Source organism: Halomarina ordinaria (assembly GCF_030553305.1).
GTDB lineage: Archaea > Halobacteriota > Halobacteria > Halobacteriales > Haloarculaceae > Halomarina > Halomarina ordinaria.
In genome coordinates this window covers 604,021-1,474,881 of the sequence record NZ_JARRAH010000001.1, presented here as the reverse complement: position 1 = coordinate 1,474,881, position 870,861 = coordinate 604,021, and the positions used below count along the sequence as shown (strand labels likewise).

950 protein-coding genes, 13 tRNA genes, 1 other RNA gene and 7 pseudogenes (2 of these 971 cut by a window edge) are annotated in these 870,861 nt (G+C 69.5%); 463 read left to right on the top strand and 508 right to left on the bottom strand.

The window, feature by feature from the left end; translation table 11 throughout:
- Positions 1-997, top strand: partial view of an acyl-CoA mutase large subunit family protein gene (locus P1Y20_RS08055; protein ID WP_304448145.1) — the 3' portion only. Its footprint begins 680 nt before the window's first position; the window shows 997 of its 1,677 coding nt (coding positions 681-1,677); the start codon falls outside the window, past its left edge; its stop codon occupies positions 995-997.
- Between the two features lie 53 nt (positions 998-1,050).
- Here the strand turns inward: P1Y20_RS08055 and P1Y20_RS08050 are convergent, their stop codons facing one another.
- Positions 1,051-2,526 (bottom strand): sodium:solute symporter family protein, encoded by a 1,476-nt coding sequence (locus P1Y20_RS08050; RefSeq protein WP_304448144.1) that lies wholly within the window; start codon positions 2,524-2,526, stop codon positions 1,051-1,053.
- A 174-nt stretch (positions 2,527-2,700) separates the two neighbouring features.
- On the opposite strand from P1Y20_RS08050, the gene mce reads away from it, so the two are divergent.
- On the top strand, positions 2,701-3,084 hold the full coding sequence (mce, locus tag P1Y20_RS08045; RefSeq protein ID WP_304448143.1) for a methylmalonyl-CoA epimerase: 384 nt from the start codon (positions 2,701-2,703) through the stop codon (positions 3,082-3,084).
- Positions 3,085-3,335: 251 nt separating this feature from the next.
- Here mce and P1Y20_RS08040 read toward each other — a convergent pair whose 3' ends face one another.
- Entirely contained in the window at positions 3,336-3,986 is a 651-nt protein-coding gene (locus tag P1Y20_RS08040; RefSeq protein WP_304448142.1) for an FAD-dependent oxidoreductase, read from the bottom strand.
- Between the two features lie 107 nt (positions 3,987-4,093).
- Here P1Y20_RS08040 and P1Y20_RS08035 point away from each other — a divergent pair, with 107 nt between their 5' ends.
- Positions 4,094-5,857 (top strand): 2-oxoacid:acceptor oxidoreductase subunit alpha, encoded by a 1,764-nt coding sequence (locus tag P1Y20_RS08035; protein WP_304448141.1) that lies wholly within the window; start codon positions 4,094-4,096, stop codon positions 5,855-5,857.
- The gene (locus P1Y20_RS08030; protein WP_304448140.1) at positions 5,854-6,720 is read left to right on the top strand and encodes a 2-oxoacid:ferredoxin oxidoreductase subunit beta; all 867 of its coding nucleotides are present in this window, start codon (positions 5,854-5,856) and stop codon (positions 6,718-6,720) included. Before P1Y20_RS08035 ends, P1Y20_RS08030 begins: the two co-directional genes overlap by 4 nt.
- A gap of 289 nt (positions 6,721-7,009) precedes the next feature.
- Here P1Y20_RS08030 and P1Y20_RS08025 read toward each other — a convergent pair whose 3' ends face one another.
- On the bottom strand, positions 7,010-7,837 hold the full coding sequence (locus P1Y20_RS08025; RefSeq protein ID WP_304448139.1) for an alpha/beta fold hydrolase: 828 nt from the start codon (positions 7,835-7,837) through the stop codon (positions 7,010-7,012).
- Positions 7,838-8,378: 541 nt separating this feature from the next.
- Between P1Y20_RS08025 and P1Y20_RS08020 the strand changes: the two genes are divergently transcribed.
- The 5 genes from P1Y20_RS08020 (at position 8,379) to P1Y20_RS08000 (ending at position 12,517) form a co-directional block, all read left to right on the top strand.
- On the top strand, positions 8,379-8,825 hold the full coding sequence (locus tag P1Y20_RS08020; protein ID WP_304448138.1) for a VOC family protein: 447 nt from the start codon (positions 8,379-8,381) through the stop codon (positions 8,823-8,825).
- Positions 8,826-9,070: 245 nt separating this feature from the next.
- On the top strand, positions 9,071-10,345 hold the full coding sequence (locus P1Y20_RS08015) for a digeranylgeranylglycerophospholipid reductase (RefSeq protein ID WP_304448137.1): 1,275 nt from the start codon (positions 9,071-9,073) through the stop codon (positions 10,343-10,345).
- A gap of 255 nt (positions 10,346-10,600) precedes the next feature.
- A complete protein-coding gene (locus P1Y20_RS08010) occupies positions 10,601-11,440 on the top strand; it encodes an aldo/keto reductase (protein ID WP_368662141.1) in 840 nt (279 codons plus the stop codon).
- A gap of 85 nt (positions 11,441-11,525) precedes the next feature.
- Complete coding sequence (locus P1Y20_RS08005) at positions 11,526-12,263, top strand: hypothetical protein (protein ID WP_304448136.1); 738 nt, start codon at positions 11,526-11,528, stop codon at positions 12,261-12,263.
- Positions 12,264-12,325: 62 nt separating this feature from the next.
- Positions 12,326-12,517, top strand: a complete 192-nt coding sequence (locus P1Y20_RS08000) for a DUF7333 family protein (RefSeq protein ID WP_304448135.1) — start codon at positions 12,326-12,328, stop codon at positions 12,515-12,517.
- Positions 12,518-12,525: 8 nt separating this feature from the next.
- On the opposite strand, the gene P1Y20_RS07995 is transcribed toward P1Y20_RS08000, so the two are convergent.
- Positions 12,526-12,975, bottom strand: coding sequence for a hypothetical protein (locus tag P1Y20_RS07995; protein ID WP_304448134.1), 450 nt, complete (start codon positions 12,973-12,975; stop codon positions 12,526-12,528).
- 192 nt (positions 12,976-13,167) lie between these two features.
- The gene (locus P1Y20_RS07990) at positions 13,168-14,118 is read right to left on the bottom strand and encodes a phosphoadenosine phosphosulfate reductase family protein (RefSeq protein WP_304448133.1); all 951 of its coding nucleotides are present in this window, start codon (positions 14,116-14,118) and stop codon (positions 13,168-13,170) included.
- Between the two features lie 121 nt (positions 14,119-14,239).
- Between P1Y20_RS07990 and lipP1 (P1Y20_RS07985) the strand changes: the two genes are divergently transcribed.
- The gene (gene lipP1 / locus P1Y20_RS07985) at positions 14,240-15,187 is read left to right on the top strand and encodes a LipP1 family hormone-sensitive lipase (protein ID WP_304448132.1); all 948 of its coding nucleotides are present in this window, start codon (positions 14,240-14,242) and stop codon (positions 15,185-15,187) included.
- Positions 15,188-15,400: 213 nt separating this feature from the next.
- Here the strand turns inward: lipP1 (P1Y20_RS07985) and P1Y20_RS07980 are convergent, their stop codons facing one another.
- The 3 genes from P1Y20_RS07980 to P1Y20_RS07970 form a co-directional block, all read right to left on the bottom strand.
- Positions 15,401-16,366: a phosphoadenosine phosphosulfate reductase family protein gene (locus P1Y20_RS07980; protein ID WP_304448131.1), complete on the bottom strand. Its 966-nt coding sequence runs from the start codon at positions 16,364-16,366 to the stop codon at positions 15,401-15,403.
- 123 nt (positions 16,367-16,489) lie between these two features.
- Complete coding sequence (locus P1Y20_RS07975; protein ID WP_304448130.1) at positions 16,490-17,095, bottom strand: DUF7110 family protein; 606 nt, start codon at positions 17,093-17,095, stop codon at positions 16,490-16,492.
- Between the two features lie 117 nt (positions 17,096-17,212).
- Positions 17,213-17,557, bottom strand: coding sequence for a glutaredoxin family protein (locus P1Y20_RS07970; protein WP_304448129.1), 345 nt, complete (start codon positions 17,555-17,557; stop codon positions 17,213-17,215).
- A gap of 128 nt (positions 17,558-17,685) precedes the next feature.
- Here P1Y20_RS07970 and P1Y20_RS07965 point away from each other — a divergent pair, with 128 nt between their 5' ends.
- Entirely contained in the window at positions 17,686-18,723 is a 1,038-nt protein-coding gene (locus P1Y20_RS07965; RefSeq protein ID WP_304448128.1) for an NAD(P)/FAD-dependent oxidoreductase, read from the top strand.
- A gap of 39 nt (positions 18,724-18,762) precedes the next feature.
- On the opposite strand, the gene P1Y20_RS07960 is transcribed toward P1Y20_RS07965, so the two are convergent.
- Entirely contained in the window at positions 18,763-19,089 is a 327-nt protein-coding gene (locus P1Y20_RS07960; protein ID WP_304448127.1) for a 2Fe-2S iron-sulfur cluster-binding protein, read from the bottom strand.
- Between the two features lie 109 nt (positions 19,090-19,198).
- On the opposite strand from P1Y20_RS07960, the gene P1Y20_RS07955 reads away from it, so the two are divergent.
- Entirely contained in the window at positions 19,199-20,614 is a 1,416-nt protein-coding gene (locus P1Y20_RS07955; protein WP_304448126.1) for a geranylgeranyl reductase family protein, read from the top strand.
- Positions 20,615-20,921: 307 nt separating this feature from the next.
- Entirely contained in the window at positions 20,922-21,401 is a 480-nt protein-coding gene (locus P1Y20_RS07950) for a DUF5797 family protein (protein ID WP_304448125.1), read from the top strand.
- Here P1Y20_RS07950 and P1Y20_RS07945 read toward each other — a convergent pair whose 3' ends face one another.
- A complete protein-coding gene (locus tag P1Y20_RS07945; protein ID WP_368662164.1) occupies positions 21,402-22,442 on the bottom strand; it encodes a DUF5787 family protein in 1,041 nt (346 codons plus the stop codon). It abuts the gene before it with no gap.
- Positions 22,439-22,867: a bis(5'-nucleosyl)-tetraphosphatase gene (locus tag P1Y20_RS07940; protein WP_304448123.1), complete on the bottom strand. Its 429-nt coding sequence runs from the start codon at positions 22,865-22,867 to the stop codon at positions 22,439-22,441. The genes P1Y20_RS07945 and P1Y20_RS07940 overlap by 4 nt, the downstream gene beginning before the upstream one ends.
- Before the next feature lie 84 nt (positions 22,868-22,951).
- Here P1Y20_RS07940 and P1Y20_RS07935 point away from each other — a divergent pair, with 84 nt between their 5' ends.
- Positions 22,952-23,275, top strand: coding sequence for an uS10/mL48 family ribosomal protein (locus P1Y20_RS07935; protein ID WP_304448122.1), 324 nt, complete (start codon positions 22,952-22,954; stop codon positions 23,273-23,275).
- A 29-nt stretch (positions 23,276-23,304) separates the two neighbouring features.
- Here the strand turns inward: P1Y20_RS07935 and P1Y20_RS07930 are convergent, their stop codons facing one another.
- Together P1Y20_RS07930 and P1Y20_RS07925 are read right to left on the bottom strand one after the other, a co-directional pair.
- Positions 23,305-23,565 carry a DUF7513 family protein gene (locus tag P1Y20_RS07930; protein ID WP_304448121.1) on the bottom strand — a complete coding sequence of 87 codons (261 nt, stop codon included), beginning with the start codon at positions 23,563-23,565 and terminating at the stop codon, positions 23,305-23,307.
- Positions 23,562-25,133, bottom strand: a complete 1,572-nt coding sequence (locus P1Y20_RS07925; RefSeq protein ID WP_304448120.1) for a Na+/H+ antiporter NhaC family protein — start codon at positions 25,131-25,133, stop codon at positions 23,562-23,564. The genes P1Y20_RS07930 and P1Y20_RS07925 overlap by 4 nt, the downstream gene beginning before the upstream one ends.
- 105 nt (positions 25,134-25,238) lie before the next feature.
- On the opposite strand from P1Y20_RS07925, the gene P1Y20_RS07920 reads away from it, so the two are divergent.
- Positions 25,239-26,513 (top strand): amidohydrolase, encoded by a 1,275-nt coding sequence (locus P1Y20_RS07920; RefSeq protein WP_304448119.1) that lies wholly within the window; start codon positions 25,239-25,241, stop codon positions 26,511-26,513.
- 170 nt (positions 26,514-26,683) lie between these two features.
- On the opposite strand, the gene P1Y20_RS07915 is transcribed toward P1Y20_RS07920, so the two are convergent.
- Positions 26,684-27,574, bottom strand: a complete 891-nt coding sequence (locus P1Y20_RS07915) for a coiled-coil protein (RefSeq protein WP_304448118.1) — start codon at positions 27,572-27,574, stop codon at positions 26,684-26,686.
- Between the two features lie 332 nt (positions 27,575-27,906).
- On the opposite strand from P1Y20_RS07915, the gene P1Y20_RS07910 reads away from it, so the two are divergent.
- Both P1Y20_RS07910 and P1Y20_RS07905 read left to right on the top strand, forming a co-directional pair.
- A complete protein-coding gene (locus P1Y20_RS07910) occupies positions 27,907-28,338 on the top strand; it encodes a DUF371 domain-containing protein (RefSeq protein ID WP_304448117.1) in 432 nt (143 codons plus the stop codon).
- 57 nt (positions 28,339-28,395) lie between these two features.
- Positions 28,396-29,199, top strand: a complete 804-nt coding sequence (locus P1Y20_RS07905; protein ID WP_304448116.1) for an endonuclease III domain-containing protein — start codon at positions 28,396-28,398, stop codon at positions 29,197-29,199.
- Here P1Y20_RS07905 and P1Y20_RS07900 read toward each other — a convergent pair.
- The 3 genes from P1Y20_RS07900 to P1Y20_RS07890 form a co-directional block, all read right to left on the bottom strand.
- The gene (locus tag P1Y20_RS07900) at positions 29,154-29,591 is read right to left on the bottom strand and encodes a disulfide bond formation protein B (protein WP_304448115.1); all 438 of its coding nucleotides are present in this window, start codon (positions 29,589-29,591) and stop codon (positions 29,154-29,156) included. The two genes, P1Y20_RS07905 and P1Y20_RS07900, sit on opposite strands and share 46 nt — an antisense overlap.
- Positions 29,592-29,595: 4 nt before the next feature.
- The gene (locus P1Y20_RS07895; protein WP_304448114.1) at positions 29,596-30,276 is read right to left on the bottom strand and encodes a DsbA family protein; all 681 of its coding nucleotides are present in this window, start codon (positions 30,274-30,276) and stop codon (positions 29,596-29,598) included.
- Between the two features lie 145 nt (positions 30,277-30,421).
- On the bottom strand, positions 30,422-31,588 hold the full coding sequence (locus tag P1Y20_RS07890; protein WP_304448113.1) for a 3-dehydroquinate synthase II: 1,167 nt from the start codon (positions 31,586-31,588) through the stop codon (positions 30,422-30,424).
- A 131-nt stretch (positions 31,589-31,719) separates the two neighbouring features.
- On the opposite strand from P1Y20_RS07890, the gene P1Y20_RS07885 reads away from it, so the two are divergent.
- The gene (locus tag P1Y20_RS07885; protein WP_304448112.1) at positions 31,720-32,385 is read left to right on the top strand and encodes an HAD family hydrolase; all 666 of its coding nucleotides are present in this window, start codon (positions 31,720-31,722) and stop codon (positions 32,383-32,385) included.
- Between the two features lie 57 nt (positions 32,386-32,442).
- On the opposite strand, the gene P1Y20_RS07880 is transcribed toward P1Y20_RS07885, so the two are convergent.
- From P1Y20_RS07880 to trpC, 4 genes are read right to left on the bottom strand one after another with little or no spacing between them, the layout of a single operon-like run.
- Positions 32,443-33,237, bottom strand: coding sequence for a 2-amino-3,7-dideoxy-D-threo-hept-6-ulosonate synthase (locus P1Y20_RS07880; RefSeq protein ID WP_304448111.1), 795 nt, complete (start codon positions 33,235-33,237; stop codon positions 32,443-32,445).
- A gap of 27 nt (positions 33,238-33,264) precedes the next feature.
- On the bottom strand, positions 33,265-34,107 hold the full coding sequence (gene trpA / locus P1Y20_RS07875) for a tryptophan synthase subunit alpha (RefSeq protein ID WP_304448110.1): 843 nt from the start codon (positions 34,105-34,107) through the stop codon (positions 33,265-33,267).
- The gene (trpB, locus tag P1Y20_RS07870; protein ID WP_304448109.1) at positions 34,104-35,342 is read right to left on the bottom strand and encodes a tryptophan synthase subunit beta; all 1,239 of its coding nucleotides are present in this window, start codon (positions 35,340-35,342) and stop codon (positions 34,104-34,106) included. Before trpB ends, trpA begins: the two co-directional genes overlap by 4 nt.
- Positions 35,339-36,127 (bottom strand): indole-3-glycerol phosphate synthase, encoded by a 789-nt coding sequence (gene trpC / locus P1Y20_RS07865; RefSeq protein ID WP_304448108.1) that lies wholly within the window; start codon positions 36,125-36,127, stop codon positions 35,339-35,341. Before trpC ends, trpB begins: the two co-directional genes overlap by 4 nt.
- A gap of 85 nt (positions 36,128-36,212) precedes the next feature.
- Here trpC and P1Y20_RS07860 point away from each other — a divergent pair, with 85 nt between their 5' ends.
- The 7 genes from P1Y20_RS07860 to P1Y20_RS07830 all read left to right on the top strand — a co-directional run bounded on the left by P1Y20_RS07860 (position 36,213) and on the right by P1Y20_RS07830 (position 42,273).
- A complete protein-coding gene (locus P1Y20_RS07860) occupies positions 36,213-36,854 on the top strand; it encodes an esterase/lipase family protein (RefSeq protein WP_304448107.1) in 642 nt (213 codons plus the stop codon).
- 48 nt (positions 36,855-36,902) lie between these two features.
- Positions 36,903-37,364, top strand: coding sequence for an MGMT family protein (locus P1Y20_RS07855; RefSeq protein WP_304448106.1), 462 nt, complete (start codon positions 36,903-36,905; stop codon positions 37,362-37,364).
- Positions 37,365-37,436: 72 nt separating this feature from the next.
- Positions 37,437-38,378 (top strand): diacylglycerol/lipid kinase family protein, encoded by a 942-nt coding sequence (locus P1Y20_RS07850; RefSeq protein WP_304448105.1) that lies wholly within the window; start codon positions 37,437-37,439, stop codon positions 38,376-38,378.
- A 61-nt stretch (positions 38,379-38,439) separates the two neighbouring features.
- The gene (locus P1Y20_RS07845; protein ID WP_304448104.1) at positions 38,440-39,342 is read left to right on the top strand and encodes a rhomboid family intramembrane serine protease; all 903 of its coding nucleotides are present in this window, start codon (positions 38,440-38,442) and stop codon (positions 39,340-39,342) included.
- A 3-nt stretch (positions 39,343-39,345) separates the two neighbouring features.
- Entirely contained in the window at positions 39,346-40,092 is a 747-nt protein-coding gene (locus tag P1Y20_RS07840) for an endonuclease V (protein WP_304448103.1), read from the top strand.
- Positions 40,093-40,182: 90 nt separating this feature from the next.
- Complete coding sequence (locus tag P1Y20_RS07835) at positions 40,183-41,004, top strand: SDR family oxidoreductase (protein ID WP_304448102.1); 822 nt, start codon at positions 40,183-40,185, stop codon at positions 41,002-41,004.
- A 3-nt stretch (positions 41,005-41,007) separates the two neighbouring features.
- Complete coding sequence (locus P1Y20_RS07830; RefSeq protein ID WP_304448101.1) at positions 41,008-42,273, top strand: glycerate kinase type-2 family protein; 1,266 nt, start codon at positions 41,008-41,010, stop codon at positions 42,271-42,273.
- 30 nt (positions 42,274-42,303) lie between these two features.
- On the opposite strand, the gene P1Y20_RS07825 is transcribed toward P1Y20_RS07830, so the two are convergent.
- On the bottom strand, positions 42,304-43,377 hold the full coding sequence (locus P1Y20_RS07825; protein WP_304448100.1) for an ArsA family ATPase: 1,074 nt from the start codon (positions 43,375-43,377) through the stop codon (positions 42,304-42,306).
- A 207-nt stretch (positions 43,378-43,584) separates the two neighbouring features.
- Between P1Y20_RS07825 and P1Y20_RS07820 the strand changes: the two genes are divergently transcribed.
- Together P1Y20_RS07820 and P1Y20_RS07815 are read left to right on the top strand one after the other, a co-directional pair.
- Positions 43,585-44,097 (top strand): CinA family protein, encoded by a 513-nt coding sequence (locus P1Y20_RS07820; protein ID WP_304448099.1) that lies wholly within the window; start codon positions 43,585-43,587, stop codon positions 44,095-44,097.
- 34 nt (positions 44,098-44,131) lie between these two features.
- Positions 44,132-44,626, top strand: coding sequence for a metal-dependent hydrolase (locus P1Y20_RS07815; protein ID WP_304448098.1), 495 nt, complete (start codon positions 44,132-44,134; stop codon positions 44,624-44,626).
- 17 nt (positions 44,627-44,643) lie between these two features.
- Here the strand turns inward: P1Y20_RS07815 and P1Y20_RS07810 are convergent, their stop codons facing one another.
- The 6 genes from P1Y20_RS07810 to P1Y20_RS07785 form a co-directional block, all read right to left on the bottom strand.
- Positions 44,644-45,372, bottom strand: a complete 729-nt coding sequence (locus P1Y20_RS07810) for a PHP-associated domain-containing protein (protein ID WP_304449474.1) — start codon at positions 45,370-45,372, stop codon at positions 44,644-44,646.
- A 168-nt stretch (positions 45,373-45,540) separates the two neighbouring features.
- Positions 45,541-45,978 carry a transcription elongation factor Spt5 gene (locus P1Y20_RS07805; RefSeq protein WP_304448097.1) on the bottom strand — a complete coding sequence of 146 codons (438 nt, stop codon included), beginning with the start codon at positions 45,976-45,978 and terminating at the stop codon, positions 45,541-45,543.
- The gene (locus tag P1Y20_RS07800; RefSeq protein ID WP_304448096.1) at positions 45,978-46,151 is read right to left on the bottom strand and encodes a protein translocase SEC61 complex subunit gamma; all 174 of its coding nucleotides are present in this window, start codon (positions 46,149-46,151) and stop codon (positions 45,978-45,980) included. Before P1Y20_RS07800 ends, P1Y20_RS07805 begins: the two co-directional genes overlap by 1 nt.
- A 115-nt stretch (positions 46,152-46,266) precedes the next feature.
- Positions 46,267-47,457 (bottom strand): cell division protein FtsZ, encoded by a 1,191-nt coding sequence (ftsZ, locus tag P1Y20_RS07795; protein ID WP_304448095.1) that lies wholly within the window; start codon positions 47,455-47,457, stop codon positions 46,267-46,269.
- A 31-nt stretch (positions 47,458-47,488) separates the two neighbouring features.
- On the bottom strand, positions 47,489-48,847 hold the full coding sequence (locus P1Y20_RS07790; RefSeq protein ID WP_304448094.1) for a D-aminoacyl-tRNA deacylase: 1,359 nt from the start codon (positions 48,845-48,847) through the stop codon (positions 47,489-47,491).
- 86 nt (positions 48,848-48,933) lie between these two features.
- Positions 48,934-50,322, bottom strand: a complete 1,389-nt coding sequence (locus tag P1Y20_RS07785) for a sodium/calcium exchanger protein (RefSeq protein WP_304448093.1) — start codon at positions 50,320-50,322, stop codon at positions 48,934-48,936.
- Positions 50,323-50,481: 159 nt separating this feature from the next.
- Between P1Y20_RS07785 and P1Y20_RS07780 the strand changes: the two genes are divergently transcribed.
- The 3 genes from P1Y20_RS07780 to P1Y20_RS07770 all read left to right on the top strand — a co-directional run bounded on the left by P1Y20_RS07780 (position 50,482) and on the right by P1Y20_RS07770 (position 52,985).
- Entirely contained in the window at positions 50,482-51,273 is a 792-nt protein-coding gene (locus tag P1Y20_RS07780) for a shikimate dehydrogenase (protein ID WP_304448092.1), read from the top strand.
- Positions 51,274-51,299: 26 nt separating this feature from the next.
- Positions 51,300-52,019, top strand: a complete 720-nt coding sequence (locus tag P1Y20_RS07775; RefSeq protein ID WP_304448091.1) for a DUF4332 domain-containing protein — start codon at positions 51,300-51,302, stop codon at positions 52,017-52,019.
- 84 nt (positions 52,020-52,103) lie between these two features.
- Entirely contained in the window at positions 52,104-52,985 is an 882-nt protein-coding gene (locus P1Y20_RS07770) for an aminotransferase class IV (protein WP_304448090.1), read from the top strand.
- Here P1Y20_RS07770 and P1Y20_RS07765 read toward each other — a convergent pair.
- On the bottom strand, positions 52,979-54,049 hold the full coding sequence (locus tag P1Y20_RS07765; RefSeq protein ID WP_304448089.1) for a saccharopine dehydrogenase family protein: 1,071 nt from the start codon (positions 54,047-54,049) through the stop codon (positions 52,979-52,981). The genes P1Y20_RS07770 and P1Y20_RS07765 overlap by 7 nt on opposite strands.
- 84 nt (positions 54,050-54,133) lie before the next feature.
- On the opposite strand from P1Y20_RS07765, the gene P1Y20_RS07760 reads away from it, so the two are divergent.
- Positions 54,134-54,616, top strand: a complete 483-nt coding sequence (locus P1Y20_RS07760) for a Rieske (2Fe-2S) protein (protein WP_304448088.1) — start codon at positions 54,134-54,136, stop codon at positions 54,614-54,616.
- A 2-nt stretch (positions 54,617-54,618) separates the two neighbouring features.
- Here the strand turns inward: P1Y20_RS07760 and P1Y20_RS07755 are convergent, their stop codons facing one another.
- Positions 54,619-54,909: a transcriptional regulator gene (locus tag P1Y20_RS07755; protein ID WP_304448087.1), complete on the bottom strand. Its 291-nt coding sequence runs from the start codon at positions 54,907-54,909 to the stop codon at positions 54,619-54,621.
- Between the two features lie 95 nt (positions 54,910-55,004).
- Here P1Y20_RS07755 and P1Y20_RS07750 point away from each other — a divergent pair, with 95 nt between their 5' ends.
- Positions 55,005-55,961 (top strand): nucleotidyltransferase family protein, encoded by a 957-nt coding sequence (locus tag P1Y20_RS07750; protein ID WP_304448086.1) that lies wholly within the window; start codon positions 55,005-55,007, stop codon positions 55,959-55,961.
- A 376-nt stretch (positions 55,962-56,337) separates the two neighbouring features.
- Here P1Y20_RS07750 and P1Y20_RS07745 read toward each other — a convergent pair whose 3' ends face one another.
- From P1Y20_RS07745 to P1Y20_RS07730, 4 genes are all read right to left on the bottom strand, one after another.
- On the bottom strand, positions 56,338-57,048 hold the full coding sequence (locus P1Y20_RS07745) for a diphthine--ammonia ligase (RefSeq protein WP_304448085.1): 711 nt from the start codon (positions 57,046-57,048) through the stop codon (positions 56,338-56,340).
- Between the two features lie 80 nt (positions 57,049-57,128).
- A complete protein-coding gene (locus P1Y20_RS07740) occupies positions 57,129-58,250 on the bottom strand; it encodes a DUF373 family protein (RefSeq protein ID WP_304448084.1) in 1,122 nt (373 codons plus the stop codon).
- Between the two features lie 38 nt (positions 58,251-58,288).
- Positions 58,289-59,290 carry a signal peptide peptidase SppA gene (sppA, locus tag P1Y20_RS07735; RefSeq protein ID WP_304448083.1) on the bottom strand — a complete coding sequence of 334 codons (1,002 nt, stop codon included), beginning with the start codon at positions 59,288-59,290 and terminating at the stop codon, positions 58,289-58,291.
- A 41-nt stretch (positions 59,291-59,331) separates the two neighbouring features.
- The gene (locus tag P1Y20_RS07730; RefSeq protein ID WP_304448082.1) at positions 59,332-60,675 is read right to left on the bottom strand and encodes an MFS transporter; all 1,344 of its coding nucleotides are present in this window, start codon (positions 60,673-60,675) and stop codon (positions 59,332-59,334) included.
- An 81-nt stretch (positions 60,676-60,756) separates the two neighbouring features.
- Here P1Y20_RS07730 and P1Y20_RS07725 point away from each other — a divergent pair, with 81 nt between their 5' ends.
- Entirely contained in the window at positions 60,757-61,014 is a 258-nt protein-coding gene (locus P1Y20_RS07725; protein ID WP_304448081.1) for a DUF5789 family protein, read from the top strand.
- A gap of 49 nt (positions 61,015-61,063) precedes the next feature.
- Positions 61,064-61,384, top strand: a complete 321-nt coding sequence (locus P1Y20_RS07720; protein ID WP_304448080.1) for a transcription factor S — start codon at positions 61,064-61,066, stop codon at positions 61,382-61,384.
- Positions 61,385-61,717: 333 nt separating this feature from the next.
- Here the strand turns inward: P1Y20_RS07720 and P1Y20_RS07715 are convergent, their stop codons facing one another.
- A complete protein-coding gene (locus tag P1Y20_RS07715) occupies positions 61,718-62,047 on the bottom strand; it encodes an EthD family reductase (RefSeq protein WP_304448079.1) in 330 nt (109 codons plus the stop codon).
- A 180-nt stretch (positions 62,048-62,227) separates the two neighbouring features.
- Here P1Y20_RS07715 and P1Y20_RS07710 point away from each other — a divergent pair, with 180 nt between their 5' ends.
- Positions 62,228-62,842 carry a DUF6517 family protein gene (locus tag P1Y20_RS07710; protein WP_379737193.1) on the top strand — a complete coding sequence of 205 codons (615 nt, stop codon included), beginning with the start codon at positions 62,228-62,230 and terminating at the stop codon, positions 62,840-62,842.
- Here the strand turns inward: P1Y20_RS07710 and P1Y20_RS07705 are convergent.
- The 5 genes from P1Y20_RS07705 to P1Y20_RS07685 all read right to left on the bottom strand — a co-directional run bounded on the left by P1Y20_RS07705 (position 62,835) and on the right by P1Y20_RS07685 (position 65,168).
- Entirely contained in the window at positions 62,835-63,179 is a 345-nt protein-coding gene (locus tag P1Y20_RS07705; RefSeq protein WP_304448078.1) for a hypothetical protein, read from the bottom strand. The genes P1Y20_RS07710 and P1Y20_RS07705 overlap by 8 nt on opposite strands.
- Positions 63,180-63,184: 5 nt before the next feature.
- Positions 63,185-63,406, bottom strand: a complete 222-nt coding sequence (locus P1Y20_RS07700) for a hypothetical protein (RefSeq protein WP_304448077.1) — start codon at positions 63,404-63,406, stop codon at positions 63,185-63,187.
- Between the two features lie 110 nt (positions 63,407-63,516).
- Positions 63,517-64,245, bottom strand: a complete 729-nt coding sequence (locus tag P1Y20_RS07695) for a methyltransferase domain-containing protein (protein WP_304448076.1) — start codon at positions 64,243-64,245, stop codon at positions 63,517-63,519.
- Between the two features lie 6 nt (positions 64,246-64,251).
- Entirely contained in the window at positions 64,252-64,650 is a 399-nt protein-coding gene (locus P1Y20_RS07690; RefSeq protein ID WP_304448075.1) for a nascent polypeptide-associated complex protein, read from the bottom strand.
- A gap of 50 nt (positions 64,651-64,700) precedes the next feature.
- A complete protein-coding gene (locus P1Y20_RS07685) occupies positions 64,701-65,168 on the bottom strand; it encodes a PUA domain-containing protein (RefSeq protein ID WP_304448074.1) in 468 nt (155 codons plus the stop codon).
- Between the two features lie 179 nt (positions 65,169-65,347).
- Between P1Y20_RS07685 and P1Y20_RS07680 the strand changes: the two genes are divergently transcribed.
- Complete coding sequence (locus P1Y20_RS07680) at positions 65,348-65,530, top strand: hypothetical protein (protein ID WP_304448073.1); 183 nt, start codon at positions 65,348-65,350, stop codon at positions 65,528-65,530.
- Here P1Y20_RS07680 and P1Y20_RS07675 read toward each other — a convergent pair whose 3' ends face one another.
- Positions 65,531-66,028, bottom strand: coding sequence for a LabA-like NYN domain-containing protein (locus P1Y20_RS07675; RefSeq protein WP_304448072.1), 498 nt, complete (start codon positions 66,026-66,028; stop codon positions 65,531-65,533).
- A gap of 381 nt (positions 66,029-66,409) precedes the next feature.
- Between P1Y20_RS07675 and dapA the strand changes: the two genes are divergently transcribed.
- From dapA to P1Y20_RS07645, 6 genes are read left to right on the top strand one after another with little or no spacing between them, the layout of a single operon-like run.
- A complete protein-coding gene (gene dapA, locus P1Y20_RS07670) occupies positions 66,410-67,333 on the top strand; it encodes a 4-hydroxy-tetrahydrodipicolinate synthase (protein WP_304448071.1) in 924 nt (307 codons plus the stop codon).
- On the top strand, positions 67,330-68,082 hold the full coding sequence (dapB, locus tag P1Y20_RS07665) for a 4-hydroxy-tetrahydrodipicolinate reductase (protein ID WP_304448070.1): 753 nt from the start codon (positions 67,330-67,332) through the stop codon (positions 68,080-68,082). The genes dapA and dapB overlap by 4 nt, the downstream gene beginning before the upstream one ends.
- The gene (locus P1Y20_RS07660) at positions 68,069-68,905 is read left to right on the top strand and encodes a 2,3,4,5-tetrahydropyridine-2,6-dicarboxylate N-succinyltransferase (protein WP_304448069.1); all 837 of its coding nucleotides are present in this window, start codon (positions 68,069-68,071) and stop codon (positions 68,903-68,905) included. Before dapB ends, P1Y20_RS07660 begins: the two co-directional genes overlap by 14 nt.
- Entirely contained in the window at positions 68,902-70,140 is a 1,239-nt protein-coding gene (lysA, locus tag P1Y20_RS07655; RefSeq protein ID WP_304448068.1) for a diaminopimelate decarboxylase, read from the top strand. Before P1Y20_RS07660 ends, lysA begins: the two co-directional genes overlap by 4 nt.
- A gap of 2 nt (positions 70,141-70,142) precedes the next feature.
- Positions 70,143-70,988, top strand: a complete 846-nt coding sequence (gene dapF, locus P1Y20_RS07650; RefSeq protein ID WP_304448067.1) for a diaminopimelate epimerase — start codon at positions 70,143-70,145, stop codon at positions 70,986-70,988.
- A 3-nt stretch (positions 70,989-70,991) separates the two neighbouring features.
- Entirely contained in the window at positions 70,992-72,059 is a 1,068-nt protein-coding gene (locus P1Y20_RS07645; RefSeq protein ID WP_304448066.1) for a M20/M25/M40 family metallo-hydrolase, read from the top strand.
- A gap of 36 nt (positions 72,060-72,095) precedes the next feature.
- Here P1Y20_RS07645 and P1Y20_RS07640 read toward each other — a convergent pair whose 3' ends face one another.
- The 4 genes from P1Y20_RS07640 to purB all read right to left on the bottom strand — a co-directional run bounded on the left by P1Y20_RS07640 (position 72,096) and on the right by purB (position 74,981).
- Entirely contained in the window at positions 72,096-72,473 is a 378-nt protein-coding gene (locus P1Y20_RS07640; RefSeq protein ID WP_304448065.1) for a DUF5518 domain-containing protein, read from the bottom strand.
- Between the two features lie 141 nt (positions 72,474-72,614).
- Positions 72,615-72,833 carry a zinc ribbon domain-containing protein gene (locus tag P1Y20_RS07635; RefSeq protein ID WP_304448064.1) on the bottom strand — a complete coding sequence of 73 codons (219 nt, stop codon included), beginning with the start codon at positions 72,831-72,833 and terminating at the stop codon, positions 72,615-72,617.
- Between the two features lie 35 nt (positions 72,834-72,868).
- Complete coding sequence (locus P1Y20_RS07630) at positions 72,869-73,501, bottom strand: phosphoribosyltransferase (RefSeq protein WP_304448063.1); 633 nt, start codon at positions 73,499-73,501, stop codon at positions 72,869-72,871.
- Positions 73,502-73,613: 112 nt separating this feature from the next.
- Positions 73,614-74,981 (bottom strand): adenylosuccinate lyase, encoded by a 1,368-nt coding sequence (gene purB / locus P1Y20_RS07625; RefSeq protein WP_304448062.1) that lies wholly within the window; start codon positions 74,979-74,981, stop codon positions 73,614-73,616.
- A gap of 100 nt (positions 74,982-75,081) precedes the next feature.
- Between purB and P1Y20_RS07620 the strand changes: the two genes are divergently transcribed.
- On the top strand, positions 75,082-75,237 hold the full coding sequence (locus P1Y20_RS07620) for a hypothetical protein (RefSeq protein WP_304448061.1): 156 nt from the start codon (positions 75,082-75,084) through the stop codon (positions 75,235-75,237).
- Between the two features lie 109 nt (positions 75,238-75,346).
- Entirely contained in the window at positions 75,347-76,927 is a 1,581-nt protein-coding gene (purH, locus tag P1Y20_RS07615; RefSeq protein WP_304448060.1) for a bifunctional phosphoribosylaminoimidazolecarboxamide formyltransferase/IMP cyclohydrolase, read from the top strand.
- A gap of 129 nt (positions 76,928-77,056) precedes the next feature.
- Here purH and P1Y20_RS07610 read toward each other — a convergent pair whose 3' ends face one another.
- A complete protein-coding gene (locus tag P1Y20_RS07610) occupies positions 77,057-77,386 on the bottom strand; it encodes a hypothetical protein (protein WP_304448059.1) in 330 nt (109 codons plus the stop codon).
- A gap of 219 nt (positions 77,387-77,605) precedes the next feature.
- Between P1Y20_RS07610 and P1Y20_RS07605 the strand changes: the two genes are divergently transcribed.
- The 6 genes from P1Y20_RS07605 (at position 77,606) to P1Y20_RS07580 (ending at position 83,220) form a co-directional block, all read left to right on the top strand.
- Positions 77,606-78,175 (top strand): hypothetical protein, encoded by a 570-nt coding sequence (locus P1Y20_RS07605; protein WP_304448058.1) that lies wholly within the window; start codon positions 77,606-77,608, stop codon positions 78,173-78,175.
- A gap of 57 nt (positions 78,176-78,232) precedes the next feature.
- Positions 78,233-80,659 (top strand): dihydropteroate synthase, encoded by a 2,427-nt coding sequence (folP, locus tag P1Y20_RS07600; protein ID WP_304448057.1) that lies wholly within the window; start codon positions 78,233-78,235, stop codon positions 80,657-80,659.
- A 49-nt stretch (positions 80,660-80,708) separates the two neighbouring features.
- Positions 80,709-80,861 carry a hypothetical protein gene (locus P1Y20_RS07595; RefSeq protein ID WP_304448056.1) on the top strand — a complete coding sequence of 51 codons (153 nt, stop codon included), beginning with the start codon at positions 80,709-80,711 and terminating at the stop codon, positions 80,859-80,861.
- 116 nt (positions 80,862-80,977) lie between these two features.
- The gene (locus P1Y20_RS07590; RefSeq protein ID WP_304448055.1) at positions 80,978-81,694 is read left to right on the top strand and encodes an ABC transporter ATP-binding protein; all 717 of its coding nucleotides are present in this window, start codon (positions 80,978-80,980) and stop codon (positions 81,692-81,694) included.
- The gene (locus tag P1Y20_RS07585; protein ID WP_304448054.1) at positions 81,695-82,933 is read left to right on the top strand and encodes an ABC transporter permease; all 1,239 of its coding nucleotides are present in this window, start codon (positions 81,695-81,697) and stop codon (positions 82,931-82,933) included. It begins immediately after the preceding gene.
- Positions 82,933-83,220 (top strand): DUF8152 family protein, encoded by a 288-nt coding sequence (locus P1Y20_RS07580; protein ID WP_304448053.1) that lies wholly within the window; start codon positions 82,933-82,935, stop codon positions 83,218-83,220. The genes P1Y20_RS07585 and P1Y20_RS07580 overlap by 1 nt, the downstream gene beginning before the upstream one ends.
- Here P1Y20_RS07580 and P1Y20_RS07575 read toward each other — a convergent pair.
- Entirely contained in the window at positions 83,217-84,170 is a 954-nt protein-coding gene (locus tag P1Y20_RS07575; RefSeq protein WP_304448052.1) for an oxidoreductase, read from the bottom strand. The genes P1Y20_RS07580 and P1Y20_RS07575 overlap by 4 nt on opposite strands.
- A gap of 90 nt (positions 84,171-84,260) precedes the next feature.
- On the opposite strand from P1Y20_RS07575, the gene P1Y20_RS07570 reads away from it, so the two are divergent.
- Together P1Y20_RS07570 and P1Y20_RS07565 are read left to right on the top strand one after the other, a co-directional pair.
- Complete coding sequence (locus tag P1Y20_RS07570; protein WP_304448051.1) at positions 84,261-86,090, top strand: S9 family peptidase; 1,830 nt, start codon at positions 84,261-84,263, stop codon at positions 86,088-86,090.
- A gap of 196 nt (positions 86,091-86,286) precedes the next feature.
- A complete protein-coding gene (locus P1Y20_RS07565; protein WP_304448050.1) occupies positions 86,287-86,772 on the top strand; it encodes an NUDIX domain-containing protein in 486 nt (161 codons plus the stop codon).
- Here P1Y20_RS07565 and P1Y20_RS07560 read toward each other — a convergent pair.
- The 5 genes from P1Y20_RS07560 to proS form a co-directional block, all read right to left on the bottom strand.
- Positions 86,769-87,815, bottom strand: a complete 1,047-nt coding sequence (locus P1Y20_RS07560) for an NAD(P)-dependent glycerol-1-phosphate dehydrogenase (protein WP_304448049.1) — start codon at positions 87,813-87,815, stop codon at positions 86,769-86,771. The two genes, P1Y20_RS07565 and P1Y20_RS07560, sit on opposite strands and share 4 nt — an antisense overlap.
- Positions 87,816-87,867: 52 nt before the next feature.
- Entirely contained in the window at positions 87,868-88,845 is a 978-nt protein-coding gene (locus tag P1Y20_RS07555) for an NAD-dependent epimerase/dehydratase family protein (protein WP_304448048.1), read from the bottom strand.
- A 48-nt stretch (positions 88,846-88,893) separates the two neighbouring features.
- Positions 88,894-89,649 (bottom strand): MBL fold metallo-hydrolase, encoded by a 756-nt coding sequence (locus tag P1Y20_RS07550; protein WP_304448047.1) that lies wholly within the window; start codon positions 89,647-89,649, stop codon positions 88,894-88,896.
- Positions 89,650-89,694: 45 nt separating this feature from the next.
- Entirely contained in the window at positions 89,695-94,212 is a 4,518-nt protein-coding gene (gltB, locus tag P1Y20_RS07545) for a glutamate synthase large subunit (protein ID WP_304448046.1), read from the bottom strand.
- A gap of 224 nt (positions 94,213-94,436) precedes the next feature.
- A complete protein-coding gene (gene proS, locus P1Y20_RS07540) occupies positions 94,437-95,891 on the bottom strand; it encodes a proline--tRNA ligase (protein WP_304448045.1) in 1,455 nt (484 codons plus the stop codon).
- 270 nt (positions 95,892-96,161) lie between these two features.
- On the opposite strand from proS, the gene P1Y20_RS07535 reads away from it, so the two are divergent.
- A complete protein-coding gene (locus tag P1Y20_RS07535) occupies positions 96,162-96,794 on the top strand; it encodes a hypothetical protein (RefSeq protein ID WP_304448044.1) in 633 nt (210 codons plus the stop codon).
- A gap of 122 nt (positions 96,795-96,916) precedes the next feature.
- On the opposite strand, the gene P1Y20_RS07530 is transcribed toward P1Y20_RS07535, so the two are convergent.
- Genes P1Y20_RS07530 through P1Y20_RS07520 form a run of 3 tightly spaced genes read right to left on the bottom strand, consistent with a single transcriptional unit; the run spans position 96,917 to position 98,464 of the window.
- Positions 96,917-97,240 (bottom strand): AzlD domain-containing protein, encoded by a 324-nt coding sequence (locus P1Y20_RS07530; protein WP_304448043.1) that lies wholly within the window; start codon positions 97,238-97,240, stop codon positions 96,917-96,919.
- On the bottom strand, positions 97,237-97,932 hold the full coding sequence (locus P1Y20_RS07525; RefSeq protein WP_304448042.1) for an AzlC family ABC transporter permease: 696 nt from the start codon (positions 97,930-97,932) through the stop codon (positions 97,237-97,239). Before P1Y20_RS07525 ends, P1Y20_RS07530 begins: the two co-directional genes overlap by 4 nt.
- 52 nt (positions 97,933-97,984) lie before the next feature.
- A complete protein-coding gene (locus P1Y20_RS07520) occupies positions 97,985-98,464 on the bottom strand; it encodes a DUF7984 family protein (RefSeq protein WP_304448041.1) in 480 nt (159 codons plus the stop codon).
- Positions 98,465-98,679: 215 nt separating this feature from the next.
- On the opposite strand from P1Y20_RS07520, the gene P1Y20_RS07515 reads away from it, so the two are divergent.
- The 8 genes from P1Y20_RS07515 to P1Y20_RS07480 all read left to right on the top strand — a co-directional run bounded on the left by P1Y20_RS07515 (position 98,680) and on the right by P1Y20_RS07480 (position 105,502).
- The gene (locus tag P1Y20_RS07515) at positions 98,680-100,596 is read left to right on the top strand and encodes a beta-CASP ribonuclease aCPSF1 (protein ID WP_304448040.1); all 1,917 of its coding nucleotides are present in this window, start codon (positions 98,680-98,682) and stop codon (positions 100,594-100,596) included.
- A 192-nt stretch (positions 100,597-100,788) separates the two neighbouring features.
- Entirely contained in the window at positions 100,789-101,892 is a 1,104-nt protein-coding gene (locus tag P1Y20_RS07510; RefSeq protein WP_304448039.1) for a DolP-mannose mannosyltransferase, read from the top strand.
- 30 nt (positions 101,893-101,922) lie between these two features.
- Positions 101,923-102,075 (top strand): hypothetical protein, encoded by a 153-nt coding sequence (locus P1Y20_RS07505; protein ID WP_304448038.1) that lies wholly within the window; start codon positions 101,923-101,925, stop codon positions 102,073-102,075.
- A gap of 38 nt (positions 102,076-102,113) precedes the next feature.
- Entirely contained in the window at positions 102,114-103,235 is a 1,122-nt protein-coding gene (locus P1Y20_RS07500; RefSeq protein ID WP_304448037.1) for a pyridoxal phosphate-dependent aminotransferase, read from the top strand.
- 48 nt (positions 103,236-103,283) lie between these two features.
- Positions 103,284-103,667 carry a hypothetical protein gene (locus P1Y20_RS07495; RefSeq protein WP_304448036.1) on the top strand — a complete coding sequence of 128 codons (384 nt, stop codon included), beginning with the start codon at positions 103,284-103,286 and terminating at the stop codon, positions 103,665-103,667.
- A gap of 208 nt (positions 103,668-103,875) precedes the next feature.
- The gene (locus P1Y20_RS07490; RefSeq protein ID WP_304448035.1) at positions 103,876-104,154 is read left to right on the top strand and encodes a hypothetical protein; all 279 of its coding nucleotides are present in this window, start codon (positions 103,876-103,878) and stop codon (positions 104,152-104,154) included.
- Between the two features lie 58 nt (positions 104,155-104,212).
- Positions 104,213-105,067, top strand: coding sequence for a UbiA family prenyltransferase (locus P1Y20_RS07485; protein WP_304448034.1), 855 nt, complete (start codon positions 104,213-104,215; stop codon positions 105,065-105,067).
- A 48-nt stretch (positions 105,068-105,115) separates the two neighbouring features.
- Positions 105,116-105,502 carry a DUF8048 family protein gene (locus P1Y20_RS07480; protein ID WP_304448033.1) on the top strand — a complete coding sequence of 129 codons (387 nt, stop codon included), beginning with the start codon at positions 105,116-105,118 and terminating at the stop codon, positions 105,500-105,502.
- Positions 105,503-105,626: 124 nt separating this feature from the next.
- On the opposite strand, the gene P1Y20_RS07475 is transcribed toward P1Y20_RS07480, so the two are convergent.
- Both P1Y20_RS07475 and P1Y20_RS07470 read right to left on the bottom strand, forming a co-directional pair.
- Complete coding sequence (locus P1Y20_RS07475) at positions 105,627-106,808, bottom strand: redox-regulated ATPase YchF (protein WP_304448032.1); 1,182 nt, start codon at positions 106,806-106,808, stop codon at positions 105,627-105,629.
- A gap of 151 nt (positions 106,809-106,959) precedes the next feature.
- Positions 106,960-107,838 (bottom strand): polymer-forming cytoskeletal protein, encoded by an 879-nt coding sequence (locus tag P1Y20_RS07470; protein ID WP_368662140.1) that lies wholly within the window; start codon positions 107,836-107,838, stop codon positions 106,960-106,962.
- A gap of 106 nt (positions 107,839-107,944) precedes the next feature.
- Here P1Y20_RS07470 and P1Y20_RS07465 point away from each other — a divergent pair, with 106 nt between their 5' ends.
- From P1Y20_RS07465 to P1Y20_RS07455, 3 genes are all read left to right on the top strand, one after another.
- Positions 107,945-108,142, top strand: a complete 198-nt coding sequence (locus tag P1Y20_RS07465; protein WP_304448031.1) for a DUF5800 family protein — start codon at positions 107,945-107,947, stop codon at positions 108,140-108,142.
- 133 nt (positions 108,143-108,275) lie between these two features.
- Complete coding sequence (locus P1Y20_RS07460) at positions 108,276-108,410, top strand: hypothetical protein (protein WP_304448030.1); 135 nt, start codon at positions 108,276-108,278, stop codon at positions 108,408-108,410.
- Positions 108,411-108,489: 79 nt separating this feature from the next.
- Positions 108,490-109,065 carry a hypothetical protein gene (locus P1Y20_RS07455; protein WP_304448029.1) on the top strand — a complete coding sequence of 192 codons (576 nt, stop codon included), beginning with the start codon at positions 108,490-108,492 and terminating at the stop codon, positions 109,063-109,065.
- A 72-nt stretch (positions 109,066-109,137) separates the two neighbouring features.
- Here the strand turns inward: P1Y20_RS07455 and P1Y20_RS07450 are convergent, their stop codons facing one another.
- Positions 109,138-109,431: a DUF7410 domain-containing protein gene (locus tag P1Y20_RS07450; RefSeq protein ID WP_304448028.1), complete on the bottom strand. Its 294-nt coding sequence runs from the start codon at positions 109,429-109,431 to the stop codon at positions 109,138-109,140.
- 120 nt (positions 109,432-109,551) lie between these two features.
- Between P1Y20_RS07450 and P1Y20_RS07445 the strand changes: the two genes are divergently transcribed.
- Positions 109,552-110,418: a cytochrome c oxidase subunit 3 gene (locus P1Y20_RS07445; RefSeq protein ID WP_304448027.1), complete on the top strand. Its 867-nt coding sequence runs from the start codon at positions 109,552-109,554 to the stop codon at positions 110,416-110,418.
- Between the two features lie 482 nt (positions 110,419-110,900).
- On the opposite strand, the gene P1Y20_RS07440 is transcribed toward P1Y20_RS07445, so the two are convergent.
- Both P1Y20_RS07440 and coxB read right to left on the bottom strand, forming a co-directional pair.
- Positions 110,901-111,068 (bottom strand): hypothetical protein, encoded by a 168-nt coding sequence (locus P1Y20_RS07440; protein ID WP_304448026.1) that lies wholly within the window; start codon positions 111,066-111,068, stop codon positions 110,901-110,903.
- A 297-nt stretch (positions 111,069-111,365) separates the two neighbouring features.
- Positions 111,366-112,304: a cytochrome c oxidase subunit II gene (gene coxB / locus P1Y20_RS07435; protein ID WP_304448025.1), complete on the bottom strand. Its 939-nt coding sequence runs from the start codon at positions 112,302-112,304 to the stop codon at positions 111,366-111,368.
- 107 nt (positions 112,305-112,411) lie between these two features.
- On the opposite strand from coxB, the gene P1Y20_RS07430 reads away from it, so the two are divergent.
- Genes P1Y20_RS07430 through P1Y20_RS07420 form a run of 3 tightly spaced genes read left to right on the top strand, consistent with a single transcriptional unit; the run spans position 112,412 to position 114,740 of the window.
- Positions 112,412-113,815 (top strand): heme o synthase, encoded by a 1,404-nt coding sequence (locus P1Y20_RS07430; RefSeq protein ID WP_304448024.1) that lies wholly within the window; start codon positions 112,412-112,414, stop codon positions 113,813-113,815.
- Positions 113,812-114,513: a DUF7546 family protein gene (locus P1Y20_RS07425; protein ID WP_304448023.1), complete on the top strand. Its 702-nt coding sequence runs from the start codon at positions 113,812-113,814 to the stop codon at positions 114,511-114,513. The genes P1Y20_RS07430 and P1Y20_RS07425 overlap by 4 nt, the downstream gene beginning before the upstream one ends.
- On the top strand, positions 114,510-114,740 hold the full coding sequence (locus P1Y20_RS07420; RefSeq protein WP_304448022.1) for an Rdx family protein: 231 nt from the start codon (positions 114,510-114,512) through the stop codon (positions 114,738-114,740). The genes P1Y20_RS07425 and P1Y20_RS07420 overlap by 4 nt, the downstream gene beginning before the upstream one ends.
- Here the strand turns inward: P1Y20_RS07420 and P1Y20_RS07415 are convergent.
- Entirely contained in the window at positions 114,737-115,396 is a 660-nt protein-coding gene (locus tag P1Y20_RS07415; protein ID WP_304448021.1) for a class I SAM-dependent methyltransferase, read from the bottom strand. The genes P1Y20_RS07420 and P1Y20_RS07415 overlap by 4 nt on opposite strands.
- A gap of 93 nt (positions 115,397-115,489) precedes the next feature.
- Between P1Y20_RS07415 and P1Y20_RS07410 the strand changes: the two genes are divergently transcribed.
- Genes P1Y20_RS07410 through P1Y20_RS07400 form a run of 3 tightly spaced genes read left to right on the top strand, consistent with a single transcriptional unit; the run spans position 115,490 to position 118,482 of the window.
- Positions 115,490-116,422 carry an ABC transporter ATP-binding protein gene (locus P1Y20_RS07410; protein WP_304448020.1) on the top strand — a complete coding sequence of 311 codons (933 nt, stop codon included), beginning with the start codon at positions 115,490-115,492 and terminating at the stop codon, positions 116,420-116,422.
- Entirely contained in the window at positions 116,419-117,177 is a 759-nt protein-coding gene (locus P1Y20_RS07405; protein WP_304448019.1) for an ABC transporter permease, read from the top strand. Before P1Y20_RS07410 ends, P1Y20_RS07405 begins: the two co-directional genes overlap by 4 nt.
- A gap of 54 nt (positions 117,178-117,231) precedes the next feature.
- Positions 117,232-118,482, top strand: a complete 1,251-nt coding sequence (locus tag P1Y20_RS07400; protein WP_304448018.1) for a Glu/Leu/Phe/Val family dehydrogenase — start codon at positions 117,232-117,234, stop codon at positions 118,480-118,482.
- Position 118,483: 1 nt separating this feature from the next.
- Here P1Y20_RS07400 and P1Y20_RS07395 read toward each other — a convergent pair whose 3' ends face one another.
- Both P1Y20_RS07395 and P1Y20_RS07390 read right to left on the bottom strand, forming a co-directional pair.
- Positions 118,484-119,521, bottom strand: a complete 1,038-nt coding sequence (locus tag P1Y20_RS07395) for a S1C family serine protease (protein WP_304448017.1) — start codon at positions 119,519-119,521, stop codon at positions 118,484-118,486.
- A 116-nt stretch (positions 119,522-119,637) separates the two neighbouring features.
- A complete protein-coding gene (locus P1Y20_RS07390; protein ID WP_304448016.1) occupies positions 119,638-120,306 on the bottom strand; it encodes a DUF420 domain-containing protein in 669 nt (222 codons plus the stop codon).
- A 113-nt stretch (positions 120,307-120,419) separates the two neighbouring features.
- Here P1Y20_RS07390 and P1Y20_RS07385 point away from each other — a divergent pair, with 113 nt between their 5' ends.
- The 3 genes from P1Y20_RS07385 to P1Y20_RS07375 are packed head-to-tail and all read left to right on the top strand — an operon-like array spanning position 120,420 to position 122,849.
- Positions 120,420-120,839, top strand: a complete 420-nt coding sequence (locus tag P1Y20_RS07385) for a cobalamin B12-binding domain-containing protein (RefSeq protein WP_304448015.1) — start codon at positions 120,420-120,422, stop codon at positions 120,837-120,839.
- Positions 120,836-121,873 carry a methylmalonyl Co-A mutase-associated GTPase MeaB gene (gene meaB, locus P1Y20_RS07380; protein ID WP_304448014.1) on the top strand — a complete coding sequence of 346 codons (1,038 nt, stop codon included), beginning with the start codon at positions 120,836-120,838 and terminating at the stop codon, positions 121,871-121,873. The genes P1Y20_RS07385 and meaB overlap by 4 nt, the downstream gene beginning before the upstream one ends.
- Positions 121,874-121,898: 25 nt before the next feature.
- Positions 121,899-122,849, top strand: coding sequence for an alpha/beta fold hydrolase (locus tag P1Y20_RS07375; RefSeq protein ID WP_304448013.1), 951 nt, complete (start codon positions 121,899-121,901; stop codon positions 122,847-122,849).
- A 2-nt stretch (positions 122,850-122,851) separates the two neighbouring features.
- Here P1Y20_RS07375 and P1Y20_RS07370 read toward each other — a convergent pair whose 3' ends face one another.
- The 3 genes from P1Y20_RS07370 to P1Y20_RS07360 form a co-directional block, all read right to left on the bottom strand.
- A complete protein-coding gene (locus P1Y20_RS07370) occupies positions 122,852-123,268 on the bottom strand; it encodes a Zn-ribbon domain-containing OB-fold protein (RefSeq protein WP_304448012.1) in 417 nt (138 codons plus the stop codon).
- Positions 123,265-124,431 carry a thiolase C-terminal domain-containing protein gene (locus P1Y20_RS07365; protein WP_304448011.1) on the bottom strand — a complete coding sequence of 389 codons (1,167 nt, stop codon included), beginning with the start codon at positions 124,429-124,431 and terminating at the stop codon, positions 123,265-123,267. The genes P1Y20_RS07370 and P1Y20_RS07365 overlap by 4 nt, the downstream gene beginning before the upstream one ends.
- 66 nt (positions 124,432-124,497) lie before the next feature.
- Entirely contained in the window at positions 124,498-124,797 is a 300-nt protein-coding gene (locus tag P1Y20_RS07360; RefSeq protein WP_304448010.1) for a DUF7111 family protein, read from the bottom strand.
- 64 nt (positions 124,798-124,861) lie between these two features.
- Between P1Y20_RS07360 and P1Y20_RS07355 the strand changes: the two genes are divergently transcribed.
- Complete coding sequence (locus tag P1Y20_RS07355) at positions 124,862-125,164, top strand: PadR family transcriptional regulator (RefSeq protein ID WP_304448009.1); 303 nt, start codon at positions 124,862-124,864, stop codon at positions 125,162-125,164.
- A gap of 3 nt (positions 125,165-125,167) precedes the next feature.
- Here P1Y20_RS07355 and P1Y20_RS07350 read toward each other — a convergent pair whose 3' ends face one another.
- The 5 genes from P1Y20_RS07350 to P1Y20_RS07330 all read right to left on the bottom strand — a co-directional run bounded on the left by P1Y20_RS07350 (position 125,168) and on the right by P1Y20_RS07330 (position 128,725).
- Positions 125,168-125,572: a VOC family protein gene (locus P1Y20_RS07350; protein ID WP_304448008.1), complete on the bottom strand. Its 405-nt coding sequence runs from the start codon at positions 125,570-125,572 to the stop codon at positions 125,168-125,170.
- Positions 125,573-125,645: 73 nt separating this feature from the next.
- Positions 125,646-126,788, bottom strand: coding sequence for an acyl-CoA dehydrogenase (locus P1Y20_RS07345; RefSeq protein WP_304448007.1), 1,143 nt, complete (start codon positions 126,786-126,788; stop codon positions 125,646-125,648).
- A 116-nt stretch (positions 126,789-126,904) separates the two neighbouring features.
- Positions 126,905-127,108 (bottom strand): hypothetical protein, encoded by a 204-nt coding sequence (locus P1Y20_RS07340; RefSeq protein ID WP_304448006.1) that lies wholly within the window; start codon positions 127,106-127,108, stop codon positions 126,905-126,907.
- A 57-nt stretch (positions 127,109-127,165) separates the two neighbouring features.
- A complete protein-coding gene (locus tag P1Y20_RS07335) occupies positions 127,166-128,026 on the bottom strand; it encodes a 3-hydroxyacyl-CoA dehydrogenase family protein (protein WP_304448005.1) in 861 nt (286 codons plus the stop codon).
- A 48-nt stretch (positions 128,027-128,074) separates the two neighbouring features.
- The gene (locus tag P1Y20_RS07330; RefSeq protein ID WP_304448004.1) at positions 128,075-128,725 is read right to left on the bottom strand and encodes an HAD family hydrolase; all 651 of its coding nucleotides are present in this window, start codon (positions 128,723-128,725) and stop codon (positions 128,075-128,077) included.
- Positions 128,726-128,947: 222 nt separating this feature from the next.
- Here P1Y20_RS07330 and P1Y20_RS07325 point away from each other — a divergent pair, with 222 nt between their 5' ends.
- From P1Y20_RS07325 to P1Y20_RS07305, 5 genes are all read left to right on the top strand, one after another.
- Positions 128,948-129,736, top strand: coding sequence for a class I fructose-bisphosphate aldolase (locus P1Y20_RS07325; RefSeq protein WP_304448003.1), 789 nt, complete (start codon positions 128,948-128,950; stop codon positions 129,734-129,736).
- Positions 129,733-130,587: a class 1 fructose-bisphosphatase gene (locus P1Y20_RS07320; RefSeq protein ID WP_304448002.1), complete on the top strand. Its 855-nt coding sequence runs from the start codon at positions 129,733-129,735 to the stop codon at positions 130,585-130,587. Before P1Y20_RS07325 ends, P1Y20_RS07320 begins: the two co-directional genes overlap by 4 nt.
- Before the next feature lie 130 nt (positions 130,588-130,717).
- Positions 130,718-131,374 carry a Yip1 family protein gene (locus P1Y20_RS07315; RefSeq protein WP_304448001.1) on the top strand — a complete coding sequence of 219 codons (657 nt, stop codon included), beginning with the start codon at positions 130,718-130,720 and terminating at the stop codon, positions 131,372-131,374.
- A 113-nt stretch (positions 131,375-131,487) separates the two neighbouring features.
- A complete protein-coding gene (locus P1Y20_RS07310; RefSeq protein WP_304448000.1) occupies positions 131,488-133,194 on the top strand; it encodes an acyl-CoA carboxylase subunit beta in 1,707 nt (568 codons plus the stop codon).
- A gap of 196 nt (positions 133,195-133,390) precedes the next feature.
- Positions 133,391-133,750, top strand: a complete 360-nt coding sequence (locus P1Y20_RS07305; RefSeq protein WP_304447999.1) for a DUF5658 family protein — start codon at positions 133,391-133,393, stop codon at positions 133,748-133,750.
- On the opposite strand, the gene P1Y20_RS07300 is transcribed toward P1Y20_RS07305, so the two are convergent.
- Entirely contained in the window at positions 133,751-134,197 is a 447-nt protein-coding gene (locus P1Y20_RS07300; RefSeq protein ID WP_304447998.1) for a MaoC family dehydratase, read from the bottom strand.
- Between the two features lie 86 nt (positions 134,198-134,283).
- On the opposite strand from P1Y20_RS07300, the gene P1Y20_RS07295 reads away from it, so the two are divergent.
- Both P1Y20_RS07295 and P1Y20_RS07290 read left to right on the top strand, forming a co-directional pair.
- The gene (locus P1Y20_RS07295) at positions 134,284-135,117 is read left to right on the top strand and encodes an HpcH/HpaI aldolase/citrate lyase family protein (protein ID WP_304447997.1); all 834 of its coding nucleotides are present in this window, start codon (positions 134,284-134,286) and stop codon (positions 135,115-135,117) included.
- A gap of 111 nt (positions 135,118-135,228) precedes the next feature.
- On the top strand, positions 135,229-136,488 hold the full coding sequence (locus P1Y20_RS07290) for a Glu/Leu/Phe/Val family dehydrogenase (RefSeq protein ID WP_304447996.1): 1,260 nt from the start codon (positions 135,229-135,231) through the stop codon (positions 136,486-136,488).
- Positions 136,489-136,491: 3 nt separating this feature from the next.
- Here the strand turns inward: P1Y20_RS07290 and P1Y20_RS07285 are convergent, their stop codons facing one another.
- Together P1Y20_RS07285 and P1Y20_RS07280 are read right to left on the bottom strand one after the other, a co-directional pair.
- Entirely contained in the window at positions 136,492-136,794 is a 303-nt protein-coding gene (locus tag P1Y20_RS07285; protein ID WP_379737799.1) for a DUF3784 domain-containing protein, read from the bottom strand.
- Positions 136,795-136,855: 61 nt separating this feature from the next.
- Positions 136,856-137,269 (bottom strand): hypothetical protein, encoded by a 414-nt coding sequence (locus P1Y20_RS07280; protein WP_304447994.1) that lies wholly within the window; start codon positions 137,267-137,269, stop codon positions 136,856-136,858.
- An 80-nt stretch (positions 137,270-137,349) separates the two neighbouring features.
- Between P1Y20_RS07280 and mvaD the strand changes: the two genes are divergently transcribed.
- Positions 137,350-138,318, top strand: a complete 969-nt coding sequence (gene mvaD, locus P1Y20_RS07275) for a phosphomevalonate decarboxylase MvaD (RefSeq protein ID WP_304447993.1) — start codon at positions 137,350-137,352, stop codon at positions 138,316-138,318.
- A gap of 154 nt (positions 138,319-138,472) precedes the next feature.
- On the opposite strand, the gene P1Y20_RS07270 is transcribed toward mvaD, so the two are convergent.
- Positions 138,473-138,961: a cupin domain-containing protein gene (locus P1Y20_RS07270; protein WP_304447992.1), complete on the bottom strand. Its 489-nt coding sequence runs from the start codon at positions 138,959-138,961 to the stop codon at positions 138,473-138,475.
- 59 nt (positions 138,962-139,020) lie between these two features.
- Complete coding sequence (locus P1Y20_RS07265; protein ID WP_304447991.1) at positions 139,021-139,809, bottom strand: BtpA/SgcQ family protein; 789 nt, start codon at positions 139,807-139,809, stop codon at positions 139,021-139,023.
- A gap of 79 nt (positions 139,810-139,888) precedes the next feature.
- On the opposite strand from P1Y20_RS07265, the gene P1Y20_RS07260 reads away from it, so the two are divergent.
- On the top strand, positions 139,889-140,392 hold the full coding sequence (locus P1Y20_RS07260) for a gamma carbonic anhydrase family protein (protein WP_304447990.1): 504 nt from the start codon (positions 139,889-139,891) through the stop codon (positions 140,390-140,392).
- A 78-nt stretch (positions 140,393-140,470) separates the two neighbouring features.
- On the opposite strand, the gene P1Y20_RS07255 is transcribed toward P1Y20_RS07260, so the two are convergent.
- Complete coding sequence (locus tag P1Y20_RS07255) at positions 140,471-140,737, bottom strand: hypothetical protein (RefSeq protein WP_304447989.1); 267 nt, start codon at positions 140,735-140,737, stop codon at positions 140,471-140,473.
- Between the two features lie 126 nt (positions 140,738-140,863).
- Positions 140,864-141,112 carry a hypothetical protein gene (locus tag P1Y20_RS07250; protein ID WP_304447988.1) on the bottom strand — a complete coding sequence of 83 codons (249 nt, stop codon included), beginning with the start codon at positions 141,110-141,112 and terminating at the stop codon, positions 140,864-140,866.
- A gap of 140 nt (positions 141,113-141,252) precedes the next feature.
- Between P1Y20_RS07250 and P1Y20_RS07245 the strand changes: the two genes are divergently transcribed.
- A complete protein-coding gene (locus P1Y20_RS07245) occupies positions 141,253-141,402 on the top strand; it encodes a hypothetical protein (RefSeq protein ID WP_304447987.1) in 150 nt (49 codons plus the stop codon).
- Between the two features lie 103 nt (positions 141,403-141,505).
- Entirely contained in the window at positions 141,506-141,994 is a 489-nt protein-coding gene (locus P1Y20_RS07240; RefSeq protein WP_304447986.1) for an ester cyclase, read from the top strand.
- 100 nt (positions 141,995-142,094) lie between these two features.
- Here the strand turns inward: P1Y20_RS07240 and P1Y20_RS07235 are convergent.
- Positions 142,095-142,169, bottom strand: a tRNA-Arg gene (locus tag P1Y20_RS07235).
- Between the two features lie 83 nt (positions 142,170-142,252).
- Between P1Y20_RS07235 and P1Y20_RS07230 the strand changes: the two genes are divergently transcribed.
- Together P1Y20_RS07230 and P1Y20_RS07225 are read left to right on the top strand one after the other, a co-directional pair.
- Entirely contained in the window at positions 142,253-143,086 is an 834-nt protein-coding gene (locus P1Y20_RS07230; protein WP_304447985.1) for a geranylgeranylglycerol-phosphate geranylgeranyltransferase, read from the top strand.
- Positions 143,087-143,127: 41 nt separating this feature from the next.
- Positions 143,128-143,538, top strand: coding sequence for a CoA-binding protein (locus tag P1Y20_RS07225; protein WP_304447984.1), 411 nt, complete (start codon positions 143,128-143,130; stop codon positions 143,536-143,538).
- Positions 143,539-143,597: 59 nt separating this feature from the next.
- Here P1Y20_RS07225 and P1Y20_RS07220 read toward each other — a convergent pair whose 3' ends face one another.
- Positions 143,598-143,960, bottom strand: coding sequence for a DUF5798 family protein (locus P1Y20_RS07220; protein ID WP_304447983.1), 363 nt, complete (start codon positions 143,958-143,960; stop codon positions 143,598-143,600).
- 103 nt (positions 143,961-144,063) lie between these two features.
- On the opposite strand from P1Y20_RS07220, the gene P1Y20_RS07215 reads away from it, so the two are divergent.
- From P1Y20_RS07215 to P1Y20_RS07205, 3 genes are all read left to right on the top strand, one after another.
- On the top strand, positions 144,064-144,477 hold the full coding sequence (locus P1Y20_RS07215; protein WP_304447982.1) for a DUF7548 family protein: 414 nt from the start codon (positions 144,064-144,066) through the stop codon (positions 144,475-144,477).
- A gap of 56 nt (positions 144,478-144,533) precedes the next feature.
- Positions 144,534-144,843, top strand: an RNA gene (gene ffs, locus P1Y20_RS07210) — signal recognition particle sRNA.
- Between the two features lie 261 nt (positions 144,844-145,104).
- Positions 145,105-145,938 (top strand): hypothetical protein, encoded by an 834-nt coding sequence (locus P1Y20_RS07205; RefSeq protein ID WP_304447981.1) that lies wholly within the window; start codon positions 145,105-145,107, stop codon positions 145,936-145,938.
- A 28-nt stretch (positions 145,939-145,966) separates the two neighbouring features.
- Here the strand turns inward: P1Y20_RS07205 and P1Y20_RS07200 are convergent, their stop codons facing one another.
- The 3 genes from P1Y20_RS07200 to P1Y20_RS07190 are packed head-to-tail and all read right to left on the bottom strand — an operon-like array spanning position 145,967 to position 147,531.
- Positions 145,967-146,923: a mechanosensitive ion channel family protein gene (locus P1Y20_RS07200; RefSeq protein WP_379737169.1), complete on the bottom strand. Its 957-nt coding sequence runs from the start codon at positions 146,921-146,923 to the stop codon at positions 145,967-145,969.
- Positions 146,923-147,168 (bottom strand): YhbY family RNA-binding protein, encoded by a 246-nt coding sequence (locus P1Y20_RS07195; protein ID WP_304449471.1) that lies wholly within the window; start codon positions 147,166-147,168, stop codon positions 146,923-146,925. Before P1Y20_RS07195 ends, P1Y20_RS07200 begins: the two co-directional genes overlap by 1 nt.
- A gap of 54 nt (positions 147,169-147,222) precedes the next feature.
- Positions 147,223-147,531, bottom strand: a complete 309-nt coding sequence (locus tag P1Y20_RS07190; RefSeq protein WP_304447980.1) for a ribonuclease P protein component 4 — start codon at positions 147,529-147,531, stop codon at positions 147,223-147,225.
- Positions 147,532-147,665: 134 nt separating this feature from the next.
- On the opposite strand from P1Y20_RS07190, the gene P1Y20_RS07185 reads away from it, so the two are divergent.
- Genes P1Y20_RS07185 through P1Y20_RS07170 form a run of 4 tightly spaced genes read left to right on the top strand, consistent with a single transcriptional unit; the run spans position 147,666 to position 152,547 of the window.
- Positions 147,666-149,084 (top strand): sulfatase, encoded by a 1,419-nt coding sequence (locus tag P1Y20_RS07185; protein ID WP_304447979.1) that lies wholly within the window; start codon positions 147,666-147,668, stop codon positions 149,082-149,084.
- Positions 149,085-149,136: 52 nt separating this feature from the next.
- Complete coding sequence (locus P1Y20_RS07180) at positions 149,137-150,204, top strand: glycosyltransferase family 4 protein (protein ID WP_304447978.1); 1,068 nt, start codon at positions 149,137-149,139, stop codon at positions 150,202-150,204.
- Positions 150,205-150,258: 54 nt separating this feature from the next.
- The gene (locus tag P1Y20_RS07175) at positions 150,259-151,362 is read left to right on the top strand and encodes a glycosyltransferase (RefSeq protein WP_304447977.1); all 1,104 of its coding nucleotides are present in this window, start codon (positions 150,259-150,261) and stop codon (positions 151,360-151,362) included.
- A 33-nt stretch (positions 151,363-151,395) separates the two neighbouring features.
- Entirely contained in the window at positions 151,396-152,547 is a 1,152-nt protein-coding gene (locus P1Y20_RS07170; RefSeq protein WP_304447976.1) for an LEA/WHy family protein, read from the top strand.
- A 5-nt stretch (positions 152,548-152,552) separates the two neighbouring features.
- Here the strand turns inward: P1Y20_RS07170 and P1Y20_RS07165 are convergent, their stop codons facing one another.
- From P1Y20_RS07165 to tfe, 6 genes are all read right to left on the bottom strand, one after another.
- Complete coding sequence (locus P1Y20_RS07165) at positions 152,553-153,587, bottom strand: phosphate signaling complex PhoU family protein (RefSeq protein WP_304447975.1); 1,035 nt, start codon at positions 153,585-153,587, stop codon at positions 152,553-152,555.
- Between the two features lie 118 nt (positions 153,588-153,705).
- Entirely contained in the window at positions 153,706-154,773 is a 1,068-nt protein-coding gene (locus P1Y20_RS07160) for an ATP-NAD kinase family protein (RefSeq protein WP_304447974.1), read from the bottom strand.
- A 195-nt stretch (positions 154,774-154,968) separates the two neighbouring features.
- A complete protein-coding gene (locus tag P1Y20_RS07155; protein ID WP_304447973.1) occupies positions 154,969-155,676 on the bottom strand; it encodes a competence/damage-inducible protein A in 708 nt (235 codons plus the stop codon).
- 47 nt (positions 155,677-155,723) lie between these two features.
- Positions 155,724-156,461: a DUF5803 family protein gene (locus P1Y20_RS07150; protein ID WP_304447972.1), complete on the bottom strand. Its 738-nt coding sequence runs from the start codon at positions 156,459-156,461 to the stop codon at positions 155,724-155,726.
- On the bottom strand, positions 156,458-157,123 hold the full coding sequence (locus P1Y20_RS07145; RefSeq protein WP_304447971.1) for a DUF2110 family protein: 666 nt from the start codon (positions 157,121-157,123) through the stop codon (positions 156,458-156,460). Before P1Y20_RS07145 ends, P1Y20_RS07150 begins: the two co-directional genes overlap by 4 nt.
- On the bottom strand, positions 157,124-157,642 hold the full coding sequence (gene tfe / locus P1Y20_RS07140; protein WP_304447970.1) for a transcription factor E: 519 nt from the start codon (positions 157,640-157,642) through the stop codon (positions 157,124-157,126). It abuts the gene before it with no gap.
- Positions 157,643-157,698: 56 nt separating this feature from the next.
- On the opposite strand from tfe, the gene P1Y20_RS07135 reads away from it, so the two are divergent.
- Positions 157,699-158,073 carry a hypothetical protein gene (locus P1Y20_RS07135; protein WP_304447969.1) on the top strand — a complete coding sequence of 125 codons (375 nt, stop codon included), beginning with the start codon at positions 157,699-157,701 and terminating at the stop codon, positions 158,071-158,073.
- Between the two features lie 125 nt (positions 158,074-158,198).
- Positions 158,199-158,804, top strand: coding sequence for an HdeD family acid-resistance protein (locus tag P1Y20_RS07130; protein WP_304447968.1), 606 nt, complete (start codon positions 158,199-158,201; stop codon positions 158,802-158,804).
- A 116-nt stretch (positions 158,805-158,920) separates the two neighbouring features.
- Here the strand turns inward: P1Y20_RS07130 and P1Y20_RS07125 are convergent, their stop codons facing one another.
- Complete coding sequence (locus P1Y20_RS07125) at positions 158,921-159,463, bottom strand: tRNA (cytidine(56)-2'-O)-methyltransferase (RefSeq protein WP_304447967.1); 543 nt, start codon at positions 159,461-159,463, stop codon at positions 158,921-158,923.
- 91 nt (positions 159,464-159,554) lie between these two features.
- On the opposite strand from P1Y20_RS07125, the gene P1Y20_RS07120 reads away from it, so the two are divergent.
- Complete coding sequence (locus tag P1Y20_RS07120; protein ID WP_304447966.1) at positions 159,555-160,484, top strand: NAD-dependent epimerase/dehydratase family protein; 930 nt, start codon at positions 159,555-159,557, stop codon at positions 160,482-160,484.
- Here P1Y20_RS07120 and P1Y20_RS07115 read toward each other — a convergent pair whose 3' ends face one another.
- From P1Y20_RS07115 to P1Y20_RS07105, 3 genes are all read right to left on the bottom strand, one after another.
- Positions 160,485-160,814, bottom strand: coding sequence for a BsuPI-related putative proteinase inhibitor (locus P1Y20_RS07115; protein WP_304447965.1), 330 nt, complete (start codon positions 160,812-160,814; stop codon positions 160,485-160,487).
- Positions 160,815-160,894: 80 nt separating this feature from the next.
- Positions 160,895-161,629: a hypothetical protein gene (locus P1Y20_RS07110; protein ID WP_304447964.1), complete on the bottom strand. Its 735-nt coding sequence runs from the start codon at positions 161,627-161,629 to the stop codon at positions 160,895-160,897.
- A gap of 100 nt (positions 161,630-161,729) precedes the next feature.
- Positions 161,730-162,467, bottom strand: coding sequence for a restriction endonuclease (locus tag P1Y20_RS07105; protein WP_304447963.1), 738 nt, complete (start codon positions 162,465-162,467; stop codon positions 161,730-161,732).
- A 135-nt stretch (positions 162,468-162,602) separates the two neighbouring features.
- Between P1Y20_RS07105 and P1Y20_RS07100 the strand changes: the two genes are divergently transcribed.
- The gene (locus P1Y20_RS07100; protein ID WP_368662139.1) at positions 162,603-163,355 is read left to right on the top strand and encodes a DUF2797 domain-containing protein; all 753 of its coding nucleotides are present in this window, start codon (positions 162,603-162,605) and stop codon (positions 163,353-163,355) included.
- 18 nt (positions 163,356-163,373) lie between these two features.
- Here P1Y20_RS07100 and P1Y20_RS07095 read toward each other — a convergent pair whose 3' ends face one another.
- The gene (locus tag P1Y20_RS07095; protein WP_304447962.1) at positions 163,374-163,811 is read right to left on the bottom strand and encodes a hypothetical protein; all 438 of its coding nucleotides are present in this window, start codon (positions 163,809-163,811) and stop codon (positions 163,374-163,376) included.
- Between the two features lie 383 nt (positions 163,812-164,194).
- On the opposite strand from P1Y20_RS07095, the gene P1Y20_RS07090 reads away from it, so the two are divergent.
- The 4 genes from P1Y20_RS07090 to P1Y20_RS07075 are packed head-to-tail and all read left to right on the top strand — an operon-like array spanning position 164,195 to position 165,908.
- A complete protein-coding gene (locus tag P1Y20_RS07090) occupies positions 164,195-164,386 on the top strand; it encodes a DUF7525 family protein (protein WP_304447961.1) in 192 nt (63 codons plus the stop codon).
- A gap of 39 nt (positions 164,387-164,425) precedes the next feature.
- On the top strand, positions 164,426-164,650 hold the full coding sequence (locus tag P1Y20_RS07085) for a DUF7123 family protein (protein WP_304447960.1): 225 nt from the start codon (positions 164,426-164,428) through the stop codon (positions 164,648-164,650).
- Positions 164,651-164,683: 33 nt separating this feature from the next.
- Complete coding sequence (locus tag P1Y20_RS07080) at positions 164,684-165,109, top strand: SRPBCC family protein (RefSeq protein ID WP_304447959.1); 426 nt, start codon at positions 164,684-164,686, stop codon at positions 165,107-165,109.
- A 1-nt stretch (position 165,110) separates the two neighbouring features.
- Positions 165,111-165,908 carry a carbon-nitrogen family hydrolase gene (locus P1Y20_RS07075; protein ID WP_304447958.1) on the top strand — a complete coding sequence of 266 codons (798 nt, stop codon included), beginning with the start codon at positions 165,111-165,113 and terminating at the stop codon, positions 165,906-165,908.
- A 274-nt stretch (positions 165,909-166,182) separates the two neighbouring features.
- On the opposite strand, the gene P1Y20_RS07070 is transcribed toward P1Y20_RS07075, so the two are convergent.
- On the bottom strand, positions 166,183-167,721 hold the full coding sequence (locus tag P1Y20_RS07070) for an aldehyde dehydrogenase family protein (RefSeq protein WP_304447957.1): 1,539 nt from the start codon (positions 167,719-167,721) through the stop codon (positions 166,183-166,185).
- 128 nt (positions 167,722-167,849) lie between these two features.
- Here P1Y20_RS07070 and P1Y20_RS07065 point away from each other — a divergent pair, with 128 nt between their 5' ends.
- Both P1Y20_RS07065 and P1Y20_RS07060 read left to right on the top strand, forming a co-directional pair.
- Complete coding sequence (locus tag P1Y20_RS07065; RefSeq protein WP_304447956.1) at positions 167,850-168,272, top strand: DUF4112 domain-containing protein; 423 nt, start codon at positions 167,850-167,852, stop codon at positions 168,270-168,272.
- 71 nt (positions 168,273-168,343) lie between these two features.
- Positions 168,344-168,673, top strand: a complete 330-nt coding sequence (locus tag P1Y20_RS07060) for a hypothetical protein (RefSeq protein WP_304447955.1) — start codon at positions 168,344-168,346, stop codon at positions 168,671-168,673.
- Here the strand turns inward: P1Y20_RS07060 and P1Y20_RS07055 are convergent.
- The gene (locus tag P1Y20_RS07055; protein ID WP_304447954.1) at positions 168,670-169,482 is read right to left on the bottom strand and encodes an RIO1 family regulatory kinase/ATPase domain-containing protein; all 813 of its coding nucleotides are present in this window, start codon (positions 169,480-169,482) and stop codon (positions 168,670-168,672) included. The two genes, P1Y20_RS07060 and P1Y20_RS07055, sit on opposite strands and share 4 nt — an antisense overlap.
- A 156-nt stretch (positions 169,483-169,638) precedes the next feature.
- On the opposite strand from P1Y20_RS07055, the gene P1Y20_RS07050 reads away from it, so the two are divergent.
- Complete coding sequence (locus P1Y20_RS07050) at positions 169,639-170,919, top strand: alginate lyase family protein (RefSeq protein WP_304447953.1); 1,281 nt, start codon at positions 169,639-169,641, stop codon at positions 170,917-170,919.
- A 56-nt stretch (positions 170,920-170,975) separates the two neighbouring features.
- A complete protein-coding gene (locus P1Y20_RS07045) occupies positions 170,976-172,118 on the top strand; it encodes an acyl-CoA dehydrogenase family protein (protein ID WP_304447952.1) in 1,143 nt (380 codons plus the stop codon).
- 7 nt (positions 172,119-172,125) lie between these two features.
- On the opposite strand, the gene P1Y20_RS07040 is transcribed toward P1Y20_RS07045, so the two are convergent.
- Positions 172,126-172,695, bottom strand: a complete 570-nt coding sequence (locus tag P1Y20_RS07040) for a GNAT family N-acetyltransferase (RefSeq protein ID WP_368662138.1) — start codon at positions 172,693-172,695, stop codon at positions 172,126-172,128.
- Between the two features lie 87 nt (positions 172,696-172,782).
- On the opposite strand from P1Y20_RS07040, the gene nth reads away from it, so the two are divergent.
- A complete protein-coding gene (gene nth / locus P1Y20_RS07035) occupies positions 172,783-173,469 on the top strand; it encodes an endonuclease III (protein ID WP_304447951.1) in 687 nt (228 codons plus the stop codon).
- Here nth and P1Y20_RS07030 read toward each other — a convergent pair.
- On the bottom strand, positions 173,466-173,957 hold the full coding sequence (locus tag P1Y20_RS07030; RefSeq protein ID WP_304447950.1) for a DUF7321 family protein: 492 nt from the start codon (positions 173,955-173,957) through the stop codon (positions 173,466-173,468). The two genes, nth and P1Y20_RS07030, sit on opposite strands and share 4 nt — an antisense overlap.
- Before the next feature lie 110 nt (positions 173,958-174,067).
- On the opposite strand from P1Y20_RS07030, the gene P1Y20_RS07025 reads away from it, so the two are divergent.
- From P1Y20_RS07025 to P1Y20_RS06990, 8 genes are all read left to right on the top strand, one after another.
- Complete coding sequence (locus P1Y20_RS07025; RefSeq protein ID WP_304447949.1) at positions 174,068-174,907, top strand: DUF7319 domain-containing protein; 840 nt, start codon at positions 174,068-174,070, stop codon at positions 174,905-174,907.
- Positions 174,908-174,975: 68 nt separating this feature from the next.
- Positions 174,976-175,734 (top strand): halocyanin domain-containing protein, encoded by a 759-nt coding sequence (locus P1Y20_RS07020; RefSeq protein ID WP_304447948.1) that lies wholly within the window; start codon positions 174,976-174,978, stop codon positions 175,732-175,734.
- Positions 175,734-176,123: a DUF7318 family protein gene (locus tag P1Y20_RS07015; protein WP_304447947.1), complete on the top strand. Its 390-nt coding sequence runs from the start codon at positions 175,734-175,736 to the stop codon at positions 176,121-176,123. The genes P1Y20_RS07020 and P1Y20_RS07015 overlap by 1 nt, the downstream gene beginning before the upstream one ends.
- A 1-nt stretch (position 176,124) precedes the next feature.
- Entirely contained in the window at positions 176,125-176,994 is an 870-nt protein-coding gene (locus P1Y20_RS07010; protein WP_304447946.1) for a Rieske (2Fe-2S) protein, read from the top strand.
- Between the two features lie 37 nt (positions 176,995-177,031).
- Entirely contained in the window at positions 177,032-177,826 is a 795-nt protein-coding gene (locus P1Y20_RS07005; protein ID WP_304447945.1) for a cytochrome b, read from the top strand.
- Between the two features lie 172 nt (positions 177,827-177,998).
- Positions 177,999-178,763, top strand: a complete 765-nt coding sequence (locus P1Y20_RS07000) for a cytochrome b family protein (protein ID WP_304447944.1) — start codon at positions 177,999-178,001, stop codon at positions 178,761-178,763.
- 26 nt (positions 178,764-178,789) lie between these two features.
- Positions 178,790-179,314: a DUF7315 family membrane protein gene (locus P1Y20_RS06995; RefSeq protein ID WP_304447943.1), complete on the top strand. Its 525-nt coding sequence runs from the start codon at positions 178,790-178,792 to the stop codon at positions 179,312-179,314.
- A gap of 9 nt (positions 179,315-179,323) precedes the next feature.
- A complete protein-coding gene (locus tag P1Y20_RS06990) occupies positions 179,324-179,581 on the top strand; it encodes a DUF7314 family protein (protein WP_304447942.1) in 258 nt (85 codons plus the stop codon).
- Positions 179,582-179,927: 346 nt separating this feature from the next.
- On the opposite strand, the gene P1Y20_RS06985 is transcribed toward P1Y20_RS06990, so the two are convergent.
- From P1Y20_RS06985 to P1Y20_RS06975, 3 genes are all read right to left on the bottom strand, one after another.
- Positions 179,928-180,368 carry a DUF7313 family protein gene (locus P1Y20_RS06985; RefSeq protein WP_304447941.1) on the bottom strand — a complete coding sequence of 147 codons (441 nt, stop codon included), beginning with the start codon at positions 180,366-180,368 and terminating at the stop codon, positions 179,928-179,930.
- 24 nt (positions 180,369-180,392) lie between these two features.
- Positions 180,393-181,172: an NAD(+)/NADH kinase gene (locus P1Y20_RS06980; RefSeq protein WP_304447940.1), complete on the bottom strand. Its 780-nt coding sequence runs from the start codon at positions 181,170-181,172 to the stop codon at positions 180,393-180,395.
- Positions 181,173-181,277: 105 nt separating this feature from the next.
- Complete coding sequence (locus P1Y20_RS06975) at positions 181,278-182,597, bottom strand: M28 family peptidase (RefSeq protein WP_304447939.1); 1,320 nt, start codon at positions 182,595-182,597, stop codon at positions 181,278-181,280.
- A gap of 101 nt (positions 182,598-182,698) precedes the next feature.
- Here P1Y20_RS06975 and P1Y20_RS06970 point away from each other — a divergent pair, with 101 nt between their 5' ends.
- From P1Y20_RS06970 to P1Y20_RS06960, 3 genes are all read left to right on the top strand, one after another.
- Positions 182,699-183,763, top strand: a complete 1,065-nt coding sequence (locus tag P1Y20_RS06970) for a polyprenyl synthetase family protein (protein WP_304447938.1) — start codon at positions 182,699-182,701, stop codon at positions 183,761-183,763.
- A 38-nt stretch (positions 183,764-183,801) separates the two neighbouring features.
- A complete protein-coding gene (locus P1Y20_RS06965) occupies positions 183,802-184,857 on the top strand; it encodes a M42 family metallopeptidase (protein ID WP_304447937.1) in 1,056 nt (351 codons plus the stop codon).
- A gap of 143 nt (positions 184,858-185,000) precedes the next feature.
- Positions 185,001-185,075: transfer RNA gene (locus tag P1Y20_RS06960), tRNA-Met, on the top strand.
- Between the two features lie 368 nt (positions 185,076-185,443).
- Here the strand turns inward: P1Y20_RS06960 and P1Y20_RS06955 are convergent.
- The 13 genes from P1Y20_RS06955 to P1Y20_RS06895 all read right to left on the bottom strand — a co-directional run bounded on the left by P1Y20_RS06955 (position 185,444) and on the right by P1Y20_RS06895 (position 197,502).
- Positions 185,444-186,142 carry a type 1 glutamine amidotransferase domain-containing protein gene (locus P1Y20_RS06955; protein ID WP_304447936.1) on the bottom strand — a complete coding sequence of 233 codons (699 nt, stop codon included), beginning with the start codon at positions 186,140-186,142 and terminating at the stop codon, positions 185,444-185,446.
- Between the two features lie 87 nt (positions 186,143-186,229).
- Positions 186,230-186,793: a hypoxanthine/guanine phosphoribosyltransferase gene (hpt, locus tag P1Y20_RS06950; RefSeq protein WP_304447935.1), complete on the bottom strand. Its 564-nt coding sequence runs from the start codon at positions 186,791-186,793 to the stop codon at positions 186,230-186,232.
- A gap of 78 nt (positions 186,794-186,871) precedes the next feature.
- Entirely contained in the window at positions 186,872-188,824 is a 1,953-nt protein-coding gene (locus P1Y20_RS06945; protein WP_304447934.1) for a hypothetical protein, read from the bottom strand.
- Positions 188,821-189,306: a hypothetical protein gene (locus P1Y20_RS06940; protein ID WP_304447933.1), complete on the bottom strand. Its 486-nt coding sequence runs from the start codon at positions 189,304-189,306 to the stop codon at positions 188,821-188,823. The genes P1Y20_RS06945 and P1Y20_RS06940 overlap by 4 nt, the downstream gene beginning before the upstream one ends.
- Before the next feature lie 66 nt (positions 189,307-189,372).
- The gene (locus P1Y20_RS06935) at positions 189,373-191,115 is read right to left on the bottom strand and encodes a Na(+)/H(+) antiporter subunit D (protein ID WP_379737796.1); all 1,743 of its coding nucleotides are present in this window, start codon (positions 191,113-191,115) and stop codon (positions 189,373-189,375) included.
- A 5-nt stretch (positions 191,116-191,120) separates the two neighbouring features.
- Complete coding sequence (locus P1Y20_RS06930) at positions 191,121-192,935, bottom strand: cation:proton antiporter (protein WP_304447931.1); 1,815 nt, start codon at positions 192,933-192,935, stop codon at positions 191,121-191,123.
- Positions 192,932-194,437, bottom strand: coding sequence for a proton-conducting transporter transmembrane domain-containing protein (locus P1Y20_RS06925; protein WP_379737157.1), 1,506 nt, complete (start codon positions 194,435-194,437; stop codon positions 192,932-192,934). Before P1Y20_RS06925 ends, P1Y20_RS06930 begins: the two co-directional genes overlap by 4 nt.
- Positions 194,430-194,795, bottom strand: coding sequence for a cation:proton antiporter subunit C (locus P1Y20_RS06920; RefSeq protein WP_304447930.1), 366 nt, complete (start codon positions 194,793-194,795; stop codon positions 194,430-194,432). The genes P1Y20_RS06925 and P1Y20_RS06920 overlap by 8 nt, the downstream gene beginning before the upstream one ends.
- Complete coding sequence (locus P1Y20_RS06915; protein WP_304447929.1) at positions 194,792-195,304, bottom strand: MnhB domain-containing protein; 513 nt, start codon at positions 195,302-195,304, stop codon at positions 194,792-194,794. Before P1Y20_RS06915 ends, P1Y20_RS06920 begins: the two co-directional genes overlap by 4 nt.
- Positions 195,301-195,852 (bottom strand): DUF4040 domain-containing protein, encoded by a 552-nt coding sequence (locus P1Y20_RS06910; RefSeq protein WP_304447928.1) that lies wholly within the window; start codon positions 195,850-195,852, stop codon positions 195,301-195,303. Before P1Y20_RS06910 ends, P1Y20_RS06915 begins: the two co-directional genes overlap by 4 nt.
- Positions 195,849-196,172: a monovalent cation/H(+) antiporter subunit G gene (gene mnhG / locus P1Y20_RS06905; protein WP_304447927.1), complete on the bottom strand. Its 324-nt coding sequence runs from the start codon at positions 196,170-196,172 to the stop codon at positions 195,849-195,851. The genes P1Y20_RS06910 and mnhG overlap by 4 nt, the downstream gene beginning before the upstream one ends.
- A complete protein-coding gene (locus tag P1Y20_RS06900; RefSeq protein ID WP_379737793.1) occupies positions 196,169-196,435 on the bottom strand; it encodes a cation:proton antiporter in 267 nt (88 codons plus the stop codon). Before P1Y20_RS06900 ends, mnhG begins: the two co-directional genes overlap by 4 nt.
- Before the next feature lie 17 nt (positions 196,436-196,452).
- Positions 196,453-197,502 carry a monovalent cation/H+ antiporter subunit E gene (locus P1Y20_RS06895; RefSeq protein WP_304447925.1) on the bottom strand — a complete coding sequence of 350 codons (1,050 nt, stop codon included), beginning with the start codon at positions 197,500-197,502 and terminating at the stop codon, positions 196,453-196,455.
- Positions 197,503-197,739: 237 nt separating this feature from the next.
- Between P1Y20_RS06895 and P1Y20_RS06890 the strand changes: the two genes are divergently transcribed.
- Positions 197,740-198,963, top strand: a complete 1,224-nt coding sequence (locus P1Y20_RS06890; protein WP_304447924.1) for a right-handed parallel beta-helix repeat-containing protein — start codon at positions 197,740-197,742, stop codon at positions 198,961-198,963.
- Here P1Y20_RS06890 and coaBC read toward each other — a convergent pair.
- Together coaBC and P1Y20_RS06880 are read right to left on the bottom strand one after the other, a co-directional pair.
- Complete coding sequence (gene coaBC, locus P1Y20_RS06885) at positions 198,960-200,111, bottom strand: bifunctional phosphopantothenoylcysteine decarboxylase/phosphopantothenate--cysteine ligase CoaBC (RefSeq protein ID WP_304447923.1); 1,152 nt, start codon at positions 200,109-200,111, stop codon at positions 198,960-198,962. The genes P1Y20_RS06890 and coaBC overlap by 4 nt on opposite strands.
- Before the next feature lie 60 nt (positions 200,112-200,171).
- Positions 200,172-200,909: an NAD(P)/FAD-dependent oxidoreductase gene (locus P1Y20_RS06880; protein ID WP_304447922.1), complete on the bottom strand. Its 738-nt coding sequence runs from the start codon at positions 200,907-200,909 to the stop codon at positions 200,172-200,174.
- A gap of 126 nt (positions 200,910-201,035) precedes the next feature.
- Between P1Y20_RS06880 and P1Y20_RS06875 the strand changes: the two genes are divergently transcribed.
- A complete protein-coding gene (locus P1Y20_RS06875; protein WP_304447921.1) occupies positions 201,036-201,566 on the top strand; it encodes a type II toxin-antitoxin system RatA family toxin in 531 nt (176 codons plus the stop codon).
- Positions 201,567-201,700: 134 nt separating this feature from the next.
- Here P1Y20_RS06875 and P1Y20_RS06870 read toward each other — a convergent pair whose 3' ends face one another.
- The 3 genes from P1Y20_RS06870 to P1Y20_RS06860 form a co-directional block, all read right to left on the bottom strand.
- Complete coding sequence (locus tag P1Y20_RS06870; protein WP_304447920.1) at positions 201,701-202,351, bottom strand: halocyanin domain-containing protein; 651 nt, start codon at positions 202,349-202,351, stop codon at positions 201,701-201,703.
- 396 nt (positions 202,352-202,747) lie between these two features.
- A complete protein-coding gene (locus tag P1Y20_RS06865; protein ID WP_304447919.1) occupies positions 202,748-203,014 on the bottom strand; it encodes an HAH_0734 family protein in 267 nt (88 codons plus the stop codon).
- 5 nt (positions 203,015-203,019) lie between these two features.
- Positions 203,020-204,213: a hypothetical protein gene (locus P1Y20_RS06860; RefSeq protein WP_304447918.1), complete on the bottom strand. Its 1,194-nt coding sequence runs from the start codon at positions 204,211-204,213 to the stop codon at positions 203,020-203,022.
- 107 nt (positions 204,214-204,320) lie between these two features.
- Between P1Y20_RS06860 and P1Y20_RS06855 the strand changes: the two genes are divergently transcribed.
- The 7 genes from P1Y20_RS06855 (at position 204,321) to P1Y20_RS06825 (ending at position 208,070) form a co-directional block, all read left to right on the top strand.
- A complete protein-coding gene (locus P1Y20_RS06855) occupies positions 204,321-204,605 on the top strand; it encodes a 50S ribosomal protein L44e (protein WP_304447917.1) in 285 nt (94 codons plus the stop codon).
- A gap of 4 nt (positions 204,606-204,609) precedes the next feature.
- Complete coding sequence (locus tag P1Y20_RS06850) at positions 204,610-204,786, top strand: 30S ribosomal protein S27e (protein ID WP_304447916.1); 177 nt, start codon at positions 204,610-204,612, stop codon at positions 204,784-204,786.
- A 122-nt stretch (positions 204,787-204,908) separates the two neighbouring features.
- Positions 204,909-205,709 (top strand): translation initiation factor IF-2 subunit alpha, encoded by an 801-nt coding sequence (locus P1Y20_RS06845; RefSeq protein ID WP_304447915.1) that lies wholly within the window; start codon positions 204,909-204,911, stop codon positions 205,707-205,709.
- The gene (locus P1Y20_RS06840; RefSeq protein ID WP_304447914.1) at positions 205,709-205,891 is read left to right on the top strand and encodes an RNA-protein complex protein Nop10; all 183 of its coding nucleotides are present in this window, start codon (positions 205,709-205,711) and stop codon (positions 205,889-205,891) included. The genes P1Y20_RS06845 and P1Y20_RS06840 overlap by 1 nt, the downstream gene beginning before the upstream one ends.
- A 6-nt stretch (positions 205,892-205,897) precedes the next feature.
- On the top strand, positions 205,898-206,647 hold the full coding sequence (locus P1Y20_RS06835) for a proteasome assembly chaperone family protein (RefSeq protein WP_304447913.1): 750 nt from the start codon (positions 205,898-205,900) through the stop codon (positions 206,645-206,647).
- 117 nt (positions 206,648-206,764) lie between these two features.
- The gene (locus tag P1Y20_RS06830) at positions 206,765-207,376 is read left to right on the top strand and encodes a J domain-containing protein (RefSeq protein WP_304447912.1); all 612 of its coding nucleotides are present in this window, start codon (positions 206,765-206,767) and stop codon (positions 207,374-207,376) included.
- Position 207,377: 1 nt separating this feature from the next.
- Entirely contained in the window at positions 207,378-208,070 is a 693-nt protein-coding gene (locus P1Y20_RS06825; RefSeq protein WP_304447911.1) for a metallophosphoesterase, read from the top strand.
- On the opposite strand, the gene P1Y20_RS06820 is transcribed toward P1Y20_RS06825, so the two are convergent.
- Entirely contained in the window at positions 208,062-209,339 is a 1,278-nt protein-coding gene (locus P1Y20_RS06820) for an NAD(P)/FAD-dependent oxidoreductase (protein ID WP_304447910.1), read from the bottom strand. The two genes, P1Y20_RS06825 and P1Y20_RS06820, sit on opposite strands and share 9 nt — an antisense overlap.
- An 87-nt stretch (positions 209,340-209,426) precedes the next feature.
- Between P1Y20_RS06820 and P1Y20_RS06815 the strand changes: the two genes are divergently transcribed.
- Both P1Y20_RS06815 and P1Y20_RS06810 read left to right on the top strand, forming a co-directional pair.
- Complete coding sequence (locus P1Y20_RS06815) at positions 209,427-210,596, top strand: threonine synthase (protein WP_304447909.1); 1,170 nt, start codon at positions 209,427-209,429, stop codon at positions 210,594-210,596.
- A gap of 202 nt (positions 210,597-210,798) precedes the next feature.
- Positions 210,799-211,488 carry a LysE family translocator gene (locus tag P1Y20_RS06810; RefSeq protein WP_304447908.1) on the top strand — a complete coding sequence of 230 codons (690 nt, stop codon included), beginning with the start codon at positions 210,799-210,801 and terminating at the stop codon, positions 211,486-211,488.
- A 20-nt stretch (positions 211,489-211,508) separates the two neighbouring features.
- Here the strand turns inward: P1Y20_RS06810 and P1Y20_RS06805 are convergent, their stop codons facing one another.
- Positions 211,509-212,267 (bottom strand): HD domain-containing protein, encoded by a 759-nt coding sequence (locus tag P1Y20_RS06805; protein WP_304447907.1) that lies wholly within the window; start codon positions 212,265-212,267, stop codon positions 211,509-211,511.
- A gap of 106 nt (positions 212,268-212,373) precedes the next feature.
- On the opposite strand from P1Y20_RS06805, the gene P1Y20_RS06800 reads away from it, so the two are divergent.
- Both P1Y20_RS06800 and P1Y20_RS06795 read left to right on the top strand, forming a co-directional pair.
- Positions 212,374-213,081 (top strand): alanyl-tRNA editing protein, encoded by a 708-nt coding sequence (locus P1Y20_RS06800; protein WP_304447906.1) that lies wholly within the window; start codon positions 212,374-212,376, stop codon positions 213,079-213,081.
- An 86-nt stretch (positions 213,082-213,167) separates the two neighbouring features.
- Positions 213,168-213,899 carry a GNAT family N-acetyltransferase gene (locus P1Y20_RS06795; RefSeq protein ID WP_304447905.1) on the top strand — a complete coding sequence of 244 codons (732 nt, stop codon included), beginning with the start codon at positions 213,168-213,170 and terminating at the stop codon, positions 213,897-213,899.
- Between the two features lie 186 nt (positions 213,900-214,085).
- Here P1Y20_RS06795 and P1Y20_RS06790 read toward each other — a convergent pair.
- The 9 genes from P1Y20_RS06790 to P1Y20_RS06750 all read right to left on the bottom strand — a co-directional run bounded on the left by P1Y20_RS06790 (position 214,086) and on the right by P1Y20_RS06750 (position 223,930).
- Positions 214,086-214,187, bottom strand: a tRNA-Gln gene (locus P1Y20_RS06790).
- Positions 214,188-214,247: 60 nt separating this feature from the next.
- Entirely contained in the window at positions 214,248-214,682 is a 435-nt protein-coding gene (locus P1Y20_RS06785; protein ID WP_304447904.1) for a metal-dependent transcriptional regulator, read from the bottom strand.
- 58 nt (positions 214,683-214,740) lie between these two features.
- Entirely contained in the window at positions 214,741-215,232 is a 492-nt protein-coding gene (locus P1Y20_RS06780; RefSeq protein ID WP_304447903.1) for a ferritin-like domain-containing protein, read from the bottom strand.
- A gap of 72 nt (positions 215,233-215,304) precedes the next feature.
- Positions 215,305-216,306, bottom strand: a complete 1,002-nt coding sequence (locus tag P1Y20_RS06775; protein WP_304447902.1) for an asparaginase — start codon at positions 216,304-216,306, stop codon at positions 215,305-215,307.
- A 3-nt stretch (positions 216,307-216,309) separates the two neighbouring features.
- The gene (locus P1Y20_RS06770; protein ID WP_304447901.1) at positions 216,310-217,209 is read right to left on the bottom strand and encodes a polysaccharide deacetylase family protein; all 900 of its coding nucleotides are present in this window, start codon (positions 217,207-217,209) and stop codon (positions 216,310-216,312) included.
- Between the two features lie 136 nt (positions 217,210-217,345).
- Entirely contained in the window at positions 217,346-218,566 is a 1,221-nt protein-coding gene (gene sufD, locus P1Y20_RS06765; RefSeq protein ID WP_304447900.1) for a Fe-S cluster assembly protein SufD, read from the bottom strand.
- Positions 218,567-218,584: 18 nt separating this feature from the next.
- Positions 218,585-220,015, bottom strand: a complete 1,431-nt coding sequence (sufB, locus tag P1Y20_RS06760; RefSeq protein WP_304447899.1) for a Fe-S cluster assembly protein SufB — start codon at positions 220,013-220,015, stop codon at positions 218,585-218,587.
- 30 nt (positions 220,016-220,045) lie between these two features.
- The gene (locus P1Y20_RS06755; RefSeq protein ID WP_304447898.1) at positions 220,046-220,957 is read right to left on the bottom strand and encodes an ABC transporter ATP-binding protein; all 912 of its coding nucleotides are present in this window, start codon (positions 220,955-220,957) and stop codon (positions 220,046-220,048) included.
- Positions 220,958-221,194: 237 nt separating this feature from the next.
- Positions 221,195-223,930, bottom strand: a complete 2,736-nt coding sequence (locus P1Y20_RS06750; protein ID WP_304447897.1) for a DNA-directed DNA polymerase — start codon at positions 223,928-223,930, stop codon at positions 221,195-221,197.
- 117 nt (positions 223,931-224,047) lie between these two features.
- Between P1Y20_RS06750 and P1Y20_RS06745 the strand changes: the two genes are divergently transcribed.
- Genes P1Y20_RS06745 through P1Y20_RS06735 form a run of 3 tightly spaced genes read left to right on the top strand, consistent with a single transcriptional unit; the run spans position 224,048 to position 225,112 of the window.
- Positions 224,048-224,236 carry a DUF7331 family protein gene (locus tag P1Y20_RS06745; protein WP_304447896.1) on the top strand — a complete coding sequence of 63 codons (189 nt, stop codon included), beginning with the start codon at positions 224,048-224,050 and terminating at the stop codon, positions 224,234-224,236.
- A gap of 37 nt (positions 224,237-224,273) precedes the next feature.
- Positions 224,274-224,645 carry a DUF7322 domain-containing protein gene (locus tag P1Y20_RS06740; RefSeq protein ID WP_304447895.1) on the top strand — a complete coding sequence of 124 codons (372 nt, stop codon included), beginning with the start codon at positions 224,274-224,276 and terminating at the stop codon, positions 224,643-224,645.
- Between the two features lie 26 nt (positions 224,646-224,671).
- Positions 224,672-225,112, top strand: a complete 441-nt coding sequence (locus P1Y20_RS06735) for a DUF7346 family protein (RefSeq protein WP_304447894.1) — start codon at positions 224,672-224,674, stop codon at positions 225,110-225,112.
- A 9-nt stretch (positions 225,113-225,121) separates the two neighbouring features.
- Here P1Y20_RS06735 and rad50 read toward each other — a convergent pair whose 3' ends face one another.
- The 6 genes from rad50 to P1Y20_RS06705 form a co-directional block, all read right to left on the bottom strand.
- Positions 225,122-227,818, bottom strand: a complete 2,697-nt coding sequence (rad50, locus tag P1Y20_RS06730; RefSeq protein ID WP_304447893.1) for a DNA double-strand break repair ATPase Rad50 — start codon at positions 227,816-227,818, stop codon at positions 225,122-225,124.
- Positions 227,818-229,173, bottom strand: coding sequence for a DNA double-strand break repair protein Mre11 (mre11, locus tag P1Y20_RS06725; RefSeq protein WP_304447892.1), 1,356 nt, complete (start codon positions 229,171-229,173; stop codon positions 227,818-227,820). The genes rad50 and mre11 overlap by 1 nt, the downstream gene beginning before the upstream one ends.
- Complete coding sequence (locus tag P1Y20_RS06720) at positions 229,170-229,547, bottom strand: DUF7966 family protein (RefSeq protein WP_304447891.1); 378 nt, start codon at positions 229,545-229,547, stop codon at positions 229,170-229,172. The genes mre11 and P1Y20_RS06720 overlap by 4 nt, the downstream gene beginning before the upstream one ends.
- Before the next feature lie 50 nt (positions 229,548-229,597).
- Positions 229,598-230,689: a GNAT family N-acetyltransferase gene (locus P1Y20_RS06715; protein WP_304447890.1), complete on the bottom strand. Its 1,092-nt coding sequence runs from the start codon at positions 230,687-230,689 to the stop codon at positions 229,598-229,600.
- Positions 230,686-231,612: a polysaccharide deacetylase family protein gene (locus P1Y20_RS06710; RefSeq protein ID WP_304447889.1), complete on the bottom strand. Its 927-nt coding sequence runs from the start codon at positions 231,610-231,612 to the stop codon at positions 230,686-230,688. Before P1Y20_RS06710 ends, P1Y20_RS06715 begins: the two co-directional genes overlap by 4 nt.
- Before the next feature lie 155 nt (positions 231,613-231,767).
- Positions 231,768-232,031 carry a MarR family transcriptional regulator gene (locus P1Y20_RS06705; protein ID WP_304447888.1) on the bottom strand — a complete coding sequence of 88 codons (264 nt, stop codon included), beginning with the start codon at positions 232,029-232,031 and terminating at the stop codon, positions 231,768-231,770.
- A 174-nt stretch (positions 232,032-232,205) separates the two neighbouring features.
- Here P1Y20_RS06705 and P1Y20_RS06700 point away from each other — a divergent pair.
- The 5 genes and pseudogenes from P1Y20_RS06700 (at position 232,206) to P1Y20_RS06680 (ending at position 236,849) form a co-directional block, all read left to right on the top strand.
- Positions 232,206-233,341, top strand: a pseudogene (locus tag P1Y20_RS06700) (proteasome-activating nucleotidase).
- Positions 233,342-233,437: 96 nt separating this feature from the next.
- Positions 233,438-233,860 carry a DUF7541 family protein gene (locus P1Y20_RS06695; RefSeq protein ID WP_304447887.1) on the top strand — a complete coding sequence of 141 codons (423 nt, stop codon included), beginning with the start codon at positions 233,438-233,440 and terminating at the stop codon, positions 233,858-233,860.
- A gap of 51 nt (positions 233,861-233,911) precedes the next feature.
- Positions 233,912-234,259: a DUF6684 family protein gene (locus tag P1Y20_RS06690; protein ID WP_304447886.1), complete on the top strand. Its 348-nt coding sequence runs from the start codon at positions 233,912-233,914 to the stop codon at positions 234,257-234,259.
- A gap of 144 nt (positions 234,260-234,403) precedes the next feature.
- Entirely contained in the window at positions 234,404-236,230 is a 1,827-nt protein-coding gene (locus tag P1Y20_RS06685) for a cbb3-type cytochrome c oxidase subunit I (protein ID WP_368662137.1), read from the top strand.
- A gap of 355 nt (positions 236,231-236,585) precedes the next feature.
- Positions 236,586-236,849 carry a DUF7520 family protein gene (locus P1Y20_RS06680; protein WP_304447885.1) on the top strand — a complete coding sequence of 88 codons (264 nt, stop codon included), beginning with the start codon at positions 236,586-236,588 and terminating at the stop codon, positions 236,847-236,849.
- Positions 236,850-236,890: 41 nt separating this feature from the next.
- Here the strand turns inward: P1Y20_RS06680 and acs (P1Y20_RS06675) are convergent, their stop codons facing one another.
- From acs (P1Y20_RS06675) to P1Y20_RS06560, 24 genes are all read right to left on the bottom strand, one after another.
- On the bottom strand, positions 236,891-238,876 hold the full coding sequence (gene acs, locus P1Y20_RS06675; RefSeq protein WP_304447884.1) for an acetate--CoA ligase: 1,986 nt from the start codon (positions 238,874-238,876) through the stop codon (positions 236,891-236,893).
- Between the two features lie 164 nt (positions 238,877-239,040).
- Positions 239,041-240,741 carry an acyl-CoA mutase large subunit family protein gene (locus tag P1Y20_RS06670; protein WP_304447883.1) on the bottom strand — a complete coding sequence of 567 codons (1,701 nt, stop codon included), beginning with the start codon at positions 240,739-240,741 and terminating at the stop codon, positions 239,041-239,043.
- Between the two features lie 188 nt (positions 240,742-240,929).
- Positions 240,930-241,097, bottom strand: a complete 168-nt coding sequence (locus tag P1Y20_RS06665) for a hypothetical protein (RefSeq protein ID WP_304447882.1) — start codon at positions 241,095-241,097, stop codon at positions 240,930-240,932.
- A 29-nt stretch (positions 241,098-241,126) separates the two neighbouring features.
- The gene (locus P1Y20_RS06660) at positions 241,127-242,791 is read right to left on the bottom strand and encodes a sodium:solute symporter family protein (protein ID WP_304447881.1); all 1,665 of its coding nucleotides are present in this window, start codon (positions 242,789-242,791) and stop codon (positions 241,127-241,129) included.
- On the bottom strand, positions 242,784-243,083 hold the full coding sequence (locus tag P1Y20_RS06655) for a hypothetical protein (RefSeq protein ID WP_304447880.1): 300 nt from the start codon (positions 243,081-243,083) through the stop codon (positions 242,784-242,786). The genes P1Y20_RS06660 and P1Y20_RS06655 overlap by 8 nt, the downstream gene beginning before the upstream one ends.
- Before the next feature lie 172 nt (positions 243,084-243,255).
- On the bottom strand, positions 243,256-243,939 hold the full coding sequence (locus P1Y20_RS06650) for a haloacid dehalogenase type II (protein WP_304447879.1): 684 nt from the start codon (positions 243,937-243,939) through the stop codon (positions 243,256-243,258).
- Between the two features lie 101 nt (positions 243,940-244,040).
- Positions 244,041-244,520, bottom strand: coding sequence for a MaoC/PaaZ C-terminal domain-containing protein (locus P1Y20_RS06645; RefSeq protein ID WP_304447878.1), 480 nt, complete (start codon positions 244,518-244,520; stop codon positions 244,041-244,043).
- Positions 244,521-244,626: 106 nt separating this feature from the next.
- Positions 244,627-245,412: an ABC transporter permease gene (locus tag P1Y20_RS06640; protein ID WP_304447877.1), complete on the bottom strand. Its 786-nt coding sequence runs from the start codon at positions 245,410-245,412 to the stop codon at positions 244,627-244,629.
- The gene (locus tag P1Y20_RS06635) at positions 245,409-246,389 is read right to left on the bottom strand and encodes an ABC transporter ATP-binding protein (RefSeq protein WP_304447876.1); all 981 of its coding nucleotides are present in this window, start codon (positions 246,387-246,389) and stop codon (positions 245,409-245,411) included. The genes P1Y20_RS06640 and P1Y20_RS06635 overlap by 4 nt, the downstream gene beginning before the upstream one ends.
- 111 nt (positions 246,390-246,500) lie before the next feature.
- Complete coding sequence (locus tag P1Y20_RS06630; RefSeq protein ID WP_304447875.1) at positions 246,501-247,307, bottom strand: CBS domain-containing ParB/RepB/Spo0J family partition protein; 807 nt, start codon at positions 247,305-247,307, stop codon at positions 246,501-246,503.
- 51 nt (positions 247,308-247,358) lie between these two features.
- Entirely contained in the window at positions 247,359-248,861 is a 1,503-nt protein-coding gene (locus P1Y20_RS06625) for a DHH family phosphoesterase (protein ID WP_304447874.1), read from the bottom strand.
- Between the two features lie 121 nt (positions 248,862-248,982).
- Positions 248,983-250,485 (bottom strand): NADH-quinone oxidoreductase subunit N, encoded by a 1,503-nt coding sequence (locus tag P1Y20_RS06620; RefSeq protein WP_304447873.1) that lies wholly within the window; start codon positions 250,483-250,485, stop codon positions 248,983-248,985.
- On the bottom strand, positions 250,482-252,059 hold the full coding sequence (locus P1Y20_RS06615; RefSeq protein ID WP_304447872.1) for a complex I subunit 4 family protein: 1,578 nt from the start codon (positions 252,057-252,059) through the stop codon (positions 250,482-250,484). Before P1Y20_RS06615 ends, P1Y20_RS06620 begins: the two co-directional genes overlap by 4 nt.
- The gene (gene nuoL, locus P1Y20_RS06610) at positions 252,060-254,090 is read right to left on the bottom strand and encodes an NADH-quinone oxidoreductase subunit L (protein ID WP_304447871.1); all 2,031 of its coding nucleotides are present in this window, start codon (positions 254,088-254,090) and stop codon (positions 252,060-252,062) included.
- A gap of 4 nt (positions 254,091-254,094) precedes the next feature.
- Positions 254,095-254,397: an NADH-quinone oxidoreductase subunit NuoK gene (nuoK, locus tag P1Y20_RS06605; protein ID WP_304447870.1), complete on the bottom strand. Its 303-nt coding sequence runs from the start codon at positions 254,395-254,397 to the stop codon at positions 254,095-254,097.
- Positions 254,397-254,756, bottom strand: coding sequence for a hypothetical protein (locus tag P1Y20_RS06600; protein ID WP_304447869.1), 360 nt, complete (start codon positions 254,754-254,756; stop codon positions 254,397-254,399). The genes nuoK and P1Y20_RS06600 overlap by 1 nt, the downstream gene beginning before the upstream one ends.
- Positions 254,753-255,022: an NADH-quinone oxidoreductase subunit J gene (locus tag P1Y20_RS06595; RefSeq protein WP_304447868.1), complete on the bottom strand. Its 270-nt coding sequence runs from the start codon at positions 255,020-255,022 to the stop codon at positions 254,753-254,755. The genes P1Y20_RS06600 and P1Y20_RS06595 overlap by 4 nt, the downstream gene beginning before the upstream one ends.
- A gap of 511 nt (positions 255,023-255,533) precedes the next feature.
- Positions 255,534-255,995, bottom strand: a complete 462-nt coding sequence (locus tag P1Y20_RS06590) for a NuoI/complex I 23 kDa subunit family protein (RefSeq protein ID WP_304447867.1) — start codon at positions 255,993-255,995, stop codon at positions 255,534-255,536.
- Positions 255,996-256,050: 55 nt separating this feature from the next.
- On the bottom strand, positions 256,051-257,094 hold the full coding sequence (locus P1Y20_RS06585; protein ID WP_379737790.1) for a complex I subunit 1/NuoH family protein: 1,044 nt from the start codon (positions 257,092-257,094) through the stop codon (positions 256,051-256,053).
- A 131-nt stretch (positions 257,095-257,225) separates the two neighbouring features.
- Complete coding sequence (locus tag P1Y20_RS06580; protein ID WP_304447866.1) at positions 257,226-258,905, bottom strand: NADH-quinone oxidoreductase subunit D; 1,680 nt, start codon at positions 258,903-258,905, stop codon at positions 257,226-257,228.
- Positions 258,902-259,537 carry an NADH-quinone oxidoreductase subunit B gene (locus P1Y20_RS06575; RefSeq protein WP_379737787.1) on the bottom strand — a complete coding sequence of 212 codons (636 nt, stop codon included), beginning with the start codon at positions 259,535-259,537 and terminating at the stop codon, positions 258,902-258,904. The genes P1Y20_RS06580 and P1Y20_RS06575 overlap by 4 nt, the downstream gene beginning before the upstream one ends.
- A gap of 47 nt (positions 259,538-259,584) precedes the next feature.
- Complete coding sequence (locus P1Y20_RS06570; protein ID WP_304447864.1) at positions 259,585-259,995, bottom strand: NADH-quinone oxidoreductase subunit A; 411 nt, start codon at positions 259,993-259,995, stop codon at positions 259,585-259,587.
- 115 nt (positions 259,996-260,110) lie between these two features.
- Positions 260,111-260,731 carry a 5-(carboxyamino)imidazole ribonucleotide mutase gene (purE, locus tag P1Y20_RS06565; protein WP_304447863.1) on the bottom strand — a complete coding sequence of 207 codons (621 nt, stop codon included), beginning with the start codon at positions 260,729-260,731 and terminating at the stop codon, positions 260,111-260,113.
- Complete coding sequence (locus P1Y20_RS06560) at positions 260,728-261,933, bottom strand: 5-(carboxyamino)imidazole ribonucleotide synthase (RefSeq protein ID WP_304447862.1); 1,206 nt, start codon at positions 261,931-261,933, stop codon at positions 260,728-260,730. The genes purE and P1Y20_RS06560 overlap by 4 nt, the downstream gene beginning before the upstream one ends.
- A gap of 299 nt (positions 261,934-262,232) precedes the next feature.
- On the opposite strand from P1Y20_RS06560, the gene ribH reads away from it, so the two are divergent.
- Positions 262,233-262,646, top strand: a complete 414-nt coding sequence (ribH, locus tag P1Y20_RS06555) for a 6,7-dimethyl-8-ribityllumazine synthase (RefSeq protein ID WP_304447861.1) — start codon at positions 262,233-262,235, stop codon at positions 262,644-262,646.
- Positions 262,646-263,791: a pyridoxal phosphate-dependent aminotransferase gene (locus tag P1Y20_RS06550; protein ID WP_304447860.1), complete on the top strand. Its 1,146-nt coding sequence runs from the start codon at positions 262,646-262,648 to the stop codon at positions 263,789-263,791. Before ribH ends, P1Y20_RS06550 begins: the two co-directional genes overlap by 1 nt.
- A gap of 88 nt (positions 263,792-263,879) precedes the next feature.
- Here the strand turns inward: P1Y20_RS06550 and P1Y20_RS06545 are convergent, their stop codons facing one another.
- Both P1Y20_RS06545 and P1Y20_RS06540 read right to left on the bottom strand, forming a co-directional pair.
- Positions 263,880-264,311 carry an FAD synthase family protein gene (locus tag P1Y20_RS06545; RefSeq protein ID WP_304447859.1) on the bottom strand — a complete coding sequence of 144 codons (432 nt, stop codon included), beginning with the start codon at positions 264,309-264,311 and terminating at the stop codon, positions 263,880-263,882.
- A complete protein-coding gene (locus tag P1Y20_RS06540) occupies positions 264,308-264,829 on the bottom strand; it encodes a Mov34/MPN/PAD-1 family protein (RefSeq protein WP_304447858.1) in 522 nt (173 codons plus the stop codon). Before P1Y20_RS06540 ends, P1Y20_RS06545 begins: the two co-directional genes overlap by 4 nt.
- A gap of 130 nt (positions 264,830-264,959) precedes the next feature.
- On the opposite strand from P1Y20_RS06540, the gene han reads away from it, so the two are divergent.
- Positions 264,960-266,849: a Hef-associated nuclease gene (gene han / locus P1Y20_RS06535; protein ID WP_304447857.1), complete on the top strand. Its 1,890-nt coding sequence runs from the start codon at positions 264,960-264,962 to the stop codon at positions 266,847-266,849.
- Positions 266,850-266,872: 23 nt separating this feature from the next.
- Here han and P1Y20_RS06530 read toward each other — a convergent pair whose 3' ends face one another.
- The 3 genes from P1Y20_RS06530 to P1Y20_RS06520 form a co-directional block, all read right to left on the bottom strand.
- Positions 266,873-268,561: a phospholipase D-like domain-containing protein gene (locus P1Y20_RS06530; RefSeq protein WP_304447856.1), complete on the bottom strand. Its 1,689-nt coding sequence runs from the start codon at positions 268,559-268,561 to the stop codon at positions 266,873-266,875.
- 66 nt (positions 268,562-268,627) lie between these two features.
- The gene (locus P1Y20_RS06525; protein ID WP_304447855.1) at positions 268,628-270,241 is read right to left on the bottom strand and encodes a HEAT repeat domain-containing protein; all 1,614 of its coding nucleotides are present in this window, start codon (positions 270,239-270,241) and stop codon (positions 268,628-268,630) included.
- 49 nt (positions 270,242-270,290) lie between these two features.
- The gene (locus tag P1Y20_RS06520) at positions 270,291-270,980 is read right to left on the bottom strand and encodes a protein sorting system archaetidylserine synthase (protein WP_304447854.1); all 690 of its coding nucleotides are present in this window, start codon (positions 270,978-270,980) and stop codon (positions 270,291-270,293) included.
- Between the two features lie 100 nt (positions 270,981-271,080).
- Between P1Y20_RS06520 and P1Y20_RS06515 the strand changes: the two genes are divergently transcribed.
- Positions 271,081-271,491 carry a plastocyanin/azurin family copper-binding protein gene (locus tag P1Y20_RS06515; RefSeq protein WP_304447853.1) on the top strand — a complete coding sequence of 137 codons (411 nt, stop codon included), beginning with the start codon at positions 271,081-271,083 and terminating at the stop codon, positions 271,489-271,491.
- A 25-nt stretch (positions 271,492-271,516) separates the two neighbouring features.
- On the opposite strand, the gene P1Y20_RS06510 is transcribed toward P1Y20_RS06515, so the two are convergent.
- The 4 genes from P1Y20_RS06510 to P1Y20_RS06495 are packed head-to-tail and all read right to left on the bottom strand — an operon-like array spanning position 271,517 to position 273,937.
- Positions 271,517-272,158 carry a 30S ribosomal protein S3ae gene (locus P1Y20_RS06510; RefSeq protein WP_304447852.1) on the bottom strand — a complete coding sequence of 214 codons (642 nt, stop codon included), beginning with the start codon at positions 272,156-272,158 and terminating at the stop codon, positions 271,517-271,519.
- Positions 272,151-272,375, bottom strand: a complete 225-nt coding sequence (locus P1Y20_RS06505) for a KEOPS complex subunit Pcc1 (protein WP_304447851.1) — start codon at positions 272,373-272,375, stop codon at positions 272,151-272,153. The genes P1Y20_RS06510 and P1Y20_RS06505 overlap by 8 nt, the downstream gene beginning before the upstream one ends.
- A complete protein-coding gene (locus P1Y20_RS06500) occupies positions 272,372-273,460 on the bottom strand; it encodes a hypothetical protein (protein WP_304447850.1) in 1,089 nt (362 codons plus the stop codon). Before P1Y20_RS06500 ends, P1Y20_RS06505 begins: the two co-directional genes overlap by 4 nt.
- 12 nt (positions 273,461-273,472) lie before the next feature.
- Positions 273,473-273,937 carry a 30S ribosomal protein S15 gene (locus tag P1Y20_RS06495; RefSeq protein ID WP_304447849.1) on the bottom strand — a complete coding sequence of 155 codons (465 nt, stop codon included), beginning with the start codon at positions 273,935-273,937 and terminating at the stop codon, positions 273,473-273,475.
- Between the two features lie 287 nt (positions 273,938-274,224).
- Between P1Y20_RS06495 and P1Y20_RS06490 the strand changes: the two genes are divergently transcribed.
- The 5 genes from P1Y20_RS06490 (at position 274,225) to P1Y20_RS06470 (ending at position 277,458) form a co-directional block, all read left to right on the top strand.
- Positions 274,225-274,296 (top strand) — tRNA-Ala (locus P1Y20_RS06490).
- Positions 274,297-274,588: 292 nt separating this feature from the next.
- Complete coding sequence (locus tag P1Y20_RS06485; protein ID WP_304447848.1) at positions 274,589-274,720, top strand: hypothetical protein; 132 nt, start codon at positions 274,589-274,591, stop codon at positions 274,718-274,720.
- 1 nt (position 274,721) lies between these two features.
- Positions 274,722-275,732, top strand: a complete 1,011-nt coding sequence (locus P1Y20_RS06480; protein ID WP_304447847.1) for a YeiH family protein — start codon at positions 274,722-274,724, stop codon at positions 275,730-275,732.
- A gap of 53 nt (positions 275,733-275,785) precedes the next feature.
- Positions 275,786-276,523, top strand: coding sequence for a helix-turn-helix domain-containing protein (locus P1Y20_RS06475; RefSeq protein ID WP_304447846.1), 738 nt, complete (start codon positions 275,786-275,788; stop codon positions 276,521-276,523).
- A gap of 56 nt (positions 276,524-276,579) precedes the next feature.
- Positions 276,580-277,458: a sulfurtransferase gene (locus P1Y20_RS06470; RefSeq protein WP_304447845.1), complete on the top strand. Its 879-nt coding sequence runs from the start codon at positions 276,580-276,582 to the stop codon at positions 277,456-277,458.
- 42 nt (positions 277,459-277,500) lie between these two features.
- Here the strand turns inward: P1Y20_RS06470 and P1Y20_RS06465 are convergent, their stop codons facing one another.
- The gene (locus P1Y20_RS06465) at positions 277,501-278,715 is read right to left on the bottom strand and encodes an MFS transporter (protein ID WP_304447844.1); all 1,215 of its coding nucleotides are present in this window, start codon (positions 278,713-278,715) and stop codon (positions 277,501-277,503) included.
- Positions 278,716-278,962: 247 nt separating this feature from the next.
- Here P1Y20_RS06465 and P1Y20_RS06460 point away from each other — a divergent pair, with 247 nt between their 5' ends.
- Positions 278,963-280,231 (top strand): ABC transporter substrate-binding protein, encoded by a 1,269-nt coding sequence (locus tag P1Y20_RS06460; RefSeq protein ID WP_304447843.1) that lies wholly within the window; start codon positions 278,963-278,965, stop codon positions 280,229-280,231.
- Between the two features lie 62 nt (positions 280,232-280,293).
- Here P1Y20_RS06460 and P1Y20_RS06455 read toward each other — a convergent pair whose 3' ends face one another.
- Both P1Y20_RS06455 and P1Y20_RS06450 read right to left on the bottom strand, forming a co-directional pair.
- Entirely contained in the window at positions 280,294-280,587 is a 294-nt protein-coding gene (locus P1Y20_RS06455) for an amphi-Trp domain-containing protein (RefSeq protein ID WP_304447842.1), read from the bottom strand.
- Between the two features lie 128 nt (positions 280,588-280,715).
- A complete protein-coding gene (locus tag P1Y20_RS06450; protein WP_304447841.1) occupies positions 280,716-281,018 on the bottom strand; it encodes an ArsR/SmtB family transcription factor in 303 nt (100 codons plus the stop codon).
- A gap of 438 nt (positions 281,019-281,456) precedes the next feature.
- On the opposite strand from P1Y20_RS06450, the gene P1Y20_RS06445 reads away from it, so the two are divergent.
- The 3 genes from P1Y20_RS06445 to P1Y20_RS06435 all read left to right on the top strand — a co-directional run bounded on the left by P1Y20_RS06445 (position 281,457) and on the right by P1Y20_RS06435 (position 286,052).
- Positions 281,457-282,488 (top strand): glycosyltransferase family 2 protein, encoded by a 1,032-nt coding sequence (locus tag P1Y20_RS06445; RefSeq protein WP_304447840.1) that lies wholly within the window; start codon positions 281,457-281,459, stop codon positions 282,486-282,488.
- Between the two features lie 34 nt (positions 282,489-282,522).
- Positions 282,523-284,454 (top strand): hypothetical protein, encoded by a 1,932-nt coding sequence (locus P1Y20_RS06440; protein ID WP_304447839.1) that lies wholly within the window; start codon positions 282,523-282,525, stop codon positions 284,452-284,454.
- Positions 284,455-284,561: 107 nt separating this feature from the next.
- A complete protein-coding gene (locus P1Y20_RS06435) occupies positions 284,562-286,052 on the top strand; it encodes an MATE family efflux transporter (RefSeq protein ID WP_304447838.1) in 1,491 nt (496 codons plus the stop codon).
- 35 nt (positions 286,053-286,087) lie between these two features.
- On the opposite strand, the gene P1Y20_RS06430 is transcribed toward P1Y20_RS06435, so the two are convergent.
- The 13 genes from P1Y20_RS06430 to P1Y20_RS06370 all read right to left on the bottom strand — a co-directional run bounded on the left by P1Y20_RS06430 (position 286,088) and on the right by P1Y20_RS06370 (position 300,198).
- Complete coding sequence (locus tag P1Y20_RS06430) at positions 286,088-286,870, bottom strand: hypothetical protein (protein ID WP_304447837.1); 783 nt, start codon at positions 286,868-286,870, stop codon at positions 286,088-286,090.
- Positions 286,871-286,948: 78 nt separating this feature from the next.
- Positions 286,949-287,650 carry a polysaccharide deacetylase family protein gene (locus P1Y20_RS06425; RefSeq protein ID WP_304447836.1) on the bottom strand — a complete coding sequence of 234 codons (702 nt, stop codon included), beginning with the start codon at positions 287,648-287,650 and terminating at the stop codon, positions 286,949-286,951.
- Positions 287,643-288,662: a methionyl-tRNA formyltransferase gene (locus P1Y20_RS06420; protein WP_304447835.1), complete on the bottom strand. Its 1,020-nt coding sequence runs from the start codon at positions 288,660-288,662 to the stop codon at positions 287,643-287,645. The genes P1Y20_RS06425 and P1Y20_RS06420 overlap by 8 nt, the downstream gene beginning before the upstream one ends.
- Positions 288,663-288,789: 127 nt before the next feature.
- A complete protein-coding gene (locus P1Y20_RS06415; protein ID WP_304447834.1) occupies positions 288,790-289,503 on the bottom strand; it encodes a class I SAM-dependent methyltransferase in 714 nt (237 codons plus the stop codon).
- Between the two features lie 175 nt (positions 289,504-289,678).
- Positions 289,679-290,671, bottom strand: coding sequence for a DUF1616 domain-containing protein (locus P1Y20_RS06410; protein ID WP_304447833.1), 993 nt, complete (start codon positions 290,669-290,671; stop codon positions 289,679-289,681).
- Between the two features lie 91 nt (positions 290,672-290,762).
- Complete coding sequence (locus tag P1Y20_RS06405; protein ID WP_304447832.1) at positions 290,763-291,851, bottom strand: DegT/DnrJ/EryC1/StrS family aminotransferase; 1,089 nt, start codon at positions 291,849-291,851, stop codon at positions 290,763-290,765.
- 2 nt (positions 291,852-291,853) lie between these two features.
- The gene (locus tag P1Y20_RS06400) at positions 291,854-292,423 is read right to left on the bottom strand and encodes an acyltransferase (RefSeq protein ID WP_304447831.1); all 570 of its coding nucleotides are present in this window, start codon (positions 292,421-292,423) and stop codon (positions 291,854-291,856) included.
- Positions 292,420-293,838, bottom strand: coding sequence for a nucleotide sugar dehydrogenase (locus tag P1Y20_RS06395; RefSeq protein ID WP_304447830.1), 1,419 nt, complete (start codon positions 293,836-293,838; stop codon positions 292,420-292,422). Before P1Y20_RS06395 ends, P1Y20_RS06400 begins: the two co-directional genes overlap by 4 nt.
- Complete coding sequence (locus P1Y20_RS06390; protein WP_304447829.1) at positions 293,835-294,821, bottom strand: Gfo/Idh/MocA family protein; 987 nt, start codon at positions 294,819-294,821, stop codon at positions 293,835-293,837. The genes P1Y20_RS06395 and P1Y20_RS06390 overlap by 4 nt, the downstream gene beginning before the upstream one ends.
- 412 nt (positions 294,822-295,233) lie before the next feature.
- Entirely contained in the window at positions 295,234-297,072 is a 1,839-nt protein-coding gene (asnB, locus tag P1Y20_RS06385) for an asparagine synthase (glutamine-hydrolyzing) (protein WP_304447828.1), read from the bottom strand.
- A gap of 108 nt (positions 297,073-297,180) precedes the next feature.
- On the bottom strand, positions 297,181-298,173 hold the full coding sequence (locus P1Y20_RS06380; RefSeq protein WP_304447827.1) for a GNAT family N-acetyltransferase: 993 nt from the start codon (positions 298,171-298,173) through the stop codon (positions 297,181-297,183).
- Entirely contained in the window at positions 298,170-299,099 is a 930-nt protein-coding gene (locus tag P1Y20_RS06375; protein ID WP_304447826.1) for a polysaccharide deacetylase family protein, read from the bottom strand. The genes P1Y20_RS06380 and P1Y20_RS06375 overlap by 4 nt, the downstream gene beginning before the upstream one ends.
- Positions 299,092-300,198, bottom strand: coding sequence for a DUF354 domain-containing protein (locus tag P1Y20_RS06370; RefSeq protein WP_304447825.1), 1,107 nt, complete (start codon positions 300,196-300,198; stop codon positions 299,092-299,094). Before P1Y20_RS06370 ends, P1Y20_RS06375 begins: the two co-directional genes overlap by 8 nt.
- A 449-nt stretch (positions 300,199-300,647) precedes the next feature.
- Here P1Y20_RS06370 and P1Y20_RS06365 point away from each other — a divergent pair, with 449 nt between their 5' ends.
- Complete coding sequence (locus tag P1Y20_RS06365) at positions 300,648-301,070, top strand: DUF7344 domain-containing protein (protein WP_304447824.1); 423 nt, start codon at positions 300,648-300,650, stop codon at positions 301,068-301,070.
- A 7-nt stretch (positions 301,071-301,077) separates the two neighbouring features.
- Here the strand turns inward: P1Y20_RS06365 and P1Y20_RS06360 are convergent, their stop codons facing one another.
- Both P1Y20_RS06360 and P1Y20_RS18885 read right to left on the bottom strand, forming a co-directional pair.
- The gene (locus P1Y20_RS06360) at positions 301,078-301,227 is read right to left on the bottom strand and encodes a DUF7557 family protein (protein ID WP_304447823.1); all 150 of its coding nucleotides are present in this window, start codon (positions 301,225-301,227) and stop codon (positions 301,078-301,080) included.
- Positions 301,228-301,282: 55 nt separating this feature from the next.
- The gene (locus P1Y20_RS18885; RefSeq protein ID WP_465261615.1) at positions 301,283-301,387 is read right to left on the bottom strand and encodes a DUF7989 family protein; all 105 of its coding nucleotides are present in this window, start codon (positions 301,385-301,387) and stop codon (positions 301,283-301,285) included.
- A gap of 172 nt (positions 301,388-301,559) precedes the next feature.
- On the opposite strand from P1Y20_RS18885, the gene P1Y20_RS06355 reads away from it, so the two are divergent.
- Positions 301,560-303,068, top strand: a complete 1,509-nt coding sequence (locus P1Y20_RS06355; RefSeq protein ID WP_304447822.1) for a DUF7289 family protein — start codon at positions 301,560-301,562, stop codon at positions 303,066-303,068.
- Here P1Y20_RS06355 and P1Y20_RS06350 read toward each other — a convergent pair.
- The 9 genes from P1Y20_RS06350 to P1Y20_RS06310 form a co-directional block, all read right to left on the bottom strand.
- Entirely contained in the window at positions 303,061-303,840 is a 780-nt protein-coding gene (locus P1Y20_RS06350; RefSeq protein ID WP_304447821.1) for a DUF7289 family protein, read from the bottom strand. The genes P1Y20_RS06355 and P1Y20_RS06350 overlap by 8 nt on opposite strands.
- Positions 303,833-304,291: a DUF7266 family protein gene (locus P1Y20_RS06345; RefSeq protein WP_304447820.1), complete on the bottom strand. Its 459-nt coding sequence runs from the start codon at positions 304,289-304,291 to the stop codon at positions 303,833-303,835. Before P1Y20_RS06345 ends, P1Y20_RS06350 begins: the two co-directional genes overlap by 8 nt.
- The gene (locus P1Y20_RS06340; protein ID WP_304447819.1) at positions 304,288-305,163 is read right to left on the bottom strand and encodes a DUF7261 family protein; all 876 of its coding nucleotides are present in this window, start codon (positions 305,161-305,163) and stop codon (positions 304,288-304,290) included. The genes P1Y20_RS06345 and P1Y20_RS06340 overlap by 4 nt, the downstream gene beginning before the upstream one ends.
- Positions 305,151-305,747 (bottom strand): DUF7288 family protein, encoded by a 597-nt coding sequence (locus P1Y20_RS06335; RefSeq protein ID WP_304447818.1) that lies wholly within the window; start codon positions 305,745-305,747, stop codon positions 305,151-305,153. The genes P1Y20_RS06340 and P1Y20_RS06335 overlap by 13 nt, the downstream gene beginning before the upstream one ends.
- Positions 305,741-306,292 (bottom strand): DUF7287 family protein, encoded by a 552-nt coding sequence (locus P1Y20_RS06330; RefSeq protein ID WP_304447817.1) that lies wholly within the window; start codon positions 306,290-306,292, stop codon positions 305,741-305,743. Before P1Y20_RS06330 ends, P1Y20_RS06335 begins: the two co-directional genes overlap by 7 nt.
- Positions 306,289-308,334 carry a type II secretion system F family protein gene (locus P1Y20_RS06325; RefSeq protein WP_304447816.1) on the bottom strand — a complete coding sequence of 682 codons (2,046 nt, stop codon included), beginning with the start codon at positions 308,332-308,334 and terminating at the stop codon, positions 306,289-306,291. Before P1Y20_RS06325 ends, P1Y20_RS06330 begins: the two co-directional genes overlap by 4 nt.
- Positions 308,331-310,733, bottom strand: coding sequence for a type II/IV secretion system ATPase subunit (locus tag P1Y20_RS06320; protein ID WP_304447815.1), 2,403 nt, complete (start codon positions 310,731-310,733; stop codon positions 308,331-308,333). The genes P1Y20_RS06325 and P1Y20_RS06320 overlap by 4 nt, the downstream gene beginning before the upstream one ends.
- Positions 310,734-310,803: 70 nt before the next feature.
- Positions 310,804-311,961 carry a pyridoxal phosphate-dependent aminotransferase gene (locus P1Y20_RS06315; protein WP_304447814.1) on the bottom strand — a complete coding sequence of 386 codons (1,158 nt, stop codon included), beginning with the start codon at positions 311,959-311,961 and terminating at the stop codon, positions 310,804-310,806.
- Positions 311,958-312,446, bottom strand: coding sequence for an Lrp/AsnC family transcriptional regulator (locus tag P1Y20_RS06310; protein ID WP_304447813.1), 489 nt, complete (start codon positions 312,444-312,446; stop codon positions 311,958-311,960). The genes P1Y20_RS06315 and P1Y20_RS06310 overlap by 4 nt, the downstream gene beginning before the upstream one ends.
- Positions 312,447-312,653: 207 nt before the next feature.
- Here P1Y20_RS06310 and P1Y20_RS06305 point away from each other — a divergent pair, with 207 nt between their 5' ends.
- The 4 genes from P1Y20_RS06305 to P1Y20_RS06290 all read left to right on the top strand — a co-directional run bounded on the left by P1Y20_RS06305 (position 312,654) and on the right by P1Y20_RS06290 (position 314,261).
- Positions 312,654-312,830 (top strand): DUF7317 family protein, encoded by a 177-nt coding sequence (locus tag P1Y20_RS06305; protein ID WP_304447812.1) that lies wholly within the window; start codon positions 312,654-312,656, stop codon positions 312,828-312,830.
- A gap of 50 nt (positions 312,831-312,880) precedes the next feature.
- A complete protein-coding gene (locus P1Y20_RS06300; RefSeq protein WP_304447811.1) occupies positions 312,881-313,069 on the top strand; it encodes a DUF7317 family protein in 189 nt (62 codons plus the stop codon).
- 166 nt (positions 313,070-313,235) lie between these two features.
- Positions 313,236-313,658 (top strand): EamA family transporter, encoded by a 423-nt coding sequence (locus P1Y20_RS06295; RefSeq protein WP_304447810.1) that lies wholly within the window; start codon positions 313,236-313,238, stop codon positions 313,656-313,658.
- 42 nt (positions 313,659-313,700) lie between these two features.
- Positions 313,701-314,261: a thioredoxin family protein gene (locus P1Y20_RS06290; RefSeq protein ID WP_304447809.1), complete on the top strand. Its 561-nt coding sequence runs from the start codon at positions 313,701-313,703 to the stop codon at positions 314,259-314,261.
- On the opposite strand, the gene P1Y20_RS06285 is transcribed toward P1Y20_RS06290, so the two are convergent.
- The 3 genes from P1Y20_RS06285 to P1Y20_RS06275 all read right to left on the bottom strand — a co-directional run bounded on the left by P1Y20_RS06285 (position 314,262) and on the right by P1Y20_RS06275 (position 317,978).
- The gene (locus tag P1Y20_RS06285; RefSeq protein ID WP_304447808.1) at positions 314,262-316,100 is read right to left on the bottom strand and encodes a formate/nitrite transporter family protein; all 1,839 of its coding nucleotides are present in this window, start codon (positions 316,098-316,100) and stop codon (positions 314,262-314,264) included. It abuts the gene before it with no gap.
- A gap of 64 nt (positions 316,101-316,164) precedes the next feature.
- Complete coding sequence (locus P1Y20_RS06280; RefSeq protein ID WP_304447807.1) at positions 316,165-316,917, bottom strand: metal-sulfur cluster assembly factor; 753 nt, start codon at positions 316,915-316,917, stop codon at positions 316,165-316,167.
- Positions 316,917-317,978 carry an amidohydrolase family protein gene (locus P1Y20_RS06275; protein ID WP_304447806.1) on the bottom strand — a complete coding sequence of 354 codons (1,062 nt, stop codon included), beginning with the start codon at positions 317,976-317,978 and terminating at the stop codon, positions 316,917-316,919. Before P1Y20_RS06275 ends, P1Y20_RS06280 begins: the two co-directional genes overlap by 1 nt.
- 116 nt (positions 317,979-318,094) lie before the next feature.
- Between P1Y20_RS06275 and P1Y20_RS06270 the strand changes: the two genes are divergently transcribed.
- Entirely contained in the window at positions 318,095-319,141 is a 1,047-nt protein-coding gene (locus P1Y20_RS06270) for an NAD(P)-dependent alcohol dehydrogenase (protein ID WP_304447805.1), read from the top strand.
- A gap of 1 nt (position 319,142) precedes the next feature.
- Here the strand turns inward: P1Y20_RS06270 and P1Y20_RS06265 are convergent, their stop codons facing one another.
- Complete coding sequence (locus P1Y20_RS06265; RefSeq protein ID WP_304447804.1) at positions 319,143-320,693, bottom strand: uracil-xanthine permease family protein; 1,551 nt, start codon at positions 320,691-320,693, stop codon at positions 319,143-319,145.
- Between the two features lie 295 nt (positions 320,694-320,988).
- Here P1Y20_RS06265 and P1Y20_RS06260 point away from each other — a divergent pair, with 295 nt between their 5' ends.
- The 3 genes from P1Y20_RS06260 (at position 320,989) to P1Y20_RS06250 (ending at position 324,635) form a co-directional block, all read left to right on the top strand.
- Positions 320,989-321,666: an O-methyltransferase gene (locus P1Y20_RS06260; RefSeq protein ID WP_304447803.1), complete on the top strand. Its 678-nt coding sequence runs from the start codon at positions 320,989-320,991 to the stop codon at positions 321,664-321,666.
- Between the two features lie 61 nt (positions 321,667-321,727).
- Complete coding sequence (locus P1Y20_RS06255; RefSeq protein WP_304447802.1) at positions 321,728-323,383, top strand: long-chain fatty acid--CoA ligase; 1,656 nt, start codon at positions 321,728-321,730, stop codon at positions 323,381-323,383.
- A 100-nt stretch (positions 323,384-323,483) separates the two neighbouring features.
- Positions 323,484-324,635 (top strand): acyl-CoA dehydrogenase family protein, encoded by a 1,152-nt coding sequence (locus P1Y20_RS06250; RefSeq protein WP_304447801.1) that lies wholly within the window; start codon positions 323,484-323,486, stop codon positions 324,633-324,635.
- A 50-nt stretch (positions 324,636-324,685) separates the two neighbouring features.
- On the opposite strand, the gene P1Y20_RS06245 is transcribed toward P1Y20_RS06250, so the two are convergent.
- Entirely contained in the window at positions 324,686-325,915 is a 1,230-nt protein-coding gene (locus tag P1Y20_RS06245; protein WP_304447800.1) for a GNAT family N-acetyltransferase, read from the bottom strand.
- A 54-nt stretch (positions 325,916-325,969) separates the two neighbouring features.
- Positions 325,970-326,401 carry a luciferase domain-containing protein gene (locus P1Y20_RS06240; protein WP_304447799.1) on the bottom strand — a complete coding sequence of 144 codons (432 nt, stop codon included), beginning with the start codon at positions 326,399-326,401 and terminating at the stop codon, positions 325,970-325,972.
- Between the two features lie 173 nt (positions 326,402-326,574).
- Between P1Y20_RS06240 and P1Y20_RS06235 the strand changes: the two genes are divergently transcribed.
- Positions 326,575-327,375 (top strand): N-acyl homoserine lactonase family protein, encoded by an 801-nt coding sequence (locus P1Y20_RS06235; protein WP_304447798.1) that lies wholly within the window; start codon positions 326,575-326,577, stop codon positions 327,373-327,375.
- Positions 327,376-327,424: 49 nt separating this feature from the next.
- Here the strand turns inward: P1Y20_RS06235 and P1Y20_RS06230 are convergent, their stop codons facing one another.
- Positions 327,425-328,171, bottom strand: a complete 747-nt coding sequence (locus tag P1Y20_RS06230) for a DICT sensory domain-containing protein (RefSeq protein ID WP_304447797.1) — start codon at positions 328,169-328,171, stop codon at positions 327,425-327,427.
- A 237-nt stretch (positions 328,172-328,408) separates the two neighbouring features.
- Here P1Y20_RS06230 and P1Y20_RS06225 point away from each other — a divergent pair, with 237 nt between their 5' ends.
- The 5 genes from P1Y20_RS06225 to P1Y20_RS06205 all read left to right on the top strand — a co-directional run bounded on the left by P1Y20_RS06225 (position 328,409) and on the right by P1Y20_RS06205 (position 333,282).
- On the top strand, positions 328,409-330,301 hold the full coding sequence (locus P1Y20_RS06225) for a 2-oxoacid:acceptor oxidoreductase subunit alpha (protein WP_304447796.1): 1,893 nt from the start codon (positions 328,409-328,411) through the stop codon (positions 330,299-330,301).
- 2 nt (positions 330,302-330,303) lie between these two features.
- Complete coding sequence (locus tag P1Y20_RS06220) at positions 330,304-331,236, top strand: thiamine pyrophosphate-dependent enzyme (protein ID WP_304447795.1); 933 nt, start codon at positions 330,304-330,306, stop codon at positions 331,234-331,236.
- An 88-nt stretch (positions 331,237-331,324) separates the two neighbouring features.
- Complete coding sequence (lrpA1, locus tag P1Y20_RS06215) at positions 331,325-331,753, top strand: HTH-type transcriptional regulator LrpA1 (protein WP_304447794.1); 429 nt, start codon at positions 331,325-331,327, stop codon at positions 331,751-331,753.
- A gap of 108 nt (positions 331,754-331,861) precedes the next feature.
- Positions 331,862-332,344, top strand: coding sequence for an SRPBCC family protein (locus tag P1Y20_RS06210; protein WP_304447793.1), 483 nt, complete (start codon positions 331,862-331,864; stop codon positions 332,342-332,344).
- Positions 332,345-332,388: 44 nt separating this feature from the next.
- A complete protein-coding gene (locus tag P1Y20_RS06205; protein ID WP_304447792.1) occupies positions 332,389-333,282 on the top strand; it encodes a DMT family transporter in 894 nt (297 codons plus the stop codon).
- On the opposite strand, the gene P1Y20_RS06200 is transcribed toward P1Y20_RS06205, so the two are convergent.
- The 3 genes from P1Y20_RS06200 to P1Y20_RS06190 form a co-directional block, all read right to left on the bottom strand.
- The gene (locus P1Y20_RS06200) at positions 333,283-333,657 is read right to left on the bottom strand and encodes a hypothetical protein (protein WP_304447791.1); all 375 of its coding nucleotides are present in this window, start codon (positions 333,655-333,657) and stop codon (positions 333,283-333,285) included.
- Between the two features lie 336 nt (positions 333,658-333,993).
- Positions 333,994-334,923, bottom strand: coding sequence for a hypothetical protein (locus P1Y20_RS06195; protein WP_304447790.1), 930 nt, complete (start codon positions 334,921-334,923; stop codon positions 333,994-333,996).
- A 251-nt stretch (positions 334,924-335,174) separates the two neighbouring features.
- Positions 335,175-336,377 carry an orc1/cdc6 family replication initiation protein gene (locus tag P1Y20_RS06190; RefSeq protein ID WP_304447789.1) on the bottom strand — a complete coding sequence of 401 codons (1,203 nt, stop codon included), beginning with the start codon at positions 336,375-336,377 and terminating at the stop codon, positions 335,175-335,177.
- A gap of 908 nt (positions 336,378-337,285) precedes the next feature.
- On the opposite strand from P1Y20_RS06190, the gene P1Y20_RS06185 reads away from it, so the two are divergent.
- On the top strand, positions 337,286-338,647 hold the full coding sequence (locus P1Y20_RS06185) for a hypothetical protein (protein ID WP_304447788.1): 1,362 nt from the start codon (positions 337,286-337,288) through the stop codon (positions 338,645-338,647).
- A gap of 30 nt (positions 338,648-338,677) precedes the next feature.
- Here P1Y20_RS06185 and P1Y20_RS06180 read toward each other — a convergent pair whose 3' ends face one another.
- The 8 genes from P1Y20_RS06180 to thyA all read right to left on the bottom strand — a co-directional run bounded on the left by P1Y20_RS06180 (position 338,678) and on the right by thyA (position 346,468).
- Positions 338,678-338,986: a hypothetical protein gene (locus P1Y20_RS06180; RefSeq protein WP_304447787.1), complete on the bottom strand. Its 309-nt coding sequence runs from the start codon at positions 338,984-338,986 to the stop codon at positions 338,678-338,680.
- Between the two features lie 47 nt (positions 338,987-339,033).
- Positions 339,034-340,278 carry a hypothetical protein gene (locus P1Y20_RS06175; RefSeq protein ID WP_304447786.1) on the bottom strand — a complete coding sequence of 415 codons (1,245 nt, stop codon included), beginning with the start codon at positions 340,276-340,278 and terminating at the stop codon, positions 339,034-339,036.
- A 145-nt stretch (positions 340,279-340,423) separates the two neighbouring features.
- Positions 340,424-341,440, bottom strand: a complete 1,017-nt coding sequence (locus P1Y20_RS06170; RefSeq protein ID WP_304447785.1) for an AI-2E family transporter — start codon at positions 341,438-341,440, stop codon at positions 340,424-340,426.
- Between the two features lie 102 nt (positions 341,441-341,542).
- A tRNA-Glu gene (locus P1Y20_RS06165) sits at positions 341,543-341,617 on the bottom strand.
- A gap of 77 nt (positions 341,618-341,694) precedes the next feature.
- Positions 341,695-342,924, bottom strand: a complete 1,230-nt coding sequence (locus P1Y20_RS06160; protein WP_304447784.1) for a helix-turn-helix transcriptional regulator — start codon at positions 342,922-342,924, stop codon at positions 341,695-341,697.
- A 120-nt stretch (positions 342,925-343,044) separates the two neighbouring features.
- Complete coding sequence (locus P1Y20_RS06155; protein WP_304447783.1) at positions 343,045-344,817, bottom strand: acyl-CoA dehydrogenase family protein; 1,773 nt, start codon at positions 344,815-344,817, stop codon at positions 343,045-343,047.
- Positions 344,818-344,906: 89 nt separating this feature from the next.
- Positions 344,907-345,464, bottom strand: a complete 558-nt coding sequence (locus P1Y20_RS06150) for a dihydrofolate reductase (RefSeq protein WP_304447782.1) — start codon at positions 345,462-345,464, stop codon at positions 344,907-344,909.
- A complete protein-coding gene (gene thyA / locus P1Y20_RS06145) occupies positions 345,461-346,468 on the bottom strand; it encodes a thymidylate synthase (protein ID WP_304447781.1) in 1,008 nt (335 codons plus the stop codon). Before thyA ends, P1Y20_RS06150 begins: the two co-directional genes overlap by 4 nt.
- Before the next feature lie 115 nt (positions 346,469-346,583).
- Between thyA and P1Y20_RS06140 the strand changes: the two genes are divergently transcribed.
- From P1Y20_RS06140 to P1Y20_RS06125, 4 genes are all read left to right on the top strand, one after another.
- On the top strand, positions 346,584-346,919 hold the full coding sequence (locus tag P1Y20_RS06140) for a cupin domain-containing protein (protein ID WP_304447780.1): 336 nt from the start codon (positions 346,584-346,586) through the stop codon (positions 346,917-346,919).
- 321 nt (positions 346,920-347,240) lie between these two features.
- Positions 347,241-347,474 carry a DUF8151 family protein gene (locus P1Y20_RS06135; RefSeq protein ID WP_304447779.1) on the top strand — a complete coding sequence of 78 codons (234 nt, stop codon included), beginning with the start codon at positions 347,241-347,243 and terminating at the stop codon, positions 347,472-347,474.
- A 51-nt stretch (positions 347,475-347,525) separates the two neighbouring features.
- Complete coding sequence (locus P1Y20_RS06130) at positions 347,526-348,296, top strand: creatininase family protein (RefSeq protein ID WP_304447778.1); 771 nt, start codon at positions 347,526-347,528, stop codon at positions 348,294-348,296.
- 47 nt (positions 348,297-348,343) lie between these two features.
- Positions 348,344-348,919 (top strand): MBL fold metallo-hydrolase, encoded by a 576-nt coding sequence (locus P1Y20_RS06125; protein ID WP_304447777.1) that lies wholly within the window; start codon positions 348,344-348,346, stop codon positions 348,917-348,919.
- A 128-nt stretch (positions 348,920-349,047) separates the two neighbouring features.
- Here the strand turns inward: P1Y20_RS06125 and P1Y20_RS06120 are convergent, their stop codons facing one another.
- The 3 genes from P1Y20_RS06120 to P1Y20_RS06110 all read right to left on the bottom strand — a co-directional run bounded on the left by P1Y20_RS06120 (position 349,048) and on the right by P1Y20_RS06110 (position 351,640).
- Complete coding sequence (locus tag P1Y20_RS06120) at positions 349,048-349,317, bottom strand: DUF5827 family protein (protein WP_304447776.1); 270 nt, start codon at positions 349,315-349,317, stop codon at positions 349,048-349,050.
- 163 nt (positions 349,318-349,480) lie between these two features.
- Positions 349,481-350,092 carry a superoxide dismutase [Mn] gene (gene sod / locus P1Y20_RS06115; RefSeq protein WP_304447775.1) on the bottom strand — a complete coding sequence of 204 codons (612 nt, stop codon included), beginning with the start codon at positions 350,090-350,092 and terminating at the stop codon, positions 349,481-349,483.
- A 144-nt stretch (positions 350,093-350,236) separates the two neighbouring features.
- Positions 350,237-351,640 (bottom strand): cryptochrome/photolyase family protein, encoded by a 1,404-nt coding sequence (locus P1Y20_RS06110; RefSeq protein ID WP_304447774.1) that lies wholly within the window; start codon positions 351,638-351,640, stop codon positions 350,237-350,239.
- A gap of 103 nt (positions 351,641-351,743) precedes the next feature.
- On the opposite strand from P1Y20_RS06110, the gene P1Y20_RS06105 reads away from it, so the two are divergent.
- The 12 genes from P1Y20_RS06105 to P1Y20_RS06050 all read left to right on the top strand — a co-directional run bounded on the left by P1Y20_RS06105 (position 351,744) and on the right by P1Y20_RS06050 (position 363,905).
- On the top strand, positions 351,744-352,508 hold the full coding sequence (locus P1Y20_RS06105) for an SDR family NAD(P)-dependent oxidoreductase (RefSeq protein WP_304447773.1): 765 nt from the start codon (positions 351,744-351,746) through the stop codon (positions 352,506-352,508).
- A gap of 222 nt (positions 352,509-352,730) precedes the next feature.
- Positions 352,731-353,972, top strand: coding sequence for an ABC transporter substrate-binding protein (locus P1Y20_RS06100; RefSeq protein WP_304447772.1), 1,242 nt, complete (start codon positions 352,731-352,733; stop codon positions 353,970-353,972).
- The gene (locus P1Y20_RS06095; RefSeq protein ID WP_304447771.1) at positions 353,973-354,836 is read left to right on the top strand and encodes a branched-chain amino acid ABC transporter permease; all 864 of its coding nucleotides are present in this window, start codon (positions 353,973-353,975) and stop codon (positions 354,834-354,836) included. It abuts the gene before it with no gap.
- A 33-nt stretch (positions 354,837-354,869) separates the two neighbouring features.
- Complete coding sequence (locus P1Y20_RS06090; RefSeq protein WP_304447770.1) at positions 354,870-356,126, top strand: branched-chain amino acid ABC transporter permease; 1,257 nt, start codon at positions 354,870-354,872, stop codon at positions 356,124-356,126.
- The gene (locus P1Y20_RS06085; RefSeq protein WP_304447769.1) at positions 356,116-356,922 is read left to right on the top strand and encodes an ABC transporter ATP-binding protein; all 807 of its coding nucleotides are present in this window, start codon (positions 356,116-356,118) and stop codon (positions 356,920-356,922) included. The genes P1Y20_RS06090 and P1Y20_RS06085 overlap by 11 nt, the downstream gene beginning before the upstream one ends.
- Positions 356,922-357,734 carry an ABC transporter ATP-binding protein gene (locus P1Y20_RS06080; RefSeq protein WP_304447768.1) on the top strand — a complete coding sequence of 271 codons (813 nt, stop codon included), beginning with the start codon at positions 356,922-356,924 and terminating at the stop codon, positions 357,732-357,734. Before P1Y20_RS06085 ends, P1Y20_RS06080 begins: the two co-directional genes overlap by 1 nt.
- A 105-nt stretch (positions 357,735-357,839) precedes the next feature.
- Positions 357,840-359,396, top strand: a complete 1,557-nt coding sequence (locus P1Y20_RS06075; protein ID WP_304449465.1) for a long-chain-fatty-acid--CoA ligase — start codon at positions 357,840-357,842, stop codon at positions 359,394-359,396.
- Between the two features lie 200 nt (positions 359,397-359,596).
- Entirely contained in the window at positions 359,597-360,388 is a 792-nt protein-coding gene (locus P1Y20_RS06070; RefSeq protein ID WP_304447767.1) for an enoyl-CoA hydratase-related protein, read from the top strand.
- A gap of 66 nt (positions 360,389-360,454) precedes the next feature.
- Complete coding sequence (locus P1Y20_RS06065; RefSeq protein WP_304447766.1) at positions 360,455-361,594, top strand: acyl-CoA dehydrogenase family protein; 1,140 nt, start codon at positions 360,455-360,457, stop codon at positions 361,592-361,594.
- A gap of 1 nt (position 361,595) precedes the next feature.
- Positions 361,596-362,450, top strand: a complete 855-nt coding sequence (locus P1Y20_RS06060) for an alpha/beta fold hydrolase (RefSeq protein ID WP_304447765.1) — start codon at positions 361,596-361,598, stop codon at positions 362,448-362,450.
- A gap of 58 nt (positions 362,451-362,508) precedes the next feature.
- Complete coding sequence (locus P1Y20_RS06055) at positions 362,509-363,045, top strand: Lrp/AsnC family transcriptional regulator (RefSeq protein WP_304447764.1); 537 nt, start codon at positions 362,509-362,511, stop codon at positions 363,043-363,045.
- Positions 363,046-363,095: 50 nt separating this feature from the next.
- Entirely contained in the window at positions 363,096-363,905 is an 810-nt protein-coding gene (locus tag P1Y20_RS06050; RefSeq protein WP_304447763.1) for a CPBP family intramembrane glutamic endopeptidase, read from the top strand.
- Here P1Y20_RS06050 and P1Y20_RS06045 read toward each other — a convergent pair.
- The 4 genes from P1Y20_RS06045 to P1Y20_RS06030 form a co-directional block, all read right to left on the bottom strand.
- Complete coding sequence (locus P1Y20_RS06045) at positions 363,902-364,354, bottom strand: MaoC/PaaZ C-terminal domain-containing protein (protein WP_304447762.1); 453 nt, start codon at positions 364,352-364,354, stop codon at positions 363,902-363,904. The two genes, P1Y20_RS06050 and P1Y20_RS06045, sit on opposite strands and share 4 nt — an antisense overlap.
- Positions 364,351-364,821: a PaaI family thioesterase gene (locus P1Y20_RS06040; protein ID WP_304447761.1), complete on the bottom strand. Its 471-nt coding sequence runs from the start codon at positions 364,819-364,821 to the stop codon at positions 364,351-364,353. The genes P1Y20_RS06045 and P1Y20_RS06040 overlap by 4 nt, the downstream gene beginning before the upstream one ends.
- A 1-nt stretch (position 364,822) precedes the next feature.
- Complete coding sequence (locus P1Y20_RS06035) at positions 364,823-366,778, bottom strand: 3-hydroxyacyl-CoA dehydrogenase/enoyl-CoA hydratase family protein (RefSeq protein WP_304447760.1); 1,956 nt, start codon at positions 366,776-366,778, stop codon at positions 364,823-364,825.
- A 147-nt stretch (positions 366,779-366,925) separates the two neighbouring features.
- Entirely contained in the window at positions 366,926-368,533 is a 1,608-nt protein-coding gene (locus tag P1Y20_RS06030) for a long-chain-fatty-acid--CoA ligase (RefSeq protein WP_304447759.1), read from the bottom strand.
- A gap of 81 nt (positions 368,534-368,614) precedes the next feature.
- Between P1Y20_RS06030 and P1Y20_RS06025 the strand changes: the two genes are divergently transcribed.
- From P1Y20_RS06025 to P1Y20_RS06015, 3 genes are all read left to right on the top strand, one after another.
- Positions 368,615-368,899, top strand: a complete 285-nt coding sequence (locus tag P1Y20_RS06025; protein ID WP_304447758.1) for a DNA-directed RNA polymerase subunit L — start codon at positions 368,615-368,617, stop codon at positions 368,897-368,899.
- A gap of 62 nt (positions 368,900-368,961) precedes the next feature.
- A complete protein-coding gene (locus P1Y20_RS06020; RefSeq protein WP_304447757.1) occupies positions 368,962-369,135 on the top strand; it encodes a hypothetical protein in 174 nt (57 codons plus the stop codon).
- Between the two features lie 72 nt (positions 369,136-369,207).
- Positions 369,208-369,945, top strand: a complete 738-nt coding sequence (locus P1Y20_RS06015) for a hypothetical protein (protein WP_304447756.1) — start codon at positions 369,208-369,210, stop codon at positions 369,943-369,945.
- Here the strand turns inward: P1Y20_RS06015 and P1Y20_RS06010 are convergent.
- The 4 genes from P1Y20_RS06010 to P1Y20_RS05995 all read right to left on the bottom strand — a co-directional run bounded on the left by P1Y20_RS06010 (position 369,942) and on the right by P1Y20_RS05995 (position 371,698).
- The gene (locus P1Y20_RS06010; protein ID WP_304447755.1) at positions 369,942-370,133 is read right to left on the bottom strand and encodes a hypothetical protein; all 192 of its coding nucleotides are present in this window, start codon (positions 370,131-370,133) and stop codon (positions 369,942-369,944) included. The two genes, P1Y20_RS06015 and P1Y20_RS06010, sit on opposite strands and share 4 nt — an antisense overlap.
- Entirely contained in the window at positions 370,126-370,338 is a 213-nt protein-coding gene (locus tag P1Y20_RS06005) for a DUF8118 domain-containing protein (RefSeq protein ID WP_304447754.1), read from the bottom strand. Before P1Y20_RS06005 ends, P1Y20_RS06010 begins: the two co-directional genes overlap by 8 nt.
- A 283-nt stretch (positions 370,339-370,621) precedes the next feature.
- Positions 370,622-371,434 (bottom strand): imidazole glycerol phosphate synthase subunit HisF, encoded by an 813-nt coding sequence (hisF, locus tag P1Y20_RS06000; protein ID WP_304447753.1) that lies wholly within the window; start codon positions 371,432-371,434, stop codon positions 370,622-370,624.
- Between the two features lie 66 nt (positions 371,435-371,500).
- Positions 371,501-371,698 carry a DUF8027 family protein gene (locus P1Y20_RS05995; protein WP_304447752.1) on the bottom strand — a complete coding sequence of 66 codons (198 nt, stop codon included), beginning with the start codon at positions 371,696-371,698 and terminating at the stop codon, positions 371,501-371,503.
- Positions 371,699-371,790: 92 nt separating this feature from the next.
- On the opposite strand from P1Y20_RS05995, the gene P1Y20_RS05990 reads away from it, so the two are divergent.
- The 4 genes from P1Y20_RS05990 to P1Y20_RS05975 all read left to right on the top strand — a co-directional run bounded on the left by P1Y20_RS05990 (position 371,791) and on the right by P1Y20_RS05975 (position 376,044).
- Positions 371,791-371,970 carry a DUF7550 family protein gene (locus tag P1Y20_RS05990; RefSeq protein ID WP_304447751.1) on the top strand — a complete coding sequence of 60 codons (180 nt, stop codon included), beginning with the start codon at positions 371,791-371,793 and terminating at the stop codon, positions 371,968-371,970.
- 50 nt (positions 371,971-372,020) lie between these two features.
- Entirely contained in the window at positions 372,021-373,286 is a 1,266-nt protein-coding gene (locus P1Y20_RS05985; RefSeq protein WP_304447750.1) for a hypothetical protein, read from the top strand.
- Between the two features lie 96 nt (positions 373,287-373,382).
- The gene (locus tag P1Y20_RS05980; RefSeq protein WP_304447749.1) at positions 373,383-375,158 is read left to right on the top strand and encodes an ABC transporter substrate-binding protein; all 1,776 of its coding nucleotides are present in this window, start codon (positions 373,383-373,385) and stop codon (positions 375,156-375,158) included.
- A gap of 7 nt (positions 375,159-375,165) precedes the next feature.
- A complete protein-coding gene (locus P1Y20_RS05975) occupies positions 375,166-376,044 on the top strand; it encodes a phosphatase PAP2 family protein (protein WP_304447748.1) in 879 nt (292 codons plus the stop codon).
- Here P1Y20_RS05975 and purL read toward each other — a convergent pair.
- Positions 376,022-378,211 (bottom strand): phosphoribosylformylglycinamidine synthase subunit PurL, encoded by a 2,190-nt coding sequence (purL, locus tag P1Y20_RS05970; RefSeq protein WP_304447747.1) that lies wholly within the window; start codon positions 378,209-378,211, stop codon positions 376,022-376,024. The genes P1Y20_RS05975 and purL overlap by 23 nt on opposite strands.
- A gap of 230 nt (positions 378,212-378,441) precedes the next feature.
- Between purL and P1Y20_RS05965 the strand changes: the two genes are divergently transcribed.
- Positions 378,442-379,125: a PHP domain-containing protein gene (locus P1Y20_RS05965; protein ID WP_304447746.1), complete on the top strand. Its 684-nt coding sequence runs from the start codon at positions 378,442-378,444 to the stop codon at positions 379,123-379,125.
- Here P1Y20_RS05965 and P1Y20_RS05960 read toward each other — a convergent pair.
- Together P1Y20_RS05960 and P1Y20_RS05955 are read right to left on the bottom strand one after the other, a co-directional pair.
- On the bottom strand, positions 379,122-379,601 hold the full coding sequence (locus P1Y20_RS05960; RefSeq protein WP_304447745.1) for an NUDIX hydrolase: 480 nt from the start codon (positions 379,599-379,601) through the stop codon (positions 379,122-379,124). The genes P1Y20_RS05965 and P1Y20_RS05960 overlap by 4 nt on opposite strands.
- 93 nt (positions 379,602-379,694) lie before the next feature.
- On the bottom strand, positions 379,695-380,687 hold the full coding sequence (locus P1Y20_RS05955) for a transcription initiation factor IIB (protein ID WP_304447744.1): 993 nt from the start codon (positions 380,685-380,687) through the stop codon (positions 379,695-379,697).
- Between the two features lie 168 nt (positions 380,688-380,855).
- Here P1Y20_RS05955 and gatC point away from each other — a divergent pair, with 168 nt between their 5' ends.
- The 4 genes from gatC to P1Y20_RS05935 all read left to right on the top strand — a co-directional run bounded on the left by gatC (position 380,856) and on the right by P1Y20_RS05935 (position 385,677).
- A complete protein-coding gene (gene gatC / locus P1Y20_RS05950) occupies positions 380,856-381,134 on the top strand; it encodes an Asp-tRNA(Asn)/Glu-tRNA(Gln) amidotransferase subunit GatC (protein WP_304447743.1) in 279 nt (92 codons plus the stop codon).
- A complete protein-coding gene (gene gatA / locus P1Y20_RS05945) occupies positions 381,135-382,403 on the top strand; it encodes an Asp-tRNA(Asn)/Glu-tRNA(Gln) amidotransferase subunit GatA (RefSeq protein WP_304447742.1) in 1,269 nt (422 codons plus the stop codon).
- Between the two features lie 137 nt (positions 382,404-382,540).
- Positions 382,541-384,133 carry a long-chain-fatty-acid--CoA ligase gene (locus tag P1Y20_RS05940; RefSeq protein ID WP_304447741.1) on the top strand — a complete coding sequence of 531 codons (1,593 nt, stop codon included), beginning with the start codon at positions 382,541-382,543 and terminating at the stop codon, positions 384,131-384,133.
- A 128-nt stretch (positions 384,134-384,261) separates the two neighbouring features.
- Positions 384,262-385,677 carry a TIGR00341 family protein gene (locus P1Y20_RS05935; protein ID WP_304447740.1) on the top strand — a complete coding sequence of 472 codons (1,416 nt, stop codon included), beginning with the start codon at positions 384,262-384,264 and terminating at the stop codon, positions 385,675-385,677.
- Between the two features lie 206 nt (positions 385,678-385,883).
- Here P1Y20_RS05935 and P1Y20_RS05930 read toward each other — a convergent pair whose 3' ends face one another.
- The 7 genes from P1Y20_RS05930 to P1Y20_RS05900 all read right to left on the bottom strand — a co-directional run bounded on the left by P1Y20_RS05930 (position 385,884) and on the right by P1Y20_RS05900 (position 392,086).
- On the bottom strand, positions 385,884-386,231 hold the full coding sequence (locus P1Y20_RS05930; RefSeq protein ID WP_304447739.1) for a helix-turn-helix transcriptional regulator: 348 nt from the start codon (positions 386,229-386,231) through the stop codon (positions 385,884-385,886).
- A gap of 25 nt (positions 386,232-386,256) precedes the next feature.
- Positions 386,257-387,033: an NRDE family protein gene (locus P1Y20_RS05925; protein WP_304447738.1), complete on the bottom strand. Its 777-nt coding sequence runs from the start codon at positions 387,031-387,033 to the stop codon at positions 386,257-386,259.
- Between the two features lie 47 nt (positions 387,034-387,080).
- The gene (locus tag P1Y20_RS05920) at positions 387,081-388,589 is read right to left on the bottom strand and encodes a class I adenylate-forming enzyme family protein (RefSeq protein ID WP_304447737.1); all 1,509 of its coding nucleotides are present in this window, start codon (positions 388,587-388,589) and stop codon (positions 387,081-387,083) included.
- Complete coding sequence (locus P1Y20_RS05915; RefSeq protein ID WP_304447736.1) at positions 388,555-389,592, bottom strand: mandelate racemase/muconate lactonizing enzyme family protein; 1,038 nt, start codon at positions 389,590-389,592, stop codon at positions 388,555-388,557. Before P1Y20_RS05915 ends, P1Y20_RS05920 begins: the two co-directional genes overlap by 35 nt.
- Positions 389,589-390,530 carry a 1,4-dihydroxy-2-naphthoate polyprenyltransferase gene (locus P1Y20_RS05910; protein WP_304447735.1) on the bottom strand — a complete coding sequence of 314 codons (942 nt, stop codon included), beginning with the start codon at positions 390,528-390,530 and terminating at the stop codon, positions 389,589-389,591. Before P1Y20_RS05910 ends, P1Y20_RS05915 begins: the two co-directional genes overlap by 4 nt.
- Positions 390,531-390,914: 384 nt before the next feature.
- Positions 390,915-391,802, bottom strand: a complete 888-nt coding sequence (locus P1Y20_RS05905; protein ID WP_304447734.1) for a 1,4-dihydroxy-2-naphthoyl-CoA synthase — start codon at positions 391,800-391,802, stop codon at positions 390,915-390,917.
- Between the two features lie 38 nt (positions 391,803-391,840).
- Positions 391,841-392,086 (bottom strand): hypothetical protein, encoded by a 246-nt coding sequence (locus P1Y20_RS05900; protein WP_304447733.1) that lies wholly within the window; start codon positions 392,084-392,086, stop codon positions 391,841-391,843.
- Positions 392,087-392,227: 141 nt separating this feature from the next.
- Between P1Y20_RS05900 and P1Y20_RS05895 the strand changes: the two genes are divergently transcribed.
- A complete protein-coding gene (locus P1Y20_RS05895; protein WP_304447732.1) occupies positions 392,228-392,701 on the top strand; it encodes a redoxin domain-containing protein in 474 nt (157 codons plus the stop codon).
- A gap of 23 nt (positions 392,702-392,724) precedes the next feature.
- Here the strand turns inward: P1Y20_RS05895 and menD are convergent, their stop codons facing one another.
- From menD to P1Y20_RS05880, 3 genes are read right to left on the bottom strand one after another with little or no spacing between them, the layout of a single operon-like run.
- Complete coding sequence (gene menD / locus P1Y20_RS05890) at positions 392,725-394,479, bottom strand: 2-succinyl-5-enolpyruvyl-6-hydroxy-3-cyclohexene-1-carboxylic-acid synthase (protein ID WP_304447731.1); 1,755 nt, start codon at positions 394,477-394,479, stop codon at positions 392,725-392,727.
- The gene (locus P1Y20_RS05885) at positions 394,476-395,828 is read right to left on the bottom strand and encodes an isochorismate synthase (RefSeq protein ID WP_304447730.1); all 1,353 of its coding nucleotides are present in this window, start codon (positions 395,826-395,828) and stop codon (positions 394,476-394,478) included. The genes menD and P1Y20_RS05885 overlap by 4 nt, the downstream gene beginning before the upstream one ends.
- Before the next feature lie 40 nt (positions 395,829-395,868).
- Positions 395,869-396,465 carry a sulfite oxidase-like oxidoreductase gene (locus P1Y20_RS05880; protein ID WP_304447729.1) on the bottom strand — a complete coding sequence of 199 codons (597 nt, stop codon included), beginning with the start codon at positions 396,463-396,465 and terminating at the stop codon, positions 395,869-395,871.
- Positions 396,466-396,667: 202 nt separating this feature from the next.
- On the opposite strand from P1Y20_RS05880, the gene P1Y20_RS05875 reads away from it, so the two are divergent.
- The 3 genes from P1Y20_RS05875 to P1Y20_RS05865 all read left to right on the top strand — a co-directional run bounded on the left by P1Y20_RS05875 (position 396,668) and on the right by P1Y20_RS05865 (position 399,272).
- On the top strand, positions 396,668-396,883 hold the full coding sequence (locus tag P1Y20_RS05875) for a ribbon-helix-helix domain-containing protein (RefSeq protein WP_304447728.1): 216 nt from the start codon (positions 396,668-396,670) through the stop codon (positions 396,881-396,883).
- Between the two features lie 142 nt (positions 396,884-397,025).
- The gene (locus P1Y20_RS05870) at positions 397,026-397,304 is read left to right on the top strand and encodes a UPF0058 family protein (protein ID WP_304447727.1); all 279 of its coding nucleotides are present in this window, start codon (positions 397,026-397,028) and stop codon (positions 397,302-397,304) included.
- A gap of 63 nt (positions 397,305-397,367) precedes the next feature.
- On the top strand, positions 397,368-399,272 hold the full coding sequence (locus P1Y20_RS05865; protein ID WP_304447726.1) for a DUF7527 domain-containing protein: 1,905 nt from the start codon (positions 397,368-397,370) through the stop codon (positions 399,270-399,272).
- A gap of 5 nt (positions 399,273-399,277) precedes the next feature.
- Here P1Y20_RS05865 and P1Y20_RS05860 read toward each other — a convergent pair whose 3' ends face one another.
- Positions 399,278-399,583 (bottom strand): hypothetical protein, encoded by a 306-nt coding sequence (locus P1Y20_RS05860; protein ID WP_304447725.1) that lies wholly within the window; start codon positions 399,581-399,583, stop codon positions 399,278-399,280.
- A gap of 208 nt (positions 399,584-399,791) precedes the next feature.
- Here P1Y20_RS05860 and P1Y20_RS05855 point away from each other — a divergent pair, with 208 nt between their 5' ends.
- From P1Y20_RS05855 to P1Y20_RS05845, 3 genes are read left to right on the top strand one after another with little or no spacing between them, the layout of a single operon-like run.
- Complete coding sequence (locus tag P1Y20_RS05855; RefSeq protein ID WP_304447724.1) at positions 399,792-401,141, top strand: adenylosuccinate synthase; 1,350 nt, start codon at positions 399,792-399,794, stop codon at positions 401,139-401,141.
- Positions 401,142-401,187: 46 nt separating this feature from the next.
- Positions 401,188-401,382, top strand: coding sequence for a methytransferase partner Trm112 (locus P1Y20_RS05850; RefSeq protein WP_304447723.1), 195 nt, complete (start codon positions 401,188-401,190; stop codon positions 401,380-401,382).
- 33 nt (positions 401,383-401,415) lie between these two features.
- The gene (locus tag P1Y20_RS05845) at positions 401,416-402,000 is read left to right on the top strand and encodes a DUF7524 family protein (RefSeq protein ID WP_304447722.1); all 585 of its coding nucleotides are present in this window, start codon (positions 401,416-401,418) and stop codon (positions 401,998-402,000) included.
- 12 nt (positions 402,001-402,012) lie between these two features.
- On the opposite strand, the gene P1Y20_RS05840 is transcribed toward P1Y20_RS05845, so the two are convergent.
- On the bottom strand, positions 402,013-402,957 hold the full coding sequence (locus P1Y20_RS05840; RefSeq protein ID WP_304447721.1) for a DR2241 family protein: 945 nt from the start codon (positions 402,955-402,957) through the stop codon (positions 402,013-402,015).
- A gap of 63 nt (positions 402,958-403,020) precedes the next feature.
- Entirely contained in the window at positions 403,021-403,893 is an 873-nt protein-coding gene (locus P1Y20_RS05835) for a CbiX/SirB N-terminal domain-containing protein (RefSeq protein WP_304447720.1), read from the bottom strand.
- A gap of 120 nt (positions 403,894-404,013) precedes the next feature.
- On the opposite strand from P1Y20_RS05835, the gene P1Y20_RS05830 reads away from it, so the two are divergent.
- The 4 genes from P1Y20_RS05830 (at position 404,014) to corA (ending at position 407,562) form a co-directional block, all read left to right on the top strand.
- Positions 404,014-404,490, top strand: coding sequence for a DUF7523 family protein (locus P1Y20_RS05830; protein ID WP_304447719.1), 477 nt, complete (start codon positions 404,014-404,016; stop codon positions 404,488-404,490).
- 306 nt (positions 404,491-404,796) lie between these two features.
- Complete coding sequence (gene cysS, locus P1Y20_RS05825) at positions 404,797-406,287, top strand: cysteine--tRNA ligase (RefSeq protein WP_304447718.1); 1,491 nt, start codon at positions 404,797-404,799, stop codon at positions 406,285-406,287.
- A gap of 46 nt (positions 406,288-406,333) precedes the next feature.
- Positions 406,334-406,573, top strand: coding sequence for a hypothetical protein (locus tag P1Y20_RS05820; protein ID WP_304447717.1), 240 nt, complete (start codon positions 406,334-406,336; stop codon positions 406,571-406,573).
- Entirely contained in the window at positions 406,570-407,562 is a 993-nt protein-coding gene (gene corA, locus P1Y20_RS05815; protein WP_304447716.1) for a magnesium/cobalt transporter CorA, read from the top strand. Before P1Y20_RS05820 ends, corA begins: the two co-directional genes overlap by 4 nt.
- Positions 407,563-407,631: 69 nt before the next feature.
- Here the strand turns inward: corA and P1Y20_RS05810 are convergent, their stop codons facing one another.
- The 6 genes from P1Y20_RS05810 to P1Y20_RS05785 all read right to left on the bottom strand — a co-directional run bounded on the left by P1Y20_RS05810 (position 407,632) and on the right by P1Y20_RS05785 (position 412,210).
- A complete protein-coding gene (locus P1Y20_RS05810) occupies positions 407,632-408,870 on the bottom strand; it encodes a tripartite tricarboxylate transporter permease (RefSeq protein ID WP_304447715.1) in 1,239 nt (412 codons plus the stop codon).
- Between the two features lie 137 nt (positions 408,871-409,007).
- On the bottom strand, positions 409,008-409,349 hold the full coding sequence (gene rpl12p / locus P1Y20_RS05805; protein WP_304447714.1) for a 50S ribosomal protein P1: 342 nt from the start codon (positions 409,347-409,349) through the stop codon (positions 409,008-409,010).
- 15 nt (positions 409,350-409,364) lie between these two features.
- Positions 409,365-410,411 carry a 50S ribosomal protein L10 gene (locus P1Y20_RS05800; RefSeq protein WP_304447713.1) on the bottom strand — a complete coding sequence of 349 codons (1,047 nt, stop codon included), beginning with the start codon at positions 410,409-410,411 and terminating at the stop codon, positions 409,365-409,367.
- Positions 410,412-411,050 carry a 50S ribosomal protein L1 gene (locus P1Y20_RS05795; protein ID WP_304447712.1) on the bottom strand — a complete coding sequence of 213 codons (639 nt, stop codon included), beginning with the start codon at positions 411,048-411,050 and terminating at the stop codon, positions 410,412-410,414.
- Positions 411,051-411,227: 177 nt separating this feature from the next.
- Entirely contained in the window at positions 411,228-411,716 is a 489-nt protein-coding gene (locus P1Y20_RS05790) for a 50S ribosomal protein L11 (RefSeq protein ID WP_304447711.1), read from the bottom strand.
- 293 nt (positions 411,717-412,009) lie between these two features.
- Positions 412,010-412,210, bottom strand: coding sequence for a VNG_1110C family protein (locus tag P1Y20_RS05785; protein ID WP_304447710.1), 201 nt, complete (start codon positions 412,208-412,210; stop codon positions 412,010-412,012).
- 83 nt (positions 412,211-412,293) lie between these two features.
- On the opposite strand from P1Y20_RS05785, the gene P1Y20_RS05780 reads away from it, so the two are divergent.
- From P1Y20_RS05780 to artA, 7 genes and pseudogenes are all read left to right on the top strand, one after another.
- Positions 412,294-413,406: an OBG GTPase family GTP-binding protein gene (locus P1Y20_RS05780; protein WP_304447709.1), complete on the top strand. Its 1,113-nt coding sequence runs from the start codon at positions 412,294-412,296 to the stop codon at positions 413,404-413,406.
- Positions 413,403-413,873 carry a TIGR04206 family protein gene (locus P1Y20_RS05775; RefSeq protein ID WP_304447708.1) on the top strand — a complete coding sequence of 157 codons (471 nt, stop codon included), beginning with the start codon at positions 413,403-413,405 and terminating at the stop codon, positions 413,871-413,873. Before P1Y20_RS05780 ends, P1Y20_RS05775 begins: the two co-directional genes overlap by 4 nt.
- Before the next feature lie 12 nt (positions 413,874-413,885).
- The gene (locus P1Y20_RS05770) at positions 413,886-414,659 is read left to right on the top strand and encodes a VOC family protein (protein WP_304447707.1); all 774 of its coding nucleotides are present in this window, start codon (positions 413,886-413,888) and stop codon (positions 414,657-414,659) included.
- Between the two features lie 307 nt (positions 414,660-414,966).
- A complete protein-coding gene (locus P1Y20_RS05765; RefSeq protein WP_304447706.1) occupies positions 414,967-416,634 on the top strand; it encodes a DUF7282 domain-containing protein in 1,668 nt (555 codons plus the stop codon).
- Between the two features lie 536 nt (positions 416,635-417,170).
- Positions 417,171-417,266, top strand: a pseudogene (locus P1Y20_RS18760) (surface glycoprotein); the annotation flags it as partial.
- Between the two features lie 18 nt (positions 417,267-417,284).
- Positions 417,285-419,453: a DUF7282 domain-containing protein gene (locus P1Y20_RS05760; RefSeq protein ID WP_304447705.1), complete on the top strand. Its 2,169-nt coding sequence runs from the start codon at positions 417,285-417,287 to the stop codon at positions 419,451-419,453.
- A 141-nt stretch (positions 419,454-419,594) separates the two neighbouring features.
- Positions 419,595-420,728 (top strand): archaeosortase A, encoded by a 1,134-nt coding sequence (gene artA, locus P1Y20_RS05755; protein WP_304447704.1) that lies wholly within the window; start codon positions 419,595-419,597, stop codon positions 420,726-420,728.
- 3 nt (positions 420,729-420,731) lie between these two features.
- Here artA and dph5 read toward each other — a convergent pair whose 3' ends face one another.
- The gene (gene dph5 / locus P1Y20_RS05750) at positions 420,732-421,511 is read right to left on the bottom strand and encodes a diphthine synthase (RefSeq protein ID WP_304447703.1); all 780 of its coding nucleotides are present in this window, start codon (positions 421,509-421,511) and stop codon (positions 420,732-420,734) included.
- 90 nt (positions 421,512-421,601) lie between these two features.
- On the opposite strand from dph5, the gene P1Y20_RS05745 reads away from it, so the two are divergent.
- Positions 421,602-422,618, top strand: coding sequence for an aldo/keto reductase (locus P1Y20_RS05745; RefSeq protein ID WP_304447702.1), 1,017 nt, complete (start codon positions 421,602-421,604; stop codon positions 422,616-422,618).
- Positions 422,619-422,662: 44 nt separating this feature from the next.
- Positions 422,663-423,631, top strand: a complete 969-nt coding sequence (locus P1Y20_RS05740) for a class I SAM-dependent methyltransferase (RefSeq protein WP_304447701.1) — start codon at positions 422,663-422,665, stop codon at positions 423,629-423,631.
- A 1-nt stretch (position 423,632) separates the two neighbouring features.
- Here P1Y20_RS05740 and P1Y20_RS05735 read toward each other — a convergent pair whose 3' ends face one another.
- The 3 genes from P1Y20_RS05735 to P1Y20_RS05725 form a co-directional block, all read right to left on the bottom strand.
- Entirely contained in the window at positions 423,633-424,019 is a 387-nt protein-coding gene (locus P1Y20_RS05735) for a hypothetical protein (protein WP_304447700.1), read from the bottom strand.
- A 1-nt stretch (position 424,020) separates the two neighbouring features.
- Positions 424,021-424,260: an amphi-Trp domain-containing protein gene (locus tag P1Y20_RS05730; protein WP_304447699.1), complete on the bottom strand. Its 240-nt coding sequence runs from the start codon at positions 424,258-424,260 to the stop codon at positions 424,021-424,023.
- A gap of 430 nt (positions 424,261-424,690) precedes the next feature.
- Positions 424,691-425,059: a hypothetical protein gene (locus P1Y20_RS05725; RefSeq protein ID WP_304447698.1), complete on the bottom strand. Its 369-nt coding sequence runs from the start codon at positions 425,057-425,059 to the stop codon at positions 424,691-424,693.
- Between the two features lie 276 nt (positions 425,060-425,335).
- Between P1Y20_RS05725 and P1Y20_RS05720 the strand changes: the two genes are divergently transcribed.
- The 3 genes from P1Y20_RS05720 to P1Y20_RS05710 all read left to right on the top strand — a co-directional run bounded on the left by P1Y20_RS05720 (position 425,336) and on the right by P1Y20_RS05710 (position 426,778).
- Positions 425,336-425,752 carry a hypothetical protein gene (locus tag P1Y20_RS05720; protein WP_304447697.1) on the top strand — a complete coding sequence of 139 codons (417 nt, stop codon included), beginning with the start codon at positions 425,336-425,338 and terminating at the stop codon, positions 425,750-425,752.
- A 58-nt stretch (positions 425,753-425,810) separates the two neighbouring features.
- Positions 425,811-426,452 (top strand): SOUL family heme-binding protein, encoded by a 642-nt coding sequence (locus tag P1Y20_RS05715; protein ID WP_304447696.1) that lies wholly within the window; start codon positions 425,811-425,813, stop codon positions 426,450-426,452.
- Between the two features lie 113 nt (positions 426,453-426,565).
- Complete coding sequence (locus P1Y20_RS05710; protein WP_304447695.1) at positions 426,566-426,778, top strand: hypothetical protein; 213 nt, start codon at positions 426,566-426,568, stop codon at positions 426,776-426,778.
- A gap of 3 nt (positions 426,779-426,781) precedes the next feature.
- Here P1Y20_RS05710 and P1Y20_RS05705 read toward each other — a convergent pair whose 3' ends face one another.
- Together P1Y20_RS05705 and P1Y20_RS05700 are read right to left on the bottom strand one after the other, a co-directional pair.
- Positions 426,782-427,570, bottom strand: a complete 789-nt coding sequence (locus tag P1Y20_RS05705) for a DUF2705 family protein (protein ID WP_304447694.1) — start codon at positions 427,568-427,570, stop codon at positions 426,782-426,784.
- On the bottom strand, positions 427,563-428,507 hold the full coding sequence (locus P1Y20_RS05700) for an ABC transporter ATP-binding protein (RefSeq protein WP_304447693.1): 945 nt from the start codon (positions 428,505-428,507) through the stop codon (positions 427,563-427,565). The genes P1Y20_RS05705 and P1Y20_RS05700 overlap by 8 nt, the downstream gene beginning before the upstream one ends.
- Positions 428,508-428,604: 97 nt before the next feature.
- Here P1Y20_RS05700 and P1Y20_RS05695 point away from each other — a divergent pair, with 97 nt between their 5' ends.
- Complete coding sequence (locus P1Y20_RS05695) at positions 428,605-429,216, top strand: TetR/AcrR family transcriptional regulator (RefSeq protein ID WP_304447692.1); 612 nt, start codon at positions 428,605-428,607, stop codon at positions 429,214-429,216.
- Between the two features lie 70 nt (positions 429,217-429,286).
- On the opposite strand, the gene P1Y20_RS05690 is transcribed toward P1Y20_RS05695, so the two are convergent.
- Positions 429,287-429,790, bottom strand: coding sequence for a DUF3592 domain-containing protein (locus tag P1Y20_RS05690; RefSeq protein WP_304447691.1), 504 nt, complete (start codon positions 429,788-429,790; stop codon positions 429,287-429,289).
- Between the two features lie 121 nt (positions 429,791-429,911).
- Positions 429,912-430,232: a DUF7344 domain-containing protein gene (locus tag P1Y20_RS05685; RefSeq protein WP_304447690.1), complete on the bottom strand. Its 321-nt coding sequence runs from the start codon at positions 430,230-430,232 to the stop codon at positions 429,912-429,914.
- A gap of 86 nt (positions 430,233-430,318) precedes the next feature.
- Between P1Y20_RS05685 and P1Y20_RS05680 the strand changes: the two genes are divergently transcribed.
- Positions 430,319-430,642 (top strand): HalOD1 output domain-containing protein, encoded by a 324-nt coding sequence (locus tag P1Y20_RS05680; protein WP_304447689.1) that lies wholly within the window; start codon positions 430,319-430,321, stop codon positions 430,640-430,642.
- A 28-nt stretch (positions 430,643-430,670) separates the two neighbouring features.
- Here P1Y20_RS05680 and P1Y20_RS05675 read toward each other — a convergent pair whose 3' ends face one another.
- Both P1Y20_RS05675 and P1Y20_RS05670 read right to left on the bottom strand, forming a co-directional pair.
- Positions 430,671-430,850 carry a hypothetical protein gene (locus tag P1Y20_RS05675; protein WP_304447688.1) on the bottom strand — a complete coding sequence of 60 codons (180 nt, stop codon included), beginning with the start codon at positions 430,848-430,850 and terminating at the stop codon, positions 430,671-430,673.
- A 433-nt stretch (positions 430,851-431,283) separates the two neighbouring features.
- Complete coding sequence (locus P1Y20_RS05670) at positions 431,284-431,991, bottom strand: helix-turn-helix domain-containing protein (RefSeq protein WP_304447687.1); 708 nt, start codon at positions 431,989-431,991, stop codon at positions 431,284-431,286.
- Between the two features lie 347 nt (positions 431,992-432,338).
- Between P1Y20_RS05670 and P1Y20_RS05665 the strand changes: the two genes are divergently transcribed.
- Both P1Y20_RS05665 and P1Y20_RS05660 read left to right on the top strand, forming a co-directional pair.
- Positions 432,339-432,665 carry a DUF7130 family rubredoxin-like protein gene (locus P1Y20_RS05665; RefSeq protein ID WP_304447686.1) on the top strand — a complete coding sequence of 109 codons (327 nt, stop codon included), beginning with the start codon at positions 432,339-432,341 and terminating at the stop codon, positions 432,663-432,665.
- Positions 432,666-432,801: 136 nt separating this feature from the next.
- A complete protein-coding gene (locus P1Y20_RS05660) occupies positions 432,802-433,062 on the top strand; it encodes a hypothetical protein (RefSeq protein WP_304447685.1) in 261 nt (86 codons plus the stop codon).
- A 367-nt stretch (positions 433,063-433,429) separates the two neighbouring features.
- Here P1Y20_RS05660 and P1Y20_RS05655 read toward each other — a convergent pair whose 3' ends face one another.
- Positions 433,430-434,353, bottom strand: coding sequence for an acetamidase/formamidase family protein (locus tag P1Y20_RS05655; protein WP_304447684.1), 924 nt, complete (start codon positions 434,351-434,353; stop codon positions 433,430-433,432).
- A gap of 107 nt (positions 434,354-434,460) precedes the next feature.
- Positions 434,461-434,533, bottom strand: a tRNA-Thr gene (locus P1Y20_RS05650).
- 108 nt (positions 434,534-434,641) lie between these two features.
- Between P1Y20_RS05650 and P1Y20_RS05645 the strand changes: the two genes are divergently transcribed.
- Entirely contained in the window at positions 434,642-435,790 is a 1,149-nt protein-coding gene (locus tag P1Y20_RS05645; protein ID WP_304447683.1) for a thiolase family protein, read from the top strand.
- Positions 435,791-436,336: 546 nt separating this feature from the next.
- Here P1Y20_RS05645 and P1Y20_RS05640 read toward each other — a convergent pair.
- The 4 genes and pseudogenes from P1Y20_RS05640 to btuC form a co-directional block, all read right to left on the bottom strand.
- Positions 436,337-436,594 (bottom strand): UPF0058 family protein, encoded by a 258-nt coding sequence (locus P1Y20_RS05640; protein WP_304447682.1) that lies wholly within the window; start codon positions 436,592-436,594, stop codon positions 436,337-436,339.
- 71 nt (positions 436,595-436,665) lie between these two features.
- Positions 436,666-437,340, bottom strand: coding sequence for a CAP domain-containing protein (locus P1Y20_RS05635; RefSeq protein WP_304447681.1), 675 nt, complete (start codon positions 437,338-437,340; stop codon positions 436,666-436,668).
- Positions 437,341-437,469: 129 nt separating this feature from the next.
- A pseudogene (locus P1Y20_RS05630) lies at positions 437,470-438,231 on the bottom strand (heme ABC transporter ATP-binding protein); the annotation flags it as partial.
- A complete protein-coding gene (gene btuC, locus P1Y20_RS05625) occupies positions 438,228-439,352 on the bottom strand; it encodes a vitamin B12 ABC transporter permease BtuC (RefSeq protein WP_304447680.1) in 1,125 nt (374 codons plus the stop codon). The gene btuC and the pseudogene P1Y20_RS05630, both read right to left, overlap by 4 nt.
- Positions 439,353-439,412: 60 nt before the next feature.
- Here btuC and P1Y20_RS05620 point away from each other — a divergent pair, with 60 nt between their 5' ends.
- The 4 genes from P1Y20_RS05620 to P1Y20_RS05605 all read left to right on the top strand — a co-directional run bounded on the left by P1Y20_RS05620 (position 439,413) and on the right by P1Y20_RS05605 (position 442,240).
- Complete coding sequence (locus tag P1Y20_RS05620; RefSeq protein ID WP_304447679.1) at positions 439,413-440,513, top strand: PGF-CTERM-anchored ABC transporter substrate-binding protein; 1,101 nt, start codon at positions 439,413-439,415, stop codon at positions 440,511-440,513.
- Between the two features lie 155 nt (positions 440,514-440,668).
- On the top strand, positions 440,669-440,947 hold the full coding sequence (srp19, locus tag P1Y20_RS05615; RefSeq protein ID WP_304447678.1) for a signal recognition particle subunit SRP19: 279 nt from the start codon (positions 440,669-440,671) through the stop codon (positions 440,945-440,947).
- Positions 440,944-441,171, top strand: coding sequence for an H/ACA ribonucleoprotein complex subunit GAR1 (locus P1Y20_RS05610; protein WP_304447677.1), 228 nt, complete (start codon positions 440,944-440,946; stop codon positions 441,169-441,171). Before srp19 ends, P1Y20_RS05610 begins: the two co-directional genes overlap by 4 nt.
- A gap of 70 nt (positions 441,172-441,241) precedes the next feature.
- Positions 441,242-442,240 (top strand): presenilin family intramembrane aspartyl protease PSH, encoded by a 999-nt coding sequence (locus tag P1Y20_RS05605; protein WP_304447676.1) that lies wholly within the window; start codon positions 441,242-441,244, stop codon positions 442,238-442,240.
- Here the strand turns inward: P1Y20_RS05605 and P1Y20_RS05600 are convergent, their stop codons facing one another.
- Both P1Y20_RS05600 and P1Y20_RS05595 read right to left on the bottom strand, forming a co-directional pair.
- A complete protein-coding gene (locus P1Y20_RS05600) occupies positions 442,241-443,230 on the bottom strand; it encodes an ornithine cyclodeaminase family protein (RefSeq protein ID WP_304447675.1) in 990 nt (329 codons plus the stop codon).
- An 89-nt stretch (positions 443,231-443,319) separates the two neighbouring features.
- Positions 443,320-443,529 (bottom strand): DUF8015 family protein, encoded by a 210-nt coding sequence (locus P1Y20_RS05595; RefSeq protein ID WP_304447674.1) that lies wholly within the window; start codon positions 443,527-443,529, stop codon positions 443,320-443,322.
- 332 nt (positions 443,530-443,861) lie between these two features.
- Between P1Y20_RS05595 and P1Y20_RS05590 the strand changes: the two genes are divergently transcribed.
- Complete coding sequence (locus P1Y20_RS05590; RefSeq protein WP_379737784.1) at positions 443,862-445,001, top strand: MFS transporter; 1,140 nt, start codon at positions 443,862-443,864, stop codon at positions 444,999-445,001.
- On the opposite strand, the gene P1Y20_RS05585 is transcribed toward P1Y20_RS05590, so the two are convergent.
- Positions 444,985-445,407 carry a DUF3054 domain-containing protein gene (locus P1Y20_RS05585; protein WP_304447672.1) on the bottom strand — a complete coding sequence of 141 codons (423 nt, stop codon included), beginning with the start codon at positions 445,405-445,407 and terminating at the stop codon, positions 444,985-444,987. The genes P1Y20_RS05590 and P1Y20_RS05585 overlap by 17 nt on opposite strands.
- A 113-nt stretch (positions 445,408-445,520) precedes the next feature.
- Between P1Y20_RS05585 and P1Y20_RS05580 the strand changes: the two genes are divergently transcribed.
- Together P1Y20_RS05580 and P1Y20_RS05575 are read left to right on the top strand one after the other, a co-directional pair.
- Positions 445,521-446,081 (top strand): GNAT family N-acetyltransferase, encoded by a 561-nt coding sequence (locus P1Y20_RS05580; RefSeq protein ID WP_304447671.1) that lies wholly within the window; start codon positions 445,521-445,523, stop codon positions 446,079-446,081.
- Positions 446,082-446,148: 67 nt separating this feature from the next.
- A complete protein-coding gene (locus P1Y20_RS05575) occupies positions 446,149-446,466 on the top strand; it encodes a DMT family transporter (protein WP_304447670.1) in 318 nt (105 codons plus the stop codon).
- Between the two features lie 13 nt (positions 446,467-446,479).
- Here the strand turns inward: P1Y20_RS05575 and P1Y20_RS05570 are convergent, their stop codons facing one another.
- The gene (locus tag P1Y20_RS05570) at positions 446,480-446,923 is read right to left on the bottom strand and encodes a hypothetical protein (protein ID WP_304447669.1); all 444 of its coding nucleotides are present in this window, start codon (positions 446,921-446,923) and stop codon (positions 446,480-446,482) included.
- Positions 446,924-447,041: 118 nt separating this feature from the next.
- Between P1Y20_RS05570 and fen the strand changes: the two genes are divergently transcribed.
- The 3 genes from fen (at position 447,042) to P1Y20_RS05555 (ending at position 448,710) form a co-directional block, all read left to right on the top strand.
- Positions 447,042-448,022: a flap endonuclease-1 gene (fen, locus tag P1Y20_RS05565; RefSeq protein WP_304447668.1), complete on the top strand. Its 981-nt coding sequence runs from the start codon at positions 447,042-447,044 to the stop codon at positions 448,020-448,022.
- A gap of 129 nt (positions 448,023-448,151) precedes the next feature.
- Positions 448,152-448,421 carry a dodecin family protein gene (locus P1Y20_RS05560; protein ID WP_304447667.1) on the top strand — a complete coding sequence of 90 codons (270 nt, stop codon included), beginning with the start codon at positions 448,152-448,154 and terminating at the stop codon, positions 448,419-448,421.
- A 40-nt stretch (positions 448,422-448,461) separates the two neighbouring features.
- Positions 448,462-448,710, top strand: a complete 249-nt coding sequence (locus tag P1Y20_RS05555; RefSeq protein WP_304447666.1) for a BolA family protein — start codon at positions 448,462-448,464, stop codon at positions 448,708-448,710.
- Positions 448,711-448,714: 4 nt separating this feature from the next.
- Here the strand turns inward: P1Y20_RS05555 and P1Y20_RS05550 are convergent, their stop codons facing one another.
- The 6 genes from P1Y20_RS05550 to P1Y20_RS05525 form a co-directional block, all read right to left on the bottom strand.
- Positions 448,715-449,842, bottom strand: a complete 1,128-nt coding sequence (locus P1Y20_RS05550; RefSeq protein WP_304447665.1) for an ABC transporter ATP-binding protein — start codon at positions 449,840-449,842, stop codon at positions 448,715-448,717.
- Positions 449,843-449,868: 26 nt separating this feature from the next.
- The gene (locus P1Y20_RS05545) at positions 449,869-450,726 is read right to left on the bottom strand and encodes a carbohydrate ABC transporter permease (protein WP_304449464.1); all 858 of its coding nucleotides are present in this window, start codon (positions 450,724-450,726) and stop codon (positions 449,869-449,871) included.
- Positions 450,727-450,776: 50 nt separating this feature from the next.
- Positions 450,777-451,769 carry a carbohydrate ABC transporter permease gene (locus tag P1Y20_RS05540; protein WP_304447664.1) on the bottom strand — a complete coding sequence of 331 codons (993 nt, stop codon included), beginning with the start codon at positions 451,767-451,769 and terminating at the stop codon, positions 450,777-450,779.
- A 28-nt stretch (positions 451,770-451,797) separates the two neighbouring features.
- Positions 451,798-453,117 (bottom strand): ABC transporter substrate-binding protein, encoded by a 1,320-nt coding sequence (locus tag P1Y20_RS05535; protein WP_379737090.1) that lies wholly within the window; start codon positions 453,115-453,117, stop codon positions 451,798-451,800.
- Between the two features lie 125 nt (positions 453,118-453,242).
- Positions 453,243-453,851 carry a transcriptional regulator GfcR gene (gene gfcR, locus P1Y20_RS05530; RefSeq protein ID WP_304447662.1) on the bottom strand — a complete coding sequence of 203 codons (609 nt, stop codon included), beginning with the start codon at positions 453,849-453,851 and terminating at the stop codon, positions 453,243-453,245.
- On the bottom strand, positions 453,848-454,909 hold the full coding sequence (locus P1Y20_RS05525) for a glucose 1-dehydrogenase (RefSeq protein ID WP_304447661.1): 1,062 nt from the start codon (positions 454,907-454,909) through the stop codon (positions 453,848-453,850). Before P1Y20_RS05525 ends, gfcR begins: the two co-directional genes overlap by 4 nt.
- Before the next feature lie 111 nt (positions 454,910-455,020).
- Here P1Y20_RS05525 and P1Y20_RS05520 point away from each other — a divergent pair, with 111 nt between their 5' ends.
- Positions 455,021-455,932 (top strand): dihydrodipicolinate synthase family protein, encoded by a 912-nt coding sequence (locus P1Y20_RS05520; protein ID WP_304447660.1) that lies wholly within the window; start codon positions 455,021-455,023, stop codon positions 455,930-455,932.
- A 36-nt stretch (positions 455,933-455,968) separates the two neighbouring features.
- Here P1Y20_RS05520 and P1Y20_RS05515 read toward each other — a convergent pair whose 3' ends face one another.
- From P1Y20_RS05515 to P1Y20_RS05505, 3 genes are all read right to left on the bottom strand, one after another.
- Entirely contained in the window at positions 455,969-457,033 is a 1,065-nt protein-coding gene (locus P1Y20_RS05515) for a DUF5305 domain-containing protein (RefSeq protein ID WP_304447659.1), read from the bottom strand.
- A gap of 45 nt (positions 457,034-457,078) precedes the next feature.
- Positions 457,079-458,245, bottom strand: coding sequence for a signal peptidase I (locus tag P1Y20_RS05510; protein WP_304447658.1), 1,167 nt, complete (start codon positions 458,243-458,245; stop codon positions 457,079-457,081).
- 170 nt (positions 458,246-458,415) lie between these two features.
- The gene (locus P1Y20_RS05505) at positions 458,416-459,039 is read right to left on the bottom strand and encodes a hypothetical protein (protein WP_304447657.1); all 624 of its coding nucleotides are present in this window, start codon (positions 459,037-459,039) and stop codon (positions 458,416-458,418) included.
- A 298-nt stretch (positions 459,040-459,337) separates the two neighbouring features.
- On the opposite strand from P1Y20_RS05505, the gene P1Y20_RS05500 reads away from it, so the two are divergent.
- From P1Y20_RS05500 to P1Y20_RS05485, 4 genes and pseudogenes are all read left to right on the top strand, one after another.
- Positions 459,338-459,922 (top strand): DUF7344 domain-containing protein, encoded by a 585-nt coding sequence (locus tag P1Y20_RS05500; protein WP_304447656.1) that lies wholly within the window; start codon positions 459,338-459,340, stop codon positions 459,920-459,922.
- A complete protein-coding gene (locus tag P1Y20_RS05495) occupies positions 459,922-460,488 on the top strand; it encodes a hypothetical protein (RefSeq protein ID WP_304447655.1) in 567 nt (188 codons plus the stop codon). Before P1Y20_RS05500 ends, P1Y20_RS05495 begins: the two co-directional genes overlap by 1 nt.
- A 46-nt stretch (positions 460,489-460,534) precedes the next feature.
- A complete protein-coding gene (locus P1Y20_RS05490; protein ID WP_304447654.1) occupies positions 460,535-461,764 on the top strand; it encodes a mandelate racemase/muconate lactonizing enzyme family protein in 1,230 nt (409 codons plus the stop codon).
- Positions 461,765-462,279: 515 nt separating this feature from the next.
- A pseudogene (locus P1Y20_RS05485) lies at positions 462,280-462,510 on the top strand (hypothetical protein); the annotation flags it as partial.
- Between the two features lie 134 nt (positions 462,511-462,644).
- Here the strand turns inward: P1Y20_RS05485 and P1Y20_RS05480 are convergent.
- The gene (locus P1Y20_RS05480) at positions 462,645-463,610 is read right to left on the bottom strand and encodes a sugar kinase (RefSeq protein ID WP_304447652.1); all 966 of its coding nucleotides are present in this window, start codon (positions 463,608-463,610) and stop codon (positions 462,645-462,647) included.
- Positions 463,611-463,682: 72 nt separating this feature from the next.
- Between P1Y20_RS05480 and trmB the strand changes: the two genes are divergently transcribed.
- Together trmB and P1Y20_RS05470 are read left to right on the top strand one after the other, a co-directional pair.
- The gene (gene trmB, locus P1Y20_RS05475; protein ID WP_304447651.1) at positions 463,683-464,729 is read left to right on the top strand and encodes an HTH-type sugar sensing transcriptional regulator TrmB; all 1,047 of its coding nucleotides are present in this window, start codon (positions 463,683-463,685) and stop codon (positions 464,727-464,729) included.
- A complete protein-coding gene (locus P1Y20_RS05470; protein WP_304447650.1) occupies positions 464,726-465,949 on the top strand; it encodes an HAD hydrolase family protein in 1,224 nt (407 codons plus the stop codon). Before trmB ends, P1Y20_RS05470 begins: the two co-directional genes overlap by 4 nt.
- A gap of 92 nt (positions 465,950-466,041) precedes the next feature.
- Here the strand turns inward: P1Y20_RS05470 and P1Y20_RS05465 are convergent, their stop codons facing one another.
- The gene (locus tag P1Y20_RS05465) at positions 466,042-466,365 is read right to left on the bottom strand and encodes a hypothetical protein (RefSeq protein WP_304447649.1); all 324 of its coding nucleotides are present in this window, start codon (positions 466,363-466,365) and stop codon (positions 466,042-466,044) included.
- A 127-nt stretch (positions 466,366-466,492) separates the two neighbouring features.
- Between P1Y20_RS05465 and P1Y20_RS05460 the strand changes: the two genes are divergently transcribed.
- Together P1Y20_RS05460 and gatE are read left to right on the top strand one after the other, a co-directional pair.
- On the top strand, positions 466,493-467,902 hold the full coding sequence (locus P1Y20_RS05460) for a class II fumarate hydratase (RefSeq protein ID WP_304447648.1): 1,410 nt from the start codon (positions 466,493-466,495) through the stop codon (positions 467,900-467,902).
- 53 nt (positions 467,903-467,955) lie between these two features.
- Positions 467,956-469,854 (top strand): Glu-tRNA(Gln) amidotransferase subunit GatE, encoded by a 1,899-nt coding sequence (gene gatE / locus P1Y20_RS05455; RefSeq protein ID WP_304447647.1) that lies wholly within the window; start codon positions 467,956-467,958, stop codon positions 469,852-469,854.
- Between the two features lie 35 nt (positions 469,855-469,889).
- Here gatE and P1Y20_RS05450 read toward each other — a convergent pair whose 3' ends face one another.
- Together P1Y20_RS05450 and P1Y20_RS05445 are read right to left on the bottom strand one after the other, a co-directional pair.
- Positions 469,890-470,603: an RNA methyltransferase gene (locus P1Y20_RS05450; RefSeq protein ID WP_304447646.1), complete on the bottom strand. Its 714-nt coding sequence runs from the start codon at positions 470,601-470,603 to the stop codon at positions 469,890-469,892.
- Positions 470,600-471,124 (bottom strand): DUF8114 family protein, encoded by a 525-nt coding sequence (locus tag P1Y20_RS05445; protein WP_304447645.1) that lies wholly within the window; start codon positions 471,122-471,124, stop codon positions 470,600-470,602. Before P1Y20_RS05445 ends, P1Y20_RS05450 begins: the two co-directional genes overlap by 4 nt.
- 123 nt (positions 471,125-471,247) lie before the next feature.
- Between P1Y20_RS05445 and P1Y20_RS05440 the strand changes: the two genes are divergently transcribed.
- Positions 471,248-472,906 carry a bacterio-opsin activator domain-containing protein gene (locus P1Y20_RS05440; RefSeq protein ID WP_304447644.1) on the top strand — a complete coding sequence of 553 codons (1,659 nt, stop codon included), beginning with the start codon at positions 471,248-471,250 and terminating at the stop codon, positions 472,904-472,906.
- Between the two features lie 177 nt (positions 472,907-473,083).
- On the opposite strand, the gene P1Y20_RS05435 is transcribed toward P1Y20_RS05440, so the two are convergent.
- The gene (locus P1Y20_RS05435; RefSeq protein ID WP_304447643.1) at positions 473,084-474,085 is read right to left on the bottom strand and encodes a M48 family metallopeptidase; all 1,002 of its coding nucleotides are present in this window, start codon (positions 474,083-474,085) and stop codon (positions 473,084-473,086) included.
- A 120-nt stretch (positions 474,086-474,205) separates the two neighbouring features.
- On the opposite strand from P1Y20_RS05435, the gene folP (P1Y20_RS05430) reads away from it, so the two are divergent.
- A complete protein-coding gene (folP, locus tag P1Y20_RS05430; RefSeq protein WP_304447642.1) occupies positions 474,206-475,396 on the top strand; it encodes a dihydropteroate synthase in 1,191 nt (396 codons plus the stop codon).
- A gap of 168 nt (positions 475,397-475,564) precedes the next feature.
- Positions 475,565-476,260, top strand: a complete 696-nt coding sequence (locus tag P1Y20_RS05425; protein ID WP_304447641.1) for a 6-hydroxymethylpterin diphosphokinase MptE-like protein — start codon at positions 475,565-475,567, stop codon at positions 476,258-476,260.
- A gap of 21 nt (positions 476,261-476,281) precedes the next feature.
- Here the strand turns inward: P1Y20_RS05425 and P1Y20_RS05420 are convergent, their stop codons facing one another.
- The gene (locus tag P1Y20_RS05420; RefSeq protein WP_304447640.1) at positions 476,282-477,253 is read right to left on the bottom strand and encodes a quinone oxidoreductase family protein; all 972 of its coding nucleotides are present in this window, start codon (positions 477,251-477,253) and stop codon (positions 476,282-476,284) included.
- 127 nt (positions 477,254-477,380) lie between these two features.
- On the opposite strand from P1Y20_RS05420, the gene P1Y20_RS05415 reads away from it, so the two are divergent.
- Positions 477,381-478,802 (top strand): FAD-binding oxidoreductase, encoded by a 1,422-nt coding sequence (locus P1Y20_RS05415; protein ID WP_304447639.1) that lies wholly within the window; start codon positions 477,381-477,383, stop codon positions 478,800-478,802.
- 36 nt (positions 478,803-478,838) lie between these two features.
- On the opposite strand, the gene P1Y20_RS05410 is transcribed toward P1Y20_RS05415, so the two are convergent.
- The 5 genes from P1Y20_RS05410 to P1Y20_RS05390 all read right to left on the bottom strand — a co-directional run bounded on the left by P1Y20_RS05410 (position 478,839) and on the right by P1Y20_RS05390 (position 485,604).
- Entirely contained in the window at positions 478,839-480,539 is a 1,701-nt protein-coding gene (locus P1Y20_RS05410; RefSeq protein ID WP_304447638.1) for a thiamine pyrophosphate-binding protein, read from the bottom strand.
- Between the two features lie 49 nt (positions 480,540-480,588).
- Positions 480,589-482,640 carry a TRAP transporter permease gene (locus P1Y20_RS05405; protein WP_304447637.1) on the bottom strand — a complete coding sequence of 684 codons (2,052 nt, stop codon included), beginning with the start codon at positions 482,638-482,640 and terminating at the stop codon, positions 480,589-480,591.
- Positions 482,633-483,700: a substrate-binding domain-containing protein gene (locus P1Y20_RS05400; protein ID WP_304447636.1), complete on the bottom strand. Its 1,068-nt coding sequence runs from the start codon at positions 483,698-483,700 to the stop codon at positions 482,633-482,635. Before P1Y20_RS05400 ends, P1Y20_RS05405 begins: the two co-directional genes overlap by 8 nt.
- A 126-nt stretch (positions 483,701-483,826) precedes the next feature.
- The gene (locus P1Y20_RS05395) at positions 483,827-484,828 is read right to left on the bottom strand and encodes a TIGR04024 family LLM class F420-dependent oxidoreductase (RefSeq protein ID WP_304447635.1); all 1,002 of its coding nucleotides are present in this window, start codon (positions 484,826-484,828) and stop codon (positions 483,827-483,829) included.
- Complete coding sequence (locus P1Y20_RS05390; protein WP_304447634.1) at positions 484,825-485,604, bottom strand: SDR family NAD(P)-dependent oxidoreductase; 780 nt, start codon at positions 485,602-485,604, stop codon at positions 484,825-484,827. The genes P1Y20_RS05395 and P1Y20_RS05390 overlap by 4 nt, the downstream gene beginning before the upstream one ends.
- A 163-nt stretch (positions 485,605-485,767) precedes the next feature.
- Between P1Y20_RS05390 and P1Y20_RS05385 the strand changes: the two genes are divergently transcribed.
- From P1Y20_RS05385 to P1Y20_RS05375, 3 genes are read left to right on the top strand one after another with little or no spacing between them, the layout of a single operon-like run.
- Complete coding sequence (locus P1Y20_RS05385) at positions 485,768-486,742, top strand: MBL fold metallo-hydrolase (protein ID WP_304447633.1); 975 nt, start codon at positions 485,768-485,770, stop codon at positions 486,740-486,742.
- 30 nt (positions 486,743-486,772) lie between these two features.
- On the top strand, positions 486,773-487,486 hold the full coding sequence (locus tag P1Y20_RS05380; RefSeq protein ID WP_304447632.1) for an HAD family hydrolase: 714 nt from the start codon (positions 486,773-486,775) through the stop codon (positions 487,484-487,486).
- 45 nt (positions 487,487-487,531) lie between these two features.
- The gene (locus P1Y20_RS05375) at positions 487,532-488,308 is read left to right on the top strand and encodes an SDR family NAD(P)-dependent oxidoreductase (RefSeq protein WP_304447631.1); all 777 of its coding nucleotides are present in this window, start codon (positions 487,532-487,534) and stop codon (positions 488,306-488,308) included.
- A gap of 1 nt (position 488,309) precedes the next feature.
- Here the strand turns inward: P1Y20_RS05375 and P1Y20_RS05370 are convergent, their stop codons facing one another.
- Entirely contained in the window at positions 488,310-490,283 is a 1,974-nt protein-coding gene (locus P1Y20_RS05370; protein ID WP_304447630.1) for an AMP-dependent synthetase/ligase, read from the bottom strand.
- A gap of 164 nt (positions 490,284-490,447) precedes the next feature.
- On the bottom strand, positions 490,448-492,295 hold the full coding sequence (locus P1Y20_RS05365; protein WP_304447629.1) for an asparagine synthase-related protein: 1,848 nt from the start codon (positions 492,293-492,295) through the stop codon (positions 490,448-490,450).
- A 430-nt stretch (positions 492,296-492,725) separates the two neighbouring features.
- Between P1Y20_RS05365 and P1Y20_RS05360 the strand changes: the two genes are divergently transcribed.
- Positions 492,726-493,916: an alpha-hydroxy-acid oxidizing protein gene (locus tag P1Y20_RS05360; RefSeq protein ID WP_304447628.1), complete on the top strand. Its 1,191-nt coding sequence runs from the start codon at positions 492,726-492,728 to the stop codon at positions 493,914-493,916.
- Here P1Y20_RS05360 and P1Y20_RS05355 read toward each other — a convergent pair.
- Both P1Y20_RS05355 and P1Y20_RS05350 read right to left on the bottom strand, forming a co-directional pair.
- Positions 493,911-494,891: an LLM class flavin-dependent oxidoreductase gene (locus P1Y20_RS05355; protein WP_304447627.1), complete on the bottom strand. Its 981-nt coding sequence runs from the start codon at positions 494,889-494,891 to the stop codon at positions 493,911-493,913. The two genes, P1Y20_RS05360 and P1Y20_RS05355, sit on opposite strands and share 6 nt — an antisense overlap.
- Before the next feature lie 36 nt (positions 494,892-494,927).
- Positions 494,928-496,085 (bottom strand): CaiB/BaiF CoA transferase family protein, encoded by a 1,158-nt coding sequence (locus P1Y20_RS05350; protein ID WP_304447626.1) that lies wholly within the window; start codon positions 496,083-496,085, stop codon positions 494,928-494,930.
- Between the two features lie 127 nt (positions 496,086-496,212).
- Between P1Y20_RS05350 and P1Y20_RS05345 the strand changes: the two genes are divergently transcribed.
- Positions 496,213-497,835 (top strand): long-chain fatty acid--CoA ligase, encoded by a 1,623-nt coding sequence (locus P1Y20_RS05345; protein ID WP_368662161.1) that lies wholly within the window; start codon positions 496,213-496,215, stop codon positions 497,833-497,835.
- Between the two features lie 39 nt (positions 497,836-497,874).
- Positions 497,875-499,098 carry an acyl-CoA dehydrogenase family protein gene (locus P1Y20_RS05340; RefSeq protein WP_304447624.1) on the top strand — a complete coding sequence of 408 codons (1,224 nt, stop codon included), beginning with the start codon at positions 497,875-497,877 and terminating at the stop codon, positions 499,096-499,098.
- On the opposite strand, the gene P1Y20_RS05335 is transcribed toward P1Y20_RS05340, so the two are convergent.
- Positions 499,099-499,569 carry a redoxin domain-containing protein gene (locus P1Y20_RS05335; protein ID WP_304447623.1) on the bottom strand — a complete coding sequence of 157 codons (471 nt, stop codon included), beginning with the start codon at positions 499,567-499,569 and terminating at the stop codon, positions 499,099-499,101.
- A gap of 75 nt (positions 499,570-499,644) precedes the next feature.
- Between P1Y20_RS05335 and P1Y20_RS05330 the strand changes: the two genes are divergently transcribed.
- Together P1Y20_RS05330 and P1Y20_RS18840 are read left to right on the top strand one after the other, a co-directional pair.
- A complete protein-coding gene (locus P1Y20_RS05330) occupies positions 499,645-499,890 on the top strand; it encodes a glutaredoxin family protein (RefSeq protein ID WP_304447622.1) in 246 nt (81 codons plus the stop codon).
- Positions 499,891-499,970: 80 nt separating this feature from the next.
- Positions 499,971-500,129, top strand: coding sequence for a DUF7563 family protein (locus P1Y20_RS18840; protein ID WP_438359927.1), 159 nt, complete (start codon positions 499,971-499,973; stop codon positions 500,127-500,129).
- Positions 500,130-500,138: 9 nt separating this feature from the next.
- On the opposite strand, the gene P1Y20_RS05325 is transcribed toward P1Y20_RS18840, so the two are convergent.
- The 3 genes from P1Y20_RS05325 to P1Y20_RS05315 form a co-directional block, all read right to left on the bottom strand.
- Positions 500,139-500,540 (bottom strand): cupin domain-containing protein, encoded by a 402-nt coding sequence (locus P1Y20_RS05325; protein WP_304447621.1) that lies wholly within the window; start codon positions 500,538-500,540, stop codon positions 500,139-500,141.
- A 34-nt stretch (positions 500,541-500,574) separates the two neighbouring features.
- Entirely contained in the window at positions 500,575-501,339 is a 765-nt protein-coding gene (locus P1Y20_RS05320; RefSeq protein WP_304447620.1) for an SIR2 family NAD-dependent protein deacylase, read from the bottom strand.
- Between the two features lie 115 nt (positions 501,340-501,454).
- The gene (locus tag P1Y20_RS05315) at positions 501,455-502,663 is read right to left on the bottom strand and encodes an acyl-CoA dehydrogenase family protein (protein WP_304447619.1); all 1,209 of its coding nucleotides are present in this window, start codon (positions 502,661-502,663) and stop codon (positions 501,455-501,457) included.
- A gap of 132 nt (positions 502,664-502,795) precedes the next feature.
- Here P1Y20_RS05315 and P1Y20_RS05310 point away from each other — a divergent pair, with 132 nt between their 5' ends.
- Together P1Y20_RS05310 and P1Y20_RS05305 are read left to right on the top strand one after the other, a co-directional pair.
- Positions 502,796-503,878: a phosphotransferase family protein gene (locus P1Y20_RS05310; RefSeq protein ID WP_304447618.1), complete on the top strand. Its 1,083-nt coding sequence runs from the start codon at positions 502,796-502,798 to the stop codon at positions 503,876-503,878.
- A 47-nt stretch (positions 503,879-503,925) separates the two neighbouring features.
- On the top strand, positions 503,926-505,554 hold the full coding sequence (locus P1Y20_RS05305; protein ID WP_304447617.1) for a rhomboid family intramembrane serine protease: 1,629 nt from the start codon (positions 503,926-503,928) through the stop codon (positions 505,552-505,554).
- Position 505,555: 1 nt separating this feature from the next.
- On the opposite strand, the gene P1Y20_RS05300 is transcribed toward P1Y20_RS05305, so the two are convergent.
- On the bottom strand, positions 505,556-506,167 hold the full coding sequence (locus P1Y20_RS05300) for an METTL5 family protein (protein WP_304447616.1): 612 nt from the start codon (positions 506,165-506,167) through the stop codon (positions 505,556-505,558).
- Positions 506,168-506,248: 81 nt separating this feature from the next.
- On the opposite strand from P1Y20_RS05300, the gene P1Y20_RS05295 reads away from it, so the two are divergent.
- Positions 506,249-506,419, top strand: coding sequence for a zf-TFIIB domain-containing protein (locus P1Y20_RS05295; RefSeq protein WP_304447615.1), 171 nt, complete (start codon positions 506,249-506,251; stop codon positions 506,417-506,419).
- A 4-nt stretch (positions 506,420-506,423) separates the two neighbouring features.
- Here the strand turns inward: P1Y20_RS05295 and P1Y20_RS05290 are convergent, their stop codons facing one another.
- Together P1Y20_RS05290 and P1Y20_RS05285 are read right to left on the bottom strand one after the other, a co-directional pair.
- Positions 506,424-507,503, bottom strand: a complete 1,080-nt coding sequence (locus P1Y20_RS05290) for a cell division protein FtsA (RefSeq protein WP_304447614.1) — start codon at positions 507,501-507,503, stop codon at positions 506,424-506,426.
- A gap of 75 nt (positions 507,504-507,578) precedes the next feature.
- A complete protein-coding gene (locus tag P1Y20_RS05285; RefSeq protein ID WP_304447613.1) occupies positions 507,579-508,454 on the bottom strand; it encodes a cell division protein CdpA domain-containing protein in 876 nt (291 codons plus the stop codon).
- An 88-nt stretch (positions 508,455-508,542) separates the two neighbouring features.
- Between P1Y20_RS05285 and lipP1 (P1Y20_RS05280) the strand changes: the two genes are divergently transcribed.
- Positions 508,543-509,484, top strand: coding sequence for a LipP1 family hormone-sensitive lipase (gene lipP1 / locus P1Y20_RS05280; RefSeq protein WP_304447612.1), 942 nt, complete (start codon positions 508,543-508,545; stop codon positions 509,482-509,484).
- 29 nt (positions 509,485-509,513) lie between these two features.
- Here the strand turns inward: lipP1 (P1Y20_RS05280) and dph2 are convergent, their stop codons facing one another.
- Entirely contained in the window at positions 509,514-510,563 is a 1,050-nt protein-coding gene (gene dph2 / locus P1Y20_RS05275) for a diphthamide biosynthesis enzyme Dph2 (protein WP_304447611.1), read from the bottom strand.
- A gap of 69 nt (positions 510,564-510,632) precedes the next feature.
- Complete coding sequence (locus P1Y20_RS05270) at positions 510,633-510,929, bottom strand: DUF7130 family rubredoxin-like protein (RefSeq protein ID WP_304447610.1); 297 nt, start codon at positions 510,927-510,929, stop codon at positions 510,633-510,635.
- Positions 510,930-510,970: 41 nt separating this feature from the next.
- Here P1Y20_RS05270 and P1Y20_RS05265 point away from each other — a divergent pair, with 41 nt between their 5' ends.
- The 9 genes from P1Y20_RS05265 to P1Y20_RS05225 all read left to right on the top strand — a co-directional run bounded on the left by P1Y20_RS05265 (position 510,971) and on the right by P1Y20_RS05225 (position 517,933).
- A complete protein-coding gene (locus P1Y20_RS05265; RefSeq protein WP_304447609.1) occupies positions 510,971-511,570 on the top strand; it encodes a flavodoxin domain-containing protein in 600 nt (199 codons plus the stop codon).
- 24 nt (positions 511,571-511,594) lie between these two features.
- Positions 511,595-512,002 (top strand): YlbF/YmcA family competence regulator, encoded by a 408-nt coding sequence (locus P1Y20_RS05260; protein WP_304447608.1) that lies wholly within the window; start codon positions 511,595-511,597, stop codon positions 512,000-512,002.
- Positions 512,003-512,665: 663 nt separating this feature from the next.
- The gene (locus P1Y20_RS05255; RefSeq protein ID WP_304447607.1) at positions 512,666-512,866 is read left to right on the top strand and encodes a hypothetical protein; all 201 of its coding nucleotides are present in this window, start codon (positions 512,666-512,668) and stop codon (positions 512,864-512,866) included.
- A 382-nt stretch (positions 512,867-513,248) separates the two neighbouring features.
- Positions 513,249-514,085, top strand: coding sequence for an MBL fold metallo-hydrolase (locus P1Y20_RS05250; protein WP_304447606.1), 837 nt, complete (start codon positions 513,249-513,251; stop codon positions 514,083-514,085).
- A gap of 88 nt (positions 514,086-514,173) precedes the next feature.
- Positions 514,174-515,061, top strand: a complete 888-nt coding sequence (locus tag P1Y20_RS05245; protein WP_304447605.1) for a phosphoribosyltransferase HisG-related protein — start codon at positions 514,174-514,176, stop codon at positions 515,059-515,061.
- Between the two features lie 66 nt (positions 515,062-515,127).
- Positions 515,128-516,141 (top strand): HEAT repeat domain-containing protein, encoded by a 1,014-nt coding sequence (locus P1Y20_RS05240; RefSeq protein ID WP_304447604.1) that lies wholly within the window; start codon positions 515,128-515,130, stop codon positions 516,139-516,141.
- A gap of 344 nt (positions 516,142-516,485) precedes the next feature.
- Positions 516,486-517,010, top strand: coding sequence for an MOSC domain-containing protein (locus P1Y20_RS05235; RefSeq protein WP_304449463.1), 525 nt, complete (start codon positions 516,486-516,488; stop codon positions 517,008-517,010).
- Positions 517,011-517,328: 318 nt separating this feature from the next.
- Positions 517,329-517,520, top strand: coding sequence for a hypothetical protein (locus P1Y20_RS05230; protein ID WP_304447603.1), 192 nt, complete (start codon positions 517,329-517,331; stop codon positions 517,518-517,520).
- A 188-nt stretch (positions 517,521-517,708) separates the two neighbouring features.
- On the top strand, positions 517,709-517,933 hold the full coding sequence (locus P1Y20_RS05225; RefSeq protein WP_304447602.1) for a hypothetical protein: 225 nt from the start codon (positions 517,709-517,711) through the stop codon (positions 517,931-517,933).
- Positions 517,934-518,201: 268 nt separating this feature from the next.
- Here the strand turns inward: P1Y20_RS05225 and P1Y20_RS05220 are convergent, their stop codons facing one another.
- Complete coding sequence (locus P1Y20_RS05220) at positions 518,202-519,233, bottom strand: tyrosine-type recombinase/integrase (protein WP_304447601.1); 1,032 nt, start codon at positions 519,231-519,233, stop codon at positions 518,202-518,204.
- Between the two features lie 217 nt (positions 519,234-519,450).
- Positions 519,451-519,819, bottom strand: a pseudogene (locus P1Y20_RS05215) (DUF5805 domain-containing protein); the annotation flags it as partial.
- A 359-nt stretch (positions 519,820-520,178) separates the two neighbouring features.
- Between P1Y20_RS05215 and P1Y20_RS05210 the strand changes: the two are divergent.
- Positions 520,179-520,889 carry a DUF2270 domain-containing protein gene (locus P1Y20_RS05210; RefSeq protein WP_304447600.1) on the top strand — a complete coding sequence of 237 codons (711 nt, stop codon included), beginning with the start codon at positions 520,179-520,181 and terminating at the stop codon, positions 520,887-520,889.
- 139 nt (positions 520,890-521,028) lie between these two features.
- On the opposite strand, the gene P1Y20_RS05205 is transcribed toward P1Y20_RS05210, so the two are convergent.
- Complete coding sequence (locus P1Y20_RS05205; protein ID WP_304447599.1) at positions 521,029-522,510, bottom strand: oligosaccharide flippase family protein; 1,482 nt, start codon at positions 522,508-522,510, stop codon at positions 521,029-521,031.
- A gap of 240 nt (positions 522,511-522,750) precedes the next feature.
- On the opposite strand from P1Y20_RS05205, the gene P1Y20_RS05200 reads away from it, so the two are divergent.
- The gene (locus P1Y20_RS05200; RefSeq protein WP_304447598.1) at positions 522,751-523,938 is read left to right on the top strand and encodes a glycosyltransferase family 2 protein; all 1,188 of its coding nucleotides are present in this window, start codon (positions 522,751-522,753) and stop codon (positions 523,936-523,938) included.
- Here the strand turns inward: P1Y20_RS05200 and P1Y20_RS05195 are convergent.
- From P1Y20_RS05195 to P1Y20_RS05180, 4 genes are all read right to left on the bottom strand, one after another.
- On the bottom strand, positions 523,916-525,166 hold the full coding sequence (locus tag P1Y20_RS05195) for a glycosyltransferase family 4 protein (RefSeq protein ID WP_304447597.1): 1,251 nt from the start codon (positions 525,164-525,166) through the stop codon (positions 523,916-523,918). The two genes, P1Y20_RS05200 and P1Y20_RS05195, sit on opposite strands and share 23 nt — an antisense overlap.
- The gene (locus P1Y20_RS05190) at positions 525,163-526,326 is read right to left on the bottom strand and encodes a glycosyltransferase family 4 protein (RefSeq protein WP_304447596.1); all 1,164 of its coding nucleotides are present in this window, start codon (positions 526,324-526,326) and stop codon (positions 525,163-525,165) included. The genes P1Y20_RS05195 and P1Y20_RS05190 overlap by 4 nt, the downstream gene beginning before the upstream one ends.
- Before the next feature lie 89 nt (positions 526,327-526,415).
- Positions 526,416-526,697, bottom strand: a complete 282-nt coding sequence (locus tag P1Y20_RS05185; protein ID WP_304447595.1) for a DUF8044 family membrane protein — start codon at positions 526,695-526,697, stop codon at positions 526,416-526,418.
- Entirely contained in the window at positions 526,694-527,629 is a 936-nt protein-coding gene (locus P1Y20_RS05180) for a DUF8471 domain-containing protein (RefSeq protein ID WP_304447594.1), read from the bottom strand. Before P1Y20_RS05180 ends, P1Y20_RS05185 begins: the two co-directional genes overlap by 4 nt.
- A gap of 241 nt (positions 527,630-527,870) precedes the next feature.
- Between P1Y20_RS05180 and P1Y20_RS05175 the strand changes: the two genes are divergently transcribed.
- From P1Y20_RS05175 to P1Y20_RS05155, 5 genes are all read left to right on the top strand, one after another.
- Positions 527,871-528,848 (top strand): polysaccharide lyase, encoded by a 978-nt coding sequence (locus P1Y20_RS05175; RefSeq protein ID WP_304447593.1) that lies wholly within the window; start codon positions 527,871-527,873, stop codon positions 528,846-528,848.
- A gap of 171 nt (positions 528,849-529,019) precedes the next feature.
- Positions 529,020-529,988 carry a right-handed parallel beta-helix repeat-containing protein gene (locus P1Y20_RS05170; RefSeq protein ID WP_304447592.1) on the top strand — a complete coding sequence of 323 codons (969 nt, stop codon included), beginning with the start codon at positions 529,020-529,022 and terminating at the stop codon, positions 529,986-529,988.
- 105 nt (positions 529,989-530,093) lie between these two features.
- A complete protein-coding gene (locus P1Y20_RS05165; RefSeq protein WP_304447591.1) occupies positions 530,094-530,321 on the top strand; it encodes a hypothetical protein in 228 nt (75 codons plus the stop codon).
- The gene (locus P1Y20_RS05160) at positions 530,318-531,352 is read left to right on the top strand and encodes a GNAT family N-acetyltransferase (RefSeq protein WP_304447590.1); all 1,035 of its coding nucleotides are present in this window, start codon (positions 530,318-530,320) and stop codon (positions 531,350-531,352) included. Before P1Y20_RS05165 ends, P1Y20_RS05160 begins: the two co-directional genes overlap by 4 nt.
- A complete protein-coding gene (locus P1Y20_RS05155; protein WP_304447589.1) occupies positions 531,346-532,368 on the top strand; it encodes a GNAT family N-acetyltransferase in 1,023 nt (340 codons plus the stop codon). Before P1Y20_RS05160 ends, P1Y20_RS05155 begins: the two co-directional genes overlap by 7 nt.
- Positions 532,369-532,377: 9 nt before the next feature.
- Here the strand turns inward: P1Y20_RS05155 and P1Y20_RS05150 are convergent, their stop codons facing one another.
- Positions 532,378-533,460, bottom strand: coding sequence for a glucosamine inositolphosphorylceramide transferase family protein (locus P1Y20_RS05150; protein WP_304447588.1), 1,083 nt, complete (start codon positions 533,458-533,460; stop codon positions 532,378-532,380).
- Between the two features lie 101 nt (positions 533,461-533,561).
- Between P1Y20_RS05150 and P1Y20_RS05145 the strand changes: the two genes are divergently transcribed.
- On the top strand, positions 533,562-534,614 hold the full coding sequence (locus tag P1Y20_RS05145) for a lipid II:glycine glycyltransferase FemX (RefSeq protein ID WP_304447587.1): 1,053 nt from the start codon (positions 533,562-533,564) through the stop codon (positions 534,612-534,614).
- Here the strand turns inward: P1Y20_RS05145 and P1Y20_RS05140 are convergent.
- From P1Y20_RS05140 to kynU, 3 genes are all read right to left on the bottom strand, one after another.
- Positions 534,581-536,554, bottom strand: coding sequence for a hypothetical protein (locus P1Y20_RS05140; protein WP_304447586.1), 1,974 nt, complete (start codon positions 536,552-536,554; stop codon positions 534,581-534,583). The genes P1Y20_RS05145 and P1Y20_RS05140 overlap by 34 nt on opposite strands.
- Complete coding sequence (locus P1Y20_RS05135; RefSeq protein ID WP_304447585.1) at positions 536,551-538,353, bottom strand: glycosyltransferase family 2 protein; 1,803 nt, start codon at positions 538,351-538,353, stop codon at positions 536,551-536,553. The genes P1Y20_RS05140 and P1Y20_RS05135 overlap by 4 nt, the downstream gene beginning before the upstream one ends.
- Before the next feature lie 398 nt (positions 538,354-538,751).
- Positions 538,752-540,038: a kynureninase gene (kynU, locus tag P1Y20_RS05130; RefSeq protein ID WP_304447584.1), complete on the bottom strand. Its 1,287-nt coding sequence runs from the start codon at positions 540,036-540,038 to the stop codon at positions 538,752-538,754.
- A gap of 81 nt (positions 540,039-540,119) precedes the next feature.
- Here kynU and lipP1 (P1Y20_RS05125) point away from each other — a divergent pair, with 81 nt between their 5' ends.
- The gene (gene lipP1 / locus P1Y20_RS05125) at positions 540,120-541,058 is read left to right on the top strand and encodes a LipP1 family hormone-sensitive lipase (protein ID WP_304447583.1); all 939 of its coding nucleotides are present in this window, start codon (positions 540,120-540,122) and stop codon (positions 541,056-541,058) included.
- 380 nt (positions 541,059-541,438) lie between these two features.
- Here lipP1 (P1Y20_RS05125) and P1Y20_RS05120 read toward each other — a convergent pair whose 3' ends face one another.
- Complete coding sequence (locus tag P1Y20_RS05120) at positions 541,439-542,095, bottom strand: thymidine kinase (protein ID WP_304447582.1); 657 nt, start codon at positions 542,093-542,095, stop codon at positions 541,439-541,441.
- Positions 542,096-542,182: 87 nt separating this feature from the next.
- A complete protein-coding gene (locus P1Y20_RS05115; RefSeq protein ID WP_304447581.1) occupies positions 542,183-542,413 on the bottom strand; it encodes a hypothetical protein in 231 nt (76 codons plus the stop codon).
- Positions 542,414-542,607: 194 nt separating this feature from the next.
- Here P1Y20_RS05115 and P1Y20_RS05110 point away from each other — a divergent pair, with 194 nt between their 5' ends.
- Positions 542,608-543,321, top strand: coding sequence for a dolichyl-phosphate hexose transferase (locus P1Y20_RS05110; RefSeq protein WP_304447580.1), 714 nt, complete (start codon positions 542,608-542,610; stop codon positions 543,319-543,321).
- Between the two features lie 3 nt (positions 543,322-543,324).
- Here P1Y20_RS05110 and P1Y20_RS05105 read toward each other — a convergent pair whose 3' ends face one another.
- Complete coding sequence (locus P1Y20_RS05105) at positions 543,325-543,819, bottom strand: hypothetical protein (protein WP_304447579.1); 495 nt, start codon at positions 543,817-543,819, stop codon at positions 543,325-543,327.
- 132 nt (positions 543,820-543,951) lie between these two features.
- Here P1Y20_RS05105 and arcD point away from each other — a divergent pair, with 132 nt between their 5' ends.
- A complete protein-coding gene (arcD, locus tag P1Y20_RS05100; protein ID WP_304447578.1) occupies positions 543,952-545,397 on the top strand; it encodes an arginine/ornithine antiporter ArcD in 1,446 nt (481 codons plus the stop codon).
- A gap of 4 nt (positions 545,398-545,401) precedes the next feature.
- On the opposite strand, the gene P1Y20_RS05095 is transcribed toward arcD, so the two are convergent.
- Positions 545,402-546,823: a sodium-dependent transporter gene (locus tag P1Y20_RS05095; RefSeq protein WP_304447577.1), complete on the bottom strand. Its 1,422-nt coding sequence runs from the start codon at positions 546,821-546,823 to the stop codon at positions 545,402-545,404.
- Between the two features lie 268 nt (positions 546,824-547,091).
- Positions 547,092-547,703, bottom strand: coding sequence for a TMEM175 family protein (locus tag P1Y20_RS05090; RefSeq protein WP_304447576.1), 612 nt, complete (start codon positions 547,701-547,703; stop codon positions 547,092-547,094).
- 131 nt (positions 547,704-547,834) lie between these two features.
- Between P1Y20_RS05090 and P1Y20_RS05085 the strand changes: the two genes are divergently transcribed.
- Positions 547,835-548,740 carry a winged helix-turn-helix domain-containing protein gene (locus P1Y20_RS05085; protein WP_304447575.1) on the top strand — a complete coding sequence of 302 codons (906 nt, stop codon included), beginning with the start codon at positions 547,835-547,837 and terminating at the stop codon, positions 548,738-548,740.
- A gap of 78 nt (positions 548,741-548,818) precedes the next feature.
- Complete coding sequence (locus P1Y20_RS05080; protein WP_304447574.1) at positions 548,819-549,100, top strand: hypothetical protein; 282 nt, start codon at positions 548,819-548,821, stop codon at positions 549,098-549,100.
- Here P1Y20_RS05080 and P1Y20_RS05075 read toward each other — a convergent pair.
- The 5 genes from P1Y20_RS05075 to P1Y20_RS05055 form a co-directional block, all read right to left on the bottom strand.
- Positions 549,097-551,175 (bottom strand): DUF7846 domain-containing protein, encoded by a 2,079-nt coding sequence (locus tag P1Y20_RS05075; RefSeq protein WP_304447573.1) that lies wholly within the window; start codon positions 551,173-551,175, stop codon positions 549,097-549,099. The two genes, P1Y20_RS05080 and P1Y20_RS05075, sit on opposite strands and share 4 nt — an antisense overlap.
- 167 nt (positions 551,176-551,342) lie before the next feature.
- Positions 551,343-552,494 (bottom strand): ABC transporter ATP-binding protein, encoded by a 1,152-nt coding sequence (locus tag P1Y20_RS05070; protein WP_304447572.1) that lies wholly within the window; start codon positions 552,492-552,494, stop codon positions 551,343-551,345.
- Positions 552,484-554,067, bottom strand: coding sequence for an ABC transporter permease (locus P1Y20_RS05065; protein ID WP_304447571.1), 1,584 nt, complete (start codon positions 554,065-554,067; stop codon positions 552,484-552,486). The genes P1Y20_RS05070 and P1Y20_RS05065 overlap by 11 nt, the downstream gene beginning before the upstream one ends.
- Positions 554,067-555,236, bottom strand: coding sequence for an extracellular solute-binding protein (locus tag P1Y20_RS05060; protein WP_304447570.1), 1,170 nt, complete (start codon positions 555,234-555,236; stop codon positions 554,067-554,069). The genes P1Y20_RS05065 and P1Y20_RS05060 overlap by 1 nt, the downstream gene beginning before the upstream one ends.
- Positions 555,237-555,291: 55 nt before the next feature.
- Positions 555,292-556,452: an alpha-1 4-glucan-protein synthase gene (locus P1Y20_RS05055; RefSeq protein WP_304447569.1), complete on the bottom strand. Its 1,161-nt coding sequence runs from the start codon at positions 556,450-556,452 to the stop codon at positions 555,292-555,294.
- A gap of 336 nt (positions 556,453-556,788) precedes the next feature.
- On the opposite strand from P1Y20_RS05055, the gene P1Y20_RS05050 reads away from it, so the two are divergent.
- From P1Y20_RS05050 to P1Y20_RS05030, 5 genes are all read left to right on the top strand, one after another.
- On the top strand, positions 556,789-557,532 hold the full coding sequence (locus P1Y20_RS05050) for a beta-ketoacyl-ACP reductase (RefSeq protein WP_304447568.1): 744 nt from the start codon (positions 556,789-556,791) through the stop codon (positions 557,530-557,532).
- 1 nt (position 557,533) lies between these two features.
- Positions 557,534-559,105, top strand: coding sequence for an acyl-CoA carboxylase subunit beta (locus P1Y20_RS05045; RefSeq protein ID WP_304447567.1), 1,572 nt, complete (start codon positions 557,534-557,536; stop codon positions 559,103-559,105).
- A 2-nt stretch (positions 559,106-559,107) separates the two neighbouring features.
- Positions 559,108-559,455 (top strand): DUF8022 family protein, encoded by a 348-nt coding sequence (locus tag P1Y20_RS05040; RefSeq protein WP_304447566.1) that lies wholly within the window; start codon positions 559,108-559,110, stop codon positions 559,453-559,455.
- A gap of 141 nt (positions 559,456-559,596) precedes the next feature.
- A complete protein-coding gene (locus P1Y20_RS05035) occupies positions 559,597-560,751 on the top strand; it encodes a thiolase family protein (RefSeq protein ID WP_304447565.1) in 1,155 nt (384 codons plus the stop codon).
- Positions 560,748-561,110, top strand: coding sequence for a Zn-ribbon domain-containing OB-fold protein (locus P1Y20_RS05030; protein ID WP_368662135.1), 363 nt, complete (start codon positions 560,748-560,750; stop codon positions 561,108-561,110). Before P1Y20_RS05035 ends, P1Y20_RS05030 begins: the two co-directional genes overlap by 4 nt.
- Before the next feature lie 2 nt (positions 561,111-561,112).
- On the opposite strand, the gene P1Y20_RS05025 is transcribed toward P1Y20_RS05030, so the two are convergent.
- On the bottom strand, positions 561,113-561,859 hold the full coding sequence (locus P1Y20_RS05025; RefSeq protein WP_304447564.1) for a DUF7547 family protein: 747 nt from the start codon (positions 561,857-561,859) through the stop codon (positions 561,113-561,115).
- A gap of 132 nt (positions 561,860-561,991) precedes the next feature.
- Here P1Y20_RS05025 and P1Y20_RS05020 point away from each other — a divergent pair, with 132 nt between their 5' ends.
- Both P1Y20_RS05020 and P1Y20_RS05015 read left to right on the top strand, forming a co-directional pair.
- Entirely contained in the window at positions 561,992-562,681 is a 690-nt protein-coding gene (locus P1Y20_RS05020) for a DUF7504 family protein (protein WP_304447563.1), read from the top strand.
- Positions 562,682-562,725: 44 nt separating this feature from the next.
- Complete coding sequence (locus P1Y20_RS05015) at positions 562,726-562,869, top strand: hypothetical protein (protein WP_304447562.1); 144 nt, start codon at positions 562,726-562,728, stop codon at positions 562,867-562,869.
- 123 nt (positions 562,870-562,992) lie between these two features.
- Here P1Y20_RS05015 and dpsA read toward each other — a convergent pair whose 3' ends face one another.
- From dpsA to P1Y20_RS05000, 3 genes are all read right to left on the bottom strand, one after another.
- Positions 562,993-563,541 carry a DNA starvation/stationary phase protection protein DpsA gene (gene dpsA, locus P1Y20_RS05010; RefSeq protein ID WP_304447561.1) on the bottom strand — a complete coding sequence of 183 codons (549 nt, stop codon included), beginning with the start codon at positions 563,539-563,541 and terminating at the stop codon, positions 562,993-562,995.
- Between the two features lie 149 nt (positions 563,542-563,690).
- Positions 563,691-564,092, bottom strand: a complete 402-nt coding sequence (locus P1Y20_RS05005) for a DUF8048 family protein (RefSeq protein ID WP_304447560.1) — start codon at positions 564,090-564,092, stop codon at positions 563,691-563,693.
- 42 nt (positions 564,093-564,134) lie between these two features.
- Complete coding sequence (locus P1Y20_RS05000; RefSeq protein WP_304447559.1) at positions 564,135-564,776, bottom strand: hypothetical protein; 642 nt, start codon at positions 564,774-564,776, stop codon at positions 564,135-564,137.
- Positions 564,777-564,865: 89 nt separating this feature from the next.
- Between P1Y20_RS05000 and P1Y20_RS04995 the strand changes: the two genes are divergently transcribed.
- Positions 564,866-565,345, top strand: coding sequence for a YbaK/EbsC family protein (locus P1Y20_RS04995; protein WP_304447558.1), 480 nt, complete (start codon positions 564,866-564,868; stop codon positions 565,343-565,345).
- Here P1Y20_RS04995 and P1Y20_RS04990 read toward each other — a convergent pair.
- The 3 genes from P1Y20_RS04990 to P1Y20_RS04980 are packed head-to-tail and all read right to left on the bottom strand — an operon-like array spanning position 565,307 to position 568,178.
- Positions 565,307-566,305, bottom strand: a complete 999-nt coding sequence (locus P1Y20_RS04990; protein ID WP_304447557.1) for a metal ABC transporter permease — start codon at positions 566,303-566,305, stop codon at positions 565,307-565,309. The genes P1Y20_RS04995 and P1Y20_RS04990 overlap by 39 nt on opposite strands.
- The gene (locus tag P1Y20_RS04985) at positions 566,302-567,042 is read right to left on the bottom strand and encodes a metal ABC transporter ATP-binding protein (protein ID WP_304447556.1); all 741 of its coding nucleotides are present in this window, start codon (positions 567,040-567,042) and stop codon (positions 566,302-566,304) included. The genes P1Y20_RS04990 and P1Y20_RS04985 overlap by 4 nt, the downstream gene beginning before the upstream one ends.
- Positions 567,039-568,178, bottom strand: a complete 1,140-nt coding sequence (locus tag P1Y20_RS04980) for a metal ABC transporter substrate-binding protein (RefSeq protein ID WP_304447555.1) — start codon at positions 568,176-568,178, stop codon at positions 567,039-567,041. Before P1Y20_RS04980 ends, P1Y20_RS04985 begins: the two co-directional genes overlap by 4 nt.
- Positions 568,179-568,294: 116 nt before the next feature.
- Between P1Y20_RS04980 and acs (P1Y20_RS04975) the strand changes: the two genes are divergently transcribed.
- Entirely contained in the window at positions 568,295-570,391 is a 2,097-nt protein-coding gene (acs, locus tag P1Y20_RS04975) for an acetate--CoA ligase alpha subunit (protein WP_304447554.1), read from the top strand.
- On the top strand, positions 570,388-571,452 hold the full coding sequence (locus P1Y20_RS04970) for a phosphotransacetylase family protein (RefSeq protein ID WP_304447553.1): 1,065 nt from the start codon (positions 570,388-570,390) through the stop codon (positions 571,450-571,452). The genes acs (P1Y20_RS04975) and P1Y20_RS04970 overlap by 4 nt, the downstream gene beginning before the upstream one ends.
- Positions 571,453-571,539: 87 nt before the next feature.
- Here P1Y20_RS04970 and trxA read toward each other — a convergent pair whose 3' ends face one another.
- Positions 571,540-571,941 (bottom strand): thioredoxin, encoded by a 402-nt coding sequence (gene trxA / locus P1Y20_RS04965; RefSeq protein ID WP_304447552.1) that lies wholly within the window; start codon positions 571,939-571,941, stop codon positions 571,540-571,542.
- Positions 571,942-572,303: 362 nt separating this feature from the next.
- Here trxA and P1Y20_RS04960 point away from each other — a divergent pair, with 362 nt between their 5' ends.
- The gene (locus P1Y20_RS04960) at positions 572,304-573,077 is read left to right on the top strand and encodes a helix-turn-helix transcriptional regulator (protein WP_304447551.1); all 774 of its coding nucleotides are present in this window, start codon (positions 572,304-572,306) and stop codon (positions 573,075-573,077) included.
- Positions 573,078-573,124: 47 nt separating this feature from the next.
- A complete protein-coding gene (locus P1Y20_RS04955; RefSeq protein ID WP_304447550.1) occupies positions 573,125-573,421 on the top strand; it encodes a PRC-barrel domain-containing protein in 297 nt (98 codons plus the stop codon).
- A gap of 22 nt (positions 573,422-573,443) precedes the next feature.
- Here P1Y20_RS04955 and P1Y20_RS04950 read toward each other — a convergent pair whose 3' ends face one another.
- Together P1Y20_RS04950 and P1Y20_RS04945 are read right to left on the bottom strand one after the other, a co-directional pair.
- Complete coding sequence (locus P1Y20_RS04950) at positions 573,444-574,580, bottom strand: citrate synthase/methylcitrate synthase (protein WP_304447549.1); 1,137 nt, start codon at positions 574,578-574,580, stop codon at positions 573,444-573,446.
- 100 nt (positions 574,581-574,680) lie between these two features.
- A complete protein-coding gene (locus P1Y20_RS04945) occupies positions 574,681-576,129 on the bottom strand; it encodes a DHH family phosphoesterase (RefSeq protein WP_304447548.1) in 1,449 nt (482 codons plus the stop codon).
- 635 nt (positions 576,130-576,764) lie between these two features.
- On the opposite strand from P1Y20_RS04945, the gene P1Y20_RS04940 reads away from it, so the two are divergent.
- A tRNA-Lys gene (locus P1Y20_RS04940) sits at positions 576,765-576,838 on the top strand.
- A gap of 307 nt (positions 576,839-577,145) precedes the next feature.
- On the opposite strand, the gene P1Y20_RS04935 is transcribed toward P1Y20_RS04940, so the two are convergent.
- From P1Y20_RS04935 to P1Y20_RS04920, 4 genes are all read right to left on the bottom strand, one after another.
- The gene (locus P1Y20_RS04935) at positions 577,146-577,277 is read right to left on the bottom strand and encodes a hypothetical protein (protein WP_304447547.1); all 132 of its coding nucleotides are present in this window, start codon (positions 577,275-577,277) and stop codon (positions 577,146-577,148) included.
- A 184-nt stretch (positions 577,278-577,461) separates the two neighbouring features.
- Positions 577,462-578,298, bottom strand: a complete 837-nt coding sequence (locus tag P1Y20_RS04930; RefSeq protein ID WP_304447546.1) for a YihY/virulence factor BrkB family protein — start codon at positions 578,296-578,298, stop codon at positions 577,462-577,464.
- Between the two features lie 88 nt (positions 578,299-578,386).
- Positions 578,387-578,968, bottom strand: a complete 582-nt coding sequence (locus tag P1Y20_RS04925; protein WP_304447545.1) for a carboxymuconolactone decarboxylase family protein — start codon at positions 578,966-578,968, stop codon at positions 578,387-578,389.
- A 42-nt stretch (positions 578,969-579,010) separates the two neighbouring features.
- Positions 579,011-579,607, bottom strand: coding sequence for a hypothetical protein (locus P1Y20_RS04920; RefSeq protein WP_304447544.1), 597 nt, complete (start codon positions 579,605-579,607; stop codon positions 579,011-579,013).
- 169 nt (positions 579,608-579,776) lie between these two features.
- Here P1Y20_RS04920 and fmdA point away from each other — a divergent pair, with 169 nt between their 5' ends.
- Positions 579,777-581,033 carry a formamidase gene (fmdA, locus tag P1Y20_RS04915; protein ID WP_304447543.1) on the top strand — a complete coding sequence of 419 codons (1,257 nt, stop codon included), beginning with the start codon at positions 579,777-579,779 and terminating at the stop codon, positions 581,031-581,033.
- Positions 581,034-581,056: 23 nt separating this feature from the next.
- On the opposite strand, the gene thsA is transcribed toward fmdA, so the two are convergent.
- Positions 581,057-582,742 (bottom strand): thermosome subunit alpha, encoded by a 1,686-nt coding sequence (gene thsA / locus P1Y20_RS04910; RefSeq protein WP_304447542.1) that lies wholly within the window; start codon positions 582,740-582,742, stop codon positions 581,057-581,059.
- Between the two features lie 204 nt (positions 582,743-582,946).
- On the opposite strand from thsA, the gene P1Y20_RS04905 reads away from it, so the two are divergent.
- Positions 582,947-583,474, top strand: coding sequence for an AmiS/UreI family transporter (locus tag P1Y20_RS04905; protein ID WP_304447541.1), 528 nt, complete (start codon positions 582,947-582,949; stop codon positions 583,472-583,474).
- Between the two features lie 7 nt (positions 583,475-583,481).
- On the opposite strand, the gene guaB is transcribed toward P1Y20_RS04905, so the two are convergent.
- The gene (guaB, locus tag P1Y20_RS04900) at positions 583,482-584,975 is read right to left on the bottom strand and encodes an IMP dehydrogenase (protein ID WP_304447540.1); all 1,494 of its coding nucleotides are present in this window, start codon (positions 584,973-584,975) and stop codon (positions 583,482-583,484) included.
- 467 nt (positions 584,976-585,442) lie between these two features.
- On the opposite strand from guaB, the gene P1Y20_RS04895 reads away from it, so the two are divergent.
- From P1Y20_RS04895 to P1Y20_RS04870, 6 genes are all read left to right on the top strand, one after another.
- Positions 585,443-586,402: a DUF5794 domain-containing protein gene (locus tag P1Y20_RS04895; protein WP_304447539.1), complete on the top strand. Its 960-nt coding sequence runs from the start codon at positions 585,443-585,445 to the stop codon at positions 586,400-586,402.
- A 66-nt stretch (positions 586,403-586,468) separates the two neighbouring features.
- Positions 586,469-586,696, top strand: a complete 228-nt coding sequence (locus P1Y20_RS04890; RefSeq protein ID WP_304447538.1) for a DUF5795 family protein — start codon at positions 586,469-586,471, stop codon at positions 586,694-586,696.
- Between the two features lie 71 nt (positions 586,697-586,767).
- Positions 586,768-586,945: transfer RNA gene (locus P1Y20_RS04885), tRNA-Trp, on the top strand.
- A 284-nt stretch (positions 586,946-587,229) separates the two neighbouring features.
- On the top strand, positions 587,230-588,477 hold the full coding sequence (dinB, locus tag P1Y20_RS04880; protein WP_304447537.1) for a DNA polymerase IV: 1,248 nt from the start codon (positions 587,230-587,232) through the stop codon (positions 588,475-588,477).
- An 80-nt stretch (positions 588,478-588,557) separates the two neighbouring features.
- Entirely contained in the window at positions 588,558-588,950 is a 393-nt protein-coding gene (locus P1Y20_RS04875; protein WP_304447536.1) for a hypothetical protein, read from the top strand.
- A gap of 31 nt (positions 588,951-588,981) precedes the next feature.
- A complete protein-coding gene (locus tag P1Y20_RS04870; protein WP_304447535.1) occupies positions 588,982-589,275 on the top strand; it encodes a hypothetical protein in 294 nt (97 codons plus the stop codon).
- Between the two features lie 7 nt (positions 589,276-589,282).
- Here the strand turns inward: P1Y20_RS04870 and P1Y20_RS04865 are convergent, their stop codons facing one another.
- A complete protein-coding gene (locus P1Y20_RS04865) occupies positions 589,283-590,941 on the bottom strand; it encodes an acetate--CoA ligase (RefSeq protein WP_304447534.1) in 1,659 nt (552 codons plus the stop codon).
- Positions 590,942-591,094: 153 nt separating this feature from the next.
- Between P1Y20_RS04865 and P1Y20_RS04860 the strand changes: the two genes are divergently transcribed.
- The 4 genes from P1Y20_RS04860 to P1Y20_RS04845 all read left to right on the top strand — a co-directional run bounded on the left by P1Y20_RS04860 (position 591,095) and on the right by P1Y20_RS04845 (position 593,756).
- Positions 591,095-591,283: a hypothetical protein gene (locus P1Y20_RS04860; RefSeq protein ID WP_304447533.1), complete on the top strand. Its 189-nt coding sequence runs from the start codon at positions 591,095-591,097 to the stop codon at positions 591,281-591,283.
- A gap of 231 nt (positions 591,284-591,514) precedes the next feature.
- Positions 591,515-591,700, top strand: a complete 186-nt coding sequence (locus P1Y20_RS04855) for a hypothetical protein (RefSeq protein WP_304447532.1) — start codon at positions 591,515-591,517, stop codon at positions 591,698-591,700.
- 76 nt (positions 591,701-591,776) lie between these two features.
- Complete coding sequence (locus tag P1Y20_RS04850) at positions 591,777-593,435, top strand: ATP-binding protein (protein WP_304447531.1); 1,659 nt, start codon at positions 591,777-591,779, stop codon at positions 593,433-593,435.
- A 36-nt stretch (positions 593,436-593,471) separates the two neighbouring features.
- Positions 593,472-593,756 carry a ubiquitin-like small modifier protein 1 gene (locus P1Y20_RS04845; RefSeq protein ID WP_304447530.1) on the top strand — a complete coding sequence of 95 codons (285 nt, stop codon included), beginning with the start codon at positions 593,472-593,474 and terminating at the stop codon, positions 593,754-593,756.
- Here the strand turns inward: P1Y20_RS04845 and P1Y20_RS04840 are convergent.
- The 6 genes from P1Y20_RS04840 to hisC are packed head-to-tail and all read right to left on the bottom strand — an operon-like array spanning position 593,734 to position 598,564.
- The gene (locus P1Y20_RS04840; RefSeq protein ID WP_304447529.1) at positions 593,734-595,038 is read right to left on the bottom strand and encodes an acetamidase/formamidase family protein; all 1,305 of its coding nucleotides are present in this window, start codon (positions 595,036-595,038) and stop codon (positions 593,734-593,736) included. The genes P1Y20_RS04845 and P1Y20_RS04840 overlap by 23 nt on opposite strands.
- 49 nt (positions 595,039-595,087) lie before the next feature.
- Positions 595,088-595,732, bottom strand: a complete 645-nt coding sequence (gene tpiA, locus P1Y20_RS04835) for a triose-phosphate isomerase (protein ID WP_304447528.1) — start codon at positions 595,730-595,732, stop codon at positions 595,088-595,090.
- 45 nt (positions 595,733-595,777) lie between these two features.
- On the bottom strand, positions 595,778-596,305 hold the full coding sequence (locus P1Y20_RS04830; RefSeq protein ID WP_304447527.1) for a multiprotein bridging factor aMBF1: 528 nt from the start codon (positions 596,303-596,305) through the stop codon (positions 595,778-595,780).
- Between the two features lie 56 nt (positions 596,306-596,361).
- On the bottom strand, positions 596,362-596,970 hold the full coding sequence (locus P1Y20_RS04825; RefSeq protein WP_304447526.1) for a CDP-alcohol phosphatidyltransferase family protein: 609 nt from the start codon (positions 596,968-596,970) through the stop codon (positions 596,362-596,364).
- Positions 596,967-597,500 (bottom strand): adenylate kinase family protein, encoded by a 534-nt coding sequence (locus tag P1Y20_RS04820; protein WP_304447525.1) that lies wholly within the window; start codon positions 597,498-597,500, stop codon positions 596,967-596,969. The genes P1Y20_RS04825 and P1Y20_RS04820 overlap by 4 nt, the downstream gene beginning before the upstream one ends.
- Positions 597,497-598,564: a histidinol-phosphate transaminase gene (gene hisC, locus P1Y20_RS04815; protein ID WP_304447524.1), complete on the bottom strand. Its 1,068-nt coding sequence runs from the start codon at positions 598,562-598,564 to the stop codon at positions 597,497-597,499. The genes P1Y20_RS04820 and hisC overlap by 4 nt, the downstream gene beginning before the upstream one ends.
- A gap of 105 nt (positions 598,565-598,669) precedes the next feature.
- On the opposite strand from hisC, the gene P1Y20_RS04810 reads away from it, so the two are divergent.
- Positions 598,670-599,128: a CopD family protein gene (locus tag P1Y20_RS04810; RefSeq protein WP_304447523.1), complete on the top strand. Its 459-nt coding sequence runs from the start codon at positions 598,670-598,672 to the stop codon at positions 599,126-599,128.
- Position 599,129: 1 nt separating this feature from the next.
- Here the strand turns inward: P1Y20_RS04810 and P1Y20_RS04805 are convergent, their stop codons facing one another.
- The 3 genes from P1Y20_RS04805 to P1Y20_RS04795 all read right to left on the bottom strand — a co-directional run bounded on the left by P1Y20_RS04805 (position 599,130) and on the right by P1Y20_RS04795 (position 602,181).
- A complete protein-coding gene (locus P1Y20_RS04805) occupies positions 599,130-600,728 on the bottom strand; it encodes a GMC family oxidoreductase (protein ID WP_304447522.1) in 1,599 nt (532 codons plus the stop codon).
- Positions 600,725-601,243 carry a gluconate 2-dehydrogenase subunit 3 family protein gene (locus tag P1Y20_RS04800; protein ID WP_304447521.1) on the bottom strand — a complete coding sequence of 173 codons (519 nt, stop codon included), beginning with the start codon at positions 601,241-601,243 and terminating at the stop codon, positions 600,725-600,727. Before P1Y20_RS04800 ends, P1Y20_RS04805 begins: the two co-directional genes overlap by 4 nt.
- A gap of 167 nt (positions 601,244-601,410) precedes the next feature.
- A complete protein-coding gene (locus P1Y20_RS04795; protein ID WP_304447520.1) occupies positions 601,411-602,181 on the bottom strand; it encodes a fumarylacetoacetate hydrolase family protein in 771 nt (256 codons plus the stop codon).
- Between the two features lie 116 nt (positions 602,182-602,297).
- Here P1Y20_RS04795 and P1Y20_RS04790 point away from each other — a divergent pair, with 116 nt between their 5' ends.
- A complete protein-coding gene (locus tag P1Y20_RS04790) occupies positions 602,298-603,014 on the top strand; it encodes a metal-dependent hydrolase (RefSeq protein ID WP_304447519.1) in 717 nt (238 codons plus the stop codon).
- 93 nt (positions 603,015-603,107) lie between these two features.
- The gene (locus P1Y20_RS04785; RefSeq protein ID WP_304447518.1) at positions 603,108-603,506 is read left to right on the top strand and encodes an OsmC family protein; all 399 of its coding nucleotides are present in this window, start codon (positions 603,108-603,110) and stop codon (positions 603,504-603,506) included.
- 103 nt (positions 603,507-603,609) lie between these two features.
- Here the strand turns inward: P1Y20_RS04785 and P1Y20_RS04780 are convergent, their stop codons facing one another.
- Positions 603,610-604,170 carry a class I SAM-dependent methyltransferase gene (locus tag P1Y20_RS04780; protein WP_304447517.1) on the bottom strand — a complete coding sequence of 187 codons (561 nt, stop codon included), beginning with the start codon at positions 604,168-604,170 and terminating at the stop codon, positions 603,610-603,612.
- Positions 604,171-604,261: 91 nt separating this feature from the next.
- Between P1Y20_RS04780 and P1Y20_RS04775 the strand changes: the two genes are divergently transcribed.
- From P1Y20_RS04775 to P1Y20_RS04765, 3 genes are all read left to right on the top strand, one after another.
- On the top strand, positions 604,262-604,426 hold the full coding sequence (locus tag P1Y20_RS04775) for an HEWD family protein (RefSeq protein ID WP_304447516.1): 165 nt from the start codon (positions 604,262-604,264) through the stop codon (positions 604,424-604,426).
- Between the two features lies 1 nt (position 604,427).
- Positions 604,428-604,730, top strand: coding sequence for a divalent-cation tolerance protein CutA (gene cutA / locus P1Y20_RS04770; protein WP_304447515.1), 303 nt, complete (start codon positions 604,428-604,430; stop codon positions 604,728-604,730).
- Positions 604,731-604,822: 92 nt separating this feature from the next.
- Positions 604,823-605,197 carry a hypothetical protein gene (locus P1Y20_RS04765; RefSeq protein WP_304447514.1) on the top strand — a complete coding sequence of 125 codons (375 nt, stop codon included), beginning with the start codon at positions 604,823-604,825 and terminating at the stop codon, positions 605,195-605,197.
- Here P1Y20_RS04765 and P1Y20_RS04760 read toward each other — a convergent pair.
- Genes P1Y20_RS04760 through P1Y20_RS04745 form a run of 4 tightly spaced genes read right to left on the bottom strand, consistent with a single transcriptional unit; the run spans position 605,194 to position 610,648 of the window.
- Positions 605,194-605,961, bottom strand: coding sequence for a ribonuclease H-like domain-containing protein (locus P1Y20_RS04760; RefSeq protein WP_304447513.1), 768 nt, complete (start codon positions 605,959-605,961; stop codon positions 605,194-605,196). The genes P1Y20_RS04765 and P1Y20_RS04760 overlap by 4 nt on opposite strands.
- Before the next feature lie 49 nt (positions 605,962-606,010).
- Positions 606,011-606,730, bottom strand: coding sequence for a metal-dependent transcriptional regulator (locus tag P1Y20_RS04755; RefSeq protein ID WP_304447512.1), 720 nt, complete (start codon positions 606,728-606,730; stop codon positions 606,011-606,013).
- 44 nt (positions 606,731-606,774) lie between these two features.
- Positions 606,775-607,767, bottom strand: coding sequence for a DUF368 domain-containing protein (locus P1Y20_RS04750; RefSeq protein ID WP_304447511.1), 993 nt, complete (start codon positions 607,765-607,767; stop codon positions 606,775-606,777).
- A 4-nt stretch (positions 607,768-607,771) separates the two neighbouring features.
- Positions 607,772-610,648 (bottom strand): oligosaccharyl transferase, archaeosortase A system-associated, encoded by a 2,877-nt coding sequence (locus tag P1Y20_RS04745; protein ID WP_304447510.1) that lies wholly within the window; start codon positions 610,646-610,648, stop codon positions 607,772-607,774.
- 198 nt (positions 610,649-610,846) lie between these two features.
- Between P1Y20_RS04745 and P1Y20_RS04740 the strand changes: the two genes are divergently transcribed.
- The 3 genes from P1Y20_RS04740 to aglG all read left to right on the top strand — a co-directional run bounded on the left by P1Y20_RS04740 (position 610,847) and on the right by aglG (position 613,314).
- A complete protein-coding gene (locus P1Y20_RS04740) occupies positions 610,847-611,458 on the top strand; it encodes a DUF1326 domain-containing protein (RefSeq protein WP_304447509.1) in 612 nt (203 codons plus the stop codon).
- Between the two features lie 22 nt (positions 611,459-611,480).
- Positions 611,481-612,278: a DUF2182 domain-containing protein gene (locus P1Y20_RS04735; RefSeq protein WP_304447508.1), complete on the top strand. Its 798-nt coding sequence runs from the start codon at positions 611,481-611,483 to the stop codon at positions 612,276-612,278.
- 112 nt (positions 612,279-612,390) lie between these two features.
- Complete coding sequence (gene aglG, locus P1Y20_RS04730) at positions 612,391-613,314, top strand: glucosyl-dolichyl phosphate glucuronosyltransferase (protein ID WP_304447507.1); 924 nt, start codon at positions 612,391-612,393, stop codon at positions 613,312-613,314.
- Here the strand turns inward: aglG and P1Y20_RS04725 are convergent, their stop codons facing one another.
- Positions 613,315-614,148 carry a TrmB family transcriptional regulator gene (locus P1Y20_RS04725; protein ID WP_304447506.1) on the bottom strand — a complete coding sequence of 278 codons (834 nt, stop codon included), beginning with the start codon at positions 614,146-614,148 and terminating at the stop codon, positions 613,315-613,317.
- Between the two features lie 118 nt (positions 614,149-614,266).
- Here P1Y20_RS04725 and P1Y20_RS04720 point away from each other — a divergent pair, with 118 nt between their 5' ends.
- Together P1Y20_RS04720 and aglJ are read left to right on the top strand one after the other, a co-directional pair.
- The gene (locus P1Y20_RS04720; protein ID WP_304449498.1) at positions 614,267-614,452 is read left to right on the top strand and encodes a DUF8595 family protein; all 186 of its coding nucleotides are present in this window, start codon (positions 614,267-614,269) and stop codon (positions 614,450-614,452) included.
- 76 nt (positions 614,453-614,528) lie between these two features.
- Entirely contained in the window at positions 614,529-615,563 is a 1,035-nt protein-coding gene (gene aglJ, locus P1Y20_RS04715; RefSeq protein ID WP_304447505.1) for an S-layer glycoprotein N-glycosyltransferase AglJ, read from the top strand.
- On the opposite strand, the gene P1Y20_RS04710 is transcribed toward aglJ, so the two are convergent.
- A complete protein-coding gene (locus P1Y20_RS04710; RefSeq protein WP_304447504.1) occupies positions 615,540-615,869 on the bottom strand; it encodes a DUF5789 family protein in 330 nt (109 codons plus the stop codon). The genes aglJ and P1Y20_RS04710 overlap by 24 nt on opposite strands.
- An 86-nt stretch (positions 615,870-615,955) precedes the next feature.
- Between P1Y20_RS04710 and P1Y20_RS04705 the strand changes: the two genes are divergently transcribed.
- Positions 615,956-616,168: a ribbon-helix-helix domain-containing protein gene (locus P1Y20_RS04705; protein ID WP_304447503.1), complete on the top strand. Its 213-nt coding sequence runs from the start codon at positions 615,956-615,958 to the stop codon at positions 616,166-616,168.
- Here P1Y20_RS04705 and P1Y20_RS04700 read toward each other — a convergent pair.
- Complete coding sequence (locus P1Y20_RS04700) at positions 616,157-616,558, bottom strand: JAB/MPN domain protein-containing protein (protein ID WP_304447502.1); 402 nt, start codon at positions 616,556-616,558, stop codon at positions 616,157-616,159. The genes P1Y20_RS04705 and P1Y20_RS04700 overlap by 12 nt on opposite strands.
- A 154-nt stretch (positions 616,559-616,712) precedes the next feature.
- Between P1Y20_RS04700 and P1Y20_RS04695 the strand changes: the two genes are divergently transcribed.
- A complete protein-coding gene (locus tag P1Y20_RS04695; protein ID WP_304447501.1) occupies positions 616,713-616,847 on the top strand; it encodes a DUF7503 family protein in 135 nt (44 codons plus the stop codon).
- A gap of 4 nt (positions 616,848-616,851) precedes the next feature.
- Here the strand turns inward: P1Y20_RS04695 and P1Y20_RS04690 are convergent, their stop codons facing one another.
- The gene (locus P1Y20_RS04690) at positions 616,852-618,948 is read right to left on the bottom strand and encodes a hypothetical protein (RefSeq protein ID WP_304447500.1); all 2,097 of its coding nucleotides are present in this window, start codon (positions 618,946-618,948) and stop codon (positions 616,852-616,854) included.
- A gap of 82 nt (positions 618,949-619,030) precedes the next feature.
- A complete protein-coding gene (locus P1Y20_RS04685) occupies positions 619,031-619,711 on the bottom strand; it encodes a hypothetical protein (RefSeq protein ID WP_304447499.1) in 681 nt (226 codons plus the stop codon).
- Between the two features lie 103 nt (positions 619,712-619,814).
- Here P1Y20_RS04685 and P1Y20_RS04680 point away from each other — a divergent pair, with 103 nt between their 5' ends.
- Entirely contained in the window at positions 619,815-620,501 is a 687-nt protein-coding gene (locus P1Y20_RS04680) for a VOC family protein (RefSeq protein ID WP_304447498.1), read from the top strand.
- Here P1Y20_RS04680 and P1Y20_RS04675 read toward each other — a convergent pair whose 3' ends face one another.
- The 3 genes from P1Y20_RS04675 to ilvD all read right to left on the bottom strand — a co-directional run bounded on the left by P1Y20_RS04675 (position 620,502) and on the right by ilvD (position 623,263).
- Positions 620,502-620,795, bottom strand: a complete 294-nt coding sequence (locus P1Y20_RS04675) for a DUF5779 family protein (RefSeq protein ID WP_304447497.1) — start codon at positions 620,793-620,795, stop codon at positions 620,502-620,504.
- A 241-nt stretch (positions 620,796-621,036) separates the two neighbouring features.
- Positions 621,037-621,279, bottom strand: coding sequence for a hypothetical protein (locus tag P1Y20_RS04670; protein ID WP_304447496.1), 243 nt, complete (start codon positions 621,277-621,279; stop codon positions 621,037-621,039).
- Positions 621,280-621,511: 232 nt separating this feature from the next.
- A complete protein-coding gene (ilvD, locus tag P1Y20_RS04665; RefSeq protein WP_304447495.1) occupies positions 621,512-623,263 on the bottom strand; it encodes a dihydroxy-acid dehydratase in 1,752 nt (583 codons plus the stop codon).
- A gap of 217 nt (positions 623,264-623,480) precedes the next feature.
- On the opposite strand from ilvD, the gene P1Y20_RS04660 reads away from it, so the two are divergent.
- The 8 genes from P1Y20_RS04660 (at position 623,481) to P1Y20_RS04625 (ending at position 631,839) form a co-directional block, all read left to right on the top strand.
- Entirely contained in the window at positions 623,481-624,683 is a 1,203-nt protein-coding gene (locus P1Y20_RS04660; protein ID WP_304447494.1) for a LeuA family protein, read from the top strand.
- 327 nt (positions 624,684-625,010) lie between these two features.
- Positions 625,011-626,810 (top strand): biosynthetic-type acetolactate synthase large subunit, encoded by a 1,800-nt coding sequence (ilvB, locus tag P1Y20_RS04655; RefSeq protein ID WP_304447493.1) that lies wholly within the window; start codon positions 625,011-625,013, stop codon positions 626,808-626,810.
- The gene (gene ilvN / locus P1Y20_RS04650; RefSeq protein ID WP_304447492.1) at positions 626,810-627,448 is read left to right on the top strand and encodes an acetolactate synthase small subunit; all 639 of its coding nucleotides are present in this window, start codon (positions 626,810-626,812) and stop codon (positions 627,446-627,448) included. Before ilvB ends, ilvN begins: the two co-directional genes overlap by 1 nt.
- A gap of 24 nt (positions 627,449-627,472) precedes the next feature.
- Positions 627,473-628,510 (top strand): ketol-acid reductoisomerase, encoded by a 1,038-nt coding sequence (ilvC, locus tag P1Y20_RS04645; protein WP_304447491.1) that lies wholly within the window; start codon positions 627,473-627,475, stop codon positions 628,508-628,510.
- A 4-nt stretch (positions 628,511-628,514) separates the two neighbouring features.
- Complete coding sequence (locus P1Y20_RS04640) at positions 628,515-628,799, top strand: DUF7989 family protein (RefSeq protein ID WP_304447490.1); 285 nt, start codon at positions 628,515-628,517, stop codon at positions 628,797-628,799.
- A 40-nt stretch (positions 628,800-628,839) separates the two neighbouring features.
- Entirely contained in the window at positions 628,840-630,261 is a 1,422-nt protein-coding gene (gene leuC / locus P1Y20_RS04635; protein ID WP_304447489.1) for a 3-isopropylmalate dehydratase large subunit, read from the top strand.
- Positions 630,258-630,863 carry a 3-isopropylmalate dehydratase small subunit gene (gene leuD / locus P1Y20_RS04630; RefSeq protein ID WP_304447488.1) on the top strand — a complete coding sequence of 202 codons (606 nt, stop codon included), beginning with the start codon at positions 630,258-630,260 and terminating at the stop codon, positions 630,861-630,863. The genes leuC and leuD overlap by 4 nt, the downstream gene beginning before the upstream one ends.
- On the top strand, positions 630,856-631,839 hold the full coding sequence (locus tag P1Y20_RS04625) for an isocitrate/isopropylmalate dehydrogenase family protein (RefSeq protein WP_304447487.1): 984 nt from the start codon (positions 630,856-630,858) through the stop codon (positions 631,837-631,839). The genes leuD and P1Y20_RS04625 overlap by 8 nt, the downstream gene beginning before the upstream one ends.
- Before the next feature lie 96 nt (positions 631,840-631,935).
- On the opposite strand, the gene P1Y20_RS04620 is transcribed toward P1Y20_RS04625, so the two are convergent.
- The 8 genes from P1Y20_RS04620 to rtcA all read right to left on the bottom strand — a co-directional run bounded on the left by P1Y20_RS04620 (position 631,936) and on the right by rtcA (position 638,903).
- Positions 631,936-632,385, bottom strand: coding sequence for a DUF5799 family protein (locus P1Y20_RS04620; protein WP_304447486.1), 450 nt, complete (start codon positions 632,383-632,385; stop codon positions 631,936-631,938).
- 85 nt (positions 632,386-632,470) lie between these two features.
- The gene (locus tag P1Y20_RS04615; protein ID WP_304447485.1) at positions 632,471-632,926 is read right to left on the bottom strand and encodes a DUF7992 family protein; all 456 of its coding nucleotides are present in this window, start codon (positions 632,924-632,926) and stop codon (positions 632,471-632,473) included.
- 40 nt (positions 632,927-632,966) lie between these two features.
- Positions 632,967-633,605, bottom strand: a complete 639-nt coding sequence (locus P1Y20_RS04610) for a fibrillarin-like rRNA/tRNA 2'-O-methyltransferase (protein WP_304447484.1) — start codon at positions 633,603-633,605, stop codon at positions 632,967-632,969.
- Positions 633,602-634,450, bottom strand: coding sequence for an NOP5/NOP56 family protein (locus P1Y20_RS04605; protein ID WP_304447483.1), 849 nt, complete (start codon positions 634,448-634,450; stop codon positions 633,602-633,604). Before P1Y20_RS04605 ends, P1Y20_RS04610 begins: the two co-directional genes overlap by 4 nt.
- A gap of 69 nt (positions 634,451-634,519) precedes the next feature.
- Complete coding sequence (locus P1Y20_RS04600; RefSeq protein WP_304447482.1) at positions 634,520-635,440, bottom strand: TIGR03571 family LLM class oxidoreductase; 921 nt, start codon at positions 635,438-635,440, stop codon at positions 634,520-634,522.
- A gap of 41 nt (positions 635,441-635,481) precedes the next feature.
- Positions 635,482-636,294 (bottom strand): alpha/beta fold hydrolase, encoded by an 813-nt coding sequence (locus P1Y20_RS04595; RefSeq protein WP_304447481.1) that lies wholly within the window; start codon positions 636,292-636,294, stop codon positions 635,482-635,484.
- 51 nt (positions 636,295-636,345) lie between these two features.
- Entirely contained in the window at positions 636,346-637,599 is a 1,254-nt protein-coding gene (locus tag P1Y20_RS04590; RefSeq protein ID WP_304447480.1) for a putative manganese transporter, read from the bottom strand.
- A gap of 260 nt (positions 637,600-637,859) precedes the next feature.
- Complete coding sequence (gene rtcA, locus P1Y20_RS04585) at positions 637,860-638,903, bottom strand: RNA 3'-terminal phosphate cyclase (RefSeq protein ID WP_304447479.1); 1,044 nt, start codon at positions 638,901-638,903, stop codon at positions 637,860-637,862.
- A 92-nt stretch (positions 638,904-638,995) separates the two neighbouring features.
- On the opposite strand from rtcA, the gene P1Y20_RS04580 reads away from it, so the two are divergent.
- From P1Y20_RS04580 to P1Y20_RS04530, 11 genes are all read left to right on the top strand, one after another.
- Positions 638,996-639,172, top strand: a complete 177-nt coding sequence (locus tag P1Y20_RS04580; protein WP_304447478.1) for an HVO_2753 family zinc finger protein — start codon at positions 638,996-638,998, stop codon at positions 639,170-639,172.
- Between the two features lie 2 nt (positions 639,173-639,174).
- On the top strand, positions 639,175-639,441 hold the full coding sequence (locus P1Y20_RS04575; RefSeq protein ID WP_304447477.1) for an elongation factor 1-beta: 267 nt from the start codon (positions 639,175-639,177) through the stop codon (positions 639,439-639,441).
- Positions 639,442-639,557: 116 nt separating this feature from the next.
- Positions 639,558-639,854, top strand: a complete 297-nt coding sequence (locus P1Y20_RS04570; RefSeq protein WP_304447476.1) for a 50S ribosomal protein L21e — start codon at positions 639,558-639,560, stop codon at positions 639,852-639,854.
- Positions 639,855-640,211, top strand: a complete 357-nt coding sequence (locus P1Y20_RS04565; RefSeq protein ID WP_304447475.1) for an RNA polymerase Rpb4 family protein — start codon at positions 639,855-639,857, stop codon at positions 640,209-640,211.
- A 25-nt stretch (positions 640,212-640,236) separates the two neighbouring features.
- Positions 640,237-640,785, top strand: a complete 549-nt coding sequence (locus tag P1Y20_RS04560; RefSeq protein ID WP_304447474.1) for a DUF655 domain-containing protein — start codon at positions 640,237-640,239, stop codon at positions 640,783-640,785.
- A 161-nt stretch (positions 640,786-640,946) separates the two neighbouring features.
- On the top strand, positions 640,947-641,195 hold the full coding sequence (locus P1Y20_RS04555) for a hypothetical protein (protein WP_304447473.1): 249 nt from the start codon (positions 640,947-640,949) through the stop codon (positions 641,193-641,195).
- A 52-nt stretch (positions 641,196-641,247) separates the two neighbouring features.
- The gene (locus tag P1Y20_RS04550) at positions 641,248-642,120 is read left to right on the top strand and encodes a 16S ribosomal RNA methyltransferase A (RefSeq protein WP_304447472.1); all 873 of its coding nucleotides are present in this window, start codon (positions 641,248-641,250) and stop codon (positions 642,118-642,120) included.
- Positions 642,117-642,695 carry a HemK2/MTQ2 family protein methyltransferase gene (locus P1Y20_RS04545; protein WP_304447471.1) on the top strand — a complete coding sequence of 193 codons (579 nt, stop codon included), beginning with the start codon at positions 642,117-642,119 and terminating at the stop codon, positions 642,693-642,695. Before P1Y20_RS04550 ends, P1Y20_RS04545 begins: the two co-directional genes overlap by 4 nt.
- A gap of 139 nt (positions 642,696-642,834) precedes the next feature.
- Positions 642,835-643,230 carry a hypothetical protein gene (locus P1Y20_RS04540; protein ID WP_304447470.1) on the top strand — a complete coding sequence of 132 codons (396 nt, stop codon included), beginning with the start codon at positions 642,835-642,837 and terminating at the stop codon, positions 643,228-643,230.
- Positions 643,231-643,301: 71 nt separating this feature from the next.
- Positions 643,302-644,303 carry a 5-methyltetrahydropteroyltriglutamate--homocysteine methyltransferase gene (locus tag P1Y20_RS04535; protein WP_304447469.1) on the top strand — a complete coding sequence of 334 codons (1,002 nt, stop codon included), beginning with the start codon at positions 643,302-643,304 and terminating at the stop codon, positions 644,301-644,303.
- The gene (locus P1Y20_RS04530) at positions 644,300-645,373 is read left to right on the top strand and encodes a methionine synthase (RefSeq protein ID WP_304447468.1); all 1,074 of its coding nucleotides are present in this window, start codon (positions 644,300-644,302) and stop codon (positions 645,371-645,373) included. Before P1Y20_RS04535 ends, P1Y20_RS04530 begins: the two co-directional genes overlap by 4 nt.
- A gap of 107 nt (positions 645,374-645,480) precedes the next feature.
- Here the strand turns inward: P1Y20_RS04530 and P1Y20_RS04525 are convergent, their stop codons facing one another.
- The 11 genes from P1Y20_RS04525 to P1Y20_RS04475 form a co-directional block, all read right to left on the bottom strand.
- Positions 645,481-645,684: a TOBE domain-containing protein gene (locus P1Y20_RS04525; protein ID WP_304447467.1), complete on the bottom strand. Its 204-nt coding sequence runs from the start codon at positions 645,682-645,684 to the stop codon at positions 645,481-645,483.
- A 43-nt stretch (positions 645,685-645,727) separates the two neighbouring features.
- Positions 645,728-646,546 carry a class I SAM-dependent methyltransferase gene (locus tag P1Y20_RS04520; RefSeq protein WP_304447466.1) on the bottom strand — a complete coding sequence of 273 codons (819 nt, stop codon included), beginning with the start codon at positions 646,544-646,546 and terminating at the stop codon, positions 645,728-645,730.
- Positions 646,547-646,643: 97 nt separating this feature from the next.
- Positions 646,644-647,393: a hypothetical protein gene (locus P1Y20_RS04515; protein ID WP_304447465.1), complete on the bottom strand. Its 750-nt coding sequence runs from the start codon at positions 647,391-647,393 to the stop codon at positions 646,644-646,646.
- 3 nt (positions 647,394-647,396) lie between these two features.
- Complete coding sequence (locus tag P1Y20_RS04510; protein ID WP_304447464.1) at positions 647,397-647,714, bottom strand: 2Fe-2S iron-sulfur cluster-binding protein; 318 nt, start codon at positions 647,712-647,714, stop codon at positions 647,397-647,399.
- Entirely contained in the window at positions 647,715-649,118 is a 1,404-nt protein-coding gene (locus P1Y20_RS04505; protein WP_304447463.1) for a selenium-binding protein SBP56-related protein, read from the bottom strand. It lies immediately after the preceding gene.
- A gap of 234 nt (positions 649,119-649,352) precedes the next feature.
- Positions 649,353-649,853 carry a metal-dependent hydrolase gene (locus P1Y20_RS04500; protein ID WP_304447462.1) on the bottom strand — a complete coding sequence of 167 codons (501 nt, stop codon included), beginning with the start codon at positions 649,851-649,853 and terminating at the stop codon, positions 649,353-649,355.
- A gap of 107 nt (positions 649,854-649,960) precedes the next feature.
- The gene (gene ndk / locus P1Y20_RS04495; protein ID WP_304447461.1) at positions 649,961-650,422 is read right to left on the bottom strand and encodes a nucleoside-diphosphate kinase; all 462 of its coding nucleotides are present in this window, start codon (positions 650,420-650,422) and stop codon (positions 649,961-649,963) included.
- Positions 650,419-650,955, bottom strand: a complete 537-nt coding sequence (locus P1Y20_RS04490; protein WP_304447460.1) for a 50S ribosomal protein L24e — start codon at positions 650,953-650,955, stop codon at positions 650,419-650,421. The genes ndk and P1Y20_RS04490 overlap by 4 nt, the downstream gene beginning before the upstream one ends.
- A complete protein-coding gene (locus P1Y20_RS04485; RefSeq protein WP_304447459.1) occupies positions 650,956-651,180 on the bottom strand; it encodes a 30S ribosomal protein S28e in 225 nt (74 codons plus the stop codon).
- A complete protein-coding gene (rpl7ae, locus tag P1Y20_RS04480) occupies positions 651,181-651,543 on the bottom strand; it encodes a 50S ribosomal protein L7Ae (protein WP_304447458.1) in 363 nt (120 codons plus the stop codon).
- 246 nt (positions 651,544-651,789) lie between these two features.
- On the bottom strand, positions 651,790-652,812 hold the full coding sequence (locus tag P1Y20_RS04475; protein WP_304447457.1) for an NADP-dependent oxidoreductase: 1,023 nt from the start codon (positions 652,810-652,812) through the stop codon (positions 651,790-651,792).
- A 78-nt stretch (positions 652,813-652,890) separates the two neighbouring features.
- On the opposite strand from P1Y20_RS04475, the gene tmcA reads away from it, so the two are divergent.
- The gene (tmcA, locus tag P1Y20_RS04470; RefSeq protein WP_304447456.1) at positions 652,891-655,095 is read left to right on the top strand and encodes a tRNA(Met) cytidine acetyltransferase TmcA; all 2,205 of its coding nucleotides are present in this window, start codon (positions 652,891-652,893) and stop codon (positions 655,093-655,095) included.
- Positions 655,088-655,570 (top strand): DUF456 family protein, encoded by a 483-nt coding sequence (locus P1Y20_RS04465; RefSeq protein ID WP_304447455.1) that lies wholly within the window; start codon positions 655,088-655,090, stop codon positions 655,568-655,570. Before tmcA ends, P1Y20_RS04465 begins: the two co-directional genes overlap by 8 nt.
- Here the strand turns inward: P1Y20_RS04465 and P1Y20_RS04460 are convergent.
- The 26 genes from P1Y20_RS04460 to P1Y20_RS04335 all read right to left on the bottom strand — a co-directional run bounded on the left by P1Y20_RS04460 (position 655,502) and on the right by P1Y20_RS04335 (position 674,339).
- Complete coding sequence (locus P1Y20_RS04460; protein WP_304447454.1) at positions 655,502-656,851, bottom strand: metallophosphoesterase; 1,350 nt, start codon at positions 656,849-656,851, stop codon at positions 655,502-655,504. The two genes, P1Y20_RS04465 and P1Y20_RS04460, sit on opposite strands and share 69 nt — an antisense overlap.
- 7 nt (positions 656,852-656,858) lie before the next feature.
- Complete coding sequence (locus P1Y20_RS04455) at positions 656,859-657,308, bottom strand: universal stress protein (RefSeq protein WP_304447453.1); 450 nt, start codon at positions 657,306-657,308, stop codon at positions 656,859-656,861.
- 81 nt (positions 657,309-657,389) lie between these two features.
- Complete coding sequence (locus P1Y20_RS04450; RefSeq protein ID WP_304447452.1) at positions 657,390-659,105, bottom strand: glutamate--tRNA ligase; 1,716 nt, start codon at positions 659,103-659,105, stop codon at positions 657,390-657,392.
- Positions 659,106-659,166: 61 nt separating this feature from the next.
- Positions 659,167-660,216, bottom strand: a complete 1,050-nt coding sequence (locus P1Y20_RS04445; RefSeq protein WP_304447451.1) for a DUF7972 family membrane protein — start codon at positions 660,214-660,216, stop codon at positions 659,167-659,169.
- Complete coding sequence (gene sp36, locus P1Y20_RS04440; RefSeq protein ID WP_304447450.1) at positions 660,209-660,406, bottom strand: Sp36 family protein; 198 nt, start codon at positions 660,404-660,406, stop codon at positions 660,209-660,211. The genes P1Y20_RS04445 and sp36 overlap by 8 nt, the downstream gene beginning before the upstream one ends.
- Positions 660,407-660,461: 55 nt before the next feature.
- Positions 660,462-661,493: a geranylfarnesyl diphosphate synthase gene (idsA3, locus tag P1Y20_RS04435; protein ID WP_304447449.1), complete on the bottom strand. Its 1,032-nt coding sequence runs from the start codon at positions 661,491-661,493 to the stop codon at positions 660,462-660,464.
- Complete coding sequence (locus tag P1Y20_RS04430) at positions 661,490-662,842, bottom strand: ribonuclease J (protein ID WP_304447448.1); 1,353 nt, start codon at positions 662,840-662,842, stop codon at positions 661,490-661,492. Before P1Y20_RS04430 ends, idsA3 begins: the two co-directional genes overlap by 4 nt.
- A gap of 256 nt (positions 662,843-663,098) precedes the next feature.
- Positions 663,099-663,827: an isopentenyl phosphate kinase gene (locus tag P1Y20_RS04425; RefSeq protein ID WP_304447447.1), complete on the bottom strand. Its 729-nt coding sequence runs from the start codon at positions 663,825-663,827 to the stop codon at positions 663,099-663,101.
- Positions 663,824-664,813 carry a mevalonate kinase gene (gene mvk, locus P1Y20_RS04420; RefSeq protein WP_304447446.1) on the bottom strand — a complete coding sequence of 330 codons (990 nt, stop codon included), beginning with the start codon at positions 664,811-664,813 and terminating at the stop codon, positions 663,824-663,826. Before mvk ends, P1Y20_RS04425 begins: the two co-directional genes overlap by 4 nt.
- 68 nt (positions 664,814-664,881) lie before the next feature.
- Positions 664,882-665,475, bottom strand: coding sequence for a DUF4188 domain-containing protein (locus tag P1Y20_RS04415; RefSeq protein WP_304447445.1), 594 nt, complete (start codon positions 665,473-665,475; stop codon positions 664,882-664,884).
- Positions 665,476-665,585: 110 nt separating this feature from the next.
- Positions 665,586-666,368, bottom strand: a complete 783-nt coding sequence (rpsB, locus tag P1Y20_RS04410) for a 30S ribosomal protein S2 (RefSeq protein ID WP_304447444.1) — start codon at positions 666,366-666,368, stop codon at positions 665,586-665,588.
- Positions 666,365-667,561, bottom strand: a complete 1,197-nt coding sequence (eno, locus tag P1Y20_RS04405; protein ID WP_304447443.1) for a phosphopyruvate hydratase — start codon at positions 667,559-667,561, stop codon at positions 666,365-666,367. The genes rpsB and eno overlap by 4 nt, the downstream gene beginning before the upstream one ends.
- Complete coding sequence (locus P1Y20_RS04400; protein ID WP_304447442.1) at positions 667,558-667,737, bottom strand: DNA-directed RNA polymerase subunit K; 180 nt, start codon at positions 667,735-667,737, stop codon at positions 667,558-667,560. The genes eno and P1Y20_RS04400 overlap by 4 nt, the downstream gene beginning before the upstream one ends.
- Positions 667,737-667,928, bottom strand: a complete 192-nt coding sequence (locus P1Y20_RS04395) for a DNA-directed RNA polymerase subunit N (RefSeq protein ID WP_304447441.1) — start codon at positions 667,926-667,928, stop codon at positions 667,737-667,739. Before P1Y20_RS04395 ends, P1Y20_RS04400 begins: the two co-directional genes overlap by 1 nt.
- Before the next feature lie 11 nt (positions 667,929-667,939).
- Positions 667,940-668,338 (bottom strand): 30S ribosomal protein S9, encoded by a 399-nt coding sequence (locus tag P1Y20_RS04390; RefSeq protein WP_304447440.1) that lies wholly within the window; start codon positions 668,336-668,338, stop codon positions 667,940-667,942.
- Positions 668,332-668,769: a 50S ribosomal protein L13 gene (locus P1Y20_RS04385; RefSeq protein WP_304447439.1), complete on the bottom strand. Its 438-nt coding sequence runs from the start codon at positions 668,767-668,769 to the stop codon at positions 668,332-668,334. Before P1Y20_RS04385 ends, P1Y20_RS04390 begins: the two co-directional genes overlap by 7 nt.
- Positions 668,766-669,113 carry a 50S ribosomal protein L18e gene (locus P1Y20_RS04380; protein ID WP_304447438.1) on the bottom strand — a complete coding sequence of 116 codons (348 nt, stop codon included), beginning with the start codon at positions 669,111-669,113 and terminating at the stop codon, positions 668,766-668,768. Before P1Y20_RS04380 ends, P1Y20_RS04385 begins: the two co-directional genes overlap by 4 nt.
- Positions 669,114-669,134: 21 nt before the next feature.
- Positions 669,135-669,219: transfer RNA gene (locus tag P1Y20_RS04375), tRNA-Leu, on the bottom strand.
- Between the two features lie 123 nt (positions 669,220-669,342).
- Positions 669,343-670,086 carry a DNA-directed RNA polymerase subunit D gene (locus tag P1Y20_RS04370; protein WP_304447437.1) on the bottom strand — a complete coding sequence of 248 codons (744 nt, stop codon included), beginning with the start codon at positions 670,084-670,086 and terminating at the stop codon, positions 669,343-669,345.
- 4 nt (positions 670,087-670,090) lie between these two features.
- Positions 670,091-670,480: a 30S ribosomal protein S11 gene (locus tag P1Y20_RS04365; protein WP_304447436.1), complete on the bottom strand. Its 390-nt coding sequence runs from the start codon at positions 670,478-670,480 to the stop codon at positions 670,091-670,093.
- Complete coding sequence (locus P1Y20_RS04360; RefSeq protein ID WP_304447435.1) at positions 670,481-671,008, bottom strand: 30S ribosomal protein S4; 528 nt, start codon at positions 671,006-671,008, stop codon at positions 670,481-670,483.
- A gap of 1 nt (position 671,009) precedes the next feature.
- Positions 671,010-671,504 carry a 30S ribosomal protein S13 gene (locus tag P1Y20_RS04355; RefSeq protein WP_304447434.1) on the bottom strand — a complete coding sequence of 165 codons (495 nt, stop codon included), beginning with the start codon at positions 671,502-671,504 and terminating at the stop codon, positions 671,010-671,012.
- Positions 671,505-671,522: 18 nt separating this feature from the next.
- Positions 671,523-671,607: transfer RNA gene (locus tag P1Y20_RS04350), tRNA-Ser, on the bottom strand.
- A gap of 255 nt (positions 671,608-671,862) precedes the next feature.
- Positions 671,863-672,837, bottom strand: coding sequence for a GTP 3',8-cyclase MoaA (gene moaA / locus P1Y20_RS04345; protein ID WP_304447433.1), 975 nt, complete (start codon positions 672,835-672,837; stop codon positions 671,863-671,865).
- 332 nt (positions 672,838-673,169) lie between these two features.
- Positions 673,170-673,637 (bottom strand): DUF892 family protein, encoded by a 468-nt coding sequence (locus tag P1Y20_RS04340; protein ID WP_304447432.1) that lies wholly within the window; start codon positions 673,635-673,637, stop codon positions 673,170-673,172.
- Between the two features lie 105 nt (positions 673,638-673,742).
- Complete coding sequence (locus P1Y20_RS04335) at positions 673,743-674,339, bottom strand: DUF8102 family protein (protein ID WP_304447431.1); 597 nt, start codon at positions 674,337-674,339, stop codon at positions 673,743-673,745.
- Positions 674,340-674,520: 181 nt separating this feature from the next.
- On the opposite strand from P1Y20_RS04335, the gene chrA reads away from it, so the two are divergent.
- The 6 genes from chrA (at position 674,521) to P1Y20_RS04305 (ending at position 679,729) form a co-directional block, all read left to right on the top strand.
- Positions 674,521-675,876: a chromate efflux transporter gene (gene chrA, locus P1Y20_RS04330; RefSeq protein ID WP_304447430.1), complete on the top strand. Its 1,356-nt coding sequence runs from the start codon at positions 674,521-674,523 to the stop codon at positions 675,874-675,876.
- A gap of 171 nt (positions 675,877-676,047) precedes the next feature.
- The gene (locus P1Y20_RS04325) at positions 676,048-676,659 is read left to right on the top strand and encodes a hypothetical protein (RefSeq protein ID WP_304447429.1); all 612 of its coding nucleotides are present in this window, start codon (positions 676,048-676,050) and stop codon (positions 676,657-676,659) included.
- A gap of 522 nt (positions 676,660-677,181) precedes the next feature.
- Positions 677,182-677,694, top strand: a complete 513-nt coding sequence (locus P1Y20_RS04320; RefSeq protein WP_304447428.1) for a winged helix-turn-helix transcriptional regulator — start codon at positions 677,182-677,184, stop codon at positions 677,692-677,694.
- Positions 677,695-677,969: 275 nt separating this feature from the next.
- The gene (locus P1Y20_RS04315; protein WP_304447427.1) at positions 677,970-678,302 is read left to right on the top strand and encodes a DUF7471 family protein; all 333 of its coding nucleotides are present in this window, start codon (positions 677,970-677,972) and stop codon (positions 678,300-678,302) included.
- Between the two features lie 153 nt (positions 678,303-678,455).
- Positions 678,456-679,517, top strand: coding sequence for an Mrp/NBP35 family ATP-binding protein (locus P1Y20_RS04310; RefSeq protein ID WP_304447426.1), 1,062 nt, complete (start codon positions 678,456-678,458; stop codon positions 679,515-679,517).
- Positions 679,514-679,729, top strand: a complete 216-nt coding sequence (locus P1Y20_RS04305; protein ID WP_304447425.1) for a DUF7976 family protein — start codon at positions 679,514-679,516, stop codon at positions 679,727-679,729. The genes P1Y20_RS04310 and P1Y20_RS04305 overlap by 4 nt, the downstream gene beginning before the upstream one ends.
- A gap of 9 nt (positions 679,730-679,738) precedes the next feature.
- Here P1Y20_RS04305 and P1Y20_RS04300 read toward each other — a convergent pair whose 3' ends face one another.
- From P1Y20_RS04300 to P1Y20_RS04290, 4 genes and pseudogenes are all read right to left on the bottom strand, one after another.
- Positions 679,739-680,632, bottom strand: coding sequence for a hypothetical protein (locus tag P1Y20_RS04300; protein WP_304447424.1), 894 nt, complete (start codon positions 680,630-680,632; stop codon positions 679,739-679,741).
- 98 nt (positions 680,633-680,730) lie between these two features.
- Entirely contained in the window at positions 680,731-682,947 is a 2,217-nt protein-coding gene (locus tag P1Y20_RS04295) for a hypothetical protein (RefSeq protein ID WP_304447423.1), read from the bottom strand.
- 483 nt (positions 682,948-683,430) lie between these two features.
- Positions 683,431-683,763 (bottom strand): annotated as a pseudogene (locus P1Y20_RS18755) (PKD domain-containing protein); the annotation flags it as partial.
- 65 nt (positions 683,764-683,828) lie between these two features.
- Positions 683,829-684,275 (bottom strand): DUF7960 family protein, encoded by a 447-nt coding sequence (locus P1Y20_RS04290; protein ID WP_304447422.1) that lies wholly within the window; start codon positions 684,273-684,275, stop codon positions 683,829-683,831.
- A gap of 186 nt (positions 684,276-684,461) precedes the next feature.
- Here P1Y20_RS04290 and P1Y20_RS04285 point away from each other — a divergent pair, with 186 nt between their 5' ends.
- The 5 genes from P1Y20_RS04285 to P1Y20_RS04265 all read left to right on the top strand — a co-directional run bounded on the left by P1Y20_RS04285 (position 684,462) and on the right by P1Y20_RS04265 (position 688,122).
- The gene (locus tag P1Y20_RS04285; RefSeq protein ID WP_304447421.1) at positions 684,462-685,496 is read left to right on the top strand and encodes a tyrosine--tRNA ligase; all 1,035 of its coding nucleotides are present in this window, start codon (positions 684,462-684,464) and stop codon (positions 685,494-685,496) included.
- A gap of 430 nt (positions 685,497-685,926) precedes the next feature.
- Positions 685,927-686,592 (top strand): bacterio-opsin activator domain-containing protein, encoded by a 666-nt coding sequence (locus P1Y20_RS04280; protein ID WP_304447420.1) that lies wholly within the window; start codon positions 685,927-685,929, stop codon positions 686,590-686,592.
- A 103-nt stretch (positions 686,593-686,695) separates the two neighbouring features.
- On the top strand, positions 686,696-687,139 hold the full coding sequence (locus P1Y20_RS04275) for a DoxX family protein (protein ID WP_304447419.1): 444 nt from the start codon (positions 686,696-686,698) through the stop codon (positions 687,137-687,139).
- 51 nt (positions 687,140-687,190) lie between these two features.
- Positions 687,191-687,775: a flavin reductase family protein gene (locus P1Y20_RS04270; protein ID WP_304447418.1), complete on the top strand. Its 585-nt coding sequence runs from the start codon at positions 687,191-687,193 to the stop codon at positions 687,773-687,775.
- Between the two features lie 113 nt (positions 687,776-687,888).
- Positions 687,889-688,122: a transcriptional regulator gene (locus P1Y20_RS04265; RefSeq protein ID WP_304447417.1), complete on the top strand. Its 234-nt coding sequence runs from the start codon at positions 687,889-687,891 to the stop codon at positions 688,120-688,122.
- Between the two features lie 67 nt (positions 688,123-688,189).
- Here the strand turns inward: P1Y20_RS04265 and P1Y20_RS04260 are convergent, their stop codons facing one another.
- Positions 688,190-688,663, bottom strand: a complete 474-nt coding sequence (locus P1Y20_RS04260; protein WP_304447416.1) for an SRPBCC family protein — start codon at positions 688,661-688,663, stop codon at positions 688,190-688,192.
- A 159-nt stretch (positions 688,664-688,822) separates the two neighbouring features.
- Here P1Y20_RS04260 and P1Y20_RS04255 point away from each other — a divergent pair, with 159 nt between their 5' ends.
- Positions 688,823-689,797, top strand: a complete 975-nt coding sequence (locus tag P1Y20_RS04255; RefSeq protein WP_304447415.1) for an aldo/keto reductase — start codon at positions 688,823-688,825, stop codon at positions 689,795-689,797.
- A gap of 13 nt (positions 689,798-689,810) precedes the next feature.
- Here the strand turns inward: P1Y20_RS04255 and P1Y20_RS04250 are convergent, their stop codons facing one another.
- Positions 689,811-690,032: a DUF8145 family protein gene (locus P1Y20_RS04250; protein ID WP_304447414.1), complete on the bottom strand. Its 222-nt coding sequence runs from the start codon at positions 690,030-690,032 to the stop codon at positions 689,811-689,813.
- 85 nt (positions 690,033-690,117) lie between these two features.
- Here P1Y20_RS04250 and P1Y20_RS04245 point away from each other — a divergent pair, with 85 nt between their 5' ends.
- The 3 genes from P1Y20_RS04245 to P1Y20_RS04235 all read left to right on the top strand — a co-directional run bounded on the left by P1Y20_RS04245 (position 690,118) and on the right by P1Y20_RS04235 (position 692,887).
- A complete protein-coding gene (locus tag P1Y20_RS04245) occupies positions 690,118-690,792 on the top strand; it encodes a YqjF family protein (RefSeq protein ID WP_304447413.1) in 675 nt (224 codons plus the stop codon).
- A gap of 81 nt (positions 690,793-690,873) precedes the next feature.
- Positions 690,874-691,374 (top strand): PH domain-containing protein, encoded by a 501-nt coding sequence (locus tag P1Y20_RS04240; protein ID WP_304447412.1) that lies wholly within the window; start codon positions 690,874-690,876, stop codon positions 691,372-691,374.
- A 1-nt stretch (position 691,375) separates the two neighbouring features.
- A complete protein-coding gene (locus P1Y20_RS04235) occupies positions 691,376-692,887 on the top strand; it encodes a PH domain-containing protein (protein WP_304447411.1) in 1,512 nt (503 codons plus the stop codon).
- Here P1Y20_RS04235 and P1Y20_RS04230 read toward each other — a convergent pair whose 3' ends face one another.
- Positions 692,888-693,232: a VOC family protein gene (locus P1Y20_RS04230; protein ID WP_304447410.1), complete on the bottom strand. Its 345-nt coding sequence runs from the start codon at positions 693,230-693,232 to the stop codon at positions 692,888-692,890.
- A 105-nt stretch (positions 693,233-693,337) separates the two neighbouring features.
- Between P1Y20_RS04230 and P1Y20_RS04225 the strand changes: the two genes are divergently transcribed.
- Positions 693,338-693,928 carry a DUF998 domain-containing protein gene (locus tag P1Y20_RS04225; protein WP_304447409.1) on the top strand — a complete coding sequence of 197 codons (591 nt, stop codon included), beginning with the start codon at positions 693,338-693,340 and terminating at the stop codon, positions 693,926-693,928.
- 18 nt (positions 693,929-693,946) lie between these two features.
- Here P1Y20_RS04225 and P1Y20_RS04220 read toward each other — a convergent pair whose 3' ends face one another.
- Positions 693,947-695,578 (bottom strand): potassium channel family protein, encoded by a 1,632-nt coding sequence (locus P1Y20_RS04220; RefSeq protein WP_304447408.1) that lies wholly within the window; start codon positions 695,576-695,578, stop codon positions 693,947-693,949.
- Between the two features lie 84 nt (positions 695,579-695,662).
- Here P1Y20_RS04220 and P1Y20_RS04215 point away from each other — a divergent pair, with 84 nt between their 5' ends.
- The 5 genes from P1Y20_RS04215 (at position 695,663) to P1Y20_RS04195 (ending at position 700,145) form a co-directional block, all read left to right on the top strand.
- Complete coding sequence (locus tag P1Y20_RS04215) at positions 695,663-695,917, top strand: CDGSH iron-sulfur domain-containing protein (protein WP_304447407.1); 255 nt, start codon at positions 695,663-695,665, stop codon at positions 695,915-695,917.
- A 31-nt stretch (positions 695,918-695,948) separates the two neighbouring features.
- Entirely contained in the window at positions 695,949-697,121 is a 1,173-nt protein-coding gene (locus tag P1Y20_RS04210) for a M24 family metallopeptidase (protein WP_304447406.1), read from the top strand.
- A gap of 31 nt (positions 697,122-697,152) precedes the next feature.
- Positions 697,153-697,953 (top strand): hypothetical protein, encoded by an 801-nt coding sequence (locus P1Y20_RS04205; RefSeq protein WP_304447405.1) that lies wholly within the window; start codon positions 697,153-697,155, stop codon positions 697,951-697,953.
- 63 nt (positions 697,954-698,016) lie between these two features.
- Positions 698,017-698,742, top strand: coding sequence for a prephenate dehydrogenase/arogenate dehydrogenase family protein (locus tag P1Y20_RS04200; RefSeq protein WP_304447404.1), 726 nt, complete (start codon positions 698,017-698,019; stop codon positions 698,740-698,742).
- On the top strand, positions 698,739-700,145 hold the full coding sequence (locus tag P1Y20_RS04195) for a DUF8157 domain-containing protein (protein WP_304447403.1): 1,407 nt from the start codon (positions 698,739-698,741) through the stop codon (positions 700,143-700,145). Before P1Y20_RS04200 ends, P1Y20_RS04195 begins: the two co-directional genes overlap by 4 nt.
- A gap of 28 nt (positions 700,146-700,173) precedes the next feature.
- On the opposite strand, the gene P1Y20_RS04190 is transcribed toward P1Y20_RS04195, so the two are convergent.
- Positions 700,174-700,554 carry a hypothetical protein gene (locus P1Y20_RS04190; protein ID WP_304447402.1) on the bottom strand — a complete coding sequence of 127 codons (381 nt, stop codon included), beginning with the start codon at positions 700,552-700,554 and terminating at the stop codon, positions 700,174-700,176.
- 105 nt (positions 700,555-700,659) lie between these two features.
- Here P1Y20_RS04190 and surE point away from each other — a divergent pair, with 105 nt between their 5' ends.
- Positions 700,660-701,427 carry a 5'/3'-nucleotidase SurE gene (surE, locus tag P1Y20_RS04185; protein ID WP_304447401.1) on the top strand — a complete coding sequence of 256 codons (768 nt, stop codon included), beginning with the start codon at positions 700,660-700,662 and terminating at the stop codon, positions 701,425-701,427.
- 27 nt (positions 701,428-701,454) lie between these two features.
- Here surE and P1Y20_RS04180 read toward each other — a convergent pair whose 3' ends face one another.
- A complete protein-coding gene (locus P1Y20_RS04180; protein WP_304447400.1) occupies positions 701,455-701,865 on the bottom strand; it encodes a hypothetical protein in 411 nt (136 codons plus the stop codon).
- A gap of 111 nt (positions 701,866-701,976) precedes the next feature.
- Between P1Y20_RS04180 and P1Y20_RS04175 the strand changes: the two genes are divergently transcribed.
- Complete coding sequence (locus P1Y20_RS04175; protein WP_304447399.1) at positions 701,977-702,783, top strand: AAC(3) family N-acetyltransferase; 807 nt, start codon at positions 701,977-701,979, stop codon at positions 702,781-702,783.
- Between the two features lie 22 nt (positions 702,784-702,805).
- Here P1Y20_RS04175 and P1Y20_RS04170 read toward each other — a convergent pair whose 3' ends face one another.
- A complete protein-coding gene (locus P1Y20_RS04170; RefSeq protein ID WP_304447398.1) occupies positions 702,806-703,612 on the bottom strand; it encodes a formate/nitrite transporter family protein in 807 nt (268 codons plus the stop codon).
- Positions 703,613-703,772: 160 nt separating this feature from the next.
- Here P1Y20_RS04170 and P1Y20_RS04165 point away from each other — a divergent pair, with 160 nt between their 5' ends.
- Entirely contained in the window at positions 703,773-704,453 is a 681-nt protein-coding gene (locus P1Y20_RS04165) for a carbonic anhydrase (RefSeq protein WP_304447397.1), read from the top strand.
- A 132-nt stretch (positions 704,454-704,585) separates the two neighbouring features.
- Positions 704,586-704,873 (top strand): amphi-Trp domain-containing protein, encoded by a 288-nt coding sequence (locus tag P1Y20_RS04160; RefSeq protein WP_304447396.1) that lies wholly within the window; start codon positions 704,586-704,588, stop codon positions 704,871-704,873.
- A gap of 61 nt (positions 704,874-704,934) precedes the next feature.
- Here the strand turns inward: P1Y20_RS04160 and P1Y20_RS04155 are convergent, their stop codons facing one another.
- The 3 genes from P1Y20_RS04155 to P1Y20_RS04145 form a co-directional block, all read right to left on the bottom strand.
- The gene (locus tag P1Y20_RS04155) at positions 704,935-705,774 is read right to left on the bottom strand and encodes a helix-turn-helix transcriptional regulator (protein WP_304447395.1); all 840 of its coding nucleotides are present in this window, start codon (positions 705,772-705,774) and stop codon (positions 704,935-704,937) included.
- Positions 705,775-705,846: 72 nt separating this feature from the next.
- Complete coding sequence (locus P1Y20_RS04150) at positions 705,847-706,032, bottom strand: hypothetical protein (protein ID WP_304447394.1); 186 nt, start codon at positions 706,030-706,032, stop codon at positions 705,847-705,849.
- Positions 706,033-706,035: 3 nt separating this feature from the next.
- A complete protein-coding gene (locus P1Y20_RS04145) occupies positions 706,036-706,437 on the bottom strand; it encodes a cupin domain-containing protein (RefSeq protein ID WP_304447393.1) in 402 nt (133 codons plus the stop codon).
- Between the two features lie 287 nt (positions 706,438-706,724).
- On the opposite strand from P1Y20_RS04145, the gene P1Y20_RS04140 reads away from it, so the two are divergent.
- The 6 genes from P1Y20_RS04140 (at position 706,725) to P1Y20_RS04115 (ending at position 712,892) form a co-directional block, all read left to right on the top strand.
- Positions 706,725-707,540: a helix-turn-helix transcriptional regulator gene (locus tag P1Y20_RS04140; RefSeq protein WP_304447392.1), complete on the top strand. Its 816-nt coding sequence runs from the start codon at positions 706,725-706,727 to the stop codon at positions 707,538-707,540.
- A 186-nt stretch (positions 707,541-707,726) separates the two neighbouring features.
- Positions 707,727-708,293, top strand: a complete 567-nt coding sequence (locus P1Y20_RS04135) for an OsmC family protein (protein ID WP_304447391.1) — start codon at positions 707,727-707,729, stop codon at positions 708,291-708,293.
- The gene (locus tag P1Y20_RS04130; RefSeq protein WP_304447390.1) at positions 708,290-709,066 is read left to right on the top strand and encodes a methyltransferase domain-containing protein; all 777 of its coding nucleotides are present in this window, start codon (positions 708,290-708,292) and stop codon (positions 709,064-709,066) included. Before P1Y20_RS04135 ends, P1Y20_RS04130 begins: the two co-directional genes overlap by 4 nt.
- 176 nt (positions 709,067-709,242) lie before the next feature.
- Positions 709,243-710,244, top strand: coding sequence for an arsenic resistance protein (locus P1Y20_RS04125; RefSeq protein WP_304447389.1), 1,002 nt, complete (start codon positions 709,243-709,245; stop codon positions 710,242-710,244).
- 164 nt (positions 710,245-710,408) lie between these two features.
- On the top strand, positions 710,409-711,395 hold the full coding sequence (locus P1Y20_RS04120; protein ID WP_304447388.1) for a calcium/sodium antiporter: 987 nt from the start codon (positions 710,409-710,411) through the stop codon (positions 711,393-711,395).
- A gap of 549 nt (positions 711,396-711,944) precedes the next feature.
- A complete protein-coding gene (locus P1Y20_RS04115) occupies positions 711,945-712,892 on the top strand; it encodes an N-acyl homoserine lactonase family protein (RefSeq protein ID WP_304447387.1) in 948 nt (315 codons plus the stop codon).
- 559 nt (positions 712,893-713,451) lie between these two features.
- Here P1Y20_RS04115 and P1Y20_RS04110 read toward each other — a convergent pair.
- Positions 713,452-713,868, bottom strand: a complete 417-nt coding sequence (locus tag P1Y20_RS04110; protein WP_304447386.1) for a PIN domain-containing protein — start codon at positions 713,866-713,868, stop codon at positions 713,452-713,454.
- Positions 713,869-713,877: 9 nt separating this feature from the next.
- Complete coding sequence (locus tag P1Y20_RS04105; protein ID WP_304447385.1) at positions 713,878-714,108, bottom strand: AF_0619 family ribbon-helix-helix protein; 231 nt, start codon at positions 714,106-714,108, stop codon at positions 713,878-713,880.
- Between the two features lie 95 nt (positions 714,109-714,203).
- Between P1Y20_RS04105 and P1Y20_RS04100 the strand changes: the two genes are divergently transcribed.
- Positions 714,204-714,788, top strand: a complete 585-nt coding sequence (locus tag P1Y20_RS04100) for a hypothetical protein (RefSeq protein WP_304447384.1) — start codon at positions 714,204-714,206, stop codon at positions 714,786-714,788.
- Positions 714,789-714,884: 96 nt separating this feature from the next.
- On the opposite strand, the gene P1Y20_RS04095 is transcribed toward P1Y20_RS04100, so the two are convergent.
- Positions 714,885-715,187, bottom strand: coding sequence for a chorismate mutase (locus tag P1Y20_RS04095; protein ID WP_304447383.1), 303 nt, complete (start codon positions 715,185-715,187; stop codon positions 714,885-714,887).
- Entirely contained in the window at positions 715,142-716,053 is a 912-nt protein-coding gene (locus P1Y20_RS04090) for a shikimate kinase (RefSeq protein WP_304447382.1), read from the bottom strand. The genes P1Y20_RS04095 and P1Y20_RS04090 overlap by 46 nt, the downstream gene beginning before the upstream one ends.
- Before the next feature lie 101 nt (positions 716,054-716,154).
- Between P1Y20_RS04090 and P1Y20_RS04085 the strand changes: the two genes are divergently transcribed.
- Positions 716,155-716,619, top strand: coding sequence for a DUF5796 family protein (locus P1Y20_RS04085; RefSeq protein ID WP_304447381.1), 465 nt, complete (start codon positions 716,155-716,157; stop codon positions 716,617-716,619).
- A 150-nt stretch (positions 716,620-716,769) separates the two neighbouring features.
- Here P1Y20_RS04085 and P1Y20_RS04080 read toward each other — a convergent pair whose 3' ends face one another.
- Complete coding sequence (locus P1Y20_RS04080; protein WP_304447380.1) at positions 716,770-716,904, bottom strand: DUF7128 family protein; 135 nt, start codon at positions 716,902-716,904, stop codon at positions 716,770-716,772.
- A gap of 77 nt (positions 716,905-716,981) precedes the next feature.
- Between P1Y20_RS04080 and P1Y20_RS04075 the strand changes: the two genes are divergently transcribed.
- Both P1Y20_RS04075 and P1Y20_RS04070 read left to right on the top strand, forming a co-directional pair.
- The gene (locus P1Y20_RS04075) at positions 716,982-719,162 is read left to right on the top strand and encodes an AAA family ATPase (RefSeq protein WP_304447379.1); all 2,181 of its coding nucleotides are present in this window, start codon (positions 716,982-716,984) and stop codon (positions 719,160-719,162) included.
- Positions 719,163-719,212: 50 nt separating this feature from the next.
- Positions 719,213-719,776, top strand: coding sequence for a hypothetical protein (locus tag P1Y20_RS04070; protein WP_304447378.1), 564 nt, complete (start codon positions 719,213-719,215; stop codon positions 719,774-719,776).
- A gap of 7 nt (positions 719,777-719,783) precedes the next feature.
- On the opposite strand, the gene P1Y20_RS04065 is transcribed toward P1Y20_RS04070, so the two are convergent.
- The 4 genes from P1Y20_RS04065 to P1Y20_RS04050 all read right to left on the bottom strand — a co-directional run bounded on the left by P1Y20_RS04065 (position 719,784) and on the right by P1Y20_RS04050 (position 726,405).
- Complete coding sequence (locus tag P1Y20_RS04065) at positions 719,784-722,630, bottom strand: DEAD/DEAH box helicase (RefSeq protein ID WP_304447377.1); 2,847 nt, start codon at positions 722,628-722,630, stop codon at positions 719,784-719,786.
- Between the two features lie 98 nt (positions 722,631-722,728).
- Complete coding sequence (locus P1Y20_RS04060; RefSeq protein WP_304447376.1) at positions 722,729-723,481, bottom strand: metallophosphoesterase; 753 nt, start codon at positions 723,479-723,481, stop codon at positions 722,729-722,731.
- A gap of 3 nt (positions 723,482-723,484) precedes the next feature.
- Positions 723,485-725,137, bottom strand: coding sequence for a hypothetical protein (locus tag P1Y20_RS04055; protein WP_304447375.1), 1,653 nt, complete (start codon positions 725,135-725,137; stop codon positions 723,485-723,487).
- Complete coding sequence (locus P1Y20_RS04050; protein WP_304447374.1) at positions 725,134-726,405, bottom strand: Single-stranded DNA binding protein; 1,272 nt, start codon at positions 726,403-726,405, stop codon at positions 725,134-725,136. The genes P1Y20_RS04055 and P1Y20_RS04050 overlap by 4 nt, the downstream gene beginning before the upstream one ends.
- A 79-nt stretch (positions 726,406-726,484) precedes the next feature.
- Between P1Y20_RS04050 and P1Y20_RS04045 the strand changes: the two genes are divergently transcribed.
- Positions 726,485-727,159 (top strand): 2,5-diamino-6-(ribosylamino)-4(3H)-pyrimidinone 5'-phosphate reductase, encoded by a 675-nt coding sequence (locus P1Y20_RS04045; RefSeq protein WP_304447373.1) that lies wholly within the window; start codon positions 726,485-726,487, stop codon positions 727,157-727,159.
- Positions 727,160-727,199: 40 nt separating this feature from the next.
- Entirely contained in the window at positions 727,200-728,540 is a 1,341-nt protein-coding gene (locus P1Y20_RS04040; RefSeq protein ID WP_304447372.1) for an NRAMP family divalent metal transporter, read from the top strand.
- A 7-nt stretch (positions 728,541-728,547) separates the two neighbouring features.
- On the opposite strand, the gene P1Y20_RS04035 is transcribed toward P1Y20_RS04040, so the two are convergent.
- Entirely contained in the window at positions 728,548-728,835 is a 288-nt protein-coding gene (locus P1Y20_RS04035; RefSeq protein WP_304447371.1) for a DUF7545 family protein, read from the bottom strand.
- Positions 728,836-728,927: 92 nt separating this feature from the next.
- A complete protein-coding gene (locus P1Y20_RS04030; RefSeq protein ID WP_304447370.1) occupies positions 728,928-729,974 on the bottom strand; it encodes an NAD(P)/FAD-dependent oxidoreductase in 1,047 nt (348 codons plus the stop codon).
- 125 nt (positions 729,975-730,099) lie between these two features.
- On the opposite strand from P1Y20_RS04030, the gene P1Y20_RS04025 reads away from it, so the two are divergent.
- Positions 730,100-731,200: an aminotransferase class V-fold PLP-dependent enzyme gene (locus P1Y20_RS04025; protein WP_304447369.1), complete on the top strand. Its 1,101-nt coding sequence runs from the start codon at positions 730,100-730,102 to the stop codon at positions 731,198-731,200.
- Positions 731,201-731,252: 52 nt separating this feature from the next.
- Positions 731,253-731,537: a DUF357 domain-containing protein gene (locus tag P1Y20_RS04020; RefSeq protein ID WP_304447368.1), complete on the top strand. Its 285-nt coding sequence runs from the start codon at positions 731,253-731,255 to the stop codon at positions 731,535-731,537.
- On the opposite strand, the gene P1Y20_RS04015 is transcribed toward P1Y20_RS04020, so the two are convergent.
- Both P1Y20_RS04015 and P1Y20_RS04010 read right to left on the bottom strand, forming a co-directional pair.
- On the bottom strand, positions 731,527-731,649 hold the full coding sequence (locus tag P1Y20_RS04015; protein ID WP_304447367.1) for a hypothetical protein: 123 nt from the start codon (positions 731,647-731,649) through the stop codon (positions 731,527-731,529). The two genes, P1Y20_RS04020 and P1Y20_RS04015, sit on opposite strands and share 11 nt — an antisense overlap.
- Positions 731,643-733,193 (bottom strand): sodium:solute symporter family transporter, encoded by a 1,551-nt coding sequence (locus P1Y20_RS04010; protein WP_304447366.1) that lies wholly within the window; start codon positions 733,191-733,193, stop codon positions 731,643-731,645. Before P1Y20_RS04010 ends, P1Y20_RS04015 begins: the two co-directional genes overlap by 7 nt.
- Before the next feature lie 284 nt (positions 733,194-733,477).
- Between P1Y20_RS04010 and P1Y20_RS04005 the strand changes: the two genes are divergently transcribed.
- From P1Y20_RS04005 to P1Y20_RS03995, 3 genes are all read left to right on the top strand, one after another.
- Positions 733,478-734,461, top strand: coding sequence for a transcription initiation factor IIB (locus P1Y20_RS04005; RefSeq protein ID WP_304447365.1), 984 nt, complete (start codon positions 733,478-733,480; stop codon positions 734,459-734,461).
- A gap of 42 nt (positions 734,462-734,503) precedes the next feature.
- On the top strand, positions 734,504-734,686 hold the full coding sequence (locus tag P1Y20_RS04000; protein WP_304447364.1) for a DUF7836 family putative zinc-binding protein: 183 nt from the start codon (positions 734,504-734,506) through the stop codon (positions 734,684-734,686).
- Positions 734,687-734,842: 156 nt separating this feature from the next.
- Positions 734,843-735,079, top strand: coding sequence for a UPF0058 family protein (locus P1Y20_RS03995; RefSeq protein WP_304447363.1), 237 nt, complete (start codon positions 734,843-734,845; stop codon positions 735,077-735,079).
- A gap of 24 nt (positions 735,080-735,103) precedes the next feature.
- On the opposite strand, the gene P1Y20_RS03990 is transcribed toward P1Y20_RS03995, so the two are convergent.
- Positions 735,104-735,529, bottom strand: coding sequence for a DUF555 domain-containing protein (locus P1Y20_RS03990; RefSeq protein WP_304447362.1), 426 nt, complete (start codon positions 735,527-735,529; stop codon positions 735,104-735,106).
- A gap of 82 nt (positions 735,530-735,611) precedes the next feature.
- Between P1Y20_RS03990 and P1Y20_RS03985 the strand changes: the two genes are divergently transcribed.
- On the top strand, positions 735,612-736,526 hold the full coding sequence (locus P1Y20_RS03985) for a DNA-3-methyladenine glycosylase family protein (protein WP_304447361.1): 915 nt from the start codon (positions 735,612-735,614) through the stop codon (positions 736,524-736,526).
- On the opposite strand, the gene arsM is transcribed toward P1Y20_RS03985, so the two are convergent.
- Positions 736,523-737,317: an arsenite methyltransferase gene (arsM, locus tag P1Y20_RS03980; RefSeq protein WP_304447360.1), complete on the bottom strand. Its 795-nt coding sequence runs from the start codon at positions 737,315-737,317 to the stop codon at positions 736,523-736,525. The genes P1Y20_RS03985 and arsM overlap by 4 nt on opposite strands.
- 31 nt (positions 737,318-737,348) lie before the next feature.
- Entirely contained in the window at positions 737,349-737,711 is a 363-nt protein-coding gene (locus P1Y20_RS03975) for an ArsR/SmtB family transcription factor (RefSeq protein WP_304447359.1), read from the bottom strand.
- Positions 737,712-737,984: 273 nt separating this feature from the next.
- Between P1Y20_RS03975 and P1Y20_RS03970 the strand changes: the two genes are divergently transcribed.
- The 5 genes from P1Y20_RS03970 to moaC all read left to right on the top strand — a co-directional run bounded on the left by P1Y20_RS03970 (position 737,985) and on the right by moaC (position 741,283).
- Complete coding sequence (locus tag P1Y20_RS03970) at positions 737,985-738,410, top strand: arsenate-mycothiol transferase ArsC (RefSeq protein ID WP_304447358.1); 426 nt, start codon at positions 737,985-737,987, stop codon at positions 738,408-738,410.
- Positions 738,411-738,448: 38 nt separating this feature from the next.
- On the top strand, positions 738,449-738,724 hold the full coding sequence (locus P1Y20_RS03965; protein ID WP_304447357.1) for an acylphosphatase: 276 nt from the start codon (positions 738,449-738,451) through the stop codon (positions 738,722-738,724).
- Positions 738,725-738,780: 56 nt separating this feature from the next.
- Positions 738,781-739,254, top strand: a complete 474-nt coding sequence (locus P1Y20_RS03960) for a zinc ribbon domain-containing protein (protein ID WP_304447356.1) — start codon at positions 738,781-738,783, stop codon at positions 739,252-739,254.
- Between the two features lie 93 nt (positions 739,255-739,347).
- Entirely contained in the window at positions 739,348-740,790 is a 1,443-nt protein-coding gene (locus P1Y20_RS03955; protein WP_304447355.1) for an NAD(P)H-hydrate dehydratase, read from the top strand.
- Complete coding sequence (gene moaC / locus P1Y20_RS03950) at positions 740,783-741,283, top strand: cyclic pyranopterin monophosphate synthase MoaC (RefSeq protein WP_304447354.1); 501 nt, start codon at positions 740,783-740,785, stop codon at positions 741,281-741,283. The genes P1Y20_RS03955 and moaC overlap by 8 nt, the downstream gene beginning before the upstream one ends.
- On the opposite strand, the gene P1Y20_RS03945 is transcribed toward moaC, so the two are convergent.
- Both P1Y20_RS03945 and hflX read right to left on the bottom strand, forming a co-directional pair.
- The gene (locus P1Y20_RS03945; protein WP_304447353.1) at positions 741,275-741,865 is read right to left on the bottom strand and encodes a hypothetical protein; all 591 of its coding nucleotides are present in this window, start codon (positions 741,863-741,865) and stop codon (positions 741,275-741,277) included. The genes moaC and P1Y20_RS03945 overlap by 9 nt on opposite strands.
- Before the next feature lie 40 nt (positions 741,866-741,905).
- Positions 741,906-743,222 carry a GTPase HflX gene (gene hflX / locus P1Y20_RS03940; protein ID WP_304447352.1) on the bottom strand — a complete coding sequence of 439 codons (1,317 nt, stop codon included), beginning with the start codon at positions 743,220-743,222 and terminating at the stop codon, positions 741,906-741,908.
- Between the two features lie 81 nt (positions 743,223-743,303).
- Here hflX and P1Y20_RS03935 point away from each other — a divergent pair, with 81 nt between their 5' ends.
- Positions 743,304-743,624, top strand: a complete 321-nt coding sequence (locus P1Y20_RS03935; RefSeq protein ID WP_304447351.1) for an FUN14 domain-containing protein — start codon at positions 743,304-743,306, stop codon at positions 743,622-743,624.
- A 39-nt stretch (positions 743,625-743,663) separates the two neighbouring features.
- Here the strand turns inward: P1Y20_RS03935 and P1Y20_RS03930 are convergent, their stop codons facing one another.
- The 8 genes from P1Y20_RS03930 to P1Y20_RS03895 all read right to left on the bottom strand — a co-directional run bounded on the left by P1Y20_RS03930 (position 743,664) and on the right by P1Y20_RS03895 (position 748,969).
- A complete protein-coding gene (locus P1Y20_RS03930) occupies positions 743,664-744,389 on the bottom strand; it encodes a ribosome assembly factor SBDS (RefSeq protein WP_304447350.1) in 726 nt (241 codons plus the stop codon).
- Between the two features lie 98 nt (positions 744,390-744,487).
- Positions 744,488-745,231, bottom strand: coding sequence for an archaeal proteasome endopeptidase complex subunit alpha (gene psmA, locus P1Y20_RS03925; RefSeq protein ID WP_304447349.1), 744 nt, complete (start codon positions 745,229-745,231; stop codon positions 744,488-744,490).
- A gap of 2 nt (positions 745,232-745,233) precedes the next feature.
- Positions 745,234-745,713: an Rpp14/Pop5 family protein gene (locus tag P1Y20_RS03920; protein ID WP_304447348.1), complete on the bottom strand. Its 480-nt coding sequence runs from the start codon at positions 745,711-745,713 to the stop codon at positions 745,234-745,236.
- Complete coding sequence (locus P1Y20_RS03915) at positions 745,714-746,355, bottom strand: methyltransferase domain-containing protein (protein ID WP_304447347.1); 642 nt, start codon at positions 746,353-746,355, stop codon at positions 745,714-745,716.
- Complete coding sequence (locus P1Y20_RS03910) at positions 746,339-747,034, bottom strand: RNase P subunit p30 family protein (RefSeq protein ID WP_304447346.1); 696 nt, start codon at positions 747,032-747,034, stop codon at positions 746,339-746,341. The genes P1Y20_RS03915 and P1Y20_RS03910 overlap by 17 nt, the downstream gene beginning before the upstream one ends.
- Positions 747,035-747,235: 201 nt before the next feature.
- On the bottom strand, positions 747,236-747,661 hold the full coding sequence (locus P1Y20_RS03905) for an RNA-binding protein (RefSeq protein ID WP_304447345.1): 426 nt from the start codon (positions 747,659-747,661) through the stop codon (positions 747,236-747,238).
- A 7-nt stretch (positions 747,662-747,668) separates the two neighbouring features.
- The gene (locus P1Y20_RS03900) at positions 747,669-747,857 is read right to left on the bottom strand and encodes a DUF1918 domain-containing protein (RefSeq protein WP_304447344.1); all 189 of its coding nucleotides are present in this window, start codon (positions 747,855-747,857) and stop codon (positions 747,669-747,671) included.
- A gap of 50 nt (positions 747,858-747,907) precedes the next feature.
- Positions 747,908-748,969 carry a glutamate-cysteine ligase family protein gene (locus P1Y20_RS03895; protein ID WP_304447343.1) on the bottom strand — a complete coding sequence of 354 codons (1,062 nt, stop codon included), beginning with the start codon at positions 748,967-748,969 and terminating at the stop codon, positions 747,908-747,910.
- Between the two features lie 422 nt (positions 748,970-749,391).
- Here P1Y20_RS03895 and P1Y20_RS03890 point away from each other — a divergent pair, with 422 nt between their 5' ends.
- Positions 749,392-749,574 carry a hypothetical protein gene (locus P1Y20_RS03890; RefSeq protein WP_304447342.1) on the top strand — a complete coding sequence of 61 codons (183 nt, stop codon included), beginning with the start codon at positions 749,392-749,394 and terminating at the stop codon, positions 749,572-749,574.
- A gap of 27 nt (positions 749,575-749,601) precedes the next feature.
- Here the strand turns inward: P1Y20_RS03890 and P1Y20_RS03885 are convergent, their stop codons facing one another.
- The 3 genes from P1Y20_RS03885 to pyrB all read right to left on the bottom strand — a co-directional run bounded on the left by P1Y20_RS03885 (position 749,602) and on the right by pyrB (position 752,056).
- Positions 749,602-750,429, bottom strand: coding sequence for a hypothetical protein (locus P1Y20_RS03885; RefSeq protein WP_304447341.1), 828 nt, complete (start codon positions 750,427-750,429; stop codon positions 749,602-749,604).
- A gap of 272 nt (positions 750,430-750,701) precedes the next feature.
- On the bottom strand, positions 750,702-751,154 hold the full coding sequence (gene pyrI, locus P1Y20_RS03880) for an aspartate carbamoyltransferase regulatory subunit (RefSeq protein ID WP_304447340.1): 453 nt from the start codon (positions 751,152-751,154) through the stop codon (positions 750,702-750,704).
- A complete protein-coding gene (gene pyrB, locus P1Y20_RS03875) occupies positions 751,151-752,056 on the bottom strand; it encodes an aspartate carbamoyltransferase (protein ID WP_304447339.1) in 906 nt (301 codons plus the stop codon). Before pyrB ends, pyrI begins: the two co-directional genes overlap by 4 nt.
- An 85-nt stretch (positions 752,057-752,141) precedes the next feature.
- Here pyrB and P1Y20_RS03870 point away from each other — a divergent pair, with 85 nt between their 5' ends.
- The 3 genes from P1Y20_RS03870 (at position 752,142) to P1Y20_RS03860 (ending at position 754,033) form a co-directional block, all read left to right on the top strand.
- Positions 752,142-752,792, top strand: coding sequence for a MinD/ParA family ATP-binding protein (locus tag P1Y20_RS03870; RefSeq protein ID WP_304447338.1), 651 nt, complete (start codon positions 752,142-752,144; stop codon positions 752,790-752,792).
- A gap of 46 nt (positions 752,793-752,838) precedes the next feature.
- Positions 752,839-753,465 carry an RAD55 family ATPase gene (locus P1Y20_RS03865; protein WP_304447337.1) on the top strand — a complete coding sequence of 209 codons (627 nt, stop codon included), beginning with the start codon at positions 752,839-752,841 and terminating at the stop codon, positions 753,463-753,465.
- A gap of 247 nt (positions 753,466-753,712) precedes the next feature.
- Positions 753,713-754,033 carry a DUF7344 domain-containing protein gene (locus P1Y20_RS03860; RefSeq protein ID WP_304447336.1) on the top strand — a complete coding sequence of 107 codons (321 nt, stop codon included), beginning with the start codon at positions 753,713-753,715 and terminating at the stop codon, positions 754,031-754,033.
- 45 nt (positions 754,034-754,078) lie between these two features.
- On the opposite strand, the gene P1Y20_RS03855 is transcribed toward P1Y20_RS03860, so the two are convergent.
- Positions 754,079-755,053: an FKBP-type peptidyl-prolyl cis-trans isomerase gene (locus P1Y20_RS03855; protein ID WP_304447335.1), complete on the bottom strand. Its 975-nt coding sequence runs from the start codon at positions 755,051-755,053 to the stop codon at positions 754,079-754,081.
- A gap of 114 nt (positions 755,054-755,167) precedes the next feature.
- Between P1Y20_RS03855 and cyaB the strand changes: the two genes are divergently transcribed.
- The 6 genes from cyaB (at position 755,168) to P1Y20_RS03825 (ending at position 760,142) form a co-directional block, all read left to right on the top strand.
- On the top strand, positions 755,168-755,707 hold the full coding sequence (gene cyaB, locus P1Y20_RS03850; RefSeq protein WP_304447334.1) for a class IV adenylate cyclase: 540 nt from the start codon (positions 755,168-755,170) through the stop codon (positions 755,705-755,707).
- A gap of 65 nt (positions 755,708-755,772) precedes the next feature.
- Positions 755,773-756,978 carry a methionine adenosyltransferase gene (locus tag P1Y20_RS03845; protein ID WP_304447333.1) on the top strand — a complete coding sequence of 402 codons (1,206 nt, stop codon included), beginning with the start codon at positions 755,773-755,775 and terminating at the stop codon, positions 756,976-756,978.
- A gap of 330 nt (positions 756,979-757,308) precedes the next feature.
- Positions 757,309-757,845, top strand: coding sequence for a DUF5804 family protein (locus P1Y20_RS03840; protein ID WP_304447332.1), 537 nt, complete (start codon positions 757,309-757,311; stop codon positions 757,843-757,845).
- 84 nt (positions 757,846-757,929) lie between these two features.
- Complete coding sequence (locus P1Y20_RS03835; RefSeq protein ID WP_304447331.1) at positions 757,930-759,033, top strand: glutamate--cysteine ligase; 1,104 nt, start codon at positions 757,930-757,932, stop codon at positions 759,031-759,033.
- A 48-nt stretch (positions 759,034-759,081) separates the two neighbouring features.
- Positions 759,082-759,576 carry a winged helix-turn-helix domain-containing protein gene (locus P1Y20_RS03830; protein ID WP_304447330.1) on the top strand — a complete coding sequence of 165 codons (495 nt, stop codon included), beginning with the start codon at positions 759,082-759,084 and terminating at the stop codon, positions 759,574-759,576.
- A gap of 62 nt (positions 759,577-759,638) precedes the next feature.
- Entirely contained in the window at positions 759,639-760,142 is a 504-nt protein-coding gene (locus tag P1Y20_RS03825; RefSeq protein ID WP_304447329.1) for a phosphopantetheine adenylyltransferase, read from the top strand.
- 19 nt (positions 760,143-760,161) lie between these two features.
- On the opposite strand, the gene P1Y20_RS03820 is transcribed toward P1Y20_RS03825, so the two are convergent.
- Positions 760,162-760,470: a cyclin family protein gene (locus P1Y20_RS03820; protein WP_304447328.1), complete on the bottom strand. Its 309-nt coding sequence runs from the start codon at positions 760,468-760,470 to the stop codon at positions 760,162-760,164.
- 84 nt (positions 760,471-760,554) lie between these two features.
- On the opposite strand from P1Y20_RS03820, the gene P1Y20_RS03815 reads away from it, so the two are divergent.
- A tRNA-Leu gene (locus P1Y20_RS03815) sits at positions 760,555-760,638 on the top strand.
- A 115-nt stretch (positions 760,639-760,753) separates the two neighbouring features.
- On the opposite strand, the gene P1Y20_RS03810 is transcribed toward P1Y20_RS03815, so the two are convergent.
- The 5 genes from P1Y20_RS03810 to fer all read right to left on the bottom strand — a co-directional run bounded on the left by P1Y20_RS03810 (position 760,754) and on the right by fer (position 765,266).
- Positions 760,754-761,488: a hypothetical protein gene (locus P1Y20_RS03810; RefSeq protein WP_304447327.1), complete on the bottom strand. Its 735-nt coding sequence runs from the start codon at positions 761,486-761,488 to the stop codon at positions 760,754-760,756.
- Positions 761,489-761,840: 352 nt separating this feature from the next.
- Positions 761,841-762,491 (bottom strand): hypothetical protein, encoded by a 651-nt coding sequence (locus tag P1Y20_RS03805; RefSeq protein ID WP_304447326.1) that lies wholly within the window; start codon positions 762,489-762,491, stop codon positions 761,841-761,843.
- Between the two features lie 157 nt (positions 762,492-762,648).
- Positions 762,649-763,791 (bottom strand): mandelate racemase/muconate lactonizing enzyme family protein, encoded by a 1,143-nt coding sequence (locus P1Y20_RS03800; RefSeq protein WP_304447325.1) that lies wholly within the window; start codon positions 763,789-763,791, stop codon positions 762,649-762,651.
- A gap of 107 nt (positions 763,792-763,898) precedes the next feature.
- Entirely contained in the window at positions 763,899-764,447 is a 549-nt protein-coding gene (locus P1Y20_RS03795; RefSeq protein WP_304447324.1) for a hypothetical protein, read from the bottom strand.
- Between the two features lie 111 nt (positions 764,448-764,558).
- Positions 764,559-765,266 (bottom strand): ferredoxin Fer, encoded by a 708-nt coding sequence (fer, locus tag P1Y20_RS03790; RefSeq protein WP_304447323.1) that lies wholly within the window; start codon positions 765,264-765,266, stop codon positions 764,559-764,561.
- Between the two features lie 139 nt (positions 765,267-765,405).
- On the opposite strand from fer, the gene P1Y20_RS03785 reads away from it, so the two are divergent.
- The 3 genes from P1Y20_RS03785 (at position 765,406) to P1Y20_RS03775 (ending at position 767,479) form a co-directional block, all read left to right on the top strand.
- A complete protein-coding gene (locus P1Y20_RS03785) occupies positions 765,406-765,702 on the top strand; it encodes a hypothetical protein (RefSeq protein WP_304447322.1) in 297 nt (98 codons plus the stop codon).
- 168 nt (positions 765,703-765,870) lie between these two features.
- Positions 765,871-766,692, top strand: a complete 822-nt coding sequence (dacZ, locus tag P1Y20_RS03780) for a diadenylate cyclase DacZ (protein ID WP_304447321.1) — start codon at positions 765,871-765,873, stop codon at positions 766,690-766,692.
- A gap of 1 nt (position 766,693) precedes the next feature.
- A complete protein-coding gene (locus P1Y20_RS03775) occupies positions 766,694-767,479 on the top strand; it encodes a mechanosensitive ion channel domain-containing protein (RefSeq protein ID WP_304447320.1) in 786 nt (261 codons plus the stop codon).
- A 23-nt stretch (positions 767,480-767,502) separates the two neighbouring features.
- On the opposite strand, the gene P1Y20_RS03770 is transcribed toward P1Y20_RS03775, so the two are convergent.
- Positions 767,503-768,009 carry an acyltransferase gene (locus P1Y20_RS03770; RefSeq protein WP_304447319.1) on the bottom strand — a complete coding sequence of 169 codons (507 nt, stop codon included), beginning with the start codon at positions 768,007-768,009 and terminating at the stop codon, positions 767,503-767,505.
- A gap of 66 nt (positions 768,010-768,075) precedes the next feature.
- Positions 768,076-769,359 (bottom strand): phosphoribosylamine--glycine ligase, encoded by a 1,284-nt coding sequence (gene purD / locus P1Y20_RS03765; RefSeq protein WP_304447318.1) that lies wholly within the window; start codon positions 769,357-769,359, stop codon positions 768,076-768,078.
- A gap of 123 nt (positions 769,360-769,482) precedes the next feature.
- Here purD and P1Y20_RS03760 point away from each other — a divergent pair, with 123 nt between their 5' ends.
- Positions 769,483-771,585 (top strand): thioredoxin domain-containing protein, encoded by a 2,103-nt coding sequence (locus P1Y20_RS03760; RefSeq protein WP_304447317.1) that lies wholly within the window; start codon positions 769,483-769,485, stop codon positions 771,583-771,585.
- Between the two features lie 31 nt (positions 771,586-771,616).
- On the opposite strand, the pseudogene P1Y20_RS18880 reads toward P1Y20_RS03760, so the two are convergent.
- From P1Y20_RS18880 to P1Y20_RS03750, 3 genes and pseudogenes are all read right to left on the bottom strand, one after another.
- Positions 771,617-771,829: pseudogene (locus P1Y20_RS18880) on the bottom strand (DUF8015 family protein); the annotation flags it as partial.
- A gap of 78 nt (positions 771,830-771,907) precedes the next feature.
- Positions 771,908-772,285, bottom strand: a complete 378-nt coding sequence (locus P1Y20_RS03755; RefSeq protein WP_304447316.1) for a peroxiredoxin family protein — start codon at positions 772,283-772,285, stop codon at positions 771,908-771,910.
- 72 nt (positions 772,286-772,357) lie between these two features.
- Entirely contained in the window at positions 772,358-772,789 is a 432-nt protein-coding gene (locus P1Y20_RS03750; protein ID WP_304447315.1) for a DUF488 family protein, N3 subclade, read from the bottom strand.
- Between the two features lie 99 nt (positions 772,790-772,888).
- Here P1Y20_RS03750 and P1Y20_RS03745 point away from each other — a divergent pair, with 99 nt between their 5' ends.
- The gene (locus P1Y20_RS03745) at positions 772,889-773,878 is read left to right on the top strand and encodes a PLP-dependent cysteine synthase family protein (RefSeq protein ID WP_304447314.1); all 990 of its coding nucleotides are present in this window, start codon (positions 772,889-772,891) and stop codon (positions 773,876-773,878) included.
- A 1-nt stretch (position 773,879) separates the two neighbouring features.
- Here the strand turns inward: P1Y20_RS03745 and P1Y20_RS03740 are convergent, their stop codons facing one another.
- Positions 773,880-774,365, bottom strand: a complete 486-nt coding sequence (locus P1Y20_RS03740) for an acyl-CoA thioesterase (RefSeq protein ID WP_304447313.1) — start codon at positions 774,363-774,365, stop codon at positions 773,880-773,882.
- Positions 774,366-774,622: 257 nt separating this feature from the next.
- On the opposite strand from P1Y20_RS03740, the gene P1Y20_RS03735 reads away from it, so the two are divergent.
- The 4 genes from P1Y20_RS03735 (at position 774,623) to purM (ending at position 778,329) form a co-directional block, all read left to right on the top strand.
- Positions 774,623-774,877: a HalOD1 output domain-containing protein gene (locus tag P1Y20_RS03735; RefSeq protein ID WP_304447312.1), complete on the top strand. Its 255-nt coding sequence runs from the start codon at positions 774,623-774,625 to the stop codon at positions 774,875-774,877.
- Between the two features lie 66 nt (positions 774,878-774,943).
- Entirely contained in the window at positions 774,944-776,653 is a 1,710-nt protein-coding gene (locus P1Y20_RS03730) for a TraB/GumN family protein (protein WP_304447311.1), read from the top strand.
- The gene (locus tag P1Y20_RS03725) at positions 776,654-777,268 is read left to right on the top strand and encodes a zinc metalloprotease (RefSeq protein WP_304447310.1); all 615 of its coding nucleotides are present in this window, start codon (positions 776,654-776,656) and stop codon (positions 777,266-777,268) included.
- A 44-nt stretch (positions 777,269-777,312) separates the two neighbouring features.
- Positions 777,313-778,329: a phosphoribosylformylglycinamidine cyclo-ligase gene (gene purM, locus P1Y20_RS03720; protein ID WP_304447309.1), complete on the top strand. Its 1,017-nt coding sequence runs from the start codon at positions 777,313-777,315 to the stop codon at positions 778,327-778,329.
- 10 nt (positions 778,330-778,339) lie between these two features.
- Here the strand turns inward: purM and P1Y20_RS03715 are convergent, their stop codons facing one another.
- From P1Y20_RS03715 to P1Y20_RS03705, 3 genes are all read right to left on the bottom strand, one after another.
- Positions 778,340-778,774 (bottom strand): universal stress protein, encoded by a 435-nt coding sequence (locus P1Y20_RS03715; protein WP_304447308.1) that lies wholly within the window; start codon positions 778,772-778,774, stop codon positions 778,340-778,342.
- Positions 778,775-778,873: 99 nt separating this feature from the next.
- Entirely contained in the window at positions 778,874-779,590 is a 717-nt protein-coding gene (psmB, locus tag P1Y20_RS03710; RefSeq protein WP_304447307.1) for an archaeal proteasome endopeptidase complex subunit beta, read from the bottom strand.
- Between the two features lie 56 nt (positions 779,591-779,646).
- Positions 779,647-779,832, bottom strand: coding sequence for a hypothetical protein (locus P1Y20_RS03705; RefSeq protein ID WP_379737005.1), 186 nt, complete (start codon positions 779,830-779,832; stop codon positions 779,647-779,649).
- Positions 779,833-780,097: 265 nt separating this feature from the next.
- On the opposite strand from P1Y20_RS03705, the gene P1Y20_RS03700 reads away from it, so the two are divergent.
- Genes P1Y20_RS03700 through P1Y20_RS03680 form a run of 5 tightly spaced genes read left to right on the top strand, consistent with a single transcriptional unit; the run spans position 780,098 to position 783,969 of the window.
- Positions 780,098-780,454 (top strand): DUF555 domain-containing protein, encoded by a 357-nt coding sequence (locus P1Y20_RS03700; RefSeq protein ID WP_304447306.1) that lies wholly within the window; start codon positions 780,098-780,100, stop codon positions 780,452-780,454.
- 49 nt (positions 780,455-780,503) lie between these two features.
- Entirely contained in the window at positions 780,504-780,971 is a 468-nt protein-coding gene (locus P1Y20_RS03695; RefSeq protein WP_304447305.1) for a PH domain-containing protein, read from the top strand.
- Positions 780,968-782,566: a PH domain-containing protein gene (locus P1Y20_RS03690; protein WP_304447304.1), complete on the top strand. Its 1,599-nt coding sequence runs from the start codon at positions 780,968-780,970 to the stop codon at positions 782,564-782,566. The genes P1Y20_RS03695 and P1Y20_RS03690 overlap by 4 nt, the downstream gene beginning before the upstream one ends.
- A gap of 60 nt (positions 782,567-782,626) precedes the next feature.
- A complete protein-coding gene (locus P1Y20_RS03685; RefSeq protein WP_304447303.1) occupies positions 782,627-783,172 on the top strand; it encodes a CBS domain-containing protein in 546 nt (181 codons plus the stop codon).
- Between the two features lie 50 nt (positions 783,173-783,222).
- On the top strand, positions 783,223-783,969 hold the full coding sequence (locus P1Y20_RS03680; RefSeq protein WP_304447302.1) for an MBL fold metallo-hydrolase: 747 nt from the start codon (positions 783,223-783,225) through the stop codon (positions 783,967-783,969).
- Positions 783,970-783,988: 19 nt separating this feature from the next.
- On the opposite strand, the gene P1Y20_RS03675 is transcribed toward P1Y20_RS03680, so the two are convergent.
- From P1Y20_RS03675 to P1Y20_RS03665, 3 genes are all read right to left on the bottom strand, one after another.
- Positions 783,989-784,228: a hypothetical protein gene (locus P1Y20_RS03675; RefSeq protein ID WP_304447301.1), complete on the bottom strand. Its 240-nt coding sequence runs from the start codon at positions 784,226-784,228 to the stop codon at positions 783,989-783,991.
- Positions 784,229-784,296: 68 nt separating this feature from the next.
- A complete protein-coding gene (locus P1Y20_RS03670) occupies positions 784,297-785,403 on the bottom strand; it encodes a DNA topoisomerase IV subunit A (protein WP_304447300.1) in 1,107 nt (368 codons plus the stop codon).
- Positions 785,404-785,406: 3 nt separating this feature from the next.
- The gene (locus P1Y20_RS03665; protein WP_304447299.1) at positions 785,407-787,794 is read right to left on the bottom strand and encodes a DNA topoisomerase VI subunit B; all 2,388 of its coding nucleotides are present in this window, start codon (positions 787,792-787,794) and stop codon (positions 785,407-785,409) included.
- A 168-nt stretch (positions 787,795-787,962) separates the two neighbouring features.
- Between P1Y20_RS03665 and gyrB the strand changes: the two genes are divergently transcribed.
- The 11 genes from gyrB (at position 787,963) to P1Y20_RS03610 (ending at position 801,547) form a co-directional block, all read left to right on the top strand.
- Entirely contained in the window at positions 787,963-789,879 is a 1,917-nt protein-coding gene (gene gyrB / locus P1Y20_RS03660; protein WP_304447298.1) for a DNA topoisomerase (ATP-hydrolyzing) subunit B, read from the top strand.
- Positions 789,880-789,954: 75 nt separating this feature from the next.
- Positions 789,955-792,462 (top strand): DNA gyrase subunit A, encoded by a 2,508-nt coding sequence (gene gyrA / locus P1Y20_RS03655; protein ID WP_304447297.1) that lies wholly within the window; start codon positions 789,955-789,957, stop codon positions 792,460-792,462.
- A 72-nt stretch (positions 792,463-792,534) separates the two neighbouring features.
- A complete protein-coding gene (locus P1Y20_RS03650) occupies positions 792,535-792,993 on the top strand; it encodes a DUF5793 family protein (protein WP_304447296.1) in 459 nt (152 codons plus the stop codon).
- Positions 792,994-793,099: 106 nt separating this feature from the next.
- The gene (locus P1Y20_RS03645) at positions 793,100-794,467 is read left to right on the top strand and encodes a phosphohexomutase domain-containing protein (protein ID WP_304447295.1); all 1,368 of its coding nucleotides are present in this window, start codon (positions 793,100-793,102) and stop codon (positions 794,465-794,467) included.
- A 149-nt stretch (positions 794,468-794,616) separates the two neighbouring features.
- Entirely contained in the window at positions 794,617-795,735 is a 1,119-nt protein-coding gene (locus P1Y20_RS03640; protein WP_304447294.1) for a BMP family lipoprotein, read from the top strand.
- A 36-nt stretch (positions 795,736-795,771) separates the two neighbouring features.
- Positions 795,772-797,418, top strand: coding sequence for an ABC transporter ATP-binding protein (locus P1Y20_RS03635; protein ID WP_304447293.1), 1,647 nt, complete (start codon positions 795,772-795,774; stop codon positions 797,416-797,418).
- Positions 797,415-798,695 carry an ABC transporter permease gene (locus P1Y20_RS03630; protein ID WP_304447292.1) on the top strand — a complete coding sequence of 427 codons (1,281 nt, stop codon included), beginning with the start codon at positions 797,415-797,417 and terminating at the stop codon, positions 798,693-798,695. The genes P1Y20_RS03635 and P1Y20_RS03630 overlap by 4 nt, the downstream gene beginning before the upstream one ends.
- Entirely contained in the window at positions 798,688-799,725 is a 1,038-nt protein-coding gene (locus P1Y20_RS03625; protein ID WP_368662134.1) for an ABC transporter permease, read from the top strand. Before P1Y20_RS03630 ends, P1Y20_RS03625 begins: the two co-directional genes overlap by 8 nt.
- 47 nt (positions 799,726-799,772) lie before the next feature.
- A complete protein-coding gene (cdd, locus tag P1Y20_RS03620; RefSeq protein ID WP_304447291.1) occupies positions 799,773-800,183 on the top strand; it encodes a cytidine deaminase in 411 nt (136 codons plus the stop codon).
- A gap of 77 nt (positions 800,184-800,260) precedes the next feature.
- Entirely contained in the window at positions 800,261-801,067 is an 807-nt protein-coding gene (locus tag P1Y20_RS03615) for a nucleoside phosphorylase (RefSeq protein ID WP_304447290.1), read from the top strand.
- Positions 801,068-801,130: 63 nt separating this feature from the next.
- The gene (locus P1Y20_RS03610) at positions 801,131-801,547 is read left to right on the top strand and encodes a rhodanese-like domain-containing protein (RefSeq protein WP_304447289.1); all 417 of its coding nucleotides are present in this window, start codon (positions 801,131-801,133) and stop codon (positions 801,545-801,547) included.
- Positions 801,548-801,804: 257 nt separating this feature from the next.
- On the opposite strand, the gene P1Y20_RS03605 is transcribed toward P1Y20_RS03610, so the two are convergent.
- Both P1Y20_RS03605 and P1Y20_RS03600 read right to left on the bottom strand, forming a co-directional pair.
- A complete protein-coding gene (locus tag P1Y20_RS03605) occupies positions 801,805-802,983 on the bottom strand; it encodes an NAD(P)/FAD-dependent oxidoreductase (RefSeq protein WP_304447288.1) in 1,179 nt (392 codons plus the stop codon).
- Positions 802,984-803,100: 117 nt separating this feature from the next.
- Positions 803,101-803,640 (bottom strand): HTH domain-containing protein, encoded by a 540-nt coding sequence (locus P1Y20_RS03600; RefSeq protein ID WP_304447287.1) that lies wholly within the window; start codon positions 803,638-803,640, stop codon positions 803,101-803,103.
- Between the two features lie 91 nt (positions 803,641-803,731).
- On the opposite strand from P1Y20_RS03600, the gene P1Y20_RS03595 reads away from it, so the two are divergent.
- Positions 803,732-804,649 (top strand): NAD-dependent epimerase/dehydratase family protein, encoded by a 918-nt coding sequence (locus P1Y20_RS03595; RefSeq protein WP_304447286.1) that lies wholly within the window; start codon positions 803,732-803,734, stop codon positions 804,647-804,649.
- Between the two features lie 4 nt (positions 804,650-804,653).
- On the opposite strand, the gene P1Y20_RS03590 is transcribed toward P1Y20_RS03595, so the two are convergent.
- Positions 804,654-805,937, bottom strand: a complete 1,284-nt coding sequence (locus tag P1Y20_RS03590) for a TIGR00341 family protein (protein ID WP_304447285.1) — start codon at positions 805,935-805,937, stop codon at positions 804,654-804,656.
- A gap of 121 nt (positions 805,938-806,058) precedes the next feature.
- Here P1Y20_RS03590 and rocF point away from each other — a divergent pair, with 121 nt between their 5' ends.
- From rocF to P1Y20_RS03560, 6 genes are all read left to right on the top strand, one after another.
- Positions 806,059-806,964, top strand: a complete 906-nt coding sequence (rocF, locus tag P1Y20_RS03585; protein WP_304447284.1) for an arginase — start codon at positions 806,059-806,061, stop codon at positions 806,962-806,964.
- 52 nt (positions 806,965-807,016) lie between these two features.
- Complete coding sequence (locus P1Y20_RS03580; RefSeq protein WP_304447283.1) at positions 807,017-807,655, top strand: class I SAM-dependent methyltransferase; 639 nt, start codon at positions 807,017-807,019, stop codon at positions 807,653-807,655.
- A gap of 133 nt (positions 807,656-807,788) precedes the next feature.
- Entirely contained in the window at positions 807,789-808,178 is a 390-nt protein-coding gene (locus P1Y20_RS03575) for a hypothetical protein (protein WP_304447282.1), read from the top strand.
- Positions 808,179-808,188: 10 nt separating this feature from the next.
- Positions 808,189-809,742, top strand: coding sequence for an alpha,alpha-trehalose-phosphate synthase (UDP-forming) (locus P1Y20_RS03570; protein ID WP_304447281.1), 1,554 nt, complete (start codon positions 808,189-808,191; stop codon positions 809,740-809,742).
- A 67-nt stretch (positions 809,743-809,809) separates the two neighbouring features.
- Positions 809,810-810,565, top strand: coding sequence for a trehalose-phosphatase (otsB, locus tag P1Y20_RS03565; protein WP_304447280.1), 756 nt, complete (start codon positions 809,810-809,812; stop codon positions 810,563-810,565).
- Positions 810,566-810,614: 49 nt separating this feature from the next.
- Positions 810,615-810,685, top strand: a tRNA-Gly gene (locus P1Y20_RS03560).
- 169 nt (positions 810,686-810,854) lie between these two features.
- Here P1Y20_RS03560 and P1Y20_RS03555 read toward each other — a convergent pair.
- Positions 810,855-811,343 carry a DUF6789 family protein gene (locus P1Y20_RS03555; RefSeq protein WP_304447279.1) on the bottom strand — a complete coding sequence of 163 codons (489 nt, stop codon included), beginning with the start codon at positions 811,341-811,343 and terminating at the stop codon, positions 810,855-810,857.
- A 198-nt stretch (positions 811,344-811,541) separates the two neighbouring features.
- Here P1Y20_RS03555 and P1Y20_RS03550 point away from each other — a divergent pair, with 198 nt between their 5' ends.
- Complete coding sequence (locus tag P1Y20_RS03550; RefSeq protein ID WP_304447278.1) at positions 811,542-812,216, top strand: DUF2238 domain-containing protein; 675 nt, start codon at positions 811,542-811,544, stop codon at positions 812,214-812,216.
- A 9-nt stretch (positions 812,217-812,225) separates the two neighbouring features.
- On the opposite strand, the gene P1Y20_RS03545 is transcribed toward P1Y20_RS03550, so the two are convergent.
- From P1Y20_RS03545 to P1Y20_RS03535, 3 genes are all read right to left on the bottom strand, one after another.
- A complete protein-coding gene (locus tag P1Y20_RS03545) occupies positions 812,226-813,497 on the bottom strand; it encodes an MFS transporter (protein ID WP_304447277.1) in 1,272 nt (423 codons plus the stop codon).
- Positions 813,498-813,640: 143 nt separating this feature from the next.
- Positions 813,641-814,453: an HD domain-containing protein gene (locus P1Y20_RS03540; protein WP_304447276.1), complete on the bottom strand. Its 813-nt coding sequence runs from the start codon at positions 814,451-814,453 to the stop codon at positions 813,641-813,643.
- A gap of 54 nt (positions 814,454-814,507) precedes the next feature.
- The gene (locus P1Y20_RS03535) at positions 814,508-814,984 is read right to left on the bottom strand and encodes a redoxin domain-containing protein (protein ID WP_304447275.1); all 477 of its coding nucleotides are present in this window, start codon (positions 814,982-814,984) and stop codon (positions 814,508-814,510) included.
- Between the two features lie 92 nt (positions 814,985-815,076).
- Here P1Y20_RS03535 and P1Y20_RS03530 point away from each other — a divergent pair, with 92 nt between their 5' ends.
- Positions 815,077-815,406, top strand: coding sequence for a twin-arginine translocase TatA/TatE family subunit (locus P1Y20_RS03530; RefSeq protein WP_304447274.1), 330 nt, complete (start codon positions 815,077-815,079; stop codon positions 815,404-815,406).
- A gap of 30 nt (positions 815,407-815,436) precedes the next feature.
- Positions 815,437-815,509 (top strand) — tRNA-Arg (locus P1Y20_RS03525).
- A gap of 305 nt (positions 815,510-815,814) precedes the next feature.
- Here P1Y20_RS03525 and P1Y20_RS03520 read toward each other — a convergent pair.
- On the bottom strand, positions 815,815-816,654 hold the full coding sequence (locus P1Y20_RS03520; protein WP_304447273.1) for an ABC transporter permease: 840 nt from the start codon (positions 816,652-816,654) through the stop codon (positions 815,815-815,817).
- 232 nt (positions 816,655-816,886) lie between these two features.
- On the opposite strand from P1Y20_RS03520, the gene P1Y20_RS03515 reads away from it, so the two are divergent.
- Both P1Y20_RS03515 and P1Y20_RS03510 read left to right on the top strand, forming a co-directional pair.
- Positions 816,887-817,135, top strand: coding sequence for a HalOD1 output domain-containing protein (locus P1Y20_RS03515; protein WP_304447272.1), 249 nt, complete (start codon positions 816,887-816,889; stop codon positions 817,133-817,135).
- An 84-nt stretch (positions 817,136-817,219) separates the two neighbouring features.
- Positions 817,220-817,585 (top strand): GNAT family N-acetyltransferase, encoded by a 366-nt coding sequence (locus tag P1Y20_RS03510; RefSeq protein WP_304447271.1) that lies wholly within the window; start codon positions 817,220-817,222, stop codon positions 817,583-817,585.
- 13 nt (positions 817,586-817,598) lie between these two features.
- Here the strand turns inward: P1Y20_RS03510 and P1Y20_RS03505 are convergent, their stop codons facing one another.
- From P1Y20_RS03505 to P1Y20_RS03495, 3 genes are all read right to left on the bottom strand, one after another.
- On the bottom strand, positions 817,599-817,910 hold the full coding sequence (locus tag P1Y20_RS03505) for a HalOD1 output domain-containing protein (protein WP_304447270.1): 312 nt from the start codon (positions 817,908-817,910) through the stop codon (positions 817,599-817,601).
- A gap of 239 nt (positions 817,911-818,149) precedes the next feature.
- Positions 818,150-819,175, bottom strand: coding sequence for an MBL fold metallo-hydrolase (locus tag P1Y20_RS03500; protein ID WP_304447269.1), 1,026 nt, complete (start codon positions 819,173-819,175; stop codon positions 818,150-818,152).
- Positions 819,172-819,459 carry a ubiquitin-like small modifier protein 1 gene (locus P1Y20_RS03495; RefSeq protein ID WP_304447268.1) on the bottom strand — a complete coding sequence of 96 codons (288 nt, stop codon included), beginning with the start codon at positions 819,457-819,459 and terminating at the stop codon, positions 819,172-819,174. Before P1Y20_RS03495 ends, P1Y20_RS03500 begins: the two co-directional genes overlap by 4 nt.
- A gap of 91 nt (positions 819,460-819,550) precedes the next feature.
- On the opposite strand from P1Y20_RS03495, the gene P1Y20_RS03490 reads away from it, so the two are divergent.
- Together P1Y20_RS03490 and P1Y20_RS03485 are read left to right on the top strand one after the other, a co-directional pair.
- A complete protein-coding gene (locus tag P1Y20_RS03490; protein WP_304447267.1) occupies positions 819,551-820,438 on the top strand; it encodes a haloalkane dehalogenase in 888 nt (295 codons plus the stop codon).
- A gap of 572 nt (positions 820,439-821,010) precedes the next feature.
- Complete coding sequence (locus P1Y20_RS03485; RefSeq protein ID WP_304447266.1) at positions 821,011-822,495, top strand: aldehyde dehydrogenase family protein; 1,485 nt, start codon at positions 821,011-821,013, stop codon at positions 822,493-822,495.
- 236 nt (positions 822,496-822,731) lie between these two features.
- Here the strand turns inward: P1Y20_RS03485 and P1Y20_RS03480 are convergent, their stop codons facing one another.
- The gene (locus tag P1Y20_RS03480) at positions 822,732-824,633 is read right to left on the bottom strand and encodes a DEAD/DEAH box helicase (RefSeq protein WP_304447265.1); all 1,902 of its coding nucleotides are present in this window, start codon (positions 824,631-824,633) and stop codon (positions 822,732-822,734) included.
- 94 nt (positions 824,634-824,727) lie between these two features.
- Here P1Y20_RS03480 and P1Y20_RS03475 point away from each other — a divergent pair, with 94 nt between their 5' ends.
- The 6 genes from P1Y20_RS03475 (at position 824,728) to P1Y20_RS03450 (ending at position 830,543) form a co-directional block, all read left to right on the top strand.
- Complete coding sequence (locus tag P1Y20_RS03475; protein ID WP_304447264.1) at positions 824,728-825,186, top strand: 6-pyruvoyl trahydropterin synthase family protein; 459 nt, start codon at positions 824,728-824,730, stop codon at positions 825,184-825,186.
- Positions 825,186-825,962 carry a 7-carboxy-7-deazaguanine synthase QueE gene (locus P1Y20_RS03470; RefSeq protein WP_304447263.1) on the top strand — a complete coding sequence of 259 codons (777 nt, stop codon included), beginning with the start codon at positions 825,186-825,188 and terminating at the stop codon, positions 825,960-825,962. Before P1Y20_RS03475 ends, P1Y20_RS03470 begins: the two co-directional genes overlap by 1 nt.
- 86 nt (positions 825,963-826,048) lie before the next feature.
- Positions 826,049-828,733: a phosphoenolpyruvate carboxylase gene (gene ppc / locus P1Y20_RS03465; protein WP_304447262.1), complete on the top strand. Its 2,685-nt coding sequence runs from the start codon at positions 826,049-826,051 to the stop codon at positions 828,731-828,733.
- 50 nt (positions 828,734-828,783) lie between these two features.
- Positions 828,784-829,485: a 7-cyano-7-deazaguanine synthase QueC gene (gene queC / locus P1Y20_RS03460; protein WP_304447261.1), complete on the top strand. Its 702-nt coding sequence runs from the start codon at positions 828,784-828,786 to the stop codon at positions 829,483-829,485.
- A 57-nt stretch (positions 829,486-829,542) separates the two neighbouring features.
- Positions 829,543-830,325, top strand: a complete 783-nt coding sequence (locus P1Y20_RS03455; protein ID WP_304447260.1) for an SDR family NAD(P)-dependent oxidoreductase — start codon at positions 829,543-829,545, stop codon at positions 830,323-830,325.
- Between the two features lie 41 nt (positions 830,326-830,366).
- Positions 830,367-830,543 carry a hypothetical protein gene (locus P1Y20_RS03450; RefSeq protein WP_304447259.1) on the top strand — a complete coding sequence of 59 codons (177 nt, stop codon included), beginning with the start codon at positions 830,367-830,369 and terminating at the stop codon, positions 830,541-830,543.
- 45 nt (positions 830,544-830,588) lie between these two features.
- Here P1Y20_RS03450 and P1Y20_RS03445 read toward each other — a convergent pair whose 3' ends face one another.
- From P1Y20_RS03445 to P1Y20_RS03435, 3 genes are all read right to left on the bottom strand, one after another.
- The gene (locus P1Y20_RS03445) at positions 830,589-831,734 is read right to left on the bottom strand and encodes an MBL fold metallo-hydrolase (protein WP_304447258.1); all 1,146 of its coding nucleotides are present in this window, start codon (positions 831,732-831,734) and stop codon (positions 830,589-830,591) included.
- A gap of 271 nt (positions 831,735-832,005) precedes the next feature.
- Positions 832,006-832,407 carry a hypothetical protein gene (locus P1Y20_RS03440; RefSeq protein WP_304447257.1) on the bottom strand — a complete coding sequence of 134 codons (402 nt, stop codon included), beginning with the start codon at positions 832,405-832,407 and terminating at the stop codon, positions 832,006-832,008.
- Positions 832,408-832,962: 555 nt separating this feature from the next.
- Positions 832,963-833,364, bottom strand: a complete 402-nt coding sequence (locus P1Y20_RS03435) for a hypothetical protein (protein WP_304447256.1) — start codon at positions 833,362-833,364, stop codon at positions 832,963-832,965.
- 555 nt (positions 833,365-833,919) lie between these two features.
- Between P1Y20_RS03435 and P1Y20_RS03430 the strand changes: the two genes are divergently transcribed.
- Complete coding sequence (locus P1Y20_RS03430) at positions 833,920-834,057, top strand: hypothetical protein (RefSeq protein ID WP_304447255.1); 138 nt, start codon at positions 833,920-833,922, stop codon at positions 834,055-834,057.
- Between the two features lie 100 nt (positions 834,058-834,157).
- Here the strand turns inward: P1Y20_RS03430 and P1Y20_RS03425 are convergent, their stop codons facing one another.
- The 3 genes from P1Y20_RS03425 to P1Y20_RS03415 all read right to left on the bottom strand — a co-directional run bounded on the left by P1Y20_RS03425 (position 834,158) and on the right by P1Y20_RS03415 (position 836,933).
- Positions 834,158-835,051: a hypothetical protein gene (locus tag P1Y20_RS03425; RefSeq protein WP_304447254.1), complete on the bottom strand. Its 894-nt coding sequence runs from the start codon at positions 835,049-835,051 to the stop codon at positions 834,158-834,160.
- Between the two features lie 614 nt (positions 835,052-835,665).
- Entirely contained in the window at positions 835,666-836,256 is a 591-nt protein-coding gene (locus P1Y20_RS03420) for an AsnC family transcriptional regulator (RefSeq protein WP_304447253.1), read from the bottom strand.
- Positions 836,257-836,357: 101 nt separating this feature from the next.
- Positions 836,358-836,933 (bottom strand): peroxidase-related enzyme, encoded by a 576-nt coding sequence (locus tag P1Y20_RS03415; protein ID WP_304447252.1) that lies wholly within the window; start codon positions 836,931-836,933, stop codon positions 836,358-836,360.
- A gap of 223 nt (positions 836,934-837,156) precedes the next feature.
- Between P1Y20_RS03415 and P1Y20_RS03410 the strand changes: the two genes are divergently transcribed.
- Positions 837,157-837,636 carry a metal-dependent hydrolase gene (locus P1Y20_RS03410; RefSeq protein WP_304447251.1) on the top strand — a complete coding sequence of 160 codons (480 nt, stop codon included), beginning with the start codon at positions 837,157-837,159 and terminating at the stop codon, positions 837,634-837,636.
- A 22-nt stretch (positions 837,637-837,658) separates the two neighbouring features.
- Here P1Y20_RS03410 and P1Y20_RS03405 read toward each other — a convergent pair whose 3' ends face one another.
- The 5 genes from P1Y20_RS03405 to udk all read right to left on the bottom strand — a co-directional run bounded on the left by P1Y20_RS03405 (position 837,659) and on the right by udk (position 840,454).
- A complete protein-coding gene (locus P1Y20_RS03405; protein WP_304447250.1) occupies positions 837,659-837,919 on the bottom strand; it encodes an MTH865 family protein in 261 nt (86 codons plus the stop codon).
- Between the two features lie 100 nt (positions 837,920-838,019).
- Positions 838,020-838,172, bottom strand: coding sequence for a hypothetical protein (locus P1Y20_RS03400; RefSeq protein WP_304447249.1), 153 nt, complete (start codon positions 838,170-838,172; stop codon positions 838,020-838,022).
- A 36-nt stretch (positions 838,173-838,208) separates the two neighbouring features.
- Positions 838,209-839,000, bottom strand: a complete 792-nt coding sequence (locus P1Y20_RS03395; protein ID WP_304447248.1) for an HAD-IIA family hydrolase — start codon at positions 838,998-839,000, stop codon at positions 838,209-838,211.
- A gap of 484 nt (positions 839,001-839,484) precedes the next feature.
- Positions 839,485-839,739: a hypothetical protein gene (locus P1Y20_RS03390; RefSeq protein ID WP_304447247.1), complete on the bottom strand. Its 255-nt coding sequence runs from the start codon at positions 839,737-839,739 to the stop codon at positions 839,485-839,487.
- 73 nt (positions 839,740-839,812) lie between these two features.
- Positions 839,813-840,454: a uridine kinase gene (gene udk / locus P1Y20_RS03385; protein WP_304447246.1), complete on the bottom strand. Its 642-nt coding sequence runs from the start codon at positions 840,452-840,454 to the stop codon at positions 839,813-839,815.
- An 89-nt stretch (positions 840,455-840,543) separates the two neighbouring features.
- Between udk and P1Y20_RS03380 the strand changes: the two genes are divergently transcribed.
- Genes P1Y20_RS03380 through P1Y20_RS03350 form a run of 7 tightly spaced genes read left to right on the top strand, consistent with a single transcriptional unit; the run spans position 840,544 to position 848,818 of the window.
- Positions 840,544-841,287, top strand: a complete 744-nt coding sequence (locus P1Y20_RS03380; protein ID WP_304447245.1) for a sugar phosphate isomerase/epimerase family protein — start codon at positions 840,544-840,546, stop codon at positions 841,285-841,287.
- Positions 841,288-841,340: 53 nt separating this feature from the next.
- The gene (locus tag P1Y20_RS03375) at positions 841,341-843,467 is read left to right on the top strand and encodes a S9 family peptidase (protein WP_304447244.1); all 2,127 of its coding nucleotides are present in this window, start codon (positions 841,341-841,343) and stop codon (positions 843,465-843,467) included.
- 57 nt (positions 843,468-843,524) lie between these two features.
- Positions 843,525-844,820 carry a 3-phosphoshikimate 1-carboxyvinyltransferase gene (aroA, locus tag P1Y20_RS03370; RefSeq protein ID WP_304447243.1) on the top strand — a complete coding sequence of 432 codons (1,296 nt, stop codon included), beginning with the start codon at positions 843,525-843,527 and terminating at the stop codon, positions 844,818-844,820.
- A gap of 41 nt (positions 844,821-844,861) precedes the next feature.
- Positions 844,862-846,118 carry an alkaline phosphatase family protein gene (locus P1Y20_RS03365; RefSeq protein ID WP_304447242.1) on the top strand — a complete coding sequence of 419 codons (1,257 nt, stop codon included), beginning with the start codon at positions 844,862-844,864 and terminating at the stop codon, positions 846,116-846,118.
- Between the two features lie 38 nt (positions 846,119-846,156).
- Positions 846,157-847,323, top strand: coding sequence for an iron-containing alcohol dehydrogenase family protein (locus P1Y20_RS03360; RefSeq protein WP_304447241.1), 1,167 nt, complete (start codon positions 846,157-846,159; stop codon positions 847,321-847,323).
- Between the two features lie 53 nt (positions 847,324-847,376).
- Entirely contained in the window at positions 847,377-848,309 is a 933-nt protein-coding gene (gene mch, locus P1Y20_RS03355) for a methenyltetrahydromethanopterin cyclohydrolase (RefSeq protein WP_304447240.1), read from the top strand.
- Positions 848,306-848,818 (top strand): double winged helix-containing putative transcriptional regulator, encoded by a 513-nt coding sequence (locus P1Y20_RS03350; RefSeq protein ID WP_304447239.1) that lies wholly within the window; start codon positions 848,306-848,308, stop codon positions 848,816-848,818. Before mch ends, P1Y20_RS03350 begins: the two co-directional genes overlap by 4 nt.
- A gap of 5 nt (positions 848,819-848,823) precedes the next feature.
- Here the strand turns inward: P1Y20_RS03350 and P1Y20_RS03345 are convergent, their stop codons facing one another.
- The 4 genes from P1Y20_RS03345 to P1Y20_RS03330 all read right to left on the bottom strand — a co-directional run bounded on the left by P1Y20_RS03345 (position 848,824) and on the right by P1Y20_RS03330 (position 852,065).
- The gene (locus tag P1Y20_RS03345; RefSeq protein ID WP_304447238.1) at positions 848,824-849,063 is read right to left on the bottom strand and encodes a hypothetical protein; all 240 of its coding nucleotides are present in this window, start codon (positions 849,061-849,063) and stop codon (positions 848,824-848,826) included.
- Positions 849,064-849,123: 60 nt separating this feature from the next.
- Positions 849,124-850,734 (bottom strand): GTPBP1 family GTP-binding protein, encoded by a 1,611-nt coding sequence (locus tag P1Y20_RS03340; protein WP_304447237.1) that lies wholly within the window; start codon positions 850,732-850,734, stop codon positions 849,124-849,126.
- An 80-nt stretch (positions 850,735-850,814) separates the two neighbouring features.
- A complete protein-coding gene (locus P1Y20_RS03335; protein ID WP_304447236.1) occupies positions 850,815-851,495 on the bottom strand; it encodes a phosphoglycolate phosphatase in 681 nt (226 codons plus the stop codon).
- Between the two features lie 48 nt (positions 851,496-851,543).
- Positions 851,544-852,065, bottom strand: coding sequence for a J domain-containing protein (locus P1Y20_RS03330; protein ID WP_304447235.1), 522 nt, complete (start codon positions 852,063-852,065; stop codon positions 851,544-851,546).
- Positions 852,066-852,260: 195 nt separating this feature from the next.
- Here P1Y20_RS03330 and P1Y20_RS03325 point away from each other — a divergent pair, with 195 nt between their 5' ends.
- Together P1Y20_RS03325 and P1Y20_RS03320 are read left to right on the top strand one after the other, a co-directional pair.
- Positions 852,261-852,470, top strand: a complete 210-nt coding sequence (locus P1Y20_RS03325; protein WP_304447234.1) for a hypothetical protein — start codon at positions 852,261-852,263, stop codon at positions 852,468-852,470.
- A 69-nt stretch (positions 852,471-852,539) separates the two neighbouring features.
- Positions 852,540-852,701, top strand: coding sequence for a DUF5789 family protein (locus P1Y20_RS03320; RefSeq protein WP_304447233.1), 162 nt, complete (start codon positions 852,540-852,542; stop codon positions 852,699-852,701).
- Between the two features lie 98 nt (positions 852,702-852,799).
- On the opposite strand, the gene P1Y20_RS03315 is transcribed toward P1Y20_RS03320, so the two are convergent.
- Positions 852,800-853,228, bottom strand: a complete 429-nt coding sequence (locus P1Y20_RS03315; protein WP_304447232.1) for a DUF7539 family protein — start codon at positions 853,226-853,228, stop codon at positions 852,800-852,802.
- Positions 853,229-853,301: 73 nt separating this feature from the next.
- Positions 853,302-855,110, bottom strand: a complete 1,809-nt coding sequence (locus P1Y20_RS03310; RefSeq protein WP_304449459.1) for an SLC13 family permease — start codon at positions 855,108-855,110, stop codon at positions 853,302-853,304.
- A 276-nt stretch (positions 855,111-855,386) separates the two neighbouring features.
- On the opposite strand from P1Y20_RS03310, the gene P1Y20_RS03305 reads away from it, so the two are divergent.
- Positions 855,387-855,566 carry a hypothetical protein gene (locus P1Y20_RS03305; RefSeq protein ID WP_304447231.1) on the top strand — a complete coding sequence of 60 codons (180 nt, stop codon included), beginning with the start codon at positions 855,387-855,389 and terminating at the stop codon, positions 855,564-855,566.
- 69 nt (positions 855,567-855,635) lie between these two features.
- On the opposite strand, the gene P1Y20_RS03300 is transcribed toward P1Y20_RS03305, so the two are convergent.
- The 6 genes from P1Y20_RS03300 to P1Y20_RS03275 form a co-directional block, all read right to left on the bottom strand.
- Positions 855,636-855,875: a hypothetical protein gene (locus P1Y20_RS03300; protein ID WP_304447230.1), complete on the bottom strand. Its 240-nt coding sequence runs from the start codon at positions 855,873-855,875 to the stop codon at positions 855,636-855,638.
- A 118-nt stretch (positions 855,876-855,993) separates the two neighbouring features.
- Positions 855,994-856,830, bottom strand: a complete 837-nt coding sequence (pyrF, locus tag P1Y20_RS03295) for an orotidine-5'-phosphate decarboxylase (RefSeq protein WP_304447229.1) — start codon at positions 856,828-856,830, stop codon at positions 855,994-855,996.
- A 41-nt stretch (positions 856,831-856,871) separates the two neighbouring features.
- Positions 856,872-858,842: an aldo/keto reductase gene (locus P1Y20_RS03290; protein WP_304447228.1), complete on the bottom strand. Its 1,971-nt coding sequence runs from the start codon at positions 858,840-858,842 to the stop codon at positions 856,872-856,874.
- Between the two features lie 47 nt (positions 858,843-858,889).
- A complete protein-coding gene (locus P1Y20_RS03285) occupies positions 858,890-860,200 on the bottom strand; it encodes an oxidoreductase (protein WP_304447227.1) in 1,311 nt (436 codons plus the stop codon).
- A gap of 46 nt (positions 860,201-860,246) precedes the next feature.
- Positions 860,247-860,621, bottom strand: coding sequence for a DUF7993 family protein (locus P1Y20_RS03280; protein WP_304447226.1), 375 nt, complete (start codon positions 860,619-860,621; stop codon positions 860,247-860,249).
- 70 nt (positions 860,622-860,691) lie between these two features.
- On the bottom strand, positions 860,692-861,132 hold the full coding sequence (locus tag P1Y20_RS03275; RefSeq protein WP_304447225.1) for a DUF2240 family protein: 441 nt from the start codon (positions 861,130-861,132) through the stop codon (positions 860,692-860,694).
- Between the two features lie 82 nt (positions 861,133-861,214).
- Between P1Y20_RS03275 and P1Y20_RS03270 the strand changes: the two genes are divergently transcribed.
- Positions 861,215-861,592, top strand: a complete 378-nt coding sequence (locus P1Y20_RS03270) for a 30S ribosomal protein S8e (RefSeq protein WP_304447224.1) — start codon at positions 861,215-861,217, stop codon at positions 861,590-861,592.
- Positions 861,593-861,661: 69 nt separating this feature from the next.
- On the opposite strand, the gene P1Y20_RS03265 is transcribed toward P1Y20_RS03270, so the two are convergent.
- Positions 861,662-862,657, bottom strand: coding sequence for a phosphate uptake regulator PhoU (locus P1Y20_RS03265; protein WP_304447223.1), 996 nt, complete (start codon positions 862,655-862,657; stop codon positions 861,662-861,664).
- A 298-nt stretch (positions 862,658-862,955) separates the two neighbouring features.
- Between P1Y20_RS03265 and phoU the strand changes: the two genes are divergently transcribed.
- The gene (phoU, locus tag P1Y20_RS03260) at positions 862,956-863,633 is read left to right on the top strand and encodes a phosphate signaling complex protein PhoU (protein WP_304447222.1); all 678 of its coding nucleotides are present in this window, start codon (positions 862,956-862,958) and stop codon (positions 863,631-863,633) included.
- Between the two features lie 601 nt (positions 863,634-864,234).
- Here phoU and P1Y20_RS03255 read toward each other — a convergent pair.
- Together P1Y20_RS03255 and P1Y20_RS03250 are read right to left on the bottom strand one after the other, a co-directional pair.
- Positions 864,235-864,372: a hypothetical protein gene (locus P1Y20_RS03255; protein ID WP_304447221.1), complete on the bottom strand. Its 138-nt coding sequence runs from the start codon at positions 864,370-864,372 to the stop codon at positions 864,235-864,237.
- 186 nt (positions 864,373-864,558) lie between these two features.
- Positions 864,559-866,778 carry a CDC48 family AAA ATPase gene (locus P1Y20_RS03250; protein ID WP_304447220.1) on the bottom strand — a complete coding sequence of 740 codons (2,220 nt, stop codon included), beginning with the start codon at positions 866,776-866,778 and terminating at the stop codon, positions 864,559-864,561.
- 123 nt (positions 866,779-866,901) lie between these two features.
- Here P1Y20_RS03250 and larC point away from each other — a divergent pair, with 123 nt between their 5' ends.
- A complete protein-coding gene (gene larC / locus P1Y20_RS03245; RefSeq protein ID WP_304447219.1) occupies positions 866,902-868,248 on the top strand; it encodes a nickel pincer cofactor biosynthesis protein LarC in 1,347 nt (448 codons plus the stop codon).
- A 6-nt stretch (positions 868,249-868,254) separates the two neighbouring features.
- Here larC and P1Y20_RS03240 read toward each other — a convergent pair whose 3' ends face one another.
- The 3 genes from P1Y20_RS03240 to radB form a co-directional block, all read right to left on the bottom strand.
- Positions 868,255-869,208, bottom strand: a complete 954-nt coding sequence (locus P1Y20_RS03240; protein ID WP_304447218.1) for an FkbM family methyltransferase — start codon at positions 869,206-869,208, stop codon at positions 868,255-868,257.
- 230 nt (positions 869,209-869,438) lie between these two features.
- Complete coding sequence (locus tag P1Y20_RS03235) at positions 869,439-870,179, bottom strand: hypothetical protein (protein ID WP_304447217.1); 741 nt, start codon at positions 870,177-870,179, stop codon at positions 869,439-869,441.
- 42 nt (positions 870,180-870,221) lie between these two features.
- Positions 870,222-870,861 carry the 3' portion of a DNA repair and recombination protein RadB gene (gene radB, locus P1Y20_RS03230; protein ID WP_304447216.1) on the bottom strand. It continues 53 nt past the right edge of the window, so 640 of the gene's 693 nt are visible here — the last part of the coding sequence; its start codon lies beyond the right edge, outside the window; the stop codon is at positions 870,222-870,224.

Genomic DNA, 870,861 nt, shown 5'->3' with positions numbered 1-870,861 from the left:
GTTCTGCGCCGAGGAGGTACCCAGTTTCAACACCATCTCCATCTCCGGCTACCACATCCGCGAGGCCGGCTCCTCCGCGGCCCAGGAACTCGCCTTCACGCTCGCCGACGGTATCGAGTACGTCGAGGCGGCCGTCGAGGCGGGCCTCGACGTCGACGACTTCGCCCCCCAGCTCTCGTTCTTCTTCAACGCCCACAACAACATCTTGGAGGAGGTGGCGAAGTTCCGCGCCGCCCGGCGGATGTGGTACACGATAATGGAGGAGCGCTTCGGTGCCGAGGACCCCAAGTCGAAGCAGTTGAAGTTCCACACCCAGACCGCCGGGTCGACGCTCACCGCCCAGCAGGTCGAGAACAACGTCGTCCGGGTCGCCTACCAGGCGCTCGCGGCGGTCCTCGGCGGCACCCAGAGCCTCCACACCAACGGGAAGGACGAGGCGCTCAGCCTCCCCACGGAGAAGTCGGTCCGGACGGCGCTCCGGACCCAGCAGATACTCGCCCACGAGTCCGGCGCGGCCGACACCGCCGACCCGCTGGCGGGGAGTTACTACATCGAGTCGCTCACGGACGACCTCGAAGCGGAGGCGTTCGACCTCATCGAGGAGGTCGACGAGCGCGGCGGGATGCGCCGGTCCATCGAGGAGCAGTGGGTCCAGCGCCAGATTCAGGACGTCGCCTTCGAGCGCCAGCGCGAGATCGACGAGGAGGAGCGTCTCATCGTCGGCGTCAACGCCTTCGAGACCGACGAGGAACCCGAGGAGGACATCGAGGAGGTGAGCGAGGAGAACCAGCGCCGCCAGCGCGAGCGCCTCGCCTCCGTCAAGGACCGGCGCGACGAGGAGGAGGTCGAGGCGGCCCTCGACGCCCTCCGGACCGCCGCGGACGACGGCGAGAACGTCATGCCCTACATCGTCGACGCGGTGAAGGCCTACGCGACGACGGGCGAGGTCTGCGACGCGATGCGCGACGTCTTCGGCGAGTACAACCCCGGCCTCTGACGGTCCCGCCCCCAGCGACTACCCCCGTGCCGGTTCTCCCACCGCCCGCCCGCTCAGTCGTTGCTGTAGCTGACGCGCTGTTCCCGGGCCGCCTCCTTGTCGGCGCGCGCCCGGTCGCGGACGGTCCCGAGGTCGAACGTCTCGCCGTAGCCCAGGGCGCTCAACCCGAGGATGGTCACCAGCGCGGCGGCCGTCGCGGGGACGGCCGATTCGAGCGGCCCCTCCCCGAACAGTGCCGGTTCGCCGAGGACGAACGCCCAGACGACGAACACGACCCCGCCGACGACGAAGCCGGGAAGACCCGCCTCGCGGGTCGTCCCGTCCCAGAGCATGCTGAGGATGCCGGCGAACAGCACCGACATGATGCCCATGCCGAGGGTGTTGATGGTGATTATCTCGATGCCGCTGAACGCGATGACGGCCGCCGTCAGGCCGAACGCGAGGATTGTCGCGCGCGTCACGGCCACGAGGTGGGCGTCGGAGAGGCCCGCCCGCCCGCCGCGAAGCGGGATGTAGAGGTCGTTGACGAACGTGGTCGCGCCGGCGAGCAGGAACGAGTCGGCCCCGCTCATCACCGACCCGACGGCGGCCGCCAGCAGGAGGCCGGCGACGACCGGCGGGAGCGTGTTCGTCAGCGTCCACGCGAACGCCATCGACGACTCTATCTGCGCGCCCTGGGCGTTCGCGATCATCCCCGCGGCCGCAGTGAGGACACCGTACCCCGTGATGACCACCCCCGCCAGGAACGTCCCGAACATCGCCACCCGCTTGCTGCGCGCCGACCAGGTCCGCTGGAGCATCTGCTGCTGGGCGCCGGCGACGGTGAGGTACATCAGGTACCACGAGCCGATCTGCACCAGTCCGACGCCGAACCAGTTGGTGTGGCCGGCGGGCACGTTCGCGGCGATGGCGTCGACGCCGCCGACGTTCAGCACGGCGACGGGGATGGCGACGAACATCCCGACGATGATGAGCACGCCGTGGAGCGTGTCGGCCCACGCGACCGACCCCATCCCCCCGTAGAGCGTGATGGCGATGAAGACGACGACGCTGGCCCAGAACGCGACGCTCAGGGGGATGTCCGTGACGGTGGCGATGATGGAGGCCATCCCGATGGTCTGGCCCGTCGTCAGCGCCACCTGTCCGACGACGGTGAAGATAGCCGCGAAGTACTTCGTGTAGTCGCCGAAGACGCGCCCGAGGAGTTCGGGGACGCTCACCACGTCGAAGGAGTAGAGGAAGCCGATGAGGACGGTGATGGTCATCCACGCCAGCCCCTGGGCCATCGCGTACCACTGGGCGCTGACGCCGTCGGTGAACGCCTGCTGAGCGATCCCCATCGTGAGGCCCCCGCCGGCGAACGTCGCGAAGTACGTCATCATGTACACCGGCAGACCGAGGTTCCGGCCCGCGAGCGTGAACTCGAGGTAGCCCGACCCCGCGCCGCGCCCGCCCCACCACGCGATGAGGAGGGTCGCGACGGCGTACCCCGCCATCGTCAGTATCAGCGGGTCGGTCAGCGAGACCATCCGTCCCCGCCTCGCGCCCCCGTTCGTCGCCCCGATACCCCCGATATGACTGCCGTAGGAGTCATTCCCGAATGCGTGCTCGTGCGTGCGTCAAAGAACGACTGCTTGCCTGTGAATGCACGGTGCGACGACACGAACCGGGACTGTTTCGTCCCCGCCGGTCGACGCCCGCGTATGCACTTCGACCACGCCGGCATCGCGACCGACGACGCCGCCGGCCTCGCCGAGACCTACTGCGAGCTGTTCCGGACGCGCGTCGCCCACGAGGAGCAGTTCGGCGACCTCCACGTCCTCTTCCTCGAGTTCGGCGACAGCTACTTCGAGTTGCTCGAACCGACCGGCGAGGGGACCATCGCGCGCTACCTCGACCGCAACGGCCCGGGCATCCACCACCTCGCGCTGACCACGTCCGACATCGAGGCGGCGCTCGCGCGCGCGAAGACGATGGACGTCGAGTGCATCGACGAGGAGCCTCGTCCGGGTGCCTGGGGCCACGACGTGGCGTTCCTCCACCCGAAGTCGACCGGGGGTATCCTGGTCGAGTTCGTCCAACACTAGACCCTCGGAACCGCGCGTGCCGGCGGCGCGTGCGGCCGGACCGGTGCGCCTGCTCTCGCCGTCCTCTCGCGGTCGCGTTCGCCTCACCCGGGGCACGGACTCGAGCGTCGGGGTCGTCCGTCGGTGTCGGAATCGCTCGTCGGTGCGCAGGCACGTCCGTCGTGGTTCGACCGCCTCCTCGTCGATATCGACCGGCGTGGAATCGGACCGTCGCCGGTCGGCGACTCGACTCGACGCGTTCGAACCGCCGACTACTCCGCGCCGGGTTCGGGGCCGAAGCTCTCCAGTTTCGCCGCCTCGACGTCGTAGCCCGCCCGGTCGAGCGCGTCGCGCGCGTCGTCGATGAACGGGGCGAAGCCGTAGACGAACACCTGTCCGTCGTCGTCGGCCTCCTCCAGCGACGCGTCGAGCGACTCCTCCCCCTCGAGGATAGCGACGGGGACGCCGCGCTCGGCCAGCGCCGCGAGACGCTCGCCGTGGATGGGGTCGTCGTCGCGGTAGACGACGGTTGCGTCGCCGCCGTCGTCGAGGGTCCGTTCGGCGATGGCGACGGCGGGGCCGACGCCCGGTCCGCCCGCGAGGACGAACGTGCGTTCCTCGCCCTCGTAGTGGGCGTCGCCGAAGGGGCCGGCGAGGCTGACCGCGTCGCCCGGCGCGAGCGAGGCGAGGTAGGTCCCGAACTCCCCCTCGGGGTCGACGGTGAGCGTCACCTCGAAGGTCTCGCCCACCTCCGGCGAGGAGACGGTGTAGAACCGCGAGACCTCCTCCTCACCGACGAGGGCGCTGAGGCGCACGAACTGGCCGGGCTGGGCGTCGAAGCCCGTGGGGGTCTCGAAGTCGATTGCGAGGGCGTTCGTGCCCACCTCGCGGACGGCAGCGACGGTCACGTCTGTCTGGTCCATAGGGAGTGTGCGTTCGTCCGGTTCGAAGGCACTTTCGGTCCCGGCGACTGGACGAGCATACGCTATTCAGAAGCCTTTTGCGGTGTGGAAGGGTAGCCCTGCGTAGCATGCCCGACGACCTCAACTGGGCCATCGGCGGCGAAGCCGGCGATGGTATCGACTCAACTGGGAAGATTTTCGCCCAGGCGCTCTCCCGAGCGGGTCGACACGTCTTCACCTCGAAGGACTTCGCCTCCCGAATCCGAGGGGGATACACCGCCTACAAGGTCCGGACGTCCGTCGACCGCGTCGAGAGCGTCGTCGACCGCCTCGACGTGCTCATCGCGCTGACCCAGCGGACCGTCGACGAGAACATGGACGAACTCCACGAGGGGTCCGTCATCATCTACGACGGCGAGCGGACGACGATGCAGGACCTCGAGATTCCCGAGGGGATGATCGGCCTCGACGTCCCCCTGAAGAGCCTCGCCGAGGACGCCGGCGGCGCCATCATGCGCAACGTCGTCGCGCTGGGCGCCGCCTGCGAGGTCGCCGCCTTCCCCATCGACAACCTCGCCGAGTCGCTGGAGAAGCGCTTCGGCGGCAAGGGCGAGGCCATCGTCGAGAACAACAAGCGGGCCGCGGAACTCGGGCAGGAGTACGTCCAGGAGCACTACGACCACGAGTTCGACTACGACCTCGAGACGACCGACAACGACTACGTCCTGCTCAACGGCGACGAGGCCATCGGGATGGGCGCGCTGGCCGCCGGCTGTCGGTTCTACTCGGGCTACCCCATCACCCCCGCGACGAACGTGATGGAGTACCTCACCGGGCGTATCGAGCGCTACGGCGGGACCGTCATCCAGGCCGAGGACGAACTGTCGGCCATCAACATGGCGCTCGGCGCCGCCCGCGCCGGCGCGCGCGCGATGACCGCCACCTCCGGGCCGGGCATCGACCTGATGACCGAGACGTTCGGACTCGTCGCGACGACCGAGACGCCCCTGGTCATCGTCGACGTGATGCGCTCCGGCCCCTCCACCGGGATGCCGACCAAACAGGAGCAGGGCGACCTCAACATGCTCCTGTACGGCGGGCACGGCGAGATACCGCGGTTCGTCCTCGCCCCGACCACCGTCAGCGAGTGCTTCCACAAGGCGGTCGAGGCGTTCAACCTCGCCGAGAAGTACCAGACGCCCGTCTACCTCGCCTCGGACCTCGCGCTCGCGGTCACGGAACAGACGTTCCCGCCCGAGGAGTTCGACATGGACGCGGTCGAGATCGACCGCGGCAACGTCGTCTCCGAGGACGCCATCGACGAGTGGTCGAACGAGAAGGGCCAGTTCCAGCCCCACCTCGCCACCGAGGACGGCGTCAGCCCGCGCGCGTTCCCCGGGATGGCCGGCGGCGCGCACATGACGACGGGCCTCGAACACGACGCGCTCGGCCGCCGTACGGAGGACACCGACGTCCGTATAGAGCAGGTCGAGAAGCGCACCCGGAAGGTCGAGACCGCGCGCGAACGCGAGGACTGGTCGCCCCGCGAGTTCGGCGACGAGGACGCGGACACGCTCGTCGTCTCGTGGGGGTCGAACGAGGGTGCGATGCGCGAGGCGATGGGCTTCCTGGAGGAGGAGGACGTCTCCGTCCGCTTCCTCTCGATACCCTACCTGTTCCCCCGCGCGGACCTGAGCGCGGACATCGAGGCCGCCGAGGAGGTCATCGTCGTCGAGTGTAACGCGACGGGTCAGCTCGCGGACGTCATCGAGCACGACGCACTTACCCGCGTCAAGCGCATCAACAAGTACAACGGCGTCCGGTTCAAGGCGGACGAACTGGCCGACGACGTGAAACGCGCGCTCGGCGAGAGCGCGGAGGTGACGGCATGAGTTCCCAAGTCAGGTTCACAGACTTCAAATCCGACAAGCAACCCACGTGGTGTCCCGGCTGCGGCGACTTCGGGACGATGAACGGCATGATGAAAGCCCTCGCCAACACGGGCAACGACCCCGACAACACGTTCGTCGTCGCGGGTATCGGCTGTTCGGGCAAGATCGGGACGTACATGCACAGCTACGCGCTGCACGGCGTCCACGGTCGCGCCCTCCCCGTCGGCATCGGCGTGAAGGCGGCCAACCCCAACCTCGAAGTGATGGTCGCCGGCGGCGACGGCGACGGCTACTCCATCGGGGCCGGCCACTTCGTCCACGCCGTCCGGCGCAACATGGACATGACGTACGTCGTCATGGACAACCGCATCTACGGGCTGACGAAGGGGCAGTTCTCGCCCACCAGCCGCGAGGACTTCGAGACCTCCACGAGTCCCGACGGCACCCACCAGTCGCCGGTCAACCCGCTCGCGCTGGCGCTCGCCGCCGGCGGGTCGTTCATCGCCCAGTCGTTCTCCTCGGACGCCCAGCGCCACGCACAGATCGTCCAGGAGGCCATCGAACACCCCGGCTTCGGCTTCGTCAACGTCTACTCGCCGTGTGTCACGTTCAACGACGTCGACACCTACGACTACTTCCGCGACTCGCTCGTGGACCTCGGTGAGGACGAGGACTACGACGAGACGGACTACGACCAGGCCACCGAGGTCATCCTCGACTCCGAGAAGGAGTACCAGGGCGTCATCTACCGCGACGACGAGTCGGTGCCCTACAACGAGCGCATGGGCCTGACCGAGGACCTCTCGGACATCCCCTCGGGCGCGCCCGACGACGCGATGGACCTGGTGCGGGAGTTCTACTAGCCACCCACGTTTTTACTGCGGGGGGGGGCGCGAAGCGCGACCCCCGCTTGCAAAAACCTGGACGAAAAAGGGCCGAGTTCGAGCGCGCCGCGCTCGAACTCGGGGAACCGCGCTCGCGTCGCTCGCGCGGACGCCAGTCTGTTTTGCCGAATCGGTCTTTCCAGTCTCTCCTCGTGATTCAGCTGTTAGATGGAGAGCGTGAGTCTATCAGAACAAAGAGTGCATACGGACCGGTGTCACGAATTCGTGTTTGGAGGCAGAGTAAACCGGGCGTTCACCACACGTGGGCTCACTGAACCGTTCCGAGGAAGTCTAGCATCTCCTCGTTGAAATACTGTGGATTGTCGTCGTTTGCATTGTGTCCGGCGTCAGGTATCACTTCGTATCGGCAGTTCGGTTCTTTCTCGGCCCATAAGGGTGCGTCGCGAGCAACCGTCCCGGTCCGGTCGTTGTCTCCATGTGTCAACAAGAACGGTCTCTGGATGGTGTATCCGGGCTCTGAATGGAGGGCCCCAGAGACCGCCTTCCAGACGGTCACGAACTCTTTCTTCGAAAGCTGGCTCGCTGCACGGTAGGCATAGCGTTTTGCACGTTCGGTCTCCGCCGTGTTTTCAGCGATAGTCTTTTTCAAATGCCGGTACGGCCAGACTGTGAACAGGTATGGTGAGAGTTTGAGCGCAAGATTCTCCAAACGCGGTGGGATTCGTGTGACATCTGTCGCTCCGATTATCACAAGCGCGTCGACTCGTTCCGGATACCGGAACAACAGCTCTTGCGCGACGTAGCCACCGAGTGACTGCCCGACGGCTGTTACCGTCCTCACGTCGATTTCGTCGAGAATCGCTACTAGATCGTCGACAACAGTAGAGAGACTGAACCCCACACCGATGGGCTTCGATACTCCGTGTCCTCGCATATCCCAGCCCAGTACCCGGTAACCGGCCTTAAGCAACGGTTCGAGTTGTTCATCAAACAGATGGTGGTCCATCGTGGCCCCATGTGTCAGCACGACTACTGGCGCGTCCTCGGGGCCAACCGTCCAGTAATGGAGCAAAGAGCCCCCTCTATCGAGAATCGACGCGTTTCCCCAGTCTACTTCTCCATCAGTTTCCGACATGAGCCGAAGGATAGCTCTCTATCGTGTTAACACCGATGACCAAACGTTCTCCTGCGACTGTTTCACGAACCAACCGACAGAGGTGGATTGAGCGCAGGTTTCACTGCCGACGGGTGTGTGGGGAGGTTAGGTCGGCACCAGTCTCGTTCGTCTACAGAGTGTATTATCGCCAACTGACCCCGAAAGCCCATCAGACTGGTAGAATTGAGTCGAGATTGGGGCGAAAGAGTCGGCGAGAGCCATCTTTCCGGAGCTATGAACTATCGATAGTGACGTCATCGATACACTCGCGGCACGGGTCTACCAGCTGAGTCACTCCGAATCGGTGTGAAAGGAACCGATCACATCGATTGCCGGATTTGCGAGACAGAGCGCGTGAGTGTATCAACTGTGCCCGGACCTGTGAGTAGCCGTGAGGAACGCCTGGGACCAGCACTGCCCGATCGAACGGGACCGGTCGACAGTCGCGACGAAACGTCCCGCCACGCTTCCCCCGCCAGCGACGTCTATTTGCGCACCTCTCACCTAGCTTGCTCGAACTATGGCGATCAAGCGGATGGACAACGTCCTCATCGTGGTCGAGGACCTCGAAGCTGCGAAGGCGTTCTTCTCGGAGCTCGGTATGCAATTGGAGGGCGAAATGCGCGTCGAGGGAGAGTGGGCAGGCCGCGTCGTGGGCCTCGAAAATGTCCAGAGCGACATCGCCATGATGCGGACCCCCGACGGCCACAGCCGCGTCGAGCTCTCGAAGTTCATCACGCCCACGGCCCCCCGCGACGGATTCGAGGAACCAGCAGCGAACACTCGGGGAATCCGCCGCATCATGTTCACCGTCGACGACATCGACGACCTCCTCGACCGCCTCCGCTCCCACGAAGCCGAACTCGTGGGCGAAGTCGCCCAGTACGAAGACGTCTACCGCCTCTGTTATGTGCGCGGTCCCGAAGGCATCATCGTCGGGTTGGCCAAGGAACTCGACGGAGCCTAGTGGGTCACCCTCACGCACTTTCCGGCCACCGTTTTGAGCCGGAGGATTCTGGGGGACCAGGACCAGTGCGCTACCTTCCAGCGGAGTATCGTGATACACTCGCGCCACGGGTCTCCCATTCCACCCTGACAATGTCCATCCGAGACGGACCGTCTCTCCGAGGCGCTGTACTGGAAGGGACGACTGACATCGGTCGCTGACGCTAACCGAAACGCATGACAGGGGCGGTAACGGACTCTCATAGTATGAACGGAGACGAGAAAGACCACTTCGATGTCGTCATCGCCGGAGCGGGCCCCGCTGGCGGGCAGTGTGCCCGCGACCTCGCTGCGCGCGGCTACGACGTCGTCCTCCTCGAAACCGAGGCCGAGGAGGAGTTCCCGCGTCAGAGCAACAAGTCGACCGCGGGCACGTTCCCGTCGATGATGACGGCCTTCGGCGTCCCCGACCGCCTCGTCGAGAAGTTCACCGACAGCGTCGTCGTCGAATCGCCCAACGGACACTACAAGCAACCGCAGCCCGGCGCGGTCCTCGACTTCGTCGCGTTCAAGCAGTGGCTCGTCGAGGACGCGCGCGACCACGGTGCGGAGGTGCGCTTCGAGTCGCGCGTCTCCGCGCCCATCACGGAGGACGGCGAGGTCGTCGGCGTGAAGTACGCCGGGGGGGAGGAGGTGTACGGCGACGTCGTCGTCGACGCGACCGGCCCGAGTGCCCCGCTGGCGAAGGCACTGGACGTGAGTGACCTCCACCGCGCGAACCAGGCCATCGGCATCGACTACAAACTCGAGGGGCTAGACCTCGACCACGAGGACTACGCCGACCTCCACGGCGCGATGATGCTCCGTCTCGACCACGACATCGCGCCCGGCGGCTACTCGTGGATCTTCCACACGGGCGGCGACACCGCGAAGGTCGGCGTCTGTTACATCCAGAACGAGCGCCACGAGGAACTCGCCCGCGACGGGATGCGCATCGACGACTACCTCGACTACTGGCGGGAGACCGACCCGCGCTTCGCGGACGCCGAACCCGTGGAGGGCGCCCACATCCTCCGCGGGTCGGCGCACATCCAGATGCCCGGCCGTCTGAGCACTGACAACTTCATGGCCGTCGGCGACACCGTCCCGACCATCGACCCGCTCTGGGGGGAGGGCATCCACCAGGGGATGGAGTCCGGACGCGCCGCGGCCATCACCGCCGACCACTGCCTGACGCTCGACACGCCCGACACCTCCGCCGACCGGATGTCGGTGTACGACGACCTCTGGCACGAGCGCGTCGCGCCGGACATGCAGCGACGGCTGCTCATGACGGAGTTGCTCTACCTCGTCCCGAACGAGCGCTACGACGGTTTCATCCGCGACCTCAACCGACTCGCGCCCGAGACGCTGACGAGCGCGAGCGGCGGACGGTTCCGCTCCATCGCCCGCCTGCTCGAACTCGGCGACCTCCGGTATCTCGCGAAGATAGCGCGCAACCGCCTCACGGACCCGTACCACCGCTGGAACCCGCTCTCCTAGTCGCCCGGCGAGCGCCCATCGACCGTCACGGCGGGCGGTACGCGGACGCCGACCCGACTCCGGAGGTTTACATACGAACACGCGGCCAGTCCCGTCGTGTCCTGACAGCCGCCGTGGGGAGGAGTGCGGTCGCGCGACGCGACTCCCCGCGGGCCGCCCGCGTCGCCTGTTCGCCCCGACGTGCGTCCGGCAGCGTGCGAGGTTCTAGCATCCGGGTTCGTAACCACTTTTGAGCTCTCGCCCCTCGTCCCGCGTATGGCTCAACAGCACCAGCTTACGCCGTCCGACGTGCCCGACGCGAGCGGCATGCCGATGCTCGGCCTCGGAACCTGGGAGAACGAGGACCCCGAGCAGTGTACCGAGAGCGTCGCGACGGCGCTCGAGATGGGCTACCGCCACATCGACACCGCACAGGCCTACGGCAACGAGAAGGCCGTCGGCGACGGCATCAAGCGCGCCGACGTCGCCCGCGACGACGTCTTCCTCGCCACCAAGGTGTGGATAGAGAACCTCGCCGCCGAGGACGTCCTCGAGTCCACCCGCGAGAGCATGGACAAACTCGGCGTCGACTACCTCGACCTGCTGTACGTCCACTGGCCGGCCGGCGAGTACGACCCGGCCGACACGCTCGGCGCGCTCACGCACCTCCAGGACGAGGGGGCCATCGAGCGCATCGGCGTGAGCAACTTCGAGCCCGAGCACCTCGAAACCGCTCAGGAGGTCTGTGAGGCGCCCATCTTCGCCAATCAGGTGGAGATGCATCCGAACCTCCAGCAGGACGAACTCCGCGAGTACTGCGACGAGGAGGGCATCGAACTGGTCGCGTACTCGCCGCTCGCGCGCGGCACCGTCTTCGACGACCCCGCGCTCACGGACATCGCGGAGAAGCACGACGCGAGTGCCGCCCAGGTGAGCCTCGCGTGGCTCCGCGAGAAGGACGTCACCGCCATCCCCAAGGCGACGAGCGAGGACCACATCAGCGACAACTGGGCGTCGCTCGCCCTCGAACTCGACGACGAGGACATCCGGCGCATCGACGACATCGAGCGCGAGGACCGGCAGGTCAACCCGCCGTTCAGCCCCGACAGCTGGTAACGACCCGCTCGGCGCGGTTCGTATCGACTTCTGGAACATACTGTTAGGGGAAAAACTCACGGTCGCGTAGTGCAACGCCCGGAGTATGGCTGTGGAGCGCGACCGGCACGGTATCGTCGACGGCGTCCGCTCGGACGCCACCCGCCTGCACGGACTCTGGATGGCGGCAGCCTTCCCGAAACTCCGGCGGACCCACGCGGTGATGGGACACTGGCGACCCCGCTCGACCGGCGGACGGACGCTCTTTCGCGCGTGGAGCCTGCTCGGGTCGGTCGCCCTGCTCGTCGGCTACCCCCTGCTCGTCCTCGGGTTCGGGACGCGGGCCGTGAGTCGACGGCTCGACGGGACCACGACCCGACTCGGCATCGGCGGTGCGGTGGTCCTCGCCGCCGTCGTCTGGGGGCTCCTGACGCTCCTCGCGCGCGTGCAGTTCCCCGCGAGCGGCTTCCTCGCCGTCGCCAGCGCGAGCGTCGTCGCCGTGGTGAGCGTCGCGCTGGCGGGCGTCTTCACTCGCGTCGGCGGACGAGCGACGACCGTCGCGCTCGCGTACCCGGCGGCGACGAACGCGTTGTTCCTCCCGCCGGTCGTCGCCGCGCTCTCCTCGCCGACGCTGGCGAGCGTCGTCCTTCCCGAGAGCACGACGCTCGCGCGCTGGCTCCTCGACACCGTCCTCGTCGTCGGCGACCTGAACGCCGTGCTCCGCGACGCGTTCGACCTGCGGGGTGCCGGCCACGTCGCCATGTGGTTCGCGCTCGCCGTCCCCGTCGGCTGGTTCCTCGGGTGCGTCGTCACGCTCGCCGACGCGGTCCGGCCCGCTCGCTGAGCGACGAGCAACGCTTATCTATCCGAACAAGGCTTAATCCGGCGGCGCTCCTACGAACTCACATGAAGTTCGACGCGAAATCGACTATCGGTATCTTCGTCCTCATCGTCGCTATCGGCGTGCTCGGCCTGCTCGGGATGGGCGTCATGGAGACCGGGACGGTCCTCATGATGGTGCTGCCGGCGCTGGTCGTCTTCGGCCTCCTGTTCATGTTCCTCGGCGTCAAACACGGCGAGTACCGCGCCATCCGCTGACGTCGCGCTCACGCGCCGCGAGCGCGCTCGATGGCTCGCATCAGTTCTTCCGGCCGCCGACTCCCGACCAGCAGCGTCTCCCCGCCGTACTCCAGGCGAACGCCCTCTCGCCCGTCCGTGGTGTACGCCCAGCCCTCCCGTCCCCTGCGGATACCCCACCCGCCGAAGTCGCGGAGCGGCCGGTAGGTGACGCGCGTGACGCTGTCGAGGGCCGCGAACGGGACGACCCGTTCGCGGCGGTGGAACGGGGCGAACCGGAGGTAGACGCCGTCGTCGCGGACCTCGGTGCGGAACCGAATCGACCAGACGAACGCGACGACGGCCGGACCGAGGAGTGCCGCCCACCATCCCTCCTCCCGACGGACGATACCGGCGAGCGAGACCGCCGCGACGACGACCAGTACGGCGAGGAGCCACGGCTGGCGGAACCGTTGTGTCTCCTCGAAGTAGCTGACCATGCACGCCGATACGTCTCGGCAGGTGATGAACGTGCGTTGCGGGCTACTGTCCTGTACCGCGAGTGAGCGAAGCGAACGAGCGGGCTGAGGAGCGAGCGACGGCGCGAAGCGTCGGAGTGAGCGACGAATGCTTTTGGTCGATCTTTTACCCTGTGGGGCGGCGAAGCCGCCCCATTCGTGGATAAAAGGTCGCTACATGTAACCGAGGTCACGCAGGCGCGCCATCAGGTCCTCCTTGTCCTGTGCGCGCCCCTCGCGTTCGGTGGTGCCTTCGAGGTCCTGGAGCCACGCCGGGGCGTCGGCCGACTTCGCGGAGCCCTTCTCGGTCCCGAGCGAGCGGAAGCCCTCGAAGTACTTCGGGGAGACGGGGATGTCCTCGGCGGTGAACCCCTCGGGCATGTCGTCGTAGTCCTGGGGGACGTGTCCCTCGGGCCAGCCCTCGACGGTGTCGGGGACGATGAACCTCCAGAAGGCGTCCCAGACCGCCCGTTCGTCGAACTGGAGGATGGAGTGGACGCGGTCGTGCGGCGGGTACTTCTCCGAGTCGTGGCGCGGGCTGAAGAACGTCTCGTCGGCACGGGCGTCCTGTTCGTCCCACCGGACGCCCGAGAAGATGCCGTCGAAGCCGTGTTCCTCGACGACGTGGTTGAGCGCGACGGTCTTGAGGAGGTGGTTGCCGCCGAGGCTGTCGGCCTCGAAGCGGAACGTCTCGCCGTCGTGGTCCGCGCGGGCGAGTTCCCGGCGGTTCTCCTCCGTGAGGACCTCGACCGGCACGTCCTCGCCGGGCGTGTGCTCGGAGAACGCGGGGTCGTCGTTGCGCGCGACGACGAGGTCCAGGTCCCACTCGTCTGCCCAGCGTTCGACGAACGCGACGACGTCGTCGAAGTGCTGGTAGTGGTCGATGAAGACGACCGGTGGGAGGTCGAACCCGTACTCCTCTGCGGCCTGCAGGACGACGTAGAGGACGAGCGTCGAGTCCTTCCCGCCGGTCCACATCACTGCAGGCCGGCGATACTGCTCCAGGGCCGTGCGGGTGACCTCGACGGCCTTGCCGAGTTTGTCCTCCAGCGTGGGGTAATCGGCCGCGGTCTGCTCGCGGCCGTCGTCGTAGTCGAGCGAGAGGTAGTCGGGGAAGGTGGTCATCGAGGACGATATCACCGTTCGCGGCTATCTACCTTGCGGCGGAGGTGTGAACACGCGGCACAAACCCTCGTCGCTCGCCGACCGTGGGGGGTTTATATCTCGACGAACGGAACAGTCCTGCGTGGAAGCCCCCGAGATTCACCCGCAGGCGAGAGCCGTCCTCGACCGACAGGAACGGCTCCGGTTGTACCCCCTCCGAAAGCACGGCGTCCGACGTCTCCGACTGCTGATGCGCGTGACCGACTGGTTTCAGAACCGGAACCCCCCGGCCGTCGGGGCGACAGAGGACCGGACGGTTCCCGGTCCCGCGGGGTCCCTCCCGGTGCGGATCTACCGCCCCGACGGGACGGGACCGTTTCCGACGGTCGTCTTCTTCCACGGCGGCGGGTTCGTCTTCGGTGGCCTCGAGAGCCACGACCTGCTCTGTCGACACCTCGTTCGCGAGAGCGGCTGCGTCGTCGTGGCGGTCGACTACCGCCTCGCGCCCGAGCACCCCTTCCCGGCGGCCGTCGAGGACGCCTACGCGGCGACCGAGTGGGCCGCCGCGCACCCCGGCGCCCTCGACTCGACCGGCCAGTTGGCGGTCGTCGGCGACAGCGCGGGCGGCGCGCTCGCGGCCGTCGTCTCGCTGATGGCCGCGGAGCGTGACGGCCCCGCCGTCGACTATCAGGTGCTCGTCTACCCCGGCGTCGGCCTCGACGAGGACCACCCGTCGGCGCAGGCGCACACGGGTATCGTCCTCCACGAGGAGGACCTCGAGTGGTTCCGCGAGTGCTACTACGGCAGCGACGTCCACCTGCGCAACCCCTACGCCGACCCCATCAACGCGGGGGACCTCGGCGGGGTGGCTCCCGCGACGGTCGTCACGGCGGGGTTCGACCCGTTACGTGACGGCGGGAAGGCGTACGCCGAGCGACTGGTCGCCGACGGCGTCGCGGTCCGCTACGAGAACTACGAGGACATGATTCACGGCTTCGCGACGAACCTCGGCGCCGACGGTATCGACCGCGCCCACGAGGCGGTCGCGCACATCGCGGACGACCTGCGCGACGCGTTCGACTCGCCGTAGTTGGCGGAGGTCGGCGCTATCGCTGACGGACGTTCCGTGTTTCGAGAAGGCCGTCCCTCCTTTCTGTCCCGTGAGCGAGCGTGCCGCGTGCGCACGCGAGCGAGCGGACCGACCTCACCCGTGAGAGCCGGCGGCTCTCACGGGTGAGGGAGGGTTTTCGTCCAGGTTTTACCAGCGAGCGAGTGCAACGAGCGAGCGCGGTAAAACGTGGGTCTACATGTAACCGAGGTCGCGCAGGCGCGCCATCAGGTCCTCCTTGTCCTGGGCGCGGCCCGCGCGCTCGGTCGTGCCTTCGAGGTCCTGCAGCCAGGCGGGTTCCTCGGCGCTCTTGTCCGTCGAGACCTCGCTGCCCAGCGAACGGAAGCCGGCGAAGTACTTCGGCGAGACCGGGATGTCCTCGTGGCTGAGGTCGTTCGGCAGGTCGTCGTAGCTCTCGGGGACGTACCCGGCGGGGTAGTCCTCGACCGACTCGGGGACGACGAAGTTCCAGAAGGCGTCCCAGACGGCGCGCTCCTCGAACTGGAGGATGGGCTGGATGCGGTCGTGGGGCGGGTAGATCTCGGGGTCGTGACGCGGGCTGAAGAACGTCTCTTCGGCGCGGGCGTCCTGCTCGTCCCAGCGGATGCCCGAGAAGATGCCGTCGACGTCGTACTCCTCGAGCGCGTTGTTCAGCGCGACGGTCTTGAGGAGGTGGTTCCCCACGTAGGTGTCGAGCAGGAACGGGAACGTCTCCTCGTCGTACTCGAGCATGTTCCGCACGTGGTGCTGGTTCTGGTCGTTGAGTTCGTCGACGGGGATGTCGTCGCCCGGGGTGAGGCCGTTCTCGTCGACGTACTCGCCGACGTCCTCGTTGCGCGCGAAGACGACCTCCAGGTCCCACTCGTCGGCCCAGTGCTCGACGAAGTCGATGAGTTCGTCGAAGTGCTGGAAGTGGTCGATGAAGATGGTCGGCGGCAGTTCGATGTCGTACTGCTCCGCGACCTCCTTCACGAAGTAGAGCGTGAGCGTCGAGTCCTTCCCACCGGTCCACATGATGGCGGGGTTCTCGTACTCCTCGAGGCCGACCTTCGTGACCTCGATGGCCTTCTCTATCTTGTCTTCCAGTTCGGGGTAGTCCTCGGGGGACTCGCCCTCGCCGTCCGCGTAGTCCACGTCGAGGTACTCCGGGAAGTCTGCCATGTGTGCTAATTAGATATTATTACCAGCCACTTACCGCTTGTGGCCTCGGAAGGGCTCGCTGGTGTGTACGAGGCGTGTGGCCGCGGCTCACGGTCGAAGCGTTAGGGGAGGACAGCGGACGCGTTAGCTGATGAACTTGTTGTCGCGCCAGTTGATACCGTTCCCGTTGGGGGCCTCGCGCGGGTCCTCGACGACCTTCAGCGTCGCGGCGCGCTCTTCCCCGTCGACGATGCGCGTCGCGCGCAGTTCGCCGTCGCGGGCGGTGATGGCGGTGAGCGTTCCCTTCTCGCACTCGGTGGCGAGGTCACAGAGGACCTCGAACATCGGGTACTGGAGGGCGGTGTTCTGCAGGACGGTCTCTCGGTCCCCCTTGAAGCAGGCGTACTCCACGAGCTCCGAGGGTCGTTCCATCTCCTCTTCCTGCTGCTGGCCGAAGGCGGCCCACTGTGGTGCTCCCGACGGGCCGCCGCCGAACGGACCGCTCTCCTCGTCTTCCTCCTCGTCGAGGTAGACACGGTTCTCGGTGACGCTCGCTTTCAACTGCGCCGTCGGGGTGTACTTGCTGATGTTGTTCTCGGCCGAGACGGCACTCACGATGAGCGTGTTGTTTCGGCGCGTTATCTCTACGTCCGCGATTTCGACGGGGAGGGTGGCATCCTCGAAGTAATCATAGACGTCTTCGAGTGGCAGTTCGAGGGTCGAGTGAAGAGTGTATACGTGGCTGGTCATGGGCTTAGCATGCGCTAACTGGGGCTGCTGCGTCCCCGCGACCGGAACTGGTCACCTCCCTCTAGGGACTTGTAGCTTATATTTTCTGCCCTTTTTGTCACTCGCTCACACGTGTGGCTATTTCCCGGACAGCGTCGCCTCGAGTTCCCCCCGTTCGTCGAGTTCCGCGAGGACGTCGCTCCCGCCGACGAACTCCCCCTCGACGTACGTCTGGGGGATGGTCTCCCAGCCGCTGTGCTCCTTCAGCGCGGCGCGGTAGGCGTCGAGCGCCTCCAGCACGTCCACGGTGGCGACGTCCTCACGGTGCTGGCGGATGAGGCCGACGGCCCGCCGCGAGTAGCCACACTGGGGCATCAGCGGCGTCCCCTTCATGAACAGGACGACGTCGTTCTCGGCGATGGCCGTGTCGACGCGCTCGCTCACTTCCGCCTCGCTCAGTTCGGGGTTGGGGTCGAACGTCATACACTCTCTAGTCGGGTCGCCGGGCAAACGTGTTTCGTCGAGCGGTCGTCTCGGTTCCCTTCCCGACCGGGCGGACGCAGCGCACACGCGACCGGACGATTATGTGCGTACCCTTCCAAGCGACGTCCATGTCAGACATCCCGGAGTACCAGGTGGCAGTCGTCGGCGGGGGCCCCGCCGGCCTCACCGCCGCGCTGTACGCGACCCGACTCGGTCACGACACCGTCGTCGTCAACCGCGGCGGCGGCCGCGCCGCGATGATGCTCGACACGCACAACGTCATCGGCGTCCCCGAGTCCGTCTCCGGCAACGAGTTCCTCCAGACGGCGACCGAGCAGGTCCGGTCCTACGGCGCCGACCTGCACCGCGACCTCGTCACCGACGTCGAGCGCACGGACGACGGCCGCTTCCTCGTCGTCGGCACCGACGTCGAACTCGTCGCCGACCACGTCGTCCTCGCCACGGGCTTCTCGGACGTGCGTCCGGACCCGCCGCTCCCCCGGACGGGCCGCGGCCTGCACTGGTGTCTCCACTGCGACGCCTACATGTTCGTCGACGAACCCGTCTTCGTGATGGGTACCGGCGAGAGCGCCGCCCAGGTCGCCATGATCATGCTCAACTTCACGCCCGAGGTGGACCTCCTCACCCGCGGGGCGGAACCGGAGTGGAGCGACGAGACCGACGAGCGCCTGCGCGCCCACCCCGTCGACGTCGTCGAGGAAGACGTCACGGGCATGGAGAAGGGCGAGGACGGCTGGCTCGAAGCCTTCGAGTTCGAGGACGGCACCCGCCGGGAGTACAAGGGCGGCTTCCCGATGTACGGCTCGGACTACAACAACGGCCTCGCCGAGTCGCTCGGCTGTGACCTGAACGACGACGGTACCGTCGCCGTCGACGACCACGGCCGCACCAGCGTCGACGGCGTCTTCGCCGTCGGCGACCTCACGCCCGGCCACAACCAGATTCCCGTCGCCATGGGCGAGGGGGCGAAAGCCGGCATCGCGCTCCACTACTCGCTGCGACAGTTCCCCCGCTCGCTCGACGAGATTCGCGACGCGGGCCCCGTCTCGGCCGAGGAGGTCCCCGGCGTCTCCGAGCGCCTGCGCGAACACGCCCGCAAGCACCACGAGGGCGCCGTCGACGCACCGACGGCGGCCGACGACTGAGTCGGCGTCGTCGAACGGCGTCGCCTCGACGGGTTCCCCTCAGTCGTCCGCGCTCGCGGCGTCCGCCGTCTCGTCCTCGATGCTCGGCGGGTACTTCCCGCGGTCGAGGCGGAGGTCGGAGGCGGGCCGGGCCATGCACGTCAGCGCGTAGCGTTCCGCCTCCTCCTCGGTGAGGCCGCGGGCCACCGCGACGGGCTGTTCGACCTCCCCCTCGAGTATCTCCGCCGAGCAGGCCAGACACATCCCGACGCGACAGGAGTACTCCTGGGCGATGCCCTCCTCGATACAGCGACTGAGGATGGTCTGCTTGTCCGAGACGGTGATGCTCTCGCCGGTCCCCACGAACTCGACGGTGTACTCGGTCATGGACGGCGATTGGACGATGCGGGACTAAACTCTTCTTGGTGGAACGTGTCCTCACTGCGACAACGGATAATTCGACAAAGGTTTTCACGCGGCGATTGGAGCAACAGGCATGAGCACACACGAGCGCGACGACGACGCGTCGGGTGCGTCCGGCGGTCGGACGCGGACGCACGACGTCGTCGTCGTCGGCGCGGGGACCGGGGGGTGCTACGCCGCGGCGACCGTCGCCAGGGCCGGGTACGACGTCGTCGTCCTCGAACGCAAGACCGCGGAGGAGGCCGGCCACATCGCCTGCGGCGACGCGCTCAAGGGGGCGGCGAACTTCCCCGACGTCATCCCGAAGTCGCAGATAGAGTCGGCGTTCACCAACACGGTGGTCGACCACGGGCGCTTCGAGATACCGGCCGAGAACGCCGTCCTCGACATCCCCGTCCCCGGCGAACTCGCCGTCATCGACCGCTACGAGTACGGGCGACGCATCATCGAGGGTGCCGAGCGTACCGGCGTCGAGTTCCACTACGACACGGTCGTGAAGGACGTCCACCAGCGCGGCGACGGCCGGGTGACCGGCGTCTCCGCCATCCGGAAGGGCGACCCCGTCACCTACGAGGGCGACGTCGTCGTCGACGGGGCGGGCGCGCTCTCGCTCCTCCAGGACAAGGCCGACTTCGGCCACGCGACGTTCGACACGAACGTCCGCTACTCGCAGTTCGCCTCGGCCTACCGCGAAATCGTCGAGGTCGACGAGCCCGTCGAGTGGCACGACGCCCTCGTGTTCAAGCCCACGAAACGCGCCGCCGGCTACCTCTGGTACTTCCCGCGGACGCCCACGGAGATCAACGTCGGCCTCGGCTTCCAGATGAACGAACAGCCGATGAAACTGGTCCAGGACCTCCGCGAGGACCTGCAGAACCGCCCGGAGTTCGAGAACGCGCGCGTCCTCGACAAACTCGGGGCGGCGCTGCCCACCCGTCGCACGTACGACTCGGCGGTCGCGCCGGGGTTCGTCGCCGTCGGTGACGCCGCCGCCCACGTCAACCCCACCACCGGCGGGGGCATCGCGGGGGCCGCCTACGCCGGGAAGTACGCCGGCGAGCAGGTCATCGAGGCGCTCGAGACCGGCGACCCGAGCGAGGAGACGCTCTGGCGGTACAACAGCCGCGTCATGGACCACTACGGCGGGCGCTACGCCGCCCTCGACGTCTACAACATCTTCTCGACGGCGTACGACCTCGACGACCTGATGGGCCTGCTCGCGGCGCTCCCGGGCGAGGAACTCTCCGAGGCGCTCTACTCCGGCACCGCCGGCGTCGGTCCCGGCCTCGCCGTCCGGACGCTCTGGAAGTCCCGCGGCCACTGGGACACCCTCGTCGACCTCTACCGGACGAAGCGCCTCGCCGACCGCCTCCTGCGCCACTACGAGCGCTACCCAGACAGCCCCGAGGGCTTCCCTCTCTGGCGGGTCAAGCGCGACCGCATCATGGACGACATCTACGCGACCATCGACGCCGAGGCGAAGTACTGAACCCCCACGTGTTGCTGCGGGAGCGGCCTCCGGCCGCTCCCTGGCAAAACCTGGACGAAAACCCTCCTCACCCCCTTCGGGGGTTCGTCGGTCCGCTCGCTCCCGCCGGTCGCTCGCGGTCCAGTTCGTAGCACGGAACGACTCCCGAGACGTGCAATCGACCGATGGCTTTCGGCGGGGCGGCCACGCCCGATTCGGTGCGCCGGTCGCATCCGCCTTCGTCGGACGCGTCCGACCTCGTTCCCCCTCCGTGCCGAGTGTCCGAAAGTCGCAACGACGATGTACCCCCTGTCCGTACGGTCGCGCAGTGACACTCTCTGAGCAGGCGAAAGAGAGGCTACGCGACGTCGTCGACCTCCAGCCGACGAAGAACGGCGAGCTACAGGACCGCTGGGAGATGGAGAGCGGCAGCGAGGTCCACCGATACCTCGAATCGGAACTGAAGGAGTACTACTTCCGCGACGAGAACAGCCTCATCCGCGCGACGGCGGAGGCCTCCGAACTGCTCGGCCTCGACCCGAGCGACGAGGCCATCCGCGTTCCCGACCTTCAGGTGCGCATCACCGAGGTCCTCGCCGGTCCCGACGACGACCCCGAGAGCGTCGTCTCCGTCCTCCACAAGGTCCGCGACGCGGGCGTCGAGGCGGCGGACGTCGACGACGTGCGCTCCGGCCTGCGGAGCCTCCAGGACAAGGGCGTCGTCGAGATGGTCCGACAGACCGTCCCGACCTTCCGGCTCGCGGTCCCCCGGTCGGAACTCGCCGTCGAATCCATCGACGACTCGTGACTAGTCGACGCGCCGCTCGCGCGCGCGCTGGCGGTCCAGCAGGCGTCTGAACCCCTTCCCCGGGCCGCCCGTTATCGGCCACCCGCGGGTCCGCCAGGCGGGCGGTTCGGGTTCGAACTCGGGACACCGCCCCGAACACTCCCGGGCGGTCTGACTGCGCCCCTTCGCCGCGCACCACGGGAGGACGTCCCCCCCGTCGCGGCGCAACTCGAAGTACCGACAGTCCGGACGCATGGTATCGACGTACGAGCGCCACCCGCGCTCGTAGGCGCGCTCGGCTATCTCGCGGCGCTTCGCGCGCTTCCACGCCGGGTCGACGTACTCGAAGCGGGCGGCCGAGCGGTCGCCCGGCCCCCCGGACGGCCGGTCGAGGATGCGCGTCCCCGGTTCCGAGACGGCGAGGGTACGGGGGTGCCACGCTACCGAGACGCCCTCCTCACCGACGGTGAGGATACCCGCCTCGACCGGGAGGCGTTCGAGCAGCGCCGGTTCCACCCCTTCGCCGGTCGCGCGCGTCGCCACCCACACCTCGTCGGCCAGGCCGAGCGCCACGTCCCGCTCCAGCTGGTCGGCGAGCGCCCGCGCGGCGCTGGCGTCCAGGTCGGGTTTGTTCTCGATGGCGACGATGCGCTCGCACCAGTCGGGGTAGAACCACCTGCGGCGACACTCGATGCGCCCGCCGCGCCGGCGCGTCTCGACGATACCCCGACTGTCGGCCTCGTGGACCGCCTCGCGGACGTAGCGCCAGGGGTAACCGGGGTCGGGGAGCGCCTCGCGGTAGTACGCCCACTCGCGGGGCGCGTGACGGACGACGTGCAGGAGGTCGCTGCTCAGGCGCTCGGGACCGAAGACGCCTCTGGCGGCGAGGGCGTCGCGGTCGCACTCAAGGACGAGCGTGTCCCAGCGACGCCCCCGGGTGCCGAGTTGCCGGGCGACGAGGCTGGTGGTGCCCGCTCCGGGGTCGTCCCCGGGGGGCCAGTTGCGCTCGGCCCACTGGCAGACCCGGAGTTCGAACGTGAACTCCCGAGCCGACACGGTCAGCCGTCGAGGCCGCCGTTGTCGAGGAACTCGTGGGCCTCCTTCAGGATGTCACGGGGGCCGTCCTGCGTGATGGTGTTGACCGCCTGTTCGTAGTCGCGCCACTGCAGGTCGCGGTGTTCCGTCGAGAGCTCGGCGCTCGCCTCGAAGGACTTCGCGATGAACAGGTGGACCGTCTTGTGGATGGTGTTCCCGTTCGCCTCGAAGATGTAGTCGTAGTCCTCTCTGAAGCCGTCGATGAGTCGGATGTCCTCGATACCGGCCTCCTCTGCTATCTCCCGGATGGCCGTCTGCTGAAGCTCCTCTTTCCCCTCCACGCCGCCCTTGGGGAACTCCCAGTCCCCCGTGCGGCTCTTGAGGAGGAGGTACTCGCGACGGCCACGCGTATCGCGGAACAGGATCGCTCCTGAACTCGTGGCCTCTATCATGGCGCTCACTACTGTGTCGTCGCTTAAGAGAATATCGCCATCCGGATGGGTGCGTTTTTGCCGCTCGCGTGCCACCGAGCGGGTATGACGTTCGTCACCACCCTCACCCTCACCAGCGGGAACCGTCACGTCCTCGAGGACGTCGTCGGCGACATCAAGACCACCGCCGAGCGAAAGGGCGCCGAGTTGAAGGGGCCACACCCCGCACCGCCGGCGGACTATCGCGTCCCGCTGTCGAAACGCCTCGACGACGGCGACTCCTTCGACCCCTGGGAGTACACCGTCTACAAGCGGACCGTCCGCATCGTCGGCCACGACGGCTTCGCCCGCCAGGCCTCCCAGCGCGAGTTCCCCGACGACGTCCACGTCGAAGTCGAGGTCGAACAGGTCACCAACGCCGGGCGCTGAAGAAGACGTGAGCGAGCGCGCTCGTCCGGTCAGAACGCGCTCTCGCCGACCGTCTCGAGATACTCCGCCCGCCCGGTCGAGTCCCCGGCGTCGAACTCGGTGACCCGGACGAGGACGCGTTTGTCGAGCGCCCCGTTCGGCGCGTCCGGCACGCGGATGACGGTGTCGCCGATGCGGGCGACGGCCGTCCCGTCCCGGTAGCCGGTGACGAACACCGACAGCTCCTGTCCCTCCTCGAACGCCGGCGTCGACGTCCGGAAGAGCCCCCGGAGGTACGAACCGACGCTCATACGCGGGCCACCTCCCCGCTCTCGCGGTCGGTGACGTACTCGCGGCCGTAGCCGGTGAGGGCCGCGAAGAGGAACACGCCGACGAGCAGCCAGCCGTGGAAGACGAACGGCCACACCTCGACGGGGTTGACGACCATCGCCTGCGTGAACCAGTCGTACTCGCCGGGCAGTTGCGTGATGGTGACGTAGCCGACGAGGACGCCCCCGGCCCACGGGAAGATGTAGCCGAGCGCCGAGGTGTTGGCGTCGAGGATGTTCGCCCGCCGGTAGCCGTTGATGTTGAACCGCTCGCCGAGGCGCGCGATGTACGGCGCGATGGCGATCTCGGCGGCGGTGTTGATGGTGATCATCGCGTTGACCATCGCCGTCCCGAGGACCATCGTCAGTTCGGTCCGCCGGACGGAGGTGGCCACGCGGTTGAGCAGCCAGTCCTGGATGGCCTCGAAGCCGCCCCCGCGAATCATTATCTGCGCCCCCGAGACGATGAGCAGCGTGAGCACGATGAGCGGGAAGAAGCCGAACGCACCGTCGTAGAGGCTGCCGCCGACGGTGTTGACCGTGTCGGCGTCGGCCGCCATCACCTCGACGAACGGGAGCCACGCCAGTTCCTGGGCGAGCGCGCCGTTCTCGCTGGCGTTGAACACCAGTACCGAGTCGATGGGTGCCAGCCCCAGCAGGAGGTTGACGACGACGGCCGTGACGATACCCCACGAGATGGCCTCGACGATGTGCCGGCCGGCGATGGCCGTCACGAGCACGACGGCGATGGACAGCAGGTGGACGAGGCCGAGCGGGTTGCTGTTCTCCGCCAGCAACTGTGCGCTGTCCCCGCCGACGTCGATACCGGGCATGACGCTCCCGGCGACGAGGTAGGCGGCGAACGCCATGATGGCGGCCGCGATGGCGTACTTGAACCGCGATGCGACGACCCCGCCGATGTCGGAGTCCTGCGTCACCGCGCTGACGATGGTGGTGTCGCTGACGGGTGCGAGGTTGTCGCCGAACACCGCCCCCGAGAGGATGGCACCGAACAGGAGGACGGGGTTCGCGCCGAGGAGGAGGCCCGCCGGGAAGAACAGCCCCGAGAAGGCCACCGTCGTCCCGTACCCCGTCCCGATGCCGGTGGCGAGCAGCGCCGCCAACACGAACGTGACGGCGGGGAACAGCGCCGCACCGATACTCGCTGCGTCGGCGGCCCAGACGAGGCCGTCGACGAACCCGCCGTCCTGGAGTACCTGCGCGAACATGCCCGCCCACAGCCACGCGACGATGGCCGTCGCCGCGACCCGGCGGGTCATCCCCTCGAAGATGGTGTTCGCGTAGTCTCGCCACGACCCCCGGACGAAGAACATCCCGAGGATGAGGCCGATGAGCATCCCGACGACGAGACCGGTCGTGTCACCGATACCCAGCAGGCCGCTCTGGAAGACGGCCCAGACGATGAAGAACGCGATGGGGAGCGCGCTCATCAGGGGGCCGCCGTAGAACTGGATTCGGGGTCCCTCCCGGGCCTCGCTCCCCTCGCGCAGTTCGTCGCCGATGTCTGCCGATTCCGGGTCTGTTGCCATTCTATCTCACGGTCCATATGGTATCGCCGGTGTACATAAAGGCTGTACACCGTGTTCGCGCCCCGCAGGGGCACGCACTTAACCCCTCCCGACCCACGGGCGAGTATGTCTGTCACACGCGACCGACTCGTCTCGCTGCGCCGCGACCTCCATCGTCACCCCGAACCCGCCTGGCGCGAGTTCTGGACTACCTCGCGCATCGTCGACGAACTCGAGGCCATCGGCGTCGACGACCTCCTCGTCGGCCGGGAGGTCCTCGCCGAGGGCGAGCGCATGGGCGTCCCCGACGACACCGATATCGAGGCGTGGTTCGAGCGGGCCCGCGCCGCCGGCGCCCGCGAGGACGTCCTCGCGAAGACCGAGGGGGGCTACACCGGCGCGCTCGCCGTCCTCGAACGGGGCGAGGGCCCGACGATCGGCCTCCGGGTCGACATCGACGCCCTCCCCCGCGAGGAGTCCCGGAGCGAGGACCACTACCCGACGAACGCGGGCTTCCGCGCCGAGACCGGCGCCATGCACGCCTGCGGCCACGACGCCCACATCACCTACGGACTCGGCGTCATCGAGCGCGTGAAGGAGAGCGACTTCTCGGGGACGCTGAAGGTCGTCTTCCAGCCCGCCGAGGAGGTCATCGGCGGCGGGAAGGCCGTTGCCGAGTCCGGCCACCTCGACGACTGCGACTACTTCCTCTCGGTCCACGTCGGCCTCGACCACCCGACCGGCGAGGTGGTCGCGGGTATCGACGGCTTCCTCGCCGTCCAGCACTTCGACGCCGAGTTCACCGGGGAACCCGCCCACGCCGGCGCGAACCCCGGCGACGGGCGCAACGCGGTGCAGGCGCTCGCGACGGCCGTCCAGAACCTCTACGCCATCCCGCGACACCAGGACGGCGTCACCCGCGTCAACGCGGGCATCGTCGAGGGGGGAAGTGCGACGAACATCGTCCCCGAGTCCGCCCGCGTCGCGGGCGAGGTCCGCGGCGAGACGACCGAACTGAAGGACTACATGGTCGAGCGCGCCGTCGCCACGCTCGAGTCGGCCGCCGCCATGCACGACTGCGAGGTGACCGTCGACGTCGAGGGGGAGGCACCGAGCGCCGTCAGCGACGACGAACTCGTCGACGTGGTCGAGGCACTCGCCCACGACGTGTCGGGCGTCGACTCCGTCCTCCGGACCGACGACCTCGGGGGGAGCGAGGACGCCACCTACCTCATGCGGCGCGTCCAGGACCGCGGTGGGAAGGCCGCGTACGTCGGCATCGGCACCGACCACCCCGGCGGCCACCACACCGCGACGTTCGACGTGGACGAGGACTCCCTCACCATCGGGGTCGACGTCCTGACCGGTGCCGTCCTCGAACTGGCCGCCTCGCACCCGTAGGTGTGGGTCGCGGTGTCGTGTGGTCTGGTGTGGTCCGTGTGACGTGGCGTGGTCCGGTACTCCCGGTCCCGTCGCTCTCGGGTCGGTTCGAGGTACCGAAGACGTCGTCGCCACTGGTCGTGCGTACGAACGAACGTAGAGGGGTGTAAGACCCCGCGAGAACGGTTAGGTCAGAGCAGGCCGGACTTCTGGAGTTTCATGAGGTCCTCGGTGTCGAGGGTCTCGCCTTCCTTGAACTTCTGGTAGATCTCCTCGGCCTCGGCCTTGGCCTCCTCGCGCTTGGCGGCGCGCTCGTCCTTGCGCTCGCGCTCCTCCTCCTTGTCGAGTTCGCGTAGGCGCTTCTGGACGCGGACGAAGTCCTCGTGGTGACGGTCGGCGGCCTCCTGGGCCTCGACGAACCGCTCGTGGGCGGCGTCGGCGTCGTCGCGGATGTCGTCGGCCTCGCGGTAGGCCTCGATCATCTGGTTGTGGTGCTCCTGGGCCTGGTCGGCCAGTTCCGTCACCTTCTGGTGGTGCTTCGACGCCTCGGCGCGGACCTCCTGGGCCTCCTGCTTCAGGTCGTCGAGGTCGCCGTTGTCGTCGAGTTTCTCCTTTCGGTCCTGGTACTGGTCGCGCTTGCGCTCGATCTTCTCGATGAGCTCGCGCTCGTCTTCCGTGCTCAGGACCTCCGTCTGCTGGCGGAACTCGAGCTGTTCGATCTCCTCTTTGAGCTCCTCGAGGCTCTTGCCGTCGTCGAGGTCGAGGTCGGACTTGGTGTCGTCGACCTGCGAGAACAGCTCGTTGGCCTTCGCGTTGAGCTCGTTTCGCTTCTGTTTGTGTTCCTGGACCTGCTCGTTGAGTTCGTCGCGCTGCTCGCGGTGCTCCTGTGCCTCGTCGACCTTCTCGCGGGTCTTGGCGTTGAGTTCGTCGCGCTTCGAGGCACGCTCCGAGGCCATCTGGTTGAGCTCGTTGCGTCGGTCTCGCAGTTGACCGGCGCGCTTGATGAGCTGGCCTTTGGAGTTGGATTCGAGGTCCTCGTCGGTGAGTTCTACGTTCTTGGATTCGTCGATAGTCTCTGCCATGGTTAGTTCGCTACTGTCCATTACCGGCTCCGACGGAACAGGCTCTCACGGGGTCAGCAACCGGTCGATAATCAGGGTCTCCTATCATTCTGGTCGCCGTTCGGTACACCCGTAACGCCGGAGGCGTTCTGGTATCTGTTGTTACCAGTAGGCGATACTTAAGCCTTGCCCAATTCACGAACCCCGAAACGTCCGCGAGCGGCCCAGACACCCCTCGTTACGGCTTCACACGCCACCGTAGGGCATATAAATTACTTCACTATCGACGGCGCGATAACCGACGATGGGCGCGGAACGACCCCCTCAAGTGCCCCCCGACTCGACCGACGGGCATGAGCGAGTCCGAGGCGTCCGAGGAGGTCGTCCGCGCACGCGGGCACGAACACGTTTCTGCCGAGCACGCCAGCACATTCGAGGTGACCAGCGACGACTGGCTGACGCCCGCCGGCGACTGCATCGTCGGCGTCGAGGCCGACCGCGTCCCTGCCGACTTCGACGAGGCGTTCGTCGAGGCGTGCCGCGATTCGGCGGCGACCCTCTCGGTCACGCTCGAAGCCGACGGCCACGAGCAGACCGTCCGCGGCAGGGGCCACCCCGACCTCACCTTCGACGGTGACCGGAGCATGGTCGTCCGGACGAGCGACCACGTCGACGACCGGACGGTGGTGGTCGGCGCCGAGGGCGCCGCTGCCGACCTGGACCGGGACCTCGTGAGCGCGCTGGCGGCGGGGGCGGACCTGACGGTGACGCTCCGGGTGGCGTGAGCGTCCGACCTCGTCCCCGACCGTCGGACCTTTCCTCCGACCGGACCTACCGCGGGTATGGACGACGAACCCGCGGAGAACATCAGCGGCGGGACGGCGGGCGGCGGCCGGTTCTCCGAGTTCCAGTCGGGTGACGGGACGGCGCGCGCGGAGGCCGTCGTGGACCGCCTCGGTGCGCGCTACTGGCGGAAGACCTACGGCGGACAGGACGCCTTCGAGTGTCTCGTCCGCACCATCCTGAGCCAGAACACGAGCGACAAGGCGAGTCAGCCGGCACACGACGACCTGATGGCGAAATACGGCGGCGAGGACGCGGACCTCGCCCGTGCGCTCGCGGACGCGGACCGTGACGAACTCGCCGAGACCATCTCCTCTGCGGGGCTCTACAACCAGAAGTCTGAGGTCATCACCCGGGTCGCCGAACGCGTCGTCGAGGCGTACGGCGGACGGGAGGGCTTCGACGAGTACGTCCGGACCGGCGAGTACGACGCCGTCCGCGAGACGCTGCTCGACATGAACGGGGTCGGGCCGAAGACGGCCGACTGCGTCCTCCTGTTCGCCGCCGGGCGCGACGGCGTCTTTCCGGTGGACACGCACGTCCACCGAATCTTCCGGCGGATGGGCATCGCGCCGCCCGACGCCGACCACGAGGAGGTGCGGGCGGTGCTGGAGGAACAGGTCCCCGCCGAGAAGTGCGGCTTCGGCCACACCGCGACCATCCAGTTCGGGCGGGAGTTCTGCACGGCTCGCAACCCGGCCTGTCTGGAGGACCCCGAGGCGTGCCCGATGGCCGACCACTGCGAGCAGGTGGGCGTCTACCCGGAGACGGGTGAGGTGGAGGACCCCGCCGACGCCGCCTGACGGACCATCCCGACGAGCGTTAGCGTCACGAGCGCGAAGCCGACCAGCGAGAGGTTGGGGATGGTGAGGTCCAGAATCGGCGACGTCCACTGGATGGTCGCGCAGGACCCGCCCACCGAGCAGAAGCCGTCGGTCCCGGCGCGCTGGATGTAGGAGTGGTAGGTGGCGAGCGCGAGGCCGGCGACGGCGAGCGGGAGCGCCGTCCGGTAGACCCCGACGCGCTCCTCGTAGGCCGCCACGCCCAGTATCGGCACCAGCGGGTACATGAGGATGCGCTGATACCAGCAGAGGTCACAGGGGTAGAGGCCGAGACCGAGGCTGAAGAAGAGGCTCCCGGCCGTCGCCGTCAGGGCGAACAGCGTCCCCGCGAGCAGCCAGATGCGCGTGCGCATCGCCTCACTCCTCGACGAGCGCCGTGAGCGCCTCCTCGACGTCGGGGTTGGCGTTCCCCTCGCGGTCGCCGATGGCCTGGTAGGACGAGCCGTCGATGACCATCGCGGGCGTCCCGCCCGCGCCGGTCTCCTGGACGTACTGCTGGTTCGCCTGAACCTCCTCCTGGTAGGCCTCCTCCTCGACGGCCTGCCTGACGGCGTCGGGGTCGGAGACGCCCGCGCTCTCGGCGAAGCCGGCGAGGCGGTCGGCCGTCGTCCACGACTCCGACTCGCTCGGCTGGTTCACCATCACGTACTCGTGGTAGGTCCAGTACGTCTCGGGGTCGACCTCCCACACCGCGAGGCCGGCGTGGACGGCGTTGACGTCGTCCTCGCTGATGAGGCCGGGCCAGTCGCGGTACTCGAGGCTCAGGTCGCCCGGTTCGACGTAGTTCGAGACGATGTCGCGGAGGTAGTTCTCGCTGAACGCCGCACAGAACGGACACTTCCAGTTGCCGATGTAGGTCACCAGCGGCTCCTCGCCGGTTCCCATCGTCGCGTAGGTGTAGTCGCCCGGCGAGTCGGGGACCGACACCTGCGTCACGGGACCGTCGGGCATCTCCTCGCTGGAGCCGAGACAGCCCGCCAGTCCCACAGCGCCCGTCGCGCCGGCCGCGGCGAGAAACCGCCGTCGAGAGAGGGTCATCGGCAGTACCTATCAGGTAAGCGTGAATGAACGTTGTGGTTGACTCGGTGCCCGTGGCACCACGCCGTCTGCGACCTGATGGCTCTCAAGGCGCCCGAACGGGCGGTCTTCCGGTCTCTCGCGCCGGCCGACGTCCGTCGGCGTCCTACTGTTCGATGATGGTCTCCTCGACCTCCTCGCCGAAGTGACGGGCGGTCGACTCGTAGTAGACGAGCACCTCGTCGCCCTCCTCGAGGTCGGTGACGGCCTTCCGGCCCTCGCTGGTGGCGACCTTGATGGTCTCCGCGTTCTGCAGGAGCGTCTCGACGACGTCGCCCTCGAGTTCGGCCTGCACGCGGAACATGGGACGGCGCTCTATCTTCGAGCGCCCGACGATGGCCTCGCGGGTGTTGCCCTCGGTGTCGACCACCTGCACCTCGTCGCCGCTCTTCAGTTCGGCGAGGTACTTCGTCTTACCGTCGGGCGTCCGGGCGTAGGCGTGGACGGCCCCCGCGTTGACGCGGAAGGGCCGGGAGGCGACGTACGGCGAGTCGGCGGTCTCGGCGTGGACGAAGAACAGCCCGCGGGACATGCTCCCGACGAGCATCCCCTCGTCGTGGTCGAAGAGGCTGCCCGTGTCGACGCAGACGCGGTCCGCGCTCCCGGTCTGTTCGACGGTGCGGACGGTCGCCCACTGGAGGTCGAGGCGCTCGCGCGTCCCCGCGTCGCGGAGCTCCGCCGTCCGGCGTATCTCGTCGGGGTCGTCGGTGTCGAGGAGGACGGCGTCGGCGCCGTGTTCGAGCGTCTCGAAGGCCGTTCGGGCCTCCTCCGCGCTGGTGACGCCCGCGACGAGCGTCGTCTCGTCGCCGATGCGTGCGATGAGGTTCTCGAGGGGAATGATGGTCCAGTCCTCGCCGACGACGATGGTGTAGTCGGCGTCGGCGGCCGCCGCCTCGGCGAACGCCTCGTACCCCTCGTCCAGGATGCGGACGTACGCCCCGTCGGCCGCGCCGTTGTTCCGCCGGAGGGTGGTGAGGTCCGCCGACCCCGAGAAGTCGTTGGGGAGGTCGACGGTGCCGTCCCCCTCGGTGCCCTTCCCGACGACGACGGCGTCGGGTTCGCCCTCGACGGTCGGCTCGGCGTCGAGGACGTGGACGTCGTCGCCCGCGAAGGCCGCGACGTTCACCTGCCCCAGTTCGCGCACCCGGTCGACGTCCTCGCGGTCGACGAGCACCCAGTCGACCCCCGCCTCGAGGCCCGCCGTGATGCGTCGTCGTCGTGCGTCCCAGTCGCCCACCTCGTCGTCCGCTTTCAGCCAGACGGCGCGTGTCATGAGCGGGCGGTAGATGGGGGCGCTATTGAACGTGGTGGAACGTCGTGGTCACCGACACGCTCCTCCGACCGTGCCCCGAGCCCACACACCGCAGAGAAAGCTTATTCGGCGCCGTTAGTTAGAGAGGGCAAGTGACTGTCAGCACCGTCCTGTTCGACCTGGACGACACCCTCTGTGAGTATCGCCGGTCCCCGCAGGCCCGCCTCACCGCCGCCTTCGACCGCGCCGGCGTCGACCCCTACTGCACGCCGACCGACCTCCGGGCGGCGCTGCCGACCCTCGACCCCGTGGAGACGGACCGGGAGTTCTACGCCAGCCTCTTCGCCGCGGCCGCCGAGGGGACGGCGGCCGACTCCCTGACCGCCACCCGCGTCGCCCGCGCCTACGAGGCCGTCCACGACCACACGGACGTCCGCTTCCGCGCCGGGGCGGCGGCCGCCCTCTCGGGCCTCGCGGGCTACGACGTCGGCCTCGTCACCAACGGCGGGCGCGAGGTCCAGTCCCGGAAGCTCGCGGCGCTCGACATCGCCGACGCCTTCGACGTCAGCGTGTTCGCCACGCCCGAGTACGGCCTCAAACCGAACGCCTACCCCTTCGAGCGCGCGCTGTCGGCGCTCGACACCAGCCCCGGGGACGCCCTCTACGTCGGCAACTCGCTTCGCGCGGACGTCGCCGGCGCGCGCCGCGTCGGGATGCCCGTCGCCTGGTTCCCCGCCACCGCCGACTACACGCGGGACCCGGACCCCACCCCCGACTACACGCTCGACACGCTCGCTGACCTCCACGACGTGCTCTGAGGCGAGCGCGACGGCTCGCGCTCGCCGGCAGTAGTGTGAGAGACGCCGGTTCGCAGTTCAGACTTCGACCGACAGCCCGGCCAGGTCGAGCGCCTCGTCGGCGCTCGCGTCGTCGTGGACGACGGCGGCGACGGCGCGCGTGATGGCCTCGGGGTCGTCGTGCTGGAAGATGGAGCGTCCCATCGATACCCCGGCGCCGCCGGCGTCCATCGCGCCGCGGACGGCGGCGAGCGTCGCGTGGTCGCCCTCGGGGGCACCGCCCGCGATGACGACCGGCAGGCGGGTGGACTCGACGACGTGCTCGAAGCTCTCGGCGTCGCCGCTGTAGGCCGTCTTGATGAGGTCGGCGCCGAGTTCCTCGCCGAGGCGGACGGCGTGGCCGAGCGACTCCGGGTCGTGGCCGTCGATGCCCGGGCCGCGGGCGTAGGTCATCGCCAGCACCGGTATCCCGAGACGGGAGGCGGCGTCGGTGACGCGCGCGAGGTCCTCTATCTGGCGGGGCTCGTGGTTCGACCCGACGTTGAGGTGGACGGAGACGGCGTCGGCGCCCGCGCGGACCGCCTCCTCGACGGTGCTGGTCATGCGTTTGTCGTCGGAGTCGGGGCCGATGACCGTCGAGCCGTTGAGGTGGACGATGTAGCCCTTCCCGTTCTTGTTCGGGTGGACCCGGGGGGCGATACCCTTCTGCGTGAGGACGCTGTCTGCACCGCCGCGCGTCACCGCGTCGATGGTGGATTCGATGTCCTTGAGGCCGCGGACGGCCCCCAGTGTTATGCCGTGGTCCATCGGGACGACGAGGTAGCGCCCGTCGGTCCCGATGCGGTCGAGTCGCGTTCGTGTTCCTGCGTTCATTGGTATGTCACTCTCTGTCAGGTCGGTTCAAGTCCGTTCCGGTCCCGTCACGTTTTCGCCCGCCAGCGCACCCTCCTTCAGTTCGCGGGCCGTCGCCTCCAGGCGCTCCGCGACCGTCGTCGCGTCGGCGTCCTCCTCGACGCCCTCGGCGACGATGTCGACCAGCGCGCTCCCGACGATGACGCCGTCGGCGCCGGCGGCGACCACGTCGCGGGCGTTCTCGCCCGAGGAGATGCCGAACCCGACGGCCTTCGGGACGTCCCACCGCGAGAGCCGCGAGAGGCTCTCCGCGGTCTGGTCGGAGACGTCGGCACGCGCGCCGGTGACGCCCAGACGCGCCTGCACGTAGACGTAGCCCGACACCTGTTCCATGATGCGCTCCAGGCGCTCGCCGCGGGTCGTCGGCGCGACGATGAACACGAGGTCGCAGTCGTGTTCGTCGCACGCCGCCCGGAGGGGGCCCGCCTCCTCGGCGGGGAGGTCCGGCACGACGAACCCGTCGATGCCCACCTCGGCGGCCCGGCGGACGAACGGCTCCGGGCCCGGTTCGCCAGTCTCACGCCGACCGAACTGGTAGATGAGGTTGTAGTACGTCATGCAGACGAGCGGGACGGACACGTCGAGGTCCTCGACGAACTCGAAGAAGCGCGTCGGCGTCATGCCACCTTCGAGCGCGCGGACGACGGCCTCCTGGATGGTCGGCCCCTCAGCGATGGGTTCCGAGAAGGGGAGGCCGAGTTCGACGAGGTCGGCACCGCCGCGTTCGAGCGCCTCGACGTACTCGACGCTCGCCTCGTAGGACGGGTCGCCCGCCGCGAGGTAGGGGACGAACGCGGGGCCGTCGGCGAACGCCTCGGGGATGCGGCTCATAGCCCCCCTCCGAAGACGTCCATCTCGGGCGCGTTCGGCACGTCGCGCTTCGCGGTCTCCTCGATGACCGATTCGAGGTCCTTGTCGCCGCGCCCGGAGACCGTGAGGACGACGCAGTCGCCCAGTTGCTCGGGCGTCGCGTCCTCCAGCCACGCGACGGCGTGGGCCGTCTCCAGCGCCGGGATGACGCCCTCCTCCTGCGAGAGGCGGTGGAAGCCGGCGAGCGCGTCGTCGTCGTCGACGTTCACGGGCGTCACCCGCCCCTCGTCGACGAGGTACGCGAGTTCCGGGCCGACGCCGGAGTAGTCAAGCCCCGAGGAGACGCTGTGGGACTCGACGATTTGCCCGTCGCCGTCCTGGAGGAGCTTCGTCCGCGCGCCGTGGAGGACGCCCTCGCTGCCCGTCGAGAGCGACGCGGAGTTCGGCGCGACGCCCGCCGCCTCGTCGACCTGCAGGGAGGAGCCGCCGGCCTCGACGGCGAACAGCGCCACTTCCTCGTCGTCGACGAACTCGGCGAACGCGCCCATCGTGTTCGACCCGCCGCCGGCGCAGGCGACGACGCTCGCGGGGAGTCGGCCCGCCTGTTCCTGTATCTGTGCGCGGGCCTCCCGCGAGATGACCGACTGGAAGTCCCGGACCATCGCCGGGAACGGGTGGGGACCGACGACGCTCCCGATGACGTAGTGGGTCGTCTCGACCGTCGTCGCCCAGTCGCGCATCGTCTCGCTGATGGCCTCCTTCAGCGTCCCCCGGCCCGTGTCGACGGGGGTGACCGTCGCGCCGTTGAGGCGCATCCGGAAGACGTTCGGCCGCTGGCGGTTGGTGTCGCGCCGCCCCATGTACACCTCGCAGGGCATGTCGAGGTGGGCGGCGGCCATCGCCGTCGCGGTGCCGTGCTGGCCCGCGCCCGTCTCCGCGATGATGCGCTCTTTGCCCATGTACTTCGCCAGCAACACCTGCCCCAGCGCGTTGTTCAGCTTGTGCGCCCCGCCGTGGAGGAGGTCCTCGCGCTTCAGGTAGACGTCGGCCCCGTAGCGCGCGCTCAACTGCTCGGCGTGCTGCAGCGGCGTCGGCCGCCCGCCGAAGTCGCGGATGCGCTCCTCGAAGTCGTCGAGGAAGCCGTCTTCGTTCTCGAGGACGTACCGCTCGTAGGCGTCCTCCAGCTCTTCCAGCGCGGGCATCAGCGCCTCGGGGACGTACTGCCCGCCGTACCGTCCGAACGTTCCAGTGCTCATTCGTTGGTCTCCGTATCCGTCGTCTCCGCCTCGGTCAGCCGTCGCGTGTTCGCCGTCACCTGTTCTACGCCGCCCGCCATGATGGCGGTGCCCACGAGCAGACCGTCCGCCCCCGCCGCCCGCATCCGGCGGACGTCGTCGGGCGTCGAGAGGCCGCTCTCGGCGACGAGCGTCACGTCGTCCGGTGCTTCGGCCGCCACCCTCTCGAAGGTGTCGAGGTCGACCTCCAGGCGGGCGAGGTCGCGGTTGTTCACGCCGACGATGTCGGCGCCCGCGTCGACCGCCTCGCGCAGTTCCGCGCGGGTGTGGACCTCGACGAGCGCCTGGAACCCGCGTTCGCGGGCGGCCTCGAGCATCCCGGGCAGGTCGTCGAGGAAGCGCGCGATGAGCAACACCACGTCGGCCTCGACGCCGTCTAGCTGCTCGGGCGCGAGCAGGAAGTCCTTGCGCAGGACGGGCACCTCGACCGCCTCGCGGACGCGGGTGAGCGTCCCGACCGACCCGCCGAAGTGCTCCGGTTCCGTCAGCACCGACAGCGCGGCGGCCCCGCCCTCGACCATCGCCCGCGCGAGCGCGACGGGGTCGTCGTCGTTCGCGCCGTCGGTCGTCGGACTCGTCGGCTTCACCTCCGCGATGACCGGCGCGCGCCCGTCGGCCGCGGCGGCGGCGAGCGCGTCGGGGAGCGAGCGCGGCGTCACCGACACCCGCCCCTCGGGGACCGGCCGGTCCCGCGCCGCCGCCAGGATGGACTCGACGGCGGGCGCGAGCGGCTGTTCGTTGTCCATTATCGTACACTAATGCACTAGTCTGGGTATAAGGCTTGCGTCACGGGGCGGCGGACTTTTCGCACCCGGTGACCTACGTCGTCCAATGACGTCACGCGACGGGTCGACGCCCAGCCCGGGCGAGGAGCCCGTGCTGCTGGTTCACGGCTACGGCGACACCGGCGGGTCGCCGTGGTGGTCGACCCTCCAGCGCTACTTCCGCGAGGCCGGCTACGACCGCGAGCGAATCTCGACGCTGAGTTTCGGCGCCATCCCGGGGACGACGCTCTGGTCGCCCCGGCAGTACGCCCGCACCATCGGTCGACGAATCGAACGCCTGCGCGACCGGTTCGACAGTCGCGTCGACGTCGTCGCCCACTCGATGGGCGGCCTCGGCGCGCGCTGGTACGTCGAGCACGAGGGCGGCGCGGGCAACGTCGACGACCTCGTCACGCTCGGGACGCCCCACCAGGGGACCTCGCTCGCGTACACGCAACTGTTCACCCCCGGCGGACGCGCGATGGTCCCCGACAGCGACCTGCTCACCGAACTCAACGGACGGAAGCCGCCCCGGGGCGTCTCCTACACCGCCGTCTGGAGCGACGACGACGGCCTCATCCGCCCCGGGGAGCGCGCCTCGCTCCCGTTCGAGACCTCGAACGTCGACAACGTCCGCGTGACGGGCCCGGGCCACATGTCGCTCGTCTCCGACCGGACGGTGTTCGAGCGCTACGTCGGTCGCCTCTGACCGACCCGTCGGGCGAACTTTGATACCGTCGACCGCCGTCGCAGGACCATGGACGACGAGTCGGGCATCTACGCGCGGGAGTTCGAATCGCTCGAGTGTTTCGTACAGCTCGGCGTCGCGAGCGGCCGCGTCATCTCCGTCTCGTTCCCCGGAACGCCCGAGGACGGCGCCACCGCGGACCACCCGCTCCTCGACCGCATCGCGGCGTACCTCGAGGGGACGCACGACGACTTCGCCGACGTCACCGTCGCGCTGACCGTCCCGACGGCCCACAGGGAGGTGCTGGAGGCGGTGCGCGACGTCCCCTACGGCGAGCAGGTGAGCGTCGAGCGCCTCGCGCGCTCGACGCCCGGCCTCGACGCCGACGACGAGGACGACCACGCCGTCGTCCGCGACGCCCTCGCCGGCAACCCGACACCCATCCTGGTGCCGGACCACCGGGTACGCGACGGCCCGAGCGCCGCGCCGCCGGCGGTCGAACAGCGCCTCCGGTCGTTCGAGGGACTGTGAATCCCCTCGGACGAGCGTCGCGCCCCGACGACAGTCGGGACTGATTTGACGGACCGCCCGGTAGTCGGGGACGTGAACCCGACGGACGCAGAGTCACCGACACCAGCACTCGACTGGAGCCGCGTCCGCGTCGTCGTGAACCCGACGAGCGGCGGTGGTGGTCACGTCGAACCAGTCAGGGCGGCCGCAGCGGAACGCGACTACGAGGTGGTCGTGACGGACTCGGCGGCCGACACCCGCCGGGCAGTCCGGGCCGCCGTCGCCGACGGCGTCGGTGTGGTCGTCCCCTGCGGCGGCGACGGCACCGTCAACACCGTCGTCCGCGAACTCGACGCCATCGGCGCGCTGGACGCCGTCACGCTCGGTGTCCTCCCGGCGGGGACGGCCAACTTCTTCGCGGAGAACCTCGGCATCGAGTCGATAGGGTCGGGGTTCGAGGTCGTCGACGCCGGCCGCCGCCGCCGCATCGACGTCGGCGTCGCCGACGGCACCCCGTTCGTGATGTCCTGCATCGCGGGGTTCCCCGCCGAGGTCAGCGGGGCGGCCGACGCCGAACTGAAGGGCCGCTTCGGCACGCTCGCCTTCCTCGTCAGCGCCGCCCGGAGCGCCGACGCCTACGAACCCCAGCCCGTCGCGCTCTCGATGGAGACGCCCGACGGCGACGCGACGTGGACGGGCGACGCGCTCTGCCTGCTCGTCGGCAACAGCCGTCGCTTCACCGGCGCGGGCGGGCAGGGCGACGTCGAGGACGGCCTGCTGGAGGTGGTGGTCGCCGAGTCGCTGGCGCCCTTCGAGGTGGTCCGCGAGGCGGCGGTCCACCGCCTGCTCGACCGCGACACCGAGGGGGTCACGCGCTTCGACGCGTCGGTCGCCGACGTCTCCTTCCTCGACGGGTCGGTCGCGGTGAGCCTCGACGGCGAACTCTCCGAGCGCGAGTCGCTGTCGCTGTCGGTGCGTCACCGGACGCTCTCCGTGCTCGTCGGACCGGACTACGACCCGCAGCCGCCCCTCTGACGGCGTCCTCGGCCGACGCGGACCCCAAACCCCTTTGCCGCCTGATTCGTATTCCCGACTAATGGCCACGTGTGACGTGTGTGGGAAACCGGAGAACCTGCCGTACCGTTGTCGGCACTGCGGCGGCACCTTCTGCGGCGACCATCGGCTCCCCGAAGCCCACGACTGCCCCGGCCTCCAGAACTGGGGCGACCCGAGCGGCGTCTTCGACAGCGGCTTCGACGACAGCGTGAACGAGGAGCAGAGCCGGGTCGCCAAGGCCCGCGAGCGGGTGACGAGCACCGGCGGCCCCCTCTCGTACTTCCGCGGGAACGTCTCGTACCTCTTCCTCGGCGTCATCATCCTGACGTTCGTCGCCGAGCAACTGGTGCTGGCGTTCAGCGGCGTACAACTGTTCACCACGCTGTTCGTCCTCTCCTCCGAGAACGTCGAGTACGTCTGGACGTGGGTGACGGCGGTGTTCTCGCACTCCCCGCGGGGCTTCTTCCACATCTTCGGGAACGCCATCGTGCTGTTCTTCTTCGGCCCGCTCGTCGAGCGCTACGTCGGGTCGCGAGCGTTCACGGCGCTGTTCCTCGTCAGCGGCGTCGCCGCCGGCCTCGCGCAGGTCACGCTCGGCCTCCTGATGGGCGAACCGACGGCCGTCCTCGGCGCGAGCGGCGCCATCATGGCCATCCTCGGCGTCCTCACCGTGCTGAACCCGGACCTGAAGGTGTACCTCTACTTCTTCATCCCCATCCCCATCTGGGTGCTCACCTTCGGCTACGCCGGCCTCTCGCTGTTCGGCGTCTTCTCGACGTTCAACGTGATGGGTAACGTCGCCCACTTCGCCCACCTCATCGGCCTCGTCATCGGTCTGGCCTACGGCGAGTACGCCCGCCGACAGGGCGTCCGCGCGACCGGCCAGTTCCAGCTCGGCGGGGGCAACATGGGCGGCCCCGGCCGCGGGCGCGGCCCCTTCTGAGCGATGGAGGTCGCCCGCCCCGCGTTCCGTCCCGACGCCTCGGTCACCCGCGAGGAGATGGAGGCGCTCCAGCGCGACATCGCCGCGAGCGCCCGCTTCGAGGACGATTTCGACTTCGACGCCCGCCGGGTCGGCCGCCCGGAGGGCCCGCTCGTCGCCGGCGTCGACCAGGCGTTCCTCGACGACCGCGCCGTGAGCGTCGTCGTCGTCCTCCGCGGCGAGGAGGTGGTCGAGCGCGCCCACAGCGTCTCGCCGCTCGACTTCCCCTACATCCCGGGGCTCCTCTCCTTCCGCGAGGGCGGCCCCGTCCTCGACGCCTTCGAGGCGCTCTCGACCGCGCCCGACCTCGCGCTGTTCGACGGGAGCGGCCGCATCCACTTCCGGCAGGCGGGGCTGGCGACGCACATGGGCGTCGCGCTCGACCTCCCCGCGGTGGGCGTCGCGAAGAGCCTGCTCTGCGGGCGACCCGTCGCCCCCACCGACGAACTCGCCGCGGGCGAGCGCGTCGCCGTCGAGGCGAACGGCCGGGTCGACGCGCCCGACGGGACGGTCATCGGTCACGCCGTCCAGACGCGCCAGTTCGAGGCCTCCCACCGCATCAACCCGGTGTACGTCTCGCCCGGCCACCGCATGTGCGCCGAGACGGCCGCCGACGTCGTCCTCGCCTGTCGCGGGGGGTACAAACTCCCCGAACCGACGCGGCTGGCGGACGCCTACGCGGACGAGGTGAAGCGCCGCGTCGACGCCTGAGCCGTTTCCGGTCGTCTCGCCCCCCCGGAACCGCCTCCCCCGCGGAGGCGAAGCGCCGATTCTTAAGGTACGGGGGTGTGTGTCGAAGGCATGGCAAAGACCGTTCTCATCACGGGCAGTTCGTCCGGCATCGGGCGGGAGACCGCACGCGCCTTCCACGACGACGACTGGACCGTCTACGCGACCGCCCGCGACCCGGCGACCGTCGCCGACCTCGCGGAGCGAGGCTGTGAGACCGCCGCCCTCGACGTCACGGACGAGGAGCAGGTACGTGCGACCGTCGACGCCGTCATCGAGGAACAGGGCCGCCTCGACTGCGTCGTCAACAACGCCGGCTACGGGCAGTTCGGCCCCGTCGAGGACGTCCCCACGACGGCGCTCCACCGCCAGTTCGACGTGAACGTCTACGGCCCCCACCGGGTCGTCCGCGCCGCCCTGCCGCACATGCGCGAGCGCGAGGAGGGCCGCATCGTCAACGTCTCCAGCGTCGCCGGGCGCGTCGTCACCCCCGGGATGGGCGCCTACGCCGCCTCGAAGTTCGCCCTCGAGGCACTCACCGACGCCCTCCGCAACGAAATCGCCCCCTACGACGTCGAGGCGGTGCTGGTCGAACCCGGCCCCGTCGAGACGTCGTTCGCCGAGCGGGCCAACGGCGAACTCGCCGGTGTCGAACGCTCGGGCGCCTACGAGTCGGTCTACCGCCTCTACGACGACAGCGAGGTCTTCGGCGGGCAGAGCCCCGTCGCCATCGCGCCCGAACAGGTCGCGCGCACCGTCCTCGAGGCCGCCGTGACGCCCGACCCGCGGGCGCGCTACCCGGTCGGCGGCTTCGCCGAACTGAGCCTGAAGGCGCGCTACCTCCCCGACGGCGCGCGCGACACCGCCTTCGGCCTCCTCAACCGCCTGGTCTGAGCCATGTCCGACCCACACACCGTCGCCCGGGACTGCATCGAAGCCGGCATCGCCGCCGCCGACCCCGAACGGGCCGTCCGCCAGCAGGTCGCCCTGGACGGCGAGACGCTCCGCGTCGGCGAGGCGACGTTCGACCTCTCCGACTACGACCGCGTCGTCGTCGCCGGCGGCGGGAAGGCCGCCGCCGCGGTGGCACGCGGCCTCGAAGCCGTCCTCGGGGACCGCATCGACGAGGGACTGATCGTCACCGACGGCGACACCGGGGCCGAGCGCGTCGAGGTCGCGCTCGGCGACCACCCCGTCCCGAGCGACCGGGGCGTCGAGGCGACCGAGCGCGTCATCGACCTCGTCGAGACCGCGGACGAGCGGACGCTCGTGCTCGCGCCCGTCACCGGCGGCGCGAGCGCCCTGCTGGTCGCGCCGACCGTCCCCCTCGCCGACATGCAGACGACGACGCGCGCGCTGGTCGAGAGCGGCGCGCCTATCGACGCCATCAACGCCGTCCGGAAACGCCTCTCGCGGGTGAAAGGCGGCGGCCTCGCCGAGCGCGCCGCGCCCGCGTCGGTCGTCGCCCTGCTGGTGAGCGACGTCGTCGGCGACGACCCCGCGGTCATCGCCAGCGGACCGTTCTGCCCGGACCTCCCGGACCTCGACGCCGGGACCGTCCTCGAACGCTACGGCATCGAGGTCCCCGAGAACGTCCGCGAGGCGCTCGCCGAGCGGCAAGCAGCGGAACAGGACCGGGCGGTCGACACCTCGCACGTCCACACCCACCTGCTCGCCGGCGCCCGGACCGCCATCGACGCGGCCGCGGCGGTGGCCGCCGACGCGGGCTACGACCCGCTCGTCCTCGCCTCGGGGATGCGCGGTGAGGCCCGCGAGTGCGCGCTCGCACACGTCGCCATCGCCGAGGAGTGCCGCTCGGCTGGCGACCCCGCCGACCCGCCGACAGCGCTCCTCTCCGGCGGGGAGTGCACCGTCACCGTCCGCGGCGACGGCCGGGGCGGCCCGAACCAGGAGTTCGCGCTCGCGGCGGCGCTCGAACTCCCCGAGGGCGTGACGCTCGCCAGCGTGGACACCGACGGGCGCGACGGCGGCACGGACGTCGCGGGTGCCCTCGTGGACGCCGCGACCGTCGAGGAGGCCGAACCCGCCCGCGACGCGCTCGCGGACAACGACGCCTTCCCCTACCTCGAGGCGCGCGACGCGCTGCTCGACCTGGAGAGCACGACGAACGTCAACGACCTGCGGGTGCTGCTGGTCGAGTGAGAGACCGCGAGGGAGAACGAGGGGAGACGGCTACTCCAGACAGGCGCCGACGACCCGCAACATCGCCTCGCCGCTCACCTCGTCCGCGAACATCGGGACGCGCTTGACCTCCCGCGAGCGGAACAGTTCCTGCGCCCGGTGGAGCGCCTTCTGCTGGCTCTGCCAGCGCCGCTTGCAGAACGCACAGTTCTCGGTGTCGGGCCTGACGAACCAGTCGACGTCGGCCTCCTCGCCGATGACGTTCGAGAGGTCCTCCGTGACGCGGTTGACGACCACCGTCTGCGCGGGCACGCCGAACTCGTCGAGGTCCGAGACGAGGCGCTCGGACTCGAGGACGCTCAGGCGCTCGGGGAGCATCACGACCCGGAAATCGGTCCGTGAGGGGTCCTCGAGAGCCTGCCGGAGGCGCTGGATGCGCTCGGAGAGGTCGCGCAACTGGTCGAGGCCCTCGCCGGCGTCGGGGTCTCCGAAGGGGCCGGGCATCTCGCCGAGCATCCCACTCATCTGCTCGCGGAAGGCGAGGATGCGCCCGACCATGGAGTCGAGCGCCTCCGGCAGCGAGAGGAGTCGGAGCGTGTGGCCCGTCGGGGCGGTGTCGACGACGACGCGCTCGAAGCGTTCGTCGTCGAGATACTCGAGGAGCAACTGGAGCGCCGCCGTCTCGTCGGCGCCGGGCATCGCCCCGCCACCCATGGGGTTCGCCTCCGCGCCGCCGACGAGGTCGTCCATGCCGCCGAAGCCCTGCTCGAAGGGGTTCGACTCGGCGGCCTCGGGGTCGATTTCGACGGCGTAGAGGGGGACGTCGTCCCGGACCCGGCCGGGTTCGCTCGGGACGCGTGTCTCCAGGACGTCCGAGAGGGAGTGAGCGGGGTCCGTCGAGACGACGAGCGTGGGCGTCCCGTCGCTCGCGCTCGCGAGCGCCGTCGCCGCCGCCATCGTCGTCTTGCCGACGCCGCCCTTCCCGCCGTAGAGGACGTACTGCGGCGCGTCGACGCCCTCCGGGCCCACGTCGATGGAGTCGACGGCCTCGACGGGGACCTCGAACTCGTCTGCGTCGCTCGCGCTCGCGTCCGGGGTCGCGCTCGGGTTCGCGTTCGCGGTCATCGCCGGAGGTACCCGGCGACCCCTTGAGTAGTCGTTGGTGTCCGGAAGAAGGTTCAAGGCAGATGACGGGACCAGAACCGCCGGACGCCGCCCCGCGCACGGTCGTCGAGGGACCGCCAGTCCGGATAGCCGACCGCGGGGGCGGTCGGCTGTGCACCCGTCGAGAGCGTCGCCGCCTACTTGCCCCACCGCCGCGTGGGTCCGGATATGTTCGACGACACCGACGACACCGACGGCGTCGCCACGCGGGTGGGCGAGGCGCTCCGGAGGGCCGACGCGACGCTCGCCGTCGCGGAGTCCTGCACCGGGGGACTGGTGGGGTCGCTGCTCACCGACGTCTCCGGCGCCAGCGACTACTTCGACCGCTCGGTGGTGACCTACTCCTACGGCGCGAAACGCGACCTGCTCGCCGTCTCGCGGGAGTCGCTCGACGAGCACGGTGCGGTGAGCACCGCCGTCGCCCGTGAGATGGCCCGCGGGGTGCGAGACACCGCCGACACGACGTGGGGGCTCGCGACCACCGGCATCGCCGGGCCGTCGGGCGGGACCGACGAGAAGCCCGTCGGGACGGTCTACGTCGGCGTCGCGAACGCCGCGCCGTGGGGGACTGGGGCCTCCGAGACCACCGTCGAGCGCCACGTCTTCGAGGGGTCGCGCGTCGAGCGCAAGCGCCGCTTCGCCGAGCGGGCGCTCGCCGACCTCCTGGACCGTCTCGAATAGAAACTATTTGGCGGGCGCTCACCAGAGTCGGGGCGTGAACAAAGACGGCCACGTGCTGAACGGCCTCCTGCTCGGCGTCGGGCTCGGGTTCGTCCTCGAACCGAGCGGCGACGCCGAGACGGTCTACACCGTCGTCGCGGTGACGGTGCCGGTGGTCCTCGGCGCGCTCTTCCCGGACGTCGACACCGCCTTCGGTACCCACCGCAAGACGCTCCACAACCTGCCCGTCCTCGGCCTCTTCGTCGCCTTCCCCGCCGTCTTCGGCAACCTCCACTACGTCTGGGTCGGCATCCTCACGCACTACGTCCTCGACGTGGTGGGGAGCAAGCGCGGCATCGCGCTGTTCTACCCACTCCCGAAGGAGTACGACTTCCCGACGGGCGTCGCGACGAGCAGTCGCTACGCCAACGCGGTCACGCTCGCTATCACCGCCGTCGAACTGGCGGTCGCCTACGCGCTCGTCCACCTGCTCCCGCCGGCCGTCGCGTCGGCGCGCGCGGCGCTCCCGCCCGTCCCCGGCCTCGCGTAGCCCGTCGAAGACGAGAATCAGTAGACGCGGACGTCGTCGAACCGCCCCTGGTAGGCGATGTGGCCGGGGTGGGTTGGTTCGGTCGCCGAGAGCAACACCCGGTCGACCTTCCCCCAGGAGTTCTCGTAGCCCAGGTGGGCGAACTCGGCCGCCCGCCGCAGGTTGTGTTCGAACCCCTCGCGGTGGAACACCCGCCGCGGCGCCCGGTCTCTCAACAGGGCCGCGAGGTCGCCGCCCCCTCCGACGTCCTCCTCGAACGCGGTCCACACCTCGCCGATGCTCCCCCGGAGGTGGGCGTACGACGACCCGAACCCCGGCACGCCGGTCGCGCTGGCGATGTCGCGGGCGCGTTCGTTGTTGACCGGCCAGTGTTTCGGGTTGTACACCTCGACTGCGTCGACGTCGAACCGGCGGACGTCGGCCTCGTCGAGGCTCACGTTCAGGAACTCCGGGTGGGGGGCGAGCGCCGCCGCCCCCTGTCGGTCTAGCTCGCGCATCGCGCCCTCCAGCGTGATGAAGTCGGGGACGGGGTCGGTGAGTCCGACCGCGAGGACGTGCTTGCGGTCACGCCACGACCCGGTGAACACCTCGCGAGCGGGAACGACGAGCAGGTCGTCGTCGGAGAACGCCGCCGCCTTCCGCTCGATGTTCGGCAGACGCGTGAAGTGTGGCGCGTAGACGAGAGCGTCGACCCCTCGCGCCTTCGCTCGCTCGACGACACGGTCGTCGAGTACCTTCACGTGCATGTCGACACGGAACTCGTCGCTCACGCTCTCGGGTTCCCGTGGACGGAGGATAGTGATTGCGTTTCCCGGACTGTCCGTCCACGCGACCGCTCGACCGCCGTGAGCGACGGCTCTCGGTGTCGCGTGGACGGCCGCGAAAACCGCGAACGCCGGGGTCGAGTGACCCGTTCAGCGCTCCTCGGAGTCGAGGACGCGGATCTGGTCGCCGCGGACGGTGACGGGAATGGGGACGGTCGCCTCGTACAGTTCGACGGTGACCTGGTCTTTCCCCTCGTCGATGCGCTGGACCTGCGCCTTCTCGCCCTTGAACGGGCCGGCGATGAGTTCGACGATGTCGCCCTCGGCGATGCCCTCGACGTCGGGTTTCGGCGAGAGGAAGTGCTCGACCTCCATGATGGAGGACTTCCCCGGGACCACGCCGCGGGCGTGGGGTATCTCGTCGAGGATGCGGTCGAAGACGTTCGCCTCGTCAGCCTCGACCATCACGTAACTCGTGAGCGAGTCGGGCGCGAGGACGGCGTGGATGGACTCCTCCTCACGGTTGACGAGCATATCGGCGACGGTGCGTTCCTGACTGGCCGTGGTCTTGACGGCGAAGATAGCCATTAGATGCCACCAGGGAGGAACGCCATGATTACGAAGATTATGAAACCGATGAAGCCGACGAGCGCGATGCCGGCCCCGGCGATGAGAGAGACTTGTGTGAACTCCTCGCGCGAGGGGGTGCTCGCGAGTTTCAGGACGCGGATGTACGAGGAGAGGTCTTTCGGTACTTCCATACCCCCCGTTACGGGTGGGGCTTTTTCTATCTTTCTACCGTTCGGCGACTGGACAAACCCGGAGACGTAGCTGTTCGGTCGCGAGAACGGAGTAACGCGTTCTAGTGACTGACGGTCACTCGATGAAGTCGATGCCGCCGTCGTCGTCCTCGCCCTCGTCCTCGACGAGTTCCGAGGTGTCGACCTGTTGCTGGCCGTCGCCCTTGCCGTATATCTGGGGTGACTCGACGCCGGTCACCACGACCATCGTCTCCATCTTGCTCTCGAAGTCCTGGTCGACGCTCGCGCCCCAGATGATGCGCGCGTCGGTGTCGACGCGCTCGTATATCTCCTCGACGACGCCCTCGGCCTCCTCGATGCTCATGTCGGGGCCGCCGACGACGTTGATGAGCGCCGAGTTGGCGTTCTTGAAGTTGACGTCGAGCAGCGGCGAGCGAAGCGCCGACCGGATGGAGTCGCGCGCCTTGTTCTCGGAGTCGGACTCGCCGAGGCCGATCATGGCGACGCCGCCGTTCTCCATGATGGTCTTCACGTCGGCGAAGTCGACGTTCACGAGGCCGGGTTTCGTGATGAGTTCCGTCATCCCCTTGACCGACCGCATCAGCACGCGGTCACAGATCTTGAACGCGTCCTGCAGCGGGAGGTTCGGGGCGTAGTCGAGCAGTCGGTCGTTCGGGATGACGATGACGGTGTCGGCGACGCTCCGGAGGCGTTCGAGCCCCGCGTCGGCGTTCGCGCGCCGTCGCTCGCCCTCCGCGGTGAAGGGGATGGTGACGACGGCGATGGTGAGCGCGCCGGCCTCCTGGGCCGCCTGCGCGACGACCGGCGCCGACCCCGTGCCGGTCCCGCCGCCGAGGCCCGCCGTGATGAACACCATGTCCGAGTCGCCGATGGCCGCCTGGATGTCGTCGATGTTCTCCTGGGCGGCCTCCTCGCCGATCTGCGGGACCGACCCCGCGCCGCGCCCGCCGGTGCGGGTGCGCCCGATGAGTATCTTCGTGTCCGCCTCGACCTGCTGGGCGAGGTGCTGGGCGTCCGTGTTCGCGGCGACCAGCCGCGCGCCGTGGATGCCTTCCTGTGCCATTCGGGTGACCGTGTTGCCGCCGCCGCCGCCACAGCCGAACACCGTTATCTTCGTCTCGAGGTCGCGGACGATCTCCGCGAGCTCGTCGTCCGTCATCGTCCCGGCGGACGATACCGGGTCGGTGTTCTGGGGCCCTCCGGCCCCCGCCCCGTTCCCACGCGGGGAGTCTTCCTCCCTGTCCGCTTCGGCCTCGTCTATGGCCTCTTCTATCAGCGAGTCCATGCCTGCGCGATGAATTACAGACGCGGGATAACTATCTTTCGCCATTTGTCTGACGACCGTCTGACGCGGCCGGAAACGGGAAGCGCCGCTCGCGCTCGCGGCTGACCGCCGCCGGCGCGACGGTCTCTCCGTCCACCTCGACGCTCCGCCCCTCGGCCAACCGCCCGAACGCCGGCCCCTCGGGGACGCCCGCCTCGCGGGCCAGCGCGGGGTCGAACGCTACCTCTCTGGCGACGACGGCCCCTCCGTCCCGGCGCACCTCGTCGTACTTCTCCCGCAGTGTGCCGACGAGCACCTCGACGACGGCCTCCCGTTCGCCCGCCGGCACGACGACGCGCTCCGCGAGGCGCGTCCCGTTCTCCTCGGTGGTGACGGCCGCGGTTCGGTCGCGAACGGCCGCGAGGACGCCCTCGCGGTCGATGCCGTTGGCCTCCGCGAGCAGGGCCTCGGGGAGCGCGACGGTCTCGAGGGCCGCCCCCTCGGCCGTTCGCTCGCCGAACCGGAGCCCCTCCTCGACGGTCGCCACCTCGCGCTCCAGTCGCGCCACGAGGTCGAGGGGGACGCCCGTCGTTTCCCGTGCCCACGTCTCGCTCACGAGGTCGTAGCCGAGGTCCGTCACCACGTCGACGAGGTGGGGGTGGTCGCCCTCGACGAGCGCCCGCGTCGCCCCGCTCCGCTCGAAGACGGCGTCGACGACATCCGCGTGGGCCTTCGCGGGGCCGAGGTCGGCGAGCGACCAGTCCGCCCCGAGGTGACCGACCGCCCAGTCCGTCTCGCGCACGACCCGCTCGAACCGGGGGGCGTAGTGGCCGCCGCCGAAGCCGACGAGCGTCCGTTCGCGGTCGGGCGCGGTCCCCCGGAGGTCGAGGACGGCACGGGCGACGGCCCGCGCACCTGCCGGGTCCGTCCACTGCGCCTCGTCGCTCCCCAGTTCGACGAACAGCGAGGGCGTCTCGACGCCCGTCGGCCCGTGGTGGGTGCACTCCATGCCGACGTCGTAGCCCTCGGGGGCGTACTCGCGGAAGGCGGCGAGGACGCGCTCGTGGGCGTTCGGGGCGGCCCGGGCGAACGACCGGTCGGCGCCGCCGTGTTCGGCGCGCCCGAAGTTGCCGGTGTGGTGGGCGGTGAGCAGCGGGCCGGTCTCGCCGGCGTGACGCGAGGCGAAGACGAGCAGGTCGGGGTCGGTGAACGCCGCCTCGGCGTCGTCGAGGTGGAGGTGCCACTCCTCGAACGTCCGGAGTTCGGCGTCCGGGAGGCGGTGGACCGTCCCGCCGCCGTCGGCGTCGGGGCGGGAGTCGTCCTCGGTCGCGGTCCAGTCGGCTGCTTCGAGTATCCGTTCGCCGATGTGGACCGACGCGCTGTCCGCACGGCTGACGACGATTCCGAGCACGGTTCGAGGTGGTCGGGGAGAGCGCTAAACGCCGTCGGTGTCGGCGTGGGTCGACAGCGCGACGGTGCCGAGGGGACGACCCGCCCTCAGTCGGCCTGTTCGGGGTGCGGACCTCGCGGGCTGATGGCGTCCTGGGCCGTGATTGCGGTGTCGGCGAGCAGGGTGCGGAGGTCCGCGCGGCGCCGGTAGAACAGCCAGAGGCCGACGACGAGGTAGAGCGCCGTGTAGGCGTAGAGGACGTCGATGCTGAGCGTCTCGGCGGTCGCACCCGTGTACGTCCGGATGATGACGAACTCGATGGCGACCTGCGAGACGAAGAGGACGAGCAGGGCGACGGCCTCGCGCACGCTTATCTCGAAGTTCGCGAGGATGGAGAGCGCGAAGAGGCTCTGGGCGGCGGTGATCCATATCTCGGCGACCTGCTTCTGGTCGAAGGGGAGCGCGCCGAGGTGGCCCGCCGCGATGCTGTAGACGACGGCGAGCGTCCCGATGAGGAGCGTCCACTGGTTGAGCTTCGAGGAGATGAGCGCGTTGAACCCCGCCGTCGCGCGCGCCTTGTTGACGAGGTAGGCGACGACGATGAGTTCCGGGCTCTCGCTGGCCAGCGGCGCGACCCACTGTATCATGAAGAACTCGGGGATGCCGTTCTCCACCCCGATGGTCTCGAGCCCCGTGGCGAAGGGGTGGACCGCGGTGTAGATCATGGCCCCCGAGTAGGCGAACAGCGCGAGGACGACGGCGACGCGGCCGGCCCTCGGCAGGCGTTGCAGGTAGCCGGGGACGCCGACCTGTCCCTCGTGTTCCTCGACGTCGCCGCGGATGATGATGCCGATGTAGAGGAGGTAGAGGCCGACGAGGACGGCCGTGTCGAACAGGCCGATGCCGCCGGCGGGACCGCCGCCCGCGACCGACTCCACGCTGAGCGGGACGAAGAAGGCGAACGCCGTCGCGGCGAGGAGGAACGTTATCTCGGTGCTGATGTCGCGGTCGAGCGAGACGGTGTCCCGGAGGAACCCCTCGCGCTTCCTGACGGCGGGGTCGTGGGACTGCTTCGTGCGGTAGACGGTGAAGAGGGCGATGGCCGACCAGCCCAGTCCGATGAGGATGCGGTTCGCGCCGGTCATGTTCGCGACGGCGAGGTTGGCCGCGTCGGTGCCGCGCTGGGTTCCCTCCATCGCCCCCGCCTCCCACGCGTAGAGCGCGTCGACGGCGTACTCGGGGGCGACGGCGAGGACCGCGAGGACCGCGATGGCGAACGCGCGCGGGACGTCCTTCTCGGCGGTCTCCGCGCCCCACGCGAGGAGGAACGACGCACCGAGGACGGCGAGGCCGGCGACCGCCACGGTTCCGAACGCGGAGTAGGGCGCCCCGGGTTCGACGTGGCCGCCGTGCGTCGCCAACGTGTAGACCCACGGGAGGGTGAGCGCGACGGTCAGCGCGACGGCGCTGAGTGGGTGACGAAAACGGTTCGACATTACCAGAACGGGCGAGACGGCCGTACGTATCTCTTTTGTTACGTCCCCTCCCTCCCTCCGTGAAATACCGTCACAGGGGCTGTGTCGTCGGTTCACCGTGCTCGACGGTGCCACGCCGGGACCGGCCCGTTTATCGGCGCCGCTCGCCACGCCGTGGGTATGCAGGTGTTCGGACTGCTCGGCAACCCCGTCGGGCACTCGCTGTCGCCGCCGATGCACGAGGCGGCCTACGACGAACTGGGGATGGACGCGCGGTACGTCACCTTCGAACCCGACCCGGGGGACCTCCCGGCGGCGGTCGAGGGGGCGCGCGCCCTCGGTATCGCGGGGCTGAACGTCACCATCCCGTTCAAGCGCGACGTCCTCGACCTCGTGGACCCCGACCCGCTCGCCGAGCGCATCGGCGCGGTCAACACCGTCGACCTCGACGCGATGCGGGGGTACAACACCGACGCCGCGGGCGCGGTGCGAGCGCTGCGCGACCACGACGTGTCGCTCTCGGGCCGGGCGGTCGTCGTCGGTGCCGGCGGCGCGGGGCGCGCCGTCGCCTTCGGCCTCGCGGACGAGGGGATGACCGTCACCGTGGCGAACCGGACCGTCGAACGCGCCGAGGACCTCGCGGCGGTCGTCCCCGGCGCGTCGGCGTGCGGCCTCGACGCGCTCCCCGACGTGGTAGCGGACGCGGCCGTCCTCGTCAACGCCACCAGCGTCGGGATGGAGGAGGACCGCTCGCCGGTTCCCGCGAGCGCGCTCCACGCCGACCTCGCCGTCCTCGACGCGGTCTACGCGCCGCTCGAGACCCGCCTGCTCCGGGAGGCGGCGGCCGCCGGCGCGACGACCGTCGACGGCGGCTGGATGCTCCTCTACCAGGGCGTCGCGGCCTTCGAGCGCTGGACCGGCCGCGACGCCCCGGTCACCGCGATGAACGACGCGCTTCGAGCAGGCCTTTAATAGTCTCGCCGAATCAACTACCGACTATGAGCCTCTTCGAGAAAATCAAGTCGGCCCTCGGTATCGGGGAATCGTCGAAGAACGGTGCGAAGCGTCGCTCCGCCGGCGTGACGGTCGAACGAGAGCCGTCCGCGAACGGGACGGACGAGGTGGACGAGGCGGCGGCAGCGGAGACGGACGCGGCCGCATCGACGGGTTCCATCACCGAGGAACCCCCCGAGGGCGACGTCGAGTCGGCCGCCGAACCCGCCGAGGCCGCCGGTCCCGCCTCGCAGTCCGAACAGCCGTCCGACGTCGAACCCTCCGTCGACGAGGACGAGGGCGACACGCTCGACGAAGCCGAAGCCGACACCGGCGTCGAGTCCCCCGAGGAGACCGAGAGCGAGGCGGTCGACGAGGAGGAAGCCGCCGGGTCCGGGACAGACGCCGCCGCCTCGACCGAGACGATGGTCGACGAGCAGGAGGGCGTCGAACCCGGCGAGGCGGCCGGTCCCGGCGACGCGGAGACGGGCGACGAGGCGGCCGAACCCGCCGAGGCCGCCGGTCCGGTCGGCGACGCCCCCGAGGAGGTCCGGCCCGTCACCCGGCTGAAAGGTATCGGTCCCGCCTACGCCGAGACGCTCGAGGACGCGGGCGTCGAGTCCATCGACGACCTCGCGAACGCCGACGCGGCCGCGCTCTCCGAGGAGACGGGCATCTCCGAGAAGCGCCTCCAGCGCTGGGTCGACCGCGCCCAGGAGCGCTGACTCGCCCCCGCAGCGTCCGCGGTCCCCGGTCTCCCCCCCGACACGTGAGCCGACCGACCGCGACCGAGTAGGCCTCCGCATCCCATGACCGACACCAGTCGATATCACGTGAACGGTACCCTCGTCCCCGCGGCCGACGCCGCGGTGAGCGTCCGCGACCGGGGGTTCCAGTACGGCGACGCCGCCTTCGAGACGCTCCGCGCCTACGGCGGCGAGGTCTTCGAGTGGGACGCCCACCGCGAGCGCCTCGAACGCACCTGCGCGACCCTCGGGATGCCCGGGGCGGTCCCCGAGGACCTCGCGCTCCGGGTCGCGGAGACGCTCGACGCGAACGACCTCGCCGACGCCTACGTCCGCGTCTCGGTGACGCGCGGCGTCCAGCCGGGGCGACTCACGCCCGCCGAGGCGGTCGACCCCTCGGTCGTCGTCCTGGTCGAACCGCTCCCGCGCGGCGGCCTCGACGGCGAGTCGGTGTGGGACGGCCCCGCCGTCGTCCAGTCGGTGAAGACGCGTCGCACTGCCCCCGCGGCGCTCCCCCCCGACGCGAAGACCCACAACTACCTCAACGGCATCCTCGCGCGCCTCGAACTCCGGCGGGCCTCGACGGAGACGTACCGGCCCGACGAGGCCCTGATGCGCGACGCCGAGGGGTACGTCGCCGAGGGGGCGACGAGCAACCTCTTCTTCGTCGACGACGGCACGCTCAAGACGCCCGCCGAGGGGTCGCTCCTCCCCGGCGTCACGCGACGGGTCGTCCTCGACCTCGCCGGCGAGGAGTCGTTTCCGGTCGAGACCGGCCGCTACACCCCCGACGACGTGCGCGGGGCCGACGAGGCGTTCCTCACGAACACGACGTGGGAGGTCCGTCCGGTCGCGCGCGTCGACGGTATCGCGGTGGGCGGCGGCCCCATCACCCGCCTGCTCGCGCGCCTGTTCGACGCGCTCGTCGAGGAACGCTGTTACTGATCCCTGGAATCCGGTTCGTGGGCGTCCTCGCGGACGACGCCCTCGAAGTCGAGGACGAAGTCCGCGCCGAAGGCCGACGACGGCGTCTGGTACCCCGTGGGCGCGTCGCCGGCGAGCGTCCGCTCGGCCGCCTCGACGGCGGTCATCGCCGTCAGCGAATAGGTCTCCGGCGTCCGGAGGCGCGCCACGCGTGTCTCCTCGCCGTCGGTTATCTCCCCCCAGACGTAGCCCGCCCCCTCCTCGCGGGTCCGCTCGTCGGGGCCCTCGACGGTCCGGTCGACGACGGTCGAGAGCGCCCCCTGCACCCACTCGCGGTCGAGCAGCGGCGCGAGACGGTCGGTCGCCGAGAGCGCCCGGAGCGCCCGCTCGGGGACGGCCATGTACACCTCGACGTTCGGGACGCCCGTCGAGTGGTACGCCGTCGCCACGTCCCCCCAGGGGACCGTCACGGCGTGGGTCGGGCCGCGCCCGAAGTCGATGGTCCGCGTGCGGTGGGTGCTGTCGACCCCCTCGATGCGGCCCTCGCGGCGGACCGCACCGCCCTCCCCGATGCCCTCAACGGCCGTCCGGAGCGTCCCGCGGGAGATGGACCCGGTCGCCTGGAACCCGAGCGCGAGGTGCGTCGCGTCCGGGACCGCGTCCGCGAGGTGAGCGCCGAGACAGTCGGTCGGCACCACGTCGAAACCGACGCCCGGGAGGACGGTCACGTCCGCCGCCTCGGCCTCCGCGTCGCGCGCGGCCAGTCGCTCGAAGACGCCGACCTCGCCCGTGATGTCGAGGTAGTCGGTCCCGGTGGCGAGGCAGGCGTCGACGAGCGGCTTCGCCGTCCGGGAGAACGGCCCCGCGCAGTTGAGCACGGCGTCGACGTCGGCGAGGTGGCGCTCGACGACCGAGGGGTGTGCGAGCGTGAACGCCCGCGCCGGGACCTCGGTCTCGGCGGCCTGCGCTTCGAGGTCATCGGGGGACCGGCCCGCGAGGACGACGTCTTCGGTTTCGCGGTCCGCGAGGCGGTCGACGACGAGGCGGCCGGTGTAGCCGTACGAGCCGTAGACGAGGAGCGTCATACCCGACCCGACTCGCGCCAGCCACATAACGGCGGGTCCGCCGGCAACCAGAACGCTCTCCTCGCGGGGACCGGTAGCGCGTCCATGGACGAGGAGCGCGAGGAGCGCCGCATCGCCGGCGTCGACGAGGTGCCCGCCGACGGGACGCTGCTGTTCACGGTGCGCGAGGGCTTCGACACGGAGGAGGCGATTCTCGTGGCGTTCGACGCGGACGACGACGGTGCGAGCGACGACGCCGACGACGGGGACGGCACTGACGGCGCTGGCGACGGCCGCGACGTCACGGCGTGGCGGAACTTCTGCCCACACTGGACCGACGTCCGTCTCGACAAGGGGAGCGGCGCTGCCGTCAGAAACGGCGAGGTGGTCTGTCAGCGCCACGGCGCCACCTTCGAGAAGGACAGCGGCCACTGCACGTTCGGCCCCTGCGAGGGGGCGTACCTCGACGAGGTCGACGTGGTGGTCGAGAACGGGGCGGTGTACCTCGCGGACGACCGCTACGAGTTCGCGAACCTCGGGCCCTCGGGCGACCACGACCGCTCGACGGGCGGTCGCATCGACTTCTGACCCTATCGAATGGTGAACGTCGGCTCCTCGACGGCCTCGCTCTTGCAGTCGGGACAGCGCGAGGGGCGGTTCACCAGGTCGTCGAAGGCGTCGAAGCCGCACTCGCGGCACGTCGGCGGCGCGACGAGCAACTGCTCGTCGGTCGGCGCGAGCGACTGCGCGATGTGCTCGACGTGCGAGAGGACGGTCCCGGTCCGGACGCCGAACTCGGTGGCGAGGGTGCCCGGGGCGGCGGGTTCGTGACGGAGGTGGTCGGCGATGCGCTGGCGGGTGGTCTCTGACTCCGTGCGCATACCTCACCCCTCGGGCCGCACCGTCTAAACCGTTGCTCGCGCGTTCGAGGTGGGAAGGCGCAATACCTATGAATCCACGAGGAGAGGCGCGAGGTATGTACGCAGTCGTCTTGGCCGGTGGCTACGCGACGCGACTCTGGCCTATCACCCGCCACCGTCCGAAGATGCTCCTCCCCGTCGGCGAGACGACGGTCATCGACCGCATCCTGACCGAACTCGAGGCGGACGACCGCGTCGAGGAGGTCTTCGTCAGCACGAACGAGCGCTTCGCGGGCGACTTCGAGGAGCACATCGACGACGCCGGCTACGAGAAGGCCTCCCTCTCCATCGAGGAGACGGTCGCCGAGCGCGAGAAGTTCGGCGTCATCGGCGCGCTCGCCCAACTGGTCGACCGCGAGGGCGTCGACGACGACCTGCTGGTCGTCGCGGGCGACAACCTCATGGGCTTCGACATGGGCGACTTCCTCGACGACTTCGACGCCCGCGGCGCACCCACCCTCGCGGCCTACGACGTCGGCTCGCGCGAACGCGCGAAAGCCTACGGCCTGCTCGCGCTCGACGGCGACCGGGTCGTCGACTTCCAGGAGAAACCCGACGACCCCAAGAGCACGCTCGTCTCCATCGCCTGCTACGCCTTCCCCGAGTCGTCGGTCCGCTTCGCGGAGTACCTGGAGGGCGACAACAACCCCGACGAACCGGGCTGGTTCATCGAGTGGCTTCAGGCCGAGGAACCGGTCTACGCCTACTGCTTCGAGGAGCCGTGGTTCGACATCGGCACGCCCGAGGCGTACCTGGAGGCGGTCGCGTGGGCGCTCGGCGGCGAGAACCGCGTCGCGAGCGACGTCGACACCGACGGCTGCAGCCTCGGCGAGAACGTCCACGTCATGCCCGGCGCCACGCTGGAGGACGTCTCGCTCTCGAACACCGTCGTCTTCCCCGGGACGGACATCGCCGACGCCGACCTCTCGGACACCATCGTCGACGAACACTGCTCCATCGAGGGGAAGGAACTCCACGGCTCGCTCGTGGGGTCGTACTCGCGGTTACAGTAACCCACGTTTTGCAACACCACGTTTTGCTGCGGTCGCGCGTCAGCGACACGCTTCGCGGTCGCTGACTGCTCCCTGGCAAAACCTGGACCAAAACCGCGCCTCACCCCCTTCGGGGGTTCGGCGCGTCCGCTCGCTCACTCCGTTCGCTCGCGGTACGAGACCGAGAGCGTGCCCCCGCAATTCGCATCGCCTCCGTCTCTTCCAAATATGGACGCGGGCTCACCGAACAGAACGTCGGCGACTACCGAGTCCGCGGTCGGTCGCTACACCGTCTGGACCGTCACTCTCGGCGCGGTGCTCGTGGTCGTCGGTATCGGGCTCCAGTTCTCGGGCTGACCCGGTCTCGCTCGATGCTCTCTCCTTCCGGCGTGGCCACCTAGTCGAGCCAGGCGTCCTCGATGCGCAGGCGCCCCCGCGTCCCGTCCCACTCCGTCTCGTACGCTAGTTCGATGCGCCGGTCCATGTGGGGGGCGTCGGTCACCAGCGTCTCGAACTCGCCGCCCTCCCCCAGGATGTGGACGCCGTAGCGGTCGTTGAGGGTTTCGAGGTCGGCGAGGGCGGCGGCGTCGAGGGTGCGCCCGAGCCACGACTCGTCGAGGCCGGCGGCGGCCACCTGCACGATACGTATCTCGAAGCCGGCGTCGAGCATCGCGTCCGCGAGGTCGCGGGGCTCTTCCTGCCAGAGGGGGGCGAACAGCGCCGCGTCGAGGCGTTCGCACATCGCCCGGATGCGGTCGGTCTGGAAGGAGCTCTCGACGGCGCCGGCGGTCACCCCGCCGATGCCGCCGAGGTCGCGTGCGAGGTCCGCGAGGGCGGCCTCCAGCGGTTCGAGTTCGGCGTCGCCCTGCGCGCCCGCGTCGTCGACGTCCTCGGCGCCGAAGTCGTCCGGCCGGACGGAGACGAGGGGGATGCCGACGGACTCGGCGGCGAGCGCCGCGAGGTCGGTCGCCGGGACGTGGTACATGTAGGAGTCGCCGGCGGGGTGGACGGTGACGAGGCGTTCGACGGGGTGGTCGGCCTCCAGGGCGCGATAGAGCGCCCACGAGGAGTCCTTGCCGCCGGAGAAGAGGCTGACCCAGGGGTGCATGGCGGCCCTATTTCTCGAACGGATAAACGGCCACCGGTCCGGAGCGAGCGGACGACCGGTTCGGCCGCCCACCCCGCCGCTCAGACCCCCTGGTCGAGTTCCTCGACGGTCGTCGCGCTCACGTAGGAGGCGACGCCGACGCCGAGGAGGCTGATGCAGAGGCCGGCGCCGACGAACACCGCGAGGCGCATCCCGGGGGTCAGCGGGAAGCCGTCGACGGTGACGGCACCGACGGCGATGGTGGGGACGCGCACCGAGCCGATGACCGTCGCGCGCTCGAGGAAGAACCCCGCGAACCCGCGGACGACGAAGCCGATGGCGACGACGCCGAACGGGAGGTTCAGGAACGAACTGCGCACCTCGTCGTTCTCCAGCCACTCGTCGAGCAGGCGGCCCGTGGCGGCGGCGAGCGCGCCGAGGGCGAACCACGGCACGCTCTCGTAGGCGAACTCCATCGTCATCAACAGCGGGTCGTCGAGGCGGGTGGCGCCGACGACGCCGACGAAGCCGCCGACGAGCGCCAGTCCGAGGCCGACGACGTAGGTGACGACGGAGACGCGCCCGGCGTAGAACGCGCGCTGGACGGCCGACGGCGTCCGCGCGATGAGGTCCCCGACGCCGAGACCCTTGTAGAGGAAGAACACGCCGATGACGGCGGCGACGAGCGAGACGGTGACGGTGACGCTCTCGGTCGCCGCGAGCAGCGCCGGGACGGCGAGCAGTATCACGCCCAGCGGGACGAGCACCGTCTTCCTGAGTTCCTCGTCGCCGAGCACCTGCTTCAGGAGGTAGTACGTCGACTCGATGTCACGGGCCTGCCGGACGATGACGCGGTCGACGGCGTCGACGCGCACGCGGCTCTCGACGATGGGAACCGTCTGTTCGTCCTCGGCGCTGTCGACGACGACGACGGCCCCCGTGGGGTCGTAGCGCGCGACCAGGTCGTCGACCTGTTCGGCCAGCACGCGGTCGGCGTCGACGCCCTCGCCGGCACAGGAGACGACGGCGACGACCGCCTCGCTCCCCTCGGCGCGGAGGTCGCGGGCGACCTTCAGCGACTCCAGCAGGGAGTTCACGCGGCTGTCCTCGGGGTCCTCGATACCCACGTCCGTCACGAGGTCCGTCACGACGTCGTCACCGACCGCGGGGGTGGCCGAGTCGACGCTCCCCTCGCGGTCGATACACAGCACCAGCGTTACCACGCCTTCGGCCATGACCCACCGGGGTAAAAAACCAGCCGCTAGAGCCGAATCGTCAGTTCCCCCTCCTCGCCGAACCGCCCGGCGATGCCGGCGCCGACGGCGTAGGCGACCGACTCGGCGCCGATGCTGAGGCGCTCGCGCATCGAGCGCTGCGGTTCGAACGTCGCCACGCTCACGTCCGTGCCGAGCAGGTCCTCGACGTGCTCGACGACGTCGTCGCGCGTGCCGAGGCGGTCGACGAGGCCGAGTTCGAACGCCTGCTCGCCGAGGTACACCCGCGCCTCGGTGTCGCGAATCAGGTCCGGTGAGAGCTCCCGTCCCTCGGCGACCCGCTCGACGAAGTGGTCGTAGTAGTCGTCGATGAGTCCCTGGAGGTAGGCGCGCTCGTCGTCGGAGACCTCCTTGAGGGCGGTCCCGGCGTCCTTGTACCGGCCGGCGGCGAAGCGCTCGTACTGCAGGCCGAGGTCGTCGGCGAACTCCTTGGCGTTCACCCGCGAGCCGATGACGCCGATGGAGCCGACGACGCTCGTCTCGCGCGCCCACAGTTCGTCACAGCCGCTCGCTATCCAGTAGCCGCCGCTGGCGCAGGTGTCCGTCGCGTAGGCGACGGTCGGGCCGTCGAACGCCGCCGCCGCCAGCCGGATGTCGTCGCTCGGGAGGACCTCCCCGCCGGGCGTGTTGAGCTTCAACAGCAGGGCGTCCGCGTTGTCGTCGTCGTCGGCCGCCTCTATCTGGTCGACGACGTCGTCGGCGGGCGTCCCCCGCGAGCGGGTCGGTCCCGGCCCGCGACCGGACCGGGAGATGGGCCCTTCGACGGCCACCTCGGCGACGTTGTACCCGGGGAGCACCCGACTCGCCACCTGCTGTCCGACGCGGGCACCGACCAGCCCCACGAGCAGCGCGAGGAGGACGCCGAAGGCGGTCGCCCGGTCGGGGACGACGACGAAGAGCAGGAAGCCGACGACGGCGGCCACGCCCGCCGCCACGAGGGTGATGAGCGTGCGGACGACCGCCCCTCCGCTACCGTTCTGCGTTGCCATGCTCCACCTCGGGGGGGCGGGCGGTTAAAACCACACCGCCGTCAGTCGTCCTGCGGGACGGCGTCGCGCAGGTCGAGGGTGTCGGACAGCGACTCCTCGACCTGCGAGTAGGTGAGGACGAGGCCGACGGCGGCGAGGCCCGCGCCGACGACGAACGGCGTGGGGAACCCGAACCGGACGAGGTAGCCCGACGCCAGCGGGCCGATGGCGACGCCGAGACCGAACGCCATGGTGAGCACCGAGAGGGTGGTGCCGGACTCCCCCTCCCGGGCCAGGTCGCCGGCCAGCGCGAGCGCCGGTGCGAACACCAACGCGACCGCGACACCGTGCAACAGGCGGGCGACGAGCATCAGCCCCGGTCCCGCCACCCCGTCGAGGGTGGGTATCGCCCGCTCGATGCCAGGGGTGAGCGCGGGGACGTACCCCTGGAGCGCGACGGAGGGGACGAGCAGGGCGAATCCGGCGAGGAGGAACGGTTTACGGCCGTAGCGGTCGCTCGCCCGACCGATGGGCACCTGAAAGAGGACGTTGGCGATGACGACGGCGGCGAACTGGACGCTGAACAGCAGTTCCCCCTCGTCCAGTCGCGCGGTGATGGTGTCCTGGAGCGTGGCGAACAGGGCGATGGTGATGGCCATGAACAGCGTCCCGACGCCGAGGACGAACACCGGGTCGAACGTTTGGCGTCCGGTCGGGTCGAAGACGTCGAACGAGAGGTCCTCGGCCGCCGCCGCGTCCGTCCGGTCGGGGTCCTCGATGAGCAGCGTCACCAGCAGGAAGCTCACGGCGGCGCCGAGGACGGCGATGCCGAAGGCGGCGTCGAACCCCGATAGCCGGCCCGCGGGCGTCGCGTACGGCCCCTGCTGGATGACGACACCGGCGACGATGGGGCCGAAGCCGAAGCCGACCAGCCGGAAGGTGTTGAACACGCCGAAGTTCCCGCCGCGCTCGGTGTCGCTCGCGGCGAACTCGTTGACCAGCGCGATGGTCGCGGGGATGGTGAACGCCGCGCCGAGACCCTGGAACGCCCGGGTCAGCAGGACCGCCTCGTAACTGGAGACGAACGGGTAGGTGGCGCTCGCGACGCCGAACAGCGCGAGGCCGAACAGCACGAACCGGCGACGTTCGCCGGTCCGGTCGGAGATACGGCCCGTGATGGGCTGGCCGAAACTGTTCAGGAAGCCGAACAGCGAGAGGACGAGGCCCACCAGCAGCGGGAGGGTGAGTTCGACGCCGAGCACCGACCCCCCGACGAGGCCGGTGACGTCCACCTCCCCGCTCTCGATGTACAGCGGCAGGACGATGATGAGAAACGAGTTGCCGAGCGCGTCGGCCATCCGCGCGAGCGCGAGGGTGAGGATACGCCGGTCCGTACCTAGAACCATTCGCCTGAACGTACGGAACCCCACCCAATCACCGTTACCCCTACCGGCAGGTTGATACTATCACGAATCATCATTATAGACATGACTCGGAGCGTAAAGCTCAGCAGAGTGGGGACACTGCTCGCCGACCACGACTACCCCACCACCCGGCGGGACGCCATGGACGCGTTCGACGACGTGACGCTCCTGTTCGCCGACGGGCAGGCCCCCATGGACGAGACGCTCTCGGAGGTGCCCAGCGACACCTTCGACAGCGCCGAGGACCTCGAGATGGAACTCTACTCCCAGCTCCCCATCGAGGCCGTCGGCGAACCCGGCCAGTCGGAGGGCGAGGGGTAGTCGACCCGTTTCCAGCCGTTTATACGTCCCCCGCCTGTTACGGAGCGGTATGAAGTTCTGTGACGAGTGCGGCTCGATGATGCACACGGAAGACGGCGTGTGGGTGTGTCGCTCCTGCGGCCACGAGGAAGCCCGCGACCTGGAGGCGGAAGCGAGCATGACGACCACGCAGGGTCAGGAGAAGTCGGAGATAATCGACGTCAGCGACGCCGAGGACCGCGGTCTGCCCACCACGACGGTCGTCTGCCCCGAGTGCGGCAACGACACCGCCTACTGGTACATGCAACAGATCCGCTCGGCCGACGAGTCCGAGACGCGCTTCCTCGTCTGCACCGAGTGCGAACACAAGTGGCGCGAAGACGATCACTAGACACGACCTTTTACGACGGGCGGGCGAAGCCCGCCCTGTAAAAGCTCCTCCCGAGAGCGCGGCTCTCGGGAGCCTGTGAGACGCAACGCGTCTCACAATGGACCAAAAGCACTCCTCCTTCACTCCGCTTCGCTCCGTTCAGTCGTCGGCCCGCTCGCTCGTTCCACTCGCTCGCGGTGCGACACGGGGACCGACGTCGTTCGCGAGGGTCCGAAATATGTTCCGTCGAGTCGTCCGCCGAACCCATCGGTGAACTCCACGGGTACTCGGGCGACTGTCACGGGTTCGACGCCGTCGTGACGGAGCGTCCGAGAACGGTGAGGAGTGAGTCGCTCACTGTACCGGGGCCGACTCCTCGATGAGGACCGATTCCTCGCCCGAGACGAACAGTACCTCCTCGAACCGCCCGAAGTTGTCCACGTCCGCGACGAGTTCGGCCATCACGTCGCTCTCCATCGCCCGGTCGTACGCCTCCCGGTCGTCGAACCACATCTCGGCGACGCTGTCGTAGGGGGCGTCGTCCTCCTCGACGAACATCAGCGTGTATCGCCGTACGCCGGGAAGGTCGTCGACGACCGGCGCGTGCTCGTTCTCGTAGTACTCGCGGTACTCCTCGTGGCTCATCCCCTCGTTGCGGGGCAGACAGACGGTCGCCTTGTACATCGCACGGAGTAGACGACGCATACGATGATGAACTAGTATGAAACCCCGGAGACACCTCCCACGCCCTGAACGTCTCCGACTCCGGCCGTTTCGAGCCGTCCCCTACCTCCTCGTCGGCCGGGGACCGACACCTCTCGCCGTCACGCACCTACAAGGCGCCGGGGCGCGTAGTCGCTCGCAATGATGCCGTCGGTTCCCGAAGAGCGGTTGTCCGGAGAGGGGTGGTCGCTCGTCGAGGAGACGACGGAGACGCTGTTTCGCCTCCCGACGGCGCAGGTGAAGGGACACACCCGACTGTACGAGGACGCGGCCCTGCGCGAGCGTGTTCGGGAGGCGGCGGGCCTCGACCGCCAGTGGCGCTTCTTCTTCGCCACGCGCGTCGAGTTCGTCCCGGGGCTGGCGCCCGGCGTCGGCCCGGCGATGCTCCTCCCGACGGTCACCGCCGAGTCCCGCCGGACGTTCGGCGACGACCTCCGGGAACGGGGATTCGAGGACGTGCGTCGCGAACGCACCGAGCGCTTCCGCGTCCGGTCCGGGGCGCGGGCGCGCCTGCAGTGTTACCGGGCGACGCTCCCGCTCTCCGCCGAGACCCACGCCGACGCCGACGCGCTCGAGGACGTGGAGGTGGAGGGGTGGCTCGGCGTCTGGACGGACGGCGGCGAGTTCCGCCTCGCGGGCGGGGCCTACCCCCTGCACGTGGAGGCGGTGTGCGAGGCGCTCGGCGTCTCGGGCGTCGAGTTGAGCGCGAAGGAGTGTCGTCGGGAGCTGTTCGACCTGATTCGCGCGGTCAGTTGACGAAGCGGACGGGCGCAGCCACCGACGCCCGGAGGACCCCGGCCGGGAGGAGTTCGACCGGCGCCAGTCGCTCGACGGCGCCGGGGTGCGCGTCGGCCCCGAGGCGGGCGACGGCCGTCCCGTCGATACAGACCAGCACCGTGAGGTCGAGGTCCGTGAGGACGGCGAGCGTCCGGTCGAGTCGGCTCCACCCCGAGCGGGCGAGCGCGTACGCAGCCCGGACGGAGGGGAGGTCGACGACGACGGTGTCCGTGTACGACTCGACGGTGATGGGCTGACCGTCGATGGTGAGCGACAGGTCGGCCGCGACGTCGACCGGGTGGGCGCTTCGAGCCACCCGGCTCAGTCGCGCTGCTCGCGCGTCGTGATGGTCAGGTTGCCGTCGAGACGCCAGTGGGCGTGCTCGGCGTCCGACCCGGCCTTGCTCGGGACGTAGACGTTCATGTCCTCGAACTCGTACTCTATCTCCGCGTTCCGACCGGTGAGTCGGTCGTACAGCGCGATGCCGAGGTCGGGCCACGTCGTCGTCTCGTCGAGTCGCTCGTCGGTGTCTGCGTCACTCATGATGCCTATTGACGTACGGCTGACAGCCTCATTAAACTACCTCGAACCCCCGTCGGCTGCCGGTTCCTCGGGCGGTTCACACGGTTCGGCGGGCCGTCCGCGTCCCCCGTTCAGGCGCGCGCGAACAGGAGGTACCCGGTGTGGCCGACGCCGGCGGTGGAGGGGCGGCTCCCCCGACTGTCGAAGTCCATCTCGCGCTGGAGCGTCTCGTAGGTCTCGATGTCCTCCAGTCCGGCCTCCCGGGCGGCCTCGACGGCCGCGCGCGTCCCCTCGACGAACGGGACGTAGGCGGTGACGTAGCCGCCGGGGACGACCAGTTCGTGCGCCCGGCGGATGACCCGCGGGGCGTCCTCCGTGTCGAGGGTGAGCAGGTCGAACGTTCCCAGGTCGTCCGGGTCGGCGTCGAGGTCGTCGGTCACGTCGCCGACGCGGACCTCCACGCGGTCACCGATGCCCGCCAGGTCCATGTTCGAGCGGGCCACGTCGGCGAACTCGGGGTTGCGCTCGTAGGTGACCACCTCGGCGCCGGCACGGGCGAGGTACGCGCTCAGCACGCCCGTCCCGGTGCCGGCGTCGAGGACGCGGTCGCCCTCGCAGGCGCCGGTGTGGCCCATGATGAGGCCGATGTCGCGGGGCATCATCGGCGCGCCCGTGCGCTCGAAGTGAGCGAACAGGTCCGGTCCGCGGAGGTCGCGGACCTCGAACGCCTCGCCGAGATGCGTCTCGACGACGTCGCCGGGGGCCACGTCCTCGGGCACCTCGAGGATGCCGAGGTCGCTCTCCAGCGTCTCGCCGGGCGACAGGAGGTACTCGCGGCCGTCGCGGACGAAGAGGTACACGGCCGGTTACTCCAGTCTGCTGACGGCCGCGGCGAGGTCGCCGTCCTCGGCTTCGAGCGCCGCGCGGGCCTCCTCCTCGGTCGCGCCGGTCCGCTGGGCGACGATCTCCACGTCGGCGTCGGGGATGGCCGACTCCCCCTCGGTCTCGGCCTCCTCGACGGCCCCCGCCGTCTCGTCGGCCGCACCGCCCTCGCCGCGCGGGCGCGACTCGGGTTCGCCGACGATCTGGTAGGTCGCCTGGCCCTGGGCGTCCATGCGCTGGACGTCGACGTCCGTGAAGACGAGTTCCTCGTCCGCGGTCCGGACGACGACCTCCTCGGCGTCGATCTCCGTGACCTCGATGCCCATCTGCTTCATCATCTGCTTCATCTTGCGCGGGTCGAGCCCGCCGCCTCCTCCAAACATACCCGTGAACTCTCGGTCTGACGGCAAAAGCGTAGTGGACTCCGGTCGCCTCAGCCCTCGACGCCCGCCCCGTCGCGCACCTTCACGGCCATCCCCGTCTCGAAGTCGCGCATCCCGTCGGCGGGCAGTTCCGCCCGCCCGACGCCGAGGAGCGACCCGTCGTGCGTGACGAGCACCTCGTCGCCGGGGCGGACGGCGTCGTCCGCGCTCACGACGAACTTCGCGAACGCGTTCTTCCCCTCCCTGACGAACGGGACGCTCTCGTCGCCCACCTCGACGCGGGGGCCGCCGAGGGCCTCGTACAGCCGCGTCCCGCCCGCCATCGCGAGCGTGAAGCGCCCGTCGGTCCCGTAGGAGACGAGGCGCTCGTCGTCGGTCGTGCGCACCTGCTGGGGTCGGCCGGTCGAGGAGCGCCAGACGTCGAGCGTCTCGCCGTCGGGGAACAGCGCCCGCCCGGCGCCCGCGCCGAACTGGTAGTCCGCGATGGTCCGCAGTCGCGCCCGCTCGTCGTCGTCCATACCCCCTCCAGCGGGCGGATGGGTAAAAGCGCCGCGAGCGCGGACGCCGTACCGGACGACGAGTCGAGCGGGGCACCGCTCCGGGATGAACGTGAGATTGACACACACGACACACGGGCCCGAACGACGTACCGACACGATTCGGAGAGGTTTAATCGACCGGGGTCTATCGCCCCGACATGGCAACGGACACGCGCAGACTCGGTATCGGTGCCGCCCTCCTCGCCCTCGGTAGCATCGTCGTCATCTTCGGTGGCTTCCCCTCGGCCCCCATCCCGGGGCTCGTCCTCGGCGTCGCCGCCCTCGCGATGGCGGCGGGGTCGCTCCTCATCGGCTTCTCGCAGGAAGGTATGGGCGTCTGACTACAGCAGGAAGCGGTCGGTGTCCTCGCTCAGGTCGACGAACGAGTCGGCGGCCTCGACGAGTTCCGTCGCCGTCGACTGCCCGAAGCCCATCACCTCCACGCGGGTCCCCTCGTGGCGCAGGTGCGAGCAGAGCCGCGAGAAGTCGCCGTCGCCCGTACAGAGGACGATGGTGTCGACGTGTCGCCCGAGCGTGATGGCGTCGAGGCTCAGGCCGACGTCCCAGTCGGCCTTCTTCGACCCGTCGCTGTACGTCTTCAGTTCCTTCAGCTTCGTCTCGAAGCCGATGTCCTCCAGCGCCTCGAAGAAGCTCTCCTCCTCGGGGGCGTGCGCGCGGACGACGTAGGCGATGGCCCGGACGAGCTTGCGGTCGTGGACGGCGCTCTCCAGAACGCTCGCGTAGTCGACGTTGCGCGAGTAGACGCTGTGTGAGGAGTGGTACAGGTTGCGCGCGTCGGCCAGCACGGCCACGCGCTGGTCGGGGTGTATCGGAGGCATAATCGCCACTCGTCCGTCCGTCGGGATAGGTTTTCGTATCGTCGTAGTTCGCCCGACGCGACGGTCGTTTCGTTCGACCGGTTCGACCGTGGTTCGGCCGCCGTCCGTCGACTCCACCCGAGAGGCAGTTTTGGCGAGCGACACAATCGCTAAGTACGTGGGGGCCTCTCCCCGAGACATGCACCACCCACCCCGTCGGAGGGGGAGTGCGGACGGGGCCCGCCGCAAACGCGCGTAGAGCGACGGGTTCACGGCGGGTTGGCACCCCGTCGCGGGCTGTTTTCGACAGGGACGACACGAGAGTCGCGCGGCCACCGCCGTCGGTGACCGCGCGCGCTTCGACCACGACCACACACATCCACACGCAATACACACACGCACATGACACACCGACCGTACACGGGCGTCTATCCGGCGCTCACGACACCGTTCACCGAGGACGACGGCATCGACCACGAGACGCTCGCGGCGAACGCCCGCCGACTGGAGACGGCCGGCGTCGACGGCATCGTCCCCGTCGGCACCACCGGCGAGAGCGCGACGATGACCCACGACGAACACATCGAGGTCATCGAGACGGTCAGCGCGGCCGTCACCGAGATACCCGTCATCGCGGGCGCGGGGAGCAACGCGACCCACGAGGCGCTGGCGCTCGCCGAGCGGGCGGCCGACGCCGGCGCGGACGGCCTCCTGCTCATCTCGCCGTACTACAACAAGCCCGAACCGGCGGGCATGGAACACCACTTCCGGACCGTCGCCGACGCCGTCGACCTCCCGCAGATAATCTACAACGTCCCCGGCCGGACCGGACGCAACATCGCCGTCGAGACGGCCGTCTCGCTTGCGAGCCACGAGAACGTCGTCGGCTACAAGGCGGCGAGCGGCGACCTCAACCGCGTCACGCAGGTCATCGAGGGGACGCGCGAGGAGTCCTTCTCGGTGCTCTCGGGCGACGACGCGCTCACCGTCCCGATGCTCGCCATCGGCGCGAAGGGGTGTATCAGCGTCACCGCCAACGTCGAACCCGAACGGGTCTGCGCGATGGTCGGCGCCGCCCTCGACGGCGACTTCGAGCGGGCGCGGGCGCTCCACCACGAACTCGGGCCGCTCAACCGCGCGCTGTTCGCCGAGACCAATCCCATCCCGGTGAAGGCCGCGATGGGCATCCGCGACTACATGCCCGAGCGGATGCGCCCGCCGCTCTCGCCGCTGACCGACGACAACCGCGAGGAACTCGCCGCAATCCTCGCCGCTCTCGACAGGGATACCCCCCAAGAGCTACAAGTGACGCAAACCGACTCATGAGAGTGTGTGTCACAGGTGCGACCGGGCGGATGGGCGACGCCGTCCGCGCGGGCGCCACCGAGCGCGGCTGGGACGTCCTCCCGGTGTCGCGCACGGCCGAGGACGCCCGCTCGCCCGCCGACCTCGCGAGCGTCCTCGCCGACGAGCGCCCCGACGCGCTCGTGGACTTCACCGTCCCCGAGTCGAGCGTCGAGGCCGTCGCGGCCTGCGCGGAGGCGGGCGTCCCCGCCGTCGTCGGGACCACCGGGTTCGACGACGCGGAGACCGAGGCGCTCCACGAGGCCAGCGAGGCGGTGCCCGTGCTCCACGCACCGAACTTCGCCCGCGGCGTGGCGACGCTCGCCGCCCTGGTCGAGGAGGCCAGCGAAACGCTCGTCGGTTACGACGTGGAACTCACCGAGACGCACCACCGCGGCAAGCGCGACGCGCCGAGCGGGACGGCCAACCGCCTGCTGGACGCCGTCGAGTCCCCGCGTGCGGCGCGCGGCGACGACACCGAGCGGGTCCACGGCCGAGAGGGCGAACACCTCCGCGGCGAGCGCGAGGTGGGCGTCCACGTCCGACGCGCGGGCGATATCCGCGGGGAGCACGAGGTGCTGTTCGCGGGCAACGACGAGGTACTGACGCTCACCCACCGCGCCGAGAGCCGGGGGGTGTTCGCGGCCGGTGCGCTCGACGCCGCCGCGTGGCTGGCCGGGCGCGAGGCGGGCTGGTACGACTTCTCGGAGGTGCTGCATGACGACGCTTGAATCAGACGTAGGCGAACTGTGGGACCGCTATCAGAACGGCCTGACCGCCGGCGACGCCGGCCTCGACGAACTCGGGACGCTCGACGAGTTCCTGGAGACGCTGGAGGCGGGCGAGGTGCGCGCCGCCGAGCGCGAGGCGCCCGCGGAGTGGCGCGCCGTCCCGTGGGTAAAGCGGGGCATCCTGCTCAACTTCGCGCTGCGGGAGACGCGCCCCCGGCGCTACGGCGACGTCACCTACCACGACGTGCTCCCGCTGCGCGAGACGCGCGACCTGGCCGCCCGCGGCACGCGCAACACGCCCGACGGCACCGTCATCCGGCGCGGGGCGTACGTCGGCGGCGACGCCATCATGATGTCGCCGTCGTTCGTCAACGTCGGCGCGTACGTCGACGACGGGACGCTCGTCGACTCCTGCGACACCGTCGGCTCGTGCGCACAGATAGGGAGCGACGTGAAACTCGGCGCGAACACGCTCATCGGGGGCGTGCTCGAACCCGTCGAGAGCGCGCCCGTCGTCGTCGAGGACGACGTCTCGCTCGGCGCCGGCTGTCGCGTCACGAGCGGGTTCGTCGTCGGCGAGGGGAGCGTCGTCGGGGAGAACACGCTGCTCACGCCGCGCATCCCCGTCTACGACCTCGTCGACGAGGCGGTGTACTACGGTCACCTCCCGCCCGGGCGACGGGCGTTCACCCGGTTCGTCGAGTCGAGCGTCGGCGAGCACGACCTCTTCGAGGGCGGGGCGTACAAGCCCGCCGTCGTCGCCACCGACATCGAGGACCGGACGCTCGAGGCCAGCGAACGCGAAGGGGCGCTGCGCGAATGAGCGCGACGGACGCGAATCGGGTCGAGGGCGCGACGGCCGTCAGGCGACTCGCCGACTGGGACGGCGCCCGACTGCGGGCGCTGGCCGGCGAGTTCGAGACGCCGCTCTACGTCCTCGACCTCGACCGCGTCCACGAGAACGCCACCCGACTCCTCCGGGCGTTCCCCGACGCCGACGTGAGCTACGCCGTGAAGGCCAACGCGACACGGGGCGTCCTCGAGACCGTCCGCGACGCGGGCCTCGGCGCGGAGTGCGGCTCCGCCGGCGAGGTACGGCGCGCGCTCGACGCCGGGTTCCCGGGCGAGCGCGTGCGCTACACGGCCGTCAACCCGCCGGCCCGCGACCTCGACGAGGTCGTCTCGCTCTCTCACGACCACGACCTCGTGCTCACGGTGGACTCGGTCGACACCTTCGAACGCGTGGCCGACCGCGACTTCGCGGGCCGACTCTGCGTGCGCGTCAACCCCGGCGTCGGCGCCGGCCACCACGCGAAGGTGACGACGGGCGACGCCCCGCAGTTCGGGGTGCCGTACGACCGCGCGGCCGCGCTCTGCGCCGAGGTGCGCGAGCGAGGCTTCGACCTCGTCGGCCTCCACGCGCACGCCGGCAGCGGCATCTCCGGGGAGGGGCTGGCGGCGCACGCCGAACTCGTCCGCCGGCTGAGCGCGCTCGGGCGCGAGGTGGGCGACCTCGACTTCGTCGCCGTCGGCGGCGGCTTCGGCGTCCCCTGCCGGCCCGAGGACCCGCCGCTCGACCTCGACGCGGTGGCGGCGGCGACCCGCGAGGCGTTCGACTGCGAGGCGCGACTCGCCATCGAACCCGGGCGCTACGTCGTCGCGGACGCGGGCGTCCTGCTCGCGGCGACGACCGCCGTCACCGAGACCCCCGAGACGACCGTCGTCGGCTGTGACGCCGGCATGACGACCCTCCTGCGCCCGGCGCTGTACGACGCCTACCACGAGGTGCGCGTCCTCGCGCCGGACGCCGCCGACCGACCGACCGCGCGCTGTCTCGTCGCCGGTCCCGTCTGCGAGACGGCCGACGTCCTCGCCCGCGACCGACCGCTCCCCGAACCCGCCGTGGACGACGTCCTGGCCGTCGGCAACGCGGGTGCCTACGCCTACGAGATGGCCAGCCAGTACAACTCCCGACCGCGACCCGCGGTCGTCTCGCTCGCGGGCGACCCGCTCGTCCGCCGCGAGACGCTCGCCGACCTCACCCGACTCGAACACTGACTATGATCGACGTATCGAAGTACCACGGAACCGGTAACGACTTCATCGTCGTCGACGCCGACCACCCGGTCGCGTCCCGACGACGATTCGCAATCGACCACTGCGACCGCACGGACGGCATCAGCGGGGCGACGGGCCCCACCGGTGCCGACGGCGTGCTGTTTCTCGCGCTCGAACCCGCCTTCGACCCACCGCGGGTCATCATGACGCTCGTCCAGCCCGACGGCTCGGTCGCCTCCATGTGTGGCAACGGCGCGCGCTGCGCCGCCGCCTGGGCCGCCGACCGCACCGACCGCGACGAGGTGATGATAGACACGCCCGCCGGGACGCGCCGCGCCACCGTCGGCGACGAGTCGGTGACCATCGAGATGGGCACCCCCCGGTTCGACCCCGCGTTCGTCCCGCTCGCACGCGACGACCCGATGGTCGAGGAACCGCTCTGCGGGCTGACCGTCACCGCCGTCGACACCGGCGTCCCCCACGCCGTCGCGTTCGTCGACGACGTGGACGCGGTCGACCTGGCGGCGGTCGCCCCCGACGTCCGCCACCACGAGGTGTTCCCCGAGGGGGCGAACGTGACGCTCGCCTCGGCGCACCCCGACGGCGGCTTCCGCCAGCGCACCTTCGAGCGCGGCGTCGAGGGCGAGACCCGTTCCTGTGGGACGGGCGCCGTCGCCATCGCCGCCGTCGCGCGCCGCGTGGGCCGCGTCGAGGACGACCGCCTCACCGTCCGGCCGCCGGGCGGCGACCTCACCGTCTCCTTCGAGGGCGAGGTGGCGTCGCTCTCCGGACCGGTCGTCCACGAGTTCGACACCGAACTGTCGGCCGCGCACGCGCGACACGCCTGACCGATGGCGCACGTCGACCCGCTCGCCTTCCACGAGCGCGCCGTCCGGACGCCTTCTCACGACTCCGTCGACGAGATGCGCGACCTGCTGGTCGGGACGCTCCGCGAGGCCGGCGAGGACCCGACCGTCGACGCCGGGGGGACCGTCCGCGCCACCACGGGGACGGGCGACCCCCACCTCGTGTTGAACACCCACCTCGACACCGTCCCGCCGCACGTCCCCTACGAGCGCGACGGGGACGTCGTCCGCGGGCGGGGCGCTTGCGACGCGAAGGGGCCGCTCGCGGCGATGGTGTCGGCGTTCGTCGCGGCCGACGCCGACGGCTCCCGACTCACCCTCGCGGTGACGCCCGACGAGGAGACCACCTCCGCCGGGGCGAACGTCCTCCGCACCGACCTCGACGGCGACCTGTACGTCGTCGGCGAGCCGACCGACCTCGACGTCTGCGTCGCCGCGAAGGGACGTTTCGAGGGCTCGATAGCGATAGCGGGCGTGGCGGCGCACGCCGCCGAGGCGGCCGCGGGCGTGAACGCCGTCGCGGCCGCCGAGGACGTCCTCGGGGCGCTCCGGACGTTCGACGCCGAGCGCGGCCCCGACGCCCACCCCGAACTCGGCGGGCCGACGCTCACCCCGACGCGCATCCGGGGCGGAGAGGCCATCAACCAGGTGCCCGACTCGTGTCGCATCGACGTCGACCGGCGGAGCGTCCCCCCCGAGACGGCCGCCGGCTTCGAACGGGCGCTGAACGACCACCTGCGCGAACACGCCCCCGACGCGGACTGTTCGTTCGCGCTCACCGAGCGCGAGACACCCTTTCTGGAGGCGTTCGCAACCGACCCCGACCACCCGCTCTGTGACGCGCTGCGGGCGGCGGGCGCGGGCGAGCCCCGGGCGTTCACCGCCGCGACCGAGGCGTCGTACTTCGCGCCCGCGCCGACCGTCGTCTTCGGTCCCGGCGTCCTCGCCGACGAGGCGGGGCCCGTCGCCCACGCCCGACGCGAGTACGTCCGTCGCGACGACGTCGAGCGGGCGACGGCGATACTGGGGACGGCGCTGGCGACGCTCCGGTGACGGGCGGCGTAACGAGGGCGGCCTCGCTTCGCTCCACTACACGTCGAAACGCGTCTCGTCGTGGACGTAGGCGCCGAGCATCCCGCCGAGGGCGCCGAGGACGGCCGTCAGCACGACGACGAGGAGGAAGACGCCGACGACGACGACGGCGCCGACGAGGCTGACCGCCGGGATGACGCTGTCGAGCGGCGGGAGGAGGGCGAAGACCCCGCCGAGCAGGACCAGCGCGGCCGCCAGCGGGAGCGAGGCGAACAGCCCCGAGAGTGCGCCGACCTCGGCACCTCCCCGGCGGCCGCGTTCCTGGAGGTACCCGGCGACGGCGCCGCCGACCAGCGGCGACACCAGCACGAACGACAACACGACGGTCACGACCGCGCCGACCGCGGCGTTGAACAACGTCTCACCCTCGGACATCGTTTCGCCATTGGCGTCCTGATATATAAACGTCCACGAGGCGAGGTGTCCGGCCTGCCGACGCGTCGGGTGGACCGTCGGCGTCTCGCCGACGGCCCTCGACGACGAGGGCACCCTGTGGTTCGCCCGACGGGCCTCTGCCTACCCGAAGAAGATGTCGACGAGGTCGCTCCCCGCCGACCCGGTGTCGCGGTAGAGCTCCGAGTAGCCGCAGTTGGTGCAGGAGACGACCTTGAAGTTGTTCGTCTGGACGTCGAAGAACTTGCTCAGCCCGCTCCCGGTCGTCGATATCGACCCCACGTCGGCGTCGGAGTGACCGCACTTCACACAGCCGCGGTCGCGCGTGTCGTTGGAGGACATACGCCCGTCCGTTCGGCTACCTGTCGTAAATGTCTTCAGGGGGTGTCGCGGTCGAGGTACGTCAGCGCCTCCTCGTCTGGGACCTGCCCGAACGTCCGGTAGAACCGCCCCACGGCGCCGAAGTAGGCGGGCGTCTCGACGCACACCACCTCGTCGGCCTCGTCGCGGAGCATCTCGACGGCGTCCGGCGGGCCGACCGGTGCCCCGACGACGACGCGCTCCGCGCCCGCGCTGTACGTCGTCCGGACGCAGGCCAGCACCGTCGCGCCCGTCGCGATACCGTCGTCGACGACGAGCGCCGTCTTCCCGTCCAGGTCGAGCGGCGGTCGGTCGCCGCGGTAGCGCGCCGCCTTCTCGCTGGCGGCGGCGGCCTGGCGTTCGACCTCGTCGTCGAGGTAGTCGTCGGTCACGCCGATGCGCGAGAGCAGGTCGTCGTTCAGCCACACTTCACCGTTCGAGCCGACGGCGCCGACAGCGAGTTCGGGGTTGCCGGGCGCGCCGAGTTTCCGGGCGACCACCACGTCCAGCGGCAGGTCGAGCGCGTCCGCGACCGCCCGCCCGACGGGCAGGCCCCCGCGCGGGACGGCGAGGACGACGTCGGCCTCGACGCCGCGCTCGCGGAGGGCCGCCGCCAACTGCTCACCACCGTCGGCTCGGTTCGTGAACACGGTTCGGTCACCAGCGGCGCCCTACGAGACGACGACGCATGACGCTTGTGCTCGCATAGCACGAACGGTTGCGCCCTCGACACCGTCTCCCTCGCCGACGGTGACGTCTCGCCTACTCGTCCAGGTCGTCGACGAGCGCGCTCGCGACGCCGGTGTAGCCGGCCGGCGTCAGCGCGCGGAGTTCCTCGCGAACCGACTCGTCCACGTCGAGCTCCGAGAAGAGCGCCCGGAAGTCCTCGATGGTGACGTCGCGTCCGCGAGTGAGGTCCTTCACCCGCTCGTAGGCGTCCTCGTGGCCCTCCCGCCGGAGGACGGTCTGGACCGCTTCGCCGATGACCTCGGGGGTCGCCTCCAGGTCCTCGCGCATCACTCGCTCGTTGGGGACGACCTTCCCGAGGCCCGTCAGCAGTTTCTCGTAGCCGATGAGGCAGTGGGCGAACGCCGCGCCGACGTTGCGCTTGACCGTCGAGTCGGAGAGGTCGCGCTGGAGGCGCGACGTGGTGACGTAGTCGGCGAGGAACGCGAGGTCCGAGTTCGCCTTCGAGAGGTTCCCCTCGCTGTTCTCGAAGTCGATGGGGTTGACCTTGTGGGGCATCGTCGAACTGCCGGTCTCGCCGGCGGCCGCCTCCTGTCCGAGGTAGCGGTCGCTGACGTAGAGCCACACGTCGCGGTCGAGGTCGAGCAGGACGTCGTTCGCCCGTCGAAGGGCGTCGAACAGTTCCGCGAGGTCGTCGCAGGGGTTGACCTGCGTCGCCAGCGGGACGTGCTCGAAACCGAGCGACGCGACGAACGACCGCGAGAACGCCGGCCAGTCCACGTCGGGGTAGGCGGCGTGGTGGGCCGCGTACGTCCCCGAGGCGCCGGCCAGCTTCCCCCGGAGCGCCACCCCGTCGATGGCGGCGACGGCCCGGCCCACGCGCGCCGCGTAGACGGCCATCTCCTTGCCGAAGGTGGTGGGCGTCGCCGGCTGCCCGTGGGTACGCGCGAGCATCGGGAGGTCGCGGTACTCGCGCGCGAGCGCCGTGAGGTCGTCGCGGACGGCACGCAACGCGGGCGAGAGGACCTCTGCTCTCGCGCCGCGGACGAGCAGGCGCTGGGCGAGGTTGTTCACGTCCTCGCTGGTCAGCCCGAAGTGAATCCACGGGCCGTACTCCGGAAACGCGTCGCGGACGAAGTACTCGACGGCCTTCACGTCGTGGTTGGTCGCCGGGAACTCGCCGTAGCCCTCGGTCTCGATGCGCTTGACGAGGTCGGCGTCGTCCGCGTCGAACGCCTCGTACAGCGCTCGCAGGCCGGACCGGTCGTCGTCGGGGACCGAGAGCGGCGTGACGTCGAGGTCGGCCAGCGCGAGGAGGTACTCGACCTCGACTCGCACGCGTGCACGCATCAGCGCCGCCTCGCCCGCGTAGGGGACGAGCGGGGCCGTCTTCGAGGCGTAGCGGCCGTCCAGCGGCGAGACGGCGTCGAGTTCGGTTCGCATGGCCGGAGGTGCGTCGACGAGGTGAAAAAACGTGTCGAAGGCGGTGCCTCCGATGGACGAAACTATACACGTTCTTGGCTATCACGCACGTCGCCCGGGTGTGAACGCTCCCGACCCGTGGTCGACCGGTCGGCCGTCCCTCCCGACCCGCGCCCTCGTCGAGGCCGTCGTCTCGACCGTGGCCGGGTTCGCGCTCTCGACGGTCGACCAGAGCTGGTCGAACCGGTGGCTGCTCCTCGCGGCACTCGTCGAGTGAGCGTCAGTATACACGTTCTCGGATATTCTCCACGACTCATCGAGTCTCGGATACACGTTCGTGCGGAAGAACCGACACCGATTTGAGGCTCGCCCGGACGCACTCACACATGAAGCTAGCCGGGATGGCGGGCAACCGCGGGCGCAACCTGCTGAACATCGCCGACCGCGCGCCGGGCGGCGCGTCGCTGTCGGTGGTGCTGTCGAACCGGGCGGACGCGCCGGTCCTCGACGCGGCCGCGGCGCGCGACATCCCCACCGAGGTCGTCGAGCGCGGCGCCGACGAGTCGCGCGAGTCCCACGAGGAACGACTCCTCGACGCGCTCGCCGACTACGACGTCGACCTGGTCTGTCTCGACGGCTACATGCGCGTGTTGACCGGGACGTTCCTCGACCAGGCACCGCGGGCGCTCAACGTCCACCCCTCCCTCCTCCCCTCGTTCCCGGGCGCCAGCGCCCACGAGGAGGTCCTCGACGCGGGTGCACGCGTCACCGGCTGTACCGTCCACGTCGTCACCGAGGACGTCGACGCTGGCCCGGTCGTCGCCCAGGAGTCGGTCCCGGTGTACGAGGACGACACGCCGGCGACGCTCAAGCAGCGAGTCCTCCACGAGGCGGAGTTCCGCGCCTACCCGCGCGCCGTCGCCGCGTTCGCCGAGGGCCGCGTCGAGGTGACCGACGGTGAGGTCCGCGTCGCGGGCGACGAGGGCGCCGACGCCGCGCTTCCCCCCCGTCGGCTCGTGAGCGACGAGCGCCTCGCGACCCTGCGCTACGGCGAGAACCCCCACCAGGACGCCGCCGTGTACGTCGACCCGACGTGCGAGGAGGCGAGCGTCGTCGGCGCTCCCCAGTTGAACGAGGGGGCGAAGGGGCTGTCGTACAACAACTACAACGACGCCGACGGCGCGCTCGACCTGGTGAAGGAGTTCGACGAACCGGCCGCGGCGGTCATCAAGCACACCAACCCCGCCGGCTGTGCGACCGCCGACACGCTCGCCGAGGCCTACGACCGCGCGCTCGCGACCGACCCGATGAGCGCCTTCGGCGGCATCGTCGCGCTCAACCGCGAGTGCGACGCCGCCACCGCCGAGGGCATCGTCGACTCGTTCAAGGAGGTCGTCGTCGCGCCGTCGTACACCGAGGAGGCACTCTCGGTCCTCCGCGCGAAGGAGAACCTCCGCGTCCTCGCGGTGGGTGCCCTCGACGACGCCACCGAGCGGTTCGTCGAGAAACACGTCACCGGCGGCCGACTCGTCCAGGAGCGCGACCTCGCGACGGTTTCGGTCGAGGACCTGGAGGTCGTCACCGAGCGCGAACCGACCGCGGAGGAGGTGCGAGCGATGGTCTTCGGCTGGCGGGTCGTCAAGCACGTGAAGTCGAACGGCGTCGTCTTCGCGCGCGACACGGAGACGGTCGGCGTCGGGATGGGGCAGGTCTCGCGCGTCGACGCCGTCCGCCTCGCCGGCATGAAGAGCGAAGAACACGCCGAGGGGAAGGACGCCCAGGGGGCCGTGATGGCGAGCGACGCCTTCTTCCCGTTCCCCGACGGCGTCGAGACGGCCGCCGAGTACGGCGTCGAGGCCGTCGTCCAGCCCGGGGGGTCGGTCAACGACGACGACGTCGTCGCCGCGTGCGACGACCTCGGCATCGCGATGGCGTTCACCGGCCAGCGGTGCTTCAAACACGACTGACCGAACGGACGAAGCGTTCGAAGCGCGTGGCTGATGCCACGGCGGTTTCAACACGACTGACAGGAGCGAGAGCGATTCGACGTTCGGACTTGGACCACGCGCGTGTCCCGCGACGGGGACGCTCGTCACCTACTCCCGGATGTCGTTCGGGAAGCACTCCGAGAGGTCGTGGAGCATTTCGATGGTCTCGGCGCGCGTCTCGCTGTCGAGGTCGTCGAGCGTCTCGACGTCGTCGAGCGCCTTCTCGAGGAGCGGGAGGCTCAGTCGCTGGTCCAGGTGGGCGACCGGGAGGAGGAGGTCCTCGAACGACTCCGGCGGGATGCCGGACGTAGAGAGCAGGAAGTAGTCGTCGATGTCCGCGATGTCGTCCATCGGGAAGTCGTCCTCCTCGTAGGGGACGTTCGGCTCTGCGGTCGTGACCCCGCGAATCGACGGGACGTGCAGCGTGTAGTCGGCCATCCGTTCCGACCACTCTCGTCCGACTGATAGCTCTTCTGACTCGGCGAGACCGGTACGAACCCTTTTGACCGAGGACGCGGCCAGCGCCCGTGTGACGTGACCCCCGTCGCGGGTCGTCTCGCGGTTGCGCGACACACCGGCCCGCGCTCCTCCCGTGTCGCCTGTTCGCCCCTGCGAACCCAGACTTTTCGTCTCCGCGCGCCGCCGTTCCGGGTAGCGATGTGGCTCTCGCTCACGGTCGGCGCGCTCGCGCTCCCCTACGCGACGCTCTGGGTGAGTCGAAGCGCCCGGGTGAGGGCGCTGTCCGAACACCTCGACTGGACGGGCTGGCCGACGCGACTCGTCGCGCTCGCCGTCGTCCTCGGGACCCTCCTCTTCGGCCTCGCCGGCGGTCCGTTCGCGTCGTTCCCCGTCCGCCCCGTATGGGCCGTCACGACGCTTCTCCTGTTCGGGAGCGTGCACGTCGACCTGTTCGTCGCGGCCGGCGAGATGCGGCGCTACCCCGACGAGCGCGCGCTCCACTTCGACCTCGCCGCGCCGGGGACGTGGCCGGCGACGGCCCGGCGCATCTACGCGACGTGGAGCTACCTGATGGCGACGCGTCACCGATGGCTCGCGCCCGCGTTCCTCGGCTGTGCCGCACTCTGGTGGGTCGCGCCGGTCCTCGGCGTCCCGTCGTCGGTCGCCGCGGCGCTCGCGAGCGACTGCCTCGTCCTCGGGACGTCGTGTACCCACGGGTCGTTCGTCGACCACCGCGAACCGCGGGCCCGTCTCGCGCACTTCGACTGAGCGGACGTGACTGGTCGCTTCGACAGGCTAAAGCGGTCCGCTCGGAACGATTCGAGTATGGAGTTCTACGAGGCGGCGTCGTTTCTCTTCGACCTTCGCCGCTACCCCTCTCGGGCAGGACTCGACGCACCTCGCGCGCTGCTCGCCGCGCTCGACGACCCGCAGGCGGACCTCGACTGCATCCAGATAGCGGGGTCGAACGGGAAGGGGAGCACGGCGCGCATGACCGAGCGGGTCCTCCGCGAGGCCGGTCTCGACGTCGGACTGTACACCTCGCCGCACCTCTCGGACGTCCGCGAGCGAGTCCGAATCAACGGCCGGAAGGTGACGAAGGGGGCGGTCGTCGCGTTCGTCGAGGCGGCGCACGACCACGTCCTCGACGCCGCCGGCCGCGGCGACTGTCCCACCTTCTTCGAGACGATGACCGCCCTCGCGCTGTGGGAGTTCGCCCGTCAGGACGTCGACGTGGCGGTGCTGGAGGTGGGTATCGGCGGGCGCTACGACGCGACGAGCGTCGTCTCGCCGATGGCGAGCGCGGTGACGAGTGTCTCGCTCGAACACACCGACCTGCTCGGCGACACCGTCGAGGCAATCGCCCGCGACAAGGCGCAGGTCGCCCCCGACGACGGCCCCCTCGTCACCGGCGCGTCCGGGGCGGCCCTCGCCACCATCGAGGAGGTCGCCGACCGCGTGGTCACCGTCGGCGAGGAGGGGTCGGACGTCGTCGCGCGCTACGAGGGTCGCGAGGCGCTGGAGGGGCGCGTCTCGCTCGCGGGCGACGGCTGGTCGGTGGACGCGCGGCTGCCGCAACTCGGTGCGCATCAGGCGGCCAACGCGGGAATCGCCGCCGCCCTCGCACGGTCGGTCGCCGCCGTGTCCGAGCGCTCGCTCGCCCGCGGCCTGCAGAACGCCCACTGGCCGGGACGCTTCGAGGTCATGTCGCGCGAGCCGTTGACGGTCCTCGACGGCGCGCACAACCCCGGCGGCTGTGCGACGGTCGCCGCCACGCTCGAGGAGTTCGACTACGACGACCTTCACCTCGTCTTCGGCGCGATGGCCGACAAGGACCACGTCGAGATGGTCACCGCCCTTCCCGATGCGGCGCACGTCTACACCTGCCGACCGGACACCGACCGCGCGGAGTCGCCGTCGGTGCTCGCGCGGACGTTCGCCGAGCGCGCCGGCGTCGTCCACGAGTCGGGTAACGTCCCCGGTGCACTCGACGCGGCGCTCGACGCGGCCGGGCCGGACGACTGCGTCCTCGTCGCGGGGTCGCTCTACACCGTCGCGGAGGCGCGCGAGCGCTGGACGCGCGTCGAGTTCCCGAAACACGTCCGCGACCTCGAGGGGGCACGCGCGACGCTCGCCGACGCGGACGTCACCGAACCGGGTGTCTGGCGGATGCGCGGCAAGGGCGTCCACCGGGTGCTCAAGACGCGCGTCCGACCCCGGCAGGCCCGGTACCTCAAGGAGGAGATGTTGAGTCTCGACGGGGAGTGCGCCGTCTCGGGGCTCTCCTCGCAGGACCGCGAACCGGTCGACGTCGTTCTGATGGGGACGCTCGCCCAGCACAAACGCCTCTGTGCGAACCTCGACGGCCAGCCCTACGGGTTGACGCAACTCGCCCGCTCGCTGCGCGAGACGCTGGGCTTCGACGCCGGTGGCGACGACCCCGACTACCCCTGGGAGGAACGCCCCTGCGTGATGGGCATCCTCAACGTGACGCCCGACTCGTTCCACGACGGCGGCGAGTACGACACGGTCGAGGCGGCCGTCGCACGCGCGGAGTCGATGGTCGAGGCGGGCGCCGACATCGTCGACGTGGGCGGGGAGTCGACGCGCCCCGGCGCGACGCCGGTCCCCGTCGAGGAGGAGTGCGACCGGGTCGTCCCGGTGGTCGAACGCCTCGCCCCCCTCGACGTGCTCGTGTCGGTCGACACCCGGAAGGCGGCCGTCGCCCGCGCCGCGCTGGAGGCGGGCGCGGACGTCCTCAACGACGTCTCGGGGCTCGAAGACCCCGAGATGCGCCACGTCGCCGCCGAGTACGACGCCCCCATCGTCGTGATGCACAGCGTCGAGGCGCCGGTCGACCCGGAGACGGACGTGGAGTACGACGACGTCGTCGAGGACGTCGTCGACGCGCTGGCCGAGCGCGTCCTCCTGGCGGAGAAGGCGGGCCTCGACCGCTCGCAGATACTCGTCGACCCTGGCCTCGGGTTCGCGAAGTCGCGCCACGAGAACTTCGAACTGCTCGGCCGCATCGACGAGTTCCACGCCCTCGGCTGTCCCGTCCTCGTCGGCCACTCCCACAAGTCGATGTTCGACCTCCTCGGCTGCACCCCCGACGAGCGCCTCGCGCCGACGGTCGCCGGGACGGCCATCGCCGCCGAACGCGGCGCCGACGTCATCCGCGTCCACGACGTCCCCGAGAACGTCGCCGCCGTCCGCGCCCACCTCGCCGCGACGGACCCCGACCGCTTCTGAGCCGGCGCGAACCTGCAACGTTTATATTTAGGCCTCCCTAAATCCAGTCGTGAGCACCCCACAGTCCGAACCCCTCGACGACGACGGGGTCCGGGCGACCGCCTGTCGGACGTGTCCCGGCCGCACCCTCATCGTCGAGGAGGGGAACGTCGACGGGTGGGTCGTCTCCGACCTCGTCGTCGACCTCGACCAGTACCGATAGCCGCCGCCCCTGTCGCAGTCGCCCGCACTGGCGCCCGCGCCTGCACCGCCCGACGTCCGACCGTCGACCCTCCCGCCGACGGAACGCTTATCGAACGAGCGACCCTCTCTCGGCCAATGGCTACGGCCCAGCAATCGACCGTCGAGCCGGCCGTCTCGCTCGCCGACGTGCGGAAGGTCTACCGTCGCGGCGAACCGGTGTACGCGCTCGACGGCGTCTCGCTCGAGGTCCCTCGTGGCTCGTACCTCGCCGTCATGGGACCGAGCGGGTCGGGCAAGAGCACGCTCATGAACCTCATCGGCTGTCTCGACACGCCCACCGAGGGCACCGTCCGGGTCGGCGGCCGCTCGGTGGCCGACCTCTCCGGCCGCGAGCGGACCGCCCTCCGCGGCCGTGAGATCGGCTTCGTCTTCCAGACGTTCAACCTCATGCCGAAGCTCACGGCGCTCGAAAACGTCTCGCTCCCGATGACCTTCCAGGGGGTCGACCGCGAAGAGCGAACCGCCCGCGCGCGCGACCTCCTCGCGCGCGTCGACCTGGCGGACCGCGCCGACCACCGCCCGAGCGAACTCTCGGGCGGCCAGCGCCAGCGCGTCGCCATCGCCCGCGCGCTGGCGAACGACCCCTCCATCCTGCTGGCGGACGAGCCGACAGGGAACCTCGACAGCGAGACGGGCGCGACCATCCTCGACCGGTTCGACGACCTCAACGACGAGGGGAACACCGTCCTCATGGTCACCCACGAGCGGTCGGTCGCCGAACGCGCCGACCGCATCGTCCACCTCCTCGACGGCGAGATAGAGCGCATCGAGCACCTCGACGGGGTGGCCTGAGTGGACCTCCGGCAGGCCGCGCGCATCAGCTGGCAGTCCATCCGCGGGCACAAACTCCGCTCCTCGCTCACCACGCTCGGCGTCGTCATCGGCGTCGCGGCCGTCATCACGTTCGTCACGCTCGGCGGCGGCCTCGAACAGAGCATCATCGGCGACGTCGGCGGGGGCGGCGCCGCGAGCGTCAACGTCTGGGCGACCGAGGACGAGAACGGCCCGCCCGGCGCCGGCGCTCAGCCGGTGTTCACCGAACGCGACGTGGAGAGCCTGCGGTCGGTCGAGGGCGTCGAGAGCGTCGTCCCCCGGAGCGTCGTCCCGCTCTCGGCCGTCGAGGCGAGTGGCGAGACGGTCGCACAGAGTCAGGCGACGGCCGTCACGCCCGCCTACTTCGACGACGAGGACATCGCGGAGGGGCGGGCCTTCGAGGACGGCCAGCGCGAGGTGGTGGTGAACCCCGCCGCCGCGAGCCTCTTCGAGGAGAACGTCACCGTCGGCGACCGGGTGAACCTCTCGCTCGGCGACGGCCGGACGGTGAACGCGACGGTCGTCGGCGTCCTCGCCTCCTCGCAGGGACTGGGCGCCTTCGACGGCCTCGACGCGTCCCCGCGGGTGTACGTCCCGCCGGACCCGTTCTACTCGGCGACCGTGACGAGTCCGACGACCGGCGAGCACCTCCGGGTCTACCCCACGCTGGTCGTCGAAGCCGAGCGCCCCGAGGAGGCCGAGGCCGTCGGTGACCGGGTCGTCGAGGCGCTGGAGGAGGACTCCGACGCCGCCCAGCTCGCGCCCGACGACTACGAGTTCGCCGCCCAGACCAACGAGCAACTGCTCGACCAGTTGCGGGACATCCTCGACACGCTCACGGACTTCATCGTCGGCGTGGCGGTCATCTCGCTGGTCGTCGGCTCCATCGGCATCGCCAACATCATGCTCGTGAGCGTCACCGAGCGCACCCGCGAGATAGGCATCATGAAGGCCGTGGGGGCACAGAACCGCGATATCCTCCAGCTGTTCCTGCTGGAGGCGGTCGTCCTCGGCGTCGTCGGGGCGGTGCTCGGTACCGTCCTCGGCGTCGTCGCCGGTTACGTCGCGACGGTGTTCGTCGATATCCCGTTCGTCTTCCCGTGGACGTGGACCGCCATCGCCGTCGTCGTGGGCATCCTCGTCGGCGTCCTCGCCGGCCTCTATCCGGCGTGGAACGCCTCGCGCACCGACCCCATCGACGCGCTCCGGTACGAGTGATGACCGACGACCCCGACGACCCCGACGACCGTCCGCTCGCTCGCGTCCACGCTCACCTCGCCGCCACCGCCGACCTCCCGCTCGACCCGACGGCGAACCGCTGGCTCGGCGAGGCGACGGCCGTCGCGAGGGACGTCGCGGACGGCGACGCACCGCGAGCGGCCGTCGAGACGCGCGTCGAGCAGTTGCGCATGCTCCTCTCGCACGTCGAGGGGACGGGACACCCGGAGGGCGACGCGCACGTCGCGGCCGCCCGCGACCTGCTCGACTCGTTCGACCTCGACTAGCGCCGCGCCTCGGCCAGTCGGTCGACGTCGTAGGTGACGCCGGTGAGCGCCGCAGAGCGCGTCCAGAGGCGGTCGGCGGCCGCCCGGTCGTGGGAGTCGTCGCTGGACTCGACGCGGTCGGGGAGGCCGCGCCACTGGAACGGGCCGCCGGGGCCGTAGAACGCCCCGCCCTGGACCGGCGACCCGGCGGCGGCGTACAGCACCGGGAGGGCTCCTCGGTGCGCGGACTGGGCGAACAGCGCGTTCGCGAGGTCCATCGCGCGCGCCTTCAGCCGGTTGTCCTCCATCTCGGGACCGGCGCGCTGGAGGTTCGTGGCCGCCCATCCCGGGTGGGCCGCGAGGCTCACCACGTCGAGGTCGGCCGCCCGCAGGCGGCGGTCGAGTTCGTAGGCGAACAGGAGGTTCGCCAGTTTCGAGCGGGCGTAGGCGTCGTGACGGTCGTACTCGTCCTCGTCAGTGTCGAAGTCCGTGTCGCCCTGCCGGTGGAGGAGGCTGCTGACGCTGACGACGCGGGACGTCCCCGGCGTCGCGGCGAGGCGGCCGAGGAGGTGGCCCGTGAGCGCGAAGTGCCCGAGGTGGTTGACGCCGAACTGGAGTTCGACCCCCTCGGCCGTCTCGCGGTAGGGGGTGTGCATCACGCCCGCGTTGTTGACGAGGACGTGGAGGTCGTCGTACGCCGCGCGGAACCCCTCGGCGAACGCCCGCACCGACTCGAGGTCGGCGAGGTCGAGCGCGCGGAGGTCGAGGTCGGCGTCCGGGACGGCCGCGTACAGCTCCCGGCGGGCACGTTCGCCGCGCTCCTCGCTCCGGCAGGCCATCACTACCGTCGCGCCGTGGGCCGCGAGTTCGCGCGTCACTTCGTAGCCGAGGCCGCTGTTCGCCCCCGTCACGACGGCGACGCGCCCCGTCTGGTCCGTGAGGCGGTCGGCCGTCCAGCCAGTCGTAGCCATGGTCGAGGGGGAGGGTTGCGACACCTATAATCCACCCCCTCTCTCCCCCCGCCCCCAAACGGCTATCCCGGTGCCCTCCGACCCCTCCCCATGCGCGACATCGAGCGCTACCTCAACATCAGACGCGCCTACGGCGGCACGCTCACGCCGGACGGCACGCTCGCCTTCCTCATGACGACGACGGGCGTCCCGCAGGTGTGGTCGCTCGCCGAACCCGAGACGTGGCCCGAACAGCGGACCTTCTACGACGAGTCCGTCTCGTTCGTCACCGCCTCGCCGACCCGCGAGGAGGCCGTCTTCGGCATGGACGAGGGCGGCGACGAGCGGATGCAGCTCTACCGACTCGACCTCGCCCCGGACCCCGACCCCGCGGCCGACCCCGTCGTCCCCCTCACCGACCTCGGCGACCGGCGGGCGAAACACCGCTGGGGGGGCTGGAGCCACGACGGCGAGCGGTTCGCGTTCGCCTCGAACCGCCGCGACGAGGCGGCGTTCGACGTGTACGTCCAGGGGCGCGGCGAGGGGGGAGAGGACGCCACCCTCGTCCACGAGGGCGACGGCTGGCTCACCGTCGCGGGGTTCTCGCCGGACGATTCGGCGCTCGTCGTCTCGGAGGCTTACTCCTCGTTCGACCAGGACCTCTACGCCCTCGACCTCGACTCGGGGGACCTCACCCACCTCACCCCCCACGAGGGGTCGGTCCGGTTCCTGAGCGCGACCTGGGCGCCCGACGGCGAGGGCATCTACACCGCCACCGACCGCGACGCGGACCGCCTCTACCTCGCGCACGTCGCGCTCGACGGGACGCTCACGCCCGTCGTCGAGGACGAGTCGTGGAACGTCGACGGCCTCGCCGTCGACCACGACACCGGCCGGGCGGTCTACTCGCGGAACGTCGACGGCTACACGGACCTGACGGTCGGCGACCTCGACGGGACGACCTTCCGGGAGGGGCAGCAGGTCGACCTCCCGCGGGGCGTCGCGGGCGGTGTCAGTTTCGAGGCGGGCGCGCGGCGGTTCTCGCTCACGGTGACGGGGAGCACCGACAACTCGAACGTCCACCTCGTCGACGTCGACTCCGGGGAGACCGAGCGCTGGACGCGCGCCTCGACCGCCGGCGTCCCCCGCGAGTCGTTCGTCGAACCCGACCTCGTGCGCTACGAGAGCTTCGACGGCCGGGAGATTCCCGCGTTCTTCTCCGTACCGCCCGCGGCCGCCGAGCGCGACGGCGATGGCGAGGGCGTCCCCGTCATTGTCGACATCCACGGCGGCCCCGAGAGCCAGCGTCGCCCCTCGTTCTACGCGCTGAAGCAGTACTTCCTGCGCCACGGCTACGCCGTCTTCGAACCGAACGTCCGCGGGTCGACCGGCTACGGCACGGCCTACACCCACCTCGACGACGTCGAGAAGCGCATGGACAGCGTCGCCGACATCGAGGCGGCCGTCGAGTGGCTCTCGAACCAATCGGCCGTGGACCCCTCGCGCGTCGTCGCCTTCGGCGGCTCCTACGGCGGGTTCATGGTGCTCGCCGCGCTCACGGAGTACCCCGACCTGTGGGCGGCGGGCGTCGACGTCGTCGGCATCGCGAACTTCGTCACCTTCCTCGAGAACACCGGGTCGTGGCGCCGCGAACTCCGCGAGGCGGAGTACGGCTCGCTCGACGACGACCGCGAGTTCCTCGAGTCCATCAGCCCCATCAACACCATCGACGCCGTCCGCGCGCCGCTGTTCGTCCTCCACGGCGCGAACGACCCGCGCGTCCCCGTCGGGGAGGCGAGACAGGTCGCGGCGGCCGCCCGCGAGCAGGGCGTCCCCGTCGAGGAACTCGTCTTCGAGGACGAGGGACACGGCGTCGCCAAACTGGAGAACCGCGTCGAGGCCTACTCGCGAATCGTGTCGTTCCTCGACGAACACGTCTGAATCGGTGATTGTTTCGTCGATGTAGGCTCCCCCTTTCGGGGGACTGCGACCGACTCCTACACACGACGACATCTCATCTCGCTCCTGTGGCCGGAGCACAGTGTCTCGACGGCTGACGTTCAAGCCCCGATTTGATGACGGCCGAGCGGTGAGAGAGTGGGCCGGGTTTATCCCGATAGATTCGAAACGACGGACGATGGCCGCAAGCGAATCACAGGAGAGCGTCTCCGCCCACCTGAGTGCGCTCGACGACGTCTACGACGGCTTCGCGGTCAGCCAGACCACGGTCCCCGTCCGACCCGCGGTGTACGACCGGTTGGCGTCGCTCGGTACGCAGAGCGTCGTCGACGCCGCGGTCCGCGTCCGGAACGCCGAGGACCAGGTCCTCGCGGTCAAGGAGGGCGGCGAGGGATGGACCGACCCCTACGGCGCCGTCGAACGCGACGAGACCATCGAGTCGGGTGCGCGACGCTGCCTGCGCGAGCGAACCGGCATCGACGCCTCGCTCGACGAACTCCTCTCGGTCACCATCCTCTGTCTCACGGACGCGGACGACCCCGACCGCGAACCGCTCTACCGCCTCGCCGCGCTCTTCTCCGGCACGCACGTCACGGGCGACCCGGCCGCGGAGTGCGAGTGCGCGTGGCGCGCGCGCCCGCCGCGGTCCTCGGCCGCCCTCTAGACGACGTCGGTCACCGTCGCCGCCTCGAGCGCGGCGTCGCGGCTCACCCCGTCGCCGAGGATGGTGTATCGGTCGCGTATCTCGTGGGCGGTCGTCATCGCCTCGACGAAGTCCTCGTCCTCGATGTGGAGGTCCGCGGCGGTCGTCGGCGCGCCGAGGTCCGCGAGCGCGTTCCGGACGTTCCGCCAGCGACCCGCGCTCCCCGAGTGGAGGTACTCGGTGACGATGCTCGCCACGCCCACCTGGTGACCGTGGAGCGCCGCCCCCGGCGCGATGCGGTCCAACTGGTGGGAGATGAGGTGTTCGGCGCCGCTGGCGGGCCGCGAGGACCCCGCGATGGACATGGCGACGCCCGAGGAGACGAGCGCTTTCACCACGATCCAGGCCGACTCCTCGAGTCCGGGTTTGATGGACTCCGCGTTGTCGACGAGCATCTCCGCGGTCATCCGCGAGAGCGCGCCCGCGTACTCGGAGTACTCGACGTTCTTCAGGCGGTGGGCGAGTTCCCAGTCCCGGACGGCGGTGTAGTTGGAGATGATGTCCGCACACCCCGCCGTGGTGAGTCGCCACGGCGCGTCGGCGATGAGTTCCGTGTCCGCGACGACGGCCAGCGGCGGTTCCGCCGCCACGCTGTGGCGGGTGTCGCCCTCGGGGACCGACCCGCGCCCGGAGACGATGCCGTCGTGGCTCGCGGCCGTCGGGACGCTGACGAAGCCCATCGCGAGCGTGTCGGAGGCCATCTTCGCGATGTCGATGGCCTTCCCGCCGCCGACGCCCACGAGGAAGTCGACCTCCTCGGCGCGCGCCGTCTCGATGACCTCCTCGACGGCGGCGAAACTCGCCGTCTCGACGGTGACGATGGCGCTCCCGTCGAACTGGGCCGCGACCCGGTCGCCGGCGATCTCCCGCGGCGTCGGACTCGTGACGACGAGCGGCGTCCCGCCGAGGTGGACCTCCGAGACGGCCGCCGCGGCCTCGTCGAGGACGCCGTGGCCGACGACGACGTTGCGTGGCAGGCGAATCCACGCGTGCTTCTCGAACATACACCAACTCCCCGGGGGCGGGTGATAACGGTTTGTTCTCCCGACCCCGGAATCAGAACGTCTCGAGGACGCCGAGGACGCGTTCCTCCGCCTCGCGGTCCGGCCCCTGCTCGCGGCCCGCACCGTCCTCGTGGCCCTCGACGGTCGCCGCCACCGTCTCCGAGAGCGGCGTCGCCGTCCAGCCCAGCGACTCCAGTTCGTGCGTGTCGAGGACGTGCGGGTAGTCGAGGTACAGCGGGAAGTCGGCGGGTTCGAGGTCGCCGGCCGACAGTTCGCGCTCGCCCGCCCGGACGACGTCGACCTCGGTGCCGACCTCCGCCGCGAGCAACTCGACCCACTCCCCGAGGACGGGGAGCGTGTGGTCGCCCACGTTGTACGCCGCGCCCGCCTCGCCGTCCTCGGCGACGACGCGCAGCGCGCTCGCCACGTCGCCGACGTAGACGAGGTGGCGGAGGTCGGTGTAGGGGACGACGAGGCGGTCGTGCGTCAGGACGCGGTCGACCCAGTAGTCGAAGCGCTCGGTGTAGTCGTGGGGCCCGTACACCACGGGCGGTCGGACGCTCATCGCGCGGACGCCCCGCTCGGCGGCGGCGAACACCGCCCGGTCGCCCTCCGCCTTCCGGGGGCCGTAGCTGTCCCAGGAGTCGTCGGTCGCCTGCTCCGCGCTGCAGTCGTGCAGCGGCGTCTCCCCCTCGCGCTTGGGGACGACCGACGCGCCGTAGGCGGCGCCCGAGGAGACGTAGACGTAGGCGTCGCAGTCGGCGAATATCTCCGTCGCGGCGCGGACGTCCTTCGGGTAGTAGGCGACGCAGTCGACGACGACGTCCGGGTCGACGCGCTCTCGCGCCAGTTCCAGCGCCGAGTCGTTCGTCCGGTCGCCCTCGACGTGCTCGACGCCCTCGCGGTCCGCGAACGGGTTCTCGCGGTTCCCGCGGGTGAAGAGCGTCACCTCGTAGCCGTGGTCGAGGAACTCCTCGACCGCGTGGCGACCGATGAAGCGCGTCCCGCCGACGATGAGTACGCTGTCCATGCTCCTCGCTGCGGCCGGCCGCGACAAACGCCTGCCGGTCTCGCCGGTCTACTCGAACGCGACGCGCTCGCCGTCCGCGGGGACGTGGACCTGGTCCCCGACGCCGGCCTCCTCGGCGGCCGCCCGGAGGTCCTCGCGGGTGAGCAGGCAGTGGTTGATGGCCTCCATGTGGACGGCGACGACGGGCGCGTCGGTGTGCTCGCAGACCGCGACGACGTCCTCGGCGGTCATCGTGATGGGGTCGCCCTCGACGAACCGGGCGGCGCCCGCGTTCACGACCACGACGTCCGGGTCGTACTCGGCGAGCGTCTCCGCCACCCCCTCGTACCAGACGGTGTCGCCGGCGACGTAGACGCTCCGCTCCTCGTCCCGGAGGAGGAACCCCGAGACGGGACCCATGCGCTCGGCCAGTTCGCCGTGACCGTGTCGCGCCGGCGTCCGCACCACCTCGGCGTCCCCGACCACGTGGGCGTCGTCGACGGTGCGCACCTCGTCGAACTCGGTCCCGAGTTCCTCGGCATCGGCCGGTTGACAGACCACCGGCAGTGCCCCGGCGAACCGTTCGACTGCGGGGTCGTCGAGGTGGTCCTGGTGGCGGTGCGTCACGAGGAGGGCGTCGGCCCCGTCGAGGGACGTTCCATCGGGCAGGTCGACGAGGGGGTTGCGCCGGTCGTTCGGCGTGTTCTGGACGGGCGGGTTCGCCCCCGCCTCGCTCAGCATCGGGTCGACGAGGAACGTCGTCTCCCCGACGGTGAGGAGGAGCGTCGCGTGACGGACCAACTGCAACGAACCGTGTGGTGCCATGTCACGTCGAACGGGGGGCGACGAGAAACCGGTTGTGCTCCCCGCTCAGTCCGCGCCGACGCGCTCGCCGTCGGCACCGCCGGCGATGGGGGTCGCGCTCGCCGGCAGGTCCCCGCGCACGTCGAACTGCTCCTGTTCCTCGATGACGGCCGCGTAGGCGTCGGGCAGCACCTTCACGACCGTCGAGAGCGCCTCCTCCCACTCCTCGAGCAGGTCGGCGGCGCGCTCGCTGCCGGTGTACTCGCGGTGGTTCTCGACGAGTCGCCGGAGCAGCCGCCGGTCGCGCTCCTCGAGGTCGCGCGAGAGCGTCACCATCCCTTTGTTGACCTTCGACTCGAAGTCGCCGTCCTCGTCGAAGACGTAGGCGATACCGCCGCTCATCCCCGCCGCGAAGTTCCGGCCCGTCTCGCCGAGGACGGCGACGGCCCCGCCGGTCATGTACTCGCAGCCGTGGTCGCCACAGCCCTCGACGACGGCCTTCACGCCGGAGTTGCGGACCGCGAAGCGCTCGCCCGCCACCCCGTTGACGTACGTCTCGCCGTCGGTCGCGCCGTAGAGCGCGACGTTGCCGACGAGGACGTTCTCGTCCGCCTCGTAGGCGGCGTCGATGGGCGTCTCGACGACGAGTTTCCCGCCCGAGAGCCCCTTGCCGACGTAGTCGTTGGCGACGCCGGTGAGGCGGAGGCTCACACCGCGTGCGAGGAACGCGCCGAGGCTCTGGCCCGCGACGCCCTCCAGGTCGAGGGCGATGGTGTCGTCGGCCAGACCGGCCTCGCCGAAGCGCTTCGAGACGTGGTGCGAGAGCATCGCCCCGACGGCGCGGTCGGTGTTGTCGATGTCGCTACTGAGGTGGACCGGCTCCTCGCGGTCGAGCGCGGGGGCGGCCTTGGCGATGAGGCGGTGGTCGAGCGCCTCGTCCACGTCGTGGACCTGCTCGATGGTCTTCGTCCGGTCGTCGCTGTCGGGCGAGACGAGCATCGACGTGAGGTCGAGTTTGCGCGCCTTCGGGTGCGTGACGTCCTCGCGCTGGCGCAGGCAGTCGACCCGACCGACCATCTCCTCGACGGTCCGGAAGCCGAGGTCCGCCATCAGCTCGCGGAGCTCCTGGGCGATGAACGTCATGTAGTTGATGACGTGGTCGGGCTGACCGGGGAAGCGCTCGCGCAGGTTCTCGTCCTGCGTGGCGACGCCGACCGGACAGGTGTTGTTGTGACACTGCCGGGCCATCACGCAGCCGGAGGTGACGAGCGAACTCGTCCCGAAGACGTACTCCTCGCCGCCGAGCAGGGCGGCGACGGCGACGTCGCGGCCGGTCTTCAGCCCGCCGTCGACGGTGACGCGGATGCGCGAGCGAAGCCCCGTGTGCCGGAGCATCTGGTTCGCCTCCGCGAGACCGAGTTCCCACGGCAGGCCCGCGTTCTTGATGGACGTCTTCGGCGAGGCACCGGTGCCCCCGGAGTGCCCCGAGATGTGGACGGCGTCGGCCTTCGCCTTCGCGACGCCCGCCGCGATGGTGCCGATGCCGGCCTCCGAGACGAGCTTCACGTTGACGTCGGCGTCCGGGTTCGCCGTCTTCAGGTCGTGGATGAGCTGTTTCAGGTCCTCGATGGAGTAGATGTCGTGCAGCGGGGGCGGCGAGATGAGGCCGACGCCGGGCGTCGAACACCTGACGTGGGCGATCATCTCGTTGACCTTCATCCCCGGGAGCTGTCCGCCCTCGCCGGGCTTGCTCCCCTGGGCCATCTTGATCTGCAGTTCGTCCGCGTGCGTGAGGTAGTTCGAGGTGACCCCGAAGCGCCCGGAGGCGACCTGCTTGACGTTACACTCCTTCTCGGTGCCGAAGCGCTCCGGCGGTTCGCCCCCCTCGCCGGTGTTGGACTTCGCGCCGAGGCGGTTCATCGCGATGGCGTTGTTCTCGTGGGCCTCCGGCGAGAGGCTCCCGAGGCTCATCGCGGCCGTCGAGAACCGCTTCACGATTTCGTGGACGGGTTCGACCTCCTCGATGGGCACCGACTCGCGGTCGGAGTCGAGTTCGAGCAGCCCCCGCAGCGACTGGAGGCGCTCGCTCTGGTCGTTGCTGAGCTCGGCGAACTCCGTGTAGCGCTCGTAGTCGCCCTGGCGGACGGCCTGCTGGAGGATGCCGACGGTCTGCGGGTTCCACTCGTGGTGGATGCCCGTCTTCCGGTTCTCGAACTCGCCCTGGCGTTCGAGGGCCGGGTCGTCGCCGAAGGCGAGTTCGTGGCGCTCGCGCAGGCCGGCGTCGAGGTCGGTCACGTCGACGCCGCCGGTGCGGGCGGTGGTCCCCTCGAAGTACTCCGCGACGAACGCGGAGTCGAGGCCGACCGCCTCGAAGATCTGGGCGCCGCGGTAGCTCTCGACCGTCGAGATGCCCATCTTCGCCATGATCTTCAACAGCCCGTCAGAGAGCGCCTTGTGGTAGGCGGCGAGTGCCTCGGAGCGGTCGGCCCCGTCCGGGCCGGCGACGACGTCGGCGATGGTCTGGTGGGCGAGGTAGGGGTTGACCGCGCCCGCGCCGTAGCCGACGAGCGTCGCCATCTGGTGGACCGTCCGCGGGTCGCCGGACTCGACGACGAGGCCGACGCGGTTGCGCAGCCCCGTCCGGACGAGGTGGTGGTGGATGGCACCGACGGCGAGCAGGCTCGGAATCGGGAGGCGCTCGGCGCTCGCGGCGCGGTCCGAGAGGACGAGCACGTCGCACTCGTCGGCCGCGCGCGCGGCCTCGTCGCGGACGCGCTCGACGGCCTCGGCGAGCGTCTCGCTCGCCTCGAACGTGATGTCGAGGACCTGCGAGGCGACCCGTCCGTCGAGGTCCTTCAGCGCCGCCGTCTGGGCGTCGGTGAGGAACGGCGAGTCGAGTACCAGCTGTTCGGCGTGTTCGGGCGACTCGGCGAGCAGGTTGCGCTGGTTGCCCAGGCGGCACTCCTGGGAGGTGACGAGCTCCTCGCGGATGTAGTCGAGCGGCGGGTTCGTCACCTGCGCGAACAGCTGCTTGAAGTACGAGTCGAGCGGCCGGTCGTAGTCCGAGAGGACGGTCAGCGGCGTGTCGTCGCCCATCGACCCGACGGGGTCCTTCCCGTCGCGGGCCATCGGTTCGACGAGGTGGTCGAGTTCGTCGTGGGTGTAGCCGTAGAGCGCCTGACGGGCGCGCAGTCCCTCGACGGGGTCGCCCACGTCGGGGGCGTCGTCGTCCGCGAGGCGGACCTGCCTCTCGGCGACCCACTCGCCGTAGCGCTCGTCGGTGAGCGACTCGAAGACTTCCTCGTCGGGGATGACCCGTCCCTCGTTCGGGTCGGCGAGGAACAGCTGGCCGGGCTGGAGGCGACCGCGCTCGCGGATGTCGCCCGGGTCGTGGTCGAGCGCGCCCACCTCGCTCGCCATCACGAGCGTGTTGTCCTCGAGGATGTCGTAGCGACAGGGGCGCAGGCCGTTGCGGTCGAGCACCGCGCCGACGCGCTCGCCGTCGGTGGCGGCGACGAGGGCGGGGCCGTCCCACGGTTCGACCAGCGAGGAGTGGAAGTCGTACCACTCGCGGCGCGACTCGGGGACGCCCGTCTCGGCGTCGCGCCACGCCTCGGGGATGAGCATCCGCAGGACGTGGGGGAGGTCGCGGCCGCCCTGCAACAGCAGTTCGACGGCGTTGTCGACGCTGGCGGTGTCGGACTGCTCAGGGTCGTTGATGATGGGCCGAAGGGTGTCGAGGTCGTCCTCGTCGAAGTCCGGGTGGGCGAGGTCGTTCTCGCGCGCCCGCATCCAGTTGATGTTCCCCTGGATGGTGTTGAACTCGCCGTTGTGGATGATGGTCCGGTAGGGGTGTGCGAGGTGCCACGCGCCGAGGGTGTTCGTCGAGAACCGTGCGTGGACGAGCGCGAACGTCGAGGCGACGCGCTCGTCGTGCAGGTCGGGGTAGTAGTCGCGGAGCTGTTCGGCGGTGAGCAGTCCCTTGTAGACGAGGCGGGTGCGGTCGAGCGAGCAGACGTAGAAACGCTCGCGTCCCGGCAGGTCCCGCGCCTCGACGGCGTTCTCCACGGCGCGCCGGGCGACGTAGAGCCGGCGGTCGACGGCCTCCGCGCTCGCGCCGTCTGACGGCGCGACGAACGCCTGTCGGACGGCCGGTTCGGAGTCGAGGGCCGTCCGGCCGAGGTCCGCGTTGTCCGTCGGGACGTCCCGCCAGCCCAGCACGTCGAGGTCGTGCTCGTCGAGTACCTCCTCGAAGAGCGCTTCCAGTCGCTCCCGCGCGCCGTCCTCGGTCGGCAAGAAGAGGGCGCCGACGGCGTACACCTCGGGGAGGTCGAAGTCGAGGACGTCCGCGAAGAACTCGTGGGGCGTCTGGAGCATGATACCCGCGCCGTCGCCGGTGTTCGCCTCGGCGCCGGTCGTGCCGCGGTGTTCGAGGTTCCGCAGGAGGTCCAGTCCGTCCGATACGACCCGGTGGGAGCACCCACCGTCGAGGTCCATGACGACCCCGACGCCGCAGCTACCGCGGTCGTCGTCGGGCCTCGCGAGTCCGGCGCCGCCCGCGAAGCTCCGTGGTTGTTCAGCCATACCATACCTGCAGTAATCCCATCGTATGAGAGTTCTGCTCAAGGGGGTATCCCTCTGTTTATGCTATATTAAGTCATATTAAATCGGGTGGGTGTCGTAAAGGTCCTCGTGCGAACTGGAAAGACGGTACGTCGAACCGCCTCGGACCGGTGGAAAAATCGTTCGGAACGCGACTTCGTCGTGACGTTCGTCAGTGAAGCGCGTTCGACCTCACGTTCGTCCAGTCAGTAGGTGCGCGCGAAGTAGGCCGTCCGCTCGGCCGTCTCCCCGCAGACCCCACACTCGTCGTGGACGGGCGGCTCCTCGTCGTCGAGGGGAACCATGACTATCTCGGCCGCGATCTGCTCCTTTATCTCCGCCTCGCAGGACTCCTCGCCGCACCAGCCGGTCTCGACGTAGCCCCCGTGCCGGCCGATGGTGCCCAGTATCTCGTCGCGGCTCTCCGCCTCGCGGACGTTCGACTCCAGGGTCTCCTCGGCGGCGGCGTAGAGCTTCGCGTAGACGGTGTCGAGCGCCTCCTCGACCGCCCCCTCCAGGTCGTCGCGGTCGGCGACCTCGGTCTCGCCGTCGGGGCGGTGGACGAGCGTCACCTCCCCGTCGCTGACCTCGTTCGGTCCGACCTCGATGCGGAGGGGGACGCCCTTCAGCTCCCACTCGTTGAACTTGAAGCCGGGGTTGCGCTCGTCGCGGTCGTCGAGGTCGACGCGCACGCCGGCGGCCTCCAGGTCGTCGACGAGTTCCCCACAGTAGTCGAGGACCTCCTCGCGGGTGTCCTCCTGCCAGATGGGGACGCAGACGACCTGCGTGGGGGCGATGGTGGGCGGCAGCACCAGTCCCTGGTCGTCCGAGTGGGTCATGACGAGCGCGCCCAGCGCGCGCCAGGAGACGCCCCACGAGGTGGTGTGCGCCAGCTGTTCCTCCTCGTCCTCGTCGGCGTAGGTGACGTCGTAGGCCTCCGCGAAGGAGGTACCGAGGTGGTGGCTGGTGCCGGCCTGGACGGACTTCCCGTCGGGCATGAGCGCCTCGACGGTGGTGGTGGTGTCGGCGCCGGGGAACTTGTCGTGGGCGGGCTTCTGTCCACGGAGGACGGGCATGGCGAGGACGTCCGTGTAGAGGCGCTCGTACTGGTCGAGGCGGCGCATCGTCTCCGCCCAGGCGTCCTCGTGGTCGCGGTGGGCGGTGTGGCCCTCCTGCCAGAGGAACTCCTTCGTCCGGAAGAAGGGCTTCGTGTCGGTCGCCTCCCAGCGCACGACCGAGCACCACTGGTTCACGCGCAGGGGCAGGTCGCGGTGGCTGCGCACCCACCGGGCGATGAACGGCGTGATGATGGACTCGCTGGTGGGCCGGACCGCGAGGCGCTCCTCGAGTTCCTCGTAGCCGCCCTGGGTGACCCACGCCACCTCGGGGTCGAACCCCTCGACGACGTCCTTCTCGCGTTCGAGGTAGCTCTCGGGAATGAACAGCGGGAAGTAGGCGTTCTGTACGCCCGTCTCCTTGAACCAGCCGTCGAGGGCGGACTGGATGCCCTCCCACAGCGCGTAGCCGCGCGGTCGCGTCACGATGAACCCGCCCATCGGCGCGTAGTCCGCGAGGCCGGCCTTCTGGACGACCTCGGCGTACCAGTCGCCGGGGTTGTGCTCCTTGGACTCGGTGATGCCGAGTTCCTGTTCGCCGCTCATACCGGTAGGTGTCGCAGGGTGGGCTTAAGTCCGACGTGATGCCGACACGCCCTCGCGCACCCGAGCACCGTCGACCGCCGGGCGGGGCCTAACCACGTCGGGTCGGCCCGGACTAACTGATTAGGTCGCTACTACACGCGCTCGGTCGGCCAAGAGTCACACGTCTCTCGTAGAGAGCAGGGCGAATCAACCATGCCACGAAGTGATGCGAGACGTGCGCTCGTCTCCGTAGCGGTCGTTCTCGTCGTGATCGGGCTCGTGGTCGGTTCCATGGGTGCGCTGGCCGGTCAGGGCGCCGACGAACCCACGGGCGACGGAGCGAACGGGAACGACGCGAACGCGGACGACGAGAACGGGAACGACGGGGCGAACGAAAACGGTGACGACGAGGGTATCGACGTCGAGGAGACGGACGAGGGTATCGACGTCGAGGGCGACGGTCGGCAGATACACCACGACGCCGACGGCGACCTCGAGGTGCAGAGCACGGAGAACGACCTCGACTTCGAGACCAGCGACGACGGGAGCGAGGTGTCGCTCGAGAGCGACGACCTCGATATCGAGCAAGACGACGACCACAGCGAGGTCGAGACCGAGGACGTGGACTACGACCGTGACGCCGACGGCGACCTCGACTTCGAGAGCGCGAGCGGCCCGGTCGACATCGAACTCGACGCCGACAGCACCGACGTCGAGAGCGACGGCCTCGACATCGAGGAGGACGACGACGGCCTGGAGGTCGACGGAGACGACGTCGAGTTCGAGAGCGACGGCGAGGGCGGCGTCGAGTTCGACGACGGCGACGTCACCATCGAGCAGGACGGCGACTACCTCGACGTCGAGGGCACGGACGGCTTCCACGTCGAGAGCGACGGCGACGACGTCGACGTCGACGGGAACTGACCCGTCCCCTCGCGGCGTCGGGCGGTCGAACGGACGCGGTGACGGCGTCGGTTTTTCGGCGACGACGGACACGGACGGAGCGTGCCTCGTGCGGCGACCGACGGGTGACGGAGCGGTCGCGCTCAGAGGACCGTCTGGAACACCACCAGCGCGACGAGTCCGGAGACGATGGTGGCGAGGACGCTCTCGGTGCGCCAGGCGACGGCGACGGCGAACAGGCCCGCCAGCAGACGCGCCGGCGAGAACGACTCCGGCGAGAGCGCGACGATGTCGGGTGCGACCAGCGCCGCCAGCACCGCCGGCGGGACGAACGACAGCGCCCACCGGACGCGCGTCGGGACCGTGTCGACGCGCTCGAACAGCAGGAAGAACGAGAGGCGGATGAGGAACGTCCCGAGCCCCGCCGCGAGGATGACCAGCCAGAGGTCGAGACCGGCGAGGCTCACTCGTCACCCACCCCGTCTGCGACCATCCCGCCGGCGATACCGCAGAGCGCGCCCACGACGAGGCCGAGGTTGAACGGGAGGCCCGCCCCGACGACGGCCACCCCGCCGCCGACGGCCGCGGCCGCCGCCGTCGCGCGTCCCTCGATGGCCGGGACGAGCAGCGCGAGGAACGTCAGTGGGACGGCGAAGTCGATGGGTATCGACTCGGGGACGGCCGCGCCCGCGACGATGCCGACGACCGTACACAGTTGCCAGACGACCCACAGCGGGAGGGCCGCGCCGAGGTAGTACCACGTCCGCGAGCGCGGTCCCTCCTCCTCGCCGAAGCGCGTCACGGCGAGCGCGTACGCCTGGTCGGTGAGCAGGTAGGCGAGCGGGACGCGCGCGAGCGTTCGCAGACGGTCGAAGTAGGGCGCGAGCGACGCGCTGTACATGCTCATGCGGAGGTTGATGATGAGCACCGTCGCCACGACGACGACGGCGGGCGCGTCGCCGCCCACGAGGTCGATGGCCGCCAGCTGGGAGGCGCCGGCGAAGATGAACACCGACATGCCGACGGCCTGGAGGGGGTCGATGCCCACCGCGACGGCCGTCGCGCCGGCGAGCAGGCCGAACGGCACGATGCCGACCATGATGGGGGCGACGGCCCGCGCGCCCGCGAGGAACGACGCGCGCCGCGCTAGCGAGGTCATACTGGGGGTAGAGCGATGGGCGAGAAATCCGGTTCGGTTCGGCGCCAGAGGCTCACCGGACGGCGAACGGGCTCTCGCTCTCGGTCCACGACCATCCCGGCAGCCGGGTCTGGAACCCCGCCGCGAGCGCCGCGTCGAGGTCGTCGAGGCCCGCGCCCCCCTCGTCGTTGTGGTGGTGGATGTCCGCGTAGTGGAAGGTGGCCTCCGCGAGCAGCGCGAGGGGCTGGCCGCCCGCGATGGTGCTCGCCAGTTCGCGCCCGAGGAACTCGTCGACGACGAACCCTGGGTAGTCGCCGGCGACGTCGAGGGCGCGAAGCATCGCGACGAGCGCCGCCGCGTTCACCGCGCGGTCGCCGTCCGCGAAGACGGTGTCCACCTCCGTGCGGTACTGTTCGTCGTCGACGGGTGCTACCTCGGTGTCGAACGCCTCGCCGAGCGACCGTCGCACCTCGGTGATGAAGGGGGCGATGGGGCGTTCGCGGACGAACTCGTACTCCGCTCGGACGCGCTCGGGCGTCAGGTCGAGGTCCATACCCCCCGTGCGCGTCGCGGGGACGTGGCCTTTGCGAAGGCTTTTATAATGATGGTGGTATATGCCCAGATAACGCGGGTTTTCCGGGCCGTGACCGCGGCACGAGTCACCTAGCATGACGTACTGTTACAACCCGACGCTGGTTCGTTCCCGGCGCGTCGCCGGGGAGCGTCCGGGTGTGGCGTACGCCGGAACCCCGCCCTCTCGAGTGAGTTATGAGTACGGTAGAGAAGCAACTCGACGCGCTGAAGGCAGAGATTACCGAAGAGGTCCCCAACGACATCTCGATCTCCGACGTCACCTACGAGGGACCGGAACTGGTCATCTACACGCGAGACCCCAAGCGGTTCGCGCAGAACGGTGACCTCGTTCGAACGCTCGCGGGGAAGCTCCGCAAGCGAATCACCGTCCGGCCGGACCCGGACGTCCTGTCGCGACCCGCCGACGCCGAGGAGCAGATCCGCGGCGTCATCCCGGAGGAGGCGGGGGTCACCGACCTCGACTTCCACGCGGACACCGGCGAGGTGGTCATCGAGGCCCAGAAACCCGGTATGGTCATCGGTCGCCACGGCTCGACCCTCCGCGAGATAACGAAGCGTATCGGCTGGACCCCCGAGGTGGTCCGCACCCCGCCCATCGAGTCCTCGACGGTCTCGAACGTGCGCAACTTCCTGAAACAGGAGCGCGACGACCGGCGGGACATCCTCGAACGCGTCGGTCGCCAGATTCACCGCCGCGAGATGTCCGACGACGAGTGGGTGCGCATCTCGACGCTCGGCTGCTGTCGGGAGGTCGGGCGCGCCTCGTTCATCCTCTCGACGCCGGAGACGCGCATCCTCGTCGACTGCGGCGACAAACCCGGCTCCGACGACGTCCCGTACCTCCAGGTGCCCGAGGCGCTCGGGTCGGGCGCGGCCTCCCTCGACGCGGTCGTGCTGACCCACGCCCACCTCGACCACTCCGCGCTCGTCCCCCTCCTGTTCAAGTACGGCTACGACGGCCCCATCTACTGCACCGAACCGACGCGCGACCTGATGGGCCTGCTGACGCTCGACTACCTCGACGTGGCGGCCAAGGAGGGCCGCGCGCCGCCCTACGAGTCCGAGATGGTGCGCGAGGCCATCAAGCACTGCATCCCGCTGGAGTACGGCGACGTCACCGACATCGCGCCGGACGTGAAGCTCACCTTCCACAACGCGGGCCACATCCTCGGGTCGGCGGTGAGCCACTTCCACATCGGCGACGGCCTCTACAACGTCGCGTTCTCCGGCGACATCCACTACACCGACACCCGCCTGTTCAACGGCGCGGTCAACGAGTTCCCCCGCGTCGAGACGCTCGTCCTGGAGTCGACCTACGGCGGGCGCAACGACTACCAGACCGACCAGGAGGACTCCGAGCGCAAACTCGTCGAGGTCATCAACGAGACCTACGACCGTGGCGGGAAGGTCCTCATCCCCGCCTTCGCCGTGGGTCGGTCCCAGGAGATCATGCTCGTCATCGAGGAGGCGATGCGCACCGGCAAGATTCCGGAGATGCCCGTCCACCTCGACGGGATGATCTGGGAGGCGACGGCCATCCACACGACCTACCCCGAGTACCTCCGCGACGACCTCCGCGACCGCATCTTCCACGACGACGAGAACCCCTTCCTCTCGCCGCAGTTCAACCACATCGACCGCGGCGAGGAGGAGCGCCAGGAGGTCGCCGACGGCGAACCCTGTATCATCCTCTCGACCTCCGGCATGGTCACCGGCGGTCCCATCATGTCGTGGCTCGAACACGTCGGGCCGGACCCCGACTCGCGGATGGTGTTCGTCGGCTACCAGGCCCAGGGGACGCTCGGTCGGCGCATCCAGAACGGCTGGGACGAGATACCGATGAACGGCCGCGGCGGGCGCGCGAACACGCTCTCGCTGAAACTCGACGTCGAGACGGTCGACGGCTTCTCCGGCCACGCCGACCGTAACGGCCTGATGAACTTCGTGCGCACGATGAACCCCCGCCCGGAGAAGGTACTCTGCGTCCACGGCGACGAGGGGAGCGTCCAGGACCTCTCCTCGGCGCTCTATCACGAGTTCAACATGCGCACCTTCGCCCCGAAGAACCTCGAGACGTTCCGGTTCAAGTAACGTCGCGTCACCCACGCTCGCGTTCTCCTCGCACCGCACAGCACCCGTCACCGCACGCCGCGTCCCGCGGGGCGCGTTACCCGTCGCTTACCGCGTTCTATCCTCTAGCTAACAAATAACTAGTATCGTGTCTCTCTCGATTATGGAACTGTTCTCGACCGGAACCGGGCGCGGGTCGCCGGAGGTGGTCCCGTGAGCCTCGCCTCCCGGTCGGTCGGCGTGCCGGTCGGGACGTGGGTCGCGGGGCTCCCCGACCGCCTCCGCGAGCGGTGGGTCGTCGCGCTGGCCGCCGTCGCGTTCCTCGCAGAGACGCTGGCGTTCGTGCGGGTGCTGGTCGGCGTCGACCGTCCGCCGGCGACGGTGTCAGACCTCGCCGCGCGGGTCGGCGGTCCCACCGTCGCGTGGGGCGACCCGCTCTCGCTCGGCGGGGAGGCGGCGCTGGCGCCGGTCGCCTACCAGACGGCGGCGCTCCTGTCCGTCGTCGCCGGCGGGGACCCGACGCTCGCCTACCTCCTCGGCGTCGGCCTCTCGGTCGGCGCCTGTGTCGGGTGCGTCGTCCTCGTCGCCCTGCTCGCACACCGGCTCACCGGCGACCGGACCGCGAGCGTCGCCGCCGGCCTCTCGCCGTTCGCGCTCCCGGGGTTCGCCGCCGGGCCCCTCTACGGCTTCGCGGCGACCTACGCGGCGCTGCTCGCGGGCCTGCTCTGTCTCCACCTCGCGTTCGAGCGCTCGCCCGCTGCCGCCGGGTTCGCGGGCGCGGCCGCCGCCGGCCTCTGGCTCCCCGCCGTCGTCTTCCCGGTGACCGGCGCCCTCCTCCTCCGGCGCGACCGCGAGGCGCTGTTCGGCTACTTCGTGGGGACCGTCGGCCTCGCCGGGTTCGCGCTCGCGCACCTGCTCGCGGCGGGCACCGCGGGTGTCGTCGTCGACCGGGTCGCGGGCGACCTCTCGGCGGTCGAGGTCGGTGCTGCCCTCGCACGGTTCGGACCGACGGTCGCCGCCGTCGGCGTCGCGTTCCCGCTCGCGGTCGTCGGCGCGGGCGGCCTCGCGGCGCTCGCGCGCGAGGCGCGACCGACGGGCGCGCACCGCTGGGCGGTCGCACCCGGCGGCTGGTTCCTCGCCGTCGCCCTCTCGGGGGGCGGCGGTACCGCGCTCGTCCCGGCGGCGGCGTTCCTCGCGCTGGGGGTCGGCGTCGCGGCCACCCGTCTCGACGGCCCGCGACGGCGCGCGTTGCTCGTCGCACTGGCGGCCGTGCTCGTCGCGAACGCCGTCGTGCTCTGGGTCGCCCTCCCGGTGTGAATAAGGCCCCGGCGCACCCACGGGTACGACATGACCGACACGGACGAGGCGCTACGGACGTTCTTCCGTCGGACCGACGAGGTGTTCCACGAGTACGACCGCGGCTACATGGACGCCGACGCGGCGATGAGCGCGCTGGAGACGTACGTCGCGGACCTCCGCGACGGGACCGAGGTGGCGTGACACGCCACAGTTATGCTCCACTGGACCGCGGTAGGCGTATGACCGAGTTCTCTGGCCGCGTCGAGGAGATCTCCATCAGCGGAATCCGCGAGGTGTTCGAGGCCGCCGGGGCCGACGCCATCAACCTCGGCCTCGGCCAACCGGACTTCCCGACGCCCGAGCACGCGAAACGGGCCGCCATCGACGCCATCGAGTCGGGTGCGAGCGACGCCTACACGTCGAACAAGGGGACGCTCGCGCTCCGCGAGGCCATCAGCGCGAAACACGACCGCGACAACGGCTTCTCGGTCGACCCGGAGCACCTCATCGCCACCGCGGGCGGGAGCGAGGCGCTCCACGTCGCCCTCGAGGCGCACGTCGACCCCGGCCAGGAGGTCGTCTACCCCGACCCCGGCTTCGTCTCCTACGAGGCGCTCACCCTCCTCGCCGGCGGCACCCCCCGTCCCGTCGGCCTGCGCGACGACCTCACCATGGACCCGGCGGCCGTCGAGGCGGCCATCACCGACGACACCGCCGTCTTCGTCGTCAACTCGCCGTCGAACCCCACGGGTGCCGTCCAATCGGAAGCCGACATGCGCGAGTTCGCGCGCATCGCCGACGACCACGACGTGCTCTGTCTCACCGACGAGGTGTACGAGCGCCTCGTCTTCGACGGCGAGCACCACTCGCCCATGCGCTACGCCGAGACGGACAACGTCGTCGTGGTGAACGCCTGCTCGAAGACCTACTCGATGACCGGGTGGCGACTGGGCTGGGTGGCGGCCAGCGAGCGCCGGGTCGAGCGCATGCTCCGCGTCCACCAGTACGTCCAGGCCTGTGCCAGTGCCCCGGCACAGTTCGCGGCAGAGGCCGCCCTCTCCGGCCCGCAGGACGTCGTCGAGGAGATGCGTTCGGCGTTCGAGGAGCGCCGGGACGTCCTGCTCGACGGCCTCGACGACATGGGCCTCGACACGCCCACGCCGCAGGGGGCGTTCTACGCCATGCCACGCGTACCCGAGGGGTGGACCCAGGCGGTCATCGACGAGGGCGTCGTCGTCGTCCCCGGCGAGGCGTTCGGGGAACACGGCGCCGGTTACGCTCGCATCTCCTACGCCGCCGGCGTCGAGACGCTGAAGGAGGCCATCGAGGGGATGCGGCGGGCGACCGACGCGGTGCGCTGACCCGTTCGCAAGCGACGAATCTAATCGCCTTCACCTTCTACGTCGACCGTGGATTCGCTCGCGCCCGACCACGTCCCGCTCTACGAGACGCCGGCCGAACAGCGCCGCGTGTGGGAGCGCTGCGCCGAGCGTGGGCTCCCGGTGGTGGCGGTGCGCGACGCCGCCCGCGGCTACGTCGTCCGGTACGACCTCCAGCACCTCGAACGCGAACTCCGTCCCGAGGTCGTCCAGCGCCTGCGCGACCGCGTCCACGCCTTCCGCCGCCAGGAGGCGCGGACCGACGCCGACTCGCAGGTCGAACGCGTCGGCGGCGAGGTCGGCCCCGTCTCGGGTGACCTCCACACCGCCACGGAGACCGACGCCCGCGACCTCGCCTCCCACCTCGCCGCGACCGTCTTCGACCGGTCGAACTGGGCGCACGAGCGGCGATAACGCCTCACACACCACCCCCACCGTTTTTGCCGTCGGCTGACATCCCTCCAGACACGATGCTCCCAGTCACCGGATTCTGACCCGGTCCCGCCTCGACGCTCGCGCGCCTCTCGGCACGCGAGCGCCAGTGTCGGGACCCCCGTCTCGGCACGACTCCCTTCCTGCCGAGCCCGCATCGCGTCCGAGCGACAGCACTCACCACACACCGATGTCCCGACAGCACTCCGCTACGGCACAGCCCTACGACCCCCGAACGCGCGCCGACGGCCGCGCGCTCCTCGTCGCGAGCGCCCTCGCCGGCGTCGTCCCCTTGGCGCTGGCCGCGCTGGCCGCGCCCCTCGTCGTCGCCCTGCTGGCGACGGCTCTCGCGGGCGCGCTCCTCGCTCGCGCGGCCGCCCGGCGACTCGTGGCCGGCGGCTCGCACCGCGTCGCGCTTCCCGGCTCCGACCTCACCGTCGAGGTGACGGTCGCCTCGACCGACCGGTGAGGCCGTCGGTTGGCCTCGCCGGCCGAGGTTTCTTGTCGACGCTCCGCCACCCTCTCTCATGGGTATCGCACGGCACGAGTCGGGAGCCGCGGGCGCGGCGCGCGCGCTCGCCTCCCAGGTCCACCCCGTGTTCATGCTCCCGCCGCTGGCCGCGAGCGCCTTCGGCGCGGTGCTCGCCCGCGAGCTCTCGCCGACGCTCGCCGCCGTCCACCTCGGGGCGGTCTTCTGTGCGCTCTACACCGCCCACGTGAAGGACGGCTACGTCGACTTCTACGCCCGCGGCGAGGACGACGACCACCCCCTCACGGAGTGGGGATGTCGACGCGCGCTCCTCGCCTCGTCCGTCGGTTTCTTCGCCCTGCTCGCCGTCGTCGCCCTGCTCGCCGGGCCGGTCGCCGCGCTGCTCACCCTCCCCGGCTGGCTCATCGGTTACTTCCACGCCCCGCAACTCGACGTCAACCCCGTCTCCGCGACGGCCGGCTACCCCGCCGGCATCGGCTTCGCGCTCCTCGGTGGCCACTACGTCCAGTCGGGAGGGCTCTCGGGGACCGTCCTCGCGTTCGCCGTCGTCTTCGTCGTCGTCCTCTCGGGCATCAAGACGATAGACGACGCCAAGGACTACGAGTACGACCGCTCCATCTCGAAACGAACGGTGGCCGTCGTGCTCGGCCCCCGACGCGCCCGCCTGACCGCCTACGGGCTGATGGGCGCGGGGATGCTCGTCGTCGCTCTCCTCGCCCTCCTCACGCCCGTCTTCCCGCCCAGCAGCGTCGCCGCCGCGCTCGCGTTCGCCGCTATCGCCGCCCTCACACGCCCGATGCCCCCGGAACTGGCGACGAAGGTGCTCGTCCGCGGGTCGTACGTCTTCCTCGCGTTCCTCGTCGCCGCCGTCTGGTTCCGGCCGCTCGCGTGACCGCCCCGACCCCAGCGTTGATACCGGCCCCACGAGTACGACGACGGCATGACCGACACCGACGCGACGGCGACGACGGCCATCGACCGCGAGGTCTGCGAGCGGGTCGCCGACGACGAGGGCGTCGAGGCGGAGGACCTGGCAGCGACGCTCGACGTCGTCGCCGCCTCGCTCACCGACGAGCACTCGACCTACGAGCGCGAGTACGACTACACGACCGTCGAGGGCACTCGAATCTACTTCGCCGACGCGGCCGCGTGGGACGGCCTCGCGTCCGACCTCGACCTCGATTCCTCGCTCGCGTCGGCCGTCCGCGACGCGCACCGGGCGCAGGCCGCGAAACTGCTCGACGACGCGGCGGCCGGGCACCGCGCGGAGGTCGAGGACGGAACGCCGGTCGTCGCCGGCGTCGACACCGCCGAGGAGATGAACTGACTCGTTCGACGCGCTCGGCGGCGCGACGACACCGCTCCCCCCGGCACTCCTCGTCGGTCTCGGGACCGACCACGCGCCCGAACTGGTCCGCGACGTGGGCGACTACCGCCACCACCTGCGCTGACTACGTCGCCGTGCTCACTATCTTGACGACGTCGCCCTCCGCCAGTTCGTAGTCGTCGCCGATGCGCCGGCGTGCGCGGGCGTCGACCGCGTGGAGGTACCCGTCGCCGATGTCCGAGTGGACGGCGTACGCGAGGTCGGTCGGGGTCGACCCGCGCGGGAGGAGGAAGGCGTCCGGGAGGACGTTCCCCTGGCCGTCGGTCCACTTCGACTCGTTCTGGACCGGGAAGGCGGTGACGTGGTCGAGCAGGTCGTACACGGCGGCGTTCAGCGCCGTCTGCACGCCGGTCCCGCCCCACTCGTCCATCACCCCGCTGATGCGCTCCAGTCCGGCCTCCTGCTGGGCGGTCACGTCGCCGACCACCTCGAACGCCGGGTCGCCGGGGTCGTAGGCGACGACGCCCGCCTCCGCGGCCTGCCGGAGCGCGAGTTCCCCCTCGGCGGTCGCGGGGACGACGATGTCGGCGGCCTCGCGGAGCGCGTCGAGGTTCTCCTGTGGGGCGACGTCGGCCTTGTTCGCCACGACGACGATGGGCTTCGAGCGCGCGCGAAGGTCGCTCGCGAGGCGCTCTCGGTCCTCGTCGGTCCACGCTTTCGGGTCGGCGGGGTACTCGACCGTCCGGAGGGTCGCCGAGACGTCCGCCTCGCTCGCGCCGATGCCCGTCAGCAACTCGGTGAGAGCGTCCTCCAGGTCGAAGTCGGGCGCGCGCGACTGGCGCTCGACGGACTCCCAGTTGCGCGCGACGATGCCCGCCAGCCAGAGGTCCATCTCCTCCTCGACGAAGTCCACGTCCTGCACGGGGTCGTAGCTCCCCGCCTCGACGGGTTCGCCCTCGGCGTTCGTCCCGCCGGAGGCGTCGACGACGTTGAGGATGACGTCCGCGTTCGACAGCGCGTCGAGGAACTGGTTGCCCAGTCCCCGTCCCTCGTGGGCACCGGGGACCAGGCCGGCCACGTCGAGGAGTTCTATCGGCACGTAGCGCTTGCCGTCCCGACAGCGGTCGTCGCCGCAGCGTTCCTCGCGGTCGAGACAGGGACAGTCCGTCCGGACGTGGCTCACTCCCCGGTTCGGGTCGATGGTCGTGAAGGGGTAGTTGCCGACGTCCACCTCGGCGAGGGTCGCGGCGCGGTAGAACGTCGACTTGCCCGCGTTCGGCTTCCCCGCGAGCGCGACAGAGAGCATACTACCGAGTGAACCGGCGTCGCGGAGTGCCTTTCGGTCGTCGGGGTGGTCGGGTCGACTCCCCGTGCCGTGCGGCCCCTGGCGGACTGAACGAGCGAGCGCGTGAGGGCTCTCGACGGCCCCGTCGCCGTAGAACGTCCCGTCCGATTCCCTACTCGGTCTCCCTGGCGAACTCGCGGTGGATGGACATCTCGCCGCGCGCGCGAATCGAGCCGTCGATGGCGGCGTCGTCGTGCAGGTCGAGGTCCTCGCAGGCGACGTCGCCCAGTATCTCCGCGCCGGGGGCGATGCGGACGGTCCCGCGTTTGGTGGTCACGTCGCCGTGGATGCGCGTCCCCTCCCCGACGGTGATGTCGCCGCGGGCGCGGAGGCTCCCGAAGACGTTGTTGTCCCGGCCCACCTCCAGCGAGGTGGCCCGGAGGTTGCCGTGGATGCGACAGTCGTCGCCGACGACGCCGGGTTTCGAGACGCGCCAGGCGTCGTCGCCGACGGTCGACCCCCGGGGGATGACGAGCGGTTCGGGTTCGTCGTCCTCGTCCTCGGCGTCCGCACCGTCCTCCTCGCCGAGCAACTCCTCTGCGGCCTCCTGGGCCTGTTCCTCCTCGCCGATGCGGAGCAGGTGCGAGAGGTAGACGAAGAAGAACACGATGGTCGGCATGGGGTTGCGGATGACGATCCAGCCGTTGGCCTCGAAGCCGCGTTCGATGTCGACGTTGTCGCCGATGTCGAGGTCGCCGCTCACCATCAGTTGACCGCCGATACGGGTTCGCTCGCCGATGTAGGCGTCCTCGCCGACGAGGACGTTCCCGGCGACGGTACACCACATGTCGAGGCGGCAGTCCCCCTCGGCCTCGATGTCGTTGCCGAAGGTGACGCGCTCGCCGGCGATGACCGTCCGTCCCCGGACGCCGAACTCGACGGTGCTCTGTCCCCCGACGACGACGTCGCCGTCGGTCACGAGGTCGCGCTCTTCGACCGTGGTCCCGTCCGGGATGGTCAGTCGTTCGAGCGGGTCCGAGCGAATCGACACGAGTAGTCCCTTACCGGCGCCCCTAATAAACCCCCTGCGAACGTCAGACGCGGGGCTGACGGTCAGACAAGGGTTATACCCGCCGACGGCGAAGCCGCGACTGCGCATGACCATCCTCTCGTTCGACGACTCCGGCGTCGACGTCGTCTACAAGGGTACGGAGTTCCGCCTCGAGAAGGCGCTCATCGAGGAGGCGACCGAGAAACCCTACCCCGACGTCACCGACCACGAGGTGCTGAAACTCGTCGAGGAGAACCCCTCCCCGACGGGCGAACCGCGACGCATCCGCGACATCGTGAAGTGAGTCCCCGTCGCCCCGTCGAATCGCTGCCCGCCCGAGTGTAGACCATCGACGGTCGACGGCGCACCGCCACCTCCGCCCCCGTGTCACCTCCTCTCACCGATAGCGCTTTACTCCGGCGCGCGCACCCCCGAGTATGTTCGACCTCGCTGCCTACGACCACCCCTCGTTCCGGACGGCGGCAGGGACCGCCGTCGGCTACCTGCTCGTCCTCGCGGTGATGACGCTCCTCCTGTTCGGCATTCCCTACGCGCTGTTCGTCCTGGTCTAGCCCGACCACCGACCGTGCCCCCGGGCACGACACCCTCCGACCACGACAGCTATACCCGTCCACCCACCTACCGGGCGGTATGCTCGGAGTCACGACCTGGGTCCGGCGACACCTCCTCGGGGTCCTCACCCTCTCGCTCGTCGTCGTCACCGTCCTCCTGTTCGGCGTCCTCGGACTGGGGGCGCTCGTGGCCGTCGCGTCCAGCGGCGCGTCCGTCAGCGCCCTCCTCGGGGCGGTCCTCCCGTGGGCCGCCGCGGCCGTGCTGTTGACCGCGCTCGCCGTCGGCCTGTTCGTCGGCCTGCTGTGGACGCTCGTCAGTCGCCTCTCGGTCCCGCGGCTTCCCCGAAGCCAGCGCGCCGCGGACCTCCTCGCGCGCGTCGAGCGACACAGCGGGGTGGCGCGGTCGGTGAACGCCTCCGGGTTCGTCGCGCCGCCGGAACCGACCCCCGACGAGCGCATCGGCGACCTCCGCCGGCGCTACGTCGACGACGACCTCACCGAGGACGAACTCGAACGCCATCTCGACGCCGTGCTCGACGACCCGACCGTGGCGGGGGCGGGCGGGTCGGGTGGGTCGGGGTCACACGGCGGCCACTCCTCCTACCGTTCGGGTCGGCGGTCCCGCGACCGCGGTCGGATGCACCGGCGCCGGTAGGACGGCCGCCCCGGCCTCTCGTCCCGCCGTGGTTCGTCGGTGCGAGTGCGGAGGGCGTCGTGGCGGCGCGCCTCACGCCACGAACGCGTACGTGATGAGGAAGCCGAAGTAGACGAACACCAGCAGGGCGAGCGCCTTCAGCCGGAAGAGGTTCAGCTCCTCCTCCTCGTCCTCGTAGGTCTCCTGGAACCGCTCGTACTCCGCCTCGGAGAGGCGGTCGCCGTGTTCCAGCCCGCGGTGGAGCACCAGCCACTCCTCGTGGGCGAAGCGTCGCTCGCAGAACTCGCAGTCGAACGGGGGGGTCGTCGATACGTCGGCTTCGTTCGTCCGCGTGCGGACCGGCGGCGTGGGTTCGACGTCGCTCATGGGTGTGGGGCCGGAGCGGGGGTCTCCGGGTCGTTGCACGCGGTAGGCGGGGGCCGAAGGTCTATCTTGCGCCTCGCGGTTTTGAGAGCCTTTTTGCTCCCCCGCTCGTAACTGAGCCTCATGAGTGTAGACGAAGCGGACGAGCACGGCGGGCACCACCACCACCTGCCCGCGGTCGAGGACTGGCCCCGCGGGTTCGGGGAGGCCTCCTGGTGGCCCTTCATCACCGCCCTCGGCGGCGCCGGGTTCTACATCGGCGCGGCGCTGTTCGTCCTCGGCAACGGTCAGGAACCCCTCATCAACCCGCTCATCGGACCGGCGGTGTTCATCGGTAGCACCGTCGTCTTCCTCGCCGGTCTCTACGGCTGGCTGTACCACGCGTTCATCGTGAACTTCTGGGACGGCGAACCGGAGGGCAGCAGCGCCCGCGGGCTCAGGTTCGCGATGGTGCTCTTCCTCGGGAGCGAAATCAGCACCTTCGGCGCCGGGTTCATCTACTACTTCTTCATCCGTGCGGGGGCGTGGCCCCCGGCGGGTGCGGAACTCCCCCACCTCCTGAGTTCGCTCGTCCTCGTCAACACCGCCATCCTGGTCGTGAGCAGTTTCACGCTCCACTACGCCCACGTCGCGCTGCTGAACGACAACCACGGGCGCTTCAAGGGACTGCTCGCCGTCACGCTCCTGCTCGGCGTCGTCTTCATCGGCGGGCAGGTCCTCGAGTACTACGAGTTCATCATCAACGAGGGCTTCGGCCTGCAGGAGGGCATCTACGCGAGCGCCTTCTTCGGCCTGACCGGCCTGCACGGCCTCCACGTCTCGCTCGGGGCCGTCCTCATCGCCATCGTCTTCGTCCGCGCGCTCTACGGCCAGTACTCCGCCGAGCGACACACCTCCGTCTCGACGGTCTCGATGTACTGGCACTTCGTCGACGCCGTCTGGATCTTCCTCGTCGTCGTCCTCTACGTCGGCGCCGAACTCGGTATCTGAACCGACCGACGGGCCACATCGCCCGTCCGGTTTCTCTCTCTCCCCGAATCGACGTGCCACCGCTAGCGGCGAGCCTGCTCGTCACCTCTCCTGTGACGACCGCGATGCCGAGCCCCGCACAGCCTCCTCACTCCCCCGTCGTCCGTCGAACCGCCCGCGTGCGCGTCACCCGACGTCGCGGCGGCCACGCGAGCACACGTCGACCGAGGGTGCCGCGTCCCGGGTCGAGCGTCACGTCACGGCTGCCCCGCTCCCTCGCCACGACCGACTCGACACTGCTGTTCCATCGTCGCCACGTGGCTGTGGGCCCTCGCCGTCGCTCGCCGAACTGCACGTCGTCGCACGGAACGCGCTCCGGGACGTCGGGGACGGTCGTGGTAGCTCCGACCGCGAGCGAGACGGGCGTCAGCCCCGCCTCGTGCGAGTGGGACGGACGCTCGACTGTCCACCGGTGGAGGTTCGCTCCTCCGCGAGGACGTCGGTCACCCCAGCGGTCGGCTCTCGTGGTCGTCGGCGCTGTCCTCGCCGAAACGGGACTGGTTCCCCTCACAGCCGACGAGCCACGTCCACGGGGCGAGCGTGTGGACGCTCCCCGGCGACTCGGGAGCGTCGGGGAACCGCCACGGACGGCACGCACCGGGGCGACGCAATGCTGTCTCCCCGCGCGGTGGCGGGTGGGACGCCCGGGTCCACGTCGAGCGGTCCGGTGCTGGGATAGCGCGTCCGCTCCCACGCGTTTCGTCGACCGGCACGCGCGGCCGACCCGAGTGTGGAGCGTGGCGACCTCGTGGTCGTCGGCCGGCGAGCGCGCCGTCGGCCATCCCAGGGGACGCGTGCGGTCTCGTCGACTGACGAGCGCCTCGTGCAGGGCGTGTCCTTCGACACGGTCAGGTCGAGGGCGTCGCCGTCGCTGGTCGGCGTGAGAAAGTGAAGGAGTGTCGGCCCGGTCAGCTCGTGCCGTTGGCCGTCGCGTTGGCGTCGGTGCCGTTGGCAGTCGCGTTGGCCGTCGCGTTGGTGGTTTCGTTACCCGCCGTCCCGTTGGCGGTGGCGTTGGCGGTCTCGTTGCCCGCGGTGGCGTTGGCAGTCTCGTTGCCCGCCGTCTCGTTGCCGCCGGCCTCGCCGCTCGAACGCTGGTCCTCTATCCACTGGTCGTACTCGTCGCCGGGCAGGACCTCGATGGTCCCGAGCATCTGGGAGTGACCGACGCCGCAGTACTCGGCGCAGTAGAGCTGGTAGGTCCCGGGCTCGTACACCTCGGTCTTGATGGTGTTGTACTCGCCGGGGAAGGCGTCCTGCTTCAGGCCGAGGTCGGGCGCGTGGAACGCGTGGAGCCAGTCGGTGGAGGTGACGTGGATGTACACCGGCCTGTCGGCTGGTATCACCACCGTGTCTTGCTCACCCGACACGTTCTCCTGGGGGTAGTTCACCTCCCAGAAGTACTTCGCCGCGACGACCTCGACCTCGACGGCGTCGGCCTCGCTCGGCGCCTGCGCACCGTCGTAGTCCTCCGAGAGGTTCGTGACCTCGGCGTCGCCGGGGTTGGCGGCCGTCGCGCCGCCGATGAAGGCACTGCCGAGGACCTGGTAGGAGGCCAGGCCGACGAACAGCAGGATGATGGCCGTCGCGACCGTCCAGGTGATCTCCAGGCGACGGTTCTCCTGGGTCGGGGAGGGGTCGTCGTTGTTCCGGTACTTGTAGACGGTGTAGAAGAGGATACCCTCCACGAGCACCGTGATCGGTATCGCCACGTACAACAGCTTCCGATTGAGGCCGAAAATGAGCTCCTCGTTGACGGATGTCTGGGCGGCGACGGGTTCCGCGAGGACTGCGAGCGCGAGCAGCGCGAGCCCCCCGGACGCACCCAGCCATCTCCGGGTAACTCTCATGACTCACGGTTAGAAACTACGGCGTAAATACCTACTGACTGCGGCCCGGTCCGGCGGCGAAAGCGGGGGGTCTAAGTGCGAACACGATCGAGTTCCGGGCAGTGACCGTGCCTCGACTCCCCCGCTTTACGACGTTGCTCACGGCGACGACCGTCGGCGTCTACCTGCTGGTCGTGGTCGGGGCGACCACCGCGCTCGCGGACGCCGTCGCGGCCTGCGGGACGTGGCCGCTCTGCTCGGGACCGCTCACCGACCCGCAGGTCGCCGTCGCCACCGGCCACCGCGTCGCCGCGGCGGTCGTCGGCGTGCTCCTGCTCGCCACCGTCGCGGTCGGCTGGTCGATGGCCCCGCGACGCGTCCGGGCCGCCCTCGGCGTCGCGCTCGCGCTCTACCCCGTCCAGGTCGCCGTCGGCGCGTTCGTCGCCGTCGCCGGCGCCCCCTCGCTGCTCGCGGGCGCCCACCTCCTCGCCGCGGTGGCCATCTTCGCCAGCCTCGCGCTCGCGCTCGCGTGGCAACTCGAAGCCGAGACGGGCCACCGTCCCCCCGCGACGACCGAGGCCGCCGGAACCCTCTCGGCCACGGACGACACGCCCGCGCCCGACCCCGCCGGCACCCCCACGCCCCTCTCACAGCGCGGCCCCGTCGCCCGAGCACGGGCGACCCTCTACGCCTACTTCAAGCTCATGAAGCCCCGGCTGATGTGGCTGCTCTGTCTGGTCGCGGGCGCGGCGATGGCGCTCGCCGCCGGCCCCGACCTCCGGGTCGACACCATCGCCTACACGCTCGGCGGCGGCGTCCTCGCCATCGGCGCCAGCGGGACGTTCAACCACGTCCTCGAACGCGACGTCGACCAGAAGATGGCCCGGACCGCCGACCGCCCGCTCGCCACCCACCAGGTGCCGGTGCGCAACGCGCTGGTCTTCGGCGGCCTGCTCACCGTCGCCGCCGTCGCCGTCTTCCTCCAGGTGAACACCCTCGTGGCGGGCCTCGGTTTCGCCGCCATCGTCTTCTACAGCGTCGTCTACACGCTCGTCCTCAAGCCCAACACCGTCCAGAACACCGTCATCGGCGGCGCGGCGGGGGCGCTCCCGGCGCTCATCGGCTGGGCCGCGGCGACGGGCGAGGTCGGCCTCGCCGGCCTCGCGCTCGCGGGCGTCATCTTCCTCTGGACGCCGGCGCACTTCTACAACCTCGCGCTCGCGTACAAGGAGGACTACGCCCGCGGCGGCTTCCCGATGATGCCCGTCGTCCGCGGCGAGACGGAGACGCGAAAGCACATCGTCTTCTACCTCGCGGCGACGCTCGTCGCGGCGAGCGTCCTCACGGCGCTGACCGGCCTCGGCTGGCTGTTCGCGAGCGCCACCGTCACCTTCGGCGCGCTGTTCCTCTGGATGGTCGTGCGCCTCCACCGCGAGCGGACGAAGGGGGCCGCCCTGCGCGCGTTCCACGCCTCGAACGCCTACCTGGGTGCGCTGCTCGTCGCCGTCCTCGTCGACGCCATCGCGCTATGACCGCCTCCGGGACCGCCTCCCGGACCGGTTCCCGGCCCCTCCTGACGCGCGACGCGCTCGTCGCGGGCGGCGTCCTCGTCAACACGGAACTCCTCGCCCTCCTCGCGTACTTCGTCCTCTCCGACGCCGTCCCCTACCGGCCGCTGGTCTACGTCTACCCGTTCGTCTGGCTGAACGTCGCCCTCTGGGGGGTCTGGCGGGTCCGGCAGGCCCGGCGCGTCTCGGCAGCCGGGGCGTCGACGCGCCGTCGCGCCGTCGCGGGCGCACTCGGCGTCGGGTACCTGCTCGCCCTCGGCTCCGTCGGCGGGCTCTACGCCGTCGGCGCCGGCGGTCCAGACGTCGGCCCGCGGCTCGTCGTCGCCGGCCTCCCGCCGGGGTGGAGCCCCGCGCTCCTCTACACCGGCGGCGGCCTCACGCTCGCGCTCGTGTCGTTCAGAGTCGTCGGCTACGCGGCGCTCGCGTACCTCCTCGCCGTCGCGCTCGTCGACACGAGGGGGCCTGCGGCACTCGGTCCCTGTCTCGTCGGCGCGCTCCCGCTCCTCGCGGGGACGCTCGGCGGGTTCGTCGGCGACGGTGCGGCGCTCGTCGGCGACGGGAGCTACGCCCTCTCGACGCTCGTCTTCGTTCTCGCCGTCGCGCTGCTCGTCCGGCGGCCGACGGCGGCCGACCTCGCCCGTCTCGGGGGGTGGGTCCGGTGACGAGCGTCGAGATAGAGTACTGCGTCCCGTGTGGGTTCCTGCGCCGCGCGGAGGACGTCCAGCACGTCCTGCTGACGACGTTCGGCGAGCGCCTCGACCGCGTCGCGCTCGTCACCGGCGACCACGGCGTGTTCACCGTCCGCGTCGACGGCGAGCGCGTCTTCGACGTGAGCGAGGACGACTTCGACGTCGACGCGGTCGTGCGGCGGGTGCGCGCGGAACTCTAGTCGAGGCGCGCCAGCACGAACACCCACGGGTCGACCGACTCGTCGGTCGTCGCCCCCTCGTCTCCGTCGTCCTCGTCCTCCCCCAACCGGTCCTCGACGTACCACTCCGCGACGGGGTCGAACCCCACGTCCCGGAGCGTGGCCTTCGTCGTCTCCAGGTCCGGAAAGCTCCACTCCATCGCGACGCCGGTGTCCAGCCAGTCGCGGTTTCGCCCCGTCCAGGCACCCATCCCCGTCGAGAGGAGGAGGGAGCCGCCCGGGCGGAGGACGCGGGCGAACTCCGCGAGCGCCGTCGGGTGCTCGTCGGTCGGGACGTGGATGAGCGAGTGGTAGGCCGTGACGCCGTCGAAACTGTCGTCCACGAACGGGAGGGCGGTCATGTCACCCGCGAGGAGCGCCGCGTCGCACGCCTCGCGTGCGAGGGTCAACTGGGCGCGCGAGACGTCGAGGCCGACGGGGTCGAACCGTTCGTCGAGACGGGTGAGGACGGGCGCCCCCTGTCCACAGCCGGCGTCGAGGACGCGCGCGTCGGCCGGGAGGTTCGCCGCGAGGTCCGAGAGGAGTGCGACGCCGTCACCGTCTCCGGAGCGTGCGGCCGCGTACGCCTCGGCCAGCGCGTCGTACCCTCGCCGCACCCGGTCGCGCTGGTCGTCCATGTCCCATCGACACGGGAAGGGTGCAAAGGGCTTCGGTCGGTGCGGTCCGTCGGAATCCGAATCCCTTACGCGCGGGCCGCACCGAGACTCGCTATGGTACTGGTCGCCGAGGACGTCCGACGCGCGTACGGCGACACCGTCGCGCTCGACGGCGTCTCGCTGTCCGTCGCCGAGGGGGAGGTGTACGCGCTCATCGGCCCGAACGGCGCGGGCAAGACGACGCTCATCCGCTCGCTCACCGGGACGACCGACTACGAGGGGGAGGTCGACCTGTTCGGCGGCCCGCCCGTCGACGCCGACCCCCAGCGTCTCGGTCTCCTCCCCCAGTCGTTCGACCCGCCCGAGCGCCTCACCGCCCGCGAACTGGTCGACTACTACGGGGGGCTCTACGACCGGGCGCGACCCACGAGCGAGGTGCTCGCGGACGTGGGGATGGCCGGCGACGCCGACACGTGGTACGGGAAGCTCTCGGGCGGCCAGCAGCGCCGGGTCTGCGTCGCGGCGACGCTCGTCAACGACCCGGACCTGCTCGTCCTCGACGAACCGACGACGGGCATCGACCCGGCCGGCCGGCGCGACCTCTGGGACCTCCTCGAGTCGCTCGCCGACGGCGGGACGACGGTGGTGCTCACTACCCACTACATGGAGGAGGCCGAACGGTTGGCCGACCGCGTGGGGCTGCTCGCCGACGGTCGGCTGGTCGCGGAGGGGTCGCCGAGCGCGCTCGTCGCCGAGTACGGCGGGACGAGTCGCCTCGAACTCCGCACCGACGCCGACGAGGCGGCCGCGCGCGCGCTGGCGGCCGACGGCTACGCCGTCGACCACACACCGCGCGCCGTCGTCGTCTCCGACATCCCACCCGAGACCATCGCGGCGGTGGTCCGGACGCTCGACGAGTCGGGCGTCGAGTACGACGCCCTCTCGTGGCGCCAGCCGGACCTCGAGTCGGTCTACCTCGCGCTGACGGGCACCGACGTGACCGAGACGGGCGAGGCCGTCGAGCGGGAGGCGGAGGTGGCGGCGTGACGCTGACGCGCCGGGTGCGCTCGGAGACGACGGCGGCCGCCCGCTCGTTCCTCCGGCGACGGACGGCCGTCTTCTTCACGTTCTTCTTCCCCGTCATCATCATCCTCATCTTCGGCGCGCTGGTGCAGACGCAACCCACCGGCGGCGGCCTGTTCGCCGAACCGCCGGCGTACTACCTCCCCGGCTACCTCGCCGTGGTGGTGCTGTTCACGCCGCTGTCGCGCGTCGGGAGCGAGGTGGCGCGCCACCGCGAGGGCAACCGCTTCGAGAAGCTGGCGACGACGCCCCTCTCCCGGGCGGAGTGGCTGCTCTCGCACACGCTCGTCAACGTCGGCATCATCGGCGTCGCCGCGCTCGTCATCTTCGCGCTCGTCGTCCTCGTCACCGGCGCGAACATCGCGCTCGGACCGGGCCTCGCGCTCGTCGTCCCCTTCGTCGTCCTCGGCGTCGCGCTGTTCTGCGGCGTCGGGGCGCTGCTCGGACGCATCGCCGACTCGCAGGACGGCGTCATCGCCGCGAGCAACGGCATCGCCATCCCCCTCCTGTTCCTCTCGGAGACGTTCGTCCCGCCGTCGATGCTCCCCGAGTGGTTCGTCCCCGCGCTGTCGCTCTCGCCGCTCTCGTACTTCTCGCGGGGCGTCCGGGCGGTCACCACCCCCGGGGGCGGTGACCCGCTCGTGGACCTGGGCGTCCTCGCCGCGCTCACCGCCGTCTTCTTCGTCGCCGGGGCGCTCGCGCTCCCCCGGACGGACTGAGCGCGACGCCTCTGCCGGCACTAGTTTCATCACCTCCGCAAGTATTGCCCTCGCATGGTCGAGACGAACGCGCTTGACAACATGCTGGCGCAGATGGAGCGCGCCCAGGAGTACGCGGCGGTGGACCCGAGCATCTTCGAGCGGCTGAAACACCCCGAGCGGACGCTGAAGGTGACGCTCCCGGTGTCGATGGACGACGGGTCCGTCGAGGTGTTCACGGGCTATCGCTGCCAGTTCGACAGCGCCCGCGGTCCCTACAAGGGCGGCGTCCGCTACCACCCGAGCGTGACGATGGACGAGGTGACGGCGCTCGCGGGGTGGATGACGTGGAAGGCGGCGCTCGTCGACCTCCCCTACGGCGGCGCGAAGGGGGGCGTCGTCTGCGAGGTGAAGGAGCTGAGCACGACCGAACAGCGCCGACTGACCCGGCGCTACACGGAGGGCATCCGACGGATGATCGGCCCGCACATGGACGTCCCCGCGCCCGACATGAACACCGGCCCGGAGGTGATGGCGTGGATGATGGACACCTACTCGATGTACGAGGGCTACAGCATCCCGCAGGTCGTCACGGGCAAACCCCTCTCGCTGGGCGGGACGCCGGGGCGCGTCGAGGCGACGGGCCGGGGCGTCGCCATCGTCACCCAGCAGGTGTTCGACTACCTCGACAAGGACCTCCCCGAGGCCACCGTCGCCATCCAGGGGTTCGGCAACGTCGGGAGCTGGGCGGCCCGCCTGCTCGCCGAGCGCGGGGCGAACGTCGTCGCGGTCAGCGACGTCACCGGCGCGCGCTACGACCCCGACGGGCTGGACGTGCTCTCGCTGTTCGACTTCTCCGAGGCCGGCGGGACCGTCGCCGAGTACGACGGCGGCGACCTCGTCTCCAACGAGGACCTGCTCGAACTCGACGTGGACGTGCTCATCCCCGCCGCCGTCGCGGACGTCATCACGGCGGACAACGTCGACGACGTGCGGGCGTCGGTCGTCGTCGAGGCGGCCAACGGCCCGACGACCACCGCGGCCGATGACGTCCTCGCCGAGCGCGACGTCCCCGTCGTGCCCGACATCCTCGCCAACGCGGGCGGCGTCATCGTCTCCTACCTGGAGTGGGTCCAGAACACCCAGGAGTACGCCTGGACGCTCTCGCAAGTGAACGCCGACCTCGAACGTCGCCTCTCCGGCGCGTTCGACGAGGTGGTCTCCGCCTACCACGCCGACGAACTGCCGGACCTCCGGACGGCCGCCTACACCATCGCCCTCCGGCGGGTCGCCACGGCCCACGAACTCCGGGGCCTGTTTCCCTGACTCACCGGATGGGGACGTCGGTCCCCCGACGGCTCCGGCCGCGACGACGGCCCCGTCCCCGTCGGGGACGGACCGCCGGGCGCTCGGCGAGCGCGAGGTCGACGCGGCGCTCGCGGCCGTCGCGCACCAGGTCGACGGCCACCGTCTCGCCGGGTCTGGTCTCCAGCAAGAGGTAGCGCATCAACTGTTCGTGGGTGTCGACGCGCTCGCCGTCGATGTGCGTCACCACGTCGCCGCCGACGGGGACGTCCCGGCCGCGAACGCGCCGGGTACCGGTCGCGCCACGGAGCGCCGCCCGTCCCGGACCGTCGCCCACGTCCACGACGAGGACCCCTCTCACCTCCGCCAGTCCGTTGGCCTCCGCGACGGTCGGGGAGACGTCGAGCGTACGCACCTTCAGGTAGGAGTGGCGGTACTCGCCGTCCTCGACGAGCGCGGGGACGACCCGCGCCGCCACCTCCGCGCTGACGGCGAAGCCGATGTTGTCGCCGCCGCGCGCCCGGTTGACGCCGACGACCGTTCCGTCGGTCGTGACGAGCGGCCCGCCGCTGTTGCCGGGGTTGATGGGCGCGTCCGTCTGGACCGTGTCGGGGATGGCGAACCCGTCGCGGGTGGGCATCGAGCGACTCGCTCCGCTCACGACGCCCGTCGTGAGCGACCCGTCGAGGCCCATCGGGTTGCCGAGGGCGGCGACGGGCGTGCCGGGGACGGGGTTGCTCGCCGCCAGCGGGAGCGCGGCGGCGTCCTCCGGGTGGTCCGGGACGCGGACGACGGCGAGGTCGGTGTAGGCGTCCGCGCCGACGACCTCGCCGACGCGCCAGTCGCCGTCGCTGAAGCGCACGTCCACCGACGGGTTCGTGCCGACGACGTGGTGGTTGGTGACGACGTAGCCCTCGCGCTCCTCGGAGGTGGAGTCGACGTCGAAGACGAACCCCGACCCCGCCCCGCCCGGCGTCCGGCCGTCGCCGGCGAGGTAGATGGAGACGACCGAGGGGATGGTCGAGCGATACAACTCCTCGTAGCTGTCGTGGTCGGTCATGCGGTGTGCCGGCGGCGACCGCCGGACTTACCGGTGGTTAGGTCGCCGGCGCGGATAACGTGTGCGGGTGTGTGCCACGTAACGCACACCGGGCGCGCGAGGAGCCTCGCGCCGCCTCACTCGCGAAGGCGGTCGAGCCACCCGCGCGCCGGGGCCGCGAGCAGGAGGAGGACCTCGCCGCGCACCTCCCACGAGTAGACGTGGTTGAGCATGACGTACGTGACCACGCCGAGGAAGAGGCTGAGCGACCACGCCGTGACGGCGACCCGGCCGACGCGGGCGTGAGCCGTCTCGCGCAGTTCCGCCGGGGTGTGGGTGAGGCCGAGGACGACGGCGTAGAGCACGACGGGGACCGCCACCACCGACAGGAGGATGTGAATCGCGAGCATGGCGAGGTAGAGCGGTTCGACGATACCTGCGTACGACGCGAGGAACTGCCCCTCCTCGATGACGATGCTCTTCTCGAAGCCCCCGCCGACCTTCCAGAGGTAGAGCACGAGGAACACGAGGATGAGCGAGAAGGCGGTGAGCATCGCGGCGCGGTGGCGGCGCACCTCGCCGGCTCTGATGAAGTACCAGCCGACGAGGAGGGCGGTGAGCGCCATCGTGTTCACGACGGCGATGAGGTCGGAGAACAGGATGACGGTCGCCTCCGACAGCGGGGGGAAGATGGGGACCAGTCCCTCGAACGCGCCGATGACGAGCGCGTAGCCGACGACCGAGAGCACCGCCGTGACGGCCTTCGGGTGGGCCTTCACGGGGTTCTCGGAGGACGCTGTGGCCATGGCGGCCCTTCGGGCGCCGTCGGTATGGCCGCTTCGTTTTCCCGCCAGCGCGCCGCCCGCGGGCGGGGCGCTGACCGTTAGAGTCAAACCGGATTCTCACGATTGTTCCGCGTATGAGTACCGACCAGGGTCAGCGCACCATCCGATGTCTCGTCGCGAAGGTCGGCCTCGACGGACACGACCGCGGCGCACACGTCATCGCCCGGGCGTTCCGCGACGCCGGGTTCGAAGTCATCTACTCGGGACTGCACCGCTCGCCCGACGAGGTCGTCCAGGCGGCCGTCCAGGAGGACGTCGACGTCATCGGCATCTCCATCCTCTCGGGAGCGCACAACACGCTCGTCCCGAAGATACTCGACGGACTCGACGAGTACGGCGCGCTCTCCGATACGCTGGTCATCGTCGGCGGCATCATCCCAGAGGACGACCGCCCGGCCCTGCGCGAGGCGGGCGTCTCGGAGATATTCGGTCCCGGGGCGTCGATGGACGAGACCGTCGAGTTCGTCCGCCGCAACGCCCCCGAGCGCGAATGAACGACGCCAACCGGGACCTCCTCGACGACCTGCTCGCCGGCGAGCACCGCGCGCTCGCCCGGGTCATCTCGAAGATAGAGGACCGCTCGCCGGGCTACCGCGACCTCGTGAGCGCGCTCCACGAGCACACGGGCGACGCCGACGTCGTCGGCATCACCGGCAGTCCGGGCGCGGGCAAGTCGACGCTCGTCGACAAACTCGCCAAACACTACCGCGACGAAGGGCTGACCGTCGGCGTCATCGCCATCGACCCCTCCTCGCCGTTCACCGGCGGGTCCGTCCTCGGCGACCGCATCCGGATGGCGTCGAACGTCGGCGACATGGACGTGTTCTTCCGGTCGATGAGCGCCCGCGGCAGCCTCGGCGGCCTCTCGACGGCCACCGCGGACGCGGTGAAGGCCCTCGACGCCTTCGGGAAGGACGTCGTCCTCGTCGAGACGGTCGGCGCCGGCCAGAACGAGATAGACATCGTGAAGGCCGCCGACACGGTGGCCGTCCTCGTCCCCCCCGGCAGCGGCGACGACATCCAGATGCTGAAGGCCGGCATCCTCGAAATCGGCGACGTCTTCGTCGTCAACAAGGCGGACATGCCCGGCGCCGACCGCACCGTCCAGGAACTCCGCGAGATGATACACACGCGGGGGGACTACACCGAGACGGGCCACCACGGCGACGACGCCCTCCAGGTGGTCGAACCCGACCTCGCGGAGGAGGACGGCTGGGAGCCCCAACTCGTCGAGACGGTCGCCAAGAGCGGCGAGGGCGTCCCGGAACTCGTCGAGGTCCTCGCCGACCACGTCGAGTACCTCGAGGCGTCCGGCACCCGCGAGGAGCGCGCGCGCCAGCGCTACGCCGAGGAGATCCGCACGCTCCTGCGCGAGGACACGAACCGCCTGCTCGCCCGCGAGATCGACCGACGCGGTGGGCTGGAGGCGTTCGTCGACGCGGTCGTCGCGCGCGAGAGCGACCCCTACACCGTCGCGGACGACCTCGTCGACCCGCTGGCGGAGTGTCTCGCCGAGGGCAGTAATTAAGCGGCCCTCGGGCGTACGCCCCGCCATGCGACTTCGAACGCTCCTGACCGGTGCGGTCGCCGCCGTCGGCGGCCTCGCGGCCGGGAACCGACTGCTCGAATCGCGCGCGTCGACGCCCCGCCCGCCGCTCGGGCGCGCGCCCGAGACCTACCGCTGGCGCGGGTTCGACGTCTCCTACACCGAGGCTGGCGACCCCGACGACCCGGACCTGCTGCTCGTCCACGGCGTCAACGCCGCCGGGTCGAGCGCCGAGTTCGCCGCCGTCTTCGACACGCTCGCCGAGAACTACCACGTCGTCGCGCCCGACCTCCCCGGGTTCGGCCTCTCGGACCGCCCGCCGCTGATGTACTCGGCGTCGCTCTACGAGACGTTCCTGGTCGACTTCGCGGGGGACGTCACGGAGGACGCGACGGTCGTCGCCTCCTCGCTCTCGGGTGCGTACGCCGCGCAGGCCGCCGAACACGTCGACTTCGCCGAACTCGTCCTCGTCTGTCCCACCGCGACGACGATGCCCGGCCGACGGGTGTGGGTCCGCTCGCTCCTGCGCACGCCGCTCGTCGGGCAGGCGCTGTTCAACGCCCTCGCGAGCGAGCGCTCGCTGCGCTACTTCCAGCGCGACCACGGCTTCTACGACATGTCCCACGCCGACGACGAGTGGGTCGCCTACCGCTGGCAGCTCACCCACCAGCCGGGCGCGCGCTTCGCGCCCGCCTCGTTCGTCAGCGGCTTCCTCGACTCCGACGTGGACCTCGGGGCGACGCTCGCCGACCTCGACGTCCCCGTCACCGTCGTCTGGGGGCGCGACGCGGACATCCTGCCCGTCGAGCGCGGCGAGGACCTCGCCGACGAGGCCGACGCGCGCTTCGTCGTCTTCGACGAGACACTCCTGCTCCCGCACTACGAGCACCCCGCCGAGTTCGCGGCGCTCGTCAGGGGTGAACTCGCGGAGAAGACCGAGTACGCGAACGTCCAGTAGACTCAGCGCGGGACGAACCGGACGAGTCGGTCGCCGGTCGTCTCGCTCGTGCCGACGGTGACGCCGACCGTCATCCCCGTCTCGACCGCCTCGGGGTCGGCGTCGACGACGCCCGTCAGTCGCACCGTCCCGAAGTCGACGACCGCCGTCACGTAGGGTGCGTCGTCGGCGAACTGGGGCGTCGGCACCGCGACCACGGTGTAGGTGCTGACCGTCCCCGAGTCGGGGAGCGGGCGCTCCGTCAGGTCGCGGTCGCCGCAGTGCGGGCAGACCCGCCGCGGCGGGAGCGAACCGTGGTCGTTCGAGCAGCGGAGGTAGTGCCCCTCGCCCGCCTCGATGGCGTCGAGCAGGTCGTCGAACCCGGCGTCGCGGACGCGCTCGCTGCCGCCCGCTTCCCCGTCGCGCTCGTCTCCGCTCACGCGACCACCTCCAGGACGTGGACGGTCGCGCTGGCGACCGTCCCGCCCGCGTTGTGCGCCACGCCGACGCGCAGGTCGCCGACGTCCGGCGACCGTGCGTGCGTCCCGGTGAGCAGGTTCGTGATGGAGGCGAGCTGTGCGACGCCCGTCGCGCCGACGGGGTGGCCCTTCGCCTTCAGGCCGCCCGAGAGGTTCACCGGGACGTCGCCGTGCCGGGTCGTCTCGCCCCGGCGGGCCGCGCCCAGCCCCTCGCCGGGGTCGTAGAGGCCGAGCGACTCGATGGCGAGCACCTCGGCGATGGTGAAGCAGTCGTGGACCTCGGCGACCTCGACGTCGTCGGCGGTGATGCCGGCGTCGGCGTAGGCCTCCTCCGCGGCGGCGGTACTCGCCGGCGTCCGCGCGAAGTACTCCCGGTCCTGGAGGGCGAGTTTGTCGCCGCCCTGGCCCGACCCCGTGACGGCGACGGAGGCGTCGAGGCCGTTGCGCTCGGCGAACGCCTCGCTGACGAGGACGACGGCGCTCGCGCCGTCCGTGATGGGACAGGAGTCGTAGAGGCCGAGGGGGTCCGCGATGCGCGGCGCGTCGAGTACCTGGTCGACGGTGATGGCCGAGCGGAACTGCGCGTGCTCGTTCGGCAGGGCGTGCTCGTGGTTCTTCACGGCGACGTGCGCGAGGTCGGTCGAGTCGCCGCCGAACTCCTCGAAGTACGCCCGCGCCATCAGCGCGTAGGCGCCGGGGAACGTCATCCCGGCACGGATCTCGTAGAGGTCGTCGGCCGCGATGGAGAGGCCCTCCGTCGCGCCCGCCGTCCCCATGTTCGTCATGCGTTCGGTCCCGCCGACGAGGAGGACGTCCGACTCGCCGGTACGGACGGACCTGACGGCCTCGCGGACGGCGACGCCGCTCGACGCGCAGGCCGCCTCGTAGCGCGTCGCCGGCGCGTTCACGCCGACGGCCTCCGCCATCAGTGGACCCATGTGGCCCTGGTGCTCCGCGAGTTCGCCCATGAAGTTCCCGAAGAACACGTGCTCTACGTCGCCCGGGTCGACGCCTGCGTCGTCGAGGGCGGCCAGGCCGGCCTCGGCGAACAGGTCACGCCCGGTCCGCTCGGGGAACCGACCGAAGTCGGTCATCCCAGTTCCTGCGACACGTACCTCTGACATTGCATACCGTACAGTACTCCCGTGTAAAGTTCTGCCGCACTCGGTGGATATCGCGCCAGACCGCCGCTACATCCCCATGTCGCGCGCCGACTCGGGGACGGGGAGGTCGTTCACGCCGACGCCGAGCAGTTCGGCGGCGTGGTCGAGCGCCATGTCGAAGCCGTAGTAGCGCTCCAGTTCGTCGCCGTCGGGCGTCGGTCGCACCTTCAGCATCGCGTAGCCGTCGACGTTCTGCGCCACGGCGGCCGTCGCACCCTCGCGCTCGAAGGTCAGCACGCGCTCCGCCTCCGTCAGGTAGTACCGGGCGGTGACGCCGTCCGCCTCGACGGTCTCGTCGGCCTCCGTTCCGGTCGTGGGGTCGCCCATGGGCGACGTACGGAGGCGCGCCGCTCGTAGGTTCCGGTCTCGGCCGAGCGAAAGCGCAACCCACGTGGCACTCCGGCTGCTCCTCTCGCCCATGAAGTGGCACGAGAGCGGGACGCGCCGGGACATGTGCGCAGCGCTCTACGCCGCCGGCGAGACACGCGGGCCGACGCTGAAGCGCACGCTCGAACGACGGTACGACGCCCGCCTCGACTCGCGGCGGTTCTACGACCGCCTCGCGGCGCTGGAGCGGGCTGGTCACGTCGAGCGGCGCGTCGACGGCCTCGACGACGTCTACGCCCTCACCGAGCGCGGCGAGCGCGCCGTCCGCGAGCACTGCGCGTGGCTCCGTGAACAGGTCGAGGGGTGAGCCTCACTCCCCGGTCGTCCCTGCCGTCTCCGTCGGCCCCACCGTCTCGGCGGGTTCGAGGAGGCTCAACTGGTTGCCGTCCGGGTCCTTGAACCCCGCCTCGACGCCGTAGGGGTGGACCGTCGGGTCGCGGCTGAACGCGACGTCGGCCGCGCGCAGCCGGTCGTGCTCCGCGCGACAGTCGTCGGTGGCGAGGACGAACGCCACGTCGTCGCGCTTCGGGCGCTCACCGTCGCGGGGCATGAGCACGAGCTGGAGTTCGTCGTCGGGAAGTGCGACGGTCAGCCACCGCCCCTCCTCGCTCTCGACGTCGGTGTGTTTCTCGAAGCCGAGCACCTCGGTGTAGAACGCGAGCGCCTCGTCGGGGTCGTCGACGAGGAGGGTCGCGTGCGTCACTGCCGTTATCATGGCGCACGCGAAGGGAGGGGACGCACGGACGTGTACGCGAGCCTAGGGCGGAGCGAAAGTGAAACTCGACGACTCAGTCGAGGAGTTGCGCGGCGATGGTGTTGCGCAGCACCTCGCTCGTGCCCTCGTATATCTCGTTGAGCTTCGCGTCGCGGTAGAAGCGCTCGGCGGGGAAGTCCTTGGTGTAGCCGTAGCCGCCGTGGATCTGGATGCCCTCGTTGGCCACCTCGCGGCTCACCTCCGAGGCGTAGAGCTTCGCCTGTGCGGCCTCCTTGACGAACGACTCGCCGCGTATCTTCAGGTCGGCGGCCTGGTGCATGAGCAGGCGGGCGGCGCTGGTCTTCGTGTCCATGTCGGCGAGTTTGTGCTGGATGGCCTGGAACCCGGAGATGGGCTGGTCGAACTGCTCGCGCTCCTGGCTGTAGCGCAGCGCCTCGTCGAGGGCGGCCTGCGCGATGCCGACGGAGCGAGCGGCGATGGTGATGCGCCCGCCGTTGAGCGTCTTCAGCGCGTGGACGAACCCGTCGCCCTCCTCGCCGAGCAGGCGGTCCTCGGGGAGGTACATGCCGTCGAAGCGGAGTTCGGCGGTGGGACAGCCCTTGTCGCCGAGTTTGTCCTCCGTCCCCTCGACGATGAAGCCGTCGTCCTCCTCGGGGCGGACGACGAACGAGGAGATGCCCTTGTTACCCGCGTCGGGGTCGGTCTTCGCGAACAGGGTCACGGTGTCGGCGACCGAGCCGTTCGATATCCACAGTTTCCCGCCGTCGACGACGTAGCCGTCGCCGTCCTTCTCCGCCGTCGTCTCCATCGCGGGGACGTCGCTGCCCGCCTGCGGCTCCGAGAGCGCGAACGCGCCGATGTCGTCGCCCTGCGCCAGCGGCGTGAGGTACTCCTCCTTCTGGGCGTCGTCACCGAACGCGTATATCATGTTGCCCGCGAGCGAGATGTGTGCGGCGACGATGGTGCCGAGGCCGCCGGAGCCACGCGATATCTCCTCCAGCCCGATGGCGTAGGAGTGGTAGTCCAGCCCCGCCCCGCCGTACTCCTCGGGGAAGGGCATCCCCATCAGGCCGAGGTCGCCCATCTCGGAGACGAGGTCGGCGGGGAACTCGTCGTCGTGGTCGATGTCCGCCGCGACGGGTTTGACCTCCTCGTCGACGAACTCGGCGACCATGTCGCGGATTTGCTTCTGCTCCGCGGAGAGACTGAAGTCCATGGAGTGGGTTGCGGGTGGTCAATCCTGTACTTTTCCCTTCCTCGCCCGACGCCCCGCCGCGAGGCCGCGTCGCTCCCGGAGTGGGTGGTCGGAAAAGACGACGGCGGTCGACGTGACTACCGCGAACGCTGGTACAGTCGGATGCCCAGTTCGGCCACGAGGCCGACGACGCTCCAGCGGTACGAGAGCACCGCGGCCCCGAGCAGCAGCGCCCCGACGCGCCTGTTCCCCCGGTACAGCGCCCGTGCCGCCTGAACGAGCATCGACAGCGCGCTCAGTCGCCGCGACGACTTCGACGCCAGCAGTTTACTGAGTCCCATACTACTGTTCTGTCCCTGGCGACCGAAAAGCTACCGGCACGCCCGTGCCGGCCCGCCCTACTCGTAGTCGTAGAAGCCGCGTCCGGTCTTCTTGCCGAGGTCGCCGGCGTCGACCTTCCGCGCGAGGAGGTACGCCGGTTTGTAGCGGTCGCCGAGTTCCTCGTGGAGCGTCTGTGTGGCGTCGAGACAGATGTCGAGGCCGATGTGGTCGGCGAGTTCGAGCGGTCCCATCGGGACGTTCGTCCCGAGTCTCATCCCGCGGTCGATGTCCTCCTTCGTGGCGACGCCCTCGTCGAACGCCCGGACGCCCTCGTTTATCCACGGCATGAGGATGCGGTTCGAGACGAAGCCGGGCTTGTCGTCGCTCTCCCAGGTCTCCTTGCCGAGCGCCTCGGCGAACTCGTGGGCGAGCGAGACGGCCTCCGCCGCGGTGCGCTCGCCGACGACCACCTCGACGCCCTTCATGACGGGGACGGGGTTCATGAAGTGGAGGCCGACCACCCCCTCGGGCCGGTCGGTCGCGCTCGCGATGGTCGTGATGGAGAGCGTCGAGGTGTTCGTGGCGAGCACGACGTCCTCGTCGACCACGTCGTCCAGGTCCGCGAAGACGTCCTGCTTGACCGCCATGTCCTCCAGGGCCGCCTCGACGACGAGGTCGCAGTCCACGAGGTCCGCGAGGTCGGTCGTCCCGGTCAGGCGCTCGCGGGCCGCGTCGGCCGCCTCGCGGGTCAGTCTCTCCGAGTTCACCAGTCGGTCGAGCGAGTCCTCGATGTTCGAGAAGCCACGGTCGAGGTACTCCTGCTCGATGTCCCTGACGACCACGTCGTAGCCCTGCTGGGCGCAGACCTGTGCGATGCCGCCGCCCATGGTGCCCGCGCCGACGACGCCGATACGCTCTATCGAGTCGAAACCACGCATAGGGGGAGTGGACGCGGCCGGCGAGTAAAACGTGCCGGCTCCGCCCGGCTAGGCGCGGACGAGTCCGGGGAGCGCGCCGAGGTTCGGTATCTCGTGGGTCGGTTCGACGGCGGGGTCGACGCTCCCCTCGCGTGTCAGGAGCGCCGAGTCGATACCGGCGTTGGCGGCGGCCTCGACGTCGCACGCGCTGTCGCCGACGTAGAGCGCGTCGCGCGTCTCGAGGTCCGCGAGCGCCCGGTCGAGGTAGTAGGGGTCCGGCTTCATCCGGCCGAGGCCGGTGGGCGTGAACGGACAGCCGTAGACGGCGTCGAACCGGTCCTCGAGGCCGAAGAAGCGGAGGACGGCCGCGACCGCCTCGTGCTGGTTGTTGCTCACGAGGCCGAACGGCACGTCGAGCGTCCAGACGGCGTGAACGTCGTCGTAGAGGCGTCGAACGCCGGCTTCGAGTTCGCGCTTCTGCTCGCGGACGGCGTTGGCGGCCGCCTCGTAACAGAACTCCAGCGCGTCGATGCGGTAGGTCCGACAGAGTTCGCGGATGCGCTCGGGGTTGCCGGCGACGAGCGCGCGCACGTCGTCGCGGGTCGGTCGGCGGAGGCCGAAACGCTTGAACGTGCGCTCGGCGGCCCGCCGGAAGGCGTCGCGACTCGGCAGCTCGACGAGCACGCCGTCGTTGTCGAAGACGACCGCCTCGTAGCTCACGCGCTCGCCCCCGCGTCGACGTCGGGACGGCCGTTCGGGCGCGTCGCGGCCTCGCTCGCCCCGCTTCGTCCCCCGCGCACGGTGTACTGTCCTGGCCCTGTCATTCCCTTGCTGTCGTGACTGCTCGCGCCTGGGACGTATCAATCTGTCCGATGCGACTCGTGGGCACGCTCGCGGCGTTGCACCAACAGTATTATACCCCGTTGCCGAACACCCGCCCGTATGATACCCATCGACGACAGTCCTCTCGTCCGCGACGGTAAGGTGCTCATCCTCGCGTACGACCACGGCCTCGAACACGGTCCGGCCGACTTCACCGGCCTGCCCGAGAGCGCCAACCCCGAGCGCACGTTCGAGGCGGCGACGCACCCCGCGGTCACCTCCATCGCGGTGCAGAAGGGTCTCGCCGAGGCGTACTACCCCTCCTACGAGGACAGCGTCGACCTCCTGCTGAAGCTCAACGGGACGTCGAACCTCTGGATGGGCGAACCCGACACCGCGCTCAACTGCTCGGTCGAGTACGCCTACGACGTCGGCGCGGACTCCGTCGGCTTCACCCTCTACGGCGGGTCGAACTACGAAATCGAGATGGCCGAGGAGTTCCGCGCGCTCCAGGAACAGGCCCGCGAGTACGAACTCCCGGTCGTCATGTGGTCGTACCCCCGCGGTCAGGGGTTGAAGAACGACACCGACGAGACGACCATCGCCTACGCCGCCCGCCTCGCGCTCGAACTCGGCGCGGACGTGGCGAAGGTGAAGTACCCCGGCTCGAAGGAGGCGATGGAACACGCCGTCCGGATGGCCGGCAAGACGAAGGTGGTCATGTCCGGGGGGTCGAAGACCACGGACCGCGAGTTCCTCCAGTCCGTGAAGGCCGCGATGGACGCCGGCGGGAGGGGCCTCGCCGTCGGCCGGAACGTCTGGCAGCGCGAGGACCCGACGTACATCCTCGACGCGCTCGAACAGGTCATCTTCGAGGGCGCGTCCGTCGACGCCGCCCTCGACGAATGAGCGGGGCGGACGTCGTCGAGGCCGTCTTCGAGACGGTCGCCGGTGCGGCCCCCGAGATACGCGAGAGCCTCGTCGGCCGTCGACGCTACGAGGCGGGCGAGAACCCCTCGGGCGAACAGCAACTGGCGGCCGACGTCTACGCCGACGAACTGTTCGAGGAGCGCCTGCTCGCCCTCGACGGCGTGGCGACCTACGCGAGCGAGGAGCGCGAGGACGTCGTCGAGGGGGCGGACGGCGACTACCACGTCGCGCTCGACCCCCTCGACGGCTCCTCGAACGTGAAGTCGAACAACGCGATGGGGACCATCGTCGGCGTCTTCGACGCCCCGCTCCCGGCGGGCGGTGAGTCGCTCGTCGCGGCCGCCTACGTCCTCTACGGCCCGCTGACGACGATGGTCACGCTCCGGGAGGGGACCGTCACCGAGTCGGTCGTCCACGAGGGCGAGCGCCACGTCGGGACGGCCGACCGCTCGCTCCCCGACGAACCCACGGTGTACGGGTTCGGCGGGCGCGTCCCCGCCTGGACCGACGCCTTCGCCGACTACGCCAGCGAGGTCGAGCAGGAGCTCAAACTGCGCTACGGCGGCGCGATGATCGGCGACGTGAACCAGGTGCTCACCTACGGCGGCGTCTTCGCCTACCCCGCGCTCACCACCCACCCGAACGGCAAACTCCGTCGCCAGTTCGAGGGTATCCCCATCGGGGCCATCGTCGAGGCGGCCGGCGGGGCGTCGACCGACGGCGAGCGCTCGCTGCTCGCGACCCCGCCCGAGGACCTCCACGAGCGGACGCCCGTCTTCGTCGGCAACCGCTCGCTCATCGAGCGCGCCGAGGCGACGCTGTCGGCGTAGACCGTCGGTCGCGGTCCGTGGCCGGTCACAGGCGACGGACGTGTCAGTCCCTCTCCCCCGGCACGTCCCGTGGTCCGTCGGACACAACGGTCGTGTGGTTTAATGTAGGGGTACCGCTCACGACGACGTGATGGTCCTCGAAATCGTCACGGACCCCGACTCGGCCCTCCGGCGACGGGCCGACGACCCGGGGGTCCTCCTCCCTGCAGGTATCGTCACGCTAGTCGCCGTCGTCGCGGTGGTCGCCGCCTACCCGTCCTCGGAACTCACCAGTCAGCTCGCGACGGGTGCCATCGCGGAGAGCGGCGAAGCCGTCGACGAGGGGACGGCCTCGGCCATCTCGGCGGCCGCCGGCACCGTCGGCCTCGTCGGCGCGTTCCTGGGCGTCTACGTCCAGTGGGCGCTCTACGCCGTCGCCTTCTACGCCCTCGCGCGGGTGGCGTTCGACGGCTCCGGGTCCCTGAGCGACACCTTCGCCGGCGTCGGCTGGGGGTACGTCCCCGCGCTCGTCGGGATAGCGGTGCGCGCGGCGGCGAACTTCTCCGTCTTCGCCGGCGAGACCCTCCCGGAGGGGTCGGCCGCCGCGGGCGAGGCGCTCGCGGCCCTCCAGAGCGACCCGATACTGACCGCGGCGACCGTCTTCGGCCTGCTCATGCTGCTGTGGAGCGGCTACATCTGGACGGTCGCGATGCAGCACTTCCACGGGCTCAGCCGGCGGGACGCCGCCATCGTGGTCGGGGTTCCGGTCGCCCTCGGCGTCGTCAGCCGACTGTCAGGGCTCGTCTGAGGGCGTCCCCGGTCCCTCTTCGACCGGCCGTCGCGGCGTCGTCGGGCGGCGCGTCTCGCATCGCGCCGCCCGGACGATAACGGTTTTGACCCCCCTCCACGCAACACTTGCCCATGAAGGTACGCATCGACGAGGGTGCGAGCGACGACGAGGCCGCCGCAATCGCCGCCGCGCTCGCTCGTCACGCCGTCGAGGAGGTCCGCGTCTACATCGGGAGCGCGGACGAACCGGCCGTCGTTCACGAGGGCAACCGCGTCGGGGACGCGAGCCCCCTCGACGACATCGGCCCGACCGACCGCGAGATAGCCCTGCTCGAGGAGATAGCCGACATCGAGCAGGGCGGGCCGGAGAAGTACAGGGAGCGACTCGACGAGCAGGGGAAGCTGTTCGTCCGCGACCGCCTCGACCTCTGGTTCGGCGACCTGCTGTTCGAGGACGGCAAGTTCGCCGAGTTCGACGCCGAGGACCGCATCCCCGCCGACGGCCTGCTCACGGGGGCCGCGGAGTTCGAGGGACGCGAGGTCCACTTCATGGCCAACGACTTCACCGTGAAGGCGGGGTCGATGGCCGCCAAGGGCGTCGAGAAGTTCCTCCGGATGCAACAGCGCGCGCTCAAGACGGGCAAGCCGGTGCTCTACCTGATGGACTCCTCGGGCGGCCGCATCGACCAGCAGACGGGTTTCTTCGCCAACCGCGAGGGCATCGGGAAGTACTACTACAACCACTCGATGCTCTCGGGCTACGTCCCGCAGATATGCGTCCTCTACGGGCCGTGTATCGCGGGCGCGGCCTACACGCCCGTCTTCGCCGACTTCACGGTGATGGTCGAGGGGATGAGCGCGATGGCCATCGCCTCCCCGCGGATGGTCCAGATGGTCACGGGCGAGGACATCTCGATGGCGGACCTCGGCGGGCCGGACGTCCACGCGCGCCACTCGGGGAGCGCGGACCTCGTCGCCGAGGACGAGGAGCACGCCCGCGACCTCGTCGCACAGCTCGTGAGCTACCTGCCCGACCGGGCGGGCGAGAAACCGCCCCGGACGGAGGGGCGGGACCCGGCCCGCTCGCCGACGGGCATCGACCGCGTCGTCCCGACGGAACCGAACCGCGGCTACGACATGCGCGAGTTCCTCGAGCACGTCGTCGACGAGGGCTCGGTCCTCGAACTCCAGCCGAACTACGGCGGGGAGATACTCACCGCCTTCGCCCGCCTCGACGGCCGACCGGTGGGCATCGTCGCCAACCAGCCGGCCCAGCGCGCCGGCGCCATCTTCCCCGACGCCGCCGAGAAGGCCGCCGAGTTCATCTGGAAGTGCGACGCCTTCGAGGTGCCACTGCTCTATCTCTGTGACACGCCGGGGTTCATGGCGGGGTCGCAGGTCGAGAAGGAGGGCATCCTCGAACAGGGCAAGAAGATGATCTACGCCACCTCCTCGGCGACGGTGCCGAAACAGAGCGTCGTCGTCCGGAAGGCGTACGGTGCGGGCATCTACGCCATGAGCGGGCCGGCCTACGACCCGGAGTCCGTCATCGCGCTCCCGAGCGGGGAGATCGGTATCATGGGGCCGGAGGCAGCCATCAACGCGGTGTACGCGAACAAACTGAACGCCATCGACGACCCCGAGGAACGCGCCCGGCGCGAGGCCGAACTCCGCGAGGAGTACCGACAGGACATCGACGTCCACAGGATGGCGAGCGAGATGGTCATCGACGAGATAATTCCACCGAGCGCGTTGCGTAAAGAGGTCACTAACAGGTTCGACTTCTACGAAACGGTCCGGAAGGACCTCCCTGACAAGAAACACGGCACCGTCCTCTAGGGGGTGCGGCCGGTGGGGCGGCCTCTCAGAACGTGAGGACCACGGTTCCGTCTGACGCGCGGGCGCAATACAGTCCTTTACGCCGACCCGTCGGGGGTAGGTCGCTGGTAACAATGTCGAAACGGACCGTCGGAGCAGGTACCACTGCGGGGACGTGTCGATGGGGACGCCGTCACCCGCACTCACTACACCACACATGTCTTTCATCGAACCGGGCGCGTACGTGCGCCGTCACGACCGCTCCCTGCTCGCCACCGCGGCCCGGTACGAACGAGGGTTCTGGGGACTCGCCGTCGCCGCGATGGTCCTCGACATCACCCTCACGTTGTACGGGTTGCGAATCGGGCTCGTCGAGATGAACCCCATCGCCTCTCGCGTCATCACCCAGTACGGCGCGCTCGGGATGGTCGCGATGAAGGGCTTCGGTTTCGGCGTCGCCGTCTTCGGCCGCCAGGTCGTCCATCGGCGCTACGCGGCGCTCGTCCCGCTCGCACTCGCGCTCCCGTGGGTCGTCGCGGTGTGCGTCAACGTCGTGATGATCGCGACGGTCCTCTGACTACGGCCGCTTCAGCGAGAGCGCCGTCCGCTCGAACGAGCAGACGAGGTCGTCGTCCTGGTTGAACGCCTCGACGCGCATGGTGACGACGCCGCGCTCGCCGTCCGAGGTCTCGCGCTTGTCGACGACCGTGGTCCGTGCGCGAACGGTGTCGCCGTGGAACACCGGCGCGGGGTGTTCGACGTCGTCGTACGAGAGGTTGGCGACGATGGTGCCGTCGGTCGTATCGGGAATCGAGAGGCCGACGGCGAGCGACATCGTGTAGAGGCCGTTGACGAGTCGTCGCTCGAAGTCGGTCTCGGCGGCGAATTCGCCGTCCAGGTGGAGCGGCTGCTGGTTCATCGTCATGTCGCAGAAGCGCTGGTTGTCGCTCTCGCTCACCGTCCGGCGCTTCTCGTGGTCGATGGTCTGGCCCACCTCGAACTCCTCGTAGTAGAGGCCGGTCATGGCGGGGACTGCGCCGGGCGGGGTATTAGACCCCCGGGTCGGCCCCGACCGCCCGGATTCAAGAGCCCTCGCGGACTCCCTCCGGTATGCCACGACGGAGCGTCCTCTTCTCGCCCGGTGACAAGCCCGACCTCATGCGGAAAGCCCCCGGCACGGGCGCCGACGTCGTCGTCTTCGACCTGGAGGACGCCGTCGTCCCCGAGCGGAGGGAGGCCGGCCGCGAGGCGGTCAACGGCGTCCTCACGGACCCTGACTTCGACCCCAATTGCGAGGTGTGCGTGCGCGTCACCGGCGAGACGGCGGGCGCGGACCTCGACGGCGTCGCTGCGGGCACCCCCCGCCTCGACCTCGTGATGCTCCCGAAGGCCGAGTCGGGCGACGACGTGGACGCGCTCGCCGACGAACTCGCCGAGCGAGGGCTCGACGTGCCCGTCTTCGCGCTCTGCGAGACGGCGCGTGGCGTCCTCAACGCCGAGGGAATCGCCGACGCGGACGCGACGACGGCGCTCGCCTTCGGCGCCGAGGACCTCTCGGCCGACATCGGCGCGAACCGGACCGAAGAAGGGACGGAGGTGCTCTACGCCCGCGAGCACGTCGTCCTCGCGGCCAGCGCCGCGCGGGTCGACGCCGTCGACACCGTCTTCACCGACATCGAGGGGACCGAGCGCCTGCGCGAGGAGTGCGCGTTCGCCCGCGACCTGGGGTACGACGGGAAGATGGCCATCCACCCGGCACAGGTGCCGGTGATGAACGAGGCGTTCTCCCCGAGCGACGACCAGGTGGCGTGGGCGCGACGGGTGCTCACCGCCCACGCGGCGAGCGAGGGTGAGGGCGTCCTCCGGGTCGACGGCGAGATGATAGACGCCCCGCTCGTCGCCCGGGCGCGGAACGTCCTCGAACGCGCCGACGAGTCGCCGTAAGGGTCGCCTTACCGGAGTAGGTGCGTGCTACTGACACGCTCGGTCGCGGTGGGTGGACGGCTCCACGAGCGCTGACGACATACTTAACAGCGACCCTTGCGAGGGTCGACTATGTCTGATGCGGCAAATCCTTTCGAGAGTCTCCAGGAGCAACTCGACGACGCCGCCCACCATCTCGACGTCTCTTCGGACCTGCTCGAACGGCTGAAACACCCCGAGCGAATCATAGAGACGAACCTGACCGTCGAACTCGACGACGGGTCACTCGAGGTGTTCAAGGCGTTTCGCTCGCAGTTCAACGGCGACCGGGGGCCGTACAAGGGCGGTATCCGCTATCACCCCGACGTGGGGCGCGACGAGGTGAAGGCGCTCTCCGGGTGGATGGTGTACAAGACGGCCATCGTCGACATCCCCTACGGCGGCGGGAAGGGCGGCATCGCCATCGACCCCCGCCAGTACTCCGACGGCGAACTCGAGCGCGTCACCCGCGCGTTCGCGAAGGAACTCCGGCCGTTCATCGGCCCCGACACGGACGTCCCCGCCCCGGACGTCAACACCGGTCAGCGGGAGATGAACTGGATAAAGGACACCTACGAGACACTCGAGAACACGACGGCGCCGGGCGTCGTCACGGGGAAGGCCCCCGACAGCGGCGGGAGCGCCGGGCGCGTCGAGGCGACGGGTCGCTCCGTGATGCTCACCGCTCGCGAGGCGTTCGACTACCTCGGGAAGGACACCGAGGGCGCGACGGTCGCCGTCCAGGGGTACGGCAACGCCGGGTCGGTCGCCGCGAAACTCATCCAGTCCGAACTCGGTGCCGACGTCGTCGCCGTCTCCGACTCCGGCGGCGCCATCTACCACTCCGAGGGCTTCGACGCGGCCGCGGTCAAGGACGTCAAGGACGAGTCCGGGAGCGTCACCGACTACGAGGACGTCGAGGAGGAACTCTCGAACGAGGAGCTCCTGACGCTCGACGTGGACCTGCTCGTCCCGGCCGCCCTGGAGAACGCCATCGACGAGGACATCGCCCGGGAGATGGAGGCCGACGTCGTCGTCGAGGCGGCGAACGGGCCGGTGACGCCCGACGCCGACGACGTGCTCACCGAGCGGGAGGTGGCGGTGTTCCCCGACATCCTCGCCAACGCGGGTGGCGTCACCGTCAGCTACTTCGAGTGGGTCCAGAACCGCCAGCGCTTCTACTGGACCGAAGAGCGCGTCAACGACGAACTCGAACGCTACATCGTCGACGGGTTCGACGCGCTGGTGACCGCCTACGAGGGGAAGGACGCACCCAGTTTCCGCACCGCGGCGTACATCGTCGCCATCGACCGCGTGGTCTCCGCCTACGAACAGGGCGGGACGTGGCCCTGAGGGTCACGCCTCGTAGCGACGCGACCCGTAGGCGAGGTAACAACAGACGACGAGGACGACGCCGGCGTACCCCACCCACGCGCTGTCAGGGAGGGGCCGGCGACTGCCGAACAGGCCCATCGCGACGAGCAACGCGCCGACGAGGACGACCCAGCGGCCGACGAACGCGGTGAGTGCCGACTCGTCGGTGACACGCTCCGCGTCGTAGCCCGCCACGCGTGCGGGTACGTCGCCGAGCCAGACGGCCGCCCCGAGGAGCGCGACGGCCCCCCCGGCACCGACGTCGAACAGCCACGCCTCCTGCATCACGCACCGGATTGGACGGTGGGAGAGATAGTGTTTCCGACGGTCTACTGTGGATAGAAAATTAGTCCGAGGAGTCGACGTCGGGTTCCGCGACCGGCGTGCGTTCCGGACGTTCCGGGCGTTCCGGGCGTTCCGGACGTTCGATACGCTCGCCGGTGCCGTCTCCGGTCGCGTCCTCGACGTACCGGGCGGCCCTGGCGAGGACGTAACACGTCCCGAGCGTGAGCGCGAAGAGGTACACGGCCCACCCGAACCGCGGGATACCGTAGGTCTCGTGGAGTAAGCCGAGGCCGACCGACGAGAGGCCGAAGCCGACGAGACACGTCCCCAGGAACCGCCTGAGGCCGACGTCGTCGACCGCGTCGGGTGCCGCCCGGACCGAGAGCCACGACGGCCCGGCGAGCAGGACGACGAGGCCGAACAGGACGCTCACCCCCCCGACGACCGACGGGACGAACCAGACGTGAGAGCTCATACTTCTGGTATGTCTCGAAAACGTATAAGTATTCGCGCGGACCCGAACTGCTTAAGCGGGCAACGCGCCGCGATGCTGGTATGAAAGCGACCGCGCGAGCTCACCCGATTCAGGGGCTCGTGAAGTACCACGGGATGCGCGACCCGGACCTCCGGCTCCCGTACCACGACAGCATCAGCGTCTGTACGGCGCCGAGCAACACGACCACGACCGTCGAGTTCGACGCCGCCCTCGCCTCGGACGACCTGACCATCGACGGCGACCCCGTCACGGGGCGGGCCGCCGAGCGCGTCACGCAGGTCGTCGACCACGTCCGGTCGCTCGCGGGCATCGACGACCGGGTGCGCTTCGTCAGCGAGTCGTCGTTCCCGACGAACATCGGCTTCGGCTCCTCCTCCTCGGGGTTCGCCGCCGCCGCGATGGCGCTCTGTACCGCCGCCGACCTGGGGCTGACCCGCCCGGAGATATCGACGGTCGCTCGCCGCGGGTCCTCCTCGGCCGCGCGCGCCGTCACGGGCGCGTTCTCGCACCTCCGCACGGGGCTGAACGACGAGGACTGTCGCTCGGAACGCATCGAGACCGACCTGGAGGCGGACCTGCGCGTCGTCGCGGCTGAGGTGCCCGCCTACAAGGAGACCGAGGAGGCCCACGCCGAGGCCGCCGACAGCCACATGTTCGAGGCGCGGATGGCGCACATCCACGGCCAGATCGCCGAGATGCGCGACGCCCTCCGCCGCGCGGACTTCGGCGACACGTTCGAACTCGCCGAACACGACTCCCTCTCGCTGGCCGCGACGACGATGACCGGCCCGGCCGGGTGGGTCTACTGGCAGCCGACGACCCTCGCCGTCTTCGACACCGTCCGGGAACTCCGCGACGACGGCGTTCCGGTGTACTTCTCGACCGACACCGGTGCGAGCGTCTACGTCAACACCACCGAGGAGTACGTCGACCGCGTCGAGGACGCGGTGAGCGAGCACGCGCCCACGCGCGTCTGGGAGGTCGGCGGACCGGCGCGGGTGCTGGACGAGAGCGAAGCGCTGTTCTGAGGCCGCCGTCGACCGGCGAGCGCGTGCCTCCGGAATCGACCCGAGACGAACGGGGTCCTGCGCTGCGGACGGCGAGGACGTCTCTCGCGGACTCACCGGCCGTCGACGGCGATATCTCTCCCGAACGAACGCGGACGGGACCGCGTGCTGGCGGTCAGTCGTGTTCGTAGCCGCACTCGTTGCACGTCATCTCGAAGCGGCCGTCGACGAGCGCGAGGCTGTGGCCCGTCTCCTCCCCGCAGTCGGGGCAGTAGACGACCGACTCGATGTCGTCCCAGTCGTGCGTCGCGCCGGGTGCCCCGAGGGCGAGGCCGACGACGCGCTCCTCGCCCTTGTTGACGCCCTGCTGGAACTCGCCGGGGGCGAAGCGGACGGCCGCGTCGGGGCCGACGTCGACCTCACTGGTCTCGTCGTCGACGTCGTCGCGCACCTCGAAGGTGGCCGTCCCCTCCTGGATGTAGAACACCTCCTCCTGGTCGTGGTGGGTGTGGAGGCCCCCGGAGAACGACTCGCCCGCGTCGAGTTCGAAGTAGTTCATCGCGAAGTCGGACGTGTCGAGCACCTTCGAGACGGGTTTCCTGACCTCGTGGACCTGGAGGGGGTTCGGTTCGTTGCGTACCTCGTCGAGGGCGACCTTCTTCATGTCGTGTCCGCCCACGGGAGGGCGACACATAGCTGTACGGCCTCGCGCTCCTCCTGCGCTCACTCGCGGGCGGCCCGTACCAGCGCCGCGACCCGCGCCTCGTCCACCGGGGAGGAGACGTCACCCCGCTTCAGCGCCGACCCGACGACGACGCCGTCGGCGACCGAGAGCAGGTCGCCGACCGTCTCCTCGGTCACGCCGCTCCCCACGAACGTCGGGACGCCGAGCGCGTCGGCCGCCGCCGCGACCGTCCGGAGGCGTTCCTCGTCGACGGCCCGACCGGTCCCGCTCCCGGAGACGACGACGGCGTCCGCGAGGCCGCGGTCGACCACGTCGTGGGTCGCCCCCGCGAGGTCCTCGGGTCCGAGCGGCGCGCTGTGTTTCACGCCGACGTCCGCGAGGACGGCCACGTCGGCTTGCAGTCGGTCTCGCAGTCGCATCGTCTCGTGGGCGCGCCCCTCGACGACGCCCTGGTCGGTGACCCGCGCGCCGGCGTGGACGTTCACGCGGACGAACGCGCTCCCCGTGGCGGCGGCGACCGACAGCGCCGCCGTCGCGTCGTTGCGCAGGACGTTGACGCCCACCGGACGGTCGACCGCGTCGCGGACGGCGGCGACGTGCGCGGTCAGCTCCGCGACCGTGTGGTTCGGCACGTCGTCCGGGTAGAACGGTGCGTCGCCGAAGTTCTCGACCAGCACGGCGTCGACGCCACCGTCGACCAGCGCGCGGGCGTCCGCGAGCGCCCGGTCGCGTATCGCCTCGCGGTCGCCGTCGTATCGCGGCGCCCCCGGGAGCGGTGGGAGGTGGACCATGCCGACGACGGGGTCGTCGGTGAACCAGTCGTGCATAGGGGAGGGTGCGCCGTCCGCGGCAAAACCGCTCCGCCTCGCGGCGTAGCTTTATCGCGTCGGCGGGCGCTCGTGAGCCATGGTCGTGCGAAGTCTGGACGGAGTCGAGCCGACGATAGCCGAGAGCGCGTACGTGGACGAGACCGCCGTGGTCATCGGGGACGTGACCGTCGAGGCGGACGCGAGCGTCTGGCCGAACGTCACCCTCAGAGGGGATTCGGGAGCCATCGTCCTCCGGGAGGGGTCGAACGTCCAGGACAACGCGGTCTGTCACGAGGGGACCGAGATCGGCCCGTACGTCACCGTCGGCCACACCGCCATCGTCCACGCCGCGACGGTCGAGGAACGCGCGATGGTCGGGATGGGGTCGGTCGTCCTCGACGACGCCGTCGTCGGCGAGCGAGCGCTCGTCGCCGCCGGCGCCGTGGTCACCGAGGGGACCGAGGTGCCGCCGAACACGCTCGTCGCCGGGACGCCGGCGAGGGTCGTGAAGGAAGTCGAGGACTCGCCGTGGGCACAGGCGGGCGACCACTACGTCGAGCGCGCGCGTCGGCACGCCGAACACAGCCGCCGCATCGACTGACTCAGCCGCGGAGGCGGTGCTCCTCGTCGATGAATCCCTGGAGCGCGTCGACCACGAGTTGGCCGAGGGGAGTTATCGTCAGTCGGTCGTCCCCGAGTGCGCCCGGACCGAGACCAACTCCACCTCGCGCAGCGCCTGCACGTCGGCGTCGAGACCCTCTGCGTCGACGACGAGTTCGCGCGCGAGTCCCTCGGCCGTCGCCGGCGCCTCGGCTGCGCACGACTCGAGGGCCTCCAGCACCCGGATACGCGCCGGCGTACAGGCCGTCCGCAACACGTGGGAGTGATAGCCCAACTCGGCGTCGGTGGCGGTCTGGAGGTCGATGGGCGGCGAAGACGAGTCCATGGTAGGCCACACCGGCTCGTACCGGCGCGATACCGTCCCCTCTCGATGACCACGAACGTACCTTCTGTTCGGGGCGTTTCGACGTGGCCGAACCACGCCTCGGCGCGGGCGACCGACGAGGCTCGACTAGAACCCGGTCGAGTACATGAGGAACCCGGTGGTGAGCAGGGCGCCGACGAGCACCCCGACGGCGACGCCGACCGCGAGGAGTCGGGGCGAGATGTCGAGGCGGTCGGCGTCGTCGCTCGCGCCGCAACGCCTGCACTCCCGGTCGCGGTCGGCATCGTCGGGCGGCGCCTGCACCCACTCGTGGCCGGTGCACCGACAGACGGTCGGGCCGAACACCGGCGCGTCCGGCGTGGAGGTGTCGGTCATGGTCGTGTGCCGGCGTCGACGAACCGTCGACGCACGCTACCGGTGTTGGTCAGCCCGGGTATATACTTGGTGACTCTGCATATAGCCGCCTTGCCCGCTCCACGTGTAGCTTTATCCGCCAGCCACGGGTCTTCTGAAACGTGAGTTATCGCACGACTATCGGCATCTCGCTCATCGTCTCCGGCATCATCACGCTCGCGCTCCTGTACCTCCCCTACGACTCCTTCTACTGGGGTGTCGGCTTCCTGGCCGTAGGGCTGTTCGTCTTCGTCTCGCGACGCATCATCTGACTGCCCTCTCTCGGACGACGCCCACGTCGGTCCTCTTCGAGGACGGGCGCGAACCGCTCGACGGCTAGTGTTAAGACATCAGCAGGTCTATCGAGCGGGGCAGATGACGACCACTGACACCCGTTCACAGTCGAACGCAGAGACGCAACGCCGGTTCGTCAGCGAGGTCTGGAACGGGCGAAACCTCGACGCCGTCCCCGAGTTCCTCGCGCCCGACGCCGTCGTCTACGACCCGACCTACCCCGACCCGATACGCGGTCCCGAGGAGTACGCGGCGTACGTCCGCGACACGCTGGCCGCGTTCCCCGACTTCCGCGTCGACCAGCACGCCGTCCTCGCGGACGGTGACCGCCTCATGACCCACTACACCCTCTCGGGGACGAACGAGGGGCCGCTTGGACCGCTCCCGCCGACGGGCCGGACCGTCGAACTCGACGGGACCGCGGTGCTCCGCTACGCCGACGGCCGCATCGTCGAAGACCGTGCGTTCGTCGACACCGGGGACCTCCGCCGACAGTTGGGCCTCTCGTTCCCGGCGGTACTGGTCACGGGGCCGCGATTGGTGGTACGGGCGATACGGGGACGGTCGTGAGGTGTGTAGGGAAAGGGGTACTGGGGAATCCGAACGACAGTCGCTCCCTGATTCGAATCCACAGGACCCGTTTTCACGGCTCACTTCGTTCGCCGGAAAACGGGCGCTGAGGGATTCGAACCCCCGACAAACTGGTCCGAAGCCAGTCACTCTGTCCAGGCTGAGCTAAGCGCCCTCATCGTAGACGAATGGCGTGCGTGATTTAACTCTGTCCATCGGTTTCGGGGGCTTTAACCTCCGACTGGAACACCGACGGGTATGCCCGAGCTGCGTGGACTGGTCGAACTCACCCGCCCGGTGAACGCCGTCGCGGCGGGCGTCCTCACGCTCATCGGCGCCTACGTCGCCGGGGGTGTCGTGGACGCCCCCCTCGCGGCCGCCGCCGCGGGCATCGCCACCGTCCTCGCCGTGGGCGCCGGCAACGCCATCAACGACTACTTCGACGCCGTCATCGACCGCATCAACGCACCCGGCCGCCCCATTCCACGGGGAGCGGTCACCGAGCGCGGCGCGCTCTGGTTCAGCGTCGTCCTCTTCGCGCTCGCCGTCGCGTTCGCGCTCACGCTCCCCCTCCTCGCGCTCGGCATCGCGGCGTTCAACCTGCTGGCGCTGGTCGCCTACACGGAACTGTTCAAGGGCCTGCCCGGGGTCGGCAACGCCGTCGTCGCCTACCTCGGCGGGAGCACGTTCCTCTTCGGCGGCGCGGCCGTCGACGGGCAGTTGACGACGGTGGTGACGCTCGCCGCCCTCGCCGCGCTCTCGACGTTCACCCGCGAGGTGGTGAAAGACGTCGAGGACCTCGCGGGTGACCGCGAGGAAGGGTTGAACACCCTGCCCATCGCCATCGGGGAGCGGCGGGCGCTCCTCGTCGGCGTGGCGTGCCTCGCCGTCGCCGTCCTCGCCAGCCCGGTCCCCTACGTCACCGGGACGCTCGGCCTCGCGTACCTCGCGCTCGTCGTCCCCGCGGACCTGGTGATGCTCGCGGCCGCAGTCGAGGGCTTCTCGGACCCGACGGCCGGTCAGACGCACCTCAAGTACGGGATGTTCCTCGCGGCGGCGGCGTTCGTCGTCGGGCGGGCGGTCCCGCTCTGACCGACGCCACGCTTTTCCTCGCGGCGAGGGTAGTGAGAGACATGCCCGTCGAATCCGACGAGGAACTCGCATCCATCCTCTCGCAGGAGACCATCGCCGTCGTCGGGTGCTCCGCCACCCCCGGGAAGGACGCCCACGAGATACCGAAGTACATGCGCGAACACGGGTACGAGGTCGTCCCCGTGAACCCCTACGCGGAGGAGGTGTTCGGCCGCGAGGCGTACGACTCGCTCGCCGAGGTCGAAGCGGAGATAGATATCGTCGACGTGTTCCGCCCGAGCGAGGAGGTGAGCGGTATCGTCGACGAGGTGCTCGAGCGCGACGACGTCGACACCGTCTGGCTCCAGCTCGGCATCCGCGACGCCGAGGCCGGTGCGCGCGTCGAGGAGTCGGGCCGCCGGTTCGTCCAGGACCACTGTCTGAAGGTCGAACACGGTCGGCTGGTCGCGTAGGCGCTCGTCCGGTATCGAACCGGTCGACCGGTGACCGGTCGGTCGTCGATTGTCAGTCGTCAGCCGTCCGTCCGGTCGCTCGGCGTGGTCGCGTTCGTCGACCCGGTCGACTCGGTCGGTCCGTCGCTGTCACCGGTGGCGTCGGTGGCCGTCGACTCGGTCTCGGCCGCGGTCGTGTCCGTCGTGTCCGTGCTCTCTGCCTCCTCGATGGACGCCTCCGCGAGCACCGTCTCCACGTCGATGCCCTGCTCGCGCGCGAGCGCTTCGAGGAGCGCGCGGTTGTCCTCCGCCGTGCGGTCGACGCGCTCGACGCGCTGGCGCAGTTCGACGACCTGGTCGCGCAGGTCGTTGAGCTTCTCGTAGACGTCCTCCGCCATCGCTGCGACCTTCTGCAGCTTCGAGGCGGTTCCTCCGAGTCCCATGTGCGTGTGCCCGGCCCGGAGCTACCTGTGCCTTGCGGAGCGCGGCCGTCGGCGACGTGTCGCGCTTCGTGGCGATTAAGCCCCTGCCGGACGGGGTGTCCGTATGGACGACACCCGCCTCGCCCCCGCCGTCGGCATCGTCGCCGCGCTCGCCGTCGTCGCCGTCCTCGCGGTCCCGTACGCCCTCATCGACACGCCCGGGACCGTCGGCGCGTACTACGGCGGGGGCCTCGTCGACCCGCAGTTCGCCGGGCTCTTCGCGCTCGTCGCCGTCATCGTCTTCGCCGCCGGGCGCCAGGAGCGCTCCGACCCCGCGCTCGCGGCCGGCGCGGGCCTCGTCTTCGGACTGTTCACTCTCCTGTTCTGTGCGCTGTGGGCGTTCACCGTCCCCGCGGACTTCGTCCTCTCGTTGACGACGGAGACGGCCATCGAGTACCACCGCTACCTGCTCGTCGTCGTCGCGCTCTTCCTCCCCGCGGGCGGGCTCTGGTACGCCCGGGCGCTCCGCCTGGTGTGACGTCCCACGAAAACCACCGTACCGAAAGGCGTTTAAGCCGCAGTCGGGTACGTTCATACCGGACTAGGTCGGGCAGTTAGGCCCTGCTCGTCACCCGCACTACGGTCTTCAGCGGGGACCGAATCCCGGGCGCGTCCGGTCCGACCGGTGCGGGCCCCGGAAGCCAACGTAGAAGCCTCGTCCTTCGGGGCCAGCGGTCCACGGCGTTACGCCTGCAGGGGCGTCGCGCCGTGGTTGATCGCGGACAGCCCGCCAGGCGCGGAAGCGAGCAGCGGACCCGCGGACACCTGCCGCTCGAAGGGTCGCGGGGTGGAGAAGGTGACCGGGATTCCCCGCATCGGGACGCCGGGCAACCCCGGGCGTCCACCCATTCATACCCCATCTTTTGCTGCGTTCACGAGTCAGCGACACGTTTCGCGGTCGCTGACGGTTCACTGGCAAACGCTCGACCGAAAACACTCCTCCCTCGCGGCGCGCTCGGAGAGCGCGCCCTTCGGTCGTCGGCCCGCTCGCTCACCGCGTTCGCTCGCGGTTCGACGGGTGACTGGAGGCGGGTGTCCACGCGACCGGTGACCGACACCTCAACACGCCGAAGATACTTGTCGCTGTACGAGACACCACACGCACATGAAGCGTCGTGCCCTCCTCCGGCACCTCGCGGTCGGCGGCACGCTGGCGGCGGCCGGTTGTCTGGAGTCGGTCTCGCTCGCGGCCGACCGACCCGAGGCGTCGGACGTGTTCGAGAGTTACCGGTTCGAGGAGTCCGACCTCGTCGTCCGCTTCCGGGACGACGTCGACGTGCGGAGCGCCGCCCTGTACGACTCGTCCACCGACGAGGAGCACGAGACGGTCGACCGACCGCGGGGCCCGGTCCGATTCCCGGTCGTCTTCCCGGACCGACCGGAGACGTACGTCTCGGGGACGCTCCACGTGCGCGCCGAGACGGCCGACGGGCAGGTCGACCGGCGGATTCCCGGAACCGTCCACGGCCACGTCGACGGGGTTGAGGTCCGTCCGGACGGTCGTGCGCGGTTCGCGGTCGAGAACCAGGGCGACGCGCCGCTGCTCGTCCGGTTCGTCGCGATTCACGGCGAGGACGTCCCGAACCCGACGGTCGACCCGCAGGCCGACTCGTTCGACCGCTCGTCGTTCGACCCCGGCCCGGGCGTCGTCGGCGTCGGCCGGAACCGCCCGCTCTCGCCGTCCCGGACCGACCTGGTCGTGCCCTCCGGCGAGACGGCGCCGTTCGAGACGACGTACGCCCCGTTCGCGTTCCCCGGGGGCACCGAGGCGGCCGCCTGCGAGGGGGCCGAGCGGACCGCCGAGGTGGCCGTCGTCCACGCGTCCGGCGGGAGCGCGGCCTACACCCTCCCGTTCCGACTCGCGGGCGACCCGACCCGACTCGACGGACGCACCGCGGCGGTCTGCGACGGTCCGGACGACACCGAGGACGCCCGCTGACGGGGTCGGACGGGGAGAAGCGAGCGGGTCAGTCGTCGGCCGATTCGGACGCCAGCGCGGCGTTGGCCAGTTCGATGCCGCCGTGGAGGTCGACCTGCGGGTACGGGATGTCGATACCGTCCTCGTCGAACCGCCGCTTGACCGCCGTCACGTACTCCCCGCGGATGCGCATGAACTCCGCGCGGCTGGGGTCGCCGATCCAGAAGCGCGACTGGAGGCCGACCGAGGAGTCGCCGAGTTCGGTCAGGCGCACGGAGGGCGCCGGCGACGAGAGGATGTCCGGGTGCTCGGTCGCCTCATCGACGATGATGTCCGTCGCCCGCTGGACGTCGTCGTCGTAGCCGATGCCGAAGACGAACTTCAGGCGGAGTTTGTCCTTCGCGACGGGGTTCTTGATGACGCCGTCGGTGAGCTGCGAGTTGGGGACCGTGAGCAGTTCGTTGTCGAACGTCCGTACGCGGGTGACGCGCAGGCTGATGTCCTCGACGACGCCCGAGTAGTCCTCCCACTCGATCCAGTCGCCGATGCGGAAGGGTCGGTCCATGTAGATGAACACGCCGGCGACGAGGTTCTTCAGGACGTCCTGGAGCGCCAGCCCGACGGCGAGCGTCGCCGCCGCCGCGACCGTCGCGAGCGAGGTGAGGAAGTTCCCGTAGCCGGCGAAGCCGAACGCCACGGCGACGGCGACGAACGCCACCACGACGTGGACGACGCGCATCAGCGGGCGCTTCGCGTGCTCGTCCACGTCGCGGGCGTCGAGCAGTCGCCCGGCGAGCGGAAGCGCGAGCGCCCGCCCCACGCCGTAGAGCGCGAGGAACGAGCCGACGAACACCACCAGCGACCCGAGGGCGTTGGCGTACTCCACGTCGAGGTTGAACGTCTCCTCGATGGTCTTCGAGACGACGCCCGAGGCCTCGACGCCCGTGTCGCCGAGGGTGAGGTTCCCCTCCTCGCCGGTCTGCAACAGCACCGTCGCGAGCCCCATCAGTGGAAGACGGCGGTGTGTCCCCGGCTGTCGACGAGTTCGGCGTTCACCCGGTCCGCGAGGTCCTCCGCCAGCGCCTCGGTCGTCGTGCCGCCCCGGGACGCGCGCAGGAACTTCACCTTCACGAGGTCGTTCTCCCGTAGCTGGTCGCGCAGTTCCTCGACGACGGGTTCGAGACCGCCCTTCCCGACCCAGACGGTGACGTCGAGGTCGTGGATACGTGCCTTCAGCGAGTCGTCTGCCATCGTCCACTCGCTAGCGATGCGGTCCGGTTCAACGTTTCCACTTCGCCCCGTCGCTCACCGCTCGGCGCTCGCCGGCGCGTCGTCGGGCCCCTCGTACGGGTAGCGCTTCTGCGCGCCGCAGTCGCAGGTGACGACCACGTGGCCGTCCTGCAGGCGGACGCGGGCGTTCCGCCCCGGCCGGAGGTAGACGTCGCAGGCGTCGCAGGTGAAGCGCTTGAACCGGCGCGGGAGGCCACAGCGGTTGCGCTCGGCGACCCGCCGCGCGAGGCGCACGTACGCCCGCGAGCGGTCCTCGTGGCCCTCGGCGACCGCCCGTCGCGCCAGCGCGTGGAGGCGCTCGATGCGCTCCTCGGGGATGCCCATACGGTCGGTGACCCGCGGAGGTACATCGTCGTTGCGTTGTCCGCCGTCTACCGGCCGCGACAGTCATCCGTCAGAAAACATTACCACTCACGGAAAGTCTCAAGTCGCTCCCTGCGAAGGTCTGTGCAGACGATATGCCCCCGAACGTCCTTCTGGTGGTCCTCGACAGCGTCCGGGCGAGGAACACCTCGCTCCACGACCCGACGCTGACGACGACGCCCGCCCTCTCGACGCTGGCCGAGGAGGCGACGACCTACCGCAACGCCCGCGCCCCCTCGAGCTGGAGCCTGCCGAGTCACGCCAGCCTCTTCACCGGCCGCCACGCCCACGAACACGGCGTCTACTCCACGCGCGACCGACTCCCGTCGGGCCATACGATATTCGAGTCGCTCGCCGAGGACGGCTACGAGACGGGCGTCTTCTCCGGCAACCCGTTCCTCGTGACGACGAACAACGGGCTGAAGGACGCCTTCGACCACGTCGGGTCGCCGAAGCCGCTTCGCTTCCCCGACGCCCTCGACCCCCGGGCGTTCGTCTTCGACGAGGGGACCGGCCAGTACGCCGACTACCTGCGGGCGTGTCTCGACCACGACCGACCCCTCCACTCGCTGTGCAACGGCCTCGAACTGAAACTCCGCAGCGACCTCCCTGACCTCCCCGGCCTCGGCGGACCGGACGTCGTCCACGCCCCCACCATCGTCGACGACTTCCTGCAGTGGGAGGCGGCGACCGACGAGCCGTGGGCCGCCTGCATGAACCTCATGGACGCCCACGCACCCTACCGCCCCGAGACGCTCGTGGAGGGCGACGAGACGCTCGTCGGACTCGAAGGGCGCATCGAGGACTACATCTGGGACTTCTACGCCGGCGACCACCCCTGGTGGCTCCTGCGAGCGATGGAACCGCTGTACAACGACGCGATTCGCGACGCGGACGCCGCCGTCGGCCACCTGGTCGAGACGCTCCGCGCGCGCGGCGTCCTCGACGACACCCTGCTGGTCGTCACGAGCGACCACGGCGAGGCGTTCGGCGAACCGAGCGAGACGGCGCGCCGACACCGGGTGGCGGGCCACGGCCGCTACGCCATCGAGGAACTCCTGCACGTCCCACTCGTCGTGCGCGACCCCGGTCAGACCACGGCCCGGGTCGTCCCCGACCTCGCGCCGCTCACCGGCTTCCCCGACGCCGTCGAGGCGGTCCGCGCCGGCGAGCGCTCCTCGTTCGCGGCCGACGGCCCCGTCCCGGCGTCCGTCGAGTGGCACGACACGCACCTCCTCGACGCCGACCGCCGCGAGGCGATGGCGCTCGAGGAACTGACGGCGGGCGCCCGCGTCGTCTACGAGCACGACGGCGAGGGCGTGGTGAAGACGGTTCGCCGCGGCGACCGCACCGCGACCCTCCGGGTGCCCTCGGCGCTGGAGAAGTACCACGACGAGCGCGTCACCCCCGCCGCCCTCGACCATTTCGACGCCGGCCGGCCGCTCGCCGCGGCACGCGACGACGACTACGACGACGCGACGATGGAACACCTCCGCGACCTGGGCTACGCCTGAGCGGCGAGTCGGTACGGTTAATCGCCTCCCGCGACCAGCGCGGGGCATACGGATGCGCGTCTGCAACTACCTCGAACTCGAAGCCCACCTCGTCAGGAGCGGCATCGGGACCTCCGTTTCTCACCAGCGGAAAGCGCTCGCCGACCGGACCGACGTCGACCTCCTCGTCTCGCCGTGGCGCGGGGGGACCCCAGCGAGTGCCCTCCAGCACGCGCTCGTCGGCGACGGCGCGTTCGCCGACTTCGACCTCGCGCACTGCAACGTCGTCGGCCCCGGGTCGGTCGCCGTCGCCCGCCACGCCCGCCGCGAGGGCGTCCCGCTCGTCCTCCACGCCCACGTCACCCGCGAGGACTTCGCCGAGAGCTTCCGCGGGTCGACGCGCGTCGGCCCGGCGCTCGAACGCTACCTCCGGTGGTTCTACTCGCAGGCCGACCTGGTGCTCTGCCCCAGCGAGTACACGAGGGGCGTCCTCGACTCCTACCCCGTCGACGCGCCGATCAGAGCGATCTCGAACGGGGTCGACACCGCGTCGCTCGCCGGGTTCGAGTCGTTCCGCGAGGACTACCGCGAGCGGTTCGACCTCGAGGGGACGGTCGTCTTCGCCGTCGGGAACGTCTTCGAGCGCAAGGGCCTCACCGACTTCTGCCGCCTCGCCGAGGAGACCGACTACGACTTCGCCTGGTTCGGCCCCTACGACACCGGCCCGCAGGCGAGTCCGACGGTGAGACGGTGGACGACCGACCCGCCCGAGAACGTCACGTTCACGGGCTGGGTCGACGACAAGCGCGGGGCGTTCGCCGCGGGCGACGTGTTCTGCTTCCCGGCGAAGGTCGAGAACCAGGGACTCGTGGTGCTGGAGGCGATGGCCTGCGGGAAGGCCGTCGTCCTCCGGGACCTCCCCGTCTTCCGCGAGTTCTACACCGACGGCGAGGACTGTCTGCTCTGTGACTCGCGCGAGGAGTTCCGCGAGGCGCTCTCGCGACTCGCAGCCGACCCCGACCTGCGCGACCGACTCGGCGAGAACGCCCGCGAGACGGCCGCCGCCCACAGCCTCGACCGGGTGGGGTCGGAACTCGTCCGGGCGTACGAGGACGTGACCGCCGGTCGCGCCGGTCGCTGACGCGCCGGGTCGAAGTCACAACCCATTAACCCCCCCGCGCTGGACTCTCAGGAAATGCGACCGGAGGTGGCCGTCTTCACCGACACGTATCTCCCCACCGTCAACGGCGTCACCTACACCATCGAGGCGTGGCGCGACTGCTGGGAGCGCCGCGGCGGGCGGATGGGCGTCGTCTACCCGGGGAGCGACCACGTGCCGTCGGCGAGCGAACACCCGGTCACGAGCGTCCCGTTCCCGTTCTACGAGGGGTTCCACGTCGGCCTGCCGCGAGTGCCGGCGGCGGTGCGCGACGCCGACCTCGTCCACTCGCACACTCCCTTCGGCATCGGCCTCGCGGGCTACCGCCTCGCCCGCCGGCGCGACGTCCCGTTCATCGTCTCGTTTCACACGCCCACCTCCGAGTACGCCAGTTACCTGTTCGACAGCCGCCTCGCCGCCTTCGTCGAGCGCGTCGCCAACGGCTACGAGACGCGCTACCTCAACCGCGCCGACCACGTCGTCACGCCGAGCCAGAGCGCCCGCGCGCGCCTGCTCGACCGCGGCGTCGAACCGCCCATCACCGTCGTCTCGAACGGCATCGACGTCGACCGCTTCGCCCCGAGCGACGGCGACGCCTTCCGCGAGGCCTACGACCTCCCCTCGGGGCCGCTCGTCGGCTACACCGGCCGCCACGGCTACGAGAAGCGTCTGGAGGACGTCGTCGACGCCGCGGAGGGGCTCGACGTCTCCGTCGTCTTCGGCGGCGACGGCCCGGCCCGCGCGGCGCTCGAGACCCGCGCGGCCGAGGCGGACATCGACGTCCGGTTCCTCGGCTTCCTCGACCGCGACGAACTCCCGGCGTTCTACTCCGCGCTCGACGCGTTCGTCTTCCCGAGTCCCGTCGAGACGCAGGGGCTGGTCGCGCTGGAGGCCATCGCCTGCGGCACGCCCGTCGTCGCCGTCGACGCCGGCGCGCTGGCCGACACCGTCGAGGAGGGGTCGACGGGCTACCACTACGCCCCCGGCGACGTCTCCGGGTTCCGCGCCGCGATTCGCCGGACGCTCGACGAACGGGCGCGTCTGCGTACCTCCTGTCTCGTCGCCCGCGAGCGCATGAGCGTCGAACGGGCCGTCGACACGCTCGAGAGCGTCTATCGCGTCTCGCTCGAACAGTACTGAAAACTTATACATCTCCGTGGGCGAACTGTCCACATGCTACGTGGTCTGCTCGCATCCCGGAGTCGCACGGTCGGGGTCCTGCTGGTGGTCCTCACCGCCGGCACCGGCGGCGCACTGCTCACCGGGGTCGTCGGTGCCCCCGGAGTGACCGACGTCGAGAACCGGTTCGGCGCGGTGAACGACAGTCGAACCGTCGTCCACACGGACCTCCACCTCCACAACCCCAACCCCGTCGGCGTCCGGTTGGGCGGAACGACGGCGAACTACACCGTGGCGATGAACGACGTCGCCCTCGCGAGGGGGGGAACGTCGGGCGTCGCCCTCCCGGCCGGTAACTCGACGACCTCGCTGTCGACGACGATGGACAACGAGCGCATCCCCGCGTGGTGGGTGTCGCACGTCCGGGCCGACGAGACCACCACGGTCAGCGTCGACGCGCGCGCCCGCCTCTCGTCGGTCGGACGGAGCGTGTCCGCCTCCCGTGAGCGAACCGTCGAGACGGACGTCATCGGTCAGTTCCGCTCCACCGAGGACCGGCCGGTTCGGAGCGACTCGCCGCTCGCGCCCGACCCCGTCCTCGTCGTCCGCGAGACGGATGCGGCGTGGGGCGAGGTGACCGCGGAGCGCACGCCCATCGACACCCGCTTCGTCGTCTACAACCCCAACAGTTCGCCATACGTTCTCACCGAAATCGGTTACGAGATGACGATGAACGACGTCGAGGTGGGAAGCGGGTCGACCGAGCGCGCGCACGTCATCGAACCGGGGGCGGAGGAGACCGTCGACACGACGACGGCGATACGCAACGACCGCCTCGACGAGTGGTGGGTGTCGCACCTCGAACGGAACCAGGTGACGGACGTCCGCATCGACTTCTACGCGACGGCCGAACTCCCGTCGGGCGAGACGGTTCGACTCCCCCTCGACGCCCTCACGTACACGACGACCGTCGAGACGGACGTCTTCGGGACGAAGAACGCGACCGCGGCGGGCGGTGACGGCGGAGGGACCGCCGGCGAGGACGACGGGAACGCCTCGACGGGTGACGACTCCAACGACGGTGACGTGAACGGGACGGACGGGGACGAGACCGACGTGAACGGGACGGACGGCTCCGACGACGACGGAGCCGAGCGCGACGACGGCGGGCTCCTCGGGGCGCTCGCGCGCCCGGTCGGCGCCTGAGGCGGTTACCGAATCGTCGTGTGCTCGCTCTCGGCGTTGAGCGCGAGGTTGGTCGCGATTTCGGCGTTCCGGACCGCGTACTGGGCCGTCTGCTGGAGGCTGACGAGCACCTCGCGCACCTCGAGGAGGTCCTCGTTCGGCATGTCCGGCAGTTCGTTCAGTATCTCGCGTTCGCGGTCCTTGATGTCCGCGAACAGGCGGCGCACCTCGATGGCGGTGTCGTAGTCGCGCTCGACGGCGCAGCGCACGCCCTTCTCCGTTATCTCGTTGACCTTGTCGGTGAAGTCGCGGATCTTCCGCATCGTCGGCTGGTCGACCTTCAGCGAGTGGTTCTCGGCGTTGAGCGCTATCTCGGCGATGTCCTCGGCGTTGTCGGCGGTGAGTTCGAGGTTCTTCGCGATGGAGCGGTAGCCGATGAGCGCGAAACCGTCGTCGAGGCCGAGCGCGTTCGTGAGGTTGGGGTTCTGGTAGGCGGTGAAGATGAGACGCAGCAGGAGGACGAAGATCTTGTTCGCCTGGCGCTCGCGGTTGAGCGCACGCTGGGCGAGGTCCGGGTTGCCGTGGGCGAGCGCGCGAATCGCCTCGTTGCGCATCGTCTGGCCCGTCGACTCGAGGCGTTCGAGCAGGTTGTCGAGCGTGAAGTCCTCGGGGTCGACCGAGCAGCGGATGGCGATGCGCTCGGGTCGCTCCTCGATGACGCCGAGCCCCATCAACTGCGTCTCGGCGTTGTAGACGGCGTTGATGTGCGCGCTGTCGAGCGTCTCGTCCTCGGGGGCCTCCACGTGGATGACCCGCCGCCCGAGGACGTACTGGGCGACGATGGCGCGCTCGACGGCGTCGGCGTCGAGGCTCCCCGCGTGGATGACCGCTTCGCTCTCCTCGCGCTGGACGGACTCGGGCATCACGGTCAACATCCCCTTGCCCCCGATACGAATCGACACCTCGTCCCCCTTCTCGACGTTGTACTGTTTCGCCCACTCCGCCGGTAACGTCATAGCCAGCGTCGACGGCCCCAGGCGCTGGACTTTCCGCGTTTCCATGCAACGGGATAGCGCACCCAACGACCTTAAGGATATCTCAACACGACTAGTCAGTCTGTGCCATATAATACTGATAGTCACTCACACGTTCGGCGGGCGGTCCCTCCGTCGAGACGGCTCACTCCACCTGCATGAGGCGGTGCTCGAAGCGGCCGGTCCGCACCCGCCGCCACCCGCGCAACTCCTCGTCGAGGTCGGGGTCGCCGGTGTCGACGCGGAGGACGCCGATGTCGTCGAGTTTGGCCCGTGAGGCGACGACGAGCACCTCCGAGCGCCGGAGCACCGTCGGCGAGAGCTGCTGGTTCCCCCGGCCGAAGACGAACCCCTGGCCGCCGATGGGCGAGACGACGACGACGTTCGACTCGCCGAGCGCGTCCAGTATCTCGCGCTCGCTCCCGTCGCGCACCAGCACCTCGCCGTCGCGCCAGACGTCGACGCCGAGGGGCGACCCCTCGAAGCCGAGTTCCCGTTTCACCGCCCCGACCGTACTCCCCGGGCCGAGGGCGTAGGTGACGTCGGGGTCGGCCTCCTCGGCGACGCCCGCCGCGAGCGACTCGACGCTCCCCCCGCCGAGTTGCTTGCTCGACTGTACCTCCTCGGCGACCGGAACGCGGACGACCGCCTTCAACTCGGTGTGGACCTCCCCCTCCCTGTACTCGTCCTCGTCGATGTCGTTGACCTCCCGGTCGGCGGTGCGCTCGTAGGTGGCGGCGATGCGCCCGGCGGCCCGGGGCGTCACCGCGAACACCGACGAGTAGACCTTCACGCCGGCGGGGACGCCGAGCATCGGCGTCTCGACGCCACCGGCTTCGAGCACCTCGGCGACGTCGACGGCCGTCCCGTCGCCCCCGACGAACAGCACCAGGTCGACCCCGTGGTCGAGGAACGCCCGGACCGCCGCCCGGGTGTCCTCGGCGCCCGTCTCCTCGCCCGCCGGGTGGCCGACGACCGTCGGGTCGAACCCCGCCGACCGCACCTGGCTCGCCCCCATCGGGTCGCCGTACGCGAGGAGGTCGACCGTGGGGTCGTGGTCGGCGAGCGCGGCGAGCGCCTCGCTCGCGCGGTCGGGCGCTCGCGGTTCGGCACCGAGCGCGCGCGCCTCCTCGACCTTCCCGTCCGTCCCCTTCAGTCCGACCCGTCCCCCCATCCCGGCGACGGGGTTGAGCAGGAACCCGATTCGTCTCACGCTCTCCCTTCCCCGAGCGACCGCAAAAGCCCCCCGGAAGCGACGCCGCGAACGCATCGCTTATACCCTCCCCGCCGGAACGCGGAGCTATGTACGTCATCTTGCAGGAGGGTGTCCAGACGGGCGTCGTAGACGCCGCGGGGTACGTCATCACGCTCGGCGGGCTCGCGCTGACCGCCGCGTGGCTCGCCTACCTCACTCGGTGACCGCCCCGGAGTCGACGAGCGTCGACCGCTCGCGCAACCACGCGGCGGCCGCCTCGACGGCCGTCGCGTCCTCTCCTCGGAGCTTCACCCGGACGAACTCGCCCGGATAGCTCCCCACCGTCACGCCGAAGCGCTCGCGGAGTTCCTCGAACCGGTCGAGCAGCGCGCTCTCCGGTTCGTCCACCGCGACGGTCGCGACGTGGCGTCTCGTCCCCGTGAACTCCTCCCTGATGCCCTCGAACATCGCCTTCATCTCCGCCGGGACGCCCGGGAGGACGTACACCGACTCGACGACGCAGCCCGGGGCGACGCCCTCCTCGTTGTGGAGGACCCGCGCGCCCGCCGGGAGGTCCGCCGTCCCGGCGGTGAGGTCCTCGCGGACGTACCCCCCGTTGGCCTCCAGCCAGTCGAGCGCCGACTCGTCGCGTTCGAGGTCCCGGTCGAACGCGCTCGCCACCGCCTCCATCGTGAGGTCGTCGTGCGTCGGCCCCAGCCCCCCCGTGACGACGACGGCGTCGTACCGGTCGTGGTACTCGCGGACGACGTCCGCGATGTCCTCGACGCGGTCCGGGACGGTCACCACGCGCTCGACGCGCGCGCCCCGGGCCGTCAGCTGCTCGCCCAGCCAGGCGGCGTTCGTGTTCACTGTCTCACCAGCGAGGAGTTCGTCACCGACGGTCACGACCGCGACACGCATGGCCCCGGCTACGCGGGGGTGGGGTAAAAGTGCAGCCGCCGGCCGCGCTACTCCTCGCCTGACTCCATGTCGAGGCCGACCTCCTGTCGCCGGCGGGCGAGTTCGCGTATCTGCATCTGGTAGTAGACGGCCCCGAGGAGTCCCGCGACGGTGAGGAGGCCCGCGAGCGACCCGAAGATGAGCAGGTCGCGGTCGAGGTAGTAGCGCACCGAGATGGCGCTCGTCTCGACGGTGTCCCACCGGATGTGGACCCGGTCGCCGACCTGCTCGGTCGTGTACCCGCCGGGCGACACCTTCCCGAGCAGCGGGACGGCGACGTCGGTGTTCGAGGGGAGGACCACCTCGTAGGAGGTGTCCTCGACGAACGTCGGCGTCGTGAACGACTTGCCGTTGCGCGGGATGGTGAACGCCACCTTCCCGCCCGCCTCCGGGACGCGGATGGTCGCGCGCTCGCGCGACTGCTGGACCCGGAACTCCTCGCTGTCGTCGGGCGCGATGACCGTTCCGTTGGGGTACTGATAGCGCACCGACTGGAGGTTCGGCGGACGTTCCAGGCCGAGGGCGTTGCTCCCGTACACCGAGAGGTTCCGGCGGTCCTCGAGGTCGTACACCGACCGCGAACGGTCCGCGCGGAGGTCGATGGTGGCCGTCGCGTCGGTGTCCCAGTCGTACTCCGCCTCGGCGTTCAACTGCTCCTGGTCGAGGTCACCGGGACCGAAGAGGCTGGTACAGCCCGCGCTCATCGTGAGGAGGACCAACATGGCGAGCGCGAGCAGGCGCCTCATGGAACGACGCAGAGCAGTTCCGAGGGGAGGTACTCCCCGACGTTCGAGAGCAGGCCGGGCGGGTCGGTCCCCTCCCGGCAGACGACGCTCTGTTCGAGCAGGCCGAGGCGCTCGACGGTGACGATGTCCTCGGCGTGACCGGCGCGGTTGACCGTCGCGCGCACCTCGGCGCGGGTGGCGCTGTTGACGTTCAGGCGGCCGGTCCCCCGGGTCCACTCGAACAGTCGGTCGCGCTCGGCGTCGGCGAGGCGCGGGTCGTCGCCGTAGACGAACCGCAGGGGGACGTGCTGGACGAGGCCGAAGCGCCGGCGAATCTGGGTCGGGTCGCCGGGTCCGAGGCCGAGGCCGTCGGCCGGGATGCGGACCTCCTCGCCCGCGTCGAGGACGAACCCGTCGCCGTCCCACGACTCGAGCGTGCCGACGTACTCCTCGCCGTCGCGGAAGTCGGGCGTGACCGCGCCCCACTCCTCGCGGAGGACGTTACGCGCCACGACGGCGTCCTCGCCGGTGATGGTCACGGAGGGGAAGCCGTCCGCGCGGACGCCGACGTCGAAGTCCACGTCCAGGTCGCCGAGGCTGTTGGCGACGAGCGAGCGAAGCGAGTCGAGCGCCCGTTCGCGCGCGCCGCCGCCGACGTACACTTTCGTTGCGAGGACGACCATCTAGACGTCCACGTTCAGTTCGTCGCGGAGCCCCGCGATGCGGTCGTTCATCGCCTCGACGAGGCGGTCGTTGTTCATCGAGTCGAGGTCTGCGCCACAGCTCGGACACTGGAAGTTGAACTCCATCGCCTCGCCGAACTCGAAGCGCAGCGACTCCTCGGGACAGAGGTAGAACTCGTTGTCCGCCTCGTACTCGCGGCGCTCCTCCAGCGCGTCGAGGAGGTCGTACATCTCCTCCTCGAGCTTCTCGGGGATGTGGTCGTACTCGAACGTCCAGAGGTAGGTGAGCCACCCGGAGTCCTCGTCGCGCAGGCGGCGGTAGCTCGCCAGGTCGTTCTCGTACAGGATGAACAGCGCCCGCCGGACGTCGTTGAGTTCGAGGTCGAGTTCCTCGGCGAGTTCCTCGTCGGTCACCTCACCGTCCGGGGGTGCGGCGGCGACCGGCATGCCCGTCGGACCGACCAGCTCGTGGAGGTATTTCTGGATGACGGGGTCGTTCAGTAGCTCCTCGAAGGCCATTACGGAGAATTGCGCGACTGGGGCGGGTAAAACTTCCGTTCGCCGTAGGGCCGTCCGTGCGTACCCTCCGCTCCGTCCCGTCCCTGCACCACGACGTCCGACGCGCCGTCGTCGGCCCTCCCCGCCCCGCCGTCCGGGCGCTCGCGGACTGCTCCGGGCACGACCTGCACCCGGCGGTCGTCCACGTTCAGCGCTCCCTCCGAGAGCGCCACGACGCGCCCGAGGTCGAGGCACTCCGGGGAGAGGGACTCGTCCGCGTGGTCGAACGAGACGGGTTCCCGGTGGTCCACAGGCGCCAGCCCTGCGCGACCGACCGTTCCGACTGCCCCCACGGCCCGTCCGTGTACCACGTCACGACCGAACGACGCCGACGCCCCGACGGCGGCGAGGACCGTCGGTGGACGGTCGCCGTCGGGGAAGTGAACGACTGAAGACAGTCTGATAGCGCCCTATCACGGGACGGACGAGTCTTCTGCGGTCCGTTTCTCGGAGTGTATGACAAACTATCAACACCGCTTAAGCCCGTCAGTTACCTACCCTCTCGTCGAGAGTCACCATGAGTCACGAAACCACGAGAGACGTCGAGACGCGGCGGGCAGACACCGGACTGTACGGGTCGTGGCGCACGCTCCTCGCCGGCGGTGTGCTCATCGCCCTCCTCGGGGTGGCCGCCATCGTCTTCCCGTTCGTCACCGGTCTCTCGATATCGATATTCCTCGGCGCGGCGCTGGTCGTCGGCGCCGTCGTCCACGGCGCACACGCGTTCACCGCCGAGGGCTGGCGCGGGTCGATGTGGCAGATAGTCCTGGGGGTCGTCTACCTCCTCGCGGGGGTCGCGCTGCTGGTGAACCCCGTCGTCGGACTCCTGTCGCTGACGCTGCTGCTCATCGCGTACTTCCTCGTCGACGGTATCGTCGAGATCGCGTTGGGACTGCGCCTGCGCGGCGAGCCTCGCTGGGGCTGGCTGGTGGCGAGCGGCGCCATCTCCGTCGTCCTCGCGGCGCTCCTCTGGGCCGACTTCCCGACGAGCGCCGTCTGGGCCGTCGGCCTCCTGTTCGGTATCAGCCTCCTGACGACCGGCGTCTCGATGGCGATGGTCGCCATGACGGGTCGAGATGAGGCGACCGCCACCGACACCGCAGCCAGCGCGCGCGGGGCCTGACCCGCCGCGTCCCACCACGCGCTCTTTCGGTCGCTCCACACACGACGACCGTTCGGGACTCGCCCCCGGGCGTCCCATCCTCCGAAACCCGACGGGATGCGATGCGACGGGTCACCTTACTCCTCGGCGTCGACGGGCACGACCTCCTTGCCGGTGGACTTCGGGACGACCCGGTGGGTCGCGCCCGCCCACTCGCGGTCGAGTTCCCGCCCCTCGAACAGGCGGTCGAGGAAGACGGCGAGGCCCGCCACCTCCGAGTGTGGCTGGTTGGTGACGCCCACGTTCCAGTCGGCGCGCTCGTAGACGTCGAAGGGGACCTTCTCGGCACCGACGACGACCAGCAGGGGACCCTCGCGGCAGGCCGTCCGTATCTCCCCCTCGACGTCCTGGACGGGGAGGCCGTACATCGTCAGGTGGACGACCCGTCCCGGGAACTCCCGAATCACGCGCTTCGGTTCGTCGGTCTGTTCGACCGCGAACGGACCGCCGAAGCGGGCGGTGATGTCCTCGATGGTGTCGCGCGACCCGCCCGCGTCGCCGGAGAGGAGTACGCGGTCGGCGCCGAGCGCACGCGCCGTGAGGCCGACGTGGGTCGTCATGCGGTTGTCCCGCCCGGGACGGTGGCCGAGGCGGAGGACCGCGACCTCGTGTTCGTTCATCGACCGTGAGTTCGCTCGCGCGCGAGTATGGCTTTCGGAACCGAGCACGACGAGTCGCAAGCCACTTGCGCGGCGCCGGTACACTCCCGACATGGAACTCTCCGGCCAGCGCGTCGTCGTCACCGGCGGCGCGGGTCTCATCGGGTCACACCTCGCGCGCACGCTCGCCCCCGACAACGACGTCGTCGTCGTCGACGACCTCTCGAACGGCGACCCCGCGTCGGTACCCGAGGGGGCGACGTTCGTGGAGGGCGACCTCACCGACGCGTCGGTCGTCGCCGACGTCGTCACCGGGGACGTCGACCTCGTCTGCCACCTCGCGGCGGCCGACAAGTACGTCGACACGGACCACCCGCGCGCGCAGTTCGAGGCGAACACGGCCATCACCTACGGCATCCTCGAACGGATGGCCGAGGTGGGCGTCGACAACCTCGCGTTCACCTCCTCGTGTACCGTCTACGGCGACGCGGGCGAACCCACGCCCGAGGACTACGGCCCGCTCGAACCCATCAGCGGCTACGGCGCGACGAAACTCGCCGAGGAGTCCGTCTGTTCGGTGTACGCTCACAGCCACGACGTCACCGTGTGGACGTTCCGCTTCGCCAACATCGTCGGTCCGCGCTTCGGCGCCGGCGTCGTCCCCGATTTCGTCGAGAAACTCCGAGAGAACCCCGAGACGCTCACCGTCCTCGGCGACGGCCGCCAGGAGAAGTCCTACATGCACGTCACCGAGTGCGTCGACGCGATGTGTCACGTCGTCGAACACGCCGACGCCGACCTCAACGTCTACAACCTCGGTACCCACGAGACGACGAGCGTCACCCGCATCGCCGACATCGTCAGCGAGGAGATGGGTCTCGACCCCGACTACGCCTACACCGGCGGCGACCGCGGCTGGACCGGCGACGTCCCCCGCGTCTTCCTCCCCATCGATAAACTGGCCGCCCTCGGCTGGGAACCGGAACTCACGAGCGACGAGTCCGTCCGCCGGGCGACCCGCGAACTGCTCGCGCTCGACTGACTACGGCACCTCGAACGCTACTCGCGCCGCACAGGACCGCTCCCTCGCGAGCAGGTCCGCCCGCGCCTCGTAGCGCCCCGTCGGTGGGTCCGCCCACTCCGCCTCGTAGGTCACGGACTCCCCCGGCGCGAGGGTCTCCTCGCCGAGCACCTGCGCGAACACCTGTCCGTCGGAGGAGCGCCAGCGCTCCGCGCCACCCTCCGTGACCACGACCTCCATCCGCGCCGCGTCCGAGAACCGGCAGGTGACCGGCGTCTCGCCCGCGTTTCGAACCACGTACGCGAACGTCACGCTCCCGTCGAGGGCGGCCGAGAGGTCGCAGTCGAGCATACGCTTCCGTCGACCGCCCTCGTGATAGGCACCGCGGCGATACACCTCGCAGTGCTATATCGAAGGTGGGTCGTGACGACTCACGCGAACAGCAGGACGGCGCTGTAGACGCCCGTCCCGACCAGGAACGCCAGGTACCGGATACGGCCCGGTTCCGGGAGCTCCTCCCGGATACTGTTGAACACGACGCTCCCCGCGAGGAAGGCGAACAGCACCGACAGCGTCGCCTCGTCGATGGGCGTGACCGCACCGACGGCCGCTCCGGCGAGGACCGCGCCCGCCAGAATCCACCGTCCGAGACGGTCGTAGGCGGTGCCGTGGTGCCGCCTGAACGACGCGTCGACGACGAGGAAGTGCATCCCGAGCGCCACCGCGTAGAACGAGAGTTCGAGGAGGCCCGGCCCCTCCTGGTGGAAGAGGAGGTAGCCGACGAGCGCGTTGTAGCCGGTGAAGGCGACGACGTGTGCGACGAACACCGGCGTCGCGGCGTCGCTCGCCTCCGCGTCCCGGTTCGACGTCGCGACGAGAGCGTGGACGCCGTAGAAGACGACGAACCCGAGGAGGACGACCAGGTAGACGTGGACGTCGCGTCGGAAGAACGACCCGACGGTACTGCCGCTCTCGACGGCCTCGAGGACGGCGCGGTTGACCTCCGGGAGCAACAGCGCGAACACGTATGCGACCGACACCCCGCCGGCGAACGAGACGGTCGCCCGCCGCGAGGCGGGGTCGAGGCGCCCGAGCCGTCCCGCGAGGACGTGGACCGCGGCGAGACCGAGCGCGAACGCGCCAGCGGCAGTCGTCGTCGTGACCATACACGGGATGTCCCGCGACGGCACGTCAACGTGACGCCGGCACGTGACCGCATTCGGAGGGCTGGGAGGCGGGTCGCCCCGGTTCGCTACCGCTTCTCGCTCAGTGACTGAGCGCCCGCCGGATGGCGGCGGAGAGTTCTCGCTCCGCGTCCAGCGAGCGTTCGGGGCTCTCGTGGACCGACAGCCTGACGACCGGCTGGAGGCGGCCGTCGACGCGCACGTACGCGAGGAAACTGTGCCCCGTGACGCGCGCCTTCGCGAACAGTCCCTCGACGTCCTCGCGGTAGTAGTCGACGTCCGTGTAGGTGCTCGTCCGCGTGCGGTGCTGGTCGTCCGGCGCGGCCTCGTCGAGCAGGGCGATGACGGCCTCGATGCGTTCGACGAGCGGTTCGGGCCAGTAGTCGAGGGTCCGTAGCGAGGAGGCGAGTTCGGCACCGTCCCCCTCCGGGAACTCGACGCCCGCCTCGTCGAACGCCCGGGCCAGCGCCTCGCCGTCGAGCGTCTCGACGTCCGCCTCGGTCGCTCTGCTCGCCGCTTCCGGGGTGAACGCCGACGTGGTCGCGAGCGTGACGGCGTCGAACCCCCGCTCGGTGCCGACGGCGACGAGGTCGCGGACCACCCGCACGTCGACGCGGCTGGTCTCGGGGTAGTGACGGACGTGCAGGAGGTGTCGTCGCCCCTCCCGCTCCAGGTGGACGTCGATGGCGCCCGCCGGCGTCGGCGGGGCGACCTCCACCGTCCAGTCCTCCCACCGCGCGTCGGCGAACTCGCGCACGAGGCCGGCGAAGCGCTCGGGGTCGAGTCGCTGGAGCGCCCCGATATCGTGGGTGTCTTTCACACGCATACTTGGTGCGGCGAGGTTATGACTGTTCGCCCCGACCGCGCTGCGGGCGGGAGACACACGTCTCCGGCGGTGAGGGGCCGGTTCGGGCGAGGCGAACAGCGTATTAGGCGCGCGCGCCGACGTTCCTCCGTGCAGGTCGTCGGTTACCAGCCACTCGACCCGGCCCTCCTCGTGACCAGCGACGCCGCCGACGGGGGCGTCGAGCGCGTCCCGCTCGCGCGCGGAGCGGACCTCGCGTTCTCCCTCGGCGAGCGCCACTGCGCGGGCGCGTTGACCGCCGACGGCCACGTCGCCTGCGACGCGCCGGCGGCACCGTACTGCGAGGCCCACCGCTCGACGTGGGTCTGCGCGCGCTGTACCGGGACGTGTCTGAAGGACGAGATGGACTGCTACCAAGAGCACGCGGTCTACCTCGCCGCGTTCGCACCCGCGACGTTCAAGGTGGGCGTCACGCGCCTCGAACGCCTCGAGACCCGCCTGCGGGAACAGGGTGCCGACCGGGGGGCCCACGTCCACACCGTCTCGAACGGCCGCATCGCACGCGAACTGGAGGCCGACATCGCACGGGACGTCACGGACAGGGTGCGCGTCCCGACGAAGGTCGCCGGTCTCCATCGCCGGGTCGACGACGAGGCGTGGGCGGCGCTGCTCGCGGACTTCGACGTCGCCGAACGCTTCGAGTTCGACTACGGCCTCGCGCTCGCGGACCAGCCCGTTCCCGAGACGCTAGCGACGGGCCGCGTCCGCGGGACGAAAGGCCGTCTCCTCGTCCTGGAGCGCGAGACGGGGACCTACGCGGTCGACCTGCGCGACCTCGTCGGCTACGAACTCCGCGACGGGGCGAGCGACCGTGAGCTACAGTCGAGTCTCGCGAGCTTCTGAAACGGGGAGAAGGGTCGTCTAGTCCTCGAGAGCGTCGGCGATGCGCTCCAGTTCGCGCCGCACGTCGTGAATCTCGTCGCGGACCTTCCGGACCTCGCGGACGAGTTCCTCGTTCCCCTCCTCGCCCTGCTCGCGCCCGCGCGCACCGGGGCCGCCGGGGCCACCGGGACCGCCCATCCCCGGGCCGCCGCCCATGCCGCCGGGGCCGCCGCCGCCGCCCATCATACCGCCCATCATCTGGGCGAAGGGGTTACCGCCCATGCCGCCGGGGCCGCCCTCGCCGCCGCCGCCGAAGACCTCCTCCAGGCGCTCCTCGCGCGAGGAGCCCTCTCCCTCCTCTCGCTCCTGTTCTCGTTGCTGTCGGATCTCCTCGACGCGCTCGCGGAAGGACTTCTCCTCGTCGCCGTCGCCGGTACTCTGCTCCTCGTCGGTCGGCTGCTCCTCCTCGTCAGACATGGGACGGAGTTGGCTCGCCCACCACAAAAACGTGGTTATCTCGCCGACCCGCCTCCCCGGCGGAGGGCACGGATTCCGACCGAGAGCGTCCCGGAACCGGGACGCACCCGCCTGCCGAACGCTCCCCGGCGTCGACGCGTTCACCGAGGAGGACCACCGAAACGGGCTGGCGTACCTCGAAGACGTCGACGGCGTGACCATCACGACCACGGACGACCTCGTCGCGGAGTGGGAGGCGGCCGCCGCGGCGGACCCGGGTCCGTCCCGATACGCCCCGGGAGTCGGGCGACGAACCGATTTGCTATCGCGGTATCCGGTATATCGGAGCTCCCGGAGGGTATCGAACCGGGAGTGTTTTTATCGGGCGGGTCCCCTGGCCGCGTATGGAAGGAACGGCGTCGGGAACCGACATGGAACTCGGCCTCGCGTTGGTGTTCGGTGTCCTCGGGTTCGGGGGCGCGGTGCTGATGTACGTGGCCGCGATGGGCGGGAACCAGGTGCTCTCGGGGTGGGGGTTCGCGGCGGCGATGCTCGCGGGCGTCCTCGCGGTCGCGGCGTTGCACCTCTACGAGTAATGCCGTAATCGTTAATCCGGCAAGCCCCCTAGAGGAGCTATGGCCGAGTTCAGCGAAGAGGACCAGCGCATCCTCGATTACCTGCACGAGAGCATTGCGCAGGGAAACAGCTACTTCCGGGCGAAGCGCATCGCCGACAGCATCGGCCTCTCCGCCAAGCAGGTCGGCGCTCGGCTCCCGCGACTCGCCGACTCCGCCGACGACATCGAAATCGAGAAGTGGGGACGCGCGCGCTCGACGACCTGGCGCGTGACGCTCGGGTAGGACACTTTTTACGGTCGCCGGCGAAGTGCCGGTATGACTGTCCGGGTAGAGCGGTCGTTCGAGTTGGACGCGGCACCCGAGGACGTGTGGGACTTCATCTCCGACCCGGAGAAACGGGCCCGACCCATCAGCGTCGTCGACGAGTTCGAGACGACGGGCGAGCGGACCGCCACGTGGCACGTGAAACTCCCCATCCCGCTGGTCGACCGGACCATCGCCGTCGAGACGCGCGAGACGACGGTCGAACCCCCCTCGTACGTCCGCTTCGTCGGGCGCTCGAAGGTGATGCGCGTCGTCGGGGAACACGAACTGGAGTCGGTCGAGGGCGGCACGCGCCTGACGAACCGGTTCACCGTCGACGGTAAACTCCCCGGCGTCGAGCGCTTCTTCAAGCGTAACCTCGACGACGAACTCGACAACCTCGAGGACGCCATCAGGGCGGACCTCGGCCTCGACTGAGATGCGCGTCGCACTCGCCCAGCTGGCCATCGAGGCCGCCGACGTGCGGGGGAACGTCGGCCGCGCGGTCGACGCCGTGGAGACGGCCGCCGACCGGGGCGCGGACCTCGTCGTCCTGCCGGAGGTGTTCACCGTCGGTTACTTCGCGTTCGACGCCTACGCCCGCCGCGCGGAGTCGCTCGACGGGCCGACGCTCTCGCGGCTGGCCGAGGTCGCCCGTGACCGCGAGGTGGCCATCGTGGCGGGGAGCATCGTCGAGGACCTCGCGACGACCGAGGGGGGGCCGGCCGACGAGGGGTACGCGAACACCTCCGTCTTCCTCGACCGGGCGGGAGAGCGGCGCGCCGTCTACCGCAAGCGCCACCTCTTCGGCTACGACTCGGCGGAGGCGGACCTGCTCGTCCCCGGCGAGTCCCTTCCCGTCGTCGACTTCGAGGGGTTCGGCGTCGCCACGACCACCTGCTACGACCTCCGGTTCCCCGAACTGTACCGCGCGTTCACCGACGCGGGCGCGACGCTGTTCTGCGTCCCGAGCGCGTGGCCCTACCCCCGCGTCGAGCACTGGACGCTCCTCCCGCGGGCGCGCGCGGTGGAGAACCTCGCGTACGTCGCCGCGGCCAACGGGTCGGGGGCGTTCGAGGACGCCGCCTTGGTCGGGCGCTCGACGGTCTACGACCCCTGGGGCGTCGCGCTCGCGGGGAGCGGCGAGGACCCCGCGCTGGTCGTCGCCGACTGCGACCCCGACGCCGTCGCCGACGTCCGCGAGGAGTTCCCCGCGCTCCGCGACCGCCGGTCGTAGGGCGTGTGGTTCGCTATCGCGTGACTGTCCCGTCGTCAACGTTTTATACCGAGGCGCTCGCATGTACACGTGCCGGACGGGCGCTTTTCTCGTTCGTTCGGTGAAACAGGCCGCCACACCCGCTGTCGAGGAGGGTCGGCCTCGACGGCATTCGACCGCCTCCCCCTTCGCGTCACATCCGGACACCCACGCACCCGAGCGCTGTCGCCGTCCCTCTCCGTCGTTCGACCGTCGCAGTCGGTAAAAGAGCGAGACTGCGGCCTCGAGTCGTGAGTCAGTCCTCCTGCGTCTTGATGTCGGCCGAGAGTCCCTGAGCCATCTGGATGTCCTTCGAGTTGTTGAGCGTCCAGGCGGTGCGCTCGGTGACGGCCTCGATGACCTCGCGAGCGGAGGGGTAGCCGTTGCCGGACTTCTTGACGCCGCCGAAGGGGAGTTGCACCTCCGCGCCGATGCACGGGAGGTTGCCGTAGGAGAGACCGACCTCGGCGCGGTCGCGGTAGTAGTTTATCTGCCGGTAGTCCTCGCTGATGATGGCGCCGGCGAGACCGTAGGGCGTGTCGTTGTGAATCTCGACGCCGCGCTCGACGTCGCCGCTGTACTTCATGAGCGCGACGTGCGGCCCGAAGACCTCCTCGCGGATGGAACGCTGTTCGCCTTCGTCGTCGTACTCGACCTCGTAGACGAACGGACCGACCCAGTTGCCGTCCTCGTGCCCCTCGGGAATCTCGTCCGCGTCGAGTTCGGTGCGGTCGACGAGCACCTCGGTGGCCTCCTCGCGCGCGAGGTCGTTGTACTTGCGTATCTTCTCGACGTGGTCCGGTTCGATGGCCGGTCCCATGAACGTCCCCTCGGAGAGCGGGTCGCCGACGGACACCCCCTTCGCCACCTCGACGAAGCGCTCCTTGAACTCGTCGTAGACGTCCTCGTGGACGATGAGGCGCTCGGAGGAGACGCAGCGCTGGCCCGTCGTCTTGAAGCTCGACATCACGGCGGAGTGGACGGCGACGTCGAGGTCCGCCTCCTCGGTGACGACGATGCCGTTCTTCCCACCCATCTCGCAGGCCGCGAGCGTGCCCGGCTGCTCGGCGACCTTGCGGGCGACCTCGTGACCGACCTCGGCGCTCCCGGTGAACAGCACCGCGTTGACCGCCTCGTTGTCGACGATTTCGGCGCCGGCGTCGCCGAAGCCCTGGACCATGTTGAAGACGCCCTCGGGGATGCCCGCGTCCTCGAACATCTCGGCGATGATCTGGCCGCACATCGGCGTCTGCTCGGCGGGCTTCCAGACCACCGTGTTCCCCTCGACCAGCGCGACCGCCATGTGCCAGAACGGGATGGCGACCGGGAAGTTCCACGGCGTGATACAGCCGACGACGCCGCGGGGCTTGCGCCGCATGTAGGCGTCCTTCCCCGGAATCTCCGAAGGTACCACGTCGCCCTTCGGGTGGCGGGCGTCGCCCGCCGCCCACTCGACCATGTGGTACGCCTCGATGACGTCGGCCCTCCCCTCGCTTATCTCCTTGCCGCACTCCTTCGTGACGACCGCCCCGAGTTCGTCGGTGCGCTCGCGCAGTTCGTGGTAGATGTCCCAGAGGTACTCCGCGCGGTCGATGTGGCTGAGCGAGCGCCACTCCTCGAAGGCGTCGGCGGCGGCGTCGACGGCGCGCTGGACGTCCTCGGGCGTCCCGCGCTCGAACGTCGCGAGCGTCTCACCCGTGGCGGGATTGCGCGACTCGAACGTCTCCTCACCCGCGCCGGCGGTGAACTCGCCGGCGATGTAGTGTCGGTTGGTCTCCGTGGTCTGCTGGCTCATATCCTGGTAAGAATTGCGAGGGAGGGGGGTAAAAACTCACCGTGTCCACGAGTCGTTCCGTCCGCACGGACAGGTCGGAACACCGAGCGATACGTAGCCTCATGTCGGTGGCACTCCTGGCGAGGGGTATGGACGACGACATCGACATCGCGCTCGACGCGGCGGACGAAGCGGCCCTCGACCGGATGCGCACCGTCGCATACCTGCTCGACGAGGGGTTTCGCGTCCCGGGGACGGACTTCCGCTTCGGTATCGACCCCCTGCTCGGCGTCCTCCCGGGCGCCGGCGACGTCGCCGCCGCCGGCCTCTCGCTGTACATCGTCGTCGAGGCCGCCAACCTCGGCGTGTCGTACTCCACCATCGTCCGCATGCTGCTGAACATCGGGGCCGACGCCGTCGCGGGCGCGGTGCCGGTCGTCGGCCCGGTGTTCGACGCGTTCATCAAGGCCAACGTCCGGAACGTCGAACTCGTCGAGCGCCACCTCGAACGCGAGGCGGCCCGCCGCGAACGCGACGACGCGGAGGCCATCCGCATCGAGATTACCGAGTGAGGCGGGGACCGCGCGAACCGGGACCGCCCGCGCCGCCCAAGATTTTTGTCGGGTAGCGTGAATTTCAGCGCATGGTCGCCGTCTCCGTCCCCCTCCAGTCCCTGCCGACGCTCGGCTACTTCCTCCTGCTCGGGGTCGTGACCGCCGGATTGCTCGCCTTCTGGGCGTTCCAGATACGACGCGACGCGACTCCGGCGGACCCCGCCAACCGCGGCGCGTGGCTCCTCGGTGGTCTCGCGCTCCTCGTCCTCGGCGGCGCGAGCGCCGCGCTCGTCGGCGGGGCGATGTACCTCCGCGTCGAACGCGACGTCCCCTATCACTACGTGCTCGTCGTCGGCGTCCTCGCGTTCGCCCTGCACCTCGTGGTGACATACGCGTTCGTCTCGACGCGGTGGGTCTAACCCTCGCCCCCGCCGCTCGCGTCCTTCTCTATCTCGCCTTTCACGCCCGCCGCGTCGAAGTCGTGGTCCGGACGGATGTTGACGAAGTCGAGGAAGTCGCGCGCGTCCAGCAGGACCGAGACGGGGTAGTGCTCGCGCGCGGCGTCGACGGCCGCGCGGGAGTCGAGGAGGGGGGTGACGGCGGCCAGCGCGCAGGCGACGTCGTACGCCCGCGCTTGCTCGACGGCCCCCGGACGGACGCTCGTCGCGTCGATGAGGAAGAGGCGCTCGTCGGCGACGAGGACGTTCTCCGCGCGCAGGTCGCCGTGAGCGAGGCCGGCGTCGTGGATACGCGAGAGCGCGTCGAAGAGTTCGGGGGCGTAGCGCAGCACCTCGCTCTCGTCGAGTTCACCGAGCGTACGGAAGGCGGGGAGGTACTCGACGACGAGGACGCCGAGGCCGTCGTGCTCGAACGCCTCGACCGGTTCGGGGACGTTCACCCCCAGGTCGCGCATCCGCCGGGTCGCCGCCAGTTCGAGGTCGGCCATCTCCGCCGGGTCGCGGACGTGGTCGAAGAACCCCGGGACGCCGCTGGAGAACGCCCCGAGGTTCCGGCCGGTGGTGAGGACCGCGTGCAGGAGGGCGTGTTGCTCGGAGACGACCTTCACGAACCAGCGGTCGTCGACGACGAACGGCGTCGAGAGCCAGTTGTCGGCGTCGAGGAACTCGACGCGAACGGACGACCGGTCGTACCGGCGGGCCACCTCGACCGCGACGCTCTCGAGCCGGTTCCACTCGATGGTCCCCTTCAGCAACCGCCGGACGGCCATACGACGAGACGAGACGACCCGCGAGTATGAGTGTTACTCGGTCGCGTAGCGGTCGCCGCGCCACACTCGACGGTCACGCCCGTCCCCTCGGAACCCCTGACCGTCGTCGGGAGGGCCGAAATCGATACCACTCTCGCCGGCCGACGTCACGGGACGATGACAGGTGACGGCGGCGGGTGGAGCCGACGGCGGTATCTGCGAGGGGTCGCGACGGTGGCGGGCGTGACCGGCCTCGGGACCGGTCGCGGGGGCGCACAGGACGGGTCGACCGGTCTCCCGACGGGCGAGCGGCGTCCGGCGCTGTTCGTCCACCTCGGGGAACTGGCCGCGGTGCGCCGGCGCGTCCTGGCCGGCGACGACCCGTGGGCGAGCGCCTTCGAGACGTTCGCCGCCGACGTGCGGGAGTCGCTGACGGCCACGCCGCGGAGCGTCACCGACAGCGGGGGGTCGACCTTCCGGAGCGGCGACCCCGGGTCGGGCGAGTCGGCGCGCGCCGACTACACCGCCGCCATCGAGATGGGCGACCGGGTGCGCGACCTCGGCCTCGCCTACCAGTTCACCGGCGAGGACCGCTACGCCGAACGCACCGTCGCGTTCCTCGACCACTGGTTCCTCGACCCCGAGACGCGGATGGAACCGCGCCTGACCAACGGCATCGAACTGTACGTCACGATTCCGAAACTGTGGTACGGTGCCGACCTCGTCCGGAACCACGACGCGTGGGACGACGGGAGCGTCGGGTCGCACGCCGCACTGGAGGAGTGGACCGACACGTTCCTCTCGACGATTCCGACGGCGACGCCCGACTGGGTCCAGAACATCTTCGTCTGGCGCGAGACGTGTCGGGCGGCGGGTGCGGCGTACCTCGGCGACGACGGGCGCCTGCGCGAGGCGTTCGACCGCATCCGCGCCGACGGGTTCCGCCAGCGCCGCGAGGACTGGCTGCTCGCGAACGAACTCCAGCGCTCGGAGGGACTCAGCTACTCGCTGTACGCGTTGAAGGCGTTCGTCACGGCCGCCGAACTCGGCCGCCACTACGGCGAGGACCTCTACGGGTACGAGCGAGACGGCGAACCGGCCCTCCGGCGGCTGTTCGAGGCGCACGTCCCCTTCTTCTTCGACCCCGAGGCGTTCGACGAACGCTTCGGGGAAGTCGGCGGGTTCGCCGCCCGCGAACGCGAGGAGGGGACCTCGGCGTACGAACTCGCGTACTCGCAGTGGGAGGACGAGTCGTTCCTCCGCGTCGTCCGGTCGCGGGGGAGCGAGGTGCGCAACGAACCGACCTACGTCGAACAGCACCAGGACGCCATCGACTCGCGCGGGCGCCCCGTGCGCGACGAGCGGCTCCTCGGCTGGACGACGCTCACCCACGCCAACCGATTCGACCTCGGCGCCGGCGACGCGTCCGACCGTCTCTCCGGCCAGACGGGCCGCTGAGCGCCCCTCGCAACACTTGCCGGAGCGTTTATCAGCGCTCCCTCGTGAGTCGAACCATGGATTTCGACCTGCCCGCCGAGCACCGGATGATTCGCGACACGGTGCGGGAGTTCTGCGAGGAGGAGATAGAACCCATCGCGTGGGACATCGAGGAGGAACACCGCTTCCCCGAGGAGGTGTTCGACGCGCTCGCCGACCTCGACATGATGGGCGTGCCCGTGAGCGAGGAGTATGGCGGCCTCGACGGCGACCAGTTGATGTACGCGCTGGTCACCGAGGAACTCGGTCGCGTCTCGGGCTCCATCGGCCTCTCGTACGCCGCGCACACGAGCCTCGCCACCAAGCCCATCGAGCTGTTCGGCACCGACGCCCAGAAGGAGCGCTGGCTCCCGCCGCTCGCCACCGGCGAGTACCTCGGCGCGTGGGCGCTCACCGAACCCGGCTCCGGGAGCGACGCGAGCGACATGGACACCATGGCGAGGAAGGAGGGCGACGAGTACGTCATCGACGGGACGAAGCAGTTCATCACGAACGCGAGCGTCGCGGGGAGCATCCTCGTGAAGGCCGTCACCGACCCCGGCGCGGGTTACGACGGTATCTCGACGTTCATCGTCGACCCGCGCGAGGACGACGGGTTCGAGGTCGTCACCGAGTGGGAGAAGATGGGCCTCAACGCCTCGCCCACCTGCGAGATCAAGTTCACGAACTGCCGCGTCCCCGAGGACCGCCTGCTCGGCGCGGAGGGCGAGGGCTGGACGCAGACGATGAAGACGCTCAACGGCGGGCGCATCTCCATCGCCGCGCTCTCGACGGGGCTGGCGCAGGGCGCGTTCGACGCCGCGCTCCACTACGCCAAGCAGCGCGAGCAGTTCGGCAAACCCATCGGGAAGTTCGACGCCGTCCGCGACATGCTCGTCGAGATGGACCGCAAGGCCGAGCGCGCGCGCCTGCTCACCCACAAGGCCGCCACGAAGTACGACGCCAGCGAGGACGTCACCCGCATCTCCGCCATGGCGAAGTACGACGCGAGCGAGGCCGCCCGCGAGGTGGCCGAGGACGCCGTCCAGGTCCTCGGCGGCTACGGTTACACGACCGACTTCGCCCCCCAGCGTTTCTACCGTGACGCGAAGCTGATGGAGATCGGCGAGGGGACCAGCGAGATACAGCGCCTCGTGCTCGGGCGCGAACTCGGACTGTGAAGTAGACTCACGCCTCGAACTCCTCGGCGAGCAGTCCCCAGTACAGCAGGTCGACGTACGTCCCGCGCTCGAACGCTTCCCGGCGGAGTCGCCCCTCGCACTCGAAGCCGACCTTCTCCAGCACGCGGCCCGACGCCTCGTTGAACGCGAAGGTGCGTCCGGCAACCTTGTTCAGTCGTCGCTCGCGGAAGCCGTACTCGCAGACGAGTCGGACCGCGTCGGTGGCGTAGCCGTTCCCCCAGTGGTCGGGGTGGAGGTAGTAGCCCGTCTCCGCGCGGCCCCACCCGTCGCGGACGTCGTAGAGGCCGACGACCCCGACGCGCTCGTCCTCGACGCAGACGAGGAACTCGGCGGTGTCGTCGTCGGTACTCTTCCGTTCGAACTCCTCGCGCGTGGCGAGTGCGTCGTGCGGGGCGGAGTTCCCGACGTTCCGGCGCACGTCGGGGTGGTTACTCGTCTCACGGAGGAAGTCGAGGTCCGACTCCTCGACGGTCCGGAGGGCGACGCGGTCGTTCGAGCGGAACACGGGACCGGGCATGGGTCGGAGCGGGGACGGCAGGGGGGTAGTTCGTCCCATTCGACAGCCCCACCTGTCGGACCGCGCTCGGACCACCGTGCCGCGACGAACGACAACACCGAAGTCGGTTCCGCGCGCCGATTCGCCATGGGAGTCCCCCTCGATTCGCGCGAGGAACAGGCCGTGGAGGTCATCGACCGGCTGGAGGAGGCGTACCCCGACTCGACCATCTCGCTCGACTACTCGAACCGCCTCGAACTGCTCGTCGCGGTGGTCCTCTCCGCGCAGTGTACCGACGAACGCGTCAACGGCGTGACCGCGGACCTCTTCGAGACCTACCGGACGCCGGAGGACTACGCGCGGGCGTCGGAGGCGGAACTCGCGGACGCCATCTACGGCATCACGTTCCACAACAACAAGGCGGGCTACCTGAAGGGCATCGGGCGCATCGTCGCCGAGGAACACGACGGCGAGGTGCCCGACACCATGAGCGCGCTCACGGACCTCCCCGGCGTGGGCCGGAAGACGGCGAACGTCGTCCTCCAGCACGGCCACGACATCGTCGAGGGCATCGTCGTCGACACGCACGTCAGGCGACTCTCGCGGCGACTGGGACTGACCGAGGAGGAGCGCCCCGAGCGCATCGAGGCGGACCTGCTCCCCGTCGTCCCCGAGTCGAAGTGGCAGGTGTTCACCCACCTGCTCATCGACCACGGGCGTGCGACCTGCACTGCCCGGAACCCCGACTGTTCGGACTGCGTCCTCGAGGACGTCTGTCCCTCCTCGAAACTCGACCACGATGTCGACCTCGCCAGCGGCGAGTCCTGGGATTAGAGCAGGCCGTACTTGACGACGTAGCGCGCCATGCCGACGACGTACGCGAGCAGCCAGAACAGCACGTAGCCGAAGACGCCGACCCGGAGACGCCGGCGCCAGAAGCGCATGCTCTCGTCGCCGATTTCGTCCAGCAGGACGTCCGCGTCGTAGTCGTGGTAGAGGTTGTGCTCCCACTTCGCGCGGAAGATGCGGACGATGCCCGTCGCGCCGAACGCGAGCATCGCGTACGCCTGGAGGCCGAGGAAGGCGTGGAGCGCGGCGAACCCGTTCAGCTGGTCGAAAAAGCGAGGGGCCATCCACGTCACGAGCGGGACGGTGGTGAGCGCGAGGCCGGTGACGATGAACTTCAGGTGGTGCGTGAGGACGCCCCACGTCACCTCCTCGGCGTCGATCATTATCCACGCGCCGTAGAGGAACAGCGGGAAACTCAGCGACACCGAGAGCGCGACGAGGGTTGCCGTCCCCGTCTCGCTGAGTCCGAACATACACGAACGTCGACGGGCGGGCGCTTGAGGGTGACGGAACCGACGTGCTGCGCACCCGTGCTCGTCACTGCGTCGGAACGTCTATACGGCGAGCGGACCAACCACGGACCATGGCGGATTCTCGGTCGTCGGCCGACGGACCCGACGAGGGGGACGGGGGCGCGGACGACGCGCCCGAGTCGACCAGCGACGGGTCCCCGGACCGTTCGCTCGAGGAACTCCGCGCGCAGGTCGACGAGAAGTACGACTTCGACGACTTCCGCCCGGAGGACATGGCCCGGATGACGCCCGAGGAGTGGGAGGCGGCGTTCGACCCCGACACGTGGATTACGGGCCCGGAACTGCTCGACCGCGTCGAGGCGGACCTGAAGAACCGCGTCGCCAACCGCGACGTGTTCGCGCGCCTCGAACGCTTCGCGGACCCCGACCGGGTGGTCGCCTACTCCGACGAGGGGTACGCCGTCGTGTACGGCGACGGGACCGTCGAGGGGATGGGGACCGTCCTCCGTGACGTGAAGCCGACGGTCGCGCTCTGCTCGATGGACGACTACGAGGTGAGCGACCCGCCGGCGGAGGAGACGCTCCCGGACCCGCTCGACGTCCCCGAGGGGAGCGGCGAACTCGGTAACCGGATGCTCCAGGCCGTCGCCGGCGTCCAGGTGCTCGTGGGGCTGTCGATGTTCGCGGCGATTCCGCTGCTCGGCCTCGACACGCTCCTCGGCATCGTCGTCGGCACCGGTTTCCTCGTCATCGGCCTCCTGCTGTTCCTGTTGGTGGCGAACGCGCGCCTCTCCGACCGGTTCCGTGCGGAGGAGTACCGGAACCGACTGCGGGCGGTCGGTATCGACTCGGACGAACGCCCCGCGTTCCTCGACGACATCGAGCGCGGGCAGTTACCGGACCTCGAAGAGGAGGGTGCCGAGAGTGAATCCAACGAGAACACCGCGTAAGCCCGGTAGAAGCCCTCTCGGCACGTTCGGTGGGTTTATACGAACCGGGTTCCGACGTGAGGTTGTGTATGAATAGACGGCAATTTCTCATGACGGCCGGTGGGACTGCCGGTGCCGTCACGGTTGCCGCTGGCTCCGCCGCCGCTCAGGAGAACGAGAGCGGCGGTAACGGGTCCGCGGGCGGCAACGAGTCCGCTGGGGGGAACGAATCCTCGGGTGGCAACGAGTCCGCCGGTGGCGGTAACGAGAGCGGCGGTAACGAGTCCTCTGGCGGTGGGGGTGGGGGCGGGAGTGGTCCCATCGACTACGGCGGGTTCCTCGACGACGCTGCCGGCTGGGAAGAAGGCGGAACGGTCGACGCGCGCGGGGAGTCCGAAGTGACCGTCGAAGTCGGTGCGGGCGAGGGTGGCCTCGCGTTCGACCCGGTGGCGGTCCACGTCGACGAGGGCGCGACCATCATCTGGGAGTGGACCGGCGAGGGCGGCAGTCACAACGTCGTCGCCCAGGACGGTGCCGACTTCGAGAGCGGCAGCCCCCAGGCGTCGGGGACCTTCGAGTGGACCGCCGAGGGCGGCCCCATCGCGACCTACCAGTGCGACCCCCACGCCGGCCAGGGCATGCTCGGCGCCGTCGCCATCGGCGAGGACGTCCCGCGGACGTCGCCCGCGGCCGCGGCGGCGGAACCCGCCGACCCCAAGGAGATGGGCGTCCCCATCCAGCCGCACTTCGTCGGCATCGCGACCATCATGATGATGATCGTCTCGCTCATCTTCACGTTCTACCTCCTGAAGTACGGCGAGAGCCCCAACACCAAGGGTGGTAACTGATGAGTTCTGGTAACAACAGCTACGGCGACATCCACCGGTACGAACCGGCCCGCGAGAGCACGACGGCCGCCATCGCCATCGTCCTGCTCACGGTCCTCGAGATCGTCCTCGTCGGCATGTTCTCCTACGGCCTCGCCACCGGGTGGGGCCTCGAGGAGTTCGGGAACATGTACCTCGGCGGGTTGCTGTCGCTCGTCTTCATCGACCTCGCGTTCATCCTCCTGCTCTACCGCAAGGAGTTCCTCCCGGACGTGATGATCGTGAAGAAGCGCCGGCGCAAGTGGGAGGACCTCTACATCCGCGAGGAGGACATGTACGGCACCGAACTCGGCGGCGAGGGTGCCTGGGAGAACGTAAAGCGCGCAGTCTACCCCTACTACAAGCGATAACATGGCAGACAACGACAAATATCCGACCGAGAGTGGCCGACGGCGCTTCGTGAAGGGCGTCGTCGGGGCAGGTGTGCTCGCCGGCGTCGGCAGCGGGGCGGCCGCGGCCATCGGGACGGCCACGGACCCCACCGGTGCGGGCGGTGGTATCACCGAGTTCGTCGGCATCGAGAACACGGAAGGTCCCGCCCCGCGTGGGATGCCCGTCATCCCCATACAGATCGCCGACAACGGCGACATCGGGGGCGTCTGGCCGGAAGTCCAGACCGTCGAGGAGCAGGGCCAGGAGATACAGATCGCCGAGACGCAACTCGGCGGGCAGACGTACTCCTCGGAGTGGTTCCAGTACTGCGGCATCCAGACGTACGCGGGCATCCAGCCCGACGCCGACCAGGAGAACACGTTCTTCTCCGCCGCCGACTCCCCGTACGACTGGCAGAACGAGGAACTCTCCGAGGGCGACCCGCTGAACGTCTCGCAGTTCGAGGACTACGAGGGCTTCGAGACGGGCGTCGGCACCCCCGGCGGCAAGCCGGCGATGGCCAACTGGCGCTCCCAGGACGTCGAGGGCTCGCAAACCATCCCCGTGCAGGTCATCCGAAGTCAGGAGGTCATCGAGATGCGCCAGCAGGGCGGTCCGCTCGGCGAGTTCATCCAGGCGGCGACCACCGAAGACGGCTTCATGGCCTGGCTCGACAAGTGTACGCACTTCTGCTGCGTGCCGGCGTTCAAGGCCTACAGCGACAGTACACGCTTCGGCGCCGCGAACGACGTCTACTGCCAGTGTCACCAGTCCGTCTACGACCCCTACAGCTGGATCGCGTCCTCGTTCGTCGCGCTCCCGCGCCCCGAGGGGGACGGAGGAGAATGATTAACCCGCGGAGACCACTACTGAGCTACCACGACACATGAGCCTCGAACGCAAAGACGAGATGGACCACGGCGGCTGGATGAAGAGCAAGGAGCTCTCGCCGGTCGAACGCGGCTATCTCACCGTCCTCATCTGGCTCGACAAGCGTCTGCGCCTCGTTGACTACCTCGAGGTCCTCGAGAACCTCTACTACAAGGTCAACATGCAGATGCCGAAGAGTCACACCGAACAGTACAACCTCGACAACAAGTTCTGGTACTGGTACCCGCTGTACGCACTCGGGTCGTTCAGTACCATCGCCTACGTCGTCGCCGCCATCAGCGGTGCCTTCCTCGGCTTCTACTACGCGCCAGCGACGACGGGCGACCCGACGTCCGCGTACGCCTCCATCACCTACATCATGACCGAGCTGAACTTCGGGTTCTTCCTCCGGTCGCTCCACCGGTGGTCGGCCCAGGTGATGGTCGCGGCGGTGTTCCTGCACATGCTGCGGGTGTACTTCACCGGCGCGTACAAGGAGCCCCGCGAACTCAACTGGATCCTCGGCATCGTCCTCATCTCGCTGACGATGGTCTTCGGGTACACCGGCTACCTCCTGCCGTGGGACCAGCTGGCGTTCTGGGCCGGACAGATCGGCGTCGAGATGTCGCTCTCGATTCCGCTCGCCGGCGAGTGGGTCGCCCAGCTCCTGTTCGGCGGCTTCTCGCTGAGCCAGGCGACGCTCCAGCGGATGTACATCCTCCACGTGTTCCTGTTGCCGTTCATCACGACGGCGCTCATCGCCATCCACATCGGTATCGTCTGGATGCAGGGCATCGCCGAGCCCCACTGACCGGGCCGGCTCGCTGTCGCGTTCGACGGCTCGTTTTCTCTCCTCGCTTCGGCGCCGCAGAGACTCCGTTTCCGACTCGAACCGTCCGTCCCGTCGTTCGATTTTTCGACGGCGGCGGCACGGCTAACACAACGTTGAAGCTTCCCCGCTCGCTAGAGTGTATCACCTAGACATGCCTCCGAGCGACGACAGCGGCGAGGAGGTTCGGGCCGACGGTACCGGTATCGTCGCCCCGGACGACGAGACCCCGACGTGGAGCGAGCGAAAGGCTCGCTCGGAGGGGCTCCCTCGTCTGACGTACGAGTACTTCGAACGCGCCCGGCGTGAGGACCAGGACCTCCGCACGGAGTCGAGCTACATCGAACGAGACGTCCTCGGGTTCCCGACCTGGCCCCACGAGATGATTCGCAACCTCGCGTTGACGAGTTTCTTCGTGGGGATGATCCTGTTCCTCTCGGCCGCGCTGCCGATGCACATCGACGCCCCCGCGAACCCGAGTCAGACGCCCCCGGTCATCCTGCCCGACTGGTACCTCTACTGGTCGTTCGGCCTGCTCAAGTTGGGGCCGCTGAACCCCGAGATCAGCCTGCTGGGCGGCCAGCAGCTGATGGCCGACCGGACCTACGGCGTGCTGGCGAACCTGGTCGTCGTCGGGTTCATCGCCATCGTCCCCTTCCTGAACAAGGGGTCGGCCCGCCGGCCCGTCGAGCAGCCGTTCTGGGCGGCCGTCGGCGTCTTCGGCATCGTCTTCGCGTTCACCATCAGCGTGCTGTCGGTGAAGAACCTGGTCCCCATCGAGCCGAACCTCCTGTTCGACCTGACGTTCCTGCTGCCGTTCGTCGCGGGCTTCATCGCCTACGGCGTGCTCAAGTCGATGCGCGAGGGGTACATGTTCGAACTCAATCGGCGGTACTACCGGCTGCGTCCGCCGAAGTGAAGTAATCGCGGCCCCTCACTTCTCTCATGTCCGACGCCTCCGACCAGCCACGGCGCGGGACGGACGGCGACGTGGTCGTCTCGCTCGACCTCTACAAGACCGTCATCGTCTCCTCGACGCTCGTCGCCGTGGCCCTCATCATCCTCGGGTTCCTGTTCCTCGACGCGGCGACGAACGTCGTCCAGCGGTTCCTGCTGCTCGGCCTGCTCGTCGGCGTCGTGCTCCCGGCCGTCCTCTACCTCGGCTACCGGGCGGTCCGGTCGGGTGGGGGCCTCGGCGAGCGCATCGGAGTGGCCGTCGCCCTGTTCTACGTCTCGCTCGCCGGCCTCCCCGGCTTCCTCGGGACGCTGCTCGGTGCCCCCACGGTGCTCCCGCCGGTCCCGTTCGTCGTCCGCGACGCCATCGCCGCCGCGCCCGTCCCCGACGGCGTCCTCCAGGTGACCTTCGCGCTCATCGGTATCGCGCTCATCGGGGCCGGCGCGGGGACGTACATCCTCGGGACGCGCTTTCGGACCGCGGGAATGGGAAACCCTAAAGACGACGGTGACTAACTCCCGATAATGGCTGACGAATTCATCAAGGGGCTCACGGCGCTCATCGTGGGGCTGTTCGGCTGGCTCACGTTCGCTGGCTGGTACCGGACGCCGTCGTTCTCCGGCGCACAGCTCGTCGGACCGCTCCCCGAGGACCCCAACGTCTACGACCAGATCGGCCTCGTCCTCATGGACGCTATGTTCTATTTCGCCATCCTCGGTGCGCTCACCTTCTGGGTCATCATCCCGGCGATCCGTCAGATTCGCCTGGCACGCTCGGGCTAGAACCGGCTCGCCCCCCGACCGACACCTCTCTCTCTCCGTTCTCACGACGACCGTCCAGCGGCGTCGACGTCCGCACGTCGCCCCGCTCGTCTCGTCTTCACCGTGTCACCCACCTCGCCCCCCTCGTGTCACCCACCTCGCCCCCCTCGTGTCACCCACCTCGCCCCGCTCGTCACCGCGGTCTCGCGTGCAGGGGCGTCGCGGCAGTGGCGACTGCTCCCTTCCGTCGATGACTGGTCGTGGCTACGGTGCGGTGGTCCCGCTGGACGGCGACGACGCGCGTGTAGAAGACGGCTGGTCGGGTGTGGTGGCCGGTGGCGTCACGAGACGAACGGCGGGGGTCAGTTCAGATGACGGCGCCCCAGTAGTCGGCGATGAGGAAGAACAGGCTCGTGTACGCCGCGTAGAGGAGCACGAGCACGGAGGCGGCGATGGACCCCTTCGGGCGCTCGATGCCGATGTCGCGGCGCGCCTCGACCAGGCGCGACTCGAACTCGAAGACGTCGGTGATGACCATCCCGACGACCAGAACCGAGAAGACGAACCCGGCGTGGTACTCGACGGTCAGGAAGTAGAACCCCCCGACGAGCAGGAGGAAGTTCGTCGCCACGCGGACCGGGTTCCGGCCGATGGCGTCGACGCCGCCGTCGCGCGCCTGTTTGACGTGGGAACGATACTCGGCCGCCCGGGCGACCATGTTCACCAACACCAGGACGAGCAGGACGTATTCGATGTACGGCCCGAGGATGGTGTCGACGGGGCCGAACAGCGAGACCGAAGACTGCATACCTAAACCGGTGTCGTGCACCCATTAGTGCCTTTCCAATCCTCGCCCCTCCGTGACGAACACCTGGAGGGTGCCGGTCGGCCGGATGCGGACCGGGTCGTTCGGTGCGACCGGGCCCTCGCGGCGGTCGTCGGCGAGCAGGTCGACGGCCGCCTCGTCGCGTTCGACGCGGAGCGTGAGGGTCCCCAGCGGGAGCACCCACCGGTCGGGGTCGATGGCGAACGGCGAGATGGGGGCGACGGCGGCGACGCCGCTGCCGGGGGCGAGTTCCGGGGCGCCGGCCGCCCGCGCGTAGCCGCGACTCCCGAGGGGCGTCGCGACCACCACGCCGTCGGCGCGGAACCGGGCTATCGTCCGCCCCTCGCTCTCGACGGAGTACTCGGAGATGCGCGCCGGCGAGGCGGTCACCAGCGTCACATCGAGGAGCGCGTGCGTCTCGCCGCCGGCGTGCGCCACGCCGACGACCGGGGCGTCGACGGTGCGGGCCGTCCCCGCGACGACGCGCTCGACGGCCGCGCCCGCCGACCCCGGGGCGACGCCGAGCGGCGCGTCGACGGCGACCGGCAGTATCGGGGCGGGCGGCGTGGGGGCGAGCGAGAGCAGCGCCCGCTCGCCGACGGCGACGACGGCGTCGAGGTCCGCTCCGAACCCCCGCTCGTCGACCGACGCCGCGCGAATCGCCTCCCCGCCGGCCGCCTCCACGCTCGCGACGAGCGCCGCGTCGTCGGACCCGACGACGCCGACGCGCGGCCGTCCCTCCGTCGCTTCCCCGCTCGGTTCGTCGGCCGCGGCCTCCTCGCTCATTGGGCGATACCTCGCGTCGCCCGTGCAAAAGCGTGACTCACGTCGTCGGGGGCGGGCGGCGCGCGCGAACGGTCTCCGACCGGGGCGGGGCGTCCCTCCATCCGCTCAGTCGAGCGAGTCGAGGTCGCCCGTGATGCGCAGCCCCTCGGCGTGGCCCTCGCGTTCGAGTGCCGCGACGATGTCCTCCGGGGGGCGGCGGGCCACCTCGGTGTCCGCGCGCGCCAGGCGGACGACGAGTTCCGTCAGGAGGATGGCCCCCTCGCGCAGGTCCCGGGACTCCAGTTTGTCGAGGGTGTCCGCGCGGGTGTGCCCCCATCCGCGGCCTCTCCCGTCCGTCTCGCTCGTGACGTGGTAGGCGGGGACGCCGCCGGCGAGGACGTACGGCCAGTGGTCGCTGTGGGGGCCCTGCTGGGGGTTCATCCCGAGGGGGTGGTCGAAGTGCTCGGCCACCTCGCGGAGGACGCGTTCGAGGTCGTCGAAGCCGTGCGTATACGCCGAGAGCGTCCGCCCCTGCAGGACGCCGTCGCAGTTGACGATGGCCTTCACGCGGTCGAGGTCGCGCCGCTCGGCGTCGTGCGTCGACCCGCAGAGGCCCACCTCCTCGCTCCCGTAACAGACGAAGCGTACGCTCCGTTCGAGGTCGGACTCGCGCCGGGCGAGCGCGCGCGCCACCTGGACGACCATCGCCGTGCCGGCGCCGTTGTCCATCGCGCCCTCGGCGATGTCGTGGGCGTCGACGTGGCTCGTCACCAGCACCTCCTCGTCGGTGTCGGGACCGACGACGGCGTGGACGTTCCGGCTGGTCGCGGGGCCGTACTCGCAGTCGACCTCGACGGTCACCGGGTGCGCGTCGTCGCCGGAACACCAGCGCGAGAGGCGCGCGCCGACCTCCTTCGAGACGCCGACGGCGGGGATGTCGCCGATGGGGTCGTCGCCGGTCCCGACGCTCCCGGTGGGGGCGAGACAGCCCTCAACGTGGTTCTCGAAGACGAAGGCCGCGGCGCCGGCCTGAACGGCACGGTAGTACTTCTCGCGGCGGTGGATGAACCGCTCGTAGTAGTCGGGGACGGCCGAGGAGACCAGCACCACCTTTCCCTCCAACTCGCGGTCGAAGTCGGTCGGCAGGCCGTAGCCGAGGTCGGCGAACGCGCCGGTCGCGTCGCTGGCGGGGCTCCGCGGGAGAGCGATGCAGGCGAGGTCGCGGCCGTCGACGCGGACCGTACTCGTCCCCCGCGTCCACCCCGTCACGTCGAACTCGTCGAGGTGGGCGTCGCGCGCGCCGGCAGCCGAGAGGGCGTCGCGGGTCAGTTCCGCCGCCTCGCGTTCGCCCGCGCTGCCGGCCATCCGGTCGCCGAGGTCGACGAGCGTCTCGAGGTGGTCCCAGCCGGCGCGGTCCGTGAACGTCGCGCCGATCCAGTCGGTCATGGCTGGAGTCGGGTCGACGGGTGCCTAAGCGTTGTGTCGTAACACGGTTCACGTCCGCCGAATGGCGAGGCTTTTGACCCGTCGCCGTGACCGGGCAGTGTATGCGGGACGTCCTCGAACAGTGGCGACCGGTCATCGACGCGGAAATCGAGCGACTGCTCCCCCGGACGGTCGACGAGGCGTACCTCGCCGACTTCTTCGGGCCCGCGTCCTACGCCTACTCCGCCGAGACCATCCAGCGCGCGCTCTCCGACCCCGTCTGGGCGCTCCTCGACCGCGGCGGCAAGCGCTGGCGCGCCGTCCTCTTTCTCACCTTCTGTGAGGCCTTCGGCGAGGACCCCGAGGCGTACCTCCCCTACGCCTGCATCCCCGAGATACTCCACAACGGGACCATCATCGTCGACGACGTGGAGGACGGCGCGACGATGCGCCGGGGCGCCCCCGCGCTCCACCACGAGTACGGTGTGGACGTGGCGCTCAACGCCGGCAACGCGATGTACTTCCTCCCGCTGAAGATAATCACCCGGAACCCCGGCGACCTCGACGCGGAGACGCGACTGGCCGCCTACGAGATGCTCATGGACGAACTGAACCGGACGCACCTCGGCCAGGGGATGGACATCTGCTGGCACAACGAGCGCGCCATCGACCTCGACGAGGACGAGTACCTGGAGATGTGCGCGTGCAAGACGGGCTGTCTCGGGCGCATCGTCGCCCGTCTCGCCGCCATCGTCACCGGCCAGGACCGCGAGACGGAACTCGGGGCCGCCCGGTACGCGGAACGCATGAGCGTCGCCTTCCAGGTGGCCGACGACGTCCTCGACGTCGAGACGAGCATGGAGGCCGGCGGCGACTTCGGCAAGGGCGTCGGCAACGACGTCCGCGAGGGCAAGAAGACCCTGATGGTCATCCACGCCGCCGAACACGCCCCGGCCGAGGACGTCGCCCGTCTGGAGGAACTGCTCTGGGCCGAGGAGAACACCGACGACGAGGTCCGCGAGGTGGTCGACCTCCTCGACGCCGCCGGGAGCGTCACGTACGCCCGCGAGCGCGCCGAGGCGCTCTCGGAGGGCGCGCTCGACCACCTCGACGCGCTCGCGCTCGAACCCGAACCGGCCGAGCGACTCGCCGCGTTCGCCCGGTTCGTCGTCGACCGCGACGTCTGAGTCGTCACGTCTATTGCACGGCGCCGCAACTCGCGGACATGGCGGAGTTCGACTTCGACTACGACCTCCTGAAGGAACTGACCGAAGAGCGGGGCGTCCCCGGGTACGAGGACCGCGTCCGCGACATCGTCCGGCGGGAGCTCTCGGAGACGACCGACGAGGTCACCTCCGACGCGATGGGCAACGTCGTCGGGACGATACGCGGCGAGAGCGACTACAGCGTCGTCGTCGGTGCGCACATGGACGAGATCGGGTTCATGGTCCGGCACGTGGACGACGACGGCTTCCTCCAGCTCGACGCGCTCGGCGGCTGGGACGCCCGCGTCCTGCGCGCCCAGCGCGTCACCGTCCACACCGAGGACGGCGACCTGACCGGCATCATCGGCTCGCCCCCGCCCCACACCCAGAAGGGCGACGAGGGCGCGACCGAACCCGAGGTCGAGGACGTCTACGTCGACATGGGCATGGACGGCGACGCGCTTGCCGAGCGCGTCTCGCCGGGCGACCTCGTCACGATGGACCAGACCACCACGACCGTCGGCGACCTCGTGACCGGCAAGTCCCTCGACGACCGCGTCTGCCTGTTCGCCGTCCTCGAGGCCGCCCGCCGCATCGAGGACCCTCCGGTGACCGTCCACGTCGCCGCGACGGTCCAGGAGGAGGTCGGCCTCCGCGGGGCCGAGACCCTCGGCGTCGACCTCTCGCCGGACCTCGCCATCGCCCTCGACGTCACCGTCGCGAGCGACACGCCCGGCGTCGACGAGAGCAAGCAGGTCACCCGCCTCGGGGAGGGAGCCGCCATCAAACTCAAGGACTCCTCGGTCATCACGAACCCGAAGGTCAACCGGCGCCTGCGCGACGTCGCGGCGTCCGCCGAGATTCCCCACCAGCTCGAAATCCTCCCCAGCGGCGGGACGGACACGGCGAGTTTCCAGCGGGCCAACGGCGCCACGCCCGTCGGCGCCCTCTCGATACCGACGCGCTACCTCCACACCGTCACCGAGAGCGCTCACCACGAGGACATCGCCGCGACCGTCGACCTGCTGACGGCCTTCCTGGAGAGCGAGACGGGCGAGCACGACTACACCCTGTAGGCGCGAGGTCGCTTGCACGGCACTCGTATCTCCTCACTGACACTGCGTCGGTCCCGACCGTCGCCGTGCCGTCGCCGTGTTCCTGACTCGCAGACGGCGACCGAACCACAACCCTTACCTACCCGAGTCCGGTACGAAGAGGTAGCGGGATGGGATAGCCAGGAGATTCCGCCGGGCTCATAACCCGGAGATCGGTAGTTCAAATCTACCTCCCGCTACTTCTCAGCGAACAACGACGAGGGGCGGAGCGACGAGTCCCGTGCGCGGTGGACTGCGACAGGTAGTTCGAACGAGGGAGCGAGCGCAGCGAGCGACCGGGGTTCGAATCTCCCTCCCGCTATTCTCGTGGATTCACATGCCGAGCGGCGCGTTTCATCGCGCCGCGAGCGTGAATCCGTCGGAATCTCACGGAGGAGATTTGAACGAGACTGCGGGCGAAGCGAGCAGACGTAGTTCGAATCTCCCTCCCGCTATGTTCTGTGGCGCACACCGCGAACGACGCGAGTCGCGAGTACGCTCCGAACGGGTTCGACCGGGTGCCGCGGCTCTCGACGACGTGAAAAACGGGAGAGACGGCCGGAGGCGTCTACGGTTCGATTTCGGCGTCGCGGGCGAGCGCCTGCTGGAGTTCGTTGGCGGCGGCGACCGAGGACTCGGGGCCGCGAGCGGTGATGAGTTCGCCGTCGACGGTGACGCTCACGTCCTCGTCGAGTTCCGCGTCCCAGTTCCCACCGGCGGCCTTCACCTCGTCTTCGACCCAGTAGGGAAGCTTGCGGCCGTCGGGCATCAGGTCGTTCTCGTCGACGATGTCCTCCTCCCACTCGTTGGGGAAGCCGGTGACGTCCTTCCCCTCGACGAGGAACGACCCGTCACTCCCGCGGGCGAACCCGAGGATGCCGACGGCGTGGCAGACGACGAGCGCGACGCTCTCCTCGCGTTCGAGGGCGTCGCGCAGGAGCGTCCGCGCGTGGCGGTCCTGGTTGACGTCCCACTCGGTGCCGTGGCCGCCGGGGAAGACGACGGCGTCGAAGTCGTCCGCGTCGACGGTGGCGAGCGCGACGGGGTTGTTCAGGTGGTCCTCGTTCTCGTGTACCTCGCGCATCCGCTCTGCGGTCTCCTCGCCGACGGCGTCGGGGTCGACCGACCGCTCGTCGACGACGGGCGTGCCGCCGGTCGGCGTCGCGACGGTGATGTCGACGCCCGCCTCGTGCAGCGTCGTCAGCGGCTCGATACACTCCTCGGCCCAGTACCCCTCCTCGCTCACGACGAACAGTGCGGATGGCATGTGTGACTCGCGGCTACGCGCGCTGCGGTGAAAAGTCTGGTCGAACCCCCCGTGGTCGCCGGTTTCGCCAGTCTCGGGGGCCTCGTTCTACCCGTCGCCCTGCTCGTCGACGATGACGACCGACCCGTCGACGACGTCCACGTTGATGAGCGTCTTGGGTTCGTACTCCTCCATCGCGTTGTCGCCGCCGACCTTCTTGATGACGGCGACGATGTCGGAGATGTCGGCGCCGACCTCCTCGAGCGCCTGCGTGATGCCGCGCAGCGTGCCGCCCGTCGAGAGCACGTCGTCGATGACGAGGACGCGGTCGCCCTCCGTGACGTCGTTCATGTACATCTCGTTCTCGGAGTAGCCCGTCACCTGCGCGAGCGACACCTCCCCTTCCAGGCCGTACTGGCGCTTGCGGATGACGACCAGCGGGATGTCCGTCATCAGCGAGACGGCCGTCGAGATGTGGATGCCCATCGCGGCGGGCGTCACGATCTTGTCGACGTTCTCCAGGTCCGCCTTCCGGATGATCTTGATGACGATCTCCCGCAGCAACTGGGGTTCCAGCATCGGGACGCCGTCGCTGATGGGGTGGACGAAGTACTCGTAGTCACCCTTTCGGATGATGGGGGCTTCGCGCAGCGACTGGGCGAGTTTGTCCATGCCGCCCCTATAGGGTGGGTGGTAAAAATGGCGATGATACGCCGGCCGGCTGTCCCGGGCTCACACGGCGCGCTCTCCCTACCCGAGCGCCAGCACCGCCGCCAGCCACCGGGCGAGCGGGACGGCGTGGACGCCGGACCCCGCGAAGTGGACGAACGCGCCGAGGAGGACGAGGACGGCGCCGGCGGCGAGCGACGCACCGAGGCAGACAGCCGTCGCGCGCGAGGCCCGCCGACCGGTGGACGCGACGAGCAGCGACGCGCCGAGGGCGCCCCCGGTCGCGAGGCCGACCCAGGCGTGGAACTGGAGCGCCTCCCCGAGCGACGCGTCCGCGAGCACCAGCCACGCGAAGACCACCTGTCCGCCGACGAGGACGCCGCAGAGCGCCGTCCAGCGGACGAGTCGGGGGTGTACTGCGAGCGCCCGGCGGACGCTCGGCTGGCGGGCCACCCCGTAGGTGCCGAGGGCGAACAGCGGGAGGAGGTAGCGCACCGTCACCTGCGCGTGCAGCGGGAGGCGCTCGATGTAGACGAGCGTGAGGGCGCCCGCGAGCAGGAGCACGAACGCGTCCGCGACGACGACCGGGTCGCGCCGGTCCACGTCGACGCCGTCGCGCAGGCGCGCGACAAGCGCGACCGGCAGCGCACAGAGCGCGCCGAGCAGGGGTGCGGATTCGAGGACCGTCAGGTTCACCGCCTGGCCGAGGTCCTTCGCGGCGACGCCGGGGAGGTAACCCCCCCGGACGAACGTGTAGTAGAGGCGGTCGGGCCGGTCGGCGACCGCCTCGAACCCACTCGCGAAGAGACCCGTCAGCACGCTCACCTTCCCGAGGACGCCGCCGCCCCCGTTCGGGTCGGGGGTGCCGGACGGTCCGGCGGACCCGCCGCCCCCGGAACCGTTCGTGCTTCCGCCGCTACCACCTGTACTTCCGCCGCTACCACCCCCGCTTCCGTCGCTACTGCCCCCACTCCCCCCGCCGCCCTCGACCGGTCCCAGCGGTTGCCCATCGTAGTTCGGCCAGAGCCGTGGGGGTTCGACAGGGTTGCCGACGACGAGCGCGTTCGTAAGCAGGAAGGGGACGAGCGCGAGGCAGAAACACCCGCCGACGAGCGCGAGCGTTCGCGGGTCGTTCGTCCGGGCGGTCGGGAGGTCGACCGCCGCGAGGACGAGCAGCGCGACGAACGCCTCGGGCGCGTGGACCCACGCGAGGAACGCGACCAGCGCGTACGCGAGCGCCCGGAACCGCGTTTCCTCCCGAGGGGACCCCTCGCGGCTCCGGTACAGCGCGTAGAGGACGGCGAGGAGGAGCGCGGTCACGAGGACGTGACGCTTCGGGATGGACGCCCAGAGGCCGACGGGCGTGGCGAGCGTCCCGGCGAGGCCGGCGAACAGGCCGACCCGGCGGTCGTGGACGCGCGTCAGGAGTCGATAGAGGAGCACCGCGACCATGCCGGCGGCGAGGACGGTGCTCACCTGGAGCGCGAGCATGGGGTACCAGCGCGGGTCGAGCGGCGTCGCGACGGCGAGGTTGCCGGCGAACGTCGCCAGCGCGAGGACGCTCCCACCGAGGGCGAACCGGTCTTGACGGCCGACGAGACGGCCGATACGGACCGAGAGCGCGAGCAGGAGGAGACTGAACGCGGCCGCGAGGGCGACCCGCACGTCGGCGACGACGGCGACGGTCTCGACGGCGCCGAGGACGGGGAGCGCGAGGAACACCTGCCCGTAGTTGCGCCCGTAGAGGCGGCCGTCGACGAGGTGCATCCCCGGGGTGTCGGGCGAGTCGCCGTAGACCACCTCCGGGGGGACCCAGAGGTGGCCGCGCGAGACGCCGACGAGCGTGTTGGCGACTGTGTAGCTGTCGGTGATGAAGAAGCCGACGCGGAGACAGGCGAACGCGACGAGGACGGTCGAGAGGAAGACGACGACGCCGAGGGCGTCCCCGAAGACGGCGCGGGCGAGGCGGGGTCGGAGCGCCCGTAGTCCCGCAATCGTCGGACGGTCCCCCCCGAGTCGCTCGACGACGCTCACTCGACCACCCTGACGGTGAGCGGCGCGCGTTCGACGACCCGTGACTCCTCGCCCGAGCGCACCGTCACGAGTACCTCGCCGTCGTACGTCTCGCGGTCGATTCGCTCGGGGGCGAAGGTGTCGCTCGCCAGGGTGAGCCTGACGTCCTCCCCCCCCTCGTCGAGCGACGCGAGCGAGACGCGCGAGTAGCCGAGCGCCGGCACGCGCACCTCGTAGACGAGCATCGGTCGCCCGGTCACGCGCTCGACGTCGGCCGTCGCGGGCGGGACGCGGAGCGTGTACGCCTCGGCACCGTAGCGGCCGGCCGTCAGCGTCGCGTCGTCAGGGAGCGAGACGGCCGCGACGCTGGCCTCCCCCCCGTCGGAGCCGAACCCGTCGGCGGCGGCCGTGGTCGCGTCGACCGGCCCGTACGGGCCCGTGAGAACCAGCGTCGCGACTATCGCGACGACCGCGACGGAGACGGCGGTCCGGCCGGTGTCCATTGTCTTTCTCTGTGAAATACATTGATATAAGTATTTTCTGTGCCCGGACTGGTCGCCGGTCGACGCTCAGCCGAGCATCAGCAGGGCGACGCCGAGCGTGACGACGAGGACGAGGACGAGGACGCTCGTCCCGATGCCGGCGCCCAGTCGGGAGGGACCGACGCCGCCGGCGTCCTGCGCGTCCACGCTCGCGCCCGCCCGTTCGAGGGCCGCTCCCGGGTTCCGGGCGGCCCACATCGTCGCGGTGCTCAGACTCACCGCCTGGCGGTCGACGGCCGCGTAGCCGTCGGTGACGCCGCGGACGAGCGCGCGCGTCCCGTAGAACGCGAGCGGGTTGTAGACGGCGTCGACGTCGGGGACGCGCCCGACCTTCGAGAGCGGCTTCTTCAGCAGGGCGAACCCGACGAGGCCGGCGGCGGCCAACCCGAACCCTTCGATGAGGTGGTCGACGGTGAACGTGGTGTAGTCGTAGCCGCCGACGGGGAGGATGGTGAACAGCGTGTCCGGCACCAGCCCGTAGACGAGACAGAGGACGGCGACGGTCACCATCGCGACCTGCTGGCCGCGGTTGGCGTCGCGCACCTGCCCGTCGTGCTCGCCGTGGAAGAAGACGTAGTAGCCCAGCTTGATGAACGAGAGGAACGTCCCGACGCCCCCGAGCAACAGCAGGTACCAGAGCGCGTCGAGGTGCTCGTAGTGGGCGGCGCCGAGCACCATCCCCTTGCTGACGAACCCGTTGAACCCGGGGAAGCCGGCGATGGAGAGGGCGGCGACGGTGAACGCCCCCGCGGTGACGGGCATCTCGCGGGCGAGGCCGCCGACGTACTTCAGGCTCTCCTCGCCCGTCCGGTAGATGACCACGCCGACGGTCATGAACAGCAGGCTCTTGTAGAGGATGTGGTTGAACACGTGGCCGAACGCGCCGGCGGTCGCCAGCGCCGACCCGATGCCGACGCCGGCTATCATGTACCCCACCTGCGACTGGATGTGATAGGAGAGCAGGCGGCGCATGTCGTTCTGGAGCAGCGCCATGCTCGCGCCGAAGACGGCCATCGCCCCGCCCATGTACGCGAGCCAGAGGTGGCCCTCCGGGAACGCGCGGTACATGGCGTAGACGCCGGTTTTCGTCGTGTAGACGCAGAGGAAGACGCTGGCGGCGACGTGCGGGCGCGGGTAGGTGTCGGGCAGCCAGGCGTGCAGGCCGATGAAGCCGACGTTGACGCCGATGCCGACCGCCGCGAGGACGGCCGGCAGGCCGGCGACGATGCCCTCGTTCGCGGTGAAGAGGAACGACCCGACCTCGACGTACTGCCAGACGATGGCTCCGAGGACGAGGCTGCCGCCGACGCCGTGCAGGAGCGCGTAGCGGTAGCCCGCCCGGACGGCCGCCCCGCCGTAGTGCCAGACGAGCGCGGTGCTCGTCACGGCCATCAGCTCCCAGAAGAAGACCAGCGTGAGCCAGTCGCCGGCGAAGACGGCACCGACGCTCGTCCCGACGTACGACAGCGCGAAGCCGGTCTGGACGGCGTCGGCGCTGCTGGCGTAGGAGTAGAGCACCGCCGCCGCGCCGATGAACCCGAAGATGAGGCCCATCAGCCGGGAGAACGGGTCGACGTTGAACAGCACGGCGTCGAACCCGAGGAACTGCACGGCGACGTGTGCGCCCTCGGGCGTCTGCAGCGAGACGACGACGACGGCGAGCGTCGCGACGATGCCGAGCGCGTGCGCCGCCAGCCGCGGCAGGAGCGGCGCGAGCAGCGCCGCCACCAGTACGTAGACGAACGGCGGGACGGCCGCGAGCGCCTCGATAGCCATCAGACGCTCACCCCCGTCACGGCCGTCACGATGCCCTGGACGAGCCGCAGGAACACCGCCGTGTACGGGACGACTCCGAGGACGACGGAGCCGCCGGCGGCGACCAGGATGGGCCCCAGCATGAACCAGGTGCTCTCCTGGCCGAGCCACCCGCGGCGCTCCCAGCCGCCGGCCGGCGGACCGCCGTGGTGGTCGTGGTCCGCGTGGTCCACGACCTCGGCCGCGTGGTCTGCGTCGTCGGTCGCGTGCCCGTCGCGGTCGACCTCCTCCGACGCCTCGTCGACCGTGTGGTCGCTCGGGTAGCGGTCGACGGCGTACTCGGGTTCGGCCTCGCCGGTCGTCCTCGCCGTCGCGCGCGTCTCGCGTTCGGGGCCGGGGTCCTCATCGTTCTCGCGGCCGCCGTCGGCGGCGACCCGGTCGCTCTCACCCGCACGCCCCCCGTAGGCGTTCTCGAGGAGCGGTTTGCGGTCGTGGGCGTCCGCGGACTCGCCCTCGAAGAACGCCTGGTAGACGATGGGCCAGAAGTACGCGATGTTGAGCACCCCGGAGACGAGCAGCGCGCCCGTGAAGACGAGGTTGCCCGCGTCGACGGTGCCGACGAGGAGGTAGAACTTGCTGACGAAGCCGGCGATAAGCGGGATGCCGGCCATCCCGGCGGCGGCGAGGGCGAACGCCGACATGGTGACGGGCATGCGCCTGCCGATACCCGCCATGTCGCTGATGTCGTCGGTGTGGGTCTCGACGTGGATGATGCCCGCGCAGAAGAACAGCGTGAGCTTCATGAACGCGTGGGCGGGGATGTGCAACAGCCCCCCGACCAGCGCGCTCGGCGTCAGCACGGCGAGGCCGAGGACGATGTACGACAGCTGACTCACCGTCGAGTAGGCCAGCCGGCGCTTCAGGTTGTCCTGTCTGAGCGCGATGACGCTCGCCGCGAGCAGCGTGAAGGCCGCGACGGCGCCGAGTGGCAGCCCCATCCCGAGGTCGGAGACCGTCTCCGGCCCGAAGACGTCGAGGACGAGGCGGGCGATGCCGAACACCCCGCTCTTGACGACGGCGACGGCGTGCAGGAGCCCGGAGACGGGCGTCGGCGCGACCATCGCGTCCGGCAGCCACGAGTGGGCCGGCATGAGCGCCGCCTTGACGCCGAAGCCGGCCGCGAGCAGCGCGAAGGCCGCCCGGGCGAGCACGGGGTCCGCACCCGAGAGCGCCTCGATGCCGCCGGGGGCGAACGCCACCGTCCCCGTCAGCACGTAGACGAGGACGGTGCCGGCGAGGACGGCCACCCCGCCCGCGAACGTGTAGGTGAGGTACTTCCGGCCGGCCGCGCGCGCCTCCGCGGTCTCGTCGTGCGTGACCAGCGGGTAGGTGGCGACCGTCAGCAGTTCGTAGAAGACGAACAGCACGAGCAGGTTCTGGGCGAAGGCGACGCCGAGGGCCGTGCTGATGCTCGCCGCGAACGAGGCGAAGTAGCGCGTCTGGGCGTGCTCGTCGAGGCCGCGCATGTAGCCGACGCTGTAGGCGCTGGTGATGACCCAGAGGAAGCTCGCGAGGAAGCCGAACAGCATGCCGAGGGGGTCGGCGCGTAGCGCGAACTCGATGCCCGGGACGAACGCCCCGAGGTCGCTCACGTACGCGTCGCCGGCGAGCGCCCCCGGCAGCATGCTCGCCACGACGAGGAAGGTACTCACCGCGGTGAGGCCGGTGACGGCCTCGCGGACGTTCGGCCGACTGCCCGTCGCCCCGATGGCGAGGACCGCGACGGCGGGGAGCGCCACCGCGGCGAGCGGTCGGAGTGAGATGATATCGGTCATAGCTGGAGTAGGGTTTCGAGGGTCGGTCGGAGGAGCTGTTCGAACTGCGAGGTCGCGGGGCCGAGCACGAGCGCCAGCGCGGCGGCGAGCACGACGACCGCGACCATCCCCGGCGAGACGCTGTCGGGGCGCGTGTAGCCGCCGTCCGCGACGGCGGCCCCCGGCGCGGTGACCCGCTCGGTCGCGGGCGCCGCCCGGAAGAACATCCGTTCGAGCAGGCGCGCGAAGTACGCGAGCGTCAGGAGCGTGCTCACCAGGATGACGACGGCGATGGGCCACGCCTCGGACTGGACGGCGCCGAGGGCGATGTACCACTTGCCGACGAAGCCGACGGCCGGCGGGACGCCCACCATCGCCAGCGCGAGCACGGCGAACGACCCGCTGAGGACGGGCGCGCGCGCGCCGAGGCCGTCGTACTCGTCGACGGTCCGCGCGCCGGCGATGACGGCGATGGCACCGGCGGCCAGGAACAGGCCGCCCTTCATCACCGCGTGGCCGAGCAGGTGGATGGTCGCGCCGGTGACGGACGCCGGGTCCGCGAGCGTGAAGCCCGCGACGACGAGGCCGAACTGCGACACCGAGGAGTACGCGAGCATCCGCTTTATCTCCGTCTGGAGCACCGCGAGGACGCTCCCGGCGACGATACTGACGCCCGCGAGCGTCAGCAGGCCGGTCCGCGCCAGCGGCACCTGCGCGAGGAAGTCGACGGTGTAGATGCTGAAGACGCACCGCGCGAGCGCGTAGGCGGACACCGTCGAGACGAGCGCCGCGATGAACGCGCTGACGCTGTCGGGGGCGCTCGCGTACGCCTCCGGCTGCCAGGTGTGCAGCGGGTAGAGCGCCGTCTTCACCGCCAGGCCGACGACGACGAGGGCGAACGACGCGCGCACGAGCGTGGCGTCGTACCCCACCTCAGCGAGGCGCACCGACAGGTCGGCCATGTTGAGCGTCCCCGTCGCGAGGAAGGCGTAGCCGACGCCGAGCAGGAACAGCGAGGCGCCGACCGTCCCGATGACGAGGTACTTGAGCGCGCCGACGGCCGCCCGGCCCGAGTCGCCGGTCGCCACGAGGGCGTAGGCGGCCAGTCCCGTTATCTCGAGGAACACGTAGAGGTTGAACATGTCCCCCGTGACGCTCATGCCGGAGAGGCCGGCGACCAGCAGCAGGTACTCGGTGAGGAACGCCGGGGAGCGCGGGCCGGCCCGGCGCGCGTAGACGAGGACGCCCAGCGCGACGACGGCGACGAGGACGACGACAGCCGCCGAGAGGCCGTCGACGACGAGTTCGATGCCGTAGGGCGGTTCGAACCCGCCGAGTTCGTAGCTGATGGCCTCGCCGCTCGCGTACACCGTCGCGGCGACGCTCGCCGCGAGGCCCACCTGGACGACCGCCGCGAGGGCGGCGAGCGGCCAGGCCGCCCGCCGGACGAGGTGGCCGACGCCGAGCGTCAGCACCGCGGCGAGGATGGGGACTGCGACCAGCAGGGGGACGAGGTCACTCACCGGTCTGCACCTCCCGGAGGACGTCCTCGTCGAGCGTCCCGTACTCGCTGTAGATGCGGACGATGAGCGCGAGCGCCACCGCGACGAGGCTCACCCCGACGACGATGGCCGTCAGGATGAGGACGTGCGGCAGCGGGCTGACGTACGGTCCCGGGTTCGTGAGCACGGGCGGGCCGCCGCCCTCGCGGTAGGCGGACGTGATGAAGAACAGGAAGATGCCCGTCTGGAAGACGTTCAGACCGACGACCTTCTTCACCAGGTTCGTGCTCTCGATGATCATGTAGACGCCGATACCGAGCAACAACACGGCGGCGACGTAGTTGTAGCGCGTCAGTAGCAGGTCGAGTAGTTCCGTCATGACTCCTCCTCCGCAGTGTTCTCGAGCGGTTCGGGGCCCTGGAACCCGGACGCGATGACGAAGAACAGCCCGGTGATGACCCCGGCGACGATGGCGCCGATGCCCAGTTCGATGAGTTCGATGCTGTACTTGCTGGCGTGGTAGATGGGGACGACGTCGTACTGGAGGAACGCTCCGCCGAGGGCGAGCGTCAGCAGGCCGACGCCGACGAAGTTGGCGACGCCGACGAGGATGAGTCCGAGCACGACGCTCGGGTCGAGCCAGTCACGGACGGCGTCGATGCCGAAGGCGAACGCGAGCATCAACAGGACCGTCGCCGAGATGGCGCCGCCCTGGAAGCCCCCGCCGGCGGAGTCGGCCCCGTGGAACATCACGAACAGGCCGAGAGTGAGGATGAACGGCGTCACGACCCGGACGGTGGTCATGATGATGGTGCTCTCGACGTACAGGCCCCGCTGGCGTTCGACGCCGTCGCCCTCCGGCTCGCGGTCCCGCGACGCGTCGCTCACGCGAACACCTCCTGGCGCAGGACGAGCAGGACGGCGACGCCGGCGGAGAACACCACCACCGCCTCCCCGAGGGTGTCGAACCCGCGGTAGGCGGCGAGGACGGCCGTGACGACGTTGTTGACCTCCGTCTCCTCGTAGGCGTTGTCGAGGTAGTACTCGGTGACCGCCGAGTCGACGACGGGGCCGCCGCCGATGGCCGGCATCGCCGGCACCGTCAGCGCGAGGACGGCCACGAACGCGACCGTCACGAGCGCCGAGCGGGGACTCGGCAGTTCGAGTCGCCGCTCGTCGGACGGGCGCACCGTCTTGACGATGGTCAGCAGGAACAGCAGCGTGGTGACGCCCGCGCCCACCGCCGCCTCCGTCAGCGCCACGTCGGGCGCCTGCAGGATGACCCAGATGACGGCGACGCCGAGGCTGTAGGCCGCCGAGGCGATGATGACCCCGAGGACGTCCCGGAGGACCGCCGTGATGAGCGCGCATCCGAGGACGAAGATGAGGACGACCGCCTCGAGCGGCGTGATGGCGCTCATCTGGAGCGGTGTCATTCGCGCTCCCCCTCCGTGTCGCCCGCGCTCCACGGTTCGATACCCTGGTCGTAGGCGGCCCGCGAGATGGCGTGGGCCGCCGTCGGGTTCGTCACGAACATGAACAGGAGCAGGAAGACGGTCTTCACGGTGGCGACGTCGCTCGCGAGGACGGCGGCGACCCCGGCGAGCGTCAGCACCGCGCCGAGGGTGTCACTCTTCGAGGCGGCGTGCGTCCGGGTGTAGAGGTCCGGGAGCCGGAGGACGCCGATAGCCGCGACGGCGCCGAAGAACGTCCCGGCGACGACGAGCGCCACCGTGAGGACTTCGAGCGGCGTCATACGACGCCACCCCGCTCGACGGTGAACTTCGAGATGGCGATGCTCATCAGGAAGTTGAGCAGCGCGTAGACGAGCGCCACGTCGAGGAACATCGGCTCCTCGAGGGCGGCCGAGACGAGCGCCAGCACGATGACGATGTTCGACCCGATGACGTTGACCGCGATGACGCGGTCCTGCATCGTCGGCCCGGCGAACACCCGGTAGAGGACGGCGACGGCGAACAGGCCGAAACAGGTGGCGCTCCCGAGCAGGACGTTGCTCACGAGCGGCGAGGCGGGGCTCACGTCTCGCTCACCTCCTCGTTTCGCTCCCGTGGGGACGGGATGCGCGCCGCCTGACGCCCGTAGAAGACGAACCGGACCGCGCGTTCGAGGCCGCCGTCGAAGAGGTCCGAGCGCGAGTCGTCGGTCAGCGCGTGGATGACGAACTCGCGGTCGCTCACGTCGACGGTCAGCGTCCCCGGCGTCAGCGTGATGCTGTTGGCGAGGGTCGTCGCGGGGAGGTCGCCCCAGACGGCCGCCTCGAAGCGTTCGAGCGACGGGTTGATGGGGAGTTTCGGGTGCAACACGACGTAGGCGATGGCGACGTTCGCCTTCGCGATCTCCCAGAGCAGGTAGACGACGTATATCGCGAACCGGCCGAGCTGACCGGGGATGCGCGTGAACTGCGGGGGACCCTTCAGGGCTATCTTCGAGAGGACGGCGGTGACGATGCCGGCGCTGATGGCGCCGGTGACCAGTTCGAACAGCTCGATGCTCCAGCCGCCGAGCGTCAGGTAGAACAGGAAGGAGACGCCGAAGACGGTGACGTACTGCGAGAGGCTCTCGCGCCCGACGAGCCGCGAGCGCCGCGTCGGGCGCTCGACGGGCGCCTCCTCGACGTCGAGGCCGCGCTGTCTGAGTTCGAACTCGAGCGGCCGGAGCATCGGGGCGTTGCCCCCCGGCTGGTACTCCGGGTCGACGACGACGCGGTCGAGCCCGTGGTCGCGGGCGTACGACTCGAGGACCCGCGCGAAGTCGCCGGGGCTGAACAGGTACTCGTCGGCGCCGACGACGGCCGTCTCGACCTCGACGGGCGCCCCGTCCGACTCGGCGTCCTCGTCGGCCCAGACCTCGACGCGTTCGAGGACCTCCTGGGCCTGTTCGAACTTGGCCGCGCGCGTCGGTTCGACGGCCCGCCAGGCGGCGGGGTAGACGAAGTGTACCGTCGCGCTGACGCCGCGTTCCGTGGCGTCGTCCTGCGCGACTCGGACCGCGTAGGCGACGGCGTTCCGGAGCGTGGACGATTCGCCGACCGGAACCAGTATCCTGGTGTGGTCGTCACCCCCCATCGTCGCTCCACTCGCCGGGGGCCGTCACCACCACTGCCGGCCACTCACCTGTTCGAGAACCCTCTGTCATACTCATCACCCGTAAAGCAGTAGCTGTCGCCCCAAAACTATTCTTATGTCCGTCGGCACGCCGCCTCATACCACGGTGGGGTGACTGTCTCCCGTGTGCGTGTTAAGTCGACAATACCTCTCCTTTGGTGACGAGTAACCAAGCCCTGCACCGGCGCACCCCACGCCATGGCACGTCCGAAGTGGCAGCGACGCGTCGTGTTCCTCGTCGTCGTCCTCGTCGCGGCGCAGGCGGCGACGACGGCACCCGTCGCGGCGCAGGCGGCACCGCAGTCCATCGACTCGTGTACGACCATCGACGCCCCCGGGACGTACGTCCTCTCCGGGAACCTCTCCGCGAGCGGCGACTGTCTCGCCGTCGAGGCCGACGGCGTGACCCTCGACGGGGCGGGCTACACGCTGGCCGGCGACGGGAACGGGACGGGCCTGCTCACGAGCGGCGACGACCTCGCGGTGAGCAACCTCACCGTCGACGGCTTCGACGTCGGCGTGGACCTCTCGGGCCGGAACGGGTCGGTCGACGCGAGCACCTTCAGCGACAACCGCGTCGGGGTCGCCACCACCGACGCGCGGAACGCGACGCTCTCGAACGCCACGGTGACGAACAACACCGGCGACGGCGTGGGCGTGACGCTCGGGTCGGTCGCCGTCGTCGACTCACGACTCGCCGACAACGGCGGCTACGGTCTCTCGACCGCCCCCGGCGAGGCGACCACCGTCGTCCGGACCGCCATCGACGGCAACGGCGACGGCGGGGCGCTGTTCACCTCGGGGACGGCCACCCTGCGCGACAGCGCGGTCCGCGACAACGCCGGCGACGGCGTCTTCCTCGACGGCGTGAACACAGCGACGCTCGTGAACGACACCGTCTCCGGGAACAACGGTACCGGCCTCGCCGTCGCCGAGAGCACGGACGTGAGCCTCTCTGCAGCCACGGTGGCGAACAACACCGGCGACGGCATCCTCGTCGCCGGGACGCTCACCGTCTCGAACGCGGTCGTCACCGACAACGGCGGCGACGGTATCCGGGCGCTCCCCGCCACGCTGGTCGACGCGACGGACGTCACCGTCCGCGACAGCGTCCTCTCGGGGAACGCAGGGATGCCCGTCGGCGGTGAGGCGGCCGACGCCGTGACCGTCACCGGAAACGCCGACGGCGAGGCCGGGTCGAACGTCCCCGCCGACTTCGGGGACGGTGACAGCGACGACGGTGACAGCGACGACGGTGACAGCGACGACGGTGCCGGAACGACGGACGGGTCCGACGACGCCGACCCGGACGCGACGACCGACGACACGGAGGAGAACGCGCCAGCGTCGCTCTCGGGTGTCCTCGACGGCCTCGCCTCGCTCGTCGGGTCGCTGGCGGGGGCGCTCGCGGACCTGTTCTAGAACTCGCCGGCGAGTTCCTCGGCGACCCGGCGGCCGAGTTCGGCTTTCGTGCCGACGAACGCGTCGGCGCGTTCGGCCCTGACGAGCAGCGCACGGGTGTCGTCGGCCCCCATCACGTTCGCGTCGTTGGCGACGACGAACGCGAGGTCGGTCCGTTCGAGGGGGCCGCGGGCGGCCGCCACGAGCGCCGCGTCGTCGTCGGCCGTCTCGAGTTTGAACCCGACGATGGCGAGGTCGGGGTGGGTCTCGCGGACCGTGTCGATGAGCTTCGGGGTCGGCTGGAGGTCGAGGTGGAGGTCCTCGCCCGAACGGAGTTTCTCGTCGCTGGGCGCGACGGTGTAGTCCGAGATGGCGGCGGCGGAGACGAGCGCGTCGGCGTCCGCGCAGGCGTCGACGCAGGCGGCGGTCATCTCGGCGGCGCTCTCGACGCGCTCGACGGTCGCGTAGGGGAGGTCGGGGCCGTCGTGGACGACCGTCACCGCGGCCCCGGCGGCGTAGCAGGCGCGGGCGACGGCCCGCCCCATCCGCCCGGACGAGCGGTTGGTGAGGGTGCGGACGGGGTCGATGCGCTCGCTGGTCGCGCCGCTGGTGACGACGACGTGTCGCCCGTCGAGGGGGCGGTCGCCCGCGGCGCGCGCCGTCTCCAGACAGATGGCCTCCTCGGTCGCTATCTTCGCCTTCCCCTCCTCGACGCGGGGGTCGACGAAGGCGACGTCCCACTCGCGGACGCGGTCGATGGCGTCGAGGACGCCCGGGTGGTCGTACATCGGTTCGTGCATCGCGGGGGCGACGACGACCGGCACGCCGGCGCCGAGCGCGGTCGTCGCGCACGTCGTCACCGTCGAGTCGTCGACGGCCGCGGCCACCTTCCCGACGGTGTTGGCCGTCGCGGGCGCCACGAGGAGGACGTCCGCCCACCCCTCCCGACCGCAGAGTTCGACGTGTTCCACTCTCCCGGTTATCTCGGTGACGACGGGGTTCCCCGTGGCGTACTCCAGCGACCAGGGATGGACGATGCCGCGCGCGCTGTCGGTCATCACGGCCCGGACCGCGGCCCCCTCGCGGCGGAGTTCGTGGGCCAGTTCGACGGTCTTGACCGCCGCGATGGACCCCGTGACCCCCAGTGCGACGTTGACGCCTTCGAGCATACCCGGAGTTCGGCACCCCCCGATAAAAACAGCGGTGACGGACCGTCGGCCGTCGACCGACTACTCCTCGTCCGCGAGGCTCGGGTGGGGCGTCGGGTCGTCGGGGTGCGGGTCGGCGAACGCCTCGCGTATCGCGGCCATCGACGCGCGCTCGCGCTCCTCGCGCGCGTCGTCGCTCAGTTCCACACAGCCGGGTGGGACCTCCCGTCCGCGGTCGGTGAAGTAGCCCTCGGGGACGACCCAGTCGTGGTAGAAGGGGACCTCCGCGTCCTCGACGACGGTCATCGCCACGTCGGCGCCGTGGCCGGCGGCGACGACCACCTGGTGGCGCTTCTCGGCCACCCGGCCGGCCGCGTAGAGGCCGTCGACGTCGGTCCGGCCGTACTCGTCGACGTCGAGGTAGGTCTTGCTCCCCCGTTTGATGATACCCACGTCGAGGTCGGCGAGGAAGTCGGTGGCGTTCTTCGTGGCGACGAGGACGAAGTCGGCGCGCAGGACGTCCCCGTCGACCTGCACGTCGAACCCCGAGACGTCGCGGGCCACGTCCGTCACCTCGCCCTCGCGGACGTCGGCGCCGGCGCGTTCGGCCTGACGTTCGGTCTGGTCGAGGAACGTCCGGGGATTGACCCCGAGCGGGAAGCCGGGGACGTTCTCCAGGTGGGCGTTGCGCCGGAGGATGGACTCGCCCGCACTGACGACGACGGTGTCGAGGCCCGCCCGCGCGGTGTAGATGGCCGCGGTCAACCCGGCGATACCGCCGCCGACGATACAGACGTCGCGTGTCTCGGTGTCGTCCATGGGGGCGCTCGGTGGGTCGAGGTTACAAGCGCCACGGTTCGGGACGCGCCGGTTCGTGCCCGTGGCCGCCGCACCCGGGCGCTCGCGGGGGAGAACACTTAGGCCGGCGGGGGCTGAAGCGGGGGCGTGGACTCCGTAGAAGTCAGTACCCTCGTCTACCTGCCCCCCGAAGAGGTCTACGACTTCCTCATCGACTTCCCGCGGTACGCCGACTACTCGAAGTACCTGAAGGAGGTCCGGATGCGAGGGGACGGCACGCCGGGGACCGAGTACGACCTCACCTTCGCCTGGTGGAAACTCACGTACACCGCGAACTCGCGGGTGACGGACGTCGAGCGACCCGAGCGAATCGACTGGAAGCTCACGGAGGACATCGACGCCCGGGGACACTGGGCGGTCGAGCACGTCCCCGAGGAGGCACCCGAGGGCGTCGAGGACGCCTCGCGCGTCCGGTTCTACGTCGAGTTCGCCCCCGGGTCGGCCGACGCCAGCGCCATCTCCCTCCCGGCGTTCGTCTCGCTCGGCTGGGTGATAGAGAAGGTGAGGCCGAAGATAATCGAGGAAGCGGAGCGCGTCGTCGAGCGCATCGTCGCCGACCTGGAGGGAGAACGACGCCCGGTCGAACTCGTCGTCCACGACCGCCCCGACGCGGTCTGACGGCGCACTCGGCCCCGCGGTCGACGAACGGCGAACTGGCGGACGGCGCTCCGATTCCTGCGACACCGATTCCCGCGAGCGTCCCGTGCGCGCAGTACGGGACGCGACGGCTCGAACGTCACGCCGACGCGGCCCTACTGCTGGTAGTCGCCGCCGTAGCGCATGAAGAAGTACGCGAGGCCGAGCGTCGAGACGATCGCGATGGTCGACGCGATACCGAGCGTCTTCGCCCCGTCGCTGACCGCCGGTTCGGCCGGTGCCACGGGTGCGGACCGGGGGACGTCCTCGCCGATGGCGACGGCGCCGAGCATCCCCTGGCCGGCGTGAGGGTCGCACTGGTAGGTCGCGATGGGGCCGCCCTCGGCGGTCCACTCGAAGGTCCCCGACGCCTGGGGGCTGCCGCTCTCGAAGTCGGCACCGTCCTGGGCGACCACGTTGTGACTGCCGCCCTCACCGGTCCACTCCCAGATGATGGTCGCGCCCTCGTCGACGTGCACCGCCACCGGGGCGAACTCGAGGCCCCCCTCGCCCGCACCGACTTCGACCGTGACCTCCGACTCTCCCCGCGCGTCGACCGTCCCGCCTTCTTCCCAGCCGCCGGCGTCGTCGAGGAACCCGCCGTAGTCGATGGGACCACTCCCGCCCCCACCCCCACCGCCAGAGGACTCGTTACCGCCGCTCTCGTTCTCCTGAGCGGCCGCGGTCCCGCTCGCGGCGACGACGCCCGCACCGGCGCCCGCCGCGCGGAGGAAGTCGCGCCGGTTCATTCCCGTGTCTTCGTCCATACGGGAGGTTCGAAACGGGGCTAACTGAATCCTTCGAAAGCACTCTCCCGGGCAGGGCCCTCCTCGCTCGGCGCTTCGTGCCTCGCTCGTCGACTCCCCCGGAATCCCTGCAGAAAGAGCCACTCGCTCGTTCGCTGCGCTCACTCGCGGTCCGACACGCTGGAGAACCGGACAGTGTGCTCGTCGCGAACGACGTCGGTCCGTCGATGCCAACCGCGAGGGGGAGGGCGCCGTCACGTCGAGGGACGGCGCTCGTGCCGACGCAGAATCGCCATCGCAGACGTCCTCCTCTCGGACCGCTCCAGTCGGTCGTGCACTGGCGACCGCCGCCGGAACCGCGAGGCGGTTCCAGGTGACCGTCGAGCGTGAAGCGCTCGCGGCCGGCGAAAGGCGGTGTTAGACCGCGAGGTCGCCCTTACCCGTCACGACGGTGACGGCCTCGGCGTCGACGTGCTCGGTCGGGATGTGCATCGGGATGTACTCGCGGCGCTCGTAGGCCTCGCGCTCGTCCTCGGTGCCGATGGTACACCAGAGCTGGACGCGGTCGGGGCCGTGCCAGTCGCCCTGGCGCTTCACCGAGAAACAGACGACCTCCTCACCGTCGTACTCGATGACGGCGTCCTTCCGGATGCCGGGGTCCCCGTTGATGATGAGGTTCTTCATACCCGTCACTCGAACTGACGCCCGGTTAAGCGCTTCGAGTCTTGCGGCACACAGGCGAGCGCGCCACCGACGAGCGCCAGCGCCGCCCAGACGGCGACGAGCGCGACGGCCGCGACGCCGAGGCCGACCCACGCGTACTGTCCGAGGTCGCCCCCCGCGTCGAACAGGACGCCCAGCGCGACGAGCGCGGCCGCCCAGAGCGCACCCCCGGCGAGCGCGAGGCGGCCGCGCTCGCCCCGAACCGCCGCCGCCCCGTAGACCACCCCCGCGACGAGGGTGACGAGCGCCGCGCTGGCGAGGACGAACGCGACGGCGTGTCCGACGAGGGCCGCCCCGACGCCGACGGCGACCCACCCGAGGACGCCGGCGAGGACGCGCGAGCGGGCGGGTCGTCGACGGCAGGCGGTCGAGGACCGAGGCGTGCCGCGCCGTCGCACGCCCCAGGCGAGGCCGACGAGTGCCGCGCCCAGTGCGGCAGTCAGCGGGCCGCCGTAGGCCAGGGCGTTGTCGGCGAGGGTGTCCCCGACGCCCCGTAGCTGGACGAACAGCGTCGCGAGCGCGCTCGCGGGGCCGCGCTGCCCGAAGACGACCTGCGTCGCGTGTACCTCGCCGGTCACGACGAGCCGGTCACCCTCGACGCGGCCCATCGCGGGGTCGTTCGTGACGACGGTCCCCTCGGGGCCGACGAGGGTCAACCGGTCGACCGACGCGTAGTAGTGACTCTGGTAGGTCCCGTCGGTGTCGAAGTACTCCACCAGCACGAGGTCGCCCGTCACCTGCCTGGCGGCGTTCGTCGTCCGGAGCGAGACGGTGAGCGTCCGGCCGTCGAGGGTACTCCCGAGCAGTTCGTGCTCCGAGGCGGGTCCGGGGTGGTCGAGGGGCTGGTTCCGGCGGGCCGCGAACTCGCCCGCGACGAGGTCGGCGAGCCCGCTCGCGTTCCCCTCGAACCGCCGCGTCGCCTCGTCGTCGAGGACGGCCCGCACGCGCCAGGTCATCGTCCCGTTCTCGTGGACGGTCGCCGTGGCAGTGTGGTTCGTCAGGCCGAGGGCGTCGGGAGCGCCGGACCGGCCGATGCCGTCGCCGTCGAGGGCCCCACAGACCGGGCAGACGGGGCGTGGCGGCGGTGCACCGGCGGCGGGCGGTACGAGTGCCGCACACACCAGGAGGGCGGTCAGGGCGAGCGCGAGGCGGGTGCGCATACCGGCACCACCACGGGGGGTGCTATCGCGGTTCGGTTCGGTGAAATGGCGCTCGCCCCATACCAAACGGGTTTTAAGCCGCGCCGGCAAAGCACACGCCAATAACTATGCAGATGCCACGCCGGTTCAACACGTACTGTCCGAACTGCAACGAGCACCACGAACACGAGGTCGAGAAGGTCCGAAGCGGCCGCGCCTCGGGGATGACGAAGGTCCAGGGTCGCCAGCGCGCGCGACAGAACCGCGGTATCGGTAACAAGGGGAAGTTCTCGAAGGTCCCCGGTGGCGACAAGCCGACGAAGAAGACGAACCTCGTCTACCGCTGCAGCGAGTGCGGCAAGGCCCACCTCCGCGAGGGCTGGCGCGCCGGCCGACTGGAGTTCCAGGAGTAAGACCATGGCCGGGAACTTCTACCAGGTCCGCTGCCCGGACTGCGAGAACGAACAGGTCGTCTTCGGGAAGGCCGCGAGCGAGGTCCCCTGCGCCGTCTGCGGGCACCTCCTCGTCCGCCCGACCGGCGGGAACGCCGCCATCGAGGGCGAGGTCCTCGAGACGGTCCAGCGACGGGCCTGAACCGACGCGCCTCGACCGAACACGTTCTCTCGTCTCTCGGCCCGCGAGCGACCGCGCTCGCCCCGTCGAACCGCGCGCGCCGTGACGGTGGTTTTATTCTCGCCAACTGGCTAGGTCGGGGTATGAAATACACAGGCTGGCCAGACCCCGGTGACCTCGTCGTCGGCAAAGTCGACGAAATCACCGACTTCGGCGTCTTCGTCGACCTCGACGAGTACGAGGACCGACGCGGCCTCGTCCACGTCAGCGAGGTGGCGAGCGGGTGGATAAAGAACATCCGCGACCACGTCACGCCCGGCGAACTCGTCGTCTGCAAGGTGCTCGACGTCAACGAGTCCTCACAGCAGATCGACCTCTCCATCAAGGACGTCAACGACCACCAGCGCTCGGACAAGGTCCAGGAGTGGAAGAACGAGCAGAAGGCCGACAAGTGGATGACCCTCGCCTTCGGCGAGTCGATGGCCGACGAGCAGTACACCGCCGTCGCCAACGAACTGCTCGGCGAGTTCGGGTCGCTCTACGCCGGCTTCGAACAGGCCGCCATCCACGGCGAGGAGGCGCTCGAACCGACCGGCCTCGACGACGAGGAGGTGCGCGCAGTCGTCGACACCGCCCGCGAGAACGTCTCCGTCCCGTACGTCAACATCACGGGCTACGTCCACCTGCGCTCGTCGAACGCCGACGGCGTCGACGACGTGAAGGCGGCGCTCGAAGCCGCCCAGGGCAACGGCGAGGTTCCCGACGAAATCGAGCTGTCGGTCACCTACGTCGGCGCGCCCGAGTACCGCATCAAGGTGCGCGCGCCGAGCTACAAGGTCGCCGAGAGCGAACTCGAGGCCAGCGCGGCGCGCGCGCGGACGGCCATCGAGGGGCGCGGCGGGAGCGCCGAGTTCCACCGCGAGCGCCAGACCGACGACGAGTAATGAAGAGCGACATCCGGGTGTGCGCGTCGTGGCGCGAGCACCACGACCGCCCGGTGTACACGCTCACCGCCACCTGCCCGGCGTGCGGCGGCGACGCCGTCAACAGCGCGCCCGCCCCGTACGACCCGACGGACCGCTACGGGGAGTACCGACGTGCACTTAAGCGGCGCGCCCGCCAGTAGCCGCACATGGACGAAGTCCACACCGAGGTGCTCGCGGAGCCGGCCCTCGAGGACCCCGTACTCATCGAGGGGCTCCCCGGGGTCGGTCACGTCGGCAAACTCGCCGCCGAGCACCTGCTGGAGGAGTTCGACACGACGCTCGTCGCCCGCCTCTACTCCCGTCACTTCCCCCCGCAGGTGACCGTCGAGGACGGCCGGTCGCAACTCGTCGGCGTGGAGTTCCACGCCGTCGAGACCGGCGACGCCGACCTGCTGGTCCTCACGGGCGACCACCAGGCCCAGAGCAACGAGGGGCACTACCTCATCACCGACGCCGTCCTCGACGTCGCCGAGGAGTTCGGCGTCGACCGGGCCTACGCGCTCGGGGGCGTCCCGACCGGCGAACTCGTCGACGAGTACGGCGTCATCGCCGCCGCCTCCGACGACGCGCTCATCGAGACCCTCGACCCACACGTCGAGTTCCGCGAGGACGAACCCGCCGGCGGCATCGTCGGCGTCAGCGGCCTCCTGCTCGGCCTCGGCGAGCGCCGCGACCTCCCCGTCGCCTGCCTGATGGGCGAGACGAGCGGCTACCTCGTCGACCCCAAGAGCGCCCGCGCGGTCCTCGAAGTCCTGCAGGACATCGTCGGCTTCGACGTGGGCTACGACTCGCTCGAGGAGCGCGCCGAGGAGATGGAGGAGGTGGCGAAGAAGATTCGGGAGATGGAGCAGGCCCAGCAGGCGCCGAGCGACGAGGACCTGCGCTACATCGGCTGAGGTCGCCCCCGACGCCGCGGTCACTGCGAGGGCGACGGCTCGCCGTCGCCGGCCGGTCGCCTCGGAAGACGGACGTGCTAACGAGGGATTCTTGTTCACCCTGCCCCAAGACCACCCGTGTACCGGGTGGTGGTGTTCGTCCCGAACTGGTTGGTTCTCGGCGTCCTCGTGGGCCTCGCCTCGAGCGGCGTCGCCGCCGGTATCTTCCTCGTCGGCCGGCACCTCTACCCCGACCCGGCGCCCGCGACCGGGTCGGGGAGCACGGAGTCGCGCCGCACGACGGAGATTCGCCAGTACCTGACCGCCATCGGTGAACCCTTCGCGGAGGACCACTTCGTCGAGGGCCACACCGTCGCCTTCTACCTCCCCAAACGCGACGTCGCCATCACCTTCGACGCGCGAGCGTTCATCGCTATCGACACCTCACCCACCTACGCGGTCCTCGTCGAACACGAGATGCCGGGGTTCTACATCGGGGGACGCCTCCCGTTCGACACACCCGAGATGAACTTCGGCGACGGCGAGGACGAGAGCGAGCGGGGGGCGTTCGACCGCACCCGCGCGGCGTTCGCCGTCCTCGGCCTCCCGGCGAGCGCCTCCGAGCGACAGGTGAAGGCCGCCTACCGCGAGAAGGCGAAGGCCACTCACCCCGACCAGGGTGGCGACCCCGAGGCGTTCAAGCAGCTCCAGGAGGCGTACGCGACCGCCCGCGAACGGGCCGCGAGCTGAGATGGTCGCGTTCCGCGACCGGGCGCTCTCGCTCCCGGTCGCGGACGCGCTCGTCCTCGCCGACCTGCACGTCGGACGGGCCGCCGCCTCCCCCGTCGAGTTCCCGCTGGGCGAGCGCGACGACCTGGAGGAGCGTCTCGACGCGCTCCTCGCGGCGACGTCGCCGGGGACGGTCGTCCTCGCGGGCGACGTCCTCCACGCCTTCGACCGCGTGCCCGACGGAGCCCGCGGAACCGTCGCCGCGCTCGCCCGCCTCGTCGAGACGGCGGGCGCCGACCTCGTCGTCACGCCGGGTAACCACGACACGATGCTCGACGCGGTCTGGGACGGTCCCACCGAGCGTGAGTACGAACTCGCCGACGGGACGGTCGTCCTGCACGGCCACGACCCGCCGGAGCGGGCGGCGGGGCGCTACGTCGTCGGGCACGACCACCCGAAACTCACCGTCGAGGGGCGCGACTGGCCCTGCCTCCTCTACGGCGAGGGGGTCTACGAGGGCGCGGACGTGTTCGTCCTGCCGGCGTTCACCCGCCTCGCGAGCGGCGTCTCGGTGAACGGTCGTCCGGGGCGAGCGTCCCTCGAACGCTCCCCCCTCGTGACCGACGTCGACCGGTTCCGACCCGTCGTCTACGACTCGGCGGCCGACGAACAGCGGACCTTCCCGCCGCTGGGGCGCCTCCGACGGCTACGCTGACCGGTCGATTTCCGTGAGAATGGCGTCCGCGGCCTGCTTCCCGCTGTCGAGCGCGCCGTTGATGGACGACCACTCGGTGTAGTCGCCCGCGAGGTACACCGGGCCGGCCGGCGCGTCGACGGCCGGGAGGTCGCGCCTGAACCCCGGCGGCTGGGCGAACTGCGAGAACGGCACGCGCTCGGTCCGGAGGAGGTCGAGGTCGGCGAAGCGCCGGGCGGGGTACCACGACGCCAGCGCGTCGTGGACCGCCGCGGCCAGTTCGTCGTCGCTCTCGTCGGGGTCGCCGAGGAACGTCGCGCTGAGCAGTTGCTCGCCGTCCGGCGCGTACTCCGGGGCGACGTCCGTGAGGGGTGCAACCTGGTTGGGGCGGTCGTCGGCCGCGTTGAGGACGATTCGCTTGTCAGTCGCGAGGTCGACGTGCTCGGGCAACGAGAAGTACTGCGTGACGCAGCCCCGCGCCTCGGTCGGGGTGTCGACGCCGGTCAACTCCCCGGCCGTCTTCGGGTCGGTCGCGACGACGGCCCCGTCGAACGAGGCCTCCCGTCCGTCCACTGTGAGTGTCACGCCGTCGCCGTCGTCGTCGCTCTCGACGGCCGAGACGGTCGCGTCGAGGGTGAGCGACGCACCGGCGTCGCGCGCGCGGTCGGCCAGTTGCGCCGAGATGGCGCCCATCCCGGCGGCGGGGACGACCGTCTCGCCGGTCGCGAGCATCTTGAACGTGTACTCGAAGACGACGCTCGACGAGGAGAGCGAGCGGTCGAGGGTGATGCCGCCGTAGAAGGGGGCCGCGAAGTGCTCGACGTAGTCCCGCGAGAACCCCCGGTCGGCGAGGTAGCTCGTGATGTCCGTGTCGGGGCCGTCGAGGACGGCGTCCTCGTCCTTGCGTCGGAGTTCGCGCTGGAGGGTGAACGTCCGGAGCTTGTCGCCGAGGCGTATCTCGCGGTTGAAAACCGTCTCGGTGAACGACCCGGGGTCGCGAAGCGGGTCCGAGAGGACGGAGCGCTCGCCGGGGCGGGCGATGGTCGCGCCGGGGGTGAACGCCCGCAGGTCGAGGGCGTCGTAGTCGAGCTCGCGCTGGGCCGCGGGGTACCCGGTGAACAGCACCTGGAACCCGCGGTCGAAGGTGAAGCCGTCCTCGTGGACGCTCCGGACGCGCCCGCCGACCGCGGGTTCCTCCTCGAACAGTTCGACGTCCAGTCCCGCCTCGGCGAGGTGGCGGGCGGCGACGAGGCCGGCGAGACCGCCACCGACGACCGCGATGCGTGTCATACCACCGGCGACTCGCGGCGGCGATAAAAACACCGCGCGTCGACGAGCGAAGGACAGCGATTAGTCGTCGGCGTCGGTAGTGCCGGTATGGACACGACCCCGGCGTTCGACGGCCTCGTCTGCACGGAGACGGGCGAACGCTTCGACGCGACGACGAGCCACCACCCCGACGGCGGCGTCCTCGACGCGCGGTACGACTACGGCGCGCTCGACGCGCACGACGCGCTGGTGGGTGACGTCCCCGGTCTCGGGGCGTACGCGGAACTCCTGCCGTTCCCGGCCGCGTCGCTCGTCACGCTCGGCGAGGGGGCGACGCCGCTGGTCGACTGCCCGGTGCTCGCGGAGGAACTCGGCGTCGGGCGCGTCCTCGTGAAGGACGAGGGGACCAACCCGACCGGGACGTTCGTCGACCGCGGGATGGCGCTCGCGCTCACCGCCGCGCGCGCCCACGGCGCCGAGGACGTGGCGCTCGCGAGCCCCGGCGACTCGGCGCACTCCGCGGCGGCCTACGCCGCCCGCGCGGGACTGACGAGCCACCCGGTGGTCCCGACGCGCTCGACGTTCGTCAACAAGGCGATGGTGAACGTTCACGGCGGCGACATGCGCGTCGTCGAGGGTCGCCTGCCGGACGCCGAGGAGGCGTTCCGCGAGTCGAGCGAGGAGGAGTCGTGGTACTCGCTGGGGGCGTTCGAGACGCCGTACCGCCACGAGGGGGCGAAGACCGTGATGTACGAACTACTCGAACAGCTCGACCTGGAGGTGCCCGACGCCGTCTTCTACCCCTTCGAGGGAGGGGACGGGCTCGTCGGTCTCCACAAGGGAGCGCGGGAGTTCCGTGACCTCGGCCTCGTCGAGTCGGTGCCGCCGCTGTACGCGGCCCAGTCGACGGGCTGTGCGCCGGTCGTCGAGGCGTTCGAGGCGGGTGCCGACACTCACGAGCCGTGGGAGACGCCGGACACGGTCTGTGGCGGTCTGGAGCGTCCCGACCCGGCGGGCGGCGCCCTCGTCCAGACGGCGCTGCGCGAGAGCGACGGCGGGGCGGTGGCGACCGACGACGACGACGTCCTCGAGAGCGCCGTCGCCGTCGCCAGCCGCGAGGGCGTCGGGCTGAGCGTCGCCGCCGGGGCCGCCGCGAGCGCGGCGTGGGCGATGGCCGACGAGTTCGACGACGACGACACGGTGGTGCTCCTCAACACCTCGACGGGGACGAAGGACGCCGACCTCCTGCGCAGCCACCTGATGGGCCAGGGGTTCTGACGGGCTCGGCGGACGGACACGCCGCTGGTGCGTCGTGAGAGGGCGAACAGGCGACACGTCGCGACGGGCGGGCCGGTGTGTCGCACACCCGCGAGTCGGCCCGCGACGCTGTTCAGCGCACGGCGACGATGGTTCCGTCATCGTACTTGAAGCTCACCACCGAACCACAGGTTTAGGTCACGGACCGCGAACACACGGGGAGATGGGTGTCGTCGTCACGTTCCTCGCGGGGGTAGTGTTCGGGTTGGCTCTGGCCGCGCCGCCGGGACCGATGAACGCCATCATCGCCGAAGAGAGCGTCGTCCGCGGGTGGGGCGCGGGCTTCCGTGCGGGCCTCGGGGCGATGGTCGCCGACCTCTGCTTTCTCGTCGCGGCGCTGTTCGGCCTCGTCGCGTTCGTCGAGCGGTACCCCCTCCTCCGGGCGGCGATGGTCGCCGTCGGCGGCGTGTTGATGCTCTACTTCGCCTACGGGGCGGCCCGGGAGGTGCGCGGTCGGTTCCGCGCCGCCGACGGGGCGGGAAAGGGGTTCCAGAAGGCGTTCGTCCTCGCGCTGACGAACCCCTACCAGATACTCTTCTGGCTCACCGCCGGCGTGGCGCTGCTCGACCCGGGGACGCAGGACGTCCTCGAACCGCTCTCGACGGCGCTCGCCGGTCTGCTCGTCGTCAGGACGGGAAGTCCGGCGCTGCTCGTCGGGCTGTTCGGCGGCATCGTCGTCTGGATAACGGGGTTCCCGGCCGCGCTGACGGTCGCCGAGCGCCGCATCGAGTCACTCACGCCGGTCGTCGCCGGCCTCAGCGCGCTCGCGCTCGCGGCGTTCGGCTGTTACTTCCTGCTCGACGCGGGGAGCACGCTCGTCACGGCGGTGTCGACGCCCGTGGGTTGGGGCTGAGTCCCCGTCCCGCTCCGGTCTCAGTCGTCCGTGTCGGCGTTCCTGGTCGTGTCCGCCCCCGTGTCGAGGCCGGCGTCACGCCCTCGCGTCTCGGCCCCGTCGGACGGCGAGGACATCTCGCTCACCTCGCCCTCGAGCCACTCGCGGAACCAGCGCACGCGCTTGAGGCGCTCGTGGGCGATGCTCTCCGCGGTGTCGCTCTCGATGCGTAGGACGGCGTCCTCGCCGCGCTCGAGGACGCGCGCGACCATCCCCGAGGCGTCCATGTGCGTGCGGGCCTCGTAGCCCATCCGCAGGAGCATCAGCGCCGTCCCGTTGGCGCCGACCTTGTCGAGCAGGTCGGCCTCGACCAGACAGCGCGTCTCGAGCGGGAGGTCCGTGAGCGGCCCCTGATAGGAGTGGTCGCGGATGGCCGCGCACACCTCCTCGACGAACGACTCCGGGAAGTCGCCACGGGCCGTCAGGTACTCGCGGGCGACCCGGGCGCCCTCCTCGGCGTGGACGTCCTGGTCCGCCTCCAGTTTCGAGATGTCGTGGAACAGGGCGGCGACGCGCACGACGTCCGGGTTCGCCCCCTCGCGCTCCGCGATGGTCGTCGCGAGGTCGACCACGTTCAGGATGTGGTTGAACCGGTACTCCGCGGAGTGCCACGGATACCAGCGCATCCGTCCGCCGGTCTCCTCGCTCTCGACGCTCGCCGCGAGGTAGTCGTGAACGAACTGCTTCATCGCCTCGAACTCCTCGTCGGCGACCGGTGATTCCCTAATCTCGACCCCCACGATACCACCTCCGCTGGGTCCCGTCGTTCATATTGACCGTAATTACTGCTGTTCCGCTCTTGAGGTTTACGACAGGTAGAATAGGGGAGCGCCCGACCCCTCTCGCGTGACAGACCTGCGCTACCTCGACGACTCCTCGGTCGACACCTTCGAGGCGACGGTCGACCGGACCCTCGACGACCGACTCGTCCTCGACGCGACGCACTTCTACCCCGAGGGCGGCGGTCAGCCGGCGGACCGCGGCACCATCGAGGCGGACGGCCGGACGTGGAACGTCACCGACGTCCGCAAGAAGGATACGGTGTACCACACGCTGGACGGGGGGAACCTCCCGCCGGTCGGGACGACCGTCACCGGCCGCCTCGACTGGCCGCGTCGCGAGGCACACATGCGCTATCACACCGCCCAGCACCTCCTGTCGGCGCTCCTGCTCGAGGAGTTCGACGCCCGGACTATCGGCAATCAGATACGCACCGACCGCGCCCGCCTCGACGCCGCCTACGACCGCTTCTCCGAGGACGACCTCGCGTACATCGAGAACCGCATGAACGACCTGGTCGACGACGCCCGCCCGGTGACGTGGTCCTCGATGGACCGCGAGACGGCCGAGCGGACGCTCGACTCCGAACGGACCCGCATCGACCTCCTCCCCGAGAGTATCGAGACGCTCCGTATCGTCGAGGTCGAGGGGTACGACCGGACGGCCTGCGCCGGCACGCACGTCGAGAACACCGCCGACGTCGGCCGCGTCCGGGTGACCGGGCGGACGACGCAGGGCGCCGAGGCCGAACGTCTCTCGTTCACCCTGGAGTAGCCACAGACAGCCCGAGGCGTAGGAAATCCGGAGCGTCACACCGCCGGCGGGGTAGCTTTATTTTCCCCGACCGTGTGCCATGGGCTATGGAGGTACGCTCTGCGGAAGTCGACGACGTAGCGAGGGTTCGGGAGATCGCCCGGCGGTCGATGGAGGCGTCCTACACGCTCAGCCCGCAGACCATCGAGGGGGCGGTCATGCAGTGGTACGACGACGACTCGTTCCGGGAGCGACTCGACGACGACGACCAGCTCGTCCTCGTCGCCGAACGCGACGGCGAGATCCTGGCGTTCAGCGAGAGCGTCGTCCTCGAGAGCGACGGCGACGCCGACCTCAACTGGCTCCACGTCGACCCCGACTACCGCGGGGACGGCATCGCCCGCGCGCTCTTCGTCGAGACCCGCGAACGACTGACGGAGACGGGCGTGACGCGCCTTCGCGGGCGCGTCCTCCGGGACAACACCGACGGCATCGAGTTCTACGAACACCTCGGGTTCTCGAAGGTCGGCGAGGACCACGTCGACATCGACGGCACCGACTACACCGAGCACGTCTACGTCGAGGACGAACCGAGCGACCTGACGCGGGCGACGACGGCGGAGGGCAAGGAGGTGTTCGTCGACCCCGACGACGCCTTCCGCGCCAGCCTCGCGCCCTTCCTCGCGGTGTACTCCGACCCCGACCGCGAACGGCGGTGGGGCAACTTCTGTACGAACTGTGAGAGCCTCGACACGGCCGTCGACTCGATGGGCCGCGTCGAGTGCAACGACTGTGGCAACCAGAGCAAGGCGACGCGCTGGGACGCGGCGTACATGTAGGACGGGCGGACCAGACGCCCGCTCGGCACCTCGTTTTTAGGCTTCTCTCCCGTTGCGGGTGCGTGACTCGCCGTTCGACTCGCTCCAGAGGTGTAGGGCGGATTCTGACCACGGTCGCTCGGTGTCGCCTCGCTCCCTGCTTCGAATCCTCGTACCGACCATCACTGCCCGCTGACGCTCGCAGAATAGTCCCGGGCGGATTCGAACCGCCGTCAACGGCTATCCTCCGCGCTGGGTGTCCCAGACGCGTCCAAAGGCCGTTATGATTGGCCACTACACCACGGGACTGCGCGAGTCACGGTTGCGCCGCCCGCTACAATAGCGTTACCTTCCCGTCCGCCCCCTCGCTCAGTCGGCCGTCTCGGGACACTCCAGTTCGAGGAGGGCGCAGACGTCCTCCTCGGGGTCGAAGCAGTCCGGGCACTTCGGCTCGCGGTTGATGATGGTGTCGAGGCGGTCGGCGACCGTCTCGTCGATGACGCTCTCCAGGGCCTTCGCCTCGGTCCGGAACTCCTCGACGTCGAGGACCTCCACGAGGAAGCGCTCGATGATGCAGTAGTTCTGGAGCGCGTCCCGGGCGCGGACGATGCCGTCGTCGGTCAGCGAGACGCCCTTGTACTTCTCGTGGTCGGCGAGGCCGCGCCCTTCGAGTTTGCCGATCATCTCGTTGGCGCTGGCCGGGCTGACGTCGAGCAGTTCGGCGACACGACCCGTGGCCGCGGGGCCGTTCTCGATCTCCTGGACCAGGTAGATAGCTTTGAGATATTGGTCTGCGGTGTTCATGCGAGTTCCTCCGGGGCGAGCGTGCGCACGTCGTGGACAGCGAGCAGCGACTCGGGACTCATGCGCGGGTCTCCATCAGCTTCGTTACCTCCTCGACGCCCTCCGCCTCCTCCTCGCGGATGGCCGAGAGGACGGTGACGAGACGGTCGCGCTCGATGCCGAACGACGCGTCCGACGTCTCGATGGCGGCGATGACGTCGTCGTAGAACTTGTAGGCGGTCTCCTCGTTGCACAGCTGGTCGTAGAGCACGCCGTCGAAGTCCTCGGGTTTGGTCTGGCCGTACTGCGCCTCGACGAGCGTCTCGATCTGGTCGAACGGGACGGGGTCGGCGTCGAGTTCGTCGACGAGCGCCTCCAGGCGCGCGCGGTGGTCGGCGGACTCCTCGGCGGCGTGTTCGAGCAGCGCGTACAGCTCGTCGTCGAGTTCGTCCTCGCCGAGGGTCTGGGCGTGCTTCGCCGAACGGGCCTCGACGACCTCCTCCAGCACCATCCCGATCTGCAGGAGCCGGGCGAGCTGGTGGTCGGACGCGACCGGGTGGGCGACGCTCATGGCCGCGGCCGCCCGGTCGCGCGGCGGTCCTCCTGCGATACTGTCATACGTGGTTCTGTCGCGCGTGGACAGTTAAGTCGTTTCCTCCCCGTCGGCGTGCCACGGCGGGAACAGCGCCGCCACCGGCGGTTTCCTGTCGGTTCGACTCAGCGCGAGCAGCAGTCTGACCCGCGCCTTCGCCGCCGAGAGCCGCCCCCCGCAGAGCGCGCCGTACTCCGACAGCGAGCGACTGCCGCCGGGCGACCCGTACACCGGCTGGACCCGCCCCGCGGGCGAGCGCGAGGCGACGACCACCGGTACCCCCGCGCTCACCGCGTCGTCGACCGCCCGCCCGAGCGAGGGGCTGGTGTTACCGATGCCCGTCGCCTCCAGGACGATGCCGTCGGCACCGGCGTCCAGTTCGCGCCGGAAGGTGGCGTCGTCGACGCCGAGACCGGAGCTGACGACGGGGACGTGCGCCGTCACGGTGTCGACCGCCAGCCGCGGGGTGTCGCTCCCGGCGGGTCGGTGGAACTCCACGCCGTGGCGCAGGAGCGAGGCGACGGGACCGACCGTCGGCGACTCGAACCCCCCGAGCGCGCTCGTGTGGAGTTTCTCGACCGTCGAGGCGGCGTGGAGCTCCTCGTCGAAGGCGACGTAGGTCCCGCCCGCCTCCCGGAGGCGGTCGTCCGCGGCGCTCCGTACCGCCGCGAGCAGGTTCGCCGGCCCGTCGGCGCTCACGAGGTCCGGGTGGCGCTGCGCGCCGGTGAAGACCACGGGCACGCTCCCTTCGCGGAGGTGGTCGAGCGCGAACGCGCACTCGGCCATCGTGTCCGTCCCGTGGGTGACGACGATACCGTCGACGCGCTCGCTCACCCCCTCGACCCGCTCGGCGAGCGCGAGCACCGTCTCGAAGTCCATCTCGAAGCTCAGGCGCTTGGCCACCTCCTCGACGCGGAGGTCGGCGTGGTCGGCCAGGTCCGGGACCGCGTCGAGCAGGTCGGCGGCGTCGCGCTTCGCCTCCGCGCCGCGCTCCGTGTCGGAACTGGCGATGGTGCCGCCCGTCCCGAGGACGGCGACGGTGGGGTTCGCCATCGCTCAGACGAACTCCCCTTCGCTCTCGTAGACGGACTCGTCCTCGTCGTACTTCTCGGCGACGTCGGCGAGCGTGCGGAACTCCACGCCGTCGTGGCTCCCCATGTACTGGATGAACTCCTCGAGCAGGGGAATCATCTGCGGGCGACCGTGGACGTCCGGGTGGATGGTGAGCGTGTAGACGCCCGCCCCGCGCCGGCGGTGGAGGTAGTCGAAGTGCGCCTTGTACAGCTCCTCGTACACCATCCGCGGGCTGGTGTAGCCGTAGTTGTAGTTCGGCTGTTTGATGAACATCATCGGCGGGATGTCGTCGCGGTACCAGCTGATGGGTATCTCGACGACGTCCGTCTCCTCGCCGTACTCGTAGGGCTTCATCCACGTCTCCGGGTCGCTGTCGTAGTCGATGCGGTACCACTGGTCGCCCTTGCGCATCCGTAGCGGCTCGAAGTCGCGTTCCATCAGGCTGCTGTCGTAGCGAAAGCCGTGCTTCTCGACGAGTTCCGGCGTGTTCTCGCTGAACTCCCACCAGCTAGCGCGGTGGCCCACCGGTTTCGACCCGGTGACGTCCTCGATGAGTTCGATGGACGTCTGGAGGATGGCGTCCTCCTGCTCCCGCGAGAGGTCCGTCGGGTTCTCGTGGGTGTAGCCGTGGACGCCGAGTTCGTGGCCCGCGTCCGCGACGGCCTGGACGTTCTCGCGGAACGTCTCCAGCGAGTGACCGGGGACGAACCACGTCGTGTCGATGTCCGCGTTCTCGAACACCTGCAGCAGGCGGGGGATGCCCTCCTCGCCCGCGAGCAGGCCCCGCGAGAGGTCGGCCGGCGAGTCCGCCCCGCCGTAGGAGCCGAGCCAGCCCGCGACGCAGTCCACGTCGATGCCGATGGCGACGTCTATGTTTCCCATGCTAATCGCTATCGAGGTTCGGGTGAGACGCCCTTGACCGTTCGCCAACGCCGCGTCGGTTACCGGTTTCGGGCGACGGCGCGAACGCTCTCGCCTCGGGAGCAGCGGTCGAAAAAGCGGTCGTGCGGTGTCGCGCTCAGTAGGTGCGCGACGCCAGGCGGTCGCGGATGCGCGACTCCATGTCCTCGCGCAGTTCCTCGACCGCTATCTCGTCGAGGACGGGCACGAAGAAGCCCTCCACGAGCATGTTCTTCGCCAGCCGCTCGGGGACGGCCCGCGAGGTCATGTAGAACAGGTCCTCCTTGTCGACCTGTCCGACCGTCGCGGAGTGACTCGCCTCCGTGTCGTGGTTGTTGATGATGAGCTTCGGGGAGGCGTCGGCCTCGCTCTCGTCGCTCAGCATCAGCGTGTTCTCGCGCTGGTACGACGACGTGTTCCAGGCGTCGCGACCGACGTTCTGGACGCCCTCGTACACCGACCGGGCGACGTCGTCGATGACGCCGCGGGTGACGAGGTCGGCGGTGGTGTGCTCGGCGTTGTGCCAGACCCGCGAGTCCACGTCGAAGTGCTGCTCATCGTGGCCGTAGAACGCGCCGACAATCTTCGTCTCCGAGGAGTCGCCGTCGAGCGACGTCTCGACGGACGTCTTCGTCAGGCGCGAACCGATGTTACAGTCGATGACGTTGGCCGTCGCGTAGGTGCCGGCCGTCGCGTGCTTGAGCTGGTAGTTGTACGTCTCCTCCGAGAGGTCTTGGAGGCCCCCGTACTGGACGTAGCTGTTCTCGCCCGCGTCGATCTCGACGACGCCGCTGTAGTAGCGCGCGCCGTCGACGTCGTCGCCCGTCTCCTGGCGCTCCAGAATGGTGACCGAGGCCGACTCCTCGGTGACGACGAGCGTGTAGTTGAACAGCGACCGGGCGTTCATCGTCGTCCGGATCTTCACGTCCTCGGCGGCGACCCCCTCGGGGACGTAGACGACGGTACCGGTGCTGAACAGCGCCGTCGAGAGCGCCGTCAGGTAGTTCGTCTGCGGGTCGACGACGCTCCCGAAGTGCTCGCGGACGAGCTCTTCGTGCTCGTCGAGCGCCTCCGCGAACGGGAGGACGACGGCCTCGTCGGGCGCGACGAGTTCCTTCTCCTCGGCCGCGTTCAGCGGGTCGACGAACGACTCGAAGTCGAGGTCCGCGAGGTCCGTCCACTTTCGCCCCGGCGTCTGGATGACGTCCGGGAAGTCGAGGTCCGACAGCGCGGAGAGCGCGTCGAGACGCGTCTCCAGCAGCCAGTCGGGCTCGTCGAGGCGCCCGGATATCTCCCGTACCTGTTCTTCCGTGAGGTTTGCGTGTACCTGCGTACTCATGAGAATCGAATCCGGGGGTTACCCGAGGCTCCCCTCCATCTCCAGTTCGATGAGGCGGTTGAGCTCGACCGCGTACTCGATGGGCAGTTCCTCCGTGATGGGCTCGATGAACCCGGCGACGATCATCTGCTTGGCGTCGTCGTCGTCCAGCCCGCGCGACTGGAGGTAGAAGACGTCCTCGTCGCCGATCTTGCCCACCGTCGCCTCGTGGGCGACGTCGACCTTCGACTCCTCGATCTCCATGTACGGCATCGTGTCCGAGGTGGACTCGTTGTCGAACATGAGCGCGTCACACTCGACGCTCGTCGAGGAGTTCTCGGCACCGTCCGCGATGTGGACGAGGCCGCGGTAGTTGGTGCGCCCGCCGTCCTTGCTGATGGACTTCGACTCGATGGTCGACTTCGTGTTCGGCGCGTTGTGGTAGACCTTCGCGCCGGTGTCGATGTTCTGGCCCTTGCCCGCGAACGCGATGGTGATGTGGTTGTCCGTCGCGCCCGGCCCCTTCAGGATGGAACAGGGGTAGAGCATCGTGGCCTTCGACCCCATCGACCCGGAGACCCACTCCATCGTCCCGTCCTTCTCGACGATGGCGCGCTTGGTGTTCAGGTTGTAGGTGTTCTTCGACCAGTTCTGCACCGTGGAGTACTGGACGTGGGCACCCTCCTTGACGAACACCTCGACGCCCCCGCTGTGGAGGTTGAACGCCGAGTACTTCGGGGCCGAACAGCCCTCGATGTAGTGGACCTCGGAGTTGGCCTCGGCGATGATGAGGGTGTGCTCGAACTGGCCCATCCCCTCGGAGTTCATCCGGAAGTACGCCTGGACCGGCATCTCGACGGTGACGTCCTCGGGGACGTAGACGAAGCTCCCGCCCGACCAGACGGCGCCGTGGAGCGCCGCGAACTTGTTGTCGCTCGGGGGGACGCACTTCGTCATGAAGTACTCCTCGACGATGTCCGGGTGCTCGCGGACGGCCCGGTCCATGTCCATGAAGATGACGCCCTTCTCCTCCCACTGCTCCTGCATGTTCTGGTAGACGATCTCGGACTCGTACTGGGCGCCGACGCCGGAGAGGGCGTTCTTCTCCGCCTCCGGGATGCCCAGCTTGTCGAACGTGTCCTTGATGTCGTCCGGGAGGTCCTCCCAGCTCTCGGCGCCGCCGCGCGTCTCGATGTCGGGACGGATGTAGGGGACGATCTCGTCGATGTCGACCTCCGAGAGGTCGGGCTGGCCCGGCCAGTCGGTCGGCATCGGCATCTCCTGGAACTGCCGGAGCGCGCGCAGGCGGCGCTCGAGCATCCACTCGGGTTCGTCCTTGTCCTCGGAGATGACGCGGATGGTCTCCTCCGTCAGCCCCTTCTCGGACTTGAACGCCGAGCGCTCCTCTTTCTTGAACTCGAAGCGCGCTTCGGTGTCGGTCTCTTTGAGGTGGTCTTGTTCGGAACTCATGATGTGTGTGGTGTTGGTTCTCGACGCGTATTAGGCTGTCTCGTACACTTCTTCTCGCACCCAGTCGTACCCCTTGTCCTCGAGTTGCTCGGCCAGTTCCGCCCCGCCGCTCTTGACGACCTTCCCGTCGAGCATGATGTGGACGTGGTCCGGCTCGACGTAGTCGAGGATGCGCTGGTAGTGGGTGATCTGGAGGACGCCCGTGCCCTGTTCGTCGCGCAGCGCGTTGATGCCGGCAGAGACGTCCTGCAGGCGGTCGATGTCGAGCCCGGAGTCGATCTCGTCGAGCACGGCGACCGAGGGCTCCAGGATGGCGGCCTGCAGCACCTCGTTCTGTTTCTTCTCACCGCCGGAGAAGCCGGCGTTGAGGTAGCGCGTGGCGAACTTCTCGTCCATGTCGAGCAGCTCCATCTTCTCGCGGAGGAGCTGCTGGAACTCGGCGACGCCGACGTCGCCCTCGTCGGCCGGTCCCTCCATCGGGGAGGTGTCGTAGCCGCTCTCCTCCTCCGCTTCGTCCTCGCTCTCGCCCTCCTCGAAGAGCTCCTCGCGCTCCTCGAGTTTGGCGTTGAGCGCCGTCCGGAGGAAGTTCACCATCGTGACCCCCTCTATCTCGGCGGGGTACTGGAAGCCGAGGAACACGCCGAGGGCGGCGCGCTCGTTCGGTTCCAGGTCGAGGAGGTTCCACGTCCGCTTGTCCTCGGGGATGTCGACGTCCTCGCCGAACTCGTCCTCGTTCAGGTGGATGAGGACCTCCCCCTCCGTCACCTTGTAGGCCGGGTGGCCGGCGATGACCTTCGCCGTCGTCGACTTCCCGGAGCCGTTCGGTCCCATGAGCGCGTGGATCTCGCCCGACTCGACCTCGAGATCGACGCCCTTCAGAATCTGCTCACCGTCTTCCTCGTTGACCTCCGCGTAGAGGTTCTTTATTTCTAGTCGTGCCATAACGAGAGCACCTTGCGCTTATCGCTAGAGGATGGGTCCGTGCCGGGTATAATGTTTTCGTCTCACCACTAAGTCGACTTCCGGCTCCGAAAAACGATGTTTTCGTATGGCAAAGCCGGGCACGGGAGGACGGTTCGTCACGTCCAGCGCGAGACGCCCGGAATCGGCCGGGAGGGCCGCCGAACCGCCAGTCGACTGATACGTGGCGCTGGGGGAGCGGCCGATACGAACCGTCGGTCAGGAGAACTGTCCCAGCCCGGTCTGGGTCTGGCCGCTCTCGACCTCGTCCCACGAGACACCGATGGCGTCGAGGATGCGCTCGATGGGCCCCCGGAGCGTCTTCTCCAGCATCACGTCCCAGTCCACCTCGAACTCCTCGGGGACCTGGTCGGCGTACTCGACGCAGATGACGTCCTCTTTCCGTCTGAACTCCCGGTAGAGCGCGTCGCTCCGGGCATCGATACCCAGTTCGCGCTCGACGCGGTCGTAGAAGTCGTTGTGGACGCTCTCGAGGTAGAGGCGCTTGGGCTTCGACCCCCGCGCGAAGTTCGTCCCGAGCAGGAGGTTCGCGTACTTCGCCCCGCGGACGTGGGCGGTGTCGGTGTCGTAGTTGTCGAGGCGCTTGCCGATGCCGCCGGGGATGCCGACGTCCTCGACGCTGAGGTTCCCCTCCTCGCCGCGCTTGAAGTCCTGGATGACGTCGTGGACGTACTCCTTGACCTCCTCGCGGTACCCCTCGCCCTCGCTCGTGACGATGAGTTCGATGACCCGCTTCTGGACCTCCTTCGTTACCGGCGCGATGTCCGAGCGCTTGTACTCGAAGCCCGTGATGTCGATGTCGTCGACGTCCTGGCCCTCCTTCCAGACGATGTGGCCGGCGTAGCGCTTCTTCTTGCCCGCCTGGAAGAACCGTCGATAGAGCTTCTCGAACTCGATCTGGAAGCGGTGTTCCTCGGCGTTGAGTTCGTCGCGGGCGAACTCGTCGTAGGAGGCGTTGATGGTCTCCTCGATGGTGAACGACTCGTCTATCGCCTCGTCCTTCGAAACGTTCCCGAGTTCGAGCATCACGGAGTCGGTGTCCCCGTAGGCCACCTCCTGGCCCATCTCGTTGGCCACCTGCTCGGTGAACTCGATGACCCGCCGGCCCGTCGCGGTGACGGCGGCGCCCATCTCCTTGTCGTAGAGGCGGAAGCGGTCCCAGCCGAGGACGCCGTAGAGCGAGTTCATGATGACCTTCACCGCCCCTTGCTGACGGTCGAACGTCTCGTAGGCGTCCGAACCGGGCGCGTGTTCGTTTCGGCTGGCTTTCTTGCGCTCGCGTTCCTCGAGCAGTTCGTCCACCATCTCCCGGATGATGCCGGCGGGTTCCTGGCGGAAGTGCGTCCCGTTGGGTGCGACGTAGGTGTCGCCGTCGTACGTCTCGGGGTCGACCTTCGTCTCCACCGACGCGTTGATGGTCACCATGCACATCGGGTAGAGGCTCTTCAGGTCGAGCACGGACACGTTCTCGCGGACGCCCGTGATGGGGTCGAAGACGGCGCCGCCCTCGTACTCCTCGCTGTCGACGCTCCCCTTCGAGGGGAGCGCGAAGTCGCCGTGGACCTTGTGGAGGATGTAGAGGTCCACCGCGTCGCCGGGCGTGGTGGCGTCCTCGAGTTTACAGCCGACGAACGACGCCACCTCCTTCCAGAACGGGACGATGTTCTGCTTGCGGTCGAGTTCGACGCAGAGTTCGACGTCGCGCAGGTTGTACTCCAGCAGTCGCCCGGGGTCCTCCTCCCAGAGGTCGCCGATGCTGCCGGGGTAGCGCTCCTTGCCGACGCCGAGTTCCGCCTCGCCGACGGCGTCGAGGCGGTAGGAGTCCAGTTCGGAGATCTTGATGCGCTTGTAGGCGTACAGCAGGTCGAAGACGACCCGGCCCTTCACGTTCGGCCCCTGCCAGTCCGAGCGCCACACCTCGTCCACGCGCGAGAGCCGGTTCGGGTCGAGGTCGCCCTCCCCGCCGAGCACCTCGAGCCGGTCGAGGAGGTACGGCGCGTCGAAGTCGGCGAAGTTCCACCCCGTCAGCACGTCGGGGTCCGTCTCGTCGATGTAGTCGACGAACGACGCGAGCATCGCCTCCTCGCGCTCGAACCGTCGCACGTCGACGTCGGGGCCCTCCCGGAGCACCTCGTAGCCGGGCAGGGCGTCCGGTCCGCTCGCCCCCTCGGGCGCCTCGTAGAGCCAGACGACGTACTCGTCGCGGTAGCTGTCGTGGCTGGTGAGACAGATGATGGGCTCTTCGCCCTCCTCGGGGAACCCCGAGCGGTCGTCCACCTCGATGTCGAAGGTGTTCACCCGCAGTTCGGCGTCCACGTCGGCGGCGGCGACCTCCTGGTGGGGGACGTCGATGGCACCGTCGTCGTTGCGCCGGTCGGGGACGCGGACGCCGCTGGTGACGTCCTTGTCGATGAGCAGGCGGTTGGGGAAGAGGATGTCCGCCTCGTAGTGGTCGAAGCGGTCGCGCAACTGCCCGACGTCGCGGGGCGTCTGGCCGGTTATCTTCGTCAGGCGCTCGCCACGGATGCTCACGAACGGGTTCCCCTCGGGGTCCGTCTCGCGGGAGTCGAGCAGGCGGTCGAACTGCTCTTCGGGCCGTCCCTCGAGCGAGTCGGTCGGCACGTAGAAGTACGGCTCGAACTCCCGGACGCGGACGTGTTCGACCTCGCCGTCGGGCGTCCGCCCGAAGACGTGGACGACGGGGTACTCGTCGCGGCCGGACCCCTCGACGGTGTAGTCGACCTGCGTGACGAACAGTTCGACGCTCCCCTGTGGGTCGGGGTAGCGATACGACGACGTGTCGACGACGTCGGGTGCGAGGCCCGCGTCGCCGGCGACCGCCTCCGCCTCGGCCGTGACGGTCGCGGGCGCCTCGCGCCCCGCCGCCTCGCCGTCGTCCCCGGCGGCGAAGTCGACCAACCCGCTCTGTCTCATGATAGCGGGCGTTTGCTCTGGCCGGTAAAAATCCCCCCGGTGTCGTCGCTCTCCCCCCCGAAACCTCCGCTGCCGCAAAGCATTTACTATGATATGGCATACCACCCGTCTACGACCATGGCCGACCACGATGTCCCGTCGGAAGCAGAGTCGGTTGCCGCGGACCGCCCCGACCCCGGGGTCTCGGAGGCCGTCGAGACGACCGAGACCTACGAGACGGACGAAGGGCTGGTGTTCTACGACGCCCAGAACCCCCTCGCGTGGATACTCGCGCGCGACACGGTGCGACTCGACGACGCGCTGTAACCGGGGAGTCTTTTTGCCGGCCGGCCCTACTCGGCGCGTGGACCCACTGGAGGAGGACGAAGGGGACCGCGACCCCTGGCCGGACGAACCCGACGAGTTCGACCCCGACAGCCTCGGCCCGCGCGTGGAGTACACCACTCCGGACGACCTCTCGGACATCGACCTCGACCGCGAGACGTTCAACGCCTTCTGGGCCGTGGTCGCCCTCGCGAAGGTCGGCCTGTACGCGGGCGCCGTCGGCGCCATGCTCCTCGCGTTCGACGGTGACGTCGACCTCGGGGCGCCCCTGCTCCTCGTCGGCCTCCTCGCGCTCGGGTTCGGCTACCGTCGCTACCGCCGCCACCGGGGACGGGCGACGGACCCACCGACCGACCCTCCCGACGACGCACCCGCCGAGGGACGCGACTAACTCCCCGCACGTCCTACCTCCCTCCCATGCGCACCCTCCGCGACGACGACGGCACCCGCTACCTCTTGCTCAAGCGCTCGGGCGAGAGTTCGCTCGTGCGCGACCCCGAGACCGGCGAGGAGCGCTACGTCAGGAACGACCGCCTCACGGACGTCGACGGCGAGTCGCCGCTCGAAACCGCCGCCCGCGAGGTGCCGCCGGCCCTCCGCCGACTGCTCGCCGCCGTCCGCGACGACCGCGCGCTCGGACTCCTGCTCGAAGTCGACCGTCGCGGCCCGCTCGCCGTTCGCGACCTGATGGCCGCCTACGACCTCTGCGAGAGCGACACCCTCGGACTCCTCACGGAGTTCCGCGCCGCGGGACTGGTCGAACGCGCCGACGTGGTCGGCGAACCGGGCTACGACACGACCGACGACGCGCGCCGGGCGCTGGTCGCGCTCCGCGAACGGACCGACGACTCGGCCTGAGCCGTTCGCTCAGTCGCCCGAGGAGGCGTCGGCGGCCGACCGCACGGCCGACGCCAGCGCCGCCTCGTCGCGGGTGACCGTCGAGCGGTTCGTCGTGGGGTCCTTCTCGACGCGGACGAGGTCGTCGGCCGCACCGACGAGTTCCTCGTCGTGGCTCACGACGGCAATCTGCTCGACGCCGACGCGCCGCATCGACTCGACGAGTTCGACCAGCTTGGAGACGTGTCCCGCGTCGAGGAACACCGTCGGCTCGTCGAGGATGAGCGGCGGCAACGGCGCAGTCCCCTCGATACCCTCGGCGAGGAGCCGGTAGATGGCACAGCGCAACGAGAGGTTGAACAGCGCGCGCTCGCCGCCCGAGAGCTGTTCGGGGTCGAGCGGCTCGCCGTCCTTCTGGTAGACGGTGAGTTCGTACTCGCCGTCGAGTTCGATGCGGGCGTAGGAGTCGTTCTGGTAGACGAGGTCGAACGTCTCGTTGAGCAGCCCCTCGAGCTTCGTCACGTTCCGCTGGCGGAGGTCCGCGCGCAGGTCCGCGTACATCGCCTGGAGCGACTCGGTCTCCTCGTACAGCGAGTCGAGGCGGTCGACGGTCGCCGCGAGGTCGTCGCGCGTCGCGCGCAGGTCCTCGAGGTCCGAGAGTTCGCCTCTGGTGCGCTCGATGCGGCCGACGAGGTGGTCGCGTTCCTCGCGCAACTCGTCCATGGCCGGCTCGACCTGCTCCAGGTACGCCTCCGCGTCGCGCTTTCGCTCGCGTGCCGCCTCGACGCTCGACTCGTCGAACTCGGCCTCGAGTTCCGAGCGACGGTCGCGCTTCTCCGCGAGGCGGTCGCGGCGCTGGTCGTTCAGTTCCGCGAGGTGCTCGCGCTCCGCGCGCAGGTTCTCTATCGCCGCCTCCTCGTCGGCGACGTCCGAGAGGCGGTCGAGCGCCGCGTCGAGCCCCTCGCGCTCGGCCGTCAGGTCGTCGCGCTCCTCGGTCAGCGCCTCGCTCTCCTCGCGCTCGGCGGCGGCCTCCTCGCGCTTCGCCTCGGCCACCTCGCGCTTCTCGCTCGCCTGCTCGTCGAGGGTCGCCGCCTCCTCGCGCTTCGCCTCGGCACGCTCGCGTTTCTCCTCTACCTCCGTTTGGCGCTCCTCGACGCGCTCTTCGAGCAGCGACCGCTTCGTCCCGAGTTCGTCGAGGCGGTCCTCGGCGTCGGCGAGGTCGCCCAGTTCCTCGAGACGCGCCTCGAGCTCCGAGAGCGACTCGCGCTTCGCCGCCAGGCCCGCCTCGATGTCTTCGACCTGCGCCTCGAACTCGGAGAGCGACTCGACGTGCGGCGAGTCCTCGACGGGTTGACCACACTCCGGGCACTTCCCCTCTTCGAGCAGCCGCCTCCCTTCCGCGAGGCGCTCCTCGGTCGCGTCGCGCGTCGCCTCCAGGTCCGCGATGTCCCCCCGGAGGTCCTCGCGCTCCTCGCGCAGCGCGTCGCGTTCGGCGCTCGCCTCCCCCACGTCGACTGGAGCGTCCGCGAACCGCTCGCGGAGTGCCGTCGCCTCCTCCTCGAGTTCGGCCAGCGTCTCCCGGCGCGTCTCGAGTGCGGCCGCCGCGTCGTCGGCCTCGCTCTCGAGCGTGTCGGCGCGCTCGCGGTGCTCGCTCGCCTGCGACTCGTGTTCCGCCGCCCGGTCGGCGAGACGGTCCGCCTGGTTGCCGAACGCCTGGGCCTGCATGCGGCGCTCGCTCACCTCCTCCGCGAGTTCCTCGCGTCGCTCGTCGAGCGCCTCGCGTCGCGCCGCGATGGCATCCTCGTCCACCGCCTCGACGGCCGTCGGCTCGATGGCCTCCTCGGCGGCCGATTCGAGGTCGGCGATTCGTTCGCGTCGCTCGGCGATGGCCTCGCGGCGGGCGTCGCGTTCGCGCTCGGCCTCGGCGATGTCGGACTGCAGGTCGTCGACGTCCTCGCGGAGCGCCGCTAACTGCTGTCGCGTCTCCTCGTGGCGCTCGAGCACCCGCTCCGCCTCCTCGCGCGTCGACGCCGCCTTCTCGCGTTGCTCCTCGTACCGCTCCAGTTTCGCCCGACGTTCCTTCAGCCGCGATTCGAGGTCGTTCAGCCGGGCGTGGAGGTCCTCCTCCTCCCTCTCCGCGACGCGCGTCTCGACGTCCTCGAGGACGGCGCGTTTCTCGTTTCGCACGCGCTTGACGCCGAGGCGCGCCTCGCTGGCGCGCTCGCGGTACTCCTCCAGTCGGCCGAGTTGCAGGAGGTCGTCTATCATGTCCTGGCGCTCGCCCGGCGAGGCGTTGATGAGCTTGTTCACCTCGCCCTGGCGGACGTACGCGCAGTTGACGAACGCCTCGGCGTCCATCCGGAGGAGGTCGGTGACGTGTGCGCGGACGTCGCGGGCGCCCTCGACCGTCCCCTCGGGGGTCTCGAGGACGCAGGTGGCGGTCTGGGCGCGCTCGCCGCTCACGCGGACCCGGCGTTCGAGGTGGAAGCGCTCGCCCCCGTGGACGAACCAGAGTTCGACCGTCGCGTCGTCAGCGCCGATGGTGACCACCTCGTCGAGCGTCGTGTCGAGGGCCGTCGCGCCGTAGAGCGCGAAGAAACACGCCTCCAGGAGCGAGGACTTCCCGCTGCCGTTCAGCCCGTGGATGACCGTCACCCCCCGGTCGAGGCCGAGGTCGGCGTCGTCGTAACACTTGAAGTTCGACAGCCGGACGCGCTCGAAGCGCATCAGAAGTCACCCATCGAGGACTGCTGGTCGGTCGTGTCGTCGGTGCCGCCGTCGCCCGTCGCGACGGTCTCGGTGCCTCCCTCGCTCGTCGCGGGCGCGGCCTCGGCGTCCTCGCTCCCGTCGTCGGTCGCCTCGGCCCCGGCGTCCTCGGTGGGCGGGGTCTCGTCGACCGGTTCGGCGTCGTCGGTCGTCGACGGAGCGCCCGACCCCTCGCGCTCGTCCTCGGAGTCGTCCACCGCCGCGCGCTCGAAGCGGTCCGTCTCGCCGGCTTCGAGCGCCGCCTCGACGGCCGACCGGACCTCGTCCGCGACCTTCGAGTCCGGCGTCTTGCTCGCGCGGACCACCTCGTCGATGTCGCGGGCGGCCGCGCTGAGGCCGAGGTCACGGACCCGTTCCGCGACGGCCTCGTCCGGGTCGGCGAAGCTCACCGACACCTCGGTCACCTCCTCGAACTCCCGGCGGTCGTTCACCCGGGCGACGAGTGCCCCACGCTCGTCGATGTGGGCTTCCACCTCGGCGGGCGTGACCCGCTCGCCGTCGCCCTCGATGGTGACGATGACGACGGCGTCCTCGACGTCGTGCTGGCTCACGCGCTCGCGGACGCGCTCGACGCCCTCGCCGGGCGCGAGGTCGACGTCGACGAAGACGAACTCGCGGGTGTCGAGCCCCCGACGGGTGATGGAGAGTCCCGCGTCGTCGAACTCGACGATGTTGTACCCCCGGTCGTCGCGCTCCGCGGCGCTCGCGCGCTCGGTCGACCCGCAGTAGGTGACCCACGCGCCCTCGACCTGTGCGCGCTCGGCGGCGTGGTTGTCGCCGAGCAACAGCGCGTCGAAGTCGACGGTCGACGCGGCGAGCAGTTCGGCCGAGTCCCACTCGCCGAAGTCGAAGGGGGTGAACAACCCGTGGCTCACGAGGACGGCGTGGTCGGCGTCGTGGTCGGCGAACTCGTAGTCGAGGGCGTCGCGCTGGGAGCGGGGGACGAAGTCGAGGCCGTAGAACGCGGTCCGTCCGACCACCCGGGGGCGGCGGTCGAGGCGGGTCGCGAGGCCGAGCGAGGCGAAGAGGTCGAGCCACTGGGCGTCGCGTTTCCCCTCGTGGTTCCCGACGACGGCGAGGAAGGGGACGTCGGCGTCGTCGAGGCGTCGCAGCGCGGAGAGCGTCCCGAGGAGGTCCGTCAGGTCCGGCCGGCGGTCGTGAAAGAGGTCGCCGGCGTGGACCACGGCGTCGACACCGTCCGCGACGGCGTCGTCGACGACCCGCTCGAACGCGGCGAGGAAGTCCGCCCGGCGTTCGGGACGGTGGTACTGCTGGTAGCCGATGTGCGTGTCCCCGGTGTGTATCACGCGCGTCATCTGTTCACCCGTTTACTGTCCGGTCCTAAATCGGTTGCGCGAGCGGAGCGAAAGTGGTCACGCTCACGCTCACGCTCACGCCCACGCTCGCCGCGGGCGACGGCCCGATAGCGCTCGAACGCGGCGAGCGCCGCCCGTCCCACCTCGGCGTCCCGTCCCCGCTCGTCGTCTCGTCCCCGCGCGATTCCTCGCTCCGCGCCGTCGAGACGGTCGACCGCCCGGCGGAGGCGGGGGAGGCCGACGCGCTCGACGAACGTCGCGGCGCGCTCGAGGTCCCGTCGGGCCGCGTCGGCCCGCTCGACCACCGTCCGGTCCGCCTCGTGGGGCGCGGCCAGTCGGGCGAGCGCGCGCTTGACGGCCGTCGGGTCTGCCATACCGTCGGTGGGTCCGTCGTCGTATAAGAAGGTTCGTCCCGTCGGGGGGCTCAGGCCGTGTCCTTCTCGCAGATGGAGACCTGCCAGTCGCGGGGGTCCGTCAGCGAGCGGCCGTCGAGCGTCCACTCGTCCTCGAGCGGACGGGCGACGAGCGTCGCCGGTTCCGTGAGCTTCGAGAGCGGGAGGGCGGTGTCGGGGTGGAAGCCGAACCCGGAGAGCACTCGCGGGGGGACGACGCCGTCGCGGAGCGCGACCAGCGGAATCGCCGAGACGTCTTGCAGGAGCGAGCGCAGGAGGGCGGCGTAGACGGGTGCGTTGGCCGCCCGGTCGGTCAGGGGATGGACGTCGAGGACGTTCGCGACGCCCTTCGCCGCGCTCTCACCGACCACCGCCGCGCCGACCACCTCGCCGTCCCGGCGCGCGAGGTAGGTGGTGTAGTCGTACTCCGGGTTGTCGTAGCGCCAGCCGTAGAACGTCTCGTCGCGGTTGGCGTGGAACCGCTTGGGGACGTGCGACTCGTACAGCGGGCACAGGTGGTCCGCCGGCACCCCGTCGTAGTGCGAGACGGTCACGTCGCGACCGAGGCGACGCACGCGCCGTCCCCGGAGGCCGAAGTAGGCGTCCATCGCCGTCGCCCCCGCGGCGTCGAGGGCGCGCCCGACGAGGCTCTCCTCGCCGACCGGCGCGAGGGCGCCGGGGTGCTGGACGCGGTAGTGCGTCGTCACCGTCTCGACGACCCGCCAGCCGAGTTTGAGGTTCCCCGGGAGCGACTGCTCGTTGGGGAAGTCGAAGAAGAGGTCGAGGCCGTCGTCGGCGTAGCGCTCGATGGCGCGCTCGGTCATCCGGGTGAACAGGCCGCGTCGACGGTGGTCGGGGTGAACCATCGTGTCGCACGGTTCGAGCGTCGTGTAGGTGCGCTCGCCCGCCCGGAGTTCGAGGCCGAAGAACGAGCGCGCGCCGACGACCTCGCCGTCGCGCTGGGCGACGTATATCGGGACGTGGTCGGCGTACGGGTTGTCCTCGTACTTCCAGGCGAACCACTCGCGGCTCTTGCGCGCGCCGAAGACCGTCTCGTAGAGGTCGAGGTACCCCTCACGGTCGCCGTCGTACGGGCGGACGGTGTAGTCGTCCCCGTGGCTCATGCGAGCGTCCGGTCCGCGACCTCGCCCATCGTCTCGACGGTGATGTCGCCGCGCTCGCGCATGACCTCGATGGTGGCGAGCACCGCCCGGACGCGGCCGATCTCCTCCGGCCCCATCAGGTCGTTCGGGTGGAACCAGACGTGGAAGACGCCGTCCTCCTCGACGGCGCGCTCCAGGCCGAGTTTCGCCTGCTGGACGACCGGCTGGCGGGTGAACGGCCGGACGAGTCGTCGCGCGTGGCGCTCGAAGCCGAACAGGTGGAGCGAGGCGGGGACGTTCACGAGACCGTACTCGTCGACGGTCGGCGAGACGACCGGCGGGGCGGTCAGGCCGCCGGCGTAGGAGGCGAACTTCCCGACCGCGCGCAGGGGCGTACCGTCGTACCACCGCCCCGGTTCGCGCCCCCGGTAGCAGGTGAAACCGTTCTCGGCGAGGGCGTCGCGGTGGGCGATGCGGTTGCGCGGGTAGACGAACGACTCGAGGTCGATACCGTGGTCCTCGGCGACCTCGCGGCAGGCGCGCAGTTCGGCGCGCGCGACCGCGCCGGTCGTCTCGGGGTCGGTGAAGTCGAGGTGGGTGAAGGAGTGACAGCCGATCTCGTGGTCCGCGTCGGCGTCGCGGACCCGTTCGACGAGGTCGCTGCCGTACCAGCGGTCGCTCCCGCCGGGGAGCGACGCGGGGTCGACGGGGACGCCACCGTCAGAGGCGTAGGCGGCAGTGATGCGTTCTTCGGCCTCGTCGAGGAAGAGTCGGCCCACGACCGCCCACGTCGCGGGGAGGTCGAACTCGTCGAGCAACCCCACGAGTTCACCCCACCCGCTCCGTCCGGCGGCCATGCGCCGACGCTCGTGGGCGGGCGGGTCCTCGTGGTCGTGGAACCCCCACGCCAGTTCCGCGTCGATGGAGATGACAGCGCTGGCCATTAGTTCGGTTGGGGGTATCGAAGAGGATAGTTATGAAACTTGTATTTTCCTGTTGGTCTGTTGATGGCTATCGGTAGACAGTCTCTACCACCTCGCTCTCCGCTCGTCGAGACGATTCGCGTCGAGTGACCCCTCGGTGGACGACGAGAAACGGTCTAGGGCTCGTGGATGTCGAGCGTGTAGATGCGCTTTCGGGCGTCGGTGAACGACACGCGCGAGGCCACAGCCTCCACCTCCTCCAGTCGGGTCAGCGCGTAGCGCACCGTGCGCGTCGGCAGCAGCGTCTCCTCGGCGAGTTCCCGCTGGGTGAGCGGACCGTCGTACTCGAGGACCTTCGCCACCAGCTTCGCGCTCGGCGGCAGGTCGCGCACCGGCTCCCATCCGCTCCCCGCGGCCTCCGCGTCGCACGTCGTGCTCATACCTCCGTTTCTGGATGCTGACTAATAATATTTCGCAAAACAAAATTACCATGGCTAATTATCATGTGGGCGCCGGGTAATCTCAATCCGTCGCCGTCGGGGCGTCTTCGGGCGGATTGACGGGGGTTGTACCGACCCGAAGCCTCTTATGAGCGCACGTACTACACGGGTCCAATGACTGACACTGTTGACGACGTCGACCTCCCGTACGACGACGACGCGTCACAGCAAGAGAAAATCGGTGTCCTCCGCGAGCGTCTCGAGGTTCTCGAACGGCAGAACGAGGAGATGCGCGACAAGCTCCTCGACGCCAACGCCGAGAACAACAAGTACCAGCAGAAACTGGAGCGGTTGACCCACGAGAACAAGAAGCTCAAGCAGTCGCCGCTGTTCGTCGCCACCGTCCAGGAACTCACCGATACCGGCGTCATCATCAAGCAGCACGGAAACAACCAGGAGGCCCTTACCGAGGTCACCGACGAGATGCGCGCGCAGATCGAACCCGACAGCCGCGTGGCGGTGAACAACTCGCTGTCCATCGTCAAGACCCTCGAGAACGAGACGGACGTGCGGGCGCGCGTCATGCAGGTCGAGCGCAAGCCAGAGGTCTCCTACGCCGACATCGGCGGTATCGACGAGCAGATAGAGGAGGTCAGGGAGACCGTCGAGATGCCGCTGACCAGCCCGGAGATGTTCTCCGACGTGGGCATCGAACCGCCGGCGGGCGTCCTCCTGTACGGCCCGCCGGGCACGGGCAAGACGATGCTCGCGAAGGCCGTCGCCAACCAGACGGACGCGACGTTCATCAAGATGGCCGGCTCCGCATCTTCATCGACGAGATCGACGCCATCGCCTCGAAACGGACGGACTCGAAGACGTCGGGCGACGCCGAGGTCCAGCGCACCATGATGCAACTGCTCGCCGAGATGGACGGCTTCGACGACCGGGGGCAGATATCCATCATCGCGGCGACGAACCGCTTCGACATGCTCGACCGCGCCATCCTCCGCCCCGGCCGCTTCGACCGCCTCATCGAGGTGCCCAAGCCGGCCGCCGAGGGCCGCGAAATCATCTTCCAGATCCACACCCGGAGCATGAACATCGCCGACGACGTCGACTTCGCCACCCTCGCCGAGGCCACCGAGGGCGCCAGCGGCGCCGACGTGAAGGCGGTCTGTACGGAGGCGGGGATGTTCGCCATCCGCGACGACCGCACCGAGGTGAAGATGGAGGACTTCACCGCCGCCTGGGAGAAGATCCAGCAGGAGGACGGCGACGAGAACGACGAGGTCTCGCGGACGTTCGCCTGAGACCCGAGACGTTCGCTCTTCGCTCTCCCTCTCTCGGCTTTCGTCTTCGACCCGCGTTCCGACGCTCCTTTGTTCGCGTGTCCCGTCCGTTCCACCATGGACGACCAACCGGGACTGAGCGACCAGTACCGGATGTCGAGTCCGTGGCCACTGTTCGTGGCGCTCGGGTTCGTCATCTCCGAACTGGGCGTTCTGCTCAACATCATTCCGCTGTCCGTCGGCGGCCTCCTGCTCTTTTCGGGGAGCGTCGCCGGCATCATCCAGGAGTCGGGCTACGCCGAGCGACCGTGGGGGACGCTCGCGCTCATCGGCGGCCTGCTGGTCGCGCTCGGCCTCCTGCTGGTCGGCACCCAGCTCCTCCCGTTCGAGGGTGTCGGCGCGGCGCTCGACACGCTGACCGCCGAACTGCTCCAGAACGGGGTCATCCAGCGGGGCGTCTCCGTCGCCTTCGCGGGCCTCATCGCGCTGGTCGGGAGCCAGGCGGCGCAGTTCATGGAGCGGGACGTCGACGCGCTCTGACCCGGGCGGGGAATCAGTACACTATTTAGGACGCCCGACCGACGTTCGACCATGGCACCGGACGTCTTCGACCGGGAGACCCTGCTCGACCTCTCGGTGAACGTGATTCCGTTATTCATCATCGTGTTCTTCGTGGTCGTGTTCGCCGCGGTCAGCCCCTTCGGGTACAACGCGGTCGACACGACCATCCAGATGGCGCTGCTGGTCCTCCCGTTCGTCGCGCTGGCCATCCTCACCTACTACGCGGGGAAGGCCATCGCCGAGTCGGAGGCTGAACTGGAGGCTCGCGACTCCGGCGTCGTCGAACGCGTCGCCGACGAGGGCGAGAGTAACCCCGACACCACAGACACGAGCACGGACACCGACACCGCGACGACCGACTCGGAGCACGCCGAGTAACCCTTCGCCTCCGCGCTGGACCCTCCGATCGGGGGGTCCATGGGATACGACTCACCCTCGCCTAGACGCGCGTCGACGCCGCCGCCGTCCCCCGACTCGGAACGCGAACACAACCTTTCTAATCCCCCGGTACTCAGGAAATGTATGGACGTTTCAGCACAGCTTGCGCTGACAGTTCTCATGGGGGTGTTCCTCGCCGCGGTCGCGGTGACGCTCACTCGCGTGGAGGACTGGCGCTCGTACACGCCGCTGGCCGGTGGCGGCGGGTACGGCGAGGAGTCGGGGTACGTCTCGGAGGAGAAACCGGCGGGGCTCATCCGCTGGTTGACGACGGTCGACCACAAGGACATCGGGATGCTCTACGGCGCGTACGCCGTCATCGCGTTCGTCTGGGGGGGTCTCGCCGTCATCCTCATGCGAACCGAACTGCTGACGCCGGCGATGGACGTGCTGACGCCGATCGCGGAGGCCATCGGCGCGGGCCAGGGTGAGAACCTCTACAACGGGCTGCTCACCACCCACGGCATCACGATGCTGTTCCTCTTCGGGACACCCATCATCGCCGCCTTCGCGAACTACCTCATTCCGCTGCTCATCGGGGCCGACGACATGGCGTTCCCGCGCATCAACGCCATCGCGTTCTGGCTCCTGCCGCCGGGTGCCCTCCTCGTCTGGGCTGGGTTCCTCCTCCTGCCGCTCGGCGTCGACCCCTCCCAGACCTCCTGGACGATGTACACACCGCTGTCCATCGAACAGGAGGCCGGGACGGTCGCCGGGACGGGCGCCGACATGATGCTGCTGGGGTTGCACCTCACCGGCGTCTCGGCGACGATGGGCGCCATCAACTTCATCGCGACCATCTTCACCGAGGCCGGTGACGACGTCAACTGGGCGAACCTCGACATCTTCAGCTGGACGATGCTCACCCAGTCGGGACTCATCCTGTTCTCGTTCCCGCTGCTCGGCAGCGTGCTCATCATGCTGCTGCTCGACCGGAACTTCGGGACCACCTTCTTCACCGTCGACGGCGGTGGCTCCATCCTCTATCAACACCTGTTCTGGTTCTTCGGCCACCCCGAGGTGTACATCCTCGTGTTGCCCCCCATGGGCATCGTGAGCTACGTGCTGCCGAAGTTCTCGGGACGGAAGCTCTTCGGGTTCAAGTTCGTCGTCTACTCGACGCTCGCCATCGGTGTGCTCTCCTTCGGCGTGTGGGCCCACCACATGTTCTCGACGGGCATCGACCCGCGTATCCGCGCCTCGTTCATGGCCGTCTCGCTCGCCATCGCGATACCGAGCGCAGTGAAGGTGTTCAACTGGATTACGACGATGTGGAACGGGAAGATTCGCCTCACGGCGCCCATGCTGTTCTGCATCGGTTTCGTCCAGAACTTCATCCTCGGGGGCGTCACGGGCGTGTTCCTGGCGGCGGTCCCCGTCGACCTCGTGCTCCACGACACCTACTACGTCGTGGGTCACTTCCACTACATCGTGATGGGCGCCATCGCGTTCGCCGGCTTCGCCGGGCTCTACTACTGGTACCCGATGTTCACGGGTCGGATGTACCAGCGGACGCTCGCGAAGGTCCACTTCTGGACGTGGATGATCGGAACGAACATCACGTTCCTGGCGATGCTGCTGCTGGGCTACGAGGGGATGCCCCGCCGGTACGCCACCTACGTCTTCGACGGCGAACTCGTCGCCCTCGACATGGTCCAGGCGCTGCACGTCGCCGCCAGCCTCGGGGCGTTCCTGATGCTCTTCGGAGGTATCGTCTGGCTCTACAACTTCGTCCAGTCGTGGTACGAGGGCCCCGTCGCCGGCGAGGACCCCTGGGACCTCAAGGACCTCGGCATGCGCGGCCGCGAGTTCGTCTGGAACGACCGCCGCATCCGGACCGCCGTCACGGACGGCGGCGAGGAGGACGAGGAACTGGCGACCGACGGTGGCCAGGTCGACGAAGACGACTGAGACGCACGGCCGCGGATTCTCTCGATTTTGTCGCGCGGTTTCTCACGGCGTCGAGGCGCAGCCTTCGATCCCGCTCTGGAGCGCTTCGACTGCGCACGGACGGCGCTTCGCCTCGGATAGCAAAGGACGGACGACGAGCGCGAGGGCATCCGGCGGCCGGACGAATCGCGGCGTGTGGCGCGTTCGGCGCTCGATTCGAGGGTCAGAGGCTGTTGATGACGAGGATGATGCCGCTCGCGAACATGAACAGCGCGATGCCGACGAGAATGAGGAGGATGAGTTCCTTCTGTCCCATGTGGACGGTTCGGGCGCGCGGTTCAAAAGGGTAATCCCCTGCCGTTCCGTACGTCGATTCGTGAGCGACGACGTCACGCAGCTCGGCGGCCGCACGACGGTGGTCATCCTCTATCTCATCGTGGTCGCCTTCGCCGGCGGCCTCGGGTACATCCTGCCTATCGTCCGTCCCGGCGACTGGGACCCGCGACTGTTCGGCTTCCTCCAGTTACCCGGGACCTCCCTCGGCGTCGCCCTCTACGGGGCCATCACGCTGGCGGTGGTCCTCGGCGTGGTGCTGTTCGCCATCGTGTACGTCTCCGACCGATACGCCGACGAGTACTGACCCCTGAAAAAATCGAGTCGTCGAGGCGTCGAGCGACGCGGTCAGTCGCCCTGGACGCGCTCGCGGATGGTCTCGGGGACGCTCGGGTCACGCAGGGTGGTCGTGTCCCCGAGTTCGTCGTCGTTCGAGATGTTCTCGAGCAGGCGACGCATGATCTTCCCCGACCGGGTCTTCGGCAGGTCGTCGACGAAGACGATGTTCGCCGGGCGGGCGAACTTGCCGATCTCGTCCTCGACGGCACCGACGATGCGTCCGCGGACCTCCTCGCTCTCCTCGACGCCTTCGCGGAGGATGACGTACACGTCGGGCACCTCGCCCTTCTCGGCGTGTTCCCGGGAGACGACGGCCGCCTCGGCGACGTCCTCAACCTCGGAGACGGCGGATTCGAGTTCCATCGTCCCGAGACGGTGCCCGGCGACGTTCATCACGTCGTCGAGGCGTCCGAGGATGCGGAAGTAGCCGTCGCGCTCGTGGACGGCGCCGTCACCGGCCTTGTAGTTCCAGTCGCGCCAGTCGTCGCTGTCGGTGTCCGAGAAGTCGACCCAGTACTCGTCGATGAAGCGCTCGTCGTCGCCGTACACCGTCTGGAGCATCCCGGGCCACGGGCGCTTGATCACGAGGTTGCCCGCCTGTCCGGTGGCGGGCTCTATCTCCTCGCCCTCGTCGTCGAGGAGCGCGGGGTCGATACCCGGGGCGGGCAGTCCCGCACTGCCCGGCTTCATGTCCTCCAGCGCGGGCAGGTTCGTGATGAGGTGGCCGCCCGTCTCGGTCTGCCACCAGGTGTCGACGATGACGGCCTCCTCGTCCCCGATGTGCTTGTAGTACCAGAGCCACGCCTCGGGCTGGATGGGTTCGCCGACCGTCGTCATGTGCCGGAAGTCGAAGTCGTAGCCCTCGATGTACTCGGGACCCCACTTCATGAACTGCCGGACGGCGGTCGGCGAGGTGTGGAAGACGTCGACGTCGTACTTCTCGGCGATCTCCCAGATGCGACTCTTGTGCGGGAAGTCGGGCGCACCCTCGTACATCACGCTGGTCGTCCCGAGCGCGAGCGGCCCGTAGACGATGTAGCTGTGGCCCGTAATCCAGCCGATGTCGGCGGCACACCAGTAGGTGTCCTCGGGCTTGAGGTCGAGGACGTACTTCGAGGTGCCGGTGACGTACGAGAGGTACCCCCCGGTCCGGTGCTGGCAGCCCTTCGGCTTGCCGGTCGTCCCGGACGTGTACATGAGGAACAGCGGGTCCTCGGCGTCGCGGGGGACGGGTTCGACCGTCTCGCGGTCGTGTTCCTCGAGCAGGTCGGAGACGAGCGTGTAGTCGTCGCTCACCTCGACGTCCTCGTGGACCTCGTCGTGCCGTGACCAGACGAGCACCTCGGGGTCGCCGTCGACCTCCTCCATCGCGGCGTCGGCCTTCTCGACGTGGTCGAGGAACTCGCCGCGGCGGTAGTAGCCGTCGATGGTGACGACGTACTCGGAGTCGGCGTTGTCCACCCGGTCGGCGAGCGCGCTCGCGGAGAAGCCCGCGAACACCTCGCTGTGGGGTGCGCCGATGCGCGCGCAGGCGAGCATCGTGATGGGCAGTGCCGGCACCATCGGCAGGTGCAGCGTCACCACGTCGTCCTCCTCGACGCCCGCCGCCCGGAGCGCCGCGGCCAGTTCGTTCACCTCCCGGTAGAGGTCCTGGTAGGCGATGCGGCGCACCTCGCCGTGTTCACCCTCCCAGAGCAGCGCCGTCTGGTCCTTGCGCTCCTCCAGGTGGCGGTCGATGCAGTTGTACGACGCGTTCAGTTTCCCCCCGGTGAACCAGCCGTAGAACGGCGGGTTCGACGCGTCGAGCACCTGGTCCCAGTGCTCGTCCCAGTCGAGGAGTTCCGCGTACTCCTCGAACCCCCCCGGGAACTCGTCGAACCGGTCGTAGACGGCCGGGTCGCTGACGTTTGCCTGTCCGACGAACTTCGACGACGGCCGGAAGTACTCCTGTTCTCGCAGCCGCGATTCGAGCTTACTTTCCTCCGGTTCGACCATGAACTACTGTCACCACGCTAGTCGTTTACTGCCGTGATAATAGGGTTAACGAACCACGCATAACAGTAGCACGGAGGGCGGTTCGGCGGGTCCGCACCGGACCGACATCGCGTCGGTCCGGGTCGTGTCGACTCGGCCGGAGGAACGGTGGTCCCCCCGGAGGCTCACGCGAGCGAGACGGTCTCGGTGTAGCTGCCGTGCTCGGCCTCGAAGACGTCCATTATCTCGCCCATCGTCGCGTAGGCTTTCACGGCGTCGATGACGTAGGGCATCGTGTTCTCGCCGGACTGGATGGCGTCGTCGAGGGCCGCGAGCGTCTCCTCGACGCGCTCGTCGTCACGCTCGTCCTTCACTTCCTCCAGGCGGGCGAGCTGGCGGTCGGCCACCTCGTCGCTGACGTGGAGGATGTCGGTGTCCGCCTCCCCGTCGGTGGTGTACTTGTTGACGCCGACGACCGTCTCCTCGCCGCTGTCGACGCGTTCCTGGTACTCGTAGGCGGCGTCCTGAATCTCGCGGTGGAAGTACCCCTCCTCGATGCCCCGGAGGATACCGTCGCGGATGGAGCCCTCGCCCATCTCCGCTATCTCGTCGATGTAGGTCATCACCTCCGCCTCCATCTCGTTGGTCAGTGCTTCGACGGCGTAGCTCCCACCCAGTGGGTCGACGATGTCGGCGAGCCCCGACTCCTCGGCGATGATCTGCTGGGTGCGAAGCGCGATGCGCACCGCCTCCTCGGAGGGGAGCGCGAGCGCCTCGTCGTAGCTGTTGGTGTGCAGCGACTGGGTGCCGCCCATGGCGGCGGCCGCCGCCTGCAGCGTGACGCGGATGATGTTGTTGAGCGGTTGCTGTGCGGTGAGCGACTGGCCGGCGGTCTGGGTGTGGAACTTCAGGCGCTTGGCCTCGTCCGTCGTCGCGTCGTAGCGCTCGGCCATCACGCGGGCGTAGATGCGCCGGGCGGCGCGGAACTTCGCCACCTCCTCCAGCACGGAGTTGTGGGAGTTGAAGAAGAACGAGAGGATGGGGCCGACCTCGTCGACGTCGAGGCCACGGTCGAGGGCCGCCTCGACGTAGGCGAAGCCGTCGGCGAGCGTGAAGGCGGCCTCCTGGGCGGCGGTCGAGCCGGCCTCGCGGATGTGGTAGCCCGAGACGGAGACGGGGTAGAACTTCGGGGTGTTCTCGACGGCGTACTCGACGGTGTCGGTGACGAGGTCGAGACTCGGTTCGGGGGGGATGACCCACTCCTTCTGGGCGATGAACTCCTTGAGCATGTCGTTCTGGAGGGTGCCGCGAATCCGCTCGCGGGGGACGCCCTGCTGGTCGGCCAGCGCGATGTACATCGCGTAGACGACGGGCGCGCTCGGATTGATGGTGAAGGAGGTCGAGACCTCGCCGACGTCGATACCGTCGAAGAGGATCTCCATGTCGCGCAGGGTGTCGACGGCGACGCCCTCTTTCCCTATCTCGCCGATGCTCATCGGGTCGTCCGAATCGAGGCCCATCAGACTCGGCATGTCGAAGGCCGTCGACAGTCCCGTCTGGCCCTCCTCGATGAGGTAGTGAAAGCGCTCGTTGGTCTCCTCTGCGGTGCCGAAGCCGGCGAACTGGCGCATCGTCCACGTCCGCCCGCGGTACATCGTCGGGTACGGCCCCCGCGTGTAGGGGGGTTCGCCGGGGAAGCCGACGTCGTCGTCGTAGTCGAGGTCCGCGACGTCCTCGGGCGTGTAGAGGCGGTCGACCTCGTGGTTCGACACCGTGGCGAAGCGCTCCTTGCGCTCGCCGTGAGCGTCGAGTGCCGGGTCGAGCGTCTCGTCCTCCCACCGCTCGCGCTCGGCACGTATCTCGCGCAGGTCGTCCTCGTCGAACATTGGTATGACGTCAGTGGCGAGATTCTAAAGTCTTGTTATCAGTTAACGGGCCGGTCGAGCCCGTGGGTTTCGACCGACCACCATCGTCGACCCGCCGTTCGTGCTACCCCATCGCGTACTCGCGCGACGTCGGACCGGCCGAACGCGCCCACGGTTCCGGCTTGGAGCGACGAGGGCGGACTCCGGCGCTACCCGTCGCCCTTCCGGTATTCGTAGAAACTGAACACGGCGAGCGCGAGCCAGCCGGTCGCGATCACGGCGGTCACCCGGTTCCCGTTGGTGACCGCGAGGGCGGCGGTCCCGACACCGATGAGTGCCCAGAGTGCGGTTCCGAGTGGCGTACCGAAGAACTGCATGGTCGGGTTCGGACTGGCAGCCAGTTAGCTTACCAGGGCTGGACCCCCCACCAGAGGATCGGCAGCATGAGCAGTGCGAGGACGATCAGCGGCGTCGCGCTGGTGAAGCGCTCGGTACCGTCGTCGGGGTAGCCGTGCATCTCGTTGATGAGCGACCGGGTGCCCGCCGGATCGACGCCGAGGGCGTCGATTCGCTCGGCGACGAGCGAGACGACGACGAACGTGATGATCGAGAGCGGGAACGCGATCATGATCGCGTCGATGCCGAGGCTCGCCGTCAGCCCCTCGGCTCCCGCACCGATTCCGTCGAACGCGTGTGGCGAGAGGACGACGACGGTCGCGAACCCGACGACGCTCGAGGCGATCGCCCCGTAGCGGTTCACCCGGGCGGACCAGACGCCGAGGACGATCGTCGGCGTGATCGCGGCGGCACTGATAGCGAACGCCCACAGGATGCTCACGACGAGGAACGCGGGCGGGTCGAGCGCGATCAGGGCGATGACGAGACCGGCCGCGACGACCGAGGCGTAGCCGAACTGCGTCTTGCGGTCGCTGGTCATGTCGAGTTCGAACGCCTCGATGACGTCGTTCGCGACGGCGGCGCTGATCGCGAGCATGTGGCCGCTCACCGTCGAGAGACCGCCCGCGATCGCGCCGGCGACGACGTAGCCGGTGATGGTGTTGCCGTTGAACGCGAAGTTGAGGTAGAAGATCATCTTGTCCAGGTCGGCGTCCGCGATCTCGTACCCCTCGTTTCCCAGCCAGAAGACGCCGGCGAACGCGACGGCGTAGATGGTCGCGAACATCAGGGCGGTGACGACGATGAACCAGAAGACGGTCTTGCGGCCGGCCTCGACGTTGCGGCTGGTGAAGATACGCTGGGCGAGGTGGGGCATCCCGACCGGCCCGAGCGCCATCGCGAGGAACATCGCGAAGTACCAGCGGGTGTCGTACACCATGTCGAAGAAGCCGGGGTTGGCCGCCTGCATCTCCGGCACGAGGTCCCCGTAGCCGAGCGGCGGGAAGAACCAGCCGCTCGACCCCAGCTGGTTGAGGACGAACATCATCGGGACGAAGGCCGCCGTGAACATGATCCAGAACTGCAGGGCCGAGTTGTACGAGACGCCCCACATCCCGGCGATGACGACGTAACCGGTGACCAGCGCGGCGATGACGAACAGCGAGAGCGTGTAGTCCCAGCCGAAGAGGATCTCCGCGATCTGTGCGAGCCCGATGAACTGCCCGAGCGCGTACATGAGCATCACGAACACGATGAGCAGCGCCATCACCACGGACGTCGCGTTTCCGTAGCGGTCCTTACAGAACGTCGCGGGGGTGTACGAACCCAGTCGGCGGAGCGTCTGGCCGTACAGGATGACGATCAGCGGAATCGAGAGCAGGAAGTTCGTCCACACCGCCAGAAACGGGATCTGGACGGTTATCATCAACGCGACGACCCCCATGAACGTCGCCAGGCTCTCCCACGTCGCGGAGATCGCCGACCCGTTGACGAACGAACCGATGGTCCGACCCGCCACCATGTAGTCGTCGGTCCCGTGGATCCGACCCTTCATGTAGTAGCTGATGCCGTAGTAGACGACGAACGTCACACCGATGATCAACAGCGGGAACAGCAGGTCCGTGAACGTCTCCTGAAACGGGTACTCACCGGCCTGCTGGAGCGGCTCAATCATCGCCCCCACCCGTCGCACCGACCTCGCCGCGCGTTCTGGCGTCGTTCGCGGCCGCCTTCAGTTGCTCTTTCTCCGCCATTATCGAGGTGGTGACGTACTGGTAGTACACCCAGTACAGGACGAACATCACCGCCGGCCCGCCGGCCACCATCCAGAAGTAGTGAAACGGGAACCCCAGCACGGTGACGTCGGGGGTCCCGAACATCGTGAACCAGATTCCCGAGTGAATCACAGCGACGAGTGCCAGTGCCGCGCCCACCGATGCGAGCGCTTCTTTGGTATGTGTCTGCATACACTACCCCCCGTGTCAATACAACTATTAAGTTCTTATGTTGATACGGAGCGATATCCGTTCGTACAACCGGTATCCGCCGTGAGTTCTAGCGTTCGTCGATCATCCTCCGCGTTCGTCCGGGTCGTCGGGTCGATTCGAACGACGAGTGAGTGTCGAGCGACGGGTCGCGCTACGACGTGATCTCGTCCGCGAACTCGAAGAACGTCTCGACGACGAGGTCCGGCCGTTCGACCGACGGGTCCCACGGTCCCCTGTCGCGGTCGATCCAGACACCCTGCATCCCCGCGTGCATCGCTCCCTGGACGTCGAACGTCGGGCCGGCGACGTGTGCGATCGCGTCGATGGGCGTGCCGGTCCGCGCGGCCGCGTGCCGGTAGATGTCGACGTCGGGTTTGAACGTCCGTATCTCGTGGGCACTGATCAGGTCAGCGACGACGTCCTCGATGGCCGCCGCCTCGACCATCGATTCCAGCATCTCCGGGTTCCCGTTCGAGAGGACGTACACGTCGTATCCGGCGTCGGTGAGCGCCTCGAGCCCTCCCCGGACGTCGTCGAAGGGGTCGAGGTCGTGATACGTCGACAGGACGTCCTCGACCGTCTCGGCGGGGAGCGTGACCCCGTGGCTCTCGAGAGCGAAGCGGAGCGCGTCCCGGTTCATATCGTAAAACGGCCGGTACGCGTCGGTGAAGTTGCTCACCATCGTGTACATGAGCGACCGGCTTCGCCACAGGTCGGACACCGATTCCACCTGGTCGACGTGTTCGGCCAGCGCCGTCTCGACGGCGGACGGGTCGACGAGCGTCCCGTACGAATCGACGGTCACTGTCTCGATAGCACTCGAATCGAACGACATACGGTATCGAGTATCACCCCGTCACATATAGCTTGTCGTGGACCGTCGACGGACGGGTGCGGTTCGGTCGACCGCTGTCGCACGGTCGGACGCCCCGGTGTTCAACCCCCGAACTCGGTCTGGTCGGTCTTGAGGACGAAGAACTTCAGGTCGCCTCGGAAGACGGTCGTCCCCTCCTGTGTGGTCATCTCGGTCTCGAAAACCACCAGGCCCACGTCGTCGCGGGACTCCAGTTCCCTCGTCTCGGTGACCTCGATGTCGACCGAGACCGTGTCGCCGATGCGGACCGGGTTCGGCAGGACCATCTGGTCCATCCCGAGGAACGCGTACGCGGTCCGCTCGAGGATGCCGATCCGCATGACCATCCCGATGGCCTGCACGAACGTCATCGGACCGTGGGCGATGCGCCCGTCGAAGTCTCGCTCGCGGGCGAACTCGACGTTCGTGTGGAGTTCGTTCCAGTCGCTGGTCGTCGCGGCGTGCATCACGACGTCCGTCTCGGTGATGGTTCGACCGGGGCTCCGGAACGTCTGGCCTTCCTCGAACGCCTCGAAGTGATGCGGTTCGTAACTGTATACCATACCGGGTCGTCTCCGACCGCCCCCATATATGTTCGTCCGAGTCCGGGGAGAGACGTGTCAATCGCCAGTGAATCGGGGGCGGTGTCGTCGCCCGATGACGACGGTACTAGTACTGCCCCAGTCGGCCGCTCCGGCGGGCGCGGCGCGCGCCGAGGCGGAAGACGTAGTAGCCGGCGCCCGCGTAGCCGACCGCCGTCAGTCCGAGGAGTGCGAGGTCGACCGCCGGCAGCGCCCACAGCGCCGTCCCCTCGCTCATGGTCTGGCGCAGGAGGTGGCTCCCGACCGCGAGCGGGAGGAGCTTCGCGAGCGGGACGGACTCGACGGGCAGGGCGATGAGCGCGACGAAGCCGAACTGGACGAGCTGGAAGACGCTCTCGATGCGTTTGAACACGAGCGCGAGGCCGCCGAGGGCGAAGCCGACGCCGACGGCCGAACAGAGCGTCAGCGCACCGAGGACGAGGACGGCTATCGGGGCGACGGTCACCCGCGCGTCCGTCGTCACGAGCATCGCCGCCAACAAGACGACGCCGTAGGCGAAACTCACCAGCAGGTTCACCGCCGTCTTCACCGCTACCACCCGCCCGAAGCCGAGCGGCGACATGTAGAGCTGTTCGAGCGTCCCCCACTGGGCCTCGCGGATGAGTTCCCACGAGAGGTCGGCGTAGGCGACGCTCGCCATCAGCAGGAGGAAGAACCCGACGACGATGCCCGACAGGGAGTCCTCGACGGCCCCGGGGGCGAGCGTCCGCCCCCCGAACACCACCAGCGCGAAGAAGACGTAGACGGTGAGCAGGTTCGTCACCGTGTTGAACGCGTAGCGTCGCCGGAGGACGAGCGACTTTCGGGCGACGGTCCGCGCGAGCACCGCCGTCTCGCCGACCGTCGCGCTCACCGGTCCACCCTGTCGGTCAACTGTAGGAAGGCGTCCTCGAGGTCGGGTTCGACGGCCGTCACGGAGACGAGGTCGACGTCCGTCTCGCGCAGGTCGTCGACGAGGGCGTAGAACGCCGCCGCGTCGTCGAGCGTCACCTCGAAGCGGAGGCCGCTCGCGGTCCGACTCCAGCGCTCGACGCGGTGGGCGCGCTCGAGACGCTCGCGGGCCGCGAGCGGGAGGTCCGCCGAGACGGTGACGCGGTAGGCACGCGCGCGGAACGCGCCCACCAGGTCGTCGACGCTCCCGTTGGCGACGACGCGGCCGTCGTTCAGGACGACCACGCGGTCACAGACCTCCTGGACGACGTCCATGTCGTGGCTGCTGAGGACGATGGTCCGGCCCTCCTCGTCGGCCAGTCGTCGGATGCGCTGGCGCAGGCCGAGCGAGGCCTCCACGTCGAGGCCGAGGGTCGGTTCGTCGAGGAACACCACCGGCGTCTCGCGCGCCAGCGTGCACGCGAGCGCCGTCTTCTGTTTCATCCCCCGGGAGAGGTCGACGACGGGCGTGTCCGCCTGCTCGGCGAGCCCGAGCGACGCGATGAGGTCGGCGTGGGTCTCCCGGCGGGTCCGGGGGTCGATGCCCTGGAGGCCGGCGAAGAACCGGACGTTCTCGCGGACGGTGAGCCGCCAGTAGACGTTGCGCGCGCCCTCCAGCATCGCGCTCACCTCGCGGTAGGCGCGCGCGGTGTCGCTCCTGACGTCCACCTCGCCGACGCGAATCGCCCCGGCCGTCGGGACGAGGAGGCCGAGCGCACACTTGATGAGCGTGGTCTTGCCCGCCCCGTTCGGGCCGAGCAGGCCGACCACCTCGCCGCGCTCGACCGTCAGCGAGACGCCGTCGACCGCCCGAACCTCGCCGTAGGTCTTGGTCAGTCCCTCGATGGCGACCGCTGCGGAGGCCGCCCGCCGGTTTCGTCGCGCTGTCTCGACGCTCATTGGGGGGAGATACCGAGTACCACGTGGTACCACTCGAACGCGCAAAAAACCGCCGGTCGCGGCCGTCTGACGCCCTCTCGAGGGTGAATACCCCGGTGCGAAGAGTGACCGTCAGCCCGAGTTCTGGAACCGCTCCGTCGTCTCGACCAGCGGGTGGTGGGCGTAGTCGACCTCCTGGATGTCGTCGATGCTCCCGAGGTTCCCCTTGCGGGCGGTCTCGGCCATCCCGAGGGGGACCTGCTCGTCGAGGATGATGACGTAGGCGTCCATCTCCTCGACGCCGATGCGACTGGCCGCCTTCACGCGGTGGTGACCGTCGGCGAGCAACAGGCCGTCGTCGCCGTTGTCGATGACGACGAGCGGTTCGGCGAGGCCGTTCTGCAGTTCGTAGCGTCGCCCCTCCAGTTCGTCCGTGTACACCTTCGACTGCGTGGGGACGAGCCGACTCAACGGGACCTTCCGGCGCTCCTGGCGCATACCGACCCCGTGGATGTTCCGGAGGGTCGCCATCAGTTTGTCCACCTTCCCGGGGGTGGCGCGCTCTATCTGACTGCGGACGACGTCCGCGTTCGAAATGATGCCGACGAGGTTCCCCGCGTCGTCGACGACCGGGAGCTTCTGGATGCCCGACCGGAGGATGACGCGCGCGGCGTCGTTGATGCCCATCTCCGGGTGAGCGACGATGAGGTCGTCGTTCATCGCCTTGAACATCGGCTCGTCGTCGTCGGCCAGCAGCAGGTCGCGCGCGCTGATGAACCCGTGGACCCGGCGGCCGTCACAGACGGGAAAGCCGCTGTGGTCTTCGTTCTCGGCGATGCGTCGCTTCACGTCGGCGACCGTCTCGTCGATATCGACAGTCGCCACGTCCCGCGTCATGTAGTCCTTCACGCGGAGTTTGCGCTCCTCGCCGTCGACCATTACCACGGAGGAGGGGAGTGCCGAGCAAAAGCCTCCCGGTCGGTGCGGTCCCTACTCGTCGTCGGCCTGCCCGACGGCGACGCCCTCGACGCCCTCGACGCCGTCGTCGAAGCGCTCGGTGAGCGACCAGTCGGGCCGCGAGCGGAGCGTCTCGAAGAACCGGTCGTTGACCACGTCCTTGATTATCGCCTGGAGTTCGTCGCCGGCCTCCTCCTCGACGCTCCCGAGCAGGCCGAGGGGTATCTGGGCGCCCGCCATGTCCGCGTGGCCGCCCGCCTCGCCGATCTGGCCGAACGCCTCGCGGAGCGTCTCGCCGACGTCGAGGTCGGCCCCGCGCGTCCGGGCGGAGGCGTAGATGGTCCCCTCGCTGGTCCCGTAGACGAGCGTCGTCGAGACACCCTCCATGTCGAGGAGGCGGTCGGCCGCCTGCGCGAGCGCGTCGCGCGACCGGAGGCGACCGACGCAGGACGTGAGAACCGTTCCCTCCACCTCGCGCTCGCGGATGGCACGTCCGATGGTGTCGAGGATGTCGACGCTCACGCTCGGGGACTCGACGCGTTCGAGGGTCGCCTCGTCGGCGTAGGGCAACAGGTAGGCCGCCGCCTCGAAGTCGTCGGCGACCACCTCCCGGCTGAAGTCCTTCGTGTCGACGCGAATACCGTAGAGCAGGCCGGTGGCGACAGCCTCGGACGGTCGCATCCCGAGGCGACGCAGGTAGTCGACGAGGAGCGTGCTCGTCGCGCCGACGTCGCTGCGGAGGTCGACGAAGCGCGCCTCGACCGGTTCGCGCGGCGGGTGGTGGTCGATGACGATGTCGACGGGCGTGTCCTCGGGGAGCTGGTCGTTCACGCCCGGACGGGAGTGGTCGACGAGCGCGAACCCGCCGTACTCGGAGAGGTCGTCGCCCGGGTCGAGGTTCACGAGGTCGAACTCGAGGAGGTTCACCAGCGCGAGGTTCTCCTGGTGGGTGATGTCGCCGTAGTAGATGGGCTCGGCCGGACAGCCGGCGGTCTCGGCGATGTCGGCGAGCGCGACGGCGCTCGCGATGGCGTCCGGGTCCGGGTTGTCGTGCATCACGACGGCGAGCGTCCCGTCGACGTCCCGCAGGACGCGACGCAACTGGCGCACCCGGAGGCCGTCGCGGCGCGTCGGCGCGAGGATGCGCCGGGTGAGGGTGCGCTCGGGGTTCACGACGCGGTCGGCGGCCGCCTCCAGCGCCGCGACCAGGTCCGCCGACGTCTCGGGGGGGACGTAGGCGAGCACGACGGCCTCCGGGTAGGCCTCGCGGGCGGCCGCCACCGTCTCCCGGTTTCGCTCGGCGTCGTCGCCGGCGACGAGGACGCTCTCGACCGGGCGGTCCTCCTCGTCGACGGCCTCGGCGACGACGGTCGGGTCCGTACAGTCGCCCTCGACGGCCGGGATGCCCTCCTCGCGCAGTGCCTCGACGCGTTGCTCGTCGCGGGTCACCACGAGGACCTCGCCCGCGTACCGGTCGAGGTCGTCGAGCAGGACGTGCCCGAAGGAACTGCAGCCGAGCACGAGCCGAGTAGTCATAGGTTGGGTACAGGTGCGAGGGGCTAAAGCACTGCGGCGAGCGGGCGCTCGACGTGTCGGCTGCGAGACGACCGAGGGAACGAGGAGCGACGAGGACGGACCGACGGCGTGTCGAGGGCGTTCAGACGAACGTGCCGGCCGCCTCGAACGCGAGGTCCGAGAAGAAGAACAGACCGGGCAGGAGCGCGAAGGTCACCACGGCGGCGACGACGATGGCCGTGTAGAGGCCAGTCGGGTAGCCGTCGATGGCGACCGGCGTGCTCCGCTCCTCGAGCCACATCGCCCGGACGACCCGGGTGTAGTAGTAGAGCGACAGCGCGCTGTTGATGATGAGCGCGGCCGCGAGCAGGAGCACCCCGCCGTCGATGGCGGCGTACAGCAGGAAGAACTTCGAGAGGAAGCCCCCGCCGATGGGGAGGCCCGCGAGGCTGAACAGGAAGACGGTCATCGCCGCGCAGGCGACCGGTGCCTGCTTCCCGAGGCCGTTGTAGTCCTCGAAAGTGCGACCGACGCTCCAGTACTCGGCGAGCGCGATGAACAGGAACGCGCCCGTGTTCATGAAGCCGTAGACGGCGAGGTGAATCATCCCCGCGCCGAGGATGAGCTGGTTGTCGCCGACGCCGGTGAGCGCGCCCAGCGCGATGAGGACGTACCCCGCGTGGCCGATGGAGGAGTACGCCATCATGCGCTTGACGTTCTCCTGGGTGGCGGCCGCGAAGTTCCCGACGAACATCGTCACGAACGCGAGCACCTGGAACGCGAGCACCCAGTCGACACCGATGTCGGCGCCGACGGGGAACGCGGTGAGGAACACGCGGAAGGCGACGACGAACCCGGCGGCCTTCGAGGCCGACGAGAGGAACGCCGAGATGGGCGAGGGGGCGCCCTCGTACGCCTCCGGCGCCCAGAAGTGGAAGGGCACCGAGGCGGTCTTGAACGCGAACCCGCCGATGACCATCACCACGCCGACGCCGAGGACGCCGACGAGGCCGTCGTCGACGCCGCCGGAGAGCGCGTCCGCCACCTCGGGCAGCAGCAGGCTCCCGGTGACGCCGTAGACGAGGCTGATACCGTAGGCGAAGACGGCCGAGGAGAGCGCGCCGATGAGGAAGTACTTCATGCCCGCCTCGACGCTCCCCCGGTTGCTCTTCAGGTACGCGACGAGCACGTAGGAGGGCAGCGAGGCGAGTTCGAGGCTGACGAACACCGTGGCGAAGGAGTTCGACGCCGCCATCAGCGTCATCCCCGTCGCCGCGAGTAGCATCAGCGAGTAGTACTCCGCCTGGTGGGGGTCGTCGCGCAGGTAGTCGTAGCTGGCGAGGCTGACGAGCGCCGTCACGCTCGCGAAGATGAACGTGAAGAACAGGCTCATCCCGTCGACGACGAGCTGGCCGCCGTAGAGGACGGTCGACTCGCCGCCGGTCAGCAGCAGGACGACGCCGGCCGCCAGCAGCGCGCCGAGCGAGCCGACGGTGGCGATACCCGAGAGCACGCCGCGGCTCGCCTGCCCGGGGTCGATACTGTCGACGAGGAACAGCACGAGCGCGGCCACGCCGAGCACGAGCGACGGTGCGAGCATGGTCAGGCCCGCGAGTTCGGTACCGGTGGTTTGCAACGGAATCATTTGACACCTCCGAGCGCGGAGAGCACGCCACGTGTCTCCACGTCAGCGTACGTCGCGCCCTCCAGTTCGAGCATCGGCCCGACCGCGTCGCGAATCATCGCGAACGCGAGGTCGGGGTACGTCCCCAGCACGATGATGAGGACGACCAGCACGAGCAGCGGCACGACGTCGTGGGGACTCGCGCGGGTGACGGGGTAGTCGGTCGCGGAGAAGAACCCCCCGAAGAGGGTGCGCTGCATCGCGAACAGCAGGTAGCCCGCGACGACGACGATGCCGAACATCGCGAGCGACGTGAAGACGGGCGCGCCGGGGAAGCCGGCGTTGAACGTCCCGACGAAGATGAAGAACTCCGCCGCGAAGCCCGCCATCAGCGGCAGGCCCATGTAGGCGAACGACCCGGCGACCATCGCGCCCACCGTGACGGGCATCCGGTCGGCCAGTCCGCTCATGTCGCCCACCATGCGCGTGTGCGTCGTGTTGTAGATGACGCCGACGCAGAGGAACAGCAGCCCCGAGATGAGGCCGTGGGCGATCATCTGGAACGTCGCGCCGCCGAGGCCGTACACCGTGTAGGCGACGAGGCCGAGGATGACGTAGCCCATCGAGGACACCGACGAGTACGCGACGATACGCTTCAGGTCCTGCTGGGCGAGCGCGAGCATCGCGCCGTAGATGACGCTGATGACCGCGACGGCCGCGAGGTACGGGGCGAGCGTCGTCGCCGCCTCCGGCAGCATCGTGAAGTTGAACCGCAGCAGGGCGTAGGTCCCCATCTTCAGGAGGACGCCCGCCAGCATCACCGACACCGGCGTGGGCGCCTCGACGTGGGCGTCCGGCAGCCACGTGTGCAGCGGGACGACGGGCACCTTCACCGCGAACCCGAGGAACAGCAGCACGAACGCCACTAGCCCGACCGTCTCGGCCGGGAGGCCGTACACCGAGCCGAGGTTCCCCGCGTCGACGGCCTGTGCGACGTCGGGCAGCGCGAGCGTCGAGATGGAGTCACCCAGCGCGAACACGAGGGTGAAGTAGCCGACGAACATCACCAGCGAGGCGACGTTCGTGTAGACGAAGAACTTGATCGCGGCGTACTTCCGGCGCGGGCCGCCCCAGACACCGATGAGCAGGTACATCGGGATGAGGACGGCCTCCCAGAAGACGAACCAGACGAAGAAGTCGAGCGCGGAGAAGACGCCGACGAGACTCGCCTCCATCACGAACATCAGCCCGTAGAACTGGGACTGGCGCTCCTGGATGGGCGTCCACGCGCTCAGGATGGCGAGCGTCGTCAGGATGGTCGAGAGGACGACCAGCGGCATCGAGATGCCGTCGAGGCCGGTGTAGTAGCTCAGCTCGTACTGCCCGAGCTGGAGCCACGCGACCGACGTCTCGAAGGCGAGGTCGCCACCGAGCAGCGCGTTGCCCGAGCCGTCGAACACCGAGTACATGTAGGTGCTGACGGCGACGGGGACGAGGCTGATGGCGAGCGCGACCCGGCCCGCGAAGCGGTCGGGGACGAGGAACGACGCGACGGCACCGACCAGACAGGCGGCGATGAGTACCTCGATCAGCACTCAGAACCACCCCCCGAGCAGGCCGAGGCCGACGATGAGCGCGACCAGCCCCAGCGTGAGCAGCGTCGCGTAGTTGCTGACGATACCGGTCTGGAGACGACGGACGCGGCTCCCGGAGAACAGCGAGACGCTGGAGACGCCGTTGACCACGCCGTCGATGACGCCCTGGTCGAACTTGTCGGCGGCCCGGGCGACGTTCGTCGTCAGCCCCTCTGCGAGCCACACCTGATACTCGTCCTGGTAGTAGTTGTTGAAGAGCACGGTCTTGAGAGAGCCGAGTCTGTCCGTGTGTTCGACCGGCGAGGGGCCGCGGTAGAGCGCCACCGCGAGGCCCGCGCCGGCGAGCGCGAGACCGAGCGAGACGCCCGCCGAGGCGAGCATCGTCCCGACCTCACCGAGCGGGTAGCCGGACTCGTAGCCGGCGAACTGCTCGAGCAGTTCGCCGTAGTAGGTCCCGTTGAGACCCTCGGGACCGTAGTACAGCCAGTCGTGGAGGTACTCCGGTGGGAACCCGCCCGTGAGAGTGTGCACGGGCACGAGGTTGATGACGCCGGCCACCGCGGCCAGCACGCCGAGCACCGCGAGCGGCGCCTTCACGTTCCAGCGCACGCCGTGGGGGTTGCGCGCCGTCTCCGTCCGGGGTTCGCCGTGGAAGGTCAGCAGGACCATCCGGAAGGTGTAGAACCCGGTGAAGAACACCGCGAGCAGGCCCATCGCCCACGCCGCGAGCAGGAGGGGGCTCCCCCCGAGGCCGTGGACGAGCGTCTCGAAGAGCACCTCGTCCTTCGACCAGAAGCCGGAGAACGGGACGATGCCCGCGAGCGCGAGACTGCCCGAGAGGAACGCGTAGTAGGTGACGGGCATCCGGTCTTTCAGCCCGCCCATGTCCCACATGTCCTCGTTGTGGTGCATCGCGATGATGACCGACCCCGCGCCGAGGAACAGCAGCGCCTTGAAGATGGCGTGGGTGGTGAGGTGGAAGACCCCGGCGACGTAGCCGCCCCCGCCCAGCGCGAGCATGATGTAGCCGTACTGCGAGATGGTCGAGTACGCGAGCACCTGCTTGATCTCACGCTTGACGACGCCCATCGTCGCGGCGAACAGCGCCGTGAAGCCGCCGACGAAGGCGATGACCGCGAGCGCGGTCGGACTCAGCGCGTAGAAGCCGTACATCCGGGCGACGAGGTAGACGCCGGCGGCGACCATCGTCGCGGCGTGGATGAGCGCGGAGACGGGCGTCGGGCCCTCCATCGCGTCGGGGAGCCACGTGTGGAACGGGAACTGCGCGGACTTGCCCATCACGCCCCCGAGGACGAGCAGGCCGATGATCGTGAACCACGCCTGGGCCTCGAAGCCGAACGTGTTCACGTCGCTCGCGCCGCCGGCGAGCGCCTGTTCCGCGAGCGCCGGGAACGACTCGCTCCCGGCGAACGCCGCCGTGCCGAAGGTGGCGAAGACGGCGACGACGCCGACGAGGAAGAAGTAGTCCCCGAAGCGGGTGACGAGGAACGCCTTCTTCGCCGCCGACGGCGGCCCGTCGTCGCGGAACCAGAAGCCGATGAGCAGGTACGAGCAGAGACCGACCAGCTCGAAGAACATGAACGCCATCAGCAGGTTCGAGGACATGACGAACCCGAGCATGCTGGCGGTGAACAGACCGAGTTCGGCGTAGTAGCGGGGCAGTCCCGTCTCGCCCTCGTCGTTCATGTAGCCCAGACTGAACACGTGGACGAGGAACGCGATGAGCGAGACGATGACCAGCATCAGCGCCGAGAGCTGGTCGAGCAGGAGGCCGAACTCCAGCGCGAACGGCTCCTCGGCCGCCACGAACGTGTAGATGACCTCGTTGTACGTCTCGCCGCCGGCGACCGTCAGCGCGACCCAGATGGAGAGCGCGAGCGACCCGGCGGTCGCGACGATGCCCGCCAGCGCGCCGCGCTTGGGCATGTACTTCCCGCCGAACAGGGCGACGAGGAACGAGACGAACGGCAACAGTGCGATCGCGGGTGCGAAGTCGAAGACGCCTGCCATAGAGTTACCACCTCATCGTGGTCGCCTTGGTGACGTCCACGTCGCTGAAGTTCCGGTACAGTACGAGGATGATGCCGATACCGACGGCCACCTCGGCCGCGGCCAGCGCCATCGTGAAGAGGCTGAACACCTGTCCGGTGAGGTTGCCGAACTGGTAGGAGAACGCGACGAGGTTGATGTTCGCCGCGTTCAGCATCAACTCGACGCTCATCAGGAAGAACAGGGCGTTGCGCCGGGTCAGGATGCCGAACAGCCCGATGCAGAACACCGCCGCCGACAGCACGAGGTAGTACTGGACGGCGACCATCAGTCGTCGTCCTCCGTGCCGGCGTGGCCGCCGTCGGTCAGGAGCGCGTCGCGGGCGCCACCGAGCGGGCCGTCACTGCCCTCGCGCTTGGCGAGCATGATGGTCCCGTCGAGCGCCGCGTCGAGCACCACCGCGATGATGATGAACGAGACGAGGAACGGCTCGGAGTCGAACTCGCTCAGTTCGACCATGTCGAACATGGCGAAGCCGATGCCCCGCGTGATGGAGCCCTCGCCGAACCCGACGGGCTGGCCGAACTGGGCCGTCAGGAAGACGAACGCGAGGACGGCGAACAGCGCCACCGCCGCGAGCCCCGGGAGGTAGTTCACGTCCGTCTTCAACCGGGGACGGGACGTCACGTCGCCACCTCCTCGTCGACCGGGGTAGTACGAGTGAGCATGACGGCGAAGGTGATGAGAATGAGAACCCCGCCCACGTAGACGAGGATCTGCATCGCCGCCAAGAACTCGGCCTGGAGCATGACGTAGTGCACCGCCACCGACACCAGCGCCACCCCGAGGAGTAGCGCTGCGTGCCAGACGTCACGCACGAGCACGACGCCGAGGCTGCTCGCCACCGTAACTAAAGCGAACAGCGCGAATGCTAGTGTCTCTGCTACTGCCATTGATGTCTGTCGTTGCGCTCGGGGTTTCAACGTTTCGAGAATCGTCCACGGGCGCGCAGGCGCGGGACACTGATTTCGAGGACCGCCGGCCCGTTTCGAACGGGGCCGTGTTTCCGCCCATCTCCGGCGTGCATTCGACCCTCGGTCTGCGTCTGACGGTCTGATATCGGAGTATGCGACGCCTCCGACGATACTGACGCCATCAACAGTTGCGACCGGGACGAAGCCGGCACGGTCGCTGCCGTGCTGAGCGGTTCCCACGACTTCCCCGAGCGGCCACTGGGACCGGGACACCCAGCACCTATCGGAATCAGTCCACTCGCCGCGGTCAGAGCCCATCGCCGACGTGCTCCACGAAACTCCTCGAAAAGATAGATGGCCGTCGCCGACCCCAGCGCCCCCGAGCGAAGCGAGGGGTTCACCGCGAGTCGCGCGGTACGCGACTCGCGGCCCTTTTTAGCGTAGCTTTTTGCAAGTGGGGTCGCGGAGCGACCCCCACACTAAAAAGGTACTACTGGTAGTCCACGTTCCCCTCGCCCTCGCCGATCCACGCGCCGCGGTCGGGTTCGCGCGAGGCGAGCGGGTCGATGTCCTTGTACCAGGGGACGTTCTTCAGCTGTTCTTTGTTGTAGGCGAACTCGTCCTTCGTGTCCGCCGTGAACTCGAAGTTCTGCGTGAGCAGGATGGCGTCGACGGGGCAGACCTCCTCACACAGTCGGCAGTAGATACACTGGCCGATGTGGAGGTTGTACTGCTCGCCGTTACGCTGGTCGTCCGTGACGATCTGTATCGTGTCGTTCGGGCAGACGTTCTCGCACTGGCGACACCAGATACAGCGCTCCTGGCTGAACTTGTGGACGCCGCGGAACCGGGGGCTGACCTCCGGTGCCTGGTCCGGGTACTCGACGGTGAACGTCGTCCCGTCCAGGGCGTGCTTCATCGTGGTCGCCATGCCCTTGAGGATTCCAATCATTGGTTGTGTGGTGTGGTGGTTTCGACTCGGGGACGGCTCCCCGAGCGAGCCGACGTCAGGCGATCACCCCGACGATGATGGCCGTCAGCACGAGGTTGGCGAAGCTCAGCACGAGCATCCCCTTCCAGCCGATCTCGATGAGCTGGTCGATGCGCACGCGCGGGACCGCAGAGCGCGCCCACTGTGTGAGCAGGAACACCGCCCAGATCTTGATGGTGAACCAGATGAACCCGGGGAGGACCGGTCCCGCCGGGCCGCCGAGGAAGATGGTCGCGATGATGGCCCCGCCGAGGAAGATGTGCAGGAACTCGGCGAGGTACATCAGCACGAAGTAGACCGAGGAGTACTCGGTCTGGTAGCCGGCGACGATCTCCGTCGGCGCCTCGGGCACGTCGAACGGGTTGCGCCCGACCTCCGCGAGGTTCGCCGCGAGGAACAGCACGAACGCGAACGGGTTGACGAACGCGTACCACGCAGGGATGGTGAGACCCGCGATGGTGAACAGCGGTTCGGCCTGCGCGTTGACGATCTCGCTCATCTGGAGCGTCCCGGCGAAGATGACCACCGACGCCGCGGTGAGGATGAGCGGTATCTCGTAGGCGAGGTTCTGCGCGACGGCGCGAAGCCCGCCCAGGAACGAGTACTTGTTGTTCGACGCGTAGCCCGCCGTCACCAGCCCGACGCTGGCGATGGAGGCGACGGCGAAGACGAACGCGAGGCCGACCTCGGGGTCGGCCAGCTGGATACCGCTCCCCATCGGGATGACGGCGAAGCCGAGCAGCGCCGAGGAGACCATCACGATGGGCGCGAGGTCGAACGCCGGGCGGTCGGCCCCGTCCGGGATGATGAGCTCCTTCGAGAGCAGGCGGACGGCGTCGGCCACGATGATGAGCAGGCCGAACGGACCGATGCGGTTGACCGCGATGCGGTCGGTGAACGCCGCCGTAATCTTGCGCTTGGCCCACGGGCCGGCGACGGCCGTGGTGATGAGCATGATGTTGCCGATGAGGAACGCCGCGAGCAGCGCCGCGACGAACGACTCGAGCGGCCCCATGTTGCTCCCGAAGCCGAGCAACCCGCCGATGGTCTCGGGGAGCATCGGGCCGCCGGCCGGGCCGGCGGTGGCGTTCGTGGCGTTGCCGGTCGCGTTCGTCGCGTTCGTCGCGTTCCCCGTCGCGTTGGTCGCGTTCGAGGCGTTCTGCTGGAGGAGGAGTGCGAGGTCGCCCGCGCTCATCGGTCGACCTCACCGAGCACGATGTCGAGGCTGCCGAGCGACGCGACGAGGTCGGGGACGTACTCGCCCTCGGACATCTCCGGGAGCGCCTGCAGGTTCGAGAAGCACGGGCTGCGGATCTTGAACCGGGCGGGCGTGTCGGTGCCGTCCGAGCGGATGTAGATGCCGAGTTCGCCCTTCGCCGCCTCGACCGCGCGGTAGATCTCGCGGTCGGTGTCGGGCTTGAGCGTCCGGGGGACGTTGCTCTGGATGGTGCGTTCGTCCTCGGGCCAGTCCTCGAGCAGGTCGACGCACTGTTCGATGATCTTCGCCGACTCCTCGACCTCCTTCAGCCGCACGAGCACCCGGGCGTAGTTGTCACAGCCGTCCTCGGTGACGACGTCCCAGTCGAGTTCGGGGTAGTAGCCGTAGGGGTCGTCCCGGCGCAGGTCGTAGTCGACGCCGGAGCCGCGGACGACCGGGCCGGTGACGCCGTAGCTCTTGGCCACCTCGGGTTCGATGACGCCCGTATCCACGCAGCGAAGCTGGAAGATCTCGTTGCCCGTCAGGAGGTCGTGGTACTCCTCTAGCTTGCCGGGGAGGCCGTCGAGGAAGTCGTGGGTCTTCTCGAAGAACTCCTCGCGGGGTTCGGGCAGGTCCCACGCGACGCCGCCGAGGCGCAGGTAGTTGAACATGAGCCGCTGGCCCGTGAGGTCCTCCAGGATGTTCTGGACGACCTCGCGGTCCCGGACGCCGTACTGGAAGATGGCGGTGAAGTCGCCGTAGACGTCGAGCGCGAACGTCGAGACCGCGAGCATGTGACTCGCGATGCGGCACAGTTCGGCGCTCATCGTCCGGATGATCTGTGCGTACTCGGGGACCTCGATGTCGGCGAGGTCCTCGGCCGCGCGCGCGTACGCCCACTCGTTGAGGATACCCGCCGAGATGTAGTCCCAGCGGTCGGGGTACGGCATGATCTGGTGGCGGTAGGTGCTCTGCTGGCACATCTGCTCCTCGCAGCGGTGGAGGTAGCCGATGTCGGGGTCGACGTCGGCGACCACCTCGCCGTCGAGGACCGCCTTCAGGTGCAGGACGCCGTGCGTCGCCGGGTGGTGCGGGCCGATGTTGAGGAACATCGTGTCCGCCCCGTCGTCGCGCTGGTCGTCCTGGAGGGGGTTCGCGTGCTCGCGGAACGCGACGACCTGGGGCTGCTCCTGGTCGTAGTCCAGCCGCATCGGGTGGCCCTGCCAGGTCTCGGGCAGGAGGATGCGCCGCAGGTCGGGGTGCTCGTCGTACGTGATGCCGACGAGGTCGTACGCCTCCCGTTCGTGCCAGTCGGCGGTGCGGAACGCGGCGTTGCCGGACTGGCTGTGGGGGTTCTCGCGGCCCGTCGGGACGACGATACCGACCTCCTGGGTCGGGTCGGCGTACTTCTTCAGGTGGTAGATGGACTCGAAGCGGTCCTCGTACTCCTGGGCCGTCACGCACGACAGGTGGTCGAACCCGGCGCGGGACTTCAGTCGGTCGAGGGCCGTCGCCACCCGGTCGGGACGGACGACGAACGCCTCGGCGTTGACGTGCGATTCCCGGCCGATGACGAGGTCGCCGAGCAGGGATTCGAGTGCGTCGTAGTCGAGGCCCTGTTCGGTGACGCCGACGTCGGCGGTCGTGCTCGGGGTTGGCTTTTCGAGACTCATGGCGACTCGGCCCAGTTGTACCGCATGACGAGGTCCTCCTCGTCGATCTGGTCGGCGAGGTGCTGTACGAGTTCGTCGCGGTCGAGGTCGCCGAACTGTTCGAGTTCGTACGGCTTGACCGTCACCGGGGAGGTCTCGCCGTTGGCGACGCGCTCCTGCAGTTTGGCGACGCCGTAGATGAGCGCCTCGGGACGGGGGGGACAGCCGGGGACGTGGATGTCCACCGGGATGACCTCCTCTGCGCCCTTGATGACGTTGTACCCCTCCTGGAAGGGGCCGCCCGAGATGGTGCAGGAACCCATCCCGACGACGAACTTCGGCTCGGGCATCTGGTCGTAGACGCGCTTCATCCGCGGGGCGAACTTCGAGACGATCGTCCCGGGGACGATGATGACGTCCGCCTGTCGCGGGGAGGCGCGGGGGACCCCGGCGCCGAAGCGGTCGAGGTCGTGTTTCACCGCGTAGGTGTGCATCATTTCGATGCTGCAGCAGGCGATGCCGAACTGCAGCATGAACATCGAGGAGCCCCGCACCCAGTTCATGAACTTGTCGAACTTGGTGAGGATGAACGGCGAGGAGCCGAACGCTTCGCGGAGCTTCGAGTTGAAGCGGTTGTCGACTCCCTCGCCCATCCGGGCCTCCTGCGTCGTCGGTGCGCCGGTCGTACGGTTGTCGCTACTCATGTGTTGTCCACCTGTTGTGTCTCGGGCCGCTCGGGCCGCACCCAGCGGACCGCACCGTTACGCCACGCCCAGACGAGGCCGACGACGAGGACTCCGATGAAGACGAGCATCGGAACCAGCGCGCGTGCGAGACCCACCTGCGAGACGGCGTCGCGGTAGATGACCGTCCACGGGAAGATGAGGACCGTCTCGATGTCGAAGACGACGAACAACAGCGCGACCATGTAGTACTGGATGTTGAACCGGATTCGCGTGGTGCCCGTCGGGACCTCACCGCTCTCGTAGACGGTGGTTTTCCCTTGCTCCGGCACGGTGGGCCGCAGGAGGGCCGAAACCGCCATCATCCCTAGCGGGATGCCGACCCCCACGAGCCCCAGCGCGCCGATCGCTATCCACGGGTTGCTCATAATGCGTTATCGTATTGCGGATTAGCGGTGACCGCATATAAGAGTTGATTGTTGCTCGTCAGGCCACCGTCTCCGGTGGGTTCCCGCGGTCCCGGGCCCTCGCCACGGCCGGTACTCACTCCTCGCGAGCGCGGAACCCGTCGGTGCCCGACTCGTGGAGCGCCCGCGAGACGCGGCCCACCTCCGACTGGAGGTCCTCGTGGTACGCGACGAGGCGCTCCTCCAGGTCGTCGTGTTCGCGCGCGAGTATCTGGACCGCCGAGAGCGCCGCGTTGAACGACTTGCCGGCGTCGACGGCCGTGAGCGGCGCGCCCGTCGGCATCCCGATGACCGAGTCGACCGACTTCTCCTGGACGGGCACGCCGATGACCGGCAGCGGGTAGGCGAGCGAGGCGGTCATGTTCGGGAGGTCTGCGGACTTCCCGCCCGCGCCGGCGATGACCACGTCGAGCCCCCGCTCGCGCGCCGTCGTCGCGTAGGCGTACATCAGGTCGGGCGTCCGGTGGGCAGAGACGACGTACGTCTCGAAGGTGAAGCGCGCCTCGGGCGGGTCGTCGTAGTCGGTCACCTCCGCGAAGCCGAGTTCCGCGAGCGCCTCGTGGGCGCCGTACATCGTGTCGAGGTCCGAGTCCGACCCCATGACGATACCCACCTCGGGCGTCTCCTCGGTCGGGCGGTCCCGCGCGGCCTCCGCCGCCAGGTCGTCGACGAGCGACTGGATTTCGGGAACGGTCACTCGACGGTCACCTCCGCGCGGCGCTCGCGCGCACGTGAGAGAAGCGCTTCCACCGTCTCCAGCGACTCGCGAACGCCGTCGTCCTCGCCCTCGCGTTCGCGTTCGTCCCCGACGTACGTCACGTGACCCATCTTCCGCAGCGGGCGCGTCTCGCGCTTGCCGTACCAGTGGAGGTGCGCGCGCGGTTCCGAGAGGACCGCTTCGGCGCCCGCGAGCGTCGCCGGCGACGTCGTCTCTTCCGCGTCACCGAGGAGGTTCGCCGTCACCGTCGGCGCGCGTAGCCCGGGGTCGCCGAGCGGCCAGCCCAGCACCGCCCGGAGGTGCTGTTCGAACTGGGAGGTGTGCGCCCCCTCGATGGTCCAGTGCCCGGAGTTGTGCGGTCGCGGGGCCACCTCGTTGACGAGTATCTCGCCCGCCTCGGTCTCGAACAGTTCGATGCCGAAGACGCCCCGGCCGTCGGTCGCGTCGAGCACCTGTCCCGCGACCTCGCGCGCGCGTTCGATGACTGCCTCGTCGGTCCGCGCCGGCGTCACCGACTCGCGGAGTATCTCCTCGCGGTGGACCGTCTCGGTGACGTCGAACGCCGCCTGCCCCGAGGCGCCCTTCGCGCCGACGACGGAGAGTTCGCGCTCGAAGGGGACCAGCGCCTCCGCGAGCGCCCCGCCGTCGCCCGCGCCCACCTCCGCGAGCGCGCGTTCGGCGTCGTCGGGTCCCTCGACGGGGAGGTTCCCCCGGCCGTCGTAGCCGCCGCGACGGGCCTTCAGCATCACCGGCCACCCGAGAGCGTCGCCCGCCGCCCGGAGGTCCTCGGCGCTCTCGACGCCGACGAACTCGGGGAGCGGGACGCCCGCGTCCGCGAGCCACTCGTTCTGGACGAGTTTGTCCTGTATCGTCCGGAGCGTGGCCGGCGAGGGGTGGACGGGCGTCCCCGTCTCCTCGCTCACGCGTTCGAGGAGGTCCGGGTCCGCCAGTTCTATCTCGTAGGTGAGGACGTCCGCGCGCTCGGCGAGTTCTCTGACGCCGGCCTCGTCGTCGAAGTCGCCGACGAACTGGTCGCGGACGAGCGAACTCGCGGGGCAGGCGGGCGTCGGGTCGAGGACGACGAGTTCGACGCCGAGCGGTCCCGCGGCCTCCCCGAGCATCCGACCGAGCTGTCCCCCGCCGACCACGCCGACGGTCGGGCCGGGCGTTGACAGTTCCATGTAGGCGTCTCGCCCGTCCGTCGGGTTAACCGTTGACATCCGCGCCGCGTCCGTCGGCGTCGAGCGCCGCCGGGTCGACCGGGACGACGACCCGCGAGCCGGTCGTCCGGAGCCGTCCCGTCCGAACCTCGTACACCCAGGAGGCGACGCGCGCCTCGTCCTAGTGGGCCACCCGGTCGCCGTCGTGCATCGTCCCGACCCTGTCGGCGGGCGGCAACAACCGTTCCGGTCGCCGTGGCTCCCGGCAGAACCGGGCGGACAGCGGTACTTCTTTTAGCGGTCCTCGCTACGGCCGAGGTATGGTAGCGCTAGGGCTCGTGGTCGCGCGGTTCAACCGCGAGGTCACCGAGCGGATGGAGGCGGCCGCCCGCGAGGCGGCCGCCGAGGCGGGGTGCGACGTCGTCGAGACGCTCCACGTCCCGGGAGCGTACGACGCGCCGCTGGCGGCCGACCGCCTCGCGCGCCGCGACGACGTCGACGCCGTCGCCGTCGTCGGGGCCATCCACGGTGGCGACACCGACCACGACCAGGTCATCGGCCACGCGGCCGCGCAGGGCCTGACGGACGTGAGCCTCGACCGCGACACACCGGTTACCCTCGGGGTCTCGGGCCCCGGCATGAGCATGGACGAGGCGCGCGCCCGGGTCGAGGTCGGGACGCACGCCGTCGAGAGCGCCCTGGCGCTCGTCGACGAACTGGAGGACTACGAGTAATGCAATTCACAGACCGAGTCGAACGTGTCGAACCGAGCGCGACGCTCGCCATCAGCAGCCTCGCATCCGAACTCGAATCGGAGGGGGTCGACGTGGTGGACCTGAGCGTCGGCGAACCCGACTTTCCCACCCCCGAACCCGTCGTCGAGGCGGCCAAGGAGGCGATGGACGCCGGCCACACGGGCTACCCGCCCTCGCAGGGCGTCCCCGAACTCCGCGAGGCCATCGCGACCGACCTCGAGAGCCGAGGGCTGGACTACACCGCCGACGAGGTGATGGTCACGCCGGGGGCGAAGCAGGCGCTCTACGAGACCGTCCAGACGCTCGTCGACGACGGCGACGAGGTCGTCCTCCTCGACCCGGCGTGGGTCTCCTACGAGGCGATGGTGAAACTCGCCGGCGGGTCGCTCTCCCGCGTCGACCTCTCTGAGTCCGACTTCCAGCTCGAACCCGCCCTCGACGACCTCCGCGACGTCGTCTCCGACGACACGCAACTGCTCGTCGTCAACTCGCCGGGCAACCCCTCGGGCGCGGTGTTCACCGACGCCGCGCTGGAGGGCGTCCGCGACCTCGCGGTCGAACACGACGTGACGGTCATCTCCGACGAGATCTACGACCGCATCACCTACGACGCCGAGACGACCAGCCTCGCCACCCTGGAGGGGATGCGCGAGCGCACCGTCACGGTCAACGGCTTCTCGAAGTCCTTCTCGATGACCGGGTGGCGCCTCGGCTACTTCGCCGCGCCGGAGGCCCTCATCTCGCAGGCTGGCAAGGTGCAGTCGCACTCCGTCTCCTCGGCGACGAACTTCGTCCAGCGCGCGGGCGTCACCGCCCTGGAGGAGTGTGACGACGAGGTGGCGTCGATGCGCGAGGCGTTCCGCGAGCGCCGCGACCTGCTCGTCGACCTCTTCGCCGACCACGGCGTCGACGTCCCCGTCGGCGAGGGCGCGTTCTACGTGATGCTCCCCGTCGACGACGACGACGCGGGCTGGTGCGAGGACGCCCTGAGCGAGGCACACGTCGCCACCGTCCCCGGCAGCGCGTTCGGCACGCCCGGCTACGCGCGTCTCTCCTACGCCGCGAGCGAGGAGCGACTCCGCGAGGGCGTCGAGCGTCTCGCCGAGGGCGGCTTCCTCGACTGAGCGACCGACAGCCTCGATTCTCGTCTCGTCTCGTTCCGCCCCGCGAGCCGAGGGCTCGACGAACGATAGCGGGCGGCAGCACGACGGTCTAGCAGCGCTCCTCGCGGATGCGGTCGACGATGTCGCGCGTCGAGAACAGTTCGCCCTCGTAGCGCGGCGCCCGCCCGGTGGCCCGGCGCACCTCGCAGTCGATGCCGCGTTCGTCGAGGGCGGCGGCGATGGCCGCCGGGTCGTGGTGCTGGTCGTGGCCCAGCAGGATGACGTCGGGGTCTATCTCCTCGACGGGGACGAAGATGTCCTCGCGGTGGCCGAGGACGGCGTGGTCGACGAGCGAGAGGGCGGCGACCATGTCCCGGCGCTGGCGGTCGGGCACGACGGGTTTGGGCTTGTGGGTGACGTTCTCTCGGCGGGCGACGATGACGAACACCTCGCCGAGGTCGGCCGCCTGTTCGAGGTAGTGGAGGTGTCCCGGGTGGAGGAGGTCGAAGGTGCCCTGGGCGATGACCCGGCGTCGGGTCACGGCGACCCCTCGCGGTCCGGCCACTCGTCGTCGTAGTCGAGTTCGGCGTCGATGTCCGCCTGCGTGAAGTCGAAGAAGCGCTCCTCGGGGTCGGGCAGGTCGACGTCGAGGACCGCGAGGTCGGTCTCCTCGCCGTCGCGGTCGAACGCCCGCCAGTCGTCGTCGCCGTAGGGGGCGCCGATGATGATGTGGACGTCGCCCTTGCCGAAGGTGGCGAGGTCGGCGTCGCTCGGGTAGAGCACGCCGTTCGGGTGGGAGTGGACGGAACCGGCGGCGCGCAGGTCGTTGGGTATCATGTCGGTCTTGACCGTCGCGCTGACGGGGTTCGACTCGGTGCCGGGGATGACGAGCACGTCGGTGATGACCGTCCCCGACTCGTCGAGGCCGAGACGGCGGGCGTCCTCGCCGCGCAGGAGGCCCATGTACTCGTTGGGGTGCGTCTCGGCGGACGCCTCGAGGGCGAACTCCAGCGTCGCCCGCGCGATGCCGAGAATCCCACCCGAGCGGAACAGCCGCATGTACGAGAGGTGTGGCGGTTTCCATCTAAGCGTTCCGGAACGGGCGGCCCCCGAACCGGAGTTCCGCGTCGAACGCGCCGGTGACGCCAGTTGCCAACAGTTAAAAACGGGCGGCACAGAGCACACGTAAATGTCTCCGTCCCACGCCGGTGAGAACTCCGGCACGGTCTCTACTACCACGGTCTACGACCTCGCGCCGGACTGCACGGCCGAGGTCGTCGAGGTCGGGGCGCACTACCACGCGACGGTCAACGGGGTCGTCGACTACGGCGTCTTCGTCGACCTCGCCGACGACGTCTCCGGGCTCGTTCACGAATCGGAACTCGAGGGTCGGTACGGCGTCGGCGACTCGCTCGTCGTCCGCCTCGTCGAGGTCCGCGACAACGGCGACCTCGGGTTCACCGAGGCGACCCCCGACGACTACCGCACCGAAGTCCTCGAACAGGACCGCAGCGCGACCGTCGTCTCGCTCGACGAAGAGGTCGGCTCGCGCGTCCAGCTCGAGGGCGAGATCCTGCAGATCCGCCAGACCGGCGGTCCGACCATCTTCCAGGTGCGCGACGCCACCGGCGTCGTCCCCTGCGCCGGCTTCGAGGAGGCGGGCGTCCGCGCCTACCCCGAGTTCGACGTCGGCGACCTCGTCCGCGTCGTCGGCGAGGTCGAACGCCGCAACGGGAGCCTGCAGGTCGAAGTCGACTCGATGGACCCCCTCGACGACGAGGCGGCCCGCGAGGAACTCGACGCCGCCCTCGACGCGGCCGCCGAGCCGTACGACCCCGACCCGCTCGTCGACTGGCCGGCGCTCGACCAGATGCGCGAGGACCTCGCTGCGGTGGCGAAGACGCTCCGACGCGCCATCCTCGACGGCCGGCCCATCCGCATGCGTCACCACGCCGACGGCGACGGGATGTGCGCCTCCGTCCCGCTCCAGCGCGCGCTCGAGAACTACATCGGGGAGGTGAACGAGGACCCCGACGCGCCGCGCCACCTCCTGCGTCGCCTGCCGAGCAAGGCGCCGTTCTACGAGATGGAGGACGTCACGCGCGACCTCAACTTCTCGCTGGAGGACCAGGAGCGCCACGGCCAGAAGCTCCCGCTCCTGCTCATGCTCGACAACGGGTCGACGGAGGAGGACACGCCCGCCTACCGGACGCTCGCCGAGTACGACATCCCCATCGTCGTCCTCGACCACCACCACCCGGACCCCGAGGCGGTCGAACCGCTCGTCGAACAGCACGTCAACCCCTACCTCTACGGCGAGGACTACCGCATCACGACGGGGATGATGTGCGTCGAGCTGGCGCGCATGATCGACCCCGACCTGACCCAGTCGGTCCGGCACGTCCCCGCGGTGGCCGGCCTGTGTGACCGGTCGCGCGCCGAGGCGATGGACGACTACGTCGCCCTCGCTGCCGAGGCGGGCTACGACGAGGACGCCCTCGACGACGTCGGCGAGGCGCTCGATTACGCCGCCTTCTGGCTCCGATACAACGACGGGAGCGAACTCGTCGACGACGTGCTCGGCATCGGCGACGACCGCGAGCGCCACGAGGAACTCGTCGAGTTCCTCGCGACGCGCGCCGAGCGCGACCGCGACCGACAGCTGGCGGTCACGCTCCCGCACACCGACCACGAGCGACTCGACAACGGCGCGCATCTCTACCGCATCGACGTGGAGAACTACGCCCACCGCTTCACCTACCCCGCGCCGGGCAAGACCACGGGTGCCATCCACGACCACCAGGTCCGCGAGCACGCCGGCGACCCCGTCATCACCATCGGCTACGGACCCGACTTCGCCGTCCTCCGGAGCGACGGCGTGCGCCTCGACATCCCCGAGATGGTGTCGGAACTCGTCGAGGAGCACCCCGGCGCCGGCGTCTCCGGCGGCGGCCACCTCGTCGTCGGCTCCATCAAGTTCGTCTCCGGCAAGCGCGAGGAGGTCCTCGACGGTCTCATCTCGAAGATGGAGGACGCCGCCATCGACGAGGACCTGCGCAGCACGCTCCTGCGCGAGTAACGCTCGTCTTCATCGGAGGGCACTCACTCGGGGTCGAACTCCACGCGCCGAGCGAGCACCAGCGCCCCGACCACGGCGACGAGGCCGCCGAGGGCGACGCCGACCGGGAACTCTCGACTCGCCCCGTCACCGCTCGTCGTCCAGTCGGCCTCGAAGGCGTCCGCGTAGTAGCCGCCGACCGACTCCCCTTCGAGGACGAGCGCTACCTCGCGGTTCTCGCGGGCGGCGTGAGCGTTCCAGTTGAGGCTCCCGACGACCGCCACCGAGTCGTCGACGACGACCCCCTTCGCGTGGACCTTCTCGAAGCGCCCGCCCGGGTCGGCGAGGCGGACCGACAGCGGGAGGTCCTCCGCCTCGGCGACGGCGTTCAACTGCCGCGCGAGGGCCGCGTTCTCGTCGCGGACGTACCACGCGCCGCTCAACAGTATCCGGACGCGGACGCCGCGCCGGGCGGCGTCGACCGCCGCGCTCGTGAACGGGCCGTCGGGTCCGCCGAGCGACACCTGCACGACGTCGAGTGACTCGCTCGCGTTCCCGACGACGCCGCGGAGGGCCGGCTCGGCGTTGTCGGGCGCGACGAGCGTTCGGACGCGCTCGACGGGGACGCGTTCGGGGGCGACGTGCCGGGGGTAGTCGCCCGCGGCGGGCGTCTCCTCGTGGACGCTCGCGTTCGCCCGCCAGGTGCGCCACGGCCGGGCGTCGAGCCACCCCGCGTCGGCACGGAACGTCTCGGCGAGCGCGTTCGCGGTCGTGGCGTCGTCGACGAGCGTCCCCCACCCGCGACTCGCACGGCCGCCGACCCCCGAGGGCTTCCAGTTCTCCGTGAGGACGAGCGCCCGGTCGTCGACGACGGCGTACTTCGCGTGGTGGTAGGCGTAGCGCGCCCGCGGCCCACCCATCGCCCGGACAGGGACGCCGGCACGGACGAGACGGTCGAGCGCCCGCGCCTGCGGCGTCGTCAGCCCGCCGACGGGGCCGCCCTCGACGAGCACCTCGACCCGGACCCCTCGCCGGTGGGCGGCGAGCAGTTCCTCCGTGATTCGCGGCGAGGTGAACGTGTACCCCGCGAGGAGGACGCGCTCCTCTGCGTCCGAGAGCGCGTCGACGGCGACTTCGGGTGAATCCGGGAGGACGAACGCCGTCGCCGTCGTCGGTCCGCTCGTCGTGACCCGTCGGTCGGTGGCGCCGAGCGGCCGCCACGTCGACCCCTCCTCGCGGACGTACCGCTCGCCCTCCGGTGCGTCTCGGTACGTGAAGCTGTCGACGACCGTCCCGTTGCGCAGGAGTCGGACCCGTTCGCCGCCGTTCGCCAGCGGTGGGGGGTCGGCGGCGACGACGCGCGTCTCGTCGCCGAGGAGACGCCTGCTCCGGTTGGCGTCGTTCGAGAGGACGACGCGTCCGCTCGTCGTGACGTTCGGGAGGGCGACGTTCCGTCCGTCGTCGGCGAGTCTGTGGCTCGAGAGGTTCGTCCCCGGGGGGACCTCGAGGACGACGAACTCGCCGGCGTCGTCGCGGGCGACCGGGTTCGGGTAGGCGCCGACGAGTCGGGGTGAGTCGACGGACCGATTCGGGCGCACGTCTGGACGCGACTGGTCGTCGGTCGCCGTTCCCGCCGCCGTCGCTGTCGCCGGCTGACTCGCGGCGAGCGCTCCGGGCGCGGCGAGGCCGGCGGTGACGGCCAGCCACAGCAGGGCGACGGTTCGTGTTCGCACGGCGACTCTGGCCGCCCTCTCGGATAAAAAGGTTCGTCGGGGCGAGGGGTTCGGCGTCGGTGCCGCTCAGGCGGTCGCTTCGCGCTCGGAGTCGGCGCCGTCGTCGAGCGCGGCGGCGGCCCGCTGGGCCTCGTTCTGGACGAGGTACGAGCGGTCGTCCTCGTGCTCGCGTGCCGCCTCGAGCGCGCGCTCGGTGCCGATCTGGTTGAGCGCCCAGGCGGCGCTGGCGCGGACCGTGTCGCTGTCGTCGTCCGAGAGGAGGTCGGAGAGCGGGTCGATGGCGCGCGTGTCGCCGATCATGCCGAGCGAGCGGGCGGCCCGGCTCCGTATCTCCGGTTCCTCGGCGACGAGGCGGTCCGCGACGGTCTGGGTGGCGCGCTCGTCACCGATCTCACCGACCGTCGTCAGGACGACGCGCTGGAGCGGCGGGTTGGCGTCCCCCTCGATGTACGGCAGGAGCGTGTCGAGCGCGTCGGCGTTGCCGATCTTCCCGAGGACGCGGATGGCGTCCTGGTCGCGTCGGCCCGCGCGCTGCATCATCGCGTCGTAGGCCTCCGGGGCACCGAGGCGGTGCAGGGCGTCGATGCAGTTCTCCTGCATGAACTCCGAGTCGAACGTCTCCAGCGCGAGCAGGATGGGTTCGGGGTCGCGGTCGGCCTCGGCCATCCGGACGACCGTCAGCTCGGGGGGGTAGTCCTTGCGGTTCTTCGGGTCGAGACGGTCGTAGAATCCCTGGTAGTCGAGCTGTTCGACGACCGTGAGGTCGTCCCACTCCTGAGCGTCGTCGAGGTCCGCCTCCAGCGCGTCGACGTCCTCGACGAGCGCCGCGATGGTCTCGGCGTCGTCGTCGGGGTCGAGGCCGGTCGCCTCGATGGTCTCGGCGGCCTCCTCGAGCGCGTCGGCACTCGACTCGGTCGCCTTCGCGTCGCCGAGGTCCTCGGACAGCGTGTCGCTCGCGTCGTCGAGGAACGTCTCGACGGCCGCGACGACCTCCTCCTCGCCCTGGTCGGTCCAGCGCGTGTCCCGGACCCGGTCGGCGGACTCGCTGACCCGTTCCGCGACGTCCTCGACGTAGGGGCCGCGCTGGTCCTCCAGGTCGCTCCGGAGGTCCTCGACGCGCGATTCGAGGTCGCCCTTCGGGTCCTCCTCGTCGTCCTCGCCGGCCTCCGGGAGGGTCTCGACGCGCTTGGCGGTCGCGTCGAGGTCGGCCTCGACGCGGTCCAGGTCGGCCTCCGTCTCGGCGGCTTCGAGGTCCTCCTCGACGGCGTCGAGCCGTTCGTTCAGCGACTCGGGGGTCGCGGCGGGCGCCTCCCCGTCTGCGTCACTCTCCTCGCCCTCGCCCTCACCTTCGCTTTCGTCTCCCTCGTCTTCTTCGTCGCCTCCCTCTGCGTCCGCGTCCTCGCCCTCTTCGCTCTCGTCCTCGTCCGTGTCGCCTCCATCGTCGTCGCTCTCGCTCTCGTCGTCCGGGTCCGCGCTTTCGGGGGCTTCGGCCTCCTCGGCGTCCGCGTCACCGTCGGCCGCCTCGGCTTCGACGTCCTCGGTGTCCGCCTCGGCCTCCTCGGCGTCCGACTCGGTCTCGGTTTCGGTCTCCGATTCGGCCGCGGACTCCTCGCGCTCCTCGGCCGGCTCCTCCGCCGAGTCCTCGGCGGGCGCGTCGGCGTCGTCATCCCCGTTGCTCATACGGAGGAGTCCGGTAGTGTCCGGCAAGAGCGTTTCCTTTCTCCGCCCGTCACTCGAATCGAGGGGTCCGCCAGTAGAACCGCGGCGCGAGCAGGAGGTAGCCGAGGGCGGCCCCGAGCAGGAGTTTCGGGAACGCCCGCGAGAGCGCCTCGGGGGCGACGATGGCGAGCACCTGTACGACGCCCATCGCCAGCGCGTCGCGCGCGTAGAGGTCCGGGTAGGGGATGCGCGTGACCATCAGCCCGGCGAGCGCACCCGTTACGACGAGCAGCGCCCACGGGTCGCGCAGGCCCGCGAGGTAGAGGACGGCGAGGACGGTACCGGCGAGCGTCGTCTGGACGCCCCGGGTCGCGTCGCTGTCCACGTCGTAGGCGGTGTAGAGGCCGAGTCTGACGACGGCCATCCCGACGAACAGCGCGGGGACGGCGACGGCGAGCGCCGTCCGCGGTGTCGGGGCGGCTCCCCACGCGTCGACGGTGACGCCGAAGACGAACAGCGCGGGCGCCACCCCGAAGGAGGCGACGTCGGCCAGCGAGTCGAGGTACTCCCCGACGGGCGTCCCCCCGGTGACGCGCGCGAGGACGCCGTCGAGCCCGTCGGCGACGGCGGCCAGCAGGATGAGGCGAGCGGCGAGCCCCGGGTCGACGAGGACGGCGGCGGCGGCGGCGAACCCCAGCGCCGCGTTCGTCACCGTCACGCAGTCGGCCACCCCGAGGCGGCCGACGAATCGGGGGCGCATACCCGATGCTCGGAGGACGGCGGTTTAGGGCGTTCGGTTCGGGGCAGTGTCTCGGGGGCCAATCGGGGAGGATATACGTCCGTGCCGGCTAGGTTCGTCCATGAGACGGCGAACGTTCCTCGCGGGCGCGACGGGCGTCTCGGTCGGGCTTCTCGCGGGCTGTCTCGGCGGGAGTTCACCGAGCGACTTCGACGTCGGCATGTCGGCGAACGCCTTCGAACCGCGGGAGTTCGAGGTGAGCGTCGGCGGCACCGTCGTCTGGGCGAACAACGGGTCGCGCTCGCACTCGGTCACCGCCTACGAGAGCGGCATCCCCGCCGACGCCGAGTACTTCGCCTCCGGCGATTTCGACTCGGAGTCGGCCGCCCGCGACGGCTACTGGGACGGCGAGGGCGTCATCGACGCCGGCGAGCAGTACGAGCACACGTTCGAGGTCCCCGGCGACTACGAGTACTTCTGCGTCCCCCACGAGGGCGGCGGGATGGTCGGCACTATCGTCGTCAGGGAATAAGCGAAAATCGTGTCGCGCGAAGCGGTTAGGACTCGACCTCGACGTCCTCCGCGTCGACGTCGACGGCGGTCTCCTCCTCCTCGGCGACCTCCTCGGGGCTGGCCTCGAGGGTCAGCTTCTGGATTTCGACGCGGCGAAGCGGGTAGATGGTCTTCGCGTCCGCGTAGATGGCCGAGGAGAGGCGACCCTCCACGACGCTGTCGACGAGGTCCGCGAAGGTGCGCTCGTGCGCGGCCTCGCGGACGATGTCGGTCATCAGTTTGCGGATGGCCTTCTCCTGGCTGTGGTCCGCCTTCTTCGTCGTGAACGCGACGGGCTGGACCTGCACGCGGTAGTCATCGGACGTGAGGACGGTCACGTACGAGGCGATCTTCGACGACCCGCGGCGCACGAGGCTCCGGAGGTAGTCGCGCGTGAGTTCGTGGCGGACGAACTCCGTGTAGGCGGCGTCGGAGCCGACGTCGTTGATCTGGAAGGTCAGTTTGATGTTGTTCTCGCTCGAGTCGCTCTTGATGGCGCCGAGCGTCGTTTCGATGGTGCGGCCGTAGGCCTTCTCGGGCTCGTCGGCCGTGGTCTCACCGAGTTCGGCCCGGTCGAACTGCTCCGGGGCGAGGACGGTGTACCAGCGCTTCTCCTGTTTACGTCGAGAGACGGATCGTTCACTCATGGTTGGTGTCTGTGTCGGTCAACTGCGATGCTACGGTGAGGTTGGTGACGTAGTCGTCCACGGTCGAGCGGAGGCCGCCGGTCGTCTCGCGCTCCACGACGGTCACGACGGCGTCGCCGTCGACGGTCGTGTGCATCTCGGGGGTGTTGTCGGGGTCGAGCGCCGCGGCGACGAGCGCCGCGTCCTCGACCCGGGTCCGGACGGTCGCGCGCTTCATCGCGACACCCCCCGCTTGAGCGTCTCCACGAACGGCTCCGGGTCGTCGTCGAGGTCGACGTGGACCCGCGAGCCGCGACCGGTCGCGCGACCGCCCGTGGCGGCCGCCGTCTCGGAGACGAGCGTCGTGACGTCCTCGACGCCCGCGACGGCGGCCCGTCGCTCGCACAGCGCGAGGACGACGGGTTCCGGCGAGCGGAAGTCCCGGACGAGTCGGGCGACGGTGTCGAGCGCGCCGACGTCGTCGAGGCGCGGGCGGACGACGACGAGGCCGTCGTACCGCTCGCGGTCGGTCGCGCGGACGGCCTCGTGGGCCGCTTGGGCGTGGTCGCGCCACGCCGAGAGCGCCGCGTCGCGGCAGTCGTGGCCGAGCGCCAGCGCGACGCCCACGCCGGGACTGGAGCGGGCGACGGCGTCGAGGACGTCGGCGAACCCGCCGAGCGTCTCGAACGGCCCGTCCGTGACGTACGGACGGAGGGCGCGTTCGACCGCGCCGGCGGCCCGCGGCGCGCCGGTCGCGTCCTCGACGGTCGAGAGCGCGAGCAGCGAGGCGAGGGTGCGACCCTCGCGGTCGACGCCGGCCAGCGCCCGTGCGGTCGCCTCCGGGTCACCGGAGAACGAGGCGTGCGCGAGCGTGGTGTGCGCGAGTCCCTCGGCCACGTCGTCGGTCGGGACGGCGAGGCCGGGACGGCGTTCGAGCCCCGACGCCGAGAGCAGGTCGGCGTGCGCGCCGGGGACGGCCCCGGCGGCGACCACGCCGGCCAGCGCGAGCGTCGCGTCGGGCGGCGCGCCGAGTTCGCGCGCCACCGCGTGGGCGGCGACGGCGAGGGGCGCGTCGACCAGTTCGAGGTCGCCCGTCCGGTGACCGACCGCGACCGTCAGGTCGGCGTCGGTCGCGCCGGGGTCGTGGGTGACGCTCGCCTGGTAGGCGACGTCGCACGCGGCCAGCGCGCGGGCCAGCAACCCCGTCGCGGCCAGTGCGTCGCCGTCCGGCGTGGCGAACAGCCGAACGAAGTCGGCGTCGCGGAGGCGGGCGGCGATGGCACTGGCGTCGGGGGCGGACCCGGCGTGACCTGCGGCGGACATGGTGGTGTGGACTTACTCGAAGAGTCGCTTCGCGGTGTCGTAGGAGTAGGTGAACTCCTCGTCGAGGACGTCGCCGCGGTAGTAGTTCACCAGACGGCGGACCTTCGCCTCGGTGTTCTGCAGCGAGCGCTTGTTCTGCGCGTCGCCGGGGTGCTCGTCCATGTGCTCGCGCAGGCGGATGGCCCGCTCGAGCAGGTGACGGAGGTCCTCGGGGAGGTCCTCGCCCGCGTCGTTCTCGTCGAGGATCTCGGTGACCTTCTTGCCGGTCGCGAGCTTCACGTCCGGGACGGGGACGCCCTGGACGCCCTCGTCGCGCAGTTTGACGCCGATGACGCTCGGGTCGTGGCCCTGCTCGGCGAGCTCGACGACGCGCGCCTCGATCTTCTCCTCGTCTACGTCACTCCACTCCGGTGGTTCGTCTGCCGCCGGGCGGTCCGAACCGGACGACCCGCGGCGGCGGGTGTGCATTCGTGCCATTGTCTGAATTGGAACTGCACGAACCGCGTGTGGCGCTTGCAGCGCCGAACGGGGTCGCCGGCGGACCGACGACTCCCGCGCGTGCACTACCGCACTCCCAAGCCGCGGAAGCCCGCGGCGATGTCGGATATGCGGCCGTGCCGTTCCCATCCCGAACTGGCGCGTGGGCTTCAAAACGGTTTCTACTCGCACCCCCCGAATCGCGCATCTCGGTGCGTCCCCCTCGCACGCCGGACGGCGCTTCGATGGGGTTAAGTGAGGTGCTGGAAAAGGGTGAGATGCAACACGGGCTCGTAGATCAGCGGTAGATCACTCCCTTGGCATGGGAGAGGCCCCGGGTTCAAATCCCGGCGAGTCCCGGCGAGTCCATCCCCGAACGTAGTGATGAAATCGCGAGTCGTGCGTGAGTGAAGCGAGCGCGGTGGATTCGAAGCTCAGGGGGTCACAGCGTCGAGCGGAGCGAGGCGACCGTCTTCCTCCGGTGAGCACCCCCGAAACGGAGTGCATACGGCGAGTCCGCGTCGATTCCCCCGTCTCCACATCTTCACCTCCATCGGGCGTCGACGGCCGGATAACTCGACCCTTGTCGTGCGGCAACTTTGTCGTACGACAAAGAAGCACGTATTCCCGCGCCTGCGTCAGTTCTCGGTAGTGACCGACCTGAACGAGCTCCTCGAAGTCGCATCGAACCGGTGGACCTCCCTCGAGAGCGGGTGGCGCGCCGTCTCGCTCGGGTTCCTCGTCGTGCTCGCCGTCCTCCTCGGCCTCCCGGTCCCCTGGTGAGATGGCCGGCCGACTCGTCCCCGGACTGCTCGTGCTGGTCGCCATCGGCCTCGCGGCGCGACTCGTCGCGGCGGTTGCGGGGGCGAACTACCTCATCGTCGCCATCGTCATCGGCCTCGTCGTCGGGAACGCGTGGGGCGTTCCCGCGTGGGCGCGGCGCGGCGTCGCCACGCACACCCTGTGGCTCGAAGTCGGTATCGTCGTCATGGGCGCGAGCGTCGCGCTCGACCAGGTGTTCGCCGCCGGCCCGCGACTCCTCGTGCTCGTCGTCGCGACGGTGGCGACGACGATGCTCGTCGTCGAACTCCTCGCGCGGTTCGTCTTCTCGATTCACGAGGACATCGGGTCGCTGCTCGCGGCGGGGTCGGGCATCTGCGGCGTCTCCGCCGTCGTCGCCCTCGCCGAGAGCATCTCGGCCGACGAGACGCACATCGCGTACGCGGCGGCGACCGTCCTCCTGTTCGACGCGACGACGCTGTTCGTCTACCCCCTCGTGGGGCACGCGCTCGGCCTCTCAGACGTCGTCTTCGGTGTCTGGGCGGGACTGACGATGTTCAGCACCGGTCCCGTGTCGGCCGCGGGGTTCGCGTTCTCGGAGACCGCCGGCCAGTGGGCGGTGCTGGTGAAACTCGCCCGGAACTCGCTCATCGGCCTCGCGGTGGTCGTCTACGTGGTCTACTACGCCCGTCGCCGGGGGCGGGCCACGGACGGAGCGCCGTCCACCGACGAACCGCGCGCCGGGTGGCGCGCCCTCTGGGAGACGTTCCCGAAGTTCATCGTCGGGTTCGTCGGCGTGATGGTCCTCGCCAACGTCGGCCTGTTCTCCGACCAGCAGACGGCGTGGCTGGCGAACGCCTCCGACTGGGCGTTCCTGTTCGCGTTCGCCGGCCTCGGCCTCGACATCCACGTCGACGACCTCCGTACGGCGGGCTACCGACCCGTCGCGACCGTCCTCACCGGCCTCCTCCTCGTCGCGACGACGATGCTCCTCGTCGTCCAGGCGCTGTTCTGACCCCTCTCGCGACCAGCAAGCCTTTTCGTCGTGCGACGGGGCGGTAGGGGTAGATGCGGGAGTTGACGTTCGCCATCGAGTACGACCCCGGAGCCGACCCCATCATGGACGTCTTCGCGGCGTACCCGTCGCTGACCGCGCACTCGCTCGACGGCGTCATCGCCGCCGACCAGTTCTGGCGCATCGAGCGCTTCTCCGGCCCGGCCGCGGCGCTCAGCCGTATCGAGGAAGTCCGCTTCGACGACGACACGTGCGGGGAGGCCATCACCGAGACCCGGTGCGGTGCGGCCCGATTCCACGACACGCTCGAACGCTCGACCAACGGCCTCGTCCTCTACACCCACCTCGACGCGATTCGGGGCTGCGAGTCGGTCCACACGCTCGCCGGCACCCACCTCCCGTCGGGCGTCATCTTCCAGACCCGACGCCGGGGGTCGGCGCACTGGTGGCGACTGCTGATGCGCTCCGACGACCGCATCGGCGTCTTCTACGACGACCTCAGCGCCCGGCTGCGCGAGGGGCTCTCGTTCCGGATGGGACACCTCCGCGACGCCGACGGCTGGCGACAGGAGTCGCTCGCGGGGACCGCGCTCTCGGAACCGCAGGAGCGGGCGCTTCGGGCGGCCGTCGCGGCGGGATACTACGACCCGCCCCGCGAGACGACCCTCGACGACATCGCCGCCGACCTCGGCATCCCCCGGTCGACGCTCTCCTATCGGCTCCGACGGGCCGAATCGGCGCTCCTCCACGGCTACGTCGACGACACGACCCCGGACCGGTGGCTGGAGTAGCGCCGTGCGTGCCCGACAGCACGGGTTTAAAGCGCTCTCCGCGTGAACCCCCCTCGATGACCGACGACACCGCCGACGCGCTGGTCTCCGTCGGCTGGGTACTCGACCGCCTCGACGAGTTCCAGCGGGACGACCCGTCGCTTCGCCTGCTCGAAGTCGACATCGACCCCGCGACCTACGACCGCGGCCACATCCCGGGGGCGACGCCGGTCGACTGGAAGGCCGACCTGCAGGATTCGACGACGTTCGACGTCCCGACGACGGCCGCCTTCGAGGACCTCCTCGGCGGCCTCGGCGTCACCGCGGACTCGACCGTCGTGGTCTACGGCGACATGCGCAACTGGTTCGCCGCCCACGCCTACTGGCTCCTGACGTACTACGGCCACGCCGACGTTCGACTGCTCGACGGCGGCCGCGACTACTGGCGCGCGCGCGACGCACCGCTCACGACCGACGTCCCGTCGTTCACGCCCCGCTCGTACGACGCCGGACCGCGGAACCCCGCGGTTCGCGTCGACCGCCCCGACGTCGAGGCGGCGATGGACCGGGACGTCTCGCTCGTCGACGTCCGGACCCCCGAGGAGTACCGCGGCGAGATACTCGCTCCACCGGGGTGGAACGAGGGGGTCCAGCGCGGGGGACACATCCCGGGGGCGGTCAACGTCCCGTGGAACCGGGCCGTCGACGCCGACGGGCGGTTCAAGTCCGGGGACGCGCTCCGGGCCGTCTACGCCGAGGCGGGCGTCGACGCGACCGAGGAGGTCATCACGTACTGTCGCATCGGCGAGCGCTCCGCGCTGACGTGGTTCATCCTGCACGAACTGCTCGGCTACGACGACGTGCGCAACTACTACGGGTCGTGGGTGGAGTGGGGCAACACCGTGGGGGCACCCATCGAACGGGGCCAGCGCGCCGACGTCAGGCGCGAGGAGTGACCGGGTCGTCCGGGAACGGCCGCCCGGTGGTCGCGACGCCGCCTACCCGACCCGCTCGAAGAGGAGCCCCCAGACGCTCGTCACCAGCGCGACGCCGCCGAGGAACAGGAACGCGAGGTCGAACCGGCCGACGTCGGCGAGCACCCCGACCGTCGGCGGCCCGACGGCACCGAACGCGATGTAGCACGTCCGGAGGAGGCCGAACCCGCTCCCTTGAATCTCCTCCGGGAGGCTCCCGACGCCGGCGGCGTTCACCGCCGGCATCCCGCCGAGCAGGCTGCTCAACAGGAGGACGGTCGCGACCAGCGCGGGCAGCACGTCCACGACCGTCAGCAGGACGAACGCCGGGACGCTGAGCCCCACGAACACGAAGATGGCGACGGGGTTCCCGCGGCGGTCGGCGACGAGACCGGACAGGAACTGGACGCCGATGGCGGTCGCGAAGAAGACGCTGTACACCGTCGCCGCCACGCCGGGCGCGAGCCCCTTCTCCGCGACGAGGTACGTCGGGAGGAACCCCGTCACGCTCTGGTAGAGGAACATGTTCAGCGAGAGGAGCGCGGTCACGGCGAGGACGCGGGGACGGCGGACCGTCGCGGCGACCTTCCGCATCGTCCGCGAGAACGGTTCGTCGCCCGTCGCGGCGGAGGCTCGCCGAGGGACGAACAGCCAGAGGCCGACCGCACAGACGACGAGCAGCGGGAGGAGGTAGCCGAACCCCCACCGCCAGCCGAGGTAGGCGCTGACGACGCCGGCACCCGCCGAGAGGACGACGTTCCCGACGTTGCCCGACGCCTGGCTCACGCTGATTGCGGTCGTCGCCATCCGGTCGTACACCGCCGAGATGACCGTGAGCCGGGTCGTCCCGTAGAGGCCGGTTCCGAGGCCGAGGAGGACCGTAGCGACGACGAACAGTTCCAGCGTCGTGGCGAGGACGAGGGCGCCGACGGCGCCCGTCGTGAGGACGATACTGCCGGCGAGGACGAGCCGTTCCCCGACGACGTCTGCCAGGGCGCCACCGGGGAACTGTAACAGGGCGTAGGTCGTCCAGAGGACGCCGACGAACAGTCCCGTCGTGGCGTTGTCGACGCCGAACTCCGCGGTGACCTGCGGCAACAGCGCCGGGTAGACGATGCGGACGCCGAGCGAGAGGAACCACCCGAGCGAGACGACGAGCAGTACCCCCGCCGACCCGTCGCGCCTGAGTTCGGCCGTCGCGTCCGCGAGCAGCGACCAGGGGCGATACGGATTCACCATGCGCAGCGGCCACCTGTCGATACCATCTCTGTTCGTCTGTGTCAGGGCGGTGTTGAACGTCTATCTGTTCGGGCGTTTTTTGACGGCGCCTCGGGCCGGCGACGACCCGCTCTCGGCGACCCGCTCTCCGCGGGCCGGGTGCCATCGACACCTCCCACGTGTCCTCCAGCCCGTCCGCACACGGTCGAGCGGTGAGCGCACCCTTCGCCGCCGTGTCATTTATTAGCACACCGGCGAACCCTCGGGTATGCACTGGCGCGCGTATCCGGTCCTGCCGGACGACGCCCGGTACGAGGAGTTCCGCGCCGGGCTCGACGGCGACGCGGCCCGGGTGCTCGCGTACCTCGTGGAACGCCGTGAGAGCGACGAGGTCGACCCGGACGAGGCGACCCGACTCGCGGTTCGCGTCGGGACCGGGCTGGGCCGGGGGACGACCGTCGAGGCGCTCTCGACGCTGGAGTCGGGTGGGCTCGCGACGAGCACGACCGTCGCCAGCGACACGCGCGGTCGGCCGCCGAAGGGGTGGCGGGCGGCGGGCGACCGCGACTCGCTCGCGGCCCGGGTCCGCGACGGCCACGGCCGCCGACTCCTCGAACGCGCCGAGGCGGTGGCGACCCACTTCGGGGCGACGCTCCCGCCCGGGTGGCTCGACGACGCCGAGACGGCCGCGTCGGGGGACGCCGACCCGGCGACCGTCAGAGTGGCGCTGAACTGGGTCCCGAACGGCCTGCACGCACCGCTCATCGCGGCCGCCGACTTCGGCTGCTACGAGGCACACGACGTCGCGGTCACCCTCGACGCGGCCCGCGGGTCGGGCGCCGCGATGGCGGAACTCCGTGCCGGCCGCGCGGACGTGGCCGTCGTCGGGGCGGCGAGCGTCTGTCGGGGTGCCGACGGGTCGCTCGTCCCCCTCGCGCTGCTCCACCAGCGGTCGATGGCGGTCCTCTACACGACGACGGAACGGCTGGGCGAACCGTTCACGAGCGTCGAACAGTTGCGTGGGCGACGGCTCGCGGTCCCCCCGGACTCGGAGGTGGGACGGCTGGCGCGGCTGTTCCTCGCGCAGTCGCGCGTGGCCGACGACGTCGAGACGGTCGAGGTCTCCGGCGAGGAGCAGGCGGCGCTCGGCGCGGGTGACGCGGCCGTCGCCACCGGGATGCCCATCGATGTCCACGAACTGGCGACCGCCGGTCACGACGTCGCCTCGCTGTCGGTGGCGGACCACTTCCCGGTGCCGGGGCCGGCGCTCGTGACGACCACCGAGCGGCTCCGCGACGCCCCCGGGACGATACGCCGGTTCCTGACGGGAACGGTCGAGGGGGCGACGCTCGCGCAACAGCGACCCGAACGGACGGCCCGTCGGGTAGCCGACCGGAGCGGTGACGACGTGGCGAACGAGCGCTGGCGTATCGAACACGCCCGCGAACGGGCGACGGGCGAGCGCGGGTGGGGCTGGCAGACCGTCGACGAGTGGGAACGACTCGCGGTCGCGCTCCGACTGGAGGCCGACGGCTGAGACGCTCCCGGGGACCGACAGCCCGTCGCGTCGGGGGCGTATGGAAACCGACGCGGCCGCGCTCACTCGACGCTGAGTTCGCTCTCCTCCCCGGCCCACTCGAACTCCAGTTCGATCTCCAGCTCGCGCTTTCGCTCGCCGATGAACTCCACCTCGACCTCGATGGGTTCGTCGAACCGGAACGGTATCTCCCAGTCGTCGCCGGAGACGGTGAGTTCGTTTCCGTCTTCGACCTGAGCGGCGAGTTCCCGGAGGAACGTGGCGGTCAGCTCCCGCGAGAGGCGGACCTCCCGCTCGAAGTACCCGTCGGTCACGACGCGCTGCTGGTTCGACCTGTCGTTGGGCAGTTCCGGCATGGCCCGGCGTACGACGTCGACACTAATAACCACTGTCAGTAGATGACACGGATGTCGTTCGCATCCGGGACCGGGTCGACGGGGCGTCCTCGAGGGCGACGCGCGGCGGACGTCGGTGGGCGTGTCCGTCAGTCCGCGGGGGTGTCGTCGCTCGCGGCGTGTTCGATGGCGTCGGTGTGGAGGCAGAACGACCGTTCCGGCGGGGGTGACGCCCGCAGTTCGACCGTCCGCTGGAGCCGGTAGTACTTCCGGCGACTGACGTGGTAGCTCTCGACGATGCCCGACTCCTCCAGTACGTCGAGGTGGTGGACGGCGCTCTTGCCGTCCATCCCGACTCGTTCGGCCAGTTCGGTCACGTACCGCGGCTCCGAGGAGAGTTCTTGGATGATGCGCAACCGCGGCTTGCTCCCGAGCACGTCGAATAGTGACACGGTATCATAGGACATGCTATCGCTATTGAACGTTTCCCTTCCTCACACGGTCTGACGGCCACTCGTACACACGACCACGACAGTCTCTAGTGCGAATACGTCCGCGCACTCGTCAGGCAGTCACTGGACGTCCCGTCGGAAGACGACCGGGTGCTGGCGCCCGCCGAGACGGCCGGTCGAGGCTCCGTCGACATCGGACCGGTCCCGCTCGCCCTCGCGCCGACTCGGCGACTCCTCGACCCGGTCGCGGGTCTCGAACGCACGGACCGCAAACGAGGCTCGCCCCTGTGCCGCGCGTCCCGACCGGGAGTGGCGGTCCCGTTCCCGTCGGCACCGATGACTCGAAACCCTGACCGTTCCCGAGGCGAGTCACTCACCGTTTCACATCAATTGAGATACACTTACCATAGCGGGGAACTCGTTATGCGGTGACACGAGATGTACCGAGAGAACCGTATCGGGGTGGTGATACCGGCGTACAACGAGGAGGGATTCGTGGGCGACGTCATCCGGACGCTCCCGACGTTCGTCGACCGGGTGTACGTCGTCGACGACGGGTCGACCGACGGGACGTGGGAAGAGATACGGGAGTACGCGACGGCCGTCGTCGACGACGGTCGTGGGGAGGCCGTCCAGTCCGACGGGATGGGGTCGCCCAGTTCGTCGACGACCGAGCACGGGACGCACGTCGTCGCCATCCGCCACCACCGTAACCGAGGCGTGGGTGGCGCCATCAAGACCGGCTACCGTTACGCGCTCGCCGACGGTCTCGATATCGCCGCCGTCTTCGGGGCCGACGGGCAGATGGACCCCGACCGACTGCCGTCGCTGCTCGACCCCATCGTCGAGGGACGCGCCGACTACGCCAAGGGGAACCGCTTGGTCTCGCGCGACTACCGGGCCGGGATGTCCCGCTGGCGGTTCTTCGGGAACACCGTTCTGAGCGCCCTCACGAAGTTCGCCAGCGGCTACTGGCACACGACGGACCCGCAGAACGGCTACACGGCCATCTCCCGTCGCGCGCTCGAACGCGCCGACATCGACGGGATGTACGAGTACTACGGCTACTGCAACGACCTGCTGATCCGCCTGAACGTCGCCGAGATGCACGTCGCGGACGTCCCCATCCCGGCCGTCTACGGCGACGAGGTGAGCCACATCCGGTACCCGGCGTACATCTGGAACGTCTCGCGGATGCTCCTCCGGGGCTTCCGCTGGCGACTGGAGACGAAGTACGTCCGGCGCACGTTCGACCCGCTCGTGGCCTACTACGCGGCGGGAGCGCTCGCGCTGGTCGCCGCCGTCGTCTCGTTCGTCGTCGCGCTGGGGGCCTCGCTCGCCGGCCGGTCCGACGGGCGGGCGAGCATCCGGGGGACCGCCCTCCTCGCCGTCGGCGTCCTGGCGACGGCCCTGGGGGCGCGGTCGGACAGGGCCGAGAACGAACACCTCGAACGCCGGATTCGAGAATGACGGGGCGCCACCAGTCCGGGTCGGCCGGTGACCGATGAACGCCGTCGGGGTGCTGGGTCACCGCCGGGCCGGGACGGTACTGAGCCTCCTCTTCGTGGTCCTCGCCGTCGTCGGCGTCACCGTCCCCTACGTGGTGGGCCTGGGCGCGCTCTCACTGCTCGGCGTCTACATCGCGGTCCCGCTCGTCGCCGTCGCCGCCCTCTACTGGTCGCGAGTCGACGCCAGCGCGGTCGAGCGCCTCGACACGACGCGGTTCCGCCTGCTCGTCGGCGCGTACTTCCTCTGTCTGGGCGTCTCGATACTCCTTCTCGGCGTCGCCCCGGTCAGGCCGTTCGCGTACTACGGGGTCGTCGCCGTCGCCTCGACGCTGGTCTTCGCCCAGATACCGTCGGCCGAGAGCGCCGAGCGAACGGTCGCGGTCCTGCTCCAGACGGTACTCCTCACGCTGAGCCTCGTCTGGGGAGTCGCGTTCAAGTACAACTACTACTTCGCCCGGACGGACGTCTTCCCCCACGCCTGGTACACCGAGGTGCTGTTGGCCTCCGGGGAGGTCACGACCACGTTCGACGACTACCGGGCTTTCCCGCTCTGGCACCTCCTCGGCGCCAGCGAGGACCTCCTCTCGGGCGTCGGCTGGGCCCCCCGCTACTACCTCTTTCTGACCTCCGGTCTCGTGTTCGGCGCCGTCGCCGTCGGCGTCTACCTGCTCGCGATGCGCCTGTTCGACTCGCGGCGCATCGCGCTGACCGCCGCGTGGCTGACGCCGCTCAACACGTTCGTCCTCCAGTACGCGACGGAGGCCATCCCACGCAGCGTCACGTCGTTTCTCGGTATCGGGCTGTTCCTCGCGATGCTCTCTCGGGGACGGGCGTTCCGCGCGCTGTTCGGTCTGTTCGCGCTCGGCATCGTCGTCTACCACCCGGTCACCGTGCCGTTCCTGTTCGTCATCGTCGGCGTGTTCTACGGGGCCCAGCGCCTCGTTCCCGGGACGGCCGATGCGTCCCTCGTCAGGCTCTCCGACGTCGGGATACTCCTCGCCGTCCAGGTCGTCTACTGGGTCGGGTGGGCACCCTACATCGTCGAACACGTCGTCGAGAACGTCCGGAGCACGGGCGCCTCCGGCGGGACGACCGGTGTCACGAACTCGGGGATACTCGCCTCCCCCCTCGGCGAGGTGGCGAACTACGTCCAGTTCTCGTTTCTCGTCCTGTTCGTCGGCTACGCCCTCGTCGTCTGCGTCTCGAAACGGGACGTCCCACCCGCCGGCGTCGTCACCGTCGTGGCGGCGGCCCTACTGAGCACCCTCTCCTTCCCCGGGCCGCTCTTGTTCCTCCAGAGCGTCTCGGAGAACTTCAACGTCTTCCGGTTCGGCCAGTACACCTACCCGCTGATATCAGTCGCGGCCGGCGCGGGCCTCGTCTGGCTCACCCGGAGCCGGTTCCGCTGGCCGTCGTCACGTCACGTGATGCGGGGGTTCGTCCTGCTGCTCGTCCTCTCGATGAGTTTCACGGCCGTCTCGAACGACTTCGTCGCCTCCGACAACCCGGTCGTCGAACGCCAGTTCTACACCTTCTATCTCTCGGAGTCGGAACAGGACGGCCTCGAGACGCTCGTCGACGTCACGCCCGGACTGGTGATGGCCGACTACATCTCCTGTCGGTACCTCACCTACTCGCCACACACGGAGACCTGCCACATCCTGGAGGTGGACCCCGAGGCAGGCCGGGTGTTCTTCGGCGGCGAGTCGAACCTCGTCGTCGTCCGCGACGGCGAACTCCGGGACCGCGGGGCCATCCAGTTGTTCCCGACGACCGAATTCGTCGAGACGCCCTCCTACGACGCCTACCTCACGTACGTCGACCGGGAGTCGCCGGTGTGGGAGGACCTCGCCGACCGGAACAAGGTGTACGCGACCGACGACGTGGAGGCGTACGCGGCGAGCGGACGCGCCGAGAACCGGGAGTGAACCCTGTCGTCCCCTTCCCGGCGGACGAAGCGCTCGGTCGAGCGCGCGGGCACGAGACGAGTCGCGAGCGCCGGTACCCGCCGACCGGGTGCGGGGAGACGTGACCGATGGCCACCTCGCTGGCTCGCGGCTTCGTCTCCATCCTCGGCGCCCGGGTCGCGACCATCGGCCTCCACATCGCCATCACGCCCCTGCTCGTCCGGTACCTGGGCGCCGAGTACGGCGACTACGCGTTCCTGCTCTCGCTGTCGGCGGTGACGCTCGTGTTCGTCGACAGCCTGTTCGACGGCGTCCGGAAGTTCGTCTCGGAGGACCGCGAGGCCGTCGAGTGGGAGGCGACGGTCTTCGGCTTCTACGTCCGCGTCACCGTGCTCGCCAGCGTCGCCGTCGTCCTCGCCGTCGTCCTCGCCGTCGAGAGCGGACTGGTCGTCTCGGTGCTCTCCGCGCGGTTCGTCCCCTACCTCTACCTGCTCGGGGGCATCGTCGTCGTCCAGCAGTTCTTCACCGTCGGTCGGAGCACGCTGATGGGCCTCGGCTACGAACACCTCTCTGAACCCCTCACGAGCGTCGAGAAGTTCCTGTTCGGCGTCCTCGCGGTCGTCTTCCTGGAGTGGGGGTGGGGGGTGGTCGGCGTCCTGTTGAGTCAGACCATCACCTACTCCCTCGTGCTGGTCGCCGCCCTGTGGTTCATCTCGCGGGAACTCCCGCTCCGGAGCGCGCTCACCCTCGCGCCGACCTCCTTCCCCCGTCGGGAGGTCCTCTCGTTCAACACGGTGACCGCCGTCTATCTACTGCTCGCCAACACGCTCATCCACGTCGACGTCCTCCTGTTGCGCCCGACCGTCGGCAGCCTGGAGACCGGTTACTACAAGGCGGCGCTGCTCGTCGCCGAATTCCTCTGGATCGTTCCCATCGCGATGGAGAACCTCCTCGTCCACTCCTCCTCGGGGATGTCCTCCCGCGGGGAACACCGCCGCATCGAGCGCCTGACGGCGCGGATGACGCGGTACGTCACGCTCCTCACGAGCCTCATGATACTCGTCGTCGGCGCGTCCGCGCACGTGCTCGTCCCCCTCTACTTCGGCGCCGCGTACGCGCCGGCGGTCGGCCCAGCGCTGTTGCTCCTCCCCGGCGCGCTCGGGTTCGCCATCGCCCGGCCGCTCATCGGCGTCGTCCAGGGAACCGGCCACCTGCGCGTGCTCGTCGGCGCGACGGCGGTGGCGGCGGTGCTGAACCTCGCGCTCAACCTCGCGCTCATCCCCCGCTACGGGATGTACGGCGCAGCCGTGGCGACGAGCGTCAGTTACGGGTCGATGCTCGGTCTGCACGTCTGGAGCAGTCGAAAGTCCGGCGTCGACCCGGCGGCCGACTTCCGGTTCCCGCGCGTCGCGACGACGGTGTTCGCGACGGCGCTCGCCGTCTTCGGCGTGGTGACGGCGGGCCCGCCGACCCTCCCGACAGTCCTCACCGCGGGGCTCGTCGGGACGGTGGTCCACGCCATCGTCGCCGTCAAGACGCGGGCGGTCGACGGCGAGGACATCGCCCTCTTCCTGTCCCTCCTTCCGCCCCCGGTCCGGGAGGTCATCTCCTCGCGCTGACCGTGAGCGCGAGGACGGAGCCGTTCGTCCCGCCCTCACAGCGTGCCGTCCGGCGTGAAGTAGTGGACGGTCCCGCCGCTGTCGCGGTACAGCCAGCGGTCGTCCGTCGCGTCCCACGCCCACTCCTGGGAGCGCAGGTCGCCCGGTGACGGGTCGGTTATCTCGCGCAACCCGAGGACGGGGGTCCCGGAGACATCGATACCCCCGCCGTCGGGGGCGAAGGCGACGGTCACGTCGTCGGCGACGTGGTCCCAGAGGTGTAACACGCCGTCGTCGCCCGTGTCGGCCTCGAGCGACCACTGGCGGGTGTCCGTCGAGTCGAAGAAACTGAGCTGCGTGTAGGCGTCCTCGTTGCCCGCGTGGAGCTGGAGCGAGATGCTCCCGTCGCGGCCGGGGGTGCTCTGGCCGGTCAACTGGAACGACTCGAAGTTCTTCCAGGCGACGAAGGCGTCGGCCGTCCCGAACTGGACGTCGAGCGCCTTCTTCGGCTGGGTGTTGCCGCTGCCCTTCGCGTCGGCCTTCACGTACATCGAGAGCTCCTGGTCCGGTTCGTCCGTGACGAGTTGCACCATCCGTTCACCTAATTTGTTGTACCAGAAGATGCCCGCGTACGTCGACTCCGCCGCGGTCTGGATGGCGATGCCCGGGTCCGGCGAGCGCACGTTCAACGCGCCGTAGTAGTTCGGCGTGATGCCGGAGAGCGGCGCGCCCACCCGGAGTCGGTTGAAGCCCGTCATCGGGACGTCGTCGCTCGCGAGCGTCAACCACGCCAGCGCCGGGACCGAGCCGAGCGTCGACAGGAGCGTCCGCCGTTTCATGGCCCTGAAACGACACGTCACGGCATAGCGGTTGTGTCCTCTCGCTCGCGAGAGTGTCCGTGCGTCGTACTCGCGGACTCACTCGCCGAGCGGCGCCATGAAGCGCGCGACCCCGTCGTGGGTCCGCTCCTCGACGGTCCGCAGGACCTCCGCGAGCGGGCGGTCGTCCTCGTGCCAGAGGCCGGGGTGGACGAGTATCTGGACGCGCTCGGGGACGCCGTCGGGGAACGGCGGACCGGCGCGCCACTTCTGGTTCGAGTCGGAGACGTAGGTCGGCTCCTCGAAGTACCGGGGGGCGTAGGCGTTGACGAACGAGTCGAACGCGCGGTTCAGCACCCACTCGGGAGGGACGTGGAACGACACGGTTTCGACGGACGTCCCGACGACGCGTTCGAGGCTCTCGGTCTCGGCGCGAACCCGCTCGACGAGTTCCGCCTCGGCTGGTCGGTCGTCCCAGTAGTGGTGCGTGTCGAAGTGCAATCCGACGTCGCAGCCGAGGGCGGCTATCTCCTCGACGGCGGCGCGCGTCTCCGGGTGCACGAGGTTGTAGACCGGCGCCGTCACGAGGAAGAAGTACGTCGAGGTGACGCCGAGGTCGGCCTCCAGGCGGGCCATCGCGAGGGCGCGCTCGACCGAGAGGTCCACGTCGTGGCGCATGACGACGGTGCGTTCGGCCGCGTTCGCGTAGTCGGTGAACCGGTAGCCGTCGTCGAGGAGCGACGTGACGAGGTCCGCGTACGCCTCCATCGTGAACGCCAGGCCGTCGGTCGCGTCACTCACGGTCGCCCCCCGTCCCCGTCAGGTTGTGTCTGTGTTCCGGCCGGTCGACCCGCCGGTGGTCGCCGGGCGAGTCGAACGTCGCCCCCTCCTCGGGGACCCACCCGTCGGCCTCCCAGTCGGTGACGAGGAGGCTGCCGTCGACGGTGGACACGACGAAGTCGCCGGTCGCCTCGAACGTCTGGACGATTCGCCCCGGCGGGTCGTCGACGGCGAAGAGCGACGAGAACGGCTGGGCGCGCCAGACGTCGACCCGCCGGCCGTCCTGTTCGGTGAACGCGCCCGGGTAGGGCCGCCCCACCGCACGGACGAGGTTGTGGACGTCGCGAGTGGTGTCTCCCCAGTGGATAGCGCCGTCGTCGGGGGTGCGCTTGGGGTAGTACGTCGCCTCTCCCGTCTGCTCCTCGTACTCGGCCTCGCCGCGGAGGACGGGACCGAGCGCGTCGAGGTACAGTTCCCGGAGGGACATGGCGACCTTGTAGTAGAGCGTCCTGATGGTGTCGTGGTCGATGACGTCGAAGGTCCGGCTGGCGACGACGGCGCCCGAGTCGGGGCCGTCGTCGAGGCGGAACACCGAGAGGACGAACCGGTCGAGCCCCTCGACGAGCGACCAGTTCAGCGGCGAGCGTCCCCGCCCTCTCGGGAGGCCGAAGGCGCTCCCGTGCGCCCCGAGCGCTCCGTGCTCGGCCGACGCCAGGACCTCGGCGGGGAGGAGCCGCTGCCACCCCGGCACGAGCACGAGGTCCGGGGCGAGCTCGCCGAAGTGCGTCCGGTCGGCCGCCGTGTCCATCCCGAACGCTTCGGGGTAGTACACCGGGATGTCGTGGGCGGCCGCGACCGGCGTCGGGTCCTCGTAACTGGAGACGTCGAAGCGCTCGGCGCGTTCGGGGTCGAGCGTCACCACCTCCGCTATCGGTACGTCGCGTTCGAGGAGCGACCGCAGCACCGTCGCGGTCGTCTCCGTGTTTCCGACGTAGACGACGTCGCTGTCGGGAGGAATCGCTCGTGACTGCATCGGCAACCGGGTTGCGCGAGCGTGGGGTTAGTAATGTGTCACTTTATCGCGCGCCGGGGCGGCTACCCTGTCCGCTGGCGGGGCGGCCGCCGGGCGTCGGACGCGACGGCGCCGAGAGGCGGGTCCGTTAGCTGCGCGGCGCGTCGAGACGCATCGTCTCCATGTACCGGGCGTACTCGAAGGACGGTTCGGCGGCGCGCTCCTCCGCGGCGACCACCGCAAAGGGGTCGAACAGCGCCTCGTAGTCCCCCCTCGACCGCACCCAGACGCCCGACGCCGAGTCGCCGGAGGTCCGCTCGCAGAGCAACAGCGTCCCGTCGTCTCGGAGGACACGGCGTATCTCGCGTGCTGCTCGCTCTATCGTCCCCGGCGGGATGTGGCCGAGGACGGCCCAGGCCACTACGAGGTCGAAGTGGTCGTCGGGGTAGGGGATGTCGTCGGCGAGCGCCACCTCGAAGTCGACCTCCGGGTAGGCCCGCCGGGCCGCGGCGAGTGCCTCTGCGTTCGGTTCGATGGCGGCCGCCTCGTCCGCGTGACTGGCGACCCAACCGACGAGGCGGCCGTACCCGCAGCCGATTTCGAGCGCACGGTCGTACTCGCGGCCGTCGAGCAGTCGCTCTATCTGCGTCGCCTCGTGGTAGACGCGAGCGCTGAACTCGGGACGGGAGGGTGACCCACCGGTGAGCGAGTCCTCCCGGAACGTGATGTAGCCGTCCTCGCGCACCCACCCCGGGCCCCACCGTGACCCCGGGAAGAGCCGTCCGAGGAGGTACCCCGGCACCTTCCCCGGCTCTCGATACCCCTTCCTCACTAACGTTTGCAGTCTGTCGGTGTCGTCCATCCGTACCTGCCTCGTTCCCGTCGACGGGTCCCCGCCGGCAGCGACAGGCCGCTATCCGCGACACGAAGAAAGTAATACGTCGCCCTCGGACCGTTAACGACGACAAACCACGTTTCACCGCCACACGACACGAAATACAGGTCGGCGGCACGTGCCGAAATCTCGGCTTTCACGCTCACGGCGCCCGGGTCGCGTCCACCCAGACGTGGAGTCGCTCGTCGGCCTCCGAAGCCGGCGCGTCCGCCGACCGCTCGTTCTCGTAGAAGAGGAACGCCACCCGGAGCCCCTCGCCCGAGGCACACGGGTCGAGTTCCTGTGAGATAACCCGTTGGTCGGCGGCGGGCACCGTCACTCCCGTCACGTCCATCGAACACTCGTCGACGACCCTCGTCGAGTCGCCGTCCGTCCGGACCTCCTGGAGTCGCGTGAGGACGGTGTACGTCCGCGGTTCCTCGCCGTGGTTCTCGACGGCGACGAGGAGGCGCTCGCCGTCCGCGGGCGTTATCTCGCTCGGATAGCCCTCGGCGACGAGTTCCCCGCCCGCCCCTCGCGTCCCGAGGTAGTACTCGCTGTGCCCGCCACCGTCGGGGGCGAACTGGAGCATGGCGGGGACGCTGGCGGCCGCGAGGACGACACAGACGCCCATGAACACGGTGGCCGCCGTCTCGGCGCGGGTTCCGGGCGCGAGCGACGACTCCTCCCGGTTTCGCCACCGGCCGACGAGCGGGAGGCGACGCGGGGCGCGTCGGTCCCGGTTTCGCCACGCCGCGACGCCCGCCGTACAGACGACGAGTACCAGCAGGCCCGCGTTGAGGACGTCCCGGTCGAGGCCGCCGGTCGCGTAGACGAGGACGTTGACGAACAGGGGGGCGACGACGAGACTCGCCGTGAACGAGTAGAACAGCCGGTGACCAAGCGGGAGGTCCGACGACGGGCCGTCGTCGGCCAACCCGTCCCGCCAGGGGAAGAGCGCGGCGACCACCATGTACCCCGGGACGAACAGCAACAGCGGCAGGACCGCCGCGAGGAGGACCGGTGATCCCGCCCCGCCGAACACGCTCACGGCGCCGAAACAGACCAGCGCGTACCCGACGCCACCCGCGATGTCGAGGGGAACGCCGACCGTCGCCCGTCGTACGTACTCGACCAGACTGTTCCCCGCGGACATGAGGGCGGATAACCGACGAACCGTCCTAAGTATTGTCGAGTTATACGATATTATCAGATTAAGTACACCATCTCGGAACCGTGAAAGTCCGTCACCCGGCGTCGACGAACGCGCGGACGGTCGCCGCGATTCTCGTCGCCGTGTCCGTCGAGACGCCCGGGTGGACGGGGAGCGAGAGGACCGTCTCCGCGGCTCGGTCGGCGTGGGGGACCGACGCCGCCACGTGCCGATAGGGCCGCTGGTGGTGGATCGGGATGGGGTAGTAGACCCGCGCGTCGATGTCCCGGTCGTCGAGGAACCGGGCGAGGGCGTCGCGGTCGTCGCAGCGGACGGTGTACTGGTGAAAGACGTGGCCCCGCCCCGCCGGAACCGTGGGGGTGTCGAGGGGTCCGCCCGCCAGCGCCTCCGTGAGGACGGCGGCGTTGCGTCGTCGGGCCTCGGTGTAGCCGGGGAGCCGTTCGAGCTGGACGCGGCCGATGGCGGCGGCGATGCTCGTCATCCGGAAGTTGTGCCCGACCGTCGCGTGCTCGTAGCCGCTCGTTCGGCCGTGGTCGACGAACGCGGCGGCCCGTTCGGCGACGTCGTCGCGGTCGGTCGTTATCATCCCGCCCTCACCGGTGGTCATGTTCTTCGTCGGGTAGAACGAGAAGCACCCCACGTCGCCGAGCGCGCCGACCGGGTCGCCGTCGACCGTCGCGCCGTGGGCCTGTGCGGCGTCCTCGACCAGCGCGAAGTCGTACCGTTCCGCGAGTTCCAGGAGTCGGGGCATCTCCGCCGGCAACCCGTAGAGGTGGACCGCGACGACCGCCGTCACCTCCTCGCCGGCCCGGAGGCACGCCTCCAGCGCCTCCGGGTCGATGGTGTACGTCTCCGGGTCGATGTCGACGAACCCGACGCGGGCCCCGACGAGCCGCGCCGCGTTGGCCGTCGCGACGAAACTGAACGGAGTCGTGAGCACGCGGCTCCCCTCGCCGACGTCGAGCGCCCTGAGCGCCGCGTGGAGCGCCGTCGTCCCGTTGGACGTCGCGACGCCGTGGGCGGCGTCACAGAACGCCGCGAACTCCCGCTCGAACGCCCGCACAGCCGGTCCGTCGGCGAGCATCCCGCTCTCGAGGACGGCGGCGACGCGCTCGCGTTCCTCGCGGCCGATTTGCGGCTCCGCGATGGGTACTCGCCCCATGGTCAGAGCCGGTTTCGTCCCCGCAGTCGCTCGGGGAGCGCGGAACACTCGGCGGGCGCCCCGACCGCGAGCGACTCGGGCGGGACGTCCCCGGTGACCACGGCACCGGCGGCGACGAACGACCCCGTCCCGAGCGTTACGCCGGGGAGGACGGTGGCGTTCGCGCCGACTGAGACGTCGTCCTCGAGTCGCGGGCCGCGCAACTCGACGTCCCGCCTGAGTAGGTAGGGGTCGTTCGTGAGGACGGCCCCCGGACCGACGAACACGCCGTCGCCGATGACGGTCTCCGAGGGGACGTACACCCTCGTCTGGAGGCTCACCCGCGACCCGACCTCGCTCCGGCCGTCGACGACCGTGTTCGTCCCGAAGAGGACGTCGTCGCCGACCGTCGTCCCTTCGCGTACGAGGACGTTGTGGCCGGTCGCGAAGTCGTCGCCGACCCGGACGTCGTCGTAGACGACCGTCCCGCTCCGGAGGCGGGCGCGGTCGCCGATGCGCGGCGGCTCGCCGTCCCCGGTCCCGAGGCGGACCCCCTCGTCGACGTGCGCGTCCGCGCCGAGCGTCGCCCTCATGGCTCGCCTCCCGTGTGCCGGCTGTCGGGAGTCGCTTTCCCGTCTCGCCGCACCCCTCGACCGAGCGTGTAGACGTGGGCGCCGCCCGTCTCTCCCCGGATGGCGTCGCGACCGTCGACGACGACGCACTCGCCGAACGCGCCCCAGTCGAGGTCGTCGAACTCCTCGTGGGCCGTCAGCAGTATGGCGGCGTCGACGTCGGCGTCCGCGACCGCATCGAGCGCCACCGGGCGGGCGTCGAACGCCTCGAAGTCGTCGACCAGCGGGTCGACGACGAGCACCGACGCGCCGCCCTCGCGAAGCAGCGAGACGACCGGGAGTGCGGGCGTCGCGCGCGTCTCGTGTACCCCTGGCCGATACGTCACGCCGAAGACGGCGACCGTCGCGCCCGCCAGCGTCTCGCCCCGGCGACGCAACTGCTCGGCGAGCGTCTCGACGGTGTAGGCGGGCATGGCGTCGTTGACCGCGCGGGCCGTCCGGAGCAACGGCGTCTCCCGCTCGACGCTGTTCATGACGAAGTACGGATACCAGGGGATACAGTGGCCTCCGACGCCCGGGCCGGGGTCGAGGATGTCACAGAGCGGTTGGGTGTTCGCCGCGTCGACGGCCTCCCGGACGTCGATGGCAAGGTCGTCGGTGAGGCGCGCGAGTTCGTTCGCGAGCGCGATGTTGACGTCGCGGTAGAGTCCCTCGAACAGTTTGACCGACTCCGCCGTCGTCGCGTCGCGGACGCGAAGTACCTCGTTGTCAGTGATTCGTCCGTAGAGGGCGACGGCCGCCCGCGTGCTCGCCGCGTCGACCCCGCCGACGACCTTCGGGTACGCCCCCCGGATGTCCCGGAGCGCGCGGCCGCTGGCCGTCCGCTCGGGACAGGACGCGACGCCGAACGCCCCGGGGTCGACGCTGCCGGCGAACGCGACGGTCGGGACGACCACGTCCCGGCACGTCCCTGGCGGGACGGTACACTCGACGCAGAGCAGGTCGCCCGGGTCGATTCCCGGTGCGATGGTCTCGAGGACGTCGAGGAGTATCGAGAGGTCCGGCGTCCGCTCGGCCGTGAGCAGCGTCGGGACGATGAGGACGTGGACCGACGCGTCGGCGCTCGCGCGCTCGCCGTCCGTCGTCGCCACGAACCGTCCTCGCTCGACCTGTTCAGCGAGCAGCGCAGGCACCCCCGGTTCGCGGTCGAGCGGGCACTCGCCGGCGTTGATGACTCGGACCCGCTCGGCGTCGACGTCCACGCCGACGACGTCGCCGACTCGCTCGGCGAAGACGGTCGCGAGCGGCAGGCCCATCTTGCCGAGGCCGTACACCGCGACCGTCACGTCGCCCGCCTCCAGCGCGCGCGCCAGCGACACGTCGAGTGCCGTCTCCTCGCGCGCGACCGACGACGGACCATCTGGTCGTCCAGTCATGGGACCTGCGACTGGAGCTGTTCGTCGCCGCGAGCGATACGGTCGATCTCCATCGCCAGTTCGAACGCCCGGTAGCCGTCCTCGCCGGTGACGACGGGCGGGTCGCCGGAGCGGACGCTGTCGAGGAACGAGACGAGTTCCCGCTCGAGCGGTTCGCCCGTCTCGATGGTCGGGAGTTCGATGACGCTCTGGCTCCGGTAGCTGATGGAGTCCCAGTTCTCGACGTACTCCGGGACGGACTGGCGGTGTATCATCACGCTCTGGTCGGTGTAATCGGTGTTGACGCGGCAGTCGGCCGCCGTCACCGAGAGCTGTCGGACCTTCTGCTGGGTCACGCGACTCGCGGTGAGCGTCGCGATGACTCCGTTCTCGAAGGACAGCGTGGCCGTGACGTGCTGGTTGTCGAGGACGCCCCGTGCGTCGACCGAGACGACCGGTTCGTCGACCAGGGAGAGCACGACGTCGATGTCGTGTATCATCAGGTCGAGGACCGCGGTGTCGTCCATCTCTCGACTGAGCGGCGGTCCGAGTCGGTGCGCCTCGACGGCGATGAGGTCGAGGTCGGCGACGATGTCCCCGAGCGCCTCGACCGCCGGGTTGAACCGCTCGACGTGCCCGACCTGGAGCGTGACGCCGTTCGCGCGAGCACGGGCGATGAGGTCGAGACACTCCTCTCGGGAACTCGCGAGGGGTTTCTCGACCAGGACGTGTACGCCGCGGTCGATGGCGGTCGAGGCGACCTGATGGTGATGGGTAGTCGGGACCGCCACGGAGACGGCGTCGACCGAGGCGAACAGTTCGTCGAGGGAGCACGCGGTGGTCCCGTACTCCTCTGCGACCCCGGCCGCCCGGTCGACGTCGGTGTCGACGACGCCGACCAGTTCTGCACCCGAGAGGTTCGCGTAGTTACGCGCGTGGTGTTGACCGATACTCCCGACGCCGACGACGCCGGCCCGGACCGGCGTGGGAGGACACCGGGTCACGACACCCACCCGTTTCGCGTTCGGCGCACCGCTCCGTCCCACCACTCGCTGCAACAGTACCACCACGGCTCGTGGAGCTGTGCCACGAGCGCACAATCACGGGCGAGGGTTCCTCCCACACCACCAAATCGTGTCGTATCAATGTCATGCATTGCCAGCGCCGGTTGCGGAGGTCTGGCATTAGTTATATAACGATATATCTAACAGACCGTACCGGCGAATTAATCCTCAATCATTTATACACGATATCCGTTCCTGTACCAGGGATTGTCAGCAGGTCGCGTATCTACCTCGTGGGGAAATCACTCGTTCGGTCGATACTCCGTCGTTCGAGCGTGTGAGGCCGTGAGTCACACCGCGGACGGGACGTGACCGGTGACCTGCGCGATGGCAGTCCCGATGTCGCGTCCGGTCACCGGGTGTCCGCGTCGTCCGACCAGAACGCGCGCATCCACGCCTCGAGGAAGAGGCTCTTCCAGAGGGCCGAACTGTGGTCGCGGTCGCCCGCGTAGTGTTCCGACACGAATCGCCTGGTACGCTCGACGTCGACGTACGGGGCGCAGCGCGGTTCGGCGAAACAGAACCAGTCGTACAGTAGCGTCTCGATGGCGACGTCCCGGAGCCACCGGTGTTCGGGCGTCGCGTACCCGATCTTGTCGCGTCGGGCGAGGACACGCGCCGGGACCACCCCCTCGATGGCGTCTCGGAGGACGGTCTTCGTCGTCCCGTCGGAGATGATGTACCCCTCGGGGAGGCTGGCGACGAACCGCATGAACTCCGGGTCGAGGAACGGGACGCGCGCCTCCCGTGAGACGGCCATCGAGTTGCGGTCCTCGTAGAGCAACAGGTGTTCGAGCCGTCGGCCGAGGTAGAACTCGAGGGCGTCGTGGAGCGTGTGCAGGGAGGTGAACTCGTCCATGTAGCCCGTCCGGGCGTCGGGGGCGTCGTACAGCGCCGGCGCGATGTTCGACCGGGTCCGGAAGTACCGGTCGACGACGGCGTCCGGCGCGAGCAGGAGGCCGAACGACAGGAGACCGAGGCGGCTCTCGCCTCCCCGGACCAGTCCCGCGAGTTCGCTCGTGGCCTCGCGAAACGCGCCTCGCCGCAGGAGACCGTAGAGGTAGTTCCCGTAGAACGTGTGGTAGCCGGCGAACAGTTCGTCCCCGCCCTGGCCGTCGAGCAGCACCGTGACCCCCTCGTCGTTCGCCAGCGAGAACACCCGCGACTGCGCGAACGGACTCGGCGTGGGTATCGGTTCGCCGAGGCTCTCGACGAACCCGACGATGGTCGCGGCGAGGTCCGTCCCGTCCGGTTCGACGGCGTGGTTCGCGAGGCCCGTCTCCTCGCACACCGTCCGGATGTACGACGACTCGTCCTTCTCGAACCCGGAGAACACGGCCGAGAACGTCTCGACGTCCCGCGCGCCGAGGCGGTCGAGCAGGCACGCGATGGCCGACGAGTCGATACCGCCGCTGAGGCAGGTCCCCACGGGGACGTCGCTCATGAGGCGACGCTCGACGCTCCGCTCGAGCAACGACCGGACCCGGTCGGTGGCCGCCTCGTAGCTCCCCGCGAAGTCCCCCGAGAACTCGAGGTCCCACCACTCGGTCAGCGAGAGTTCGTTCGTCCGCAGGTCGTAGGTCCCGTGGTGGCCGCTCGGGAACCGGTAGACGTTCTCGAAGAACGTCTCGCGCGTGTGGTCGGTGACGTTGTAGAGGAGGAAGTCCCGTATCGCCGCCGGGTTGGGGGCCGTCTCGACGTCGTGTTCCAGGATGGCCGGGATGGTCGACGCGAAGACGAAGCGGTCCCCGTCGTGGTAGTAGTACAGGGGCTTGATGCCGACGTGGTCGCGGGCGAAGAACAGCCGTTCGCGACGCGTGTCGTAGACGACGAACGCGAACATCCCGTTGAAGCGTTCGACGCAGTCGGCGCCCCACTCGACGTAGGCCGTGAGCACCGTCTCCGTGTCCGTCCCCGAGTGGAAGCGATAGCCCGCCGCCCCGAGTTCCTCGCGGAGCGCCTCGTGGTTGTAGACCTCGCCATTGTACAACAGGACGTACTCCCCGTCGTCGCTCGCCATCGGCTGGTGGCCCGCCGCCGAGAGGTCGAGGATGGCGAGTCGGGTGTGGCCGAGCGAGACGTCGTCGTCGACGTACGAGCCGTCGCTGTCCGGTCCCCGACACTCGATGACCGCCGTCATCTCCTCCAGGAGGGCTGGCTCCGACCAGGTGAATCCCGCTATCCCGCACATGAGTGGGCGTGTAATCGAGCTGTCATCGTATAGTTCGCCGCGTCCATCCCACGACTGGAACGACGCGTTTCGGCGACCGAACGACGTAACGTCGCGTTTACCGGACGGTCACAGTCGTCGGTAGACCCGTTCGAGGAGGCGCATGGGGAGCGACCCTTTCGAGACGGTGTACGAGTGAACGAGGTCGGGGTTGAACTTCGACTTGAAGAACGCGATGTTCGCCACGTCCGCCCCGTAGAGGTCGTAGGCCGTCACGCCCCGCGACGGTGCGTCGCGGAGTATCTCCCAGGTGGTGACCTCGTTGACGGGGAAGTCGGGGTCGGGGATGCCCGACTCGAGCCAGGAGTAGAGGACCCCCTCGTGTCCGACGCAGACTTTCCCCCCGACGAGTTCGCCGTCCACCTCGCAGCGGTATGGAAGGACGGACCCCTCGGGGAGGCGCTCGTAGAGCGCTTTCACGTAGTCGAGGTCGATGGCGAAGCGCTTGCCCTGTGCCTCGTAGCGGTTTCGCATCTCGCGGTGGACGAACGCGACGGTCGATTCGCCGCCCACCGTGACCTCGTAGGGGCGCTCGAACTCCGTGTTCAGCGTCCGTCGAAGGCTCCGCGAGAAGCCCGCCTGGAGTCGCTCCGGGTCGTCGCCGACGTCGACGACGAACGTGAACTTCGGTTCGACGTCGAAGCCGTTCCACTGGAACGGTCGGACGTCCTCGAACCGGGTGGTCGTCTTCAGGTAGACGAACTGCGGCGCGAGTTCAGACTCGACGTACTCGAGACAGCTCTCGACGAACTCCCGACAGGCCGCGTCGCGGCTGCGGCGCGACCCGTCCTCGGAGACGAGCGCCGGACCGAGGTACTCGACGCCGACGTCCGGCGGCGGCGAGAAGACGACGCTCACCGGCCCCTTCCGGAGGTCGAACAGGGGCAAGAGACCGACCGGGTCGTCCCCCCGGTACCCGACGAGCGGGTGCAGGCGCGCGTCGCTGAACTCCGCTATCGTCCGTATCCACTCGTGGCGGTGACAGACGGCGGTCTGCGGGGACCGGTCGACGAGTCGGTTCCACTCCGTTTCGTCCTCGGTTCGTTCTATCGTTACGGTCATGGCCGGTCCTCTTGGAGTTTCTCGTACAGTTCACCGCACGACCCGACCCAGGCGCCGTCGGCCTGTGCGGTCCTGATTAGCTTGCGGTACAGTTGGCGGTAGCCCGGGAACTCGCGGTCGTCGAAGACCCGCTGGTGCCAGTCGAGCGTCAGCACCGCCCCGTTCGCCCGCGCCTCCTCGACGAGCGCCGCGCACGTCACCCACGCCTCGGCGACGCCGTCGCTCTCGGCCATGAGTGGGGCGTCCATCACCGTGATGGGGAACACGACGAAGTCGTCGTCGAAGGGCCGGATGGGGTGGTAGCCGTGCTGGAAGCCGACCACGTGGTTCGACCCGAGCGTCGAGTCGTAGCGCAGGCCCGCCCGTCGCTGGTACTCCCAGGTCGTCGGCCGGTCGAGGTTCAGGTGGTGCTGTCTCGCCCCCCGCACCCGTTTCGAGAGCACCCGTTCGAGCGTGGCCTTCTCGGTCGCGAGCCGTCGCGGGTCGTCGTACGACTCGAACGACCCGTGGAGGCCGACGTCCCATCCCTCGCAGTCCAGCGACTCGACGACCGTCCGGACCGCCGACGAGGTGACGTCGTAGCGCCCGCAGTAGAGCTTCCAGTTCCGAGGAACGACCCACTCGCGTCTCGGCCTGTCCCGGAGCAGGCGCTGCTCCTGCAGGAAGAAGAACGTCGAGCGGACCCCGAGGTCCGCCTCGAGCGACGTTATCGTCTCGAACTGCCAGTACGGGTTCGACCCGTCGAGCAGGCTCCGGACGTGGTACGGGCGCCGCTCGACCAGCGCGTAGTAGAGCCCCTGGAGGGTCTTTCGCGTCCGGTCGACGTCGTGGCTCAGACAGACGTGGTAGGGGTGGTCGTCGTCCATCGGCGCCGCGACCGCCTCCTCCCCCCCGACGGGAACTCCCCGCCCGGCGTCGCTACTCATGGTCCTCCCGACGTCCTCCGACGGTCGCGGGTTCGGTTCGTTCCCCCCGACGCGGGTCCCCCTCCCCCAGTATCGTCTCGACGACGAACGCCGTCACGTCGATCTTCTCGGCCAGTAGCCGACAGCGACGCTCCCGCCAGGCCCATCCGGTCGCGTCGAGGTCGTCGGTCAGCCGGTGGAGTTCCGAGAACAGGCTCGACTCGTCCGCGACGTTCACGAGGAGGCCGTACTCGGTCTCCAGTTCGACGAAGTTGCTCATGTCGTCGGGGCCGACGAACGAACTGCACCGAAGCGCGGGCGTCCCGAGGACGGCCGCCTCCGTCGCCATCGTCCCCGAGTCACCCACGTAGAGGTCGGCGAACGCGAGCAGGTGGTGGACGTCCGACGGCGGGACGGGTGTCGCCGCGGCACCGTCGACTCCCTCCAGCCCCCGGTTCCCCTCGCTCGAAACGAAGACCGTCCCCTTCGTCGCGAGGTACTCGACGAGTCGTCGCTTCGCGGCCGGCGAGATGCCCTCCTGGCCCACGTCGTGGTGGGCGTCCATCGAGACGAACCGGCAGACGAAGAACCGGCCGTTCGGCGCGACGCCGTGGGCACGCAACAGGTCCGGTCGGGGCGTGAACCGGTCGGGGTGGAGGTACGCCAGTTCGTGGAACCCCCGGTAGCGCCGGTGCTTCGAGCCGAGGTCCTGCGTGAACCGCTCGGGTGTGCAGACGACGGCGACGAACGGGTACGTGCCTCGGGCGACGGGGCCCGCGACCTCCTGGTCGTTGAACACGACACCGCGCGCACCGGTGAGGGCGGCGAGGTGCGCTGCCGCGGGGTTGAGGTGGCTGACCACGACGTCGGGGCCGAAGCGCCACCCCCGGGCGAACAGTCGCGCCTCGCGCGCGAGCCACTCCGCCCCGAGCGAGACGACGCCCTCGCCGCGCGTCGAGAGCGGGACGTGGGCGATGTCGTACGCGTCCAGCAACTCGGTCGTGAGGTCCTTGCGCCGCGAGGTAACGCGGACGTCGTGGTCCCCCGCCCGAAGGATCGCGATAGCGTGCCTGAACAGGTGGACGTGCGCGGGATGCGTTACATCGAAGAGGACCCTCACGTCCGAACCCTCCCCCCTCGGCTCTCCGCCCCGGACCGAGACTGGCTCGCACCTCCGACCACCGCTCCTCCCCACCGCCGTGCGACGGTCCATCGACCCGGGTGGATTCCTTGCACCCCCTGTCCTGTCATTTCAGAACTACCCACAGTACATCCTCGATTAAACGTTGCGTATGTTATCCCTGACTGACACTATTGACGTTAGGAGCGTTCCGCGTCATCGGTCACGGCCGGCTGGAGTTCGACCCGGGCCGTCGGAGGTGCCTCGGCCACGCTCGAACCCTTCGTAAATTCTGATTGTCGTTTCGTATCTGAATAAAATACTAATCCGTGATGGTCGCAGTACGTGTGGTGGTAGTCCGACGGGGTGCTTCGAACACAGGTGGGGATACCGGCACCGTCGCGTCCTCCGGTCGTCCCTCTCGTCGTCGGCTGCCACGATGAGTGACCATGTCATATCGAATCGAGCCGACCGATGCGACCGATCGTCCACAGATCGACGTCCCCGAGAATCGACGCCTCCGGCACGACGACGTCACGGAGACCGTGAGTCAGTACTTCCGGTTGCTCTCGCGCACGCGTCGCCGGTTCGTCCTCTATCTCCTGAACGACGCGGGTGCCCTCCCCGTCGAGGACCTCGCCGTCCGCCTCGCCCGTGCCAGAACCGACGTCTCGACGGACGGCGACCCTGCAGAAGGGGCCGTCCGAGACGAACAGCTCACGCTCCGGCACAACCACCTGCCGGCGCTCGCGGAGGCCGGGGTCGTCGAGTACGACGCGAGCGCGGGGACGGTGGCGCTGTCGCTCTCCTCGCGGGAACTATCGGACCTGCTCTCGGTCGCCGTGGAGTTCGACCTCCAAGAACGGGAGTGAATCGGCGTTACACCCCGTCGCCGGAGTGAAACAGCGTCAGTTCCTCCGCCTCGTAGATGTTGATGAGTTCGGCGACCAGTTCGTCGTAGGACTCGTCTTCCTCGCGCAGTCCGTCCAGTCGTCGGAGGGTCTCCTCTCTGAGTTCGACGGTGGGCATAACAGTCGTTCGTAGGACGACACGTCGTATTAATCTACGGCCGGCGAACCGTGCCCTACTCCGCTCGCTCGGTCCCTCGGTCCCAGACGTTGTCGACGGAGTCGCCGTTGGGTGGTGTGTGGTCGACGTCTTTCAGGGTCTGCTTCGGGGTGTCAGCCATCGTGCCACCCAGTAGCATCGTCGACCTACTTAACCTCTCCCTGAGATTGACACGAATACCTACAGGTGATTCCACACGACTTATGCACCTAATACGCGGCGCCCGATAGATAACATCTAAATAGAAATTATCGAAACCAACTCTTTTTGTATTCTCGATACGTTGTTGCCGTATGATTCTCGGGAGCAGCGGGCGAGGAGGCACCGGGCGGGGACAGTCGTCGGTCATCGGTGTCGTGCTCATCGTCGCCATCACCGCTCTCGGGACGACGGGCGTCGTGGTGCTGGGGACGACCCTGCTCGACGACTCGGGCCGGGAGGCGGACCTGGACCGGGCCGAACAGGCGATGACGCAGTTCGACTCGCGCGCCTCGCAGGTCGCGCTCGGTGACTCCGCGACCCAGCGCCTCGACCTGGGACGGTTCGACGGTGGCGTCGAGGTCCGCGAGGACACCGGCCGGATGACGGTCACGCACGTCGACTACGACGGCGAGGGGACCGACCAGGTGCTCCACGACGAACCGATGGGCGCGCTCGTCTACCGCAACGGCGACGCACGAGTCGCCTACGAGGGCGGCGGCGTCTGGCGCAAGGACGACGCCGGCGCCGCCCGCCTCGTCTCCCCGCCGGAGTTCCACTACCGCGGCGGGACGATGACGCTCCCCGCCGTCCGCGTCACGGCGGCGGACTCCGCGTCAGTCACGGGAGCGCGGTCGGTGCGCGTCACGCGTCCGGACGACGGCTTCGAGCGGGTGTTCCCGGACTCGACGCGGCCCTACGACGGGAGCGAGACGCGCCACTTCGAGAACCCCCTCGAGGAGGGCCACGTCACCGTCACGGTCCAGAGCGAGTACTACGAGGGGTGGGCCGAGTACTTCCGCGACCGGACCGACGGCGAGGTCACCACCGACGACGAGGCACGGACGGCGACCGTCGAACTCGTGACGCTGGGCGAACAGGGCGAGTTCGGCGTCCCCGAGGAGGGTTCCGACTTCGAGATTCGGGGGATGCCCGACGACCACAACCTCACCGACTTCGACTTCACCATCCAGAGCCGGGACGACCAGAACTCCCAGTTCAGCAACCTGAAGTGGTCGACGTACGTCGATTCGGGGGACGAGCACTTCGAAGTCGCCGTCAGGAACAAGGGGAACCTGAAGTGCGACAAGAACGGGGACATCGACGACGACCCGGTGACCGTCTCGGTGTACTACAGTACCTACGAGGACGGCGAGCGCGTCGCACACGGGTGGCGGAACGACGAGGACTTCACCGCGACCTGTGCCGAAACCGACGACGGCGGCTACATCGCCGCGCTCCCGCTCGACTTCACCGGGACCGACACCGAGATGACGTACGCGGACGTCTCGGGCGACCTCAACGCGTTCGAGCACGAGGACGCGACGTTCGCCGACTCCCTCACCATCGACGAACACGACGCCGACGTCGACGCCGACGCGGAGTACACGCTCGGGGACACCGAGTCGCTCGAGTTCCTCACCAAACACTACTTCGCCGAACTCGGACCGGACTTCGAACTCCGCGTCACGGACCAGCAGAGCGGGAAGGCGGCCGGCGTCTCGGAGCGCGACTCCGACGGTTTCATCGAGTACGAGGCCGACGACAGCGTCATCACGTACCTCCACGTCACCGACAACGAGGTCCGCGTCGACCTCAACTGAGTTCGAGGTCGATACTCGTCACGCTCACCGTGAGGTCACTCGCCTCCGTCTCGCAGGTGAACCGCGTCCGACCGTCGTCCAGCGGCTCGACGTTCTCCGGCGAACAGCCCAGTTCCCCTTCGAGGTACGACTCCCAGGCCCCGACGCGCTCGGAGGCCGTCGTCACGTTCATCGTGACGGTCAGGTCGCCGCTCTCCGTCGAGTCCTCGTCGGTCACCAGTATCTCGGACCGGGTGCGCTCCCCCCGGACGAGGACCGTCCGCGACCCGCTCACGCCCCGCTCGCGCGCGTTGGTCTGGACGTACTGGACGACGAGCGTCCCGTCGTCGGTGGTGCGTATCGGCGGCGCCCGGGTAACCCGCGCGTAGTCGCCGTCGCGGCGGACGACCGCCCCGCCGTCGTAGACGACGTCGGTGTCGCTTCCGGCGCTATATACGATGGGCGTGGTCTCGGCCCGGAAGTGACGCAACGCGCCCTCGTCGTCCGTCACACCCCCCACCGTGACGTCGAACTCCGTCGTCGTCCCCGAGTACTGCAACTGCGCGTCGGCGAGCTTCACCTCGGTCTTGCGACTCGGCGCGCGGTGGTGGTGGATGTCGGCCATGTTGTCGGCGAGGACGTCGAACGCGCGCTCCGCGTTGTCGACCTGTTCGGCCGACCGGGCCGTCTCCAGCCCCGCGAAGCCGCTCACGTAGACGAGGCCCACCACGCTGACGACGACGGAGAACACCAGCACGAAGCTCAGCACCTCGCTGACGGCGCGGTCAGTCACTGCGGACCTCCAGTTCCCCGGCGGCCGAGTCGTAGTCGATGCGGACGTCGCCGCCGCTCGCCCCCCCCGCCACCGGCGTCTCGGTGACGAGGTCGAACCGGACGGTCACCGCGGGGTCCCGCGTCGAGAGGACCAGTTCCTGACCACCCCCCGACTCCTCCACGCGCACGGTGTAGGAGACGCCCGCGGCCGACTCCGGCACCTGCTGACTGACCGACACCTCGCTCGCGCCGCTCGCGACGAGGCGGTCGGCGCTCCCGAGGTCCGCGACGAGGTGTTCACCCACGACGACGAGTTCAGCGCGGATGGCACCCTCGCGCTGGTCCTCGACGTAGGTCCCCGCGGTGAACACCAGCCCGACGACGAGCACCGTCATGACGCCGAGGTTGAGGACGTAGCCGAGCGCCGTCGACACCCCCCGTCGGTCCCCGCGGAGCGCGGTGGGTCTCACGCGCCCACCTCCCGCGGGGCGACACGGATGTCCCTCGACGCCGAGACGTGCCCGTCGTCGTACGTCGCCTCCACGGTGGCGCTGTAGACTGACTCCTCGACCTGGACGGTGTCCTCACCGTCCTCGTCGGGTTCGTACCCGACCTCGCTGTCGGTCACGAACTCGAACGTTCCGGGGACGCCGGTGTTCTCGAATTCGAGGTCGTAGGTGCCGCCGAAGTCCGTCGTGTAGTCGAGCGCCGAGCAGCCACGCGGGTCGCCGTCGCCGGTGACCGTCCGCGCCGAGAAGTCGACGGTCACCGTTCCGGTCTCCGAGACGGCCACCTCACAGCTCTCCTCGTCCGTCGACACTCGCACCGTCGAGGCGTCGACCCCCTCGACGGTCGTCCCTGCGCCGTCCCCGTCGAACCGGACGGTGAACGACTCGCCCGCGTCGAGGTTCGCGGTCACGCGGAACCCGCGTATCCGCGACCCCTCGAGGAATTCCTCGTCTGCGTCGTCACCCGGGAGCGTCGTCGTCTCGTCCGTGTCGTAGACGCGCGTCCCCGTCACGACGCTCCCCTCGTCGAGCGTCACCGATGTCCTGACGCCGTCGCGAGCGCCTTCGCGTCCCGTCGACCGGTCCCACTCTGTGACGAACGTCTCGAGTTCGTCCTGACTACTCGTCCGGTCGAGGCCCTCCCCGACGTCGTGGTCCGCGCTCTCGAAGTACCGGAGCGCCTCGCTCGCACCGGGGTCGTCCGAGCGCGTCGCGAGGTTCTCCGTGTAGATGGCGGTGTTGAGGACGAGCGCGAGCGCCACCAGTATCACCGCGAGTGTCAGCCCCGTCACGAGAATCATCTGGCCGCGCCCCCTCTCGTTCACATCCGCCACGTCGTCACCTCCACGGTCACGACGGCGTACGCCATCGAGTCGCTCGTGTCGTCGGGGACGTAGAACGTGTCTGTCTCGTCCAACCGCGTCTCGGTGGGTTCGCCGTCGGCACCGTACAGGTGGTCGCCGTCGAACAGCGTCAGCGTCTGTGTGGTGGTGACGGCGTTGTCGCTCGGGTTGCCGCGGTAGACGACGTTCTGCGTCTCCGTCCCGTCGTTCTCTTCGTAGCGAACGACGACGTTCACGGCCGTCCCGCGCTCCTCGAACGTGTCGCCAAGCCGGTCGCCGAACGCGTTGTCCGGTCGGTCGTTGACGAAGAACTCCCGTCCGTCGGCGCCGTGGAACCGTTCTTCGTCCTCGTCCCACGAGCGGAGCGTCTCCTCCAGCGACCCGTCGTCCATGCTCGCGGCGAGGACGCCCTCCGAGACGGCGGCCTGCTGGTTCTCGATGTGCTGGCTCGACGTGCTCGCCGAGAGCGGCGTCACCGCGGTCACTTGCAGCGCGTACACCAGGCCCGTGACGAGGATGACGCCCGCCACGATGGCCTCGAGCGTGTGGACCTGCCCCCGGTCGTCGCTCACCATACGCTCACCCTGAGGTGGGCGTCGCGCCCGTCGACGGTCACGGAGCGCCGCGAGACGACGACGCTCGAGGAACCGCTCGGCGTCCGCCCGTCGGTCGACCGGACGAGTCGCTCGTCGTCGGAGGCCGGGGACCCGTCCTCGGGCCAGGCGACCCGCTCACCGTCCCAGTACAGTGCCTCGGCATCGCTCGAGGCGCCCTCGTACAGGCCGACCTGAACGTTCGGCGGCGTCGCGCGGTCGGGGTAGGGGAGGCCGAGACGTTCGTCGAACCCCTCGCCCTCGAACCGACAGCCGTCGCCGTCCGGGCCCGCGTCGAAGAACGCCGCCGTACAGGTCGCGTCCAGTCGATACGGCTCGCCCGGCGTCGCGAGCGTGTCGCCCGCGAGCTGGTCCGTCACCCGGTCGGCCGTCGCGGGGTTCACGCGGACCGTCTCGGAGAACGGCTGGGTCATCCCGGGGATGAACGCGAAGGTGAACGCCACCGCGAGCAGGAAGACGCTGACGCCGACGGCGAAGTCGAGCGTGGATTGGGCTCTGTCGGTCATATGAAGAGGAACACCAGGAGGGCGACCGTCGGCAGGACGACGACGAACTTCGCGCCGGCGAGGAGGCTCACGTCGCGGATGTAGCCCGCGATGAGCCCGGAGATGACCGCCTGGAACGTCACCGCGTGGAAGAACAGCAACGCGAGGAGGTCGGTGTCGACGCCGCCGGCGAAGCCGCCGCCCGCTGCGCCGCCGCCACCGCCCGCCCCCGCGGCGGCCTCGCCGCCACCGCCGCCCGCCTGTGAGGCGAGTCCGGCCATCACGTCGAGGAACTTCACCTTGAGGATGGCCATCACGCCGAGCAGCGTCAGGAACGTCATGATGATGATGACGACCTGCATCCGGGTGCGTGACTTGCGGTCGCGGTCGATGTCGTCCTGGTTCTCGCTGGCCTGCGCCGCGGTGGTCAGGACGGCGGTGATCTGACTCGACGCCTCCTGGGCCTTCATGATGAGCTTCATCGTCCGGGCCAGCCGCGGGATGTGGTACTTGTTGTTGAACTCGCGGAGCGCCTCCTTCAGGCTCGTCCCGTAGTTGACCTTCGCGTGGATGGTCTCCAGTTCCGCCGCGAGTCGCCCGCGCGACGTCTCGGCGACCACCTCGATGGACTCGAGCAGCGTCATCCCGGTGTCGTTCGCCGAGGAGAGCTTCCGGAGGTCCTCCGAGAGCTTGTCGACGACGCTCCGGCGGGTCTTGACGTTCCACTCGTAGAACACCGTCAGCGGGAGCACGTTCGCGTACAGCGGCACGTAGAACAGGAAGAACGTCCCGCGGACCGGGGCGTCCTTGAGGCCGTCGACCGAGAGCGGGACGAACCCGGCGACGACGAAGAACGCCAGCAGCACGAGCGTCGCGGGGACGGTGACGAACAGCACCGTCAGCGGGTGGTCGCGGAAGAAGTGGTGGGGCTTCGAGAGCATCTCGACGGTCTCGTAGGTCCCCTCGCGGGCCTCGATGCGGTCGAAGAGCGCGGCGCGCCCCGTGTAGCGCTCGACGAGGCCGAGGCTGAACAGCCCCGACCCGGTGTCGTCGAAGCGGTCGTCCTCCGGGCGGAGGTAGCCGTCGCCCACCTCGTCCTGGACGACGGTCGAGACGAGCACGAGGAAGCCGGCGCCCACCAGCGGGATGAGCCCGTAGACCGTCCCGTAGAGCAGCATCGTCTGGGCCTCGCCCATCATGCTCATGATGACGAGGATGATGATGAGCAGGAGGGGGAACAGCGAGAGCGTCATGTACATCTCGCCGAACAGTTCGAGCGTCTCGAGGACCGTCTCCTGTTCCTGCTTCGAGGTCCGCATCTGCTTCTCCTTCTGGTCCTCTAGGAACTGCGTCATGTTCCCGCCGGAGTCGATGATGGAGAGCATGTCCGTGAGGAACTGACCCAGTTCGTCGCTCGGCGTCTGGTGGGCCTGGTTGCGGATGGCCGTCCGGTAGTCGGTGTCGAAGTAGCGCGTCTCGAGGACGATGCTCTGGAACTCCTTGGACACCTCGCCGTAGGTGTCGTCGGCGGTGGCGATGGCCTCCAGTATCTCGAGCTGGTTCAGCCCCCCGACCGAGAGGGCGTACATGAACGACACCGAGTCCGACAGCAGGACGTTTATCTCGCGTTTCCGCTCGCCGGCGACGAGGTACGGGATGGCGACCAGCGTGCCGAACCCCGCCGCGAACCCGACGGCCCCGAAGACGATGCCGCCGAGGGCGATGAGCGCGGGCACCTTCACCGCCTGGACGAGCGCGAGCAGTTCCGGACTGAGCGGCAGGCCGAGGATGCTCGGCGTCCCCTGGACGAACAGCTCGAACACGAGGAAGACGAGGACGGTACCGACCAGCCACAGCACGAGCCCGACGAGCGACCCCACCGCGAGGGCGCGCGAGAGGTACAGTTCGACGGTCTGGGGCATCCGCGACGCCGCGAGCTTCCGCTCGACCGAGTGGACGAAATCGCTGTCGTCTCCGAACGTCCACCGATAGAGCGGGTAGAAGGCGTCGCCGAGCGCGTCCGTACCGCCGAACTGGGAGTCGTTCGCGGTCCCCAGGCTCATTCGGGGGCCTCCTCGAAGCCGTCGCCGTCGCCGTCAGCGTCGACGTCGGCCTCGCCGTCTCCGCGCCCGTCGGCCGGTTCGACGGCCGACTCGGGCACGGAGACGGTCGCCGCGACCGGTTCGATGGCGCTCTGCAACCCCTCGATGGTCCGGCCCCGGTACTCGGCGAGGAGCGAGTCGCCGACCTCGAGCAACGCGCGGGCGGATTCGAGGTCCTCCGGCGTCGGGTCGGGACGGGGCACCATCGCCTCCTTGTCGGGGTCGATGTCGATCTGGACCGACTCCATCTCCCGGAGGTCCTCCAGGCTCCGTTCGAGGTCGTCGTTGGCGATGAGCGTGAGGATGGTCTCGGGGTCGTTGATGAACGCCTGGAGCGTGGCGGCGACCTGCGTGTACGTGTTCAGGTTCCGCTCGACGAGGTACGCGAGGACGAGCTTTCGCTGGAACAGCTCCTCCTCCAACGTCTCCTGGGTCCACCCGCGGTCGAACTTGATGTCCTGGACGGTGTTCGACTGACCCATCTCCAGGAACTCGTCGGTCTCGGCCTGCCACTGGTAGACGTCCTGGACGTTTATCTCGTCGTTCTCCGCGTCGTAGCGGTTTATCTCGGTGAGTGACTTGTTCCGACGGACCTTGTTCCCGCCGACGCGCGTCGACGTCTGGATGGAGACGAGGTCGAGCGCCGTGAACATCGTCTTCGAGACGTTGATGGGTTCGGTCGTGAACCGCTTGATGACCTCCCCCACCGAATCGGCGTGGAAGGTCGTGAGCGTGGTGTGCCCCGTCGACATGACCTGGAAGAGCGTCCGACCCTCCTCGCCGCGAATCTCGCCCATCACGATGTACTCTGGGCGCTGGCGGAGCGCGGCCTCCAGCAGGTCGAAGTGGTCGACGTCGCCGGTCCCGTCGTCGGAGAAGGAGGGGCGGGTCTTCGAGGCGATCCAGTTGCGCTGGGGGAGTTCGACCTCGCGGGTGTCCTCGATGGAGACGATCTTCGCCTGTGAGGGGATGAACAGCGAGACGGCGTTGAGCGACGTCGTCTTGCCGGAGGCGGTGCCGCCCGCGAAGATGAGCGACTTGTGGTTCTCGATGCAGAGCCAGAGGAACGCCATCTCCTCGAGCGAGAACGTGTTCCAGTTGATGAGGTCGATGGGGGTGAACGGGACGTCCTTGAACTGCCGGATGGTGTAGTTCGTCCCGTGGTCGGACACCTCCCGCCCGAGGGTGAGCTGGGCGCGCGAACCGTCGGGGAGCGTACAGTCGACCTGTGGCTGGCGCTTCGAGATGCCCTTGCCCGACCGCTGGGCCAGCTTCACGACGAAGTCGTCCAGTTCGGTCTCCCCGTGGAAGACGTTCGAGATGATCTGTTCGTGGTCGGTGTGGTAGACGAACACCGGCGAGTTGTAGCCGTCGCAGGAGACGTCCTCGACGTTGATGTCGTGTTTGACCGGGTCGATTCGCTCGTAGCCGACGAAGTCCCGCCGGAGGTAGTAGAGCAACTTCTCGACCTGGTACTCGGTGAGGGTGGGCGCGTCCTCCTCGATGAGCGCCGGTTCGGGCCGGGCGGCGATGCCGTCCAGTTGTCCGGAGCCGACGACCGGTTCGTCCTCGGCCCCGAACAGCGCCTTGAGCTGAGCGAGCCAGCCGTCGCCCTCGTCCTCGCCGTCCCCGTCGTTTTCGTCGCTCGCGTCCGCCACGAGCGTGGCGACGTCGCCGTCGAACAGGTCGTAGCGGTCGAGCAGGCGCGTCGTCTCGCGGGTGATGACGTCGGCGCGCGAGTCGTCGCTCCCCTTGACGATGACGTCGTCGTCGGAGTACTTGATGGCGGTGCGGAGCTTTCCGGTCAGGAAGTCCTTCAGGTCGCGCTCGACGGGCGTGAGGTGGGGTTCGACGACGTAGTACTTGCGCTCGTTCTCCTTCTCGGAGTGGAAGATGACGACGAAGGCGTAGGGTTCGTTCACCCAGTACCGGTCGCGCTCCTTGAAGTGGGACTTCTTGACCAGCGGAACGGCCCGCTCGAGGTCGTAGCGGTTGACCACGGTGGTGTGGCCCTCGACGGTCGAGAAGAACGCGTCCTCGTCGAGGTCCGGGTCGACGTCGACGGTGCGGGCGTCGACGATGTCCGCGAGCGTCTCCGCGGCGTCGCCGCCGCGTCCGAGCCGTCCGGGCAGGTCGGCGGGGTCGAACCCCAGCGCTTCGGCGGGGTCGAACTCGACGGCCTCGCCCTCCGCGTCGCGCGGCGGTTCGCCGTCCTCGTCGTAGAAGTACTCGTGTTTGTAGTCCTCCCAGGTGTATTCACCGACGACGACAGGTGTTTCAGATGAGGTGTCGGACGCCTCCTCTTCGTCGCGTTCGTCCGAGCCGACGCCTCGGCCCGAAAGAGCGTCCTCGATAGCCATACTGGTATCAAAACTTACCTGTCAAAAAGCTTTGCGTCTATTTCTCTATAATTCTTCGACTCGAACGAAGTTACTCGACGAACCGCTCGATGCGGTCCATCGCCGTCCGGAGGTCGTCGAACCCGGTGGCGTAGGAGACGCGGAGGTGGTCCTCGCCGCCCGCACCGAAGGCGTCGCCGGGGACCATCGCGACGGACTCGGCGTCCAGTAGCGCCTCGGCGAAGGCGTCCGTGTCGTCCCAGGGGCACTCCGGGAAGACGTAGAACGCGCCGGTCGCCTCGAAGCAGTCGATACCCATCTCCTCGAAGCGCGCGAGGACGAACTGTCGCCGGCGGTCGTACTGCCGACGCATCTCGACGACCTCGTCCCCGCACTCCTCGATGGCGGTGAGCGCGGCGTGTTGCGCCGTCGTCGGGGCCGAGAGCATCGTGTACTGGTGGACCCGGTTCATCGCCCCGATGGCCGACGCCGGTCCGAGCGCGTAGCCGAGGCGGAGGCCCGTCATCGCGTAGGCCTTCGAGAAGCCGTTGAAGACGACCGTGCGCTCGCGCATCCCCGGGAGCGTGGCGATGGAGGTGTGTTCGCCCTCGTAGGTGAGTTCCGAGTATATCTCGTCGGAGAGCACCACCAGGTCGTGTTCGCGCGCGAACGCGGCCACCTCCGCTAACTGCTCGCGGTCCATCGTCGCGCCCGTCGGGTTGTTCGGGTAGCACATCACCAGCAGGTCGGCGCCCTCGGCACCGACCGAGGAGAGCGCCTCCGGGGTGAGGACGAACTCGTCCTCGGCGCGCGTCGGCACCGACAGCACCTCCCCGTCGGCGAAGACGACGCCCGGGACGTACGAGACGTACGAGGGCTGGGCGACGGCGACGGTGTCGCCGGGGTCGACGAGCGCGCGGAACGCGAGGTCGATGGCCTCGCTCGCGCCCGCCGTCACCAGCACCTCGTCGTCCGGGTCGTAGTCGAGGCCGTAGCGGGCCTCGCAGTCGGCGGCGATGGCCTCGCGCAGTTCGCGCTTCCCCCGGTTGGCGGTGTAGGAGGTCTGCCCGCGTTCGAGCGACTCGATGGCCGCCTGCCGGGCGCGCCACGGCGCGGTGAAGTCGGGCTCGCCCACGCCGAGCGAGACGACGTCGTCCATCTCCTCGGCGAGTTCGAAGAACCGCCGGATGCCCGAGGGCGGGACGCTGCGCACGCGCTCGGAGACCGTGATGGGCTCGTCCTCGCTCATGGAGTCACCGACAGGCGGTCGTCGTCGTGCCCGTCACCGAACTCGATGCCGGCCTCCTTGTAGCTCTCCATGATGAAGTGCGTCACCGTCTGGGTGACCTCCGGGACGGGCGCGACCTGTTCGCTCACGAAGCGCGACACCGCCGACATCGACTCGCCCTCGACGGTCAGCGCGAAGTCGTAGTCCCCGCTGACCAGTCGGAGGGTGCGCACCTCGTCGAACTTCACGAGTCGTCCCGCGATGTCGTCGTAGCCCGTCTCGCGGTCGAGCGTGACGTTGCACTCGACGAACGCGCGCACGCGCTCCTCGCCCACCGCCTCCCAGTCGACGACGGCCTGGTAGCCGCGGACGGAGCCGTCCGCCTCCAGCGCGTCGACCGCCGCGGCTACCTCCTCCTCCGCGACGCCGAGCTGGCGTGCGATGTCGGCGGTTTCGACTCGGGCGTTCTCGCACAGCAGGTCGAGGACCTCGCGCTGCGTGTCCATGCCACGAGACGGGGCCAGCGCCCTAAAGAGGCTTACTGCAGAGGCAGACCCTTCCCGCCCGTTCCGGCCCCTATCGACCGGACGAACGTGCGAATAGTTCGCACGATGAGTGGCGAACGTCACGGGAGGTTCAATAGAATATTAATTTCACTAGGCACTAGCGGGGATAGCTTTACATACTTGAACGAAGTATCCGAACTCGTACTCATGCGTCGACACGCCGTCCTCCTCGCGACCGAACTGTACCGTTCCGGCACGCTGACGCTCGAACAGGCCGCCTCCTACGCCGGCCAGTCCCCCGACCGGTTCGCCGCCGGCGTCGGCCCCTCTAGGGAATCACCAGAACCTGTAACCCCTGTAAGGGTCAACGATACGACCTTATAGATATATTATCTCACGATATACTTATAGGGGTAACCCACATCGTTGTTCACATGCGCACTCACGCCGTCGAGACGGCGACCGCACTCTACGAAGCGGGCGAGCTCACGCTCGAACAGGCCGCGAACTACGCGGGGGTCACCGCCGGTCGGATGGCCGAGAGCCTCCGCGCCCGCGGCGTCTCGGTGACCGTCGCCCGCGACGAGGCGACGACCGCCGGCCGCCCGCTCGCCGCCCGCTGACGTCGGTACCTCCGTCCCGACCCGGTCCGCGCGAATCACCCCCTCCGGGCAGTTCGACCCTCGTTTTCCAGCACCCACGCCGCCGAGTCACGACGCGCGCCTCCGAACGCGTCCCCGTCGCGTCGGGTTCGAAACCGCCATCCCCGCGCGCCCCCCGGTTCACACAATGGCAGCCGGTTACCTCCTGTGGGCGGTCGTCGCGCTCGTGGCCTACACGTTCGTCCCCATCTTCACCAAGGCCGCGATGGAGAACATCCCGAGTACGACCGTCGCGCTGGTGTCGAACGGCATCCTCGCCGTCATCGCCCTCGGCGTCGTCCTCGTTACGGACGAACCCGTGACGAGTTCCCTCTCCGACCCGCGCGCGCCGTACATGCTCGCGGGCGGGGTCTGTCTCGCCGTCGGCATCCTCGCGTACTATCGGGCGCTCTCGCTCGGCCCCGTCAACGTCGTCGTCCCCGTCTTCGGCCTCTTTCTCGTCACCAGCCCGCTGGTCAGCGCCCTCGCGCTTGACGAGGCACTCACCGCTCGAACCGTCTTCGGCGTCGCACTGGCGATGGTCGGCGTCTACCTCGCGACGGTGAACTGAGCCGGAGTAACGCACATCCCTCCCCGCTCCGTACCCTCGGCCATGACGCTCGAAGAGTCCACCCAGGAACTCGAACGCGGCGACGAGGCACCGGCGTTCACGCTCCCCGGCACCGACGGCGAGGACCACTCGCTCGAGGACTTCGCCGACCACGAGGCGCTGTTGCTTATGTTCACCTGCAACCACTGTCCGTACGCGCAGGCGAAGTTCGACCTGCTGAACGACCTCGCCGAGGAGTACGACGAGGTGGCCGTCGTCGGTATCAACTCGAACGACGCGGAGGAGTACCCCGAGGACTCCTTCGACCGGATGGTCGACCTCGTCGAGGACGGCACGGTTCGCTACGACGCCTACCTCCGCGACGAGTCCCAGGAGGTCGCCCGCACGTACGGCGCGGTCTGTACGCCCGACCCGTACCTCTTCGCGCGCGAGGGGGACGCGTTCGAACTGGCGTACCACGGCCGCCTCGACGACGCGCTCAATCCCGACGACGAGCCGACCGAGTGCTACGTGCGCGAGGCCATCGAGTCGGTGCTCGCGGGCGAGCGGGTCGACCTGGCGTTCATGCCCTCGCAGGGCTGTTCCATCAAGTGGCGCGACTAGTCAGTCCCCGAAGATGCGCTCGCGGAGGCTCCGGTCGGTCGCGCGCTCGGTGAGCAGTATCGACTGCTCGACCCGGTTGACGATGTCGTAGTGCAGCGAGTCGGTCATGAGCCGCGAGAGGAGGCCGCGGTCCGTCGCGCCGATGAGCAACAGGGTGTGGTCGGCCGCCTCGCGCGCGATGGCCGCCTCGACGTCCCCCGAGGTGTCGACGACGATGTCCGCGTCGCCGAGGTCGTTCTCCCCGGCCCAGTCGAGGATGAACTGTTCGCCCTCCTCGCGCTCGTCCGGCCCGTCGACGACGTAGAGCAGCGTGACGTCGGAGCCGAACGTCGCCCGGAGCGCGCGGGCCACCTCGGCGCTCAGGTCGGAGTTGGGGCCACCGTCGGTCGGGAGCAGGACGCGCGAGGCGTCCTGGCCGCGGTCCCTGAGGACGAGGAAGTCGCAGGGGAGGCTGTTCGTGAGTTCGCTGAGCGAGCGCTCCGCGCGTCCGGCGGCCCACAGGCGGTCGTCGGCCCAGCCCATCACCACGAGGTCCGCGCGTTTGTGGCGCGCGAGGGTGAATATCTCCTCGAACGACCGGTGGGAGACGACCGTCGACGTCTCGCACTCGACGCCGTACCCCTCGGCCTGCTCGCGGACCCGTTCCATGAGCCGGTCGGACTCGTTGACGATGCGGTTGCTCCGGGTGCCGCCGTAGCCCCGACGGGCGAGGCGGTCCGGCACCTGGACGATGTGGACCGCCTCGACGATAGCGTCCTCGCGCTGACTGGCGAGCGTGCAGGCGAGGTCGACGAGGTGCGACTCCGTCCGGGGGTTCGATATCGGGACCAGGAGGCGCGTCGCCTCGCTGGTGCTGCTGCCCCGGTGTTCGGTGGTGTCGATGAGCGGGACGTAGGACCGGCCGACGAAGCCGCCGAACAGCCACTCGCGCATCGTGAGCTGTCGGCGTGCCCCCTCGAACCGGGCGTCCTCGAGGCGCTCCTCGGTCGTCTGGAAGTAGTTGACGACGGTCACCAGCAGCACGCCGCCGACGGTGTTGCCGAGCAGGACCGGGAGGACGAACTGGGTCATCCCGACGAAGACGCTGGTCTCGCCGAGGTGGACCAGGTACACCGTCTCCGTGATGGAGACGACCGAGTGAAAGAGGCCACCGAGCGGAATGGCGAGGAACGCGAGGTAGACGACGACGAGCCGCGAGATGGTGTCGCGGGCGGCGTACTCGACCCAGACGACGCCGGCGACGATGAGGCCCGCGAAGGCGGCCTTCGCGAACAGCGACCACCACCCCGTCTCCAGTCCCTTCCGACTCACCTCGACGGCTATCGTCGCCGCTTCCGACGAGAACACGTCCCCGTAGGCGAGGGCGGTCGCTCCGGCCGCCCCGCCGGCGGCGTTCCCGAGGAGCACGACCGTCCAGTTGCGCAGCAGCGCCGGGACGCTCGCCAACCGTTCGAGTGTCAGTGCCACCGGCGGGAGCGTGTTCTCGGTGTACAGCTGGTAGCCGCCGATGATGATGTAGATGAACCCGAGCGGGTAGAGCAGGGCGCTCAGGATGGGGTCCTCGCCGGTCTCCGCCGACACCGAGACGTAGAGCAGGAACGTGATGGTGATGGCGAAGCCGCCGGCCAGCGCGCTGAAGAACAGTTCGCGGCTGCCGGACGTTATCTCCTCGTCGGCGGCGGCGACGATGCGCTGGAAGACCTCGTCGGAGGAGAACCGGTCGCGGACGACCTTCCCGGCGGCGGGCGCCCCGCTCCTCGACTGTTCGACTGCTTCTCTGACTGATTCCTGCGGGTCCGGAGGGTCCGCGCCCCGTCCGGGACGCTCTCTGTCGGCCATTGCCCCCCGTACTCTCTAGAAAAGCTAATCGTTTGGCATCGGTGCCAGTGTCGCCTGCCGCCGCTCAGTCGTCCGCGCCGTAGCGCGCGCGCCGCAACCCGTCACAGACGGTTCCCTGCCCGCCCATGTTCGTCTTCGCCAGCCGCGCCCGACGCTGGACGAGGTCGAACGACGACGGCGTGAGGGGCTCGCCCTCCGGCGAGGCGAACAGACGGTCCTCACCCGAGGTGACGAGACCGGTCTCCGTCGCCTTCTCGACGACGCGGGCGAGCGGTTCGCGCGGCGCGAAGACGGTCAGCGCGCCGTCACGAACCGCTACCGCGGCCCGGTCGGCGTCCGCGTCGAGCGTCACGTCCTCGCGTCGCAGGTCGGCTATCTGCTCGGGGGCGAGGCCCGCCTCCGAGAGTGCCTCGACCGCGTCGTACTGGCGCGCCAGGCGGGCCTTGGCGTCGAGCGTCGCCCGCACGGCCGCGACACCCTCGGTGGCGTCCTCGAACACCGACTCGAAGGGGTCGCCGGCGTTGACGCCCTCGGTTATCTCCTCCCCGTGCATGTGGTCGACGAGTTCGACCTCGACGCGTCCGACGCCGGGGAGTTCCTCGACCTCCTCACGGACGTCGCTCGCCATCATCCACGCGAAGGCGGGCGAACACCACGCCGTCGGGAGGGCGAACCGGACGAACACCCGGGGGAGGTCGACCTCGATTCGCTCGACGTACTCCAGGTCGACGATGGAGCGGTCGAGCTCCGGGTCCGTAACTCGCTTCAATCGCTCGACGACGGCCGGCCGGCCGGTGGTGGGAGTGTCGACGCTCATCAGTCGTCGGCGGGCGCCGGCCCGCGGTCGTACTGGTCGGCGAGGCCGAACTCCTCGCTGATGTCGTCGGTCCGGAGGTCGCTCTCCTTCTGGGGGATGTCGATGTCGTAGAGGGTGGCGGCGTTCTCGCCCATCACCTTCTTCTTCACGTCGAGGTCGAACTCGACGCCGAACTCCTCGCGCTGCTCGGGCGTGAGTTCCGCCTCCATCACCGCCTCGACGAGCCAGTCGGGTTCCCAGATGGCGTAGTCGCTGCCGAAGAGGACGCGGTCCTCGCCGAGCCAGAACAGCAGTTCGCCGATTATCTCGCCGAACTTCCGCGGTCGGGCGTGCGCGAGCGGTGCCGCCACCGCCAGGCCGCCGTAGACGTTCGGCTCCTGGGCGGCAATCCAGCAGAAGTCGTCGAGGCGCGGGAGGCCGACGTGTTCGACGACGAAGTTGAGTTCCGGGAACGACGTCGCCGCGTCGTCGACGTCCGCCACGTCGAAGGCGTCGCGGTTCAGCGGCCGGATGGTCGGTCCCTTGTGTGGGTGGACGTTCTCGATACCCAGTTCCGCACACTTCTCCAGGTACTCGAAGGCCTCCTCGCTGTCGAGGCGCCACCCCTTCGAGTCGCCCTTCCACTCGGCGGTGTACACCTTCACGCCCGTGATGTCGTACTCCTCCTTCTGGCGTTCGAGTTCCTCGAGGCCCTCCTCGCCGTCGCGAGGGTCGAACCGCCCGTTCACGATGAACCGCTCGGGGTGTTCCTCGACGAGTTCCGCGTTCTTGTCGACGGTGTTGAACCCCTCCTCGTAGAACTCCTCGAGGTGGGTGGGCTGGAAGATGGCCATGTCGACGCTCCCGTCGCGAAAGAGGTCTTTGACCAGTCGGTCGGACCCGTACTTCCGGTACTCGGCGAGGTCCCACTGGTGTTCCTCGGGCGTGAACCCGGTGTGGTAGTCGTAGAAACACTGGATGAACTGCTCGCCGCCCTCGTGGATGATGTTCTCCTCGCTGGCGTCCCAGTTGTGGATGTGAGCGTCCACGACGAAGACGTCCTCCCCTTCGTGCTGATACATGTGTACTAGTATCACGGACATTGATGGCAAAGCGCTTTCGGGCATTTCACGGCCACGAGAGTGTGTAGAGCGATGACAATAGGTTTTATCCGCTCCCGTCCGTGGTCGGTGGTACCATGCAAGCAGCCCGACTGCACGAGTACACCGAGGACATGAGCGAGGCGCTCTCCATCGACGAGGTGGACGCGCCCCAACCCACCCGTTCGGACCACGTCGTCGTCGACGTTCAGGGGGCGGGGTGGTGCCAGACGGACAACCACATCATCGAGGGGATGTGGACCGACTACGTCGAGCAGGACCTCCCGATGACGCTCGGCCACGAGAACGCCGGCACCGTCGTCGGGGTCGGTGAGGAGGTGACGACCGTCTCGGAGGGCGACCGGGTCATCTGTCACCCCGTCCTCCCCTGCGGGAAGTGTCGCCCCTGCCGCCTCGGCGAGGACATGCACTGCGAGAACCTCTCGTTCCCGGGGCTCACGACCGACGGCGGGTTCGCCGAGCGCCTGCTCACCTCCGAGCGCTCCGTCATCCCGCTGCCCGACGGGGTGGACCCGGTGGACATCGCGCCCCACGCCGACGCGGGCATCACGGCCTACCACGCGGTGAAGAAGGCCGTCTCGCAGCTCGTCCCCGGCGACTACGCCGTGGTGGTCGGCGTCGGCGGCCTCGGACACATCGGCCTGCAGTGCCTCGACGCGATGAGCGCCGCCCAGCTCATCGCCCTCGACGTGAAGGAGGAGGCGCGCGAGCTGGCGACGGAGCTCGGCGCGGACTACACGCTCGACCCCGAGAACGACGACGTCCCCGCCGAAATCGACGCCATCACCGACGGCGCGCTGGCGACGCAGGTGGTCGACTTCGTCGGGCGCGACCCGACGCTCGCGCTCGCACCGGACATCGTCCGCGGGACGGGCGAGCACCACGTCGTCGGCTACGGCGGCCACGTTCACGAACCCGCCCAGACGCTCGTCAACGGCGAGTTCTCCTACGTCGGCACGCTCGTCGGACAGTACACCGAGTTACAGGAGCTCATGGCGCTCGTCGCGCAGGGCGACGTCGACCTGCACACCTCGCGCTACGGGCTGGACGACGTCAACGAGGTGGCCGAGCGCCTCGAACACGGCGAGATAGAGGGGCGGGCGGTCATCATGCCCCAGGAGTAGGCTAGTCCGCGCTCTCGGCGGCCCCGCCGTCCTTGCGGACGAAGCGGTCGTACGCCGACTGGAAGTCGTCGTTGCCCTCCGCGATGCGCTCCCAGTCCGCGAGGCCGCGCTCCTCGGGCGTCCCCGGGATAGTGTTGTCGAGGAACAGCGCCACGACGCCGCCGACGGCCATGTTCGTCGTCCCGATGATGTAGAACGTCCCGCCGACGGCGTTCGTCGCGAGGACGTCCCCGACGACTGGCACGGTCGCCAGCCCCTGCTGGAACGTCGTCGCGTCGCCGACCGCGCCCATGTAGGCGGGGACGGCCATCCCGGCGAAGATGGCGAGGCCGATGACGAAGAGGTTCCGCGAGGAGTCGAGGTCGACGTACTTCAGGTTCGAGAGGCCGACGGCGACGATCTGCCCGAACATGGCGATGTAGAGGCCGCCGACGATGGGGTCGGGGATGGTGGCGATGAGTTGGCCGAAGTAGCCGACGAAGCCGACGACGAGCATCACCGCCGCGCCGATCTGGACGACGTAGCGCGAGGCGACGCCGGTCAGCCCGATGGCGCCGATGTTCTCCGAGTAGGAGGTCGAGCCGCCGGTCCCCATGACGCCGGCGAAGACGTTCATCAGCCCCTCCATCCCGATGCCGTGGTTGATGCGCTTCGCGCTCGGCGCGCCGACGCCCGACAGCCGCGCGACGGCGTGGTAGTCCGCGAAGCTCTCGACCATGGAGGCGACGACGCCCGCGAACATCCCGACGATGAACGAGGTCTGGAACTGCGGCATCCCCCACATGAACGGGTAGATGGCGTAGACGGGGTCGGCGCTCGCGACGGCGTTCAGGTCGACGTAGCCGATGCTCCCGGGGGCGTAGACGCCCGTCACCGAGAGGACGGTCGCGACGAGCCACGCCCCCGCGATGCCGAGGATGACCGGGAAGAGGCTGAACGCGCGGCTGCGGTCCCTGAGGTACTGCGAGAACAGGACGATGAGGCCGAGGGTGAGCAGGAGGAGCCACCAGTTCTGCTGGGCACCGGCGGCCTCGGCGTTCACGTCGACGATCTGCGGCGCGGAGAACAGCGAGAGCCCGATGAGCGTCACGACGGGCGCGACGACGACCGGCGAGATGTACGACCGGAGCCGGCCGACGATGCCGAGGTAGCCGACGGCCACCTCGGCCAGCGCGGCGACGATGATGGCGCCCTGGAGGAAGAGGAGCTTCGACTGCCAGTCGGGGAACCCCGAGAGGACGGGTGCGGCCGTGACGATGGCGATGCCCGGCGCGAGCATCGAGAACGGCGCCCCCTGGACGATGGGGTAGCGGTTCCCGAACGTCGTCTGGGCGAGCGTCGCCACCCCCGAGACGACGAAGAACGTCCCGACGAACTTCGCGGTCACGTCCGCCGGCATCCCCATCAGGCTCGCCAGGATGAGCGGCACCGCGATGTTCGCCCCCACCATCGTGAGGTAGTGCTGGACCCCGAGGACGACCGACGTCGACCGTGGCGGTCGGTCCTCGATACCGTACTCGACCAGCGACGATTCCTCCTCCGGCTCAGCCATCGGACCACCACGCTCCACCCATTCGAATCATCGGAGACTCAGCGAGGGGTCGAATAAACCCATCGTCACGCCGGCGAAGCTGTGCGTACGTTTACATACGAAGGGGCGACCAGCGTCGCCGTGGCCTGACCGTCGTCGGACGGCGTCCCGCGGGAGCGCGACGCAAGCGTCGTCCGAACGCCCCGCGCGTCGCCTGTCCGCCACTAATCAGAGCGGTCGCACCGACGCGACCCCCACCGAGACCGCGCGTCGCCCGCGCCACACGACTTTTGTCGCCGCCGAGCGACGCGAGGGCATGGACGACGTGGTACCCGAGCGTATCGAGCGGTTCGCCCGACTCGTCGGCCCCGAGAGCGACGCCGTCGTCGAGGAGATGGACGCGTACGCCGAGGCGACCGGCTTCCCGACGGTCGGTCCCGCCGTCGGCGGGTGGCTGCGCCTGCTCGCGCGGCTGGTCGACGCCGAGCGGGTCTTCGAGTTCGGCTCCGGCTTCGGCTACTCGGCCTACTGGGTCGCCGGGGCGCTCCCCGAATCGGGCGAGGTGGTCCTCACCGACCGTGACGCGGACAACCTGACGCGCGCCCGTGAGTACCTCGACCGCGGGGGCTACCTCGACCGCGCCGTCTTCGAGGAGGGCGACGCCGTCGAGGTGGTCGAGCGCTACGACGGGCCGTTCGACCTGGTGCTCGTCGACCACGAGAAGCATCGCTACGCCGAGGCGTTCGCGGCCGCCCGCGAGAAGGTCGCCCCCGGGGGCGTCGTCGTCGCGGACAACGCGATGACGGCCGACCCCATCGACTTCGAGGCGCTCTCGGCGCTGCTGGCCGGCGAGTCGGTCGAGACGAACGAGGCGACGCGAGGGGTCCACGAGTACCTCCGGACCGTGCGGTCGGACCCGGCGTTCGAGACGGCGCTCGTCCCCGTCGGCGAGGGCATCGCCGTGAGCCGTCGGAGCGGCACCGACGGTCCGTAGGGGGAGTCTGCGAGGAACATTCATGGCAAAAGTTAGTAGCGCCCGGGTCCACGGTTGACCCATGCCAGGCGGCACTGACATGACCCTGCGACCGTTCCTCTGGCGCGCCGAACGTCTCTACCCCGACACGGAGATCGTCTCGCGCACGGCCGAGGGTATCACGCGCTACGACTACCGCGAGTACGGCGACCGGGTCCGTCAGCTCGCGAACGCCCTCTCGGCCCTCGGTGTCGAGGAGGGCGACCGCGTCGCGACGTTCTGCTGGAACCACCACCGCCACTTCGAGGTCTACTTCGCCGCGCCCTCGCTCGGCGGCCAACTCCACACCATCAACCCCCTGCTCCCGGCGGAGCACATCCGCTACATCGTCGGCAACGCGGAGGACAAGGTGCTGTTCGTCGACCCGTCGCTCCTCCAGGCGCTCGAACCCGCCGTCCAGTCGCCCGAGTTCGACGGCGTCGAGCAGTACGTGGTGATGGCCGAGGAGGTCCCCGACACCTCCCTCGACCCGGTCGTCTCCTACGAGTCGTTCATCGAGGGCCACGACACCGAGTACGACTGGCCCGACGTGAGCGAGGACCAGCGCGCCGGGATGTGTTACACCTCCGGCACCACGGGCAACCCGAAGGGCGTCGAGTACACCCAGAAGATGCTCTGGACGCACACGATGGCCACGCAGACGCCCCAGGGCATCCCGATGGCCGACGACGACGTCGTGATGCCGGTCGTCCCGATGTTCCACGTCAACGCGTGGGGGATGCCCTTCACCGCCACGGCGGGCGGCGCGAAACACGTCTACCCCGGTCCCTCGCCGGACCCGTCGGACCTCGCGTCGCTCATCGAGGAGGAGGGGGTGACCATCACGGCGGGCGTCCCGACGGTGTGGCTCGGCCTCCAGGAGTACTGCAAGGAGAACGACGTCGACCTCTCGTCGCTCGACTCGGTCATCGTCGGCGGGTCGGCCGCGCCGAAGTCGCTCATCCGCTGGTTCGACGACCGGGACGTGGAGGTGCTCCACGCCTGGGGGATGTCCGAGATGTCGCCCATCGGCTCCGTCTCGCACCTCAAGGGCGACCTCGCGGACGCCGACGAGGAGACGAAAGTCGACAAGCGCGCCAAACAGGGGCTGATGGCGCCCGGTCTCGAGTTCCGCGTCATCGACGACGACGGCGAGGAGGTGCCGTGGAACGGCGAGGACTTCGGCGAACTGTGGGTCCGCGGGCCGTGGGTGACCAAGGAGTACTTCGCCCGCCCCGAGGCCAACGAGGAGGACTTCGAGGACGGCTGGCTGAAGACCGGCGACGTCGTCACCGTCGACGAGGACGGCTACATCAAGATCGTCGACCGCGCGAAGGACGTCATCAAGTCGGGCGGCGAGTGGATATCGAGCGTCGAGCTGGAGAACTCCATCATGGCCCACGACGACGTCGCCGAGGCGACGGTCATCGGCGTCCCCCACGAGAAGTGGCAGGAGCGCCCCATCGCGTTCATCGTCCCGACGGGCGACGCGGACGAGGCGGCCGTCGAGGCGGAGGTCATGGAACTGTTGAGCGAGGAGTACCCGAAGTGGTGGCTCCCCGACGACGTGGTGTTCATCGAGTCGGTGCCGAAGACCGCCACCGGGAAGTTCTCGAAGAAGGACCTCCGTGACGAGTACACCGACTCCTCGATGTTCGAGGGGCAGGCCCCCGACGAGGCGGCCCCCGAGAGCGAGTAACCCGAAGAACTCCTTTCGACGTCCTCGCGGTTCCACGGCCGGTCACTGTCCTCGGGTTTCACGAGGTACTTTACGCTGGAAGCCCTACCCAGGGATAGCTATGGAACTGTTAGACGAGACCGTCGTCCCCGAGCACGCGCGGGCGGTCAAGGAGGAGGCCCACGAGTTCGCGCAAGAGCACATCGCCCCCGCCGCCCAGGAGTACCACAACTCCGGCGAGTACCCGTGGGACGTCCTCGAGGCGGGGATGGACGCCGGCCTCGTCGCGCAGGACATCGGCGAGGAGTACGGCGGCCGCGGTCTCGACCTCTACGAGATACTGGCGCTCTCGGAGGAGTTCTTCCGCGCGGACGCCGGCATCGGCCTGACGATGATGCTCGCGTCGTTCGGCGCCGAGATCGTTGAGGAGTACGGGAACGACGAGCAGAAGGAGGAGTACCTCCGCCCGGTCGCCGAGAACGACCAGATAACGGGGCTCGCGGCCTCGGAACCCGACACGGGCAGCGACCTCGCGGGGATGACCACGAGCGCCGAGCGCGACGGCGACGAGTGGGTCCTCAACGGCGAGAAGTACTGGGTCGGTAACGCCGTCGAGGCCGACTGGCTCACCCTCTACGCGAAGACGGGCGACTCGGAGGACCGCTACTCGAACTACTCGATGTTCGTCGTCCCGACGGACGCACCGGGTTACGACGCCGAACACATCCCCGAGAAGATCGGCATGCGCGCCTCCAAGCAGGGCCACATCGTCCTCGACGACTGCCGCATCCCCGAGGAGAACCTCCTCGGCGTGGAGGGCGCGGGCTTCTACATGCTCGCGGAGTTCTTCAACCACGGGCGCATCGTCGTCGGTGGACACGGCCTCGGCCTCGCCGCCGCCGCCATCGAGGAGGGCTGGGAGTTCGCCCACGGCCGGCAGGCCTTCGGCCGCGACATCAGCGACTTCCAGGCCGTCCAGCACATCCTCGCGGACATGCGCATGGAGTTCGAGTCCGCCCGCGCGCTCAACTGGCGGGCCGCCGAGAAGGTCGCGGAACAGGAGAACGCCGGCCTCTGGGCCGCGATGGCGAAGACGAAGTCGACGGAGACGGCCAACGACTGCGCCGAACGCGCGATGCAACTGCACGGCGGGCGCTCCATCCTCCAGGACCGCCGCATCTCGCGCGTCTACCGCGACGTCCGCATCCCCGTCATCTACGAGGGCGCGAACGAGATTCAGCGCAACCTCATCTACAGCCAGTCGCAGTACTGAGTCCCCCGACCTCTCTGCTGGGCGTCACCGCCTCCCTGTCCTGCGTCGATTCAGAACCGCTCGGCGAGGAACGTCTCCTCGCGCGGGAGCGCGGTTTCGAGCGCCGCGACCGTCGACTCGTCGGCGTCGAGGCGGCCGTGTCGCGCCAGGTCGCCCGCCGAGCGGTAGCCGACCGCGAGCTGCGAGAGCGCCCCCACCGACAGGGTCGCGTCCGCACCCTCGCCCGCCGCCGCGTCCGCCCCGGCCGTCACCCGCTCGCAGGTCGCCCGGCCGTCGCGCACGTCGAGGTGGAACCGTCCGCGGTTCCACTCGGCCAGCGGGTCCTCGACGGCCAGCCGGACGGTGACCTCGGCGTCGGTCGGATAGGCCAGCGCCGAGAGCGCGCGCTCGACGTCGACGAGGCGAACCATCGCGCCGGGGTTCACTTCCACGGTGACCGCCTCGGGGTCGCGCACGAGGTCCTGCAACGTGGGGTCGACAGGACCGTGGAGGGTGACCCGCCCGACCTGGGAGTCGTGGTAGCGACAGAACCGGAGGAGTTCGAGCCGCGCCTCCGTGTCGACGCCCCACCACTCGGAGACGGTCATGACGCGGCCGTCGTCCCCGTCGTCGATGTCGTAGACGAGGTACCCCCGGAGGTCGCCGTCGCGCTCCCAGCCGGCCACGTAGGGGTCGTCCTCCCAGCCGGCGAAGACGCGCTTTCGCCACCACTCCTCCGTGCGGTACATCGAGAGCGCGTGGTCGGTCGCGGCACGGTAGACGGCCTCGCAGTCGGCCCAGCGGTCGGCGTCGAGGTCGACGAAGCGGCCCGCCGCGTCGAGGGCGTCGAGGAAGTCGAGGGCGTCGGGGGCGAAGCGCGCCTCGCCGGTGCGCGAGGCCGTCGCCCAGCCGAACGTCCGGTAGAACTCGTACTCGAAGGGCCACAGCGACGCGACGTCGTGGTCGCGTTCGCGGTACTCCGCGAGCGACTCGGCGAGCAGGCGGCGGACGAGTCCCCGCCGGCGGTTCTTCGGCGGGGTCGAGACGGCGGAGACGCCGCCGACCGCGTGGCGCTCCCCCCGGATGCGGTGGGTGAACCAGTAGTGCCGGCCGGTGCAGAGCAACTCCTCCCCCTCGTAGATGCCGCGGCGTGCGCCGATGCGCGCCGGTGCGGGGAGGTCGTCCTCGGAGTCGAGGGGGTCCGGGCGCTCGGTCGGGCGGAAGGCGTAGGTGACGAGGCGGCGGAACTCCTCGACGTCCGCCTCGGGGACCGGGCGGTAGTCGTACGCGGCGTCGGCCATGGACTGTGGTGTGTGTCGGGGGGCTTAAGCTCACCCCGGAGGTGTCCCGTGCTATCACCCTTCTACCGGGTCGAGTCCGAACGCCGTCCGGACCGCGTCGCTCGGGTCGAGGCGTGCCAGTTCCGCGGCGACGTCCACACCCTCGAGTTCGCCGGGCGGGTCCGCCCGTCGTCTGAGCGCGGCGACCCGGGCGAGGTACGAGAGGCGCAGCAGACGAACCGCACCCGCGCTCCCGGCCTCGCTGTCGAGGTAGTACGTCACCCACCCCGACTCGGGGTAGAGGTGGTGTTCGGCGGCGGCGCCCTCCGCGACGAGGGCGTCGCGGAGCCGCCGCGTGAACGGGACGTCGACCTGCCACCCGGCGTGGAGGTGGCCGAACTCCCGGCCGTCGAGGGAGAACTCCGTACCGGCGAAGCGGTGAGGGCCCACGGTGACGCCCGGCCAGGACCCGACTTCCGTCGTGATGTCGCTGTCTGTGGTGGTCATCGTCGTCTCCGAGGCGCGGCGCGCGCGGCCTCACCGTCGGTAGTGCGCGAGCCGAGATGAGGTCGTCGCGGTCGGTCGGCGGGGCACACGACGGGGACGAGTGAGGGACGGGCGGTGGGCGGCCCCGACGAGGGCGGAGCGGGGCTTATGGGTCCCGCGAGCCATCTGGTGGTATGAGCGACGTGCAACTGACCGTCCTCGACCGGGGGCGCGTCCGCGCCGACACGAACTTCGTCGTCGACGGCCACGCGGTCGCGACGGCGTCGAACCCCGACCCCACCCACGACTACGCCGAGTTCGCCGTCTGGAACCTCGTCGTCGAGACGCCCGACGCCACCGTCCTGTGGGACACCGGGTCGCACCCCGAGGCGGGCGACGGCTACTGGCCGACCCCGCTGTACGAGGCGTTCGCGCACGTCGACGCGGCCGACCACCCCCTCCCCGCCGACCTGGCGGCGGCCGGCTACGGGCTCGACGACATCGACGCGGTGGTGATGAGCCACCTCCACCTCGACCACGCCGGCGGCCTCGAACACTTCGCCGGGACGGACGTGCCGGTGTACGTCCACGCCGAGGAACTCCCGTTCGCGTACTTCAGCGCGAAGACGACCGAGGGCTCCATCGCCTACTTCGCGCCCGACTTCGACCACGACCTGAACTGGCAGGTGGTGTACGGCGAGCGGGCGACGCCGTTCGCGGGGGTCGAACTCGTCCACCTGCCGGGCCACACCCCCGGTCTGCTGGGCGCGCTGATTCGCCGGGAGGACGCGCGGTCGGTCCTCGTCGTCGGCGACGAGGCGTACGTCGAGGCGAACTACGTCGAGGGGCGACCGATGGCGACCGGGTTGCTCTGGAGCAATCGAGCGTGGCACGACTCGCTCGTGCGCGCGCGGGAACTGGAGCGCCGCCACGACGCGTACGTCGTCCTCGGCCACGACCTGGAGCGCTTCGAGGAGATGCGGTCGGTGCTCTGAGTGGCGGTCGCTCGGGGGGAGAGAACGGAGAACGGGGCGTGGGTGTGCGTCAGTGACGGATGTCGCCGTCCGTCTCGCCGCCGTCGGTCTCGATGAGACCGTAGGCGGTCCGCAGGTGTTCGAGGAGCCAGTCGACGGTGTCGGGGTCGTACGTCCAGAAGCCGTAGAACCGGCGGGGTTCGCGCTCCTCGGCGAGCAGGGCGCACTTGTTCGCGTCGACGCCCGCCCCGTCGTAGATGACGAACCAGGAGCGTTCGACCTCCTTCGAGCGCTCGACGTGGACGGTGAACGACTCGTGGTCCGGGAAGTCGACGTCGGGGTAGGCGTAGGCGTGGACGTCGAGGTTCGGTCGGTCGCCGAGTTGCTCGTAGACGTCGAGTTGTGTCTCGAGCACCGAGAGCTTCTGGAAGCCGGCGTGGAGTTCGCCGGCCCCGATGCGCCACGCCCGGTCCTCGATCTCGCGCGAGGCCGAGACCATCTGTCGCGTGTCGTAGGACGTGAACATGGTCTCGTCGAGGTGGTCGAGGATAGGCCTGCCGCCGTCGTGTTCGAAGTAGGGCCTGGCGTCCCGTCGCGGGTTCAGCACCTGCTCGACGCTCGCGGCGGTGAGGAACTCCTCGTCCTTGCTGAGGACGACGTAGTCGCTCGGCCCCCCCGCCGCGTCCCCCTGTTCTACGACGACGTTTCGGTCGCTGAAGTGCTCGCGGAGCGACTCGACGACGTCCTCGTCGGCGTTGAAGACCGTGAGGGTCTTCTCGTGTGCTTCCACCCCCGCGATTAGTTCGGTGAGAGACATACCCCGTGGTATCGACCACGCCCCGGCCACATATAGACCTTTAGTCACCTCCACAGTCGCACGTTCGATACACTTGAGTTCAATACGAAATATATACAGTGTCCACAGGGAATGTCATGAATGTCCATGCGAGTATTTACCAATCCCTCATAATCAATGTGTGCTAACGCATGGTAAACGCTTTAGTCACAACCTTCCGTTCCTTGCATTACGGACCATTGGGGCCGTTGATCTCACATGACTGACAACGAACTGGTCTGGCGCATCGCCGGCGGTTCTGGTGACGGGATAGACTCCACCAGCCAGAACTTCGCAAAGGCGCTGATGCGTTCAGGGCTTTCGGTCTTTACGCACCGACACTACCCGTCGCGTATCCGCGGCGGTCACACGTACGTCGAAGTTCGCGCGAGCGCCGACAAGGTGAAATCGCGCGGCGACGGCTACAACTGCCTGCTCGCGCTGGGGGACAGCTTCGCGCGCAACCCACAGGACGAAGCCTACTACGGCAACGAGGAGGTAAAACCGCTCTCGGAGAACCTCGACGAACTCCGCGAGGGAGGCGTCATCGTCTACGACGAGGGGCTGCTCGACGGGAGCGAGGTCGACGACCTCGACGAGCGCGCCGAGGAGAACGACTGGCACGTCTACCCCCTCGACCTCCGCGGGATGGCCCGCGAACACGGCCGCGAGGTCATGCGCAACACCGCCGGCGTCGGCGCGACGGCGGCGCTGCTGGGCATGGACACCGGCCCGTTCGAGGAGCTCATGGAAGAGCGCATGGGCGGCGACATCCTCGAACAGAACCTCGACATCATCCAGATGGCGTACGACCAGGTCGCGGAGATGGACCACTCACACGACCTGCGCGTCCCCGAGGGGGAGCACGACGAGACGCAGGTGCTCGTCTCCGGGAGCACGGCCATCGCCTACGGCGCCCTCGACGAGGGCTGTCGGTTCATCGCCGGCTACCCGATGACGCCGTGGACGGACGTCTTCACCATCATGTCCCAGAACCTGCCCGCGATGGGCGGCATCTCCGAGCAGGTCGAAGACGAGATCGCGGCCGCCGCGCTCGCCCTCGGGGCGAGCCACGCGGGCGCGAAGGCCATGTCCGGCTCCTCGGGCGGCGGGTTCGCCCTCATGTCCGAGCCGCTCGGACTGGCCGAGATAACGGAGACCCCGGTCGTGCTCGTCGAGTCGATGCGCGCCGGTCCCTCGACCGGGATGCCGACGAAACCCGAGCAGGCCGACCTGGAGCACGTCCTCTACACGAGTCAGGGCGACTCCAACCGCGTCGTCTTCGCGCCGGGCAACCAGCAGGAGGCCTACGAGCAGACCCGGACGGCCTTCCAGCTCGCCTACGACTACCAGATGCCCGCCATCGTCATCTACGACCAGAAGCTCTCGGGCGAACTGCAGAACGTCCCCGAGTCCTTCTTCGACCGCGAGCCGAACCCCGACCTCGGGGCGACGCTCACGGAAGAGCAGGTCGCGGAGGCGGAACACCACGCCTCGGGCAAGTTCAACCGCTACCAGCACGACCCCGAGAACGGCGTGAGCCCGCGCAGCCTGCCCGGCCAGGCGGACGGGCGGTTCCTGGCGTCGGGTAACGAGCACAACCCGCAGGGTCACATCGACGAGGACCCCGACAACCGCATCGCGCAGATGAACCGGCGCATGCGGAAGCTCTCGTCCATCCGGACGGAACTCGACGAGGCCGAGGAGTCGAACCAGACGCTCCACGACCCGTCGGGCGACGCGGAGTACGGCATCCTCACCTGGGGCAGCAGCCAGGGCACCGTCGAGGAGGCCGTCGACCGCCTCAACGAGCGCGGACACGCGGTGAAGTCCCTCGGCGTCAGCGACATGATGCCGTACCCGGAGGCGGACGTCGCCGGGTTCCTCGAATCCGTCGACGAGTGTCTCGTCGTCGAGATGAACGCGACGGCACAGTTCCGCGGGCTGACGCAGAAGGAACTCGGCCGCTTCGGCGAGAAGATGTCGAGTCTGCTGAAGTACAACGGCAACCCCTTCGAGCCCGCGGAGATCGTCGAGGGCTTCGAGGCGAGCATCAACGGTGGGGACCCGGCGGGCGAGACGACGAAGTACGTCCCCGCGGCAGGTGACTGACAATGAGTGCATTCAGCGCAATCGGTGAGGAACGGGAGATCGACCAGAACGAGTTCACCCCGGGTATCGAACCCCAGGCGACGTGGTGTCCGGGCTGTGGCGACTTCGGCGTCCTCAAGGCGCTGAAGGGCGCGATGGCCGAACTCGGCAAGAACCCCGACGAGGTGCTGCTGGTGACGGGCATCGGCTGCTCGGGCAAGCTCTCGTCGTACTTCAACAGTTACGGCTACCACTCCATCCACGGGCGCTCGCTGCCGGTCGCCCGCGCCGCCAAACTCGCCAACCCCGACCTCGAAGTGGTCGCGGCCGGCGGGGACGGCGACGGCTACGGCATCGGCGGGAACCACTTCATGCACACCGCCCGGGAGAACCACGACATGACCTACATCGTGTTCAACAACGAGATCTTCGGGCTGACGAAGGGGCAGACCTCCCCGACCAGTCCGAAGGGTCACAAGTCGAAGACCCAGCCCCACGGGAGCGCGAAGGACCCCGTGCGGCCGCTCTCGATGTCGCTGTCTGCGGGCGCGTCCTACGTCGCGCGCACCGCGGCGGTGAACCCGAACCAGGCTAAGGAGATCATCAAGGAGGCCGTCGAGCACGACGGCTTCGCCCACATCGACTTCCTGACGCAGTGTCCGACGTGGAACAAGGACGCCCGACAGTACGTCCCCTACACGGACATCCAGCAGGACGACGAGTTCGACTTCGACGTCACCGACCGCCGCGAGGCGGCCGACGCGATGTACGACGCGGAGTCGCGCCTCTACGAGGGCGAGGTGCTCACCGGGCGGTTCTACCGGGACGACCGCCCCTCCTACAGCCAGGAGAAGCAGTCGACGGGCGAGATGCCCGAGACGCCGCTCGCGGAGCGCTACTTCGACGACGACTACGAGTGGGAACGGTCCTACGACTTCATGGACCGACACCGCTGACGACCGCAGGACGAACACGCCTCCGTGATGGCGTCAGGTCGTTTTCGCCTTCGCAAGGTATTTTTTCCCCGACGCAAAAATAACGTCTATGAGTGTGGACACCACCGAGAATCGCATCCTCTCGGTGCTCGAAGAGGACGCGCAGGCATCCTACGCGGAGATAGCCGAGCGTGCGGGGGTGTCGAAGCCGACGGTTCGAAAGTACATCAACAAACTCGAGAACGACGGCGTCATCGTCGGCTACTCCGCCGACGTCGACCCGAAGAAGCTCTCCAGTACGAGCATCGCACTGGTCGGCATCGACGTGAAGTCCGAGCGCTACGTTGAGGCGACCCGTGCGCTGAAGGACCTCCCGGAGGTCGAGGCGCTCTACTCCTCGTCCGGCGACCACATGATAATGGCCGAGGTGCGCGCCACCGACGGCAACGCCGTCGGGGAGGTCATCAGCGAGCGCATCCTCTCCATCGACGGCGTCACCGCCGCCCACCCGTCGTTCCTGCAGGAACGACTGAAGTGAGCGCCGCCTCCCGACGCCCCGCCGTCGCACACTCCCGCCCCGTTCCCCCGAACGCGTCCGCTTCGCCGCCACCGCCGACCCTTTAGGTCCTCTCGTCCTACTGACCCTATGGCCGTGTTCGAACGCGAGACTCGCGTCGACGCACCGTTCGAGGGCGTGTGGGACTTCCACTCGCGTATCCAGGGATTGGAGGCGCTCACCCCACAGTTCATGAACCTCGACGTCGACCGCGTCGTCGGCCCCGACGGCGAGGAGAACCCGGAGACGATGGAGGCTGGCGCCCGCGCGTACTCCTCGGTGCGCCCGTTCGGCGTCGGGCCGCGCCAGCGGTGGGTGTCGGTCATCGTCGAGCGTGAGGAAGACGAGGACAGCGCCTACTTCGTCGACGAGATGGAGGACGGACCGTTCCCCTTCTGGCGGCACACGCACACCTTCGAGCGCGACGGCGAGGGGACCGTCGTCCGCGACCACGTCGAGTACGAACTGCCGGGCGGACCGCTCGGTGAGGCGGCGGCCGCGTTCGGCGACCTCGGGTTCGAACCGATGTTCCGCTACCGCCACCGCAAGACCCGGACGCTGTTCGAGGCCTGAGGACGAACGAAAACGGGTAAGCCGGCGCTGTCCGGAGGGGAGACGTGTCACGCGAGTCGGTCCCCGTCTCCCCCGTGCTGGCGCTCGCCGTCGCCGTCCTCGCCGTGAGTACGAGCGCCATCCTGGTCCGCTTCAGCGACGCGCCGAGTTCGGTGAAGGCGTTCTATCGCGTCCTGTTCACCCTCGCACTGGTCGCCCCCCTCGCCGCTACCCGGTCGCGGGCGGGGGTCGCGCGCCTCTCTCGACGCGACCTGCTCGGGGCGGGCGTCGCGGGCGTCGCGCTGGCGTTGCACTTCGGCGCGTGGTTCGAGAGCCTCGAGTGGACGAGCGTCGCCGCGAGCGTCACGCTCGTCCAGGCCCAGCCCGTGTTCGTGGCGGTCGGCGCGGCCTTCCTGCTCGACGAGCGCGTGACCGGCCGGGCCGTCGCGGGCATCCTCGTCGCGCTGGCCGGCATGGCGCTCATGGCCGGTGCCGACCTCCTCGGGGCCGCGACGACCGGTGCGCGCCCGCTGTACGGGAACGCGCTCGCCGTCGGTGCCGCCGTGATGACCGCCGTCTACGTGCTCGCCGGACGGTCGATTCGCCGGCGCGTCCCGCTCCTGCCGTACGTCACCGTCGTCTACGGCGTCTGTACGTTCGTCCTGCTCGCCGTCGTCGTCGCGAGCGCGGGAGCCGATGCGCTCTGGCCCTACCCGCCCCGCGAGTGGCTGTTGTTCGTGGCGATGGCGGCGGGGCCGGGGCTGTTCGGGCACACCGTCGTCAACTGGGCGCTGGGCCACGTCGAATCGAGCGTCGTGAGCGTCTCGCTGCTCGCGGAACCGGTCGGGAGCACGTTGCTCGCACTTGCGCTCCTCGCGGAGGTGCCGGGCGCGCTCACCGTCCTCGGTGGCGTCGTCGTCCTCTGCGGTATCGGCGTCACCGCGGCCGAGCGACGGTAGTCAGTCGAGGTCGATGTCCTCCAGCGACTCGCCGGCGTCGGCCTCCTCGTCCAGTCGCTCGATGGCGTCGGCCACCTCCGCCTGCGTCGCCGGCGAGAGCCCCGTCGGCGTCCTGGTCGGTCGTCGCTCGCGGACGGTGTCCGGAGCGTCGGTCCCCGGTCGGTCGGTCCCCGGTCGGTCGGTCGCCAGTCCGTCACTCGCCGGTTCGTCGGTCGAATCGGTTCGTGCGGTCGTGGCGAGCGCCCCGGAGCGGCCGTCGCACTCGGCTTCCAGTTGTTCGAGGCGCTCTCGGACGACGGTGTACTCCTCGAGGAGTTCCACGAGTCGGGTGTCGAGGGCGTCGACGCGGGTTTCGAGTGTCTCGACCCGGTTCATCACTCCCACCAGGCGGCTCGACCCTCATAAATATATTTCATTTTTGTTTTGTTTATTGTAATTGAGAATGTACTGTCCCGGTGCTACTGGAGGGACACGGCTTCCGTGTGAGCCATAAAACACATACAGGCGGCACTACACGTCCGACTGTCGACGGGGCATCGTTCGCGCCGCCGACTCGCCGGACGTCGGGACATGCTCGGCCCGTGGGCCGTTGCTGCCATCACCCCCGTCGTCCGTGACGTTCTCACGCGACCAGCGTACCGACGGGGACCCTCGAGTGTCTGTCCGTCCGGGTCGTCGACCCCCGGCGCACGTGCCGAGCGGTCGCGCCGGTCAGTCGTCCGTCTCCCCTCGCAGGTCCCACTCCAGGGTGGGTGCGGGCGCGTCCGTCGGGGCGGGGAGGGCGACGACGTCGAGGCCGGCCCCCGCGAGCCCGGTCCGGAAGAGGTCCGAGAGCGGCGAGTCGACGCGCGCGAGGGTGCGGTCCGCCTGCGCCCGGGCGAGCGCCGCTACCACCCGACCGAAGAACGTCCGGACGTCGGCGCGGGCGGTCCTGGTCAGCGCGCCGAAGAGCGGACTGCCCGGTATCGTCTCGCGCAGTGGGTGCGCGAGGCCGTCCGACCAGAGGTCCTCGCCGTCGACGAAGTAGTCGTACTCGCCGATGCGACAGAGACAGTCGGTGGTCGGTCCCGCAGCCACGTCGAGGTAGAGGACGGTTTTCCCGTACGCCGTCGACCAGGCGACGTGGACGAAGAGGGCGAGCAGGGCGGGGTTGTGCTCCGCAGGGGGATGTGACCGGGCGAACTCGGTGAGGGCGGCGTCCGCGTCGAGGAGCGTCGGCGCGTCGAACGGCGTCCCCGCACAGCACGCCTCGATGAACGGTTCGAGCGTCGAACGGTCGAGCGCGCCGAGCGACCCGAAGAGGTCGACGAGCGCGGCGTCGGCGACGAGGTCGGTCGGGGGGTACGACTCGACCAGGAGGCACGCCAGGGCGGCGCGTCGGTCGACCGTCCGCGGTGTCTCGGTCGACGTCACGACGTCGGTCGGGCAGGAGCCGTCGACAGTGTAGAGGACGTCGAGTGCCGTCAGGGCGGCGACGACCGTCGGGTCGAGGTAGTCGGCATCGACGAAACCCGCGTCGGCCAGCAGACGCTGTCCGTGGGGCGTCACCTGTATCGCTCCGGCAGTAGGGGGGTCCTCGTCGTCCCGGATGACCCACCGCTCGCCGCTCGCGGCCGCGCTGGTCTCGTGCAAGTGAGGCATAGTCGTACATCGAACAAGTACGTGGGTAGATATATCGCTTTCTATGAATTCAATCGAATAGTGAATGAAAATCACCGGTCGATGGGTGGCGTTCGGGGGCCACAGACACCGCTCGAAAGGGTAGTTCGACGTCGACCGCCGTCGACCAGCGTCGAGCACCGTCGGGTGGCATAGATATCTCGCGCCGGCGTGTCGGAGCGAGAACGTGTCTGTGTAACAGACGAAACGAACTGTGGGTGGCACCGAGGCGACTACTCGGCGTACTCGGCCTCGATGGCCTCGCGGGTCTCGACGACGGCGTCGGGGTGGATATCGTTGAGGTCGTACTCGAAGTAGGCTCCGCCGTCCCGGCCGTCGTTTCGCTCGTAGCGCGCGAGGAAGCCGAGCATGTGGAGGTCGCCGAGGTGCGACTGGACGCTCCGGAGGGTCGTCAGCGGCGGCCGGTCCCAGTTCCGGGCGGTCCGCTCGTAGGCGCGCTGTATCTCCTTCGAGCGGGCGGGGGTCCGACCGTGCTCGTTGAGGTGTGTCACCGCCTCGAGGACGAGTTGGCCGTGGATGGTCTGGTCGCGAATCTTGTTCGTGATGCGACCCCGGCGGACGACCTCCTGGGCGTCGCCGACGTGGTCGTCGGTCACCGTGGCGTCGCCGCGCTGTTCGGCCAGGTCGCCGGCGGTGCGGAGCAGGTCGAGCGCCTGGCGCGCCCCGCCAGTGTCGCGGGCGGCGAGCGCCGCGGCCTTCCTGATGGCCGACCCGTCGCAGGCCGACTCGACGTACGCCCGCTCGGCGCGGTGTTCGAGGATGGTGACGAGTTCGCCGGCGTCGTACGGCGAGAACGATATCTCCTTCTCCATCAGCGTGTCGCGTACCTTCGGCGAGAGCGACTCGCGGAAGCGGTAGTTGTTCGAGATGCCGATGACGCCGACGCGTGCGGTCTCGAGGTGGCCGTTCGCGCGAGCGCGCGGGAGGTCGTAGAGCAGAGGGTCCGGGTCGTCGATGTGGTCTATCTCGTCGAGGACGAGCAGGAACGTCCCGCCGCGCTCGTCCATCCGGGCGTAGAACTCCTCCAGCGCGTCGCCGACCGACAGCCCCTTCTTCGGGAACGGGTCCTCCCCCGCCGGGCGGAGGTCGTTGATGAGGCTCCGGAGGGTCCCGTACACCGACGCCCCGTTGCAGTTGTGGATGAGGAGGTGGACGTCGTCGGCCGCCTCGCGACGACGCGCCTCGGTCGCGAGCTCGGCGAGCATGTACTTCGTGACCGCGGTCTTGCCGACCCCTGTCTTCCCGTAGGCGAAGATGTTCGCGGGGTTGCGGCCGAACAGGACGTCCTTCAGGGCGTGCTGGTAGGCTTCGACCTCCGCGTCGCGCTCCAGGATGGTCTCCGGCTGGTACTCCTCTTCGAGCATCCGCTTGTCCGCGAACAGCGTGTCGTTTATCTCGCTGAATGGGCCACCCATGATGAGAAATTTCGTACCCTGAACGTCCCCCAAACGGGACTTAAGGGGTTCGGTTCGCGTGTTTCGCCTGTTCCCCCGGTTTCGCGCGTTTCGTGCGTTTCGGGTGTTACCCGTCGAGGGAGAGAGAGAGAGTACATTTCGTCTGTTTTCACCCCGTGAAACCGTCGTGTAGTTGCGGCCACACAGAGAGAGTGCGTTTCGTCTGTTCTCGGTCGCGAGAGAGAGGTCGGGTTCGGTCTGCCGTCGTGGGTGCGGGTCGTCGACGTGGACGCGGTCGGTCTCCACTCGAGAGAACGCGTCGGGAGGAGGAGTGGAGCCAGGGGGAGTGGAAGGAGAACAGGTGGACGGAGAGCGAGGGGGAGACGACGAGTGCGGAGGGGGTGAGACAGAGAGAGTACGTTTCGTCTGTTCTCGGTCACCAATCGGGGGATGATCGGCGGCTATCGTCCGTGCGTCTCCAGGACCCTTCTCGCTCGCTCTCGCCGTCCGGCGTGGCGAGGTCCATCGACGTGGTGAGGTCCATCGACGTGGTGAGGTCTGTCGACGTGGTGAGGTCTGTCGACGTGGCGAGATCCGTCGACGTGGCGAGACCCACTCCTCGATACGTGCGGTTTCCCCCTGTATCACACCGCTCCTCAGATAGCAATATTTGAATCCATCGAAACCAGCAACCATTGTCCATCGATTCCCCTCTCCTCCACAGAGATAACAGACGAAACGTACTCTCTCTGTCCCCCGTCCATCTGAACGCGTTCTCCCCTCTATTTCACGATTATATGAATATCACTAACACTTATAAATTTAGTAAAAATTATTATACCTAAACCGATGGTAACACCATGTCTTCTGGTGGTGGACCCCGTCGGAGACGGTCGCAGTCTCCGGGGTCCGACTCTATCTTCGATTCGGTGAGTGGAGGAGTGATCGCCGTCGTCGCCGCCGTCGTCGTCGTCGGGGCGCTCGTCGCGTTCGCCGTGTTCGCTCTCCCCGGTATGGTTCCGGGGTTCGGCCCGGGCGGAGACACGGGCGAGGCGGCGACCGATTCCGACTCGTTGAGCGGGAACGACACGTCCGACACGGCGGCGGAAGCAGCGAGCGGCCCCGACGCCGTCGCGCCGGAGGGCGACGGGACCGGTGATGACGGACCCGACGGCGATGGTACGAACGGTGACGGTTCGGACTCGTCGGCTGGGACTGACGACGCGAGCGACGACGATTTCGACGAGTCGGACGACACGAACACTGACGACGGTGATTCGGACGCCGAGACGAACGACAGTGATTCGTCGGACGACGAGTCGAGTGACGGCGACTCGGAAGGTTCCGACGACTCCGGCGACTCTGACAACTCTGACGACTCCGACGACTCTTCAGCGGACGAGTCGGATGACTCGAACGACTCCGACGACTCGGCCGCGAGCGACGGGGAGACGCACACGCTGGTCGTCGACGGCCAGCAGGCGTCGACGAGCACCTACCGGGTGGCCGTCTCGGGCGAGTTGACGCCGCTGCGCGGTGGCACCGACGACGACACCATCGGGCCCGACGGGAGTACGCTCTCCGGGCAGGTCGACGACGGCTACGACGCCTACGAGTTCACCGGCGACCTCCGGCAGGTTCAGGTCTCGGGGAAGGCCGTCGTGAAGGTCGACGGTGAGGTCGTCGCCCGTGCCGGCGGTGCCACCGACCAGCGACCCGACGACCAAAACGACCGCGGCGACCCCCCGTACGCGCTTCGAGCGGTCACCGGCGACACGTGGGGTGCGACGCTCTACACGCCCTCCGGGTCCCAGGAGTACAACGGCGGGACGGACACGTTCATCGTCCCCGAGGGGATGGAGTGGGTCCAGCTACAGGGCTACTCGCAGGGCGAGGCCGTCGACCTCCAGTTCCTGGAAGACGGCGAGACGGAACGCACGGTCAGCACCACGAACGAAGACGCCGCGATTCGGTTCGAACGCGGCGAGTCCGCCGAGCGACTCAGCGGGTCGGCGGCGGTGACCGTCGACGGCGACGCCGACTGGTCCGGCTACCTCCTCGCGACGTACCCCGTCGACGGGGGACAGGTCACGACGCTCGAGTACGTCGCCGGCGGTGACCGTATCACCGTCCCCGGGAACCCGAGTGGAGTCGCCCTCGACTACGCGACGTGGGACGGTGAGGAGGTCTCCGTGACGGTCGACGGACCGGACGGTCAGAGCGCGAGCGGGAGTGGCACCGCGGGCACCGTCGACCTCGGTACGGTCGACACCGTCACGCTGAAGCCCTGACCCACACCTCCTTCGCTCCTCGTCCGGCCGTCACGTCGCGAGCGCCTTGACCAGCGGGTAGGCGGCGAGCACGCCGAAGACGACGACCCCGAGCCACGCCAGCGTCGCGAGCAGTCCCGAGAGGGGAATCGCCCCGACGAACGGGAGGACCGACAGGGCGAGGGCGACCACCAGCGACCCGACGGCGAGCGTCCCGTAGCGCATGACTCGGTCGGTCTGTCTGCTCGTGCTCACACCGGGACGGCGACCGGTCGCCGCGTCGAGCGAGTCGCCGAGGCGCTCTCTGACTCCCTCGTCCTCCGTCCGTTCGACGGTAGTGTCTCTCGTCTTCGATGGCATCTCCCCGGATACTCGGCCGTCGCGACTGGTAAGTGTAGCGCCGAGCCTCACACCGGTTCTCGAAGCGCCCAGACGTCGTCGGTCGGGTCGAGCCTGTTCGGTTCTCGTCCGCGCTCCGTCAGGAGGCCGACGTGGTACAGCATCGCCTTCAGCTGGAAGACCGTCGGCGAGTGGTAGACGGTACCGTCTTCGAGCGCCGACCGTCGGAGGTCGCCGTCGGGGGTGAGCACTCGGCGTCTGACGGACTCGTCACCGCGAACGAACAGTTCGACGGTGAACGACGGGTGCAGCTGGTGGAGGTACTCGACCAGGTCGACGAGCGACGGGTCGGCGAACCCGTCCTCGTGCATGTGCTGGAGCTCCTCGACGATCAGGTGAGTCGCCGGGTAGGCGAACACGACCCGCCGGGCGAGCTGTCCCCACCTCGGGGCGAGTTCGACGAAGCGTCGAGAGCTTCGATACCAGTTCTCGAACTCCGCCAGCGCCGACTCGGCCGACCCGTAGTGGCTCCTGGCGAACCGAACCACCTCACGCCCGAGCGCGGTCAGCGTCACCCCCTCCGGTCGCTCGTCGACCAGGTCGAGGAAGGCGGCCCCCCTGCGGGCGTCGTCGACGGCACCGACGACCCGGTACTCGCGGAGCAGGTCGTCCGTCGGCCCGTCGGCGTAGAGGGCGAGCGGGTAGCCGAGGTAGTTCTTCGGGTGGTTGAGACCGAACGACGCGTTGGCGACGCCCTGGGCGCTCGCCTGGAACCTGATGGCGGTCGTCTCGCCGGTCGACCGGTTCCCGACCACTCGCGGGATTTCGAGCGGTTCGACCCGCCCGTCGGCGTGGACTCCGAGGACGCCGACGTTCAACTCCCGCGCCAGCGTCCGGTCCGTCCGGGTCACGGCGGCGTTCGGAACTGCGACGTACGCGGCGTTCGCCTCGTGGAGCCTGTCGTACGCCTGTACGATGCCCCGTTCCGTGTCGACGGTCCCTCCCTGTGTGTACCCCTTCGCCTCGATGGCGACGAGGGGTGGTTCGTCGCCGAAGCGCTCGACGGCCAACAGGTCCGGTTCGAGCGCCCGGACGCCGACCAGGTCCGGATACCCGCTCCCCATGCGGACGTGGTTGAACGGCGCGAGCGCCTCCCGTACCGCCGGTGTGATACGCTGCCCCGGGAGCCAGTAGTCCGTCGAGAACTGGGTGTCGACGACGGCGTAGGTGTCCCGCTCGTCCCCGGGGAACAGTCGACGCTTGGCGTGAGCGAGAACGGTCGGTTCCGAGAGCTGGTCCGTCGCGCTGGCCATGCGACCTGTTCGGCGATCGGACGTAAGAACCCCCACGACGATACCTCCCACACTCGCTCCGACCGCCGGCTCCTGGCGGGAACCGACCGACGATTCTCTCCCCGAGAGCGCCCGAGAGCCCGTACGACCGACCACGAACGGCCAATCAGCCGACGTCGCCCTCGTCGAGCCGGGACCAGCTGTCCACGCCGACGCGGAGGGAGGCTTTGAGCGCGCCGAGAATGACGGGTCCGAAGAACAGTCCCATAACCCCGAACGCGTACGCACCGCCGAGGATACCGAGGAGGATGGCGGCGGGGTTGAGTTTGGCGTACCTGTCGACGGCGAATGGACGGAGGTAGTCGTCTGTGAGTCCGACGACGACGACGCTGTAGACGAACAATCCGGCGGCGAGCAACGGTTCGCCCGTGAAGTAGAGGTAGACCACCGCTCCACCCCAGACCGGGACCGCACCGACGAGCGGGACCATGGCGAGAACGACCATGACGGCCGTCCAGAACACCGCATTGGGAACGCCGGTGGCGGCGAGTCCGACGCCGGCGACGACCCCCTGGACGATGCCGACGAAGACGTGTCCGAAGAGGACGCCCCACATCACGTCGTCGATCTCGGCGTAGAGGTCGCGCTGGATGTCCGTCGGGAGGGGGACCGTTCGGTGAAGCCAGTCGAGCAGGTCGTCACCGTCTTTGAGGAGGTAGTAGATGATAAAGAGCGCCAGCACGATTCCGATGAGGTGGAACGTGATCGTACCGACTGCTTCGATGGACCGTTCGAACAGAACCGTCCCGATATCCCGTCCCGAGCGAACGAGCTCCCCGGCGATATCGACCTCTCGACCGGTGAGCTCCTCGATTCGCGATTCGATCACTCCGATCTGCATCGCGTCGGCGTCGACGTTCTGGAGGAGTCGCTCCGCACTGTCCGCGACGGTTCCGAGGACGACGACGAACGGGACGACGACACCGGCAACGACCAGGACGACGAGCGAGAGTGCAGCCACCGTCGGCGACGAGTACGCTTCGAAGCGAACCTGTAGCGGGTAGAGCATGTAGGCGAGGAGGACGGCACCGAGGACGTACTGGAGAAACGGCCGAATCAGTACGGCCGACAGCACGAGGAGGGCGGCGATGAGAGCGAGGAGAAACCCTTTGCTGAGGTTCACGGCCGCGAATTCGTCGAACGATGACAAAAAGATTCGCGCGTATCCCGGGAACGGCGTAACGGAAACGCGGCCCGCACGCTTCCCGTTCGTCGGTTGAAGAAGTGCTCCGACGGGGATTTGAACCCCGGTCATTGCCTCGAGAGGGCAATATGATTGGCCGGACTACACTATCAGAGCACGCCTGACGCACCGTGCGTCTACATCTCTCCGTATTCTCGAATCACCCTTAACGGTTCCGTTTCACCGTCTCCGTGTCACTCGTCATCACCGGACGACGGCGGCTCCGACCCGCTCTCGACGTCCCGACTGACGATGTTCTCCCGGCCGACGCGGAGTTTGTTCACCAGGCCGTCGTCCTCCATGTCCGAGAGGAGCATGCTCACCTTCGACTTCGACCAGTCGGTCCCCTCGACGATGTCGACCTGCCGCATCCGCCCGCCGTTCTCCTCGAGGAGGCGCAGGACCCGGTCCTCGTCGGTCAACAGCAACTCGTCGGGGATGTCCGCCGCCTCGCTCGGCCCTCCCGGTTCGACCACCGGGTCGGGACCCTCCTCGGCGTCGGTGTCGTCACCCACGTCCCGACTCGTCTCGACACCCGCGTCCGTCGTCGGAGGGCCGGGACCGTCGCCACCGCTCGAACCGTCACCCGGACTGTCGCCGCCCGCGCCGTCGCCGGTGCCCTCACTCCCGCCGTCCCCATCGTCGCCGAGTCTGTCGACGACGTCGAACCGGACGAGCGCGAGCGCGCAGAGCGCGAGCGCGGCCAGCAGGGCGCCGATGGACATCGGCGAGAGGACTCCCTCGACGGCCGAGTCGGGGGTGTCCTCGTCGTCGGTGTCCGACTCGTTGGTGGCGTTGGGGGATTCGAGCGTCAGCCCCGGCTGCTCGTCGTAGAACTGCGTCCCGCCGTCCTCTGCCTCCCAGATGACGGTCTCCGACGTCTGCTGGTCCGCGTCGGGACTCGCCGAGACGTACGTCAGTCGGTCGTCGTCCCACGACATCTGCAGTCGCTGGTTCGGTGCGAGGTAGAGCCCCCCGTCGAAGACGTCTCCGACGACGACGCGGTCGTCGGAGACGAGCGCGAACCCCTCCCAGCGGAACGACATCTCGACGACCCCCTTGTTACCGAGCGGGGTGACGTACGCCTGCCGCTCGAAGTCGACCGGGAACATCTGGCGTCCGGTCTGTTCGCTCCCGGTGGTCGTCAGGGTCCGTGCTCGTTCCTGGAAGTCCGTGTAGAGTTCCTGTTCGCTCTCGTTGAACTCCGCCGCGAACGTCTCGAACTCCGAACGGTCGGCCGACGTCTCGAGCGGCTGTGAGTACTCGAAGGTCCAGCGCGCGGAGCCGTTCTCCATCACCTCGATGTCGAACGTCGTGCGGTCGAACTCGGGGGTCGGTTCCGACTGGGCCGCCGCTCCTCCGCCCGGAACCGCAGAGACGACGAGGAAGACGGCGAGCAGCCACACCCCCAGCGCGCGCGACATCTATCGTAGCCATACCCGCCGGAGTACAAAACGGCCCCGACTACAGTATGTCACTCGGCCGCTAGTGACACGGCGTGCTGTGTCTCCGCATGGCCCCCCGTCGCGCCGCCGTTCGACCGGTCAGTCGTCGGCCGGTGTCGGGTCGGCGAGCGCGGCCGGTTCGACGCGCGCGTGGCCGACGACGGCGTCGAACGCGTCGAGCGCGAGGCGGTCGCCGTCGTCGATACCGCGTCCGCGCGCCGACCGCCGACCGAAGCGCGACCGCACGAACGAGCGGGCGACCAGCGCGGCGCGGCCGTCGCCCGCCTCGATGTCGGCCTGCGCGACGGCGAGCAACTCGGCGGCGGCGAAGACGTCGTAGAGGTAGTCCACGAGGTCCTTCGCCTTGAGCTGGGCGTACTCGGGGTCCTCAGTCGCGAGCGTCGCCATCGCCCGCTGGAGGTCCGCGAGTTCGCTCGCGACGGTGTCTCCGGCGGCCGCGAGCGAGTCGTGGTCGACGCCGTCGAGCCGTTCCCGGACCGCGGGGACGAACACCTCGTGGGCCGCCTCGCGCTCCAGCACCCGGAGGACGTCGAGCGCGAGGACGTTCGAGGTACCCTCCCAGATGGGCAGCACCTGCGCGTCCCGGAGCATCCGCTCGGTGGCGAACCCCGAGACGTAGCCGTTGCCCCCGAGGACCTCGCAGGCGTAGGAGGCCGTGTCGACGGCCTCGCGGGCCGTCCGGGACTTCGCGATGGGGACGAGCAGGCGCATCAGCCGGTAGGCGTCCTCGTCGTCCTCGCGGTGGTGGCGGTCGAGCAGGGACGCGGCGGCGAAGGTGAACGCCGTCGCCGCCTCGTAGTCGACGCTCATCTCCACGAGGTCGCGGCGCATGAGGGGGTGCTGGTCGATGGGCTTGCCGAACGCCTCCCGGTTGGCCGCCCGGACCTTCGACTCCAGCAGACAGCGCCCCATCACTCCCACGCTCGCCGCCGCGTTCGAGAGGCGCTCGTAGTTGAGCATCGCCGTCATCTGCCGGAAGCCCGACTCGGGTTCGCCGACGAGGTACCCCTCCGCGCCCCGGAACTCCACCTCGCCCGTCGGCACCGAGAGCGTCCCCAGTTTGTCCTTCAGCCGCCGGTAGAGCTGGTCGTTCAGTTCCCCGTCGGCCGTCGTGTGCGGGACGAGGAACAGCGAGAGGCCGGCGGTCCCCTCGGGGGCGCCCTCGCGGCGCGCGAGCGCGAGCGTCCCCTCGGCGTCGACGTTCGAACAGAACCACTTCTCGCCGGTGAGGCGGTACACCCCCTCCTCGTCGGTCTCCCGGGCGACGGTCTCGTTGGCCCCCACGTCGCTGCCGCCCTGCTTCTCGGTGAGGAACATCGCCCCCTCGATGTACGTCTCGGGGTCGCGCGTGGTCAGTCGCTCCAGGTACTCCTCCAACCTGTCGTCGTCCCCGAACCGGTCGAGCACCAGCGCGGCGCCGACGGTCATCGACGCCGGACAGACGAACCCGGGGTCGGCGAACGAGAGCACCGCCTGCAGGGTCAGCGCGTGGGTGAGACCCATCGGCTCCTCGCGGCCGGGCGGCGCGTGGAACACGTCGTGCGAGAGGCCGTAGTCGCAGTAGGTGATTCGCTCGGTGTCGGCGAGCGCCGGGTGGTACTCGACGCGGTTGGCCACCTCGCCCCACCGGTCGTAGGTGTGCAGCGTCGGCGGGTTCGCCTCGACGCGTTCGGAGTTCTCGACGACCCGCGTCCCGACCACCTCGCCGAACGCCTCCAGTCGAGGGGCGGCCCAGTCGAACTCCTCCGGCGGGTAAGCGCGCTCGGCCGCCGCCGCGAGCGTCGGGTCGAAGGTCCAGTAGTTACAGTCGCGCCCGGCGTCGAGCGCGCCGTAGTCGATGGGGTCGCTCATGTCGGTAGACTAACCGACCGGCGGCATAATACCCGCGGGAACTGCTACCAACGTGCTCGGGGTGGTCGACGACCCCGCGGGCGCGGCTATCACGCGCGTTCGCGGCGCTCGTACGCCACGAACGCGAGACCGTCGCGCTCCTCGCGGTCGACCTCCACCCACGCCTCGCGGTCCCACGCCGGGTAGTACGTGTCGCCGTCGTACGCCTCGGGGAGTTCGGTGAGGTACTGTCGGTCCGCCAGCGGGAGGAGCTGTTCGTAGACGGTCGCTCCCCCCACGACGAACACGACGTCTTCGTCCCCGTCCACGGCCTCGCGGGCCGTCGCGAGCGCCGCCTCGACCGAGTCCGCACTGACTGCCCCTTCCGGCAGGTCGAGGTCGCGCGTGCTCAACACGACGTTCGTCCGGTCGGGCAGCGGGCCGCCGAGGTCGGCGACGATGCTCTCGTAGGTCCGTCGCCCCATCACGACGGGGTGGCCCGTCGTGAGCCGCTTGAAGTGCTTCAGGTCCTCGGGGTAGTGCCACGGCATCTCGCCGTCCGCGCCGATGACGCCGTTGGCGGCGACGGCCGCGACGAGCGCCACCTCGGGGGCCTCGCCCCCCTCTCTGCGCGGGTCGACGTCGCGGACCGAACCGTCGCCCGTCATTCCGCGACGGCGAAGCGGATACCCTCCGCCGAGTCGTAGTTACGCAGTTCGATGTCGTCGAACGCGAGTTCGTCGAGCGGCTTGTCGCTGATGGCGATTTCGGGGCGCTCGCGCGGTTCGCGCGAGAGCTGTTCGAGCAGGCCGGGGACGTGGTCGTAGCGTTCCTCGCCGTCGGCCTCCGGCGGCGCGGTCGATTCGAGCCACGCGCGCACGTCGCGGTACCCCTCGCGCCCCTCGACGGCCGCCAGTCGGGACTGCAGGGCGTCGAGGTTGTCGGCGTACCACGCGCCGCGCTCGCCGGCGCCACAGTAGACGTGCGCGTCGACGACGGTGTGGGCGAACTCGCCCGCCTCGAACCCGGTACGCTGGGCGACGGCCTCCGCCAGCAGGGCGTACGCCGCGACGTTGAAGGGGACCCCGAGGGCCACGTCGCCGGAGCGCTGGGTGAGGTGGAGGTTCAGCCGGTCGCCCTGGACGTTGAAGACGAACGTGTAGTGACAGGGCGGGAGCGTGCTGACCGCGGCGTTCGCGGGGTGCCAGGCGTTCACGACCAGCCGTCGGGAGGTCGGGTCCTCGCGGAGTGTGTCGAGGACGTACCCGAGCTGGTCGAAGGTCCGTTCGTCGTCGTTGACCCACCGGTGGGCGTCGTCGGGCCAGGACTCGCCGTCGAGTCGACTCGAACGCTCGGGTATCGGGTAGCGCCGCCAGAACCGGCCGTAGGCGGTGTCGAGGCGCCCCGAGTCGTCGGCCCAGGCGTCCCAGATACCGGTGTGCTCGCGCAGCGTCCTGACGTGCTCCTCGCCCGAGAGGTACCAGAGCAGTTCGTGGACGAGCGAGTCCCAGCGGAAGCCGTCGAGGCGTTTGGTCGTCAGCAGGGGGAACCCCTCCGCGAGGTCGACGCGGTAGTGCTGGCTGAACGACGAGACGGTGTCGACGCCGGTCCGGTTCGGCTTGTGGCTCCCCGACGAGAGGACCCGTTCGACGAGGTCGAGGTACTGTTTCATGGGGACGTGGTGTCTGTCTGTGGAATACCGGTCAGCGTGATAATGCCTTCCGTTCCGTCCCTCGCTTCCCCTCTCCCCCACAACTGATACGCCTCGCGCCCCTCCGTGCCCGTGTATGACCTACCAGACCGCGAGTCCCGAGGACGTCGAGTCGGTCATCGACGAGGAGTACGGTGGCATGTGGTTCCTCCGGGACGCCCTCGACGCCGAGGCAGTGGGCGTTACCGTGCTGGAACTCGAACCCGGGGCGAAAGGGAAGGAACACGACCACGCCGGCGACGACCACGAGGAGGTGTACGTCGTCGTCGACGGCCGGGTCGACGTCGACTGTGGCGACGACACCGTGACGCTCGAACGGAACGAAGCGATTCGCCTCTCGCCGGACCAGCGCAGACAGCTGGTCAACCGGGGCGACGAACGCGCTCGCCTCGTGCTCGCCGGCGCGCCTTGACGACCGACCGAAAAGTAACACGTCCGACAGGAATTTATTCATACTAGCCCTCGGGGTGTTCTGTGTAGCCGGTGGGTTGAACGAGGTAGCGCGAGGCAGACGTACCATGTCCGGCGTTCCGGAACGCCTCGGTCAGCTCGGTCGGTCGTGGGGACACCCACTCCGGGCGGTCGAGGGGCGGTTCCGAAAGCTCGTCTGGGAGTGTCAGTCGTGTGGTGTGATTCGAACCGAGAAGGGGTTCTACAGGACCATCGAGTGCGCGTCTATGGGGTCGGAAGGCGTCTCGTCGCGGACGGGTCGCGAGACGGGTTCGGGTGGCCGATGAGCCGCGAGGCGTCGCTCGTCGCCCGGTTCGGCAGTCCGAAGGTCGGAACCGTCGTCTTCGTCCTCGTCGGACTCGCGTTCCTCCTCCTCGGGACCGTCCAGTATCGGTCCGGGGACTCGACGATGGGGCTGTGGTGGACACTGGTCGGTGTCGTCCACCTGGTCTTCGGCGTCGCCGTCCTCCCCGTCGTCCCCGACGGGTCGCCCGACGACCTCCCGGCCGACGACTGACGCGCCGGAAGGGCAACGTATTGGTCCTCGGGGCGTCTCCCCCCGCGTAGGATGTACCTGGCCGACGAGGCGTGGACGGACCTCGAGGAGTACTTCGAGAACGAATCGCTGGCACTGGTGCCGCTCGGGTCGACCGAACAGCACGGGCCGCACCTGCCGGAGTCGACCGACCACGTCATCGCACAGGGCCTCGCCCGCGAGGCGGCGGACCGGACGGGCTACCTCTGTACGCCCACCATCAACGTCGGCGTCAGCCCCCACCACCGCCAGTTCCCCGGGACGATGTGGGTCGACGCGCCCGCCTTCCGCGACTACGTCGAGTCCTTCTCACGCAACCTCACCTACCACGGTATCGACCGCATCGTCTACGTCAACGCCCACGGCGGGAACGTCCAGCACCTCCGGGAGGTCGGTCGCCGCCTCCACGAGTCGGGCGACGCCTACGCCATCGAGTGGATGTGGGACGAGTCCATCCCGGATCTCGTGAACGACAGCTTCGAGCACAACGGCCCCCACGCCGGGCCGAAGGAGACGGCGATGGTGATGCACCTCCGTCCCGAACTCGTCCACGACGACCGACTGGCCGACGCCCGCGACGGTGGCTGGATGGACTTCGACTTCGCGGGCGCGACGGTCAACGGCGCGCGCACCTTCTACGACTCCGTCGAGAACGCCGCCAACGGGGCGTTCGGCGACCAGACCGACGCCACCCCCGAGAAGGGCGAGCGGCTCTTCGAGGCCGCCACGGAGCAACTGGTCGAGCTCTGCGAGTGGCTCGCCGCGCGCGAGGCGGACGAACTCGTCCCCCGCCCGCACGTCTGACCCGGGAGAACGACACGCACAAGCGAGGGCCGGTCGTAGCCGGGCGCATGATTCGTAACCTCGCGCAGGGTCAGCGCGTGTTCACGAGCAACGCCTTCCTCGTCGAGGGCGAGCGAACCGTCCTCGTCGACCCCGGCAACGACTTCGACGTGGTGAGTGCCGTCCGCGAGCACGTCGACGCCCTCGACGCCGTGGTCCTCACCCACACGCACCCCGACCACGTCGGCAACCTCGACGCGGTGAAGGAGGCGTTCGGCGTCGACGCCTGGGGGTTCGACGTCGACCAGCCGGGCGTCGACCACCCCATCGCGGACGGCGACACCGTCCGGATGGGCGACCACGACTACCTCGCGCTCCACACCCCCGGTCACAAGGACGACCACCTCTGTCTCTACGCCCGCGCCCCGGGGATACTGTTCGCCGGCGACCTCGTCTTCGCCAACGGGAGCTTCGGCCGGACCGACCTCGCCGAGGGCGACCGGGCGACGCTCGTCGAGAGCATCGACACCCTCCACGAGACGGTCGACGACGACCTCGCCGAGATGCACACCGGCCACGGGCCGAGCGTCACGACGACCCCCCGGCAGGACATCGAACTCGCCGGACAGGCGGCGCGGTTCTGAGCGGGCGGCGAGTCTTTATGGGAGAGGACGCGACCAGACCCGCCGTGTCCTGACGTCCGGTCGCCGCCGGCGAAGCGGGAGCGCGACGCACCCGGCGGCGTGTCGTCGGTCGCGTCGCCTGTCCGCCCTCACTCGGTCGCCAGCCCGTAGTACCCGGGTTCGTCGTCGGCCTCGGGGTCGCCGAAGACGAACGCGTCGGCGTTGACCATCATCCACGGGATGGCCCAGTCGAGCAGGACGTTCTCCGTCTCGACGTCGAGTTCCCGGTCCACCTCGACGCCCTGCAGGAGGCGCGCTATCTCGTAGACGGTGTACAGCTGGTCCTCCTCGAGTACCTCGGCGGGGTCGCGGAACTGGAGCGGTCTGAGCCGGTCGAACTCCTCGCGCGGTCGGGGCATGTGCGTCGGTAGCGTCGCCGCCGTCGTAAATCGTCCCATCCCCGTCGCCGTGCGTGACGGTCGAGAGCGGTGCGGCCGCTCTGCGCTCGCCCAGCCGCCGGTACCGGTCGCTCACGCCCGTGGAGCGGTCGCGAAAAACGAAGGAAGGTGTGTCGCTTCCGGATTACTCGTACGTGGAGACGACCGTGTCGTACTTGTCGGCGACGTCGTCCCAGTCGACGACGTCGAAGAACGCGTCGACGAAGTCGCCGCGCGACGGACCGTAGTCGTAGTAGTACGAGTGCTCCCAGACGTCGAGCGCGAGGATGGGGTGACTGCCCCAGAGCGCGCCCTGGTCGTGCTTGTCGACGACGACGTTGCGGAGCTGCTTGGCGACGGGGTCGTAGACGAGGAGCGCCCAGCCACCCGCGGCGGACGCGGCGGCTTCGAACTCGCCCTTCCAGCCCTCGTAGGAGCCGAAGTCCTCCTCGATGCGGTCGGCGAGGTCGCCGGACGGCTCGCCGCCGCCGTCGGGGGACATGTTCTCCCAGAACGTGGTGTGGAGATAGTGTCCACAGCCGTTGTGGGTCACCGAGCGCATCGCGCCCCCGGAGGAGCCGAAGTCACCGCTCTCGCGGTTCTCCGACAGCGTCTGCTCCGCGCTGTCGAGGCCGTTTACGTAGCCCTGGTGGTGCGTGTCGTGGTGCCACGTCAGGACCTGCTCGGAGAGGCTCGGCTCCAGTGCGTCGTAGTCGTACGGAAGCGGCGGCAGTTCGGGGTTTGACTGTTCGGACATAATCTGATACCTCCACTCGACAGTCGGACGGATAGCTGAAAAAGATTGAGGAGGAGGCGGTCCATCCCCTGAACTCGATTTACGTTGGAATGCCTATATGTCGAAGACGTCGATCGATTCGGTGAACGACCACTTTCGTGAGCGTCAGTCGTCGCTCTCGCCGCGGGCCCGCTCGAACATCGCGAGCGCCGCCTCCCGACGCTCGCCGTGGTCGACGACGGGCGCGGGGTACGCCGGCGCGAGTGTCTCGCGCTCGTCGGTCTCGAGTTCGTGCCACGCGTGGACGTCCCCTGGGTCGACGTCCGAGAGCTCCGGGATGTATCGACGGATGTACTCGGCGTCGGGGTCGTAGCGCTCGCCCTGCGTCATCGGGTTGAAGATTCGGAAGTAGGGTTGAGCGTCGGTCCCCGTCGAGGCGGCCCACTGCCAGCCGCCGTTGTCGTTGCCGGTGTGGTGGTCGACCAGTCGCTCGCGGAACCAGTCGTACCCCTCGCGCCAGTCCAGCAGCAGGTCCTTCGTGAGGAACGAGGCGACGATCATCCGCACGCGGTTGTGGAGGTACCCCTCCTCGCGCAACTGGCGCATCCCGGCGTCGACGATGGGATAGCCGGTCTCGCCGTCCTTCCACGCCCGGAGGGCGTCGTCGTCGTCGCGCCACTCGATGTCGTTCTCGTACTCCCTGTAGTTCTCCGTCACGACGCCCGGGTTGAAGAACAGGACGTGCGTGTAGAACTCCCGCCAGGCGAGTTGGCTCTGGAACTCCTCGACGGACTCCCGGGCCTCGTCGTCGGCCGCCCCCGACAGCGCCTCCTCGGTCGCCGCGTACACCTCCCTCACCCCGATAGTCCCCCACCTGAGGTGGGCGGACAGGCGGGACGTACAGCCCTCGGCGGGGTAGTCGCGTCGCTCCGCGTACTCGTAGATGGGGCCGTCGCAGAACGCTGCGAGGCGCTCGCGGGCCGCGTCCGCGCCGGCCGGTTCGACCTCGCAGTCCGGGTCGTCGAAGCCGAGGTCAGCGAGCGTCGGCAGGTCGTCGCCCGCGTGGTCGACGAGTGCCTCGTCTGCCGGCGGGTCGTAGGGGCCTTCCTTCTCGCGGTCGCGCCACTTCTTCCAGAAGTAGGTGTAGACGGAGTAGGGGTCGCCGTCGTTGGTCGTGATGCTCCCCGGTTCGTGGTGGAGGTCGCCGTGGAACGCCCGGTGGTCGAGGTCCGCGCCCTCCAGCGCCGTCCGGACGGCGTCGTCCCGGCGCTGTGCGAGCCCCGAGTAGTCGTGGTTCCAGCGGACGCCGTCGGCGCCGTGTTCGGCCGCGACGTCGACCAGCACGTCGGCCGGGTCCCCGTGGCCGACCGCCAGGTCGCCGCCGCGCTCGCGGTACCACCCTCTGAGGTTCGCGAGCGCGTCGAGCATGAACGCCACGCGCGGCGGCGAGGCGTGCGCCAGCACCGCCTCGTCGAACACGAAGACGGGGAGGACGTCGTCGTCGGCCGCCTCCGCGAGCGCGACGTTGTCGGCCGCCCGGAGGTCGCACCGGTGCCAGTGGAGCAACATTGGCTGGGAGAGGAGCGCCCCGGCCGTATACCTCCGGGTGGCGGCGGTCCGCGTGCGTCCCCGAGTCGGACCCTTTATTTCGGCGTGCGTGGCAGACAGGCGCATGCACGAGCAGTTCGACCTCGCGGGACGCGTCGCGGTCGTCACCGGCGGGAGCCGCGGCATCGGACGGGCGATAGCCGAAGGGATGGCGGCGGCGGGGGCGACGGTCGTCCCGACGGCCCGGAGCGCGGACGACCTCGCGACCGTCGTCGAGGGTATCCAGGCCGACGGGGGGGAGGCGCTCGCCGTCTCGACCGACGTCGCCGACCCCGACAGCGTCGCGGCGCTGTTCGACCGCGTGGAGGAGGAGTACGGCGGCGCCGACGTGGTCGTGAACAACGCCGGCATCAACCCCGACGCCGCGCTGGGGACGCCCGAGCGTGTCGACGCGGAGGGGTTCGACTTCGTGACGGACGTGAACCTGCGCGGGGCGTTCCTCTGCGCCCGCGAGGGAGCGGCGCACCTCCGCGAGCGCGGCGGCTCCGTCGTCAACGTCGCGAGCGTGGGGGGCCTCGTGGGGCTCCCCAGACAGCACCCGTACGTCGCCTCGAAACACGGGCTGGTCGGCCTGACCAAGAGCCTCGCGCTCGACTGGGCACCGGACGTTCGCGTCAACTGTCTCGCGCCCGGCTACGTGGCGACCGACCTCACCGGCGACCTCCGGGAGAACGACGACCTCAGCGCTTCTATCCTCGACCGAACGCCACTCGACCGCTTCGCGGACCCCGAGGAGATAGCGGGGCCGGCCGTCTTCCTCGCGAGCGACGCCGCGAGCTACGTCACCGGCGCGACGCTCGCCGTCGACGGCGGGTGGACCGCTCGCTAGGAGGAAATCGTTATCAACGACCATGTAACAAACCCTCTAGATTTAAGGTCGTGGTATAATAACGCATGACAACGTATGGTTACGGATGGTAAATCAGGTTCAAAAACGTCGAACGATGGTAGCTCGAACGGGGGCTCGAAAAACGTTGGTAGCGACGTCCGCCGACGGACGTTCCTGCGGACGGCGGGGGCCGGCGCGGTGGCGGTCGGCCTCGCGGGGTGTGTGAGTACGACGGACACGGGGGACGAGGGCGGGGGCGGCGACAACGACTCCGGTGACAACAGTTCCGGCGGTGGCGGCGGCGGTGACTTCCCGGGGACGATCAAGATCGGCGTGCTGGCGCCGGAACCGGGCAACGACCCCATCGGCGGCTCCATCGCCAACGGGGCGCGCCTCGCGGCCCAGCAACTGACCGACGACGGGTTCATCGAGGGCACCTCCTTCGAGGTGGTCGTCGAGGATACGAAGGAGGACCCCGGCACCGGGCGCACGAAGTACCGCGAACTCACCCAGGGCGAGGAGGTCCATATGACGACCGGGGTGTTCACCAGCGAGGTGCTGCTCGCCATCATGGACGACATCGCCAGCGAGCAGACGATACACATGACCTCCGGCGCCGCGACGCCGGAGGCTTCCCGGCTGGTCCACGAGGAGTACGACACCTACAAGTACCACTTCCGGACGGGTCCCATCAACGCCTACGAACTCGGCGTGAACATGGTCGACTTCCTCGACGCGAAGCGCGAGGACCTCGGCTGGGAGTCGGTGGCGGTGCTCGTCGAGGACTACGAGTGGACCGGTCCCGTTCAGGACGCCCTCGACGAGAACCTCGGGGACACCGGCGTCGAGGTGGCGATGGAGCAGCGCTACGCCTCCGGGACGGAGAACTTCTCGCCCATCTACGACGACGTGGAGGACTCCGGCGCGGACGCGGCGTTCATCGCCATGGCCCACACGGGGACGCCGGCCATCGTCCAGTGGGCGCGCCAGCAGCGGAACTTCGAGTTCGGCGGCATCCACGTCCCGATGCAGTTGCCCTCCTACTACGAGGCCGTCGACGGGGCGTGCAACTACGCCGTCACGCAGAACTCCGCGACGCCCGAGAGCGAGGTGACCGAGAAGACGGTGCCGTTCTCCGACGCCTACAACGAGGAGTTCGACAGCTACCCCGTCTACACCGGCTACATCACCTACGACGCCGTCATGCAGTACGCGGAGGTCGTCAAGGAACTGGGGACCCTCGACGCCGACGAGGTCGTCACGGGTCTGGAGGAGAGCTCCTACACCGGGACCGCCGGGACCATCTCCTACTACCCCCCGGACGACGAGTTCGCCCACGACGTCGTCTACGCGGAGGACAAGGTCGACCCGGTCTTCCAGCAGTGGCAGGACGGCGACCAGACGGTCATCTACCCGGACAAGTTCACCACGGGCGACTACGTGAAACCCGAGTGGATTCAGTAGATGTCCGTCGCATCCGTCCTCGTCGAGACGGCCATCATCAGCGCGCTGTACGCGCTGGTGGCCATCGGGTTCACCCTCATCTTCGGGGTTGGGGGCGTCCTCAACCTCGCTCACGGCGCCAGCATCACCGTCGGCGCCTACACGACGTACTACGTCACGCGGGTCTTCGGCTACGGCGTCGGCGTCGGTATCCTCGCCGCGGTCGCGGCCTCCGGACTGTTCGGCGCCGTCCTCTACCTCGGACTGGTCAAGCGCATCCAGGACGAGCCGATCCTCGTGATGATAACGACGCTCGTCACCGCCGTCGCCATCGAGCAGGTGGTCGTCGTGCTCGTCGGCACGGAGGAGAAGTCCATCCCGGCGCTGTTGCGCGGTAACGCGGACATCCTCGGGACGAACGTCCAGTTGAACATGCTCGCGGTGTTCGTCCTCTCGTGGGTCGTCATCGCCGGCCTGTTCGCGTTCGTCAACTACACGAAAGCGGGCAAGGCGCTGCTCGCGACCAGCATGAGCCACAAGGGCGCGGCGCTCGTCGGCATCGAGGCCGACCGCATCAACCTCATGACGTGGGTGCTCGCCGGCGCCATCGCCGGTCTGGCGGGCGTGTTCCTCGGCTCGTTCCAGACGGCCAGCTACGCGATGGGACAGGGGCCACTCGTGCTCTCGTTCACCATCGTCGTCCTCGGGGGTATCGGCTCCATCAAGGGGAGCGTCCTCGGGGCGTACCTCATCGGCTTCCTCGAAATCATGACCATCGAGTACATCAGCCCGAGCCTCACGGGACTGACGCCTCTCATCGTGCTCGTCGCCGTGTTGCTCGCGAAACCGGAGGGCCTGTTCGGCCGCGAACTGGTGGAAGCATGACGCCGAACGCGACGTCCGTCGGAGGTGAGTCGCGTGAGTAGCGACACCGTCTCCGGCGGCCTGTTCGAGCGACTCGAGTCCTCGGGGCTGTCGCTGCGGTACGTCCTCGGCCTGCTCGGCCTCGTCTTCATGGCCGTCCTGCCGCTGCTCTCGGAGTTCGAACTCGGCATCGGCATCCCCGGCGTCTTCGTGTTCGCCGTCGACAACCTCCTCCTGCTGAAGCTCACCGGCGCGCTCTACTTCGGGATGTTCGCCATGAGCTGGGACGTCGTCTCCGGCTACACCGGCCAGATCTCCTTCGGTCACGGCGTGTTCTTCGCCGTCGGGGGGTACACCTCGGCGCTGTTGAACATCGAGTTCGGCATCGCGCCGGCGCTCGCGGTTCCGGTCGGCGTCGTCCTCGCCGCGGTGACGGGCCTCGTCATCGGGGTGCCGGCGCTGCGCCTGCGCGGCCCGTACCTCTCGCTCGTGACGCTCGTCGCGCCGCTCATCCTGCTCAACGTCTTCATCTGGCAGAGCGGGACCTTCGGCGGCGAGCGCGGGCTGCTCGGCGAGGACTACTTCCTCGGCCTGGGTAGCGACGCCGCGCTGGAGGTGTACTACATCGCGCTGGTGCTGTTCACGCTCATCTTCGCGCTGCTGTTCGCGGTGACGCGCTCGGACGCCGGGCGCGTGTTCACCGCCATCCGCGAGGACGAGGACGCCGTCGCCGCCGCCGGGCTGAACCCGGCGAAGTTCAAGACGTTCGCGTTCGTGCTGAGCGCCGCCGTCGGCGGCCTCGCCGGCGCGATGTTCGTCCACTCGCCGGTCGGCGGCGCGCGCCCCTCGGAGCTGATGAGCGTCATCGTCAACGTCGAGGTCATCATCGCGGCCATCCTCGGCGGGATGGGCACCATCGTCGGCGCGGCCATCGGCGGGGTGTTCCTCATCCTCCTGCAGGACGGACTGAGCAACCTCGGCGACGCGCTCACGATACCGATTCCGGGGACGGAGACGGGCGTGGTGCTCACGCCGCCGATTCCCTTCAGCCAGATGGACTTCCTGCTGTTCGCGGTCATCACGCTGGTCCTGCTGCTGGTCCTCCCGGGCGGCATCGTCCGGGCGGGTATCCGCGGCGGCCGCCGCGTGCTCCGCCGGGTCCGGAGCGACCGCGAGGACCCCGTCGCCACGGACGGCGGCCGGGTCGAGGACTCGAACGATGGAGAGAACGCCGACGCCGGGCGCGCGCCCGAGCGGGCGGTGTACCGGAACTACCGCGACGCACTCGAAGGTGACGACGATGAGCACTGACACGAACACAGCCACGGAGGAGGTCGACGCGTCCGTCGACACCGAACGCACCTACGGCCCCGACGACGGTATCCTCGTCACGCAGGGGTTGACCAAGCGCTTCGGTGGCCTGACCGCCGTCGACGACTTCTCGTTCGCCGTCGAGCGCCAGGAGATACTGGGGTTCATCGGCCCGAACGGGGCGGGGAAGTCGACGACGTTCAACTGCATCACGGGGACGTTCCCGCCGACGGACGGTACCGTCTGGTACGAGGGCGAGGAGGTGACGGGCGAGCCCGCCTACGAGATGGTCAAGCGCGGACTGGCGCGGACGTTCCAGTCGTTCCGTCCGCTCCACGACCGGACCGTGGTCGACAACGTCGCGCTCGCCCTGGTGCCTGACCGCCTGTTCTCGCTGTCGGGGCTGCGCGGGGGGACCCGCGAGCGCGCCGCCGACCTCTGCGAGCGGGTTGGCCTCGGCGACCGACTCCACCAGACGCCGGACGAACTGCCTCACGCGGGGCTGTTGCGCCTCGAACTCGCCCGCGCGCTCGCGACCGACCCGGACCTCCTGCTGGTCGACGAACCGTTCGCCGGCCTCGCGGGCGGCGAGGTCGAGAGCATCTCCACCCTCCTGCGCGAACTGCGCGAGGAGGGGCTGACGCTGGTGGTCGTCGACCACAACATGCGCGGCCTGCTCTCGCTCATCGACCGGGCGGTCGTCATCCGCTTCGGCTCGAAACTCGCCGAGGGGACGCCGGAGGAGATAACGAACAACCCGGAGGTCCAGCGCGCCTACCTCGGGGGTGAGATGTGATGTTCCCGACACACCTGCCGGGACTGCTCGCCACCGCGGACGACGCACCCGACGAGGGGGCCGCCGGTGAGACCACCACGGAGAGCGACACCGAGACGACCGGGTCGAGTGCCGACCTGCTGTCGGTGTCGGACTGTTCGGTCTCCTACGGGAAGGTCAACGCGCTCCGCGACGTCGACCTGCGCGTCGGTGAGGGCGAGTTCGTCGCGCTCATCGGCCCGAACGGGGCGGGGAAGTCGACGATGGCGAACACGGTGTCGGGCTTCCTCCCCTACGAGGGGTCGGTCACCTACGAGGGGCGGGAGGTCCGCGACCGGACGCCCCGTGCGCTCGTCCAGGACGGCCTCATCCACTGCACGGAGAAGCGCGACCTGTTCGGGTTCATGTCCGTCGAGGACAACCTCCGACTCGGGGCCTACCGCCAGGACGGGAGCGCGGACGACCGTCTCGCGTTCGTCTACGACCTCTTCCCCGCGCTCGAGGAGCGCACCGACCAGGAGGCGAACACGATGAGCGGGGGCGAACAGCAGATGCTCGCCATCGGGCGGGCGCTGATGGGCGACCCGAACCTGCTCGTCCTCGACGAACCGACGCTCGGCCTCGCGCCGGTCATCCTCCAGGACATCAGCGACGGCATCGACCGCATCCGCGAGGAGGGCGTCACGATACTGCTCTGCGAGCAGAACGTGACCTTCGCGCTGAACCACGCCGACCGCATCTACCTGCTGGAGAACGGCGAGGTCGTCCGCGAGGGGGCGCCCGAGGAACTCCGGGGCGACGACTACATCCGCCAGTCGTACCTCGGCGGGTAGTCGTCCCTCGGCGGGTGGGTCACTCGCTCTCCCGATAAGTTCGAACGTTAGCTGTAACCAAGTGATAACATATAACTACCTCCGGCCGGACCATCACGGTGATTCATCGTGAACCTCGTCTCAGACATCGGCTCGACCGCGGCGGAGTCGCCCGACGCCCCCGCGCTCTCCTACGACGGCCAGACGCAGACCTACGAGGAGTTCTGGTCGCGTACCGGGCGGTTCGCGGCCGCGCTCGACGACCGGGGGGTCGGCGCGGGCGACCGCGTCGGCATCTACCTCCCGAACCTCCCGCAGTACGTCACCGCCTTCACCGGGACGCTCCGGGCGGGCGGCATCGTCGTCCCGATGAACCCCCAGTACAAGGAGCGCGAGATCTCCCACCTGCTCTCGGACAGCGGTGCCCGGGTCGTCGTGACGCTCGCCGACCTCGTGCCGGTCGTCCGCGCGGTCCAGGCGGAGACGGGCGTCGAACACGTCGTGAGCGTCGGCGGCGAGGCGGAGGGCGCCACGTCGTTCGAGGCGTTCCTCGCCGACGAGGAACGCCCGGTCGTCGAGCGCGAGGGCGACGACGTGGCCGTCCAGCCGTACACGTCCGGGACGACCGGCCAGCCGAAGGGCGTCCTGCTCACCCACGAGAACCTGGGGTCGAACGCCCGCGCCACGGGCGACCTGATGCCCGGCGGGTTCCAGGACGGCGACCGGATGCTCGGCGTCCTCCCGCTGTTCCACATCTACGGGATGACCGTCACCATGCTGGGCACGCTGTTCGAGGGCGGAGCGTACTACCCTCTGCCGTCGTGGGACGCCCAGGGGGCGGCCGCGCTCATCGCCGAGGAGGACATCACCATCATGCACGGCGTCCCGGTGATGTACAACGACCTCATCAACCAGCCCAACGCGGAGGCGTTCGACCTCTCCTCGCTCCGCTTCGCCAACTCCGGCGGGAGCAGCCTCCCCGTCGAGGTGATGCGTCGCTTCGAGGACCTCTACGACGTCGACCTCTACGAGGGGTACGGCCTCACGGAGACGAGCCCCGTCACGCACGCCAACAGCCCCGAGGCGCGCCGTCCGGGTAGCATCGGCAAGCCCATCGACGGCGTCCGCGCGCGCATCGTCGACGGGGCGTTCGAGGACGTCCCGCCCGTCGAGCGCGGTCCGGTGGACGAGGAGGGAGCGGACCTGAACGACGTGACGGGCGAGCTCGTCGTCGCCGGGCCGAACGTCATGAAGGGGTACTACGGCCTGCCCGAGGCCAACGAGGAGGCCTTCACCGACGAGGACGGCACCCGCTGGTTCCACACCGGCGACATCGGCTACCACGACGAGGACGGCTTCTTCTACGTCGTCGACCGCGCCAAGCACATGATCAACACGGCGGGCTACAACGTCTACCCCCGGGAGGTCGAGGAACTCCTCTTCGAGCACCCCGCCGTCGCCGACGCCGCCGTCGTCGGCGTCCCCGACGAGCGCCGCGGCGAGACCGTGAAGGCGTTCGTGGTTCCCGCGCCCGACGCCGAGGTGACCGAGGACGACCTGCGCGAGTACTGCCTGGAACGGCTCGCGGAGTACAAACACCCCCGCGAGGTGGAGTTCGTCGAGGAACTCCCCCGGACGACGACGGGGAAGGTCCAGAAGTTCGAGTTGCGAGGTGACGAGTGAGCGAAGCGAACGAGAACCTCGGGAAGACGAGCGGGAACCGTGGCGGCCCCCCCGTTCGACGCTCACCGTCGCTCGACGGACGAGTGTAAACCTCACGACCACTACACCTGAACGCTGGTGTCCGGAACCCCCGCACCGGACTGTTCCGTAAACCGTCACGTCCGACAACACCTTTTAGCGTGGCCTCCGGTGGTGGTGCCATGAGCGAGGACGCGGTGCTGCTCGACGTCGAGGAGGAGATAGCCACCATCACCCTCAACCGTCCGGAGATGCGCAACGCCATCACCCACGAGGTGTCGACGACGCTGCTCGACCGCCTCGACGAGGTGGAGGACTCGGACGCCCGCGCGCTCGTCGTCACGGGGTCGGGCGGGAGCTTCTCGGCGGGCGGCGACGTCAACGCCATGTCCGCGCGGCTCTCGGGCGAGGCGTCGCTCGCGGAGTCCGTCCGGCGCATCCACCAGGAGACGAGTCGGGCCATCGAGCGCGTGGCGAAGTTCCACCTGCCGACGGTGGCGAAGATAGACGGCGTCGCCTTCGGCGCGGGCGCGAACCTCGCGCTGGCCTGTGACGTCCAGCTCGCGAGCCGGGAGGCGAGCATCAGCTTCGGGTTCAAGCAGGTCGGTCTGGCCGTCGACACCGGTACCTCCTACTTCCTCCCGCGCATCGTCGGGATGAACAAGGCGAAGGAACTGGTGTTCACGGGCGAGTTGCTCGACGCCGACGACGCCCACGAGTTGGGACTGTTCAACCACGTCTACGGCGACGACTTCGAGGGGGAGGTCGACGCATTCGTCGAGGAACTCGCACAGGGGCCGACCGTCGCGCTGGAGACGTCGAAGCGCGCGCTCGTCCAGGGGCTGGAACAGTCGCTCGACCAGGCGATGACCCGCGAGGCGGCCCACCAGGCGGCCGTCTTCGAGACCGACGACCACCGCGAGGGGGCGACGGCGTTCATGGAGAAACGCGAGCCGGACTTCTCGGGGGAGTAGTCACCTCGATTACCACTGTACGGGACAGACCCGAGGCTATTTTACGTCGGAAGCTAACCTGACGGCATGGGATTCCAGACCACGGCCGAGCAGGAGGCGATCCGCGACGCCGTCCGCGAGTTCGGCGAGAACGAGATACAGCCCGTCGCGCGCGAGCACGACGAGGAGAAGAAGTACCCCGAGGACCTGCGCCGGAAGGCCGCTGAGTTCGACCTCGTCGCCCCGAACATCCCCGAGGAGTACGGGGGCGCCGGCATGGACCTCCTCTCGTCCATCATCGTCACCGAGGAACTGTGGCGCGCGGACCCCGGTATCGGGAGCGCCGTCGGGAGCGCCGGGTTCGGCACGTCGATGATATCGAGGTTCGGCGACGAGTGGATGAAAGAGGAGTGGCTCCCCGGCGTGGCCGCCGGCGACACCGTCTCCTGTTCGTGCATCTCCGAACCCGCCCACGGGTCGAACGTCGCGGGCATCGAGACGACCGCCGAGAAGGACGGCGACGAGTGGGTCATCGACGGCAACAAGATGTGGATAACCAACGGTACCGTCGCCGACGTGGGCGTCGTGATGGCCAAGACCGACCCCGGCGCGGGCCACAAGGGCATCAGCGCCATCCTCGTCCCGACCGACGTCGACGGTTTCGAGCCGACGAAGATCGACAACAAACTCGGCATTCGCGCGAGCGACCTCGCGGAGATCGTCCTCGACGACGTGCGCGTCCCCGAGGAGAACCTCATCGGCGAGGAGAACGAGGGGTTCTACCAGCTGATGAACTTCTTCGCCGGCGGGCGCGCGAGCGTCGCCTCCCAGGCGGTCGGTGCCGCCCAGGGCGCGCTCGACGCCGCCATCGACTACGCCAACGAGCGCGACCAGTTCGGCCAGAAGATCGCCGAGTTCCAGGCCATCCAGCACAAACTCGCCGAGATGGCGACGAAGGTGGAGGCCGCCCGCTCGCTCACCTACCGCGCGGCCGGCTACGCGGCGGAGGGCGACCGCGACCTCGGCATGAAGTACGCGAGCATGGCGAAGCTCTTCGCCAGCGAGAACGCCGTCGAGGTGTGCGACGACGCGCTGCAGGTGTTCGGCGGGTCGGGCTACGTCTCCGACTACCCCGCCGAGCGCTACTACCGCGACGCCCGCATCACGAAGATATACGAGGGGACCAGCGAGATTCAGAAGAACATCATCGCCGACCGCATCCTCTGACATGACCGACCCCGACCACGAGGCGTGGACCGCCGCCCAGGAGGAGACGACCGTCTCCGTCGACGGCCACGACGTGTCGATGGCCTACCGGGACAGCGGGACGCCGTCGGGTACGGGGGAGTCGACGCCCGTCGTCTTCCTCCACGGCATCCCGACGTGGTCGTTCCTCTGGCGACGCGTCGCGCCCGCCTTCGACGACGACCGCCGCACCATCGCCCCGGACCTCGTCGGCTACGGCAACAGCGACCGGCACGAGGGCTTCGACCGCTCCATCCGCGCGCAGGAACTGGCGCTCGCGGACCTGCTCGACCGGTTAGACGTCGAGCGCGTCTCGCTGGTCGCCCACGACATCGGCGGGGGCGTCGCGCTCCGCTTCGCCGCCCACCACCCCGACCGCGTCGAGACGCTCGTGCTCTCGAACGCGGTCTGTTACGACTCCTGGCCCGTCGAGTTCATCTCGACGATGGGGTTGCCGAAGACGGAGGCGATGGACGCCGACGAGTTCGAGGCGCGACTCGACTTCGCCTTCGACGACGGCCTCTACGGTGACGACGCCGACCCCGAGTGGCTCGACGGCATGAAGGCGCCGTGGCTCGCGGCGGGCGGCCAGCGCGCGCTCGCGCGTGCCGCCGTCGCCACCAACACCAACCACACCACGGAAATCGACTACGGCGCCATCGACGCCGACGTCTACTGCCTGTGGGGCGTCGACGACCGGATGCAACCGCTGGCCTACGGCGAGCGACTCGCCGACGACCTCGACGGCGAGGTGGTCGAACTGGAGCGGGCGTACCACTGGGTCGTCGAGGACCGCCCCGACGCCTACCGCGAGGAACTCCGGGAGGTGCTGCTGTGACCCTCTCGTCCCCCCTCGGGACCGAAAGGACGACGTTCCGGGAGCGTGAGACGGGGCTATGAGCACCCCTGGCACGAACACCGACCCCGAAGAGGCCCCCGACTGGGACTTCAAGGAACGCGACGTCCTCATCCTGAAGGAGCTGTCGGCGGACTCACAGCTCTCCTCGCGGGAACTGGCGCGCATCCTCGACGAGAAACACGGCATCGAGGTGTCGCACGTCACCGTCAGCGAGTCCATCCGGGGGATGCGCGAACAGGGCGTCTTCCGGGAGGCCATCGTCCCCAACGAGGAGTACTTCATCTTCGGGATGTTCGAGTTCAAACTCAACCCGGAGCACTTCGCCGAGACGTGGCGCGACGCCCTGCGGTACATCCAGGAGTCGCCGAACACGCTGCTCATGTTCCTCTCCGACGGGGAGTACCAGTGGAAGTCGGTGATGATGTTCCCCAACCGCGCGGCGGAGTCGAAGTGGATACACGAGTTCTACAAGGAACACGGCACGGCCGTCCAGAACCTCCGCAACTCCGTGGTCCACAACGTCCTGAAGTTCCGGACCGACCCGGACATCCTCGGCAGCCTCTATCAGGAGTGACGTCCGTCCCGAGCGAGTAGGCTTTTGCCCGGGCGACCCGTACGACGCTCATGGTCGTCTCCTCGCGTAGTGACCGCTCTCCACGCGCCCGCGTCGTCGCTGTGGTCGCCGCCGTCCTCCTCGCGGCCGTCGGTCTGGGAGCGGGCGTCGCCCTCGTGAACCTCGTCGCCCTCGTCCTCCCGGCGGTCGGCGTCCCCATCACCCGTGGCCTCAGCCTCGTCCTCTCGCTCGTGTTCGTCCAGGGTATCGGGGTGTTGCTCGTCGCGGGCGCGTACCTCTGGTGGACCGGCCGCGGCCGGTCGTTCGTCGGCGTCCGCGTCCCGACCACGCGCGACCTCGTCTGGATCGTCAGCGGCTACGTGCTGGCGATGGTCGCCAACTTCGGCGTGGGCATCGCTCGCCTCCTCCTCGGCGTCGAGTCCGCCCAGAACAGCGTCATCGACATCGTCCTCCCGCAACCCGAACTCCTGCTGTTGCTCATTCCCGCCTCGTTCCTCCTCGTGGGGCCGGGCGAGGAACTCCTCTTCCGGGGCATCGTCCAGGGTCGCCTCCGCGAGTCGTTCGGTCCTATCGTCGGTATCGGTCTGGCGACGCTCATCTTCATCGTCGTCCACTACCCCTCGCTGACCGGCACGCCGGAGGGACGCGCCGTCTACATCGCGGGGCTCGCGCTCCCGGCGCTCGTGTTCGCCGTCGCCTACGAGGCGACCGACAACGTCGTCGTCCCGGCGGTCATCCACGGCGCGTACAACGCCACGCTGTTCGCGCTGGCCTACGTGGCGCTGACGTACGCGCCCGAGGGCGGGACGCAGATGGAGACCGCCGCCGTCGAGGCGGCGCTCCTGTTCCTGCCGTTCTAGGCCAGCAGCGACCGCAGTTCGCAGGAGAGCACGACGGTCCCGTCGCCCTTCACCACCTCCGCGTCGTAGGTGACGACGCCGTTGCCGACGGGGTGGTCGCGCGGTTCCTTCTCCGTGACCTCGAGTTCGACGTGTATCGTGTCGCCGATGAACGTCGGTGCCCGGAAGCGCAGGCGGTCGACGCCGTAGAAGGCGACGACGGCGTCGCGCTCCTCCTTGCTCCGGGACTGCCAGAGCAACCCCGTCATCATCGAGAAGACGAGCGCGCCGTGGGCGATGCGCTCGCCGAACCCCGAGTCGGCCATCGACTCGGCGTCCGTGTGCAGGTGGTTGAAGTCGCCGCTGACGCCGGCGAAGTTGGTCACGTCCGCGCCGGTGACGGTGCGTCCCTGCGTGGTGACGCGCCCGCCGACCGCCGTGCGCTCGAAGACGCTCTCGCGCTCGCTCACGACTCCTCACCCCGGAAGAGTCGGTAACTCGTCGCCCCGGTGGCGACGGTCTTTCGCTCGCCTTCGGGCGTCTCGCTCGTCACCGTCACGTCGGTGACGCCCATCGACCCCCCGGCGCGGACCACCTCGCCGACGGCGCGCACGTCGTCGCGGACGGGCCGGACGTAGCGCACGTCGAGGTCCGTCGTCGTGAGGAACGTCCGCTCCGGGTCGTCGAACGTCGAGCGGAGGGCGAACCCGCTGACCGTGTCGACGAGCGTCGCCGTCACCCCGCCGTGCATCGTCCCGCTGGTGAGGTTGGCGAACTTCTCGTCGAAGGGGACGGTCATGGCGACCCGGCCCGGTTCCAGCACCTCGAAGTCGACGTCCAACCACTGGAAGAGGCCGTGGTCGCCGACCTCATCGCGGAGGCGGCGCTCGACCGTCGCGGCCGCCGGCGCGTCCTCGCACTCGCCCTCGGCGCTCATCTCAGCGCCCCTCGAACTCGGGGTCGCGTTTCTCCGCGAACGCGGTGGTCCCCTCCTTCATGTCCTCCGTGCTGGTGAGCAGGCCGAAGCCCTGGCTCTCGAGTTTGAGGCCGGCGTCGAGGGTCGCGTCCGCCCCCTCGTCCATGACGGACTTCGCGACCTCGAGGGCGATTGGCGGTCCCTCGACGATGTCGGTGACGAACTCGTCGACGCACGCGTCGAACTCCTCGGCCGGGACGGCCCGGTTGATGAGCCCCCACTCCTCGGCGCGGTCGGCGCCGATGCGGTTCCCCCGGAAGACGAGTTCCTTCGCGCGACACTCGCTCAGCATCCGCATCGCGCGCTGGGTGCCGCCGCCGCCGGGGATGAGGCCGAGCGTTATCTCGGGGAAGCCGAACTCCGAGCCCTCGGTGGCGATGCGGAGGTCACACGCCAGCGCGAGTTCGTGCCCGCCGCCCAGACAGAAGCCGTCTATCTTCGCGAGGGTGGGTCGCGGGAAGGCGGCGACCGTCGCGAACACCTCCGTGACGTCCATCGCGTCGGTCGGCGCCAACCCCCCGAAGCCGCCGATGTCGGCGCCCGCGCAGAACGCCCGGTCGCCCGCCCCCTCGAACGTGACGCAGCGCACCTCGTCGAGATCGGCGGTGTCGAGGACGTGGACGATCTCGTCCATCAGGTCGCGCGAGAGCGCGTTCAGGCGCTCGGGGCGGTCGAGTTCGACCGCGAGGACGCCCCGGTCGTCGAGGTCGGCGTTCAGGAACTGGTAGTCGCGCTCGTCCCCCCCACCGTAGTCGTAGAACCCCGCGCCGGCGTCCTCCCCCGTCTTCCCCGACTCGACGAGGTCCACGAGGTAGTCGGCGGGTTCGTAGCGTTCCTCGCCGGTCGCGTCGTGGAGCGAGCGCAGTTTCTCGAGGACGGTGTCGAGGCCGTATTTGTCGGCGCGTCGGCACGGTCCCTCGGGATAGCCCCCGCCGAGGCGCATCCCCGTGTCGATGGCCTCGGCCGTGGCGACGTCGTTCCCGACGAGTTTCGCCGCCTCGTTTATCATCCGCGCCTCGACGCGGAGCGTGTCGAACCCCTCGCCGTCGCCGGGTTCGTACGTCGTCCCCTCGCCGTCCTCGTACTCGTAGTACCCCCGTCCGGTCTTCTGGCCGAGGTCGCCCGCGTCCACCTTCTCCTGGACGATGGGCGGGATGGGCTTGCCCGCCTCCTTGCGGACGTGGTAGCCGATGTCGATGCCCGTCAGGTCAGAGAGTTCGAACGGTCCCATCGGGTAGCCCTTCCGGTGGACCATCGCCGCGTCGGCCTGTTCGACTGTGGCCTCGCCCTCGCTGACCATCCACGCCGCCTCGTCGCCGAACGGGCCGAGCACGGAGTTGACGACGAAGCCGTTGACGTCCTTGCGGACGTAGATGGGCGTCTTGTCGATGGCCTCGACGAACGCGTAGGCGAGTTCCGCCGTCTCGTCGGTCGTCTCCGCGCCGTAGATGACCTCGACGAGGTCCATCTTCACCGGCGGGTTGAAGAAGTGCGTCCCGACGACCTGTCCGGGGCGGTCGGTCGCGCTCGCTATCTCCGTGATGGAGAGCGAGGAGGTGTTCGAGGCGAGTATCGCGTCCTCCGGGGCGTAGTCGTCCACCTCGGCGAACACCTCCTTCTTGATGCTCATCTGCTCGGGGGCGACCTCGATGACGAGGTCGGCGTCCGCGACGGCCTCGCGGAGGTCGACGGTCGTCTCCACCCGCGCGAGCACCGTCTCCGGGTCCTCGTCGACGAGGCCCTTCTCGGCGAGTTTCTCCAGGCTCCAGGCCATCTGGTCGTAGCCCTCCTCGACGATGTCTTCCTCGATGTCACGCATCCGGACGTCGTAGCCCGCGAGCGCGACGACTTCCGCGATGCCGTGCCCCATGTTCCCCGCGCCCAGTACGGCGACGCGGTCGATGTCACCTAACTCCATGGCGAGAGGGGCGGGGGAGAGGGCTTAATTCCTGCGCCACGGGTTAGCAATGTTCGACTGTGCGGCGAGAGAGCTAGCAACGATTCCCCGAACGCGCTCACGCCGAACGATGGTAGTTCGAGTGGCTCCCGGAGGCGAGCGGCGGTCTCAGACCGTCTCGCCGCTCGCGGCCGCCTCGTCGTCGCGGAGCCTGAACTTCTGGACCTTCCCGCTCGGGTTCTTCGGCAGTTCGTCGACGAAGTAGTAGGTGCGCGGGCGCTTGAAGTCCGCCACGCCGTCGCTCGCTCGCACGTGGGCGTCGAGCGCCTCGGCGGGTTCGCCCCCGCTCGCCGTGACGACGTAGGCGACGACGCGCTCGCCCCACTCCTCGTCCGGTTCGCCGACGACGGCCGCCTCGACCACGTCGTCGTGGGAGAACAGCACGTCCTCGACTTCGGTGGGGTAGATGTTCTCGCCGCCCGAGAGTATCATGTCGTCCTTCCGGTCGACGACGAACAGGTAGCCGTCCTCGTCGCGGTAGCCCAGGTCCCCCGTGTAGTACCAGGTCTTCCCCTCCGCCTCGCGCAGCGACTCGGCGGTGGCGTCGGGGCGGTTCCAGTACTCGCGCATGGTGCAGGGCCCCGAGAAGAGTATCTCGCCGACCTCGCCCCGCTCGACCACCTCGTCGGGGGCGCGGTTCGGCCTGACGATGCGCATGTCGTGGCCGAGCGCCGGCAGCCCCGCCGACCCCTGTTTCGAGAGCTGTTCGTCGGGGTGCTGGAACGTCCCGCAGGGGCCGATTTCGGTCATCCCGTAGGCCTGCAGGTAGTCCTCGGTGAAGTGTTCCATGCACCCGTCGAGGACGCGCCGGGGCATCGGCGCCGCCCCGTAGAACCCGATTTCGAGCGAGGAGACGTCCACGTCGAGGTCCGGGACGACCTGCAGGAGGGCGTTCCACGCCGTCGGCGCGCAGAACAGCTGGGTGACCCCGTACTCCTCTATCGCCCGCAGGGTCGCCACCGGGTCGAACTCGTGGTGGATTATCGAGGTGGCGCCGACCTGGACCCGCGGGAAGAGGTTGGCGTGGAGTTCCGCGCAGTGGTACAGCGGCAGGACCGACAGCCCGACGGCGTTCTTGTCGATGCCGCTCTCGGCGAGGCAGATGAGGCTGTGCTCGACCATGTCGCGGTGCTCGTGGACGACGCCCTTCGGCCGGCCCGTCGTCCCCGAGGTGTAGATGAACGCGTAGACGTCGTCCTCCGACACCGTCGCGCTCGGCGGGTCGGTGCTTCCCGTCGCGAGCACGTCGTAGAAGTCGTCGGCGAACTCGGGGAGGTCGGTCGTCTCGCTCCCCTCGCCCGTCGGCGCTGCCGGGCCGTCGACGTAGAGGTACTCCTCGACGGTCTCCAGGTCGGGGCGCGCCCCGGCGACGGCCTCGCGGGTGGCCGCCTCGAAGACGACGACGCTCGACTCGGCGTCGCCGAGGATGAACTCGACCTCGCCCGCGGGGAGGCGGTAGTTCAGCGGGTTGAACACGGCACCGAGTTTCGCGCAGGCGTACACCGTGAGGACGAGTTCGCTCCCGTTGTAGAGGACCGTCGATACCCGGTCGCCCCGCTCGACGCCGAGGTCGGCGAGGGCGTCCGCGAGGCGGTTCACCTCGGCGTCGAACTCGGCGAACGTCCAGCGCTGGCCGCGTCGCGGGTAGACGACGGCCGCGCGGTCCGGGTACTTGTCGGCGGACTGTTCGAGGGTATCACCTATCGTGGTAACCATACCCGTATGTCCCGTGGTCGCGGCTTGTAACTCTACCGTCGGCTTCGAAACGTTGAAACGACGCATCGACGACGTACGTGTATGGAACTCCGGGTCATCGACAACGAGCCGACGGAACTCTCTATCGAGATCGCCGGCGAGGACCACACCTTCATGAACGTGCTGAAGGGGGCGCTCCTGGAGACGGCGGGCGTCACCGCCGCGACCTACGACGTGAACCCCGAGCAGTCGGGCGGCCAGACCGACCCCATCCTGACGGTCAAGACCGACGGGGAGGTCGACCCGCTCGACGCGCTCGAGGCCGCCGCCCGCAACGTCAAGGACAAGACGACCGCCTTCCGCGACGCCTTCCAGTCCGCGGCGTAGTCCGACTGACGCTCCCCTCTCGCGACCCACGTCGCCGTCTCGGCGACCTACCACCCGTACTCGTGGGTACGCTCCGCTCTCTCCTCACACGGAGCGTCGTCGTGCTCGCGTACGTCCTCGGGACGATGGTCTTCGGGTGGGTCGGCGTCTTCCTGGGACCGGTGTTGCTCGCGCCGTTCGTCCAGTTCAGCCGCGGGCGCCGCCCGAAATTCACGAGCGGGACGCTGTCCGGGTGACCGCCACGAAGCCATCAAACCGCCGTTTGACACTGGAGCGGACTTTTGTCCGTGTCTCGCCATCGGACGGTCATGCGACGACGAACGACCATCAGACTCGGTGCAGTGTCGCTCGCGGGCCTGCTGACCGGCTGCGTCGCGGACTCGCCCGGTGCAGGCGGGAACGGCGGCGGTGGGAGCGGCAACGACACGAACGACACGGACGGAAACGAGAGCGACGGCAACGACACGAACGACACGAACGACACGAACGGCACGGACGGGAACGACACCGACGGCGGGTCGCAACCGACCGACCACGTCACCGTCTCCGTCGCCGAGACGGACGACGCGCCGGACCTCGCCGTCCGTCCGGAGGTCGAGGTACTCGAGGCGACGGCGACCGGCGAGCGCCCGCCCCGCCTGCGCGCGACGGTGACCAACGAGTCGGACCGGACGGTGACGGTCGGCGAGGGACGGGCCGTGGTGTTCGAGTACGTCACCTCCCGCGAGGAGGGGGGATTGATGTTGCTCCCGGGACCGGCCGACGAGTACGACCCCGTCTCGCAGGGCTGCTGGCGGCTCGAATCGGGGGTCGCCGTCACCGACGAGTACCGGACGCGGACGCTCGAAGCGGGGGCGTCCGCGAGTTCGGACCTCGGCGTGTGGGCGCTCGGTGAGATGGAGGAAGGAGAGCCGTGTGTTCCGACCGGGGAGTTCCGCTTCGAGAGCACGTTCTCCGTCGGCGACGAGGAGGAGGGACCCGCCAGCGGCGGCGAGCAGGCGACGTGGGGGTTCACGCTGGCCGTCGAGCGACAGGGCGGGGCCTAGGCGGCGCTCGCTGAGCGGGCCTCCCACGTCCCGTGGGTGGGACACCAGAAGGTCCGGCCGTGCAGGCGCGGGCAGTCGTCGCCGCAGGCGGGACAGTCGAGGCTGTCGGCCTCGAAGTCGGTGTCGACGGCCATCGCGCCGTACACCTCGTGCCACCCGCCGCTCGGCGAGGCGCGCTCCTCAGGCATCGTCCCCTCCGCAGCGGGGACAGCGGCGTTCGAGCGCCGCGTCGGTCGCCTCCAGGCCGCAGCGCTCGCAGCGCCAGTAGTAGTGGTCGAGCCGCCCGTAGCGGTCGTACCCCGGGTGGGGGCCCGACACTGCCGGGCGGCGCTCTCGGTCGGTCGGCCGCCGGGAGGCGCCCGGCGGCGCTCGGCGTAGGTGGTCTGTCGTCATTCGAAGTCTCCGTGAATCGGCGGTTCGGTGCGGTGTGGGGATGGGGGGCGGTGTGGGGACCCCCCGGCACACGCGGCCGCCGCCGAGTGCACACGTCGTCGCGTCCCTCCGGGCACCGGAGGCGGTCGATTCCCGGCCCCGAGGGGACGACTAGAGGCTAGCGACCGACCGGCAAAAGGGGGCGGCTAGCTCGGTGAAAGTAAACAGTCGAGACGGTTCTGTCGGTCGATTTCGGGGGTCTGAAGCGCTCCCGGAGCAGTTCCGGTCGTCGACCCTGGACCCGTCAGCGACGGACCGGGACGTCCCGGTCGTCGAGGTAGGCCTTGACCTCGTCGATGGTGTACTCGCCGAAGTGGAAGATGGAGGCGGCGAGGGCGGCGTCGGCGCCCGCCTCGGTGAACACTTCGTAGGCGTCCTCGGGGCCGCCACAGCCGGACGAGGCGATGACGGGCGTCGAGACGGTGTCACAGACGGCGCTCGTCAGCGGGATGTCGTAGCCGTCCTTGGTGCCGTCGGCGTCGATGGAGTTGACGAACAGTTCGCCCGCGCCGTGCTCCTCGGCCTCGCGCGACCACTCGACGACGTCGACGCCCGTCCCCTCCCGACCGCCCTTCTTCGTGCACTCGAACCAGCAGGACTCCCCGTCGACCTCGACGAAGTGCTCGCCCGCCTCGTCGTACCGTCGGCGGGCGTCCACGCTGATGACGATGCACTGGCTGCCGAAGGCGGCGGCCCCCTCGGTGATGAGTTCGGGGCGTTCGAGCGCGCCCGTGGTTATCGACACCTTGTCCGCGCCCGCCCGGAGGGTCTCCTTGATGTCCTCGCGGGTGCGGATGCCGCCGCCGACGGTGAGCGGGATGAAACACTCGTCGGCGACCTGCTCGACGACCGAGAGCATCGTCTCGCGGCCGTCGGCGCTCGCCGTGATGTCGAGGAAGACGAACTCGTCGGCGCCGGCCTCGTTGTACTTCTTCGCCAGTTCGACGGGGTCGCCCGTGTACTGGAGGTTCTCGAAGTTGACCCCCGTGTACACCGCCGCGTTCCCGTCCTCGTCCAGGTCCACGTCGATACAGGGGATGATCCGCTTGGTCAGCATCTGCCCGAGGGTTGGCTGGACGCCGGTTTCACGATTTCGACTGTGTGCCACCGCGTCGCCCGCGCGTCACTCGGACTCCGACGCCTCGCTCGACTGGGAGAGTAGCTCGCGGACCGTCTCCCCGTCGAGGACGTCCACGAGGTCTGCGCCCGCCTCGTAGCGGCGCAGGGCCGCCTCGTCGAGGAGGGTCGCCGGTTCGCGCTCGCCCAGTCGGTCGAGCAGCAGGCGGTCCAGGTCCTCGGGGTCGTAGCCGGGTACGGGCATAGGCACTGTCTGTCACGCGGCATCAAAAAGCGCACGCCCCCCGACCCGGACACTCCGATAAGGCAAAGTGTGCTCCCCGACCAGGGGGCGACATGAGCGACCACGACGACCACGCTGACCACGAGAGCACGACCCCCGAACCCCGTCCGGACGAGCGCCAGACCGCCCCGCAGGGACCGTACAGCCGCGGACAGGTCGTCACCGGTTTCGTCGTCGCGCTCGTCGGTCTCGCCGTCGTCTTCGGCGTCCCCATCGCACTCACGCTCGCGTGACTCCCCGGCGAGAAACTATTTACCGGAACCGTCCCTATCCGCGGGTCTGAATGGCAGACGACGGGACGATGTTCGTCGCCGGGCTGCTGGTCGTCGCGCTCCTCGCGGGCGCGACGGCGGTCGACGACATCGGCGCACAGACCGAGCGCGAGCGTCTCGAGCGCGCCGACGGCCCCCACCTCGTCGAACCGACCCCCGACGGCGACCGCCTGTGGCCCTACACGAGCAAGCGACAGGACTTCTCTACGCGCACACTCGCGCTCAACGTCGTCGTCCTCGACGACCCGACGACGGTCCGCGCCGCGATGACCGACGACACGGCCGTCGACTGGCAGGTGAACAACACGACCGACGGACCGGTCAACGAGAGCGCCCCGGCCGAGAACGCGACCAACGGGACGTTCGAGGACGCCCCCTTCGAGGTGGTCGACGACCGCCTCGTCTGGCGCGACGCCCACGGCGCGACGCGGTACACCTACGTCGAACCCGCCGGCGCCGACCCGGAGGCCGGGGGCGACGGCGAGTGGCTCCGCGAACGCTACCAGCTCCACGACGGGACGTACCTCGGCGCGCGCGACCACGTCCGGGCCTACGCCCCGCCCGGCGCCGACTGGACGGCCATGCAGGCCCACAGCGAACACTGGGACTGGTTCCGGTTGCGACACACCGTCTCGGGCATCAGCGACGCCCAGCGGCGCGTCGAGGTCGACTTCATGGACGCGCCGTTCGTCGACGAGGTCATTCGCGTCAACCTCGGCAACGGCGGGACGGCCGACGGCGACGGCTGGGCCTCGGTGGTCCGGTTCGTCCCCAGCGCGAGCGTCCCCGCCGCCGCCCTCCTGCTCCTCCCCGTCGGCCGCCACCTGGGCCTGCGGTTCGACGGGGAGGGCGTCCGCTCGGCCGCGGCGGCACTCGCACCCGCCGTCGTGCCGGCGGGGCTCTACCTCGGCGTCCGCGTCGGCGGCATCGCGCTGGAGGGGATACTCGGCGGCGTCACGCCGAAGGTGGCCGCCGGCCTGCTGTACCCGGTGCTCGCGTTCGGCGTCCCCGCCGCGGCGGTCGCGTCGTCTCGCGCGTGCGACCGCGGCACTGCGTTCACGCTCGTCGCCGTCGGTCTCGGGGTGGCCGTCGTCCTCGACTACGCCCTCCTCGGGGTCGCGTCGCTCCCGATTCGGGTGGTCCTCCACCGCGGCGCGGTGCTCCTCGCGGCGGGTATCCTCGCGGCGGGCGGGGCCGCCTCGGACCGCCGGACGGTCGCCCTCGGCGCCGCCTGCTGGGTGACGGCGCTCGTCCTTCCCCTAATCGGAGCGGTTTAGTCGTTCCGATGCGCTACATCGGACCAGTTATCCCTCCGGAGAAATACGTATCTTCGACCGCGTCGAACACGACGAAGATATGACATAAACCTACCGATGTCCCCCACACGACGCGATGGACTGCGCAGGCGGCACGTGCTCTGCGGCGCCAGCGCGGCGCTCGCCGCGTCGGCCGGATGCCTCCAGGGGTTCCGCAACCTCGCCGGTCGCCGCCGCTCCTCGCCGCTCTCGCTCTCCATCAAGACCCTCCCCACCGACTCGGACCCCTACGCCGTCCGTATCGCCCGTGCGCTGTCGAGCGCGCTCGAAGCCGTCGGTATCGAGACGCGACTGCACCCGTTGCCGCGTGAGGAACTCTACCGACAACTGCTCATCAACCACGACTTCGACCTCTACGTCGCCCCCTTCGTCGAGGGGAACGACCCCGACTTCCTCCGGCCGCTCCTCCACTCGCAGTTCGTCGGCGAGCGGGGTCGCCAGAACCCCTTCGGCTACGTCGACTTCACGATGGACGAACTCCTCGACGCCCAGCGGCGGGCCGCCCGCGAGGAGCGTCCTCAGGTCGTCGCGGACCTCCTGCAGGAGGTCGTCCAGACGCAACCCTTCACCGTCGTCGCGTACCCGGACGACATCCTCGCGAGGCGAACCGACCGGTTCGCGGGATGGGACGAACGGCCCACGAGTTCACTCGCCTACCTCTCCGTCGAGCGCGAGGACCCCGACGCGACCACCCTGACCGCCCTCCTGCGGGACGTGCGCCCGACGCGGAACCTCAACCCCATCGCGGCGGAGTACCGCGACCGGGGCGTGGTGACGGAACTGCTCTACGACGCGCTCGGCCGGGAGTACGGGGGGGCCGTCCGCCCCTGGCTCGCGACGGAGTGGGAGTGGTCGGACACCGACGACGGCGGCCTGCGCGCCACCGTCGGACTGCGCGAGGCGTCGTGGCACGACGGCCGCACCCTCACCGCCGACGACGTTGCGTTCACCTACCGCTTCCTCCGGGACACGTCGCTCGGCGAGGCGGACGCACCGGTGCCCGCCGAGCGGTTCCGCGGGCGCGCCTCGCTCGTCGCCGACGCCTCCGTGGTCGACGACCGGACGGTCGAACTCGCGTTCGACGACACCGCCCACCCCGCGGCGACGCGGGCGCTCACCGTCCCGATACTCCCGCAGCACGTCTGGCACGAGCGGACCGGTCCGGCGACGGTCGCAGGGGTGTCCGTCGACGAGGAGACGACCGAGGCGCTCGTCTGGGACAACGCCGACCCGGTCGGGAGCGGTCCGCTGCGTCTGGACACGCTCGAGGAGAGCCGCCGGGTCGTCCTCGCCCCGACCGACGACCACTTCTGCAGGACGCTCGACGGCGCACTCGAGGACGTCGTCGTCGGCCCCGCGTTCGACCGTCTCGTCTTCCAGGCCGTCCCCTCCGACGACGTCGCGGTCCAGACCATCGAAGCGGGCGACGCCGACGTGACGGCGACCGCGCTCGGGGCGGGAGTGCTGACCAAACTCGAGCGGGCCGCCGCCACCGACTCCGCCGTCGAGGTGGCCACCGACGCCTCGCCGGTGTTCTACCACGTCGGCTACAACACCCGGCAGGCACCCCTCTCGAACCTCCGGTTCCGTCGGGCTGTCGCTCGCCTGCTCGACAGGGAACACGTCGTCGAGTCGGTGTTCGACGGCCACGCGACCGCCGCCGCGAGCCCCCTCGCCACGACCGACTGGCTCCCCGACTCGCTCGCGTGGAACGGTACCGACCCCGTCCTCCCCTTCCCCGGGGAGGACGGCGACCTCGACGTCGAGCGCGCCCGCGCCGAGTTCGTCGACGCGGGCTACCGCTACCACGACGGCGCCCTCCACCAGCGGTGACACCACCATGAGCCTCGCGACCGTCGTCGTCAGTCTCGTCCTCGTCTGCGGGAGCATGCTCGTCGTGACGGCGTTCGGCGTCGTCGGCCTCGACCGCCTGCGCGCGACGTACGGCGACGCCGAACGCCGACTCCGGGTCGCCGCCCCCAGCCTCGCCGTCCTCGGCGCGAGCCTCCTGCTGAGTAAACTCGGACGCGACTACGGCCCCGACGTGTCCTGGCTCGTCGGTATCAACGTCACCGCCTACATCCTCGACCTGGAGGGGACGTTCGTCGCGAGCCTCCAGTCGTTCGCGACGCCGACGCTCACGGCGTACTTCTCGTTCATCTACGTCTACGGCTACGTCTTCCTGCTGGTCTTCCCGGTCCTCGCGTACTTCGCGCTCCCGCGGACCGACGCGCTCCAGCGCACCGCCGTCGCCTACGGCCTCAACTACGCCATCGGCCTCGTCTGCTACACGCTGTTCATCTCCTACGGCCCCCGGAACGTCATGCCGGAACTCGTCGACGCGTTGCTGTACACCACCTACCCGAGTTCACAGCTGCTCACGAGCGAGGTGAACGCGAACACCAACGTCTTCCCGTCGCTGCACACGTCGCTGTCGGTGACCGTCGCGCTCCTCGCGTGGGAGACCCGCGAGACGTACCCGCGGTGGGTACCGCTCGCCGTCCTGGTCGCCACCAGCGTCGTCGTCTCGACGATGTACCTCGGCATCCACTGGGGTATCGACGTCCTCGCCGGCATCGTCCTCGCCGTCGTGAGCGTGAAACTGGCACCGCGCGTCGTCGAGCGCTACGGGTGGACGGACCGCGAACGCGCCGGCGCTCCGGAGGAGGCCGGTCCCGGCGAGGAGCACGAGGACGCTACGCGAGTTCGCGCTCGATGACGGCCCGCAGGTCTCGAATCGCCGCCGCGTCGTAGCGAAGCGTCTCGCCGCCGGCGGTCAGCGCGAGCGCACCCGACGCGTCGGCCGTCCCTACCTCGCTCACGGGCGCGACGCCCGCGAACGCCTCGCGGACCCCCTCGGGGTCGGTCGTCTCGACGACGGCCCGGCCCGCCCGCTCGGAGAAGAGGCGCCCGTGGGCGTCCGTCCCCCCGAGGTCGACGCGCGCGCCCGCCGCCGTCGTCACCATCTCGGCCAGCGTGACCGCGAGGCCGCCGTGGCTCGCGTCGTGGACCGCGAGCGTCCCCTCGCGGCCGGCCACGTCCGCCAGCGCCTCGACGAGGCCGGCCGCGTCGTCGTCGGCCGGCGGCGCGGGGAAGGCGTCGCTCCCACCGAACCGGGCGAGGTACTCGCTCCCGCCGAGCGCGTGCTCGCCGTCCTCGGCGTCGCCCACGACGAGGAGCGTCCCCTCGCCCGCGAACGTCGCCGGGGGCGTCGCGTAGCCGTCGGTCGTCCCCACCACGGCCAGCGTCGGCGTCGGGGGGATGGGGCCGCTCGTCGAGTCGTTGTACAGCGAGACGTTCCCCCCGACGACGGGGACCGAGAGCGCGCTGCACATGTCCGCGAGGCCGTCGACGACGGCACGAAAGCCGCCGTACACCTCGGGCTTCTCGGGGTTCCCGCCGTTGAGGCAGTCGACCGCGGCGAGCGGGCGTGCGCCCTTCGCCGCGAGGTTCGTCGCGTTCTCCAGTGCGACGGCGCGCGCCCCCTCGTAGGGGGCCGCGCTCGTCCAGTTGGGTTCCGCGCCCGCCGAGAGCGCGAGGCCCGTCTCGTCGCCGCACTCGCGAATCGCGAGCAGCGCGGCGTCGTCGCCGGGGCGAACGACGGTCCGGGCGCCGACCTCGTGGTCGTACTGCCGGTAGACCCAGCGCTTGCTCGCCGTGCTCGGACTGCCGACGACGGCCTCGAACGCCGTCTCGAGGGCGACGTCGGGGAGGTCCTGAACTGGGGGTTCCGGGGCGACCGCGTCGAGGTCGTTCATCGGCGCACCCTCGGCGAGGTACTCGGCGGGGACGTCGACGACCACCTCGCCGTCCATCGCGCAGACGTAGTTGCCCTCGGTGACCTCCCCGATGACCGAGCAGCCGAGGTCGAAGCGCTCGGCGAGTTCCCGGACGCGGTCGACGTCCGCCGGGCGGACCTCGTAGCACATCCGCTCCTGGGACTCCGCGAGCAGAATCTCCAGCGGGCGCATGTTCGGTTCGCGCTGGTGGACGCGCTCGAGGTCGATGTGCGCGCCGAGGCCGCCCTTCGCGACGAGTTCGCTCGACGCGCCCCCGAGGCCGGCCGCCCCCAGGTCGCGCGCCGCGACGAGGAGGCCCTCGTCGAGCAGCGCCTCGTTACACTCGACGAGCCGTTTCTCCGTGTACGGGTCCCCCACCTGGACGGCGGGGCGGTCTTCCGTTTCTGCATCCTCGCTCAGGTCCTCGCTGGCGAAGGAGGCACCCCCGAGGCCGTCGCGGCCGGTGGCGTTGCCGACGAGGACGAGGGCGTTCCCGGGCGTCTCCGCCTCGGCGGTGACGAGTCGGTCGGCGTGGAGCAGGCCGACGCAGGCGACGTTCACCAGCGGGTTGCCCACGTAGCCGTCGTGGAAGGCGACGCTCCCGCCGACGGTAGGGACGCCGATGGAGTTCCCGTAGTCCGCGATGCCCTCGACGACGCCCTCGAAGAGGTACCGCGAGTGCTCGCGGTCCGCGTCCTCGGCCGCCGGCCGGTCGAGCAACCCACCGAAGTAGAGCGAGTCGGTCAGCGCGATGGGGTAGGCGCCCATCGAGAGCGTGTCGCGGACGATGCCCCCGACGCCCGTCGCCGCTCCGTCGTACGGGTCGACGTAGGAGGGGTGGTTGTGGCTCTCGATGCCGAGCGTGACGTACCACTCGGGCGAGAGCGCGACCACGGCGGCGTCGTCGCCGGGGCCGACGACGATATCGCCCCGTTCGGGCTCGCCGGCGACTGCCTCGCCGCTGTCGAACGCCGACAGCAGGGGGCGCGAGGAGCGGTAGGCGCAGTGTTCGCTCCAGAGGTTCTCGAAGAGCGCTTCCTCCGCCGGCGTCGGCTCCCGACCGAGTTCCTCGACGACGAGCGCGCGGTCCGAGGGGGCGAGGCTCATTGGGTGTGCGTGTGCGAACCGGAGCAATAGGGGTTTCCATCGCCCGCCGCTCCGACCGCCGGTTCTATACATATATGTGAATATCGACGGGTCGAGACGGCGTCGAATCTACAGATAGATGTACTTCGACTGGCGAATCGACGGCCCGACGCGCGCTCGCGCGACGGCCGCGTGGTCGCCGAGGCGACGAGACCGGACGGCTTTTTTCCTCGCACTCCGAACCGTCGCTCGTGCTGTCGGTCGAGCTCCACACCCACTCCGAACTCTCGTACGACGGGCGGGACCCCATCGAACTCATCCTCCAGCAGGCGGAAGCCGTGGGTCTCGACGCCATCGCCGTCACCGACCACGACGAGATAGACGCCAGCCTCGAGATGGCGGCCGTCGCCGACGAGTACGGCCTCGTCGGCATCACGGGGATGGAGATAACGAGTCAGGCCGGTCACGTCCTCGGTCTCGGCCTCGAGGAGGCCGTCCCGCCCGGCCTCTCGTTCACCGAGACGCTCGACCGCATCCGCGACCAGGGTGGCATCGCCGTCGTCCCCCACCCCTTCCAGAAGTCGCGTCACGGCGTCGCCCCCCACATCACCCGCGACGAACTCGCGAGCGCCGACGCCATCGAGGTGTACAACTCGCGCCTGCTGACCGGGCGGTCGAACCGGCAGGCCGAACGCTTCGCCGAGCGTCGCGGCCTCCCGATGACCGCCGGCAGCGACGCCCACATCGCCGAGATGGTCGGCCAGGCCGTGACGCACGTCGCGACCGACGACCGGAGCGCCGAGGGCATCCTCGACGCCATCGTCGCCGGCGAGACCACCGTCGTCGGCCGGCGCACCCCCTGGCGCATCAGTTTCCGGCAGGCCGGCGGCGCCGTCAAGCGCCGCGCGCTGCTGGCGATGACCTCGCTGTTCTAACGCTCGCCGACCGCCGCGATGGCCCGCCGACCCACCTCGACGACGTCCGGTTCGAGACGGTCGGCGTTCGCGCGGAGGTCCTCGCGCGTGAACCACTCCCAGCGCGCGGCGTCGGCCTCGTCGTGGCCCGCCGGGTCGATGTCGCGGGACGGGACGCGCCCGTAGTAGACGAAGTCGACGTGCTGGTGACTCACGGAGCCGTCGGGGTGGACGTCGATGTCCTCCAGCAGGAACTGCTGGGGCGTCGGGAGCGAACGGGCCGTCTCGGAGCCGACGTCGCCCGTCGGCGCGAGCAGGTCGACGTCGAGGCCGGTCTCCTCGCGCACCTCCCGGGCGGCCGCCTCGTGGGGCAGTTCGTCACGGTCGAGGTGGCCACCGGGCGGGAGCCACATGCCCAGTCGCTCGTGTTCGTGTAGCGCCGTCGCGCCGTCGTTGACGACGTACACCGTCGCCACGAAGTGGCGGGTCGTCTCCATGACTCCCCTGCGAGCGGCCGGGGTTTCGCGGTTCCGATACGCGTCGCTGGCGGGTGGAGAGAACGAGAGGACGAAGACAGATACCGGCCGCGCTCAGAGCGCCGGGGCGTTGCCCTCGGCTTCGAGCAGTTCGTGGTACCGGTTACGGATGGTCACTTCGGAGATGTCGGCCACGTCGGAGACCTGGCTCTGGGTGACCTTCTCGTTCGAGAGCAGCGCCGCGGCGTAGATGGCCGCCGCCGCCAGCCCCACGGGCGACTTCCCGGAGTGGATGCCCTGCTCCTTCGCGTTCGACAGCAGTTCGCGCGCCCGGCGCTCGGTCTCGTCGCTGAGGTCGAGTTCGCTGGCGAAGCGCGGGACGTAGCTCTCGGGGTCCGCCGGCTTTATCTCCAGGCTGAGCTGACGCACGACGTACCGATACGTGCGGGCTATCTCGTCCTTCTCGACGCGCGAGACGCCCGTCACCTCGTCGAGGCTGCGGGGGGTGCCGGCCTGCCGGGCGGCGGCGTAGACGGCGCTCGTCGCCACTCCTTCGATGGACCGGCCGGGCAGGAGGTCCTCGGCGAGCGCGCGCCGATAGATGACGCTGGCGGTCTCCCGGACGTTCTTCGGGAGGCCGAGGGCGCTGGCCATGCGGTCGATCTCCCCGAGCGCCTGCTTGAGGTTGCGCTCCTTGGAGTCGCGCGTGCGGAAGCGCTCGTTCCACGTGCGCAGCCGCTGCATCTTCTGGCGCTGGCGCGAGGACAGGGAGTTACCGTAGGCGTCCTTGTCCTGCCAGCCGATGTTGGTCGACAGCCCCTTGTCGTGCATCATGTTCGTGGTGGGGGCGCCGACGCGCGACTTCTGGTCCCGTTCGGCGGAGTCGAACGCGCGCCACTCCGGGCCGCGGTCGATGCTGTCCTCTTCGACCACGAGGCCGCACTCCGAACACACGGTCTCGCCGTGTTCGGTGTCCGACTCCAGGCGGCCGCCGCACTCCGGACAGACCAGTTCGGACTCCTGGCTCTCTCGCTCCTCCTCGTCCGCTGTTCGTGCCTCCTCGTGCTCTCGCTCGTTCGTGCGCCGCCGGATGGTGGTATCTGTCATCGTGTGGGATGGGTGGGTGGGCCGCGCGACCCAGAATCGTCGCTCTGTGCACAACAATACGGAACCGAGTGACTTAAATCCGTTGAACGTGAGACGGCGTGCCACGCCCGCTACGCGGCGAATCCACCCTTTCGAAACCCTTAGTGTTCGCCCGTAACAGGGGCCAGTATGAGCGATGCATCGGTCGACCCCGAGGAGGTCCGCCACGTGGCTGGCCTCGCGCGGGTCGCGCTGGACGAGGAGGAGGTCGGCCGGTTCGCCGAACAGTTCGCCGACATCCTCGCGTACTTCGACACCCTCGACGAGGTCCCCGAGGTGGACCGCGAGCGCGACCTCGTGAACGTCATGCGTCCCGACGAGGTCCATGAGAGCCTCGACCAGTCGGCGGCGCTCGCCAACGCCCCCGAGACCGAGGACGGCCAGTTCAAGGGGCCGCGGGTGTCGTAGATGGCGGAGAACGTCTTCATCACCGAGGAGACCGTCGAGGGCGAGGCTGATGGTCCGCTCGCCGGCCGAACCGTCGCCGTCAAGGACAACATCTCCACGGAGGGCGTCAGGACGACCTGCGGGTCGGCCATGCTCGAGGAGTACGTCCCGCCGTACGACGCCACCGTCGTCGAGCGGCTGAAGGCCGCCGGTGCCACCATCGTCGGCAAGACCAACATGGACGAGTTCGGGATGGGCTCGACCACCGAGACGTCCCACTTCGGGCCGACGGAGAACCCCGTCGCCCCCGGGCGGGTCCCCGGCGGTTCGTCGGGTGGGTCGGCGGCCGCCGTCGCCGCCGGCGAGGCCGACCTCGCGCTCGGCACCGACACCGGCGGGTCCATCCGCAACCCCGCCGCCTTCTGCGGCGTCGTCGGCATCAAGCCCACCTACGGGCTGGTCTCGCGCTACGGCCTCGTCGCCTACGCCAACTCGCTGGAACAGATCGGCCCGCTCGCGCCCACGGTCGAGGCGGCCGCCGAACTGCTGGAGGTCATCGCGGGCGTCGACGAGCGCGACGCGACGACGCGCGAGGCCGAGGCCGGTGGCGACTACGCGAGCGCCGCCGACGGCGACGTCGAGGGGACGACCGTCGGCGTCCCGACCGAACTCGTGACGGGCGTCGACGAGGGGGTCCGCGAGGCGTTCGAGGCCGCGCTCGACGACCTGCGCGACAAGGGGGCCGAGACCGTCGAGGTGTCGCTCCCCTCCGTCGAGAGGGCCGTCGCCGCCTACTACGTCATCGCCACCTCCGAGGCGTCCTCGAACCTCGCGCGCTTCGACGGCGTCCGCTACGGCGTCTCCGGCGGCTACGAGGGCAACTGGAACGAGGCGTTCGCCCGCGCCCGCGAGGAGGGCTTCGGCGAGGAGGTCAAGCGCCGAATCCTCCTCGGCACGTACGCCCTCTCGGCGGGCTACCACGACAAGTACTACGCGAAGGCCCAGGACGCCCGGGCGTGGGTCGCCCAGGACTTCGACGCGGCGCTCTCGGAGGCCGACGTCCTCGCCTCGCCGACGATGCCCGTCCCGCCCTTCGAGCGCGGCGAGAGCCTCGACGACCCGCTCCAGATGTACCTCGCGGACGTCAACACCGTCCCGGTCAACCTCGCGAACCTGCCGGCGGTCTCCGTCCCCGCCGGCGAGACCGACGGCCTACCAGTGGGGATTCAGTTCGTCGGGCCGGCCTTCGGCGAGCGCGAGATAATCCGGGTCGGGAGCGCGCTGGCCTGACGTCGGCGACCGGTCCTCGCCTCCCCCGCCCCTCCGCGGCGACGTAACACAACCAGCGATTACCTAACACAGGCGGATTTGCGGAGCGACGGCGAAAACCATTAGCCGTCGCCCTCGAAACACCCGGCCGAACGTTCATGAAGGTTCAAATGCGGACGCTCGACTTCCTCGACCGGGCGCTCGACCTCTACGACGACGTGGTCGGGGTGGTCGCTCACGACGGGACCGAGTACACCTACGCGGAGTTCGGCGAGCGGGTGAACCGCCTGTCGAACGCGCTCGCCGACCTGGGGGTCGAACAGGGGGACCGAGTCGCGCTGCTCGCACCGAACACCCACTACTTCCTGGAGTCGCTCTACGCGACGAACCAACTGGGGGCGGTGTTCGTCCCGATGAACTACCGCCTCGTGCCCGAGGAATTCGAGTACATCCTCAACGACTGCGCGGCGGACACGGTCATCGCGGACTACGACTACGCCGAGAACATCGAGTCGGTCCGCGAGTCGGTGCCCGCGGAACACTTCGTCGGGTATCGCGCCGACGACATCGAGGGCGACTGGACGGACTACGAGGGGCTGCTCGCCGACGCCTCGCCCGAGGCGCCCGAGCGCCCCGACATCGACGAGGACGACGACGCCTCCATCAACTACACCTCCGGGACGACGGGCGACCCGAAGGGCGTCGTCCGGACCCACCGGACGGAACACTGGCACGCGCTGGTGCTCAACCAGCACATGGAGATACGCGACGACGACACCTACCTCTGGACCCTGCCGATGTTCCACTGCAACGGCTGGGGCCACACCTACGCCATCACGGGCACCGGCGGGACGCACGTCTGTCAGCGCACGTTCGACCCGGCGGGCACGCTCGAACGCGTCCGTGACCACGACGTGTCGTTCCTGTGCGGCGCGCCGACGGTGCTCAACCGTCTCATCGCCTACCGCGAGGAGCACCCCGACGAACCCACGACGGGCGACCGGGAGGTGCGCATCGCCACCGCGGGGAGCGCCCCGCCGAAGGCGACCATCGAGACGGTCGAGGACGACATCGGCTGGCGCATCATCCACATCTACGGCCTCACGGAGACGGCCCCCATCATCACCACGTCGAACTCCCCGCGCCGCCTCGCCGAGCGCGGCCGCGAGATGAAGTCCTTCCAGGGCTCCGAAACCCTCGCGACGGACGTGCGCGTCGTCGACGAGGACGGCGAGGACGTCCCCCGCGACGGGCGGTCGATGGGCGAAATCGTCGTGAAGGGCAACCAGGTGATGGACCGCTACCTCAACAAGGACGAGGAGACCCACGAGGCGTTCAACGCCCGCAGGCCGGGCTACTTCCACACGGGCGACCTCGCCACGTGGGACGAGGACGGGATGATATCCATCCAGGACCGGAAGAAGGACATCATCATCTCCGGGGGTGAGAACGTCTCGTCCATCGAGGTCGAGGACACGCTCTACGACCATCCCGACGTCCGGAAGGTGGCGGTCATCCCCACGCCGAGCGACGAGTGGGGCGAACTGGTGACGGCGCTCGTCGTCCCGAAACCGGGGTCTGACCTCACGGCGGACGACATCGAGTCGTTCGCCCGCGAGCACATGGCGGCCTACAAGATACCCCGACGCGTCGAGTTCGTCGAGGACCTCCCCGAAACTGCCACCGGCAAGGTCCAGAAGTACCAGATCCGCCAGGACTACTGGGAGGACGAGGAGCGACTCATCGGCTGACCGCGCTCGCGTTCGACACGAACTGCGTTCCTTCTTCGCTCGCGGTCAATGGACCTTACCGACGGCTCTCTCGTGGGTGACCGTCCCGAGCCAGAACACTGAAACGGGCACCCGCTGTCCTCCCGGCAATGCGGCTCATCCAGGTCTTCGTCCCCAACGACGTCCGAACCGAGGTCGAGCGGACGCTCGACGACGCGGGCGTCGACTACCTCCTCGGCGACGAACTGAGCGGGCGCGACGGCGTCATCGCTCACGTACCCGTCCCGGCGGGGGCGGTAGACGCGATACTCGACCGGCTCTACGACGCCGGCCTCGACGAGGACACCTACACCGTCGTCACGGACGTCGACCGGGCGGTCGTCCCGAACGCCGACGCCGTGGCCGACCGCTACGTCGAGGGGCCGAAGGGGGAGGCGGGCGTCTCGCACCCCGAACTCCGCGAGCGCGCGGACGACCTGACGCCGGGGCGCCGGACGTACATCGCGTTCGCCGCGCTGAGTGCCGTCGTCGCCGTCGCGGGCCTCCTGCTGGATACGGCCATCGTCATCGTCGGCGCGATGGTCATCGCGCCGTTCGCGGGGTCGACGCTCTCGGCGAGCGTCGGCGCGGTCATCAGCGACCGGGAGATGGTCGTCGAGAGCGTCCTCTCGCAGGCGCTCGGCCTCGTCGTCGCGTTCCTCGCCGCGATACTGATGAGCCTGGCGCTGCAGTGGGCGTACTTCGTCCCGAGTTCGACGGCCGTCTCTCAGATAGACCAGGTGAGTTCGTTCCTCACGCCGGGGATGTTGACGCTCGTCATCGCCGTCGCCGCCGGGTTCGCCGGGGCGCTCGCGCTGGCGACCGACCTCCCCGTCTCCATCGCGGGGGTGGCCGTCGCGGCGGCCATCGTCCCCGCCGCCGCCACCGCCGGCATCGGCGTCGTCTGGGGCGACCCGCTGGTCGCCCTCGGGGCGGTCGTCCTGCTCCTGATGAACATCATCTTCATCAACGTCGCGGCGTACGTCGGCCTCGTCTCGCTCGGCTACCGGTCGTCGGTCGTCGGGAGCGTCCGGGAGAACGTCTCCGTCTCGGTCCGGACGGGCGCCTACGCCGTCGTCGTCCTCGCGTTCGCCGTCATGCTCGTGCTCACCTCGTTCGCGACCTACCAGCACATCGCCTACGAGCAGACCGTCGACCGCGACGTCGAGGCGGTGCTGTCCGACGACACCTACGAGGGCCTCGACCTCGTCGGCGTCCAGACCGACTACAACGACATGGAGGCGTTCGGCAGCGTCGAGACGGTGACGGTGACGGTGGGACGGACCGCCGACAGCGAGTACCCGGTCCTGGCCGAACAGTTACGCGAGCGCATCAGCGACGACGTGGGCCACCCCGTGACGGTGAACGTCCGCTACGTGGACTACCAGCGCGCCGCGGCCGAGTCGCAACCGACGGAGTCGCCGCTCACCCGGACCGTCGACCGTCTGTGGGCGACCGTCGGGCGGGCGGTCGGGTCCGGTAACGTCGCCGCGATGCCGACGATAACCGGGCCACGGGGTATCTGACTCCTGCCGCACGTCCCCGCCGCTCGACGGACCCCCGGAACGCTCCCGGCGCTCTCCACCGAACCTAACGAACGGTATCCAGGGTCCGCGCCGCTTCGCGACGCGGTCCACCGCGAGCAACGCGCCGCGTTGTTCGCGGCTCTTTTTACCGTAGCTTTCTGCGCCGAGCGGTGCGCGAAGCGCACCCGAGGCGTAAAAAGGTCCGACTACTGGTACGCCAGCCGCATGATCCACTGCGAGAAGGCGTCGCTGCTCGTGTCGAGTTCGTCGTCGGCGACGAACGGCGAGAGCATGTCGCCGGCCATCAGCAGCGAGAAGTCGAGGTCGGCGGCCGTCGGCGTCAGGTAGTACGTGTTGTGCCCCTCGTAGACCGTGTCCTCGCGGTCGATGAGTTCCTTCTCGACCAGCGACTCGACGATGCGACTCCCCTTGCGCGAGGAGACGTCGAGGGCCTTCCAGAACTCGCTCTGGTGGATGCCCCCGCTCTCGCGCACGAGTTCGAGACCCGCCAACTCGTCGTCGGTCAGGTCCTCCTCGGATGCTGTGGCGCTCATACGACCTAGAGGGGGAGAGGGGCGATTAAATCTGACTGTCCACGGGTTCGTAGTCGGTGACGCACGGCGGCCCCGGCGCGAAGCGGTAGTCCCCCCGCCCGTCGGCGTCGATAGCGACCAGCGACGAGGATTTGGTGCCGAACCCGGCGGCTGGCCCCTCGCCGTCGGCCGCCGCCTCGGGGGGGTGGATACACACGCCGTAGTCGTGGTCGCCGAGGGCGTCGGCCGCGCGCTCGCGCCACCCGGCCGCGCGCTCGCCGTCCTCGGGGAGGAGCGCCCGGAGCAGGCGTTTCCCGTTCTCGGCCTGCTGGCGCGCGAGGTCCGGCCGGACGTCGGGGACGACGTACGTCGTGTCGTAACCGACGTTCATGACGACGTGGACACCCGGGTCGAGGCGGGTGGCGCTCGGCGCGCCGTCGTACTCGACGAGGAGTGCGTCCGCGGCGTCCGCGAGCAGGAGGTTGAACCCCTCGTAGTCGCGCGCGTCGAGTTCCGACTCGACGACGGCGAGGGCGGCGTCGGCACTCGGTTCGCGGAGCGCGTCGCGGACGAGCAGGCCGCGCGAGCGCTCGCCGCCCAGGTCACCCACCCACCGGTTGGTGACGGCGACGACGACGCCCGCGTCGTTGTAGCCGAGCCAGGTCCCGCCGGCCTCCTCGTCGCGCGGGGCGACGACGCGATGCTCGCCGTCGCGGAACTCGGCGGGCGCGGTGGAGGGCCGGTCGAGTCGCTCGTCGCGGTTCGCGGCGACGACCACCGGGTGTGAGTCGAAGACCTGCCAGGCCACGGTGAGTGTACACACGAACGGGAGTAGGTGACGGCGCGAGATAAGTCCACGTCGAGTGGGCCTCAGGAGTCGGTGGTGGCGCGGACCGCCTCCAGCCGTTCGCGGACCGCCGCCCGGTCGACGGTCCCCGACTCGGTCCGGGGGAGCGGGCCGAAGCCGACCACGCGGGGGAGTTTGTACCCCGCGAGTCGCTCGCGGCAGTGGGCCTCGACGCTCGACTCGTCGAGACCGTTCTCCGTCTCGACGAGCGCCGCCACGCGCTCGCCCCACTCCTCGTCGGGGAGGCCGACGACGGCGGCGTCGCGGACGCCCTCGAGCGACCGGAGGGCGGCGACGACCTCGTTCGGGTCGACGTTCTGTCCGCCGGTGATGATGCGGTCGGCCTTCCGGTCGCCGACCCAGAGGCGCCCCTCGGCGTCGACGCGGCCGACGTCGCCGGTCAGCAGGCCGTGCGGACAGAACGCCTCGGCGGTGGCCGCCGGGTCGTCGTAGTAGCCGGCCGTGACCGTCGGGCCGGCGACGACGAGTTCGCCGCCGTGCCCGCGCGGGAGCGGGTCGCCGTGGTCGTCGACGACGGTCACCTCGGTGAACAGCAGCGGCCGGCCGACGGTCCCGACGTGAGCGGGGGCCTCGCCGGGGCGGGCGGTGGCGACCTGCGAGGCCGTCTCGGTCATGCCGTAGGTCGGACAGACCGGGACGCCGCGCTCGCCGCACTCCCGAACGAGGTCGTCCGGGGCGGGTGCGCCCCCGAGCAGGACGAACCGCAGCGAGTCGGGGAGGTCGCCCTCCTCGAGCAGTCGCGCGAGGAGCGTCGGGACGAGCGAGACCCCGGTCGGGCGCTGGTCGCCGAGTGCTTCGAGCAAGTCGTCGGGGTCCGTCGGACAGAGGACGAGCGCGGTCCCGTAGAGCGTCGTCCGGTAGAGGGGCGCCAGTCCGCCCATCGAACTCATCGACAGGGGCGACGCCCAGCGGTCGTCCGGGAGCGTTCCGAGCCGGAAGGCGCTGGCGCTCGCGCTCGACAGCACGTTCATCACGGTGAGGACGACCAGTTTCGGCGCGCCGGTCGTCCCCGAGGTGTAGAGCATCGCGAGCGGGTCGTCGGCGTCCCACTCGGGGAGGTCGAACGGCTGGGGGTCGGTCGCCCCGATGGCGGCCGCCTCGCCGTCCGCGTCGACGGAGACGACGCGGACGTCACCGGCGGCGTCGAGCGCGCGCGCCTCCGTCCCCGCCTCGCAGACGAGGACGTCGAGGTCGGCGCGCTCGATACGCGGTTCGAGTTCGGCCGTCGTCAGTCGCGTCGAGAGCGGGACGAGCACGCCGCCGACGCGCATCGCCGCGTGGACGACGGTGACGGCCGTCGGACTGGCGTCGAGGAGCATCCCGACGTGGTCGTCGACGCAGACGCCCTCCGCGGCGAGTCGCCCGGCCAGCGCCTCGACTTCGGCGTCGAGGTCGGCGAACGTGAGCGACGCGCCGCTCGCGGTATCGACGAGTGCCGCGGCGTCCGGCGTCACGCGCGAACGGTGGCCCAGCCAGTCACGCACCTGTCGAAGCAGAATGCGCTGGTACATTTCCTTTTCCTTCTGGGACGGTTATCTCGCCGTCTCCGACCCGACACGGGTCGTTCGCGAGGTCCTCGGCGAGCAGCGACGCCGTCGCCAATCCGCAGGCGGGGACCGCCGGGAGGCTCGCCGCGAGGTGGACGGCGGCGGTGCGAGCGTACACCGCGTCGATGGTCGTCGTCACGACCACGTCGAGCCCGCGCTCCCGCGCCCGTCGGGCGACGACGCGCGCCCGGTCGGGGCCGCCGAGCGCCATCGGCTTCAGGACGAGGACGTCGGCGGCGGCGGCCGCGAGGACCGCCTCGGGACCGCACGCCGCGAGCGACTCGTCGAGCGCGACGCCCACCGGGCCGCCTCGCAGGGCGGCGTGGCCCGACAGGTCGTCGTCGTCCAGCGGTTGCTCGACGTACTCGACACCCAGTTCGCCGAACGCCTCGAACGCCTCGTGCGCCTGCGCGGGCGTCCACGCCGCGTTCGCGTCCGCGCGGAGGTCGACCTCGCCGCCCACGGCAGCGCGAACCGCTTCGAGGCGGTCGACGTCCGCCGCGACGGACCGGGCGCCGACCTTCACCTTGAGGGTCCGGAAGCCGTCCCCGACGGCGTCGTTCGCCTCGGTCGCCGTCTCCGCGGGCGACCCGTCACCGACGGTGGCGTTGACGGGCACTCCCGACACGGCACTCGTCCCGCCGAGGTGGCGGTAGAGCGGGACGCCCGTCGCTCGCGACCGGGCGTCGAGCACCGCGAGCGAGAGGGCGTGTCTCGCGGCGGGCGTCTCGGATAGCTCGTCGAGTGCAGTCATGACGTCCGCACGCTCGGCGGTCCGCCGGGCCGTGCGGAGCGCCGCCTCACAGTCGTCCCGGGACTCCGTCCACCCGGGGAGCGGCGTCGCCTCGCCGACGCCCCGCTCCCCGCGGTGGGCGACGGTCACGACGAACCCCTCGCGTTCCTCGATGGTCCCCGCCGCCGTCGTCAACGGGTGCGCGAGTGTCAGCGCGTACGGCTCGACGTTCATAACAGCGCGGGTGCGGCGAGGCCGACGGCGAACAGCCCCGAGTGGGCCGCGAGGAGCTTTCCGGTCGTCTCGAGTGCGGGATTGAGCGCCGCGCCGCTCGTCTCCGTGAGCACCGTCCGCGACAGCGAGACGGCGAGCGGAAGGGTGAGCAGCGGCAGGAGCGTGAGCAGGCCGTCGCCCGTCGCCGCGAAGACGACGGGGACGACGTAGGCCATCCCGAGCAGCGCGAGGAACTCGACGCGGCTGAACGCGTACCCGAAGGTGACCGCGAGGGTACGCTTGCCGGCCGCCGCGTCCGTCTCGCGGTCCCGGATGTTGTTGACGACGAGGATGCACGTCGAGAGCCCCGCTGCCGGGAGGCTGGCGACGACGGCCGCGAGCGGGACCGTCCCCGCCGGTACCCAGAGCGCGAGCGGGTCGGCCAGCACGTCGACCGCCTGGACGTAGTACGTCCCGGTGACGGCGACGAGGCCGAAGAAGACGAAGACGAACACGTCGCCGAGCCCCCGGTAGCCGTAGGGGTAGGGGCCGCCCGTGTAGGCGATGCCCGCCGCGACGCTCGCCAGCCCGACGACGAGGATGGGCACGCCCCCGACGTAGACGAGGTAGGTGCCGAGCAGTATCGCGGTGAGGAAGGTGAGGTACATCGCGCGCTTGACCTCGTGAGGCGCGATGAGCCCCGACTGCGTGACGCGGGTGAACCCCTCGCGGTCGTCGGTGTCGGCGCCCCTGACGGCGTCGTAGTAGTCGTTGGCGAAGTTCGTCCCGACCTGCAGGAGGAGCGCGCCGACGAGGGCGGCGAGCGCCGGCAACGGGGAGAACACGCCGCTCCCGACCGCCAGCCCGGTCCCGACGACGACGGGCGACGCGCCCGCCGGAAGGGTCTGTGGCCGCGCGGCCATCAGCCACGCCTTCGTTCGAGAGACCTCCGTACTCATTGCCCCGAATCAGGACGCCGAGAGCGTCAAACTTGGCATCCGCTGTCGACCGGTGTGAACAGGCGACGCGTGGCGCTCCGCGGGACGGCGCGTCGCCCACCCGCCCTGACCGCCCCGCGGCCGGAGTCAGTGGATGGCGACGCTGGTCCCGTTTCCGTATTTAAACGTTCGCGTGTGTCATCTACCACTCACGGGGAACGGTTACCGTCGGTTCATCAGCAGTGAGAAGAGGTCGAGTCCACGTCTCGTTCGATGCGCTGTAACGCGAGCGAGTGAACGAGCGAGCGGACGCGTCGAACCCTCGAGCGTAGCGAGGGGGTGAGACGCGGTTTTGGTCCAGATTTTGCCAGCGGGCGGCGAAGCCGCCCGCGCAGCAAAAGGTGGTCAGTAATGCCAGGGGAACGCAGAGAAGTCCGGTTCGCGTCCCTCGACGAACGCGTCCCGGCCTTCCGCGGCCTCGTCGGTCATGTAGCCCAGTCGCGTCGCCTCGCCGGCGAACACCTGCTGGCCGACCAGTCCGTCGGAGTCGAGGTTGAACGCGTACTTCAGCATCCGGATCGCCGTGGGGGACTTCCCGTTTATCGCCTCGGCCCACTCGAGCGCCACCGCCTCCAGGTCCTCGTGGGGGACCGCCTCGTTGACCATCCCCATCTCGGCGGCCTCCTCGGCGGAGTAGGTCTTCCCGAGGAAGAACACCTCCCGGGCCTTCTTCTGACCCACCTGCCGGGCGAGGTAGGCGCTGCCGAAGCCGGCGTCGAAACTCGCCACGTCGGGGTCCGTCTGGAGGAACTTCGCGTGGTCGGCGGAGGCGAGCGTGAGGTCGCAGACGACGTGCAGCGAGTGCCCTCCGCCGACGGCCCAGCCGGGGACGACGGCGACGACGGGTTTCGGGATGAACCGGATGAGGCGCTGGACCTCGAGGATGTGGAGGCGACCCGTCGGTCCCGCTCCCTCCTCGTCGCCCTCGTACTGGTAGCCGTCGGCGCCGCGGATGCGCTGGTCGCCGCCCGAGGAGAACGCCCACCCGCCGTCCTTCGGTGAGGGACCGTTCCCGGTGAGGAGGACGCAGCCGACGTCCGTCTGGCGCTTGGCGTGGTCGAGCGCGGTGTAGAGTTCGTCGACCGTCCGCGGGCGGAAGGCGTTTCGCACCGCCGGGCGGTCGAACGCGATCCGCACCGTCCCCTGCTCGCGCGCCCGGTGGTACGTGACGTCCTCGAAGTCGAAGCCGTCGACGGGGTCCCAGCGGTCCGCGTCGAAGAGTTCCGAAACCATGCCCCTCGTGCGCGCGGCCGGTCGAAAAAGGTTGCCGGTCACTCCTCGGCGCGTCGGTCGTCCGCCAGCCGTTCGACGGCGGCCGCCGTCCGCTCCGTCGCTCGTGCGACGCGGACGACGAGGGACAGCAGGAGTATCCAGGAGAGCCCGAACCCAGCGACCGCGAGCACCGTGACGGGGTCGCCCGGCCCGATGGCGACGAGGAGGGCGAACAGGCAGACGAGACCGACCGCGACGAGCGCCGTCCGGAGGTCGGTGGCCGAAGCCGCTGCGTCCAGTGCCATGCGAGAACTGTCCGGACAGGTGAACAAAAGTGGTGGGGTCGGTCGGGTTCTCCACTCGCGCGGGACGCTCACGGCCGGCGAGTGGCGGTGAGTTTCACCTGTTGTTCCGTCCTTATGCGGGTGGCGACCCTTCCCTCACGTATGGTATCCGAAGGCGACAGCGCACCGACGTTCACCGCGACGCTCGCGAACGGCGACGTCGAGGAGTTCGACCTCTCGGAGCACCTCGGCGACGGCCCGACCGTCCTCGCGTTCTTCCCGGGGGCGTTCACGCCGCCGTGCTCGAACGAGATGGTCGCGCTGCAGGACCACCTCGGCGAGTTCGAGTCCGCCGGCGCGACGCTCTACGGCGTCAGCGCGGACTCGGCGTTCTCGCTCAACGCCTTCCGCGACGAACACGGCCTCGAGTTCGACCTCGTGAGCGACATGGGTCGCGACGTCATCGAATCCTACGATCTGACCATCGACATCGAGGACCTCGGCCTGTTCGGGGTCGCGAACCGGGCGGTGTTCGTCCTCGACGAGGACGGCGAGGTGACCTACGCGTGGGTGAGCGACGACCCGACCGTCGAACCCGACTACGACGAACTCCTCGACGCCGTCGAGTCGGTCTGACCGCGTCGCGGAACCGTCGAGCCCTACTTTTTTCGCGCCCCGTCGCCGAGAGCGGCCGCCACGCGCTGCTCGAACGCCTCGCGGTGACGGTGCGACGCCTCGCCGTCGAGGCGCACCTCGACGACCTGCGTCCCCTCCCGTCGGAGCGAGTCGCGGTACGCCTCCCGGAACCCCTCGCGGGTAGCCGTCCGGACGAACTCCAGGCCGTAGAGGTCCGCGGTCGGTTCGAAGTCGAGGCCGTGGGGGGTCCTGAAGAACTCCGTGAACGGCGGGTCGTGGTCCTCGATGGGGAGGCGGTGGAAGATGCCGCCGCCGTCGTTGTTCACGACGACGATGGTCGCGTCGACGCCGCAGCGCGCCACCGCGAGCAGGCCGTTCGTGTCGTGGTAGTACGCGACGTCGCCGGTGACGAGCACCAGCGGGTCGTCGGTGGCGCTCCCCGCGCCGAGGGCGCTGCTGGTGATACCGTCGATGCCGGAGGCCCCCCGGTTGCCGAGCGCGGTGAGCGCCGCGGACCGGGGTCGACCGAATCGGTCGAGGTCGCGGACGGGCATGCTGTTCGAGACGAACAGCGTCGCCGGGTCGGGCGCGAGCGCGGTCACGTCTCCGAGTACCGCCCCCTCGAAGAACGTCTCGTCTTCCTCGACCAGCCCCCAGTACGCGTCCTCTCGCGCGACGAGGCGGTCTCGCCACCCTCTTTCGGGGCCGTCCTCGGGGTCGAGGCGGTCGGCCAGCGCGTCGACCAGCCGCGTGGGGTCGGCGACGACGAGGTCGGTCGCGGTGAACGTCGCCTCGCGCCACCCGCCGGCGGGGTCGACGACGACCTGGCGGGCGTCGGCGTCCCAGAGGTAGGTCCCGACGACCTTCGACGTGGGCGCGGCGCCGAACCGGAGGACGACGTCCGGGGGCTCGACCCCGTCGAGGTAGGCGTCGTAGCCCCCGAGGACGTTCCCATCGACGTGGGGGCCGAACCGGAGACCCGAGAGCGGGTCGGCGAGGACGGGCGCGGCGAGGGTGCCGGTCAGTCGGGCGAGCGCCGCGGGTGCGAGGTCCGCCTCCGGGCCGCAGACGACGAGCGGTCGGTCGGCGGCCCCCAGCGTCCCCGCGAGGTCCTCGAGGGTCGCCGCGTCCACCTCGGGCGCGCCCGCCGCCACCGAGACGAACGGGCCGTCACGCCCCTCGACCGCCTCCGGGTGCGCGTCGGCGAACCCCTCCGGCACGTCCCCGGGGACGGGCGTCGGCTCCAGCGGTTTCTCGAAGGGGACGTTGAGGTGGACGGGTCCCGGTTCGACGCCGGCCGCGGTGGCGACGGCCCGCGCGAGGGCCGTCCGGAGCGCGCGGAGCTTCCGGGCGTCGGCCTCGGGCTCCGGGAGGGTCCGATAGTGGCGGACGGCGTCGCCGTAGAGCTTCTCCTGGTCGATGGTCTGGTTCGCGCCGCTGTGCTGGAGGACCCGCGGGCGGTCCGCCGTCAGCACGAGCATGGGGACGCGCGCCTGGTGGGCCTCGACGACCGCGGGGTGGAAGTTGGCGGCCGCCGTCCCCGAGGTGCAGACCAGCGGCGTCGGCCGACCCGTCCGTTTCGCTCGCCCGAGCGCGAAGAACGCCGCCGAGCGCTCGTCGAGGTGCGAGAACGTCTCGACGTCGGGGTGGTCGGCGAACGCGACCGTCAGGGGGGTACACCGGCTGCCGGGGGCGAGACAGACCGCGTCGACGCCGGCGTTCGCCAGCTCGTCGACGAGGACCGCCCCCCACAGGGTGTTTCGGTTCGCCGTCCTCATTCTCCGGTACGCTCGAGCTCGTCGAGTATGGGGCGGTACTTCAGGCGGACCTCGTCCCACTCGTCCTCGGGGTCGCTGTCGCCGACGATGCCGTTGCCGGCGAACAGGGTCGCGCGCCGGTCGCCGGCGACGCCCGAGCGGATGCCGACGGCGAACTCCCCGTCGCCGTCGGCGTCGAACCAGCCGACCGGTCCGGCGTACCAGCCGCGCTCGAACGTCTCCGTCTCGCGGATGGTCCGCTCGGCGACGTCCGGCGGGAGGCCGCCCACCGCCGGCGTCGGGTGGAGCGCCTCCACGATGGAGAGGACGTGCTCGTCGGCCGCGAGGTCGGCGGTGATGGGCGTCCGGAGGTGCTGGATGGTCGCGAGGCGGTGGACCTCCTGGTCGCCGACGGTCACCTCGCCCAGCGGGGCGAGCAGGTCGCGGATGGTCTCCGCGACGAGGCCCTGTTCGTGCTGTATCTTCTCGCTCTCGACCAGCGCGGCGGCGAGGTCGGCGTCCTCCTCGGGGGTGTCGCCCCGGGCGGCCGACCCGGCGAGCGCCTCGGTCTCGACGTGCCGCCCCGTCAACCGGACGAGGCGCTCGGGCGGCGCGCCGAAGAAGCCGGCCGTCTCGGCTGGCTGGACGAGGAAGCGATAGCACTGCGGGTAGGTCCGCCGGAGGCGTTCGAGGACGCTCGGGACGTCCACCTCGCCGGCGAGGTCCACGTCGAGCGCCAGCGCGAGCACCACCTTCCGGAGGGCGCCCTCGCGGATGCGCGCGGCCGCCTCGCTGACGCCCGCCTGCCACTCCGCGGCGTCCGTCCGGTGGCGCGTCGCGCGAACCCCGGGTGGGTCGCCGCTCGGGACCATCGCCGGGAGGGTCGCGACGTCCTCGCGGACGCGCTCCAGTTCGGCCTCCACGCGTTCGGGGTCGACGTCGGGGCCGAACCGCGAGACGGTGAGGTACGTCGACTCGCTCGTCCGGGTGAGTTGCGCGGCGGGGAGCGAGAAGCCGGCGGCGGGAAACCCCGTCCACGGCCCCGTCGCGTCGTGGTCGTCGGTGAACGCGAGGCCCCCGAGCATCCGCGGGCGGGTCGCGCGCGGCCCGTCGTGGTCCACGTCGGCGAACACCGCGCGCGCGCCGGTGCGCAGCGTCTCGAAGCGGTCGGGCCCGCTCGCCCGCAGTCGGACGGCGGCGCCGCCGCCGGCCACCTCGAGACCGTCCGGCGCCGACCAGTGGATTCGTGGGACCGCCCGTTCGGTGAGAAAGGCTCGAAAGGAGACGTCCGGTACCTCGCAGGACCGACTGACGAGCACGCCCCGCTCGCGCGCGTCCGCCGCCACGCCTCCGCTGCGCGCCGATTCCATTACCTAGAAGTCGGGGTTCCGGACCCTTGAGGCTATCCTTCTAACTGTACCGTTCCTCGTTCCAGGGGTTCGCGCTGTCGGAGTAGCCGCGCTTCTCCCAGTAGCCCCGTTCGTGGTCGGTGAGGAACTCGACGCCGTCGACCCACTTCGCCCCCTTGTAGGCGTACTTGTGTGGGGTGACCACGCGCACCGGCCCACCGTGGTCGTCCGGCAGGGGCTCGCCGTCGAGTTCCCACGCGAACAGCACCTCCTCGCGCATGCACGCGTCGAGGGGGAGGTCGGTCGTGTAGTCGTCGAAGCCGTGGAACATGACGTGGGTCGCCTCGGGGTCGACGCCCGCGAGGTCGGCGAGGGTGGGGAAGGTGACGCCCGTGAACTCGTTGTCGAACCGGCTCCAGCCGGTCACGCAGTGGAAGTCCTGTCGCTGGGTCTCGTGGGGGAGGTCGGTGAACGCCTCGAGCGAGAACGAACGGGGTTCGTCGACGGCGCCCCACACCTCGAACTCCCAGGTGTCGGGCGACCACGAAGGCGTCCCGCTCTTCGAGAGCACCGGGAACCGCTCGGTCTCGCGCTGGCCCGGCGGGAGGCGCTCGCCGTCGAACTCCTCGTGGAGGTGCGTCACGTCGCGTACGCTCATACACCGGCTAGCCGCGCGGGGGAGGTAGGTGCGTCGACTTCGGACGGGGCCCTCGGCGTACGAGCGCGGAAGTGATTACTCGATTATAAAACAAGCGGACACAACTCGAAAGATTATTTCGCTCTACTGGGTGTCGGCTTTGCCGTACCACCAAGATTCCCCGCAGGAATTAAATACCCGACTGTCAAAGCCTCGGGTGTCAATGCCCAAGGTGGAGATCACGATTCCGGAGCACCTCGAGATGCAAATCACACAGATGATCGAGCAGGGAGAGTTCGTCAACCGCGACGAGGCCGTCGAAGACCTGCTTGCGGCGGGGCTGCGCGCGTACAAGACGAGCGGCCCCATGGACGACGACGAACCGGGGGCCTTCGAGGACGACGGCATGATGGGCCACGAAGACGAGTACGTCTTCTGACCTCGGGAGCGGACGTCGGCACCGGTCGAACGCGTCCCGCCGAGTGACCGGTGTCACCCGGTCTCGTCCTCCCGCCACATCCACGGGGATGGGTATCGTTCTGCGCGGTACGTTTAAACCGGCCTCGGAGCATAGCGTACCCATGCACAAGGACGAACTCCTCGAACTCCACGAGCAGATGGTCATCATCCTGGAGTACTTCAACGGTCAGGACGACGTCGACAGCTCGCTGTTCGACGCCTACTACCAGCTCGACGTCGAGCCCGGCGACGTCCACAAGTCCAAGAGCGAACACAAACACGCCGTCTTCGTGCTCGGGAACGCCCTCGCGAGCGCGATGAGCGACGACGAGTTCTCCGACGCCGGGCGCATCAGCAAGCGGATGCAGGAACTCGCCGACGACGCCGAGTCGAAACTGTAGGCGACGACCTGTCACCCCGAGGGAGAATCAAAGTATATCACCGTCCGGACTAATCGCGGGAACATGCACCAACGGACCGTCGACCAGATACGCGAGTGGGAGTCCCGCCCGGTGTCGGGTGCCGACCTCCCCGACCTCGCCGCGGCGTCGTTCACGGGCGCCGTCGAGGCCGGCGGCACGTGGCTGTTCCTGCTCAACGGCCGGGCGGTCGGCGTCTACGGCGGCACCGTCGAGGACGTCGCCGCGAGCGAGGGGACGGCCTACGCCGCGCCCGACCCCGCCTTCCCGCTCCTGTTCACGATGCTCGAACGCGACGGTGACCGCCGCGGACGCTACTACACCGCCGACACGCCCCTCGACGAGGTGGACGAGACCCTCCGCGAGGGGGGGTTCACCGGCTACGTCGAACTCTCGGAGAACGTCCTCAGCGGCGATTACTACCGGCTCTACTACGGCGGCGACGCCATGAGCGTCGCCTTCGTCGGCCAGAGCGAGCGGCCGCTCGTCGGCGAGGAGGCGTTCGAGCGCGCCTCCGAGGAGGTCGGCGTCTACACCGTCGTCGCCGCGTCGGTCCCCGTTCTCGACCTCCCCGAGGCGTCCGACGCGGGGACGGACGTCGGGGCCGACGCCGGCAGGGACGGGGGCGACGCGGAACCCCTCACCGCCGCCGTCCCGGACCGACCCGAGCGCGAGGAGCGCGCCGACTCGCGTTCGCGCGGCCGGACGCTCCCCGGCGCGGAGCGGGCGGACGACCCCCCCGCGGGACCGACCGCCGTCGGGTCCGACGCCCCGGAGGGGACGGACCGTCCCGACGCTCTCGACGCGGACGACCGCACCACCGCGACGGCCCGCGGGTCCGACGAGGGCACCGGGGAGGACCCGACCCCCACCGAGGTGCCGGACGACCTCGCGTCGGCGGTCCGACGACACGGCGAGGGACGCGCCCCGGGAGACACCGGACCGGGGTCCCGCGAGCGCCCCGCCGTCGACGGCGGCGAGGACCGCGTGTCGGGCGAGGTCCCCGACGACCCGGAGGCGCTCCGGTCGGCGCTGGACGAGCGGGAGACCGAGCGCCAGCGACTCGCCGGGCGCGTCGACGACCTGCTCGACGCGCGGGCCGACCTGCGCGAGGAGAACGAGGCGTTGCGCGAGGAGGTGGCGACGCTCCGCGAGGAGGTCGACCGCCTCGAAGCCGAAATCGACCGACTCGAGGCGCGTCTCGCCGAGGTGACGGCCGACGCCGACGCGGCCGCGTCGACCGTCGACCGCACGCCCGAGGAGGCGCTGGCCGGGACGAACCTCTTCGTGCGCTATCACTCCCGGGGGGCGATGACGCTCGACGACGTCCGGGACGGCTACGACGACCAGGACGGCCTCCGGGCGAACCTCGACCTGGAACACCACACGCGCTTCGACGCCGAGACGACGCGCGTCGAGGGGCGGCCCTTCGCGGAGTTCCTCGAGGGGACGCTCGCCTACGAGTTCGTCCAGTGGGTCGTCCTCGACCTGCCGTTCGAACTCATCGACACGGGCCACGTCGACGCGCTGGAGGGGCTCTACGACGCGATTCCCGACATCGACCGCGCGGAACTCGACGGGACCGTCGACCTGGAGGAGGCCTCCCCGACGTTCGACGTGGTCTGTCGCGACCGCCTCGGCAACCCGCTGCTCGTCGTCGACTTCCACGACGCGCGCGACCCGGCCGGCGAGGTGGCGGTGGACGACCTGCTCGCGGGTGCCGAGCGCGTCGCGGAGGCCTACGACACGCTCGTCGGGGCGTTCGTCGTCGCGTCGAGTTTCTTCGACCCGCGGGCGCTCGAACTCGCGAGCGAGGCGACCGCGAGCGGCGGGCTGTTCGGCGGTGGAAGGCGGGCGAGTTTCGTTCGCCTCTCGAGAAAACGCGGGTTCCACCTCTGCCTCGTGGAGGCGCGAGAGCGGCGCTTCCACCTGACGGTTCCAGAACTGTGAGCTAGCTAGCTCTCGATCTCGGCCATCTCGTCTATCTTCATCCCGTCGAGTTTGTCGACGATGTCGTCGACCTTGTCGTCGAGTTCAGAGACGAAGTCCGCGGTGCTGTCGGTCGTGATGGCCCCCTGACTCGACGGCTCGATGAGGTCCTCCTCCTCGAGGACGCGAAGGGAGTAGCGCACCTTGTGGTGCGGGTAGCCCGTCTCGTTGGACATCTTCACGATACCGATGGGTTCGTTGTCTATCACCATCTTGAGGACCTGCAGATGGCGTTCCAGCATGTCGACTTCTTTCTCCAGTCTGTCTATCATGGCACTTGTTAACTTGTGTTAACAGCCTTTAAAGGTTGCTGTCCCTTGCGAGAAAAAACGGGATTGCTAACGTCTACCTCGTCAACGGTTATAGGCGTTGTGGCCCGCTGGCGTGCGAAGCGCGCGCTCGCGACCGGGTGAACTGGGGCGCGAGGGGGTATCGCCCGGACCGTAACCGGTTTAGCACGTCCTCTGAAACCTTCGCTCGATGACTGTCACTATCGTCGGGTCGCAACTCGGCGACGAAGGGAAGGGAGGTGTCGTCGACCTCTACGGCGAGGACGCCGACGTCGTCGCCCGGTACCAGGGCGGGGACAACGCCGGTCACACGGTCGTCCACGACGGCGAGGAGTACAAGCTCTCGCTCGTCCCCAGCGGCGCGGTCAGGGGGAAGGTGGGCGTCCTCGGCAACGGCTGCGTCGTCAACCCGGAGACGCTGTTCGCGGAACTGGACACGCTCCACGAGCGCGGCCTCGACCCCGACGTGCGCGTCGCCGAGCGCGCGCACGTCATCATGCCGTACCACCGCGTCCTCGACGGCGTCGAGGAGGAGGCGAAGGAGGACCTCGCGGCGGGCACGACCGGTCGCGGCATCGGCCCCACCTACGAGGACAAGGCGGGTCGCCGGGGCATCCGCGTCGGCGACCTGCTCGACCCCGAGGTGCTGCGCGAGCGCCTGGCGTACGTCGTCCCGCAGAAGCGCGCGCTCGCCGAGGAGGTCTACGGACTGGACGCCGGCGAGGCGTTCGACGTCGACGCCCTCTTCGAGACCTACCGGGCGTACGGCGAGCGGCTGTCGGGGATGGCCGTCAACTGCGGGGAGTTCCTCGCCGAGCGCATGGGCGACGGCGAGCGGGTGATGTTCGAGGGGGCGCAGGGCACCGCCATCGACATCGACCACGGCATCTACCCGTACGTCACCTCGTCGAACCCGACCGCCGGCGCGGCCGCCGTCGGTACCGGCGTCGGGCCGACCGTCATCGGGCGGGGCGAGGTCGTCGGCGTCGTGAAGGCCTACCTCTCGCGCGTCGGCACCGGGCCCCTCCCGACCGAACTCGGGGCCGTCGAGGGCCAGACCCCCGAGGGGGGCGGCGACACGAGCGGGGAGGCCGAGGAACTGGCGACCTACATCCGCGACGAGGGCGGCGAGTACGGCACCGTCACCGGCCGCCCGCGGCGCGTCGGCTGGCTGGACGTGCCGATGCTCCGCCACGCCGCCCGCGCCAACGGTTTCACCGGACTCGCCGTGAACCACGTCGACGTGCTCGCGGGCCTCGACACCGTGCGGGTGGGCCACGCCTACGACCTCGACGGCGAGGAACTGCTGACGATGCCACCGACGACCGAGCAGTGGGGGCGGTGTGAGGCGGTCTACCGCGAGTTCGACGGCTGGCCCGAGGTCGACTGGGCGGCCGTCGCGAGCGAGGGCTACGACGCCCTCCCCGAGAACGCGAGGACCTACCTCGAGTACGTGAGCGACGAACTCGACGCCGACCTCTACGCCGTCGGCGTCGGTCCTGGGCGCGAACAGACGGTCGTCCTCGAGACGCCGTTCTGAGGGCGGACCCGGCACGTTTTTGCCACCCACCACCCACAACGGAGGTATGAAGGAATCACTGATGGACATCCTCTGCTGTCCGCTGGACAAGCAGGACCTCGAACTGGAGGTCGTCCGGCGCGACGACGAGGAGGTCCTCGACGGTCGGCTGGTCTGTACGCAGTGCGGCGAGGAGTACCCCATCGAGGAGGGTATCCCGAACCTCCTCCCGCCGGATATGCGCGGCGAGGCGCCAGCCTGAAGTTTTTTGACCCCCCCTAACGACCCCTCGACAGTGAGCGAGACACTCGTCGTCGACCTGAACGAGGAGGGCATGCACTCGGTGCGCGTTCCGGAGGCGTTCACCGCCGCCGGGAGCTTCGAGGTGCTCCTGCGGAACCACGGGTCGGCGACGCGCGTCCACCTCAGCCTCGACGACGCCCTCGCCGGCGTCGCCACCGTCGACGCGAGTCACCACTACGTCACCGAGGGCGACACCGAACGCGCGACGGTCGAGGTGGCGCCCGACGCGGCGACCCGCGGTCGACTCACCGTCGCCGTCGCCTACGGCGCGACCACCGCCGACGTCAGCGTCGAGGTGGAACCGACCGTGAGCGAGAAACCCCCCGTCGAGGTCGACGAGTCGCTGTCGGAACCGGCCGACGGGAACGAGCGCCCCACCGAGTCGCTCGCCGCCGTCACGCGCGGCGCGTCGGGCGGGGACACGACCACCGTCCCCGCCGTCGCCCTCGGCGGCGTCGCGGTCGCCCTCGCGGCGGCGACGGTGACCACCGACGGTGCGGTCGCGGTCGTCCTCGCCGTTCTGGCCGTCGTCGCCGCCCTCGCGGGGGCCGGCTACGTCGTCTACGCTCGTCCCTGAGTCGCCCCGTCGTCAGTCCGCTTCCTCGTCGTCGGTCGGCACGCCCGAGAGGTTCCCCTCGTCGTCGAAGCGTTTCGCCCGGAGGTAGCGCGCCCGGTAGCGGTTCGCCCCCTCGTAGACGTCGGCCTCGCGTATCTCCCCGACCCGGCCGTCCGCGACCGCATCGACGAGGTCCTCGACCTGCTCCTTCTCGCTCGGCGTGAGCGTGAAGGTGTACTCGCGGGCCTCCTCTCGCTCCAGCGTCGTCCACTTGCGCGCGGCGGCGACGACCAGCGAACACGGCTCGCGGCAGGGGAACGCCCCCTCGCCGCGCGGAACGTCGAGTTCCGCTCCCTCCTCCTCGTCCCACATCCGCCGTTTGAGACACTGCGAATCGACGCAACAGGACTGCGCGAGCCACTCCACCTGCTCGCCGGAGAGTTCGTCGACGACGTCGTAGATGCCGGTCTGGCGCTCCGCGGTCTCGCGCCAGTGGGTGACGTCGAGGGCTCCCTCGCGCTCGCGGTGCCAGTTGGCGACCGTCGCCGGGTAGAAGTAGTCGATGGCCTCGACGACCTCCTCGCCCGAGAGGTCGGGGAACACCCACCCCGTCCGGAGGGTGGGGGCGGTCTTCAGCGGCCGGTAGCGCCCGTCGTCGTCCTCGGTGGCGAGGTGGCGGGCGTCGAGCGGGTCGTCGTGGGTGGTCAACTCGTCGGTCGAGCGGTCCGCGTCGTCCTCGTGGCGGAGGTCGTAGGAGCGGTGTCCCCGCTCCAGACTGACGGTGAGGAGCAACTGCCCCCACCGCCGTCGAATCCCGTCGCCGCGCAGCGCCGCGTAGCGCTCCTCGATGTCCAGGTCGTCGGCCCCCTCGACCCAGCGCAGGAACGCGCGTCGCGTCTCGGGGAGGTCACGCCACGTCGACCAGTCGCGGACGTAGTCGGTCGCCGTGCGGAATCGACCGAACAGGGAAGCGTCCATGCGTGAACCGACGGGCGCGAGGGCGATAAAGGCGGGTCGTTCGGACCGTCCTGAGACTCGAACTCAGTCGCCCACCGCGCCGCCCGTCTCGGCGCGGACCCGCGAGATGGCGTCGCGCACGTCGGCGCCGGCGTCGGCGGCGCGTTCGAGGATGACGTCGGCCATCAGCGCCTCGGTGCCGACGGCGCCGGCGTACCAGATGTCCGTCCCGTCGACCGTCGCCGGCACGTCGTAGCCGGTGCGGTAGTCGTCGGTGAGGCCCATGTCCTCGGGGATGTCCTCCTGGGTGTGGAAGCCGTCGGCGACGAACAGCGGGACGACGACCACGTCGTCGCTCTCGAAGAACTCGGCGACGTCGTCCACCTCGGGGTCCTCGTCCATGAACAGCGCCTCCACCTCCGCGAAGCGCCCCGACTCCCGGATGCGCTCTGCGTGATAGTGGATGGCCTTCGCGCTGTTCTCGTTGCGCTCGGTGCCGTGACCGACGACGGCGAGGCCGAAGCCCTCCCCCACGTCGGGGTCGCCGGTCACCGACTGGGCGCGCTGGACGATGACGTCGCTCATCGCGTCGTGGGTGCCGACCGGCCCGCAGTAGTGGACGGTCTTCTCGACGTCCGCCGCGGTGAGGGTGACGTGACTCGCGTCCGTCCCGTCGGAGTCCCACTCGGCGACGTCCCAGCCGTCGAGGCGGAGTTCCCGGGGGATGACCTGCTCGGTGAAGTAGCCCTCGCTGATGAACAGCGGGACGACGAACACCTCCTCCGACTCGACCGTCCGGAGTACCTCCCGGAACGACGGTTCCTCCTTCCAGAAGGCCTCGCGGACCTCGTCGAACGCGCCGGCGGCGCGGATCGTGTCCGCGTGGTCGAACGTCGGCGTGCTCGAATCGGGGTTCAGGTGCGAGCCGTGGGCGACGATGACGAGCGCCTGCGACATGGCCGGAACTGAGGGTTTTTCGCGGTTAAGACCTTCGCTTCCGGTGGTTTCGCTCCCGGTCGCTCCCCGCTCCGAACCGCTCCGAACCGCTTTTGCCGTCCTCGCACGCACCCTCTCACGATGTCGCTGGCCGAAGAGACCCGCGCCGCCGTCCGCGCCCGCCCCTTCCTCTACGACGCCCTCCGCGCGGGGGTCGTGAACTACGCCGCCGCCGCCCGGACGCTCGACGTCGGCGAGGACGACGCCGTCACCGCCGCGCTCCGTCGCTACGCCGACGAACTGACAGCCCCCACTCCGTTCGACGGGTCGGCGAGCGTCTCGATGCGGAGCGGACTCGGCCCCGCCGATGGGGAGAGCGAGGCGCTCTTTCACCTCGCTGGGACGGCCTACGGACCGGGCGGTTCCTCGACCGGCGTCCTCGCGACGGGCGACGTGGACGCGCGACTTCTGGAGGAGGTCCTCGGGCGCCTGCGCACGGCGGACGTCGCGTGCCAGGTAGCGGCCGCCGCGGACGACGCGCTCCTGGTGCTCGTCTCGCGGCGCGACGGCCCGACCGCGGTTCGCGTCGTCGAGGCCGCCGTCGGACGCTCCGTCTAGAACTCGGTCACCGAGACGCCGTCGGCGGGCGCGCAGGCGGACACGTCCGCCTCGATGCCCGTCTCGTCCCCCGAGGAGGTTCACCCGGCCGGGGGCGGCGGTGACGTGACTCTGCGTGCCCCCCCGAAGCGTGCCTCGAACGCCGCCCGCGCCGCCGCTCGCTGGTCCCCCGTCGACTTCCGCGCGCCGGCGTCCGGGTCGTTCACGCCGGGACGACGACGGGGCGTGGGAAGGTGATTTCGACCGCGTGCCGTCGTCGCTCACGGTTCCGACGGATTGAAACGCTCCTCCGAAGAACACCGGGTAATGACCCTACGCGTGACCAACACGCTCACGGGCGAGCGCGAGCCCTTCGAGGCGCGCGACGGCGAGGTCCTCCTCTACGTCTGCGGTCTCACGGTCTCTGACCCGGCGCACCTCGGCCACGCCCGCCTGTGGACTCACGCCGACGTCGTCCACCGCTGGCTCGACCACTCGGGCTACGACGTCAGGCACGTCGAGAACTTCACCGACGTGAACGAGAAGATCGTCGCACGGATCGGCGAACTCGGCGACGACGAGGCGAGCGTCGCCCACGACGCCGTCGGCCGGACCATCGCGGACATGCGCGCGCTCAACCTCAAGCGGGCGGAGGTCTACCCCCGCGTCTCCGAACACGTCCCCGAGATACTCGACCTCGTGGAGACGCTCGTCGAGTCGGACCACGCCTACGAGGCCGACGGCTCGGTCTACTTCGACACCTCGACGTTCCCCGACTACGGGAAGCTCTCGAACCAGTCCACGGAGGACCTCGAAGCGCAGGCGCCCGAGAACGAACGCGCCGAGAAGCGCAACCCGACCGACTTCGCGCTCTGGAAGGCCGGCGGGGTCGACCCCGTGACGGTCGCCGACCACCGCCACGAGGGGGCGGGGGCCGCCTCGCCCGAGGTCGCGTGCGAGGGCGCACAGACGTGGGACTCGCCGTGGGGCGAGGGGCGTCCCGGCTGGCACATCGAGTGCTCGGCGATGTCGATGGCGCACCTGGGCGAGACGCTCGACATCCACATGGGCGGTCAGGACCTCGTCTTCCCCCACCACGAGAACGAGATCGCCCAGAGCGAGGCGGCGACGGGCGAGGAATTCGTGCGCTACTGGCTCCACGTCCGCCTGCTGGAGATGGAGGGCGAGAAGATGAGTTCGAGCCTCGGGAACTTCTGGACGGTCGCGGACGCCGTCGAGCGACTGGGCGGCGACGTCGTACGCACCTTCCTGCTCTCGACGGCCTACGACAGCCGCCAGACCTACTCGGAGGCGACCATCGCCGAGGCGGAGGAGCGCTGGGAGCGTCTCGACCGCGCCCACGAGCGCGCGGTGGCAGCCCTCGACGGACCGGACGCCTACGCGACGGTGACCGACGACGCGCTTCGAACAGGGGTCGAGGAGGCGACGACGGACTTCGCGGCCGCGATGGACGAGGACTTCAACACCCGCGAGGGACTCGCCGCCCTCCTCGACGTCGCCCGCGCGGTCAACCGCCACCTCGACGGACACGGGACCTACGACTACCGGGGGCTCCGGGAGGCGGTCGAGGCGTTCGAGACGCTCGGCGGGGACGTCCTCGGCCTCACCTTCGGCGAGGGAGGGGACGAGGGGACGGTCACCGTCGCCGGCGAGGTGGTCGACCTGTTGCTCGGCGTGCGCGAGCGCGAGCGCGAGGCGGGCAACTACGACCGCGCCGACGACATCCGCGAGTCGCTGGAGGCCCTCGGCGTCGAGGTGGAGGACACCGACGAGGGGCCGACGTTCCGGTTGCCGTAGTCCTCTCGACGCATACGCTTTTTTCGCTGGCGGGTCGAGCGAGTGCATGCACCCCAGTCGCACCGCCGGCGTGGCGCTGACGGCGCTCGCGCTCTGCGGCTACGGTATCGGCGCCGTCGCCGCCTACCCCGGCCGTTGGTTGACGATTCCGGGGGTGATGGTCGGCGTCTCCCTCGTGGTCATGGGCGACGGGCCGCCCGGCCGCCGGGGACGTGCGGACCGGGCGAACACGGGGACCCCCACGTCCCCGGCGCGCGAGGACCGTGACGGGGGCGACGCGCCGTGATAAGCGCGCTCGCCTACGACTCGGGCGCGGTCGAACCTCGAACCGTCGAGGGGTCGGCCGACCTCTCGGCGATGAAAGCCGAGGACGGCACCACCTGGGTCGACGCGACCGACGCCACCGAGACGGAACTGCGTCTGGTCGCCGACGTCTTCGGCATCCACCCGCTGGCGGTCGAGGACGTACTCAACAACGTCCGGCCGAAGGCCGAGGATTTCACCGAGTACACGTTCCTCCTCGTGAAGGAGGCCGAACTCACGCGGGGGGACCGGCCGTTCGACGAGGAGGTGCGCGACGAACCCCTCGGCGTCTTCATCGGGCCGGACTGGGTGTGTACGCTCTCGCTGTCGCCCATCGAGGCGGTCGGGCGCGTCTGGTCGGCCGTGACGCTGTGGGACGAGCGTCTCCTCCAGCGCGGGGCCGACTACACCGCCTACCGGGTCGTCGACGCCGTCGTGGACCGCTACTTCGACCTGCTCGACCGCATCGAGACGCAGATAGAACACATCGAGGAGGCCGTCCTCGTCTCGACCGACATCGAGACCCTGGAGCGCATCAACGCGGTCCGCCGCGACCTCCTCGCCTTCCGGAAGGTGACGTGGCCGACGCGCGAGGCCGTCGGGTCGCTCGCCCGCGGCGACACCGCTCACGTGCGCCCGGAGATGGAGAAGTACTTCCGCGACGTCTCCGACCACCTCGTCCACATCGTCGACCTCACGGAGACGTACCGCGATCTGACGAGCGGCGCGCGCGACATCTACCTCAACACGCTCTCACAGTCGACCAACGAGGTGATGAAGCGCCTCACCGTCGTCGCCACCGTCTTCCTCCCGCTGACGTTCATCGCCGGCGTCTACGGGATGAACTTCGCCGACAGCCGCTACAACATGCCCGAACTCGGCTGGACCTACGGCTATCCCGCCGCAATGCTCGGGATGGCGCTCGTCGCGCTCGTCATGTTCGCGTACTTCCGCGAGCAGGCGTACCTCTGAGCGTCCCCGCCCTCGTCCGCGCCTCCGTCCGCATCCGTTGCTGGGGTCGTATCCGTACCGCACCCGTGCTCACCCGAGCGCGAGCGGCCCCATCAGCACGCCCATCAGGTGGGCGCGTCGTGCGCCGAGACGGACCGGAAGCAGACCGACGAGCGCGCTCACCGCGAACAGGACGACGCCCGCGCCGCCCGCGAACGCGAACGAGAGGGCGACCAGCATCGCGAGGACCGACACCGAGAGGCGGGTGCTGTCGACGCGCCCGACGAGTTCCAGGTACCGGTCGCCGAGGGTGACGACCAGCGCGAACCCCGCCGCCGCCGCGACGACGACGGCGACGAGCAGTCGCGGCAGGTCGAGCGGGACGCCCGCCCGGTCCATCGCCACGAGCACGCCCGTCCGGGGCTGCCCGAGCGCCACGAGCGCGAACAGTGCGAATACGGTATTGGCCGTGTTCACGCCGCTGGTGGCGACGATGAACCCCCGGCCGCCGTAGCGACCGGGGACCGCGAGGAGCGCGAGCGTGGCCGCGATGGCGCTCGACACGCCCGGCACGTAGCCGACAACCGCGCCGGCGACGGTGCCGACGGTTCCCAGTCCCCCGACGGCGCGCCGCGAGAGCGTCACCGTCGGGTCGGCCTGGGGTGGGACGCCCGCCCCGCCGACGGCGTCGATGAGGACGGGCGCGCCGAACAGCCCCGCGAACAGCGGCAGGAGGACGTCGCCCGCGCCGAACGGTCCCGCGACGGGGTAGTCGAGGGCGACCCAGCCGAGGGCGGCGCTCGTCGCGGCGGCGAGCGCCCCGCCGACCCGCCGTCGATGGCTCCGTTCCGTGAGCACGAGCAGGAGCGCCGCCCCGCCGAGGACCAGCGAGAGGTGCGCGCGAATCGTCGGGTAGAGCGCCGTCATGAGCCACGTCATCGGGACGGCGAGCGGGACGGCCACGACGACGGCGGCGGCGCTCCCGAACGCCGAGAGGCGGAGCGCCTCGCCGCCGCGCCCCTCGAGGACGAGCCGGTGACCGGGGAGCGCGCTCGCGGCCATCGCGGGGTCGGGGACGCCGAGCGCCAGCGCGGGCACCACGTCGAGGAAGGTGTGGACGACGCCGGCCGCGAGCATCGCGCAGCCGACGAGGACGGGCGGGCCGGGGAGCGTCGGCGCGAGCACCGCGAGCACGAGCGCCATGTTGTTCGCGTGGAGGCCGGGGAGGAGGCCGCTCGCCGTCCCGAGGGCGACGCCGCCGAGGACGAACGCGAGCGTCAGTCCCGCCGCTCGCGGCGCGACGAGCAGGTGACCGGCGTCGGGGACCATCGCGCCGGAGTGGTCCCGGCATCGTACCTAAAGGCTCGGACCCGGACGCCTCGTGGTCCGTCGCCGTGGCAGCCGCTCGTCGGCGTGATAAACGTGAGAAGGTCGGTGTGAAGCCGAGCGAGTCGGCGTGGACCGGGTCAGCCGAAGAGGGCGCCGAGGCCCTCGCCGCTGGCCTCGTCGTCCTCGTCGTCGTCGCCGTCGTCGGCGTCCGCCTCGGCCTCCTCGGCCTCGGCTTCTTCCTCGACTTCCTCGCTCTCGGCGTCGGCCGCGCCGCCCGCGGCGGCACCGCCCGCGGCGGGCACGGCGGCCGCCTGCTCGACGGCCTCCTCGATGTCGACGTCCTCGAGCGCGGCGACGAGCGCCTTCACGCGGGACTCCTCGACGTCCGCGCCGGCGGCTTCGAGGACCTCGGTGAGGTTGTCTTCGTTGATCTCTTCGTCCGTTTCGTTCAGGATGAGTGCTGCGTAGATGTACTCCATTGGTCTAGGGTCTCGTTATCCGAACATCGCGCCGAGCGCGTCGCCACCGTCGTCTCCGTCGTCGTCGTCGGTGTCGTCGGCCTCGGCGTCCTGGTCGTCAGTCGATTCCTCGGTGTCGTCGGGCTCCTCCTCGGTCCCGGCCGCCTCGTCGGCGGGCGCGGCGAGGTCGGCACCGCGCAGTTCCTCGGGGAGCGCCTCCTCGTCGTCGATGCGGGCCGCGAGCGCGCGCATCTGCGCGTCGGCCTTGGCGACGAGGTCGTCGGCGATGTCGGGGCTCTCGATGGCCGCGTACACGCCGAGGCTGCGGGCTTCCGTGCTCGCCTTCGCGAGCAGGAGGTCCGCGGTCCGCGCCGTCGGGTAGACGGCGTTGACCGACAGGTTGCGGCCCGCGGCGACGGCGGACTCGATGTCCGCGCGGTACTCGTCGACGTCGATGGCGAGTTCCTCGGGTTCGAAGAACACGCCCTCGGAGTAGACGCCGCGCAGGTCGAGGCCGACCTCCTTCGGCTCGATGCCGAGTTCGCTCAACACGTTGGCGAGCTGCTGGTCGACCTCACCGCCGGCCTCGAGGACCGTCGAGTCCTCGAGGACCTTGATGGAGCCGTCCTGGATGCGGGCGTTGGCGCCCACCTGCTGGAGTTCGCCGACGAACGGCCCGGGGTCGATGCCGGTGTCACCCTCGGGGATGACGATGTCGTTCGGGGCGACCTCCCCGGCGTTGATGGGCGCGGGGGTCTTCGACGCCTCGAGTTGCCGGTAGAGGCCGAAGGGGTTGTCGTTCGTCCCGATGACGCCGACCTGCCCCTCGATGTGCTCGACGAGCGTCTCGAGGCCGTCGTCGACCTCCTCCAGCGCGCGGACCATCAGCGTGTTCCGCGAGACGCGGAGTTCCGCGGTGCCGTACAGGTCGCGGCGCATCGCCTGGAGCTGTCGGCTCGGGATGCCCGCGATGTTGACGACGCCGACGCTCTCGTAGGACTCGAGGGTGTCGACGAGCGCGTCGACCTCCTCGCGCTTCCACTGCGGGATGACTTCGGTCTTGCGCTCGGACTCTGCGGACATTTAGGCCACCTCCACCGAGGGGCCCATCGTCGTCTTCACGTAGACGGAGTCGATGTTGAGCGGCCCCTTCTCCAGGTCCGCCTCCAACCGACGGATGATGACGTCGATGTTGTCGGCGATTTCGTCGGCCGTCATGTCTTCTGCGCCCACGCGGGCGTGGAAGGTCCGCCGGTCCCGGCTGCGAAGCTGCACCGTGTTCTTCATCCGGTTGACGACTTCGACGATGTCGTCGTCCGGCTGCAGCGGGGTCGGCATCTTCCCTCGCGGACCGAGGACGGTCCCGAGGTAGCGGCCGATGTCTTGCATCATGTTCGCCTGTGCGATGAAGAAGTCCGTCTCGCCAGCGAGGTCCTTCGCGGCGTCGGTATCATCACCCAGGTCTTCGAGGTCGTCGCCGTCGAACACTTCGTCGGCGACGTCCTGTGCTCGGATGGCTGTCTCACCCTCCGCGAACACGACGATACGAGTCTCCTGTCCGGTCCCGCTCGGAAGGACGATGCCTTCGTCGACACGGTTGGACGGGTCGTTGAGATCCAGATCGCGCAGGTTGACGGCGAGGTCGACCGACTCACGGAAATTCCGTGGCGGCGCCTCGTCTAGTGCGCGAGAGACTGCGTCTTCTATTGCCTGATCTGCCATTGTTCACCTCCGTAGTCCGCCATATGGCTACTACGGCGTGAAACAGGCGTGAACCTGCCTCGTCTCCATCTCACCGGCGTCGCGGACTTAAACACGTCGAAGTAGCGGGACGCCTCACCCTCGCGGGACGCTCGTCGGTCGTGAGAACGTCGGACCGCAGAGAACCCGTCAGACGGCTTACGCCGCCGCCTGCTCGCCGAACTGCTCGTCGAACTCGCCGTCCTCGACGCGCTGTTTGAACGTGCGCGCGTCCTCGCCCTCGACGGTGACGCCGAGCGAGGCGCAGGTGCCCGCGACCTCCTTCGAGGCGCCCTTGACGTCGTAGGCGAGCAGGTCGGGGAGCTTCTGCTCCGCGATCTTCATCAGCTGTTCGATGGAGATGTCGGCGACGAACTCCGCCTGGGGTCGGCCGCTGCCGGTCTCGAACCCGAGTTCGTCCTTGACGAGCGCCGCCGTCGGCGGCACACCGACGTCGATGTCGAACGAGCCGTCGTCGTCGTAGCTGACGGTGACGGGCACCTCCGTGCCGTCGAACGCCGCCGTCTGCTCGTTTATCTCGCTGACGACCGCCTGCACGTCCACGGGGGTCGGCCCCAGTTCGGGACCGAGCGGCGGGCCAGGGTTCGCCTGGCCGCCGGGGACGAGTACTTCGATAGTTCCGGCCATGTTCGCTATGACCGCCCACGCCGGTTTAAGAATTGTCTTATCGCCGCCCCGTGCGTCCCGGCGTCACACACCGTGAGCGGGCGTCGCGCTCGCCCTTGCTCGTCGGTCGAACGAGGGTGGTGGGGTCGCTGCCGATTCCCTCTGACTCGCGCACACGAAGCCACAGCAACCGATTCGTCGTACTCCACCGGACGGGGCGACGCCACCTCGACCGTCGGGTCGGGAGACCGCCGGGTCACGGGGGAAAAACGGACGGACAGGCTTCGAACGACGGGAACCGTGAGCGGGTGCGATTACGGGACGAACACGCCCTTGCGTGCGAGCCAGTCGCTCGCCTCCTTGATCTCGACGGGAGAGCCGATGATGCGCAGCGCGTCACCCTGCTCGTGGAGTGTGAGGGTGAAGTCGCGCTCGATGGTCCGCCGGAGACCGTCCAGCGCGCCGACGGGCAGGACGATCTGGGTGCTGTCGCGGAACCGCTCGGCGTCGCTCATCGCCCGAACGACTCGTGGGACCGGTATATAACTGCCGAAGCGCAAGACAAGCCTTTTCGGGTGCGACAGCGGAGCGTTGGGTAATGGGACTTGAGGAGGAGATAGCGGCAATCGAAGAGGAGATCGCCACCACTCCGTACAACAAGTCCACAGAGGCGCACATCGGCCGGCTGAAGTCGAAACTCGCGCAGAAGAAAGAGAAACTGGAGAACCGCTCCTCGGCCGGTGGCGGGGAGGGCTACGCCGTCGAGAAGACCGGCGACGCGACCGTCGCGCTCGTGGGCTTCCCGAGCGTCGGCAAGTCGACGCTACTCAACGCGCTCACCAACGCCGAGAGCGAGGTCGGCGAGTACGAGTTCACCACCCTCGACGTCAACCCCGGCATGCTCCAGTACAACGGGGCAAACATCCAGATACTCGACGTCCCCGGGCTCATCGAGGGGGCGGCCGGCGGACGCGGGGGCGGCCGGGAGGTGCTGTCGGTCGTCCGCACCGCCGACCTCGTGCTGTTCGTCCTCTCCGTGTTCGAAATCGAGCAGTACGACCGCCTGCGCGAGGAACTGTACGCGAACAAGATACGCCTCGACAGTCGCCCCCCGAACGTCAGCGTCTCGAAGAAACACAAGGGCGGCATCAAGGTGACGACGCCCGGCGACGTCGGCCTCGACGAGGAGACCATCAAGGGCGTCCTCCGCGAGTACGACTACATCAACGCCGACGCGACGGTCCGCGAGCAGTTGACTATCGACCGCCTCGTCGACGCGCTGATGGCCAACCGCGTCTACCTCCCCTCGCTCGTCGCAGTCAACAAGGCGGACCTCATCGACCGCGACTACCTCGAGACGGTCCACGAGGACCTCAGAGAGCGGGACATCGACCCCGAGGAGGCGGTCTTCATCAGCGCCGAGGACGGACGCGGGCTGGACTCGCTGCGCGAGTCCATCTGGGAGTCGCTCGGTCTCATCCGGGTGTACATGGACAAACCGGGCCGCGGCGTCGACTACGAGGAACCGCTCGTGCTCCGCGAGGGCGAGAACACCATCGACGACGCCCTCTCGAAACTCGGCGGCGACCTCGACTCGCGCTTCCGGTTCGCGCGCGTCTCCGGCCCGAGCGCGAAACACGACGAACAGCAGGTCGGTCGCGAGCACGAACTGGCGGACGAGGACGTCCTCAGGCTCATCGTGCGTCGATGACCGCCTCCCCGTCGGCGCCCGCCTCGCCCGTGCGACGGCTCCTCGTCCTCCTCGCCCTCGGCGTCGTGCCGTGGACGGTCGTCCTCGTCGCGGGCGAGGCGACGCTCGTCTTCCCGTTCGGTCTCGTCAACACCGCGCCGCTCCACCTGACGACGCTCCCCGACTTCCTGACGTTCACGGGTGGCGGCGTCCCGACGTTCCTCCAGTCGTGGGTCGTCGGCGCGGTGCTCTACTGCTGCGCGCTCGCGAGCGCCGCCGTCGGAACGGTCTGGCGCGAGGACCCCCGGCTGACCGGCGGCCTCCTCGCGCTCGCGGCCGTGACCCAGTTCCCGCTCGTCCTCGGGTTCGCTCAGCGACTGGGGTACACGGCCCTCCCCGTCGGGACGCTCCTGTTGCTGCTCGCGGCGTGGTGGCTCTATTGGCCGGCGGTCCGCGGGTACAAAACGATTAGTGACTCCCCGGAGTAGGTCCGGTCGCTCATGGACGCAACCGTCGACCACACGATGATGCGCGTCGAGGACCTCGACGCGTCGCTCGACTGGTACACGACCCACTTCGACTACGAGGAGAAAGCCCGCATGGAGATGGACACGTTCACGAACGTCTATCTCGGGCCCGAGGACGTACACGAGGAGGGGGCGGTCCTCGAACTCACCTACAACCACGACGACCGGACCTACGAGATGGGTGACGCGTGGGGCCACATCGCCGTCCGCGTCGACGACGTCTACGACGCCTACGAGGAACTGATGGACGCGGGCGTCGAGGACTACCGCGACCCAGACTCCTGTGGGGGCCGCTACGCCTTCGTCACCGACCCCGACGGTCACGAGATAGAGATCGTCCAGCGCGACCACGGTGCGCGCTGGAGCATCGACCACACGATGGTCCGCGTCGAGGACGCCGACGCCGCGATCGGCTGGTACGTACGGACACTCGGCTTCGACCTCGTCCGACGCGAGGAGATGGACGACTTCGCGCTCTACTTCGTGAAGCCGGAAGGCGCAGCCGAGGAGGCGATGTCCATCGAACTCACCTACAACTACGACGGTCGCTCCTACGACTTCGGCGACGCGTGGGGCCACTTCGCCCTCATGGTCGACGACCTGGAGGACGCCTGGGAGACGCTCACGGCCCGGCACGCCGAGGACTACCGCGACCCCGAGTCCTGCGACTACGTCTACGCGTTCACCCGGACGAACGACGGCCACGAAGTCGAGGTCCTCGACTCCTGGCCGGACGCCGCCGAGTGACGCCCGCCGCCCGACGGGTGTTAATAGCTCACTAACCTGTCGTCCCCGTTCCCCGACACGAAGTTACCCACCGCTGAACCTGTTCTGCACGTCGGGACAATCCGCTAACAAGACGTTACATGACTATTACTTATACCGCTGGCGGGCACCATAGCAATCGAAGCCGGTGACAGTATACACGATACTACATTCATACAAACCGAAATGTTCTCGGTTCTGTGGGGTGTAGTGACGCTGCACCGAGGTACATCCAACAACCATGGCAATCACATCGAACCGGATTCGTAGCCTGTTTCTGGCCACGCTTATGGTCCTCTCCGTAACCGTCGGGTCCGTCAGTCTGGTCGGCTCCGCTACGGGTTCGACCCTCCAGCAGCAAGGCGAAGAGAACGAGACCGCGACCGTCGTCGGTTTCGAGGCAAACAACTACAACGCGTCGCGCGGTGACATCGCCGAGATAAACGTCGAACTCCCCGGCGTCAGCACCGCCTACGTCACCATCAACTCCGACGAGACGAACTACAACCCGACGCTGCGCGTCAGCGACGGGAACCTAGACGGACAGGTGACGGTGCTGCTCAACACCTACGCGACGCCCCAGGGGCCCGGACCGAGCTTCGGCGTCGGCAACAACGCCGACACCGTGGAGTACGTCGGCGGGAACGCGAACACCACCGAACCGCTCCCGACCGGCCAGTACGACCTGGCGGTCAGACCGGACGAAGGGGGTGATGTCGCCGACACGGCGAACTTCGAACTGACCTACGGTGGACCCACCTCCTTCGGTACGCTCACCGCCTCGGGTCAGTACAACCTGAGCGACTTCAACACGCGCGACGAGGTGTACAACCGCTCGTCCGCGACCAGCAGCATCGCTCAGGGCGACCTGGTCGTCCACCGGCTCGGCGGCTCCGGCATCACGGGCGCCATCATCGCCAACCAGGGGGAGGGTGAGTCACTCGAGAAGGCGTTCCTCGACTTCCTGAACGCCCGTCAGGGGAACGACGACGTGGCCCTCCTGACAGTCTCGCGGGCGCGCACGGGCGAGACGCTCCCCCTGACGGAGGACAACTTCAAGCTGGTGGTGAGTTCGACCCGCAGCGTCGTGTTCATCATCATCGACACGGACGACCTCCAGTTGAACAACCAGTACAACGTCCGGTTCGCCGTGTCGAGCGCCAGTGGCATCGTCGACCGGACCGCCGGCGTGTCGACGTCGTTCCGCGTCGTCCCCCGGACGGCCGAGTTCAACACCGAGATGGAGAACGGCCAGGAGACCGCCATCACCTACGCCGACCCCGGCGCGAGCCTCAGTGGCTCGACCACCGTCGCACCGGGGTCGGAACTCCGGGTGACAGCCGACGACGTCGACCTCGACGAGACGGTCACCGTCGACGAGGACCGTAACTGGGGGACGACCTTCGACCTCACCGGCGTCGAGGCCGGGTCCGAGTTCACCGCGACCGTCAGCGGCTCCGGCGTCGAAGAGACGAGCGTCCCCGCCCTCGTCAGGGAGGGACGACGCGCCTCCATCGACTTCAGCGACCAGTCCTCCGACGGACAGAACGTAACCGTCGACGAGGTGAACCTCTCGACCGGCGGCTACGTCGTCATCCACGACGAGACGTACCAGAACGGCGAGGAGATTTCGAGCGTCCGGGGCGTCTCCGAGTACCTCCGGCCCGGCGTCCACGAGGACGTCGAGATCAGCCTCGAACGGCCCTTCGAGCAGGGCGGCGACATCACCGCGATGGCGCACCTCGACACGAACGAGAACCAGGAGTTCGACTACGTCTCGAGCGAGGGCGAACAGGACACGCCCTACGTCGTCGACGACAACCCCGTCTCCAGTGGCGCGACACTGTCCGTCGACGGCTCCGGCGGCGGGAGCGACGAGTTCGGCCCCGGCTTCGGCGCCGTCGCCGCCATCGTCGCGCTCCTCGCCGGCGGCCTCATCGCACTCCGGCGCGACTGACCCGCGTATCGACCGACGACCTCCCTTTCTCTCGGCTTCACGCGCGAAGCAGTAGCGTCTCACCGACTCACACGCCGACCGCGAGTCGGCGCGTTCGGACCTCCCGGGAGCCGCGTAAGCACTCGTTTACACGCTCCGAGACGGTGTACGAAACTCGACACACCCTCCCCGGTTCCCCCCTACGCGGTCTGCCACCGCGGCCGGGGGACCAGTCCCGACCGAGCGGTTCGGTCCTCACGCTTGGGTCGGGGGAAATCCGGGCTTACGGCGCGGAACGTCAGTCCTACGTCAGACGGCCGACATCCGCTCGGCGGTCGTTCGCCCCGCAACGACACAAAGGCTATAGGTCTTGATTTCGGGAGTGTGAGGCCTTGTCATCGCGTTTGACTCACCAGAAAGCATTTATAACAATGAGTGTTGGTTCTGCCTGTACCCCTGCCCATGATGACAGTATTCCATTCCGACCACTCTCGCGGTCATGATACCGGGCCGCTCGGTCGGGTGGCGATACTGCCATCGATGGTAGACACACAACCATGACAGGTACACACAACAAGGTTCGCAGCCTGTTCCTGGCAAGCCTGATGGTCCTCTCCGTATTCGTGGGGTCCATCGCGTTCGCTGGAGCAGCGTCTGCGGCTAACGACAACATGAGCGACGGAGTAGTCTTCGTCGGTCAGGACGCCGTCTACGCGGCTGGCTCCGGTGCCAGCGGCGACGGCTTCACCCTCTTCACCGGCGACGGTGACTTCGAGGGTGAGTACGAAGCAGACAGTGAAGGCGACGTCATCATCGACACCGATGACTTCGAGACCGGGCAGTACGAACTGCGCGGTAACGGCGACACCATCGAGTTCTCGCTCCTCGAGCAGGACCTGAGCGCCGACTTCGAGGAGAACGACGGCGGTGACACTCACCTCGTTCTCGACTCGAAGCGCAGCGACTACGACGTGACCATCTCGTCGTCGGACGCCGACGTTCAGGACGTCTTCAAGAACGACGCAGACGCGACCAACGTCAGCGATGACGAGGTCGAGTACTCCGTCGACGGTCGAACCGGCGAGATTCTCGTCAACACGACCGAGCTCGAGAACGGTGACGAACTGACCATCGAGGTCGACGACACCGACGCGAGCGCGACGGCCACCTACGAACCCGACGCCGAGACCGACGACGACGCGAACTTCAACGAGTCCGTCGTCGTGCAGGAACGCGGCGACGTCGCTGAAATCGTCGTGGACTTCGAAGGCAACGCTGACTCCGCCAACCTCACCATCGGTGACGAGGAGGATGTCAGCTACGAAGAGACGGTCACTGTTCGAGACGAGGATGACGACGGCCAGGTCACCCTCGAGTTCAACACCTACGACCGCTCGTTCAACGCTGGTGACGACTGGGTCAACACGTCCGGCGGCGGCGACGACGTGCTCGACGCAGCCGACTACGACCTCTCGGTCGGATTCGGTGACGACAGCGGTGTCGAGGAGACCGACGTCGGCACGCTCGTCCTGCGCAGCGCGTCCGTCGACTCCTTCGACGCCATGACCGCCTCGGGTGACGCGAACCTGGACGGCGCTGACTTCGAGGAAGTCGAGGACGCCTCGCTCAGCGACGACAGCATCACGTACAACGCCGAAGACGACAAGTCGGACTACCTCGTCTTCCAGCTGGATGCGACGGGCATCCACGGCTCGTACGACACGGACAAGCTGTTCAACGGTGACGCGAACATCACCATCGAGCAGACGAACCCCGGCGCGAACCAGAACGCGAAGACTATCGACGCCAACGACGGCCACATCGTCACGGACGACGAGGGCCGCATGTACTTCGTCATCGACCCGACGGACACGACCGCCGAGCCCGGCGACGAGTACAACGCGACGTTCATGCTCGATGGCGACGGTGCCCTCACGGACGAGGACATGTCCATCAGCACGGACTTCTCCATCGAGGAGGGGACGCTCGACGTCGACACCCAGGAAGTCGACGACGAGGACACGGTCGTCGTCAACGCTGAGGACGACGCCTCCATCACCGGCGAGACGAACCTCGCGCCCGGTGTCGAGGTCGACGTCACGGTGAAGGCGACGGGCGACAACCCGTTCCTGCTCTCGGAGACGGCGACGGTCGGCGAGGACGGTACCTTCGCCGCTGAGTTCGACATGTCGGACATCTCCGCTGACACCGAGTTCGAAGTCTCCGTCCGCGGTCAGGGCGTTGCGAGCGGCCTCGGCACCACCGGCCTCGCCGGTGTCGTCCAGCCCGCAGAGACCGCCTCGGTCAGCATCTCGGACCAGGAGGGCGACGGTGAGACCGTCACGGTCGACTCGGTCGACCTCCCCGACGGTGGCTTCGCAGTCATCCACAACGCTGACGGCGACGTCATCGGCGCGTCCGACTACCTCGACGCCGGCACCCACTCCAACGTTGAAGTGACCCTCGACGAACCGCTCGAGGAGTCCGCGAGCGTCACCGCGATGGCGCACGAGGACACGAACGACAACGAGGAGTACGACTTCGGTAGCTCCGACGGCGCCGAGGACACGCCGTACACCGACGACGGTGACGCCGTCACCGCCGACGCCACTGTCACGCTCGCCGACGACGGCGACGACGATGACGACAACGGTACCGACGGCGACAACGGCACCGACGGTGACGACGCCGACGGTAACGAGACCGACGGCAACGAAACCGACGACAGCGACGACGATGACGACGACGACTCCACGGACAACGAAGGTCCCGGCTTCGGCGTCATCGCCGCGCTCATCGCGCTCATCGGCGCCGCGCTCCTCGCGCACCGCCGCGACTAACTGAACCGTAACTGACCACCGGACTCCGGTCCGGCCCGTTTCATTTCTTCGAACGCTACGCCCGCGAGCGACAGCGCTCGGCGGTCGGGCACGTTACGACCGACGACAAGACCTATACCCGGTTCTCGCCCATCGGTTGGTATGTTCGGTCCGTTGCTCTCCGCGCTGGAGTGGGCCCACCGTTTCGCGGACCCGCTGGCGTGGCTCGTCGTCGCGGCGTTCCTCGGCGGCGCCCTCCTCGAGGCCGCCGACCGCGACGCCCGCCTCCGACCGCTCCCGCTCGCCTACGTCGGCCTGCTGGCCGCGACGACGGCGGCCGTCGTCGCGTTCGACTGGAGCGCGTTCCTCACACCCGCGCTGCTGTCGCTCCTCGCGGTCGGCGGCGCGACCCTCGCGTGGACCCGCGGGGCCGACGGCGCGCGCTACCTCTCGGTCGGCGCGTGGGTGCTCTTCGGGGTGTTCTGGCTGACGCTCGTCCACCACTTCGCCGTCACCCAGCGCAGTATCGTCGAGGGTATCGGTGCCGTCGTGGCCGTCCCCGGCAGCCTCTACGCGGGCTACCTCCTCGCGAACGGGCGCGACTCGCTGTTCGTCCTCTCGCGGGCGGTGGCCGCGATGGGGCTCGTCGTCCTCCCCGTGGAGTCGCTGTTCGTCGTCCGGGCGTTCCTCATCGAGACGGTCACCGCCCAGACGGCGTTCCTGATGGAGTTGCTCGGCCAGACCCAGCCCGCCGACTTCACCGTCGAGAGCGGCACCGTCGTCGGCCGCGAGGACCTCCAGAGCACGTTCGTCTTCTGGGACGGCGACCACCGCATCACCTACACCATCCTGCTCGCGTGCACGGGCGTCGGGAGCATGAGCATCTTCGTCGGCGCCATCGCGGCCGTCCGGGCACCCCTCTCGCGGAAGTTCAAGGCCTTCGCCGTCTCCATCCCCGTCATCTACGCGCTGAACCTCGTGCGCAACGTCTTCATCTCCCTCACGTTCGGCCAGCAGCGCCTGCACGTCTTCCCGGACCTCGTCCTCTCGCTGTTCGCCGCCGAGGACCCCTATCGGGTGTCGTACTTCGTCGCCGACCGCATCCTCGCCCAGAGCCTCTCGGTCGTCGCCCTCGTCGCCATCACCTACCTCGTCGTCCGGGAACTCCCGGAGGTGTTCGTCATCATCGAGGACGCGCTGTTCATGCTCACCGGCAAGGAGTACGAACTGGCCGACTCGTTCGACGACGACGACCGCCGTCGTCGTCCCCCACGCGGCGTCACCAACGACGACTGACTCTCAGACGGTCCGTTCCTCCACCGCGTCGGCGGGCGCGCCCGCGAGTTCCGAGAGCGCCTCCGCCTCGAGCAGGTGGAGGTCGCCCGGCAGGACGAGCAGGTGGAGCGGGTCGCCGAACGCCCGGTCCGCGAGCGCGGCGAGTCGGTCGGCGCGAACCAGCGGGTCGGGACTCCCCGCCCGACAGACGGCGACGGCGAGCGCGTCGGGCAGGTCCTCGGCGAGGAGATTCGCGGCGACGTCCGCGGTCATGTACTCCCCGCGTTCCTGCTTGATGTCGAGGTAGACGAGGGTGTGCAGACCGCGCTCGCGGTTGTCGGCGACGGTGTCGAGGACGCTCCCCGGGACGCCGTCGGCGCCGTGGGCGTAGGGGAAGGGGAGCGTCGTCGCCTTCCCGAAGCGGTAGTTCTGGAGGCCGGTGAGCGAGGCGGCGGCGGCCTCGGCGGTCGTCCCGTGAATCACGCGCGTCTCGACACCGCGCTCTGCGGCGCGCAGGCGGAGGTCGACGTGCGTCGTCGATATCATCGTGTCGCCGGCGGTGAGGAAGACGGCGTCACCTGCCTCGGCGGCGTCGAGGACGGGGTCGGGGTCCCGCTCGACGCCCGTGCGGTCGCGCACCTCCACGTCGACGCCGTGGTACGCCTCGACGGCCTCGACGGTGGTCCCCATGAGTCGGCTGGTGTAGAACTCGGCGAAGACGCGGTCGGCGTCGCGGAGCGCGTCGCGCCCCTCGACGGTTATCGAGCGCTCGTCCCAGAGGCCGAGTCCGACGAACGTGAGCATACCCGCCCTCGCCGCGCGGGCGGGTTAAGCCTCCCGAGACGCGTCCCGCCGACCCAGAACGGCTTAACCCCCGCCGGGCGTGCCCCGGGTATGGACTACGTTCCCCTCGGCTCGACCGGGACGAAGGTGTCGGAACTCTGTTTCGGGACGTGGCGCTTCGGCCGGCGCACGGGCGACGTCCTCGAGACGGACCGCGAGGAGGCCCACGCGCTGCTCGACGCGGCGTGGGACGCGGGTATCAACTTCATCGACACGGCCAACGTCTACGGCGACCCGAACGGTACGAGCGAGGCGTACATCGGCGACTGGCTCGACGACCACGACCGCGAGCAGTTCGTCCTCGCCTCGAAGGTGTACTTCCCGTTCGACGAGGACGACCCGAACGGGCGGGGTCTCGGTCGCAAGCACATCCGCGCGCAGGTCGAGGGGACCCTCGACCGCCTCGGCACCGACTACCTCGACGTCTACTACATCCACCGCTGGGACGACGAGGTCCCCATCGAGGAGACGCTCGGGGCGCTCACCGACCTCGTCCGCGAGGGGCGGGTGAACCACCTCGGTGCGAGCACGATGGCCGCCTGGGAACTGACGAAGGCGCTCTGGACGTCCGACGTCGAGGGGTACGAGCCGTTCGAGGTCACCCAGCCGCTCTTCCACGCGGCCTACCGCGACGACGTGGCCGACTACCTCGACGTCTGTGCCGACCAGGACCTCGCGGTGTGTCCCTACTCGCCGCTCGCGGGCGGTTTCCTCACCGGGAAGTACGAGCGCGCCGACCCGGACGACCCGAACGCGGTGGAGGCGCCCGACGGGTCGCGCGCGAGCTTCGACGAGCGCTTCTCGGGGTTCTACGTCTCCGAGCGCGGCTGGCACGTCCTCGACGCGATTCGCGCGGTGGCCGACGAGGCCGACGCCACCCCCGCACAGGTCGCGCTGCGCTGGCTGATGGACCAGGAGGCGTTCACCTGCGTCCCCATCGTCGGCGCGCGGACCGAAGAGCAGTTGCGGGAGAACGTCGGCGCCGCCGACCTCTCGCTCACCGCCGAGGGGCGCGAGCGTATCGACGACGCCCGCTACGAGGAGGGCGAGCGCCGCTGGGGACACTGAGCCGGGAACGAAGCCGGTAAGCGCCTCGACCGGGTGGGTCGGACATGGACGTCCCGTGCGTGCGCGTTCGGCCGCAGGCGGGCGAGGAGACCCGACAGGCGCTCGCTGCGCGGGACCTCCTGGCCGACGACTACGAGATAACCGTCGAGGACGGCTGGCTCTACATCCCCGTGACCGACCGAGTCGAGGGGTACGACGTCGTCGCCCACGACGCCCCCTCGCGGGCGGGCCAGACGCTCCCGGGCGACCTGCTCGGGTTCGAACCGAGCTACGAGCGCCTCGGCGACATCGCCATCGTCGAGGAGGACGACCTCGAGCGCGCCCGGGCGATTGCCGACGCGCTCGTGGACTCGGACCTCCCCATCGAGAGCGTCCTGAACCGGGCGTCGAAGATAAAGGGCGACCTGCGGGTCCGCGACTGGGACGTGCTCGCGGGGTCGACGCGCACCGTCCACCGCGAGTACGGCGCCGAGTTCGAACTCGACCTCGCGCAGGTCTACTTCTCGCCGCGGCTGGCGACCGAGCGCCACCGCGTCGTCTCGCAGGTCGAAGCGGGGGAGCGCGCGTTCGACATGTTCGCCGGTGTCGGCCCGTTCGCGATACCGATGGCGCTCCGCGGCGCGACGGTCGTGGGGGCGGACCTCAACGAGGCGGCCGTCGAGTTCCTCGAACGGAACGCGGCGCGAAACGGGGTCGAAGCACGCGTCACGGCTATCCCCGGCGACGTGCGCGACGTGGAGGGGTACGACGACTGGGCCGACCGCCTCGTGATGAACCTGCCCCACAGCGCCGACGCGTTCCTCGACACGGCCGTCCGACTCGCGGGCGAGGACTGCACGCTCCACTACTACGACATCCAGCACGAGGACGACCCGTTCGGCCCGGGCGAGCGAGCGATTCGCGCGGCGGCCGAACCCGACTACGAGGTGCGCGTCGAGACCCGCCGCCGGGTCCGGTCGTACGCCCCCCACGAACTCAACGTCTGCCTCGACGTCCGCCTGCGCCGGCGCTAGCTCACTCGGGGACGCCGAACGCCTCCAGGCCGAGGCCGAAGAACGTCCCGACGAGCCAGATGACCACCGCCGCCGCGATGACGGCGATGACGCCGACGGCCGCGGCCGTGCCCCAGCCGCCGGGGTAGCGCCAGTTGATGACGCCGATCCACGCGACGACCGCGAGGAGCGGCCCGAGTAGCGGAATCCACCCGACGAAGAAGCTCACCAGCGCCCAGACGACCGCACCGACGAGCGCCGTGAAGACCGCCCGGCCGAAGCCGACGTCGCGGTCGATGATGAGGCGCGCGCCGATGTGGATGCTCAGCGCGCCGACCAGCAGGCTGACGAGGAACGCGAGCACCGAACTGGTGATACCCGAGGTACTCTGGAGGAGTATCCCCGTCACGTCACGGCCTCCACTTCAGTTCCAGGTCCAGTTTCTGGCGGTTCTTCCGGAGCATCGCGTCGCGCTCGGTGACGGTCACGTCGACGTTGACCTTGTCGCTCGGCTGGACCGTCACCTGCTTGTTCCCCAGATCGATGGTCGCGTCCTCCTCCCCGCTCGCGAACTCGTCGGCGATGGCGTGGAGGTACGCAGCGACCTCCTCGCGCGTCATCGTCGAGTCGTACGATGTCTTGCTCGTCATGACTGATGTGCCCTTCCGGCTACGACACGACGAGTTATCAAACTATCCGCGTTCGCACCCGTTTTCGTACAGAATCGCTGATATTACTCGGGGGAACGGCCCGTGTCACGTCCTCTCGATGTTTCGTTCCGGGACGGACGGCTGAACTCAACGAGTCGTTTCAGTAAGTTGTAGTGTCAGAATTGCTATCCCGTTAGACGTTTCAATACGTCGTGTGTTCCTCCACGAAGCGGTCGACGAGGGACGTACCACGACCTCGCAGTGGGGGACCTCGACGGCGACGGCGAGGACGAGTTCGTCGTGAGCGAGGGGGACTCCCCGACCAACGGGCGACACCCGGGGTACGTCGCGTGGTTCGACGGCCCCGACTGGACCCCTCATCTCGTCGCGGACGACCCGTTCTGCCCACACGGCCTCCAGCTCGACCACCTCACAGCGTCCGGAGCACGCCGTGACGACACTTCGGGCAGTCGCGCGACCCATCCGGGCCGAACCGGTGGAGGACGATACCGCAGGAGTCACAGGTCGTGAGCGACGGGTGGTCGCCGGCCGCGACCTGCGCCCCTCCTGCCGGCGGCCGCTCCCCCAGTGCGCGTTCCAGGCGGCCGACGCGCCGTCGTAGTCGGCGGACTTCCTCGTGAAGGTCCTCGCTCGTCTCGTCGCGGTCGGTCGTCCGGGCCGCGTGGCGCCGCGCGAGATACGCCTGTGACCCGCCGCTCCCGACGACGGCCACGTCCTCTCCGGCCTCCTCACCCCCCGAGCACGTCTTGATGTGCCGTAACAGTTTCTCGCTGTCCATCGTAACGCCACATTTGTGACACGTTAGGTTTGTCATCCACCCACACCCTGTTACGGTCCATGGCGACGGAGGGGTATATGCCGAGTGCTTGCTACGGCGCATACTAACACATAGCGTACATTTCGAACTCGTCGGAGGGGGTCGTCGCCGTCCCATCACGCGTCAAAAGTACGACCCATCCGTCGACGTCGCGCGACCCGTGGCCGGTCGCGAGGGACGTTCTCCCGTGGCGACGTGCGACAACCGTTTGCCTCCCGCCCGCGTCTCCCCGCCGTCATGCTCGCACGCCTCTTCGGAACGGTCGGTGCCCTCTCCCTCGCGCTGCCGCGGTGGGTCCTCGAACGGTGGTTCGAGTTCTGGCTCCAGCGGGTGTTCGTCGATTCGACGGGGTGTTCGGTGCGCCCGCGGGCGTTTCGAGTCGCACGCGCCGGCGGGAGCCTCGCGGTCACCGTGGGGTTCGAGCGACGCGGGCGACTCCCCGCGGCGCTCCTGGTCGGACTGCTCGGCGTCGTCGAACTCCTGGCGCCCGGCACGACGGCGAAGTGCGGCGTCCGACTCCTCTTCGAGACGCCCGAGGACGCCGAGGTGCGCGAGTGGGTCCGGCCGGCGGTTCGCGCGAAAGGGGGACTGCTCCTCCTGTTCGCGCGGAGCGGCCTCCGCCGGAAGCGTTCCCGCGAGACGAGCACCGACTAGGGGCGTCAGTCCCCGCGGCCGACACCCTGGTTATAGCTCTCCGGAGCGTACCCGTCCCATGGTTCGTCCGTCAGCCATCGCCGTCGGCGCGGTCGGTGGCCTCGTCGCCGCCGTCGGCACCTGGAACCGCTACCAGCGAGTCACGACCGAGGAGGTACCGTACACGGTCGTCGACCGTATCGACGACGTCGAACTCCGGCGGTACCCCCCGGCGGTCCTGGCGCAGACGGTGGCGCCCTCTGAGAACGCCGCGTTCAGGCGGCTGTTCCGGTACATCGACGGGGCGAACGAGGCGTCGACGGACCTCGCCATGACCGCGCCCGTGAACGTCGAGGGCCGCGGCGAGTCGATACCGATGACCGCTCCCGTCGAGGCGGAACGGGACGACGAGGGGGTCCGGATGGCGTTCTTCCTCCCGAGCGAGTACGACGCCGACTCCGCGCCACGACCCACCGACGACGCGGTTGACCTCGTACCGGTCCCCGAGCGGACCCTCGCCGTGCGGCGGTTCTCGTGGCGACCGACCGACCGCCGGGTCGCCCGCGAGACCGACCGCCTGCTCGCGACGCTGGCCGGCGCCGACCGCGACCCGGTGGCCGAGCCGTTCTTCATGGGGTACGACGCGCCGTGGACGCTTCCCTTCCTCCGGCGCAACGAGGTGACCGTCGAGGTCGAGGGCGAGGCGGTCGCCACCGAGTGAACGCGCCCACCTGCTCACCGAACGGTCACCGCCGGTCGGTGTTCTCCGCCCCCTGTCGGTCTCCCGCATCGTGGACTAGAGGGAAACGTGTCTGGACCGACGTTCGCGTGACCATGACACCCGACCGACGCAGGACCGAACGCATCGACACCGGCTCCATGGCCGTGCGACTCCCCGACGCCGCCGCCCGCACCCCGGGTGTCGCGGCCGCGACGCCTGGCGTCGCGTCGCGCACGCCCGGCGTCGCCTGGCGGACCCCGAACGTCGCCGCCCGGACGCCGAGCGTCGCCACGTGGCGTCTCTCGCTCCTCCTGCCCGAGGAGTGACGCTCAGTTGACGTCGCGGCGCGCGAACCACAGTTCGCTCACACCGACGAGCACGAGGGTGGCGACGAGCAGTGCTGCCGCGCCGACGAGGTCGTAGGTGCCCTCGACGAGCACCGCCGTCGGGTCGTAGTAGCGCATCGGGGCGAGCGCGCCCAGCCACGCGTAGTCGGTTCCGGCGACGACGGTGTCGACGAGGTAGAGGCCGAAGACGGCGGCGAGCGCGGCGCGCTGGGCGATACTCGCCCGGTCGAACACGACCGACGCGAGCAGGCCGACGGCCGCCGTCGACAGGAGGTAGGGTATCGACAGCGCGTGGACCGCGAGCAGGTCCGGCACCGAGATTAGGTCGTCGATGAGGAGCGTGGCGACGTAGACGACCACCGGGACGACGACGTTGAGGACGACCAGCGGGACGCACAGCGCGAGGAACTTCTCCGTGACCACCCGCGAGCGCCGGAGCGGGAGCGAGAGCAGGAGGTCCATCCGGCCGCGCTCGACGTCGTCCGCGACCACCTCGGCGGCGGCGTACGCGAAGTAGAGGCCGAGGAGGACGACCCAGCCGAACGCGTACAGTTCGACCGCGAGGAACCCCTCGATGGTGTTCAGCGTCGCGATGCCGAACGCCTCCCGGAAGACGGGCGGGAACGCCTCGATGTACTCGTCGAGGTCGACCGACGAGGAGACCGACGGGAAGATGCCGACGTAGAGCGCGACGAGCAGGCTCAACCCGACGGTGAGGGCCGCCGCACCCGTGAGGCGCCGCCGCCCCTCGTATCGCGCGAGTTCAAACATTCGCCGTCCCCTCCTCGGCGCGGCTCGCGTCCCGATGGTCCTCGGTGTCGCCGTAGAACCGCAGGAAGACGTCTTCGAGCGGCGCCTCCTCGACCGCGAGGTCGACCAGGTCGAAGTCGGCCAGGCGGTCGGTCAGGGCGTTGACCTCGCCGGTGTACGTGAACGTCACCTCCGTCGCCGCGTCGCCGTCACCGTCGTGTACCTCCAGGTCGTGGACGCCCGGAAGGGCGAGGTCGGTCGTCGCGAGCGGTTCGGCGCTCCGGGCGTGGACGGCCTTCCCGCTCCGGTCGACGAGGTCCTCGACGCGCTCGGTCGTGACGAGTCGGCCGTCCCGGAGGATGGCGACCCGGTCACAGATGCGCCGCACCTCGCCGAGGACGTGCGAGGAGAAGAACACGGTGACGCCGCGGTCGCGCTCCGCGCGGACGAACTCCTCGAACCGACGCTGTAACAGCGGGTCGAGCCCCGAGGTCGGTTCGTCGAGTATCACGAGCGCCGGGTCGTGCATGAACGCCTGGACGATTCCCAGCTTCTGTCGGTTGCCCGTCGAGTACTCGCGGACCTCGCGGTCGAGCGGCGGGTCGAACAGGTCGAGCAGGTCGTCGCGACGCGCGTCCCCCTTTATCGAGGCGTGGAGGTCGAGTATCTCCCGTCCCGTGGCCGTCTCGTCGAACGCCGGACTCGCCGGGAGGTAGCCGACCCGGCGCTTGACCTCGACGAGCGAACGCTCGTCGGTCACGTCGGCGCCCAGGACGGCGGCCCCGCCCGTCGTCGGGGACAGAAACCCCATCAGCGTCCGGATGGTCGTCGTCTTGCCCGCCCCGTTCGGCCCGAGGAAGCCGAACACCTCGCCGTCCTCGACGGCGAAGGTCAACGAGTCGACGCCGAGGACGCTCCCGTACTCCTTCGTCAGGTCGGTCACGTCGATAGCCACCATACCTCCCACTCGACTTCGTGACCAAATATCTCTTTCGTTTATGAAGTCATGAACGATGAACGTATCGTTTATCGAGTTCGCTCACCAACCGTCGACCATGCACGGGTTCAGCGACGAGGAGCGGGTGCGGATTCGCGAGCGGCTCCTGGAGACGGGCCGCGAGATGCTGCTCACGTACGGCCCGAAGAAGACGAACGTCGCGGACATCACCGAACCGGTCGGCATCGCCAAGAGCACGTTCTATCGCTTCTTCGACTCGAAAGACGAGCTGTACCTGGAGGTGGTCCAGCGCGAGTTCGACCAGCTGACCGCCTGTATCGACGAGGAACTCGCGGACGTCGAGGACCCGTGCGAGGGGCTCGAGCGCCTGTTCGGCTGTTATCGTGACTTCGCCGAGGGGAACCCGCTCGTCCAGCGGTTGCTCACGCGCGACGACTACCGGGAGACGTTCCGGAACGTCCCGCCGGAGACGGTCGAGCGCGTCCAGCGGGAGGCGCTGGCCGACATCGTCCCTCACGTTGAGAGGCTCCAGGCCCGCACCGACGGCCCGCTCGCACGACGCGACCCCGTCGTCGTGCTCATGCTGATGGGGACCGTCGGCCAGATGGTCCTCTATCGGGAGGAGTACGAGGAGTACGGCGAGGGGTACTACGAGGAGGTGCAGGACCTCCTCGTCACGTCGCTGGCGCGAGGGTTGACCGCCGGGTGAGGGACCGCCGGGGAGAGTGCTTCGCTCGACCGACCCGTCGTCCGGGGATGCGTCGCCGCGCGTCGGTCGCCTACCTGCCTGCGAGTCCTCTGACCACGGACGCGCCGCCGACGAGGACGAACAGGCCGCCGATGGCGACGAACTTCAGCGGGCCGTTCGACCGCCGGTCCGTCAGGAACGCCTCGCTCGGCGAGTCGGGGTCCACGTACGCGGTGACCGTGTCGCCCGTCTCGTACCCCTGCAGGGCCGACTCGGCCGCGGACCTCGTGTCGTACGTCGAGGTGACCGCGCTCGGGAAGACGTCGTCGCTCGTGTAGGCCGTTCCCTCGTACCGGTAGTCGAAACTCACCGTCGGCCTGTACTCGGGACCGCCCCGGCGCTGGGAGACGGACTCCGTTCCGGTCTCGGTGACCGTCGCGTCGACCTCGACCGCGTTCGCCACCGCGTCCGACTGCTGTGTGTAGTCGTACGCACCGACCCCGGTGACGAGGAGGCCGACGACCAGCGCCAGCGCACCGCCGCGAACCGGGTCGAGTTCTCTACCACCGATGGAGATGCTGAAATCCGGGGACACGCCGGAAGGTGACGACTGTTCCCTGTTAACGATACCGACGGCTCCGGTCGGAGCGTGTCCCTGCTCACGTCGTCCCCGGTACTGGCCGCCGTCCGGCGAGCGTCCCCCTCGACGCCGGTACTCAGACCAGCGCGTCGAGGTCGTCGATGTGTTCGCCGGGCTCGACGGTTCGCTCGTCGGGGTCGAAGTCGACGACGTCGTCCTCGTCGAGCCGGGGGAGGTCGCGGTGCATCAGCACTACCTGCAGGTGGTCCCGGGGGTCGGCGTCGGGCGGGTCGGCGCGTTCGACGGCGTCCCTGTCGGTCAGTTCGTCCACCAGCGCGTCGAGCGTGTACTCATCGGGGTCCGCTAACAGGAGGTCGACGACCGCTCGACGGCGCTCGCTCGCGAGGGCCTCGAACGCGTCGTCTCTCGACAGTTCCTCCGGCTGGAACCGGTCCATACTCGGGAGATACAGCGTCCAGATATTTAGTTTTGTGCTCACTTCACGGGAAAGAATTTATCTGGTGGGCTGCCGGTCACTTACACATGACCCGGCCCGTCGACGATACCGGCGCGTATCGGGGGGACGACCCGGAGACGAATCACTACACGCGCGAGCTCCCGAACGACGACCCCCGAAGCGTCGGCATCGTGACCGCTATCGCGGACGTCGCCGGCTGTGACCCGCTGGCGCTCCCGGAACTGCTCTACGACGTCGTCGACGTCGACGCGCTGGACAGCATCTTCCCTCCGGATACCGTCTCGCCCGACGGACGTCCGTCGCTCTCGTTTCGCTTCTGTGGCTACGCCGTCACCGTCTACCCCGAGGAGGTGGTCATCCTCGAACCGACCTCGGCGAGTAACTGCTGAGGCGAAAGAGGACCACGGGTCGACGCCCTCACGCCTGATAGAGGGCGGCCAGGTCCGACGGCGAGCGACACACTTCGAGGGAGTACGTCCCCTCGGTCAGCGATTCGATTCGGAACCAGTCGTCGCCCAGTGCCTCCACCGTGACGGACACCTCACGCGACGGTGGGGTGACTGTCGCCCCCCGTCCGCTGACCGACCACGTGTCCATACCGAAACGTTCGGCTCGAGAATATATAAAATCTCGTGCCTGTTCACGCGCGTGTCGTCTTCCCCCGCGTGGGTTGGCTGTTCGTCGCTCGGTCCGTCGCCGACGTCCGTTATTTACGGTTCGTAACTAGCCACACCATTCTGGACGGCGGGCCTGCGACGTTCGATGGGGACCCGCCGTACCGCTCCGTGTACACGCCGGGGAACTCACCGGCGCACAGGTCGGGGTGAGAGACGGGGGAGTACGCGCCGGGGCTCCGGCCGTCGTTACCTGTGCAGGCCCAAGACACACCCCGATACGTCGACTCGTCCTCGTGGAGGGACAGGGTCGGCGCGAGGCGTCCACCGGTCCCGTGTCGACGCCGGTGTGGACCTCACGGTCACAGGTGGGTCGACGGCCCGCGCCGACCCGGCGACCCCTCCCCGTTCTCGGCCTACGACTTCCCCTGAGCACCGCGACTCGACGAGTTCGTCGCTCCATCGACCGGGCGCTGTCCGGCCTCGCCCGGGTAGATGCGGCCGAGGGTGCTGTCGAGGGCCCGGCGGATCCGTTCGGAACAGGCCTGGTGAGAGATGCCGAGTTCTTCGGCCAGTTCCTCGAGGTTGACCTTGCGCGGGATGTCGAAGTAGCCGCGTCGGTAGGCCAGGCGAAGCGTGTCGCACTGGTCGTCGGTGAGGTGCGTCGGCGAGACGCCCTCGGCCGTCGCCACGTCCGAGACGGAGTCGACGGTGAAGTCGATGTCCGCGCTCCGGAAGGTCTCGACGGCCTCCGAGCACTCCTGGCGCGTCGGGTACAGCAGGTTGACGTGCCAGCCCTCCGCGGTCCCGCGAAACCCGAGCAGCGTCCCCCCCTCGCGGGTGAGCGTCTGGAACGTGACGCGGGGTTTCGGCCCCCACGAAACGTGATAGAGGCGGCGGTCGCCGGTCCGAGCGATTTCGGTGGCCGTCTCGACGCTCGAATCCGCGGCGATGGTCTCTTCGAGGTCCTCCTCGTACTGCGATTCCAGGTGGAGAAGCGGCGTCGCCACCGACCGGGCCGCTGCCGTCTCCTCGGCGGTCACGACCAGGTCTGGGACCGCAGTGAACGTCTCCGCGAGTGCCACGTCCGCGACGTCGATGTCACCCGTCACCAGCGTAGCCATAGCATCATCGAGACAACGCGCGCAAGTAACGTTTCTGGCCGTCGTTCCGGAAATAAACTCGTCGAGAGAGTTCGTACGAACGGGAGTGAGGACGCCGTCTGTCCGTCTCTCCGGCGGACTGATTCCGAGCCCCGGCGGTCGGGGGGCGTCAGCGGGTCCCGTTCTCGACACTCGCGTACTGGGTGATAAGCGGAGGGCCGGCGAACTCGACCGGCCGCTCGATGCCCCTCCCCGGCGAATCGAGGCTATCGACGTCGCAGGGCCGGCCGCCGAAGGAGCGCTGGCCCCGTCGGGGGCCTGCCAGTGAAGCGTCGAGACTGATGTGGGAACGCACCGAAGGAGGTTCGATGAGTGGATACGGTGAGAAGCCGACCGACACGGAGGAGCGCGAGGCCGAATCGCTCGCGGTCGGCCAGACGCTCTACACCGACGACGGAATCGCCGTCGGTCACGTCCGGAGTTTCGAGGAGGGGGGCGTCTTCGTGACCACCCGCGAGGGAGCGACGGGGCTCTCCGTCGAACACGCCCGGTCGGGCCACGAGTTCGGCAGCGCGGAACTGGTCTGGCGGTGTACGACCTGCGGGGAGATGGGCGAGATACGGGGCGGCCTCCCGGAGGAGTGTCCGAACTGCGGCGCCGAAAAGGAGGAACTCATGTACTGGCGCGAGGACTGACGGCCCTCCCCACCGGTCGACCGTCACGAGGGGACGAACCGACGATACGTCAGATACTACGGACACGTCGCGGACTAACTATATCGTGTCAACTAACCAAATACTTTAACGACTGACGGTGCAACGGAAGGTTGTGATGGAATTGTTCCAACAGAATAAGCGGGGTCGTTCCGCGGAGCGCGAAGAGACGAAACAGGCGGAGGACGCAGGGACCGACCCGGTACTGCTCGCGGCGGCCGGGTCGGTGCTGTTCTCCTGGTACCAGTTCTACGTTCGGGGCGACGCGGCGCGCGGCGTGTTCGTCGGCCTGTGGCCGCCGACCATCCTCGCGTTCGCGAGCTACTACAAGCAGACGGACATGTCCGACCGGATGGACCGCATCCGACGGATGATGTAACCCGGTACGGCTCTCGTTTTCGAGGTGCGCTCGCCGCCGACCGGTCGAACGCGGGCACACACTGAACCGGGTCGGACCCGTCGCCACCGCCGTGTCCCGACTCACGCTCACCGACGGCGACCGGACGCTGCTGGCTCGACTCGGGGTGGGTACCCGGACGGTCGAGGGACTGGCCGACACGCTGGAGGAGGCGCTCCGCGAGGAGCAAGCGCCCCTCATGCCCTCGCACGTCGGCGAGAAGTTCGACGAGCAGCGCGCCAGCGACCGAGCGCGCGACGGCGGAGCGCGACCGTCGGCGTCGACCCTCGCGTCCGCGTCCGCGTTCGCGTCCTCGTGTTCTTCCGCTTCGGTCGCGAACGTTCGGCCGTTACAGGTACTCCTTCGAGACGCTCGCCCCGATGGTGTAGTTCGGGTCGACCATGTTCCCCAGACGGACGCTCCCGACCTGTGTGAGGAAGAGGTAGGCGTCCCACGTCTCGAAACCGTAGTCCTCGACGAGCCAGTCGACGAGGTCGCGGTAGGCGATGCGGGCGGCGTCCTCCATCGGGCGGGCGCTCCCGACGCTCATGACGAACTCGTCGCTCTCGACGCGCGGCCACGACAGGTCCCAGTCCTCGACGACGTCGACGGTGATGGTCGTCTCCGTCGGGTGCTCGATGGCGACGCCACAGAGTTCGCCGTCGCCCTGGTTCGCGTGGCAGTCGCCCAGGTAGAGGTACGCCCCCTCCGTGTTCACCGGGAGGTACACCGTGTTCCCCGGACAGACGTCCGGCAGGTCCATGTTCCCTCCGTGGTCGTCGGGCGTCAGCGCGTCGACGGAGTTCAGTTCCGGCGCCGTGCTGATGGTCCCGACGAACGGCTCGTAGGGTATCACCCGCTCGTCGTCCCACCTGACGCCGTCCGTCGTCACGTCGAGTTTCTTCACGACCTCGGGGAGCGGGTCGTTCAACAGCGCCGTCCGGTCCGTCCCGGTCAGACCCCCGAACTCGGCTATCATGCACGTCGTGCCCCGGGGCTGGTCACCCCGCGGGACGATGTCCTCGATGGTGACCGCGAGCGCGTCGCCCGGCGTCGCCCCCTCGACGTATATCGGTCCGTTCTGCGGGTTGAGATAGTCGCCGAGCACCTCGCTCGGGGCGTCGTCCTCCGTCTCGATGGCCCCCTCGAACGCGTCGTGCGTCTCGACGGTCACCGTGTCGCCCGACTCGATGTGGAGGACGGGGTCGGGGTACGGCCCGACGGTGTAGTGGTACTCGCCCTGGTCGGCCTCCGTCAACTCGTGACTCGCCATACGTACACACACTCTCCGATGGCGGTGAAATAACTTCGGCAGGGGACGAACCGAACTGCAGCGTATGTGAGCGATACCGCCCGCTCTGGAGGAAGAATCGAGAGGAGAGCCGGTGGGGGGATTTGAACCCTCGACCTAATCCTTACGAAGGATTCGCTCTGCCAGCTGAGCTACACCGGCGCACCTGATACTGGTGCGAAGAACAGTATAAGGGTTGCGGAGTGCCGTCGCGGCGTGGCGGTTTCGCACGGTCCGAAGCTATATGTCGCGAATCGTCGAGCATAATTCATGAGAGATGCCGTCATCGTCGACGCGGTACGGACGCCCTTCGGAAAGCGCGGCGGCGAGTTCCGCGACACCCACCCGCAGGACCTCGCGGCCGCCCCCCTGTCGGCGCTCGAAGCGCGCCTCGGGTTCTCCCCGGACACCGTCGAGGACGTCGTCTACGGCTGTGTGACGCCGGTGGACGAGCAGGGCTTGAACGTCGCGCGCCTCGCGCCGATGGTCGCGGGCTGGGGCGACGGCGTGCCGGGCGTCCAGCTCAACCGGATGTGCGGGTCGGGCCAGCAGGCGGTCAACGTCGCCGCCGCGACCGTCGTGGCCGGCCAGCACGACGTGCTCGTCGCCGGCGGCGTCGAGCACATGACCCGCGTGCCGATGGGTAGCGACGGGTCGAGCGTCACGGACACCTACTTCGAGCACTTCGAGGAGCTGACGACGCAGGGCGAGGGCGCCGAGCGCATCGCCGAGGCGTACGACCTGACCCGCGAGGCGGTCGACGCCTACGCCGTCGAGAGCCAGCGTCGGTACGGCGAGGCGCGCGAGGCGGGCCACTACGACGACCAGCTCGTCCCCGTCGAGACGACGCTCGACGGCGAGGACGTCGTCGTGCGCGAGGACGGCCACCCCCGCCCCGGGACCGACGAGGAGACGCTCGGTTCGCTGCCGCTCGCGTTCCGCGAGGAGGGCGAGGGCGTCCTCCACGCGGGGAACTCCTCGGGTATCGTCGACGGGGCGAGCGCGCTCGTCGTCGCCAGCGAGGAGGCCGCGACGGCCCACGGCTGGGAGCCGAAAGCCCGCGTCGTCGAGACGGCCGTCGTCGGCGTCGACCCCGTGACGATGCTCACCGGTCCCATCCCCGCGACCGAGGAGGTGCTGGCGCGCGCGGACATGACCGTCGACGACGTCGACCGGTTCGAGGTGAACGAGGCGTTCGCCTCCGTCGTCCTCGCCTGGCTGGCGGAGACGGGTGCGGACCACGCGCGGACCAACGTCGGCGGCGGCGCCATCGCCCACGGACACCCCCTGGGTGCGACCGGGGCCGCCCTCGTGACGAAACTCGTCCACGACCTCGAACGAACCGGCGAGAGGGTCGGCCTCTGTACGATGTGCATCGGGTTCGGTCAGGGTATCGCGACCATCGTCGAACGAGTGTAGGGTCCGGTCGGGGTGCTGGCGATAGAACAGCAGTACCGTTTCATAATACCCCGAACTATTCGAGATTCACCTGAAAATTCCACCACTCGATGCCTCTTCAGTACTCTTTGAGGCCGATTATACGCCTAATAGCGAACTGCTAAGTATCGGCTCGGTCTCGGTACGTATGCGATGTGTGCTCAGGGTTCGATACACGATACGACACGGTGCTCGCGCTCGTCGGTCGCCGCGGCGCGCGCGGCGCGCGTCCCCGAGGACGCGACGCAACTGGGGGTGGTCGCGACGTAACGTCCCCTCGTGAGACCGACTCCGGTCCGTCCGACCGTGGTAACTTATTCCGTGGCCGCGTCGTCCCCCCCCTGGTGGCGCGGCCGTTCAGCTCTTTCCCGTCGCTCGCGCGGTGCCGTCGCTCTCTACAGCACCAGCGCGAGCACGACTCCGAGGAGGATGAGGACGAAGATGACGACCGTGACGAACAGGAAGAACCGGTCGGCTGCGTTCATGTCTCCGTCAGCGTCCGTCGCGATATTAAAACCCGCTCCTCCCTCAGTCGCCGTGTGCGCTGGCCTGCTGGTCGTCGTGCTCCTCGACGGCGTCGGCCTGCCTCGCGGCGTCGGCGAGGCGTTCGGTCAGCGTGGTGACCGCCACCTCGTGGTCTCGCTTCGAGCGGTAGACCGCGGCCGGCGACACGCCGAGTTCCTCGTACGCCTCGAGTGCGTCCGCCGGGAGGTCCTCGCGCCTCCGCATGTACCGCGAGACGCGGTCGAGCAACGCGTGGTAGTGGACGAGTTCCCGTTTGCGCATCGTGTCTCCCTCTAGGATTTAGGCACTCCTAAACCCTTCGCGGTGAACCGAAAATCAGCGACCGGCACCGGTCAGCAGAGGTCGAGCGTCGCGTAGACGTACCCCGAGTCGGTGACCTCGACGCCGACGCCGAGACGGCTCGCGTAGCGGTACGTGAGTTTGGTGCGTGCCTCCTCGTCCGCGGCCCACTGCGTGGCGACGGTCTTCGCGACCTCCCGTTCGTCGGGGGCCTCGGTCGTGTTCAGCGTCACGCGCGTAATCGTCTCCAGCTCGCGGCCCTCCCTGACGCCCGAGCGGGTGTCGTCGGGGACGCGACACTGGTCGTAGAGGTCGAACTCCTCGTAGCGCTCGACGGTGTCGTAGCCCGCGGCGGCGTGCGAGGGGTACCCCTGGTCGGCCATCCCCGCGCTGTGGAACCGGGCCATCTCTGTGAGCGCGTCGTACTCCGAGAGGGGGTCCCGGTCCGACTCCGCCCGGCCCGCGTTCACCGCGGCGACGATTCCGTCCTCTATCGCGACCGTGTCCACCTCGCTCGCGTTGAACGACGCGGCCGTCTCGTTCCGGTCTCCGTCGTCGCTCGCGTTCGTCTCCCCGTCGTCGGCCGGGGTCACCTCCTCCACGTCGTCCGCCTCCTCGGCCCCTTCCACAGGAGTGTCGGCCGAGAGTTGCCAGCCCAGAAAGCCGCCGACGGCCACCGACAGGAGGACGATGCCGCCGAGGACGCCGAGCAGTACCTTGTTCACCATCGTCCGTACCTGGCGGTCCAGATACATCTAAGTTTTGGATACTGTTATTAATTCTGACTATTACTGTCGAGGGTCTCGACGCGGGTCGGGTTGCTCCTCCCCCCCGTCCCGCCGGTGGTCGCGCTCGCCCAGCGCCGTGACGGCGGGCGTGCCCGTCACGGGGTTCGAGCGGACGGCGACCCGGACGTCGAACGCGCGTTCGACCACCTCCGTCGAGAGCACGTCGTCGGGCGGGCCGGCGGCGAGCACGCGCCCCTCGGAGAGGACGACCAGCGCGTCGCAGTAGCGGGCCGCGAGGTCGAGGTCGTGGATGGCCGCGAGCGCGGTCCGGCCGTCCTCGACGAGTCCGGAGACGAGTTCGAGCGTCCCGACCTGGTGGTTGATGTCGAGGCTCGCCGTCGGTTCGTCGAGCAGGAGGACGGGGGCGGCCTGTGCCAGCGCGCGCGCGAGGAGGACGCGCTGGCGCTCGCCGCCGCTGACCGCGCCCACCGGCCGGTCGGCGAGGTGGACGATGCAGGCCCGTTCGAGGGCGCGCTCGACGGCCTCGCGGTCGGAGGGTTCGGTCCGGTCGAACCGCCCGCGGTGGGGCGTCCGGCCCATGGCGACGACGTCGCGCACGGCGAAGTCGAACCCGAGGCTGGTGTCCTGCGGGACGGTGGCGACGAGGCGGGCACACTCGCGCGCCGAGAGCGACCCCACCTCGCGGCCGTCGACGGTCACCCGCCCGGCGTCGGGGCGTCGGACGCCGTTGAGCGTCTGCAGGAGCGTGGTCTTGCCGGCCCCGTTCGGCCCGACGACGGCCGTGAACGACCCCTCCGGGACCTCGAACGAGACGCCGTCCAGGACGGGCGTCCCCCCCAGGCTGACCGAGAGGTCCTCGACGGTTATCACAGCGCGTGCACCTCCCGTCTCCGGAGCAAGAAGAGGAAGAACGGGGCGCCGAGCGCCGCGGTGACGACGCCGACGGGGAGTTCCCCCGGCCCCGAGCGCGCGAGCGTGTCGGTCAGCACGAGGAAGACGCTCCCGGCGAGCGCGCTCGTCGGCAGCAGTATCCGGTGGTCCGGGCCGACGAGCAGGCGCATCACGTGGGGGACGATGAGGCCGACGAACCCGATGACGCCCACCACCGCGACGGCCACGGCGGTCATCAGCGTCGAGACGGCGAGCAGGACGCGCTTGGTGCGTTCGACTTCGATGCCGAGCGTGCGTGCGTCCTCCTCGCCCAGCAGGAGGACGTTCAGGTCGCGGGCGTACACCGCGAGGAGGGCGAAGCAGGCGAGGACGACCGGGAGGGTGAGTGTCACGTCGCTCCACGATGCCCCGTTGAGGTGGCCCATCAGCCAGTAGAGCGCGCGTTCGAGGCTGTCGCCGGCGCGTACCAGCAGGAACGACACCACCGCACCGAGGAACGTCTGGACGGCGACGCCCGCGAGCAGGAGCGTCGCTACCGGGGTCCGGCCGTCCTTCGAGGCGATGAGATAGACGAGCGCGGCCGACGCCAGCGCGCCCGCGAACGCGAGGAGGGCGATACGGACGCCGGCCGGGACGACACCGAGGACGGCGGGCGTCCCGAGGACGATGGCGGCCACCGCGCCGACGGCCGCGCCGGAGGAGACGCCGATGATGGAGGGGTCGGCCATCGGGTTGCGGAAGAACCCCTGCATCACGGTGCCGGCGGCCGCCAGCGCGAACCCGACGACGGCCGCCAGCGCGATACGCGGGAGGCGCAACTGGACGACGATGATGCGCGTCGTGCGGTCCACCTCGAAGGCGAACGGGTGGAGGTAGCCCACGTCGAGGGCCACCCACGTCGTCTGGCCGACCAGCGGGAGCGTCGCGGGCCGGGGCGACACCGAGACGGAGGCGGGGACCGCGAGCGCGTTGAGCATCGTCTTCGTCACGTCGAGCGCGCTCAGGTCGACCGAGCCGAGCAACACGCTGCCGACCGTGGACGCGAAGAGCGCGGCCGCTAACCCGACCGACCACGCGACGGTACGTGCCCAGCGCCCCATATCACAAGCCGGGTTGGATTAGGCAAATACTTATTGAATACCGTCGCAGGGTGAGGCGTCATGCGTACACGGCTCTTCGTCGTGCTCGCGGTCCTGCTCGTCGGGTTGGCCCCGGCGAGTGCGGCCCCCGCGAGCGCGACCCAGCAGGACCAGACCGAGTGTTCCTTCCCGCTCAGCGCCACCGACGCGACCGGGGCGAACGTGACCGTCGAGGAGGAACCCGAGCGTATCGTCGCGCTCCAAGCGAGCACCGCCCAGATCCTCTGGGACATCGGCGCGAAGGAGAAGGTCGTCGGGATGCCCGTCCAGCCCTACACGGCCTACCTGAACGGCTCCGAGGAGCGAACCGACGTCACCACCGAGGAGGGCGCCGTCGACGTCGAACAGGTCGTCGCGCTCGAACCGGACGTCGTCATCGCCCCGGGGGCCATCGCCGACGAGCAGATAGAACAACTGCGCGACGCGGACGTCACCGTCTACAAGTTCGCCTCCGACAACAGCGTCGAGAGCATCTACGACCAGATTCGCCTCGTCGGGCAACTGAGCGGCGAGTGCGAGGGCGCCGACGAGACGGCTACCGAGATGCAGGAGGAGGTCGAGCGTATCGAGGACGCCGTCGCGGACGAGGACCGGCCCTCCGTCCTCTACACGTTCTACGGCTTCACCGCCGGCAACGGCACCTTCATCGACAACGTCATCACGGCCGCAGGCGGCCAGAACGTCGCCGCCGAGGCCGGTGTCGAGGGGTACCAGGAGATCAGCGAGGAACAGGTCGTCGACCAGGACCCCGAGTGGGTCGTGGTGCCGAGCGACGCGCCCCTCCCCAACGGGACGGCCTACGAGAGCACCACCGCCTACCAGGAGAACCAGACGCTCACCGTCGACGCCAACCTGATGAACCAGGCCGGCCCGCGCGTGGTCCAACCCATGGGCGAACTCGCCGAGGCGTTCCACCCCGAGGCGATGGCGCAGGCGGGTGACGCGAACGCCACCGACACGAACGGCACCGACGCGAACGCGACGAACGACACCGCCAACGAGTCCGGCGCGAACGAGAGCGACGGCGAGGACGGGTCCGGCGCGTTCGGTCCCGGCTTCGGCGTCGCTGCCGCCGCCGTGGCGCTCGTCGCCGGCGCGCTGTTGACGCTCCGGCGGTCGTAACACGACACCTCCGTCCGCCGACCGCTTTCACCCCGCTCGCCTCGACGCCGACGGTCCGGTCCCGCGTCGGTCGAGTCGTTCCGTGCGCTCGCGCCGCGGAACCGGGCCCCGTGGCCTTCGAAAGCTAGTTCACTCCCCCGCGGGCTATCGCATTCATGGTCGAGAACGTCATCTGGCCCGCCGCCCTCGACGCGAACTGCTCCCGGAGTGAGGGGCGGCGCGTCTCGCTCGAACTCGCCGTCGAGGACCCGACGGTCGACGAGATAGCCCGCGCCGTCAAACAGGTCGGCTACGACGCCGTCATCGAGCGGAACAAGACCTACTCCCGCGAGTACGAACCCCGCGGACGCGTACTGGTCCAGAACGCCGACGACGCGGGCAAGAGCGACCTCCTGCAGGCCGTCGCCGCCTACGTCGGTGCCCTCCGGGCATGAAGCGCGTCGGCGAGGTGGTCCGGACCGCGCAGGGACTGCTCGTCGTCCGGTCGCCGGACGACTCTCACCCCGGCATCGGCGCCGGCGTCCTCGACGAGAACCTCGACAGCGTCGGCCGCGTCGTCGACGTGTTCGGCCCGGTCTCGCGGCCCTACGTCGCCGTCACCCCCGAGTCGGACGTCACGCCGGCGTTGCTGCTCGGCGACGCGCTGTACACCCGCTGACGGGGGCGGAGCGCACTGGAGGGGACGGGGAAACACAACGCACAAACGACACCTCTCCCTCGCATCGTGTATGAACAGACGGGCCGCCGTCGCCGCGGGCGCGACGGTACTCATCTTCCTCCTGGTACAGGTCGGGGCGGTGGCGCTGGTCGGGCCGTTCGTCGACGCCGGCTACCAGACCGTCGAGGACCCGAGCGACCCGACGAACAGCCTCCTCTACCTCGGTGCCATCCTCGTCGCGACGGGCGTGATGCTCGCCGCGTTCAAGTTCGGCGTCGACGCGCTCATCCGCCTGCTGGTCGTCTTCTCCGGCGGCCTGCTCTCGTACTACGTCTTCTCCGTCCTCCTGCCGCCCGTCGCGGTGGTCGGCGGTGCGAGCGCCCTCGCCGTCGTCGCCTCCGGCCTGCTCGTCGTCGCCCTCCTCGTCCACCCCGAGTGGTACGTCATCGACGCGGCCGGCGTCGTGATGGGCATCGGGGGGGCCGCCCTGTTCGGCATCAGTTTCGGGCTGTTGCCCGCCATCGTCCTGCTCACCGTGCTCGCGGTGTACGACGCCGTCAGCGTCTACGGCACCGAGCACATGCTCACCCTCGCCTCCGGCGTGATGGACCTGCGCGTCCCCGTCGTCCTCGTCGTCCCGCTCTCGCTCGACTACTCCTTCCTGGAGGAGAGCGGGAGCGAGCGCGTCGAGGGGGCGACCGACGGGGGCGACTCGTCGGTCGAGGGACGCGAGGACGGTCCCACCGGGGACGACGAACCCGCGAGCGCCCCCGAGCGCGACGCCTTCTTCATCGGCCTGGGCGACGCCGTCATCCCGACGGTCATCGTCGCCAGCGCGGCGTTCTTCCTCGACACCCCGTCGCTCGGCGTCCCCGGCCTCCCGGCGCTGACCCTCCCGGCGCTCACCGCGATGGTGGGCACGCTCTGCGGCCTGCTGGTGCTCGTCAGGATGGTGATGGCGGGGCGGGCGCACGCCGGCCTCCCCCTGCTCAACGGCGGCGCCATCGGCGGCTACCTCGTCGGTGCGCTGGCCGCCGGCGTTCCGCTCGCGACCGCGTTCGGGCTCTGATTACCGCCCGGTCAGCGCCTGACTCCCCGGCGCGAAGTCGATGGGCTCGCCGAGGCCTTCCTCCTCGGCCTTCCGGTAGAGCAGGTACGCCGCGGCGACCGTCTCGATGCCGGTCCCGCCGCTGTCGAAGACGGTTATCTCCTCGTCGCTCTGTCGCCCCGGGACGTCCCCGGCCAGCACCTCCCCGAGGTCGCCGTGGAGGTGGTCCGCACCGACGACGCCCTCCTCGATAGCCTGGATGAGCGCGCCGGCGTCCTGCTCGGCGCGCGCGCGGAGGTCGAGGACGTACGTCGCGCGCTCGACGGTCCGGGCGTCGAGTTCGCGCTTCACCCGGTCGTACTGGCCCATCGCGGTGACGTGCGTCCCCGGTTCGAGGAGGCCGCCGTCGAAGACCGGTTCGTCCGCCGTCGTCGCCGTGACGACCACGTCCGCGCCCTCGACGGCCGCGTCCCTGGAGGCGACGGCGCCGACGCTGGCGTCGTACTCGCCGTTCATCTCGCTGGCGAACGCCTCGCGGTGCTCCTTGGTGGGGGAGTAGACGTTCACGGTCTCGAAGTCACGGACGGTCATCGTCGCCCGGAGCTGTCCGCGCGCCTGCGCACCCGTCCCGATGATCGAGAGCGTCGTCGCGTCCTCGCGGGCGAGGGCGTCGACGCCGACGGCACCCGTCGCGCCCGTCTTGAACGGGTTGAGGCTCGCCCCGTCGATGAGTGCGAGCGGGTCGCCCGAACGGGCGTCGAACAGCGGGAGCACGAAGTGGACGTCGCCGCCCTCGAACCCCGCGGCGTAGGTGTAACCCCCCATCGCACCCGTCTCGGGGAGGATGGCGAGGTAGCCCGTGAGCATCCCCTGCGGGGCGTCGTTGAGCAGTTTCGTCCGCGGTTCGGCCGGTCCCTGCTGGCGATATCCCTGGCGGACGGCGTCGACGAACTCCGCGGGCGTCGCGAGCCCCGCCACCTCGTCGCTCGTCAGAAACAGCGTCTCCGTCATGCCCGGGACAAGAGAGGGCTACGGCTTAGCGTTGGTGATACGACGAACGGCGAGACCGCGACTGGTCCGCGAACTGCGACGCGACGCGGTCAGTCGGCGCTGTACGTCGACTGGTCCGCGGTCGGTGCGTCGTCGGTCGGGCCGTTGACGAACAGCGCGTGACCGATGATTCCCACGGCGACGAGCGCCGCGAGCGGAACCGCCGTCGTGAGCGCGACCCCCGCGAGCGTGAGAAGGGCGGTGATGCCAGCGAGCGCGACCGGAATGACTCCCAGAACGATATCGTAGTACCCAGTCATAATATACCCTAACGTAGGGTGTTCTCTTACTAATAAATTTTGGTATAGTTCCCGATACCTTCGGAGGTAGCTAACGAACACGTCACATGAACTCTGAAGTGTGTTCCTCATAAGTTATCGGCTGCTTGTTCGTAAAAATCGCACCACTGCGACGGGTCGTCTACCAGTATATGTACTCATCGGTGTCGGCGACGCTTGACTGCGGGGAACGACGGCTTGAAATGGGTCGTATCGAGAGTGGTACTGTGAATCACAACGACCGATCGATAACCGGGCTCGTGATGCTCGCGCACTCGATGGTCCACACCTACGAGTTCGCGTTCCCCGTCCTCATCACCGTCTGGCTCGTGCAGTTCGACACGACCAGCGCGGTCCTCGGGGGCATCGTCGGCGCTGGGCTGGCGCTGTTCGGCCTCGGGGCGCTCCCGGCCGGCGTCCTGGCCGACCGCATCGGCTCGCAGTCGCTCATCGTCGCCAGCCTCGTCGGGATGGGGGGGTCGTTCCTCCTGCTGAGCGTCGCGCCCAACCTCGTCGTCGTCGCCGCCGCGCTCGTCCTCTGGGGTGCCGCGGCGAGCGTCTACCACCCGGCGGGGCTCTCGCTCATCACGCGAGGCGTCGAGGAGCGGGGGACCGCCTTCGCCTACCACGGGACGGCGGGGAACGTCGGCACCGCCCTCGGCCCCTTCCTCACGACGGTCCTCCTCTTCCTCTCGGGGGACAACTGGCAGGTCGCCGTCGCGCTGCTCGCGCTCCCGGCGCTGGTCGGCGCGGTGTACGCCGTCCGCGTCGACGTCAACGAGACGGCCGCGGTGGCCGCCGACGGCGGCACGAGCAAGGCCAACCCCGGCGTCGACTCCGTCGGCGAGTTCCTCGCCACGTCGAAGAAACTCTTCGTCGGCGCCTTCGTCGTCGTCTTCGCCATCGTCATGCTCTCGGGGGTCTACTACCGCGGCATCCTCACGTTCCTGCCCGAACTGCTCGGTGGCTTCGACGTCATCGAACCCGTCTCCCTGTTCGGCCAGGAGTTCACGCCCGCGAACTACATCTACACGTTCCTCCTGGGCGTCGGCGTCTTCGGCCAGTACGTCGGCGGCAAACTCACCGACCGCATCCCCCTCGAACTCGGGCTGGCGGTCGGCTACGGAGGACTCGCCCTCATCGCCGTCGCCTACCTGCCCGTCGCCGCCGTCGGCGTCGTCCCCCTGCTCGCGCTGAGCGCCGTCCTCGGCTTCTTCGTCTTCCTCGTCCAGCCGTTCTACCAGGCGACCGTCGCCGAGTACACCTCCCCCGACGCCCGGGGGCTCTCCTACGGCTACACCTACCTCGGCGTCTTCGGCGTCGGCGCGCTCGGCGCTCCGCTGGCGGGCACCGCGCTCCAGTACCTCGACGCGGGTGCGCTGTTCGTCATCCTCGCCGGTTTCGCCGGCCTCGCGTGCGCGCTCGGCGTGTTCCTGTTCAGTCGAGGACGCTGACCACGACCCGCCACGGTACCAGCAGGACGGCACCCACCCCGAGCGAGACGAGGAAGAACGTCACCGCGAAGTCCCCGCGAAAGAGCGGCGTCGCCCGGAGCGCCTGTCCCACGACGACCGCTCCGCCCCACGCGAAGAGGGCGTAGCCGACCGCCGAACGGACCGTCTCGCGCGCCTCGCGGCCGTACGCCCCGACCAGCGGAGCGACGACGAGCCACCCGAGGAGGAACGGGAGGAACGCCTCGAAGACGTAGCCCGGGTTCGCGAACGTCCGTTCGACACCGATGTGACTGAACTCCCCGAGGACGACGAACGCGGCGATGAGGAGCAGGTCGCCCGCCGCGAGCGCGAGCGTCGTCCGGGAGAGGTCGATGCGACCCCGCGAGGTGGCGGTCCGCGTGCTCATGCTCCACGTTCGGGGCGCCGTCGGCTTGAGTGCCCCGTTCGAGTCGTCCCCCGTCCTCGCTCCGACCCCGCTCCACCGCCGGGTACAAACCCGAGCGGCGAGAACCGGCGCGCATGGAACACGCGGTCCTCGGCTGGCCCGACGAGGGGCCGACGCTGCGCCTCGACCACCGCGAGTACGCCTACGCCGGGAAGTTCGTCACCGCCGCCACCGGGAAGGCTGCCGTGCTCGCCGAGGACGCCCCCGTCGACCAGCCGAGCGCCCGCGAGGGGTACGCCAGGGGGCTGCTCGCGGTCTGTTCGTTCAACGAGGACCGCACCGACCCCGACACCGCCTGGATTCGCTACGTCACCACCCGGCGGGACCGACGCGGGGAGGGCCTCGGGGCCCGACTCGCCGCCTTCACCGCCGACCGCCTCCGCGACCGTGGCTACGAGCGCGTCCGCATCGCCGTGAACAACCCCTACGCCTACCACGCGCTGTCGAAAGCGGGCTTCGGGTTCACCGGCCGCGAAACCGGCCTCGCGGAACTCGTCCTCGAACACCCGAGCGACCGGGGACGCTACGACGAGGGCCTCGCCGTCTACGCGGCGCGCGACCTCACACCGGAGGAGGCGGCGTTCGTCGAGGCGAAGCGCGCCGCCGGCCCCCCACCGGTCCTCCCGTCGGGGTGACTCCCGCGGCGACTCCTCCGCGAACTCGAACCGGCGCGCTTTCCTCGCGCGCGCCACGACCGGCGGTATGAACCCGTGGCTCGTGTTGCTGGTCGCCGGCCTGTTCGAGGTGGTCTGGGCGCTGTCGCTGGCCGCCTCCGACGGCCTCTCGAAGCCCCTGCCGACCGCCGCCACCGTCGTCGCGCTGTTCGTCAGTATGGTGTTGCTCGCGCGCGCCGTCCAGTCGCTACCCATCGGTACCGCCTACGCCGTCTGGACCGGTATCGGCGCGGTCGGCGCGGCCGTCGGCGGCGTCCTCCTGTTCGACGAACCCGCGACGGTGCTGCGCGGCGTCTTCGTCGCCGTCATCGTCGTCGGTATCGTCGGACTGGAGACGACGGCGTAGACCGCCACTGCCCTCAGGCCCCCTCGCCCCAGAGGTACTCGACGTCCCACCGCAGGAACTCCCCCGCGAAGTACCCCGCCGTCCCGGCCACGACGGCGGCGACCGCCAGCACCGACAGCGTGACCGGGTCGAACACGAACGCCAGTCGTCCCGGGATGGTGTGCCCGGAGAGGCCGAGCAGGCCCCACTCGGCGTTGAACGCGAACAGCGGCGCGAACGCCGCCAGCCACCCCACCACCAGCCCGGCCCGGCGATAGCCGGCGACGGCCGCCGCGACGACGCCGATGACCGTCGCCGCACCGGGGAGGACGACCACACCTCCGGAGACGGCGACGACGTCGCCGGCGTACCCGAGAAACGAGACGAGGCCGGCGGTGACGACCAGGAGGAGGTCGAACCGCCGACCCGACCGGGCGTCCGGGCGACCGAGGAGCGCGGGGCGGAGCGAGGGGACCATACGCCCGGTCGTTACGAATCGGCTCGCAAAAACGTCCCGCCGGCCCCGCGACGGCGACCGGTCGACGGGACGCGCGCCTCTCGGGAGATTCAAGCCTCGCACGCTCGTCCCCCCGGCAATGGGAAACGCAGACCTCCGACAGCTCGCGGCCCTGGAGGACGTCCCCCTCTCCTCGCTCGGGGGGAGCGTCGTCGCCGTGGACGCGCACAACTGGCTCTATCGCTACCTCACCACCACCGTCCGGTTCACGCGCAGTCGCGCCTACACGACGAGCGACGGCGAGGAGGTGGCGAACCTCGTCGGCGTCGTCCAGGGGCTCCCGAAGTTCTTCGAGCACGACCTGACGCCGGTGTTCGTCTTCGACGGCGGCGTCACCGACCTGAAAGAGGCGGAGGTCGACGAGCGCCGCGAACAGCGCGAGCGCTACGAGGAGCTACTGGCGGAGGCCCGCGAATCAGGCGACGCGGCCGAGATATCGACGCTCGAATCGCGCACCCAGCGCCTCACCCCGCTCATCCAGGAGACGACGCGCGACCTGCTCCGACACCTCGACGTCCCCGTCGTCGAGGCGCCCGCGGAGGGGGAGGCGCAGGCGGCGTACATGGCCCGGCAGGGGGCCGTCGACTACGTCGGCAGCGAGGACTACGACACCCTCCTGCTCGGCGCGCCCTACACGCTCCGTCAGCTGACGAGTTCGGGCGACCCCGAACTGATGGACTTCGAGGCCACGCTCGCCGAACACGACCTGACGTGGGAGCAACTCGTCGACGTCGGCATCCTCTGCGGGACGGACTTCAACGAGGGCGTCCCCGGCATCGGCCCGAAGACGGCGGTGAAACTCGTCCGCGAACACGGCGACCTCTGGGGGGTCCTCGACGCCCGCGACGCCTACGTCGAACACGCGGACCTCATCCGCGAACTGTTCCTCGACCCGACCGTCACGGACGACTACGACTTCGAGACGTCGCTCTCGCCCGACGTCGAGGCGGCCCGGGCGTACGTCTGCGAGGAGTGGGAGGTCCCCAACGAAGAGGTCGAGCGCGGCTTCGACCGCATCGAGGCGTCGGCGGCCCAGACCGGACTCGACGACTGGGTCTGACCGGCGACCCTCCGAGGAGCCGACCGTCTCCCCACCCGCCCCGGGTCGGAGAGTGTCCCGCGTCGCTGTTCGTCTCCGAAACTGTCAGACGAACGAACGAAGTGGGCGGGGAGCGTAGTCGAGCAGGCCATGACGGCTGTAAAAATCATCAAGGTGCTCGGCACGTCGACGGAGTCGTGGGAGGCCGCCGCGGAGGAAGCGGTCGCGGAGGCGAGCGAGACGATACAGGACATCTCCGGCGTCGAAGTCGAAGACTGGACCGCGGAGGTCGACGACGGGGAGATCGTCCGATACAAGACGACCGTCGAGGTGGCGTTCCCGGTCCGCCCGGAACTGCACACGAGCGAGTCGACCGGTCGGGGGGTCATCCAGCGACTGCGGCCGTCGCAGTCGGAGTGAGTCCTCGCGCTTTTCCCCCGCGGTGCCCCAGTGTGGGGTGATGACGCCCGAAGAGGTCGAACGACTCATCGAGGAGGGTATCGAGGACGCCGACGCGACCGTGACACGCCCGCGGAACCCGGACGACGACACGCACCTCGCCGCGGTGGTCGTCTCGCCCGCTTTCGAGGGCGAGACGCTCGTCGCCCAGCACCAGCGCGTATACGACGCCCTCGGCGACCACATGACGCGCGACATCCACGCGCTCGAACTGAAGACCTACACGCCCGAGGAGTACGCAGAACAGTAGTCGCTCAGTCCGCCCGCGCCCGGGCGCGCTCCATTTCTGCAAGCGAGCGATTGCGGAGCGTCCGCCCCGTCTCGCGGTCGAAGAGGTGAATCGCCGCCTCGGGGACGCGCGCGACGACGTGCTGGTCGCGCTCGACGTGTTCCATCCCGTCGACGGTAGCGACGAACTCCTCGCTCCCGTCGGGGAACGTGAGGTGGACGTTGTTCTCGTTACCCATCGGTTCGACGACGCCGGTGACGGCGGGGAGGTCGTGCGGCCCGTCGGCCGACGGGACGAACGAGACGTCTTCGGGCCGGACGCCGAGGGTGAGACGGCGCGTCTCGCCGAGGTCCGTCGCGACGTCGTTCGAGAGGGGATACTCGAACCCGTCGCCCGTGAGGGTGTCCCCCTCGCGCTCGACCGCGAAGAAGTTCATCGACGGTTCGCCGATGAACCCCGCGACGAACTCGTTGGCGGGGGCGTGATAGCACTCGAGCGGCGTGCCGACCTGCATCAGTTCCCCGTCGTTGAGTACCGCGATGCGGTCGCCCATCGTCATCGCCTCCGTCTGGTCGTGGGTGACGTACACCGTGGTCACGGCCAGTTCCTCCTGGAGGCGCTGGAGTTCCGTCCGCATCTGCGAGCGGAGTTTCGCGTCCAGGTTACTGAGCGGTTCGTCCATGAGGAACACCGCCGGGTCGCGGACGATGGCCCGCCCGAGCGCGACGCGCTGTTGCTGGCCGCCCGAGAGCTCGCCGGGGCGGCGGTCGAGCAGTTCCTCGATGTCGAGTTTCGCCGCCGTCTCCTCGACGCGCGCGTCTATCTCCTCGTCCGAGAGGTCGGTCGACTCCTCGAGGCCGAAGCGCATGTTCCCCCGGACGGTCATGTGGGGGTAGAGCGCGTACGACTGGAACACCATCGCGATGTCCCGGTCGGCGGGCTTCGCGTGCGCGATAGAGCGCTCGCCGAGGTCGATGTCGCCCTCGGTGAGGGTCTCCAGTCCCGCGATCATCCGCAGGGTGGTCGACTTCCCGCAGCCGGAGGGGCCGACGAGGACGAGGAACTCGCCGTCGTCGATGTCCATCGAGACGTCGTCGACGGCGACGACGTCCTCGAAGCGTTTCGTGACGTGGTTGAGCGTGAGTCCTGCCATCTACTGGTACCTCGGTTCGTGTCGTGTCATGTCTGTCCTGCGACTCCTCGTGCGAACTTGTCGCCGAAGATGATGTACACCAGAAGCGTCGGGAACGCCGCGATGAACGCCCCCGCCATCTCCGTGTTGAACGTGCTGACGAGCCCTCCACCCAGTTGCGCCAGGCCGAGCGTGACGACCGACGAGTCGGCACCGGAGAGGAGGATGAGCGCGAACAGCAGGTCGTTCCAGACCTGCGTGAACTGGTAGATGAGCGTCACCGCGAACATCGGTGTCGACAGCGGGAGGACGATGCTGCGGTAGACGCCGAACGTGCTCGCGCCGTCCAGTCGGGCGGCCTCCAGCATCTCCGACGAGAAGTTCTTGTAGTACGCCCTGAACAGCAACGTCGTGATGGGGATGCCGTACGCCGTGTGGGTGATGATGAGGTGGACGAGCGACTCGTAGCCGCCGAAGACGCCGAACAGCTCTATCGCGCGCCAGAAGCGTGCGAGCGGCACCAGCACGGCCTGATACGGGATGAAGATGCCGGCGACGAACAGCACGACGACAGCTACCTGGCCACGCCAGTCGACGTTCGTCAGGCCGTAGGCCGCGAGACTCCCGAACAGCGCCGAGAGCAGGGCCGCCGGTACCGCCAGCAGCACGCTGTCGACGAGCATCGGCCGCAGCGTCTCCCACGCCGTCCCCCACGCCGAGAGGGTGAACCCGTCCGGCCCCGGCGGTGCGAACGGGACGGTCCGGGCGAAGGCGTCGCTCGTCTTGATGGACGTCATGATGCCCGCCTCCAGGGGCAGGAGGTAGAACGCGACGAGTGCCCCGAGCACCGTGTAGAGACCGATTCGTCGGGCGGTCGGCCGACGGCGCTCGGTCTGTCGTTCCATCCCGTCGTCGGGTGTGTCGCCGGTCGTCGCGGGGTCCGCGGGCGCGTCGCTCACAGCGCACCCCGCCGGTACTCGGAGTAGAGGTACGGTCCGACCACGGCGAGCGCCATCAGGAACAGCACGACGGCGACCGCGGAGCCGTACGCCCACTCGCTCGAGTCGAACGCGACGCGGTACATCATCGTCGCCAGGATGTCGGCCGCGGGCCCTGGCGTCTTCCCGAACAGGGTGTAGAGGAAGTCGAACGCCTTGAGTGCGAACACCATCAGGACGACGGCGGCGCTCACCGTCGAGGCCCGGAGCTGCGGGACGACGACGCGACGGTACATCCGGAACGTGCTCGCGCCGTCGACGCGCGCCGCCTCGAAGTGCTCGGTCGGTATCGCCCGCAGGCCCGCGAGGTAGACGACCATCGCGTAGCCGCTGTACTGCCACAGCAGCGCGAAGATGACCGCTCCCAGCGTGAACTGCGGGTCGCCGAGCCAGTCCTGTGCGAGCCAGCCGAGACCGAGTCGCTCCAGCGTGACGTTCACCACCCCCGACTGGGCGTTGTATATCCACGCCCAGAACTTCGCCGTCACGACGAACGAGAGGCTCATCGGGAGGAGGTAGATGGTCCGGATACCCTCCTCGAAGCGTATCTGCTGGTCGACGAGGATGGCGAGCAACAGGCCGCCGACGAGGCAGATGCCCGTGAACGCCACGAGCAGGACGAGGGTGTTGCGAGCGGCGGTCCAGAACGTGGGGTCCCCGAGCAGCCGCGCGTACATATCGAAGTCGAGGTTCCCGTAGTCCGGGTCGACGAACCCCTGGGCGTCGGTCAGCGAGAGCAGGAAGTTCCAGCCGATGGCGCCGTAGACGAACAGTCCGACGAGGAGCGCGGGCGGGAGCCAGAAGGGGAGCGACGAGACGAAGTCCGAGCGGGCCCAGCGGCTCCGCGTTCCTTCGGCGACGGTCCCCCCGTCCGGACGGACCGCCTCCTCCCCCCCACGTCCGACCGCCCGCCGCGCGCGGTCGACGAGTTTCCGCAATCTGGTAGACATGCGTAGTGTGTCGAAATCGTGTGCTCGTCTACTGGTCGAACGCCGAGACGAACCCGGAGTAGGCGTCGTCGACGTTCCAGTTGGTCGTGAACGCCTTCGTCGCCTCCTCGAGGCTCGTCTGAATCCCGGGACGGACCGCGAGCCCGTGGGCGATGGAGGGCGGCTGGTCCGAGGAGTCCTGGAAGTCCTCGATCTGCTTGGTGAGGAACGGCCCGAACCCGTCGGTGGAGACGTCCGTCCGGGGCGGAATCGACCCCTTCAGCGGGTTGAATCGCTCCTGGGCGTCGACGGTGCCGACGTACCGGAGGAACTTCTCGGTGGCGTCGGGGCTCGGGTTGTTCGCCGGGAACGGGAACGAGTCCATGTTCAGCGCGTAGGCGCCCTCGGTCCCCGGGAACGGGACGTGGTTCCAGTGCTCCTCGAACTCGAAGTCGTCGGCGTTGCCGTAGGCGCCGGCGGCCCAGTCGCCCTGGTGGAACAGACCGGCCTCGCCGTCGATGACCATGGCGTTGGCCTCCGTCCACTCGAGCGAGGAGGCGTCCTCGTTGAAGAACTCGCTGTACTGCTTGACGATATCGAGCGACCCCTTGACGGCGTCCTCGTTGGCCTCGACCTCGCCCTCGGTGAAGGCGGTGTAGGCGTCGACGCCGTACTCGCCCATGAGCACCTGCGCCCAGAGCTGAAGGGTCGACCACGGCGTCGCGGTCTGATTCGCCATCCCGACCATCCCGGCGTCGCTTATCTGCTGCATGACCTCGACGAGTTCGCTCGGCGTCGACACCGACGTCGGGTCCGCGCCGGCCTCCTCGACGACCTCGACGTTGTAGAAGAGGTTGTTGAGGCGGTGGATGTTGAGCGGGACGGTGACGTAGGTGCCGTCGGGCTTGGCAGCCTGTTTCGGTCCCTCGAGGTAGGCGTCCTCCATGCCGTTCTCGCTCCAGACGGAGTCCGAGAGGTCCTCGAGCAGGTCGGCCTCGACGTACTCCTGGAGGGCGGCACCCGGCCACGTCTGCCACGTGCTCGGCGCCTCGTCGTTCTGGATGCGGGTCTTGATTTCGGTCTGGAGGTTCTCGCCGGCCCCGCCGGCGACGAGGTTGTTGTCGAGTTCGACGTCCGGGTACTCCTCCTGGAAGCCCTCGACGAGCGCGTTGATGGCCTCGTTGCCGTCGCCGTCCGCCCACCAGTGGGCGATTTCGAGTGTGCCCTCGGAGCCGCCACCGCCCGACCCGTTCCCACCCCCGTTTCCGCCACCGCCACCGAGACAGCCGGCGAGGCCAGCCATACCGGCGGTGCCGGCACCTTTCAGAACGGTTCGACGGGAGAATCGCGATGTGTCATCCTTTGTCATTATATTGCCACCTGTGACGGTCACTCGGACAGTATCGGACGATTCACTTAACACTTTCCAGTGTTAACTGGTGGGCGAGTTAATTTTTCCACGTCTAGAATCGCGTAACGAGGGTCGGTCGACCGTCAGACGCGGATGACCTGGACGAGCGAGTGGACGGGGACCCCCTCGACCTCGTCGACGCCTTGCTTGTCGACGAGAACGGCGCAGGCGACCGGGTTGCCCCCCCGGTCGCGGACGGCGTCGATGGTCTCGGTGAGCGTGGTCCCGCTGGTGACGGTGTCGTCGACGACGTAGCAGTCGCGACCGTCGACGCCGGCGAAGTTGCGCGAGAAACTCCCCCCGAGGTCCTCGATGTCGCCCTCTTCCCACTGGTGCTTTCGGGGGGTGTACGTCGCCAGGTCGGTCTCCAGTTCGCGCGAGACGGCGGTGGCGAGCGGCACGCCCGCCTTCTCGATACCGACGGTGACGTCGGCGGGGCCGTTCGTGTCGACCAGGAGGTCGGCGAGCGCGGCGCTCACCTGCGACATGCGCCCGGAGTCGGTGCCGATGGCGCTCCAGTCGACGTGGATGTCGTCCGGTTCACGTCGCGAGGTGGTCGGCGTGTCGCCGCGTTCGACCAGCCAGCGGGCGGTCTCTCGCGAGACGTTCAGTTCGTCCGCGATTTCGCCCTTGGAGAGGCCGCGTTCGGCGAGCGTTGCTGCGTTCTCGATGAGGTCGTCTACGTTCTTCATAGCGTGTCGAACTCGATTGCGGTCTTGAGTGCGGTGTCGTCGTCCGCGAAGGCGCGGTCGTACTCCTCCGGGGGGACGACGTGGGTGACGAGGGCGTCGAGGACCCCCTCCGGGAGCGACGAGAGCGTCTCGACGGCGCGTTCGAAGTGGTCGCGGTTGGAGTTGACCGTTCCGACGAGCGCCTTGTTGTGGAGGACGAGTTCGCGGTGGAGGCGTCCCCCGTCGACCTCGAACGTCCAGTCGCCCGGGACGCCGACCAGCGCGCCGACCCCGTTGGGAGCGAGCGTCTCTATCGTCTCGAAGGCGTGCTTCGCGTACCCCGTCGCCTCGTAGACGAGGTCCATCCCCTCGTAGGTCTTGGGTATCTCGGGCACGGGCGTCGTGCGCGAGTCGACGTACGTCGCGCCGAGGTCCTCGATGAAGTCGATGGTCGGGTCGGGACGCTCGCGTCGGCCGAGGCAGTAGGTCCGCTCGACGCGGTCGTCGAGCATCGCGAGCGAGAGCAGGCCGAGCGACCCGTTCCCGAGGACGAGCGCGCTCTCCGGTTCCCAGGTGAACGTCGAGCGCGAGGCGTAGGCGGTCGAGAGCGCCTTCTCGGTGATGCTCGCCTGCTCGACGAGGAAGCCCCACTCCGCGAGCGCGCGCGGGAGCGCGACGAGGTACTCGGGGGGGCTGGTGAAGTACTCGGCCATGTAGCCGTGGGCACCGACGATGCCCCGCTCCAGGTACTCTCCCTCCGGCGCCATGTCCGGTTCTCCGCGCTCGAAGTACTCGTTGGTTCCGTTCGGGGGGCGGCGGACCGTCGGTGCCACGACGGTCCCCTCCGGCAGCGCCGTCCCGTTCGCGTCGGCGACTACGCCGACCGCCTCGTGGCCCAGGACGAGGTCGTCCTCGCCCGCGGGGAGGTCGCCGTGCTCGCCCGCGACGACCTCGCGGTCGGTACCGTCGACACCGACGCGCAGCGTCCTGACGAGCACTTCACCCTCGTCGGGTGACGGGAGCGGTCGCTCACGCAGTTCTGGACCGGTACCGTCTCGGGTGATGGTGATGGCTCGCATGGACGTCCTCTCTATTCAAAAATACTTATTCTAATCCGAGTTAAATCTTTGCGTCGCGGTCGCCGCGCCCCCGAACCACACCGTTACGTCCACGGCGACCGACCCCCGTCCATGGACCGACCACCGCAGACCGGCAGCGCCGACCCGCTCTCCGTCCACGGCGTCGTCCCACCGACGGTGACGGCGTTCGACGCCGACGAATCGCTCGACGCCGAGACGACCGCCGCCCACGCCCGCTTCGTCGTCGACCGGGGCGCCCACGGCGTCTTCCCGCTCGGCACCAACGGCGAGTTCGCCCTGCTCACCCCCGACGAACGCGAGCGGGTCGTCGCGAGCGTCGCCGACGAGGTGGGTGGCGAGGTACCCGTCATCGCCGGCGTCGGCGCGCCGAGTACCCACCAGACGGTCCAGCACGCGGAACGCGCCGCGAGCGCGGGCGCCGACGGCCTCGTCGTCGTCACCCCCTACTACTACCCGGTGGACGATACCGGTGCCGTCGAACACTACCGCCGGGTCTGCGAGGCGGTCGAGAAACCCGTCTACGTCTACCACATCCCGAGCAAGACCGGCAACGCCCTCTCGCGCGAGGCCGTCGCCGGCATCGCCGCCCTCGACGGGGTCGCCGGCCTGAAGGACTCCAGCAAGGACGTCCCGTGGCTCGGCCAGGTCGTCGCCGAGACGCCCGACCTCACCTTCCTCGCCGGGTCGGACTCGCTGCTCGTCCCCGGTCTCGACCTCGGCTGCGCGGGCGCCGTCAGCGCCGTCGCCAACGCCTTCCCCGGCCTCGTCGTCGACCTCTACGAGGCGTACGTCGACGGCGACCGGGACACGGCGAGGGAACACCAGCGAACCGTCTACCGGGTGAGAGACGCCATCAAGCGCGGGCCGTACATGGCCGGCGTGAAGGCCGCGCTCTCGCTACAGGGGTTCGACGCCGGCCCGCTCAGAAGCCCCCTCCGGAGCATGGACGAGGACGACCGCGAGGCGCTCGAAGCGGACCTGCGGGACCTCGACCTGCTCTGAGTCGCGCGCCTCGTCCCTCCCGACGCCCCTTCTCCCTCACCGTTCCGGCGGTTCGTAGACGTACAGCAGGTCGTCGTGGACGACGTAGTACGCCGACGCGTCGGGCGACTCGACGACGGCGTTGTCCGTGTCGATGGCGAAGTCCACGAGGTCAGCGAGCGACTCGGCGTGGGCGCGCTCGCGCGCGAGGACGCTCTCGGGCAACCTGATGCGCGTTATCCAGTCGTCGAACTCGGCGCGCTCGCGCCGGTGGGCGAGGGAGGCGCGCTCGGTCGAGGAGAGACCCAGTTCGTCGCGCGAGGCCATCGCTCCGACGCCGCCGAGGACGAGCACCGACCCGAGCAACAGCAACGGCCCACCGGCCGCCTGCAGCGGCGAGGAGTCGACGGGGTCGCGCACCGTCTCGGTCCGCTCGTAGCGCTCGGTCGTCGGACCGGTCGCGTCGACGGCGGCCGTCTCGCCCAGTTCGACCGGGAGGGTGTACCGCTCCGTCCGTTCGACGGCTTCGCCGTCGACGGTGCCCGAGAGGGTGACGGTCGCCTCGACGACGACCTCCGACTGGCCGGGCGACCCGCCGAGTTGCTCGTCGATGTCGGCCGTCTCGTTGGCCGCCGCCGCGAGGTCGACGGAGAACGGGACCGAGACGCTCTCCCCCGGTTCGAGGCCGCTCGCGTTGGCCGACGTGCGGTCGCGGCGCTGCTGCCAGTACACCGTCGTGTCGGCCTCGCCGGGCGACTCCACCGACCGGATCACGAGTTCCGTCTCCGCGTCGACGTCGAGCTCACCCTCCCCGGTCGCAGTGTACCCGTAGTCGAAGCTCCCGTTCATCACCGGGGCGACGTTCGTGAAGTACACCGAGCGGTTGTCGAGGCGCGTCCCCACGTCGTAGACGGGGTTCTCGCGGGTGACGGTCGCCCCGTGGTCGAAGGCGGCGGTCGTCTCCCACGACGAGACCACCTCCTCTCGCTGTTCGGTCTCCGGTCCGGCGTGCGCGTCGTACGTGAGCCACCCGCCAAGGAGCGCGAGCACGACCAGCAGGGCGACGACCACCGCGAGGTTCGCCCCGACCAGTCTGCGCGCGCGAAGTTCCCAGTCTCCCATCTGTCAGTACGTTCGGTATTGTCCGGTTAGTTAATACCCGATTACTCACCGCTCACGGCGCCTGGAAGACCCGAGGAGGCGTCCGACCAGCGAGCGCCCGCGTGTCGGCCGCGACCGACGCCGCACCCGCCCGCCGTCGACGAACGGGAGCGTCAGCGCGAGGAACCCGCCGGCGAGCAGCGCGTCGATGACGACGACGGGCAGCCACGGGTGGACCGCGTACAGCCCCCCGACCACCGACGCCGGCAGCACCGCGAGGTAGCGGTACTCGACGACGTACTGCCGGTAGTAGCCCGTCTCGGGGGGAGCGGAGAGCGTCACCTCCGTCTCCGCCGTCTCGCCCCCGCCCACCCGCAACTCGGAGTCCGCGACGCGCACCCCGTCGCTCGCCGGTTCGAGGTAGACGTCGGTGGGGACGAGGCCGGCGTTCGGCACCGCGTAGGGCTGGGTCTTCGACTCGCCCGCCGGAATCACGTCCGGGCGCTCGGAGTCGAACTCGGCGCTCACCACGCCGAACTCCTGGGTCCCCGAGGGGCCGACCATCGCCGCCGTCGCGCCCACGACGAGCACCGCGGCGAATCCCACCAGAACGACGCGCGTCGAGACACCCGTCTCGCGCTCGCGCGTCCGCTCGCGGCGCTTCGTCTCGCCCTCTCTGTACCAGTCGACGACGTAGTAGACGGCCGTGAGAGCGAAGACGAGGTACCCGAGGCCCTGCGCGCCGAGCAGCGACCGGGTGCCCAGCAGGGAGGCGAGCGTCGTCTGCATCGTGACGAGGAGGTCCTGGAAACCCATCACGGCGGTCCCGAGGTAGGGGATGACGACCACCTCGCCGTTCACCTGGAGGGCTTTGGCGACGATTTGAGCGTCCTGCACCGGGGGTTCGGCGTCGTCCTGGTCGGTGAACGGGTTCGCGTCGCCCTGTGTCGTGTACCCTCGGTCGGTCTCGCCGACGACGCGGTGGGTGGTCAGGCCGCCGCCCTCGATCTCCTCGGCCTCGTAGGTGACCACGTCGCCCTGCTCGACCGGTCCGGTGAGTTCCGTGGGGACGGCGACGAACCCGTCGCCGGGCTCCATCGTCGGCTCCATGCTTCCGGTTTCGACGTAGCTGAGGAGGAGCGGTTGGCCGAGGGCCGGTCCCGCAAGGAGGAGCGCGGCGACGACGATGAGTACGAGGGTAAGCGATTGGCCGAGGGTTCTACGGACGTTCATAATTCGTGATTGTAGGTATGTTTGGTACTATTGACGTACCTTGATTTAAGATAGACTCTCTTTCTTGTATATATTTTGACATCATTGTTCGCCGGATAGGGGTCGTAAGAACTGGTCGTCAACTTTATTACAGATGTGTAAAAAATACAACGAACACGCAGCGTTATAGGTTACAGTCCGTCCGTGTCAGGAACAGCACCAGCGTAGATTCCGAATTCGTCCGGAACCGCGCTAATATCCGTCGTCACATCATCAGCAGCGTCTCCTTCATCTCTGAGGAAGAAGCTTATGTGGACGTATGCGTCGTTCCCAGGGTCAAGGTCAAGGTATCCCGAGTTCGGACTGCCGCTCGGACCGTACCCGGTATCTGCAAGGGGTTGTGGTGAGTTCGGGAAATATGTCTGGTCACCTAAGTTCGTGGTGTCGTCTGTATCCTCGCTGTACTTAAACACCATCGGCGAGTCTCCCGGGATATCTTGTAGAGTAACTCGAATAGTGTTAGTACCGTTGTTTTGGATACGAAAAACGTTGTGGAATGCTGTATCTGAATCAGGATTCAGACCCTCTCCATTCTGATCATTCGATCCATCAAATACAAGTTGTAGTTTGTTACCATTTTCGGTAGCGTAATCGCTAATTGATGCATCCAACCCAAGGTAAGCTGAACTATCACCAGCGACGTTCACGCTAATTGAACGGTCGACTCGTGCTGTTGTGAACGCACCCGTACCCATTGCAGCCGCCCCCGCAGCGGCGAGCGAACCCGCACCGATCAGGAATTTTCTCCGTTGCATAGTCTGTCATCGGACGCCCCTCGCGTCCACCACACACCCTCTCACCCACCGGATTAGGTATACAGACCCCGGCGACGTCCAATGACCGCCATGAGAGGACAAAACACACCCCGTCTGCGATTAAACGACCGCTTGCAGAACAGTCCTCGGTCCGCAATCGTCGTCGAATCGAGTAAGTCCGACAATAATTTCAACCCATTGACGGTGAAACTGTACCTCTGCTGTAATTATCTCTATAATTAAGTCCGTCTACTCGACGATATCCGTCGTTCATGACTGTGACGGCGGGGGGTCGCCGATGAGCGAGTCGCTCTCCTCGACTCGCTCCGCGGGGCCTGACGATTCGGGCGAATCGCTCTCGGAGGACGACGTGTTCGAGGTGTTGAGCAACGGGCGGCGGCGCTACGCCTACCACTACCTGAAGCAGGCGGGCGAGGAGGTGGACATCCGGGAACTGACCGACCACGTCACCGCGCGGGAGTACGACAAGCCGCCGGAGGCGCTCACCGCGACGGAGCGCAACCGCGTCTCGACGGCGCTCCACCAGTTCCACCTGCCGAAGATGGACGACTGCGGGTTCGTCGAGTACGACGCGCGGCGCGGGGAGGTGGCGCTCTCCCCCTCCGCGAGCGACCTGGAGGTGTACGTCGACGTCGTGCCCGGGCGGGACGTCCCGTGGAGCCGGTACTACCTGGGGCTGGCGGGGGTCAACGCGGTCGTGCTGCTCGGCACCGCGGCTGGGGTCGCGCCGTTCGGCGCGCTTCCGGTCGTCTCGTGGTTCGCCTTCGCCGTCGCGTCGCTACTCGTCTCGGCGCTCGTCCACACCTACTACACCCGTCGCCTCGACCTCGGGGCCGACGACCCGGCGGAGCGAGCGCGCTGATGCGTCGCTTACGTCTCGTCCTGCTCGCACTCGGGGCGCTCGCGCTCGTGGCCGGGACGGGGGCGATGTCGAGTACGACCGCCGACCGGGGCGTCTCGGTCCAGGTCGCCGACGACGAGGACGCCCTCCTCGGCATCGAGACCGAGGGGGTGGTCGTCAGTGCGCCGCCAGCCGACAGGGGTGGCGACTCCGACTCGAACGACGGCGGGGAGAACGGCAACGCTGACGACGCGCCCGGGAACTCAGGTGACGCTCCCGGTCGGAACGCCTCGAACGCGAGCGACGCGTCCGGTGCCGACCGGACCACCCTGCTCACGCTCACGAACAACGCGCCCGGCGCGCTCGACGTGTCCGTCGACGTGGCAGGGGGCGGGGACGACGAACCGACCGTCCAGGGGCTTCAGGCTCCGGACACCCTCGACGCCGGTGAACGAGTGCCCGTCGAGGGGACGGTCGTCTGCGGCGGCGAACGGGGGGAGTACGACCTGACCGTCGACATCGTCGCCGCGGGCGACGGACTGGAGATAGACGCGACGCGGGAACTGACGGTCGAGTGCGGGTCGTAGGCGGCGAGCCTCAAACCTTTACTAACGTGCGAGTAAATAGGCGGCTATGACGCGCGACTACGCCTCGCTCCACGACCCGAACGCGGAGTACACGATGCGGGACCTCTCCCGCGAGTCGATGGGTGTCTCGACCGACCGCGGACGGCGCGACGTCGAGATAACCGACGTCCAGACGACGATGGTCGACGGCAACTTCCCGTGGACGCTGGTGCGCGTCTACACCGACGCGGGCGTCGTCGGCACCGGGGAGGCCTACTGGGGCGCGGGCGTCCCCGAACTCATCGAGCGGATGACGCCGTTCGTCGTCGGCGAGAACCCCCTCGACGTCGACCGCCTGTTCGAGCACCTCGTCCAGAAGATGTCCGGCGAGGGCTCCATCGAGGGCGTCACCGTCACCGCCATCTCGGGCATCGAGATCGCCCTGCACGACCTGGCCGGGAAACTCCTCGACGTGCCCGCCTACCAGCTCCTCGGCGGCAAGTACCGCGACCGGGTGCGGGTGTACTGCGACTGTCACACCGCCGACGAGGCCGACCCCGAGGCGTGCGCCGACGAGGCCGAGCGCGTCGTCGAGGACCTGGGCTACGACGCACTGAAGTTCGACCTCGACGTCCCATCGGGGCTGGAGAAGGACCGCGCCAACCGCCACCTGCGTCCCGGCGAGATTCGGCACAAGGCCGACATCGTCGAGGCGGTCACCGAACGCGTGAAGGACCGCGCGGACGCCGCGTTCGACTGTCACTGGACGTTCTCCTCCAACAGCGCGAAACGCCTCGCGCGCGCCATCGAGGAGTACGACGTCTGGTGGCTGGAGGACCCCGTCCCACCCGAGAACCACGACGTCCAGCGGGCGGTGACCCAGAGCACCACGACGCCCATCACCGCCGGGGAGAACGTCTACCGCAAGCACGGCATGCGCCGCCTCCTCGAGGAACAGGCCGTCGACATCGTCGCTCCCGACATGCCGAAGGTCGGCGGGATGCGCGAGACGCGGAAGATCGCCGACATGGCCGACACCTACTACGTCCCGGTGGCGATGCACAACGTCTCCTCGCCCATCGCGACGATGGCGAGCGCCCACGTCGGCGCCGCCATCTCGAACTCCCTGGCGGTCGAGTACCACTCCTACGAACTCGACTGGTGGAGCGACCTCGTCGAGGAGGACGTCATCGAGGACGGCTACATCGAGATACCCGAGGCTCCCGGACTGGGCGTCACGCTCGACCTCGACACCGTCGAGGAACACATGGTCGAGGGTGAGGAGTTGTTCGACTGAGCCAGGCGAGGTCGAACGCGCACGCGCCCGGCACACCGATTGTCGGCTCGCTGTCAGAGTAAAGGTAAACCGTTTGATTTTTGCTCCCGCATCCGACTGAAGTAACTGGAGGCGGCTTCACCAGGAGTGTGGACGCACGCCATCGTGGCATCTGGGTAGTCTCCGGTCGTCTCCGTTTTCGCCGTCTCGTGCACGCGAGCCGACGGCTCCCCGACCGCCGGCGACTGGCCGACGCCAGCATCGACGCCGTCGTGACTACGCGGCGACAAACCGACACGCCGTGCGACGACACCGGGCGATTGGCTCCCCGTCGACGGCACGGCGACGAGCGCCGCCGTTGCCGGTCCACACCGCCCTCCGAACAGCTCCACACGATCGGGATACCTCCCCGCCGACGGTGACACGTGCTACACTTTTACTCACTTATAAGTAAGAAAATATTTACCCGCCGACGAGCACCTCAGCGTGATGATTTCCCTCCAGCACATCCGACGGGTTTCACGGGCGGTGAGATGATGATATGGCAAGACCTCGTGTTCCTGTGTGGGAGCACGCTCTCCATCGTGACGCTCGCGCCGACGCTCCGTGACACGACCTCGCGTATCCCGCTCGCGACGACGGCCCCCTCGGCGGTCCTCGGCGTCGTCTACGCGGTGACGTTCTTCACCCTCGGCATGTCCTTCTCGGCCGTCGGGTCGCTCGTCGCCGGCGCGATGTGGACGCTCATCGGGGCGTTCCGGTCCCCACACCGGTTCAACGACGCGCCGAGTGCGACGGCGTTTCCCGCCCACGCCGACGACTGAACACTCCTACGACCGTCGCTCGTCCGTGTCCGGGCCCGGAGCGATGCGGTCGTCTCGTATGGTGGGACCCACTTCTCTCAGCGCCGCACGTCGCGCTCGCCTCCGTCGAGGAACGCCGCGAGTTCCTCGCGCGTCGGAAGTCCCTCTACGTCGCCGGTCACCTGCGTCGCCAGCGCGCCGACGCCGTTGGCGCGCTCGGCCGCCGCGACCGGGTCGCGCCCGTCGAGTCGCCCCGAGAGGTAGCCCGCAGCGAACCCGTCGCCCGCACCGACGGGGTCGACGACCCGCTCGACGGGGACGCCGGGGACGCGTTCGCCGCCGTCGCCCGCGTCGACGTACGCTCCCTCGGCGCCGAGTTTGACGACCACCTCGCCCGCCCCCCGCTCGCGGAACCCCCGCGCTATCTCCTCGGGGTCGTCGGTACCGAGCAGCACCTCCCCCTCCTCGACACCGGGGAGGACGACGTCCGCACTCCCGGCGAGCGGGAGGAGCGTCTCGCGCATCTCCTCGACCGACCACAGCGTGAACCGGAGGTTCGGGTCGAAGGAGACGTGCACGCCGGCGTCGGCCGCCCGCTCGACGAGGTCGAAACAGAGGTCGCGACACGACGACGAGAGCGCGGGGGTGATGCCGGTCAGGTGGAGGTACGTCGCGCCGTCGAGGAGTTCGTCGGGGAGGTCCGCGGGTTCGAGTCGGCTCGCGGCGGAGCCGTGGCGGTAGTAGAAGACGCCCCCCTCACCCGTCGCGCGCCGTTCCTTGAACATCACGCCGGTCGGGGCGTCCGGGTCGAAGGTGACCCACCGCGTGTCGACGCCCGCGCCGCGGACCGTGTCGCGCACGTACCGGCCGTGGGGGTCGTCGCCGAGTCGGCTGGCCCACGCGGCGTCGTGGCCGAGGCGCGCGAGGCCGACGGCGACGTTGCTCTCGGCGCCGCCGACGCGCTTCCCGAACGACGAGACGTACTGGAGCGGGCCGGTCTCCTCGGGGTTCATCAGCACCATCGTCTCGCCGACCGTCACGGCTTCGGGGGCGTCTGCGGGCATAGTACGGTATTCCGAGGAACGTACAATTCGACGTGGGGTAAATATTTTGCCACGGACGTCGGACCACCGTCCATGGGTTCAGACGACCTCCGGGGACGGATGGAGGCCATGGGCGACCGTTTCGACTTCGGCGAGTACGAGATCGAGGCGTACCTCGCCGTCCTCGACCACGGCGAGGTCACCGCGAGCGACATCGCCGACTACACGAGCATCCCGCAGCCGCGGGTGTACGACACGGTCCGAAAGCTGAGCGACCGCGGGATGGTCGAACTGCGCGAGTCCCGCCCCATGCGGGTGGTCGCGCTCGACCCCGCCGACGTGTTCCCGGACGTGAAGCGCTCGCTCGACGTGATGGTCGAGGAACTGGCGACGCGCTACACCGCCCCCGCCCGCGACACGGAGGCGGTCTCGCTGGTGAAGTCACGCCCGAGCATCCTCCGCTACCTCGAGTCGGTCATCGAGAGCGCGGAGTACGAACTGACCTGTTCGCTGACGCCGGACCTCCTGGAGCGCTTCGAGGGGTTGCTCGCGACGGCCATCGAGGACGACGTGACCGTCGAACTGCTCGTGACGCCCGCCGCCGACACGCCCTCGCCCGAGGAGTACGACTACGCGGCCGTCGCGACGGTCGCCCGCGCCCGTCGCGGCCTCACGACGCCCGTGATGGCCGTCGCGGACGGCCAGCGCTCCGTCTACGCCACGCAGGACGCCCTCGACGGGGGCGAGGAGCGCTACGGCGTCATCTTCAACCGGTCGTCGCTCGGCTTCCTCGTCTCGGGCTTCTTCAGCACCGTCCTCTGGACGACGGCCGAACCGCTCGTCGAGCACGCCGGTCGGCGACCGTTCCCCCGCCAGTACGCCTCGATACGGCGCTGTCTGGCCGACCTGGAGGACGAGACGCGAGCGCTCCACGCGCGCATCCGGGGCCGGGACGTCGTCACGGGCGACCCGCGGGTCGCCGTCGGGCGCATCGCCGACCTCGCGCTCGAACCGACCGCCGAACTCGCGACGCTGACGCTCGTCACCGACGACGACGAGGTGACCGTGGGCGGGCGCGTCGCCGCGCTGGAGGACATGGAGGCCCACGAGATCGTCGTCGACACGGAGCCACTCGAATGAACAACTACGACCGCCTCTACGACCTGTACGACGAGTTCGACGCCGCGACGCTGTTCGAGTACCAGCGCTTCGTCGACGTCTTCCCCGCGGTGGGGTCGCGCGTCGCGCTCGAACACTGGCGTCGCGCCAGCGACGAACTGGAGGCGCGCAAGGACGAGATTCGGGGCGCCTTCCCCGCCGGCGAGACGTTCGCCGCCATCGCCGCCCACGCCACCCGCGACGAGGCGTTCACCGCCCTCGACCTCCACGGCAAGTACGACCGGGCCGTCAACGTCCTCGTCCTCGACGTGGACGAGACGCTCCGCTCGGCCGGCCAGACGGACAACGAGATCCCCCGCGAGACGCTCCACCTCATGACCGAACTCCACGAGGACGGCATGCCGGTCGTCATCTGTACCGGCCAGACCCTGGAGAACGTCAAGGGGTTCATCACTCAGGGGCTGGGCAACGAACTCGTCCACTCGGGGACGCTGAGCATCGTCTACGAGGCCGGTAACGGCGCGTTCACGCCCGGTCACGGCGCGGACACCAAACGCCTGCTGTACGAGGACCTCGACGACGACGTGCGCGCGGTCTTCGACGAGGTCCGCTCGCGGGTCGTCTCCGACGCCCCCGAGGACATCCGGCGGGGCTGTCACCTGCAGGGCAACGAGTTCAACGTCACGCTCAAACCGAACTACCAGACCGGGAGCGCGCCGGCCGTCGACGTCATCGACCACGCGCTCTGTCACCTGCTCGACCTGCTCGGCGAGGCCGTCGAGGACGCCACGTCCGGGCAGGCGCGGGCGTTCTACGCCGACGCCGACCCCGAGATTCGCGCGGTGCTCGAACGCCGCGGCGGCGTCCCCGAGGTCGACGCCGGCGACCTCTCACCCGCCGTCGTCGACACCTTCGAACGTCTCGACGTCGGGTACTACGAGGGCGACGCCGCGGAACTGGGGAGCCTCGAACTCGACAAGGTGGCCGGCGTGCGCGCCGCCTTCGAGGTCCTCGGCATCGACGACCCGTTCGCCCTCGTGATGGGCGACTCGAAGAGCGACCTGCGCGTCATGGAGTGGGTCGAGGAGGCCGACGCCGGCATCGCCGCCGCCCCCGAACACGCCTCCGAGGTGGTCCTCGAACACGTGCTCTCGACCGACGAACTCGTCTTCGACCGCAACGACGCCGCCTCGATGCTCCGGATGACGTACGTGCTCGACCGACTGGCGAACCTCTCGTGAGGCGTGTCGGCCGAGGGTGACCGACACGACACGCTCGGGGGAGGGAGCATCGAACGAGCGGAAAGGAAGGGGAGAGAGAGAGAGAGTAGTCGTTACTCGCGGAACTCGAAGCGGACGCGGTCGCCGTTCGAGAGGCGGGTGTCGCCGAACACTCGCTCCCAGCGGCCGTCGTCCTGTCGGAGTGCGACGGTGTCGCCCCGGAGGCGGTCGCCCTCGAGGAGCGCGGGTCGGACCTGCACGCCGTGTCGGTCGGTCAGTTCCTCGACGAGGTCGACGACGGTCGGGTTCGGTCCGAGCGCCATCCGCGAGCGCTGGACGCCCGTCCGCGCGACCAGCCACCCCGCGAACTCGACGCCGACCCCCACGTCGGCGACCGCTTCTCTCTCCCCGCTCGTCGTTCGCAGTCCGGTGCTCATGGGTACTCCTTGGCACGCGGGGTAAAAAGGTTTACTCACTCTCGAAATAATATCGCTCGCCCCGTCCGCGCCGTGGTTCGGCGGGTTTCGGTGGGTTTTACCCCGCCTCCGCGAGACGCCTCACGCGATGAGCGACAACGAGTATCGGACGGAGCGCGACAGTCTCGGGGAGATGCAGGTACCGGCCGACGCCTACTGGGGCGCCCAGACCCAGCGGGCCGTCGAGAACTTCCCCATCTCGGGTATCAGGTTCAGCCGCCGGTTCGTCCGCGCGCTCGGTATCGTGAAGAAGGCCGCCGCGCAGGCGAACGTCGAACTCGGCCACCTCGACGAGGAAATCGGTCAGGCCGTCGTCGCCGCCGCGGACGAGGTCATCGCGGGCGACCACGACGACCAGTTCCCCGTCGACGTCTTCCAGACGGGGTCGGGCACGTCCTCGAACATGAACGCCAACGAGGTCATCGCCAACCGGGCGGCCGAGATGATGGGCGAGGACGTCGGCTCGCGGGCGGTCCACCCGAACGACCACGTCAACTTCGGCCAGTCGTCGAACGACGTCGTCCCGACGGCGATGCACGTGAGCGCGCTCGAAGCCGTCGAGAAGGACCTCGTCCCCGCGCTCGGGGCGCTCCGCGACGACCTCGCCGCCAAGGAGGAGGAGTTCGACGACATCGTCAAGACCGGTCGCACACACCTGCAGGACGCCACGCCCGTCCGCCTGGGCCAGGAGTTCGGCGGCTACCGCGCGCAGGTCGAGAAGGGCATCGAGCGCGTGCAGACGACGACCGACCACCTCGCCGAACTCGCCCTCGGCGGCACCGCCGTCGGCACGGGGCTGAACACCGACCCCGCGTTCCCCGAGGTGGCCGCCGAGTACATCGCCGCCGAGACGGACCTCCCGTTCCGCGAGGCCGACGACCACTTCGAGGCGCAGGCCGCCCACGACGCGATGGCGGAGGGTCACGGCGCGCTCCGGACCGTCGCCGGGTCGCTGAACAAGATCGCCAACGACCTCCGCCTGCTCGCCTCCGGCCCCCGTAACGGCCTCGGCGAAATCGACCAGCCGGAGAACCAGCCCGGCTCGTCCATCATGCCCGGGAAGATCAACCCGGTCGTCGCCGAGGCGGTCAACCAGGTCCACAAGCAGGTCGTCGGCAACGACGCCACGGTCGCCGCGGGCGCCGCGGAGGGGCAGATAGACCTCAACCTCTACAAGCCCGTCGTCGCGCACAACTTCCTCGAATCGGCCCACCTGCTGACCAACGCGAGCGAGGTCTTCGGCGAGCGCTTCGTCGCCAAACTGGAGGCCGACCGGGAGCACTGCGAGACGCAGGTCGAGCGCTCGATGGCGCTCGCCACCGCGCTCAACCCCCACATCGGCTACGACAAGGCCGCCGAGGTGGGCAAGACCGCGCTCAAGGAGGACAAGACCGTCCGTCAGGTCGCCATCGAGAAGGGCTACGTCAGCGAGGCGGAGGCCGACGAAATCCTCGACCCCCGCGCCATGACCGAGCGCGGCATCCTCGGGCAGGACTGAACCGCTCCGCACATCGGCCGGATTTTTATCGCTCGCCCTCCCATCCACGCCCAATGAGCGACGCCGACTACGACTACGAGGACCTCGGCCTCGTGGCGGGGCTGGAGATACACCAGCAACTCGACACCGAAACGAAGCTCTTCTGTCACTGTCCCACGGAGCGCCGCGAACCCGAAGAGGCCGTCCGCACCGTCTCCCGCTACCTCCACCCCACGCGCAGCGAACTCGGGGAGATAGACGACGCCGCCCTGGAGGAGAGTCGCGTCGAGCGCGAGTTCGAGTACCTCGCGTTCGACACCACCTGCCTCGTCGAGGAGGACGACGAACCCCCCCACCGCATCGACGACGAGGCGCTCGACGTGACGCTCGAAATCGCGCAGTTGCTCGACGCGACGCCGGTCGACACCGGCCACGTCATGCGCAAGATAGTGGTCGACGGCTCGAACACCTCCGGCTTCCAGCGCTCGACGCTCGTCGCCACCGACGGCGAGATAGCGACGGAGGCGGGGCCGGTCGGCATCGCCGACCTGCTGCTCGAAGAGGAGAGCGCCGGGCGCGTCGAGGAGACCGACGCGGGCGTCGTCTACGGCCTCGACCGCCTCGGCATCCCGCTGGTCGAGATCGGCACGAAACCCGACATCCGCTCGCCCGAGCAGGCCCGCGCCGCCGCCGCACGAATCGGGATGCTCCTGCGCTCGACCGGCCACGTCAAGCGCGGACTGGGTACCATCCGCCAGGACGTCAACATCTCCATCGCGGAGGGCGCGCGCGTGGAACTGAAGGGCGTCCAGAGCCTCGACGACATCGACGACATCGTCCGCGAGGAGGTGGGCCGGCAGGTGGAACTCGTCGACATCGCCGAAACCCTCCGGGAGCGCGAAGCGAGCGTCGGCGCGCCCGTCGACGTTACCGACGTGTTCGCGGACACCGACAGCGGCGTCATCGCGGGCGCGGACGCCGTCGTCGCCCTCCCCCTCTACGGCTTCGACGGGCTGGTCGGCCGGGAGATTCAGCCCGACCGCCGCCTCGGGACGGAGTTCTCCGACCACGCCACGCGCTCCGGTGCGGGGGGCATCTTCCACACCGACGAACTGCCCGCCTACGGCGTCACCGACGAGGAGGTGGCGGCGCTCCGCGAGGCCGTCGGCGAGGGTGAAGCCGACGCGAGCGGCGGTCAGCCGCGAGCGGGCGAGGACGACGCCGTCGCGCTGGTCGCCGCCTCCCGCACGGTCGCCGAGCAGGCCATCGACGCCGTCGCGGTGCGCGCGCGCGACGCCGTCGAGGGCGTCCCCGAGGAGACGCGCGACGCGAACCCCGACGGCACCTCGCGGTACCTCCGGCCGCTCCCCGGCGCGGCCCGGATGTACCCGGAGACGGACGTCCCGCCCGTCTCGCTCGACCCGACGGCGGTCGAGACGCCGGAACTGCTCACCGAGAAGGTCGACCGCTACGCCGAGGAGTACGGCCTCGACCCCGGCCTCGCGGAGCAGGTCGCCTTCGGACGACGGATGCCCGTCTTCGAGGCCGCCGTCGCGGACGGCATCGACGCGACGCTCGCGGCGGGCACCGTCGAGTCCACCGTCACGGAACTGCGCCGCGACGACGTGCCCGTCGACCGCCTCCGGCGCGAGCACTTCCTCGGCGTCCTCGCGCTCGTCGATTCGGGCGACCTCGCGAAGGAGGGCGTCGGCGACGTCCTCCGGACGCTGGCGGAGCGCCCCGAACTCGGTGCGGAAGCGGCCGCCGAGGAGGCCGGCCTCGCCGGCGTCGACGAGTCGGCGGTCCGCGAGACGGTCGCCGAGGTTGTCGAACGGAACGAGGAGCAGGTCGACGAACAGGGGATGGGCGCCTTCTCCGCGCTCATGGGCGAGGCGATGGGCGCCCTGCGCGGGAAGGCCGACGGCGAGGTCGTGAGCACCGTCCTCCGCGAGGAGATACAGAAACGCGCCTGAATCGAGTCGGTCTCCACCCGCCGCTTCCTCGCCCGCTACTCCCGGTCACCCATCAGCGACTCCGCGCGGCGGAACACGCCGTGGAGCGTGCTCACCTCGCGGGTGGTCGGGTGGGCGCGCCCGAGGAGGCGCCGCCAGAGGCGCAGCGTCTTCGGGCGCTTCTCCTCGACGAGCGCCCGGTCGACGAGCGAGGCGAACTGCTCGTGGAGTGCCTCGACGTCCGACTCCGGCGCGCGGTCGATGTCTGTCGGGAGTTGCGTCTCCTCGACGGTGAGCGTCCGGAGTTCGTAGAGCACGACCGTCGCTGCCTGTCCGAGGTTGAGAACGGGGTACTCGGCGCTCGCGGGGATGGAACACACCTCGTCGAGGCGCTCGAGTTCCTCGTTCGTGAGGCCGACGCGCTCGCGTCCGAAGACGACGCAGGTGTCCGCGTCGACGCCGGCGAGGGAGTCGGCGAGGTTCCGGGGCGTCCGGAAGGGGTAGCGGACGTGGTGGCGGGCGTCCTCGTTGGTCACGGCGGTACAGCCGACGGTGTGGAAGTGCTCGACGAGGTAGTCGAACGACACCTCCCGTGCGTTCGGGAGGACGTCCTCGCGGGCCTGGCCGGCGAAGCCGTACGCCTCGCCGTCGGGGTCGAGGTCCGGCGGGTCGACGAGGTAGAGGTCGGTGAGCCCGAAGTTCTTCATCGCGCGGGCGATGGTGCCGACGTTGCCCGGCGTCTTCGCGTCGACGACCGCGACCGAAATCATACGTCGAGGTCCGAGAGGTCGATACCGAGCGCCTCGCGCTCCTCCTCGCTCATCGCCGCCAGTTCCTCCTCCAGCGCGTCGAGTTCGGGGTTCGGGCCCGGCTGTTTCACGTCCTCCGGGTCGGTGTCGACGTGCTCGGTCCCCTCGTACCCATCGGGCGCGCGTCCGCCGTCGGCGAACCACTGGTGGAAGGCGTTCTGCATGTGTCGACTGCCGGCGAGTTCGTGACCCATCTCCTCGCGGAACCAGTAGAGGAAGTCCACCTCGTGGCGGTCACACAGGAGCACCTCGCCGAGCGGTTCGCCGTAGACGACCTGCGCCTGACGGGCCCGCCGGCGCTCCTCGTCGCCGTGGACCAGCCAGCAGCCGTCGCACGGCTTGGTCACCAGCAGCGCGAGGCGCGCGACGCGTTCGCGGTCGTCCTCCGGAATCCGTGCCATCGGCTTCAGGTCGCCGTCCTCGTCGAGGACGCTCTCCTCGTCGAACCGCCACCCGCGAAGCCCGATGCTCACCTTCGACATACCCGAGCGTACCCGTCGCTGGGGCAAAAGCGGCGTGCTCTCGACGCCGTCCTTTCGAATTTGACATATATTTATATGTGAGTGTCATGTACGGCTGACAACGATGCCAGCCCCGGGTGGTCCATGACCGATTCGCACGACACGAGCGTCGACGCGGCGGCGGGGGTCGACGGTGCGCTGACAGTCCACGCACCGAGTCCGCTCACGAGCGCGGGGTTCGACGTCCTCCCGGCGCAGATAGCCATCCTCGACGCGACCGGCACCGTCGTCTACACGAACGAGACCTGGCGTGCGTTCGCCACGGACAACGGGTTCGTCGGGGAGGTCGACTGCCTGGGCGAGAACTACCTCTCGGTCTGTGCGACGAGCGACGACGGGACCGCCCGCACGGCCGCGACGGGCATCCGGGCGGTGCTCTCCGGCGACCGGGAGGAGTTCGCCGTCGACTACCCGTGTCACAGCCCGGAGGAACGTCGCTGGTTCACGATGCGTGCCATCGGGTTCAGCCGCGCCGCCGAGCGGTTCGCGCTCGTCTTGCATCTGAACGTGACCGAGCAGAAACTCGCGGAACTCCGTGTCAGACGGCAGAACGACGAACTGGAGACGCTCACCAGCATCGGGGGGCTGGTCCACGAACTCGTCCACGCGGTGTTCGACCGCTCCTCCCGCGCCGACCTGGAGGCGACGGTCTGTCGCGAACTCGTCGAGTCGCCGTTCTACCGGTCGGTCTGGACCGTCGAGCACCGTCTCGACGAGGGCGTCGCCCTCCGGACGGCGGCGGGGGTCGACGACGCGTTCCGCGACGCGCTCGCGGACCGGGGTGCGGAGGGTGGATGGGTCATCCGGGACGCCATCGCCACCCGGACGCCCCGGGTCCGACGCGACCCGGGGTCGCCCCCCGAGGACCCCGTCGAGCGGGCCATCGCCGCGTCCGGCCCCGTTTCGTACGTCGTCGTCCCCATCACGTACCGCGACTGCCGGTACGGCGCGCTCGTGGTCGAGTCGACGCGTCAGCGTGCCTTCAGCGACCGCGAGTGCGCCGCGCTCGCCACCCTCGGCGAGACGATGGGCTACGCGAGCAGCGCCATCGAGCAGCGAACGCTCCTCTACGGCGACAGCGTCGTCGAACTCGAACTCGCCTTCGATGGCTCGGACACCTTCCTCGCCGACCTCTCGACGTACACCGGCGGGCGCGTCGCCCTCGACGGCTTCGTTCCGGTGACCGACGGAACGCTCCTCGAGTACGTCACCGTCGAGGGGGCGGACCCGGGGGCGGTCCTCGCGTTCGCCGAATCGTCGCCCGCGGTCGACCGCATCGCGCACGTCTCCGGGACCGACGGGGCGCACCGCTTCGAGGCGACCGTCTCGAAGCGCTCGGTCGCCCGCTCGCTCGTCGCCCTCGGCGCGGACGTGTCGGGTGCCACCACCGAGGACGGCCGCCTCGTCGTCGTCGCCGAGGTCGCCGTCGGAACGGACGTCAGGGCGTTCGTCGAGGGGCTGGAGCTTCGCTACCCTGCCGTCGAGTTGCTCGCGAAACGCGAGGTCGACCGCCGCGGCGTCCCGGGGACGAACGCCGGCGTGGACCTCCTCGCGGACCTCACCGACCGCCAGCGCTCCATCGTGGAAGGTGCCTACCGGGCGGGCTACTTCTCGTGGCCGCGCGAGAGCGCCGGGACGGAGGTGGCGTCGTCGTTCGACATCTCCGCACCGACGTTCCACCAGCACCTCCAGGTGGGCCTCGGCAAACTACTGGGGGCGCTGTTCGACCCCCGAGAGATGTAGGTAGCGACCGGGACCGAGCGGACCCAGAACCACACGGTCCGAAGCGACCGGGTCGGCGGACGGAATTCACCCCCTACAGAAGCCTCAAACGGTGAGATAGCGCCCCGCGAACGTGCCCCGACCCCTCTTCGGTGGCCGCCAGTCGTGGGTTCACGGACGAACTGGAACGACTCACTCTCACGACGAGCGGGTGAACTCGCGCAGGCGCTCGACGCGCTCGTCGGTCGCCGGGTGGGTCGCCAGCAGCGGGCGGAGGACGCGGACGTTCAGCCGCCGGCGGAACCGCCTGACGGGGAGACGGAGACTCCAGAGGATGGGCCGGCGTTTCTCGTAGGTGAGCGCGGGGCCGGGGTCGCCCCGGGGGGACGGGACGACCGACAGCGCCGCGAGGCCGCGCGCCCGCGCGTCCGTCTCGGGGGTCGCGCTGACGTCGTCGGCCAGCGCGTCGAGCGCGCTCGCGAGCGCCGAGGGGTCGCCGAGCAACGCCGTGGCCCCCCGGTCGGCGGCGAGTTCGCGGCTCCGCGACAGCGAGGCGACGAGCGTTCGCCCGGTCCCCCACACGACGTACGTCGCGGCGCTGCCGGCGAGGAGGACCGGGTGGACGCCAGCGCTGCTGCGGAGCGCCGCACCGAGCGTCCGCGCGCTGGAGAGCGGCAGTTCGACGAGCGTCATGACGGCGGCGTCGCGGTTCTTCACGTGCGCGAGTTCGTGGGCGACGACGGCCTCCAGCTCCTGTGTGTCGAGGACGTCGAGGAGCCCCGTCGAGACGACCAGTTGCGCGCCGTCGGTCCGCAGACCGGTCGTCATCGCCAGTGGTGTCTCGCGCTCGGCGACGTGAATCGCCGGGACGGGGAGGTCCGCGGCCTGTGCCACCCGCGTGACCGTCGCGTAGAGGAGGGGGTACTCGCTCGCGTCGACCTCGTCGGCGTCGAACGCCTCCGCCGGCGGGTCGGCGAGCGTCCGCCGGAGGACGACGGCACCGGCGACGAGCGTGACCGGGACGCCGACGACGGTGGCGGTCGTCCACGAGAGCGAGAGGTCGACGACGCCGGCACCGAGGGTCAACAGGAACCCGATACCGACGGCGACGCCGGCGCCGAGCGCCACGGTGAGGGCCGCGAGCGCGACGAGGGTGAGGGCCATGCGCGCCTGGAGACGGCGGTCGAGGGACCAGTCCATGTCGGCTTGTTAGTATCTTCGAACTAAAGTGTACCGTCGATGACGGGTGACGGGACGCGAGCCGTCCTCCGCATCTGCCCGGACCGGTTGGGCTTTTGGCGCGCCGCCCCTCGTGACGGTATGCGGAACGTAGACGCGGCAGGCCTCGGTATCGGGGACGACTACCCCCCGCGCATCATGGGCGTCCTGAACGTCAGCGAGGAGTCGCCGTACGAGCCGAGCGTGTTCGACGACCCGGGCGAGGCCGCCGCCTACGTCGACGAACACCTCGTCGACGAGGGGGCCGACATCGTCGACGTCGGCCTCGAATCGGCCAACAAGGACCTCTCGGTCCTCTCGGCGAGCGAGGAACTCGCCCGCCTCGACACCGCCGTCGAGACCATCGAGAGCGTCTCCGGCGACGCCGTCTTCTCCATCGAGACGCGTTACCACGAGGTCGCGGAGGCGGCGCTCGCGCGCGGGTTCGAGATGGTCAACGACGTCTGCGGGTTCGCCGACCCCGAGATGCCGCGCGTCTGTGCGGAGTACGACGTCGCCGTCGCCAAGATGGCGAGTCCCCCCGACCTCGACCGCCCCGGGGCCGTCGAGGCCGTCGACTGGGCGGCCCGCAGTGACCGCGCGACGGACGACTGGAGCTACGTCGACGACGTCTACGAGGCGCTCTCGCTGAACGGGTTCACCGACAAGACCATCGTCGACCCCGCCTTCGGCGGCTGGTCGGCCGAGAAGACGCTGGCGGACGACCGCGAGACGTTCCGTCGCCTCCGGGAGTTCCGCGGCCTCGGACGGCCCCTTCTCGTCTCCATCAACCGGAAGAACTTCCTGCGCGAGGTGGCCGGTCGCTCGACGGCCGAGGCGCTCCCGGTGAGCCTCGCGGCGACGGCGATGGCCGTCGAGCGCGGCGCGCACGTCGTCCGGACCCACGACGTCGCCCAGACGCGCGACGCGGCGCTCGTCGGACGGGCGTTCACCCGCCAGCGCCACCGCGACGCCGCGGTCGGCGTCGAGGAACTCGACGTGACGACCGCTCGCGAGGCCCGGCGACACTTCGGCCGCCTCGACTGCGAGGGGATAGCGGCGACCGACGCCGTCGTCCGGGTCTTCGAGGTGACCGGCCTCCCCCCCGAGTCCACGGCGGCGCTCGTCACCCGAGCGCGCGACGCCGGCGCACACTTCGAGTCCGGGACGGGCGCGCCGGCGGGCGTCCTCGTCGGGACGGAATCGTCGCTGACCGCCCTCGCGGCGGGCGAGAGCGACGCCTCGGCCGACCTCCGGCCGGTCCTCGACGCGGTCGGGGAGGCCGTCGAATGAGGCGTTCGAAGGCACGAAACCGTGACCCACGAGCGCCGTGGCGGACTTCTAGTACGAGAAAGCTTATGTCATGTCCGTAAATATGAACGGATGCGAGCCAGACGGCCACGCGGGTAGGGGTACTTCAGTGGCTGTCTGGCCCACCGGTATTTACTCCGAGGTGGACTCGTGCTCGTGAGCGACTGGCTCCCCGTCTACGAGGCCATCCTCGACGACTTCGGCTTCGACCGGGCCGGCGACGAGCGCGTCCGCGACCGCCTCGCCGCCCTCACCGACCCCTTCGACCTCGACCGCCTCGCGGGGTTCGAAGGAGCGTCAGTCGCCATCGCCGGCGGGGGGCCCTCGCTCGACCGCGACCTCGCGGACGTCCGGCGGGCGGACGTGGTCGTCGCGGCGTCGAACGCCGCCGCCGTCTGTCGCGACGCCGGTCTCGACGTCGACCTGATGGTGACCGACCTCGACAAGGTCCCCGCGGCGGCCGTCTCGCTCACACGGGAGGGGACGCCCGTGGCGGTGGCCGCCCACGGCGACAACCGCCCCGAAATCGAGGAGTGGGTGCCGCGGATGCGCACCGAGAACGTCCTGCCCACGACGCAGGCCGAACCCGTCGGCTCCGTGGTGAACTTCGGGGGGTTCACCGACGGCGACCGGGCGGCGTTCCTCGCCGACCACCTCGGCGCCCGGACGCTCACCTTCGCCGGGTGGGACCTCGACGACCCGTCCGTAGACGCGATGAAACGCCGAAAGCTCGTGTGGGCCGAACGCCTCCTGCGGTGGCTGGAACTGCGCCGCGACGAACGGTTCGCCCTCCTCGACGGCCGCCGGGAGGGGATCGACACGAGCGCGCTCCCGGTCGAAAAGTAGCTCTGCGCCGACGGCGCCCTCCTACGGGACGAGGACGACCTTCCCGCTCGTCTCGCGGTTCTCGATGGCGCGGTGGGCGTCCGCGGCCTCGTCGAGGGGGAAGGTGTGGCCGACCTGCACCGAGAGCGACCCGTCGGCGAGCAGTTCGGTCAGGTGGGGGACGGCCTGCATGACGCGCTGGGGGGCGCGCTGCATCCCCTGGCCGAGGTGGTAGCCGACGACCTCGACGTTGTTGAACAGGAGCGTCGCCGTGTCCGGGTGGCCCGGTTCACCGCTCGCCGCGCCGTAGACGACCATCCGACCGAAGTGCGTCAGGCAGTCGAGACTCCGCTGGGTCGTCTCGCCGCCGACGCCGTCGAGGACGAGGTCGACGCCCTCGCCGTCGGTCAGGTCGTTCACCTCCTCGGCGAAGTCCGTCTCGGTGTAGTTGATGGGGTGGTCACAGCCCAGCTCGGCCGCGAGGTCGAGCTTTTCGGCCGTGCTGGCCGTCCCGAACACCTCGGCGCCCGCCTCGCTGGCCAGCTGGACGGCGGCGGTGCCGACACCGCCGGCCGCGGCGTGGACGAGGACGCGGTCGCCGTCCTCCAACCCGCCCCACTCGAACAGGCAGTTGTGGGCGGTGAGGAACTGCACCGGGAAGCCGGCGGCCTCCTCGAAGCTCATCCCCTCGGGGACGTCGAACAACCCGCCCGCATCGGCGACGGCGTACTCGGCGTACCCGCCGCGGCCGACCATGGCGACCACGCGCTCGCCCTCCTCGCGGTCGACGCCCTCGCCGACGGCGTCGACGACGCCCGCGGCCTCCATCCCCGGCGAGTAGGGGGGCGTCGGGCCGCCCTGGTAGTGCCCCCGGCGCTGCATGATGTCGGCGAAGTTGACACCCGCCGCCTTCACCTCGATACGGACCTGTCCCTCGCGGGGGTCGGGGACGTCGCGCTCGACCGTCTCGATAGTGCTCGCGTCACCGAACTCGGTCACCTCGATGGTCTGCATGGTTCCACCATCCGACGGCGGACACATAAGCGGTGCCCGCGCGTGCGTGGGCACGGAGACCGCCGCGCGCCGGCCGCCGGCCGCGCCGCGGGATACACTTATCCCCCGCGGTCTGCCCTGTCGACACATGACGTACGACTGCTCGTTCCTCGCCGACCTCGACGTGGCGTGCTCGTTCGACGACGACGACCGCGAGAGTCACGCGACCGACTGGGGGACCGCCGAGGGCGACGAGGGGGTGACGCCGGACGCCGTCGTCTGGCCGGCGTCGACCGACGAGGTGGCGACGGTCCTCGCCAGCGCCGACGAGCGGGGCGTCCCCGTCACGCCCTACGCTGCGGGGACGAGCCTGGAGGGCAACGCCGTCCCCGCGCGCCGGGGCATCAGCATGAACGTCACCCGGATGGACGCCGTCCTCGACGTGCGACCAGAGGACTTCCAGGTAGACGTCCGGCCCGGACTCGTCGGCCAGCGCATCGACGAGGCCGTCGCGGAACACGGCCTGTTCTTCCCCCCGATGCCCGCCTCCGCCGACATCTCGACCATCGGCGGCATGATAATCAACGACGCGAGCGGGATGAAGACGGTCCGGTACGGCGAGGTGGGCGACTGGGTGCTCGAACTCGAGGCCGTCCTCGCCGACGGGACGGTCCTCGAGGTCGGGAGCAAGGCCGTGAAGACGTCGGCGGGCTACAACCTGAAGGACCTCCTCGTCGGGAGCGAGGGAACCCTCGCGGTCGTCACGCGCGCGACGCTCCGCCTCGCGCGCCTCCCCGAGCAGGTACGGGGCGGGCGCGCCGTCTTCCCGACGCTCGACGACGCCACCGAGGCCATCTCGGCGACCGTCCGCGCCGGCGTCGACGTGGCGACCATCGAACTCGTCGACGAACTCAGCGCGGCGATGGCCAACGCCTACGTCGGGACCGACCTCCCCGACGCCCCGATGGTCTTCTTCGAGATTCACGCCGACCACGGTATCGAGGAGGAACTCCGGCGCTGCCGGGAGGCGTTCGAGGCCCACGGCGTCGAGCGCTTCGAGGCGGCCGCGGACGAGGCGGAGATGGCGACGCTCTGGCGCGCCCGCCGGGAACTCGCGCTCGCGCTCCGCAGCTACGACGAGGTGCTGACGCCGCTCGCGCCGGGCGACGTCACCGTCCCCATCGGGAAGTACCCGGACATCGTCCGCTACGCGAAGTCGCTCGCGGACGAGTACGACCTGCTCGTCCCCACGTTCGGCCACGCCGGCGACGGCAACGTCCACTACTCGGCGTTCGCCGACCCGACCGACCCCGAGATGGTCGCGGACGCGAAAGCGGTGTACGAGAAGGTGGTCGTCAGGGCCATCGAACTCGGCGGCACCGCCACCGGGGAACACGGCGTCGGCCTCGGCAAGCGCGAGTTCCTCGAACTCGAACACGGCGTCGAGGGCGTGGAGGCGATGCGCCGCGTCAAGCGCGCGTTCGACCCGAACGACACGCTCAACCCCGGGAAGATGTTCCCCGAGACGGTCGACGGCGGGCGCGTGCGAGTCGACCCGGCCGACGACTGAGCGGGCGAGTGCCCCCGGGGGAGACCGCTCCTCGCGTCAGTCGTGGACCAGCACGTCCAGTACGACGGGCCCCTCCGTCGAGAGCGCCTCCTCGAAGGCCGCCTCGATGTCGTCGCGCTCCTCGACGAGGACGCCCGTCGCGCCGTGGCTCTCGGCGTTCTTCGGGATGTCCACCGGCGGCTCGAAGTCCATGCCGACGTAGTCGTGGTCCGCGTCGTCGCCGCCGAAGATGGCGTTCGTGTTGTCCTTCAGGATGCGGTAGTTGCGGTTGTCCGGGACGACGACGGTGAGGTCGACGTCGTGGCGGGCGGCCGAGTAGAGCGTGTGGGGATAGTAGAGGTACGACCCGTCGCCGACGTAGCCGACGACCCGGCGGTCGGAGCCGGCCTCCCGCTCGGCGATGGCGGCGCCCACAGAGGCGGGGAGACCGTAGCCGAGGCCGCCACCCTTGTTCGAGAGCAACCCCTCGGCCTGCATCGGCCACCGCAGGAGGAGTGGGTACTTCGCGGTGATGCCCTCGTCGACGACGAACGCGTCCGGCGCGACGGACTTCAGCGCGTCGACGAGTTCCGCCTTCGACGCCCGCGGGTCGTCCGGGTCGGCGTCCCCTCGGCCGATCTTGTCCATCGTCCCCGCGAGCGACTCCTTGACCTGCCGGACCTGCTCGACGCGCTCCTCGCGGGTCGCCTCGTCGACGCGTTCGCCGACCCGGTCGGCGAGGTCCGCGAGGACGGCGCCGGGGTCGCCGATGACGGCGGCGTCGGCCGGGTGGTGCTTCGCGAGGTCGCGGGCGTTCGTCCCGACGTGGACGCACGTCGCGCTCTCGGGGACCAGCGGGTCCTCGTGGCGCAGGAGCGTCGTGTTGGTCGAACAGCCGACGAACGCGAGCGTGTCGCTGTTCATCAGCATGGAGGCGAACCCCTCCTGGGGCGGGATGTGGGACACCCACTGCTCGTGGTCGGTCGGGAAGTTCACCTCGCAGGCGAGCATCTCGCCGTGGACGCGCGCGCCGCACGCCTCGGCGAGGTCGACCGCCGCCGCCACCGCCTCGTGGCCGGAGCGGGCGACCTCGTCGCCGAGGACGAACACGGGTGCCTCGGCGTCGGCCAGCAGGTCGGCCGCCTCGGCTATCTGCGCCGCGTCGCCACGGCCGCCGGTCGGAATCGGCCCGAGCGGTTCGGGGTCGAGGTCCGTCTCCGCGAGCATCACGTCCATCGGGAGGCCGAGGAAGACGGGCCCGGTCGGCGGCGTCAGCGCGATGCGGAACGCCCGCCGGAGCAGCCCCGGCAGGGCGCGCACGTCCGTCACCTCGGCGTCGAACTTCGTGAACTGTTTCACCATCTCCCGGAGCTCCCCCGACAGCAGGGGTTCCTCGTGGCGGAAGTCGAGTTCGTGGTTGCCCGCGGTGACGACGATGGGGGCGCCGACCCACCGGGCGGCGTAGACGTTGCCGAGGCCGTGGGCCAGACCGGGGGTGATGTGGAGGTTGACGACGCCCGCCGGGAGGACGTCCTCGTCGTGGTGGGAGTGATAGCGCCTGGTCTGGGCGTAGCCCGAGGCCATCCCCACGGCGACGTCCTCGTGGAGGCCCAGGATGTACTCGAGGTCGCTCCCCGACAGCGCCTCCAGCACCGGGAGTTCGGTGGTGCCGGGGTTGCCGAAGACGTGCGTGACGCCGTAGGATTCGAGCGTGTCGACGAACAGGTCCGCGCCGGTGTAGCCGTCTGTGTCTGTCATTGACTGTGGTGGTCGCGTGGCGGTGATAAAGCTGTGCGCGGGAGGGGGGTCAGCGCTCGCGCGTCGACGTCGCCACCGCGGGCAGGCGACCCTGCTGGGCCAACCCGAGGGCGAGGACGACGAGCAGCGCGCACCCGGCCTGGACCATCAGCATCGGGGCGTAGAGCGCACCGACCGCGAGCGCGAGGTAGGCGAGTCGCGGCGCGCCCCCGAGGGTGTTCGCGCCGTCGTAGCCGATGGTGGCTGCGACGAGCGCGACGACGCCGATGGCGACGACGGCCGCGTGTATCGGCGTCGCGGGGAACGACCAGATGATGAGGCTCTCGTTCGTGACGAACGCGAAGGGGATGAAGAACCCCGCCGCGCCGAGGCGCATCGCCTGCTTCCCCGTCCGGAGGAAGTCCGCGTCGGCGATGCGCGCGCCGACGGCCACCGCCACCGCCACGGGCGGGGTGATGGCCGACAGCATCGCGAAGTAGAACACGAACAGGTGGGCGACGAGTTCCGGGACGCCCACCTCGATGATGCCCGGCGCGACGAGGATGACGACGAGGATGTACGCCGCGGGCGTCGGCATCCCCAGCCCGAAGACGATGCTGAGCACCATCGCCATCAGCAGGACGGCGACGAACACCCCGCCGGCCAGCCCGACCATCCGGAAGCTCACCTTGTTCGCCAACCCCGTCTGGGTGAGCATCTCGATGATGATACCCATCGCCGCGAGCACGCCCACCAGCGGCGCCATGTCGAGCGCGCCGTCGCGCAACCCGGCGACCGTGTCCACCAGCGTCCCCCAGAGCGTCCCGAGGCTCGCGCCCTCGACCGCGAGGTCGCGGACGAAGACCGTCGGTACCATCACCAGCGTCGTGTAGAGCCCGGCGCTCAGCGGCGTCAACCGGTAGTAGACGAGCGTCACCACCAGTACAGCCAGCGGGACCGCGAAGTGGACGCCCTTCAGGAGGACCCGCGGGTCGAACGACCCCGTCCGCTCGGTGGTCCAGCCGTACCGGAGGACGGCGAACTGGACGGCGACGCCGACGCTGAAGTAGAACAGTATCGCGGGTATCAGCGCCGCCTGCAGCACGTCGACGTAGCTGATGCCGAGCAGGTCGGCCATCAGGAACGCCGCGACGCCCATCACGGGCGGCATCATCTGGCCGCCCGAGGAGGCGACGCTCTCGATGGCGGCCGCGAAGTCGTCGCGGACGCCCTGGCGCTGCATCATCGGGATGGTGAAACTCCCCGTCGTCGCGGTGTTGGCCGCCGCGCTCCCCGTGATGGAGCCCATCGCCATGCTGGAGACGACGGCCATCTGGACGACGCCGGTCTTGAGTCTGGAGCCGGCCTCCTCGCCCACGTCGAGGACGTAATCGAGCGCGCCGTACGCCTGCGCGAGGCCGGCGAACATGATGAAGACGGCCACCCAGGTCGTCCCGACGCCGAGGATGAACCCGTAGGTGCCGGACAGCCCGATGGCCCCGTACCGGGCGACGTCGGTCAGGTCCATGCCGGTGTGGCCGAGAAAGCCCGGGAGCCAGGGGCCGACCAGCGCGTAGGCGATGGCGGCGAGCACCACCGATGTGATGGCCCATCCGTAGGCGCGCCGGGTGGCGTCGACGACGAGCGCGACGATGACCAGCCCCACGAGGTGGTCCATCTGGGTGTACCCCACGACGACGGCGTCCTCCAGCAGGCGGTCGAAGTTCGTCTCGACGTACGCCGCCGCGAGCAGGGTGACGACGGCCGAGACGAGCGTCAGCAGCCAGTCGAAGCGCCCGACGCTCCGCAGCCCCGAGAGGGCGCTCCCCTCGGGCGTCGGGTCGCGTTCGCGGTAGGCCGTCACGTCCTCGGTCCCGTACAGGTGTTTCTGGGTCTCGTAGAGGTAGAACAGCGCGAGGCCGACGCCGAGGAAGACGTTCGAGTGGCGCGTCCTGACGAGCGTCTGGAACCGCGCGTGGTACAGGGTGTAGACCGTGAGGCCGACGCCGAGGAGGCCGATGAGCAGCCACAGGGCCAACTCGCCGGCGCTCCGGCCCTCCACGACGCCGCGGAACGTCGCCCGTACGCGCGCCATCCCGCCGGCGTGGGCCGTCTCACTCATCGCCGCGTTCGTACTCGTCGCTCCAGACCCCTTGCTCCTCGTAGAAGTCAGCGGCGGCGGGGTGGAACGGCATCTCGTAGGGGTTCGCGAGGAACTGTTCGCCCTCGGCGAGCGGCGCCATCAGCTGGTTGCGCTCCTGGAGCGCCTCGCGGTTCCCGTAGACGGTCTCCAGGTAGGTGTAGATGGTGTCGTAGTCGGCGTCGTTGCGGACGACGAAGTTGTACGACAGCGCGGGCGTCCGGAGGGGCTCGGGGAGATAGGCGTACCCGTCGAGCTCCCCCGTCTCGATCTCGCTGATGACGATGGCCGGGTCGTCCTCCAGTTCGCCGATGACCTCGTCCGGGAAGTCGAGCACCCGGAGGTCGGTCGTGGACTTCATCTCCTGGAGCCAGCTCGGCTCGACGGAGAAGTTGACGAACGTCCCCGCCCCGACGTCGAGGCGCCCCTCGTTCATCGCGCTGCCCTGACTCCCGTAGTCCGTACTGACGCGCTCGTAGTCCTCGGTGACGTAACTCAGCGCCTGTTCGAGCATCTCCGCCGTCCCCGAGCCCCGGGGAGTGGGCGAGACGCGGCTGCCGGACTCGATGTCGGCGACGGTCTCCCAGCCCTCGTTGGGCGTACAGAGGAACCAGCCGAGGTCGTAGAGGTGGTGGACCTGGTTCGGGGTGAACGAGATGTCGCCGAACGGGTCCTCGCCCTCCATCACCTTGTTCGCCGTCCAGTTCTGGATGTAGACGATGTCGGCCTCGTTGCGGTCGAGCGCCCCGATGTTCGCGTTGGTCCCCTCGCTCGGGCGGGCGTCGACGCTCACCTCGTCGGCGTTCTCCGACACCACCGCGCTGATTCCCTGACTCATCGCGTAGGCGGACGTCGTCTCCGTCGACGTGAGCATGACCAGGTCACCGGACGCGCCGGACCCACCCGACCCGTTCTGCGTGCTGTTCCCGCCGCCACTGCCGCCGTCCCCCTCCAGACACCCGGCGAGCGTCAGGGCCCCCCCTGCGCCGAGTGTCGTCTTGAGAAACGTCCGCCGTGAGCTCCGTTCACGTGAAGCAACCATACTCCAAAGGCTAACAGTTTATCCTTATAATTCTTCGTATATCTCACATCGTTCGGGAGGGAATTGGTATCAGTTACCAGCTGTAGGAGAAATTGTATAATATCAGAAGACTGTCTTCTGGATTCCTCAGTTCGGCGCCAGCGCGTCGATGGTCGCCGTCACGTCCTCGCTGTCGGCCCCCCGCGGGAACGAGACGGAGACGGCGTCGACGCCGGGGACGGCCTCGAAGCGCGCGATGGCCTCGCGGGCCTCCTCGGGCGTGCCGGCGACCGCCAGCGCGTCGAGCAGGTCGTCGTCGATGGCGTCCATCGCGGCCTCGCGGTCGCCCGCCTGCCAGGCGTCGTACACGTCGTTCGCGGTCTCCTCGTGGCCCTGTCGGGCGAGCGAGTCGCGGTAGAACGTCCCCATCCCGCCGACGTAGAACGCCGTGTGCTGGCGGACCAGTTCGCGCGCCCGTTCGCTGTCCGCCAGCGCGCAGCAGGTCAGCGAGAGGGTCACCCGGACGTCATCGGGGTCGCGCTCCCCGAGGTCGACGCCGCGGTGGAGGTCTGCGAGGCGCTCCTCGAGTCCCTCCTCCGTGAACAGGAGGGCGTGCCAGCCGTCGGCGAAGCGCCCCGCCAGTTCGACCGCCTTCGGCCCCATCCCCGCCACCTCCACCGGTGGGACGGGGTCGGGCGGCGCACAGCGCAGGCGGAAGCCCGAGAGGTCGAAGTACTCGCCCTCGTACTCGACTTCCTCGCCGGTGAGCACCTGCTTGACGACGTCGACCGTCTCTCGCGTCCGCTTGAGCGGGTTGCCGTACTCCACGCCGTGCCAGTTCTCGATGACGATGGGGCCGCTCGGCCCGAGGCCGAGGCGGAACCGTCCGTCCGAGACCTCCTGGAGGGTAGCGGCGGTCTGGCCGACGAGCGCGGGCGAGCGCGAGTAGATGGGCATGATGCTCGTCCCGAGGTCGACGGTCTCGGTGTGCTCGGCGATGCTCGTCAGCGTGACGGCGGCGTTTCGTCCCCACGTCTCGGGGAGCCACACGGCGTCGTAGCCCAGTTCCTCGGATCGTCTGGCCTGCTCGACGAACGTCCCCACGCTCGACTGCGCCGAGACGGGCAGGAAGGTGTCGCGGTCGGTCATAGTTCGGGGGTCTCCTCGATTCGCGGGACGCCCCGCGCGACGATAGTCTCACCGACGACGTACGAGGAGGCCTCGCTGGCGAGGAACTGCGCGAGGTCGGCTATCTCCTCGCTCAGTCCCATCCGGCGGTTCACCTCCTCGCGGTCGACGTCGTCGGCCGTGACGCCCATCTGGCTGGCGACGCCCGGCGTGGCGACGAAGCCCGGGGCGATGCAGTTGACGCGGATACCGTCCTCGGCCCACTCGGTCGCGAGCGTCGTCGTCAGGTTCACGACGCCGGCCTTCGCCGCGCCGTAGTGGCTCATGTACGGCGAGCCGTCGGTCCCGGCGACGCTGGCGAGGTTGACGATAGTCCCCCCGCCGTGCTCGCGCATGTACGCGCCGGCCACCTGCGAGCAGTGGTAGGTGCCGTGGAGGTTGATGTCGACGATGGTCTTCCAGCCGTTCTCGCTGATGTCGCCGAAGCCGGCCATGAACGACGCGCCCGCGTTGTTCACGAGCACGTCGAGCGCGCCGAACTCGTCGACGGTCGCCGCCACCAGCGCCTCGACCGCCTCGCGCTCGCGCACGTCGCACTCGACGGCCAGCGCGTCGCCCGTCGCCCCGGACTCGCTGATGCCGTCGGCCACCTCGTCGACCGACTCCTGGGAGCGCGAGGAGACGACGACGTCCGCGCCGTCCTCGGCGAACCGCTCGGCGATGGCCCGTCCGATGCCCTGGGAGGACCCGGTGACGACGACGGTCTTCCCCGCCACGCTGAACTGGTCCGTGCTCATCGGCTCTCACCCTGGCTCTGGATTACCATTGTTCGCGATACCAACCGTGCGGGATAACATTAGTGCGGCGGTTGCACTGCTCACTTTCCAGTTCACCAGTCGAGTCGCCGCGAACGCCGACGGAAACACCACCCTTATCGCTCGCCGTCCGGTCTTCCCGGTGATGACCGACCGCCGGAGCGAGGCCCTTTCCGCCGTCCACCGCGTCGAGTTCGCCGTCGACTGGCCGCCGGGACACGTCGCCAGCTACCTCGTCGACTGCGAGGAACCCACCCTGGTCGACGCCGGGATGCCCGGCCCCGACGGCGAGGACGTCCTCCGCGAGTCGCTCGCGGCCGTCGACTGCGACCTCGCCGATGTCGACCACCTCGTGCTCACCCACCCGCACGTCGACCACATCGGGCAGGTGGGGGCCGTCCTCGACGGCGCGGACCCGACCGTCTACGCCCCCGCCGGGGTCCGCGAGCGCTTCGACCGGGACACCGAGGACCTCGAAGCGACCGTCCGCGAGAACGCGACGGCCGCGGGTCTCACCGGCGACGAACTGGAGCGAGCCGTCTCGATGGCCGTCGAGTCGCTGGAGCGCAACCGCACGCTCCTGCCCCCCGACGCGGTCGACGTCTGGTTCGAGGACGGCGACCGCCTCGAGATAGGGGGGACGCCCGTCGACGTCGTCCACACGCCCGGCCACCAGGCAGACCACTGCTGTCTCCGCGTCGACCTCGGCGACCCGGCGCTCGTCTCCGGCGACATGGGTATCGAGCCGTTCCGCCCCGTCGCCATCCACGCCGGCCTCGACGACGGGGTCGCCGAGGCCATCGGGGCGTTCTACGGCGCGCTCGACACGCTCTCGACGCTCGAATCCGAGGTCGAGCGCGTCTACCCCGGCCACGGCCCCGTCCACGCCGACCTCGCGGGGGCCGTCGCCCGCGACCGGTCCTCCCTCGACCGGATGCTCGACCGCACCGAGTCGCAGGTCGCCTCGGGGATGGAGACGGCCGTCGAGGTGGCCGAGGCCCGCGCCGGCGACCGCGACATCGCCTACATCATCGCGGAGGTGGTGGGCGCGCTGCACCACCTCGAACGCGAGGGGCGCGTGGCCGCGTCCGTCGTGGACGGCGTCCGCCGCTACCGATAAGCCTCAGTAGCCCCCGCCCTCCCTTCGAGTATGGCTGACTACGACGGCGTCTTCTTCGACATCGGGGGCGTCCTGCTCGACCTCCCGTCGGTCCGGACGGGCTACGTCACCTTCCTCGAACGCTTCGCCGCCGAACAGGGCATCGACGACACCGACCGCCTCGTCGCCGACTGGCGCGACGCCCTCGGGTCGTACTTCTCCGGGCGCGAGGGGACGACCTACCGGACCGCCCGCCCCGGCTACCAGCGGGCGCTCGACGAGGCCGTCGGCCGCGAGGTGCCCGAGGAGGAGTGGTTCCCGCTGTTCGCGGCGACGACCCTCGAGAGCGTCCAGCCAGCCGACGGGGCGGAGGAGGTGGTCTCGACGCTCGCGGAGACGGGCCACTACCTCGGCGTCATCAGCGACATCGACACCTGGGAGGCCGAACGCATCCTCGGGAAGTTCGGCGTCCTCCGACACGTCGACCACGTGACGACCAGCGAGGAGGTCGGCCGGACGAAACCCGACCCCGCGATGTTCGAGACGGCGCTCGGGAAGGCACCCGACGCGCTCGCACCCACCCGGTCGCTCTACGTCGGCGACCGCTACGACCACGACATGCGCGGCGGGAGTCGGGCGGGGTTCGTGACGGTCGCCCACGGGGGGAGCGCCGCCGAGCGCGCCGCGACCGACCCCGACGACGCCGTCGACCACGTCGTCGCCGACCTGCGCGGCCTCCTCGACCTCGCCGGCGCGCGGCGCTGACCGCGGGGTAAGTATATCACGAACGTTGCCATCGTTTCGGACGCAATGGACTTCGGACTGGACGACAGGACCGCCCTCGTGACCGGGGGCGGCGGGCGCATCGGGAGCGAGGACTGCCGCGTACTGGCCGCGGAGGGCGCCGAGGTGGTCGCCCTCGACGTGAACCTGGACGCGGCCGAGGCCGTCGTCGACGACGTGGAGAGCGCCGGCGGGACGGCCCACGCCGTCGCCTGCGACCTGACCGACCGCGAGGACGTCCGCGACACCGTCGCCGCTCTGGAGGAGGAGACCGGCGGCATCGACATCCTCGTCAACAACGCGGCGATGGTCGACGCCCGCTCGCAGGTGAAGGACTACGACGACGAGGTGTGGGACCGCGACGTCGCCATCAACCTCACCGGGGCGTACAACGTCACCCGCGAGGTGTTCCCCCACATGCTGGACCGCGAGTGGGGTCGCGTCGTGAACATGTCCTCGATGGCGGGGTGGCAGGGTGGGTTCGGTCAGGTGTCGTACGCCGCGACGAAGGCGGCGCTCATCGGCTTCGGCAAGACGCTCGCGCTCGAGGGCGCGCGCAAGGGCGTCACGAGCAACGTCATCGCGCCGAACATCGTCGTCGACGAGTTCGCCGACATGTCCATCGAGGAGCTGGAGGCGTTCGACTCCTACTTCGCGCGCATCGCGAAGGCGACGCCGATGCGCTCGCTCGGGCGCGAGGCGGACGTGGCGAACCTCGTCGCCTACCTCTGTTCCGAGCAGGCGGGCTACGTCACCGGGCAGGTCGTCGGCGTCACCGGCGGCATCGACCTCTTCAGTTTCTGAGCTAGTCGTCGGCGGCCGTCTCCTGCTTCGGGCGGTCGTAGACGGCCTCGACGCGGTCGGCGTACCGCGCGCGGATGTTGCGTCGCTTGAGCTTCAGCGACGGGGTGAGCAGGTCGTTCTCCGGCGTCCACTCCTCGGGGACGAGTTCGAACTGCTTGATTCGCTCCGCCTTCCCCAGCCCCTCGTTGACCCGTTCGATGGCCTCGCCGACGTAGGCGCGGACGCGCTCGTCGTCGCAGAGCGCCTCGCGGTCGGCGGGCAGGTCGACCCCCTCGCGCTCGGCCCACGAGCGGACCGCCTCGACGTTCGGGACGACCAGCGCGCCGACGAACTTCCGGTCGTCGCCGAGGAGCATCACCTGCTCGACGCGCTCGACGGTGGCGAACCGGTCCTCGATGGGACCGGGCGCGACGTTCTTGCCCGTCGAGAGGACGATGAGCTGTTTCAGGCGGTCGAGGAAGACGAGGTAGTCGTCGTCGGTGCGCTCGACGATGTCGCCCGTCCGGAAGAAGCCGTCCTCCGTGAACGCCGCCTCGGTCTCCTCCGGGCGGTTCCAGTAGCCGTCGGTCACGTTCGGTCCACGGACGAGCAACTCGCCCACCTCGCCGCCGGCGACGGTCTGGGCGCGCTGCTCCTCGGGGACGGCCTCCCCGTCGATGCGGACCTCGATGTCGGTGAGCGCCGGGCCGAGCGTCCCCGCCCGGATGTCCTCCGGCGGGTTGCAGGAGACGACGGGTGCCGTCTCGGTGAGGCCGTACCCCTCACAGACGGTCAGCCCCATGCCGATGAACAGGCGTGCGAGGTCCTTCGAGAGGCTCCCTCCCCCGCTGATGAACAGTTCGATCTCGCCGCCGAGGTTCTCGCGGACGGTGCTGTAGACGAGGCGGTCGGCGAGCGCGTGCTGTGCGCGCAGCGCGAGGCCGGGGTCGTCGGTCTGCGCTCGCTGCCGGGCGACGCCGACGGCCCACTCGAAGATACGGGCCTTGGCGTCGGACTCGCTCGCCTGTTCGCGCATCCCCCTGAAGATGCGCTCGTAGATGCGCGGGACGCTCGTCGCGCCCGTCGGTTTCACGAGCGCGATGTCGTCGGCGACGGTGTCGGTGCTCTCGGCGTAGGCGACACACGTCCCGCTGGCGAACGGGACGAAGTGCCCCGCCGTGCGCTCGAAGACGTGCGCGAGCGGGAGGAACGACAGCGTCGTCGAGTCGCTGTCGATGGTCGGCACCTCCGGCGGGCGGTCCGGGCGCGGGCCGAAGCGCCGGCGGACCTGGTTGACGTTCGCGCGGAAGTTGCCGTGCGTGAGCTGGACGCCCTTCGGTTCCCCCGTGGTCCCCGAGGTGTAGATGAGGCTGGCGAGGTCGTCGAGGTCGCGCGCGTCGAGCCAGGAGCGGTAGGCCTCCTCGTCGAAGGCCTCGCGGCCGCGCTCGTGGACCTCGCCGAGCGTGTGGACGTCCTCGCGGTCGTCGTACCCCTCGACCTCGTCCAGCACGACGACGAACGAGAGGTCGAGGTCGTCCTCCACCTCGAGCAGGTCGGCGTTCTCGACGACGACGCCCGACGCGCCCGGGTCCGAGAGGAGGTAGCGCACCTGCTCGGGCGTCGACTCGACGTACACCGTCGTGACGACGCCCCCGGCGGCGAGCAGCGCGAAGTCGCTCTGGGCCCACTCCATGCGGGTGTTCGCGAGGATACCGACGCGGTCGCCGGTCTCGACGCCGAGGTCCCGAAAGCCCGCCGCGAGGTGACGGACGACGTCGCGCATCTCCCGGTAGGTGAGCGTCGCGTAGTCGCCCGCCGGAGCCGCCTCCACGACACCGCTCGCGACCAGCGAGCGCTCGTAGACGCCGCCCTTGTAGCGCTGGGCCGGCCGGTTCGCGTTCCGCCTCGCGCTCGCCTCGAAGAGGTTCGGGATGGTGTCGTCACCGATGACCTCGTCCTCGTAGCGCGCCTCCGCCGCCGCTCGGTCGTCGCTCATCTCCCCACCTCGTCGCGGTCGTTCTGGTCGGTCATTGACGGCCTCTTACACGTTCATCCGTTATCATTCCACGTGAACTGCTCGCCGCGGACGACCGGTTGTTCGCGCGTCCACTCCTGCGACGGCCTCACGCCTCCCGGCACAGCACGCCCGCGAGAGGAGCCTCAGGCCTGCGGGCGCTGGCGGCGCTTCTCGACGACGCGCCGCGTGGCCGGCATCGCGAGGAACGTGAGGAGCGCGTCGAGTTCGGTTCGCCTGACCCTCCCATGGTGCCCAGCGAACGAGTGCTGCACGCCCGATTCGTCGAGGAACGGGATGGCCTCGACGAGGTCCGCGTGCTCCTCGATGGCCTCGGCGACGACGTCGGTCGAGCGGACGGGTTCGGCGTGGTCCGGCCACGGTCCGTCCGTCGTGCGGGACGCTGGCGGGTCGAGTACGTTTCGGTCCTCGAGCACCGCCGCCGCCAGGGTACCGAGGTACTGGCGCGGGAACGACGCCGAGAGGGGGACCTGCCGTTCGGCGTCCGGCACTGCCGCCAACCGCGGGTCGAGTCGCTCCAGCGTCCCCCCGACGAGGTTCCGTCGGAGGCGGACCCGCGTCGGCACCGTCAGGTGGAGGTCGACGACCCGCGTGTCCAGGAACGGGTCGTGGTGGGGGAGCACCTGGTCGAGCGCCTGCTGGCAGAAGGCGCGGGCGTTCGCGTGCGGGTAGTACGACCCGAACCGGACGAGCGCGTCGAGGGAGTCGTACTCGACGCCGTAGGAGCGAACCCCGTCGCGGGTCGGGGTGAGGTTCTCCCGGAGGAGGTTCGTGCCGTCGCTCGCGCCGGCGAAGTACGGCGGGACGGGCCGTCGGTTCTCCGCGACGTACTCCTCGACGGTGTCGGGGACGTCCGCGAACGGGAGCGGGAGCGTCCCGAGCGGACCGAGCCGACACGAGCGCGAGGGGAGGTGGCGGCCGGAGAACAGCAGGTCGAACGTGTGACCGCTGACGAGCGTGTCGACGTCCTCTCTGAGCCGTTCGGCGAACCCCATCGCGCGTCCCTCGTGGAACGTCCCGACGAGGTTCGTGAGCCGAGCGGGTCCCGCGAGCAGGTCGAGGGAGTACTCCCGGTCGGGTGCGAGCCGTTCGAAGGGGACGTCGGCGGTCCGTGCGATTCGCCCCGCGGTGCGTGCCTCGCGGTTCGTCCGGCCGTCGAGGTGGTACGTCGTCGGGTCGCGCTCCATCGCGGCGAGGACGAGTCGCGAACCGCCGCCCCCGCTCTGGAAGAGGCCGTACTCGCCGGGGTGGGCCGTGCGCTCGTCGACCGCCCGCGACAGCACCGTGGCGAGGCGGCGCGTGAAGTACGACACCGGGCGGTCGACCGGCCGGTACGTCGGCGTCCAGTAGGACCGCTGTCCCACCTCCAACCCGTCGAGGTCGACCGTCAGCACCGCCCCCGGTGCCATCCGCTCCACACCGGCGAACGGCGTGCGGGTCCCCGGTGTCGTCTGATAGGTGAAGTACGTCCCGAGGGCGTTCTCGTCGAACCCGGGGGTCCAGTCGGGGTGGGTCGTGAGGCTCTGGACCGCCGTCGAGACGAGCACCGTCTCGCCGGCCCGGGCGTAGTGGAGCGGCATCGTCCCGAAGCGGTCCGTCGCGAACGTCACACGATCGGCCGCGTCGTCGACGACGGCGAGCGCGAACCGGCCGTTGAGCCAGCGGACGAAGTCGAGGCCGTAGCACTCGTAGAGCGCCGCGCAGTACGCCGAGAGCGACTCCGTCTCGCAATCCGCGCGCGGAACGTAGCCGTGGGGGTGGTCGAGGCCGGCGACGTCGCCCCACGCGAGGACGGTCCCGTGCGCCGTCCGAACCGGTCTCCCCCCGGTGGCGGGCGTGTGGGTGACGCTCGCGACCCCGACGTCGCCGTCCAGTACTCGGGCGGTCGACTCGGACCCGAACAGTTCGAGGCGCTCGGCGAGTTCGTCGACGAACCCGGCGTCGGCACCGAGACTCGCACAGACTCCAACCATACGCGCGACTACCTCACAGGGCGCTATAACTATACGACGAGTAAACAAAACCGGAACGGTACAGTCAGAAACGGGAAACAATCAGCCGCTTTCGAACGACGTTCGGTCGTACCGCCCGGTCAGTCGCCGCACACGAACTGTCACTCCGGGCGAACGCTCCAGACGCATCGGGTGAGGGTCACGCGGGGAGTCCGGTTTACCCGCCGGATAAGTCGCCCCCGTCGCGCCGCCCCTCCGCCCGCGGTACAATCACGGGGGGAGGCAAGTCGTCGAGACGGACCAATGCGGTGCTGTCAGGACGGTCCCCGTCGCCGACCTGAAAGCCGGTGTTAACGTCCGACCGACGAACGCGTTCGTGCCGGCGTCCCTCTCGAACCGGTGACTGACAGCACCTCGCACACTTATTACGCCCGCCCGCACAGCCCGGGGCATGGTCGACCGTCCCTCCGAGCCGTACGGACAGGACCGCCAGCGAGACGTCTACGCGACGGGGATGCTCGCTGACCAGCCGCCCGAGTACCCGGTCCGGTACGAACGACTGCGCGAGGCCGCCCTGGAGGCGATGAGCGACGAGGCGGCCGCCTACGTCGGCGGCGGCGCGGGCGGCGAGCGGACGATGGACGCTAACCGACGGTCGTTCGCGGACTGGCGGCTCCTCCCTCGACTCCTCCGGGACGTCTCGGAACGCGACCTCCACGTCGACCTCCTCGGCCGGACGCTGGACGTGCCGTTCGCGCTCGCGCCGGTCGGCATCCAGACCATCGTCCACGAGGAGGGGGAACTGGCGACGGCCCGCGCCGCCCACGAGACGGACGTCCCGATGTGTCTGAGTTCGGTCGCCTCACAGCCGATGGAGGCCGTCGCGGAGGAACTGGGCGAGACGCCGAAGTGGTTCCAACTCTACTGGTCGTCGGAACCCGCCATCATGGAGAGCTTCGTCGGGCGCGCCGAGGACGCGGGGTTCGACGCCGTCGTCCTCACCGTCGACGTCCCCATCCTCGGGTGGCGCGAGCGCGACATCGAGCGGGGCTACCTCCCCATGCTCGCCGGCGAGGGGATGGCGAACTACTTCTCCGACCCCGCCTTCCGCGCGCTGCTCGACGTCGACCCCGAGGAGAACCCCGAACTGGCGACCCAGCGGTTCCTCGACGTGTTCGGCAACCCGGCGCTCGACTGGACCGACCTGGAGGACCTCTGCGCGATGACGGACCTCCCGGTGGTGGTGAAGGGACTGCTCCACCCCGACGACGCGGAGCGAGCCGTCGAGTGCGGCGTCGACGCCGTCGCCGTCTCGAACCACGGCGGCCGACAGGTCGACACCGCCGTCGGCGCGCTCGAAGCACTGCCGGGCATCGTCGAGCAGGTCATGGGCCGCGTCCCCGTCACCGTCGACGGCGGGGTGCGCCGCGGCGCGGACGTGGTCACGGCCCTGGCGCTCGGTGCGGACGCGGTGATGGTCGGCCGGCCCTACGTCTACGGCCTCGCGCTCGGCGGACAGTCCGGCGTCGAGGCGGTGCTCGAGAACCTGCGCGCCGACCTCGACCTCACGCTGGCCAACGTCGGGCGACCGAGCGTCGCCGAGGTCGACGAGTCGCTGGTCGTCCGCGCCGACCGTCTATAGCCGGTCGGGGGCGAGTTCCTCCAGCGTGCGCTCGGCGAGGTGGCCGGCACTGTTCGGGACGGTGACCATCGGCCGGTCGACGGCGTCGAGGGCCACCACCTCGCGCAACTGTTCCCGCGCCGTCTCGGGCGTCCCGGCGACGCCGAGTGCGCGCACCATCTCGTCGGTGACCGCGTCGGCGGCCGCCTCCCGGTCGCCCGACCGCCAGTGGGAGGCGACCCGCTCCCCCCCCTCGGGGAACCGTTCGGCGACGGCCCGTTCGTACCCCTTCCCGTTGCCGACGTAGTACGCGAGGTGTTTCCTGACCATCCGCTTCGCCTCCGCCTCGTCGTCGCTGACGCACGCCGGCAGGTACGGCGCGACGGTGATGTCGTCGGGGTCCCGCCCCGCCTCCTCGGCGTGGTCGGCGATGTAGTCGAAGGCGTCGGAGAGGTCGCGGAAGGGGACGTTGTGGGGGATCCAGCCGTCGCAGAGGCGGGCGACGACCCGGCGGTTCGCCTCGCCGAGCGCCGCGTGGTAGACGGGGACGTCCACGCCGAGGGCGGGGAAGTCGGCGGCGTGGAACGTCTCGCCGTCGTACTCGACGCGCCCCTCGCCGGTGAGGAACTCCTTCGTGAGTTCGATGCACTCGTGGGCGTGGCGGATGGGGTTCGGGTCCTCCCACGTCTGGCCGTGGAGGTCCTCGACGGCCTTCTGCGTGCTCGTGCCGACACCGAGGGTGAACCGGCCGTCGGAGACGCGGTCGAGCGTCGCCGCCGTCATGGCGAGCACCGCCGGGGTGCGCGAGTAGACGTTGAGGATGGCCGTCCCCAGTTCGATGCGGTCGGTGCGGGCGGCCACGTCGGCCAGCCTGACGACGGAGCTCTCGTGCCAGAGTTCGGCCACCCACGCCGACTCGTAGCCCAGTTCCTCCGCGCGGACCGCGAACCCGGTCGGGTCGTCGACGAACGGCGGGACGAGGATGCCGTGTTGCATGCGCCCACCCACCGCGGCCTACGGTATAAATCCCGCTCAGCGAATCGCGCCAGCATCGCGCAGGGCCGCGAGTCGCTCCGCCGAGAGGCCGGCCTCGGACAGCACCTCGTCGGTGTGTTCGCCGTGGCCCGGCACCCACTCCCCGCTCCCGGGGCGGTCGACGACGGCGGGGAAGCCCAGTCGGGGCGACCCGTCGCCGCGCTCGACCATCCCGCGCTCGACGAACTGCGGGTGCTCGACGGCCTCGCCGGGGGTGTAGACGCCGTCGACGGTGCCGTCGACGTCGCGGAACGCCTCGACCCACTCCTCGCGCGTCCGCGTCAGGAAGGTGTCCGCGAGCGCCTCGCGCAGCGCCGCCAGTTCCGCCTCGTCCTCGGTGCCGTGGAGCGAGCGGAGGTCCTCGCGTTCGACCGCCTCGCAGAACGCCGCCCAGAACGGCGGTTCGAGCGCGGCGAAGGTGACGTAGTTCCCGTCCTTCGCCTCGTAGACGTCGTACCACGGGTACGCGCCGGTCAACGGCGTCTCCCGGGGACGGGGGTCGTCGCCCGCCAGTGCCTGCGGTGCGAGCGCCTGCGAGAACGACAGCACCACGTCGGTCATCCCCACGTCGACGTACGTCCCCTCGCCGGTGTGCTCGCGCGCGAGAAGCGCGCTCGCGATGGCGAAGGCGGCGAACAGGCCGCCCGCGAGGTCCGCGACCTGATAGCCGGGCATCACCGGCGGGGCGTGCGTCTCCGGGCGGGTCATGTCGAGGAGGCCCGCCCGCCCGACGTAGTTGAGGTCGTGGCCGGCGCGCTGGGCCTCCGGCCCCGTCTGCCCGTAGCCGGTGAGCGAACAGTAGACGACCTCGGGGTTGTGCTCGCGCACGGTCTCGTAGTCCGCGCCGAGGCGCTCGGCGACGCCCGGGCGGAACTGCTCGAAGACCACGTCGGCCTCCTCGACCAGCGCGGCGAGCGCCTCGCGGCCCCCCTCGCTCTTGAGGTCGAGACCGACGCTCCGCTTGCCCCTGTTGACGGCGTCGAAGACGGCACCGACCCCCTCGTCGGTCCGTGGTGGCATGTGTCGCGCGTAGTCGCCCGTCCCCGCGTCCTCGACTTTCACCACGTCGGCGCCCAGGTCGGCGAACAGCTGGGTCGCGTACGGGCCGGGGAGCAGTCGGGTCAGGTCGAGGACGCGGATACCACGGAGGTCCATACGACGGCGACTGCCCCCTGTGACTTAACGTTCGGGCAGGGGGCGAGGGATGAGGGGGGTGACGGGCGACGCTCGGGACCGGGGGGAACGACTATACTGTTGGTGTGCAATCACAACCCACGCCATGATGGACGTCCAGCTCACGCTCACGGGTATCCTCGACCGTGCGGTCGACCTCTTTTCCGACCGCGAGATAGTCACGAAGCGCCCCGACGGGAGCGTCCACCGCTACACGTACGCGGACGCCTACGCCCGCACCTGCCAGCTCGCCCACGCGCTCGACGACCTCGGCGTCTCCGAGGGGGGTCGGGTGGCGACGGTGGCGGTGAACCACTTCCGCCACCTCGAACTGTACTTCGCGCCGCCGTGTTCGGGCCGGTCGATACACATGTGCAACATGCGCCTGCCCGACGCCCACTTCCAGTACATCGTCAACGACGCCGAGGACGAGGTGCTGTTCGTCGACCCCGCCTTCATCGAGAAGGTGGAGGCGAACGCCGACGCCTTCGAGACGGTCGAGCGGTTCGTCGTCCTCGCCGACGAGGTGCCCGAGACGTCGCTCGACGCCGTCGCCTACGAGGACCTCATCGAGGGGCGCCCCACCGAGTACGACTGGCCCGACCTCGACGAGGACGCGGAGTGCGGCATGTGCTACACCTCGGGGACGACGGGCAAGCCGAAGGGGGTCGCCTACACCCACCGGGGGGTCTACCTCCACAGCCTCATGTGCGGACACGTCGACGCCAACGGCGTCAGCGAGTCCGACGTCGTCCTCCCGGTCGTCCCGATGTTCCACGCCAACGGCTGGGGCCTCCCCTACGCGGCCACGCTCGTCGGCGCGAAGCAGGTCCTCCCCGGCGTCCACACCGACCCGGGGTCGGTCGCCGAACTCATCGACGAGGAGGCGGTCACCCTCTCGGCAGCCGTCCCCACCATCTGGCTGGAGATGGCGGACTACCTCGACGAGCACCCCGAGGTCGACATCTCGAACATCGACCGCCTCACCGTCGGGGGGAGCGCCCCGCCCGAGTCGCTCATCCGGAAGTACGACGAGCGCTACGACGCCCCCATCATCCAGGGGTGGGGGATGACCGAGACCACCCCGCTCGGGACGCTCAGCACCCTGCGAACGGAACTGCGCGACCGGCCGAAAGAGGAGCAGTACCGCTACCGTGCGATGGCGGGGCTGCCCGTCCCCGGCGTCGAGGTCCGTATCCGGGCCGAGGGCGAGGACGAGGACGTCCCCCGCGACGGGGAGTCGATGGGCGAATTACAGGTCCGCGGGCCGTGGGTCGTCGGCGAGTACCACAACCGTCCCGAGGCCACCCGCTCGGGGTTCACCGAGGACGGCTTCCTGCGGACCGGCGACATCGCCACGATGGACGAGATGGGCTACGTCGACGTCAAGGACCGCACGAAGGACGTCATCAAGTCGGGCGGCGAGTGGATATCGAGCGTCGAACTGGAGAACGAACTGATGGCCCACGAGGCCGTCGCCGAGGCCACCGTCGTCGCCGTCGACCACGAGAAGTGGCAGGAGCGCCCGCTCGCCTGCGTCGTCCTCCGGGAGGGGCACGACGCCTCCGAGGCGGCCCTCCGCGACCACCTCGCCGACCGCTTCCCGTCGTGGTGGCTCCCCGACGTCGTCGAGTTCGTCGACGAGATTCCCCGCACCTCGACCGGGAAGTTCGACAAGCGCACCCTGCGCGAGCGCTACGGCGACGTCGTCCTGGAGGAGGGGGACGTGTAGCTCACACAGGATTAAGTCGCTCCGCCCGCAGGTCGTCGTATGGCAACACAGGACGCGTCCTCCTCCGGCGTGAGCTTCGAGACCACCGAGGAGTGGCGGCTCATCGAACAGAGCCTCGACGACTTCGTCGAGCGGGAGGTCGACCCACTCGAGGAGGAACTGGGCGAGACGTGGTCGAACCCACGCCGCCGCCACGAGGCCGACGGCCGGGTCGTCCCCGAGGTGCGCGAGGCCATCGAGACGATACGGAAGAAGAGCGCCGAGGCGGGCTTCTACGCCATGAACCTGCCCGAGGAGGTCGGCGGCGAGGGCGTCTCGAACGTGACGTGGTACCGCGCGAAGAAGCACGTCGCGAGCCACGGACCGGGGCTCTCGCGGCACGTCCTCGCCGGCCCGGAGGGACCGAAACCGCTCCTGCTGGGGGCCGACGAGGCGCAGCGAGAGGCGTACCTCCTGCCGACGGTGCGCGCCGAGACGTCGACCGGGTTCGCCCAGACCGAACCGGGCGCGGGGTCGGACTCGCCCAACATGGCGACGCGCGCCGAGCGCGACGGCGACGAGTGGGTCATCAACGGGACGAAGCAGTGGATAACGAACGCCCCCGACGCCGACTTCCTGCAGGTGTTCGCCCGGACGACCCCACAGGAGGAGGCGGGGCGCTACGGCGGCATCACCTGCTTCGTCGTCGAGGCCGACGAGTACGAGGTCGGGAGCTTCAACAACGCGGTGGGGTCGGTCGGGACGCAGGCCGAAGTCCACCTCGACGACGTCCGCGTCCCCGACGACCGGGTACTCGGCGGGGTCGACGAGGCGTTCTACGACGCGATGGCGTTCCTCTCGCTCGGGCGGATGGAACTCGGCGCGGAGGCGGTCGGCAACGCCGAGTTCCTCCTCGACCGCGGGGCCGAGTACGCCCGCGAGCGCGAGGCGTTCGGCGAGCCCATCGGGACGTTCCAGGGCGTCTCGCACGAACTCGCGGCGGGGCGCGCGAAGGTCTACGCCGCCGACGCGGCGGGGCACAAACTCGCCTGGAAGATGGACGACGGGCAGCAGACGGTAGAAGACTCCTCCATCTTCAAGTGGCTCTCGACGCAGGCGCTCTGGGAGGTGGCCGACGCCACGGTCCAGGTCCACGGCGCGAGCGGCCTCTCGGAGGACAACCCGTTCATGGACGTGCTCCACTACGCGCGCATCCTCCGGGTCGTCGAGGGGACCGACGAGATTCAGCTCAACACCATCGCCAAGCAGATGGGCGTGCTGTAGTTACAGTTGAGCGACCGCCTCCTCCACCTCCTCGCGCGGGACGGGTGAGATCCAGTCGTCGGCGACCCACGCGTAGGTCACGGTGCGGTCGGCGTCGAGGACGAAGACGGCGCGCCACGACGTCGTCGTGTTCGCCATCCCCTCGCGTTCGACGAGGAGGTCGTACGCCTCCCCGACCCGTCCGTCGACGTCCGAGAACAGACGAAACGGACTCTCCAGATACCGGAGGAAGGCGTTCTGTGCGTAGGGGCCGTCGCGGGTGACGCCGAGGACGGGCACGTCGAAGTCGGCCCAGCCGGCGCGCTCGTAGCGCTTCCACCAGTTCTCCGCGATGGCGGAGAAGGAGAACGCCGAGAACACGAGGACGCACCCGCCGTCGAGCGCCTCGTCGAGGCGCGTCGAGCGGAACGTCTCGCCGGTACAGAGCAGCGACTCGAAGTCGGGGGCGCGCTCGCCAACGGTCGGTGGCATGGTCACCACTCGTCCCCGGGGAGGAAAACTCCACGCCCCGGAGCGCTTTTGCCCCCGGCGGCCGTCACCGGGCGTATGACACGCACGCTCTACCGACTCGAGGGCTGTCCGTACTGCGAACTGGTCGTCGACGAACTGGAGGAGATGGACCTCGACTTCGAGAGCGTCTGGGTCGAAGGGCTCCACTCGAAGCGCGACGAGGTCAAGCGCGTCTCCGGCCAGCGCGCGGTCCCCGTCCTCGTCGACGACGAGCGGGGCATCACCATGTCCGAGAGCGCGAACATCGTCGACTACCTCCAGCGCTCCTCCGGCGAGAACTGAGCGTCGGGGTCCGAGGCCGTGTTATTTCAGTCCGAGTGACACACATATATATGTCCCTGTGAGAAACGACGTAGCCGAGGATGCCTAGTTGCCAAAACTGCGATTCGTTTGTGACTGAAGCGTACGTGCGAGTGTTCGCCCCCCAGGGGATGGAGTCGGTCCGGGTGTGCCCTCGGTGCGAAGACAAACTGAGAGACGGGGCGGAGATCCGACAGGCGCGGTCCTCGCGCGGGAACTGACTGTCCGGCCTACTCGTCGAGGCTGTGGGGGTCGAGGCCCGGGTCGTCGACGGCCGGCGCCCCGAGCGCGAGGATGACCCCTTCCTCCTCGCCGACGTTCCGGTGACCGTGGCCGGTCATCGGGCCGGCGACGTAGAACGTCCCCGGCCCCGCCTCGACGAACTCCTCCTCTCCTGACTCTCCCACCTTGAGCGAGAACGTCCCCTGCACGATGTAGTACAGTTCCTCCTGCTCGGCGTGGGCGTGGTACTGTATCTCCTCACCGGGGTCGAAGTACCAGAGTTTCACCTTCAGGTTCTCCGCCTCTAGCGCCTCGTCGACCGCACGGATGTCGAGGTCCGGCGGTATCTCCTCGATGTCGGAGAGGTCGGTGACCGGTACGTCGTCGGTGTGGACGATTCGATAGCCCATGGCAGCACCACCCACGGACGGGGTGTGTAAATAGCTAGTAGTCCCGGACGGCGTCGACCAGCGCCGGGAGCGCCTCGGTGACGTCCGCTCGGAAGTCGTACTCGGCGCGCCCCGACAGCGCGGTGCGTTCGTGGTTGACGAGGAGGAGCGTCGTCCCTCTCGCGGCGGCCTCGCGGGGGAGGCTGGCGGCCGGTTCGACCGAGAGCGACGACCCGGCGACGAGGAACGCCCCGGCGTTCTGCGCCATCGCGTGGGCGCGGTACCAGGCGTACTCGGGCAGTTGCTCCCCGAAGAGGACGACGTCGGGCTTGTAGAGGCCGTCGCACGCCGGACAGCGCGGCGGGAGGTCGCCGTCGCGGACGGCGTCGAGGGCGTCGCGAGCGCCGCAGTCGACGCAGACGACGTGCTCGCCGTTGCCGTGGAGTTCGACGACCGACTCGCTCCCGGCGGCCTGGTGGAGGCCGTCGACGTTCTGCGTGACGACCCCTTCGAGGACGCCCTCGCGCTCCAGCGCGGCGAGCGCCTCGTGGGCCGCGTTCGGCTCGCGCCCCTCCCCGAGGAGGTCGTCGACGAGGTCGAGGCGGTCGGCCCAGAAGCCCGCCGGGTCGGCCTCGAAACGGCTGATGTGGAAGTCTTCCGCGTCGTACCGCGCCCAGACGCCGTCCGGACCGCGGAAGTCGGGGATACCCGACGCCGTGCTCACGCCCGCACCCGTCATCGCCACGGCCGACCCGGCGTCCGCGAGCGCACCCGCCGCGAACCGGAGCGTCCGGTCGTCGATACTCGCGTCCTCGTCCATGTGAGTGACAGTCGATGCAGGCGCAAAAGCCCGCGGGCCACGGTGTCCGGGCGCGCACTGTCACCCGGAGGGACGCGTCGCTCGCGGCGGCGACGGCGAGAGGAGGGGGAGGGACTCAGAACTCGGGGAGGTTCGCCAGTTCGCCCTCGTCGACCTCCTCGAAGGCATCGCGGGCGATGACGCGCTTGTGGACCTCGTCGGCGCCGTCGACGATACGGAAGGCGCGGACGGCCTGGTAAAAGTCCGAGATGGGGAGGTCGCGGCTGATGCCCGCGCCGCCGCAGGCCTGTAGCGAGAAGTCGATGGCCCCTTGGGCGGTCTTGGCCGCGAACACCTTGCACATCGAGACGGGGATGCGCGCTTCCCCGCCCTCGGTTATCTCGCGGGCCGCGTGGCGGACCATCGTGCGCGAGGCGTGGAGTTCGGTCTCGAAGTCGGCCACCTCGAAGCGCTGGGCCTGCTTCTCGTCGAGCGTCGACCCGAACGCCTCGCGGTCGGCCATGTACGCCTTCGCGATGTCGAGCGCGCGCGTCGCCATCCCGGTGAAGCGCATGCAGTGGGTGAGACGGGCGGGGCCGAGGCGCTGCTGGGCGTGGGTGAACCCCTCGTTCAGCGTACCGAGGAGGTTCTCCTCGGGGATGCGGACGCCGTCGTACTCGATTTCGGCGTGGCTGCTGTGGATGAGCCCTTGGCTGAGGTGGGGGATGTCGCGGACGATGGTCACGCCGTCGGCGTCGGCGGGCACGAGGAACAGCGACGTCCCGGCGTAGGGGTGGGCGTCCATGTCGGTGCGGGCCATCACGATGAACACGTCCGCCTCGCTGCCCTGCGTGGTCCACCACTTGTGGCCGTCGAGGACCCACTCGTCGCCGTCCTTCTCCGCTTTCGTCTGCATCATCTTCGGGTCCGACCCCGCCCCCTGCTTGGGTTCGGTCATCGAGAACGCGGAGTTGATGTCGCCGGCGACCAGCGGCCGCAGGTACTCCTCTTTCTGCTCCTCGGTCCCCACCAGTTCGATGGTGTGCATGTTCCCCTCGTCGGGCGCGTCGACGCGCATCGCGGGCGCGCCGAGGACGGAGCGTCCCGCCTCCTCGAACAGGGGGAGGACGTCGCGGAAGGCGACGCCCATGCCGCCCCACTCCTCGTCTATCTGTGGGCAGAACACCTCGTACTCGCGGGCCTCCTCGCGCAGGTCGGCCACCACCGACGAGGGGACGTCCCCCTCCTGCTGGTGCTCCCGCTCGGTCGGGATGACGACCTCGTCCATGAACGCTCGCGCGCGGTCCCTGAGTTCCCGCGCCTCGGGTGAGTCGTGATACTCCATGTTCGAACCTACGAGCACACCATTGTAAATTCATAGGGCGCGACGGACCGAACACCGTTCGGTCGAATCGCGGCGTGCGCAAACTTATTCGTACTCGGACCGCGACAGCGTGAACAATGGGAGGTACGTCACATGAGCGAGGGAAGTGAGGAGTACTTCGAGCGCATCGTCGACACGGACCGACTCGCCGACTATCTCGAGGACGAACTCGGCCCCGCCGAGGAGTACCACGTCGAACACCACCAGGAAGGTCACTCGAACGAGACGCTGTTCGTCACCTGGGGGGAGCGCGACCTCGTCATCCGCCGGCCGCCGCCGGGCGAGGTGGCGGACAACGCCCACGACGTCCTCCGCGAACACCGCGTCGTCGACGCCCTGCAGGGGACGGACGTCCCGCTCCCGCCGACCGTGCTCGCCTGCGAGGACCACTCGGTCATGGGCAGCGACTTCTACGTGATGGAGCGCGTCGAGGGCGACGTCCTCCGAGGGGGCGAACCCGAGCGTTTCGCCACCCCCGAGGCGCGCCGTCGCGTCGGGGAGGAACTCGTGGACACGCTCGCGCGCATCCACGCCGTCGACTACGAGGCCGTCGGCCTCGGCGACCTGGGCTACCCGCCGGGGTTCACCGAGCGGCAGGTGAAACGCTGGTCCGAACAGCTCACGTGGGCGTTCGACGTCACGGCCGAGGAACGGGAGGTACCGACGCTGTACGACGTGATGGAGTGGCTCACCGAGAACGTCCCCGAGGGGACGCCGACGGCGCTCGTCCACGGCGACTACAAACTGGACAACGTGATGTACGCGCCCGGCGACGACCCCGAGGTCGCCGCCGTCTTCGACTGGGAGATGAGCACGCTCGGCGACCCGCTGACCGACCTCGGCTGGATGCTCAGCTACTGGTGGGACGAGGGCGACCCGGACCCGCCGGCGGCCACCGACACGCTCACGACGAACTTCATGACGCGCGAGGGCTACCCCACCCGACGCGACCTCGTCGAGCGCTACGAGGAGCGGACCGGCTTCACCTACGACGAGGAGGCCGACCGCTTCTACCGGACGCTCGCGGTGTACAAACTCGCCGGGCTGGGCGAGATGTTCTTCCGGCGCTACCTGGAGGGGAACTCCGACGACCCGATGTACCCCCGGATGCGCGACGGCGTCCCGCAACTCGCGGCACGCGCACAGCGCATCATCGACGGCGAGGAACCGCTCTGACCCGTCGAAGGTAACGCTATAAGGCACTCGACGGCGCACGTATCGTAATGGCGGTCATCGACGGCTACTGGCTCTCCCTCCATCGGTTCTTCCTCCTCGGTGCGGTCGCCGTCTCGCTCGGCGTGTTCGTGCGCTTCCTCGACGACGAGACGAAACGCCGGGTTCGGGGCCGCCTCTTCCTCGGCGTCCCGTGGGGGACGCTCGTCGTCGCCGGCGTCGTCGTCTGCGTCTACCTCTTCGTCCAGAACGGCCTCGCACATCCCCGGTCGCCGACGGTCGTCCCCTACCGGTCGTGGTCGTACTTCTACCCCCTCGGCGTGCTCGTCTCGTCGTTCGCCCACGCCGACCTCGGCCACCTGCTCGGCAACCTCGTCGCGACGCTGACGCTCGGGGCGCTCGCGGAGTACGCATGGGGGCACTTCCCCCGCGAACGGGGCGTCCAGACGTTCAGGACCCTCCGGACGGACCCGTTCGCCCGCGTCGGCGCGTTCGTCGGCGCGTCGCTGTTCGTCGCCGTCCTGACCGGGGCGTTCGCCCTCGGCCCGTCGGTCGGGTTCTCGGGCGTCGTCTTCGCCTACGCCGGCTTCGCGCTCCTGCGCTACCCCGTCGGGACGCTCGTCGCGCTGTACGTCGGCGACCTCCTCTCGCTGGGTTACGACGCGCTCCGGCGACCGCTGCTCACGCAGGGTGGGCGTCCGGGCTACCTCACGCCGTGGTGGGCGGACATCGCCATCCAGGGCCACGCCCTCGGTCTGTTCCTCGGCGCGCTCCTCGGGGCGGTCCTGTTCGCCGCACGTGACGAGCGCCCGCCCGCCGCCCGGGTCTGGGGCGGCGCGCTCCTGTTCGTCGTCTCCCAGGGGCTGTGGGCGGTGTACCTCCCGCGGTCGGGGAGCGTGTTCACGCTCTATCGCGCCGTCGGCGTCGGCCTCGCGTTCGCCATCGCCGTCCTGCTCGCGAGCGCGTCGCGCGCGAGCGACCGCACGCTCGTCGACCGTCTCGACCTGAGCGACCGGGAGGCGTCGTTCGGCACCGTCCTCGCCGTGGTCCTCGCGCTCTCGGTGGTCGCCGTCCCGTTCAACTTCTTCGTGGTGGCCGACGCGGAGGCGGGCGTCGGCGAGGACAACAGCCTCGAGGTCGGCGACTACACCGTCTTCTACACCGAGAGCGTCGCCAACCAGTACGTCTCCACGGTCGAGGTCGGCTCGCTGACCAGCGCCGCGGCGGTGAACGCGAGCGGCGTCATCGTCGTCAACGAGGAGCGCCACATCTGGTGGGAGGTGGTGTCGACCGACCGCCTCGCCTTCGACGGCACCTCCGAGGTGCACGTCGGCGGCCTCGGCTGGCGCGAGACGGTGTCGGTCAACCGGACGGGCTGGGAGGTCGTCGGCAACGACACCGCGGCGACCGTCCACCTCGAACACGAGGACCGGCGCACGCTGGCGCACACCGACGACCCCCTCCGGGCGGAACCGACCGTCGCCGGGCGGAACGTGACGGTCGTCCCCGGCGAGCGCTTCACGCTCCGGGTGTCGAACGGCGGCGAACCCCTCGGGACCGCTGCCCTCCCTACCGCCGAGCAGTCGACGTCGACCGCCGGCCTGACGTTCACGCGCTCGGGCTCCCGGCTGTACGCGGAGACGTCCGACACGCGCGTCCGCATCGCGACCAGGGAGTGACCTACCGCCACTCGACGCGGTAGACCTCCGTCTCGATGGTCCGGCGCGCCTCGGTGTGGAAGTCGAACTGGCGGTCGAGGTCGAACTCGGCGGCGAAGGCGTCGGTCACGGTCCCGCCCGCGTCGGCGACGAACGACTCGACGAACGCGCGGCTCCCGGCGTTGTGTATCGAGTAGGAGACCGTCGCCAGGTCGCTCGCGCTCGCGAGGAAGGCCCGGTCAGCGTGGCGGTTGCCGCGCTGTGCGCCGAAGGGTGGGTTCGTGAGGACCGTCACGGCGTCGCCGGGACAGCAGGGGGGACGTGTCGCGTCGCCGAGAACCCACGCGACCGACCCACAATCGAGGCGCGTCGCGTTGTCGCGGGCGACGGCGAGCGCCTCGGGGTCGCAGTCGACGCCGACCACGCGGTGCGCGCCCGCGAGCGCCGCGCCGAACGCGAGCATCCCCGTCCCGCAGCCGAGGTCGAGGACCGTGTCGAGGTCGCCGCGGAGCCCTGCGAGGTGGACGAGGTGGGCGGCCAGCGGCGCGGGCGTCGGGTACTGCTCCAGCTCGACGCGCGGGTCGTCGAACCCCGCGACGGCTTCGAGCGCGCGTTCGAGCGTGCGCCGTCCCATAGCGTGGGAGAGAGGCGTCGTCGACAGAAGGCTTTTCATCGTGCCGGGCAGACGCACACGGGAGCAGACGTGTCTAAAAGAGTGACCTGTCCGAGATGTGATTCGAGGCTGGAGCGCTACGCGCTCGGCGGCGGGGCGACCCACTCCTGTCGGCGCTGTGGCTACCTCGGCGTGTCGGTCGACCACACGAGCGAACGCCGGGCGCCCGAGAGTTGGACGGCGGCGTTCGAGCGTTTCTACGGGAAGGAGTGAGAGGTCAGTTCTCGGCGGAGGCTTCGGCTTCCTCGGCCTCCGCGTCGTCCTCGTCCGAGACGGACGACTCGACGGGTTCGCTGCGGTTCGGTCGACCCTGGTCCTCGCCCTCCTCGCTGCGCGCCGCGACGAGCGCGCCGCGGGCGACGCTGTAGAGCGGGTCGTCGACGCTGTGGACGTCGCTGATGGAGAACGGGATGTTCGCGTCCTTCAGGTGGTCGGCGAACAGCGCCTCGAACCCGCGGGGACTCGACGTGCCGCCGGTGACGACGACGGGGACGTCGAGACCCTCCTCGATGTCCTCCTCGTCCACCTCGCGGGCGATGTTCTCGACGACGTAGTCGAGCAGGTTCTCGTAGTAGATGGCGAGCGCACCCTCGACGCCCCCGACGTCCGTCCGGAAGTCGAGTTCGAAGTCGTCCTCCTTGATTGAGGTGACCTTGTCGATGGGCTTGCCGGTCGCCTGCGCGGCCTGCTCGTCGATCCAGTCGCCCCCGCGGGCGATGGAGAACGTCATCACGGGGACGGCGTAGTAGGCGAGACAGACGTTCGTCATGCCCGCGCCGAAACTGACGCCGAGGCCGGTGAAGTTGTTCTCCGCCAGTTCGGAGTAGATGACCGCCATCCCCTCGTTGATGGGTTCGGGGTCGTAGCCGGCGTCCTGCAGGAACGACTCCAGGGTCTTCTGGTGGTAGAGCACCGAGAGGTTCGAGTCGATGGGGTCCGCGGGCACCGAGTAGTGGATGCGCTCCTGGTGGTGGGACGGCTCGCCCGCGACCTGTTCGATGATGAGCTTCATCATCGGGATGGCGCTCTTCTCGTCGTTCGAGAGGATGCCCCGCTGCATGGGCCGGCGCGTCTCCTGTTTGAAGATGTTCGCGAAGTTGAGCGCGTCGTCGCCGACGACGTACACCGCGTCGTCCTTCCGGATGTGGAGGACGTCGCTCCGCGAGAGCATCTGCTCGGCCATGTCGGAGTGCTCTATCTCGACGAACGAGTTGCGCTGCTGTACGAACACCGTCTCGTCGCCCTCCTGGCGACCGGAGATGATGTTCATCGTGCCAACGTCTATGCCCTTTGCCATGTCCGTTCCTATCACTACTGTGTAATAAGTTTACTGCGTACTGTTATAACATAAGAATAAAAGTCGTTCTCCGAATCAGTCCAGTCCGAGGCGGCGCGCGAGCCGCTCCCGGAGCGTCGGTTTCGAGTCGGGCGTCGCCGCCTGTCGCTCGCGGAGTTCGCGTAACGCCGCCGCCTGGTCGTCGGTCCCGCTCCCGCGTTCGCTCCGGTCCTCGTTCCCCCGGAGTCCCTGGAGGCCCGCGACGGCGCCGTCGACGCCCGCCGCCCGGTGCGTGCTGGGCGTCACCGAGTCGAACCCCGAGCGGTCGATGGACTCGTCGTCGACGGACGCACTGAATCTGACCGACCGCGTCTCGACTTTCCGGACGCCACCCCAGTTGAGTTCGGTCGACGCGAGCGCGTCGTCGATGTCGCGTCGGACCTGTTCGTCGGTGACCGTCGGGTCGTCGTCTCGCTCGCCCTCGTCCACGTTCCGGGGCTGGGCCCGGTCGATGTGGTAGCCGACGAGCGCGGCCGCCGTCGCCGCGAGCACCGTCACCAGGCCGACGGCGTAGAGGGCGACGCCCTCCATGCTGTAGTCCGCCCCCGTCGAGACGTCCCACTGGTAGGGGTAGACGCGGAGGAAGAACGCGACCGCGCCGAGGCAGATGGCCTCGCCGACGAGCGCGCCGTAGCGCGCGCGGCGTTCGACCGGCAGGAGGACCGTCACGCCGAGCAGGAGCGTCGGGAGGCCGGTCGCGCCCACGGCGAAGGCGATCTCGCGGAGCCAGTAGACCTTCCCGGGGGCGGTCAGGGTCTGCTCGTAGACGAACACCGTCAGTCCGGCGAGGCCGAGGCCGAGGCCGCCGAAGAACAGCGCGAACCCGAGGTAGACGTCCACGCGCCGTTCGGGTTCGCCGATGTGTCGCCTGTACCACGCCACGAGGCGGTCGGTCGTCTCGTCGCCAATCATTGCACGACAATACGTATCTAACTATAAGACCTTTCGTGTAACCGGAATCACCCTCAGCTGTTAAGTCGACCGTGTGCCATCTCACCGCATGGCTCGTGAACTCGACCCACAGGCACAGGCCGTCCTCGACCTCCTCGACTCCGTCCCCCGCCCGCCGACGCACGCGCTGTCGGTGACGAGCGCCCGGTCGGCGCTGGAGGAGTTCTTCACCGACGAGGACCCCGACCCCGTCGGCGACGTGGCCGACTTCTCGATTCCCGGCCCGGAGACGGACATCCCGGTTCGGCTCTACCTCCCCGAGGCCGAGGGCCCCCACCCCGCGCTCGTCTACCTCCACGGCGGGGGGTGGGTGCTCGGCGGCCTCGACACCCACGACGCGACGTGCCGGGGCATCGTCACCCGCGCCGACTGCGCTGTCCTCAGCGTCGACTACCGCCTCGCGCCCGAACACCCCTTCCCGGCGGCGCTGGAGGACTCCTACGCGGCCGTCGAGTGGACCGTCGAGAACGGCGAGCGCGTCGACATCGACACGGACCGCGTCGCCGTCGGCGGCGACAGCGCCGGCGGCAACCTCACCGCCGGCGTCACGCTCATGGCCCGCGACCACGGCGGCCCCGACGTCGCCCACCAGGTGCTCCTCTACCCGGCCGTCGCCTCGCCGCTGGTCCACGACTTCGAGAGCTACGAGGAGAACGGCGAGGGCTACTTCCTCGAGACCGAGAGCATGCGCTGGTTCTACGAGCGCTACATCACCCGGGCGACCGACCAGCGAAACGAGTACGCCGCGCCGCTGCTCGCCGCCGACCTCTCGGGCCTCCCGCCGGCGACGGTCGTCACCGCCGAGTTCGACCCGCTGCGCGACGAGGGCCGCGAGTACGGCGACCGGTTAGGAGACGCCGGCGTCCCGGTGACGCACCACCACTACGACGGGATGATTCACGGCTTCTCCAGCATGGAGGAGTTCGTCGACGCGGCGGGCGAGTCGCTCGACGACGTGGCGAACGACCTGCAGGAGACGTTCTCGTCGTAGGTGCCGAACTCAGCGCCCGCCACGCTCGCCTACCACGTTCCGTGGAAGGTGTCGAACGAGAGGGAGTCGAGCGGTTCGTTGCCGACGGCGATCTCGTACTCGCCGGGGGTGAGCATCGGTTTGTGGAAGCGCGGGCCGTCGTCGGTCGTGATGCGCGGGCATCCGGTGTTGACGAAGGCGTCGAAGTCGAAGTTCCGCAGGCGGTCGGGCGTCACCTCGTCCATCGTCAGCAGGTAGGCGTTCTCGTTCTCCTCGACGATGTCCGTGGCGACGTCCCAGCGCCCCTGGCCGATCTTCGTACAGAAGATGACGCCCCAGCGCTCGGCGTCCATCGCCTTGTGGACCGACGCGAAGCGCTGCTTGAGGAACGTCTCGGTGTCGGCGACCGTGACGACGTTGTTGACGGGGTCGGCGATGATCACCTTCTTCTCGGGGTGTTCCATCGCCAGGCCGAGCGGGTGGAACTTCCCGCCGCCGACGTAGAGCACCTGGTCGGCGCCGACGTCCGCGCTGGCGTAGTTACAGCCGAGGACCTGTCCCTCGTTCGTGAGACGCTCGTCGCCGCGGCGGGTGTGGACCTCGTAGCCCCGTTCCTCGAGGAAGGTCCGCATCTCGTCGAACTTGTTCATGTGCTGGGCGGTCGTCACGAGGCCGACGTCGGGGTCGTCTGCGGGGTCCGCGAGTTCCGCGAGCGACTCCTCGACGATGGGCGTCACCTCGACGTTCGAGAACAGCGGGACGTAGATGATCTTCTCGGACTCCTTCATCGGGGAGTGGCCGAAGTGGACGAACACGTCCGTCCGGCGCATCAGGTAGGTGTCGAGGTCGCAGGCGCCGTAACAGGGCTGGCCCGAGATGAGCACGCGCACCTCCTCGCCGAGCAGTTCGCGCAGGTCGTCGGCGACGGCCGACCCGCGGCGCTTCAGGCCCTCGGGGAACTGCAGGCCGACCTTCGTCGCGTCGCGCTCCTCGACGGCCTCGACGATGCGCTCGAGTTCGTAGTCCCACTCGCGGTCGTGTTTGAGCGACAGCCCCGTGTTCCGGAGGTCGCCCTCGGAGAACTCCGACTCCTGACTCATTGCCGTGAGCAATGGCTCCGCGCGGTTAACGTGTGTGATTCGTCCGACCCGTCAGGACGAGTGACACGCTCAGTCCTCCGTCCAGGCGTAGAGGTCCTCCTTCGGGGCGCCGCAGTTCGGACACGTCTCGGGCAGACCGTCCTCGAGGTCGCCGACCTCGCCACACTCCGCACAGCGCCAGACGAGGTAGCCCTCGCCGAACCCCTGTCCGGGGTCGTGTTCGAGGTCGACGTGCCCGACGGCCTCGCCGGTCCGCACCTGGAACCCCTCCTCGGTCAGTCCCCTGATGATACCCAGTTCGTTCCCCTCCTCGTCGAAGACCGGCTGTCCGGGCTTCACAACGAGGTCGGTCGGTTCACTGGCCATACATGGTGTAGCGCGCTCCGAGGGCATCAAAGTGCTGTCCGATGACACGCCACACGACCTATCCGACCCGGCGGTGTAGCCTCGACATGGCGTCCGTCCTGCTCGTCTACGGCACGTCGGAGGGACAGACCGAGAAGATAGCGCACCACGTCGCGGGCGTCCTCGTCGGCCGCGGCCACGAGGTCGAACTCGTCCACGGCAGACACCTCCCCGAGTCGCTCGCCCCGGCGCGCTACGACGCCGTCGTCGTCGGCGACTCCGTCCACGGGGGACGCCACCACGCGTACGTCAGGCGGTGGGTCGAGGCCAACCGGGACGTACTCGCGTCGCGACCCTCGGGGTTCTTCCAGGTGAGCCTCTCGGCGGCCAGCGAGCGAAGCGAGAGCGTCGCGGCCTCCCGTGCCCTCGTCGACGAGTTTCTGGAGGGCGCGGACTGGTCGCCCGACCACGTCGGCGACTTCGGCGGGGCGCTCGTCTACTCGCAGTACGGCCCGGTACAGCGCTTCGTGCTGAAGCGTATCGCGGGGCGCGAGGGGGGCGACACGGACACCGCGCGGGACTACGAGTACACCGACTGGGGCGAGGTGACGGCGTTCGCGGAGGCGGTCGCGGCCGACCTGGACGACGTTCGCCACACCTAAACACGCCCGGTCCTAAGCGGTGGTATGAGCATCGAAACCACGCCGGACGCCGAGAGCGAACCGTCACCCGAAGCGGAAGCGACGCGACTCGCGAGCGAACTCGGCCAGGCCATCGAGCGCCTGCCGGCGTACCAGGACTTCGCGGAGGCGAAGGCGGCAGTCGAGAGCGACGACGAAGCCCAGGAGCGCATCCAGGAGTTCGAGGGGCTGCGCGAGGACTTCATGCTCGCCCGCCAGGCCGGCTCCGCGACCAACGACGACCTGCGCGAACTCCAGCGCGCACAGCAGGAACTCCACGAACTCCCCGTCATGAACGAGTACCTCCGCGCGCAGTCCGACCTCGAACTGACGCTCCAGGAACTCAACGAGATGGTCTCCGCGCCCCTCGGCGTCGACTTCGGCGAGAAGGCCGGCGGCTGCTGTCAGGACTAGCCACCCACCGGGTAAACGCTCTCCCAGAAGCTTCGCTTGCTGGGAGCCTGTGAGACGCGAAGCGTCTCACAATGGGACTGAACGGCTTCCCTCACCCCCTCAGTCGCGTCGCTCCTTCGAGGGTTCGGTCGCCCCGCTCGACGCGTGCGCGCCTCGCGGTGAACCGCGTTCGTTTGCACTCGCGCGGACGCCACGCAGTGGAATACCCGAGTACACTTGACACACACCGTACCCGCCATCGCGGCGTACCGCAGAGGCTTTACGTCGATAGCTGGTAGGAGGTGAGAGACGGCACGGTCAGGCAGCCACCTTTCGACTCACGTGGTTTCCACGTGTAGTTGCCGCTGCCTGACCTACCCCGTCTATCTCTACACTCGAAGAGCGACTGCGCTCTCACACTGAAGTGGAACCCGGAGTGTCCACTGTACCGTCACACGAGCGACGAAGCTACTGTCGAATCGCTACTTCTTTCCGGGGAACGAGCCAGTGCATCGATTGCCGCGTTTGGTAGACAGAGAGCGTGCGTGTTTCACTACTGATTCTGTTCTGTACTTCTCGTCCTGAATTCGTCGATGGAGATGAGAAGGTGGACCACACCGGAGAGCCGATTCAACAGAGATCACTTACAGGAAGAGATATTCTGCTTGTTTTCCACTCAGAGGCATGGTCAAATTCGCCGAAGGATTAAGCGACGATGAGCTACTCGCCTATTGCATAGCCTTCGGTATTATTATCGGGATGATGCTCGGTTTTTCAACCGGATTCATCACCGGAAATCCTCTTATCGGTCCCATGGGGGCCGGTATGGGGATCTTTCTCGGACTCGCAGTCTGGATAGTACTGTCTGAACGAACTGGGCTTTAATTCCCGATGTTCAGATATATCGTCCTATATCTGTCGTCACACCAGACGCCCACCCACGCCACCGCCGAGTAGCCCCGGAAAAATATGAGATGATCCGACTTGATCGCCACCCGAACAGGGTGGAACCTGAGACTCGGCGAGTTGCTGGTCGATACACTCGCGGCACCAGTCTACCAATACCGACAACCACTGCAGTGCGGTGATACTGCGTGTCGTACCGCGAGGCGCGCACGCGCCGAGCGGGGTGACCGAACCCTCGAAGGAGCGACGCGACTGAGGGGGTGAGGGAAGCCTTTTGGTCCAGATTTTACCCTCCGGGGGTCTTCGGCCCCCGGTCGTGGATAAAAGGTGGATTGACGTGCCTGGCGCGACTGGCCCCGATATGGACGACGTGCACTCCGACTGGGGCGACTGGCTCCTCCGCGCAGTCGAGGAAGCGGACCCCGACGGCCTCGCGGTCTGGTATCTCGGTTGCAACGGGTTCGTCGTGAAGGCGAGCGACGGGACGACGCTGTTCGTCGACCCTTACCTCGGTACCGGCGACCCGCCCCGGACCGTCCGCATGATACCCGTTCCGTTCGACCCGACGGACGTGCGCGAGGCGGACGCCGTCCTCGCCACGCACGAGCACACCGACCACGTCCACGGGCCGAGTCAGGCACCCATCCTCGCGGGCACGGGGGCGGACTTCTACGCGCCGGACGCGGGCCTCGACGTCGTCGAGGAGGAGGACTGGACCGGCGAGTGGGACGTCGCGCGCGAGCAACTCGTCGAGGTTGGTGAGGGCGACACGTTCGAGGTGGGCGGCGTGACGGTCCACGTCGCGGCGGCGAACGACCCGGACGCCGACCACCCCGTCTCCTACGTGTTCGAACACGCCGGCCGGACGTTCTTCCACGGCGGGGACGCCCGCCCGGGGGAGGCCTTCGAGCGCGTCGGCGAGCGCTTCGACATCGACCTCGGCGTCCTCGCCTTCGGCAGCGTCGGGCGGATTCCCGACAAGGAGACGGGCGAACCGACGCGCACGCGGTGGTACTCCGACGAGAACATGGTCGTCGAGGCGGCGGCGCAACTCGACCTCGACCGTCTCCTCCCCACGCACTGGGACATGTGGAAGGGGCTCACCGCGGACCCGACGGCGCTGTTCGAACACGCCCGGAGTTTCGACGCCCCGCGACGCGTCGAGGTCCACCAGATCGGCGACCGGACCGACGTCTGAACGGCGCGTTCCCCCTCGTACTCGCCGTGCGTATCGGTCGCACGGAAGGACCGGATTCGTTTTATCTCCGCGGCGAGTTCGTCCGGTAATGGCTACTATCAGCGTCGCCGTTCCGCGGAAGGGACGGCCGCTCGAGGCGGTGCTCGAACGCCTCGCCGCCCGGACGGGGGCGCAGGCGCTCGCCGACGACATCATCTCGACGCTCCGCTACGAGAAGGCGATAACGAAGGGGAGCCAGCAGCCGGACCGGCCGGTCTACGAGCGGCTGGCCGACTACAGCGACCACCGCGACCCGACCGAACCGGAGTACACGCTCCTCCGCGACTCCCGGGGTGGCCTCCCGCGACGCATCGTCTTCGACTCGGTGACGGTCCGGGCGGGCGACCACGACGTCCACCTCGTCGGCCGCGAGGAGCCGTTTCGCGCCCTCCGGAAGCACGAGTTCGCCCTCGGCTTCGACAGCGCCGACCTCGTCCTGGAGGAGGTCGTCGGACTGGAGGCCGACGCGCTGACGGACATCGCCGACGTGAACGACCGCATCGACCCCCACGACACGGACGTCCGCGTCGTCACGGGCCTAGGGGATACGGTGTACCACACGCTGCTCGCCACCCCCGAACTCGCGGACGGCCCCCTCGACCGGTCGTTCGTGGCCGACTACGAGGGGCCGCTGTGTATCTCCCCTCGCTACGAGCGCCTCGTCGAGGCCGTCCTCGGGACGCGCGCGGCCGAGGGCGTCGAGTTCTGTTACCCTGCCGACGCCGAGACCGAGGAGGAGGCCATCGCCGACGCCGGCCTCGGCGTGTACGTCACCGTCACCGGGTCGACCGCGCGCGACCACGGACTCGTCCTCGGGCAACGGCTCTTCCCGAGCGAGACGGTGCTCCTCGAGAACAGGAACGAGGTCACCGACGCCGAGGCGCAGGTGAAAGCGCTGTTCGACGTGGCGGCGACCGAACTGCCGGCCGGCCAGTAGCTCCCCGGCGCACCCCGCCCCCTGGCGTTTTTGTGCGTCCGTCCCGACGCTTCGCCACCGTCGCTGATGGACGATGCCGCTCCCCCCCTCCCCGACGACCTCCTGACGCTCCTCGACGACGGCGATGTCGACGGAGCGAGCGCGTGTCTCGACCGCTGTCGTACCGCCGACGCCGGCGTCCGGACGGAGACGCTCCGGACGCTCCGGCGGGTCGCGGCCGAGCGTCCGGCGTCGCTCGCGCCGCTCGTCTCGCCTCTCACGCCGTTCCTCACGGACGAGGAACGCTCGGTTCGACTGACGGCGGTCAAACTGTTCGTCGTGCTCGCCGAGGTGTTCCCCGAGCGCTGCGTCGACGCCGTCCCGACGCTCGCGGGACGGCTCGCGGACGACGGGGAGTTCTACTACGTCCGCGCTCGCTCGGCCGAGGCGCTCGGCTACGTCGCCGTCGAGTGTCCCGCGGAGGCCGCCACCCCGGACGTGCTCGCCGACCTCCGGGTGGGGCTGTCGTTCGACGAGCCCGAGGTCAAGGAGAAACTGGCGAAGGCGCTGGCGTACGTCGCGCTCGGGAACCCCCGACGCCTCCGGCACCTGACGGGGAGCCTCGCCGCCCACCTGGACGACGACGCCGCCCTCGTCCGGTACTACCTCTGTACGGCCCTCGTGGCCGTCGGGTGTGACCATCCGGGCGGCCTCGTCGCCCGCCGCGACGTCCTCGTCGACCGGCTCGACGACGGAGACCCGTTCGTTCGCGGGCGGGCGGCGGAGGCGCTCGGACTGGCCGCCCGGGCCGAGGGAGCCGACGACTGGCTCCCCGTCTCCCTCCTCGAGACGCTGACCGACCACGAGGAGGCGTTCGCGGCCGAACGCGCGCGCTTCGCGCTCGCCGCGCGGGCGGATGCGTCCGGAGAGGAGTGGCCCGCCGACGTCGGGACGACCGAGGCCGTCCGCGGAACGGTCGAGGAGGCCGCCGCGGCGATGACGGCACCCGACGGCGGCGAGTGTCCGTCCTGTGGACTCGCACTACCGGCGCACGGCCCGCCGACGTGCCCCCGATGTGGCTCCCCGCGACCCAGAACTTAGACCGGCCCAGGAGTCGGAGCGACTCCACCGAGTTAGACGCGTTGTAAAAAATGATGGCAGAGGAACGTCCGCGGGGAGCACCGACGCGACGGGAGTACGTGAGGTACGGCGGGGCGGTCGTCGCTGGCGGCCTGCTGTGGGGGTGTGCGGGCGGCCCCGGCGCTGGGGGAGGTGACGGCGGGAACGGGACGGACTCCCTGCCGAGGTGTCGGGGCGGACTGCACGACTTATGCTCCGGTAGTCCACAGGTCAGCTACCGACATGTCCGCACCCACCACGCCGAGCGACCCTACCGCCCGTCGAACGCTCGAACGCCGTTCGCGGACGCCCGGGGGAACGAAGCGATGACCGGAGCGACGGGGACCGTTCACGCGATTCACGTCGCTCCCGAGGCACGTGCACCGATGGAGCCGCGCGAACGGGTGGAGGCGGTCGCCGGCCGGGGACTCCGGGGCGACCGCTACTTCGAGGCGACCGGGACGTACTCCGATTCCGCCCGCGACACCCCCCGCGACGTCACCCTCATCGAGGCCGAGACGCTCGATGCCGTCCGACGCGACTACGACATCGAACTCGCCCCCGGCGAACACCGGCGGAACGTGACGACCCGTGGCGTCGCGCTCAACCACCTCGTCGGCGCGCGGTTCCGGGTCGACGGCGCGGTGTGTGAGGGCGTCGAACTGTGCGCACCCTGTTCCTATCTCGAACGACTCCTCGAACGCGAGGGCGTCCACGACGCCCTCGTCCACCGCGGCGGCCTCCGCGCCCGCATCGTCCAGAGCGGAACGGTGGCCGTCGGTGGGCACGTCGTCGCCGACCCCATCGACGGACGCGCCACCAGGTCCGGCGAGACGGTGGACGGCCGGTAGCGACCGTCCCGCACCGCCCTTCGTCGTCCCCACTCGGGGACCGGTCGGACAGCACCGCTTCTCGGTCACCTCCGACGCTGTACCGTCGAAATCCGCGCGGTGCCGTCGAACCGCGGGTACCGCGTCCGGAACTCGGTCGTCCGAACGACAGTTTCTCCGAAGCTACCGGTCAAACACAGCGAACGCTGTCGGTCCCGTTTGACGCGTAACGGCGCCAGTCGGTGTGCTGTGCGTGTCTCGACGGTTACGGGTTCTCCCCGTGGAGGCGCGTGTCTCCATCGAAGAAAGGGTTGTACCGCTACGAGATGGGGAACAGATATGGAACGCGAACAGTCGACGACGACCGAGTGGCTGCTGGTCGGAGCGTGGCTGCTCGCGCTGGTCGCACTGTTCTTCGCGCTCGCTGTCGACGACACAGTCGTTCCTCGGGATCGCTGGCGCGACCTCCCCGCTGGCTGGCCTCTCCGTCGTCTGGTTTCTCGTCGGAATAGCCGACGACCCTCCACCTGAACGGATGGTAGACCGACGCTCAGCGGCTCCCGATAGCGGCAACCGACACGCCGGTTCGCTCCGGCTCGGCCCGGGGTCACTCGTTGTTCGAGGTGTTCCGCGAGTGCGTCTCTGTGAGTCGGTACGCGGACGGTTCAGCTGAACCGTTCCTACACAAAAGCTATGTTCAGCTATAGGGACATTATAGTATGTACGAAACTCCCGCGCCAACACACGGGTTCTTCCCCGTCGTCGTGGTGTTCTGGGTCTACGTCGGACTCGCGGGAGCCGTTGCGGTTGGAGCACATGAGATGGGTGCGTCAGCAGGTGTGGCGGTTCTGGTCTTCCTCGTCGCTGCTGGCCTCCTGTTGAAACCGTTCCTGTCGGTTGCGCGACGGCTCATGCCGACGCTCCCGCACGAGACGACGGAGTAACTCTCTTCGGGACCACGACGTTCCTGCCGTCCGATAGGCCCACTCTGAATGGGAACACCCTGTGGCGTCGGTCAGTTACTACCCAACTGGAGAAACATACACTGACTGGCCCGACCCGATTACTCCCTCCTGTCCGTGAGGATTGTAGGATTTCGAACGCCGAACCTCTGGAACCCCGGCCGGCGATATTCGATATAGCTATATACGATTTACACGTCGGACGTCCGACGCCATCTCAGGACCGGAATCGTGACACAGAATCGTATACTCACTCCAGCGCGTAGATGTTCGCCTCGTACACCTCGCGCACGCGGTCGCCCCAGTTGTGGGTGTAGGTGTCGATGATGTCCGTCGCCACGTCCCCTCGGAGATACTTCACGATGCCGCGGTCGCCCGTCCGGTCCCGGAGGTGGGTCGTGAAGAAGTGCCGGAAGTAGTGTGGCGTGACGTTCTCCGTCGCGCCGCCGCCCGTCCGGTACCAGCCGTGGGCTTCCGCGTGGCGTCGGACGACCGTTCGGACCTGCCCCGTCGTGAGACGCTCGCCCCACTCCTCGCCGGTACTGACGAACAGCGGTTCGGCGGGCGAGCGCGCGTCGGGCCGGATGGTCAACCACCGGACGAGCGCGCGCCGGAGTTCGGCGTCGACCGGCACGACCGTCGCCCGTTTTCGCTTGTTGGAGGCGGTACGCTCCTCGCCGTCGACGACCTGCCCGCGGGCGACGTCGCTGGCGACGTACACCGAGTCCGGACGGTTGTCGAGCTGCGGTCGGGGTGGGACGTCGAAGGCGTCGTGGACCGCCGGCGAGAGGTGGACGTCCCGGAGGTCGAGGTTGCACGCCTCGCCGACGCGCATGCCGGTCTTCAACAGCGTGAGGATCACGGCGCGTTCGAGCGGGTGGGTGACGCTCGCGACGAACGTCCGCATCGCGCTCACGCCGAGTTCCCGACGCTCGGGGTCCGTGTCGACCGATTCGTCCATCTCCGCCATCACGAGCGCCATCGGATTGGCGTCGAAGACGCCGGCCTGCGTCATGTAGCCGTAGAACCGGTGGACGTACGTCGCGTAGGTCGCCACCGTGCTCGGAGCGTGGTCCGCGCGGACGCCGTGGACCCACGCCAGACACACGCGACGGTCGGCGTCCGCCGGCGTGGTCCCCCGCTCCGCCAGGAACGCCTCGAACCGACGGAGGACGCGCTCGTAGGCGGTGCGCGTCCGCTCGGAGCGTCCGTGGTAGGTGAGGTCCTCGAGGAAGTACTCGACCGGGTCGGGAACCTCCTCGACCGGGCGTTCACCGCTCACGGTACTCGCCCCGACGATTCCGGACGTCTCCGTTCCCGTCCCACTCGTCGCCCTGCGACGGCGGCGTCCGCCGTCCGGGCGGGTCGTCGCGACGGCGGTCGGTCGCCCCGTCCCTCCGTCGACCGCGCTCGCGGTAGCGACGGTCCTCGTGCTGGGCGGTCCGGCCCTCGCGCTCACCCCCTCGGTCGCTGGGTCGCTCGGACTGGTCGGGGGGCTCGCCGACCACGGCGTAACCGTCGTGGCGGCCGCTGTATCTGACCCGTCCCTCCTCCTGGAGGCGGCCGAGCGCGTCGTCCAGTCGGTCCTCGAGGCCGCCCGTGAGCGCGGAGAGCAGTTCCTCCCAGTTCAGATAGCCCTCCCGGCGGAGCAGTTCGAGGACCCGGTCTTCCAGCCCGTGACCCCTGGGGGTTGCGTCCGCAGAAGGGGGTTCCTCGGCCTCGACGTCGAACCCCCGCCGACCCGCCTGCACCATCGTCCGGAGGAACTCGCTCTGGCTCATGTCGAGGGCATCGGCGTGGTCCACCCACTCGTCTTTCTGGTACCGGGGCACGTACGTCTTCACCACGGTTCGGTCGTCACGAGTCACGACCTATCCATCTCGGTGACTGTACATCAGCCTTGTCCCACAGAACCCGATAACGAGTCTTATCTCTATTCGAAGCACTCGACTGGCGTACAGCGTAGTCCTACAAATACAGATATTTCTACCTGGTAGTGCTATGGAGCGGGAGTAGTATCGTCGAGTCAAACACGACGAAACGATTCGCTCGCGTTCTTACGGTCGCCTCTCGGATGGCGCTTGTGCTCCGCCACCCGACCGACTCCCGTCGACGTCGGTCCTCTCGCCCCGCGACGTCCGCCGGCCACGCTTCTGATACCCTCTCCGTCCGGACGGTTCGCCGGTCGTGAGCGCGACGTTATCCGCCGGGCGTGCCACTTCGACACATGACCCCGGAGACGACCGACTTCGACCCGAACGACCCCGAGGCGCGGGACGTGGCGAGCGACGCCGCTGCCGACCGCGAGGAGTTCCTCTCGCTGTTGCCCCACTACTACCGGGGGGAGACCGCCCGGATGTCGGCGCTGCTCGACCGGATCGACCTCACCGTCGACTGGGCCATCGCGGTCATCGTCGCGCTGCTCGCGCTGTCGTTCAACGCGACCGACCGGCCGCCGTACCTGTTGCTCATCGCGATGGCCGCGCTGGTGATGTTCCTCGTGTTCGACGTCCGTCGCTACCGCACGTTCGACGCGACGCGGGCCCGGGTACGGATGCTGGAGGAGAACGTCTTCGCGAACGCCTTCAGTCCCGAGGGTGCCGAGCACGAGGGGTGGCGCGCGGAGTTGAGCGCCGACCTGCGTCGACCGACGCTGAAGGTCTCCGTCCAGGAGGCCGCCGGACGCCGTCTCCGACGGGTCTACCTCCCGCTGTTGACGGTCCTCGTCGTCGCGTGGCTGTACCGCATCACCGTCTACGTCCCCGGGGAGGCCTGGACGGCCACTGCGTCGGTGCCGGGTGTTCCGGGAACGGTCGTCGCGGCGCTCGTCGCCGCCGCGTACCTCGCCGCGTTCGCACTCGCGTACTGGCCGTACAGCCGCGAGGCCAGGGGGGAGTTCCACGGCGAGGACGCCGGCGAGTGGAAACAGTCCGATTGACAGTTCCCGGTCGTTCCGGCGGAACCGGGACTACGTCCTCGTTAGTATAGGCATTCGAACACTATTCTCTGACGTTTCTGTGCCGGGTGTACGACTCGTAAATTCTATGTAGCTATATACAATCTCGCGCCTGAGGGGGTCACGAGGTCAGTGGCGCGGGGAGGTACCGGCGGAGTTCGGTCAGTTCCGCCCCGTCGATGGCGCCGGTTCCGACGGCGAGGGCGGCGTAGACGAGGAAGCCTGCGGGGGGCACGACGGCGAGGGCGGCCCAGTCGTTCGCGAGGAGGGCGTCGAGGCCGAAGATGACCGGCGCGGAGAGGGCGGCGGTCGCAGTCACTCGGAGGAGGCGGAGGTCCGAGAGCGGGTCGAAGCCGATGCGACCCGCGCACCAGACGTGGAACGCGAGCATCGACCCGTAGCCGATACTCGTCGAGACCGCAGCGCCCGCCGTGCCGTACCGGGGGATGAGTACCAGGTTGAGCAGGAGGTTGAGGAGGGCGGCGGCGCCGGTGGCGACGGCGAGCAACCGGAGCGCCCCCTTCCCCTGACCGATGGCGAAGATGGGGCGCGCGAGCGCGAACCCGAGCGACCCCGGGAGCAAGAGGAGCAGCGGGAGGATGGCCGCGGTGTACTCCGCGCCGAAGTAGAGGGGGACGAACGTGTCCGCCAGCGCGAGGAGGCCGAGGCACATCAGCGTCGTCAGGAGCAGGCAGTAGCGCGTCGCCCGACTGGCCACCTCGGTGACCGCGTCGTGTTCGGCGCGGGACCAGAGCCCGGAGGTCGACTGCAGCAGGACGGTCTGGAGCGCGAGCGGGACGAACCAGAGGAACTCCGCGACGACGAGCGCGGCGTTGTAGTAGCCGACCTGCGCGCTCTCGGTGAAGTACGTGAGCAGGAGCACGTCGACGCTGTACAGCGAGTTCAGCAGGAAGACGAGGACGACGCTGAAGGCGTTGTACGAGAGCAGTTCCCGGCGAGGGAACCCCTCGGGGGCGGGGGTCAGGAGGGACGTCGGCGAGAGGTACCGAAAGACGAGACCGAAGGCGACGAGCAGCACGACGAACCGGGCGACGATGCGCCCGAGCAGCAGGCCGACGACGTCGAGACCGATGGCCGCCAGCGGGAGGCCGACCAGCGCGAAGACGACCCACCGGGCGACCTTCACCGGTTCCGAGAGGTGTTCGAGGCCGAGGCCCATCAGCGTCGCCCGCCCGATGGCCCAGAACTGCCGGATGACCACGAGCGCCGCGAGCAGGAGGAAGTAGCGCTCGAACTCGGTGCCGAACAGGCGGGCGATGGCTCCCGTCCAGACGCTCGCGAGGACGAGGAGGGCCGCGACCAGCGCGACGACCGTCCCGACCCGCGTGTAGTAGCCGAACACCTGCCCCTGCCACTCGGGGGCGCGCGTCTCCTCGGCGAGGTACTTCCGGATACCGTCGAACAACCCCGCGTTGACGAATATCATCGTGAACGTGAGCACCGTCATCACGAACGCGTACTCCCCGTACTGGCCGGGGGTGAGGATGCGGACCAGCAGCGGCGTGATGACGAGCGACAGCAGGAGCACGAGGACGTCGGTGCTCAACACCGACAGGAACCCACGAACGATGCTGCGGGACACGACACTCAATCGACGGATGCCCGGAAAGCCGTGTCGCCACCCTCTCTCGCTCGTGTCGATACCCGGACGCAACAAAGAGTGTACGCGAACGACGACCTCGACGTTGCGGTGACTGTCGTCGTTCTCACGGCCGACCGTTCGCCCGGTACGTGCGTCGAACGGTGAGCCTCATCGGTACGGAACGGTCAGTTCCGGATTTATCATCGCATACCTATGGGGGGTCCGGTCGGGGATGCGGGCATGTCAGTCGCGACCGCCGCCCTGCGCGGCGTCTTTCTCGTCTCGAGCGCCGTCGTCGCCTGGGTGTACGCGCTCTACCCCGTCACCCTCGCCGTCGCCGCCGCGCTCGTCGGGTCCCCGACCCGTTCGACCGACGACCTCCCCTCGGTGACGCTCGTCGTCGCGGCGTACAACGAGGTCGACGTCATCGCGGCGAAACTGGAGAACTGCCTCGCGCTCTCGTACCCCGAGGACCGCCTCGACGTCGTCGTCTTCTCGGATGCCTCCTCCGACGGGACCGACCGGGTCGTGCGGTCGTACGCCGACCGCGGCGTCGACCTCGTCCGGGTCGAGGGGCGCGTCGGGAAGACGGCGTGTCAGAACCGCGTCGTCGCCGACCTGGAGACCGACCTCGTCGTCTTCTCGGACGCCAACTCCCTGTACGACCCGGACGCCCTGCGCGAACTCGTCGCGGGCTTCGACGACGGTGTGGGGTGTGTCGTCGGCGAACTCCGGTACGAGGCGGCGGGCGGCGTCGATGGCGAGTCGCTCTACTGGCGCTACGCACGCTTCCTCAAGCGCGCCGAGTCACGCCTCGGGTCGACGGTGAAGGGGAACGGCGCCATCTACGCGGTCCGGCGCGAGGCGTACGTCCCGCTCCCGCCGGAGGCGATGAGCGACTTCGCCGAACCGCTCTCGGTCCGCCGGGCGGGGTGGCGCGTCGTCTACCGACCGGGGGCGGTCGCCCGCGAGCACACCGCGCCCGACGTCGCCGGCGAGCGGACCCGGAAGGTGCGCATCATGGCGCGCTCCTGGCAGACGGTGGGGTCGTACCTCGACCTGCTCGACCCGCGGCGCTACGGCGGCTTCTCGGTGGCGTTCCTCACCGACACCGTCCTCTGGTGGACGACGCCGCTGTTCGGCGCGCTCTCGCTCGCCAGCGGGACGCTCCTCGCGCTCCGACGCGGGTCGCGCGCCGGGGTCGCCGTCGCCCTCGCGGGTGCGGGAGGCCTCGCCCTCGCCGCCGTCGGGGCGCTCGGCGAGCGTCTCGACCGACCCGCCCCGACCGTCTGTCACCTCGCGCACTACTTCCTCGTCGGCAACTACGCCATCGTCGCGGGGTTCGTCCGGTACGCCCGCGGCGAGCGCGTCGTCGTCTGGGAGACGGGGCGCGAGCGGGCGGACGCTACGAGCGAGGCGTCCCGGTGAGCGAGAGCGACTTCGGCCGGCGCGGCGGACGGTCCGTCAGCGCCGCGAACACCTCGTCGTACCCCCGGAGGAGCGTCTCCCAGCCGAACGTCGAACCCAGCGCCGCCGCCGCGTCGGCGAGGCGCCGTCGACGACCGGGGTCAGCCCGGAGCGTCCGAACCGCCTCGACCATCGATTCGGGCGTCTCCCGGACGAGCGCGTGTTCCCCGTCGACGAGGTCGACGCCCTGTGCGCCCACGGACGTCGTCACGACGGGGAGACCGGCGGCGAGGTAGTCCATCAGCTTCAGTTTCGTCCCCGACCCCATCGTCAGCGGGCAGAGCGCCACGTCCGCCATCCCGAGCGCGCCGGGGAGGTCGTCGACGAACCCCGGGGCGTGGACGTTCTCGCGGTCGGTCGCCGGCGGGTTCCGACCGACGAGGACGAACTCGACGTCGGGCAACGCGGGGGCGAGGCGGTCGACGACGACGTGCGCCGCGGCGGCATTCGGCTCGTAGTCGTACGCGCCGACGAACACACAGACGAACGCCGCCGGGTCGATGCCCAGCGACTCGCGGACCGCCGCCGGGTCGCCCCCCTCGCGGATGCCGGCGACGTCCGTCCCGTTCTCGACGACCGCCGACGCCGTCTCGTCGGGGACGGCGAACCGTTCGCGGTCGCGCCGCGACTGGAAGACGACGGCGTCGGCACAGTCGATGCCGCGCTGTTCGAGTTCCCGGAGCTGTCGCACCGCCCGTCGTCGAACCGTCCCCGGTATCGGCCGCGAGCCGAGTTGCTGGTCGAGCAGCTCGAACATCGCGTTGTGCTTGTTCAACAGGAGGTGCGCGTCGAAGTGCCGGGCGAGGGCGACGCCCGCGCGGAGCACCTGCGGCGACTCACAGCAGACGACGTCGAACGGACCCTCGCGACGGAGCGTCCGGACCGTCTGCCGCGTCTGGAGGCGGTCGAAGGGGTTGTCGGCGCCCGCCGCGAGCAGGGCGTTCCAGAGGTAGATGCGCGTCGCCTTCCGGTCGAGCGCCGGGTTCGCGACGTCGAGGAACCGCACCCCCTCGACCGTCCGACCTCCCTCACAGGGGTGTGCGAGCGTCACGTCGCCGTAGCGCCGGAACCACGCCGCGGTCCGCCAGATGCGCACCTCCTCGCCGTTCGACGGGGGGTAGACGGGACCGCGATGGAGCTGGAGGAGACGGCGGTCGTCCGGCGGCGACGTCGACGGGGGAGCGCTCACGACGGTCCCTCCGCCTCTCCCTCGGTGAGCGACGCCCCGACGAGTGCCGCGACGGCGGCGACCAGTCGCTCGCCGACGACGGCCGGGTCGTTCTCCCGGGCGACCCGCTCGGCCCCGTTCCGGCCGAGGCGCTCGCGCTCGTCGGGGTCGGCGAGCAGGCGTTCGACCGCCTCGCGCATCGCCGCGCGGTCCGTCGCGGGCACGAGCACGCCCGTCTCGCCGTCGGTGACCTGCTCCGTGACGCCGTAGGTCGGCGTGGCGACCACCGGCAGGCCGGCCGCCTGCGCCTCGAGGACGACGTTCGGATAGCCGTCGATGTCCGAGGCGTAGCAGAAGACGTCGGCCGCGGCGTAGCACGCGGCCACGTCGTCGACGAACCCGGGCAGGCGGACGCGCTCGCGGACCCCCCCCTCGAACAGTCGGTCGCGGTCGCGGCACAGGTCCTCGAGGTAGCGCCCGTCGCCCGCGACGACGAGTTCGACCTCCTCGCGGGCGCGGAGGACCGGCGCCAGCGCGGTCAGGACGGCCCGCGCGCCGCGGTACTTCCCCTCGTAGCCGAGGTTCGTCACGCTGAGTACCGACAGCGTCTCGCCGTCTCCCCCGTCGCTCGCTCGCGGGGTCCGCCCCGGTCGGAGCGGTCCGGGGACCGCCCTGACCCGCTCGGGAGGGAGTCCGCTCTGGCGCGCGAGGACCGGTTCGAGCGACGTCGCCACGGGGACGACCCCGGCGGCGAGGCGGTAGGTGAGCCACGTCGCGAACGCGTAGGCGGCGTAGGCGACGGCGCGCGTCCACACCCTCTCGCGTCGGAAGGCGGCGGCGCGCTCGCGGTGCTGGCGGAGGAGGTCGCCGTTCGCGCGGACGACCAGCGGGACGCCGAAGGCGCGCGCGAGGCCGGCCGCGACGAGGCCCATCGGCCCCGCCCCGTTGTAGACGAGGACCGCGTCGTAGCGGTCCCCCCGGAGCGCCCGGACCCCGTCGACGGCCTGCCGGTAACACCGCGAGGGGACGCCCCGGTCGGGGTCGAGTTCGACGACGGTGGCGCGCGCGTCGGCCGCGAGCAACGGGTCGCGCAACTCCTCGGGCCGGAGTTCGGTGAACCCGAGGACGGACAGTCGCTCCCGGCGTCGCCCCCCCGCGCCGGCGTGTACTTCGTCGTTCACACTCCCGCCCCACGACGTGTCAGGGAAAGTCACTTTTTCACGGGGCGCTGTGACTCTTTCTTCGGTACTGGACGGCGACGAGAGAAGCGTCAGAGCGCGACGGCGACGAGCGAGAGCAGGTCCCACGCCACGAGCAGGGCGAACCCCAGCGTGCCGACGAGCGCGGCCCCCCGGAGCCACATCCACCACCGGGGCGGGTCGACGGCGGGACGGGTCAGTTCGGTCGTGACGAGCGTCGCGAGGAGGACGCTCACGAACAGCGTCCGCGGGGAGAGACGCCCGAGCGAGGCGAGGATAAGGACGGACGTGGCCACGGCGGCGGCCTCCAGGCCGAGCGCGACGGGCCACCCCGACGTCGAGACGCGGTTCACGGCCCACCCTCCCCGGCCACCCAGACGTGGACGGCCTCGTCGGCCTCGTCGACCGGTCGCTCGGGTGCGTCGCCCCGATAGAGGAGGAACTCGGCGCGATAGCTCCCCTCGCCGGGTGGCGTCGGCGCGATGGTCCTCGACGCCGACTCGCCGTCGGCGAGCGAGAGCGACCGGCGGTCACCCTCGACCGCCGGTCCGCCGTCCTCGGGGACGTAGCTGACGACGAGCGTGTAGCGCGTCCGCTCGCCCTCCTGGTTGGTGACGCCGACGGTCACCGCCTCCCCGGGCGCGACGGTGTCGTCCGCGAGGCGGGTGCCGTCGCCGTCCTCCAGGCTGAGTTCGGTGAACGCCTCCCCGCCCGACTCGTCGACGGTGGCGAGCGCGTAGCCGGCGCCGGCGAGCGCGACGACCGCACAGCCCACGAGGACGACGTTCAGCGCCAGCGCGCCGCGCCCGCGGGCGCGGAGGGGTGCCGCGACGGCGGCGACGACCCGGCGGCCGTCGGGCGAGAAGCGGTGGGCCGGACGCACCCGTGCGCGCCTGACGGCGGCGACGACGGTCCCGAGGAGCGTCGCGAGGCCGAGCGCGGTCAGCGTCGACAGGGGCGTGACGTCGACCCGCGAGAACGCCAGCGCGAGGGCGAGCGCCACGGTGAGGAGGACGCTCGTCCCGACCGAGAGGAGGAGTCGCTCGCCGAACCCGAGTCGGGGCGCGCTCCGGTCGGCGTACGCCTCCCCGCCCGTCGCCGTCGGGAACAGCGCCGCGACGACGACGTAGCCGGGGAGCAACAGCACGAACGGGAGGCCGAGGACGACCCCGAGAGGCGTCTCCCGGAGGCCGAGCGGCGCGAGCGCCGCGTAGGCGACGAGCGCGGCGACGACCACCGCCAGGTCGGTCGGTAGTCGTCGCTCGCGTCCGTCACTGCGGGCCATACGACCCGTTCGGTGGACGCCTCTTCACTTAACTATGACTTCAGTACATATTGATAGTTGTTTTCGCGTGACCGTTTAATCACCGGACTACGACCGTCTCGACGGCGTTTTATCGTACTAGATGAGTAACTCGTTCGGCCGATATTACTAAATACCGACTACACACGTAGCCGACCATCAGGAGGGGGGCACAGTATGTGGTCACAGTACTTGTTCCAATCCGGAAGTTCCCTCGAAGCGAATGTCTCGCGACACCAGGCGCACGGACGACACGATTCACGACGCGGAACTGAGCCGACGGTCGTACCTCGCGGTCGGAGGCGGTGCGCTCGCCGCCTTCTTCGAGGTCTTCGGCGACGACTGGGTCGGCCGGGTCGAGGCGGCGGAGGACGAGGAGGACGCCGCCGAGAACACGACCGACGTGGAACCGGAGGGGGCAGAAAACGAGACGACCGAGGAGGACGAAGGGGAACCCGTGTCCGAGGAGCCGGCGGACGCGGACCTGGTCGTTCCATTCGACGGGAGCGGCTACGCCGACTCGTTCACGGAGACCTACCGGACCGACTCGAACGCCATCGTCGACGACGGCGACGCCTCCGGCGGGAGCGCTCTCCGGGTGACGCTCCAGCAGGGGAGTCACTACGGGACGGACATGCGGTATCGCTTCGCCGACGAGCAGGGGAGCGAACCGACGGCCATCCGCGTCTCCTACGACGTCCTCGTCGAGGAGGGCTTCGAGGCGACCGGCGACGGGGGGAAGCTCCCCGGTCCCGCCGGCACCTACGACAGCGCCGGCTGGGGCGGGCGCCCCGCGACCGGGAGCGACGGCTGGTCCGCCCGGATGTCGTTCTACCCGACGGGCGACGCGAGCGCCCCCATCGACCTCTCGTACTACACCTACCACGCCGACATGAGCGGTCAGTACGGCGACTGGATGGCGTGGGACGAGGGGGGGAGCACCGCCCGCCTCCAGGCGGGCACCTGGCACCGCATCGAGCAGTACGTCGAGTTGAACACGCCCGGCCAGAACGACGGCGTCCTGCGCGGGTGGGTCGACGGCGACCTGGCGTTCGAGCGCACCGACCTGCGCTTTCGCGACACCGAGGACATCGCCGTCGAGGACTACTGGTTCAACGTCTACCACGGCGGCGGCGAGACCGCCCCGAGCGACAGTTCCATCCGCTTCGACGACCTCCGAATCACCGTCGAGAGCGAGTAAGTCGGTCGTTCGAGGTGGTTCCGTCGGTGCGTTTTAGACCCGAGCCGACCTACACGATAGCTGGATGAACGGTTCCCGCGACTACGACGGACGTCGGTCGAACGGTAGGGGGGGTGTCGGTCGGTTCGCACTCGAGGGGCGCGTGATGCTCGACGGGGGCCGTCGCCGTCGATGACCTCGTCGAGGCGGTCGTTCCTGCTCGCGACGGCGACGGTGGCGGGGACGGCGGCGCTCGCCGGCTGTGGCGCGCTCGACGGCGAGCGCGACAGCGGCCCCGAGGAGACGACGCCGGACGTCCGGCTCGCCGCGCTCGACGACGGCCGCGTCCGCGTCGAGCGCGGCGACGAGACGTCCGTCGTCGACGAACCCCACGCCGCGGTGTTGCGCGACGCGCTCGAGGCGAGCGCGTCGGGAAGTGGACGCCCGACGGTCGCGCTCCGCGGACGGTTCACCCTCGAGGAGACGGTGGGACTCCCCGCGGGCCTCACCTTCGACCTGACGGGGGCGACGCTCGCAGTCGAGGGGAGCTACGACCTGCTCTCGGTGCGCGAGGTGTCGGACGTGACGGTCCTCGGGGGGACCCTCGACGGCGGCGACCAGCGCGAGGGCGAACGGTTCCGCGCCGTCCTCGCGGTCAACCGGGCCGAGCGACTCACCGTCGCCGGCACGACGGTCAGGAACGGCGGCTACTACGGGCTCAACCTCTACGAGTCGAACGACTGCCTCCTCTACGACGTCGACGCCAGCGACAACGTCCGCCACGGTATCCACCCCGGGACCGACACCGCCGACTGGGGGACCGGCAACCGCCTCGTGGCCTGTGTCTGTACCGGAAACGGCGTCGACGGCATCAACGACCGCGGCACGACGGTCCCCGACGGCGTCGTGCGCAACGAGTACCTGCGCTGTACCTGCCGGGACAACGGCGAGAACGGCCTCACGCTCGACGGCGGCGAGGCCAGCGCCGCGACCGTCGAACACGTCGTCGCCGACCAGACGGCGACCGACAACGGCCGGGCCGGCATCTTCCTGAAGGACGCCCGCGCGGTCGTCGTCGACCCGACGCTCTCCGACAACGGCGGCGAGGCGCTCCAGGTCGCCGCGGGCGGCGACCTCGACCTCGAACGCACCGCCGACTGAGACGCGCTCCCCTTTCGCTCTCGGAACGTGACCGTCTCCGCTCCGAAACGTACCGCCGTTCATGTATATGATTTGATTTATTGTCGTCTCCGGTATGCTCTCGGTGTGCACGAAGAGACCACACGCTCGGTCGGGACGCTCGCGCTCGCGCTGTTGTTCGGCGGCGTGGTCGGGTTCGCCCTCCTCGTGACGTACTCGCTCGCGGTCGCCTACGGGGCGGGGACGCTCGAGACGGTCCGGGTCGCCTGGGCGGTACTGCTTGTCCTCGTCGGGTGCGCCGTCGTCCTCGTCGGCATCGGGGGGCGCTCGAGGCGCGGGGGTACCTGGCGATGAGCATCCGCGTCGAAGCGGCCGGCCCGGGAGCGCGCCGTCGGTGGGACGACTGGGTCGCGCGCGCCGCCGCCGCCATGCCGCTTCACTACCTCGGGCCGCTGCGGGTGCTCGAACGCGCCACCGGAGCGACCCTCTACCCGCTCGTCGGCTACCGCGGCGAGGAACCCGTCGGGCTCTTCCCGGCGTTCGTCACCCGTCGCGGGCCACTCGCGCACGTCACCTCGCCACCGGAAGGGCACGGCGTCGCGGCGCTCGGTCCGGTGCTGCTCCCCGGCGGGACGACCAAACAGCGCACCCGCGAGCACCGACACCGAGAGTTCGTCGGTGGGTGTCTCGACTGGCTCGACGACCACGTCTCACCCGACGCGGTGACCGTCCGGACGACGACGGGGTACGACGACGTTCGGCCGTTCGTCTGGGCGGGGTTCGAGGCGACACTCGACTACACCTACCTGCTCGACATCGACCGGGACGACGAGGCGCTGCTCGGGGGGATGAGCCGGAGCCTCCGGCGGACCCTGCGCGACGCCGACGAGTTCGACTGCGAGATACACGAAGGGGGGCGACCCGCCGCGAGGCGCATCGTGCGACACGCCGTCGAGCGCTACGCCGACCTCGGGGAGCCGTACTACGGCGCGTCCCCGTCGCTGGTGGCGGACCTCTACCGGGCGGCGCCGGCGGGGAGCGTCCGGGCCTACGCCTGCACGGTCGACGGGCGGGTCGAGGGAGGCCTCGTGACGTTCGAACACGACGAGACGGTCACCTGGTGGCAGGGCGGCGCGAAGCCGGCCGTCTCCATCCCCGTCAACGACCTCGTCACCTGGCACGTCGTCCGGGACGCCCGCGACCGCGGCTACACGCGCTACGACCTCTTCGGCGCGGGTTCGCCCCGCACCGCCGACTACAAGTCGCAGTTCGGGCCGCGAATCGACCGGGTGTTCAACCTCCGGCGGACGAGCGGACCGTACCGCGCGGCCGAGGAACTGTACGGTCGCGTCCCGACCCGGGCGCTCGGGGTGGTCGGATGGTAGACGTCGAGGTGACGGCCTGTTCGGACCCCGAGGCGTGGGACCGCTGCGTCGACCGCACCTCCTACGCGACGGCGTTCCACCGCTACGACGCCCTCCGCGCGCTGGCCGACCACTCGGGGACGCGACTGCTCGCGCTGGTCGCCCGCGAGGGGACCGAGCCGGTCGGCGCGTTCCCCCTGTTCGTCGGGTCGCTCGGCCCCTTCACGACGGTTGTCTCGCCGCCGACGAGCCTCGAAGTCCCGGCGCTCGGGCCGCTCCGCCTCGACCACGTCGACTGCTCGCAGCGGAAGGCCGAACACCGCAACCGCGCACTCGTCGAGTCGTCGCTCGACTGGGTCGACGAGCGCGTCGACCCGGACTTGCTGGACGTTCGGGCCGTCGACCGCTACGTCGACACCCGCCCGTTCGACTGGCTCGGGTTCGACGTCGAACCGTCCTACACGTACGTCGTCGACCTCGACCCGGGCGTCGACGCGCTGTGGTCGGCCGCCAGCGGCGACCTCCGGACGAACGTCCGCAGCGCCGACGAGGTCGCCCACGAGGTGCGCGTCGGCGGGCGCGAGGACGTCCAGCGCGTCGTCGAGCAGGTCGCCCGCCGCTTCGAACGACAGGGACTGTCCTACGGGCTGAGCGTCGAGGCGGCACTCGACCTCGGGGACGCGCTCCCCGAGGGCTGTCTCACGCCCTACGTCTGCACCGTCGAGGGGGAGTTCGCGGGCGGCCTGCTGACCGTCCGGTACGGCGACACGGTCGCCGCGTGGCAGGGCGGGGCGCGCCCGGACGTCGACGTCCCGGTCAACGACGTCCTCGACTGGCACTGTCTCGAGGAAGCGGTCGCCGACGGCTACGACCGCTACGAACTCGTCGGCGCGATGGAACCGCACCTCTGCGAGTACAAGGCGAAGTTCGGCCCGCGGCCGGCGGTCGTCCCCCTCGTCCGCCGGACGTCGCGGCGGTTCGAGGCCGCCGCGTCGGTGTACGACCACCTCCCGCGGGGCCTCCGCGCCGTGGTCTGACCGGCCACGTCACCGACCCGTCGGCGCCTCGGACACCCCGAGCGCCCAGTGGTCCGCCCCGACCAGCCGCCGACCGAGGCCGACGTTGCCGTCGACGGCACAGAGCCAGCGGTCGCCCACGGGCCAGGCGTCGAGATGGTGCATCGCGCCCGAGTTCCACCCGAGCGCGTCGTCCGTCGGTCGCACCAGCGGCGAGTCGGGACGCTGTCGGTCGGCGTACTCGGCAGGACTCAACCGCTCGATGTCGTACGCCCTGACGGCGTGGCCGTAGCGCGCGCGACAGTCCTGGACGACGAGCGTGACGCCGTCCTCGAAGACGAGCGGCCGTCCCCCCGGACGCGCCCCGCGCGGGCGCCCCTCGACGACGGGGTTCGCCGCGTGGGGCGTCCACTCCTCGGCGAGGAGCGTCTCGCTGTGGTAGGCGAGCAGGTCGTGGCGGCCGTCGTCGCTCCCGGCGAGCGCCCACCACCGTCCCTCGTGGGGGAAGACGACGCAGTCGCTCAGGAAGCGCTCCGGGCGGACGACGTCGACGCACGGTTCCCAGCCGCGGGGGAAGTCGGTCGCCTCGAACAGCGTCACGGGCGCCGGCGTCTCGCGGTTCCACCGCTCGGGGAGCATGTAGTAGCGCCCGTCGTGCGTGAAGACGTAGGGGAAGGCGATGTGGTCGTCGGTGGCGAGGACGACGCCGTCGTAGCGCCAGGTCAGGCCGTCGGGACTCGTCGCGTGGGCGATGGCCGCCGTCGGCGTGCGGTGGCGGTCGAACACCTCGAAGAAGAGGTGCCAGCGGTCCTCGCCCGGCAGGAGGAACGGGTCGGCGACGAAGCCCGGCCGGCCGAAGTCGGTGACGTCGCCGGCGGTCAGGACGGGGTTCTCGACGCCGGCGACGGGTTCGGGGTGGGTCGGCGGGTCGACCGCGTGGGGCGGTCCGGTCGCGCGCCGCGGGTCGAACGGTCGCGGGGCGTCGTCGTCCCCTCGCCCCCTCGCGCGGGCCGCGAACGCGGGCAGTCGCCGGTGGAGGAGTTCGCCGGCCGTCCACGCGGCCCGGGTCGCCGTCTCGGAACCGGTCAGCCGGGCGCGGAGCGGGCGGGTCACGGGTGGGCCGGTACTCCGACGTACGCGCTCAAATAACTACCGTCGCCGGCAGAACTGATAGCGCAACAACACATAAGCCGGTGGCCGGTCTGGGACGACCAATGTCGGTCCAGCAGCGCGGCGAGTACGAGGTCCGGGTGTACGACGCCGTCTCGAAGGTCGACCCGGCGCAGTGGAACGCCGTCGTCGAACGGTCGCCCCTCGGGTCGGTGTTCCAGCGCCACGGCTGGCTCTCGGCCATCGAGGGCGCCGGCGTCGAGGGGGTCCGCCACGTCGTCGTCACGAAGTCGGGCGCGCCGCTCGGCGTCCTCCCGGCCGTGGTCGACGCGCTCCCCGGTTCGTTCCGCCGACTCGGGACGCCACGCCCCGGTTACGGCGGCCTCCTCGTCCTCTCGGACGAGGAGCAAGTGACCGAGGCCCTGCTCGACGGCGTCGAACGCGCCTGTGAGGACACCGACGCCGTCGGCCACCAGTTCACCGCCCTCGACCCGGGGACGACTCGGTACGAACGCGCGCTCGCCGAGCGGGGCTATCGCTCGACGGTCAGCGGCTGTCGTCCCGTCGTCGACCTCCGGCAGGGGTGGGAGGCGGTCCTCGACGGCATGAGTCGCTCGCGCCGACGCGCGGTCCGGACGGGCCTCGACCGCTCGTTCGAGGTGACCGAGCGCGCCCCCACGCGCGAGGCGCTCGACGAGTTCTACGCCGGCTACCGGCGCGTCATCGACCGGGTGGGTGGGACGGCACAGCCGCGGTCGTTCTTCCGGGGGCTCACCGCCGTCGCGGACCGCGTGTTCCTGCCCTTCCTGACCGTCGACGGGGACCACGCCGGCGCGCTGCTCTGCCTGCTCGACGAGGAGCAGTCGACGGTCCACTACCTCTTCTCGGCCGTCGAGCGCGAGCACTTCGACGTGAACGCCTCGGAACTGCTCCACGCCCACGCGATGCGCCGGGGTATCGAGAACGGGTTCGACGACTACGACTTCGGGGAGACGCGCGCCGACTTCCGCGACGGGCTGTTCGGGTTCAAGGCGGGGTTCGGCGGACGGGTCGTCCCGACGCTCACGTGGGAGCGCGGCTGCGACCCGGTGCGCTGGCCCGCCTTCCGCGTGGGGCGGGCGCTCTACCGGCGGTTCTCGGACGGTTCGGAGGGCTGACAGAGCGCCGTCACCGGGCGGACGTCGTCGACGAGGTAGACGTCGAACCCGCCGTTGTCGTAGACGTGGGCGGTCTCGCGTGCGTCCGCGACGCGCTCGGCGTCCTCCGGCGCGTAGGTCCACTCCTCCTCGTAGCCGGGGTAGAACGACGGGTACTCGGCGCGTCCGAGGTCCGTGAGGACGAGGTAGCGCTGGTCGCCTCCCTCCCCCCCGACCGCCTCGGTGGGTGGCCCTCCACCCCAGTAGTCGAACTGCGGCGGCGGCGGGCGCGTCTCGACGCCCGCTCCGGGACCGGTGTAGGCCTCGCCGCGCTCGAAGAACTCGTGGAAGCGCTGGTGTTTCGTCCCGAGCTCGTCGATGGCGGTCTCCTCGCCCCGTTCGTCGAGCACCCACTGCGCGCCGGCGACCTCGCCGTCGGGTATCCCCCCGCTCGCGCTGTTCGACAGCGGCGAGGCGTAGAGGACGAACACCGACTGGAAGGCGAGCACCGCGACGACACAGATGGCGACGGCGTGGACGAGTCGCCGGCGCTCCGGGGCGGCGTCGCGCGCCAGCACGAACAGCGCGAGGCCGAGGACGACGGGGACGGTGAGGCGGACGTACCGCGAGAGGCGGTTGACCCCCACCGTGAGGTCGACGAAGTACGACGCGACCGAGAGGGCGGCGAACAGCGCGAAGACCCCGACGAGCGCCGGTCCGACCGCCGGGACGGCCGACGGCGTCCGGCGCCAGCGCACGAGGAGGTAGGCACCGCTCACGCCACCGAGGCCGAGCAGGAGGAGCAACTCGCCGTAGGTGAACACGCCGGTGAGGAGCACGTCCGCGAGGCGCGGCGTCGTCCGTCCGAAGACGCCGCTCGCGGTGCTGTACTCGGAGGAGGCCACCCCCCCGGTGGTGACCAGCCGTGCGAGCAGCGACACCGTACTGCCGACGATGGAGGCGAACGAGAAGTACCAGGTGTAGAAGAGCACGAACCCGATGGCGACGAACCCCCAGACGGGCCGCCCCGGCGGGGCGTGGTCGTGCCCCCCACGTCCGTCACGCCCGCCGGGCAGGTCACGCCCTCCGCGTTCGTCGCCACGCACCCCGCCTGCGAGGTAGTCCGGCAGACGGAGCGCGGCGAACAGGACGAGGAGGAACGCCGTCGTCAGCGGGTGGAAGAAGACGAGGGTGCAGAGCGCGCCGAGCAACAGGCCCGTCGCCCACGGGTGGTAGGCGGGGTCCCGCGCGCGGTAGAGCGCCACGAGGAGGAACGGCGTCAGGAGGAAGCCGGCGACGCTCGGCGCGAACATGAGGTGCTCGTAGGCGAGGAGGGGCAGCGCGATGGTCGGGAGGACGAACAGCACCACCCGGCGCTCCTCGAAGAGGAGCGCGCAGAGCGCGAGCGTCGTGGCGACGTAGAACAGCGAGAGGAACGCCGGCACGAACGAGGCGACCCGCGTGACGGGGAGGCCGGTGGCGTAGGACAGCGTCGCCGCGAGCAGGTGGACGGCCGGGTAGTAGTTGTCCGCGGCGACGCCGCCCGTCTCGACGATGTGGCGCGTCATCCCGACGAACGTCAGGCTGTCGGCCCGGCCGAGCGCGTACTGCTCGAAGCGGAGCGTCGGGAGGAACACCAGCAGACAGAGGGCGACGCCGAGCAGCACCGCCCCCTTCGCCCAGTCGGTCGTCGGCCGGTCGGCGAACGCGCTCCGGAGGACGAGCACCTGCCCGACGACGAGGCCGGTCACCAGCGTCACCCAGTAGCCGACCGGGAGGCTCTCGTAGACGGTGCGTTCGTACCCGGTCGCGACGGGGTCGCGGGCGAACAGGACCACGCAGGACGTGAGCGCGACGGCCCCGACGACGAAGAGGACTGACCCGACGTCGACGCCGTCGCCGGTCGACGGCGGACGGTCGCGCCGGCCGCGTCGCCTGCGTCCGCGTCCGGCGTCGCTCATCGTCCCCGCTCGGGCGACTCGTCGTCCCTCGGACGGGGCGGGTGGTGCGGGGCGTCCGGGGACGACCGCTGGACGTTCGTGGCGTGGCCGACGGCGGCGACAGCGAGGACGAACCCGCCACAGACGAGGAGGAGGGCCGACGCGACGACGAGTTCGGGGACGAACGCGCCGGCGGCGGTCCGGTAGGCGGCGTGGTACGCGAGGACGGCCCCCGAGACGACCGCGACGGTCCCGGGGAGACCGAGGGTGACGACGGGTCGGTCGCGCTCGATGATGCGAAGCAGGTTCCGCAGGAGGACGTAGCCGTGGTACACCGGGTTGAAACTGTTGGCGTTGTCCACGTCGTAGTTCATCGTCGTCCCGACCTCGGCGATGTGGTAGTCGTGGCGGTGGGCGTGGTAGATGATGTCCGTGCTGGCGTCCATGTGGTCGCCGATGGTGGTGTCTGCCGCCAGCGTCCGGATGGCGCGCCGCCCGTACACGCGAAAGCCGCTCTGGGTGTCGCGGACCCACGAGCGCGGGCGGAGCGCACCCATGCTGAGGTTGGTCAGTCCGTTGACGACCGAGAGGCCCACCCGCCGGTACCGCGGCAGGGACGTCTCCGCACCGTCGGCGAACCGGCTCCCGATGACGATGTCGGCCGCCTCCTCGCGCTGGGCGTCGAGGAGTCGCGGGATGTCGTCGGGGTCGTGCTGACCGTCGCCGTCGACGACGACCAACCGGTCGTCGCCGCGGCGGTCGGCCTCCGCGAGCGCGGTCCCGAGTGCGCCGCCGTAGCCGTAGTTCGACTCGTGGCGGACGACCGTCGCGCCGGCGTTCCGGGCGCGCTCGGCCGTGTCGTCGCGACTCCCGTCGTCGACCACGAGCACCTCGTCGACGTGGCGCGCCGCCCTGCGAACGACGTCGCCGACCGTCTCCGCCTCGTTGTACGCCGGTACCGCGCACACCGTCGACGCGGGTCGGTCGCGCCACCTGTCGGGCAGCGTTACCGTGAGTGTCGACTCGTTCACGTCGAGGGGCTCCACCTCGAACCCGCCGTCGGCGAACGCGGCGTAGCGTTCCGTCGGGACGGACTCGGTCGGCGGCCAGAGGGCGATACCGGGGTACGACCGGGCGCGCGCGGTTTCGACGAGCGCCGCCCGGAGCACCCCGACGGAGGCGTCCGGGACCGGCGGGGTGACGACGGTCGCGCCGAGGGCCCCAACCAGTCGCGCCACGTCGCGCGCACGACGGTCGGCAGCGACGAACACGTCGCGGTCGGCAGCGACGGCCCGCCGGGTGGCCTCGACGGCCGCCTCGGCCTCGTCGACCGTCGCGACGATACCGACGGCCGGGTGTTCCTCGGCCGTCCCCGTGTCGGCGTTCGTCCGAGGGAGCGACGCGACGGAATCCATCCCACCGCCGACCACCGGCCGGACGGGTCGAGCGGCCGGGGTGGGCGACCCGCCGCGCTCCGTCGCCACCGGGAGCGCGCTGTCGACGACCGGTGCCCCGACGACCCCCGGCACCTCCGCGCCCGCGACCGTGTACCGGTAGTGGACGCTCGCGTCGGGGGCGACGCGGCCCTCGATCCTGACCGTCCCCCCGTCGGTGACGGTGACGTCGCCGTCGCTCGTGCTCGCCGGACTGACCGCCGCAGGGTCGGCGTCGTCCGGGAGGGCGTCGAGGACGCGCACCGCGAGCGTCGTGTCGTACGTCGACCGGACGCGGACGTCGACGGCGTACCCGCCCTCCACGTCCGACTCGAGGGTCTTCTCGACGCGTACCGAACCGCTCCAGACCGTGATTCGGTCGCTCATCAGCGAGTGGGCGGTTCCGGCTCGGTCACGCTCGCTCGTCGAGAGGGCTCCTTCGGTTCGTCCGGGTCGACGTGCGTGGGTGTGGTGGACATGCTCTGTGAACCCCTCCGATAGTGCTGCTCCGTCTTTCCACGGTTCGACGGACCCGCGTTTAGCTAATCTTCAGCTTATCCACACTGCTCGTCCCGTTCGCCGACGGTCGGCCTGTAACGTCGCCTTTTACGGGGGGGTATTCCGTGTTGCATCAGTGAACGTACGGTGCCGTACGCAAGCGGGGGCCCTCCCGACGAGAATCGACGGCCGGCGGTGCGTTCGAAGCCGTGTTAGCGAGACGCATCCGGGTACGGAATCGGGACAGTAACTCGTCCGCTCACGATTGCTTGCCGTTTCACGACCGGTCAGGTCACGCGACCGTCCCGTGCGTCGACGCGCTCGTACTCGCGGTCGTCGAGGACCGCCCGGAGGTGAGCGACGAACTCGACGCACTCCTCGTAGCCGACGTACAGCGGCGCGGGACAGACCCGGACGACGTTCGGGCGACGGAAGTCGACGACGACGTTCCGCGCCTTCAGCGCGCGGCTCACCCGCGCGGCGTCCGGGTGCTCGACGGCGACGTGTCCGCCGCGGCGTGCCGGGTCGCGCGGCGTCCCGACGTCGCACTCGGGGAGGTGTTCGTCGACGAGGTCGACGAGGAAGTCGGTGAGGGCGACGGACTTCTCGCGGACGGCTTCGATGCCGGCGTCCTCGAGGACGTCGAGGGCGCCCTCCAGCGGGGCGGCGCTGAGCATCGGGACCGTGCCGGTCTGCCACGCGCCGGCGCCGTGCGCCGGGGTGTAGGTCATCGCCATGTCGAACTGCGTCTCCTTCTCGTGGCCCCACCAGCCGGCGAGCGCGGGCGTCGTCCCGAAGTGCTCGCGGTTCACGTAGAGCCCCGCGACGGCGCCCGGCCCCGCGTTGAGGTACTTGTAGCTGCACCAGACGGCGAAGTCGACGCCGTACGCCGAGAGGTCGTGCGGGACGACGCCGACGGAGTGCGCGAGGTCGAACCCGAAGAGCGACCCGTGCTCGTGGGCCGCGCGGGTGATGCGCGGGAGGTCGAGCAACTGCCCGCTTCGGTAGAGCACGCTCGGGAGGAACACGAGGCCGACGTCGTGCTCGTCGAGCGCGCGCTCGATGTCGGCCTCGGCTATCGTGCGCCCGTCGCGGCTCTCGACGACGACGAGGTGGTCGTCCGGGTCGAGTCCTCGGTGACGGAGTTGCGCGCGGATGGCGTAGTGGTCGGTGGGGAAGTCGAGGTCGTCGACGAGTATCGAGGGCGTCCCCTCGCACTCGTCGTAGAACGTGCCGACGAGGGTGTGGATGTTCACCGTCGTCGAGTTGGCGCCGACCACCTCTTCGGGGTCGGCGCCGACCAGCGGCGCGAGGCGCTCGCCGAGGTGCTCGGCGTAGCCGAACCACGGCGGGTCGGCGTCGGTCCACCCGCGGATTCCCCGCTCGCGCCACTCCTCGACGACGCGCGTGAGCGTCCGCTCGGCGTCCGCGGAGAGCGGGCCGAGCGAGTTGCCGTCGAGGTAGAGCGCGCCGTCGGGGACGTGAAAGCGCTCGCGGAGCGCCGCGAGTGAGTCCGCCTCGTCGCGTCGGCGGGCCTCCTCGCGGGCCGCCGCGAGGTCCGTGTCGGTGACCATGCCCCCGCTCGGCGCCGCGGGAGGTTGTGTGTTCTCCTCCGCTCTCGGAGCGTTCATGAGGGCTCGACACGCCCTCCGTCCATGCGCGCCGACGCCCCCGACCCGCAGGTGAGCGCCGTCGTCGACGAACTCGTCCGGACCGGCGTCCCCGAGTGGCACGCGATGAGCGTCGACTGCGCCCGCCGTGTCGAGGACGACGTCTTCGGCGGCGAGGTGCGCGTCGACCTGCCGCTGGTCCGGGACCTCGCGTTCGACGGCCCCGGTGGGTCGGTTCCGGTCCGCGTCTACCGACCGACGCTCGACGAACCGCGGCCCGTCCTCGTCTTCTACCACGGCGGCGGCTGGGTGCTCGGGACGCTCGACTCCGTCGACGGCGTCTGCCGGGACCTCGCGACGCGCGCCGGTTGTGTCGTCGTGAGCGTCGACTACCGCCTCGCGCCCGAACGCCCCTTCCCCGCCGCGGTCGACGACGCCTTCGCCGCCGTCGAGTGGGTGTGGGCGAACGCGGCGAGCCTCGGGGGCGACCCCGCTCGGCTCGTCGTGGGCGGGACGAGCGCCGGCGGGAACCTCGCGGCCGTCACCGCCCTGCGTGCGCGCGAGGAGTCCCTCGACGCGACGCTCGCCGGCCAGCTGCTCTGTTATCCGATGGCCGACCGCGAGGACACCGACTCCACCCACGAGAACGCCGACGGCCCGCTGCTCACCCGTCGCGACGTCGCGTGGTTCTGGGAGCAGTACCTCCGGAGCCCCGTCGACGCGCACAACCCCTTCGCGGCGCCGCTTCGCGCACGCGACCTCTCGGGCCTCCCGCCGGCACTCGTCGTCACCGCCGGGTTCGACCCCTTGCGGGACGAGGGAGTGGCCTACGCTCGCCGGCTGGCGGAGGCGGGCGTGCCCGCCGACCACGACCACTACCCGAGCATGGTCCACGGGTTCCTGAGCCTCACGGGGGCGGTGGACGTCGCGGACGAGGCGATGGACGGCGTCGCGGACTGGGTGGCGGCGACGCTGTCGGGGTGACTCAGAGCGGCGCGTCGCAGTAGGTGCACGTCTCGGCCCGGTCTGTATACCCTGTCGTCAGAACGAACCCCCGATACCGATGTACACAAAAATCCCGACGACGGTCGCGAGTACGTCGAGCACGAACAGCATCACGTAATCTTTCGATTCCATGGCAACTACTCTATAAGCGTTCCACTAATTCGTTGGGCAGTGCCCGTCGTTCGGTTCGCTCCGTCTCATCAACTACCGGTAGACGAGGGCAGCCTCCCTCACGACGCCAATGAACGCGTGTCCGTACGGACCGACGGCGAAGCGACTCGCGCCAGCGTAGGAGACGGTCCGACCGGGAACGAACGGTTCGTCGATGCTGCGAGGGTATCGCCCACGAACGGAGACTTTCAGTCGGTCCGCAGGACGTGACAGCTCCGACAGCGCGCCTCGTAGCTCTCCTCGGCGCCGACGAGGATGGTGGGGTCGTCGGCGTGGGCGGGTTCGCCGTCGATGAGTCGCTGGTTGCGCGAGGCGGGTTCGCCACAGACCGAGCAGATGGCCTGAAGCTTGTCGACGTACTCGGCGACGGCGACGAGTTGCGGGAGGGGGTCGAACGGCTCGCCCCGGAAGGTCTGGTCGGTGCCGGAGACGATGACGCGCCGGCCGTCGCTCGCGAGGTGTTCACAGACCGCGACGAGGTCGGTCGAGAAGAAGTTCGCCTCGTCGATGGCGACCACGTGCTCGCCGTTCAGGTGGTCGAGGATGCCCCAGGCGCCGTCGCGACCGTCCGGGGTCGACCGGACGGCCCCGACGCCTCCGTCGGTCGTGGGTCGCTCGTCGCTCGCGTCGGGACCGTCGTCGACGACGGTCGCAGCCCACGAGTGGCCGTCGTGCGAGCCGATGGTGGTCTCGCCGTAGCGGTCGTCGACCGCCGGGGTGAAGACGGCGGCCTCCTGGCCCGCTATCTCCGCCCGGCGGAGCCGGCGCAACAGCTCCTCGGTCTTCCCGGAGAACATACAGCCGGTGATGACCTCGACCCACCCGCTGTTGGTGATGGCGTGCATGCCAGCAAGGGGGGGCGCGTGGTCACAAGAGCGTTTACACTCTCGATTCGACGACGGTCACGAGCGTCGAGAAGGGCCGCTACACCGTCACTCCACGTCGCGGCCGGTGAGGTCCGCGACGAGCGGGGCTATCTCCTCGGTGTCGCGCGTTCGCTCACTGGCGTACGTGGTGTCGGCCGGACGGGTCGCGATGCGTCGGCTCCGGCGCACCCCGGTCGCGCGGCGGCCGCCGTCGGTGTGGGCGGTGGCGATTTCGCGGGGGAGCTCGGGAACGAGCGGCGCGTCGTCCATGTCCTGGGTGTCGTGGTGGTCGGTCATAGTGGTCTGTCGACGAGGGGACCGTCCCCGCGTCGGTCGTCTGCACTTCGCCTATTCTTCATGGTTTATCATAAAGGTTTCTGCAGGGTCCGTTCTTGCCATTCGTCCGACGATACCCCGCCGCGAGGAGCGACAACCGTCGAATCCATTTGTTTTCGGTAGACCTAAACCGCGGTGGGTGCGAGGTGCGTTCGATGAGCCTGGAGTCCGCGGCGGAGGACGGTGAGGACGAGTACACCTTCGACGACCTGAGCGTCGTCATGGGGACGTACAACGAGGAAGCGGCCATCGGGACGGTCCTCTCGGACATCGAACGCGTCACCGACGGCCGCGCCGAGGTGGTCTGCGTCGACGGGTCGTCTGACCGGACGCCCGACATCGCCCGCGAGCACGGCGCGCGCGTCATCGAACAGGAACCGCAGGGCTACGGTGTCGCGGTCCGCGAGGCCGTCCTCGCCGCCGAGCGGCCCGTCGTCGTCACCACCGACTGCGACGACACCTACCCCATGGAGGCGCTCCCGCGCTTCCTCGAGCGAATCAACGAGGGGTACGACGTGGTCAGCGGCGACCGCCTCTACCACGGGGCCTCGGCGATGCCGGCGTTCAACCGCCTCGGCAACCACGCCTTCGCGCTGCTGGCGAGCGCCCTCATGGGCCGGCGCGTCCACGACACCACCACCGGGATGCGCGCCTACCGCCGCGACGTCGTCCGGCGCATCCGCTGGACGGAGAACACCGGCCTCTCGGCCGAACTGCTCGTCCGGCCGCTGATGCGCGACTACCGGGTGCGCGAGGAACCCATCGACTACCGCGAGCGCGCCGGCGAGACGAAACTCGACCCGCTCGCCGGCGGCGCGGCCATCGCCGGCTCCATCCTCCGCGTCTGCCTCGAAGAGCGGCTACGCTGAGGGTCAGTCCCGGAGCGGTCGTTCCCCGCCCCGGACGCTGTCGACGATGACGTCGCCCGTCTCGCGTTCCGCCAGCCAGAACAGTTTGTAGGCATCCGCGCGCGCGTCGAACTCGACGTCGGGGGGACCGAGCGGCGAGTACGTTCTGAGCGTCCACTGGAAGACCGCCGTTCGCGCCTTCTCGCGGGTCGACTCGTCGTGGAGCGCCGCCGGGAGGACGAGGACGTCCTCGACGCGACGCGTCTCCACCGCCGGGAAGGTGTCGGCACGGAGCGCCAGCCTGCGCACCCGGTCGACGCTCACCACGTAGCGCGCGACGCGCGGCCCGAGCGCGGGACGGTCCATGCTCGACGTCGCCTCGAACACCCGGTAGGGGTAGGCGACGCAGCCGACGCGACCGTCGTTCGGCACCTCCTCGCGGGCGACGGCCGGCGGGATGACCGCGAGGTCGGCGGCCGACCGTCTGGTCCCCGTCACGGGCGCGGGGCCGCTACTCACGATTACGTGAACAGATGTGGACGCACGTTGTCCCCGTGACGCGAGGCGCGCGCGGCGTGTCCACACGCGTCGTATTTCTACCGAGCATAAGTCGCAACTCATTAATGCCCAAAGGTTATATCTCGGGTCGAAATGGAGGACCAGCGATTCACACCGCGCGGACTCGACGACGTCGACCCGGCCCACCGGCCCTCGCTGGCCGTGGCGGTGCTGCCGGTCGTCGCGCTCGTCGCGTTCCTCGGGGTGGGGTCGGCCGTCCTCGGCCTCGACCCACACGTCCCGTTGCTCTGGAGTATCGTCTTCGTCGGCCTGCTCGGTCGCTACGTCCTCGGCTGGTCGTGGGACCACCTCTACGACGGCATCGCCCGGAGCCTCCGGATGGGCCTGCAGGCGGTGCTCATCCTGTTCGTCATCTACGGGCTCATCTCGACGTGGATCAGCGCGGGGACCATCCCGTCGCTGATGTACTACGGCCTCGACCTGCTCTCGCCGCGGACGTTCCTGCCCGTGACGGCCCTGCTCGCGGCCGTCGTCGCCTTCGCCATCGGTTCCTCGTGGACCACGATGGGGACGCTCGGCGTCGCCTTCGTCGGCATCGGGTCGGGCCTCGGCGTCCCCGCACCGATGACCGTCGGGGCCATCCTGTCGGGGGCCTACGCGGGCGACAAGCAGTCGCCGCTCTCGGACACGACGAACCTCGCCGCCGCCGTCACCAACACCGACCTCTACGAGCACATCCGGGCGATGCGGGCGGGGACGGCCGTCGCCTTCGGCCTCGCGCTCCTCGCGTACGTCGTCATCGGCCTCGGGTTCGACGGGGCGATTCCCGCAGGCCGCATCGGCGAGATTCAGGGCACGCTCACGGGCACCTACAGCGTGACGCCGCTCGCGTTCGCCCCGCTCGCGGTCACCTTCGGCCTCGCGCTGTACGGCGTCCCGGCGCTCCCGACGCTCGTCTCGGGCGTCTTCGCCGGCGTCGGGACGAGCGTCCTCCTGCAGGGTGAGTCGTTCGTCGACGCCTGGACCGTCTTCATGTCCGGCACCGCCCCCGAGACGGGCCTCTCGCTGGTCAACGACCTGCTCGCCAGCGGCGGCCTCTCCGGGTCGGCGTGGACCGTCGCCGTCGTCGTCGCGGCGCTCTCGCTCGGCGGCCTCCTCGAGGCGACGGGCGTGCTGGCCGTCCTCGCGGACCGCCTCGCGCGCGGCGCCCGGAGCACCGGTGGACTCATCGCGGCGACGGGCGTCTCCGCGCTCGCCACGAACGCCCTCACCGCCCAGCAGTACATGAGCATCGTCGTCCCGGGGATGACGCTCCGGACCGTCTACGAGGAACTCGGCCTCACCTCGCGTGACCTCTCGAGCGCCATCGAGTCCGCCGGGACGCCGACGGGCGCGCTGTTCCCGTGGCACGCGGGCGCGGTGTTCGTCTTCGGCGTCACGGGCGTCGAGACGCTCGCGTACGCGCCGTACTACTTCTTCGGCGTCCTCTCGCCGCTCGTCCTGTTCGCGGCGGCGCTCCGGGGCATCCGCCCGGCGAGCGTCGCCACTGACGACGCCGACGCCGCAGGCGCGGACTGACCCCTCAATCGGCGCCCGCGACCGGCCGGCGCTCGCGGCCCATCCTCACCAGCGTGCGCACCACGACGAGCGCGCCGAGCGTCAGGGCGACGCGCAGTTCCACGCCGAGCGCCACGCCGGCCAGCGAGGCGAGGCTCGTGAGGAGGGTGAACCCGAGGACCACCGGGAGGCCCCACGCGACCAGCGCGTGCCACGCCCCGGCCAGGGGTGTCGAGAGCGACCCCGCCCCGGCGCGGTACTCGTCGACGGCGTCCCGGCCGAGCACCCAGCCCACGAAGACGACGAACGCGAGCAGGCCGCCGGTGAGCGCGAGGTCCGCGAGCGTCCCGGCGATGAGGCCGAACGCGCTGGGAGCGAGCGCCGTCGCCGACCCGGTCACCGCGAGCAGGCCCACGACGCCGAGGGTCGCCCGCCGCCGGGGGACGGCGTGTTCGTCGACGAGGTAGGCCACCGGCGTCTCCAGCATGCTGATGGCGCTCGACACCGCCGCGAGGAGCACGACGCCGAAGAACAGCGGCGCGACCACGCCACCGGCCGGGAGCGAGGCGAACGCCTCCGCGAGCGCGATGAACAGCGCCCCCTCTCCGCCGCTGCCCGGGGGCAGGCCCTGCGAGAACAGCAGCGGGAAGACGACGAGACCGGTGAGCACGCCGATGAGGGTGTTCGCCACCGCGATGACGGTGGCGTCGGCGGGCAGCGACTCGTCGCGGTCGAGGTAGGAGGCGTACGTCAGCATCGACCCCGCGCCGAGCGAGAGGGTGAACAGCGCCTGGCCGGCGGCGGGGCCGAGGATGGCGAGGAAGTTCTCGCGGAGCGTCGCGACGTCGAACGAGAGGAAGAACTCGTAGCCGCCGGCGGCTCCCGGGAGCGAGAACGCCCAGACGGCGAGGCCGCCGAGCAGGACCACGATGGCCGGCATCATCGCCTTCGAGGAGCGCTCGATACCGCCGCTGACGCCCGTCGCGATGATGGCCCCGACGACGCCGAGAAAGACGAGGTGGGCGACGACCGCCTCCGGGCCGAACGACACCGTCCCGAAGTACGTCGCCGGGTCCGCGACGTACGCGCCCGTCAGGCTCCCGACCGTGTAACGCAGTATCCACCCGCCGACGACGCTGTAGAAGGTGAGGACGAGCAGCGTCGTCCCGACGGCGTAGACGCCGACGACCGGCCACCACCGCGAGCGCGAGAGCGCGCGGAACGCGCCGACCGGGTCGCGGTGGCCGCGCCGTCCGATGACGAACTCGGCGACGAGTCCCGGGACGCCGATGGCGACGACGAGACCGAGGTAGACGACGAGGAAGGCACTCCCCCCGTTCTCCGCCGTGAGCCAGGGAAACCGCCAGATGTTACCCAACCCCACCGCGCTCCCGATGGCGGCGAGCACGAACCCGAGGTTGGTCGACCACGTCTCACGTTCACTCATTACTCTCGGGTGCCGTGGGCCGTACATCAGTCCCTCGAAACCCGCCGCACCACCACGAACGAGCATCATCGATTCACGTTGTGATGTGTTTTCGACCGAATGGTTCCTGTTCGTCCAAAAACATTCGTGGAGGAGGCCGGCGGACCCTCCGGTGAGCGCGCTGGTGTCGCGACGAGAGGAGACGGGGACCGACGAGTAGGCCTCTGACAGCCTGCGTACGTACCTACGTTCGCCAACAGGTAATATCCTTCTATTCCGACTGTACCGCTCAGGGACGGGACGGGCGACCGTATCGACGTACCCACAGCGCCTGCAGGGGGACGATGAGCAGGGGGGTGAGGTAGGCGGCGTCGAGGTTCACGAGGCTCACGGCGATGGAGACGAGGAAGACGGCGGGGCTGATGAGGCTGCGGAGCGTGACGAGGCGGGCCGTCCGCTCGCCGACCTCTGCGGCGAGGAACGCGCGTCTCGCCGCGTACGCCCAGATGCAGGTCATCAGCAGGCCGATGACGGCGAAGTTGACCGCGTACAGCGTCCACGCCAGCCGGGTCCCGTACACCCCGACGAGTTCCGTGGGGAACGGGAGGAACGACACCGTGAGCAAGAAGAGGAGGTTGAGGTAGAGCAGCACCCGGTCGTGGCGGACGACGCGGTCGAAGAGGTTGTGGTGGACCACCCAGTAGAGGCCGACGACTGAGAAGGTGAGGAGGTAGCTGACGACGAGCGGGCGCATCGCCCGTAGTGCCGGCCAGAGGTCGGCGGCGGGCACGTCGGGCACCTCGAACTGGAGGACCAGCAGGGTGAGGACGATGGCGAAGACGCCGTCGCTGATGGCGTTCACCCGGTCGACTCCCTCCCCCTCGACGGTCCGCACCCGCATCGTAGAGCAGGTAGGCCGCCGTCGCGTTTATGCTGGTCGCCGGGGTGGGGTGAGCGTCACGGGACCCGTCGTGTCGCGTACAAAATACGAGTTCAGCTAGCCTTTACTACGCAGGGGACGAACGCGTCGGTATGAGCGAAACGGAGCAGGAGCCGAGCATCACGGAGTGTTCGGACTGCGTCGCCCCCGCCGAGGCGTTCTCCATCGTCGCCAACGAGACGCGCCTCTCCATCCTCGAGGCGCTCTGGCGCGCCGAGGAGCGACCGGTCCGGTTCTCCCGTCTGCGCGAGGCCGTTGGGATGCGCGACAGCGCGCAGTTCAACTACCACCTCGGGAAGCTGACCGACCAGTTCGTCGTCCGAACCGACGAGGGCTACGACCTGCGCCACGCCGGTACGAAGGTCGTCCAGGCCGTCCTCGCCGGGTCGTTCAACGAACACCCGCACGTCGACCCGTTCCCAGTCGAGGGGACCTGCCTGTGGTGCTCGGGCGACCTGGAGGCGCGCTACGACGACGAGATGCTCGCGGTCGTCTGTACCGACTGCGACCGACGCCACGGCCGGTACTCCTTCCCGCCGGGCGGGTTGAACGACCGGACGACCGAGGAGGTGGCGCGGGCGTTCGACCAGCGCGTCCGCCACCTCCACTGTCTCGCCGCCGACGGCGTCTGTCCCGAGTGCAGCGGCCGGATGGAGACCCTGCTCGTGAGCGAGGGGGACTGCTGTCTCGGCGACGGCCTCCGCGCCGACCACGTCTGTCGCCAGTGCAACCACCGCCTCTGTTCGGCCGTCGGCCTCCGCCTCCTCGACCAGTCGGACGTCGTCGCCTTCCACCGCGACCACGGCGTCGACCTGGGGTCGACCCCCTACTGGACGCTCGACTGGTGCGTCTCCGACGACTCCGTCACCGTCCTCGACACCGACCCCTGGCGCGTCGAGGTCGCCATCGAACTCGGGGGCGAGACGCTCCGCGTGACGATGGACGGCGACCTCGCGGTGTGCGAGACGACCCGCGAAGAGGTCAGGCGCGATACATAACTCGACTTCAGTCCGTCCGCCTACAGAAATGATTTTCAGATTGCACTTTTGTCCCCCGGAGTCCTCCCTCTAACCGTGATGAGAACGACTCGACCCCTCTCCGGTCGCACCGGTTCGGCGACCCCCACCCCACCCACGGTTCCCGACGCTCGCGCCGTCCTCGTGGCGTTCGCGGTGGCACTGGTCATCCCGGCGGTACTGCTGGTCGTGAGCTACCCCCTCCTCGCCGCGCTGGTCGCGACGGGCTTCCTCGCGGGTGTCCTCACCGTGACCCTCGCGTCGGGGCTGGCCCGCCGGCGTGCGGGCCGCGGCGGCGCGGCGGTGCGCGTCCCCGGCACCGACGTCCGCCTGCGCGTCTAACGGGTGCGGACGGTGGTGTTCACGGACGCCCCCGACACGTAGTCCCCGTCGGGGAGGTACGTCCCCTCGCGGCCGCAGTCGGTCGTGAGCGAACAGACCGACGTCTTCCCCGGCCAGAGTATCCTGACCGACCCCTCCGAGGCGTCGACCGCCACCTCCTGTCGGTAGGTGAGCGTCGACCCGCCCTCCTGGACGAACGTCACCGTCAGCGCGACGGTCTCCGTCCCGTCGGCCGCGAGCGGGACCGACTCCCCGCCGACCGCCGCCCCGTCGTCGTCGAGCGCCCACTCGACGGTCGCCGACTCGCCGCTCGCCTCGACGGGGACCGTCGCGGTCCCCTCCGCGGTCTCCAGACGTGCCGTCGAGGGCGTCCCGACGGTTCCGACCGTCGTCTCGACCGCGTGGCGCTCGCCCTCGCGGACCGAGAGTTCCTGGAGCGCGGGCGTCACCCGGGCCTCGGGGTCGGTCCCCCACTCGCCCTGGTAGGTGAAGCGGTAGAGCGTTCGCTCGGGGTAGCGGTCGACGACCGCGAAGTTCCCCGCGGCGTCGCGGTCCTGCGCGTAGAGCACGTCACCCGACGAGAGCGACCCGCCGTTCCGGAGCGTCTGGAACGGGTGGTTGAGCCACGGGCCGTACGTCCGGGGGACGAACACGAGCGCGCGGTCGAACGACGCCTCGGCCACCGGTTCGACGCCCGTCCGGTACTTCTCCGTCTCGGCGGCGTGTTCCTCGACGGGCCCGTCGAGGGCCGTCACCTGCGCGCCCACCAGGGCGGGCGCACTGACCACGAGGACGACCAGCGCCGCGAGGCGGAGGTAGTCGGTCCGCGCGGCGAGGACTGCGCGCCCCCGCCGCACGAGCAGGCGTGCCCCCGCCGCGCCGAACGCCGCGAGGGGCAACAGCAGGTCGAAGTGGTAGAAGGGGCCGAACTCGCTCATGAACCCGTCGGTCGGGTCACCGAGGTCCGCGAGGACGTTGAACGACCCCCAGAAGAAGACGTTGCCGACGACGACACTGACCGCGACGCCGACGAACAGCAGGCGGAGCGTCCGGTCGGGGAGCGCCTCGGGACCCGCCTCACCCTCTCCGCGGACGGTGAGCAGGCCGACGAGCGCGAGGAGCGTCCCGACGGGGGGCGCGACGGTCCAGCGCGTCGCGAGTTCCCACAGCAGGTGGCCCGCCGTCCGGAGCGCGAGCGCGGGCGTGTACACCACGTCGTGGTTCAGGAGCCGTCGGTAGCCGAACCCGGGGCCGTCGAGCGGCGCGAACGCCTGGTAGGGGAACAGGAGCGCCTCGCCCGTGACGACCCGGTTGTACGCCAGTGTGACGGCCACGCCGGCGGTCCCGAGCAGGGCGACGACGGTCAGCAGGCGCGCGGTGGGGACGACGCTCGCCCCGCGCACCCCCCGCTCACGGACCACTCGCACGAGCGTGAGGAGCGCGTGGACGATGAACGGCGCCGCGAACAGCACCGCCGTGTACGGCCGGGCGAAGAACGCGAGGCCGACGGCGACCCCGGCGAGGAGGGCGTACCGGTAGCTCCCCCGGCGGACCATCCGGACGTATCCGAGCGCGAACAGCAGGTTCAGCAGCGTCGTCGGGGCGTAGGGGAGGAACGCGGCGGAGATGAGCACGAAGAACGGCGTCGCCAGCGCGACCCCGGCGGCGAGGAGGCCCGTCGGCGCGTCGTACGCTTCCCGGACGAGCAGACCGACGAGCGCGACGTTCCCCGCCGCGACGAGGCCGAGGACGACCCGCGGTGCTCCGACGGCGACCCCCGGCGCGAACAGCAGCGACGGGACGGGCGAGTACTTCGGGTAGAGGCGCGCGCCGTCCTGGACGAAGAACCACGGGCGGAACGCCCCGGGGTGGTCGGTCGTGAGCCAGAGGTTCCCCTCCAGCAGCATCGCCGCCTGCTGGAGGTAGACCCCCTCGTCGTGGTTCACCGTCAGGTAGGGGAACAGTTCGCGGGCGACGAGGAGGACCGAGAGACCGGCGAGCGCGGCGAGGGCACAGAGCGCGAGCGACCAGGCTCGTCGGGCGGCGAACCGTCGAACGGGGCCGGCGTTCGTCACTGCTGTGCCGACACGAGGTCGCTCGCTACCACGCTCGCTCACCTCGCGGGAACCCGGTCGCTCCGCTCCGGTTCGCTCCCTGCTCCCGCTCGGTCACTCGCGTTACCACGCTCGCTCACCTCGCGGGAACACAGTCTCGTCGCTCCCTGCTCCCGCTCGGCCGCTCGCTACCACGCTCGCTCACCTCGCGGGAACCACGCCAGCTCGTGGTCGGCGGTCAGGTCGACGCGGACGCGGTCGTCGAGGCCGACCTCGTCGGCGTGGTTGTGCATGCAGGAGATAGTGTCGCCGGCGTCGAGTTCGACGCGGTAGAGCACCGTCGGCCCGAGGTAGCGCCGATGGACGACGGTCCCGTTGTCGGGGCCGTCGGCGTGGGCGTGGACGTCGTCCGGACGCACCAGCACGTCGATGTCGGTGCCGTCGTACTCGGCGGTCAGCCCCGGGATGCGCTCGCGGGCGACGGGACCGAGGCCCGTCTCGACCACCTCCCCCTCGACCGACCCGGCGAGGAAGCTCGCGTGGCCGAGGAACCCCGCGACGAACCGCGAGGCGGGTTGCTGGAAGACCCGCTCGGGGGTGTCGACCTGTTCGAGTCGCCCCGCCGAGATGACGGCGACGCGGTCGGAGATGGACATCGCCTCCTCCTGGTCGTGCGTGACCGAGACGGCGGTGACGCCCGCCTCGGAGAGGATTCGCCGGACCTCCTCGCGCATCTCGACGCGCAGGTCGACGTCGAGGTTCGAGAACGGTTCGTCGAGCAGGAGGAGGTGCGGTTCGGGCGCGAGCGAACGCGCGAGCGCGACGCGCTGGCGCTGGCCGCCCGAGAGTTCGTCCGGCATCGCCTCGCCCTTGTCCGGCAACCCGACGAGTTCGAGGAGGTTGGCGACGCGGCGCTCGCGTTCGTCCCCCGCGAGGTCGCGCAACCCGAAGGCGATGTTCTCGGCCGCCGTGAGGTGGGGGAACAGCGCGAAGTCCTGGAAGACGACGCCGACGTCGCGCTCCTCGGGCGGGACGAACCCGTCGCCGGAGACGGTCTCGCCGTTCAGGCGGACCGTTCCCGAGGTGGGACGTTCGAGGCCCGCGATGAGCCGGAGCGTCGTGGTCTTGCCGCACCCCGAGGGGCCGAGCAGCGTGAGCAGTTCGCCCTCGTGGACGGTGACGTCGAGGTCCTCGACGACGGTGGTGTCGCCGAAGGCCTTGGAGACGCCGTCGAGTTCGAGGACGGGTGCCCCGTCGGGGTCGGCGGTGCGCGGTACGGCTGTCGTCGCGTCGGTGGCGTCCGTCGTGGACGCCGGCGTGTGTGTCAGTTCATTCGACATCGTATCCCTCCAGTTTCAGCATGACGAGCAGCGAGCAGGCGCTCACGGCCAGCAGCGCGAACGCCGGGAGCGCCGCCTGTCCGTAGTAACCCGCCCGCTCCGCGGTCCAGAGGTAGGTCACGAGGGTGTGCGACCCCGGGAGCAAGAGGAGCGTCGCCGGGAGTTCCTTCATCGTCGTGAGGAAGACGAGCGCCGCCCCGCCGAGCAGGCCGGGGGCCACGAGCGGGAGCGTCACCCGGCGGAAGGCACCCCCCGGGCTCTCCCCGAGCGTCCGTGCGGCCTCCCCCAGCGTGGGACTGATGCGCTCGAAGGAGGTCCGGGTCGACCCCACGGCCTGCGGCAGGAACCGGACGACGTAGGCGAACACGAGCAGCGGGATGGCGACGGCGACGGAGGAGTAGCCCTCTCCGATGTAGCGCGCGCCGAAGAAGACGAACGCGAGGCCGATGACGACGCCCGGGACGGCGTAGCCGACGTACGAGGCGCGCTCGATGACCGCTGCGAGGAGGCCGCGCCGGCGCGCGCCGACGTACGCGAGCGGGAGCGCACAGAGCGCCGCCACCACGGCCGCCCCCAGCGAGAGGACGGCCGAGGCGGCCCCGTAGCGCGGCTGGAACGTGAGGCTGTAGGAGGCCGTCCCGGCGGTGAGCCAGTGCGAGAGGACGCCGAGCGGGACGGCGAGCGCGACGAGGGGGACGAGCAGGCAGGCCGCCATCGCCGGGAGCGTCCACCGACCCAGCCGGACGGGCGTCGGCTGGCGCCCCGGATGCTCCGAGCGGACGCCGCTGCCGCGCACCCGGGCCTCGACGGCGAGGATGAACAGCGTGACGACGACCAGCTGGAGCGACAGCAACAGCGCGAGGTCGAAGTCGTACGCCCGCGCGCTGTAGATGACGCGGGTGAACACGTCGTAGCGCATTATCTGGGGCGTCCCGAAGTCCGAGAGCGCGTACAGCGAGACGAGCAGCGACCCGGCGGCGATGGCGGGTCGAATCTGCGGGAAGGTGACGCGCTTGAACGCCTCCCAGCGGGTGTGCCGGAGCGTCCTGGCGGCGTCGACCAGCGCGGTGTCCATCGTCTTCAGCGCCGCCCGCGTGGTGATGAAGACGTACGGGTAGGTGTAGAGCGTCAACACGAGGACGGACCCCCACAGCCCGTAGATAGACGGGGAATCGAGGCCGACGGTGCCGAGGACGTCGCTCACCCACCCGCCCGGGCCGAACAGCCAGACGAAGGCGAACGCACCGATGTAGGAGGGGACGACCAGCGGCATCGACAGCAGGACGGTGAACAGTCGCTTCCCGGGGAGGTCGGTCCGGACGGTGAGGTACGCGAGCGGGACGGCGATGGCGATGGAGGCGACGGTGACGCCGACGGCGAGGAGGACGCTGTTGACGAACACCTCGACGGTGGTGTCGGCGAGGAGCAGGCCGAGGCTGCCGCGCGCCTCGAACGCCCCGAACAGTAGCCACAGGGCGGGCGTGAGGACGAGTGCCGCGATGGCGCCCGCGACGAGCGTGACGCTGACCGACAGCCCCCCGTTCCCCCGCTCGGTCCCCGTGTCGGTCGCCATCAGATGGTGATGCCGACCTCCCTGAGCAGCTCGATCGTCGGCTCGAGGTCCGCGAGTTCAGCCAGGTCGAGCTCGGGCGGTTCCAGTTCGTCGACGGTGGGGAGTTCGCCGATTGGTTCGGCCTCGGGAATCATCGGGTACTCGAACGTCTCGGTGATGAAGTACTCCTGTGCTTCGGCCGAGAGCAGGTGTCGGACGAAGTTCGCGGCCATCTCCTCGTCGTCCGCGGTGTCGACGACGGCCGCCCCGGCCACGTTGAACACCGCCCCCGCGTCGTTCTCGGTGAACGCCGTGGCGACGGGCGGGTCGTCGCGACTGATGTTCGGCCCGTCGAGGACGCGCTGGATGTAGTAGTGGTTCGTGAACCCCGCGGAGAGTTCGCCGTCGGCGACGGCCTGGGCGATGGCGAACTCGTCGCTGTACTCCTGGATACCCGAGTCGAGCATCCCTTCGAGCCACGCCTTCGTCTCCTCGCGTCCCTGGAGGACGCGCATCGCGGTGACGAACGACTGGAACGACCCGTAGGAGGGCGCCCAGCCCATCACGTCGTCGAACCGGTCCTGTTCGGGGAAGGCCATGATGTCCGTCGGGATGTCGGACTCGGAGAACGCCTCGGTGTTGTACGGGATGGAGCGCGCGCGCCCGGAGGTGCCGATCCACTGGTCGTCCGGCGAGCGGAACTCCGCTCTGACCAGTTCGGTGACGTCGTCGGGGAGTGTCACGGTCCGTTCGGCCTCCGCGAGCGACCCCAGGCCGCCGGCGTCGACGGTGTAGTAGACGTCGGCCGCGCTGTTGTCGCCCTCCTGTTCGATTCGGTTGACCAGCGCGACGGAGCTGTCGTAGCGGGCGTCGATGGTGAGGTCGGAGTAGAGGTCCTCCATGTAGTCGAACAGCGCCCCGACGAGGGGTTCGCCGCGCCCGGAGTAGACCGAGATGGTCCCCGAGAGCTCCGGCATCTCCTCCATCGGTGTCCCGCCGGGCGTCCCGCGGCCCTCGCGACCCGAGCCGATCTGCCCGGTGTCGGGGGCGGTGTCGTTCCCTTCGGTACCGTTGCCGGTGTCGTTCTCGCCGTCGTCACTGAACAGCCCCATACATCCCGCGAGTCCTGCGGTACCAGCGACCGCCGCCGCCTGGAGGAACGCGCGGCGCGGTCGGTTTGCGTCGCTCATCACTTGTTTAGGTTCGCCTAAAACACTTATACCTGCTGGTTCGATTTCGAGTCGGTCAGTCGTCCGAGGCGGGGGCGGGCGCCGGTTCGGCCTCCGCGAGCGCGTCGAGGCACTCGACCCACTCGTGCATGTGTTCGCCGACGTAGGTGAGGAACTCCCCGTTGATGTAGTCGTTCTCGTGGTCGACGAGCGCCCGCGCCATCGCCTCGTACGCCTCGGCGTAGGTGCTCGCCCCCTCTCCCGCGTCGTCGACGATGTGCCAGACGTGTTCGTTGAGTTCGAGCGCCGGGACCTCGTTGTTCAGGTCGCTGAACGTCGAGCGCTCCGCCTTGTTGTGCTCACAGAGCGGGTAGCCGTTGTAGACGGTCGTCCCGAGGAGGTCGCAGGCGCGCTTGAGGAAGACGCCGCTCCAGATGTCGTCGAACCGGCCCACGTCCCAGGGGTTGTCGTCCATGGGCAGCTGGTAGAACGCGGGGACGACCTCGCGGCGGAAGGCGAGGTTCATCGAGCAGACGGTGAGGTAGTCGCCCTCGCGGGCGACGAAGTCCCCCTCGAAGTCCTCGCGCGTGGTCCGGGTCTGTGCCTGCCCCCTGAGGTCGCCGTCCATGAGGATGCGGACGGCGTCGAGGTCCGGGACGTTCGTCCAGAGCCCCTGGGAGGCGACGACGCGGTCGACGCGCTCGGTGCCGACCTCGACGGACTCGTCCATCGCGCTGTAGGGGTAGCCCCGGGGGTAGAGGCCGTGGTCGTCGGCGTTCTGCCAGAGGACGTTCACCCAGCGCTCGTCGCTCCCGACGGCCGTCGCCTCGCCCTCGAAGGCGAGGTTCTCGAAGTGTCGCCCGAAGAAGTCGAAGTCGGGATGGGGGAGCGTGTCGTCGTCGATGAAGACGCCGTACTCGAACTCGGGGTTCGCCCACAGGTAGAGCAGTCCGAAGCTCGTCTCGGCGTGGCTGGCGGCGGGGACGAGGTGCGAGTACGCCTCGATACCGTGCTCGGCGTACCACTGCTCGCGGCGACTCCCGTCGAACACCGCCCCCGAGACGTCCTCCTCGGCGAGCAGGTCGCGCATCGCCCCGACGTCACAGAAGTCCTCCGTGACGAACAGGACGTGGAGTCGGTCGAGGTCGAACCCGTGTGCGCGGGCGTTCTCGAAGTACGCTCGCATGCACTCGAACTCCCGGATCGTGGGGACGATGACGCAGGTGTCGGCGGTCATTCCTTACTCCCCTAGTTTTAGGGGTACCTAAAATAACTGCCGTTCTCGACGGGCGCACTCCTGACAGCGGTTCATCGTGTCGTGGGAATACGTTCCATGATATAAAATCACACACCTTGGTCGTTACCGGTACACAATAGCTCTCTGTAGCCCGATACTCGGTGCCGTTCAACTGATTGACGTGTTATATGTATTCGACCTACTTTCTACTAGGCCATATTAGGACAAGCCTTTCATACGGCTCGCAGTGACCACCGCAACAACGGTGCGCGGGTTCATCTCCGATGTCGGCTTCGGGCTCCGACCGGGGTGAACGGGCGCGACAGACACCACACCATGACACTCGAATCACAGACGTGCGTCGTCACCGGCGCATCACGCGGTATCGGGAAGGGAATCGCCTGCGAACTGGGCGAGCGCGGCGCGAACGTCGTCGTCAACTACCGCTCCTCGGAGGCGGAGGCGTACGACGTCGTGGACGACATCGAAGCGAGCGGGGGGAGCGCCATCGCCGTCCAGGCCGACGTCTCGGACCTCGACGCCGTCGCGTCGATGTACGAGGACGTCTCGCGCGCGTTCGGGCCCGCCGACGTGCTCGTCAACAACGCCGGTCTGACCATCGACAAGACGTTCAAGAACATGACCCGCGAGGACTGGGAGCGGGTGATGGACGTGAACCTCGGGGGCGTCTTCAACTGCACGAAGACGTTCTTCGGCGACCTCCTGGAGGCACCCGACGGCCGACTCATCAACATCTCGAGCGTGGTGGGCCAGCAGGGCAACTACGGCCAGGCCAACTACGCCACCACGAAGTCCGGCCTCTTCGGCTTCACGCGGACCATCGCCCTGGAGATGGCGCGCTCGGGGTCGACGGCCAACTGCGTCGCCCCCGGCTTCGTCCGCACCGACATGCTCGACGACGTCCCCGAGCGCATCCAGGAGAAGATCATCGAGCGCATCCCCCTCAACCGCTTCGCGGAGGTCGAGGACGTCAGCGGCATCGTCCGCTTTCTCGCCAGTCCCGAGTCGAGCTACATGACCGGGCAAATCCTCGCCATCAACGGCGGCATGGAGTGGTGAGATGAGCGAGGAACTCCATCGCACGGCGGAGGAATCCCCCGTCGAGGAGCTCCGTAGACGGCGCGAGCGTGCCCACCTCGGCGGCGGGGAGGCGCGCATCGAGCGCCAGCACGAGAAGGGGAAACTGACCGCCTGCGAGCGCGTCGACTACTTCCTCGACGACGGCACGTTCCGCGAACTCGACACCTTCGTCGAGCATCAGTCGACGAACTTCGACATGGCAGAGAAGCGCTTCCCGGGCGACGCCGTCGTCACCGGACGCGGCGAGGTGGACGGCCGTCCGGTGTTCGTCTTCGCCCACGACTTCACGGTCCTCGGGGGGTCCGTGGGCGAGGCCGTCGCCGACAAGGTGTGCAAGGCGATGGACATGGCCGTCGACGCGGGCGTTCCCGTCGTCGGCCTGAACGACTCGGCGGGCGCGCGCATCCAGGAGGGCGTCGACTCGCTCGTCGGCTTCGCCCGCATCTTCCGACGCAACACGAAGGCGTCCGGCCTCGTCCCGCAGATATCGGGTATCATGGGTCCGTGTGCGGGTGGGGCGACCTACTCCCCCGCGCTGACCGACTTCACCGTCATGGTGGAGGACACCAGCCACATGATGATTACGGGGCCGAACGTCATCGAGACGGTCACCGGCGAACAGATATCGAAGGACGAACTCGGCGGCGCCACCACCCACGCCTCGACGAGCGGCGTCGCCCACATGACCGCCCCTTCCGAGGAGGCGGCGCTCGACGACATCCGCCACCTCCTCTCGTACCTCCCGGCGAACCACCTGGAGGACCCGCCGCGCTACGACACCGGCGACGACCCGGCGCGCTCCTGCGAGGCGCTGTCGGCCATCGTCCCGGAGGAACCGCGGAAACCGTACGACGTCGTGGACGTGGTCGACGAACTCGTCGACCGCGAGACGTTCTTCGAGGTCCACGGCGGCTACGCCCGCAACCTCGTCGTCGGCTTCGCCCGCCTCGACGGCCGGCCGGTGGGCATCGTCGCCAACCAGCCCCGGGCGAACGCCGGCACCCTCGACATCGACTCGAGCCAGAAGGGTGCGCGCTTCGTGCGCTTCTGTGACGCCTTCAACCTCCCCGTCGTGACGCTCGTCGACGTGCCGGGGTTCATGCCCGGCACCGACCAGGAGCACAACGGCATCATCCGCCACGGGGCGAAGCTCATCTACGCCTACGCCGAGGCGACCGTCCCGCTGGCGACGGTCATCACCCGGAAGGCCTACGGCGGCGCCTACATCGTGATGGGGTCGAAGGAACTGGGCGCGGACGTGAACTACGCCTGGCCCGGCGCCGAGATGGCCGTCCTCGGCCCCCGTGGCGCCGTCAACATCCTCTACCGCGACGAACTGCGCGAGGCCGAGGACACCGACGCCCGCCGCGAGACCCTGATGGACGAGTACCGAGCGGAGTTCGCCAACCCGTACAAGCCCGCCCAGCGGGGCTACATCGACGACGTCATCGAGCCGCAGGAGACGCGCGAGCGGCTCGTCGAGGACCTCGCGCTCCTCGAACGCAAGCGCGCCGACGGCCCGCCGAAAGACCACGGCAACATCCCACTGTAACCATGTCCACCGAAGCCCACACCCACGTCCACAGCATCGACAGCGACGCCGAGACCGCCCTCGACGCCGAACCGACCGACCAGACCGTCGACGTCCCCACGGAGGCCGGAACCGTCTCGGTCTCGATTCCGGCGGACGCGAGCGACGAGGAGGCCGCGGCGCTCGTCTGTGCCGTCCAGGCCCACCTCGCCGACCGGCGGGCGGCCGCCGCCCGGGAGTCGACCCCCGAGACGCCCGACCGCTGGTCGCTCGCGGGTCGCTACGGCTGTCGCACCCGCTGTGACCTCCCCCGGACGGTCGCGCGCGGCGAGGAGTGGAAGATGGCCGGCCGCGCCCGCGGCCGGCGCTGACGCCGGCGAACCGCCAACACTTATCAGGGTTCAAAGTGCATCCCGCGTCATGAGGCACGACAATGAGTGACAGTATCGAGACACCACGCGACGGGACGTGGTTCCAGGGGGAGCGATGAGGGACGCGACGGAGGGACGGCGATGACGGACGTCGCCATCGTCGGTGCGTCGATGACCCAGTTCGGCCAGCGCGACGGCTGGGTGTCCGACCTGCTCGCCGAGGCCGGCCAGGCGTGTCTGGAGGACGCGAACGTCGCCCCACACGAGATAGACCACCTGTACGTCTCGAACATGGCGAGCGGCGAGTTCGAGGGACAGACGGGCGTGCCGAACATGCTGGCGCACGACCTCGGCGCGATTCCGGCGTACACCCAGCGCGTGGACCAGACGTCCTCCTCCGGTGGCGCGGGCATCTACGCGGCGTGGCAGTCGGTCGCCAGCGGCGCGAGCGACATGACGCTGCTCGTCGGCGGCGAGAAGATGACCCACTGTACGACGAAGGAGGCGACGGACGTCATCGCGTCCATCACCCACCCCGTCGAGTACAAACACGGCGTCACGCTGCCGAGTTTCGCCGGCCTGACGGCCCGGCTCTACCTCGACACCTACGACGCGCCGCGCGACAGCCTCGCGCGCGTGGCGGTGAAGAACCACAAGAACGGCGTCGACAACCCCCACGCGCAGTTCCGGAAGGAGGTCGACCTCGACACCGTCCTCGAGTCGCCCATCGTCGCCGACCCGCTCCGGCTGTACGACTTCTGTCCCATCACCGACGGGAGCGCGGCGCTGCTGTTCTGTCCCGTCGAGGTGGCCGAGGAGTACGCCGACGACTACGTCCGCATCGCGGGCGTCGGCGGCGCGACGGACACCCACGTCGTCCACGAGCGTGCCGACCCGACGACCATGGGCGGCGTCGTCGACAGCGGCGAGATCGCCTACGAGATGTCGGGCTACGGTCCCGAGGACATCGACGTGGCCGAACTCCACGACATGTTCACCATCCTCGAGTTCCTCCAGAGCGAGGACCTCGGCTTCTTCGAGAAGGGCCACGCCTGGGAGGCCGTCGAGGAGGGCGTCACCGAACGCGACGGCGACCTGCCCATCAACACCTCCGGCGGCCTGAAGTCCAAGGGCCACCCGCTGGGCGCGAGCGGCGTCGCACAGGGCTACGAGATATACACGCAACTCGTCGGCGAGGCCGGCCCGCGGCAGGTCGACGCGGAGGTCGGTCTCTGCTGTAACGTCGGCGGGTTCGGCAACTGCGTCATCACCACCATCATGGAGGCGGGACAGTGACGATGGAGGCGACCCGGTACGCCGACGGCAGCATCAGCTACCCCGGTCACCCGGTCGGCCCCGACGGGAGCGAACCGGTCGAGACGGTCGACCTGAGCGAGTACACCGCGACGGTCGTCACCTGGACGACCAGTATGTCGGCACCCCCGGGCGTGCGCGAACCGAACCACCTCGCCATCGTCGAGTTCGACGTCGACGGCGAACCCGTCCGCGCCCTCGGCCAGCTCACGGAGGCGAGCGTCGACATCGGCGACGAGGTCCGACCGGTGTACGCCGACGACCTGCGCGACCCGAACGCGGGCATCCGCGAACCCGAGAGTCAGACCTGGGACGGCTACCGGTTCGAACCGGTCGAGTAGGACTACTCCTCCTCCTCGTCGGGCGACGACGACTCGTCCCCCTCCTCGTCGCCACGCACTTCGTGACGAATCGCGTCGAGTTCCGCGTCCACGTCCACCCCGGGCGGGGCGTCCGTCGCGTCGCCCGCGTCGCGGTCCGCCCCAGTTCGTTCCGCCTCGTTCTCGTCCTCGCGGCGGTCCTCGACGGCGATGGAGATGGGGCCGTCGGCGTCGTCGGCGTCCGTCCCCGCGTCGCGCCGCGACGGGTCGTCCCTCACGTCGTCGACCTGTCGGGTCGGTCGCGACCGTCCCCGGAGCGCGTCGTCGATGTCGCGGCGGAGCGTGCGCGCCTCTCCGAGCAGGTCACGGGCGTCCTCGTCGGTCGGCTGGCCCTCCAGCGCGTCGCCGAGGTCCGAGAGGACGGCGTCGACCCCGTCGAGCGCGCGCTGGCCGGCGCGGGTGACCCGTTCGCGGTCGGCGTCGCCCCGGGGGAGGTCCCGCCCGCCCGCGATGCGGAGCAGTCCCTGGAGCAGTTCCAGCGCGCGGATGTTCGCCTCGAGGAACGAGACGAGCGTCGGGATGGTGTACTCCTCGGTGAACCGGAGGAACTCCCCGGGACGCGGCGGCGTTCGACGGCGCGGCCGTCTCTCCCGCCCGCCGAGGCCCTCTCGCTCGTCGAGGTCCGCCAGTTCGTCGCGGAGGGCGTCGAGCGTCGCCGCGAGGTCGTCGACGCGCGCTTCGAGGTCGTCGTCGCGGGGCCGATTGCTCATGTGTCGGCGTTGGCGCGCCGAGGCAAACGTGTGTCGACCGTTCGGAAGTGAGACGTGTCCTATTCTGCGAGAGTCCCGACTCTCTCCACAATCCTTATTATATCCTACCACGGACTATTCGAAAGAATAGGTATGACTGCAGAATTCGGGGCAGGTGCGTTCGCACAGGCGCTCGCCGGGTTGAAGCGCCGCGGAAGCAGCCTGCTCGTCGTCGGCGCGACCTGCGGCCGGTCCCACCTCTCGGCGTGCCGACGACTCCTGGGGGAGGACGACGAGGGACCGCGTCGGCGCGTCGTCGTCCTGACCGACGGTGTCGCGAACCTCGACGACCGGGTTCCCGAGACGGGTCAGGGCGACGACACGCTCACCGTGTTCGACCGACGACCGGCGACCCGGAGCGCGGCCGCGGCGACGGTTCCCTCCGAGGGACTCCCGACGACGCTGGGCGCACTCGAACGCGACGTCGTCGACGCTATCGAGACGTTCGACCGGGCCGCGGAGGGACTCGCCCCGGCCGAACTGCGCGTCTGCGTCGACTCGCTGCGACCGCTGGTCGAGGGGTACGACGAGGCGGACGTGGAGTCGTTCGTCGAGGGCATCACCGCCGCGACCGTCGAGCACGGCGGGATGTGTCACGTCCACCTCCCGGTCGGACGCGACAGCGAGACCGTCGAGCGCCTCGAGCCGTACTTCGCCGCGACCATCGAGCTACGCGAACTCCACGTCCCGCGGACGCTGGCGGACGACTCGCCGCACGTCACGACCGAACAGCGCTGGCACCTCCACGACGAGGAACTCAGCACCGACTGGCTCCCGCTCTAGGGGGACCAAAACCTTTTAGCGTTTAGGCGTGCCTAATTCGCGTAATGGCAGCACCGGCACCGAGTTCAGCGCCCGCCGACCGCTCAGTGACGGCCCACTACCCGTCGCCCGACCGCACCGTCTTCACCGAATCAGGTAACGCCGACGGCTGGATAGCGACGGACGTCGTCGTCGACGTCGAGGAGTAGCGCCCGCACGACGGCTCTCGCTTTCTCGTCCTATCTCGGTCTCTCCGCTCTCTCGGATCACATCCGCCACTCCGAGCGACGCCGTCGCTGGTCGCGCGCAAAAAACGGGAGAAGGTGTGGACCTCAGTGGGTCGCTTCTTCGAGCACCAGCGTGTCGTCCTCGAGGTAGTGTTCGATGTGGTGGGCGTCCTCCTCGACCTGCGCCAGGATCTCGCGGAGGTGCTCTTCGGTCGTGTAGTCACCGAGGTTGGAGGCGAGTTCGATGTGGTCGCGCATCGCCTCGATGATGTCGCCGTACATCTCGAGGTCGTTCTGGAGCGACGTCCGGACGTCGTAGACGTCCTCGCCCTCGAACTCGACGGTGGCACGCTCCTCCTGGTTGGCCGGGCCGGCGACGGGGACGCCACCGAGCGCCTGGGCGCGCTCCGCGATGACGTCGGCACCGAGTTCGACCCGTTCGTAGGCCTCCTCGAGGAACAGGTGCAGGTCGCGGAACTCCGCACCCTCCACGTTCCAGTGGTGCTTCTTCAGCTGGTGGTAGAGGACGTAGGCGTTCGCCAGGTCCGTGTTCAGCGCGTCGATTATCTGTTCGGACCGGTCCTTGTCGATGCGAAGGGAGTTCTCCTCGACCTCGTCGGCAAGCTGTCGAACCGCTTCTTTCTGGGTGCTCATCTCGTTTCTAACCTCGGGCGCGACCCACTTAAAGATTACCGTCTGAGAAAAATTATTTCGGGAAGCCAAAAGCCAGTTTCCCATCTGAGTACTATTTTGACAGAATCGTGAAACAATCGTGCTCTCCCCGGCACGTCCCGAGGCGGCCCCTATCGACGGACCAGAACGAGCGGCCGGTGGTCGCTCGGCTCGTCGTCCGGCCTTCGCTCGTCGTCGCGGCCAGCCACGTCCGGGCGCCGTTCGGCGGTCACCGCGTGGACGGTCGTCACCGCCGCGCGCGTCGCGTCGTCGAACCCGCAGCGGTCGGCGAAGTGGTCCCAGACGCGTCGCTCGACGCGCAGGTAGTACGCCTCGGGCGTCCGTTCGACCAGCGGGTCGAACCGGAAGGCGCGTCGCCACTCGTAGACGAGGCCGTCGACGCTGACGGCGCGCTCGGCCGCGTCCTGTACCGCGTCGAGTCCGCGTCGGACCGCCGCCGCGTCCAGTCCCCGTTCGGCCGCGGCGGCCGACACGACTTCCTCGTCGAACACCGCGCCGAGCGTCCTCTCCATGCGACGGGTTCGACCGGCGCGGATAAATAGGTCGCCGCGCGCTCAGCGCTCCGCCGTCGCGACCTCCTCGTCGTCGTGGTAGACGACGGCCCGGTCGGGGCCGTCCTCCCGGAGGCCGAACGTCGCGTTGTAGGAGATGTCGATGACGCAGTCCTCGCACTCCCCCGGCCCGTCCTCCGAGACGTACCGCTCGACGGTGGCCGTGAGTGTCCCCGACTCGACGGTCACGTCGCCGAGGCGTGCCCGGTAGCAGGCGTTGTCCCCGCTGATGACGCCCTCCACCTCGACGCTGCTCGCGGAGGGGAACGTGATGGTCGCCTCCTCGGCCCCCTGCCCGCAGTTGGACGACCGCGCCTGGAACTGCGTCGACCCGACCGAGTTGCTCTCGCTCCCGCCGCTCTCGTTCGACTCGTCGCTCCCGCCGTCGGTCTCGTTCTCGTCGTCCTCCGGGGGCGCGTCCGTCGCGTTCTCTCCCTCGTCGGTCTCGTTCTCGTCGTCCTCGTCGGTCCCGTTCGACTCCCCTTCGCTCGCGTCGTCGGTCGGTTCGGTCCCGTTGGTCTCGTTCTCGTCGGTCTCGTTCTCGTCGGTCTCGTTCCCGTCGCCGGTCGAGTCGGCACCCGAACACCCGGCGAGCGCTCCCGCGAGTCCCACCGCAACCGTCCCCAGTACGGTACGTCGGTTCATACCGCGGCCTCATCGTCCAGCATGAAAGCAGTTACGCTGGTGTCAGTATCGGAGGGGGACTTATACCGACGGGCGCCGCGAGACGCGATATGCATCAACGCGCCCAGGAGTTCAGCGCGCGAGCGCGCGACGAGTACGACTTCGACCCGTCGGTCACGGAGTTCCCGGAGGGGACGCGGACGGCCGCCGACGCGGCGGCAGCCGTCGGCTGTGACGTCGCCCACATCGCCAGTTCCATCGCGCTCCGGGCGGCCGACGACCTCGTCGTCTGTGTCACCAGCGGCGCCAACCGGGTCGATATGACGAAGGTCGCCGGGGTCCACGGGGTGGCGCCCGACGCCGTCGAGATGGCCGACCCGACCGCCGTCCGCGAGACGCTCGGGTGGTCCATCGGCGGCGTCCCGCCGTTCTGTCACGACCGGGCGGTCCCGGTCTACCTGGACGAGACGCTCACGGAGTACGAGACGGTGTGGGCCGCGGCCGGTACCCCCGAGGCGGTGTTCCCTATCGACCCCGACCGCCTGCGCGAGCTAGCGGGTGCGACGGTCGTCGACCTGCGCGAGGAGTGACCCCGCGCGCTCGGGGACGCCGAGGTGGGCGGCCCCCGCGGCCAGCACGAACCCGGCGATGGTCACCAGCACGATGATGCCGCTCTCCTGGAGGCCGAAGTAGTACGAGACGACGATGCCGGCGACGACGGCCACCTCGGCGACGACGACCGCGAGCGCGAGCGACTGGCGAAAGCTCGTCGCCACCTGCGCCGCCGCCGCCACCGGGACGACGAGCATCGCGGCGACGAGGATGACGCCCATGATCTGCATCGCCGCGACCACGACCAGCGCCGTGAGCACGACGAGCAGGCGCTCGTAGCGACGGACGTTCACGCCCGCGACGCGGGCGGCCGTCTCGTCGAAGGTGACGTAGAGCAGTTGCCGGTAGGTGACCGCGACGGTCCCGACGACGGTGGCGGTGAGCACGACGAGCAGGCCGACGTTCGCCCGCGTGACCAGCGAGAGGCTCCCGAAGAGGTAGTCGCGGATACCGACCGAGAGGCCGCCGCTGTCGAGGCTCATGATGACCGTCCCGAGGGCGAACCCGCCGAAGAGGACGATGGCCATCGCCACGTCGCCGTAGGCGTCGGTGTACTCGGCGATGGCCTGCACGAGCAGCGCGCTCCCGACGGCGACGACGAGCGCCGCGACGTACGGCGAGACGGGCGACGCGAGGCTCGTCCCGACGACGAGACCGATGGCGACGCCCGCGAAGGCGGTGTGCGCGAGCGTCTCGCCGATGAACGCGAGGCGCCGGTGGACGAGGAACGTCCCGATGAGGGGGGCGATGACGCCGATGCAGAGGCCGGCGAGCAGCGCCTGCTGCATGTAGCCCGCACAGAAGACGTCGCCCCCGACGACGACCCGGCCGGCGGTACAGGCGGCCCCGCCGAACAGCCCCAGTAACCAGTCGAACAGCCCCTCGGCGAGCAGGCCGACGGCGAGTATCGAAGGGGAGAGCGACGCCGCACCGGTCATGGGTGGTCGTGGTGCAGCGTCCGCTGGTTTGCACCGTAGGCGTCGGTGAGGGCGTCGCTGTCGGTGAACGCACCCGGGTCGCCGTGGAAGAACACCTCCCGGTTGATGCAGACGATGCGCGACGCGCGCTCGGTGACGACGCCGATGTCGTGCTCGATGAGGATGACGGTCATCGACCGTTCGTTGAGGTCGGCCAGGAGGTCGTAGAACGCCGCCCGCGAGTCGGCGTCGACGCCGACGGCGGGTTCGTCGAGCGCGAGCAGGTCCGCCTCGCTCGCGAGCGCGCGCGCGATGAACACCCGCTGGCGCTGGCCGCCCGAGAGCGCGCCGATTCGCCGGTCCGCGAGGTCGCTCACGCCCACGGTCTCCAGCGCCTCGGCGACCGCGGTACGGTCCTCGCTCCCGAACCGGCCGACGCCGACGTGCGGGTATCGCCCCATCCGGACCACCTCGCGGACCGTGATGGGCATCTCGCCCGCCGCCCGGGTCGACTGCTGGGCGACGTAGCCGACGCGGGTGCCGTCGTCGTGTTCGTGGGCCGGTTCGCCGAACAGTCGTGCGGTTCCGCGGTCCGGCCGGAGGAGACCGAGCATGAGCTTCAGGAGCGTGCTCTTGCCCGACCCGTTGGGGCCGACGAGGCCGAGGAACTCGCCGTCCTCGACGGTCAACGAGACGTCGTCGACGGCCGGCACGTCGCCGTACGCGAACGTGACGGCGTCGACCTCGACCGGGTTCATGCTCCGAGTGCGGTCCGGAGGCTCTTCAGGTTGACCTCTCGCATCACGTCGAGGTAGCCCCAGCCCTCCTCCTCCCACTCCTCTCTGAAGCCCGCGAGCGCGGTGATGGGGAGGACCTCGGTCGCGTCGGTCTCCTCGACGAGCTGGGTCGCCGCCCGGTCGGACTCGAACACCGGCGCGAGGACGTACTCGATGCCCTCGCGCTCGATTATCTCCTGGGCGCGCCTGACGTCGCTGGTCGTCGGGGAGTCGTCCGGCGAGAGGTCCGTCAGCGCGTACACCTCGAAGTCGTAGCGCTCGCCGAGGTACTGGAACGCGTTGTGCCCCGCGACGAGGACCGCCTCCGCCGACCGGTCCGACAGCGCCTCCTCGAACTCCGCGTCGAGGGCGTCGAGCTCCTCTGCGAAGGCGTCGGCGTTGTCACGGAGCGTCCCCTCCTCGTCGGGGAAGTGCGCGACGAACCCGTCGCGTATCGTCTCGACGGCCACCACCGCGCGCGTCGGGTCGAGCCAGAAGTGCGGGTCCTCGCCCGAGTGGTCGTGGCCGCCGTCGCCACCGTCGCTCGTTTCGTTCTCGTGACCGCCCTCGTCCTCGCTGTGGTCGTCCTCGCTGTGGTTCTCCTCGCTCTCGTGGTCGTGTTCGTCTTCGCTGTGGTTACCTTCCTGATGCCCGTCTTCGCCGTGCTCGTCTTCCTCGTGGCTGTGGTTGCCCTCGTCCTCCTCACCGTGGTCCCCCTCGTGGTCGTGTCCGTCCCCGCCGAGGAGTTCGACGCCCTCCCGTGCGGCGACGACGCTCACGTCCGCGTCGTCCTCCTCCAGACTGCGGACCACGTCGTCGGCCCACGGCTGGAACCCCTCGCCCATGTAGAGGAACACCTGCGCCTCGCGTACCTCGCGCTGGAGGTCCGAGGAGGGTTGCCAGCCGTGGCCGTGCTGCCCGAACGGGACCAGCGTCCCGACGTCGAGCGCGTCACCCCCGACGCGCCCGCCGAAGTCGCCGAGGACGTAGAACGACGCCTCGACCGCGCTCGCCTCCTCGCCGCCGGCGGGGTCGACGCTCCCGAGACACCCGGCGAGCGCACCTGCCGTCACCGTAGCCGACGTCGCGAGTAGCGACCGTCGCGTGAGTTGCTCCATGCTATAACAATATTATAGATCTAGTTAATAAGATTCACTATCCAATGGAGAGGGATTGTTACTCTCGTGTCGGGCGCCACGTATATCGGGGGCGCCGGTGTAGCGTCGAGTGACGAATGGGTCTGGAAACGCTGTTCAGTCCGAGTCGGGTCGCCGTCGTCGGCGCCACCGAGCGCGAGGGGTCGGTGGGCCGCGCCGTGATGACGAACATGCTCGACTCGTTCGAGGGCGAGACGGTGCCGGTGAACCCGAACGCGGCGTCGGTCCTCGGCCGCGAGACGTACCCCGACGTGGCGTCCGTGCCGGGCGAGGTGGACCTCGCGGTCGTCGTCGTCCCGGGGCGCATCGCGGTCGAGGTCGTCCGCGAGGCGGCTGAGGCGGGCGTCGGGAGCGTCGTCGTCATCACCGCCGGGTTCGGCGAGACGGGAAGCGAGGGCGCGCGCCGCGAGCGCGAACTCCGCGAGGTGGCGACCGAGTACGACCTCGACCTCGTGGGGCCGAACAGCCTCGGCGTCGTGAGCACGCCCGCCGGCCTGAACGCCACCTTCGGTCCGGAGAACGCCCTCCCGGGCAACATCTCGTTCATGAGCCAGTCGGGGGCGTTCATCACGGCCGTCCTCGACTGGGCGAACGACCGCGGCATCGGCTTCAAGGACGTCGTCTCGCTCGGCAACAAGGCCGTCCTCGACGAACGGGACTTCGTCGAGGCGTGGGGGGCGGACGACGACACCGACGTCGTCCTCGGCTACCTGGAGGGCATCGACGACGGCCCCGCGTTCATCGAGACCGCGCGCGAGGTGGTCCGGGAGACGCCCATCGTGCTGGTGAAGTCCGGGCGGACGGAGGCCGGGGCGTCGGCCGCCGCCTCCCACACGGGGACCATCGCGGGGAGCGAGGCGGCCTACGAGGCCGGCCTCGAACAGGCGGGCGTCATCCGCGCCGAGAACGTCGAGGAACTGTTCGACGCGGCGAGCATCCTCGCGAGCCAGCCCCTCCCCGAGACGGACGCGGTCGCCGTCGTGACGAACGCGGGCGGCCCCGGCGTGATGGCGACCGACGCCATCGGCGACTCGTCGCTCTCGCTCGCGTCGTTCACCGACGAGACGCTCTCGCGCTTCGAGCGGGCGCTCCCCGAGGAGGCGAACATCTACAACCCGGTCGACGTCATCGGCGACGCCCCCGTCGAGCGCTTCGCGGAGGCCGTCGACATCGCCCTCTCCGACCCGAACGTCGGCGCCGTCTGCGTCGTCACCTGCCCGACCGCGGTGCTCTCGTTCGACGACCTCGCGGCGGCCGTCGTCGAGCGCCAGCGCGAGGCGGGCCTCCCGGTCGCCACCTGCTTCATGGGCGGCGAGCGCACCGAGTCCGCCCGGGCGATACTCGACGAGGCCGGCATCCCGACGTACTTCGACCCGGCGCGGGCCATCGGGAGCCTCGAAACCCTGTCCGCCTACCGGGCGGCGAGCGAGCGCGAGTACGCCGAGCCGACGACCTTCGACGTGGACCGCGAGCGCGCCCGCGAGGTCCTCGCGGCGGGCGCCGAGCGCGGCGACACCCGCCTCGGCGTCGAGGCGATGGACCTCCTCTCCGCCTACGGCATCGCGACGCCGGCCGGGGAAGTGGTCTCCTCGCCCGACGCGGCGCTCGACGCCGCCGAGGCCATCGACGGCGACGTCGTGATGAAGGTCGTCAGCCCCGACATCCTCCACAAGTCCGACATCGGCGGCGTCGAGGTCGGTGTGGCCGACGGGGACGTCCACGACACCTACGAGGACCTCGTCGCGCGCGCGAGGAACTACCAGCCCGACGCGACGATACTCGGCGTCCAGGTCCAGGAACTGCTCGACCTCGACGCCGGCGTCGAGACCATCGTCGGCGTGAACCGCGACCCGCAGTTCGGACCGCTCGTGCTGTTCGGCCTCGGTGGTATCTTCGTCGAGGTACTGGAGGACACCACCGTCCGGGTCGCGCCCGTCAGCGAACCCGAGGCGACGGGGATGCTCGACGACGTCCGGGCGGCACCGCTCCTGCGCGGCGCGCGCGGGCGGACGCCCGTCGACGAGGGGAGCGTCGTCTCCACCATCCAGCGCCTCTCGCAACTGGTGACGGACTTCCCCGCCATCCTCGAACTCGACGTCAACCCCCTGGTCGCGATGCCCGACGGCGCCACCGCCGTCGACATCAGACTCACCATCGACCCCGACGAGCTATGAACCCGATTCTCATCACGTCAACGGAGGAGAGCACCGGCAAGACCGCCGTCGCGCTCGCGCTCGCGCAACTCGCGCGCGAGCGCGGCCTCGACGTCGGCTACATGAAACCGAAGGGCACCCGCCTCGAGAGCGCGGTCGGCAAGACCCTCGACGAGGACCCGCTGCTCGCTCAGGAACTGCTCGACCTGGAGGCGGACATCGCCGACCTCGAACCGGTGGTCTACTCGCCAACGTTCGTCGAGCAGGCGCTTCGCGGCCGTGAGGACGCCGACGCGCTCCGCGAGCGCGTCGCGGAGAGCTACGACGCCCTCGCCGCCGACCGCGACCTCCTGTTCGTCGACGGGGGCGGCCCCGTCGCGGGCGGCGTCGTCGACCTGACGGACGCGGACGTGGCCGACCTGCTCGACGCCACGGCCGTCCTCGTCGCGCACTACGACGGGCCGAACGACGTCGACGACGTCCTCTCGGCGACCCGGCACCTCGGCGACCGACTCGGCGGCGTGCTGTTCAACGCCGTCCCCGACGCCGCCTACGACGGCCTCGTCACCGACGTCGTCCCGTTCCTCGAGGGACGGGGCGTCCCGGTGTTCGGCGCGCTCCCGCGCGTTCAGGAACTCGCGGGGGTCACCGTCGCGGAACTCGCCGACGACCTCGGCGCGCAGGTGGTCACGACCGACGCCCCGACCGACGCCTTCATCGAGCGCTTCACCGTCGGCGCCATGAGCGCGGACGACGCCCTCAGACAGTTCCGCCGCACCCGCGACGCCGCGATGATAACCGGCGGCGACCGCTCGGACGTCCAGGCGGCGGCGCTCGACGCGCCCGGCATCAAGTGCCTCCTGCTCACCGGCGGGTTCCGCCCGGCGGGCGCCGTCGTCGGCCGCGCCGAGGACGAGGGCGTCCCCATCCTCAGCGTCCAGACTGACACCATCACGGCCGTCGAGCGCGCGGAGGACGTCCTCAGGCAGGGGCGCGCCCGGAGTCCCGAGACGGTCGACGTCATGCGCGGCCTGCTCGAGGACGGTGCCGACGTCGACGCAGTGCTCTCGCTCGGCGAGTGAAGGGCGCGCTGGCGTCGCCACTCGCCTCCACTCGACACGGAGAACGGTCGGCACGCCGCACCGACGTGGTCGCGCGCTACGCCGGCCTCAGGCGTGTTGCTCGATGGCCGAGCGGAGCGTCGCCTCGTCCTGGACGCCGACGAACTGCTCGACGCGCTGGCCGCCCGCGTAGACGTGGAGCGTCGGGACGCCGCGGATGCCGAAGGACTGCGCCAGCGGCTGGTTGGCGTCGATGTCTACCTTGGCGACGGCGGCCGGGGAGTCGGCGGCGAGCGTCTCGACGGTCGGTTCGAGCATCTTGCACGGGCCACACCAGTCGGCGTAGAAGTCCACCAGGACCACGTCGTGGCTCCCGACGAACTCCTCGAACTCCGCCTCCCCGTTCAGGTAGACGGGTTCGGTCGGGGCGTCGCTCCCCGACCCCTGCTCTACGAGGTCGTCGCGCTTCTGCTGTCGGATCGCGTCGAGTTCGTCGTCTGATTCGCTCATACCTCTCGGTAGTCGAGACGACGGCTTAATGACCCCGGCCGTGTGTCCACTCCGTACACAACCGGTCGGCGTCACGAGGCGGGACGAGGAACGCGGCGGCTCGAGGCTCGTCGTCGTCGCAAAAGGGGAGTCACCCCACCTCGCCGTCGGTTCGGGCAGACCGACGACGAGTGCGTGTCGAAACACGCGGTGCCGGGCTGTCAGAGGCGTCCGGCGTTCATTGCTACCGTATCTACCCTCATTACGTCACCGCTCGCTCCGAACGAAGGGTGGTGAAAACATATATATAACTATTTCCCTCACTTATTACTGAACGCGGGGAGGCATAGCTTATTTAAGTTACCTCCGTCTGTTCCGTGTAGATGTGCCGAGTGGCTGCACCCGACGTGTTCGACCTCCTGTCACGGCACGCCCCGCTGTTGCGATACCTGGCCGAGGCGCCCGCCACGAAGGTCGACCTGCAGGAGCGTCTCGACGTCTCCCGGTCGACCGTCGACCGGACCGTCCGAACCCTCACGCGTGCCGGGCTCCTCGAGGAGACGGACGGGGGATTCCGGACGACGACGGCTGGCGGCCTCGCCGTCGCGTCGTACGACCGCTTCGAGCGCCGCGCGGCCGGCGTCCGCGACGGCAGGGACGTGCTCGCCGCCCTCCCCGCCGGCGCGCCCCTCGACGTCCGCGCGCTCGACGGGGCCGAGGTCGTCACCGCCTCGGAGGAGACACCGGGGCGCGTGCTCGAGCGCGTCAGCGACCTCGTCGACTGGGCCGACGAGGTCCACGGGACGGCGACCGTCGTCACCGACCGTACGGTCGCCACCTACCGCGAACAGATACTCGACGGGACCGCGGTTCGACTGGTGTTCGACGCCGACCTCCTCGGTCGCCTGGTCGCGCGGTACCCGGAGGCCGTCGCGGTGGCGGTCGACGCCGACCGCGCCGAACTCCGTGAGGCGACCGACCTCCCCCCGTTCGGGGTCAGGCTCTACGCACGCGGCGACGAGGCGGTACTGGGCGTGACCGTCCGGGACGACGGGTTCGGGGCGCTCGTCCACAACGACTCGCCCGGCGCCGTCGAGTGGGGACGGTCGTTCGTCGAGCGCCTGTGGGCGGACGCGACCCCCCTCCCGACGGGGTGAGCGGCGACGTACCAAGGGTTAAGACCTCCCGCTACAACGGCAGGAACATGGATATCACTGCGGCGTCTGCCCCCCAGGAGATCACCTCGCTCGTCGGACGGGAAGTCTACTCGAACAACGGTGTCTTCGTCGGACAGGTCGAGGACCTCCGCCTCGACCTCGACTCCGAACGGGTCACGGGCCTCGCCATCGCCCAGCTCAACGGCGAACTGTTCCGCGACCGCGCCCGGGGCGCCCGGGGCGTGCTCATCCCCTACCGCTGGGTCCGTGCCGTCGGCGACGTCATCCTCGTCAACGACGTCGTCGAACGCCTGAAGGAACCCGAAGAAGAGGCCGCCGTCTGACCGCCCGTTCCCTCCTGTCGGCTCACCGCGCGTCGAGCGGCGTCCACGTCCGGCCACGCTCGCCCACGTAGCGCCCGCGCGGCCGGATGAGCCGGTCGGCGTCGAGCTGTTCGAGGCTGTGGGCCGTCCACCCGCCGACGCGGGCGACGCCGAACGTCGCCGCGAACAGGTCGCGGGGCACGCCGATGCCGTAGAGCAACAGCGCCGTGTAGAACTCCACGTTCGTCGCCAGCGACCGGTCGGGTTTGTGTTCGGCGAGGACGGCCTGGGCCGCCTCCTCGACCTCGGTCGCGAGCGAGAAGAACGCCGAATCGGCCCCGTCGCCGTCGTAGAACCGCTCCGCAGCGGCCGAGAGCACGGCGGCGCGCGGGTCGCGCACCCGGTAGACGCGGTGGCCGAAGCCCATGATGCGCTCGCCGGCGTCGAGGCGAGCGCGGACGGCCGCCTCGGGGTCGCCCGAGGCCTCGATGTCGAGCAGCATGTCGAGGACGGGGCCGGGTGCGCCGCCGTGGAGCGGCCCCTTCAGCGCGCCGACGGCGCCCGTGACGGCCGAAATCACGTCCGAGCGCGTCGAGGCGATGGTCCGGGCGGTGAACGTCGAGGCGTTCAGCCCGTGGTCGACCACCGTGTTGAGGTACGTCTCCAGCCCCCGCGTCGCGTCCGCGTCGGGTACCTCGCCCGTGAGCATGTAGAGGTAGTTCTCGGCGTGGCCGAGGTCCGGGTCGGGGGCGACCGGCACTGCTCCCTCCCGCGCGCGCCAGTAGGTGGCGACGACGGTCGGGAAGCGCGCCACCGCGGTCCGCGCCGCCGCCTCGGGGTCGTCGTCCGACCGGCCGAGCGACGCGGCGGCCGCTCCCATGCGCAGGGCGTCCATCGCGTCGGCGCCCTCCTCGGCGGCGGCGCGGACCACGGCTCGCGTCTCGTCGGTGAGGGCGCGCCGCGAGGCGAGGTCCGCCCGGAGCGCGTCGAGTTCGTCGGGTGTCGGGAGTCGGTCGTTCCAGAGCAGGAAGAGCGTCTCCTCGTAGGTGGCGTTCGCGGCGAGTTCCTCGACCGGGAACCCCCCGATGACGAGGTCGCCGGCCTCGCCGTCGACGTGGCTCAGTCGCGTCTCGCCGGCGACGACGTTCTCCAGTCCCGGCGCGAAGGTGTCTTCCGTCACGTACGGACGTCTCGCAGGAGAGGGGTTAGCACGTGCTGCTGCGGGCGTGGTTGCCGGTAGATGACCGATGCACGAGGGCGACTACGTTGGTCGACGACGTTCAGTTGCCGTTGCCGTCGCCCGTCTCGACGCCCATCGCCTCGAAGAGCTTCCGGCGGACGGCCTCCTCCGTGAGCGCGAGCAGGGTGTCCCGGTTGTCCTCGCTGGTCTCGATGCCGGTGAAGATGCCGAGCGGTATCTCGACGGTGGCGTCGGTGGAGTGGCCGCGCGCCTCGCCGATGTCGCCGAAGGCGTCGTTGAGGACCGCCCCGATGTTCATCCGGATGTCCTTCGAGCGGGCGGCGAGGTAGATGGTGTCCTCGGTGATGGCGAAGACGGCGGTGGTGGTGATGCCCTCGAGGTTGAGCAGGTGCTGGGCGGCCTGCGCCAGCGCGTCGCGTTCGCGGACGAACCCGGCGTTCGAGACGAGGTGGCTCCCCTTGACGTCGCGGTTGCGGATGGCCTCCGCGAGCACGTCCAGCGTCTCGGGGCTCATGCTCGGCGACTCGACCTGTTCGAGCGTGTCGTGGTTGACGAACGGGTAGAGGTACGCCGCGGCGGTGAGGTCGGCCGGGGTGGTGTCGCGCTTGAAGTCGAGCGTCTCGGCGCGGATACCGTAGAGCAGCGCCGTCGCCACCTCCTCCGTGAGGTTGAGGTCGAACTCCTGGATGTACTTCGTGAGGATGGTCGACGTCGAGGAGATGTTCGGTCGGACGTCCTCGAAGCGGGCGTCGTACTCCAGTTCGGGTTCGGCGTGGTCGATGTAGATGTCGACGGGGCGGTCGACGGCGGGTTCCGACGCCTGGGCGTGGTCGACCAGCGCGACGGTGTCGTACTGGTCGATGTCGACGTCGCTGGAGGGGACGAGGTCGATACCGAGGAGGTTGACGAACGCCCGGTTCTCCTGGAGTCCGATCTCGCCGTCGTAGACGATGTCGGCCTCGATGTCGCGGGCCTCCGCGATGGCCTTCAGCGCGACGGCGCTCGCGATGGAGTCCGGGTCGGGGCTGCGGTGGATGAGGATGGCGAGGCCCGACGCGCTCCCGTCGATTATCTCCGCGAGTTTGCCGCTCCGGTACTCCAACTCGCCGGTCTCGAGCGCGCGGAGCGCCGAGTCGGCGATGACCGTCGAGGGGTTGATGACGACGTCCGCGCCGCTCTCGGAGAGGTCGTCGGCGGAGACGGGGTCGGAGGCGCGGGCGACGATGAACTGCTCGCCGCCGCGGCCGCGGATGTTCTCGACGGCGGCGATGTTCGCGTCCACGTCCGAGGAGAGGATGAGGATGACGTCGCGGCCCGCGACCTCGTCGGCCACCGCCGCCTCCCGAATGTCGGCCGCGTGCGCGTCCATGTCCTGGTCGCGCAGCGCCTCGACGCGCCCCTCGTCCATATCGATGATGAGGACGTCCTTGCCCTCCTCCTCGAGGTCTTCGGCGACGGCGTGACCGACGCTTCCGCACCCGAGGATGGCGTACGTGGACATCGACGCCATCGTAATGGCGGTACTCATGATACGCTACCTCTGGCGCCATCGTACTTCAAATTCCCCTCTCGGCGCCGTGGTCGAAACCCGCCCACCTCGAACGGTGACCGTCCCAGTAGCCCGAACTTACAGCGCCCGAGGCGGCTGTACGTTCTCGATAACTAAGCGCGTCTGGGCCTATCGGTCGGATGGCTTGACGTGCGGGTGCCGCCGCACCCCAAACGCGCACGGCGTCAAGCCGACGCGGTATTCGCAAACCGACGGGCGCCAGACGCCCGGGGGGCTAGCAGACAGGTCACACTGTCCCGTTCCCTGTCCGCTCCGACCGACTGCGCCGCAGGGGGGCTTCGGCCCGGCGCAGCGGTCGGGTTGCGTGTTGCTCGACGCGCCGCCGTCCGCCATCGCGGCGGCGCTCTCCTTCGACCCACCAAAAAACGACGAGAGCCGGCCACCGGTCGTTCCTGTCGCCGTCCCCACCTGTGAGAGTTCGATTGCTCACCCCGACCGAACTCTAGACAGAGTGACGCGTATGTCTATATAGTCGTTTCGCCGAACGGTCGTCCCGCGAGTGTCGTCGCCTTCCACCGTGGAGGCCGTCATCGACGGGCACGACCCGGGCGAAAGGAAACTTATATGCGTCAATCCACGTTACTCGAAATCGAGGGCTGATAGCTCAGCCAGGCAGAGCATCTGGCTCTTAACCAGACGGCCGAGGGTTCAAATCCCTCTCAGCCCGTCGTACGTGTCGCGAACGTCAGTGAGCGACCGTGGACGTACCTGAGAGGATTCGAGTCAGGGAGCACGCGATTCGAGCGAAGCGAGGTAGCGTGCGACCGTGGTTCAAATCCCTCTCAGGCCGCTTCTGCGAGGAACGAACGTGACGAGCGAAGCGGCTACGGGATTGAGGTAGAGAGCGAACACCAGCGAACGGAGCGACCGAGGTTCGAACCCCCCAGTCGCTCGAACACACGGCTATTCGGCTGAGTCACGATGGTCCCGTGAGGGACCACCTGGTGTCGCGGTCGAAGCGGGTCGACCGCCGGTCAACCGGGAAGTGGGACGCCGGGCCCCCTCGACGATTCGTCGTCGTCGTCAGTCGGGTTGCCGCGATTGAGAATCGCGTCGCGGACGCGCTCTATCGCTGACTTGTCGGTCCTGACGATGGGTGCGTGCATACAGGCCGACGTTAGCACTCGACACGGTTAGGTCTGGGGGCGGTCCTCGCTCGGTCACCGTTCGTCCGCACACCGAATCGCACCACCGAGCCATCGCCCTGTCGATGGAGGCCGACGGCGTTCCCCTCAACTGTGTCAGATAACGACTATTCGCGTCGTGAGTGACGGAGCTACGTGTCGCGCTTCACGTCTGTACGCTGTCGGCGGTTCCGGTACCGCTCTCGACGATTTCGTCCGCACGGCCGATGACGACGGCGTTGACCGTCGCGCCCAGCAGCAGGACGACGGCGGTGAAGTACAGCCACGTGACGAGCAGGAGGATGCTCGCGATGAGGTTGCCGTCGCCCCCGCTGAGGGAGACGTACATCTGGAACAGTACCTGCAACACCGCCCAGCCGACAGCCCCGATGACCGTGCCCGGGAGGACGTCCCGCGGCTCGACGTCGACGTCCGGGAACAGGTAGTACATCGGGAAGAACGCGCCGACGAGGGCGACGACGAGCAGCAGGGGGACGACGAGTTCGACGAACGGGACGAACGAGAAGAACGCGACGACGCCGGTGGCGCCGACCATCGCGACGACCCCGAGCGTGATGACGACGAGTATCAGCAGACTCTTCTTGAGCTGGCCGACGAACGACTCCCGGGTGGTCGTCTCGTAGAGCTCAGAGAACGCGGTGTCGAGGCCGCGGAACACCTTGATGGCCCCCCAGACGAGCGTGAGGACCCCGATGATGGAGGCACTGACGGTCGAACCGGCGCCGGCACTGCTCTGTGAATCGATCATCACGCCGATGACGCCGCCGACGGAGGGCGAGACGTTCTCGGTGGCGACCTCGACGATTCGGTCCTGGAGTCCGGGTGCGCCGGCGATGGAGACCGCGAGAATGACGAACATGATCAGCGGGACGAGTGAGACGAAGGCGCTGTAGGCGATACTCCCGGCGAGGAACGTGACGTTCTTCTCGCTGAAGACGGTCTTGGTCGTCTTCGCTCCTGCGACTACCGACTCGAAATCCATAGCTCTCCAGTCTCGTCCGAGTGAGTTAACCGAAGGGGTCGAAGCCGGCGGCGTCAGACCGGGGGAGGGAACCACTCGGACGACCCGTTCACTCGCCGTCGCCGGGGCGAAACGGGTAGTCCAGTCCCGTCGGGTAGGCGCTCTCCTCGGTCGTGTCGAGTTCGAGGGCGATGCAGAAGCGGTCGAGACCGACCTCGAGGGAGGCGAACAACAGGAGTTCGACGAACCCCTCGTCGCCGAACTCCTCGCGCAGGTCGTCGACGAGTTCGTCGGTGATGTCGTGGGGTGCATCCGAGACGCCGTCGGCGAGGCGGACGGCCAGTCGCTCGCGCCGAGTGAGTGACTCGACGTCGAGGCGCTCACCGAGGACGGCCGACTCCTTCGGGGCGACCTCCGCCGCGACGGACTGCGTCCTGACCGTCGCGCAGTACGCGCAGTGGTTCGTCGCCGCGACGCGCAGGCGCACGAGTTCGAGCGTCGACGCCTCGATACCACGCTCGCGGGCGAACGCCTCGAACAGCGAGACGACGCGCTCGAACAGTACCGGTCGATGGGCCATCGCGCCGAAGAACGCGGCGTCGCCGTACCACCCCTCGCGGGCCTCCTCCAGCAGTCGCGCCGTCGTCTCGTCGGGCGCCTCCTCCGATTCGACGATGTCTATCCGTGTCATGACGGTCGGTACCACGACCCCCGACTAAACACCTCGGACCCGTCAGGTTCGTCGGAGGTAGAGGCGAAACTCCAGGTCGCCGTCGGCACCGGCGACGACCGCCGAGGTGACTTTGGTGAACGAGGGGGCGTCCATCGCGCAGAGGTCGTCGGCCGCTCGCTGGACCGGCGCCGCCTCCTCGGCCGGAGCGTAGAGCGCGACGCCGACGACGCTGTCGTCGAGCGCCCGCTCCGCGCGCGGGACCAGCGGCCGTTCGGCGGCCTCACCCGCGGGGAGCGGCGCGTAGCGCTCCCCGTCGTGGCGGTACGTTCGGTCGTCCTCACCCGCCCCTGCCATTCGCGTCAGCGCGGCGTGGACGGCACCGGCGCGCTCGGCACCGAGGGCGTGCCAGTCCTCGGCCGGCGCATCGGGGGGCAGTCGGGCGCGCAGGCGGCCGTCGTCGAGTCGCTCCAGCGCGCCCGCGCCGACGAGCGTGGCGAGTCGACGGCCGAGCGCATCGCCGTGTGGAGCGTCGTTGGCACCGTCACGCTCGGCGAGTCGGCGGTCGAGGGCCGCGGCCCCGAACGCCTCGCCGCCGTACTCGTCCCAGACGGCGACGTACAGGTCGGCACAGGACCCGAGTGTCGGGAGGTCGGTCATGGTCGTCCGACCCGTATCACCGAGCGCGAGCATAGCCCTTTCGCGCCGACAGTTCATCTCCGCCGAGACTGTGCCATGGTGTGGGTTGTTTGCACCTACATTTAGCGTTGAACGTACCGATACGAACGATTAGCACTATCGTCCTGTCCGTGGTGTGACGTAGCGTACCATGGTCGAAACCGTATTCGAAGTCGATACCGACAGTCCGCCCGACGAACAACCGAGTCCCATAGTGAACCGGTGGCACCCGGACGTCCCGGCCGCTGCGACGGTGTCGCCGGGCGAGAGCTTCCGCGTCGAGTGCCTCGACTGGACGGGGAACCAGGTGGTCAACGACGACAGCGCGAACGACATCCGCGACATGCGTCTCGACCCGAACCACCACCTGAGCGGCCCGTTCGAGGTCGAGGGCGCACAACCGGGCGACCTGCTGGTCGTGGACATCCTCGACCTCGGCCCGTTCCCAGACCACGAGTGGGGGTTCACGGGCATCTTCGAGCAGGACAACGGCGGGGGGTTCCTCACCGACCACTTCCCGGAGGCGAGAAAGACCATCTGGGACCTCGAAGGGGTGTACACCTCCTCGCGACACGTCCCCGACGTGCGCTTCGCCGGCCTCTCGCACCCGGGCATCGTGGGGACGTGTCCCTCCCACGAACTGCTCGCGGAGTGGAACGAGCGCGAGCGGGCGCTCATCGAGCGTGGCCCCGAGGACGAGACGGCGGTCAACCACGAGACCCGCGACGACGACCCGCCGCTCGCGCTCCCGCCGGAACCGAACGAGGTCTTGCTCGGCGACATGGACGAGGACATGGTCGACGAGGCCGCAGAGGAGGCCGCCCGGACCATCCCGCCCCGGGAGAACGCGGGCAACTGCGACATCAAGAACCTGAGCCGGGGGTCCCGGGTGTACATCCCCATCTTCGTCGACGGCGCGAAGCTCATCACCGGCGACCTCCACTTCTCGCAGGGCGACGGGGAAATCACGTTCTGCGGCGCCATCGAGATGGCGGGGTTCATCGACCTGCGCGTCGACCTCATCAAGAACGGCGTCGAGCGCTTCGGCATCGACCACGCGATGTTCAAGCCCGGGAACGTCGAACCGCAGTTCTCCGAGTACATCGTCTTCGAGGGCTACTCCGTCGACGAGGACGGTACCCAGCACTACAAGAACTCCACGGTGGCGATGCGCCGCGCCTGCCTCGACGCCATCGACTACCTGACGAACTTCGGCTACACCCGCGAGCAGGGCTACTTCATCCTGAGTACGGTGCCCGTCGAGAGCCGTATCGCCGGCATCGTCGACCTGCCGAACACCTGTGTCACCGTCTCGGTGCCCCAGGAGGTGTTCGAGTTCGACGTCGACCCCGACAGCCTCGCCGAGGCCCCCAGCGAAGCCCGCGGGACCGTCGCCAAGCCGTCGTAGTCGTCTTCTTCTCCCGTTCCGCCTCAGTGTCCGAGCGCCCACGGGTAGCCACCGTGTCCGTGGTCGTGCTCGTGGCTGTGCCCGTGGTCGTGACCCTCCTCGCCGTGTCCGCCGCCGCCCGCGCTCGCCGCGACGACGTCGTCGATGCGCAGGAGGAGCGTCGCGCCCTCCGTCGCGCACGCGAGCGCGCGGCGTTTCACCGCCAGCGGTTCGAGGACGCCCTCGGCCACCATCTCCGTGGCCTCGCCCGTCGCGGCGCCGATACCGACGGTGGAACGCCCCTGGGCGTGGTGCGCCCGGAGGTCGGTCAGCGCGTCGACGACGGGGACGCCCGCGTTCTCCGCGAGCGTGCGCGGGACGACTTCGAGCGCCGTCGCGGCCGCCTCGACCGCGAGCGCCTCCCGGCCGCCCAGCCCCCGGGCCGACTCGCGGAGGTGCGCCGCCAGCGCCGCCTCCGTCGCGCCGCCGCCGGGGAGCAGGCCGTCCCCCCGGTAGGCGAGGACGGCGACCGTCAGGCAGTCCTCCAGCACGCGGCGCGTCTCCTCGACGACGTGGTCGGTCCCGCCGCGCAGGAGCACCGAGACCTGCTCGGTGGCGGCGTTCCCGCGCACCACCGTCAGGTCGCGGTCACCGACGGTGCGGCGTTCCACGACGCCCGCCCGCCCGAGGTCGGTCGGCGTGAGGTCGGCCGTCGTGGCGACGAGGCGCGCGCCCGTGGCGCGCGCGAGTTTGTACAGCTCGTCCTGTCGGGTGCGCTCGGCGACGAACACGCCGCCAGCGGCGAGTCGCCCCGCGAGGTCCTCGTCGACCGCCTGCTGGCAGAACACCACGTCGGCTCCGGCGTCGAGGAGCGCCGCGGCGCGCCGGTCGCGCTGGTCGGTCTCGTAGGTCGTCAGCGCCTCCAGGCCGTCGACGCTCTCGACGGCGACCGACCGGGTCGTCCGCGTCGTGGGCACGTCGAGCGGCGTGTCGACGAGGGCGACGCGGGCGTCCGTGAGCCGTCGCGGGAGGTCGTCGGCCCGGTCGGTCGCGGTGGTCGAGGACTCGGCCATGTCGACGACGAGGCCGTCGACGAGTTCCGTGTCGGTCGGCGACCCTCCTGGGACCGCGTGGAGGACGATGCGGTCGCGGTCGACGCGGTCGCCTTCACCGACCGCGAGCACCGCGTCGGCCGCGAGTTCCGCGAGGTGTGTCGCCTCGCGGTCGGTCCACTTGCCCGTCACGGCGGTCCGGACGACGTCCACGAGTCGCTCCCGGTCGCCGCCGTCGGTCTCGACGGTCAGTTCCGGGAGGCGGTCGAGCGCCAGGTCGCACGCCCGCCAGTACCCTTCCCCGACGGTCGTGGGGTGGAGGCCGCGCTCGAACAGCGACTCGGCCTCGCCGAGCAGCGCACCCGCCAGCAGGACGGCCGAGGTGGTTCCGTCGCCGACCTGGTCGGCCTGCTGGCTCGCCACGTCGAGCAGGAGCGACGCCGCCGGGTGGTCTATCTCCATCCGGTCGAGGATGGAGGCGCCGTCGTTCGTCACGACCACGACGCCGTCGCTCCCGACGAGCAGTTTGTCGCAGCCGCGCGGGCCGAGGGTCGTCCGCAGGGTCCCCGCGAGTGCCCGTCCCGCCCGGAGGTTCGCCCGCCGCGCCTCGTCGCCCGAGAGCCGCTCGCCGCCGGCGCTCCTGAGTCGCCCGTACCAGCCGGGTGTTCCGTGCGTCATCTCTGGTCGGGGGTCAACGTACCACGACAAAAGTGTAACCTCGCCGTCGAATCGGTCGGGGCGACTGACGGTCCGGGCGCGGGTATGGTCTTTCGCTCGAATAGCTACCGTCCGGAGCGTAACAATCAGCTATATCTTCGCCCTCGGTGGACTCTCGACTTGAGTCGTGGTAGCTCGGAACACACTATACACGGAGGGATACCAATGTCACTGTACACGGAACTCGGGATGGGGCTGGTGTTCGTCGGGATGGTCCTCGTGGTCAACGGACTGTGGCTGCTCGGGAAGGGCTCGGACCGGGACACCGCGATACTGAACTTCTTCGTCGGGGCGCTGACGCTGTTCATCGCCGTCTGGTGGGCGTTCGGCGGGGAGGCGTCGGAGGGGACCGCGTTCAACGCCGCGGGGACGCTCCTGTTCTCCTTCACCTACCTGTGGGTGGGGGCGAACGCGTATCGGCAGGCGAGCGACCAGCGCTCGCTCGGCTGGTACTGCATCCTCGTGACGGTCCTCGCCATCCCCACCGGGTACCTGGTCTTGCTCGGAGGGGACGTCGGCCTGGCCCTGCTGTGGTGGGTCTGGGCGATACTGTGGGCGGGGTTCTGGTTGCTGCTCGCGCGCCAGCGCAGCGACTACACCACGCCCGTCGCCTGGTACACCGTCGCCGTCGGCATCGTCACGGGGGCGGCGGGCTACCTGATGGCCGCGGGGTTCTGGCCCTGGGGGGTCTGAGGGCTCGTCACTCGCCGGGCTTGTAGTTGGGCGCCTCGTCGGTGATGACCACGTCGTGCGCGTGGCTCTCCTTCTGGCCCGCCGCGGAGACGCGCACGAACCGCGCGCGCTCCTTGAACTCGGGGATGGACCCCGCGCCGACGTAGCCCATGCCCGACTGCATCCCGCCGACGAGCTGGTGGAGTTCGCTCGCCAGGCTCCCCTTGTAGGGGGTCGCCGCCTCGACGCCCTCGGGGACGAACTCCTCGTCCTCGTCCTCGTCGACCTCCTTGAGGTAGCGGTCGCCGCCGCCGGACTGCATCGCGCCGACGCTCCCCATCCCGCGGTACTGCTTGTACTTCTTGCCGTTCATGGTGATGACCCGGCCGGGCGCCTCGTCGGTGCCCGCGAAGTACGACCCCAGCATGACGGCGTCGGCGCCCGCCGCGATGGCCTTGATGGCGTCCCCGGAGTACCGGATGCCACCGTCGGCGATGACCGGGACGTCGTGGTCGCTCGCGACGTCCGCGACGCCCGCGACGGCCGTTATCTGGGGCATCCCCGACCCGCTGACGACGCGCGTCGTACAGATGCTACCGGGGCCGATGCCGACCTTCAGGCCGTCGGCGAAGTCGACGAGCGCCTCTGCGGCCTCCGGCGTCCCGATGTTCCCGACGACGACGTCCGCCTCGACCTGCCCCTTGATGTCGCGCGCGGAGTCGACGACGTTGCTGTTGTGCGCGTGCGCGCAGTCGATGAACACCACGTCCGCGCCGGCCTCGTCGGCGGCGACCGCCCGGTCGGTCTCGAAGGGACCGACGGCGACCCCCACGAGGAGGCGCCCGTCCTCGTCGCGGGCGGCGTTCTGGTACTCCCGGCGCTGGAGGATGCCCTGCATCGTCACGAGGCCGGTGAGCGCGCCCTTCCCGTCGACGACGGGGACGCGCTCTATCTTGTGTTCGTACATGAGTTCGAGCGCGTCGCGGGCGGTGACCGACTCGTCGGCGGTGACGACCTCGTCGGTCATGGCCTCGCGCACCTCGTCGCGGTCGCCGACCTCGAGGTACGGGCGGATGTCGGTGCCGGAGATGATGCCGAGGACGACGCCCTCGTCGTCGACGACGGGCGCGCCCGAGACCCCCTCGCGCTCCATCATCGCGTCCACCTCGCGGACCGTCTGGTCCGGGTCGGCGGTGACCACGTCGCGGATGATGAGTTCGTCGGCGCGCTTGACGCGCTCGACGTGGGCGGCGGTCTCCTCGACCTCCATGTTGCGGTGGAGGACGCCGAGGCCGCCCTCGCGGGCCATCCCGATGGCCAGGTCGGCCTCGGTGACGGTGTCCATCGCCGCCGAGAGCACCGGGATGTTCAGTTCGACGTTGGTGGAGACGCGCGTGCGCGTCTCGGCCTCGTCGGGTTCGACACGGCTCTCCATCGGACGCAACAGGACGTCGTCGAAGGTGAGCGCTTCCGGGACTCGAAGCTTCTCCGAGAAGGGTTCCTCGCGCGGCGTCTTCGCCATGTAAACGGTGGTCGGTCGCGCTCTAAAAGCGTTGCGAGAGGCCGACTCCCCCGCCACCTGCTCACACGAACGCGCCGCACACGTTATCGGTCCGGGCAATATTCGCACCGCCGTAGCGTTCTGCACGTTCGTTCAAATTCTGGCGGCTGAGAGTGTGTGTCGAACGCTTAGCGACGATTCGTATCGTCGATTTCCCGTTCCATGCGTACACGACTCACACAACGTTTATGATAGAAACCACGTTTAGTTCGAGTATGGACTCCGCGATTCCCGACGGAGCGTGTACCGGCTCGAAACCCCTTGCCACCGGTATGACTATCACGCAGTTTACAGGGAACTTCGCGGGGAAATCCGTCACAACCTGGCGAATACCCGCCGTGTCCGACAACGCGACGGCTCGCCTGCGCCCCCGGTATCGTGACGGACACCGCCATCTGGCCCACGGTGAGGCCACGTCCGCCTGACGGATGAGCACGTCACGACACCCCATCGCGTTACGCCTCGAGCGACGCGTCGGCCGCGGTACCCGCCTCCTGGGGACCGTCATGGCCCTCCCGCTGGTGGACGGCATCTTCCCCGCGCTGGTACTCGCCGGTGCACTCAGTTCGATAACTGGCATCCTCGAAGTCGGTCTCCTCGTGTTCGGCGGCAGCGCGACGCTCGCCGTCGTCCTCGCCGAGATGGAGGGAACCCGCCGCGAGCAGGTGCTCTCGGTTCTCGGCGTCGGCGCGCTCATCACGACGCTCGCCGTCGTCGAGGCGGCGCTCGCGCCGACCATCGCCAACCTGCTGGTGCTCCCGACGTTCGAGCGCTTCGCGGCGCTCGTCATCCTCGCCATCGCGGCGAAGACGGCGAGTTCGACCATCGGCGAGTACCTCCCGAGTCCGGGCACCATCGTCGGCCTCGGCCTGCTCGCCAGCCTCGACCCCGGCGGGTTCGAACTCGTGTTCAACCCCGCGACGGGGGAGTTGCTGGCGGCCGCCGCCGCCGCCGGCGTCGGGACGAGTTTCGCGCTCGTCGCCGCCGTCGCCGGGCCGACGCTCCGCCGGCTGGTCGACATCGACCGCTTCCGTTTCGGGAGCGCCGTCGCGCTGGGCATCCTCCCGCTGACGATGCTCGGCATCGTCGAGACGGAGGCCCCCCTCGCGCTGGCCGTCCTCGGCGTGACGTGCCTGCTCTCGCTCGACCCGAGCGACCCCCCCTCGCTGGCGGACGGGGACGGAGCGGACGAGGCCGACGACGGCGACGACCGGTCGCCCGAGCGAACGCCCGTCCCGACGGGCGTGGACGACGTCGGTCGGGCCGCCGTCTCCTCGGTCTTCGCCGACCCGGAGGCGCGCGGGGCCAGCGTCACCGACGGCGACGACGCGGGACGCGACCGCCACTCGATTCGCGAGCGCGACCCGGAGCGCGCGCCCTGGCTCTGACCCCGGAGCGTCGCCACCGTCGCGGGGAAGGCAAGCCTTAGGGACGCCACGCGCCCGACTTCTCCTATGGCCGACAACCGAGTCGTGCAGGGACGCATGGTGACGCCCGAATCGCTCGCGGAACTCGTCGAGGGCGACGACGTGATGGACGCGGAGCCGATTCGAGACGCCGAGCGCGACTGCCCGGCCTGCGGCGGGAACGTCCTCGCCGTGGGCTACATGCCGTCGGTGCTGGAGTTCGTCACGGGCTACAAGTGCCAGGACTGCGACTGGAGCGAGACCGACCGCGAGTGACCGCTCGGCGGGCGTGAGCGTCCTCTGAAACCGAAACCGCTTTACGGCGTCTGACCATCCTCATCGAATGCGGGGACGTGGCCAAGCCAGGCATGGCGACTGACTCCAGAGGCCACGCGCCCGGGACGAGACTCCAGACTGATATACCGAGCGGCGGGCTGATCACCTCGCCGCGTTGACGACCCTCTGGAGTTCCGAGGCGCAACCGGAGATATCAGTCGATCGGGGGTTCAAATCCCTCCGTCCCCATTCTTCGCCGTCGCGAACGGACGCGAGCGACTGCGAGATGCACGTGGGGGATTTGAAGGAGGGAGCGAACGCGAGTGAGCGACCGCGGGTCACACCCCTCCGTCCCCACCGTCTTTCGCGGCGCGGCGTGACGTGACGAGCGAGCCGTGAGCGAGCGAGTCACCACGCCGGAGCGGGCGATTCCACGGTTCGTCTCGCTCCTGAACACTCCGCGTTGCCGTTCCACGCATCACTTTCACTCCGGACTGGAAAGGTCCAAGCCTCGGGAGTCGAAGTACGTGCGTATGAGCGGGTCGCGGCTCCCCGGCACGCCCGCGGGCGAGGAGCGCGTCGTCCTGCACGTCGACATGGACTGCTTCTACGCGGCGTGCGAGCGCCGGCGCGACCCCACGCTCGCGGGCGAACCGGTCGTGGTCGGGATGGGCTACGAGGCGGGCGAACGCCACGGTGCCGTCGCCACCGCGAGCTACGAGGCGCGCGCCCACGGCGTCGAGAGCGCCCAGCCCATCTCGGGAGCGCTCGCGGCCCTGCCGCGGGCGGCCACCGCCCCGCCGGACCACGAGGGACCCGTCGGCCACTATCGCCCCGTCGACCTGCCGTACTATCGCGAGGTGAGCGAGGAGGTGCGGGCGATACTCCACGACGTCGCCGACGCCGTCCGCGAGGTGAGTATCGACGAGGCGTACCTCGACGTGACCGACCGCGTCGGCTGGCACAGCGTCGAGATATTCGCGGGGAGCCTCAGAGAACGCATAGAGCGCGAGGCGGGCGTCTCGGCCAGCGTCGGCGTCGCGCCGAACATGAGCACGGCGAAGGTGGCCAGCGACCACGACAAGCCCGAGGGGCTCGTCGTCGTCCCCCCCGACGCGGTCCGCGAGTTCCTCGCACCCCTCCCGGTCGACGAACTCCACGGCGTGGGGCCGGTCACCGCCCGCGAACTGCGGTCGCTCGGCATCGAGACGGCCGGGGACCTCGCGTCGACGCCGCGCGACCGCCTCGTCTCCCGGTTCGGCTCGCGCGGTGGGACCATCCACGACCACGCGCGCGGGCGCGATGAGCGGGTCGTCGAACCCGTCGGGAAGCCCAAGAGCCTCTCCAGCGAGTCGGCGTTCACCGAGGCGACCGACGACGTCGAGGTGATTCGCGAGCGCCTGCGCCGCCTCGCGGACGAGGTGACGGCCCGGGCCGAGTCGCGCGACGCGCTCTACAAGACCATCGGCGTGAAGGTGGTCGAACCGCCGTTCGACGTGAACACGCGCGCCCGGTCGCTCTCGGGGCCGGTCGCCGACGCGTCGCTCGTGGAGTCGGTCGCGCTCGACCTGGCGCGGGAGTTCGAGGGCGAGCGCGTCCGAAAACTCGGCGTGCGCGTGTCGAACCTCTCGTTCGACGCGGCGACGCAGGCGCCCCTCGACGCTTGGGAGGGCGAGTCGCCCCCGCCGACGTCGGCCGAGGACGACGCCGACGACGGGCCGGGTGGGACGGAGCGAGGCGGAGACCCCGAGGGGCAGACGACGTTCGTCGACTTCAGCTGACGCTCGCGCCCGTCGGGCAGTGGCCGGCCCGGACACGACGCACCTCGAGTTCTATGGTCGGCTGTCCGCTCACCTATCACGTGGTCCCCACAGCCGACACCCGCCGGTTCCTGCTGTTCTTCCTCGCCAGCAGCCTCACGTCCACCCGGATGGGCGTCCGGTTCGCCCCCCACGACAGGGGCGCCACCGACTCGCTCGACCGCGTCAAGGACGGCCCGCCGCGGTTCGCGGGCCCATCGACCACTACGACGGACAGGACGCCGAGCGACGACGCCACCGACGGCGACCTCCAGCGCTTCGAGCACCGCGGGGCGGTCCCCCCAGCGGTCGTCAGGAGGGGCGACCGGTACGACGTCTTCGACATCGCCGGTCGGTTCGACTGCACGAACCCGCGGACGCTCGTCCCGATGCTCGTCGGTGCCGGCGGAATTGGCCGGGTCCTGTCCACCGTCGGGCGAGACGTCGTCCCCTAGTGGCTTTAGCCGGCGCCGGACAAGGGAACGCATGAACCACCTCGCACCCGCCGGCGACGGGGGGTATCGTCTCGCGCGCCACGCGCACCTCGTCGTCTACACCGAGCGCGACGACGGCGACCTGCTGACGGTCTACGACTGCGGGGCCGCACAGAAACCGCCCGCCGCGCAGTTCATCGGCCACCTCGTGCGCGTCCAGGCCGACGCGCGAACGGAGCGGACGCCGACGGGCTACGTCGTCAGGCTCAGCGAGGGCGGGCGACTCGAGGAACAGGCGCCGGGCGAGTGGGTCGTCCGGCCGGTGCGGGAGTCGGACGACGGGTAGTCGCCGGTCAGGCGGACTCGTCGGCCTCGTCGGGGACGCGGTCGCGCAGTTCGGTGCGACGAATCTTGCCCGTCACCGTCTTCGGGAGGTCGTCGACGAACTCCACCTCGCGGGGGTACTCGTGGGCGGCGAGTTCGTTCCGGACGTGCTGCTGGATGTCGCTCACGAGGTCGTCGCTCGGCTCGTAGTCCGCCGAGAGGACGACGAACGCCTTGACGACGTGGCCCCGCTCGGCGTCGGGTTTCGGGACGACCGCCGCCTCGGCGACCGCGGGGTGTTCGCCGAGCGAGGACTCCACCTCGAAGGGGCCGATGCGGTAGCCCGAACTGATGATGACGTCGTCGGCGCGCCCCTCGAACCAGAAGTAGCCGTCCTCGTCGAGGTAGCCGAGGTCGCCCGAGAGGTACCAGTCGTTCACGAAGCAGTCGGCGGTCTTCTCCGGTCGCTCCCAGTACTCGGCGAAGAAACACGGGAAGTCCCCGCGCTCGGCGATGACGCCCGTCTCGCCCGTCGGGAGTTCCTCGCCCGTCTCGGGGTCGACGACGGCCGCCGTGACGCCCGGCAGGGGCTTGCCCATGCTCCCCGGGCGTACCTCCATCGTCGGGTAGTTGTTGATGATCATGTTCCCCGTCTCCGTCTGGCCGTAGGTGTCGAGGATGGTGACGCCGAGGGCCTCCTCGCCCCACTCGACGACGCCCGCCGAGAGCGGTTCGCCGATGGACAGCGCGTGGCGGAGGTCGAGTTCACGCCCCTCGAGGACCTCGCGGTTCTCCCGGAGCATCCGGTAGGCCGTCGGCACCGAGAACAGCACCGTGATGGGGTACTCCTCCAGCAACTCGGCCCACTCCTCGGGGTCGAACTCGCCCTCCTGGGTGAACATACTCGTTCCCCAGAACCACGCCCCGAGCGTGTTGATGGGGCCGGTGAGCCACCCGAGGTCGCCCGTCGACCAGTAGAGGTCGTCCGCCTGGACGTCGACGGCGAACTTCTGGGTGGCCGCGACGCCCGCGACCCAGCGGTGTTTGTGGAGGACGCCCTTCGCGCGACCGGTCGTCCCCGAGGTGTAGTAGAGCAGGGCGTCGTCCTCGCCGCCGGTCGCCGCGACGTCGAACTCGTCGCTCGCCGCCCGCGTCGCCTCGTGGAAGTCCACGTCCCCCTCGCGGCCCTCCCCGACCACGACGACGTGTTCGACGCTCGGGACGTCCGCCAGCGCCTCCGCGATGGTGTCGCGGTTGTCGCCCGTCGTCACGACCACCTTCGCGTCGCAGTCGGCGAGGCGGTAGGCGATGCCGTCCGGTCCGAAGCGCTCGTTGACGCTCCCCCAGACGGCGCCGGTCTTGAGCGTCCCGACCATCGCGGCGTAGTGTTCCGGTATCCGCGGCATGTACGAGAAGACGCGGTCGCCGCGGTCGATGCGCTCGGCGAGGACGTTCGCGAAGCGGTTCGAGCGCGCCCGGAGGTCGCCGAAGGTCACCGTCTCGCGGGCGCCGTCGGTCCCCACCCACTCCAGGGCCGTCCGGTCGGGGTCCGCCTCGGCGTGTCGGTCGCACACCTCGTGGCCGATGTTCAGTGACTCGGGGGCGTCCCAGTCCGCCTCCCCGTAGATATCGTCCCACCCGAACGACTCGACCGTCGACTCGTAATCGCCCATGTTGTGCGTCGACATGACGTGTGTCTGCTTCGCTCGAACCGTAATCAATCATGACGTACGTACGCGGACTGATACGTCGTGGGCGTGCGGCGCGTCGGTTACGCCCGCGCTGACCCCCGGATGTCGGCGGGCGAGGGAGCTATACGTCCCACCCGACTATGCGAACGTATGACACGAGACGACGACCTGCGACTCCCGCGAGACAGCGTCGACCCGGCGGTGGAGACGAAGGCGCGACTGACCTGTCTCGCCTGCGAGGCGACGTTCCCGCGCCGCGAGGTGGTCTCCGAGGAGAAGGGTCGCCTCCGGTGTCCCGAGTGCGACTCGGCGGACCTCGAACGGGTGTCGACGGGGTGACCCGGCGGGAACGGGACTAGACGCTCGACTTAAGTAGCCCCGTCGACGCGGCCGGTAGCACGCGGCGTGGGGCCAGAACGAACGCCGGGCACGACCCACTGCCTCACCGTCGCTCGCGCCCCGCGACCGGCGTCCGCACTCGGGAGGGTCGCGAAGCCTCGGGCGGTCGCTGCCCGGCGAGACGACCGTGCTAGCCGGTGCGCTCATCGGGCGCAGACCGCTAGTAGGACCGTGAACGACGACGAGGACGACCTCGAACTCCCCCGCGACGGCATCGCCCCCGACCCGGACCGAATCGCACTGATGGAGTGTTTCACCTGCGGCACGATATTCCCCCGACACGACGTGAAGTCCGTCGAGAAGGGGACGCTGCGCTGTCCCGCCTGCGACGCGGAGAACGTCTGGAACGTGGACTGAGCGCGCGGACGCGACCGACCGCGCGTCTGCCGCGCGTCTGACGGAGGGTTATACCGGCGCGCGCGTACCTCGATACATGAGCGAGACCGAGACAATCACCGTCGCTGAAGTGAGCGACGGCCCGGGGAGCGCCGGGGACGTCGGCGCCACCGTCGAGATGCCGGCCGTCGAGTTGCTCACCGGCCGTGGCTTCGTCACCGGGAAGTCGGGGTCGGGCAAGTCGAACACCGCGAGCGTCGTCATCGAGAAACTCCTCGACCGGCAGTTCTCCCTGCTCATCGTCGACATCGACGGCGAGTACTACGGCCTGAAGGAGAAGTACGAGATACTCCACGTCGGCGACGACGAGGAGTGCGACATCCGCGTCGGCCCCGAACACGCCGAGAAGATAGCCGACCTCGCGCTCACCAACAACATCCCCATCATCCTCGACGTCTCGTCGTTCCTCGACGAGCGGGAGGCCGCCGACCTCCTCACCGAGGTGGCGAAACAGCTCTTCGCGAAGGAGAAGAAACTGAAGAAGCCCTTCCTGCTCGTCGTCGAGGAGGTCCACGAGTGGATACCGGAGGGCGGCGGCCTCGACGAGTGCGGCCGCATGCTCATCAAGATCGGCAAGCGCGGGCGCAAACACGGTCTCGGCATCACGGGCATCAGCCAGCGCCCCGCCGACGTGAAGAAGGACTTCATCACGCAGTGCGACTGGCTCGTCTGGCACCGTCTCACCTGGCGCAACGACACGAAGGTCGTCAAGCGCGTCCTCGGCAGCGAGTACTCGGAGGCCGTCGAGGACCTCGGCGACGGCGAGGCCTTCCTGGTGACCGACTGGTCGGAGGAGACCCGTCGCGTCCAGTTCCAGCGCAAGCGCACCTTCGACGCCGGCGCGACCCCCGGCCTCGACGACTTCGAACGCCCCGACCTCAAGTCCGTGAGCGCGGACCTCGTCGGCGAACTGGAGAGCATCAGCGACGAGCGCAGCCAGCGCGAGGACCGTATCGAGGAGTTGGAGGAGGAACTCCGCCAGCGCGAGGAGCGCATCCGGATGCTCGAACGCGACCTCGCCGACGCGCGGGACCTCTCGCGGATGGCCGACCAGTTCGCCGCCGCGCTGTTCGACCACCCCGGCCACTCCCGGATGGCCGCGGCGCGCCCCGAGTCCGACCAGGCGACCCTCGCGGAGACCCCCGGGCTGGAGTACCCCGAGGCGTCGGGAGGGGACGACGACCCGACCGGTCTCGACGCGCTCGACCTCCCGGCGTGGCCCACGCTCTCGAACGGCGCGAACGGGGACGGGACGGCCGAGACGAGTGACCCGTCGAGCGACGGTCGGGACGGGGTCGACGGTGCGGACGACCCCGACGGGGCGTCGCCACCCTCCGCGTCACCGCCGGCCGCCGAACGGCCCGTCGTCGAGCGTCTCCGCGAGTGCCTCGAGGCGATGGACCCGACCACCCGGTCGATGCTCGCGCGCTACCGCGAGCGCGGCCCGGCCTCGCCCATCGACGTCCACGTCGCCGCGGGCGGGTCGGCCGACCGCACCATCGCCTACAGCCGCAACAGCGAACTCCGGCGCGAGGGGTTCGTCGTCCACGAGGGGCGCGGGCGCTACGCCTACGCGCTCGACGAGCGCGTGGCCGACGAGTACGACGGTCGACTCCCGGACGAGGAGGTGACCGACGTCGTCGAGCGCGTCGAGCGCTACCTCGTCGGGGGACCGTGGCCGGTCGAAGCGGAGTGAGTACGGCTTTTTGTCCCGACCGGGCGACTCACGAGCATGGAACTGACGCTGTTCGGTCCCCTGCGCGGCGTGACCGGCGAGAAGACGGTCGAGGTGGCGGTGGCCGGCGGGACGGTCGGCGACGTCCTCGACGCGTTCGTCGAGCGCTACCCCCGTGCCCGCGACCAGTTGTTCGACGAGGGCGGGGCGCTTCGCCCGAGCGTCCGGGTGACCCGCGACGGCGAGCGCGTCACCCCCGACGACGCCGTCGCCGAGACGGACGCGCTGACGGTCTACCCGGCCATGCGCGGCGGGTCGCTCAGAGGTCGTACTGTGCCCTGACGAGGTCGGCGAGCCCGCGTTCCTCGAGGACGTCCATGGGCGCGAGCAGCGTGAGCTGGACGACGCCCGGCAGGCGGGCGATCTCCACGCCGCCGGTGAACGTACAGCGTCCCCTGACCTCGCCGACGCTCATGTCGAGGAGGTCGCTCGCGCGCTCGAAGGCGTTGTCCGTCGCGTCGTTGATAGTCGCACCGCTGCCGACGACCTGGATGGGGCCGAGGTCGTCGAGGTCGACGCCGTACTCCTCGGCCAGCGCCTCGCCCGTCTCGCGTTCCTCGCTGGAGATGGGTTTCGCGATGTGCGGGAGGTCCTCGACGTTCGGCAGGAGGAGCGGGCCGTCGATGTCGAGGTCCTTGATGACCTCCACCGTCAGCTCCGTCTTGCCGGCGACGTCCGTCGTGTGCAGGGAGAGTTCGCCGTCGCCCTGGTTCGCGTGGAGGTCGCCGACGTAGAGGCCGCCGCCGTCTACCTTCACCGGGCAGACGAGGACGGCGCCGGCGCGCACCTCGTTCGAGTCCATGTGACCGTCGGTGCGCTCGGCGAGTTCGGCCTCGTCGGCCAGCCCCCAGTCGTGGTCGGCGCCGACGAGGAACTGCCCGAAGTCGCCCGCGTTGTGCGAGTCCGGCAGTTCGACCGGCGGCGTCGTCCCGATGTTGCCGACGAACGGGCGGAGGTGCCCGAGCGCGCCGGGCATCTCGCTCGGCTTGTAGAGGAGGATGGGGTGCTGGCGGGAGTGCTCGGGGAGCGCCATCAGTTCGTGGGCGTTCTCCGCGAGCATCTCGGCGCCCTCTTCACCCACCGTGATGCCGATGGTTCGGTCCTCGTCGAAGACGACGGTGTAGCCGTACTCGAAGCCGAACGAGGAGGCGTTCGCGCCGCACTCGGCGCACCTGATGGCGTCCTCGCCGGTCCCCTCGACGACGCTGTCGGGCCACTCGGCGCCGCACTCCGGACAGCGGTGGTCGACGAACGGGTCGTCGCTGAACGCCCCCTCGCGTTCCGCCATGCTGCCCGTACTGGTGGCGACGCTCGTCACCTCCACGTCCTCGATGTGGACGGCGATGGCGTCGCCCACCTCCGCGCCCTCGACGGCGATGGGTCGCGTCACCTCGTGGCCGCCGCGGAACGAGGGCGTTATCATCGGCCCCCAGCACCCCGGCGGCGTGTGGGTCCGGACCGTCCCCCCGTCGGCGACCGTCCCCGCCCACTCCTGGTCGGGTCCGACGAGCCCGAGCGTGAACTGGTCGACCGAGAGCTCCTGTTGTACCTCGCGTTGTGCCATAGCATCCCACCAGTCGGGCCGACGGGCCAAAAGGCTGCGTACGGCGGCGTCAGATGCCGGAGACGAGGTCGCGGAGGGCGGCCTCGGGGTCGTCGGCCTTCGCCACGCCGCTGGCGAGGAGGACGCCCTCGCTTCCCAGGTCACGGGCGGCAGCGAGGTCGTCGCCCGTCGAGATACCCGCGCCGCAGAGGACGGGCACGTCGTCGTCGACTCGCCCGGCGGCGGCGACGGCCTCCTCGACGACGTCGGGGTCGGCCTGACTCACCGGCGTCCCGGTCCCGATGAGTTCGGGGGGTTCGACGGCGACCATGTCCGGACCGAGCGCGGTGACGGCGCCCACCTGTGGGGGGTTGTTCGCGCAGACCACCGTCTCGAGGCCCGCGTCCTCGGCGGCGCGCAGGCCGGCGTCGATAGCCGCGAGTCGCAGGCGGCGCTCGGAGTGGTTGAGCAGAGTACCGACCGCGCCGGCGTCGGCGACGGCGCTCGCGAGCGTGCTCCCGGTGTGGCTCCCGTGGTCGACGCCGCTGACGTGCTGGGCCCACGTCTCGACGCCCGTCGCCGCGACGGCAGAGAGGTGGGCGGCCTGCGGGGCGACGGCGACGCGCGTCCCGGTGTCGTCGGCGACGGTCGCCGCCGCCTCCGCCACCGCGACCGGGTCACAGGGGTACGCCTTCAGGTTGACGAGAACGAACATGGTTCACAGGCAGGGGGAGACGAGAAAAGCGTACTCCTTCCGCGCTCAGTCCTTGCGCTTGACGACGTCGCCGAGCGTGTACGACCCCGTCGAGGAACCGCCCTCCCACTCCGTGTCGTCGAGGCTCCCGCCCTCGGTGAGCGTGATGTCGAGTTTCCGTTCGAGCTTCGCCTGGACGTCGTCGCTCGGGAGGATGTCGCCGCGTTCGAGTTTGCGGACGAGGCTCGCCTTCTCGTTCAGTTCCTTGGCGAGTTCCTCCTGGGTGAGGCCGGCCGCCTCGCGGGCGGTCCGGATGCGCGCGTCGTAGTCCTGGACGACCTCGTCCATCTCGTCGAACATGTCGCGACGGCGGCGCGTGCCGCCGGAGCCGCCGGCGGAGGAGCCGCCGGAAGAGGACGAACCGCTCGACCCCGAGGACCCGGTCGAGTACTTCGTCGACGAACTCGAGGACTGCTGGGTCCGGACCTCGGTGCCGAACTCCGCACAGTCCGAGCAGACGTCTATCTCCGCCCCCTCGATCTTCACCGTCTTCGGCGACGAAGTCTCCGCTCCGCACATCTCACACTGTGCCATGCAGGGGCTTTGCCACGCCGGCGTATAAATGGTGCGCTGACGGACCAGTCCGGACGTCAGTGGAGCGCCCGCAGCGCGTAGTAGAACCGCTGGAGGGCGGTGACGTGGCCGACCACCGCGAAGAAGACGAGCAGCCAGCCGACGACGGTGAACCCCGCGAGCGTCCCGGTGACGAACGCCGCGAACGTCCCCGCGAGGCCGATGAGCGCGAGGCGGTCCGCGCGCCCCACGAGCCCGCCGTAGACGCGGTCGAGGCCCACCGCCTGCGCCTGCGTCCCGAGGTAGGAGGTCATCAGGACGCCCGTCACGGCCGCGAGGCCGACGGCCCAGCGCCCGACGCCGGCGGTCAGCCCGACGAGCATCACGATGTCGGCGTAGCGGTCGAGGACGTGGTCGAGCAGGTCGCCCGCCCGCGAGGCCGTGCCGAGGCGTCGCGCGAGCGCCCCGTCGAGCAGGTCGAGCCACCCGTTGAGGAAGACGAGGACGGCGCCGACGAGGTAGAACAGCGGCGTCTCGCCCCCGAGGGCGAACGCCCCGCCGGCCGCCACGGCGAGACCCATCGCGACGACGCTCACCGCGTCGGGCGTCAACCCCAGTCGTTCGGAGACGGTGACGAAGGGGTCGAGCGCGCGGTTCGCGACGGGTCTGAGCTGGTCGAGCGTCATAGGTACCCCGCGAAGTCGACCGTCCCCGCCGACGGCTCGCGCTCGCCCCTGACGACGGCGGCGACGGCATCGGCGACGTCGTCCGGTGAGCGGTCGGTCGCGTCCACCTCGTAGACGGCGTCGAACCCGTGGCGCTCGACCGCTTCGGCGAGGACGACGTCGAGCGCCTCCGCTTCCGCGTTCTCTCTCGCCTTCGCGGGCGTCTCGCCGCGGTCGGTCAGCCGTCGCTTCAGTTCGTCGGGCCGACAGCGCACCACGACGACGCGGTCGGCGTCGAGGTGGTGCGCGAGGTGCGAGTCGACCAGTTCGACGTCGGCGTCGGCGCGTTCGTCGAGCCACCCCGCGAGGGCGTCGAGGTCGGCGTAGAGGCTCCCCCGGTCGGGGTCCGCGCCGTCGTGGAACCCCTCCTCGCGAATCACGTCGTTGAGGTGGACGACGCGCAGTTCCTCCGCGCCGTCCCAGGCGTCGGCGAGGCGGTCGGTCGCGGTGGTCTTGCCCGTGCCGGGCGTCCCGGTGACGGCCACCCTCATGCGACGTGGTTGACGACGCTCACGGCTCGTTTCGTCCCCTCGCGGGTGCCGCAGGTGATGCGCACGCAGTCGGGGAGGCCGAAGCTCGTGCAGTCGCGGACGACGACGCCCTCGCGCCCGCAGGCGTCGGCGACGGCGCTCGCGTCGCCTACCTCCGCGAGCACGAAGTTGCCCGCGCTCTCCCACGTCCGGGCGTCGAGGTGGTCGTGCATGTACTCGCGCGCCCAGCGCGCCGCCTCGACGCTGCGCTCGACGTGCCCCTCGTCGTCGAGGGCGGCGAGGCCGGCGCGACAGGCGAGTTTGTTCGCCGCGAACGGCGTGTTCACCCGGGCGTAGGCGTCGGCCCACGCCGAGGGCGCGAGCAGGTAGCCCAGTCGGAGGCCGGCGAGGCCGTACGCCTTCGAGAAGGTGCGCAGGACGGCCACGTCGTCGCGCTCGCGGACGAGGGCGACCTTGCTCGCCGAGTCGGCGAACTCGGCGTACGCCTCGTCGACGACGACGAGCGTCTCCTCGTCGGTTCCCTCCGCGATTTCGACCACGGCGTCGGTCGACACCTCGCTCCCGACGGGGCTGTGTGGGCTGATGAGGTAGACGATGCGCTCGCCGTCGTAGGCGGAGAGGACCCGCTCGGGACGCTGTGCGAAGTCGTCGTCCTTCTCGATGGGGTAGGTGCTGGCGGTGCCGTGGTGGTAGCGCGCGCTCATGGCGTAGTAGGAGAACCCGGGCGTCGGGACGAGGACGCCGTCGCCGGGCGAGAGCAGCGCCCGGTGGAGGTAGTCGAGGGCGCCGTCGCCGCCGGGGGCGAGCCACACCTGTTCGGCGTCGACGGCCCACCGCTCGGCGAGGCGCTCGGTCAGGTCGGCGTGCGACGCCTTCGGGTAGGTGTTGACGCTGCACGCGGCGGCGCGAATCGCGTCGACGGCCTTCGGGCTCGGACCGAGGGGGTTCTCGTTCGAGGAGAGCACGAGGAGGTCCTCGGGGTCGACCCCGAGTTCCCGGGCGACCTCCTCGTTCCCCCGCCCGGCCTGGTAGACGCTGTAGGCGGAGAGGTCACGCGGCTGCATACGGGAACCTGCGGACGCGGCGCCTTAAGCGTGCGCAAGCCGTGTCGCCCCGGCTCACGGGCGCGTTCCGAACCGTTCTTCCCGCCCCCGTCCTTCGATTCCGATATGTCCGCCGTCGACACCGTCGCGTACGTGGTCCACCTCCTGTTCGCCGGCCTCTGGACCGGCGCCGTCCTCTTCGTCACCGTGAGCGTCCTCCCGCTCGCGGAGCGCGGGGACGTCCGCCCGGAACCCCTGTCGTACCTCACCGACCGCCTGACGACCGTCTCGCGCGTCAGCGCCGTCGCGCTGTTGCTCTCGGGCGGCCACATGGCCGGCACGGGCTACACCGTCGAGTCGCTGTTCGGCAGCGGCCGGGGGCACCTCGTGCTCACGATGGTCGCGCTGTGGCTCGCGCTCGCCGCGCTCGTCGAGATAGGGGCGGGGCGGATGCGCCGGGGCCTCGGCCGGTCGAAGGTCCGCACACCCGCGAACGACGCGAAACCGTTCTGGCAGGCGGGGTCCGCCGTCGCCCTCGGCCTGCTCGTCGTCGCCGGCCTGCTCGCCGGCGGCCTCCCGTTCTGAGTCAGAGGTCCTCGTCGACGTGGTCGGCCACCTTCAGCGCGAGCGCGGCGATGGTGAGCGTCGGGTTCACCGCGCCGCCGGTCGGGAAGACGCTGCTGGAGGCGACGGTGAGGTTCGCCACGTCGTGGGTCCGCAGGCGGGCGTCGACGACGCTCCCCTCGGGGTCCGACCCCATCCGGGTCGTCCCCATGTGGTGGGCCGCGGGGCCGGTGTTCTCGGGACCGACCTCCCACGTCACCTCGGCGCCGAGTTCGTCCATGACGGCGCGTTGAATCTCGTTGGCACGGGCGAGCGTCCGCCGGGCGCGCTCGCCCACCGACCACTCGACTCGCGGGACGGGGTTGCCGTGGTCGTCGGTCCGCTCGGGGTCGAGCGTCACCCGGTTCTCCTCGCGCGCTCGCTGGCCGACGAGCGCGCCGAGGGCGACGTTCGAGCCGTACTCCCGGCGGATGCGCGAGAGCAGGGCGTCGCCCCAGTCGTCGCCGTCGAGCGCGATGCGGACCGGCGACGGCGCGCCCGTCGTCGAGGGGCCGGCGTAGTTGAGGAACTCCAGTTTGATGGGGCCGAGGTCGGCGTCGCTGCCGGGTATCCCCCGCGTCTCGGCGCCGGGGTCGTCGTAGAACTGGTGGGACTCGGCGGTGAGAAAGCCGATGTCGTTCTCGCTCACCGCCCGGTCGAGGCGCCCGCCCATCCCCGCGAACAGGTGGTCGTTGAAGAACCGCCCCACGAGGCCCGAGGAGTTGGCCAGGCCATCGGGGTATGCCTCCGACGCGGAGAGCAGGAGGAGGCGGGGCGTCTCGACGCCGCCCGCCGCGACGACGAACTGTCGCGCCTCGACGGTCCGCTCCTCGCCCTCTCGCACGTAGACGGCGCGGGTGACGCGCTCGCCCGAGGCGTCGGTCTCGAGGCGCTGGACGGGCGCCTCCGCGAGGACGGTCGCCCCAGCCTCCTCGGCGGCCTCGACGTGGCGCTCGGCGGTGTACTTCGCCCCGGAGGGACAGACCGGTTTACAGGTCCCGTAGCCGACGCACGCCGAGCGGTCGTCGTACTGCTCGGAGTTGCGGGCGTTGCCGACCGAGTGGGTGGCGATGCCGAGGGTCTCGCACGCCTCGGCGAACAGGGCGTCCGTCTCGGAGGGCGGGAAGGCGGGCATCGGGTGGGACTCCTCTCGCGGCGGGCCGAACGGGTTGTCGCTCGCGCCCGCCACGCCGAGTTCCGCCTCGGCGGCGGCGTAGTACGGCCTGAGGTCTGCGTAGGAGATGGGCCAGGCGACGTCCTCGCTCCCGTCGAAGTCGGACTCGTGGAGTCGCATCACCATCCCCTGCCAGTGGAGCGAGGAGCCGCCGATACCCTTCACGCGCGTGCTGTTCAGCGGGTAGAACCGCTCGGGCGCGCTGAAGGCGTCGCGGTCCCCGCCCATGTCCCACACCGACAGCGCGTCGTGACCGGGGCGGATGGCCTCCTCCATACGCTCGAGTCGGGCGTCGGGGTCGAAGCGTGGCCCTGCTTCGAGGACCGTCACGTCCCGGTCGCGCGTCGCCAGGCGGTGGGCGACGAGCGCGCCCGCCGGACCGGAGCCGACGATACAGACGTCGGTCACGCCTGGTAGGCCTCCGTCCCGCCCGGGTGGCCGACCGGGTTCTCGTTGCCGGCGAGTTCCGCGCCCGTCGGCGAGGCGTAGAACGCGTAGAGCAGTTCGTCGACGACGTAGTAGCGCACGCGCTCGGCGCGCGAGCCGTCGGGGACGGCGTCGGCCACGTCCGCGCCCAGTTCGCGCAACAGCGCGTCGCGCGTCTCGCGGTCGAGGGCGGCGAACGAGTCGTCGTACCACGACCGGGCGGCGGCCTCGACCTCGGAGAGGGCGTCGTCGAGGCCCTCGCGGTACGCCTCGCGGTCCTCGACGCGCCCCAGCGAGTAGGACTCGACGAACGACTCGATACCCTCGACGTCGCTCGGGTAGAGGACCTCCGCCGCGGCGACGAGCGTCCCGAGCGCCTCGACACCTCCCTCGTCCGCCGCTGCTCGGTCCCCCTCGCGCGCGAGGTGGGCGACGCCGCCGCCCGCGACGCCGAGGCTCGCGAGCGCGACCAGCGCGTCCCGGCGCGTCAGCTTCATACACGCGGATTAGGCAGACCTAAACTTATGGCTTGCCACCTGTCCCCGGGCGCAGTCTTACGCCCGACCACGGCGACGTCGGGGTATGGACGACCTGCCGGACCCCGGGTTCGTCGACGCGCCGGCCCGCCTCGTCGGGGAGGTCGAGGGGTTCCTCGATGGTTACGTCAGGGGGCGTGAATCTCGTTCCGGAGCGTGCCGACGCCCTCGACGTCCACCTCGACGGTATCGCCGTCGGCCAGCGGTCCGACGCCGGCGGGCGTCCCCGTCGAGATGACGTCGCCGGGCACGAGCGTCATGTACCGCGTTATCTCCTCGACGAGTTCCGGGATGGAGAAGATGAACTGGTCGCGCGTGCCGTCCTGTCGGAGTTCGCCGTTGACCCGGAGGCGGACGTGGGCGTCCTCGGGGACGCGTTCGGGTTTGGCGACGACGGGTCCCATCGGGGCGGCCTGGTCGAAGGCCTTCCCGCGCACCCAGTTCTGCTCGCGGTCCTGGTCGTCGCGGTTCGAGATGTCGTTGAGACAGGTGAAGCCGGCGACCACGTCCATCGCGTTCTCGGCGTCCACGTTCCGGCACCGGTCGGCGATGACGACGGCGAGTTCGGCCTCGTGCTCGACGCGCTCTTTGCCCGCCGGGAGCGTGATGCGCTCGTCGTGCGCGGCGACGGTGTTCGGCGGTTTGAGGAACAACATGGGCCGGTCGGGGACCTCCGCGTTCCGCTCCGCGGCGTGGTCGGCGTAGTTCCGACCGATGCAGACGATCTTGCTCGGCTCACAGGGCGGGAGGACGTCCACCTCGCTCGCGTCGAACGTCTCGTCGCCGAAGGTGAGTCGGCCGCCGTAGTGTTCGCGTGCCAGTATCTCCTCGCCCGCGGTGCCCGTCCACTCGCCGCGGCGGACGTTCCCCGCGGCGTCACGGAAGCGAACGTATCGCATGGCCCACTCATCCGGGCGCGAGGCGTTAACCCTTCGGACTCGTACCGGCCCCGTTCCGGGCAGCGACGCCCGCGACGCGTACCGTTAAGTTGCTCTCGGGCGATGTCCCGCCCGTCATGGAGCTAACCTGGCACGGCCATTCCACCTGGTACGTCGACGTCGACGGGACGACGCTGCTCGTCGACCCCTTCTTCGACAACCCGAAGACCGACCTCGACCCCGCGGACGTGGAGTCGCCGGACTACCTCCTGCTCACCCACGCCCACGCCGACCACATCGCCCACGCGGGCGAGTTCCCCGACGCGACCGTCGTCGGGACGCCCGAACTCACCGCCTTCGTGAGCGACGAGTTCGGCCACGAGGAGACCATCGGCATGAACCTCGGCGGGACCGTCGAACTCGGCGACGCCTACGTGACGATGCACCGCGCCGACCACACCAACGGGACCAACACCGGCTACGAGTACGACGTCGGCATGCCCGCTGGTTACGTCGTCAGCGACACGAAGCCGACGCAGGTGTCGGACGAGGAGTCGACGACGTTCTACCACGCCGGCGACACCGGCCTCATGACCGAGATGCGCGAGGTCGTCGGGCCGTACCTCGAACCGGACGCCGCCGCGCTCCCCATCGGCGACCACTTCACGATGGGACCGTGGCAGGCCGCCATCGCCGTCGACTGGCTCGACGTCGACTACGCCCTCCCGATGCACTACGACACCTTCCCGCCCATCGAGCAGGACCCCGAGGACTTCGCGCGCGAGGTGAGAGCGACCGGGAGTTCCGCGGAGGTCGTCGTCCTGGAGGGCGACGAGACGTTCACGCTGGAGTGAGTCGGCCGGCGCGCTCGACGTCCGACCGTGACGTCGACGCGCGGACACGAACGACGCACCTTTTTGTCCGCTCGCACCGAGCCACGAGACGCAATGGCGGACATCTCCACCACCAGTACGTCAGAGGAGGGCTACACGACCGTCAGTCGCGCCGGCGACTACGAACTCACCATCGACGCCACGGGCGGCGACGGCCCGGACCCCAACGCCGTGCTCGTCGCCGACTACGCCTCGTGTTTCATCCCGGCGTTCCGCGTCGGCGGCCAGCAGGAGGGCCACGACGACCTGGGCAAGATAACCGTCGAGTCGGAGGCCGACCTCGACGACGACGACGACCTCACCGCCATCCGCTTCGAGATGCACGTCGAGGCCGACCTCGACGACGAGACCTTCGACGCCATCGTCGAGCGCGCGGAGGGCATCTGTCACGTCCACTCGGCGCTCCGCGAGGAACTCCACGCCGACATCGACGTCCACGGCGGCCAGTTCTGACCTGAACTCCCCCCGTTCTTTCGACGCCGACCCGAGAGCGGCAGCGCCGGGCGTCGCGTTCGAGGAGAGGGACGTTCGGAGGAGGGACGAGCGGAGCGCGCGCTCAGGTGTCCCGTCGCGCCCGGAGGACGAACGTCTCGCGGCGCTCGCTGCCGTACTCGACGGTGAAGCCGGCGTCGGTGAGCTGGCGCATCGCCGTCGCGAGCGAGAACCGCTCGTCGGTCGGCGGTCCCTCCTCGCCCGCGCCGGACGCCGACCAGTCGGCGACCCCGAGGAGGCCGCCGGGGGTGATCGTACGCGCGAGTTCGGCGAGCGCCGCCTCGCTCGCGAACTCGTGGTAGGTCATCGTCGAGTACGCCCCGTCCAGTTCGTCGTCCTCGAACGGCAGGTCCTCGACGTCGGCGACCACGAACGTCACGTTGTGCGGGGCGCCCTTCTCGCGGTAGTACTCGTGCATCGCCTCCTGGACGTCGACGGCGTAGAGCGTCCCGACGTGGGGGGCGACGTCGTCGGTGTAGAAACCCGTCCCGCTGCCGAGGTCGGCGACGGTCTGGTCGGCCTCCGGGTCGAACAGGGCGAGCAACTCGTCGAGCGAGAGGTACTGGTACCGCTCGGGGTCCTCGAGGTTGTCGGCCCGCCCCACGTCGAAGGTGTGAAAGCCCATACTGACTCTGTGTGGCGGGCCGATATAACTCCGTTCGCCGCGGCCGCGCGTCGACGCGGGATTGATAGCGCTGGGCGGCCATCCCTCGGGTATGGCGACCATCATTCCGCCGACGGAACGGACCTGCGAGCGCTGCGGCCGACACGACGTCTGGGACGCCGACGGGGAGAACTGGACCATCGACGAGGCGGCAGGGGACCCGCACTGCCTCCACGAGTGGGACATCAACGGGACGTACAACCCGTTCGGGGAGTGACGTGCCGACGGTCTACGTCACCGCCCCGACGGACGCCGCCGAGGCCATCGCGAGCGCGCTCGTCGAGGAGGGCCTCGCCGCCTGCGTCAACGCCGTCCCCTGCTCGTCGACCTACCGGTGGCGAGGCGACGTCGTCCGCGACGAGGAGGTGATACTGCTGGCGAAGACCACCACAGAGCGCTACGACGCCCTCGAAGCCCGCGTGGTCGACCTCCACCCCTACGAGGTGCCGTGCGTCGAGCGCTTCGACGAGGCGGCCGAACTCGACGCCTTCGCCGCCTGGCGCACGGAGAGCGTCCGGTAGGTGGAGTCTCCGGTTTCACGGGGTTTATTATCGTCAGTGGGTGTGTCGGTGTATGGGCAGTCGTCGCGGCGAATCGACTCGCGGGAGGGGGGATGTTGCGTAACACGCTCTGTCGGGACCTGACCGGCCGGTTCGTCGGCTGCGACGGCCGGCCGGACCGAGCGACCTGTAGCTTCCACGACGAGCCCTGCTGTCTGCGCGCCGGCGACGTCATCCAGCTCGAAGTCGAGCGCGTCGACGGCGTCTGGTCGCCGCTCTTCCACCGCTGCGAGCGCCACGCCGTCGCGGTCTTCCCGCAAGAACACAGCCTCTACGGGACGCCGCAGGTGCTCGTCTCGACGCGGCTCGACCCCACGGGAGCGCACCTCCCGGGGACGAACGAGTACGTCCCCGACGCGCTCACCGTCGGTACCATCGACATCGTGGACGTCTCGCCGGCCGACGAGGGCCTCCGTCCGCGCTGTTAGTCCGCGTCGAACTCGGCGAACGTCCGGTCGTGGAGCGCGTCGGCGACGTGGTCCATGAGCGTCCGCAGGTTGACCGTGTCCGCGCGGTTGTACGAGACGAGCGTCTCCAGCGACTCGTCCGCCCCGCGTTCGTACTCCCGCCAGAGGCGAATCGCGTCGTACCCCGAGAGGTCCGGGCGGTCGCGCTCGATGCCGACGTCGCGCTCGACGGCCTTCAGCCCGCCCGTGAGGTCGAGTCGCTTGCACGGGTACATGAGGTCGATGTGGGGGGCGTCGAGCGAGAGGTCGAACGTCGTCTCGAGGAAGGGGACGTCGAAGCGCTTGCCGTTGAACGTCACCAGTAGCGAGGCGTCGCCGAGCGCGTCCGCGACGGCCTCGCGGGTGAGCGGGTCGCCGACGAACGGGTCGGGGTCGTTGACGAGCGTCCGCGTCTCCCCGTCGCGGTGGAGGCTCACCGTCGTCACGTCGTCGCGCGAGTGCGAGAGGCCGGTCGTCTCGATGTCGAAGAAGCAGGCCTCCTCGCGGAAGTTCTCGTAGAGGCGCCACTGGTGGGCGCTCGGGAAGGCCGAATCGAAGTAGCGCGCGTTCCCGGCGTCGAGGTGGGTCCGGCCGTCCTCGATGAACGCCGCGATGCGCTCGCCGGTGGTCTCGCCGACGGCGTCGCGCTCGAAGTCGTCCCAGTGAGTGATGCCGCGTTCCCACAACCGCCGCTCGGTCCGCTCGCCGACGCCCGCCACCGGAATGAAGCTGTTCTCGATTCGCACGGCTACCCGGACGGCGCGCGAGGGACTAAACCCTCCGGATACCGGGCGGTCACTCCCGCGTGACGGCGACGCCCGCGACGCGAATCTGGCGGGCCACCTCCGCGGGGAGGCTCTGTCGCCCCGTCTCGCCGGTGACGGTCACCATTCCGAAGGGGGCGATCTCGGCGACTTCGAGTTCCGTCCCCGGTGCGACGCCCGCCTCCGCGAGGTAGCGCAGTTCCTCGTCGGTGCGGTGGCGGACGCGCTGGACGACCACCCGGTCGCCCACCTCGCACTCGTCGAGACGGTGGCCGGGGACGTCCTCCGGCGGCGCGAGGTCGGTCCCCGGGATGGGGTCGCCGTGGGGGTCGACGGTGGGGTCGCCGAGCGCCTCGGCGATGCGCGCCTCGAAGCGCTCGCTGATGTGGTGTTCGAGGCGGTCGGCCTCCTCGTGGACGTCGGTCCACTCGTAGTCGAGCGCCTCCGCGAGGTACGCCTCGATGAGGCGGTGGTGACGGATGACCTCGATGGCGACCGTCTCCCCCTCGCGGGTGAGGCGCACGCCCTTGTACTTCTCGCGCTCGACGAGGCTGCGCTCCTCGAGTTTGTCGAGCATGCTCGTCACCGTCGGCGGCGTCACCTCCATGCGCTCGGCGATGGCGGACGTCGAGACGCGCTCGGCGCGGACGGGCGCCTCGCTCGGAGGGTCTCCGCTCGTGGTGCCGGTGGCCGCGTCCCGCTGGAGGAGGTAGATGGCCTTCAGGTAGTCCTCCATCACGTCGCTCAGCATTGCCGATACTCGGCTCTCCCCCGGTAAAACGGTTCCCCTGTCCGCTATCGGTTCCCGCCGTCCGGGGCGGCGGGCGCGGGGTCCTCCCCGGCGTCGACCTCCGAGGCCAGGTCCAGGTCGTCCGTGTAGCGGTCGATGGCGACGACCAGCACCCCGCCGACCAGCGCCGCGGCGAGGACCGGCAGGGCGCGCGCCGGCGTCCACGCGCCGACGTTCCCGAGGACCTGCTCGGCGGGGTAGCGAAGCGCCCCGACCATCAGGCTCACGAGGAAGGTGAGCGTCGCCGCCCGGTAGTGCGTCAGGGCGTACTTCACGACGTGGGCGATGGTCAGGAGGCCGGCGACGGCGCCCACGCCGAAGACGGCGACGACGCTCCCCGCGGCGACGAGCGCGCTCGCGTCCCCGCCGGTGACCAGTGCGAGCAGCGCGTCGACGAACGTCGACAGCGTCTCGGTGAGGTAGATGTACTGGCCGAGCAACAGCAGGATGAACGCCCCGGAGATACCGGGCAGTATCATCGCGCAGATGGCGACGGCGCCCGCGACGGCGACGACCGGGAGCGTGTGCGGGAGCGCGCCCGCCACCTCGCCGGCGACCACGAACGCCAGGACGACGCCCGCGAGGCCGGCGAACGCCCGCCGCGGCGTGCTCACGTCGACCTCGCCGTAGAGGACGACGGCGCTCGCGGCGATGAGACCGAAGAAGAACGCGAACAGGAGGGCGGGGAACGTCTCCTCGGCGTACTCGACGGCGCGCGAGACGGTGACGAGCGCCGTCACCACGCCGAGGCCGAGCGCCGCGAGGAACCAGACGTCCATCTCCACCAGGCGGGCGCGCAGGCGCGCTCGCCCCTCGGCGCGAATCGCGCCGGGGACGAGCGCCAGCGCGCGCGGGTCGAGTTCCGTGATGGCCGTGATGAGGCGTTCGTAGATACCGGTGATGAGCGCGATGGTCCCGCCGGAGACGCCGGGGACGGCGTCGGCCGCCCCCATCGCGATGCCCTTCAGGTAGATACCGACCCACTCTCGGAGTGCCATTTCCTTATCCGGCGCGGGCGAGCGCCATGTCGGTTCCGACCGACGACGGCGCCGTCCCCCCGGCGGCCTCGCTCGGCGACGGGAGCGCGTCGGCCGGCGTGGCGGGGTTCTGCGTCACGTTGGTCCCGTTCCCGTCGGTCTCGGTCGCTCCCTCCTCGAGTGCGACCTGTACCTCGCCGTCGTCCTCGCCGATGACCTGCCCCTCGGTGACGTCCGCGGTGGTGTTCCACGTCGTCGTGGCCGTCGCGTTACCGTCGCCCTCCTGGGTGAACGCGACGAACTCGTACGGGCCGGTCGCGCGGACGCTGACGTTCGTGTAGCCCTCCTCGGTCCCCCACTCGTCGTACCCGGTGGTGGAGTAGGGGAGCGTCATCTCGAAGTCGCCCTGGTCGTCGGTCTGGGCCTGCTGGGCGTAGGTGAACGTCTCCCCGTTGGGCATCTCCAGTTGGGCGCGCGCCGTGACCGTCGTGTTCGCCGGGCCCTCCCCGGTGACGTTCGCGCCGTCGACGCGCTCGAACGTCTTCACCCACGGCGTCTGGCGGTTGTTCTCCTCGCTGACGTGGACGAGGCGGTAGTGTTCGAGCGCCGGGATGCGCTTCGTGGGAACGCCCTCGAGGCCGCCGATCTGTGCCGTCCCGTCCTCCTCGACGAACGCCTCGGCCTCCTCCATCGTGTCGAAGTACCGGACGAGGTCGGAGGCGTTGTCGGGCGGCGTCAGGCGGGTGGTGCCGTCGGAGAACTGCCGCGGCTCGTAGTCGACGACGGGGACCTGCCCGCTCGGCAGGCGCGGGGCGGCCGCGCTCCCGTGGAACGTGAACAGCTTCGTGCGCATGCTCTCGTAGTGGCGGTCCTGGTGCATGTTGAGAATCGTCTGTCCCTGCTGGCTGTAGACCGGCCGGTAGAGGTTCCGGACGCCGACGTTCTCGCCGTCGTTGTAGAAGACGGTCGGTGCGAAGTACTTGTCAGAGTTCGCCTGCGCCAGCTTCCAGTCGAGCATCACGTAGCGGGTGTTCTGGTCGCCCTCGGTGACGAGTTCGTTCGCGCGCGTCTCGTTCGGCGCGAGCAGGTAGTTCGCGGCCGCGGTGGCCCCCTGCTGGAACGGATTGGCGTTCGGGATGCGCTCGCCGTCGACGGTGATGAAGTGGCCGTAGTCCCACCACGACATCACGCCGTAGGTGCCCTCGCCGTAGTCGAAGTCCTCGACGCGGTCGTACTGGCCGTAGTACTCCATCGGTTCGCCGTCGGGGTTGGCGTACTGACCCTCCTCGGGGGTGTTCTCGTCCATCCACTCCAGGCTCCCCTGCCAGTTTCGGACCTCGCCGGGGCCGGTGGCCTGGCCCGTCTCGGTGGCCTGCAGCGCGAAGCCGCTGGCCGTGAACGGGACGACGAGGATGATGACGACGGTGGCGACGACCATCACCTGGGCGGCGTCGACGTCGGTGAGTCGACTCCGCTGGTCGAGGCCGATGAGGCCGAACACCTCGCCGACCAGCGCCGCGGTGAGCGTGGCGACGGGCACCGCGAGGTAGTAGTCGAAGCGCACCTGCGTGAGCGCGGCGAGCGCCATCATCGCGGTCCAGACGATGACCAGCAGTCCCTCCCCGCGCGGGTCGTCGCTGAGGAGGTAGCGCCCGAGCAGGACCAGCGCGCCGACCAGCGCCGCGTAGAACGCGAGGCCGTAGGAGCCGAAGAAGAACGCCCCCCACTCGCCCCGTTCGACGGGCTGGGCCTCGCCGACGGTGCGCGCCTGTGCGCTCGCGTCGAGGCCGAACACGCGGAGCGCCTGCTTGACGAAGTAGTCGTAGAGGTCGGGCGTCGCGAGCGCCACGACGGCGACGGCCAGGAGGACCGTCCCGACGATGACGCCCGGGTAGGCGAGGGGAGTGAGGGCGCGCGCCTCGAACACCCGCGCTAGCGCCGCCATGACGACGAGACCGGCGGCCAGCGCGAGCAGGAGGAGCGGCTGGAGCAGCGAGAAGTCGGTCGCGGTGAGTTCGAACGTCGAGACGCGCACCACCATCATGAGGGCGGCGACGACGAGCATCACGACGCCCGCGATGGCGACGTGTTCGGGGCTGTGTCCCCGGAGGAAGACGACCACGAGGTGGACGAGGAAGAAGACGCCGAGGATGACGGCGATGACGACGCCCGGCGGCCACACCCAGAGGTAGAGGGCGATGGCGACGCCCGCGAGCGTCGCGTAGAGGAGCGTCGCCCTGAGGGAGTCGAACTCGCGTTCGGTGAACTGTTCGTAGACGGGTTTCTCGCGCTCTGCGACGCTCACGGCGACGACCACGCCGAGGACGGCGATGGCCTGGAAGAGCGCCTCGGCGGCGTGGTGGTCGGAGAAGCCGACGAGCGAGCGCCAGAGGAACGCCCCGGGGAACAGCGCGAGGACGAGGACGGCGACGACGCCGACGAACCGGCCGCCGAAGCGCTTGGCGAGGTAGTAGGTCGGGACCGCGGTCAGCGCGCCGATGACCGCCGGCGCGAACAGCAGCGTGACGGCCGTCGCCTCCGACTGTGGCCCGGGGTAGACCAGTCCCACGCCGATGGCGGCGGTGGCGACCAATTGGTCGTAGAACGTCCCGAACTGGCCCGAGGCGGTGCCGTAGGGGTAGAACGTCCACGGGTCGAACGGCATCGTGAACGGCCAGTTCTGGACGGTGTAGGAGGTCTGGCGGAGGTGGTACCAGGCGTCGTTGCCGTCGAACAGCACCCGCCCGTCGACGAAGAAGCGTTCCCATGACTGGACCCTGACCCAGAGCATGTACGCGAAGAGGAGGGCGAGCACGGGGATGTGGTACAGCGACTGCACGCGGTCGAGGACCGCGTCCGCGTCGAACGCGAACCGGTCCTCCCGCTCCGTGCGTTGGCTCATTGACCAGAGGGAGTCACAACGCGGTCATAAGCCTTCTGACCTCGTGTCGGAACTGAAAGAAATACACTCGACGACCCGTCGCCCTCGGATGGACGACCGGTGAGGTGCGGTGCGGCTTTCGACGGCCCGTCCGTACGAGGGTCCCCCGGACGATACACTTATCATGATGGAAGTTGACACGTGCCACGGTGATTGCTCATGGCAGAGAACTGGACACTCAGGGGGGACTACGTCGAGGCCTGCAACTGTGACGTAGCCTGCCAGTGCATCTGGATGGAACCACCGGACGACGGCGTCTGCTCGGCCTCGCTCGCCTGGCACATCGAGGAGGGACGGTACGGCGATACCGACCTGTCTGGACTCAATACGGCGTTGCTCATCCGCACCGAGGAGGGCGTCATGTTCGCCCCCGGCACCGTCTGGAACGTGGTGCTCATCGTCGACGAGGCGGCCGACGACGACCAGCGGGCCGCGCTCGAGGACATCTACCTCGGCCGGGCCGGCGGTATCTTCGGTGCCGCCGCCGACGCGCACGTCGAGCGCGCAGAGGTCGCGGCCGCGCCCTTCTCGTTCAGACGCGACGGGACCGACTTCTCGGTCGAGGTGGGTGACGTCGTCTCCGTCGAAGTCGTCGGAAAAGGCGGCTTCAACGACGAAGTCGGTACGATTTCCCCCCATCCACTGACGGCGAGTCAGGAACTCCACACGGGGAAGTCGACGCTCGCGACCGTCTCCTACGACGACGAGTACACCTGGGACGTCTCCGAGAACAACGCCTACCTCGGCGACTTCGAGCTGGCCAACGCCTGAGGGCACGGCTCCCGCTTCGACCATGTCGATTCGAGAGGCGGTCGGCGGTCGGGGCTCCCTCGCGGACCTCCCTGTCGTCGCACTCGTCACCTACGTCGTCGCGCTGCTCGCGTGGCTCGCGCTCGTCTACCGCTGGCTCCCGATGCCGGGCGGGGAGATGGACGCGCCGATGCGGATGTCGAGCGCCGGGGCACCGGAGGCGATGGCGCTCTCGAACGGTCTCTCCGGCGTCGTCCTCTACCTGCTCATGTGGGGCGTGATGATGGTCGCCATGATGTACCCCTCGTCGGTCCCGCTCTTCGGGCTGTACTACCGGACGCTGGAGGGGACGTCGCGGACGGGGAAGGCCGCACGTGTCGGGGCGTTCATGTTGACGTACGCGCTGGTGTGGACCGTCGCGGGCGTGGTCCCGCTCGTCGTCAACGCGGTGGTGCCCATCGCCACCCTCGCCGACGAGTACACGGGCTTCCTGCTGGGCGGGACGCTCGTCCTCCTCTCGGCCTACCAGCTCTCCCCCTACAAGTACCGGTGTCTCCGGTACTGTCGCTCGCCGCTCGGGTTCCTCATGAGCCACCACCGGCCGGGGGTCCGCGGTGCCGTCCGGACGAGCTGGGAGTTCAGCACGTTCTGTGTCGGCTGTTGCTGGGCCCTGTTCGCGTTCATGGTCGTCGTCGGGTCGATGAACCTCCTCTGGATGGCGCTCATCACGGTGGTGCTCTCGCTCGAACGGGTGGTCGCCTGGGGCGAACGGCTGGCTCGCGGCGTCGGCGTCGCCGCCGGGGTCGCGGGAGTCGTCGTCATCGCGGCCACGCTCGTCTGACGCTCGAGGTCGGACGCGGGATACCGTCCCTCGGATCCGCGGGCGACGACTGGCGGACGACGCGACGGGTCGAAGGGGAAACGCCATAACCCTCCCCCGGAGAGTGTCGGTCATGCGCGTCTCGGTCGTCGTCTGTACGCACACCACCGACCGTTACCCTGACCTCCGAGAGGCCGTCGAGAGCGTCCTCGCGGGTACCTACCGGGACCGGGAGGTCGTCGTCGTCAGCGACGGGAGCGAGGCCGTCGCGGCCCTCGCGCGCGAGGACTACGCCGACCACGACGACGTGACGGTCCACCTCCAGTCGGAGAACAGGGGACTGCTCGCCGCCCGGAACACGGGCGCCTCGGTGGCGTCCGGCGACGTCGTCGCCTTCCTCGACGACGACGCACTCGCCGACGAGCGCTGGCTCGAGGAACTCGTCGCGGCCTACGACGCGGACGAGGACGTCCGCGCTGCGGGCGGCAAGATGGTCCCCGAGTGGGTCGCCGGCAAGCCCACCTTCCTCCCCGCGGAGTTCTACTGGCTCGTCGGCGTCACCCACCGCGGGTTCGCCGACGGACCGGGCGAGGTGCGAAACACCTTCGGCTCGAACATCTCGTTTCGCGCGGAGGTGTTCGAGGCGTTGGGAGGGTTCGACACCAATATCGGCGGGCGGAAGGGCGACAGGCACCTCCAGGGCGGCGAGACGGAACTGTGCGCCCGCCTGCGCGACGAGTACGGCGCCGGCGTCTACTACACCCCCGACGCGCTCGTCGCGCACAAGATATTCGACTACCGGACCGACCCGGCGTGGCTCGTCCGGCGGGCGTTCTGGCAGGGCTACTCCAAGCGCGGGATGGAGGTGTTCGTCCCCGCCTCGACCGGCGAGGAGGGGGCGTTCCTCGGCGACCTCCTCACCGACTTCGTCCCGAGCCGACTCTGGGACTTGCTCACCGGTCCCTCCCGGACGAAAGCCCTCCAGTTGGTGACGCTCGTCGTCCTCACCGCGGCGGTGGGATTCGGTTACCTCTACGGCTACGCCAAGTGGCGCTAGTCAGACGTCCGACTCGCTCTCGTGGGTCCAGACGAGGTCGAAGTAACGGTTGAGCCCGGCGACGAACGCGCCGTTCTCGGTGATGACCGCCTGTCTGAGGTGGTTCGGTACGTCGTCCTCCTGGACGAGGAGGATGGCCGTCCCGTCGTCGTACTCCATCGTCGGGTCGGCGAGCGTCCCGCGGAAGGGGAGCGCCTCGCGGCTGAACCGCACGCCGACCGCCGGGAACTCGCGGTCGAGGCGCTCGACGACGGCCCGCTGTCGCTCGCGGTTCTCCGGCGTGAGCGCGTCCGGGTGGCGCATGACGACACGGACGTCGAGGTCGCGGTCGACGGCGTCCGCGAGCGCCTCCTCGACGCTGTCGATGTACTCGAAGGCCTTGGTGAGCACGCGCACCCGCTCGTCGGCCGCGTGGTAGATGCGCCGGGTCTCGCCCTCGCTCGGTTCGCCCACGTCGACGACGTGGAACAGTTCTTCGGCGGGCGTGGCCGACTCCTCGGCGTGTTCGAAGCGCGGGCCGAACTCCGCGAGGAACGCCTCGCGCTCGTCCTCGAGGTCGCTCACGAACCGCTCGTACGCCTGTCGTCTGTTCTCCTCGGCCCGGTCGAGTATCTCCGCGGGCGAGCGCGGCACGTACTGCTTGGGTCGGCCCGGGATGACCTTCACGTACCCCTCGTCCGCGAGCGAGTCGAGGACGCCGTAGATGCGCGCCTTCGGGATGCCCGTCGCCTCCGCGAGGTTGGGTGCGGTCGTCCGACCGAGCGAGAGCAGTTCCGTCAGCGCGGTCCGCTCGTACTCGGTGAGGCCGAGTCGCTCGAACACCTCGTCGCTCATGGGGGTGAGTCACCGTGGTGTGACCGTAAGCGCCCCGGTCGCACGCGACGCGCCCGTCGTGCCACCTGCCCGAAGAGTTATATTCACGCGAGCTGATTTACTCGACGACCGAGTAACCATGACGCCCAACGAGCCTCCGACCGACGACCCCAGCGACGACGACCGGCGCCACTTCGACGGCCTGGCGGACGGCTGTGGCTGCACCGAGGTGTGGGAACACCTGAGCGAGCGGCGGGGGGAGGCGGCGACCGATGCGGAGACCGACGTCGGTGCGGACCGAGAGGTCGTCGAACCGACGCGGTGAGCGGCGCTTCGACTCCCGGTAGCGCGGCTCACGGTCGGCCGAGGGGTTTTTGCGGGTCCGTGGTAGATTTCCCTCAATGACCGACTCGCAGGTGTGCGTCCTCGTGCCCACCTACCAGGAAGCCGAGACCATCGGTGAGGTGGTCGACGGCTTCACCGAGCAGGGGTTCGACAACGTCCTCGTCGTCGACGGCAACTCGACCGACGGCACCCAGGACGTCGCCCGCGAGCACGGTGCGCGCGTCATCGAGCAGTCCGGAACGGGGAAGGGGCAGGCCGTCCGCGAGGCGCTCCAGTACATCACCGCCCCGTACGTCCTGATGATAGACGGTGACGCGACGTACGACCCGCGCGACGCCGAGCGGATGCTCGAACCGCTGCTCGAGGGCTACGCGGACCACGTCATCGGCGACCGCTTCGCCGAGATGGACGACGGGGCGATGACCTGGCTGAACGGCTTCGGCAACCGACTCATCAACACCGTCTTCGAGGTGGTCCACGGCCGGGACTTCGCGGACATCCTGAGCGGCTATCGGGCGTTCACGATGGACTCGGTCAGGCGCTTCGAACTGACGGCCGACGGCTTCACCATCGAGACGGAACTGGCCGTCGAGTGCGTCAAACACCGGGTCCCGACGGCCGTCGTCCCCGTCCGGTACCACGCCCGCCCGGACGAGTCGGACACGAACCTCAACCCGTTGAGCGACGGTGGGCGCATCATCTTCGCGCTCTACGCGCTGACGAAGACCAACAACCCGCTGTTCTACTTCGGCAGCGTCGGTCTACTCCTCGTGCTGTTCGGGGGAGCCATGGCCGGGTACGTCGGCTTCGAGTGGTTCACCCAGCGCATCTCCCACGAGGTGCTCGCCATCGTCGCGGGTATCGCCATCCTCCTGGGGACGCAACTGCTCGCCTTCGGGTTCCTCTCGGACATGATCGTCGCGGTCAACCGCGAGCAGACGCGGCGTCTCGAGGAACTGACCGACCGCCTCGAGGTCGAATCGCCGTCGTCTCCCACCGACTCCGCGGTGCGCCGCACCGACGGGGCCGGCGTCGGGGAGGCCGCGGAGGGGTACGAGCGCCGACCGCTAGAACGGGACGAGCGAGCGTAGCCGACCGAACAGCCCCGGCGCGGAGTTCCGACGCTGCGCTTCGAACACCGGGTGGAGCGCGTTGAGGAACTCGCGCTCGGAGTCGAACCGGGTCGCCTCGACGTCGTCCAGCGCCTCGGCGACGGTCATCGTCCGACCGGACCCGTCGTAGGGGACCGCCTCGTCGCCGATGGCCGCCCGGACGGTCTCGACGTCGGCCGGGAAGCCGAGGTCGGCGTGCTCGAGTCGTTCGTCGAGCGCGGCGATGCCGAACGCCAGCGTCTCGGGGGTGTCAGTGGAGTCGTCAGTCGGTGGTCGAACGCCCATAGCGGGGGGTACGGACGAAGCCCCCGAAAACCCTGCGCTATCGCGGGACACAACCCATATGCGGCCCCCGACCCACGCATCGACCGATGACCGAGTACACCACGGTGTCGATACCGAAGCCGCTCGCGGAGCGCGTCGAGGAGACCCTCGAGGGGACGAGTTTCTCCAGCACGAGCGACCTGGTACGATTTCTCCTGCGGAGCATCGTCATCCAGCACCAGCGTCGCGGCGGCCTGAGCGAGGCGGAGTTCGAGGAGATCGCCAAGCAACTCCGGGACCTCGGCTACCTACGCGACTGACTCCGTCGGCGGGACGGCGTCGAGGACCACGAGTTCGCGCCGTCGCCCGTCCCGGCCGAACGGGACGACGCGCTCCCACGGCGGGACCGCCACGAACACCACCTCGTGGAGGTCGTCGGACTTCCGCACCCCGAGGTAGCCGTCCGGGTGCGAGACGAACCGCCCCTGAGTGCGCGGCGTGCCGAGGTCGACGCCGAAGACCGCGCGCACCGACTCCGCGGACTCCGGGAGGTAGAAGTGCGTGAACACCTGCGTCTCGGGGTCGAGGTCGACCGACCCCTCGAGCGCGCCCGCCTCGGTCGTCAGGAGGCCGATGGTGACCCCCTCGGGGTCGCGCTCGTCGGCTAGCGCGAGCAACCCCTCGACCAGCCCCGCCGTGATGTAGAGCACGGTACACGGTTGTCGGCCAGAGACATTAAGTCACGCGAACGAAATTCCTCGTTGTCTGCCAATTGTCGGAGTACGTCTATCTAAATTGAATGTATTAACATTCCGACGAAATTGACAAAAAATTTAAGTTTCAGCGCGACAAGGAAAATCTGTAATGTCCGACAACGCAATCGCGGCGTACCTGGCTGAGCACCCGAAGATGACCGGCGTCCTGTTCTCCGCCCTGCTGCTGCTCTCGCAGGCGGGGTCGGCACTGGCGGCGAAGGGAGGCGCGACGCCGGGGCCGTAAGAAGTTAGTCTTCGAGAAAGTCAGAACTGAACGTCAATTCTCCATCGATTCGCACCGGCGCATCGTCGAGTGCGAGGTACCACTCGAACTCCTTCCTCGTGAGCGAGAACGTCGGCGTACTGTTCGGGACGAGCGAACGCGTCTCGTACCCCGGGAGCGCGAGCGAGAACAGCGTCCCCATGCCCATCGAGTCCGTCGGAAAGGTCCTGACGGTCATCTCGTAGCGGTCGCCGACCGACTCGACCTCACAGACCATCGGGACGCCGCTCTCCGGCTGGGCGATGTCGACGTTCCCGTCGCCGACGACGAGGTACTGTCCCCCGACCATGCTCTCCTCGCGGGCGACGGCGAGGGCGGCCCGGAGGGTGAACCCGCCGTTCAGGAGCCGGGCCATCGTCCGGCCGACCGTCGTCGCGCCGGTGCTGACCACCGGGTCGAGCGTGGCGACACCGCCGATGGCGCCCGCCTCGATGAGCGCCATCCCCTGTCGGTAGGACGAACAGGCGTTGAGGAAGAAGGCGTCGACGCCGACCGAGTCGACGGTCGTGGCGTCGAGGTAGCCGTCCGCACACCGGAACCCATCGTCGTCGATGTGACCGATGTAGTGGAAGTAGTCGACGTCCGATTCGAGGAGCAGGCGCAGGCGGTCGGTCGTCAGGTCGCGGTAGAGCGAGACGGCGTAGGGGAGGTCGTCGCGCGCGCCGTAGGCACCCCGCGCGCCGGCGTGTTCCTCGAGCATCGTCTCGTCGTTACAGACGACCGCGACGCGGATGTCACCCTCCTTCGGCTGCTGGTCGAGTCGGTTCCGGAAGGCCGCCACGGAGGCCTTGCTCGCACCGACGGGCGCCTCGGGACCGACCCAGACCGATTCGAGCGAGTCCGTCGGCGCGGGCCGGACGAGGTCCGGGGTCGACGTGGCCGTCTCGGTCGCGCGAACCGGCCCGTGCGTGGACGCGCCACGCGTCGCCGCACCGCGCATGAACGCCTCGAGCGACTCCGTGTTCGCGGCGCCCGCGACGGGCGTGTGACCCGCCGGCGTGCGGACGACGGCGAGGTCCGCGACGAGGAACGGCAAGGTCTCCAGGCTGGCGGGCACGGCCTCGACGTGCGCGGTCTGCTTCCACGTCGGGGCGACCGCGTCGAGCGCTTCAAAGGGGACGGCGAGGTACGCCTCGAGCTGCTCGGCGAGCGGCGCGTCGTACAGCGCCGCGAATTCGAGGTCGAGGGACGCACGCCCTTCGAGCGTCCGGCGCTCGGCCAGGTCGACGGGGTAGAACCCCTCGGTCCGGACGAGACAGTCGAGCAGGAAGACGTGCCTGAGGACGCGCTCGACGGTCCGTTCGTAGCCGTCGGGTCCGTCGAGCGGGTAGCTGAAGCCGGTCTCGGTCCGGATGCGCGGGGCGTGCGCGTCGCCGACCTCGACACGCGCACCGAGGTAGTACGCGAGGGGTGCGGCGACGAGGCCGGCCTCGAGCGTCGGCGGGAGTTCGAGCGTCACGCCGGTGTCGGGCGGTTCGAGCCCGTCGGGAATCGACAACGCCTCGCCGAGTTCGATGGCCGGCGGGTGGCCGCGCAGCGTCGGGAACGAGCGCTCGCAGGTGGTCGTCTTCAGCGCCGACCCGAGCGTCGAGAGCGCGGCGAAGACGTCGTCGGGGTCGGCCGTCGTCGTCACCGTCGCCGCGGGACGCTCGTGGTACGAGCGCGCGCCGACGACCACCTCGCCCTCGTGCTCCAGTCGGACCGTCGTCTCGCCCGCCCCGACGGTCACCGTCCCCGGCCCACGGAGGGACAGGTAGCACTTGATGGAGGCGTTCAGTTCGACGACCACTTCCCCCGCGGGGAGGCGTCGCTCCTCGAAGTGTGCCACCGGGAAGACGAGCGCACCGTCCGTGTCCCTGACGTACGTGTCGACGCTCTGGCCGAGGGTGAGTTCGCGCGTCGTCACCGTCGCCGCCGCGTCGACCGGCAGGGGCAGGCGCTCGGCGGGGCACGCCCGCGGGTCGACCGCCCCGGCCGTCCGGAGCCGGCACCGTCGCCGCTCGATGCGGTCGACGACGACGACCCCGGAAGCCTCGTCGGGTTCGACGGTGACGAACGTCACGCCGACCCTCCGCGTCCGACCGCCGCGATACTCATGGTTGGATATGTAGAATCGGCCGACAGGTAAAAACCCCTTCGCCACTCTACCCGAGGACGAATTCCCGGAGCGTCTTGAGGTAGAGCGCCGGCGTCCGCCGTCTGCTGTTCCGCACGGCGTCACGGACCGCCCGTGTCGCGTCGTCGTGGACCCCCTCGCCGTGCCCGACGAGCACCCGCTCGACGTCCAGGTCGAGCAGGTCGGTGGGTGGGAACGGCCGGAGCATGGGGTGGACGCCGATGCGCTCGACGCCCGTCCGGAAGTACGTGGAGGTACCGAGTGCCTCGGGGACGACGAGCGTCCCCGTCTCCTCGTTGTAGAGGTACGCCTCGCGCCAGACCGGGGGCCGGTCGAGCAGTTTGTGGACGCCGTAGCCCGTCTCGTCGAGGGTGTCCTCCAGGTCGTCGACCGGCGCGTCGAGGTCGTCGTCGACGGACGACATCCACGACGGGCGGTGGACCGCGACGCCGTACTCGCGCGCCAGCGCCGCCGCGTCCCGCAGGTGCCTGTCGAGCAGGACGACGACCCCGCGGACGGTCCCGAGGTCCGAGAGCAGGTCGTCGAGCCCCCGCGCCTTGACCGGGTCGACGAGCCACACGCCCCCGTCCTCGACGAGGGCGTGACTCGCCCGCTCCATCCGCTCGTCAGGGTAGGCGAGCCAGCCCACCCCCCCGTCGAAGCGGTCGATCTCGCGCAGGCTCGTCCGTCCGGAGCCTTTCATCGGCATACCCGACGGTTCGGCCGCGCGGGACATAAACCGTGGCAACCGGGGCGCGCTCGCCGGTTCCGGCGCGTCGCGGGTTTATGCGTCCCGCGCTCGAACCGCCCCCATGCTCTCGTCGCTGCGTTGGCTGGCGCTCGAAGTCAAGTACCTCGACCGCGCGGTGGCGTTCTACGAGCGCCACCTCGACCTCTCGCCGACGACCCGCCGCGAGTCGGAAGCCGTCCTCGACACCGGCGGGACCGACCTCGTGCTCCGTGCCCCCTCGGGCGTCCCGCGCGGCGGCCTCCACGTCCACTACGCGCTCGCGACGCCCCCCGACCGCTACGAGGAGTGGTGGGACCGACTCGCCGACACCTTCGACCTCGTCGAACACCGCTTCGGGAGCGCCCGCTCGCTCTACTTCTACGACGTGGAGGGGAACTGCGTCGAGATCGGCCAGCGCGGCGAGGGAGCGGGCGCGCTCTCGGGCGTCTTCGAGGTCGTCCTCGAGGTCGAGGACCTCGACCGGGCGGAGGCGTTCTACACCGACCTCGGGATGGACGTCACGAACCGCGGTGAGGAACGAAAACGCGTCCGACTCACCACCGGCCGGTTCGACCTCGAACTGTGGGAACCGCACCTCGGCCTCGCGGACGCGCGCGGCGGCGTCCACGTCGACGTCGGCGTGGGTGCCGACGACCCGGCGGCGGCCGCGGCGCGCGTCGAGGGGCGGGCGCGCTCGGTCGCGCCGCTCGACGGCGAACGCGTCCGGGTGTGCGACCCGGACGGCCACTACGTGACGCTGCTCGAGTAGTCAGGCCAGTCGGTCGGTGTCGATGTGGACCCCCTCGGGGGTGACGACGAGGAACGACCGGAAGTGGACGAGGTGGCCGCCGACGTCCCGGACCTCGCGGGCGAACCCCGACGCCAACTCGTTCACGTCGCCCTCGACGGCGAGGACGAGGACCACGCCCTCCCGGACCAGTCGCGTCCACTCGTCCGGCGCCGTCGTCCCGTCGAGCACGCCGAGGACGACGCGGTCACCCGCCTCGGCGGCCTCGTCAATCTCGCGCTCGACCGCCTGCAGGTCGAGGTCGAAGTCGGCCATACCGGGTCTTGTGGGGGCGGGCTACATATCTCCTCCCACCTTTTACTGCGCTCGGCGCGCGAAGCGCGCCTCGCTGGTAAAAGCTGGACCCAAACCGCGTCTCACCCCCTATCGGGGGTTCGACGCGGGCGGCCTCGCGTCGCTCGGCCGCCGGGAACAGGAGCGGTCTGTGGGTCGTCAGTTGGGGCACCGCGGGACACTGACCGGTAGTCGCACGTGGACGCGTCGGTCCACTGGGCCCTCACTCCGCCTCCTCTACTCGCCCATCGGGCTCGTGAGGGAGTCTCGGCAGGACCCGTCGCGAGAGCGAGAGGAACGGTTTCAGCAGGACTGCGCCGGCGACGAGGAACACCAGAAACGCCCCGCCGCTGGAGACACCCAGTTCGGTCGTTCCGAGCGCGATTGCCCCACAGATTCCGACGTATATCCAGAACGCGGCGATGACAGGGGACAGTTTTCGCGTCGGGAAGGTCATTCCGGACATATTCGACAGAACCTCTCGAGAGTACAAGTACTTTCTGCAAAATCAGCTATTCTAGACCTGAAAAAGGCGCAAAAGTCAGATTATGTCGCACATGTTCCGCACTCGTCCACCGATGGGCGTGTCGCTCGGGCGGTCAGTACGGGTCGGACGCACGGTCGGGCCCGTTTCCGGTTCGACGGGCCGTGGTCGCGCTCCCGATTCGAACGAGTTAGTGAGTACGTGGGTGACGCCGCTAGTCGCGTTTCACGCCGGGGTTCGTCACCGCGCCGTTGGCCGCCGAGTCGAACGCGAGGCCGTACTTCGCGAGCACGCCCGAGTCGTAGGCCGGGTCGGGTTGCTCCCAGTCGGCGAGTCGGTCCTCGAGTTCCTCCTCGGAGAGGTCCACGTCGATGACGCGTTCGGGGACGTCGATGCGGACGGTGTCGCCGTCCTCGAGCGCGGCGAGGGGGCCGCCGACGAACGCCTCGGGGGCGGCGTGTCCGATCATCGGCCCCCGGGTCGCCCCGGAGAACCGGCCGTCGGTGATGAGCGCGACGTCGTCCTCGTGACCCTGGCCGACGACGGCGGCGGTGACGCCGAGCATCTCGCGCATCCCCGGGCCGCCCTGCGGCCCCTCGTTACGGATGACGATGACGTCGCCCGCCTCGATGTGTCCCTCCTGGACGTAGCGCATCGCGTCCTCCTCGCCCTCGAACACGCGGGCGGGGCCCTCGTGTTGCAGGGCGTCCTTCTGGGTGGCCTTCAGCACGGCGCCGTCGGGCGCGAGGTTCCCCTTCAGGATTTTGATTGCCCCCTCCTCCGCGAACGGGTCGGACACGGGTGCGAGGAAGTCCGCCTCGATGTCCTCGTCGGCCGGCAGGTCGAGTTCGGCCAGTTCCTCGGCGACGGTGCGCCCGGTCACGGTCATGGCGTCGCCGTGGAACAGCCCCGCCTCGAGCAGACGACGGACGACGACGGGGACGCCGCCGACGTCGTGGAGGTCCTTCATGACGCGGGTGCCACCGGGCTGGAGGTTCGCGACTTTGGGTGTCCGACGCGCGATGTCGTCGAAGTCGTCGATGGTCAGGTCGACGTCCGCCTCCGCGGCCAGCGCGAGCAGGTGGAGGACGGCGTTGGTCGACCCGCCCATCGCCACCTGGAGCGCGATGGCGTTCTCGAACGACTCCCGGGAGAGGATGTCGGAGGGCTTGCGGTCGTTCTCGATGGCGTCGAGGGCGAGTTCGCCCGCACGGCGGGCGACGGCGGCGCGCCCCTCGCTCTCGGCGGTGGGGGAGGCGCTACCGAGGGGGGCGAGGCCGAGCGCCTCGCTGATGGAGGCCATCGTGTTCGCGGTGAACATCCCGCCGCAGGAGCCGGCGCCTGGACAGGCGCTGCGCTCCAGGTCGTCGAGTTCCTCCTCGCTCATGTCGCCCTGCGCGTAGGCGCCGACGCCCTCGAAGACGTTCTGGACGGTGACCTCGCGGCCCTCGTGCTCGCCGGGGAGGATGGACCCGCCGTAGAGGAAGACGCTCGGCAGGTCGGTGCGGATGGCGGCCATCATCATGCCGGGGAGGTTCTTGTCGCAGCCGGCGACGGTGACGAGCGCGTCCATGCGCTCGCCGAAGGCGACCAGTTCCACCGAGTCGGCGATGAGTTCCCGCGAGATGAGGCTCGCCTTCATCCCCTCGGTCCCCATCGAGATGGCGTCGGAGATGGTGATGGTGCCGAACTCGATGGGCATCCCGCCCGCGCCGTCGATACCGTCGATGGCCGACTGGGCCACGTCGTCGAGGTGGACGTTACACGGCGTGATGTCCGCGGCGGGGTTGGCGACGCCGACCATCGGGGAGGCGAGGTCCTCGTCGTCGAACCCCATCGCCCGAAACATCGACCGGTGGGGGGCGCGCTCCGGCCCCTCGGTCACTTCGCGGCTCCGCAGGCCCGCCGGCTTCTCCGGCTTCCCCGGTGCCTCGCGGTCCTCGTCACGTGGCTGCTGCTGGCTCATACCACTCGAAACCGTCCGCGGGGGCATAAACGCCCACCCCGAGTCAGGAATTGCTGGAAGTCGAGGCGGCGAGGCGAACGGGCGAACGCCGTCGCTCAGGTCGCGGGGCCGTGACACCGCTCGGCGGTAGGAGCGAATATGACCCGCGGAGATACCTTTAATACCCTCCCGTCGCTTGGGTGAGTTACAATGTCCAACATTACGGAGGACACGTCGGATGCCCCGGCGGGTCGAGTTCTTCGAGGGCACGCTGAGTAACACCTCCGAGATCAGCACTGCACAGATTTTCGATACTACGCTGCGCGACGGCGAGCAGTCGCCACGAACGTCGTTCTCGTACGACGACAAGCGGGAGATAGCCGCGCGTCTGGACGCGATGGGCACCCACGTCATCGAGGCGGGGTTCCCGGTGAACTCCGACGCGGAGTTCGCCGCCGTCCGCGACATCGCCGCCGACACGACGGCGACGGTCTGCGGGCTGGCGCGCGTCGTCGACGCGGACGTCGAGGCCGCCATCGACGCCGACGTGGACATGGTCCACGTCTTCGTCAGCACGAGCGACGTCCAGCTCGAGGACTCCATGCACGCCTCGCGTGAGGAGGCCGTCGAGCGGTCGATTCGCTCCATCGAGCGCGTCCGCGAGGCGGGCATCGACGTGATGTTCTCCCCGATGGACGCCACGCGCACCGACGGCGAGTTCCTCGTCGAGGTGGTCGAGGCCGTCTCCGAGGCTGGCGTCGACTGGATCAACGTCCCCGACACCTGCGGGGTCGCGACGCCGACGCGCTTCGCCGACCTCATCGCCACCATCGACGCGCACACGGACGCGAAGATAGACGTCCACACCCACGACGACTTCGGGCTGGCGACGGCGAACGCCATCGCCGGGATGGAAGCCGGCGCCGCGAGCGCGCAGGTGAGCGTCAACGGCATCGGCGAGCGGGCCGGCAACGCCGCCTACGAGGAGGTGGTGATGGCCCTGGAGAGCCTCTACGACGTCGACACCGGCATCGACACGACCCAGATTCGCGCGCTGGCGGACCTGGTCGAGCGCACCAGCGCGATGGAGATTCCGGCGAACAAGCCGGTCGTCGGCCGCAACGCCTTCGCCCACGAGTCGGGCATCCACGCCGCGGGCGTCATCGAGAACTCGGCGACGTTCGAGCCGGGCGTGATGACCCCCGAGATGGTCGGCGCCGAGCGCGAACTGGTGATGGGCAAGCACACGGGGACCCACTCGGTCCGCGAGCGCCTCGCCGACGCCGGCTTCGAGCCGACCGACGAGGAGGTACGCGCGGTCACCCGCCGGGTGAAGGACCACGGGGCCGCCAAGGAGCGCGTCACCGACGACACCTTCGAGCGCTTCGCCCGCGAGGTCGGCGTCCGCCGACCGGAACCGGTGACGGAGGGCGTCCAGTAAGATGTCTCCCACCGCGGTTCGCACGCACGAGGAGCGACGGCCGCGGCGGTCGGTTCGGCGTCCGCCGACCCGGAGCCACATTTGCCGCGCGGCGAAGGCTTATGACGGCGGACGCCTCACGGCGAGTAATGACGCGCACAGTCGCCGCGGGTCCGCAGGGCCGCGCAGCGACCGGTGTGCTCGGCTCGATTCTGTCGATAATCGTAGGGGCCGCCTAGCCCCTACACCATCCTCCCCCAGACCCCGTTTACCGTATCGATTCAGAGCAGCGACCGCAGTCAGCGATGACGCGAGCACACGACACCACACATCGACCGGAGGCACAGCATGAGCGAAGGTAGCCCGGCGCGACCGGCGAGCCAGGAGACCGAGACCGAAACCGAGACCACGGGGGAAACCGGCGGCGAGGCCGACGCGACCACCGAGGACGCGGCGGCGACGCCGGAGCGGACGACGGGTGCGGCGGCGGTGGTCACCGCCCTCGAGCGCGCGAACGTCGAGCACGTCTTCGGCGTGCAGGGCGGGGCCATCATGCCCGTCTACGACGCGCTCTACCACTCGGACATCGCCCACGTGACGATGGCCCACGAGCAGGGCGCGGCCCACGCGGCCGACGCCTACGGACAGGTCACGGGCGCGCCGGGCGTCTGTTTCGCCACCTCGGGGCCCGGCGCGACCAACCTCGTGACGGGCATCGCGGACGCGAACATGGACTCCGACCCCGTGCTCGCGCTGACGGGGCAGGTCCCGACGAACTTCGTCGGCAACGACGCGTTTCAGGAGACCGACACCGTCGGCGTCACCCGGCCCATCACGAAGGCGAACTACTTCGCGGACGACGAGACGACCATCGGCGACCTCGTCACGGAGGCGTTCACGGTCGCGGGCGAGGGCCGTCCCGGCCCGACGCTCGTCGACCTCCCGAAGGACGTCACCAACGCGGAGACGGAGGCCCGACCGCCGGAGGAGCGCGACGCGGCGGCGGCGCCCGCGGCCGAACCGCAGGCCGTCGAGCGGGCGGCCGAGGCGCTCGCGAGTGCCGAGAAACCGCTCGTCCTCGCCGGCGGCGGCGTCACGAAGGCGAACGCGAGCGAGGAACTGCGCCGGTTCGCGACGACGTTCGAGGTGCCGGTCGTCACGACGATGCCCGGCATCGGGACGTTCCCCGAGGACCACGACCTGTGTCTGTCGTGGGCCGGGATGCACGGCACCGGCTACGCGAACATGGCCATCAGCCACACCGACTGCCTGCTGGCGGTCGGCACGCGCTTCGACGACCGCCTCACCGGCGGTATCGAGACGTTCGCACCCGACGCGACCGTCGTCCACGTCGACATCGACCCCGCGGAGATATCGAAGAACGTCCACGCGGACTACCCGCTGGTGGGCGACGCGGGCGTCGTCCTCGACCAGCTGTTCGAGACGCTGCCCGACGGTCCCGACGACCGGTGGGCGACGTGGCGCGAGCAGTGCGCGACGTGGAAGGAGGAGTACCCCATGTCCTACACGACGCCCGACGACGAACCGCTCAAGCCGCAGTTCGTCGTGGAGGCGCTCGACGAGATGACGCCCGACGACACGCTCGTCACCACGGGCGTCGGCCAGCACCAGATGTGGGCCGCGCAGTTCTGGACGTACACCGAACCGCGCACCTACATCTCCTCGCACGGGCTGGGGACGATGGGCTACGGCCTGCCGGCGGCCATCGGCGCGAAACTCGCCGCCCCCGACCGCGAGGTCGTCTGCTTCGACGGCGACGGCTCGTTCCTGATGACGGTTCAGGAGCTCTCCGTCGCGGTCCGCGAGAACCTCGACATCACGGTGGTCGTGCTGAACAACGAGGCCATCGGGATGGTCCGCCAGTGGCAGGACGCCTTCTTCGGCGGTCGACGGATGGCCTCCGAGTACCGGTGGATGCCGGACTTCGCCACGCTGGCGGAGGCGTTCGGCGCCCGCGGGTTCACCGTCGACGACTACGACGACGTCGCGGACACGCTGGAGGCGGCGCTCGACTACGACGGCCCCTCGGTGGTCGACGCGTTCGTCGACCCCGCCGAGAACGTCTACCCGATGGTGCCGAGCGGCGGTGCCAACGACCAGTTCGCCCTCTCGGAGGACCACCTGTGATGCACGGTCCCGCACCCGAGGAGCGCACCCGGCCGGTCGGCCGTCGCTCCTCACAGGGCATCCGGGTCGACCCTCACGCGGAGGCGACCCACGAGCCGCGCCGGACGGCGCTCTCGGCGCTGGTCTATCACGAACCCGGCGTGCTGGCGAAGGTCTCCGGGCTGGTCAGCCGCCGGCAGTTCAACATCGAGTCGCTGACCGTCGGCTCGACGACCAACCCCGAGACGGCGCGCATCACGCTCGTCATCGAGGAACCGGAGCCGGGCGTCCGGCAGGTGGAGAAACAGCTGTTGAAGCTCCAGCCGGTCATCTCGGTCCGGGAACTCGGCGGCGACGCCATCCGGCGCGAACTCGTCGTCTTGAAGGTCCACGGCGACGAACCCGACAAGGTCAACGCCATCACGCAGATGTACGACGGCCGGACGCTCGACGCCGGCCCGCGGACCATCACCGTCGAGATCACCGGCGACGAACAGAAGATAAACGACGCCATCGACGCCTACCGGCAGTTCGGTATCCGCGAACTCGCGCGCACCGGCCAGACCGCGCTGGCGCGCGGCGACGAGTGGACGACCGACGCCGAGGAGGAGCGCTACGAGCGCATGCAGACGGAGATGGGCACGTCCGATTCGGAGTAACCCGATTCACACACACGATACACAATGACAGAGAACGCGACTATCTACTACGACGACGACGCAGCGTCAGAGAACATCACCGGCAAGACCGTAGCCGTCCTCGGCTACGGCAGTCAGGGCCACGCCCACGCACAGAACCTCGCCGACAGCGGGGTTGACGTGGTCGTCGGCCTCCACGAGGGCTCCTCCTCGCGGTCGGCCGCGCGCGAGGACGGCCTGAAGGTGGGTACGCCCCGCGAGGCGGCCGCCGAGGCCGACGTGGTGACGATGCTCGTCCCCGACACCGTCCAGCCGTCGGTGTTCGACGACATCGCGGACGAACTCGAGGCGGGGAACACGCTCATGTTCGCCCACGGGTTCAACATCCACTACAACCAGATCCGTCCGCCCGAGGACGTCGACGTGACGATGATCGCCCCGAAGTCGCCGGGTCACCTCGTCCGGCGTAACTTCGAGGCCGACGAGGGGACGCCCGGCCTGCTCGCGGTGTACCAGGACGCCACCGGCGAGGCCAAAGCCGAGGCGCTCGCCTACGCGAAGGCCATCGGCTGCACCCGCGCGGGCGTCATCGAGACGACGTTCCAGGAGGAGACCGAGACGGACCTCTTCGGCGAGCAGGCCGTCCTCTGTGGCGGCATCACCGCGCTCATCAAGGGCGGCTACGAGACGCTCGTCGACGCTGGCTACAGCCCCGAGATGGCGTACTTCGAGTGTCTCAACGAGATGAAGCTCATCGTCGACCTGATGTACGAGGGCGGGATGGCGGAGATGTGGAACTCCGTCTCCGACACCGCCGAGTACGGCGGGTTGACCCGCGGCGAAGCCATCGTGGACGACCACGTCCGCGAGAACATGCAGGAGGTGCTCGAGGGCGTCCAGAACGGCGAGTTCGCCCGCGAGTGGATCTCCGAGAACCAGACGGGCCGGCCGAGCTACACCCAGCGCCGCGAGAAGGAAATCAACCACGACATCGAGTCGGTCGGCGCCGACCTGCGCGCGCTGTTCGCGTGGGCCGACGACGGCGAGGAAGAGGAGACGGCGACCACACCGGCGGACGACTGAACAGATGGCACGACGAGACGACACCGGAACGGAGCATCGGAATCGACCGCGACCCACGCTGGGCGACGTGAACCACACGAACCCCTACACCGACGAGGCGTTCGGCGACAGCGTCGTCTACGAGCGCGGCCCGGCCGTCGCCGCCGACGGCGGGCGCGACCCGACGCGCGAGCGCTCGGGCGACCGCCAGACCCTCGGCGACGTCGACCACGAACCGCCCCACGGCGAGGGGGCGAACCGCGTCCACGAGCGCGGCGAGGAGAACGAGCCGGAGGACGAGGAGCAGTGACGATACGGACGAATACCGTACGTCGCGTACGGACGGGACGATGAGCCGAGGAACCCTCTACGACAAGGTGTGGGACCGCCACCGCGTCACCACGCTGCCGAGCGGCCAGGACCAGCTGTTCATCGGGCTCCACCTCATCCACGAGGTGACGAGTCCGCAGGCGTTCGGCATGCTCGAGGAGCGCGGCCTGGAGGTGGCCCGCCCCGACCTCACGCACGCGACGGTCGACCACATCGTCCCGACCGAGGACCAGTCGCGGCCCTACCGCGACGCCGCCGCCGAGGAGATGATGAGCGCGCTCGAATCGAACGTCGGCGAGCGCCCCATCGACTTCGACCACCCGGAGACGGGTCGACAGGGCATCGTCCACGTCATCGGGCCGGAGCAGGGACTCACCCAGCCGGGCAAGACCATCGTCTGCGGGGACTCCCACACCTGTACGCACGGCGCGTTCGGCGCCGTCGCCTTCGGCATCGGGACGAGCCAGATACGCGACGTGCTCGCCACGCAGTGTCTCGCCCTGGAGAAGAAGAAGGTGCGCCAGATACGCGTCACGGGCGAACTCGGCGAGGGCGTCACGGCGAAGGACGTCATCCTCGCGGTCATCCGCGACCTCGGCACCGACGGCGGCGTCGGCTACGTCTACGAGTACGCCGGCCCGGTCGTCGAGTCGCTGTCGATGGAGGGGCGCATGAGCATCTGCAACATGTCCGTCGAGGCGGGCGCGCGGACCGGCTACGTCAACCCCGACGAGACCACCTTCGAGTGGCTCCGCGAGACCGACCAGTTCGCGGACGACCCCGAGCGCTTCGCGGAACTGCGCGAGTACTGGGCGTCCATCCGGTCGGACGACGACGCCGAGTACGACGACGTGTACGAACTCGACGGGAGCGCGCTCGAACCGATGGTCACCTGGGGGACGACCCCCGGACAGGGCGTCGGCATCGGCGACCCCATCCCGGACCCGGCGGACCTGCCCGAGAGCAAGGCCGAGGTGGCCCGGCGCGCCCAGGAGCACATGCACGTCTCGCCGGGCGAGACGATGCAGGGCTACCCGGTCGACGTCGCCTTCCTCGGGTCCTGCACGAACGCGCGGCTCTCGGACCTGCGCGACGCCGCCCGCGTCGTGGAGGGGCGAGAGGTCCACCCAGACGTCCGGGCGATGGTCGTCCCCGGCAGCCAGCGCGTGAAGCGCGCCGCCGAGGCCGAGGGCCTCGACGAGGTGTTCCGCGCGGCCGGCTTCGAGTGGCGCGGCGCCGGCTGTTCGATGTGCCTCGGGATGAACGAGGACCAGCTCGTCGGCGACGAGGTGTGCGCCTCCTCCTCGAACCGCAACTTCGTCGGCCGGCAGGGGAGTCCGGAGGGCCGGACGATACTGATGAGTCCGGCGATGGTCGCCGCCGCCGCCGTCACCGGCGAGGTGACGGACGTGCGCGAACTGCCGGAGGTGGCCGTCGCATGAGCGGTGCGGAGCGCGTCACGCGCGTCGAGGGGACGGGCGTCCCCGTCCGCGGCGACGACATCGACACCGACCAGATCATCCCGGCGCGGTTCCTGAAGGTCATCACCTTCGACGGCATCGGGGAGTTCGCCTTCTTCGACCAGCGCTACACGGAGGACGACGAGGAGAAGGACCACCCGTTCAACGAGGAACGCTTCCGCGACGCCTCGATACTGGTCGTCAACAGTAACTTCGGCTGTGGCTCCTCGCGCGAGCACGCCCCCCAGGCGCTGATGCGCTGGGGTATCGACTGCGTCGTCGGCGAGAGCTTCGCGGAAATCTTCGCGGGCAACTGCCTCGCCCTCGGCATCCCCACCCTCACGGCGGACGCCGAGTCGATAGACGCGCTCCAGGACTTCGTCGACGCGAACCCGGACGCGACCATCACGGTCGACGTGGCCGACGAGCGCGTCAGCTACGGCGAGACGACCGTCGAGGCGTCCGTCGACGACACCCAGCACTCCGCGCTGGTCGAGGGCAAGTGGGACACTACCGCCCTCATGGCGGCGAACGACGACCGAATCGCGGCGACGGCCGCCTCCCTCCCCTACCTCGATGGCTGACGCGCGCATCGCCGTCGTCCCCGGCGACGGCATCGGACGGGAGGTCACCCCGGCCGCCGTGCGCGTCCTCGACGCCCTCGCTCCCGACTTCGCGTTCGTCGAGGCGGACGCGGGCGACGCCGTCCTGGAGGCGACCGGCGACCCGCTCCCCGAGGAGACGGTCGAGACGGTCGAGGGAGCGGACGCCACGCTGTTCGGCGCGGCGGGCGAGTCGGCCGCCGACGTCATCCTCCCGCTGCGGGCCGCGGTGGGGAGTTACGCGAACGTCAGACCCGCGCGCGCCTATCCGGGCGTCGACGCCCTCCGCCCCGAGACGGACCTCGTGTTCGTCCGGGAGAACACCGAGGGGGTGTACGCGGGCATCGAGAGCGAGATCGCGCCGGGCGTCACGACGCTCACGCGCGTCGTCACCGAGGCCGCCTCGCGGCGCATCGCCGAGTTCGGCTTCGACTACGCCGAGCGGCACGGCTACGACGTGACCGTCGCGCACAAGGCGAACGTGATGCGCACCACCGACGGGCAGTTCCTGGACGCGGTGCGCGCCGTCGCCGACGAGCGCGGCGCCGACCACGAGGAGGCGCTGATGGACGCGCTGGCGATGCACCTCGCCCTCTCGCCCGAGGCGTACGGCGTCGTCGTCTGTCCCAACCTCGCTGGCGACGTCCTCTCGGACCTCGCGGCGGGGCTGGTCGGCGGCCTCGGCCTCCTGCCGAGCGCCAACGTCGGGTCGGACAACGCGCTGTTCGAACCGGTCCACGGCACCGCCCCCGACATCGCCGGTGAGGGGGTGGCGAACCCCGTCGCGGCCATCCTCTCGGCGGCGATGCTGCTCGAACACCTCGACTACGACGACGAAGCGACGCGGGTTAGGGCCGCCGTCGAGGGCGTCCTCGAGGACGGTCCGCGAACGCCCGACCTCGGCGGCGACGCGACCACCGAGGACGTGACGACGGCCGTCGTCGACCGCCTCGACTGACGACCTGACGACCTCGGTTGCTTCGCCGACGCGGTCGCTACGCCACTCGTTCTCACGCGTTCCGAGACCTCGGAGAACTCGCGTTCGACGCCGGCGTCACACGCCGCGGTCGCTCGCCGCGGCCGCGCATATCTCCTCCCACCGGCCGTCCTCCTTCAGGTGCGTCTGGAGGCGCTGGGCGTACTCGGCGACGAGCGCCTCGGCGCGGTCGGTCTTGGCCTCGCCGAAGGCGTCCTCGTCGTCGCCGAGGCCGAGTGCACCCTTCAGCGAGTCGATGAGTCCCCCGCCCGAACGCCCGCCCCCGCCGGGGACGCCGGCCGTCTCGCTCTCCATGCGCTCCAGTTCGGGGACCACCGAGGGGAGGTGTGCCGTGTTCGCGACGACGCGTGCGCGCTCCGGCGAGGCGGGGTGCTCGATCTCGAACTCCGTCGCGGTCATGACGAGCCCCCACTGCTGACGGGAGAACTCCGAGTCGGCGATGCGGCCCTCGAACTCGCGGTCGACCGCCATGCGCGCGCCGACGATGCGGTCGTTCCAGTCGCTCATTGTGTCTCGGCGTTCGCAGCGATATCGTATGAAACCGGTGTATGCACGCGCTGGCACTGCGAGCACCGACCTGTCCGACGGCGGGTCAGAAGTCGGGGAGGTCGTCGGGTGCCTCGAAGGCGGACTCCCAGTCGACGTACTCGTCTTTCAGGACGTCGGAGACGACCTGGCCGAGCTCGGTCAGGCCGGCGTTGATGGCCGAGACGGTCCCCCAGGAGTCGAGGTCGGGGTGGACGTCGCGCTCGCGCCAGTCCTCGGGGAGGCCGGGTGCGTGATACCCCACGCGGTCGGCGAAGTCGTCCCAGAAGAAGTCGTAGCGCGAGACGAGACCGAGGTCGGTGACGATGGCCCACTCCGACTCGTCGAGGTCGGCGTGTTCCGCCCACTCGTCGAACGCCCGTTCCCAGGCGCCATCGCGGAGGAACTCCTCCAGTTCGTCGCGGCGGTACTCGTCGCCCTGGACGTCCGCGTCCGCGTAGTCGTCGGGGTCGAGCGCGTGCTGGAGTTCCGGTGGCTCGGGCGCCGGTACGTCGAGGCTCATACCTCCCGTACGGTGTCCGACGGCAAAAGGGTGCGTCGGTTCAGACCCGCCGTGCGACGACGGCGAGGTGGTCGTCGTGGAACGGTTCGAGGCGGGCGGTCTCGACCACCTCGTAGCCCGAGAGGTCGTCGAGGAAGCGCTCGAAGACGCGCTCGGGGTCGGCGGTGACGTCCTCGCTCCGGGCCTTGACCGCGGCGAGGAGGCGCCCGCCCTCCCGGAGGAACTGTCGGTTGGCGTTCGCTACCCGCGCCTGGCCGCGCGTGGCGACGTCCTGGACGATGGCGTCGACGGGTTCGACGACGTGGGCGTACGTCTCGGGGGCGCGGGCGTCCTTCAGCAGGGGAAAGAGGGTCGGGCGGGAGTCGGTCACCGCGAGCAGGTCGCGCGCGGGCCGGGCGGCGAACTCGACGGCGTAGGTCGGCCCGGCGAAGTCCGCGACGTGGCTCACCGTCGTCCCCGAGGCGGCGCCGAGGTAGAGCACCGTCTCGCCGCCCGTGAGGCCGGTGTCGAGTCCCTTCTCGAACGTCGCGCCGAGTTTCGAGCGGCGGGCGTCCCACAGGCGCCACCCGTCGTCGGTCGGTTCGCCGTACACCGGCTCCCCCCGGGTGGCCAGTCGCGTCTCGCTCCCCGACTCGCCGAGGTCGAAGGTGCGGCGCTCGACGCCCTCGGGGAGGCTCACGACTCCCGCCCCCGGATGCGCTCGATGCGCGCGTCCAGTTCGTCGGCCAGGTCGGGGCGCAGGTCGCCCGAGTAGTGGTCGACGCGCGCCGCGATGGAGAGTTTCCCGGCGAGCGCGCGGGCGGCCGACCCGCGCTGACCCGGACGCGTCCCCGAGACGTACTCGTGGACGTAGATGACCCCGTGTTTCGGCGAGGGGCCGTGGCCTCGCAGGTGGGCGAACAGCGCGTCCTCGGCGCCGAGGACCTGGAGGGTCCCGCTCGGCTTGCGCGCCAGCGTCTCCAGGCTCCCCGCGAGCGCGATGAGCCGCGCCGCGAGGACGGGGCCGGCCAGCGCCGAGAGGTTGGGCGCGACGTCCGGCGCGGTCCGCTCGATGGACGCCCGGAGCGCCGCGCTCTCGTCGGCGAGGTCGGCGACGCGCCCGGCGAGCGAGACGAGGCGCTCGTCGGTCGGGTCGGTTACCTCCCGCTGCGCGAGCGCGCGGGCGTAGGGCACGCCCGTCCCGGGGTCGTCGTAGCGGCTGCCGGCCCACTCGGCGACCCGCTCGGCGAGTTCGTTCGCCACGCGCTCGGTGTCGTCCATCGCACGGACCGCGTGCTTCAACTGCTGGTCGTCGGCCCGCTCGCGCTCCCTGACCGCGTCGCGGGTCGCGCGCCGGGTCGCCTCGTGGAGTCGGTCGTAGTAGTCCGACTCGGTCTCGGCGTAACCCGCCTCGACGGCCAGCGCCGGCCACTCCCGTGGACCGTCGGCCTCGCCGTCGGTTATCGCCGCGACCGCGCCGTCGTCGTCGGCCGGGTCGAGTCCGTCGAACCAGCCGCCCCCTCCCGGGGAGGTGCCGCCGTTCATGCCTCGCTCCTACCCGGCGGAGCGGTATATCCGTCCCGATACGGCGACTCGACGGAGCGACGACCGGCGCTACACCTGCTCGACGACCGTCTCCGCGAACCGCGCGAGGTCCGCCTCGGGGTCATCGCCCGTCGGCGAGACGAGGACGTGGTCGACGCCCAGGTCCTCGAGCCCCCGGAAGTAGTCGACGAACCACTCGCTGCCGGCGCGGTAGCCGAGGTGGCGGGGGTCGGGGCCGGCCCCGGGGTCGTCGGCGAGTTCGGTGCGGACGGCCATCGCGTAGGGTTTCTCGCCAGCGACCTGCCGCCAGTCGGCGAGGTAGGATTCGAGCGTCGACTCGGGGAGGTGGTAGAACAGCCAGCCGTCGCCGTGCTCGCCCAGCCACTCGAGCGACTGGCGGGCGCGGCCGGTCGGGAGCAGAGGGACGGTCCCCGTCGTCGGCTTCGGGACGAGGTCGAGGTCGCCCGAGAGGGACCCCCAGGGGGAGTCGACCTCGGGGAACCGTTCGCGCCAGACGGTTCGCAGGAAGGCGACGCTCTCGCGGAACAGTTCGCCGCGGTCCTCGATGTCGACGTCGAACGCGGGGAACTCCGGGTCGCGGTCGCCGGTGGCGACGCCGAGGACGAGCCGTCCGTCCGAGAGCCGGTCGAGCGAGGCGGCGCTCTTGGCGACGTGCAAGGGGTGCCGGAGCGGGAGGACGACGCTCGCCGTCCCGAGGGCCACCTCGTCGGTGTGGGCGGCGGCGTGGCCCAGCCACGTCCAGGGGTCGAAGGTCTGGCCCGCGTCGCCGAAGCGCGGCCAGTAGAGGGGGACGTCGCGCGCCCACAGCGCGTCGAACCCGACCGCCTCCGCGTGCGCCGCGAGGGTCATCTCCCGCCCGACGTCGGGACGCGACTCCCGGGCGCCCGTGAGCGGGAAGCCCGCCCCGAAGGTGAGGCGGTCGCTGCCGAACAGTCGTTCGAAGCCGGCGTTCTCGTGGCCGTCGGTCACGGTCGGACGTCGGGGGCCGGGCGTATGGGGACTGCGGTTTCTCAGGGGGCGAGGAAGTCGACGACGGGGCGGTCGAAGCGCTCGCCGGCGCAGATGACCGCCTCGTGGCCGAGGCCGTCGAGCCGGACGAACCGTCCGTCGTGGAGGCCGTCCGCGGTCCGGCGGAACGCCCGTTCCGAGAAGAAGGGGTCGCGCGTCCCGCCGACGACGAGCGTGGGAGCGTCGACGCTGGCGAGTCGGTCGCCGGCGTCGTGTGCGAGGGACGCCCGCGCCGAGACGTCGAAGTCGACGGCGGCGGGCGGGACGCTCGCGAGTCGCTCGTAGGGGTAGGTCCCGGCGCGGAGCAGGCGACGGAGGGCGCCGACGGCGACGACGTCGCTCCCGGCGCGGTAGATTCGCCCCCACTCGCCCGCCGCGCCCCACGCCCGCCAGCGTTCGACGGTGCGTCGCCCGTGCGGGCTGAGGCGGTCGGCGGCCAGTCCGCAGACGGCGCGCTCGACCAGGTCGGGGCGGTCGGCGGCGAGGTGCTGGACGAGGAACCCGCCCATCGAGAGGCCGAGGAGGTTCGCGGGCGCGAGGTCGTTCGCGTCGAGGACCTCCCCGAGGTCGGCGGCCAGCGTTCGGGTAGTGGCGTCGCGCGGGAGGCCGACGGGGCGACTGAGGAGGTAGACGGGGCCGGGGTAGCCGCGCCGACGCAGGCGTCGGCCGAGGGCGGCGACGCTCGCGGCGAACCAGAGCGCGTCGGTCACGCGCAGGAGAGGGTCGTTCAGGCCGACGACGACGACGAGCGGCGTCCCCTCGCCGTCGACGCGGACGAAGGGGTGGCCGTCGAGGTCGCCGAGTGCGTCGGACATTGGCTACCGGGAGGAGCGGCGTCGGGACGAAAAATCCGCGGGAGTCGGTCGTCAGAGGACGCCGAAGCCGAACATCGGGCCGAGCACGGCGTGGAGGCCGACGCCGACGACGAGTGCCGGAATCGTCGTGTAGATGCTGGCGATGACGGCCGCCTTCTTGTCGATGGCGATGAGGGGGAACAGCGCGTCGCCGTCCTGGCTGATGGCGTTCGCGGTGAGCGCCGAGAAGGGGATGGCCCCCTCGGCGTACGCCGTCGCGAGGACGATCTGCGGGCCACAGCCGGGGATGAGACCGAGGGCGGCGCCGGCGACGGGTGCGAGGAGGCCCGCGGCGGCCGCGATGGCCGCGATGTCGAGGTTGAACAGGGCGACGGGGTACTCGTAGGCGAGGTACGCCGCGAGCACCCACACCGTGACGAACGACGTCTCCATCGCCGCGTGGGTGAGCGTCTCGTAGACGTTGGCGAACGTGTTCTCACCCCGCCCGATGCGTCCGTGGCCGACGTAGTGCCGGCCCACGAAGTAGAGGTAGAACGAGACGACGGTTCCCACGATGCCGAAGACGGTGAACGCGCCGGCGAAACTCGGCGCGACGACCATCGCGACGTCCGGGGCGCCCCGCGCGAGGTAGAGCACGCCCGCGACGAGGCCGCCCGCGGCCGCGACCCACCAGAGCGCGAGCGCACCCTCGGTCACCCGGCGCAGGAGCGGGGAGTCGCGGGTCGGTTCGGCCGCACAGGCCGCGTCCTCGACGATGGGGTCCTCCGGGTCGCGGGCGGCCTGGGCGGTGGCGTCCTCGTAGTGGTGGACGTGGCTGCCGCCGGGTGCGTGGACCGCGTTCGTGGTGGCGCCGCCGTCGGTCATCGTCGTCTGGATGCGGTCGACCGCCCGGTCGATGCGCCCGACGCCGAGACCGACCGTGTCGACCGCGTAGCCGAACAGGACGGCCGAGACGAACGCGATACCGTAGGCGTACAGCCCCGCCTCGGGGGCGAGCGCGAGGATGACGAACGCGCTGTCGCCGGCGGTGGCGATGAGCGTCGCGACGACGGTCCCGAAGCTCACCGTCCCGCGGACGTACAGCGGCATCATCACGATGGCGCCGCCACAGCCGGGCGTGAGGCCCATCAGTGCCCCCACGAGGGGCTGGGCACGCTCGTGCTCCCGGAGTTCGCGGACGAGTCGGCCGTCGGTCCTGTACTGGACGTAGCTGAACAGCAGCACCGTCACCGCGACGAACGCGCTGACCTGCACGAAGCCGTCTCGCACCGAGAAGACGAAGATTTCGAGGAGTTCGTCAAGCATGACGGTCCCTCCTCAGCGACGAATTAGACATCTCTAAAAATAGATTTAGCACCGTACACCAAATAGGTGGCGGAAGGTTCTCGGTCCCTGACAACTGTGTCGTATCGGGCGTCACGGGTCCGCCTTACACGTGACCGACGCCGTCAACCGACGCTTGGGACGGGCGGCTGAAACGACTGACGGAACACTCAGCGTCCGTCTCCGACGCGGACGGGACGGTGGCCGAGTACACCCTCTCCACGAACGGAGTGGACGGTGCCTCAGTCCGAACGCTCCCCGGCACTGTGAACGCGCGCGGTCCCGTCCGGGTGCTCCTCCAGCGTCACCTCGTAGCCGAACGCGGAGAGCACGTCGCAATTCGTCCGGAGGTGGTCGGTCATCGCCGGTGCGAGCAGGTCACCGCCCGCGAGCGCGAGGAAGACCAGCAACTGGTCCGCGAGGTGGGGGTCGAGGACCACCCCCGCCTCGTGGAGGTCCTCGAACGCCTCGACGGCGTCGGCGGCGACGGCCTCCGAGGGTTTCCCGCGTTCGCCGAGGGCGTCCACGCCGAGTCGCGTCCCCCCGTACTCGCCGACGAGCAGCAGCGACGACCCCGGGGAGGCGGTGTCGTCGTACGCGACCTCCTCGATAGTCGTCGAGAAGCCGACCGCCGAGAGCGCCTCGGCCGCGGCGTTCGCCTGTCGGTCGGCCACCTCCGCGCCCGCGAGCGACGCCGAGGCCCGCGAGTGCACCGCGACGCGCTCCAGCGGCCCGCGCTCGGTGAGCGAGAGTGGCGAGAGCGTCGAGGGGCGGACGGTGAGCGTCGCCTTCCCACCGCCTGCGGGGTAGAAGCCCGTCCGCTCGCGGGTCACCGTCGCGTCGAGGCCGACCCGGGCGAGCAGCGGGAGTTTCACGTGCTGGAGGGACGCGAGCGGCGGCGACCACTTCACGTCGGTGCCACCCGTCGCGGTCACGGTGAGGGGGGCGTCGAGCGCGACGGCCAGCGGGAGGAGCGCGTCGAACAGGAGCGAGACGCTCCCGGCGGTGGGGAGGTCGTAGCGCAGGTCACCGCCGCCGATGGGGCCGGGGTCGAACGCCACCGCTGGTGATTCGAGTTCGGCGCCCTCGACGGTCGCGTCGCAGGCGGCGGCGACGCACTCCACGCAGGCGAGGTGCTGGGGGTGCAGGCCGGGCGCGGGGCGACTCCCCCGGACGTCGTCGACGTCGACCGCTCGGCCGGTCACGGCGGCCAGCGAGAGCGCCGTCCGGAGGACCTGGCCGCCGCCCGCGCTCCCGTCGACGACGAGCGGTTGCGACTCGGGCATCGGCGGCGTTACGCCGTGCGACGGTATGTCAGTGGCGTTCCGGTCCATCGGGTTTGGCAACTATTAAACGTCGCGCGCCGCTGTGGGCGTATATGAGCGCAGAACAACGCGGATCGCGAAAGTGCGTCTCCTGCGGGATAAACATCTCCGGGACGAACGCCGCCGCGTTCAAGTGCCCCGACTGCGGGCACCAGATCTACCGCTGTTCGAAGTGCCGCAAGCAGAGCAACCTCTACGAGTGCTCGCAGTGCGGGTTCACGGGGCCGTAACGATGGGGAAGGTCGCAGCCCGCATGAAGGTCATGCCGCAGAACCCCGACATCGACCTCGACGACCTCCAGGAGCGCCTGGAGAACGCCCTCCCCGAGGGCGCGAAGATCAACCGTGTCGACCGCGAGAACGTCGCGTTCGGTCTCATCGCCCTCATGCCGACGGTCGTCGTCCCCGACGACGCCGGCGGCACGGAGGCCATCGAGGAGGCGTTCTCCGACGTCGACGGCGTCGAGAGCGTCGGCGTCGACCAGGTCGGCCGCATCTGAGTCGGTCCGCATCCTTCTCGGTTCGTCGCGTCGCGAGCGACCGCGACGGCGTCACGCGCTACCGTACGGAGTCGAGAACGCACCTTTTATAACGCTGTCCGGGGAACGTACGGCAAATGCCGAGTTCCAAAGGCCCTCTCCACGGAACCCGAGAGAAGCTCTCGAACGACCCTCGCGAGCGCGGTACGTCGCCGCCCCAGCGCGCCATCCAGCAGTTCGAGGAGGGCGAGAAGGTCCACCTCAAGATCGACCCCAGCGTCCCCGACGGGCGCTTCCACCCGCGGTTCAACGGCCACACCGGCGAGGTCGTCGGTGAGCAGGGCCGCGCGTTCCAGGTCGAGATCAACGACGGCGGGAAGTACAAGACGCTCATCGTCCGTCCCGCCCACCTCCGCCGCCAGCAGAACGAATAGATGACCATCTTCAAGGAGATCGTCGACGAGGAGTACCTCACCGTCTCGGAGGCGAAGGAACTCCTCGCGGACATCGAGGCGGAGCGCGCGCTGGACGAGGAGCGCGAGATGCGCTACGAACTCGCCCGCGCCATCGAGCACGTCAACCGCTTCGCCGAACTCAGCGCCGAGGACGCGCGCGCGCTCGTCGAGGAACTCTCGGAGTTCGAGAAGGTCGAGGAGGCGACGGCCTACAAGATCGCGGACCTGCTGCCGCGCAACCGCGACGAACTGCGCGCCGTCTTCGCCCAGGAGCGCTACTCGCTCTCGGGCGACGAACTCGACGAGGTCCTCAACGCGGTCGCGAAGTACGCTTAAATACGCGGTTCCCGTTTTGGTACGTATGACCGATTCCGACAGCGACGCAGTCGCCGTCGTCCTCGACTACCTGCCCCACGGGCGGGCAGACGACGACCGGCCACAGTACCAGAAGCCGTCGCTCGTCTACGCGCTCGGGGCCGACGACTTCCGGCTCTACGAGTGCGTGCTCTCGGAGGACGCCGACCTCTCCATCGGCGACCGCTTCGCGCTCGACGACGACGGCATCGAGCGCGTCCGTGAGACCACGCACGACGACGTCTCGGGCGGGGCACGCTCGGAACTCGAGTACGCGGTCGACGCCATCGTCGAGGCCGACGAGCGGCGCTTCGTCGACCACTACAACGACGCCCAGCCCATCACCCTCCGCCTCCACCAGTTGAACCTCCTGCCCGGTATCGGCAAGAAGCTCAGGAACACCATCCTGGAGGAGCGAAAGCGCAAACCGTTCGAGAGCTTCGAGGAACTCGAAGAGCGCGTCGCCGGCCTCCACGACTCCCGGAGCATCCTCGTCGAGCGCATCCTCGAGGAGGTCCGCGAGGACGACCTCAAGTACCGGTCGTTCGCCCGCTAGACACCGCGACGGTCCCCGTCGCCTCCTCGGGGCGACGGTTGGCCAGTCCGGCCTTCCGTACCGACGGCGCAGTCGTCGAGCAGCGCAGTTTCACTCCCTGATATTCATGAATACGTTAATGTCTCCTAAGAGAGGACATCGTATCGAGGAGTATCTCGAACGTGGTCGTTCCAATTTCCGACGTCTCGGTGTTCGTCCTGGCCGGCGCCCTCGCCATTGCAGTGCCGTTCGGGCGCGCGAGCGGCGTCACCGAACGGGTGGCGACGCGCCGCCCGTCGGGCGGAGCCGACTCGCTCTCCGCCAGCGCCGTCCCACTGTCCGCCGACCTCGCGGTGACGTTCCCCGCGCTGTCCGCGGCCCTCGCGCTGGTCGCCGTCGCGCTGACGCGGTACGGGACCGAGCGCCGGTAGCCGGCCGCGCCAGACGACAACCGTTTATCGGGGCCGGGCCGATTCGCAGCACATGACCGACTCCGCGAGCGGCCGCCCGGGTGGCCGCGACCCCGACGCACTCATCGCCCGCGCCGGCCTGCACGGCGACCCGAACCGCGACCAGCACTTCCTCGTCGACGACCGCGTCCTCGACCGCGTTCCGGGCTACCTCCCGGCGGATGCCGACACGAGTCACGTCCTCGAAATCGGCGCCGGGACGGGCGCGCTCACCGACCGCCTGCTCGCGGTCGCCGACCGGGTGACGGCCGTCGAGCGCGACCCCCGGCTGGCCGCGTTCCTTCGCGAGGAGTTCGCCGCGGCCATCGAGGAGGGTCGGTTACGGCTCGTCGAGGGCGACGCCCTCGAGGTCGACTTCCCCGACGACGCCACCGCCTCCGTCTCGAACCTCCCCTACGGCGTCTCCAGCGAGGTGACGTTCCGCCTCCTTCCCATCGGAATCCCGCTCGTGCTCATGTTCCAGCGGGAGTTCGCGGAGCGCATGGCGGCCGAGCCGAACACCCCGGAGTACGGCCGCCTGTCGGTGACGGCGGGCCACTACGCCGACGTGAGCGTCGTCGAGACCGTTCCGAAGGAGGCGTTCGACCCCGCGCCCGCCGTCGAGAGCGCGCTGGTCCGTGCCGTCCCCCGCGCGCCCGAGTACGCCGTCCCGGACGACGAGTTCTTCCTGCGGTTCGTGACGGCGGTGTTCACCCAGCGCCGAAAAACGATGCGCAACGCCGTCCGGAACACGGCCCACATCTCGGGGCTCGCGGAGCCGGACGCCGTCGTCGCCGCGGCCGACGAGGACCTGATGGGCGCGCGCGCCGGGGAACTCGCCCCCGCGCAGTTCGCCGAACTCGCCAGTCTCGCCTGGGACGTGGGCGCGCCGGAGGCCGAGCCGTGAGCGACCTCCGGGAACGGGCGGACGACGAACAGGTGTACCAGCCGGCGGAGGACTCGGACCTCCTCGCGCGCGCCGTCGCGGAGCGCCTCGACGGCGACGAGCGTCTCCTCGACGTGGGGACCGGGTCGGGCTACGTCGCGGCGACGGTCGCCGACGAGACCGGTTGTGACGCCGTCGGCGTCGACCTCAGCCCGCTCGCGGTCCGGGCGGCCCGCGAGCGCGGCGTGCCCGTCGTCCGCGGCGACCTCCTCGCGCCCTTTCGCGACGGCGCGTTCGACGTCGTCGCGTTCAACCCGCCGTACCTCCCGACGGACCCCGACGCCGAGTGGGACGATTGGATGGAACACGCCCTCTCGGGGGGAGCGGACGGCCGGCGCCTCGTCGACCCCTTCCTCGACGACGTGCGACGCGTCCTCGCGCCGGGCGGACGCGTCTTCCTCCTCGTGAGTTCCCTCACGGACATCGAGGCCGTCCGCGAGCGCGCGCGGGCGAACGGGCTCCGTGGCGACGTCGTCGCGGAGGCGTCGTTCCCGTTCGAGCGTCTCGTCGTCCTCGACCTTCGACCGCGCGACTGAGTCCGACCCCCCGACTGCGCTCCCGTCGCGCGACGGGACCGTCCCGTCCATCGGGTACAGGGGCTATGTGTCAGCGCGTCGTATTCACCGTATGGTTCGACCTCGAACGCGACCCGCGGGGGGCGAGGGGTGAGGTGCCGTGGACGTCCTCGTCCCCGTCCGGTACCCGCTGACCGACCGTGACCGTCGGGCGCTCGACCGCGCGGCCGACCTCGCCGCCGACCCGGCGTCGACGGTGCTCGTCTTCCACATGAACCCCGTCCACCTCGGGACGCGCGTGACGCGCGACGACCTCCGCGAGGCGGTCGGCGAACGCCTCGCCGACGTGAACGCGGACTACGCCGTCCGGAGCGGTGCGCGCATCGAGGACACCCTCTCGGAGGCGGTCGAGCGCTACGGTGTCGACGTCGTCGTCCTGACGCGACACCCGCGACGCCCGCTGGCGGGCGCGCTGCTCGAACGGCTGGACCTCGACGTCGACGTCGTCGAACACCTGCGCGAACACGTCCCGGTCGACCTCGTCGTCGTGGAGTAACCCGGAAGATTACCACTGAGCATATCTCGCATAAGCAATTATTATCAACGGGGATGCCGTAGCCCGCACCGATGACCGAGTTAGTCGCGACGACGACGGGGCTCTTCCCGCTCCCCGACCGAGCGAAGACGACGCTCTCCGACCGCAAGGGACACCAGAAGGACGACCTCATCTCCGGCGACGAGGGCGACGACATCGTGGCGGCGTACGACCGCGTGCGGACCGACCTCCTCGACCGCCAGCGCGAGGCCGGCCTCGACCGCCTCGTGGAGGGGCAGGCCCGCTGGGACGACATGCTCGCACACCCCCTGTGCGTCCACGACAGCGTCGAGACGCGCGGCATCGTCCGCTACTACGACAACAACAACTTCTACCGCGAGCCGGTGGTCCGCGGCGACCTCACCTTCGACGGCGACCTCGCGGCCGACCTCGAGCGCGCCGCCGAGCACGTCGGGAGCGACGCGCTCCAGGCGGTCGTCCCCGGCCCCTACTCGCTGTCGGACCTCGCCACGGACGAGCACTACGGCGACGAGGGCGACTTCCTCGACGCCGTCGCCGACTTCCTCGCCGAGGAGGTCGACGCCTTCCCCGACCTGGAGACGGTCCTGCTGCTCGAACCGTCGCTGGTCGAACACGCCCCCGGCGACGGCCGCGACGCCCACGCGAGCGAGGCAATCGACCGCGTGGCGGGCGCGACGGACGCCGACGTCGTCGTCCACACCTTCTACGGCTCGCTCGAGGAGAAGGTCCACGCCCACCTGCTCGACGCGGACGTCGAGGCCATCGGCTACGACCTCGTGACCGACCACGACCAGAACCTCTACAACGTCAACGAGTACGGCACGAAGGGCGACGTCGCCCTCGGCCTCGTCGACGGGCAGAACACGCTGGTCGAGTCGCCCGACCTCATCCGCGAGCGCGCCGAGTGGTTCGCGGAGAACACCCCCGGCGGGTCGTTCGACCGGACGTACGTCCTGCCGAACACGGAGACGTTCTACCTGCCGGTGAACCGCTTCGAGGAGAAACTCGACGCCCTCGGCGCCGCCGTCGCCGAGGAGGAGGTGACAGCATGACCGACGTGAGAGACCAGTTCCGACCGCCGAACCACCCGAACGACCACTTCATCCTGACGACCGTCGTCGGGAGCTACCCCAAGCCCAAGTGGCTGAACCGCGCGCGCGACCTCTACGAGGGGGCACTCGACGCCGACGTCACCTTCGACGAGGGCAACTGGGAGGAGGCGAAGGCCGACGCCTCGCGGCTCATCACGCAGGAACACGAGCGCGCCGGCCTCGACGTCGTCGTCGACGGCGAGATGCGGCGCAACGAGATGGTCGAGTACTTCGCCCACCGCATCACGGGCTACGAGTTCAACGGTCCCGTGAAGGTGTGGGGACACAACTACTTCGACAAGCCGAGCGTCGTCAGCGAGGTGGCCTACGACGAGCAGTGGCTGGTCGACGAGTTCGAGTTCGTCGACGCCGCCGCCGAACGCCCCGTCAAGGTGCCCATCACCGGCCCCTACACGCTCGCCAACTGGTCGTTCAACGAGCACTACGACACCGAGGAGGACCTCTCGTACGCGCTCGCCGAACTCGTCAACCTCGAGGTCGAGAAGCTCGTGGAGGCGGGAGCGCGCTACATCCAGATCGACGAACCGGCGCTGGCGACGACGCCCGACGACCACGCCATCGTCGGCGAGTGCCTCGAACTCATCGCGAAGAACATCCCGGACGACGTGCGCATCGGCCTGCACGTCTGTTACGGCGACTACTCGCGCATCTACCCCGAGATCCTCGACTACCCCATCGACGAGTTCGACGTGGAACTCTGCAACGGCGACTACGAGCAACTCGACGTCTTCACCGAACACGAGTTCACGAAGGACCTCGCGCTCGGCGTCGTCGACGCCCACGTCGCGGAGGTCGAACCCGTCTCCCAGATTAAGGAGAACGTCAAACGCGGCTTCGAGGTCGTCCCCCCGGAGCGCCTCACCGTCTCGCCCGACTGCGGGCTGAAGCTCCTGCCCCGCGAGGTGGCCTACGGGAAGATGGAGAACATGGTCGCGGCGACCCGCGAGGTGGAGGCGGAACTCGACGCCGGCGACGTCGACCTCGGCGCGCCGGCGCGCGCCGACGACTGACGCGCTCGTCCCGGGCGCACGAACCGCCCCCTCACTCGACGATACAACCGTCGACGCGTCGCTGTCGCGCGTCGCACCCTCCGTGGAACGCGTCGGCTCGGTGCAGTTCAGTTCTCGACCATCACGTCGCTGGCTTTCACGACGGCAGTGGCCTCCTCGCCCTCCTCGAGGCCGAGGCGCTCGACCGACGCGCTGGTGATGGTCGCCGTCACCTCGGTGCCGTCGACGTCGATGACCACCTCGGCGATGGGTCCCTCGACGGTGACGGACTGGACGGTCCCGCTCAACCGGTTTCTGGCGCTGATGGGCATAGCGACGTCCGATTGGAACGGGAGGCGAATAACTCCGGCGGCCCTACCCCCGCGCCCGTAGCGAGAACGTCAGCGGGACGTCCTCGGGCGCTTCGGGGAGCCACCAGTAGCCGTCCTCGTCGTGCTCCATCCCGGGGAACTGCTCGAAGCAGGCGAAGGGATGTTCGCGGACGAACTCGACGTCGAGGCCGGCGTCGACCAGCGCGGTGACCACCTCGCCGAGGCCGTGGGCCCACTCGTGGGTGACGGTGTCGTCGAGTTCGGCCTCCCGGTCGGCGTAGGTACCGTCCTCGTCGTACGTTCGGGGGTCGCCGCCGAAGTACGACCAGTCGGGGACGGGCCGTCCCTCGACCAGGTCGAGGTCCATCAGCACGTGGCTGAACGGGTGTATCTCGGCGACGTAGAACGTGCCACCGGATGTGAGGAAGTGGCCGACCACGTCGGCCCACGCCTCGATATCGGGCAACCAGTTGAGCACGCCGTAGGAGGTGAACACCACGTCGAATGCCTCGTCCAGGACGGCGGGGAGGTCGTAGAGGTCGCCCTCGACGAAGCGTGCTCGCTCGGCGAGCCCCGTCTCCCGCGCCAGGTCACGGGCCGTCTCGACGGCCGTCTCGGAGAAATCGGCGCCCGTCACGTCGGCGCCGTGGCGTGCCCACGAGAGCGTGTCGAGGCCGAAGTGACACTGGAGGTGGAGCAGGCGCGTCCCCTCGCCGACTCGCCCCCCGAGTTCCTCGCGTTCGAGCGGCCGGAGCGTGCTCTCGCCGTCGAGGAACGACTCGACGTCGTAGAACGCCGTGTCGGGGTGGAGGGCGGCGAGTTCCTCCCAGTGCGCCCGGTTGTCCGCGAGGCGGTCGTCCATGCGTCGAGGGACGCGCTGTGCGACAAAGCCGTTCCGAAACGAGTCGAGACGGCGCACCGTGACGGGTCGTGAGTGGTCGCGACGGGTCGTGATGGCGTCACTCCCGGTCGGCGGCCGCCGAGACGTTCGGACCACCCGTTCGTCCCGCCACGAGGTCGGTCCGGTCCCTGAGGGCGCCGCCCCCCACGGTCACCAGTACCCCGCCGACCACCGCAAGCGCGGCCCACTCGACGGCCGCCGGGACGCCGGCGAGCGCAGCCCACCCGACGACGACGCCGGCGAGGAAACCCGCCTGCGCGAGCGCGACGCTCGCCAGCCCCCGACGGGGGTCTCGCGAGGCGCCCGCGATGGCGACGGCCTCCAGCCCGCCGTGACCGGCGAGCGCGAGCGTCCCGGCGAGCGCGAGGGCGGCGGACGCGGAGACGAGTGCGGCGAGCACGAGCCCCTCCACGGTGCGGTGGACGACCAGCGCGCCGACGGCGACCTCCCCCCGACAGCCGCAGCCGAGGCGAGCGGTCGCCGAGCGAGCGAGGAGGGCGCCCGCCAGCGCGCCGGGGACGACCCACGCGCCCGCCATCGACGCCGCGCCCGCGAGCGCCAGCGCGCCGAGGAGGACGACCAGCGCGTCGACCAGGTACCACGCCCGTCGGGTCGGGAGGGGGCGGCGCACGACGGCGACGCCGGCGAGGAGCGGGAGGCCGACGACGACCGGCAACGCGAGCAGGAGGTCGACGTGGGGGCCGCCGGTCGCGCCCGTCCCGTGGGCGCTCGCGGTCCCGGCTGCGGCACTCACGGTTCCGGCGGCGAGCAGCCAGCGGGCGGCGTGGGCGAATCGAGGTCGAGTCATCGGTCACTTCCAGGGGTTGTCGACGAGTTCACGGTGGACGTCGACGCCAACGCGCAGGCGACAGTCGCTCCGCGGTTCGGCGACGCACGCGAGGACGTACCCCGCCTCGCGCTGGTCGGGTTTCAGTCCGCGCGGCGGCCGACGGTACGCCACGTGGCCGTCGAGCAGTCGGGCCGTGCAGGTGGCGCACGCGCCCGTGAGACAGCCGAACGGGAGGGCGACCGACTCGCGTTCGGCGGCTTCGACGACCGTCTCGTCGGGGCGCGCGTCGACGCGCGCCGTGCGGCCGTCGGCCCACTCGAAGGTGAGTGCGTGGGACACCTACAGCCAGACGTCGCTGGTGCAGTCGCCGTCGGGCCAGCGGATCTCGTGGGCACGCGCCGGACCGTCGGGCAGGTCGCCGAAGTCGACGAGGAACTCCTGGTCGAGTGCCATCGTTCCCTTGCGCGGGTTCACGTCCGCCTTCAGCATGACCGACCCCTGCTCGCCCTCCTCGGGGTAGAACTGGTTGTCCCACGTCGAGAACAGCGAGGTGGTCCAGTAGAGGCGCTCGCCGTCGAGGCTCAACTGGAGCATCTGCGGGCCGCCGTACACGTCGCGCTCGCCCTCGATGGGGTTTCGCGGGCCGAAGAGGCCGCCCGCCCAGATGCGGTCGGCGAGCCGCGGGTTCGCCGGGTCGCTCACGTCGTACATCCGGACGTCGCCGTGGAGCCAGTTCGAGAAGAACAGGTAGCGGTCGTCCATCGACACCAGCAGGTCGGTGACGAGGCCGGGGACGGGCATGTCCCAGTCGTCGTGCTCGCGCGGTTCGACGTCGATGGCCTTGTCCGCGTGCCACTCGCCGCCGTCCTCGTAGAAGTGGAACACGTTCGAGGAGAGCGCGGCCCCCACGAACCCGTGCGTCGAGACCGGCGAGTGCAGGAAGCGCACCTCCAGGGGAATCATCCCCTCCTCGCCGAGGTCGATGGTCTGCTCGACGGTGCCCGCCTCCCAGTCCCAGATGTGGAGCTGTCGCCCGTACTTCCCGGCCTCGACGTCCTCCAGGTCGAACCCGGGGTAGTACGTCTTCGGGGCGGCCCACTCGCTCGATATCATCACGTTGTGCCGGGGCTGGTACCAGTAGTCGTAGTTCATGTCGATGTCGCCCGGCGTGTCCCAGCGTCCCTCGACCTCGAAGTCGTCGTTCAGTTCGAGGAACCCGCCCGGCAACTCACCGTTCGCGTCGCCGAGCATACTGATGAGTATCTTCCCGTCGGGGATGCAGTGGACGGTGTGTGGCGCGCTCAGGTCGTGCTCGAACACCTCCTCCGGTTCGATGACCTTCACTAGCTCCGGGTCCCGTCGGTCGGCGGTGTCGACGACGTGGATACGCGAGGAACGCTGCCCGGGCACGATGAGGTGCTGTCGTTCGAGGCCCTCGACGTGGCACGACGAGGAGCAGGCGTTCCAGCCGAAGTGGTGTAACTCGTCGCCGCGGTTCGGCATCTCCACCCGGTCGATTATCTGGCCGTACGTCGACGAGTCCGGGTCCGTGTCGACCACCGCGAGGAAGTCGGGCGCGTCGACGTCCGTGCCGACGTAGAGGCCGATGACGTACGCCACCTCCTCCGGCTCCGACTCCTCGATGGCGGCCTGTGGCGTCACGTAGCCCGGTCCCTCGTGACCGTGGTGGTCGTGATGCGCGTGGGCGTCCGCGTCCGTGGCAGGGTTGTCAGCATCGCTCATAGCTAACGGTGGCTTCGCTACAGGGGGTGCTGAGGGTCGTGTTCTCGGCAGCACCCTCCGCTATATATGACGACGAGATGGAACGACAGTTCCGACACTATCGACCGTTACAGTTCGAGCCCCCACTGGTCGCGCGGTAACGTACACACAGAGCGAGAGAAACTTCGACCGTGATAACGGCAATTTTTTCCTCGGACTGACACTATCGGCGGCGATTCCCGACCCAACCCCCCGTCACGCGCGGAGTCGCACGGCGGAGACGAGGGAGCCGAGCGCGTACGCACAGAGCAGGAGTTCGAGCGCGAACGAGGGCGTCCCGACGTAGTGGGCGACGTAGCCCTCCGAGAGCAGCGGCACCGACGGGAACAGCGTGTCGGCGTAGGCGGGAACGTCGCCGACGACCATCGGGTTCTCCCACCCGGTCAGTGGCCAGCCGAGCATCCCGCCGGCGTGGACCGCCCGCCCGTTGAGCGTCAACTGGAGGCAGTCGGCGGCGAGGTGCGACAGCCACCCGGCGGCCAGCGCGCGCCCCCCGACGGACGAGGCGAGCGTCGCCGCCAGCGCCAGGCCGAGCAGCGAGTGACTGAGCGTCTGGTAGGCCGGGAACACCCCGAGGACGCCGAGCGGTTTGTCGACGAGGTCCGGGAGCGCCGCCCCCAGCAGACACCACCGGGTGTCGAGACGGACACGGCGCGCGAGGAGTGCACCGACGGCGAGGTGGGCGGGGAACCACACGGTTCGCGGTCGCCGACGCGGGGTGTAGGCTTTCCGGCTACACGCGTGGCCCGGGGGTGACGTGGTCGTCACTCGGGGGGGCTACTGTCGAAAGAACGTCGAACCGGTTACTCGTAGAGCCAGGTCTCGTCGACCCGCTCGTAGTCGAGCAGTTCGTCCGCCGCGAAGAAGAGGTCGATCTCGCGCTCGGCGGAGCCCTCCTCGGTGTCCGACCCGTGGATGACGTTCCGACCGAGGTCGAGGCCGAAGTCGCCGCGGATGGTACCGGGGGCGGACTCGGCGGGGTCGGTCTCGCCCATCATGGTGCGGACCTGCGCCACGGCGTCCTGACCCTCCCAGACCATCGCGAAGACGGGACCCGAGGTGATGAACGAGACGAGGTCGTCGAAGAACGGCTTGTCCTCGTGCTCGCCGTAGTGCTCCTCGGCGAGGTCGCGGTCGATGCGCATGAACTTCCCGCCGACGAGCTTCAGGCCGCGCTCCTCGAAGCGGGCGACGATGTCGCCCACCAGCCCGCGCTGGACGCCGTCGGGCTTGACCATCACGAAGGTGCGCTCGTGCTCGCTCATTCCTCGTCGTCCTCCGCCTCGTCGGCCTCGTCCGATTCGTCGGCGGCGTCGGCGTCGGTCGCCGACTCGTCGGCCTCGTCACCGTCGTCGGTGACGTCGGCGGCGTCGACCTCCTCGACGTCGGGCTGGTCGCCCGCCGCGGGCTCGCCCTCGACGCCGGCGTCGGTCACTTCCGCCGCCTCGAGATCGGGCGCCTCCGAGCCCTCGGACTCGACGGCCTCGGCGGCGTCGACGTCGGGCTGGTCGGCGTCGGCGCTGGTCTCCGCGGGCTCGGGTTCGTCGAGTTCCGTCTCGCCCTCGGCGGCGACCTGCTCGACTTCGTCCTGCGAGCCGACGGTCTGCTGGCGGGCGGCGTGTTCGCGCTGGCCGGCCTCGGTCCACTCGAGGTTGCGCGCCTCCCGTCCCATGAAGTAGTTCTTCTCGGCCTTGGAGTCCTTGAAGTGCAACACGGTCCCGTCGTTGCGGACGAACATGATGCCCGTGCCGGGCTCGATGTCCTCGCCGCTGAAGTCACAGGTGCGTGTCTGTGGCATCTACTGACCTCCGATGGAGTCGGCCTCTCGGGCGGTCTCGCGCAGCTGGAGCACGTCGCCCACGCGGACCGGCCCGAGGACGTTTCGAGCGATGATGCGGCCCTGGTTCTCGCCGGAGCGGATGCGGCACTTGACCTGCATGGCCTCGCCGTGCATGCCGGTCTTGCCGACGATCTCGATGACCTCGGCCGCCGTCGCTCCGTCGTTGTTGCCTTCGGCGCTCATCTACCTGAGCTCCGAGAGCTTGTCGGCGATGTCCTCGACATCGCCGCTGGCCTCGCCGGCGTCGACGATGGCCGCGGCCGCGCTGCCGACCTCGAGGCCGGCGGCGTGGCCGATGTCGTCCTGCGTCTCCACGAAGAGGAAGGGAATCTCCTTCTCGTCGCAGAGGTCCGGGAGGTGCATGACGACCTCCTCGGGCTGGACGTCTTCGGCGACGTAGACGAGGACCGCGTTGCCGCGCTCGACGGCCTTGGTCGTCTCGTTCGTTCCTTTCTTCACCGAACCGGTGTCCCGGGCGACCTCGAGCGCCTCGACGGCGTCGTCTTCGAGGTCTGCCGGAACGTCGAAATCAACGTATACTGGCATGATGGATCACTCCCACGCGTGGGCTCGCGCTCCCCCGCCTCGTGCGACGACCGGACGACGGAGCGTCCGCGCGCACTTACCGACACGCTGTCGGCGAAAGTCCCTGGCTGGGAGCATCATCAACCCCACGTAGGCTGTACCCCGCTCTAACTCTGCCCTGCATAAAAGCGCTTCCGAACGGGCTCAGGGGTGGTACGGCAAGGCACTCCACCCCGAGCGCGGCCGGCGACCCATCGAGGTTCTGACTCACCCCGGCTCGTACTCGCTCACCTTCACCACCTGTTTGCCGACGTTCACGCCGTCGAACAGCCCGAGGAAGGCGTCGGGGGCGTTCTCCAGCCCCTCCGTGACCGTCTCGCGGTACTGGACCGTCCCGTCGCCCACCCAGCGCGCGAGGCGCTCGTTGGCCTCCTCGTAGCGCTCGACGTAGTCGCGGACGAGGACGCCCTCGACGCGGGCGCGCTTCGTGATGAGTTCGCCCAGCTGTCGCGGTCCCGTCGGGCGCTCCTCGGCGTTGTAGAGCGATATCTGTCCGCAGACGACCACGCGGGCGCGCACGGCGAGGTTGGCGAACGCCGCGTCGGTGATGGGGCCGCCGACGTTGTCGTAGTAGACGTCGACGCCGTCGGGGCAGGCCGCGGCGACGGCGGCGCGCAGGTTCTCGGTCGTGTCGTAGTTGATGGCCTCGTCGAAGCCGAGTTCGCCGGTCAGCCAGTGGACCTTCTCGTCGGCGCCCGCGACGCCGACGACGCGACAGCCGGCGTGTTTCGCTATCTGGCCCACGACGGAGCCGACGGCGCCCGCCGCCCCCGAGACGAGGACGGTGTCCCCCGGCTTCGGTTCGCCCACGTCCAGCAGGCCGAAGTAGGCCGTCCGCCCCGGCATCCCGAGGACGCCGAGTGCCGTCGAGATGGGCGCGCGCTCCGGGTCGACGGCGACGAGCTGGTCCTCGTCGGCCACCGCGTAGTCGGCCCACCGGAGGTTGCCGTTGACGACGTCGCCCGCGTCCCACTTCGGACTGTTCGACTCGACCACCTCGCCGACGACGCCCGCGTGCATCACCTCGCCGACGTCCCACGGTTCGGCGTAGGAGTCGGCGTCGCGCATCCGCCCGCGCATGTACGGGTCGACCGACATGTACCGCGTTCGGACGAGCACCTCTCGGGGGCCGGGGTCGGGGACCGCCTCCTCGACCAGGTCGAAGCACTCCACTGTCGGGCGGCCCGCGGGGCGCTCGGCGAGCACCCACTGCCGGTTGGTTTCGCGCATGGCGGCGAGACGAGGGGGAGGCTCCTTACTGTACCGCCGACCGCAGGAGGCATTACCGCCGGTCGCTCACCTCACCCCATGTTCGACTCCCTCCCGCGCGCGCTCCGCGCGGAGGCCCGCCGGGCGAACGAGCGCCGCCTCGTCGTCCTCACCGGTTCCCACGGGGCCTGCCTCGACGCCCTCTCGCCCTTCCTCGACGCGGCCGACGTCGACGACGTCCACCTGCTCGGCCACACCGACGCCGACCTCCCCCGCCTCGAACCGCGCCGCGCCGACGACCTGCTCGGGACGACGCGCGAGTGCGTCGTCGTCGACGCCCACGAGGAGTGTCGGCCCAACGCGCTCGGACGGGCCGCCGGCGCCGTCGACGGCGGCGGCCTCCTCGTCCTCCTCGCCCCGCCGCTCGACGACTGGCCCGCCCGACGCGACCGCTTCGACGAGTCGCTCGCCGTCCCGCCGGCCGACCTCGACGCTGTGGGCGGGAACTTCCGCCGCCGGCTGGTCGGCCTCCTGCGCCAGCACCCCGGCGTCGCCGTCCTCGACGCGGAGACGGGAACCGTCGAGCGCGACGGTTTGACCGACCCGCTCCCGGCGCGCGAGCGCCCCGCACCCGCACCTCCCGAGCGCCACGCCTTCCCGGTCGCCGCCTACCGCGCCTGTCTGACCGACGACCAGGTCGCGGCGCTCCGGGCGTTCGAGGCGCTCCGGTCGCCGGAGGGCGTGGTGGTCGTCGAGGCCGACCGCGGCCGGGGGAAGTCGAGCGCCGCCGGCCTCGCCGCCGGGTCGCTCGCCGCCGCCGGCCGCGACGTCCTCGTCACCGCGCCCAGCCGTCGGGGGGCGGGCGAACTGTTCGCCCGCGCCCGCGAACTCCTCGATACGCTCGGCGTCCTCGTCGAGCGGGAGGGGACGCTCGCCGCGACCGACGGCGGCCGCGTCCGCTTCGAGCGTCCCGCCCACGCCGTCGAGAGCGACGCCGACGTGCTCCTCGTCGACGAGGCGGCCGGCCTCCCCGTCTCGCTGCTCGGGTCGTTCCTCTCCGGCCCGCCGGTCGGCTTCGCCACCACCGTCCACGGCTACGAGGGGGCGGGACGGGGCTTCTCCGTGCGGTTCCGCGAGCGCCTCGCGTCGAGCGACCGCGACGTGACCGACTGCTCGATGCGCGCGCCCATCCGGTACGCCGCGAGCGACCCCGTCGAGCCGTGGCTGTTCCGCGCGCTCCTGCTCGACGCCGGGCCCCCCGTCGAGCCGCTCGTGGTCGACGCGACACCCGAGACGGTCGCCTACGAGCGCCCGACCCCCGAGGACCTGCTCGCGGACGAACACGTCCTCCGGGAGCTGTTCGGCCTGCTCGTCCTCGCGCACTACCGGACGGAACCCAACGACCTCGCGCGGTTGCTCGACGCGCCCAACGTCACGACGAGAGCGCTCACCCACGACGGCCACGTCGTCGCCGTCGCCCTCCTCGCCCGCGAGGGGGACCTCTCGCCCGGGCTCGCCGAACGCACCTACCGGGTCGGCCGCGTCCGGGGGAACATGCTCCCCGACCTCATGCTGGGCCAGTTGCGCGACCCCGACGCGGGCGGCCCCGTCGGCTACCGCGTCGTCCGCATCGCCACCCACCCCGCGGTCCGCTCGCGGGGGCTCGGCGGCCACCTCCTCGACCGCGTCCACGCCGAGTTCGAGGGCGACGTCGACTGGTTCGGCGTCAGCTACGGGGCGACCCCCCGCCTGCTCTCGTTCTGGGCGAGTCGCGACTACGCGACGGTCCACCTCTCGACGACGCGCAACGAGACGAGCGGCGAGCACTCCGCCGCGATGCTCAGGCCCGCACGTGGGGCGGCGCTCGCGGCGCGCCACGCCCGCTGGTTCCGCGAACGCGCCGCGGGCGTCCTCTCGGATTCCCTCTCGCACCTCCCGCCCGACGTGGTCAGGGGTGCGCTCGCCGCCACCGACGAGCCCTTCGCCGCGACCCTCACCGACCGCGAGTGGCGGCTCGTCGCCGCCGCCGGCTACGGCCCCGGCCAGTTCGACGTCCACCCCGACCCCTTCCGCCGCCTCGCGGTGCGGGCGCTCACCGACCCCGACGGCCCCCTCTCGGCCGACGCCGAGCGCCTCCTCGTCCGGCGCGTCCTCCAGGGCCACGACTGGGAGGCCGTCGCCGCCGAACTCGGCTACCACAGCGCGAGCGGCGCCCGCCGGGACGTGGGGCGGGCCTGCCGGGCGCTCTGTGCGCGCTACGGCGGCGACGCGTCGGCGGCCGAACGGGGGCGGTACGATGAGTGAGGCGACGACCCTGCTCGCGTTCGCCCTCCTCGCGCTCGGCGTGGTGGGTGCGGTCCTCCCGCTCCTGCCCGGGGCGCTCCTCTCGCTCGCGGGCGTCTACGTCTACTGGTGGGGGACGGGGTACGCCGACCCGACGCTCGTCGTGCTCGTCGGCCTCACGCTCGTCGGCGTGGCGACGGCGCTCGTCGACTACTTCGGGGGGGCCATCGCGGCGAGAACGGGCGGCGCGTCGGTGGCGACGACGGCCATCGCGGCGACGGCCGGCGTCCTCCTGATGCTCGTCTCTGGACCCGTCGGCCTCCTCGTCGGCGTGGCGGGGACGGTGTTCGTCCTGGAGTACGGCCGCCACCGCGACCCTCGTGCGGGTGCGCGCACGGCCCTCTACGCGACGGTCGGCGTCCTCGCCTCAACCGTCGTCCAGGTACTGCTCACGCTGGCGATGCTGGCCGCGATGGTGGTCGTCGTCCTCGTCTGAGAGGTCGCCCGGGAGGACGGTCCGCTCGGGGATGGGGTCCTCCCGGGGAGGGCGGGTGCGGACGAGGCGCTGGAGCGGCGACAGGCGCTCGTCGGGCTCCTTCTCGATGCGTTCGTACTCGACGACGAGGTCGCCGTCCTCCTCGCGGATGCGGAAGTAGTTGAGCCGGAAGGAGGGGTGGTACACTCCCGGGAGGCGCCCGATGCGGGCGGGGACGCGGACGAGCCGTTTCAGCCACGTCCCGGTGTTGAGGACCAGTCGGTCGCCGAGCCGCGTGAGCGACGCGCGGTGGGTGTGGCCGTACACGTACACCGCCACGTCGGGGCGGTCGGCGAACACCGACCGCGCCGCGTCGAGGAAACGCTCGTCGCCCTGGCCCACCTGCAACCCCGACGTGAGCAGGCCGAAGCGTCGGATGGTCCGTCTGACGTCGCGGTCGAAGAACCACAGGGGGATGGAGACGACGACCAGCAACAGGACGAGCAGGACGTTGACGAACAGGAACGCCTCCAGGACGAACCCCGCGACCCCGAAGGTCCGCGCGAGCGCGTCCGCCTGGAGCACCCCCGCCGGGATGGCGCCCAGTTCTTCGAGGGCGAGGCCGGCGAGGTAGAGCAGGCTCACGTTGAACAGCAGGAGGACGGGCGCGACCACGAACCGCAGGTAGGGGCTCATCTCCCGGTAGAAGTAGTTCGAGAGTATCCACCGGGGAATCTCCTCCATCGGCGCGACCGACTGGATGTCGCGGGGCCAGTTGTACCGGCTGTGCCCCGACAGCCGACCGGCCTGTGCGACCACCCGGCGAACGACGAAGTAGCCGACCGGGTTCGCGTGGGGGTTGCCGAAGTCGGGCATCCGGTTGTTCGGGTCGTGTTGCATCCCGTGCTCGGCCCACACCGTCCGGCCCGCCACCTCGCGGGTGAGGTGCAGTTCGCGTTCCAGCGAGACGTTGTACTCGGCGAGGCGCTCCTCGTACTCCGGGTAACAGGCGAGTTCGTAGTCGTGGTTCCCCGGGATGAGGGTTATCTGGACGGTCTCGCCCGTCTCGCGCAACTGCTCGAACAGCCAGGGGTGGTGCTCCTCCAGCAGGTCGAGTTTCGCCAGCCCCTCCACCCCGGTGAACTCCCACAGCCCGAAGAGGTCGCCGAGGACGACGAGTTCGGCGTCGTCGTGGCCCGCGAGGTCCTGCAGGAACTCGGTCAACTCCGCTTCGAACTCGCAGGTCTGGAGCTGTTCGTCGCCGCCGATGTGCAGGTCGCTGATGAAGTAGTACTCCGTCACGGTGGGGTCAGCGAACGATGGAGACGCGTACCGGCGCGCGGAACGCGACGGCCTCCGTGACGCTCCCGAGCGTGACGTGGCTGTCCTCGCCCCGGCCGTGACTGCCGAGGACGACGTGGTCGAAGCCGTGGTCGACGACGTAGTCGACGATGACCCGCGCGGGGTCGCCGACCAGCGTCACCGTCTCCAGCGGTCGGTCGTACTCCGCCGCGACGTCGGCCGCCTCGGCGAACAGGTCGCGCTCGTACCCGTCCGCCCGTTCGAACCACTCGTCGGTCCCGTGGCGCGGTTCCGAGCGGACGTCGACGTCGGCGCCGAAGTAACTGTACCCCGGTTCCGACGGGTCGATGACGTGCAGGGCGGTGACGGTCGCGTCCGACCGCTCTGCGAGGGCGACCCGGAGCGCGCGCATCGACAGCGGCGACCCGTCGACGGGGACGAGTACCTTCTCGGTCATGGTCGTGGTACGACGGACCACGGCAAAATATCTCCGCACTCACGGACGCGTGGGAGTCCGGGCACCCGACCGGTTCGTCGGCTACGGGTGGGCGTAGTACGCGACGACGACGACGTCGTCGACCGTGTCGAGTCGGGCGAACCCGACGCGCTCGAACTGCACCAGGGTGTCGGCGTCGTACTCGCGGACGCCCGGTTCGGCCCGCCCCGTCACGTCGCCGTCCATCGTCCGCAGGGTGAGGGGGACGCTCGTCTCGGCGGGCACCCAGTGGACGACGTCGACGCCCTCTTCGCGGACGACGTCGATACCCGCGTCGCGGAACTCGAAGCCCTCGTCGGTGCGCTCGACGCAGCCGAGTCCCTTCAGCCAGACGCGCTCGCCGCCCGCCGGCAGGTCGTCGGGTTCGAGGAGCACCCGGTCGCCGACGGGGACGTCGCGCGTCCCGCGCTCCTCGTGGTCGGGGTGGACCGGCGGGTGGGCGGCGTCGGGAGCCCCCGCCAGGGGCACCTCCTCGCCGTCGCGGACGAGGAACGCGCGGTCGGCCTCGTCGTCGACGAGTTCGCGGTTCTTCGCGTAGATGGCCGACATGGCGAGGTCGACGTCGCTGGTGGAGGTGCCGAGTTCGACGATGGCGTCGACGATGGCCTGTCCCTCGATGCCGCGGCGGCGGACGCTGGCGAGCGTCGGCGCGCGCGGGTCGTCCCAGCCGTCGAGTTCGCCCGACTCGACGAGTTCCTTGATGGTCGAGGTGGACATCTTCACGTCGTAGGCGTCTAGCTGAATCTTCCCCCAGTGGACGACCTCCGGGTACTCCCAGTCGAAGTAGTCGTAGACGAAGCGCTGGCGCTTCGCGGAGTCCTGCAGGTCGATACCCCGGACGATGTGGGTGATGCCCGTGAGGTGGTCGTCGATACCCGACTGGAAGTCGAGCATCGGCCAGAGGCGGTAGTCGCTTGCCGCCTCGCGGGGGTGGGGCGTGTCGATGACGCGGAAGGCGACCCAGTCGCGCAGCGCGGGGTTCTTGTGTTCGATGTCGGTCTTCACGCGCAGGACCATCTCGCCCGCCGAGTACTCGCCGTCGACCAGCGCCTCGAACTCCTCGCGGACCGTCTCGGGGTCCTTCCCGCGGTGGGGACACGCCTCGCCCGCGTTCTTCAGGTCGGAGAACGCCTCGCCCGAACACGAGCAGGTGTAGGCCCCGCCCATCTCGATGAGGTCGCGGGCGTGGTCGTAGTAGGTCTCCAGGCGGTCGCTCGCGCGCATCACCTCGTCGGGTTCGAAGCCGAGGTAGGAGACGGCGTCGAGGATGGCGTCGTAGGCGTCGAGGTCCGGGCGCTTCGTCTCCGGGTCCGTGTCGTCGAACCGACAGAGCATCCAGCCGTCGTAGAGGTCCTTGTACGTCCCGATGACGGCGGGCATCCGGGCGTTGCCGAGGTGCCACGGGCCGTTCGGGTTCGGCGCGAGGCGCATACGGATCTCCTCGTAGTCGTCGGCGTTCGGCAGGTCCGGGAGCACCTGCTCGTCCTCCTCGTCCTCCGCCTCGAGGTCGGCGAGCGCCTCGGGGTCAAGGGCGGCGAGTCGCTCGCGGCGCTCGGCCGTCGAGAGGTCGTTGACCCGCGCGACGACGGGCGCGACGACGCCCGGTACCTCGCCGCCGTGTTCGCGGAACTCGGGGTTCTCGCCCATCAGCGGTCCCATGATGGCACCCACCTGTGCCTCGCTGTCGTGTTTGAGCGCGTTGTAGAGCGCGCTCGCCTCCGCGGCGCGTTCGACGCGCTCCCTGAGGTCGTCGTCCATTGGGGAGTGGTTCACGCCGAGGGACAAAACGGGCGTGGATTCGCGCGCCGGCGGGGACGCCTCAGCGCTGGGAGTCCCGCAGGATGAGCGGCCCGATGGCGAGCGTCCGCTTGGCGACGGTGGCGACGCGGAGCACGTAGGAGATGAACAGCAGGAAGGGAATCACCGTGACGGTGAACGCCGTTGCCGTCACCCACAGGAGGTCGGAGACGCCGAAGGTGACGCCGGTGAACGTCGCGCTGTCGACGAACACCGTCATCAGCGCGCCGATGATGAGCGCCGGGATGGCCGCGTAGGAGATGAGCTGCGAGAGGCTGATGAGCGCCCACTCGAAGTAGAGGGTCTTGATGTGTTCGCGGGCGGGGCCGAACATGGCGAGCGAGGTGTGGAGGTCCTCGAACGCCCGTCCGAGTTCGTCGTCGATGTCGTCGCGGTACACCTCCTGGATGCGGTTGACCTGGAACACCTTCCAGGAGTAGTTGTAGTCGAGCGCCGCGAACAGCACGTTGAACGTCCCGAACGTCGCGCCGTCGAGGCGGTCGACGACCACGTCCGCGTTGTCCGAGAGGCTGTCGACGAACTCCTCGACCTCGTCACGCAGGTCGTCGTTGTCGCTCCCCTCCGCGAGTTCGCGGAGTTGCTCGCCGCGCTGGTTCGACGTCTCGACGAGCACCGCGAGGAACTTCGATGGGTCCGCGGGGGTCGTCGTCCCGATGAGTTCGCTCGTGTACTCGCGGAAGTCGAGCGCGTTGCTCATCCGCTCGCGCTGGTCGCCGAGCGGGCCGTTCTCCTGGGAGATGACCAGCTGACTGATGGTGACGACGAGGGTCACGCCCGTGATGACGGCGCTTATCATCGTCGTGAACAGCGTGTCGAGCACGTCGCCGCCCGCCACGGTCTGCTCGAACGGCGGGAGCAGGAACACCCCCGCGAGGACGAACGAGACGAACACCACGCTGGCGAGGACGCCGGTGATGACCAGTCGGTTCGCGCCGAGCACCAGCCAGAGTTTGAGGCGGCTCTCGCCGGCCCGCTCCCGCATGGTGTTCTCGGTGCCGATGTCCGTCTCCGACTCGACGGAGTGGTCGGGTTCGACGCCCGCCTCACTCATCGTCGTCCCTCGCCGGTCGCTTGAGGACGAGGTACTTCGTCCCGCCGCCGGCGTACTCGACGGTGCAGACCAGCTCCCACCCGTCGGCACCGAGTTCGTTCAGCTCCGTCTTCGGGTCGGTCGCCTCGTGCATCGTCGCCTCCCGCGGCGGCCGAAGCGTCTCGTACTCCCAGCGAACTGTCTCGCTCATTCGGTCGAGACGACTCGCCCACCGTACAAAAAGCGTGTCCTCGCCGCCGTGACCGTCAGTAGTCCCGCTCGACGAGGTAGTCCGCGATGCCCGCGAGCGTCTCGCGGGCTTCCCCCTCGGGGAGGACCTCGAGGCGGCGCTTCCCGCGGTCGGTTATCTCGCGGGCCATCGTCCGGGCGTGGTCGATGCTGCCGGCGCCCTCCAGTCGCCCGACGGCCGCCTCGATGTCCGCCTCCGTCACGTCGGCGGGGTCCGCGGTGTCGAGGAGCGCGTCGACGTCGACGCCCTGGTCGCGGGCGTGGAGGGTGACGACGGTCCGCTTGCCCTCGATGAGGTCGCTCCCGCGCTGTTTGCCGAGACGCTCGCTCGGCGTCGTGAGGTCGAGGAGGTCGTCCTGTATCTGGAAGGCCCGGCCCACGTCGAGGCCGTAGCCGCAGAGGGCGTCGACCACCTCCTCGTCCGCGCCGAGGAGGACCGCGGGGATGGCGGCGGCGGCGGCGTACAGCACCGCCGTCTTGTGCTCGACCATGTCGAGGTACTCCTCGGTCGTCACGTCCCCGCGCGCCTCGAAGGCGACGTCGAGGGCCTGTCCCTCGCAGATCTTCGTACAGGTCGTCGCGAGTTTCTCGAGCGCGCGCACCGAGCGGTCGGCGGGTGCGCCCGTCTGCAGCATGCACTCGAACGCCTTCGAGTAGAGCGTGTCGCCGGCGAGGATAGCCGTCTCGGTGTCGTACTCGCGGTGGACGGCGGGCACGCCGCGTCGCAGGTCGTCGTCGTCCATGATGTCGTCGTGGATGAGGGTGAACGACTGGATGACCTCGACGCTGACGGCGGCCGCCATGATGTCGATTTCCTCGGGGCCGAACGCGCGGTAGTCCTCCGTCAGGGGGTCGACGCCGGTGACCGCCTCGGCCACCAGCAGGAGCATCGCCGGGCGCAGGCGCTTGCCGCCCGCGTCCAGCAGGTAGCGCGACGCCTCGTAGAGGCGCTCCGGTCGCGTGACCGGGAGCATCTCCGCGATGGCGTCGTTGACCGCCTCTCGGCGCCCCTCTATCGCCGCCTCCACACGCGCGCTGTCGGCGCTCATTCCGTCAGCTGAATCATGTTCCCGTTGCGCGTCACGTGCAGGTCGCGCCCGAGCTTGTACCCCTGGCTGGCCGCCAGGCTCGTGTACGGCGCGAAGCCCTTCATGTCCTGGTGGGCCGGGATGACGTGCTGGGGCTGGAGCGCCTGCAGCATCCGGTAGTGGCCCTCCTCGCGGAGGTGGCCGGAGACGTGGATGTCGTCGTAGATGCGTGCGCCCTGCATCTTGAGGAGCTTCTCGGACTGGTAGCGCTGGCCCTCGTTGGTCGGCTCGGGGATGACCCGCGCGCTGAAGAGGACCTTGTCGCCGTCGTCGAGCTGGTAGGGCGTCTCGCCGCGGCCCATCCGCGTGAGCATCGCGCGCGGTTCGCCCTGGTGGCCCGTCACGATGGGCAGGAAGTTCTCCTTGCCCTCGTTCATGATGCGCTTGAACGTCCGGTCGACGGACTTGCGGTGGCCGTACATCCCGAGGTCGTCGGGGAAGTCGACGAAGTTCAGGCGCTCTGCGGTGCCCGAGTACTTCTCCATCGAACGCCCGAGCAGGACGGGCTGACGGCCGATGTCGTTGGCGAACTCGACGAGGCTCGTCACGCGGGCGATGTGACTCGAGAACGTCGTGGCGACGATTCCGCCGTCGTAGTCCTCGACGGAGGTCATGACGTCCTTCAGGTGGCGCCGGGCGACGGACTCGGAGGGGGTCCGGCCCTTCCGGCCGGCGTTCGTGCAGTCCTCGATGTAACAGAGGACGCCCGGCCCCTCGCGGCCGATTTCCTCGAAGCGCTCCATGTCGATGGGGTCACCGATGACCGGCGTGTGGTCCATGCGCTTGTCGAGGCCGTAGACGACGGCCCCCTCCGGCGTGTGGAGGACGGGGTTGATGGCGTCGATGATGGAGTGCGTGACGTTGACGAACTCCAGTTCGACGTTGCCCGTGTCGCCGATGGACATCGACTCGCCGGGTTGCATCTCGACGAGGTCGTTCTGGACGCCGAACTTCTCCTCGCTCTGTATCTCCTGTTCGACCAGCGCGAGGGTGAACGGCGTCGCGACGATGGGGGCGTCGTAGCGGTGGGCCAGTTTCGAGATGGCGCCGATGTGGTCGAGGTGGCCGTGCGTCGGCACGATGGCCTGCACGTCGCCCTCGAGGTCGGACATGACGCGGTCGTCCGGGATGGCGCCCATGTCGATGAGGTCGAGGCTGTGCATGCGCTCGGTCTCGACGTTGTCGTGTATCAGTACCTGCGAGAGGTTGAGGCCCATGTCGAAGACGACGATGTCGTCCCCGGCACGGATGGCCGTCATCTGCCGGCCGACCTCTTCGTATCCGCCAATGGTTGCGATTTCGATTTCCATGGTTCCGACTCCGAGAGGAGTCGCCCGGGGGAGCGCGTGCCGCACGCGCGACCGGCGAAGACGTACCGCTGGCACTCCAGTGGCCCGCGTGGTCCGGCGTCGTACGCGACACCGGACCCCGCCGGTCGCCCGCTTGCGCTCCCGGGGCGACCGTATGCTCGGTTATCCGGCCCTACAGTCTCCGGTGTTAAAAACGCGTGGGTTGGATTCCACCGTGTCGCCGACTCTCACGGACGGCGTCACGACGCGGCCGACGCTACCCGATTCGCGTCCCGACGTCGTCGCCCGCGAGGAACGCCGCCACGCCGTCGAGGTCGAAGACGAACGCGGGCACCGACAGCGCGAGCAGTTCGCGCACCTTCGTGGCCATCCCGCCGGTGACGTCCGTCGACTGACTCCCGCCGAGGGCGGCCTCGACGTCCTCGAACGACTCGATGCGCCCGACGACGTCGCCCGCCTCGTCGTAGACGCCGGGCACCGCAGAACAGAGCCCCACCCGCTCGGCGTCGAGGTGGTCGGCCACCTCGACGACGAGTTCGTCGCCGCTGACGATGGTCGCGCCCCGCCCCTCGTGGGCGACGACGTCGCCGTGGAGGACGGGGACGAACCCCTCGCGCAGGAGGACGCGCACCTGCCCCGTCGGGAGGACGAGGTCGTCGACGGCGTTGCGAAAGCCCGCCGAGAACGGGTGGACGGGTACCGCGGGCACTCCCTCCGCGTGGAGCGCCGCCAGCACGGCGTCGTTGAGGCGCTGCATGGCCGCGTGGACGGCGACCACTCCCTCGTAGTCCTCGCTCCCCCGGGTCCGACTGATGCCGTGGGCGCTCGCGTGGTGGTGGCCGAACGAGCCGCCGCCGTGGACGACGACGAGGTCCCCGTCGTACCCGCCGACGGCCGCGGCCGCCCGTTCGAGGTTCCGCTCGTCGACCGTCTCGGGGACGTCCTTGTCCGTGATGACGCTCCCGCCGAGTTTGAGGACCTTCATCGTTCCGCGCGCACCCCCTCGCGGTCGAGTTCGGCGCGGAACGCCTCCTCACACCCCGGCGTGTAGTCGAGGGCGGTCCGGGCGGCGGGCGTCTCGTCGAGCGCGACGATACAGCCGCCGCCGCCCGCACCCGTCAGTTTCGCACCCAGCGCGTCGGCGTCGCGGGCGGCCCACACCATCGCGTCGAGCGACCGCGAGGAGACGCCGAGCGCCGCCAGCAGCCCGTGGTTGAAGTCCATCAGTCGCCCGACCTCGGCGACGTCGTCGTCCGCGAGCGCCCGCTCGCCCGCTCGAACCAGGTCGCCGATGGCGCCGACCGTGTCGGCGGCGAAGTCGTACTCGTCGCGGAGCGTGCGCACGCCGGCGACGAGTTCGCCCGTGTCGCCCGCCCCGCCGTCGTAGCCGACGACGAGCGGGAGGTTCGGCGCGTCGGGAATGCGTCGACGGTCGTCGCCCTCCACGCGGACGGCACCGCCCGTCGCCGAGCAGAACGTGTCCGCCCGCGAGGCCTGCCCCTCCTGGACGTCGTGTTCGACGCGGTAGGCCCGGTCGGCGACCGCCTCTGGCGTGAGGTCACGGCCGAGTTCTCGCGCCGCGGCGTCGATGGCCGCGCAGACGACGGCTGCCGACGAACCGAGGCCGGCCCCCAGCGGGATGTCGCTCTCGACGACCATGTCGAAGCCGGCGTCGGGCGCGTCCGCCGCGTCCCGCGCCTGTTCGACCGCCCCCTCGACGTAGCCCATCGCCGCCTCGACGAGCGGCGTCGCGACGTCAACGTCCGGTCGGTCGTCCCCGCTGGCGCCGTACTCGACCGTGAAGCCGTCGAGCGTCAGGTCGCGCGCCTCGACCCGGAGGCGGTCGTCCCTTCGCGCCTCGACCGTGACGGTCGCCCGTCGCTCGATGGCGCACGGGACCGCCGGTTCGCCGTAGACGACGGCGTGCTCGCCGAAGAGGTACACCTTCCCCGGCGCGCTCGAAACAGTCATACCCCGTCGTTACCGGAGTGCCGGTTTAAGCGTATCCGAACGAGCGCGCGACTCGTGCTCCGGCGCGGTCATACTTCGGTCGGGCCGGGGCGCTCGACTGCCTCCGCGTCGGCGACCAGTCGACCGAACCCCGTCCCCTTCGCTGGCGCGAGTCGCCCGACCGTCCCCAGGCCGAACGGCGGCATGTTCCGGTAGGACGTCTCGTAGGCGTCGGCCCGGACGAGGTACGTCTCGTGCCAGATGCCGGCCGCACCCGAGAGGTCGCTGTCGCGGTTGTACGCCAGCCACGCCGGGACGTGTCCGCCCTCGGGGTCGGTGGCGGCACGGAACAGGTCCTCCGCCGACCGCCAGTACTGGACGACCATCGGCTCTCGCGGGCTGAACACCACCCTGTAGCCGAGCAGGCCGGAGTCGGGGTCCGCCTCCAGCCGGCGCAACAGCCGCGGCATCGCCAGGAACGGCGGGAGCCACTTCCCGACACGCCACGGCTTGTTGATTCGCATCCCCACCAGGAAGACGACGAAGTCCTCGTCGACCTCCGCGTGCACCTTCTCGTGAATGACGTCTCCCATCGCTGTCTCCGCCCGACGCGCTCCGGGCGCGTCGGCTCGTCGGTCGGCCGGCACCGCGAAGCGGTCGGACCCCGAGCGTTGGTCGTCCACCGACATGAAGATAGCTGCGTCCCGACGGGACTATCCGGCGGCGAGAAACGTGAGAACGAGGGCGACGGCGCGGCCGCTCGCCGGTGGACGCGAAGAACGGGAAGGTCGGTTCAGATGTCGGTCTCGAAGTCGTCCAGCGCGTAGGACGGCTCCGCGCCGCGGTTGTCGAGCGTCTCGTTGGCCAGCAGCCAGTAGACCACCGAGAGGGCCTTGCGCCCCTTGTTGTTCGTCGGGACGACGAGGTCGACGTTGCTCGTCTGGTTGTTCGAGTCGCACATCGCCACGACGGGGATGCCGACCGTGATGGCCTCCTTGACCGCCTGGCTGTCGCCGATGGGGTCGGTGACGACCACGACGTCGGGCTCGATGTAACCCGCGTACTGCGGGTTCGTCAGCGTCCCGGGGATGAACCGTCCGGTCCGCGCGCGTGCGCCGACGGCGTCGGCGAACTTCTCGGCCGGGAACCGACCGTACTGACGCGAGGAGGCGACGAGTATCTGCTCGGGCTGGTAGTTCGAGAGGAACTTCGCCGCGGTGCGGATGCGGTCGTCCGTCTGGCTCACGTCGAGGACGTACAGCCCGTCGGTGCGGACGCGGTGGATGAACCGCTCCATGTCCTTGGTCTTCTGCTGGGTCCCGATGTGGGCCCCGGCGGCGAGGTAGTCCTCGACCGGGATGAGGAGGTCGGCCTCCTCGTCCGGCATGACGTCCTCGTCGAAGGTCGGGCCCGCGTCCTCGGCGGGGTCCTCCTCGACCTCCGGCGCTTCCGGTTCGGCCGCCTCGTCGGCGGCGGTCGCTTCCTCGTCTGTGGACCCCTGAGCCTCGTCGTCGGCGTCGGCCTGCGCGGCCTCCTCCTCGGCGAGCTCCTCGAGTCCGTCTTCGTTGTCGCTCATGCGTTTTCCTCGATTCGAACGAGTTCGTTGAGTTTCGCGGTTCGCTCGCCGCCCACCGCCCCCGTCTTGATGAAGGGGGCCGCGGTCGCCACGGCCAGGTGTGCAATCGTCGTGTCCTCGGTCTCACCGCTGCGGTGCGAGACGACCGGCGCGTAGCCGTGCTCGACCGCCAGTTCGATGGCGTCGAAGGCGTCCGACAGCGTCCCGATCTGGTTCGGCTTCACCAGGATGCTGTTGGCCGCCCCGCGCTCGATACCCGTCGACAGGCGCTCGGTGTTGGTGACGAACAGGTCGTCGCCGCAGACGAGCGTCCGGTCGCCGACCCGGTCGGTGAGGTCGGCGAAGCCGTCGTAGTCGTCCTCGTCGAGCGGGTCCTCGACGTAGACGAGGTCGTACTCCTCGACGAGGTCGGCGATGTACGCGACCTGTTCGTCGAGCGTGCGCTCGCCGTCCTGGTACTGGTACGCGTCGCCGTCGTACAGTTCGGAGGCGGCCACGTCGAGGCCGAAGCCGACCTCGAAGCCGACCTCGTCCTCGACGGTCGAGACGGCCTCCTCGCACACCTCGAACGCCTCGGCGTCGTCGATGGAGGGCGCCCACGCCCCTTCGTCGCCCTTCCCGCAGGCGATGCCCCGCTCGGCGAGGACGTCGTGGACCTCCCGGTGGACGGCGGCGTTGGCGAAGACGGCGTCCGCGACGCTCGGCGCGCCGACCGGCGCGGCGAGGAACTCCTGGATGTCCGTCGCGTCGGCCGCGTGCTCGCCGCCGCCGATGACGTTCCCGAGCGGCGTCGGGAACTCGTCGCCGCGGAAGGCACCGCCGAGGTGCTGGTACAGCGGCGCGCCGAGCATATCGGCGCCGGCCTTCGCCGCGGCCATGCTGATGGCGACGGCGCTGTTCGCGCCGATACCGCCGAAGTTCTCGGTGTCGTCGGCCTCGCGCAGCACCCGGTCGACCGAGCGCTGGTCACCGGCGTACACCTGCCCCTCGAGTCGGGGGACCGCCCGCTCGCGCGCGGCGGCGATGGCCTCCTCGGCGGGGAGTTCGATGGCCTCGTACTCGCCGGTGGACGCCCCGCTCGGGGCGGCCGCCCGCCCGAACCCGCCGCTCTCGGTCGTCACCTCGGCCTCGACCGTCGGGTTCCCCCGGGAGTCGAGGACGCGGCGGAGTCGGAGTTCGGTGACGAGCGTCATGCGCCACCCCGGTGGACGGTGAACGGGAGCACGCCCGCGTCGTACTCCTGTGCGGCGATGAGGATGGGCTCCGTGTGGGTCGTCTCGACGAGGACGGGTGCCCCGTAGGACACCTGCAGCGCTCGCGCGCCGATGATGCGGGCCTTCTCGTAGCGGTTGTGTTCTGTCTGGGCCATCACTGGTACGGGGAGACGATGTCGACGAGGTCCTTGTGCGAGACGAACATGCGCCGACAGCACGCGCGGTCGACGCCGAGGTCGTCGAGGACCGCCGCGGAGTCCTCTCCCTCCTCGGTCCGTCGGCGGTACGCGTCCCAGTGCTCGCCGACCACTTTACCACACGTGAAACACCGGACGGGTATCATCATGGGTGGATCACCTAGCGGTAGGACTTCTGGTAGCGAGCGCGCGCCCCGGGCCCGCCCCACTTCTTGGACTCGGACTGGCGCACGTCGTTGACCAGCAGCGACCGGTCGAAGTTCATGTACGCGTCGCGCAGTTCGGCGTCGTTCGAGTGCTCGACGAGGCCGCGGGCGATGGCCGTGCGGACCGCGTCGGACTGGCCGCTGATGCCGCCGCCGGCGACGCTGACCTCGATGTCGATACCGTCGCGGAGCTCCTCGCTCGCGATGCGGAACGGTTCGAGCATCTTCAGTCGGGCCATCTCGGGCTCGACGAGTTCGACGGGCTGTGCGTTGATGCGCACCCGCCCCTGGCCCTCGCGGACCGTGGCGCGGGCGACTGCGGTCTTCTTCTTGCCGCTCGTGTTGGTTACCATGTGACGTTCGCCCCCAGCTGCTCGCTGACCTCACCCAGCGAGACGAATTTGATGTTCGACAGTCGGTCAAGCGAGGTCTCCTCGAGCACCTCGCCGTCGGCCTCGAAGGGGTTGCCGACGTACACCCGGACGCCCTCGAGCGCGGTGCGCCCGCGGGGCGTCTTGTACGGCAGCATCCCGCGCACCGAGCGCTTGAGGAGGCGGTCGGGGCGCTTGGGGTAGTACGGCCCCTGGTCGGAGCCGACCTCGACGCGCTTCTTGTAGACGCTCATCACGTCCTCCTCGTTGCCCGTGATGACCGCGTGTTCGGCGTTCACCACGGCGACGCGCTCGCCGTCGAGCGCGCGCTGGGCGACGTTGCTCGCCACCCGGCCGAGGATGCAGTCGCGGGCGTCGACGACGACGTCGGCGTCGAACTCGGCGACGCTCATCGAATCACCCGGACGTTCGAGCCTTCGGGGTTCTGTTCGAGTGCCTGTTCGAGGTCGATAGCCTCACCGACCTGACTGATCTTGGTGCGGGCCGTCCCGGAGAAGTCCACCGCGGCGATGGTGACCTCCTTGCGGAGCGCCCCACTGCCGAGGACCTTCCCGGGCACGATTACGGTCTCGTCTTCCCTGGCGTACCGCTCGATACGCCCGAGGTTGACCTCCGCGTGCGTGCGCCGGGGCTTCTCCAGCCGTTCGGCGACATCGCCCCAGACGGCCGCCCCGCTGCGCGCGGCGACCTTACAGTCGGCGATGAGACTCCGGAGTCTCGGGTTCGTCTTGTTCATGATTGTGACACCTGAGAGAAATGCAGGGAGCAGGATTTGAACCTGCGGACCTCTACAGGACGGCGCCCTGAACGCCGCGCCGTTGGCCAGACTTGGCTATCCCTGCGTGCAGTCGTTCCTTCCGCGAGCCCCCACATACCACTTTCGATGGCCGGTGCTGGCCGGCGCGTCGACGTGGGGTGTGTGGTGGGGGTCATTGGACTGGTGTGTGTGTTCGGTCTACGGGACGCTACAGCTGGACCGCCTGTTCGAGTTCGTCCGCGCGGTCGTGGAGCGACTCCACCGCCGCGAGCACGAGGTCCTCGACGCTCATCGAGCCGTCGGTCTCGACGTGGAACACGAAGGCGTTCGGCACGTCCGAGACCGCGACCTCCTCGTCGGGGTACCGGTTGCGGAGGTCGTTGTCGAACGACTCCGCCGGCACGAGTTCGCCGTCGTCCTCGACGACCCCCCGCACGATACGGGGTTCGTCGTCCGCGAACTCGTCGCGGTCGCCGACGACCTCGACCGTCTGGAGGTGGCGGTAGCCGATGGCCACGCCGCCCTGGTGTTTGGCGTGGTCCTTCCCGCTGTCGAGGCGGGCGAGCGCCTCGACTTCGAGGCGCTGGTCCTCCTTCAGGTCGATGATGGGGACGTTCTCGTCGGCCGGTTTGACGAGGTCGTCCGCGGAGACGAGGTCGCCGGAGTAGGCGGTCGCCGGCCCCTCGACGTCGAGCGCCAGCGTCACCTCGTCGCCGAGTTCGAACTCCCCCGGCGGCGTGGTGAGGGGGACGAGCCCCAGGCGCAGGCCGATCATCTCGTCGAACATCACCGACGAGTTCTCGACGACACGAACGGTGTCGATGGACATCGTCGGCACGTCGGCGAGCATGGCCCGTCGGATGCCGTTCGCGAACGCGGGGGTCAGCCCGCGGACGACGAACCGCGCGTTGCGGTCGTCTCGGTCGATGAACTCGACGTCGAAGTCGTCCATGATGTTAGAACCCGCTGTTCTTCGGCGGGCGCGTCCCGTCGTGCGGGATGGGCGTGACGTCCTCGATGCGACCGATCTCGAGGCCGGCGCGCGCGAGCGCGCGGATGGTCGCCTGCGCGCCCGGCCCGGGGTTCTTCTGGAGGTTGCCGCCGGGACCGCGGACGCGGACGTGGACGCCGGTGATACCCTGCGCCTGGATGTCCTCGGCGATGCGCTCGGCCATCTGCATGGCGGCGTACGGCGACGCCTCGTCGCGGTTCTGCTTCACCACCGACCCACCCGAGGACTTCGCGAGCGTCTCCGCGCCCGTCTCGTCCGTGATGGTCATGATGGTGTTGTTGAACGTTGCGTGTACGTGAGCGATGGCCCATCGCCCGTCGGGTTGCGAACTCATTTACTCCTGGTCCTCCGCCCGGGCGGGATGCAGGTCGTCCCCCAGCGGGCTCGTTTCGTCGAAGTCGATGCTGTCCTCCTGCTCGACGAGCACCGTGTACGACGGCGTCGTGACGCGCTGGCCGTCGACGGTGACGTGCCCGTGGCCGATGAACTGGCGCGCCTGCTTCGGCGTGCTCGCCAGCCCCTTGCGGTAGACGACCGTCTGGAGGCGGCGTTCGAGCACGTCCGTGATGTCGAGGCTCAGGACGTCGTCGAGGGCGTCCTCGCCCCCGAGGATGCCCTTTCGCTGCAGGCTCTGCAGGAACTCGCCCGCCTCCTCAACGGCGGCCTCCTCGTCGCCCTGGGTCTGCCCGAGCAGGCTGCGGGCCTCGCGGCGGTAGTCGCGCAGTTCCGACTGGCTCCGCCAGAGTTCCTCCTTGTTCTTCAGGCCGTAGCGGCCGACGAGTCCGGCCTCCTCGGCGATGCGCTCGCCCTGGAACGGGTGGTTCGGCGTCTCGTAGAGTTTGGTGTTCTGTCCGAGTGCCATCTTACTCCGCCTCCTCCTCTTCCTTGATGGCCTCGACGTTCACGCCGACGGTGCCCTCGGTACGCCCCGTGGACTTCGTCCGCTGTCCGCGGACCTTCTGGCCGCGCTTGTGTCGGACCCCCTTGTAGGAGTTGATCATTTTCATGCGGTTGACGTCCTGGCGCCGGGTCATCGAGAGGTCGTTGCCGACCTCGTGGGTCGTCTCGCCGCTGAAGTACCCGCGCTGGTGGTTGGCGAGCCACTCGGGGACCTCCTCGGCGTAGCTCTCGACGGCCTCGACGACGCCCTCGATGCTCTCGTCGTCGAGACGCCCGAACGTCGCCGTCCGGTCGACGCCGGCCGACTCGCAGACGAGGCGGGCGGTGCGACGGCCGATGCCGTTCATCTCGATGAGCGCACGCTCGACGGACTTCGTGCCGTCGAGGTCTGTTCGTCCGATACGGACGAAGTATCGGATGTCGTCATCCTCTTCGCCCTCAGGTTGTTCCGTGCTCATGGTGGTGTGGTTGGTGGACGTTGTGGCGGGGATTCGAACCCCGGAGGCTTGACGCCACTGAGTTAGCAACCCAGCGCCTTGGGCCAGGCTTGGCTACCACAACTCGCGTGTACTCGCGCCCCTCGCGGACTCGGGAGCCGCCCTCCCTACACTGATTGCATGCTCACCAACCCGGTGGCCGTACTTAAACACACCGATACCTCGGACGCGTGTCGACGCCACACACGGCCGGGAACGCCCGCGTTCGGGTCGGTCGGGGTCCCGCGGCGCCCGGCTCGAAGACGAGAGCGATGTCGTCGACGGAGACGAACGTGAACGGAGCAGAGAGGGGAGAAGACGGAGACGAGCGCGGCGGGTTTCAGTCGGAGTAGGAGACGGGGGCGCCGATGTACTCGTCGTTGACGACCCAGTCGTCGCCGTCCCGGACGAGGTACTCGCCGTAGTAGGGGACGCGGCTGTCGACCACGTCGACGAACGCCTCGCGGATCTCGTCGCGCGTCATCTCGCCCATCGGGACGAGGTCGTCGTTGCGGTTGAGACACCCCTTCAGGTACCCTTCGTGGGTCACGCGCACGCGGTGGCAGTTCGCGCAGAAGTCCTCGTTGCCGACGGGGTCGACCACCTCGACCATCCCGCCGTCGATCCAGTACCGTCGTCGGTCGTGCATCTCGCGGTGGTCGACCCGGTCGGCCTGTTCGGCCAGCCAGCCGTGGACGCGCTCGATGTCGACGGCCCAGTCGGGCCGGCCGGCGAGTTCCGGCATGTACTCGATGAGCTGGAGCTGGAGGCCGTCGTTCTCCGCGACGTGCTCGACCATCTCGGGGACGTACCCCGCCGTCGCCTCGAAGACGACCATGTTGAGCTTCACCGGCGTCAGCCCGGCGTCGACCGCCGCGAGCACCCCCTCGATGACGTCGTCGTACGCGCCGCTCTTCGTCACCTCGCGGAACGCCGCCGGGTCGAGGGCGTCCTGCGAGACGTTCACCCGGTCGAGGCCGGCGTCGGCGAGCGCCTCGGCGCGACCGGGGAGGAACGTCCCGTTCGTCGTGAGCGACGTCTCGATGGAGTCGGGCGTCCGGGCGATGATCTCCTCCAGGTCGTCGCGGAGCATCGGTTCCCCGCCGGTGAACTTCGCCTTCTCGACGTCGAACTCCTCGCACACCTCGAGGAAGCGCACGACGTCGTCGGTGCTCATCTCGTTGTCCGCCGCGTCCATCGGCCCGCGCGTGTCGCCGAGCCCCTCGTTGTGACAGTAGATACAGTCGAAGTTACAGCGGTCCGTCAACGAGATGCGAACCCCCGTCACCTCGCGGCCGAACCCGTCTACGAGCATAGTCGAGTGGTTCGCCCGGACGCGCTTAAACTCGTGGGGCGTACCCGCACAGATGTAATGACAATCGGTTGCGCTCGCGCCCAGCCGTAGGCGCGCGTAGTGACCATCGGTCCCCCGAGTGAAAGCGGGTAACCACGTCACCGGGCCTACGGCCCCTTCGCAACACCACCGTCGTCCCGAGTGCTGCACGCGGCAGATGGTTCTACGGGAGGAACAGGTCCCTCGGGTCCGCGCTGGCGGACGCGCCCCGAGGCCGTCCTCACGGCAGGACCGGTACTCTCGACGGGAGGGAACGCGCTTCGCTCGAGACACGCCGGGCGGCCGTCGAATCGTCAGTTCCCGTCCGACGGACGACGTTCGTCGAGTATCGACTGCATCCGGTCGAGTGCCGACTGCGCTTCCGCGCGGTTCTCGGCGAGCGCCTCGGCGACCGCCGCGGGGAGGTCCAGGTCCGCAGCGAGGACCAGCAGCCGGTCGAGCAGCGTGATCTCGATGCGTTCGTTGAGACTCCCGACCCCGATGACGTCGAGGTCGCGGAGGTCGTCATCGACGACCTCGTCGACGAACTCGTCTTTCTCGGCCAGGAGCCCTTCCATGAGTGCACTGCCACGTTCTCGCGGGTCCTGTCCGAGGACGTCGAACACTCGCTCGATGCGGTGGACCTGCTCGACGGTGTCCTCGCGGTGCCCCTCGAAGATGGCCGTTATCTCCTCGCTCGCCGCGGCCGCGGCGAGGTCGGCGTGTAGGTCGAGGATTTCGACCTCTGCGTGGTACAGTTTCTGGAGTTCTCGGTCGAACATCTCGCGTGGTGTCGTAATCGTCATGGGACAGTATGGGAGTCGTCAGGAATCGGAACTCGGTCGAAGCACCGTACTCGGAGAAGACAGACGGCGGTAGTCCACGTGTCACCCATCGTGGTCTCCCGGCGCGTCGTCGGTCTCTACCAGCACCTGCCTCAGACACGCCTGGAGGTCGGTTTCGTCGACCAGGTCGCTGTCGAGGAGATAGCGCAACTCCGCTCTGGTGAGGTCCTCACCGGCCTGGAGCGCGGCGAGGAGGCGCTCTGGAGGCGTTCGTGTCGCCTCGACGTCCACCGAGACGTCCGTGACGAGCAGGTCGTCACGCCGTCCCGCACGGCGGATCGCCTCGTCCAGGACCTGCTCTGCGAGCGTCGGCTGGGCGTTCTGGACCGTCGAGCCGCCAATGGCTCGAGTGAAGCCCGTGTTGTAGAGCAAGAACGCCACTGCGTCCGTGATACCCTCCGTGAGTTCTGTATCGAGGTCACCACCGGTCGTGCGGTCGCCGAAGAGTTTCGCTCGCTCGTCTGCGTCGAGGTGTTCGAACAGGGTCGTGAAGTCGAGCAGCGCGTTGCGAATCCGCTCCCGGATGTCCCGTCGGCGCTGGTAGCGTTGCTGTTTCGCGTGCTCGCCCTCGTAGACCTTCTCGCCGGTGAGCCAGCGTCGGTCCTCGGTGGTGAGCATCGCGTTCTTGCGACTCGCCATTCCTACCTAGCGCAACCGGCCAGTGGATGATAAAGACCCCACTGGAGTAAACAGCAAACTGCATACCCACACTAGAAGTATATTTACCGGCCGTGACGAGAGACGGTATGGGGCTCGCACGACCGGACCGAGGGCTCGGAGGTCGGTGGGGGTCGAGGTGCCATCTCGACGGTGGGGCCTCGTGACGGGAGGAACTGCCACCGAACCGTCGGAGGGGTCACAGTACCGGGGGGTGCCGACGCCGTCGAAACTCCTCGAGATCACATCGTTCTTCCTGAAGATCGGACTCGTCGGTTTCGGTGGGCCGCTGGTCCACATCGCGATGATGGAAGACGAACTCGTCGGTGAGGACAGCAAGGAGTGGGCCGACGAGCCGGTGTTCATGGAGGGCCTCGCCATCTGCAACATGCTCCCCGGCCCGGCGTCGACCCAGCTGGGCATCTTCATGGGGTGGGTGTACGCCGGAGTCCCGGGGGCGCTCACCGCTGGTTTCTTCTTCATGCTGCCGACGTTCGTCGTCGTCGGGTTCTCGTACCTCTACTTCGCCTACCAGACGCTGCCCTCGCTCGACGCCTTCTTCTACGGCATCAACCCCGTCGTCATCGGGCTCATCGTCGGCGCATCGTATCGGATGGCTCGCAGCGCGCTCGGCGGCGCCGACACGGACGTCCAGTTCACCGTGGCGGGCGACGAGTGGACCGTCGACTACAAACTCGCCGCGCTGCTCGTCGGGACGCTCGGCGCGACGGTCGTTCTGAACCCGAATCCCGTCCTCGAATTCGTCGTCGCGGGCGTCGTCGCCGTCGCCATCTATCGGTCAGTGTGGATTCGGAACAACCGACGACGCGTCACCGGAGCGGGACTCCTCGCTGGGGTAGTGGCCGTCGTCGCGCTGGTCTGGAACCGGCTCGTCGGTGCACTCCGCAGCGGTGGGGGGTCGACCATCGAGAACACCGCCGTTGCAGGGGTTCTCCTCGCGCTCTGGGCGAGTCCGTGGGTGAAACTGTTCGCGTTCATGCTCTACACGGGGTCGTTCATCTACGGTGGCGGCCTCGTCCTCATCCCGTTCATCGAGAAGTACGTCGTCGGGGAGTTCGGGTGGATGACCGGGAAGGTGTTCGTCGACGGCATCGCCATCGGACAGCTCTCCCCCGGACCGGTCGTGATGACGACCGCGTTCATCGGGTACGAACTGATGCTCGACACGTACGGGTCGACGCCACTGGCGGTCGCGGGGGCACTCGTCGCCGCGGTCGGCGCGTTCGGACCGTCCTTCGTGTTCATCATGGGATTCTTCCCGTACTTCGCACGGGTGCGAGAGAACGCGGTCGTCAGGACGGCCCTGGTCGGTGTCAACGCGGCCGTCGTCGGCGCCATCCTCGGGGCAACGGTCACCCTCGCGCAGGAGGGCATCGTCGACGTCCTGACCGCGGGACTCGCGGTCGTGACGTTCGTCCTGTTCGTCCGCGGGGTCGACTCGGTCTACCTGATTCTGGGGGGCGGTGGACTCGGTGTCCTCGTCTTCTCCCTCGTCTAATCACCTCCGAACGGCGACGCCGGGCACGGCTGCGAGCAATCCAGACGTCCGTAACGCGGAGGACCACCCCCTCACCGTCCGCCACGGTTCGCTCGTCCCTCGACCCCGGTGTCGGTTCGTCGATCGCACCAGAACCGGTAATTGCAGCCTCTCGGTAGTGCTGCACCGAGTATGTCCAGAGACACGCCCCCTCGGGCAGGGGAGTACGTATTCGATGGTGTCAGTCGCCGCCGATTCCTCCGGGGAACGGTCGGTATCGGCGCAGGTGTCGCCGCGCTCCCCGCACTCAGCGGCGTGGCAGCCGCGCACTTCCCGGTCGAGCTGGACATCGACGTCCAGCCCGGAAACGACGACAACTTCGTCGACCTCGAGGAACACGACCACGTTTCGGTCGCGGTCCACCCCTCGGAGTTCCTGAACGCCGACGGCGAGCGCGAGACGTTCGACCCGACGCAGCGGGACGTGCGATATCGCCTCGGCGCTCGAAGCGCGCTCGACGACGGCGAGGGTGCTCGACCGGTCGGCGACGGCGAAGTCACGACGACGACCACGGGACACGGCGACGCGACGGAGTCGACCGAGGTCCTCACACTGTCCTTCCCGGTCGGAGCGACAGGGCTCGACGACGGGGACGACACCGTCTGGCTGTACTGGGAGCGCGACGAGGCCGGTGGGCACGGCTACGCCGGCGTCGATACCGTCTCGGTGTACGGCGGTGGACCGTCGTCGGGAGAGTTGCAGGTACTTCTCCGGCGGCTATCGAGGGTTCTGGGCGGTCACTGAACGGGTCACTCGACCGGGCGGGCCCCTCGTACAGTCGCGGCACGAACCCATCGAGTTCCCCCTCTCATCACGAGACGCATCGCGCGGAGGTCGCACGTTGATTCCTCCCGAACGGCGTCGACCACGCGCCCCCTCCGGTCGCGACGGCCGTTTTCGGGCCCTCGCGGCGTGGAATCACTCGACGAAACGGCTTCATTCGTCGATGCTAACCGGGTGTCGTGAAAAGCGATTCTGGTACGGTTCTCGAACCCGCTCTGGAACGGGGTCCCGGCACACTGCTCGTTCTCGACCCTCTCAGGGCCGACGAGTGACTCTCTGTCCCGCTCGACCGACGTCGCTCGCGACGCGAACGAGTACCAGCACTGCCCCCCTCGCCCACGGACCACTGATGTCACGAGTACTCACGTGCTGTGGTTCAGTTCGCGAAAGCGAGTCGCGAACCGTGAGCTATACTACCGGTGTAGTTCGAAATCAGGTCGAGCGAGAGTCGAGCGACCCCGCTTCCGACTCGCTCCGTCGACGATGACGAGGACACGAACGCGGATCGAACTACAGATCAGGAGACAGCCGGGGGTACACTTCAACGAACTCGTCCGGTCGCTCGAGTTCGCGCCGGGACAGATACAGTATCACGTCCGCCAGCTGGTGGGAGGTGGGGAGGTCGTCGAAGAGCACCTGTACGGACAGACCCACTACTACCCGCCGGTGTTCGAGCCGTGGGAACGAGGCGTCCTCGCGCTCTTTCGACGGGAGACGTCGCGTGACGTCCTCGGCTACCTCCTGGAGAACGGAGGGTGTCGACCGCAGACGGTCGCGGACGACGTCGGCATCGCGCGGAGTACGCTGGAGTGGCATCTCGAACGGCTCGTCGAACGGGACGTCGTCACCAAGGAACGCGACGAGCGCAACCGCGTCACGCTCGTCGTGACGCACCCCGACAGGACCCGGGAACTCCTGCGCGCTATCTCGCCGTCGATTCCCGACCGCTTCGTCGACCGGTTCACCCGGCTCGTCGACAGCCTCCTCGTCGAATAACGTCCGTTCTGCCGTGACGCCCCGTGCCATCCCGTCGCAGGAGTCGACCACCGACCCCGACACCTCTCGACAGCGGGAGTCGTTCGAGGTGTGGACCACAAGCAGTTTTGCCGGCAGCCGTCTACGTTCGAGGCGATGCGACGGTGGAGGGTGTCCTGCCCGATGCGGAGGCGTTCGTATCCGATACGAGGAGCGGTGTCCTGCGATGGGCCACGTAGCGAGAGCTCGTCCGGTCCACGGGAACCGGATTCGAACCGACGGGCGAGCGCAGGGTGATGCCGGGCGCTACGTTGCTCCCGGGCCACGTCGTCCAGGCGGGCGACCCGGTGCTGTTCGCCGTCCTCGTCGGGGGGGTCGTGGTCTCGTCACTGCTCGTCGCGCTGGGCGTCAGCGTGTGGAGCCGTCGCCGGTCGGCACCGTACCTGCTCGTTGCGCTCGCCCTCGGGACGCTCGTCGCGAAGGGGTTCGTCGGCCTCTTCGCGATGGCCGACGTGTTCTCGATGCCGGCACACCACACGGTCGAGCACACCCTGGACTTGCTCATGGGCACGTTCCTCGTCGGCGCGATCGTGTTCGCCCGTCGGACTCGAACCGCGGAGGACCTGTGACGAGGGTCGGTCCCCTCACACGACCCCTCGGAGGCGGGTGCAGGCCTCGTTCCCGCTTCTGACGGTCACACCCCCGTCGACGGAGCGGCGAGGACCCGCCGACGGACCGTCGGCTTCACAACCCTTATCGGCCGCTGTCGTCCACGTTCCTGTATGACTCGAGAGGACGTCCTCGACCGGCTCCGGAGCGTCGAGGACCCCGACCTCGGCGGCGATATCGTCTCGCTGGGCCTGGTCAACGACGTGACCGTCGACGGCGACGTCGTCCGCGTCTCGCTGGCGCTCGGTGCCCCCTACTCGCCGACCGAGACCACCATCGCCAACGACGTGCGCGACGCGCTCGCCGACCTGGACGTCGACGTCGCCCTCGACGCCGACGTCGACCGCGGTATCGACCCCGACGAGCAGGTCCTCCCGGGCGTGAAGAACGTCATCGCCGTCGCCTCCGGGAAGGGGGGCGTCGGCAAGAGCACCGTCGCTGTGAACCTCGCCGCCGGGCTCGCGGAGATGGGCGCCAGCGTCGGCCTCTTCGACGCGGACGTCTACGGCCCGAACGTCCCCCGGATGGTCAGCGCCGACGAACACCCACAGGCGACGGCGGACGACACGCTCGTCCCGCCCGAGAAGTACGGCGTGAAGCTGATGAGCATGGCCTTCCTCGTCGGCGAGGACGACCCCGTCATCTGGCGGGGCCCGATGGTCCACCAGCTCATCACCCAGCTGTGGGACGACGTCGAGTGGGGCTCTCTCGACTACATGATCGTCGACCTTCCGCCGGGGACGGGCGACACGCAACTCACCCTGCTCCAGACCGTCCCGCTCGCGGGCGCCGTCGTGGTCACGACCCCGCAGGGCGTCGCCGTCGACGACGCCCGGAAGGCGCTGCGGATGTTCGGCAAACACGACACCGCCGTCCTCGGCGTCCTCGAGAACATGAGTTCGTTCACGTGTCCCGACTGCGGGTCCACCCACGACATCTTCGGTGAGGGCGGTGGCCGCGCGTTCGCCGAGGAGGCGAACATGCCCTTCCTCGGGGAGGTTCCGCTCGACCCGGCCGTCCGCGAGGGCGGCGACACCGGCGCGCCCGTCGTCCTCGACGAGGACAGCGACACCGGTGCCGCGTTCAGGCGGTTCGTCCGGCAGACCGCCGACAACGTCGGCATCGTCCACCGACGCCGGACGAGCCAGACGAATCAGGAACACCAGCAGGGATGACCGTCGAGGAAGACGGGGACAGGGCGGCGTTGCTGCGTGAAATCGCGGAGGAGGTCCACGACGGGAGTTCGGAGGCGTCGCAACTCGCGGCGATACTCTACCGGGTGAGCGACCTCTACGACCCCGACGAGGAGACCTCCCCTCAGGAGATATACCTGAACGTGAAGTACATCCTCGGCATCAAGGAGCAGGGCGGTATCGAGCGGCGGTAGCGGTTCCGACTATCTCCTGACGAGGCCGACGATGCCCGCGGCGACCACCGCACCACCGACCAGGTAGGCGACCGGCACGCCACCGAGTTCGACCCCGCCGCTGACCTGTTCGGCGAGCCCCGGCGAATCGCCGGCGGAGGCGTTGCGGTACTGGTACGGGTCGTCGCTCCAGGGTGGCGCGACGGGTTCGAACGACTCGTTCCACTGTTCGGTCTCGCCGTCAACCCGCCCGACGAACCCGACCTGATCGAGTTCTCCTTCCGGGTCCTCGAAATCGCCGGTGTAGAGTCGCGCTTGGCCGACGATTTCGGCGTCGGGCGCGTCGAGTAGTTCGACGGTGATTGTCTCGTTCTCGCCTGGACTGGCGATCGCGGGATAGTAACTCCCATCAGTTCCCTCTGTGTGAACCATCAACTTCGTCGGGTAGGTCTGCCTCGACGGGTTCTCGACGGTCACGTTCACGACTGCCGACTGCTTCCCGTCGACGACCGCGTTCCCGACGCTGGCCTCCGTAATCCGTGGGACCTCGACCCCGTTCGGGTTCTCGGGGTCGATTTCGTGAGTGAAGTTGTACTGTGTTGTATCCCCGAACGTAGAGATTTTAACCGTGTGCTCGTCCCGAGTCACATCAAGCGTAGATCGCAGAGGGAACTCTCGACGGTGTGTCTCTCCCGGCGTCAGTGGAATGTCTTCTCGTTCTAATCGAGACCCATCGACACTGATAGAATAGATAGAATCCCGTTCCTTGCTTGCAGTATTCTCACCCTCCACCTGCAGTATGTGTGTCTTCTCATCGAATTTGATCTGATACTCTACGCCAAATTCCCCCGACAACGATCGTTCTTCGACATTGTCTGAAAGGTCACTTCCGGTAGCAGCCGCGACCACCGTGGCAGGTGCCATACTGGTCATGCAAAGAATACACACCAAGACGATTCTAACAGCGCCCGTCATATTCTTCTTTTTGTGTGTTTTATATTTCTGCACATATTGTTTTTGGTCTAATCTTCTTCCTCCCTCACCTCTCTAAGTATGGACTCCTCGTTCACTACGCCAGCGCCGCTGAACTCCGTCTCGAAGGGGCCGACGACGCGACGTCGGACCTCCCCGTCTTGGGTAGTGTAACGAACCGTCGTGCCCGTGACCGTCGCATGCGTGGACGTCACGTTTCCGGCGTCCTCGTAGGCGGGACGCTCGACCGTCTTCGTCCCCTCTCGCAGGACTTCCCAGGTGGGTTTTCGCCGCTCGGCTCCGATTCTGATGTCGTCTGCCTTCGCGAGTCGCCAGGCGGTCTGGCTGTCCGCTACGGTCCGGTAGTCGCGCCACTCGTACACCGCGGGGCTGACGAGTTCTCGCTTCGTCGCCTCGTAGCGCCGCTCGGTGACCGTTTCCCACGTCGTGTAACGGTGTTCGTACTGGGTCTCGTACTCCGCGGAGCGAATCTTGTGCTGTCGGGTTCGTCCAGTGGGACTGTGGGAGGAGGAGCGTGCACTGAGCGACCAGTACGTTTTACTCACGCGCCGGGTCCGCTCTTCGGTCCGCGTGACCGTGTAGCAGTGTCCTCCCCAGAGGCATTGTCTGCTCTCCACTTCGCGCTCGTACGTCTCTGTCGTCCAGTATCGGTACTGACGTTCGGTGAGGTAACGAGCGGGAGAGACGAGTACGCGCCGCGTCTCGCCGGTGTAGTCCTCGCCGCGGGCCGACCGCCACTCCGTCTCGGTTCGGGGCTCACGGTGGCGCGTCGTCTCCGTTCCGCTCACGCCCCAACCGTCGTTCTCGTCGATGAAGAGCCGGCGCTGCCAGCGGCGGTCGAAGAGTCGTTTCGAGGTCTCGTACTCCGCGTCGCGCACTTTCTCTCGTCGTTCCATCTCGTAGCCCGTGACCCTGGACGACGCGCTCACGACGGTGAATCCGTACGAGCGCAGTCGCTGGAGTCGTTCCCGGTCCTCGACGGTCATCCGTTCAGTGACCGGTCGCTCGATGGCGTAGCTCACGTCCGAGACCTCGAGGTCTTCGTGACGGGTTTCGTTGAGTGACTGCACACGAACCGTCGGGAGGTCGTACTGTTCGCGAGCGAAGTCAGGTTGCTCTTCGTTGTAGAGGGTAAGCGTCGGCCGGAGGTCCTCGCTCGCCAACGCGGCCGCCTCGAGTTCGATGACGCCCTCGTAGTACACCGAGTTCCGACCACCGACGGCGTCGCCCGGTCTCGTCTCGATAGGCGTGTACGGGACCTCGTTCCAGCGCACTATTTCACCCGCAGAACCGTCGAGTTCCGCCCCGACCGAAACGGAACTCGTCTCACGGCGGAAGTGGATCGGCTCGGTCCGGACGCGGACCCGGAGCGTCTGGGCCGACGAGTACGGTTGCGACGATATGGGATACATCGTCGGAGTGGTCCCAGTCTCGTGATAGACCGGCCAGACGTCGGTCTTGGAATCGTCGATTTCGGGGACGAACCCGCGGAGCGCACTCCACGTTTGAGTCGTTACTTGATCCTGTTCGTCCTCGAGGACCAACTTCCCTGCATCCCAGTACGAAAGGTAGGCGGTTGAGTTGTCATCAGGGTGTGGATTCGCACCCATCTTCCACGTATAGGTAAGATCGCTCCCATCTGGGTCGAACGACCCACTCGCATCGATCTCGATTCGTTCGGTCATATCCACCCCGTCAGTTCCGTCGTTGAGCATCCGAAGCCGGAGTTCTGGTTTGCTCGGTTCGACCTCGAAATCGTCGTTTACTACCCGTGAAGCACTTGCCGCTCTTTCAACATCCAAACGGGTAGTGATCGTATAGTGTGGATTATCCCCTGGTTTGTACGCTGCCCAATAGGTGTGCACAGTCAACGTATTCCCATCGACGACTCGTTTTTTCTGGCTTACACGTAATACGTCATCCGGTGAACCGGGGATCTGCCGCACCTTCACCGTCTCCGGGTCCGTCCCGTTCAGGTCGACCTTCGTGACGTGGTGTGCCGTGTATCGCCCGGCGTCGATACGCTCGTGGTACGAGTCCACGGGCCCGTTGACGAACTCGGCCGAGAGGAGGCGCGGTGCCTCGCGCGAACCGAGTGTCCGCGTCGCGGTCGCGGTCTGGCCACGGGCGTCCACAGCGGTCGCGGTCACCGTGGTATTCGCACTCGCGTCGACATCGGCTCGTTCGAACGCGACCGAGCGCGTCACGCCGTTTCGCTCTCGACCCTCCCCGTCGTCGACCGTCACTGTCCGACCCTCGGTGTCACCGATTCGCACGTGAACCCGGTCGAGGTTACCGAAGGCGTCGCTCGCGGTCACCTCGCCCGTCAGGTCGCCGTCGTGCGTGAGCCGGTCGAAAGAGACCCTCGGTTCGGGGTCGGCGACGACCTCCGTCGACCCGTCGGGGAATCGTGCGGTCGTCGTCGATCCGTCGGTGTACGTCACCTCGGCGCGGAGACGGTGCTCGCCGGGCGCCCAGTTCTTGCTATATCGCTGGTCAGATCCGTCGTCGTCGCCGTTGGCGACCCAGCGAACCGCGTCGACGTGGCGCGACGGGCCGTCCAGTTCGAGCGTGTACGTGGCCGAGAGCGGTCGACCACCGGTGACGAGCGTCGGACCGTCGAGCGTCGGCGTCCGTTCCGACGCGAGCGGGTCAGGCGAGTCGTCGGGCGATTCCGCTGGAGGCGACGGGTCGGCCGGTGATTCCTCGCCCCGTTCGACGTCGACGTAGAGCGTGTCAGAGGCCTCGTTACCGGCGTCGTCGGTCACGACGACGGTCACCTCGTAGCGACCCACCGACCGCGCCTCGAAGGTCGGTCGTGGCGTCGTGGGGTCTCGCGGCCGCGTCGTCTCGTCGGTCGGCGTTCGGATCCACCACTCGTAGCTCGCTATCTCGCCGCCCGGGTCGCGCGACCCGGTCGCGTCGAGGACGACAGTCGTCCCGCGTTCGACCTGCTGGTCGAGACCGGCGTCTGCGAGCGGCGCTCTGTCGGTAGACGTTCCAGCGACCGGCGTGACCGTCAGGCTCACTACGAGGACGAGAATCGATATCCTGCGTTGCATGTCCCTCTTGCGAGGGATTGTAAGAAATCATACTTATAAACTTTAGGAATGTTCTTTATTTATTATCAGTTCCGTACTTTTGCCCCCACCTCCTCCATCGCCCACACCCGCACGTAGGCCTCGACCACGTCCCGGGTGTTCTCGACGCCGTTCGCCTTCGCGTCCTCGATGGTCTCGCGTGCCTGCGCGAGCATCCGGCGTTCGGTCGGCGTCTGGTCGGGTTCGTCGCGCACGTCGTTGAGCAGCGCCTCGAAGTCCTCGCGGATGTCGAAGGAGGCGCGGGCGACGTTGCACCGCGAGAGCGGGAGTTGCCCCACGTCGAGGACGAGGTCGCAGACGAGGTCCCAGTCCGAGCGACAGAAGTGAATCGACACCTCGCCGACGATGTCCCGCCAGGCGATAGGGTCCGAGTGTTTCAACAGGGGGACGACTTTCGGGGGGAGGTCGAGTCGCGCGACGGTGTCGGGGTCGTCACAGAGACAGCAGGGCATCTCCGTCTTGCCCGTGTACATAGTCGCACGGAGGGGAGTCACGGGTTTGTACCCCTCGTTCGCGGACAGGTGCGCTCGCGTTCGAGGGGGTCGGCCGGTCGCGTGTTCCAGTGCAACCGGGTGGAGGGGCACACGAACGCGTGCCGGTACGTGACGGTCTCGCGGTGTAGCGAACGACTTATCCGCGAAAGGCCGGAAAGCGCGGCTATGGACACGGGCGAGCGGCGGGAGCTTGTCTCTCGCTACACCGAGGAGGTCGTCACGGACGAGGAACTGGAGGCGGTACTCGCCGCGGACGACCCCAGCGCGTACATCGGCTACGCGCCGACCGGGGAGATGCACATCGGTCACTTCACGACCATCCGGAAGCTGGCGGACTTCCTCCGGGCGGGCGTCGACGTGACGGTCCTCGTGGCGGACCTGCACGCTCACCTCGACGACGAGAAGAGCCCGTTCGACCTCCTGGACGCGCGGACGGAGTACTACCAGGAGGCCATCGAGGCGATGATAGACGCGGCGGGTGCCGACGGCGAGCGCATCGAGTTCGTCCGCGGACGGGACTTCGAACTCGAGGAGCCGTACACCCTCGACCTCTACCGGATGCTGGCCGACACGACGGTCAGTCGCGCCACGCGCGCCGGGAGCGAGGTGGTCCGCCAGTCGGAGAACCCGAAACTCGGCGGCCTCGTCTACACGCTCATGCAGAGCCTCGACGTCGCGGCGCTCGACGCCGACATCGCCTACGGCGGCATCGACCAGCGCGGTATCTACATGCTCGCCCGCGAGGTGCTCCCGGACTACGGCTACGACAAGCCGGTCTGCGTCTTCGCTCCCCTCCTGTCCGGGCTCACCGGCGGGAAGATGAGCGCCTCCGACGCCGGGTCGAAGATCAACCTGACCGACGACGCCGAGACCATCGACGAGAAACTCCAGGAGGCGTACTGTCCGGCCGGCGACGTCGAGGACAACGGCGTCCTCGAGTACGTCCGCTACCTCGTCTTCCCGGTCTTCGAGGAGCGCGGGGAGTCGTTCGTCGTCGAGCGTCCCGAGAAGTTCGGTGGGGACCTCGTCTACGACTCCTACGACGACCTCGAAGCCGATTTCGTGCGCGAGGAACTCCACCCCCTCGACCTCAAGAACGCTACAGCGGCCGCCATCGACGACGTCGTGGCGCCCGTCCGCGAGCACCTCCTCGCCGACCCCGACCTCCTCGACGCCGCGTACCCCGACCGCGAGGAGTGAGGGTCGGGCATCAGTCCGATTCCGGCACTACCGAGCGACCGTGAGTAATGAAGAGCTTTCGTGAGCAAGCCACAGTCATTACGCTCGCTGGTTGCTCGTCACAGTCGGCGGGCGCCGTCGTGTGGACCGACGCCCGCTGAACGTCACGGTGCCGTCCAACACGACGACACCCGATGGACGGCGCGGTCGAGTCTGGATGCCCTCGACCGCGCCATCGCTCCACCGACGTACCACCGTCGAACTGATTGGGTGATAGCGGTGTGTCGCACACGACCGAAGCGATTCGTGCCCCCACCGCGTCCGTGCGGGAGCGCCGTACGCGCTCCCGTCCGGACACGGTGTCGAGGCGGTGGAACCGTCCGTCGTCGAGCGGAGACGACGTCGAGGGATAGTTTTACGGCGGGGTCAAACGGGAGTAGACACACCCACCATGGCCACCATCACGAGAGCGGCGATTCCGACCAGGGAGTTCGCGCTTCACCGGACGCTTCGGGAGGTTTCGGACGTCGAGTTCGAGTGTGAGCGCCTCGTCGAGAGCGGCGAGGGCAGGGTCATGCCGCTGGTGTGGACCCGCGGTGCGGACACCGAGACGCTCGAGGCGGCGCTCGAGCGCGACCCCAGCGTGACCGACGTCACGCTCCTCGCCGAGTTCGACGACGAACTGCTCTACCGGATGAACTGGGTCGACCAGGTCCGCCTCGTCATCGAGATGGTGACGTCGCTCGACGCGACGATACTCGACGCCTACGGCGACGCCGAGGCGTGGAACCTCCGCATCCTCTACCCCGACCGCGACGCGCTCTCGCGGACCAACGACTTCTGCGAGAGCAACGGTCTCACCTTCGACGTCATCCACGTCCGCGAGATGCGCGGCGACCCGGTCGGTCGGTTCGGCCTCACCGACGAGCAGTACGAGGCCATGACGATGGCCTGCGAGCGCGGCTACTTCTCCGTCCCGCGCGAGACGGACCTCGACGCGCTGGCCGAGGACCTCGACATCTCCCACCAGGCGCTCTCCGAGCGTCTCCGCCGGGGTACCGAGGTGCTCGTCGAGGAGGCGCTCCTCGTCGGCCCGCTCCGGACCCTGCGTCGGTAGAGAGTGGACGAACCACGCCCGTCACCCGGCGGCGTCGACGTTACCTGGTCACGTTCGTGTCCGCGAACGTATATATCGGTTCGAACTCGTACCTGGTTACGTAATGTTACCACTATCGCTCCAGACGGCGCCCGCCCTCGACGGTCCGGGTGCCGAGTTCGCCTTCCTGCTCGCTCGCGTCCTCTTCGGGGGCGTACTGGCGTTCATGGGACTCAACCACCTGACCGGCACCGGGGAGATGAGCGGCTACGCGGGGGCGAAGGGCGTCCCCGCCCCGTCGCTCCTCGTCCCGTTCACCGGCGGGATGCTCCTCGTCGGCGGTCTCTCCATCGCCCTCGGGGCCTACCCGCTGGTGGGGGCCGGTGCGCTCGCCGTCTTCCTGCTGGTGACGACGCCCGTCATGCACGACTTCTGGACCGCCCCCGAGGACCAGCGCCAGACCGAGACCATCCAGTTCCTGAAGAACGTCGGTCTGCTCGGCGGCGCGCTCGTCTTCCTCGCGTTCGCCGGGACGGCGTGGCCGCTGTCGCTCGGCCTCGCGCTCTGACGCGGGCGATTCGGGAACACTGATTCCCTCCCGGCCCCAGCGGTCGGACGGATGGAGATTGACCCGCGGGCGGTACGGTCGATGTATCGAACGCTGTCGGGTGCGGTAGTGCCGCGCCCCATCGCGTGGGTGAGTACGACGGGCGAGGACGGCGTCGACAACCTCGCACCCTACAGTTTCTTCAACGTGGTGAGCACCGACCCACCGACGCTGATGTTCGCCCCGGGCGACCGACCCGGCGGCCACACCGACACGGCACGCAACGCCCTCGACACGGGCGAGTTCGTCGTCAACGTCGTCGACCGGGCGATGGCCGAGGCGATGAACGAGACGAGCGCGACGCTTCCGGGCGACGAGAGCGAGTTCGACCACGCGGGCGTCGAGGCCGTCCGCTCGACGCGCGTCGGCCCGCCCCGGGTGGCCGCATCGCCCGTCGCCTTCGAGTGCGAACTCGCCGACTTCGTGGAAATCGGGACCGGGAACGTCGTCTTCGGCGAGGTGGTCTACGTCCACGTCGACGACGCCGTCGTCACCGGCGGGAAGGTCGACGTGACGAAACTCGACGCGGTCGGTCGTCTCGCGGGGAACTACTACTGTACGACCGCCGACCGCTTCCGGATGGTGCGTCCGGACTGACCCGAAAACCGACCGACGGCGTAGGAACGAATCTCCCGAATTCGTGCCCGTCACGGGTTGACACACCAGTTTGCGGTATTATTATATGAGGAGAGAACTAGGGGGCAGGTACGATGCACACCTGCCGCAACTGTAAGCGCACCTTCGACTCGAAACTCGAACTCGAACTCCACCGCGACACCTGCTCGGACGACCAGCTGTTCTGCCGAAAGTGCGGGACGCGATTCGCCGAGCGACGCGGCACCCGCGACGGCTGGCACTACGCCTGCCCGACCGACGACTGCGACGGCGAGGAGATAGGCGAGGACCTCCTTCGCGTACGCGACGCCCTCACCGTCACCCGATAACCGCTCCCCGTTCGTTGCCCGACCGCTCCGCCCTCCCCCGCCGGGTCGCCCGGCAGGTGTGCCCCCTCTACGCCCCCTGTTCTTCGGTATCACGTACCAACCGTTCGAGGTCGTCGAGCGCCCGCCGACAGACCGCCGCGTAGCCCGCCGCCAGTGGCGGCACCTCGAAGACGACCCGACTCCCCCTGCCCACCGCCTCGACGCGGTGGCCCGTCGCGGGAACCGTCGGCGTCGGGTCGAGGGTGTTCCGGAGGAGGGCCGTCGTCGGTACACCGACCTTCCACGTCCAGCGGCGGTCGGCGCAGGTCGTCACCTCGAACGGCGCCCACACCCCGCCGGCGAGGTCGGCCACCTTCACACGCCCGCGCGTCCCCGCCTCGATGTAGCGCCGGTCGCACTCGACCCCACGCACCGACGGCCCCCACTCCGACCAGCGGGTCGTGTCGCACAGCAGGTCCCAGAGGGTGTCCGGCGGGGCGTCGATGCGGCGGCTCACTTCGAGGCGGTAGCCGTCGGGCGTCCGGGCGAACGCGAGGCTCATGGTCGACGGGAGGAGGGCCGCCGGGATAACCCCCGGTGTCCTCGCCCGACGGTTCGCTCGCCGCCCGTGACGGACGGTCGGCTCCAGCCCACGTCACGTACCGTGGCGTCCGTCGCGCGGCGCGTGAACGCTTTTAGCCCCCCGGTGAGAGTCGCTCTCATGGAGTACACCACCCTGGGTGAGACGGGCGTGACGGTCAGCCGCATCTGCCTCGGTTGTATGAGCTTCGGCACCTCCGACTGGCGCGACTGGGTCCTCGACGAGGAGGAGGGCCTCGAACTCGTCGAGCGGGCCATCGACCTCGGTATCAACTTCTTCGACACCGCGAACATGTACTCGCGCGGCGAGTCCGAGCGCGTCCTCGGGAAGGCGCTCGAAGGCCGGCGCGAGGAGAGCGTCGTCGCCACGAAGGTCTACTTCCAGATGGACGAGGACGACCCCAACTCGGGCGGGCTCTCCCGGAAGACCATCGAGCAGGAACTCGACGCCTCCCTCGACCGCCTCGGGATGGAGGGCGTCGACCTCTACCAGATCCACCGCTGGGACGACGACACGCCCATCGAGGAGACGCTCCGGGCGCTCGACGACGCCGTCCGACGCGGGAAGACGCGGTACGTCGGCGCCTCCTCGATGTGGGCCCACCAGTTCGCCGAGGCCCAGCATACCGCCGACCGCCTCGGCCTCGACCGCTTCCTCACGATGCAGGACCACTACAACCTGCTCTACCGAGAGGAGGAGCGCGAGATGCTCCCCTACTGCCGGAAGCAGGGCGTCGGCGTCATCCCGTGGTCGCCGCTGGCGCGGGGGTACCTCGCCCGCCCCCACGAGGAGTTCGACGCGACCACCCGCGGCAAGAGCGACTCGCGCGCCCGGGACCACCCCTACTTCGAGGGGGGTGGCCGGGAGGTGAACGAGCGCGTCCAGGAACTCGCCGCCGAGGAGGACGCCACGATGGCCCAGATAGCCCTCGCGTGGCTGTTCACGAAGGAGACGGTCGACGCCCCCATCGTCGGGACGACGAGCGTCGAACACCTGGAGGAGGCCGTCGAGGCCCTCGACATCTCGCTGTCGGACAGCGACGTCGCGTACCTCGAAGAGCCCTACGAACCGGTCCGCGTCTCCGGCCACAGCTGACCCGGAACTGGGCTCAGTCGCCCGTGTCCGCCGTCCGCTCGTCCGTCGCGCCCACCTGCTCGTGGGTGTGGTGGTAGAACCGGACGCGTGGGCCCGGAACCGGTTCGAAACAGACCCGCCGGTAGCGGGCGTTGTCGAGGAGGTTGACCAGCAGGCCCGCGTCGTGGACCGAGACGGAGTCGTAGACCGTCTCGCAGACCGGACAGGGGTGGGGGGCGTCCGCTGGCACGTCCATGCGTTCCCTGGGGGCTCGACGACGAAAACCGCCACGCGCCTGCCGGGGGCGACAGTCCGATACCCCTCCTCTCCCAACCTCGTGTATGTCGGTGCTCAGGATGCGCTGGCGGGACGCGCTGTTCGCCCACTGGCCCGTCGCGCCGTCGGTCGTCGACGAGCGACTCCCAGACGGCCTCGAGGCGGACACCTTCGACGGGCGGGCGTGGCTCGGCGTCGTCGGCTTCCGCATGGAGGACATCCGGCCCCGGGGGTGCCCCGTCGGCCTCACCTTCCCCGAACTGAACCTCAGAACGTACGTGCGAGGCGGCGAGAAGGACGGCATCTACTTCTTCAACCTCGACGCCGACGACCGACTGGGCGTGGCCGTCGCCCGCCGCGCCTTCCGCCTCCCGTACTACTACGCCGCGATGCGCCACGAGCGTCGCGGCCGGGCGGTACGACTGCGGAGCCGCCGGCTCCACCCCGGCGTCCCCTCGCTCGGTTTCGAGGGGACGTACGGGCCCGTCGGCGGGCGCGTCGAGGACCGCGCGCTGGCGGACTTCCTCACGGAGCGCTACCGCTTCTACACGGCGAACGACGACGGGCGCCTGTTCGCGGGCGACGTCGTCCACGACCCGTGGCCGCTCCGGCCGGGATACCTGACGACCGGGCGTAACGACTGCTTCACGGCCAACGGCTTCGAGCACCCCGACGGCGACCCGCTGGTCCACTACTCGCCGGGCGTCGACGTCGGAGCGGGACGGCTCCGGCGGGTGTAGCGCCCTCGCGCCGGCGCACCATCGCACCGTCGCGTCGTCACGTCTCCCACCTATATACGCCTCGCGCGCGTCTCTCGACCGATGACGGCCCTCGAATCGGACGTCCAGCCGCTGACCGGGCCGACACGCGCGCTCGACTCTCGAGTCCGCCTCGTCTGGGCCGGCCAGGCGCTCGTCACCGCCCTCGTGGTCGCGGGGGTCGTCGGCACCGTCGCGTACGCGCTCGAAGGACTGCTCTGGCCCGCCGCCCTCGTCTTTCTCGTCGCCGTCACGCTGGGGGTGACCCACGCCCACCTGCGGTACCGCCGGTGGTCCTACCGGGTCCGCGAGTCGTCGCTCTCGCTCGACCGGGGCGTCCTCACCCGGGTTCGAACGGTGGTCCCCTACGTCCGGGTCCAGCACATCGACACGCGCCGCGGGCCGCTCGAACGCGCCACGGGCCTCGCGACGCTCGTCGTCTACACGGCCGGCTCTCGCGGCGCCGACGTGACCATCCCGGGGTTGACGCCGGGGGACGCGGCGGACCTCCAGACGCGGCTCGAGCGACTCGCCATCGCCGCGGAGGGCGAGGAGGCGGTCTGAGGTGCGCCTCGACCCCCGGTCGGTCCCCTACCGCGCCGGCGCCTCGACGGCCCGCCTGCTGTGGGCGGTGGTCGTCGTCGCGCTCACCTCGCAACTCGACGAGCGCGTCGGCCTCACGCTCGCCGGCGGCGTCGTCGTCCTCTTCGCCGCGGCGGCGACCTACCAGCTGGCGTACTACCGGCGCTTCGAGTACGACCTCGCCGACGACACCTTCGACATCCGCTCGGGCGTCCTCTCGCGACGCGAGCGCGACATCCCCCTCCGGCGTATCCAGAACGTCGACACCAGCCAGAACGTCGTCCAGCAACTGCTCGGTATCACCGAGGTGCGCCTCGAGACGGCGGGTGGCGACGAGACGGAGGCCGTGCTCCAGTACGTCTCGGCCGCGGAGGCGACCCGGCTGCAGGACGACATCAGTCGGCTGAAACGCGGCGACGCGAACGGGGAACGCGAGGAAGGGGAGCGCGGGACGCACCCGGAACGCGAGACGGTCTTCGCCATCACGCCGCGCGAACTGTTCCTGCTCGGCGTCGTCTCGCTCGACCTGCGGCTCGTCCCCGTCTTCTCCGTGGTGGCGGGCGTCCTCGTTCCCTCGATCGCCGTGAGCACCACCCCCTTCGGACCGATGGGGGAGATGCCGATGTCGTCGATGGTCACCTCGCCGCTGGTCGCCATCTCGCTCGGGACCGTCGCGCTCTACGCGCTGGCGGCCGCCGCCAGCGGCGTCGTCACCGCGACGAACTACTACGGCTTTCGCCTCTCGCGGGGGCCGGACGAACTGCGCTACGAGCGAGGGCTCTTCCAGCGCTACACCGGCACCATACCGCTCGCGAAGGTGCAGTCGCTCACGGTGGACGCGAACGCGCTCGCCCGCCTCGGCGGCTACGCCTCGCTCACGGTCCGGACGGCGGGCTACGCCCCCGGCGACACCGAGGGCGCGCAGTCGGCGGTCCCCTTCGCCGACCGCGAGCGGGTGTGGGCGCTCGCGCGCTCGGTCGAGGACCTCGGCGAGGTGTCGTTCGAGCGCCCCCCGAGACGAGCGCGGACGCGCTACGCCGCTCGGTACCTCATCGGTCTCGCGCTCCTGACCGGCGCGTTCTACGCCGTGACGCGCCTCGACGCCGTCTGGGGGCGGTGGTGGCTGACGGCCGCGCTGGTGCCGTTCGTCCCCGTCGCCGCCCACCTGAAGTGGCGCGCCCGGGGGTACGCGCTCCTCGACGACCACGTCGTCACCCGCAACGGCTTCTTCCTCCGGCGGACCACCGTCGTCCCCTACCACCGCGTCCAGACGGTCTCGACGGTCCAGACGGTGTTCCAGCGACGGCGTGACCTCGCGACGCTCCTCGTCGACGCCGCGGGCGGGAGCGGCGCCGACGCGCGCGCGGTGGACATCGACGCCACCGTCGCCGAGGCCCTCCGGGGGACCGTCGAGGCGCGCCTGAACCGCGCGCTCGCCGCCCGCCGCGAACAGCGTCACCGCGAGCGCACCGCGTCGCTCACGGACGACCCGTAGTCAGTGCTCGAACGTCTGGACCTCGACCGTCCGTCCCTCGGGGTCCTCCGCGAAGAACTGGTAGATGTCGTAGCGCTCGTCGTACCGCGGCTGCCCGTCGGCCCGGTCCGCCAGTCGCTCGTAGGCGGCGTCGACGCCCGCCCGGTCGTCGTGGACGAAGGTGAGCGTCCCGCAGGTCTCCGCCCTCCCGTCGTCGCTCGCACAGAACCCGACGACGTGCCCGCCGGCTTCGTGTTCGAGGATAGTGCAGTCGGGCTGTTCGTGCCACACGCGCGCGCCGACGACCTCGGTGTAGAACGCGACTATCGAATCGAGCGCGGCGGTTCGAAAGAACACCAGTCCCATACCCTCCTCCCCACGGGCCGCCGACTAAACCCCACGCCCCACACCGCCCCCGACCGTCACCCCCGCCGACCCAACGCTTTTCGACACTCACGCGGAACCAGTGGTATGAGTGCTGACACGAACCGGTCGGGGCGCGTCGACCCGGGCATCGCCGGCGGTCTGCTCGCGCCCGTCGTCGCCCTCGGTGCCATCGCGCTCGCCACCCTCCGCTCGCCGTCGTTCACCTGGACCGGGAGCGCCCTCTCGGACCTCGGGGCTCCCGGAGCACCGACGGAGTGGCTGTTCAACGGTGGGTTGATTCTGGGAGGGTTGCTCGCGCTCCCGTTCGCCTACCGGGTGTGGACGCGGGGGCGCAACCGCCTCGAACGCGCCGGGGCGGCCGTCTTCGCGCTCGACGCGCTCTGTCTCGCCGGCGTGGGCGCCTTCCCCATCGGGACCGACCTGCACGGGCCCTTCGCCGTCGCGTTCTACCTGCTCCTCTCGCTCTCGCTGTGGGTCTACGGGGGAGGCAACGCCCTCGCGGGCGACCGCGCTCGTGGCCTCGTGACGGCGGCGCTCGGCGTCCTCAACCTCGCCGCGTGGGCGATTTGGGCGGCGGCGTTCACCGACGTGGCCCCGGGGCTCGCGCTCCCCGAGAGCGTCGGCGCCCTCGTCGTCGGCGTGTGGACGGCGACGACGGCGCTGTGGCTTCGCTAGTCATAGTCACAGTCATAGTCACCCCTCGACCCACTGCGAGAACTCGCTGACGGCGGCGTCGGTCCCGGTGACGACGAGGTCGTCGCCCTCCCTGAGTTCGAAGTCCGGACCGAGTTCGGTGCGCATCTCACCGTCTCGCTCGACGGCGACGACCGTACACCCGGTCCGGGCGCGGACGTCCGCGTCCCCGAGCGTCCGGCCGGCCAGCGGTCCCGGTTCGGTGCGGACGATCTCGACCTGCTGGTCGTAGGTGACCACCTCCTCGCCGAGGAGGGTGGAGGCGAGCATCCGCCCGCTGACGACGGCCAGCGAGAGGACGTAGTCCGCCCCGGCGCGGTAGAGTTTCTCGACGCTCTCGGGGCTGTCCGCCCGGGCGAGTATCTCCACGTCCGGGGCGAGGTCGCGGACGACGAGCGTCGCGAACACCGTGGTCGTGTCGTCCGGGAGCGTCAGGATGACCGTGCTCGCCTCCGAGAGCGACGCCTCCTCGAGCACGTCGCCGTCGGTCACGTCGCCGACGACGTCGACCCCCGGCATGTCCGTCCGGTCGAGCGTGAGACAGGGGACGTCGGCGTCCTCGAGCGCACCCGCCACGGTCGACCCGACCATCCCGTACCCGGCGACGATGACGCGTCCGCGCCGGAGGCGGCGCTGCTCCGAGAGGGTGAGGCGTTTCAGCCGTTCGAGTTGGCGTTCGTTGCCCGCGACGAGGAGGATGGTCTGTTCGTCGATGTACGCCTCCGGCGACGGCGGCGTGACGAACTCGCCGCGGAACCACGCGCCGATGACGTTCGCGCCGGTCCGCTCGCTGATGCCGCTCGCGGCGACGGTGACGCCCGTGAGGTCGCTCCCCGCCTGTACCGGGAGTTCGACGATGTCGAAGTCGTCCGCGATCTCGACGGCCCCACCCAGGTCGCGAGAGAGCCCCGCCGTCACCTTCGTCGCCAGGCTCCTGCCGACGAGTTGGCGGGGCGAGAGCACCTGGTCGCTCCCGGCGAGGCGCTGGTACTCCGCGAGGTCGGGGTCCTCGACGAACGTGACGACCGGCACGTCACAGACCTGCTTCGCGGTGAGGGCGACGCTGGCGTTGGTCTCGTCGTCCACGTCGGCGACGAGCGCACGGGCGTCCGGCAGGTGGACGCGCTCGCGACAGACCGCGACGCTCTCCGGGTCGCCGTGGACGACGGTCGTCCCCGACTCGTGGACGTCCGCGGCCCGGTCGCGGTCGGGTTCGACCACCACGTACTCGATACCCCGTCGTTCGAGTTCGTCGACGAGCGCCCGCACGCGGGCGGTGTAGCCGGCGACGACGACGTGGTCGGTGAACCCGTCGACGCCGGTGGGAGCGGCCGTGGCGAGGCTCTCTTCGAGCGCCGGGAAGACCAGGACCGGCAGCGCGAGGAAGATGAGTGCCACGCCCGTCAGGTCCATGACGATGACGAAGAGGTTCATCTGCCAGCTCTCCCACGGCGCGTCGGAGCCGAACCCCGTCGTGGTGAACGTCTCGACGACGACCTGCAACGCGTGGAGGAACGTCTTCGGGTCGCCCTCGAACACCCGCATCCCGGAGTAGTAGCCGACCGCGTAGAGGAGGATGACGGCGAAGAGCCACAGCGAGTACCGCACCGTCCGGCGCTGCCACGTGTCCATCGCCTCTCTATTCCGCCGCGGGCGGTAAAGTGGTTCCACTCGCTCCGGCCCAACCGTTTTCGCCCCCGCCGCCCACGCTCCCCCATGGCCCGCGACGTCACACACACCGCACACGGTCCGCGTATCCTCACCCCCGAGGACATCGACGAGGAGAAGGGCGACGTCGCCGTCTGTCGCTGCGGACTCTCCCGCGAGTTCCCCTTCTGCGACGGCTCCCACCGGGCGACCGAGGACGAGGAGTCGGGCGTCGTCTATCGCTACGCGGGCGACGACCCCGACGGCGAGCGCCGCGTCGTCCGCGAGCACGAGGGGTCGGACGATTCGGCCGACTCTCGGTAGGGTTTTCCACCGCCCGGTCGGAGCCTCCCACATGGACCCCGACCTCTCGGCACTCGACGACTTCCTCGACGACGGCGGGTTCGACGGCTACCTCGTCCACGCGGACGGCGAGGACTCGACCCAGCGCTACCTCTCCGGGTTCGACGCGCCCGACCCGTACGTGACCCTCTACGACGGCGAGCGCCACCTGCTCGTCTCCAGCCTGGAGTACGGCCGCGCGCGACGCGAGGCCCCGACCGAGGACGTCGTCCGCCACGCCGACTTCGACTACGGCGCGAAGCGCGAGGAGTACGGTCACGTGGAGGCCGGCCACCGCGTCATCGCCGAGTTCCTCGCGGAGCGCGGCGTCGACGCCGTGGCCGTCCCCGGCCGCTTCCCCCTCGCCGTCGCCGACGGTCTGCGCGACCTCGACGTCTCCGTGACCGCCGAGACGGAGGGAGTCGTCACCGACATCCGCGCGACCAAGACCGAGGCGGAACTCGACTTCGTCCGGGCCACCCAGCGCGCGAACGAGCGCGCGCTCGCCCGCGCGGAGGAACTCGTCCGGGAGGCGAGCGTCGAAGACGGCGTCCTCGTCCACGACGGTGAGGCGCTCACCAGCGAGCGCGTCAGGCGCGAGATGGAGATCGCGCTCCTCCGGGAGGGCTACGCGCTGGAGGAGAGCATCGTCGCCTGCGGCGCGGCGGCCGCGGACCCCCACGACCGGGGCAACGGCCCCCTCTACGCCGACGAACCCGTCATCGTCGACGTCTTCCCCCGCGACAAGGAGTCGAAGTACTTCGCCGACATGACCCGGACGTTCGTGAAGGGGACGCCGAGCGACGAGGTCCGGGCGTGGTACGACCTCACCGAGGAGGCGCTGGAGGCCGCCCTCGCCGCCGTCGAACCCGGCGCGACCGGCGCGGACGTCCACGACGCCGTCTGCGACGTCTACGAGGCGGCCGGCGAGCCGACCCTCCGCGACGACCCGACCACGGAGACGGGCTTCATCCACTCGACGGGCCACGGCGTCGGCCTCGACATCCACGAGCGCCCGAGCCTCGGCCCCGGCGGCGGCGACCTCGAACCGGGCATGGTCATCACCGTCGAACCGGGCCTCTACGACCCCGACGTCGGCGGCGTCCGCATCGAGGACATCGTCGTCGTCACCGAGGACGGCTACGAGAACCTCACCGACTACCCCCGCGAACTGGTCGTCGAGTAAGAACTTTCTCCCGGCGGGTCGAACGCCCGTCGTGAATCGCCCTCCCCTCCGCTTCCCCCTCGCGCTCGGCGCGTGGGGTACCTTCGCGGTCGGCACCCTCGTCGCGCCATCGCTCGTCCCCCGAGGGCCGGTACTCGCCCTCGCCGTCGGCGCCATCCTCTCACTCGCGGCGGTGCGATACGACCTCGCTCCCGTCCTCGCCCGGACGCGCCTGCACCTCGCGCTCGTCGTCCTCCCGACGGCCGCCATCGTCGTCTGGATGTTCGACGCGCTCGTGTCCGGTTCGGTCCTCCGGGGTTCGCTCTCGGTCCTCCTCGGCCTCGCCGCGACGGGGGGCGCGGGACTCGCCGTCCTCGTCGCCGCCGACAATCGATACGCGGCCGACCGGATGGCGAACCAGTCCGTCCTCGTCGAGTGGACCGGCGGGCCGACCCGGACACGGCGTCGATGGCAGCGCGTCGGGTTCGTCGCTCTCGGCGTTGGCTGCATCGTCGCCGGAGTCGCGACGTGGTTCCTCGCTCGCGACCTCGCGGACGTCGGTGGCTCACTGCTGGCGAGCCTCGGGGGCGGGTTCGTCGGCTCCGCCTACAGCACTGGACGGAGCGTCCGCTACACCGCCCTCGAAGGCGGCATCGTCGTCCGGCCGTTCGGGGCCGTCCGGTCGGTGTACCTCCCGTGGTCGCGCTTTACCGGTGTCGAGCGCACGAGCGAGGAACTCGTCCTCCGGCGACGGCTCCCAGGGACGTCGTTTCACTGTGCGCTCTCCGACGTGGCGGACCCGGACGACGTCGAGGCGACCCTCCACGAGCGACTCGACGGACGTCGGCCGTAGGCCGTCCGTCGAGTGCGAACGCACTCGGACAGGCTTTTGCACCGCGCGGGAGTGTGCTGGGGCATGGACGTACTCGTCGTCGGCGCGGGCGAGATGGGGACGTGGTTCGGCGCGAGCGTCGACGCCGACCTCGCCTACGCCGACACCGACCCCGGGGCGGCGGAGCGGGCCGCCGAGACCACCGGCGGGCGGGCCGTCGCGCTCGACACCGCCGAGCGCTTCGACGCCGTCTGCCTCGCCGTCCCGATGTCCGTCGTCGGGGCGGCCGTCGCCACTCACGCCGAGCGGGCCGAGCGCGCGCTGCTCGACCTCAGCGGCGTGATGGCCGGCCCGGTCGAGGCGATGCGCGAACACGCACCCGACCGCGAGCGGGTGAGCCTCCACCCCCTGTTCGCCGCGAACGCCGCCCCCGGCCGGGTCGCCGTCGTCCCGGACCGACCGGGCGAGGTGACCGACCGCCTGCGCGCCGACCTCGCGGAGCGCGGGAACGACCTCTTCGAGACGACGGGCGAGGAGCACGACCGGGCGATGCGGACGGTCCAGGCGCAGGCGCACGCCGCCGTCCTCGCCTACGGCCTCGCGGGCGAACCGGTCGACGAGCGCTTCCACACGCCCGTCTCGCGGCGTCTCTCGGACCTCGTCGAGCGCGTCACCGACGGGACGCCGCGCGTCTACGCCGAGATACAGGCGACGTTCGGCGGCGCGGAGGCGGTGGCGGCAGCGGCCGACCGACTCGCCGACGCCGACGACGAGGCCTTCGAGGTCCTCTACCGCGAGGCGGGGCGATGAACGCCGACCAGCGGGAGCAGGTGCTCGACGCGGCGCGCTACCTGCGCTCGGTGCGCCCGCTCGACCCCGAGGAGTTGTGCGAGTACGTCGAGGGGCGACCGCACCCGGCCGTCGTCCGGCAGGTGCTCCGCGAGTCGGCGGTCGACCTCCGGGTGCGCGAGCGCGAGGACGGCACCTTCACGCCGGTCGAGGAGGGACCGGCCGAGGTGGGACTCGAGACGGTCCGGCGGTTCCCGAGCGGGCACGAGGCCCGCCTCGAGGACCTGCTCGTCGAGCGCTACGGGACGGAGTGGTACGCCGGCGAGAGCGGCGACCGACTGCGCGCCACGATTCGACGGGTCAAGGAGGACTACTACCGCCAGCACCCCGTCGAGTACGACGCGGAGACGGCGCTCGCCTACGCGCTCTATCACCTCCCCGACTACTACGCCGTCGCGCAGTACGCCCTCGCCGACCTCGGGCGGGCGGGCCTGCTCCCCCGAACCCTGCGCGTCCTCGACGTGGGTGCGGGCGTCGGCGGCCCGGCGCTCGGCCTCCTCGACCTGCTCGCGGGCGAGGCGCTCGTCGACTACCACGCGGTCGAACCGAGCGCCGCCGCCGACGTGTTCGAGCGCCTCGTCGTGGGGCGGGAGAACCAGCGCGTCACCGTCCACCGCGAGACGGCCGAGGACTTCGAAATAGCGGAGACCTACGACCTCGTCCTCTTCGCGAACGTCTGGAGCGAACTGGACGACCCCGCGTCGGTCGCCCGGCGCTACGCCGCGGGTCTCGCGGACGACGGCACCCTCCTCGGCCTCGCGCCCGCCGACAAGAACACCGCCGTCGGCCTGCGCGAGGTCGAACGCACCCTCGAACGGGAGTCGGACCTCTCGGTGTACGGCCCCGAGGTGCGCCTCTGGCCGGGCGTGACCCCGAGCGACCGCGGCTGGTCGTTCGACGTCGAACCCGACCTCGCGGTGCCCGAGGTCCAGCGTCGCCTCGACGACGCGGCGACCGACCCCGACGGCGACCCGGGCGAGTTCGTCAACGTCGACGTCCAGTACGCCTCGACCGTCCTCCGGCGCGACGGTGCGCGCGCCGTCGACGTCGCCCCCGACGCCGAGCGCTTCGCGCGGATGGCCGACGCCGAGGACCACGTCACCGACCGCATCGACCTGCTGGCGGTGAAACTCAGCCACGACCTCGGGCGGGGCAACCCGCTGTTTCGCATCGGCGACGGGAGCCAGTCGGTCGACCACTACGCAGTCTGCACCCGGGAGTCCGCGCTGAACCGCGACCTCCTGCGCGCCGACTTCGGCGACCTGCTGGTCGTCGAGAACGGTCTGCTCCTCTGGAACGACGACGAACGGGCGTACAACCTCGTCGTCGACGCCGAGACGGCCGTGGACGCCGTCCCGACCTGATTCGACTGATTCGACCGCCGCCCTCGACTCAGCCCGTCGCCTCGACGCCGGCCGACCGCCCGTCGCGTCGGCCGGCGTCACCGTCGGTGTGTGAGTGCTCGCCCTCCGGGGAGTCGCGGTCGGGTGAGTCGCCCCCGCCGGCGGCCGACGGCCCCTCGGCCGCGTCGGGGCCACGCGCGTCGTCCGGGCCGTCGCGTCCGCCGTGCCGGTCGCTCAGTGGCGTGGTCCCGCGTTCGGTCAGGCCGCTGTCGTCGACCGCGAGGGTTCCGATGCTTCCCGTCCGGTCGCCGTCACCGTCGGGGAGGGGCGTCTCGTCGGCGGCGTCCCAGCCGCCGAGGAAGGCGATGCTCGTCGCCACGGTCAGGACGAGGCCGAGGCTGACGAGCGTGTAGACTGTTCGTGTGTTCATCGTGCGTCATCGGCCAGGCCGCGTGTGCCGTCCGGCGATACCCCGGGTGGGGTTGTAGGTCTCTCGGCCCGATGCGCTTTTGCGACGCGCGAGCGCAGGGTGGGCATGCAGGTCCTCTTGACGAACGACGACGGCATCGAGGAGACGGGGCTGCAGGCGCTCCACCGCGCGCTCTCCTCGGTCGCCGACGTCACCGTCGTCGCCCCCGCCGACGACCAGAGCGCGGTGGGGCGCTCGATGTCCTCGCGGGTCGCCGTCGACGAACACGAACTGGGCTACGCGATTCACGGGACGCCGGCGGACTGCGTCGTCGCGGGCCTGTCGTCGCTCGTGCCCGAGACGGACGTCGTCGTCTCGGGGTGCAACCGGGGGGCGAACCTCGGCCAGTACGTCCTCGGCCGGTCGGGGACCATCAGCGCGGCCGTCGAGGCGGCCTTCTTCGGCGTCCCCGCCATCGCCGTCTCGATGTACATCCCGACCGGCGAGGTGGACTACCGGACCTTCGACCCGGGATACGACGAGTACGCCGAGGCGATGCGCGTCGCGGAGTACCTGGTCGACCGCGCCCTCGACCGCGGCGTCTTCGAGGAGGCCGACTACCTGAACGTGAACGTCCCCGTCGCCGACGGCGAGCCCTGCGAGATGGAGGTGACGACCCCCTCGACGGTGTACGACATGGGCGCGAAGCGCCGCGACGGTCACATCACGCTGGTCGACCGCATCTGGGGCCGGATGGCGGAGGGCGAGACCACCGACCCCGTCGGCACCGACCGCCGGGCCATCCTCGAACGCCGCGTGAGCGTCTCCCCGTTGACCGCGGCCCACACCGCCCGCCAGCACGACGCCCTCGACGCCCTCGCGGTCGAGTTCTGAACGCGGGCACTCGCACTCGGCTCGCCGTCACCCGTCGCTGTCCGAGTCGGTGTCGGTGTCCGTCCCGTCGGAATCGGTATCCGTCCCGTCCGCGTCGCTGTCGCCATCGCGTCCGTCGCTATCCGAGTCCGAGTCGCCGTCCGTATCACCTCCCGTCCTCTTCGAGCCACCAGCGGGGACGCGTCGCACGCGCTCGGACCCGTCGCGTGGCGGTTCGCCGTCGGTCGCCGCGGTCGTTCGCCCGAGGTCGGCGTCCGTCGCGTACAGCGCGATAGGTGGGACGACGTACGAGACGATGGCGACCACTACGAACAGCGGGTCGACGATGGCGAGCAGGCCGAAGATGGTCAGCGTCGCCGTCGAAGCCGCGTGTATCGCGGTCCGCGTGTACCCCCGGTAGTACGTCCACAGCCCGCGCACCCAGCGTGCGACCGTCACCGGCCCCTCCCGACAGTCGGACTCATTGTGGACGGTCGGGCGGCCACCGCGAAGAACCCTCGCCCGGCACGAAGCGGGAGTATTGAAACCGGCCGGTCGCGTGCGAGCGGTATGGACGAACGGGACGCCGTCGACGCGGTGGACGAACCGGTCACGACCACGTCGCTCCTCGACGACCTCCGGGCGCTGGGCGTCGAGGCGGGCGACACGCTCCTCGTCCACTCCTCGCTCGGGTCGCTCGGCTGGGTCTGCGGCGGGGCGCCGGCGGTGGTCGACGCCCTGCGGGCGGCCGTCACCGAGGACGGGACGCTCGTCGTTCCGACGCACTCGACGCAGAACTCCGACCCGACCGACTGGTCTGACCCGCCGGTCCCCGAGGGGTGGGTCGAGCGGATTCGCGAGACGATGCCGCCCTACCGGCCGGCGGTCACCCCCACGCGGGGGATGGGCGCGATACCGGAGTGCGTCCGCGACTACCCGGACGTGCGCCGGAGCGACCACCCGTCGCTCTCGTTCGCGGCGTGGGGTGCCGACGCCGAGTTCGTCGTCGGTGACCACGGCCTCGACGACGCGCTCGGCGAGCCCTCGCCGCTCGCGCGGGTCTACGACCTCGCCGGCGACGTCCTCCTGCTCGGCGTCGGCCACGACGCGAACACCTCGCTCCACCTCGCTGAGTACCGCGCCGACCTCCCGACCGAGCGGGTCACGGAGGGGGCGGCGACGCTCGTCGACGGCGAGCGACGCTGGGTCGAGTACGACGACATCGAGCAGGACACCGGAGACTTTCCCGACCTCGGGCGGGCCTTCGAGCGCGAGGTCGGCCTCGCCGACGGCCGGGTCGGGACCGCGACGGCCAAACTCGCCTCGCAGCCGCGACTGGTCGACTTCGCCGTCGACTGGTTCGAGGCGAACCGGTAGCCGCCGGCGACCCGTGGCCCGGTCAGGCCCCGCGGACGACGTGGCCGTACTTCAGCAGGGCGACGAACACGCCGCCGCCGACCGCGTTCCCGGCCGTCGCCAGCGCGAGGAAGGCGACGTAGTCGAGGAACACCACCTCGGGCGAGAGGAACAGTCCGAACAGCACCTCGACGTTGCCCGCGATGGAGTGGGGCAGGTGGAGGAGCCCGATGGAGGCGGTGACGAGCCAGATGACGAGCAGCCGGCTCGTCGTCTCCTGGGCCGCAGTGACGAGCCACGCGAGCAGCCCCATCAGCCAGCCCGCGAGGATACCGGCGACGAACAGCTGTGTGAGGTCGTACTCGACCAGTTTCTGTGCGATCGTCCCGAAGGCCTCGGGCTCCGCGACCCCGAGGCTGGGCATCAGCGTGACGACGAACACGGTGAACAGCACCCCGCCGACGATGTTGCCCACGTACACCAGCCCCCAGAGCCGAGCCAGCTCTCCCACCGACCCGCGACCGTCCAAGACCGGCATCACGGCGAGCGTGGTGTGCTCGGTGAACAGCTCCGAGCGGCCGACGATGACGAGGATGAACCCGACCGCGTAGGCGCTCGCCAGCAGCAGTTCCGTCCCCACGTCCCCGTACCCGCTCTCGGAGAGCGTGAGCAACACCGCCATCAGTAGCGGTCCGAACCCGATGTCGAGGCCGGCCGAGAGCCCCGACAGCAGGAGGCCCGACGTCTCGCGCTCCATCTCGCTTCGGCCCGTCTCGATGAGCGACTCGAGGATGTCCGCCGCGGACGTCTGTTCGCCAGCGGCGACCGCTGATTGGTCGGACTCGCCCACCTAGCGACACCCCGCACTACGCGTCCCGTTCTCGCACACAGGAACCGACATGGCCCGGCCTACTCGCGACCGGACCCTATATCTTGCGCGTGCATGCGCCCCGCCCTCGCCTCGATAGCGACACGCAAAAAATACGTCGGGTCGGACCTGGCTATCAGGTATGCACCGGACGGTCATCGAACTCCTCGAGCGCAACGCGGCCCACGCCGACGAGTTCCGTTCCCGCTTCGACGACGTACAGGACGCACAGCACCCGGCCGCCGTCACCGTCTGTTGCTCGGACTCGCGCGTGCTCCAGGACCTGATGTGGGGCAACGACACGCCCGGCCACCTCTTCACCGTCGGCAACATCGGTAACCGCGTCGTCCAGCGGACCGACGCCGGCGAGGCCGTCTCGGGCGACGTCCTCTACCCGGTCGAACACACCGGGACGAGGACCGTCGTCGTCGTCGGCCACACCGGCTGTGGCGCCGTCACGGCGACCTACGACCACCTGACGGAGGGTCTCTCCGAACCGGCCGGTATCGAACACTGCGTCGGTCTGCTCGCCCCCCGGCTCGAGGCGGGCGTCGAGGCGCTCCCCGACGACCTGTCCCGGACGGAGGCGGTGAACCACCTCGTCGAGTACAACGTCGACCGGCAGGTCGAGTTCCTCCGCGAGAGCGACGACGTGCCGGACGACGTCACCGTCGTCGGCGTCGTCTACGACTTCCAGGACGTGTACGCCGAGCGCCGCGGCGAGGTCCACGTCGTCAACGTCGACGGCGAGACGGACGTCGGGACGCTCCGGGACGAACACCCGGAGGTCGACGAGCGCGTCGACCGGCTCTGGACGTACTGAGCGCGTCTGCGCCGCCCTGAACGACGAGGGCGACCGACCCGAGTGAGCGTTCGACCTTCTCCCCTCGGGATACGTCCCGCCGACCGAGAACTACCCCCCATCGCTTAGTCGCCGAGTACCCTCTCCCTGCACATGGGGGAACTAGAGACCGAAGAGCGGACGACGCGAACCGACATCGCCGCCTACCTCCGGGACCTGGCCGACCAGCTCGACGGGGGTGGCGACGTGGCGCTCGCCCTCGGGGAGACGCGGGTCACGCTGGACCCCGTCGACCCGGTGACGTTCAAACTGGAGGGGGAGTCGGACTGGGACGAGGGGGACACGGAGGCGAAACAGAGCATCGAGTTCGAACTGGTGTGGTGGCGCGAGGCGACCACGGCCGAGGAGGGTGCGCTCGACGTCTCCGACGCGGGCGACTGACGCCCGTCGTCGCGGGGCCGCCACCGACCGTGACGAGGCCCGCCCCGAGCGCCGACGCCCGTCACGGTTCGACGCGCAGGCGCTCGCGCCCGCCGTCGTCCGCGTCGAGGAACTCCTCGCGGTCGAACGGGCGCGCCTCCCGGCGGTGTCGTTCGTAGACGTCGACCGCCCACTCGCGCGCTTCCGCTGAGGCGGTGTCGATGACGGCCTCGAGCTGGGCGGTGTCGGGGTCGTGGCCGCAGATGCCGATGCAGTCGTCCATCACGTTGAGGCCGCAGCGGTCGTCGTCCCGGAGCGAGTCGTGGACCAGCACCGTGCAGTTGTCGCACTCGAACGCCCGGGCGGTGAGCTCGGGGTTCCACGCGACGATGGCCCGAAGGACCGGAAGCGAGTAGATGTACTCCGTCTCCATCCCGTCGAGGACGCGCCGGCAGAACACCTCCAGGTTCCCCGACTTGTAGATGGTCGTCCCGAGCCCTCGAATCGTGTCGGTCGTCTCCAGCAGGTGGCTGACGCGCTCGACGGGCTGGTAGGGGTAGCTCGGACCGGGGTAGGAGACGACGGCGTCCTCGAAGTGTTCGACCGCGAACCCCTCCATCTCCCGGGGGAGCCAGCGCCAGACGTCGCGGAGCGTCCCGGCCGCCGTCATCGCCTCGCGGAGTTCGAGGAACCGCTCGGTCACGAACTCGCCGAGGGGCGTGAGTTCGTACACCGGCCCCGTCCGGACGACCCAGGAGTGGCCCTCGAAGTCCCGGAGGATGCGCCCGACCGTCGGGTCCGACGCGCCCGTCGCGAGACGCAGGTCGCGGCGGTCGTGCCCCCCCTCGGCCAGTGCCTCCAGTGCCGCCACGCGGTGGGCCGACCGCGCGAGGAACTCGATGTCCCGAACCGCTGAGTCCATGGTAACACGTGGCACTACACCTATAACACTGTTCGGACGTGTCGGGAAAACGGAAATCCGGGGGGCCCGGCCTCAGCAGTAGTACACCCAGACCCGGTGGCCGGCGGGACAGTGGACTTCGCGGTGGTCCCCGAACGCCACGCGGTAGGGACTGGGCGTCGCCTCGACTCCCGGGCCGGGGACCGGGGCGTCGACCGACCGGTCGCACCGCGGGCAGGCGACCGTCGCTGTCGCCGTCGCGGTCGGCGTCGTCGCCACGATTCACCGCCCCTCCTCGAGACCGTCGAGTCTGGCCAGGACGTGGTCGAGGACCGCCGCGTGCTCGTCCTGCGGGCTGAACATGACGAAGTCGGAGTCCGTCTCGGCCCGGACGGTGTGTCCCGGCGGCCAGTAGAAGAGGTCGCCGGTCGCGGCCACCTCCTCGGTCCCGTCCGTGTACCGGGCGGTGAGTGACCCCTCGACGACGTACCCCCAGTGTGGGCACTGACAGAGGTCGTCTTCGAGCCCCTCCAGCAACGGCGAGAGGTCCGTCCCCGCCTTCATCGTGAAGTACTCGCCGCTCAGTTCCCCGTACTCGCTCGCGTCGCCGAAGTCCATCTCCTGACGGGCGATGGCGTCCGGCGTGTCGACTCTGACCTGAACGTCTCCCTTGGCTTGCTTCATGGTTTCACCTCGCGCCGAGCGACGGTACCGGGCCGTCCCTCGACGTCCGGAACAGGGCGCTCGGCAGTCGTGTAGTTATTCGCTGAAGGATTTCGCGACGTGAAAAACAGGTCCGAGGAGAGACATATGTTAGCACGAATCCCTTCGTCACGGAACTCGCCGTCGTCTCGGCGCGCTTCGACGCCTCAGTCACCCCCGTGGACGTCGTCAACCGACCTCGTCCGCACCGTTCCGGTGTCGGTCCGGCGCACCCGAACAACTATACTACACGTGTGCGTACGACTACCATGATACCGAGGACCACGAGCGGTGCGCTCGCCGACATCGAGTTCCTCGCGCGGTCGGCCCACCGCGTCGCCGTTCTCGACGCGCTGACGGAACGGCCCGCGAGTCGGGCCGACCTCCGGTCGGGGACCGGGGCGTCGGCGTCGACGGTCGGTCGGGCCCTCCGGGCGTTCGAGGAGCGTGGCTGGGTACGGCGAGCGGGGAACCGGTACGAGGTGACGGAACTGGGCGCGTTCGTCTCGCACGGTCTGCGGGGCCTCCTCGAGCGCCTCGAGACCGAACGAGCCCTCCGCGACGCCTGGCGGTGGCTCCCGGGTGCGGAGGCCGGGTTCACCGTCGAGATGGTGACCGACGCGGTCGTGACGACGGCCGAGGTCGACGCGCCGTACCGCCCGGTGAGCCGGTTCGCCTCGCTGCTCCGGGAGACGGAGCGGTTTCGGTTCGTCGGCACCGACCTCGCCCTGTTCGAACCCTGCAAGGACGAGATACGCCGGCAGATAGTCGACGGGATGCGCACGGAGATAATCGACCCGCCGCACGTCGCCCGGTACGTCCTCTCGACGTACAGGGACCACTGTGAGGCGGCCATCGAGAGCGGCACCCTCATCGTCCGGGTCCACGACGACCTCCCGTTCTACGGCGTCGGCCTCTTCGACGACCGCGTCGCCGTCAGTTGCTACGACGAGGACAGCGGGACGGTCCAGGTGCTCGTCGACACCGACGCCCCCGAGACGCGCGAGTGGGCCGAGTCGACCTTCGAGGCCTACCGGGGCGAGGCGCGACCCCTGGCGCTCGAACCGACCGCCAGCGAACCCTGACGCACCGAACGGCACACCCTGACCGTCGGTCACCCGCTGCACGGACGGCGAGGCACGCACGGACGTCACGAGATACCTACATCGTCGACCGTTCCGTAGCCGCTGGCCGGGACGCGACGGGGCCCCGAGCGGGCGTTCGACGCCCCTCCGGGGTCGGAGCGCGTCCCGGAGAGGTGACGAGAGACCATGACGACGACGAACGGAGTGAACGTAGAACAGCTCGGCCAGGCGGTCGACGCGATAACCGAGGACCCGGAGGTGGGACGGTTCACGTTCCGCGCGGAGACGGAGTGGGACGACGCCCTGCGCTGCGTGACGGTCATCGACGACTTCGACCAGGCCGGCGAACGAATCACCACCCGGGAGTTCGAGATAGCGGGCGACGAACCGGAACAGATACTCGGTGAACGGACGGCACCGAACGCGGTGGAGCTCCTGCTCGCCGCCGTCGGGTCGTGTCTGAGCGTCGGCTACGCCGCCAACGCCGCCGCGATGGGCATCGACCTCGACAGCCTCCGGTTCGAACTGGAGGGGGACGTCGACCTCAGGGGCTTCCTCGGTATCTCCGAGGACGTCCGCGCCGGCTACGACGCCATCTCCTGTACGGCGTACGTCGAGGCCGACGCCTCCGAGGAGGAACTCGCGGAACTGAGGGAGCGAGTCGAGGCCACGTCCCCGCTGCTCGACGACGTCACGAACGCCGTCGCCGTCGAGACCGACCTCGTGGTCGAACGACCGGAGCTCCGGGGATGACGCAGTCGCGCTCGCTCGACGTCGAGAGACTGGAGCGGGAGGTCAAGGCGGTCTACCGGGACGTGGCCCGGACCCCCGATGAGGAATTCCACTTCGAGATGGGCCGCCCGCTGGCCGAGCGCCTCGGCTATCCGTCGACTCACCTCGATGCGGTCCCCGACGACGCCATCGACTCGTTCGCGGGGGTCGGCTACCACTTCGACCTCGCCGACCTCCGCGAGGGCGAGGACGTCCTCGACCTCGGTAGCGGGTCCGGGATGGACGTCTTCGTCGCCGCGGGACACGTCGGCGAGACCGGCAGCGTGACCGGGCTCGACATGACCGACGAACAGCTCTCGAAGGCGCGACGGCTCGGCGACGAGTGGGGGTTCGAGACCGTCGCGTTCGAGGCGGGCTACGTCGAGGACCTCCCGTTCGAGGACGACTCGTTCGACGCCGTGGTGTCGAACGGCGTCGTCAACCTCTCGGCAGAGAAGGACCGCGTCTTCGAGGAAATCGCGCGCGTCCTGCGCCCCGACGGTCGACTGGCGCTCTCGGACATCGTCAGCGAGGCCCGGATGCCCGAGCGCATCAAGACGAACGCGGACCTCTGGGCGGCCTGCATCGGTGGCGCGGAACAGGTCGACGACTACCGGTCGACGGTCGAGGCGGCGGGGTTCGACGTGACCGCCGTCGAGACGAACCCGGAGTACGAGTTCGTCTCGGAGCAGGCGCAGGGTGCGTGCGCGACCTACGGCGTGATGAGCGTCTCGCTCGCCGCACGTGTGCGGTGACGGCGGGGACGGTCACGCTCTTTCGCGTCGTTCGCGTTCGTGTGTTTCGGGAGCCCCGGTGGCGGACGCGGGACGTCGACCGTGGCGACGCGAGCGGTGGGCCGCGCGACGCCCCGAGTGGCCCGGTCGTGAGAGAACGACGGACGTTACCCGCCGGACCACGAACCGGTCCGTAGATGAACGCCAAGGAGCGCCTCCAGCGGCGTCAGGTCTCGGTCTACGCGGTCGCCGTCCTCCTCGCGGTCGGCCTCGCCCTCGGTCGGCCGGACGCGACGCCGGTCGTCCAGCGGTTCATCGACCCGGTGCTGGCCGTCCTGCTCTACGTCACGTTCCTCGAGATACCGTTCGTCCGACTCCGCCGTGCGTTCCGCGACGCGCGGTACGTGGCCGCGGCGCTCGGGATGAACTTCCTCGTCGTCCCCGTCGTCGTCTTCGTCCTCACCCGAGCGCTCCCGCCGCGTCCGGTCCTCCTCGTCGGCGCCTTCATGGTGCTCCTGACGCCGTGTATCGACTACGTCATCACCTTCACCGACCTCGCGGGTGGCGACGCGGAGCTGGTGACCGCGACGACGCCCGCCCTGATGCTCGTCCAGTTGTCGCTGCTCCCGCTGTACCTCTGGCTCTTCATGGGGGAGGGAATCGCCGAGGCCATCGAGCCCGAACCGTTCGTCGAGGCGTTTCTCCTCGTCATCGCGCTCCCCTTGACGCTCGCCTGGCTCACCGAACTCTGGGCCGACCGGTCCGCGCCGGGCGAGCGATGGCAGGTGGCGATGGGGTGGTTGCCCGTCCCGATGTTGGCCGCGACACTGTTCGTCGTCGTCGCCTCCCAGCTCCCCCGGGTGTGGGACTCCATCGGACAGGTCGCGACCGTCGTCCCGGTGTACGTGGCGTTCCTGGTCGTCATGCCGCTCCTCGGTCGGTTCGCGGCGGGAGCGCTGGGGATGGACGTCGGGGAGACTCGGGCGCTCGTGTTCACGTCGGTCACCCGCAACTCGCTGGTCGTGCTCCCGCTCGCGCTCGCGCTCCCTGCCGGCTACGAGCTGGCCCCCGCCGTCGTCGTGACCCAGACGCTCGTCGAACTGGTCGGGATGGTGGTACTCACGCGCGTCGTCCCCGCGTGGCTCGTCCCGGACGTGTCCGAGTCGGCGGCGCGCGCCGACGTGGCGAGCCGCGAGTGAACACACTGGCGGAACAGTCGAACGAAACCTGTTCGATGGATTCGGACTCCGAATCACACGCGATATCGGTCCGCTCACAGGGAGATACGCACACAGGCACGTGCCTCCGGTAGTAGACGCTGGGTGCCCAACCTTGATTGTCCGACCCGCGGTAACCCCGTCCGATGGTGCAAGGCGGTCCAATCGTTCAAATCGGTGTGATTCTTCTCTCGATACTGGGGCTGTGGATCGGCGCGCGATTCCTCGTCGATGCTGCCGTCCGGTTGGCGCAGACGTTCGGACTCTCCGACCTCATTATCGGGCTGACTATCGTCGCGATGGGGACGTCGATGCCCGAACTCTCGGTTTCGGTCGATGCCGCGCTCAAGGGGTTGGGTGATATCGCGGTCGCCAACGTCCTCGGCTCGAACGTCTACAATCTGGCGTTCATTCTGGGGGTGATATCCCTGTTGACACCGATTCCGGTCACGGAATCCCTCGTTCGTCGCGACGGTATCGCTCTACTGACGAGCACCCTCGTCGGTGGAGTCGTGATCTTCGACCTCCAGATTACGAGGCTCGAAGGCGTACTCCTGACGGGGTTGTTCGTCGCCTATACGGTCTATCTACTCCGTGTCGGCCAGTCAGAATCGACCGTGACCACCGATCGACCACTCGGAGAAGGGGAGGTGACCAGTCCCGTGACCGAACGCGTGACCGTCCGTGGGCGCGACCTCGGATTCCTCGTCGGTGGGTTGGCGCTGGTGCTCGTAAGTGGCGACTACATGGTGGTAGCCGCTTCGGAGTTGGCCCGTGGCGTCGGCATCTCCGAGTGGGTCATCGGCGGCACGATCGTCGCGGCGGGTACTTCGACGCCGGAGTTCGCGGTCTCGCTGGTGGCTATCCAGCGAGGAAGCCTCGGTGTCTCGGTCGGTAACGTCGTCGGCAGCAACATCTACAATATCACGGGGATTCTGGGTGTCGCAGCGGTCGTTCGTCCGCTCGTAGTCAGCGGCCCGGCACTGGAGACGGTCGTGTGGTTAGCTGTGATCTCTCTACTGATCGTTGCTGCCCTGTGGACGGAACGAGTACTTTCCCGTCTGGAAGGTGCCGTGTTCACCACCTCTGAAATCGTTCGGTGGATTCTGGGTATACTCGGAGTGCTCGGGTAACCTACTCGGTACCCGCAATGCATCGATAGCGCTGCGAGTCCCGCCCGCAAGCGGACCCGTGACCAGGGTGGCTGTGGAATCGTGCCACCTATCACCGACCGCGGAACGGACGGACGATTGTCGGACGAAGAGGTCGCCCCAGACAACTGATAGAGGTCCTGAAACAGCTGCTTCGTAGCCTGTTCTCCCGCTGTTACACCTCGTTCAGGTGGCTGAAATCCGTACCACGACCCGGTGAGATGGCCTCCTTTTGCGGCGTTCGGTCTCTCGAAAACAGACGCTCCAGGCGACCTCATTGACCCGCACATACACGAGTGTGCGCAATCGCCGGTGACGTCCCGTCGAATCCCCTCTGTCGGTGATACGTTGCCACCGGTAGTGCTGAATGAGGCGCGCGTACGGGGCGCGGATCGCGAGTTAACCGCTCGCGAGGTAGACGCCCGTTCGGAGTGGTGATGCACACTCGTTCTGTGGGAGATGATAAAGCCGTCCGCGCCCAATTGTGGACCGATATCACCCACCATGTCCCGCCGGATTAGAAGACTCACGATGGCTGGATCACTCCTCGTAGGGGCCGCTGGACTGGTTACGCTCGGTCAAGTGACCGCGCCCGTCTCCAGGCAGGTTCGGACGGGGCCGCCGACCACGCTCGACCTCGGTGACATCCGGATTCACGCTATCCGAACCGGTCGAGTCGCGGTGAAGCGGGCTCATCGGGTGCTCGCAGGGCCCGACGTGACCCGGTTCGGCAGCATCGTGCTCGACCCCCGGTGGACGGACTGGCTGCCGGTCACGTGTTTCCTCGTCGAACATCCCGAGACGACGGTCATGATCGATGCCGGTGAGACGGCTCGGACCGCCGAACCGGGCTACTTCGACTGCGACCTCGGGACTCGTCTGGTGTACGACCGTCTCCTTCGGTTCGACGTGCATTCGGACGACGAGAGTGGCCCTCAACTCGACCGACTCGGCGTCGATCCAGCGAACGTCGACATTGTGGCGATGACACACCTCCACGGCGATCACACCGGCGGTCTCCATCACTTCCCGAACGCGCGATTCCTCGCGAGTCGAACCGAACTCGAACGACCGACTGTCGGAGCGCTACGATGTCGCTGGCCCGACTTCTTCACCCCATCGCCAGTCGATTACGACGACGGGCCGTTCGGGGCATTTCCGAAGAGTCGTGCGCTCACGGAGGATAAAGCGGTACGACTCGTTCCGACGCCAGGTCACACGTATGGCCACCAGTCGGTGCTGATACGTGGGGCGGAGGACGGGGCGGAGCGGTGGGTGTTGGTAGGAGGCGACGCCACATTCGACCTGCAACAGGTTCGCTCGCGGACGGTCGCCGGTATCTGTGATGACCCGACCGCTGCACGGAAGACAGTAGCTCACATCGCCGATCAGCTCGCTGCTTACCCGACGGTATACGCTCCGGCTCACGACCCACATGGGGCGGAGCGACTCGCCGACAGTGGTACCGCCGAATCGTGAACCCCCTCGAAGACTCGTTCACTCGGTTCGGCAGGTGGTCGCTGGATAGATACGTCGGATGTAGCACGCACCCGTCTGGCTGAGGGACTCGAAGACGCCGATGCTCGTATCCACCTGACGACGTGAGAGCGCATCTGCGGCAATGAATACGTTCGTATCGACGAATACCTTCATCGACGCTCTCGCGTTTCACGAACCGCCTCGACGGAGTCGATGTCGATATCCGCTAGTCGCCCCGACAGAACCTCACCGAGTTTGGCCGGCGATTCGTCGTCCGAATCAAAATCACGGAGATTGGTCGTCGCCGGTTCGTCGTCCTCACCGTTCAGTTTTGGCCAACTGGCGGTCTCGCGTAGCTTCCCATACGGTAGGATACTGGAGCTAGTAGTAAATTAGATTGGTCAGTTGGCCTCCCTTCCCGATGCAGGAGAACAAACAGACGCTCCTCATCGGTCGTATTACCGACTCTCCCGCTGCTCCACTTTGTTCAGATAGGTGAAATCCACCATGTGGGACAGCGCAATTTACCACTCATTCGATTCCCTCGGGAGTTGTAGAATTACAGCGTATCGAATAATTCGACGACCTCACTGGTCGTGAACACCGGCACGAGGTCTTGTTCATCGAAATCAGAATCGTCGCTCCACACCCCTGCGTCACGAGCGAGCGCACAGGCGACGTACAGTACGTCGTCGGGGTCGGTGTCACCTATCGCTTCTTCGGCCTCCTCGATGTACGGGTAGAATTCACTGGCAGGCACCGTCTCGATGTACTGGAACAAGAGGCCCATGAACTGGCGTACCCGCTCCAGTTCCATCCCCGACTTCTCGACGATGAGGGTTTCGTAGTCCTCGATTTCGTCGTGGACGACCTCGGGCGTCAGCAGTTCCGGTTCGAGTGTGACGATGAGTTCCCGAGTCTTCGAGTCAGCGATGAGTGCAGAGATGACGACGTTCGCATCGACGACCAACTTCATCCGTCAGAACTACTCCGACTCTCCTTCGATGCGCTTCCGTGCGCTCTCGTTGATTTTGGCGGCAATTTCGTCTACGTCGGCGTCAGTGAGTTCGCTCTCGGCGGTCAGTTCGTCCATTAGTTCGAGTTTCTCGATTTTGTCTCGGATGGCCTGTCGAGTCACCTCGCTCCAGTTGATTTCCGGGTGCTTCTCCATCCGCTCTTTGAGGGCGTCATCCACGTTGACCGTGATGGTGGGCATATAGGAAACTGTGGGGACACAGAATACTGTGCCTTTCGGTGCTACCGACTCGGCACGGGGTGGATTTTATCGCATAGAGTACCTTTTCAGCAGGTATGCCCTCCGAGTGGTATCCGAACATCGACGTTGCCGGCGACTCTCAGCCGAGGAACGTTCCGTTCCGGCTCGGAGTAGAGAAATTGCGTGATTTTTCACCTGATGTCCCCGCTCGGATTCGTGGCTCATTCGAGAATCGTTCTTCGACAGAGCGAACGGTTGGCTTCGGCCCAGTCCAACCGTTTTCCAACATCTGGAGTGAAGAAGACTGTCTGCTCGTTCTCGTTCCAACTGACAGAGGGATTCAACGGTACGCACTCGGAACCGACGAACAGATTATCCCAGACCGTCCGGTCGAAGGATGCTGGCAAACGAATCTCGTCCGCTTCATCCGCCACGATGTTCTCAGATGGCAGTCGCTCGATGCAGGCGAGCGCATTCAGACCGAATACACCGTATTGCATTACCCAGAGCAGGAAATAATGGAGGCGACGATGGACAAGTGGTTCGGCCCGGAGCCCGAAAGCGATGACTGTCTGCCCGCAGGGGAGTACCGTTTCGAGGAATCGTTCCCGCCAAAGCGTGGAACAGATACGACGTGGGAAGGGTTCACGTGGGGCTTCACGATAGCGATTGGAGAATAGACAGGCGACAGCACAATCACCTACTGCCCCATCAAGATTGAACAACAGTCGGAAGACGTCTTCTGAGGGCGTTCAGTCCTCCGGAAACAGCGTTTCTCAGCGATTCTCTCTTTGATGAACCTTGTTCAACTCGATGAGGAGTCGAAAGATGGCCTTCACGAGGTTCGAGTCCACGTCGAAACGGGCGGCGTTCTCGCCGGCGCGTTCCATCACCTGTTCTTCCTGTTGCTCGTCGGTGGTGGGGAGGCCCTGCTCGCGTTTCACCCGCGCGATGCTCTCGGCGACGTAGGTGCGCTGAGCGATGAGTTCCACCATCTCGCGGTCGATGCTCTGTATCTCTTCGCGGAGCGCGTCTAGGGATTCGTCCTGGCGCCCGCCTGTTGTGTTCTGGTCAGCCATGTGGTTCCTTCGTACGTGTCCCAGTGGTCGCGGACGGTCGCGAGCGCCTCTCGGTCGCCGACGGCGACGAAACTCGGGCCGGTCCCCGACAGTGAGGCCCCCGTCGCGTGCGGCATCGCCGCCACGAGGGGGTCGGTCGGGAAGTCGAGCGCCGCGCAGAACGCGAGGCCGTTGACCGTCATCGCCCGGCCGTAGGCCCCCTCGCGGGTCAGGTCGGCCACGAGGTCGGCCATCGGCGCGACGCTCCGGCAGGCCGCCACGTCCGCGTCGGCGCTGAACGCCTGTTCGGGAGGTGCCCAGACGAGGACGTCCCACTCCACGACGTCGCGTTTCAGTACCTCGTCGCGCTCGTTGTCGGTGAGGGTGAGGCCGCCGAGCATGGAGGCGCTGGCGTCGTCGAACGCCCCCGTCACGGTGACGCCCGTCTCGCGGGCGGCCCGCACGCCGATGCGCGCGGCGTCGGCGCGAGTCGGCGTCGGGTCGTCGGCTCTGCCCTCCGACCCACCGACCGTCTCCTCGTCGTCGGTGTACCCGACGCCGAGTGCGTCGAGCGTCGCGAGGACCGTCGCGTTGGCGGCGGCGCTCGAACTCTTCAGCCCGGCGGCCATCGGTACCTCGCTCTCGGTGCGGACGTGCCCGCCCCCTCCGTCGCCGAACCGCTCGACGACGAGTTCGACGCACCGCTCGACGAGGCGGGTGTCCGCCTCGGGGGCCTCCGCGACTTCGCCGGAGACGGCGTCGCTCCCGTCGAGGGTGACGGTGGCCGTCGTGTCCAGGTCGATGGCGAACGCGCTGCCGACCCCCGTCGCGAGCGCGTTGAGGACGGTCCCCGCCGCGGGGGCCGTCGCCCGTCCGGTGTCGGTCACGCCCCTCTCTCGCTCGCGTGAGCACTTACCGCTGGTGGTTACGGTAACGGCGCGGCGCGCGCCTTCGCGGCGTTTTTCCGCCCGCCCGCGAAACCACGGGTATGGAGTTCCGCAGCGACATCGCCCCCGACACCCTCCCCGTCGAACTCGACCCGGCCGGCGTCGGCGTCGAGTACACCGACGGGCGGTCGGTCTTCTACCACGGCGTGCCCGAGCGAGCGGAGGGGTCCGTCCTCACCCCGCCCGGCAAGGACGTCCACGTGCTCGTCACCGACCCGACGGGGACGCAGGGCGTCCTGGTGTACGTCAACGACCGCAGCACGGCCGACGAGATACTGGAGGATACGGGCGTCGGGCGCGTCCTCCTGGACCGGGACGAGGAGTCCTCGATATTCCCCGGCGTCACCGTCCGACAGGGGTCGTACCGCATCGAGGTCGAGGCCGACCTCGAACAGGCCGGCGGCCGCGTGTTCGTCTTCGCGGAGGACGAGACCGGCGAGTTCGCCTGGGAACTCGTCGCCCCCGACGAGGAGGACCGTCCCTACGAGGAGACGGTCGACGGGTGAGACGGACGACGGGTGAGACGGACGACGAGTCGGAGACGGCCCCCGACGCCGGGGGAGCGTCGGTGCCCGGTCCCGTCCGTACTCGACCCGCGTGACCGCCAGCCACCGTCGGTTCTCACCCTCCGTCGAACCCGCTCTCGAACTCGTTTCTCACTGGATGTACGTCGGTTCTTCCGCGTCGCAGTGTTCCTCGTGTCGTTCGGCGTCCTCCCGGTCTTCCAGCATGAACCCGCAGTCCTCACAGGCGTACCACGTCCCGTCGTCTCGTTCGACCTGTGTCACCATGGTTCGATGTCGCCGCTCGTTCCTCAAAGCCGTTACCCCGTCGGTGGGGTAAAGTCAGCGGCGACGAAACGTCGACCATGACACGCGGCGTCGACCTCACCGTCCAGGGAGCCGAGAAGCGAGACGCGGGGCGCGGCATCGCCCGCCTCTCGAACGCGACGTGCCGGACGCTCGGCATCCTGAGCGGCGAGACGGTCGTCATCGAGAGCGAGGGCGGACGCGAGACGGTCGCGAAGGTGTGGCCCGGCGGCGAGGACGGCGTCGTCCGCGTCGACGCGGACACGCGCCGCAACGCGGACGTCACCATCGGCGAGACCGTCACCGTCCGGAAGGAACCCGTCGAGGACGCCCGACGGGCCACCGTCTCGCTCCCCGAGACGCCCGAGCACGACGAACTCACCGCCTACGTCACGCGGCGACTCCTCGACCGGCCCATCCGCGCCGGCGAGCGCATCCACCTCGAGGACATCGGCGACCACGCCCACATCACGAGCACCACTCCGGACGGGACGGTCCGGGTCACCGAGGACACCCGAGTGACCGTCGTCCCGGGGCGGCGCGCGCGCTCCTCGGCGGGCGAGGGGAGCGAGGGCGAGTCCGGCGGCCAGTCGAGCACCGCCGGGTCGGGTGCGCCACCGACGACGGCCGCGCCGTCCGGGAGCGAGGCGAGCGACGTCACCTACGAGGACATCGGCGGGCTGGACGAGGAACTCGACCTCATCCGCGAGATGATAGAGCTCCCGCTCGCCGAACCGGAGCTGTTCCGCCGCCTCGGCGTCGAACCGCCCCGCGGCGTCCTGCTCCACGGCCCGCCGGGGACGGGCAAGACGCTCATCGCGAAGGCCGTCGCCAACGAGGTGGACGCCTACTTCACCACCATCTCCGGACCGGAGGTGGTCTCGAAGTACAAGGGCGAGTCCGAAGAGCGCATCCGGGAGAAGTTCGAGGAGGCGCGCGCCAACGCCCCGACCATCCTGTTCATCGACGAGATAGACTCCATCGGCGGCGCCCGCGACGACGACGCCGACATGGAGAACCGCGTCGTCGCCCAGTTGCTGACGGAACTCGACGGCCTCAGCGGGCGCGACGAGATGGTCGTCATCGGCGCGACCAACCGCGTCGACGCCATCGACCCGGCGCTCAGACGCGGCGGCCGGTTCGACCGGGAGATAGAGATCGGCGTCCCGAACGAGGCGGGCCGCCGCGAGATACTCGACGTCCACACCCGGGGGATGCCCCTCGGCGAGGACGTCGACCTCGACACGCTCGCGAGTCGGACCCACGGCTTCGTCGGCGCCGACATCCGCTCGCTCACGACCGAGGCGGCGATGAGTTCGCTACGACGCTACCGCCACGACCGCGAGGAGGACGACGGGGCCGCCCTGTCGGTCACGCGCGCCGACTTCGAGTCGGCGATGGCGGCGGTCGACCCGAGCGCGATGCGCGAGTACGTCGTCGAGACGCCGCTGACGACGTTCGACGACGTCGGCGGGTTGACGGAGGTGAAGGCGACGCTCCGGGAGGCCGTGATGTGGCCGCTCTCCTACGAGAACCTCTTCACCGCGACGAACACCGCACCTCCCTCGGGCATCTTGCTGTACGGCCCACCGGGGACGGGAAAGACCCTGCTCGCGCGGGCCATCGCCGGCGAGAGCGGCGTCAACTTCATCCACGTCGCGGGGCCGGAACTCATCGACAAGTACGTCGGCGAGTCAGAGAAGGCCATCCGCGAGGTGTTCGAGCGCGCGCGCCAGACCGCCCCGACCATCGTCTTCTTCGACGAGATAGACGCCCTCGCGGGCCGCCGCGGCGAGGGCCACGAGGTGACCGAGCGCGTCGTCTCGCAGTTGCTGACGGAACTCGACGGCCTCACGGCCAACCCCAACCTGATGGTGCTCGCCGCGACGAACCGCTACGAGTCGCTCGACGCCGCGCTCCTGCGCCCCGGTCGCCTCGAATCGCACCTCGAGGTCCCGCTCCCGGACGAGGCGGCGCGACGGGCCATCCTCGCGGTCCACACCGACGAGAAGCCCCTCGCCGAGGAGGTCGACCTCGACGAACTCGCCGCCGATACCGGGGGCTACTCCGGTGCGGACCTGGAGGCGCTCGTCCGGCAGGCGTCGCTGTTCGCCATCCGTGGCCTCGCCGACGACATCGGGCCGGAGGCGGCCAACGAACGTGCCGACGAGATACGCATCGACCGCGGCCACTTCGAGGACGCCCGCGCGAAGGTCGAACCCCCGAGCGGCGGGCACTGACGGACTCGTTCCGGTAGTTCCTTGCCGTGACTCCGCGTACTGAGTTGCACATGGACCCCGCCAGGGTGCTCGCGCCGGTCGTCTCGCTGTTCGCCGTCCTCGCCTACCGGGTGGTGGGGCGCGCCCGCCTCGGACCGGACGCCGACTGGGTCGAACGCCTCCACCGCGAGTGGTTCCCCGCCGTCGCGGCCCCCTTCCAGGGGTGGCTCCCCGGGACGACCGCCCGCGAGATAGAACCCCGCGAGTTCGCGATGACGCTCGCCGCGCCCCTCGAGGCCGTCGAGGACGACCTCTGGGCGGCGGGATTCCGCCGCCACCCGCTGGCGCGCGTGAAGACCCGCGACGGGGTCGCGAGCGCCGGGTCGTGGGTCCTCCTCGACCACCTGCTCGCGCGCCGACAGCTCCACGTGATGCTGTTCCCGGACGAGGACGAGGGGGTCACGCACGTCTACGCCCACGAGGAGTACGCCAGCCTCAACCCGCTGGTCGCCTACGCCCACTACACCGGCCACGGCCAGAGCGCGGCCGCCGGCGTCGCCCGCGTCGAGGCGCTGTTCGACCGGTCCGGGTCGTCGGAGGGGACACCGCGACGGCAGGTCCGGGCGACGAAGTGAGCCGCGGTCAGTCCCAGAACGAGTTCGTCCGGGCGTAGCGGCGCTCCTGGGTGAGGATGTCGCGGTAGAAGTCGTCCTCGTCCTCACGGAGTTTGGAGATGATACGGGCGGCGTTGTGCGGGCCGACGCCCCGCGCCGCGAGCGCGACGACCGCCTGCTTGCCGTGGCTCTGGACGAGGCCGGCCGCGCGGTAGGCGCGCTCGGTCTGTTTCTCCTGTTCGTCGTCCTTCTCCGTCGATCGGACGGCCTGGACCACCTCGTCGGCCCACGGGTTGAGCGCGGCCACCCGCGTCGACCCGCAGTTCGGGCACTCCGGTTGCTCCGCGACCCGGCGCACCTGCTGGGTGCGGTCCCACTCCTTGCAGTGGACGCAACAGAGCAACACGCGGTCCTCCTGGATACGCTCGCGGACCGTCTCGATGACGCTCGCGTCAGCGTTCTCCGGGGCGAGCAGTTCCCGACTGCCCGAGCGCCCGCCGCGACCGATGGCCGTCCGGTCGTTGACCGCCTCCAGGGTGAGTTCGCCCTCGCGGATGCGCCGGAGGACGTCGCTCGCCCCCGGCGCGTCGAGGTCCTCGTGGAGGACTTCCCTCACCGCTTCGTCGTAGATGGGGGTGTCGCGGAGGGCCTCGAGGAGGCGCGACCGGCCGAAACTCCCGCTCCCCCCGCGCCAGCGTTTGAGCGCGCCGAACTTCGTCGCCACCTGCGCGAGTTTGAACTTCAGCGCGTCGGCGTTCTTCAGCGAGAGTTCGATGAGCGCCCGGACGTGCTCCGGGTCGGTCCCCTCTAGCTGCTCGACCACGTCGTAGCCGGTCACGCCGGTCGGCACCTCCAGTTCGATGCGGTAGGGGTCGACGTCCATCCCGACGGACGACCCGCTGCGCTGGCCGAGCAGCGCCGCGAGCAGGCGCCCGAGCGTCTCGTTCACCCGGTGGCCGAAGGGGGCGTTGACCACCACCTCCCGGCCGAAGAACTCGACGACGAGGTGCGTCGCCGTCGGCATCGGCCCGTCGTGGCCCGCCACCTGGACGAGCGCCTCGCTCGCGGTGTGCTCGTCGGTGGGGTACTGCTCGCAGAGCCACCGGGCGACGGCCGCGCGGGAGTGGCCCGCGTCGAAGCGCTCGCGCGCCCGGGCGCGGAGGGCTGCGACGTCCTGGGCGACGTCGAAGGGGACGGGAATCTCCTGGCCGGTCCACGACGGCACCTCGCCGGCGGGGTCGCCGACGGGCGTCACCTTCACCTCCTCCTCCTCCTCGTCGACCTCGGTGATGCGCCACATCTCGCCGCGCTGGATGAACACCTCCCCCGGGGTGGCGAAGTTGACGACGAACCGCTCGTCGAGCGTCCCGACCTGCCGGCCGGCGGCCATGTCGTACACCCGGTAGGTGGCCTCGTCGGGTATCATCGAGAGGTTGGCGTAGACGTACTGCCAGGTGCCGCCCGACTTCTCCAGTCGGTCGGCCTCCTCCTCCAGCCAGAGGATGCGGTTCTCCGAGAGTTCGCGCACCACCTCGCGGAACTGCTCGGCGGTGAGGTCGCGGAAGGGGTACGCCCGGGTGAGTATCTCGTAGGCCCGCCGCGCGTCGAGTTCGCCGAAGTCCATCAGCAGGCCGGCCACCTGGTTGGCGACGGTGTCGAGGCTGCCGTGGTGGATGTTGGCGGGTTCGACCGCCCCGCGCATCGCCCGGTCGGCGATGGCCAGCGCCTCGAAGGTGTCGTCCGGGCGCGTCGTCACGACCGTCCCCGAGGAGACCACGTCGCGGCGGTGGCCGGCGCGCCCGACGCGCTGGAGCAACCGGGCGACCTCGCGGGGACTGGAGTACTGGACGACGTGGTCGATACGGCCCACGTCGATGCCGAGTTCCATCGAGGAGGTACAGAGCAGCGCGTCGATGGTCCCGGCCTTGAACGCGTCTTCCACCTCGATGCGCGCCTCCTTCGAGAGCGACCCGTGGTGGATGCCGATGTTCACGTCCAGCTCCTTGAACCGCGAGCCGAGCGCCTCGGCCGTCTGACGAGTGTTGACGAACACGAGCGTCGAGTCGTGGGCCTCGACGACGTCACGAATCGCACGGACGTGGCTCGCGATGTCCGGGTCGGTCATCAGCCGTCCCGCGAGGCGTTCGTCCTCCGGCGTCACCTCGGGGGTGAGTACCCGGAGGTCGAGTTCGCTGCCGGCGTCCACCTCGACGACGGCGCACCCCCGGTCGCCGGTGAGGAACTTCCCCACCTCCTCGGGGTCGCCGACGGTCGCCGAGAGGCCGATGCGCTGGAACCGCCCGGCGAGTTCGTGGAGGCGTTCGAGGCCGACGGTCAACTGCGCGCCGCGCTTGGAACTCGCCAGTTCGTGGACCTCGTCGACGACGACGTGGTGTACGTCCGAGAGCGCCACCCGGAGCTTCTCGCCGGTGAGCATCGCCTGGAGCGTCTCGGGCGTCGTCACCAGCACGTCCGGGGGGTCGTCGGCCTGCTGGGTGCGCCGATACCGGGTGGTGTCGCCGTGGCGCACGTCGATGTCGAGGGCGAGTTCCTCGCCCCACCACTCCAGGCGCTCGCGCATGTCGCGGTTGAGCGCCCGCAGGGGCGTGACGTACAGCGCGGAGATGCCGTGGATGCCGCCGGATTCGTCGCGTCGTCGCACGACGGCATCGAGCACGGGGAGCATCGCCGTCTCGGTCTTTCCCGTCCCGGTCGGCGCGATGACGAGCGCGTTGCGCCCGGCGACGAGCGGCGGAATCGCCCGGCGCTGCGGCTCCGTCGGCGTCTCGAACCCCCGCTTCGACAGCGCCGCGCGGACCCGCTCGCCGAGGCGCGCGAACGCGTCCATCCCCGGCGTGACCTCGCCCTCACTCATTCGTCAGTAGTACGAACGTCGGCCGATTAAGCCCTGCGTGTGCGCCGGTGACACGGACGGTCCGCGACTCGACGGGTCCCGATTCCGACGGGGCGCCCTCACACCCGGGTGTACGCCCCGAGGCGCGTCCCGTCGAGCAGGTACGCCTGCGCGTCGGCCAGCCCCTCGGGGAGGTACGGCGCGAGGAAGCCCTGGTCCGTGTTCGTCCACGTCCCGCCGAGCAGGTCGTTGAACGCCGGGCAGACGACGAGTTCGCCGTGGATTCGAACGCCTTCGTGGACGCCCTCGAACGGGTCTGCGACGAGGCGTCCGCGGAGCCACGCCCGTTCCGCGCGATGCCCACCCACCTCGTCCTCGAGGCGGACCTTCGGGTGTTCGTGCCCCATCGCCACCACGTCGGCCTCGAGGACGCGCGGCGACGGCCAGGTGTGGCCGTGGACGAACCCCACGTCCCCGACCCGGGTGCCGTGGCCCGGCGTCACCTCGACGGTGCGGGCGGTCTCCACCTCGGAGAGGACGGCCTCCATCTCGCCGTCGTGGTTGCCCTTGACGACGGTGACCGGGACGCGGCGCGCGACCGCTTCGAGGAGGCGTTCGAGTTCGCGCGTCTCCTCGCGTCCCGGCCGTCCGATGGCGTTCGCGAGGTCGCCGAGGAAGACGACGCGGTCGGCGCGCGTCCGGTCGAGCAGGTCGAGGAGCGCCGCGCGGCGCTCCTCGGCACGACTACGGAGTTCGACGCCCTCCGAGCGGAGGGCGACCTCCAGACCGGCGTGGTAGTCTGCGACGACGAGCGCCCGTTCGTCCCCGAGGGTGGCGACGGCCGCCGGTTCCCCCGGGACCGGTTCGAACATCCGTCAGATGGGTTTGAGGCGGCCGTCGCTCGGTTCGTAGCACTGGCCGCTCATCAGCGCGTCCTGAATCGCGTCCTCGACCTCGTCGGGGCTCGCGGCGGTGGCGTCGGCCACCTGCGCGACGAGGTCGTCGCGGGGCGCGCCGTCGCCGTCGTCCAGTTCGCGCATCGTCGCCAGCAGTACCTCGTCGACGGAGACGTCGGCGGGTTCCGACTCCGGTTCCGCCGCTTCGGGTTCGACGTCCGTGGGTTCGTCTGTCGACTCGACCGGTTCGGCCGCGGCGGGTTCGTCGCCCTCTGCCGGTTGCGCGGCGTCGGCCTCCTCGGTGTCGACGCCCTCCTCGGCCGCCGGTGCCTCGGGTTCGATGTCGGCCTCGCCGGCGGGGTCGACCTCCGACCCCGTCGAGAACTCGGTGCCGAACTCGTCTTCGACCTCCTGGCGGGTCTCCTCGTCCAGGTCGAACTCGCCGGGGTCGAAGTCACCGAGTTCATCGTCCGCGTCGGCGGCCTCGGCCGGTTCGTCGTCCGCATCGATGGCGGCGTCGCCGGGTCGCGACTCGACGGACTCCGACGGTTCCTCCCGGGACTCGGTCGGCTCCGTCGTCTCTGTCGGCACCGGTTCGGCCGCCGCGTCGGTCTGCGCTCCCGTCGGTTCGGGGTCGGCGGTGACCGTCGACGGTTCGTCCGGCGTCGCGTCCACCGTCTCGTCGTCCGGGGCTGCGGTCTCCGACGCGGCCGGCTCCGCGGTCTCGGCCGTCGCTCCCGGCTCCGTCTCGCCCGTGTCGCCGGTCGGTTCCTCGTCCGTCGTCGCCGCGGACTCGCCGGCGGGGTCCGGTTCGTCGGCGGGGGTCGGCGGTTCGCCGCCCTCCTCGGCACCTCCCTCGACGTCGGTGCTCGCGGCCGTGGTTCCGGGGGCGACCGTCCCCGAGAGGTCCACGTCGGTCGCCAGCGCGGGGGTGAACGGGGCGTCGCCGGCGTCGGGGGCGGTGTCGAGCGGGGTGACGGCGTCCACCTCGCCGGCGATGAGACGGGTCGCGTCGAGCGAGAGGTCCTGCAGCGCGGCGAGGTACGCACGTGAGGTGCCGTAGCGTTCGACGGCGATGGGGATTCCGGCGGCGAGGCTGTCGTCGACGCCCGCCGCGGAGAGGGCCTCCGTGAGCGCCGAGCCCGACAGGCCGGCGTCGAGGGCGGCGTCGAAGACGGCGAGGCGTTCGAGCGTCCGTTCGGCGGCCGTCACGGTCCAGCGGTCGCGCGTGGCGGCGTCGATCTCGCTGACGCTCTCGGGCCGGATGGAGGTGTAGACGATGTCCGAGTCCTCCGGCTGGAAGGTGCGCGCCTTGCCCGTCACGGCGACGAACGTCGGCGGGTCGACCTCTTCGAGGAACGCCATCGCCTCGGGCTGGTACTGGCCGGCGTAGACGACGAACGCGCCCGTCGGGTCGACGACGCGGGCGCGCAGGATGTTCTCGCCGGCCCGGGTCACCTCGGTGACGACGCCGGCGACGAACAGGCGGTTGACCCGCGCGCCGGTCGGCGTGACGACGTAGTTCGGCGCGCGCTCCTCGTCGCTCTCGGAGTAGGAGTAGTCGGCGTCGTCGAACTCCGCGGCGAACAGGCGGTGGGCGACCTCGCGGCGCCCCGGGGCGTTCGAACTCACGCCCGCACCTCCGAGAGGAGGGCGCGCGCACGGTCCTCGGCGGACTCCTCGACGCGCTCGAACTCGCTGGCGTCGAGGTTCGCGCCGTACTCGTCGACCGAGAGGACGCCCCGGACGCGGTACTCGTCGCCGACGACGCGCTCCGCGATGGTCGCGGCGACCACCTCCTTGTCCATGGCGTCGCGGGCGTGTTCGAGGGCGTCCTCCAGCGTCCCGCCGTACACCGCCGCGGTGAGGTCGTGGTCGAGGACGACGGTGACGGTCCCGGTGCCGTCGTCGAGGATGGCCTTCACGCGCAGGTCGTCCTCGCCGTCGACCTGCCCGTGGCTCCGGCACTGGCCGTTCTGGATGACGCGGTTGCACTCCGGACAGCGCTGGATGAGCCCCGACCCGTCGCGCACGTCGAGCAGGCTCCCGACGAGTTCGATGTCGTAGGCGCCGCCGGCGGCGACCGCCGGGCCGATGGCCTCGCGCGGCGCCGAGTCGCTCACCTCGACGGTGCGCTCCAGGGGGGTGACGGTGGTGAACTCCGAGAGGTTCACCGACGGGACGCCGCGGAACTCGCGGACGTAACAGTCCGCGAGGCGCAGGGACGCGCCCTCCGTGAGGTCGGGATGCGGGTTCCAGTCGGTGAACGGCAGGCGGGCCGTCTCGTCGGCGAGGACGCCGCTCAGGATGTCGGTCGGGCCGTCGCGGCCGTCGATGGTGCGCGACTCGACCTCCGCGACGACCACCTCGACGGTCACGCCGCGGTCGCCGGGCGAGAGGTCGTCGAGCGCCGCCTCGCCGCCGACCTCGTAGGGGACCTCCAGGGTCTCGCCCTCGACGGTCACGTCCGTGCTGTCGCCGAGGTTGAGTTCCGGTTCGCCCTCCCACTCGCGGACGCCGGCGTTGCCGACGGTGACGGTCGCGCCCGGTTCGAGGTCGAAGTCGTTCCAGGCGGTGTAGGAGATGGTCGCCGAGTCGTCGGCGAGTTCCCCCTCGAAGATGGTGAAGTCGTCACCCTGGTAGCGGATGGTCCGCTTGCCGACGGTGAGCACGCGGGCGGTGACCGTCACGCTCGCGTCCTCGGTGGTGACCTCGCCGACGGCCTTCGCGCTCGGGGTCGAACCGCCGCCCCCGCCGCCACCGTACTTCCGGCGGAGGCTCTGGACGGCCTCGTCAACCGGGACGTCGTACTCCAGTAAGTTCTGCAAGTCTGCTCTGACCTCCTCTTTGTCAGCACCGAGGTCGGAGGCGAGAGCCTCGGCACGCTGGTCGATGTCCATCGGTGATGAGTTGCTCGCTGACTAATAAAAGCGTTCGCACCACCGAAACCGCGATACCGACGGCACGTGCAGGGGGTGTATGTACGTCCTCGTCAACGTCGCGATGAGCGCCGACGGGAAGCTCTCGACGCGCCGACGCGAACAGCTCGGAATCAGCGGCGACGCCGACTTCGCCCGCGTCGACCGCCTCCGGGCGGAGGCGGACGCCGTCGTCGTCGGCGTCGGGACCGTCCTCGCCGACGACCCCTCGCTCGTCCGGTTCGACCGGGAGCACCGCGCGCACGTCGGGAAGTCGGGGGTACCGGCGCGCGTCGTCGCCGACTCCCGCGCGCGGACGCCCCCCGACGCAGAGGTGGTGACGGGGGACGCGCCGACCTACGTCCTGACGAGCGAGGCCGCGCCCGCCGACCGCCGGAAGGCGCTCGTGGAGGCCGGCGCGGTCGTGATAACCGCCGGCGAGGAGCGCGTCGACCTGCCGACCGCGCTCGACACCCTCGAAGCGGAGGCCGACGTGTCGGACGTGATGGTCGAGGGGGGCGGCGAACTCGTCTTCTCCCTCCTGGCGGCCGACCTCGTCGACGACCTCACGACCTTCGTCGGCCCCCTCGTCGTCGGGGGCCGGGACGCGCCGACGCCCGCCGACGGCGAGGGGTTCGTCGAGGACTTCGCCCGCCTCCACCTCGACGGCGCGGAGTACCTCGATGGCGGCGTCGTCCTCCAGTGGACCGTCGAAGGACGCGGTACAACCGAGTGATACCACTACGTTTAACCCATCTCGTTCGACAGAGAGTGCTATGTCACGGAACGGGCGGTTCGGGGGGCTGGTGGGGGAGATGGGGCCGGGGTGGCTCGCGGGGGCCATCGCGGCCGGGCCGGCGACGATGGCGAGTCTGCTCTCTGCGGGGGCGGGCTACGGCTTCGCCCTGCTGTGGGCCGTCGTCCTCGCGACCGTCCTCGGGGTAGTCGCGCAGTACCTCTCGATGCGCCTCGGCCTGCTGAGCGCCGGCGGCATCGTCTCGACCGTCGAGACCCACCTCGGCGGCGGGTGGGCGTGGTTCCTCGTCGTCGACGCCGTCCTCGCGGCCGGCCTCGCGCAACTGGTCATCATGAAGGGATTGGCGGACGTGACGGCGGCGCTCACCGGCCTCGACCCCCGACTCGTGGGTATCGGCTGGGCCGTCGTCCTCGCGGTCGGCCTCGCCGGCGGGGGGTACCGCGTCGCCGAGCTCGGCGCGAAGGTGCTCGTCGCCGGCGTGGTCGTGGCGTTCGTCGCCGCCCTCGCCGTCGTGCCCGTCGACGCGGGCGCGGCCGTCGCCGGCCTCCGGCCGACGCTCCCGCCGGGCGGCGCGCTGCTCGTCGCCGCCATCCTCGGTGGTGCGGTCCACGTCACGCTCGTGACGATGCACACCTACACCGTTCAGGCCCGGGGGTGGACCCGCGAGGACCACCGCCTGGCGACCGCCGACGTCGTCGGGTCGATGGGCATCGCCTTCGGGGCGTACAGCCTCGCCATCTTCCTCGTCGCCGCGAGCGTCCTCGTCGGGACGCCCGGGCTGACGAGCGTCGAGGCCGGCCGCGCGCTGGCGCCCGTCGCCGGGGCGGCCGCCCAGTGGCTCTTCCTCGTCGGCCTCCTCGGCGCGGCCGTCTCGACGCTCGGGGGGAACACCGTCGTCCCGCCGTACCTGCTCGCCGACCGTCTCGGCTGGGCTCTCGACGTGAGCGACGGACGCTACCGGGCGCTCCTGGCCGCGACGGCGCTCGGGTCGGCCGCCGGCGCCTTCCTCGGCGGGGCGTTCTTCCCGCTGCTCGTGCTCGTCATCTCCTTCGGCCTCATCGCCACGCCGTTCGCGCTGGCGGTCGTCCTCTACCTCCTCAACGACCCCGAGGCGGTCGAGCGGACGAACGGCCCCGCCGCGAACGTCGCCGGGGGCGTCCTCCTCGCCGTCGTCGTTTGGGTCAACGTCGCCCGACTGCGAGAGCAGGTGTCGGTCTCCGGCGCGGCGAGCGCCGTCGACCTGTTCGTCCTCGCGTTCGCCGTCGTCACGGGGGTCGCGACGCTCGTCGTCCTCGGGAAACTGGTGACGCGGGGGCGTCGGAGCCCCGCGGGTCCCGCACGCGACGCGGAACTGGAGTAGCGTCGGATTAGTGGTCGTGACCGGTCGCCTCGCCGAAGGACATCCCGAAGCGCTCCTCGAAGAGGTCGAGCGTGGTGTCCTCGATGGCCTGCAGGCGCTCGTCGACCTCGCCCTGGCTGTGGTGGACCGTCGCGTGGATGCGCTGGGCGCAGGACATGAGCGCGAGGTCGCCGACGACCTCGGCTGCGTTCTGGCCGTCCTCCGCGAGGAGGTCGAGCAGGTTCGAGGGGAGCGTCACCTGGTCCTCGCCGTCGCCGGCGTCGATGCTGACCTGCACCGTGTCGTCGTTCGTCATGGTCGGGGTTCGTCGTCGGAACGTAAACCTCTGCTGTGTCGGGATGCGAGGGGGGCCGTACCGTCGGTGCCGTCGACGTCGTCGGGACGCGCTCAGTCGTCCGATTCGGCGGTCGCGGGTTCGGCCTGTTCGACGCGGTCCAGGTCGTCGAGGTAGTCGTCGGCGTCGAGGGCGGCCATCACGCCCATGCCGCCGGCGGTGGCGGCCTGCTGGTAGTGGCGGTCGACGACGTCGCCCGCGCCGTAGAGGCCGGGGACGCCCGTCGCAGTCTGGCCGCCGCCGCGCCCGCCCTCCGTGCGGAGGTAGCCGTCGGCGTCGAGGTCGACGCCCGTCCCGGCGAGGAAGTCCGTGTTCGGCGTGTGACCGATGGCGAGGAAGACGGCACCCACGTCGAAGTCGAACTCCTCGGTGGCGGGGTCGTCGAGGCGGTCGGTGGGGTGGCCCTCGGGGTGACTGGCGAGGGTGACGTGCTCGACGCCCGCCTCCTTCGAGCCGTGAATCTCGAGCAGTTCCGTGTTGCGCAGCAGTTCGATGTTCCCCGCCTCGACCTGCTCCATCGTGCGGTCGACCCAGTAGTCCTCGGCGCGGAACTCCTCGCGGCGGTGGACGACGTACACGGTGTCGGCGAACTTCGTGAGGAAGTTGGCCTCCTCCATGGCGGCGTCGCCCCCGCCGACGACGAGCATGTCCTCGCCGCGGAAGAACGCGCCGTCGCACGTGGCGCAGGTGGAGACGCCGTAGCCCATCAGCAGGTCCTCACCGGGGACGCCGAGGGTGCGCGCGCTGGCCCCCGAGGCGACGATGACCGCGTCGGCGGTGTAGACGTCGCCGTTGGTGAGTTCCACCCGGAAGGGCCCGTCCGTCTCGGGACGGGTGAGGTCCTCGACGACGCCGTGTTCGACGTCCGCCCCGAAGCGCTCGGCCTGCTCGCGCATGTTCTGGACGAGTTCCGGGCCGCCGATGCCCTCGGGGAAGCCGGGGTAGTTGGCGACGTCGGTGGTGAGGGTGAGCTGGCCGCCGGGTTCGGTCCCCTCGAGGACGAGCGGGTCGTTGTTCGACCGCGCCGCGTAGATGGCGGCGCTGAGGCCCGCGATACCCGACCCCGCGATGAGGAGGCGTCGGTGGGTGGCGTCGGTCATACACGAGATACACCCTCGGCGGTGTTTGTAGCTTGCGCACGAGTACGCCCGGCGCACACTCGCGTTCGGTGACGACTCCGGAGGGAGTCGGAACGTTGACGCCGCCGGCCGTGGCAGGTCGGGGCATGGACCCCGAGGACCTGCGCACGTCGATTCCCGCACTCGAGGAGGGCGTCTACCTGAACACCGGCGCCTCCGGCCCCTGCCCGGAGTCGACCATCGAGGCGACGACGGAGTTCGTCCACTACCACGAGGCCGAAGCGCCGACCGGCGAAGGCGCCTACCCCGCCGCCTTCGAGGCGTTCGAGGAGACCCGCGAACGCGTCGCCGCCTTCCTCGGCGCGTCGCCAGCCGAAATCGCGCTCACCCACTCGACGGCGGACGGCATCAGCCGCGTCGCGGCGAGCGTCGAGTGGGAACCGGGCGACGTCGTCGTCCGCACGGACCTCGAACACTCGGCGGGCGTCCTCCCGTGGTGGAACCTCGAACGGAAGGGCGTCGAGACGCGCGTCCTCGAGACGGCGGGCGGGCGAGTGGACCGCGACGCCTACAAGGACGCCGTCGCCGACGCCCGCCTCGTCTGCTTCAACTCCATCACCTGGAGCCACGGGACGCGCCTCCCCGTGGCCGACCTCGTCGATATCGCCCACGACGCGGGGGCGCTGGTGCTGGTCGACGCGGTGCAGTCGCCCGGCCAGACGGACGTCGACGTGACGGAGTGGGGTGCCGACTTCGCCGCCGGCGCGGGCCACAAGTGGCTGCTCGGGCCGTGGGGAGCGGGCTTCCTCCACGTCCGCGAGGAGGTGTGTGGGGACCTCCAGCCGGCGATGGTGGGCTACCGGAGCGTCGAGGACCCGGACGCCGCCGAACCGTCGCTCAAGCCCGGCGCCGCCCGCCTGGAGGTGGGGACGACCAACCCCGCCCCCTACGTCGGGCTGCAGGCCGCGATGGACCTGCTGGACGAGTTGGGGATGGAGACCGTCGAGTCCCACATCGCCGCGCTGACCGACCGCCTGAAGGAGGGGCTCGGGGAGCGCTGTCTCAGTCCCGCCGACCCGGAGTCGGGGCTGGTCACGTTCACGGTCGACGACCCGGAAGCGACCGTCGAACGGCTCGCGAGCGAGGGTATCGTCGTCCGGTCGCTCCCCTACCCCGACGCGGTGCGAGCGTCGCTGCACGTGTTCAACACGCCGGGCGACGTCGACGCGCTCCTCGACGCGCTCTGAGTCGAGCCGGCGGAGTCGCCACCGCTTTGCCCTCCCGTCTCGCCCTCCCACCATGGCCGCAGACCTCGCAGAGAAGACCGACCGTTACGAGCGCCTGCTGTCGGAGGCGCTCGACGCCGCTTCGGTGGCCGTCCCCGAGGGGTCGCCGCTCGCCGACGCGGCGGCCGAGTACCGCGAGATGGCCGCCTCCTACCTCGACGACGGTCGACACTTCCGCGAACAGGGCGACCTCGTGAACGCCCTCGCCTCCTTCTCCTACGGGCACGGGTGGCTCGACGCCGGTGCCCGCCTCGGACTGTTCGACGTGCCCGATGAGGGCCACCTCTTCACCGTCTGAGGCGCCACTCGCCGAGCAGTTCGTACACCTCGTAGGCGAACACCCCGAGGACGAGCGCGACCGACCCCCACGCGAGGAGCGCGAACGCGAGCGGCGAGAGGGTCGTCAGCATCGCTCTCCCTCCTCGTCACCGTCCGCCGGAGCCGTCGCCGTCGACCCCCCGTCGCTCCGGAGTCGCCCTCCGTCCGCGTTCGCCGTGGGGTCGTCGAGCCGTGCGATCTCCCGGTCGAGGCGCCCGAGGTCGAAGCGCGCCCCGGAGACGAGCGCCGCGAGGAGCGTCAGTGCGAGGGAGACCGTCGCGGCGCCGATGAAGGCGTTGAAGAACGTCGCCGGGAGCGGGAGCACCTGGAGCGTCGGGGGGGTCAGGGGGAACAGCGCCCCGCCGACGAGGAGGCCGCCGACGCCGGCGACGAGTGCCCCACCGCCGGTGAGCCGCCGGGAGTAGAGGCCGGCGAGCAGGGGGACGAACGTCGCCGTCGCGAGCAGGTCGGCGACGAAGAAGACCGCGAGGACGCTGTAGCCCTGTGCTGCGACGAACGTGCTCGCGAGGGCGACGACGACGGTCAGGACGCGGGCGGCGAGCGTCAGCGCGCGGCCCTCGATGGCGACGAGTCGGGGCAGGTCGGCGGTGACGACGCTCGCGATGGCGTTGAACAGCGTGTCGGCGCTGCTCGTCACCAGGAGGACGGCGAGGACGACCACCGCGAGGACGATGGGGTCGGCGAACGCGTCCCCGACGACGACGAAGAACGCCTCGCTCGCCTGGTCCGTCCCGACCCCGCGACCGCGAGCGACCAGGCCGAACAGGCCGGCGAGGAACACCATCGGCACGACGGCGACGGCGGCGACGAGGAACGAGCGCCTGAGGGTGCCGCTGTCGGCGGCGGCGTAGATGCGCTGCCACCACGCCTGGTTGAGCATCTCGGCGGCGAGGATGGCGACGACGACGTAGATACCGAACTCGACGCCGCCGGCGAAGCCGGGGTCGAGCAGCGTCGGGTCGGTCGCGACCACCTCCGCGTGGATGGCCCGCGCGCCGCCGAGCGAGAGGAGGGCGGCCCCGAACCCGACCGCGAGCAGCGGGAGGATGACGAGCGTCTGGACCGCGTCGGTGAGGACGCTCGCCTTGAGGCCGCCGTAGGCGGTGTAGCAGGCGACGGCGAGGCCGATGGTGAGGGCCGTCTGCCAGAGGGGGACGCCCGCGACCACCTGGAGTCCCCGGGCGATGCCGGTCATCTCGGCGGCGAGGAACGCGAACATGTACGCGACGCTGATGACGAGGACGAACGCGTACATCGTCGGCCCGTAGCGGACGTAGGCGTACTCGGTGAGGCTGTGGCCCGCCGGGATGAGGCGTCGAATCCGCGGCCCGAGGAAGGCGTAGACCGCGAGCGGGACGGCGCTCCCGACGGCGTACCCCACGACGGCGGAGATGCCGCCGAAGGCGGCGCCGGCCTCCGCCGGCGAGAACAGTATCCACGCCCCCATGCTCGAGGCGACGATGGTCGCCGTCAGCGACCCCCGCTCGACGGTGTTTCGCGCCGAGATGAAGTCCTCGACGGTCGCGATTCCACGGCGCCCCGCGACGATACCGACGGCTGCCGTCGCGACGACGACCACGACCGTCGCCGCGAGCGCGACCCCGCTGTCTACCACCGCTCACCACCACTCGACAGTGCCATGAGTTGGTGGTACCAACAGGTGATACAAAGACGTGGCGGCATCCGTCCGGCAGGGCGAAACTCTTATACATGATATATCACGGTCGTGGCGGACCACTCCCAGGGCGTCGGTGTCGACGAAACCCGCCGCAGTCGTCCGGTTTTCGCGAAGGCCAGCCGGCGACAGGTTTAAATAGTTTACGCGCTAACTGAGAGTGAAGAGCGACCTGTGGGCCTCTCTCTTTCTCCGCCCCACAGCGACCCTACCTCACCACCACAATGCCCGATACGACCATACGAACCTACAGCGACGAGACGACGACGGAACGAACGGAGACGACCGAGACGACCGAGACGGAGAACCTGACGACGTGTCCGGAGTGCGGCGGCCGCCTGGAGTCGGACACCGAACACGGCGAGACCGTGTGTTCGGCCTGCGGCCTCGTCGTCGAGGAGGACAGCATCGACCGCGGCCCGGAGTGGCGCGCGTTCGACTCCGCCGAGCGCGACCAGAAGTCGCGCGTCGGCGCCCCTACCACGAAGATGATGCACGACAAGGGGCTGTCGACCAACATCGGCTGGCAGGACAAGGACGCCTACGGACGGGCGCTCTCCAGCCGCCAGCGCGCGAAGATGCAGCGGCTGCGCACGTGGAACGAGCGCTTCCGCACGCGCGACTCCAAGGAGCGCAACCTCAAGCAGGCGCTCGGGGAAATCGACCGGATGTCGAGCGCCCTCGGCCTCCCGAAGAACGTCCGGGAGACCGCCAGCGTCATCTACCGGCGCGCGCTCGCCGAGGACCTCCTCCCCGGGCGGTCCATCGAGGGCGTCGCGACGAGCGCCGTCTACGCCGCCGCCCGGCAGGCCGGCACCCCCCGCAGCCTCGACGAGGTGACGATGGTCTCGCGCATCGACAAGATGGAGCTCACCCGGACGTACCGCTACGTCGTCCGACAGCTCAACCTCGAGATAAAGCCGGCGGACCCCGAGAGCTACGTCCCGCGCTTCGCCAGCGACCTCGACCTCAGCGACGAGGTCGAACGCCGCGCGCGCGAACTGCTGAAGGGAGCCCGCGAGGCCGGCCTGCTGAGCGGGAAGTCGCCGGTTGGGCTGGCGGCGGCGGCCATCTACGCCGCGGCGCTGCTCTCGAACGAGAAGGTCACCCAGAGCCAGGTCTCCGACGTGGCGAACATCTCCGAGGTGACCATCCGCAACCGGTACAAGGAACTGCTCGAAGCGAGCGAAGTCACTGCGGCACTCTAACACGTCTCAAGGTTTTTGTGGGTGGCCAGCGCACGTCGGGGCATGCCGCCCGAAACGTACGTCAGGTTGCTGTGTCCCGAGTGCGGTAAACAGTGGGAATCCGCCCCCCGTGACCTCCCCGAACACAAGGACATGTATCACTGCCCGAACTGTCACGCGACCCGACGCACCGCCGAGTTCGCGCGGACCGAACACGACCTCGACACGCTGAAGCAACTGAGCTGACGGTCCCTCTCCTCCGTGTAATCGGTGGTTAACTACCGATTACGCTCAACCATATCGAATTCGGCCACGTGACCGGCTAACGCATCGGCCTGCAGGAACGTGCTAACGGTACTCAGGGTAATACTATATGCCCCCAGTCGTTATCGAGTGCTGAGCATGAAGAAGCAGGAGCTCATTCACCTTCATGGCCTACTCGCACAGGTACGAGACCACTGTCAGGAACGGACCGACTCCCCGATAGACCACACGGCGTACGACGAACTGGGGGTTCGCCCGACGTCTATCCACAAGTCCAAGACCGAACACAAGAAGGCCGTCTTCGCGCTCGCCAAAGGCATAACTGGCGAAATAGATGTGGTCGACGAACAGCCCGTCTCCGCAGCAGCCGACTGATTCTCTCGCGGCCCCCACTAACAGTTACGACGACGAGTCACGACTCTCGCCCGCCGCGTCGCCGTCGTCCGCGCTCGTCTCCTCCTCGTCGCCGGCTTCGTCTTCGGTCTCCTCCTCGACGACGGTGACGCGCACCACGTCGAGCGGTATCTTCCGCATCCGCTGGCCGATCTCCTTGCGCGCGATGCGCGAGGCGTGCTGTTCGTCCTCGACGTTGAACACCGTCATCTCCAGTTCGAGGGCGACCAGTCCCTCGTCGGCCGCGACGAACGCCGGGTCGAGGTCCCCGTCGCAGTGCGGACACGCCCGACTCCCCATCGATATCTCGACGTAGTTCAGGTCGGGGTTCAGCATGTCGCCGGTCTTCGAGATGGCGATGCGCACCGCCTCGTCGGCGGACGCGACGTCGTACACCGGGACGGCAGCCTCGACGGCGACACGACACTCCATACCATGGGCTTTCTCGTGGGGTGTCATGAAGGTTCGCCCCGAGTCGTAACCGGGAAGCGCGGCCGACCCGTCGGTCCGCGTGATGGAAACCGGGCGGATACCGCTCGCCGCGCTGGCCGGGGGGTTCGACCTCCAGGCCACCGTCGAGAGCGGACAGACCTACACGTGGTCGCGGGAGGACGGAGGGATGTACGACGACGAACTCGCCCACGGCGGGGACGCCTGGTACTACACCGTCCTCCCGGAGACGGTGACGGGCGACGACCCCGCGGTGGTCCGCGCCCGGCAGTTCGACGGCGGCCTGGAGTGGGCGTCGAGCGTCGACGCCCACGACCACCTCGTCGAGTTGCTCCGACTGGACGACGACCTGGACGCCATCGTGGCGCGGACGCCGGATGACCCCCTGCTCGCGGCCGCCTACGACGCCTACCGCGGGATGCGCCTCGTGCGCGACCCGCCCTTCCGGACGCTCGTCTCGTTCATCTGCTCGGCGCAGATGCGCGTCGCGCGCATCCACGGGATGCAGACCCGCCTCGCCCGCGAGTTCGGCGACCCCGTCGCGTTCGACGGCGAGACGTACTACGCCTTCCCCCGACCCGACCAACTCGCCGAGGCGACCGAGGAACGTCTGCGCGAACTCGGACTCGGCTATCGAGCGCCCTACGTCGCCCGCACCGCCGAGATGGTCGCCGACGGTGAAGCCCACCCGCTCGCCGCCGCGGACCTCCCCTACGAGGAGGCCCGCGACTACCTCACGCGGTTCGTCGGCGTCGGCGACAAGGTGGCCGACTGCGTCCTCCTGTTCTCGCTCGGCTTCCTCGAAGCCGTCCCGCTCGACACGTGGATTCGTACCGCCATCGCGGACCACTACCCGGAGTGCGACCGGGGGAGTTACAGGGAGACCTCCCGGGCCATCCGCGAGCGCTTCGGCGGCGAGTACGCCGGCTACGCCCAGACCTACGTCTTCTTCTACCTCAGAACGGGCGGGTCGGTCTAGCTCTCGACCGGCTTACGCGCCTCGACGGTCGCCGAGACGAGGTAGTCGCTCGGGTCGTGGTCGTCGTCCCACTCGCGGATGAACCGCTCGCTCTCCGCCTTCGGCTCGATTCGGACGTCCTCGAACCCCACCCCGGTGAGCAGGTTCGCCACCACGTCGACCGTCTCCGCGCCCGCGACGCACGCCGAGAGCGACGCCGGGTCCCGGCGCGCCGACTCGGGTATCGGGGCGGTCCGGACGACGTCGGAGATGGCCACTCGTCCCCCGGGTGCGAGCGCCCGGAACGCCTCTTCGAACACCTGCTCCTTCGCCGGCGAGAGGTTGACGACGCAGTTCGAGACGACCACGTCGACGCTCCCGTCGGCGACCGGCAGGTGTTCTATCTCGCCGAGGCGGAACTCGACGTTCGTCGCGCCGTTCTCCTCGCCGTTCTCGCGGGCGCGTTCGACCATCTCGGGGGTCATGTCGACGCCGACGACGTGGCCCTCCTCCCCCACCGCCTGCGCGGCGAGGAAGCAGTCGAAACCGGCACCCGACCCCATATCGAGGACCCGCTCGCCCGGCGAGAGGGCCGCGAGCGCCGTCGGGTTCCCACAGCCGAGGCCGAGGTCCGCACCGTCGGCGACGGCGTTCAGGTCCTCTTCGGTGTCGCCGAGGTGTCGGCTCCCAGGTTCTCCCTCGCTCTCGTCCGAGTCGCAACAGCCGTCGTCGGAGCAACACCCGCTTCGCTCGGACGCGATGCTCGCGTACCGCTCGCGGACGATTCGTCGGTGGTCGTCCGCGTTCTCCACTCCCTCTCTCTCTCCGCGTTCCCGTTCTCGCTCACGATTCCTCCTCGCGCTCGCGCACCTCGTCGAGGGTGTCGGTCAGTCGCCGGGCGAGCGGGGTCGCCGAGTAGTACCGCCAGCGTCCCTCCGTGCGTCGGGTGACCAGCCCCGCCTCGTAGAGCCGCGAGAGCGCCTGACTCACGGCGCTCTGGCCGACGCCGAGACTCGGCTGGAGTTCGCAGACGCAGACGCCGTCGTCGCTCCCCGCCACGATGCGCAGCGCCTCGTAGCGCGTCGCGTTGCCGAGCGCCGACAACACTCGCACGTCCGCCGCCAGCGCCGACTCGGGGAGCTCGTGGCTCGCGCCACAGCACCCGGGTTCGCTCGTGTCGCCGTCCGGGTCCATCGAGGATTCCATATTAGCGATTTCTAATATTAGCGTACGCTAATATATCTGTTGCGCAGGTCGGCGTCCGCGACCGTGGTGATGGCGTGAGGGGCGACACGAGCGACGTTCGATTCGGCTACCGGGCGTCTCACGAGCGCTCCCGACGGCTACGGTGGGAACGCGAGTCCTATCGAGAGACCGTCCGGTAGGCTTATCCGCGTGGTCTCGACTGGGTCGAGTATCGGACGACCGTCCCCTCACGGCGACGGCCGACCCTCGACGCCTACCCCCTGACACAGACCCATGTCCACCGACACACCACGGCTCGCGTTCGTGTGCGTCCAGAACGCCGGTCGCTCGCAGATGGCGACCGCGTTCGCGAACCGAGAACGAGCGGCGCGCGGCCTCGACTGGGAGATACTCACCGGCGGCACCCACCCCGCGGACCACGTCCACGAGGAGGTGGTCGAGGTCATGCGCGAGGAAGGCCTCGACCTCTCGGCGACGACGCCCCGCGAGATATCGACCGAGGAACTGCGTACCTGTGACTACGTCGCCACGATGGGCTGTTCGACCCTCGACCTCGGCGACGCGGCGGGCGTCGACGTCCGCGACTGGGCGCTCGCCGACCCCGACGGGGAGGACCCCGAGCGCGTCCGGGAGATACGCGACGAGATAGCGCGCCGCGTCCGGGACCTGTTCGACGAGGTGGCCGCCGACGGGAACTGACACGCACTTTTTTCTCCGACCCCGTCGGAGCCGGAAGCATGGATGGGACACGCGCACACGTCTTCGTCTCCGGGAAGGTCCAGGGCGTCTGGTACCGCGACTCGACCCGGCGCGCCGCCCGCGAACGCGGCGTCGACGGCTGGGTCCGCAACCTCGACGACGGCCGCGTCGAGGCCGTGTTCGAGGGCCGGGAGGACGCCGTCGAGTCGATGGTCGAGTGGTGTCACACGGGGAGCGACCTCGCCCGCGTCGAGGACGTCGAGGTGGAGTACGGGGACCTGCAGGGCGAAGACGGCTTCTCGGTCCGTCGCTGAGGGCTCGACCACCGCCAGCGATAAGGGCGTCTACGGTGTTGCTCAGGTGACTCACCATGTCGACTCTCACCGACCACACGTACTGCCGGAGTTGCGGTACCGACCTCCCGGACGACACCGACGTCTGTCCCGAGTGCGGCGTCAACGTCCGCACCGACGACGTGGGCACCCCGACGGCCTACTGTCGGACGTGCGGCGAGGAGATAAAGGCGGCCGCGGAGATCTGCCCGCACTGCGGCGTCCGTCAGCGCTCGCCGCCGGGGTCTGCGACCGCCGACCTCTCGGCGTTCGTCGCGGAGAACCGCGCTATCGTCGCGGCGGCCGCGTCGTTCTTCCTCCCCGGCCTCGGCCAGCTCGTCAACGAGGAGGTCGGGAAGGGTATCGTCGTCTTCGTCGCGTTCCTCGCCGCGACGTTCTCGCTGGTCGTCCTCGTCGGCTTCCTCGCCGTCCCGGTGGTGTGGGCGTACGGCGTCTACGACGCCTACGTCACGGGGAAACGCCTGCAGGAGGAGTACCGGGCGACGTACTGAACAGCCACACCCACCCCGACGTCCGGGGTCACCTCGTCCGTCCGCCTCGCCGTCGCCCACACGCTTAATCCAGCGCCGGTCGAAGCGCGGCACATGATTTCGAGCGCCACGATGGCCGCCGTCGACGAGAACGCCGCCGCCCTCGGCGTCCCCCGGAAACAGCTCATGGAGTCGAGCGGGAACGCCGTCGCCCGACGGGTCCGCGAACTCGTCGACCCCGGCGCGGCCGTCGCCGTCGTCGCCGGCCGCGGGAACAACGGCGGCGACGCGTTCGTCGCCGCCCGCTTCCTCGACGACTACGACGTCACCGTCCACCTCCTCGGTCGTCCGGAGAGCATCACCACCGACATCGCCCGCGAGAACTGGGACGCCCTCGTCGAGTGCGAGTACGACGCCCGCGAGGTACGCGACTCGCGGGCGCTCGACCTCGGCGACCCGGACCTCGTCGTCGACGCGATGCTCGGGACCGGCGTGAGCGGCGCGCCACGCGACCCCGAGCGAAGCGCCGTCGAAGCTATCGACGCCACCGACGCCGTCGTCGTGAGCGTCGACGTCCCCTCCGGCGTGGACGCGGACACCGGCGAGGCGGCGGGCGTCGCCGTCGAGGCCGACCACGTGGTGACGTTCCACGACGCGAAGCCGGGCCTCGACGCCCTCGCGGCCGAGGTGACGGTGGCGGACATCGGCATCCCGCCGGCCGCCGAGCGCTTCGTCGGCCCCGGCGACCTGCGGTCCATCCGTCGCGACCCGAACGCGAGCAAGGGTGACGCCGGCCGGGTGTTCGTCGTCGGGGGCGGTCCCTACACCGGTGCACCGGCGCTGGCGGGACAGGCGGCCCTCCGGGCCGGTGCCGACCTCTCGTTCGTCGCCGTACCCGAGTCGGTGAAGACGCCGATACAGGCCTACGCCGAGGACCTCATCGTCCAGCCCTACGAGGGGGAGCGCCTCACGCCGGAGCACGTCGACGACCTCGTCCGAACAGCGACCGACCACGACGACGTCGTCGTCCTCGGTCCCGGCCTCGGGAGCGCGGACGAGACGCTCGACGCGGCGCGGGAGTTCCTCGCGTCGTTCGACGGGCGCGTCGTCGTCGACGCCGACGCCCTCCCCGTCGTCCCCGAGGTGGAGACGGACGCGACGCTGGTCTGCACGCCGAACCGCAACGAACTCGCGGAGATGGGCGGCCCCGAGGTCGACGACCTGCGCGACCACCTAGGTGAGGTCGAAGGATTCGCGGCCGACCTCGGACACGTCGTACTGGCGAAGGCGAAGGACGACGTGGTCTCCGACGGCGAGCGCACCCGGGTCTGTCGGGCCGGCACCCCGGGGATGACCGTCGGCGGGACGGGCGACACGCTCGCGGGCGTCACCGCCGCGATGCTCGCCACGCACGACGCCTTCGACGCCGCCTGCGTCGCCCCCTACGTCAACGGGCGGGCCGCGGAACTGCTCGAAGCCGACCACGGCGACGGCCTGCTCGCCTCCGACCTGCTGGAGGCTATCCCGCGGGCCGTGTGGGGTGAGCGCGATGCGTGACGAGTCGGACGGGTCGTCGGAGGACCTGACCCACACCGACGAGGAGGGGAACGTCCAGATGGTCGACGTGGGGGCCAAACCGGACACCGCCCGGCGGGCGGTCGCCGCCGGCGAGATTCACCTCTCGCGCTCGACGGTCGAGGCCATCCGGACCGACGCCGTCGAGAAGGGGGACGTCCTCGCCACCGCCCGCGTCGGTGCGGTTCAGGCGGTGAAACACACCTGGGAGACGGTGCCCATGTGCCACCAGATACCCATCACGAACGTCGACACCGCCTTCGACGTGCGCGACGACCGCGTCGTCCTCGAAGTCGCCGTGGAGACGACGGGCAAGACCGGCTGCGAGATGGAGGCGCTGGAGGGCGTCACCACGGGGTTGAACGTCGTCTGGGACATGGTGAAGGCCGCGGAGAAGGACGCGGATGGCCAGTACCCGGGAACGCGCATCGAGGCCGTCCGCGTCGTCACGAAGGAGAAGCGCGAGCTACCGTAGCGCCGCCTCGCCCGCCGCGAGGACGTCCGAGCGCGTGCACTCCGCCAATCCCTCGAAGCCCTGGCGCTCGACGAGCTCCTCGCCCACGGCCGCCGCGACGCCACCCAGCGCCCGGTCCACGACGAGCGGTTCCGAGGAACCGAGCGACTCGCTCAGCGCGGTCCAGCGCTCCGTGAGCGTCTGTGCGTCGGCCTCCCGCCAGGGGCGAGGGCCGTCGGGGTCGGTGCGGTCGGCGAGGCGCTCGCCGGCCGCCCGGACGAGCAGGTGTTGCCAGCGAAAGGAGGCGTGTTCGATACGCTCGCGTAGCCACGCCTCGCCGTACAGTCGCGCCGCGGTGGGTCCGACGGCGTCCGCCCACCCCTCGACGCCGGCGTTGAACGACAGCTGGACCTCGCGCTCGGGGTAGCAGGTCCCGTCGACGCCGCCGAACGCCTCGGTGACGGCGGCGCTGTCGCTCCACCCGAGCGCGACGGAGAGCGGCCCGTCGAGGGTGAGTTCGCGCTCGCAGGCGTCGAGGGCGACGGTGACGAGCGCGCGCGCCTCGCTCAGTTCCCGTTCGGTCGGCCGCAGGTCGTAGGACATGCTCGGAGGGTCGCGCGAGGGCGTCAAAAAGCGGTCGGGACTACGACTCGGCGACGGCGGGGAGGTCGTTCGCACGGGCCCGGGACTTCTCGACGACGACCGGGCGGGCCTCGAAGTCGACGACGACCTGCTCGCCGTAGTCGACGTCGTTGACGTTGGCGTTGTCGTGAATCCAGGAGACGAGGCTCATCGTCTCGTCGCTCATCGGGAGGACGAGGCGCTCGTGCTCGTACGGCGGGAGTTCGCGGTCGATGCGGTCGAGGAGGTCCTCGACGCCGGTGCCCTCCGTCCCGCTCACCGCGACCGGGTACGGCGCGAGCGCCGAGAGCGCGGCGGCCTTCTCCTCGACGTCCTCCTCCGGCACCCGGTCGACCTTGTTGAGGACGGTGACGATGGGCGCCTCGTTGCGTTCGTACAGCGTGTCGTGGCTGGTGACGACCTTCTCGCGGATGTCCTCGATCGGTTCGCTCACGTCGACCACGAGGAGGACCAGGTCCGCGCGGTAGACGGCGTCGAGCGTGGACTTGAACGACTCGACCAGCCAGTGGGGCAGGTCGGAGATGAACCCGACGGTGTCGGTGACGAGGACGTCGCGCCGGTCCATGTCCGCCCGGCGGGTGGTCGTCCCGAGGGTGGTGAACAGCCGGTCGCGCGACTCGGCGGTGGTGTCGAGGTCCGGGTGGAGCCCCTCGTTCTCGTCGACGTCGAGGTCGGCGGCGAGTTGGCGCAGGAGGGTGGACTTCCCGGCGTTGGTGTAGCCCGCGAGCGCCACGAGGTCGAACCCCGACTCGCGCCGACGCTCGCGGCGGTCTTCCTCGTCGCGCTCTATCTGTGAGAGTTCCTCGCGGATGCGACTGATGCGCGACTTGATGTCGCGTTCGCGCGACTCGTCGTACTCGCCGAGGCCCATGAAGCCGGGGCGCTCGTCGCGTCGGGCGAGGCTCACCTTCGCCTCGACGCGCGGGAGTTCGTAGCGCAACTCCGCGAGTTCGACCTGCAACTGTGCCTTTCGCGTCCGCGCGCGCTGGCCGAAGATGTCGAGGATGAGGCGGAACCGGTCGAGTACCTCGACGCCGTCGGGCAGTCGCGTGCCGAGGTTGTACGTCTGGTAGGGGCCGAGGCGGTTGTCGAAGACGACGGCGGCCGCCTCCGTCCGGCGGACGAGCCTCGCCAGTTCGTCGACCTTCCCCTCGCCGAGACAGAGCGCGGGGTCCTCCTTCCGGGTCTGGGTCACCTCGCCGGCGACGCGATAGCCCGCCGCCCGGGCCAGGTCGCGTATCTCTCCGGTGTCGGGCGCGCCGCTGTCGGCTCGCTTCGCGATAACCGCTCCGTCGGGGTCTCGCTCTGTGCCAGTCACTCACGCGCGGGTAGGTCAGCCACCTATTTAACTTCCGGGCCGGCGAAAGAGTGATTACCTATAAGATTCTGAGAGAATCACGTGAGCGTAGAACTAAACGCGGCCCAGCTGGGTCTCGACGTGGGCACGGGCGGCGTCGTCGGCGCCGTCACGGGGTTCGCCGCGAAGAAACTGACCAAACTCGTCGCCGTCCTCGTCGGCGTCCAGCTGGCGCTGTTCAAGTACCTCGAATCGCAGCAGCTCCTCGTCGTCGACTGGGACCGGCTGACGGCCGGACTGCTCGACGTCGGGGACGTCGCCGCCTCGGGGGCGCCCCCATCGTGGGTGACCTCGCTCCTCTCGACGGCCTCCGTCTCCGGCGGGTTCGCCGCGGGCTTCCTCGTCGGGTTCAAGGCCGGGTGACCGACGACCCTCGCCCTTCTTCAGTCTCCCTCACTCCGTTCAGCGCGTGCTCAGTTCGTCCTCGTCCTTCACGACGCGAGTGTCGGCCTCGCCGCTCGACGTCTCGTTGACGAGGTCGTAGAACTCGTTCTGGAGGCCCGCCGGGAACTCGAGGACGCCGACCCACGACCCGTCGCTCTGCCACTCCTCGCGCTGGAGGTCGCCGAACTGTCGGATGCGCGCCTGCGCGCTGCCGGCGTACTCGGCGGGCACGCGCACTGCCATCACCACCTCGTCGAAGCGGATGGGGATGACCGGACGGAGAGTGTCGAGCGCGTCGTCGACCTGGTTCTCGACGGGTGTCATCGGGTCGACCCTGAACCCCGCCTCCTCCAGCGCGCGCTCGATGCGCTCGGGCGGGTGGGGGGCGTCGTCCATCTGCGGGTTGACCGCGTTGCGCGCGATGGTGTCGATGAGCCGTCTCCGCTTCTGTTCTTGCATCTCGCGGCGCTGGTCGGCCGTTATCTGTATCTCGCCGCGCTCGATGACCTCGGGGATGATCTCCATGGGGTCGGTCGTCCCGAAGACGTCCTCCAGGTCCGTCTCGGCGGGCCGGTCCCCCCGGGAGGCGTCCTCGAAGACGTCCTCGGCGGCGATGACCTCCTCTAGCTCGCCGTCGAACTCGCCTCGCTTGATGGCCAGTGCCGCGTCGGGGTCAACGAGCACCTCGAACCGCGCACCGTGCGACTCGAGCCGCGCCGTCACGGCTTCGTCGAGTGATATCATGGGGGATTGTACCGCCCGCCCCGTTATGTGTGTTTCTTCGGCGGCGAGTGTCCTGTGCGTCGAGACGAGGTGAGAAGACCGGGCCGCGCCGTAGGGGGTTACTCCTCGTCGGCGAGGAGGTCGTGGGCTTCGAGGTGTTCGCGGATCTCGGCCTCGCCGAGTTCGCGGTACTGGTCGGTCTCGGCGTCGACGAGCGCGAGGCCGAGGCCGTCGGGTCGGAGTCCCTCCTCGGAGACCGACGCGAGCGCGCTGAGCGCGAGGTCGACGCCGGCGTCGAGGTCCATCTCCTCGTCGTAGTGCTCCTTGAGGTGGTCCTCGATGTCGTTGCGGTCCGCGCCGACGGCGAGCGCCTTCCACTCGTAGGGCGTCCCCGAGGGGTCGGTCTCGAACAACCGGGGGGTGCCGGTGTCGTCGACGCCGCCGATGATGAGCGCGACGCCGAACGGGCGGGCGCCGCCGACCTGCGTGTACTGCTGGATGTTGTCGGTGACGGCCTTCGTCAGCGTCTCGACGCTGATCGGTTCGCCGTAGCGCAGTTGGTTGATCTGTGCCTGTCGGCGCGCGTAGTCGATGAGCTGACGGGCGTCGGCGACGTGGCCGGCGCTCGCGATGCCGATGTGGTCGTCGGCTTTGTGCAGTTTCTCGACGCTCGAACCCTCCAGCAGCGGAGAGCTGATGCGCTTGTCTGCGAGGAGGACGACGCCGTCGCTCGTTCGCACACCGATACTCGCGGACCCGCGTTTGACGGCCTCGCGAGCGTACTCGACTTGATAGAGCCGTCCGTCCGGGGAGAAGATGGTTATCCCCCGGTCGTAGGCCTGCTGTTGACTTTGACCCTGCATCGTTAGGTGAGATCGTGTCCTGTCGCCCCCGCGAACCCCGAGTCGACCCGCACGTCGACGCGGTCGCCCCGCACGACTGCGGGTCGCTCGGCGCTCTCGAACGCGACGGTGTTCTCCTCGGAAAGTTCCCGCGGGCGCCGTATATACCTTTCTTCGCAGGCTCGGACCGTCCCGCCCACGCCACGGACTGTCACCCGGAGGGGGTGGCCGTCGACCTCGGCGAGACAGGCGAGCACCGCCCGCCCCCGCTCGACCTCCCCCCGACGGACCCGGACGACGGCGTGGCCGACGCCGTCCTCGAAGGCGAAGCCGTACACCGTCAGGTCGAGGGCGGCGCTGCCGACGTCGCCGACGAGGTTCTGGGCCGCGTACCACAGGTCGCGCTGGAACGCCCCGCGGTCGACCGTCGCGTCGGGCCACCCCTCCAGCCCGACGCCGAGGTACCGCCAGCGCGGCCGGAGGTGCTTCGGGAGGTGGCGCATCTACCGGCCGTCCCCGGTGCTGTCGCCGGTGCCGGTCGCCCGTTCCGCCACGAGGACGCCGAACTGCTCGTGGACCATCTCGACGGCCGTGAGCGCGAACCCCGCGTCGGTGAGCGCGTCGGCGAGGACGCCGACGGTCGCCGGGTCGTCGACCTCCGGGCTGTACAGCGGCGACTCGGGGTCGGCCTCGCCGAAGAGCATCACGTCGCCGAGGACGAACCGTCGGGGACCCAACCCCGCGACGACGTCGATGGCCTCGCGCTTCTCCTCGTCGCCGAGGTGGTGCATGGCGAAGTTCGAGACGACGACGTCCACGGAGCCGTCGACGTTCGGGTCGCGGAAGCTCCCCTCGCCGAACTCGACGTTGTCGAGGCCGCGCTGGGCGGCCTTCTCGCGGGCCCGTTCCATCATCCCCTCGCTGATGTCGCGGCCGACGACGCGCTTCGCCCGGTCGGCGAGCGCGAGGCCGATGGCCCCCGTCCCGCAGCCGAGGTCGAGGACGACGTCCTCGGGGCCGGGGTCGGCGTAGTCGACGACCAGCGAGACGCAGGCCCGGTACTCGTCGGTCTGGTTCTGCGTGTCGTCGTACTCGCCCGCCACCTCGTCGAAGCGCGCCGCGTGCTCCTCAATCGGTCTCTTCATACCTGCCACGTCGGACCCCCGGCTCAATGAACGAATCGGAGCGTCGCTCGCGGTTCCGGGCGGCCAGTCGCCCCCACTCGCGTCCCCCCTCGCGCACCTGCTCGGGGGCGAACCCGCAGAGTTCGCCGACGGCGACGAGTTCGCGGGGGGCACGGAGGTGGAGGTGACTGCGCGCGTCGGCGCTCACGACGTAAGGCGTGTCGTACTTCTCGACGAGTTCGCGGAGTTTCCGGAGGCCGGCGATGGCCCGGACGCGCTCGCCCCCGTCGGCCCTGAGCACCCGAGAGAAGTCGAACTCCAGTCGGACGCCGTTGTCGGCGGCCGCCCGCGCGAGGACGTGGTTCACGTCGCCGTCGCGCATCGGGTGGGCGAGGACGTCGACGCGCTCGTCCTCGACCGCGAGGCGGTTGAGCGCCCCCCCGTGGACGCAGACGAGCGTCCGGCGCTCGCGGTGGCGCTCGACGAATGACGACGCCCGCGAGCGGTCCTCGGCGCGCACCTCGACGGCGTCGACGACGTCGATGCCGGACGCCTCGGCGGCCGACTCGGGGTCGTAGTGTGCGGGGGCGTCGCCGTGGTTGCGGACGACGACGCCCTCGTACCCCTGCTCGGCCGCCGTCAGCGCCATGCGGGCGACGGTGCTCTCACCGTCGGGGCGGGCGTGGACGGCCTCGTACATACCCGTCGTTCACCCGTGGCCGGTTTGACCGTTGTGTTCTCGCCGAAGAATCCGGCGTGCCGGGCCACGCCGGGACCGCCGTCGCGTGGACCGTCCGTCCCGGTCCGCGCGGCGGTCACTGCGCCCTCCACGGCCGGGGAGTTAGTTAGCCGGAGAGTGAGGCGGGACGCTCACGACAACGGTGAGATTATCCGTGGGGACTCAGAGGTCGGCGAGCGTCTCGCGGGCGTTCGCCACGGCGGCGTCCTTCTTCGCGGGATAGGCCTCGACCTTCGCGCGAAAGGAGAGGCCGGCGCCGAGTTCGACGTCGCCGCGGAAGGCCGACTGCTTGTCGAGGTAGAGGTACAGTTCGCAGTTGTCCGTCACGCGCCGGTCGAGCTGGTCGAGCACCGTCTCCAGGTCGGCCGAGGTCGCCAGCGTCGAGAGGACGTGTCGCACGTCGTCGGCGCGCTCGACGCGCGCCGAGAGGACGACGATGGGGTCGCCGTGGTGGCCGACGTTCTCGACGCGCTCGACGGCGAACTCCTCGGGGAGGAACGTCCGGAGGGCGTCCTCGACGCGCCGCTCGTCCTCCGTCGCGTAGGCGAACGCCTGCAGGTCGACGTAGTGGAACGGGACGCCCGACATCGACGGCCTACTCCTCGTCCTCGACGGCCTCGAGGGAGTCCTCGGGGACGCCCTGTTCCTGGCCGTCCTCGAAGCTCACCGTGTAGGTGGCGTCGCCGAACATGTTCTCGATGACCTGCGTCACCGTGCCCGTCTGGCCGTCGTAGTCGCTGTGCTGGTCGTGCAGGACGACGCGGTCGTCTTCGTCGAATGCCATGCCCGAGATACCCGAGGGTGGAACAAAAAGGGAGTGATTCGCCGAGTCGGTCACCCGAGGCTGGCGACGTCCGCCTCCAGTTCGTCGGCGTATTGCCGTCGAATCTCCAGCGCCCGCTCGCGGGGTATCGTCCAGTTCTGCTCGATGCGCTCGGCGATGGGGTCGTACCGGGCCACGTCGAAGCCCATCCGCAAGAGGTAGTCCTGGACGCGCACCGAGCGAACCCCCTCGCTGATGGCCTCGCGGCTCAGTTCCTGGAGTTCCGCGAACGACGGGACGCCGATGCGGTCGGCCCAGACGCCGGTGTCACCGACCACGACCTCCTTGTGGTCGGTCTGCTCGAGCAGTCGGAGGACGTCCGCGACGAGCAGGAGCGTCTGACTCGGGAGGGCGGCGTCCGGCGCGCGCCACTCGACCGTCGGCGAGCGCTCGCGGAGTCGCACGGGCGTCAACACGGCGTCGTCGGGCGAGAAGTACCGCTCGAAGCGGTCGCGAGGGACGCCGCGCTCGGCGGCCATGCGCCCGAGGTCCGCGTGGTGTTCGGCCACCCGTTCGTCCCACTCCTCGCGGTCCTCGACGTAGTCCCAGAGGTCGCGATACCGTGCGAACTGCCGGTGGGCCTCGTAGCGGTAGACCGCGGCGCGCGAGGAACTCGCCACCTGGCTGTTGCTGAAGTACGGCGAGGAGTTGACGAGCGCCAGCGCCGGGTCGAGCGCCGTCAGCAGGTTGAGCTGTCGGGTCACGTTCCCCTTGTCGAAGTGAACGTGCGTCCCGGCGCAGTGTTTCGCGTACTCGAGTTCGTCGCCGTAGATGCGCTGGAGGAGGCGCCCCCGCTCGCTGGTGATGGGGAGGGACTCGCTGGCGAGCGGCGACCCGAGCGGGACGAGCCGACAGTCGTAGTCGTGAACGAGCATCAGGGCCGTCTCCAGGACCTCACGGAGGGTCGATTCGAGGGCCGACAGCGAGGAGACGGGCGGCGTCTGTATCTCCAGCAGCGGCGGAACGAACTCCTCGACCAGGTGCTCGTTCGCCGCGACGAGGTCTGGCGGAACGTCGACCAGTTCACCCCGTCCGTCTATCAGCCAGTATTCCACTTCGAGTCCTATCTTCATCGTAATCACCGCAGGGCCGGGCGTCGACGCCCGAAAGGAGAGTGCCGGAGGGTCGCGCACGCCGTCGACTCGCGTTCCGTGTGGGTCGAACCGGCGCCGTGCCGACCCACCCCGTCGACTGTCCTATCCTGTCCTTCACCAGACCACAGGCCCGTTTATACTTTCTCGACGGTTTCACGGAGCGTTCGGCCGCGCGCGTGGCGGTCGTCCGTCGTCGCGACCAAAGGGGCGTGCGTGGACCGTGCCGTGGCGACGGTCGGCCGTCCACACTCTTCTTCTTAGAACACTAAGCGCTCTAAGCCAGTTAAGCTATCGTTACTGGACGGGTCGTGCGAGCGAGCCGACCCTCCCGGCGGGCGAGCCCTCTTGTCCCCACCTCGCGTACCCCCGCCGATGAGTGACATCGGACGGCGGGGTGAGCGATGGGACTCGTGAGCGTGACGTGTCCGGCCTGTGGAGCGGCGACGTACGTCTCGCTCCCGGCGGGGCGGCGGTTCGTCGGGTCGGAGGCCGACGCCTCGGCCCGGCCGGACCTGGAGACGACGCCGACCCCGTGCGACGAGTGCGGGACGGAGTTCCCCGTCGTTCACGGTCCCGAGCAGTAGCTGAACGAAACGAACGGTCCCGAACCGTTACTCCGGGGCGAACCTCTCACCCTCGCGAGCGTCGGCGTCCATCCGGCGGAGGGCGGCGCGCGCGGTCCCGGCGTCGTAGCCGAACAGCACGTCCTTGCAGTAGACGTCGGCCACCTCCATCGCCTTGATGAGGCGGTCGAGGTCCACGTCGACGGCGTACAGTTCGATGGAGAAGGGCGTCACCAGTTCGTCGACGAACCCCGTGGCGATGACCTCCAGCCAGTACGTCGTCGAGTAGGCCATGTCGTAGATGGGGACGACGAACTCGTCGACGTACTCGTCGAGGGCGGCGGGGTCGACGCCCGAGCGCTCCGAGAGGTGACCGGGATAGGGGTCGGGGTACAGCGTCAGGTGCAGTCGCCCCGGAACGCGCTTCCTGGCCTCGGCGACGAACTCCTCGATGACGTGCGCGCGCCACGCGAAGCGGTCCTCGAAGCCGCTCTCGGCGAACCGTCTCTGACACCGCTCACAGAAACAGTACTCGGGACGGGGGAAGCCCACGTCGTCGAGGCGGACGTCCGGCGAGACGGCGGCGCAGTCCTCGATGGTCTCGAGCAACCCCTCGCGGTAGGCGTCGTGGGTGGGACAGACGTACGACCAGTCGAAGTACGTCCGCTCGCGGGTGGCGGGGTCCCCCTCGTCGTTCACCGGGAGGAGGTCGGGGTTCGCCCGCGTCGCGGCGTTGTCGGCGAAACACGACACCATGTTCACGGCCCCCGAGACGGGTTCCGAGGCGCGCCCGGAGACGTCCTTCGCCTCGTAGAACGCCCTGTCGAACTCCGGCCACTCCAGTTCCGGCGGGTTCCGCGTGACGACACCGTACATACCGAGAGATGCGTCGGGGCACGCCTAAGTGGTTCGTTCGATAGTCGTGTGCCGTTCGGTAGTCGTGTGCCCTCACTGCGGACCATTCGGCACCGACGCGTCGCTCGCGGGTCGACGGTGCCCCCGGAGGGGGCGGAGAAGCGGGGGAGTTCGACTATCGCTTCGCGTAGAACGCGACGGCGATGGCGAGCAGTGCGACGAACGCGAGTACGCTCTTCTGCATCGTCCGACTCTCTTCTCGAACCGTTATATTCTTTTCCCCGTGAGTGAGGTCAGAGGTGGGCCGCGATGTCCTCTCGGAGGATGGTGTCGCAGTAGGCGCACCTGACGCCGCCGTCGAGGACGTCGAAGGCGGACTCGACGGGTTCGTTCCCGGTCGTGATGCAGTTGTGGTTCGGGCAGGTGAGCACGCCCGTCACGCGCTCGGGGCGGACCACGCGGTTCTTCTCGACGACCTCGTAGTCCCGGACGATGTTGATGGAGGCGGCCGGTGCGATGAGCGAGATGACGTCGACCTCCGCCTGGCTCAGTTCCCGACCCTCGACCTTCACGATGTCCTTCTGGCCGAGGCGGTCGCTGGAGACGTTCATGCCGACGCTGACGGCCTCGCCGGCCGACCCGTCGATGCCGAGGATGGCGAGGACGTTCAGCGCCTGCCCGCCCGGGACGTGGTCGATGACCGTCCCGCTGCGTATCTTGGCGACCCGGAGCGTGTCGTCGCTCATCGGTCCTCACCCCCGAGGAGGGCCGAGAGCAGCGCCATCCTGACGGGCACCCCGTTGTGCGCCTGCTCGAAGTACGTCGCGTGGGGAGTCGAGTCGACGTCCGGCGCGATCTCGTCGACGCGCGGCAGGGGGTGCATCACGGTGAGGTCGTCGCTCGCGTCCGCCAGGGTGGCCTCGTCGATGCGGTACTGGCCTGCGACGGCCCGGTACTCGTTCTCGTCGGGGAACCGCTCGCGCTGGATGCGCGTCACGTAGAGCACGTCGAGGTCCGGGAGCACCTCCGCGAGGTCGGTGTGTTCTCTGACCTGTGCGCCGGCCTCGTGGAGGTCGAAGCGCACCGACCGGGGGAGACGGAGGCTCTCGGGGCTGATGAACTGCTGGCGGGCGTCGAAGTTCGTGAGCGCGCTCGCCAGCGAGTGGACCGTCCGGCCGTACTTCAGGTCGCCCATGATGCCGATGGTGAGGTCGTCGAGCCCCGCGTTCTCCCGGATGGTGTAGAGGTCGAGCAGGGTCTGGCTCGGGTGTTGCCCCGCGCCGTCGCCCGCGTTGACCACCGGGACGTCGACGAACTCGCTGGCCATCTTCGCCGCCCCCTCGCTCGGGTGGCGGAGGACGATGGCGTCCGCGTATCCCTCGACGACGCGCACCGTGTCCGCGAGCGTCTCGCCTTTCTTGACAGACGAGGCCTCCGCCGACCCCATGTCGACGGTGGTGCCCCCGAGGCGCTTCATCGCGGTGTCGAAGCTCATCTTCGTCCGCGTACTCGGCTCGAAGAACAGCAGGGCGAGGACGTCGTCCGCGTGGTCCGGCGGGTCGTCGGCGATGGTCGCGGCACGGTCGAGCACGGCCTCGATGTCGTCCCGCGAGAGTTGGTTCGCGCTGAGTAGATGGTCGTGCCGCATCAGTTGCACCGGTGACACCGAACGGCTTGAATCCCTCGGACCCGTCCGGCGAAGGTTCTTGTAGGGAGAGGGGGCCAGAGCGCCCATGCTCGCGGTCACCGGCGGGAAGGGCGGCGTCGGCAAGACGACGACGGCACTCGGCGTCGCGGAGGCGCTCGCCCGGGCGGAGGGAGGGGCGGTCGTCGTCGACGCCGACCGTGAGATGCCAGACCTCGCCCGACTCGCAGGCTGTACGCCGGCGGACCCGGCCGCGACCCCGAGTCGGGGCGTCGAGGCACTCGCCGCGGGCGTCCCCCTCGACCGTGCGGGTCGCTCACCCCCCGACTGCGCCGGCGTCACCGTCGTCTCGACGGGGCGGTGTTCGGACGCGACCCTCCGACGGGCGCTCGCACGCGTCGCACGCGCGGACGTCCCCGTCGTCGTCGACTGTCCCGCCGGTGCGGGGACCGGTACCGCCGTCCCGCTCGCGTGCGCACGGACGGCGCTCGTCGTCTCGACGCCCACCCCGGCCGCCCTCCGCGACGCGGCCAAGAGCGCAGCCATGGCGCGGGCGCTCGACACCCCACCCCTCGGTTCGGCGCTCACCCGCTGTCGGACACCCCCAGCGGGCGTCGACCGACTGCTCGGGTGTCCCGTCCGCGCCCGTATCCCGCCGGCGACGTCACCGCGAGAGAACGACGCCGTACGGGCCGCATACCGACGACTCGCGGAACGTTTCACATCGCATCTACCCTGACCAGAATAGCTATACGTATCGAGAAACATTACTTTCTCGGATAGTTATGGAGGGACGACTGCGAACGGGAGTGGAGGTGCTCGACCGGAAGCTCGGGGGCGGCATCCCCGCCGGGAGCACCGTCGCCCTCTGTGCGCAGCCCGCCAGCCAGGCGGAGCTCCTCCTCCACGAGCTCTCGGCGACCCGGGGGACGCTCTACGTCACCCTCGGGCGGACGGAGGCCGCCGTCGAGGCGAGCATCCGCACCTCGCCGGCGCACGCCGGTGAACCGACCGTTCGACACGTCACCGGCGACGCCCCCCTCGACAACACGGCGAAACTCGTCGGCGCGCTTCCGGAGGCGTCGAACCTCATCGTCGACCCGGCGGACGTCCTCGAACGGTGCGACCCCGACCGCTACCGCAACTTCCTCAACGACCTCCAGAACCACCTCTCGAACACCGGTGGACTCGCCGTCCTCTACTGTCTCGCGGGCCACGACGTACCGCCAGGTCGAGACACGACCAGACACATGGCGGACGTAGTGTTCGACCTGAAGACGCACGTCGGCAGCGACACCATCGAGAACCGCCTGACCGTCCCGAAGTTCCGTGGCGGGCGGGCGCTCTCGGACGTCGTGAAACTCGAACTGGCCGAGCGCGTGGCCATCGACACCAGCCGCGACATCGCGTGAATCCGACCGATTCGGCGCCCCTTACCACGAGCCGGTTCCGTCGACTCCCTCGCCCTCGTCCGGTTCGAGGGGCGACGGGGCGACGTTCGCGCTGCAAGGATATCGTTACACCTCGCAACTCGTTGCGATAGTTAACCCCCGAACCACCGGACGGGAGCGGTGTGAAACGGTCCGAAACTCCGCGGGACCGTGCAGAACGTACTCACAGGGCTATAACCCTGGGGGCTCCTGATGCAAGTGATTCGTGATGGACGACGCCACCACCGGACTACTGACGAACCACCGCCGTCGGTACGTGCTCTCGTACCTCGACGAGCGCGCCGGCGAACCGGTGTCGGTGGACGCCCTCGCAAGCCAGGTAATCGCGCGCGAGCTGGTGATGGGTTCAGGGTCGGTCGACCCGGACTCCGTCGAGGTCACCCTCGCTCACGTCCACCTGCCGAAGCTGGCCGCCGCCGGAGTCATCGAGTACGACCGCGACGCCGCGACGGTGCGGCGTCGTCTCGACGACACGGACGTAGTCCTCGAAGAGCGCACCGCCCGCGTACTGGAAGGAAGTTCCGCGTAAGGTTCGGGGGGGCCCACGGCACGCCGGCCACCCCCGCTTTTCTCTCTACTCCTCGTCGAGTTCGTCGACGATGTCGTCCGCGTCGACGTCGGCCTCCTCGAGCGCCGCTTCGAGGTCGCCGCCGCCCATACCGCCCATGCCACCCATACCGCCCATCATGCCACCCATGCCGGCGGCCTGGTCCTCGATGGTCTCCTGGATGATGACGCGGTCGAGACCGACCTGGTCCATGATCTGTTGCGCGATCTGTTGTTTCTGGAACATCCACTGCTGGTTGAACGAGAGCTGCGGGGTCGCCTCGACGTAGAGCGTCTCCTTCTCGACGGTGACGGTCTCGTACTCGGGTTCGGCGTCCTCGTCTTCCTCGTCCTCCTCGTCCTCCTCGTCCTCGTCGGACTCGACGAGCTGTTCTTCCTCGACCTCGTCGGTCTCGACGGACATCTCGAGGTCCGCGTCGAGGTACATGCCGAACAGCCCCTTCGCGCGGTCGAGCGTGTCCTCGACGACGTCGACGACCTCGTACTCGTACTCGATGTCCTCGCCCGCGAGCGGGTGGTTGAAGTCGACGCGGGCGCGTCCGCCGATGATGGTCTCGAGGTACCCCTGCTGGTTGTCGACCTGCACCTGCGCGCCGGGGTAGCGGTCGTCCTCGGGTATCTTGTCGGCGCTGACGGTCTTGACCTCCTCCTGGTTGTACTCGCCGAAGGCTTCGGCGGCCGGGACGGTGACGGAGCCGCTGTCGCCGACCTCCTTGCCCACGATGTCGTCCTCGACGGCGTCGAAGATGTGGCCGGCACCGAGGACGATGACGCGCGGTTCGAACGCGCGCTCCTCGGTGTCGATGCCCTCCTCGTCCGCGACCTCCTCGTCGGTCGTGTCGACGAGCTGGTCCCCCTCGACCGTGCGGGCGGTGTAGGCGAGGCGGACGAAGTCGCCGTCCTGCAGTCCGTCGGCCTCGGCCGTCTCGGCCTCCTCGGCCTCGGTCTGCTCGTGCTCAGTCTCCTCGGGTTCGTCGCTCATGTCACACACCTCCTCCCGAAGCGCCCTTAATAACCACGTTTCGAAGAGCCGGGTGTGCCGGCGTACCACGGTCCGGTGCGGACCGCTTTTGCCCCTCCGCCGCGCGCCCCCGGTATGTACGAAGTGGAGGTGAAGCTCCGCGCGGACCACGACCGACTCCGCGAGCGACTCGACGACCGCGCAGTCCACGAGGTGACCGTCGACCAGGCCGACACCTACTACGACGCCCCTCACCGGGCCTTCGGTGAGACCGACGAGGCGCTCCGTATCCGACGCGAGACCCCCGCCGACGGCGAGGAGGCCGCCCGCATCACCTACAAGGGGCCGCTGGTCGACGGCGACTCGAAGACCCGAGCGGAGTTCGAGACGGGCGTCGACGACGGGGAGACGATGGGAGCGGTCCTCGACCGGCTCGGCTTCACGCCGGTCGCGACCGTCGAGAAACGCCGTCGGGTCTACTCGCTCGACGGCTACACGGTCGTCCTCGACGAGGTGACCGACCTCGGACAGTTCGTCGAAATCGAGCGCGAGTGTGCGGAGGGGGCGGTCGAGGCGACCCGCGAGGGCGTGTTCGAACGCTGTCGGGACCTGGGTCTCGACCCCGACGACCAGCTGCGTACGTCGTACCTCGAACTCCTCCTCGGAGATAACTGATAGGAATATTTCGACCGTTCGAGGTTTCCGTAAGTTATACCTCCGGAGGCGGTGAACGACGGACAATGACCGACCGCAACATTCGCGTCGAGCCGATGGCCGGGCTCGCCGTCGAGGACCAGGAGGTCGAGATCGTCGAGCGGAAGGGACTCGGCCACCCCGACTCTATCTGCGACGGTATCGCGGAACACGTCTCGCAGGCGCTCGCGCGCGAGTACCTCGACCGCGTCGGGACGGTCCTCCACTACAACACCGACGAGACGCAGCTCGTCGCCGGCTCGGCCGCCCCCGCCTTCTCCGGCGGCGAGACTATCGCCCCCATCTACCTCCTCATCGTCGGCCGCGCGACCAAGGAGTACGAGGGGACGAAGATACCGACCGAGACCATCGCCCTCCGCGCCGCCCGCGAGTACGTCGACGCGCACTTCCCCGAACTGGAGTTCGGCACCGACGTCGTCGTGGACGTGGAACTCGGCGAGGGCTCCGGCGACCTCCAGGAGGTCTTCGGCGACGAGGGACGGTCGGTCCCGATGGCCAACGATACGAGCTTCGGCGTCGGCCACGCGCCGCTCACCGAGACCGAGGAGATCGTCCTGAACGCCGAGCGACGGCTCACCGGCTCGTACGGCAGCGACCACCCCGAACTCGGCCAGGACATCAAGGTGATGGGCAAGCGCGAGGACGACCGCATCGACGTGACCGTCGCCGCCGCCATGGTCGACGCCTACGTCGACGACATGGACGACTACCGCGACGCCGTCGACGCCGTCCGCGAGTTCGTCGCCGACCTCGCGAGCGAGTACACCGACCGCGAGGTGGCCGTCCACGTCAACACCGCCGACAGCTACGAGGAGGGCGCCATCTACCTCACCACCACCGGCACCTCCGCCGAACAGGGCGACGACGGGAGCGTGGGGCGGGGTAACCGCGCCAACGGCCTCATCACCCCCAACCGCTCGATGAGCATGGAGGCCACCAGCGGGAAGAACCCCGTCAACCACATCGGGAAGATATACAACCTCCTCTCGACCGACATCGCCGAGTCGGTCGTCGCGGAGGTCGACGGCATCCGCGAGATACGCGTCCGACTGCTCTCGCAGATCGGCAAGCCCATCGACGACCCCCACGTCGCCGACGCGGCGCTCGTCACCGAGGACGGCGTCGACGTCGCCGACATCGAGGCGGAGGTGGCCGCCGTCGTCGACCGCGAACTGTCGGACGTCACCTCCATCACCGAGCGCGTCATCGACGGCGAACTGACCACGTTCTGAACCACCGTTCCGGGCGGGAATCGCGCGCACGACTCCGTCGCGCTCGCTCACCTCTCGCTGATCCACCGACGTCGTGAGACGCGAAGCGCCTCGCAGGCTCCCGCAACCGCGACGCGGTTCCGAGCGGACCGGAAACGACCGCAGACCCGGAGCGTCCGCAGGACGGCACTTCCGTTCCGCTCGTCCGTGGGGCGACCGTCGTTCGGACCTCCTCCCCGGGTGACCAACTCACCCACCTCTCGCCGTTTCCCCGGCACCGCTCCACAGACGCCCGCTGCTCGAAACGTCGCGTAACGAAACCGCTTTGCCGCGCCTGCGTCCAGTAGGCGCATGACCACGGTCTGTCTCGTCGGGAACGAGGACTGCGACCTGCGCTACGAGTTGCTCTCCCGCGAGACCTCCCGCGAGGCGCTCTCGACCTACCGGCTCCAGCGGCCGTTCGAGAACAGCGTCGCCGTCGAGACCATCAGCCTCGGGAGCGCCGTCTCGCTGCTCAACGACCTCAACTGGTACCTCGTGCGGTTCGCGGAGGCGGCGCTCGTCCTCGAACCCTCCGTGAGCGAGACGGAGTGGCTCTCTCGCGCGCTCGCGGGCGCCATCCGCGAGGGGAGCGTCGTCCCCGAGGAGTCGGGCACCTACCTGAAGGTGTACGGGCTGGCGCGCGCGGCCGACGCGGCTGGGGACGACGACGAGAGCGTGGGAGATGGCGAGGGAGAGAGCGTGGGAAGGGAGACGGACGGGGGGCTCCTCCGCCCGGTCGAACCCATGTACGTCACGCGGACGGGACCGACCCTGCCGGAGTACGACCTCCGCGACGTTGAGGAGACGCTCCACGTGCGCGTCACCGAGGCCGAGTTCGGCGGCTGACCCGACCCTTTTCCCGACGGCCGCCGGGGCTGTCGGGCGGGGACAGAGAGTAAGGGTTTACTCGCCGGGAGGGGCAGGTGGGGTATGGAACTGGGGTCCGCCGACGCGTTCGACCGGATGGGGACGCTCGGCATCGAGGAGGAGTTCTTCGTCGTCGACGAGCGCGGACGGCCCACCTCCGGGACGGACGAACTCGTCTACGAGACGGACCCCCCGGCGGTGCTCCGCGACCGACTCGACCACGAACTATTCAAGTGCGTCATCGAGACGCAGACGCCGACGCTCGACTCCCTCTCGGACGCGCGGACGGCCCTCCGCGACGTGCGCGAGGCGCTGGTCGCCCACGCCGAGGCCCACGGCTACGGCGTCGCGGCGGCGGGCCTCCACCCGGCGGCCACCTGGCGCGAACTCGAACACGCGGAGAAACCGCGCTACCGCACCCAGTTGGAGCGCATCCAGTACCCCCAGCACCGGAACACGACGGCCGGCCTGCACGTCCACGTCGGCGTCGACGACGCGGACAAGGCGACCTGGGTGGCGAACGAACTGCGCTGGCACCTCCCCGTGATGCTCGCGCTCTCGGCGAACTCGCCGTTCTGGGACGGCTACGACACCGGCCTCGCCTCCGCGCGGGCGAAGGTATTCGAGGGCTTGCCGAACACCGGGATGCCGACGGCGTTCGACTCCTTCGCGGAGTACCTCGAACTCGAACGGCTGATGGTCGAGACCGACTCCATCAGCGACCGCGGGGAACTGTGGTACGACGTCCGGCCTCACTCCGGCCACGGGACGGTCGAGGTCCGGACGCCGGACGGGCAGGCCGACCGGGAACACGTCCTCGCGTTCGTCGAGTACGTCCACGCGCTCGTGACGGACCTCGCCGAGCGCTACGAGGACCACCCCGACCCGTGGGCGGAGAGCCGTCACCGCCGGGCGGGGTTCCAGCACCGCCGCGAGACGCTCGACGAGAACAAGTGGCGCGCGATGCGCTGGGGGCACGAGGCGTCGTTCATCGACCGCGACTGCGAGGGGACCTGCACCCTCGGGGAGGCGGTCGACCGGACCTGCGACCGCCTCGGCGTCGACGGCGTCCGCCGGGTGTACGACGCCGAGAGCGGCGCCACCCGACAGCGTCGTCTCCTGCGCGAACGGGGGTTCGACGCGCTGTGTGAGTCGCTCCGCCTCTAAGCGAGGATTTTTATTGACTAATTCCTAGGCATCGGTTACACTCAACCCATGTCCACGGATGACAAGAACGAGGACGCCACGGGCGTCCGAGACGGAAGCGTCCGCGAGCGGCTCGAATCGGAGGCCGACAGGGCCGTCGAGACGCTCGACGACGGACTGGTGGACCTGCTCACGTGGGTCCTCGACACGGAGACGCGCGCCCGCATCTACATCTACCTCCGCGAGCGGCCCAACTCGACGAGCGAGGAGATATCCGACGGGACGGGACTCTACCCGAGTACGGTCCGCGAGGCGCTCGCGGAACTGAACGACGACGGGAAGGTCCACCGACGCAAGCGCGAGTCCGCCGGCGCGGGCAACAACCCCTACGAGTACGTCGCCATCGCCCCGAACGACCTCGTCACGGACATCGTCGGGGACGTCCAGGAGGAACTGAACACGGTGTTCAACCTCGACGACGCGCTCGCGGACCGCCGGAGCGACGCGCGCCCGGTCCGCATCACCGTCGAGCGGCCCGCGGAGGAGACGGCGGACGACGACTGAGCGACACGTCCCCGGATGACGAGAGCCGAAGGCATAAGCCGGGTGCGGCCCTCGGCGCACGTATGAATGTCGCGCTCGGGGGGACGTTTGATCCGGTGCACGACGGCCATCGAGCACTGTTCGAGCGGGCGTTCGAACTCGGTGACGTCACGGTCGGCCTGACCAGCGACGAACTGGCACCGAAGACGCGCAACGAGGAACGCCACGTCAAGTCCTACGAGGAGCGCCACGCGGCGCTGAAGCGCGAACTCGCGCCGCTCGCGGAGCGACACGACCGCGAGTTCGAGATACGTCGCCTCGACGAACCCACCGGCATCGCCACGGAGGAACCCGACTTCGACTACCTCGTCGTCTCGCCGGAGACCACCCGCGGCGCCCAGGAGGTCAACGACATCCGGGCGACGAAGGGCCTCGACCCGCTCGACGTCGTGGTCGTCGACCACGTCCCCGCCGAGGACGGCGAGCGAATCTCCTCGACGCGCATCGTCCGCGGCGAGATAGACGAACACGGCAACCGCACCCCCGAGGCGTCCGGTCGACCGGCCCCCCACGAACAGGGACGCTGAGCGACGGTGAGCGCGGCGCTCACCAGTTCGGCCGTCGTAACCCCGCCTCCTCGATGAGTTCCTTCCACCGCTTTTGGACCGTCAACCGTGAGACGTCGGCGGCGGCCGCCACGTCGCCCTGCGAGCGCCGGTCGCCCTCGATGAGCGCGCCGACGTAGACGCTCGCGGCGAGCGTCGCACGCTTGGAACGCTCGGCCTCGGGGAGCGTCGAGAGGAAGAGATCGGTCGCACGCGAGCGCGCCGCGGCCCCCAGGTCGAGGCGGTCGGCCGTCCGTTCGAGCGTCGTCAGCCACTCCTCGTTCTCGACCTGGTCGCGCGCGCGGAACATGTTCGAACCTGTACGCCGCGAGCGCATAGGGGTTGCGCCCCGGAGCGACACCTTCTTTGTACGCATCGCGGTAGGTGGAGGTGCGCGCGGGTAGCCAAGCCAGGAAACGGCGCAGCGCTTAGGACGCTGTCTCGTAGGAGTCCGCCGGTTCGAATCCGGTCCCGCGCATTCTGCTGCGAACGACGTGAGCAGCGAATGGGTTACGAACGGATTCGAAGCAGGGAGCGAGCGACGCGAGCGACCGGGGTTCGAATCCGGTCCCACGCACTCACCCGATGCGGTCTTACGGGGAAACACCACGAATCTTGTCGATAGCAACGATCGGAATCCCGAGGATCGTAGCGATGAGACTGACCGCGGCGAGTGATTGAATCGTAGCGACGATCACCATCGTGAGCATCAACACGATCGGGACCGGGTCAGCGAACGTCAGATCCTGAATCGTGGTAATTTCAATCCCAGCTAAGTACTGATTCCGAACGTAGGCCGACACCGCCAAGACGACCGAGCACACGACGAACATCGTCGGTATCCGCCACAACGGGGAGCGAGGAACTCGGCGACCGACCCCGTATACTACGCTCGTGAACGCTATAAGACTGAACACTGCCGTGCCAGTGAGGAGGAGCAGGAACACCACTGGGTCGTTCAGTGTGACCAAGTGCGTGACTGAGAGGATTAACAGCCCGGTGAAACCGGTGAAAACAGTCAACGTCCAGTTATGGAGTTGCATGTGCGCGCGGCGAAGGTCAGTCCACGTCCCGAATTCGTTCCGCATCGACCAGTAGATAAGGAATAGTATGAGTAACGCGAGTCCAAGCGAAGCAGTGTACCCGGCTTTCAGCATCAATTCAGCATCCGTTATCGGTCCGGGTTGTGCTCGTGAGAGGTACGCGGCGACGGCGACGAACACGCCCATTGTGCCGAACAGCGAGGATCTATCATCGATGAATTCGGCGAGACAAAACTCATCACTGTTTGTGTCAGTGTCACATGTTTGATTGTCTGCTCCGATCATACGTTCCTCCGACTTATCCGGCTATTGTAATGTAACCGGTGGTTCAGAAAATCGGGTCACTGAAGTTAACGCTAATCTCTAGACTTTCTCCGATTCTTAGATCATACTCATCCAGTTACCGAGTTCGTTCGTAGACTCGTGGTGAATGTACCGGAGCATCAACTTCCATCGGCCTCACAGTTTCTTCAGGACGTACGCTACCGCGCCTAACCAGACCGTTTCCGGGACTGCAGCGTGGGAGCAGCTCACGTGTGTAGTCGATCACTGTGTCTGAGAAGTGCGCGACGGGCCCGGGACCCCGATACTCGATAGTCTTGATGGTGACCGGCCGTTTGTCAGCAGTCCCTCACAATCAAGGGAATCCTCGCCCCCACTGTCCCGTATCGAGCCCATCCACCGACTCGATGTACTCCTGCGAATTATCGGTTGATAATGCCGCCAGCACATGCTTCTCGACGACGTTCTTCACTCCGCGTTTCTCCTCGAATAGCATCTCTTTCGGCCGGTCAACGACCGTTTCGCACTGGGGGCACAACCACACGCGTCGCTTGAACACGACGAATTTCGTTTTGTTCCGGCGGAGCATCTCAGTCTGGCAGTTCGGGCAGCACGCCCCCTTCTCGATGTACGCGTACCGTGTACTGCCGCGCCGCCGTTCACCGAACGTCACGTACCAGTCCGCACCGTACTGTCGGATGACACCGTGCCAAATCAGCTTACTTGGACGTGACGGGACACTGAATGCTCCCGGTGAGTTACTTTTCTGAATCTCTCGCCGCCGGTCTACGAGCGAGGAAACGACCCCGATGATGTAGCTCACGCCGAAGTACACGGGAGCAATGAGCACTACGGTTAACGCGCCGGTTCGCAGTATCGGGTCGGTAAGTACGACGGCGAAGACTTCGCTGTTGATCGAGTCGAAGGGGACGACAGCGTTGAGGAGGATTCCGCCGATTACGGACGGGAGAAGACCCCAGACAACCCATCGCCCAACATCAGACATGATGTACAGGGTTATAGTCGCGAGCCAAAGTGGTTTCGGAGCGATAGGAGGAACGCATTCGCATCAAGTAGGAGTGTCCGAGAACCCATGGAACCCCGATATCCCAACTCGCTTACGGACTGTGACATCGCCCCGGACGACGCACTCGTCACCGAGGTCAGTCCATCCGGAACGAGTCGAGCACGTCGGGGTCGACGTCGACACCGATGCCCGGAGCGTCGGGGATGGGAACCGAGTTCCCGTCGTTCGTGACCGGGTCGACCGCCAGGTCGTCGCGGATGGGGTTGGGCGTGCGGTCGAACTCGAGCATCGGTTCGCCGGGGATGGTCGCGAGCACCTGGAGGCTGGCGGCGAGCGCGACGGCGCTGCCGAAGACATGGGGGATGCACTGGACGTTGTGGGCGTCCGAGAGCGTGGCGACGCGCCGAGTCGAGGTGAGTCCCCCCGCGCTCGTCACGTCCGGCTGGGTCACGCCGACGGCGCCGGCGTCGAGGACGCGCGCGAACTCGTGTTCGAACGCCCAGCACTCGCCACCCGCCAGCGGGACGTCGAGTTCCCGGTTGAGCAGCGCGTAGTTGTCGACGGCGTGCGGGCGGACGGGTTCTTCGAGCCAGTAGACGCCGAGGTCGCTCAGTCGCTCGCCGACCCGGCGGGCCGTCGCGAGGTCGTAGGCGTGGTTGGCGTCGGTCATCAGGCGGACGTCGTCGCCGACGGCCTCGCGGATGGCGGCGACGAGTTCGACGTCTTCGCGCCACCCCCACGGGAAGTCGGGGTGGCGCTGGAAGCCGATCTTGTTCTTCAGCGCGTCGAAGCCGGCGTCGACGTGCCCGGTCGCCTCCGCCACGACCCGCTCCTTCAGCGTCTCGAAGTCGTCGACCTCGGTCCAGAAGTGACCGGTCGCGTACGCCCGGACGCTGTCGCGACGGCGCCCGCCGAGCAGGTCCGAGACGGGCAGACCGAGGGACTTGCCGTAGGCGTCCCAGAGGGCGATGTCGACCCCGCCGACGACGCTCGCCGGGGTGTAGGAGTGGTACGACCCGGTCAGCTTGAACACGAGGTCGTCGTGAATCTGCTCGACGTTCCGCACGTCCCGGCCCTCCAGCCAGGGTGCGACGTACTCCTCGACGATTTCGCGGTTGCCGGCGACCGGCCCCCAGCACTCGCCCCACCCGGTGACGCCCTCGTCGGTCGTGACCCTGACGAGACAGTACTCCCGGCTCGATATCCACTTCTGCGCGATGGCGATTCGCTCGTCCAGCTCGCGGTGAATCGGAATCGCCTCTACGCTAGAGATTTGCACGCCCGGCGAATGTCCGGACCCGCTGATGAAGGTTTCTGTTCACAGTCCGGGAGAGAAAACCATATCCATTTTACACTTTGAGAATGTGCAAATAACCACACCTACTTTCATCGCTCAGAGAGTGCAAACAGCAGAATATAAAATAGAACCACTAATACCAGAGTTACCGCAGTACCAATCACCAATGAGAATGCAATGTTCGTGGAGTCAATCGATTGGTGCACGGAAAACAAAGCCGAAAGCGCCTGTATACTTGTAGCTACCACCAACACGAACGTGAGTTTTGTCAATACCTTATTCGCGTCTTTTTGCTCTTCAACAATCTTGTGTCGCTGCTCCCTCATCTGCCGTTCATGAATTACTGCGAAGCCCTTCTCGGTCAATCCTCCAGAAATAAATTCCGCCTCGTCTCCCTGAACCCCTCCCCGATTAAAAATCGGCGACATGTCAACTAGCCCCGTTCTTCTCAGATAGTCGAGGGCGCCACGCACCTCATGGCTTGTCAGGTCCGTGGATTTTTGCAACGTATCAACCAAGTCCCCAGACATCCTCCGTCTCTTCTTGATGCTACTCGGAAACGCAACCGAGTTATCGGCGGCTCTTTGCGCTTCGTGAAGTGCAGCCAGAACTATCGCCCAATCCGGTTCCTCCGACATTCGGTGATGTGTAGACTTTCTTGCAAGGACATGAGTCTACTGTCTGTAGAACGATTTTCGCTCTATTTCGCAATCGCGACGTGATGCTTCGTCACCGTCTATCTCTTTTTGTCAGTCGTTCAGGTGCGACTGGTCGAACCGACTCGGCGTCAACCGGAGTTCGTCGAGGCCGGGGAGGTGTTTGACGTTGTAGACGAGTTTCGTGTTCTCGGTGATGGGCGCGGTGATACACGAGAGGCGGATGCCGCGGTCTATCATCTCCGGCGGGAGGATGTGACCGCTCGGCATCGGAATCTCGCCTTCCACGACGGCGACCGCGCAGTTGCTACAGGCGCCGCCGCGACAGGCGTAGGGCCAGGTGAACCCGCACTCCTCGGCGGATTCGAGGAGGTAGTCGGAGGGGTGGACCGAGAACTGGCCGTGGTCGGCCGGGTCGAGGTCGGCGGCGGCCGCCTTCTCGAAGAGGTCGTCGTCGTTCAACTCCCAGCCGTGGTCCCGCAGCACCTCGTAGTTGAGGTACTCCACGGTGACGCCCACCTCCTCGCTCTCGTCGTCGCTCTCCCCGTCACCGTCGTCTTCCTCCCCGGTCGCGTCGCGCTCCGAGTCGGTGTCGGCCGCGTCGCCGTCGAGTTCGACGTCCAGCGCGGCCGGGTCCTCGCCGTCCTGGAGTCGTCGATAGGCGCGCCGGACCTGCTGGAACTCCGCGGCGGACCCGCCGTGGTCCGGGTGGGCCTCGAGGACCCGTCTGCGGTACGCACGTTCGACTTCCTCATCGTCTGCCTCGGTGTCTATCCCTAGAACGTCGGACGGGGACTCCACACGTACCGATAGGTAATCGGGGACATAAAATCCTCTCCCCCCGGCAACGTCACCGGTCCCGTCGGCGTCCTCCCGAGCGATGTCGGGTGCGACCCCATCGCTCGCAAGAGATACCATCTCAGCTGTCGTTACTGCGCGCATGAATTCGGACGTTCATCCGTGGTTCGACGGGTTCGCCGGCGTCGTCGTCGGAACCCTCGGTCTCCTCGTCTCCCTCTTCGGCCTCACACTCGTCGGGGCGTCGGTCCTCGGCGGCCTCTGGGTCGCGGCCATCGGCGGGGCACTCTGCTGTGCCGTCCTCGTCGCGTCGACGACGGGACGACGACTCCTCCGACTCCCGGCCGGGAGCGGTACCGCCGCGGCCGCGGGCTTCGTGACGGTGTCGCTCACCCTCGCCGTCGCGTTCGTGCTCGTCAACTGGGCGACGTTCTCCTGAGCGGTACCATCTGCTATTCCCCCCACTCGTGGCGAGATTACCCTCGGCTACCCGGTCTCCGACCGCTCTCGCTGCGCGAACCGACACTCCCTGCTCGCGTCGTACGCATGTCAGACGTGCGAACGTCGTTCACAAAGGTTTTTGACGTACTCCTCGGAGGTACGAAGTATGTCTGCGCTGGGTGACCTGCTGGACGGCATCGTTGAGGGTGTCGACGTCGTGTTTCTCTTCTCACCGAGCGCCTCTACGTACGACCAGTTCGTCGAATCGGAGGAATCGGACGACGCGGAGGCCGTCGTCGTCGCACTCGACAACACCGTCGACGCGGCACAGTTCGTCGAACTCCCTCTCGCGTTCGCCGAGGTGACCGAGCGTATCCGCTTCGGACTGGAAGGCGCGCTCGACCGGGGGTACGTCGAGGAGGGCGACAGCGTCGCCTGCGCGACGAAGCTCTTCGACGAGACCATCGACACGGTGACGCGCGTCAGGGTCGGCGAGTTCGCCCACTCGGGCGTCTACGACCTGTTCACCAACTCCCGGGCCGAACCGGAGGTCATCCGGGACGTCCTCGACGTGGTCATCGAACTCGGGCGCAAGGGCCAGAAGGGCAAGCCCGTCGGCGCGCTGTTCGTCGTCGGCGACGCCGGCAAGGTGATGAACAAGTCCCGTTCGCTGTCGTACAACCCCTTCGAGAAGTCCCACGTCCACGTCGGCGACCCCATCGTGACCGTGATGCTGAAGGAGTTCTCGCGGCTCGACGGCGCGTTCGTCATCAGCGACTCGGGGAAGATCGTCTCCGCCTACCGCTACCTCGAACCCTCCGCCGAGGGCGTCGACATCCCGAAGGGTCTCGGCACGCGCCACATGGCCGCCGGCGCCATCACCCGCGACACGAACGCCATCGCCATCGTCCTCTCGGAGAGCGACGGCCTCGTCCGGGCGTTCAGCGGCGGCGAACTGATATTCGAACTCGACCCGGAGGAGTACTGAGATGCTCCAGGTGCGCGAGTTCGCGCGCGAGGTGGTCCGGCTCGGCTCGGAGTCGCTCGTCCCCATCCTCGTCCTGCTGTTCGGGCTGGCGCTCGGCTTCCTCGTCGGGCGACTGACGCGCCGGTTGCTCGTCGCCACCGGCGTCCCCGAGGCCGTCGAGGGGACGGCCTTCGAGCGGGCGGCCCAGCGCCTCGGCACCTCGACGGTCGGTCTCGTCGCCACGCTCGTCACGCTGTTCATCTACCTCGCGACCATCGGCGCCGCCCTCGAACTCGAAGGGTTCCTCGAGACGCGCCTCTCGCTGATGGCGTTCGTCAGCTACATCCCCCGGGTGTTCGCCGCCGTGCTGGTGCTCATCGTCGGCCTCATCGTCGCCGACAAGGTCGAACTCGTGGTCAGGGAACGGCTCCGCGGGGTGAAACTCACCGAGGTGAACGTCCTCCCGCTCGGGGTCAAGTACAGCGTCATCTACATCGCACTCGTCGTCGCGCTCGCGACGCTCGGCCTGCCCGTGGCCGCGCTCCTCGTCCTCCTCGGCGGGTACTTCTTCGCCGTCGTCGTCCTCGCCGCGCTCGCGCTCCGGGACGTCCTCCCCGCCGCCGCCGCCGGCGTCTTCCTCCTGCTCACCCAGCCCTACGGCATCGGCGACCAGGTGGAGGTCGACGGGCGACAGGGCATCGTCCAGGAGGTCGGCGTCTTCGTCACCTACGTCGAGGACGACGGCGCGGAGTTCATCGTCCCCAACCACCTCGTCTTCCAGTCGGGCATCGTCAGGGTCCGGGACTGACCCCCTCGACGCTTCCGGTCGCGTTACTCGTCGCGTTCGACCGGTCGCGCGGGCACGCCCGCGACGGTCACTCCCGGTGGGACGTCCTCCGTGACCAGCGAGTTGGCCGCCACCTGCGCGTCGGCGCCGACGGTGACGCCCGGGAGGACCGTCGCGCGCGCGCCCACCATCGCTCGCTCGCCGATCTCGACCGCTCCCAGACGGTACTCGTCCTGAAGGAACTCGTGACAGAGCAGGACGGCGTCGTAGCCGACGATACAGTCGTCGCGCAGGGTGACGCGCTCGGGCCAGAACACGTCCGGCGTCGCCTCCAGCCCCCACGAGACCCCCTCGCCGACGGTGACGCCGATGCGTCGCAGCGCCCACGAGCGGAGGCGCAGGCTCGGCGCGAGTCGCGCGAGCAGGACGAAGACGTAGTTCACCATCACGCGAAGGGGTGACTTCGCGTCGGTCCAGCCCCGCAGCGAGTTGCGCGGCCCCGGCGTCGGGACCCGCTCCAACCGGTCGTGACGGCGCGTGTCGTCGCTCACCTGCGAGGGTAGGGAGAGCGTCGGCTTGAACCCGTGGGGGTCGCGTCGTCCCCACCGGAGCGTGACCTACCCGCGCAGTTCCTCGACGTGCTCGATGCGCCGCTGGACGAGCGCGTCGGTGCCGATGTCGTGGCGGACGTGGAGACCCTCCTCGCCGGCGGCGAGGGCGTCCTCGGCGATGGTCTCGGCCTCGGCGATGGAGTCGGCGACGCCGACGACGGCGAACGACCGCGAGGTGGTGGTGTAGAGACCGTCCTCGCGCTCGTCGACGCTGGCGTAGAAGAGCAGGGCGTCGCCCGCGCTCTCCTCGTCCACCTCGATGCGCGCGCCCGCCTCGGGGTCCGTCGGGTAGCCCGCCGGGACGGCGTACTTACACACCGTCGCTCTGGCGTCGAAGGCGAGTTCGGGCAGCGGGTCGCCCTCGCGCGCGGCGACGAGCACGTCGAGGAACGGGGTCTCGAGGACGGGGAGGGTGTTCATCGCCTCGGGGTCGCCGAAGCGGGCGTTGAACTCGACGACGCTCACGCCCGCCGCGGTGAGCATGAACTGCCCGTAGAGGACGCCCGTGTAGTCGTCGAGGGCTTCCACAGTAGCCTCGATGATGGCCACGGCGTCGTCGTAGTCGTCCTCGGTCATGAACGGGAGCGCGACGGCGGCGTCGCTGTAACTGCCCATCCCGCCGGTGTTCGGCCCCTCGTCGCCCTCGTAGGCGCGCTTGTGGTCCTGGACGGCGGGCGCGGTGCGCACCTCGCCGTTCGCGACGAGCGCCTGGACGGTGAACTCCTCGCCGACGAGGCGCTCCTCGAGGACGACGCGGTCGTACCCCTCCTCCCTGAGATAGGCCTTCGCCTCCTCCTTCGTCACCTGGTCGCCGGTCACCGTGACGCCCTTCCCCCCGGTGAGGCCCGTCGGCTTCACCGCCAGGTCGCCGTCGGAGGCGTCGACGTACTCGCAGGCCCGCTCCATATCGTCGAACGTCTCGAAGTCGGGACAGCCGGGGATGTCGTGCTCGCGCATGAACCGCCGCTGGAACGCCTTGTCCGTCTCGATGCGGGCCTGTTCGGCGTGCGGCCCGAACGGGAAGACGCCCGAATCCGCGAGCGCGTCCGCGACGCCCGCCGCCAGCGGCGCCTCGGGACCGACCACCGCGAGGGTCGCGCCGACCTCCTCGGCGTAGGCGACCACCGCGTCCGGGTGGGTCTCGTCGAGTTGTTCGACGCCGTCGGCGAGGCGCGCGATGCCGGGGTTACGGTTGCTCGCGCAGGCGTAGAGCGCGCAATCGTCGGCCAGCGCGCGCGCGATGGCGTGTTCGCGGCCGCCGCCGCCGACCAGCAGCACGGTCTCTGACATGCCCGAACCCGGAGCGCACGAAAGTGTAAAGGTTGCTCTTTCAGCGGTGGAAGGAATACACGTTCGTGCCTACGTTCGAGGGAGAGGCGGGCGCTTTAGTCGCCGTGTGGCGTACCGGTACCCATGACCGACGCCGCCGGCCGCAACCGACTCGACGAGGAGGAGAGTCCGTACCTCAGACAGCACGCGGACAACCCCGTCGACTGGCAGCCGTGGGACGAGGACGCCCTCGCAGAGGCCCGCGAGCGGGACGTCCCCATCTTCCTCTCCATCGGCTACTCGGCGTGTCACTGGTGTCACGTGATGGCCGAGGAGAGCTTCGAGGACGAGGCCGTCGCCGAGGTGCTCAACGAGGAGTTCGTCCCCATCAAGGTCGACCGCGAGGAGCGTCCGGACCTCGACAGCCTCTACATCAACATCTGCCAGATGGTCCGCGGGAACGCGGGGTGGCCGCTGTCGGCGTGGCTCACGCCCGAGGGGAAACCGTTCTTCGTGGGGACGTACTTCCCACCGGAGCCGAAACGCGGGATGCCCGGCTTCCGCGACCTGCTCACCGACATCGCCGGCTCGTGGAACGACCCCGAGGACCGCGAGGAGATGCGCACGCGCGCCGAGCAGTGGACCCGCGCCATCGAGGACGAACTGGAGTCCGTCCCCGACGGCCCCGGCGACGCGCCCGACGAGGGCCTGCTCGAACGGGCGGCCGAGGCGGCCGTCCGCGGCGCCGACCGGGAGCACGGCGGGTTCGGCCGGGGACAGAAGTTCCCCCACCCCGGCCGCGTCCACGTGCTGCTCAGGGCGGCCGACCGCACCGGGAGGGAGGTCTACCGCGACGTCGCGAGCGAGACGCTCGCCGCGATGGCGAACCGCGGGCTCTACGACCACGTCGGCGGCGGCTTCCACCGGTACACGACCGACCGGTCGTGGACCGTCCCGCACTTCGAGAAGATGCTCTACGACCAGGCTGAACTCGTCCGGGCGATGCTCGCCGGCTTCCAGGCGACCGGGACCGCGCGCTACCGGCACGTCGCGAGCGAGACGCTCGGGTTCGTCGAGCGCGAACTCACCCACGACGAGGGGGGGTTCTTCTCGACGCTCGACGCCCGGAGCGGCGGCGAGGAGGGGACGTTCTACGTCTGGACGCCCGAGGCGGTCCACGACGCCGTCGACGACGAGACGGCCGCCGACCTCTTCTGTGCCTACTACGGCGTCACGGAGTCGGGCAACTTCGAGGAGGGGACGACGGTCCTGACCGTCTCCGCGACGGTCGACGACCTCGCCGAGCGCTTCGACCTCCCGGAGGCGGCCGTCAGGGAGAACCTCGAAGCCGCCGAGGACGCCGTCGCCGACGCGCGCGGGGAGCGCGAGCGCCCACCGCGCGACGAGAAGGTGCTCGCGGGCTGGAACGGGCTGATGATATCGGCGTTCGCGGAGGGGGCGCTCGTCTGTGAGGACCGTTCCGCCGAGGCCGCGACCGACGCCCTGGCGTTCGTCAGGGAACACCTCTGGGACGAGGAGGACGGGACGTTGACCCGTCGGTACAAGGACGGCGACGCCGCCATCGCCGGCTACCTGGAGGACTACGCCTTCCTCGGGCGCGGCGCGCTGAACTGCTACGAGGCGACCGGCGAGGTCGAACACCTCGCGTTCGCCCGCGACCTCGCCCGGGCCACCGTCCGCGAGTTCTGGGACGAGGAGCGCGGGACGCTCTACTTCACGCCCGCGAGCGGCGAGTCGCTCGTCGCGCGTCCGCAGGAACTCACCGACCAGTCGACGCCCTCCAGCGCGGGGGTCGCCGCCTCGCTGCTGCTCGCGCTCGACGGCTTCTTCCCGGAGGAGGGGTTCGAGGCCGTCGCCGAGGGCGTCCTGGAGACGCACGGTGGCCGACTCGAGAGCGACCCGCTCCAGCACGCGTCGCTGGCGCTCGCGGCGGACGAGTACACCGCGGGACACGTCGAACTCACCGTCGCCGCAGACGGGTGGCCGCCCGCGTGGCGCGACCGACTCGCGACTACCTACCTCCCGCGTCGCCTGCTCGCCCCGCGTCCGCCGACGCCCGACGGACTGGACGGCTGGCTCGACGCCCTGGGTCTCGCGTCGGCGCCGCCCCTGTGGGCGTCGCGCGACGCCGAGAACGGCGCGCCGACCGCGTACCTCTGTGAGGGGTTCGCGTGTTCGCCCCCGCGGACGAACATCGAGAACGCACTGGCGTGGCGCGAGCGGTAGGGGGCGTCGAATCGCGCTCGGGCGGGTTTCGGAACACCCCCTCGCCGACGACACAGCAGCCGACGAGCGACGCGCCGGCGAGCGTGCCGTGGAGCGGGACGGCGGTGACGTACCAGACGGCGACTGCCGCCGCGAACGCGCCCGGAACGGCGAGCAACAGCAGGTCGTAGCGCGACAGCGACCGCACCGCCTCGCGAGCGCGTCCGACCGACTCGGTCCTATCGTCGTCGTCGCGTTCCTGCATCCGATTCACCCGGACGGGAGGACTGGCGGCTCGGCGGTGTGGGTTCGGCTTGCGCGGGCAGGGCCCCGTTTCGACCGACTACGAGCGCTCGTCGAGCGCGTCGGCGACGTAGACGGCCGCGGGGCGGTCGGCCGACTCCACGTACCGGAGGAGTTCCTCGCCGTCGCGTTCGACGACGACGGTCGGGATGCGCTCGATGTCGTACGCCTCGACCTGCGGACCGACCTTGCTCCCGTCGTCCTCCTTCTCCACCGCGAAGTCCTCGATACGGTCCTCGGAGACGTCGGCCGCGTGGAGCGCGGCGGCGAAGTCGGGCAGTTGCGCCCGGCAGTCCTTGCACCAGTCGCCACCCCACACCTTGTAGGTCACGTCGTCGTGTTCGCGGAGCGTCTCGACGGTCTCCTCGTAGGCGTCCGGCGACCAGACCGGGTTGGGCGACATCGTCTCCAGGTTCATGGTCGAAACGTCTCGTCGCCGGCGGCTTAACGCCCCCGTTCTCGGGCGTGGTTCACGAACGAGTACAGCCCCTCACAGCGCCGCTTCGAGTTCCTCTCGCAGCAAGTGACGGTGACAGCGTTTCCCCTCTCCCTCGAAACAGACCAGTACGACGTCCTCGCCGTCGCGGACCCGCGCCGCGAGCGCCGCGAGCGCCTCGCCGGCCTCGGGCGTACTCTCGAGGTGGTCGCGGTAGCGCTCCTCGAAGTCGGTGTCCTCCCAGGCGGCGTTGTGGGCGCCCTCCTCACAGAGCCCGCGCGTCTGGTAGTCGTCGCGGTGGGCGCGCACGGCGTCGAGGAGTTCGGGCGGCGGGCCGAGTTCGGGGTAGTTCTCGTCGACGCTCCCGAGGAACCACCGCGTCGGGCGCCTGACGACCCCGACGAGCGTCTCCTCGTCCGTCACCCCGGCGAGGTCGTGCTGGAGCGCCGCCAGGTAGGTCTCCGATACCGTGCCACTCGCGCTCATGGCACGTGCTCTCGGCGCGAGTGAAATACCTGTTGCGGTCGGGTGCCCTCGGGGACGGCGTCCGCCACGTCTTTACTCGTCGCCGCGGAACTCGCTCGCATGAAGGACTCCATCCTCGACACGATCGGGTCGCCGCTCGTCCGGGTCGCCTCGCCGCCCGGCGCCACGGTGGCGGCGAAGGTCGAGTCGAAGAACCCGGGCGGGTCGGCGAAGGACCGCCCGGCGCTGGCGATGGTCGAGGCCGCCGAACGCGCGGGGGAACTCTCGCCCGGCGACCGCCTCGTCGAGCCCACCAGCGGAAACACCGGCATCGGACTGGCGATGGTCGCCGCCGCGAAGGGCTACGACATGACCATCGTCATGTCCTCCTCGATGTCGCCCGAGCGCCGACGCATCATGCGCGCCTACGGCGCCGACATCGAACTCGTCGACGGCGACATCTCCGAGGCGAAGGACCGCGCCGACGAACTCGAAGAAGAGGAGGGGATGGTCCAGCTCCGCCAGTTCGAGAACGCCGCCAACCCCGAGGCCCACTACCGGACGACGGCCGAGGAGATACTCGACCAGGTCGGCGACCGGGACGTGGACGCGCTCGTCGCCGGCGTCGGCACGGGCGGGACGCTCTCCGGTATCGCCCGCCGCCTGCGCGAGGCGTTTCCCGAGATGGAGGTCGTCGCCGTCGAACCCGAGGACAACGCCGTCATCTCCACCGGCGAGGGCGGTCACGACGACTTCCAGGGGATGGGCCCGGGCTTCCTCAGTCCGAACCTCGCCGTCGACCTGGTCGACTCCGTCGAGACGGTGACCGTCGACGCCGCCGAGGCGGAGTGTCGCCGTCTCGCCCGCGAGGAGGGCATCCTGGTCGGGCAGTCCTCCGGCGCGTCGAACCTCGCCGCCCGTCGGGTCGCGGCCCGCCTCGCGGACGGCGACGCCGACTGCCCGGACGGCCCCGAGGCGCCCGAACCCGACCAGCCCTCCCAGCAGCGCCCCGTCGTCCGTCCCGACGGCGGCGCGGGCGACTGCCCGCTCGTCGTCACCGTCTTCTGGGACAGCGGCGAGCGCTACATGTCGACCGGGATGTTCGACTGACCTATACCTCGTCCAGTCGGTCCGCCACCTGCTGTAACTGTGCGCGGCGTTCCTCGACCGCCTCCTCGCGGAGCCACCGCTCGTCGTCCGTCTCGTAGGCCACGTCGGGGACGGGGGTCGGCGTGCCCGTCTCGTCCAGCGCGACGAACGTGAGGAACGAACTCGTCGTCTCGCGGTCCGGGTCACCGGTTCGCGGGTTCTCGGCGTGGACGTCCACCTTCACGTCGAGGCTGGTGCGGCCCGTCGAGAAGACGTACGCACGCACGACCGCCACCTCGCCCAGTTCGATGGCGGAGATGAAGTCGACGTGGTCCATCGACGCCGTGACGACCTGGTTGCCGGCGAAGCGCATCGCGGCGATGGCCCCGCAGATGTCCATCCAGTTCAACACGGCGCCCCCGAGCGCGCGGCCGAGGTTGTTCGTGTCGTTGGGCAACAGGAGTTCGGTCATCTCGGTGTACGAGGACGCGAGCGGCACCGGGTCCATGCTCCCGCGTCGCGGCCGAGGGGGTTAAGCGACGGGTTCGGCGACCGAAATGGTTTCAGACGATGTATACTTTGATTACGTGATTAACTCGAAAATTTATATATCAGGAGTGCTAAGAATCGGTGTCGGTCGTACGGCGTGGTGTGGCCTCCCACGGCCAGGGGGGCACCGTGGCGCTCCACGTCTCGCTCCCGCCCGTCGGGAGGCCCGCCGTGCGACACAACCCACAGCGCATGTCCCGAAACGCCCCATCACACATGGAGTACAGCCCCACGAGCGTCGACGTGACGGTCGGCGACGACGACCTCGCGGAACTGCTCGTCTACGCGATGGAGGAGACCCTCGGTGACGACGCGCCCGCGACCCTGTACGACGTCGTCGACCCCGACGCCCTGGACGCGCTGTTCGCCCCCCGGTTCAACGGCGCCTGCCGACCCGACGGAGCGGTCGTCCTCGACTACGAGGACCGTACCTTCGTCGTCGACAGCGCCGGGTCGGTCGTCGTCGAGTAACGCCGCCCGTCGGGCGGCGTACCGACGGCGACACTGGTATGAAGGCTGAACGGATAGCCAGTAGCAATGAGTGAGCAGGCCCCGGAGCGGGGGTCCGTCACGGTCGTCGGCACGGCCCACGTCTCCGCGGAGAGCGTCGAGGAAGTCGAGGACGCCATCGAGGCCGAGCGCCCCGACGTCGTCGCCGTCGAACTCGACGAGGGGCGATATCGACAACTGCGCGGCGACGGCCCCGAGGACCTCGACGCGAGCGACCTCCTCCACGGCAACACCGTCTTTCAGTTCCTCGCGTACTGGGTGCTCTCCTACGTGCAGGCGCGGATGGGCGACGAGTTCGACATCACGCCCGGCGCCGACATGCTCGCGGCCGTCGAGACGGCGGAGCGACTCGGCCTCGGCATCGCGCTCGTCGACCGCGACATCCAGGTCACGATTCAGCGCTTCTGGGCGCGCCTCACGGGCAGAGAGAAGGTCTCGCTGATGGGCGGCCTCGTCATGAGCGTCGCACCGCCCCCACAGGTCGGCGCCGCCGTCGGTGCCACCGTCGGCCTCCTCGTGGGCGTCCTCCTCGGGACGTTCGGCGCGGGAACGCTCGGCCTCGACGCCGCCGCGGCCTCGCTCGGTTCCGCCGCTGGCGCCGTCGGCGCGCTCGTCGTCGGCGCCGGCATCGCGCTCGCGCTCCTCGCGTTCGCGGGGTCGCTCCTGCCCGGCGGCCTCGCCGAACGCCTCGCCGTCAGCCTCGGCCTCGGCGTCCTCGCCGGGATGGGCCTCTGGTTGACCGGCGGCCTCGTCGTCGGTCCACTCGACCTCTCCCCCGACGCGTTCGTCTCGCTCGGGCGGGGCGCGACGACGCTCGCGCTCGGCGTGGGCGTCGGTATCGCCGTCCTCGGGGGTATCGGGACGCTCCTCGGGATGGCGCTCGACGCCAGCGTCGAGGAGCCCGACGCCGAGCAACTGGAGATGAGCGACCTCACCGACAGCGACGTGGTGAGCGTCATGATGGAGGAGTTCCGCCGGTTCTCCCCCGGCGGGGCGGAGGCGCTCATCGACGAGCGCGACGCCTTCATCGCCCACAAACTCGTCGGCCTCCGCGAACAGGGCAAGTCCGTCGTCGCCGTCGTCGGCGCGGGCCACCGGGAGGGCATCGAACGCTACCTCGACCGGCCGGAGACGCTCCCCGAGATGGGGTCGCTGACGGGCGTCCAGAAGACCAGACGTTTCTCGCCGTACAAACTCGTCGGCTACCTGTTCACCCTCGGGTTCCTCGTCTTCTTCGTCCTCATCGGGATGGCGGGCGTCCGCGACACGTTCCTCCTCCAGTTGTTCGGCGCGTGGTTCCTCGTCAACGGGGCGTTCGCCTTCGCGCTGGCGCGCATCGCCGGCGCCCACAACCTGAGCGCGCTCGTCGGCGGCGCCGTCGCCTGGCTCACCAGCCTCAACCCGCTGCTCGCACCCGGCTGGTTCGCCGGCTACGTCGAACTGCGCTACACGTCGGTCAACGTCGCGGACATCGGGACGCTCAACGAACTCCTGAAGGACGAGGAGCGCCCGCTGGAGGACCTCTTGCGCGACCTCCGACAGGTGCCGCTGTTCAAGCTCATCCTCGTCGTCGCGTTCACCAACATCGGGAGCACCGTCGCGAGCTTCCTGTTCGCGTTCGTCCTCCTCCCCGCGCTGTTCAGCGGGCAGGGCATCTCCACCGCGGGCGAGGTGGCGGACCTCATGCTCCAGGGGGCGCGAAACAGCGTCGACCTCCTCCTCGGAGGGTTCCGCTGAATGCGCTTCAGCCCCCGGGAGGTCGTCGACCTCGTCGCGGCGTGGCTGGCGCTCGGCGTCGCGTTCACCTTCTTCCTCGACCGACGCCTCGCCTTCGGCCTGCTCTCGGGGAGCGTCGCCCCGCTTCAGGCGGCCGACACGCTCGTCGTCAGTATGCTCACCGTCGGCATCGGCTTCCTGCTCCACGAACTCGCGCACAAGGTCGTCGCGGTTCGCTTCGGTCAGCTCGCCGAGTTCCGCGCCGACTACGGGATGCTCGCGCTCGCCATCGGGGCGGGGCTCGCGGGGTTCCTGTTCGCCGCCCCCGGCGCCGTCTACCACGGCGGGCGACCCGTCACCTCCCGGCAGGTCGGACTCATCGCGCTGGCCGGTCCGGCGACGAACGTCCTCCTCGCCGGCCTGTTCGTCCCCCTGCTCGCGGTGGGGCCACTCGTCGGCGTCGGCCAACTCGGCGTCACCATCAACCTCATCCTCGCCGGGTTCAACATGATCCCCTTCGGTCCGCTCGACGGTCGGAAGGTGCTCAGCTGGAACTCCCTCGTGTTCGCCCTCTCGTTCGTCGTCTGTGCGGGGCTAGCGCTGTTCTCGCTCGTGTTCGTCGGCACCGGGTTCTAGCCCCTTCCGACGCACTTTTCCCCACCCCTCCCGCGCTCTCGGCCATGAGCGAGGACGCCGGGACCGACGGGAGCGAGGACGACGAGGAGCGGCTGACCTACGCGGACGCGGGCGTCGACATCGCCGACAGCGAGGCGGCGACGGCGGCGCTCGTCGGCGCGGTCGGCGAGTTCGAGGGCGACTACGCGGGGCTGGTCGACATCGGCGACCGCTACCTCGCGCTCGCCACCGACGGCGTCGGGACGAAACTCCTCGTCGCCGAGGCGCTCGGCGACTTCTCGACCATCGGCATCGACTGCATCGCGATGAACGTCAACGACCTCGTCGCGGCGGGCGTCGAACCCGTCGCCTTCGTCGACTACATCGCCGTCGACGTCCCCGACGACGACGTGGCCGAGCAGGTCGGGACGGGCCTCGCGACGGGGGCCGCCGAGGCCGACGTCGCGCTCGTCGGCGGGGAGACGGCCGTCATGCCAGACGTGGTGAAGGGCCTCGACCTCGCGGGGACCTGCGCCGGCCTCGCGCCGAAGGATGCGCTGTTCCCCGGCGAGGCAGAGGCGGGCGACGCGCTCGTCGGCTTCCCCGCCAGCGGTATCCACTCGAACGGCCTCACCCTCGCCCGGCAGGCCGCCACCCGGAACCACGACTACACGGACGCCTTCCCGCTCGACGAGTCGAAGACCGTCGGGGAGGTGCTGCTCGAACCGACGCGGATCTACACCGACCTGCTCGCTCCCCTGCGCGAGCACGACGCGCGCGCCGCCGCCCACGTCACCGGCGGCGGCTGGACGAACCTGCTCCGGATGGGCGCACACGACTACGTCGTCGACGACCCCTTCGACCCGAACCCCGTCTTCGAGTTCGTCGCGAGCGAGGGGAACGTCGACCGCGAGGAGATGTACCGCACGTTCAACATGGGCACCGGCTTCGTCGCCGCGCTCTCGCCCGCGGACGCAGACGCCCTCGTCGAGGCGACCGAGGAGGGCCGCCGTATCGGGACCGTCGAGGAGGCCGACGGCGAGGTGGGGACCGTCGAGGTGGCCGGGCTGACCCTCTCGTAGCCGCGCTGCGCTACCTGACCGCCACGACCGGCACGGGCGACTCTCGAATCACCGTCTCCGCGACGCTCCCGAGCAGCGCCTTCCGGGCCGCCGACCGGCCGTGCGTCCCCACGACGACCACGTCGACGTCGTGGTCCGCGGCGTACTGGACGACCCGGTCGTGGACCCGACCGACCGCGGCCGCGGTCCGGACGCTCCCTCCTTCCTCGCTCGCGACCCTCTCGGCGCGCTCGAACAGGCCCGCCGCGAGGTCGCGTTCCGCTTCCAGCCAGTCCTCCCACTCGTGGGGGTCGTTCCCCCATCCACTCATCGCCGTCGGGTCGCGCTCCTGGTCGACCACGTAGAGCGCGGTCACCTCGTCGTCGGGGAACTCGTGGGTGGCGAAGCGGAGGGCGCGGTCCGCGAGCGGCGAGCCGTCGTAGGCGACGAGTACGTGTCGAGTCATGTGGAGGGGGACGACGGCCGTGGACAAAGCTATCGCTCTACGTACAGGTATCGGGAGAACTCACGGCAGGAGAACGGTCCGCGGTGCGGCGGGAGGCGTCTACAGGACCTCGTCGAAGTCCTTGTGGCCGTTGATGTCGACGCCCTCGTCGGTGACCTCCGCGAGGAAGACGCCGTTGCCGGAGCCGGTGTCGCGCTCGACGGCGGCCTTGACGGCGCTCGCGGCGACCTGCTTCGCCTCGTCGTTCGAGAGCCCCTCGCGGTACTCGCGTTCGAGCGTCCCGTAGGCGACGGTGAGGCCCGACCCGGTGACGGTGTAGTCGTCCTCCATGACGCCGCCGGCGGGGTCGATGGAGTAGACGTGGTGCCCCTCGTCGTCGACGCCGCCGAGGATGGGGTTGATGGCGAAGAAGGGCCCGCCGCGGGCGAAGTTCCCCGCGAGCGTGGCGAGCGCGCTGATGCTCATGGGTTCGCCGCGGCGCGACTCGTAGAGGTTCACCTCGGCGCGCAGCGACCGGATGAACGACTGGGCGCCGCCGACGCTCCCGACGAGGGTGAGCGCGCCGGTCGGGTGAATCTGCTCGACCTTCTGGACGTTCTTGTTCGAGACGAACCGGCCGCCGAGCGAGGCGCGCATGTCCGTCGCGATGACGACGCCGTCGGTGGTCGTGATACCGACCGTCGTGGTCCCGGTCTGGTTGACCTTCTCCGCGTCCTTGCCGGAGAGGTCGGGCAGCGACCCCACCTCGGGTTCGTAGATGGGCACCTCGTAGTCACGCCGGTCGAAGTCGAACGCCGACTGGTTCTGGCGGTTCATTACCATCCGCTACCCGTCCTGCGCTGATAAAAGCACCCCTTCGGTCGACCGCGCGCTTACTCCAGAAGCTCCGTAGACCGCTCGTAGGCGTCGCCGAGGCGGGTCACCACCCGGTGGACCGGGAGGAACGGCAGGCCGACCCGGCGGGCGACCATCGCGACGGGGAGGAGCATCAGCCCCACGAACAGCGCGAGTTGGTACAGGGCGAGCAGCGTCAGCGACCGCAACCGTTCGAACACCATCTGATACTCGGTGTCAGCACCATGGTATGTAATAAGCGTTGTGGCGCACGCGATGGCACGGTACCGGAACCCACAACGTCCCCGTCTGTCGATTCAAGTCGATTTGTGTCCGCCACAACCGGAGTGGAAACGTGTCGCGGGATGGATGTAACCGGCTCCGAGGAGTTCGACAGTATCCCGATAAGTTATCGGATGAATCGCGGTGACGTGCGCGCCGACGCCGCCAAACCACAAAGCCCGATAGCGCCGAGCGACGAGGGGGAATATGACGAACTACTTGGTCGCCATGGAGGCGGCGTGGCTGGTCCGAGACGTCGGTGCCATCGACGACGCCATCGGCGTCGCCGTCAGCGAGGCGGGCAAACGACTGAACCAGCGGGACATGGACTACGTCGAGGTCGAAGTCGGCGGCACGCCCTGTCCCGCCTGCGGGGAGACGTTCGACTCGGCATTTATCGCCGCCGACACCGCGCTCGTCGGCCTCCTCCTCGAGATGAAGGTGTTCAACGCCGACGGCGAGCAACACGCCCAGCGCATCGCCAAGAGCGAGATCGGCGGCGCCCTCCGCGACGTCCCGCTCAAGGTCATCGAGACGTTCGAACTCGACGAGGAGGAGGACTGAGACGGCGAACCACAAACGACTTGCCGGTCGGGCGGACCGTTCTACTCGTATGCACGCCCTCCACCCGCGGGTCCGCGTCGCGTGGGCCCTCTCCTCGCTCGTCGGGGCGGTCACGCTCGGCGCGGGCGCCGTCGCCGTCGACCGGTTCCTCCTCTCGCTACCGGGAGGGCCGGCGCTCGGCGTGGCGGTCGGCCTCGGCCTCGCCCTCCTCGGCGTCGGAAGCGCGCTCCTGCACTACCGGGTCTGGCGTTACGACGTCCAGGACGACGCCCTCTACCTCGAACGTGGCGTCCTCACACGTGTCGAGAGCGCCGTCCCCTACGTCCGCGTCCAGCACGTCGACACCCAGCGCGGCCCGGTCGAGCGCGCCCTCGGCCTCGCGAGCGTCGTCGTCTACACGGCCGGGTCCCGCGGCGCCGACGTGACCGTCCCCGGCCTCGAACCGGACCGCGCCCGCGCCCTGCAGGGACGCCTGCGCGAACTCGCCACCGAGAGCGAACCGGAGGACGGCGTGTGAGGCTCCACCCCCTGACCGCCGTCGTTCGGGCCGTTCGCTACGGGTTCAACGCCGGTGCCGTCGGCTTCTTCCTCGGCGGGATGGCGGCGGGGACCGTCGGGACCGACGTCGGCCTCGTGTTCGTCCTCGGACCGCTCCTCGCGCTGCTCGGTGCCGCCTACGGCCTCGCGACCTACCTCCGGTTCACCTACGAACTCACCGACGACACCCTCGACGTCGCCTCGGGGGTCGTGGGTCGCCAGGAACGCGAGATACCGCTGCGGCGCGTCCAGAACGTCGACGTCGTCCAGGGCCTGTTCAAACGACCGTTCGGCCTCGCGGTGGTCCGCGTCGAGACGGCCGGCGGCGGTAGCACGGAGGCCGTCTTCGACTTCGTGAGCGAGACGGAGGCCGAACGCCTGCGAACCGAGGTCAGACGGCGGGCCCGCGACACGGTCGCACCGACCGCCAACGGCGCCGCCGGGACCGACGGCGACGTCGGCGAACCCCCCGACGAGCGCGACTACCCCGACGGGACAGCCGCGGCCGGGGACGATACGTTTCACGAGACGGTCCCGACGCACCTGTTCGAACTGACGACGCGGGAACTGGCCGTCCTCGCGGCCAGTTCCTTCCGTCCGGGGGCGCTCGCCGCCCCGCTGTTCCTCGTGTTCTCGCCGGTCGGCCCGCTCGTCCGGTCCCTCGCCCTCTCGCTGGCCGCGCCCGTCGGCGGCCCGCGGAGTCTCGCGGGTGCCTCGCCCGACGCGCTCGTCGTCCTCGCGCTGGTCTCGCTCGTCCCGACCGTCGTCGTCGCGTGGCTCGCCAGCGCCGCGCTGACGGTCGTCGGCTACTACGGCTTCCGACTGGGACGGCTCGACGACGACCTGGTGTACGAACGGGGGCTGTTCAGCCGCTACAGCGGGAGCGTCCCGCTGTCGAAGGTCCAGACCGTCGCCGTCACGGAGAACCCCCTCGCACGGCGCCTCGGCTACGCCGGTCTCGCCGTCGAGACGGCCGGCTACGGCACCCAGCAGGCCGCCCAGGAGGGGAACCAGTCGGTCGTCCCGCTCGCCGACCGCGAGCGCGTGACGACCCTCGCGCGGCGCCTCGAAGGCGTCGAGGAGCCGGCACTCGACCCGCTCCCGGAACGGGCACGCCGGCGCTACGCCGCCCGTGGCCTGCTCGCCGTCCTCGGCGCGACGCTTCTTACCACGCTCGCGGCGTGGGCCGTCGACGGGTTCTCCCTCTGGTACCTCCCGCTCGCGCTCCTCCCCGTCGTTCCGCTGGCGGCGCACTACACCTGGGTCAACCGCGGCTACGCCCTCGCGGACGACCACGTGGTCGTGCGGAGCGGGTTCTGGCGACGCGCGACCTATCTCGTCCCCTACGACCGCCTCCAGACGGTGCAGGTGCGGGCGAGCGTGTTCCAGCGACGCCTCGGCCTCGCGAACGTCGTCGTCGACACCGCCAGCTCCGCCCGCCTCGGGTCGACCGACGCGACCGTCTTCGACGTCGACCGCGCCACCGCGACCGACCTCGCCCGGACGCTCCGCGAGCGCCTCCAGCGGAGCCTCCACCGCGGACGCCGTCGCGAGCGCCCCGTCCGCGAGGCGTAGGGGGATTTCACCCCGCTCTCCAGCGGTAGAAACAAGTATGAGCGATAGTTATCCCCCGGCATGGAACTGCCGACTCCCGAGGACCTCCGCGAACGTCGGACGGAGTTGTCCCTCACGCAGAGCGAACTCGCCGACCGCGCGGGCGTCTCCCAGCCCCTCATCGCCCGTATCGAGGGCGACGACGTCGACCCGCGCCTCTCGACGCTCCGGCGAATCGTGGGCGCGCTGGACGCCGCCGAGGGCGACATCCTCCGGGCGAGTGACATCATGCACGCCCCCGTCGCCACCATCGCCCCCGACGACAGCGTCCGGGAGGCCATCGACGTGATGAGCGAGGAGGGCTACTCGCAACTCCCGGTCGTCCACGACGGCTACCCCGTCGGCATCATCAGCAACAGCGACATCCGCCAGGTCGACGAGGGGGAAGGGCTGGGGCAACTCCCCGTCGCCGACGCGATGCGCGAGTCCATCACGACGGTCACCCGCGACGCTACGCTCGACGAGATAGACAACCACCTCGACCACCACGACGCCGTCATCGTCATCGAGCGCGGCGAGATGGCCGGCATCATCACCGAGGCGGACGTCGCCGTCCACCTGCAGTAGCGCGGTTCCGGCGGCCGCTTTTTTGCCCCGTCACCCCGTAGCCCGACGGGATGACCGTCCACTACCGCGACCTGACGCTCGACTGGCTCGGCTACGCGACCCTCCGCATCGAGACGGACGAGGGGTTCGTCGCGTACCTCGACCCCGGTCGCTACGGCGTACTCACCGGCGAGTGGGAACCCGACACCCCGGGGGTCGCCCACCCGCCCGGCGAGGACTACGCACCCCACGACGCGGACCTCGTCTGCGTCACCCACGACCACCACTACGACTCCGACGGCATCGAGCGCGTCGCGACCGAGGACACGCTCGTCGTCGCCTACGAGGCCGTCGACGCCGCGACCATCTCCCGGGACGTGGCCCCCGTCGAGGCGTTCCCCCGGACCGAGCGCGTCGGCTACGGCGAGAGCGTCGCCGTCGACGGGGCGAACGTCCGTGCCGTCACCGCCTCCAACGACCCCGACGGCCCACACACCCGCGAGAACGGCGAGCCGTACCACCCCGAGGGATTCGGCTGTGGCTTCGCCCTCTCGATGGCCGGCGAGGAGGTGCTCTGGACCGGCGACTCCGACGTGCTCCCGGACCACGAGGCGGAGGACCCGACCCTCCTCGTCCCGCCCATCGGCGGGTCGTTCACGATGGACCGCCACGGGGCCGCGACGCTGGCGGAGACGCTCGCACCCGACCTCGTCCTCCCGATTCACTACAACACGTTCGCGGCGCTGGAGGCCGACTCCGGCGCCTTCGCGGCCGACGCGGCGGGACGCGGGGTGCCGGTCGTCCTCGACGAACGGTAGGCCACTGCACCTGGGTGAACTACCCCGCGTCCGCGGTGGCCCACTCCATCGCGCGGTCGACCGCCACCTCGACGGCCTCGAACTCGCCGAGGTCGGTCCACTCGTCGGTCGCGTCGTCGTACACCCAGACGGCGTACGGGTCGCCCTTGTAGCTCCCGTCCTCGACGTACAGTTCGCGGGTCCCCTCCTCTTCCAGCCAGATGCAGACCTGCTTGCCGCCCTCAAGGTCGCGCCGGCGGGTCCAGCCGTCCATGCCCATGGCTCCCGGTCGTGGAGTACGGACAAAAAGCTCAGTTCACGTCGCGCGGACGGTCCGTCCCCGGCGACTCAGGCGATGTCCATCGCGTCGAGGCGCTCGGGGAGGTACGTGTCGGTGACGAAGTCCAGACCGCGGGCGGCGAGCGCCTGCTGTTCGGCCTTCTTGTTGATGTCGAGCTGTAACTCTATCTGCTCGGTCCAGTACTCCGTCTGGAAGCGGGGGTCTTCCAGCTCCGACTCCAGCGCGTTCACGTCCGAGTCGCTCAGGGGGTCGGTCGGCAGGTCGTACTCCACGATGTCGCTCGGCTGGATGCCGATGAACTTCGCCTCGGGCGTGGCGAGATACCGAGAGAGGTGCGCGGACTTGATGGAGCCGTAGGCCACCGACCCGTAGATGCGGTAGGACCACGGGTCGCCGTCGGTGAACACCGTCACCGGCAGGTCGAGTTCGTCGTGCAGGCGCTTGGTCAGCCGGCGGGTCGCCCGTGCCGGCTGGCCACCGAGGTGGACGACGATGCAGCTGTAGTCCTCGTCGAAGCCGTTCTCGACGAGGCGGTCGCGCATCCCGCCGGTCTCGACGCACATGACGAAGTCGGCGTCGTGGTCGAGGAACTCGATGGTGTCGGGGTTGTTGGGTATCTGGTAGCCGCCCTGCCCGACGTCGTCCTGACAGTGTATCTCGCGGTCGCCCCGGTTGGTCTGCTCGCGGATGCGCAGCGGTCCCATCACCTTCGCGCCGGACTCCTCGGGCCGCATGTGGAAGTCCTCGCGCTTCACCTCGGAGACGATTTCGAGGTCCTCGATGAGGCTGTTGGACTCGTCCTGCGTGTTGAACTGCGCGGCGTCCAAGTCCCACGACTCGCTGAGGTAGTACAGCTCACGCAGGGTCGACGAGCGGTTCTCCTCGAGCTGGTTCTGCAGGAAGTCGATGACGTAGATGGCCTTCAGGAGTTTCTGGGCACCGCCGACGGAGTTGGCCGAGCGCGTCGAGTGGCGGTCGCCGTAGACCCACACGCCCTGCTCCTCGTCGTACTCGATGTTCGACTTCGTCCGGGTGGGGATACGCATCGACGGCACCTCGCCGCGGGCGAACTGGTCGTAGAACTCCGCGGCGAGGTCGATGAGCTGTTCTCTCGCGGTCTCGTCCTGGGGGTTCGTCGGTGTGTCTGAGCTCATTGGTTACGCGTTGATGGTGAGTTTCGCCGCCTCGACGCCCTCGACGGAGATGTCGAAGTCGGCGTCGCCGTTCACGTCGTACTCGAGGACGGCGCGGTCGCCGCTCGGGACGGTCGGGTTCCACTTGACGAACCACTCGCCGTCCATCGGGACGACCTGCGCGCCGTCGAGGTCGCCGGGGTCGGCGGTGAGGATGTCGGTCACCTCGAGGTCCGCGTTCGTCTCCGAGTAGTTGTTCACGACGACCCTGACGCGGCCGTCGCCGACCTCGCGCTCGACGAGGACGTTGTTCATGATGCGCGCCAGCGAGTCCTCGATGACGAGGTCGTCGCGGCCGGTGACTGCGGAGAGCTTCTCCGCCATCTGGGGGAGTATCTCGGCGATGACGTCCTGTTTGTGACGGCGACGTTCGAGCGAGCGGCGCTTGTTCAGGTACCGTTTCAGTTCGCGCGCCGCCTCGCGCAGCGCGAGTTCTATCTCGTCTTCGATGGCCGGGACGCTCGCCACGGCGTCCTTCGACTCGCTGGTGAAGGGGACGTTCGTGGAGGCGACGTGGACCATGAGGACGGCGGGACCGTTCGGCATCCCGCTGCCCCCCGGCTGGTCGAGGCCGTAGTTGCGCCAGTTGATGTCCTTGACGACGGTCGTGATGGCGCAGGCGCCCTGCTGGTACACCAGTGGAACGCGGTTGGCGAAGCGGAGGACCTCCACCTGCCCCTCCGCCTTCAGGTCGCCGCCGTAGGCGATGCCCGCCTCGACGACGAACGGGTCGCCGCCGTGGACCTCCGCGTCGCGGGTCGCCGCGGCGTAGAAGTCGGCGTCGAACTCCTTTCTGAGGCCCTCCTCCAGCAACTCGTCGGTGATGGGCGCGAGGCAGTCCGTCGGCGGCGAGAGGATGTCCGTCACCCGCATCGCCTCCAGCAGGTCGCTCGCGGTGTCGCGGTCGGCGGCCACCTCCCGCACGGGCGGGACGTCGTCGGGGACCGTCCGGCTGACGCCCCAGACCGCCTCGACGACGTTCTCGCGGGCGGTATCGCCGAAGCTCACGTCGTCGCGCTCTTTCGTCCGCTCGGCGGCCCGGCCGACGCGGGCGGCGAGCGTCTCGCGCGTGACCCGGTCGCGGCCGTCCTCGTCGTTGGCGAAGGTGGTCGCGACGCGCCGGGCGAGCGCCTCGACGGCGGCGTCGTCCTTCCGGCTGGTCGTCACCTCGTCGACGAGGCGGTAGAGGTCGGCCTCCCGGTCGGCGGTGAGCGCCTCCCACGCGGCCGCGACGGCGTTCTCGCGGACGGTCTCGCCGAAGGCCGTCCCCGTCTCCTCGGCCGTGCGCTCGGCCGCGTCCGCCACGACCGTGACGAGTTCGTGGTGCGCGACGCGGCTTCGCTCCGAGAGTACGTCGGCGACGGCGCTCGCGAACGCCTCGGTCGCGGCCTGCCCCTTGCCGTTGACCGCCTCCGCCACCCGGGCCTCGACGTCGGCGTCGACGCCCGCCCGGGGCGGTTCCCAGCTCATCTCCCGGCCGAAGTGCTGGTCGCGGAAGCTCTCGAGGAGGTTGTCGGCGGTCTTCTGGCCGACGCGGGTGAACTCCGACTGGAGGAACCCCGAGACGGAGTAGGAGTCGGTCCGACCCAGCATCTTGATGAGCGTCCCGAGTTCGACGCCGTGGGGGTGGGGGCGTATCTCCTCGGTCTCGGCGGGCAACTGGTCGGTCGCGCGCTCGAACTTCAGGTGCTCCTCCGGTTCGCGGAACTCGATGCGGGCGTGGGGGTTGACGACCGCGGTGTGTTTGATGTAGTCGTGGAGCCGCTGGCGAGCGCGCATGTTCGCCTCCATCTCCAGTTCGATGCGCGTCCCGTGGGGGCGCTCCCACGAGGTGGTCGACTCCACCGATATCTCGGGTTCGTTCGCGTCCGTGTCGATGATGAGTTCGAAGTACTGCGCGTCGGCGTCGCCCTGCGTCCGGGAGGTTATCTTCGCGGGTTTGCCGCTGGTGAGTTGCGAGTAGAGGACCGCAGCCGAGATACCGATACCCTGTTGGCCGCGCGACTGTTCGCGGGCGTGGAACCGAGAGCCGTAGAGGAGCTTCCCGAAGACCTTCGGTATCTGTGCCTTGGTGATGCCGGGGCCGTTGTCCTCGATGACGAGGCGGTAGTAGTCGCCGACCTCCGCGATCTCGACGTAGAGGTCCGGGAGGATGCCGGCCTCCTCGGTGGCGTCGAGGGCGTTGTCGACCGCCTCCTTGACCGCGGTGACGAGCCCGCGCGCCCCGCTGTCGAAACCGAGCATGTGCTTGTTCTTCTCGAAGAACTCGGCTATCGAGATGGCGCGCTGGCCCTTCGCCAGCTCCTCGGCGACGTTGCCGCCGCCACCCAGTTCAGACTGGTATGACGTCATTCCTGTCCCCCCGTTGTGACCCCCGGCTTAAAACCTCCGCGCAAGCGCGGTGAAAGTAGAACGGTTCGCGGGCGAAATCGTGACACGTAATACCAGAGGCTGTCTCACGCCCGCGTGCGCGTGCGGGGGTTTTATCAATGGCAACTTCCAAGGGCTGGCAAGAAGTTCATGTCTCACGAATCAGAGTATAGCGCGGGGCAGATTCAGGTCCTCGAGGGCCTGGAGGCCGTTCGGAAGCGCCCCGCCATGTACATCGGCTCGACGGACACCCGCGGGCTCCACCATCTCGTCTACGAGGTCGTCGACAACGCCATCGACGAGGCACTCGCCGGCTACTGCGACACCATCGAGGTGACCATCCACGACGACGACTCGGTGTCGGTCAGCGACGACGGGCGCGGCATCCCCGTCGACACCCACAGCGAGTACGACCTCCCCGCCCTCGAGGTCATCATGACCGTCCTCCACGCCGGCGGGAAGTTCGACAGCAAGTCCTACCAGGTCTCCGGCGGCCTCCACGGCGTCGGTGTGAGCGTCGTCAACGCCCTCTCGAAGTGGCTCGACGTCGAGGTGAAGCGCGACGGCGCCGTCTGGCGCGACCGCTTCGACCACGGCGAACCCGAACCCGACGCCTTCGAGCGCGTCCGCGACATGGACGCCGACGAGGAGACGGGGACGACCATCCGGTTCTGGCCGGACGACGACATCTTCGAGACGACCGCGTTCAACTTCACCACGCTCGAATCCCGCCTCCGCGAACTCGCCTTCCTCAACCCCGGCGTCGAGGTGACGCTGCGCGACGAGCGCGAGGACCTGGCGACCACCTTCCGCTACGACGGCGGTATCCGGGAGTTCGTCGCCTACCTCAACGAGAGCCGGACCGCCCTCCACGAGGACGTCGTCTACTTCGACACCGAACAGGACGACATCCAGGTGGAGGTCGCCATGCAGGCGACCGACGGCGTCCAGAGCTCCATCCACGCCTTCGCCAACAACATCAACACCCGCGAGGGCGGCACCCACCTCACGGGGCTGAAGACCGCCCTGACGCGCGTGGTCAACGACTACGCCGCGAGCAACGGCCTCGCCGACGGCATCGACGGCAATCTGAAGGGCGAGGACATCCGCGAGGGCCTCACCTGCGTCATCTCCGTCAAACACCCCGACCCCCAGTTCGAGGGACAGACGAAGACGAAACTCGGCAACAGCGAGGTCCGGGGCATCGTCGAGAGCGCCGTCCACAGCGAACTCGGGACGTACCTCGAGGAGCACCCGAAGACGGCGGCGGTCATCATCGCGAAGGCCGTCGACGCGGCGAAGGCGCGCATGGCCGCCCGGAAGGCCGAGGAGCTCACCCGGCGCAAGAGCGCCCTCTCCTCGACGTCCCTGCCCGGGAAGCTGGCCGACTGCCAGACGCGCGACCCCGAGGACGCCGAACTGTTCGTCGTCGAGGGCGACTCCGCCGGCGGGTCGGCGAAACAGGCGCGCGACCCCGGCTTCCAGGCCATCCTCCCGCTGTTCGGGAAAATCCTCAACGCCGAGAAGCACCGCCTCGACCGCGTCCTCGAGAACGAGAAGATACGCAACCTCATCACCGCCATCGGGACGGGTATCGGCGAGGAGTTCGACATCGAGAACGCCCGCTACCACAAGATAATCATCATGACGGACGCGGACGTCGACGGCGCGCACATCCGCACGCTCTACCTGACGTTCCTCTACCGTCACATGAGGCCGCTGCTGGAGGCGGGCTACGTCTACGCCGCCCAGCCGCCGCTGTACCGCATCCGCTACAAGGGCGAGACCTACGACGCGATGACGGAGGCGGACCGCGAACGCATCGTCGAGGAGGTCTGTGACGGCTCGCCCGACCAGGTCCAGCGCTTCAAGGGCCTCGGGGAGATGAACCCCGAACAGCTCTGGGAGACGACGATGGACCCGGACAACCGCATCCTGAAGCAGATAACCATCGAGGACGCGGCGGCCGCCGACCGCATGTTCTCCGTCCTGATGGGCGACGCCGTCGAACCGCGACGCGAGTTCATCAAGGAACACTCGACCGACGCCGAGTGGGTCGACATCTGATATCCGACGAAGACACACCATGGATACGCACACCAACGCAGAGCCCAGTACCGCGACGACCGACGAGGTGCGACGATGAGCACCGACCTCCCGGACGACGTCCCCGAGGTCGCAGACCAGGTCCGTCCCGTCCGCGTCGAGGAGGAGATGGAGCAGTCGTACATCGACTACGCGATGAGCGTCATCGCGGGACGCGCGCTGCCGGACGTCCGCGACGGCCTCAAACCCGTCCAGCGACGCATCCTCTACGCGATGCACGAGGAGGGCATCTCCTCGAACGCGGGCCACCGGAAGGCCTCGAACATCGTCGGGGACACGATGGGGAGCTACCACCCCCACGGCGACGCCTCCATCTACGACGCGCTGGCCCGGATGGCCCAGGACTTCTCGCTTCGCTACCCCCTCGTGGACGGCCAGGGGAACTTCGGGAGCGTCGACGGCGACCCGCCGGCGGCGATGCGCTACACGGAGGCGCGGATGGCGCCCGTCGCCGAGGAACTGCTGGCCGACATCGAGAAGGACACCGTCGACTTCCAGTCGAACTACGACGACCGGTTGGAGGAACCGTCGGTGCTCCCCGCGGCGCTGCCGAACCTCCTGCTCAACGGCTCCTCGGGCATCGCCGTCGGGATGTCGACGAACATCCCGCCGCACAACCTCGGGGAGGTGGTCGACGGCGTCGTCCACCTCATCGACAACCCCGACTGCACCGTCCGCGACCTGATGGAGTTCGTCGAGGGGCCGGACTTCCCGACGGCGGCGAACATCGTCGGGCGACAGGGCATCTACGACGCCTACCAGACCGGGCGGGGGAAGCTCCGCGTGCGCGCCGAACTGGAGGTCGACGAGGAGGCCCGCCGCATCGTCGTCACCGAACTCCCCTACCAGGAGAACAAGGCCCGGCGCGTCGAGCGCATCGCCCGCGACGTCAACGAGGGGCGCATCGAGGGCATCAGCGACCTGCGCGACGAGTCCGACCGCGACGGCATCCGCATCGTCGTCGAGCTGAAGCGCGGCGCGAACGCCGACGTGGTGCGGAACCAGCTGCTCGAACACCACCTCGAACGGACGTTCAGCATCATCTCACTGGCGCTCGTCGACGGCCAGCCCCGCGTGCTGAACCTGAAGCAACTGCTCGAACAGTACGTGAACCACCGCCGCGAGGTGGTGCGCCGACGCAGCGAACACGACCTCGCGGAGGCCGAGGACCGCGCACACATCCTCGAGGCCCGTCTGAAGGCCCTGGAGAACGTCGACAGCGTCGTCGACCTCATCCGGGGGTCCGAGGACCGCGACGCCGCGAAGGCGGGACTGCGCGAGCACTTCGAGTTCTCCCAGCCCCAGGCCGAGCACATCGTCCGGATGCAACTCGGGAGCCTCACGTCGCTCGAGGCCGCCGAACTCGAGGACGAGTACGACGACGTCACGGCCGAAATCGAACGGCTGGAGACCATCCTCGGCGACGAGGACGAACTGCTCGGCGTCATCAAGGAGGAACTGGAGTCGGTCAGAGATAAGTACGCCGACGAGCGCCGGACCTCCATCGTCGAGGACACCGGGACCGTCACCCGCGAGGACCTCATCCCCGAGGAGGAGATGGTAGTCGTGCTCACGGAGGGCGACTACGTCAAGCGGATGGCCCTCTCGGCGTTCGACCCCCAGCACCGGGGCGGGAAGGGCATCATCGGCACCGGCCTCAAGGACGGCGACCGGGTGAGCACCGTCTTCCAGGCGAGCACCCACGACTACCTGCTCTGTTTCACCAGCGCGGGGCAGGTCTACCAGCTGAAGACCTACGAACTGCCGGAGATGGGTCGGACCGCCCGGGGGCGCTCGGCGGTGAACCTCCTCTCGCTCGACAGCGACGAACGCGTGACGGCCATCGTCAACACCGACGACGTCGACGAGGACGAGTTCCTCACGATGGTGACGCGCGGCGGGTACATCAAGCGCACCTGCGCCACCGAGTTCGACAACATCCTCTCGACGGGCATCCGCGCCGTCTCGCTGGAGAAGGGCGACGAGTTGGTCGACGTGGCGGTCACCGACGGCGAGTCGGACGTCATCATCGGTACGGAGGCCGGCATGGCCATCCGCTTCGACGAGACGGAGGCCCGGGCGATGGGCCGGAGCGCCCGCGGGGTCAACGCCATTAAACTGACCGGCAGCAACGTCGGCACCGACAACCTCGCCGACCGGCGCGACTGGGACGGCGACGCCGTCGTCGGCCTCGTCTGCGCGAAGGAGGACGACGACCGCGACCTGCTGACCGTCACCTGGCACGGCTACGGCAAGCGTACCCCCCTCTCCGAGTACCGCAAGCAGTCGCGCTACGGGAAGGGGCTCATCGACATCAAGACGAACGCGCGCAACGGCCACGTCGTCGCGCTGAAGACCGTCCGCGAGGACGACGACCTCGTCATCATGAGCGAGGGGGGTCAGATAATGCGCACCCACGCGAGTGAGGTGTCCGAGCAGGGACGCAACACACAGGGCGTGCGCGTCATGCGACTCGACGACGACGACTGGGTGGCGAGCGTCGACGTGTCGACCGTCGACGTGTCGACCGTCGACGAGGAGTAGGTCCGTCGAACCCCCGGCGAAACCACCCTGCGGCGTTACGTTCTTCACCTCGGCTGGCCAACTCCATTCTAAATGAGGCGAGATTACTTCACCCTCGATGTCGACCCCGGTCCGGAGGAGGGCGCCAAGCCGGTGGTGACCGTCGACTTCGACGGCCCTGAGGGGCCGTTCGAGACCCGCCTGACCGACGAGTCCGGGGAGACGCTCGACGCTGCGCGTGTCGACGTCGCCTACCGTCTGCAGGACCCCGAGATGGGCCCCGGCGCCACGGGCGTCTTCTCGATAACCAACCGCATCACCGGCGACTACGTCCTCGAGGTCAACGTGGAGGCGACGACGGTCATCGACCTCGTGACGGCCGCGCGCGCCTACGGCAAGGCGGCCGACATCGACGACGGTCGCTACCAGATAGCCATCAGTATCGACGACGAGCAGGTCGCCACCTACGACAAGTCGACGTTCCTCGTCTACGACATCGCGGGGGAACTGCTCCGCCAGCACAGTCTCATCCCGAGCGGCGTCGAACTCTGAGGCCGGGACGCACGTTCCCTCCTCACTTCCCTTCTCCCACTTGCCCCCGCCGCCCGCGACGGACCGACACGAATCGAGATAAGTACCTCCCACCCCGCGTACGGACATGGACCTCTTTGGGACCGCGGGAATTCGCGGCGACGCCCGCGAGCGAGTGACGCCGGAACTGGCGCTCGCCGTGGGGCGGGCCATCGGACGGGACGCCGAGGAACTCGTCGTCGGGCGCGACGGCCGCGAGACGGGGCCGTCGCTCGCGGCGGCGGTGGAAGCCGGCGTGACGAGCGCCGGCGCGACCGTCCTCCGGGTCGGACAGGTACCGACGCCGACGCTCGCGTTCGCCTCGCGCGGGCGCCACGGCCTCCAGGTGACGGCGAGCCACAACCCGCCGACCGACAACGGACTGAAACTGTTCGTCGACGGCGAGGAGTACGACGGGGCGGGCGAGGCGCGCATCGAGCGCCGGGTCGCCGACGAGGCGCCCCCCGTCGCGTGGGACGAGTGGGGCGACTCGCGGGCGGTCGACCCGCTGTCCGACTACCGTCGCGCGGTCGTCGCCTACGCCCGCGAGCGGGGGGCCGCCCTCGATGGCGTGACCGTCGTCCTCGACTGTGGGAACGGGATGGCGGCGCTCGCCGCGCCGCAGGTGCTCCGGGACCTCGGCGCGCGCGTCGTCGCGCTCAACGCGACGGTCGACGGACACTTCCCCGGCCGGCCGAGCAAGCCCACCCCGGAGACGGTGACGGACCTCCGTCGGTTCGTCGCCGACTGCGAGGGACCGGTACTCGGCCTCGCCCACGACGGCGACGCGGACCGCATCGTCGTCGTCGACCGGTCGGGCGAGGTCGTCCACGAGGACACCGTCCTCGCCGTCCTCGCCGAGCACTACGTCCGCGAGAGCGACGCGGCCGACCCGGTGGTGGTGACGACGCCGAACGCCTCCGGGCGCATCGACGAGCGCGTGGCGGCCGCCGGCGGTCGCACCGAACGGGTGAAACTCGGCTCGCTCCACGAGGGCATCGCGGCCGTCCGGACGGCGGGCGGCGACGTCGTCTTCGCGGGCGAACCGTGGAAGCACATCCACACGGCGTTCGGGCCGTGGATAGACGGCGTGGCGAGCGCCGCCGTGCTCGCGGTGCTGGTCGGGGCGGCGGCCGGTCCCGACGGCACCGGCGGCCTCGCGGCGCTACGCGACCCCGTCACCGAGCGGCCCTACCGGAAGGTGAGCGTCCGCTGTCCCGACGAGGCGAAGGCGGGGGCGATGGCGCTGTTGACCGACCGCCTGCCGGCCGCCTTCCCCGAGGCGACCGTCGAGACGGAGTACGGCGTTCGCCTGGACTTCGGCGGGGCGTGGACGCTGGTGCGCCCGAGCGGGACCGAACCCTACGTCAGGGTGTACGCGGAGAGCGAGACGGTCGACGAGCTGGTGGCGACGGTCGTCGACGAGGTGGAGGCGGCCGTCTCGGACGCCGAGTAAGCCGACGACGGCACGTTTCCGTCGCGTGTACCGTTCCGTTCGTCCGTCGTTACCCGGGATTAATCGACGTTCGACCTGGTCGTGACGCTACTGAGAAACGATGTACTTATTCACGCGCCGTAACGGTTCTTGGGTAGGTGTCTATAGACATGGAGAGGCGCGATTTCCTCAAGGGTGCGGGTATCGTCGGCGTGACCGGGCTGGCTGGCTGTACCGGCGGCCCGACCGGTGACGGGAACGGCGGTGGCGGCAACGACAGTAACGACAGCAACGACAGTAACGGGAGCGGCGGCGACGGCGGCGAGGCGGCCGCGAACATCGGCATGGTGTACGCGACCGGTGGCCTCGGCGACGGGTCGTTCAACGACCAGGCCCAGCAGGGCATCCAGCAGGCCGAGGAGGAACTCGGCATCGAGTACGCGGAGCGCCAGCCGGACGAGGAGTCGCAGTTCCCGACGTTCCAGCAGGAACTCGCGCAGTCGGGGAACTACGACCTCGTCTGCTGCATCGGCTTCCTCCAGCAGTCCTCGCTCACGGATACCGCGCCGCAGTACGCGGAACAGAACTTCATGATCGTCGACGAGACGGTCGACGCGGACAACGTGTCGAGCTACGTCTTCCGCGAGGAGCAGGGGTCGTACCTCGTCGGCCAGATGGCCGGCCTGCTGACGACCGAGGAGTTCAGCGAGGGCGGCGGCGAGACGGTGCCCGACGAGACGACGGTCGGGTTCGTCGGCGGCGTCGAGGGCGAACTCATCGGCCGGTTCGAGGCCGGGTTCACGGCGGGCGCACAGGCCGCCAACGAGGACGTCGAGGTCCTGACGAGCTACGTCGGTGACTTCAACGACCCCTCGGGCGGGCAGGAGGCGGCGCTCTCGATGTACGACCGGGGTGCCGACATCGTCTACCACGCGGCCGGGAACACCGGGACGGGCGTCTTCGGCGCGGCCCAGGAGGCCGGGCGCTACGCCATCGGCGTCGACCGCGACCAGTCGGTCACGCAGGAGGACTACGCTGACGTCATCCTCGCGAGCATGGTCAAGCGCGTCGACACCGCGGTGTTCGACTCCGTCGAGGCGGTGGTGAACGACGAGTTCACCGGCGGCGAGACCACCGCGCTCAGCCTGGAAGAGGAGGGCGTCGCGGCAGTCTACGGTCAGGAACTCGGCGACGCCATCCCGGGGTCCATCAAGGACAGCGTCGACGAGACGCGCCAGGGGATAATCGACGGGGAGATAGAGGTTCCCACGGACCCGGACGAACTCTAACAGAACGGGCACGATGCAGACACAGAGCTATCGCCAATGACGACAGCCGTCCATCTCGACGGGATCACCAAGCGGTTCCCGGGGGTCGTCGCCAACGACGACGTCGACCTCGCCGTCGAGGCGGGCACGGTCCACGCCCTCCTCGGCGAGAACGGCGCCGGCAAGACGACGCTGATGAACGTCCTCTACGGCCTCTACGAGCCGACCGCCGGCGACGTGTACGTGAACGGCGACGGTCTCGAACCGGACGGCGACGGCGGCTACGTCGACGCTCCACGGACGTTCGACACGCCGAGCGACGCCATCGACGCCGGCATCGGGATGATACACCAGCACTTCATGCTGGTCGACCCGATGACCGTCGCCGAGAACGTCACGCTCGGTAACGAGCCGAACAAGTGGCTCGGCCTCGCCGTCGACCGCGACCGCGCGCGCCGCGAGGTCGCCGAGTTGAGCGAGCGCTACGGGTTCGACATCGACCCCGAGGCGCGCATCGAGGACGTGAGCGTCGGCGTCCAGCAGCGCGCGGAGATACTGAAGGCGCTGTACCGCGGCGCCGACGTCCTCATCCTCGACGAACCGACCGCCGTCCTCACCCCACAGGAGGTCGACGACCTCTTCGCGGTGTTCGACGAACTGACGGCGCAGGGCAAGACCATCATCTTCATCACGCACAAACTCGGCGAGGCGATGCACGCCGCCGACGACATCACCGTCCTGCGCGACGGCGAGAACGTCGGGACCGTCGACGCGGCCACGACCGACCGCGAGTCGCTCGCGGAGCTGATGGTCGGCCGCGAGGTCCTCCTCGAAGTGGAGAAGGGTCCCGCCGACCCCGGCGCACCCGTCCTCTCGGTCGACGGACTCACTGCGAGCGACGACCGCGGCGTCGAGGCCGTCTCCGACGTCTCCTTCGACGTCCGTGCCGGCGAGGTGTTCGGCATCGCGGGCGTCGACGGCAACGGCCAGTCCGAACTCGTCGAGGCCATCACCGGCCTTCGCACCCCCGACGGGGGGCGCGTCCACCTCGACGGCGAGGACGTCACCGACTGGTCGCGCCGCGAGCGCATCGACGCACACATGGCGTACGTCCCCGAGGACCGCCACGAGCGCGGCCTGGTGATGGACTTCGACCTCGTGGAGAACGGCCTCCTCGGCAACCAGCACAGCGCACCCTACGCCCGCGGCGGGCGCATCGACTGGGGACGGACGCGCGAGCACGCGGAGGAGATAATCGAGACGTACGACGTGCGGCCGCCGAACGCGGACACGTCGGCGCAGTCGCTCTCCGGCGGCAACCAGCAGAAGTTCATCGTCGGCCGCGAGTTCTCCCGCGACCCCCGGGTGGTCGTCGCCACCCACCCCACCCGTGGGGTTGACATCGGGTCGACGGAGTTCATCCACGAGCGCCTCGTCGCGCTGCGCGACGCGGGCGTGGCCGTTCTGGTCGTCTCCGCCCAGCTCGACGAGGTCAGGGCGCTCTCCGACCGCCTCGCGGTCATCCACGACGGTCGTATCATGGACGTCGTCGACCCGGAGGCGACCACCGAGGAGGAACTCGGCCTGCTGATGGCGGGCGAGACGCCCGAGACGGTCGAGGCGGACGCGACCGACACGCCCCCCGACGCCGACGGCGCCGAACCCTCGCCGGGGGCGAACGCGAACCGGGGGGGTGAGCGATGAGCGCGCGCGAACGCGCCGAGGCCGCCCTCGAACGGTTACTGGAGGCGTCGGGGACCGAGCGGTTCCTCATCAGCCTCGCGTCGCTCGCGCTGTCGCTGTTCGTCGGCGCGCTCATCATCCTCGCGGCGGGGCGGACGGCGACGTGCGCCCAGCCGGCGGTGTCGTACTTCGGCGTCGGGTTCTGTTACGACCCGGCGGCGGTGTACGACGCGCTGTTCCTCGGGGCGCTCGGCAACCCCATCAACCCGTACTTCGACCCGCTCCACGGGCAGTTCGCGGCACCCATCCAGACCGGCTGGAGCCCGTTCAACGGCGCGATGGCCCGGACGCTCGCGGAGACGACCATCCTGCTGTTCACGGGGCTGTCGGTCGCCGTCGCGTTCCGCGCGGGCATCTTCAACATCGGGACGCAGGGCCAGCTCATCGCGGGCGGACTGGCGAGTACGGTCGCGATGCTGGCCGTCGCACCGTACTTCGACGGCGTCGTCGGGACGCTCGTCGTCCTCCCGCTCGGGCTGCTGGTCGGCGCCGTCTTCGGCGGCCTCTACGGGGCTATCCCCGGCGCGCTGAAGGCCTACGCCGACTCCAACGAGGTCATCACGACCATCATGCTCAACTTCGTCGCGTCGCTGGTCGCGCTCTACCTCGTCCAGAACCGCTTCGCCGACCCCGAGTCCGTCTCGACGAAGACCGAGACGCTCCCCGAGTTCGTCTCGTTCCCGACGGTCGCGTTCGACCCGCGGGCGCCGTTCTCGCTGGTCGCGCTCGCGCTGGGGGTCGCCCTCCTCGTGGGGGTCTACCTGCTGCTCGAACGAACCACCTTCGGCTTCGACCTCCGGACGAGCGGCCTCCAGCCGGAGGCCGCGGAGTACGGCGGCGTCGACTCGAAACGGACCATCGTCAGCAGCATGGCGCTCTCCGGTGCGCTCGGCGGTCTCGCGGGGACGGTGTACGTCCTGCTCTACTTCGGTTACTTCGGCGGGTCGGTCCCGTCCTACGGGTTCGACGGCATCACCGTCTCCATCCTCGCGGGGAACAACCCCCTCGGGGTGTTGCCCGCGGCGTTCCTCTTCGGCGTCCTGAAGAACGGGGCGCTGTCGGTACAGGCGACCAACGTCCCGCCGGAACTGGTCGACGTGCTCCGGGGACTCATCATCCTGTTCGTGGCCATGCCGGAGTTCTTCCGACTGGCCGGTCGACGGCTGACCGGTCCGCGGAGCGGCGACCGCGCCGTCGCGACCGACGGCGGCAGCGCCGGGGGTGAGCGCGATGAGTAGCGAGACGACGACCCCGCTGGGGCGCGTCCGTGACCTCTCCTCGCGGGGGTACATCGGCCTCGCGGCGGTCGCCTTCGTCGCCGCGTTCGCGCTCGCGGGGACGCTCTTCCCCGACACGCTCGTCGGGACGCTGTTCGCCGTCTCGACGCGCCCGGGGACCATCGAGTCGGCGTTACGGGCGGCCGTCCCCATCTGTTTCGCCGCCCTCGGCGGCATCTTCGCGGAGAAGAGCGGCGTCATCAACATCGGGTTGGAAGGGCTACTCATCATCTCCGCGTTCGCCGCCATCTACGGCGCGCTCGCGACCGGGTCGGTCTGGCTCGGGATGGGCGTCGGCGTCCTCGCGAGCGTCCTGCTCGCGGGGGTCTTCGCCGTCGTCTGCATCGAGTTCCGCGCCGACCAGATCATCGCAGGGCTCGCCATCTGGCTCGTCGCGCTCGGGTTCGCGCCGTTCGCCGCACAGATCCTCTACGGGTCGAAGAACACGCCGACGGTCAGCGCGCTGCCCTCGGTCGCGGTGGGCCCCTTCGACCTGAGCATCGCCGTCTACGGGATGGTCGTCGCGGTGGCCGTCGCGTGGTACGTGCTCAATCGGACGGCCTTCGGGCGCTGGGTCGAAGCCAGCGGCGAGAACCCCAAGGCGCTCGACACGGTCGGCGTGAGCGTCACCCGGGTCCGCTACGCCGCCGTCCTGCTGTCGGGGCTGTTCTCCGGCATCGGCGGCGCCGCCTTCGCGTTCAACGTCCAGCAGTTCATCGGCGGCGGCGAGACGATGATCGGCGGGCGTGGGTTCATCGCCATCGTGGCGTACCTCTTCGGCAACTACAACCCCGTCGGGGCGTTCTTCTCGACGCTCCTGTTCTCCGGGCTGGAGGCCGTCGAGCGTCCCCTGCAGTTCAGCGGCATCGAGGTGTCCTCGACGCTCCTGCAGACGGTGCCGTACATCGGCGTCATCGTCGTGCTGGCGCTGGTCGGCCGGACGCGCATCCCCAAGGCCGCGGGCGAACACTACGAGTCCGGCGAGGACTGACCCCTCCGAGACGCAGGCTATTTCTCGCGACTCGCCGAAGCCGTCGCATGGACGCGACCGAACTCGTCGCCCGCGCCCGCGAGGCGCTCGACGACGCCTACGTCCCCTACTCCGAGTACCGCGTCGGTGCCGCCCTGGAGACCGCCGACGGCACCGTCTACACCGGCTGTAACATCGAGAACGCCAACTACTCGAACTCGCTGCACGCCGAGGAGGTGGCCGTGGCGGGAGCGGTCCGGGACGGCCACACCGAGTTCGCCCGCCTCGCCGTCGCCTCCGGCGCGCGCGACGGCGTCACGCCCTGCGGGATGTGTCGCCAGACGCTCGCGGAGTTCGCCGACGCCGACCTCCCCGTCTTCTGCGACGAGAGGGACGCGGTTCGTGAGTACGCCCTCGGTGAGTTGCTTCCGAACACCATCTCGTTCGACACGCTGGAGGCAGCGAAGCGCGAGGAGTGACCCGACGGCGAGTCCCGTCGTCGGAGGCTCTCCTCACGAACGGGTGGCTATTTGTTCGAGGGGAGTTCAGTCGAGCCATGAGCGACGCAGACGACGTGCAGTACCACATCGAGGTCGGGCCGGGCGACGTCGCGGGGACGGTACTCCTGCCGGGGGACACCGAGCGGGTCGACCGCATCGTCGCCGACTGGGACGCGAGCGAGGAGGTGGCGAGTCACCGCGAGTACCGAACCGTCACCGGCGAGTACGAGGGGACGCCGGTCTCCGTCACGTCGACGGGTATCGGGTCGCCCTCCGCCGCCATCGCGGTCGAGGAACTCGCCGAGGTAGGCGTCGACACGTTCCTCCGCGTCGGCTCCTGTGGGGCCATCCAGCCCGACATCGACATCGGTGACCTCGTCATCACGTCGGGCGGCGTCCGACAGGAGGGGACCAGCGCGGCGTACGTCCGCGATACGTACCCCGCGGTGGCCGACGGGGAGGTGGTGACCGCGCTGGTCGCCGCCGCCGAGCGCCTCGGCTACGACTACCACGTCGGCCTCACCGCCTCGACGGACTCCTTCTACGCCGGCCAGGGTCGCCCGGGTTTCGAGGGGTACGTCCCCGAGCGCGGAACGGCCCTCTTCGAGGAGATGGTGGCCGCGAACGTGAAGAACTTCGAGATGGAGGCGAGCGCCATCCTCACCCTGGCGAACGTCTACGGCCTGCGTGCCGGCGCGGTCTGCGCGGTGTACGCCAACCGGACGACCGGCGAGTTCCGCGTCGAGGGGCAGGGACGGGCCGTCGAGACGGCCAACCTGGCCGTCCACCTGCTCGCACGGATGGACGCCGCCGCTGCCGAGGCCGGCGCCGACCGCTGGCACGCCGGCCTCTCGCTCGACTGAGCCGGCGTTCGTGGGGTAACGCAGTCGGTAGGGTTTTGTGAGTCGTCACCACAGTACGTGGCCATGACCGAACTCCGGCGGACGGCGTGGGGGATGGCCGAAGAGGCAGAGCGGGAAATAGAGTCACTCTCCGTCGAGGAGACCCACGCGGAACTCGAGGAGGGCCGAGCGACGCTGCTCGACATCCGCGACGTGCGAGAGCTGTGGCTCGAAGGGACCATCGCGGGGGCGAAACACGCGCCCCGCGGGATGCTCGAGTTCTGGGCCGACCCCGACACGAAGTACCACCGCGACTACTTCGGCCCGGAGCGACGTTACGTGCTGTTCTGCAACGAGGCCGGCCGGTCGGCGCTGGCGGCGAAGCGACTCGCGGAGATGGGGTTCGAGGACGTCGCGCACCTGAGCGGCGGGTTCACCGCGTGGCAGGAAGCGGGCTACCCGGTCGAGACCGTCGAACAGCGTGACTACGAGAGCCGATAGGCGGACAGGCGACGCCGGCCGCTTCGCTCGCGGGGCGTGGCGTCGCACACCCGCGTGCACCCCGCGACGACGTTCAGCGCACGGGGTCACTCGTCCCGGCCTGGTTCATAAACCTCCGGCGGGAGCGCGAGCGGACGCGACGGTTCGTCGGGCGACAGCGCGTCGAGACACACGGCTCGCCGGTCGAGCGCGTCGAAGGAGAGGGGAGAGGAGAAGAGAGGAGACGACGGGTAGGTCCGCAGTTGTGCTCGCCGACGTTACATGTCGGGCCACGCCTTCGCGGCGCGGCTGGGGCCGGCGACGCGCTTGACCCAGCGGGAGGCGACCCCCTTCTTCAGCGTCTCGGCGGGGAGGCCGTCGAAGAGCTTCACGGGGAGCGAGAAGCCGTTGACGGGCCGGACGTCATAGGCGACGGCCTCGTCGCCGACGGAGATGAGCGTCCCCTTGTCGACGTGCTCCCACTGCTTGAGGGGCTGGCCGTTCATCGCGCGTTTGATGTTCTCGCCGATGACCTCGGCGGCCTGCCAGGCGGCCTGCGCCGTCGGCGGGGCGGGTTCGCCCGAGAGCTGGTCGACGAGCGCCGAGTCGCCGACCGCGAAGACGCGGTCGTCGCTCGTCTGGAACGTCGAGGTGGCGGTGAGGCGGTGGTTCCGCTCGTCCTGGTCGAGGTCGAGCGACTCGGCGACCTTCTGACCGGTGATGCCGCCGGTCCAGATGAGGACGTCGTAGTCGAGTTCGGTGTCGTCGCCGATGTAGACCGTCTCGTCGTCGACCTTCCCGATGAACTCGCCGGTCATGATGTTGATGTCGCGCTCGCGGAGCATCTCGTCGAGCTTCTCCTGCAGTTCGGGTTCGCCCGGCGGGAAGACGCTCTCCAGCCCCTCGACGAGGTGGATGTCGATGGGCGCGCGGTGTTTGTCGCGGAACTCGGCTATCTCGCCGGCGGTCTGGATGCCCGAGAGGCCGGCCCCGCCGACGACGATTTGTGCGCGGTCGCTGCGCGAGGCGTCGCGGGCCGCCTCCTTGACCGCGTCGTGGATGTCGAGGGCGTGGTCGAGCGACTTCAGCGTGTAGGCGTGCTCTTCGAGCCCCTCGATGCCGAAGTAGGCGGTCTGCGAGCCGATCGCGACGACGCAGTAGTCGTAGGTGACCGTCGTGCCGTCGTCGAGTTCCACCTCGCGGTCCTCGGTGTCGATACCCGTCACCTCCGCCTGGATGAAGCGCGTGGAGGGGGCCTTGATCTCCTCGACGGGGATGGCTATCTTCTCCTTGACGGCGGGGTTGCGCACGACTCGGTGGGCCTCGTGGAGGACGAGGTGGTGGTCGACGTCGGAGATCCACGTCAGGTCCACCTGGTCACCGAGCTTGTCTTCGATGCTCTTGATGGCGCCAGCCCCGGCGTAGCCGGACCCGAGGACGACGACGTTCTCAGTCATGACCAGTTCTCCGACCGCCTCCGATACAAAGGCTTTGGAACGGTCATGCGTGTCAACGAGACTGGAGACGGCGAGGAGACGGCCGCAGACGGGGAATATATGTGCTTCGGCGCCGCGCTAGTGCTGCGGCGCGTCGTCGCCCCAGGGGGCTTCCATGCTCGTCGTCGAGACGATGAGCACGTTGTTCGTGTCGTCTTTCCCGTCGAGGACGCCCTCGATGCGGAGCTTCGAGCGCGGCGTCGGGCCGACGACGACCGTGTCACCCTCGTGGTACTCCTTGATGGAGCCGTGCAGGCGTATCTCGGCGCGGCAGAGCTCGGGGTGGTGGACGCTGGTGAGGTCTATCTCCTGGACGTTCGCGTCGGTGACGCGCTCGCCGTTGTGGAAGAAGGGGACGTTCGCGGGTTCGTCGAGTTGCTCCAGTTCGAGCGCCTCGTAGGCCGTCGCCGTCGGTTTGTACCCGCCCTTCGGCCCCGGTACGCCCTCGACCAACTGCAGCGCCTTCAGGCTCTGCATCTGGTTACGGATGGTCCCCGGGTTCCGGTCGACCTTGTTCGCGATGTCCTCCCCCTTGACGGCCCGCTCGGAGACGCCGTACAGGTTGATGAGTTCCTGCAGGATCTCCCGCTGGCTCGACGTGAGTTCGATGGATGACATGGCTTATCCTTTGAAACTCCCCGGTATAAGTCCGACGGTGGAACGAGGACAGGTCCGAATGTATTAGTGTTCCCCCGTCGCTCCCTCGGGTATGGACGGGAAACGTGTCCTCGTGACCGGGGGCGCCGGCTTCATCGGCTCGAACCTCGCGAACCACCTCGCACCGGGCAACGACGTCGTCGCCGTCGACGACCTCTACCTCGGGACGCCGGAGAACCTCGACGACGACGTCGAGTTCGTCGAGGCGTCGGTGCTCGACGACGACCTCCCGACGGACGTGGACGTCGTCTTCCACCTCGCTGCCCTCTCCTCGTACACGATGCACGAGGACGACCCGCGCCTGGGTGCCCGGGTGAACGTCGAGGGGTTCGTCAACACGGTCGACCAGGCCCGCCGCGACGGCTGTGAGACGGTCGTCTACGCCTCCACCTCCTCCATCTACGGCTCGCGGACGGACCCCTCTCCCGAGTCGATGCCCGTCGAGGCGCGCACGGGCTACGAGGCGTCGAAACTCGCCCGCGAACGCTACGGCGAGTACTTCCACAACCACTACGGGATGCGCTGTGCCGGCCTGCGGTTCTTCTCGGTCTACCAGGGCTTCGAGGACGGCAACGAGGAACACAAGGGGAAGTACGCGAACACGGTCGCGCAGTTCACCGACCAGATCGCCCGCGGCGAGCGCCCCGAACTGTTCGGCGACGGCTCCCAGACCCGCGACTTCACGCACGTCTCGGACGTCGTCCGCGGCATCGAACTCGCGGCCGAGGAACGCCTTCAGGGCGTCTACAACCTCGGGACGGGCGTCAGCTACTCGTTCAACGAGATGGTCGAGATGATAAACGACGAACTCGGCACCGACGTCGAGCCGAAGTACGTCGAGAACCCCCTCGACGTCTACGTCCACGACACGATGGCCGACCCCACGAAGATGAAGGAGGCGACCGGCTGGGAGCCGACCGTCGACTTCGAGGACGGCGTCGCCCGGGTCTGCGCGCCGTACAGGGACTGACGCCTCACGACGACCGAATCCGGTCGTTGAACTGTACCTCCACGTCGAGCGAGCGGTCCGTCGACTCCTCGATGGCCGCCGAGAGGTCGTCCGCCAGCCCCGGGTAGGGTTCGTCGGCCGGGCGCGAGACGCTGACCGTCACGGTCGGCTGTTCGCCGAAGCGGTCGACGGGGCCGACCTCGGTCTGTATCTGCATCAGTTCGAGGCGTTCGTACTCCTCGTCCTCCAGGACGTCCGTGACCGCCTGGTTCACGTTGTTGTTGTAGATGACCTGGTCCGCGACGAACCCGCCCGCCACGCCGAACGTCGTGAGCAGGACGGCGAGTGCGACCAGCATCGGGAGGAACTCACGGGGGGAGCGGACGCCCTCGACCCACTCGGGCGGCCGGTAGCCGAGGTACCAGAGGACGGCGAACCCCGCGAGGTTGACGGTGACGGCGTTGACGACGAGCAGGATGAGCGCGCCGAGCGCCACCGAGGGGATGCCCCACGCCACGCCGATGCCGACGGCGGCCGCCGCGGGGATGAGTGCGGCGGCGATCATCACGCCCACGAGCGAGACGGGGAGCGCGGTCGCGAGGCCGAACGCCCCGGCCGCGCCCGCACAGACCGCCACCGACACCGAGAGCAGTCCCGGCGAGATGCGCTTTGATATCTGGCTCACCGTCGAGACGTCGAGGACGCTGGTGACGAACTGTCCCGACCGGAGCGCGTAGCCGAGGGCGAGCGCCGTGACGACGGCGAGACCGAGGCCGAGGAACTGTGCCTTCAGCCCCATCCACGTCATCCGGCGGTCGTCGAGCACCATCCCGACGCTCGTGGTCATCGCCGAGCCGACCTGCGGGGCGATGACCATCGCGCCGACGACGACGGCGGGCGAGTCGAGCAGGAGGCCCGCGGCGGCCACGACGGCGCTGAACACCGTCAGCGAGTAGTACGTCAGCGGGTTGCGGTGCATGTCGAGCGCCTTCGCCCGTATCTCCTCGGGGGCGACGGAGTCGTCCTCCTCGACGCCGGCGACGAAGCGGTCCTCCAGGTCCTTGAAGTTCGCCGTCTTCGCCGTCTCCGCGCTCGCGACGACGGTGTACTGGCCGTCGTCGATACCGGCGTCGCGCAGCTCCTGCAGGACGAACTCGACCGCCTGCGTCGGCAGGGGGAACTCGAGGAGCGTCGCGTCGTCGTGGGCGCTCGCGTCGCGGGTGAGGACGAAGTCGATGTTCTCCTCGTCGAGTATCGCCACTGCGTCGTCGCACACACTGTCGGGAACGAGCAACTTTATCAACCGCATTCTGTCTGCACGGACGGCGCACGCCGAGTATATAATCGTCACGCATTCCGTCGTCACGAGCCGGTCGCGAACCGTTCGCCGAACCGGACGGGCTAAACCGCCGGGCGGAGTACGCGCGGCCATGACACGACCGGTCGACCTCGTCGGCGTCCCGATGGACCTCGGCGCGGACCGACGGGGGGTCGACATGGGCCCCTCGGCGATTCGCTACGCCGGATTGGCACGGGAACTCGAGGGCCTGTCCTACGCCTGTCGCGACGCGGGCGACCTCCCGGTGGTCCACCCCGAGCAGGGCGACCCGGACGCCTCCCACCCAGACGGGGGGAACGCGAAGTACCTGGCGGAGGTCGAGGACCTCTGTGTCCGCCTCGCGGACCGGGTGGCCGACGCGCTGGTGGAGGGGGCGTTCCCGCTGGTCCTCGGCGGCGACCACTCCATCGCCGTCGGGACCGTCGGCGGGAGTGCCCGCGACGCCGACGTCGGCGTCGTCTGGTTCGACGCCCACGGCGACTTCAACACGCCCGGTACCTCCCCGAGCGGGAACGTCCACGGGATGCCGCTGGCGGCCCTCCTCGGCGAGGGCGAGTTCGCCGACGAGCCGTGGGCGCACGCGCCCGGCGTCGACCCGGCGAACGTCGCCCTCGTCGGGGTCCGGAGCCTCGACGACGCCGAGCGCGAGGCGCTGGCCGCCACCGAGGTGACCGTCTACACCATGCCCGACATCGACGAGCGGGGCATCATCGAGGTGACGGAGGAGGCCTTCGACGTCGCCGGGCGCGCCGCCGACGGCGTCCACGTCAGCCTCGACCTCGACTGGCTCGACCCCGACGAGGCCCCCGGGGTGGGGACGCCCGTCCGCGGGGGCGTCACCTACCGCGAGGCCCACGCCGCGATGGAGGTCGTCTCGCGACGCGACCTGCGGACGATGGAGGTCGTCGAGGTGAACCCCATCCTCGACCAGCACAACCGGACGGCGGAACTCGCGGTCGAACTGGCCGCGAGCGCGCTCGGGAAGTCCATCATCTGAGCGGCCGCCGCCGACCGGTGCCTACTTGCCCGACGACGCCCACCCGCCGAGCGTGACCGACCGGCGCGCCGTCAGGGAGACGTACGACCGCATCGCCGAGCACTTCGCGCGGACGCGGGCGTACGCCTGGCCCGAGGTCGAGGCGTTCGTCGAGGCGTCGCCCGAGGCGGGGACGGCCCTCGACCTCGCCTGCGGGAACGGCCGGCACGCGGGACTCCTCGCGCGGCGCGCCGACCGGGTCGTCGGCCTCGACGCGAGTCGGGCGATACTCGGGACGGCCCGCGAGCGCGCGGCGAACGAGGGGTTCTCCCTCGACCTCCTGCAGGGCGACGCGGCGGCGCTCCCCCTCCGGGAGGACAGCGTCGACCTCGCGGTGTACGTCGCCGCGCTCCACCACCTCCCGACGCCCACCCTGCGCCGCGCCAGCCTCGACGACCTCGCCCGTGTGCTGGCGCCGGCGGGTCGCGCGCTCGTCAGCGTCTGGAGCGTCACGCACTCGGCGTTCGACGAGCGCGAGGGCTTCGACACGACCGTCGACTGGACGCTCCCGGACGGAACCACCGTCGGACGGTACTACCACGTCTACGACCCAGAGGAGTTCGAGGCGGCCGTCGAGGCGAGCGCGCTCGATGTCGAACGGGTCTACGAGAGCGAGGGGAACTGCTACGCGGTCGGTACGGGCACCGAGTAGGCGATGAATACCGCCCGACGACGGGTCGGGATAGCCGACTCTCACCCGTCGCGGGTCACTACTGTACCCTACTTAGGTGTCAGGCACTGGCAGGCACAAACGGGACCCCTAACGGTAGTCTCGACAACAGTATATGCCAGAGACGTTCGCACACATCGGCGCACCGTCCGGATGGACGTGCGAAGCCGACCCAGAGGGCGAGTCCCTCCGGTTTCGCCACGAGACGGCGCCGGTCGTGGTCGTGGCGCGGCGGTGTACCGTCGACCACCACGTCATCGGTCGAACGGACATGTGGGAGGTGATGGTCACCCACGGGTACCCGGACGTCTCGAACACCGAGACGCTCGCCACCGTCCCGACCACGGACCGGGTCCTGGCGCTCCTGCCGGTCGCGCTCGACCGTCTCGACACCGTCGAGACGCCGCGAGTCACGCCGGGGAACCCGGAGGGGGTACGATACCCCTCGAAACGAATCGACCGTCCCGCTCCGCAGATCGAAGAGTGGGGACGGGCCGAGCACTGATTTTCGCACCATGCAGCCACTTCGTACGACGTTCGCAGAGACGCTAGGAGACGAACACGACCCCACCGCGGGCAAGCACCTCGTCGTCGTGTCGAACCGACAGCCGTACCGCCACGAGTTCGAGGGGGACGACGACGAGGTCGTCGTGGACCGCCCGACCGGCGGGCTGACCGCCGGTCTCGACCCGGTCATGCAGTCGGCCGGCGGGACGTGGGTCGCGTGGGGCGACGGCGGGGCCGACCCGCAGGTCGCCGACGCCGACGACTGCGTCGCCGTCCCGCCGGAGGACCCCGCCTACACGCTGCGGCGCCTCTGGCTCGACGAGGAGACCGTCGACGGCTACTACTACGGCTACAGCAACCGCGGCCTCTGGCCGCTGTGCCACAGCGCGCTGACGAAGACGCGCTTCTCCCAGGAGTACTGGGAGCGCTACCGGACGGTCAACGAGCGCTTCGCCGACGCCGTCGCCGAGCAGTGTTCCGGCGACCGCCCGTGGGTGTGGTTCCAGGACTACCACCTCGCGCTCGCGCCGCGTCACGTCCGCGAGTCGGGGAACGAGGACGCCGTCCTCGCGCACTTCTGGCACATCCCGTGGCCCGGCCCGGACGTCTACCGGTCGTGCCCGCAGCGCGAGGAACTCCTCGACGGGTTGCTGGCGAACGACCTCTTCGGCGTCCACATCGACCGCTATCGCGAGAACTTCCTCGACTGCGTCGAGGAGATACTGCCGACGGCCATCGTCGACCGCCAGCGGAGCGTCGTCCACTACGAGGGCGGGGAGACGCGGGTCCGGTCGTTCCCGATGGGCGTCGACGCCGACCGCATCGCGTCGGGGGCCACCAGCGACGAGGCGAGCGCGTTCTGGGAGTCGTTCGCCGCCGACAACCGCCTCGACGGGTCCGACCGACAGGTCGTCCTCGGCGTCGACCGTCTCGACTACGCGAAGGGCATCCTCGAACGCTTCGACGCGCTGGAACACCTCTGGGCGAACAACCCCGAGTGGCGCGGCCGGTTCACCTACGTCCAGAAGGGCTCCGAGACCCGGACGGGCATCCGCGACTACCGGGAGTACCAGTCGCGCATCGGCGAGGCCGTCGACCGGTTGAACGACCGCTTCGGCACGGACGACTGGCAACCCGTCGTCGCGCTCACGGAGATGCTCTCGGAACCGGCGCTCGCCGGGCTCTACCGCAACGCGGACGTGGCGCTCGTCAGCTCCATCCGCGACGGGATGAACCTCGTCGCGAAGGAGTACGTCGCCGCCCAGGTCGACCACGACGGCGTGCTCGTCCTCAGCCGGCACGCGGGGGTCCACGACGACCCCGTCTTCGCGGAGAACGCCCTCACGACCGACCCCCTCGACACCTGCGCCTTCTCCGACACCATCCGGACGGCGCTGACGCTCTCGTCGGCCGACCGCTCCCGTCGGATGCGCCGTCTGCGCCGCAGCGTCCACGAGAACGACCTCTCGGCGTGGATGGACAGCGTCTTCGAGGCGATGGAAGACATCGGCGAGCACCGGGCGGGCGCGACACCCAGCCCTCACTCGGACACCGATGGGTGACCGGGCGGCGGGACGGTCGGTCAGCGTGTCGTGTCGCGACTCGCCCCCGTCGCTGTGGGACGGTACCGTGGACCTAAAGGCGCGCCTCGCGTCGGCCGAGGGACTCCTCGTGAGCCTCGACTTCGACGGGACGCTCGCACCTATCACGACGCGCCCCGAGGACGCGACGCTCCCGCCCGAGCGCCGCGAGCGCGTCGCCGCGCTGGCCGCCCGTCGGGACGTCACGGTGGCCGTCGTGAGCGGCCGCGTCCTGAGCGACGTCCGCGAACGCGTCGGGCTCGACGGCCTCGCCTACGCCGGCAACCACGGTCTCGAACTCCTCCGGAACGGCCGTCGGGTGGTCCACCCCATCGCACGGGTCCGCCGACCCGCCCTCCGACGCGCACGCGACGCCATCGCCGAGCGCGTCGCGGACGTCCCCGGGACCTGGGTCGAGGACAAGGAACTCACCCTCACGGTCCACTACCGCGAGGTCGACCCGGACGACCGGGAGGCCGTCCAGCGTGGAGTCAGGCGGGTCGTCGACGGCGAACCCTCCCTCCGGGTCGACCCCGGGAAGGCGGTCCTCGAAGTCCTACCCGACTTCCCGTGGGGGAAGGGCCGGGCCGTCTCGCTGCTCGCCACGGGCGCCGGCGTCGGCTGGCTCCCCATGCACGTCGGCGACGACACCTCGGACGAGCGGGCGTTTCGCACCCTCACCGACGGCGTGGGCGTCGCCGTCGGCGGCGACGCGACGGCCGCCGACGCCTCCCTCGACGGTCCCGAGGCCGTGGGACAGTTCCTGGCGTGGCTCGGAGAGCAATGGGACGTCACCCGTCGCTGAGGGAGGGAAGGGAAACGCCCTTTACGGGAGCCGCGAAAGTGCCGGACGCGCACCGATAGTCTAGTGGTAGGACATGGGCCTTCCAAGCCCATAGCCCGGGTTCGAATCCCGGTCGGTGCATCCTGCGAGGAGCGGACGCGACGAGCGAGCGCTCTACGAGGTGATTCGTAACCCTGCGAGTCGCAGCGCGGGAGCGAAGTGGCCGGGACCGCCTCGCACCGGTTCGAATCCCGGTCGGTGCATCCTGCGAGGAGCGGACGCGACGAGCGAGAGTTCCACGAGGGCGGACTCACGCCGCCGAGCCCTGGTCGAGGAACGTCCGGTGGCCCGCGAGGTAGTCGTACCCGCTGCCGAGGACGAACCCGTAGACGAGGTAGGCGAACAGCGTGACCGCCAGCAGCGGGACGTCCTGGGCGAGCGTCTCCCACCCTCGCCACACGGCGATCCAGACGCCGGCGGCGTACCCGAGCCACAGGACGAAACTGAACACCAGTCCGTGCGTGGCTCCCGATTCCCCGGGGAGTCCCCAGGTGAACCCGGCGAAGAGCAGGGGCCACGCGAACGCGAACAGCGCGACGAAGACGAGGAGCGTGAGCGCGAACGCCGTCCCGCTGGCGAGCGCGCAGTACGGCGGACCGCCGATGGAACACAGGCCGGTGAACGTCGCGAACACGAGGGGTTCCGCCCCCGGAAGTACCGCGTCCAGCGTCAGCAGCAGCGTCAACAGGACCGCCGTGGCCGCTATCCCCCCGCCGATGGTGCTTCGAATCGGGTCCATACCCCGGTACCAACGTCGACCGTCAAAAGGTCACGCCGACGTTCGGAGCGCAGAGAGCGTCCGGCCTCCGTGTCGTTCCGGACGGGAACGGTCCGGGCGGTGTTCCGAATCCCCCCGACGGACGGGTGGGGACCGACGACGCCGTCCTCCGGCCGACGCGCGGGTTTATACTCGTCTCGCGTGTATCCCACGCTCGTGGTGAGTTCCGTGCTCTCGATACTCGACTCGTCCGCGCGTCGCACAGTCGCCGCGCTCGCGCGTCGCGGCCGGCACCTGTTGCGGGCCGGCATATCGACCGTGCTGGTAGAGGGGGTCCGCCGGCGGAACCCGAGCGTCGTCGTCAACGGTCTCGTCTCGCTCGCGCTCACGTTCGCGCCGACGCTGCTGGAGCGACGCTACGGCACCTCCTTTCACCCCTGGCAACGGCTGTGGGTCTCCGGGGCGATGTTTCTCCACGCGCTCGGGATGCTCGGTTCCTACGACCGGGTGTGGTGGTGGGACCACGTCACCCACACGCTCTCGGCGAGCATCGTCGGCAGCCTCGCGTACGTCTTCGCCCGGACGAGCGTCGACGGCGACGGCGAGCGTCGCGTCCGGAACACCTCGGGGTTCGTCGTCGGCGTGACGCTCGGCCTCGGCGTGCTGTGGGAGGTCTTCGAGTACATCGTCCACGCCCTCGCGCGGCGCCTCGGTCTCGAACCGTTGCTCGTCCCCTACGGCCCGTACGACACCGCGTTCGACCTCGTCTTCGACGCGGTCGGAGCGGCGCTGGTCGTCGCCTTCGGTCCTCGCGCCCTGTCGAACGTCGTCGACTCGCTCGACGCCCGCCGAGGTGATGGTGGAGAGCCCCACGCGCACGCGTCCCCGGAGTAGTCGGCCGACTCAGTGGGCGTGCGCCGGGGACGCGACCGGGTCGGCGTCGTCGCCGTAGAGGAGCGCGAGCGCGACACAGGCGACGACGACGAGGCCGGCGGCGGTGGCGAAGGCGCTGAGCACGCCCGTCGCGTCCCAGATGAGGCCGACGGTGACGGGGCCGGCGACCTGGCCGACCTTCCACGCGATGGAGCGAAGCGACATGCTCGCGGCGACGGCGTCGAACCGCTCTCCCTCCTCGACGAACAGCGCCATGCTCGCCGGCAGACGAATGCTGTCGGCGACGCCGCAGACGGCGTAGGCGGCGAACAGGACGAAGAACGCCCCCGGGAGCGCGTAGCCGAACGCGGAGACGCCCGGGACGACGCCCTCGGCGTACCCGGCGGCGGGGACGAGCAAGGCACCGACGGCGTAGAGGAGCGCGCCGACGAGGACGAAGTGGTGTTTGTGCTCGACGCGGTCGGTCAACCCGCCGACGTACCCCTGGGTGAGCCCCTTCGTCACCTTCCCGCCGGCGAGGATGCCGCCGACGGCGAAGGGGCTCATGCCGAAGGCGCTGTGGGCATAGATGGGGAGGAACAACAGGACCGCCATCTTCCCGAAGGAGAGGCCGAACCGGAAGACGACGAGCGCGCGGACGGTCGACCGGTCGAGCAGCCGACCGATGGTCTCGAGACCGGTGGCCTCCTCGGCGCTCGTCCGGCCGCCGGGGTCGTCTCTGAGCAGCGAGTAGAGGAGGACGAACGCGCCGAGAGAGACGGCGGTGAGGACGCCGTAAGCCGCACCGAAGCCGTAGACGGCGAGCAGGTAGCCGCCGACGAGGTCGCCGGCGAGCGAGGAGAACGCGCCGACCTGGTTGTACGTCCCGAGCCACTGGCCGCGGTCGCCGGCGGGGCTTATCTCGCCGACGACGGTGGTCCCGGTAATCCAGAGGAGGCTCGCGCTCACGCCCTGCAGGACGCGGACGACGATGACGTCCAAGACGCCGTCGACGAGCCAGAAGCCGACGAACACGCAGACGTTGAGCGCGAGTCCGACCAGCAGGTAGCGCTTCGCGTTCCCGGTGTCGACCTTCCGGCCGAGCGGGAGGACGATGAGCAACTGGGCGAGGGCGAACGCGGTCCCGAACAGTCCCTCGACGGTGCTGGTCGTCCCGAACAGGTCGGCGTAGAGCGCCAGCGCGATGGCGATGGTCGAGTACGCCTGCGCGCGGGCGAAGGCCGTCCCACTCAGGGCGAGGAACTCCCGGTCACGAAGCACGCTCAGTGAGCCTCCGGACACGCTATCGAGTTCCCGGTCGAGCCGGTTAAACTGCTCAGTCGAGTCGCGCTTCGGACCGCGCTACCGCGTCTGACGGCCCGTGTGAGCGCCCGACAGGGCCGAACCGCGAATGCGCAGGGGACGTCGTCGAGCGTGGGCCGACCTCAGAGTTCGAGGCGTTCGACCAGTTGGTGTTCCCCCTCGTGGACGTTGATGGCGACGATGCGGACGTCGTCGTCGATGAGCGAGTCGTGGAGTTTCGACTTGAGGAGTTCGTCGACCTGGTAGACGCCGGCGGCGTCGGTCATCTCGATTTCGACGAGGACGGGCGACTCGTCGCCCTCGCGGAGGTTCACCGCCTGGATGGCCTGACTGGAGAGGGTGTTGATGCCGCGTCCGCCCTTCTCGTAGGGGATGCGCGAGCGCCCGCGCTCCATGTCCAGCGCGTCGGCGACCCGGACGACGCCCGCCTCGCGGGTGAGGGGCTGTTCGGCGGTGTGGTGACAGAGGATGGCGTGGAGCACCTCGCCTTTCACCCGCACGGCGTCCGCGACGCCGTAGAACTCGGGGAGGACGCGGTCGAGGACGTCGGCCGCGAGGGGGATGGAGTAGTAGGCGTGGTCGTCGCGGTGGACGACGTGACCGATGTCGTGGAGCTGGGCGGCGAGGGCGACGATGACCGCCTCGTCCGCCTCGTCGAGGCCCTGCTGGCTCGCGCCGTTGAACTCGACGTCACCGGCCTTCAGCAGGTCGTAGAGGCACAGCGCCCGGTTGCGGACGATACCGATGTGCTTGCGCCCGTGGTCGTTGTACCCCTTCCGGTCGACGGCGTTGACGTTCTGCGCCTCGAGGTACGCCTGTATCTCCTCGTCGTCGTCGACGAAGTCGAGAACGGCGTTCAGTCGGTCGTCGGGGAACGCGTGGTCCGCGGTCGGGTCGTACGTGCGCCCGCCGTTACCTGCGGTGCCGGTGCTCATACACGGTGACTAGTCGGCCGCGAGAAAAGGACTTTGCCTCCCAGCAGTCCGGACTCAGGCGGTGGCCGCGGCGTCCTCGACCTCGTCGTATTCCGGTTCGACGCCGGGGTCGTCGCTCACCCACGCGTACGTGACTTCGCCGTCCTCGTTCACGACGAAGACGGCGCGCTTGGCGACGCCGTAGACGCCCAGGTCGGCGAAGTCCATCGAGACGTCGTACAGGTCGACGAGTTCGTCGTTGGCGTCGCTGATGAGCGGGAAGTTGAGGTCCAGTTCGTCGTGGAAGGCGTTGAGCGCGAACGGCGAGTCGACGCTGACGCCGTAGAGCGCCACGCCGGCGTCCTCGAACGCCGAGAGCCGGTCGCGGAACGACGCCAGTTCGTGCGAGCAGACGCTGGTGAACGCCCCCGGAAAGAACGCGAGGACGACCGGGCCGTCCTCGAGCGCCTCCGAGAGGGTGAACGATTCGACGTCCTCGCCGGTCGCGAGCGGTGCGGTGAAGTCGGGTGCCGTGTCGCCTACCTCGACCATTTCGTCCCTCGGTAGGGACGTCTCGTACATAAGAACCGACCTTCGACACGAGCAAAAGGCCTATAATCTGCAGTTTGCAAAGGACGGTAGACATGGCAACCACCGTAGTACCGCTGTTTCCGGGAATCCCCGGCGGGATAGAACTCGTCGTCATCCTGCTCATCGTCGTGCTGCTGTTCGGGGCGAACAAGCTCCCGCAGCTCGCGAAGTCGAGCGGGCAGGCGATGGGCGAGTTCCAGAAGGGCCGCGAGGAGGTCGAGCAGGAGCTGCAGCAGATGCGCGAGGGCGGCAACGCCGACGCGACGGCCGACGCCACCGACGACGACGCGGCGACGACCGCGACCACGACCGACGACACCGCGACCGCGACGCAGGCGGACTCGGAGCCGGCGACCGAGACCGAAACCGAGAAGCAGAACTGATTTTTCCTCTCCCGCGGGGAGTTTCTCTTGGGGCGTGTGGCCTAGTGGACAGGGCGAGAGGTTCCTAACCTCTCGATCGCGGGTTCGAATCCCGCCACGCCCGTGGCTTCTCGCGAACGGACGTGAGCGAGAGCCACGGCACTAGGGATTCGAATCAGGGAGCGAACGCAGTGAGCGACCGGGGTTCGAATCCCGCCACGGCCGCTCGCCTCGCTTCGCTCGGCTCGCGCGCGTGGCGACGTTCGCGAACGCTTCGCGTTCGCTCACTCCCGTCACGCCCGCCCTCCGGCGAACGATAGCGAGCCGTGAAGAGGGGAATGACTCGAATCAGGGAGCGACCGACGTTCTGTCCGAGTGGCGACTGGGACGAACAGCGAACGGTCCTCGGTCGGATTCGGCGTCGCCGGCCTACCGTATCTCGGTTCGCCGGAACCGACGGTAGCCGAACCCGAGCGACAGGACCAGCCAGGCCGCGAGGACGAGGAACCCGACCCACCCCTGGACGTAGGCCGCGTCCGACACGGGGTAGGCCGTTATCTCGGCGAACTCGGGGATGATCGTCCGCGTCGCGTAGCCGATGGCGGCCGTAGGGTTGAGCAGGTGAACGAGGAGGACCCACCCAGGGACCCCGGATTCGGGGGGGACGTACCCGACGGTGACCGTCTGCAGGACGGCCGTCACGACGTCCCATCCGAGTTGAAAGAGGACGTAGAGGCCCGTCGCGCCGGCGAGCGCGGCCGGCTGGGAGCGCATCACCGACGAGAACCCGATGCCGATGGCGACGTAGACCGCACCGTAGAGGACCGTCAGGAGCGTGTAGAGGACGAACTCGCCGACCGCGAACGACTCGTAGGTCAACAGCGCGATGACGGCGACGACCGCGTAGCCCGTGAGGATGGCGGCGGTCAGGACGGCGCTTCGACCGATGAACTTCCCGAGGACGACCTCGCGGCGCGTGTTCGGCAGGCTGAGGGCGAGCCTGATGCTCCCGCTGTCGCGCTCACCGACGATGGAGTCGTAGGCGATGCCCAGTCCGAGCAGCGGGACGAAGAAGGCCATCGGCTGGCCCATGCTGTTCAACAGCGCCAGCGTGCTCGTCGGGACGTCGCTCTCCCCGTACATCGGCGGGACGTGCTGGATGGCCGCCCAGAAGCCGGCGACGAGGACGAACAGGAGGGTGACGGCGAGCAGCGACCCCGAGCGCGCGGCGTCCCGTACGTCTTTCCTGATGACTGCAGCGAGGGACATGTGTCGACGAGTCGTCCATAAGTGGGATAACGTTGTTGGACGGCAGGGCTCGACGAGCGGCGACCGGAACGCGTCGGCGGCGTCGAGTCTGTCACCGCGGCGGACCGTCCGTCCCCGCACACGCCCCTCACCCGGTCGACGGTCGCTCGCGGGTGGATACACCAGTTTTCATTCTTCATTAAAGAGTTTAACGCTCGAAAGACTTTTGGTGTAATAATCCTCACCGGGAATCATGAATCGCACGACGCCGACGGAAAGCGTGGTCTCAGCGGTCGTTGACGCGAAGGACTGCACGCCCATGGAACTGCCCCCCCTGTACGAGGTCGTCGACCCGGACGCCCTCGACAGCGTGGTCGAGGCGGGGCTATCGGTGTCGTTCAGGTACGCCGGCTGTGAGGTTCACGTCGAGGACGGGGAGGCCATCGCCACCGTCCCCCCGACGGCGGAGATGGTGGCGCCGCCCCAGGGACAGACCCACTGAGGCCGACGGGAACGCACAAGCCGTCCGTCCGCCTCTCACGGGACGACCGTGAACTACGATTTTCGTCAGGAGCCACCGACTGCGATGGCGTACGTCGCCCTCCGCGAGCGCGCCGGTCTCGGCGCGCGCACCGTCGCGGCCGCCGAGCGCGGCCTCCCGAACAGCGTCCACGCGGTGACGGTCCGCGCGGACGGCGACCTCGTCGCGATGGGTCGGCTGGTCGGCGACGACGGGTGCTTCTATCAGGTAGTGGATATCGCCGTCGACCCGGCCCACCAGGGGAAGGGACTCGGGTCGCGAGTCGTCGCGGACCTGCTCGCTTACCTGCGCTCGAACGCACCCTCGACCGCGTACGTGAGCCTCGTCGCCGACGTCGAGGGGTACTACGAGCGGTTCGGGTTCGAACGACTCCGCGAGAACCAGTACGGGATGGCGCTCACCGTCGAGTGAGCGCGAGCGTCGCTTACTGCTCCCGGACGACGACGTCGCCGTCCTGCTGCACGACGACGGCGTAGTCGCCGTACGCGAAGCGAACCGCCGTGACCGCCGGCAGTTGGACCCCCGACTGCGGGGCGAACAGCGCGGTGAGCGCGTCCGGGTCGACGTACTCGAACAGCGGGTCGAGTTCGGCGGGGTCCGAGTCCGTCGCCTCCACGAGCGCGTCGACGAGCGCGTCGACGATCGGGTCGGCCGACTCCCAGTCCACCGTAGCCTGCCCGGCGACCGCGTTCGTCCCATCTGTCCCACCGATTTGTTCCATCGTTCTGACAGCCATGGTTTCAATATAGTCCCGAACTATATCAAGTTATGGTTCGTTCTTCATCTCGTGAATAAATCCCGCGTATACCGCGTAGGGGGACCGAGAAGCCCTTTTCGGCGTTCGATTTCAACTCCGAACACCGGGATGACAGTTTTCGTCGGTGTCGCGTGTGGGGTGTTCGTCGACCGGTACCCGGGGGAAGAGTACCTCCGCTGGCGCGAGTGCCGGCGATTCCCCCGACCGCCGTGGGTCGCTCAGATGGGTCCGGGACGGGCGAGACCGTCCGGAATCGCGGGGAAGAGGGCGTCGAGGTCGGCGTCGCGGTCGACGACCTCGTACTCTCGCCCGTTCCGGTCGACGACGCCCGCCGCCTCGAGGTGCCCGAGGTGGGCGTACGCCTCGCCCGGCCCGTGGAGGATGTGGATGTACCGGAGGTCGCCGAAGAGGTGGGCGCTCACGGTCCAGGCGTCCGCGGGGCCGTGGGCGTCGAGGACGTCGAGGACGCGGTCGGTCCGCTCGCGGTGGTGGACGACGATGTCGGCCGCGCGCCCGGCGACGTCCACGATGGGACCGCGGTGGCCGGGCCACGCGCGGGCGTAGTCGCGCTCGACGAGCGTCGAGAGCGTGCCGAGGTAGCGTTCCAGCGGCCGCTCGACGCGGACGTCCGCGCCGCCGACGTTCGGGGTGTAGTACGGGAGCAGGGCGTCCCCGCTGAACAGTTCGTCGCCGCTCGCGCCGGCGAACGAGCGGTAGTCGCTCTCGAAGGCGTAGCCGCAGAGGCCGTCGGTGTGTCCCGGCAGGTAGACCACCTCCAGTTCTCGGTCGCCGGCGAGGACGATGTCGCCCGGTTCGACCGTCTCGACGGTTGCGGGGCGACCGGAGATGTCGTGCTGGTTCCCGAGGAAGTCGAGTAGTTCCGCCTGAGCGTCGGCCGGCATCCCCCACTCGTCCAGTAGCGACTGCTGGCGCGCCGCGAGCGCTTCCTCGGCGTCGGGGTCCTGCTCGACCAGCGGCCGGTCCGCCTCGTGCACGCGGACGACGGCGCCGCCCGCCTCCTGTATCTCGCCGGCGAGACCGGCGTGGTCGGCGTGGAAGTGCGTGAGGAGCACCTGTTCGATATCCTCGAACCCGAGGCCGTGGTCGGCGAGCCCCGCGCGCAGTTGCTCGCGGGTCTCGTCGGTCGAGACGCCGGTGTCGAGGAGCGTGGTCACCTCCCCCTCCAGCAGGTAGGCGTTGTTCAGCCCCTCGAAGGCCGTGTTGCCGAGGCTGATGGCCCTCACGCGCATCCCCCCGCGACCGCCGGGGCCGCACCGACCGTGTCGTCGGCAGCGAGCGGCGTCGCCCCTCCGGCGCGCGCGCGAACGCTCTCGCCGTTGACGAGGACGTTCACGTGCGGTCGGAGGCGCCCCTCGCCGTCGAAGACGAGCGGGGCGAGCGACTCGTGGTCGGTGGCGACCGCGCGCAGCGCCGCGGTCACGGTGGCGTCGTCGGGGACCTCGCGGGCGAACTGGCGCTCCCCGACGGCGTCGCGGAGCGTCCCGTAGAACTCGAACTGTACGCGCATGGACGTTTCTGACCGGGGCGAGCGTATAAGTATATCTCCGTCGCCCCGCCGACCCCAAGCGCTATCCGCGGGCGTGGTGTGCCCTCGACCCATGGCGCGCGTCACCACGCCCGAAGAGCGCTTCGACGACCTCCCCGAGTTCCCCTACGACCCCTCGTTCGTCACCGTCGGCGACGACCTGCGGATGGCCTACGTCGACGAGGGGTCGGGCGAGGAGACGTTCCTCTGCCTGCACGGCGAACCGACCTGGTCGTTCCTCTACCGGAAGATGATACCGACGCTCGCGGAACGAGGGCGCGTCGTCGCGCCCGACTTCGTCGGGTTCGGACGGTCGGAGAAGTTCACCGACCGCGACGCCTACACGTACGACCTCCACTACCGGACGCTCGTCGAGTTCGTCGAGGCGCTCGACCTGCACGACGTCACCCTCGTCTGTCAGGACTGGGGCGGCATCCTCGGTCTCCCCGTCGCCGTGAACCACCCCGAGCGGTTCGCTCGCCTCGTCGCCATGAACACCGGCGTCCCGAGCGGCCGCCAGGAGATGCCCGAGGAGTGGGAGGCGTTCCGGTCGTTCGTCGAACGGGTCGAGGAACTCCCCGTCGGTATGCTCGTCCAGAACGCGACGGCGACCGACCTCTCCGAGGAGGTGCTCGCGGCGTACGAGGCGCCGTTCCACACGGAGGCGGCGAAGGCGGGCGCCCGCGCGTGGCCCGACATGGTCCCCAGGAAGGGTGGTGGCGACGGGGCGGAGACGACCCGCGCGGCGGCGTCGCGACTCGCCGAGTGGGAGAAACCGGCGTTCGTGCTCTTCGCCGACTCGGACCCCATCACGCGGGGGAACCGCGACCCGTTGCGCGACCTCATCCCGACGGCGAGCGACCAGCCGGACACGTGGGTCGAGGGGGCGATGCACTTCCTGCAGGAGGACGCAGGCGAGGAGCTAGCCGAGGAAATCGTGGCGTTCGTCGACCGGACGTGACGCCGGCGACGAACTCGCCACAGGTGGACACGGCCTCGCGAACCGCTGGAGTCGTCTACTCCAGAAGAGCGCCTCGGGGAGTCGAGTCGGGCCGGTGACTCCCCACCGTTCGGACGAACGGCCCGCGAACACGCGGCACCTATCGGAGTGGGGATGCGAAACGCGTCGACAGGTGCAGTACTTCCTTGACGGCCGCGCTGTATAACGGTTGTGTAATGCTAACGTTTATCGATAAGTGCTCGCCAGACACATTCCCCAACTCATGGCCACGGGTGGGTATCACCTAACCGATTCGACCGCTCGGTGCTCGCCGTCAACCGTTTTGCCAGACACTCTCGTAAGCGAGCTATGACTGGAGGGCGCCCCGACGTTCGGGAACCGAGACGAGTGACCGTATCACGGGGACGGGGACGACGAGCGCACGGCTCCCCGCGAGCGCACCGGGGAGGTCCGACGCTGGCCGCCGCGGGCGACCTGTAGCCGGTTTCGCCACGGAACACTCCGTACGAACGACTTGCGGCAACCGCCTCGGCTTCTCTGGTACTGAAGCGGGACACGCACCTAGCAGGTGTATGGCGCAAACCACAGTCGACGCCGACCGATTCAGCGCAGAAGCCGACTGGGACGTCCTCTACCTCGACGGGGAGCGCGAACGCGGCGACCGCGACGCGCTCGAGGTCGACGACCCGGCCACCGAGGAGGTGTTCACGACGGTCCCCGCCGGCACCGTTGAGGACGTGGACGCGGCCTACGAGACGGCCGCCGAGGCGGGCCGCGAGTGGGCCGCGCGTCCGCCCCAGGAGCGCGCCGCCGTCGTCGAGCGCGCCGTCGAGGTGGTCGAGGAGCACCGCGAGACGCTCGTCGACCTGCTCGGAACCGAATCCGGAAGCACGGTCGTGAAGGCGAACGCGGAACTCGACACCGCCCTCGGGATGATGCGCGAGGCCGTCTCCTTCCCCACCCGCGTCGGCGGCGAGGTGAAGGAGTCACTCACGCCGGGCAAGGAGAACCTCGCCAAGCGCGAACCCGTCGGCGTGGTCGGCGTCATCTCGCCGTGGAACTTCCCCTTCCACCTCTCGATGCGCGCCGTCGCCCCCGCGCTCGCGCTCGGGAACGGCGTCGTCCTCAAGCCCGCCTCCACGACGCCCATCACCGGTGGCCTGCTCCTCGCACGGCTCTTCGAGGCCGCCGGCCTCCCCGAGGGCCTGCTGAACGTCGTCCCCGGTCACGGCTCCGACATCGGTGACCGGATGGCGGGACACCCCGAGGCGTCCGTCGTCGCCTTCACCGGGTCGACCGGCGTCGGGAAGGGCGTCGCGAAGCAGGCCGTCGACCACCTCGCGTACCCCGCGATGGAACTCGGCGGGAACAACCCGCACGTCGTCCTCTCCGACGCCGACGTGGACGCCGCCGTCGACTCTGCGGTGTTCGGTAGCTTCCTCCACCAGGGCCAGATATGCATCTCCATCAACCGACACCTCGTCCACGAGTCCGTCTACGACGAGTACGTCGAGAAGCTCACCGAACGCGCCGCCTCCCTCCCCGTCGGCGACCCCCACGACCCCGACACGGTCGTCGGCCCCATCATCGACGACGACCAGCGCGACCAGATACTGGCGTACGTCGAGGAGACCGTCGAGCAGGGCGCGACGCTCGAAACCGGCGGCGAGGCGGAGGGACGGTTCGTCGAGCCAACCGTCCTCTCCGGCGCCACCAACGACATGAGCGCCGCCTGCAACGAGCACTTCGGCCCCGTCGCCCCCGTCGTCCCCGTCGCCGACGACGAGGAGGCGGTCGAACTCGCCAACGACACCGAGTACGGGCTGGCCGCCTCGGTCCACTCGACGGACCGCGAGCGCGCCGAACGCGTCGCCGACCGCATCGACGCCGGGATGGTCCACATCAACGACCAGCCGGTGAACGACGAGCCGCACGTCCCCTTCGGCGGCGTGAAGGCCTCCGGTATCGGGCGGTTCAACGGCGAGTACATCATGGAGGAACTCACCCGGACGAAGTGGGTGTCCGTCCAGCGCGACGAGCGCGACTATCCGTTCTAAACTACCTTCTTGACGGGGGCATCGCGAGCGCGACGGAGTCGCGCTCGCTCAACCCCCGTCAAAAGCCTGGACCAAAAAAGCCGCTCGTGAGCCGCTTCGCGGCTCACTCGCGGTACGGTACCGGGGACGTGTCTGGACTTCACCGGGCGAGTGCGACTGGTAGCGGGGAATGAGATAGCGACTCCCGACGTGAGTGTCGGACACACCGCCCCTCGCGCGAAACTGGTGTCCAGCAGTCAGGCGGCGTCGAGGTCGTCCCTGTCGTCGAAATCGGCGTCGTCGTTCCCACTCTCCTCTCCCTCGCTCCCCTCCTCGAACCCCGGTGCGTCCCCTTCCGTCACGCGCACGCCCTTGCTCGCGAGGTGGCGCAACTGGCGGCGGGCGTAGTCCTCCTCGGTCGTCCCGCGTGTGGCGAGGACGTACATGCGCGCGCTCCCGGTCGGGCGCATCGTGCGGCCGGCGCGCTGGGCGCCCTGCCTGCGCGACCCGCCCAGTCCGGAGGCGACGATGGCCACCTCCGCGTTCGGCAGGTCGATACCCTCGTCGCCGACCCGCGAGATGACGAGCGTCTCGCGCTCGCCGTCGCGGAACGCCCGGAAGTGGACGCCCCGCTCGCCGTGGCGCATCTCCCCGGAGATGAAGGGCGCGTCGAGGGCTTCAGCGAGGATGCGACCCTGCTCCAGGTACTCGACGAACACGAGCGTCTTCTGGTCGGGGTGAGCGTCGAGCAGGGCGCGGACGGCGTCGACCTTCGCGGGGTTCATCGCCGCGACCTGCCGGCGCTCGTGGCCCTCGGCGCTCGCGTACTCGTTGCGCGAGAGGTCGTCGCCCCACGGCACGTACCGGATCTCGACTTCGGGTTCGGCGACGAACCCCGCCTCGAACAGCGCGCTCCAGTCGGTGCCGATGGGCGGGCCGATGAGGGTGAATATCTCCTTCTCGCGGTCGTCCTCGCGGGTGGGTGTCGCGGACAGCCCCAGTCGGTGTTTCGCCTGCAAGTCGGCCGACCGGCGGTAGACGGCGGCCGGGACGTGGTGGACCTCGTCGTAGACGATGAGTCCCCAGCGTCGCTCGTCGAACAGCATGCGGTGGCGGTCCATCCCGGCGGTCTGGTAGGTGGCGATGGTGACGGGTCGTATCTCCTTCGTACCGCCGTGGTACTCGCCGATCTGCTCGTCGGTGAGCGTCGTGTGTTCGAGGAGACTCGCGTGCCACTGCTCGGCGAGGTCGCGGCTCGGAACGAGCACGAGCGTCTCGCCGCCGACGCTCGCCATCGCCCCCATCGCGGCGACGGTCTTGCCGCTGCCGGGCGGGCCGACGAACACGCCCGACCCCGACTCCTCGAAGCGCTCGACCCAGTGGGCCTGGTACTCGCGGAGGTCGAGGGTGAGGTCGACGTCCAGCGGGTCGCCCGTCTCCAGGTCGCGCTGGTCCTGGACGGGGTAGCCCGCCTCGTAGAGGACCCGCTTCACCTCGCCGACGGCGTCGTCGTTGACCCAGCTCTCGGTGTCCGAGACGTCCGCCCGGAGGTGCTCGCCGGCCTCCAGTTTCTGGCGAGCGACGTTGCCCATCAGGTCCGGACTCGACGCCGAGAGGAGGGTGTAGCCGTCGGGGTGGGTCACGAGCGCGAAGCGCCGCGCGCGGGTCCACTGGCGCTCGACCCACTCCTCCAGGTGTGGCGAGCGTTCCGGGAGGACCGAGCGCATGGTCCGGAGAAGGCCGTCGAGGTGGTCGTAGGGGGCCTGCCAGATGTCCTCCTCACGGATGCGGTAGATGTAGGCACCGTCGCGCGTGGAGTCGACGAGGTGGGCGAACTGCGCGAGTTGCGCGCGCGTGAACTGCTCGGGGTGTTCGACGACGAGTTCCCGGCGGTCGGGGAAGGCGATGACGTGTTCGCGGTCGGCGAACGACTGGAGGTCGCTCGGGTACCAGACGACGGGGTCGCCGGAGACGTCGACGCGCTCGATGCGGCCGGCGTCCGCGAGCGTGTCGAGCAGGTCGCTCGCCGTCGCCTGCGAGACGCCGAGGATACGCGCCGCGTCGCTCGCCGAGAGCACCGGCCGGCCGAGTTCCTGGACGACCTCGTGGAATCGCGCCGCGCTCAGTCCCGCGTCGTCGGACTCGGACTGTTCTGACACTACCCGAGGTAGGGACGGGGGCGTGAAACCGGTTGCGTCCTCGTCCACCGGGCCGAGCCGTGGAGGTTATGTACGCGTTCGATAATACTCGAGTATGAGTAGAGGAGTCCTCGAAGAGCAGACCCGCGACGCGCTCGCCGCCGCCGGCGAGCGGACCCTCCACGTCGGACGCGACCGGCCCATCCGCATCAGCGCGGGCCACCGCCTCCTGCACCACGACGGGAAGTGCTCGCGTCCGCACGGCCACAACTACGAGGTGAGCGTGACGGTCCGCGGCGAACTCACCGAGGAGGGGTGGGTGGTGGACAAGGGCGACGTCACGAGCGTCGTCGACGAGTGGGACCACCGCTTCCTCGTCGAGCGGGGCGACCCGCTGGTCGAGGCGTTCGAGGCCGCCGGCGACGGCGACGCGCTCGTCGTCCTCGACCATCCGCCGACCGCCGAGGTGATGGCCGTCGTCCTGGAGTCGCGACTGCGCGACGCGCTGCCCGAGACCGTCAGCGCGGTGTCCGTCTCCGTCGCCGAGACGGGCGAACTCAGCACCGGAGACTGATGCCGGTCAACGCCGACCGGACGACCCTCCGCGAGTCGGCCGACGAGGGCGACCTCCCGGTCAACGAACTGTTCTACTCGCTGCAGGGGGAGGGGAAACTCGCGGGCGTCCCGAGCGTCTTCGTCCGGACGAGCGGGTGCAACCTCCGGTGCTGGTTCTGTGACTCCTATCACACCTCCTGGGAGCCGACCCACGCCTGGATGACCGTCGACGACGTGGTCGGGGAGGTCGAACGCCACGACCGGGCGCAGCACGTCGTGCTCACCGGCGGCGAACCCCTCCTCCACGAGTCGAGCGTCGAGTTGCTGGAACGGCTGTCGGCGGCGGGCTACCACACGACGGTCGAGACCAACGGGACCATCTACCGCGAGGCACCCGTCGACCTGGCGAGCGTCAGCCCGAAACTCGCCTCCAGTACGCCCACCGCGGCGAACGCTCCGGAGGGGACCGACCCCGGTGTCTGGACCGACCGACACGACGAGAAACGAATCGACCTCGACGCGCTCGTCCGCCTGGTCGAGACCTACGAGACGCAGGTGAAGTTCGTCGTCACCGGGCGCGAGGACGTCGAGGAGGCGACCGACCTCGTCGAGGCGGTCCGCGAGCACGCGAGCGTCGCCGTCCCGGACGCGGACGTCCTGCTCATGCCCGAGGGGACGACGCGGGAGGCGCTCGCGGAGCGCCGCCACCTGGTGGCCGACCTCGCGACCGAGTACGGCTATCGCTACACGCCGCGACTGCACGTCGACCTCTGGGACGACGCACCGGGGACCTGACGGCGAGTCGTCGTCCGGCCGTCACCCGCCGACGCGTCACTCACCCCGCACGCTTTTACGCCGTCGCGCCGCCTGTCGTGATAGAGATGGTCACGCACAATAGGGGCGCTGACGAGGACGTCGAGGACCTCACCACGCTCCTCGACGACGTCATCCGGACGCAGGAGCCAGAGGAGGCGTTCGCGGCGGTCGAGGCGGTCCGCGAGAGCGCCCTCGACTACCGACGGGGGCGGACCGACTCGCGCGACGCGCTACGCGACCGGCTCTCGACGGCGGACGCGGGGACGGCGAACGCGGTCGCCCGGGCGTTCACCACCTACTTCGAACTGGTGAACCTCGCCGAGGAGCGCCAGCGCGTCCGGGCGATTCGCACCGGCGAGGACGAGGGGACGCTGTCGGACGGTCTCGAGGCCGCCGCCGAAGACCTCGCGGAGACGCCCGACCTCGTCCCCGGGATACTGGAGGACGTGTTCATCGAACCGACGTTCACCGCCCACCCGACGGAGGCGCGCCGGAAGACGGTGAAGGCGAAGCTCTGGGACGTCGCGCGCCACCTCGAACGCCTCGACGAGTGCAACCTGACGACGGGCGAGCGCCAGCGCGTCCACCGCTCGCTCCACGCCGCGGTCACGAGCCTCTGGCAGACCGCCCAGGTGCGCGACCGGCGGCCGACGCCGGCCGACGAGGCGCGGAACGTGCTGTTCTACCTCGAACACGTCCTCCTCGACGCCGTCGCCGAGGTGTACGACGAGGCCGAGCGCGCGCTGTCGGCCGAACTCGGTGCCGTCGAGGTGCCGCAACTGGTCGCCTTCCGGTCGTGGGCCGGCGGCGACAGCGACGGCAACCCCTACGTCACGCCGGAGACGACCGACGAGGTGCTCGAACGCCAGCGCGAGGTGGCCGTCGAGCGCTACCGCGAGGAACTGAAGGCGCTCTCGGGCGAACTGAGCCAGGACGGGCGGCGCTTCGGCGTCGACCGCGACTTCGAGCGCTCGCTCGCGCTCGACCGCGAGCGTTTCCCCGGCATCGCCGCGACGGCGACGGAGCGCTACCCCGACGAGCCCTACCGCCAGAAGCTCCGGCTGATGCGCGAGCGCCTCGCGCGCGTGAACGACGTCCGTCCCGGGGGTTACGAGTCGGGCGAGGCGCTCGAAGCGGACCTCGCCACGCTCCGCGAGAGCCTCGCGGACAACGGCGGCGAACTGGTCGCGCGCACGCACCTCGACCCCGTCCGACGGCGGGTCGAGACGTTCGGCCTGCGCCTCGCGAGCCTCGACCTCCGCGACCACCGGGCGAACCACACGACCGCGGTCACGGAGGCGTTCTCGCGCGTCGGCGTGGCGTACGACGAACTCGACGAGGCGGAACGGGTCGAGGTGCTGACCGACGCCGTCCTCCAGGAGACGCCGGTCGTCGACCTGACGGACACCGAGGACTGCGACGAGGCGACGACGCGCGTCTTCGAGCGGTTCGCCCGACTCGCCGACTGGCACGCGGAGTACGGCCCCGAGGCCGTCGACGCCTACTGCATCAGCATGACGGAGGAGGCGAGCCACGTCCTCGAGGTGCTGTTCCTCGCCGACCAGGCCGGCGCGGTCGAACTCCCCGACTACTGCCCGATCGACGTCGTTCCCTTGCTCGAGACCGAGTCGGCGCTCTCCGGCGCCCGGGACCTCATGGGGACGCTGTTCGAGAACGAGGCGTACGCGGCGGCGCTGGCCGCCCGCGGCAACGACCAGGAGGTGATGCTCGGCTACTCGGACTCCAACAAGGAGAACGGCTTTCTCGCGGCCAACTGGGACCTCTACCGCAACCAGCGCCGGCTCGCGGACATCGCGAACGAGTTCGACGTGTCGCTCCGGCTGTTTCACGGCCGCGGCGGTTCCATCTCCCGTGGGGGCGGCCCGATGAACGAGGCGTTGCTCGCGCTGCCCGCCGAGACGGTGACGGGACGGGTGCGCTTCACCGAGCAGGGCGAGGCCATCGCCGAGAAGTACGGCAACCCACACATCGCGGAACGGGAACTCGAACAGATGCTGAACGCGCAGTTGCGCGCGCGAAAGCGGGCTCTCGAACGCGGCGTCGAGTCCGTCCCCGAGCGCTGGGGCGAGGCGATGGAGACGATGGCCGGGGCGGCCCGGACGGCCTACCGCGACCTGCTCGAGACCGAGGGGTTCGTCCGCTACTACGAGCACGTGACGCCCATCGCCGTCATCGAACGGCTGAACCTCGGGTCGCGCCCGGCCTCCCGGAGCGGCGAGCGGACCGTCGAGGACCTCCGGGCCATCCCGTGGGTGTTCTCGTGGACCCAGTCCCGGTGTATCCTTCCCGGATGGTACGGGCTGGCGACGGGGCTCGACGCCTACCTCGATGGAGAGGGGGACCTCGAGAGCCTCCGCGAACTGTACGCCGAGTGGCCGTTCTTCCGGACGATGCTCGACAACGCGGCGCTCGCGCTCGCCCGCACCGACATGGAGATAGCCGCCGAGTACGCCCGCCTCGCCGACGAGGAGAGCCGCGAGCGGTTCTTCCCGACCCTCGAACGCGAGTACGAGCGGGCCGTCGACCTCGTCCTCGCCGTCACCGAGCGCGAGGACGTCCTCAGCAGGCAGTGGCTCCGCGAGAGCCTCCGGGCGCGCAACCCACACGTCGACCCGCTGAACTTCCTGCAGGTGGCGCTGCTCTCGCGGTCCGACCGGACGCCGGTCGGCGAGCGCACCCTCCGGCTCACCGTCCAGGGCATCGCCGCGGGGATGAAGAACACCGGATAGCGGACCCTCGCATCCGAAGCGATAAGCCCGGAAGCGACGGATGGGGTGACGTGAGCGACTCATCCGACGCGCCGCGGGCCGTCGTCCTCGTCTCCGGCGGCATGGACAGCGCCACCGCGGTCTGGGAGGCGCGCGAACGCGGCTATGACCCCCTCTTCCTGCACACATCCTACGGTCAGCGCACCGAGACGAAGGAGTACGAGTGTGCGAGTCGACTGGCCGAGGAGTGCGACGCGGCCGACTTCCTGCACATCGAGACCGACCACCTCTCGCGCATCGGCGGCTCCTCGCTGACCGACGAGGGGATGGCCGTCGGCGACGCCGACACCGAGAGCGAGGAGATACCCGACACCTACGTCCCCTTCCGCAACGCGAACCTGCTCTCGATGGCCGTCTCCTACGCCGAGGCACAGGCGGCCGAGGCGGTGTTCATCGGCGCACACTCCGAGGACTTCTCGGGGTACCCCGACTGCCGCCCCGCCTTCTTCGAGGCGTTCGAGCGCGTCGTCGACGTCGGGACGCGCCCCGAGACGGAGATAACCATCGAGGCGCCGTTCGCCGAGTGGTCGAAGACCCACATCGCCGAACGCGGCCTCGACCTCGACGTCCCCTTCGAGCACACCTGGTCGTGTTACCGCGACGAGGCACCCGCCTGCGGCACCTGCGACTCCTGTGCGTTCCGCCTGGAGGCGTTCCGCGCGGCCGGCGCGCGCGACCCCATCGCGTACGCCGAGCGTCCCGACCACTCGTAACCCTGACGCGCCTGCCGGGGCACACAACTACGTGCGTCGCGCTCGCGTACTCCACGCATGGGACGCACCCACTTCGACTTCACAGACGAGACGGTGGTCGTCACGGGCGGGAGTTCCGGTATCGGGCGACAGGTCGCGCTCTCGTTCGGCGAGGCTGGCGCGGCGGTCGTCGTCGCCGACGTGCGCGAGGAACCGAAGGGTGCCGACGTGCCGACGCACGAACTCCTCCGGGAGCGGGGCGGGACGGCCGCGTTCGCGGAGACGGACGTCTCCGACCCCCAACAAGTGAAATCGGTCGTCGAGGCGGCCCGCGAGTACGGCGGCGTCGACGTGATGGTCAACAACGCGGGGTTACACATCGAGGCCCCCCTGACGGACCTCACGCCCGAGCAGTTCGACCACATCTTCGCGGTCAACGCCCGGGGCGTCTACTTCGGCACGCAGGCCGCCGCGAACGACATGCTCGACCGCGGCGAACCGGGAACTATCGTCAACACCGCCTCCATCAGTTCGAACCTCGCCCAGAAGGGACAGGTGCAGTACGACGCGACGAAGGGCGCGGTCCGGATGATAACCCGCGGGTCGGCGCTCGAACTCGCCGAGGAGGGCATCCGGGTGAACGCCGTCGCACCGGGTCAGATAGCGACGGAGTTCACCGAGGGGTGGACCGAGGAGGCGCAGTCGGCCGCCGACGAGGGTGGGTTCATCAAACCCGTCCCCCTCGGGCGGGCGGGGTTCCCGGCGGACGTCGCGCCGGCCGTCCTCTACCTCGCGAGCGAGGACGCCGGCTACGTCACCGGCGAACTCCTCCACGTCGACGGGGGGTGGCAAGTGTTCTGATGGTGGAAAGGTTCATAGGTGATGAAGTGGTATGGTAACGTATGGCAGACACCAAGCGTGGCCGCGAGCGGAAGGGCCGTGACAAGCACCAGCAGCTCATCGAACGCTTGTACGACCGCGAAGTCGCCCTCGCCGACTCGACCGAGGTCGAACCCGAACCCGACCTCGACCTCGACCTCGACACCGAGGAGGACCTCGACCTCTTCGAGGCGGAGTGACCGCCTCCTTCCTGCCGATTCTTCCCCGCTAGCGGCCGCGCCGGGTCACCCCGCCGAACACTGGTTGGGACCGAGTTCGAGGTCCGTCGCCTCCGGTTCTGCCGGGATCGACTCGCGCCCCCGGTTAACGGCGATGACGCGCTCGTAGTTCGGTGGTTTCTCCGGCAGGCGCTCCTCCAACTCTGCGACGAACCGCTCCTCGTCGAGGCCGAGCAGGTCCAGTCCGGTCCGGAGGTCGCCGACGCGCGCGCGGACGGGCCACCCGGGGTGCGAGGCGGCCCACGTCCCGTCGGCCGCGACGCCGACGTGTGCCGGACAGACGAGGACGTCGTCCGGTTGGGCGACGAGCGTCTCGTGGAGCGAGCGATACTGCATCCGGGCACCGTCGGCCGCCGCCTCGCCCTCGTCGAACTCCAGTTCCGTCCGACCGACCGACTCGACGAACAGGCTGTCGCCGGTGAGGACGGCCGTCCCGTCGACGAGGTAGCTCGTCATCTCCGTCGTGTGTCCGGGCGTCGAGAGCGCCTTCACGTCGAGGTCGCCGACCGGGAGCACCTCGTTGCGCGAGAGCGCCTCGTACTCCACCGCCACGCCGCGCTCGCGGGCGCACTCGGGGAGGTAGTAGGGGACGTCGAGGGCTGTCGCCAGCGCACGGCCGCCGCTGACGTGGTCGGCGTGGACGTGCGTGTCGAGGACGCCCACTGCCTCGTAGCCTAGTCGGGAGAGCGTTTCGCGGTAGACGTCTCCGTGGCGCGAGGCGTCGACGACCACAGCCTCGCTCGTCTCGGGACAGCCGACCACGTAGCTCAGACAGCCCTTCGCTCGCCGCTGGACCTGCACCACCTCGGCCCGCGCGGTGCGCGCGACGGGGACCGCCTCGTAGACGCGACTCCACCCGCGCATCCCGTCGGCGACGTTCGCCGCGACGTATCCCCTGTCGAGCAGCGCGTCTGCGAGCGCACCCGAGGAGACACCCTTCGCACAGACGGTGACGACGCGCTTGACGTCGCCGACGCCGAGGGCATCGAGGGGGTCCTCCGAGAGCGGCTCGTCGGGCTTGTAGGGGTAGTTGTACGCGCCCCGGACGTGCCACGCCTCGTAGCTCTCCTCCGTTCGCGTGTCGACGAGGACGAACTCGGCGTCGGCGTCGAGCAGGGCGGCGAGTTCCTCCGGCGGGAGTTCCGGTGCCATAGGTGACCTTCGACACGGAGTCACATAGCGACCGCGGCCGGAGGTATTCACGATGGCGTCGTCCACGACGGCAACCTCGTGACCGCGCAGCCGTAGCCCGACCACGCCGAGTGGCTCGCGGAGTCTCTCCGGTCGCCCGGCACTGAAATCGATTACCGCCGGTCCGTTGCCGCCGACCGAGGACTCCGACCCTTTTTCGGGACGGACGCGCAGAGCGTCGCGTAGCGACCAGAGACGACAAAAAACGAGTGTCGATGGTGGTTCAGTCAGTTCAGAACTGGACTGCGGACTGCGACTGGCTGCTGCTCTGACCCTGGGACTGGGTGTTGAAGGCGCCGCTCTGCTTGGCCTTCTGCTTCTGGTCGTTGTCCTGGTACTGGTACTGGGTGTTGAACGCGCCGCTCTGGTAGGCCTTCTGCTTCTGGTCGTTGTCTTGGTACTGGTTCTGGTAGTTGAAGAAGCCACTCTGTTTGGCCTTCTGCTTCTGGTCGTTATCCTGCCACTGGTCCTGGTAGTTCGCGAAGCCGCTCTGGTAGGCCTTCTCCTTCTGGTCGTTCCACTGGTCCTGGTTCTGATAGTTGTCGCTGGCCGCGACCGAGCCCGCCGCGCCCGCGAGGGCGAGCGTGACGACGGACACGAAGACGAGCAGCAGTCTGGTTTTCTTTCCAATCATGGTAGCTCTCTGCCGACACCTCATTGACGTCGACATTAGGGCCGTCCACGCCCTTCGTATTTGTTACTCACTGACATTTTTTAACCACTGGACAGAGACTCACTGGTTGGTCGAATTACCGCTTCGATGAGTAATGGACGTTCTGCTGGTAGATTGAAACGTCCGCGCGCGAGTTATCCTTGCAGAATTGTATGACGGTTTTTCGACTCGTTCCGTCAGCAGTCCTCTCCGGGTTGCAGACGGTTGATAATGAACGTGACGGCTCGAATCCGACTAATTTGGTTCACAGAGACCGAACCGCCGACCACCCTGACCACCCCCCACCGGAGGAGTCCAGAGAAGCGGCTAGTTACCGTTTCACGACGTCTCCAGAACTCTATCGGAGATAATTCGGACCGAACGAACGAAGGAGACTCACTACACGAAGTATTGACAACTGGCTGCCATTAGTGCGCCTGTCGAACGTCATGAGTCGGTCCATGCGAGCGTGACGGGCTCGATGGTGACGTGAGGAGGCCGAAATAAAGGGCTGCGTGGGTGTTCAGGTCAGTGAGTTCAGCTCTGGGTCGCGGACTGCGACTGGCTGCTGCTCTGACTCTGGGACTGGGTGTTGAACGCGCCGCTCTGCTGGGCGCTCTGCTTCTGGTCGTTGTCCTGGTACTGGTCCTGGTAGTTGAAGGCGCCGCTCTGCTTGGCCTTCTGCTTCTGGTCGTTGTCTTGGTACTGGTCCTGGTAGTTGAAGGCGCCGCTCTGCTTGGCCTTCTGCTTCTGGTCGTTATCCTGCCACTGGTACTGCGCGTTGAAGGCACCGCTCTGTTTGGCCTTGTCCTTCTGGTCGTTGTCCTGATACTGGTACTGGTCGCTGGAGCTGGCCGCAGCCGAGCCCGCCGCACCCGCGAGGGCGAGTGCAACGACGGACACGAAGACGAGCAGCAGTCTGGTTTTCTTTCCAATCATGGTAGCTCTCTGTCGACGCCCCGCTGACGTCGACGTCAGGGTCAAACACGCCGCCCGTATTCGTTATTCACTGACACATGTTAATGGAGATATAGAGACTCCATCTTCGGTGGATTTCTCGGTTCCGCGCCCATGGACGTTCCTGAGGTCGGAGTGAGATGTACCGCGTGAGGGTGGTCCCGCGACGCGTACTGTTCGACCGCGACCGGTCGGGCCGGGAGTCCTCCCGGGATTGCGGACCGTTGGAAACGATACCCGCCCTGTGTTCACGACTAAACCCGCTGACGGCGACCAGTGCGTCGTATCCATGACCACTTCCCCCTCGGAGAACTCCGGCCCTCCGGTCACTCACCGCGTCACGACAACTCCAGAAACCGCCCGGAGGTAATTCGAACCGAACGAACGAGCGAGGGTCCTTACTCGGACAGATAGCAATCGGCTGTCACGGTTGCGTTCACCTGGTTTCGGATTTTTCGATATCGTGTGGTACCCCTGCATTATCTTTCATTATAGTTCGCCGAAACAACCATAACGGAACCGCGAGTAGCGCCGCGTATGGTCCCGACACCCTCGCCCCCGACGCGACATCGGATGCCCGACTTCGCCGAGATGCGCCGAGCGATTCGCGCCCTCTCCGACGGCGAGGAGATCCGCCGCGCGCTCGACGCCGTCTCGCCGATGAACGAGGAGTGACGCACGCGACACTACGCACGTTCTACGATAGCTCGACCGCCGAGCGGTAGCGACGGCTCGGGACACATCGGCCGAAAAAGGAAGTCGGTCGCGCGGGCGTTCAGAGCTGGACCGAGGTCTGGCTCTGACTGCCGCTCTGGGACTGCGACTGCTGGTTGTTGGAACCGGACTGGGTGGCGTCCTGCTCCTGCTCGCTCTCCTGGTCCTGCTCCTGCTCGTTGTCGTCACCGTACTGCGTGGCTTCCTGGTCCTGCTCAGCGTCCTGCTCCTGGTCCTGCTCGTTGTCCTCGCCGTCCTGCTCAGCGTCCTGCTCCTGTTCGTTTTCCTGTTCCTGCTCCTGTTCGCTATCGTCGGCGGACTGGTACGCTTCCTGGTCCTGTTCGTTTTCCTGTTCCTGCTCCTGTTCGTTGTCCTCGCCGTCCTGCTCAGCGTCTTGCTCTTGCTCGTTCTCCTGTTCCTGCTCCTGCTCGTTATCGTCGTTGTACTGGTAGGCCTCCTGGTCCTGTTCGTTCTCCTGCTCTTGCTCCTGTTCGTTATCCTCGCCGTCCTGCTCGGCGTCCTGGTCCTGTTCGTTCTCCTGTTCCTGCTCCTGCTCGTTGTCCTCGCCGTACTGCTCCGCGTACTGGTCCTGCTCGTTCTCCTGGTCCTGCTCCTGCTCGTTGAAGATGCCTTCCTGGTACGCGTACTGGTCCTGTTCGCTGTCCTGCTCTTGCTCCTGTTCGTTGTCCTCACCGACCTGAGCGGCCCACTGCGACTGGTCGCTCTCCTGGTCCTGCTCCTGGTCGTTGAAGATGCCGTACAGGGTGGCGTACTGTTTCTGTTCCGCCTCCTGGTCCTGTTCCTGCTCGTTGTCCTCGCCGAGCTGACCGGCGGCCTGCGCCTGGTCACCCTGTTGGTCCGCGCTCTGCGAGTTGAACCAGCCGAAGAGAGACGTGCTGGAGTCCTGATACCGTTCTTGCGTCTGTTCTTGCTCGTTGTCGTCAGCCGTGACCATACCCGCCGCGCCCGTCAACGCGAGGGAGACGACGACGAGTACCGCCAGTAGTTTTCGGGATGTACTTCCAAACATTGTGGTTCCATCGACGCTAACGACGTCGACACCGTCAGCAACCACTTATCATCTATTTGTTATTCACCGACCAGACGTGGGATATAGAATCCGTATACCCCCGTAATTCGGCCGATGATCCGACCGAGCGGTGCTGTCGCCTCAGACGGGGGAACAATACCGAACTGACGAATATATTACCACACGTCGTGTTCGACGGGGTGACGGTCCCGTGAGGAAGCCCTCCCGCTTGGACTCGTTCGCCCCTCGGGAAACGGGAAGTAAGGGAGCGGAATCGGTCGCCGTAACGCGCTCAGTCGAGACGCGAGACCGACAGGTTCGGCGGACGCTCTCCGACGTGATTTCACGGGGTCGTGACCACTGTTTCGTCGAGAGGCAAACTAGTCGGCGTAAAATATAATTACACCACTATTTACGCCGGACTATTCGAGCGCTTGTCAGGACACTGCCGATTCGACGACTGCCCGGGGGGTTCGGTCGGCGTGAAGGAGTGAGGTGACTCGACGGGCAGGTCCAGATGTGTCTCCCTACACGGCCCGTCAGGCGCCCTGTTCGAGCGACTCGTAGCGCGACTCGAAGCGGTCGGCACACGACGAACAGCAGAAGTGGTACGTCTCCCCGCCGAGAGTCTCCGTGACGCCCTCGCTGGTGACGGTGTTGTCGCACTCGGCGCACGACGGCGCGAACTCCGCCGCGCCGACCCCCGGCGACCACGACTGAGAGGTCAGCAGGCGGACGTCGATGTCGCCGACGGCGTCGAAGGGGACGGTGTCCTCGAGGAACCCCCTGACGTCGCCGTCGGGGGCCCGGACGGTGAACACCAGTCGTCCCTCGGCCGTGGTGAAGACGTGTTCGACCGGTTCGGCGCCGGTCAGCGAGGCACGCGTCGCCTCGACCGCGTTCTGGGTGACGTCGAGTTCGACGAGGACGGCGACGCCGTCGCGCAACCGCGACCGGTCGAGGTCCGCGGTGATGCGCCTGATGATGCCGAAGTCGCGCAGTCGCTGGATACGGTCGGAGACCGCCGGCGGCGACAGTCCCACCTCCTCGGCGATGTCGCTGTACGGGCGTCGGCCGTCCTCGACCAGGAGCCGAAGGATAGTACGGTCGGTGTCGTCGATGTCGGCCATAGCGGTGGGATGGCGCCTTCGATTGAAAGACCTACCGCGAAGTGAGTTTAGAAACGAATGTCTCGCTCGTGTAAAATTACGCGACACCCGAGTCGACGCGCTCACTCCTCGCGGGGCGTCCGGGCCATCGCGTAGAACTCGTCGTTTGGACGCATGTCCGCCATCGTCGCCAGCCGGTTCGAGAGGTTGTAGTAGGCGGTGACGCTCCCGATGTCCCAGATGGCCTCGTCGGAGAAGCCGTGGTCGCGCAGGCGGTCGAGGTCCGCCTCCTCGACCGTTCCGGGCTCCTCGGTCATCTTCACCGCGAAGTCGAGCATCGCGCGGTGGGCCGCAGAGAGGTCGGCCGAGCGGTGGTTCGCCGCGAGCTGGTCCGCCAGTTTCGGCGCCTCGGCGTAGATGCGCAACAGCGCTCCGTGGGCGACGATACAGTAGAGGCAGTCGTTGACGCCGCTGACGGTCACGACGATCATCTCGATCTCCTCGCGAGCGAGGTCGGTGTCCTCGACGAGCGCGTCGTGGTACGCGAAGAAGGCGCGGAAGTGACTGGGTTTGTAGGCGAACGCGCTGAAGACGTTCGGCGTGAACCCGGCACGGTCGGTCTCCTCCTCGATGCGCTCTCTGACGTCCGTCGGCAGGTCCCCGAGGTCGGGGACGGGGAAGTTCCCCATGGCTGGCATGGCGTGACACCTCACGGTGTGAGCACAAAGTCGTTACGTGTACCGGTTGAGCAGGAAGAGGACGGCGTATCCCAGCAGTCCCGCGACGAAGATGGCGACGGGGATGAGGAACGGTCCGAAGGCGTCGACCAGCCCCCCGAGTGGCCCGAGCATACCGCCGACTACGGGGCGACGCCGCATAAAGAACCAGTACGTTCATCGCCGACGACGGGCATCGGTCGGTATGCACCGGACCGGCCACCTCGGGTTCTCCGCGCTGGTGTACGCCCCCGTCGGCCTCGCGCTCGCGGGCGAGTCACCCGCGCTAGCGATTCTGGGCTACGTCGGCGTCCTCTCGCTCGCCTCGCTCCCCGACGTCGACCTCCGCCTGCCGCTGGTGCGCCACCGCGGCGTCACCCACACCCTCCCGTTCGCGTTCGGCGTCGGCCTCGCGCTCTGGGCCGCCGGCCGTACGCTGGCGGGACCGCTCGGTCTCCCCCCGGAGACGCTCGGCACCTTCGGCGCGTTCGTCGGCGTCTTCGGGGTCTGTGCCCACCTCCTCGCCGACACCGTCACGCCGATGGGCGTCCCGTGGCTCTGGCCGCTGTCGGGGCGTCGCTACTCGCTCTCGCTCGTCCGGGCCGACGACACGCTGGCCAACTACGGGCTGTTCGCCCTCGGTGCGCTGGCGACGGCGGCGGCCGCGGCGCTCGCCGTCGTCTGAAAAGATGGCTCGGACCGACCGCTCAGTTGTCGTCGAGGTGGCCCTGCTCCTCGAGTTGCTGGAGCACGTCGTCGACGAACGCGTCGGCGCTCTCGTACGGGAAGTTCCCGCCGCCGAGCTTCGTGTTGAGCTCCATGGCGGTCATGGAGAAGTCCCCGGACTCGAACTTCGTCGAGGGGCCGTTCGGGAGCGCCGGGACGAGGTCCATCGGGCTGTTGATGGGGTAGTCGGCACCGCCGAAGGCGTCTTTCATCTGCGTGCGGAGTTCTTCTTTGTCTGCCATGTGACACCGGGCATTGGCATGACGCACACAAAAAACCGTATGGAACTCTGAGTCGACCGTTCGGAGTTCATCCCGTGAACGGGGGCGTCCGGTCCCGCCGTCAGCGCTGGCGCCGGTAGCTCCGGTAGGACATCGACGCGCCCTCGACGATGACCGTCTCGAGGTCGACGGCGGTCGGGTCCGGTTCTGGCGCCTCGTCGAGGTCCGCGTCCTCGAACGCGTCGAAGCGGTACGGCGAGTTCCTGTTCCTCATAGTCGCTGGTGGGGCGCCCGAGTACTTAAACCTATGTCAGACGGTACCATCCAGCACCTGCTCGACGTCGGAGAGGTCGTCGAGGACGTAGTCGGGGCGCGGCGAGAGGGCTCCGAGGTCCGACTCGCGGGTACTCCCCGAGAGGACGAGCGCGGTGGTCATCCCGGCGCGCTCGCCGAACGCGACGTCGGTGTCGGGGCGGTCACCGACGACGAAACACTCGGACGGGGCGTGGTCGATGCGCGCGAGCGCGAGGTCGAGCGTCTCCAGCGAGGGCTTGCCGAAGACGTGGTCCGGTTCGCGGCGGGCGACGCCGCCGACCGCCCGGGTGATGGCGCCCGACCCGGGGAAGTCCCGGCCGTCGGCGTCCGGGTAGGTGAGGTCGGGGTCGGTGCCGACGAACGTCTCGGCCTCGCGCAGCGCCCACAGCCCCGCCGTGAGGTCGTCGTAGTCGAACCCGAAGTCGTGGGAGGTGACGACCACGTCCGCGCGCTCGGGGTCCTCGGTCATGTGAAGGTCGCGCTCGCGGAACTGTGCGCGCAGGCCGTCGCTCCCGATGACGAACACCCGGTCCTCGGCGTGGTTCTCGGCGAGGTACGTCGCCGTCACTGCCCCCGCCGAGAGGATTCGGTCGGGTGCGACGTCGAGGCCGAGGGCCGCGAGCCGGTCGGCGTACGCCGCCGGCGAGCGCGTCGGGTTGTTCGTGACGAAGAGTACGTCGAGACCGCGCTCGCGCAGGGTGTCGAGGCCGTCGAGCGCGCCGGGGACGAGTTCGCCCCCGCGATAGACCGTCCCGTCGAGGTCGACGAGGGCGCCGCGATAGTCCATACCGACACCTCGCTCGTCGGAGGCTTAAGGTCCCTCTCTCACGGTCGCCGGCCGGACCGTCCTCCTGTTCGGCCGGTGACCCCGACCCGTCCGCGTGACCGACCGCTCACGACTGCGTACGGATGCGGGGGAGTCCCCCCGCGTCGAGAGAGAACCGCTGGTCGCGCTACAGGCCGCGGAGGCCGCCCGGCGTCGGGAAGTCGAGTGTGTCGTCGTCTTCCGCCTGTGCGGCGTCGGACTCCGCTTCGTGGTCGGTTTCGGGCATGACAGACAGATATGACGACCGGACGTAATTAAACGTTTGTCGCGTTGGGACTAGTTTCCAAAGGGGAGCTCTGCCCTGTATAAGGTTCTTCTAGGATTCTCCTGTAACGAGCGCGGAACCGAACCGGGTGTCTCGCTCCGAGAACGCCTTACGGTGGCGCTTCAGGCAATCCCGGGTGGTCGACGGCGCGACACCCCGGTATCCTAGCCACCGCGCTCTTTACCCGCTCGCCGATAGTGGGCGTGCGGTCTCCTTCCGACCGCTTCCCGCCGACGCTTCTCCACTGGAGGGTAGTCGGTCGACGAGGATTTTCATGCCCGAGTACAGTGACGGGAGAGACGTGTCCGTAACGCGTTCCGGCGAGAACGTCGGGGAGGAGTCGCGTTCGTCGCCGGTCTCGTCGTCGTCCTCGCGACGTTCCTCCACGCCCTCCTCGTCGAGAGGGCAGTCCTGCTGTGGTTCGCTCTCGCCCACGTGGCTCGTGGCCTCTAGCTGGTCAGACGGCTCGTAATCGCTGTCGAGACCATCGCCGAGCGAGGGGAGGGACTCAGGCTTCGAGGACGGGGTCGTCGTGTTCGCGGAGTTCGGCGTGAATCTTCTTGATGAGCAGGTCGACCGCCGAGCGGTTCAGCCCCTCGGGGATGATGACGTCGGCGTGTTTCTTCGTCGGTTCGATGAACTGCTCGTGCATGGGTTTCACCGTCGAGAGGTACTGGTCCATCACGCCCTCCAGTCCGCGCCCGCGCTCGATGACGTCGCGCTGGATGCGTCGGAGGATGCGCACGTCGGCGTCCGTCTGGACGTAGACGCAGAGGTCCATCAGGTCGCGGACGCGTTCCTCGTACAGCGAGAGGATGCCCTCGACGACGACGACCGGCGTCGGCTCGACCGTCACCGTCTCCTCGCGCCGGTTGTGGGCGCTGAAGTCGTACTGCGGCATCTCGACGGTCTCGCCGCGCAGGAGGGCGGCGAGGTGGTCGGCCAGCAGGTCCCACTCGAACGCCGAAGGGTGGTCGTAGTTGACCTCCTGGCGCTCCTCGAACGGGAGGTGCGAGAGGTCGCGGTAGTAGTTGTCGAGCGGGATGCGAGTGACCGGTTCGCCCACCGACTCCTTCACCTCGCGCGCGACGGCCGTCTTGCCCGCGCCCGTCCCTCCCGCGATGCCGATAACGAACGAGGGTCGCGTCATCTACCCCACACTCCGGACGGGCACGCTTGAATCTACGGAATCGTCCCGGCTGCCCCACTCGTTATACTCCCGTCGGCCGACCCCCTTCCATGGCCGCCCCGAAGACCGCGATTCAGCTCTACACGCTCCGCGAGCTCGACGAGCCGCTCCCGACCCTCCTCGACCGCGTCGCCGACGCCGGATACGACGGCGTCGAGTTCGCCACCCCGGTCGCGGATATCGGCGAGGAGACCGCCGCGACGCTCGACCGCACGGGGCTGGAGGTGGTCGGCGCGCACGTCGACTGCGAGGCGCTCGAAGCCGACCCCGTCGCGCTGGCCGAACGGTGGAGCGAACTCGACTGTTCGCGGCTCGTCGTCCCGTGGCTCGACCCGGCGTCGTTCGCGACGCGAACCGAGACCTACCGGACCGCGGTTCGGCTCTCGGACCTCGCCGCCGACCTCCGGGGAACCGACGCGGACCTGCTCTATCACAACCACACGGGCGAGTTCGCCGACGTCGGGGCCGCGAGCGCGTTCTCGCTTCTCGTCCCCGCGACGGCCGGCGTGGACTTCGAACTCGACCTCGGGTGGGCCGCGGCGGCCGGCTACGACCCCGCGACCGTCGTCCGTCGGTTCGGTTCGCGGGTCCCCCTGCTGCACGTCACCGACGTCGATGGCGACGGGAACTGCGCGGAACTCCGCACCGGGCGCGTCGACCTCCCCGCCTGCGTCGAGGCGGCCCGAGACGCGGGCTGTGAGTGGTTCGTCTACGAGTACGACGACCCGGAGGACCCCCTCGACTCGCTCGCGCACGGCGCGCAGGAACTCGACCGGTTGCTCGCCGGCGAGTAGCCACGATTCACCGGACCGGAACCGGTATCCGGGTCGTCCGCGCACGCCACGCCATGGACCCCGATTCACCTCCGCTGGCGCCGGAGGCCCTCTACGACGTTACACAGGTCACGGACCTCGCCGTCTCGCCCGGCGGCGAGCGCGTCGCGTTCCTCGCCCGGGAGTGCGACCCCGACGCCGACGAGCGACGTACCTCCCTGCTGGTCGTCCCGACCGACGGGAGCGAGGACCCGCACCGCCTCACGCGTGCCTCCGACGCGAGCGCCCCGAAGTGGTCGCCCGACGGCACGAAACTCGCCTTCCTCGCGGTCCGCGAGCGCGACGCCGAGCGTCGCATCGGCTCGGACGACGGCGGACTAATCACAGAGAGCATAGACGGCAATGATGGCCAAGACAACATAGAGGGAACAGACGGCGAAGACAGCGGTGACGACGAGGATGGTGACGATGGCGAAGACGAGACGCAGGTCTGGGCGTTCGACCTCTCGCGTGGCGGCGACGCGAGACAGTTGACGGACCGCCCGCACGGCGTCGCCGACTACGACTGGTCGCCCGACGGGGAGCGTCTCGTCGTCGCCGCGCGCGACCCCACGGACGACCAGCGCGAGGCCCTGGAGCGCCGCGAGGCGGGCGGCCCCATCGAGGTCGACCGCCTCCAGCACAAGGCCGACGGCGCGGGGTGGCTCGACGACGTCCGGACCTACCTGTTCGTCGTCGACCCCGACGCAGGGAAGGAACGACGCCTCGACGCGACCGGGTTCGAACCGGGCGCGGGCGAGATGCAGTCGGGACGTCAGCCGCGCTGGGGGGGCGACGACCGCATCGCGTTCCTGGCCTACGAGAGCGAGCGCCCCGACGACACCTACGAGCGCGACGTCTACCTCGTCGACCCGGCCGGCGGCGACCCGACGCGGCTCACCGACGGCGGGTGGGCCTTCGCCGGCCTTACGTGGAACCCGAGCGGGACGCACCTCGCGGTCCGCGCTGGCGACCCCGAGAACCCGTACCGGCCGGACGAGTTGCAGGTCCTCGACGCGTCGGGCGAGCGCCGGTCGCTCGCCGCCGGCCTCGACCGGACGCTCGGCTGGGACGACCCGGCGTGGCTCGACGACCGGTCGCTCCTCGCGACGCTCGCCGACGAGGGGTGGACGCGGCTCGCTCGCGCCGACCGCGAGGGCACGCTGGAACGCACCTATCGGGCGCAGTCGCGCGACGAGTCGGTGACGAAGTTCGACGCCGGCGACGGGACCGTCGTCGTCGCGCGCTCGCACGCCGCGGCGGGGACCGACCTCCACGCGCTGGCGGCCGACGCGCTTGACGACGACCCCGACCCGACGCGACTCACGGCGCTCAACACGTGCTTCTTCGAGGGGCGGGCGGGCCACCGCGCCCGCCGCGTCGCGTTCGACAGCGGCGACCAGCGCGTCGAGGGCATCGCTCTCTATCCCACCGACTTCGACCCCGACGCGCCCGACCCCAGACCGCTGCTCCTCGATATCCACGGCGGGCCGATGGCCTACGACCAGCCGGGGTGGGACTTCGACGCCGCCTTCTGGACGAGTCGCGGCTACGTCGTCTTCCGCGTCAACTACCGTGGGAGCACCTCCTACGGGCGGGCCTTCTCCGAGGCGCTGCGGGGGCGCTGGAACACGCTCGAGGTCGACGACCTGCTCGCCGGGACCGACCACCTCGTCGAAGAAGGCTGGGCCGACCCCGACCGGCTGTTCGTCACGGGCTTCTCGCAGGGCGGTATCAACACGGCGTACGTCCTCACGCGGACGGACCGCTTCGCGGCGGGCGCGGCCGAGCACGGCATCTACGACCTCGCCTCCTCGTTCGGCACCGACGACTGTCACAACTGGCTGGAGTCGGACTTCGGCCTCCCGTGGGAGAACCCCGGGGGCTACCGCGAGGCCTCCTCGCTGCCCGACGTCGACGCCATCGAGACGCCGCTCCTCCTCACCGCCGGGGAGGAGGACTGGCGCTGCCCGCCGACGCAGTCCGAACAGCTCTACGTCAGCCTCCGGAAGCGCGGCGTCCCCGCGAAACTCGTCGTCTACCAGGGCGAACACCACGCCATCGAGGACCCCGAGCGCGCCGTCCACCGTCTGCGGACGCTGGCCGACTGGTTCGAGACGCACGACCCGGCGACCGAGACGGGTGACCGGACCGCGGCGTGAGACGGGGAAACCTGCCCACGCCGGAACCCTGATACCGGGGCACTCCGAGGCCGAGGCATGGACGCACGCATCGCCCGGTCGTCCGTCGCCGGCCGGGTCCGGGCCCCGCCCTCGAAGAGCTACACCCACCGCGCCATCCTCGCCGCCGGCTACGCCGACGGCGCGCGCGTCGAACACCCGCTCGTGAGCGCCGACACGCGCGCGACGATGCGCGCCGTCGAGGCCTACGGCGGGCGCGTCGACCGCGACCGCGCCGAGGAGTACCTCGACGTCGAGGGGTTCGACGGCCGGCCGGACACCCCCGACGACGTCATCGACTGCGCCAACAGCGGGACGACCATGCGTCTGGTGACGGCGACGGGGGCGCTCGCCCCCGGACTGACCGTCCTCACGGGCGACGACTCGCTCCGCTCGCGCCCGCAGGGGCCGCTGCTCGACGCCGTTCGGCAACTGGGCGGACGGGCCGAGAGCACCCGCGACAACGGCCAGGCGCCGCTCGTCGTCGGCGACTCGACCGGTGGCGGAGGCGTCTCCATCCCCGGCGACGTCTCCTCGCAGTACGTCACCGCCCTCCTGATGGCCGGGGCGGTCACCGAGGAGGGTATCGACGTCGACCTGGAGACCGAACTGAAGTCGGCCCCCTACGTCGACATCACCCTCGAAGTGCTGGAGGCGTTCGGCGTCGAGGCCGAGCGCACGGGGCGTGGATTCGCCGTCCCCGGCGGGCAGTCCTACCGCGCCGAGCGCTACGCCGTCCCCGGCGACTTCTCCTCCATCTCCTACCTGCTCGCGGCGGGTGCGCTCGCGGCCGACGAGGGGCGCTCCGTCGTCGTCGAGGGGGCCCAGCCGAGCGCGCAGGGTGACGCCGCCATCGTCGACGTGCTCCGGCGGATGGGCGCGACCGTCGAGTGGGACCGCGACGCGGGCGAACTCACCGTCACGCGCGCCGCGCTCTCCGGCGTCGAGGTGGACGTCGGCGACACGCCCGACCTGCTGCCCACGCTCGCGACGCTCGGCGCGGCCGCCGGGGGCGACACCCGCATCGTCAACTGCGAGCACGTCCGCTACAAGGAGACCGACCGGGTGGCCGCGATGGCGACCGAACTGGAGAAACTGGGCGCCGCGGTGACCGAACGCGAGGACGAACTCGTCGTCCACGGGGACGACTCCGACCTCCGGGGCGCGCGCGTCGAGGGCTACCACGACCACCGCATCGTCATGGCGCTGTCGGTCGCGGGGCTCGTCGCCGACGGCGAGACGACGGTCGAGGGGGCCGAACACGTCGACGTCTCCTTCCCGGACTTCTTCGACGCGCTCGCCGGCCTCGGCGCGGACGTCCACCGCGTCGACTGACCCATCCCAAGTTCTTCGTCCCGGGGACGCCACCTCGGACCATGTTCCGCCACGACGTCGCCGCCGACCTCCGCTCGCGCGGGGCGGACGAGCGCACGGTCCTCCCCGCCTACGGGGACTACTGCTTCGCGAACGTCCCCGACACCGTGCTGTCGCTCGTCGGCGGGGACGTCCGCCGTCCGCTCCCCGACGACGTCTTCTCGGGCGTCGAGACGGCCGCACGCCACGTCGTCGTCCTGCTGGTCGACGGGTTCGGCTACCGCCAGTGGCGCCGCGAGCACGCCGACCACCAGTTCTTCGCGCGGATGAGCGAGCGCGGGACGGTCACCCCGCTCACGAGCGTCTACCCCTCCGAGACGGCCGCCGCGATGTCGACGATGCACACCGGCCGTCAACCTGCCGAGCACGGCCTACTGGGGTGGTTCGGCTACGTGGAGGCGTTCGACGCCGTCCTCCGGACGCTCCCGTTCACGACGCTCGACGGGACGCCCGCGCCCGAGGCGCACCCCGGTATCGACGCCTCGCACCTGCTCGACGGCGAGACGGTCTACGAGCGCGCCGCACCCGGGGTGGACTGTCGCCTCCTGCAACCGCGGGGAATCGGCGCGTCGGCGTACTCGGCGCGGGCCAACCGGGGCGCGGAGAACGCGCCCTACGACGACGTCGAGGGGATGGCCCGCGCGCTCCGACGGGTACTCAAAGGGGCGACCGACCCCACCTACCTCCTCGCGTACGTCCCCGACCTCGACACGGTCGCCCACGAGGCGGGCACCCGCTCGGACGCCTATCGCGCGACGCTTTCGGACCTCTCGGCCGCGCTAGAGCGCGAACTCGACCGTCTCGACCGCGAGACGACGCGGGAGACGCTGCTGGTCGTGACGGCGGACCACGGCCACGTCGACACCGACCCCGACCGGAACGTCGACCTCGACGGGTTCGCACTCGACGCGCACCTCCGGCGCCGCCCCGACGGGACGCCCCTGCAGGCGCTCGGCGGGCCACGGAACGTGCAGCTACACCTCGGGGACGGCCACCACGAGGCGGCGCGCGAGGCGCTCTCCTCGCTCGACGCGACGCTGTTGGACCGCGAGGCGTGGCGGGCGCGGGACCTCTTCGGCGACCGGGTTCCGACAGAGCGCTTCGAGCGTCGCGCCCCCGACCTGCTCGCGGTGCCACACGACCTGGGCGTCTGGTACCCCGGCGCGCAACTGCGGTTCGTCGGGATGCACGGCGGCCTCCACCCCGACGAGATGCTCGTCCCGTTCGCCGCGGGCCGCCTCGACGACCTCTACCCCTGACGGGAACGGTTTTGCGTCGTCCCCGAGAACGGCGCGGTATGACGACACCACCCGCGCCGTTCGTCTTCGACTACGACCCCGGGGCCATCCACTTCGGGCGCGACTGCGTCGCCGGCCTCGGTGAAGCGCTCGCCGACCGCGGTGCGGAACGCGCGCTCGTCGTCGCCGGACGCACCGTCGGCACGACCGAGGCCGTCGTCGGCCCCGTCCGGGAGGGCCTCGGCGACCGACTCGCCGGCGTCTTCGCGGAGACGACGCCCGAGAAACGCATCGAGACGGCCGTCGAGGGGGTCGCCGCGATGCGCGAGCACGAGGCCGACGCGCTCGTCGCGCTGGGGGGCGGGAGCAGCCTCGACGTGGCGACGGCCATCCGCGTCCTCGCGGTGACGGGGCAGTCGCTCGACGCCATCCGCGAGACGGGCCGGGTCGACCTCCCGGCCGAGAGCGCTCCCCTGCCGCCGCTGTTCGCGGTCCCGACGACGCTCGCGGGCGCCGACCTCTCGCCCATCGCGGGCGTGAGCCTCCCGACCGAGGAGGGGCGAACGAGCGGCGGGCTCGGACGGAGCGACCTGCTCCCGGAGGGGCTGTTCTACGACCCCGCGCTCTTCGAGACGACGCCCCGGTCCGTCCTCGCCGGCTCCGCGATGAACGGCTTCGACAAGGGCCTCGAAGCGGTCCTCTCGCGGCACTCGACCCCGCTGACCGACGGGACGGCGAGTCGCGGCCTCTCGTTGCTCGCCGACGCCCTCCCGCGCATGGACGAGTCGGCGGCGGCGATGGACGCGGCGGTCGCGGGCGTCGTCTGCTGTCAGTACGGCGTCTCCGTCATCGACGGGATGAAACTCGGCGTCGTCCACGCCTACGGTCACGGGCTCCGGCGGCGGGCGGGCGTCCAGCAGGGCCTCGCGCACGCCGTGATGGTCCCGCACGTCCTCCGCGACGTCTTCGCGACGGTCGACGGTCGGCGCGACCTGCTGGCGACGGCGTTCGGCGTCGACGACGCCGAGGGGGTCGTCAGCGAGGTCGAACGGGTCCGCGACGGCCTCGACCTGCCGTCGCGCCTGCGCGACCTCGACGGCGTCGAGCGCGACGCGCTGGACGACGTCGCCCGACTCACCCGCGAGGACGCGCTGTTCGAGAACGGGCCCGAGGGGTACGGACCGTCGCGCGCGGCCGTCCGCGAGACGCTCGACGACGCCTGGTAGGGGCGGTCGGCGCGACTGGTAAACCCTTTAGCCGAAACCGCGCAATTCGGGGTATGGAGAGTCTCAACCGGATGGCGCTCGACCTCGTCGACGAGGCGCTCGACTTCGCCGACGAACTCGCCATCGAGGCGTTCGAACTCGACAACGGCGCGCGCGTCATCGACTTCGGCGTCGAGGCGCTCGGCGGCATCGAGGCCGGCCTGCTGCTCGCGGAGATACAGAGCGCCGGCCTCGCGACGGTCGCCAGTTCGATGGACGACGTGGCGGGCGCGCCGCGTCCGGTCGTCGACTTCTCGACCGACCACCCGGCGCTCGCGCTGCTCTGCGCGCAGAAGGCCGGCTGGGAACTCACGGTCGACGGCTACGAGGCGCTCGGGAGCGGCCCCGCCCGCGCGCTCGTCGCCGAGGAGGAGGAGTACCGACAACTGGGCTACGCCGACGCCTTCGAGTTCGCCGTCCTCTCGGTCGAGTCCGACGTCCTCCCGGACGAGGCCGTCGCGGAGCACGTCGCCGAGCGCTGCGACGTCTCCCCCGAGAGCGTCGTCCTGCCGACGTACCCGACGGCGAGCATCGTGGGAAGCGTGACGACCGCCGCGCGGGCGGCCGAACTCGCCGTCTGGCGCTGTTTCGAACTCGGATTCGACCCGCTCGACCTGCTCACCGCGACGGCCAGGTCCCCCGTCGCCCCCGTCGCCGCCGATGAGGAGGCGGCCATCGCCCGCACGAACGACGCGCTCGCCTACGGCGCGCAGGTCCACCTCACCGCCGAGAGCGACTTCGACGCGTTCGACGAGGTGCCGTCGAGCGCACGCGAGGAGTACGGCACGCCGTTCGCCCAGGTGTTCGACGACGTCGACTGGGACTTCTACGAGGTACCCGAGAGCGTCTTCGCGCCCGCACAGGTGACCGTCGACGTCGTCGGCGGCCCCACCCGCTCGCTCGGCCGGACGGACGAGGACCTCCTCGCGTCGAGTTTCGGACTGTGAAGTTCAAGGTCGTCCCCGAGCCGCGCCCGCTGTCGTTCGTCCGGGAGGCCGCCCGGACGCTCCCGCTCGTCCCCGGCACCGAGGACGACTGCTGTGCACGGCTGATGGCCGACGCCGGCCTCCCGTCCCGCGACGCCGCTCGCGAGTGGCTCACGTTCCTGCGGGCGCTCGGCCTCCTCGCCGAGTCCGACGGGAAGTTCTACCAGACCCGCGCCGACCTCACGGACGAGGACCTGGCGCGGGCGTTCCGCGAGCGAATCCACGGGGCGTCGACCGTCCTCGACGCGCTGGCGACGTCAAAGGAACCGCTCACCCCGGCGGCGGCCTACGGGCGCGTCCGAGAGACGATACCGCGCTGGGAACGCAGCCGCCGCACCGACTGGGAGCGCGTCTGGCGCGAGCGCGTCGAACGGATTCTCGAGTGGGCCGTCGTCCTCGACCTCGCGACGCGGGTCGAGGCGGCGGACGAAGGGGAGGACGAGGCGCCGCGCTACCGGGCGGCCGAGTAGTCCCCCTACACCGGCCGTTCGCGCCGGCCGGACGTGCCGACCGAGAGCGTCCCGACGACCATCATCGCCACGCCCATCGTGGCGAGGATGGCCTGCAGCGAGACGGAGTCGAGCGGGACGAACGCGAGCAGCGCGACGAGCGCGGCGCCGCCCAGGATGAGCAGGCCCCCGCCGCGGAACTTCTGCTGTTCGCTGAGGGAGTCGTCGACCTCCCGCACACGGCGTCCGACGTCCGAGAGTTGCATGGTCCGCCTAGGGTCGGCACGACCTTAAATCGCGTCACCGCACCCCTCGGCGGCGCTGTGTCACTCCTGAACGACGCGCGTGACCGTCCCGACGCCCTTGCTCTGTCCCTCGCGGAAGACGAAGCGCTGGCCCGCCTCGACGAGGTAGGGGCGGAACTTGAATCGGACGCGGGCGGTGCCCGTGTCGCCGGGGAGGAGCTGGCCGCCCTCCGGGGCGAACACGGCCGCCTCGCTCACCGTCTCGACGTGGACGACGGGTTCGTAGCCGTCGCCGATGCGCGTCGGGTGGTTGAGCACCATCACCTCCGCCTCGAACTCGCGGACTGCGGGGGGGTCGGAGCCGCGGGGGACGAGTACCATCCCGCGCTCGATGTCGCTCTCGCGGACGCCCTTGAGGGCGATACCGACGATGCGGCCGGCCTTCGCCTCGTCGACCCGATGGTAGTGCATCTCGATGGAGCGCACCTCGACGGGCCGGTACGACCCGTCCGGCATCGGGCCGAGCAGGAGTTCGTCGCCGGCTTCCACCTCGCCCGTGCGGACGGTCCCCGAGGCGACGGCGCCGACGCCCGTCACCGAGTAGGTGCGGTCGATGTACATGGAGAACTCGCCGGCGCCGTCGGCCGTCTTCGGCAGGCGCTCGAATAGTTCGTCGAGGGTCGAGAGCCCCTGCATCGTCACCGCGCTCGTGGTGACGACGGGGACGACCTGCTCGTTCGTCTCCTCGACGGCCGCGTCGACGCCGTGGCGCTCGACGCGGAGCGGGGCCTTGCCGACGTCGCGCAGCAGGCGTTCGACCTCGCGCTCGACCGTGGCGACGCGCTCCTCGCTCACCATGTCGGCCTTCGTGATGGCGACGATGGTGGGCAACTCCGTCGCGAGGAGGATGCCGAGGTGCTCGCGGGTCGTCTTCGTCGGGCCGTCGTCCGCGGCGACGACGAGCAGGCCGTAGTCGAGTTTCTGGCCGACCAGTCCCCGAATCGTGGTCCGGAGCCACGGTTCGTGGCCGACGGTGTCGACGAACGAGACGACGCGCTCCGCGTCCTCGACGATACGTGCGCGGTCCGCCTTCCGGTGGGGGTTCGACGTCCGGAGCGGCCCTTCGCCGGTGAAGCCGTAGACGCCGTAGGAGAGGTCCGCCGAGAGGCCGCGTTCGACCTCGTGGGGCTGGACGTCGAGGAAGCCGCGGGTACCGCCCTCGCCGTCGTCGGGTTGGCCGGTGACGAGCGAGCCGACGAGCGTGCTCTTGCCGTGGTCGACGTGGCCCGCCGTCCCGACGACGATGTGCTCGTCGTCGGTGTCGAGGATGGCGCCCTCGCGGACGGTGGCGACGCCGACGATGCCCCGGTCGCCGTGCTCGCCGACGCCCCAGGTCTGGACCGCCTCGATGTGCGCGCCGGCCTCCTCGGCTAGCAGCGAGAGGACGTCCATTGATTCGGAGAAGGTGTCGGGAGCGATGCCGGCCAGCCCCCCGTCGTCGGTGACGCCGACGACGTACGTCGCCTCCCCGTCCCCCGAGAGGACGCGGTGGCGAAGTTGTGCGGCCAGACTCTCCAGGCGACCGTCGGCCAGGTGGACGTTCCGCGTGAGTCGTTCCTTGAACTCGACGCTGCCACCCTCTTCCTCACCACGTTCGAGCGCGCGCTCCAGCGTGGCCCGGTCAGGGCTCATTGAGAGGGGGTAACAACTCACCGGGTAAAAGCGTTCTCGCCTTGTGTGAACGTAGCACTGGGGAGACGGCGTCGAAGCGTCTAGCGTGCGCCGCGAATCCGGTCGAGCGCCTCGAGGAACCCGTCGGCGAACGACCCCTCGGTCACGTCCCCCGCCGCCGCCTTCGCCGCCTCGTCGGCGTTCGCCACCGCGAACGACGTCCCCGCGACGTCGAGCATGCCGGCGTCGTTCTCGGAGTCGCCGACGGCGGCGAACTGGGCGGGGTCGTAGTCGAGGCGCTCGGCGACCGACCGGAGCGCCACCCCCTTGTCCACGTCGGGGGTGGTGACGTGGTACGCGTAGCCCGTGTCGAAGACGCGCATTCCGCGGCGCTCGGCGACGTCGCGCAGCGGGTCGAGCGGCTGGTCGACGTTGACGGCGACCTCCGTCTCCCGCCAGCGGTTGACGAGGTCGACCGCGCCCCACCCGAGGTCGTAGCCGGCGTCGCGGTACGCCTCGACGACCGCCCGGGCCGCCTCGCGGTCGCCGTGGAAGGTGAGGTCGTCGTCGTCCGCGAGGTAGGTCGCGCCGCCGTTCTCCGCGATGACGCGCACGGGGAGGCCGAGGAACTCGCAGAGGCCGACCGGGTAGGGCAGCGCCTTCCCCGTGGCGACGACGACCGGCGCGGGCCACGACCGGAGCGGGTCGACCACGCGCGGGTCGAGCGCCCGGGCGTCGTCGGTCAGCGTGCCGTCGATGTCGACCGCGAGCGGGGGGTGCATACCGGGAGGCCGACCGCCCGGCGTATCAAGTCACCGGGGCGTCCGCGACTACTCCGAGAGCCGGTCGTAGGCCGCGCTGACGCGCTTGAACGCCTCCTCGCTCCCCTCGGCCGTGTCGGGGTGGGTCGCCTTCACCTTCTCGCGGTAGGCGTCGCGGACGGTCTGCTCGTCGGCGTCGGGCGAGACGCCGAGGATGCGCGAGGCCTCGCGGCGCGTCGGCCCCGTGCTCCCGGAGGGGTTCTGCCGTCGTCTCCGGCCGGTGCCGTTCGTCCGGGGGCCGCGGCGGGCGCGTCCGCCGGCACCGGCCCCCGGCCCACCGACGCGACCCCGTCGCTCCCACTCCTCGCGCGGCGTCCACTCCCCGTCGACGCGCGCGCGTCGCTCGACGCGGGTGTACAGCCGTTCGACGAGTCGCCCCGAGGACTGGTACCACATCAGGTAGGCGACGACGGCGAAGGGGGCGGCGATGAGCAACAGCAGCGGCTCGAACGCGAGGCCGGCGAGCACGAGGAAGGCCGCCAGCCCCGCGAAGACGAACGTGAGCATCGACACGAGCCGCGGACGATTCACACCGGGAGTTACCGCGCGGACACCGTAAGCCTCTCGCCCGCGGTCGAATCGCCCACGAACCGGGCGGTCCGCACAGCTATCGTAGCTGGCATATCGAGCTAAGAGGGCTGTGACGGCATCCTCCGGAGAACCCTCTACGAGCAGATGGCACCCGCAGCCCTCGCGCTTTTACGACCTCGCGTGGTAGCACCCCGCATGAGCGTCTCCGGACTGTGCGAACTCTGCCAGACGAACGAGGTGGTCGACGGCTGCGACCGCTGCGGCCGGGTCGTCTGCGCGGACCACTACGACCGACCGACGGGGTTGTGTACCGACTGTCTGAAGGAGGCCGGCGGCCGACCGACCGGCGAGGAGGACCCCGTCCCGGGTGACGGTCCGGACGGTGTGGACACCTACGAGTTCTGAGCGCGCCCGTCGACCTCCCCGGGGCGAACGGTAGAGGCCGTCCGTAACCGTGCCAGCGAGGACCGGCCGATGGACGGCGACCTGAGTGGTCGTCTCGGCGCTCTCGACGACGCGCTCGAAACGCGGAGTGGGACCGAAGCCCTCGGTGACGTGCTCGCCCCGACCGCGAACCAGACGTACGACTCCGCGGACGACGTTCGAAGCCGAATACTGGGGCTGATACATCGCTGAAACGCACGCGACCGGACGGACTCGTCGCACGGTCAGGAACCGCTGGCTCTGGACATCATCTCGCGACTGTACCCATAGAACACCTCCCAGCCGCCGACTCAGGACTGGGTCCGACGGACGAACGCGTCAAGTTCGGCTTCGACGAGCGTGGCGACGCGCTCGCTGTACGTCCAGAGCGCGGCGTTGAGTCGCTCCTCGGTCTCGTCGTCCAGCCCGTCCCCCCCGCGAAGGACGGAGTCCTTGGTTATCTGTGGATGGTAGACGCACACCACCCCGAGCGAGGTGTCCGAACCCGAGCCGCCCGCCGCGTGGATTCCGTACCGGTCCGTTCCCCAGACCCCATCGCCACCCCCTCGCTCCAGTTCGGAGTCGAGCGCGTCGAGGAGCCGAAGGTCGTCCTCGCCGAGCAGCGACTCGTCGCCTTCGAACAGTTCGGCGTACACTGTCGTCCGCGCACTGTTCGTCCACTCCTCTAGGTGAGCGCGCGCCCGCAGTACGAGCTGTCGCTCGTCCGGAAACTCGGTCATAGCTCTAGGAGGACGGCGACGCGAATCAATGTTCGCACGACGTCCCCGGTTCGCGGTGGGGAGGCCGGTCCACTCAGGCGCGGACCCCCCAGAAGAACGCGATGCCGAGGACCGTCACGACCGACAGCAGGAACTGGAGGGGGGCGCCGACGCGGATGAAGTCAGAGAACGTGTAGCCACCCGGGCCGTAGACGAAGAGGTTCGTCTGGTAGCCGACGGGGGTCATGAACGCCGTCGAGGCGGCGAAGGTGACGGCGAGGACGAACGCGAACGCGTTCGCGTCGATGGACTGGGCGGCGCTGGCCGCGACGGGTATCATCAGCACGACGCTCGCGTTGTTGCTGATGACGCTCGTCAACAGGCCGGTCGCGAGGTAGAACACCCAGAGGACACCGATGGCGGGGAGGAACGTGGCCGTCGAGGCGACGGCGTCCCCGAGCAACGCGGCGGCCCCCGTCTGCTGGAGGGCGATGCCGAGGGGGATGACGCCCGCGAGCAGGAAGATGACGTTCCACTCGACGGAGGAGTAGAGTTCGGTCGGTTTGAGGACGCCGGTGAAGACCATCGCCACCACCCCAGCCAATGCCGAGACGACGATGGGGAGGACGTTCAGCGCCGGGAGCGCGACGACGCCGGCGATGATGGCGACGGCGAACGGGACCTTCTCGCTCCGGTAGGACACCTCGTCGAACTCGTGAGCGACGATGAAGTCCTCGTTCTCGACGAGGCGGGTGAGGCTATCGGGCGGCGCCTGGACGAGGAGGGTGTCGCCGACGCGGATGCCGATTGCCTCGAACCGGTCTCGCACGACGTCACCTCGGGTCCGGAAGGCGAGGACGTTCGCGTCGTAGCGCTGTCGGAACGTCGAACTCGCCAGGGTCTCCCCGACGAGGAACGACCCCGAGGGGACGACCACCTCGACGAGGACGGGGTCGTCCCCGTCCTGGTGGAAGTCCTCCTCGGTCCGGGGACTACCTACCAGCGTGAGGCCCTCCGCTTCGATGATGCGTTCGAGCGTCTCACGGTTCGTCCTGAGCCGGAGGGTGTCGCCCTCGCGTATCTCCTTGCGAGCGAGCGGGTCGGCGAAGTATTCGCCGTCTCGAAGCAGCTGTAACACGTCGATATCGAGGTCGTCGTCGCCCAGTGCCTCCTCGACCGTCTGCCCGATCAACGACGAGTCCGCCGGTACAACGACGTCCGCGAGGTACTCTTGGAGGGCGTACTCCTGGACGAGGTCCTCCTCGGCCGGAATCCGTTCGGGGAGGAGACGAACGCCGACCGTCATCAGATAGAGGGAGCCGACCGCGAAGACGACGACGCCGAGTTTCGTGAACTCGAACATCCCGAACGCCTCCAGTCCGAGGCCGGGCGACTCCGCGCCGAGCTGGGCCGCGATGTCGCTGGCGAGGATGTTGGTGGAGGTGCCGATGAGCGTGAGCGTCCCCCCGAGCATCGAAGCGAACGACAGCGGCATCAGGAGCTTCGACGGTGAGGTCTTGCCCTCGTGGGCGAGGTCGTTGATGACCGGGACCAGAATCGCGACGACCGGCGTGTTGTTGACGAACCCCGAGACCGGCCCGGTGACGCCGATCGTCGCCGCCAGCTGCTTGCGCCTGTCCGTGCCCGCGAACGCGGCCATCTTCCGACCGAAGAGCTGGACGATACCGGTCCGGTTGACGCCCGTACTCAGGATGAGCATGGCGAGGACGGTTATCGTGGCCGGGTTGGCGAACCCCGAGATACCCTCCCGGGCGGAGACCTGCGTCCACGGTTCGAGCACCATCAAGAGGACCATTATCAGGATGGCAGTGACGTCGATGGGGAACCGCTCGGTGGCGAACAGTACGAGCGCGAGGAGGACGAGCGCGAAGACGACGAGCATCTCGGCCGTCACCGACGTCGAGGGCGCGCCCTGGACGACCGGAGAGGCCGGAGAGAAAGACATACCTAACGGAGACGTTTACCGGGGAAAAGGACTGGTATCTCCCCGTACCGACCGGACGAGCGCGACGACCGGTGACGCGCCGCACGACGACGCGTTCGGGGGAACAGTCGAACGCGTCGTCGCCACCGCCGGAATCCGACTGTCCGGACACGCCTCTCTGCCGGCACGGCGGCCAACGCTTTTCGCCCTCGGCGTCCTCCCTCTACGGGACAGATGGGCCTCTTCAAACGACTCGGCAGGCAGGTCGAGCAGTTCAAACAGACGGCGACGGAGACAGCCGAGGGAGACGCGGACTACCGGTGCCGAGCGTGCGACGCGCGATACCACGTCCAGCACGACCGATGTCCGGAGTGCGGGACCGAGGACGTCGTCGCAACGGCGCCCGGGGAGTGAGTCCCGCAGCGGGACGTTCGCACTGCCTGTCGGGTCCGCCGAGGGGAGCCGCGACGCCGTCGCGCACCGTCACCCGTCGAACTCGTCGTCGTATCGCTCGTAGGTGATGGTCAGTTTCCCCGTCGCTGGCGTCGCGGCCGCGTCTCGAAGCGTTCCGAACTCGTCGAGGAGCGCGCTCGCGTCGTCGGTCCCCGCCCGGACGCTGCGGGACTCCTCTCGGACCGTGTCGTACACGCGCTCCAGGATGCGGCTGGCGGCGTAGGAGTCGGTCTTCGAGTCTATCTCGAAGGATGCCTCGTGTCGTCTCATACTGCCGGTTGGCGCTCCCGGGCATTAACGTTCCTCGTGGCTCGCATCGGGTGATGGTCCCTCGGGCCGCGTTCGGGGCGGCCCGGCCCGGAAGTAGTGCCAGAGACCGTCGGGGTGCCTATCGGTGGCCGTTCAGCCGCCGCTTCAGGCGCTTTGCCGCCTCGCCGGCCGCGCGGTCGAACGACTCGCCCTCCCCGGCGAAGACGATACCCCGCGAGGAGTTGACGAGGCCGACGCCAGCGGCGTCGCCGCCGCTCGCGGGCCCGAACGTGACGGCCGCCTCCGCGTCGCCGCCCTGTGCGCCCACGCCGGGGACGAGGAAGGGGAGCGTCGGGACGAGGTCGCGGACCCGTTCGAGTTCCTCGGGTTCCGTCGCCCCGACGACGAGGCCGACGTTCCCGCGCTCGTTCCACTCGCTCGCGCGCTGGGCGACGTACTCGAAGAGGCGCTTGTTCGGACCGACCTCGAGGTTCTGGAAGTCCGCGCCGCCGGGGTTGGAGGTGCGACAGAGGACGAACACCCCCTTGTCGGTCCGCGAGAGGAACGGTTCGAGCGAGTCGCGGCCCATGTAGGGGTTGACGGTGATGGCGTCGGCGCCGGGGCCGGAGGCCCCGCTGTCGAGCAGTGTCGCGTACTGGCGGGCGGTGTTGCCGATGTCGCCGCGCTTGGCGTCGAGGAGGACGGGCACGCCCTTCCCCTCGGCGTAGGCGAGCGTCTCGCGGAGCGCGCGCCAGCCGTCGGCGTCCTCGTAGAAGGCGACGTTCGGCTTGTAGCAGGCGGCGTGCTCGTGGGTCGCGTCGATGATGCGGCGGTTGAACGCCCACCGGGGCAGGTCGTGGTCGGCGAGGTGGTCGGGCAGGCGGGCGGGGTCGGGGTCGAGGCCGACGCTCACGACGCTGTCGACCGCGTCGATGCGCTCGCGCAGGCGGGCGAAAAAGTCCTCAGAGGCACTCATCGGCGGAAGGTTCCGGAGGAGTCGCTACAAGCTTTCGGTCCTCACCCGCGCGAGAACGTCGGGTCGGCCAGCGCGTCGATACGCGCTATCTCCTCCCGGGAGAGCGAGAAATCGAACACGTCGAGGTTCTCGACGACGTGCTCGGGGTCCGTGCTCGACGGGATGGGGACGACGCCGGCCTCGACGTTCCACCGCAGGACGACCTGCGCGGGCGTCATGCCGTGGGTCGCCGCCACCTCGGCGAGCACCTCCTCTGCCAGTAGGCCGGGCGCCGACAGCGGCGAGTGTGCCACGGGCGTCGCGCCGTGTGTCTCGCAGTCGTCGAGGAGCGTCTCGTTCGGGAGGTAGGGGTGGCGCTCGAACTGGACCACGCGCGGCGGGATTCGCGCGTGCGCCCGGAGCGATTCGAGTTCAAGGCGGTCGAAGTTGCTCACCCCGAGCGAGCGGACGAGGCCGCGGTCGTGGAGCGACTCCAGCGCCTCCCACGTCTCCTCGATGGCGACGTCGACGGTCAGCGGGTCGCCCGACTCGTCGGTCGGGAAGGTCCGGCGCTCCTGTTCGTCGCGCGGGAGCGAGTCGAGGCCGGCCAGCGACCCCCGGTTGACCCACGCGTCGGGCCAGTGGACCATGTAGCAGTCGAGGGCGTCAACGCCGAGTTCGCGCAGCGTCTTCTCGCAGGCCGCCACGGCGTCCTCGGGGGCGTGGTTCGTGTTCCACACCTTGCTGACGAGGAACAGCGCCTCACGGTCGGGACTCCCCGGGCGGTCGAGGACCTCCCCGAGCGTCGGTTCGACGCCGTACAGTTCGGCGGAGTCGAGCAGGCGATAGCCCGCGTCGAGTGCCCGCTCGACGGCCGCTCCCACCTCGACGTACTCGCCGTCGCGGTACCGCGAACAGCCGAACCCCACGGGGGGCAGGGTGACGCCCGCACCGCCGTCGGCGGCGGGCGGTGCCGGGGCCTCGTCGGCGGGCGCACCCGACGGGTCGACGGGGACGGGGCCGCCGCCCTCGGCGCACCGCTCGACGGCCTCGATACAGCGCACGACGTGGGCCGCCCGCTCGCCCTCGGCGGGGTGGTCGCCGCCCGTCTCGATGGCGCGGACGAAGTCGGCGACGGCGTCGGCGTAGTCGCGCGGCGCGGGAGCACGCTGGAGGGGGACGGGGACGTACGACCGGCCGAGGCGGGCGAAGGAGACGCGGGGCGACGCGAAGCGTCCGGTGTCGCCGGTGTCGTCGAGGTAGAGCGAGCCGTCGTCGCCGTGGAGTTCGAGCGCGTTGAACTCCCGCGTCCGGTGGGGGACGTACGTGCTCGCGGTCAGCTGCACCCGCGTCCCGTCAGCGTGTTCGAGCACCGCGACCGTGTGGTCGGGCGTCTCGACGGAGAACTGTTCGCCGTCGTGGTCGTGGTCGGCCAGGAGGAGCGAACTGTGCGCCGACAGGACGCGCTCGACCGGGCCGAACAGGCCCGTCAGGAGCGTCAGCGGGTAGACCGCGCCGTCGTACAGCGGGCCGACCCGAAGGAACGGTTCCGGGTTCTCGTTCCACTCGGTCGTCCGCCCGAGGTTGCAGGTGACGTCCGCGAGGCGGACCTCCCCGAGTCGCCCCTCCCGGAGGTAGCGAAGCGTCTGGCGCTGGGCGTCGCCGGCGCGGTTGCCGGGCGCGCAGGCGAGGCGGACCCCACGCTCGTCGGCGAGTTCCACCAGTTCGGTCGCCGTCTCGCCGTCGAGCGCGAGCGGTTTCTCGCTGAAGACGTGGACGCCGGCGTCGAGGCAGGCCCGGGTCACCGGCGCGTGCGCGTCGTGGATGGTGAGGTTGACGACGAGGGCGGGGTCGTGGTCGGCGAGGAGGGCGTCGAGGTCCGGGGCGGCGGCGCAGTCGTGGGCGGCGGCGAACCGCTCTCGCCGCTCGGGGACGAGGTCCGTCGCGGCGACCAGCGAGAGGTCGTCGTGCGCCGCGAGGCCGGCCGCGTACGCCGCCGAGATGGTGCCACAGCCGACGATGGCGATGTCCATTCCGCTTCGACGACGCTCGGTGACACCAAAACGATGGCGCCGCGCGCTCACTCGGGGTCCGACGGCGTCGACGGGGTGTCGTACGCGCCCGCGCGCTCGTACGCGCCGCGCTCGCGGAGGACGCTCGGCGTGCGACACATCCCCGGCGCGCCGGTCGCCTGCGGGACGACGCAGTTGTTGCAGTTCTCGCAGACCACCTCGTCTCCCCCACCCAGCAGGCGGGCCGGCAGGCGCGGTTCGGCGTAGAACGGGCGTGCGAGGCCCACGAGGTCGCACGCGTCCCCGAGCAGGGCGTCCATCTCCGTCCGCGTTCTGATGCCCCCCTCGCAGAGGACGGGGATGTCGACCGCCTCGCGGACGGCCCGGCAGAGGTCGGCGTTCCAGCACGCCTCGAAGGGGTTCAGCCGGGCGCTCGCCCGCGCGAGTTCACGCACCAGCGCCGCACGGGTACGCCCCCCGAACGCCGCCGCGTAGCCCGACTCGAACTGCGAGGCGGCCCACGCTCGCTCGGGGTGCTCGCCGCGGACGAGGCTCGCGTCCCAGAACACCGACCCCTCGACGGGGGAGACGGCGTCGTAGCCGTGGTCGGCGAGGCGCTCCGCGAGGTGGACGACGTCCGCGCGCTCGATGCCCCGGCGGACGAACGGCGGTCGGCGCGACTCGGTCGTGAGTTTGACGAGCAGCGGGACGTCGCCCGCCCGGTCGCGCACCTCGTCGTGGACGACTTCGAGGAAGCGCCCGGGGTCGGCGAACTCGTCGTCGCGGCGGTTGTAGTACGGCGAACAGAACTGCTGGAGCAGGCCCATGTTCCCGCCGGCGAGGTGGACGCCGTCGTAGCCCGCCTCGACCGCGCGGCGGGCGGCTCGACCGAAGTCGGCGGCGACGTCGTACGCTTCCTCGGTGGAGAGGACGTGCGGGTCGTAGTCGAGCGCCCCCAGCCGGTCGAGCGCGCGCAGGAGGCGTGGCGGACGCGAGACGGCGAGTTGCGAGAGGTACGGGTTCGCCGCGCCGTACTCGCGGTGCCAGGTCTCGAGGCTCCGGAGGCCGCCGTGGTCGAGCTGGACGACGATGCGACCCCCGTGGGCGTGGACGGCGTCGGTGACCGGCCGCAGGCGTTCGACCGCCGCGTCGTCGGCGAGCCGGGTCATGTTCGGCGCGACGCATCCCCCCTCCTCCGCGACGACGGTCGCACCCTGGACGACGAGGCCGGCGCCGGCGGCGGCCGCGGGTTCGAGTTCGTCGGCGAGGCGCTCGCCGGCGTCGGGGCCGTCGCCGGCGCATTCGAGCAGGGGGGCGCGGTAGAGACGGTTGCGGAGGCGGAGGCCGGCGACGTCCACCCCGTCGTCGAGCGAGACCATCGACCGTCCGTGGGGCGAGCGCGGGCAAAAACCTCCGGGGCGGGCGTCAGGCGGCGTCCAGTGCGGCGGTGACCACCGGGAGGACGCGTTTGACCGCCGCGCCGTCCTCGAGGAAGACGATGGTTCTGGGGGGCCGGGTCGCCTTCGGGCGGACGCGCAGGCCGCGCTCGTCGGCGGCCGGCGGGACCGCGTCGACCCCGACGCGGAACTCGACGCGTACGCGGTCGTCGTGGACGTACACGTCGGCGACGCGCTCGCCGTCACGCTCGACGCCGTAGGCGAACTCGCCGAACGTGTCGCCGTCGACGTCCTGTACCTCCGCGAGGTCGAGGGCGGCGAGCGGGCCGTCCTCGCGGGCGACGAGTTCGCTCGCGAGCAGCTCGGCGATGCGACGGCCGGCGGTGACGGTGTCGTCGGTCATGGGTGGGGGTGGAGACGGACGTGGTTAGCTGTCGACGGTGCCGGGTCGGCAGTCACGGCCACGGTCACACTCACAGGCCCTCGCGGGCGCGGGCGGCGTGCTCGCTCACGTCGATGCCGCGTTCGTGGGCGTACAGCACCGCGGCCGCCTCGACCGTGACGCCGAGGTCGGACTGGAGGGCGTTGATGCCGGCGACGGCGTCCTGTTTCGCCTCGCCGGCGTCGACGAGCGCGTCGAGGAGGCGCTGGAAGGTGCTCCGTCGCTGGAGTATCGACTCGTCCGGGCGGAAGCCGTCGGGGACGGACTCCTCGTCGGGGTCGAACCCGCAGACGAGGTCCGAGCCGTCGCGCGAGAGCAGCCCCTCGCTCGCCGCCACGTCGAGGAGGCGCTTGGCCTGGTCGGGGGAGAACCAGTCGCGGTCGAGCGAGAGCGCGACGACGAACTCGCTCTCGGCGATGCGCTCGCGTCCCTTCGCGCGAAACGGAGCGGCGACGGCCTTCCGGAGAGTCATCTACCGGGAGGGGTGGGGCCGAGGTCATACCGCTGTCGGTCCGCATCGAGCGTTTTAAGCACGTCTCGGGACACCCCTCCGTATGAAGTTCCAGGGACGCTCCACGACGAAGCGCACCGGCGGTCGACGTCGCCCCATCCGCAAGAAGCGAAAGCACCAGCTCGGCTCCTCCCCGACGGAGACCCGCGTCGACGACACGAAGCTGAAAGTCGTCGAGACCCGCGGCGCCAACGAGAAGGTCCGCGCCATGTCGACGAACGTCGCGAGCGTCGCCACCGCAGACGGCGTCGTCTCGGCCGACATCGAGGGCGTGACGCGCAACGACGCGAACCCCAACTACGTCCGCCGGAACATCGTCACGAAGGGCGCCGTCATCGACACGTCCGCGGGCACCGCCCGCGTCACGTCCCGCCCGGGCCAGGACGGTCAGGTCAACGCCGTCCTCGTCGACGAGGAGTAAGGTACTACGGCTCTCTCTTTCGGTCTCGAGTCGTCGCGAGCGCCGCGAGAAGTGGTCGGGCGGAGCAGGCTACGGTTTCGGAGCCGCCTTCTGGAGCGCCGCCTCGGCGATGTTGCCGCCGTAGTCGGCGCTGCGGGTGAGCGAGTCGACGACGAGGCCGAGCAGCTGCGCCTGCTGGGGGTCGAGTTCGCGGATGGCCTGGTCCACCTCGCGGGCGGTCTGGTCGACCTCGTCGACGCGCTCGCGGGCGTCGTTGGCGAGACGGTTCGCCCGGCTGGTGTCCTCCTCCAGCAGCGCGTCCATCGCCCGCTCGGTGATGTCGGTGGCGTCGGCCTGTAGCGTGGTGAGTCGCTCGGCGGCCTCCTCGGGGACCGCGCCCAGTTCCAGGGCGTGGATCGCTATCTTCGTCGCGTGGTCGGCGATGCGCTCCAGTTGCCGGGCGCTGGAGTGGTAGTCGAAGCAGACCTCGCGGCTGAGACCGACGTCCGTCGCGGTGCCGGGGTCGCGCAGCACCGACCGGAACACCCGCGAGACGAGCGCCCAGAGGCGGTCGACGTCGTCGTCGCGCTCGACGACGTCCTGTGCGAGGTCGTCGTCGTCCTCGATGAGCGCGGTCAGCGCGTCGGCGAGCATGCTGAGCGAGACCAGACGCATCCGCGTGATGGCGTTGGTGATGGAGAGCTCGGAGGAGTCGAGGAGGTCCTGGAGGACGACGTTGTCGCCCGTCTCACCGATGACCTCGAGGCCGACGAGGCGCTGGGCCGCCTCGCGGATGGACCGACGCTGGGCGGCCGTCACGCGCCCCGTCTCGAGGGTGATGATGTCGAACCCGCTGACGTACATCGTCACCACCGCACGCATCAGTTCCTCGCCTTCGAGGTTCGTGATGTCGAGGCTCCCCTCCGTCCGTTCCTCGTCCCCCTTCGGGGTGAGCAAGAGCGAGTCCTCCTCGGGGTAGAACTCCACGACGCTCCCGGCACTGATGCCGTTGTCAGTCGCCCACGACTTCGGAAGCGAGACGGTGTAGGTCGACCCCCCCGTCACCTGGACCTTGCGGGTCTCCATACCGGAGTGTGGCGAACGGCGGAACATAAATCAACCTATTTCTATATACAAATCGGCCGAATACTGACTCGACTGCCAGCGACCCGATACGACCGGTCGAGCGAGACCGACTCCGGACCCTGACGGACCAGACGACCCCCTCACCGTCGCGAGTGGGACCGTTCCCCGCGTCGAGGGGCTCCCTCGCGGTACTTCGTCAAACATAGTCACATGTCCCGATGGCTATACCAATAGGAGGATATTTACTTCGTGGCGTCACCCACAGCTATATGAACGACTTCGCCGTGGTGGTTCGGTAATGGCACGACAGGGTTACCAGGAGAAACTCGCCTCGCTCGAGGAGGACGTCCTCTACATGAGCGAGGTGGTCGTCGACCGCCTCCGCATGGGGCTGTCGGCGCTCGAACAGAAGGACGACGAACTCGCGCTGGACGTCATTCAGGGCGACGCCGAGGTCAACGACATGTACCTCGACCTCGAACGCCAGTGTATCGACCTGCTGGCGCTCCAGCAACCCGTCGCGGGCGACCTGCGCTTCGTCGCCTCCTCGTTCAAGATCATCACCGACCTCGAACGTATCGCCGACCTCGCCACCAACCTCGGGCGCTACACGCTCGACGCCCAGCGCGACGTCTACCCCGACGTCGACGTCCAGGGCCTCGGCCGGGTGACCGTCGAGATGGTCGAGGACGCGATGGACGCCTACGACCGCGAGGACCCCGACGCCTGCTTCGAACTGGCCGACCGCGACGACGAACTCGACCGCCTCTGCGAGCGCGCCTCCGAGGTCGTCGTCCGCGACCTCATCGAACGCGAGGTGACCGAGGACGGCGAGCACGAGATCGAGTCGCTCATGCAGGACGTCTCGCGCCTCCTGCTCACCGTCCGGGACCTCGAACGCGTCGGCGACCACGCCGTCAACATCGCTGCCCGCACTCTCTACATGGTCGAGAACTCGGACGAACTCATCTACTGACCTACCTTTCGCTGTGCGGGCGGCTTCGTCGCCCGCTGGCAAAAGCGAGGACAAAAGCACGTCGTCACCCCCGCAGTCGCTTCGCTCCTTCGGGGGTTCCTCGGCCCGCTCGCTCACTCCGGTCGCTCGCGGTGCGACGGCTCGCGGATGCTACGCCGAGACAGCGACGCCGTCCGGACCATCCGTCCGACCGTTTATATCCGAGAACGGGACCACACCCGCCGTGCGCTGACACTCGTCGCGGGGTGCTCGCGGTCGCGCGACGCCACGCCCCGTGAGTCCGCCGTGGCGTCGCCTGCACGCCAACGTTTTGCCGCGGTCGCTCGCTACGCTCGCTCCCCGGCAAAATATGGACGAAAACCGCGCCTCACTCCCTGCGGTCGTTCGGCGCGTCCGGTCGCTCGCGCCTGCGGCGCTCACTCGCGGGACGACGCCATGCCCTGCAAACCTCGCCCCGCCGCGGCGTCGCCCGTTCGGGGACCACGGTCCGTGGCACGTCTCGTTCAGTCACTCGTCGTTCGTATCGGCGAATCGACCGATTCCGCCCCCACGAGCCCCGCGAACGCGCCGAGCGACTCGGTGTCGTAGGTGGGTTCCCCGTCTAACACGCCGTCGGCGGGGCGGACCGGCCGAGGAGCGCGACGTCCATCCCGAACGCACAGGCAGCGGTGACGTCGCACGTGGTGTCGCCGACGTAGAGGGTCGCACCGGGAGTGACGCCGTCGTTGTCGAACTGCACTACCTCGGACGCGTGCTGGGCCGACGGGTGGTCGTCGCCGGTTCCCTCGCTGCCCGGGGCACCTCGCAGCCAGTGGTCGTCACGCGTGAACGGGTCACGGAACGAGCAGTACGCCGGTGAGTGGACTCCCGAGGTCGGTGAACGAAGCGAGAGAGAGAAGAACGAAGCGTTCCGGAGTGCTCCCGATTACTGGAAGCCGATGCGGCCGCTCTGGCGCTCGGGGGTGCGCTGGCCGCCGCGGAACTGGTCGGCGATGTCCTCGTAGTACGAGCGGATGTCGTCGGTGATGGTCGGGCGGACCGACTCCATCGCCGTGCGGAAGTGGCGCATCTCGACCTCGTCGGCCTCGTGGTCCTCGCGCAGGGCCTCGATGGCCGCCTCGCGGCAGATGCTCTCCAGGTCGGAACCGACGTAGCCGCCGGTCACCTCCGCGAGTTCGCGCAGGCTCACGTCCGGGGCGAGCGGCGTGTCGCCGGAGTGGATGCGGAGGATCTGCTCGCGCCCCTCCACCTCGGGTTCACCGATGAACACGAGGCGGTCGAAGCGTCCCGAACGGATGAGCGCCGGGTCGATCATGTCCGGGCGGTTGGTCGCGCCGATGACCATCACGTTCTCCATCTCCTCCAGCCCGTCGAGTTCCGTCAGGAGCTGGTTGACGACGCGCTCGGAGACGTTCGAGCCGACGTCGCGACCGCGACCGGGCGCGAGCGAGTCGAGTTCGTCGAAGAACACGACCGTCGGGGCGACCTGCCGCGCCTTCCGGAAGGTCTGGCGGATGGCCTTCTCGCTCTCGCCGACCCACTTCGAGAGCAGTTGCGGGCCGCGCACCGAGATGAAGTTCGCGTTCGTCTCGTTGGCGACGGCCTTCGCCATGAGGGTCTTGCCCGTGCCCGGCGGCCCGTAGAGCAGGACGCCCGACGGCGGGGAGATACCCATGCGCTCGAAGCGCTCGGGGTTGTTCATCGGCCACTCGACGGACTCCTGGACCTGCTGTTTGGGGTCCTCGAGGCCGCCGACGTCGTCCCACGTCACCTTCGGGAGTTCGACGAGCACCTCCCGCATGGCGCTCGGGTCGACCTCCGCGAGGGCGCCGCGGAAGTCGTCGCGTTTGATGATCATCTTGTCGATGAGGCTCGGCGGGATGTCCTCCTCGTCGAGGTCTATCTCGGGGAGGTAGCGCCGCAGGGCCTTCATCGCGGCCTCCTTCGTGAGGCTCTCGATGTCCGCGCCGACGAAGCCGTGGGTCTCGTCGGCCAGATGGTCGAGGCTCACGTCGTCGGAGAGCGGCATCCCGCGGGTGTGGATCTGCAGGATTTCCTTGCGACCCGTCTCGTCGGGGACGCCGATCTCGATCTCGCGGTCGAACCGGCCGGGCCTGCGGAGCGCCGGGTCGACGCTGTCGACGCGGTTGGTCGCCGCGATGACGATGACCTGCCCGCGCGATTCGAGGCCGTCCATCATCGTCAGCAACTGGGCGACGACGCGGCGCTCGACCTCGCCGGTGACGTCCTCACGCTTGGGGGCGATGGAGTCGAGTTCGTCGATGAAGATGATGGAGGGCGACTCCTCGCTCGCGTCCTCGAATATCTCGCGCAGTTGCTGTTCGGACTCGCCGTAGTACTTCGAGATGATCTCCGGGCCGGCGATGGAGAAGAAACTCGCGGAGGTCTCGTTGGCGACGGCCTTCGCCAGCAGCGTCTTGCCGGTGCCGGGCGGGCCGTGGAGCAACACCCCCTGGGGCGGCTCGATGCCGAGTTTCTTGAATATCTGGGGGTGTTTCATCGGCAGTTCGACCATCTCGCGGACGCGCTGGATCTCCCCCTGGAGCCCCCCGATGTCCTCGTAGGTGATGCCGCCGCCGGTCTTCTCGAAGCCCGAGATGGGCTCCTCGCGGAGTTCCACCTCCGTGTCCTCGGTGATGAGCGCGACGCCGTCGGGGTCGGTCTCGACGGCGATGAGCGGGATGGCCTGCCCCGGCGAGCGCATGAACGGGTGGTTCGTGCTCGACATGACGGGTACGATGTCGCGCTCGACGACGGGGCGCTTCAGTATCTGGCGCTTGACCATGCCGGCGGCGTCGGAGCCGAACTGGACGCTCGCCTCCTCGGGCGGTGCGAGGACGAGCTTGTTCGCTTTACGGTGCTCTGCTTTACGGATGGTCACGCGCTCGCCGATGCCCACGTCGGCGTTCTGCCGGGTGAACCCGTCGATGCGGACGGTGTCCGTGTTCCAGTCCTGCCGGTCGGCGCGCCAGACCTTGGCGGCCGTCCGGTCCGCACCCTCTATCTCGATGATGTCACCGGGGCTCAGCTTCAGGTGAAGCAGCGTGTCCGGGTCGAGGCGTGCGATGCCGCGCCCCGAGTCGTTGGGGTAGGCCTTCGCCACCTCCAGTTGCACTTCGTTCATGTGCGGGATTACCAGTAGGTCGGATGCGACCGGGTATATCCCTTTTGCTCACCTTTCTCACGGTCGGGCGTGCACGCACCGAACCACGCGGCTTTTTCGCGGTACGCGACCACCCCTCCACACATGACCACCATCGCCTTCGACGGGCGGATGGGTGCGAGCGGTGACATGCTCCTCGGGGCGCTCGTCGCCGCCGGCGCCGACCCCGCGGTCCTCGCGCGGGTCGAGGAGCGACTGCCCGTCGAGTACGAGGTCGACACCGTCGAGAAGAACGGCATCAGCGCCACGCGCGTCGTCGTCCGACACACGGGAGGCGAGGACGAGGCGAGCGACGATGACGCCGACCACGACGCGGACGACGCCGAACACGACCATCATCACCACGGGGACGACGCCGAACACGACCACCATCATCACGGGGACGACCACCACGGCCACAGCCACCACGACCACCACGAACACGACCACGCGGAGGGGGCCGGTCCCCTCCGGACCTATCGCGAGGTCGTCGAACTGGTGGAAGGGATGGGCCTCCCGAGCGACGTCGAGGCCGACGCGACCGCCGTCTTCCGCGTCCTTGGCGAGGCCGAAGCACAGGTCCACGGGACCGACCTGGAGGCGACGCACTTCCACGAGGTCGGCGCGGACGACGCCATCGCGGACGTCGTCGGGACCTGTCTGCTCCTCGCCGACCTCGACCCCGACCGGGTCGTCACGACGCCGGTCGCGACGGGCGGCGGCGAGGTGTCGATGAGCCACGGCACCTACCCCGTCCCGGCGCCCGCGGTGCTGAACATCGCCGCCGAGGCCGACTGGGAGGTCCGCGGCGGCCCCGTCGAGGCGGAACTGCTCACCCCTACGGGTGCGGCGCTCCTCGCGCACCTCGCCGAGGGCGTCGACGCCTTCCCGACGCTTTCGGTCGAGCGCGTGGGGTACGGCGCCGGCGGCCACGACTTCCCCGACCACCCGAACGTGCTCCGCGCGACCGTCGGCGCGACGAGCGGCGGCCTCACGCGCGAGGGGGTCCGCGTCCTCGAGACGAACGTCGACGACGTCCCGCCGGAGGTACTCGGTGACCTCCACGAGTCGCTCGCGGCGGTCGGCGCGCGCGACGTGTCGGTCCTCCCGGCGACGATGAAGAAGTCCCGACCGGGCCACCTCGTGAAGGTCATCGTGCGACCCGAGGACACGGAGCGCGTCGCGCGCAGACTCGCCGAGGAGACGGGCACGCTCGGCGTGCGCGAGACGGGCGTCCGCCACCGCTTCGTCGCCGACCGCGAGTTCGAGACGGTCGAACTCGACCTCGCCGACGGGACTCACGAGGTGGCGGTCAAGGTCGCGCGCGACGACGAGGGACGGGTCTTCGACGTGAGCGCGGAGTACGACGACGCGGCCCGGGTGGCCCGCGAGACGGACCTGCCCGTGCGCGAAGTCATGCGATGGGCGGAGGCGGCGCTCGGCGACCGGTGACCGCCGTCAGCGGCTGGCGACGAGTTCGACGGGGCGGTCGGTCTCGCGGATGGCCGCCGCGACCTCCTCGAACGACTCCGCGTGCAGGTCGACCCCACGCCACTTCATCGTGTGGTTCGTCCCGGCGACCGACTCGTCGACCACGGCCGAGACGACGGACAGTCCGCCACGGTCGAACGCCGACAGGACGTCGTCGAGTTCCGCGTCCGAGAGGACGGGGTGGAGTTCGACGAAGACCACGAGCGGCCCGTCGGCGTCGAGGACCCCCTCCATCCCCTCGACGACGGCCGTCTCGTAGCCCTCCAGGTCCATCCTGACGGCGGCGACGTCCGCGGGGGACAGCCCCCGGTCGGCGACGAACCGGTCGACCGTCCGCTGGGGGACCTCGACGCGCTCTCGGTCGTGTTGACAGCCGCTCCGCCAGACGTCGCCCGGCAGTTCGCGCACCGTGTGCCGGTTGGAGTAGTTACTCAGCCGCAACTCAACGGGTTCGTTCGTCCCGCCGATGGCGCACTGTTCGACCTCGACGGTCGTCTCGAGGCCGTTGGACCTGACGTTCCGGGTGAGCAGTTCGAGGTTGTCGGGCGCCGGTTCGATGGCGAAGACCCGCGCCTGTTCGCCCAGCACCGCCGCCTCGAGGAGCGCGTAGTAGCCGATGTTCGCGCCGACGTCGACGACGGGGACGGTCCCGTCGACCCGTTCTCGCACGTCGGCGAGTGCCGCGGCGAACGCGTCCGACGAGAGCTGTTCGTGGAGGCCGTAACAGCGCAGCGTCCGCGAGATACCGTCGTCCTCGCTGTCGAGCCACATCCGCCAGTCGTGGATGTCCCGTGCGACGTAGCGCGCGGCGGAGTCGGACGTCTCGTTCGGGTTCCAGCCGGACGCGAGTTCGATAGCGTAGCCGCCGAAGTGACGGTACAGCCCCCGTTCGAGCAATACGCCCGCTTTCTGCGTGTGCATCGTAGCCGCGCGCCAGAGGCGTCCCGGCTTCAACGCCGTCGTCGTGGAGCCGAGAACGCTCACTCGACGCCCACTCCATCGGTCGTTCCCCCTGGCGTTCCCCTCGCGTCGACGTGGTACGGACCCCTCCGTGACGAACAGTAGACGTTTGTAGTACTATGGATGTCTCCACCGTACTCTTCCCTCGATAATATCGGTTACGATGGTGTCAGCCGAGCGAGATAGTCAGGTTACTCCCCGCGGTGCTCGTCGAGCGCCTCCTCCAGACTCAACTCGCCGCGGGCGACGCGGCGCGCGAGCGCCTCCGTGATGGTGCGGTTGTCCTCGCTCTCCTCGCGCGACCGGCTCTTGATGACCTGAATCTCGCCGGCGGTCGGCTCGATGCTCCGCCCCTCGATGCGCTCGCCGGGGAGGCGAGCGATGTTGACGGCCGCGAGCACGTCACCCATCCCGCGAGCGCCGGTCCCCTCGTAGGGGGTCGTGCCCGTCTCGTCGACCAGTTCGACGGGTACGCCGGCGTCGGCGAGGGCGTCGACGATGCGAGCGCCGACCAGCCGCGCACCGTCGCCGATTCTGACCACGGGGTCGGTCGCCGTCGACAGTTCGTCGAGGACGACGTCCGCGGCGTCGTTCGCGTCCACCTGGAACGCCGCCACGACGAGGTCACCCGAGAGGACGGCGATGCCGGGGCGCTCGCCGGGGTCGACGCCGACGACGGTACGCCCCTCCGCCCCCCGGAGCGTCGCCAGCGCCTCCTCGACCGCGCCGCGGGGGTCGGTGGGGTCGGCTCGAACCACCGCCACCGCCCCCTCCTCGTCCGGGGGGTCCTCCCCGGGACCGACGATGACGAGGCGCGCGTTCGCCGGGAGCCCCTCGTCCGGTTCGCGGGTGGTGAACTGCGCGCCCCGGTCGCGCAACTCGTTGACCACCCCGTGGTACACCTCGAAGTCCGCGGTAGCGACCACGATCATCGGTGTCTCGCTCCTCGCGGTGCGTGCGACGTCATGGCACGGTCAGGGTTCCTCCGCGGCCACGAGGCCCTCCTCGGCGATGCGGAAGCGCGCGGTTGCGCCGGCCGCCTTCGAGCGGTGTTTCTCGAGCGTCGCGCGGCGGTTGCCCCCCCGGAATCGTTCGAGGCGGACGACCGCCCCGGACCAGTGGGTGAGCGTGTGGCCGCCGAGCGGGCGCGCGCGGTCGCCCTCTGGGTCCGTGAACACCTGGTTGGTGATGACGACCGCGAGGTCGTAGCGACGGGCCAGCGAGAGGAGGTGGGTCACCTGCCGGACGACCTTCCGGAGGGTCTCGCCCTCGTCGTCGCTGCCGCGTTCGAGGCGGTAGAAGCCGGTCGCGCTGTCGAGGACGACGAGGTCGACCCCGGAGGCGACGTCGGCGGCGTCGCGGACGGCCTCGGCCTGCTCCTCGAAGTCGAGCGCCTCCGAGATCATGACGCGCGAGGCGAGACCGTCGACGCCTTCGTCGCCGGCGCGAGCGCGCGCGAGTTGCTCGAAGCGGTCGATGGAGAGCCCCTCCGTGTCGATGTAGAGGGCGCGCTCGCCGCCGGCGACGGTCTCGACGGTGGCGCCGAGCGCGAGGTTGGTCTTGCCCGCCGCGGGCGGGCCGTACACCTGGGTGACGGTGCCGCGCTCGAAGCCG

Coding starts and splice junctions, on each gene's coding strand:
- P1Y20_RS04895 (WP_304447539.1), top strand. CDS start 585,443: ATGAGCACGTCACGACACCCCATCGCGTTACGCCTCGAGCGACGCGTC.
- P1Y20_RS06275 (WP_304447806.1), bottom strand. CDS start 317,978: ATGTATCAGCACGAAGGGGAGGACGTCTTCGTCGTGGACGCTCACATC.
- P1Y20_RS07930 (WP_304448121.1), bottom strand. CDS start 23,565: ATGAGCGTCGGTTCGTACCTCCGGGGGCTCTTCCGGACGTCGACGCCG.
- P1Y20_RS05110 (WP_304447580.1), top strand. CDS start 542,608: ATGAGCCTGGAGTCCGCGGCGGAGGACGGTGAGGACGAGTACACCTTC.
- P1Y20_RS04565 (WP_304447475.1), top strand. CDS start 639,855: ATGACCATCTTCAAGGAGATCGTCGACGAGGAGTACCTCACCGTCTCG.
- P1Y20_RS07255 (WP_304447989.1), bottom strand. CDS start 140,737: ATGGACTCGTCTTCGCCGCCCATCGACCTCCAGACCGCCACCGACGCC.
- P1Y20_RS06870 (WP_304447920.1), bottom strand. CDS start 202,351: ATGGACGAAGACACGGGAATGAACCGGCGCGACTTCCTCCGCGCGGCG.
- P1Y20_RS03475 (WP_304447264.1), top strand. CDS start 824,728: ATGAGTAGAGGAGTCCTCGAAGAGCAGACCCGCGACGCGCTCGCCGCC.
- P1Y20_RS06940 (WP_304447933.1), bottom strand. CDS start 189,306: ATGGACACCGGCCGGACCGCCGTCTCCGTCGCGGTCGTCGCGATAGTC.
- P1Y20_RS07090 (WP_304447961.1), top strand. CDS start 164,195: ATGGAAGGAACGGCGTCGGGAACCGACATGGAACTCGGCCTCGCGTTG.
- P1Y20_RS07500 (WP_304448037.1), top strand. CDS start 102,114: ATGACCGAGTTCTCTGGCCGCGTCGAGGAGATCTCCATCAGCGGAATC.
- P1Y20_RS04070 (WP_304447378.1), top strand. CDS start 719,213: ATGGACCCCGCCAGGGTGCTCGCGCCGGTCGTCTCGCTGTTCGCCGTC.
- P1Y20_RS03625 (WP_368662134.1), top strand. CDS start 798,688: ATGAGTAGCGAGACGACGACCCCGCTGGGGCGCGTCCGTGACCTCTCC.
- P1Y20_RS04680 (WP_304447498.1), top strand. CDS start 619,815: ATGCTCTCGTCGCTGCGTTGGCTGGCGCTCGAAGTCAAGTACCTCGAC.
- P1Y20_RS07345 (WP_304448007.1), bottom strand. CDS start 126,788: ATGGACTTCAGTCTCTCCGCGGAGCAGAAGCAAATCCGCGACATGGTC.
- hisF (WP_304447753.1), bottom strand. CDS start 371,434: ATGCTGACCAAGCGGATCATCCCCTGTATCGACGTGGACCTGGACGAG.
- P1Y20_RS07855 (WP_304448106.1), top strand. CDS start 36,903: ATGGACGACGAGTCGGGCATCTACGCGCGGGAGTTCGAATCGCTCGAG.
- P1Y20_RS05550 (WP_304447665.1), bottom strand. CDS start 449,842: ATGGCAGGACTCACGCTCAACCACGTCACGAAACGCTTCGAGGACGTC.
- P1Y20_RS04560 (WP_304447474.1), top strand. CDS start 640,237: ATGACCGATTCCGACAGCGACGCAGTCGCCGTCGTCCTCGACTACCTG.
- P1Y20_RS06355 (WP_304447822.1), top strand. CDS start 301,560: ATGATTCTCGGGAGCAGCGGGCGAGGAGGCACCGGGCGGGGACAGTCG.
- P1Y20_RS07280 (WP_304447994.1), bottom strand. CDS start 137,269: ATGAGCTCTCACGTCTGGTTCGTCCCGTCGGTCGTCGGGGGGGTGAGC.
- P1Y20_RS04215 (WP_304447407.1), top strand. CDS start 695,663: ATGGCCCGCGACGTCACACACACCGCACACGGTCCGCGTATCCTCACC.
- P1Y20_RS03360 (WP_304447241.1), top strand. CDS start 846,157: ATGACGACACCACCCGCGCCGTTCGTCTTCGACTACGACCCCGGGGCC.
- P1Y20_RS06125 (WP_304447777.1), top strand. CDS start 348,344: ATGATTCGTAACCTCGCGCAGGGTCAGCGCGTGTTCACGAGCAACGCC.
- P1Y20_RS08010 (WP_368662141.1), top strand. CDS start 10,601: ATGGCTCAACAGCACCAGCTTACGCCGTCCGACGTGCCCGACGCGAGC.
- P1Y20_RS07785 (WP_304448093.1), bottom strand. CDS start 50,322: ATGTCGAACCGTTTTCGTCACCCACTCAGCGCCGTCGCGCTGACCGTC.
- P1Y20_RS04905 (WP_304447541.1), top strand. CDS start 582,947: ATGTCACTGTACACGGAACTCGGGATGGGGCTGGTGTTCGTCGGGATG.
- P1Y20_RS06035 (WP_304447760.1), bottom strand. CDS start 366,778: ATGGAGTTAGGTGACATCGACCGCGTCGCCGTACTGGGCGCGGGGAAC.
- P1Y20_RS03825 (WP_304447329.1), top strand. CDS start 759,639: ATGAATGTCGCGCTCGGGGGGACGTTTGATCCGGTGCACGACGGCCAT.
- P1Y20_RS06850 (WP_304447916.1), top strand. CDS start 204,610: ATGGCCGGGAACTTCTACCAGGTCCGCTGCCCGGACTGCGAGAACGAA.
- P1Y20_RS07070 (WP_304447957.1), bottom strand. CDS start 167,721: ATGAGCCAGCAGACCACGGAGACCAACCGACACTACATCGCCGGCGAG.
- dapA (WP_304448071.1), top strand. CDS start 66,410: ATGACACACCGACCGTACACGGGCGTCTATCCGGCGCTCACGACACCG.
- trxA (WP_304447552.1), bottom strand. CDS start 571,941: ATGAGCGAATCAGACGACGAACTCGACGCGATCCGACAGCAGAAGCGC.
- P1Y20_RS03730 (WP_304447311.1), top strand. CDS start 774,944: ATGAGTGAGCAGGCCCCGGAGCGGGGGTCCGTCACGGTCGTCGGCACG.
- P1Y20_RS04955 (WP_304447550.1), top strand. CDS start 573,125: ATGGATATCACTGCGGCGTCTGCCCCCCAGGAGATCACCTCGCTCGTC.
- P1Y20_RS05200 (WP_304447598.1), top strand. CDS start 522,751: ATGTCAGTCGCGACCGCCGCCCTGCGCGGCGTCTTTCTCGTCTCGAGC.
- P1Y20_RS18840 (WP_438359927.1), top strand. CDS start 499,971: ATGCCTAGTTGCCAAAACTGCGATTCGTTTGTGACTGAAGCGTACGTG.
- thsA (WP_304447542.1), bottom strand. CDS start 582,742: ATGACGCACGGAACACCCGGCTGGTACGGGCGACTCAGGAGCGCCGGC.
- P1Y20_RS07295 (WP_304447997.1), top strand. CDS start 134,284: ATGCCACGACGGAGCGTCCTCTTCTCGCCCGGTGACAAGCCCGACCTC.
- P1Y20_RS06650 (WP_304447879.1), bottom strand. CDS start 243,939: ATGTCGTTCGATTCGAGTGCTATCGAGACAGTGACCGTCGATTCGTAC.
- phoU (WP_304447222.1), top strand. CDS start 862,956: ATGGCACGACAGGGTTACCAGGAGAAACTCGCCTCGCTCGAGGAGGAC.
- P1Y20_RS04245 (WP_304447413.1), top strand. CDS start 690,118: ATGTCGGTGCTCAGGATGCGCTGGCGGGACGCGCTGTTCGCCCACTGG.
- P1Y20_RS03930 (WP_304447350.1), bottom strand. CDS start 744,389: ATGATATCACTCGACGAAGCCGTGACGGCGCGGCTCGAGTCGCACGGT.
- P1Y20_RS06255 (WP_304447802.1), top strand. CDS start 321,728: ATGCCAGGCGGCACTGACATGACCCTGCGACCGTTCCTCTGGCGCGCC.
- P1Y20_RS05775 (WP_304447708.1), top strand. CDS start 413,403: ATGACCGCCTCCCCGTCGGCGCCCGCCTCGCCCGTGCGACGGCTCCTC.
- P1Y20_RS03600 (WP_304447287.1), bottom strand. CDS start 803,640: ATGTCATCCATCGAACTCACGTCGAGCCAGCGGGAGATCCTGCAGGAA.
- P1Y20_RS04830 (WP_304447527.1), bottom strand. CDS start 596,305: ATGGCACAGTGTGAGATGTGCGGAGCGGAGACTTCGTCGCCGAAGACG.
- P1Y20_RS07550 (WP_304448047.1), bottom strand. CDS start 89,649: ATGGCACCACACGGTTCGTTGCAGTTGGTCCGTCACGCGACGCTCCTC.
- P1Y20_RS05500 (WP_304447656.1), top strand. CDS start 459,338: ATGAGCGAGTCGCTCTCCTCGACTCGCTCCGCGGGGCCTGACGATTCG.
- P1Y20_RS06755 (WP_304447898.1), bottom strand. CDS start 220,957: ATGGCACGACTAGAAATAAAGAACCTCTACGCGGAGGTCAACGAGGAA.
- P1Y20_RS04535 (WP_304447469.1), top strand. CDS start 643,302: ATGACCGAGTTAGTCGCGACGACGACGGGGCTCTTCCCGCTCCCCGAC.
- sp36 (WP_304447450.1), bottom strand. CDS start 660,406: ATGAGCGAGACAGTTCGCTGGGAGTACGAGACGCTTCGGCCGCCGCGG.
- P1Y20_RS07745 (WP_304448085.1), bottom strand. CDS start 57,048: ATGCACCCCTGGGTCAGCCTCTTCTCCGGCGGCAAGGACTCCTCGTGG.
- gyrA (WP_304447297.1), top strand. CDS start 789,955: ATGAGCACCGACCTCCCGGACGACGTCCCCGAGGTCGCAGACCAGGTC.
- dinB (WP_304447537.1), top strand. CDS start 587,230: ATGAGCGGGTCGCGGCTCCCCGGCACGCCCGCGGGCGAGGAGCGCGTC.
- P1Y20_RS05960 (WP_304447745.1), bottom strand. CDS start 379,601: ATGGAGACGACCCGCCACTTCGTGGCGACGGTGTACGTCGTCAACGAC.
- P1Y20_RS07935 (WP_304448122.1), top strand. CDS start 22,952: ATGACGTTCGTCACCACCCTCACCCTCACCAGCGGGAACCGTCACGTC.
- P1Y20_RS05400 (WP_304447636.1), bottom strand. CDS start 483,700: ATGGTTGCTTCACGTGAACGGAGCTCACGGCGGACGTTTCTCAAGACG.
- P1Y20_RS07535 (WP_304448044.1), top strand. CDS start 96,162: ATGGGTGCGCTGGCCGGTCAGGGCGCCGACGAACCCACGGGCGACGGA.
- mvaD (WP_304447993.1), top strand. CDS start 137,350: ATGAAAGCGACCGCGCGAGCTCACCCGATTCAGGGGCTCGTGAAGTAC.
- P1Y20_RS04290 (WP_304447422.1), bottom strand. CDS start 684,275: ATGTACACGGGCAAGACGGAGATGCCCTGCTGTCTCTGTGACGACCCC.
- P1Y20_RS07980 (WP_304448131.1), bottom strand. CDS start 16,366: ATGGCAGACTTCCCGGAGTACCTCGACGTGGACTACGCGGACGGCGAG.
- P1Y20_RS05680 (WP_304447689.1), top strand. CDS start 430,319: ATGACCCGGCCCGTCGACGATACCGGCGCGTATCGGGGGGACGACCCG.
- P1Y20_RS06030 (WP_304447759.1), bottom strand. CDS start 368,533: ATGGTTACCACGATAGGTGATACCCTCGAACAGTCCGCCGACAAGTAC.
- P1Y20_RS04985 (WP_304447556.1), bottom strand. CDS start 567,042: ATGAACCCGGTCGAGGTCGACGCCGTCACGTTCGCGTACGGCGACGTG.
- P1Y20_RS07905 (WP_304448116.1), top strand. CDS start 28,396: ATGGACGACGAACCCGCGGAGAACATCAGCGGCGGGACGGCGGGCGGC.
- P1Y20_RS03725 (WP_304447310.1), top strand. CDS start 776,654: ATGCGCTTCAGCCCCCGGGAGGTCGTCGACCTCGTCGCGGCGTGGCTG.
- P1Y20_RS03395 (WP_304447248.1), bottom strand. CDS start 839,000: ATGGACTATCGCGGCGCCCTCGTCGACCTCGACGGGACGGTCTATCGC.
- P1Y20_RS03855 (WP_304447335.1), bottom strand. CDS start 755,053: ATGAGCGACGAACCCGAGGAGACTGAGCACGAGCAGACCGAGGCCGAG.
- P1Y20_RS03290 (WP_304447228.1), bottom strand. CDS start 858,842: ATGGACATCGCCATCGTCGGCTGTGGCACCATCTCGGCGGCGTACGCG.
- P1Y20_RS06120 (WP_304447776.1), bottom strand. CDS start 349,317: ATGCCCCGACCGCGCGAGGAGTTCGACCGGCTCAGACCGCTCCAGTTC.
- P1Y20_RS07680 (WP_304448073.1), top strand. CDS start 65,348: ATGGCAACGGACACGCGCAGACTCGGTATCGGTGCCGCCCTCCTCGCC.
- lipP1 (WP_304447612.1), top strand. CDS start 508,543: ATGGCTCGTGAACTCGACCCACAGGCACAGGCCGTCCTCGACCTCCTC.
- P1Y20_RS05245 (WP_304447605.1), top strand. CDS start 514,174: ATGGCTACTATCAGCGTCGCCGTTCCGCGGAAGGGACGGCCGCTCGAG.
- P1Y20_RS05670 (WP_304447687.1), bottom strand. CDS start 431,991: ATGGCTACGCTGGTGACGGGTGACATCGACGTCGCGGACGTGGCACTC.
- P1Y20_RS07190 (WP_304447980.1), bottom strand. CDS start 147,531: ATGGGCATCCCCGAGGAGCGCATCGAGCGCCTCCACGCGCTGGCGCGA.
- mvk (WP_304447446.1), bottom strand. CDS start 664,813: ATGACTGTTTCGAGCGCGCCGGGGAAGGTGTACCTCTTCGGCGAGCAC.
- P1Y20_RS06420 (WP_304447835.1), bottom strand. CDS start 288,662: ATGCAGTCACGAGCGATTCCTCCCGACAGCGACGTCGTCTACGTCGGA.
- artA (WP_304447704.1), top strand. CDS start 419,595: ATGTTCGGTCCGTTGCTCTCCGCGCTGGAGTGGGCCCACCGTTTCGCG.
- P1Y20_RS05980 (WP_304447749.1), top strand. CDS start 373,383: ATGTCCCCCACACGACGCGATGGACTGCGCAGGCGGCACGTGCTCTGC.
- P1Y20_RS08005 (WP_304448136.1), top strand. CDS start 11,526: ATGGCTGTGGAGCGCGACCGGCACGGTATCGTCGACGGCGTCCGCTCG.
- P1Y20_RS04795 (WP_304447520.1), bottom strand. CDS start 602,181: ATGCGATACGTTCGCTTCCGTGACGCCGCGGGGAACGTCCGCCGCGGC.
- P1Y20_RS05415 (WP_304447639.1), top strand. CDS start 477,381: ATGACGTACGACTGCTCGTTCCTCGCCGACCTCGACGTGGCGTGCTCG.
- P1Y20_RS03630 (WP_304447292.1), top strand. CDS start 797,415: ATGAGCGCGCGCGAACGCGCCGAGGCCGCCCTCGAACGGTTACTGGAG.
- P1Y20_RS05350 (WP_304447626.1), bottom strand. CDS start 496,085: ATGGACCTCCGTGGTATCCGCGTCCTCGACCTGACCCGACTGCTCCCC.
- P1Y20_RS06330 (WP_304447817.1), bottom strand. CDS start 306,292: ATGACCGACAGAGCCCAATCCACGCTCGACTTCGCCGTCGGCGTCAGC.
- P1Y20_RS05860 (WP_304447725.1), bottom strand. CDS start 399,583: ATGATAGACAGACTGGAGAAAGAAGTCGACATGCTGGAACGCCATCTG.
- rad50 (WP_304447893.1), bottom strand. CDS start 227,818: ATGCGCTTCGAGCGCGTCCGGCTGTCGAACTTCAAGTGTTACGACGAC.
- P1Y20_RS06690 (WP_304447886.1), top strand. CDS start 233,912: ATGGCACCGGACGTCTTCGACCGGGAGACCCTGCTCGACCTCTCGGTG.
- P1Y20_RS04520 (WP_304447466.1), bottom strand. CDS start 646,546: ATGGACGACCGCCTCGCGGACAACCGGGCGCACTGGGAGGAACTCGCC.
- P1Y20_RS03955 (WP_304447355.1), top strand. CDS start 739,348: ATGATTTCGAGCGCCACGATGGCCGCCGTCGACGAGAACGCCGCCGCC.
- ftsZ (WP_304448095.1), bottom strand. CDS start 47,457: ATGGACTCGCTGATAGAAGAGGCCATAGACGAGGCCGAAGCGGACAGG.
- P1Y20_RS05535 (WP_379737090.1), bottom strand. CDS start 453,117: ATGACAAAGGATGACACATCGCGATTCTCCCGTCGAACCGTTCTGAAA.
- P1Y20_RS05935 (WP_304447740.1), top strand. CDS start 384,262: ATGCGGCTCATCCAGGTCTTCGTCCCCAACGACGTCCGAACCGAGGTC.
- psmA (WP_304447349.1), bottom strand. CDS start 745,231: ATGCAGGGTCAAAGTCAACAGCAGGCCTACGACCGGGGGATAACCATC.
- P1Y20_RS05920 (WP_304447737.1), bottom strand. CDS start 388,589: ATGTACCAGCGCATTCTGCTTCGACAGGTGCGTGACTGGCTGGGCCAC.
- P1Y20_RS06575 (WP_379737787.1), bottom strand. CDS start 259,537: ATGGGCGAGGGAGTCGACAACCGCTTCAACTCGAAGCTCCGCGAAGCG.
- P1Y20_RS06895 (WP_304447925.1), bottom strand. CDS start 197,502: ATGGGGGGTGACGACCACACCAGGATACTGGTTCCGGTCGGCGAATCG.
- P1Y20_RS05005 (WP_304447560.1), bottom strand. CDS start 564,092: ATGGAGAGGACGCTCGGCGCGGTGTTCGACGAGGAAGTCGTGTCGGCC.
- P1Y20_RS07475 (WP_304448032.1), bottom strand. CDS start 106,808: ATGCTCTCTGTCGCGCTCGCGGGGAAGCCGAACGCGGGCAAGTCGACG.
- P1Y20_RS07825 (WP_304448100.1), bottom strand. CDS start 43,377: ATGACCGCGAACGCGAACCCGAGCGCGACCCCGGACGCGAGCGCGAGC.
- P1Y20_RS07660 (WP_304448069.1), top strand. CDS start 68,069: ATGACGACGCTTGAATCAGACGTAGGCGAACTGTGGGACCGCTATCAG.
- P1Y20_RS07340 (WP_304448006.1), bottom strand. CDS start 127,108: ATGGGACTCAGTAAACTGCTGGCGTCGAAGTCGTCGCGGCGACTGAGC.
- P1Y20_RS05880 (WP_304447729.1), bottom strand. CDS start 396,465: ATGAGCGTACGCGACGTGACGCACCTCCACGAGGAGTTCGACGGCGAG.
- P1Y20_RS04640 (WP_304447490.1), top strand. CDS start 628,515: ATGGCACGACGAGACGACACCGGAACGGAGCATCGGAATCGACCGCGA.
- P1Y20_RS03540 (WP_304447276.1), bottom strand. CDS start 814,453: ATGAGCACCGGCACCGCAGGTAACGGCGGGCGCACGTACGACCCGACC.
- P1Y20_RS03750 (WP_304447315.1), bottom strand. CDS start 772,789: ATGAGCGCGAGTGGCACGGTATCGGAGACCTACCTGGCGGCGCTCCAG.
- P1Y20_RS05570 (WP_304447669.1), bottom strand. CDS start 446,923: ATGGTCCCCTCGCTCCGCCCCGCGCTCCTCGGTCGCCCGGACGCCCGG.
- P1Y20_RS05585 (WP_304447672.1), bottom strand. CDS start 445,407: ATGAGCACGCGGACCGCCACCTCGCGGGGTCGCATCGACCTCTCCCGG.
- P1Y20_RS07955 (WP_304448126.1), top strand. CDS start 19,199: ATGAGCACACACGAGCGCGACGACGACGCGTCGGGTGCGTCCGGCGGT.
- P1Y20_RS05665 (WP_304447686.1), top strand. CDS start 432,339: ATGAGTGGATACGGTGAGAAGCCGACCGACACGGAGGAGCGCGAGGCC.
- P1Y20_RS05380 (WP_304447632.1), top strand. CDS start 486,773: ATGGCTGACTACGACGGCGTCTTCTTCGACATCGGGGGCGTCCTGCTC.
- P1Y20_RS04225 (WP_304447409.1), top strand. CDS start 693,338: ATGAGTGCTGACACGAACCGGTCGGGGCGCGTCGACCCGGGCATCGCC.
- P1Y20_RS06820 (WP_304447910.1), bottom strand. CDS start 209,339: ATGACACGCATCGCGGTCGTCGGTGGCGGTCTCGCCGGCCTCGTCGCC.
- P1Y20_RS06325 (WP_304447816.1), bottom strand. CDS start 308,334: ATGAGCCTGGGGACCGCGAACGACTCCCAGTTCGGCGGTACGGACGCG.
- P1Y20_RS06930 (WP_304447931.1), bottom strand. CDS start 192,935: ATGACCGATATCATCTCACTCCGACCGCTCGCCGCGGTGGCGCTCCCC.
- P1Y20_RS05855 (WP_304447724.1), top strand. CDS start 399,792: ATGACTGTCACTATCGTCGGGTCGCAACTCGGCGACGAAGGGAAGGGA.
- P1Y20_RS04385 (WP_304447439.1), bottom strand. CDS start 668,769: ATGAGCGTCGCCGAGTTCGACGCCGACGTCGTCGTCGACGCCCGCGAC.
- P1Y20_RS03270 (WP_304447224.1), top strand. CDS start 861,215: ATGAAGTTCCAGGGACGCTCCACGACGAAGCGCACCGGCGGTCGACGT.
- P1Y20_RS04005 (WP_304447365.1), top strand. CDS start 733,478: ATGCCCGATACGACCATACGAACCTACAGCGACGAGACGACGACGGAA.
- P1Y20_RS06265 (WP_304447804.1), bottom strand. CDS start 320,693: ATGGCTGAGCCGGAGGAGGAATCGTCGCTGGTCGAGTACGGTATCGAG.
- P1Y20_RS05910 (WP_304447735.1), bottom strand. CDS start 390,530: ATGAGTACGGAGGTCTCTCGAACGAAGGCGTGGCTGATGGCCGCGCGG.
- P1Y20_RS07915 (WP_304448118.1), bottom strand. CDS start 27,574: ATGGCAGAGACTATCGACGAATCCAAGAACGTAGAACTCACCGACGAG.
- P1Y20_RS03595 (WP_304447286.1), top strand. CDS start 803,732: ATGGACGGGAAACGTGTCCTCGTGACCGGGGGCGCCGGCTTCATCGGC.
- P1Y20_RS06380 (WP_304447827.1), bottom strand. CDS start 298,173: ATGACCGTAACGATAGAACGAACCGAGGACGAAACGGAGTGGAACCGA.
- P1Y20_RS04320 (WP_304447428.1), top strand. CDS start 677,182: ATGACGAGGACACGAACGCGGATCGAACTACAGATCAGGAGACAGCCG.
- P1Y20_RS07360 (WP_304448010.1), bottom strand. CDS start 124,797: ATGGGCGACCCCACGACCGGAACGGAGGCCGACGAGACCGTCGAGGCG.
- guaB (WP_304447540.1), bottom strand. CDS start 584,975: ATGGCGAAGACGCCGCGCGAGGAACCCTTCTCGGAGAAGCTTCGAGTC.
- P1Y20_RS07720 (WP_304448080.1), top strand. CDS start 61,064: ATGAAGTTCTGTGACGAGTGCGGCTCGATGATGCACACGGAAGACGGC.
- P1Y20_RS06815 (WP_304447909.1), top strand. CDS start 209,427: ATGGACACGACCCCGGCGTTCGACGGCCTCGTCTGCACGGAGACGGGC.
- P1Y20_RS03235 (WP_304447217.1), bottom strand. CDS start 870,179: ATGATCGTGGTCGCTACCGCGGACTTCGAGGTGTACCACGGGGTGGTC.
- P1Y20_RS05310 (WP_304447618.1), top strand. CDS start 502,796: ATGAGCGAGGGAAGTGAGGAGTACTTCGAGCGCATCGTCGACACGGAC.
- P1Y20_RS04105 (WP_304447385.1), bottom strand. CDS start 714,108: ATGCCCACCATCACGGTCAACGTGGATGACGCCCTCAAAGAGCGGATG.
- P1Y20_RS03895 (WP_304447343.1), bottom strand. CDS start 748,969: ATGAAGATAGGACTCGAAGTGGAATACTGGCTGATAGACGGACGGGGT.
- P1Y20_RS08000 (WP_304448135.1), top strand. CDS start 12,326: ATGAAGTTCGACGCGAAATCGACTATCGGTATCTTCGTCCTCATCGTC.
- P1Y20_RS03470 (WP_304447263.1), top strand. CDS start 825,186: ATGCCGGTCAACGCCGACCGGACGACCCTCCGCGAGTCGGCCGACGAG.
- P1Y20_RS05675 (WP_304447688.1), bottom strand. CDS start 430,850: ATGGACACGTGGTCGGTCAGCGGACGGGGGGCGACAGTCACCCCACCG.
- P1Y20_RS05390 (WP_304447634.1), bottom strand. CDS start 485,604: ATGAGCACGGACCAGTTCAGCGTGGCGGGGAAGACCGTCGTCGTCACC.
- P1Y20_RS06290 (WP_304447809.1), top strand. CDS start 313,701: ATGACGCTCGAAGAGTCCACCCAGGAACTCGAACGCGGCGACGAGGCA.
- tfe (WP_304447970.1), bottom strand. CDS start 157,642: ATGGCCTTCGAGGAGCTACTGAACGACCCCGTCATCCAGAAATACCTC.
- folP (WP_304447642.1), top strand. CDS start 474,206: ATGCGGAACGTAGACGCGGCAGGCCTCGGTATCGGGGACGACTACCCC.
- P1Y20_RS07325 (WP_304448003.1), top strand. CDS start 128,948: ATGATACCCATCGACGACAGTCCTCTCGTCCGCGACGGTAAGGTGCTC.
- P1Y20_RS05765 (WP_304447706.1), top strand. CDS start 414,967: ATGGTCCTCTCCGTAACCGTCGGGTCCGTCAGTCTGGTCGGCTCCGCT.
- P1Y20_RS07750 (WP_304448086.1), top strand. CDS start 55,005: ATGTACGCAGTCGTCTTGGCCGGTGGCTACGCGACGCGACTCTGGCCT.
- P1Y20_RS05785 (WP_304447710.1), bottom strand. CDS start 412,210: ATGAGCGACGCCGAGCGGTTCCGCGACAGCACCCAGATCGTCCTGCCC.
- P1Y20_RS05180 (WP_304447594.1), bottom strand. CDS start 527,629: ATGGCCCGCAGTGACGGACGCGAGCGACGACTACCGACCGACCTGGCG.
- P1Y20_RS03860 (WP_304447336.1), top strand. CDS start 753,713: ATGGACGACGCCACCACCGGACTACTGACGAACCACCGCCGTCGGTAC.
- P1Y20_RS05175 (WP_304447593.1), top strand. CDS start 527,871: ATGTCTCGCGACACCAGGCGCACGGACGACACGATTCACGACGCGGAA.
- P1Y20_RS03890 (WP_304447342.1), top strand. CDS start 749,392: ATGGGACTCGTGAGCGTGACGTGTCCGGCCTGTGGAGCGGCGACGTAC.
- P1Y20_RS03455 (WP_304447260.1), top strand. CDS start 829,543: ATGGGACGCACCCACTTCGACTTCACAGACGAGACGGTGGTCGTCACG.
- P1Y20_RS04240 (WP_304447412.1), top strand. CDS start 690,874: ATGACGGCCCTCGAATCGGACGTCCAGCCGCTGACCGGGCCGACACGC.
- P1Y20_RS04740 (WP_304447509.1), top strand. CDS start 610,847: ATGGCAGAGAACTGGACACTCAGGGGGGACTACGTCGAGGCCTGCAAC.
- P1Y20_RS03810 (WP_304447327.1), bottom strand. CDS start 761,488: ATGATCGGAGCAGACAATCAAACATGTGACACTGACACAAACAGTGAT.
- rpl7ae (WP_304447458.1), bottom strand. CDS start 651,543: ATGCCAGTATACGTTGATTTCGACGTTCCGGCAGACCTCGAAGACGAC.
- P1Y20_RS04085 (WP_304447381.1), top strand. CDS start 716,155: ATGGAGTTCCGCAGCGACATCGCCCCCGACACCCTCCCCGTCGAACTC.
- P1Y20_RS07010 (WP_304447946.1), top strand. CDS start 176,125: ATGGCAGACAACGACAAATATCCGACCGAGAGTGGCCGACGGCGCTTC.
- P1Y20_RS07770 (WP_304448090.1), top strand. CDS start 52,104: ATGACCGACACCAGTCGATATCACGTGAACGGTACCCTCGTCCCCGCG.
- dacZ (WP_304447321.1), top strand. CDS start 765,871: ATGTCTGCGCTGGGTGACCTGCTGGACGGCATCGTTGAGGGTGTCGAC.
- P1Y20_RS06400 (WP_304447831.1), bottom strand. CDS start 292,423: ATGAGGGCGACGCTCGGCGCGGACGCGCACGTCGACGAGGGGGTCCGC.
- P1Y20_RS03505 (WP_304447270.1), bottom strand. CDS start 817,910: ATGGCTGTCAGAACGATGGAACAAATCGGTGGGACAGATGGGACGAAC.
- P1Y20_RS05710 (WP_304447695.1), top strand. CDS start 426,566: ATGACACCCGACCGACGCAGGACCGAACGCATCGACACCGGCTCCATG.
- P1Y20_RS05035 (WP_304447565.1), top strand. CDS start 559,597: ATGACGGACGTCGCCATCGTCGGTGCGTCGATGACCCAGTTCGGCCAG.
- P1Y20_RS05870 (WP_304447727.1), top strand. CDS start 397,026: ATGCACAAGGACGAACTCCTCGAACTCCACGAGCAGATGGTCATCATC.
- ilvD (WP_304447495.1), bottom strand. CDS start 623,263: ATGAGCCAGCAGCAGCCACGTGACGAGGACCGCGAGGCACCGGGGAAG.
- P1Y20_RS05290 (WP_304447614.1), bottom strand. CDS start 507,503: ATGGCAAAGGGCATAGACGTTGGCACGATGAACATCATCTCCGGTCGC.
- P1Y20_RS04845 (WP_304447530.1), top strand. CDS start 593,472: ATGGAACTGACGCTGTTCGGTCCCCTGCGCGGCGTGACCGGCGAGAAG.
- P1Y20_RS04255 (WP_304447415.1), top strand. CDS start 688,823: ATGGAGTACACCACCCTGGGTGAGACGGGCGTGACGGTCAGCCGCATC.
- P1Y20_RS05135 (WP_304447585.1), bottom strand. CDS start 538,353: ATGAGCGACCGAATCACGGTCTGGAGCGGTTCGGTACGCGTCGAGAAG.
- P1Y20_RS05940 (WP_304447741.1), top strand. CDS start 382,541: ATGAAGGTTCAAATGCGGACGCTCGACTTCCTCGACCGGGCGCTCGAC.
- P1Y20_RS06670 (WP_304447883.1), bottom strand. CDS start 240,741: ATGTTCGACGAGGACGACCTGCGCGAGATACGTGCCGAGCGCGAGCGG.
- P1Y20_RS04050 (WP_304447374.1), bottom strand. CDS start 726,405: ATGGACATCGACCAGCGTGCCGAGGCTCTCGCCTCCGACCTCGGTGCT.
- P1Y20_RS06770 (WP_304447901.1), bottom strand. CDS start 217,209: ATGGGAAACATAGACGTCGCCATCGGCATCGACGTGGACTGCGTCGCG.
- P1Y20_RS04615 (WP_304447485.1), bottom strand. CDS start 632,926: ATGAGCCTCGACGTACCGGCGCCCGAGCCACCGGAACTCCAGCACGCG.
- P1Y20_RS05620 (WP_304447679.1), top strand. CDS start 439,413: ATGCGTACACGGCTCTTCGTCGTGCTCGCGGTCCTGCTCGTCGGGTTG.
- P1Y20_RS03265 (WP_304447223.1), bottom strand. CDS start 862,657: ATGGAGACCCGCAAGGTCCAGGTGACGGGGGGGTCGACCTACACCGTC.
- moaA (WP_304447433.1), bottom strand. CDS start 672,837: ATGCTCGTAGACGGGTTCGGCCGCGAGGTGACGGGGGTTCGCATCTCG.
- P1Y20_RS05740 (WP_304447701.1), top strand. CDS start 422,663: ATGGACGTCCCGTGCGTGCGCGTTCGGCCGCAGGCGGGCGAGGAGACC.
- eno (WP_304447443.1), bottom strand. CDS start 667,561: ATGACGCTCGTCACCGAACTCCGACTCCGCCGCGTCCTCGACTCCCGG.
- ribH (WP_304447861.1), top strand. CDS start 262,233: ATGGTAGCGCTAGGGCTCGTGGTCGCGCGGTTCAACCGCGAGGTCACC.
- P1Y20_RS04825 (WP_304447526.1), bottom strand. CDS start 596,970: ATGACGCTCGACCAGCTCAGACCCGTCGCGAACCGCGCGCTCGACCCC.
- P1Y20_RS04155 (WP_304447395.1), bottom strand. CDS start 705,774: ATGGACTCAGCGGTTCGGGACATCGAGTTCCTCGCGCGGTCGGCCCAC.
- P1Y20_RS07775 (WP_304448091.1), top strand. CDS start 51,300: ATGAGCCTCTTCGAGAAAATCAAGTCGGCCCTCGGTATCGGGGAATCG.
- P1Y20_RS07975 (WP_304448130.1), bottom strand. CDS start 17,095: ATGACCAGCCACGTATACACTCTTCACTCGACCCTCGAACTGCCACTC.
- btuC (WP_304447680.1), bottom strand. CDS start 439,352: ATGGGGCGCTGGGCACGTACCGTCGCGTGGTCGGTCGGGTTAGCGGCC.
- P1Y20_RS07260 (WP_304447990.1), top strand. CDS start 139,889: ATGGTCGTGCGAAGTCTGGACGGAGTCGAGCCGACGATAGCCGAGAGC.
- aglG (WP_304447507.1), top strand. CDS start 612,391: ATGCGCGTCTCGGTCGTCGTCTGTACGCACACCACCGACCGTTACCCT.
- P1Y20_RS05730 (WP_304447699.1), bottom strand. CDS start 424,260: ATGACGAGCAAGACATCGTACGACTCGACGATGACGCGCGAGGAGGTC.
- P1Y20_RS07525 (WP_304448042.1), bottom strand. CDS start 97,932: ATGACCTCGCTAGCGCGGCGCGCGTCGTTCCTCGCGGGCGCGCGGGCC.
- P1Y20_RS06970 (WP_304447938.1), top strand. CDS start 182,699: ATGCGGGACGTCCTCGAACAGTGGCGACCGGTCATCGACGCGGAAATC.
- P1Y20_RS07250 (WP_304447988.1), bottom strand. CDS start 141,112: ATGACCGACACCTCCACGCCGGACGCGCCGGTGTTCGGCCCGACCGTC.
- P1Y20_RS04300 (WP_304447424.1), bottom strand. CDS start 680,632: ATGGCACCTGCCACGGTGGTCGCGGCTGCTACCGGAAGTGACCTTTCA.
- P1Y20_RS05000 (WP_304447559.1), bottom strand. CDS start 564,776: ATGAACCGACGTACCGTACTGGGGACGGTTGCGGTGGGACTCGCGGGA.
- P1Y20_RS06410 (WP_304447833.1), bottom strand. CDS start 290,671: ATGTCCGCGGGGAACAGTCTGGTCGAGTACGTACGACGGGCGACGGTC.
- P1Y20_RS06310 (WP_304447813.1), bottom strand. CDS start 312,446: ATGGACACGCAGCGCGAGGTCCTCGACCTGCTGTGCGAGAACGCCCGA.
- P1Y20_RS07230 (WP_304447985.1), top strand. CDS start 142,253: ATGCCCGAGCTGCGTGGACTGGTCGAACTCACCCGCCCGGTGAACGCC.
- rpsB (WP_304447444.1), bottom strand. CDS start 666,368: ATGAGCGACAACGAAGACGGACTCGAGGAGCTCGCCGAGGAGGAGGCC.
- P1Y20_RS07860 (WP_304448107.1), top strand. CDS start 36,213: ATGACGTCACGCGACGGGTCGACGCCCAGCCCGGGCGAGGAGCCCGTG.
- P1Y20_RS06745 (WP_304447896.1), top strand. CDS start 224,048: ATGGCCGACCACGATGTCCCGTCGGAAGCAGAGTCGGTTGCCGCGGAC.
- P1Y20_RS06855 (WP_304447917.1), top strand. CDS start 204,321: ATGCAGATGCCACGCCGGTTCAACACGTACTGTCCGAACTGCAACGAG.
- pyrB (WP_304447339.1), bottom strand. CDS start 752,056: ATGCGGCACGACCATCTACTCAGCGCGAACCAACTCTCGCGGGACGAC.
- P1Y20_RS05155 (WP_304447589.1), top strand. CDS start 531,346: ATGGTAGACGTCGAGGTGACGGCCTGTTCGGACCCCGAGGCGTGGGAC.
- P1Y20_RS03665 (WP_304447299.1), bottom strand. CDS start 787,794: ATGACGTCATACCAGTCTGAACTGGGTGGCGGCGGCAACGTCGCCGAG.
- P1Y20_RS06525 (WP_304447855.1), bottom strand. CDS start 270,241: ATGAGCAACGGGGATGACGACGCCGACGCGCCCGCCGAGGACTCGGCG.
- P1Y20_RS05840 (WP_304447721.1), bottom strand. CDS start 402,957: ATGGACGCTTCCCTGTTCGGTCGATTCCGCACGGCGACCGACTACGTC.
- P1Y20_RS03375 (WP_304447244.1), top strand. CDS start 841,341: ATGGACCCCGATTCACCTCCGCTGGCGCCGGAGGCCCTCTACGACGTT.
- P1Y20_RS05600 (WP_304447675.1), bottom strand. CDS start 443,230: ATGACGGAGACGCTGTTTCTGACGAGCGACGAGGTGGCGGGGCTCGCG.
- P1Y20_RS07890 (WP_304448113.1), bottom strand. CDS start 31,588: ATGACACGCGCCGTCTGGCTGAAAGCGGACGACGAGGTGGGCGACTGG.
- gatC (WP_304447743.1), top strand. CDS start 380,856: ATGAGCGATGCATCGGTCGACCCCGAGGAGGTCCGCCACGTGGCTGGC.
- P1Y20_RS03590 (WP_304447285.1), bottom strand. CDS start 805,937: ATGCGGTTGATAAAGTTGCTCGTTCCCGACAGTGTGTGCGACGACGCA.
- P1Y20_RS07605 (WP_304448058.1), top strand. CDS start 77,606: ATGTGGCTCTCGCTCACGGTCGGCGCGCTCGCGCTCCCCTACGCGACG.
- P1Y20_RS03610 (WP_304447289.1), top strand. CDS start 801,131: ATGACCGAACTCCGGCGGACGGCGTGGGGGATGGCCGAAGAGGCAGAG.
- P1Y20_RS06260 (WP_304447803.1), top strand. CDS start 320,989: ATGGACGACGTGGTACCCGAGCGTATCGAGCGGTTCGCCCGACTCGTC.
- P1Y20_RS06475 (WP_304447846.1), top strand. CDS start 275,786: ATGCGGGAGTTGACGTTCGCCATCGAGTACGACCCCGGAGCCGACCCC.
- P1Y20_RS05410 (WP_304447638.1), bottom strand. CDS start 480,539: ATGACAGACACAGACGGCTACACCGGCGCGGACCTGTTCGTCGACACG.
- P1Y20_RS05915 (WP_304447736.1), bottom strand. CDS start 389,592: ATGAACGTCGAGCCGTACGCGCTGACACTCGCGCACCCGTTGACGACG.
- ndk (WP_304447461.1), bottom strand. CDS start 650,422: ATGAGCGAGCACGAGCGCACCTTCGTGATGGTCAAGCCCGACGGCGTC.
- acs (WP_304447884.1), bottom strand. CDS start 238,876: ATGGTCGAACCGGAGGAAAGTAAGCTCGAATCGCGGCTGCGAGAACAG.
- P1Y20_RS06010 (WP_304447755.1), bottom strand. CDS start 370,133: ATGCCTGAGGAGCGCGCCTCGCCGAGCGGCGGGTGGCACGAGGTGTAC.
- P1Y20_RS05020 (WP_304447563.1), top strand. CDS start 561,992: ATGACTGCAGAATTCGGGGCAGGTGCGTTCGCACAGGCGCTCGCCGGG.
- P1Y20_RS04020 (WP_304447368.1), top strand. CDS start 731,253: ATGGCCGCAGACCTCGCAGAGAAGACCGACCGTTACGAGCGCCTGCTG.
- dph2 (WP_304447611.1), bottom strand. CDS start 510,563: ATGAGTCAGGAGTCGGAGTTCTCCGAGGGCGACCTCCGGAACACGGGG.
- P1Y20_RS05760 (WP_304447705.1), top strand. CDS start 417,285: ATGAGCGACGGAGTAGTCTTCGTCGGTCAGGACGCCGTCTACGCGGCT.
- P1Y20_RS04840 (WP_304447529.1), bottom strand. CDS start 595,038: ATGGCACAACGCGAGGTACAACAGGAGCTCTCGGTCGACCAGTTCACG.
- P1Y20_RS08050 (WP_304448144.1), bottom strand. CDS start 2,526: ATGGTCTCGCTGACCGACCCGCTGATACTGACGATGGCGGGGTACGCC.
- P1Y20_RS06965 (WP_304447937.1), top strand. CDS start 183,802: ATGGCGGAGTTCGACTTCGACTACGACCTCCTGAAGGAACTGACCGAA.
- cyaB (WP_304447334.1), top strand. CDS start 755,168: ATGTACGAAGTGGAGGTGAAGCTCCGCGCGGACCACGACCGACTCCGC.
- P1Y20_RS05645 (WP_304447683.1), top strand. CDS start 434,642: ATGAGAGATGCCGTCATCGTCGACGCGGTACGGACGCCCTTCGGAAAG.
- P1Y20_RS05260 (WP_304447608.1), top strand. CDS start 511,595: ATGAGCATCGAAACCACGCCGGACGCCGAGAGCGAACCGTCACCCGAA.
- P1Y20_RS06995 (WP_304447943.1), top strand. CDS start 178,790: ATGTCCGACGCCTCCGACCAGCCACGGCGCGGGACGGACGGCGACGTG.
- rocF (WP_304447284.1), top strand. CDS start 806,059: ATGACACGACCGGTCGACCTCGTCGGCGTCCCGATGGACCTCGGCGCG.
- P1Y20_RS04190 (WP_304447402.1), bottom strand. CDS start 700,554: ATGAACACACGAACAGTCTACACGCTCGTCAGCCTCGGCCTCGTCCTG.
- P1Y20_RS05715 (WP_304447696.1), top strand. CDS start 425,811: ATGGTTCGTCCGTCAGCCATCGCCGTCGGCGCGGTCGGTGGCCTCGTC.
- P1Y20_RS03680 (WP_304447302.1), top strand. CDS start 783,223: ATGACCGTCCACTACCGCGACCTGACGCTCGACTGGCTCGGCTACGCG.
- P1Y20_RS07270 (WP_304447992.1), bottom strand. CDS start 138,961: ATGAAGAAGGTCGCCCTCGACGAGGTACGCAACGAACCGAACCCCCTC.
- folP (WP_304448057.1), top strand. CDS start 78,233: ATGGAGTTCTACGAGGCGGCGTCGTTTCTCTTCGACCTTCGCCGCTAC.
- gfcR (WP_304447662.1), bottom strand. CDS start 453,851: ATGAAGAACGTAGACGACCTCATCGAGAACGCAGCAACGCTCGCCGAA.
- P1Y20_RS03700 (WP_304447306.1), top strand. CDS start 780,098: ATGACGAACTACTTGGTCGCCATGGAGGCGGCGTGGCTGGTCCGAGAC.
- P1Y20_RS04865 (WP_304447534.1), bottom strand. CDS start 590,941: ATGTCGACGCACAACATGGGCGATTACGAGTCGACGGTCGAGTCGTTC.
- P1Y20_RS07205 (WP_304447981.1), top strand. CDS start 145,105: ATGAAGCGTCGTGCCCTCCTCCGGCACCTCGCGGTCGGCGGCACGCTG.
- P1Y20_RS04970 (WP_304447553.1), top strand. CDS start 570,388: ATGAACCCGATTCTCATCACGTCAACGGAGGAGAGCACCGGCAAGACC.
- P1Y20_RS04675 (WP_304447497.1), bottom strand. CDS start 620,795: ATGGCCGACTTCGACCTCGACCTGCAGGCGGTCGAGCGCGAGATTGAC.
- P1Y20_RS05510 (WP_304447658.1), bottom strand. CDS start 458,245: ATGAACGTCCGTAGAACCCTCGGCCAATCGCTTACCCTCGTACTCATC.
- P1Y20_RS03835 (WP_304447331.1), top strand. CDS start 757,930: ATGGAACTGGGGTCCGCCGACGCGTTCGACCGGATGGGGACGCTCGGC.
- P1Y20_RS06070 (WP_304447767.1), top strand. CDS start 359,597: ATGAGCGAGGACGCGGTGCTGCTCGACGTCGAGGAGGAGATAGCCACC.
- P1Y20_RS06360 (WP_304447823.1), bottom strand. CDS start 301,227: ATGCCCACCGTCGAACTCAGAGAGGAGACCCTCCGACGACTGGACGGA.
- P1Y20_RS05145 (WP_304447587.1), top strand. CDS start 533,562: ATGTCGGTCCAGCAGCGCGGCGAGTACGAGGTCCGGGTGTACGACGCC.
- P1Y20_RS04130 (WP_304447390.1), top strand. CDS start 708,290: ATGACGCAGTCGCGCTCGCTCGACGTCGAGAGACTGGAGCGGGAGGTC.
- P1Y20_RS07335 (WP_304448005.1), bottom strand. CDS start 128,026: ATGCGTGGTTTCGACTCGATAGAGCGTATCGGCGTCGTCGGCGCGGGC.
- P1Y20_RS03965 (WP_304447357.1), top strand. CDS start 738,449: ATGGATGGGACACGCGCACACGTCTTCGTCTCCGGGAAGGTCCAGGGC.
- P1Y20_RS05420 (WP_304447640.1), bottom strand. CDS start 477,253: ATGCAGACCATCGAGGTGACCGAGTTCGGTGACGCGAGCACTATCGAG.
- P1Y20_RS03310 (WP_304449459.1), bottom strand. CDS start 855,110: ATGCTCGTCGTCTTCGCGCTCGTCCTCCTCGCGCTCGTACTGTTCGCC.
- P1Y20_RS04450 (WP_304447452.1), bottom strand. CDS start 659,105: ATGGACGACGACCTCAGGGAGCGCGTCGAACGCGCCGCGGAGGCGAGC.
- P1Y20_RS07110 (WP_304447964.1), bottom strand. CDS start 161,629: ATGGTCACGACGACGACTGCCGCTGGCGCGTTCGCGCTCGGTCTCGCC.
- P1Y20_RS07990 (WP_304448133.1), bottom strand. CDS start 14,118: ATGACCACCTTCCCCGACTACCTCTCGCTCGACTACGACGACGGCCGC.
- dapB (WP_304448070.1), top strand. CDS start 67,330: ATGAGAGTGTGTGTCACAGGTGCGACCGGGCGGATGGGCGACGCCGTC.
- P1Y20_RS06285 (WP_304447808.1), bottom strand. CDS start 316,100: ATGGCCGACAGAGAGCGTCCCGGACGGGGCGCGGACCCTCCGGACCCG.
- P1Y20_RS07395 (WP_304448017.1), bottom strand. CDS start 119,521: ATGACCGACCACGACAGCTACGAGGAGTTGTATCGCTCGACCATCCCC.
- P1Y20_RS05435 (WP_304447643.1), bottom strand. CDS start 474,085: ATGGACTGGTCCCTCGACCGCCGTCTCCAGGCGCGCATGGCCCTCACC.
- P1Y20_RS04120 (WP_304447388.1), top strand. CDS start 710,409: ATGGTGCAAGGCGGTCCAATCGTTCAAATCGGTGTGATTCTTCTCTCG.
- P1Y20_RS04195 (WP_304447403.1), top strand. CDS start 698,739: ATGAACGCCGACCAGCGGGAGCAGGTGCTCGACGCGGCGCGCTACCTG.
- P1Y20_RS06655 (WP_304447880.1), bottom strand. CDS start 243,083: ATGCAGACACATACCAAAGAAGCGCTCGCATCGGTGGGCGCGGCACTG.
- P1Y20_RS06810 (WP_304447908.1), top strand. CDS start 210,799: ATGGGTGTCGTCGTCACGTTCCTCGCGGGGGTAGTGTTCGGGTTGGCT.
- P1Y20_RS07075 (WP_304447958.1), top strand. CDS start 165,111: ATGCGCGTCGCACTCGCCCAGCTGGCCATCGAGGCCGCCGACGTGCGG.
- P1Y20_RS06590 (WP_304447867.1), bottom strand. CDS start 255,995: ATGATTGGAATCCTCAAGGGCATGGCGACCACGATGAAGCACGCCCTG.
- leuC (WP_304447489.1), top strand. CDS start 628,840: ATGAGCCGAGGAACCCTCTACGACAAGGTGTGGGACCGCCACCGCGTC.
- P1Y20_RS07050 (WP_304447953.1), top strand. CDS start 169,639: ATGACAGGTGACGGCGGCGGGTGGAGCCGACGGCGGTATCTGCGAGGG.
- P1Y20_RS04580 (WP_304447478.1), top strand. CDS start 638,996: ATGAGCGCAGAACAACGCGGATCGCGAAAGTGCGTCTCCTGCGGGATA.
- moaC (WP_304447354.1), top strand. CDS start 740,783: ATGCGTGACGAGTCGGACGGGTCGTCGGAGGACCTGACCCACACCGAC.
- P1Y20_RS05810 (WP_304447715.1), bottom strand. CDS start 408,870: ATGGTCCCCGACGCCGGTCACCTGCTCGTCGCGCCGCGAGCGGCGGGA.
- P1Y20_RS04465 (WP_304447455.1), top strand. CDS start 655,088: ATGAGTGAGGCGACGACCCTGCTCGCGTTCGCCCTCCTCGCGCTCGGC.
- P1Y20_RS04485 (WP_304447459.1), bottom strand. CDS start 651,180: ATGAGCGCCGAAGGCAACAACGACGGAGCGACGGCGGCCGAGGTCATC.
- P1Y20_RS06460 (WP_304447843.1), top strand. CDS start 278,963: ATGCACTGGCGCGCGTATCCGGTCCTGCCGGACGACGCCCGGTACGAG.
- P1Y20_RS06570 (WP_304447864.1), bottom strand. CDS start 259,995: ATGAGCAACCCGTGGATAGCGATCGGCGCGCTGGGGCTCGTGGGGGTC.
- P1Y20_RS03335 (WP_304447236.1), bottom strand. CDS start 851,495: ATGCACCCCCCGCTCGCGGTCGACATCGACGGCACGCTGACCGACGAC.
- P1Y20_RS04930 (WP_304447546.1), bottom strand. CDS start 578,298: ATGGATTTCGAGTCGGTAGTCGCAGGAGCGAAGACGACCAAGACCGTC.
- P1Y20_RS04870 (WP_304447535.1), top strand. CDS start 588,982: ATGAACCACCTCGCACCCGCCGGCGACGGGGGGTATCGTCTCGCGCGC.
- P1Y20_RS04325 (WP_304447429.1), top strand. CDS start 676,048: ATGTCCAGAGACACGCCCCCTCGGGCAGGGGAGTACGTATTCGATGGT.
- P1Y20_RS03685 (WP_304447303.1), top strand. CDS start 782,627: ATGGAACTGCCGACTCCCGAGGACCTCCGCGAACGTCGGACGGAGTTG.
- P1Y20_RS07040 (WP_368662138.1), bottom strand. CDS start 172,695: ATGGGACGAACTACCCCCCTGCCGTCCCCGCTCCGACCCATGCCCGGT.
- P1Y20_RS06210 (WP_304447793.1), top strand. CDS start 331,862: ATGGCCGTGTTCGAACGCGAGACTCGCGTCGACGCACCGTTCGAGGGC.
- P1Y20_RS06040 (WP_304447761.1), bottom strand. CDS start 364,821: ATGAGCGCCGAGGGCGAGTGCGAGGACGCGCCGGCGGCCGCGACGGTC.
- P1Y20_RS05605 (WP_304447676.1), top strand. CDS start 441,242: ATGAACAGACGGGCCGCCGTCGCCGCGGGCGCGACGGTACTCATCTTC.
- meaB (WP_304448014.1), top strand. CDS start 120,836: ATGAACGACGCCAACCGGGACCTCCTCGACGACCTGCTCGCCGGCGAG.
- P1Y20_RS07450 (WP_304448028.1), bottom strand. CDS start 109,431: ATGAGCGACGTCGAACCCACGCCGCCGGTCCGCACGCGGACGAACGAA.
- P1Y20_RS05830 (WP_304447719.1), top strand. CDS start 404,014: ATGTCGCTGGCCGAAGAGACCCGCGCCGCCGTCCGCGCCCGCCCCTTC.
- P1Y20_RS07715 (WP_304448079.1), bottom strand. CDS start 62,047: ATGTACAAGGCGACCGTCTGTCTGCCCCGCAACGAGGGGATGAGCCAC.
- P1Y20_RS05705 (WP_304447694.1), bottom strand. CDS start 427,570: ATGTTTGAACTCGCGCGATACGAGGGGCGGCGGCGCCTCACGGGTGCG.
- P1Y20_RS07880 (WP_304448111.1), bottom strand. CDS start 33,237: ATGAACGCAGGAACACGAACGCGACTCGACCGCATCGGGACCGACGGG.
- P1Y20_RS03305 (WP_304447231.1), top strand. CDS start 855,387: ATGGGCCTCTTCAAACGACTCGGCAGGCAGGTCGAGCAGTTCAAACAG.
- P1Y20_RS06240 (WP_304447799.1), bottom strand. CDS start 326,401: ATGACCACCACAGACAGCGACATCACGACGGAAGTCGGGTCCTGGCCG.
- P1Y20_RS04025 (WP_304447369.1), top strand. CDS start 730,100: ATGGACCCCGAGGACCTGCGCACGTCGATTCCCGCACTCGAGGAGGGC.
- P1Y20_RS04725 (WP_304447506.1), bottom strand. CDS start 614,148: ATGAGCGACGAGGTGTTCGAGCGACTCGGCCTCACCGAGTACGAGCGG.
- P1Y20_RS05515 (WP_304447659.1), bottom strand. CDS start 457,033: ATGGGAGACTGGGAACTTCGCGCGCGCAGACTGGTCGGGGCGAACCTC.
- P1Y20_RS05285 (WP_304447613.1), bottom strand. CDS start 508,454: ATGATTGGCGACGAGACGACCGACCGCCTCGTGGCGTGGTACAGGCGA.
- P1Y20_RS06685 (WP_368662137.1), top strand. CDS start 234,404: ATGGACGTTTCAGCACAGCTTGCGCTGACAGTTCTCATGGGGGTGTTC.
- P1Y20_RS04260 (WP_304447416.1), bottom strand. CDS start 688,663: ATGAGCCTCGCGTTCGCCCGGACGCCCGACGGCTACCGCCTCGAAGTG.
- P1Y20_RS04445 (WP_304447451.1), bottom strand. CDS start 660,216: ATGAGTGAGGCGGGCGTCGAACCCGACCACTCCGTCGAGTCGGAGACG.
- P1Y20_RS07460 (WP_304448030.1), top strand. CDS start 108,276: ATGTTCGACCTCGCTGCCTACGACCACCCCTCGTTCCGGACGGCGGCA.
- P1Y20_RS05340 (WP_304447624.1), top strand. CDS start 497,875: ATGGCAACACAGGACGCGTCCTCCTCCGGCGTGAGCTTCGAGACCACC.
- P1Y20_RS05300 (WP_304447616.1), bottom strand. CDS start 506,167: ATGGGACGGCGCACGCTCGAACGCGCGCTCGAAGCCGTCGCGGGGTTC.
- P1Y20_RS07215 (WP_304447982.1), top strand. CDS start 144,064: ATGGACGACACCCGCCTCGCCCCCGCCGTCGGCATCGTCGCCGCGCTC.
- P1Y20_RS07025 (WP_304447949.1), top strand. CDS start 174,068: ATGGCGGATTCTCGGTCGTCGGCCGACGGACCCGACGAGGGGGACGGG.
- P1Y20_RS07690 (WP_304448075.1), bottom strand. CDS start 64,650: ATGTTTGGAGGAGGCGGCGGGCTCGACCCGCGCAAGATGAAGCAGATG.
- gatA (WP_304447742.1), top strand. CDS start 381,135: ATGGCGGAGAACGTCTTCATCACCGAGGAGACCGTCGAGGGCGAGGCT.
- P1Y20_RS05375 (WP_304447631.1), top strand. CDS start 487,532: ATGGACTTCGGACTGGACGACAGGACCGCCCTCGTGACCGGGGGCGGC.
- P1Y20_RS07185 (WP_304447979.1), top strand. CDS start 147,666: ATGCCCCCGAACGTCCTTCTGGTGGTCCTCGACAGCGTCCGGGCGAGG.
- P1Y20_RS05800 (WP_304447713.1), bottom strand. CDS start 410,411: ATGTCCGCAGAGTCCGAGCGCAAGACCGAAGTCATCCCGCAGTGGAAG.
- P1Y20_RS06305 (WP_304447812.1), top strand. CDS start 312,654: ATGCGTCGACACGCCGTCCTCCTCGCGACCGAACTGTACCGTTCCGGC.
- P1Y20_RS07175 (WP_304447977.1), top strand. CDS start 150,259: ATGCGACCGGAGGTGGCCGTCTTCACCGACACGTATCTCCCCACCGTC.
- P1Y20_RS03365 (WP_304447242.1), top strand. CDS start 844,862: ATGTTCCGCCACGACGTCGCCGCCGACCTCCGCTCGCGCGGGGCGGAC.
- P1Y20_RS05250 (WP_304447606.1), top strand. CDS start 513,249: ATGGACGACGTGCACTCCGACTGGGGCGACTGGCTCCTCCGCGCAGTC.
- P1Y20_RS05520 (WP_304447660.1), top strand. CDS start 455,021: ATGGACCGACCACCGCAGACCGGCAGCGCCGACCCGCTCTCCGTCCAC.
- P1Y20_RS07910 (WP_304448117.1), top strand. CDS start 27,907: ATGAGCGAGTCCGAGGCGTCCGAGGAGGTCGTCCGCGCACGCGGGCAC.
- P1Y20_RS05235 (WP_304449463.1), top strand. CDS start 516,486: ATGACCGGAGCGACGGGGACCGTTCACGCGATTCACGTCGCTCCCGAG.
- arcD (WP_304447578.1), top strand. CDS start 543,952: ATGGAGGACCAGCGATTCACACCGCGCGGACTCGACGACGTCGACCCG.
- sufB (WP_304447899.1), bottom strand. CDS start 220,015: ATGAGTTCCGAACAAGACCACCTCAAAGAGACCGACACCGAAGCGCGC.
- P1Y20_RS03990 (WP_304447362.1), bottom strand. CDS start 735,529: ATGGAGTGTCGTGTCGCCGTCGAGGCTGCCGTCCCGGTGTACGACGTC.
- P1Y20_RS03280 (WP_304447226.1), bottom strand. CDS start 860,621: ATGACCGACGACACCGTCACCGCCGGCCGTCGCATCGCCGAGCTGCTC.
- P1Y20_RS04920 (WP_304447544.1), bottom strand. CDS start 579,607: ATGACCGACCTCCCGACACTCGGGTCCTGTGCCGACCTGTACGTCGCC.
- P1Y20_RS07315 (WP_304448001.1), top strand. CDS start 130,718: ATGGTCCTCGAAATCGTCACGGACCCCGACTCGGCCCTCCGGCGACGG.
- P1Y20_RS05640 (WP_304447682.1), bottom strand. CDS start 436,594: ATGCGCAAACGGGAACTCGTCCACTACCACGCGTTGCTCGACCGCGTC.
- P1Y20_RS05330 (WP_304447622.1), top strand. CDS start 499,645: ATGACACGCACGCTCTACCGACTCGAGGGCTGTCCGTACTGCGAACTG.
- kynU (WP_304447584.1), bottom strand. CDS start 540,038: ATGGTCACCGACACGGACCTCGCGGCGGCCCGCGAGGAGGCCCGCCGA.
- P1Y20_RS03805 (WP_304447326.1), bottom strand. CDS start 762,491: ATGTCTGATGTTGGGCGATGGGTTGTCTGGGGTCTTCTCCCGTCCGTA.
- P1Y20_RS07685 (WP_304448074.1), bottom strand. CDS start 65,168: ATGGACGACGACGAGCGGGCGCGACTGCGGACCATCGCGGACTACCAG.
- P1Y20_RS04990 (WP_304447557.1), bottom strand. CDS start 566,305: ATGACCGGTGCGGCGTCGCTCTCCCCTTCGATACTCGCCGTCGGCCTG.
- P1Y20_RS04980 (WP_304447555.1), bottom strand. CDS start 568,178: ATGGAGCAACTCACGCGACGGTCGCTACTCGCGACGTCGGCTACGGTG.
- dpsA (WP_304447561.1), bottom strand. CDS start 563,541: ATGAGCACCCAGAAAGAAGCGGTTCGACAGCTTGCCGACGAGGTCGAG.
- P1Y20_RS05450 (WP_304447646.1), bottom strand. CDS start 470,603: ATGATTTCGGTCGCGGTCGTCGACGCGAAGACGCCGGGCAACGTCGGC.
- P1Y20_RS04030 (WP_304447370.1), bottom strand. CDS start 729,974: ATGACCGACGCCACCCACCGACGCCTCCTCATCGCGGGGTCGGGTATC.
- trpB (WP_304448109.1), bottom strand. CDS start 35,342: ATGAGCACTGGAACGTTCGGACGGTACGGCGGGCAGTACGTCCCCGAG.
- P1Y20_RS08020 (WP_304448138.1), top strand. CDS start 8,379: ATGGCGATCAAGCGGATGGACAACGTCCTCATCGTGGTCGAGGACCTC.
- P1Y20_RS04315 (WP_304447427.1), top strand. CDS start 677,970: ATGCCGGGCGCTACGTTGCTCCCGGGCCACGTCGTCCAGGCGGGCGAC.
- P1Y20_RS06480 (WP_304447847.1), top strand. CDS start 274,722: ATGGCCGGCCGACTCGTCCCCGGACTGCTCGTGCTGGTCGCCATCGGC.
- ilvC (WP_304447491.1), top strand. CDS start 627,473: ATGACAGAGAACGCGACTATCTACTACGACGACGACGCAGCGTCAGAG.
- P1Y20_RS07015 (WP_304447947.1), top strand. CDS start 175,734: ATGAGTTCTGGTAACAACAGCTACGGCGACATCCACCGGTACGAACCG.
- P1Y20_RS05930 (WP_304447739.1), bottom strand. CDS start 386,231: ATGAGCGCCACAGCATCCGAGGAGGACCTGACCGACGACGAGTTGGCG.
- P1Y20_RS05230 (WP_304447603.1), top strand. CDS start 517,329: ATGGAACGCGAACAGTCGACGACGACCGAGTGGCTGCTGGTCGGAGCG.
- P1Y20_RS04075 (WP_304447379.1), top strand. CDS start 716,982: ATGACACGCGGCGTCGACCTCACCGTCCAGGGAGCCGAGAAGCGAGAC.
- pyrF (WP_304447229.1), bottom strand. CDS start 856,830: ATGAGTGCCTCTGAGGACTTTTTCGCCCGCCTGCGCGAGCGCATCGAC.
- gltB (WP_304448046.1), bottom strand. CDS start 94,212: ATGGCTGAACAACCACGGAGCTTCGCGGGCGGCGCCGGACTCGCGAGG.
- P1Y20_RS05655 (WP_304447684.1), bottom strand. CDS start 434,353: ATGGCGAGTCACGAGTTGACGGAGGCCGACCAGGGCGAGTACCACTAC.
- purH (WP_304448060.1), top strand. CDS start 75,347: ATGAAGCTAGCCGGGATGGCGGGCAACCGCGGGCGCAACCTGCTGAAC.
- P1Y20_RS07970 (WP_304448129.1), bottom strand. CDS start 17,557: ATGACGTTCGACCCCAACCCCGAACTGAGCGAGGCGGAAGTGAGCGAG.
- coxB (WP_304448025.1), bottom strand. CDS start 112,304: ATGAGAGTTACCCGGAGATGGCTGGGTGCGTCCGGGGGGCTCGCGCTG.
- P1Y20_RS04810 (WP_304447523.1), top strand. CDS start 598,670: ATGTCCGCCGTCGACACCGTCGCGTACGTGGTCCACCTCCTGTTCGCC.
- P1Y20_RS04250 (WP_304447414.1), bottom strand. CDS start 690,032: ATGGACGTGCCAGCGGACGCCCCCCACCCCTGTCCGGTCTGCGAGACG.
- P1Y20_RS07125 (WP_304447967.1), bottom strand. CDS start 159,463: ATGAACGAACACGAGGTCGCGGTCCTCCGCCTCGGCCACCGTCCCGGG.
- P1Y20_RS03920 (WP_304447348.1), bottom strand. CDS start 745,713: ATGCGCCACCTCCCGAAGCACCTCCGGCCGCGCTGGCGGTACCTCGGC.
- P1Y20_RS03435 (WP_304447256.1), bottom strand. CDS start 833,364: ATGATTGGAAAGAAAACCAGACTGCTGCTCGTCTTCGTGTCCGTCGTT.
- P1Y20_RS03345 (WP_304447238.1), bottom strand. CDS start 849,063: ATGCAACTCTCGGACGTCGGACGCCGTGTGCGGGAGGTCGACGACTCC.
- lysA (WP_304448068.1), top strand. CDS start 68,902: ATGAGCGCGACGGACGCGAATCGGGTCGAGGGCGCGACGGCCGTCAGG.
- P1Y20_RS07195 (WP_304449471.1), bottom strand. CDS start 147,168: ATGGCAGACGACTCGCTGAAGGCACGTATCCACGACCTCGACGTCACC.
- P1Y20_RS03240 (WP_304447218.1), bottom strand. CDS start 869,208: ATGCACACGCAGAAAGCGGGCGTATTGCTCGAACGGGGGCTGTACCGT.
- P1Y20_RS04550 (WP_304447472.1), top strand. CDS start 641,248: ATGACCGACTCCGCGAGCGGCCGCCCGGGTGGCCGCGACCCCGACGCA.
- P1Y20_RS06585 (WP_379737790.1), bottom strand. CDS start 257,094: ATGCTCCCCGAGACCATCGGCGGGTTGCTCGGCTTCGGGAGCAACATG.
- P1Y20_RS06270 (WP_304447805.1), top strand. CDS start 318,095: ATGCAAGCAGCCCGACTGCACGAGTACACCGAGGACATGAGCGAGGCG.
- P1Y20_RS06710 (WP_304447889.1), bottom strand. CDS start 231,612: ATGGCCAGCGCTGTCATCTCCATCGACGCGGAACTGGCGTGGGGGTTC.
- P1Y20_RS04280 (WP_304447420.1), top strand. CDS start 685,927: ATGGCCACCATCACGAGAGCGGCGATTCCGACCAGGGAGTTCGCGCTT.
- P1Y20_RS04305 (WP_304447425.1), top strand. CDS start 679,514: ATGACCGTCGAGGAAGACGGGGACAGGGCGGCGTTGCTGCGTGAAATC.
- P1Y20_RS04525 (WP_304447467.1), bottom strand. CDS start 645,684: ATGCCCATCAGCGCCAGAAACCGGTTGAGCGGGACCGTCCAGTCCGTC.
- P1Y20_RS08025 (WP_304448139.1), bottom strand. CDS start 7,837: ATGTCGGAAACTGATGGAGAAGTAGACTGGGGAAACGCGTCGATTCTC.
- P1Y20_RS03575 (WP_304447282.1), top strand. CDS start 807,789: ATGCCAGAGACGTTCGCACACATCGGCGCACCGTCCGGATGGACGTGC.
- P1Y20_RS04230 (WP_304447410.1), bottom strand. CDS start 693,232: ATGGGACTGGTGTTCTTTCGAACCGCCGCGCTCGATTCGATAGTCGCG.
- P1Y20_RS05085 (WP_304447575.1), top strand. CDS start 547,835: ATGAGCGAAACGGAGCAGGAGCCGAGCATCACGGAGTGTTCGGACTGC.
- P1Y20_RS06415 (WP_304447834.1), bottom strand. CDS start 289,503: ATGGACGACACCGACAGACTGCAAACGTTAGTGAGGAAGGGGTATCGA.
- P1Y20_RS04045 (WP_304447373.1), top strand. CDS start 726,485: ATGTACGTCCTCGTCAACGTCGCGATGAGCGCCGACGGGAAGCTCTCG.
- P1Y20_RS05060 (WP_304447570.1), bottom strand. CDS start 555,236: ATGAGCGACGCAAACCGACCGCGCCGCGCGTTCCTCCAGGCGGCGGCG.
- P1Y20_RS04390 (WP_304447440.1), bottom strand. CDS start 668,338: ATGGTAACCAACACGAGCGGCAAGAAGAAGACCGCAGTCGCCCGCGCC.
- P1Y20_RS04850 (WP_304447531.1), top strand. CDS start 591,777: ATGAGCGAGACCGAGACAATCACCGTCGCTGAAGTGAGCGACGGCCCG.
- P1Y20_RS07445 (WP_304448027.1), top strand. CDS start 109,552: ATGAGTGTAGACGAAGCGGACGAGCACGGCGGGCACCACCACCACCTG.
- P1Y20_RS07020 (WP_304447948.1), top strand. CDS start 174,976: ATGAATAGACGGCAATTTCTCATGACGGCCGGTGGGACTGCCGGTGCC.
- P1Y20_RS06505 (WP_304447851.1), bottom strand. CDS start 272,375: ATGAAGCGCGCGACCGTCCGGACCCGGGTCGAGGACGCGGCGCTCGTC.
- P1Y20_RS03670 (WP_304447300.1), bottom strand. CDS start 785,403: ATGAGCTCAGACACACCGACGAACCCCCAGGACGAGACCGCGAGAGAA.
- P1Y20_RS03905 (WP_304447345.1), bottom strand. CDS start 747,661: ATGTCGGGCGTCCCGTTCCACTACGTCGACCTGCAGGCGTTCGCCTAC.
- P1Y20_RS06860 (WP_304447918.1), bottom strand. CDS start 204,213: ATGCGCACCCGCCTCGCGCTCGCCCTGACCGCCCTCCTGGTGTGTGCG.
- P1Y20_RS04755 (WP_304447512.1), bottom strand. CDS start 606,730: ATGCTGAGCGACGTGATGGAGGACTACCTGAAGGCCATCTACCTCCTC.
- P1Y20_RS06055 (WP_304447764.1), top strand. CDS start 362,509: ATGAGCACCCCTGGCACGAACACCGACCCCGAAGAGGCCCCCGACTGG.
- P1Y20_RS06295 (WP_304447810.1), top strand. CDS start 313,236: ATGGCAGCCGGTTACCTCCTGTGGGCGGTCGTCGCGCTCGTGGCCTAC.
- P1Y20_RS06130 (WP_304447778.1), top strand. CDS start 347,526: ATGTACCTGGCCGACGAGGCGTGGACGGACCTCGAGGAGTACTTCGAG.
- P1Y20_RS05490 (WP_304447654.1), top strand. CDS start 460,535: ATGACGCGCGACTACGCCTCGCTCCACGACCCGAACGCGGAGTACACG.
- P1Y20_RS06140 (WP_304447780.1), top strand. CDS start 346,584: ATGACCTACCAGACCGCGAGTCCCGAGGACGTCGAGTCGGTCATCGAC.
- P1Y20_RS07390 (WP_304448016.1), bottom strand. CDS start 120,306: ATGGCCACAGCGTCCTCCGAGAACCCCGTGAAGGCCCACCCGAAGGCC.
- P1Y20_RS03285 (WP_304447227.1), bottom strand. CDS start 860,200: ATGGTCTCGCTCGACGACGGGGTGGACGTCGCCGGCCTCCGCCTCCGC.
- P1Y20_RS06880 (WP_304447922.1), bottom strand. CDS start 200,909: ATGGACGACACCGAGACACGCGACGTCTGTATCGTCGGCGGCGGTATC.
- dapF (WP_304448067.1), top strand. CDS start 70,143: ATGATCGACGTATCGAAGTACCACGGAACCGGTAACGACTTCATCGTC.
- cysS (WP_304447718.1), top strand. CDS start 404,797: ATGACCCTACGCGTGACCAACACGCTCACGGGCGAGCGCGAGCCCTTC.
- P1Y20_RS05900 (WP_304447733.1), bottom strand. CDS start 392,086: ATGGCACTGGACGCAGCGGCTTCGGCCACCGACCTCCGGACGGCGCTC.
- pyrI (WP_304447340.1), bottom strand. CDS start 751,154: ATGAGCGACGACACGCTCCGGGTCGCCAAGATACGCAGCGGGACGGTC.
- P1Y20_RS03535 (WP_304447275.1), bottom strand. CDS start 814,984: ATGGTCGAGGTAGGCGACACGGCACCCGACTTCACCGCACCGCTCGCG.
- hpt (WP_304447935.1), bottom strand. CDS start 186,793: ATGGACAAACTCGCCCAGTCGCTGCGCGAAGCCCCCATCATCCGAAAG.
- P1Y20_RS07060 (WP_304447955.1), top strand. CDS start 168,344: ATGGTCGCCGTCTCCGTCCCCCTCCAGTCCCTGCCGACGCTCGGCTAC.
- P1Y20_RS03870 (WP_304447338.1), top strand. CDS start 752,142: ATGCTCGCGGTCACCGGCGGGAAGGGCGGCGTCGGCAAGACGACGACG.
- ilvN (WP_304447492.1), top strand. CDS start 626,810: ATGCACGGTCCCGCACCCGAGGAGCGCACCCGGCCGGTCGGCCGTCGC.
- P1Y20_RS04490 (WP_304447460.1), bottom strand. CDS start 650,955: ATGCCACAGACACGCACCTGTGACTTCAGCGGCGAGGACATCGAGCCC.
- P1Y20_RS04620 (WP_304447486.1), bottom strand. CDS start 632,385: ATGAGCGACTGGAACGACCGCATCGTCGGCGCGCGCATGGCGGTCGAC.
- P1Y20_RS07115 (WP_304447965.1), bottom strand. CDS start 160,814: ATGCTCGACTGCGACCTCTCGGCCGCCCTCGACGGGAGCGTGACGTTC.
- P1Y20_RS05720 (WP_304447697.1), top strand. CDS start 425,336: ATGCTCGCACGCCTCTTCGGAACGGTCGGTGCCCTCTCCCTCGCGCTG.
- P1Y20_RS06175 (WP_304447786.1), bottom strand. CDS start 340,278: ATGGCCAGCGCGACGGACCAGCTCTCGGAACCGACCGTTCTCGCTCAC.
- P1Y20_RS06190 (WP_304447789.1), bottom strand. CDS start 336,377: ATGGGTGGCCCATTCAGCGAGATAAACGACACGCTGTTCGCGGACAAG.
- P1Y20_RS03430 (WP_304447255.1), top strand. CDS start 833,920: ATGGTCCCGACACCCTCGCCCCCGACGCGACATCGGATGCCCGACTTC.
- P1Y20_RS05090 (WP_304447576.1), bottom strand. CDS start 547,703: ATGCGGGTGCGGACCGTCGAGGGGGAGGGAGTCGACCGGGTGAACGCC.
- P1Y20_RS06160 (WP_304447784.1), bottom strand. CDS start 342,924: ATGTCGCGCGCGCTGGGGGTGTGGCTGCTCGCCGTCTTCCTCGTCGTC.
- P1Y20_RS04785 (WP_304447518.1), top strand. CDS start 603,108: ATGGCGGACATCTCCACCACCAGTACGTCAGAGGAGGGCTACACGACC.
- P1Y20_RS07900 (WP_304448115.1), bottom strand. CDS start 29,591: ATGCGCACGCGCATCTGGCTGCTCGCGGGGACGCTGTTCGCCCTGACG.
- han (WP_304447857.1), top strand. CDS start 264,960: ATGTCTCCGTCCCACGCCGGTGAGAACTCCGGCACGGTCTCTACTACC.
- P1Y20_RS03735 (WP_304447312.1), top strand. CDS start 774,623: ATGGAGTACAGCCCCACGAGCGTCGACGTGACGGTCGGCGACGACGAC.
- P1Y20_RS07485 (WP_304448034.1), top strand. CDS start 104,213: ATGGGTATCGCACGGCACGAGTCGGGAGCCGCGGGCGCGGCGCGCGCG.
- P1Y20_RS03450 (WP_304447259.1), top strand. CDS start 830,367: ATGGCAGACACCAAGCGTGGCCGCGAGCGGAAGGGCCGTGACAAGCAC.
- P1Y20_RS08040 (WP_304448142.1), bottom strand. CDS start 3,986: ATGGACCAGACAGACGTGACCGTCGCTGCCGTCCGCGAGGTGGGCACG.
- P1Y20_RS03520 (WP_304447273.1), bottom strand. CDS start 816,654: ATGTCCCTCGCTGCAGTCATCAGGAAAGACGTACGGGACGCCGCGCGC.
- P1Y20_RS04380 (WP_304447438.1), bottom strand. CDS start 669,113: ATGAACAAGACGAACCCGAGACTCCGGAGTCTCATCGCCGACTGTAAG.
- P1Y20_RS05405 (WP_304447637.1), bottom strand. CDS start 482,640: ATGAGTGAGACGGCCCACGCCGGCGGGATGGCGCGCGTACGGGCGACG.
- P1Y20_RS07920 (WP_304448119.1), top strand. CDS start 25,239: ATGTCTGTCACACGCGACCGACTCGTCTCGCTGCGCCGCGACCTCCAT.
- P1Y20_RS06630 (WP_304447875.1), bottom strand. CDS start 247,307: ATGGTCGACGGCGAGGAGCGCAAACTCCGCGTGAAGGACTACATGACG.
- P1Y20_RS07700 (WP_304448077.1), bottom strand. CDS start 63,406: ATGAGTGACGCAGACACCGACGAGCGACTCGACGAGACGACGACGTGG.
- P1Y20_RS03705 (WP_379737005.1), bottom strand. CDS start 779,832: ATGGTGTTCGAACGGTTGCGGTCGCTGACGCTGCTCGCCCTGTACCAA.
- P1Y20_RS06095 (WP_304447771.1), top strand. CDS start 353,973: ATGTCCGTCGCATCCGTCCTCGTCGAGACGGCCATCATCAGCGCGCTG.
- P1Y20_RS07840 (WP_304448103.1), top strand. CDS start 39,346: ATGGAGGTCGCCCGCCCCGCGTTCCGTCCCGACGCCTCGGTCACCCGC.
- P1Y20_RS03410 (WP_304447251.1), top strand. CDS start 837,157: ATGCACCGGACCGGCCACCTCGGGTTCTCCGCGCTGGTGTACGCCCCC.
- fmdA (WP_304447543.1), top strand. CDS start 579,777: ATGGTCGAAACCGTATTCGAAGTCGATACCGACAGTCCGCCCGACGAA.
- P1Y20_RS06245 (WP_304447800.1), bottom strand. CDS start 325,915: ATGGCCGACGCCGCGTACGACTACCGCCCGGTCCCCGAGGCGGACGTC.
- purD (WP_304447318.1), bottom strand. CDS start 769,359: ATGTCAGAGACCGTGCTGCTGGTCGGCGGCGGCGGCCGCGAACACGCC.
- P1Y20_RS07810 (WP_304449474.1), bottom strand. CDS start 45,372: ATGCACGTGAAGGTACTCGACGACCGTGTCGTCGAGCGAGCGAAGGCG.
- P1Y20_RS07580 (WP_304448053.1), top strand. CDS start 82,933: ATGACCGACGACCCCGACGACCCCGACGACCGTCCGCTCGCTCGCGTC.
- P1Y20_RS06105 (WP_304447773.1), top strand. CDS start 351,744: ATGCACGAGCAGTTCGACCTCGCGGGACGCGTCGCGGTCGTCACCGGC.
- P1Y20_RS04165 (WP_304447397.1), top strand. CDS start 703,773: ATGCACCGGACGGTCATCGAACTCCTCGAGCGCAACGCGGCCCACGCC.
- P1Y20_RS04925 (WP_304447545.1), bottom strand. CDS start 578,968: ATGACACGGATAGACATCGTCGAATCGGAGGAGGCGCCCGACGAGACG.
- nuoK (WP_304447870.1), bottom strand. CDS start 254,397: ATGGTCGCCGTCCAGTACTACCTCGTGCTGTCGGCGGCGGTGTTCTGC.
- P1Y20_RS06625 (WP_304447874.1), bottom strand. CDS start 248,861: ATGACTACTCGGCTCGTGCTCGGCTGCAGTTCCTTCGGGCACGTCCTG.
- P1Y20_RS03830 (WP_304447330.1), top strand. CDS start 759,082: ATGTCCACGGATGACAAGAACGAGGACGCCACGGGCGTCCGAGACGGA.
- P1Y20_RS05015 (WP_304447562.1), top strand. CDS start 562,726: ATGGCAGCACCGGCACCGAGTTCAGCGCCCGCCGACCGCTCAGTGACG.
- P1Y20_RS07480 (WP_304448033.1), top strand. CDS start 105,116: ATGACCGACACCGACGCGACGGCGACGACGGCCATCGACCGCGAGGTC.
- P1Y20_RS03445 (WP_304447258.1), bottom strand. CDS start 831,734: ATGGCACCGGAACTCCCGCCGGAGGAACTCGCCGCCCTGCTCGACGCC.
- idsA3 (WP_304447449.1), bottom strand. CDS start 661,493: ATGAGCGCCGACAGCGCGCGTGTGGAGGCGGCGATAGAGGGGCGCCGA.
- P1Y20_RS04505 (WP_304447463.1), bottom strand. CDS start 649,118: ATGAGCGATGCTGACAACCCTGCCACGGACGCGGACGCCCACGCGCAT.
- P1Y20_RS06015 (WP_304447756.1), top strand. CDS start 369,208: ATGCGACGACGAACGACCATCAGACTCGGTGCAGTGTCGCTCGCGGGC.
- P1Y20_RS05895 (WP_304447732.1), top strand. CDS start 392,228: ATGGTATCCGAAGGCGACAGCGCACCGACGTTCACCGCGACGCTCGCG.
- P1Y20_RS03275 (WP_304447225.1), bottom strand. CDS start 861,132: ATGACTCTCCGGAAGGCCGTCGCCGCTCCGTTTCGCGCGAAGGGACGC.
- P1Y20_RS06785 (WP_304447904.1), bottom strand. CDS start 214,682: ATGAACACCGCAGACCAATATCTCAAAGCTATCTACCTGGTCCAGGAG.
- P1Y20_RS07635 (WP_304448064.1), bottom strand. CDS start 72,833: ATGTCCTCCAACGACACGCGCGACCGCGGCTGTGTGAAGTGCGGTCAC.
- P1Y20_RS05505 (WP_304447657.1), bottom strand. CDS start 459,039: ATGCAACGGAGAAAATTCCTGATCGGTGCGGGTTCGCTCGCCGCTGCG.
- P1Y20_RS04570 (WP_304447476.1), top strand. CDS start 639,558: ATGCCGAGTTCCAAAGGCCCTCTCCACGGAACCCGAGAGAAGCTCTCG.
- aroA (WP_304447243.1), top strand. CDS start 843,525: ATGGACGCACGCATCGCCCGGTCGTCCGTCGCCGGCCGGGTCCGGGCC.
- P1Y20_RS06050 (WP_304447763.1), top strand. CDS start 363,096: ATGGTCGTCTCCTCGCGTAGTGACCGCTCTCCACGCGCCCGCGTCGTC.
- P1Y20_RS04400 (WP_304447442.1), bottom strand. CDS start 667,737: ATGGCCCAGACAGAACACAACCGCTACGAGAAGGCCCGCATCATCGGC.
- P1Y20_RS04705 (WP_304447503.1), top strand. CDS start 615,956: ATGACCGAGTACACCACGGTGTCGATACCGAAGCCGCTCGCGGAGCGC.
- P1Y20_RS06920 (WP_304447930.1), bottom strand. CDS start 194,795: ATGACGGAACTACTCGACCTGCTACTGACGCGCTACAACTACGTCGCC.
- P1Y20_RS06375 (WP_304447826.1), bottom strand. CDS start 299,099: ATGAGTAGCGACGCCGGGCGGGGAGTTCCCGTCGGGGGGGAGGAGGCG.
- P1Y20_RS06550 (WP_304447860.1), top strand. CDS start 262,646: ATGCAATTCACAGACCGAGTCGAACGTGTCGAACCGAGCGCGACGCTC.
- P1Y20_RS04670 (WP_304447496.1), bottom strand. CDS start 621,279: ATGTCCGGAATGACCTTCCCGACGCGAAAACTGTCCCCTGTCATCGCC.
- P1Y20_RS05470 (WP_304447650.1), top strand. CDS start 464,726: ATGAACAACTACGACCGCCTCTACGACCTGTACGACGAGTTCGACGCC.
- P1Y20_RS06635 (WP_304447876.1), bottom strand. CDS start 246,389: ATGAGCGTCGAGACAGCGCGACGAAACCGGCGGGCGGCCTCCGCAGCG.
- P1Y20_RS06955 (WP_304447936.1), bottom strand. CDS start 186,142: ATGCCATCCGCACTGTTCGTCGTGAGCGAGGAGGGGTACTGGGCCGAG.
- P1Y20_RS06200 (WP_304447791.1), bottom strand. CDS start 333,657: ATGAACCGGGTCGAGACACTCGAAACCCGCGTCGACGCCCTCGACACC.
- P1Y20_RS04015 (WP_304447367.1), bottom strand. CDS start 731,649: ATGCTGACGACCCTCTCGCCGCTCGCGTTCGCGCTCCTCGCGTGGGGG.
- P1Y20_RS07490 (WP_304448035.1), top strand. CDS start 103,876: ATGTCCCGACAGCACTCCGCTACGGCACAGCCCTACGACCCCCGAACG.
- P1Y20_RS07565 (WP_304448050.1), top strand. CDS start 86,287: ATGGCCGCAAGCGAATCACAGGAGAGCGTCTCCGCCCACCTGAGTGCG.
- P1Y20_RS06985 (WP_304447941.1), bottom strand. CDS start 180,368: ATGCAGTCTTCGGTCTCGCTGTTCGGCCCCGTCGACACCATCCTCGGG.
- P1Y20_RS18885 (WP_465261615.1), bottom strand. CDS start 301,387: ATGGCTGACACCCCGAAGCAGACCCTGAAAGACGTCGACCACACACCA.
- P1Y20_RS06155 (WP_304447783.1), bottom strand. CDS start 344,817: ATGAGCGACCCCATCGACTACGGCGCGCTCGACGCCGGGCGCGACTGT.
- P1Y20_RS04425 (WP_304447447.1), bottom strand. CDS start 663,827: ATGAAGGTCCTCAAACTCGGCGGGAGCGTCATCACGGACAAGGACGTC.
- P1Y20_RS05370 (WP_304447630.1), bottom strand. CDS start 490,283: ATGAGCGACGACCGAGCGGCGGCGGAGGCGCGCTACGAGGACGAGGTC.
- P1Y20_RS06845 (WP_304447915.1), top strand. CDS start 204,909: ATGAAATACACAGGCTGGCCAGACCCCGGTGACCTCGTCGTCGGCAAA.
- psmB (WP_304447307.1), bottom strand. CDS start 779,590: ATGAACCGCCAGAACCAGTCGGCGTTCGACTTCGACCGGCGTGACTAC.
- P1Y20_RS03675 (WP_304447301.1), bottom strand. CDS start 784,228: ATGGGCATGGACGGCTGGACCCGCCGGCGCGACCTTGAGGGCGGCAAG.
- P1Y20_RS07610 (WP_304448059.1), bottom strand. CDS start 77,386: ATGGCCGACTACACGCTGCACGTCCCGTCGATTCGCGGGGTCACGACC.
- nth (WP_304447951.1), top strand. CDS start 172,783: ATGGGAGTCCCCCTCGATTCGCGCGAGGAACAGGCCGTGGAGGTCATC.
- P1Y20_RS03975 (WP_304447359.1), bottom strand. CDS start 737,711: ATGGAATCCTCGATGGACCCGGACGGCGACACGAGCGAACCCGGGTGC.
- P1Y20_RS07145 (WP_304447971.1), bottom strand. CDS start 157,123: ATGGTCGTCCTCGCAACGAAAGTGTACGTCGGCGGCGGCGCGCGCGAA.
- P1Y20_RS04945 (WP_304447548.1), bottom strand. CDS start 576,129: ATGAGTACCGCCATTACGATGGCGTCGATGTCCACGTACGCCATCCTC.
- P1Y20_RS06405 (WP_304447832.1), bottom strand. CDS start 291,851: ATGGGGCGAGTACCCATCGCGGAGCCGCAAATCGGCCGCGAGGAACGC.
- P1Y20_RS07570 (WP_304448051.1), top strand. CDS start 84,261: ATGCGCGACATCGAGCGCTACCTCAACATCAGACGCGCCTACGGCGGC.
- P1Y20_RS06065 (WP_304447766.1), top strand. CDS start 360,455: ATGGGATTCCAGACCACGGCCGAGCAGGAGGCGATCCGCGACGCCGTC.
- menD (WP_304447731.1), bottom strand. CDS start 394,479: ATGAGGACGGCGAACCGAAACACCCTGTGGGGGGCGGTCCTCGTCGAC.
- dph5 (WP_304447703.1), bottom strand. CDS start 421,511: ATGCTCACGTTCGTCGGACTCGGCCTCTGGGACGAGCGCTCGATAACC.
- P1Y20_RS03320 (WP_304447233.1), top strand. CDS start 852,540: ATGGACGGCGACCTGAGTGGTCGTCTCGGCGCTCTCGACGACGCGCTC.
- rtcA (WP_304447479.1), bottom strand. CDS start 638,903: ATGCCCGAGTCGCAACCGCTCGTCGTCGACGGGAGCGCGGGCGGCGGC.
- P1Y20_RS03530 (WP_304447274.1), top strand. CDS start 815,077: ATGGCAACCACCGTAGTACCGCTGTTTCCGGGAATCCCCGGCGGGATA.
- P1Y20_RS05790 (WP_304447711.1), bottom strand. CDS start 411,716: ATGGCCGGAACTATCGAAGTACTCGTCCCCGGCGGCCAGGCGAACCCT.
- P1Y20_RS03715 (WP_304447308.1), bottom strand. CDS start 778,774: ATGACTCGACACGTACTCGTCGCCTACGACGGCTCGCCGCTCGCGGAC.
- P1Y20_RS03315 (WP_304447232.1), bottom strand. CDS start 853,228: ATGACCGAGTTTCCGGACGAGCGACAGCTCGTACTGCGGGCGCGCGCT.
- P1Y20_RS07925 (WP_304448120.1), bottom strand. CDS start 25,133: ATGGCAACAGACCCGGAATCGGCAGACATCGGCGACGAACTGCGCGAG.
- P1Y20_RS06715 (WP_304447890.1), bottom strand. CDS start 230,689: ATGAGCCACGGGGACGACTACACCGTCCGCCCGTACGACGGCGACCGT.
- P1Y20_RS05695 (WP_304447692.1), top strand. CDS start 428,605: ATGCACGGGTTCAGCGACGAGGAGCGGGTGCGGATTCGCGAGCGGCTC.
- P1Y20_RS03495 (WP_304447268.1), bottom strand. CDS start 819,459: ATGCGCGTACAGTTCGAGTTCTACGGGACGCTCCGCGACGCCGTCGGG.
- proS (WP_304448045.1), bottom strand. CDS start 95,891: ATGAGCGGCGAACAGGAACTCGGCATCACCGAGTCCAAGGAGCACAAC.
- P1Y20_RS03820 (WP_304447328.1), bottom strand. CDS start 760,470: ATGTTCCGCGCGCGCGACCAGGTCGAGAACGAGGAGTGGCTGACGACG.
- P1Y20_RS04935 (WP_304447547.1), bottom strand. CDS start 577,277: ATGCACGCACCCATCGTCAGGACCGACAAGTCAGCGATAGAGCGCGTC.
- P1Y20_RS06060 (WP_304447765.1), top strand. CDS start 361,596: ATGACCGACCCCGACCACGAGGCGTGGACCGCCGCCCAGGAGGAGACG.
- P1Y20_RS05445 (WP_304447645.1), bottom strand. CDS start 471,124: ATGTCGAAGGTGAGCATCGGGCTTCGCGGGTGGCGGTTCGACGAGGAG.
- P1Y20_RS06665 (WP_304447882.1), bottom strand. CDS start 241,097: ATGCAGTTCTTCGGTACGCCACTCGGAACCGCACTCTGGGCACTCATC.
- P1Y20_RS07725 (WP_304448081.1), top strand. CDS start 60,757: ATGACTCGGAGCGTAAAGCTCAGCAGAGTGGGGACACTGCTCGCCGAC.
- P1Y20_RS04220 (WP_304447408.1), bottom strand. CDS start 695,578: ATGGACACGTGGCAGCGCCGGACGGTGCGGTACTCGCTGTGGCTCTTC.
- P1Y20_RS07575 (WP_304448052.1), bottom strand. CDS start 84,170: ATGGCTACGACTGGCTGGACGGCCGACCGCCTCACGGACCAGACGGGG.
- P1Y20_RS07240 (WP_304447986.1), top strand. CDS start 141,506: ATGACGACCACTGACACCCGTTCACAGTCGAACGCAGAGACGCAACGC.
- P1Y20_RS06005 (WP_304447754.1), bottom strand. CDS start 370,338: ATGACGACAGACCACCTACGCCGAGCGCCGCCGGGCGCCTCCCGGCGG.
- udk (WP_304447246.1), bottom strand. CDS start 840,454: ATGACGCGACCCTCGTTCGTTATCGGCATCGCGGGAGGGACGGGCGCG.
- P1Y20_RS04455 (WP_304447453.1), bottom strand. CDS start 657,308: ATGACCGAGAAGGTACTCGTCCCCGTCGACGGGTCGCCGCTGTCGATG.
- P1Y20_RS04710 (WP_304447504.1), bottom strand. CDS start 615,869: ATGGGCGTTCGACCACCGACTGACGACTCCACTGACACCCCCGAGACG.
- P1Y20_RS05545 (WP_304449464.1), bottom strand. CDS start 450,726: ATGGAACGACAGACCGAGCGCCGTCGGCCGACCGCCCGACGAATCGGT.
- P1Y20_RS03570 (WP_304447281.1), top strand. CDS start 808,189: ATGCAGCCACTTCGTACGACGTTCGCAGAGACGCTAGGAGACGAACAC.
- P1Y20_RS05315 (WP_304447619.1), bottom strand. CDS start 502,663: ATGGAGTATCACGACTCACCCGAGGCGCGGGAACTCAGGGACCGCGCG.
- P1Y20_RS05780 (WP_304447709.1), top strand. CDS start 412,294: ATGGGACTTGAGGAGGAGATAGCGGCAATCGAAGAGGAGATCGCCACC.
- P1Y20_RS03405 (WP_304447250.1), bottom strand. CDS start 837,919: ATGGCAGACAAAGAAGAACTCCGCACGCAGATGAAAGACGCCTTCGGC.
- P1Y20_RS05905 (WP_304447734.1), bottom strand. CDS start 391,802: ATGGTTTCGGAACTCTTCGACGCGGACCGCTGGGACCCCGTCGACGGC.
- P1Y20_RS05820 (WP_304447717.1), top strand. CDS start 406,334: ATGCACCCCAGTCGCACCGCCGGCGTGGCGCTGACGGCGCTCGCGCTC.
- tpiA (WP_304447528.1), bottom strand. CDS start 595,732: ATGTTCGTTCTCGTCAACCTGAAGGCGTACCCCTGTGACCCGGTCGCG.
- P1Y20_RS04595 (WP_304447481.1), bottom strand. CDS start 636,294: ATGTCCGACGCACTCGGCGACCTCGACGGCCACCCCTTCGTCCGCGTC.
- P1Y20_RS07675 (WP_304448072.1), bottom strand. CDS start 66,028: ATGCCTCCGATACACCCCGACCAGCGCGTGGCCGTGCTGGCCGACGCG.
- P1Y20_RS06775 (WP_304447902.1), bottom strand. CDS start 216,306: ATGGCGAACCCCACCGTCGCCGTCCTCGGGACGGGCGGCACCATCGCC.
- P1Y20_RS05210 (WP_304447600.1), top strand. CDS start 520,179: ATGACCCCGGAGACGACCGACTTCGACCCGAACGACCCCGAGGCGCGG.
- P1Y20_RS04285 (WP_304447421.1), top strand. CDS start 684,462: ATGGACACGGGCGAGCGGCGGGAGCTTGTCTCTCGCTACACCGAGGAG.
- P1Y20_RS07310 (WP_304448000.1), top strand. CDS start 131,488: ATGAAGGTACGCATCGACGAGGGTGCGAGCGACGACGAGGCCGCCGCA.
- P1Y20_RS05070 (WP_304447572.1), bottom strand. CDS start 552,494: ATGTCGAATGAACTGACACACACGCCGGCGTCCACGACGGACGCCACC.
- P1Y20_RS03960 (WP_304447356.1), top strand. CDS start 738,781: ATGTCGACTCTCACCGACCACACGTACTGCCGGAGTTGCGGTACCGAC.
- ppc (WP_304447262.1), top strand. CDS start 826,049: ATGGTCACGCACAATAGGGGCGCTGACGAGGACGTCGAGGACCTCACC.
- P1Y20_RS05385 (WP_304447633.1), top strand. CDS start 485,768: ATGACCGACCGCCGGAGCGAGGCCCTTTCCGCCGTCCACCGCGTCGAG.
- P1Y20_RS06235 (WP_304447798.1), top strand. CDS start 326,575: ATGAGCGACGTGCAACTGACCGTCCTCGACCGGGGGCGCGTCCGCGCC.
- P1Y20_RS06500 (WP_304447850.1), bottom strand. CDS start 273,460: ATGTCCGCCGCAGGTCACGCCGGGTCCGCCCCCGACGCCAGTGCCATC.
- trpC (WP_304448108.1), bottom strand. CDS start 36,127: ATGGACAACGAACAGCCGCTCGCGCCCGCCGTCGAGTCCATCCTGGCG.
- P1Y20_RS07800 (WP_304448096.1), bottom strand. CDS start 46,151: ATGGAAGTACCGAAAGACCTCTCCTCGTACATCCGCGTCCTGAAACTC.
- P1Y20_RS04140 (WP_304447392.1), top strand. CDS start 706,725: ATGATACCGAGGACCACGAGCGGTGCGCTCGCCGACATCGAGTTCCTC.
- P1Y20_RS03420 (WP_304447253.1), bottom strand. CDS start 836,256: ATGGCCGACATCGACGACACCGACCGTACTATCCTTCGGCTCCTGGTC.
- P1Y20_RS03300 (WP_304447230.1), bottom strand. CDS start 855,875: ATGAGACGACACGAGGCATCCTTCGAGATAGACTCGAAGACCGACTCC.
- P1Y20_RS04515 (WP_304447465.1), bottom strand. CDS start 647,393: ATGACTCGACCTCGATTCGCCCACGCCGCCCGCTGGCTGCTCGCCGCC.
- P1Y20_RS07320 (WP_304448002.1), top strand. CDS start 129,733: ATGAGCGGGGCGGACGTCGTCGAGGCCGTCTTCGAGACGGTCGCCGGT.
- P1Y20_RS04720 (WP_304449498.1), top strand. CDS start 614,267: ATGACGCCCAACGAGCCTCCGACCGACGACCCCAGCGACGACGACCGG.
- P1Y20_RS07645 (WP_304448066.1), top strand. CDS start 70,992: ATGGCGCACGTCGACCCGCTCGCCTTCCACGAGCGCGCCGTCCGGACG.
- P1Y20_RS07375 (WP_304448013.1), top strand. CDS start 121,899: ATGCGACTTCGAACGCTCCTGACCGGTGCGGTCGCCGCCGTCGGCGGC.
- P1Y20_RS07995 (WP_304448134.1), bottom strand. CDS start 12,975: ATGGTCAGCTACTTCGAGGAGACACAACGGTTCCGCCAGCCGTGGCTC.
- P1Y20_RS06510 (WP_304447852.1), bottom strand. CDS start 272,158: ATGAGTGAACGATCCGTCTCTCGACGTAAACAGGAGAAGCGCTGGTAC.
- P1Y20_RS07065 (WP_304447956.1), top strand. CDS start 167,850: ATGGACGACGACATCGACATCGCGCTCGACGCGGCGGACGAAGCGGCC.
- P1Y20_RS04395 (WP_304447441.1), bottom strand. CDS start 667,928: ATGATGATACCCGTCCGGTGTTTCACGTGTGGTAAAGTGGTCGGCGAG.
- P1Y20_RS03510 (WP_304447271.1), top strand. CDS start 817,220: ATGGCGTACGTCGCCCTCCGCGAGCGCGCCGGTCTCGGCGCGCGCACC.
- P1Y20_RS04125 (WP_304447389.1), top strand. CDS start 709,243: ATGAACGCCAAGGAGCGCCTCCAGCGGCGTCAGGTCTCGGTCTACGCG.
- P1Y20_RS03845 (WP_304447333.1), top strand. CDS start 755,773: ATGACCGACCGCAACATTCGCGTCGAGCCGATGGCCGGGCTCGCCGTC.
- P1Y20_RS04110 (WP_304447386.1), bottom strand. CDS start 713,868: ATGAAGTTGGTCGTCGATGCGAACGTCGTCATCTCTGCACTCATCGCT.
- P1Y20_RS03490 (WP_304447267.1), top strand. CDS start 819,551: ATGGCGCGCGTCACCACGCCCGAAGAGCGCTTCGACGACCTCCCCGAG.
- P1Y20_RS07300 (WP_304447998.1), bottom strand. CDS start 134,197: ATGACCGGCCTCTACTACGAGGAGTTCGAGGTGGGCCAGACCATCGAC.
- P1Y20_RS07285 (WP_379737799.1), bottom strand. CDS start 136,794: ATGCAGGAGGCGTGGCTGTTCGACGTCGGTGCCGGGGGGGCCGTCGCG.
- P1Y20_RS04160 (WP_304447396.1), top strand. CDS start 704,586: ATGGGGGAACTAGAGACCGAAGAGCGGACGACGCGAACCGACATCGCC.
- P1Y20_RS07455 (WP_304448029.1), top strand. CDS start 108,490: ATGCTCGGAGTCACGACCTGGGTCCGGCGACACCTCCTCGGGGTCCTC.
- P1Y20_RS05850 (WP_304447723.1), top strand. CDS start 401,188: ATGAAGGAATCACTGATGGACATCCTCTGCTGTCCGCTGGACAAGCAG.
- P1Y20_RS06110 (WP_304447774.1), bottom strand. CDS start 351,640: ATGTTGCTCCACTGGCACCGGTGCGACCTCCGGGCGGCCGACAACGTC.
- P1Y20_RS05345 (WP_368662161.1), top strand. CDS start 496,213: ATGGACGTCCAGCTCACGCTCACGGGTATCCTCGACCGTGCGGTCGAC.
- P1Y20_RS06365 (WP_304447824.1), top strand. CDS start 300,648: ATGTCATATCGAATCGAGCCGACCGATGCGACCGATCGTCCACAGATC.
- nuoL (WP_304447871.1), bottom strand. CDS start 254,090: ATGGCAGGCGTCTTCGACTTCGCACCCGCGATCGCACTGTTGCCGTTC.
- P1Y20_RS05025 (WP_304447564.1), bottom strand. CDS start 561,859: ATGAGCAATCGGCCCCGCGACGACGACCTCGAAGCGCGCGTCGACGAC.
- P1Y20_RS06220 (WP_304447795.1), top strand. CDS start 330,304: ATGAGTGCATTCAGCGCAATCGGTGAGGAACGGGAGATCGACCAGAAC.
- P1Y20_RS03970 (WP_304447358.1), top strand. CDS start 737,985: ATGTCCACCGACACACCACGGCTCGCGTTCGTGTGCGTCCAGAACGCC.
- P1Y20_RS07895 (WP_304448114.1), bottom strand. CDS start 30,276: ATGACCCTCTCTCGACGGCGGTTTCTCGCCGCGGCCGGCGCGACGGGC.
- P1Y20_RS06435 (WP_304447838.1), top strand. CDS start 284,562: ATGGCCACCTCGCTGGCTCGCGGCTTCGTCTCCATCCTCGGCGCCCGG.
- P1Y20_RS03840 (WP_304447332.1), top strand. CDS start 757,309: ATGACCACGGTCTGTCTCGTCGGGAACGAGGACTGCGACCTGCGCTAC.
- P1Y20_RS03615 (WP_304447290.1), top strand. CDS start 800,261: ATGAGCGACGCAGACGACGTGCAGTACCACATCGAGGTCGGGCCGGGC.
- P1Y20_RS06230 (WP_304447797.1), bottom strand. CDS start 328,171: ATGTCTCTCACCGAACTAATCGCGGGGGTGGAAGCACACGAGAAGACC.
- P1Y20_RS06430 (WP_304447837.1), bottom strand. CDS start 286,870: ATGAAACGGCGGACGCTCCTGTCGACGCTCGGCTCGGTCCCGGCGCTG.
- P1Y20_RS06135 (WP_304447779.1), top strand. CDS start 347,241: ATGAGCCGCGAGGCGTCGCTCGTCGCCCGGTTCGGCAGTCCGAAGGTC.
- P1Y20_RS04590 (WP_304447480.1), bottom strand. CDS start 637,599: ATGCTTGACGAACTCCTCGAAATCTTCGTCTTCTCGGTGCGAGACGGC.
- P1Y20_RS04750 (WP_304447511.1), bottom strand. CDS start 607,767: ATGGCACTCCGAGAGTGGGTCGGTATCTACCTGAAGGGCATCGCGATG.
- ilvB (WP_304447493.1), top strand. CDS start 625,011: ATGAGCGAAGGTAGCCCGGCGCGACCGGCGAGCCAGGAGACCGAGACC.
- P1Y20_RS06580 (WP_304447866.1), bottom strand. CDS start 258,905: ATGAGTCTCGAAAAGCCAACCCCGAGCACGACCGCCGACGTCGGCGTC.
- P1Y20_RS05395 (WP_304447635.1), bottom strand. CDS start 484,828: ATGACCGACCGCGACACCTTCCTGCCCGTCTCGGCGCAGTCGAGCGTG.
- P1Y20_RS04000 (WP_304447364.1), top strand. CDS start 734,504: ATGCCGCCCGAAACGTACGTCAGGTTGCTGTGTCCCGAGTGCGGTAAA.
- P1Y20_RS06025 (WP_304447758.1), top strand. CDS start 368,615: ATGGAACTCCGGGTCATCGACAACGAGCCGACGGAACTCTCTATCGAG.
- P1Y20_RS06865 (WP_304447919.1), bottom strand. CDS start 203,014: ATGAAGAACCTCATCATCAACGGGGACCCCGGCATCCGGAAGGACGCC.
- P1Y20_RS03865 (WP_304447337.1), top strand. CDS start 752,839: ATGGAGGGACGACTGCGAACGGGAGTGGAGGTGCTCGACCGGAAGCTC.
- P1Y20_RS03635 (WP_304447293.1), top strand. CDS start 795,772: ATGACGACAGCCGTCCATCTCGACGGGATCACCAAGCGGTTCCCGGGG.
- P1Y20_RS04605 (WP_304447483.1), bottom strand. CDS start 634,450: ATGAACGGCGGCACCTCCCCGGGAGGGGGCGGCTGGTTCGACGGACTC.
- larC (WP_304447219.1), top strand. CDS start 866,902: ATGACCACCATCGCCTTCGACGGGCGGATGGGTGCGAGCGGTGACATG.
- P1Y20_RS06280 (WP_304447807.1), bottom strand. CDS start 316,917: ATGAGCGTCGACACTCCCACCACCGGCCGGCCGGCCGTCGTCGAGCGA.
- P1Y20_RS06225 (WP_304447796.1), top strand. CDS start 328,409: ATGACTGACAACGAACTGGTCTGGCGCATCGCCGGCGGTTCTGGTGAC.
- P1Y20_RS04335 (WP_304447431.1), bottom strand. CDS start 674,339: ATGGCGAGTCGCAAGAACGCGATGCTCACCACCGAGGACCGACGCTGG.
- P1Y20_RS06515 (WP_304447853.1), top strand. CDS start 271,081: ATGAGACGGCGAACGTTCCTCGCGGGCGCGACGGGCGTCTCGGTCGGG.
- P1Y20_RS06080 (WP_304447768.1), top strand. CDS start 356,922: ATGTTCCCGACACACCTGCCGGGACTGCTCGCCACCGCGGACGACGCA.
- surE (WP_304447401.1), top strand. CDS start 700,660: ATGCAGGTCCTCTTGACGAACGACGACGGCATCGAGGAGACGGGGCTG.
- P1Y20_RS05045 (WP_304447567.1), top strand. CDS start 557,534: ATGAGCGAGGAACTCCATCGCACGGCGGAGGAATCCCCCGTCGAGGAG.
- aglJ (WP_304447505.1), top strand. CDS start 614,529: ATGACCGACTCGCAGGTGTGCGTCCTCGTGCCCACCTACCAGGAAGCC.
- P1Y20_RS07845 (WP_304448104.1), top strand. CDS start 38,440: ATGGCCACGTGTGACGTGTGTGGGAAACCGGAGAACCTGCCGTACCGT.
- lipP1 (WP_304447583.1), top strand. CDS start 540,120: ATGCGCGCCGACGCCCCCGACCCGCAGGTGAGCGCCGTCGTCGACGAA.
- P1Y20_RS07755 (WP_304448087.1), bottom strand. CDS start 54,909: ATGCGCACGGAGTCAGAGACCACCCGCCAGCGCATCGCCGACCACCTC.
- mch (WP_304447240.1), top strand. CDS start 847,377: ATGGAGAGTCTCAACCGGATGGCGCTCGACCTCGTCGACGAGGCGCTC.
- P1Y20_RS04265 (WP_304447417.1), top strand. CDS start 687,889: ATGCACACCTGCCGCAACTGTAAGCGCACCTTCGACTCGAAACTCGAA.
- P1Y20_RS06795 (WP_304447905.1), top strand. CDS start 213,168: ATGGAGGTACGCTCTGCGGAAGTCGACGACGTAGCGAGGGTTCGGGAG.
- P1Y20_RS04995 (WP_304447558.1), top strand. CDS start 564,866: ATGCATCAACGCGCCCAGGAGTTCAGCGCGCGAGCGCGCGACGAGTAC.
- P1Y20_RS06990 (WP_304447942.1), top strand. CDS start 179,324: ATGGCTGACGAATTCATCAAGGGGCTCACGGCGCTCATCGTGGGGCTG.
- P1Y20_RS06840 (WP_304447914.1), top strand. CDS start 205,709: ATGAAGAGCGACATCCGGGTGTGCGCGTCGTGGCGCGAGCACCACGAC.
- P1Y20_RS04065 (WP_304447377.1), bottom strand. CDS start 722,630: ATGAGTGAGGGCGAGGTCACGCCGGGGATGGACGCGTTCGCGCGCCTC.
- P1Y20_RS04145 (WP_304447393.1), bottom strand. CDS start 706,437: ATGAAGCAAGCCAAGGGAGACGTTCAGGTCAGAGTCGACACGCCGGAC.
- P1Y20_RS06395 (WP_304447830.1), bottom strand. CDS start 293,838: ATGACTGGACGACCAGATGGTCCGTCGTCGGTCGCGCGCGAGGAGACG.
- P1Y20_RS07085 (WP_304447960.1), top strand. CDS start 164,426: ATGGCCGAGTTCAGCGAAGAGGACCAGCGCATCCTCGATTACCTGCAC.
- P1Y20_RS05495 (WP_304447655.1), top strand. CDS start 459,922: ATGCGTCGCTTACGTCTCGTCCTGCTCGCACTCGGGGCGCTCGCGCTC.
- P1Y20_RS05225 (WP_304447602.1), top strand. CDS start 517,709: ATGTACGAAACTCCCGCGCCAACACACGGGTTCTTCCCCGTCGTCGTG.
- P1Y20_RS06750 (WP_304447897.1), bottom strand. CDS start 223,930: ATGAGACAGAGCGGGTTGGTCGACTTCGCCGCCGGGGACGACGGCGAG.
- P1Y20_RS04115 (WP_304447387.1), top strand. CDS start 711,945: ATGGCTGGATCACTCCTCGTAGGGGCCGCTGGACTGGTTACGCTCGGT.
- P1Y20_RS05160 (WP_304447590.1), top strand. CDS start 530,318: ATGAGCATCCGCGTCGAAGCGGCCGGCCCGGGAGCGCGCCGTCGGTGG.
- P1Y20_RS04890 (WP_304447538.1), top strand. CDS start 586,469: ATGGCCGACAACCGAGTCGTGCAGGGACGCATGGTGACGCCCGAATCG.
- P1Y20_RS07805 (WP_304448097.1), bottom strand. CDS start 45,978: ATGGCTATCTTCGCCGTCAAGACCACGGCCAGTCAGGAACGCACCGTC.
- P1Y20_RS03645 (WP_304447295.1), top strand. CDS start 793,100: ATGGACCTCTTTGGGACCGCGGGAATTCGCGGCGACGCCCGCGAGCGA.
- P1Y20_RS06470 (WP_304447845.1), top strand. CDS start 276,580: ATGACCGACGACACCGCCGACGCGCTGGTCTCCGTCGGCTGGGTACTC.
- P1Y20_RS05985 (WP_304447750.1), top strand. CDS start 372,021: ATGGCAGACGACGGGACGATGTTCGTCGCCGGGCTGCTGGTCGTCGCG.
- sppA (WP_304448083.1), bottom strand. CDS start 59,290: ATGGCAACGCAGAACGGTAGCGGAGGGGCGGTCGTCCGCACGCTCATC.
- P1Y20_RS07265 (WP_304447991.1), bottom strand. CDS start 139,809: ATGCACGACTGGTTCACCGACGACCCCGTCGTCGGCATGGTCCACCTC.
- P1Y20_RS06835 (WP_304447913.1), top strand. CDS start 205,898: ATGGACGAAGTCCACACCGAGGTGCTCGCGGAGCCGGCCCTCGAGGAC.
- sod (WP_304447775.1), bottom strand. CDS start 350,092: ATGTCCGAACAGTCAAACCCCGAACTGCCGCCGCTTCCGTACGACTAC.
- P1Y20_RS07150 (WP_304447972.1), bottom strand. CDS start 156,461: ATGAGGCGCCTGCTCGCGCTCGCCATGTTGGTCCTCCTCACGATGAGC.
- P1Y20_RS07505 (WP_304448038.1), top strand. CDS start 101,923: ATGACCGACACGGACGAGGCGCTACGGACGTTCTTCCGTCGGACCGAC.
- P1Y20_RS03380 (WP_304447245.1), top strand. CDS start 840,544: ATGGCCGCCCCGAAGACCGCGATTCAGCTCTACACGCTCCGCGAGCTC.
- P1Y20_RS04790 (WP_304447519.1), top strand. CDS start 602,298: ATGGAGCTAACCTGGCACGGCCATTCCACCTGGTACGTCGACGTCGAC.
- P1Y20_RS04960 (WP_304447551.1), top strand. CDS start 572,304: ATGTGCCGAGTGGCTGCACCCGACGTGTTCGACCTCCTGTCACGGCAC.
- trmB (WP_304447651.1), top strand. CDS start 463,683: ATGGGTTCAGACGACCTCCGGGGACGGATGGAGGCCATGGGCGACCGT.
- P1Y20_RS07170 (WP_304447976.1), top strand. CDS start 151,396: ATGCTACGTGGTCTGCTCGCATCCCGGAGTCGCACGGTCGGGGTCCTG.
- P1Y20_RS06890 (WP_304447924.1), top strand. CDS start 197,740: ATGGCACGTCCGAAGTGGCAGCGACGCGTCGTGTTCCTCGTCGTCGTC.
- P1Y20_RS04695 (WP_304447501.1), top strand. CDS start 616,713: ATGTCCGACAACGCAATCGCGGCGTACCTGGCTGAGCACCCGAAGATG.
- P1Y20_RS06465 (WP_304447844.1), bottom strand. CDS start 278,715: ATGGTGAATCCGTATCGCCCCTGGTCGCTGCTCGCGGACGCGACGGCC.
- P1Y20_RS08035 (WP_304448141.1), top strand. CDS start 4,094: ATGCCCGACGACCTCAACTGGGCCATCGGCGGCGAAGCCGGCGATGGT.
- P1Y20_RS07080 (WP_304447959.1), top strand. CDS start 164,684: ATGACTGTCCGGGTAGAGCGGTCGTTCGAGTTGGACGCGGCACCCGAG.
- P1Y20_RS04135 (WP_304447391.1), top strand. CDS start 707,727: ATGACGACGACGAACGGAGTGAACGTAGAACAGCTCGGCCAGGCGGTC.
- P1Y20_RS03695 (WP_304447305.1), top strand. CDS start 780,504: ATGCACGCCCTCCACCCGCGGGTCCGCGTCGCGTGGGCCCTCTCCTCG.
- P1Y20_RS04530 (WP_304447468.1), top strand. CDS start 644,300: ATGACCGACGTGAGAGACCAGTTCCGACCGCCGAACCACCCGAACGAC.
- P1Y20_RS04735 (WP_304447508.1), top strand. CDS start 611,481: ATGTCGATTCGAGAGGCGGTCGGCGGTCGGGGCTCCCTCGCGGACCTC.
- P1Y20_RS05040 (WP_304447566.1), top strand. CDS start 559,108: ATGTCCACCGAAGCCCACACCCACGTCCACAGCATCGACAGCGACGCC.
- P1Y20_RS04095 (WP_304447383.1), bottom strand. CDS start 715,187: ATGGCTGACCAGAACACAACAGGCGGGCGCCAGGACGAATCCCTAGAC.
- P1Y20_RS06150 (WP_304447782.1), bottom strand. CDS start 345,464: ATGACGGGCGACGGTTCGGTCCGCGACGTCGACCCGCGCAGAGAGGGG.
- P1Y20_RS05120 (WP_304447582.1), bottom strand. CDS start 542,095: ATGCACGCCATCACCAACAGCGGGTGGGTCGAGGTCATCACCGGCTGT.
- gyrB (WP_304447298.1), top strand. CDS start 787,963: ATGTCTCACGAATCAGAGTATAGCGCGGGGCAGATTCAGGTCCTCGAG.
- P1Y20_RS05865 (WP_304447726.1), top strand. CDS start 397,368: ATGCACCAACGGACCGTCGACCAGATACGCGAGTGGGAGTCCCGCCCG.
- P1Y20_RS06735 (WP_304447894.1), top strand. CDS start 224,672: ATGCGCACCCTCCGCGACGACGACGGCACCCGCTACCTCTTGCTCAAG.
- P1Y20_RS06520 (WP_304447854.1), bottom strand. CDS start 270,980: ATGCGCCCCCGATTCGTCGGCCGCCTCGGGGTGGCCGACTGCGTGACG.
- P1Y20_RS04575 (WP_304447477.1), top strand. CDS start 639,175: ATGGGGAAGGTCGCAGCCCGCATGAAGGTCATGCCGCAGAACCCCGAC.
- P1Y20_RS07560 (WP_304448049.1), bottom strand. CDS start 87,815: ATGTTCGAGAAGCACGCGTGGATTCGCCTGCCACGCAACGTCGTCGTC.
- P1Y20_RS05955 (WP_304447744.1), bottom strand. CDS start 380,687: ATGACAGATACCACCATCCGGCGGCGCACGAACGAGCGAGAGCACGAG.
- purL (WP_304447747.1), bottom strand. CDS start 378,211: ATGAGCCTCGCCCCCTCGGACCGCGCGCTCGTCGTCGAGGAACTCGGT.
- P1Y20_RS03250 (WP_304447220.1), bottom strand. CDS start 866,778: ATGAACGAAGTGCAACTGGAGGTGGCGAAGGCCTACCCCAACGACTCG.
- P1Y20_RS05875 (WP_304447728.1), top strand. CDS start 396,668: ATGCCCAAGGTGGAGATCACGATTCCGGAGCACCTCGAGATGCAAATC.
- P1Y20_RS07760 (WP_304448088.1), top strand. CDS start 54,134: ATGGACGAGGAGCGCGAGGAGCGCCGCATCGCCGGCGTCGACGAGGTG.
- P1Y20_RS05240 (WP_304447604.1), top strand. CDS start 515,128: ATGGACGATGCCGCTCCCCCCCTCCCCGACGACCTCCTGACGCTCCTC.
- P1Y20_RS08030 (WP_304448140.1), top strand. CDS start 5,854: ATGAGTTCCCAAGTCAGGTTCACAGACTTCAAATCCGACAAGCAACCC.
- P1Y20_RS05265 (WP_304447609.1), top strand. CDS start 510,971: ATGACACGCCACACGACCTATCCGACCCGGCGGTGTAGCCTCGACATG.
- mre11 (WP_304447892.1), bottom strand. CDS start 229,173: ATGACGCGCGTGATACACACCGGGGACACGCACATCGGCTACCAGCAG.
- P1Y20_RS05560 (WP_304447667.1), top strand. CDS start 448,152: ATGACGGCTGTAAAAATCATCAAGGTGCTCGGCACGTCGACGGAGTCG.
- P1Y20_RS03760 (WP_304447317.1), top strand. CDS start 769,483: ATGACCGACGCCGCCGGCCGCAACCGACTCGACGAGGAGGAGAGTCCG.
- P1Y20_RS03425 (WP_304447254.1), bottom strand. CDS start 835,051: ATGGTCACGGCTGACGACAACGAGCAAGAACAGACGCAAGAACGGTAT.
- P1Y20_RS05365 (WP_304447629.1), bottom strand. CDS start 492,295: ATGGTTGGAGTCTGTGCGAGTCTCGGTGCCGACGCCGGGTTCGTCGAC.
- P1Y20_RS04210 (WP_304447406.1), top strand. CDS start 695,949: ATGGACCCCGACCTCTCGGCACTCGACGACTTCCTCGACGACGGCGGG.
- P1Y20_RS04860 (WP_304447533.1), top strand. CDS start 591,095: ATGACACGAGACGACGACCTGCGACTCCCGCGAGACAGCGTCGACCCG.
- P1Y20_RS04625 (WP_304447487.1), top strand. CDS start 630,856: ATGGCTGACGCGCGCATCGCCGTCGTCCCCGGCGACGGCATCGGACGG.
- purB (WP_304448062.1), bottom strand. CDS start 74,981: ATGCGAACCGAACTCGACGCCGTCTCGCCGCTGGACGGCCGCTACGCC.
- P1Y20_RS05335 (WP_304447623.1), bottom strand. CDS start 499,569: ATGCCACCGACCGTTGGCGAGCGCGCCCCCGACTTCGAGTCGCTGCTC.
- P1Y20_RS03745 (WP_304447314.1), top strand. CDS start 772,889: ATGAAGGACTCCATCCTCGACACGATCGGGTCGCCGCTCGTCCGGGTC.
- P1Y20_RS03640 (WP_304447294.1), top strand. CDS start 794,617: ATGGAGAGGCGCGATTTCCTCAAGGGTGCGGGTATCGTCGGCGTGACC.
- P1Y20_RS07200 (WP_379737169.1), bottom strand. CDS start 146,923: ATGGGGCTCGCGACGGTGCTGTTGCAGACCGGCGAGGAGGGGAACCTC.
- P1Y20_RS07365 (WP_304448011.1), bottom strand. CDS start 124,431: ATGTCAGAGGTACGTGTCGCAGGAACTGGGATGACCGACTTCGGTCGG.
- coaBC (WP_304447923.1), bottom strand. CDS start 200,111: ATGCTCGAAGGCGTCAACGTCGCACTGGGGGTCACGGGGTCCATCGCG.
- P1Y20_RS04800 (WP_304447521.1), bottom strand. CDS start 601,243: ATGAAGCTGACGCGCCGGGACGCGCTGGTCGCGCTCGCGAGCCTCGGC.
- P1Y20_RS05635 (WP_304447681.1), bottom strand. CDS start 437,340: ATGGTGAACAAGGTACTGCTCGGCGTCCTCGGCGGCATCGTCCTCCTG.
- P1Y20_RS06440 (WP_304447839.1), top strand. CDS start 282,523: ATGAACGCCGTCGGGGTGCTGGGTCACCGCCGGGCCGGGACGGTACTG.
- P1Y20_RS06445 (WP_304447840.1), top strand. CDS start 281,457: ATGTACCGAGAGAACCGTATCGGGGTGGTGATACCGGCGTACAACGAG.
- P1Y20_RS07220 (WP_304447983.1), bottom strand. CDS start 143,960: ATGGGACTCGGAGGAACCGCCTCGAAGCTGCAGAAGGTCGCAGCGATG.
- mce (WP_304448143.1), top strand. CDS start 2,701: ATGCACTTCGACCACGCCGGCATCGCGACCGACGACGCCGCCGGCCTC.
- P1Y20_RS06300 (WP_304447811.1), top strand. CDS start 312,881: ATGCGCACTCACGCCGTCGAGACGGCGACCGCACTCTACGAAGCGGGC.
- P1Y20_RS07155 (WP_304447973.1), bottom strand. CDS start 155,676: ATGCGTGTCGCGGTCGTGACCGTCGGTGACGAACTCCTCGCTGGTGAG.
- P1Y20_RS04430 (WP_304447448.1), bottom strand. CDS start 662,842: ATGGAAATCGAAATCGCAACCATTGGCGGATACGAAGAGGTCGGCCGG.
- P1Y20_RS04340 (WP_304447432.1), bottom strand. CDS start 673,637: ATGTTCGACCGAGAACTCCAGAAACTGTACCACGCAGAGGTCGAAATC.
- P1Y20_RS06780 (WP_304447903.1), bottom strand. CDS start 215,232: ATGAGCGTCGCCCACCCGGTCGCGTCCGACCACCAGCTCGCCCGGCTC.
- P1Y20_RS07520 (WP_304448041.1), bottom strand. CDS start 98,464: ATGGACCTCGACCTGACGCCCGAGCGCGTCCGAGCGGAGTACGAGTTC.
- P1Y20_RS07400 (WP_304448018.1), top strand. CDS start 117,232: ATGGTCGAGACGAACGCGCTTGACAACATGCTGGCGCAGATGGAGCGC.
- P1Y20_RS05725 (WP_304447698.1), bottom strand. CDS start 425,059: ATGGACAGCGAGAAACTGTTACGGCACATCAAGACGTGCTCGGGGGGT.
- P1Y20_RS06825 (WP_304447911.1), top strand. CDS start 207,378: ATGGTCGCGTTCCGCGACCGGGCGCTCTCGCTCCCGGTCGCGGACGCG.
- P1Y20_RS07780 (WP_304448092.1), top strand. CDS start 50,482: ATGCAGGTGTTCGGACTGCTCGGCAACCCCGTCGGGCACTCGCTGTCG.
- P1Y20_RS05575 (WP_304447670.1), top strand. CDS start 446,149: ATGAACCCGTGGCTCGTGTTGCTGGTCGCCGGCCTGTTCGAGGTGGTC.
- P1Y20_RS07385 (WP_304448015.1), top strand. CDS start 120,420: ATGAGTACCGACCAGGGTCAGCGCACCATCCGATGTCTCGTCGCGAAG.
- P1Y20_RS05055 (WP_304447569.1), bottom strand. CDS start 556,452: ATGACCGCCGACACCTGCGTCATCGTCCCCACGATCCGGGAGTTCGAG.
- cdd (WP_304447291.1), top strand. CDS start 799,773: ATGGACGCGACCGAACTCGTCGCCCGCGCCCGCGAGGCGCTCGACGAC.
- P1Y20_RS05835 (WP_304447720.1), bottom strand. CDS start 403,893: ATGTCGCAGGCGCTCGTCATCGTCGCCCACGGCTCGCACCTGAACCCC.
- P1Y20_RS03400 (WP_304447249.1), bottom strand. CDS start 838,172: ATGAGGAACAGGAACTCGCCGTACCGCTTCGACGCGTTCGAGGACGCG.
- P1Y20_RS05995 (WP_304447752.1), bottom strand. CDS start 371,698: ATGCCCGTACCCGGCTACGACCCCGAGGACCTGGACCGCCTGCTGCTC.
- P1Y20_RS05325 (WP_304447621.1), bottom strand. CDS start 500,540: ATGGGCTATCGAATCGTCCACACCGACGACGTACCGGTCACCGACCTC.
- P1Y20_RS05595 (WP_304447674.1), bottom strand. CDS start 443,529: ATGACTGGGTACTACGATATCGTTCTGGGAGTCATTCCGGTCGCGCTC.
- P1Y20_RS05305 (WP_304447617.1), top strand. CDS start 503,926: ATGGCGGTCATCGACGGCTACTGGCTCTCCCTCCATCGGTTCTTCCTC.
- P1Y20_RS04310 (WP_304447426.1), top strand. CDS start 678,456: ATGACTCGAGAGGACGTCCTCGACCGGCTCCGGAGCGTCGAGGACCCC.
- lrpA1 (WP_304447794.1), top strand. CDS start 331,325: ATGAGTGTGGACACCACCGAGAATCGCATCCTCTCGGTGCTCGAAGAG.
- P1Y20_RS06695 (WP_304447887.1), top strand. CDS start 233,438: ATGGACGACCAACCGGGACTGAGCGACCAGTACCGGATGTCGAGTCCG.
- P1Y20_RS03605 (WP_304447288.1), bottom strand. CDS start 802,983: ATGACTGAGAACGTCGTCGTCCTCGGGTCCGGCTACGCCGGGGCTGGC.
- P1Y20_RS07765 (WP_304448089.1), bottom strand. CDS start 54,049: ATGACGCTCCTCGTCTACGGCTCGTACGGCTACACCGGCCGCCTCGTC.
- P1Y20_RS08015 (WP_304448137.1), top strand. CDS start 9,071: ATGAACGGAGACGAGAAAGACCACTTCGATGTCGTCATCGCCGGAGCG.
- P1Y20_RS05360 (WP_304447628.1), top strand. CDS start 492,726: ATGGTCGACCGTCCCTCCGAGCCGTACGGACAGGACCGCCAGCGAGAC.
- P1Y20_RS07640 (WP_304448065.1), bottom strand. CDS start 72,473: ATGTCCGAGGGTGAGACGTTGTTCAACGCCGCGGTCGGCGCGGTCGTG.
- P1Y20_RS03985 (WP_304447361.1), top strand. CDS start 735,612: ATGGAAACCGGGCGGATACCGCTCGCCGCGCTGGCCGGGGGGTTCGAC.
- P1Y20_RS04745 (WP_304447510.1), bottom strand. CDS start 610,648: ATGAGCCAACGCACGGAGCGGGAGGACCGGTTCGCGTTCGACGCGGAC.
- P1Y20_RS06180 (WP_304447787.1), bottom strand. CDS start 338,986: ATGCCATCGAAGACGAGAGACACTACCGTCGAACGGACGGAGGACGAG.
- sufD (WP_304447900.1), bottom strand. CDS start 218,566: ATGAGTACGCAGGTACACGCAAACCTCACGGAAGAACAGGTACGGGAG.
- P1Y20_RS06320 (WP_304447815.1), bottom strand. CDS start 310,733: ATGGCTATCGAGGACGCTCTTTCGGGCCGAGGCGTCGGCTCGGACGAA.
- P1Y20_RS07305 (WP_304447999.1), top strand. CDS start 133,391: ATGTCTTTCATCGAACCGGGCGCGTACGTGCGCCGTCACGACCGCTCC.
- P1Y20_RS05115 (WP_304447581.1), bottom strand. CDS start 542,413: ATGACCGACCACCACGACACCCAGGACATGGACGACGCGCCGCTCGTT.
- P1Y20_RS07960 (WP_304448127.1), bottom strand. CDS start 19,089: ATGACCGAGTACACCGTCGAGTTCGTGGGGACCGGCGAGAGCATCACC.
- P1Y20_RS06455 (WP_304447842.1), bottom strand. CDS start 280,587: ATGCCGGAACTGCCCAACGACAGGTCGAACCAGCAGCGCGTCGTGACC.
- P1Y20_RS06495 (WP_304447849.1), bottom strand. CDS start 273,937: ATGGCACGAATGCACACCCGCCGCCGCGGGTCGTCCGGTTCGGACCGC.
- P1Y20_RS07415 (WP_304448021.1), bottom strand. CDS start 115,396: ATGGACGACCAGCGCGACCGGGTGCGGCGAGGGTACGACGCGCTGGCC.
- P1Y20_RS04360 (WP_304447435.1), bottom strand. CDS start 671,008: ATGGCACTCGGACAGAACACCAAACTCTACGAGACGCCGAACCACCCG.
- P1Y20_RS03775 (WP_304447320.1), top strand. CDS start 766,694: ATGCTCCAGGTGCGCGAGTTCGCGCGCGAGGTGGTCCGGCTCGGCTCG.
- P1Y20_RS06910 (WP_304447928.1), bottom strand. CDS start 195,852: ATGACACCGCTCCAGATGAGCGCCATCACGCCGCTCGAGGCGGTCGTC.
- P1Y20_RS04775 (WP_304447516.1), top strand. CDS start 604,262: ATGGCGACCATCATTCCGCCGACGGAACGGACCTGCGAGCGCTGCGGC.
- P1Y20_RS05355 (WP_304447627.1), bottom strand. CDS start 494,891: ATGCAACACGGCATCCTCGTCCCGCCGTTCGTCGACGACCCGACCGGG.
- P1Y20_RS04365 (WP_304447436.1), bottom strand. CDS start 670,480: ATGAGTTCGCAACCCGACGGGCGATGGGCCATCGCTCACGTACACGCA.
- P1Y20_RS03885 (WP_304447341.1), bottom strand. CDS start 750,429: ATGTACGGTGTCGTCACGCGGAACCCGCCGGAACTGGAGTGGCCGGAG.
- P1Y20_RS05555 (WP_304447666.1), top strand. CDS start 448,462: ATGACGCCCGAAGAGGTCGAACGACTCATCGAGGAGGGTATCGAGGAC.
- P1Y20_RS03740 (WP_304447313.1), bottom strand. CDS start 774,365: ATGGACCCGGTGCCGCTCGCGTCCTCGTACACCGAGATGACCGAACTC.
- P1Y20_RS06085 (WP_304447769.1), top strand. CDS start 356,116: ATGAGCACTGACACGAACACAGCCACGGAGGAGGTCGACGCGTCCGTC.
- P1Y20_RS06595 (WP_304447868.1), bottom strand. CDS start 255,022: ATGGCAGTAGCAGAGACACTAGCATTCGCGCTGTTCGCTTTAGTTACG.
- P1Y20_RS07120 (WP_304447966.1), top strand. CDS start 159,555: ATGGAACTCTCCGGCCAGCGCGTCGTCGTCACCGGCGGCGCGGGTCTC.
- P1Y20_RS03995 (WP_304447363.1), top strand. CDS start 734,843: ATGAAGAAGCAGGAGCTCATTCACCTTCATGGCCTACTCGCACAGGTA.
- P1Y20_RS05065 (WP_304447571.1), bottom strand. CDS start 554,067: ATGGCGACCGACACGGGGACCGAGCGGGGGAACGGGGGGCTGTCGGTC.
- P1Y20_RS05080 (WP_304447574.1), top strand. CDS start 548,819: ATGAGAACGACTCGACCCCTCTCCGGTCGCACCGGTTCGGCGACCCCC.
- P1Y20_RS07465 (WP_304448031.1), top strand. CDS start 107,945: ATGACCATCCTCTCGTTCGACGACTCCGGCGTCGACGTCGTCTACAAG.
- P1Y20_RS07710 (WP_379737193.1), top strand. CDS start 62,228: ATGATGCCGTCGGTTCCCGAAGAGCGGTTGTCCGGAGAGGGGTGGTCG.
- P1Y20_RS04780 (WP_304447517.1), bottom strand. CDS start 604,170: ATGGGCTTTCACACCTTCGACGTGGGGCGGGCCGACAACCTCGAGGAC.
- P1Y20_RS07290 (WP_304447996.1), top strand. CDS start 135,229: ATGTCTGATGCGGCAAATCCTTTCGAGAGTCTCCAGGAGCAACTCGAC.
- P1Y20_RS05700 (WP_304447693.1), bottom strand. CDS start 428,507: ATGGTGGCTATCGACGTGACCGACCTGACGAAGGAGTACGGGAGCGTC.
- P1Y20_RS05580 (WP_304447671.1), top strand. CDS start 445,521: ATGGAACACGCGGTCCTCGGCTGGCCCGACGAGGGGCCGACGCTGCGC.
- P1Y20_RS06705 (WP_304447888.1), bottom strand. CDS start 232,031: ATGAGCACGACGTGCGACGCGGAGGCCGCGGGGAGCGGATGGGAGCCG.
- P1Y20_RS06195 (WP_304447790.1), bottom strand. CDS start 334,923: ATGCCTCACTTGCACGAGACCAGCGCGGCCGCGAGCGGCGAGCGGTGG.
- P1Y20_RS07130 (WP_304447968.1), top strand. CDS start 158,199: ATGAGTCACGAAACCACGAGAGACGTCGAGACGCGGCGGGCAGACACC.
- P1Y20_RS04820 (WP_304447525.1), bottom strand. CDS start 597,500: ATGAGGGTGGCCGTCACCGGGACGCCCGGCACGGGCAAGACCACCGCG.
- P1Y20_RS05465 (WP_304447649.1), bottom strand. CDS start 466,365: ATGAGCACCGGACTGCGAACGACGAGCGGGGAGAGAGAAGCGGTCGCC.
- P1Y20_RS05975 (WP_304447748.1), top strand. CDS start 375,166: ATGAGCCTCGCGACCGTCGTCGTCAGTCTCGTCCTCGTCTGCGGGAGC.
- mnhG (WP_304447927.1), bottom strand. CDS start 196,172: ATGACGCCGCTCGAAGTCCTCACGGTGGCGCTCGTCGTCGCCGGGACG.
- P1Y20_RS07055 (WP_304447954.1), bottom strand. CDS start 169,482: ATGGCCGTCCGGCGGTTGCTGAAGGGGACCATCGAGTGGAACCGGCTC.
- P1Y20_RS04765 (WP_304447514.1), top strand. CDS start 604,823: ATGTTGCGTAACACGCTCTGTCGGGACCTGACCGGCCGGTTCGTCGGC.
- P1Y20_RS06315 (WP_304447814.1), bottom strand. CDS start 311,961: ATGAGCGAGGACGAGCCCATCACGGTCTCCGAGCGCGTGCGCAGCGTC.
- P1Y20_RS03795 (WP_304447324.1), bottom strand. CDS start 764,447: ATGTCGGAGGAACCGGATTGGGCGATAGTTCTGGCTGCACTTCACGAA.
- P1Y20_RS05095 (WP_304447577.1), bottom strand. CDS start 546,823: ATGAGTGAACGTGAGACGTGGTCGACCAACCTCGGGTTCGTGCTCGCC.
- P1Y20_RS07095 (WP_304447962.1), bottom strand. CDS start 163,811: ATGTCTGACGAGGAGGAGCAGCCGACCGACGAGGAGCAGAGTACCGGC.
- P1Y20_RS03555 (WP_304447279.1), bottom strand. CDS start 811,343: ATGGACCCGATTCGAAGCACCATCGGCGGGGGGATAGCGGCCACGGCG.
- P1Y20_RS04175 (WP_304447399.1), top strand. CDS start 701,977: ATGGACGAACGGGACGCCGTCGACGCGGTGGACGAACCGGTCACGACC.
- P1Y20_RS07590 (WP_304448055.1), top strand. CDS start 80,978: ATGGCTACGGCCCAGCAATCGACCGTCGAGCCGGCCGTCTCGCTCGCC.
- P1Y20_RS03785 (WP_304447322.1), top strand. CDS start 765,406: ATGAATTCGGACGTTCATCCGTGGTTCGACGGGTTCGCCGGCGTCGTC.
- P1Y20_RS06980 (WP_304447940.1), bottom strand. CDS start 181,172: ATGAGCGAGGAGGCCGCGGCCGACGAACCGAGCGGGGAAGCGACGGAG.
- P1Y20_RS05170 (WP_304447592.1), top strand. CDS start 529,020: ATGACCTCGTCGAGGCGGTCGTTCCTGCTCGCGACGGCGACGGTGGCG.
- P1Y20_RS05540 (WP_304447664.1), bottom strand. CDS start 451,769: ATGTCTACCAGATTGCGGAAACTCGTCGACCGCGCGCGGCGGGCGGTC.
- P1Y20_RS07425 (WP_304448023.1), top strand. CDS start 113,812: ATGACCGCCTCCGGGACCGCCTCCCGGACCGGTTCCCGGCCCCTCCTG.
- P1Y20_RS07965 (WP_304448128.1), top strand. CDS start 17,686: ATGTCAGACATCCCGGAGTACCAGGTGGCAGTCGTCGGCGGGGGCCCC.
- P1Y20_RS04270 (WP_304447418.1), top strand. CDS start 687,191: ATGGAGATTGACCCGCGGGCGGTACGGTCGATGTATCGAACGCTGTCG.
- P1Y20_RS07410 (WP_304448020.1), top strand. CDS start 115,490: ATGGTACTGGTCGCCGAGGACGTCCGACGCGCGTACGGCGACACCGTC.
- P1Y20_RS05255 (WP_304447607.1), top strand. CDS start 512,666: ATGGTCAAATTCGCCGAAGGATTAAGCGACGATGAGCTACTCGCCTAT.
- thyA (WP_304447781.1), bottom strand. CDS start 346,468: ATGAAACAGTACCTCGACCTCGTCGAACGGGTCCTCTCGTCGGGGAGC.
- asnB (WP_304447828.1), bottom strand. CDS start 297,072: ATGTGCGGGATAGCGGGATTCACCTGGTCGGAGCCAGCCCTCCTGGAG.
- P1Y20_RS07515 (WP_304448040.1), top strand. CDS start 98,680: ATGAGTACGGTAGAGAAGCAACTCGACGCGCTGAAGGCAGAGATTACC.
- gatE (WP_304447647.1), top strand. CDS start 467,956: ATGAGCGACGCCGACTACGACTACGAGGACCTCGGCCTCGTGGCGGGG.
- P1Y20_RS05460 (WP_304447648.1), top strand. CDS start 466,493: ATGAGCGACAACGAGTATCGGACGGAGCGCGACAGTCTCGGGGAGATG.
- P1Y20_RS04100 (WP_304447384.1), top strand. CDS start 714,204: ATGCCCTCCGAGTGGTATCCGAACATCGACGTTGCCGGCGACTCTCAG.
- P1Y20_RS04685 (WP_304447499.1), bottom strand. CDS start 619,711: ATGCCGATGAAAGGCTCCGGACGGACGAGCCTGCGCGAGATCGACCGC.
- P1Y20_RS06250 (WP_304447801.1), top strand. CDS start 323,484: ATGGAACTGTTAGACGAGACCGTCGTCCCCGAGCACGCGCGGGCGGTC.
- trpA (WP_304448110.1), bottom strand. CDS start 34,107: ATGAGCCGCATCCCCGAGGCGTTCGCCGACGGCCCCGCGTTCGTCCCC.
- P1Y20_RS07830 (WP_304448101.1), top strand. CDS start 41,008: ATGTCCGACCCACACACCGTCGCCCGGGACTGCATCGAAGCCGGCATC.
- P1Y20_RS03910 (WP_304447346.1), bottom strand. CDS start 747,034: ATGTACGAGGCCGTCCACGCCCGCCCCGACGGTGAGAGCACCGTCGCC.
- P1Y20_RS07940 (WP_304448123.1), bottom strand. CDS start 22,867: ATGATAGAGGCCACGAGTTCAGGAGCGATCCTGTTCCGCGATACGCGT.
- P1Y20_RS05745 (WP_304447702.1), top strand. CDS start 421,602: ATGGACTACGTTCCCCTCGGCTCGACCGGGACGAAGGTGTCGGAACTC.
- P1Y20_RS07350 (WP_304448008.1), bottom strand. CDS start 125,572: ATGATAACGGCAGTGACGCACGCGACCCTCCTCGTCGACGACCCCGAC.
- P1Y20_RS03915 (WP_304447347.1), bottom strand. CDS start 746,355: ATGAAGAGACCGATTGAGGAGCACGCGGCGCGCTTCGACGAGGTGGCG.
- P1Y20_RS04200 (WP_304447404.1), top strand. CDS start 698,017: ATGGACGTACTCGTCGTCGGCGCGGGCGAGATGGGGACGTGGTTCGGC.
- P1Y20_RS07005 (WP_304447945.1), top strand. CDS start 177,032: ATGAGCCTCGAACGCAAAGACGAGATGGACCACGGCGGCTGGATGAAG.
- P1Y20_RS05480 (WP_304447652.1), bottom strand. CDS start 463,610: ATGCCCGCAGACGCCCCCGAAGCCGTGACGGTCGGCGAGACGATGGTG.
- P1Y20_RS05050 (WP_304447568.1), top strand. CDS start 556,789: ATGACACTCGAATCACAGACGTGCGTCGTCACCGGCGCATCACGCGGT.
- P1Y20_RS07165 (WP_304447975.1), bottom strand. CDS start 153,587: ATGGAAACGCGGAAAGTCCAGCGCCTGGGGCCGTCGACGCTGGCTATG.
- hisC (WP_304447524.1), bottom strand. CDS start 598,564: ATGCAGCCGCGTGACCTCTCCGCCTACAGCGTCTACCAGGCCGGGCGG.
- P1Y20_RS04040 (WP_304447372.1), top strand. CDS start 727,200: ATGTCACGGAACGGGCGGTTCGGGGGGCTGGTGGGGGAGATGGGGCCG.
- P1Y20_RS04355 (WP_304447434.1), bottom strand. CDS start 671,504: ATGAGCACGGAACAACCTGAGGGCGAAGAGGATGACGACATCCGATAC.
- P1Y20_RS07180 (WP_304447978.1), top strand. CDS start 149,137: ATGCGCGTCTGCAACTACCTCGAACTCGAAGCCCACCTCGTCAGGAGC.
- P1Y20_RS04060 (WP_304447376.1), bottom strand. CDS start 723,481: ATGTTCGAACCGGTCCCGGGGGAACCGGCGGCCGTCGCCACCCTCGGG.
- P1Y20_RS05140 (WP_304447586.1), bottom strand. CDS start 536,554: ATGAGCGACGCCGGACGCGGACGCAGGCGACGCGGCCGGCGCGACCGT.
- P1Y20_RS03945 (WP_304447353.1), bottom strand. CDS start 741,865: ATGTCCTACGACCTGCGGCCGACCGAACGGGAACTGAGCGAGGCGCGC.
- P1Y20_RS06720 (WP_304447891.1), bottom strand. CDS start 229,547: ATGGCAGACCCGACGGCCGTCAAGCGCGCGCTCGCCCGACTGGCCGCG.
- P1Y20_RS06540 (WP_304447858.1), bottom strand. CDS start 264,829: ATGCGGCTGTTCCGCTCGGGTGGGATTCTCGGCATCGCGCGGGCGACG.
- P1Y20_RS03325 (WP_304447234.1), top strand. CDS start 852,261: ATGAGCGTCTCCGGACTGTGCGAACTCTGCCAGACGAACGAGGTGGTC.
- fen (WP_304447668.1), top strand. CDS start 447,042: ATGGGAAACGCAGACCTCCGACAGCTCGCGGCCCTGGAGGACGTCCCC.
- rpl12p (WP_304447714.1), bottom strand. CDS start 409,349: ATGGAGTACATCTACGCAGCACTCATCCTGAACGAAACGGACGAAGAG.
- P1Y20_RS07835 (WP_304448102.1), top strand. CDS start 40,183: ATGGCAAAGACCGTTCTCATCACGGGCAGTTCGTCCGGCATCGGGCGG.
- P1Y20_RS06660 (WP_304447881.1), bottom strand. CDS start 242,791: ATGATTGAGCCGCTCCAGCAGGCCGGTGAGTACCCGTTTCAGGAGACG.
- P1Y20_RS06335 (WP_304447818.1), bottom strand. CDS start 305,747: ATGGTGAGCGACGACCGGGGGCAGGTCCACACGCTCGAGGCCATCGTG.
- P1Y20_RS06975 (WP_304447939.1), bottom strand. CDS start 182,597: ATGACCGACTGGATCGGCGCGACGTTCACGGACCGCGCCGGCTGGGAC.
- P1Y20_RS07820 (WP_304448099.1), top strand. CDS start 43,585: ATGTTCGACGACACCGACGACACCGACGGCGTCGCCACGCGGGTGGGC.
- P1Y20_RS07030 (WP_304447950.1), bottom strand. CDS start 173,957: ATGTTCGGACTCAGCGAGACGGGGACGGCAACCCTCGTCGCGCTCTCG.
- P1Y20_RS06645 (WP_304447878.1), bottom strand. CDS start 244,520: ATGGTATACAGTTACGAACCGCATCACTTCGAGGCGTTCGAGGAAGGC.
- acs (WP_304447554.1), top strand. CDS start 568,295: ATGGGTCTGGAAACGCTGTTCAGTCCGAGTCGGGTCGCCGTCGTCGGC.
- P1Y20_RS06620 (WP_304447873.1), bottom strand. CDS start 250,485: ATGATTCCGTTGCAAACCACCGGTACCGAACTCGCGGGCCTGACCATG.
- P1Y20_RS05660 (WP_304447685.1), top strand. CDS start 432,802: ATGGAATTGTTCCAACAGAATAAGCGGGGTCGTTCCGCGGAGCGCGAA.
- P1Y20_RS05795 (WP_304447712.1), bottom strand. CDS start 411,050: ATGGCAGATCAGGCAATAGAAGACGCAGTCTCTCGCGCACTAGACGAG.
- P1Y20_RS03340 (WP_304447237.1), bottom strand. CDS start 850,734: ATGAGCCCTGACCGGGCCACGCTGGAGCGCGCGCTCGAACGTGGTGAG.
- P1Y20_RS04275 (WP_304447419.1), top strand. CDS start 686,696: ATGTTACCACTATCGCTCCAGACGGCGCCCGCCCTCGACGGTCCGGGT.
- P1Y20_RS03440 (WP_304447257.1), bottom strand. CDS start 832,407: ATGATTGGAAAGAAAACCAGACTGCTGCTCGTCTTCGTGTCCGTCGTC.
- P1Y20_RS07555 (WP_304448048.1), bottom strand. CDS start 88,845: ATGGACAGCGTACTCATCGTCGGCGGGACGCGCTTCATCGGTCGCCAC.
- tmcA (WP_304447456.1), top strand. CDS start 652,891: ATGTTCGACTCCCTCCCGCGCGCGCTCCGCGCGGAGGCCCGCCGGGCG.
- P1Y20_RS03650 (WP_304447296.1), top strand. CDS start 792,535: ATGAGGCGAGATTACTTCACCCTCGATGTCGACCCCGGTCCGGAGGAG.
- P1Y20_RS05270 (WP_304447610.1), bottom strand. CDS start 510,929: ATGGCCAGTGAACCGACCGACCTCGTTGTGAAGCCCGGACAGCCGGTC.
- P1Y20_RS03755 (WP_304447316.1), bottom strand. CDS start 772,285: ATGAACCTGGAGACGATGTCGCCCAACCCGGTCTGGTCGCCGGACGCC.
- P1Y20_RS05685 (WP_304447690.1), bottom strand. CDS start 430,232: ATGGACCGGTTCCAGCCGGAGGAACTGTCGAGAGACGACGCGTTCGAG.
- P1Y20_RS05440 (WP_304447644.1), top strand. CDS start 471,248: ATGACCGATTCGCACGACACGAGCGTCGACGCGGCGGCGGGGGTCGAC.
- P1Y20_RS03415 (WP_304447252.1), bottom strand. CDS start 836,933: ATGCCAGCCATGGGGAACTTCCCCGTCCCCGACCTCGGGGACCTGCCG.
- srp19 (WP_304447678.1), top strand. CDS start 440,669: ATGGTCGAGAACGTCATCTGGCCCGCCGCCCTCGACGCGAACTGCTCC.
- P1Y20_RS04370 (WP_304447437.1), bottom strand. CDS start 670,086: ATGGACGACTTCGACGTCGAGTTCATCGACCGAGACGACCGCAACGCG.
- P1Y20_RS05885 (WP_304447730.1), bottom strand. CDS start 395,828: ATGGAATCGGCGCGCAGCGGAGGCGTGGCGGCGGACGCGCGCGAGCGG.
- P1Y20_RS07045 (WP_304447952.1), top strand. CDS start 170,976: ATGGATTTCGACCTGCCCGCCGAGCACCGGATGATTCGCGACACGGTG.
- P1Y20_RS04035 (WP_304447371.1), bottom strand. CDS start 728,835: ATGACGAACGACGACACGGTGCAGGTCAGCATCGACGCCGGCGACGGC.
- P1Y20_RS05320 (WP_304447620.1), bottom strand. CDS start 501,339: ATGGACGAGGACGCGAGTATCGACGACCGGACGCTCCGGTTCGCGGCG.
- leuD (WP_304447488.1), top strand. CDS start 630,258: ATGAGCGGTGCGGAGCGCGTCACGCGCGTCGAGGGGACGGGCGTCCCC.
- P1Y20_RS04080 (WP_304447380.1), bottom strand. CDS start 716,904: ATGGTGACACAGGTCGAACGAGACGACGGGACGTGGTACGCCTGTGAG.
- P1Y20_RS03485 (WP_304447266.1), top strand. CDS start 821,011: ATGGCGCAAACCACAGTCGACGCCGACCGATTCAGCGCAGAAGCCGAC.
- P1Y20_RS07730 (WP_304448082.1), bottom strand. CDS start 60,675: ATGGTTCTAGGTACGGACCGGCGTATCCTCACCCTCGCGCTCGCGCGG.
- P1Y20_RS06560 (WP_304447862.1), bottom strand. CDS start 261,933: ATGGAACTGTCAACGCCCGGCCCGACCGTCGGCGTGGTCGGCGGGGGA.
- P1Y20_RS04660 (WP_304447494.1), top strand. CDS start 623,481: ATGCCCCGGCGGGTCGAGTTCTTCGAGGGCACGCTGAGTAACACCTCC.
- P1Y20_RS05525 (WP_304447661.1), bottom strand. CDS start 454,909: ATGCGAGCCATCACCATCACCCGAGACGGTACCGGTCCAGAACTGCGT.
- P1Y20_RS05770 (WP_304447707.1), top strand. CDS start 413,886: ATGGACGCAACCGTCGACCACACGATGATGCGCGTCGAGGACCTCGAC.
- P1Y20_RS05610 (WP_304447677.1), top strand. CDS start 440,944: ATGAAGCGCGTCGGCGAGGTGGTCCGGACCGCGCAGGGACTGCTCGTC.
- P1Y20_RS03900 (WP_304447344.1), bottom strand. CDS start 747,857: ATGGCATTCGACGAAGACGACCGCGTCGTCCTGCACGACCAGCACAGC.
- P1Y20_RS05990 (WP_304447751.1), top strand. CDS start 371,791: ATGAGCGACCACGACGACCACGCTGACCACGAGAGCACGACCCCCGAA.
- P1Y20_RS03515 (WP_304447272.1), top strand. CDS start 816,887: ATGAATCGCACGACGCCGACGGAAAGCGTGGTCTCAGCGGTCGTTGAC.
- P1Y20_RS07000 (WP_304447944.1), top strand. CDS start 177,999: ATGCCTCCGAGCGACGACAGCGGCGAGGAGGTTCGGGCCGACGGTACC.
- P1Y20_RS07225 (WP_304447984.1), top strand. CDS start 143,128: ATGCCCGTCGAATCCGACGAGGAACTCGCATCCATCCTCTCGCAGGAG.
- purM (WP_304447309.1), top strand. CDS start 777,313: ATGAGCGAGGACGCCGGGACCGACGGGAGCGAGGACGACGAGGAGCGG.
- P1Y20_RS04475 (WP_304447457.1), bottom strand. CDS start 652,812: ATGCGCGAAACCAACCGGCAGTGGGTGCTCGCCGAGCGCCCCGCGGGC.